The following is a 922746-nucleotide window of genomic DNA, read 5'->3' as shown; positions in this document are numbered from 1 at the left end:
CTTGAGAATTCAGTTCCAACGGTTTTTCATTAGATTGTAGGCTAGAGCCTTAAAAGCCCTAGCGCTAGTAATGTAGCATGTTGGCTGTTTAGCCTTTTACCACAACGCATCAAGTTGATCGCGCTCTTTGCCACTATGTAGTGGTTTAATCTCTGCCAAGAGGCTAACAAGCTCTTCTAAGATGTTTTCATGCATTTCCGCTTTTGTATTTGCATAGAGTAAATCATCAAGACTTTCTAGCTTTTGTAGAAGCTCAAGTGCCCCTTGCGCTCTTAAGTAAGAATAAAACTCCTGCAGGTTAGAGCAGCGATAAACCTCGCGAACCTGTCTTGCCAGCTCAACGCGAAACTCAGAAGCAGACTTAGATTCAGCTAGGCTCTTGAGAGCGGCAAGGTCCAATGTGAGCTGATTTACTTTGCTTTGAGTTTTAGTCTTTTTACGGAATATAGGTGTTTTTTGCTGAGAGTAGAGCTTCACAACAACAAATGCTAAAACAATATTAAGCAAAGCAGATAAGGTTAAGATACCAATCAGCAACTTAGAGGGGCCAGATGCAAGAGTGTCGACGTTTCTTGCAGGCGCTTGCTGATTACTTAAACGAGAAGCTTGTACTTCGGTTTGTTTCACTTCTTGCCCTGGAGACAAAGCAATGCTCTGCTCTGGTAGGCTTGCGTATTCGAGTTCATTCGTTACGGTATTCCACCAAGGCACGGATATACCTGCAACTTTTGAACGTTCAGAGTTGAGTACAATAGCAGCACTCTCTTTACGTGTACTGACTAAACCAAATTGGTCTTCAGCATCTTCCAAATTAGGCTGTTCTAAATACACTTTTTGTTCAGCACTGCTGCTATCTTCCAATATATGAGGCAGCTGTGCCGACTCTAAGCCACTCACTTTAAGGCTGATTTCTCGAGTGATGGGTGTGCCTAATTTAAATTCAAGCGGTGAGCTACTCCAGCGCTGGCTTAATTCGACCGAGCGAGCAGGAAGCCACTGCGCATCGGCTGGAAATTCATCGGGTATTGATCGGATACGGATCACTTTTTCACCGCTGCGAAGTTTATATGCCTGAGTGCGGCTAAAGCTGCCAAATAGGGCGCGTGAACGTCCACCTTGTAATACGTCTATTTGCCAATCCAGTGGTGGAATGACTAAGGTGCCGCTGCGCTGAGGCAAGATAGCGTAGTTAATTTCGATAACCTGATAATGCTGGCCATCAATGGTTCTTTGGTAGCGTTTTGACTCTAGCTGCTTCACAACGGCATCATTGAGTTTCAATTCTTCCGCGTTAATATCGTTTACGCTGACTTTATAATAAAGTCGATAACTTAATTTTAGTTGCTCTTGAACATAGGCCGAGCCCTTATCAACAATGGTCTCGATCATTAAGTTTTCTAATGTCGACGGAGCTTGGCTTTGCTCATGAACCGTAATTTCAATAGGAGATGTCGTCTCACCTACCAGTGTGAAAGGGGGGATAAGTAATTTGCCCTTATGTTTTGGTTCAAGCTGTATCGTCCACTGATTAATATAAGTCGTGTGGCCGTTGATGGTGTTTCGACTTGAGGAAGGGTAGGCGCGTTTGAGTTCAAAGTTATGTCGCAGCTTATCGATATCAGGTACTTTGCCTTGATTATCACCTTCAAAAATCAGTTGTAGCTCTAAGGTTTCTCCAAGGGCAAGTTCGCTCCTGTTTACCGAAGCGCTGAAGCCTGCAAAAACATCATGCGCTAATAATAAGGAGACAATGAAAATAATGAGGTGTTTTTTATTAAGCATCTTTTTATAACATATCTGAGTATAAAACATGGGGCTACCAGCGTTGCTGTGTTTCATCAGGTGCTGCACGATAGCGCTGCTGTCGTTGTATTTTCTGCTGACGATATTGTTGTTCAAATTTGTTGCGCAAGAGAGTGCTTGGGTCATCAGGAACCTTTCTTAGCCACTGTTCGAGAGCTTGATCTTCCTCGCTTAGTCTCTCTACTTCACGATACTGTTCTTGCGCTTGCTGCTGAGCCTGCTCTTGTTCTGCTTGCTCTTGCTTGGCTTCGGCCGCTTTTTGAGCTTGCTGTTGAGCTTCTTCGCTCTGCGGGTCGGGGCTAGGCTGCTCCGAGCTTTCTTGTTTGTTGTAGTGTTGATCTAAAGCTTCTTTATCGGATTTTTGCTCGGTATCCGCTTTGTTACTAGAGGCCTCTTGCTCATTATTTTGTTCAGTGTCATTTTTAGAGCCCTGTTGTGAACCTGAGTCAGAATCAGAATTCTGCTTAGGTGAATCTTGTGACTCATTTTGCTCTTGCTGGGATTCAGATTGCTCCTGCTGTGACTGACCATCCTGGTTTTGCTCATTTTGCTCTTGCTCGTTGCTGTCTTCACTAGCGCCGTCTTGCTTTTGTTGTTCATCCTGCTGGTTTTGGTCTTGCTCAGACTGGTCCTGATTTTGTTGTTCTTGTTGCTCTTGCTGTTTTAGTAGTTGCTCAATAATCGCTTTATTTTTTTGCGCATCCTGCATATCAGGTTGTTGCTCTAAGGCTTGTTCATATTTTTCTAGGGCCTTTTCTAGCTGACCACTTAGAGCCAAGCTATTTGCCGAGTTATAAGCTGCTTCTGGACCTTGCAACTGCCCCCATAACTCAGCAGCTTCTTGGTACTGACCATTTTTATAAAGCGAAGAGGCTTTCCATTCAGGATCATTAAAAAGCGTCTGTGCTTTATCGTAGTTTCCTTCTTCAAAAGCGTTATAGGCTCGTTGATCTGGGGTTTTCCAGACATCGCTTACAACATTAGCTTCTGTGTAATGACCATAAAAACTCATGCCCAGGAGCAAACAGATAAATTGTCCTCGGCGAAAAGCGAACAGAAATAAAAATAAAGCAGGTATAAGTAAGTAGGGGCCAAGGTCTTGCCATTGCTCGCCATTAAATTCAGATTGGCTGTCACCAATAGAGCTGTCTTTCAGCGCAAAATCAAAAAGGGTATTAAGGTCTAAGTCATCATTACTAAATGGGATGTAAAGTGCATTTAAGCTGTTAGCTGCTGCTTGCATTTGTTCATGATCAAGTTGGGCAACAACGATATTGCCATCGCTTTTACGCGCAAAATTACCATCAGCTAAGGGGATTGGGCCACCAGAGGCAGTACCGATTCCCCAAATGCTATAGTGGTTTTTACTCTTCTTGGTTATGTTTTTTAAGTTAGTCAATGCACTGCTATCAATGCCGTCGCTCACAACAATAATGTTGGCCGGTTGTGCGCCTGCATCACGAACTAAGTTTTCAGCGAGTTGCAAGCCTGCTTCAATATTTGAACCAGGGCTTGGCATGATAGCAGGGCTTAAATTCGGTAGCAGGGACTTTAAGGTCTTATTGTCATCAGATAAAGGAGTGACAATATGCGCATCACCGGAATAAACAACTAAAGCGGTTAAACCATCTTTACGTGAATTTAATAAGTCCTGAAGCTTGAGTTGAGCGCGCTTAATACGCGAAGGCTGTATGTCATTAATCGCCATCGATGGACTCAAATCCAAAACGATAACAACAGCTTGCTGGTTTTGTTGGGCATTTGTTTTTTGTTTAAGCCATGTTGGCCCAGCTAGGGCTAAGATTAAAAGAGCCCCTAGCAAAACCAGAAAGTAAGAGTTGCTTTTATTGTTACTCGACTCGGTGCCAGCTAATACATTCAAAAAACGCGCATCGATCGCTTTTTTCCAGCGAGTGCTTGCTTGGTTATGGCGAAAATTCATCCATGTAAAATAGATAAGAGGGATCAAAGCCAAAAGTAGCCATGGACGCAGAAAATGAAATTGAGTGATAAGTTCGGTCATACAACTGTCAAGATCGCTGAGCTGTTAGTGTCTGCATTGATACAAGCAAGCCAAGCAGTAGTAGGCTTATTGTCAATGGCCAGTAAAAGAGATTAATAATGGGGCGCACCTGCTTTTCTTCTAAGTCGATCATTTCAATTTTATTAAGCGTTTCATACACCTTCATTAACTCTTTAGGATCATGCGCAATAAAGTACTCACCGCCTGTCTTTTCAGCGATATCGCTGAGGCTTTTCTGATCTACATGACGACGGTTAAAACGATCATAAGGTGCTACCGCTACAGTATGAACCGTGACGCCAGCCTGCTGGGCTAACTGAGCTGCTTGCTCAGGTTCGATATTACCCGAGGTGTTAGCACCATCAGTTAATAGGATTAGAACACGTTGGCTCTCGGGCTGGTCTTTAAGCTGCTTCACAGCCAAAGCAATAGCATCCCCTATGGCTGTTTTAGGGCCAGCTATACCTAAGCTTGCCTCTTGTAGCAAAGTGTTAACAGTGACCAGATCGTAGGTGAGGGGGGCTTGCAAATAAGCACCGCTGCCAAAGAGTATTAAACCGACTCGATCGCCTTCTCGTTTATTTAAAAAGTCTGCAAGTATGTATTTGGCAACATCAATTCGCCTGAACCACTCTGTTTGAATGGGCATGTCGTTTTTTTTCATGCTATCGCTAATGTCAACAGCAAGCATAAGGTCTCGACCACTTGAGCTCATACTTTGCGCTTCGCCCAAACGAACTGGCTGCGACAGGGCAACAATAAAAGCAAACCACGCCCCAGATAAAAGAAGCAAGCTTAATAATCTGGCTGTACCGCCGGTGAGACTTTGCATTGGTTTAGCTGCACTGGCCCTAGCAAAGAAGGGCGCATTTAAAGAACGCTCTTTTCTATCTTGAGGCTTTAAATACCGATAGGCTAATAGGGGCAGAGGTAATAATAAGAACACCCAAGGCCAATGAATATCAAACATGAGCCCCCACCTTGTTACGACTGATAAGATGTCTCAAAGGGCGAATCCGCTTTTTGTCTGTTCTATGTTTTCTAGTCCACTGCTTGGCAAGTTCAACAAGAGCTTGGATTGCCTCTTCATCTTTAAATAATTGTGCTTCGGAGGCGTTTGGAGCAGCGAGTGATAGCTGTAACCAAGCATCAATCTGAGATTCAAAAAGCGTACGTTGTGCATCATTAAAAACACCTCTTTCATCTAATAAAGTGCGATACCAGCGTTCGCCATATAAAGCGGCTTTATGTTTGCGGCCAATAAAAATAAAACACCGTTTTAATAATATATTAACGGCTTCAATCACTTGCTGCGTGCTTAAATTGCCACCATTCAGCGCTAATGCATCTAAGCGTTCAACTAAATGCCTGCGATAGGCTTTGGCTTGGTGCCTTTTGAAGGCAACAATAGTGAATACTGTCACTATAAGTAAAAGCGAAGTCAGTATTAACCACTGGTGCATAGCCAAAGGCCAGAGTGAAGGCGCTTCTGTTAGGTGGATATCTGATAATGCTGAAAGCAACTGTTGCTGCATCGGATTATCTTGCACAGGGTTTGCCTGACTAGCTTGCGCCCCCTGACTAATAGGACTATTCATTTAGCCTCCTTAAGCGTATTACTTTGCTCAAGCGCGGGGCTTAAATTGGAATGAATTAATTCGTTCACTCTATGTGCGGTACTAAAGGCATGATAAGTAATTTTGTATTTTAAACATAAAGCTTCAATGGTCTCATTTAATTGATGCCACGAGTGACTGTATTCTTTTTGAAAGCGCTTGCTGTTTAAATTGACCTGAATTTGCTCGTCGCCATTGCTTAAATTTACAGAGCCCAACTTAGGTAAGTGGGCTTCTAAGGGATCGGATACGTGGAAAAAACGCAGCTCATTGTGGCGTGCAAGTAATGCTAGGGATTTTTCACTGCTTTGGCTAAGGTCATGAAAATCACTAATCAAGTAAATTAAGGAGCCAGGTCTTGCAATACGCAGAGCCTCTTCAAGCATGGTATCTAAAGAAAATGCCGTATTTGTATCACTAGAAGCTTGTTGTACTTGTGGATTTTGTTGATGTAGTTGCTGGTTGTACTCAACAATATGGTTGATAAACTGAAGGCTGGATTTTTTTCCTTGGCGTGGGCGTAAGTCGCATTGGCTATGATCATTAAAGATCAAACTGCCAATGCGGTCATGCCCTGCATATGCTTGCCAACAGCATAGTGCTGCTAAGCGTGCTGCAAGCACGGATTTAAATTGCACCTGACTGCCAAAAAACATACTTTTGCGCTGATCTAAGAGCACAAATACCGGGCGCTCTTTTTCTTCTTCAAAAAGCTTGGTGTGGGTGCGCTGCGTTCTAGCGGTTACTCGCCAATCAATATTTCGTACATCGTCACCGGCTTGATAGTGACGGACTTCGGCAAAGCTCATGCCTCGCCCTCGAGCCCGAGAGCTATGAGCCCCAGCCAGTGAGCGCAAAGATGCACGGGCTTTAGACAAATGAAAATCTTTAGCCAGCAAGCGCAATTGCACTAATTCAGAGGCATCAACACAGATGCCATCGAGTTCTGATTTTTTCACAGCGGTCTCTGTAGCTATCAGCAGGTAATAGGGACGAGGCTGATAAGCTCATCGATGATGCTATCGGAGGTAATACCACTGGCTTCAGCCTCGAAACTCAATATGATTCTGTGGCGAAATACATCGTGAATCACAGCTTGAACATCATCAGGGCTAACATAATCACGCTCACTTAATAGCGCATGAGCGCGGGCACATCGATCTAAGGCTATGGTTGCTCGAGGGCTGACGCCAAAATCGATTTGTTTATTAAGTGTTTCGCTAAGTTTGCTAGGGCGACGAGTTGCATCGGTAAAGCGAACAATATAATCCTCAACGCTTTCAGCCATATGTAATTCTAAGGCTTGTTTGCGTACTGATCGAATCTCATCTTGAGAAATAACTTCAGGTTTTTGAGCTTCAATGTGATTCGCTTCTGCACGACTTAAACGCAAAATGGCTTTTTCTGCTTCAAAATCGGGGAAGTCAACATTCACATGCATTAAGAAACGATCAAGTTGCGCTTCTGGAAGCGGGTATGTTCCTTCTTGCTCGATTGGGTTTTGAGTCGCCATTACCAAAAAAAGCTCTGGTAGCTGGTAACTTTTTTTGCCAACACTGACCTGACGCTCTGCCATGGCTTCTAATAAAGCAGACTGAACCTTGGCCGGAGCGCGGTTAATTTCGTCAGCCAATACAAGGTTGTGGAATATAGGGCCTGCCTGAAATTCAAAACTGCCATTCTCAGGTCGGTAAATATCTGTGCCTGTTACGTCTGATGGTAACAAGTCTGGTGTGAACTGCACTCGATGGAAGTCAGCCTCTATGCCATCAGCTAGGCTTTTAATCGCTCGCGTCTTTGCTAGACCTGGAGCGCCCTCTACCAGTAAATGTCCGTCAGCGATAATGGCAATCAATAAGCGCTCGACAAGTTTGTGCTGACCAATGATTTGGCTGGAAAGCCAATTTTTAAGTGCGCTAAGGTTGTGCTCTGAACTCATGATACTCTGCAAACTCTTATTATTGATGGGGTGTGACACCTAGGCTTATAGAAAGTTCAATATATATCAGATAGGAACTTTCATAGATAAGCTATGCTTTAATAGGGTAAATCTTACGAATATCAAGTACTTAAGTAAACTACATGGAGTGAAATGTGGAAATTGCACAAAAGCATCTAGAACAAATAGCAAATTTGCTAAAAGAACTTGATGCTTTAGCACCACAAGATGCTAAAGCAGCCAAACAAGAACAGGACTGGGTTCGCTTAATGCTTGAACAGTTTTCCTTGGCCGATTGGGTGGGCAGGCCTATATCAGACCTGCGCCAAGCCCTACTGAATTGTTATTGCTTCTCAGCTGGGCGCCAAGCCAAAGAGCCTGTTTGTAGAGTCTTTAACCCAGAGCTGCAGCGTGATGGTTGGGTTTGCCCAAGAACAGTCGTACTTTTTAATTATGAGGATTACCCCTTTCTTGTTGACTCGTTACGTTTAGTTTTAGAACAGAGTGAGCTTGCCATTCATGTTGTCAGCAGCAAAATTATAGAAGTGCAACGCAGTGAGACAGGTTTTTCACACTTTACTCTAGCGACAGAAAAGCCGAGCAAGCGAAAAAATAGCATACGTGAAACTTTTGCTTATTTTGAAATCAGTGCCATTGATGATGCTCACCAGCGAGATGCCTTAAGTAAGCGCTTGATCGACGCTGCACAGGATGTCGCTGTCGTAGTCAGTGACTATCCTGCCATGACAAACAAGCTTGATGAGTGCATCGCTGAGCTTAAGCAAGTTAAAGCCGATTCTGAAAGCTTGGCTTTTTTGAGCTGGCTTAAATCATCAAATTTCACCTTTTTAGGCTATAGGGATTTAAGCTTTGATCAAGTATTGCAAAGCGGGAAGCGAATCGAGGCAGAGGTATTAGAGGAAGATAAAGATGCGCGCTTAGGTATCTTTAAGGCCATTGATTGCGAATCCTTATGCTTACCGGCCATGCAATTTGTCAGTGGTGCGGCTAACTTTTATCAGAGCGATGAGGTCTTATGCTTTTCAAAATCTCGCACTCGCTCAACCGTGCATAGGCATGTTTACCCCGATTATGTTGTTGTAAAAAAATACGATGACCAAGGGCAGGTCTGTGGTGAGCGTCGATTCCTGGGATTTTATACCTATGCTGTCTCATCTATGTCTCCGACCGACATCCCTATTTTACGCAAGCGGGTAGAGCATGTGATTGAACGCTCTGGCCTTAATCCAAGATCGCATGACGGTAAACGTCTGATGCGCTGCATCCACTTGCATCCTAAAGAGGAGTTGTTTCAGGCCACAGCAGAGCAGCTCTATCAGAGTATTAAACGTATAGTAGAGTTAAACGAACGAGATATTATTCGCTTATTAGCTCGCCCCGATGCTTTTGGTCAATTTGTAAGTTGCTTAGTCTATGTGCCTAGGGAGCTTTATACGACCAAGTTACGATTAAAAATCCAACAGCTTATTGGTGAAGAAATAGGCTCTGATGATGGCGATTCGAACACGTTCTTTTCAGAGTCAAAACATGCTCGAGCTCACATCGTTTTTCGCTTGCGGGACAGCGATAAAATTGATCTCGATGTCGACGAATTAGAACGCCGCGTTGCGGATTTAGCCAAAGGTTGGCAAGAGCAGTTTAAACGAGCCTTGGATGACGGTTTAGGTGAAGCTAAAGCGGTTAAATACTACAAGCTTTGGGTCGAGGCATTTCCTCATGCCTATAAAGAAAGCTTTGATGCGCGTACGGCCGTAGATGATATAGAAACCTTCGAGCAACTCGAAACAAGAGAAAACATTTCTGTTCAGCTGTATCAGCCTCAGGGTTATGGAGAGGAGCAGTTAAAGTTTCGTGTCGCGCACCTTAGAGACATGCTCGAGCTCTCTGATGTCATTCCAATTCTGGAGAATATGGGGCTCAGAGTGCTTGGTGAAGAGCCATTTCAAATTCGTCGTGCTGATGGTGAAGTATTCTGGTTACACGATTTCCAGCTTCAGGGCTCTAATTCGTCGGTTAATGATATTACCCTCATTAAACAAAAGTTTGAGCAGTGTTTTAAACACGCCTGGCAAGGCCACCATGAAAGCGATGGCTTTAACCGCTTAGTGCTTTCTGCACAGTTAGACTGGCGTGAAGTGAATTTGCTGCGTGCCTATGCGCACTATATGAAGCAAACACGCTTTGAGCTAAGTCTCGATTACATCAGTGATAGCTTGGTGTTATACCCATCGCTTACTAAGCACCTGATTACTTTGTTTGATAAGCGCTTTAATCCTGAGTTAAGTTTAAGTACAGAATTACGAGACGAGCAGGCTGCGCGTTTAGTAGAGGCTTTAAATACTGAATTAGATAATGTCGCCGTGCTTAGCCAGGAGCAGGTTTTTAGGCGTTATATCGAGCTCATTGAAGCCTCTCTTCGAGTTAATTTTTATCAGCGCGGTGATAATGACGAACACTCTCCTTGCACAGTGCTTAAATTTGAGCCCAATAAAATTGCAGATATCCCAGAGCCTAAACCCGCTTTTGAATTCTTTGTTTATTCATCTCGGGTTGAAGGGGTACATCTACGCACCTCTAAAGTTGCGCGGGGAGGTTTGCGCTGGTCGGATCGTATAGAAGATTATCGTACCGAGGTGCTAGGCTTAGTAAAAGCGCAGCAGGTAAAAAATTCCGTCATTGTCCCAAGTGGTGCAAAAGGTGGGTTTGTTGCAAAACAGCTTGATCGCAGTGCTTCTCGAGCTGATCAACTCGCAGAGGGTATAGAGTGCTACCGCTTGTTTATTCGTTCACTATTAGAGCTCACTGATAATTTAGTTGAGGGCCAGGTAAAACGCCCAGAAAGGCTCATTTGTCGTGATGGTGATGATGCCTACCTTGTAGTTGCTGCCGATAAAGGTACGGCAACCTTTAGTGATATTGCGAATGAAATATCGATAGAAAAAGGCCATTGGTTAGGAGATGCTTTCGCCTCCGGAGGCAGCCAAGGTTATGACCATAAGGCGATGGGAATTACAGCGCGTGGTGCTTGGGTTTCCGTGCAGCGCCTTTTCCGTGAACAAGGTTTAAATACTCAAACTGACCCATTCAAGGTGATTGGCATAGGTGACATGGGAGGAGATGTCTTTGGTAATGGCATGCTGCTGTCAGAGCAAATTTGCCTTGTTGCGGCATTTAATCATTTACACATTTTTATCGATCCCTCACCAGATCCACAGAAATCCTACCAAGAACGCCAGCGCTTATTCGAGGGGCCTGCTTCAGGTTGGTCTGATTATAAAAAAGAACTTATTTCTAAAGGCGGTGGTGTTTGGTTACGATCGGACAAATTTATTGAATTAACTGCGGAGGTGAAGCAGCTAACTGGTCTGAATGTTTCTCGATTAACACCGAATGAATTAATTAAGTCACTTCTTCGGGCTGAGGTTGATCTACTATGGAATGGCGGGATTGGAACTTATGTAAAGAGTGAGCAAGAGAGCCATGCCAATGTAGGGGATAAAGCCAATGACTGTTTGCGGGTAAATGGGTCAGAGCTACGCGCCAAAGTCTTTGGTGAAGGCGGAAACTTAGGCTTAACTCAAAATGGCCGTATAGAGTTCAGTCAAAACGGTGGCGCCTGTAACACCGATTTCATTGATAATGCAGCAGGTGTTGATTGTTCGGACCATGAAGTAAATATTAAGATTCTGATCGATGCGCAAGTCGAAAACGGTGATTTAACAGAAAAGCAAAGAAATAAATTACTGCAAGAAATGACAGATGATGTCAGTAACTTGGTGCTTGCAAATAACTATCGACAAACATTGGCTTTAAGCTTGGCTGAATCTCAGGTACTCAACAGAATGAATGAGTATCGTCGTTTTATTGTTCAACTAGAGGAGAGCGGTCGCTTAGACCGCTCGCTTGAATACTTGCCTGCCGATGAGCTATTGCTAGAGCGTATTGCTCAAGGGCAGGGGCTTGTTAGGCCAGAATTATGCGTATTAATTTCATATGCAAAAGTACAATTAAAAGAGGCTTTATCCGATTCCGATATTGCAAACGACAATTATTGTGCTCAAGCCGTGTTCAATCTTTTCCCGGCAAAGCTGCATGACACTTATGTTGATGAAATACAAAAACACAAGTTACGCAAACAAATTATTGCTACTCAGCTGGCTAATGACTTTGTAAATCACTTAGGGATTACCTCGTTTTATCGCCTCTCGGAGATTTCAGGTAGCAGTCCTGAAGAGGTGGTCAAAGCCTATGTTGTAGCTCGTGACGTTTTCTCTTTGCACGAGTTTTTCTCTTACATAGGCTCGCTTGATTATAAGCTCGAGGCGAAACTGCAACACTCATTACTTAGCACTATGTTACGCCGAGTACGCCGTGGTACGTCGTGGTTCTTAAAAAATCGTCGCAGTGGTCTAGATGTCGCTCATGAGATAAAGGCTTTTGCAAATAAACTTAGAGAAGCACAAGCTTGTGTGGGTAAGCTATTACCCGAAGCTCACAAGGCGCACTGGGCAGAAGGCATTGAACAACATAAACAAGATGGTATCGATGATTGCTGGCTCGATTCGATACAAATGCCGGATAGTCTATTCAGTGGTTTAGGTGTGGTAGAGGTATCAAATCAGAGTGGGGCAGATATAAAGGCATGCGTAGAGACCTTTATCGAGCTTATGCACACCCTGAAATTAGATTGGTTTGCTAATCAACTATCTAAAATTAAGGTTGATAGTTTTTGGCAGGCAAGCGCAAGGGAAGCCTATATTGATGATCTAGAAGCCCAGTTAAGAAAGCTCAGCATTTGTTTATTGTCAGAGCGTTATAGTGGTGACATAGGTAAGCGAGTGGCCTGCTGGCATGAGCAGAATGACACGATGGTACGTCGCTGGACAACAATGGTCACGAAGGTTGAGGGTAGCAATAAGGCTGATTACGCCATGTTCTCTGTTGCACTTAGAGAGCTAAATGACCTCGTTCAGGTGACGATTCACAATTAGTTAAACAAATAAGGGTAATATCAAGGAAATAGCTCGGCAATGAGACAGTACATCGTCAATTTGAGTTTAAGCGCAGAAGAGTTTCAAAAGCTTTATCAGGGGCGCGCTCAAAGCGTTATTGCAAGAAGTCAAAGTGGAGAGCGCTTGCGCTTTCCTGCTTCGAGTCTAAGACCTTATGTCGGTTACAGTGGTATTAAAGGCTGTTTTGAAATCTTGGTTGATAATAACTCAAAGTTGGTCCACATTCGTCGACTCTAAAGCATCATTCCGCTATCCTATCGCGCAAATTACTAGCTGAGCCAGAGGTCATATGAGCCGCTCTACCATGTACGAACTTGTACGAAATGCACTCTTTTTGATGAATCCTGAAATATCTCATGATGTTTCAATGGATATGATGTCGGCGGCGGAGCGCCTTAAGCTGATAGGTTTGCTCAAGCCTCGCTTTCAAGGGCACAGTAAAAAGATCATGGGCCTTGAGTTCAGCAACCCCGTTGGTTTAGCTGCGGGGCTTGATAAAAATGGCGATTATTTTAATGCCATGGGTGCTCTGGGTTTTGGTTTTGTTGAAATTGGAACCGTAACCCCCGTTGCCCAATCGGGTAATGAAGCACCCAGACTGTTTCGTTTGCCTGAGCATGAAGCCATCATTAACCGCATGGGGTTTAACAACAAGGGTGTTGATTATCTCGCCAACCAAGTTAGAAATCATCGCCGCTACAACGGTAACATCGGCATCAATATCGGCAAAAACAAAGCAACAACAGATGAAGACGCCTTAAGCGATTACATTGCTTGCATGCAAAAGGTCTACGACTTAGCAGACTATATCGCCATTAATATTAGTAGCCCCAATACACCGGGCTTACGCGGCCTACAGTTTGGTGATGCGCTTGAGAAACTGATCTCAGGGCTTGCCGACGAGCGTAAACGCTTAGCTGATGATCATGGCAAGTACGTGCCTGTGGCAGTAAAAGTCGCACCAGATAGTGATGACGAAGGCCTTAAGTTTATTGCAGAAACCTTGATGAAACATGAGATGGATGGCGTTATAGCCACGAATACGACTGTTTCTCGTGATGCAGTTGCAGAGCATAAGCACGCAGAAGAGGCCGGTGGCCTCAGTGGAGCACCTCTTTCAGAGCTAAGCACTCAAGTGATCGCCAAGCTTCGTCAAAACCTAGGTGCGGATATGCCGATTATTGGCTGTGGAGGTATTAGCTCAACAGATGATGCTATCGCTAAAATAGAAGCCGGCGCTGATTTACTGCAAATATACAGCGGCTTTATCTATAAGGGGCCGACGCTAATTAAGTCAGTGAATGCTGCTTTTGATTAGATGCCGCCTAGTTTAGGCATAAAAAGAAAAAGCGGGCATTGCCCGCTTTTTTTATAAATGTGTTTAAGTGGAAGCGTTAGTAGTAAGAACTGTGCATATTACTTACTTTTTGTGCGCATGCAGCTGGATTAAAGCCACTCCATCGATCTTCTCGACCTTCTCGCCAACCACTTAGCCATTGGTGGCGTATAAAGCCTGTTTCATATGGGCATTTGTCTCGGGAGCCTCCTGAATATCCCGATTGGTAACCACGACTAAAAGCCAGATCGCTGCGATCGCGTTTTTGGCGCTTCATAGGCATCTTTCCTCTTTTGGGGTTATTGCTGTTAGCGGCACAGGGTTTGGGCTTACACTATGCACATATACCAACGGCAACGGTGCCCCTTACGCTCCCTGTAACAACAGCGAGCCTGCAGTTTCTCAATTTGTGAGCGCTGAGTGAACGATTTATTTCTTATAGCGTCTTGCTCCTTAATGGCAAAATCGTATAAACCCTAGGCATGGCACTAAGTAAACATGAACAGTAAAAAATCTTTAAAATCAATTGGGTAGAAGAAACATTGAATAACGATACAGCATATAAACTCTTTATTACCTGCCCAGCCGGCGTAGAAGCGCTATTGGAATCAGAGCTTAAAGGCCTAGGCATAAGTGAACTAAAGCAAACTGTTAGTGGTGTCTTTGTTCAAGCTAGCATAGAGCAGATCTACCAAATTAACTTATGGTCCCGCTTAGCGAACCGTGTTTTGCTGCTCCTTAATGAAGCCCCCTCAGGTGATCGAGACGCCCTATACGATGCCGTTGCAGCGGTTGATTGGTTTGAGCACATGGAGGAGGGCGCTCGCTTACGAGTTGATTTTGCTGGCAGCAATGATCATCTACGCCACACACAATTTTCAGCTCGAGTTGTAAAAGACGCTATTGTTGATCAGTTTGTACAACGAGCAGTGGAACGCCCAGATGTCGACTTGCAACATCCCACTCACCGCATCAACGTAAGGCTCGGTAAAAGAACATGTTATGTCGCCCTAGATTTAAGTGGGGATAGCTTACATAAGCGTGGATATCGCCAAGCCGGAGGTATGGCGCCGCTGAAGGAAAACCTAGCGGCGGCTATTCTTGTTCGCTCAGGCTGGCCTGCTAGATTAGAAGCATTCAATAAGCAAACTGAGCAGTCTCAACTCGGCTTTATTGATCCAATGTGTGGTTCTGGCACCTTATTGATAGAAGCTGCCATGATGGCTTTTGATCAAGCGCCAGGCTTGCTTCGCAAAACCTGGGGCTTCAGCAAGTGGCGGCAGCACCAGCAAGAGCTTTGGCAAGATCAGCATCAACAAGCCATCGCTCGAAATAATGCCAGTATTGCCAAGCAGCGAGACTGCAACTTATTGGCTATAAAAGGCTTTGAAATAGAAGCCAGCATTTCTGAACAGGCCCATACAAACATTAAGCGAGCGGGGCTTGCTGGTTTATTAGACATTCAAAACACTAATTTCTTGGAGCAGGATCTTGGTCAAGGAGCTTGCACTCAAGGCTTATTGGTCTGCAACCCACCTTACGGCATGCGTTTAGGTGAGGCGGAAAAATTAAGCTTTGATTATCGTGAACTTGCCGCTCACGCCAAAACATCGCTTACCGGTTGGCGCATGGCTTTATTTAGCTCTAATACGGATTTACTAGGTGAGACACGTTTACGTTATGAGCGTAAATATAAGTTTATGAATGGCGCTATTGCATGTGAACTGCGCTTATATCAATTAGATGAAGAAAGCAGCTTAAGTCGCGAAGAGCGAGAGCCTAGGAAAAAGCCCCTAAGTGAAGGTGCGGCCATGGTGGCGAATCGCCTGCGTAAAAACTTATCACGTTTAAAAAGCTGGCGAACACAACACTCAATTAATGCATTCCGGGCTTATGATGCCGACTTACCAGAGTATTCCGCAGCTATTGATGTGTATGCAGATCAAGTACACATTCAAGAGTATCAAGCACCAGCTAAAATTGATCCTCGTAAAACAGAAAAGCGTTTTAAGGCCATTTTAGAGGCCTGTGCCGATGTCTTTTCTCTAAAAGAAGATGAGCTATATGTAAAAACTAGGCAGAGAAACCGTGGAGCCAATCAATACCAACGTCAAAGTGCCCCTCAGGAAAGCGATTTTTTTAGTGTTCAAGAGGGCCAAGTTCAGCTGGCAGTTAATTTAAAGTCGTATCTTGATACCGGTTTGTTTCTAGATCATCGACCACTGCGTTTAAAAATTGCAAACGAAATCAAAGGCAAGAGTTTTTTAAACCTGTTTTGCTATACGGCAAGTGCAACCATGCACGCCATCAAGGGTGGAGCATGCGACAGTATCAGTGTCGACATGAGTAAAACGTATCTCAGCTGGGCCGAACGAAACTTAGAGTTAAATAATTTTAAAAAAGACAAGCATCAATTAGTACGTGCAGATGTTAGACAATGGCTAAAAGAATGCCGCCAAGGTTTTGATGTCATCATGCTCGATCCACCGAGTTTTTCTAACTCAAAACGAATGGACGACAGCTTTGATGTTCAGAGAGATCACACAGCCTTAGTTGAGCGGTGTATGGAACTTTTAAAACCCGGAGGTGTGTTGTACTTTTCAAATAATTTACGCAGCTTTAAAATCGACACAAGCCTACAAGAGCGTTTCAATGTTGAAGATATAACGACGCAAAGCATAGATAAAGATTATGAGCGAAATAAAAAAATTCATTGTTGTTTTAAGCTGGTGAACAAGTAGTGAAAGCCTTTGACTTACAAAGTAAATATAAGCCCGCGGGTGACCAAGTAGCTGCGATCAAGCAATTAAATACGGGCATTGATTCGGGGCTTGCTTATCAGACTTTACTTGGTGTTACAGGTTCCGGTAAAACTTACACCATTGCCAATGTTATTAATCACGCCCAGCGTCCTACTTTGGTGATGGCGCATAATAAAACCTTGGCGGCTCAACTTTATGGTGAATTCAAAGAGTTCTTCCCAAATAACTCGGTCGAATATTTTGTTTCTTATTATGATTACTACCAGCCTGAAGCGTATGTGCCCTCATCGGATACCTTTATTGAAAAAGACGCCTCCATTAACGAGCATGTAGAGCAGATGCGCTTAAGTGCTACCAAAGCCCTACTTGAGCGTAAAGATACGATCATTGTTGCAACTGTTTCAGCTATTTATGGCCTTGGTGACCCTAAGCTCTATATGAAAATGATGCTGCATCTTGTTGAGGGAGAGCCCATAGAGCAGCGTGCAATTTTGAGGCGTTTGGCGGAGCTTCAGTACGATCGTAATGATATGGATTTTAGGCGTGGCACATATCGAGTGCGCGGTGATGTCATTGATATTTTTCCTGCCGATTCAGATCAAAATGCTGTGCGTATAGAGCTATTTGATGAGGAGGTTGATCGGCTGACTTTGTTTGACCCTTTAACTGGCGAACAAGTTTCTAAATTAAAGCGAGTTACGATTCATCCAAAAACGCATTATGTTACTCCTAGGGAAAGAATCTTAGAGGCCATAGATTCTATTGAAGAAGAGCTAGGCCCTCGCCTTGAGCAGTTAAGAGACAATTCAAAGCTGGTCGAGGCTCAGCGTTTAGAGCAGCGCACACGATACGATTTGGAGATGATGAGAGAGTTGGGTTATTGCAATGGTATCGAAAACTACTCGCGTTATTTAAGTGGGCGAGACTCCGGCGCAGCTCCACCTACATTATTTGATTATTTACCTAAAGAAGCACTTCTGGTTATTGATGAAAGCCATGTCACCATCCCTCAAATCGGGGCTATGTACAAAGGTGATCGATCGCGAAAGGAAACCTTGGTCGAATACGGTTTCAGATTGCCGTCGGCACTTGATAATCGCCCAATGCGTTTTGAAGAGTGGGAGCAGCTAGCGCCACAAATGATCATGGTAAGTGCAACGCCTGGTAATTATGAACAGGAACACCAAGATCAGGTTGTTGAGCAGGTGGTTAGACCAACAGGCTTAGTCGACCCAATACTGGATGTGCGCCCAGCCAGCACTCAGGTTGATGATGTGCTTGGTGAAATATCTCGCACAGTTGAGCAGGGCGATAGGGTGCTGCTGACAGTGCTGACTAAACGCATGGCTGAAGATTTAACCGATTTCCTGCAGGAGCATGGTGTCAAGGTTCGCTATCTACATTCAGATATCGATACTGTTGAGCGTGTAGAAATTATCAGAGACCTTCGCTTAGGTGAGTTTGATGTACTTGTGGGAATTAACCTTCTGCGAGAAGGGCTGGATATGCCTGAGGTTTCACTGGTTGCGATATTGGATGCAGATAAAGAAGGCTTCTTACGTTCAGAGCGTTCTCTTATTCAGACCATTGGTCGTGCCGCACGAAATGTTAAAGGCCGAGCTATTTTGTATGCCGATAGAATTACAGGCTCGATGCAGCGTGCCATGGATGAAACAGAGCGCCGTAGAGAAAAACAGTTAGCTTTTAATAAAGAGAACGGCATAGAGCCTAAAGGTATTATTAAATCCGTTGCGGATATTATGGATGCCGTTTATTCACCAGCAGGAAAATCTAAGAGCAAGGTTGCTGAATCGAGTAGTGACTACCAGAAAAAATATGCTGACGTTAATGACGTATGGGAGCGCATAGCTAAGATGGAAGGTGATATGCTGCAAGCTGCAAAAGACTTGGAGTTTGAAAAAGCTGCCAATCTTCGCGATCAAATAAAACGTTTAAAGCTAAGTGCTGAGTAATCAATTTATGCTTATGGCTTGAGCGGCCTATATTTGAATGTACTTTTTAGCTAGGACCAAATAAAGCCGCTTTTTCTTCTGCGCTAACTTCCGTTTCAGAGTGGTTGTCTTGCTCTCCACACACTCGATTTCTACCGGATTCTTTGGCTTTGTAAAGCTGCTCATCTGCTGAGCTGATCAGTTGCTTTGGAGCCAAGTTCTGCCCCTTGCTAGATGTTGCTATACCAATGCTTATGGTTATTTTAAGTTCTGAAACATCATCCAAAGTGAGGGTATTGTTCTCGACGTTTTTCCTTAAGCGTTCGGCAACACGAGCGCCGATGGCGTTTGTGCTTGCAGGCAAAATAATTGCAAATTCCTCTCCTCCATAGCGACATGCAATATCTAACTTTCGCACCGTATTTTTTATGGTTGCGGCTAACAACTGTAGAGCTTTATCACCAACGAGGTGGCCGTAATTATCATTGACGCTCTTAAAGTGGTCGATATCAACAATAAGTAATGTTGTCGCCTGACCACTACGACAGGTGCGTTCAAGCTCTTGATCAAGACAGTAATTAAGATGGCGTCGATTAAATAAGCCCGTTAACACATCGGTGCGGACAAGTTCTTGAAGGCGCTGATTCTCTGCTTTTAATGCATTTAATTCAGAAAGGTGAGGGCACTCGCCTAATGAATTAGGGCAGCTCGATGTTCCTTCTCGGCTCATATGAGGCGTCAACTTGATATACGTGTAATGTAAAGTGTAAGCAACAAAAAGAGATCTGTCTTGTTGGGTATGTATCCCCGCCATAAGGCGGGGATGGCAGGCTGATAAGCCTGCGACGGGAAAGGGGTTCTAGGATGATTTAATGGCGAGCATCCTTTCGTCGGCTATTTTCTTGTTTTAGCTTTCGCTCGACTGTTTCAAAGGCATCCCGAACAGCTACATGCATAGACTCATCGTCATTAGAAACCATAATAGGGTTTCCTTTCATGTCGATTTCTATAGAGGCTCGAAATATTTTTCCTTTGTGCTTATGCTTGTGCGGACTGTCGAGAACAACTCGGCTGTGCATGATCGAATCAGAGAAACGATGTAATTTTTCAACGCGCTTATGGATAGTGTCATTCAACGCGGGGGAGGAGTCGATGTCTCGGTAGACGACTTCCGCATTTGATTTCATAGGCTGACCTCCGTCAGTGCCATAGTTGCTAAGAAATTTTGTGTGGCCCACGTCTTTACTATGGCGTCTGTAAAAAATAATTCAAGCTGTTTTTGCTATAAATAAAGGCTTTTTTAATCAGGTAATTTTTTGTCGTAAAATTCAACAACTATATTTGGAATGAGTCAAAACTTAGGTATTTAGGGCTTTATTGAAAACAATTTTGCGCGTACAGTAGTGCGATATTGTCGTGGACTTAAGCCTAAGGCCTCTTTAAAAAGGCGATTAAAATGAGGCGAGTCACTATAGCCGATCTCATGCATCACTTCCGTTATGCTTAAGTTAGTATTTTTTAATAACTCTTTAGCATTATCTAAACGCTGTTCTTGCTGCCACTGCAAAGCGCTTTTACCAAAACTTTTTCTAAAACGCCTATCAAAACTACGCCTGCTTAAGCCTAAGTCCTGAGCGATAACACTGAAGTTAATTTTTTCACTTAGCTTAGCTAGGATGAGACTCTGAGCATCAAGCATAAGCTCATCCGTATGAAGGGCTTTTTCATCATCACGTAGAGCCAGTTGTTGATAATTTTTACGTATGTCGTGAAAAAAGTGACGCTGTACTTCAACGGATATATCTTTGCCATAATGCAGTTCAATAAAGTGCACAACTAAATCGGCTAGCGTATTAACACTACCTGTGCAGTATAGGCGTCCGCTTTGAGTAATAAAGTAGTTTCTCTGCACGATAACCTTGGGATAACGCTTTTCAAACTTGTCAAAGAAATGCCAGTGAGTTGTCGCAATGCGTTCATTGAGCAAGCCGGCCTCAGCCATAAATGCACAACCTGTACCGACACCGGCAATACGGGTGGTTTCACGTGAAAACATTTTTTTCAACCAATTGCAAGTCCTCTTGTGCTTTTTTACAACAGGGAAAGGATTACGCCAAAGGGCTGGCAGAAAGACAATGTCAGCATGCTCCTGGTTTTCAATATCTTGTAGGTCAGCGTAATTAAAGATGTCGGCCCCAGGGCTTGGAAGCTGTAAATTTGCAAGCAGCTGGATATTAAGTCGCGGCGCATCTTGCCTTTTGGCTCGGGCAATATCAGAAGCCGCTTTAAGAAGCTCAATAGGCAAGCTTATACTTGTGGCAAGCGTGTGCTCGCAGATCAAAAAACAAACCGTTAAATTAGACACGACTTAAACTCTTGAAGGTATGGCTGATTCACAGCATATGATGACTCATTCCCCCCTAAATGTTCCAGTTTTTATGCGTTAAATTACTGCTTCTTTGAACCCTAAGCAGTGATAAACCGAGTTATGCGCAGTTACCTCCCTTTAATTGTTGGATTTGGTGGATATAACGCAGCAGGCAGGGCCTCTGGTCATCGTGCCTACGAGCGGATGATTTACGAAAGCTTAGGAAACTCGGATAAGCAGCGTGTGCTTGCCAGCTTAAAAGCCCTAACTGGCCTCGCTGACGATGTTGATGAGCAAACAGTGCTGAATGCTTCTCTTGTGCGCCAGCTCGACCCAAGCGTGCTCGATACCGATAAGGCTCGCTCAGCTATCAATGTTGAGTTAAATAGTGACGAACAAACGAGCACTCAATTTGAATTAAGTGCTCGTCAAATGCCATCAAACATACCAGAGACATGGAAAGTCGAAGCTTTAGATGAAAAAGCTCGTCGTTTCAGAATTACTGTGAGCGAACCACTAAAAGCTCGTATTGATGTACAAGATGCTTTGCAGGTGCGTGCAGCGGGTCAACTTCCTACAGGTTTTAACCCCGGCGATTATTATCGCTCCACTCATCATCCTCGCGGCCTACAAATGTCCATACTTGCCGCTTCAGACGCAATTAACAGTGTGGGCATCGACTGGCAGCAGATCCAAGACAGCGTCAACCCAGATGATGTTGCCGTGTACTCAAGCAGTGTCATGAGCCAGCTTGACGATACAGGTGTTGGCGGCATGATGAACGCACGCGTGCTTGGCAAGCGCAGCAGCTCTAAGCAGCTTTCTCTGGGCTTTACCAGTATGCCGGCCGATTTCACCAATGCTTATGTACTTGGTAGCTTGGGCAGTACGGGGGCTGTAACAGGGGCTTGCGCGACTTTTCTTTACAACTTGCGCTGGGCCGTAGAAGATTTGCGTCGAGGCCGCCGCAAGGTTGCGGTAGTAGGCTGTGCTGAAGCACCTATTTTACCCGAAGTTATCGACGGTTATGCCGCAATGAGCGCACTGGCGACGGATGATGACCTGAGAAAGCTCGATGGCTCTGAAGAGCCTGACTTCAGAAAGGCCAGCCGACCCTTTGGCGAGAATTGTGGCTTTACTATCGCCGAATCAGCTCAATACGTTGTTTTGATGTCTGATGATTTAGCAATGGAGCTTGGCGCAACTATTTATGGCGCGGTTCCCGGCGTATATGTCAATGCAGACGGCTACAAAAAGTCGATTTCAGCCCCAGGCGCGGGTAATTATTTAACCATGGCAAAAGCCGTGGGCCTTGCTCGCAACTTAGTTGGTGATGATATTGTTAAAAACTCAAGCTTTGTTCAAGCTCATGGCTCAAGCACCCCGCAGAATAGAGTAACGGAATCCCGGATTTTCGACCGCGTTGCTGAGGCATTTGGCATTGATTCCTGGCCTGTTACTGCTGTTAAGTCGTATGTAGGTCACTCCCTTGGCCCTGCAAGTGGTGATCAGCTGGCTTGTACCCTAGGTATCTTTAACCGAGGAGTACTGCCAGGTATAAAAACCATTGATAAAGTTGCCGATGACATTTACGGAAACCGCTTATCCATAAGCAATAAGGATCAAAACCTAGGACCTAATGGTGCAAAGGTGGCTTTTTTAAACAGCAAAGGCTTTGGTGGTAATAATGCTACGGCTACGGTTTTTTCTCCATCTCTTGTTGATGACTATCTGCAGAATCACTACAGCAGCGAGCAGCTCGCTAGTTATAAAGCAAAAGCCGCCAAGGTAGAGCAAGCACAAGAGAGTTACTTTGATGGAGCCGATACAGGCGACTTAAAACCTAGATATCACTTTGGAAGCGACTTGATTAATGAGGATGAGATCAGCATTAATCGCCATGAGGTAAGCTTCCCAGGCTATACCAAGGCCGTCGCCTTGGATGACAATGAAGGCCTAGAGGGTTTCTAATATGCCAGACAAGGATGTTCAAGGCTGTAAACTTACCGACCAACTAGGCCAGCGCTTGCGATTGGTACGCGAGCGAGCCGGCCTCAGTCAGCGCGAACTTGCTCGCAGGGCCGATGTCACCAATGGCACCCTCTCAAATATCGAGCAGGGTAAAGTAAGCCCATCGGTTGTGTCTTTGGAAAAGGTGCTAGCGGCAATCCCCATGTCTATGCAGGAGTTCTTTTCTGAGGATCTGGAGCTAAGCCCCTCTGTTTTTCGTAAAGACCAATTGGTTCAAATTCATAAAAACGATACTGATTACCATATTCTACCTTTTGGGGATGCCTCCAGCGGTGCCTACCTTGCACGTAAGGCCTATCATCCTGGCGCAAAAGTAACATCGGAGTGGATGATGCGTAATGGCGTGGTTGCGGGGCTGATTATTCAGGGCAGCTTAAGCCTGACTCTTGATGGCGCTGAATACGACCTTGCCGAAGGGGATGCTTTTAGCTTTACTATTCATCGCCCACATACATTTCGCAACAACAGTGATCATATTTGTGTTGTGGTCAGTGTGAGCCTCTCAGAATAAGTTCTCAGCACTTATTTTCCCGCCTCCTGTTAATTCCCAAAGCTGTCATCCATACTTCATAAAAATGGCCTGCTGCTTTATAGCCGCTTAATTTCGGCTAAGCGCAAGCTTGATGACGCTGAGATAATGAGGTTGCTATGTTTCAAGGACGTGCCTTTGAGCTTAAAGCCCTAAAAGGTGGAATTCGGCATTTGGTTTTTGACCTTAAAAACGAATCAACAAATAAATTTAACTTACTGGCGATGTCTGAGCTTGAGCAGGTGCTCGACGTACTTAAATCAGATCAAAAGGCAAAGGGCTTACTTGTCTCAAGCGCTAAAGATGCCTTTGTTGTTGGTGCTGATATCAATGAATTTGGCTCCGTCTTTGCTAAAGGTCCAGACTCTGTAGATGAGCACCTTAAGAAGAATAATCGTAGCTTTAACCGGCTTGAAGACCTACCTTTCCCAACACTTGTTCTCGTCTCTGGTTATGCACTTGGAGGAGGCTTGGAATTTTGCTTAGCCTGCGATTACCGTGTGGCAACAAGCGATGCTCAATTAGGGCTACCTGAAACCAAGCTGGGAATCATACCCGGTTGGGGCGGCACAGTTCGCCTTCCCAGACTTGCGGGGGTTGATGTCGCTGTAGAGTGGATTGCTTCGGGAAAAAACAACAAAGCAAGCAAAGCATTTACAGATGGTGTTATTGATGCGGTACTTGAGGCTAAGAAACCAGAACAAGCACTGGATTTAGCACTAAGCCTGTTGGAGCGGCTTATGGAAGGCAGCCTTGATTGGAGTGCGCGCCGTGAGCAGAAAAAGAGCCCCTTGCGTCACCCCGACATGGAATCAATTCTTGCCTTCGAAAGCTCAAAGGCTTACATCAAAGCTCAGGCCGGCCGACATTATCCAGCTCCAGTAACAGCCATCAGCGCAATGCAAAGTGCGGCAAAATTTAATCGGGACGACGCTTTAAATATTGAGCGCGATAGCTTCTGCAAACTGACTCAAACAGATACCTGCCAGTCACTTGTCGGACTTTTTCTTGCTGATCAAGCGCTAGTTAAAAAAGCCAAGCTGCTTGCATGTCAAAGTAATATAGATACTCAGCATGTTGCGGTACTTGGTGCCGGCATCATGGGTGGAGGCATTGCTTATCAAAGTGCTAGCAAGGGTGTGCCGGCACTTATGAAAGATATTACAACTGAAGGCCTAAGTTTGGGTATGAACGAGGCCAGTAAACTCTTCGCCAAGCAAGTTGAGCGGGGTCGATTAAGCCATTTAGAAATGGCTCAAGCTCTTAGCAACATCACCCCAACACTTAGTTTCGAAGGCTTTGGTGGCGTTGAGCTGGTTGTTGAAGCTGTGGTTGAGAATCATAAGCTTAAAAAAGCAGTGCTTGCAGAAACCGAACGCCACATCAGTGCCGATAGTGTTCTTTGCTCAAATACCTCAACTATTTCTATCGATTTATTAGCTCAAGGCTTAGAAAGGCCCGATAAGTTTTGCGGCATGCACTTCTTTAATCCCGTGCACCGAATGCCCCTAGTTGAGGTTATTCGAGGCTCAAAAAGCTCAGAAGAGAGTGTTGCTCAAGTAGTTTCTTACGCTCAAAAGCTTGGCAAAAAAGTCGTGGTAGTTAATGACTGCCCGGGTTTTTTAGTTAATCGAGTGCTTTTCCCGTATTTGGCTGGGTTTTCTATGCTGCTGCGCGACGGGGCTGATTTCCAGAAATTGGATCAGGTTATGGAACGCTGGGGATGGCCTATGGGGCCGGCCCAACTATTAGATGTGGTTGGTATCGACACAGCAAGCCACGCTGAGGGTGTCATGGCTAAAGCCTACCCCTCCAGAATGACAAAAGAGTATGAAAGCGCAGTCGACAAGCTTTATGCTGCAGAGCACTACGGCCAAAAAACAGGCGTGGGTTTTTACGCCTATGAACAAGATCAAAAAGGTAAGCAGTTAAAGGTTAATCACTCTGAAACTTACGAGCTCATCAAAAACCCTAACTCCCAATTAAAGGAGTTTGACGACGAGCAGATCATTGCCCGGATGATGCTGCCAATGGCAACTGAGATGCTATTGTGCCTAGAGGAGGGCATCGTTACCTCCGCACAAGAAGCTGACATGGCCTTAATATATGGCTTGGGTTTCCCGCCATTTCGTGGAGGTTTATTCCGCTGGATCGATCAGCTCGGGGGACAAAATTTCTTAACCATGCTTGATAAGTACCAAGATCTTGGCCCGCTTTACAGCTTGAGTCCAACCACGCGTGAGCATCTACAATCTGGCGCTACTTATTATTCGAGTAAGGCTTAGGAGGAAGGCGATGATGTTAAAAGACAACGATGCAGTAATTGTTGATTTCAAGCGAACCCCTATGGCGAGATCTAAAAATGGCAGCTTTCGGTTTAGGCGAGCAGAAGAATTAAGTGCAGACCTTGTTAATAGTTTGCTGCATGCTAACCCCAATCTTCCAAGCGAAAAAATAGACGATGTGATTTGGGGTTGTGTAATGCAACGCATGGAGCAGGGCTTCAATGTTGCTAGAAATATGCAGTTGCGTACCAATATCCCTCACAGCGTACCCGCTCAAACAGTAAACCGCCTTTGTGGCTCCTCTATGGCGGCTATGCATACCGCAACAGCACATATAAAAGCTGACTTGGGGCATGCTTACTTAGTAGGAGGCGTTGAACATATGGGCCACCTACCCATGGATGCCTCGGTAGATCCAAACCCGGCTTTGGGCTTATCCGTTGCAAAAGCTGCCGGCTCTATGGGTATTACAGCGGAATACTTGGCTGTACTGCATGCCATCAGCCGAGAACAAATGGATGAGTTTTCACTGCGCTCACACAAGCTGGCCGCACAAGCTCGAGAGCAGGGTGCGTTTCAGGCGGAAATTGCCGAAACACTTGCTCATGATGAAGACGGGCTGCCTTACACCATGAGGCATGATGAAACCATTCGTGCAGACACAACACTGGAGGCCCTAGCTCAACTTAAACCTGTATTTAACCCCAAAGGAGGCACAGTAACTGCTGGTAGCTCCTCTCAAATAACCGATGGTGCGTCCGCCATGCTTATATGCTCGGCGAAATTTGCCAAACAGCATGGGCTTCAAGCTCGCGCTCGCATCCACTCAACGGCTGTATGCGGTGTCGACCCTTCGTTAATGGGCTATGGGCCTGTGCCAGCTAGCAAGATGGCACTCGAGCGCGTAGGTTTAAGCATGGCCGATATTGATGTGGTTGAGCTTAACGAGGCCTTTGCAGCCCAAGCCTTACCTGTTTTAAAGGATTTATCCCTGCTGGATGAGTTGGATGAAAAGGTGAATTTACGCGGCGGGGCAATTGCTCTTGGTCATCCATTTGGCTGCTCAGGCGCCAGGATAAGCGGATCCATGCTGAATATTATGGAAGCTAAAGGCGCTGAGTTTGGCTTGGCGACGATGTGTATAGGACTAGGCCAGGGAATCAGCACAATAATTCAGCGACTTTGAGCTTTTTTGTGCATTTTCATAAAAAAACACAAAAAATGTAATTTTTATTAGTAGATATGTTGAATGCAAAAAAAGCTTGTGGCAGAATGGCGCTCCTTCGCAGGTGAGGCAGGTTTATTTACCAAATAAACCGTTTAAAAACATAGACTTATCTGTAACACCTCGAGTAGGTGGCTTTAGTGAATGCGGTCGTGGCGGAATTGGTAGACGCGCTGGATTTAGGTTCCAGTGCCGCAAGGCGTGAGAGTTCAAGTCTCTCCGACCGCACCATTTACTAATAAACATTTCTTATATATCTCCAACTAAAAAAAGTTGCGCGAGGAAAATCATGCAAGTTTCTGTAGAAACAACTAATGGGTTGGAGCGCCGTTTAACGGTTGGCATTCCAGCTGACACCGTTGATAGTGAAGTTCAAAAACGCCTCCAACAAGCAACCAAAACTGTTCGCATAAACGGTTTCCGTAAAGGCAAGGTGCCTTTCAAAGTTGTTAAGCAGCGCTATGGCGAAGGTGTACGTCAAGAAGTTCTTGGCGATACTATCAATAAAAGCTTCTATGAAGCCGTTACTAGCGAAAAGCTTCGCCCTGCTGGCCAACCAAGCATTGAGCCAACTTCTATGGAAGAGGGCAAAGACATTCAATTTGTTGCAACATTCGAAGTTTACCCTGAAATTGAACTTGCTGACTTAGGTGAGTCTGAGTTCACTCGTTATGATGCGGATATCGAAGAAAGTGACATCGACAAGATGATCGAAACCCTTCGTAAGAGCCAGGGTGAGTGGAGCGATCTAGATGCTGCCGCTGCCACTGATAATCGCGTTAAGATCTCTTACGAAGGCAAGCGTGACGGTGAAGTATTTGAAGGTGGATCTGCCGAAGGCCAGTGGCTGGTACTTGGCTCTAACTCAATGATCCCAGGTTTTGAAGATGGCTTAGTTGGCGCCAAAAGCGGTGACGAAAAAGAACTACAGCTGACCTTCCCTGAAGACTATCACGTAGAAAGCCTAAAGGGCGCTGACGTTGTATTCAGCGTTAAGGTTGAGCAAGTACAAGAGCAAACCTTGCCTGAAATTAACGATGAGTTTTTCACAAAATTCGGCGTTGAAAGCAAAGATGAAGCAAGTTTCCGTGAAGAAGTGAAGGGCAATATGGAGCGTGAAAAAACACGCGCTCTTCGTGGCAAGCTCAAAGAGCAGGTCATGGACACCCTCATTAAAGCAAATGACGTTCAGCTTCCTTCAGCTCTAGTGCAAAATGAGATTGACGCACTGCGCAATCAAACTATGCAGCAATACGGTGCCATCGCTGAAAAGATTGACGTTAAAGCATTGATGCCTGATGAAATGTTTAAAGAGCAAGCTGAGCGTCGCACGGCTCTTGGTCTTATCATTTCTGAATTTGTTAAAGCAGAATCACTTAAAGCTGATAAAGATCGCGTGCGTGAAATCGTTGAAGAAACAGCTTCAACCTACGAAGACCCAGAAGAAGTGATTAACTATTACTATTCTAACGAGCAGTTGCTTGCCAATGTTGAAGCTGCCGCCCTTGAAGATCAGGTTGTTGATACGATTATCGAGCGCGGCAAAGTAGTTGAGAGTAAAATCTCTTACGACGAAGCTATCAAGCCTACCGAAGCTGCCTAAACAGCACTTTCAGCGCTATCAAAAACCGGCTTAGGCCGGTTTTTTTATGCCCAGAATAAATTTTCAGCGATGGTGTGAGTGTTTTATGCACTCTTTGCGCACTTTACATACCAAGTTCACTCTTTTTCACGTTCAGACCGTGAAACTTCGCCGGAAATAGGTAAAATGAAACTCGATAGACTAATCTAAGTGTGTGTTTGCGCACGTAAATAGCCCCAAGCATGCAGTTTTTAAGGTAAGCATTAAATGACTAATAACATTTGGACAGGTACAAACAACTTGGAAGTGACCGATTCTTTAGTACCCATGGTTGTTGAGCAAACCGCTCGCGGTGAACGCTCTTATGATATTTATTCACGCCTACTTAAAGAGCGTGTGATTTTCCTTGTTGGCCCCGTTGAGGACCACATGGCTAACCTTGTTGTTGCTCAGCTTCTGTTTTTAGAGGCCGAAAACCCAGATAAAGACATTCACCTTTATATCAATTCACCCGGTGGCAGTGTCACTGCAGGTATGTCTATCCATGACACCATGCAATTTATTAAGCCCGACGTTAGCACCATGTGTATTGGCCAAGCATGCTCTATGGGAGCCTTTCTGTTGACAGCAGGTGCAAAAGGCAAGCGTTTTTGCCTTCCAAACGCACGCACCATGATTCACCAGCCATCAGGCGGTGCTCAAGGCCAGGCGACGGATATCAACATACAGGCGCAAGAAATTCTTAAAATTCGCCAACGCCTAAATGAAATTATGGCTGAAAATACAGGTCGTAGCGTAGAAGAGGTTGCTGTTGCAACGGAGCGAGACAACTTTATGAGTGCCTATGAATCCAAAGAATTCGGCTTAATTGACGAAGTTCTTGAGACAAGAACCGCTGCAAGCTAAAAACAGGCAGTAAAGGCACTTGAATTTAGCATCACGAGCCCCCATCGTGATGAGTTGTAGTTTTTAGATTGGAGAGGGTCAATGTCTGACCAGAAAGGCGGAAGTGACGATAACGGCAAATTGCTCTATTGTTCTTTCTGCGGAAAAAGCCAACATGAAGTTCGAAAGCTCATTGCTGGGCCTTCTGTTTTTATTTGCGATGAGTGTGTCGACCTTTGTAATGACATCATTCGCGAAGAAATCCAAGAGGCAAGCAGTGAGACTGGCAATGATACATTGCCAACACCCCAAGAAATCTCGGTTAAGCTGGGCGAATATGTTATTGGTCAAGCTCAAGCTAAGAAGGTTTTAGCGGTAGCTGTTTACAATCACTACAAGCGTTTACGTTTGGGTGACAAAGGTAATAAGCCTGAAGTTGAGCTTGGTAAAAGCAACATTCTTTTAGTTGGGCCTACCGGTAGTGGTAAAACACTATTAGCGCAGACTCTTGCCCGCATGCTAAATGTCCCTTTCACTGTCGCAGATGCAACCACATTAACCGAAGCTGGTTACGTGGGTGAAGATGTCGAGAACATCATTCAAAAACTGCTTCAAAAATGCGACTACGATGTTGATAAAGCTCAGCAAGGTATCGTTTACATTGATGAAATCGATAAGATTAGCAGAAAGTCTGATAATCCATCCATTACTCGTGATGTAAGTGGTGAAGGTGTACAGCAAGCGTTACTTAAGCTTATAGAAGGCACTGTGGCCTCGGTTCCACCTCAAGGCGGCCGCAAACATCCTCAGCAAGAGTTTTTGCAAGTAGACACCTCTAATATTCTGTTCATTTGCGGTGGTGCGTTTGCTGGCCTGGATCGCATTATTCGTGAGCGTTCAGAGAAGGGCGGCATAGGCTTTAGCGCTGAAGTTAAGAGCAAAGACAGTTCTAAAAACGTGGGGGAAACCTTAAAAGAACTCGAGCCGGAAGATCTTATTCGTTTTGGTCTTATTCCTGAGTTTGTTGGCCGCCTACCTGTTATTGCGACCCTAGAAGAGCTTGATGAAGAAGCTCTAGTTCGCATTCTAAAAGAACCTAAAAACTCACTTGTTAAACAATATGGCAAGCTCTTTGAAATGGAAGGCGTTGAAGTCGATTTCCGCGATGAGGCTTTAGCCGCTGTTGCTAACAAGTCAATGGAGCGTAAAACCGGTGCTCGTGGCCTGCGATCAATCATGGAAAATGTCTTACTAGACACCATGTATGATCTACCTTCACAAGAAAATGTTGCCAAAGTAGTGGTTGATGAATCGGTGATTAAAGGTGAATCAGCGCCACTACTCGTTTATGAATCAGTAGAAACCCCTAAGGCACTGCCTGACGAGTAAAAAAACGGCGCTTCGGCGCCGTTTTCATTTCCACCTGTTCCACACTGTAGATGCACTGTATTTAAAAAGAAGATTAGCTATGACTGATACCACAAAAGTTGACGACACGACCTTACCGCTACTACCTCTGCGTGACGTCGTGGTATATCCACACATGGTCATCCCCCTATTTGTAGGGCGTGAAAAATCAATACAAGCATTAGAGCAAGCAATGCTTGAAGACAAGCAAGTACTGCTTGTCGCTCAAAAAAACGCCTCTGTTGATGAGCCCAACGCAGAAGATCTGTTTTACTTTGGTACCGTTGCTGCCGTTTTGCAGTTACTTAAGCTGCCAGATGGCACGATCAAAGTCCTGGTTGAGGGGCGCTATCGGGCAAAAATTGAAGATATTCGAGACCAAGGTGAGTATTTTGTTGCCGACTTTGAAGGTTTTCCTGCTCACACAGAGGCTGATCGTGAGTCTGAAGCCCTGATGCGCTCACTTATGGCTGGCTTTGAGAACTACGTTAATACCAGCAAGAAAGTGCCAAATGAAGTACTGAGCTCTATTACAGGCATCGACGAACCCGGCCGTCTAGCCGACACTGTTGCTGCACAAATGTCCTTGGAGCTCAAACAAAAGCAAAACTTGTTAGAACTTGTTAATGACCACGAGCGCTTAGAGCACCTCATTGCTTTACTTGAAGCCGAAGCAGATCTTCATCGTGTAGAGAAAAAGATTCGCGGCAGAGTAAAAAAACAAATGGAGCGCAGCCAGCGTGAATACTATTTGAATGAGCAAATGAAGGCCATTCAAAAAGAGCTTGGTGAAATAGGCGTTGAAGCTAATGAGCTTGATGAGCTAAGTAAAAAAATTGCTGATGCAGGCATGCCTAAAGAGGCTGAAGAAAAGGCTGGCGCAGAGCTAAACAAGCTTAAAATGATGTCACCCATGTCAGCCGAAGCTTCCGTTGTTCGAGCATATATAGACTGGATGGTGAGCATTCCTTGGAAAAAGCGCAGTCGTGTTATGCATGATCTTGCCCGAGCTGAACGTATCCTTGAAAAGGATCATTACGGTTTGGCCGAAGTCAAAGAACGCATAATGGAATACCTTGCTGTACAAAAACGCGTTAAGAAAGTTAAAGGCCCAATTCTTTGCCTTGTTGGCCCTCCAGGCGTTGGTAAAACCTCACTAGGTGAATCGATTGCTAAAGCGACCAATCGTCAATTCGTAAGAATGGCACTTGGCGGCGTTCGCGATGAAGCTGAAATCCGAGGGCATCGTAGAACTTATATCGGATCTATGCCTGGCAAGCTAATTCAAAAGATGTGTAAAGTAGGGGTCAAGAACCCACTATTTTTACTCGATGAAATTGACAAAATGGGTATGGATCATCGTGGTGATCCTGCCAGCGCCTTGTTGGAAGTCTTAGACCCAGAGCAAAACTCCACTTTTAACGATCACTACCTCGAGCTTGATTACGATCTAAGTGATGTCATGTTTGTATGCACCTCAAACTCAATGGACATTCCAGGCCCATTACTCGATCGCATGGAAGTCATTCGTATACCTGGCTATACCGAAGACGAAAAAATCAATATTGCTAGCCGTTACCTTGTTCCTAAGCAGATTAAGAATAACGGTTTAAAAACCGAAGAAATTGATATTGATAACGAGGTTATTCGCGATGTTGTCCGTTATTACACCAAAGAAGCAGGTGTACGCGGTCTGGATCGTGAGATCGCAAAAATCGCCCGTAAAGTAGTCACTAAAAACGTTAAACAAAATAGCGCAGAAAAAATAAACGTAAACATTGATGCACTTGACGACTACCTTGGCGTTCGCAAGTTTGATTTTGGCCGTGCCGATGAAGAGAACCAAATAGGGCAGGTGACGGGCCTTGCTTGGACTCAAGTTGGTGGCGAGCTACTTACCATTGAAGCCTCGGCCGTTTCTGGCAAAGGCCGCATGGTAAAAACTGGCTCACTTGGTGATGTCATGCAAGAAAGTATTCAGGCCGCCATGACTGTTGTACGCTCACGCGCACAAGTGCTGGGTATCAAGCCTAGCTTCCACGAAGATAAAGATTTACACATACATGTTCCCGAAGGTGCCACACCCAAAGACGGGCCCTCAGCGGGCATTGCAATGTGCACAGCTTTGGTCTCTGTGTTTACCAGCATTCCTGTTCGTGCTGATGTGGCCATGACAGGTGAAATCACCTTGCGTGGCGAAGTTTTAAAAATTGGCGGGTTAAAAGAAAAGTTACTTGCTGCACATCGCGGCGGCATTAAAACCGTGCTTATTCCCGCCGATAACGAGGGCGATTTGCGAGAAATTCCAGATAATATTCTCGCCGATCTTAGCGTTAAGCCTGTTAAATGGATTGATGATGTCTTAGAAGTGGCTTTGCAGTTCATGCCTAAACCTTTCAGTGATGAAGAATACGAGCAACTTGAGCGGCAAGCGAAAGATGGCGATTCTGATCAAAGAATAAGCACGCATTAGGCGTAATTGGAACTAATTCGCCTCTAGGCCTTAAAAACTCTGGCCTTTGGCGAATTGTCACTTGACCGACCAAAGAGCGCTTGGTATAAATTCTCCCTCGTTTCGCACACACATATTTATGGGTCTGGAGCGGGGCGCTTAGCGGGACATCGCATCACGCGACACGACCTGAGAAGCTCGCTCAGGGGCGAGCAAGCTTTTTTTCAGTTCTTTATGATAATAAGAGGGGTTCATTGTGAACAAATCAGAATTAATCGAAGCCATCGCAGCATCTGCGGACATTTCTAAAGCCGCTGCAGGCCGTGCATTGGACGCCGTTACGGATTCAATCACTAATGCACTTAAAGAAGAAGACCAAGTAGCTCTAGTTGGCTTTGGTACCTTCCTAGTAAAAGAGCGTGCAGCTCGTACTGGCCGCAACCCACAAACAGGTGCACCAATCGAAATTGCCGCAGCAAAAATCCCTAGCTTCAAGCCTGGTAAAGCGTTAAAAGACGCCGTTAACTAAGAGCTTTTTGCAAGCCGCTAGTGGCAATGTGCCTAAGGGCGGTGGATTAGAATAAGTATTAGTGGTTAAGCCACTTTGATAAAGGCGCATTCTATGCGCCTTTATCTTTTCAGCTATTGAGGTTCCCATGTTAGAAAGCGTTCGTCAGAATTTAAAAGGCACGCTTGCCGTTGTTGTCGTTCTTGTCTTTGTTGTACCGATGGTATTCACCGGTATTGCACCAAGTTTTTTAGGCTCTGTTGCCGGCACTGATGCAGCAAGCGTAAATGGCCAGCCCATTACCAATAACGAATTGCAGCGTGCTATTCGTAGCCAGCGTAATCGTATTTTACAGCAAGGCAACGTTGATGCTTCCTCTCCGTATTTATCGGAAGAGTCTATGCGCGGTCCCGTGTTAAATAACTTAACCCGCCGTATGGCACTTGTGACTAACGGTCAGCAAGATGGCATGGGTATTTCAGATAAAGTATTTGCTGAAACGCTGTTGCAAAGCCCAGAGTTTTTAACCGATGGTGAGTTTGATCAAGCTCGCTACCGCATGTTGTTGGCTCAGGCTAATTTCACACCGCTTACTTACCGCGATGAAGTAGCAGCCGACTTAATTGTTGCTCAACAGGCAGCTGGCTTAGCGGCATCCTCGTTTGCTACGGAATCTGAATTTCAACAATTATTAAAGCTGACCCATCAAAAACGCAGTTTTTATAATATTTTGATTCCTGCCGATAAAGCCGAAGCTGATATCGATATCAGTGAAGAAGAGCTTCAACAGTTTTATGATGAAAACAAAAGCGCATTTTTGGTTTCGGAAAAAGTTAAAGTTGAGTATTTAGAGCTATCTGTCGATGTAATTGCTCAAAGCCTTGAGGTAGACGAAGCAGATATACGCGCTCAATACGAAGCCGAAGTTGCTAATTTCCAAGGCAAAGACAGTTACGAAGTTGCTCATATTCTTTTGGAAACAGCAAGCCCAGAGCGTATCGCTGAAATTGAACAAAAGATTGCTGCAGGTGAGTCTTTTGACGCTCTTGCAGAAGAATATTCAGATGATATAGCAACAAATATGGAAGGCGGTAAATTAGGTGTGCTTTCTCCTGGTATGTTCCCTGAGGCCTTTGAAACTGCTGTATACGAGCTTGAACAAGATCAAGTCAGTGGACCTGTAGAAACAGAAGCAGGTACACACTTTATTAAAGTGTTAAGCAAGCATACGCCTGAAGTACCTAGCTTTGAACAGCGCCAAGACCAGATTCGCTCTGAAATCGCTTCTGCACTTGCAATTGAAGATTTTGCCTTACTGAATGAGCAGCTGGGTGAATTAACCTTTTCTTCAGACGATTTAAATGGCGCAGCCGAACAGCTGGGTTTAAGTGTTGAATCCAGTGACTGGTTTGAGCGTTCACGAGGTTTAGGCATTGCTAGTTCCGAGTCTGTGCGTATTGAAGCTTTTGACCCTGAAGTTCTACAAAATGGCCACAACAGTAAAGTCATCGAACTTGATGATACACGCAGTGTTGTTGTTCGTATTGCTGAGCACAAACCAAGTTACACCCAGAGCCTTGATGAAGTTAAAGACATTGTTAGCCAGCAAGTTCTTGTGCAAAAACAAGCTGACCGCCTTGTAACACTAGCTAGTGAATTACAACAGCGAATTGAAGCGGGAGAGAGCGCTGAGGAAATTGCTGAAGAGCTTGCCTACGAATACAAAGCTTATGAGCTTGTCAAGCGCGACCACGCTGAGCTTAATCGAGAAATTGCAGCGATAGCGTTTACAAGCCCAGCTCCTGAAGAGGGTATTCGTTTTGTTGTTGAGCAAACCCCAAGTGGCTCGATGGCCTTAGTTGCATTAAGCGAAGTGCAACAGGGCACTGAAGCGGATATGGAAGAGGGTGAAAAAGAAGCCTTTCTTGCACAGCTAAGCCAAGCGTACTCAAACCTAGACGGTTCAACCTATGAAGGCCGTGCTGTTGAGTTGGCAGATATTAAGTTGAAATAGAAACCTGAATTACAGGTGATACAAAAGCGCCTTAGGGCGCTTTTTTTTCGTCTGCGAAATGCTCGATAAAAGTGACAGGGCACTGAAATTCACTTAAATAATCCGCGTAATGGCTTAAGCGCTCAGCAGCTGTATTTATAAATGTTACTTGTGGGCTACTAGCTGCTTTATCGATTGCAGCATTCGGTTGAAGCTGTACAAATCGATTGACAATAGCGTCGCTTGAATCTATCACACGAACAGCTAAGTTTTCTGTAAAAGCCTCTATGTGCGCTTTTAAAATCGGGAAGTGAGTGCAGGCCAGCACCAAAGTATCAACCTTAGAGTGAGCCTCAAATAGGCGCCTTAGTAGCTCATGTAATGCTTCGGCATCAACAACACCTGTTCTTATAAATTCTTCACTTAATGCCACTAAATTGGGGCAAGCCAGCAGCTCAACATGACAGTGTTTGGCATGTTCATCTATAAGCTCATAAATATAAGGGCGCTGAATAGTCGCCTCAGTTGCTAACACAGCAATCGTTTTACTTTGACTAAGAGCCGCAGCGGGTTTTATCGCTGGTACCACACCAATAAAAGGAATATTCCAGCGCTTACGTAAGTGAGGGAGCAATAGAGTGCTTGCCGTATTGCAAGCAACAATAACTAGGTCTGGCGCAAACTGAGCTTGACAGTGCTGCATTAACTTCATGGCTCGCCCAAGCAATTCATGCTCACTGAGCTTGCCATAAGGGAAGGCCGCTTTATCAGCAAGATAAAAAAGATCGCAGTACACACCTCGAGATATTAGCTGACGGGTGATTGATAGACCACCAGCACCGGAGTCGTATATAACTACCTTAATTTTCTGATTCACGTTCGTTTTTTTAGAATCGCACCGCATTCACGGTGATCGGTATAGGGAAATTGATCAAATAAAGCCATTCTGTCAACAACGTGAGTACTATCAAGCAGCTCCAAGTTAGATTTCAGTGTACTAGGGTTGCAGCTAATATAAATAATATTTTCAAAGCGCTGAATAAACTTCAGGCTATCTTCATCTATGCCTGCGCGAGGAGGGTCAACAAAAACGGTCGTGAAGTTATAAGCGTCTAAATTAATATCTTTTAAGCGACGAAATTCACGCACACCATTAAAAGCCTGAGTAACTTCTTCGGCCGAAAGCCTAACCAATTGAATATTGTCTCGCTTATTTAACTCTATATTGTGAATGGCAGAGCGGGTTGAAACCTTGGCAAGCTCTGTAGCAAGTACTTTGTCAAAACCCAGTGATAAGGGGATGGTGAAATTCCCATTACCGCAATAGAGCTCTAATAAATCGCCACCAAAGCCCTCACTGTGTTTACAGGCCCAGTTCAGCATATTGCGATTGACATTAGCGTTGGGCTGAGTAAAGCCCGTTTCGACCTGCTGAAAGCGAAAACTACCCGATTGCAGCTCTAGCTCTTCTGTCACCCAATCTTGGCTTAAAGTGAGTTTTTGCTTGCGAGAGCGGCCAATAACAAATGCGTCGATTTGATTTTCAAGCTGCTTGGCTCGAGCCTCCCACGTTGAGTCAAGTGCTCGATGGTAGATAAGGGTAACTAATAATTCACCACTTAAGGTGCTTAAGAACTCAACTTGAAAGAGGCGTTTTTTGAGGATATCACAGGCATTAATCTGCTCTAACAGGCGAGGCATACAAGCGCAAATTTGCTTACCCGCAATATCAAACAGGGTAATCAATACAGGTTTTTTATAATTGCCCGGCTCATACATGGCGTAATGCGAGCCTTCATCATTGTGCCAAATACGAAACTCCGCACGCATACGATAATGGCTTGCAGCAGATGGGTAACTTTCTACTTCAGCACGATAAAGCGCAGCAAACTCTTCTTGGGTCTTCTGTAGCTTCTTGCTTAACTGCTCTTCATAAAGCTCTGGTTGAGCGCGACCGATAGGAAAACTAGACATGAATTAGACTTCATAAACGACAAAGGCGCGATTATATAACAATCGCGCCTTTGTGATGAACTTAAGCCTAGCATACTTAAGTTTAATAAAGCCCTATGAACTTAGACTTTAATCATCACCACCCATGACACCTAGAATATGAAGAAGGCTAGTAAATAGGTTGTAGATATTTAGGTACAAAGCGGTAGTAGCCATAATGTAGTTTGTCTCGCCACCGTTAACGATTCGACTGGTGTCAAACAAAATAAAGCCAGACATTAACAGAGCCACCATAGCGCTGAGTGCCAAACTCATGGCTGGAACGTGAATACCAAACAAACCAGCTACCATAAGACCGAGCATCGCAACAACAGCAATGATCAAGCCTGTCATTAAGAAGCCACCCATAAAGCTGAAGTCTTTACCCGTGGTTAATACATAACCAGAAAGACCAAAGAATACCAGTGCCGTTAAACCTAAGGACTGCATAATTAGCGCAGAGCCATTACTGTAAGCAGCAATATAATAATTAAGAGTTGGCCCCAAACCTACACCAAGTAAAATAGTGAAGGCAAAGACAACAAATATGCCTTTACTGGAATTAGCAGTGCGCGGCAGAACAAACCAAACAATTCCTAGAGCCGCTAAGCTACAGATCATTCCAACTCCGCGACCCACATCAGCCGCCATCGCTACACCAGCCGCAGCGGCGCTTGCAGCCAAGGTCATTGCGAGTAGGGTGTAAGTGTTACGCAACACTTTGGCGACATTTGCAGGGCGCGCCGCCTGTTGATTTTGACTATAAATTTCTTGCATGAAATAGGCTCCTCAATTCAGTCCTTTTACCATCATACTAGGTTGACCTCGGTTTTCAATATTGGTTCTCAATCTCGTTTTAGTTTGGGGCCTTATAGCCAAATGACATATTGAATAAGCAGGAATCTCTATGGGGAAATAAGATTTATGATAGAATCAGCCATAGCAAACCGTAAACAACTAATTTTCTGGTTTTTCGATGCCGAGCTCCTTTTTCCCGGCTGAGAGTGAAATCCTTAAGGACGAGAGCCTTGTTCTCAAGGCGCGAAATGACTTCGTTAGTTCCTCCCAGGTCAGTGCGATACGTATCATTTTGGTATACGTCGCCATTTTTACCGTATTTATGTACGGGCACACCCCATTAGTTAACCTTATCACTTGGTTATGTCTGTGCACTGCAACCTATATATCTAGATTGTACCTATTACGCAGCTATCGGCGAGAAAGTGAAAGCGCTCAAGCCAGCGACAATTGGCAACTTCTTATTACCCTGTTATCGGGCGCATCCGGTCTAGCTTGGGCGAGTGCGGCCTACATTATTTACCCCGATGATTCCGCATCCCATCAGATGTTCTTGTTTTTAACACTCGCGATTGTCTCAGCAGCGAGCGCGGTCACCCTAAGTGCTTACCGCTGGGCCAGTGCCAGTTTTGTTGTTAGCTGCTTAGTGCCTGCAGCTGCCAAATTACTTTTTAGCGGTGAAGGTTTCGAGCAGCAAATCGCAACCATGCTGCTTGTGTTTTGCTTTCTGATTCTGGCTTCAGCTCATTATCTTTATCGCTTTAGTAATAGAGCCCTGTTTTTAGGACAAGATAACAGTCGCCTGATTCAGGAGCTAAAACGTAATAACGAACGCCTTGAGCAAAGCAACTTGCAGCTCAAGCAGATGAAAACCGCTTTGCGTAAAGACAACGACAAGCTTCAGCGCCTTGTCATTAGCGATACACTCACAGGTCTCGCAAATAGGCATGCATGTGAAAGCCAAATAGAAATGAAGTGGCACCGCTGCAAAATGGCAGGCCAAAGCATGTCTCTAATCATGATAGATTTAGACTTTTTCAGGCATTACAACGAGTTTTATGGTCGAAGTGCAGGTGATCAAGCCCTTGTGGCCGTCGCTTCAATCATTAAAGAAGTTGAAAAAAGCGCACCCAACCAAATTTGTTGTTCGCGTTACGGCGGTGATCAATTTGCCATGATTCTCGCAGATACAGGAGCACTAGAAGCTAGAGAGCTTGCAGAACGCTGCTGTAAAAGCGTTGAAGCATTGCGTATCCCCGTCACAGAGTTAGCACACAATGCCTCACCTTGGTTAAGTGTCAGTATCGGCGTGGCCACAGCGTCTCCATCAAACGAAGAAGAAAGCCCAGAGGCCTTATTTAGGCGAGCAGAATTCACCTTGCAATCAGCTAAGCGTGATGGTCGCAATATGGCTCGCCATGAGTGTGAAGCCAGCTAATGCCACTATCTAAAAGCTAAAGCTCAGGAATCGATGCAATAAGCTGTTGGGTATAGCTATGTGATGCAGCGCTAAATAAGTCTTCACATGCCCCTTGCTCAACAAGCTCGCCATGTTTAAGCACCAAGACTCTGTCGCAGACATACCTTACCACGGCTAAATCATGTGAAATAAACAGCATACTTAGCTGGTGCTCTTTAGCTAAGTTTAAGAGCAGGGCTAGTATTTGTTTTTGCACTGTCACATCCAATGCTGAGACAGGCTCATCGGCAACTAATAAGCGAGGCTCACAAGCCAGCGCTCTAGCAATGGCTATACGCTGTCTTTGCCCACCAGAGAATTCATGCGGATAACGCCCCATAGCGCTTTCATCAAGCTCAACATCGCTAAGTAACTTCCGTATTCGATCGTGTAATTCAGCTTTAGCTGCAAGCCCATGTACCAATAAGGGTTCTGACAGTGTTTGAAAGACCGTCATTCTTGGGTTTAAAGAGGCAAAAGGGTCCTGAAAGACCATCTGGATTTCACGCTGTAAAGAACTAGCAGAAGCGCGACATAGATCGTCGCCTTTGTAGTAAACAGAGCCTGAACTGGGTTTGCACAGGCGAGTTAAACACTTGCCGATGGTGGATTTACCAGAACCCGATTCACCCACAAGCCCTAAGATTTCCCCTTCATGGATTTCAAAGCTAACGTTGTCAACAGCTCGAAAATCATCCACTTTAGGGGCAAACAAAGCGCTCTTTGCTACGGCAAAGTTCACACGAAGTGACTTAATGTCGACAATAACCCCGCCTTTTTCTCGCACAAACTGCTGCGGTTTAGATGAGCTTGGCACGGCATCCAATAGGGTTTGCGTATAGGGATGTTTTGCATGCTTTAAGACATCACGGCTTAAACCTTGCTCGACTATACAGCCTTTTTGCATAACCAGAATTCTATCTGCTACCGTTTTCACTACAGCTAAATCATGCGAAATAAAAATAATGGATAATTGACGCTGCTGTTGAATCTGCGCAAGAAGCTCAAGTATTTGCTTTTGCACTGTGACATCCAAAGCCGTAGTCGGCTCATCAGCGATTAATATTTCAGGCTGAGTAGCTAAAGCCATAGCTATCATCACGCGTTGACGCATGCCACCTGAAAACTGATGAGGGTAATCTTTATAGCGCTGCTCTGGATTGACAATACCGACTTCATGTAAGGCGTCTATAGCTAGTTTTTGCGCTTCTTTATTGCTCAAGGATTGATGAGCCTTAAGGGCTTCAGCAACTTGTTCTCCAATGCGCATATGAGGCGTTAAGCAGGTCATTGGGTCTTGAAAAATCATGGAGATTTTTGCACCACGAATGTCTCTTAACTGCCGCTCATTTAAGCTGAGTAGATCCTCACCCTCAAAAACCGCCGTGCCCGAGCTTATGTCACCGGGAGGGCAGGGAACCAAGCCCAGCAAACTATAGCAACTGATACTTTTTCCAGAGCCGCTTTCTCCAACAATCGCAAGCGTCTCACCGCGACTGAGGCTAAACGATATATCATCGACAGCGACATTAATGGTCTTGCGATTCTTGAAATGTATTTTGAGATTTTTAACCGTCAGCATAATTAGTTTTTTGAGGCGCGTGGATCAAGAGCATCACGTAAACCATCACCTAAAAAGTTCAAGGAGAAAAGTGTTAGAGAAAGAACAAGCCCAGGAAAGATCAACAGCCACGGATATTCCTCCATACTTTCCACCCCGTAGCTAATTAAAGAACCCCACGAGCTTTGCGGCGCCTGAATACCCAAGCCTAAGAAGCTCAAAAATGACTCAAGTAAAATCACATTAGGGATTGTTAAAGTAGTGTAAATAATAATCGGCCCTAAGGCGTTGGGGATCAGGTAGCGCTTAATAATATGTAAACGGCCAAAGCCCATACTTTGAGCTGCGCTTACGTATTCTTGCTCTTTAATTGCCTGTACTTGGGCTCGAACAATTCTGGCCATTGTCAACCATTCAACCGCGCCAATAGCCAAAAAAAGTAATAATAGGCTACGACCAAAAACAACCATTAATAAAATAATAAAAATAGCAAAAGGCAAAGCATAAAGTACATCGACAATACGCATCATAAAGGCATCAGTGCGCCCACCGGCGTAACCGGCGATAGTGCCCCACAATACACCAATAATTAATGCAACCGCAGTCGCGACCAAACCAACCATTAGCGATATTCGGCTACCGTACATAATTCGCGTTAATTGATCTCGACCGAGCACATCTGTACCGAGCCAATGCTCAGCAGAAGGCGGTGTTGCACCTAGCAACAAGTCTTGAGTTTCATAAGAATAAGGAGCAATCCATGGGGTAAATAGACTGACAAGCGACAGAACAATTAAAAACAGTGTTCCAGCCATCGCTAATTTATTTGCCTTTAAGCGGCGCAGAGCGTCCAAATAAAGCGAGCTAGAGGTGCTTATTTCTGTACTCATTTGCGTGAACTCGCTTGACGTAATTTAGGGTCCATCCATGTTTGTAATAAATCGGTTAGTAAATTAAACAAAATAATCAAAAACGAGAAAAATATTGTTGTACCAAGAATCATGGTGTAGTCACGATTAAAGGCAGCTTGTAAGAAAAAGCGCCCTATACCGGGTATCTGAAAAATCGTCTCAACAACAAAAGAGCCTGATAACAAGCCCGCAGCAGCAGGGCCTAAAAAAGCAACTACAGGTCGCAAGCCTCCCCGTAAAGCATGGCGGCTAATTACCTGCCACTCACTTAAACCTTTAGCTCTTGCCGTACGAATATAATCTTGATTAAGTACCTCTAGCATGCCTCCCCGAGAGAGACGAGCAACATAAGCGGCATAAGCCGCACCCAGTGTCAGTGCTGGTAGCAACTTATCGCCTGAGCTTGAGCCCCAACCAGAAACCGGCAACCACTCAAGGTGAATACCAAAAACAAGGACAAGCAGGGGTCCCAAAACAAAACTGGGGATGCATATGCCTATCATGGCCACACTCATCGGTACGTAATCCCGCCAAGTGTTGGGTGTTAGAGAGGAGAAAACACCTACTACAGAGCCAAATAAAACAGCAAAACATAAGGCATAAAAGCCTAACTCGATCGTAACAGGCGCACTACTTGCGATAATTTCACTTACCGTACGATTAGGGTATTTGTAAGAGGGGCCTAAATCACCTTGTACAGCTTTAGCAAGGTAATTAATAAATTGCTGATAAATAGGCAAATTTAAATCATAGCGCTTATTTAAATTCTCCAATACCTGAGCTGACACCCGACGCTCCTCATCAAAGGGGCCACCAGGTGCAACACGCACAAGCACAAACGTAATAAGTACAACAGTAAATAAAACCGGCACTGCTGCCAAAATTCTCTTAAGGGTGTAGCGCCACATTATTTTTGAGCTTCTAAATAAACACGATTGTAGGGGTGGTAATGCATAACATTGCCGTACCAACCTTTAACCTCGGGTGCGACAATATTTACATCGGTATAAATATAAATAGGCATAACAGGGAACTCAGTCGCAAGTATTTTATTTGCCTGCTCAAACAAAGCTCGACGCTCGTTTACATCTTGAGTGAATTTAAGCTGTTTAATAATGTGATCGTATTCGTTATTTTCCCAACCGGTGTTATTTTGACCCGAGTCGGATACAAGAATCTCTAAAAAGTTGCTAGGGTCAAGGTAGTCAGCAATCCAACCAGCACGAGCTATGTCATGTTCTAGATCGCGGCGACTATTTAAAAAGACCTTCCACTCCTGATTCACCAACTCAATCTGAAGACCAAGGTTCTGATTCAGCATCTGCTGTATAGCTAAGGCAATTTTTCGGTGATTGTCATTCGTGTTGTATAAAAGTTCAACAGTAGGGAAACCGTCGCCTTCTGGGTATCCTGCTTCAGCAAGCAGCTGCTTAGCTTTAACAACATCATAGTTAAAATACTGCTTAGGCTCATAACCATTTGGATCTGGCGGAACCAAAGACCAAGATGGCGTTTCACCGGCCTTACTGACACGTTCCGTCAACAGAGCCCTATCAATTGCCAAACTAAATGCCTTGCGTACTCGCACATCATTAAAGGGCTCTTTTTGAGTATTAAACTCATAATAATAAGAAGCATAAATCGGATCTACGCGAAGCACATTGCCAGGTTGTTTTTTAAAGTAGGGGATTTTCTCAATCGCCAGAGAGGCCGAATAAGTAAGGTGGACCTTGCCACTTCGAAAAGCTCGAACCTCTGCTTGCTGGTCGCTAATCGGATAAAAATTAACACCATTTAGTTTTACATTAGCCGCATCCCAATAATGCTCATTTTTCTTTGTTTCGATGACATCATTAAGCACCCATTTACTTAATGCAAAGGGGCCATTGCCTACCCAGTTTTCCGGTAAAGTCCACTTACTAACAGGTTGGTCGATCGCACCGTGAGCAAGAATGGTTTCTGGGTGTACAGCAAAGTAACTGTAATGATCTAGCAATTGAAGAAAGAAATGGCAGGGAGCTACTAAAGTAATTTCGAGGGTTTTATCATCAAGAGCTTTAACACCAACACTCGAAAAATCATCCGTTTCACCTTTGTGGTAGGCCTCGGCACCTTCTAGATAGTATTTCAAATACCCCCACTCACTACCAAGGGCGGGCATAAGCGAACGCTTCCAAGACCAAACATAGTCACTTGCAGTGATTGTTTCTCCATTTGACCAGCGGGCTTCGTCACGTATTTTAAAACGGTAAGTACGGCCATCCTCACTTAAGCTCCATGACTCGGCTACACCTGGCTCAATCGCCAAGGTTTTTGGGTGTTTAGTAACCAAGCCCTCATATAAAGCTAAATGGATATTGTGCTCTGGGCTACCCGTACTAAGTAGGGGGTCTAATTCCCTAGGTTCGTCACTGTTTGCAATTAACAATATTTGATCAAGAACCCCTTGCTCTGCTGGAGTTAAGCTGTCCTTCGAACACGCAGAAAATAAAAGACTGAGTGCAAGAACAATAACGATCTTCATAAACTTCCTTATATGTAGCTACCGCAGGTAAGCGCGGCGGGCCTGCATAGACTAAACTTTTAAAAGTAGAAAGCTATAGAAGCTAAGAGACAAAGGCAAGAGGCAAGTCCGTTTAAGCGCCTCACTTAGGATGAACCACACATACTAGGATCAGAATGTCCTCTCAAAAATTAAAGAATTGGGTTAAGCGCTTAAAAACTAAAAACATGCCGGTGCTTGGCAGTGTAATCGCAGAGCTCAATAAAATTACAGAGAGTGATGAAAGTGGCGCAGCTCAACTTGCTGAAGTGATATTAAGAGATCCCAACCTTACCAGCCATGTGCTACGCGTCGCTAACAGTGTGCAGTTTAATTACAGCCAACAACAGATTAATACCATCTCTCGTGCCATTGTTCTTATTGGTTTAAAAGGTGTAAGAGCCATCTGCATCTCCTTGTTAGTACTTGATCGTATGCTCAAAGGTAAAAGTAAAGAGCACGTACTTAAGCTTGTGGCCCAAGGTTTTCATGCAGCCGTTCAGGCTCAATCTCTTGTACAAAGCAAGACGGCAACAGGTAAACACGCAGAAGATGAACCTGTTTTTATTGCTGCATTATTGTTCAATTTGGGAGAAATGGCATTCTGGCTTAGCGAAGAATTATGCGAAGAAAAACAGGCTTTATTAAGTTCAGACCCTAAAGTTCGCAAGCAAGCCCAAAATGACTTATTGGGTGGGAGTTTTAAAGGCCTCACTCAAGAATTGGCCGAGCAATGGAAGCTCGGTGATACCTTAGTAGCCGCACTCAAGGGCGATGTCAGCAGTGATGGTGTTAAGGCCGTCATCACGGGAGAACGCATTAGCCGCGCTGCTTTATATGGCTGGGATAGCCCGCAATTTAAAAAAGTATTAACCGAAGTAGCCGAATTTCAAGGTGTGAGCATCGATGAGGCGTTAAGATCCGTGAAGCGCTCAGCCGATAAAGCTTCAGAAGTCGCCCTGAGTTACGGCGCGCCTGATGCCTGCCCAATGATTCCAAGCTCAGTAGATAGCGCTTATTTTGTAGAGCGCAGCCCTTCTAGCCAAATCATGCAGCCCGACCCTAAATTGCAACTGAGCGTCTTAAGAGAGTTAAATACCTCCGCCAGCGGACCTGCCGATGTCAATATGATCTTTCAAACACTGCTAGAAGGATTGCATCGAGGCGTAGGCTTAGAGCGAGTAGCCGTTGCCTTTATAAAGGCGGGTAAGGCCAATGCAAAATATGCCTTAGGGCAAGGCACAGAGACGTGGAGAGAACGCTTTCGCTTTGATGCAAACCCTTATAGCGACACAGTATTTAGTTATGCCTTGGAGCAGGGGGACAGTTGCTGGCTGGACAGTGAGTTCGTTCAAGAGCACGAAGAGCTCTACGCTCAAGACCTTAGAGATGTACTCGGCCGCCTTCCTTGCTTGCTGTACACCATTTATATCGCTAATAAACCCAAAGCCATCGTTTATGCCGACAGAGCTTTTTTTGGTGGTCGTATTGATGCGGAGCAGTTTGAATCCTTTAGGCATTTCTGTAGCCAAGCCAAGCTTTGCTTAAACACGCTCTCAAACAGCCACTAATCTATTCAAAAGAAGTAGCCAGACTAACCTCGGCCTGACTTTACATCCACATACAACACCAAGCGCTGGCCTGGCTGCAAATAGCTTTTACTGTTTAGGGAGTTCCAGCGCACAATATCATTAATTGACACACTAAACTTTGAGGCAATTCGAGACAGTGAATCGCCCGATCGAACTCGATAATTCAGTTTACGAATAAACTGTTCACCCTGGCCGGTCTCGGCTTGAGTGGAAGCTAAAGAGCTATCAGAAGCTTGAGTCCAAATAACCAAACTTTGCCCTAAACGCAAAGTATCGCGTGGCGCCATATTATTCCATTTAGCAATTGCCGAACTGCTCACGCCATAACGGCGAGATAAAGACCAAAAAGAATCGCCTTTTACTACGCGGTGCTGCACCTTGTTGCGTCCGTTTTTACCGCCGGAGGCCTGTTTTTTAACTAAACGCTGATCGGCACTGTGACTATAAAACGAAGCCCCTTTACTTGCCATAGGGACCAACAAGGCCTTACCAGCACGGATATTATGACCTTTGATACGATTTACGCTTTGCAAGGTAGCAACCGATACACCGTATTTATTAGCAATGTGAGAGAGTGTTTCGCCACTTTTAATCGTATGTCTTTGCCATTTAATGCGGGATTCAGCTGGCAGTTCTTTTAATCTATCCCCAAACTGATGGTGCTTGTCGATGGGCAGTACCAGTGTATGCGGCCCCTCAGGATCTGTAGCCCAGCGATTAAAAGCTGGGTTTAAACGATAAAACTCTTGCATCTCAAGCTCGGCTAGCTCTGCGGCCTGAGCTAAATCAATCTGTCCCTGAACATCAACAACAGCAAAGTGTGCTTCGTTAGCAACGTGAGGTAATTCAATGTCATGCTCGTGCGCCTCACGCATCAAGGTGGCAAGGGCCAATAAACGAGGCACATAATCTTTGGTTTCTCGAGGAAGATCTAAGCTCCAATAATCGGTTGGCTTTCCCTTCTTCTTATTCTTACGTATGGCTTTGCGAACAGTACCGCCGCCACTATTGTAGGCAGCTAGGGCTAATAGCCAGTCACCATCAAATTGACGCTGAAGCTTATCTAGATAAACAAGAGCAGCATCCGTTGAGGCAACAACATCTCGGCGACCGTCATACCACCAGCTCTGTTTTAAGCCGAGCATTTTCCCCGTTCCTGGGATAATCTGCCACATACCAGATGCGCGCCCTGGGCTATAAGCAAATGGGTCAAAAGCACTCTCAACAATAGGTAGGAAGGCGAGCTCTGCAGGCATAGAACGCTGATCAAGCTGGTCAACAATATAATAAAGGTAGGGTGTACCTCGCACACTGACCCGGTAGATATAATCAGGGTGTTTTTTATACCACTTTAACTGCTGCTGAATGCGCTTGTTGTCTTCAAACTCAAGGGCATAGCTATCAATCACACGCTGCCACAGATTATAAGGCTGCCAAGCTGCTTGCGTATCGAGTTCGGCTTCAGTTTGAAAGCAGAGATCATCAAGAGGGTTAGCCTCATCAGCTAAGGAATGACTGAGCTCAACATCCTCTTTTATCAAAGGCAAACCACAACCACTTAGTATTAAGCAGGCACCCAAAACAGATGGTAATAAAAAACAACAACGCATAGAGATAAAACACAATACAGCCACAAAAGCGACCAAGTTTAACAGAGCCTAGCTGCCTTAAGCCACAAGCTAAGCCCAATGATCTTTGTGTTGCCTTAAGACCGAAAAATACTCGTCTGCCGAGTTTAACTGTAGCTTATGCCACTTTGAAAGAATCTGTCGAAGCGCTTTTTCGTCTGTACGCAGAAAAAGATTGGCTTGTTTTTCATCCCTTATTGTCGAAGGCAAACTGGCTAGCCCCTTATCAAGTAGGTCCTGTACTCGCCGCTTTTTATCTAATAAGGCAGCGTCTGCGGGTAATAAACTTAATGCCCACTCAAGATTCGCTAAAGTGTACTCATGCGCACAATAAACCTTGGTGGCATCTGGTAGAGCCGCCAGACGCAACAAGCTAGATAAATAGAGCTCGGCAGGGCCTGCAAACATGCGTCCACAGCCAGCTGAGAATAAAGTATCGCCACAAAATAGGTGCGGGCCAGCGGCTTTTTTATCAATATCACTATCCGCTTCATTAACAATAAAGGCGACATGCTCATCTAAATGCCCTGGCACGTGCCAAACGCAAGCTTCTACACCTTCAAATAGCTGCAGTTTGTCGCCTTCATCCACAGCTCTAAAAAACGACGCGGCAAGGGCTTCAATTTTGGGGTGCCTTGGTGCATACACAGGCACTTGATAAGCTTGAAGCAGATACTCAAGCCCACCTACATGGTCATTGTGGCTATGGGTAATCAAAACGCCTTTAAGCTTAAGCCCCTCGCTTTTAATATATTTACACAGTTCGACCGAATCACCAGGGTCGACCGCCCATACATGCAAATCTTGCCGAATAAGCCAAAGGTAATTAGACGCTAAGATCGGCAAAGGGGTAATATTTATAGTAGGGTTAGTCACACGAGCTCCATTAAAGGACAGGGCATGCTTAGTAGATTAAAAGACAAGTATACCGCATGGCAAAAGCGCTTTAGCCGCGCCGAACACAACCAACCCCATTTAGAACATCGCATCATAGAGCTTCGCCAATGGTTTACGCAGGCTGCAGCACAACACTTAATTCGCGGTGAATGCAGGAACCTCAGGCGCCTACTCGATAAACACAGAGGCCAGAAAGTACTTCAACTGAGCCTTGTGCCTGAGCGCTGCCCAACGGCCAAGTCGCATTATCGTCAAGTTATTCGCTTAAAGCCGCACGGTACTGAGCTAGAACCGAATAATGCTGTGGTCTTAGTCGAAGCCGAGTTCGAACAACTACCTTTTGATGAGCAAAGCATTGACCTTGTCATTATTCATCATTTGCTCGAGTACAGTAGTGAACCTCAACAGTTGCTTAAAGAGGCAGCCCGAGTCTGTAAGCATGGTGGCGATATCGCCATTGTCGCTTTCAATCCTATAAGTTTAAGTGGCATGTGGGCAAAGTTAAGCGGTGCATTTCGCCCCCACACTGGATGGTACCGTCGATCACTTATGACTTACCGAATCAAAGACTGGCTTAACTTTTTAGATTTTAAAATCGAGTCGACAAAACATATCTGTCATACTCTGCCAATCAACCATGGTAGCTATCTTCGTTTAAGTACAAGATTCTGCCATTATTTGGATCGCATTAATTTCCCATTCTCTTCTGTTGTGTGTTTGACCGCCAAAAAAGAGCAGTCGGGGCTTAATTTACTTAAACCTGACTGGCGATCCTTGGTTTTATCGAGAACCTTATATGGCGCTCGTGTAGCTTCTCGCGGCTCGATAAAAACCAGCAGTAAAAAAACAGAAATACAACACACAAAGCGATAACACATTGAAAAAGATAGATATTTATACTGATGGCGCCTGCAAAGGAAACCCTGGACCCGGTGGCTGGGGGGCAGTGTTAGAGTATAACGGTCAACAAAAAACACTCTGTGGTGGTGAAAAAGACACCACGAATAATCGAATGGAGCTTATGGCAGCGATCGAGGCTCTTAATGCGCTGACTGAAAGTTGCGAAGTCAAATTAACGACAGATTCCAACTATGTAAAAGATGGGATTAATAGCTGGATTGCCAACTGGAAACGCAATGGTTGGCGCACCTCAGCTAAAAAAGAAGTGAAGAACAAAGACCTTTGGGTGGCCCTTGATGAAGCGACTCAACGGCATACAATCAAGTGGCATTGGGTAAAAGGGCACAGCGGTCACCCAGGTAACGAACTGGCAGATGATCTTGCTAATCGCGGTATAGAGGAACTCTAATGATGCGCCAAGTTGTACTTGATACTGAAACAACGGGTTTAGAGCCTTCTGCCGGTCACCGAATCATTGAGATCGGCTGTGTTGAACTCATTAATCGAAAGTTAACAGGCCGACACTACCACCAATACATCAACCCTCAACGAGAAGTTGATCAAGGAGCAATGGAAGTTCACGGTATTACCAATGAATTTCTAACTGATAAACCTGTGTTTGCCCGTATTGTTAATGAGTTCATTGACTTTGTTGATGGGGCAGAACTAGTCATTCACAACGCTCCCTTTGATGTGGGCTTTTTAAATCACGAGTTTAAGCTGCTCAACGCAGGTGTCGCTCCACTGGAAAGCCGCTGTGGTATCCTCGATACCCTTAAGCTTGCACGCGATAAGCATCCAGGACAAAAAAACAATCTAGATGCACTGTGCAAACGCTATGGCATAGATAATAGCCAACGCGATCTTCACGGCGCCTTACTCGACTCCGAAATTCTCGCCGACGTTTATCTTATGATGACAGGCGGGCAAACACGCTTAGCCTTTGATGGTAGTGATAGCAGCTCAAGCGGCGGAGGTTCGGAAACAATAGAAGCTGTTACTGGACGTCAAGGCGGCTTTGTACTAACCGCCAATGCCAAGGAATTAGAGCGTCACGAAGCCAAGCTAGATACGATTGCCAAAAAATCAGGGGATGCTGTGATTTGGCGCCGCTAAAGTGGTGGCCTTATAGACTAAAACGATAGATACAAAAAAGGCGCCCTTAGGCGCCTTTTTTACAATGGTGACTTACTAATTAGATATTGAAGGTCACCATTGCCAAACCTACGATAGTCAGCACGATGGTGTAGGGCAGAGCCATTAACACCATACGACCGTAAGATAAACGAATCAACGGCGCTACCGCTGAGGTCAACAAGAACAAGAACGCCGCCTGACCATTAGGGGTCGCAACACTTGGTAAGTTTGTACCTGTATTGATTGCAACAGCCAACTCCTCAAAGTGTTCGCGGGTAATGGTGCCAGCATCAAATGCGGCTTTTACTTCACCGATATAAACCGTAGCGACAAATACATTGTCACTAATCATAGATAGGAAGCCATTCGCCAAGAATAGAATTGGGCCTTCAACATCGTCATCAAATGCCAATACCCACTCAGTTACCGGCGAAAACAGGTGCTGCTCATGAATAACCGCCACAATGGCAAAGAACACAACAAGTAAAGCAGTAAAAGGCAGCGCCTCTTCAAATGCATGACCAATTTGATGCTCTTCAATAATGCCGTTAAACGCGGTCAAAAGTACAATCACTGCAAGACCGATAAGGCCCACTTCGGCAACGTGTGTGGCCAAAGCAACCACCAATAAGCCAGCAACAACACCTTGAATAATAAGTTCATTACGCTGACGCAAAGTACGCTTAGAGCCTTGAGCAGAATCATAATCTACTAAAACTTCGCGAACACGCTCAGGTAACTCAGCGCCATAGCCAAGTATTTTAATTTTCTCAAGCACTAGACAGGTCACTAAGCCTGCCGCCAAGGTAGGCATAGAAACCGGTGCCATAACCATAAAGAACTCAATAAAGTTCCAATCGGCAACCTCGGCAATAAGCAAGTTTTGGGGCTCACCAACCAAAGTACACACACCGCCCAATGCCGTACCTACTGCACCGTGCATAATCAAACTGCGCAAGAAAGCTCGGAAGGCATCTAGGTCTTCACGGTGGTGTGAGTGCACCTCGCCGTCTTGGCTGTGGTCGTGTTTACTTGAGTCTTTTTTTCCAGAAGCAAATTTGTGGTAAACAGCGTAAAAGCCGACAGCGACGGTAATAAGAACCGCTGTGACAGTCAAAGCATCCAGGAATGCCGATAATACGGCCGCAACGCTACAAAATAGAAAGCTCAGCAGCATCTTGGAGCGTATACGCAGCAAGATCTTTGTGAAGACGAGCAAAAGCAAGTCTTTCATAAAGTAGATGCCAGCAACCATAAACATCAATAACAGTATGACGGGGAAGTTATGTACCACTTCTTCGTAGACTGCATTTGAGCTGGTCATGCCTATTGCAATTGCCTCAATTGCAAGCAGACCACCAGGCTGGAGAGGATAGCACTTTAGAGCCATCGCCAATGTGAAGATAAATTCGCCAATCAATACCCAACCGGCTAAGAATGGACTGATTTGAAAGATAATAGGGTTGATAATTAGAAATGCGATAATCGCATTCTTATACCAAGTAGGCGAATTACCCAGGAAGTTCCTGCTAAAAGCCTGAGCGGTTGTTGTCATTGTATACCCTGCATTGTTAGCTTTGTGTTCTTACCTTTGCAGTCGGAGAACACTTTGAGTTTATATGGCTTAAACTTAAAATAAACTTACTGCCTCGGACATCCAAGCCCTGAGAAAACCAGCAAACTGTTACCAGTGTAGAGAGCTAAAGTCCTGAGCGCCCCTTTATTGAGCAGCCATAGTTAATCGCCACATATATTTGCACCAAGGTGACGAGGGGCAAATTTTAGGGCTTGAGTTCTAGATATCAAGTTAAATGTGTGCGATAAGCTCAAGAAACACAATGATATTTTGCGCCAAAGCGAACAAATAGCGTTACAATTGATGGATATCTAAAACTCAATCCAATGAATAGTTAGGAAAACCAATCGTGAGTCTGGATCAGAGTATCAATCTGCAATCACTGAACATGGTGCGAGACGAATTAGTCGCCACCGTAGATTCTTCAGCCAAACACCTTGAAGAGTACGTAAGAGGGGACTGCAAACAAGCCAATGCTTTAACCGAAGCCGTTAAAGCAACACAGCAAATCATTGGCACCTTTACCTTATTGGAATTGAACAGCGCAGGTATGCTTGCTGAAGAACTTAGTAGCGTACTGCAGAGCCTTGAAACTGAGCATCAAGGTAAGCGTTTTGACTCAATACTTGAAGTGACAACCAATACCTTCTTCATCCTGCCTCGCTACCTTGAATACCTGAATCAAGTTCAGCAACAAGTTCCTGGTTTATTAATCCCTCACATCAATGCCTTAAGAAAGCTACAGCGCGAACAAGCTCTTACTGAAAGCCACTTTTTACCGATTAGTGTGCCTCAAGGTTTACAAGCACCGCCCCCGAAGAAAGTAGTAGCAACCAGCGAAGGACTTGTCTCTCAGGTACGTCGAGCAAGACAAATGTATCAGCTTGGTCTGCTGGCTCTGATCAAAGAGAAACAGGTCAAGCAGGGGGTCTCCCTTATGCGTAAGGGCTTGGCTCGAGTTTGGAACCTCAGCGGTGAGCAAAACTTGAGCACCTTATGGTGGTTGGCTGATGTTGCCTTAGAAGCCCTTATTGATGCCGATATGTCTCCACTTGAGACCCGAAAGTTTATCTTTATGTATGTAGATAAAGTATTCAGGCAGGTTGAGCTACAGGGCGAAGAAAGCTTCCAGTCACCAGCTCCCAAGGTGATTGTTAAGGAGCTACTGTATTTGATTACTCTAAGCGGCCACAAAAGTGAGGCTTGTGAGGCGGTACATCAAGCATGCCCTGAACTTAAACTGCCTTATACTGAGCGAGAGCTGCAAAAAGAGTACGCTGTTCTATATGGCCCAAGCAGCCATACGATTAACACCCTTGCCCAAGTTTTGCACGCCGAGCTTACCAGTGCAAAACGCACCCTAGAGGGCGGCTCGCAAAATGCGTTAGCCATTGTTAACGATCTAGACAGCTTTGTTTCTATATTAAATAAAATAGGCGAGACACTATCTATTATCGGGCTTAACTCAGCCAGCCAAACCCTTAAAACTCAACTAGACGTAGTTAAAGGCTGGAGCGACAATAGTGACTCTATTGATGAAGCTGAATTGGATGAAGTAGCCAACTGCTTACTTTATATAGAGAGTCTGGTAGCAAACTTACAGCACGCCAACGTCCACGGAGACCATAGCTCCGACGTCACAACCAGAGATCAGCAAGTTATTTCTCATGAACTATCCAGTGCCCTAGCCATAGTCCGAGAAGAATGCTTAAGCGGTTTAAGCCTGACTAAGCGCGCACTTAACTCATTTTCATCCTCGGGCTATGACACTGGTCATATCATTAATATTGCAAAAACACTCGATGCTATTCGTGGTGCTATGCAAATATTGGGTCTAGAAAAAGCGTCCTCACTTTTGCAAAGAAGCAGCGTTTTTGTAGATGAAGTCTTGCTTTTAGATGAGCCTCCTGCCGCTATTGATGAAGTGCTTGAAACCTTTGCTGATGCCATTATTTCAATTGAATATTATTTTGACTCAACGGCATCTCTCGACTCGCTCGATGACAAAGTACTTAACATTGCCGAAGAAAGCTTAAATGCTCTTGGCTACGGTTTGTAAATGACGTTTTGTTTGTCACACGATGCTTGGCTTAGTGAAACAGCCAATAGCTATATATTAATTAAGGGTGATGAAATCGCCGTTAAATGCTCAGCACTAAGCAAAGTGGGTGGGCAAGCTGAGCAAGTATCTGGTAAGGCTTACGTTAATAGTCCCTCAGTCAATGAACTGTTACTTGATAAAAAAAGCGCTCTTAGCTCAGGCTCTAGCTTTAACAAACTTCAAACCTGCAGTCATGTTGCTAACATTGCCGGGCAATCCATTGGCCTATGGAATTTAGAAGAAGCCATTGAGCTACCACAGTATTGGCAGTGGCTAAGCATTCGAGCCTTTTTAAAACAGGCAAGTGAAGAACAAGCGCTACTTGCAAGTCGTGGCGTACAACTAGCTCACTGGCTACAGCACAATAAGTACTGCGGTTCATGCGGCGGCAAAACCCAAAAGCATACTAATGAGCGTGCGTTACAATGCGGCTCATGTGAGCGTCTATTTTTCCCAGACCTTGCGCCTTGTGTGATTGGCGTCATTGTAAGAGAAGATGAAATTTTATTAGCCAACGGCATTAACCATAAGCCGGGTGTATATAGTGCAATAGCCGGTTTTATTGAGGTCGGCGAAACAGCAGAGCAGGCGTTTATCCGAGAAGTGAAAGAAGAAGTCGGTGTGAATATAAAAAACATTCGCTACCACTCTTCACAAGCCTGGCCATTCCCCAGTCAGCTTATGCTTGGCTTTATTGCCGATTATGCTGGCGGCGATATTCATATAGACACTAACGAAATCGTGCACGCAAGTTGGTTTAAACTTGATGATTTACCGACTCTACCGGGTCATTATACGATTTCACGCCACCTTATCGACCACGCCCTTAAAGAAGGAAGCGCACTATGTATTTAGCTACCGTCACTGGCTTAGCCATTGTGCTTGGCGGGCTTACATTATTTCTTAGCATTAAGATTATGAAACGCTTTAGCTGGTTTCTGCCTTGGATAAGAGGCTGTTCAGGCTTGTTGTTACTCATTGCTGCAGTATTTATTTTTATAGCCGCTTTTGACTTAAGCAGCTACGACGAACTGCTTGAAGAAAAAGCACTGGCCTCCATTAGCTTTGAGCAAATCGACAAGCAGTATTATCGAGCTCACATTTCCTATTACATCGATAAACCCTCGGCGGATTACGAGATTTACGGAGATCAATGGCAAATTGATGCTCGTATTGTTCGCTGGACCGGAGTGATTGCAGCAATTGGAGCAAAACCTGGTATCGAGCTAGACCGTATCAGCGGTCGTTATTATTCCCTTGAAGAAGAACGAATGAAGCCTCGCAGTGTCTATGAGCTTAGTGATGCGCCACTCATATTTGATGCATGGAAACTTATGCAGGAATACAATGAGTTTTTCCCCGGCGTCGATGCCGTATATGGCAGTGCCACCTTCCTACCAATGGCAGACAAGGCCCACTATCAGCTTTCCCTTAGTCATAACGGCTTAAGTGCAAGCCCTTCAAACGAAATAGCAAAAAAAGCCGTTCAGTACTGGCGCTAATTATAATTAGGAGTAACTTTTGGAATTTCTCAGCGAATACGGCCTGTTTTTGGCCAAATCCCTCACTTTTCTAGTGGTTCTGGTTATTGCTGTTGCAATAATTGCCTCTAGCGCTATGCATAAAAACAAAGGAGGGGAGGAGCAAATTGAAGTTGAAAAAATCAACGAGCGCTTTGAAGAATATCACGAGATCATGCAAAGCTCCGTGCTCGACGAAAAAGCCCTAAAAAAGCACAATAAAGAAGAAAAGAAAAAACAAAAACAGGCCAAAAAAGAAGAAGCTAACGAGACCAAGAAGCGTATTTTCGTCACCGAATTTGATGGCGATGTTAAAGCCTCTGATGCCGAGCAATTAAGCAAATTAATAAGCTTAATATTAACCGAAGCCAATAAAGATGATGAAGTACTTATCAAGCTAGAAAGCTCCGGCGGCATGGTCCATAGCTATGGTTACGCTGCAAGCCAGCTGAGCCGTATACGCAACAAAGGCATTCCTTTGACCATATGTGTCGACAAAGTAGCCGCCAGCGGTGGTTATATGATGGCCTGTATTGCAGATAAAATTTTAGCCGCGCCCTTTGCCATCATTGGCTCAATCGGAGTGATAGCTCAAATCCCCAACTTCCATCGCTTACTTGAAAAAAGCAACATTGATTACGAGATGCACACTGCGGGTGAATACAAGCGCACCTTGACAATGTTTGGCGAAAACACAGATAAAGCCCGTGAAAAATTTCGCGAAGAGCTCGAGGATACACACGAATTATTTAAAACCTTTGTCAAAGAGAATCGCGATAGTGTCGATATTGATTCCGTAGCAACAGGTGAAATTTGGTTTGGCAGTCGCGCCTTAGACGTCAAATTGGTTGACGAGCTTATTACTTCTGATGAGTACTTATTTGAGCAGTCTAAACATGCTGATATCTACGAAATCAGCATTCAAGTTAAACCAACATTGGCTGAGAGAGTAGGCATTGCCGCCAGTGTAGAAAAAGCCCTTAATCGCGCCATGTCGGTTTTAAGTCAGCGCTACTTTAGTTAATTAACGGCGCCTTAGCATTCACTAGCTCGAACTTATATTTACTCTAATAAAAAGCCCGCCACATACATGCAGCGGGCTTTTTTGTTTAAACAATTAAAGGCCTAAGCCATAAAGAGATTCCAACTAGCTAATCACGCCTTAGGCTATCCTTAACAGCAATAGGGTTCGGAAAGTTGAGAATCACAATATAACTACTAACTATAAAGGTAATGATCGCAGCGCTTTGAATAGCGACTGAAGCGCGCTCACCAATTAACCCTTGGCCAACAGCCAATAAAGTGATCAATAGGGAGAACTCACTGATTTGCCCTAGTCGGAAACTAATATCCCAAGCCAGGGCACTGCGCTCGCTATGTTGACGCAATAAGGTATAAAAAATCAAAGGCTTTGCAACTAACAACACCAAAGCAAAAACCACGGTAATCCAAAATACGTCCGGTAGTAGAGCAATATTTAGTTGAGCCCCTAGAGCAAAGAAAAACAAAATCAAAAAGAAATCACGCAAAGGCTTTAGATTTAAGGCAATGTACTGTGAGATAGGGCTGGTCGCCAACGAAATACCCGCTATAAACGCGCCAATTTCCGCAGATAGATAGCAGTATTCAGCCAATGCCGCTAAACCCAAACACCAACCAATAGCAACTAGAAAAATATACTCATGAATACGGTCGTTCTTTTCAATCAGTTTTAAAAGCACGTATTTAACAAAAGCAAATGCGGCGATAGCCAATGAGGGCAAGGCCACCAAGGCGAGCAACAGAGGTTGCAGCTCAAATGTTTCATTGCCACTACACAAGAGCACCAACAGGCAGAATATGGCGACAAAGTCCTGAAGAAGTAGCAAGCCAATCATCATCTCACCAGTATGACGATGATGAAGGACCGTGGTTGGCAATAATTTAATACCAATAATGGTGCTCGAGAACATGCTTGCCATGGCAAAAATCATCGACTCCTGAATGGAGAAACCAAAAGCCATGGCAATAGCAAAGCCCAAACAGGCAAAAGCGCAACAACTAAGGATCGCAATATGTGTCGCTTTCTTTAATACAGCCGCCAAAGCTTTAGGCTGCATATCTAAGCCGAGAAGAAATAACAGGAAAATGATGCCGATATGGCTCATTTCAGAAACGGCATTAACCTCGCTAATTAAGCCAAAAGCATAGGGCCCTAAAAGCACACCCATGCCAATATAGGCTAGGAATAGAGGCTGCCGACTGTATAAGGCAAGTGTTGCAGCGACTGCGGCGCTGCAAAACACAAGAAAAAATGTATCAAATAAGTGACCTTCCATGGCACTTAGTATAGGGCGAATCGTGCTTTGGCAAAAGCCTAAACACGACGTCTAAATAGAGGCTCCTGAACATCACAGGCCGCTTGATAGGTTTCCGTAAAATCATTCAAGCTTGCCTGCATAGATTCAACATCTGCATCGTCGGCAACGCTATAGCTATCAACACCACAGCGGCGAAGGAAAAACAGCTGATCCTGAATAAAGGCCCCCACAGCTCGAAGCTCACCTTGATATTCAAGTTGGTCGCGTAGGATGCGCGCTTGTGAAAAGCTGCGGCCATCGGCAAAAGCAGCAAAATTCAAAGCAATAAGTGTAAGTTTTGCCAATACAGGGCGCAAACACTCAACATCAACATCACTGCTTAACCAAGGGCTCACATTGGCAGGCAGATCATCAGCCCACGCCAAATAGGTAGCTACAGGTATTAAACTAAATTCCTTAAGCTCCGCTGCACTAGCTGGCAGATCACTCTCTTCAAGCAGGGCCCAGCTATCTTCAACAACACTGCCTAACTTAACTAGCTTTGACATAAACCTGCTCCTTAAATGCACCAATTCCAATACGCTCATAGCAGCTAAGGAAGCTTTCGCCTTCGATACGCTGAGCAACGTAAGTTTCAACAATTTTACGAATCACCGAGCTCACTTCGCTGCGTGAGAACGATGGACCCAGTACTTTTGCAAGCTTGGCGTCATAGCGCTGGCTGCCACCAAGTTGAACCTGATAGAACTCATCGCCGCGCTTATCCACACCAAGAATACCGATATGACCAATATGATGATGGCCACACGCATTCATACAGCCGCTGATATTCAGGTCGATATCACCTAGATCATATAGGTAATCCAAATCGTCAAACTCGCGCTGAAGCTCTTCGGCGACTGGAATTGATTTAGCATTAGCAAGAGAGCAATAGTCGCCACCTGGGCAACAAATCATATCCGTTAAGGTGCCGATATTAGCGGTAGCAAAACCAGCTTGCTTAAGTGCCGCCCACAAATCATAAAGATCACTGACTTTAACATCAGCAAGCACCACATTTTGTTCATGAGTACTGCGCACCTCACCAAAACTGTAACGATCTGCAAGATCAGCAATCGCTTCTAGCTGCTTGTCACTCACATCACCCGGTGGAATGCCAACAGGTTTTAAGCTCAAGGTTACAGAACGATAACCATCTACTCGATGATCCTGAACGTTTTGCTTTAGCCAACGAGCAAAAGCCTTGTTGTTCTCGGCTTCTGCTTGCAAAAGAGCGAGGCTTTGCTGCTCATCAATGGTGTCGTAAGCAGGCTCAGTAAAAAAGGACTTAGCTCTACTTATTTCTTTATCGGTAAGACGTGTTTGAGTATCTCGTACATGTTCCCACTGCGCTTCTACAGCAGCGGCAAAGGCCTCGACACCCATTGATTTTACAAGAATCTTAATACGAGCCTTGTACTTGTTGTCACGGCGACCATTTAAGTTATAGACACGTAAAATAGCCTCAAGGTAGGTTAAGACATCTTTTTCTGGCAAGAAGTCACGAACAACACTACCTATAATTGGGGTGCGGCCTAAGCCACCACCAACAATTACTTTAAAACCAATATCGCCTTTCTCATTTTTAATAAGCTGCAAGCCGATATCATGAAAATAAATGGCTGCGCGATCTTCTTCAGTGCCAGAAACTGCAATCTTAAATTTACGAGGCAAGAAGGCAAACTCAGGGTGGAAAGTAGACCACTGACGTACGATTTCACAGTAGGGACGAGGATCAACTACTTCATCCTTGGCCACTCCAGCGAATTGATCAGAGGTAACGTTACGAATACAGTTGCCACTACTTTGAACGGCATGCATCTCGACCTCAGCTAGCTCAGCCAAAATATCAGGCACTTGCTCAAGAGCAGGCCAGTTTAACTGTATGTTTTGACGAGTAGTAACGTGGCAGTAGCCCTTGTCGTAAACTCGAGTGATGTGCGCCAGCTTTCGAAGCTGTGTGGAGTTCAGCATGCCGTATGGAACAGCAATACGAAGCATAGGAGCCAAGCGCTGGACATAGAGGCCATTTTGCAGGCGAAGAGGTAAGAACTCTTCTTCTTTTAATTTGCCTTCGAGATAGCGTTCTGTCTGGCTGCGAAATTGAGCGACGCGTTCGTTAATGATCTTATGATCGTAGTCGTCGTAAACGTACATCGTACTGGTTACCTTGGGCTACTGCCATTTAAGCGGGTTTAGCGCATTGAGCCTTGGGCTCTGCGTGGGCGCGAAGCATAGCGTTTTCTGGCTTTTTTGGCGAGAAAAAGCGCCCTATGAGTAGGTCAGATTATAAAGCTAGGGCCTTTATAGATATATTTGCAATATACGATATGCGTTACTTGCCAAATAGATAAGCTGCGAAGTATAAAAGACACAATAAATCAAATAATAAATATGATGAGATTGACCATGGACGATAATATCGAACTGCACAATCAACAAATCAATGACAACAACGAAGGTATGGCAAATACGCTAGCTGCGGTGGCCTTAATACTTATCTTTGTAAGCGCTTGTATTTTTTGGATAGCAGGGCAATAAACTGCCCGCCAAACATAAAAGCCAGCTTTACTAAGCGCCGAACAAGCACGACAGGCTCTACCTGTCGTGTGCTGCGTTAGATACTTGTAACTCAACTTTTGAGTTACAAGCAAGGCTACTCTGGGTCGTAATCTAGGTTTGGAGCCAACCAGCGCTCAACCACACTTAAGCCTTCGTCTTTTCTTTTGGCAAGTGACTCAATCTGATCCTTTGCAACTTTACCAACATTAAAGTATTTGGATTCAGGGTGAGCAAAGTACCAGCCCGAGACAGCTGCAGCGGGGAACATGGCAAAATGCTCGGTCAGACTAATACCGGTTTCTTTGGTGGCATCCAATAATTCAAATAATTTGGCTTTTTCACTGTGATCTGGGCAAGCGGGGTAGCCAGGAGCAGGGCGAATACCTTGATAGCGCTCCTTAATTAAAGCCTCGTTATCCAGCTCTTCGCTTTCCACATAAGCCCAAAACCCTGTACGCACACGCTGATGTAGGTGCTCTGCAAAACTTTCAGCCAAGCGATCCGCTAGCGCTTTAACCATAATCGCATTGTAATCATCGCCTTTAGCCTCATACTCAAGTGCCAACTCTTCGGCGCCAATACCTGCCGTTACCGCAAAGCCACCCACGAAGTCCTCAAGACCGCTTTCTTCTGGAGCAACAAAATCAGCCAGACTTCGCAAAGCAGGATCACTGGCATTCTTATCCATTTGCTGGCGCACATGATTAAGCAAGGCCAACTGTTTACCATGCTCATCTTTAACAATAATATCATCATGGTTACGACTATTGGCGGGCCAAAAACCGAAGACAGCAGACGCTTTAAGGCGTTTATTGTCGACGATGTCTTTAAGCAGAGCTTGAGCATCATTAAACAGAGAAGTAGCGGCTTCACCAACTATTTCATCGCTAAGAATGGCTGGGTATTTACCGGCCAGATCCCAACTAATGAAAAACGGCGTCCAATCGATGGTATCGACCAGCTTTTCTAAAGGGTAATCGCTCAAGGTACGAGTGCCCGTAAAGCTAGGCTTGGGGGGAATATAATTCGCCCAATCTAACTGAGGTTTACGCTTACAAGCCTCTTCATAACTCATTGTTGCACGCTTGGTGTTACGACCTGCACGGCGAACGCGCACCTTTTCATACTCATCACGAAGCTTTTGACGAAACGCTGGCTCTTGATCGTCAGAAAGTAGAGTGGTTGCCACCCCAACAGCTCGTGAGGCGTCGGCCACATACACTGTTGCACCGCGCTTATATTGAGGCTCGATTTTTACAGCGGTATGGGCTTTTGAGGTCGTCGCACCACCGATTAGAAGTGGAATATCAAAACCCTGCTTTTCCATTTCGCGACCTAAGTGCACCATTTCATCGAGTGATGGCGTAATAAGGCCACTCAAACCAATAATGTCGACATTCTCAGCTTTAGCCACTTCAAGGATTTTCTCCGGCGGCACCATCACACCAAGATCAACAACCTCAAAGTTGTTACAACCGAGTACAACACCAACAATATTCTTGCCAATGTCGTGTACATCACCCTTAACGGTTGCCATCAATATCTTGCCATTACTTTGACTGGCTTCGTCTTTTTCTGCCTCAATATAAGGCTGCAAGTAATTCACAGCCTGCTTCATTACACGTGCAGATTTAACCACTTGTGGTAAAAACATCTTACCGTCACCAAAGAGCTCACCGACAACATTCATGCCGTCCATAAGTGGCCCTTCGATCACTTCAATTGGTCGACTGCTTTGCTGGCGAGCCTCTTCAGTGTCATCTTCAATATAGGTGGAAATACCTTTTACCAAGGCATGAGCCAAACGCTTGCTAACGGGCTCATCTCGCCAAGCAAGATCTTCTTTTTTTGATGTTGAGGCGCTGCCATCACCGCGATACTGCTCAGCAATATCCAAAAGGGCTTCGGTAGCATCTGCGTTGCGATTGAGTATGACGTCTTCAACCTTTTCCCGAAGCTCCGCCGGTAACTCGTCGTAGATGGCCAATTGGCCAGCATTGACGATACCCATATTCATGCCCGATTTAATGGCGTAATAAAGAAAAACCGAGTGAATGGCTTCACGTACGGGATTGTTCCCACGGAAACTAAAACTTACGTTAGAGACCCCACCACTTACGCCAGCATGAGGCAAGTTCTTACGAATCCAGTCGGTTGCCTCAATAAAATCAACCGCATAGTTATTGTGCTCTTCAATACCGGTGGCAACAGCAAAGATATTCGGATCAAAAATGATATCAGCTGGGTTAAAACCAACTTCATCAACAAGCACACGATAACTGCGCTCACAGATTTCCATTTTGCGAGCGGCCGTATCTGCCTGACCGTCTTCGTCAAAGGCCATCACAATCACAGCCGCACCATAGCGCAAGCACAGGGTTGCCTTTTCTATAAACTCCTCTTTACCTTCCTTAAGGCTGATTGAGTTCACAACGGGCTTACCTTGAATGCACTTAAGGCCGGTTTCAATAACATCCCACTTGGATGAGTCGACCATGATGGGCAACTTAGAAATATCAGGCTCCGAGGCAATCAACTTTAAGAAGCGATCCATAGCCGCATGCGCATCGAGCATGCCTTCATCCATGTTGATATCAATAATCTGAGCGCCGTCTTCTACTTGCGCCAGAGCGACTTCAAGTGCAGTGGTGTAATCGCCCTCAAGCACCAAACGCTTAAAACGAGCGGAGCCTGTGACATTACAGCGCTCACCGACATTCACAAACAAGGAGTCAGCATCAATATTTAAAGGCTCTAAACCCGATAAACGACAAGCCGGTTTGATCTCGGGCAGGGCGCGAGGGGCATATTTTTCAACGCATTCAGCCAATGCTTTAATATGGGCAGGTGTTGTACCACAACAACCACCAACAATGTTGAGTAGGCCTTCTTTGGCAAACTCCTCAACAATACTGGCCATTTCTTCGGCGCTTTGGTCGTATTCACCAAATTCATTGGGCAGCCCCGCATTTGGGTGTGCGCTGACATACGTTTCTGATACACGGCTTAGTTCACGCACATAAGGTGCGAGCTCGTGCGCCCCCAAAGCGCAATTCAAGCCAATAGAAAGGGGCTTGGCATGAGCCAAACTATTGTAAAACGCTTCGGTAGTTTGACCACTTAGGGTACGCCCAGAGGCATCGGTAATGGTGCCGCTAATCATGATTGGCAGCTCAAAACCCAACTCATCAAAAACCTTATAAACTGCAAACACCGCAGCCTTGGCATTAAGAGTATCAAATACGGTCTCGATTAAAATCAGGTCCGCGCCACCCTCAACTAAGGCCTTGGTAGCTTGAACATAATTTACCACTAGAGTGTCAAAATCGACATTGCGAGCACCAGGGTCATTAACATCAGGTGAGATCGATGCTGTTCGACTAGTAGGGCCTAATACACCTGCCACAAAACGCGGACGCTCTGGCGTGCTGAACTCATCGGCAATCTGACGAGCTAATTGAGTCGACTTCAGATTGATTTCATCAACATAAGGCTCTAACTCATAATCACTCTGGGAAAGCTCAGTACCATTAAAGGTATTCGTTTCAAGAATGTCGGCGCCGGCCTCCAAATAAGCTCGATGAATCTCCCCGAGCACGTCTGGTCGGGTAATAGCCAAAAGATCGTTATTGCCTTTCAGGTCAACATGATGAGACTTAAAGGTCTCACCACGATAATCTTGTTCTTCAAGCTTGTAGCTTTGAATAAGCGTACCCATGCCGCCATCAAGCAATAAGATGCGCTTTTTAAGTTGTTCTTGAAGGAGCTCGAGGCGTTGCTGGCGTTCTTGATTCATGTAGTACTCAAAGTAGCGTATTCATTATTGCTAAAGCACAAAGTTAGGCGTGCCTTTCATCTGTGCGCATTGTACGGAGATATTTCAACTTGCAAAGTATAGCGCCACACAAAGCTATATCAAAACATTTTGATATAGCGCTTTTGAACGTCATCATTGATAAAGCATGAATCCATAGAACCTTAGTGCTAGCTGTAAGTAGCAGTAATAATGAGAAATAGGCATGCCGCTAGTCAGTCTGCATATTTTGCACTAGAATACCCGACTGTTTTACTAAGGTATTAACTAAGGCAACACATGGTCAACGTTGACATCACAGATTCCGCCCAAGAATATCTCAAGGGCCTACTCGACAAGCAGGGCAATGAAGGTACTGGCATTCGCATGTTTGTTGCCAACCCAGGTACTGCAAAAGCTGAAACCTGCATTGCTTACTGTAAGCCAGGTGAAGAGCAGGAAGATGACGTTAAAATCGAGCTAAATGGCTTTGACGCTTATTTTGATGGGCCAAGCGTGCCTTTTTTAGATGAGGCCAAAGTTGACTACAGCCCCGATAAAATGGGGGGGCAACTTACCATTCGTGCGCCCAACTCAAAAATGCCAAAACTAAGTGAAGACAGCACTCTAGAGGAGCGTATCAACTACGTGCTCTTTAACGATGTCAACCCTGGGCTTGCCGCACATGGTGGTGATGTCAGCCTTATAGGTGTAACCGAAGATAAAATCGCCATTCTAAAATTTGGCGGCGGCTGCCAAGGCTGCTCCGCTGTCGACATGACTCTAAAACAGGGTGTTGAGAAAACCCTGATTGAGCAAGTGCCCGAACTTACGGGTGTGCGAGACGAAACAGACCACACAGATAAAAGCCATGCTTATTATTAGTCGCAGCTAATACCAATAAGCTAAGTACTGACAAATAAGTACTGATAAGCGACTCACTATTAAACAGTCAGTCGCAGGCACAAAAAAGGGCTCTTAAAGAGCCCTTTTGTTTAAGCTTAATGCTTTAAAATCAAACACTTAGATTCGACTTTTCAACACATCTTTAAGCTTAGCTGCAACGTCCGTTAAGTTAGCCTCAGTTGTCGGCCAATCAATACACGCATCCGTAACAGATACGCCGTAAGTCATTTTACTCTTATCACTATTGATCTTCTGGTTACCTGGGCCGATATTACTCTCGATCATTGCACCAATAATACTCTTGTTACCTTCAAGAATCTGGTTGGCAATATTGTCGAATACCAAGCTTTGTAGCTCATGGTTTTTGTTTGAATTTGCATGGCTACAATCAACCATGATGTTGCACGTCACGCCGGCTTTCTCTAGCTCTTTCTCTGACATAGCAACACTAACTGCGTCATAATTTGGCTTGCCGCCACCGCCACGTAATACAACATGGCTGTACTTATTACCCGCAGTGTGCACGATACTCACTTTACCTTCGCGGTTAATACCCAAGAAGCGGTGAGAACTGCTAACACTTTGCAAAGCGTTAATCGCTACGGTCAAGCTGCCGTCAGTGCCGTTCTTAAAACCAATCGGTGAACTTAAACCAGAAGCCATTTCTCGGTGAGTCTGGCTTTCAGTGGTGCGTGCACCAATAGCCGACCAACTAACTAAATCCTGAAGGTACTGAGGTGAAATAGGGTCTAAGGCTTCCGTTGCGATAGGCAAACCAATTTCAGCAATATCCAACATGAGTTTACGACCAACATGCAAACCATCTTGAATTTTGAATGAGTCATCTAGGTACGGGTCATTGATCAGTCCTTTCCAACCCACCGTTGTGCGCGGCTTCTCAAAATACACACGCATAACGATATACAGGCTGTCTTTCACCTTGTCAGCAAGCTCTTTAAGACGACGCGCATAATCAAGCGCTGCCTCAGGATCATGGATAGAGCAGGGGCCGATCACAACCATCATGCGAGGATCTTTACGATCCAAAATTGCGCGAATAGTCTCGCGACCTTCAGTAACGACCTTAGCGGCCTTATCACTGAGCGGTAGCTCCGCTTGAAGCGCTTCAGGCGTAATCAGGGTTTCGGTAGAAATGATGTTCAGATCTTGAACATTAGACATCGTAGACACCAAAGCTGTATTGCAGCATTCAAATAAATTAAATAAGGGCGGCCATTGTACTGAAATCAGAACAACTGGGAAGCCTTAGTTAAAAAGCTTTAATCCATATCAAAGCTTAAAAGCCCAAGCAGGGCTGTTTTAGCTCAAAAAACACATTTTCAAGCGGAAAATATAAAGCACATGCTATCTTTTGGGGTTTGTATTTTTCTTGACTACTTAGCCACTGACCAACCGCTTCAGAATAAGCCAGCAACTGAGCTTGGTACGCATCCATCTCTTGAGTCAAAAAACTATCAATATTTTGCCCTTTTTTGGGGCTACTACTTTTGTAATCCACAATCCAAAGGCAATTCTGTTCATCGATAAAACAGCGATCGAGCACCACATTTTTTCGCCTCTGCCTTGCATCTAGGTAAGTCAAAGGCCACTCGCACTTCGACAAGACATAATCAGGGCTTAATAACCACCGTGCCTGCGGCTCACTTTGCAGCTTAAGCACACAGCGAGTAAATTGATTTATCCAAGGCGCAGCCTTAGATGCATGAATACCTTGCTGGCGAAATAGGTGCAACCAAGACTCTGGCCGAGTAGCAAAATCATGCCAAGCGCTATCGGGCCTTAAGCACAGCTGAGCCAGCACCTGATGCAAGACCGTTCCCGCCCGTGACTCTTCAGAGCGATGCTCACGCCAGAGCTCATGTATATCAAGCTGACTATTATCAAAACCCGGCTCAGGGCTCTCGGCTTTAGCTTCCTTAAAGCGTTGCTCGAATTCCTGCTTCCAGGAGGGCGCCAGTGCATAGATAAAGCGGGAGCTCAGGGTAGAGACTTGCTCTTCCTTAAGTGCCGCAGCCTTTATGTGCTCTGGCGCTGGACGAAATTCGTGCTGCAAGGTTTGCCAGCCAGCGTGCAACAAGCTACTCGAACTAGGAGGCAGCCACTGACCATCCTCAGCTTGCTTTAATTGCGCGCTTAGATACAAGCGCTTCTTTGCTCGGGTACAAGCAACGTAAAAAACACGCTGATCTTCATAGCGTTTTTGCTGCTTACGTTGAGACTTAATAAACTCAGTTAGAGCGACTTTGTCATCGGCATCGTAAGTTGCAATAGGGCTCAAGACAAAATCAGTTTGACGACGATCGTTCAAACGCTCCATCCAATACAGAGCCTCACTATCCTCACCTCGACCGCGTTTTTGCAGATTAGGTAAAAACACTGCATCAAACTCCAAGCCCTTACTTTTATGCATGGTCATTAACTGCACGGGGTTATGCTCAGACTGAGGCACAGCCGCATACAGCCGAGTTAGCGCATCAGAAAAAGCGGGCCAGTCACGAATCGTAGAAGCGTCTTCATGTGCGGCAATTAGGGTCAACAAGGTATCAACATCTTGGCTCTGTGCTTCATCAAGCAACAAGCTTGCACCACCGAGCTGCAACCAAGCTCGCTCAACATTTTCAGATAGACTTCTAAGGTGGTTTGTCTGCGTAAGTGGCTCAAGAACATCAAGCACAGCACTTAGGCGTTGCACTGCGTCCGCATCCCTCTCAGCGAGTAAAACCATACGCTTACGCAGCAAGCTACTCGGTAAGCACTCATTAGGACGAGCAGAGAAAACACAGCTTAAGGCCTCATGCCCCAAAGCACACCAAGGTGAGCGCAGCAAGGCAAGCCAAGCGAGCTCATCCGCAGGATTGACCAACAAACGAGCTATAATAAGTACATCTTGCACATGGCGCTTACTTGCCAGTGCATCGATCTCATGAGCCTGATAGGGCACAGCTTCATTGCGCAAAGCAGCAATAAGCACCTCTAAGTGAGAGCGACTTTTGGCAAGTACAGCGATGCTGTCATCGGGAGCCTCTAAGCGCAGTTTTTGAATTTGCCCAACAATGTAGTCGGCCTCTTGCTCCGCCGAACCCTCAGCATCAACATGAGCCACACAAGTCACTGCCGCATTGGTGTCCTCTAACTTAAACGCCTGACTTGGGATATAAGCAACCGCACCCAACTCGGTGTCGTTTTTATCAGGAAAACAATAAGAAAAGACATCATTCACCCAGTTAACCACTACTGGCGTCGAACGAAAATTGACATTCAAATCCAGCGCCTGAATATCTATATTTTCTAAGCCGTGCTCACGCATATTCAAGAAAATGCCGACATTGGCATTGCGAAAGGCATAACAGCTTTGCATACCATCCCCAACAAGAAAGAGGCTGCGCCCATCATCGCGAGACCACTCTTGAGTTAGCGCCATCAGTAACTCAAGCTGCAACTGACTGGTATCTTGAAATTCATCAATCAATATATGCTGCAAGCTGTAATCGAGCCGCTGCAGTAAATCCATACTGCCTATTTGTGCATTCAGGGCAGTCACAGCTCCAATACTGATTTCACTAAAGTCTGTTTTTGCTTGCGCCACAAAGTGTAATTTGAGCTCGGCCGCAAGCTCTGGCAAGACCTGAAGCAAAGCATCAAGTAATTGCCATTGCTCGTCGCTATAACGAGCAGGTGGGAGCTTGGGAATAAGCGCAAGCTTGTCAAGCACAGCGTCTAGCTCTAGCAATTCAGCAAAAATCGCCTTCAAAGCCTCTTTCTTTTCTTTGGCTAGCTGCTTTTCCTCCTTGCCTTGGCCCGTAGGAAAACCTAGGTTTTTATCTAGACGTTTGCGAAATGCAACATTTGCAGTGCCCACACCACTTAAGCAAAAACGTGCAAAGGCCTGCCACCACTGCACTGAATGCTCACCTAAAGGGAAGGCATCCAAATGCTCAGCCAAGGCTTCTAGCATAGAGGCGTCTTTGGCCTCATCTTTATTGCTGACAGCGTAGCGAATCAAATTCAGTAAATCGCCCTCATAAGAGGCAAGCGCCGTGGCCGCTTGAGCTATAGCACGCTCTACCCACAGCTGGATCACTGACTCGAAACGCTGGCGTAAATTAGCCTGCTCCTGCCTTGCTGCAATCACAAGCGGTAACCATTGCTCTCGCATGGCCAGCAACTGCGCACACAACTGTGCAATACGATCAACGCGGCCACCAAAATGCGAGAGCAAAAGACTCAAGTTTTTATGCTCTTCATTTTTGAGCTCAGCCTCCAACCATGACTCAACCGCCTGCATATAAACAAGCGCTGGTGTATCTACAATGCCAGCACCAGCACCCAAGCCAGAAAAGAACGGCAGCGCATTACACAAGGATTTACAAAAGCCATCGATGGTGGAAATATTTAAGCGCTGCGAGTTATCGAGTAGATCCCACGACAACGCTTGCGAGCGCGCAAGCGCAGCATGCCCAGCCGAAACCAGTGTTTTACTGTAGGGGTCGAGCTCAGCAAAGGCCTCTGAATTAGGCGCAAGCTTGCGACTTTGCTGCAATACGCTGGTAATACGCTCGTGCATTTCGCGTGCGGCTTTGCGAGTAAAAGTAATAGCAAGAATTTCTTCAGGCTGTTGCACGCAAGCGAGCAACTTCAATACCCTTAAAGTTAACAAACCGGTTTTACCTGAGCCTGCAGGTGCAGATACGACAAAAGAACGGCGCACATCAACAGCCAGTTCACGCGCTTTACTGTCTTCAGGCAGACGTTCTTCTATAGCTTGAGCCTTTGGCAGAGTTAACTCACTCATGAATCGGTCCTTTCTCTTCATCTCTCACAGCGCATTCAAATTCGGCATAAAAAGGCATTTTGCTTATATTGCGAACCCAATAAGGGGCAAAACCCTCAATCACCTCAGTGGCCAACTTATGCGCTTGATCTTGCCAGCTCGTAAGTGCTTGTGACCAGTCGCTGTAATCACTGCGCAGCTTCATCAAGGTATTAAGACCATCGATGCCAAGTTCGGCTTGATCTGCACAAACCCCCTCAAAAGTACTCGCCTTTTCATCCACCTTGATAAAGGCCATGGCCGCCAAGGCATCACTAGAAACACAAAAACTATAGAGCGCGAGCTGATAATCACTTAAAGGGAAGCGCAGCATAGCTCGCAAGTTTTGCTTACCCGTTTTGTAGTCGAGCACCACATATTCACCGGCGACTAGATCCATGCGATCGACACGTAAATGAAGCTCATGACCAGAAAAACTGATTTTCTGCAGGCTTTCTAGCTGCTCACACACAAACATCTGTTCGCGCTGCAAGTCCCGCTCTACAAATTGGCGTATAGCGCTCTGTAAGCGTCTGTATTCATAGGCACTAACAAGAGGTGAGTAGCTTAAGGCTTTTGAGCGAAGTGCAGCCACAGCCTCTTTACAGGCCTTGGTGATCTCAGTTTCAAGTGTTTGATGCTGCACTAGATTCTGTAGAGCCGACTGACTAGGGAAGCGCGAATACAAATTGGCTAAGGCGCTATGCAACAAAGAGCCTCGCTCAGCAGCATTTAAACCCAAACCAGAACTAGGGTAAGTATCAAAGCCAAGTCGATATTTGAAAAAGCAATACAGTGGATTGGCCCACTGTAAATCAAACATATAAGCGCCGCCGTGTAAGCGCGCACCGGCCTCAAGGGAAGGTGCTTGACCAACGGGCACCCTGACTAAGCCTCCCATTTCTCGTGCATCACTACGCCAAGTATCTATGGCATTGCTAGGGGCGGAGCTTTCTTCTAACCCCAACTCAAGCCCACCGTGCACAGCATGCTGGCGGTAACGCTCTAACAAAGGACTAACATGAAGCGGGCTGCCATCAAGCTCAGTGAAGTAACTCAGTTCAATCTCAGAGGAGCATGCAACAAGATCATCAAGCATCGACTTTGCGTAAAACAGCTCTCGCTCAACAGAACAGCGAGCCATATTAAGCTCTTTTTGCACAGCAAGCGGTATAAACGGTGTTGGCTTGGGTGACTGAGGTAGCGCTTGCTCAGTCAAACCCAAAACCAAACAGTGGTCAAAGCGCAAGCCGACTGCCTCCATAAGCCCCATCACCCGAATACCTGGGTTGGGTACCTCAACCTGGGCAATATCTCGTTGCATCCACGCCTGTAAGCGCTTTTTAAACTGAGTAAAACTTAGCTCCGTTGCACTTACGGCTTCACTGGCTGCAAGTTTCGCAAGAGAGGCTAAAAAAGCATTACAAATCTGATAATCCGTGCTTGCTAAACTCTGAGACCCAGGCCAAGCAATATGACCCAAAGCACTGAGATAATGATCGACCCACGAAGCAATGGTGCCAGAGTGACGAAGCCTAGGAAGTTGGCGTAGAGCCAGCAAGCCCTTTTTGATCGACTCAGCCGCACACGATATCTCTTCTAGGCAACCATCAGCTTCAGAAACATCAGCAGCAGCGTCTATAACTCTATCAAGCTTTGTCAATAACTCGCTAATATCCACCTGCCCATCTGAGCATTGCTCGACATACGCGCACAACTGAGCAGATACGGCGTTAAAGCCCGATAGACAGTAATTCGAGCGTAGAATCGTTAGTAAAAGCTGCTTTTCAACATTAACTGAGGCCAAGCTAAGTGCATCCAGCGCACAGCGAACGATGGCTTCATTGTGTAGCGGCCTAGCTATACTCACATCAAAAAAAGAAGAGATAAACTCTTTATTTTCAAAAAGATAGGAGCAATTGTTAAAGTGTTTATTAAAGCTCTTTTTAAGTACGTCAGCACGCTTATGTAAATCAGGCACAACCACCGCAATGCTGGAGGAAGGGTTCTTTTGCAAGCACTGCTCGGCCCAATAAGCCGCATAGTGTAATTCTGAGTCCGCATCTAAACTTTTATGAATCGTTAGCCTCTTATTCGCTTTCACTAAAGCCAAGCGACTTAAATTCGAAAAGCAGTGTGTCAGCAAACGCCAAAAGAGCGGGCTAATATCAGCAAAGCCATAAAGCAGGCAGTGGCTATTAGCATCAGCAGCACTTTCCACCTGCTGACTTAAGAACAAAGCAGCCTGCTCTTTATCAACTACATTCAGCTCCCTACAACGTCTCTCGTAAGCTTGCCCCAAGTCATTTAATAGAACCGCTTCTTCTTGCTCTTCGGATAGAAGCTGCTCGGTGCTTATCTGATAATCACGGACAAGCTGCCAAGCTTCTTGCAAGCTGGCTGCCAAACCTGCTTTATTGACCAAAGGAGGCAATGTACTTGTTTGTTCAAGCAGGGTATCCCACAGCTGCGCGCTTTGATTGCCATCGATATAACATGCATCAAACGTTGCAGGACTGCATTGTTGATACCAGCTCCACTGAGCCTGTAACCAAGCATCTGCACTACTGCAGCGAAGCACATCAAGCAAATGAGGGCGCTGCTCGGCCACAACAAAGCTTAACTGCCTAGCTTGTCGGTTGTTGGCGCACAGCAGGTAGAGCTTCAGACCTTCTTTCTCGCTTTGCTCAAGTAAACTGAGCAAGGATTCATGATCTAAGGTTTCTATAGATTGGATCACAATGAACCCCAAGCGCTTTTATGCCTATTTACCATATAATTATCTTGCATATTTAGTTTGATTTCTTAAAGTTTTGTTACTAAGCCACACTCAGGGTTAGGAACCGCTAACCTGATTATTCACAGACCAGTGTAAATATGTCTCTTTTGTTACCAAATCTGTATTGACATCACAACAAAACACTAGAGATTACATGTAAGCGATTGAATTATATACATTTTTTCTATAGGTTAAATAATAACCAGTCTAAGTAGGGCCCACAAAAACCGCATATTAGCGCGACTTCTCAAGTAGCTATCCACCAAGTTATCCACAGACTTTGTGGAAAAAAATATTTTTCCGTCATCAAACTGACATAAAATGGGCGTGCTTTTTATTATCTCACTATTTGCAACAGGAACGTGAATGACCCCAGAACGAAAAGAGCGTATCAATGAGGTGCTAAGCCTACGTCAGCCAGATTTATGTGTCGTAACCGACAAGATCGTTAAAGACCGCAACCTCGCAGCTATTATACGTACCTGTGACGCGGTCGGAATTCAACATGTACACTGCGTCGTACCCAAAAGTGAATATAGAACCTATCGAGGCACATCAGCTAGCGCAGATAAGTTTGTTGATACGGTGCATCACGCTTCGGCTCCGGAAGCATTAGCCGAACTCAAAGAGAAGGGTATGCAAATTGTTGCTGCACACTTCAGCCCCGATGCGATTGATTACAGAGACATTGATTACAGTAAACCAACGGCTTTAGTCATGGGCACAGAAATTGAAGGTGTTAGTGATGAAGCGCTGAATTACTGCGATGCCAAGATTGTGATCCCAATGATGGGTATGGTGGAGTCTTTTAATGTGAGTGTGGCTGCAGCCATTATTCTCTCAGAGGCTCAACGTCAACGCCAAATCAAAGGGGCTTACGATGTACGCAAACTCGATGATGGCACCTATCAAACACTTTTCTTTCGCTGGGGTTACCCCAAGCTTGCCCATTATTGCGACGAGAATAAGCTGCCATATCCGCCTTTAGACGAAAACGGGGATCTGATATCTGGAACGGCCCCAACACAGACCGTGGACTAATACAGGGTTAGCAAGCATAGTTTTACTTTAAGGCTGATAAAAAAAACCCGACACCTCGGGGGGGGATGTCGGGCTAGGACCATTAGGAGTAAAACATCGAGGGGCTAGGCCCTCTAACGCTGCTACCAAATCAGCGTTGCCGGTAACTCACTTGGGGGAGGTCAGTTACCGTTAAATTAAGTATGGGTGAAGCCAATCGTTTTACCAGTTCAAAACCGCCTTGCCTTAAACCGTTTTTTTATAAACTCAGTCTCTTTAGTAGCTAGTTGTAGGTACAGACTTTCAACACCTAAGATAAGCGGCAATCGGAAAGTAAACCGGCGGCTTTTATAAGCTGCTCACCTAATTCATTGTTGGTATCAGAGCGTAGAAACCAATCATTAAGATTCTCAGACATTTGACGTAATTTGCTACAGGAAGCAGCAAAGTTAGGGGTAATTGTTTCATATTGCATACCAAGATCGGACACGCTGAGCTTGGCCAACTCATTCAGCTCGGCATTGACACAACTAACCAAGTCAAACACCCGATCTTTTACATCGATACGATTACTATCCCAAAAACCTGCTTCAAGTGCCTGCCTTAAAGGCACAAGTATGTCTAGGGCCTGCTCAATATTTGCTGAGCTACTCATGTAAACCTCCGTTAATAGCTTGATTTGAGTATAGTCAGCTAGTTAAGTCGCGTACGAAGAATTACAGTCAAGTTTAAATAGGGGGCGGTAGTAATAAGTAAAGCCCCCTAAACTTTTATGAGGCTAAGGAATTAGGGCGGATAAGCCCTTCTTGGGCGCTGTTTACGACAAGATTACCAGAGCTGTCGTATATGGAGGCTGTTGCAAACCCGCGCGCATTGCCTGCCCAAGGGCTTTGCATCTGACAGAAATGCCACTGATTAAGATCGAGCTCGGCCTTATGAAACCAAAGAGCGTGATCGACACTGGCAACAGCTAACTCTCCAGAAAACAAGCTGGTCGGGTGAGGTAGTAAGGTGGTAGCAAGCAAGCCTAAATCGGATGCAAAGGCCAGTGCAGAAGCTTGCAATCTAGAATTCAAAGGCAGCTTGTCACGGGTCTTAATCCAAAAACCTGCTTTAGCCTCATGGCAATCACTTGAGCTTAAACTTGCTTCTTGCACCGGTACGATGACAAAAGGCATTAAAAGCTCATCTTTAGGTTCGTTTAACAAGCCTGGATTGGCGGCTAATAGCTGGTCCGGATCAGGCAGGGTGCAAAGATCTATGTGTTGCTGATGCTCGTAGCCGGGCTCCTTAATGTGAAAAGAGAGATGCATGGTAAAAATAAGCTCACCTTGTTGCATGGCTCGAACACAGCGATTTGACATACTTTTACCATCTCGTATGCACTCAACTTGGTAATTCACCACGTCACTACTCGTGCCAGCTCTTAAAAAATAGGCGTGTAAGCTATGAATGTGGCGATCATCCGTTACGGTTTTTTGTGCTGCACTTAATGCTTGAGCTAATACCTGACCACCAAAAAGCTGGCGGCGAAAGTTTTCGCGATGCAACAAACTACAAAAAACATGCTCTTCTGACTCACTAACATCTAATAACTGAACAAAATCCGTCTTATTCAAACTGCATCCCTGAGTAAATACTGCTAAAGCCACATTGCCATATGGCCGATACCCTAGCAATCGAAAGCAACAAAGCCAACCATTATGAACAATTTGCTTTTAAAGCTCGGCCTAGTACTCATTAGTGGCAGTCTGATGAGTTGTACTTGGGATTATAATACTCAAATCTGGCAGCATGGTTTGAGGGAAGTAGGCTTAAAAGAATCGGTAACGATTCAGCGAGACTCCGGTTGGCGCCTGCATAGGCAAAGCCATATAGCCATTGCGACCGTTGATAGAAACCAGAGCTACCCTCGCAGTGTTGCACGTTTAGGCATGGAACTAGAGACTCAGTTTAATGACTATTTCACCCATGTTGTTCGCTTAGATAGCAACAATAACAGACAGGAATTACTAAGACAGGCGAGAGAAGCAGGCTGCGAATTTATTGTTTTTGTAGAGCTTAACCGTGTAAGCGATCAGCTAAGCTCTTGGACGGAATTAAGTGAGGGCCGGCACCAACACCCTGATAAAGAAAAAGGTCCAGATAAAGTCGCTTTGCAGGTGCAAATGTACGATACAACAAGCGCTTTTTTGGTCGAACGTGCCCAGCTTAATGTGGAGTCGGCTATGTTTAATAGCGTCGACGATAGTGCCATCGACCTATTTGACCACGCCTTAGCCGACTTTGTCTCTGCTTTAGCAGGCTTAAAAGCAGCCTAGACCTTACAGGTTTATATACAAAACCTCACATATTGGGGTAATTAGGTCCGCCGCCACCTTCGGGGGCAAGCCAACGTATATTCTGGCTCGGGTCTTTTATATCGCAGGTTTTACAGTGCACGCAGTTCTGCGCATTGATTTGCAGTATTTTCTGTTTATCTTTTTCAATAATCTCATAGACACCGGCAGGGCAATAACGTTGAGCGGGTTCATCCCATTCATCCAAATGTTTGAGAGTAGGCAGACTCGGATCCGTAAGCTGTAAATGACAAGGTTGATCTTCTTCATGATTAGTGTTCGATAGATACACTGATGACAGCTTGTCAAAGCTGAGCTTACCATCAGGTTTTGCATAAGTTATTTTTGTCGCCTGTGATGCATTTAATAGGCCTTCATGATCTTGTCGATCAACGCTTAAGGTCCACGGTAATGTCCCTCGAAACAGATTCAGATCAATAAAACTATAAGCTGCCCCCCATAAAGGCCCCCAGCGTTTAAGCGCAGGGCCGAAATTTCGCTGTAAAAAAAGCTCTTTATAAGCCCAGCTTGCCCGATAAGCCTCATTAAAGCCTTTGATATTTAACGGTAGAGCAGTTTCTTGAGCTGCGGTGGAGTTAGAAAGCGATTTGTGTACTTGTTCAGCGGCGATCATGCCACTTTTCATGGCCGTATGTGTGCCTTTGATTTTGGCAAAATTAAGCGTACCTGCATTGTCTCCAAGTAAGAGTCCACCGGGAAAGCTCATGCTTGGTTGGCTTTGCAGACCACCTTTACTAATGGCTCGTGCACCGTAAGCTAGGCGTTCACCACCGACTAAGAATTCAGCATACGCTCGGTGGTGCTTTAAGCGCTGAAACTCATCAAAGGGACTGAGATGAGGGTTCTTATAGTCAAGATCAACAACCAAGCCCACAGCCACCTGTTGATCTTCAAGATGATATAAAAAACCGCCTCCGCCACTTAGACTTTCATTCAAAGGCCAGCCAGTCGTGTGTACGACTAGCCCTGGTTGATGCTTTTCTTTTGCTACCTTCCAAAGCTCTTTTAGACCCAGCGCGTAGTGCTGCGGCGTCTTACCTATATCAAGTTCAAAGTGTTTGATAAGCTGCTTGCCTAAATGACCACGACAGCCTTCAGCAAATAAGGTGACAGGGGCTTTTAGCTCCATGCCAGCCATAAAACCTGTTTTCTCTTTGCCGTTTTTATCTAGCCCCATGTCTCCTGTAATAATGCCCGCAACACGCTTATTGTCATCAAATAAGATTTCTTGCGCCGCAAACCCTGGGAAGATTTCAACCCCCAAACTTTCAGCCTGCTCAGCCAACCAACGGCAAAGGTTGCCCAAGCTAACGATATAGTTACCTCGGTTATGCATGGGGAAGGGCACCGCCCAAGATGGAATCGAACGGCAAGACTCTTCAGAACCAAGCCAATAGAAGCGATCTTCTTTAACATCAGTTGTTATGGGGGCTCCCTTTTCACGCCAGTCGGGAATCAGCTCATCCAGCGCGTGAGTTTCGATAACCGCCCCGGAAAGTATATGCGCTCCCACTTCAGAGCCTTTTTCAACAATACAAACGCTTGAGTCGCTGTTGAGCTGTTTCAGCCTAAGTGCGGCGGCCAAGCCAGCAGGGCCCGCGCCAACAATAACAACGTCATATTCCATGCATTCTCGCTGCATTTGTCTCTCCTTATAAGCTTGCTCTTAAAGTATAGGAGTAAGCGCGCCATTAGCCGAACACATTGAAAATAGACCAAGCGTATTCTTAAATGGAATAAGGACTATACTCAAACCATCAACAGATAATTCAAATAACATTTAAACCCAAGCTTTAGGCCGCGCTTATGAAAGTACTGGTTCCTATCAAACGTGTTGTGGATTACAACGTAAAAGTGAGACCTCTGGACGATGGCAGTGATGTCGATTTACGCAACGCCAAGATGTCCATCAACCCCTTTTGCGAAATAGCTGTCGAGGAAGCAGTACGACTCAAAGAAGCTGGACTCATCAGCGAAATCATTGTTGCAAGTATCGGCAACAATAAAGCCGTGGAACAACTCAGAGCTGCGATGGCTTTGGGTGCCGACAGAGCCATACACGTTGTTTGTGAAAGCAATCTCGAGCCTCTCGCTATTGCTAAATGTCTACAACAGCTTGTTGAACAAGAAGAACCGTCTTTGGTAATACTGGGCAAGCAGAGTATCGATGGTGATAACAATCAAGTCCCGCAGATGCTTGCAGCGCTTTGCCAGTTGCCACAAGCAACCTTTGCATCAAAACTTGAGCTTACCGAAGAGTCGGTAACAGTCACACGAGAAGTAGACGGTGGCCTGCAAACATTAAACGTAGATCTACCCGCATTGATTAGTACAGACCTGCGCTTAAATGAACCTCGCTTTGCGGCTCTACCTAACATTATGAAAGCAAAGAAAAAGCCTCTTAAAAGCTTAAGCATCAGCGAACTAGGTATTGATATAAGCCCTCGCTGTAAACTCATTCAGGTCAGCACCCCAGAGCCTCGCCAAGCAGGCATTAAGGTTTCCAGCGTGGACGAGCTCATCGACAAACTTCGAAATGAAGCCAAGGTGGTCTCATGAGTATCCTTATCATTGCCGAACACGAAAACGCCAAGCTTAAAAACAACCTCGCAAATTTAATCTTTGCAGCTAAACAGCTTGGCGATGATATTCACGTTTTAATCGCAGGCCACTCATGTTCAGCGATAGCGGATGCCGCATCTCATTACGAGGGGCTTACCAAAGTTCTCAGTTGTGATGCAGAGCATTATGAACATCAACTCGCCGAAGAACTCAGTCCCTTAATCACCGACATTGCCAAGAACTACAGTCACATCCTGTTTGCTGCAACCACAACAGGTAAAAACCTGATGCCTCGCGTAGCAGCTATGCTAGATAGTCAGTGTCTCAGTGATGTTTGTTCAATTAACAGCGACACCCAATTTGTTCGCCCCATTTATGCGGGCAATGTACTCGCCACCATCGAGTGTCATGAGGCCATCAAGCTATTAAGCATACGCTGTAGCAGTTTTGATGCAGTAGAGCAGGGCACAACATCGGCCCCTATTGAAGCAATAGAAGCAAGCAATAGCTTTAAACGTACCCGCTTTGTCTGTGAGGAGCTTGTCGAAAATGAGCGCCCAGAGTTAAGCACCGCAGAGATTGTTATCTCTGGAGGCAGGGGGCTTGGCAGTGCAGAAAACTTCGAGCTTATTTATTCACTAGCAGACAAGCTAGGAGCCGCCGTAGGTGCTTCTCGTGCTGCTGTGGATGCAGGCTTTGTTGCAAATGACATGCAAGTTGGCCAAACAGGAAAAATAGTTGCGCCCAACTTATATATAGCCGTAGGTATTTCGGGAGCCATTCAACATCTAGCGGGTATGAAAGAAAGTAAAACCATTGTGGCTATTAACAAAGATGAAGACGCACCAATTTTTCAAATTGCCGATTATGGTTTAGTCGCCGATTTATTTGACGCTGTGCCAGAACTCACTAACAAGCTTTAACGCTTCTAAGTTAAGAAAAGCGCAGTCAAATAAAGACCCCACATTCAAATCAACATGCCTTTAAAGCAAACTAAAGGCATGTTCTTGAGCACCATTTGTGACCTTAGCCTCAAGACGTTATACACTTTGCGTATATTGATCCTTGAGCTGAAGCATGAGCCACTTTTTCCAACCTTGCAGTAAAGTCCAAAAAGACCGCCACATCATGCGTGAAACCGATGCACGTATGGCTAAATACAGCCGCAGAGGCTTGGTCTTAAATTTTGTCGCATTCTTAATTTGCATACTGGGCGGGCAATTTGTTCAACAAAGCCCTCTTTTTGCCATCATCCTCACCACAGGCCTATTAGTGGTAACCTTGATGCGCGGCATTTATTTATTCCGTTTTGATACACTTTACCCAAGAGGCCCTGCACGCTGGCGACAATCTTATTTTATTGTGACCCTGATCGGCGCCGTGTGGTGGGGCGTGATTATGGCCAGCATCACCTTAGTTGTTGGGCTCGGTTACGAAACCCCTTTACTGTGGTTATATACCGTCGTATTTTTCTCTACCACAGCCCATGCGTTTGCGCCTTATCATCGCTTTTTATCTTATTATCAGTTTTTTGGGCTTATACCCGCAGCCGCGGCCGCTATCTATTTAGGTGGTTGGAGCGCGACGATTTACGGCGCACTTATGCTGATGTTTTATCTCATTTTGGTCCATCAATGTCGCCTAATTGCAGATAACTACTGGGAAAAGCTAGAAGCAGGTTACGCTCTAGGAAAGCGTGTAGTGAACGACGAACAGGCCCGAATCACAAATAAAACAAACGCAAGACTTAGCCGAGACTTCCTTTCTAGCCTCGATAGAGATCTAAGTAAAAAACTGGCCGCAAGAGAATACAGTGACTCAGATGTAGTTCGTGAGCACTTAGGTGAACTACAAGATAAGCTCAGCACTTTCCGCAGTATGCTTGCACGAGACTTAGTCATCCATTCTCGTATCTTTAATGTACGCCATGAAATTCAATACTTGGTTTCCGAGTTTATTGGCGAAGCTGAAGCAAAACAGGTTCACATCGAAACCGCACTTTCGCCAAATCTACCAATGCGCCTAAAAGGCGATCCTCTTCGCTTTGCCGACATTGTTCGTAGTTTGATCGCTCAAGTGCTGCATGACGCCGAGTCAGTCGCCCTTATTGTTGAGGTGCAGTTTTTACGTGAATACGAAACCGCTGGTGAGTTGCATGTAAATGTACGCCGAATGCGCCCGAAAGAACAAAAACTAGGGTTTGAAGAAAGAGAAACAGAAGAAAGCCTAGAGCTGGTTCTAGCTAAAGGCTTAGCCAATCTTATGGATGGTGAGATAGAGCAATTAAACACACCCACCTACGATTATCACCTGCGTTTTACTGCCAAGCTAGATATTGCTGACAACAGTGGTCAAGTTGATTTCCATAAAAACCGCTTCCACGGCAAGTCGATACTACTTATTGGCAGTACTCCTGCGATTGTCGATATAAAACGCCAAGAACTTGATGCACTTGGCTTTGAAATCACCACCGAAACTCAGTACCGCCGAGTACAAAGCCTCTTGCGTGAGCGGGTACAAAGCAGCAGTGCGATTGAAAATATCTTGATTTACCACGAGGACACAGAGGATTGCCAAAAACTACTTGAAACCTTACGCGATGCCGACGAATTTAAAAGCGTTGACAAGTTAATCGCAGCTTCTGAAGGCATGCACGCAGCTCTTAATAAGCAAGGCTTTGATGAAAGCCTTGGTTTTTATTTTGTCAGTAAGCCACTTGGTTTATTCGAGCTTGAATCTACCTTTGAGTATATCTATGCAAGCAAAGGTGACACCGATGCTCAATCTAAATGCCAAGACGGTACTATTGTCTTTATTGGCACCGAAAGTGAAGCAGCCAAACTAACAGAAGCCTGTGAACACCTAGCTGGGCAACACTTACTTTTGGCTAATAAAGATAACTTAACTCAAGCTCTATCCGACGCAAACAACCCCATGGTTGTTATCCCTTGTACACGCAACGATGAAAGTGCGAGCCTATTGGATATCGTTCGCCAACACGAAGCCTTTAACAAGCAAAATAGCAAAGAGCAGGGCGATAGCTTTATTCCGATTGTAGGAGTGGGCATCAACTGCAGTGGGCGAGACGTAAATGCCTTTGAGGCCGGCTTTGATGATTATTTAAATATGGCCAGTGCTAGTAGTAAGACATTAAGCTCAACCCTGCGCTATTGGCGCTCCTTAGATTTATAAGGCTTGGAGCGCTTAGACAGTTCTATTTTATCGATAGTATTGACCGTCATCTTGGATAACTTATTCAGCAAATAATTCACACAATTGAGGCAGCATTCTTATTTAAGTAATTTTCCATTTAGTTACTTACAACTAACACAAACGGAGCGTGTATTATGTCAGATCAGAGTAAATGCCCTTTTTCTCATTCGGTTCAGAAGCAAGCCGCAGGACGCGGAACTACCAATAAAGACTGGTGGCCGAACCAACTTCGACTCGATATTCTCAGCCAGCAATCCAACAAGTCTAACCCTATGGACCCAGACTTTGACTATGCTGAAGCGTTTCAAAACTTAGATTACCAAGCCTTGAAAAAGGATCTAGAGAGCTTAATGACGGACTCTCAAGATTGGTGGCCTGCAGATTTTGGCCACTACGGTGGGCTATTTGTGCGTATGGCTTGGCATGCTGCTGGAACCTATAGAGTCTCCGATGGCCGCGGTGGTGCAGGTACGGGCAATCAACGTTTTGCACCACTAAACAGTTGGCCTGACAACGGTAACCTTGATAAAGCGCGCCGTTTACTTTGGCCCATCAAACAAAAATACGGTAATCGAATATCCTGGGCTGATCTACTCATTCTTACCGGTAATGTCGCACTTGAGTCGATGGGTTTTAAAACATTAGGCTTTGCCGGCGGCCGTGAAGATATCTGGGAGCCTGAAAAAGATATCTACTGGGGTGAAGAAACAGAGTGGCTTGATGATCAACGTTATTCAGGCGAGCGTGACTTGGAAAACCCATTAGCTGCGGTTCAAATGGGGTTAATCTACGTTAACCCAGAAGGTCCTAATGGCAACCCCGATCCTAAACTAGCTGCTCACGATATCCGCGAAACCTTCGCCCGCATGGCAATGAATGATCAAGAGACCGTAGCGCTTATTGCCGGTGGGCATACCTTTGGTAAAACCCATGGTGCTGGCGATGCGGCTCATGTGGGAGCCGCACCTGAAGCCGCTGACATTACTGAACAAGGCTTTGGCTGGAAGAGCAGTTATGCATCAGGAAAAGCCGGTGATGCCATTACCAGCGGCTTAGAAGTCACATGGACAAGTACACCGGTTGAATGGGGCATGGGCTTTTTTAACAACTTATTTAGCCATGAGTGGGAACTCAGCAAAAGCCCCGCAGGTGCGCATCAATGGGTTGCTAAGAACGCACAAGAGAGCATTCCCGATGCCTTTACCCCGGATAAAAAACACCGCCCAACAATGCTAACAACAGACCTTTCTCTTCGCTTTGATCCTGAGTACGAAAAAATATCTCGTCGTTTTTGGGATAAGCCCGGAGAATTTGCCGATGCGTTTGCTCGCGCTTGGTTTAAGTTGACTCATCGAGATATGGGGCCGAAATCACGCTACTTAGGCCCAGAGGTTCCTAGTGAAGAGCTCCTGTGGCAAGACCCGATCCCTGCAGCGAGTCAGCCCGTAATAGACAACGAAGATGTTGCCCAGTTAAAAAAGGTCATTGCCGACTCCGATTTAAGCATTAGCGAAATGGTGTCGACAGCATGGAACTCGGCAGCGACTTTTCGTAGCTCAGATAAACGAGGTGGCGCAAATGGTGCTCGAATCCGCTTGGCACCGGCCAAAGATTGGGACTCAAACGAACCTGAAACCCTAAGCAAAGTACTCAGTGTATTAGAAGCTATTCAGGTTGATTTTAATTCGGCGAGCAAAAAGGTTTCCTTAGCTGACCTTATTGTTTTAGCGGGATCAGTTGGCATTGAGCAAGCAGCTCAAGCGGCAGGTAAATCCGTTACCGTACCTTTTACACCAGGAAGAACGGATGCCTCACAAGAGCAAACAGATGAACTGTCTTATTCATACTTAAGACCACTTGCTGATGGTTTCCGCAACTACCAGAAAGAAAAGTTTACCGTAAAAGCAGAAGAGCTACTTGTCGACAAGGCACAATTACTGAACTTAACTGCTCCTGAGATGACTGTACTCGTCGGTGGTATGAGGGCACTCGGTGCAAATCATGCAAACTCACTACTAGGCGTATTTACAGTTAACCCGGGTTCACTCAGCAATGACTTTTTTATCAACCTATTAGATATGAGCACCGAATGGAAAGAAACCAAGGAAGGTTCTGAACAATATCAAGGCTATGATAGAAACTCTGGCGAGCTAAAATGGACAGCAACACGTGTTGATCTTATATTTGGCTCCAACTCAGTTCTTAGAGCTATCGCTGAGGTTTATGCTCAAGCGGATAATACAGATAAGTTTGTCTCTGATTTTATCGACGCCTGGGTCAAAGTGATGAATCTTGATCGCTTTGATCTGAGCTAATGCTCAATAACCTAGAATCCACCCTACAGTTGACACATCTATTATAAAAAAAACACCTGCAAACGCGGGTGTTTTTTTATCTTTAGCACTTCGCCTCAAAGCGCCTTTAGATGCTTTAGAGGAAAGAGAAAGGCTCTAATAACGCTTAGCCAATTCCTTTGCATCGGTTTTACTAGCTGAAGGTTTTGCAAGGAAATCCACCATGATATTACCCGTCTCGATTAAGAGGGTATCGCCATCTACATCAATCTTTGGAGGGCCAGCCTGTTCTTGCTCTTCTTGCTCTTCTTCACCTTGCTTTCTGAATTCTTCTAACGATTTATACAGCTCTATGCCTTTTGCTTTACGGCGCTCATTCTCTAAAACCATAGACTCGGTCTCTAGAGCCAGCTTGCGCTCTTCACGCTTTCTCTCATTTAGAGAGATCGTTTTTTGATCGGCATTACGCTCAACAAACTTGATACGATCAAGTAGATAGACAAAATCAGGGTCTGTTTTAATACGTTTTGCATGTTTTTTCTCAAGCTCGGGTACAAGCTTGCTGTAGTCATTATAGACAGGGTGGGGTACTGCTCTTATTTGATCCCAAGGCAGGGCGCTTGAATAAGAAGACTCGCCCACTTCGGTATCGTCAATCAAGGTTGGATAACTAATATCAGGTACAACACCACGATGCTGAGTGCTATCGCCTGAAACACGATAGAACTTAGATTCAGTCATCTTTAAGTTGCCCAACTTAAGCTCTTTAACACTCTGAACCGTGCCTTTACCAAAAGAACGTGAGCCAACGACTAAGCCACGACCATAATCTTGAATAGCTCCAGCAAAAATTTCAGATGCCGAAGCACTTAAACGGTTGATCATAACAATAAGAGGGCCGTCATAATAAGGGCGACTAAAGGCCTGATTTTGTCGGCCTACACGCCCATCCGAACTTTTTATCTGCACAACCACGCCACGATCAATAAATAAGTCTGTCAAACTTGTAGCCTCTGTTAAAGAACCACCACCGTTATTGCGAAGATCCAAGATTAAACCATCGATTTTCTCTTTTTCGAGCTCTTGGATTAAGCGAGCAACGTCTTTGGTGCTACTTTTATAATTAGGGTCACGGCGCATAACCGCATCAAAATCAATATAAAAATCAGGTAACTGAATAACACCCAATTTATAGATACGGCCATCATCATCTGGTAGCTCTAGAATCGCTTTTTGCGCAGCTTGATCTTCAAGTTTTACTTTATCGCGATTGATTTTAATCACACTGGTTTCACCACCAGAAAGGGCGCCTGCAGGTAATACCTCTAGCTTAACAACGGTGTTCTTTGGCCCGCGAATCAGTTGCACGACTTCATCTAAGCGCCAACCCACAACATCGATCACCTCACCATCATCACCTTGGCCAACACCAACAATACGGTCAGCAGCTTTTAATTGCCCTTGGCGTGCAGCCGGACCACCCGTAACAAGGCGAACCACCTTAGTAAATTCGTCCTCAACCTGAAGTACCGCGCCAATACCTTCAAGCGACTTGCTCATATTGATATTAAAATTCTCGTTGGTGCGCGGGGACCAATAATTAGTATGTGGGTCAAAGAGCACGGTAAGAGCATTTAACATAATCTCAAATACATCTTCACTTTTTTCTTGCTTGATACGGTTGAGCTGATTGGTATAACGCTTAGCTAAGGTTTCGCGCGCTTCATCAACGGTTTTACCCGCCATCTTCAGATTTAATACGCCAAGCTTGATACGCTTATGCCACAAATCATCGGCTTCACCCATGGTTTTAATCCATGGTGCATCCTTGCGATCTATTTCTACGCTGTCATTGCCATCAAAACTGAAATTAACGGTATCGTCTTCCAATATGGCAATAACATTACTTAAACGATCACGAACACGCTGTTGGTAGATTGCATAGATCTGATAGGGAACACTCAAATCACCTTTGTTAAAGAAGTTGTCAAACTCATTTTCGTACTGACTGAAGCCCTTTACGTCCTTGTCATAAAAGAACATTTTGGCAGGGTCTAAACTTTCTAAGTACTTGTCGAGGAAATCCCGACTGAGCTGATCATTCATTCTCTGCTTATTAAAGTGGCCGTCTTGTAAGCGATATAACAACTCCATAGCGGTCGCACTTTGCTCAGTGGTGTAAGTCAAAGGGGCTTTAGTAGGAACGGCAGACGCAGATACAGCGAGTAATACAACAAAGGGGCTTAAAAACTTGAGCAAACGCATAGACTATTCTTGTCTTGAGAAATTGGAAGGTACACGGGCATACTAGACTAAATATATCACATATAGTTCTGCTTACCGTGCACCAAGCCCGAAAACTCAGCTTCAGCCATGGTATAAAGAAGCTGTAACTCGACCAATATAAAGATTATTAAACATAGACCTGTACTAAATAGACAGTGCTAAGTTTTAAAGAAGAAAGGTGGCCAAATTGAATCGTTTAGGGCTCTGCATATCACTTTTGATGATTTCATTCAGTAGCGTATCTGAGGTTATGCGTTGGACAGATGAAGAAGGCAACGTTCATTTTGGTGATACAGTACCAGTCGAACATCAGGAATCCGCCGAGGCTGTTGAGCATCCGCCAATCAATACCGTTGCTCCTGAAGACAACATTCGCTATCAAAACTCTCAAGTTGTACAGCGCTATCGAGCTGAGGATGAGCAACGTGCACGAGAGGCTCGTGAACGACAAGAAAACCCAGCTAATAAGCCTGAAGAAAGCTCGCAAAGTTCAGAGCCCGCTAAGTTAACGCGTGAATACTGTAGAAATAAGTTTATCAATACCAAAGCGCTCACCGAATGCTTTCATAGGGTCGAGCGTCAAAACCAGTAAGTCTTAGCCATAGCTTTAGCAGGCTCCTTATCTAATAGGAATGAAGAGTTAGGAATGGGGGAGCTAGAGCCTTAGCTAACAAGCCCGTCGCTATGTCCAATACTGTTTAGTATTGGACATAGTCGATTCAAGGGTATTATACTTGGTGAGATTCATTTAATCCGTAATAGGGGTACTGAGTAATAACGCTCTTTTTATCACGTGAAACATTGGGTGATTGACGACCTAGAGGGTAAATCTCTAATACCTACGGTAAGTTACTGATATATATAGGGTTTTAAAGATTACTTTTGTTTGTTTCGCTTGTCACAATGCTCGAATGACCAAGATCTACAAACAACCCCTTAACGGTGTACCTTAATGGTAAACCTCTTGGGCTCCGCCAAGGAACGTCCCAGCATTGTTTGCCTGATAACACGATTGGTATGTGTTTTAATCGATGCCGGCAGCCCTTCAGGTTTTTCAAAGTTTACCTGCTCGCTGTCTGAGTACGTGATGGTGTTAGCGGAGTGCTGTGTATTCAACATGATGGGCTTCTTTTCTTCCTTACAAAATCAAATTCTACTTGCTCTTTAATCTAAGCTCTCAATTGCTTAATCCACTTTTCTATCCTTACCACTTTCAGCCCTAACTCTATTTTCAGTTTGTACATATACCGTATCGGTTGTCGCCATACTAGAATGCCCTAAATCTTCAGACAGGTCCTTTAAGGCTCGACCTCTCTCAATTTCCATACTAGCACCAGTATGTCTCAACCAGTGACTTGAAGCCTCCTTTAGCTTCCTAGCGTTATCTTCGCCTTGTGCAGTCTTCATTTGCTCATACGCTTTATCAAAAACAGCTTGAACTATTCGGGTCAATTGCCGTGAAGTCATACCTCCTTGACCTCGAATTTTCTCAACAATGGGCTCGTTTTCACCAGAGGAAGGCAAAGGGCTTAAGCCTCTATAATCTCTATACCGCTTTAGAAAGGTAATAAAGCTATCAGGAACGGTTGTATCCCTCAATTTACGCCCTTTACCAAAGACTTTTAGCCACCAACTACCGTCAGAGTCTTGCCAGAAATGGCTCATTATTGGTGTCCAGTCTTTACGCTCAGAAAGCTCCGATATACGTAGAAATAACGTTTTAAGAGCGCATATTACAAACAAACTACGTTCGTATAGAGGGTCTTCATTTGCTAAGTCATGCACAACATCAAAAACATACTGCCATTGGTTTTCTGTAAGCCGTCTTATTTCTTTAACTTGAACGTCTTTAATGAAATGGCGGCAATCATTTTTTGCTATTTGGGCGGGATTACCGTAGAGATATTCCTCGTTCATTAGGTACTTATATAACGCAATCACAGCTGTGAAAGTGGCCGTTAACGTTTGTTGCGATGGTCTGTATTTTTTCTTGTCGACAGCCTTAGACCTGTCTGCGCTTTTGGGTTGCTTAAACTTATAGGGGGCCCATTTAGCGTTTTGTATGTACTGACCATTCCTAAATACAAATTTTTCATGATTGGCTAAGCAAATCCATGTTACCGGTGGTTGCCAGCAAAAATCTGCGTACTCGAGTATGTCAGCTTTACGTAGCTGATCCATACGTACTTTTTTAATTAAAAAGACCCACAGTAGAAAACGCTCAGTTTCATTTCGAAAACGTGTATATGTGTGTTCAGACTTATTTCGTCCGATATAATTCAGAAACGATTGACCCCAATTCCAATGGCTTAACCACCAAGACTCACCAGAATGTAAAAACTGTTTTAGTTCTTTGTATTCGTCGAAATCAACGTCTTTGAGTTCAGTGTATGTTGGATACAGTGCAACAGGTTTGGGAATGGCCATAAATTTGAGTTATTACGGATTAAAAGAGTTTCCTCAAGTATAAAGCCCCTGATACCCTATGTCGAATACTAAAGGGTATCGGAAATATAGGGTGTGCCACCAACTGTCTCATAAAAATAAGCCACCAAGTAGAAAGCCTTAATCCGTTAAATATTATTATTACAGATTGTATTTCTAGCCTTTCTATAGATGTGAATATGGCTAAGGCCAGGCACTGTACCAACTACGCGCCAACAACGGCACCAATTCAGGGGCATTAAAGATCATCGCCACCCAGAGAAAAATACCGCGATCATGCCGATTAGTTTCAAGCTAGGCCTGCTTACTCAAGAGATCGCCCTGTTTAAAGCTAAAGAAGTCGCTCAGCTTAAGCTACTCGAAGTTATGAGCTTACCAGCTGCTTATATCAAGGGCGCTGTTGCGATGCAGCGCTCAAAGAAACAAATCCATAAGTTTTGATATCTACGCTTTTAATAAGGAAGTGCGTCAATTAGAAGTTTAAGCAAAGTTCGGTACGGATATAAATCCTGAGGATTTATATCCGGCTGTTAAAAAGCATCGAGGTAAGTCACGCGATTTGCCCACGGTTGATCTGGGCTTGCGTGATTCGCTGATTGATTACATTGGGCTAAGAGGTGAAAAGGGCGAAAAATTATAGCCCTCCTCCCCTCTCTTTGTTACTCAAAAGGGTGGCCCCTACTCTCCAAATACACTTCAAGAGCATCTACCTGAAGAACAACTAGAGGCCGCGCTCTTGAGTCGTAGGTGTATTACTCAGGCTTGTGATCTGACTGTTCCCGTTATTTAACGCCCTGAGTGTCAGCCCAGATTCGTTTGCTATCCAATAGAGCTTCCATTGATGTTCTGCACAGTACAATGCTTTACGAAACAGCCTCTAAAACCCGTTTTTCTTGCCCCTCAAGTGATGGAAGTATTTTAAATGAACCTTTCCGCCTGATTTTTTCCTCCAAGTAGAAGCATTGCTCACAATTAAGAGAAAAGTAATGATGCTTGTATTGTTCAAATTCTGAAGGGTGTAAGGAGGAAAAATCAAATAGCTCGATTTTTTTTAATTCTTCAACACTTAAATATTTTGCTCCTGACCCACGAAGAAACCTGGATTCAGCGTCATCATTTGATAGGAGTACGCGAATATTAAATAGTAGCTTTATAGGACTCCAAACTTCGTGTTTAATTTCTAAAATACAGTCCGTAAACTTATTTTTAGTTTGATCCGGGAATAAGCCAAAGGTGTAATTGGCTGACCTAGAAACTCGCTTGCATACAATGGTGTAGCTAGTAGTGCTTCGCCTCTTTACAGAAGAGGAAATATCTTTCTTGAATGCCCCCAAAAATATTTATCATAGTTTGTTGTGTGGAGGCAGAGGTGATCGGTGACTTAGAGCTGATAATGGTCTGCAACGTGGCTGCGCAGCAAATAGATGACATCCCGTCTTTGGGGCATGTGTTTGTCGATTGGGGAACAGCGTTTAATATCCAGCAGGCCCGATTGTTTACTGAACCCGTTGCGCCAATTTTGCACACCGCGCAGAGCAGGATAGCGCTGGAGTTCATCTTGAGTCACCGAGGAGCCGCGTATCTACCACGGGCGCTGGTGCAACCCTATTTAGATGATGGGCTGTTATTTCAAGTTGCAGAATCATTAGAAATCGAACAAGAGGTTTATGCGGTTTACCTGAGTGGCGCAGGAGCAAGTCTTTCTCTGGGGCCAATAATCAACTTTTTGAAAGCTAGAGATATTAAACCTGAAACGACATTGGCTCCGATTGAGGATGAATTCTAGTCAATGTTATATGTATGCGATAAATAAAAGATAACGATATACAGCGCCGTCATTTAGGCGCATAGTGCCTTGCTGACATTGCTTCCATCAAGCTCTCTACATAGAGTGCATTGCTATTTGCACCCTATTACTCTCGATTTTATCAGTTCCAGCACCCAAGCCTTCCATCCAACATGCATATTGGGGTTACTATGAAGATAGAATTAATTACCACACCAAATCAGATACTTTGTGAAACGGGTTTTGACGGCTTCAACGCCTGCCAGGATGTTATAAATTTAATACAGAAAATGGGCCATAGCTGCAATATAAGTTCATATCAATTTCTCGCCGATTTGGATGATGTTTAAAAAGAAAACCTGACTTAGCTATCCTCGCGGTTAAATAAATTCCGATGGATAGTGGAAGACAAAATTTATGGTTATCGGAGTACTTCGTAACCCTCATATCTATTAAAGGAATCGATTATTTTATCTATTCCAATCCAAAGGCAACATATCATGCCATCCAAAGATAATGACGACCCTGGAGGTCCTTGGGGATCCCAGTCTAGCAATCCACCCGATCTCGAATTACTGGTAAAGCGCGGATTAGATTCCCTAAAACGCTTGTTACCTGGTGGCAGCCCCAGAGCAACATTTACAATTTTCATTCTGGCCATTATTGGCGTGAGTATATGGTCATCTTATTACACGGTGCCAAGCGACTCTTTAGCCGTGGTACAAAGGTTTGGCAAGCATTTAAAAGAAGTACAACCGGGGCTACATTTTAAACTGCCACTTGGCATTGATAAGGCAACGACTGTTCCCGTCAAACGGCAGTTAAAACAAGAGTTTGGGTTTTCAACACCGGGGGCCACTGATTCAAGTCAGGGGGCTAGAAATGGTGTGCGTGAAACCCAAATGGTGACGGGTGATCTGAATGCAGCATTAGTCGAATGGGTTGTTCAATACCGCATATCCGACCCGGTCAAATTTTTATTTGAAGTTCGTGAGCCAAGTGAAACGCTACGGTACGTGTCCGAGTCGGTGATGCGTGAAGTGGTGGGGGATCGAACTGTGGATGAAGTGATTACTATCGGTCGACAAGAAATCGAAGTCGATGCACTGGTCAAGATGCAAGAACTGTCGAGTAAGTACGTGATGGGCATCAGTATCGACCAAGTGCAGTTAAAAAATATCAATCCTCCCAAGCCGGTACAAGAATCCTTTAACGAAGTGAATCAGGCACAGCAATCGAAAGAAAAGCTCATTAATGAAGCGAGACGTGAATACAACAAAGTCATTCCCCTAGCGGAAGGTGAAAAAGATCAACGCATTCGTGAAGCCGATGGCTACCGGCTTAAGCGTATTAATGAAGCCGAAGGTGATGCTGCACGATTTAATTCACTCTTTACGGAATATCGAAAAGCACCTGAAGTGACTCGTCGACGCATCTATATCGAAACCATGCAGGATGTGATGCCCAGTATCCAATCAAAAATTCTGATGGATGATGAGATGCGCAGCTTATTGCCGCTACTCAATCTAGACACTACCCAATCTAAACACTAGGAAGGAGGCCAACGATGAAAAGCACTAAGCAGTTTGCGCTGTCGTTACTTCTAATTGCGGGTGGGTTCATATTCGCAAGCTCGATTTACACAGTAGATGAAGTTGAGCAAGTCATTATTACGCAATTTGGTAAACCCGTAGGCGAGCCTGTTGTAGATGCTGGTCTTAAGTTTAAAGTCCCTTTTATCCAAGAGGTCAATCCTATTGATAAACGTGTACTTGAGTGGGATGGCCCTCCTTCAGATATGCCAACTAAAGATAAATTGTATATCTCGGTTGATCTTTTTGCCCGCTGGCGGATTGTTGATCCCCTACAGTATTTTTTGCGCTTGCGGGATGAACGCAGTGCGCAATCACGATTAGACGATATCCTCGGCAGTGAAACCCGAAACGCTGTCGCCAAACACGAATTGATTGAAATTATTCGAACCACTAAAGGTCGAGAACCGCTCTTGGATTCTGAAGTAATTGGGGCTAGTGAGCTGTCATCGCCAGAGCAGAAATCCGATATGGGCGCATTGGTACCCATTGAGAAGGGACGCCAAATGGTTGAAAAGGAGATATTTAAAGCTGCTGCAGAAAAGGTAGGAGTATTTGGTATCGAATTACTGGATATTCGCTTTAAACGCATTAATTATAACGAAAGTGTCCGCCCCAAAATTTATGACCGAATGATTAGCGAGCGCAGACAGATTGCAGAGCGCTTTCTATCTGAAGGAAATGGGGAAGCTGCGAGGATACGCGGTAATCGAGTGCGTGACTTAAACAAAATACAATCCGAAGCTTATCGAAAGGTCGAAGAAATTCGCGGTCTAGCGGATGCTAAAGCCGCAGATATTTATGCGCGGTCCTATAATCAAAGCCCGCAATCCATAGAATTTTACGAATTTACCCGCACCATGGCGTCTTACCCTGCGATGATTGGTGAGAGTACAACTCTCGTGCTATCGACTGACAGTGACTTGTTTAAATTTTTAAAGGGTATGAAACCTATCACCGATACGTCTTCGCAATAACGGTTGCAGCTCGCCGATAAATTAAATGCAATGTGTAACCGTCTCCCCTTGGAGAGAATTTTTCCGAGAAAAGTCTTACACGATGTAAAGAGGTTTTTATGGCAAATGATAAGGAGTGGCAAAGGCGTAGCGATGAATGGGTGCGCATGCTTGAGCAATCACGATTACATAAAGAAAAACGTTTATCCGATAAAAAAAGTGCTCCTGAATCTCAAGTCGATAAAAAGATCGAGGTGCATGTTCGAAAACCAATCGACACTTCTTAGTTGGTATTTAAGTTGAACGAGTAAAACACTAATCAATCATCGGAGACAAGGTTATGAGTAGAGAGCAAAAAGACAACAGGGAAAGCAAGAAAAAATCAACCATGACACTAAAAGAGAAAAGGCTGGCAAAGAAAACGAAGAAAGCAGATAAAAAGAATTCTAGCTTATCGGTCTAAGCCGCTCCTGCCTCAAGATGGTCGTATTTGCTTCGGTAGAAAATGTCGGCAGTGGTCAAGGCTATTAAATATATAGGAGATTCTCGTGAACAAGACTGACAATGAATTGATGGTTAAATATGGGATTACCAGCAAGACGAAAACAATATATTCCTATAAACAGCATAACTATGAACGACTCAAAGACGCAATAAGCTACGCCGAGATTGATATAAATCGACATCAACAGAATGGTCCGAGCATACCCAGAGTAGATGAAGTTGATTCAAGCAAGCGCAATGATGACTGAGATCGCCGCCATTACGACAATTCTTTGTTTTAAAAAATGCGAAAAGCGATTTGAGTAAAATGGTGAATCCATATGATTCCAAAAACCGAAAAAAGTTGGCGAACACGTTACCTTCAATCCCTGTCACTTAAGGAAACGGCTCTTTCTTATTGGTCTCTTAAAAACTTGGCCGAAGATTTCCAGCATCCACTAGAAGAACAACCTTTTGTGACACGTCTGTTTCTCGAAAATGTGATGAGGCATTACGAAGGCAATGACGTCACGCCTGCGGTGATTACCCATCTTTTTTCGGGCGAAGCCGGGAAACCTGACCGCTCAGAGCGTGCATTTTCTTTTTATCCCAGCCGTGTATTAATGCAGGACTATACTGGCGTGCCCGCGATTTCGGATTTGGCCGCGATGCGAGATGCCGTTGCAGAACGGGGAGGAAATCCGAAAAAAATTAATCCGGTTTGCCCGGTTGATTTGGTCATTGATCACTCTGTGATTGTCGATCAGGCCGGGACTGACAGTGCTTTGTCTCATAATCGAGCCCAAGAAATGGCACGTAATCAGGAGCGCTACCAGTTTCTTAAATGGGCACAGCAGTCATTTGATAATCTCACCATCGTGCCACCTGGCAGAGGCATATGCCATCAGGTCAATCTCGAATACTTTGCACAGGTGACTCGTAAAGCTGAGGACACATTGATACCAGACACCCTGGTCGGCACCGATAGCCACACCACCATGATCAATGGGCTGGGTGTGCTTGGTTGGGGTGTTGGCGGTATAGAGGCAGAAGCCGTTATGTTGGGACAGCCACTCAGCTTAAATATGCCCAACATTGTGGGCGTAAAACTCGAAGGAAAATTGGCTGCGGGTACAACTGCCACAGATCTGGTGCTCACCGTAACTGAAAGATTAAGAAACCATGGCGTAGTGGGAAAATACGTAGAGTTTTATGGGCCTGGCGTATTGCCTCTAAGCGTTGCCGATCGAGCGACTATCGCCAATATGGCTCCCGAATATGGTGCGACCTGCGGACTGTTTCCCATTGATGAAAAAGTCATTGAGTATTTAACCTTAACCAATCGTCCTACTCACATTGTTGAACAAGTCCGTGCCTACGCTATTGCGCAGGGGCTTTGGTATGATAGCGCCACGCCTGACGCTGACTATTCGGAAAAACTATGTATTCAACTGGCCAACATTGAACCCTCAGTGGCCGGGCCAAAGCGACCACAGGATCGTTTGTCGTTGCCGTCCATCAAGACTAAAACCTTGGAGGCAATGGCGTTCACTGGGCTTATCCCAGCCGTTTCACACACATCTGTTTCACAAAAGGCTGTCGATGAGCAGCAACCCATTATCGATGGCGATATCGTTATCGCAGCCATAACCTCTTGCACGAATACCTCTAATCCACATGTGATGTTACTCGCCGGGTTGCTGGCAAAAGCTGCGGTAGAAAAAGGCTTGTCGGTTAAGCCACAGGTTAAAACCTCCCTGGCACCTGGTTCCCAGGTTGTCGCCCGTTATCTCGATAACCTGGGGTTGCAACCCTATTTAAATCAGCTTGGGTTTCAGCGTGTTGGTTTCGGTTGTACTACCTGCATTGGTAACTCAGGTCCATTAAACCCGGGGGTTGAAGCGATAGTTGAGCAAGGCCAGTTAAATGTGTGTGCCGTGCTTTCCGGCAACCGAAATTTTGAAGGTCGAGTTCATCCTGCAGTACGTTTAAATTGGTTGGCCTCGCCTCCGTTGGTGATTGCATTTGCCTTGGTTGGGCATACTCGAATTGATCTTGTGAGCGAACCTCTGGGGCACGATGAAAAAGGCAACGCCGTTTTTTTAAAAGATATTTGGCCGAGTGATAGCGCGGTCAATAAGGCATTGCAACAGGTGACACAGGCGCAATATGCGCAATCGTACGAAAATATGTTGCTGGGTGATGAGGCCTGGGAAAGCTTGCCGGTGGAAGAAACGGTTCGATATCACTGGAAAAAGCATTCAACGTATATTCGCAAGCCGCCTTTTTTTGCTGGTATGTCCGATGTTGATAGTGATGAGACGGTTGACAGAAAATACAAACCGGTCGCAATACAGACCGCAAAGATACTCGCCATTTTGGGCGACTCTATCACCACCGATCACATCTCTCCTGCGGGTCAAATCAGTGAAGATAGCCCATCAGGAAGCTATTTATTAGCACACCGTATCAAACCCGATCATTTTAACAGTTACGGTTCTCGACGGGGAAATCACGAAGTGATGGTGCGCGGTACGTTTGCCAATAAACGGCTAAAAAACAAAATGGTGTCGCCAAAGGAAGGCGGTTTTACCCTGTGTTTTGAGGAAAATAGTTTTGAGGAACATTGCTTTGGAGAAAATGGACAAGCGCACCCGATAGTTCCCATCTATGAAGCCAGTCAACGGCATATCAAAAAAAATAACCCACTGGTGGTATTTGCTGGCAAGGAATATGGCACGGGGTCGAGCCGCGATTGGGCGGCAAAAGGCTGCTTATTATTGAATGTGAAAGCCGTGATTGCTGAATCCTATGAGCGTATTCATCGTAGTAATTTAGTCGGTATGGGTATTTTGCCGTTGCAACTTCCATCGGGTACGCGCGTAGATGACTTATGTCTGGTGGGCGATGAAACCATTGATATCCGCTGGTCTGATGAGTTAAGGCCAAGTCAGCCTGTTGATCTGTTTATCCGGCTTAAAAATGGTGAACACAAAGCAGTTACGGTTATTGTTCGCATTGAAAACAACCGTGAGCTTGATTATTTCTATGCGGGTGGTGTGCTGCGTTATGTAGCACACCAATTTTCTCAAAAAGAGCACTGAATTATTGACATGACGGCAAATAAAACGGTACAGCGTGATGCTTCTGACAGCTTTGGTAAGATCGCTATCCCAGACAACGCACTGTGGGGCGCTCAAACACAACGCTCACTAAAGCATTTCAACATCGGTAGACATCGGGTTGATAATCGCTTGATAAAGGCGTTAGTTTCGATTAAGAGCGCCTGTGCGCAAGCGAATCAAGAACTGGGATTATTGAGAAATGAATTATGTGAAGCAACCGCAATCGGTTGCGATGCAATTTTACAAGGACACCATGACAAACAATTCCCATTGCATGTTTGGCAAACAGGTTCTGGCACTCAGACCAACATGAATGTGAATGAAGTCATCAGCTCACTGGCAAATGCGTATCTGGATGAAGCGAGTGATGAGGATTCAGCTAATCAATGCATTGTTCACCCTAATGATCATGTGAACATGTCGCAATCGTCTAACGATATTTTTCCCAGCGCGATGCATCTTGTTGTCGCACAACTGACCCACAAAACACTGTTCAAATCTCTCGATAAGCTAGAAACAGAGTTGGCACAAAAACACGTCGAATTTAATGAAATATATACGGTGGGGCGTACACATTTAATGGACGCCTTGCCGTTGACGGTTGGCGCTATTTTATCGGCATTTCGTGTTCAGCTTGTTGAAGTGAAAACAGCCATAATGGATAGCGTTAAAAATCTTTATCTCTTGGCTATAGGTGGTACAGCAGTGGGCAGCGGCAGTAACGCTCCCCAAGGGTTTGGTCAAACAGTGTGCGCTTTGCTGAAAAGACAATATGGGCTACCGTTTAAGTCGCATACTAATCTCTATGCGGCGGTTTCCGGTGAAAATGCGTTGTTACGATACAGCGCGTCGCTGAAGCAACTGGCCAGTGTGCTCTTTAAAATGGCGAATGATTTTCGTTTGTTAGGCAGCGGTCCTCGTTGTGGTTTTAATGAGTGGCAACTGCCCGCTAATGAACCGGGCAGTTCAATCATGCCAGGCAAAGTGAACCCAACTCAATGCGAGGCGCTGAGTATGGTATGCCTCCAAGTATTTGGGAATGATTTAACTGTATCGCTGGCCGCTTCTCATGGTCAGCTTCAATTGAATACATATCGCCCGGTCGTCATTCACAATGTCTTAGAAAGTATCGACTTATTGTCAGATTCTATGGTGTCTTTTGCTGATCATTGCGTGTGTGGACTGGCTCTTAATGAAAATCAAATCACTGCTAATATGGCTACCAACCTGTCCACAATAACCGTGCTGGTGCCTAAACTGGGGTATGAGCTTAGCGCACAAATTGTGCATGAAGCGCATAACAAAAATGTCTCTCTGGGCGAGGCCGCTGAGAGCTTGGGTTTCTATAGCCACACCGAGTTTGAGCAGCTATTGCATGACCAGTTGCACGAACAACAAAATGAACCATAAGTCGACTGGTATTGGGCGCGGCCATCCTACTCAGCTGCCTAAGGCACGTATCGACTGGTTGATTCAACCCGTTTCGCGCTTTCTCAAAATTGAAGCCGCAGCGGGTGCCGTATTATTGATGACTGCACTGGCAGCTCTATACCTGGCAAATTCACCCTATAGTGAATGGTTTAACCGCTTATGGCATATCTCCATCGGCGTTAATATAGGCTCTGTTGAGTTTGAGCGGTCTTTACACGCATGGATTAATGATGCTGTGATGACTCTTTTTTTCTTTTTAATTGCGCTGGAACTCAAGCGTGAGATGGTACTGGGGGAATTGCGCAGCCCCCGATTAGCGATACTATCTATTTCAGCGGCCATTGGAGGTATGCTGCTCCCCGCGTCTATTTACCTCTATTTCCAGTTTGGTGAGCCTGGTCAGCAGGGTTGGGGAACGGTCATGGCAACAGACACAGCCTTCGTGATCGGTTGCCTGGCTTTGTTGGGAACACGAATTCCTAAAAGCTTGCGTGTCTTTATGTTGTCGTTGGCTATCGTGGATGATATTGGTGCCATTATTGTCGTGGCCGTTGGTTATAACGATCATATCCATTGGCTTGCGATTGGGGCGGCCCTGCTTGGGTTTGTTGTCGTTAAAGCTATGGCGTTGATCGGTGTCCGTAGCATCACCTTGTTTTTTATCGTGGGTGGCTTGATTTGGATGGTCGTGGATGCATCGGGTATTCACCCCACAGTCACCGGAATCATTCTTGGATTGATGACCCCAACCCATAAATGGGTCAACGACGATCGCTTACACACCATTATGGACTGCGTTGTAGCATATCCCCCTGGTGATCATTGGAGTGGTGATACGCTGGATCGCCAAGTATTGAAAACAGCTGAAGCGGCAGCGCGTGAAGCGCTTTCCCCGGTCGAACGCCTGGAGATAATGCTTCATCCTTGGGTGGGCTTTGTTGTCATGCCGTTGTTTGCCTTCGCTAACGCGGGTATTCCTCTGACGGGGACGGATTTTACGGCGCCTGTAACACTGGCCGTATTTCTCGGGTTTGTATTAGGTAAACCTGCTGGCGTGGTTTTATTCAGTTGGATAGCCGTTCAGTTGCATATCGCAACGTTACCAAAGGATTTACCTTGGCGAGCGATTTTTGCTGGCGGGATATTGGCGGGTATTGGGTTTACCATGGCCTTGTTTATTGCTAACTTAGCCTATAGCCCAGAGCAACTTAGTGCCGCGAAACTGGGTATTTTATGTGCGTCAGCCTTCTCCGCTCTGATGGGGTTAATCTTACTAAGGTTTTTTACGCAGCCTAAAAATTCCCAAATTTAGCGAAAACTGCCTGCTACACCTCTTCAAAAACCTCTGAAGAGTCTGTTAAAGATTGCTGCCTACCATTTGTGAGAAATACTCGACAATATAGAGTATACAGGCTCAAAAATAAAGCCCATACTGGCTTGCTGATCATTGCTTTCATCTAGTGTCTATTGACGCCCGTTTCCCTCCCCCTTCGCGCGGCCCTTGGCCTCGATATTATCAATTCCAGCGCCCATACACTTGCTATATAAACGTAAAGGGATCACTATGAATATTGAAATCATCACTGCACCCAACGAAACACTCAAAGAAACCGGCTTTGGTAGCCTTAACACATGCCAGAACGTTTTAAGTTCAATTCAAAAAATGGGGCACAACGGTCGAATAGTCTCGTGTGAGTCATTAGCTGATTTGGAGCGCGTTATAAAACGAAAGCCAGACTTAGTTCTCCTCGCGGTTAAGTACATCCCAATGGAAAAGGGTGACAATATCTGGTTATCGGAATATTTTGAAAATCACGCGATTGCCTATTCCGGTTCATCAAAAGATATACTTCAATTCGATTCGGACAAAATATTGGCAAAACTTCATTTACGTGAAAAGAACATTTCAACTGCGGCATTCTTTACGGCATCAGTAGGTCAATTTCAACGAGATGAAGCGCTACCGCTTAACTACCCTTTATTTCTTAAACCCAACGGAGCAGCCAACGGCAATGGCATTGACGAAGCGTCATTTGTTCAGTCTTTTGAAGAATTCGAGAGTAAAACATTATCATTACAAAAATCCTATGGTCAACCCATTCTCGCTGAAGAATTATTAACCGGTAAAGAATATACCGTCGCAATGATCACAACCCAATCTGGAGAACTGCTAGATGCTGCGATTGAAATCGTACCACCAAAATCGAATCGAGATCTCCGAATACTCAGTGGGAACATTAAAACTAAAAATATTGAAGTTCTCAAAATAATATCGGACATAAAAGTACGCAACAAAGTACGAAAGATCGCCTCTGAAGTGTTTATTGGTTTGGGTATTGAGGGTTTTGCTCGGATCGATATCAAATCAAATGCCGATGGAAGGTGTTTTTTTATGGAGGTTAATCTAGTTCCGGGAATGACCGCCGGTTCCAGTTATTTTCCTGAAGCTTGCAGAATGGATCGTGGTTTATCTTATGACCAAACCGTTGCCCATATGGTCAATTACTGCCTCGGTAAAGAACTAAAAGCAATGCAGCGTACGCACCTATTTTCTTATCACCAGGGGGATTTGGCACTTACTTAATCGCTCCAATTTATTTGGGATATTTATTGGTAATAACAAAGACCTTAAAATTGAGTATGCGCAAATGAATACACACCGAAATAAAAAGGCAATTATCACTATCACCGCCGCCATAATGTTTTTTTCGAACAGCCTGTTATCGCAGGACATAAAATCCTCAGAAAACCCTCCAAACTCACATACAAGATCATACAGTGATAATTGGACATGCAATCGTGGGTTTAGTAACAGCAATGAAAAATGCGTCGCTATAGCAATACCCGCTAATGCCTATCTTGAGTCTAATGGACGAAGTTGGCGATGTCAGCGAGGCTATAAAAAAGAAAAAGAGCTTTGCGGGCTAATAGATGTGCCAGAAAACGCGCACTTAATTGATGCGCAATACGGAAAAGGCTGGGAATGTGAGCGTAGCTATCGAGAAGATAAAAATCGATGTACCAAAATTGATGTACCCGAACACGGCTTGTTAGAGCATTCCAGCAATGGGCTCGGCTGGAGTTGTAAACACGGTTATCGGAGGGGCGAATCAAATTGTTTGGCGATTATCATACCTACCAATGGTTATGCTACCAATTCTGCTTATGACAAAGGTTGGGAATGTCTTCTTGGTTACCAAGAAGAAAATGGCGCTTGTACTGAAATAGAAATACCCGAAAATGCTTTTCTCGACCGCTACGGTAGAAACTGGCAGTGTGATCGCGGTTACTATAAAGAAGACAAGAGCTGCCGAAAGATTGTGCTCACCCAAAATAGCTATTTAAATGATTCGGGCAATAATTGGCAGTGTGATCGCGGTTTCAAAAAATCTGCTAATAACTGCATCGCAATAAACGTTCCAGTGAATGCGCATATTGATTATTCGGGTAGCACCTGGCGTTGTGACCCTGGGTTTCGACAGCACAATGGCTTGTGTACAGTAAATGAAAATCGATAGATTCTTGGTTCGATAGGCAATCAGCTACAGGCGAGCGAAAAAATCCAAGCGTTTTATAAAAAACGAATGAAGGTGATTAACGTAAAGAGAAAACTATGGACGAAGATGATCACGATAACACAGTCGTTATTCATCGGAGCAGCCTTTGATAATAAAGGGAAAACCTCTCTCCCGGCCTTGATAAGGGATTAATCCATGTCCATCACGGTATGTTGGGGGCAATAGACGCACCCGAGAGTTCTGACAAAAACAGTTATCGTCAATACGACACAGAAGAGGAATTATCACGCCTTGACGGTGCTACTGCGAGTATTTCTGAAGAGTTATTCCTACTGGCAGAACGGGTGGAGCAAGAAATTGATGCAAGGCTTGCGGAAGTGTTTGGGGCGCACCAACTCATGGTGAATGATACGGCTTTGCGATTGGAGTTGTGAAAGGAAATCATTGACAACTTAGTCAGTGCGAGCAGTGCAGTGAAAACCGTGTTCTTGCGATGGGAAAAACGGTTTTTGCTCATGGAATCGCAAATCGCCCTAGACAAAGGTGACGATATGCGTGATCTTTCGATTCGTTTACGCAACGCATTGGCCGGAATTACCGTTCACCCCTTGGATAACATTCCCGATGCTTGTGTGCTTACCACCTCCCGTTTACTACCCTCTGACACAATTTTTCTCGCCAGCAGACCGATCTCAGCCGTGCTTATGGAATATGGTAGTGTCGGTTCCCATGCGGCTTTGTTTGCCCGAGAGATAGGACTTTCTGCCATTTCAGGATTCGCTGATTTATTAACATTGTATCGGATGGCGCATTGGCCTTAGTGGATGCGGACGCCGGTTTAGTCACTCTTCGACCTTCCTTGAGCCAAACTCAAGCTTTTCAGAAAAAGACTGATAACAAATCACGTGCTTTACAAGCAGCGCGCGAACACGCTCGGCGACCTGCTGTGACAAAAGATGGTATTGAAATCTCGGTGTTTGCCAATGTCGGTTGTCGTGAGGATACTGAAAGAGCAATATCCAATGGTGCGGAAGGCATAGGTTTATACCGTATCGAACAGGCTTACCTGGGACGCTCTACTCCTCCCAGCAGGGAAGAACTTGTCAACGAGATGCGAGAGACATTGGCAGCGGCAAGAGGTCGCAGTGTTTGCGTACGGCTTCTGGATATCGGTGCCGATAAACCGCTGCCATTTTTGGGTTTTCTGGCTGAAACAAATCCAGCCCTGGGGCGACGGGGTATTCGCTTGCTTAGGGCATACCCCGAGCTGCTAAAAACGCAGGTGCATGCGGTACTTGATCTTGCCACAGAGTTCGATATCTGTGTGTTGATTCTCATGGTGAAAAATATGTTCATAGAGCTGGGGACAGAGCGCCAGGTATTATCGCTTCCCAAACTGGGTGCGATGATAGAACCCCCCGCTGCGGCGCTTTCGGCCATAGAGGTTACTAAGCATGTTGATTTTCTGAGTTTTGGTAGCAACGATCTAACGCAGTATACATTTGCTGCTGATCGCGAGGATGCGGCAGTGGGGTGCTACTTTAACAATGTGTCGCAGGTCATATTCCGCTTATTGGAAATAACTCATAGTGATGTGCCAAACGTTCCGCTTTCTCTCTGTGGCGAACTTGCAGGCCGACCGGAACACATTACCAGGCTGCTACAGTGCGGAATACGAACCTTGAGCGTTGCCGGGCCTTTAATTCCGACAGTTAAAGACGCAATCCGTGGTTGCAAGTGTGTATCTAATTTGTAAGCGACAAATGTTGTGATACTCTAGGGAGAAAATAATTGATAATCGCAACACTTCGCTGTTGTTAATCAATATTCTACGCGTTCCATACAAGCCATTAACTCCCTCACATTAACACTCGCCATGCCGCTGCTGATATCTGACATTGCCTAGGGTGAGCATCACAACTATACACTACGTTTGGCACACTGTTTTGCTATCTTTTGACGTTTATTGGGAATTAGTAAAATGTTTTTCAATATCTGTTCCTTCGGTTCGCTAGCGCACCGACCACAGGTACTTTTTTCACTATAGTGACAATTCAGCCTTAGGTGTACCACTTAAGGCAAATCAACGGTTGGTAATATTATGCTATTCCCCAGAGACCATACGAAGAAAAAAATAGACGTGCCGCTCATTAACCCGAATGAAGAGGAAACCTTACCTCACATCAAGAAATTTGAGAGGGAAACAGAAAAACCTACAGGAGCACAAGCAGCCTTAGAGCAATCAAAAAATATTTTTGGTCCGTTTCGAAAAACACCTAGATTTGAAAAAACATCGTTTGTTAAAAGTCAGGAGAAGTCGTTTTTGCAGGTAGGAAAAGTAAATAGCGACAAAGATTAATTTTCGATTCTAAAGGGTTTTATTTAAATCATAATTCCGATTTAAACTGTTGAAAATAGGCGTTCAGATTCTAATCTAACAGCTTGATAGCATTCACAACAATGCTCTTCAAGAAGTAGTCGATTATTTATAATGATATGCCCGCGGTGGCATTCAATTGCTTCCAAACTTTGCAACTTACTTGCATTGGACGAAATGCCTTCACGTCGCACACCTAATAACTGTGCGATGAGATCGTGAGTTATGGAAATTTTATTATCGCAACTACGATCTAAAAAGAGGAGCATAAAGCGACATAACTGCTGACTTAATGAATGGCGTCGATTACAAATCGCAGTTTGTGCCATTTGAGAAGTAAGTGATTGAGTGTAACGTAACAGAAGTACAAGTAACTCTTCATGGCGATTAAATTCGTCTTTGATCCGCTTTGCGGATATGCGATACGCGTAGCCGGTTTTGATAACGACTGCGCGACTTGGCGTGCTTTCTCCTCCCATGAACACCGCGACTCCAAGCAAGCCCTCATTGCCAATCATCGCGATCTCTGTCGCTGCCCCGTCAGCCAAGTCGTAAAGCAACGATATAATGGTGTCGACCGGGAAGAAAATGTGCGTTAAATCGATACCGGATTTATGTATAACGTCGTCCCGAGAGAGCGTTACGAGTTCCAGATGCTTAAATAAACGAATTTGAGTTTCGTCAGGAATTGAGGATAATAATCGGTTTTCTAATGGGGAAGGCATCTTCGATTAATCTCGGCATCAAGACAGCCTTTCATAATACGCTTTTCTGAGTACAGCGGTAAAAAAAGCCGGCTTTAATCATTGTTGTGAAACCTGTTTGATAATTTCAAGCTTGCTTTCGTCAACCTCCTTTTCAAAGATACGCATACCCATAACATTATCACTATCAATGATAGTGTACAGTGCATTCTGAACGACAGTTGGGGATTATGACCGTACTTTAAACTAAACCGAGGTTGGGGGTTTCATACCATATGAAAGGGAAAGTGGGTCGTTTTTAGGTCTAACATGTAATAAGTCTTGATTATTTAATGTTAATTTATATCTATTAAACTATTTCACGCAGGTATAAAATAGTATGTATATACGTGGTACGTAATACAGTATGAAATAATCTGAGGGCACTGCTATGCCAGAGGCGGCATTAATAAAGCATTAGTCATCGAAGCGCGAGAAACGCTGTTGAACCGGGGTGAGAACCCCTCAATCGACGCAATACGTGTGGAGCTGGGCAACACCGGGTCAAAATCAACCATTCATCGCTACCTAAAAGAAATCGAGGAAGAGTCCTCAGCCAGGCTTGATGACGAAGCCTTATTAAGTGAACCCATCAGGTAAACTCACTGCGACACTGAGGCAGGAAGCGCACTCAGTTGTCAGGAGCAACAAAGAGCAAAATCAACACCGAGAACAAGCTTTGAAGGCTCGTATCATGGAGCTGGAAAGCATCGTCGCCTCGCAGGAAAAAACGCTCAATGCCAAAGAGGAAACGCTTCAAGATCAGCTGGTCCAGTTGGGCGAACGAAAATCCTCGGAAGATAGACTTGGTGCTGAACTCGCTGAAGCCAAGCAAGCCATCACCGAGCAAAACGCCATTGTTACGGAAAAACAGTCTCACATCGACTCGTTAGAAGAAAGGCATCGCCATAGTCGTGACGCGATGGACCACTATCGTCAATCCGTTAAAGAGCAAAGGGAGCAAGACCAACGAAATCACGAACAGCAATTGCATCAGCTGCAAGCGGAAATTAGAGCTCTTAACCAAACGCTCTCCGTCAAGCAAAACGACATTACAAGCCTGAACAAAGATAACGGCCGATTAGTGGCTGAGATCAGTGCAGCCCAAAAAACGCTAGCAGCACTTCAAGCTGAATCTCGTAAACATCAAGCACAAATTGATGCTCAGACATCAGAAAACAAGGTGCTTGAGGATAAAATACAAAAAAATGAAAGCTATGTTTCCGGGCTGGAATCGCTCAAAAAAGAGTACGAAACGCTAACCGAGTGGAAAGAGAAGTCACTATTGGCACAAGCTAAACTTGAAGCAGAAGTTGCTGTAAAAAACGAGCTGGTAGAGCGTTTGATGGAAGAAAAAAGCAAAAACTTTGGTGGGCCAGTAGATAATGACCTACTGCTCTCAGGCTCAGGAGGGTATTTGCTCTTATCGCTGGCCACCTAAGGCGCTTCGCAGACCTCTTTGCTTTTTCATGACGGAGGAGGCTCATACCCAGTCAACCGGTATGTTAACGATAGGCAAATCCTTGGACGAGTACTCCGAAACCGATTTGGCAAGGACGAGTTAGGCTGGCTATATATCATTAATGAACCCTCGTTAGTTAAGTTTGCAGAGCAACTCAATAAAGATCTTCCCAAAACTGAAGTACTGCAGTTCCATAAAGCCAGAGAACAAACAGCACGTATAAGTAACGTTCGTGACGTTACCCAAGGCCCATCTGGGAACGAATTGGTCAAACTTAAATTGGAAGACGGTTTTCAAGGGGAACCATGGCCATCTACTAATTCAAGTATAAGTCCGCAGGCAAAGATAACAGACCTTTCAATGGCCGGAGTTTATATGAATCGACTTATTCAACTACGCTTAGCGTAATCCTACATATAAAACATCTAGGGATGTTCACTTGGCTCGATGAATCAGCGATTATGGCCCACATACCTCGATGATTCATCTTGATCTGTTAGATCATGCGGAAACCCTATTGGTATAGAACCTGAATTTAGTGGCTTATCAAAGTGAGTGACTTTCATCTTTTTGAGACGTTTAGTATTGAAAATATGTAACTCTTCCTTGAGCTTGTCGAATTCATATATCCCACTAAAGTTAACATGCGCCCATGCCATGATCTGCCCTTCTGACAGCATTTTTATCTCCAGCTCTCGCTCTTCTGAATTCTCAATTTCGAGGAGCTTTTCGCTTATGTATAGATAATTCCAATAAATTACTGCATTTTGTATAAGGTCTGTAGCTAGGAGTTGCTGTTCCATTACCGCTTGCGATCCCCCAAGCTTCCTGCCTTTCGCCCAGCGGACGGCATTTGTGAAATTATTGGCTTGCTCACCTATATTGAGTTGCTTTTGAATAGAACCTCGCAACTCCTCATTGCTGAAATACCGCAAGGCAAATATACTTTTCTCGGCACGACCAAGGTGCTTTAGTGCCGCAAATAGAGGGTGTTCTTTGCTGTACGAGTTTAGACGCTCGAAAAGCTGAGATGCTGAACTTTTCCCTAATTTTATCGTGGCAACGAACCTAAGAACCTCGTCCCATTGAGATTCAATTTTATTCCAAGCGATAGTTTCACTCGGAGCAATCTTACAATTCCTAGTTGTGTAATAGGATTTTGGCCTCGCGCCATATAGCGGTTTATTGCTTAGTTTTTTTATCCTTGGGCAAAATGAGACTCCCATTAGATAAGATGTCGCAAACACTGCCTCAGTTTGCCCATGGGAATCTGTCGAAACCATTGTATATGGGGTTGTATTGTTAGATATCATATCCAAAACATAGGTTGCCTCTCGAGTCGCTGCATTGATAACCTTGGTCTCTACAACCCCCTGCTTGTCATTTACGGACAGGTAACGAACGACGCCGGCAGCGGAACCGAAATATTTAAATGATTTATCTGCCAGTAGTGAATCACCTAAAACAAGCAACTTTTGTCCGTCTGCACTGATATGAGTGACTTCCGAATTCCTCCGAAAAATACGACTCAAAGGAATCTCTTCAATCGCATCTAAAAGCAGGTCATTCGCCTCTCTTAATTTATCATTCAGAACTCTATGCCGAACGGCGTCAAGTAGTTTTGCACTTGAAATGGAATCACCGCTTCGTTTTGCCATAGGCCCAACACCAATATTACAACCGAGAGCAATGATAGCTGCCTCAATTATTTTTTGATCGACCTCACGGGAAACATGCCGGTTCGAATGATGAAAAAATCGATTCATGAACGGGACTGCTTTGTTAACTTCCCTAAGCAGTTTGATTAGATCAATATTTCCTACTTCATCCAAATAGTCAGATATAACCTGGGGAGCCGCTTCGTCATCCGCCTTTCTTCGATTCTTTAGTTTTGGTCGGTTGGTGTTTCTGTAAAACGTAAGCTCAGTATTTGAGCCATCCTTGTGCTCTTCGTTAATTTTGTCCCAGCCGTCGTTGAGAGTCACTTTGAAATAATGCTTGACGGATTCGAAGTCCTCGAATTGTGACATTCCAACACGCTTTAGAATCTTGTGCTTTTCTGCCCCCCATCTTTCCTCAGATACCAAATATGTCTGAAATGCACGATACCTATACCCCCACTTAAGGTTTGCTCTCCCTCCTTTTAGTCCCTTTTCCATGTAGTCAAATAACACCACTATGTGAGTATCGTCATGGCATTTTTGTTTAAGTATTTTTTTATGCTTGGTTTCCATATAACTAGTGGGGATATCATCTCCCAGCTGAAAGGCGACTATTGCGTCAAAAAGATTAGCATCTCCATACGTTGAATCGAATATCAACTGTTTCACGGTGGTAGTTAGTTGGGATAAAATGTTGTTTTCCGCCATTCGATTAAATATCGCTCGATCGCTCTTCCAATCGGAGAATGCTTGATTCATTGTATCGAGAGCTTTGTCACGATCTTCGTTTTCTGCAACTATCCCCTGAGCCAGTTTTACGACTTCTTCGACTTTTTGTTCCGCAGTCAGGTTAATGTCCTGGCCAATATCAATTATGTGGTTTGCAAACGTATCAATTTTATACCCATGCTTTATCACTGCCTCCATTTGCCCAATTGCCCCTTGGGCTGAATAAAACTCATCTTGGAGCTGTTTTTGAGCCTTATTTCGAGCCGTCTTAAATGCTTTTAAGAAGGCTTTCGCTGCCGCGTCCAGTCTATTATTGAACTCATGCGCACAAAACCCAATTAAGTACAGGCACTGCTTCTTCTTATTTCTAAGGTTCTTGATGCTCGCTACTGAGTTGCTCCTTACCCAATACTGATAATACGCAATCGCTTGATCGTTTAAATTTAGCACTTCAAGAATTGGCCTGAGTTCAATATGTAGTTTTTTCAGTCTCTCCAAAATTATGGCATTAGACTTCAGGGCTGCTGGCTTATGAGACTCATTCAGATCCTTAAGTTGGTTGATTGGGCACGATTTACCTTGCCCTTTCAAAAGATCTAGAAGATCGGATTCAAGATCTTTTGGCAAGTATTTATCCAAGTTACAGATCAGACGTTTTTCAACTACCCGATGGGTGCCTTCGACTAGTTCAAAAATATCTTTAAACTTTGGAATTATCCAACCTTGCTCCATGCAATGAGCAACAATTGATTCGAAAATAACTTCTGGACCGCATTGTTTTTCAGCCTGATCTTCTGCGAATTGCGTCAACTGCGATATAAGGCGTTTTGAAAGACTCTTTTTGGAAAGTAAATTTACAATCTTATCTTGATGCCTATGCGCATCTCGACGCGCCAGTTCTTCTTTTAAGCTCTTTAGGTCTTTCTTTGAGCGTATACGCTTCTTGAGATCGCTTAGCTTAGAATAATTAGTGACGACATAGGTAATATGCTCGTCTCTAAACTCACGTGGGCTGTAAAAGCGCGATTCAGCTTTACAGTATGCATACTGCAATATAAATAGAAGCCGGCTTTTGCTTTCACGGAGACTTAGATAATGAGCCTTCGCTAATTCAGTCAGACTGAAAAGCTCATAATAGAAGTCTTCATTATATTTTGATGGGGTATCGAACTCTTTTCTTCTAAGTTCAATAGTTTGCGTATTCGTAACTTTATTCATTGCTTTGGGGACCATGGCAATACAGCCCACTTGGCTTGCAGTAAAAGGAAATTAGTTAAAGCTCTATTTCTTCTACGAGGAAGGCAGAGTACGGTCACAAAGCTTCGTTTTTTGAGCATCACCCACAGCATTGTCCCGCATTTTGACCAAAACTCAGCTTGTGTACACCGAACGTGGAGCCCGAACAATTATGACTTACTTCCGTCAAATTCCAAGTGGGACTAATTTAGCTTTGTTAAATTTGTTAATATCCTAGACTCATAGCTGGTGCGGGGGCTGAATTTGTAAATCAGGAATCTGGGGTTTTCCGAAATTTAGCTAACCAGCCCTCAAGCTGCTTAATATATAACCATTTTCTGAATCGTACGATTCAGAAAATGGTTATATATTAAGCAAAAAAGAGTTACTATGCTCATCTAACGGGCATCATAACGTGCGTATATTTGTTTCGAGGATATATTTTTTGTCTCGACGAACTAAAGAACTACAAAGCAAAACAGCAAGTGCTTCTGCCACAAAGGAGCTTTACTCTGCTCTTGAGGCTGCGTACGGTCACTTTAACGATCACTTATTCAAAGGCTCACTCCCTGAAGTGGTTTTCACCATGCACCGGAGCGTTGGCACGCTCGGCTACTTCATCCCTGATCGTTGGGCGTCTGAAAAGAAAGGTACAAAACACGAAATCTCAATAAACCCTATCTACATTGGCAAATATCGCATCATTGACGTACTTGAGACCTTAGTTCACGAGATGGTGCATTGCTGGCAGTATTGCCATGGTCACCCATCAAGATCCGGTTACCACAACAAGGAATGGGCCTACAAGATGATTGATGTAGGATTGCAGCCCTCCTCTACTGGCCAGCCAGGTGGAGAGATTGTAGGTAACCAAATGAGTCACTATTCGCTAGAAGGTGGGCAGTTTCTGAGCTCAGCGACAGCATTAGTTAATGAAAAAAGTTTTAATTGGCCTTGGATCTATCGCGTTGCTTCGATAAAGCGCTCTCCGGTTGAACAACCCTTAAGCAATCACGCTGAACCAAACGAAGCGCCTTCAAGTTACGACATTCCATCCCCAGCTACAGTACACACAGAAGATCGCGCGTCTGAAAGCCCCCTATACCTTAATTTCAGTGACTTAGTACCTGAGGGGACTATTATCGAGCCAGTTGTAAAACCTAAACCCAGCAAATCTAAGTACATCTGCAATAGCTGCAGCTTAGCGGTTTGGGGCAAGCCCAACCTTAGGATTGGCTGTATAGATTGCGGCGTACAATTAGAAGAAGGAAATCTGAACAATCGCTGAAAGGAATCTTGATTATTTTCTTTAAAATCAAGAACCTAGAAGACTTACCGCATTAAAATCAAGAATTTCAAGAAATACCCATAATATGAATGACACGTCTAATTGAGATGACTGCGTTATCTGGAATTGACTTTAATTCATCTCGTAAAATTTCGTCCATTAATGCCCGTTTTAATGCCAAATATTGATCAATTATTGGCGCATTTGAGATGTAATATAAGTGATTAATTGGCTCTCGTTTCGGGTCCCATTCAAAAGGAATGAGCATAGAGGATAAGACATCAGCAAATTCCGATAACCCGCCACTACGAAACTCATTTAGAAATGAAAGAACCGCATTGATAAAGGCCTTTGGTGAATCGAAATTACGTTTCATGAAAAACTGATTAAACATAAATGAAAGGAATTCATTTTCTGATTCGGCGTTTAATCGGTCAATCTCTTCACCCGCGCCTTTGACGCCGCTTTCAAAATATACGGCGTTTATTTGCTTTTCGATCCACCATAACGAAATTCCATACACCACCAAGTGGTCATCAAGCTTTTTACGAACGGCCAATTTGTCCTCCTGCATGAGCGACCTCTCGATCTCACGTATCGACTTTAGCTCTGACGAAACCTCTTCGGAGTGGGCTAGAATTCGCTCACAAAGAAAAATTACTACATCTTCAGGGGCTTTAACACCTCTAAGAACGGCACCCTTAAACAAGCTGCTAATTTCATATGTTCTGGCGGGAAAAACTGTTTGTACCGCACGAGACGTAAGCGCTTGACGCAGTACGCTTCGAAGGTTATTAGTTTTACATCTATTAATAAGATTTACTAATGATCTACTAATTTCTGTATGTGTTGTACCTGCCGGTGGATTAAAGAGTAACGTTCTATTACTTTTCTTTCCCTTTCGAGGCTTTCTTTTCTTAGGTGATGTTCTTGCCATATGCTCGTCTTTTTTGTTCTTCTAGTACAGCTTGGTTTATTGAGGTTAAATATCTTATGAGCCTGTGGGCTAAATAAACCGCTATGCCTAGCAGATAGTGCGCCTCACTAAGCATCGGTGGATTTGTATTTATTGCAGCGCATTAGTGTAAAGGTGCACTTACAGGCGGCTAAACCACTATAATTAACTGGTATCCGCCAATAGATGTACAGCAAGGTTATTTCGAACAGCTTAGGGATGATGAATACAAACACAGCCCTTTTACGATTCGGCTATTTCACTATCAAATTTATCGGTATCCTTTATCGACATTATTTCTTATTGTGATAACTATTATGCGCTATTCCTAGCTCATCAAACTAAAAACCTGACAACCTTAAAGGTACTGTACTCGAGTGGTGTCATGCAATACTAGTGTAAACGTTGTTTAATGTGTGTAACTGAATCTAGGTGCGTGGCGCGCAATGTATTATTTGTGATGAGTAGGGCCTACAGTACTGATCAAAAAAACAAGCTGTGCTAATAAAAAGAATTAGAAACCGCCTTTTATTTAGTCTGATACTATCGTAACCCGAGAGCCGTATTGACAAATGAACAATGTTTTACCATTTCACCTAAAGTCTAATAGTACATAAAAGCTTAATTCCCCACAGACCAGTGGTAGTATTTTTGTTGATTCAGAGGGTAATACCGAGGTATCGACTAGTTGCACCAAACTAACGGGAAGCGGTACATATACATCACAGTATCAATTGTCATGATTTCGACCACGCACGCACGCATGCTAGGCTCTCTCCGTCATCGATCTATCCTCCGTTCAATCCACTGACAAGGACATCCTATGCTTACCGTATTTCGCCACATTACCCTATGGCTATGCCTACTGCTCTCGGTATCAGCGCTGGCCGACCAGCTTACTCCAAGCGAACGCGCGCCCAACGGACTTAGCATTCGCGCCGAGGCGAACGGTGATAGCCCTAAACTGGGTACGCTGCCAGTGGGTGAGCACGCCAAGATCCTAGGCGCCGTCCCCCGTTACTATAAAATCCGTACACAAACCGGTATCACCGGTTACGTCGCCAAAAGCTATTCCACCGTGCTCCCCGTCAATGACAGCCTAACCCTAGTAACTTGGAACCTTGAAGGTCCGGGCGGGCTCGACAACAAAGCGCTGGCGGAGTTTGGCGAATTTGTACAAGGTGCCGATGCGATTGTGATCGAAGAGACGCTTGGCCTTAACCAAACAAAGAATGCCGCCGAACGCGCCAATCTTGGTAACTGGTCACTTGCGGTCACGGATTTTGCGAAAGACAGCTATACCAACCCCTACAAGAAACAAGAGTTGGCCATCCTCACCCCTCACCCGCTCAGCGGCTCCATTGAAGTCGACCCTTACGCCAGTGACGATAGCCCCGCAATGCGTGAAGTGGATCAGGATTTTCAAGTCCCTGACTGGGTACCCAGTCAGCAACGTTCACGAAAAGGCGCACGCGGATGGTTGTGGGTGGATCTACCGACGTACCAATTAACGGTCATCGCGGTGCACCTCAAGTCCTCACAAGGTGCCAATGGCTATGCCGACAAAAGTAACAGCGACAAGCGTGAAGCCGTGGCTGCGGGGGTCGTTGAAGCCATTATTGATGATGTGGAAAAGCGTCCAACTTGGTCGTACGTTGTGATGGGCGATTTTAATGTCGCTCCCGGGGATGCGGCCAAGGTGGGCGTGGATTTTAATGCCTCCTGCACGACCAATACCTGTGTTGGTTACGACCAAACCCATGCCATTTTTGGTGCTGGGTTACGTGAAGGCTTTATGATGCGTAATCTGGTTGAAGGTTTAAGTGCGAGTTACGCGGCCGGTGACTTTGTGGACAGCCCCATCGATAACATTTATGCGTGGGGGCCAATTTTTGACTCGGTCACGAGGCTTTCCGTTGAGCGTGGTCCCCATTTTGGTTCTGACCACTACGCTGTAAAAGTGGCGCTAACATATTAGAAGGATAAGCGGGTGGGTACCGTGCCATCACGTCGCGCCCTACTGCCCCCGCAGTCACCGATTGCGCCCCCCTTTGGTAGGGGGTAAGTATCGAGGCCTCACTCTGCACTATATGTGGCTTTAAGCGCATCTGCCTTTAAAAATAGCGTCTGATCGCTCAGCTCTAAATTTGTCTTTCCAGTTATAAAACGGTTTCTCTGTGATGCCTAAAGACATTCAGTCGCGGATATTTTTGTATGAACGTAGCTCATTTAATAACTGAGGCAGCGGCTTAAAAGTCGCTCCACTCTGAACTCACCAGCGGACATACTTTTGTAGATAAACCTAGAGCTTTTGAGTATGCGATGTTCTAACCGACAACCTTCATCTTCTTGGCTAAAAGTCTTCAGTTAAATTATCCAGGAAATTAACCCCTTTCAGCTTATGTCGCTCTACCATTTCTTTAAGTGCCTCGCCACAATATAGGCTTCCACAGCGGTCGAATTTTGTTTTAAAAATTAAGTTGTTATCGATTGTATCCTTGGGAAACCCTATGCTTTTAATCCCCATCCATTGTTCATTCACAATATCCGACTTACTTTGACTGCTGTCTACCTCAACCACATTCAGGCAGTTAAATACTTTATAAGCTTCCCCATCAATAGTGATGGTCAAGAACTCTCCATAAGGTTCAAGATCAAGGCCTATTGCTTTATAGGCCACTGGGGACAACACCAAGTGTGAACGGTTCCAAGTTGTGATATCTGGTGCTTTGGTTTGCTCAAGGCCCTCAACTTTAATGAAAGATGCCCCTATATCAACCCAGCACTTAACCAGAGATTTGTTATCCCAAGGATAAGACTGGAATTCTTTAACTCCACCTAGTGCCCTACCAATAGTGAACATGAGTTTCTTCATATCTAAAGAAAGATTTAAGAAATTACTATGATTAAAACTGATTTTATACATCACGCCCATTCCACTCTTTATCAGGTTTTGCGGTTACTTTTTCCGGTTGAGTACCATTTTTGAGATGAACCCTAATCAAAGTTAGCTTGTCTCTAATCTCATTCTCACTGTGAAGGTTGATGATTTGACCGTGAACCCAACGTTCATAGTTGTGAGTGTGAATCCGGCTATGAGGCGTGGCGTTTGGCATTGACCAGTGCCCCCGATCATCGTCAGTCCTTGGCATCCAAACACCGTTATCAGGGTCATTGATTCGTATATCATGAGTGGCAAGAAGCAACCTTGCATCTTTTGTTATTTCTAGCTTTCCTTGTCCCTCTACAATGTGATGAGCAGTAAATCGTGGGCTCGGTTGAGCTCGTCCCGCAAGCCTAAGGTTATTCTCCAGTACTTTTGTTGGGTGATGATCCTCAGCATCATAGGCCTCAATTCTGTCGAAATCATCCTCAATGCTTTTGTATTCATCTCTATACTGCTTGAGCTGCCCCTCAACTGACAGTAAGCTCATAATACGGCCTCTCTCTAGATCCAATAGGGCTTTGGCCTTCTTCATCTCACCTAGCCTATGATCACGCTCCTCCGGAGTCTCGCCGCTTACTCTACGTTTTTTATAGTGATAATTCTTACAACGATTTTCGTACTGTTCTATCGATAAATCTAAAGGAGAAAGCTCCCAGACCTCCGGAGTAACTCGCTTGCCGTGATCGTATTCCATTTTCCACATGTCCTTTGTTATCCATACAACATTTTTCGTGTTTTATTGTTAATTGTCGAGGATATTCGATGCTTTCCCTTTCACTTCTTATCAGCTACATGTGGTACTTCAAAAATTTTTAAATATAGGCCCGATAAACCTTTACCTACAACGCAAAATAAGCACCATTTACAACGGTGATTGGAAATGGATATTGAGAATCACTAGCCTCTCTCCCCTTAACGCTAGCGACTAACCATTTAATCAATCGCCTAGAGGAATGCGCGACAGTTTTGACTCATGTTACGCTTATAAAAATTCGTAAAAAGTATTGATTACTATGCTTTCACATCGTTATGACAGATCAATACAGATGTTTCATTTGAGGATGATATGAAATTAATACTGTGTAGAGATTGTGGTGACGTTGTTAAGCTGATGCACAACCCAAGGCAATGTTTTTGTTGCGCGTCTGGCGGTAGATATACTGGAGTTGCTGGAAATGCCGAAGTCTGGGGGCCGATCATTCCTATAGGTTTTCATAACACCAGTTTCACCACCGCTTTAGAAAACCAACCAGAAAGCGGTCTTGGTAGGGATTTTGTTGCTTTCGTGATACCCAAAGAATGTGATTCCGTTAAGTCTATTGGAGAGGGAAAACCTAAATCTTAATTAGTATTCTGTTTTAAGCTCTATTATCCCATGTTGAGCTATATTAAAACTAATCGTAACCTAAACAAGCAGCAAGGACGCACGCATGTTAACTCTAACCCGAAAACCCTATATCGAAGACTCCTCGGAAGATAGCTCTCAAATTGAGCTTCATACTAAGGATGGGCTCGTTGTTATTGAACTCCTTAGTTCAAAAAACGGGCAAGCCAAGATAGGTATTGATGCACCAGAATCGGTACTAATTCTAAGGTCTGAACTAGCCGGCAATTAATATTAAAGAGTGACGTCAGGCCCATCTATAGAGGATTTGAAACATCGATAGGCGCTAAACCCCACTATTAATGTAGTGTTGAAAAGAGAGTTTTTACGTGTTTTTTCTCAAGGTTATCCTGTTACTTGGTTTATTGATAATCTATTGATGTGTCTAGTTTTTGTTCATGTTCAGAAGCGCTCCTACGTTAAATCTGATAGGTATTTTGGGAGTATTTGTATGCTAGATTACGCGTACAACGCTACTGGAAGATGCTAATTCGAATATGGCTATAGACTGGAATTTTCACAGAGGTGATCTCGTTAAAAAAATGCATGACGGGTACACCGCACTTGGTAGTAACCATCAAACTATTTTTGCAGACCGACAAAAAGGCAAAACACATTTTGCAACGCAAGACTTAATACCTGTCATGCAGGATGAAGGCTACTTCTGTGTATATGTTGATTTTTGGTCAAAGAAAGAAAGTCCTGGGCAGGCCTTTACTAGTGGAGTTATACAATCTTATAACAAGACAAGACTGCTTAAAAATGCCCTAGGATTTAGTGAGCTTAGATTCATTACACCTGACGCGCCCCCCCTTAACACCTCACTTGGTATTATCGATAATACGGTTTTAACTCCTAATACTGCTATCAACTGGCTATTAAACGTTTCCGATCGACAGCCAATCTTTATTGTTTTAGACGAAGTTCAACACCTCACAACCAATAGGGAATTTGATGAATTCACCGCTTCTTTACGAAGTTTCTTGGTTAACCAATCGCTCTTACGCAAGCATCTAATACAAACACTATTCATTGGGTCTGACCAAGTTAGGCTGGCAAGTCTTTTCGAAAACAGAAAAGCGCCATTCTACAAGGCGAGCTACATCTCGGCTTTTGAGGGTCTAGATAAAGAATTCAGTGACTTTGCTGTTGATTGCTTTGAGCAATCTAGAGATATAAACACTCTAGATAAGACGGAAGCGTATAAGCTTTTCAAAGACGGGGGGCGACTACCAGGCAGATTTATTGACTTACTACAGAAAATGGCAAGTGTTAAACGTTACGACTTAATAAAATCAGCGCAAGAGTTTAAGTACTTTCCAGATGAGACTATTACTTACCGTTAACTCCTCTAAAAGAACTAAATGAGCTGAATTAGCTACTTGCGTAACCAAGCGTCTAATGCTCAACCAATAGTGAGGATACGTTTCTCAATATCTAAAGACATGGTTCAAACTAATTATAAACTCCAAGCCTTTTCCACTTTTTGTCAGGTTTCGTAGTTACTTTTGCAATTGTCGTACTATTTTAAGGTGTACCCTACAAAACTTGCGTTAAGTTTACTTACACTTAACACTAGGTATGTCGTACCACTGTGTTAAATAATTAGACGACAATCTTTCTTGGCGCATTTCAAACCGTTGCCCCCCTCCTTGGCAAGCAAGCTTGACTGTACCACGCGAATATTTTTTGTCGATGTCATCCATAACACGCATAAGCGCAGCGCTTCTTTTGTTTTCCTCGATGGGAAATAAATCTCCCTGCCAGCTACTTGCTGGGCGTAGTTCGATAAGACCTACACCCGCTTTGGCATAGCGATAACCTTCTTTGTAAATGCGCTCAACTATTTGGCATGCGAGCTTTGCGATTCTGCGACTGTCATTACTTCCACCTGGTATCTTCTCACTGTATTCATCGGCAAATACATTCGTATCAAAACGACTAGTCAGGATATACACACTCAAACGCCCCGCATAAAGATCTTGAGACCGAAGCTTTTCACACGCTCGAGCAACATAGTTAGCGACAGCGACTTTCAGGTCACCTACAGATGTGAGCTTTTCTCCAAAGCTTCGACTACAAACTACGCTTTGCCGCACTTCAGGTACCAACTCCATAGGTATGCACGACTGTCCATTTAGCTCTTTAATTGTTCTAGCTAGGCAAACACCATTTAAAGCTCGAGCCTGTTCTTCCGACATAGCTGCAAGCTGTGCTGCTGTGTGAACCCCCATAGCTGTAAGTTTCTTATTCAGCCTCCGCCCCACACCCCAGACTTCCGAAACAGGTACCCGCTCACTTAACCACGTACGCTGAAGGTCATTCTCAATGATACAAACCCCATTTAAGCTTGGGATTTTTTTGGCAGCATACTGACCGAGCTTCGCCAATGTCTTGGTAGATCCAACTGACACACCCATAGGAATTCTCTGCTCACGATATACGCGCTGACGTAGGTGCTGAGCTAATGGCTTAAGCTCCCTCTCTGGCACAGCAGTAAAATCGCAAAAGCCTTCATCTATACTGTAGACCTCTAGGCTTGGTACCTCTGATTCAAGAGTGCTCATTATGCGGCGGCTGATCTCGCCATAGAGGGCATAGTTCGAGCTAAATACCTCGACTCCTGCTTTTTGAATCAAGGCTTTATGCTTAAAGAATGGGGCAAAGGCCGGGATATCAAAATCTTTGGCTTGCTGATTTAGAGCGACAACACAGCCGTCGTTATTGCTCAAGACAACAATGGGTTTTCCTCGAAGATCAGGACGAAACACGGTCTCACAACTAGCGTAGAAAGAGCGTTGATCGCACAAGGCAAACATAACTATACCTGCATCGTATTCTTAACCACCCAGATCACAATGCCCTCGATAATGGTATCAAGGTCTTCGGTAATGGGTATGGGAGGAAAGCTAGAGTTCGCCGCCAGTAAGCGCTGTTGCTTTAAGTCGAGTTTTTTGCAGGTTAATTCACCACATACACTGACAATTGCTATAGCACCTTGAACATAGGGCTGAGCTCTATCCACCACTAATAGATCGCCGTCGCTTATGCCCGCGCCATGCATGGACTCTCCCTCGGCCCGCGCAAAAAAGGTCGATGATGGATGCTTAATCAGGTACTCCGAGAGATTGAGTGTCTCTTCACTAAAGTCATCTGCAGGCGAAGGAAAACCACACGAAACTCTAGAGCTGTACATCACGTAACGATGGATCTTGTTGCTGTAAGGCTTATCAGAACGGGGTTCAAGGATGATATTAACTGGCATAGCAATGATACCTTAGCTGTACATTCATACAGTATATCATGCAGTGAAAGCTACGCATAATAATCACTGAATTCACCGCAATTCACCGCATTTTGGTGAATTCATCATCCCCCAGTGAATTCGTCATGATAACGGCGAATTGAGCAAAGTACTGATAGCAAGCAAAGGGCTATTTAATATTATTTGGCCGCTAGCTTTCGAACTCATTCAAATGGTGAGCGAACTAAGAGCTCTCGTTCGAAAGTAACGCCCTTTAATTCAAATGATTCAACAGCTTCTTTAAATAGCTGATTGCAATTGACCGTTAAACAAGATTGAGTTGGGCTCTTAAAGACCCGTGTTTTAGTAGATTCAGGTTTAAATTTGAAAGAGCTTAGACCTAAGCGAACATCAATTCCGGTATTTTTTGAAGCTTCATAGTTACGCCACAGGACAACGGCACCGAAAAACAACACAAAATAGATTGACAAAAAACAAACAATTAATGCGTTTAACGCCCTCCCATTTTGAGAGGGCCTCCTTTAAACTTATCTAGTTTCTTGTCTGTGTATCCACTGGTACAAAATCGGAAGTACAAGCAGTGTTAAAATTGTCGATGAAATAATACCGCCAATCACAACCGTTGCGAGCGGCCGCTGTACTTCAGCACCAGTACCTGTATTCAAGGCCATGGGTACAAAACCTAGGCTAGCCACCAACGCGGTCATCAAAACCGGCCGCAAACGTATCATTGCGCCCTCTATGATTGATTCATTTAGCCGTCCTGTTTCATGCCAGAGCTGACGAATAAAAGCCAGCATCACCAAGCCATTGAGTACGGCCACTCCAGAAAGAGCAATAAAACCAATACCGGCGGAGATAGACATCGGCATATCGCGCAAATATAAAGACAACACACCGCCCGTGAGCGCGAGCGGAACACCACTGAAAATAATCAAAGCATCTTTGAGCGAAGAGAACGCCATCACCAGAATGCCCAAAATGACCAGAAGAGTTAGCGGAACCACTATGGATAGACGCTGACTGGCCGATTCCAATTGTTCAAAAGTACCGCCATAATCCAACCAATAACCGGGGGGGATGTCAGTCTTTTCGCGAATTGTTTCCTGTACTTCTTTTACAAAGCTGCCCAAGTCACGACCACGTACGTTAGCCGTTACCACAATGCGACGTTTGCCGTTTTCACGACTGATTTGCGCAGGCGCAGGCGAGATGTCTAAAGTTGCGATATCTTCTAGAGGAACATAGTCGCCGTTTGTAAGCGGGACAGGCAGAAACTTCAATCGATCAATGTCTCGGCGTGTGGTCTCTGGCAAGCGCACAATGAGCTCAAAACGTCTATCGCCTTCATAAACAATGCCTGCCGATTCGCCACCAATGGCTGCGGATACCCAGTCTTGCAATTCAGCGACATTTAATCCGTAACGACCTAAGGCTGTGCGATTGGGTATCACTGAGAGTGTCGGCAAGCCGGTGACCTGCTCGACGCGCGCATCCGCCGCCCCTTCAATACCATTTACAACCTTAAGCACATCGCTTGCCGTCAGTACCAGTTGGTCTAGGTCATCACCAAATATCTTGATGCCCAAGTCTGAACGCACGCCCGAAATTAATTCGTTAAAGCGCATCTGAATCGGTTGGGTAAACTCGTAGTTGTTGCCAGGCAATTCTTCCAGTGCGCGCTCTATCTCCTCAACAAGTTCATCCTTGGTTTTAGTGGTGTCTGGCCACTCACTTCTTGGTTTAAGGATCACAAAGTTATCCGCAACATTAGGTGGCATAGGGTCGGTCGCCACTTCTGCTGTACCGATACGCGCAAAAACCTTATCGACTTCGGGAAAGGATTTAATTCTTTTCTCAAGGATTTCCTGCATTTCCACCGCTTGTTCAAGCCCCGTGCCAGGAATACGCATCGCGTGAAGAGCGATGTCACCTTCATTCAGTTGCGGAATAAATTCAGATCCCATGGTTGAAGCCAACCACAAACAAAACACCACTAAGCAGGTAGCAAAACTCACCACAGCCAAGCGGAATTTAAGCGCAAGTTTGAGTAACGGGCGGTAAGCCAATTTAGCCTTAGTGATGACAATACTTTCCTTTTCACTGATTTTGCCATTCATAAACACGGCGACCGCAGCGGGCACGACGGTTAGCGAAAGTGCCATGGCGAAAAGTAGGGCCATGACCACGGTTGCCGCCATTGGATGAAACATTTTTCCTTCAACCCCAGTGAGACTAAAGATTGGAATGTAAACGATGGTAATAATGGCAACACCAAATAAGCTTGGGCGAATGACTTCCGATGTGGCTTCGAACACGGTATTCAAGCGTTCACGTAAATCTTGCTGGCCGTTTTTATGTTGATGCTCGCCCAAGCGGCGAACACAGTTTTCAACAATAATCACAGCACCGTCGACGATCAAACCAAAATCGAGTGCGCCAAGGCTCATTAAATTCGCAGAGACTCCCGTTTTCACCATGCCGGTAATGGTCATCAACATAGCTAAGGGAATTACAGCAGCAGTGATCAGCGCCGCGCGAAAGTTGCCCAACAAAAGAAACAGCACAACGATGACCAGAAGTGCACCTTCCATAAGGTTTTTGGAAACCGTTGCAATCGCTTTGTCGACCAATGCCGTGCGGTCGTAGACGGCTTCAGCGACTACGCCCTCTGGTAATGAGGCTTGAATATCATCTAGCTTACTCGCCACGTCTTGCGCAACGGTGCGCGAATTAGCACCGATCAACATCATCGCGGTGCCTAAAACAGTTTCTACGCCGTCTCGTGTTGCGGCACCAGTGCGTAATTCCTTACCGATATCGATATCGGCCACGTCTTTAATTTTAATGGGCACGGTGTCATGTTCGGTGATAATGACATTACCGATGTCTTCGATCGAAGCAAGCTGGCCTGGTGAGCGCACCAGGAGTTGTTGGCCGTTACGTTCAATATAACCCGCGCCACGGTTATCATTGTTAGCCTTTAAAGCTTGTACAAGATCTTCGATACTGACCTTATAAACGAGCAACTTTGTAGGATCCGGCATCACGTGGTATTGCTTGTTGTAGCCACCAATACTGTTTACTTCAATAACACCTTTCACCTGTGCAAGCTGCGGTTTGATAATCCAGTCTTGGATTTCCCGTAATGCGGTCGCGGTGTAAGGCTCGCCATTGGCCATTTTTGCGTTGGCTTCGGCCTGTACCGTGTACATAAAAATCTCACCTAATCCAGTAGAGATGGGCCCCATCTCAGGCTCAAGCCCTGGCGGGAGAACACTCTTTATTGCGCCGAGCCTGGCGCTTATCAGGTTGCGCGCAAAATAAATATCCGTACCTTCCTCGAAGACCACAGTCACTTGCGACAAACCGTAACGTGAAAGAGAGCGTGTGTACGAAAGCTTGGGCAAGCCGGCTAATGCGGTTTCCACTGGATAGGTAATGCGTTGCTCCGATTCCAGTGGTGAGTAACCTGGTGCTGCTGTATTAATTTGTACCTGGACGTTGGTGATATCTGGAACGGCATCGATGGGGAGCTTTTGATAACTCCACGCACCGACACCGACGATCACAAAAATAAAACATAAAATCAGTAAGCGCCGCTCGATCGCGAGGCGCAAAATTGAATCAATCATAGCGTGCCTCGATTAGTGATCGTGTTCTGCTTCGGATTTTTCGATATCAGCTTTAATTAAATAGCTATTCTCACTGACATATCTACTGTTCGCCTCAAGCCCATCGATAACTTCATAGAAATGATCATCACTTTTACCCAACACAAGTGGTGTAAAGCGATAATCATCACCGGCCTTAACGAATACGCCTTGGCGTCCACCCAGCGTTTGCACCGCATCTTTTACTACCGCTATAGGAACCGAAAAACGGCCGGTTTCCACGCGCGCTTCAATCATTATTCCCGGAGATAAAGTGTGTTTCTTATTGGCCAACAAGACGCGCGCCACCATATAAGGAGATTCCATTGACGCCACCATGTGATCCACTTTGGATTCCACACTGATATTGCTTGCTAGTATGTGAACCGCTTGACCTTCTGTAACCGAAGACTGCTGTGCAGGATAGACACGCAGTTCCGCCCAAACAGTGTCAAAGTTTGCGATGGAAAACAGAACCTGGTCTTTTGTCACTTCGCCGGTATTGGCATGACGCTGAACTATTCGTCCAGTAATCGGCGAGCGGATTGCATAAGTTTTCAGACTTTCATTGGATTCAATTTCAGCCAATACGTCGCCAGTTTTTACTCGATCACCAAGGGTGACTTTGACAGAGGTAACCATACCCTCAAAACGCGCACGTACATGACTAAGTTGTTCCGGTGCAGGAACAATCGCGCCGTATACCGTAATGGTCTGATGAAGCTCCTGCGAACCCGCCACTGAGGTAACGATACCCACTTGCTTGGCCATAGAATCTTCTATACGGCTAGAGTTAGCCTCACCGTGCTCGTGTTCATCTTCTTCTCCTTCTCCATGAACACCGTGGTCATGACCATGCCCATCATCCTGATCAACATGGTCCTCGTGCTCGTCATGATCACCCTCTTCAAGGTGCGGTGCATGTTGTTCTGATGCTTCATGCTCGTGCTCGTGCTCGTGCTCGTGCTCTTCCTTCGACCAAGCATTTAATGGAGAAATACTGAATAGCAACACCTGGGCAAAGAGCGTAGCTAAAACCAACTTTTTCTTTTTAGTTTTTTTGTTAGGGAGCAATGTTGTTAAGGTCTTCATTATTTCTCTCCCTTTGCTTCTTCTTTTCTGTCATGCGCGCGATCATGATCGTCAAGGTGTTCTGAATCCTGCTCTTTGTGATCTATATGATCGTCGTGTCGCGCATGATCGCCTTCAGCATGACGTTCTTTATGCTTTTCGGAATGCCCATGTTTATGGCCATAGTCGTCTGCTGCGAAAGCGGACATATTGAAAGCAAAAATATATACGGTCAGTAATGTGATAAATAAGGTTTTCATAGTCATAAACTCCTAAGGCCTGATACGGATCAAACCTGAATAAAACGGTTTAAACATTAAGGGTTGAGTGCTTCACTTGTTAGCTTTTCAATGACAGCCTGACTCACGAGAGCTGTTGTGGCGGCATCGATAAGCGCCTGCTTACTGGCGAGCAATTCTTCCTGGGCGGCGATTAAATCAAGGTAGCGATAACGCCCATGTTCAAAACCTTCTGTAGTCAGCTTGAGAGCTTTCTCCAAAGCGGGAATAGCAGATTTTTGGGTAAGATTAATGGCAGCAATGCTTTGTTTTCTTAGTGACCAGCTCTCAAAAAGCCGTGCATGTAATTGTAAAAGTTGATCTTTTTTTGCGTAATCCACAGCATTCCGTTGAGCAAGTGCGGTCTTAACTTCGCCGCTGTTGCGCTTACCTGAGAATAGGGGGATAGAAAGCCCGGCGACAAATGCCGAATCCCCTGTTTCTTCAAAGCGTTTTATACCTGCTCGCCAGCTTAAATCGCTGCTACCGTTCGCACGTGCCAGTGTTATCTGCGCATCTCTAATGCGCGCCTCACTAGCAAGTACCTGTATGGCGGGAGATTTTTGAATACGTGCATAAAGCTGCTCAAAACTGGTGGTAGTTCCAAAATTAAAAAGACTACCTTCCAGCATGTCAAAACTTACGCTAGTCTCACCCCAGAATCGAGCAAGCAATATTTGTTGACGTTCAAATTTCGCCTGCAGTGTAGCGAGCCGAATCTCGGATCGCGTAAGCGCCGCATGAGCGCGCATTACTTCGGCTTCCGGTGTGGCACCTCGTGCAGAGCGTATTTTTACTGTATTAAGCAGCGATTTGGATAAGGCCAATGATTCTTTAGCCAGTTGCATGTTAGCTTGCGTCGCCAATCCTTCGATATAAAGCTCGGTTAATTTTCCGAGCACGTCGAGTGTTTCGGCTTGTTGTTCCCACTTGGCTTGATTTAAACGGGCATCCGCATAAGAGAGGCGCGCCTGACGCTTACCGCCAAGCTCGATCACTGATGACAGTGCAAGTGTGGTTTCCGCTGATTCAAAGCCTTCATTAGCTCCTGAGCCAGCAAAGTTTTCGACCTCTAACTCAAGCGCCAACGCTGGGCGGAAGGAGTTATTTTGTTTTTGCGCGGTCAATGCTTCTGTCGTGAAGCGGTATCGAAAAAGTTGAGGGTTATGTGCCAGCGTTAGTTCCAACGCTTTTTTTAAAGTTAGTGCATTCAGATTTTCTGTAGCTAGAGCCGTAACTGAATTACAGAGTAAAACCATAAGGCAGAGCCAAGTGCACTTACACCTGGAAAGTAAGGTATTTCGCATGGAAAAGTCCTAATTAAAGTCGTGATTTCCGCTAGAGCGGGTCAATACATTTTTAAAAGGACTTAAGCTTTGGGAGGGCGCAGAAAAGTATCGAAAGTGTCCGCGATAACGCGGTCAGAATAATCGGGAACAGGAGATGAAGCCCTGTTCAAATAAATGCAATCAAAAGCTAATACAAAAGCGGGTGAGGAATGCCCCTGGCAATGACAACAATGGTGGCAATCATGCTCTCCACTTTCAGATTGGGCAATGGAGTCAGTAAGGCGCTCACCTTCTGGGTGCTGATGATCGTCAAAGGCCAAATGCTCTAAGCCCGATTGGTGTGCCGCATGAATATCAGCCACACTTGCCGCTGACTGTATAGTCATAAGCAGCAGAAGCAGATAGGTTAAGGCACGTAATTTCACAGGATTAAAATCAGTTGATCTAGTTAATGAGGCGAGTATAGACTCTATAGCTAGTATAGAGTCAAGGATTTGGTAGTGAAAATTGGTAAATTGTCTAAATCAAGCGGTTGCTCAATTCAGACCATTCGCTATTACGAAAAGGTGGGGCTTATCGCAGCCTCCTCACGTACTGAGGGGAACTTTCGCCTTTACGATAATCACACCCTTGAAAAACTGCAGTTTATTAAGCATTGCCGCTCCCTAGATTTGACCCTCAAAGAAATCAAGCAGCTGAACGAGCTAAAAAGTTCACCTGAATCCGGTTGCGAGGAGGTTAATTACATGATCGACCACCATCTAAACCTCGTGGAGTCACGTATCGAAGAACTTAAAAAACTCCACCTTGATTTGAGTACCCTGAGACATCGCTGCACGAGTTCCAAAAAGGTCGGGCAGTGTGGAATTTTAGAGGGACTTGCTCCCCCCCCCCACACACACAAATAAAGAGAGGTAGTTAGATGAACTCATGACACTTTCCCAAAGGTGCCTCTCAGGTATGTTTGTTATACAAAGACCAGTGATGCGGTAAATTCCCCTAGAGATTACCTTTAGGTCCCAGATTTCAATTGTTCGAGTTGTGTACTTAAGACTCTTTGATCATCCGTTAGGAGTTGGTTTTGCTCCAGCACTGACGCTATTTTGTTTTCTAGTTTCGTATTTTTAGATTTAAGTTCATCAACTAGCAAGCCTAATTGCCCTTTTTCAGCTGACATTCTTCCAAAATTTTCAGCGTTTTCTGCGAGCGCTGCAGAGGCATTATCATATTGGTTTTGATAGTGTGTGCTTGAAGTTCGCGCGTTATCTCTTTGCCTAGCTATTTCGTTTAGCTCAACTTGCAGCGATTCGGTTTGCTCGCTGTTACTCAGCAGCGCCTGATTAAGGTTATTATTGTCTGACAGCGTGGTTGAATATAAGACTTCTATCTTCGACAGCTTAACTTCGGTGGTTCGCACAACTTCCGTCAATGCAGCGATGCGTTCTTGCAAGGTGCGCTGAGCAGCCTGTGCGCTTTGTTGCTCTCGTTCTCTTTCCCGCGCACTTTGCTGTTGAAAGTGCGTAAGGTGATCGCGCATACGGCCTCGCTCGACTTTAAGCTCATTGATTTCGTTTTCCCGCTCAGCGAGCCGAGTCTGGCCTTTAATTAGGCTCGCTGTTTTACCTTCCAGCTCCGTTGTTACAGCCTTACGCTTTGCCTCTTCGTCATCTAAAATTTTCTGAGCCTCTTTAAGGCGTTCTTTAAGTGATTGACATTCATCCTCTAAACGGCGAGTCCTGCTCTTTTCCGTAATCAAGTCTGCCTCTTTCTGTCGGCACTTTACTGCCATTTTTTCTTCGGCATCAGCGATGCGTAGGTTCGCCTCCGCTTGACAGGCTTCAAACACCGTTTTTGCGGCCGTCAATATTGAAGGTGGGAGCCCTGGGGCATCCTGGTGAACTTCTGATTCGAGACGCCAACGCTTTAACAGCGGAGCTATTGTGCTTTTACTTCCTGTTCCAAGGTGCGCTCGTACACGATCAATCGTAGGTGCCGCGCCCTGCCCCTGAATAGCTTGGGCGGCTTGTTGAATATCGTAATAGGTAACACCGGGTCGCGCCATTATTGCCTCTCTGATTATTTCATACTGTATTACAGGGTACGTATTATAACGTAATATTTATAAGGAAAAGTAATTAAAACATTAGATTTCTAACCTACGATAATGACTCTTATCGCAGGTTAGAAATATAGGGTAAACTTAGCTCATTCAAAAACACGGTACACACCCTGTTTCACACTTACAGCACACCAGGCGACGAATAATGCAGGACAAGTACCACTCCACCCCGCTACCAGCTAGGACGATTGAGGGACAGTTACCTCAACAGCCGGATGACGCTAAGCTTCAGCAGTATGTGCATGCCGCCACCTCGGACAATACACGTAAAACGTACCGTTCCGCGATTCGTCAATTTGAGCGCTGGGGCGGATTGTTGCCGACCGATGTCCCAACCCTTCTCCGTTATCTGCTCGATAAAGCTGAGCAGGCCAATCCAAGAACTCTAGACCTACACTTAACGGCCATCGCGCAATGGCATCACACCCAACGCTTTCGTAACCCGGTCGACGACCCGCAGATCAAAAAAACAATGGAAGGCATTCGCCGAATACATGGCCGCCCCAAACAGAAAGCAAAGGCCTTACGACTAGAGCATATCGTAGCGATGGTGGCACACCTTCAAGCCCAACCAGCCAGTTTAAAAGGCGCCCGCGATTTAGCCCTATTGTTAATTGGTTTTTTTGGGGCCTTTCGACGCAGTGAATTGGTAGGCATTCAATGGGAAGATTTGACCTGGGAAGACGAAGGCCTACTCGTTCAGCTGCCCAAATCGAAGACGGATCAAAGTGGTGAAGGTCAGGTGCGCGCCCTTCCCTTCGGACACGATGCCATATGTCCCGGTACGGCACTCCAAACCTGGCTTAAACAAAGTGACATCACTAGCGGACCAGTTTTCCAATCCATGACGCGCTGGGGACAACTAAAAGGCACTGCAATGAATCCCGGTGCAGTCAACGAATTACTCAAGCAACTGGGGACCACTTGCCAATTTGAGTTTGTCCCGGATTTAAGTGCGCATAGCTTACGACGCGGACTCTCGACTTCTGCCGCACGTGAAGACATTCCGTTTGAACTCATCAAGAAACAAGGCGGCTGGCGCAGTGATGCGACAGTGTGGGGATATATAGAAGAAGGCAAGCAGCTTGAAGACAACGCCAATACGTCACTGCTAGCCAAAGCCAATGCGCTTCTAAAAAAGACATAGGTTACACGCGCCTCGAATCCCTTAACGTGTAGGTAGTTAACGCCGAATTATCGCGGGCAGCGGTCACCAATAGTCACGCCATCTTTGGGGGGCAACAATTCACTTAAGTCACAGTCTAGAGCCTGCGCAATGAGGTACACCTTTTCCAAGGAGACACTAACGATGCCCCGCTCAATCCGACTCATGTAACTGCGGTCGATCACCGCACGCCCGGCCAGCTCTTCTTGCGACACATGACGGCGCTTACGCGCGCTGCGTACACGTTCACCAAACTGACTATCCAAGCTCTCCATGTTGATCTTGCCAGACGCCCAAAAGGACAGATTCTGTCCTTCTTGAGGACCCTATAACCACGGCCTATAATCCTCATTTTTTAACGATTTCAGCGCCATGAACTCAGAACAAAACCAACAACGGCTAATTTCAATACTCATGTCACTGGGCCATTGCACCTTCACCGTCACCGATGTACGCGACCAATTGCTCACGCAGCTTGAGTTTAGCAACGCGGATCCTGCAAAGGCTCGACGCTGGGTCGCAGGGAAATTTGTCACCTTTGAGCGCTGGGGCTGGCTGGAAAAAAGCACCGACGAAATCAAAAATCGTGACCACTTTAAAATACTGCCCAAGCTTCATAACGATATCGCCAGTGGCGAACCTTATGAGGACCTTGCATCAAGCTCACCAGTTCAAGAAGACTCTAATGCCTTCCAGAACCTCTCCAAAGAATTAGAGCAATACCGCAAGACCATCATTACGCAAATGAGCGAAATCGAAGAGTACAAACGGGTCGAACATGCTTACCCTGAGCTGAAGCGCCTCGCAACCCACCGATTTCAGGCTGTCAGAGACGAGAACTATCGTTTACTGGGTAAGATGAAGGCTCTTGAAAACTTAATTACGAGCGCGGAAAAGAACGGTTAGTCATGCTGTTACGCACCTGGCAAGCGGAATGCATCGAGCTTGCGTTAGCACGCTTTGGTGCAGGCCATAAACACACCTTCGTGATGGCAACACCGGGAGGTGGCAAAACCACCATGGCGGCGATTCTGTGTAAAACACTCTTTGAACGAAATGCAATCGATCTGGTGGTTTGCTTTACGCCAACCACAGCGGTGTGCCTCAGCTTTAAAGAAGAGCTTGAATTAAGAATGAGTGAGCCGTTTGACGGACGCCTAGGTGCGCGTGGCCAAGTCATTACCTACCAGGCACTGAGCTATCTCAATGCGGATTTTTGGAGGCGCTTTGATCACCTAAAGATTCTAATTATCTTTGATGAGGCGCATCATTGTGGTGGTGATACATCCGAGACAGCCACCGCGTGGGGTGACATCATCTTACGAGAAATTCGAGATCGTGCGACATATACGCTATCGCTTAGTGGTACGCCCTGGCGGACTGATCAAAGCCCCGTTACTTTGGCGGCCTACTGCAGTCAGCAACACAAACTGCAACCGGATTACGTCTATGGCATTCAGTCTGCGATTAACGATCGGGTGTGCCGGCATCCGCGCATCACGGCCATTGATAACAATGCAATTACGCTTGATGAAGATGGCGCGACTCGGTCGTACAATTGCATCGCACAGTTATTGGAAAACGAAACCCTACCCTACCAAAACCTATTGGAGTCTGAGCCCTTAGTGCTGTACATACTTCAGCAGGCCATCACAAAACTGGATGAAGTCCGCCGTTTCAACCCCAATGCCGGCGGTCTAATCGTCACTTCAAGTGTACGTCATGCGCGCTTTATCGAACGTATCATGTCTACGAGCCTGAACGAAGACAGCTTAGTCATTACACATCATGATCCGCGTGCACACCTAAGCCTCAAACAATATCGAGCGAGCACGAAGAAATGGGTCATTTCAGTGGGCATGATCAGTGAAGGTACGAATATTCCTCGCCTGCAGGTCTGTTGCCACTTGAGCAACATTAAGACGGAACTCCATTTTCGCCAAGTGCTCGGGCGCATCATGCGGGTCACATCTGATGATCGCCACCCCTTTGCTTATTTATTCATCTTGGCAGAAAAAAAGTTGGTCGAATTCGCTCAACACCTTGCTGCGGACCTCCCAAACGAATCAGGCATGTTGAGAATAGAGGACACTAGCTCGACCTACCCCGCTAGCATGCCCCCTCAACCACCACAAATTAATAAAAGCGATAAGGATCTTAACGTAAGCACAGTATTGATTAACACGTTGTTGAGCCAGCCACCAATAGGAGGTTCAGAAGAAAGCAAGAGTGGAAACGTGAGCACAGCAATAGAACCAACTATGTTTGGTCGCTTTCTAAAACAACTGGTTGAAATAGAAAACATGTGGAGCAGCACCTCTTAACCATCCCTGTCGCTAATTCTAGGCAGTCACACAGAAAGACAACGCCCCCTACGGCTTTGGTCGGGGGCACGACAATCCGATGAAATAATAATTCGACGCTTACACCTTAAAAAAACCGCAGCACCAAAAAAATCTGATTGTACCGCTAAGTAAATCGCTTAATAACACAATAAATACAAATAGGTTTGCTATCCATTAACAACAAAGAGGTTCAAATGCTCCACTACGACCAAAGCTACTTCCCCCTCCCCCATTAGGTAGCGAATCGTACTTTAATGTACCGTCAAAAAATTAAGGACTCATCAACGGTAGTGGCCCCGAGCAAAGCAAAAAATCCAGAAAAGGTTTTCTATTGGGCATATATCCGTTAGTCACCGCTAAACAGAAAGCCACGAATGAAAAAACATGGACTTTTTAGCGTGCTAAGAAGTGTGATATTTATTTTGTTGGATTAGAATGCACATAATTCAGACTTGGAATCAGTCTATATATTCCATATAGGCATGCATGGGGAGATTGATATAACCAAGATTCGATTTTTCTGGATTGCACAAACCAGAGATTATTTGATCAATAAGGTTAATTAATGAGCAGAAACACAACTTCGACAACCGAGGCATATACCTTGTTTGAGGAAGCCTACACATTTTTTAACTATCGCCTGTTTGACGATGCCTTACCACCTTGCATTATTACCTTCCAAAGACAGGCGCGCCTAATGGGCTATGTATCATTTAAACGGTGGGTGAATACAGAAGGTCAGACGATTGATGAATTAGCAATCAACCCTACCTACTTCGCAAATTATCACATTACTACAATTCTCCAGACATTGTGCCATGAAATGGTCCATATTTGGCAAGAGCATTATGGCAATCCTAGTCGCCCGGGCTATCACAATAAAGAATGGTCTGCCAAGATGAAAAGTATCGGATTGATGCCCTCTACGACTGGTGAACCTGGCGGCGCAGTCGTGGGCGAAGCAATGTCAGACTATGTTATAAAAGGGGGCGGCTTTGAGCAGACCTGTAACGACTTACTTTCCTCCGGATTTAAGCTACGTTGGTACGACACTGTTCCTGTGCCACCGCCAACGATTCGCCGGGAGAACAAAACCCAAGAAAAGGTGATAGATTTTGCACAGGAAGTTGAGTCACGACAGTTGGCCAGCTTAGATATTAAAGACATGTATGCCGACTTTCCAATCAATTTAGCAGGCCTTGCAAAAGAACTTGATGATCAAGAAAAGCAGACGCTATCTACAACTTTGAGACCTAACGTTCAAACCAGCAAAGTTAAAAATCGCTCTAACCGAAACAAATACGTTTGCCCCAGTTGTTTCATACAGGTATGGGGCAAACCAGAGCTAAATATTAAGTGTGGTGAGTGTGATATACGGTTATATGAAGAAAATTAGCGACCTTGGCAACACATAACTAGGCCACCATGATGTTTTGCGCAAGAGCTAAGAGGTCCGGGGCATCCCGTAGATCTTCAAGAGGGTAATAACCACCCAAAACAACGTGCACCCAGGCCACCGGAGATGTTCGCGCCAACACCTTGATTCTCTCGTCATTCTTCGTAACTTCCGCATTTTCAAGCAAATAGTTAAGAATGACCGAATTGAAGTAGATGATACAGTTAGCCATCAAGCGACTGCATTCGTACCAAACATCAATTTCTTTATCAGACTTTCCACGAAAGCCGCCGCCCTCCCCAATCTTTTCAAAGCAACGCTGAAGCTGATGATAGGCTTCACCTTTATTTAACGCCGTTTGTATATAGTGGCGAAAACTTCCATCATTTACATAGTTCAGGAGGAATATCGCTTTTATCAAACGATCATACTCCCGGAGCGCTTTTAATTTTTTATCAGAAGGGGATGATTTAGAAAGCCGAGCAACCAAATCCTGCTGCGACACGTTCTTTTGATGTAGAGACACAATTACTCGTTTCACATAATCCCAGCCTTCCTCTATTACTTTCCGGTTAATGGGCTCGCTTAGTATTAGTGACCAATCGTCTTCGCCTTCTCCCTCTACAACATCAAACATAGAAGAAAAAACGTGATTTGCTCTCGCATAACGGGGGGCGAACTCCCAGTCTGATAAATCTAGTAGAGCAAAATTAAATCGATTAACCCCGTGATTATCGGTTGAAGCGACATTTATATTGATATCTGACGTATTGTTATACAACAAGTCAAAGACATTGTGAGATTCATGTACGTTTAGTGCATTTAAGCTTACGTTTACAGGTACGTGATTTGCTATAAGTGAGTTAGCATACAAACCTTTTCCCTTTCCAAAGTTTTTTGAAGAATACCGTACGCGCTTTGTATTTTTTCGTGAATGCAGCTTTTGCCCATCTAGGGATGCATGAATATAGTCAGGTCGATAATTATAGAGGCCAAATATTTTTAGTTTCGATATTGCATTAGAGATAGTATCGCAACTGTGCCGAACGTTTTCGACCGTCAAGTAGTTTTTTTCAAATCTAAGTAAGGTGTCGTGAGAAAAAGGACAGAGGTCTGCCATCTTGTATATACCTCGCCGTGTTGCATTGGCGATGATGCAAGCAATTAACTTCTCTTCAAATTTTTCAGTTCGTTTTTTACCAGTCCTATGTAAAATATCATCCATAAAACCCGAGTCTTGAGCAACGCGAAAAATGACTCGAGTAATATCTGTTTTAGGAACAGAATCGAACATTTTGGGGTTTACAATTTTGGTGCCCTTAACCTTTTTAATTGTCCAGCTATGCTTACCATCATGCCGCTCGAGAATAAGCGATTCGTTTTCCTTGGTTTTTACTCTGCAAGGAACTAAAGATAGCATTTTATTGAGCTCATCTAGCTTGTCATCCAAAAGCCCGGAAACATCTTTTTTAATTGCTTCAGCATTCACACATTCGAGTAGAGCTCCTACTTCATTTTCAGCCACAAGCATTTTTTCTAAAGGTTGATAACGAATACCACTATCCAAACACCAATGAGTGTTATGAAGACGCTGCGAAACAAGGCTATAAATATGGTATTCAGCTCGAGTTGCAATCAAATTCCTGGCTGGATCATAAAGGTAATCTTTTGTTTTCTTAGCGAGGCGATTATCAATCGTCTCGACCAGCCCTTTCTCTTCTACCTCTATTTTAAGCCTGTCTACTTGCTGCAAAAGAAGGCCAGAATCTACAGTATCTACAAACTTTAACCTACAAAGAATATTTCGTAGCGTAACTGTGATTTTTGATTTGCAAGTGTCGATAAACTCCCAAAAGTACCTATCTTTTTCAAATTTACTTCTCGACATGTGCGTTATTAGGTTATTGAGCTGATCCTCACCCAAAATCTCTTCCGCTTTATTTTTAGCCTCGGCAAAAGAAGAAAAACTCTCCTTGCTATCACTTGTAAAAAAAGAAAGAATTTTTGCCCCTTCAACCATCAGATCGTCCATTGAAGACTTCACCTTGAGCATCTGCGCATTCGCGGCTTCATGAGCTTCCTTTTTTATCTGATCAACATGAAATATAAATGCGTCACCAAAATAATCTACAAGTGATCGATACCTATAGTAGATGAAACACGAGAGATAGAGATTGAACTCGGCCTCTCGACGCTTTTTCTGCCTTGATAAGGATATTTCACTAAAGAGTTCTGCGTAGTACTTTATTCGTTCATTTGGAATCCCTAGAATTACGATCATAGGAAGAACATCATTCGCGATACCTGCTAGGATATCGAAAACTTCCAACTCCTTATTTAACTCCGATTTAGAAAAATCGCGCCCCTCATATCGAATATAGCTAAACATTTGTTTTTGCTCAGAGTCCGTAAGAAAGCGTTTGAATAGCCTCTGAGTTTTCTGGGAAAGTACGCTATCTGCAATCGATATGACCCTGTTTTTCTCTTTATTAAATGCCGTAGTTACTATTTCCTGAAGCTTATTGTATGAAGGGATTTCTATATCTTGAATTCTGAGCCAGTCAATAACTTCGTCGAACAACTCGACTGCTCGATTTTGACTAACTGCCGCTTGTTTTGCGAATATTTCAAGTTCGAGTGCACTACTCGCGCCAAAGCGCTTAATGGCCACAACGTCGAAAATCTTTGTATATATTTTATACTTCTGGTTAGGCGTTAACTGTATAATTACGCAATGACTGTTAGGGAAGTACCGATCCCGAATGTATTCAAAATCATTCTTGATTGTATGAAGCTCAGGTCTTAGTTGAACCGCTTTCTGCTTGAAGTATCCGAGATAAAGAATATAGTAAATCTTGATTAGCTCAGATTCTCGATCCAGCAATTTTGATTTTTCATTGTCGTTCAGGCTAAAAGAAAGCTCCCTTTCCTCTTCAGTAACACTTGGTGGGCCATACAGTTCTGCCTGCTGCTCATTGCTCAAAATATGCACAAGTCACTCCATCTTACAATGTAATTGAGCTGATTGTGTTCGCATTATAAGAGCGACGCAACAATAGCGCCTAAATTTTCAACAATGTGAGTGGATGCTGAGCTGATATTAAATGAATGACAATCTAATTTTTGGCGCTCGTTAGTCTAGTTCATTTCTACACGCGAGAAGAAGAAAGCAATGCACTGGCAGCACACAGCCTAATATTTTAACTTATCCCGGTGTTTCGCCCCGCCCTGCCCAATTGGAGTAATGTATCGCTCCTTCTCGATCACAGTTCTGCTGTGCAAAACTTTATATTCCGTGGCTTTTGGCAATCAAACCATAATCATACGCCTTGCTATACATGCATCACATTTACATTGGAAGTAGTCACCCAGTTGGCTATGCATAAACTAACTATACAAGGCGCCTTTCCCGGATCATTAAAACCGCTACTCATTTTTAGGAAAGGACACTCCGGGCAAGATCCAGCCATCATCCCTTACTATGAATTAGAAGATGGCAAAAGAAACGAAGCTTACGCCCTCTTGAACCGGTGGTTTCACGAATACACCTCATGTTTCACGAGATAAACCCCGCATTTTTACTCAGTACCCCTAATAACTCAAATTTATGGCCATTCCTAAACCTGTTGCACTGTATCCAACATACACTGAACTCAAAGACGTTAATTTCGATGAATACAAAGAACTAAAACAGTTTTTAGATTCTGGTGAGTCTTGGTGGTTAAGCCATTGGAATTGGGGTCAATCGTTTCTGAATTATATCGGACGAAATAAGTCTGAACACACATATACACGTTTTCGAAATGAAACTGAGCGTTTTCTACTGTGGGTCTTTTTAATTAAAAAAGTACGTATGGATCAGCTACGTAAAGCTGACATACTCGAGTACGCAGATTTTTGCTGGCAACCACCGGTAACATGGATTTGCTTAGCCAATCATGAAAAATTTGTATTTAGGAATGGTCAGTACATACAAAACGCTAAATGGGCCCCCTATAAGTTTAAGCAACCCAAAAGCGCAGACAAGTCTAAGGCTGTCGACAAGAAAAAATACAGGCCATCACAACAAACGTTAACGTCCACTTTCACAGCTGTGATTGCTTTATATAAGTACCTGATGAACGAGGAATATCTGTACGGTAATCCCGCCCAAATAGCAAAAAATGATTGCCGCCATTTCATTAAAGACGTTCAAGTTAAAGAAATAAGACGGCTTACAGAAAACCAATGGCAGTATGTTTTTGATGTTGTGCATGACTTAGCAAATGAAGACCCTCTATACGAACGTAGTTTGTTTGTAATATGCGCTCTTAAAACACTGTTTTTGCGTATATCGGAGCTTTCTGAGCGAAAAGACTGGACGCCAATTATGAGTCATTTTTGGCAAGATTCGGACGAAAGTTGGTGGCTGAAAGTATTTGGCAAAGGCCGTAAATTGAGAGATACAACGGTTCCAGACAGCTTTATTACCTATCTCAAGAGATATAGGGCCTATAGAGGGTTATGCCCGCTACCCTCTTCAGGTGAAAACGAACCCATTGTTGAAAAAATTCGAGGCCAGGGCGGTATGACTTCACGGCAATTGACTCGAATTGTTCAAGCTGTTTTTGATAAAGCGTATGAACAAATGAAGGCAGCTCAAGGAGAAGACAACGCTCGAAAACTTAAAGAGGCTTCTAGTCATTGGTTGAGGCATACTGGCGCTAGTATGGAAATTGAGAGAGGTCGAGCCTTAAAGGACTTATCTGAAGATCTAGGACATTCCAGTATGGCGACCACCGATACGGTATATGTACAAACTGAAAATAGAGTTAGGGCTGAAAGTGGTAAGGATAGAAAAGTTGATTAAATTGAGTTGCTGATACGTGAAGCTGCTTTCGGATCCATGTGGAGTTCCAAGAGCATAAAACCTAGTAACATACACACTAAAAAATACATGATACAAATATCAAGGTAGAAGACATGATAGTTACAATCAAAAAGCTTGGTTCTTCAATAGCCGTCGTAGCTTCAATGTTTCTTGTGGGTGCCGCGTACGCCGCTCCAGAAAGTAAAACAAAAGACGTCAATATTGATAATTTTATTCGCGCTGAATCAGACACCATGCTGAGGGCGTCACTTGAAACCACACGAAACCTACTTGGTACTCAACTAGGGGAACTCGGTCACCTCAGAGAGCCGTTTCCTATCGAGAATCAACCTGTGATACGAATGAATCGAGATACTCTGTATTCATCAGCCGTACTAGATCTCAGCAAGCCAGTAAGCATTACTCTAGCTGACAATGGGGGACGCTATCAAAGCATGCATGTTGTCAATCAAGACCACTATATGTTCGCTAAAAGCAAACCTGGTACTTATACGCTTACTCAAGAAGAGCTGGGCAGCCGTTATGTATTAGTCGCAATCCGGACTCTCGCCAATTCAGACGACCCCGAGGATATTAAGCTAGCAAATAAAGCTCAAGATAATGTTGTTTTATCAGGTGGAGTTGTCGGTGGAAAAATCGATGCTCCAAACTGGAACCAAAACCAATTAGCAGAGATACGCCAACTTATTAATCAGCTTTCTCTTTATGGCCTTGATTCCAGTAAAGGGTTTGGTAGTAAGCAGAACGTAGACCCTATTCACTATTTCCTAGGAAGTGGATCTGGCTGGGGAGGCCTTCCTAAGCAGGAGGCTATATATGATTTAGGCCAGGTCAAACTAAATGATGGCACAGCTCATAAAGTTATGATGAAAGACGTTCCAGTTGACGCCTTTTGGTCAATTACCGTTTATAACAAAAACGGATATATTAGCCCAAACAGTCAAGGTGTTTACAGTTTCAACAACCTCACGGCAAAAAACAATAAAGATGGAAGCGTAACCATTCATTTCGGTGCATGTGACGACAATCGAATAAATTGCCTACCTATATCTGATGGATGGAACTATGCGTTTCGATACTATCAACCTCAAGAAGAACTTCTATCCGGACGGTGGAGTACCCCAGAAATAACGATCAAGAAGTAGATGCATGACTGGAACACGAATGCAGCGAATCTAAAAAGCCCCTAACCTAACTTAGGGGCTTTTTAGCATTATTAATACCGCAGAAATATCATTTTTTAGAAAATACTTCTAAGCCACTAGGCTGCCAACTCTTATCAAACCAACTCTGTAATGGCCCGTATAACCGAAGGATAACGTTAAAACCTTTGCCTGGCATGGTTTGCACCCAGTTCTGCTCCTTTCCTTCTGGCGCCTTCGACGAAAAGTATATGGTAATAGAGCCATCGTCATTCACAACTGGATCCCCCTGAAGGCTATCTACACCTCCAGACTTCTGGTTAGTTTCTAGAATTGAGCGAGTTTGATTGTCATAGACCATCAACGACCAAAAATCTTTTGCTGGAATACCCTCAGGTAATGTCACGATATACGTTTTATCACCACTTAACATATCTCCTTTCTGATCCATAGTCGTAACTGCATAAACAGACCCTGAACCCACTTGAGGGTCAACCATGAACGGAGTGATGCCAGTGGCATAAAAATGAAAAGCCATGCGGTCATCTAAGATTCGTGCGCCATTTTCATTTAAAAATTCATGGCTCTGTACTGTAGAAGTAATCCACGGCTTATTCTCGTAGATATACATTTCAGGGTTTCTAGGGCGATAGAGGGTCGCGCGACTTGCCGCATTTGCGATTGTTGCTGCTTCACTAAAGATTTTTAGCATTCTTTCGTCAGGGGAAAAAGTTTTTCCTTTTTTTATACCTAGTGCATCTGCCAAGCCAATAATTTCAGAGTCTCCAGAATTGGCTGGTTCATATTGAATAACAGCGTTTATTTCATTGTAAAAAGAATGGTCGGCAGAGTGGATAGTGCTACTGTGATGCTTCGAAAGGTTTACATAATTATTTGCCTTTGGCTTAGCTGCTTCCGCCAAAGGATACATTTTAAAACCCCGCTTAAACTTTGCGATTGTATCTTCAAGAGATGAATTTGGCTCAGCAACTGCGCGTATTAATAACCAATGCCTATAAGTTGACGTTCTATATACAAAATACCCTTCCGGTATCTCACCGTCATATGCGTCGCCGACTATTAAATACTTCCCTCCTTGCCCTTTATCTGGCCCACCCATACCAATATCAGCCACATAGTGGAAATATGCATCATTAAGTAGGCCTATAACCGGGCTACCAACTTCAACGACGACGGGTCCATTTTTTACATCTACTTCGGCACTGATATAGGGAGTTGTTGTATTAGGAGTCAACCATATAGAGCGGGCATCCATGAGTTGCTCAGTGATTCCCACTGTACGGTTTGCCTCTACGCCTACTTTGGCATTTCCTTCTAACATAGCGTACATCGAAGCCATAGGCATGCCGCTAGTATAGAGTTGCACAGCTCTTGAGGTATCAAGGAAGTCAAATGCTTTGCGGGAGGTTTCCTCAGAGGGGAAACCATCAACCATATGCACCTCCCCTAAATACTTAGATTGAGAGCGATCAGGTGTAAGCAGGGAATCAGCTACATTCGCTTTATATATAGGTGCGCTAGCAAGGGCCGTTACAGATACACTACTTGCCAATAAAAAGCTGGATAGTAATTTATACGTTAGCATCATAATATTCCTAATTATTAAAGAGGCTTTCCCTCAAAATCTCAGATGGCTATAGGGTTTACACTAGATGGTTAAACTCTTTGCCAAATTTAAAGTTAATACCTTTCGTTCTATCAGTGCGGGCTCGTATTTAAACTCCCTGTGGGACAAGCGCACTTGGAGTTTAACGGTTCTTCTTTAACGGCTTTTAGTGTGCTCCATGTAGGCACACCTCATTAACGCTCTACGCATGTTAGTCATCACGGCGCTGTTAAGTAACTCAACCAAGCGTTCATGCGGATAGCCACACGACTGATGATATGCACAGGTTTGCCAGACTGAGTGTAAACCGCCATAGTCGCACCTGCGCCCTGAGGTATGGCTTGTGCTTTCACGATATCGTCAAGCTCAACTCTAACCATCCATCGGTCACTGGCTGGCGCCCCGGACATGGCAGGTAAATTAGATGATGCCGTATATTGCGCTTGTGCGCTGAATCTCCCGAGTACGGACACCCGGCCAGAAAACACTTCGCCTGGAAAAGTCGCAAACGTCAGTTCAACCGGATCTCCCGCTTGAACTCGCCGCATCGCGCTTTGGCTAAAGCTAGCAACAACATCACTCATTTCGTTAGAGATAAACGCCATCGGCGACGTTACAGGAATCGTTGTAACGTAGTGCCCAGTTCGTAACTGAAGGTTAGGTACATAACCATTGTACGGGGCTTTCACTACGGTTTCTTCAAGCCTCCAGTTAGCATCATCGAGCTGAGCGGAACTGACCTTTATTGCCGCTCGCGCAACATCAAGCTCAGCAAGCCAGCGGTCAACGTCCACCTGAGCTGCCGCTTGGGTTTCCAGCAATGTTTTAGCACGAGCGTAATTGGCCTCGGCGAGTCTCTCTTGCGCTTGGTATTGTTGAATCTGGGCTTCAAGTTGTGAAACTGCAAATTGATACGGTGTCGGGTCAATAGTAAAAAGTGTCTGCCCTTCTTTAACGGGTACCATAGCTTCTATATCAACCGAAACGACCCGTCCTTTTACATTCGGTACGACTGGGATGACATATCGCACCATTCGCGCATCCGGCGTAATTGGTGAATAGGTATACCAAGAAAACACTGTGGCTGCGATCAAGACGACGCCAAGCCCAATAAAAGCAGCGATATTCGACACACTGTTTTTCAGCAATTTTAGTTTGCTAAAAATCAATACATAAAGTGCCGAATAGCAAATGATGATAAAGGCAATCACGCTTGCTCCTCCTTGCCATTACTCACCACATTATTTGAATAGTTGATTTGTGCCCAAATCAATGCCGCAACCCATAAAAGCCCAAAACTCAACAAACCAAGCCACGCCATGTACGTAATCGCATTAACCTGAGGATGCCCTTTAGCAAGAGCGACTTTCCCTGGGTAGCTACCAATCACTACAACCATCGCTACGCCAGCGGCAACAATGACCAATAAAACAATCAGCGCCAAAAGATCCAGTATCATTGCCCACCTCCGCATTGCAAGTATTGATAGTTAACAAAAAAATCATCGATATTGAGATCCTTTTCGCTTAGATTTTGGTGGTACGAGTCTCTCAGCAGCTCCTCTAACAACGTCTTATTCTTTTGAGAATCGCAGGACCAGAAGACTTTGCCCATAACTCGGCGCGTAAACCCAAAAACGATAGCTATTGTGTCCATATAAGTTCCTGATATGAATTTGTAACAAAATACGGCTTGCTAGACGACCTAATATGCGTCTCTACCTCACCGACTACGGTAGCATAAACCAGAACGAAGATGCCGATAAAACTCTTTAATGACAGTCACTTAAGAGAGTGTCATTAAAGAGCGAGCATGGAAATTGAGCGAGGCCGCGCCCTCAAAGACCTATCTGAAGACCTAGGGCACTCGAGCATGGCAACCACCGATGCCATTTACGTTCAAAGTGAAAATAAGAAACGGGCTAAGAGCGGAAAAAAACAGAAAGGTTAATTAAAAAGCAAACGAACAAGAGCGCCAATCAAATAGCTCTAAGCGTCATCGCGAAGGCATCATTCTTGATTCATGTAGCTATCCAAGAACATTCTGTGCTACAGCACCAAGTTAAATATAGTTCCTCAAACCAAGCTCGTGTGGATAAGGATCGAGGTAGGCTTGCGAACGAATATACTCACTACCATGACGCTTTAAATAATGTTTTAGTAAGGTGATAGGCACAACTAAAGGCACAATCGACGTTCTGTACTGATCAATGGCCTCGAGGATGTCGTGCTTGGTTTTACTATCTAACTCATGCTTTAAGTACCCAAGAATATGCATCAAGACGTTGCAGTGACTTTTTCTATTGGCTCGTTTTTTTAATGAAGTCATCAGCTTATGGATATAGGTTTCTAGCACAAGTTCTAAATCTTCTTTAGGTGCTTCAGTCGCCAAATAACGGCCAAGCTCTTTATAGGCCTGATAACTATGTGCCATAAGCTGATATTTGTAGCAGCTATGAAATTGGATAACAGCATGTAAAGACGGATTACTTAAGACCTGCTCACGCCAAGTATGTAAGGCAAACACACGCGTAATAAAATTCTCACGTAAAAGAGGGTCGTTTAAACGCCCTTCTTCTTCAACGGGTACTTCTGGGTTTAACTCCATATAACGCTGGGCAAAAGCGCCTGCACCAGAGGCTTCTGGTACATTGTTGTGATCATAAACTTTCACACGCTCCATGCCACAGCTTGGAGAGCTTTTCATTAACACATAACCACAAAGTTCAGGCTGATTTTTACTGACAAGATCAGCATAAGCCGCCAATTCGTCTGTAACATCTAAGCTCGTATCTTTTGTTCCTTGAACGCGAACCTGAGACTCGCCCTGCTCTGTTTGTATTTTAACAAGGCGTATAGGCTCTCTAGGAATACCTAAACCAATGGATACTTCGGGGCAAAAAGGCACAAATTTAAAGCACTCAGCCAAGACATTTAAGCAATAGCGACTTTGTTTATGGCCGCCATCAAAACGAACTTTTTCACCGATTAAACATGCACTAATACCTACGGGTATAGCTAAGCTTTCGTCAACTAAACTTTTATTTTTGAGCTCCATGCGCCCTATTCCTAATCTTAAAAATACAAACTATGTATAACACAAATTAATGCATTGCCTTATGTGGGACTAAATTAAAGCTAGCTCTGCCAACGATAACTTAAACAAAGGTATGTACTTCTACTTTGTGCCATTAAAAACCAGTAATAGGCTGTACTATTTTGCCTAATAAGGTGTTGAACTTAAGTGGCGCATCTGTCGCAACCAAACAGATACAATCTTGGTCGCTATCAACTAAGGGCTGATGATCGATATCTGAATCTAAGTCAGCCACGTCGCCAACCGTAAATCGGCCCATTTCATCGCAATAAGAACCTCTTAAGATAAGCGTTAACTCATTTCCATCGTGGCTGTGGGGTAACATCGCTTTACCTGGCGCTATGCGTAATAAGCGAGATACACCGCCTCGCTCACCCTTTAACGGAAGATCAAAGCTGAATACACCAGGCACAATACGCTTCCACTCAAGCACATCAAGATCATTACCGATATATTGAGCAAGCGGTGCTGGTACTTCAGAGCGCTTAACAGCTGTTTCATTCTTTCTTGTTTTGACTTGTACAGGCTCATCATCCAAACAAGCTAATACAGCTTCTAACGCGCCTTGAGCAATCGGTGCGCTATCAAGCTCGTCCATCAACAAGCCGCCAATAGAATCGGTTACTTGTAAACGCGCACGACACTCGGCACATTCGGCTATGTGGCAAGCCACAACAAGAGCCATAGACTGAGACATAGCACCTGCGCTGTAGCTCACAAGGGTTGCCTCATCAAGGTGGTGTCGAATACTCATAGTGCGCCCCCCCAAATAGTTCTCAATTTTTCAGATGCCAAACGTATGCGTGACTTCACACTGCCAAGTGGGATATTTAAGCGTGCAGCGATCTCAGAATGAGATCGACCTTCAAAAAACGACATATATAGTACTTGTGACTGATTCTCGGGTAATTTGGAAAGTGCCGTTGCTAAACGATAAGAGGTAACGCTATTTTCGCATTCGTCAACGCTCTCATCAGCCTCTTCCTGCCACTCTTCAAGTTCATACTCTGGATACTTTTGCTTACGCATACGATCAATACTTTGATTACGTGCAAGCGTAAAAATCCAGGTGCTAGCCCGTGCTTTGTCCGGCTTATACATATGAGCCTTACGCCAAACAGAGAGCATCGTCTCCTGTACAAGCTCATCAGCGGTCGTTTCTATTAAGCCTAAGCGACGTATATAAGCCTTAATTTTGGGAGCAAAATGCTGAAACAACTGCGCATATAGGCTTTTGTCTCTTGTCTCTGCGATAGCTACGAGCGCATCTTCCCAGTTTGTTGTACTGTCTGAAGTGGCCATAGCAACGATCTGTGTCACATCATCACCTGGTGTGTTGTTATCCATATATAGCCTTACGTAGCATTAACACCCTTGGATCACCATAATTGCTTGTAAAAATTTAAATAAACTACCTATGATCCATTCTAAGGCTATGGGCGTAATAAGCCAGTAACAAAAGGGCAAAGATAAATCTGCCATTAATAGCTTGTACAGTACAAACACAGTGTAAAAACCCGATATGAACAACAGTAAAGTAAGCCCCATTCGTAAAAAAAATATCGCCGTTGTCGGCTCAGGGGTCAGTGGCCTAAGTTGCGCTTGGCTACTTAGCCAAGTTCACGATGTTACTTTATATGAAAAAGATGACCGCCTAGGTGGCCATTCCAATACCGTCAGCTTCAACCTACCTACTGACTCAAAGAGCCGTGCCCACACTGCGAATGATTCGGCGGAAAAAGTCGATGTTGATACCGGTTTTATTGTTTACAACCCGATCAACTACCCTAATCTGGTTCAGTTATTTAAGTACTTCAATGTTGAAAACTGTAAAACAGAGATGTCTTTTGGTATTTCGATTAACGAGGGCCAGCTTGAATACTCAGGTACTGGCTTACGAGGTTTATTTAGTCAAAAATCCAACCTCTTAAAACCTAAGTTTTGGGGCATGATCCGTGAACTGACACGCTTTTATCGCGACGCCGAGGCATTAGAGCAAAAATACGAATTAGATAACATCAGCTTAGGTGATTTACTTGAGCGTGAAAACTACGGTAAATCATTTATTTACGATCATCTACTACCCATGGGTGCTGCAATCTGGTCAACTCCCGTTGATAAAATGCTCAACTACCCTGCCAGTTCGTTTATGCGTTTTTGTCGCAACCACGGCTTAGTACAATTAAAAGACAGGCCACAGTGGCGCACCGTTGTTGGCGGCAGTATTAATTACGTCAATAAACTAGCTGAGCATTTTCAAGGAGAGCTCAAGCTCAACAGCCGTATACACAGAATTATCCGCAGAGATGGCTTTGTTTATATTGAAGATCACCACGGCAAACAAGACTGTTACGATGAAGTCGTACTTGCCTGTCATTCTGATCAAGCCTTGGCACTATTAGATCAAGCAAGCGATGAAGAACAGCGCCTGCTAAGCTGCTTCCCCTATCAAAGAAACAAGGCCTATTTACACACTGATGATTCACTGATGCCTAAACGCAAACAGGCTTGGTCCGCATGGAATTATTTATCAGCCGGTAAACGCGACCAGTCTCAACAAGTCTGTGTTACTTACTGGATGAACCGCTTACAGCCACTAAGCACTGAAACAGATTTGTTTGTATCACTAAACCCTATTAAAGAGCCAAAACCGGATAAGATCATTCGTAGCTTTTTCTACGACCACCCAGAATTTGGTAAAAATGCACTTTCTGCACAAAAAGAACTTTGGTCTTTACAGGGCAAACAACAAACTTGGTTTTGTGGTGCCTATTTTGGTTATGGTTTTCATGAGGATGGCTTACAAGCAGGTCTGGCTGTAGCGGAACAGCTAGGAGGCATTGAACGCCCCTGGCAACTAGACGAGCCAAGCAATCGTATTCACGTAAGCCCACGCCACGCTACAAGCATCATTAACAATACTGCTAATAACAGCGCCAAAACAAATAACAACCTTGCCTCAGGAAGCTAAAGCGTGAACTCACACGAAGAAAATGGCATACACAACTCGGCTCTTTATTGCGGCCATGTAATGCATCATCGTTTTTTTCCAGTCGTACATCGCTTTATCTACCGTGTTTTTTCTGTATGCATTGATCTAGACGAGCTGGATGCGCTCAACAAACTACGCTTTTTCTCTGTCAATAAGTTTAATTTGTTTTCTTTTTTTGAAAAAGATCACGCCCAGAAACAGGAAAAACTAGCTAGGCAAATACGCACATTACTTAGCGAAAAAGGCTACAGCAAGGCCACAGTTAAAATAAAATTACTATGCTACCCAAGAGTATTGGGCTACGTATTTAACCCTTTAAGTGTGTATTTTTGCTATAACGACAAGGACAAATTAGAGGTCATTCTCTATGAGGTGAGCAATACTTTTGGCAGCCGTCATACCTATGTGCTCGAAGCTAATAGCGATAAAGAACACAACAACATCATTAAGCATAGCAGCAACAAATTAATGTACGTAAGCCCTTTTATGCCTATGGATAATCGTTATCACTTTCGCATGCAGGCCCCTAACGATCGCGTCTCGGTATGTATACGCCAAGTACAATTAGCACCAGGCAATGATTCAAGCGAACAAAGTAAATCAGATAAAAACCAAGCTCTGCTTCACGCCACATTTACAGGCAAGCGCAAGCAATTAAGCGATCGAGCGCTTCTTTCTGCCTTTTTCCGCTACCCCTTAATGAGCTTAAAAGTTATGTTAGCTATTCACTGGCAAGCATTAAAACTTTGGAAAAAAGGCTTGCGCCTACAGCCTAGAACACAACCATCCACGACCAGTATTAGCTGGCAAGATAAAGACGGACTTAGCCACTATGAAAGCATGTGAACATGTTGAAGACAGCGTATCTTCAAACAAAGATGCAAGCATCGTTGAAAATTTGTTACTACCGCGAATACGTAAAGCCCTTGCTCATTGCAAAGGCACCTTAGTACTGACCTTCTCTAGCGGCTACAAGGTGATGATTGGCAACGGTCAACCCTGCGCTGACGTACATATCAAACGGAACCGAGCATTCATAAAGCTATTTATGGGTGGCATTAATGGCTGGTCTGAGGCCTACATTGATGATGATTGGAGCAGTAGCGATTTAAGCGCACTGGTTGAGTGGGCATTAAGCAATGAGAAGCAACTTAAAAGCCTGAGCAAAGCCCAATATCTAATACGCAGTTTACATACCCTGTATCACAAGCGCAGAGACAACAACCGTAAAGGCAGCCGCAAAAACATCTCTGCTCACTACGACTTAGGTAACGATTTTTACAAGCTCTGGTTAGATAAAACCATGACTTATTCGTCAGCTTTATTCTCATCTAAAGAACAAAGTTTAGAGCAGGCCCAGAGTAATAAATACCAGCGTATTCTCGAATTACTAAAACACCAGAAAGGCCAAAGCATCCTTGAAATCGGTTGCGGTTGGGGTGGCTTTGCTCATGAAGCGGCAAAGACTTTTGAGAGCCAGGTCCACGGCATTACTCTATCGAGCGAGCAACTCAAGTGGGGGCAACATCTAGCAAAAGAGCAAGGCCTAGATGAACTTATCTCTCTCGAATTAAGAGATTATCGAGATCTCCAAGGGCAATACGACAGCATTGTCTCAATCGAAATGTTTGAAGCCGTAGGAGAAAACCACTGGGACAGTTACTTCAGCCAGCTAAAAAAACGACTAAAACCCGGTGGCCGTGCTGTGCTGCAAATCATCACTATAGATAACGAACGCTTTAAGCAATACAGAAAGAGTGCCGACTTTATTCAACGTTATGTTTTCCCTGGCGGTATGCTTCCAAGCATTGAGGCCCTAGAAAGTAAGTTTTGTAAACACCAATTTAAACTGGTGCACAAGCAGCTATTTGGTAAAGACTACGCCGAAACCTTAAGGCTGTGGACAAAACTTTTCCAAGAGAACTGGCACAACATTGAAAACCAAGGCTTTGATGAGCGCTTCAAACGCTTATGGAATTATTACCTAGCTTATTGTGAAGGTGGTTTTGAACAAGGATCGATTGACGTTGGTTTTTATGTTCTCGAGCATGACAACTAAAAACATAAGCACTCTAGATCTAAAAATCCAAGCCTAAAACTCTAGGCTTAAAGCGAAATTTCTCAGTTTTAAGCCTAGTTCAAAAAAGCAGTTTAGCTTCAACTATAAGTAGAATATTAACTAACAAGCGCTATTTTATTATCCCCTCTCTTAGCGCCAGAGCTACAGCACCAGATTGAGATTGCACTTTAAGTTTGCCATAGATTCGGCCTAAGTAAGTTGAAACCGTGCTTTGCGATATATCTAAACTGCGTGAAATTTCCTTAACACTCTGGCCCAAAGACAGTAACTCCAACACCTCAATTTCACGAGCAGCAAGCTTATAACCTTGCTTTGAAATCGGCTTTTGAATATTTTCAAGTACAATCTTAGCAATCTCAGGGCTAAGTATGGAGCCGCCTTTTACCACCTCCTCCAAGCCCTTAATGATTTCACTAGCCGATGCCGATTTAAGCAAGTAGCCTGAAGCGCCCGCTTCAAGTGCCTGCAAAACTTTTTCTTTTTGACTGAACACGGTTAATACCACAACAACAATATCGGGAGCCAAGCTAGCTAATTTTTCAATCGCTTCAACGCCCCCCATTTGGGGAAGCCCCAAATCCATCAGTACAAGATCTGGTTGCTTAGCTGCATCTAATTCAGAGAAAAATTCAATACAAGACGGAAATGCTCGACAACTTGAAATTGATTTATTTCGTTCAAGCACCCTAAGTAAGGTTCGCCTGTAGGTCGAGTCATCCTCAACCAGCCAAAGTTCTATAGGCTTCATTGCTTCTTAACCATATTTAGTTTGATGTTTTGTAGCTAAGCTCTTGTTGTCTAGACAACATAAGTAAGGCCAATTTAAGCTCAATGCTTACACCCTCTCCAGGCTGAGCGTCGATTTTTAATGTGCCGTTTATTTCTTCTGCTCGCTGTCGAAGGTTGTTGAGTCCCCAGCCCTTGTCAATGGTTTCAGGATCAAAACCACAACCATTGTCGGCAACAGTAATACACATACACTCTTTATCAAAATCTACGGTCAAGCTAAGTTTGCTCGCATTAGAGTGACGCGCACAATTATGGATTACCTCTTTAAAAAACATCGTAAGATGGCGTTTAACCGCAAGTGATACTTTGATTTCAGGGCACTGATTCGGCAGATTTTTCTCAATACACACACCGCGTAAGACTCGATCTGCACGCTCAAATAAGGCTTGCAATAATTCATGTAAGTAAATGCCATTGCCATTGCCTACCCATACAACTTCTCGTAAGGATGCATTGGCCTCTCTTGCCATTAGAGATAAATCACTGAGATCTTCAGCGGCCGTCACAGCATCTTTATTATTAACCAATTCATCAGCTAATAAGGTAATACTGCCTAAACTACTACCCACCTCATCGTGTAAGTCTCGTGTTATTCGCTCTCCTTGACGCAATAAAAGCTGTTGGCGTTGAGCGCGTTGAAATAAAATAACCGCTGTAATCAACACTAAAAATAAAATAACCACGCTAGCAATGATTAGACGTGAAAGCAGCCACTGCCAATAAGAGTGGGCAAGTTCAAGTTCATTTTCAACTTGCTGCAACTTTTGATCTAAGGGCCGGCGCTTGGCCAAGCCCATAATCCATTCTCGCTCAGGAAGAATACGCCGCCCCCAGCTATAACCATCAAGTAATTGAGGTAACTGCGCTAAGTACTGCGCCGGAATACCTTTTGCATTAATGCTCGCTCCACTTATTAATTCACCATTAGTATGATAAATCGCCACCTCACCTAAGCCCCAAATAGCTCGCCCGCTCATTTGCTGTAAATTTGCCATTGTGATTCGAAGGTAGCGAAACTTTTCTGCATGAATACGGAAAGAAAACAGGCTTCCAAATTCGTCCCCTGTTGAGCTTGGGTTAAGTAATTGTGGTGAATAAAAGTCGGGCTCGTCAGAAACCTCAACCACAACCTGCCCAGGAAAGCCAAAATCGGGCAGCATAATATTGCTACTTGGTTTGGCCGGCCACAAATCAATCCGCCCTACACTGCGCCGCTCACCCAAATCAATCTGAAGCTCTATAGCTTCCGGCAAAGACTCAAAAGAATGGGGATGAATTAACAGATCTTTACGATCTAACTCCCTTTCAGTAATCGGAAAGCCCAAACTTGTGACCATGTCGGTTAAGTAATTTAAATGCCACTTTGACGACTGATTATAAGTACCTGAAGTACTTACAAGTGGCTTACGCTTTTGAGCAGCAAGACTTAATAAGCCACCCTGACCATCCTCAGCCCAAATAAACAGCTCGCCTAAGGCAAAATGCGCTTCAGAAGCCGCACCACTCGCGCCTACAGCCGTAAACCTTAGGCGTTGAATTTCTTTATCAATATCATTAAAAAAGACAGGATAAGCCCCAGGGTTAGGGAAATCGTCCTGCATCCAATTAATAATTTCCTCAAAACCGCTACCCGATACCGTTTCGGCCTCTACTTTAAAACGCTTAGGGAAGGCATAAGAACCCCCGTAAGGGCGCAGCGGATTAAAGGCAGGCACAAGAGCAATAGACTGAACCTGTTGTGGCTCAGCCAGTGTAAAATCAATTTGATGAAGCTTAGATTTGCCCTCACCACCATCCATAGTCACAGATGAATGATAACCAAGGTGGTTATCAGAAATAACCGGGCAATGACGTGGAAGCGCGGCAATATCATCAAGTAATTGGGTTTGTAGCTGCTCAAGCTGGCGAATTCTAGTGGCTGGCCAACTTGATAGTTTCAACTCATTATTTGATTGTATTAAACGCCACTGCTCAGCATTTAAAGGGTCTACAATATCAGCCTGCGACAAGCCTGCAAAAAGAAAAGAGACAAGCGTTATCCCCCATTTAAAAATCATTACGGCTCCAATTAATCATGCGCCCAAAGGTGTTTAGCTTAACAACACCTAGGCGAGCTTGAGGGCGATAAGGCTTCAAGCTCTAGCAACCTTTATTGTTTAAGAGGGATAAACAATGAATGGGTATCACCGTTGGGTAGCCTTATACCTGCAGTCATCACTCTCGGCTTGCCGTTTTCATGAAAAATAGTAGGCCGCTCATAGCGGTGAACCTTGACCGTTCGACCATCTGTGGTTGTATAGGCTTTGTCTGCCACCTTATAATGTTTTGCTCGCTCCCAGTTTAAGCCGTCAGTCGATGTGATCATGCCCATGTAACCAAAAGCGTGGTACAAGGAATAATAGCGCTTACGCTCAGCGTCATACCATACCTCGGGATCTTCAGAATTATAGTCTTTAACAACGGGCTTAGCTTGCATTTTCCAGGGGCCCAAAGGGTGATCAGCTAACAATACAGCCTGCATTCGAATAATCTCCCCCTCGGGTTGATCCGGCTGATCGCCGCGCACAATCATGAGGTAACCACCATCTGGTCGCTTAGTCACCGTGGTGTTATTAACGATATTGGCGATAGGAAGTTCTGGTTCAATTAAGGGTTTATCAAAACGCTGCCAAGGCCCTTCTATGCTATCAGCCACAGCAACACCAATACGTTGGTTTAAACGCAGCATCGCTCTTAACTCACTCTCTTCCCATCGGCCATGACGAGTGCGAGCATCTTCTAATTGAGCGTCGCTAAGCTTACTTTCACCTGAGTTTGTCGACATATAATAAAGATAATATTTACCATCAAACTCATAGATTTTCGGACAATGTACCGTATAGGCATCCCAGTGCCCATCTCCACGCCCTTCCAGTACAGGTTCAACATGTTTCCAAGGCCCAGCAGGGCTGTCAGAAACAGCACGTGATACACGCCCATCTGTTAACCAAGAAAGAAAACCATGCTCTCTTGGCATTTGTGAATAGATAAGATGATATTTACCATCTTTGCCTTTAACGATACCTGAGCCCCAATTGAAGAACTCGTTATCGTAGAAGATATTGTCTTCTGAAACATCCTGCATGATCGCAGTTAAGTTAAAGTCATCTGTACCACTTGCGTTAAGTGCTGTCGTAAATGCACTGATCAGCAACAGTGCAAAACAAGAAATGCACTTCAAATAAGCTGGTTTGGTCATTTTTATATTTTTCATAACTCATGCTCTACCTATGATGAATTAGGTTGATAATTTTCCCACTGCTGAAAAATCAGGATCTACATTAGCCTTCTCAGAACGATCGTGTTTTCGCCCGACATAAAACCCAGTCGCCCCCCACAACACAGCGACAACAGCTCCGGTGATTATTTTCTCTGCTACGCTGAAACCCAAATAACCTTCACCGATAAAAGCAATTAACCAAATCCAAAACACATCTCCACCACGGTATACAACAATGTCGATAATTGGTTTTGTTTTAAATCGAGCCTCTTTATCAACAGAGGTAAACAACACCTCGCGCGCGGGTCTAACAATCGCATAATTACCTGCACGACGCGCAATAATCAGCACAAGAACAAATATTACCGCCGGATTAGCGCTTAAAAGCAGCATCAGCCCTCCTACCGCAAACGGCACCGCCGACAGACTAAACGACAAACCAAAGCGCTGAGCAATTCGATTTGATAAAAACAAGCCGATTAAAATGGTTAAGGTGTTCGTGATAAGCTCTATACCACCTAACAGCTGTTTTCTTTCTGCACGGCTAAATTCAGCTAGTACATCACTTTGAGTGGTATAGAAAAACGCACTGACCCCTGTCAGTAAAAAAATAAAACCAGCAATACCCAATAATTTCTTATGAGCAAAGAACTGATCAAAGCCTGAAAATGGATTGCTTTGAAGCTTTTCGGGTTGATGGCAATGAGTACCTAAGCTATCAAAGTGGCGATTCAAGGCAGCAATAATGGGTAAGCTCACCAACAACACCACGCTTGTCACAACAAGTACGTTTTCAATACTCATTGATTTAGCTAGAAGAATAACCGTCAAAGGACCAAGAATTGCACCGGCACTGGCGCCAGTATTAATAAAGCTAAAAACACGCTTGCTCTGCGACTTAGTGTAATGCTGAGAAACAAAACTCCAGAAAACAGAGATATGAAACAGACTAAAAACGCTGGTCCATACGTAAAATACTTTACCAAGAAAGCCGACATCAACGCCGATTTTATAGGCTAAAAAAATAGCCATAAAACTGATGGCAAACGCAACAAAAACGCGAGGAACCAGTTTTTGTATCGACGTTTTAGATGCATAAAAATTGTAGATAAGCACAGAAATCGTGGCAAATATAAAAGTATAGGTCCACTGAGTAGCACGACTAACATCCCCCCAATCACTGGGTAATGCATCCCTAACTGGCTTAAGGATCATGTAGGAAGTCATCAGCAGAAAAATAAAAAGAAAGGACAATAAAGCGCCCTTTATCTCTTCAGGCTCAATCTTGGTAAGCTTGCAAAACACACTTGCCGCACCATTACTAGTATTACTTGATTCAGACATAGCCTTACCAATCAATAGAGAAACCGGAGTAGCCAACAAAGCTACCGGTGTTGCTCATATCTAGATTCTGAATAACTTCTTTTGCTTTACCCATAGAGAATTCGGGCTCAAGCTGACCATTTTCTCCCCCCATCCGAGTTTTGTTATGGCCTGGAGCCAAAGCGACAACAAGAATGTTGTAGGCTGCAAGGTCTTTCGACATATCAACGGTAATTTTATTCAATGCCGATTTAGTTGGGTCGTAAGAGTAAATACCTTTAACTTTTTTACGATTAATAATGCCGCCATGAGAGGAGATATTAATCACCTTCTTAACCTCACTTGTTGCCAGTTCAAGATTAGGCAACAACGCTCGTGTGACCATGACAGGTCCAATCACATTGACATTGTAGGTCTTTAGAAACGCCTCCCGATGAGTGTGCTTAAATGACTCAATACCTCGCTCCAACCCAGCTATATAACCTGCATTATTCACGACAATATCAATAGGAACACCGTTAAGTGTTTTCACCATCGCAGCTATAGAATCATCATCGGTTACATCAAGCTGAACAACACGGGCACCCGCCTCTTTCAGATCGGATGCCTTTTCAGGGTTTCGGGCAGTGCCAATAACGTTGTATCCATCACTGATAAAGTGACGAGATAAAGCCAGACCAAGGCCTCGATTAGCACCGGTAATTAAGACCGTGCCCTTTTCTGGCTTATTTACTGTCTCAGCGGCTGCCTCAGCACTAACAACAATGGATGAGTTGAGCAATAAACCCACTAAGAATAGCTTTATTAATTTATTAATAACCATATGACCTTTGTTAACCTAATTGATAGCGGTAAAAAACGTGCGCAATTCTGACCTAGGAGCAAACAAAGGGATAGTCCGTTAAATCAACGACAAGCAGGCGAGCTGTGATATAAACTCCCACCAAGAAGAGCAAGAAGTATAGTCATATAAACCCAGCTAACAGCTAAGTATATGGCTCTGAGGCCGCATAGCCCCCTCTAAAGCAGCTATAAACAAAAAAGCATGTATACAAAATAGGCTTGCAAGAGCGCAAGCAGCATAGCCTTAGATCAGTTTGGCTTTAAAGCGTCTTTTAAGCATGATAAAAAACCGACCTAGCAAAGGCAGTTTTTTGTAAACAAGCGACGAATCCCAATAATCTTGGTGCGAAATAATCAAGCCTGAATCATTGCATTCAATCCTGCTCATACCAACAAACTTAATATCCCCCAGTAGATGATGATGAGCGCTATAAGTCCATTTAATGCAAGCAAGCTTGTCATCGATTGCCAAAGTATCACAAGCAAAGTTCACTTGGCTTAAGCTTCGAAACATGTGGCTCATTATCGCCATCATCTCAGCTTTTGAGTTGGTATGATTAAAAGGGTCAAGAAACTCTACAGAATCATCTAAAAGTACTTCTAATTCAGCTAGTTTTGTCTGTTCAAGTCCTTCAAGCACCAAAACATAGTTCTGTAATGCATCACGCATAAGCTATAGACCCTTAATATAGTAAGAAAAGAAAAGCTCAGTATTTCAGAAAAATGATTAGCTTATTAACCAAGCAACTGACTAAAGCACTAAGCGAGATACAATCGAAAAATACCACGAATCAGGTAGAAGGCGTAGTAACTTAAGCGCCAAGACAAAGCGCCTAGGAAAGCTTAGCTCAAATGATGATGATAAAAGCCCTTTCAACAGCCTTGTTGCTGCAGCGTCAACCTCCATTAAGGCCGGCATTTTAAAGTCATTTTTATCTGTAAGCGGGGTGCGCACAAAACCTGGGTTGATTACTTGTAAGACAATATCGGTTTTATATAAATCGGCATGTAACGACTCAGTTAAATTGATTAACGCAGCTTTGCTGGCACCATAAGCTGCAGCCGTTGGTAAACCTCGATAGCCTGCTACCGAAGCCATAACAGCTATATGCCCCGTGTTGACTTCAATACATCGTTTTAATAGCGGATCTAAACAATTAATAGTGCCTTGCAGGTTCACATCCAATAAGCGCTGACAGCGTTGAGCGTCAAAATCATAAGCGCTAAAAGGATCATGTGTGCCCGCATTCAAAACAAACAAATCCGGCCATGCATCATGCTTATTCCACTGCAAGACCAAGTCGTCAATCTCGGGGACTTGAGTAATATCCAACACCGAAATAATGCAACGACCCACTAGGCCTTCACACTCTTTTTCAAGCTTTAATAGATCGCTTTTTGATCGAGCACTTGCGTATACATCCACGCCTTGTGCACATAAGAGCAAAGTCAGCGCCTTGCCGATGCCCCGCCCTGCTCCTGTTACCCAGGCTCTTGTCCATGGCAAGCTAAGCGCCATTAGAGGCTTATCAACTCGATTTATCTTTGCTTTAGCTTTTAGCATCTGTGGCTACTTTGCCTCACTTAGTGCGATTAATTAAAGCCAAGCTGCAATCAGGGCTAAGTTCACGCTGCGCATCGTTGGAGAGTTTATGAATATTAAGCGTAATTTCACCAACGCCTAGGCCAAACTTAGACATACTGGCTTTATTAATCAGGTTATTTTCATCAACCAAGAACATCCAATCATTTAAGCTGATATGACGAACCTTACCTTTAACAGGGATGGCTAAGGTGTAGCGCCAATTTAAAGCATTACCCGATGCCTCGCCGTAAGCCGTACCAATGACATCACCAGCTGTACCTGAATACCGTTTGCCATCTTTTGTTAACTGCCAACAACGCCTTTGAACTTCACCATCAGCAAAATAAAACACCTCATCAAGAATACCCTTGTTATCCGACCAGTCGGCAACAATATCTGCTTTAAACTGGCGAATAACACGCCCACGATAGTCCTGAACAATGCCATAGGCCTCTAGTTGGCCATGAAAGAAGCTACTTAAATCCAGCTCAGGTGTGCGTTGTTTGTAATCGTGGACACTAACCGCGCAACTTGATAAAAAACCAATAAAAGGCAACATTAGACCTCGTCTTACTAAGCTCATATTAAAATGCGACTCGTTGAGTCTCTCCACGTAATTCGGATGCTAAATCTGGATAGCTGCTTTGTTCGGAAAGCCAAATAGAAACAAAGGCAGGACCAAAACGCTTATCCTCAACAGAGCCAATATAATCACCCGAATGATAAAAGTGGCTGATACTGTCTTCGGTAACCCAGATACTTAGTTGATCGTTTGTGTCAATATCAGGCCAAATTTCTGCCAACTCACTTATCCAGACATCAATTTGACCGGACTCTGAAAAAGATTTTAGCTGTTTTCGCGTTTCGCTCAGCAAGCGGTCTTTACTAATACCTCGCTGATAAGTCAGCTGTAGAACCAGAGTTTGCGTATAGGCTGTATCCATTTTGGGTTCTAATAAGGCTAAATAGTCACCGCTTTTCGTATAAAGCTTGGCATCAAAAATATGAAACCAAAGCACCTTTAAGCTACCTTCACCGACTTGAGCCCAGTCTTTTGGCAATACATATGCCCTATCCTCTGTAAACTCTGATGAGAGCGGGCTTTGCTCGATACTATTCGCTAAAGCGTAATGAAAGTAGCCCGCCCCCAAAATGAGGGAAAGAACATAAGGAGCAACAAATAGAAGCTTTCTAGCTAAATATGAAACAGTGTTAATAAGCACGCTCAACACTCCTTTTTTGTTGTTATATTAAGATGGCTCGGCTTTGAGGGCCTATAAGGCAGCCGCGCCGGTAGCAACGGATAACTAAAGAATTGGGATTTAACTAGCCGTTGACTTAAATGCAATAAAAATGGGAATTTAACGGCCCACAACAAACTAAGGGCTACAGCCATACTTACATCTGAATAAGCGAAACTCACAGCACCGAGCTCTTTGGCGGAGAAGTAGGACAAAGCTCCACCAATACCACCAAAGGCGCAAGCAACAGCGAGATTTTTAGCAAAAACAGCCAAGCTATGTCTTAAAGTAGCAGCAAAGCAAAACCATAAGAGCAACAGCCAAAAAGGCGCAAATACAGCCTGCTGATCAAAAACAAAAACGCCCACAAGCGCTAACAAGCTATCGATTAAAAAACCTAATAGGCCGAGCAACACAACCACTTTAAGCTCAATCAAAAGCTGTGTTTGCAAATACAAATGCAAGCCTAAAAACAATAAAGCGGGTATTAAAGCCGTATTACCTAGAAATATGCATGCAAACCAGACAAGGTTAAAACCTAGGATATTTAACAGTAATAAGCTTATCGATTTTTTAGTTGAACCATTAGACAACATAAATACCTCTCCCAAAGCTATACGGAGCGGTATCGTATTTGGTTCAATAATGAGGTGTATTAGGCGTTAAATGCAGCTAAAGCGGCTAGAAAAGGGCTAGGAACAAGTAAAAGCACAGAAACGTTAAAAAAGAAAACTCATAAAACGCTGTACATCTCTTAAATCATCTAGGCGTTGATGATGCTCGAGCGCCCTACCTCGCAAAATAAAATTCCAAGAGAGTTCGTCACTAGCTTGTTTATCCCAAGCGCCATCACCAACATAGGTAATAGGTACAGAGCTATCGATAGCCGCTCGTTGCCGAGCAAGTTTCATGATCTCTGTGCGCTGGTAATGGTCATTTGAACTTGCTAGAGCTAAGTCACTAATATCAATACCAGCAGAATTTAATTTTAACAAGGCAGTCTCTTGCCAGCCCCCCGTCGCCAACGACAAGCTGATATTTTGTTCCTGTCTAAGTTGCTCTAGTAGGTGTTGAGCACCAGCAATTTCAACAGCGGGCTGCTGCTCTAAGTGCTTGCGAATGTTCTCAACAAACACACGTTTAATCTTGCTTATCACTTCTTCGCCATGAGCCAAAGCGTGCTCTTGTACATGTTGACGAAGAATGCCTTCATCGCTCACATGCTTGTATAGACGTCGATTAGCATGCAAGGCAATACCAGTAACCGCCATGACGGCCTCATCAAAGCACTGACCATCGAACACACACGATTCAAGTAAGGTGCCGTCAATATCAAACATAAGGTGTTGCAAAGCAGGAGCAGGCATGAATGTCGACCTATAAAGACCTGCACGAGGTCTATATCTATTACTATCAAGCTTGTTTACAAGCTCAGGGCTATTTATCGCTTAAGGCTACTCAAAGGCTGCGGCAAAGTGCTCTTGCCAAACCGTTTTATCAACAACACCCGTGTGACGGTAAATAATTTTACCGTGTTTATCCAATAAGAAGGTTTCTGGCGCCCCTGTTACACCAAGGTCAAAGCCTAAACGGCCTTTCTTATCAACAACGGTGACGGCATAGGGGTTTTTATACTTCTTTAACCAGCGTTTAGCTTTTTCAGTGTCATCCTGATAGTTCACACCAACGATTTTAATGCCTTGCTGGCTAAGTTCATATAAAAACGGATGCTCTTGTAGGCATGTCGCACACCATGTGGCCCATATATTAATAAGCGCAGCTTCACCTACCAGAGCTTGATTACTAATGCTCTGCTCTAAATTAGAATCTAACGTAGGCAACTCGAAGCTTGGTAAGTCTTTACCTAATACCACAGAAGGCAGCTCAGTCGGGTCCTTGCCTAAACCGGAAAATAAAAATCCAGCTAGAACAAAAAATACGACAACAGGAATAAAGCGCCAGTATTTATTCACGCTTACACCTCCCCTTTGGCTATAGAGCTGGCTGCTGGCGCTTCGTTTGCACGGGGCGATTCTGCAAGCGTCTCTAAGCTTTTATTTAAAGAGTTTGAAGCGCCATCAACACGCTTGGCAGACTTTACTCGGCGATAGCGCTTATCAGTAATAGCAACAATGCCTCCCAAGGCCATTAAGAAAGACCCAAGCCAAACCCAACGAACCAAAGGCTTAACGTACACGCGAGCAGCGTATTCTTGCTCATTGATTTTGTTATCCAACGACACATATAAGTCTCTAAACATACCCGGGTCAATGGCTGCTTCGGTCATCATATTGCCGCCCGAAAAATAACTGCGTTTTTCTGGATACAACAAAGCAACTTGCTCACCATCGCGAGACACTAAAAACTGCCCACGATCTGCCCAGTAGTTAGCGCCACGTACACGCGTCACATCAACCAGTTTAAATTCGTAACCTGCTACTTCAACACTGGACCCAGTGCTAACACGTAGATGGCGCTCTTGAGCATTAAAACTATCGATACCGGCACCAAGCAAGGTGATACCAAAGCCGACATGGGCAATAAACATTCCCCAATAACTAGCCGTAAACTTCTCTAGCTTAATACTCGGTTTTTTACTGTGATAACTGCGGCGCAAATAATCCAATACTGAAGATGCGACCACCCACGTACCAACAAAAACGGTTACTGCAGCATTAACACTAAATTTATAAGAAGAAAATACGGCCACAGACAAAGTTGCAGCAATGCTTACCGCCAATGAAGCCAGCTGCCAATTACGAATGAGGCTAAAACGGCTGCGCTTCCAGTTGAGCATAATGCCAAAACCAAGCGCTAAACCTGCAAGTGCCATCAGCGGCGGAAAGAACATATTAAAATAAGGTTCGCCAACACTGTATTTACCCAGATTTAAGGCATCAGCAATCAATGGGAACAAAGTGCCAAGCAAGACAAAACCACAGGAGAATACAAATATTAAGCTTACAAACAGCAACATGGATTCACGTGAAATCATCGCAAATCCAGACTCACTCTTAAGCATCGGCGCACGTGCGGCATAGAGGCTCAAAGAACCGCCAACGACCACCAATAAAAACACCAAAATAAACAAACCACGAGTAGGGTCCGACGCAAAAGCATGCACACTGGTCAAAACACCAGAGCGAACAAGGAAGGTGCCCAATAAACTCAAAGAAAATGCCAGAATGGCAAGAAGCAGAGTCCAACTAACAAACACGCCTCGCTTTTCTGTCATGGCAATGCAATGAACGAGAGCCGTACCTGCCAACCAAGGCATAAACGACGCATTCTCTACAGGGTCCCACATCCACCAGCCGCCCCAACCAAGCTCGTAATAAGCCCACCAGCTACCTAAAGCAGTGCCAATGGTTAAAAAAGCCCAAGCGGTATTTGTCCAGGGTCGAGCCCAGCGCGACCAAGCGGCATCGATCTTGCCACCAATTAATGCGGCGATGGCAAAAGCAAAGACCACAGAAAAGCCCACATAACCCATATACAACATAGGTGGATGAATCACAAAACCAGGATCTTGCAGCAAAGGATTTAAGTCCCCACCATCAACGGGAATATTTGGTAATAATCGCTCAAAAGGATTCGAGGTAAAGATCATAAAGGCTAAAAAGCCCACACTCACCATGCCCAACACACTCAAGACCTGAGCCACCATTGGCAAAGGCATAGATCGAGAAAACAAGCTCACAGCCAAGGTCCAGCTGGCCAGAATCAAAGCCCAGAGCAATAAAGAGCCTTCATGCCCCCCCCATACCGCACAAATTTTGTAGATCGTTGGCAGTAGCGAGTTACTGTTACCGGCAACATAAGCAACACTAAAATCATCGGTATAAAAAGCCCAAGTTAAGGCTGCATAGGCAATCGCAACAAACAAAAACACCCCGTTAGCCAAGCTGCGGGCAGAAGCCATCCATACAATACGCCCAGTTAAACTGCCAACTAAGGGCACGACTGAAAGGCAAAGTGATAGCACTAACGCAAAATTAAGCGCTAGCAATCCGTATTCTGGAAACATAAGCAGTCTTCTTGTAGTTCAGGCCTTTACAGCTCTTCTGGTGATCAACACCTTGAGCTTCGGGGTCAGTTTGTAAATTATCCGCCACTTCGGCAGGCGTGTAATTTTCATCGTGTTTAGCAAGTACGCGAGTCGCTTGCAGTACTAAATGGTCATCAAGCTGGCCATCTACCACCGTCGCTTCGCCATCAGAAAACAGGTCTGGCAAAATGCCATCGTAGCGGACCGTCAATTCAGCCGCACCATCGGTAATCTGAAAGGTCATACCAAGACCTTCATCATCACGAACTAAGGAGCCAGGCACAACACAGCCACCAGCTTTAATTGTTCGGTGTAAAGGCGCTTCGCCATTAACGATACTGGAGGGTGGATAAAACAGGTTAATACTTTCACGCATTGCGTAAAGCAACAAGCCAATAACAGCACTACTGCCAATAACAATAAAGAGGACGATTTTCAAACGCCGCTTGCGCAGCGGGTGCATAGGTTTCACGACTTATTTCTCTCCACTTCACGCATATGTAGAACCTTCACTTTTTTAACTAAGGCTTTTTTGGCTAAACGCACTTGCACGACCAGTGTAACAAGACCAACCAAGGTAATGGCATAGGCAGCCCAAACATAAGGGCCATGCCCCTTCATCGACATAAATTCTGCCAAAGTGGTAAATTGAAACTCAAAATTCATATTCTTATTGCCTTATTTCAGCCCCATAATCGCTTGCACCCAACGGCTTTTTCGTTCGCGGTTGAGAATTTCCAAACGGGTTCGATCAATTAACAGCCACGCATAAGTAACATAAAAAGCCAAAATCATTGTAATTAAGGGCCAAGCCATACTCGGATCAATGCTCGAAGGCCCACTTAACTTAAGGGTTGCCGGCTGATGAAGACTGTACCACCAGTCAACGCTCTTGTAGATAATGGGAATATTCACCGTACCTACAAGTGACAAAATCGCTGAGGTTTTATCTGCCGCCTCTTGGTTACGATAACTATGCTGTAAAGCGATCACACCAAGATAGAGAAAAAACAAAATCAGCATCGAAGTGATACGTGCATCCCATTCCCAATAAGTGCCCCAGGTTGGTTTGCCCCAAATAGCACCACTACACAAAGACACAAAGGTCAGCACAGCGCCTATCGGTGCAGCCGCTTTCATAACCATAAACGATAGTTTCATGCGCCAAATCAGACCAACAGCGCCAGCAATAGCCATGGTGTAATAGCCAGCTAAGGCTAAAAAGGAAGCCGGAACATGGATATAGATAATGCGGTAACTATTACCCTGTTTGTAGTCAGTTGGAGCAAAACCCAAACCCCAGCTCACACCCACCAACAATAAAGCCAATGCTGAAAAACCAAGCCATGGCTGCCAAATACTGGTTTTTTCATAAAACCACTTTGGTGAACCTAAGCGATGAAACCACTGCCATCCCATGACAACCCTCTTTTTTAATTCTCTAAACTAATTTTCAGACCGCCAACCATTGCCAAAGGCGCCAGCATAACGGATAACAACCACAGTGCCGCCAAGATGGCGAGCTGCCCACTATAGGGATCCCCCAAAGCTGCACTACGCACACAACTTGCGCCAAAGATCAGCACCGGCACATACAAGGGAATAATGATCAGCGATAACAACAAGCCACCGCGACGCAATGATACGGTTAACGCAGCCCCGACAGCTCCTATAAATGACAAAGCACCGGTACCTAAGAATAAGGATAAGAGCAACGCTCCATAAGCCTGGCTTGGTAAAGCCATCATCAGTGCCAAAACAGGGCTCAATAAAGTCAGTAATAAACCCGTAAAACACCAGTGGGCCAATACCTTCGCTATCACCATGAGGTACATACTCTGACCGCTTAGGATCATTTGTTCTAAGCAGCCATCGTCATAGTCACTTTGAAATACTTTATCTAAAGAAAGTAATACAGAAAGTAAGGCTACGATCCAAATCATGCCCGGCGCAATAGACGCCAATACATTTGCATCAGGGCTAACGCCCAAAGGCACAAACATGATGATGCTTAAAAAGAAGATAAGCGGATTAAACAGCTCACTGCGATTGCGCACAGCCGTTAAGCATTCACGCCTAAAGGCCTCATAAAAACCACTGTCGGGCAGACGTATATCAGTCATGTGCTGCCCTGCCCTTGTACTGTTCTAAATCGAGCACCTCGATATGTGAAGACTTCCAGCGCTGATGAGTCGTTAATAAAACGATGCCACCAGCTGCCGCATGCCTATCAATTTCTTGCTCCAAACTGGCTACACCACTTTTATCTATCGCGGTAAAAGGCTCATCAAGAATCCATAACGGCGCTTGGCTTAGATATAAGCGAGCCAATGCAACGCGCCGCTGCTGCCCTGCAGACAAGGAGTAGCACGGCACATCCTCATAAGATGCAAGACCTACTTGCAACAAAGCCCAACGCAAGCGCTGTAAACTAACCCCTTGCGAATCTGTGCCCTGGGCCTTAAGGCCGTTTAGGGCAAAATACCAACGCAGGTTCTCTAAGGGGCTCATGCTGAGTTTGACACCAACATGATGCCCAAGAAAAAGCAGCTGCGACTTAAACGACAAGCCCTTATTGGCTTGAGTATTCCAAGTAATGGTTCCGGCACTAGCAGGTAACAGCCCTGCAATGATACGCAGCAAGGTTGTTTTACCACAGCCGTTGTGGCCTGTGACCTGTACGACAGCACCACTTTCCCAACTTGCCGACAAATCGCCAAACAAGGGCTCGTCGTCACGCTCAAAAAACAAGTTATTGATGGCCAGCTGTTGCATTTATTAGTTATCAAAGGCGAAAAACGGCCGATAGTGTACATTGATAAGAGACGTAACCGAAGCCTCAGACGCCACCACGATAAAAAACTGAGGCTAGACTCAAACTATGACAATCAAATGCGCAACGACTCTATACAAGATCAGGACGATAAACCCAGCTATGGATACACCATTCCCCACCTGCTTGCACCAAAACACAACCAGTGAATTGGTAGTTAACAGCCAAGCGCTATGCTGATCCCCCCAGCTCAGAATAGCAACGCAGCCCAGCGCTCTGACAACAACACCGCTTCAGCGCTTGTGGGCCAGCGTGTGCGAATCACCGAGCATATAGAGCTTAACAAACAACAATTAAAGCAGCTGCTAATGCAGCACCCTCAGGCACAACAGTTAGCAAAACAACTTAGCAACACACTTAAGCAGCAAGGCTTAGAGACATCAAACAAGGCAGGTCAAACTGCGGCCACTAAAACGCCCCAAAGCGGCCAAACCAACACACAAAGCAATATAGATAATGCAATCAAGAACCTAGAGAATAAAAACACCGTACTGTTAAAACTTGTCGCAGAACACAGTGTAAGCGCTAAAGAACAGAGTTTATGGGCCCTATTACCTAAAAGCACCCTACCTAAGTCACTACAGGCACAGCTTCAAACAGCTAAGCTGGGAAAGCTTGAACAACAACATTTTAGGCTACTTGAGCAGAATGCAGGCCTCAAACTGGCACCGCTTGAGCAAAGCCTTCAAAACGGCCAAAGCATCAAAGGACAACAAGCAGCCCAACTGGCTCTAACCCTATCAGCAGGTCAACACCTGGGTGCATCCAGCTTATTAAAATCCAACTTACTTAACTCAGCCACATCGACTAGCAGCTTAGCTAATATCAACCAGGCCTATCAAAAACCGAACTTAAGCCTCGGTGAAGCCAAGGAACTTATTAAGTTCGCCTTACGCCAGAGCCTGCCGAACGCAGATAGTGCAGTTAAGCTCGCCCCTCTTCTAAATAGAGACATTCATGCTGCCCTAGCCCAAGGGGCAAAACTCACGGATGCCGCAAACCTAAAGCAGGCCTTAAACCAGTCAGCCATACAATTAAGGCAATGGCTCAATCAACAGCCAAGCCTAAACTTAGCAACAAACCTTACTCAAACATCCGGCCAGAGCCTTAAGAATAAAACCTTTGTCAGTGACCTTGCTCAAACCCTAAGACAACAGTTCAGCCATTCTGGCTCAACGGCCAGCTCTGTAAACAGCAGCGCCCAAGGCACATCAACGCCAAGCAACTTAAACAGCGGCTTAGCAAGCACCCTAAACGCCTCCTCACAGCTCAAAACTGACAGCCCGCTGACCGGCACACTGACAACACTAGCAACAAGCTCACATTCAGCATCAAGCAAAGACAGCGATAAACTTATCGAGCTAAAACAGTTACTCAGCAGCCTTAGTCATCTGACCAATCAAATCCAAAGTCAGTTACAGCAAGGGCAAAATATCAACCGGCTTGAAACCGCCTTAGCCCAGCTCTTTGTCTTATTAATGCCTACTAAAACACAGCAAGATAGACCAACTAAAGACAACGACAAACAGGAGCTTCTACTTAAGCAGCTCAATCAGTTCAGCCAGCTGATTGGTCGTAGCCAAGCCCGCCTAGACAGTCAACAACTGCAAAGCGCCCAACAGCAACTCGACAACAACATGCAGCAACATAGTGAACTTTGGCTTCGCTTGGGGGGTGAGCAAGTCCCCGTAAAAGTATCGATTAAAGATGAGCCAAATAAACAAACAGACTCAAAGCTAAGTCGTAGCTGGCAGCTAGATATGGAGTGGCAACTTGCCGCTGCGGGGCGCTTTAGCGCCAGATTAAACTACAGCGAGGGCCGTATTAGCAGCACATTATGGGCCGAACAAAGCCAGTGGCGAGAGGCCATTCGCCAACAACTGCCTCGTTTAGCCGAAACCCTAAACAACAATGGCATCGAAGTCGCCCAACTTCGTTGCACAGAACACGAGCAACAACCCAAAGAAAGAGCCAGCAACCTTATTGATGTGAGAACTTAATGCGCTTTGAAGAGTTAAGTAACAAGGAGCTAAAACGTGTTGTCGCCCTGCAATATGACGGCAGTGGCGCACCGGTGGTGAGTGCCAAGGGCAGCGATGCGACGGCAGAAGCTATATTGGCACTTGCTGCCGAGCACGATATTCCATTGTGTGAAAACCCAGCGCTACTGGATCTACTAAGTCAGCTAGAACTAGGAGAGGAAGTCCCCGAGGCCCTCTACAAAAGCGTTGCTTACGTACTGGCCTTCGCCTATGAACTTGTCTTCGCTAAAGAGCAGGCCTGCGAAGAGGCAGCGACACAGCAGCCAAAGAACAATGACTTACTTGGCTTTGATAAGCTCTAGTCTGCGCGACGAGCACGTTCAATATTCTCAAGTTCGTTAAGAGCCATCTGCAATCTCGGGTCCTGCTCCTCTGTCACGGAACTTAAAATAGACTTGGCTTCACTAAATTTACCAGCTCGGCAATAGATCTTTGCCATGGACAATAGCTCGTTTACTTCATCTTCGCGCTCTTGTTCAACATCAAGCTCTGCCGACGACTCAACACCTAGATCCACTTGCTGAGAGCTGCGCTGATTCATAGCCTCGGTAAAGCAGTGCACATTGCCACTATCAGCAACAAACTCTTCATCACTTATTGTTAAATCCGAACCAATTTCTTCATCGGCAAACTCACTAGCAGAATACACAGGGTCTTTACGACGCATAAATAACATCATCAACACGCCCGCCACCAAGCCCACTCCAATCGCAGCGGCGCCAAGCAACCAAAAGAAATGGCGCTCAAACCAAGGCCTTAATGTATTGGGCTGAGCTTGAACATCGCTCGTTGCAGCTTGCGCACTATTAGCAAGCGACAATGCGGCAGCGCTGAGCTCACCTGCAGCTAGCTTTAATCGAGGGTCGGACTCCAATGTTTCAGAAGCCATAACTCGCCCAGTTTTCAAGGCCTTTATTTGCTCTTGTTGAACTTTAACTATCTCAGATAAGGTATTGATATAATTAGACTTTTCTATTTTTTCAATACGAGCCCTAAGTTCAGAATTCTCTTTAACTAGCAGATCTAACATTTCTTGAGTGCTATCGATCTCATCACGTATCTGCTGCTTGCTTGGCCCTGTATTAACTTGCGCTTTAGCATCACTGGGATCACTAAGGCGCAAGCGAGCTCTATCCGCTTGAGCTTGATTCTGAGCTGCCGACGCATTTAGAGAAGCCTCACTACTCCATACACTGGACTCAGGTAAGATCAACGTCGCCCCAGCCATCAAGCTATTGATATTGCCACGCACAAAAGCCGAAGGGTTATTTTGATGCAATTGGCGCTGCAATTGAGCTCGACTCATGCCCGCCGGTGGCTGCATTCGCGCAACAATGCCACTTAAGCTATCCCCTGCTTGCACTACATACTCAGCACCGGAAACAGAGGACGCCTTTGCAGCGCCAGAATTAACACCTAAAGCTGAAGGCGCGTTGTATGCAGAACGCTCATAGCGCTGCACGCTCGACTTAGGCCTGCCGGTAGGTTCAGGGCCACCTATCTGGGGCGATGGATTTACACTTGCTGAGTGTTCAGCAACAGGGGCGTAGGCACTCGGAGCATCAAGCAACAAACTGTATTCACGATAAACCTTGCCACCTGGCCACTTTAGCTCGACCAGCAAATTCAGATAAGGCTCATCAATCCGCCTTTTACTGCTTAGCTGCACAGCAACTGGCACTCCCGCCTCCATCGTAAAGCGGTGGTCAATGCGATAGCTGCTGTATATCAGATCCACACCTAAGCGCCTGGCTTCCTCCTCAGAAAGCAAGCGAAACTTAAGATTACTAGGCTCGACTCTATCGGTACCTTGAAGGCGAATAAGGGCATTTAACGGTTGCCCTAGGCTACCTTTGTTACTCAGCTCACCCAAACCAATGGCATAAATTAAAGAGCTGTAACTTACCGCAGCAATCGCTGCACTGAGACTTAAGACCCGCTTAAACGGATAAGAGCTTGATTGAGCCACATTGGTATCCTTTCTTGGTTCTGCCTACAGCAATAAGGCCCCAAGAAACTCACTGTGGCCTAGCTGAACTCAAGGCTGGAACTCACACACAACACCGGTGCCTCGTAAACCACAATACCCCTGAGGGTTGCGAGCCAAGTATTGCTGATGTTCATCCTCAGCATAATAAAACGCATCTAAGCCTTTGATTTCTGTAGTAATAGAACCAAAGCCCCGATCCTTAAGTGCAGCTTGATAAGCCTGCTTACTTTGCTCTGCGCTCACTCGCTGAGCCTCACTGCTGACATAGATTCCTGAGCGATACTGAGTACCTACATCATTACCCTGACGCATACCCTGTGTAGGGTCGTGAGCCTGCCAAAAGCTGCGTAACAAAGTCTCAAAACTGCACTCTTCTGGAGTATAGACAAGCAACACCGCCTCGGTATGACCCGTTTGTCCAGAACAGACTTGTTTATAACGCGGATGCTTGGTGAAACCCGCACAATACCCCACCGCCGTCACCCATACGCCAGGCAGCTGCCAAAACAAACGCTCAGCCCCCCAAAAGCAGCCCAAAGCAAACGCGGCAATCTCGGTGCCTTCTGGCCAAGGGCCTGTCATAGACCGATTTAACACCAAGTGATCAAAACTTGGCACAAGAGCATCGCCACCGGATGCTAGTGCCAAGGTTTTGTCGACAAGCTTTAAATCATGGGCTTGCTGAGAAAGATGCCAATTTAATTTCATAAGCTAAGTAGAACCCCACTTACATTCCAAGGATGATTTACATGCCAATCAAAATACTCGGCGCCTAACTTCTCACTTGCTTTGTCCGCCATCTCTCTAAAAGGCGAACGCCCCGGGTCTGCCAATAACACAGCTGTTGGGCCATTGCGCTGGCTGCGCTTTATTAAGTTATAGAGCAAGGCACTCATCTCATCCCAAAAACAGATGTCGGCACCAATAATCAAGTCAAAAGACTCAAAATCCGCTGCACGTACCGATTCATAGCGACCGTGATAAGTCGAGATATCAACGCCATTAAGCTCTGCATGTAATTCGGTATAAGGCAGTACCGACTGATCGGCATCAAGCGCCACAACATCGGCGCCAAATTGCTTCGCGCACATGATGCCAGCCAAGCCATAACCACAGCCAAGCTCAAGTACACGCATGCCTGGCTCGAGCGGAAACTCCTGCAAATAATCCATCAACAAAAAACTTGCCTTCCAGAGCTTGTTGCCATGAATTTCTGGGGCACCATGTTCTTTACGCAGGCGGCGAATATCTGGATGCGAGTTTTTACATATAGTCAGGTCAAACGCACTGTATTCGTGAACAGACAAAGGGGTCTCCTTGTATTAATAGGCTTTACACATGAAAACCTGTAAAAAAGAGCGGCTCAAAGGCATAATTCTCCTTGATTGCCTCTAATCAAAACAAGGGGCAAGTGCATTGAAGCACAAAAGAAAGCTCAAGCACGCTCCATCAAACATGCTAAGAACAAGGCAACACATGGCCTCCTCCCCGTATTTTGCGGCTATCGATTTAGGCTCCAATAGCTTTCATATGATTATCGCTCGATTGAGTAACAATCAAATTGAAATCATTGACCGCGAAAAAGACATGGTTCAGATCGCTCGTGGCCTTAGCAGCCAAGGCGAACTAGACCAAGAAGCCCAAGCGCGCGCGCTAACCTGCTTAAGCCATTTTGCCGAGCGTTTAAGAGATATTCCCAAGAGCAATATTCGCGCTGTAGGCACTAAAACCTTACGCGCAGCCAATAATAGCGACCTTTTCTTACAAAAAGCAGAAGCCAACTTAGGCCATAGCATCGAAATTATCAGTGGCTATGAGGAGGCGCGCTTAGTTTACCAAGGCTTGTCTCACTCTATTGTTGATACGAAACGACAACGACTTGTCATTGACATCGGTGGCGGCAGCACCGAATTTATTTTAGGGCAGTCCAACACAGCACATAAACTAGAAAGCTTAAGCATGGGCTGCGTGGCATACAGTAATCTCTTTTTTACCGAAGGCACTCACCCAAGCGAAGCGCTTAACAGGGCTTATATGTCTGCCTGCGCAGAGCTAGAGGCAATCCGCCGCCCTTACTTGAACAAAGGCTGGGAAATCGCTTTTGGCACCTCGGGTACTATGAAAGCTGTGGCAACATTACTTAAACATAGCGATGGCGCAGTGATCCGCTATGACGATTTATGCCTGTTGATGCAGCGTCTCATCGAGGGCGATGATCTTAACGATGAAAAGCTGCCAATCTTGCGCCGAGCCGTACTACCCGCAGGTATTGCCATCATCAAAGCTATTTGTGATCAGCTTAATATCGATCATATCCACGTATCCGATGCGAGCTTAAAAGACGGGCTAATTCACGACACGATCGGCCGCCTGCAACACGGCGATGTACGTGAACAAACAGTTAAACAACAAGTTACACGCTACGACATCGATACAGAGCAAGCTGAGCGAGTCAATAACAGTGCCATGCAACTGTGGCAGCAAGTTAAACAACAAGCAGAGCAGCTGCCTGCGGTATCACGCACTAAAGTGTTGCGTTGGGCGGCTATGCTGCATGAATGCGGCCTGAGTATAAGCCATAGTAATTACCACAAGCACGCTCACTACCTTATCAAGCACAGCGACTTAGCTGGCTTCGCACGCTTTGAGCAATTTTGCATTGCAAGCTTATTGCGTTTTCAACGCAAAAAAATACGCCCAGATGAATTCGCCAGTATTGATAGCAGTATTCAAGCCGCGTTTATCCCGCTACTTCTGTGCTTACGGCTCTCTTTGCGGCTTAACCGTCGCCGGGAAACGCTTAGCACAAAGTTAAAACTACGTATCGAGCAAGGTGTTTACATACTTAGTATTGATTCAGGCTGGCTGGCGCTAAACCCGCTCACTCGTTCAGGCCTCTTGCATGAAGTGACTCAGCTCGAAGCGATTGGCGTACATCTACTATTAGAAGAGGCTCTGTAAAGTAATGACTCGTCTTATTCCTATACTGATTATTCTATTTTTACTGTGGCTTTTTTACCGCAAGATCAAGGCCATGCCTGCAACCGAGCGACGCGCCAAGATCTTGCAATACTTAGTCTACGGCCTTCTTGGCATCGTCGTGCTCGCTGTCATCACTGGCCGCATCCACTGGCTTGGGGCAGTTGCCGCAGGCGCCTTAGCGTTTGCCAAGTTTGGGGCAAGTACATTTATGCGCTTACTCCCCTTCTTACAGATGGGACAACGCGCAGGCCTATTTAAAAACCCCATGTTTCGCACTGAACACATAGAGTTCACTCTGGATGTCAAATCAGGCGCTATTACCGGACAAGTACTTAGCGGTGAGCATGCAGGTAAAAACCTTAATGAACTGTCTTCACAGGAAATCGAAACGCTGCGTCAAAGCTTAGAGGCAAAAGACAAGCGCGCTTGGCATCTGCTGGGCATTTACCTGCAACGCAGGCAAGGTAAAAGCCATAACAACAAAGCTGACAATGCCAATCAATACAATAGCCAGGCGGTAGCTGCTCCAAGCGTCGAAGAGGCCATATTAATACTGGGCCTGCCCGAAGAGTTCGATAAAAAAGACCTTAATTATGCCTATAAGCGCCTGATGCAAAAACTGCATCCTGATCGTGGCGGCAATGAATACTTAGCCTCACGTGTTAACCTTGCACGCGATGTACTAACCAACCATTTGAACAACAAAAACACATAAGACTCATTTATGACGCAATGCCACCCTGCTTTCACCCTACTTCGTGAAAAAAACATTCCTTCACTTAACATTGTTGTTCAGGAATTCGAGCATAAAAACACAGGTGCTCAACACATACACTTAAAATCAGACTCAGAAGAAAATGTGTTTTTGGTTGCCTTACGTACCGTGCCTGAAGACTCAAGCGGCGTGGCTCACATCCTTGAGCACACCGCCCTTTGTGGCAGTGAAAAGTACCCTGTGCGCGATCCATTCTTTATGATGACGCGCCGCTCCTTAAACACCTTTATGAATGCCTTTACCAGCAGTGACTGGACCGCTTATCCCTTTGCCAGCCTGAATAAAAAAGACTTCAACAACTTACTTGATGTTTATCTTGATGCGGTATTTTTCTCTCGCCTAGATCCTCTTGACTTCGCTCAAGAAGGTCATCGCCTTGAATTTGCAGAAATGGAAAATAGCGACTCTGAGCTTGAATACAAAGGCGTGGTTTTCAATGAAATGAAAGGCGCCATGAGCTCAGTAAATAGCCAGCTATGGCAAACGCTCTGTAAATATCTATTCCCAAGCGCCACCTACCATTTTAACAGCGGTGGTGAGCCTAGCTGTATTCCTGACCTTAGTTATGAACAGCTACTGGCTTTCTATAAGACCCATTACCACCCAAGTAATGCCATCTTTATGACCTTTGGCGACATTAGCGCCGAAACTCATCAAGAAAAATTTGAAGCACAAGTGCTTGAACGTTTTGAGCGCCTCAACAAACACATTGAAGTCACCGACGAAAAGCCCTTTCACGCCACCGTTCGCGTGCAAGAAAGCTATGCCAATAACGAGAGTGATATCGATGACAAGCACCATGTCGTCATGGCTTGGCTGCTAGGGCAAAGCGCCAATTTAGATGACATGTTAAAAGCTCAACTATTATCGAGTGTCTTATTAGACAACAGTGCCAGCCCTCTTATGCTCGCACTTGAATCCAGCCCTCTAGGAGCTGCCCCGTCACCGCTATGCGGACTGGATGACAGCCAGAAACAAATGTCTTTTGTCTGCGGCCTTGCTGGCTGTGCCGATAAAAGCAGTGATAAGATCGAAGAGCTCATACACAACTGCTTAAGCGAAGTCGCCGAACAAGGCATTGCTCAAGAGGATATTGAAGCCGCTTTGCATCAGCTAGAGCTGCATCAACGTGAAATAGGTGGCGACTCCTATCCTTATGGCTTACAACTCATTTTAAAAGCGCTTAACAGCGCCAATCATCGCGGTGATGCAACTGCCCTGCTGGATCTAGAGCATGCCCTTGAGCGCCTGCGCGAGCAAATACAAAACCCCAAGTTCATCTCCGAGCTTATCCAAGATTTACTGCTTAACAACCATCATCGCGTACGCCTGACCTTGAGCCCCGATGCAGAATTAAGCCAGCGTGAACTGCTTGCAGAAAAGCAAAAACTAGCCAGTATCAAACAACAGCTAGATCAAGAAGACATCGCCGCCATCATCCAGCAAAGCAAAGCTCTAAAAGAGCGGCAGGACGCCCTCGACGACCCGGGCAGCCTACCTAAAGTTGGCCTGAGCGATGTGCCAGAAAAAGAGAGCCATGTAGAGGCAGAAAAATCAACTTCACCTAGTACTCTTAGCCACTACCACACCGGCACCAACGGCTTGGTTTACCAGCAAGCTATTTACAGCTTGCCAGAATTAAGTCCTTCGCAATGGCAATTACTCTCTCTTTACGGTCATTGTGTTGGTGAACTCGGTGCCGGCGATAAAGATTATCTAGCCATGCAAAAATGGCAAAGTGCCGTCAGTGGTGGCATCAGCGCCTTTAGCTCTTTGCGAGGTTCTGTAGACAGTGCCAACCATTTAAGTGGTTATTTTGTTTATTCAGGTAAGGCCTTAGAGCGCAATCACGACAAGCTCAATGAATTAATGCACAGCATCATCGGCAGCTCCCGCTTTGATGAAACCCAACGCATCAGTGAAATTATCGCTCAACTGCGCCTCGGCATGGAACAAAGTATCACCGGTAATGGCCACGCCTTAGCTATGAGTGCGGCTAGTGCAGGTTTAAGCAAGCCTGCACATATTAATCATCAGTATTCAGGTTTAGAAGCCATTCGCAGCTTTAAAGCCCTGCATAACAGCATAGAAAGCAGTGCCACTCTTGAAGGGCTATCTACAGAACTTGGAGCCCTACACCAACAGCTAACAGCTAGCGAAGCTCAGTTGTTAATGATTGGCAGCCCTGAGCTAAATACACCCAGCGAGCTGCTCACACCAGCCAGCACCACACACAGCCAAGCTCTGCAACAAGTCAACTTTAAACAGCAACATGTACAACAAGCTTGGCTCTGCAATACGCAGGTCAATTTTTGTGCTCGAGCTTACCCAACCGTCACGATGAGCCATCAAGATTCAGCAGCACTTGTTGTGCTTGGCAACTTTTTGCGCAACGGCTTTTTACACAAAGCTATTCGTGAGCAAGGTGGCGCCTATGGCGGCGGTGCATCACAAGATAGCAATGCGGCTTGTTTCCGCTTTTACTCTTATCGCGATCCTCGCTTAGCCGCAACTCTTGATGATTTTGATCAGAGCATAAACTGGCTCACAAGCACCAAGCACGACGCCACTAAGCTAGAAGAAGCTATTTTGGGCACCGTTTCATCACTTGATCGCTCAGAAAGCCCTGCAGGCCGTGCTAAACGCTGCTTTCACTCCGAACTACATGGGCGCAGCTTAGAGCTTCGCCAGCAATACAGAGAGCGCATTCTCTCTACCAATCTTGATGATTTGGTAAGGGTGGCGCAGCATTATTTAAGCCCCGAAAAAGCCAATACCGCCGTTGTTTGTGGTGAAGCTCAGAAGCAAGAAGCTCAAGATTTAAACTTGGAGATCGAAGAGCTCTAAGCGAAGAGCTGGGCCTAAAACCTGCACTAAAACCAATAAAGGCGCCCTTAAAGCGCCTTTATTGGTTCAACTCACTGCTTAAGCTAGCCCCGAGCAAGTTACAAGCACTGTGCCGCTAGCAACAGCGCTAATAAGCAGCGTTTCAAGGAAGGTAGATGGTTAGCTCACCACCGCCTAAGATCCCGTTGTTTTTGAGTTCAATTCGCCCCTGACGCTCCCCCTGCTTGTGCAAGCTTGCAATCTGCTCCGCAAAAAACAAACCTAAGTGAGTCTGCCCTGCACTGAGCTGAGCCTCGGATGCCATAAGATCAGGCTGCTCTAACATCTTCTCAGGATAACCATTGCCATCATCCGCGATGCTTATCGCCAAATAACCATCAAGTTCTTTGGCACTGATCCTAACCTTGGATTTAGTATAACGAATACAATTTAAGAGGATGTTATGCACAACACCGGCCAGCAAATCGACATCAAAATACCAAGCAAAACCGGTATCTAAATCCAGTTCTAATGTTACATCACTGGTATCCAATAAAAGCTGGTTTCGCGCTATCTGCTCTTCAAGCATATCGACCAAGTAATATTCATCGACTTGCACAGGTAATAAGTGCTCGTCCATGCGATATAAGGTCAACAGCTGAATCAACTCACCATTAATACGTGAGGCCTCATAATGCAGGCTTTTAAAGTGCTGACTCTCTTCTTTACCCTTGGGTTGGTACTTATCCAAAATGCCTTCGACATTGACTAGCAGCATAGCTACCGAGTTCTTCATGTCGTGCACACTTGATGCAAGCACCGTTGAGAAATCTATACCCTGCTTATCTGACATGCTAACTCCTAGTCGGCTAGACTCGTTGCCATGTTTTTTAGTTGTACAAAACGCTTGTACTGTGGGTGATCATCTTCTATCTGAGTGGCTATGCCCCCCAAAGCATCACGGCACTTACCTCTGCTTTCATCGTCATCGGTAACGGCCCTAAGTTTTGCAATCAATGCCTGCACCACATTCAGCTGTAAACCCACATGCTTGGGAAATAACTGCAAAGCCTTGTCAAAACACGCTAAGGCCTGATCAAGCTCGCCGGCATTGTAGAGCTCAATCCCCTCTCGGTTGACTTCAGCCACCATGGCTTTACTGGCTTCACTTGCAGGCTCGGAAAGGAATTCATCGAGTTGTTGCAGAGCGATTTCATCATCTGCGTACAGTTCTTGGAGCCGATGCAATAAGAGCTCTGCTTTTTGTTCGTAATCCAAACTCAAAAGCGCACGCACATGGTCTACTTCAATATCAATCGTTGAGTCTTCAACAGTAAGCTTAGTTTCCGCCTCAACCACCATCTCTTTGGCATCGTCCACATCGCCTTTAACTGCCGCTAAACGCGCACTGAGGTAGAGAAGTTGAGCTGCCTCTAAGTGATCGCCATCATCACTGGCCTCAAGTAATAGCTCTGTTGCCTCTTTAATAACAGATGCACTGACTTTGATGTCGCTGGCCATTGCCTCCGATACGCAACGAGCTAACTGCAGTTTATGCTGCTTAGAACCATGACAGCTCAGCTTGCCTAAGCGTACAACACGCTGCATGGCCCCTACTTCAACTTCTCGATCACGATTTTTATTAGCCAAATCCGCTAGGTTCACCTGCCTCAATATAGACATAGGGCTAACATCAACACTCTGTTTGACCACTTCTTGAGCTTTTTCAACATCCCCCTTAGCTAAGTAGGTATCGCTAAGCACATCATAGGCCGGAAGAAAGAGATAATTCTCTTCAATAATTTGCTCTAACCATTGGCCCGCCTGATCCGAATCACCAGAAAGGTGCTTAGCCTTAGCCAAACCCAAGCGCGCCCAATCGAGCTCGCGACTTTCTAATACTCGCTGATACAGTTTTTCAGCCTTGCGATACTCTCCCTGCTCTAAAAATAGCCCTCCTAGCAACTTTTGCGCAGTCACAACATGGCGCCCCTCATCCAAGCTCATCTCCATCAATAGCTCGGATGCTTCTTCCTTATTACCAGACTCAAGGGCCCTATTAACATTTAGAAACGCTTGCCGCATTTCAAGCTGACGCCGTAAACGCCCTTGCAACATGCTGGTCGTAATCGGCTTCATCAAATAATCATCGGGGGTGCAGTCGTAGGCCGACATAACGATATTACGGCCAGCTTCAGCCGAGACCAAGATGAACACGCTGTGCAAAGTAATAAGATGACGGTGGCGCAACTCCTCTAAAACATGCTGGCCATTACGACCGGAACCCAAGTTGTAATCGCACAAAATAACGTCGTATTGCTTGCGCTCACATTGTTCTATGGCAGCTTCTGCACTACTTGCCATTTCGACATCGTCCACACCCAGTTCGCTCAACATGAGTTTTACTGTATTTCGAAAGCTGCTGAAGTCATCTGCGATTAGAACTTTCAACTTATGATAAGCAATGCCAGCCACACTACGCCTTATAGATTAATTCCCTAAGTCTGAGTGTAGTTGATTGTCCGCTCTTAACGAGGCGGCTATGATGACGACCTTCACGGCCCATAAAGACAAAGCATGCCTAAAGACACAATTTACGCCAATACGCTTAATGATGTTCCCAACTTTCGCTTCGACCAACAAGTCGTTGACGTGTTTCCGGACATGATCAAACGCTCTGTACCCGGTTACAGTACGATCTTAGCCGGCATAGCCCAGATCGTTGAGCGTTACGCCCAAAACGGCAGCCACTGTTATGACTTAGGATGCTCTCTAGGCGCAGCTCTACTCGCTATGCGTCATCGAGTGCGTGCAGACGGTGTGCGCATTGTCGGCATAGATAACAGCGCTGCCATGATAGAGCGCTGTGAACAAGTAATCGGTGCCGATGCCAGCGAATGTCCTGTTGACCTGATTCATGACGACATCCTCACTCACGACTTTAAACCGATGTCGGTTTGCGTATTGAATTTTACCTTACAGTTTGTTGAGCACGCTGAACGCTGCGCACTGTTAAACAAAATCAGCCGAGCCATGCTACCTGGTGGTGTCTTGATACTTTCAGAAAAATTACAGTTTAACGATGCCGAGCACAATGAACTGATGATTGAGCTTCACCATAACTTTAAGCGCAGTAACGGTTACAGTGAGCTTGAAATCGCTCAAAAGCGCGAAGCTATTGAACAAGTACTGCTTCCAGAAAGCTTTGAGCAACACCAAAGCCGCTTGCTTGACGCCGGGTTTCGCAGCGCAGACCTTTGGTTTCAATGCTTTAACTTCTCTTCCATTATCGCCTTTAAATAAGCCTGACCGACCACCTGACAGACTATAAGTAGCACAACCTCATGATTGACTTTTCTAGCTTTTTCTCTCGCTTAAACACACACAAGCTAGCGCGTTTTCAAGCGCATTTTGAGCGCGAGATACCTGTGCACTTTGATGAAAAACGCTTTTCTGAATTAGCTACTTGGCTCGACGCCCACGCAAACCTACCCAAACTAGAAGCAGAGTTAGATTGCTCAAGTTCAGTTAGCGTCAATTTCAAACAAACACCAACAGACGAGCAAAAAACGATGTTGGATCAGGCCTTCCGCAGCCTAATTCCTTGGCGTAAGGGTCCCTTCCAAATCGGTGACTTATATATTGATACCGAATGGCGCTCAGACTGGAAATGGCAACGAGTACTGCCCCACTTAAGCCCACTTAAAGGCCGCAAGATACTCGATGTTGGCTGCGGAAGTGGTTACCACGTATGGAGAATGCTTGGGGAAGGTGCAAACTGGGTACTAGGCATAGACCCAACCCCACGCTTTGTTGTGCAATTTGAACTCCTTAAACATTTTGCACCAGACAGCAAAGCCGATGTCATCCCTCTGACCTTAGAACAAATGCCAAGGCCAATGGACTTTTTTGATACTGTCTTTTCAATGGGGGTTCTCTATCACCGCAGCAGCCCTATCGACCACCTTAAAGAGCTCCGAGCGTGCTTGCGCCCAGGCGGTGAACTGGTACTTGAAACACTGGTAGTAGATGGGCCAGAAGGCTACTCACTGATGCCACAAGAGCGCTATGCACAAATGCGCAATGTATGGTTTTTACCCAGCGTTGCGACTTTAGAACAGTGGTTAAAACGCTGTGGTTTTGACGACATTCGCTGTGTAGACCTAAACCAAACCAGCCTTGAAGAACAACGCACAACCGAATGGATGCCATCGCATTCACTAAAAGAATTTTTAGATGCCAACAATACAGATCTAACGGTGGAAGGCTTGCCGGCCCCCAAACGAGCGGTTATCACTGCCAAACGACGCGCAGCAAAAGGATCTTAAGCATGACAATAGAGATCAAAGAAGTTGACATCCATAACGATGAGCACGGCCGAGCCTTATTATCCTTACTTTGCGCTTACGCTTTAGACCCAATGGGTGGGGGAAAACCGCTTTCAGATTATGTCCAAAAGCAGCTCATAAAAGAACTGCAAAAGCGCCGCGATTTTATTTCCTTGATAGCTTGGCAAGATGGAGAAGCACTAGCCCTTCTCAATGCCTTTGAAGGTTTCTCGAGCTTTGCCGCACGACCACTTATCAACGTTCACGACCTATATATAGCCCCAGAGCATCGAGGCACAGGTTTACTTGAAGCCTTATTTGAACAACTTGAGACCATTGCCAAACAGCGCCAATGCTGCAAACTAACCCTTGAGGTACTTAGCAATAATGAACGCGCTAAAACAGCCTACAACAAAGTAGGCTTTAACGCTTATGAACTAGCTGACGGAGCAGGCCAAGCCGTCTTTTGGCAAAAGAATCTTTAAAGCAAGCTCGCAACAAAGCTGCTGCCCTGCTTAGTCAAAGCGCCAATTTAAAATATCTTTGAAATCATCAACAAACAAATCAGGCTCAAAGACCTTTAGGCGCTCAGGGCTATGGGCGCCATAGGTAACCGCGATTTTCTTCATGCCACAGTTATCGGCCATCACCATATCCCACTCCGTATCTCCGATCATGACAGCCTGCCCCAAAGAAACCTCGGCCTCAGCTAGCAGCTCATGCAACATTAGCGGATGAGGTTTTGAAGCAGTTTCATCTGCGCAACGACTAAAATGGAAAAAATCACTTAAACCCAAGCTAGCCAACACTCTATCTAAACCACGTCGACTTTTACCCGTCGCAACAGCTAATTTGTAATTTTGCTCAGCTAAGATATTTAGAGTATGCATAACATCAGGGAAAAACGGCGAAGGGACCTGATCCGCCTCTTTAAAATGCTTGGCGTAGGCTTCTCGCATCTGCTCAAGCTGTAAGTTTGTAATATTTGGATAAAGAGAGCGCAAAGCCTCGGGCAAGCCCAAACCAATAATATTCTGAATGGTCCCTCGCTCAAGACACTCCAAGCCCACATCTTGTGACGCTGCTTGCATGCAACGGCAGATTTTTGTGGTGGAATCACTAATCGTTCCATCCCAATCAAAGATAAAAAACATTAAAGCCCTCTTAATCCAGCCATAAAAAGTAAAGCAAATAGACCTACCTCTTAGTCTTGTTCTAACAATAAAGCTTAAGCAAGACGCTTAAGCGCCAAACTAAGTTCATCCGGCAAAGGTGCCTCGACCTCAAGTACGGAACCATCGGCCATAGGTACTTTTAAACTTTTAGCGTGCAAAAACAGCCGCTTAAAACCTTGATGGCGCATTTGCTTGTTAAAGCTCTCAGTACCATATTTATCATCCCCAACTAAAGGATGGCCTGCGTGTTTGGCGTGAACACGGATCTGATGCGTACGTCCAGTTAAGGGCATCGCTTCGATAAGACTGCACTGCCGGTAGCTTTCCAATAACTTAAACCGTGTTTTTGAGGGTTTGCCTTCACGCCCATTCACCTCAACAAAACGCTCGCCATTACGAGGCTCACGCTTTAACAGTGCTGCATCAACCAAAGTCTGGCGCTTAGACCACTGCCCCTCGACCAAAGCCCAATAGGTTTTTTTAACAGAACCGGCACTGCGAAGTAGATCTTGCAAGTATTTGAGCATACGACGCTTCTTAGCAACCATGACACATCCCGATGTATCACGATCTAGCCTATGCACCAGCTCCAAATAAGCGTGCTCTTTTGCATTAGCACGCAAAGCTTCAATTAAGCCAAGATTAACCCCACTGCCACCATGTACAGCCAAGCCCGATGGTTTGTTAACAATAAGCAACTCATCACTTTCGTAAATAACACTGTGCTTTAATAACTGAGATAAACCAGCACCAGGTTTGTGCTCCTGCTCGGCCTTAGCATCTATCTTCACTGGTGGCACCCTGACCGTATCACCTATATATATGCGTGTATCGGGCTTAGCGCGACCTTTATTTACGCGCACCTCACCTTTACGAATAATGCGATAAACCAGAGATTTTGGCGCACCTTTGAGGGTTTTCATTAGAAAATTATCTAGGCGCTGACCATCACTGCTTTCGCTGATTTCTATAAAGCGCACGCTGTTTGACATGGGCAACCTGTGAAATAAGTTAAAACACGGCCCTTATACGCATAGTCGCCAAGCTTGGCAACCGCAGCGGTAGACAGACCCTAAGATCCTTGAGCTAAGTTTATGATTTGCTTACAAAAGGAGTCACTGCTATAGTCTGCGAGCGTCCACGACTGGTCCCGGCCTGATTTTAAGGTGATTTTGACCTCGGGCGCATGCTTAAGCTTGCCCAAGCAAGCAGGCAAAACGGTTCCAGTGTAAACCTGCCAGACTGACATGCAGAATTTTGCACCGGATACATAAATTGAGTTTACGAAAAGCAAAGGCTTGATGTCGCCCTGACAACCGGAAGAGAACGGCTCAGGGAATAGTGAGGCAGGACCTCGAATAAGAAAGGCTCAACAGGCAGGCAAATAGCCGCCAATTGAATCGAAGAAAACCAGCGTGTAGAAACGATAACTACCGTGGTTGTTGAGCACCCAAAGACATCGCCATAAGGACAAGAACTGGTTTTGATGATACCAGCAGAATTTGATAGTTATAGCCCACTCGCATCCAGCGAGTGTCGACTCACGTCTGCTAGACCTGTGTTTACGGCTAATTTCACATTATTTTCGGCCCCCGTTCATTAATACTTCGGCGCCTCAGGCCCCGAGCTTTGCCCTGCCCTTTCGTTAAACTCTCATACTGAGAGAAACGCTTTACATGAAACGCATGTTAATCAACGCGACCCAACCTGAAGAAATTCGGGTCGCCCTTGTCGACGGCCAATGGCTATACGACCTAGATATAGAAAACCGCCTGCGCGAGCAGAAAAAAGCCAATATTTATAAAGGCAAAATCACCCGCATCGAGCCCAGCCTTGAAGCCGCTTTTGTTGACTACGGCTCTGAGCGACACGGATTCCTACCTCTAAAAGAAATTTCACGCGAGTACTTCCAAAAATCCCCCAAAGACATTGACGGCCGCATCCGTATCAAAGATGTGCTTAAAGAAGGCCAAGAAGTCATTGTTCAGGTGGACAAAGAAGAGCGCGGCAATAAAGGTGCAGCGCTAACTACCTTTATTAGCCTTGCCGGCCGCTACCTTGTGTTAATGCCTAACAACCCTCGTGCAGGAGGCATCAGTCGCCGTATCGATGGTAACGACCGAGCCGAGCTTAAAGACGCACTAAGCGGCATTGACGTCCCCAAAGGCATGGGCGTCATTGTTCGTACCGCAGGCGTGGGACGCTCCTCAGAGGAGCTTCAAGCCGACCTTACTTATCTTGAGCAGCTTTGGACAGCTATTACCGAAGAAGCGCAAGACTCCCCTGCCCCACATTTCTTATTTAAAGAAAGCAACGTTATCATTCGCGCCATCCGCGACTACCTACGCCCAGATATCGGCGAAGTCATCGTCGATAACAGAGAAGCATTTGATTTAGCCTCTGCCTTTATTCAGCAGGTTATGCCGTCTTACCACAGCAAGGTTAAGTACTACGAAGAGAGCACCCCTCTGTTCAACCGCTTCCAAATCGAAGGCCAAATTGAGACGGCCTTTGAGCGCGAGGTAAAACTTCCATCTGGCGGCGCCATTGTTATTGATGTTACTGAAGCGTTAATCAGTATCGATATTAACTCTTCACGCGCAACCAAAGGTGGCGACATTGAAGAAACCGCCTTGCAGACCAACCTAGAAGCCGCCGACGAAATTGCCCGTCAATTACGTTTACGCGATATGGGTGGCCTAGTTGTTATCGACTTTATCGATATGCAAGGTAGCAAGAACCAGCGTGAAGTTGAAAACCGCATGAAAGATGCGCTCGGCATGGATCGCGCCCGCGTACAAATAGGCCGAATCTCTCGTTTTGGTTTACTTGAGATGTCGCGCCAGCGTTTGCGCCCATCTCTTGAGGAAATGACCAGTAAGGTTTGCCCTCGCTGTTCAGGTCAAGGCATTATCCGCGGCACCAAAAACATCGCTCTATCTATTCTTCGCCTTGTTGAAGAAGAAGCCCTTAAAGATAGAAGCGCCGAAATACGAGCCATCGTACCTGTACCTGTTGCCACCTTCTTGCTAAATGAAAAGCGTGACGCCCTTTCCGGTATTGAGAAACGCAACAACATTCGTGTTGTGGTGCTGCCTGATCACGACATGGTGACACCTCACTTCGAAGTTCGCCGCCTGCGTGATGATGACATTGAAGCCGTAGAGATCAGCTATCAAATCGAAGTACCTAAAGAAGACGCTGAACTTGTCACTGTAGATGATGATAAAGCGGCCGTCTTACCCAAAGCTGCAGTACAGCAAGTTCCAACTCGTGCGCCAGCACCAACTCCTGCTTCAGCAGAGGAGAAACCTGCCGCCACTGAAACCAAGAAAGCAGCCGATAGCCCAGCTAAGCCTTTCTTTTTACTGACTATGATCAGTAATTTCTTAGGTCTATTCAAAGCTAAACCTAAGCAAACGCAAAGCAAGAACAGCCGTAACCGTAACCAACGCGGACGCAACAACAATCGCAACCGTAATCGCAACCGCAATCGCAATAACCGCAATCGCAATAGCGATCGACGCCGTGAAGACGAAGTCAGCGACAACCTAAACCATGGTCGTAAAAGCGATAATCGCAAAGACAATCGCCGTGACCAGCGCGATGCAAAAGATGGCAACGAGCAAAACCGTCGCCAGCGTCAACGCCAGCGCCCAAATACCGAAGTAGAAGCCAAAGAGGAAGATGCAAATCGCCCTCAGCGCAGACCTCGCGGTAGACAAGAGCGCAAACAAAAACGTCAACGTGGACCTCGCCCTGAAATCGCAGAACAAAATCAAGATCAGAGCCTAGATCAACAAGAGCAGCAAAAACAGGAACAGCAGCAAGAGTTAAACCTGCAAGTTACTGATGCGATTGATACCGCCAATAACATGCGCCAAGAAGCTAGCGTAGACAAAAAAGTCGAGCCGGAAACAAAACCTGTGCCAAAGGCTAAAAAGTCACGCAAACCTTCTGACAAAGCAAAAGCGGTAAAGAACAAAACAGAAACTAAAACAGAGGCCCGCTCAGACAAGAGCCCCACTGAAAAAACCGAGCAAGCTCAGACTAAAGTAAGCAATAAAACTGAAACTGAGCAAAAGCCTAAAACTGAAGCAGTACAAGCTGAATTAAATGGTCTAGAAGCTAGCCCTATTGATAAAAGCCCTGCCGAAGAAAGCAGCACCCAGGCAGATAACAGCTCTTCAGCAGCAAACTCAAGCAACGAGCCAGAAGCTGAAAAAAGCAATGAGCCTGCTGCCGAGGTCGAAACAGCAAAAGAAGAAACAGAAGCAAGCCCTGTAGAAGAAGTGAAAGCAGAAGCTACTAAGATTGCCGACGAAACCACTTCAGTTGCTACTACTGAAAACACTGAAACCACAAAAGCGGCTTCGGCCCCTACTGCAAACTACAGTCGTGCTAGTAATGACCCTCGAGTTAATCCTAAGGCTGTTCAAACAAGTATTAACAACCTTGAAGTGAGCACTGCACTTTGCCCTGCACTGGATACAAAACAAGCAGCGCAAATTGAGCACAGCGCTCGTCAATTACCTCGCGCAAGCAATGATCCGCGTAATTCAAGAGGCTAAATTGATCAAGCTGTAACCGGTGTGAAATATATCTATAAAAGTGCTTGATTGAAGTCTTTGAGTAGGTATAATTCACGCCTCTTCCGGTGGGGTGGCTGAGTGGTCGAAAGCGGCGGTCTTGAAAACCGTTGAGTGTAATAGCTCCCAGGGTTCGAATCCCTGCCCCACCGCCATATTAAATAGCTCGCATTGCGGGCTATTTTTTTATCTGCGATTTATGCAGCTTTTCCAGTAAGTAGGCTGCGCATGCTCTATGTGCACTTTAAATACAGCAGCCAAATACTCCCCCAACCTTAGATAATAAAAATATGCACAACATCAATAATGCGCTTAAACAATAGCCAAAACTTCACCCAGCTAGGCAACAAAACAAATTAAAAAAATACGGTGCACAAAAAAAGCCGAACTCTTTCAAGCCCGGCTTTTAACTATTAATACTTACTATAAGAGCTATACAGACTCTATTGCAGCCTCTTGCAAGCGTATTACATTCTTTTTCAATAAAGTGCCCACCGCTTTTTTAAAAGCGCCCTTACTAATCCCTAAGCGCTTTTTAATCTCTTCGGGCTGTGATTTATCATGCAGATCTAAACGCCCTCCGTGCTCACGTAAAGCGGCAAGAATTAATTCACAGCTTTTATCATGGCCGGCCTTACCAGGGTTTAAGGTTAAATCAATCTTGCCGTCATTCCTAACCCGCTGAACCCAAGCCTTGCGAGACTGCCCGAAACTCAATTCTTCAAATAGTTCATTTTTATATAAAAGACCCCACCAGCGATTATTTACAATCGCCTTACGACCTAGATCAGTTTCACTCTCAATAATAATATCGACCTCTTCTCGAGGCTTTAAGCGATGATGATTTTCGCCATCAATAAACTTATTGTATTTTGAGGAGGCAACTAAACGATGGTCGTAAGGATTCTGACGAACATATACTAAGTACTTTTTACCAGGCTGCATTTTTACATGCTGCTCTGCAAATGGAGCCAGCAAGTGCTTATCCAAACCCCAGTCTAAAAAAGCGCCAATTTTGTTTACTTCAACAACTTTTAAAAACGCAAACTCGCCAGACTGAACCAAGGGTGTTTGCATGGTTGCCACAGGTCTATCTTCAGAATCTAAATATAAAAAGACTTCAACTTCGTCACCTATTTCTGGCGCATCGCCGATAATCGCCCTGTTAGGCAAAAGCACATCATCTAAATCCAAGCCGTCCAAATAGAAACCAAAATCTACTTGGCGAACAACCTCTAAAACAACCTTGCGGCCAAGACGAACGATTTTTGTTAAAGCCATATTTTTCCACTACCTAAAAACGGTGTTCAGTGATCATCACCAAACAAGCAAAAGCGCGCTAGGCGCGCGCTTCTCGCATTGTAACCAACTCTTCCGCTGCTGTCGGGTGTATTCCGATGGTCTGATCAAAATGAGACTTGGTGGCTCCCGCCTTCATTGCAACCGCAACAGACTGAACCATTTCACCCGAGGCCTCACCCACAACATGAGCACCAAGGATAAGATCCGTATCCTTATCTACAATCAACTTCATTAGCATACGCTCATCTAAACCGCTGACGGTATGTTTCATCGGCTTAAAGTTGCTTGCATAAACATCAAAGGACTTGCCCTGCTCACGAGCCTGCTCTTCTGTCAAACCCACCGTTGCAATATTAGGCTGACAAAATACTGCCGTGGCGATATTGCCATAATCAACAGTTAGAGGCTCACCAGCGTACCAGTATTTTGCTAGTGCCATGCCCTCTGCTAAAGCAACGGGTGTTAATTGAACACGACCAATAACATCGCCAACAGCATAAACACTTTTACTGCTTGTTTGAAAATGCTCATCAACCGCAATAAAACCTCGTTTATCTAGCTCAACCCCCGCCTTCTCTAATGCAAGGGCATCTGTTTTAGCGCTGCGCCCAATAGCAGAAACAACAGCATCGTAACTCGATGATTCACCGTTATTAAACTCGACTACAAACGTGCCATCATCGGCTTTAACAATCGACTTAATATCGCAGTTAAATTTAAGCTCAATACCTTTGTTGCTAAGTTGCTCGGCAACAAAGGTCCTTATCTCTTCATCAAAACCGCGTAAAAACATCGGGCCACGATAACAAAGCTCGGTATCAACTCCCAGGCCATTAAAAATCCCTGCAAACTCAACCGCAATATAACCGCCACCTTGCACAAGCACACGCTTAGGTAATGCAGGCATAGAAAACAACTCATTCGAGGTGAGAACATGTTCTGCTCCTGAAAAACTTGGGCGCTTCGGCCAGCCTCCAGTAGCGATCAATATTTTTTCCGCACTGTAGTTCTTGCCTGCCACACTAACCGTATGCTCATCAACAAAACTGGCAAGCCCTTCTTTTATGCTTACACCCGCATTATTTAATAGGCTTAAATAAATTTTGTTTAAACGCCCTACTTCGCTCTTAACATTATCGCGCAAGGTCGGCCAATTAAACTCCGGTTCAGCTTGCGACCAACCATAGGCCTTTGCTACTTCTTGCTGCTCAAGAAATTCCGAGGCATAAACAAATAGCTTTTTAGGTACACAACCTACGTTGACACAAGTACCACCAAAATAGAGATTTTCAGCAATTCCTACTTTGGCACCAAGAGAAGCCGCAATACGGGCTGCTCGAACACCACCAGAACCTGCCCCTATAACAAATAAATCAAAATCGTAAGCCACGCTGAGCTCCTTGTTGAATAATGACGCACTGTTTGTCGATCAATTGGCGCCTAGCTTACACCTTTTAAACAGGTTTTCGCACAGGCACAGAGCTATCATTACGATAGTTTTGATTTATTAGAGTCTAGGCGTCGATATCTAGGTGGGGTTGGTGGCTGCTATCAGCGCGACGCTGAGCGATTCGCATTTCGTAAGCACCCAAACGCGGCTCATCGTGCTGGCGCCTCTCCTTACCGCTACGGCGCTCTCGCCCATCCCAAGAAGGCATGGACCTTTGCTTATTCGGCATGACTAAGGCCTGATCTTGCTTATGCGAAGACGAAGGCGTAGCTTGAGTCGCCGTTACAGCATCAACCATATCAAGCTCCTTACTTAGCCATAGACCTCAATGATTAGCAGGCCGCCCGTAAAACGAGCGGCCTTATTGAAGGTTTCGGCCATTAACGCTCTTTCTTAAGACTTAGATACTCAGTTAGGCGCTAGCTTAAAGCCGTTTAACACTCTGGCTTATACCAATGAAGCTTTTCTTGCAGTGATACAACCTCACCAATTATGAGCAAGGTTGGCGCATGCACTTCTTCGCTCTCAACAATTTGTTGAAGATTCTCCAAACAACCAACATGAACGCGCTGAGTCGGTTGCGTTCCGCGCTCAACCAATGCTGCCGGTGTGCGAGGGTCTTTACCGTGCTTAATTAGCTGTTCACAAATTTTAGGCAGCCCCGTCAGCCCCATGTAGAAAACCAAGGTTTGACTGTCTTCGACAAACTCTTTCCAGCGAAAATCGAGCACACCGTCTTTTACATGTCCCGTAATAAAACGCACGCTCTGACTACAGTCACGATGGGTTAAAGGGATCCCTGCATAAGAAGCGCAGCCAGATGCTGCAGTAATGCCCGGCACAACCTGAAAGGGTACGCCGTGTTCGCTGAGAAGTTCGATTTCTTCAGCACCACGCCCAAAAATAAAAGGATCGCCACCCTTAAGCCTTAATACTCGTTTGCCCTTTTGGGCATGCTCTAATAACAGCTCATTGATTTTCTTTTGTGGCACAGCGTGATCAGAACGCTCCTTACCGACATAAACAAAATCAGCATCTTTGCGAACCATGTCCAAAATAGGCTGGCTTACCAGGCGATCATATAAAACCACCTCGGCTTTCTGCATTAAGCGCAGCGCCTTAAAGGTCAATAAGTCTGGATCACCAGGGCCTGCACCAACCAAGTACACTTCACCGCCCTCGTCAGCATTAGGTTCAGCCAAGGCCTCTTGCATTAACTTCTCAGCGGCCTGCTCATTACCGGCTAATACCTTTTCACTGATGTCGCCATCTAGGCAGCGCTCCCAAAATCGGCGTCGCTGCTCCATATCGGGAATCGCGTCTTTTACCCTGCTGCGAAAACGTGATGCAAACTTGGCTAGGTTGCCATAAGCGCCAGGAAAGCTTGAATCGAGCATGCGCTTCACTTTCCTTGCTAGCACAGGAGCCTGCCCACCTGAAGCTGCGGCAATCAACAGTGGACTGCGATCAACAATAGCCGGCGTAATAACGGAGCATAGTTCGGGTTTATCAACCACATTAACCGGCAGCTTACGCTCATGACATTCAGCCGATAGAGCCTCATTTAAGGCGCTATTATCTGTTGCCGCAATAACTAAGCTGTAATCATCCAAGCTCGGTTTTAACTCAAACCAATCGCCCACACTAAGCTTACCGCCACTTTGCTCACACATAAGCTTTACAGCATCGTCGACTTCTAGAGCACATACATCGATACACGCACCGGCACGACTTAATAACCGGGCTTTACGCAAGGCAATTTCACCGGCCCCCACCAATAAAACCGACTTACCTTTAATATCAAAAAACAGCGGCAAAAAATCCATCATCTTCTCTCTACTTTGTAGCTATTAGCAGTTTAGCAGCTGCCATAACGACCTAAGCCCGACCAAAGGCCGGGCTTAGTCAATCACCTAACAAACATACGGCTTCTTAGATAGCCGCTATTTGCTCTTTACCACCCATATAAGCACGCAAAGCTTCTGGAACAGTAATACTGCCATCAGCGTTTTGGTAGTTCTCAAGAATGGCAACAAGCGTACGACCAACAGCTAAACCTGAACCATTAATAGTATGTAAAAAGTCTGGCTTACCGGTATCTTTACGGCGATAACGCGCCTTCATTCGGCGAGCCTGAAAATCACCAAAGTTTGAACATGAGCTGATTTCACGATAGGTATCCTGTGAAGGCAGCCACACCTCAAGGTCATAAGTGGTACACGATGAGAAGCCCACATCGCCAGCGCAAAGAATAACCTTACGATAAGGCAAACCCAGCTTTTGCAAAATAGCCTCAGCATGGCCTGTTAATGCTTCTAAAGCATCTTCTGAGTCTTCGGGTTTCACAAATTGCACTAGCTCTACTTTTTCAAATTGATGCTGGCGAATCATGCCGCGAGTATCGCGACCGTAACTGCCCGCCTCAGAACGAAAACACGGCGTATGCGCACAATAACGAAGCGGTAACTTTGCTTCATCAATAATGTCATCACGTAGAATATTGGTAACCGGTACTTCTGCCGTCGGGATTAAATAGAGCTCCCTATCATCGTTAAGCTTGAATAAATCTTCTTCAAACTTCGGTAGCTGACCCGTACCAAATAAGCTTTGCTTATTGACGATATAGGGTACATTAACCTCATTGTACTCATGCTCTTCTGAATGCGTATCCAACATCAATTGAATAAGTGCACGATGCATGCGGGCAATACTTTTATGCATGACAGCAAAACGAGAGCCAGTGATTTTTGCTGCAAGCTCAAAATCTAGGCCATCAACAGCTGCGCCAACATCAACGTGATCCTTAACCTCAAAGTCAAAGCTTTTGGGCTCGCCCCACTTTAAAACTTCAACATTGTCATCTTCATCGCGCCCCTCGGGAACACGCTCAGAAAGCAAATTGGGAATACCAAATAACACTTGATCCAATTCAGCTTGCAAACTTTTCAGCTCTGCTTCTGCATCACTTAGCTGACCTTTTAAGTTCTCAACTTCAGCAAGTAAAGGCGCAATATCTTCACCTGCGGCTTTTGCTTTACCAATGCCTTTAGAGCGAGTATTGCGTTCGGCCTGCAGAGATTCAGCTTTGCCTTGCAGCTCTTTACGACGGGCTTCTAAAGCCGTAAATGCTTCAACATCAAAAGTGAAATTACGTTTTTTAAGATTGTCGACTATCGCGTCGAGCTCAGTACGAAAGAGTTTTGGATCTAGCATGAGTAAGTCATTATTCGTAGATTAAATAAGTTGCTTGGCAACACCTATGCCTATTGCAGCACTAACAACACTGAGCACGGCAGTACCAAACCAATAAAGAAATGCGGTTTTCCAGTATTGATCAACCAGCAGAGAAACAACCTCAACAGAAAATGTTGAGTAGGTGGTGAATGCGCCTAACATGCCAATCAATAAGACATGACGCCACAAATCAGAGAGCATGGCTTTTTCTACAATAAAGATAAAACCAAGGCCCATTAAAAAACAGCCGCCCATATTGGCAATAAAGGTGGCAACAGGGAAGCGAAAGCCCGCTGAGGCAAATGAAAGAGCCAACCCATAACGTAGACAGGCACCAATAGCCCCACCCATCGCGACAGCTAACCAGTTCATTGATTTTCCTTTTCTAATGCTCTAGCCTCGTCATTTAAGCGACGAAGCATCGTTAATTTTTCAGCGATTTTAATTTCAAGACCGCGATCAACAGGCTCGTAATAGCAGCGCTCTTCCATATCATCAGGAAAGTAACGCTCTCCGGCTGCAAATGCACCAGGCTCATTATGCGCGTAGCGATATTCTCGACCATAACCGAGTTCTTTCATCAACTTGCTAGGTGCATTACGCAAATGCACTGGAACCTCATGTACTGCCGAAGACGCAATATCCGCACGAGCAGATTTGAAGGCATTATACACGGCATTACTCTTTGGCGCCGCCGCTAGATACAACACGGCTTGCGCCATGGTAAGCTCACCCTCAGGATGCCCTAAGCGCTGCTGCACATCCCATGCGTTCAAGCATAACTGCAAGGCTCGCGGGTCTGCATTACCGATATCTTCTGAAGCAATGCGCACTAAACGCCTTGCTACATAAAGAGGATCACAGCCCCCATCAAGCATTGCCATCATCCAATACAGTGAAGCATCGGGGTCTGATCCCCTTACACTCTTATGCAGGGCACTGATCTGCTCATAAAAAAGATCGCCGCCCTTGTCAAACATACGCACGCCCTCACCGATGACATCGGCCAGCTCGTCCATCGACAGCTCACTTTTATCATCAACAAGATCGGACGCGATCTCTAATACATTTAAACAGTTTCGCGCATCACCAGAGCAACTTTTGATAAGACAGCTCCGCGCTTCATCACTGATGCTAAGTTCACGCGCGCCCAAACCTCGTTCAGTATCGGTAAGCGCTTGATCTATCAAAGAACCGATCGCTTGTTCACTGAGGCTCTTGAGTACGTAAGTTCGACAGCGAGATAACAACGCGTTATTCACTTCAAAACTTGGGTTTTCGGTCGTAGCGCCAACAAAAATGACGGTTCCATCTTCAACATAAGGTAAAAACGCATCCTGCTGCGCTTTATTAAAGCGATGAACTTCATCTACGAACAAAATACTGGCTTTATTGGTAGCAATTCGCCACTGTTTAGCTTGCTCAATAGCCGAACGCAGCTCTTTAACACCACTTAATACCGCCGAAACAGACAAGAACAGGGCATCTATTTCATTAGCAAGCAAGCGCGCTAAAGTTGTTTTTCCTACACCCGGCGGGCCCCATAACAACATAGAATGAGGCTGCCCTTGCTCTAAAACTTTACGCAGTGCACGCCCTTCGGCAAGTAAGTGCTCTTGCCCCAAATATTCGCTTAATCTGCGTGGCCGCATACGAGCGGCAAGGGGCGCCGAGCTTAGCGCATTATCTTCGTTACTAAAAAGATCAGTCATTGACTACGACATCGACGCCTTCAGGCACAACAAATGTAAACTGTTTTTGATCAATGTCAGCGTTATAGATAAGGTTGCTGAGTTTGGTTTCTGTCTTCTGACGCATACGATCAGACATGAGTATCCGACTTAAACCGGCCTCAGAAAAATCGAAACGCAACTCACTAAAGGCGGTATTTTGATCTTGAGTTCGTGGAATCAATAGATAACAAGCTTGATCATCACAGTCCGTTTCGGCAACAGCAAACTGCTCAGCTAGGGCTTCCATGCTTTGTGCAAGTAAGGTCATTGGCCCCTCTAACAAGTTAGCGCTTTTATAGATACTCACCTGTTCCAAGTCGGGATCAAACAGCCAGATCTTCTCACCATCGCCTACCACCAACTGCTCTTGAGGCTCATTGCAGTGCCAACGCAATTGCCCTGGGCGCTGAAGTAATAAGGTGCCGCGCTGCTCGCTTACAAGCCAACCTTCATGGTCCGTTACTTTTTGATTAAAGTCTGCACTCAGTGATTGGATGTTACCTAAGCGCTCGTACAGTGAGCGCGTAGCGTCACTGACAACTTTATCTTGTGCCTGCACAAAACCTGAAACAAGCACTAACAAAACAACTAAAATTCGATACATATTTTACCCACTAGACTCGAGCTACCGCTTAGGTGGCGGCGGCGCAAGTACTTCTCTATTACCATTGGTCCCCATAGAACTTACGACACCAGATGCCTCCATCTGTTCAATAAGTCTTGCAGCCCTGTTATAGCCAATGCGCAATTTACGCTGAACTGAACTGATGCTGGCTTTACGTGTTTCTGTAACAAATTCAAGAGCTTGATCATAAAGCGGGTCGCTTTCATCATCGCCGCCTGATGTCTCTTCACCACTGCTAAAACCAGGAACAGGAATACTATCAACCTCTTCACTGAAAATTTCTTCAAGATAATTAGGCTCGCCTCGCTTTTTCCAATCAGCGACCACCTCATGAACCTCATGATCATCAATAAACGCGCCATGCACACGCACAGTGTGAGCTGTTCCAGGAGGCAAGAACAACATATCACCATGACCAAGTAACTGCTCGGCACCACCTTGATCGAGGATGGTTCTTGAATCGATTTTAGAACTTACCTGGAAGGCCATGCGAGTAGGGACATTGGCCTTAATAAGACCGGTAATAACATCCACCGATGGGCGCTGAGTCGCAAGAACCAAGTGAATACCCGCCGCTCGTGCTTTTTGAGCGATTCGAGCAATTAGTTGCTCAACCTTTTTACCAACAATCATCATCATGTCAGCAAATTCGTCAATGACCACAACAATAAACGGCAATGTATCTAATGCAGGGGGCTCAAAGCCTTCAACACCACTAACCCCTTCATCCATTGGCACATACAAGGGGTCTTTAATTTCTTCGCCTGCTTTTTTAGCATCTCTAACTTTCTTGTTATAGCCTGCCAGATTCCTCACACCCAAAGCCGCCATCAACTTATAACGGCGTTCCATTTCCCCCACACACCAGCGCAAACCTGTTGCGGCTTCTTTCATGTCGGTAATCACAGGAGCCAGCAGATGAGGAATACCTTCATACACACTTAGCTCAAGCATTTTGGGGTCAACCAGTAATAAGCGCACTTCTTCAGGTGTCGACTTATAGAGCATGCTAACAAGCATAGAGTTCACACCCACCGACTTACCCGAACCTGTTGTACCGGCGACAAGTAAGTGAGGCATCTTAGCTAAGTCGGCAATCACGGGCTCACCACTGATGTCATGCCCCAAAGCCAAGCTCAATGGTGATTTGGACTTTTCATACTCTACAGAAGCAATGACCTCACTTAAGCGCACCATCTCTCGGTGCTCATTCGGAATCTCAATACCAACAACCGACTTACCCTGAATAACTTCAACCACACGAACCGCACTGACGGCCAAAGAGCGCGCTAAATCTGAACTCAAACCCGTGATTTTAGAGGCCTTAACACCTGGTGCAGGTTGCAACTCAAAGCGTGTAACAACAGGCCCAGGCAGAACACCTACCACTTCAGCAATCACACCAAAGTCTTTAAGTTTAAGCTCGAGCAAGCGAGACATGGCTTCAAGATTCTCTTCGCTATAGCCCTTTTTATCGGCAGGATCAGCAGGCTCCAATAAACTAATCGCTGGCAACTCTCCGACGACCGGCTCATCGAAGAGCTTTTGCTGCTTCTCTGCTGCCGCACGGGTACTCACTTTAGGTTCAATGCGCGGTTTACTAATCTTTGGTGGTTTACGCTTAAGACTCTCTTTCTTTTCAGCTTTTACGGCTTCACGGCGGTGCTCAACAACGGCCGCAACCTGTTTTTTCTCAGCTTTACGTAATTTGTACTTTTTGAACCAACGATGCGCTGCGGCCCACGCTTGCAGTATTTTGGCGCCAATGAAATCCATTACCGCAAACCAACTGATTTCAATAAAAATCGTTAAACCAAAAAAGAAAACCGCCAATAGGATCATGGCAGAACCAATATAACCAAAGCTTGAACGCATGGTTTCAGCGATCTCAAGCCCCAGCCAGCCACCTAGAGAAAACGGTAAAGAGCCGCTCTCAGCTCCTGCCTGAATAACCGTTAAACCACAAGCCGACACCATAACCAACAACAAACCAAGCGACTTAAGTGCGGTGAGAAGTGCATCAAAACGCCAGTTTTGACGCTCTTTAAGCTGGTGCCAAATTTGATAAAGCAAAAGCAAGGGGAATAGATAGGCAATATTGCCAAAAAGGGACAAAAAGACATCTGCCACCCAAGCACCTGCAGGACCGGCCGCATTTCTAACCGCTGAACTGCTGCCTGTATTCGACCACCCTGGATCATGTTCACTATAACTAACTAGGGCTACAGTCAAATAAGAGAACACCGTAATCAGTACAATAAGTACACCTTCACGTATCACTCTGGTACTGAGATCTTCAACTAATTTTCCAGCTGAGGATGTGCTACTAACCTGCTCCGTCATTCTTTCTCTTATTCCCCAAGGTTTCGGCGTGATCATAGAGAGTCCAGCGCCATGCTTCAACAATCTAGCATCGACAAACTTAATTTCTTGAATAAAACAGACCAAGCAATTCGCATTTATTGTAAATATTCATCCAAACTCTGCTGTTCCAATACATAAAGGCCGTGAGCAAAGCCTTTGTACTTCGCACTTGAGACTCGAGCTATTGAAATCACCAACCTTGATTGATTCAATACATTTAAGGCCGTAGCGTAAGCCTCAAGGTACATTCCCGCACTATCCAGTCGACAATCGTCAAGCAACATAGCAACATCACCCTTAATGGATAAATTCGTTGCAAGTACCACTGAATCTTGACAAGAAAAAGCTGTCCCCTTACTCGTTAAACTAACATCCTCAATATCCACTTGAGAATCTTTAATTATCAACTGCTCCGCAGTCATATCTCGTAAAGTGATAGCTTTACAGTCACTTATATGTACCTTTTTATAATCGCCAGTATATATACGCCCCGAAATACCACCGCAGTTGATATTCTCACCCTCCTGCAACTTTTGCTCAGGCTCTGAGTACGTCTGATCCAAATGGTGTTTTAAATAGTCATTAAAGAGATCGCTGTGTGTTTTCATTGGCACATGCTTAGCGCCAGCAATAACACTTAATTTAGCCCCTCCTAAAGCATGACTAAGCACCTCGCCAGTTCGCAAGGGCGCTACGGTGTCAAGCTCTCCCCAGATAAGTGTTATTGCAACTTTATTATTATAAATTGCCTCTGAGAAATCCTCTTCTATGAGAGCAAAAGCTGCATTAGCATTAGACTTTCCCGAAAAAGTCTTGCTCCAGGCCCCCTCAGACTTGATAAGCCTACTTGGATCTGGCCACAGATTAATCAACTCGATAAGGTTATTACTCAACCCCTGCGTCTTGGACAAGACAAGTTTAGACACATGAGCAGACGATTTTTCTGCATTTGAAATCTGCACACTGTGCTTCATAAATGCAGTTCGTTGCAGTATTCCTGCGGCATCGACCAAAACCGCCCGCTTCAGGCTATTAGGGTATAAATGGCTATAGCGCAAGGTCACCGCCGCCCCCATTGAGTGCCCAATCATGCTGATTTGTTCTGAAGGAGCATAATATGCCTTCACTTCATTAAGCACACCAGCATAGTTACTAGGGGAATATTTACCTTTGGGTTTACCTGAAGAAGCAAAGCCAGGTAAATCAATTACAAAAACCTCATAATCAGCTTTCAGCTTAGGAACAACAGTTAACCAATCCCGCATACCTAACTGACCAAGGCCATGAACCAAAAAAACCTTTGGCTTGCCAGCCTCCCCCACTCGAGCCAACACTAACTCACTGCCAAAGATAGACTCTTCGAATAACTCTAAACGCCAGTCATCAGGCAAATCATTTGGTATCTCTGCTCGAGCTATAGACGCTTTCTCCTTAGTTTCAGAAGACGTTTCAACATCAGTTTTTTTTGCCCCCCGTAAATCGTCATATTTATTTTTTGCCTTGTCTAACCAAGTCTCAGAATAAACTGTGTGAGTAAATACAAAGAACAGAACACAGCACAAAGTAAAAGCAAAACGCTTGGCAACCATATGCAACCTTATAAATAAAAGAGACTCCCCGTACGAAATCCAACAATTTAGCATAGGAAGAGTGAAATAATAGCGAAGATAATAACGCCTAACACTAACAGGCACAGCATACGGAGTACCTATACTCCTACAGACAACACCTACTCATGAACAGATCTTAATATTACTTAAATCTTAAAAAGCACTGAGAGGAATACACTTTTTCCTTTAAAATGCGTCGCTGCAATTACCCAACTAAGGCCGCCTAAGGATGAGCACGGTTCAATTAATACAACGAAGCACTCGAGAATGGGTGATTCTTGGTATATGTCTAGCGACGATGCTGGGCCTAACCCCTTTTCTGATACACAGAGTACTAACCTCCGACTGGCCTATTGCAACTCTTGATGCTGTTGCAGTTTCGTCTCTAACACTGATGTTTGCCTATGTTTATAAAACGCGTAAAGTCGAAAAAGCCAGCCTAATCCTTGCTTTTATCCTTGTTAGCGGTCAAATAACCAGCGTCGCCCTCAAAGGCCCTGAGCAAGTACTCTGGAGTTTCCCTTGTGCTATAGCCATGTATTATCTAGCCCGTATCCAATGGGCCATGATTGCCGCGTGCATCACTGGGCTGTCGATATTCATCATGATCCACGATCAAGTCAGTGGTACTAAGCTAGCTTCATTTGCAATTAGCTTTTTAGCCAGTAACGTTTTCACTGCACTATTTGTTAGCCGCAATCAAATGCAACAACAACAGCTAGAAGAGCTCAGCTATAAAGACCCATTAACCGCCTGCTACAACCGTCGTTCCTTTGAGCAGGCCGTACAAGAAGACAATGCCAACCAAAGTATCCGTTCGGTTATTTTACTGGAGCTGGATGACATAGAAAAAATCAACGCCCAGTTTGGTCACCTTGCCGGAGACGAAGCGCTGATAAATTTTTGTGAGCTCGCGCGGACCCAACTTTATCAAGGTGAAAAACTATACCGCATTAGCCGCTCAAAATTTGTCATTATGCCAGTTCCCTGTGATTTAGAGGGCTGCTCACAATTGAGCAAGCGCTTGCAACAGCTAATACAACACAGCCAACTGCATCAAGAGAACCCTCTTGATATAACGATTGGTATTGCTGAGCAGCAAGACGGTGAAAGCCTGCGAGCCTGTGTACGCCGTGCGGATGAAAACAAATACAACACTAAATAATTCCCCAAAAAAGTTGGGCATTTAGAAACTTAATCGCGCTTATTGTTAGAGCCAATAGGCGGCAAGGTTGAAATCCTTTAGAATCACTTACAATTATCTCTTATCGGACCTGTAGTATATGAGCGAAAGCACCCACCACCCGCTGATCATTTTAGGCTCCGGCCCTGCCGGATATACCGCTGCGATTTACGCTGCTCGCGCCAACCTCAATCCTGTTTTGATCACAGGCATGCAACAAGGCGGTCAGCTAACCACCACCACGGAAGTTGAAAATTGGCCCGCCGGTGACCCGGAGCTTCAAGGCCCCGACTTAATGGTTAAAATGCAGCAGCATGCCGAGCGCTTTGATACAAAAATTATTTTTGATCACATTGAAAGTTGTGACCTTAAAAGCGGCCCCTTTACTCTAGTCGGCAATGACACCTACACCTGTGACGCATTAATCATCTGTACTGGTGCATCAGCCCAATACTTAGGCCTGCCAAGTGAAGAGGCATTCCAAGGCCGCGGCGTGAGCGCCTGTGCAACCTGTGATGGCTTTTTCTATCGAGACCAAAAAGTAGCCGTTGTCGGCGGTGGTAACACCGCAGTTGAAGAAGCACTGTATCTTTCAAACATCGCCAGTGAAGTAACTCTAATTCACCGTCGCGATAGCCTACGCGCTGAAAAGATCCTGCAAGACCGCCTGCTCGAAAAAGCCAAAAATGGCAACATCAACATTCTTTGGGATCACCAATTAGACGAGGTACTTGGTGATGATGCGGGCGTGACAGGCCTAAGAGCAAAATCGACTAAAGATGGCAGCACCCAAGAGCTTGACCTTACCGGGGTATTTATCGCTATTGGCCACAAGCCCAACACCGACCTTTTCAAAGACCAGCTCGACATGAATAACGGTTATATCGTGGTTAAAAGTGGTCTAGAAGGCGACGCCACATCCACTAGTATCCCGGGTGTATTTGCAGCCGGTGATGTTGCCGATCACATCTATCGTCAAGCCGTTACATCAGCAGGTTCTGGCTGTATGGCGGCATTAGATGCAGAGCGCTACCTAGACGAAAAATAAGGTGAGCCAACTAGTCTGGCTGGATGAGGTCAATCCAGCCTTCCCCCCTACCCATCTTGCACTCGAAGACCCTAATGGTCTGCTTGCTGCGGGGGGGAATTTAAACAGCCAAACCCTGATCAAAGCCTACCAGCGCGGCATTTTTCCTTGGTTTGAAGATGGCCAAGCTATTCTATGGTGGAGCCCAACCCCACGCCTTTGCCTGAGACCAGAGCTCGCCCACTTAAACAGAAGCCTGCGCAAACTGGCTCGCAAAAAACCGTTTAACATCCGAGTGAATAGCGCTTTTGAAGAGGTTATTCAGCGCTGTGCTGATCAAGTTCGAGACGGCCAAGATGGCACCTGGATCACTGATGATATACAGCGAGCCTACAGCGAACTGCACCAACAAGGCTGGGCCCACTGCATTGAAGCATGGCAGGACGATAAGCTAGTCGGAGGCCTCTACGGTATTTCGATAGGTCGCGTATTTTTTGGTGAGTCTATGTTTAGCGAAGTAAGTGGCGCCAGCAAACTGGCTTTCGCTACGACAATCAAACAGCTACAAGCATGGGGCTTTAAACTGATTGACTGCCAAATTTATACTGATTATCTTGCCCAGTTTGGCGCTACAGAGATAGAGCGCGACGAGTTTGAGTACATCCTGCAAGACAATCAAGGCTCAGCTAGAAAGTTTGATTGGTCCGGAAATTGGGCAATGGGAGAGCATGGCTTTGACGGATCTGAGTGAATTACGTTTTTTCCAAACCGTGGAGCACAACTGCGGCTATTTAGATGCAAAAAAAAGCAGTAACATTTTTGTAGACCCCAAGCAACAACTTGATGCAGGCTTATATAGCACCCTCTCTGCTTTTGGTTTTAGACGCAGTGGCGAGCACGTTTATAAGCCACGCTGCGAAAACTGTAACGCCTGCATACCATTTCGTGTTTTATGTGAAAGCTTCACACCCAATCGCAGTCAAAAACGCTGCTTGAAACGCAATGAAGACTTATATTGCGAACTCAAGAGAAGCATCGATGAAGACGAATACTACGAGCTCTACTCTCGCTACATCAATGCTCGCCACTCTGATGGCGACATGTACCCACCCAGCAGAGAGCAATTCAGCGACTTTTTATCAAGCGCTTGGGGGATTACCCGCTACTTATGCTTTAGAGACAAAAATAAAAAATTACTTTCCGTAGCCGTCATCGACCTGCTTAGCGATGGTATTTCTGCCATGTATAGCTTTTTTGAACCCGATGAGCACAAGCGAGGCCTAGGCAACTTCAACATCTTATTTCAAACCCTTTGGGCCCAACAACATAACCTGCCCCACCTTTACCTTGGCTATCTAATCAAAGGCTGCCAAAAGATGCGCTACAAAGCTCAATACCGCCCTTTTCAGTTGTTGATTGATGGCCATTGGCGCAGTTATGAGCAGATCTAGAGGAAAATGCTGCTAATTTAGGCAAGATGCGCCGAAAACATGCTTTTTACCTTGTTCTAGCTAAGCAGTTAAGGCAGAATTGCCGCCTTTCTTGGCTAAGCAAACTTGAGGTAAGAGCCGAATGGCGAAAGAAGACAACTTTGAACTCGAAGGCGAAGTAGTAGACACACTCCCAAACACCACGTTCAAAGTAAAGCTTGAGAACGGACATGTTGTTATCGCACATATTTCTGGAAAAATGCGCAAGAACTACATTCGCATTTTAACTGGCGATAAAGTTAAGGTAGAAATGACCCCTTACGACCTTAGTAAAGGGCGCATCACCTACCGCGCCCGCTAAAGCAGCGCGGTATTTAGAAAGAGCTAGGAAACTAGCTCTTCTTGCTCCAATACCAGCTCGTCATTTTCCACACTGACGCGCACCGCACCACCCTTCTCTGACAGAGCGCCAAATAGCACCAACTCCGCCAATGGTTTTTTAACTCGCTCCTGAATAATGCGAGCCATTGGTCGCGCACCCATTTGTGGATCATAACCGTTAACAGCCAGCCAGTTGCGAGCCTCTTCGCTTATATCCAGGGTAACTCGCTTGTCATCAAGCTGGGTCTGCAGCTCCATTAAGAACTTATCAACCACCGTTTTCACCACATCAAGACTCAAAGCACCAAACTGGATAATAGAATCTAAGCGATTGCGAAACTCTGGTGTAAAGGCCGTTTTAATCACTTCCATACCATCTGTTGTATGGTCTTGAGTGGTAAAGCCTATCGAACTGCGACTCATCTCAGAAGCACCAGCATTGGTCGTCATAATCAACACCACATTACGAAAATCAGCTGAACGACCGTTATTATCAGTAAGCGTACCGTGATCCATCACCTGCAACAGCAAGTTAAACACCTCAGGATGCGCTTTTTCGATCTCATCTAACAATAAAATACTGTGCGGTTGCTTAGTTACGGCCTCCGTCAATAAGCCCCCTTGATCAAAACCTACATAACCAGGAGGTGCGCCAATTAAACGACTCACCGTATGGCGTTCCATATACTCACTCATATCAAAGCGAATAAGATTGACCCCCATTGCGGCAGCAAGCTGCTTACAAAGTTCGGTCTTACCAACCCCTGTAGGACCAGCAAACAAGAAAGAGCCAACAGGCTTATCATGACTAGTCAAACCAGCACGATTGAGCTTGATACAAGAAGAAACCGCATCAATAGCTTCATCTTGACCAAAGACCGTCATACGTAAGGTGTCTTCAAGTTTAGCAAGCTGCTGCTTATCACTGCTATTAACCGTCTTCGCAGGAACTCTGGCAATCTTAGAAACTGTTTCTTCGATATCACGGACACCAATGACCTTCTTGCGCTTATTTTCAGGCCTTAGACGCTGAAAAGCTCCCGCCTCGTCAATCACATCAATGGCTTTGTCGGGCATAAAACGGTCACTGATGTATTTAGCTGCAAGCTCCGCAGCCGCTTTTAAGGCTGTATCGGTGTACTTAAGCTGATGATGCTTTTCAAAACTAGACTTCAGACCTCTCAAGATGTGGTAGGTATCATCAACACTCGGCTCTTCCACATCAATTTTCTGGAAACGACGTGAAAGCGCACGATCTTTATCAAATATTCCTCGATACTCTTGGAACGTAGTCGAACCAATACAACGTAAATCACCGCTAGTTAACAGCGGCTTAAGTAAATTTGAGGCATCCATCACCCCGCCAGAAGCCGCACCTGCACCAATAATGGTATGAATCTCATCAATAAACAACACAGCATGCTCACGCTTTCTTAGCTCAGCCAATAAGCCCTTAAAACGCTTTTCAAAATCGCCACGGTATTTGGTTCCAGCCAGTAGTGACCCAAGGTCCAGTGCATAAACGGTACTCTCTTCAAGTACCTCTGGTACATCGCCATCGATAATCTTCTTGGCAAGCCCCTCAGCAATGGCTGTTTTACCCACACCACTTTCACCAACGAGTAATGGATTGTTCTTACGGCGACGGGCTAAGACCTGAACAACACGCTCCACTTCTTCATCACGTCCCACTAGAGGATCTATACGCCCTTGAGCTGCCTCGTTATTCAGATTTGTTGCGTAGGCCTCCAGAGGGCTCTGCTGAGTGTCAGAAGCACCCAATACCTCTTCGTCTTGCTGAGGCGCACTGTGGTCAACATGATCAGCCCCACCTCCAACTTTGCTGATGCCGTGTGTGATGTAATTCACCACATCGATACGAGCCACATCCTGCTTTTTAAGGTAATAAACGGCTTGGCTTTCTTGCTCACTATAAATAGCAACCAAGACATTAGCCCCTGTCACCTCATTCTTACCTGAGCTTTGCACATGGAATACAGCGCGCTGCAAGACCCGCTGAAAACCTAAGGTAGGCTGAGTCTCACGCTCATCGTCATCTTCAGGAATAAGAGGCGTTGTCGAATCGACAAAATCGCTTAAATCTTGCCGAAGAACTATTAGATCGAGACCACATGCAGTAAGTACATTGGCCGCACTGTCGTTATCGACCAAAGCTAACAACAAATGCTCAACCGTCATGTATTCATGGCGCTTTGAGCGCGCACCTTTAAAAGCGGTATTTAATGTTGTTTCCAGCTCTTTACTAAGCATAAGCATTTAAACCTTATCGCTATTCGTCTTCGTCATCAGATGGTTCAATTTCACACAACAAAGGGTGTTCGCTGTCCTGAGAGTAGGCGTTGACCTGGGCCGCCTTTGTCTCTGCAATATCTTTTGTGTATACACCGCATACGCCCTTTCCCTCAGTATGGACCATTAACATTACGCGTGTTGCGCTTTCTCGATCCATTGAAAAGAAACCCTGCAAAATTTCTACCACAAACTCCATTGGTGTGTAGTCATCGTTCAACAACACAACCTTATACATAGATGGACGCTTTAAAGCAGGTTTTTGTTCCTGAAGTGCGACAGATCCATCAAAGTCATCATGCTGTTCGCCACCTTGATTTAAGGTTAGCTGAGAAAAAACCAGATTACGCATTGTCCTACCACTGTTACTCAAATCTTATACGTCAGTTTATTGAATTAAGCCGCATAAAGCACTCATCGATACAACTTTAATTAAACAACATAAGATATTGAAACAATTAGACTTTATAAATAAAGGTAAAGATAAAAAAGAAAAAACAAAAGACGCTTTTAAAGCAACTTGAGCTCCCTCCGCTAACAATCGCTCTAGCACTTAGCTCACACTCTAAGCGCGTAAAAGTTGACAAGACCTATGCGCTTAGATAAAAAGAGCACTAGTCGGTCAAAATATCGACGAAATAATAATAATGCTTAAGCAGCGAGTGACGGTTTCAATTTGGCTTTGCCAATGTATTCGATTCACTTCAGCGCCAAGCTTAACCAAAAATAAAGGAAAAACACCATGCCGACAGGAACCGTTAAATGGTTTAACAACGCAAAAGGTTTTGGATTCATATTGCCCGAGGACGGCGGCGACGACCTATTTGCCCACTACTCATCAATTGAAATGGATGGCTACAAAACGCTTAAAGCCGGCCAAGCTGTCACCTACGAAATATCCGATACCGACAAAGGTGGGCACGCCAAAAGCATCAAGCTGGCAGAAGGAGAACACAGCCAACCCAATGAGCTAGAAGCAAGCACTGCATAAACAGACATAAAAAAGGCCGGTAAGATTACCGGCCTTTTTTGTAGTGCATACCTTAAAGTCGTCTAGAGACTATACAGCATCAATCAATGCATTGAAGCTTGCGCTTGGGCGCATAACTGCAGCAGCCTTAGCAGGGTCGGGACGAAAATAACCGCCAATATCTTGCTTAGCACCTTGCGCAGCATTTAACTCAGCAATAATAGCCTCTTCTGCGTTCACCAAGCTTTCAGCCAACGGAGCAAACACTGCTTTTAAGTCTACGTCATCACTTTGCTCGGCAAGGGTTTGAGCCCAATACATGGCAACATAGAAATGACTTCCACGGTTATCAAGTTCGCCAGTTTTACGTGAAGGCGACTTATTGTTTAGCAGATACTGCCCCGTTGCTTTATCCAAGGTCTTAGCCAGTACCCCTGCTTTAGCATTGCCTTTGTTTTCAGCAAGATGCTCAAAACTAACCGCCAAAGCTAAGAATTCACCTAAGCTATCCCAGCGTAAATGCCCCTCTTCTACCAACTGCTCAACATGCTTAGGAGCTGAACCTCCTGCACCGGTTTCGAACAAACCACCACCATTCATCAATGGGACAATACTAAGCATCTTTGCACTGGTTCCAAGCTCTAAAATTGGGAACAAGTCGGTTAAGTAGTCTCGCAATACGTTACCCGTCACAGAGATAGTATCTTTACCAGCTCGAATACGCTCTAAAGAGAAGCGAGTTGCCTTGCGCGGTTCCATAATATGAAGCTCAAGACCATCGGTATTGTGATCTTTAAGATAGAGATCCACCTTCTTGATTAGCTGTGCATCATGAGCACGATTTTCATCCAACCAGAACACGGCGGGATTACCCGTTGCACGGGCACGGTTAACAGCCAGCTTCACCCAATCTTGGATAGGTGCGTCTTTAACTTGGCACATGCGGAAAATGTCACCCTCTTCCACCTCGTGCTGCATCAATACTTCACCAGCCGAGTTTAATACCTTGACACTGCCAGTAGCAGGCACCTCGAAAGTCTTATCGTGAGAGCCATATTCTTCAGCTTTTTGAGCCATCAAGCCCACATTAGGAACGGTGCCCATGGTTGTTGGATCTAAAGCGCCAAATTCCTTACAAAAATCGATCGTTTCTTGGTAAACACCTGCATAACAGCGATCTGGAATGACCGCTTTAGTGTCTTTTTGCTTACCGTCTGGGCCCCACATTTGACCTGAGGCGCGAATCATCGCCGGCATAGACGCGTCAATAATAACGTCACTTGGTACATGCAAATTAGTGATGCCTTTATCGGAGTTCACCATAGCTAAAGGAGCCTGAGCGGCATAAACAGCGTCAATGTCAGCTTCGATTGCTTTGCGCTGCTCTTCAGGAAGGGAGTCGATTTTACTTACCAAATCACCAAAACCGTTGTTAACGTTGATGCCAAGACCACTTAATACGGCCTCGTGCTTAGCAAATACATCTTTATAGAAGACACTCACCATGTGACCAAAAATAATCGGGTCACTGACTTTCATCATAGTTGCCTTCATGTGCAGAGATAACAAAACGCCCTGATCTTTAGCTTCTGCAACCTGCTCTGCCAAAAAACTGCGTAAAGCATTCTTACTCATAACCGATGAATCAATCACCTCACCGGCCAATAACTTAAGGCCACCTTTCAGCTCAAGGGTATTGCCATCAGCCTGCTCCAGCACAATGCTAGCAACATCTGCCTCAGCCATTGTTAAGCTTTGCTCTGAACCGTAAAAATCACCCGCGCTCATACTGGCAACATGAGATTTTGAATCACTGCTCCAAGCACCCATTGAGTGGGGATTGTTGCGCGCGTATTGTTTTACCGCACCTGGAGCTCGTCGATCAGAGTTTCCTTCACGTAAAACAGGGTTTACCGCACTGCCTTTGACACGATCGTAACGAGCTTGAATATCCAGTTCTTTATCATTTGAAGCATCAACCGGATAGTCAGGAAGAGCAAAGCCTTTGGCTTGCAGCTCAGCAATCGCAGCCTCTAGCTGAGGAACGGATGCACTGATATTAGGTAGTTTGATGATATTCGCTTCCGGTGACTTTGCGAGCTCACCAAGTTCAGCTAAAGCATCAGCGATACGCTGATCTTCAGGTAATAGATCCGCAAAGTTAGCAAGGATACGTCCAGATAGAGAGATGTCTCGGGTTTCCACCTCAACATCTGCAGCCTTAGCAAAAGCTTGCACAACGGGTAGAAACGAATAAGTAGCGAGCGCAGGCGCTTCGTCGGTTTCGGTGTAGATAATTCTCTCTTTAGTCATAACGTGTCCTGTATATTAATAAGTAACAAAACAGGCTCCTCGTCTTCGTTGTGCGATGAGTCTGGACCTGTTTCATTAACGGAGCGTCGGCCTTGAGGCCAAATAAAGCGCGCGGAATTATAGCAGGTTTTACACCAAGGTTAAGTCAAGCCCTATAGCTATAGAAACAAGGATACAGGAGCACCTATGTCTCGCCCCCACCTTACTGTCGCAGTCATTGTCGAAAAGAACGATAAATTCTTAATGGTCAAAGAACACTGCGGCGGCCTACTGAAGTTAAACCAACCTGCAGGTCACGTTGAAAACAACGAAAGTATTATTGAAGCGGCTATTCGTGAATGCCTAGAGGAAACCCGCTGGCACGTTGAACCCGCCTATCTATTGGGCATCAACCAGCTAAACGCACCAAATGGCATCACCTACTTGCGAATAAGTCTTGTTGCTACAGCAATTAGGGAAGATCCCCATGCAAAGCTAGATAGCGACATTAGCGAAGTTTGCTGGCTAAGCGAAAAAGAAATTGAAGCTCAACAAAGTATGCACCGCAGCGCCATCGTCAATAATGAAATTAAACGCTACCGCCAAGGCATGCACTTTCCACTTGAGCAGGTTTATGCACTTTTCAGCTCGACTTAAGCAGCAAATGTAATAGGAACTAAATTTTGGCGCATAAGACCACGCCTTTTGGCCGGAATGTCACATACTCAATACAATTTGTATTTTATAATTGCGTCATCGTGGTATGGATTCTGCGTTACCACTCCAAGTCTTTTAAAGTTTGCTGGAGAGCATTACATGAGTGTTGAAAAAAAGTACCTAAAGACCAAGCCGATCTGCAAAGTAAAGTTTGTTGCCCCGCCTGAACTCGCCCAGACGGCTAAAAAGATCTATCTTGCTGGAGATTTTAACGATTGGAAATACGAATCCAACGTTCTACGCAAGCAGAAGAACGGCGCACTCGCGACCACACTCGACCTAGATACCGACAGCGAATACCAATATCGCTATGTACTCGATGGCGAGCGCTGGGAAAATGATTACGATGCCGACAAATACATACCCAATGAACTCGGGGTAGAAAACAGCGTTGTTATTGTTTAAAGCGCAGCCATAAAAAAAACCGGCTTTTAGCCGGTTTTTTTTAATCTACATTTCGGTATATCCGATTTAAACCATTTAATGCCGCAATGCGGTAAGCCTCAGCCATCGTTGGGTAGTTAAAGGTTGTATTGACAAAATACTCAACGGTATTCGCCTCTCCCTGCTGATTCATAATAGCCTGACCAATATGAATAATTTCCGATGCCTCAGCACCAAAGCAGTGTATCCCTAAAATCTCCAAGCTTTGTGAGTGGAATAAAATCTTAAGCATCCCCTCATCTTCCCCACTGATCTGTCCACGAGCAGTATCTTTAAAAAACGCACGCCCGACTTCGTATGGAATCTTTGCAGCAGTTAATTCAGCTTCCGTTTTACCAATTGAGCTAATTTCTGGCAGCGTATAAATACCCGTGGGCGCATCTTCAATAAAACGCGCATCACGCCCCACAATAACATCAATAATAGCGCGGCCTTGGTCGTAACTAGCACTAGCTAAGCTAGGCCAACCAATCACATCACCAGCTGCATAAACGTTGCTAACTTGAGTTTGATAAGAGCGATTAACCGACACCTGCCCTCGGTGGTCGGCCTCAAGACCGATGGCATCCAACTTTAAACTAGCCGTATTGCCCGAGCGCCCATTACACCAAAGTAAGGCATCCGCCTTGATATGCTTGCCACTTTTTAAAGTAAGCTCAACACCGTTTTCATAGGCCTTACAGGCGGCAAACTCTTCGTTGTGCCGAACCATTACTCCGTGATCGCGTAATTGATAGCTAAGTGCATCAGAAATCTCATCATCTAGAAAGCTTAATAGACGCTCCCTAGAATTAATTAGATCGACCTTAACCCCAAGCCCTGCAAAGATGGAGGCGTATTCACAACCGATCACACCCGCCCCATAAATAATCAAGGTTCTAGGTGTGTGATCCATATCCAACACGCTATCACTGTCGTAAATACGTGCATGACTGAAGTCAACAGCTTCTGGGCGATAAGGTCTTGAGCCTGTAGAAATAATAATATTCTTAGCTCGAACTGTCTCAGTCACACCACCCTCAAGACTAATGCGAAGCTCATGCTCAGAAACAAACTCAGCCCAACCCGCATAATAGGTAATGCGGTTCTTGTTTAAGTAATTCGAATGCATCTCCACCTGTTTAGGAATAACCTGCATAGCAGCATCCCTAAGCTGGGGATAGGTAAAACTAGGTCGAGGTGTTAAGCGTCGGAACAAGGGGGTCGAGCGAAATTTAATCACATTCTTTACAGCTTGGCGCAATGATTTAGAAGGAATCGTACCTCGATGGGTGCAATTCCCCCCTAACAAGTCTCCTGCATCAACAACTGCAACCTGCAACTCACTCTTAGCTGCCGCCATTGCCGCAGCCTCGCCAGTAGGCCCCGCACCAATAATCAGTACGTCGTAATTAAAATCCGTCATACACCCTTTATCCTTTAAACGACTTTACATGTTATTTTGCTTCGTAGAAGTCAGTTTTACTGCTCTCAACCTTTGACTTCTCTGCTTTTAATTTATCTGTTTCTTTCTCGCACTTCACTTTGTCACCGCCACAAACATCGCACTCTGTTTCCATGCCTAAAGCCGACATACCACCGCACGAACCCTTAATGGGTTTGTTTGCAAAAATAACACCTACCGCCATCGCACAAACGATAACCAGTAGAACAACAAAAGCCAAAATAAATGTGGTCATAGTTTCACCATATATTGCTCAAACGCTTGGGTGTATCTTACGCCAAAGTCGTCACCTTCACGTACTATAAAATAGGCCGCAAGCCCTTCTTTCTCTGCCAGCTCAAAACCGGCATCAGGACCAATAACATTTAGCGCTGTTGCCCAGGCATCCGCCTTCGAACACGTTTCAGTTACAACCGTCACCGAAGCCAGCTTATGCGTTATTGGCATACCCGTTTGTGGATTCAAGGTATGTGAGAAGCGCTCACCATCACGTTCGATATAGTTTCGATAATCACCCGAAGTTGCTACCGCAACATCAGTTAAAGACAGTACTTGCGCGGCCGAACCCTGGCCAAGAATCGGCTTTTCTACGGCAATTCGCCAGTTGCTTGAACGACCGTTGACGCCCGACAAGCGTAGCTCTCCACCTATTTCAACCATGTAATCGACCAAACCAAGCGAATCAAAGTGCTGCGCCAGTTTATCAACAGCCCAACCTTTGGCAATGGCACTTAGGTCAACATAAAGTGCTTTGTTTTTAAGAATATAGGACTCATCGCAATGGATACCCAAAGCATCAAAGCCTATCTGATTCATTGCACTCTGACGCTCAGCCGCACTTGGAACTGCCGACCTATCCTCAGGCCCAAACCCCCATAAATTAACCAAAGGGCCAACAGTTGGATCAAAAGCCCTATTGCTAGAATGGTAAATTTCACCGGCATCGCTAAGCACCTCACACAAACCAGTACTTACGGTAAAAGGCTCACCAACAGCCGCACGATTAAAACGACTTAACTCAGAGTCAGAAATATAGGTCGACATGCTCTGATTTATTTCAACAAGCAAAGCATCAAGCTGCTGCTGCAATTGTTCTTGCTCAAGATCCACCTCAGGTTTTACCACTAATTTAGCGTGATAAGTCGTCCCCATGGTCTGGCCTTGCAACTGCCACAATTCAAACTCAGGCTGCTCAGAGCAAGCAAGAAGACCAATAACACAACAAAAAAGGGCTGGTAAAACCAGCCCTTTTTGTAGCGAAGATACGCTAAATCCCATCTTAACCACCGAAGTCGTCAAGCATGATGTTCTCGTCCTCAACACCGAGGTCTTTGAGCATCTGGATAACAGCGGCATTCATCATTGGAGGTCCACACATGTAGAACTCACAATCTTCTGGCGCCGGATGATCTTTTAGGTAATTCTCAAGCAAGACGTTGTGAATGAAGCCCGTATAACCCGTCCAGTTATCTTCTGGCTGAGGATCACTCAACGCAACATGCCATTCGAAGTTATCGTTCTCATTGGCAAGCATGTCGTATTCGTCTTGATAGAACATCTCACGCATAGAACGAGCACCATACCAGAAGCTCATCTTACGCTTGCTCTTCAATCGCTTAAGCTGATCAAAGATATGTGAACGCATAGGCGCCATACCAGCACCACCACCAACAAAGACCATTTCCGCATCAGTGTCTTTAGCGAAGAACTCACCAAATGGACCAAATACAGTCACTTTATCACCTGGCTTCAAGCTGAATACCCATGAAGACATCAAACCTGGCGGAATACCTTCAGAACGAGGTGGTGGCGTTGCAACACGAATGTTGAATTTAACCAAACCTTTTTCTTCTGGGTAGTTCGCCATGGAATAAGCACGGATAACCGGCTCAGTCGTTACTGACTCGTACTTAAAGAAGCCAAAGTGCTCCCAATCACCACGGTATTCATCTTGAATATCGAAGTCACTGTATTTAACGTGACTCGCAGGACGCTCAAGCTGAACATAACCACCAGCGCGGAAATCTACGTTCTCGCCTTCAGGTAACTTTAAGGTTAACTCTTTAATGAAGGTGGCAACGTTCGGGTTAGACTCAACGGTACATTCCCATTGTTTAACACCAAAGACCTCTTCAGGCACTTCCACCTTCATGCTTTGCTTAACAGGCACCTGACAACTTAAACGCCAGCCTTCTTTTTCTTCACGCTTGTTAAAAGCTGCTTTTTCGGTTGGCAGCATAGAGCCACCACCGTCAAGCACCTTACAGTGACACTGCTGACAGCTACCGCCGCCGCCACATGCCGACGGCAAGAAAATATCAGCCGCTGCAAGCGTTTGCATAAGTTTGCCACCAGCCGGAACTGTTAGCGTTTTTTCGCCATTAACATCGATGGTGATCGCACCACTGTTAACAAGCTTTGATCGTGCAGACAAGATCACCGCCACCAATACGAGGACGATGACCGTGAACATGACGACACCTAAGATAATCTCAGTCATGATTTAGTATTCCTCGATTAAAGGCTGATGCCGCCGAAGGACTGAAAGCCCAACGACATCAAACCAACGGTGATAAAGGTGATGCCCAAGCCCTGTAGGCCTGCTGGAACATCGCTATATTTCATTTTTTCACGAATCGCTGCCAATGCAGTAATCGCAAGCGCCCAGCCTACACCTGACCCCAAACCGAAAGAGACACTTTCAGCAAAGTTGTACTCGCGTTGCACCATTAACAAAGCTCCACCTAAAATAGCGCAGTTCACAGTGATTAGCGGCAGGAATACACCCAAGGCGTTGTATAAAGCAGGGAAATATTTATCCAGCACCATTTCCATGATTTGAACCAGTGCCGCAATAACACCGATATAACAAATCAAACCAAGGAAGCTAAGGTCTACTTCAGGTAAACCAGCCCAAGCTAAGGCACCATCTTTAAGCAAGTAGGTATAAAGCAAGTTGTTAACCGGTACTGTGATACCAAGTACAACCACAACCGCAATACCCAAACCAAGCGCAGCATCGATTTTTTTCGAAATTGCCAAAAAGGTACACATGCCCAAGAAGAAGGCCAGCGCCATATTCTTGATGAATATGGATTCAACAAAGATACTTAATAAGGCTTCCATTTAGTGGGCCCTCGCTTTTTTAGTATTTGGCGCAATTTTGAAGTCAGGCTCTTCAACTTGATCGGTCTTGTACTGACGTAAAGCCCAAATCAACAAGCCAATTAGGAAGAAGGCACTAGGTGCGATCAACATAATGCCGTTGGTGACGTAACCGTCAGGCATAATTTGAACGCCCATCAACTTACCTGCACCAAATAACTCACGCAGAACCGCAAGAATAATCAACAGAGCTGAATAGCCAAGACCGTTACCAATACCATCCAAAAAGCTAGCGCCTGGAGGGTTTTTCATAGCAAAGGCTTCGGCACGCCCCATTACGATACAGTTAGTAATAATCAAACCAACAAATACCGATAACTGCTTGCTGATGTCGTAAGCAACGGCCTTCAAAACCTGATCGACCAGAATTACCAAAGAGGCAATAACCGTCATCTGACAGATAATACGAATGTTGCTTGGAATGTGTTTGCGAATTAACGATACAAACAAGTTTGAAAAAGCAGTTACCGAGGTCAAAGCAATACACATAACCAAGGTTACGCTTAAGCTTGTGGTTACTGCCAATGCAGAACAAATACCCAGAATCTGCAAAGCAATCGGGTTGTTGTCCAGAATAGGCTTAAACAAAAGTTCTTTTGCTTTCATGACTTAGGCCTCCCCTGCTTTCAAGTTAGTAATGAAAGACCCATAGCCCTGCTCGCCGAGCCAGAACTTGATCATGTTATCAACGCCATTGGTGGTTAAGGTTGCACCACTTAAGCCGTCAATTTTAGATTCAGCACGAGGAGTGTTTGGGCCAACCTGACCTTTAATCACTTCAAGAGCAACCGAACCGTCGGCAGCAAAAACTTGCTTACCAGGCCACAAAGCTTTCCAGTTAGGGTTATCAACCTCACCACCCAAACCTGGTGTTTCACCATGCTCGTAGTAACCAATACCCACAACCGTTTGCAAATCTTTCTCTAAAGCAAGAAAGCCATAAAGAGTTGACCACAAACCATAACCGCGAATAGGCAAGATGATTTTGTCTAAATTACCCTTAGCATCATTAACCAAAAACACCTGAGCATAAAACTCTTCACGCTTAATACCAGCGATGTCTTCTTTCTTATTCAAAGCAACAGAAAGCTTGGGATCTTTCGCCGCCTTGCGCTGATCGTAAGCCTGGCCATCAAGGTCAGAGCTATACTTACCAGTACGCAGATCAACAATACGACTTTCAACTTGCTCAAACTGCTTAGCAACCGACTCACCTTCTTTATATAGGCCAGCAGCCATAAGGATATTGCGGTTGTAATCAAGCTGCTTATTAGCTTCTTGCATTGGTTTCAAAGCTACAGATGCAGCCGAAACAATGATGGAACAAACGATACACAAAGCGAGTGTAACGATGACCGTTTTCTTAATAGTATCGTTATTAGCCACGAGCCAATCTCCTCTTAATGTTCGACTTCACAACAAAGTGGTCGATCAGTGGGGCAAAAATATTGGCAAACAAAATGGCCAGCATCATACCTTCTGGGAAGGCTGGGTTTACGACACGAATCGTCACCACCATAAAGCCGATAAGGCCACCAAACCACCACTTACCAGCATTGGTCATTGACGCTGATACAGGATCTGTTGCCATGAAGATGGCACCAAAAGCCCAACCACCAATAACAAAGTGCCAGTAAAACGGCATGTCGAACATCAGGTTCGTGCTGTCGGGGCTAGCTAATGCGCTGTAAAGCACGGCGGTCACAGTAGTGCCAATTGCAACACCGGCAATAATACGGAACGAAGCAATGCCCATTACCATCAACGCGGCACCACCAATAAAGATCGCCAGAGCACTTACCTCACCAATAGAGCCATGCATGTTACCTACAAAGGCATCCATCCAAGTCATTTGCTGCTGAAGCGCGTCCATACCTTGCTGAGCAGCAACAGATAGTGCTGTTGCGCCGGTATAACCATCAACACCCGTCCATACAGTATCGCCACTCATAGAAGCAGGATAAGCAAAGAACAAGAACGCTCGGCCGGTTAATGCTGGGTTTAAGAAGTTTTTACCAGTACCACCAAAAACTTCCTTACCAATCACCACACCAAAGCTAATACCCAAAGCGGCTTGCCACAAAGGAATACTTGGAGGGCAGATAAGAGCAAACAGGATAGAGGTTACAAAGAAACCTTCGTTTACTTCATGACCACGTTTCATGGCAAACAGCACTTCCCAAAAACCACCAACAATAAAGACGGTCATATAGATAGGAAGGAAGAATGCAGCTCCGTAAACAAAGTTATCCCAAATACTCGCAGGGTCATGACCAGCCAAAAGGCCAATTAAGCTTCCGCGCCAACCTTCAATGCCGGTAGCGCCCATTTCTGCAAGAATGGTATTACTTTGGAAACCAAGGTTGTACATGCCCCAAAGCATCGCAGGGAAAGTACAAGCCCAAACCGTAATCATAATACGCTTAAGGTCGATACCATCGCGCACATGAGCATTAGCTAGGGTTTTATCGTTTGGCTGGAATAAACCTGTATCAATCGCTTCGTAAAGCGCATACCAGCTTTCCAACTTACCGCCTTTAAGGAAGTGCGGCTCCATTTTGTCAAAGGTATTTCGTAAGAACTTCACAATTAACCCTCCTTCTCGATCGTCGTCAGGTTATCGCGAAGAAGAGGACCGTACTCATACTTGCCAGGGCAAACATAAGTGCACAGTGCTAAATCTTCTTCATCGAGCTCCAAGCAGCCAAGCTGCTGCGCAGTTTCGGTATCACCAACAATAATTGCGCGAAGCAATTGAGTTGGAAGAATATCGAGAGGCATCACACGCTCATATGCGCCTACCGGCACCATTGCACGCTCTGAACCCATTGCCGAAGTAGTAAAGTTAAATTTCTTACCACCCAATAAACGGCTTAGGTAGATAGGCATCACAGAGAAGCGATTCAAACCTAAAGTGAAATAGTGCAGCATTGGGCGTTCGTTACCCTCTTCCAGCACAGTCACTTGGTTTGCGTAACGACCTAGATATGCAGTGGTACCTGATGCAGTTGAACCACCAAAAACAGAGCCACTAATGACACGGTTTTCACCAGCTTTCAACTCACCTGCACATAAAGTGTCAAGGCTCGCACCAACTCGGGTACGAAGCAAACGAGGTTTTTCAACTTGAGGGCCAGCCAAAGACACAACACGATCAACATTTAGTTGGCCGGTAGTGAATAGCTCACCCATAGCAATGACATCTTGGTAACCAACAGACCAGTTCACCTTAGCTTCACTAACTGGGGCAAGAAAATGCATTTGAGTACCGACATTTCCGGCAGGATGCTTGCCCGCAAAAGCAGTCAGCTCGACACCAGCAGGAGCCGAAGGCGCCTTACCCGGAGCGTGAGCAACAAATACCTTACCGTCAGTCAAACGTGAAAGCACGCTCAAACCGTTGCTAAAAGCATCCGCTTTTTCAGCAATAACTAACGCTGCATCAGCAGCCAAAGGATTGGTATCCAAGGCTGAAACAAAGACATTAGCAGGCACAGCATCAACAGCTGGAACCTTACTGAAAGGACGAGTACGAATTGCAGTCCAAAGACCGGAATCGACAAGGTTGCTAACAACTTTGTCTCTCTCCAAGCTTGATAACGCAGCGGCATCATAGCTTGCAAAGCTCTCGGCATCCTCGCCATCCACATCGATTACGATGCTTTCAAATACACGGCGCTCACCACGGTTAATAGCGGCAACGGTACCTGCGGCAGGTGAAGTGTATTTCACGCCTTCGGTTTTCTTGTCCGTAAAAAGAACTTGTCCTACCTTGACCTTGTCACCAACTTGAACGTTCATAGTTGGTTTCATGCCATGGTAGTCAAACCCTATTACGGCAACAGAACGAATGGTCGGCCCATCTTCAATGGTTTGCGTTGGCGCACCAGAGATAGGCAGATCCAATCCGCGACGGATTGTAATCATATCGTCTCAGCCTAAAAAGTTATTTATATTATGGAATGTGAAAGAAGCTCAGATTAAGGATTGAACAGCTGCTGATCGCACTCATTAAGCACAGAAAACAAACTTTCAATCATTAATCTGAGCCACTTCAAAATTAAACCGGTTTAACAGACCGAAAAACCGCTCACAAACCAAGCGAATTGCGCTAATTTTAGACGAAACATCCTACATCCGCCTTACACACGCAAAAAGCCGCGCACATTATAGGGATGACAAAGAAGTAACACCAGTAATGCTAAGCTTTTATTTCATCATTTTCATCCCCCCACACAAGGCATAAATTTATTGCACAAAGTTATCAAGGAGCTTTGGCTAATTGCTCTTGCCAACGTTACAATTGCGGCCTGATCAATCAAGGCCCGAGGCCAATGAAAGCACTTCACACAGCCCCCGAACTTCCTCCAGCTCAACAGCGCCATTACTGGCACAACCTGAATCTCAGTAGCGCTGCGCTCGTTATCAGCAAGGCACTAAGTCAGCAAAAACATAATGCTCTCATTGTTTGCCCCTCTATGCTGATTGCCGACCGTTTACACAATGAGCTAGAAAGCATGCTACAGGGCGCTGAACATAAACCCTTGTTGCAGCAATTTCCTGACTGGGAAACCCTACCCTACGACAACTTCAGCCCGCATCAGGATATTATTTCTGATCGCCTGCGCTGCCTTTACGAACTCTGCTTTAGTGAGAACAACTGCGTCATTGTCTCAGCACAAACCCTACTGCAAAGACTGGTGCCTACCAGCTACTTAAAAGCCAAATCACTACGTGTTCGCAAAGGCCAGATAGTTAAACGCGAACCCTTTTGCCAAAGCCTTGTAGAAGCAGGCTATTTAAGAGTCGACACAGTTTTTCAACACGGTGAATTTGCCGTACGTGGATCGCTTGTTGATATTTTCCCCATGGGCGCAGATGAAGCGTTTCGCATAGAATTTTTTGATGATGAAATCGATAGCCTCCGAAAATTCGACCCAGAAAGCCAACGCAGTGCCGAGCAAGTAGAAAAAATTGAGTTACTTCCTGGGCGAGAGTGCCCGCTCGACAAAGAAGGCATAAGTACCTTTAAAGACAACTGGTTTAATCACTTTGATGTAGACCACCGCCAATGCTCCGTCTTTCAAGATATTACAGATGGTGTGCCTGCAGCGGGAATAGAATATTACAGCGCTTTATTTTTTGAAAAGCTGGCCAGTCTATTCGACTACTTACCCACAAATACGCAAATCTATAGCTTTAACGGCACCGATAAAGCATTTGAAGATCACTGGCGTGATGTTAGCGAGCGCTACGAAAGCCGCCGCGGCGATGTTCAGCGCCCCGTACTTCCACCGGAAGAAATATATCTACCTATTAATGAGTGCTTCTCACAATTAAAGCGCCATACACGCATTATTATTGATGAAGACAAAAGCCCTGAAAACAAGGCCGGCCACTTTGACTTTGCTCGTAGCGCTATGCCGAAGCTTGCCATCGACAGCCAAGCCAGCAACCCCCTACACCGTCTCGAACATTTTTTAACTGAAACCAATAAACGCGTTTTACTATGTGCTGAGAGTGAAGGTCGCCGCGAAGTCATTAAAGAACAGCTGGCCAAAATTGATGTAGAAGCGGATGAGCTAGATAGCATTTGCGCTTTTTTAGCATCAACAAGCACCATTGCCATTACCGTTGCCGACTTAAGTGATGGCATCAATAGCAGCCATGATGATTTTATTATCATCAATGAGAATGCGCTATTTAGCGGCCGAGTCAAACAGAGCCGACGACGCCGTAAAGAACAAGACGACAGCGACAACATAGTCAAAAACCTAACCGAATTAAAGCTAGGCGCAGCTGTTGTGCATATTGAGCACGGAGTTGGGCGTTATCGAGGCTTAGAAACCATCAGCGTTGATAGCCAAGCAGAAGAGTATTTAACCCTTGAGTACGCCAACGAAGCCAAACTCTATGTACCGGTTGCTGATCTACACCTAATCAGCCGCTACAGCGCTGCTGATGAAGCCATCGCGCCTCTGCATAAACTAGGCACAGAAACATGGAGCAAAGCCAAGAAAAAAGCGGCAGAACAAATCAACGATGTCGCAGCTGAGCTTTTACATATATACGCCCTGCGTAAAGCGCGCAAGGGATTCAGTCACCGCTTAGAGCCTGGTGATTACGAGCGTTTTTCAACTGAATTTTCATTTGAAGAAACACCCGATCAAGAAGCTGCCATTGCAGCAGTAAGAGCCGATATGCTCAGTCCTCAACCTATGGATAGACTCGTTTGTGGCGATGTCGGTTTTGGTAAAACCGAAGTCGCCATGCGCGCAGCTTTTATTGCCGTACAAAACAACAAGCAAGTAGCGGTACTAGTGCCAACCACACTGCTTGCCCAACAGCATTTTGATAATTTCAAAGACCGCTTCGCCAATTGGCCGGTCAATGTGGAAGTTATTTCCCGTTTTAAAAGCGGTAAAGAAAGTAACGAGGTCATCAAACGCATAGAAAACGGTCAAGTTGATATTGTCATTGGTACCCATAAGCTAATTATGGGAGACATTAATTTCGATAGACTTGGGCTTGTGATTATCGATGAAGAGCACCGCTTTGGCGTCAAACAAAAAGAAGCTCTTAAATCGGTGCGCACGGAAGTTGATATTCTCAACTTAACCGCCACCCCTATTCCACGAACATTGAACATGGCTATGGGTGGCATTCGCGATTTAAGCATTATCGCGACACCACCAGCAAAACGTCTGTCTGTAAAAACCTTTGTTCGCGAACACGACAACGGTTTAATTAAAGAAGCCATTACTCGTGAAATCATGCGTGGCGGTCAGGTGTATTACCTTCACAACGAAGTGAAGAGCATAGAAAAAACAGCCAAAGACCTTGCCGAGCTCGTACCAGATGCACGTATAGAAATTGGCCACGGGCAAATGCGCGAACGCGAACTCGAAGCGGTTATGAGTGATTTTTACCACAAGCGTTTTAATATCCTTGTGTGTACCACCATTATTGAAACGGGTATCGATGTACCCTCTGCCAATACCATTATTATCGACAGAGCTGATAAATTTGGCTTGGCCCAGCTTCACCAATTACGTGGCCGTGTTGGCCGCTCCCACCACCAAGCCTACGCTTATTTACTCAGCCCCAATAAGCGCGCATTAAGCACCGATGCAGTAAAGCGACTTGAGGCAATAGAGGAAGCTCAAGACTTGGGCGCAGGCTTCACCCTTGCCTCTCACGACCTTGAAATCCGAGGTGCTGGTGAGCTCTTAGGTGATGGTCAAAGTGGGCAAATGCACGCCGTGGGTTTTACGCTCTATATGGATATGCTCGATCGAGCAGTTAAAGCCATTAAAAAAGGCGAGAAAATCGACCTCGAGAAACCCATCCAGCTCAATGCAGAAATCAACTTACGCATTCCTGCTTTGATACCAGAAGACTACCTGCCCGACGTCAGTCTTCGCCTGCAGCTTTACAAACGCTTAAGTTCGGCCAGCGATGAGCAAGCACTTGAGCAGCTGCAAGTTGAAATGATCGATCGTTTTGGTTTATTGCCTGAGCCACTTAAAAACCTCTTCCGGGTTAGCCGTTTACGACTAGCCAGTGATAAGCTCGGCATAAGTCGCATTGAGGGTAATGCCCGAGGCGGAAAAATTGAATTCTCTGCCGAAACACAAGTCGACCCACTAGCAATTGTAAAACTGGTTCAAACACAGCCACAAAATTACAAACTTGTCGGCGCAAACCAATTACAATTTATGATTGCCAGCGATAATGCAGACAAACGCATTAAAACCGTCAACACGTTATTAGAGACCTTAAGCAAGGCCAGTTAAGCATGAAGCGTATTTTAAATCATTTTCACACAACACTTATAAGCGCTGTTATAGCAAGCAGCATCAGTGCGCTTACTCAAGCCCAGGATAATCAGCATGAAGGCTTATATCAGGTTGAAATGATTGTTTTTGAACGAATCCAAAGCAATACCGATGAGCAATGGCCCAACAATTTGGTTTTGCATTATCCGCTTAACACTGAAGTACTCATAACAGACGATATAAAACAAAGGCCAAGCGATGAGCTGGAGCAAACGGCCTTAACTCAAGAGACATCAACCAATAATGAGCCTGTTGATACAAATAACACAGATGCCCCATATAAAGTACTAGAGAAAGAACTAAGACAATTAAACAAAGAAGCGGCCAAACTAAATCGAGGCTCTTACAAGGTTCTATTTCATGAGGCGTGGCGCCAACCCGTTACAGACAAGCAAAGCAGCAACGCCGTACTGATAACAGGCGGAGCCATGTTCGATGGCCATTATGAACTAGAAGGCCATATAGAAATCAGCGTACACCGCTACCTTCATCTTGAAACAGATTTATGGCGTAGTGACTTTAGTTTAAATTACGGCCAAGAGCATACTTATTGGCCTTCGCTTCCCACAAGGCCAATAAGAAAAGTGGCTCATACTGAACTTGATAGCACTGATACAAATAATGAGGCTAGCTATAAAAATATCAATTTAGAGTCTCTGTCGATTAACAGCACACTCAACGATATAAACAAACCCGCTGAAAACGACCCTTTTCAACTCAACGACCTAGAGCTTAGTAGCGGCTCCAGATCAGCCAATGGAAAGCAACTGCATACCCTAGAGAGCATGAGTGAAAGCCCCTATGTGCTAAACAACATAATCACGCTTCGCCAAAAGCGCCGAATGCGCAGCGCCGAAACACACTATATAGACCACCCTCGCCTAGGCATGCTTATTCATATCACGCCATATGAATTATTTAGCGAACGAGATCAAACAGAAAACAACAGTGAGTTGAGTAATTAAAAGGCGCCCAACAGCACTAAAGATTTAAAGCAGAAATAAATGCAGGTAGTAATTGTTTAAATTTAACAACCGCTGCCTGCATTGTTTTTTCTATTTCTTCGATGCAAAGCTGCTCCTCATACAAACCTGCGGCCCAATTAACACTTAAGCACAATGAGGCATAAGCCAAACCCTGCTCACGTGCAAGCCCAGCCTCAGGCATCAATGTCATACCTACAAGATCACAGCCATCATTTTTTAAACGTCTAATCTCGGCTGCCGTCTCTAAGCGAGGCCCCTGAACACACGCATAACAGCCCCCGTCATGAACAAGTAACTTCTCGCCTTTTGCAGCCTTTAATACAGCTTCACGTATGGGTTGATCAAAAGGCTGCGTAAAATCGATATGACTCAGAGTATGATTAAACTCATCAAAAAAAGTATGCTGCCTACCCCAACTGTAATCTATCAACTGATCAGGCAGCACTAAAGTCAAAGGCGCTGCAAACCTTGCAATGCCACCGACGGCATTACTCGCAAGTATATGAGTAACCCCCAATTGTTTAAGCGCGTAGATATTAGCTCTGTAGTTAATACGATGAGGTGGCACATTGTGCGACGCCCCATGACGACACAAAAAATTAAGCTCGCGCCCAGCGAACTTACCTTGCTTTACCTTTACATCACCATAAGGCGTAGCAACCGTTAAGGTTTTTGCATTGGTGAATGTATGCCCATGTTCAGCAGTGCTTGCTAAATCATAAAGCCCCGAACCACCGATAACCGCCAAAGTCATGCTGGCAAATCTCCTACACCTATATTTTTATTTAATGATGGTTTAGCCTCAGAAAGCTCAATAGGTTCAGAAGAAAGGTGCACAGTACGTGTCGGAAATGCACACTCGGCACCATTAGCCTCAATAATATTTAAAACCTTTAACAATACATCCTGCTTATGTTCATGAAACTCAACCCAATTCGTTGTTTTAGTAAAACAATAAATCATAAAATCTAACGAAGAGCTCGAAAAGGCATCAAAATTAACAATCAACGTTGTTGTGTGATCAATAGCCTCGTGCTGTTTAAGCATGATTTTAACTTGCTCGACAATAGCAGCCATTTGGGCGGCATCATCATAACGAATGCCAATAAACTCTTTTATTCGTCGATTAGTCATACGCGAAGGGTTTTCAACAGAGATTTGAGTAAAGGTTGCATTCGGCACATAAAGAGGTCGTTTATCAAAGGTGCGAATACGGGTTAAGCGCCAGCCAATATTTTCAACGGTACCCTCAATATCTTTATCCGGTGAACGCACCCAATCCCCCACCCTAAATGGTCGATCTAAATAAATCATTAAACCACCAAAAAAGTTGGCCAACAGATCTTTGGCAGCAAAACCAACAGCAATGCCCCCTATCCCACCAAAGGCCAATATTCCGCGTATCTCGACCTTAAAATACTGTAGCAAGATAAGCGTCGAAGTAATCATCACCGATACACGTAGCAGCTTACCTATTGCCGATGCCGTAGTTTCATCAACTGGCTGAAAGCAAAACTCAGGATTAGCAAAGTTTTTTTCAGCCTTGCGAATAAAGGTCAATAAAAACCAATTCACAATCAAAACAGATAACACATACCTTAATGATCCAATCGAGTTCAAAACAATGGAGTCGCTTTGGCTGGCAGCAATATCACCAGCGGCGCTTAAACCAAACACCCAAATTAACCACTTTAAGGGCCGCTGCAAGCTAAAAAACAAAGCGTCATCCCAGACCGTTTTAGTTTTTAGCGCTTTTGTAGATGCAGTTTTTAATAATTTAGAAGCGACGTAAGCACTTAATAGTGTCAAAAAAACCACAACAAAGGATTCAATAATCCACGAGTTATTCGCACCAACAAGTTCGGCCATACGAGCAACCATGTTCTGATAAACGCTTTCCACAAAGCCCCCTAAATTAACTACAGTTTTGAAATTAAATGTTCGACAAGGTCAAGCTCATCGGCCTTAAGCACCGATGCCCCAGGCAATTGCGTCGGTGATTTACGCATTTTATCCAATAGACCAAGATCACCTATATCACATGCTTCCATATATTCTAGAGCTTGCTCGGCACCTTGGCGCTGGTTGCATATAAGAACCACGTCACAGCCTGCATTAATTGCCTTGCTAACACGCACATCATAAGTATCAGATTGATCACTGGCATGGCCTTCAGCACCTTTCATGCTTAAGTCATCACTAAAAACTAAACCGTCAAAGCCTAACTGTTCACGTAATACCTTTTGTATCCAAAAGCGAGAATAACTAACAGGCTCTTCGTCCAGCTCTGGGAACTGAATGTGTGCCGTCATCACAGCATCATAATGCCTGCTAAGCTGCTTAAAAGGCTGTAAATCGGTTTGCTCAATAAGCTCAAACGAGCGCTTATCAATAGGTAGCTCAAGGTGACTATCCTCTATCACCCCTCCATGCCCAGGAAAATGCTTTGCGGTCGCTTTCATACCCGCACTGTGCATACCTTCAATAAACTTTTTTGCCAAAGCCGTTACATGCTCGGCATCACCAGAAAAGGCTCTGTCGCCGATAACTTGGCTTTGTAAATCGGCCAAGTCCAGTACCGGTGCAAAACTAAAATCGAGCCCTACATCGCATAGCTCGGCTGCCATAACATGGCCAAGCGCCTTAGCCTCAAGCAAAGCCTGCTCTTGATTGGCGATAAAACGCTCAGCCAAGCAATGCATAGGTGGCAAGTGCGTAAAGCCCTCTCGAAAGCGCTGGACACGGCCTCCCTCATGATCAACGCAAACTAACAAATCCTCACGGACCTCGCGGATACAGCGAACCAAATCCCTAAGCTGTTGCTTAGATTCATAGTTGCGAGAGAAAAGAATAAGCCCCCCTAGTCGTGGGTGGCGAAGCACATCCCGATCAACCTCATCGAGCTCAATACCGGCTAAATCCGCAATCAGCGGGCCTGGCTTAGTCATATATACATCCTAGTGAAATCAAACAACAGCCATTGATCAGCTTGTTAGCCTGCTCCAAAGAGCGCGGTCTATTACATTAACATTGACTAAATCTGGAGCAGCCTGCTTACCAAGTGCCACAAGCAGGTATTAGAACAAGAGCTTATTAGACGAATTTCCTCTTATATTACAACGAATTATCGTTTTTACTTTTAAAAAATCAACGCTCATGCCAACAGTGTTAAAAATAGGCATACAAATTCAATAACTTAGCCGATTTTGCTTAACATCAAGCACCTAAACACTCCGCCTGCAAGTGCTTTATTTATTGCTGCAACGCGCTTAAAACAGTGGTAATTTTAAATCGAAGGCAAGACGAAAACAGCTGTACCCTTGACAACCATAGCTCTGACAAATTGAGAGCTTAAACACAAAACAGGAGTAATTTAACTCAAGGGATTCGGATCGGAAGCCAACACAACTCGACCAGCCTTCGTTTATTAGCTAACGGCCATCTTGGCCAAGCACAATGACGTTATGGAGGCATGCATATGGCATCCTACTACCCCTTAGTTGGGACTTGGTATCGAGACCAAGAAACACAACAACGTTTTGAAGTTGTTGCCATTGATGAAAAGCAACGCACGATTGAAATCCAATACTTTGATGGCGATATCAGCGAATTCGACATTGAATCCTGGGGCAGCCTTAGCGCGATTGAGACCGATGCGCCAGAAGAAGCCTATTCAAGTTTAGAAGGCGTATCCCCCTTTGCTGACAATGGCGATAGCCATTATTTATACGCAAACCCACTGGAATCAATTGAGCCCGACAGCTTTACAGGTTACGACGACCCTTTTTAAGGCAAACTAAGGCCTTAGCTTCAGTAACAGCCCTGAGTGAGATGAACTTTTTTCACTCAGGCTATTGCACTGTATAAAACACTGTATATAATCAGTTTGACTGTATAAAACAACAGTGTGACAGGAAGCAAGGCTATATGACCAAGTTAACGGCTCGCCAACAACAAATATTCGACCTTATTAAGTCCCATATAGACGATACAGGTTACCCGCCTACTCGTGCCGAAATTGCACAAGTGTTTGGCTTTCGCTCGGCCAATGCTGCCGAAGAGCACCTAAAAGCACTCGCACGAAAAGGGGTGATTGAGATGGTGCCAGGAGCTAGCCGAGGTATTCGCCTACCAGATCACCACACTGGCATCCCTCTAGTTGGTCGTGTTGCAGCAGGCAACCCAATCCTAGCTGAACAGAATATCGAAGAGCATGTACAAATCGCTGAAGGCCTCTTCCACCCTCAAGCCGACTACCTTCTGACGATTCATGGAATGAGCATGAAAGACGCAGGTATTTTTGATGGTGACTTACTTGCAGTTCACAGCACCGATCAGGCTCGAAACGGGCAAATTGTTGTCGCTAGAATAGAAGATGAAGTCACGGTGAAACGCTTCCGCCGTGAAGGCAACAATTCAGTCGTTGAACTTTGGCCGGAAAACCAAGACTTTGAAGTGATTAAAGTCGACTTGCGCGACGCCAACTTTGCGATTGAAGGTTTAAGCGTTGGCGTCATTCGCCGAGGACTGCACTAATGTTAGCCCGACAACACAGCCAGCTATCTGAGCCAGGCCTCAGTGAGCTTATCGTACCCGCTTGGCAAGAAACAACGGCCGAGCTCACCATGCCCATGCTTGCCCATTTAAGCCATCAATCAGGCAATCGCTGGCTAACATGGATTGGTTCTAAACTGCCAAGCAAAACCGAGCTTGATGCTTATGGCTTTAATCAAAGAACATTGCGATTAATGCGAAGCAAAGATGATGCTGAGAACCTTTGGATGATGTGGGAAACACTCAATACAGGCACATCTGCTTTTGTTGTTGCCTTCTTTGACGATAAAAACTGCCGTATTCATCGCCAAGAGCGAAGCCATCTAGAGCAAGCGTGCTATAGCGGTAATGCTCGAGCACTACTCATTCAACAGCCAAGCACGTCATAACCGAGTTTTCTCTCAATAATAAAAAAGCCGCATAGAGTATGTTCATACGGCTTTTTTTATTCGTTTAGCTTGCAACTTATTACGAGTTGCAAGCTAAAAGCCAAACCTTACTTATCAGCAAGTGTTTTACTAACAACCTCAAATACGTCTTTAGACAAGCTTGGCTCTGCCTGAATACGCTCAAGCTGTTCTTTCATCAGAGCTTGGCGCACACCATCATAACGTCGCCATTGAGTCAGCGGTGTTAATAAACGTGAAGCAATTTGTGGATTTGCTTTATTCAAACGCAATATTTCATCAGCAAGGAAACGATAAGCCTCTCCGTTTTTCGCATGAAAACACCAAGTATTAGCATTACAAAAAACACCCACTAAAGAGCGAAGCTTATTTGGGTTTAAGGAATCAAAGGCCTCGTGCTTAAACAAAGCCTTAACATCATCTAAAGTTGATGCAGCGGCAACACTGGCTTGCACTGAAAACCAGTGATTCACAACCAGAGCCTCGTCTTTCCATTTCTCATAGAAAGAAACAAGAGCGCGCTCCCGCCTAGTAGTATTGTCCACTTCCATACAGTGAACTATCGCACGAAAAGCAGCTAGCTCGTCAGTCATATTGCTGGCCGCATGGAACTGTTCTTCAGCTAGAGACAAGCCCAGGGTTGAGCCATCTAAAGCCAGATAATGTAAGGCCTTATTTTTTAAACTGCGATTAGCAACACCTTGCGCATCTGCCGAATAAGGCTCATGAGCAAGTTCGTTTAAACGTTGATAACACGCTAAAAACTCAGGCTGAAGTGCCTTAGCTAACTCTAGCTCAAGCCAAGATCGAGCCTGATGTATGGCATCAACATCAACCTGGGTATCCAGTTCGGCTAAATATTTTTCATTAGGTAAGGTCAGCATCAACGCAAGCAAGGACAAATCTTGATCTTGATCGGCAAGAAGAGACGTGTACAACTCAAGTAAACGAGGATTTAAACTGGGTTTATTGCCCGCCTTAAATGTCGCCCGAATGGCGTTAATTTCTTGCAGCAAGAACTGCTGAGTAGCGTCCCAACGACAGAAACCATCGTCTTCATGCGCCATAATACGCAAGAGATCGTCTTCGCTATAAGCAAAACTTAACTTAACTGGCGCACTAAAACCTCGTAATAAACTAGGCACGGGCTGCTCGCAAACATCATTAAACACAATCGTTTGTTCAGCTTGGTCTATCTCAAGCATGAGCTTAGTATTGTCTTCCGACTCAGTATTCGTGAGGCCATCAACGTTAAGAGCCAACTTGCCTGCCTCACCCAATAAGCTGATATCAACAGGGATCAAGAATGGTTTTTTATACTCACACTCAGCAGTGACGCGACAGCTCTGCTTAAAATTCAAACTATAAGTACGCTGCTGCTCGTCATAGCTAGCACTAACACTTAATTCAGGTGTGGCTGCTTGCTTATACCAACGCATAAACTGAGTAAAGTCACGACCACTTACCTCGCTCATAACCGCAACAAAGTCTTCAATTGTCACCGCCTGACCATCGTGGCGCGAAAAATACAAATCCGACCCTAAGCGAAATTTCTCGGCACCCAATAAGTTATAAATCATGCGCACAATTTCAGCGCCCTTTTCATAAATGGTCAGGGTGTAGAAATTCGAAATTTCAATAAACGAGTCAGGTTGCACCGCATGCGCCATTGGCCCACCGTCTTCAGCAAACTGCAAAGACCTTAACAAGCTAACATCTTCAACACGTTTAACTGTTCGTGAGCCCATGTCAGCAGAGAACTCGGCATCACGAAATACGGTAAAACCTTCTTTTAGACTTAACTGAAACCAGTCACGACAAGTAACACGATTACCAGACCAGTTATGAAAATACTCGTGAGCAACAACCGCCTCGACACGCTGAAACTCAGCATCAGTCGTGGTTTCTTTCTTCGCAAGCACGCAAGAGGTATTAAAAATATTGAGGCCCTTATTCTCCATCGCCCCCATATTAAAATCATCAACAGCAACAATCATGTAAATATCAAGATCGTACTCTCGACCGTAAACACGCTCATCCCAAGCCATTGCATTTTTAAGGCTATCTAAAGCGTACTGACACTTATCTAAATCTTTATCTTCAACAAATAATCGCAAGAGCACATCGCGACCTGAATTCGTCGTGAAAAGATCATCAACATAACTCAAACGGCCTGCAACTAAGGCAAATAAATAACAAGGTTTTAAATGAGGGTCATGCCAGCTTACAAAATGGCGACCTGCTTCAAGCTCACCTCGTTCAAGCTCATTACCGTTAGATAAAAGCACAGGACAAGTCTGCTTATCTGCTTCGATACGAACACTAAACTCACTCATTACATCGGGTCGATCAAGGTAATAAGTAATGTTTCTGAAACCTTCTGCTTCGCACTGAGTACAGAGCATTAAGCGGCTTTGATACAAACCTTCTAGTGAGGTGTTTTTGGCCGGATAAATACGAGTGGTAATTTCTAATAAATGCTCATTAGCTAAACCTGATAAGGTCAAACCTTCTTTATCACAATGATAAGCCGTTTCATCTAAGTGCTGCCCATCTAAGGCCACACCCAGTAGTTCAAGTTCACCACCGTGCAAGAATAAACGATCATTATTAACCGTATGATTTTTACGCAGTTGTAATTTACTGCTTACATCCACATAAGTATCTTGAATATCAAAGTTGAGATCTGTTTTTACGATCCAGTAACTTGGCTGGCAATAGTCTTTTAAATAAATTTTTTGGGGTTCAGAGTTTTGCATACTAAGTCCACTTTATCTCTTCTATGTCATCCTTAGGGCCACAAGGATCTTCTTTGGGGGGGATATAGCCCGTACGCTCGTCTTCATTTAAGTGACGATGTTCAAAGATAATAATCGCCTGCATACAGGTTTCACGCTGCTCAGAGCTCAGAGCTTTACCATCAGGCCACTTACCTAGCTCAACCGCACGCTTAAAGCGCTCAATAATATCCACATCAAGCGCTTGTAAAAATTCTTCATTTAACATGCTTACTGCCCTGTCTAAAAATACTGTAATAAACCACTGCGTATAAACAACCTGAGATAAAGCCACCTAGGTGCGCCCAATTTGCAATGCCGCCATCGCTCAGCCAATCCAAGGCGCCCCAAAAACCCAAAGCCATAAATACAACAGAAAAAATAATAATACCTGGCTGCACCATGACCTCACGTCGCCCAAATAACCAATAGGCCACCGCTATAAAACCAAGGTAGCCATATACCACCCCAGATAAGCCTCCAAAATAAATACTTTGAACTAACTGATACTGCAAAACATTGCCCGAAATAGCCGTCACTAAAAAAAGCAACAAGTAATTCGATTTAGCTAAGGCAGGCTCAATCTTCTGACCCAACACCCATAGCCACATCGCATTCATAATGATGTGCACAGGACTAAAATGAAAAAAAGCGGGTGAGACTACACGCCAGTACTCATGACTTTGTTCGATCGAGTGCAAAGGAGCAAAGGCTAAGGCTGAAAAAAAAGCGCGACTTTGTAAGACATCAACAAAGAAATAGCCTAAACACCCCAGAATAATAAAACCCGTGGTCAGCGGTAAACGCATAAGAGCCGCTAAATCTAAAGAAGGAAGCAAGCTCGTTGCTCGGTGATTATGAGGTGTTTCCGCTTGAGCGCGCTCTATTTTAATGTCGCCCTTCAGCCATGCTGAAAAGAACTCGTCAAGCGCAGGCACGTGCTCTTGCTCGTTCAGCCAAAGTACTTGCTCATTGCCCTCTTCAGTAAAACGATGAGCAACACGCCGCTGATGCAATAAGGCGCTGACTAAAGCCAAATCCTGCTCGGCAGGAAAACGCCGATATTCAAACCATGCCATGGCTTACTCTTGCACCTCTGGATTCACATAAATCCATTGGAATTTATCATTACTCAAGTTTGCTTCACCATCAAAACGATAAGCCACTAAACGCCCATATTTTACAGCGCTGTAGTCTAAACACGCCAAGTTATCCGCTTGCACATGAGGTCCACCCTGCAACCAATAATGCCCAAAAAATAAGGGCACTTCTGTTGCGGGGTAACTGACTAATGCCGCTCTTTCTTCACGGCTCAAGGGCCTATCGATCAAGTCATCAGGCAAAGGGTCTGGCTGAAAAATAACATCCTGATAGGTTTTCGGCTCATTGGCCCAAAATTTCGTACGAAAAATAGTCCGTTTGATGCCGTCACGGCTAACGACATAACGATCATCGGGGTACTTCAAGCTCGTGCCTCGAGTTAAGCAATCCATGCTTTTTAATAACTCACGATCGCCATTAACTAGCTGCCCAAAAATATCTGCCAACACGACTTCTTTGCGCCCTGTCGCCCTCTGAGTATGAGCGACACTCTCATCATGCCAACAAGCATGTACCGCTCGGAAATGGCCACAGTCGAGGAACAAGGGTCTGGTCAGAAACCAACTTAAATAACTACGCCACTCTTCAGGGTAGGGAGCAAATTGAATTAAGGTTTCTTGAATCAAACGGTTATTGCGCTTGTCATGGCTGCGCATAAAACGAGGGTCACTGTGCGACTCAACCACCGTGGTATAAGCAACAGCATTAAATTCATGATTCCCAAGTATGCATTCAGCTTGGCCATTATCGACCATAGCGCGAACTATATTGAGCGCCTCTCGAATGCGTGGCCCCCTATCAATCACATCCCCAAGAAAAACCGCCCTGCGGCGCGGGTGAAACCACACCCCATCTTCACAGCGATAATCTAACTTAAGCAGCAGCCTCTCAAGTGTTAATGCACAACCGTGCACATCGCCGATAATATCAACACCTTCAAGTCCACCCTGCTCAAAAATGGCCATGCTCATGCTCAGTCGTGATTACCTCGCTGGCTTGCCCAACCGAGCTTACTTCGGCAGGTTTCAAAAAAGTTATGATCTTTAGGGTGGATCAAGCTTAAGCTTCGTTCAGATTTTTGAATTTCAACAACATCCCCAACCTCAGTCACAACATGTGTTTGGCCATCGCAGGTAACATGAGGGCTCAAATGATTGCTGTAACTAATAAAGATACGAATTTTGCTTTGGGCATTAACCACAATCGGACGACTGCTCAAGGTATGTGGATTCATTGGCACAATCGCAATGGCATCGAGACTTGGATGCATAATCGGCCCGCCGCCACTAAGTGCGTAAGCTGTCGAACCTGTAGGGGTCGAAACAATCAAACCGTCTGAGCGCTGACGACAGACAAACTCATCATCAATAAACAGTTCAAATTCAATCATGCGAATAAACTTGCCCGGATGCAATACCACATCATTTAAGCCGCAACCATGGGCAATAGTGGCATTGTTACGCTGTACACCAAGCTCAAGTAAAAAGCGTTTCTCATGCTCGTAGGCACCTTCAAGTACTTCGCCCACTTTATACTCAATCTCTTCAGGGCTGATATCCGTTAAGAAGCCCAAACGACCACGATTAATACCTAGTATTTTCACATTGTGCCCGGCAAAGGCACGTGCGGCCGCCAACAAACTGCCATCACCTCCAACCACAATAACTAGATCGCATACTTTGGCTAATTCACCACGGCTTTTAATAGGGAGCTTACACTCAGGCATTTCAAGTGACGTTTCCTCGTCCAAATACATCTGAACGTCACGCTTACTTAGGAAATCGATTAATCGATTAAGGGAGTACTTGGTCGATTCGCTATCTCGACGCCCAAGTAATCCAATATGTGAAAAGTGACTCATTGCTTATCCATTATTCTCATCTCTAGCACTGCTAGTCCGTTTCGACTGCACGCCCCTCGCGCAACACATAACAAGAACCCGCCTGCAAACTCGGAATATCAGTTTGATGGCGCAGCCCGCCCTGTAACGCAGCCACATTGTAGCCTTGTTGAGAGAGAAAGTGTGCCGCAGCACCACTCCTTACCCCACTTTCGCAATAAAATAGGTAGGCCTGCTGTTTATTTAGTAAGCGCTTTTTCATTGCCATGACACTTAAAGGCAAATTAGCCGCCTTCGGCAAATGACCCAAGCTGTATTCAGCGTCGCTGCGAACATCAACCAATACGTATTTTAAAGCGTCAGTTTGAGAAGCAGGCCAAGCCACTTCTGGAGCCTCAACCCGTTCGAATAAACTTAAAAAAGCCTGCTTATCCAAATAAAACAGCTCACCCTCACTGATAAATTGAACACTGGCATTTCTGGGGCGCTTATCAATAAGCGCATCCTCACCAAAACAACGCCCAGCGGAAATACTGGCTACGACTTGCTCAGCTTTTGCATCTTCACTACTTCGCAGAACCTGAGCCTCACCAGACTTTATAAAATAGCAGCCCCCACCTTCATCACCCTGCTGTATCACACGCTCACCCGCAGCTACTTTTTTCAGCTGCAACTTGCCGATTATGCAATTAGCATTAATGGGTGGAACTTTATAAAAAAGGTTGGAACTCAAAATCGTACTAATAAGTTCTACATCACCATCAAAACTCTGCAGTAAGTCAGGCTCACTCAGCATATAGTCGGTGAGCTGGCTGCGAGCCAAATGCTGCTGCAAAGCCTCATTCGGTAAACGTAAAACACACACATCCGTTTGAGCAACAACGCGTTGTAAATTATGTTGATGATGCCCCAAGGGCTCTAGTAATGGCTGCTCGCCGACGTTTTTTTCAAACCCATCAGCATCAATAACAAGAGCCGTACCACTTAACAAATAAATGCTATCGGCCTGCCCTTGTTCCGTATCAAACACAGCTTGCTGGGGCAGTAAGTAATCAACACGCGCAAGCTTAAATAACTCTTCAAGATGGCCATAGCGCAATGATTTAAGTGGCAGCAAAGCCCCTGCGCTATTAAGTGCTGCACGCACTGGTGGCGATAGCGGATCTACAATATTATTAACAAAAGCCATAAAAATTCCTTTATGAAGCAGGCCTATAATCGACCAAAGCAAGATCAAACAAGACCGCGATTCCCTTGCAAACCACCAGAATGAATAGCCAATACTCTTTGCCCCTGATGAAACATGCCTCGATGCAACCACGCTCGCAAGGCACTAAACATCTTAAGGGTATAGACCCTATCAAGCTCAACACCACACTGCGCTTCGAACGCTTGTTTAAAAGAAGACAAGTCCTTAGATACCCGAGCAAAGCCTCCATCGTGAAACTGGTTACTTAAGCCCCAAGAGATACCATATTGTTGCATGGCTGGCCGCAAGACAGAGCAAACACTATCACCAGCGGCTAATGCACTGACTCCCAGCACAGAGCAATGTTTAGCGCCCGCACTGGCCAAGCCTTGCGCCAACCCCTGCATGGTAGTACCTGTGCCACAAGCGCAAACAAGCCCGTGCCAGTGCTCCGTCGCCAAGTGCCGCCCAAGCGCCTGCAAGCCAAGCAGACCGAGCTCGCCAGCACCACCTTCCGGTACAACAAAGCTAAAGCTCGCTAGATTTAGATCGTGTAAGAGCTGGGTGACAAAAGCCTGATCATGACGCAAGCGATAATCACTACGCGAAATAAAATACAAGCGCATACCTTTGGCCTCAAGATCGACCAACGTCGCAGAAGGCTTAGCTGGGCGCTGCCCTCGGATAATACCAACAGTCGCAATACCTAAGCGCTGCCCAGCGCATGCCAAGGCGTGCAGATGATTACTAAAAGCACCACCAAAGCTCACCATAGGGCAAGCCCGTTTTTCGCTTTCGCTCAAAGATGGAAGGTGCACACACTGGTAGTGACGCAAGTGGCCAAAAAGTTTGTATAACTTATTACCACTTAGCTCAGGATCAATAGCATCATCTCGGCGCAGCCAAAGCTCAACACCTGCTCGCTCAGCCACATCCCAATTAAGACGCTGATTTACGGCCAACAAAGGTAAGGATTCGGCACCGACACTAGGGTTACGCAACAGGTCGACTAAGTGCTCGCTAGTTTTAAATGCGCACGACTGGCCAGTTTTTGGCAATGAGGACAACGATCACTTACTCCAGAGGAAAAATCGATAGGTTTATCAACCCGCTCGACATTCTCTCCGCACACAGCCCCCGTTTCAAGTTCAGCACGACAAATAGGCACCTTGTAATGCTCTAACCATTGCAGATACAGCCCCTCACTAACACCGCAGTGCGTAGCGGCATACGCTTCGGGGCCATCGATATATTGCTGAACTTTATCAACGGGTACGGTTAGATGCCCTGTTCCCGGCTGAAAACTCACTAGAGTCAAACCGCTTGTACTTAAATTCTGCAACAATTGTTCAGCACTCAGGCTAGTCGCCCCCTCAGCTCGCTGGCGTAACATGGCCAACTCGCTCTGCAATTGCTCTTCAAGCTCTTGGCGGTATAACAATTCTAATTCGCAGCTTTGCAAGCGCTGCTTGAGTTCTAAGTCATCATGTTCAAATTTGGCTTTTAACTCCAGCTCAATACTTTCACGCAATAAAAGCTGCTGCTCTTGCTCCGAGCCCACCACATCATCTATTTTGCGCGTGAAATAATCTCGCACCGAAGCAATCTTATCGCTTTGCTGAGCTAACTCTGCCTCTAGCTCAGAAATCTTCGCCTGAGCATACGTAAGCTCCTGTTGAGAGCTAAGAAGCGCCTGATTCTGTGACTCTAAACGCTGCTCAAATTGCTGCTTTGCCAGCTGTTTTTGATTTTCAAACTCACTATTCATCGTTGCAATACGAAGGCGCTGCTCTTTTAAAAGCTGAGCCATATGATCGCGCATTTCTTTGGCGTGCTCTTTGCGCAGCTTATTACCCAGCTCAAGCTCCATTCGCTCAATGCTTTCAGCATCCACCGCCCCATGAGCCGCCACCGTCTCTGGCGAGCGAAACAGCAAACCCATTTTATTTTCAGCGGCAGCCTTTTTAAGTATCAACAGGGTATTATTTTCAGGGCCAAGCTCAGGGTCCCACATGGCACGCTTTAAATGCACTGCAGGGCACTGACTATGGCAGGACATTAAGATGGGGCCAGCGCCAAGATCACGCCCTTTAAAGCCCGACGCAGCCAAATTCGCAAGCGGCAGGTGCCAAGCTTTATGAATACTTCCATCAGGATTGACTGGCAGAGTAAAAAACAAGAGCTTACAGATTTTCAGCTCACTGTTTATTTCAGCATAACAGGCACGAGCCTCTACACCGCTTAAGTCAGAAAGCCCCACAAAACCATCGAGTACAGCTTGAAACTCAGCGATATGCAGCTCTTTAATCAAGCGGCCCTGCTCATCAAAAAAGAACACTGCTTGGGCTAATTCGTTCGCATCAAATATCACACAAACAACCTTTGCAAAGATTTTGTTTAATAATTGAACAGCCAAGCAAAAATTGCGAGCACTTGAGAGCCAACATGTGAACTAGCGCAAATGACAATTTGATTTGAACTCAAGAGCGAGGGCCGGGAGTAAGGCTAGCGATCAATCGTGTATAAAGAAGCAAAGCAGAGAAGAAATTAGATCTAAAAAAGAAGTGTAATAAGAAGAAAGGGATAGCCGCGAGCGTAGGCTCGCGGGCAATACTACAAAGACTAGAAACTTAACTCGTCGAGCTCCATTTCATCATCTAGCTCAAGCATATGTTCCCAACTTGCCTGCTCAAGCATTTCATCGGCGTAATCTTGCATAACGCCCTCCGTGTTGTTGTTTACTTTTTGGTGTTGCCATATTCCCTATGAATGATGACAGTATAATGACAAGGTATAGCACAGAAAGTTCTATCAGGATGGAAATTTATATTTAAACAAGGCAAACACTGCAAGACAGAGCTTAAGACCTTTGAGCTTGGCCTTAAACTAAATAGAGGAGATGTATATCTGTTAGATATAAAAAACCCCTGCATCTTACGATGCAGGGGTTTCTTTATGTGGCGATCCGGAAGGGACTTGAACCCTCGACCTCCGGCGTGACAGGCCGGCATTCTAACCAACTGAACTACCGGACCGCGGTAGTCACAACTCGTATCGTGAGTTAAACGTGGTGGGTGGTACAGGAGTCGAACCTGTGACCTACGCCTTGTAAGGGCGCCGCTCTACCAACTGAGCTAACCACCCCCAACCGAGGCGCGCATATTATAGGGTTTGAAAAAGTTGTCAACACCCCTGCACGATTTTTTTATAAATAATGATATTTTCCATCTGCATAGACCAAGGCCTGATGCTTTTTGTCTGAAACATAAGCAGCTTCAACATTAGCCACATAGATATTGTGGGTGCCATGTTCAATACTGACCTGAACAGAACAAATAAAGACGGCCGGAGACTCCGGTAAGATATACAAGCCACTGGACTCATGCTGCTGCCAATTACCCTGCTCAAAGCGTTCTTCATTTAAGCCTGGGGTGGCACAGAGATCACTCAAAGTTTGTTGCTCTGAGCTTAAAATATTAACACTAAAATAAGCACTTTCAGCTAGCACATTTTCGATTTGCGCACTTTTATTAATACATACGAGTAACGAGGCGGGATCGTCCGACACAGAAGTCAACGACGAGGCCGTCATAGCTGCACGCTCACTCTCGTTATTACCGGCACTAACAATACACACACCGGACGCAAGGTGACGCATCCCTTGACGAAGGCCTTCGGCCAAATCATCTATTTTTTTCAAAGTGAGCCCTACTCAATTTAGCAAAGCTGTCATTATAGCCTGATGCTTAAGCTACTAGCACCTTAAGCTTTTGGAGCAAAAGGGTCCTCCTCTTCTTTATCTTCTTCAATAGCTTCTAGTTTTAACTCTGCAAAACTTGTTGGTAGGGTCACTTCAGGCTCTTCTTCTAACTCAGCACTTCCATCTGCTACCTGCCCTTCTTTCTCAGCAAGCTTAATTCTCAGGCGCAAGTTATTGGGCGAGTCCGCATTAGCGATGGTATCGTCATACCCTGTACGCCCCTCCCTATAAAGGTGAAATAAAGCACCGTCAAAGGTTTGCATGCCTAAATTTTCACTCTTCTCCATAATTTCTTTAATGTCCTCGAGACGAGCCTTAAGCACAAGCTCTTGAATTGTCTTGGTGCCTAATAAAACCTCAACAGCCGCGCAGCGCTTTCCATCCACGGTGGGTATCAATCTCTGGGATACAAAGGCCCTTAAATTCTGAGACAGTGATAACAAAAGCTGCGGTCTGCGCTCTTCAGGAAAGAAGTTAATAATACGCTCAAGTGCCTGATTAGCATTATTGGCGTGCAGGGTAGAAATAGCTAAGTGACCGGTTTCCGCAAACTCTAAAGCGTGCTCCATGGTTTCTCTATCGCGAATCTCACCGATGAGTATGACATCAGGGGCCTGCCTTAATGTATTTTTAAGCGCGTTTCTAAAGCTGCGAGTATCAACACCAACCTCCCGCTGGTTGATGATGCTTTTCTTATGGCGATGAACATACTCCACAGGGTCTTCAATAGTAATAATATGACCGCCCGTGGTGCTATTGCGATGATCAATCAACGCAGCTAACGATGTCGACTTACCCGAGCCGGTACCACCAACAAACAACACCAAGCCCCTTTTGTTAAGGATGACTTCTTTAAGAACAACTGGCAGACCTAAGTCATCAAACTTAGGGATCTCGGTATTGATATTCCTCGCAACAATACTGACCTCATTTCGCTGTTTAAAAATGTTGATGCGAAAACGTCCAACACCAGGAATCGACACAGCCAAATTCATCTCTAACTCATGAGTGAAAGCCTCACGCTGCTCATCATCCATAATCGCTTCGGCGATCGCTTCTATCTCACCGGCCTGATATTTAGTTTGTGACAGGGGTTTTAGCGTCCCTTGAAACTTTGCACACGGTGGCGCTCCCGTACTTAGATAAAGATCAGAACCGTCTTTCTGAGAGAGAATTTTAAGAAAGTTATCTATCGGTGTGCTCATGCACAGCCCTCCTTGCCCATTGCCTTTGAAGTATAGAAAGGAAACGGCAACGCGCAGTGCTTATAAGCTACCTATAAAAGTGCTAGACTCGCGCGCTTCATTCATCCCCCGCTTAAGAGATCAACTATGAGCGACTACAGCACTGTAGAAAAAAAGGTCAGCTACGGCATTGGCCTACAAATGGGCCAACAATTGGCTTCAAACCCTTTTGAAGGCGTAGACCTAGATGCCGTTGGCCAAGGTATCAAAGATATCTTCAATGGCGCAGAACTCGCTGTTCCTCACGAAGAGCTAGACGCTGCATTTAAAGTCATTAGCGAGCGCATGGCTGCACAGAAAGAAGAGCAAGCCAAAGTAGCTTCTGCTGAAGGCGAAGCTTTCCTTGCAGAAAACGCCAAAAAAGAAGGTGTTACCGTACTTGAGTCTGGCTTACAGTACGAAATCATTAATGAAGGTAGCGGCGACAAGCCAACTGCCCAATCAACCGTTAAAACACATTACCACGGCACACTAGTTGATGGCACTGTGTTCGACAGCTCTGTAGATCGTGGTGAGCCGGCTGAATTCCCAGTAAGCGGTGTTATTGCAGGTTGGACTGAAGCACTTCAACTTATGCCTGTTGGCGCCAAGTACCGTTTGTACGTTCCTCACGAGCTTGCCTATGGCGAGCGTGGTGCCGGTGCACAAATCGCTCCTTATGCTGCCCTAATATTTGATGTCGAGCTTCTCGAGATCGTAGGCTAAGCTTGCCTCAAGGCTGAGAACTCTTTCTCAGCCTCCCCCGCCCTCTAAACAGCCTTTAAGTTAGTACAAGCCTCTAATTCGCCCCAAAACAAAACTTGGCTTAGCTTTTTGCACCAGCAGCGTCCATAAAAACCTGCATATATTTGCATTAAAACCAACCAAACCAAGCATCACAGACTCTGAAACCCCTCTTGTTAGCTGACTTATGCATTTTTTTTGATAAAGATGAAACTATGGCGCTGTTGTTGCTGTCACATTAATACAGCAACTAAAAAAGCACTGTTAGGAGTGAACTATGAGAGTTGAAGTTTCTGGCCACCACATTCAAGCGACTGAAGCCTTACGTGAAGCAATCGGCCGAAAACTAGAGCGAATAAATAAACACTTCCCCAACGTTGGTCGTGTGAATGCCAAGCTCAAAGTTGATAAGAACCAGCACCAAATTGAACTCGACACACTCTATTTAGGTAAACACTTAAGCGTTAAAGCCAGTGGTAAAAACATGTACGCCGCCATTGCATCAGCCAGCCCTAAACTGCACGAGGCCTTATCGCGACAAAAGGAGCACAACAAAGCAAGGCGCCATGACAACAGTGAGAGCAATTGGCAGAAAGAAACCCAAGAAACCAGCGATGTAGAAGATACCTACGCTGAGTACGACGAAGCGATATAAGCCCCAATATCGACACTAAAAAAGGCCCTTATTAGGGTCTTTTTTAGTTAACTAAGAAGCAAAATGAAGGCTATGCAGGCACACGGGGCTTATCCGATCTATCAAGATAAGCCTTTGCAGCTTCAACCTTAGGGCTGTGCTGACTAGACATCTGAGGGCGAGATGAGTTTGTTGAGGCGTAACTCATGCCCTCACGAATTAAACGTGCGGTCTCTACAGCTGGGGTACCTCTTGCAATCTTTGGTTGGATATCAAAAGGCTCAGCCCAAGTACCTGCTTTCAATTCAATCTGATGTCCATCGCTGTGAACCAACAACTTGGCTTTTCTAAACGTCCAGCTCATCTCAACAAAATCCTTTGTCTTTTGAAGGCCATACCTTAGGCAGGCATAAACAGCGAGTCAAGCCGATAAAACCGACATTCAGCACAAAAAAGCAACTAATAAAGTACATTTACTATCAGCTCACAAACCCAGAAAAACCTATAAAAAAAATTAAAAAGAAGCCACAAATATATGTTTTAAAAGAAATAAATTAAAAAAACACCCTACTTTTATCTAGTGGTATCGACAATTAACTAGCAAACGTTTTATAGTCATTACAAATAAACCCATTCAAGGAATTCACATGAACATTAAGGAAGAAGTCATCGCCGAAGCGATACTAAAGCGCTTTGTGGATACACGCCTGCCACGCCTACAGGCCATAAAAGAAAGTGTCGACAATGGTGAACGACTATCAGATTACGACCTGACGTTCATGAAAGAGGTTTTAGATGACGCTTCACTCATTCATGCCAAAATTGAAGCTCACCCTGAATATCAAGAGTTAGCGACCAAAGCGATTGAGCTCTATCACCACATTACTGAAGCCGCACTAAAAAACGAAAAAGCCTAATAAAGTAAAGCCCCAAATTGAGAGACAAAAAACTAAGGCGCAAAAAAACGTTCTATTTTGTCCCGCTCCCACATCGCGTCTTTGTAACCAAGCTCAATAAGCTCACGACAATAAGCATGGGTGAACAGTAAATAACTGGCCGCCCCTGCCCCGCCTTCTTTTGCTGTTGCACCACTTGTGCTTAGAAAAAACCTCAGAGCCTTGGGTAAACTAGAGATGCGTCTTGCGGCCAAGCGATCTAAGCGCTTAGTGGGCGATATGATTAAGGTATCGACCTCTCTTAGCCCACCAGTCTCAGCCCCGGAGTCCTTGGGGATTAAGCGCAGCAACTCATTCACTCGCTCCAAGTGCTCTATGTCTCCTTCTAATGAGTCAATAAAGGCGGCATTCATCATTTGCCCCAAGATCTGAGCCAGTGAAGGCGAACGGCTTGGTCTCACAAACTTACCTGTTTGCCCCCAAGACCCGACTGCACGATTACCTGAAACGCCAATAACAAATACTTTTTCTGCCCCCAAGTGCAGCGCCGAGCTAATTGGCGCCATCTGGCGCATAGCGCCATCACCAAAGTACTCCATACTTAGCTTTTGAGTTGGGAAAACCGCAGGGATGGCTGAAGATGCCAATAAATGATCAACCGTGATTAAAGCTGGGGTTCCAACACGGCGATAACGACGCCAACCTTTAAGCTCTGGACGACCTTGAAAGAAGTTAACCGACTCCCCGCTGCTGTAGCCTAGTGCTGTCACACTCAAGGCTGTCAATAAACCTTTATCAATGCGCCTCTGAATATTCCTAAACTCGATCATCGAATTTAATGTATCGCGAAGAGGCGAATTATCCAGCAGAGCAATCGGCTTCTCCCCTCTTGAACCCTGCCTCAATAAGCTGAAAGCGAACTTAAAACCACCACCAAACAAAGACGGCCAATCACTGTGAAAAATCTGATGAATTTCGAGCTCTCGCCAAATATTAGCAAGGTCGTGAGCCGAACGATGGAAGCTTCCTGGGTGGGCAGCAATAGCGGCAGCATTAATTGCTCCAGCTGAGGTACCTGAGATAATCTGAAAAGGGTTTTTAACGTGAGGAATGATATCGCTCACCCCAAGTAAGACGCCTACCTGATAAGCAGCTCTTGCACCTCCCCCAGAAAGAATCAGTGCATTCGCAGACATAAAAAGCCTCTTCTTGCCTTATTTAATACGACAGAGGTGGTAGACACTCAACACTTACGCAGCACTCAAACCAGCTCCAGCGAGTTTAGTCTTTTAACTCTCGACGCAAAATTTTACCGACATTCGTCTTGGGCAACTCATCACGAAACTCGACCAATTTCGGCACTTTGTAGCGAGTTAAATTTGAACGACAGAACTCAACGATTTCGCGCTCGCTTAACTCATCACTTTCACGCACGACAAAGACTTTAACAATCTCACCGCAATCATCATCGGCAACGCCAACTGCCGCAGCTTCCAGAATATCTGGGTGGCTAGTCAGAACATCTTCGATTTCATTGGGGTATACATTAAAGCCCGACACCAAAATCATATCTTTCTTGCGATCAACTATTTTGTAATAACCGTCCTCTAAACAAACCGCCATATCACCCGTGCGGAAATAACCATCTTGACTAAATACCTGTGCAGTTTCTTCATCTCGCCGCCAATAACCAGGCATAACCTGCGGACCTTTGGCGCAAAGCTCACCAACCTCGCCCAGCTTGAGCTCCTGCCCGTCATCATCGAGGATGCGTATATCAGTCTCTGGCAACGCTGTACCAATCGTGCCTAGGCGTATATCGCCATAGGGATTACCCGTTAGTACTGGAGATGTCTCTGTAAGACCATAACCTTCAAGCACATCACAGCCCGTTAAGCGCTTCCAATCATGTGCGGTATCTTCTGTTAGCGCCATACCACCAGCAGAGCTCACCTTAAGGGCAGAGAAATCAATTAAGGCTAAGGATTTATGCCTAACCAAAGCCCTAAACAGGGTATTAATACCGACAAAAATCGTAAATCTAGTCTTACGCAAGGTAGCAATAAAACTATCCAAATCTCTTGGATTAGGGATCAATAGGTTGTGGCAGCCATTTGCAAATGCCGCAAGGCCGTGCAAGTTAAAAGCATAAATATGGTAAAGCGGCAAGCACGCCACAAAGGTTTCTTTACCTTCAACAAAAGCCACTGGCATATGGCTGACCATCTGCCAAACATTGGCACATAAATTTTTATGCGTCAGCATCGCGCCTTTACTGACACCCGTGGTACCACCGGTATATTGAAGAACCGCAATATCGCTCTGCGCAACAGGCTTTATAGAAAACGGCTGAGCAGGCTTTGCCAAGCACTGACGAAATGGCAGCGAACGCTCAAAGGTAAACGCCGGCACTAACTTCTTAACATGCTTCACTACAAAGTTAATTAAAGGGCGCTTTAAGCCCGGATGCATATCGCCAAGCTCAGTCACGATCACATGTTCAAGCTTTGTTTGCTGAACCACCTCACTTGCAGCTTTGGCCACATTCGCCAGTACCACTAAAGCTCGAGCCCCACTATCAAGCAATTGAATTTTAATCTCGCGTGCGCTGTATAAAGGGTTGACGTTAACAACGATTAAACCAGCACGAATAGCGCCATACATAGCAACCGGGTATTGCAATATATTGGGCAATTGAATGGCTATTCTATCGCCTTGTTTTAAACCTAAGTCATGGCGTAGATAACTCGCAAAGCGGGCACTTAATTGATCTAGCTGCTCATAACTTAAACTATGCCCCATGCAAGTAAAAGCCGGCAAGTTCGCATACGCTGTAAACGCATGCTCAATAAGTTCATTGATGGTTTCGTAGCGCTGAGTCAAAGCACAACCTCTTTTAAACAATAATATCTATGATGCATCTAAGCACTAATTAAAACTCATCCATTTCAAAGTCCTGCAAATCTTTAGCACCTGCCTTAATCGTTTCAGCTAAAGCAAGACTACGAGGCAGCACTCGTGAGTAATAAAAACGGGCTGTTTTAAGCTTAGAACTGTAGATAGGATCCGATTGATCCGTATTTTTCAGTGCCAGCTCGGCAGCCTGAGCCCAAAAATAGGCGAGACAAACGTACCCTGAATACATTAAAAAGTCGACACATGCAGCGCTGACTTCTTCGGCATCTTCTATTGCAGCCAGCCCAACATGGGTAGCCAGCCCGCCCCACTGTTTGTTTAATTGGGCCAGCGGGCTAATAAATTCACTTAAGCCTGCCTGCCCCTCACGAGCCTTGCAATAAAGATGAATTTCTTTTGTAAATACCTTTAATAACTCGCCTTGAGTCATTAAAACTTTACGGCCAAGTAAATCAAGCGCCTGTACACCCGTGGTTCCCTCATATAGCGTGCTAATACGAGCATCACGCACATTTTGCTCCATGCCCCACTCAGCGATATAACCGTGGCCACCAAAGCACTGCATCGCAAGGTTAGCCGACTCTAAGCCTGTCTCTGTTAAAAATGCTTTAGCAATAGGTGTTAATAAAGCAAGAAGATCTGAAGCTTTTTTCTTTTCGTCTTTATCAGTGCTTATTTGCTCAATATCCACCTGTTTACAGATGTAATAAATAAGCATACGCCCACCTTCAGCAAAAGCTTTTTGCGTCAGTAACATACGCCTAACATCAGAGTGCACAATGATTGGATCGGCGGGGCCTTCTTTGTTTTTTGCCCCACTGAGCGCTCGCCCTTGCAAACGCTCCTTGCAATAAGCTAAAGACTTTTGATAACCCAACTCAGCATGTGCCAAGCCCTGCAAAGCGGTGCCCACTCGCGCTGTATTCATAAAGGTAAACATGCAGTTCAAACCTTTATTCGCTGGGCCGATTAACCACCCCTGAGCCTCATCAAAATTTAATAAAGCAGTGGCATTACCGTGAATGCCCATTTTATGCTCTAGCGAGCCACAGTTAACGCCATTGCGAGCCCCTACTTCACTTCCTTCTGGTAGGTACTTGGGCACAATAAATAAAGATATGCCTTTAGTGCCTTCTGGCGCATCAGGTAAGCGGGCCAATACGATATGTACAATATTGTCACTTAAATCGTGCTCACCCGCAGAAATAAAGATTTTAGTGCCGCTAATACTGTAAGAGCCATCCTCGCGTGGAGACGCCTTTGTTTTCAGCATGCCTAGATCAGTACCACAGTGGGGTTCGGTTAAACACATTGTACCTGTCCAGCGCCCCTCAATAAGTTTACTAAGGTAGAGCTCGCGTTGCTGCTCAGTACCATGCATGGACAAGGTTCGCATGGCGCCATGACTTAAACCTGGGTACATCGCCCAAGCCCAATTAGCAGTGCCAACTAATTCACTGACCATAGTCCCCAAAGATTCAGGTAAACCTTGGCCGCCATAATTCACATCGTGCGACATGGAAGGCCAGCCTGCCTCCACATATTTCCGATAGGCTTCTTTAAAACCTGTTGGGGTCGTTACCTGCCCATCTCGCCACTGACAACCCTCTCTATCGCCAACTTGGTTCAGCGGCGCAATCACTTGCTCACAAAACTTTGCAGCCTCTTCCAATATGGCTTTGAGCATGTCCGCAGCCAATTCATCGCCCATACCTAAACTCTGGTAATGCGGTTCATAAGCAAGTAGCTCAAGCAATACAAATTCTAAATCCCTTAGACGAGCCTTGTAATCCGTCATACATTCCCCTTTTGCCAAGATAGCGAGCGGCGAAAAGCAATACGCTCCTAGTTAAAGTGTAGAACATATCAATCAGGGTAAAGGCTTAGCGATATAGCAAAGAAGAGAGAAAGAATAGAAGCGTGAAGCTCAAAACAATGGAGCTAACACATCAAACCGGTATAAAGGCTGGTGGATAGCGGCGATATATACGAAAAGCTACAAATCCGCCGAGAAAGCGCTTATTCGGACCGCTCTTGCAGTTTACGCAGGATAAAACCGATTAAGGCAGCAATAGCAATTAAACCACCAACAAAAACAAAGGTGAGCAGTAAGTAACTTAAGAATATTTCTTTGCTTAAGCCAAAACGGGTAAGCATCATCCACAAGCCAACCGCACATGCAATTAGAGTTGTGTACATTGTGTGGCGGCGATTAAATTTAAAAGCAACTTTTTTCACTGTTACAGCCTATCGTGAACCCATTCTAGATGCCTGCGTTCAACTTCATCACCAGGCCTGTGCTCACCATCATCAAGCTCCCAAGTAAAACTGTGCTTGCCGTTGATCTCAGTTTCAAGATGCACCACTGCACTGACCCAATACATGCCTTTAAGCATGGTTTCAAAAGACTCAAGCCAAGAATCCCATTCATATTCGACGCCATCATAGCAAGCTCCAAAAGGAATAAGATAACTATCAAAACCTTCAACCAAACCCTGGCTAATAGGTTTAGAAAACATATCTTTATTCAGGTGCATAAACTCATCGATGTTCGGCAAATTACCTGTTACATCGCTATTTTGATGGCTGCGTTGATCAAGCTCTTTGGCAATGCTCTGATCTTTGATATAGCCGTAAACAACGGACTCACGTTTCATTTATATAACCATTGATTTAATCAATTATTTTAGAAAAACCACCAACCGCTATTTAAACGTTTCTCACATTTTTTAAGTTGCGCACTGTAATTATTTGCCCTGCGAGAAACCTTTTTAGCAACATCTTTCAACCACGGCTTTTTGTTATAGGTTTTGCGAGAATAACCACCCATGCCCTCGTGATAAGCTAAATACAAACTGTAGGCATCGTTGGTTCGAATCCCCAGTTTTTTACTACTTAAATGGTTATACCACGCCACAAAGTCGATGGCATCATCAAAATCGTCACGATCGGCTCCCCAGTGAGGCGCACTGTCTTTATACCAATCCCAGGTGCTGTCTTTAGCCTGCGAATAACCATAAGCACTGCTTAAGCGAGGCCCAGGAATAAAACCTAAGTACTTTTTACGTGGTGGCTTTGCTTTAGCGACAAAGCGACTTTCTTGGTGCATAAAGGCCATATTGACTGAAATCGGTACCCCCCAGCGCTTACTGGCCTTTTTGGCATCTTTATACCAACCACTTTTCTCATCAAAGATGTCACAAATATTGTCTTTATTCTTTGGCGGTGCCGTTGTACAGGCACTAAAGATAAAAACAAAAACAATAAGAGTTATAACTTTTATAAAGCGAAAAAGGGAAGCAGAAAAACAAAAATGTGCCAAGCACGTCTTATTAACCGAATGAACCTTAAGCATGGTGCTGTAAAAACTCTCTAAATTCATCTTCAGTCCAGACATCTACGCCGAGTGATTCTGCTTTGGCAAGCTTTGAGCCAGCACCAGGCCCCGCAACAACACGAGTTGTTTTTTTGCTGACACTGCCGCTGACCTTGGCTCCAAGCTCTAATAACTTCGCTTTGGCTTCATTGCGGCCCATGGTTTCGAGCGTACCAGTCAAAACCCATGTTTGCCCAGCTAGATCCGTTTTCTTTTGCGCTACGTCTTGCCAAACCACACCAGCATCAAGCAACGCATTAACAGTGCATAGGTTTTCAGGCTTTTCAAAAAAGTGCACTATATGAGCAGCAACAATAGGCCCCACATCATCGACCTCAAGTAGCTGCTCTATGCTTGCAGATTGAAGGGCTGTAAGCGAGGCAAAATGCTGTACAAGATTACGAGAAGTTGCTTGCCCTACTTCGCGTATTCCTAAAGAATACAAAAAACGTTCAAAACTTGTTTGCTTGGCTTTAAGCAAAGCATCAATGAGGTTCTGCGCTGATTTCTGCCCCATTCGCTCAAGTGAAGCGAGTTCATGCACTTGAAGCTTAAATAAATCGGCGACATCAGTAATCAATTTTGCATCAACCAGTTGATCAACCAGTTTTTCACCAAGCCCATCAACATCCATCGCATCGCGGGAGGCAAAATGTCGGATGGCCTCTTTAACTTGAGCAATACAACTTAAACCCGCATCACAGCGAATAGCAGCTTCATCATCATTCACGCTTAATATTGAATCACAGGCGGGACAACGCTTAGGAAAAACAATGGTTTGAGCATCTGCAGGACGCTTAGACTCAACCACAGCAACAATCTGAGGAATAACATCACCAGCGCGACGAATAACGACAGAATCGCCAACACAAACAGACAGGCGCTCTATTTCTTCGCGGTTGTGCAAAGTAGCATTACTCACCGTTACACCACCAACAAAGACCGGCTTCAACTTAGCAACAGGAGTAATCGCTCCTGTGCGCCCCACTTGAAACTCAACCGATTCAAGCTCAGTTATCTCCTCTTGAGCAGGAAACTTTCGCGCTATTGCCCAGCGCGGTGCCCGAGAAACAAAGCCTAGCGTATCTTGAACCGCAAACTCATCAACTTTAAATACAATACCATCAATATCAAAGGGTAAGCGGCTACGCTTAGCTTCCATCGACTCAAAATACTCAATACACTGCTCAATCGTATCAACGCTGTCGAGTAAATCGCTAACTAAAAAACCCCAGCACTTTAACTGACTTAAAGCACCACTATGGCTTTGTGCAAAATGCTCCCCCTCGACATAGCCGACACTATAAGCGCAGAACTCCAAGGATCGCTGAGCAGTTACTTTTGAATCGAGCTGCCTTAAGCTGCCTGCCGCAGCATTGCGAGGATTAACAAAAGGTTTTTGATTGTTAGCAGCTGCGCGCTTGTTAAAAGCCTCAAAACCGGCGTGAGGCATATACACCTCACCACGCACCTCAAAAAGATCTGGAAAGCCCTGTCCACTTAAACGCAAAGGCACACTTTGAACCGTTCTAATGTTTTGCGTTATGTCTTCGCCACGACGACCATCACCACGCGTGGCAGCTTGTATAAGCTTGCCATTCTGATAAATAAGGCTAGCAGCAATACCATCAAATTTAGGCTCACAAACAAAACGATAATCATGATCGCCTTCGAGCCTGTCATTTATTCGTTTTTGAAACGCGAGTAAATCGTCATTTGAAAAAGCATTGTCCAAACTGAGCATAGGAATACGATGCTCAACAGAACTAAAGGCATCTAGCGGCGCGCCACCAACACGCTGAGACGGTGATTCAGCTGTACGCCATGAAGGTTCTTGATTCTCTATTTCTAATAAGCGCTGAAATAAACGATCGTATTGCGAATCTGAAATTTCAGGGGCATCAAGCACATAATAACGATGTCCGTGATAGTGCAATTGCTCACATAGGGCCTGATATTCTTGCTTCAGGCTCGTCTTATCTATCATTTAACTGCTAGCACTCATTTATAAAGCTTTTGTTTGCGTTCAAACTCAATCACGCGCTGGCGACCATGCTCAATGCTTTGATTGGTTAAGGTACTGCGATTTTCATCTTTTAACTCACCACCAAGCTGCTCTGCAATACTTTTTGCGGTGCGTACTAAATCGTCATAAGCCTGCACCCCTTCACCGGCACATGGCAAAGTTAAAAACAGGCAAATACCAGGTGTTTGACTTTCGTTCATCGAACTTAAGTCAAAATTACCCGGCTCTATCATATTGGCAGCGCTATAAAGAACTGCACCGTCAGCGTCATTATCTAAGTGTCGATTAAAAATACCGCGCTGACCAAATTTCATATTAACGTCAGTTAATGCCGCTAATAAGGCGTCGCCATTAAAGATCAAGCCTTTCGGTGACATAACATTAATAATCAATAGCTCTTCAGGTTGAGTAGGAACAGGCTCACTCTTTTCATCTGATTTACTTGAAAAGGAAGAAAATAAAGATTCTTTTTTCTTTTCTTCCTTTTTACTGTTTCTCTTTTCCGTGACCAGCCTATCCGCTTGAGCCCCCTCCTGAACAGCTGCCGCAGAATGTAAACCCAGCGAGCTCTCAAGATCATCAGTGGATGAACTCGTGCTTACTTGGTCAACACCAAGAATCTCATCAAGATCACTTAACTCACCCAATTTTGGCTCGGATTCTTCCTGAACCACACTGTCCATTAACATCGGCACAGGCTCATCAAGGTCCAGTTGATTTTGCACAGGCTCTGCGCTGATTTTCTGCTTATGCACAACTGACTCAGCAGCCTCTGAAGACGGCTTTTTACGTGCTGGGCTAACAATGGATGTTGCCTCAGACGAATCTTGCTCTCCAAAAAGCTTGTCAGCACGACGCGCATTTGCGCTTAGTTTAACTTTTTCGCCGCGACCTTTACGCGCGCGACGAATACCATCAAGAACAATGGCAATAATCAATATGACAATAATGACCGACACGGTATCGCTCACAACAGCCCTCTCCTTAATTACAATGCTGCAAGTTCTGCAGCTTCCTCAACATCTACGGTCACCATACGGCTGACCCCCGCTTCTTGCATAGTTACACCAAGTAGGTGATGCGCTTTTTCCATGGCGATTTTATTATGCGTAATATAAATAAACTGAACATGCTCAGACATCGCCTCAACGATGTTTGCATAGCGTCCAACGTTCGCATCATCCAATGGCGCATCAACCTCATCAAGCATACAAAACGGCGCAGGATTAAGTTGAAAGATAGAAAATACTAAAGCAATCGCCGTCAACGCTTTTTCACCACCTGAAAGTAAGTGAATGGTTGAGTTTTTCTTACCAGGAGGTCTTGCCATAATGGCAACACCGGTATTTAACAAGTCATCACCAGTTAACTCGAGGTAAGCATGACCGCCACCAAACAAACGCGGGAACAAGCCCTTGAAACCACTGTTCACTTGATCGTAGGTTTCTTTAAATCGCGTACGTGTTTCTTTATCAATTTTACGAATAGCTGCCTCAAGTGTTTCTAGCGCTTCGCATAAGTCATCGTTTTGCTCATCAAGATAGAGTTTACGTTCACTTTCTGTTTTATATTCATCAATCGCAGCAAGATTAATGGCGCCTAAACGCTGAATTCGATTAGCAATGGCTTGCAGCTCTTGCTCTAGCGCTTGTTCGCTATCATCTTCGGCAATACTGGCAAGCACAAAATCAAGATCCAACTCTTGTTCTTTAAGCAACTGTTCAATGTTCTGCGCTTTCACTTCCAAAGTTTGCAAATCAAGGCGCGAAGATTCCAACTTACCGCGCTGCTCTGCCACAGTTTTCTCTGCGTTATCTCGCTGACTTTCAGTATCGCGCAAAGCGTGTTCAGTCTCTTCAAGCTCTGCTCGAGCCTCACCAAGTTTCTTCTCGAGGCTCACTCGACGCTCAAGTAAATCTTCAAGCTCTAGCTGGCTTTCCTCTTCAGGGTTAACAGCTTCTTCAAGTGACTCACGCAACTGCTCGCGGCGCTCGGTCATTCGCGCAATTTGTTCGTTTAAACGCTGAATACCTGAGCGCATGGATTCAAGTTGACCTTGAGCTGAACGCTGACGCATAGCCAGCTCGTGGCGCTTATCTTGAGCATGGCGAGCTTTCTGGCGGGCATCATCCAAGGTCGAACGCAGGTCATCACGCCGAGCTAACAGCGTTTCACGCTCTTCAGTATCACTTTCAATCGCCATAATGGCTTCTTCTAACAAGGCACGAGCCTCTGCTAGATTTTCAGTCTCTAAATCGAGCTGCTGAGCGATTTCACCAAGGTCTTGCTTTGCACGCTGTTGAGCCTGTAAAGCTTTCTCAATTTTACTCTTTTGCAGATTTAAGCTGTCACGTAAGCTATTGCTTTCACGGCGCTTATGTTCTTGCTCGCGGCGCGTTTGCTCTGCGTCGCTTTCAGCCTGCTTTAATGCCTCTTTACTTGCTGATATTTGATCAGCAAGTTCATCAATCTGTTCACTTTTCTCGGCAACACTGGCACTGAGCGTCTCGATCTCAGCGGTGCGCGCAATCACACCGGCTTCACTGTCACTGCGACGTGTCACACGCAACCAATTAAGGCTTAACCAATAACCATCTTTAGTCACGATGCTTTGATCAGCGCTTAAGGATGCCAAGCGCGCCTGAGCTTGAGCTAAATCGTCAACACAGAAAATGTTGTTAAGCTGCGCAGGGATACTGTAATCACACTGAACTTTAGAGGCCAAGGTATCGGCTTCAGCACTAATTGAAGCAGCTTTAGCCACGACGTCCAAGCTGATATCAAGCGCACTTAAATCGCCCAATAAGGCGTCAATTTCAGTATCGGCGCACACGGCTTGCAAGGACGAACCCAATACAACTTCTAAAGCGCTTTCCCAACCGCTGTCGACCTTCAGTTTTTCAGCTAAACGCTGTTCGGCATCCAAGCCTTGGCTGTCCATCCAAGCTTGAGCATCACCGCCTTCTTTACCAAGCGCGGCGGCCTGCAAGGCTTCAAGTGAGGCTAAGCGACCTTTATCACTTTGCAAGCTACTTAATACTTGGTTGCGCTGCTCGGCCGTGTCGGCATGACTGTCGCGTAGCTCGGCAATGCGCTCAGAGAACTCGCCACTCTTTTCACCGAGCTGCTCTATTTCAAGCTCAAGCTCGGCCAGCTGTTCTTCTTGTAACTCAAGCTCTTCAGCATCAATGCCGTGATCTGTATCGGCGTTTTCCGCCTCAATTTTTTCTTTTCGCTGCAATAAACGCTGCTGAACTTGTTCTAGGTATTGAATGCGACTCTGCTGAACTTCAGCCGCTTGCTTAGGCTCAGCAGCTTTTTGGTTAAATGAATCCCAGTCTTGTTGCCAAGCATGCATAGACTCTTCGCTGCCCTGCAAGGTTTCATGGGCAAGCTCTTGAGCCTCTTCAAGCATCTCGATCTCGGGGCCAAGCTCAAGTAATTCAGCTTCCCAACCTTCAACTTTTTCTTGGTCAAGATTCAAATGTTCGCTGGCATCACGCACATCGCGCTCAGTTTGTTCAAGATCGAGGCGCAAGGTGCGCTCACGCTCTTGAGTGTGCTTGATGCTTTGCTCAATACGAGCAATATCAGCTCCCAAGGCGTAAAACTTGCCTTGAACCTGATTAAATAAATCGGATTTTTCACTGAAATCGGTACGGTATTTTTCAATCGCTGAATCAAATTTCACGCGCTGGGTAACGGAAGCCTCAACCCCCAACTCGGCTTCGGTGATCTCTTTTCGAAGCACATCACCTTTATTTTTTAAGACGCTGTAACGCAAGCCTTGTAGCTTGGCACTAAAATCACGCTCATCCTTTTTAAGAATGGAGTATTTCTCAGCAGCTTTGGCTTGGCGCTCAAGGCGAGCGAGCTGACGCTCTAACTCTTCACGAATATCGGTTAAGCGCTCTAGGTTCTCATGCGTACGACGCATGCGACTTTCGGTATCTTTACGGCGCTCTTTATATTTAGAGATGCCGGCAGCTTCTTCAATATAGACACGCAAATCTTCAGGCTTAGCGTCAATCAAACGACTGATCATGCCCTGCTCAATAATCGCGTAACTGCGCGGGCCTAGACCTGTGCCCAAGAAGATGTCGGTAATATCACGACGACGACAGCGGTTGCCGTTTAGATAATAAAGGTTTTGAGCATCACGTGTCACCCGGCGCTTTACACTGATTTCAGCGTAACCTGCGTATTCACCGGTGATCGTGCCATCACTGTTATCAAACACCAGTTCGATGGATGCCTGACCAACTGGCTTACGGGAGTTAGAGCCGTTAAAAATAACATCCGTCATGGCTTCGCCGCGCAGGTTTTTGGCTGAGCTTTCACCCATCACCCAACGTACAGCATCGATAATATTCGACTTGCCACAGCCATTGGGGCCTACGACCGCACACATATTGCTCGGTAAATTCACCGAAGTGGGATCGACGAAGCTCTTAAACCCCGCGAGTTTAATGGTCTTTAAACGCATACTGCTGTTTTTATCCTAAGGTATTTCAAGCGCGGAACTATTGTTTGTTTTTAGCCGAACGCCATATAAGCAAGCCCTCTTAGCTTGCTCAAATCCAAGGGTCAGATTCTACACATTTCAAACAGAATTGATAGCAAGCAGAACCACTGTCCCCATAAGCCCTATTAGCGCAACTGCTCACTGATAATCAACTCTACGGCAGCACTGTCTTTAGCCAAAACAATAGGCCCTTTACTTATCGTCCAATCACCCGCTTGCGGTGAGGCTGATCCTTGTAAAGAAACCCTTGCGACGGCTTCTAATTCTGGCGCCGAATGAATGTCCATGCCCTGAGCCATAGCGGTATCACTGTTTAAACGTACGATCTTAGGTAGCTCAGAAACTTGAATACGCTGAATAGCCAAAGGCATTTTGCTGCCCTGCCAAGCGCGAGCATATACAAAAACCGTCTCATTTCCGGTCAAGCCCGTAACCTCTTCTCCTAGTGAAACATGAATAAGTAAGTCTGCCTTAGCATCATCGCTTGCAGGCTTTTGCACTGCTTTTTTACTTGGGCGTAATCCATTTTTGGCCAATGCTTCTTTAGCACTAGCTATACCACCACTGAGAACCCGAGCCGCAGATGAATTAGGGTCAAGCTGTTGCACCGCCGCTTGCCAAAGGCCAATAGCCTGCTCATATTTACCAGACTGAAAAGCATCAATACCAGCCAAGCCGAGTGCGGTCGGCATTTGAGGGTCAATCTCCAATGCCTTGGCTGTCTGCTTGCGCACCTCAGGCGTCACCGTATTGCCTGCACGCATAAACAGAGACTGCGCCAACTCAGCACGAACACGAGACGAATCGGGATACAAAACAAGCAACTCCATATAAGCCTGTACCGCCAATTCAAAATCACCAAGATCGGTAGCTGCTGCGCCCAACATAAACCAAAGCTGACCATTTTCTGGGCGTTGTTGTAAACGCGCCTGTAAACGATCAACTAAAACTTGCCTTTCCTCACGTGTTGCAGGCGTAGACGACATAAACATTGCCCGGCTCATCTGTGTGATATTCCAATCTTCTTTCGCTCCTAACTGCCCATAAAGCACTAAGGCACAAATAGGGAGAAGTACGCACATCACTAAGAAAATACGACGGGTGAAACGTCCAGGCACCACACTAGGAGGCACCGCATCTAAGGTATGAAAGTCGAGCTTGATACTTGCCGCCGTATCATTCGAACCATCTGCGTCACGCTTTGCCTGAGCCTTAAGCCCTCGGCGCAAAGCCGTAAAATGACGCACAAAAGGCCAAGCCAGACTCAAGGCTGCCAATACTGAAAATACTAAAAAAACCTGCCAAAAAGCCATTATTCGCTACGCTCGCCACTTAGGTCTGAATCATCATGCTGTTGTGTTGCTTGCCTATCGGCTTTGTTTTGCCCTTTTCCTGCTTCAGCTATACGCTGACTACGCCCACGCAGCACAGCAAAAAACACAACCAGTAATAGGGTAAATAAGATAGGAGGTCCCAACCATAAAATGGCTGTCTCTTTTTGCTTAGGAGGCTCATACAAAACAAAATTGCCATAGCGATCGACCATCAACTGCTTAATCTCTTCTTCGTTCTGCCCCTGAAGAATTTCTTCAGCAATCACATCACGCATCGTCTTAGCAATTTCAGAGTTCGAATCTGCAAGGTTCTGGTTCTGACATTTAGGGCAACGTAAACCCGCATTCAAATTATTAAAGATGTCACGCTGATGGGTACTATCAAAAGCATAGAGATCTTTATTCTCTGGTTCTGCATGCAAGCTAATAGGAGCAGTAAGGGCCAGCAACAGCACTAACAGGGTTTGAACGCGTTTCATCGGACATACTCAAAAACAAAGATGCCGCATTATAACCAGCTTCAGCCTCGACGCTAGCAAAGCCCCCCAAGCAAAACGCCTTTAGATTAAAAACCATGCACTCACGCCCAACTTTCAACCACATCGAACAAAGTTCATTCCAAATAAAACTTTTTATAAAAAAGTAGTTGACCCAAACAAAGAGTTTCATTAAATTGCGCGTCCTCGGGTGGTTAGCTCAGTTGGTAGAGCGGCGCCCTTACAAGGCGTAGGTCACAGGTTCGACTCCTGTACCACCCACCACGTTTAACTCACGATACGAGTTGTGACTACCGCGGTCCGGTAGTTCAGTTGGTTAGAATGCCGGCCTGTCACGCCGGAGGTCGAGGGTTCAAGTCCCTTCCGGATCGCCATATAAATAAAACCCCGCATCGCAAGATGCGGGGTTTTTTTATATCCGTCATTCCGATGACTTCAACTCACAAATTTACTAGGAGTAAATTTGGACGTCGCTTGCGACGGCGGTACGCAGCACCGAGGCTCACGCGCCGTCATGGATGCCGGTGGTAGAGCAATGCAGGAGTAATTGCCGAAAGAGCCGAGTCAACTCCCTCACGCCCAACGTACATACCTCAAAACCCTTGGCTGCCCCAAGAATAAGTTTATATTCGCCTTTCATGCGGTGTTGAATCAATACGCGGGTTCACAAATTTGCCGGGACACCCAATATGAATATAAGAGTTAGAGCAATACAGAAGCAATTGCCAAAAGACCCAAGCCCTTCCACTCAACATAGATTTTCAACACGCTCCCAGCCCACCTACCAAGCTCCTTATTACTTACGTTAAACTACCCTCAAACAACCACCACTAACGGATACCTTGTGCACTTTTTTGCTCTAAGTCTTGCAACTCTAATCATCATCGCTTTAGCCGCTTACGCCATCTCACTTCATTTAAAGCTGCACAAACGTCAAAAAGAGATTCAAAAAACCGAACAAGATGTCGCCAAACAAATCACTGAAAAACAACTCAGCGCCCGTAAAGATATTGGTTTTTTAGCTCTTGCTTACATAAATGAGCAGGTTGAATTAGCTGAAGTCAGTTTGCGAATCAGCAAGCTTGCTCAATACTTAGAACTAGATGAGCAGCAGCAAACGCATTATCAAGTGTTCAACGAGGTCGCCTCAACCATTGCCAACATTCCAACTCATAAGCAATGGAAGCAATTAAGCAAAAAAGACAAAGCGGCCCACCAGCGCACCTTTAAGCAGCTAGAAGAGCTGCACACTGATAACGCAAAAATCTCAGCTCAACAGATTGTGGACCTGAAACAAAGGCAATAACAGTATGAAAGCAAGAATATGGATGTTCACCGGCGCCCTTTCTTTAAGCCTTGGAACCGGCGTAACAATCGCCCAAACCAGCGAACAGCTAGAACGCCTTGCCATAAGTGATGCAAAACACTTGAGCGCCGCATCTAAGCGGGCCTTAGAATGGCCCAAACTAAGTAATGATTGGTATGGTGAGTTCCGCGAAACGGACCTGAAAGGTGATTTTGCCTACCAGAAAGGTATTGTAAGGCGCGACCCCAGCTCAGTACTTTATGAAGATGAGCTCTACCATACTTGGTACACCAAAAGCACAGGCCCTACCGAAGGCTTCTCTAACCCCATAAAGAATAAAGTATATCCATGGGATAAATCAGACATTTGGCATGCCAGCTCAAAAGACGGTATCAGATGGAAAGAAGACAAAAAACCGGCCGTTGTACGTGGTAAAGCCGGCAGCTTTGATGATAGATCGGTATTTACCCCAGAAGTATTGAAACATGAAGGGCGTTATTATCTTGTCTATCAGACCGTTAAACACCCCTATATTCATCAAGTAAAAAACCAGGTCGGCATTGCTTATGCTGATTCTCCCTACGGCCCTTGGATTAAGCACGACAAGCCCATCTTAAGCCCTGCAGATAATGGCAAGTGGCTAGAAGAAGGCAGCTACTCCCTAGCCGCCGAAGTACAGGGTGATTTCGACAGCCATAAAGTACACGACCCCTACCTCACCTTTTTTAATGGCAAGTTTCACCTGTATTACAAAGGCGAACGCATGGGTGAGAAAATCACTTTTGGCGGCCGAGAGATACGCCACGGTGTCGCCACATCAGACAGCCCTTTTGGGCCTTTTGTAAAATCTAAATACAACCCTATTTCTAATAGCGGTCATGAAGTGGTTATCTGGCACTACAATGGCGGTATCGGCTCGCTGATAACCACTGATGGTCCCGAACGAAATACCGTACAGTGGGCCCAAGACGGCATCAATTTTGAAATTCTAGCAGCCATACGCAAAGCGCCTCACGCAATGGGCCTAGTACGAAAAAACGACAACAGCAGCGAGCCCTTTAAAATTTTTGACTGGGGCCTCACCCACGGTTACAAAGATTGGAACGAGCAAACCATCCGCCGCTTTGACAGCCGTCAACCACAAAAGAGCAAGCGTTATAAAAACTAATACGACTGATTACACGCAGTATTTCAAGTAATACCAAACTAAGCAGCTCTAAAAAAACGGGCTAAGCAGGCTCCCTTTTCGATCAACAATACCTAAGCATATTCTGCTTAGGTATTGTTATAGCGACCTACTTGTTTTCAAACACTAAATTCTTTGCATACTTGACTATCACCGCAATAAAAAAAGCAATGCCAATATAGCCAACCGATAGATGCAAAACATTTAAAAACTCAGTAAATGGGAACATCCCCCACAAGGCCATCAGCAATAAACTAGGGAAAATACACACTCGTCACTTAGAACCGAACCATAACTAAAATGGTATATATTTAAGATTAAAGGCACAGCCTCGCCTTGCAACTGATGGAAATACTTTAAAAAAGCCCAAACCGCATTAGCGGTCAAAAGAAAAACAAGCGCAAAACACAGAGTCACACTACGATATTTTTATCAATAAGCATGCCAAAAAACCAGATAAAAAAAGGTAGAGTCATACACGGACACAAAAAGGCAGGCTGGCATGCTTGTAGCTGATATTGCCTAACTGCAGACGCCATAAAAACACGAACCAAGACGAGGCCCAATAAATCCCCCTGCCACCAAAGGCGAAAAAAACCGCATAAATTCTTGGCCAGTATAAAATCAGGGCCGATAAAAAATGTAATTAACGCTCCCGAGATAATCAGCGTTCGCGACATAAACATGCCTACTCATTTCAAGGGCCATTATATTCTTATTAACGTACAGTTTAGCGCCACGTTTTAAACCTTAGGCCATAGAGCACTCTGCTCAAGCTAAACACATAAGTTCAAGTTATACATGTGGTTTTGTGAAATCATGAGTACTACAATAGTCACACCACCACACAACAAGCATGCTTATGTACAAGCTTTTTTTTACTTTTATAAGCAGTCTACTTATTGGAGCTCAATGCCTAGCAAGCCCCACAAACCTCTTATCTTCTGATGATGACAGCTGGCGGTTTGCCGTCGCCTTTCCTGTCGTCTGGATGCCAAGCATTGATGGTCAAGTTGAATTTGAACACGGTGATAACATTGATATCAATATTGCCTTTGAAGATATATTGAAAAATTTAAACGCAGGGTTAATGGGCAGCCTAGCTGTAGCTAAAGGCGACTGGGGGCTAGGCCTTAATACCAACTACATGCGGGTAAAAACAGAAAGTGAAACTCAAGGCTTTAATAACCCCATTAATGGCAAGCCCATCATTGCCAAACACCGAATCACCAACACCGTGCATATGGGCACGAATGACCTGACACTTCGCTACCGCGTCCACCCTTCCATCAGGTTAACCACTGGGCTACGCCACTTTCACACAAAAATTGAGATTAATTTTGAACCACTTACTGACGGTATATCCACTGAAAAACACATTATTTTAGAAGATCAAGATATGTTCGACTGGATTTTTGGCTTTGCAGCCGATCACTGGTTTAATGATGACTGGGGTGTGACTGGTGGGGCCGATATAGGCCTTGACGGTGACAATGACCAAGATTTTAACGGCCAAGCATTTGCAATCTACCGCATAAGTAAACTAAACAATGTATGGCTTGGATGGCGCCACCTAGTCATCGGTAACGACATAGACAATGAAAACAGTGAAGCTCACGTAAAATTCACTCAAAGTGGACCGGCCTTTGGCTGGGCTTTTACTTTCTAAGTATTAAATCGTGCAATACACACTTATAAGAGCAAAAACAAAGCGGAGTATTTTTGAATGATGGCATTGACGCTAATTACATCATTACGACTATATAATTAACTTTAAGCCCTCAAGCAACAAATCTTTTGATCTGAAATGATATAGTTTCAGTCCCCTCTTAAGCGCTCAAAAAATGGCGACCATATACGCGAACCCATCGTTACCACTAAGGAAATATAAACATAACACTTAAGGCTCCCCATTAATTGCAGCACGGACTTTGGCCATTTCCGCGCCACCTTTCGTCAGTGCGGCAGCCGTCAAAGACTGCATATTGCCAGCATGGTCTTAGCGCTTTCCAACCGGCTCAGAAGGCCTGACGGCATCACACCACAACAAACTGCAGACATACTCGATATTACGTTACGCTTTTTGGCGAAGACCATGTTGATTTAACTACCGACGAATATGCATCTTGTTATCGAGTTTACTAAAAAAAACGCCATCATATACGACGACAGTTATATGATTGATGCCTTTAATAAAGGGGCTGATGGTTCCGCTATATTATCTAGACATGCTACCAGCTGTCACTGATGAACTATGGCCACACCAACGAACAGCTTGCTCAAATGTAGCCAAACTCATACCAAAGCTTTCGACAACAGACTACATAGGATTAGCACAATCAGAAAGTACGCTAAGACCAAAGCCCCTATAAGCCTTTTAAGGCACAAGCTTCGGTACTTGCGATCCCCCCCTGCAACACTATAATAATTACAAAATAATAAGTCCTATGCACTGCCGAGCTTTAAGATGTAGCGCACTCTGCTTGCTCCCATAGGATACATAAACCAAGATATATGCCATGCAGATCAGCGCCCTATTTTTTAACATTGAAGTCACACATCGGCTACACATCTTTAGCAAAGTAAGAGCCAAGTTACTGGGTATCACACTCGTATGTATCGGCAATCTCATAGCACTGCTAGGCACAGGTTTAAGCTTCGCTGATGAGCACTCAAGCCTTCGCTTTAGCGGTGAGCAGGCCAAGCTTGAACACATTCAAAAGTGGATAAATAAAAACAGTGATAACGGCCAACTCAAGCAAGGCGCACAACCAGTTAGCCGTTTAACGGCTGAGTTTCTTATTCAAGTCAGAGCCCTAGAGGCCGCAGGTTTTAATTTTAACTACGAACTGATTCCTAGCCCTAATTGGGCTCGTACCAGCCGCCAAGCAGCTCAAAATCAAATTGACCTTAGCGTCGAAAGTTACTGGGTAGACTCCCCGAATATTGATCACAGTGTTTTTTGGTTAAGCGAAGCCGTACTCAAACAAGGTGAAACACAGGTTGGTCTTTTTACTTATGAAAATAATCACAAAGCCTTAGCAGCCAAAAACCTCGATGATGTTCGTAAGCTCAAGCACGTAACAGTAAAAACTTGGCATGCAGATATAAACACAATTGAAGCTTACAACCCTATAGCCCTGCAAAAAGTGGATAGCTTTGAAGCAATGATACGCGTTCTTAAACGAGGCCGAGCCGACGTCGGTTTGGTTGAGTTTTTTGGTGAGCCAGACTTCCGCCACAACCACTTTGGCACCATTATTCAAGCCATACCGAATATGAAAGTTGGCCTACTCGATGAGCGTGTCTTTGCTGTATCCAAGCAGCACCCTCAATCCAAGCAGATCCTCGAAGCCCTCAACCGTGGCATCTCCTTATTACGTAAAAACGGTGAGTTAAAAAAAATGCTAAGCCAGGCAGGTTATTACCCCAAAGAAGTGGAAAACTGGCCCTATATTAATCTTGGCACCAAAGCAGCTCAATAAACTAGAACTCAAGAAGCCTAATTATTGCCCACAAAGCGCCTCTATAGCTCGAATCATTCACACCTTTAAGCACAACAGGGCTCTGATATTGCAGCCCAGAGGCAAGGCACTTATGATCACAGCTCGTTATCAAGACTCATTGCTATGTTTTCTTTTTTCCCCAAAGCTCGACTGCTAGACTCAAGCGACGCCGAACAGCTACAACACTGTTTTCAATGGCTATTAGATCACTTTGATCACAACTACTTTGATCAACACACCCAGTTGATTCAGCCTATTCGCAGCTTTTTCCCAGATAGAGCCGATAATGAGCTCGACATGGCTCAAGCCTTAAGCGCCCGAATAATCAGTTATGCAGGCTTAGCTCATTGGCCCTTTTACCTAGTTCCACCTCAGCTTTATACGCCCAAGCAACCTGCTCTACTTCAACTCAATGTACAAAGCCGCCAACAAGCACAAATAACCGCGCAAGCACTGAGCGCAAACAAGAGTATCGATAGCTTTCTGCCCAATTTAGATATTTCATACAGCAGCGCGATGATGAAAAAGCCGATGGATTTAGTCGGCAGTATGAGTAAAAACATCGCCCAACACGTATTATTTCAATCACAGCTTGTTCCACCAAGCGGCCCAGAGAGCTTTGATGCCTGTGCAGAGATGCTTGCGATCATGATGGGTTTTGGTATTTTTATCGCCAACAGTGCTTATACGTTTCGTGGTAGCTGTGCGAGATGTTATGACCCGCAAGCGAATCGCAGTGCCGCACTCAGTGAAGATGAGAGCATTTATTGCTTGGCTTTATTTGCTCACCATAAAAATATTAGCGATAAAGAGGCCTGCGCCCAACTTAAAGCGTATTTGCGCCCAAGCTTCAAAAAAGCAAGAAAACAAATAAAAAGAGAACTGAGCGTCGCAGCTTAAAATGAAGCACTAGCTAGCGGCATACAAGGAGCTAAAGCGCACTGTCGAACTCTGCCTCTTCAAACAAATGCCACAAGCGACTTAACACAGGCCCCATGGGTCTGTGGCTTGTTCTAAACGCGTGAATATCAATTTTCTGAGGCTGCATATCACTAATGTTTAATTGCAGTAGACGCTGCTCAGCTAAGGCACTATCAACAAGGTGGACGGGCATATACCCCCAACCAAGCCCCTCGAGAATAAGGTGTTTCTTCATCGCAAAATCAGCAGCCATTATTTCCCGCGAACCATTAGCAGCCATCAGCTTTATGGCTTGAGTCTGTTTGGTGTTTTCGGGGATAACAATACGAGAATAATGGCTCATATCAGCCTTGCTCAAGGCTTTTCCTTCTACAGTCTGAATAAAACCAGGCGCGGCGACAGGCACACAATCAATGGTGGCAAGAAACAAAGAGATGATATCAGGCTGGACCACTAGCTTAGGGCCAAGCACTAAATCAACCTCTGCATCAATTAGCTTTTCCATTGCACCGCGCATCACATCTGAGCTAAGAGAAAAGCATGTGGAGGGGAATTGCTCACCAAGCTGCGCTAAAAACTGTGAAATAAACCGAAGGGGGGTTAACACCTCCATACTGATTTTTAACTCTGGCTCATTACCTGTTGCTAAATGCTTGGCTGTTGTTTCAAGTGTTTCGATATTTTGTAAGATTCTATCTACTTGACTAAAAAGTGCTGCCCCATCTGTACTTAGATCTAAACGATAACCCTCGCGAGTAAACAGCTTAACGGCCAATTCCTCTTCTAAACGCCGAATCGCATTACTGATGGCAGGCTGAGTTTTATGAATTTGCTTAGCCGCAGCATTCACACCACCGGCTTCAACCACCGCTTTAAAAATCCTAAATTGTTCTAAGGTCACTCAATACCCCACCAAGTCGCACCCACTAATAACAAACAGCTCAACACAAACATCATCACATTAAAGTTATTAAGATACCGTAAAAACACTAATTATCAATGAATGATATTTGCGAGCATAGTAGGAACCTAAGAACCGAACAGTTAAACAGCACGTAGTAAGAAGCAAGCTACCAGGCAGTGGACACCAAAACATCCTCCACTGAATACCCGCAAAGTACAAGCCACGGATAAGAACCCTTATGCTTAAGAATTCTGAACAGGCCTACGGCCTTGTTAGCAAAACACTGCACTGGCTGGTTGCGCTTACGGTGTTTGGACTATTTACAGTAGGGCTTTGGATGGTAGAGCTGGGCTATTACGACAGCTGGTATCAGCTCGCCCCGCATTACCACAAGAGTGTTGGCGCCCTACTCGCGCTGGTATTGCTATTTCGTGTGCTTTGGCGCTACGTCAACCCCAAGGTTCAACCTTTAAGCAGCCATAAAGTTTTGGAACAAAAGGCTGCTCACCTTGTCCATATCGCTCTTTACCTTTTGATGTTTATGATTTTTGTTTCAGGCTACCTTATTTCAACAGCCGACGGACGTAGCATTCAAGTCTTTAACTGGTTTGAAATACCAGCTCTAGGCTCGTTTATAGAAAACCAAGAAGATGTCGCCGGTGATATTCACCGATACCTCGCTTACAGCTTAATAAGTTTGATTGCCTTGCATGTGCTTGGCGCACTCAAACATCACTTTATAGACAAGGACAGCACGCTCAAACGCATGCTTTAGCCTTTACTGACCACGTAAAAACACAAACGGAGATGAGAGATGAAAAAACTACTTGCTACTTTAGCTACCGGTGCCGCGTTAAGCTTCGCTACACTGAGCGCTACTGCCGCCGACTACACTATCGACACCAAAGGCGCTCATGCATCTATTAATTTTAAAATTCAGCACTTAGGCTATTCGTGGCTAACAGGTCGCTTTAACAGCTTTGACGGTAGCTTTAGCTACGATGAGAAAAAGCCCGAAGCCTCTAAAATCATGGTGAACATTGACCCAAGTAGCATCGATTCAAATCATGCAGAGCGAGACAAACACATAAAAAGTAGTGATTTTTTAGATGTTAAAAAATACGCTACGGCTAAATTTGTCAGTACCAAGATCACAGATAAAGGCGAAGGCAAGCTCGAAGTCATCGGTGATTTAAGTCTTCACGGCGTCACCAAAAGCATTACCATTGATGCAGTTAAAATCGGTGAAGGTAAAGACCCTTGGGGTGGCTACCGTGTTGGCTTTTCTGGCACAACGACCATTGGCCTAAAAGAGTTTGGCATGGTTGAGCGTTTAGGACCTGCCTCGACTCATGTAGAGCTTGAATTACATATTGAAGGTATTCGCCAATAAACGGCTTTATCTTGAGCAGCTGCAGCTAAACGCTGTGGCTGCACAGCGCAGCAAACAGCTCTTTCTCAAACACCTATCGCAACTACGACTAGAACACCACTACCTACCTCAACTTCTAATACTTGCCCCCTTCTAACCTGCAAATAACTGATTAAACCAAAAGCCAATATCTTGAAGCTGTTCAGGAATCACATTGTGCTGCATGGCATACTCCTTCCATACAACCTGATACCCCAAGGCCATAAGCTGCTCTGGCGCCAGTTTTCCTGTTGCCAAAGGCACAACATCGTCCTGAAGGCCATGCATAGACATTATGGGTGTCTGTATATTGATAGCGCTGTGCTCTTGCTCTAGACGTGAGGCAAAAGGTAAGTAGGTCGATAAGGCTAATACCCCTGCCACTTTGTGCTGCGAACGAAGCGCGGTGTAATACGCCACGGCCCCTCCCTGGGAAAAACCAGCTAGAACAATGTTTTCACTCGGAATGCCACGCTCAATTTCTACACGGATTAATGACTCTAACGTTTGCTGAGACTCGCTCATACCAATAAGGTCTTCTTTATCGGTAATCTCACTGCCTTTAATGTCATACCAGCCAGGCATCACATAACCGCCATTTATGGTGATGTGGCGATCGGGCGCCTGAGGAAAGATAAAACGAATACACGGCGAAGCCTCTAGATTCAAATAAGGCAATACAGGATAAAAATCATCGGCTGAAGCCCCAAGACCATGCAACCAAATGACCGCATGGCTTGGTTTGCCTTCACCATGAATACGCTCTTTAATAGACATCTTTAACAACCTGAGTTTGAGTGAGTGTTTGCGGTATAAGGACTCAGTATGCAAAACGCTCGTAAACAAGTCACTCTTCAATGAAAAATAACGCTATGAGAACAGCACAAAAAGTATTCGCAGGCATTATAGAAAGCTGTCAGCCCCACAGCATCGCCAGCTTTGGCGACGATGCCCTACAGGTTGCCAATGCTTGGAAAAACGAGCACCCTCGCTGCCAGACTCATCATTTTACACTCGCACAGCTTGCACAGCAGCCCCCTAGCCAGACCTATGGGCTTGCTCTAATAAGCCGTACACTTGAGTTACTCGACAAACACCAAGGGCAAGAGCTTATTGGCCTACTAAGAAACTACGGCACCAGACAAATTGCCATCCTAATTAAACCATCTGCGACTGACAGTTCGGCTTGGCAATTTAATGATTTTATTAGCATGGGTTTTAAACAAGTTGAACTTAGTGAAAATAACAGCGGCGACAACACGCAACTTGCTCTTTATAGCTACAGCTTAGATAGCTATAACCATGTACGAACCTGGAACAACCCTCGCTTTTGGGCCAACCCAGAAATGTGGCACAAGGCCCGCTGGTAAAAAAATGATGCAAACAAAAAATCCAATAAAAACCTCAACTGTTCGCGCCTTAGATGCACGCTTACAACACTTATTTGAGTGGGCCCTTTCAGCTCACTCAAATAGTGAACAGGCTTTTCATAGCATTTGGGATATTTGTTGTGATCACGGTCGACTAGGCCTACACCTGCACAGGGCCACGCATGGACAAACAACAAACATACACCTTGTTGATTGCGTTCCTTCAATTATCGATGCGATTCACTCACACTACGCATCACTGATAGACCAACGACTTAATGTAAGCTGCCAAGATGCCAGCAAGCTAACACTACCAACACACGGTCGCCACTTATTTATCTTAGCGGGTATTGGAGGTGGTACAGCTATTGAAATAGTGCAAAACATCTATCAACAAGCCTTAGAGAACAACCAACTTAGTGAATTAGACTTAGAGATTATTTTAAGCCCTAATTCGCGTATTGTTGAACTACGAGAATTTCTTCGTAACGGCCATTTTGAATTATTAAACGAAGCGTTTATTTGTGTCTATGGCCGGCATCACGAACATATGCATTTACGCTTTCACCCTAATAAAATACACGACACTGAAAATAAGCAGCTACCCAGCATCATTGGTGACAAAATCTGGCAAGACTATTGTGAAGACAAAGTGAACTACCTAGAAAAGCTACTCGATCATCACCAACGTCGACTTAATCTCAGTGGTAACAACAAAGTAAAACCTATTGTAGAGGCCTACAAATCAGCGCTGTTATTACAAAAAAACCACCAATGACAATGCTTATATTCTGCATAAATACGAATAACAAGCTCTCTTTAATATAGAACGTATATAGATACTTATAATAATGAAATATCGACGCCTTATAGTTTTATCTTTATCTGCTTTAGCGCTTATTTTATTGGCAATACAGCTCTTTTTTAATAACAATGAACAAAATTTAAACACCCAAGAAGCGACAAAGAAAGACACAAAAAACCATAAAGAATCTAGCTTAACGTTTAACAAGAAAAACAAGCTAGCGCCCCCGATTCGGGCTTCTATAAAAGAAGTTGGGCCCCAGCAAACTGAAAGTAATCTAGACTTACTGTGTTTGGAACAACTGCACACATTTAGTAACAACGATGACTTTGAACAATGCGCTAACGACCTTGTGGTTCTATCTGGTGAAAACAAGGAACTAAGCAACCTTCGTACTCTATTTACACATTGGCTTAACGTCGATTTACAAGCCAGCCTTAACTACTTGCTAAGCCTTGATGTTGAACACCGAGATTACTTACTAAGCTGGATACTTAAAGGTGCCAGCACTATCGATTTTGAAGCAACACTGTCTTGGTTAGAAGATCAACACTTTGAACGTGACATTTACATTGACGCTGTCACAAGCATTTATAATGCTCTTGCTTATGACGATCCAGAGCAGGCCATCTATTATGCTGAACAGTTAAAAAATCATGATCTTAAAAGCCATGTCATCGACAACATACTCGAAACATGGGCAAATAAGAATGCGGATCTTGCCATCCAGTGGATAGACAGACAACCGCGCCCTGATTTCTACTCAGACATTAAAACAAGTTTATTTTTATTACTCATTCAACAAGACGCACAAAAAGCTGGCGATTACCTTAACAACCTTGCAGAAACCGAAAGTAAGTCACGCCTTGTTATTCATTACGCTCACCAGCTGGCAACACAAGACATCAAACACGCTATCATCTGGTCTGAAAATTTAAATGACCACAGCACTTATAGAGCCGCCATCCTGCCAATATTAGAGCTCGCAGTTCAAGATAGTGAATACCAGACCCTCGCTTTAGATATCGCCTTAGCACAAAAGGATAAGGCTTTACGTGATAAGCTAGTTATCGATCTAAGTTTACAAATAGCAGCGAAAAACCCAAATTTAATCGCAGATAGAATGACACAATTCCCTGATGCGACTCAAACCAAGGTAAGTGGCATCCTTGCTCAAAAGATGTATGAAAGGAACGCCAATACAGCCATCGAATGGGTTAACTCACTACCATTTAATGCAGCATCGGATTACGCCAAACGAATAATTGGTGAAAACATCTTAACAAATGATTGGAACGGCGCGCTAAAGCTGGCTGACACCATTCAATCTCAAAATGAACGATTCTTGTTAATCAAACAAACCGTCAGCCACATAAACAGAACAAACCCCGAACAGGCACGATCTATAGTCGAGTCATTAACTGAACTCAGTACTGACGAACACGAACAACTAAAAAAATCACTTCAGTAGATAAACACAGAGAAAAACCAATAACTTTGCAGATTTGAAATTAAGACCGCCTTTCAATAAAAAACTTTCTATAGTTTCTCACACCAACACGGCCTATTAAGTCGACACACAGCGCATAAAACAAAACTTAAGGTAAACCTAAATAAATTATCGAGCCCGGATCACCCAACAACCACGCTCCTAGACATCAAACATCTAATTAGCACCCACAAATTGGCACATATCGAGCTAACACCACCCTTTCAATACTCTAGACATATTTAGAGTTTTTTACAGGGCTACACCCTCCCCCAACCGCCAGACAAACAAGATCATAAAAACCCAACAATAAAGCTAAAAAAGTATCAGATATAAACCCTACCTCCCTAAAAACCAAAAATTAAAAACAGACAAAGATTAAGTGTTTTTAATTTTTTATTAGCCGCAGCACAAAATTTGTGATTACATACTTAAAGGCTATTAACTAGGCGCTTGCTAATTTACGCGCCTTAGAATTAAGCCCTTAAAAAATATAATAATTAAAACTATTTGCATCAGGCGTTTGTCCAATAAACACCTCACAGAAACAAAAAGTCAAAGCCATGCTGTTTTTTGTTTGGATTTTTATATTTTTATGACCCGGTCTTTAACTGGGAAGTAACTTGTTTTGTATTAAGTAGTTGCAAACAAATAAAAATAACGAAAATAACTCTCGGAGTTACGCAATGAAAACATTCCATAGAACTATTGCTGCAATAGCAATTTCTTGCGCACCGGCCTCACTCATGGCAGCCGACTGGGACGCCTATCCAGTGCCGGCAAATGCCGGCGCAGGAAAGGTGTGGCAGTTACAACCTCAATCAGATGAATTTAATTACAACTTTAATGCAACCTCCAACGCCGCAACCTTTGGCGGAAAATGGACCAATTTTTACCACAATGCATGGGAAGGCCCTGGGCCCACTCGCTGGCGCCGTGAAAACACCTCAGTAGCAGGTGGTAATTTACAACTTAAAGCAACACGTGTTCCTGGTGAGACCAAAAGCTTTGAAGTTGACCTAGACTTAGATGGCGTTGTGGAGACTCATACAACACCGGCAACACGTGCAGGCTGTATTACGTCAACAACACGTGTTCAATATCCAGTATTTGTGGAAGCACGTGTAAAAATTGCTAACGCGGTTATGGCTTCTGATATCTGGCTACTGAGCCCAGACGACACACAAGAAATCGATATCCTTGAAGCCTACGGTGGTAAACAAGCCCGTAACGACTGGTTTGCACAGCGTTTACACTTAAGTCACCACGTGTTTATTCGCTCGCCCTTTCAAGATTATCAACCTAAAGATGCCAGTACTTGGTACACAGGCCCTACAAAGCGTTACTGGACTGATTCATGGATTCGTATTGGTGTGAACTGGGTTAGCCCTACCCGCCTTGAATACTATGTAGACGGCCAACTAGTTAAGGTAATGGACAATCTACAAACTGTTAACGGTAAAGACGGTATTGACCCGCTTAATTACACTAACGGTACTGGTTTGAACAAGGCCATGGATATTATTATCAACATGGAAGACCAGAACTGGAATGCAGCTGCTGGTCGCCAACCAACTAACGCAGAAATTACCAACACAGCCAACCACACCATGAAAGTTGACTGGCTGCGAGTATACAAACCCGTTAATGCAACAACCCCACCACCTTCAACCACTGTTCCACCAGCAGGCGCTACTTCTCTACGTATTCAAAACAGTAACCGCTGCGTAGATTTAGCAGCAGGTTCAAGTGCTAATGGTGCAGCCATTCAGCAGTGGTCTTGTAATTCAAACAACAGCAACCAAGACTTTAACTTTGTTGCCAAAGGCGGCAACTGGTTTGAGATGAAAACTAAGCACAACAAGTGTGTCGGTATCGCAGGTGGCTCAACAGCCAATGGCGCAGCTGCTCTACAGTGGGATTGTTTTGGTGGCAACTTATTCCAATTCACACCTGTAAATAAAGGTAACAACTGGTACCAGTTAAAAAATCGCCAAAGCAATAAATGCTTACAAGTTAAAAGCTCTTCTAACGCTAACGGTGCAAAACTAGAGCAGTGGACGTGTAGTAACTCTGCAAATCAGTACTTTAAGTTTGAATAAACACCTTCTAGCTTAATACGCACTATAGAAACCTAACACGAACAGTGTTAGGTTTTTTTATGCCTGCCGATCAGCTATACCATACTAGGCCTGCTTGCTTTAGCTAGATATTGCACCTACTCTAGCCCACAACTCAACCCGGCCAGAAACCATGAAAGAGTGCAATCAATGTGGAAAATGCTGTATTAAATACAGTAACGGCCGCCTATCTGCGAGTGAGCAAGATATAGCAATGTGGGACTTACTGCGCCCAGACATAATGGACTATGTAAAAGATGGGCTCATTTGGTTCGATCCAAACACAGGGAAAGAACTCAAGCGCTGTCCTTTTTTAGTGGCTATAGAGCCAAACACGAACAGCACAAGCCTAAGCAAATATGGTTGCAGTATTTACCATGACAGACCAGAAGACTGCAGGCTTTATCCAAGCAATATAGAAGAAATGCATAACGACGAGTGTGAAATGCTCGAAGACGCAGACTTAAAAAACAAAAAACAAGCTCAACGTAAATTACAAATCATTATGAGCGATTCACACTCTTAGCGGCATCCCTATTTCCCTAAGGTTGATAAACGACACCTGCTGCTCAAATACCTTAATTCTGAATGACCGTAGAAGCATGTTTGAGGCATGGTAAATCAACAAACCCGACAGCCACTGAAAGAAGTTCCCAACACAGCTATAAATTTTATTGATCTATAGCAAGCAGACGCTTGTAAGCACTTAGCCTACTGCAAGATGTGATTATGATAACAAAGGCAAATCACAAGAGGCGGCTGTTAGAGATGGATATAAAAATAAAACAGTTAGGTATTGCCGCAACAGCGCTCAGTTCGCTGTTGTTGCTAAGCTCGATATCTAACGCAGACGATAAAAAACAATACGAGCGAAGTGATTCCAATCCAACTTTAGAGGCATGGGCAGAGGAATACCCAGACCACCTAGAGATGTATTTGGAGATGAAAGACACCAGTAAACCCACCGAGTTTGGTGGTAATGTTCCTTACAGTAAATTGATCCGCTTTCCTCAGCTCACCGAACTATGGGGCGGTTATGCTTTTGCCCACGACTTCAATGAAGAGCGTGGCCACTACTACTCCCAGATAGACCAATACGAAACCGGACGTAACAACCGCGAGTTTTTAAACGGTGTGGGTTTGAAGAAATTTAAAGGCCAACCCGGTGCTTGCATGAATTGTCACAGCGGTTGGGTTCCTGAGTTAGTTCGAGAAATGGGCTGGGAAGATTTTAACCGCACTCCTTATTGGGACACCGTTGCACATCTTGAATCCAAGCACGGCAAAGGCATAAACGGCTCAGAAATGGGTAGCACCTGTGCCGATTGCCATACCCCAGATGATATGAGCCTACGTGTCACTCGCCCAGCTTATATCAATGCGATGATGTCGCGTGGTTATGAAGCCGATGAGCGCTATGGCATTAAAGCCACTCAGGCAGAAATGCGCAATCACGTATGTGAGCAATGTCATGTTGAATATTACTTCAAAGGTAAAGACAAGCTGCTGACCTTCCCCTGGGACCAGTGGCCTAAAGATCGCCCTTTCAAAATAGAAATGATGGAAGCTTATTACGACAGAGTGGCAGCCAGCGGCGAGTTTGCAAAAGACTGGACACATAGCACCACCAAAGCGCCCATGCTCAAGATGCAACACCCTGAAGCTGAGATGACCTCATCGGGCCGCCACACTCGCGATGGCGTTGCCTGCGTGGATTGTCATATGCCCAAGAAGATAATGAATGGCGAAGAAGTGACCGACCACAATTTAGACTCGCCTCTCAATGACTTAGTGGCATGTAAATCGTGCCATAGCTCGCAAAACGAAAGCGACATCAGGAAGATGGTGCAAGATGTTCAGCGCCACACCTCGGGTGAGCTAAATCGTGCAGAAGTTGCCATACTGGCATTAATAGGCGATATCAAAACCGTACGCCAAGAACTGGCTTTACATAAAGATTTTAGATCCATTCAAGACCAAACCGAGCGTGATGCAGCTATTTCTAAAGCAATAGAACCCGCCCTAGACATGCATCGTCGCGCATCGATGCGCTGGGACTTTGTAGGCGCAGAGAACTCAACAGGCATTCATAGCCCCAGAGAAGCGTGGCGCATACTCGATGACGCTGAAAAACAAGCACGAGAAGGCCAGATTAAATTAAACGAAGCGGCCAATAAATACGGCATTAGCTTTAGGTTAACCTCGAAAGGTGCGATCCCAGTAGCACCACCGGTTCTGCATCCGGGCAACATTGTTGGCTCGGAGCCTCCGCCAATTACGATGCAAGCAGATAATCAATGCGAACGTTAATTTGTTAACCAATTAATTGACGGGTCAGGAACTTACCTCTGACCCGCATCATTGAGATAAAAATTATGAAAACGTGGATCCCCGTAAAGGAATTTAGTGCAACCAACCGTGTTGTACACCACCTATCTGCATTTATGTTTATAGGTGCTCTATTACTAATGGCTTACGACAAATACTTTGGCTCATCGGATGCGATGAAGCTTCACCAATCTTTTGGTATGGTTGTATTCTTTTTGTATTTTGGCCGTATTGTGTTGATGGCTTGGTTTGGAAAACCAGAGGCACTCGGCACCCAGCTAGAAAAATTTATGGCGCATATGGCCCATCTAGCCTTGTATGGTATCTTGTTATTAATGCCTCTGACGGGCTTGTTAGTCAATGTGACTCGCGCCTTAGATACCTCAGTCTTTGGCCTATTTACCATTCCAGGCTTTGAAGAGCGAAATATGCAGATGTACCTAATGATGTTAGATGTGCATTCATTCTTAGAATATGTCTGCTATCTATTATTACTTGCTCATGTTGGTGCGTCTATGTTCCATCACTTCATTTTGAAGGACGACACAATGAGACGCATGTGGGGTAAAACCGGTTAAGTATCAATAAGCTTAGGCAGGCCGAAGCAATCAACCTGCCTAAGCTTTTTCTTCTGACTCTTCCTTTTAACTTATTGTTAAGCAATTAACGTCGTTATCAATTACATTTCCTTCTTACTGCGCTTGCTACGCAGCTACAGCCTGAGTAATAGGCTTCACAAATTCTAGCGCGCCCGCTCATATTAACGGCAATAGCCTTGGTGTTTTCTCACACTCCAGCTTTAATTACACAACTAAAGATGTAAGCCCAGTTTTTATAGAATCAAATTAGTTCAGAACAACCTGCACAGATAGGCATAATTGACTAGAGAACTTAGTTATATACCCAATCGACAAGGCCCACCGTTGTGTAGCTGTTATTCAGTGGCGCTGCTCTATCAATTTTATAGAATATTTCATTGTAGATTTCAGGGCTCAATACGTGCTCGTAACTAGAAACATCTTCAATATCAATAAGTGTCGTTTCATAATATCTAAGGGTTTGCTCTTCATTGCGATATTCTATGGGAAGCACAATATTCGGTATCACTCCAGCCAACGGCAAAACATAGTTTCGTGTCGATATCTTATCAAAGCCGTCTTCCCATGATTCGTATCTAACCAATACATCTTGTCCAGTAAAAGCATAATCATAAGTGTTATTTGTTCCGCTATGCAGTTCAAGTACGGTATTTGGATCTAAATCTGGTTCTATGTATTCAACAGACCGTGAGTGACCGGTAAGCGGTACGACTACCTCCCAAAAACGAACAGGCACCCCTCGACCAGCAGCGTCGAGCGCTAAATAAGATGAAAAATAATGGGGGCGTACTGCCTCATGCACCAATATTGATGCACCGCTTTCTTGAGATGCAGTAGCGCTAAATGTATGGCGTGAATCAGAAACATAGTGGATATTATTGTTAATAGTAGAAGACGGTGGTATTAAAAAGGCTTCTCCTGCATCTGCTACATGAATATAAATACGTTTTTCGTCATCTGCTGATTGCGAAGGTGTGTCAATAACATGGTAATTTAACATGTTCGAACTACGATCAAAATCGTAAGCCACAAGTACACTCTCCTTCCCATGTTCGTTCAAACACACAAGGGTCTCTTCAAAGGTCGCCACTTCTGACGTCACTGAATTAGATGAATAAGACAGGTTAATTTTTTTGCCGCTGTGATGACTTGGCCTTACCTCTACGTGATAGCTTTCACAATCACAGCCATCGGTACTGCTGCTATAGCTATTCCATACACCGTAATCTCCGGCCTGGGGATTAACAATAATATTGGCATGGATAGCTCCGTTGTCATTTTCAACAATCACTAAGGTGTGTACTGCCTCCCCTAGATCAGCAGTTGCAAGACCTGCTTCATCGGCATGATCTCGCTGAAGAATATTACCGGAGTGATCGTACTGAATAAGCTCAAAAGTGCTAAAAGGCCTTGTAATGCCACAATAATTCGTGCGCTTTTGAGAAAGACTGATGTCAAAGATTGGCGATGGCGATGGCGATGGCGATGGCGATGGCGATGGCGATGGCGATGGCGATGGCGATGGCGATGGCGATGGCGATGGCGATGATGACGAACCAGAGTCTCCTCCGCAACTTACAAGAAGTAAAAACGAGAAACCGGCCACGAGTATTTTTCTCAAACGAGAACGGCAAAATACATCCATATTATTTCCAAACAATGCGCTAAATAAACTGATAAATACACTATCGACGAGCTAGATCATGCCATTGAAAAATCAGGCAACAGCATGCAATTATGCATTATGCTCTTTTTTTAAACAACACCACTTAGGTGTAACTTAAACCTTGCTCTGTAAAATAAAAGCACTTAGGGCGCCTAAAGATAGATGGCAGCTTCAGTGCTTCTTACTCTGGCTCTGTCAGAACGCAGCTGAGCACGAAATACTTGAGATGCTCATTGATATAACAACAAATTCGGAGGGTTGTGAAGGCGATACAGAGACCGTCAGCATTGATGCTCAATTAAGTTGTAGAATTTGATGGCCTGCAGAAACTTACTCGCAAGATACTTGAAAAAACTGAATCATTAGTGAGAACAAGCCAAGTAGATCCCTCAGCTTGGCTTGTTTACTACGAATAAAAAACAATACAGAGGAAACAAATATATAGATATTAGAACAATAACGTCTTTAAATTTTTCTGATCAAACTAAGGCCATCTGCAATTTGCAGCATGCTCATATCCACACGACTATCGTTGTGAATCTTTTCATTTAAATCACGAACAGCTTGAACACTACTTTCAGGAAGCATATCTTTCATCGCCTCACTTAAAGCGTTGTAATCAACGACGGAGCCAAATAACAACACATTATCGATTGCGATTAGCCCTCCTTTTCGCAACAGGCGTAAGGACAACTCGTAATAAGTATCGTAGTTATCTTTGTCTGCATCAATAAATATGAAGTCATAAGAACCTGCTTGTCCATCTTGCAATAAAGACTCTAGTGTTTCTATCGCTGGAGCAAGCCTAAAGTCGATTTTATAATCAACTCCCGCCTTCTTCCAAAAAGCTTTCGCTTTTTCAGCCCACTGCTCGTCAACATCACAAGCAACCGTATAACTATCATCCGGCATAGCCTCAGCAACACATAAAGCACTGTAGCCAGTATAAACACCTATCTCTATGCTGCGCTTGGCACCAATAAGCTTAACCAGCAGGCTCATAAACTGCCCTTGGGTAGCCGGTATCTGCATAATGGATGAAGGGTCTTTATCCGTTTCAAACCTCAGCTCCTTTAATACCTGAGACTCGCGTAGCGATGTGCTCTGCACATATTCATGCAAGCCCTCTAAACATCCCTTTTCCATCTTTTCTCCAAACGTCTTAATTGAATACAAAGTACAAATAAGGTTTCAATAAGCAACTTAAGGCTTCCTTATCGTATTAACCGTATTAGTTAATCGCGCTCACAATGTGGTTTCTTACAAGTTCAACTGAATCTTTATCATTCCCTGCGACCGCAACCAGCAACTTGCTATGCTGCTTAGATATCTCTATGCATTTAACTACCACACGGTTGGATTTAACATTACCGTAGATACCGTAAGCACTCTCTTGTTGGTTTTCCAGTTTAATCGCTTGCAGCACATAAGAACTCTGAATATCACACGCCTCTTTAGATTTGTTTAGATCCTTTATCCATGACCACAACTCAGGTGGTGTTTCCGATGCCCAAACATGCCCCGAGATTAAAGCAAACGTACACAGTAAATATTTCATAGCTTCCTTCTTATTTATACAGCTTAAGGTACTCATCATTAGGGTATGAAGTAGTCTCCGCTCAAGCTGCTTGTATTACACAAATTATTAACTAGATAAACATAATTGAAATGAGCACTCTATTCAGCAATAGCCTAAGTTTCATTTTTCTCCATAACTTCTGCCAAGCCCAAAGCCCCTTGGTTCTTTAACTGCTTTATAACTGCAAACCGATCCTCTTTTGAGCGGTTCTGGCTCAGCTTATACTTGCATTGAATGTCACTGATTTCTATTTCCACACCAACAATCGCGTTTAATAACCTAGGGTTAACGTCTACTTGCCAAGGCTGCTCAAAATCCGCTTCGTATTTATTGCTTAAAGTACACAACAAGTGCTCTAGCCTTTCAGGGTTTCGGAAGGTCTTACACTGCCCATAAATATGCGCAGCTTGGTAATTCCATGTTGGCACCCCAGAATCGATATACCACGAAGGGGAAATATAACCGTGTTCACCTTCAAAGCTAACAAGGACTTCCTGCCCATCGATATCATTATACTGTGGGTTTTGTAAGGCTAAATGGCCAAGCAAGAAACGTTTATCCTCTGACAATATAAACGGGACATGTGTCGAAAACAGTCGACCTTCAACTGTCGATATCAACTGAGCAAAAGCATTGGCACTAACAAAATCAAGTGCCTGCATTCTGTCTGTTATTTCAAAAGCACTGGGGATATACATAAAACCTCCTGTTAGCATTAACACTTGTACATTAGGTGCGGGCATAGATGCATAACCTATGTATCTATGCCTTCGCGCTCACTACTTTTTAACTGAACGAACATCCATAATCGGCATTACCCCCTCGCCCATCATGGTTGTAGGCAACTTTCCATCCCATGCTTGAGCTTCGGTTAGCTTTACAATTAATGGGTTATTTTTAAGTGCCTTAGCCTTGGCTTCAATCGCTTGAGCCTCCGCCTTACCTTTTAACAAAATTGACTGTGCCTCTGCCTCAGCAACTTTCAAGATACCTTTAGCTTTAGCATCGGCAGTGTTCACAGCTCTTAGAGCTTCAAGCCGCTGCCTTTCAAGCTTGTGCTCTTCGGCCGCAGCGAGGTTCTTTTCAGTTTGCTTAATTTCAATTGAGTTGATGTACTTTTGGGGTAATAGAATGTTTTCAATCTGAATATTATCTACCACCACTGGAAAGCCTTCCATTTCTTCTGTAAGCCTGCGTTCGATTCCCTGAATGGCAGAGGCGCGATCTTGTATCAACTGCTCCGCTTCAAATTGCGGAATCGTATCTTTTGTTGCTGAACGAAAACGCGGGTCCAATATTCTTTGTTCAAACTGATTTAAACCACCGTATCGTTTAAACAGGTCAAGAGCAGCTTCTTTATTTACGGTCCAGTTAACCGACACTTCTATGGTCACAGGCATTTGTTCTTTAGTGCTTGAGGCCATTTTTTCGGCATTTTTTCTAGTTCTAACTTCGATCATTTCTACCGTTTCAATAAAAGGAATTTTAAAATGCAAACCAGGGTTTTCTTGATCTTTAGCCTCACCAAAGCGTTTAATCACACCAACATGCCCCTCGACTACGATGTAATAAGAACTCATTACAGCAATCACTATTAAAACAAGAGGCAGGAGCTTAAGTGCGCTTGCCGGTGTTAGTAGCTTCTGAACATTCATATTTTTTCCTATTTCCCTAATTTTATTATGTATTTAACACGCTTAATCTGTGCGATAACAGAAAGGCTTAAAATAACACAAGTCAATATACACAACGAATACGTAAAAAGAGAATGCTCATATTTACTCAGGTAAACCCATAACAAGCTGATAAGAATAAGACTTAGGCTTTATAGACCGCTGACGGTTATAAAGCCTACAGAGCTATTTTTTCGGCACAACAACCGCTTGAGACCCCACCAAGACAGGCTTACCGCCATGTTCACGGGTGTAGAGCTCAGCATCGTGCATTGAGCTGAACCAATGATTCGGGTAACCCGATCGACGCAAGGCTAAACAGTAATGCACTTGCTGATCAGACTGAGCACGACTCAGTGCTTTACGGCATTGAGCCCACGAGTCATAAGCCATTTCGTATGCCAGCATCTGCAATATATGCTTACGCTGAACCATAGCTTTATTACGACAAAGCTCTGGAAGACCAATATTTTTAAGAGTTTTAGTAGCAATTAAGCGTCTTAAGACCGGTAAAAATACCGATATAGACTCGGATTTAAGGGATTTATGAAGTTTTTTAGCTTCTTTTAACAAAAGTTCAATCACATTAGATTCAGCTTCAAAGCTAGATTCAAATGCGGAAAAGGCTTCAGACCTTGTATTAGATTGAGATGTTTTATCATTGTGCATATCGCCTCCAAACACCGGTCTACTCGCTATCGACCTGAGATGATATGCAAGCATATGCTTGCTGAATTGTATTTGGCACTTGCGTTTTTGCGAGGTAGGCGCCCAATAAGCCTGAAACAATTATTAAATCTTTGGCCCTATTCTGTCAACTAACTCCCTTGCAATTTAAATCCCAAGCTTGACACTATAAATTACCCCCCCCCATAGTACACCACATGGTTAACTATAAAGATGAACAACTGACAATCATCTTCTCGGCTTTATCCGACCCAACTCGAAGGGCTATGTTAAAGCGCTTAGGTGATAAAGAGATGCCAGTAGCAGAACTGGCTGAACCTTTTGATATGACAAAATCGGCTATAACCAAACATGTCAAAGTGCTTGAGAATGCCAAGTTACTGCAACGAAGCATTCATGGAAGAACACACTACTGCAAGTTCAACCCAGAGCCTCTAGATCATGCTTCACAGTGGATGCGTTTCTACAAGGTATTCTGGAATAAGAAACTAGATGCCCTAGATGATTTTTTAAACGAACAAGAGTAAAGAGCGTGGCCGAGCCCATCACTGAAACACTGGAAATAGAACGCTTATTTAATGCCAGTATAGAGAAAGTCTTTGACGCTTGGACTCAAGCAAAATTAATAGCAAAGTGGTTTGGCCCTGAAGGTTTTCATGTTGTTGAATCAGAAATAGATTGTCGGCCTCAAGGAAAATACAGTATTACCCTCAACTCCCCAGACAATAATACAATTAAACACTTTGGTGAGTACCTTGAGGTTAACAGGCCAGAACAATTAATTTTCACATGGATGTTAGAAGACCAATCTTGCAGTGGTAGCAAGGGCCAAAACGCACTTACCGTAGTTGAAATAACATTAAGCACTCAGCAGCAACAAACCCTATTAAAACTAAAACATGAAAAACTGCCAAATCAGGCAGCGCTAAACGGTCACCGCTTTGGTTGGACAAGTAGCTTTAACGGCCTAGAAAAGTTACTTAACAGGCCCTAGCACGAAGAAAACAGCTAAGAGAGTAATCAAATAAAAAGGCTTTATAGGTCTTTTTATTTAAACCAATAGTACACCAACTTGTGTACAAACAGGAAAGACAACATGCACAGTATACTTCATAAAATTGTGATTGAAGCGTCAACAGATGAACTCTTCCAAGCCATCAGCAGCGAAAAAGGCCTATCTAAATGGTGGTCTAAAACAAACATTAATGCAGAGCAAGTGAGCATCTTTTTTGGCCCCAATGATGAACACCAAGTGCAAATGCAGGTCCTTTCATCTATTCCTGGTCAAGAAATTATCTGGCAGTGCATCTCTGGCCCCTGGGCTGACAAAGGAGAGTTTATTTTTTCAATCACCGAACACGAGCGTGGCTCTTGTCTCGATTTTGCGCATCACGGCTGGCAAGAAGCAGATGATTTCTATAAACACTGCAATGCTAAATGGGGTTTCTTTTTTACCGTTAGCTTAAAGCAATACTTAGAAACAGGAAAAGGCCAAGCCCATCCTAATGATCCTAGTATTTAGTAGCAGCACCGCGACATAGCCAGTATGTGTCGCGGCTGTCTCTTAGCCTAGATGACTTAAGATACGTCCCTGCGTGCGCCCTACTTTTATCCCTCCCTAGGCCTTAAGCTCGAAGTTTATTTCCCGCTATCCACCTCACTTACACTCTTATAAATAAGCCTTTGCGCGCTTAGCATTAACTTCGTGTTCGATCATTTTAGCTCCCACCTGATGACGCGCCCCGTTTTCATAACTCAAAAAACAGAGATCATATTGCAACGACAATGCAGCTATAGATCGGCAATAAAACGCATTTAAAGAAACCGTTTGCACTTTGCATGCCCCAGAAACGCTGGGCCTTTGCGATTTGCAAAATGCGAATCATATTTCAAACGCACGCTGGAAAAAAACCAAATAAAAACCCATAAGCCACTGTTTTAATTGACTTTTCATACAATGGCTCAGTTCTAGCAACGATACCCAGTGTAGGTATCAATAGCCCTTGCCGCCCGATACAGAAATAGTCTCAGGCGCAATAGATGGGCTCAGAACAAAGTTAAGCAGAGGTGGGAATATGAATATTTGCATTTTAAAACCAGAAACAAGTGCTCAACGCTACGTACATATTAAGCTATCAGGTGAATTTGATGCTGGAGGCTGTAAAGAAATCCGAAAAGAGCTTGAGCAACTCGTCAGTGATCACGTAGGTAAAGAGCTCGAATTGGATTTGTCCCAAGTTAGTTTTATCGACTCGTCGGGCATTGGCGCCATCGTTTTTCTTTATAAAAGGATGCTAGAAAATAATGGAGGAGTAAAACTAAAGAATGTTCACGGCCAACCTAAAGAGCTTATTACCTTATTACGAGTTGATAAAGCTATCCATGTTGAGTGGGCTCAAAACCTTGGAAATAGCCAAATGGAAGCTCAGTCATGAATCCCTTACACATTCTTTTGACTCTAAGCTCAAGCAGCTTATTACTGGCGTGTACTTCTTGGCCTGAAGAAGGTGAAGGCGGTTTTGCTGAATATCATACAGACCAACTAATTAGCGTTGAGCATCAACAACAAATAACGTCAAAGCATGGCCTTAGATTTGACTATAGCTTACTAAAAAATCAGTTGGCCTTATTAGAATTACAAGGTGCAACATACTGCTTTCCCGCCGCTGTAGACGATGCACAAAAGCTAGAGAAGCGGATAATCCGTGAGCTTTCTGGACAACTGTATGGTAGTGCAGAGAGTTCAATTATCAAACAGCGATTAGCATTAACAACACTGGAGATAAAGTTAAAAGAAGTCATTAATGACTTTAGTTGTAAACCACCGATAGACAATAAAGAAGGTAATATAGCTAGCTTATTAAACATATTAAATAGCGACAACCAATTTGCTATTAACTCAAGCGAAGTTAATAAAAAGTACAAAGACAATTTAAATCATGCAGCTAAACAGCTTCTAAAGCTGAGCCAGTACCGAATTCTGATTGTTGGACATACTGATGAGAGCGGCCATGAACAACATAACTTATCGCTGTCTTATGAGCGAGCTCGCAGTGTCCAAGATTTACTTGTTACTGCAGGTATTAACCCTAAGGCAATAGACATACTTGCTTCAGGTGAGCAATCACCCAGCTATAAAGGGCAATCTGAAGCGACTCAACTCATAAATAGAAACGTTCGAATCTATCTTATTGAGGGCTAGACCGTGTTTAAACCACTTATTATATTCACCCTTATTGTTTTCTTTGCCAACCACTCGTTTGCCTATAGCCAGAGCCAAAGCAGCAATCAACAAACAGCTTATACAGTGCAGGTAGGCGATGTTATAAAAATATCCTTACCAGGCGAAGAAAGTCTAAACAGGTCTTTTACTGTTGACCGTCGAGGGTATATTTACCTACCAGAAGTGGGGGCTTTAAAAGTAAGTGGTTTAGCAGAACGTAGTTTAACCGATGCCGCCTATAATGCTCTATCACCTGTTTTCCAAGATCTATCGGCGCTCAATGTTTATGTCATAGAACGAAAAATTTTAATCACTGTTCTAGGTTATGTAGTCTCTCCAGGTGAAATTCATGCCCCTGCTGATTCGAGTATACAGTCAATATTAACGCTTGCTGGTGGCATGCGCTCTGGAGCCCAACTAGACAAAATGCAACTACGTAGAGCAACTACAGCAACAACCTTTAACTATAAAGCGTATTTAGATTCTGGAGACACATCAGAACTACCCAAGCTGCGTTCTCTCGATATATTGTTTGTTCCTGCTTCGCCCAAAATTGGTAATGTCGAAGTTGAATTTGACCCTGCAAAAATAGCCGATTCCGGCGATGCATCTAATGCCAAGAATGCAATCAAAGTCTTTGGTGAGGTCAATAGCCCAGGTAGTTTTACCTATAGAGACTCGATGACGATCGTCGACCTTCTTATGCGCGCAGGAGGAGTCACACGCTATGCAGGCGTTGAACGAATTCGCGTTATATCTGATGGTGAGCCCACACTTTTTGATCTAAAAAATTACCTTGATACAGGCAATAGTGAACTACTTCCTGTTATCAATGTCGGCTCTACTATTTTTATCCCAAAGCAAGAAGAGGCGGTTAAATCAAATGCCAGTACTGTCTATGTCATGGGCGAAGTCTTCGAACCAGGAGCCTACGAAAGTGCAAAAGGCGTGACGTTTTTAGATATCTTGGCCAATGCTGGCGGCCCTACTCGCTATGCGGAAACTCGACAAATAAGAGTGTTAAAAATTGATGGCAGCGTGCAGCGATTTGACTTAGCAGCATTTACAGAGGGTTTAAGTAATTCCTCTATGCCTGCAATCCAACCAGGTGATGCCATCTTCATTCCTGAAAAAACAGATATGAATGAGAAGTCGTGGCTGAAAATAGCACCTGATAGAGCCATTCGAATCATTGGTGAGGTCGTACGCCCAGGACGCATAGAGTGGTCAGATGAAATGAACTTACTTGATGCTCTCGCTCATGTAGGTGGTCCGGTTTCACGCGCAGATACAAGTAATATTGAAGTTATTAGTGTTGATAAAAAAGGCCAATTCAAAGCGATTGTCTTTAACTTGGATGAATTTATTAAACAGGGAAAAGCTGATAGCGCCCTACCCGTTATTTCTGCAGGTTCAACAATACGTGTACACGACCTACCTCAAGACCCCTCTGATAATAAGGCTCAGTGGGTTCGCCAATCATCCGATAAGTCGATCTATATTTTTGGTCAAGTCGGCGCACCTGGCCGCTATATGTTCACCAATGATATGAACTTCCTAGACTTATTGGCTGCCGCTGACGGCCCTACTCAAGACGCGGACATACATAACGTACGCATCACCCACAGGAATCAAAGTTATTCTAAGGTTTCCAAGCTCAATTTAGCCCAATACTTTGAAACCGGTGATGAATCATTACTGCCTGATATTAAAACCGGAGACTCAATTTATATCCCAGAGAAAACAAGAGAATGGACAGAAAAACCAAAAGAAAAAACAGTTCGTGTACTAGGTGAAGTCAATAAACCGGGGCGCTACACCTTCTCAGATAACATGACTATTTTGGATCTGCTTGCCGAGTCTGGAGGCCCTACCTCAAACGCTCATGTCAAACGTATATTGGTTGTCAATGTATCCTGTTGCGAAGACCAAGCCCGCAAGTTTGACCTCCTAAAATTTGGTAAAACCGGTGACTTTAACTCTCTTCCCGTTATACGTGAAGGCGACACCATCTACGTACCGAACCACAGGGAAAGTAAAGGAAGCAAGGCTAGGAAAATTTTAGGCGACACATTTAGGATGGTATCGCTTGCCGTCCTACTAGGCCTATAGGAGCATAAAATGATTATTGCTCCGTATAGCGCTGAAATAGAAAACATTGTCTCCTGCATCCAGGCCCAAACGCAGCGCTGCATATCCTTTACATCCGCCACGGCGAACGAAGGGGTCAGCACCATTACCCACTCCATCGCCCAGCGCTTATTACTTTCTGGCTATTCAGTATTACTGATTGATCTCAATGCAAACAGCCCTGCAGTTGAGCATGTGCTTAATGCCGATATATCAAAGCCTCTACGGCGCTCTGATACACACTCTGATATAGGTGCACCGGACTTGATTTCGCCTATTGGTGAGCAGTGCATATTCACAGGCATGACCTTACACGGTGGTAAGACCCAGCTAGCAAACTTAAGACAACCAGGCGCGCTAGAAGACGTTTTTCAGTCCTGGGCCCCCAAGTTTGATTACATCCTAATTGATAGCCCAGCTGTATTAAATAATGATCAGCTTGAACTTCCTGCTGAATACATCGCCAAGGCATGTGGAGCCAGTATCTTAATCACCCTCTCAAATATAACCACCGAATCACTGTTAAAGCAAGCGTATAAAAGGCTTGAAGCACAAGGTGTAAACCTACTTGGATTAGTAGTAAACGATAAGATGAACCCAAGCTTGAAAGATGAATTAAAGCGCCAAATTGATAAGTTCAGGCGCCTTTTTCCTACTCGCTTCAGTACATATACAAAGCAACTAAACCAGTGGCTAGACCACACCGCATTCTTCTCGATAGATGACTGATCATGATGAAATTTAGTCTACTCTTAGACCAAGGTTATCCCGATATGGACAATGTAATGTTTTCAGGAACAGAAATCCCATCCAAGCTTGGATTGCTATTGGTTGATGATGAGGAATTTAATCTAAAAGCCCTGAAACGAACACTGCGAGGACATGGCTTTAACATCTTTTGTGCTCCTAATGGTGAAACAGCATTACAGATTATGGAAGATGAAAATATTGCCATTATTGTCTCTGATATGAGAATGCCGAGCATGTCTGGTGACGAATTACTCATCAAGATCGATGAGCGCTGGCCAGAGACCTTAAAAGTAATTCTTACCGGTTACACAGACATAAGTAACACCCTAAATGTGCTGCACCATGCAAGTATCTTTAGGTACATCAGTAAGCCTTGGGATGATGAGTTACTGCTCTCCACTTTATTAGAAGCCTCTGCCATTTACTGGGCAAGGGTCATTGATTTTTACTTCGAAAAATCTACTAAAAAAGAAAACATAAAACTACAAGATGCCAACCAGCATTTAAAGGAATCTGTTAATCAGAGCCACTCCCAATTAAAGAAAATCAATGAAAAACTAAAAAGTGCTTATGAAGGTGAACGGCGCCTGCGAAAAGAACGGCAAGAAGCTGAACGCGAAAGCATAGCCAAAAGCCAGTTCCTAGCCACCATGAGCCACGAAATCAGGACTCCACTTAACTCCATTATTGCGACAAACTCACTGCTGCTTGAATCCGACCTGACTGATGACCAAAGAGAACTCGTTAACCTAAGCCTTAATGGAGGCAATATATTACTGTCTCTTATTGGTGATATCTTAGACTTCAGCAAAATTAACGCTGGCAAGCTAGAGCTCAATGAAAGCTGGTTCAACATTATTGATGTCATCGACGAAACATGCGAGCTACTAAGCAGCCAAGTGATCGATAAACCTGTTGATGTGGCTGCTGTTATTCATCGCCATACCCCCACAGAAGTTTACGGAGATGAAACCCGAATACGACAAATCATAACTAATTTGATTTCAAATGCGCTCAAATTTACTGAGGCCGGCTGTGTTGAACTCGAAATCCAATACGATCAAAGCCTATCGATAAGCATCAATGACTCCGGTATAGGCATGAGTGAACAAGATGTCACCAGTATTTTTGATGAATTCACCCAAATTGATAGCGGTAATACTCGCACACAAGGCGGTACAGGTTTAGGCCTTTCTATCTGCCGTCAACTCACCCACTTAATGGGCGGAGAGATCCAAGTGCAATCGACACTAGGGCAAGGTAGCCACTTCTGTGTAACACTTCCTCTTGAAGGAAGAAAAGAAGTAAGCTTCCCTGCGTTTAGCGGAGCAACAAGAAAACTACTGTTAATTTCAAGCAATAAGCATCTTCACAGAACCTTAAATAAGCAACTCACATTCTTTAACTGTCGCTTAGATCACGAATTAATAACACCAGAAACAGTTGATAGCAGCTACGATGCCATCCTTTATGACACGGATACCGTATGTGATTACCCTGCAGCCAACTCAAAAGAAAGCACAAGCGACAACGAATTACACAATAAAGCAAAACACCTTAAGGTAGCCCTAATTGCCAACGATGGCATAGGGCGATCGAAGCTTACTTATTCACATGGCTTTGATACGATATTACGTAAGCCTTTTCGTATATGCTCGTTGCTGAAGCAGTTAATCTTTAGCATTGAAAACAAACCTTTACTCAACACCTTTAACCCAAATCAAGAAGAAATAATCAAGCAATGGACAAGTAAGTCCAACCCCCAAGTCCAAGACAGGACAAACCATTCGCTCAATGCCTCTATTTTAATAGCCGAAGACAGCCCTTCTAATCAGGCTGTTATCAACAGCATATTGAAAAACATGGATGCTGATGTAGATATCGCAAACAACGGTGAAGAAGCCGTTAGCAGAGCCAACGAACGAGCCTACGACATTATCCTTATGGATATGGCAATGCCACGGATGGACGGTATCACGGCAACCTCCATCATTCGAAAAGACAGTATTTACAATCATACTACCCCCATTATCGCCTTAACTGCCAATGCCTATTCTGACGATAAAATCAGATGCTTTAATTCAGGCATGGATGACTTTTTACAAAAGCCTATCGATATCAAGTTATTCAGAGAAAAAATAACGACCTGGATTAAAAAAGCTAAAAATGATAATCCAGAAGAAAAAATCGATGAAGCGAACAATACTCCAACACATGAAGTAGAAGATACGCTAGAAAAAAGCATTGATTTAAAAATTATAAGACAACTTGAAAAAGACACTTCGACAGAGGTTCTTCCAAGCATTATTGATATATTTCTAAGTGAGACTAAAGCCAGATTACCGCTGATGAACCAGTTATTTGCCAGTAAGGACTGGCAAGCCTTAGCCGAGCAAGCTCATACCTTAAAAAGCAGCGCTGGCAGTTTTGGCGCAACAACACTTAGTATTATTGCAGGAAAAATCGAAGAGGCCGTTAGAGACGACGACACCACTGAGATAGAAAGTTTACAGCCCCTACTTAATAGTCATTATGAATCTTCACTAAAAGAGCTTGGTGAGATCGTTAAAAATGGGGTGTAGCCCATGCGACACGTTCTTTACGAGGTAAACGAATCTGCTTCATATGAAGCAATCAGTAAACACCGATCCATGCTTGCCGCCGTCTTAAAAAAGATGAACATAGAACATAGTTTGATTAATGCTATATCCCTATCGTTCTCCGAAGTCGCCTCTAATTTTGTTGAACACCAGCAGGATCTTAAACGACTCTGTATAACACTGTCTTTGTCGGGATCTAAGCTTATTCTATTTATAGGAAAAGAATATCATGAGCAGAGTATCAGCGAACTAAAGGCTTGGCTAAAAAAACTTCAAGATAGTAAAGACGAAGATCCTCTTTTTAATCTTGATCGAAGTGGTGGCCGCGGCGCCAGCATTGTTTACCAACTTGTCGACAAAATAAGCTATTGTGAGCAAAAAAACGCGCCCTCCTGCCCGCCCCACAGTTCAAAATCAAAGAAACCATCAGAGTACTTAGAGTATAAGCAGGGATATAAGCTCGAATGGAGTATTAAAAACTCAAAAGAAAAGGCCTCAATATTATTAGTAGACGATGACAGAGCCCTGCTACAACTGCACATGGCGTATTTGAAGCAAGACTTTACAACCTTTGCAGCCGAGTCAGTGGAAGATGCCCTGCTTGTACTCGATAAACAAACCATTGATCTGATTATTTCAGATATTCACATGCCAAACGCTAACGGCATAGTATTCAGGCAAAGTGTGTTAGAGCATAAGAACACTAGAGATTGTGCCTTTATTTTTATTTCATCAGATAGTAAAGCTGACGAAAACGCCGTGTTATCGCGTCTAGGCATTGATGATTATTTAACAAAGCCAATATCCAAAAAAGACCTTATTGTTCGCATTAACAGGACATTGATGCGGCATAAACAGCTTAAAGCCACAAACGACCTGCTTCGCACCGAGTCGATTACTCAAAGCTTGATCCCTAAGCTACCAGAAAAAATTGAAAACTGGTCTTTAGCTGCCTGTTCAGATGGCCCTCAAAGTGGTGGTGGAGACCTACTTATTGTCAAGCAGAACAAAAGAGAGACCGTACTTGTTGTTGCAGATTTGATGGGGCACGATATCGCAGCTAAGTTTTTTTCTCATGCTTACTTAGGTTATATACGGGGCTTACTGTGCGCAACAGATTGCGCTCCGTATGAGTTTCTCAATCTACTGTCTAATGCCATTTACAACGACGAGCTTCTTTCCAAATCTCTGTGCACTTGCTGCGTGATCAAACTGCAAGCCGAGGGCCTAATCGAAGTAGCGTGTGCGGGCCACCCAGCCCCAATCATTATCTCAAACAGTCGAGCTATAACCATTGAAAGCCAAGGCATGCTACCTGGGCTACTACCGGATATAAGCTACAAATCGGCTGAATACCAACTAGAAAAAGGGGAACGCTTAGGCCTATTTACTGACGGGCTATTTACTGAAGAACCATGCGGCGGAGCAAATCACGCTCACAGCGATGGCCAATCCACCGGAACTAAAAGTGACTTGGACTATACTCAAGCTAACGCGGAAGAAAAGCATAAGTACAGCAATATACTGCTTAATCTAAGGCTCTCCTTAGACCAGCCCATCAAACGCTCACTGGATTCCGCATTTAGTCACCTTAAGCGTTCAAGAAACAATGTGTTTGTTGACGATACGCTTCTGGTCCTTTTGGAACCAATGCTCTGACATGGATATAACAGCGTGAGTAAAACGCCCAGTGTACTTTTAGTTGAAGACTCGCCCTCCTTAGCTGAAGTATATAAACAGTACTTAAGTAAAGAAGACATAGCCTTATTAACAGCCACCTGTGGTTTAGAGGCTATTGAAATGGCCGAGCGCTATCAACCTCAGCTAGTCTTATTGGATTTAAAACTACCGGATATGCCAGGCGAAGACGTACTCAGCCACATAAAGAAAATAGACAATGACTGTGTTGTTATCATCATTACCGCTTACGGCAGTGTTGATATAGCCGTCGACCTCATGCGCTTAGGTGCCCAAGACTTCCTACAAAAACCCATCGACGCTGCGCGCCTATTAACAACGGTTAACAACAGCTTAGAAAACATCAAACTTAAATCCCTAGTCGCAGATTTAAGTGAAAACTTTAACCGCGATCACTTCCATGGCTTTATCGGCTCATCCATGCCCATGCAAGCGGTCTATAAGACCATCGAAGCCGCATCATCGAGCTCAGCCACCATATTTATCACCGGTGAGAGCGGTACAGGTAAAGAGGTTTGCGCCGAAGCCATTCACAAACAAAGTGCGCGCTCGAGTGAAGCGTTTATCGCCCTTAATTGTGGCGCCATTCCCAAAGATCTAATGGAAAGCGAAATTTTCGGCCATGTAAAAGGCGCCTTTACCGGTGCCTCCAGTGACCGTAAGGGGGCCGCTTCACTTGCGAATAACGGCACACTGTTTTTAGATGAAATAGGCGAGATGGACCTTGATCTGCAAACCAAACTACTGCGCTTTATTCAATCCGGCGTGATTAAAAAGGTCGGAGGTAGCAAAGAAGAAAAACTCAATGTGCGTTTTATCTGTGCAACCAATAGAGACCCTCTTACACAAGTGGCCGAAGGTACGTTTAGAGAAGACCTCTACTACCGCCTCAATGTCGTGCCAATACACCTACCGGCTTTACGTGAACGAAATGGAGACATTGTCAAAATAGCCCAACACTTTCTCAAACTTTACGCCAAAGAGGATGGAAAAAAGTTTAAGCGCCTAGGGCAAGAAGTAAAACAGCTTATGAATACCTACGCCTGGCCTGGCAACGTACGTCAATTACAAAACATTATTCGTAATGTCGTGGTACTTAATAACGCAGAAGTCGTTGAGCTAAACCACCTACCCCCACCATTAAGCCCTATCAGCAACACAGCAGCGCTCAAGCCAAGCAAGCATCAGGCTGTGCCATTGCCAAGCTCCACAGCCGAGTACGCAGCTTCATCACAAGAGTCAGATTCAGCAGGTGAGTATCATCTAGAAAACCATCAAGCTCTCAATAAGCAGCAAAACATACAGACTGACCTTAAGGTAAACGAGCATGACAAACCCCACTTCATCGTCCGCCCGTTAGCTGAAGTTGAACGAGAGACCATCGAACAAACCATTCAACACTGCGATGGGAACATTCCCAAAGCTGCCGCGTTATTGGAAGTTAGCCCCTCGACAATCTATCGAAAAAAACAGCAGTGGCATTAGCTATATGCGCTATGCCACTGCTGTTTAGTGGCTAACAGGCCCTAACAATAACCTCGTGGATTTTGGCTCTGCCAACGCCAACCATCGGAAATCATATCATCAAGCCCATGCTTGGCCTTCCAACCAATTTGAATATAAGCCCTGCTAGGGTCTGAATAACATTCAGCGACATCTCCAGGCCTTCTAGCAATGATTTTATAGGGTATTTTATTACCACTAATACGTTCAAAGGTATTAATCATATCCAATACAGAATAACCATTGCCGGTACCAAGATTAAGTGTCAAAACGCCGTGCTTATGTTTTTTATTATTAATGGCACTCACATGCCCTCGTGCTAAATCAACCACATGAATATAATCCCTCACACCCGTTCCATCTTTTGTATTGTAGTCATCGCCAAAAACCCCAAGCTGTGCTCTTATGCCAACAGCCACCTGTGAAATATAAGGCATCAAGTTATTAGGTGTGCCTTTTGGGTCCTCCCCTATTAAACCACTCGGATGAGCACCTACAGGGTTAAAATAACGCAACAGTGTAATATTCCAGCTATCATCGCTTGCACCTAAGTCGTGTAATATTTCTTCAACTGTAAGTTTTGATCGGCCATAGGGATTGGTTGCAGAAGTAGGAAAAGACTCATCAATAGGAACACGCTGAGGCTCACCATAAACCGTTGCAGAGGAGCTAAAAACCAGTCTTTTAACGTTCATTTCACCCATTACTTCACACAAGGTTAATGTGCCCGAAATATTATTTATATAATATTTCAGAGGCAACTCAGCGGATTCACCCACAGCTTTTAAACCAGCAAAGTGAATCACCGCATCAAATTTATGTTGTTGAAATACATTATATAAGGCCTGCTTATCTAGAATGTCCACTTCGTAACGAGTAATCTTTTTTTCAGTTATTTTTTCAACTCTCCTTAAAGGCTCTTCCGATGAGTTAGAGTAGTTATCAACCACAACAACCTTGTGACCATCATTAAGAAGCTCCACCAAGGTATGGCTACCAATGTATCCCGCACCACCTGTTACTAAAATATTCATCAGTGTTCTCCTATAAAGTGACATACCAAGTAGGGCCATTAGAACGACTCCAGAGATAAACCTTACGGCTCAACTCTGGAGTAAATGTCCAAGTCACCAACTCCAAATCATCGAATTCATTCGGAACAAATAAACTCAAGTTTTGATTAGTCATCTGTATAGGGCCCGAGTACAAACAGTTAGTCTCTGAATCATTACTGGGCGACTCAGGTAAACAAACACTCATTCGATCCGGCATGGACTCAGAATTAGAGAGCTCAAAGCGAATGCTTACACGCTCAAAGTTTTCAAAAAGGAAGCTATCGCTGGACTTTAACTCACTAGTGCGGATAGTCAGCACGGGGCTTGGCGTAGCGCTTGGAGCTACTGTTGGTATGACACTAGGAACTGCGCTAGGGCTAGGAGTAATACTAGGAACAGCACTTGCTGGCACACTCGGTAAGACATTTGGCTCAGGTATAATAAGGTCAGGTTCTTGTGTATTTAGCCCAGCCTCTTGGTTGGAACGTGAGCTCATATTTGCCGATTGTTCAACGGAGTCATCAGAACTTTCACCACCGCCGCCACTACCACACGCAATTAACGAGCAACATAAAGAACTTAATAATGTCTGTTTAAATAAGCTAGTCATCACTCTACTCCAAGTTATTATCAATAATGTGTTCGCTATTGCTGCTTGTATTTAGATACCAATCCTTTGAAGCAGCAGCATTGGATTCAACAAACTGCTGAAACTTGGGGTAAGCCTGCAATAAGTCTCGTCGCTCAACCGGATGTGACCAAAGCCCTGGTATTTCTAAAGCCCAAGGCAAGCCGTTTTCGGTCAAAAAACTCAGACCACTTTGGTTAGATCGATCTTCAGATAAGCCCCAAAAATCGGTATTAAAGCGAGCAGAAACACCTTTATTCTTAAGGTGAATCTCTAAAGAACGCCCAGGTGCGGTTTCAAAAGTATCACCGTGATAAAGACCGGGGCTTGCAAAAATAAAGGGATTTAAAACACCTTTCGGGGCAAGAGATATATCGATAGGTACTTGCAAAGTAACAAGTAAATCAAAGCTGAATTCAGTATTCGTTTCTAGCTGCTCGCAGCCCATCTCAGTACGGTAGAAAGTACAACCACTCTCTACTGAAACAGCGCTTTTTAGGTCATTAGAAATAATAAAGACCGCATCTTCAAACGGGGCGTTATCCTCAAGAGAAACAAACTCCGTCTTAATGCCATTAATAAATAATTCAGACCCAGACTGATCAATGGATGCACTACTGATACCGTCTAACTGAATAGCAAAACCGTTATGGTAGCCTCCTCCTAGCGCTAATAACTGACCATGAATTTCATAACGTATTACATCTTGCTCGCTATTACTGTACTGGCTTGTTTGAAGAGCCATGACGACATCATTCATATCGTAATCACCTAGCTCAGGCCAGTTATCTTCAAAGGCTACGGTGACAAAACCTTTCTTCGAGGGGTAATGCATAACAGAGCTGCCAGACTCGACAACATCAATGAGGGAGTCTTCTACTTCCCCATCTGATACACCGCCGTTAGCTCCAATATTTGCCAAGCTGGAATAACGAAATCGAACCCATGTTTCACCGGCTATAGCATTGCTTGGAACCTCGATAAGAATAAAGTTACTGCCACTGCTTGCGGGCTTGTCATCGACAAATAATTCTGACTCTTCAAAGGTGCCATTTTGGTTCCAATCGGCCCATGCATTAATGACCCCAGCACCTTCTACATCCGCTACAACAACAGCATTCAAACCCGGTTCGATATTAGTGACAAACTCAATACCATCATCTTCACCACCAATACTGGAGCCGAGATATAAGTGGTCACTGATTTCATGGCGCGCACCGTTAGATTCAATATCAGAACCATAACTGGCAGGAGCATTACCAAAATCTACGCTGTCCTCCTCTGAGATGATGTCTGATATCGCGCATCTGGCACCATCGTTATTGTTTGAATGAGGTCCAAATGCAAAAAATTCAGCTGAGGGTGATTCCGCTTTAAGGTCAATGCGAAAAATATAGCCATCCGAGTTCCTGCTGATGTAGAAGTATTCGGAGGAATCAAAATAAACCGCGCCAAAGGTGCCCGACTCACCGACATTGTTAATGCGCGTGAAGTCGCCTGTGTCAGGGTCAATCGATGTCAGAAAACCATTACGATCAACCGAATAGAGGGCATTTTGACTCGGATGAAAGGCAAAATCGTAAATAGCCAGATTGAGAGTATGACCGTCAACCACCCTCTGATAACGCAAATAAGCATCCGCATTGGGGTCTAAATCAACATAATACAAGCCATAACTCGCACCTGGGCGATAAGCGTAGTACCGGTTATGAGTTAAGGAGACATCACCAACATAAAAATTAGTGTCGGGTGTATTAGTCGTAGTAATCGGACTGGCTTGGAAATGTCGATCAATTCGAATGAGTGAACGCCAACCACTACCATAGCCATAAATGTATTGATCATGAATATTAAAACCAATGGCATTGATCTTAGATGTCGTTCCTAAATCATCAGATAAGCCTTGATAGAAACCCGTTGCCAGATTAACACCATACATCTGAGCATTAGAGCCTTGAATTAAATAAGCACTACTTGGGCATTCATCAAAAGACTCCGCACCAACATCGGTAAACAGAGCAAAGCCCCAAAATGAAACCGTAATAAAAGCCAACAAACGCATGGTGTCTCTCCAAGTTGAATTCTATGAAGAGCAATGCACGAGACAAGCCAAACCTATAAGCTATTGAATTAATTACATAAAAGTAAAATAACAACTTAGTGATTTGCATTTTGGGAATAACCATTATGAAAATTAAACGGTTACATTTTCATAATGCGAATAATCATAGAAAACACCATCACTCATAACGTAGAAAAACCAGCATACCCCTAAAAACCCTGATCTATAGGCCAAGGTATGAAACTGGCTTAAGTTATGCATTAGCTATACCTAAGGATAGGCTTATTGAAAAAGAGCCAAAATGAAATGTAATGAAATGTAATGAAACACTTAGAAACCATGGAAATAGTTATAAACCCCATGACTGATAGTTCAACACGTACTATTTTATTACCTATACTTTTATAAAGGTATCGGCCCTATTTATTCGGTTATATTTGCTCATAAAAAGCAAGCATGAACTGAACGACAGTCACAGAGATGCCAAGGTGTGGAATGACGACTATGCAACAGAGTGAACAATCTCATCGACCCAAGATCTTATTTGTTGATGACGAGCGAGCCATTTTAAAATCGCTTGAGCGTTTTGCTCGCTCTCAGAACTGGGATGTTACGGTAAAAGGCTCCGGTGCAGAGGCCATAGCATCGGCAGAAGACACTGATTTTGACCTTATCGTTTCAGATATGAGAATGCCTGAGATGAGTGGTGCTGAGCTCTTGCAAACCTTTGAAAAGCAACACCCAAGAACCGTGCGTATCTTACTCACAGGGTTTAGTGACATGGATACCTTGGGCTCGGCAATCAATGACAGCCATGTCTATAACTATCTCACCAAGCCTTGGGATGAAACGCATCTTGTTAGCGTCATTGATGAAGCCTTGCAATTCAGACGCGTAGAAAAGGAACGCGATGAAGCAGAAGCACAGACCAAAACCAAAAACATAAAATTAAGCAAGCTTGCTTTGCTGCTAGACAAACAAGTCAAAGAGCGATCAATGGAGGTCAGCCAAGCGCTTAATCTTCTGCAAATCTCTCACGACAAGTCACGCGAAGCCTTATTTGAGTCAGTATCAGTAATAAACAGGATACTTGAATGGAAAGAAGGCCGAGCCCATGGACAAAGCGAATTTGTTACCCATTACGCGGTAAAGATGGCAAAGCAACTTCAGTTTAGCGATACGGATGTTGAATCCGTTCACTTAGCAGCCTTAATGCATCGAGTTGGCCTTTTAGCCCTGCCCGATGAAATCAGAAAAAAACCAATCTACGCGCTGTCTAAAGAGGAGCTGAATACGTATAAACAATATCCCTTGTGGGGGGAGCGAAGCATTAGCCATGCAAGTCAGTTAAAAAGCATTGCGAAGATTGTTCGCCACCACCGTGAATACATTAATGGCAATGGCTACCCTGATGGATTGTGCGACAAAGAGATACCGGTAGCAGCACAAATAGTCGGCCTAGTGAGTGATTTTTATGATGCCTATTCAGGCCAAATAGACAAGAACATACAAGGAGTAGAAGCAGCCAAGACTTATATAAAAGAATGGGCTGGGCGCCGACATGACGTGAACTTAGTGGATATTTTTTGGCAAGTGCTCGAAGATTTTTGTGATACATCCCTACAAACTTGCGTACTTTCAACCAATGACTTAAAACCAGGCATGATACTTAGTGAAAATATCCACTCAAAAAATAACAGCCTACTTTTAGCAAAAGACACGGTGATTAATGAGGCACAGATTAATAAACTTATTGAATATGAACAAAGCTATCGCGAGGTATTTGAAATCACCATCCGTATACCTGAAACATTAAACCTTGGGGTCGAATAATGAAAGGCGCTGTATTTATTGCACTTAATGAGCTTGTTGAAAGCCAATATGGATTAGAAGCTTGGGAAACTCTACTCAACAAAGTAGAACCAAAATGTGGTGGTGTTTATGTATCAACTGAAGACTACCCCGATACCGATGTACAGTTATTTGTTGAAGAGATATCAGCGCTATTACAACGCCCATCAACAGAGGTAACGAGGATATTTGGCCACTTTCTATTTAGTGAGCTAAACACAAAGTACCCAATTTTTTCGCAACAATGCAGCGAGTTATTTGAGTTTTTAGATAGCATAGAAAAAGTCATTCATAAAGAGGTCAGAAAGTTGTATGACAACCCTTCCCTTCCCTCTCTAACTTGCAATCGTATCTCGACCAATAAGCTAAAAATTGAATATCGTTCACCCAGAAAACTTTGCTACCTTGCAGAGGGGCTTGTTCAAGGCGCCAGCGAACATTACCAAACCCCCATATCCTTGGAGCACAGCAGCTGTATGCATAAGGGGGATGAGCATTGCTGTTTTCTGATTCAAAAAATCGATAATAACCACTAGCCCTATCTCGAGAAGGGAGCCTCACTTATGTCGTCTACAGACTACAAAGCAGCCTATCTCCGCCAAAAAGAGGCCCGCATTAAGGCAGAGCAGCTATTAGAAGACCGATCTAGAGAGCTATACGACTCCAACCAAACATTGATCAAAGCTTATGACAAATTAAAAAAAACCAATGCCAAATTATTACATCAAGAAAAACTAGCATCTATTGGCCAACTCAGTGCGGGTGTCGCACATGAAATTAATAACCCCGCTGGCTATGTCAAGAGCAACCTCAATTCCTTAACCCGCTATATATGTTCTGTCTCAGACTATTTAGTCGAAATAGAAAAGCTTAGCAGCCAACAAGAAGCGTCGGCCGAACAAGTAGTCAAGCTTAAAGAAGAGTACGACATTGACTACATTATGGGTGACTTAAAAGAAATCCTCGATGACTCTTTAGAAGGCATGGAACGAGTCGCTAGCATTGTGCAATCGCTGAAGGACTTTGCACGGCCCGATACCGAAGAAAGTGAAGCTTACGACATTAATCATTGCATAGATAACACCTTAAAACTGGTCAACAATGAAATAAAATACAAAGCCGAGATCAACATTCAATACGGTCAATTGCCCATGGTTGTAGGGCAAGCTGGTAACATGGGGCAAGTGATTCTAAACCTATTAATGAATGCTGCGCAAGCTATTGAAAATCGAGGCACCATCACAATCCAAACTGAGTTTATAGATCAGTACGTCAATATCAAAATCACTGATACAGGCACAGGTATCCCCAAAGACATACAAAGTAGAATATTTGATCCCTTTTTCACTACCAAAAAAGTCGGTGATGGCACAGGTCTGGGCCTATCGATTGTGCATAGCATTATCAAAAAACAAGGTGGAGATATTCATATACAAAGTGAGGTAAATAAAGGCACAGAGTTCAACATTAGCCTGCCGGTAGAGGGCCCTCAACCTTAATATCAAACACAGTACAGCTCTGCCAAAATGCGAATCATGATTTGCAAAATGCAAAGAAGGCGCTCAAGCAATGCTAAAGCCACCGTCACTAGCATACGGCAAACCCTAACAAGCCCTAAACATCCCCAAATTAGTCAATAAAATCAATCACTTAAAAAAACATAAGACGTGATTGACTTGGCCTATCAAACCCGGCACCGCTCTTGCTATTACCTAGTTATCTTACACTCTAGGAGAGCGCTCATGCCTGCAGCACACCCCGTTTGCCTTGTTTTGGACTCAGCTCGATACGGCGGAATTGAAGCACATGTCGCTCAGCTAGCATCAGGCCTAAATGCCAATCGTATCGCTGTACTGGTCGTGTTTTTAAATGACTACCGTGAGCGTGTTGGCCCGCATCCTTTAATCGACTTTCTCGAAAAAGAGCAGCTCGATTACAAGGTACTAGATGGACGCTTTTCCAGCCTTAAGCGATTAATTAAAACGCTGCCCGTACTGCTTTGCCACGCACATGGCTATAAAGCGGGGATCTATTCACGCATGGCTTGTTTAAAGCATCAAACACCATGTATTACCACCTATCACGCAGGTGAAAAACCCAAAGGAAAACTAAAACTCTACGATCTAATCGATCGCGTCACGGCAAGACTTAACACCCACAGCACGGCTGTTTCAGAAGAAATCGCAAGACGTGTTTATGGCCCCTGCCATCAGCTCAATAATTTCATTAATGTGGATAATGTCAAACCGAGCGGTGGAAACAAGATCGGTTTTGTGGGCCGTTTAAGTGAAGAGAAAGCGCCTCAAACATTTGTATCCTTAGCCGCTTCGTTTCCTGATTATCAGTTTGACCTATTTGGAGATGGTCCTCTGCGTGAATCACTAGAGCAGAACCTAAGTGCCAATTGCCAGCTCCATGGCCATGTAAACATGGAGCAGCACTGGCAAAGATTAGAATACCTTGTGATTTGCTCACGCTTTGAAGGTTTGCCACTGTGCTTATTAGAAGCCATGGCTCGGGGTATTATTGTTATAAGTTACGACTTAGGACAAATAGGAAAAGTAATACAAAACGAGATCAACGGTTTTATTGTACAAACAGGAAACCCTAGCCAATTAAAAAGCACATTAAACAAAGCCTTATTACTTGATCAACAGCAAAAGGATGAAATCAGAAAACAAGCCATACAAAGTATCTATCAACACTATTCAAGGCAGGCAGTCCTGCCCCAGTATGTGTCCCAGTATCAAGTAAGCCTCAATAAGCATGCATCTAAGCCTCAACAAACTAAGGGTTCAAATGCAAAGGGTTCAAATGCAATTAAGCTCTTAAATCCTGCAAACTCGACCACGCCCCTTAATCCAGACATAGCTAACATGCCAACAGCAACAAACCAAAGCAAGCAAGGCATAACCGTCTTATTTGTTCATTTTGGTGAAGATTGGATTCGCGGAAGCGAAGTATGCTTAATTAATTTAGTAAGTAGCATTCATAAGTACAACGTCACCCCGATTGTTTGGTGTAACTCTAAAACACTTAAGAAGGAGTTAATCAAGCGAGGTATTAGTGTTATTCAGCAGCCCTTTACCGTACTGCTTGGCTGGGAAAAGCCTAAATTTAACCTTAGCGGTTTCTTTAAACAAATAAAACAAGGCGCCATACTAATTAAAGAGCACCGCATTGACGTAGTACATAGCAATGGTGGTGCACCAAATCAGTGGATGCTTATTGCTGCACGAAAAACATCGACCCCTATAGTCACACAACTCCATGCACCCTATATCGCAAGGGATAGAGCCACCCTTTCATTGCGTGACCCAGATATTATAGTGGGGGTTAGTCAGGCAGTCATTGAACCTTTTCTGTCCCCCTATAAACGGCCAAAGGCACTTAATAGAAAATCAGGATCACAAATAAGAGAGCCACTACTGTACGAGAAAAAGAATCATCAAGGTGACAATGGGTGTTCAAAAGCAAAGTCCACAAAAACGAATAAATATCGAGTTATTTACAACGGAATCGATCTATCTAAGTATTCAGAAGCTCAAACAAGTCAATTAAACATTCGCAATAAGCTGGGCATTAAACACGATAGCTTTGTGATTGCTTCTGTTGGCTCTCTTATTCATAGAAAGGGTTTTGATCTATTAATAAAAGCCGTTTACAGATTAAGATCCGAAGAAAAAGTAAACGCTGAACTAATCATTATTGGCGATGGCGAAGAGAGCAACAAACTGAAAAAACTATGCTCTACCCTAAAACTAACCCCCTATATACACTTCTTAGGCGAGCGTAACGATGTCAATCAGATCCTGAGTTCAAATATTGATGTGTTTGCTTCTGGAGCTCGTGACGAGGCTTTTGGCTTAGTCCTAGCTGAAGCAGGAGCAGCAGGTCTTGCAGCAGTTGCTCCGGCCGTTGGTGGCATAGCCGAAGTCATTGAACACGACAAAAGCGGTTTACTTGTTGCCCCTAATTCACATAAAGAGCTAAGCCATTCCTTGCTTAAACTACATAGATACCCCGCTCTTAGAAAAAAAATGGGGACTTATGCAAAGACACGCTGTTTTAGTCAATTCTCATTAGAACGCAACACCCAAAACTTTTATGTCATCTATAAAAGTTTACACACTCAATACCAAAAGCCATCCCTAGTGGAACGCATACATACTTATTTAAGCCCTCTCATCTCCATCATCAACTTAAAGCTAACACGACTCTTAGAGGGATAAAATGAACAAAGAAACAAGCCATAACTATATTTCAGTATTTGATGCCATCCCTTATTTCGGAGGCTCCAAAGTTGCCAGCAAAACCTACTTAAAGTTACTATATAAACGTGGCTTGAGCATTGAGGTATTCACTCAAGACCCCGAATCTTGGCAAGAAAACAGCTATATTAAAAATAGCTTTAATGAACCTAAGCATTTTATCGACCAAGAATACGGAATGGGGTTTTATTTAAAAACAGCGTGGCTAAGCTGCCTCTATTTGATAAACCTAATTAAACTAATTATTAAGCATAAGAAACGACCTTTATGTATTACAGGTATTTCTGGGCCTGGTATTGATGCCGCGATGTATCTAGCAGCCAAACTATTGAATATACCTATTATTCAACTAGTACACGGCCCCATCGGCGCATCTAAACTCTCACACATACTCTTACACAACACCCACATTATTGCCTGTTTAAAAAGCGAGTATAAAAAACTAATCACAATGCTAGCCATCGATATAAAGGCAAATGCTGGCCCCCGTGTAATTCAGTTTGACAACGGCATTGATAACAGCGATTGGCCAAGCCCATCTCATTCAGAATTCAATACACCTAAGATTTTTTGGTCAGCATCCTTACTTAAATGGAAACGATTGGATCTTTTCACAGAAGCATTCAAGCAAGCATCGACACTGCGAACCATGCACGCATGCATCACGTATCTACGCCCAAGTAATACCAAACATGCCCAATGCAAAGCGCCACAAGCCAGCGATCGTATTGAGACGTTTGAAAAACCAGAACAGTTAAATGACTTACGTGCACACTGCAATATGTTTGTTTCAAGTTCTAAGAATGAACCTTTTGGCCTGTCTATTCTAGAGGCCATGGCCGCAGGTTTATGCATCATCATTCCAGAAGATGGTGCGTACTGGGATACAAAGCTTATACACACATACAATTGCATTAAATATAAGGCCAACTCAGTAGAGGATCTCAAAGCGAAGCTCCTGTTTCTTGCTGATAATATGCATATCAGTAAAGCGCTTGCGTTAAAGGGCAGAGAATTCGCACAGCAGTACAAAGCCGAGACAAGCTACAAAGAATTACTTGATAACACCGAACGGCTTTGCCACATGACTAGCCAAGATAAGCTGGGTGACTGCAATGAGAGCTAATAAGACCTTGCTTCGCTCACTGCTTTACGCAGGCAGTACCGTTTATATGAAGGGTATTTCGCTGTTTATGGTGCCTTTAGTCGTATCATACTTGCAGCCTGAACAATATGGACGCCTAGAATACATAGGCAGTTTTGCGATTCTTCTGAGTGTCATTGTAGCTTATGGCTTAGAAGACACACTTTACCGTTATGCATGTAGCTCAGCGTCAAAGCTACGAGCCAAGACCATGGCTTCACGTATCTTCGGCCTTGTCATATTAATAAGCCTGATATTTTTTGCTTTGTTTAGCCTGTTGATTCCATTTTATGCAGAGTTTATTAACATCAGCCCTTACTTATGCCTATTACTTATTCTTAGCCTCTCATTTGAAGGCCTTATTGCCGTACCTCTTGGCTGGATGCGTATCAACGACCGTTTTATAAGCTACTGTAGTTTAAATATCGGTAGAGCGACGTTGCAGGCCCTGCTCACTCTTTACCTGCTAAGCCGTGGGCATGGCTTAGCAGGCGTCTTTGAAGCAAGCTGTTTGACCACCGTTTTAACGGGCATGATCTGTTTGTTTATACAAAAAAAAGACACAGGTTGTACTCTCTCACTCAGGCACAGCTACGTGTTTATCAAATATGCCTCCCCTATCGTTGCTGGGGGCCTGTTAGCCTTTTGCCTAAACGGCTTTGACCGTTGGATGATCGCAGAGACAGCAAGCCTAACAGATCTAGCTATATATGCCGTCACCTGTAAGTTTGCACTGGCCCTAACCATTGCCATGCAACCCTACGGCATGTGGTGGTCACCCACTCGCTTTTCTTTGTTAGATACATCTAACAAACATCAAAAAGCCACAAAATTTGCGTTATTAGGTATTTACCAAGTACTGCTCTTCTCTATTGGTATTGCTAGCTTGGCACCGCTGCTCATCATCTATTTATTCGACTCTGAATTCATAGCTTGCATTAGTATGCTAACACCACTACTAGCGGCCTATGCAATTAAAGAAAGTGCTGAATTTCTTAATATCGGCTGCTATACAACACATTCAACAACAAGCCAAATGAAGGTCATGTTTATTAGTGCTGTAGCCGGTGTTTTAGCTATGTTTGTTTTAGCGCCTATGTTTTCGCTAATAGGCATCATCCTAAGTTTACTAATTGCGCAAACAACACGCACCGTATTGCTTTATATTTATTCACAACGTCAAGTTAACTTAGACATAGCCTATGGCAGAATGATCCTTTTATTGGTATCAAGCTATGTAGGCATTTACGTAGCTAATCAGGTATTTATAAGTGAACTAACTACAAACATACACGAAGACAAACTCAGCCTAATTATAAAAACCTGCTTGGTGACCATCTTCTTAGCAGCGACAGCAAGCATCGTATTTTTAGTTTTATTCTATAAGCAGCTAGGTATTTGCATAAGCCATCGTTCATCAGAAAACGAATATGCCCACATGCTTATATTCCACTTTTCCAGTATCAAACTTATAGAAAGAGTAAAAAAACGAACTAACAAATACAAAAGAGGCTTAGCATGAAGTCTAAGCCTGAAAAAACCTTAGCAAAGCCCACATCTCGTTTTATACGGATTCCTTACGAGGCGTGGCTTATGCTTATAATCTGCCTAGTTTTATATGTCATCTGGCCTTTACTCCCACACCCAGTACTTATGCTGATTATATGCGCCCTGCCACTAGCCTTTGTCTTTGTGGTTAAGAACACATTCATACTGGTTTTATTGTTCGTTATTTTCTCTTTTTTTAGAATACATGAAGTCATCCCTCAGCTTTATTCATTAAAGATCCCTTTGCTCCTGTCTCTAGCCTGTCTTTTTTCAATGTTTTGGCATATCGCAATAAGTAAAGAACTAAAGGTGTATTGGCGACCTGAATTGCTAGTTGCTTTAGCTTTTTTTGCGTTGGTCACTGTCGGTCTTGTCTTTGCAAGTAACCGAGGTGTGGCACTGCACTACTATAAAAGTGTGTATTGGAAAATCATCCTTATGATGCTCGCAATAGCATGGCTTACCCGCGAGCATAAAGATTTCTCTAAATACTCAATTAGCATTGTGCTTTTTGGCATGCTTGTAGGAATAACAGCGCTATATAACAAGTTCAATGGCATCGGCATGGTTGAAGAAACACGAGTAACTATTGGCCGTCATCTCGGCTCCGTTCTAGGGGACCCAAATGATCTGGCCCTTGTTTTGATGTTTCCTTTTGCTTTTGCAGTCGGGCTCGCCCTCACCAAATCCTTAGCAAGCAGCCACCGTCTTGTGGGCATTATTGGTACCCCTATATTCTTTTTTGCTGTTCTAGCAACACAAAGTCGGGGCGGACTATTAGGGGTTTTATCGATTCTTGCGGTTTTTGGCTATAGAAAGATAAAATCCAAAGTGTTACTTGCTTCGCTTGCAGCAATAACAGCCATCATATTGTTTGCAGTTGCGGGGATCGCTGATAGAAAATCCGGCGGTGCTGCCGAAGAAGGTCTAGACGCTTCAGCCCAAGGACGGCTCTATGCCTGGGAGGCTGCCGCCAAAATGGCGGTCGAAAACCCACTCACAGGCGTCGGTATTGATAATTTTTACTCTAATTATTATTACTACAGCTCTCACTGGGACGGCTTAAACCACGCCGTTCACAGCACTTGGTTTGGGGTGCTAGCCGAAACAGGCTTTATCGGGCTATTGGTTTTTATAACACTTATCATTTGCTTACTGGTCTCCACCAAATGCAGCCTCGAAACCATTATTAACTACCAGTATTGGCGCAATGCCAAAGAGCAAGCAATCATGACCGCCACATCGGAATCCTTATTGGCAGGCCTAATTGCGACCATTGTTTCTGGCACCTTCCTTACTCAAGGCTTCACTTGGCCCATTTATATCTTTGCCGGCCTAGTTGTCGCCCTTGCTCAGTGGACTCAAGCTAACTGCACAAACAAGGCCTAAGGCCGGCTCGAGATGCATATCGGTACGAAGCCTATTCTTAGAAAATAAGCTTGAGAACGTCATGCAATATGAGTCGCATTTTGCAAACACCCCAAACAAACATTATGCCTGCTTACTAAAAACAAGCTAAACCATTGATTTAATTGAATTAAAAAACTGGCACAGCTTCTGCTAAACACCCTATATATCACTCATATATCCACTGGAGAATACGATGTGCGGGATCTTTGCAGCCATTAATGAGCAATCAGTAACAAAACAACTTCTACACGGTTTAGCCGCACTGTCCTATCGAGGCTACGACTCTGCAGGTATTGCGGTTATGCATAACGGAGCTCTCAGCCGAGCACGTTGTGAAGGTAAATTAGAGAATTTAGAGCAGCATCTAAACTGCAATCCTATTGACGGCGGTGTTGGCATAGCACATACACGCTGGGCGACACACGGGCTGCCAAATGAAAGAAATGCCCACCCTCACATGACAGCCAAAGTGGCCGTAGTACACAATGGAATTGTTGAAAATGCACAACAATTACGTGATTTTTTAGAGAAAAATGGTCAAGAGTTTGAGTCAGAAACTGACAGCGAGAGCATTGCTCAGTTAATTACTTTTTATTTAAACAGTGGCTATGACGAAGAACTGGCCCTGAAATCAGCTCTAGAAAAAATTGAAGGCAGTTACGGCTTGGTCATTATGTTTAATGATGACCCTAATTCACTGTATGCCGCTAAATATGCAAGCCCCCTTGTGATTGGTAAATCTGAAAACGGTCTTTATATCTCATCGGATGAAAATGCACTCATCGGTCTAGCCTCTCACGTACTGCATCTAGCAGACGGCGAACTAATAAAGTTAAACGCACATAAACTCACACGTATTGACACTGCCGAAGAGCTATCAAAAGAGTTTGAAGCGGTTTCAAATGACCAGCGTCGATCAGATAAAGGCAGGCACAATCACTATATGCTCAAAGAAATTTACGAGCAGCCAGAAGTCTTTAATCGCTGCTGGCATCAGTACTTTGATAAAAAAAACAACGGCTTTAAAAACTTAGATTTAAAAATAGCGACTAGCCACATTAGTCGTATAAGCATCATCGCCTGCGGAACATCCTATTTTGCAGGTATGGTCGCTAAGCAATGGTTAGAAACACAGGCAGGCATGCCTGTAGATCTAGAAATAGCATCCGAGTATCGATACCGAGAAGCCCCAATTGTAGGCAACAGTGTTTCTGTATTTATTTCCCAGTCTGGCGAAACCGCTGACACACTTGCCGCCCTACAGCACGCTAAAGCGATGGGCCAACCCACCATCGCACTGGTAAATGTCATTAACAGCAGCATGGCACGAGAAGCCGATTTAGCCATGCCCACCCTTGCAGGGCCCGAAATTGGAGTCGCTTCAACCAAAGCCTTTATGTCACAACTCACCAGTTTATTGAGCTTATCCATCAGTGTTGCTAAAGCGAACTTACGATTCAGCCCTGCAGATGAGCAGTTACTGATTAAAGACATGCAGAGCTTTGCCAATGCCTTAACTCAGGCTATTGAACAAACCGAAGAGGTGATAAAGGTAGCTAAGAAATTACAGCACAAAAAAAGCGCCTTATTTCTAGGCCGAGGCCCCGCCTTTGCACTTGCAGAAGAAGGCGCATTAAAGCTCAAAGAAATTAGCTACATTCATGCAGAGGCATACGCCGCAGGTGAATTAAAGCATGGGCCCTTAGCACTTGTAGACAAAGATATGCCTATCGTTGTCATTGCACCACCTGGAAAACTTACCGCCAAAACAATCTCTAACCTACGAGAAGTCGCTTCGCGTGGAGGAGAAATATGTTTAATCAGTAATAAACAACATATCGAAGACTGCCAAAACTTCATCGCAAACGGCATTGAAATGGCAGAGGTAAACGAATTTTTGCAACCACTGCTGTATTGCATTCCCCTACAACTCATTGCATATCACACCGCATGCTTACTTGGCCATGATGTTGACCAGCCTAGAAACTTAGCCAAATCAGTAACGGTGGAATAATCATGACAAGCACTAGCCTAAATACGATGAAACATTGGCTCAAAAACTCTGAGGCCCCGGCTGCTCGCCATATAATGACGAGTTATCGCTCGCTGCAAACGCTCGAGCTGCCCATGCCCAGGTTAATTGCTTCCGCATTGTATCAACTGCATTCTAAGCTGAAGAGCTTTCTTAGTAGCCTTAGCCGAGCGCTTTATTTCAGCCCCATATTTAGAAGTAAAACCAGCCAATGCGGAAAAAACCTGTTTCTCTATGGTGGACTCCCCTACATCGCAGGGCCGCTGGATATACAGCTAGGCCATAACTGTCGAATATCAGGTAAAACAACGTTCACTGGCCGCATGTCTAACAAGATCAGCCCACAACTGATCGTAGGAGACAATGTTGACATCGGTTGGCAATCGACCATCGCTGTGGGCCGTAAAGTTTCACTCGGTGATAACGTGCGAATAGCCGGTGGATGCTTTATGGCAGGCTACCCAGGCCACCCAGTCCAAGCCCTAGCTCGCGCAAAGGGCTTGCCCGATAACGACAAGCAAGCCAAGGACATCATCCTTGATCACGACGTATGGGTCGGTACCGGGGTAACGATTATTGGCGGTGTTCATATCGGTCACTCAAGTATTATTGCAGCAGGTTCCGTGGTCACGAAGTCCTTACCCAGTGGGGTACTTGCCGGCGGCAACCCAGCCACAGTCATCCGTAAACTATCCAAAAACGAGGAATAAACCATGAAACGTGAGTTGATTGTTTTTGGCGAAGATTGGGCAAGCTTACCCAGCAGTACCCAACACCTTATTTCACATATTTCAAAACAAAGAACGGTTGTGTGGATAAACTCAATCGGCTTGCGTAAACCACAATTAAACGCTTACGACATGCTGCGAGTCATTAAAAAACTGTACAACAGCACAGCTCGTTTTTTATTTAGTGGCAAGAAAAATAAAAACCGTCAACAAGCCAAAGTAAGTAGCGATAAGCTGTTTGTTTACAACCTATTATCCTTACCAGCCCCCCGCTACGCATGGGAGCGTTTTATTGCAAAAAAGCTATTATCTGCACAGATAAAATCACTTATCGCTCGCCACAAACTTAATCACTTTGCACTTTGGTCCTCACTTCCTACAGCTTCGGACCTAATAGACGAATTCCCCACAACACCGTTTATATACTACTGTTGTGACGACTTTACAGGCCTTGCAGGTGTCGACCATCGTTGCGCCAAAATCCATGAAAAGAAACTAGCAAAAGAAGCAGACCTAATACTTGCAACAAGCCAAAGGCTCAAAGAGCGGTTTACTCATAGCCACTGCCACTATCTTACACACGGTGTAGATTATGAATTATTTTCAAAACCGACTGCAGCTGCTCAGCAACTGCCATCAAATGGGCGCCCGACAGCCGGGTTTTATGGCAGCATTGCCTCATGGTTAGATCTTTCACTATTAGAAGAGGTAATTTGTGAGCTCAGTGATTGGAACTTCGTTTTTATTGGCTCAGAGGCAATTGATGTATCCCACATCAAAAAGCTAAAAAACACCTATTTTTTAGGCCCTATTGAGCATTCAAAGCTACCTAGCTTCAGCCAGCACTGGCAAGTATCCCTGCTCCCTTTTAAAGATAATGCGCAAATACAATCTTGCAATCCACTTAAGCTAAAAGAATATTTAGCAAGCGGAACACCCATTGTCTCAACCCCCTTCCCTTCAGCGTGTGCATATCAAGATCAAATTACCCTAGTCAACAATGCCAAGGATATGTGTCGCGCCATTAAACGCAGCCATCAACATGCGGCACCTAGTGCAAAGACTCAACGTCAAGACCTAGTCAAAAAAGAAAGCTGGCTCACCAAGTCAAAACAAGTCGAGTATTGGATTGATGCGCTATGAATAACTTACCCCTGCAGTTTTATCGCATTCTTTTGGCCGCTTGGCGCCGACGCTACTTAATTGTCGTACCTATTTTAACCCTACCCATCTTTGGGGTAGTCATCGCTCTTAATAGCACCAAGCAATATGCTTCACACACCAGCATGCTGATTCAAGAAACAGCAAAAATGAACCCTTTTTTGGAAGATTTAGCTGTATCAGCCATGCTCAAAGAGCGTATAGATGCACTTAAAACCTTACTTCATAGCCGCCACATTCTCACTCAAGTAGCCTTGGATCTAGAGCTAATTAACGATCAAAGCAGTGACTACGAAAAAGATAAAGCGATCCATAAGCTTGCAGCCAATCTCAGCATGTCCGTTGTAGGTAAAGATCTAATCCGCATAGACCTAAAAGCCTCTTCACCAGAAAAAATGAAACAAACACTTGAAGTGGTCAGCTCACGCTTTGTAGAACAACTACTAGCCCCAGAGCGCTCCTCTATCTCAGACTCCATGCAGTTCCTCGAACAATTATTAGAGAAACGTCAAAGCGAATTGAGCAACTCAGAAAAAGCCTTAGCAGATTTCAGAACAAAGCATAAACGTGCTCTGCCAGAAATGGATACTCTTAATATGTCTCGCTTGGCAAGCTTAAGAAAGGACCTTGCTGAGCGGCAAGCTATTTTGGCAGGCGCGCAAAGCAATGTAGGAGGCATCAGCCAACTGCTTTCGAGCACCAACCCTGTGGTAGGAAAAATTGAAGAACAGATCATTAAAGCTCAGGGTGAACTTGCGGTATTACGATCACGCTATACAGACAAGCACAGCAAAATCAAAGGCATCACTCGCCAACTCAAGCGCCTTGAGCAAGAGCGTCAGAAGTTACTTTCTGAAAATGGCAAGCTCGTCACCGAAGATCAGTTATGGGATAGAGCAAGTTCTATAGAAAGCACATCTAAGGATGGTGAGTCTACCATTCTCATTTCGCAACTTCAGGATTTGCAATCTGCAAAAAACAAAGCCAATCGACTCCAAGAAGAGGTCAAGCAAATCACTCAAATGATCAAAGAGATCGAGGCCAGTCAGGCTGATTTCCGTGAACATGAGGACGAACTATTTAGTTTGCAACGTAATTTAAGAGTCAAGCGCAACCTTTTTGAAAACCTACTGGAAAGACGCGAAATGGCAGAGGTTATGGGCTCTCTAGGGCAGTTCGAACAAGCCAAGCGCATCAAAATAATAGATCGCCCTTTCACACCAAGCAGCCCAACTAATCTGCCTTTAATCTTACACGTCCTACTTGGTTTAGTTGCTGGGGCACTATTAGGCACCGGTCTTGCAACGGTCTTAGAACTGACAAACACAACAGTTAAGTACAGCGAACATATAGAACAAATAACCAAACTTAAAGTGATAAGTCGTATCGCGCCGTTAAGCAGGCACGAGCACAATAACTACTTAGCAGGTGAACTATGAAAACCATCATACAAGTTGTGCAGCATCTCACACCAGGCGGCATAGAAGTTATGGCGCTAGAGATTCTTCGCCTAAAAGCTAAAGAAACGCACATGATCATCGTTAGCTTGGAAGGAAAAAAAGAGGATATGCTAGGCAAGTGGTCTCGCTTAAAACGCTTTGAAGACAACTTAATTTTCTTAAACAAAAAACCAGGTTATTCCCTAATAACACTAACAAAGTTACTGTACATCTTTACTAAGCATCAACCTATCGCTGTATTAAGCCACCATATTGGCCCCTTGTTTTACGCAGGGCTTTGTGCCCGCTTAAGTTTTGTTAAAAACATAATTCATACGGAACACGACGCCTGGCATCTTGAAGACCAAGATCGAAGAAAGTTAGAGCATAAGCTACTTCGCTTAGTCCGACCAACATTTGTAGCAGATAGTAAAACCGTACAGTGCTCATTTGAAAAGTACATACCCAACATTAAAAGCCAAGTCATTAGTAATGGCATAGATACCGAATACTTTAGCCCCGGAGACAGAAAAACCGCGAGGAAAGAACTCAAGCTACCTGAACATGATTATATTATTGGTAGCGCAGGCCGCTTAGAAAAAGTAAAAGGCCACCACATATTAATTAAATCCCTTATTCATCTTCCTGAAAACTACTGTGTTGCTATCGCAGGATCAGGCAGTCAATTACAACATTTAAAGCAACTAGCAGTAGAGCATAAGGTTTCACATCGCGTCTATTTCCTTGGCCACCAAGAATCTATGCAACGTTTCTATCAGTCTCTTAATGTTTTTTGCTTACCCTCATTTAACGAAGGCATGCCCTTAGCTCCTTTAGAAGCACAGGCTTGTAATGTGCCTTGCATATTGAGCAACGTGGGAGGTTGTGTAGAGGCTATGTGCCCCAAGAGCGGCCAACTAATACCTGCTGGCAGCCCCAGCGCTTTATCAGAGGCCATCTTACAAATAAGTAGCATTGAGTCGGAACTTGCACCGCGTGATTTTGTTGTTAAGCATGCAAACATCAAAACCATGACCCATAAATACATTGAATTATGCCTAGCGGGGTAAGCCTTATGAATATCGCCATTGCTCTATCATTAGCCTTATCCTTGTTCCTTATTGTTTATCACCACGCAGCATACCCCTTGCTTCTGAAAATAATGAGGCTTTTACACGATCGTAAAAATAAAGCTAAAGAAAACCGCAACATCAGTAAAGCCAGCCATCAAACACTAGGCATCACTATCGTCATCCCAGCTTACAATGAGGAGGCGTTTATTGAAGAAAAGTTAAATAATCTCGCTTTCTTAGATTACCCAAGAAATAAACTCAAAATTATAGTTGCATGTGATGGCTGTACTGACAAAACTGAGCATCTCGCTAAACAATGCTTAGAACAATACCCCGATGTTGATATAGAGGTATTTAGCTTTATGGAAAACAGGGGTAAGTGTCGGCTGTTAAATGATGTTGTTCAACACGTAAAAAGTGACATTGTCGTATTTTCAGACGTATCTTCATTGGTTTCTATAGACGCCCTTCAGGTCTGCAACAAGGTATTTTCAAACAGTGATATAGGTGGAGTTAATGGTAACTATCGCTTCCTCAATCCATATTCTGAAGGTGAAGCAAGCTATTGGAAGTATCAGCGTAACATTAAGTTAGGTGAAAACCAGTTAGGCTCTATATTAGGTGCACACGGCGCATTCTATGCCATCCGAACCCATCTTTTTCGCGAACTGCCTGAAAGCGCAATCAATGATGATTTCATCATTCCCATGCGCGTTATTGAGCAAGGTTACCAAGTAATATATGACGAACGCATTAACGCTGTAGAGTTAGAACCCTCAAGTAACGATGACAACTGGAAGCGTAGAAAAAGAATTGGCTTTGGCAACATTCAACAAGTCTTTATCCTAAAAAATCTATTGTTGCCGCGCTACAAGGGCGTTGCATTTTCATTCTTTTCAGGAAAAGCCCTGCGTGTATTCATGCCCTTCTTAATGATATACGCCTTAGTCACTTCCATTTATTGCGCTCTTATATGGCCCATTCTCATCCCCGTCGCGTTAGCCCAAGTAGCCATCTATTTAATAGCTGCTTTTGTCGAGCTCTTTAGCCAACTCAAGGTGGGCAGAATCCCCAAGCTTATTCATTACCTTGTAGCTGGCCATACAGCCAATTTACTGGGTGCAATCAACTTTATAAGCAACAAGAAAATACAGTGGTGATCAGCATGAATAACATTGAAAACAGCATACGAATTGAAAAAAACATACGTGAAAATGCAACTTTTCGAGTAAAGCGTATATTTGATATTAGCGCAGCGATCGCTGGTTTGGTCATTACCCTCCCCTTATGGCCTATTTTAGCCATCGCCATAAAACTCAACTCACGTGGGCCTGTATTTTTTACCCAGCCGCGGATTGGAGCTTGCTTTCCAACCCAAACAAAGGTGTTCAACATGATCAAATTTCGATCTATGGTCAACAACGCCGAAGGTGAATCTGGAGCGGTATGGGCAGGAAAAAACGATTCAAGGGTAACCGCCGTCGGGAACTTTTTACGTAAAACAAGGCTGGATGAATTACCACAACTTATTAACGTATTAAAAGGTGACATGTCGATAGTTGGACCTCGCCCAGAACGCCCTGGTTTTTATGCAAAACTAGAAGATCAGATTCCTTATTTCGCAGAGCGTACTTACGGCCTTATGCCAGGTATCACCGGATTCGCTCAAATCAATCAAGGTTACGATACCTGTATCGACGACGTACGATCCAAACTAAGTTACGACCTCAGCTACAGTTTGGCTTTGTCATCACCTATCAGCATGCTTAAAACAGATATCAATATTGCCTGGAAAACCATTGTTGTCATGGTTTGTGGTCGTGGCCAATAAACCATTAGCTTACTGGGTTAACCCACATGAAATAACCCAGTAAGTACTTCAACTAAGCTGCAAACGAGTCTTTAAGGCTTTTTCGCAAGCAGAATAACCGTAGCTACAGGCACTTCAATATCAGCCAATGCCAGCACACCCTCATCAAATACGACAGGCTCAAGGCACTCAAAGCCAACCCGCTCCATAGCTGAAACATAGGTTTGGGTATTGCGAATATTAAAAACGTACTGAGTAAAAGGTAAGCTTTCTAGTGTCTTTTCGGGCCGTATAGCAAAAACAACCCGGCCACCAGGCTTCATCCATAAGAACAGTTGATGAAAAAACTCATCTAGGTTGTCAATAAAATAAAGAACATTAACAGCTAGAAGAGCATCAATACTACTTGCTCTGATATCTGTATCGGAGCAGCTACTATTATAAATCTCCACATGACAGTCTTCATCACGCAGATTTATACGGGCTTGTTCCGCCATAGCTGCCGACATTTCAACAGCAAGATAACGCCCGGTATCACCCAAAGCCTTTAAAATAGGCAGGCTTAGTACAGCATTACCAGGACCAATCTCAACCAGCGTTTCACCTTGTTGAGGTGCTAAAGCGTCAATCGCTTTCTGGGTAATAAACTCATTTAACTCATTCATCTGCTTAGCGATTTCAAGCCCCGCGTCTCCATCAGGGCAGGAAAACTGGCTAGCTAGGTCTTGTAACTCTTTTTCATCCATAGATGGTTCTACCTTTATACTCTACTACGTTAATGATATTGCTCACCAAAGCCCCCACGACATAGTGAGGTTCAGTCATTGATAGAGGCTCACCTTTTCTTTGTTCATTAAACTCAATGACTGAACTTCAATTAATCATAACTAAACCTATGAGGCCTTTAAGATCATCTATTAATACTGCCGAATTCATATAAATCAATTTTCTTTGGGTATTGGTCTATATAATCAATGATTGCATAGATCTAAATTATAGATCTAGCGACCGAATAACAAAGACTTCATCCACAAGCCCTTTAGCACGCTCAGGGAGCGAAGCGGAACGATTTTGCACTTCACTAGGGAAGCTAAGCACCGTTACTTCGGAGCTAAACCAAGATCGTCTAACCTCATCAGTATTTCAGTTTTCCGTGTGTTTTTTATTTCGATCCAAGAGATATTCTCTCGCGCTCCGATAATCGAATATATAGAATTTAAGCCCATGCCCTTCATAGGCTTTATCAAGGCATATAAATCATAGGGGTCTATTTCAATGAAATCCTGAACAGAGCTGATTCCAACCTCTGCAAGTATTTCCTCACTTCTGGGGCCAAAACCATTTAGATCTCTTAAATATTTGGGAGGTATTTCGTATGCTTCAATCATTGTATGCTTAACGCACCTGTTAAGGTGCCGAAACGGAGTTGTGATCTGCTACCACTTTCGTGGACACATTTAAGCATAGAGTTTTTCATACTCTTGCGGTGAATGGTAGCCCAGTGACGAGTGAATTCGTTCTTTATTGTAGAAAGCGATGTACTCAGAAATTTGAGCCACTGCATCGATAATATTCTCGAACTCAACCTGATGAGCAAGCTCAGCTTTCATCGTGTGGAAGTAGGATTCAACTTCAGCATTATCCAACGGAGTTCCTTTTCTACTCATACTGCGATTAAACCCATTTGATTCGAGCATCTCCCTATACTCAAACGCGGCGTATTCAGAGCCTTGGTCTGAGTGGAATAGACAGCCCTTCTCAGGCTTATGTCTAGCGAGTGCATTTCTAAGCGCAGAAGAAGTTAAAGCTAAGCCACGACGAACTGAAAACGACGCACCAACAACCCGACGACTAAATAAATCAATAATTACCGCATGATAAAGGCTACCGGTCTTTGTTTTTATATAAGTGAAATCACCTGCCCACTGCTCACCGAATGAGCTCGCAGGATGAAGACCTGGACGCCGATTAGGTGTCGCCGCATAAAACTCATTAAGTCCCGGACTCCAGGTGTACAGACCTCTTGTTGAAGCCTTTATACCAAGCTCTTTCATCAATCGTGAAACTCGACGAATACTGCAGCTATAGCCGATCTTCTTGAGCGAATGGTATATACGCCTCGCCCCGTAACAACGCTTATACCCCTGATGAAGCTCTTTAATTGCACGCTTCAACTCTTCATCATAGAGGGCTTTATTTGAAGCAGGCCTATCGAGCCACGCATAAAACCCGCTTCTTGATACACCCATCAGATTACAGAGGCGGTTTATTTTGAATTTATGTAGGTTCTCCGCGATATATTGAAAGATTACTTTCGGTGCTTCTCGAAGAACCTTTCCGCCTTTTTTAGAATGTCGATATCCTCTTCGCGTTCTTTAAGCTGTTTCTCAAGTTTCTTAATGCGGGTTTGAGCTTTCTTTAATTCAGCTTCTTTCTTCTGAAGGTCGTTCTTGGTTGGGCCTACCGGCTTATTTGATTTTGTCACTGGAGCTTCTCGCCATCGTCCATCGTTAACTTCTTTTCGCCAACGATAAATCAACACAGGATGGATATCCAATGCCTCGGCAATATCGACTGCCTGGATGCTCTGATGGCTGGCCAACCTAACTAAGGCTGCCTTGAACTCTCTGGTGTACTGAATGTAGTTTCTTTTATGAGTTTTCCCCATAAATACCCCCTTTAGTGTCTAGTAAAATTACTGTCTACTAAAGTGGTAACAGATCAGTTGGTTAAAGTGTGCTATTAAAGCACACTTTAAGCGACGCAGTGAGCGTCCAGCCCGCTTGCGGGCGGTGGTTGATGGCCTTGTTATGAGCCGGATCTTTTTAGAGGCACAACCTCAAGAATTTGAAATCCAAATTCATCGTCAAAAGTACCAAACTCTGGATCTACAAAAAACTCTGAAGGAAACCCGAATGATGGATCAAAGCGAACATTGAAGGTTGATGGATGCTTTTGATAATACGAGTCGATCTTACTGATGAGTTTATCGATTGTTTGAAGGTCTTTTAGTTGAGGTTTCATTGCAGAGAAATACTCAATTTCTTCAAAATCGACAACTTTCCCCTCAACTACATAAACTCTCGTAAGCCCCGATGGGCACCAGCAATGAGTGTTCTTAATTAGATAAGAGTAGGAGCTGAAATTGTATTTTTTCCATAGCGAAGGATTCGCCTTTCCTTCAATCTCTTCTGGTGTGTATGGCTGGTAGCCTAAGACGCTCAAATCAGCGAAAACATATTGAGACAATAACACCAATAGAATGGCAGTGAATTTAAACATTAGTTGCCTCATAACGCCCCGCTAAGGGGCCGGAACTGTGGTGGTTGATTTTGTGCTATTAAAGCACAAAAACGACCAGCGCAGTGGAGGTCCCAAGCAGCTTTAGCTGCTTAGCCTTGAGCGGCTTGTATGGATAATTTCCCTTATCAACCGACTTAAAATAAAGTGAAGCCCGTAGCCTGGTTGCACCCAGTTTACCGGCTCTGTAGCTCGATGAGCAATTGATCTAAAAGATCGTTAACAAGCGTGAGCGCAGAGCCGACCCGATTTTTAACTCGAACAGTCGAATGAGCTTCGAGCTCGAATTTAGCAAGGACGAGTCCTTATGGCAAATCTTAAAACGAGTAAAACATCTGTTAACGTTGGCGTCGATGTTGGTAAGTTTAACCTGGACGTCTACATCCATGAAAAAGACATATACCTGAGAGAGGAAAATACTCCTGACGGCATTAAGAAAATCATTAAAAGACTATCGTATTACGCCGTTGAAAGAATAGCGATGGAGGCCACTGGCCGCTACGAATTTGCTCTCGCTGAAGCCTGTTATTTAAGAGGTTTACCCGTTGTAATCGCCAAGCCGATTTCAGTGAGACGTTATGCCGGTGCTATAGATCAACTAGCAAAAACGGATAAGATTGACGCACAAGTCATTGCTGAGTATGCCGCGATCATCAAGCCTAAGGTAACGCCCAAGAAGAGCAAAAACCTTATAATTATCAAAGACCTATTAGCACGCCGGCGCCAGATAATGCATATGAGAACGCAGGAGCTAAATCGTATGAAAATCATGGGAAAAGCATTTGAAACATCGTGTAATCGAATGATTAAAATGTTTGATAAAGAAATTGAACGCATGGAAACTAAACTTCAGAAGCATGTCGACGAACAGGCAGATTGGAGCGAGCGACAGAAGATACTATTATCAGCTCCTGGCGTTGGTAAAACGCTAGTTTATTCCATATTGGCCGACTTGCCTGAGGTAGGTACGCTAACAAACAATCAAATAAGTAAGCTCGTTGGTGTTGCGCCCTTAAATCGGGACAGCGGTAAAACAAGGGGTAAGCGACGTATCATCGGCGGGCGAGCAAACATAAGAACAACACTCTATATGGCAACATTAAGTGCCACCTTATGTAACCCTGTAATTAGATCTTTCTACTTAAAACTCAAAGCAAACGGTAAACACTCGAAAGTGGCAATCACGGCGTGTATGAGAAAATTTATTACCATCCTGAACTCAATGATTAGAGGGAATAACGAGTGGTGTATTAATTAACTTCTAATGTTATTGACACCACAGTCGCTTGTTATGTATTTATACCGCAACAAAAAGAAAGAAAACTAGAAGTATCAAGCTAAATGCACCCACCACCAGATTTACGCCGTTTTTTACTTTCGCGTGGGGACGAATAAAAATAATAGTTAGAACAAGATTGATAATTCCAGGAGGAATAACCATGAGCATAAATATCGCATATGCCTCATGGCTATACACATACACCGCCCCGTACTCACTTAACCAATATAAGTAAGATACTAACCCTACAGCAATAATAATGGAGCAATAACCCAAGCATTCAACTGTTTCTCTAACTCGAATCATATCGCTCTCTCAGGGTGGGGAGATACATAACGCCAAGTTAACCTGCCGGAGCGGAGTTGTTTGCTTTTGTGGTAGCGTAAGCGTGAAGCCACAAAAACAAACGACGCAGCGGAGGTCGGGTTGAACTTTTTGTTATGCAATACTAATAGCCACGTACATCATTTATCTTTAACCAATTACCATCACAACCGGTTATGCCAAGCTTGATAGTGGCCTTTGCCGCGTAAGCTGCTAAAAGCAGAGATTTCATGGCCGGCTCCGAATCTCTAATTCCTGCATACCCGTTATATGTACTGCATTCCGCAGACACTACAGAGGAAGAGAACCCCTCGTTTAATTTCAAAGCTACAGCACCATTTTTATCAATATATATTTCCTTAATAGTGCCGGTTGCTTGAGTATATGAATGAGAGTTTAAAGACAATAAAAGCCAAAAAACAAGTATGAAATATTTCATAAAATACCTTTTCAATGAATTGGTGCATAACGCCGTAGTAACCGGCCGGAACGGAGTTGATTAATATGTGCTATTAAAGCACATATTAAACGACGCAGTGGAGGTCGGGTTGACTACCTTGTTAGATTGGGTGTTGGTAGAGTTTTAACGACCATAATAATGTTTTGCATTCTCTTGCCGAATAGTAAGACATTTTGACATGTCTTCAAGGGTAAATGTTATCGTGGAATTACCGACCTCGGAGATCTCTAAGTGTTCTAAGGCGCAGATTGGCTGATCAGGAATCTCGGTACTCCAGCCTGCGCTTTTTCTGCTGTAGTGAATTATTTGGTTGTTTTCGATTTTGTAAAAATCCGCCCAACCGCCGTTTGGAGTGCTAGATAAAAAGAACCCATCTTCATAGACTGCAGAAATCTTTTCATAGATCAATCTTTCTTCTTCAATCTTCACTTTAGAATCTCGATGCTTGAAATCTAACGCCGCGATAAGCGGACGGAACGGAGTTGGTTAATTTGTGCTATTAAAGCACAAATTGGCCTACACAGTGGAAGTCCGCTTGATTGCTTTGTTGTACGTTTAAACCGAAAACACCCTACCCGCCTGCACAATGTAGCCAACTGCGTGCCCCTTTGTACCTACATGCGCCTCAGCGCCCCCTACCAAGCTTTGATTGGCGCTGAGCCATGTGGACTGAGCTGCCAGTATTGCACTTACCAGCGCACGCTGCGACCTAGTTGAACAAAGGAATAAAGCTGGAGCTACCTTAACTGAATTTGAAGATAATGCGGACTTTGAAGACCAAGACTTTGCAGGAAAGTACTAGGATTGGTGTTGCTTAGAGGCAGTGATTTAATCTTTGCGGGCGCGTCGAAAAATATCGCGTGACGTACAACGCCCAGCTAAGCCGCCGGAACGGAGTTGATGGTTTTGTGCGAGCGTAGCGGAAAAGCACAAAACGAGCAACGCAGTGAAGGTCGGATTGAGCTGTTTGTTAAATGCTGGGTTAGCACTTTGCTGCCACCATTGCGCCATTCTCTTTATCTATGTATTCCTCTAACCAATTCTTGGGGTCACCAAGATAGGTGTATTGGAGAGAAGGATACGACTTTTTATATTTATCTGTGAGTGGATTTTTAAACCACACGTTTACTTCAGGCATTGGCCACTTGCTTGATATTTCTACCATATCGTTGCCTGCTGCAATTTCAGACTCCAGAATTTCCTTTAGTGGGCCTTTAAGCCTTGGAAGGATTTCTTTTAAATCGTACTCGTAGATCATAGGCATTTAACGCCGCGTTAACGGGCCGTAACGTAGTTGATTAATATGTGCTATTTAAGCACATATTAAGCGACGCAGTGAAGGTCCAGCCAGCTTGCTGGCGCGCGTTGAACGCTTTGTTATGCAGTTACCCGTATGTAAACACGTTATAAACAAGGTAAATACTTGCGGCTAAATATAATGGAAGCCTAATGGTTGCCGAAAAAAATTTTGTAGTTGGCTTACGCTTAGTTTTTAAAACTTTATACTCAAATAATGCTAAGGCAAAAAAAGTTACGGCCAGTAAGGACATACCCAGTCGGGAATAGATAAAGTCTATATTTAATAAATCTGGGTAATGAATACGTACGACCATTAGAGCAATGCCACCCAAAAGCGCGAATACTATTACTAGATTTACTAATATTTGCTTTAGTTTGCTCATGATGCATAACGCCGCGTTAACGGGCCGTAACGTAGTTGATTAATATGTGCTATTTAAGCACATATTAAGCGACGCAGTGAAGGTCCAGCCAGCTTGCTGGCGAGCGTTGAACGCTTTGTTATACGAGTACTTGCCCAGCCTTACGTTGGCAGGCTGGTTAATAAAACGTGCCCCGATGACCTGCCCGAGCGCCTCAGCGCGATACACTGAACCAGATTAACGCCATTGCTTGAATAGTAATTTAAAGTAGATCAAATGGCACTGACACAAGTGGGCTTTGCTGATGTTAAAACAGAGCGCCTACCGAACTAAAAGAAAAATATTAACTTAGAATTTGGTATTTAGGCCGTTGAAGTCGTGATGGCTATTTTTTCAGCTTAGAGGCAATGAGCCTTAGCTTAAGCCCACGATTAAAAATGCACCGTAACGTATAACGCCGCCATAACTGGGCGAAACGGAGTTAATTTATATGTGCTATTGAAGCACATATAAATTAACGCAGTGGAGCTCCGGTTGATGGCCTTGTTAGCTTAGGAGATTGGCAGAAAACGATGTCAGCTCACATGCAGAACTATCGCCCCACGGCGCCCTTCGTGAAGAATCAATGTGATAGATTATTTCAACCGAATTAATTTGATTGTTGTTGAGGATAGACATTATTGTTGAAAAAACAAAAGGGTCATTATCTGCATACACATAGACTTTTGTGCAACTTTCCTCTAGACCGTTTACATATACGAGCAAAACATTCCTAGCATTTGAATTTGAATGGGTAACCGAATGCATTCGGTACTTCGTAATATTCCCTTTGGGAAGGGTTGCCCCTTTTTCCGTAAGACAGAATGCTGTCATTGAATAAGTTAAGAAGAATAAGAGTATTGATTTTTTCATAATGGCACCTAATTAGCTAACGCCGCGCTTTGGGGCCGGAACGTAGATGGTTAAAGTGTGCTATTAAAGCACACTTTAACCGACGGAGTGGAGGTCCAGCACGCTCGCGTGCGAGCTAAGAGCGCTTTGTTAGGCCGCATTACTATTAGACTAGTTCGACATCCATTTTTTGTAGTAGATCATACACTTCCTGTGGATCGATGTTACGCCCTAGACCATAGATATATTGAAAATTTGACGTTGTTATATATGTAATTACGTTAAACGTTGAGCCTGCTATATCTAACTCTCCAACGCTAACTGACGAAATATCTTTATACTGAAATAGCTCAGTGCCGTTGAATATACCTTTAGAGTGAACGACTATCCTGTGCGGGAAATAGTCTCCTATTAGTGCAATTAGAACTGCCAATAGATAGGAGAAAATGCTAAGCGTCACGATAGTCTCGACTACCGACAATACCGAAACAAAGTACATTGGCGACGAGATCGCGAGACAAAATATTACTAACCTAGGGCGATAGAAAGGGTTGGCCGAACATACCCCCCTCTTTGCTTTTAGGTAGTCAAAAGACTCATACCAGCTTATTTTATGTTCCATGAATTTATTTCGGTAGGAGTGCCTAACGCCGCGCTTTGGGGCCGGAACGTAGTTGGTTAAAGTGTGCTATTAAAGCACACTTTAAGCGACGGAGTGGAGGTCCAGCCAGCTTGCTGGCGAACCAAGAGCGCTTTGTTATGGCGCGGACGCCTGCACTACCAAAATAGTAGATACGGCCAATACAGCCAGCAGCGTATGAGCAATACGCAACCTATTATCATATTTATTTAGCTGTGTATCTTCGAGGGTTTTCCATTGCTTTTTTACCATAAACTCCGCATATCGAGTAAGCGAGCCATTTGGGCTAAGGTCATAGACAATAGAGCCCAACAAGAATGGATATTTGGTGAATACAGTTGGCTCACCGAGCGACACAAACAAATCGTAATATTGGCTCTTTAAACGCGATAGGCGAAGTGACTGGTAATACATACTTACCAATACTCCTATAAAGAAGTAGCCCCACATTATTGAAAATGAATATTTTTCCATGATTCTGCTTGCGAGCCATAACGCCCCGCTAAGGGGCCGGAGTTGTGTTGATTGTTTTGTGCTATTTAAGCACAAAACGAGCGACGCAACGGAGGTCCAAGCAGCTTTAGCTGCTGAGCCTTGAGCGGCTTGTTATAGCTTTTACACATATCTATAAACCAGCCAGCAACCAGAAGCAACGATTGCAGCACAATAGCTGATGAATATAGTACTACTTGCATCGACACCAAAGCTAAGGGCTATTGGTATTGACCATGCGACGCCGGATAATACTACAGAGAAGTAATTGAGCTTTTTATAATGTATAAGTAAAAGCATTGACGGAACGCCTAAAAACAATACTGCCGGATAGGCAATAATCAGCCCCCATAGGCTGAAAAATAACGACACACCGACTACATCAACCAGGTTGGTTGGACTTCCGTTAAACAACGCAAGAACAACATAAGTCAGCGTCATTATCGGAACCAGCAATAAAGGCCCCAGCAAAACGGCGGCTGTATTTTTTCTCGTGGTAATGCTGAAAGTCTTCATTGGCTATAACGCCCCGCTAAGGGGCCGGAACTGTGGTGGTTGATTTTGTGCTATTAAAGCACAAAAACGACCAGCGCAGTGGAGGTCCAAGCAGCTTTAGCTGCTGAACTTTGAGCGGTTTGTTATGTGTTTGACTTTGAATACAGAGAAACCAATTTGCCACGAGCATACCAACCAAAGAAGCCCCCTACTACGTATAGCAACACTAGTAACGAGATAGGGAAGCTCGGCTGCGTTGAAGATAGCCAAAATAGATAAATGACACCTAGAACCATAATGGTAAATACAATTGGTATAGCCACTAAGACCCGCCACCAAGAAAACCTATCGCCGTAGAAATTATCGTATACCCACCAAAGTTTTTTATGGGCTAAAAGGATCTTCTTTTCATTTTTTGTGGACTGAGTTAAGCCTATTAAAGTCCCTAGAAAGAAAACGCCTAGAATCTGAATGAGTATGATCATGGCTTACACATAACGCTCCGCTAAGGGGCCGGAGCTGTGTTGATAATTTTGCGTTAGCGTAGCGAATAAACGCAAAAGGAGCAATGCAGTGGAGGTCCAAGCAGCGTTAGCTGCTGAGCCTTGAGCGGCTTGTTATGCGTATTTCTATATAGGAAGCAGGTCATTTAGACCACCACGTAATTTATCGGTGACATCTAAGGCTGCATTGATTTGAGACTCAGGGGATAAATCACTTATTGCAATACCTTTTATCTCATCAAGATATTCATCTAGATTTAATCCATAGTCTGCATGTATGGCTAAGTTGGTCGCATACATGAGCTCATACAAATCAATTACATTACTTTCCCTATCGAATATTCGATCAAGACAATCAAATAGGTTGGAAAGTAATTGAAAATCCCGTTCAGTCATCCTCTTCCTTTTTATGCATAACGCCAAGTTAACCCGCCGAAGCGGAGTTGTTTGTTTTTGTGGCAGCGTAGCGTAAAGCCACTAAAACAAGCAACGCAGCGAAGGTCGGGTTGAACTTTTTGTTAGGCATTTACAATCCAAACAATTTAGTAATCTTGTTTTTGTTAACCCATCTAGCCTTGGTAATTACCATATAGGTGAATCCAGTATCACTGGGAGTGCGATAAACTCCTATTGCATTTAGATGTTTAGCTAGTACAGATGTCATTTCCCAGCCATCGACTTCAGTAGCAGCATAGCGCCCAGCAACCAATTGCTTTAACCCAAGCTCTTCACCTAAAGCCTTGATATCTCGCGAGGACGACTTAACTTTCTCTTCTAAACTATCGTTTGCCCAGGCCCACATCCAAGTGTTAGATTTAGTAGAATAAGTACCCGAAAATTGAATATCAGCTTCAACTTGAGGTTTTCCATTATGGGAAAATACTAACTTTGCGGTTTCCTGATACCAATCCCACCGTTCATACTCTCCGGCTTTGTATTTAGAAAGAAATTCTTGATGCCTAGGTTCAATAAAGCTAAAGCTCGATTTAACAAGATCATGAAGTACACCATCATCTTGAATCCAGTTCCTATCACGAATATCTTCATAGCATCCTGAGCATAAAAGTTTTATATCCGCGAACTTTTCAGACTTATCATTCCACTCGCCTTCAGCATCAAGGACTTTTTCGCATTCGTCACACCATGCGTCAGGGCATAAATCATCTGGATTTTCAGAATCATATCCTAAATTAAATCCTCGTTTTTCACCCTCAACCAAGTGCCTACATAGAAAAGTAGCATTTGTCGATCCGTGAGTATTACATTCTACTTTATTTTCTGAATCACTCATTTCTTTCGTATGGTTGCCTAACGCCCGCTTCAGCTGCGCCAAAGCCGGAGTGTTTTTGTGTTAATGTTTGAGCGCAGCGAGTGACACAAAAACACGGAGGTTTTGGCGTCATGCTGCAAGCGTTTGTTATGACTAATCGCCGCCATCACCACCTCCTCCGAAACCAGAATCATTGGAGTCAGATCTAGAAAAAAACTCTCCGATATCAATCCCCCATTCGACCCCGTCATCCCGTCTCGCTCTACGTGTGTTGAAACACGCCAAAATAAACCCGATAAAAATCAGGAATAGAACAAACGGAGTAAAACTGTTGTGATATCCGTAAGGTATGCTCCCAACCAACAATACTACACCTGTGCTCCGAAGCGAGAACGAAATCTTATTAGCTAAAAATCCACCAATGACAAATATGAATATACCGATCACAATTTGACTAATAAATAGAAGGTATCCAGCGGTCACGACTAGCCCATATCCAATCATGTTCATAGCAATTGCTCTGAATTTATCTCCTAGTCATAACACCGTTGTAACCCGCCGGAGCTGGGTTGATTGTTTTGTGGTAGCGTAGCGTGAAACCACAAAACGAGCAACGCAGTGGAGGTCGAGCCAGCTTGCTGGCGGTGGTTAACAACCTTGTTATGCACCTACCTTCACAGTCCAGCTATAGCATACTTCAACGCCTGGTTCGCCGTCATTGGCGTTTCCTCTAGCGCTTTTACCTACCCCAAGTAAAGTGCCTTTTTTTCTTGCCATTTTTAACCCGGCCGGTTCTTCATCCTTATACCACAACGATTTTTCGAAGCATGTGCTAATTTTTCTTGCATCGCAAACCATCTCAATCAGTTTATTATCTGCATTAGACACACAACCCGACCTTGAGTATTCACATGCTTCATCAGGATACAACATGTAAGTATGTCTTTGGTTTGGAACACTAAAACATTCTTTAAACTCGGCCGTCTTTCTTTTCGAGACATCTTCAGCGTTTAAACTCAAAGCCATAAAAAGGGTTATTAACAACAAAGCCAGCCTTTTTATTCTCAAATTCTTATTCCTTTTTGCATAACGCCGCGTTAACGGGCCGTAACGTAGTTGATTAATATGTGCTATTTAAGCACATATAAAGCGACGCAGTGAAGGTCCAGCCAGCTTGCTGGCGAGCGTTGAACGCTTTGTATGGATAATTTCCCTTATCAACCGACTTAAAATAAAGTGAAGCCCGTAGCCTGGTTGCACCCAGTTTACCGGCTCTGTAGCTCGATGAGCAATTGATCTAAAAGATCGTTAACAAGCGTGAGCGCAGAGCCGACCCGATTTTTAACTCGAACAGTCGAATGAGCTTCGAGCTCGAATTTAGCAAGGACGAGTCCTTATGGCAAATCTTAAAACGAGTAAAACATCTGTTAACGTTGGCGTCGATGTTGGTAAGTTTAACCTGGACGTCTACATCCATGAAAAAGACATATACCTGAGAGAGGAAAATACTCCTGACGGCATTAAGAAAATCATTAAAAGACTATCGTATTACGCCGTTGAAAGAATAGCGATGGAGGCCACTGGCCGCTACGAATTTGCTCTCGCTGAAGCCTGTTATTTAAGAGGTTTACCCGTTGTAATCGCCAAGCCGATTTCAGTGAGACGTTATGCCGGTGCTATAGATCAACTAGCAAAAACGGATAAGATTGACGCACAAGTCATTGCTGAGTATGCCGCGATCATCAAGCCTAAGGTAACGCCCAAGAAGAGCAAAAACCTTATAATTATCAAAGACCTATTAGCACGCCGGCGCCAGATAATGCATATGAGAACGCAGGAGCTAAATCGTATGAAAATCATGGGAAAAGCATTTGAAACATCGTGTAATCGAATGATTAAAATGTTTGATAAAGAAATTGAACGCATGGAAACTAAACTTCAGAAGCATGTCGACGAACAGGCAGATTGGAGCGAGCGACAGAAGATACTATTATCAGCTCCTGGCGTTGGTAAAACGCTAGTTTATTCCATATTGGCCGACTTGCCTGAGGTAGGTACGCTAACAAACAATCAAATAAGTAAGCTCGTTGGTGTTGCGCCCTTAAATCGGGACAGCGGTAAAACAAGGGGTAAGCGACGTATCATCGGCGGGCGAGCAAACATAAGAACAACACTCTATATGGCAACATTAAGTGCCACCTTATGTAACCCTGTAATTAGATCTTTCTACTTAAAACTCAAAGCAAACGGTAAACACTCGAAAGTGGCAATCACGGCGTGTATGAGAAAATTTATTACCATCCTGAACTCAATGATTAGAGGGAATAACGAGTGGTGTATTAATTAACTTCTAATGTTATTGACACCACAGTCGCTTGTTATGTGTGTTAGAACAACTTGACGACTAGCATTAAAACTATAAGTGCAACTGTAACTAGAATGAAGGCTTGGCCAAGGTTGGAGTTGGACTCCATTTCCTCACTGCGCCTATCAATAAGCTCTTCAAGTTCTTTGCCATCTTTAATGGTCTCACAATGGTTACATTCCGCTAACTTTTGTGGGTAAAGGCTACCGCATCGCGTACATTTTCTAGTGCGCTTTAAAATAAGTGGAAGTTGATTGAGGAACATGCTCTTTGTCACCGTTAGCAGAGAGGAAACACATAACGCTTTGCTAAGCGGTAAAAATTGCTGTGGTATAGTGAGCCGAAGGCGAACCACAGCAATTTTTATCCGCCTTGAGCAACTTGTTAGAGGTTTTCTATGCACACACCGGAAATTAAACCTAGAACAAACACCAGAATTACAAACAAGTAGTGTTTTGTTCCTGAATTTTCCCATAACCATCGAAATGTCATTGATGGAAATTGAAATGAATAATGCGTAATTCGGCTATGTTTAGAGTGATTAATAATAACTGCCAACTCAACAATTAAGGCTATTGAATTTAACAGCAAAACCCATACAAGGGCTGTCTTTGATATATCTATTTTAGCTTTACCAAATACATTATAGATAATGTCTTGATCACCACTTAAATATACATATATCGTTAATATTGATGTTGTTACTAAAGAAACTAACAATGTTTTAGCAATCTTACTAGGGATATATCGATCTAACCCTTTAACTTGTTGATCCCTTTGATCCATTTCTGACTTCCTTGCTAACCTCTAACGCCGTTATAACCGGCCGGAACGGAGTTGTTTAAAGTGTGCTATTAAAGCACACTTTAAACGACGCAGTGGAGGTCCAGCCAGCTTGCTGGCGATGGTTGATAACCTTGTTAACAGCATTAGTACTGAGGAACTTCCAAGTCCTCCAGCACCTCTAGGTATGAAGCAGAGGATATATTGTTTTCTAAGTTAGATCCTTTGAGAGATTTAATAATATCCAATCGAAGCGCTTCGACTTCATCGTACTCACCAAGCAGGCCATTAAATAGGTAGTCTTGTTGTTTAAGCCAGCGTGAAAGTGAATTAGGGTTTCGGTTAAACCATGAAGCTACGATATTAGGGTGGTGCTTCCATCCTAGTAAGATAAAACTTCCCGTTTCAATTCCATTCACTCCGTCAGATACTTCCCAAGACAAGATCGAAGTAGAAAGCGCTTGGGATGCAGCCAATTTATCTTCGCTAGATATATTAGACTTCACAACATCACGGTTCTTTACCAAGTACAACAGAGTTTGAGTGCCAATATCCTCGTGATCTTTGATCGAAGACTCGAAGTCAGCTCGTGCACCAAGAGCAATAAATATGGAGAAAAGTAGAACGTATTTGACCATGGTTTGATGCTGCCTGTTAACGCCGCTATCACTGGAAACGAAAGCGGAGTGTTTTTGTGCTATGTTTGAGCGCTTGCGCGAGTTGCACAAAAACGCGTAGCTTTTGTTTCCGGTGCATAGCATTGTTACGTGTTTTGATTGTAAATAACTTTGAGCCGCTTATATAACTCATTGCTGAGATCTCTTAAGCCCTCTTCATTTGGGAAATATTTCAGGGCTCTATGGTGACCTAAGTCAGAGGGTATATCGTCAATGGATTGTGTAATAGGTATTACACTTTTACCTAACGTATGCGCGATTCCCGTCTCGTACATAACATTTGGATTTTTACCCGTAAAATCAACTACCACAACTTTGGAACAAAATATTAAGTCGAAGATATCTTGTATAAAGGTAGAGTTATCCCAAATATCGTCAGCCCTAAGGCATTTAAGATTCATATATTCCGCCACCTTAGTTATAGCCGAATAAGTACCACTGAAACCTGCATTGAATGGCATCATTACAGATATAAGCTTTTCATTTAACTTTTTTTCTGGAACTTGAAAGACGCTTGGCTTGAAAGTAATTACACGTTCGGTTGGTACTTCCTCAAATGAGGTTGAGACGAATTCGCCATGTGCTGGCAGAAGTCTAACAGTACCATTGGCTTGCACTGAAAGTGTTAAATCATTAGTTTTAAGCGCTGAACTAATGGCTTCTAGTGCTTTATCTCTATCAACCTTCTCATCGAATAAGAAATGATCTGGATGCAATAGATACTCTATTACCTTAACCATTTCTAGCGAAGGCATATTATCTGGAGATTGCCTTCTATTTAGCTCATCGAGGACTTCTCTTACCCAAACTCTGCGTGTTGAACCGTCGTGTACATAATCAAGGTCTAAATCAACAAAGAATCTAGTTAGATATGATGAGCTTCTATAAGGAAAAAACTGAAATGGCATGTCACCACATATCATTTCAGCTATTTTAGCTATAGCTGCGGCTCCGATTTTCATTCTACTTAATTCTCCTTATTGTGCCGACACGTAACGCCTTAAGAAGGGGCTGCCTGTAAGGCAGTCCCGCTTGCTTAATTTGTTAACTATTGATTAAGATCCGCTCTGACTGGCCATTTTCACTAACTATGTCATACATCTTTGCAGAGCTATATTTTTCTTCCATTATATTAATAATAGCTCTTTTTTCATGGCTTTCGATGCGAGCCCCGAAAGTTACAGACTCAAGCTCCTCACTATAAAATTTGTAGTCCCCAAAGTCCTTGCCCAGTTCATTATACCTCCATGTAATTACGCGCCACTCATTTTCATAAGCCCAGGATATCTGTTTTGTATAAAATATTGCCTCTATAGTTTTTTGCCTAAGCTCTCTAGTTTCACCATAAAGCAAGAAATCCTTTCCAGTTCCTATTACAGGATTGCCTTCGCTGTACTTTACAGGCTTTGCCGCGGCAAAAGGTGTGCCCATATCTTCTAAGTGCTTAAAGCCAAGAACGCACCCAGTGTGGCTGCTAGCATAGTGCGCCCACATTAACTCATTGGTTGGTGATGAGGTTAAACAAAACACTCTTGAGTATTCATTTTTAATAGATTCAGTAAAATTTCTTAAGAGACCCTCCATTGCACTGTTGTCAGATGGACAGTTCATGTGGATTACATTGAATAGTTCTTGTTTAGATGTGACAGTGCTTTTAAGTTGCTTCAATAGAGCTAGCAATAATAATGTATGCGGGGATAGGGCACTGACATCAGGCGAGTTCGTACTATAGGCAATATCGACTATAGCCAATAAATAGGAATCCCAGTCCTGGTCAAGGCCCGGAGAAAATACAGGCATAATCTTGAATTCATGTAGATCATTAAACTGACTAGGATTTGACCAGCGTAAGCGACCACTTTCTAAAACAATATTTGCTGTAGAGGCTGTTGTATATTTGTAGAGGGTTTCTGGTACTTTCAATTTTTCCCGATCTCTCCGAGATAGTTAACGCCGTTATAAGCCGCCGGAACGGCGTTGATTTGTTTGCGCTAGCGTAGCGTCTAAGCGCAAACGAAGCAACGCAGTGGAGGTCGGATTGATAACCTTGTTAACTGTGAGCTTCGATAAGATCATTGATCCAATTCTTTACTTGAGGAATAACATTATCAATTTCTGTTTTAAAGTCCTCATCATCAAAATATCCCTCGGTTTCTATTTTGTACTGCCAGTCCCGAGCCTTGGTGATAACTGAGTAAGGAACTCCCTCTAGGGATTCGATAGCATCGATGAACTTTTGAGCAAACCCATCTCGATACTTGCGGCGACTATCGTATTCGTCGATATCTTTTAGCAGTCGTATCAGGATGGCCTTGTTTGACATGAATTTCTCAGTGCTTCTATGACAGTTAACGCCGTTATAACCCGCCGTAACGGAGTTGGTTTGTTTGCGTTAGCGTAGCGCCAAAACGCAAACGAAGCAACGCAGTGGAGGTCGAGTTGATAACTTTGTTATACGATTAATCCGCTAGTCTAAAAATGAACTTTTTTTCAGCCTTACAGGGCAATTGTCTTTGGTTGAATTTCCATGCTCCTATGGCTTTAAGAGCCGATTCACCAAAGCTATCTGCGAATCTTGGTGTTGGTTCAGAGTGAACCTCTAAGACTTTAGAGGATGTGACCTCGCCAGATTTTCCAATAACGAAACTAATAGTAGCGAATCCCTGGTGCCCTGAGGGGGCTTCAATTAAAGGGTATTTAGGAGCTTCTGTTTTAATTGGGTCGATATCGATGCAATATTGATTAGCAAAACTTACCTGTGAAAAAACGATAGAACAAATAACAGTTGCTTTGAAAATACTCATAGGACAAATGTCGTATAACGCCAAGCTAAACGGCGAACGTTAGCGTGGTAAAGTGAGCGTAGCGAACCACGCTAATGTGAGTCCGAAGCAACGCGCCGTAGGTGCGTTGCTGTTTGAGCGCCTTGTTAAATGCTGCACTTGAACCCTGTTTTTAAGTATTCGTTTACCGGTGTTTCATCTTTACCAATAGTAATACAAGCCATATCAGTATCATCGGGAAAGAACACTGATACCGTTGCATCCCCTTTTGAAGTACGATGAAATAGACCGTTTCGAATGCCTTCCATTTTGATTCCGCAAACACTTGCCCACTTTCCGAATTCGATCGGAGATGTCAAAAAGTGAATTCGCGTATTATGATTATCGCCACTATAAACTACATCCGTTGAGTTAGGAGGCAAATTTACATTAACTTGTTCTTTTGAGAATTCTATACAGCTCCATGTTTTAAATGAAACAAAAAGCAAAAAAAGTACGAATATTTTCATAGGCATTTAACGCCGTTATAACCGGCCGGAACGGAGTCGTTAAAGTGTGCTATTAAAGCACACTTTAAACGACGCAGTGGAGGTCCAGCCCGTTTACGGGTGCTGGTTGATAACCTTGTTATGTGTTTTACTTTGCAAAAGTACTGCACCACGCCCCAATACCAACTATTGCGGATAAAATAGTAAACGTTAATGCAAACACTGGGAGTGCAACAGACCAGCCCTCGTGATCTAAGGCAACATATGCAAGTAAGCACGAAAGACATGCCACCCAGATAGACTGAAATATTAACGCAAATTTGAGCCTATTAGTCGACTTAAAGCTAATGGAAAAAAAGTAGAGGAACAATACAACCCAAACCGCAGGTATAAAACCAACCATAATTGCGGCGCCACGAATTGATCCATCGTCTCCCGGAACTACAGGAGTAAGAGCGACGTAAACCAGCACCAATAGAAAAGCTACGCTAGATGCTGACGCGCCGTAGAACCCTGCGAGTGTATTTTTACCTTTTACATGTGGCTCGGTGGTCATTTATAGGTACACATAACAATATTATTAGAACGCATAGGCACATCTACACACATACCCACACCTAGGAATAAATGGCTACATCTGACCACCATATATGTAGATATACCCACATCATTCTATAAAACTTGTATCCACATCTTGACACACCTCAGCAGCGCCGTGAACTATTCTATCGCATAGAGCTAAAGCCACTGCGTCTGTGTATTTCAACAACCACAGTTTTAGTTGGGGGCTCCAAACAGCCTTGTTGGCCATTATTTTTTGGCGTAGTTCGCGCTCGCGGTAGTGCACACGGATGGCGACGACTGATTTTCTCTGTGCACTAAGTGGCCCGTGAAGGTTTAAGTTGCTGGGTGTCTTTTTTCTACGCTCAACTTCTAACTCAACGGTGGTGACGGTTTCATTACTGCTGGCATCGTAGCGATAGCGAACGGCAACAAGCCTATCGCCCCACTTTCTCTCAAAGCGACGCGCGCCCTGCTGCCCTTTACGCATAGTTTTAGTTACCTTCATGGCTTCCCTGCCTAGTGAATTGACTTATTCTTAGCTTAGTCGAGACACAAAAAAGGAAGAGGCTTACGCTCCACACTGCCGGTCACCGTCGAGCCAGTTGGCGGCATTTAGCCGCTATCATGCCGGTGCATTCACCACCAAGCAGAAGAAGCATTGTAATCGCCGAGTATAATCAAGACCTAAACATACAAAACCAAGCATTTGTTTATATACAAGCAGCAACATTCAGTGGCGAGTAATAAACTAAAAAGAAATAGAAACTAAGTAGAATAAATCTGAGACGATAAACAGAAGTAGATAACAGAGGGGAGAATGGTATAAATGGGGTGGCTGACGGGGCTTGAACCCGCGACAGCTGGAATCACAATCCAGGGCTCTACCAACTGAGCTACAGCCACCATAGATATGCACTTATCATGCATTACGTTTACCCTGAAGTTCGATGGGATGCCAGATGGCACGCCCGACAGGATTCGAACCTGTGACCGACGGCTTAGAAGGCCGTTGCTCTATCCAGCTGAGCTACGGGCGCTCGACGGATCTGGGTAAATCGAAAATGGTCGGAGTGGAGGGATTCGAACCCCCGACCACCTGCTCCCAAAGCAGGTGCGCTACCAGGCTGCGCTACACTCCGAGCTATCTAGCTAGAAGACCGAGGCCCCCTAAACAAGAGACGCGCACTATACCGACGAGTTTTTCACTCGTCAACGCCCTCCTCTATCTTTTTTTTATGTTTTTTAAACTTTTAAGACATACAGATTAAGAAGCAGTTATCCAGCAAACACTTTGCTCACTTTACAAACAAAAAGACGGTTTTCTTATATAAAAGCTTGTTTGTTTCACGCTTAAGCTGTGGGAAAATGCCGAGCAAAATGACTAGCTAAGGTAGAACCCATGACGGCAACTATACTCGACGGTAAGGCACTGGCCAAAAAGACCGAAGAAGAATTAAGCCAACGCGTACAAAAGCTAGCCGAAATCAGTGGTAGTACCCCTATTTTGGCAACCATACTTGTAGGCGCAGACCCGGCATCGGCCACGTATGTAAAGATGAAGGGCAACGCATGTTCACGCATTGGTATGGAAAGTATTCGTGTTGAAATGTCAGAAACAACCACAACCGACGAGTTATTGGCCAAAATCGATGAACTAAACAATAACGATGCCGTGCACGGTATTTTATTGCAGCACCCTGTGCCCGCTCAAATTGATGAGCGCGCTTGTTTTGACGCGATTGACGCACGTAAAGACGTTGATGGAGTCACCTGTTTAGGTTTTGGCCGTATGGCCATGGGTGAAAAAGCCTACGGATGTGCCACCCCTGCTGGCATTATGCGCCTACTTGAGGCCTACGATATTCCTCTTGAAGGCAAACACGCCGTCGTTGTTGGCCGCAGCCCTATTCTAGGTAAACCTATGGCGATGATGTTGCTTAACGCCAATGCCACTGTGACTATTTGCCACAGCCGCACTCAAGACCTTGAAAAGCACATCGCCCAAGCAGACATCATTGTTGGTGCCGTAGGCAAACCCGAATTCATTAAAGCCGACTGGATTAAAGAAGGTGCGGTTGTTGTAGATGCTGGCTACCACCCAGGTGGTGTAGGTGATATTGAGCTTGGCCCTCTTGCAGACAAAGCCAGTGCCATCACCCCAGTACCAGGAGGTGTCGGTCCGATGACTATCAATACACTCATCTACCAAAGCGTTGAAAGCGGCGAAGGCTTTTTAGGCTAATTTCCCGCGTGCGCTTAGATAAATACTTGGCCTCGAATACGGCCCTTAGCCGTAACGAGGTCAAGCAAGCGCTCAAATCAGGTCGTGTCAGCCTCGACGGCGACATCTGCCGCAGCGCCAAGCAACACATCGCACCTGAACAAAACCAAATCGAGCTCGATCAAAAACGCATAAATCCCCTGGGGGAACTCTACTTAATGCTTAACAAGCCTAAGGCCTATGTTAGCGCACGTAAAGATGCTCAACAGCCTTGTGTTTTTGATCTACTTAGAGCCGAAAACAGCTATGCAAACACAATTAGCGAGCAGCTCTTAAAAGCCCACACAGCCAAACTCAGTATTGTTGGGCGCTTAGATCAAGACACCACAGGTCTATTACTGTTAACAACCGACGGCCAGTGGAATCACCGAATTTGCTCCCCAAAAACAGAGTGTATAAAAACCTATATTGCCGATCTCGCCCGGCCACTGCGTGATGATGCCGAACAATTGTTTGAGCAAGGTTTACAGCTACACGGTGACAAAGAACTCACAGCCCCTGCAACACTTAAACGCCTTGATGCACAAAAAGCCTGCTTGAGTATATATGAAGGCCGCTACCACCAAGTCAAACGCATGTTTGCAGCCATTGGTAATCATGTCGACAAATTGCATCGTGAAAGCATCGGCAAACTTAAACTCGACACCCAACTACAAGCAGGTCAGTTTCGCCTGCTTAGCCCCGACGAAGTAGCTCTTTTTTAATATGGATTCTGTTAATCGTTTATTGCTCGAACAATTACAAAGCTTACTTGCCCAAGATAGCGAATCGAGGTGTCTTTTAATTGCAGATGAAAGTTTTGACACAAACAGCCTAGCCAAGCTCAAGTACCCACAGCTTCATTTGTTAAGCATGCGCTTTGACACACATAGCGCGGCGCTTGAAGCAGGTATCCATAGTCACTTTGCCGATATGAAACTCGAACAAAGCAATCAACATTTCAACCATGTTTTTTTTCGAGTGAGTAAAGAGCGATTAGTTAGCCACCGTGCGATCAATATTAGCGACAAGGTTTTATTAACTCATGCCCAACTGCACGTATTTGGCCGCAAAGATGATGGCATCAAAAGTTATGTCGATAAAACTAAAAAGCAGCTCGGCTTTAGTGGCAACTTAAAAAAAGACGGCGAAGCCTACTCTGCCACACTCACCAAGCTTGCTCACACAGGGTCAAAAGCGCTTGATGATGCAAACTACCCTGAGCTTCGCTTAATCAAAGAGCTAGAAATACTGGGCAGTAGCTACCAACTATTTTCAAAACCCGGTGTTTTTGGCTGGAAAAAAGTAGATACAGGCAGTCAGTTTTTAATCGACACCCTAATTCAAGAAAAAGACAACGCTAAAACAAGGCTTATAAATATCGATGAGCACTCTAAAGCCCTCGATTTAGGCTGTGGCTCTGGCCATCTAAGTTTTGCCTTACATGCCTTAGGTTTTAAACAGCTAGTGGCAAGCGATAACAACTCAGCAGCCCTACTTGCCTGCGAACAGAACTTCACAGTCAATAAATTCAAACAAGAAGGCTTTAATTACCAATGCAAGGCTGGTGATGCTGCACTTAATATTAAAGACGAATTTGATTTTATTATTTGCAACCCGCCCTTTCATAAGGGCAAAGATCACAGCCTTGATCTAACAGCCCATTTTGCCAAGGCCATTAGCTTACGCCTTAAGAAAACAGGGCAAGCATGGCTTGTATGCAATTCCTTTGTCGGTATGGAGAAGAAGCTTCAATACGAAGGTTTAAAGGTAGAAAACATCAACAATAATGGCAGCTTTAAAGTACTCAAAGCCCACTTCTAAAAAAGCCTATTTAAAAACCATTATTGTCATCAAGGTCGTTTCTTTTAAACTCCACCCTTAAATCACGCTGCTGCTCTGCGCTATAAGTGGCCAGAAGCTCACAACTTAGGCTGCCAATAGCACCCTGCTTAGTCACAAAAGCACTGAGTATATTGGCGCTACAAGGCCAGTCCAATAAGGGTGTATGCGCCTGCATAGGGAAATACATAAGTTGAGCTCGAGGATAAAATTGGAGCAGTTCTTCCGCCCACTCATTGGGTGTCACTAAATCAAAGTGACCAGACACAAGTAATACCGGTTTTTCTAGGGGCTTATTCTTTTGTATTTCACTCGCCAACGTGAAAACAGGGTACGCACATAGATCATTTTCCCACCACCACTGCCAGTCCATGCCACTGTAATTGTCTTGAGCTGCTAAACGCTCAAACGTCACCTTTTGTGGTTTAAGCGCATCTTGGCAGTCGGTTGCTATAAAATTCAAACTATTAAAATCTGGGTCAAATGCATTGTTTAAAAACAACTCTATCACTTGCGCAAGCTCGATCCACGCTTGGCTGCCAGTCTCAATATTTGCATGTGCAATGGCATATAAACCTGTATACCAAAGCCTAACGTCACTGGGGTTATACAACTGGTTAATATGCAAGTTATATAAGCGCTGAGCGTTTAAAACAAAATTCACCTGTTTGGAAGTAGACCAATGAGTCACAGAAAAAGATAAGCTCTGTTGATTTAATTGTTGCTGAGCTTGTTTATATATAGCAGCATAATCGTAATGCGAACCCATTTTTTGATAAGCCAAGTCTTGATGCAAGTTTAGGCTCCTTGGCGCCATTTCAACAAAGCTTAAAAAACCACCATGTGGCGGTGGAAAAGCACTTTCAAGAATCAGTGTCTGCACCTTTTTATGCTCAGCAGCAAACATCGCCACACGCGTACCATAAGAGGCGCCCCAAAGATTAATCGCTGAATAAGGCAGTGCATCCAGTAAAGACGACATAAAATCGACATTGCGCTTGGTTGTAAAACTAGCTAGGCCAGACTCATCATAAGCACTCTTAATTAAACGCTGGTGATACTGCTCTAAGCACTGATTTAATACCGGGTCGAGCTCGGCGGCTTCTTCTTCAGCACTGATATCTAAAGCCAGCAACTTAAACGATAACTGTTCATAGGGCTTACAACGCCAATCAATCGATGAACCATGGGTTGCAGGAGGGTCATATAGCACCAGATCGAAACTAGGCTGATGCTCTGCGTACCAATCTAACCACAGCTGCAACCAATAGTCAGAGCTTAAGGCCCCCTGACCCGGCCCCCCAGGAATATAAACGACAGCAGTACGCTCTTCTTTGCCTATTTTTGAAATACGTGAATCCGCATCGGTAACTCGATTTACTTCTGTTGGCAAAAGCTCATTAGTATGTTCTTTAGCTAAGGGTTTACTGCCCTGCCTCAATCGCTTGCTCGCCCTATTGGCCTTAGCCTCAGTCGGCGGCACATTAGAGATAATCGCAACACGCGTTTGGTGTTTTCTATCGAGCTCCCTAAACCGATAACAACGAAGGTTTAAACCATGGCGCTCGTACCATGCGGAGCACGAACGTAAAGCAGATAAGGCCTGAGCTTGTGCTAAAGAGTGAGGCTCACCACTACCAGTAGACTGTTTGTTATCACAAGCAAAGAGCAACGATAGAAGTAATAAAGACAATAAATAGGGAATACAAAACACAACGGAGCAATGTTTCTTCACAGTGCGGCTCGCAAAGAGGCCTTATTGTTAAAAGCCGCTACGGTCTCTGTTTGAAAAAGCGCACCACTGTTTGGCCAAAGATGGAAATAATACGGTGTGCCTAACAATTCAAACTCAAGACTATAAGCATGTAAATAAAGCCTATCAGCTTGCTGCCCACCATAACGCTCGTCGCCGACAATAGGGCTGGATAGCGCCTTCATCGCCACACGTAGCTGATGTGTCTTACCAGTATAGGGCTTTAATAAACATAAACGCCTGCGCTCGCCCAAAGGCCAGCTAACAAACTGAGTTTGAGCTGGATTTTCCATCGTTGGGCACAGCTTCCAGTTACCAGAACGGCTCGGTTTCATATCCCCCTTGACCCAACCGCCCTTCTTTTTTGGTTTTGCTCCCGCCTTATAGTGCACAATCGCCAAGTAGCGTTTCTCTATCGTTTTCTTTTCAAAGCACTGGCTAAGCAGGCTATTAGCTTGGCTCGTTTTCGCCACCAGTAATAAACCGCTGGTGGCTTTATCCAATCTGTGCACTGGATGGGCCTTCTCTATGCCCTGCTGTTTACAAAACAGGCTGACTAGCCCTTTACTATCGGCCTCATCATTGACGGCAATACCACAGGGTTTATTAAGCAAGTAAAAGTGCTCTGTTTCATGCAATAGCATTGGTTTACCTAGTTTTAATGAATACGTGCAGTATTAGAAAGCACAAAAAGTCGCCCACCAAGGACAACAGCCCCTGACCGGCAGCTAACGAGCTAACGAATTTAGCAATAGCCAAAGACTGGATATAGCAAACGAAAAACACGCCAGAAAACGATATACTTTATCGCTTGATGACAGCGCCCTTAAGTCGCAAGAATGCGCGCTTATTGATACAGCCAAACCATGTAGCGATAGATTATGAACGATCATTTTGCCCTGACCCTAGTTGGATATCTAGCCTTAGCCTTTAGCTCGATCATTGTGCTTGGTTTTTTCTACGTTATCGTTTTGTACTTTGTAGATATCAACCAGCACAAACACACCATCCGCCACAATTACCCTGTTGTTGGTCGCTTCCGTTATGTATTTGAGCATCTTGGTACGTTCTTTCGCCAATACTTCTTTGCCTTAGATCGGGAAGAACTGCCTTTTAACCGCGCCATTCGCAGTTGGGTCTATCGCGCGGCCAAAAAAGACAAGCTAAGCAATGCCTTTGGCTCTAGCAATGATTTAAGCAAAACCAATTTACCCATTTTTCTTAATTCCCCCTATCCGGTTCTAGATGAAGAGCAAAAACCCAGCCTGCCTCCTTTAATAGGCCCACACTGTTCTGCGCCTTACCAACCTTCAAGCTTTTTTAATATCAGTGGCATGAGCTTTGGCGCACTAAGCAAAGCTGCAGTGCTCTCGCTTTCCTCTGGTGCAGCTAAAGCAGGCTGCTGGATGAACACCGGTGAAGGCGGCCTTTCCCCCTACCATCTTGAAGGTAAGTGTGACCTTGTCTTTCAGATTGGGACGGCGCGCTACGGCGTTCGTCATGCTGATGGCAGTTTAAATAAGGAACGCTTACTTGAACTTGATGCTATGGCCAATATAAAAATGTTTGAAATTAAACTCAGCCAAGGCGCTAAACCTGGTAAAGGCGGGATTTTACCGGCAGACAAAGTCAGCGCCGAAATCGCTATGATTCGTGGCATTGAACAAGGCCAAGCCTCAGTCAGCCCCAATCGTCAGCCCGACATCCACAATGATGAAGAGCTCCTTAGCTTTATCGCAGAGCTAAAGCTGCTGCTTAGCAAGCCGGTTGGCATCAAGTTTGTATTAGGTGAGGCTCAGTGGATAGATGGCTTATGCGAGAAAATAAGCCGAGGCCCACAAACACACAGCCCAGATTTTTTCACCATTGATGGTGCCGAAGGCGGTACTGGTGCGGCCCCACAAGCCTTAATGGACTTTGTTGGCCTGCCCCTTCGCTACAGTTTACCGCTTGTACGAGCAGCCGTAGACAAGTACAAGCTGCAAGAGCAGATACGAATCATTGCCTCTGGCAAACTCATCAGCCCATCGAGTGTCGCCTGGGCTTTGGCCTCTGGGGCAGACTACTGCACCAGTGCTCGCGGTTTTATGTTTTCTCTTGGTTGTATTCAAGCGATGCAGTGTCACCAGAATACCTGCCCAACAGGAATCACGACTCAAGACGAAAAACTGCAAAAAGGTCTAAATCCCACATTAAAATCAACCCGCGTTGCGAACTATCATGATAACCTCGTCTCTAATGTTGAGGTTATTGCTCATAGTTGCGGCCAATCGTGCGCAAGTGAGCTCAATAACAGTAACATTGGCGTGATTAACACCAACGATAACTTCAGTCATACGAATTTGATAAACCATGTCTCTAGCTAAACACTGCTCAGTTCTTGCTCTTTGCTTTTGCTCAATTGCCAGCCAAGCGCAGATCACCTTTGGCCCTCAATACGAAGAAAAAAAAGCAGAAGCAGAAACCCGAGAGCTAAACCTGATGAACCACCAGTTTCTCGACCGCCAACGTGCTGTGGCCGATGATCTACTCAGAAGCAAGCTTGGGCGTCAGCTACACCAGACACGAAACGACCTTTATCTGATTCAGCGTATGATCGATCGAGGTTATCTTGAAGGCGCTGATAAAGGCACCCTACAAGCGTTTGGTGCCGCCATAGGTGATGTCTATGCACATGAAAATAAACACTTAGATTGGCGAGTTTACGAGGATGAACTCGGTGCATCTCATGCTGTTTGTGTTGACGATACCCAGCACTGCATATTCCCCATGACCTTACTGTCACGGCGCATGCAGGTTGGCGTTCGACCCGATGTTGTTAAGATCTATGGCAATGTTCTGGAGTCCATCAAGCCTCATATACCACGCCTACCCTATTCGCGAGATCAATAAGCGTTTAGATATTGTCATATAATGTTCACACCCTACTTTTATTATGTCCTCGCTGAGCGAGGCGACTGCAAAGAGAAAGATGCATGCTAAGCCAACTGACCAAATTATTTAGTATTTTTAGAAAGGTACAACCCATGTCCGAAACACAAACCGGCACCGTTAAATGGTTTAACGAATCCAAAGGCTTTGGCTTTATTTCTCGTGAAAACGGCGCAGATCTTTTTGTTCACTTCAGCAGTATTACTGGCGAAGGCTTTAAAACCTTGAAAGAAGGCCAAAAAGTTAGCTTTACCGAAACGGTTGGCGCTAAAGGCCCGCAAGCAGAAAACGTTCAAGCACTCTAGTTTGGGCTTGTACTGAGCGAGTACAGCTAGCTTTACTCGCTCTAACCTAGCCCCCCCTCGCTTAGCTCATTCATACTATTCGGAAGCCCAGTTAAAACGCATCCCAAGCAAAGCCAAAGCACTGTTCAATTATTACACACAAACTTAGGCGCTTAGAGCTAGTCATTAATAACAGTCCAATCTTCAACATCCTGATTAGTAAAGCCACTCTCTAAAAAAGCGCGCTTAATGACTGAGTTTTCCCTAAGATTCTTAATGCCTTGGTTTAACATCTCAAATATTTTACCGTCGGGATCTGACTTTCTAGAAACCAAAAAGACTCTCTCAGAGTCGAGGCGAATTTTTATACCCTGAATTGGGTACAAAACCTGATCGCCATCGGTGATAGCCATTTGATGCTGCCGAGTAAAATCACTCAACATATAATCTCCTCGGCCACTATGAATCATTTTAAGAATCGACTGTGAAGAATGAACATCGCGTTTATTTGTAACCCCCATTAATCTCAACGCTTTAATATCAACCATCCAGTCGGTTGGTGTTAACGCAGTATATCGTCGAAGATCAGCTACAGTTTTTACTTGCATCGTTTCAAGCTTTTTTTCGGAGGTATAAACCCCTTTAAAGTATTCCCCCTTTTTAATGACGGGTTCTGTCGCATAAAACACAGCATCATCAACATCTTCAGCCCACGCACTTTCAGCCATCATGTGCGCGCTCCCATTTCGAACAAGCTCTAAGGAGCGGGTATAATTTGGGGCAACAACAAAACGAATAGATATATCTTTATCTACAGATCTAAACGCCTGACAAATCAGAATCAACTCAACAACTGCGCGTGAATAGAGCTGAGCGGAACTATAATTTTTTATGTCTTCACAGCGCCGCCCCTTTGAGCGAGTCTCATAGAGAAAGGCATCTGAGCTTATACTGCCAGAAGAAATCACAATCTCCTTGGGTTGAGACGAGTCCGATTTGATAACACCACTCATCGCTCCCTTACTATCAGGCCCCAGCTCTATGGACTCCGTCGTCAAGGGTTTGTTTTTTATGATCGTTATGGGTGCAATACCCGGTACGTCGTATATTTTCCCATCGGTTGAATCAAATTTTGCATACAAAAAATACAGCTCATTATTAGGCAGTTCTGTAGATGGAATGACATCACTGAGCGGGATTAATACCTGAGACACCCCAAACTGCTTACCAATAACACTTCGATCATAAACAATAATATCCGAAATGATATTCCAATCTCTGTCTACACGACGGAGAAAATAGCCAATACCATTATTAGATTTATCAACCGCATCCCCTTCTCCTGCATTAAATTTTGCCGATACATGCATCGACTCGCCTGAGATGTATATGGTTTCTGCGTATTGGCCAAGATTTTGTAGTTTAAGAAAAGGCTTACTGGATTCCTCGAGCTCATCAACTTCGGCAAGTAACGGTGTGGTTATCTTTGTTTTTCTGCCTGTTGTTGTTGCGTTATTATCGACAATAAAAATTGGAGCGATACCTGGCACCCTGGTGGTCACGCCGTTAGATGCAGTGAATCGGGCAAACAGTAAATAGAACTCATCCGTAGGAAGCTCAGGTGAGGGAAGAATACCACGTAAAGGGATAGACACCGATGATAAGCCACGTCGCTTACCAACCGCCTTTTTATCATTGATGACTAACTCAGAAATAACTTCCCATTTGTCACTCACCCGCCGCAATGAAAATTCAATACCATTGTTCTTATCACTAATGACATTACCTTCACCGGCATCAAATCGGGCCGAAACGTTCAACGAGCCCCCAATAAAGTAAGTGCTATTTAGATACTCGCCAGCAGGTACAAGGTGAAGCTTAGCGTTAGCCGAAGTACTTGCCCTTTTAGAGCCTTGATCAACACGGGCGATGTCAAAACGAGAAGTAAAGGCATCCGCCCTGCTTTGCCCCTGAGTTGTTAAGTCAAAACTGCTACCCAGCTTCTCAGCATGAACCCCATAAGCACCAAGAGAGAGAAGGCAAATAATGCAACTTATAATACAGCACGTTTTCATTGAAATAACTTTATCTATTAATAGCCCCATCTAGTATAGACTCCTGAGCCCCCATTCATAGTATTCATGGGAGCCAGAGGGCATAAACTCGCTTAAGCGGCGATACTGATCAAGCCTTCCCCCCGCCTATTTGCTCAAGACAGCAACAAAGCTAAACTAGCTTGCCCCGCCACAAGGTCCAAATATAAAAGCTACATGATACTTAGCATTCATACTCTTACCTTCTTGATGTGTTTCGACTAAGCTTGTTGCAAGCGCGGTAAGATCCCAATATGTCGATGAAAAAGCCCTTATTACTTAGTTTAGGATGTATCTGTGTCGCCCTTGGCGTCTTAGGCATCTTCCTACCCTTACTTCCCACCACGGTATTCTTGCTTGCAGCAAGTTGGTGTTTCGCACGCTCTTCAGAGCGTTTTCATCGATGGCTTTATAGCCACCCCAAACTCGGCCCCTTTATTAAAGCGTGGGAAAGTGGCGAAGGCTTAAGTATGCCGCTGAAATGTCGTATTAGCACAATACTCTGGGTAGGTATGTTCATTTCTATACTTATCGTTCAAAAGCTATTCGTAACTCTAATACTTATAAGTATTGGCATCGGCGTCACCATTTGGATATGGAAACAGCCCACACCAAAAGAGCAGAAATAACAGGTATTAACCCAACACCATCAAACAGATGATTAAATACATTCACATAGCCAAGAAGGCCCCAACTTTATTCGGTTTTTTATAAATCTAAGATTGTATTACTTCAATAATCATTCAAAGCCCTTAACCCTGCTATTTATCTCAAGTCTAGAATCAACAACATTCTTCAAATTCAGCCATACATTATCCCTCATACTTTTATCTGAGGATATCAACAGATAAACGCCATAAAAAACAACTAACAAACATAACGCGTCACAAAGAAAAAATAAAACACCAACAAACCCCCAAACTGATCACAGTTCAAACACACCCAAAAGACAAACAAGAAACTTTTAGTAAAATACATAGGGCAAGCGATCTTTGTATTTAGACTAACCATCTATTTAATCACTGCAGACAAACCTGAAGCACTGATTAACACATCAAACATTCACCCATATGAATGCAGCTTCAATAATTCATAACACAAACCGGATATACCCGAACACTCAAAACAGACAGAAACTTTAAAAAAATAATTAATAAGGAATGAAAATGAAAAATAGAAACAGTAAGGATCACATAAGAGAAAAGCACAAAAGAAACAAACCAATAAAATCAAAACTTAAAAACAACCTCTTATATGCAACGGCAACACTATCCCTAGCCTTTGCACAATCCGCGCTATCACTTCAAGAGAGTGACTTCTACACAGCCAGTCACAGCAGCGCTTCAGTTAACTTAGTCAACGACTACGGTGTCGATAACAACTTTGCAACCGACGACAGTCAAGCCTTACAAAGAGCAATAAACGACATCAGCTCTTCTGGAGGCGGCATTATTAAAATCCCTTCGGGTAATTATTCATTTGCAAAAGTAAAAATGAAATCAGACGTTCGCCTAGAAATAGACTCTGCAGCGACAATCCGTCCAAGCCATGTAGCATCAGGTAATTACAGCATATTTGATTTCGGTAATTTTGATAAAAGCACGGTTAAAAATGTAAGCATCGCAGGGGTTAATGGGCAATTTAAAATTGATTTAAGAAATGTAGTTAACGGCAACGTATTTGCTTTTACCTTTAGCCGAACTGAAAACTTTAACGTTGAAAACGTTTACATTCATGATAAAAACACAAAATTTCAATCCTTTGGTTTTGGTCATACCACGGTTAACTCAAACCACTACGTTCCTCGTAACGGCTTAATTAAAAATGCGCATGCAGAAAACACTCATTACGGTTATGGTTTAGTCCAAATACAAGCCGGTGAAAACATCTTATTTAAAGATATTTCAGGTACCGGTGGTGTCACTTTACGCTTAGAGAGTGGCTGGTCTGTCATGAATAAAATTCAGCCTGCTTCACGCACACCTAAAATCGATGCGATTTATGCTAGAAATGTGAGCTGCCAAGATGGTCAGGCTGCCCTATTCCTTATGCCTCACACTATCGACCAAGGTTTCTTTGACGTCAGAGACGTCACCAGTAACAGCTGTGAATTTGCAGTTAAAACAGAAAAAGGCTGGGTTAATCAAAACTTCTATGCCGGCATGGGATTAACTGAAGGTAGTTTCTCCGAAGACTCTATTGTCGACAACATTAAATCCACCTATGGTCACACTGCCGAAATTCGAGCCATCATGCAGCGTTTTATCCCTTGTGATTTAAGAGACAAAATTGGCGCGGCTGGTGACAACGAAGAAATGAACGTGGCGCCTGCGATAGCCGCTGTGGGTGACTTTGCTGCAGGTTTGTGGCGAGGCGATAGACCTCATGAGCCCGGCGCTTACCGCATTCAATATTCTAATATTCAAACCAGCGGTTATCTAAACAAGGTACCCGATGTAATGGATGGAGATTATTGTGACTATGAACAGTGCTCAAAGTCGGTATGGATTCCTTCGGATGCACGTGGGACCTTTGGTGCTTGTGGTCTGGAATCAAATGTCATCAGCGGCCCAAGTACTCCTAACCCAATACCCAGCTCTGTGCCCAGCCCCACCCCAAGCCCTAACGCTCCCACACCAGCGCCAAGTCCAAGTTCGGCGCCTGAAATAGCCAAGGCAGTTTATTTACTGAAACGTAATGCAGCCTCTTTTGCTATCGATGCTGGCCCAGGTGGTGCAAATGGCCAAAATACCTTTTTATCTAGCGCCAGCGATAACAGCCAAAAACAGCAGTGGGTAGAGATAGACCGCGGTAATGGTTATTACTCATACCAAAAAAGTGGAACGCAGTTCTGCTTAGATGGAGGTAATGGCGGTGCCAACGCTCAAAATGTTTATCTATGGCGCTGCGCCAATAACAACTACAACCAACATTGGCGTAAAGTGAATATTGGTAATGGTTACGCTCGTTTTGAAAAACGTAACGCCCCAAACTACTCCATAGATGGCGGTAACGGTGGCTCGAACGGTCAGAACATTTACCTATGGGAGAGTAACGACAACAATCAAAACCAACATTGGTCATTTGAAAAAAGCATTACTAATGAAGCCATGGACATGCTTGTTGAAACTGAAAACTTCATTTCTACAGGAGGGACTCACGCAGGCTTCCAAACTTATTCGATCAATGGCGGTAAAGCCATTAACTGGAACCAAACGGGGGACTGGGCCGATTATAAGCTCACTATCGCGACAGCCGGTGACTATCAAATCACTCTGCTAGCCTCAACCCCCACCAATAATGCAAACGCGGAAATCCTTATTGATGGTAGTTTGGCCGGTAAGGCCAGTATTGCTAATAATGGCAGTTGGGATAAATTCCAAAGCACGCTTGTTGTAGACTCTGTTTATCTATCAGCCGGTTCTCATACATTGAGATTACGCAGCGCAGGAGCAAAAAATGCGTGGCAGTGGAATGCAGATTTAATCAAACTCAGCCCCCTAAATTAAGCAAGCAAAGGCATAAACAAAACAGACAGGGGCACTAAGCTCTTTGTCTGTTTTGCTTAACTGTTTTGTTAATTATGCTAGTTACTAAAAACTTTGAGCCTCAAGCTTTCCAGTCTCTGAGCACAGCGCTTAACGTCTCTATCTCGCATAAAGTCGATAAAGATCTCTGGTGTGTGTTGGGCAAAATCAAAGCGGGTATCTCTATCAAAATACTGAATGCCACCAGGCGAGGATCGCAAATACGAGTCCTGAGTAACGGCCAATTTATCATTGGGTGGTTGGCTCAACTTATTCGCCGACGTTAAACGGTTTGTGCTATTAAAGCCCTCTTGGAATTCAGCCGACGCTAAAAAATCCAACATAAGCTCTAATTGCTCACTCCACTGAGCGTACGCAGGAACCATAAACACCTCTACAGGTGCAACCGTGTATTGAGGAATGTCTTTATTGATACTTGGAAATTCAGCAAAAGCAAAATCACCATCGAACTTCTCCGGCAAGCGCGCTCGAGAGAAAGTCAAAATCATAAATGCGCGCTCATGATAAAGAAGAGGAAACGCGCTATCTTTTGTAAATTCATCAAAATTAGCGTTAAAACAGCCTTTATCCAACAACTCTTTCCAGTGCTCTAAGCTCGAGATAACCCCACTATCTAAAAAGGAAATATCGCCATCTAATAAGGCCCGATGGTATTCAAGGCCATTAACTCTAAGATTTAGATAATCAAACCAACCGTGAGACATCCAAGGTGTTCTAGCCCCAAAGGCAAAAAGCGTGGCATCGCTCTGTTTTGCTTTTGCGCAAGCCTGCAGTAAAGAAGCCCAGGTATCAGGAACAGCAATGCCTTTATTGTGCATACTCGAAACACGATAAAACATGCCCCACAACTGCTCAATAACAGGGATACCATAAATACCACCATCAAACTCAACGGCTTTACGGCCCGGAGCAGAAAAAAACTTGTCGTACTGCTTTGCCTTCCAAAAAGCACTGATATCTTTTAACAAACCTCGATCAGAGTAATATTTCACCTGCTGACCACCGTGCCAATAAAGCACATCAGGACCCTTACCTTGACTTAACCACTGATCTACTTTTTTTGTATATTCTTCACCGTGATGCAGCTGAAGATCTAGGTCAATATCGGGATATAAACTACGAAAGCGATTCATTTCATCCATAATGGCATGGCGATGATCGCCATTCACAATGTAGAAACCCGCACTGAGACTCTTTTCCGCCACAACCTGAGCAGGCGATAACAGGATAAAGATGTATATATAAAAGACTAAAAACCTCAAGCTGCCTTACTCCAAATCAGACCGTTTAATGGTGCATTCCTAGCTACTAACTTTAGGTGGCCGCCATCTTACGCGAAATACGTGCTTAGTTTTAGTGCAAGATCTATAAAGCTTTATTCAAGGGGCTATGAGAGATATCAGCAATCAACCGTGTGACAGGCATCGCTTAATCATCTTTGAAACTATGCGCGCACACGAACTTAAGGCGCCTAGGAACGTTATTGACTAAAGACCTTCAACCTTAGACTTTCCAACCTATGCGCACAGCGTTTCACGTCTCTATCACGCATAAAATCGATAAAGATCTCTGGTGTATGCTGAGCAAAATCAAAACGGGTATCTCTATCAAAATATTGGATACCACCGGGCGATGAGCGCAAATACGCGGCTTGGCTCGCCGTTAATCTAGTAGACGGTGTTTTTCCGAATTTATTAGCAGAAACGACACGGGTTGCCTCATTAAAACCATCCTGAAAATCTGCAGATGCCAAAAATTGCAGCATAAGTTCAAGCTCAGCCCGCCAATTAACATAAGTCGGCACGATAAACACCTCCACTGGAGCAAGTGTGTATTGAGGAATGGATGGATCAATACTAGGGAAAGCGGCAAAATCAAAATCGCCCTCAAGCTTTGCAGGAACTCGCGACAAGGAGAAATTCAACATCATTAAAGCCCGCCCGTGATACATTAAAGGAACAGCGCTATCCCTAGAGAAATCATCGATATTGTCATTAAAACAGTCCTGCTCGAGCAGTAACTTCCAGTGCTCTAAGGTATTGATGACCCCTTTATCCAAATACGATAAATCACCACTTAGCAAAGCCCGATGATACTGTAAGCCATTGATTCTAAGGTTTAAATAGTCAAACCAACCATGCGCCATCCACGGAGTTTGTGCTCCAAAAGCAAAAAGCCTCACTTGTTGCTCTTTTGCTTTAGCGCAGGCATTGAGCATAGATTCCCAAGTATCAGGTACGGCTATGCCCTTCTGCTTTAGTAATGACACTCGGTAAAAGATACCCCAAAGCTGCTGCATAACTGGAATACCATAAATGGCGCCACCAAATTCAACAGCCTGACGGCTTGCCCCAGCATACAAGCGATCGAAGTTGTTTTTCTGCCAAAAGGCAGCCAAGTCTTTGAGCTGACCTTGGTCGGAATAGTATTTAATTTGCTGCCCGCCGTGCCAATAAAGCACATCAGGGCCACTGCCACTACCTAACCACTGCTCTACTTTTAGAGGGTATTTTTCACCGTGGAAGAGCTGAACATCCAATTCAATATCAGGGTGCAGATTACGAAAGTGGTTCATCTGATCCACAATCGCTTTGCGATGACTGCCGCTTTCTATATAAAAAGCAATGCTCAGGTTCTTATCAACCTGAGCGGAGGAAGGCTGAGGCATGACAAAAAGCCATAAACAAAGAACTAAAAACCTCAAGCCCAACTTACCTCCATATTAGACAGCACTATAGGAAGCATAGGCGCCTATTACGTTTTAAGCAGCCCAGCTTATCAAATAAATGTTACTTTAGATGACAGATCGTCTTTCGGCACTGAAGATCAAGCATCACTTCTCAAGCTGGTGCTATAAGTACAGACTGTTTTGTACTTCACTCACCTTTGGCATACTTCAATAGAATTTTATCTATCCAAACAGAAGGTAAAACACGGGTTAGAAAAGCCATAATGTATGGTTGGTTTGCAGACATAATAATGAGCCTTAGGTTTTGGGCTCTCGAGGGCATGAATGAGTTTAGCAACGACAGCTTCAGGTCCCAGCGTAGAACTGGATGTAGGCCCCTCTTTGCTCAGCCGAGCCATTGCAGCGACATAGCACCAGCCATGACGGCTCTTATCAAAATCGATATTTTCTTCCAAGGCAATTAAGGCATTCGCCCGAAAAGAACTAAGAATAGGTCCGGGTTCTATCAAGCTAACTTTTACACCCGTATCAGCCAGCTCCATACGCATGGTTGAGCTTAAACCCTCCAATGCAAACTTAGTCGTGACGTAGGCACCGCGAATCGCAGGAGTATAACGTATCCATTTTAATTATGGACAACCCAATTGTTCACAACTTCTTATTCTTATGGTTGAATTGAGTACAACAAAGTCAATTGAATCAAGATGTTACGAAAGTGCCTCAAATAGACAGTAAAGACCGAAAGCATCCTAGATGGTTGTGGCTTCTAATAGGAGTCCCATCAGGGGCGGCTATGATGAAATTAATCGACCTATTTTCACTCCCTGATACAGTTGGGCGTAATGCGGTAATAACGTTGTTGTTCGTCGCGGCTTTATTGTCCTCACTAACTTATATGATCGCACGTACATTCGGTCGCCTAGTAATGCTCATGAGCGTGAGTCTGCCGCTGATAATCATTTTCTATGCCCTTGTGTATCTGAAGTTAGATCTCACAGGCCCTGAAGGTGAAAATATCAAGAACCTCCCAACGATGATCTATTACTCATTAGTCACATTCACCACACTAGGATATGGGGAGATTACACCAACAAGTACAGCAGCAAGATTAATGGCTGGTAGTGAGGCCCTCATCGGATTGTTGTACACAGGTATTCTTATAGGCTCAACAATGGCTATTGTCATTAGGTGGAAAGAGAGAAACATCTACAAAGACCATGAGAAAATTGAATCCATAAAAGAAGCAGCCGACAAGTCAAACCAGGATTTAGAAGAAATAAAAAAGCAGATGATCAGTTACACATTCTCCCTCAAAGATGTTGATGGTAAGACTCTTGAGATTAGCGGAGATAATCTGTCTGTAGACTCAGAAGTATGGAATCTCGACTTCATTGCTGGCGAACACATGACCATTGATTCAGATGTTGCCCTGGAACTATCTGACAATAAGTTAATTCTTTCCACCAAAGAAGATAAGCCTTAATTTATCACTCACCCTTTGCATATTTCAGTAAGATTTTATCTACCCAACGGCTAGGCAGTATTCTGGTCAACACAGCCATTACATATGTGGGGGTGGTTACATAGTAGTGCTTCTTGGGGGTGGGGCTCTCTAATGCGTGAATCAGCTTATCTACGACAGCCTCAGGTGGCAGAGTCGATTTAGATGTAGCACCCTTCTTGCTCAGCCGAGCCATTGCAGCGACATAGCGCCAGCCATGACGGCTCTTATCAAAATCGATATTTTCTTCCAAGGCAATTAAGGCATTCGCCCGAAAAGCACTAAGAATAGGTCCGGGTTCTATCAAGCTAACTTTTACACCCGTATCAGACAGCTCCATACGCATGGTTTTACTTAAGCCCTCTAGAGCAAATTTGCTAGCCACATAAGCACCACGCATGGGCATGCCAATAAAGCCCAGAATCGAACTGTTTTGAACGATACGTGCATCACTTTTTTCTAAAAGCGTAGGTAGTAACAATGCTGTCAGCTCGTGAGTGCCAAACAAGTTGGGCTCGAACTGTTTGCGCAGAGCATCGCGACTTAAGTCTTCTACTGCACCTGGCTGCCCATAAGCGGCATTATTAAACAATGCAAACAGAGTATCACCATATTCCTCGATCACACGCTTGGCAAAAGCCTGAACGGATTCAGAGCAGGATAAATCTAAAGGCCAAACAACATCATTATCCGAAAGCCTTAAGCTATCTTTTACACTTAGGTCTCGAACACCAGCAACGATATGGTAACCTCGCGCCGACAGTAGCTCTGCGGCAGCCTTGCCAATGCCTGTTGAACAGCCACTTATAACGAGAGTTTTATGATTGTTTTTGTTAACGCAGTTCTGCTTAATAGAGCCCATCATTGCCTTTTTAAACCTGTGTAATGCAAACCTTAGTTCTTAACTTGCTGTCTCTGCCAATGCTGATCTAAAGCGTAATAAACACGGCTAACGGCTTTTTCTAAACGTTGCCGCGCAACTTTGTCACCCCACTTTTGATAGTTAGAATGCGGCATGCGGTTTTCATTGGTTTTATATACATCCTTAGCGAGCTGCTGACCTTCAGCAAGCACAAGGTTCATCTGCATACTCATAGGTAAAGAAGAAGCAGCCTGCAAAGGCATAGCGTTAAAAAAACGGCTGTCTTTAGCCGCACTAAAAGCGGAATCCCAATAGCTATGCAAGTTCATCACGCAATGACCTGCACGCTTAAGCAAACAGAAGTCATTACCTCCTCGATCGGTTTGGCAATTTGCTCTGACCAAGGTCGCGGTATGCAATGGTTGATGTGCATCTTCGAGTAAATGAATATAAAAAGCCAAAGACAACGCTTCTTGCTCTGGGCTTAGTTGCTCACTTTTCAGCGCCGAGTCCAAGGCCACAAAAGCCGCTTCAAGCTGTCCCTTATTTGCCACTTTACATTTTTCAGCACCTTCGGATCGTACAAGGTAAGCATTGCTCCAATGCCACTTTGAACTATCAGTAGCAGAAAAAGCCCGTAAGGAATCGGGGATTTGCTGCTGATAAAGCTCAGCAAGATTATCTCGCTTAACACTGTCGACCCAAGCGCTTAAGTCTGCAAAAGATAGATCTTGGCGAGGCATGTATTTAAGTAGCTCAGAATAGTAGTGCTGCTGCTCTGAGCTCAGACGAACAAAAGCCGCATCTGAAATTTGTCTGTGTACTTGCGCCGACCAAGCCTGCGCAAACGATGAAAGCAGAAAAAAAGCAAGCAAACTAAAACATGTGGTTAACCGCTTATTCACTCGCTTTGCCCCTACTTTCGACTTTTCTTTACAAGATCGTAAGCGGTTTGAATCTCTTGCGAGCGCTCAGTAGCCTGTTTAATCATCGCCTCTGGTAAGCCACGGCCAGCCAATTTATCCGGATGATTTTCACTCATCAATTTACGGTAGGCGCGCTTAAGCTCATCGTTACTCACACTTTGCTCTACACCTAATGCCTTATACGCTAAAGCCAGATCTGAAGCCGAGTTGCGTTGCGAATAAGCTCCCCCTTGCTGATACTGACCAGAGCTTTGTTGCTTTTCACGAAATGCCATTTGCGCTTTGATCATGCCCAGCAACTGCTGAAACATAAAATTGGAAAAACCAATTTGAGAAGCAACTTGGGTTAAGACCTGTTCCTCGGCAGGATCCAGCTGACCATCAGCAAAAGCCAAGGTAATTAGGTAGCTTAAATACTGACGTTTAAGATCCCCATAGCGACCGCATACATCACTAAACTCGTGTAAAGCGCCGTGTAAATCAAAGTTATCGGCCTTACCCTGCTGAAACAAGGTAATGGCTTCCGAACGCTGAGTTTCACTTAAGCCCATACGACGAATCATCTCATCCGTGCTGGCAATTTCGGCTTCACTCACACGGCCATCAGCCTTAGCCAAATAGCCTAACACAGGAAATAAAGCACTAAAAAAAGCGTGCTCAACTTTAGCGCGCTCTTCTGGGCTAAAACTCTGTTTAATCGAGCTGCGCCCCTTGTCAAAAAAGTAGCCTGCAAAAAAACCCAAAAAAGCGCCTATAGGCCCAAGGGTTAACCAACCAATGGCAGCACCAATAAACTTTCCCACATTTCACCTCAACATTCGTTTAAATATAGCCAGCGATAAACAGCCAAGTACTAAAAGATTATTTGTGTTGCTGCTTCAATAAGTCTTGCAAGCTGCGTAGCTCAGCACGCACCTCGCTTAACTCTTTAGTAATACGTTCATGCGGATCTTCTTCAGCTGCGCGCTGCTCTTTTTCTAATACGCTGACCACAATACCAATCACCATATTTAAAAAAGCGAAAGCCGTTAAAAAGATAAAGCTGATAAAGAATGTCCAACTCAAAGGGTAAACCGCTTGAGTTTCATACATTACATCAGTCCAATCCTCAAAGGTCATCACCCTAAACAAGGTCAGCATACTGATGGCGATATCGCCCCAGAGCACCTCGTTGATACTGGCAAAAAAAGTAGAGCCGACGGCCGCATAAATATAAAAAATAATAAACAGCATTAAAGCGACATAACCAAGCTGCGGCAGTGCTTTAAGCAAAGAATTAAGCAGCATTCGCAATTCAGGAATAATACTGACCATCCTGAGCACTCGGAATATACGCACCAAACGCCCGACAATCGCAAGCTCACTATCATCAATCGGAATAATACTTACCAGTACGATCAAGGTATCAAAAACATTCCAACCTTTAGTAAAAAAACGTTTTTTATCCTCATCACCAATAAATCGAATGGTGATTTCAATCATAAAAAAGGCGGTAATACCCCAATCTAAGATACGTACAAACTTATCAATAAAAGGCGGGATTTCGTAGGTTTTTACACCGATGACCAAAGCGGAAAATATAATGACCGCAATCACAAAGGTTTCAAAAATTTTGTTTGCACGTAGTCGTGAAAACCTAGCCTCAATAGCTCGATAATTAGTCATTAAGCGCGTCGCCAAGTACTGCCTGTTTTACTGTCTTCCAAAACGATGCCTAGCTCTTTGAGCTCATCGCGAATTTCATCCGCCCTAGCCCAGTTTTTAGCAAGCTTTGCTTCATCTCGCTCTAAAACCAAGGCGTCAATAGCGGCGTCATCATCGCTGGCTTCACCTTTAAACCAAGTTTCAGCATCCACGGAAAATAACCCCAGTAGCTGACCAAGCTTTAACAAGCTTGCACGGGTTTCAGGTTTCGCGTTCTCACCATCTCGGTTTAATTCTTTCGCTAAAGCGTGTAATTCACTGATCGCCAAGGCGCTGTTTAAATCGTCAAGCAAGGCGTTAAAAGCGGCATGCTCTTTAATATCAACCTCAACACTCGGCAACGATGCACTGCTGCGCAAGGCCGTATACAAACCATCGAGAGAGGCTTTGCTTTGATCAAGTAAACTGGCTGAGAAGTCGAGCTCTGAGCGGTAATGTGCCGACAGCAATGCAAAGCGGATTACCTCTCCGTGATACTGCTCCAACAAACCTCGTACCGTGCGGAAATTGCCCAAGGACTTAGACATCTTCTCGCCATCAATATTGATATAACCATTGTGCATCCAGTATTTTACAAACTGTTTGCCACCGTGAGCACACTGGCTTTGCGCCCGCTCATTCTCATGATGAGGAAAAACAAGGTCGCGACCACCACCGTGAATGTCGATGCTCTCACCCAAGTGCTCTGCGATCATGGCAGAGCACTCAAGATGCCAACCAGGGCGACCACGGCCCCAAGGGCTGTCCCAACCGGGCTCATCATTGGAACTTGGCTTCCACAAAACAAAGTCACCCCCGTATTTTTTATACGGAGCCACTTCCACGCGCGCACCTTCAAGCATGTCTTCTAAGCTGCGATTACTGAGCTTGCCGTAATCATGCATAGAGCGAACATCAAAGAGCACATGCCCTTCTGCCGCATAAGCGTGGCCTTTATCAACCAAGCTTTGAATCATATCGAGCATGGGCTGGATGTGATCTGTCGCTTTAGGTGAAAGGGTTGGCTGCAACACATTAAGCGCGGCCATATCAGCCACATAAGCATCAGCGTATTCATTTGAAATGCTTTCAATTGAACGCTGGCTTTCAGCTGCCGCTTTCATGATTTTATCGTCGATATCGGTGATGTTACGCGCGTAAACCACCTCGGGATAAAGCGTATCTAATACACGCTTTAATAAATCAAAAATAACTGCTGGGCGCGCGTTGCCAATGTGCACAAGGTTGTACACGGTAGGCCCACACACATACATCAGTACACGCTCTGGGTTAAGAGGTTCAAAGGGCTCTTTGCTGCGAGTCGCGGTATTGTAAATTGTAAAAGTCATCGTTGTTTCCATTTAACTCGGCTTAGGCTGGCTTGTTGAAACTGTCTCTCAAACCAATGGTTTGGTTAAAGACAAGGCCTTGCTCTTTACTGTCGCGACAAAAATAGCCAATACGTTCAAATTGATAGCCCTGCTCTGGAGCGGCATCAAGCAAACCAATTTCACCCAAAGCCTGACTGACAACACTCAAACTGTTTGGGTTAACATCGTCGAGGAAGTCTTTTCCACCAGCACCAGGCGCCTCAACATTAAATAAGCGATCGTAAAGACGAACTTCGAACTTGGCGTTTTTATGAGCGGCTACCCACTGAATAACACCTTTAGGTTTCACGCCGTCGGCAGGATCTTTACCTACTGTATCTTCGATCACTCGCGCTCTTACCTCGATGATGTCACCGGCATCATTTTTAATTGCTTCATCCGCTTCAATCACATAAGCACCACGTAAACGGGTGCGTTTGCCAATCACCAAGCGCTTAAATTTTTTGTTGGCCTCTTCGCGGAAGTCCTCTTGATCAATAAAGACTTCTCGACCAAAGGGCAGCGTTCGCGCAGGTAGGTCATCGCGATTGGGCGAACCGGCAATACTTAGGTCTTCGGTTTGCCCTTCAGGGTAATTAGTTAACACCACCTTTAAGGGTTTCAATACACACATCGCTCGCGCCGCGTTTTTATCCAAATCATCGCGGATAGCGTGCTCTAACATGGCTACATCAACCACACCATCTGAGCGAGTAACGCCGATCATGTCACAGAACTTACGCAGGCTAGCTGGTGTATAACCTCGACGGCGATAACCGGCGATGGTCGGCATACGTGGATCGTCCCAACCATCAACCACACCCTCATCAACCAATTGCTTCAGTTTGCGCTTAGACGTCACGGTGTAGTTCAAGTTCAAACGGCCAAACTCATATTGAGTCGGCGTATTGGGTACCGGTAGATTTTCAATAAACCAGTTATATAGTGGTTTGTGATCGGCAAACTCTAAAGTACAAATCGAGTGCGTCACACCTTCAATGGCATCTTCTTGGCCATGAGCAAAGTCATAAGACGGGTAAATACACCACTTGTCACCGGTTTGGTGGTGATGCTGCTTGCGAATACGGTACAGGACAGGATCGCGCAAATTGATGTTGCCACTGGCCATATCGATTTTGGCTCGTAAGCTTTTAGAGCCTTCATCAAACTCACCGTTCTTCATACGCTCGAGCAAATCTAAGCTCTCTTCGGCGCTGCGCTCACGGTTCGGGCTTGCTTTACCAGGTTCTGTCAACGAGCCTCGGTACTCTCGCGCCTGCTCTGGGTTAAGATCACAGACATAGGCTTTACCCTCTTTAATAAGGTGCTGAGCCCACTCATAGAAAGTATCAAAATAGCTAGAGGCATAACGCACCTCACCGGCCCACTTAAAACCCAACCACTCTACGTCTTTCTTGATGGCTTCTACGTAGGCCTGCTCTTCTTTAGCTGGGTTGGTATCATCAAAACGCAAATTGCACTCGCCGCCAAAGCGCTCTGCCAAACCGAAGTTAAGGCAGATGCTCTTGGCATGACCAATGTGTAAAAAGCCGTTTGGCTCAGGCGGGAAACGCGTTATAACTTTTTGAGTCGTCGCGGTCTCGAGGTCATTGGTAATAATTTGCTCAAGAAAATTCAATGGCTTTTCGTTCTCGGTCATGATCGCTGTCGTTTTATAGGATACAGGCACGTGGCTTTTGTTTTTGCCCACGCGAAGAAAGCGCGTATTATAGCGGCCTCTCGCCGCCCGCAAAGGGCTAGCAACGAATTAATGAGCTTACGGAGCCCCTAATGATCACTCTTCATACAAACTTTGGTGATATTGTCCTCGAACTCGACTTTGAAAAGGCACCAAAGACCGCTGCCAACTTCAAGCAATACGCCGAAGATGGCCACTACAGTGGCACTATTTTCCACCGTGTCATTGATGGCTTTATGGTACAAGGCGGTGGTTTTGATGAAGACATGCTGCAAAAAGACACTCGCGAGCCAGTAGAAAACGAAGCTGATAATGGCCTAAAGAACGACAAAGGCACCATTGCGATGGCTCGTACCATGGATCCACACAGTGCCAGCGCTCAGTTTTTTATCAACATTAAAGATAACGACTTCTTAAACTTCAGCTCTAAAGACAGCCAAGGCTGGGGTTATTGTGTATTTGGTAAAGTCACTGAAGGCATGGACGTGGTTGATAAAATCCGCCTTGTCAAAACCGGCAGCATGATGGGCCACCAAGATGTACCTGTTGAGCCCGTGATTATTGAGAAAGTAAGCGTCGCTTAAGTTAAATCGATGTTTGCTGGGGCAGAAGGTGCTTACTGCGTTTCTGCCCCTCTTAACAACAGAACCAAAATACGAGGCACATGCCCGTAAAAAGCGACTGCACTTCAAGCAGCCCCAAAAGATGCATTAAGCGCCAAACCAAAGCCTAGCTTAGCTTTACGCCTTAGATCTAAACGTTCTTGAAACATCCCGCCTAACCTCTTTTCGTCCTACTAGACTTATAGGCAGTAGGTTTTCAACCACGGTTGAAAGTCGTCTGCTGTACGCAGCGAGCCACACTGCGATATGTCGAGCCACCAAAGCACTACAGGAACACGAATGAGCACACCTTTCAGCTCAGAGCTAAGTCAACTGCTTGAAAACTACCAACTGCAAGCGGCTGAACTAAGCCAAGACATCAAAGCCGTACTTAGTGAGTTAGACCAAAAGCTGCTGGCCCATAACAGCAGCCCTACCCAAAAGAGCAGTGAAGCTTTTGATGAGCTTAAGCACGCTCACGGTGCCGCACTTGTACACTTTGATAAGCACGTGATTGACATCAGTGACTCAGCTCGAAAACTACTATTAGGTGGCGAGCGCCCCCCAACAGAGCAAAGCTCGGCTCCGCTGACCTTAAACGACCTTGGTTTAAGTCAATTAGACGATGCCTGTAAACAAGCTCAATATATGCATGGCCATCACGAGCTGCACATAGATACTAGGCGCCACGATGGCAAGCCTCTTTGGCTAAAGCTAGAACTAGAGCAAGCTGCAGACAAGAGCTGGTTTCTTCTAATTACCGATGAAACTGAACTCAAGCTTACCCAAGCTCGGCTTAAATACCTCAGTACACACGATGAGCTCACCGGCCTTGCCAATAAAAATCGTTTTATCCAGCGCAGTGAAAATGCCTTATCACGCAGAAGTCGCGACCGCTTTTATCGCTTTGCGATACTGATCATTAATTTTCAGCCAAAAGCAGAAGAAGCAGAACGTCACAGCCTCCATCTCAATGATCACTTTTTGGTTGAAATAGGAAAACGCCTACATCGATGCTTACGTCCTCAAGATATGGCAGCCCATTTAAGTACCGATGACTTTGCGATTCTGGTAGATGACTGCGCAACAGAAGAAAACCTGCAAAGTTATATTGCTGAACTTGAAGAAGCACTAGACAAGCCAATGGAGCTTGATGGAGAAATAGCTGCCTGCTCGCCGACCATTGGTGGTGTGTTAGTTGATAGCCAATACCAAACAGCAGAACAAATCTTACAAGATGCAGACAGCGCCCTGATCTTTGCCAAAAAACAAAACCATCGCTTCTACCTTTTTGATCTGCAACTGCTCAACGAAAACAAGCACATTAGCGACGTTGAAACCCGCCTACGGATTGCACTCAAACAAGAACATTTAGAGTTGCACTACCAGCCCATCGTCAATCTAACTAGCTGGCGAACCGTGCACCTAGAAGCATTATTACGCTGGAATATGAGCAAAACACATACGATTTTACCTGCTGAATTTATCAACCATGCCAATAAAAGCTCAGTCATTCACAGCTTAGGACAATGGGTTGTCGACACGGCCTGCAAGCAACTAGCTACCTGGCAAAAGCAAGTCAGCCCCTTAATAGGCATGTCGATTAATATCTCAAGCCGTCAATTTTCATCTAAACAGTTAATTAAAGACTTAGAAAGCAGCTTAACAGCCCACCCTTTACAGCCAGATAGTCTCAAGCTTGAATTGGCTGAAATCAGCCTACTGCAAGAAGACAACAAGCATATAGAACAACTGAATGAAATACGTAAATTAAACTGCGAGTTGTTAATCGATGACTTTGGCTGTGGTTTCAGTTCGATGAACCACTTACACCAACTGCCCTTAAGCACGGTTAAGATAGATCGCAGCTTAATAGCGGCACTCAATAGCCTTGAAGACAGCAACGCCATTGTTAAGGCTATTATCCATCTTGCCCACAACTTAGGTTTAAGCGTGATAGCCGAAGGTGTAGAAACCAAAGGGCAGCTTGAGAGCCTACTAGCGATGGGCTGTGATATGGCTCAGGGCTTTTTGTTTTCAGAAGCCAAAAACAGTGAAAACACAGCCGAGCTCTTGCATAAAGACTGGCAGGAACATGTGCAGAAAAAAGAAGACGACGAATTAGACCGATCGCCACCAACTATATTAACCAGCTGGCTGAAACGCAGGGCCAGTTAAGCCTGGACCCCGGAGTGAAAGCGAAACTCACCGTCTGTACTCTCAATTAAAGAACGCTCTAACTCTAAAAACTCCTGCACACGAGGCTCGATACTTTCTTCACCGGCTGTCTTTTGCGCCAGTTTCAAATAATCTTCAAAATGTCGCGCTTCAGACTTAAGCAGTGATAAGTAAAACTTCTGCAGTTCCTCATCCAAATATGGCGCAAGCTTTTCAAAACGTTCACAAGAACGCGCTTCGATAATCGCACCAACAATCAAGGTGTCAATCAAACGCTTAGGTTCATAAGTGCTGATGGGCTTACGTAACTCTGCAGCATAGCGCGACGCCGAGACCGGCTTGTATTTAATACCGCGCTTTTTCATGATTGCAATCACTTGCTCAAAATGACGCAGCTCTTCGCGAGCCAAACGTGACATTTTGTTTAATAACTCAAAGTCGTCTATGTAGCGATACATAAGATTAAGTGCGGTGCCTGCTGCTTTTTTCTCACAGTTGGCGTGATCTATCAGCATGGTTTCAGGTTCACCTTTGGCCCACTCTATCCAAGCATCTGGGGTTGGGCATAAAAGAAAGGCGTGGATCGCTTCGGTAATTTGGCTCATTGCTTACTCGTTATATGGTCGTTTATGGTGCACTTGCTAATCAGAATGATGCTGAAAGTAGCGTTCAAAGTGCACTTCAGACAGAGTATAAAAATCGCGGTCTATCTGCTGCTTGATTTCGCTCAGGCTCCAGCCTTGATAAGCCGACTTTATTCTGCAGCCAAAAGGCTCAAGGCTTGCAATAGTCGAAGCCCCGACCTGCAAGAGCTCGTGTAACCACAAATAAGGACCAGCGGTTTTATCGTATCTCACCTTTTGAAAGTCGAGGCTTTGTTTAAGCAAAGCCTCGTCATAGATCTCAACAAGGGGCTCGGCCACTTGGCGAACCAAGCTGCTTAGGCGTTGCACGATCAGCTGCCTCTGCTCCTCGCTGTAGCTATTCCAGTCGATCACCTCATTCATAAAACGCTTACAGCCACGACAAACGGAATCGCCAATACCTGTTGAACAAATACCCACACAAGGGCTTAAAGCGCGTGCAATGATGGTCAAGTTTCTTCCTGTAAGACTCACTAATAGATCGGCCCGCGATTCTATAGCTTCACTTGCCTATGCGCCACCTTAACTCAGATCAAGTTTTAGGCTAGAATACGCGCCCAGAATATAGCGGCTATTGATAGCCCGACCATCAGCCACGGCGGCTGATAGCCTCAGTTGGCAGCGATCCTGCTTACTGAGTAACTAAAACCTATAAAGAGGACAAACAATCGTGTTAGAAGCCTATCGTGCACACGTCAAAGAACGTGCAGCTCTCGGTATTGATCTTTTCGAGCCTTCAAAAAAAACCAACATTCTTACCCAGGAGGCCTAAAGTGAGTTTATACATTCAATACCTAGAGGAAATCGAGACCCGCAAAAACGAGCTGGGCTTGCATCCAAAACCGATTGATAGCGCAGATCTACTATCTGAAATCATTGAGCAAATTAAGGACGAAGGCCACGAGCACCGCGCCGATTCCCTTAATTTCTTCATTTACAACACCCTGCCTGGTACCACCAGCGCTGCGGGCGTAAAAGCGAAATTCCTTAAAGAAATCATCTTAGGTGAAGCGACTGTTGCTGAAATCAGCGCTGATTTCGCCTTTGAATTACTTTCGCACATGAAAGGCGGCCCTTCTATTGAAGTGTTGCTTGACCTAGTGATTGACGGCACTGACGCAGCCATCGCTAAACAAGCGGCCGACGTACTTAAGACTCAAGTCTTCTTATACGACGCCGATACCGCGCGCTTAAAGGCGGCCTTCGAAAAAGGCTGCCCAATCTGTAAAGACATTCTAGAGAGCTACGCAAAAGCCGAGTTCTTTACCAACTTGCCAGAAATCGACGCGAAAATCGACGTTGTGGCCTTTATTGCAGGTGAAGGCGATATCTCGACCGACTTACTTTCTCCGGGTAACCAAGCGCACTCGCGTGCCGACCGCGAGCTTCATGGCCAGTGCATGATCACGCCAGAAGCCCAACAGGAAATCGCTGCGCTACAAAAGAAACACCCTAACGCAAAAGTTATGCTGATCGCCGAGAAAGGCACCATGGGTGTGGGTTCTTCGCGTATGTCCGGTGTGAACAACGTAGCCTTGTGGGCCGGTAAGCAAGCGAGCCCCTACGTTCCGTTTATCAACATAGCGCCTGTAGTTGCTGGTACTAACGGCATATCGCCTATCTTCTTAACTACCGTTGGCGTAACTGGCGGTATCGGTCTTGACCTTAAAAACTGGGTTAAGAAGACCGACGAAGCTGGCAACGTAGTTAAAGATGAAAACGGCGATCCAGTATTAGAAGAAGCATATTCAGTTGCCACTGGCACTGTTTTGACCATCGATACCAAAGCTAAGAAGCTTTACAACGGCGACCAAGAGCTTGTTGACGTAGCCTCTGCTTTCACACCACAAAAAGTGGAATTCATGAAAGCCGGCGGTTCTTACGCGGTTGTATTCGGTAAGAAGCTACAAACTCTAGCAGCAGAAACCTTGGGTGTTGAAGCGCCATTGGTTTACGCACCAGCGAAAGAAATCAGCATTGAAGGCCAAGGCCTTACCGCGGTAGAAAAAATCTTCAACCGCAATGCAGTGGGCGTAGCCTCAGAAGCTAACTTACACGCAGGTTCCGACGTACGCGTTAAAGTGAACATCGTGGGCTCGCAAGACACCACCGGCCCAATGACTGCGCAAGAGCTAGAAGCCATGGCCGCTTCAACTATCTCGTCCGACGTAGATGCCGGCTACCAGTCTGGTTGTCACACCGCTTCTGTTTGGGACAAAAAAGCGCAAGCGAACATCCCCAAGCTAATGAAGTTCATGAACGACTTTGGTTTGATCACGGCGCGTGACCCGAAAGGCGATTACCACGCAATGACCGACGTGATCCACAAGGTGCTTAACGACCTGACCATCGACGACCGCGCCATCATCATCGGTGGTGACTCGCACACCCGTATGTCTAAGGGTGTCGCTTTCGGTGCAGACTCAGGTACCGTTGGCTTGGCATTGGCCACCGGTGAAGCCACCATGCCAATCCCAGAGTCAGTCAAAGTGACTTTCAAAGGCAAAATGGCCAGCCACATGGACTTCCGCGACGTGGTACACGCGACTCAAGCGCAAATGCTTAAGCAATTTGGCGGCGAGAACGTGTTCCAAGGGCGTATCATTGAAGTACATATCGGTACTTTGTTAGCTGACCAAGCCTTCACCTTTACCGACTGGACTGCAGAGATGAAGGCTAAAGCCTCTATCTGTATCTCTAATGACGAAACCTTGATCGAGTCTATCGAGCTTGCGAAGAGCCGTATCCAGATCATGATCGACAAAGGCATGGATAACGCAGCTAAGACCCTTGCTGGCCTTATCAAGCTTGCGGACGAGCGTATTGCAGGTATCAAGTCTGGCGAGCAGCCAGCACTGGCACCGGACAACAACGCTAAGTACCACGCTGAAGTCTTGGTTGATTTAGACCAAATCGCCGAGCCTATGATCGCTGACCCAGACGTTAACAACGACGACGTGTCTAAGCGCTACACCCACGATGTCATCCGTCCGGTTTCCTTCTACGAAGGCCGCCCGGTAGACCTTGGTTTTGTTGGCTCCTGTATGGTGCACAAAGGCGACATGCAGATCATCGCGCAAATGCTTCGCAACCTAGAGAAGCAAGGCGAAATCACCTTTAAGGCGCCACTTGTTGTTGCACCACCAACCTACAACATTGTTGATGAGCTGAAAGCCGAAGGCGATTGGGCAATCCTTGAAAAATACGCAGGTTTCGTATTTGACGATGCCAATCCTAAAGGCGAAGCGCGTACCAAGTACGACAACATCCTTTACCTAGAGCGCCCAGGCTGCAACCTTTGTATGGGTAACCAAGAAAAAGCCGAGCCAGGTGATACCGTTATCGCCACTTCGACTCGCCTATTCCAAGGCCGCGTTGTTGCTGACTCTGCAGAGAAGAAAGGTGAGTCACTACTTGGCTCTACTCCGCTTGTTGTGCTATCTGCCATCTTGGGCCGTTTCCCAACGATTGCAGAGTACACCGCAGCTGTTGAAGGCATCGACCTAACTCGCTTCGCGCCTCCGAGTGAAGAGTTAACAACCGAGCCATCGGCTGAGCCTGTACGCATTGTTGGCTAAATCAGAGGTAAAGGCCTTTCTCTAGGCCTTTATCAAGTCCTTCCCCGCTCGCTCCTTAAGCTTCCATATAGGCAAAGCTTAAGGAGTGGCTTCTAAACCTTCTACTCCACTTCAGCTTTTCAACGCTACACAGCCGTTAACGTGATGCTATAAGCAATATCATCCACCAAATTGAAGGCATTGATGGCCTGCCAGTTGAACAAGCATTTGAGCTGTCCAATACTTCTGTTCGTGCTACCTTAGGTAAGCTACCTACTCCAGCTGAGTACATTAAATACACAAGCAAGGTCAACGGCATGAGCGATGAAATCTTCTAGGCATGAGCTTCGAACAAATCGAAAGCTTGTAAAAAAAGCTGAAGAAGACCAGCGTATTTCTGTCACTGAGATTGTTGAAGTTTAAGTATTAAGCTTCAACAGCTCAATCCAAAAGCCCCGACTGTTCTGCAATCGGTTTTTTTACACATAAATCGAAACAACAAGCCCTCATAGCACCTTGCTTTTTTATAAAAAAATATCCTACAGTACAAAAAAGGCCCACAAGCGATACGCTTCGGGCCATTAAAGAGGGATAGTACTTATAAAGCCCGACCTAAGCCGGGCTAGGTATTTATTGCGCGGTAAACGTCATTTTATCGAAGAACCAGTGCCACTTAAGAGTAGAACCTATCGCTTCAACGCGGATGGTGTGCTCACCTGCACTAATGGCTAGACCACTAGCCACCGCGTGCTCAGTAAATACATTTAAGTTCTCGCCTGTGATTGCTGCTTCGGCTACTGAAACACCATCGATGTAGATCTTGGCAGAACTATCCGAGCCCTCATTAGTAGAGGCAATAAAGCTTAGGTCGTATACGCCGTCAGCTGCAAAGCTAACCGTGTAATCAGCCCAGCCACCCGTGAGGATATGATCAGCAAAGGTCGTGGTGCCCCAGAAAGTACGGGTAGTGAAACCACCTTGAGCACCGCCGGTTTGAACAAAGTTCTCGCCTTCGACAACAATTGGCTGACCTGGGTTGCTGCTAGGTTGATCGCTAGGCTCAGGGCTAGGAGACGGTGAAGCGCTAGGGCTAGCACTTGGGCTAGGCGAAGGACCACCGCTTGCTTCAACTAGGTTGAATCTCAACTTATCAGCGTTCCACTGCCATGCTGAAGCGCCTTGGCTTTGTACACGCAATGTGTAAGTACCAGCCTCTACACTTACGTTAGTAGCAACCGTTTGTGCCTCGTAGTCTTCCCAATCACCAGTAGCACTTAGGCTCGAAGCCGCAATTTGTGCACCGTTAAGACTAACAGCCACACCAAGCTCACCTGTCATAGGTGATGCAACATCAAGAATAATGTTGTAAGTACCTGACTGAGTAAAGCTTACACTGTAATCAGCGTAATCACCTGACGTATTCCAGTTGATGCTAGAACCATTGCTGTTAAAGCCGTTCACAGTATCACCACCAACTGCTGCACCGTTGCGATCTGTGCCGATGAAGTTTTCAAGCTCAACCACAACTACGTCACCACCGCCAATTGGAGACTGGCTGGGGCTAGGGCTAGGTAAAGGGCTAGCACTTGGGCTCGGGCTCGGTGAAGGACTTACACTTGGGCTTGGGCTCGGTGAAGGACTTACACTTGGGCTAGGCAAAGGACTAGCTGGAGTCGACGGAGATGGGCTAGGGCTCGGTGCTGAACCATCACTTTCTAGCAATAGGCGAAAACCAATTTTATCCGCATTCCATTGCCAAGCACCGGCACTACCCACGCTTAAAATACGTACTGCATGGGTACCCGCACTAGCAACATAGAGCGCATTAGAGACAACCACCTCTTGCATGCCATCGTAGTCTCCCGTATTAGGTAATCCACGCGCACCCATAGAGGTATCACCTACAAAGACTTCAACCCCAGTAGCGTCATTTGGCGTACCGGCAAATAATGAAAACTGGTAATAACCTGGCGTAGCAAAATCAACATTGTAATCAGCCCAATCGCCCGTTTGGTTATAATTAATCAAGCCCTTTTCTGCATCGATTAAAAACCCGTCTGTTTCACCTCCGGTAGCTACAAATGACTCAGCTTCAACATAAAATGGATCAGAATCCACACTAACCACTTGTATTTCTGCGTCACCGATATAACCACCATCATCTGAAATACCAGTAATAATGGCACGCCCCACTGCTAGAGCTGACACCAAACCACTTTCATCTACTGTGGCAACAGTTTGGTTGTTTGATGACCAGTCCACTTTGATATTACTGGCATTTGATGGAGAAATAATTGCATCGAGCTGGAAGTTTTCCGTCATCGGAACAATGGCAAACTCAGGTGCAATAACCATATCTTCAACTGCTACAGTCACAACATCAATAGTGGCATTGCCAACTTTATTACCTTCAGCTGTTGTAGCTGTAATCGTCACTTGCCCAGGAGCATGAGCAGTAACTAAACCTGCAGCATCCACTGTAGCAACAGCATGATTAAGTGAGGCCCAAGTGACCGCTTTATTACTAGCCTTAAACGGTTGAACATCGGCACTCAACTGTAAACTACCTCGCACAAACATTTCAGACGACCCAGGTATAAGACGCACTGCACGTGGAGCTACTTTAGTCACGCTGACACGCGCTTCTACCGTTTTCCCGCCATTATTTGTCTGGCCTGTGATAGTCGCTGTACCAGCACCAACACCGGTGACAATACCGTGAGGATCCACCGCCGCCACCGTTAGGTCAGAACTGGTCCACGTCATGGTTTTATCTGAAGCATTTTCTGGCAATACAACAGGGTTAAGGGCAATCGAATATTGCTCACCGACCGTTACACCAGTAGAAGGTAGGCTAACGCTATTCACATCCACACATGGATCACATTTAGCTTCGCTAGTACGCGCTAGATCACGGCTAGCCTCCCAAACAACAATATTTACGTTTGCGTAAATGCCACCTTGCTGAACACCCACCGTAATTTCGTTATTGGTTTTCAAGTATTCAATCGGCACCGGAATATCAAAGGTTCTTAAGTAGCTGTGGTGGGTATTGGCATAATCCATTCCGATAAAATCAAACACACTTTTTTCTTCGCCGTCGATTTCACGCACTTCAACCTCAGGAAGGATCTCGTGGCCATTAATAGTAAATTCGTGGAAGTGACCATGAATAACCATCGCAGTACCAACAAAACGACCTGTTACACGTACAACCGCTTCACCTTCTTCTGGAATATCCACACCATTTACATGTGCGGTAATCGGGCCACTCATTTGACCTGTGCGATGAACTGCACCGTCTTCTGTTCCGGCACCACTTAAACTCTCACCGTAATATTTACGTTCATTATTAAGCTGATTGATCACAACAGGGTTATTGTATTCAACATCGATAATAATGGTTGAACCAGCAGGAATTGTTAGTGTTTCAGGCAGTGATGCTAGTTGCGCTTCAGCCATAACACCTCGACCAGGTTCTGTCGCACTTAAACCTCGTCCTAAGTACGAGTGCTTCATACTGACGCCTTTAATGCTGTTACCGTTCAAGCCAAAGGTATTTAAATCAACGGTAGAGGTTTCCCACTCCATGTTGTTTAAAATAAGGTAGGCATGATTACCATCAACATAAGCATCAACCTGAATATCAGGATCCGTCGAGGCGGTATCAATACGAGTACCCTTTACATCAGACCACAGTTCATACCACTGGATTTTATCTGAGAAGTACCATTCGGCTTCAGAAGACATGTAATCCACATCGTCTGTTTGCATCAGCGAAGGCTCATAGCGCAGAGGGTTTCCATCTGCATCTGCGGTATAACCCCATGTTGCTTTAACCGGCGCAAATGGCATAGATTTTTCAACCATGTCTGGGCGCTTTAGAATTTGTAAAAACATGCGGTTAAATGTTTCAACATGCTTCCAGTCACCAAAGGTGTAATCCATACCAAAGCGTTCATTGGATACAATAGCTCCGTACTCAGAAACGACCCAAGGTTTAGGCTCACCAAATTTATGTTGCTGATACCATTCAACCATCTCAAATACGGCTTCTGTTGGACCACCATATCGATAAGCAATAGGAGCGTTAGTCGGTGAGGTAAAAGGATCTTCAGTTCCCGCTGCTACCCAATCATATAAATGGATTGAATAGAAATCCATATCGGCACCTGCCGCATCCATAAAACCCTTCCAGACAATATCCCACAGGGCAAAATCACCCCAGATATCGCTGTTCCAGCTCCAGTACTTAGACGAATCAATCCAGCTATGAACCATAGCTTTATATGCTTCGTCACCTTCACTTGTCCCTACGTAACGATGGAACCAATCTGGATCCGTCGCGCGACGCCAAAAGTCACCGCCGCCCAAATCATGCAGGCCCCAAGTCATACCACCAACTAATGGCGCATCTTCACCCAAGCGGTTGCGTATTTCTTTAGCCACCAAAGAGTGATACTCAAATAGGTTTTCCCACGAGTTGACCATAAAAGGAAAATGACCTTCGTTATTCATTTCCATATCAGGTTCATTAACCACTTCCCAATATTTAGGAAGGATAGGACCGCTCGTCTCGCCAGGTTTACGAAAGAAATTATCAAGGTAACGACCGATCCATTCAGCGGCTACCGCATGATCCTGCAATATGAACTTGCCATTGGCGTCATCACCAAATAAGCACTCAGTTTCATAAAAACAATAACTTGGCATCACGGCATGTGGGTTGCCGCCCATGATCATCTCGCCAATGCGCGACTCATAGGAGCGTTTATCCGCATCAAGATTGTCATAAAGCTCTTCTTTGTACCATGTACCAAATGGCTCGGCTTCAGCCATGTCCATTTGATTTGGGTTCTCTAAATCCTGAGGTACAGAGCGTGTTATCCAGGAAGCCTGACCATTATCACGACCAAGGTACACGTCAAGGTCATTCAATAAGTAATTCATAGCCGATGCTTCACCGTTCCAATCTGGCTCACTCAAATTGGCATGTACGGTGATGTGTTTCTCTCGATCAAAGTTCGACTCACCTCGAACCTCGTGTTTCATATCTAGATTAATGTCGACCTGAACAGTATTGGCGGTAGCAGACGACATCGCCACTCCCCCTACCGCCGCAGCGCTCACTAACGCTGCCAGCCTGTTAATTTTTTTCATTGTTTTAACCTCAAGGTGCTTATTCAGATTTGAACGCGTGCTCACCCGACATCTACGACTTATTGTTATTATTTATTACGACAAACGCACAAGGGCGCCTTTCATACTTAAGCACTAAATCCAAATAAAATGAATGGACAGCCGTACAGGAATTAATAAATCTCTTTATAAAACAGCAGGATTGTTTTTAAGCCTTACGAAACGCAACAAACAACCTGACACTTTATTACTAACTTAATAAGTGTGTAGTACTAACACTTACAAATTGAAAACACTGAGCATTGCCCATAACCAATACGGACTTAATCAAGACGCATATACAAATGCGATCCAAAATAGACTTTGCTCTTAATTATTATGGGAGGAGCATAGGCAGGCATCATAAACACGGCCTTCAAAAAACTGACTGCACAACTTCAAAATACGACTTTTACTTTAAAATCATAAAGTTACAAAAAAACAAAACCCCAAAAAGAGAAACAGTTCTTAAAAGAAATGAGCCCAAGATAAAGACCCAAACAGCAAAGATTAAAACAACAATAACTAAAGTACGGCATCGAATTAACCGTAAAGCATGAAGAAAATCGTCATATATCAACTTACTTTTTTCTTCTTATCAGCCCAAAAAACCAAAACAAGAAGCGAGTTTTCTCCTTTAAATAAGACCAGCATTAAACACATGCAACCATAGTAATCCGATGTATTAACAGCAAAGCATCACACTAACGCCATAAGAAACTCGTCTCACTTGAGTCATAGCCGCCCATTAAATAGCTAGGCAGTGAGATGATTACACAGGGGACATTCGCAGATAGGTAAGCACTAAACAGTAAGGGCTGAGAAAACAAAGTACATTTGATTCCGGCTACAGCATTATTTATCAGAAAATTGCGTAAGCTCAGTTACAGCAGAGGCCTATCGGTGACTAAGGCTTTCAAACCAAGCTCACTTGAGCCGATGGTAGACTTTGAAAAATAGGTACAGATTGTTTTCACGAACATCCCTAAAAATCGACACCCGTTCGACATTTACGAGCAACTGTTGAAACTTAAGAAATAATATCGACCATGACCAGATAAAGAAACTTACAGGAAACATTATTCTACGGAGACTCAGTGTACTTAACAAAAGCCACTAAATAATTATTCTCACCTAAAAGGGCCTTATAATTTGATTATAAAACTCGTTTATCGCCGCAGTAGATTCGATATTACAGCTATCAACAAACAAGGCTCAGGGGCGACTGCAAACTTACCTTAAGCATAATGCATTCGCCCCTAAACTGATGATTATCGTGAAAAAGATTACCAACCATTAGAAATCGAGCAAGTTACCCTGCTTTTATGTCATTACAAAACATTCTAAAAAAGACAGTGTAACCCTCACCATTTGCAACCAAGTTAGTTAAGAAGTTTTCTTAACTGTCAAATCAAATGGAAACAATAGTATTTAGACTAACTGCCTTTATAGTCTTTCAGGGGTTATCGACCGAGGTCTTGACCATTTTTAGCGACTGCAGACCAGGCATTGCCATTCCAACGATATACATCACCGGCCGCATTGATTCCCCATGGCACACCATCAGAGCCTACATCGATTCGTGATAAGCGGCTCTTGTCAGGCCCAAAGCGCTCAAAACGGCTGCCGCTCCAACGCCAAATGGTACCATCTGTTTTAGTCAGGAATACGGCACCGCCACCACTAGCTATATCTTGTGCACCACTGCCTCGCTTCAACCAGCCACTACCGCCCCAAGAATAGACACCACCAGCATCATTTATACCCCATGCAATACCGTCCTCACCAACATCTAAACGTGCCAAACGGCCACTTTCAGAACCAAAGCGTTCAAATGCCTTGCCATTCCAGCGCCAGATACTGTCATCATTTTTAGTAAGGTAAACCTGTCCGCCACCAACACCAATGTCTTGGCCGTTATCGCCCCTGCGCTGCCAATTGTTACCATCCCAGGAAAAAATATTGCCATAACTGTTTATCCCCCAAGGCATAGCATCGTCACCAACATCAATACGAACTAGCTTTCCTTGATTTGGGCCAAAACGCTCAAACGCCGCGGATCCATTCCAAGCCCAAATGCTGTCATCCTCTTGCAAAAGATAAGTAAGCGCTTTTTCGTTGGCACTAGAATCAAAGATCCAATGCTGATTTTTGTTGTTATTATTGCTCGCCCATAAATATAGATTTTGTCTCTGGGCTCCGCCATTACCACCATCAATTGAAAATCCTGGGGCATTACGTTTCTCTAAACGGTAACTATTGGAAGCAACACTGACTTTTTTCCAGTGTTGATTGTGGTTACCATCACGGCAAGTCCAAAGATAAACATTTTGCCCATTTGCTCCGCCGCTGTTTCCATCAAGGCAATAATTGGTATTTAATTTTTGATAGGAAAAATACCCCCCACCACGATTGATCTCAATCCAGCTTTGATTTTTATTATTTGAATTCGCAGTCCACAAATACACATTTTGAGCATTCGCACCACCATTCCCGCCATCAATTGCATAGCCAGTAGCATTGCGCTTTTTCATGTGTACCGTTGACCCTGAACTCGGTGAGCCGGACGAAGTATCGGCAGAAACCGTAAACTTAGTTCTAGAATCAAATAACAAGTGTCCTTCGCCATTTTTTTTACTCGTTGCGACAACACGTAATAAATGCTCACCTGAACCGAGATTCTTATTATTTAAACTAAAAGGCGCTTCATTCTCTAAACGAACCTGTTTGCCATCCAAATAATACCTTACTGAGCCAATATCATAATCATCACTACTTACTTCTATGCGAGATAGATCACTTTCGGAATAGGTATATAAGTGCTGCAAAGGCCCAGATTTATGCTTAATTAAGAAAGGGACATAAGAAGCGGCTGTTTTAACCAGATTTGGTCCAAAACCGGCTTCACCTTTAGCCGTCTTAGCATTGTTTTCACCCATAAAGATATAAAATAGACCATCGTCATCACCACCCTCCTTTGCACCATCATTAATGGTATAAAAGAAAAACGCACCACCTGTGGCATTAACATTATCCGTTGTCGCTGTTGCAAGTCCGTTGGCATCAAGGCGCATATCAATAGAAGCATTACCAGAACTACGATATACCGCGGTCAGGAACAGATCATCACCATTGGCATCATGATCATTCGCCAGCGGGTTCGCTTTAACAGAACGTTGACCTTTTTTAATGATTTCTCTATTTTGTATCGCGATCGGCTGAATATTTTTCTTAAGTACCGTTGTAAAGTCGCCTGGGTCAGCCCAGTTAATTTCACGAGCTTGAGCGATGGCTCCACCACCAACCCGAACAGATACTTCGCCACGGGTAATATTACCTTCTTCATCACGAATCCAATAACTAAAAGCATCATCACCACTGTAATCTAAATCAGGTTCATAGCGCACTTTACCCTCGAGCAAATAAAGTTCTCCATGAGTTGGCTGGAGGATTCCATCCAGCCAAATCCTCCCACCATCAGGGTCTTCATCGTTAGCGATAACATCTAAAGTCTTGGCTGTATTAATAGCAATACGAAAACGATCAGAATTAGCGATGGGGGCAGGCGCTGAAAAACTTAATTTCCCATTGTCTTTGTATTTACTTAATTGAGCCTTAGTAAAATCAAGAGGAACGGGTATAAGTAGTTTTTGTACTTCTCCGGTAGCACGATCAGCGACCAAATCATCAACAAGCACAAAAGGTTTGCCGTTATTAAAGCGATAGTAACCTTCTTTAATTAAAAGGTTACCTGTAGCGTGCTTCCAGTTTAGTAAAGGGTGATCAAATTCCCAGGTACGACCTACAACCCCAATGGAATCAATTTTCAACCAGTTAAGATGCACATTAGCATTAAGTTTTATTGCGGGAATAGGCTCGTAACTTACCGCTAAACGATCCTCTACTAGTTCCGCTGAATCATAATAACGATGGCCTGCTTTAGTCGTCCCCTTGTAATCTTGCTCTACATTGTGAAACTGCATATCTATAAATTCGATACCCACTCGGTTATCACTGGCTCGCCCCTCATCGTGCCCATAGGTATCTACACCAACAGGCATGTTTTCAATACTTGCTCCATTAATAACCCAATCAAATGATTTTCGTTCAAATACTATGCCCCCCGGGTTATTACTTCCTAAAGAGTGAGGTGTATCTGTACCAATTACCCGTAGGTCAATCATTGTGTAATGCGGCGAATAACGAGCTGTTACCCCCCGGAATACCTCCCAAGCGGTAAAACGAGTCATCATGCTACGTAAATCATGATTTTGCCCAGGGTTAGAACGAACGACCTGAAAACCTACCTGATTACCAAAAGCTTCATTATCGCGAAACTCAGTTAATACAGGGGTTGTAGGGTGAGTCCAACTTCCACCGCGCATGATCTCCGGTTGATCCAGTGCTGTGACAGGGATACTGACTGACTCATTATCGGCCTGAACACCATTGCGGCTGATATAGCTATAACCGTGGGTGGTATTCGCAGCGACATTTTCGGAGGCCTCAACCATTCGGCTGCTAAACCAGAATCCATCACCACCTCGCCCTGCATCTCTTTGACTTACCGTGTCCTGTGCGGCAACAACCCCCCAATTTCGCCCCTGTGCTTTAATCGCGATATTGCGTAACCAATTACCAATATCATCACCACTCTCAGCAACAAAAGCAGCACCAAAAGCGTTATAAACAACATTATCAACAAAATTTGCATTTGATGAGTGTTGCACCATGCCCCAGCCGGGAGTGCCATTCACCGCATTGCCTATAAGTTGCACGGGGTTTTCACGAGTCTTAGCGCCTATACGATGTAAATGAATGGCATAGCGCCCCTGTACGTTACTGTTGTACTTTATTGGGGAAAACGTAGAAGCACCTGCAGATTTAAAGCTCTTATCTGTGCGACCTAATTCATCCATCGCTGCATAACGAACATCGACCGTATTACGCATAAACATTAAATGGCCACGCTGATGAGAAGGTAACTTAGCGCCCCCCTCATTAGCAAAGGTCACATTCCTCGTAAGGTTAGCAACGTAAGCCTTTAAGTCCGAGGCAGGCGTGTCATGGTTATATTTTAGAGCCTGCTTAATCGTTACCCTTTTACCATTAATTGACGAAATAGTAACAACTTCGTCCTCTGTTCCCCGCCAATGTTTATCTGGGTTAAGAATCCATTTTTCGCGCCCATCAAAACCCTGTTTGTGCGTTCCTGTAACGACTAACTTATCACCTACCTTCCAACCAACTGGTGCTTTAGAAAAAACTAACGTTCGGCTACCCGCCATCGGGTCTTTTGCCACTTTTAAAAAGCTATCTTTTTTAGCCCCGTGAATATCCACGGTGCCCATACTAATCAAACCCCGCGAGACCAGCTCGGTATCCCAGTTAGGATTAATATTGCCATTATCAGCAAAAAGAATATCTGCTTTGAAACCTTCTTTAATCGGATTTTTCTTGTTTCCGATTGTTAAGTTACCACTACCAGTAACAACAATGGTGTCGACCACCAACTTGGTATTACGCCAATAAGCAAAGGTAAGAGCGCCATCTACACGTATCGTTGACAAACGCTCCGAGCTCGCCCCTTGATATGTGACAGAAATGCCTTTAGGTATGTGAACTTTGGCTGAGCGGCTAGGAACGCGCCCACTTTGCCATATGGTTTTATCAAACCACTTACCCGAGGCACTAGCGACGTGAGTTGCATCTTCCGCTTTTACTAAGTTGAGCACGGCATGATGCTCATGCCCCATTTGAGCAGAAACAAAAATAGGAAAACAACTAAGAAGCAGTGAGAAAACAACCAACAAGAATGTTTTATTTAGAAAAGACAAACTAACTTGGGAAGTACTTATTATATTTATATACATAAAATTACGCCTTTAAAGCAATATACCTATGGGCTAAACGGCGACAGAAATCAATAACCCAAATCAGTCTCAAATTTGACCTCACCCCTCTATATACAAGACAAATACAGCTTATAAGAACAAGAAAAGGAGGTAATTAAATTAAACAAAACAAAAGGACCATGAATGACACAACCCATCACATTAGAATCATAATTAATATATAAAACAACAAATTATTAACATCCCTTACCACGATGTGATCCAGTTATCCTAGTAAAATCAAAATTAACACTCAATATGGATTTATACCCACACGACAAACAATTAATTTATTTAATAAAAAAACCAAATAACTTCCACAAAAACGAAACCAAAAAAAAACAAACGCATAACCCAGAAAAAACAGAAAAAAAACAAAAGAAAACCATCAAATCCCACAAGAAATTACAGAGAAAAAGATAGCCCAAAGACAGAACAGACCGAAGGGATTTCATGTAAAACAAGATAACAAAATCACGCCATAAAATTTTAATTAAGTTAAACACCACTCAATTAAAAAACCCCACCAAGCAACGCTTTATGGGTATCCGAACTTATAAAGCTCTCCTTGATGAATTCGTCAATTACTAACCCCCCCCAATAGATCCAAACCTTTCCCCCAATGACGCATAAAATCACTTTATGATAGTGACGCCCTAAGAGTTTATTGACAGACCCCGCTTAAGATTCCCTTAGCCCCCTCACAAATCATACCTATCTGTGATTACATAGACTTTATCTTTGTGAAGCATGAAAACAACCTTTTGTATTCATTAAAAAAATAGGCACTTATCAAAATAGGCAACACCTTTATTTAAAACAAAATAGTCAGGTCTAGGAGGACTGTCCGTTAACTCATAAAAACCAGCTTTTGAAAATTGAGCGGCTTCGACTTTACGCAGCTGCGTGCTCTCAGTGCTAGTACTATTACTTTCACTGACACTTTCACTAGTAGCATTGCAAGCACCAGTACTAAGACCTACTGCTAGCGCCAATAAAATATAAGATAAAATCACCTTCATTAAATTAACGCTAGGCAGCTGTATACCTGCTTTGAGCATCAACACAGGTCTTGTTATTGGATGCGAATTGAATCAATAGCCCACGAACCGCTTTCAGCACCAATAAACTCAATACGCAAGCGCTTCAAACGCTCAGGCATATCATCAATATCATCCAAACTAAGCTTATATTCTACAAAGTCCTGACTGTTCGCTTTAACATCCAATACAGTTGATGCTTGTTCAAACCAATTGATTCCGGGGTAAGACCAAAATCGATAAATGTCCGTTTTAAACTCGGCAAACGATAGCTTTAATTGTTTCGCAGCCGTTTCGTTCTTAATACTTATGGTCAATGTACGGCCCGGTAGATCGGCAGAAGCCCAATTCGCACTTTCAATGATTGCCCTAGCGTTTATATCACCAGCAATAGAGCCGTCCTTTTGCCAGCTAACATCCGTACCAGTTGGTGAGCGCCAGCCCATACGAGAGTTGTCAAAATCCCATAAACGACCACCACCAATAGGAACAATAAAGTCACTCTTTAAATCCACAGTGCCGTCTTTGTGGAAATACATTGGTTTAAGCATGACACCACGATAGAACATACTAATGTCGTGATGCTCGTGAATCACATACCACTGGCCTTTCCAATTAAAAATACTGCCATGACCGCCCGCATAAAATTTACCTTTGTACTGATAAGGGCCTTCTAATTTATCACTCATTGCGTAATCCGCACCCCAAACAAGGTAATAATGCTCGTTACGTTTAAACAGTGTCGGTTTGTCATCCGTCGGCCTAATGCTGCCATCTGGGTTAGTTATAACAATCGCCTTTGGTTCGCTAGCTAGCGATAACATGTCATCAGCAAGTCTCGCCATATAATAGCCACCAGCACCCCAAATAATGGAATAAACACCGTTCTCCTCAAATACATCAGGGTCGTAGGAATGGGTTGGCGCAAGATCGTGTGGTAACAGAGGTTTACCTAAGGCATCTTTATACGGGCCCGAGGGCTGATCGGCGACCATGACGCCGGTATCAAAATTACGATTAGAGAAATACCAATAAAACTTGCCATCTTTTTGCGCAAAGTCACCAGCCCAGCAGTTTGCCTCTGGACCAAAATAGGTGTCATTCGGTTCTATCGTCGTTTCTTTACGCCAATTTAGCAGATCATCTGTAGACCAGATTTCCCACCTATCCATCGTCCAATCAAATTCCACATCCCAACTTTGATCGTGGCCCATGCCTACATATAGCCTATCGCCGACTATCATTGCGTGCGGGTCTGTTAAGCCATGTTCAGGAAAAATATTAGCGATGCTCACCGGTGCACCCTGCTTCGGGTGAGAAATAACATCGGGGAAGCTATCACCCGCTTTGCCGGTATCTGTTGCACTGTTATCTACTGACTTAGCCTGGGTACTTGCGTACGAAGCAAACAGGCTCACACTAAGCAGTACTAAAGTAATCTTTCGAAACACATTCATAAAATAATCTCTTAGGCTGAAATTAAATACTAAAATTTAACAACTAAAATCAGCTCACAAATAAAAACTAAATAAACTAAGTAATGAAACTCAAATCGCCAGAACGAATAGTTAAGCAATAATGCTTGCGGCTTCTTTATTGATGAAACGCGTATTTGTACCTTTATCAATCAGCTTCATGCCTGGCGAACAATAAACGACGTTGCCCTCACAACCCTCGGGTATAATTAAATCTATCGCGCCATTTCCTGCACCACCAAAATAACTGCGAATAATATTATTGTGGGCACCCGGTAAAAGCCGTAGGTTTGCACGCCCCTGACCCGATGCACCAATGAACCAGGTGTCAATTACATTTGCGCTGCCACCGAGCACCATGCCGTCAGCATCAATTTGTGCGTGCTTACGTGCGTAAGAGCCGCCATCACTTAAAGGCAACATCACCCCAGGCTCTTTAATAATGCCACCTCTAATCTGGCCGCCATTACTTGTCCAATACAAGTTACAGGTTTCTGGGCCTACGCCTTTTTTTCGCCCCTGCCTGACAATATGGACATTGTTAAACTGCCAACCACTGAATTCCGTGAAATATTTTGTTTCCTTGACCACACAGGGGCCATCACCATCGGCAAAACAGCAATCGTTGAGAGAGTTAGCCCAATGCGCTGAAACTTGACCTGCCAAAGCCTTGTCTTGCTCACCGGCAAAGTACACAGGAAAATCTACATCGGCCGTATGTAACTGATTAACTCGTATGGTGTCAGTGAAGCAAGTAGACAGCAGGCCATATGTGCACATCGCGATACGCACATCAATAATCGTTGTTGAGTCGTGGCTCATATCAAGCCAAATAGCCGCACCTTCGCCAATTTCAGTACTGCGTTTTTGACTTGGGTCTCGATAGAGACCCAGATTAGTGACCATGGGTAGGCTCATTCGCAGATCAGTCCATGACTCACCGCCAGCACCTGGGTTCGGCGCTCCAATACGCAGACCGTTGGTTCTGAAACGAATATTTGTCCCGTGCTGCATTGGAAATTCACCATTGGGATTACCAAAACCCGGTCGACGCCCTTCGATAGAACACGGAACACGTGCAGTAATAGACTCCGCCGTTAGGTCATAGCAGCCGGTTTCTAAAAACGCATCAAACTGCTTTACCAGACCTGGCTGTAGAGCAGAAAAACCAAGCATGCCGTCTTTATGATTAAACAACTCACCCTTAGCGTATTGCTGCAACTTGCCCTTTTCATCTAGCCGATAGGCAGGCGCCAGACCCGTGCCATTACAAATATCTGCAACTTGAACAAGCTTTGAGTGTGAACGTACTGCATCAGTGCCTGCAGATGCCGAACTCGCACGAGAAAGCATCGAACCTGTGATACCCGCTGCGCCAAAAAGTGTGGCTTTACCAAAATTTCTACGATCCATATACACACCTATAACTTTATTCTTTTTAATGTGAGCTACTTTTTATGGAGGGGATGGACTTGAGAAAAATAGCCCCTGCCAGCTCTTCATTTAGGCATTAAAGGTATCGCTAAGGTACTTCAAGCGTCCTTCAAAATACTCTTCAAATCAGCTTCAAAATACAACAAGCCCTTTAAATTCAAAGAGTTAGACTAGGGTGAGATTTTATAGGGGAAATAGAGCGCAGCGATAAGGCCTGCTTTACAGAGAGCTCACAACTGTGATTGAAACTGCCCCGGAGTCTGGCCAGTTTCTTTTTTAAACACCGTACTAAAGTAATTTGAGTTGTTAAAACCCACTTTAAACGCCGTCTCTGTGACGCTCATTGTCGTCAATAAGTTTTTTGCTCGTTCAATACGTGTTGCTGTTAAATACTGATTAAGAGTCTGCCCTGTATGTAACTTGAACTGACGCATCAGATAACTTGGGCTTGCAGAACAATGTTTAGCCACTTTCTTTACATCAATATCCTCCGCATACCTTTCGGCAATATAGGCCTTGGCTTGATCCACTGCTTTTTCACTTCGCCTTACCGGTGCATCAACAATTGCTTCGCCTAAGGCTTTACTTTCTTGGCTAGCTATATGACTGAGCTCGGATTCTGAATCAATACGCTCAATAGCTCGCAAGCTTTCATCGGCTCTTTGTAAAACCTCATGACTGTTTGCACCCGCATCAATGCTTAACTCCGACAAACTGGATAAGAGTTCACGAACTTGCAGTTTATATAACTGCAGATCGCCCTCAGAGGCTCCGGCAAGCTTGGCCCATAAGCGATCGAGTTCGGCTGACTTCTCCTTAACGGTTCCCGAGCGCAACAAATACAGTAATTCGTCCTTCACTGCATAAGCGCGACCACGAGTGCGCTTTGCATCCAGATAAACGGCCCCAACCCAACACAACGCGGTAAAAACAGCGCCTACAGAAGTCAGCCAATAGCTATCAGAAATATGGTGAATGGCAAGTTGTGCGATAGCGACCATCAATGCGCCCGATAACAGCGCTATGTTGATAGGGTTTGCTTTAGTTTTAGAGCGGAGCTCTCGCCACAGCAGCCATAAACAAGGTAAGAAAAGCAGCAAAGTCATGTACACGGTGAGCAAAACCAACGCCATGTTGTTTACAACGTCAAAACCTAAACTTTGCTCAAACTGCTCAGTGTAAATGAAATTGTAATTCGCTAAATCTTGAACGGATAAAAACAGTAAGGTCAGTAATACCGCAAAGAGATACATAAACAGCTGCGTCAAACCACTTAGTTTTCTGGCGCATTGCTCGTAAAGAGCGATTTGCAGGGCCGGTATACCAAAACCCATGAACAGCAAACCTCGAGCAAACAGAATATAAATAGCTGTTTGCAAATCCGTATAAAACTGCAGGGTCTGACCAATAAGGTACAAAGCAAAACTTAGCAAAAAAAGACTGTGTAAACCAAAAGCAGGTAATACCCGACGCCCCACCAAAGCGAAATACAGCAACGCTAAGAACAGAAGCTGTGCTGAGAGCAAAGGCAGTAAAACAAACAAAATGGAGTGCGTAGGCAGAAAAATCATAGACTTAAGAATGCGTTCAAGCTAAGCAGATGGCAAGGGCAAGACTATAAAATTAAGAACTAGAACGTTTACCTTACTCAAAGCCCCATGCGTCAAGCTCTTGACCAATACGTCTAAGCAGCCCTAAGAAAAGCGCCAAAAAGTGCTGAGTTCTGACACAGATCAGGCTATTATAGGCAGTGTTGCTCGCTCCATGCTTGTCAACAATTTACAATAACGATAACAAACCGCGTAAGACGGAACGGAATAATGTCTAATTCTTCCAGCACAGATCCACTAGGCAGTTCGCCCAGCGAAGGCGATCAAACCCTAGTCGGCTCTACCCCAACTACCAAACCTCAGAGTAAAGTGATGTCTCGAGAAAAACGAAATGCATTTATGTTCGCCTTTGTTGTAGCCATTGGCGGTTTTATTTTTGGCCTAGATATTATGCTTATATCGGGCACCTTCCAATACATCACGGTCGAATTCGGCCTAACAGCATTACAAAAAGGTAATATTGCCGCAGGCCCTGGTTATGGCGCCTTGGTTGCCCTGCTCTTTGCAGGCTTTTTCTGTGAGCGCTTTGGGCGTAAAGCAACCCTACTCACGATCGCAGCCTTATATACAGTTTCAGCTATCGGTTCTGCATGGGCCCCTAGCTATACCTCACTGTTCTTATTCCGCCTTATTGGTGGTTTAGCCTTTACCTCTTTAAGTGTTGCGGCCATGTATATTGGTGAAATTGCACCACCGGCAATGCGCGGTAAATTGGTAGGCATGAACCAGCTCAATATCGCCATTGGTATTCTTGCAGCCTCTTTGTTTAACTTCTGGATCGTCAACGTTGCTGAAACAGCACCGGCTTGGGCAACAGCCATCTCCTTAAATGAAGGTAATGTATGGCGCTGGATGCTAGGCATGGAAACCATCCCTGCAATTCTTTGGTTTATCTTGCTGTTCTTTATCCCTGAAAGCCCGCGCTGGTTAATGCTGAATGGCAAACACGAAAAAGCTGAAAAAGTTCTGCGTCGCATCACCCCTGCAGACGAAGTCGAAGAAGAACTGAAACAGATTGAAGAAAACTTAAAAGACACCACTCATACCATTGGTTTTGTTGAGCAAGTTAAAACCCTAATGAGCAAGAGAATGCGCATTGCCGTATTGATTGGCTTGTTTATGGGCATCGTGCAACCACTTACAGGCATGAACGCAGCCCTAGCCTTTATGCCTAGTATCTTCGCCCAAACCGGTGGCGCTGAAAACGCGTTTTGGAACACCATGCTAGTAAGCTTTATTGGTATGTTCTTTACTCTAGCTGCACTGCTGGTGATTGATAAGCTGGGCCGCCGTATCATCTTATTAGGTGGCCTAGCTGCTTGTGCGGCAGCAATGGGCTTAATCGGTTATGGATTCAGCACTGCGGTATACCAAATTACCCCAGAGGCCTTAACGTACGTATCATCAAGTGTCGATACCTCCTTATTGCAACCTTTAGTGAGCCAAAGCTTTGGTGGAGAAATTGAGTTTAAGCAAGCGGTCTTAGATGCAGTAGGTAAAACCAGCTACGATATTATTGAGAGCGACTTACTTGTACATTCAGTTAGCATGAATGCCACCCTTGTTCTTGTTGGTATCATTGCTTTTGTATGCTCTTATAACTTCTCAGTAGGCCCAGTACTTTGGATCTTATTCTCAGAGATCTTTCCAACCAAAGTACGCGCACTTGCTATCACCTCTTGTGGCTTTGTAACCTCAGTCTTTGGTGGTGTGGTGGTACCTAACATGTTCCCTTGGCAAATCGAGAACTTCGGTTCAGCAACCACCTTCCTTATCTACGGTACCTTCTGTACTTTAGGTCTAGCGGTTATGGCTAAGTACACCCCTGAAACCAAGGGCAAAACCATTGAAGAGATTGAGCAAGAGCTAGCAGCTAAAAGCCTTAAAAGCTAAATACCAGCGTGTTATGTAAAGGCGGTCTAAAGACCGCCTTTTTTGTATCTGTCACTTTTGCTTTCTAACTAGAAACTTACAAATAACAGCTTATGAATGATTCAAATAATGCACTTTGCCCTTGTGGCAGCACTCGCCATTACCAACAATGCTGCGCCCCACTTCATAAGTATGAGCAACGTGCCCAGAGCGCTGAGCAATTAATGCGCTCTCGTTTTAGTGCCTTTGTCTTAGGCGACGCTCTCTACCTTTTGGAAACACTACACCCAAGCAAACGCCAAGCTAATGAGTTGCAGCTTCTCGAAAACAATATAAAAAGCACCCAATGGTTAAGTTTGAAAGTCATTCATAGCAGTGACAACGAAGTCGAATTTGTTGCCTTTTATAAAGCTAGCCCTTTTGCACAGCTACATGAGTGCTCACGCTTTTGCCAAGAAAACAAGCAATGGTACTATCTTGATGGGCAGCAATTGCCTCCTATAAAATTAGAAAGAAACGAAAACTGCCCCTGCGGCAGCCGTAAAAAATATAAAAAATGCTGCCTCTAATAGCGCCTATATGCTGTCACCAACGTCATTACAGCCAGTAACTTGACCTATAGGGCACAGCCCGTTAACGTCAATCTTTTCGTTTTGGCCTCCAAATAAGGAATAAAATATGAGAGCCGCTTCCGCACCTATCGCCATATTATTAGCCTGCTTAAGCTTTAGTGCTTGCAGCCCTAAAAATGAAATTATGGTAGAAACTGCAGCCACCGAGCGTGAAACCGATTTCAACTTTAACTGGCGATTTACCTTAGCCGATCAAGAAGACTTTTCTGACCCCGCTTTTGACGACAGTAAATGGCGTGAACTTCGCTTGCCCCATGACTGGAGCATCGAAGCTGATTTTGATGAAAAATACGATGGAGCCACCGCTTATTTGCCCGGAGGCATTGGCTGGTACAGAAAGAGCTTTTTAAGCCCCAGCGAGCTCGAAGAAAAACAGGTTTACCTTTATTTTGACGGCATTTATAACCACAGCGAAATTTTTCTAAACGGCAAAAAAGTCGGCGGCCGTATTAATGGTTATACCCCTTTTCATCTAGAAGTCAGTAAAGACTTAAAGCAAGATAATACTGTAAATACACTCGCCATTCGTGTTGACCGCAGCCGTTATATAGACAGCCGCTGGTACCCTGGCTCTGGTATTTACCGCGACGTCAAGTTGATCCAAGTAGATAAGTTACATATTCCACCTTGGGGCACCTATGTAAAAACACCTGTAGCCAATAAAGACAATGGTCAGGTCGAACTTGATGTTGAAGTTTTAAACAAGCGTAAAAAACTTCAGAACATCCGCTTACAAACGGACATTGTCGATAGCAAGGGCGCCATTGTCAGCAGTGAAACCACAAGCACAATGCTTTCTTCTCGCTCAGCGACCACCATGCGCCAGCACTTCAATGTCTCTGAACCACAGCTTTGGAGCCCAGAAAGCCCCAGCCTATATACAGCCAAAACAAAAATCATTGCCAATAATAAAGAAATAGATAGCTATGAAACTCGCTTTGGCTTTCGAGATATTCGTTACGATGCCAATGAAGGCTTTTTCTTAAACGGCATCAACACCCCAATTAAAGGTGTGAACTTGCACCATGATGCAGGCCTTGTAGGTGTGGCTGTTCCCGATGATGTTTGGAAACGCCGCCTATTAAAACTAAAAGAAGCCGGTGTTAATGCCATTCGCATGGCTCACAACCCCTCCTCTATTAATTTACTTCGCATGACTGATGAGATGGGCTTTTTGGTCCAGTCTGAAATTTTTGATGAGTGGGACAACCCCAAAGATAAACGCCTAAATCAATGGGAACGCCACGACGACTATATAAGCCGAGGTTATGCTGATTGGTTCCAAGAAGAAGCTGAAAACGATTTAAAGCTTGCTGTTAAACGCGACCGTAATCATGTCTCTGTTGTCATGTGGAGCATTGGTAACGAAATTGAATGGACCTACCCACGCTACAAAGAAGCAACGGGCTATTTTGATATGGATGCCTCGGGTAATTATTTCTACAACCCGCCATTTATCTCTCCGGAAGAGATTGTGAAACGCTTCCACGAAAGCCCAGAGGGCACCTACGTACTTGCAAAAACAGCTAAAAAATTAAGCAAGTGGGTAAAAGAACTCGATACCACTCGCCCTGTCACCGCAAACTTAATTTTACCTTCGGTTAGCCATATTAGTGGTTATACCGATGCTTTAGATATTGTGGGTTATAGCTATCGCCGTGTCATTTACGATTATGGTCACGAGCTATTCCCTGAAAAAATGATTATGGGCACAGAAAACGTCCCCCAATGGCACGAGTGGAAGGCCGTAGAAGATAGACCATTTATTCCCGGCACCTTTTTATGGACAGGCATTGACTACCTAGGTGAAGCTCACGGCGCCTGGCCTCGTAAAGCGGTAACAAGTGGACTACTTGATACCGCCGGTTTTGAAAATACCAGCTTCCATATGTATAAAAGCCTGTGGAACGATGAGCCTCATATTCACATCAGCTCACAAACCGAAGAGAAGTCTTTATACAAGCTTGAAAACGGCAACGTGATTGAAAAAGAACCGGGTAAATGGCAAGAGCGAGTCTGGATCTGGCAAGACGTTAACAGCCATTGGAACTATCAAGATAACGAAACCGTTATTGTCGAAGTTCTGACTAACTGCCCCAGCGCCGAACTCTTCTTAAACGGCAAAAGCTTGGGCGTGCAAAAACTCGCCGACAACGACGACCGCGAATTAAAGTGGGCTGTCCCTTGGCAAGCAGGTGAGCTAAAAGCTGTTGGCTTGGACAACTGTCAAACCGAGAGTCGTATAGTAACAACGGCAGCAGCAAGCGCCATTGAACTAAGCTCCGATAAAGACACGCTCGCCAACGATAACTACGCTGTAGCTCACCTAACAGCCAAACTCGTTGATAAGAACGGCCTCGCGGTATTACACGATGATAAAGAAATTAGTTTCACTTTAAGTAAAAACTTAGAGCTTATCGGTACCGATAATGGTGATACCAGCACCATGCAGCGCTACCAAGGCAGCAGTCTATTAACCAGTGAGGGTCAAGCACTGCTAGTGGTACGCCGTATAGGCGACGGCCCAGCAAGTATCACAGTAAAAGGCAAAGGGCTTAGTGAAAGCACGTTAAGCTTAAATTAGTTTCTATCGTTTATAGGCTAAAAAAGCTGACAATAAAAAGCCCGCGTATTTTTCAATACGCGGGCTTTTTGCTAAGAGCTGAAAGTAAACTAACTCTTAACGCGAATTACGACTGCCTTTAGACGATGACCTTAATTTTCTAATATGGCGCTCGCGCTTATCTTGAAGGCTCTGTTGGAAGCGGCGTTTTTTCGGCGCAGGTAAACCGGCGGTTTCATGCAGTTCTCTCAGCTCTTTATAGCTAAGCTCAATCCACTGGCCAACACGCACGTGCGAAGGCACAAAAATATTACCAAAGCGTACACGTTTAAGTCGGGTTACGGTTAAACCTTGGCTTTCCCATAAACGGCGCACTTCGCGATTTCGGCCTTCCATCAAGGCACAGTAATACCAATTATGTGATGCACCTTCTTCGTTATTTGGCGACTCGGCAATATCAGTAAAACAGGCTTTGCCATCTTCAAGTTCAACACCACTTAACAAACTCGTTCGCATCTCATCTGTTAGTTCACCGCGAACACGTACCAAATATTCTCTATCAATTTCAGATGAAGGGTGCATTAGCTTATTAGCCAAGTCACCACTATTGGTGAACAACAATAAGCCTGAAGTATTAATATCTAAACGACCAATTTGGATCCAGCGACCGCTATTAACACGCGGTAATTTATCAAATACAGTGCGTCGGCCTTCAGGGTCATTGCGCGTACAAATTTCCCCTTCTGGCTTGTTGTAAAGTAATACACGTGTATCTTCATCTGCAGCGGCCAAGCGTACACGCTTGCCATTAAGCTCCACAGTGTCTTCCAAATTAACGCGATCACCGAGTTTTGCAAGGGTACCATTGACCGTGACTTTACCCGCAGCAATCTCTCGCTCAAGTTCGCGACGCGAACCTAAACCACAACGAGCCAGTACTTTTTGCAGTTTTTCACCTTCTGGTTTTTCTTCTGGCTGCTCTGCAACTTCAATTTTTTCGTTATCACTCATCGTCTTTATCTTCTTGATATAAGTCGGCAGTGACACTGCCAAATAAACTATTTTCAGCGGCGGGCTCTTCACGCTTTTGTAAAGGCTCGCCCTCATTTTCACTAGCGACATGAGCTAGCGCTTCATCATTTTCCTGCTCAAGTTCAGTAGTCAATTCATCAACACTGACATCATCCACTTCGTTTTGCTGATCAACTAAGCTCTGCTCTTTTTCAAAGCCAGAGGCGACTTGCTCGTCATTGATATTTTCTGGCTCTGCATCCGCAGCATCGATATTTTGCTCATCACGATGCTGCTCCTCACCTCCATCTAAACTCTCATCCAAGTGATGTTCTAAACTGTCATCACTAGAATGCTCTGCTTCGCTCTCCGTTGAAGCTTGCTCTTTGTCACCGTCCTGCTCTTGTGAACCAGCGAGTTCGGAAGGCTGCGAATCCGTGTTCTGCTCCTCTGATTCGTCCTGCGGGTCTTCAATTTCTTCAACTTGTGAAAAATCAATTGGCTTAGGAGCAAGATCATCAGAGCTAATAGCGGTATCCGGTTTTTTCTCATCGAGTTCTAAGTCAGCATTTAAACTGTCTATGTCTTTTAGCTCGCCAAGGCTTGGTAGCTCATCCAAACTCTTTAAACCAAAATAATCGAGAAACTGGCGGGTGGTTGCATATAAGGCTGGTCGCCCGGGTACATCCCTATGACCAACAATTTTCACCCATTCGCGCTCAGTTAAGGTTTTCATAATATGAGAGCTGACGGCAACACCGCGCACTTCTTCAATATCACCACGAGTTAGAGGCTGCCTGTAAGCAATCAAAGCCAAGGTTTCTAATAAAGCTCGGCTGTATTTTTGCGGCTTCTCATCCCATAAGCGATTGACCCAAGGAGCGTAGTCTTCTCGTACCTGAAAGCGCCAGCCCGAGCCCACTTCGACTAAGGCAAAACCGCGCCCATCACAATCGCCTTGAATCATATTCAGAGCTTCTAACAGTAAGCCCTTTGACGGTATTTCATGTTCTTCAAATAAGCTCTGCATACGTTTCAGCGGCATCGCTTCGCCCAAAGCTAATAAGGCGCCTTCAAGTATGGGCTTTAAACTCTTAAGCTTGGCTTGCTTTTCTTCATCACTTAAAGCTCGCGCACGCTTCTCTGCAGCTGCCAAGGTTTTACTATCAATTTCTTCAATCGCGTCGTTGTCTTCACTTTCTTGTTCGGAAGCTTCAAGCTCTGCTTCTTTGGTAAGGACCTCAGACTCTGCCTCTTCGGGCTGTGCTTCGTTTTTTATGTCTTCATCTGTCATTGTTTTTACCTGCCTACACCCTATTCCGATTTGGCTTTGACATGAATAGCCCCAAAGGCCTCTGTTTGTACAATTTCCACCAGTTTTTCTTTGACTAATTCCATGACGGCCAAAAATGTCACTACCACCCCTAAGCGCCCCTCTTCATGAGTAAACAAGCTAACAAAAGGGGTGAATTGGCGGCCGCGAAGTCGATCTAGCACTTCGGTCATACGCTGGCGAGTACTCAGTTTTTCTTTCTGAATTTGGTGGCTTTCGAATAAATCTGCACGACGCATCACTTCTGATAAAGCCAACAGTAATTCTTTGATATCCACCTCAGGATCTGGACGAGTTGAATTTCGATCCGGCCCCTCGGCTTTAGCCACATGGAGATCACGATGCATACGCGGCATTTCATCAATATCTTCTGCTGCCTTTTTAAAGCGCTCGTACTCTTGTAAACGTCGAATTAACTGAGCACGAGGGTCTTCCTCATCTTCATCTTCACCTTCGTTAGAACGAGGCAATAACATGCGCGATTTAATTTCCGCCAACATAGCTGCCATCACCAGATATTCAGCAGCTAATTCAAACTGCATATTTTGCATCATCTCAACATAAGCAACGTATTGACGAGTGATTTCACTCACATTGATAGAGAGAATATCTAGGTTCTGTTTACGGATAAGATAAAGTAATAAATCTAAAGGCCCTTCAAAGGCCTCAAGAATAACTTCAAGCGCGTCAGGTGGGATATACAGATCTTTAGGAAGCTCAGTCAGCGCCTTACCTTCGACAACCGCAAAAGGCATTTCACCTTGTTCAGGCTGAACAGAGTCGGACTCAGGTTTTGCACTGACATCAGCCTGCGGCTGTGCATCTGAAGATTCAGGCACAGTTTGGCTTTCAGGCGCAACACTCGTATCTTGTGATTCTAGAGGTTCAGATTCCGTGGTTTCTGACAAAGGGTATTCTCCGCGCAGGGCGCTAGCAAAACGCCCATTATAGCGGGAATAGCAACGCTTTCCTAAGAAAGATATTCGCCCTCTTCAACAGCCCCACAACCTTGGCGCAAGAGTTTTGGTTCGTCACCCGTCAGATCGATTACCGTAGTAGGTTCCATGCCACAATACCCCCCGTCAATCACCAAGTCGAGCTGATGCTCGAGGGTTTCACGAATATCGTAGGGATCTGTTAAGGGCTGCTCATCACCAGGTAGAATCAAGGAGCTTGTCATTAACGGCTCACCAAGCGCCTCCATGATCGCCAAAGCGATTTTATTATCCGGAACACGCAAACCTAAAGTCTTACGCTTAGGGTGCTGCAAGCGTTTAGGCACCTCGGATGTCGCGGTTAGAATAAAGGTATAAGGCCCTGGAGTTTTACTTTTAATAAGGCGGTAATCCGCGTTATCAACACGTGCATAATTAGCCAACTCACTTAAATCACGGCAAACCAAAGTGAAATTGTGGTGCTTATCTAGCTGACGTATGGAGCGAATACGATCAAGCGCAGCTTTATCACCAATATGGCAACCAAGCGCATAAGCGGAATCTGTGGGGTAAGCAATTAAGCCGCCCTTGCGCAAAATAGCCACAGCTTGGTCAATCAAGCGCGCTTGTGGGTTTTCTGGATGAATACTAAAAAACTGAGACATGTGTTCCTTCTTATCTTATCTGTACGGCTTTTATCTAAACCGACCACTGCTGCCAAATAGGCTCTACCGACTGTGGCAACGCCGAGATTTGCCCCAAGTCCGCGTTATAGCCACTAGGGGCATGAAAATCACTGCCGCATGAGGCAAGCAACTCGTATTTATTGGCTAAACGGGCCATATCACCGGTTTGCTGTGGGGTTTGCAAACCGCTAACAACCTCAATACCTTGACCACCACTTTCTTTAAAGTCATCGATCATGCTACATAGTTTAGTACGTGTCATTTTATATTTAAGCGGATGAGCAAGCACCGCCTGGCCTCCAGCGGCTGAGCAAGCTTGCGTCACATCATCAAAATCAGGCCACTGAAGCTTCACATCTCCAACCTTGCCAGCACCTAAAAATTGCTTAAATGCATGTGCTACATCTTTGACTTTACCCGTGTCGATCATCGCCTGAGCAAAGTGAGGTCGACCAATAATGGCACCATCTGCCTTGGCCTGCGCCGCCTGCAAGATACCTATAAAGCCGAGTTTTTCTAGCTTACTCGCAATCACTTCACTGCGCTCTATACGCCTTTGCAACTGAAGTTCAGTCAGTGCCTGAATAGCGCTATGGCTGGCATCAAAGTTTAATGCCAATACGTGAATGTTGCGTCCATACCAAAGACAGGAGAACTCTACACCCGTTATTAAGTCTATACCTTCTAACTCTGCCTGAACGGTAGCTTCGGGTAATCCGCTGATCGTATCGTGATCAGTTAAAGCTAAAGTTGTCACACCTTGGCTTTTGGCCCTCGACAGCAGCTCTGCAGGACGTAAAATACCGTCCGACTGAGAACTGTGGCAATGAAGGTCGTAACAAGGCTCTGACATAAGTCTTTCTCGGGTTAAATGTGATTCAGCCTTAAGCTGACTTAAATTATTAGGCTGGCAAGGCCAGCTACTTGGACAACAACTCTATGACTAACAATGACAGTAAACCGAATAATAAGCCCAAGAAAGAGAGTTTACTGCTTAACCTTGCCTTAAACATCATTATTCCCACTTTAATCCTGACTAAACTCAGCGGTGAAGACCACTTAGGCCCCAAACTGTCTATTGTCGTCGCCCTCGCGTTTCCGATTGTTTATGGTATTGCTGATTATTTCCGCGAAAAGAAGCTTAATTTTTTCTCAGCCCTCGGGGTCGTCAGCGTCTTCCTTACCGGCGGTATTAGCTTATTAGAGCTGCCCCCCCAATATATAGCGATTAAAGAGGCCAGTATTCCTGCCCTTATTGGCATAGCCACCTTAATCTCGAGCTATACCCGCTACCCGCTGGTCAAAGTATTTCTCTATAACGACAAGGTTCTGCAAACTCAGAGGATCGCCCAGCAACTCAAGGAGCGAGGCAACGAAGTGGCTTTTGAACGCGCCCTAGTTATCGCTTCTTATTTGGTGGCCGCATCGTTTTTTCTTTCAGCAGTATTGAACTATGTACTAGCAAAACTCATCGTAGTCAGCAGTCCTGGCACCGAAGCCTTTGCTGAAGAACTCGGAAAAATGACCGCTTACAGCTATGTTGTCATTGTTGTACCCAGCATTACCGTCATGTTTGCGGCCATGTTTTATTTGTTTCGCCGCATTACACGTCTGACGGGCTTAGAGCTCGAAGATGTATTCAACGAACAAAAATAAGGATTCACCATGCTTTACGCCATTATTAGTGAAGATGTTGCCAATAGCTTGCCGCTTCGCCAACAAGTTCGCCCTGCTCATATTGACCGCTTAAACGTATTGCGCGACGAAGGCCGCCTTATTCTTGCTGGGCCTCATCCTGGTATTGATAGCAATGAGCCTGGCGACGCTGGCTTTACAGGCAGCTTAGTGGTTGCCGAATTTAACAGCTTGAGCGATGCCCAAGCCTGGGCCGATGCCGACCCCTATATGGATGCTGGCGTTTACCAAAGCGTGACCGTTAAACCATTTAAGAAGGTGTTACCCTAGTGAAAAGAAGCATCGTTTGCGCCACTGCGATAGCAAGCTGCGTTAGCGCCTTAAGCAGTGTGCACTTGCAAGCCGAGAGCTTGTGGGTAAAAGATAAACTGTTTGTACCCCTGCGAAGCGGCCCCAGTTCTCAACACCGAATTTTGCACAAAGGTTTAGCCAGTGGCACCCAAGTTGAGGGTTTAGGAGAGAAAAAAGACGGCTGGCTTCATATTAAAACCCAAAGTGGTATTGAAGGTTGGCTGCCCGAGCAGTACTTACTGCAGTCACCCACTGCTGGGGTACAACTAGCAGCGGCTCAACAAAAGAGTCAAAAATCGTCTGCCAAAGCCGCCGAGCTACTGGAAAAAAATAAAGCCTTAACGACAGAGCTTAAAAAGACCAAAACTCAATTACTGCAAACTGAAAAAGAAAAGCAGCAATTTAATATGGAGCTGCATCGGATTAAGAGTATTTCTTCCGGCGCGATAGAGCTTGATAGCAACTACCAACAGCTATTAGAAGATCATAAATTATTACAAACTGAAAACGATAGCTTAAACGCCGAGAACATCACCTTAAAGTCGGATCGTCGTTCAAGCTATATGTATAACGGTGCATTGCTTGTTATTCTCGGCATGTTAGCCGCTGTCATTATTCCACGACTTCGCCCCAAAAAACGCAACTCTGAGTGGGCTTAATAGGAGCACATTATGATTCGAATACTATGTATTAGCATATTTAGCCTTGTACTTTCGCTGAACGCTTGGGCCGCAAAAGAGAATAAGACCAAAGGCCCCTATCCTCAGGTTGTTTTTCAAACCTCGCTTGGCAAAATGACCATTGAGCTCTACCCAAATGAAGCTCCTATTACCGTAAAAAACTTTTTACGCTATGTCGATGAAGGCTTTTACACTGGCATCATCTTTCACCGAGTTGTGCCCAATTTTGTGGTTCAGGCCGGTGGTTATGATTACAACTTCAGCCGTAAAGAAACCCACGAACCTATTAAAAATGAAGCCAAAAACAGGCTTTATAATTTAGAGGCCACCCTGAGCATGGCTCGCACTTCTGACCCAGACAGCGCCACCTCTCAATTTTTTATTAACTTAAAATACAACGAAAACTTAGACTACGGCTACAAAGCTTCTCGCACCCAAAAAAGTGACGGTTATGCTGTATTTGGTAAAGTCATTGAAGGTTTTGAGGTTGTTAAAAAGATTGAGCGAGAGCCCCGTGGGCTTTACCGAAGCCGCCCAGAAGCCCCTAACTACCCTGTGATCATTGAAAAAGCGTATCGCATTGAAGACCGTAAAGATTAAGGCCCCATCAGTGAGCACAGCCCTAAGTGTTAATTTAAATAAAATTGCCCTACTGCGAAATTCTCGTACCGACAATAACCCCGATCTTATCGAGTTTGCCGAGCTAGCACTTGAAGCTGGCGCGGCAGGCCTTACGGCCCACCCTCGCCCTGATCAACGCCATATTCGTGCATCGGACATTCCATTACTTGCAACATGTGCACTAAAAAATAAGGTCGAGTTCAATATTGAAGGCAACCCCTTTTGTCAGGCTGAAGGCAGCTACCCAGGTTTCTTAAGCTTGGTCGAAGCGGCCCGGCCCGCACAATGCACCTTAGTGCCTGACACAAATAGCCAACTTACCTCGGACCACGGCTTCAACCTCAAGCAAGATAGTGAGCGTTTAAAGCCTATTATTACTCAGCTGCAAAGCTGGGGCTGTCGCGTAAGCTTGTTTATGGATCCAGATGTTGAGCAGATAAAACTGGCTGCGGAAACAGGGGCTGATCGTATCGAGCTTTACACCGGCCCCTACGCCGAGGCTTTTAAGCAAGGTGACCCTGCCGCTCAAGCTGTCTTTCAACAGCATAAGGAGGCAGCCCTAACAGCTCACAAGCTGGGGCTTGGTATTAATGCCGGCCACGATCTTAATCTTAAGAACCTCGTCCTTTATGCTCAACTGCCCCACCTTGCGGAAGTCAGTATCGGCCACGCCCTCACTGCCGATGCCTTACATCTGGGCTTTAGCCAAGCAGTAAAAGCCTACGCTCAACTTTGCATTTAGCAGCAACATTCTTGTCTATACTTACTTGAGATGAAAGCTTAAATAAGGGCTTTTAAAAGCCCTTATTTCGATTGCTCACACCTAGCTGGAGGTTAGCCGTGCAGTCAATTCATGTCAGTAAATATATGGATCACAACCCCCACGCGGTAAAAGATACCGCCTCAGTACGTGATGTTGTTAAGTACTTAGTTAAAGAACAGCTCTCGGGTGCCCCCGTTGTTGACGCCCAGAACCACCTAATTGGCTTTGTCTCCGAACAAGACTGCATGAGCGAAGTCTTAAATGATGCATTTTTTTGTGATGATAGCCCCAACGTCACCTCCGTGATGACAAAAGATGTGGCTATTACCTCTCCGGATTCCAGCATACTCGAGCTCGCCGAAAGCATGGCGGATAAAACACCACGCAATTATCCTGTGGTAGAAAAAGGCAAGCTGGTTGGCCTAGTCTCCCGTTCGAGAATCCTTACAGCCATTCTTGAGCACGGTGATGACTGCTATTTGCACCACTAAAAGCTCTAGATAGGGTTTAAATAGTTTCAAAAGGCTTAACGGATGAGCTTAACCGTTAACTTAGCTAGATCATCAACTGCCTTCTCTGCAGCCTCTCGAATTAACTCCAAGCGTGTCCCTGAGCGATAGAGTTTCAAACGATATAAGAACTTGTTGATATGGAAAATAATTTCCCTCATTGACAAGAAGTTATCCTCAAGGGCACGCGCATGACACAAATAGCCCTCATCTGAATCGATTGCACAAGCCTGCAAGGCCTCTTCACGTAATGCACGCAAACGGTAATAGGCCAGTGATATATGAATAAAGCTATTCTGCAAGGCAAATAGAGCCCTATCATCATGGCGAAAACCCACCGAACCTGTAAACCCTTGAATAACGGCCATCGCTTTCTCGATATACACCGCCATGCTGTCAGTATCCGCCTCAATTTTTTCTAGCTCATCCTCCTTAAAAAAAACGTTTGGGCTACGGCTAGCACTATTTAGCAAGTCCATCAGCCGCGTAGCGACAGCGCCAAAATGCGTCACCGCATTAATTTCAATCACCGGTTTTAAATCCGCCAAGGACTTATTTAAAGGCAGGTAGTTTTTATGGAAAATGGAGTAAAGCGTATCGTAAAGATTAATATGCTGACCGAACTCCGCTAGCTGATTACCAGCAAGGCCAGAAGGATAACCCGTGCCATCCATTATTTCGTGGTGCTGGGTGACTGAACGTAGAACCACCTCAGAGACATTTGCCCAGCGAGCAATAAAACCCGCACCATGGTGTACATGGCTGTAATAACCATCGCTGTCGTCTATCGATGAACGAGGATCGTGATCTAAGCGCGTGAAATGGGGATTAACATCAAGCAAACCAATATCGTGACACAACACACTTAGAAAAAGGTCTTCAAATTCGCGCCCCGTTCGCTCGCAGTACTTGCTCTCAAAGATAGCCAAAGACAAACAAAAGATAGTACGCTGGTACTCAAAAGGCAGGCAAGCCTTCAAAATCGCCAATCGAAAAGCCAGTGCTGGGCGACTCACCAACAACGCTAAGCCCGTGACTAGATAGTGCTTATGTTCAATAGGGTTAAAAAGCTCGTTAAAGGTCGTATTGCTGCGAATATAGCTCATTAGATCGCTTTCTAATGCGCGATCATCATAGGGCAATTCTAAACAGAACAGCTGTTCAATCTGCTCCGCCTCATAACACTCTGCGCACGCTTCAATGAAATCAACCCCAGGCTCTGCGCCTGCAGCTAGAGTACAGCCATCATCTGTACGCAACTCTTTTGCCGCCAAGATCGATATACTTACTGCAGCTTCTGCCAAATAGTGCCAATACGCACTCACAAAATTAAGCCTCCCTGTTGTCGCACTCAAGCTCCTTCCAGCTGTATATCGCCCGTTAATAGTCTGACTTACAGTGTAGACGAGGCTTTTGTAGCTACAAAAAAAGGGGCCTACAAAGGCCCCTTTTCATCTAACAATGTGGCTTTAAAGCTAGTGACCTAGCTCTAAAATACCCCACACTTCAAGATCATCGACAGCGACCACCTGCTCTCCATTAGCATTAGTGAAGACCGGCAAGTTAGTGCTGTTGCCATTTGGCAAGTGCAAGGTTGCCGTTGTCACGTCTTCTGGGAAATAGCCTTGCGGAATCGCTACTTCAACACCATTAAGAACGGGCGTTGCCCCGTTGGCAAACGGACGATTAATCAAGTGCAGTACATAAGGCGCATTGCTATTGGTTTCATGAATACGAGATACCGCAGATACTGCTTCATTAGAAACTGCTCCATTGATACTCACATTAATTGCCAAGCCCGATAGCGTACCAACTTGCCCAATATGACGGACTTTACTCCCTTGGGCATCAAGTACCGCACGCTGTGCCGAAGTCAGTAAGTTAAGATCACCGTCGTACACAATATGATCAAACTTATTAAAGTCGGCGGCACGAGGCACAACCTCATAGCCTTCATCACCGAAAACTAACAAATCAAAGTTGACGTTATCTTCCGTTAAAAGCCGAGTACTTGCTAAGACCTGATTACCACCATTAAGCAAGTTAGCTTTCATGGATGAATACATGGCGTGCACTAACCCCACCTTTGAATACGAAGTGTAGTTATCAAGCAAAGTACGTTGTGCACGCACAAACTGGTAAATATCACGATAGTTGTCAGCACCTGGCGACCAGGTATTGGTATCAGCCGCACCGATCCAAACATTGGCAGGAATCGAGAACAGCCCACCGTAGGCATAAGCCTGCGCAACCCAACCACGGCCATAACGAGGCGCGTTTTGATCACGAAGCTTGGCAAACTCCGATGGGTATGGGAAGTACGCAAGGGGCTTACCAACCGCCTGAGCGGCTTTAAATTGAGCCACGATGTTGGTCGGCAACTGCGTTAAAGGTAGCTGCATATCTAGGAACAATTCATTGGCTAAGAAGGTAATATTCTCGTTAAAGAGATAGCCGCGAGATTCAAACAATTGGGTACTTGCACCGATGGCAATGTCTGGGCGCTTCTGACGAATATAATCCAATACTTCGCTAAATTTCTGGTTCCAGACATCGCGGTTAAAGTAGATAAAATCCTCAAGTAAAGGAATATTACCGGTGATGGTATTACCGGCGTTGGTCCAATCGGTATGACTAATGCCCTTGCCTCTTAAAAACTCACCATAGTCAAAGGTATTGATATTATTAATACCCAAGGCCGATAGTTCAGCGTTGTTATACTTCTTACCAAGCCATACGCGGAAGTTTTCCATTGCGTATTCTGAGAAGTCTCCACCAAAGGTACGCATATCCGTCGTACGCGTTGAATTGGTTTGTGTATCAAACATCAACTTATCAGGATTCGCTTTAAGTAACTGATCCACCTGCGACTTATAAAAAGGGACAAATGCCGGGCTGTGATTACTCAACCAGTTATTGTTGTAACCTTCATGGCTGTGATACCCCATAAAGGTCATTCGTACCATGCGGTCGTCAAGCGATCGAACATAATGTGGCTGAGGGTTCTTGGTATATTCAGTAAACCAGCGGAAGCCCCAATCGAACTCACCACGTGCGGTATATTCAAGATCGTCGTTATTTTGATAACCATCCACCAAGTCAACCCACTCATTAATGGTGGCATTGTCGTAGAACTTGCTCTCAGGTGGGTGTCCCCAGAAGGAACCAGTCGCGCCAAAGTTGCCATAACCAGGCTGATCCTGATTCTGAGGATAGGTATACCAAACATCCGATTTAAGAACCTTGTTGGCTGTCGGGATTTGAACTGGCGCTTTCAAATACTGCAAACCCGTTGCAGGGCCTTGAATAGCTGAAACCGTATGTTCATTTGGGTTATAGATTGCTGAAGGCGCTGAAGTGCTGCCACTAACACGAACAAATCTAACTTTGTCACCGCTCCACTGCCAATCTGAACCTCCAATCGCCTCAACACGAATCGAATGTGTGCCTGCATTTTTCACTACTAAGTCGCCGCCATAAAGCTCAACCTCTGCGGCAATGTCCCAGCTACCGGTATCGGCAAAATACGCCCATGCGCTAGGAGAACCTTCTAGATCGACACGCACACCATAGCTACCGGCCGGTGCAGAGTATGTGAAATACGCTCGGTAAGTGCCCGACTGAGGGAAGTTGACGTTGTAGTTGCCGTAATCACCATTGGTTACCCAGTTAACACCGGTAGCCGTTTTGCCAAAACCATCAACACTATCACCACCGACTCGACCAACAGTCCCGGTCGACGTGAAGCTCTCCATCTCAAGCACAAGAGGATTGCCTACAGGTATTGTTGGAGAGGGTGACGGTGAGGGCAAAATAGAGACAGACGGTGATGGTGTAACACCACTGGAGCGACTAAATTCAAGCCAGTTTAGGTTAAAACCACCACCTATCATTTCTAGGCGAAGTACTTGATTCGAACCACCACTAATAGCGACATTATTTAAGCTCACAGTCTGCCAAGACTGCCACCCACCTGTACCACTAAAGGAGGCTGTACCGAGTGTCTGATTGCCTAATTTAACAACAACACCTTTACCAGAACCCGTACCGTTGGCGGCGATACGAAGATCAATATCATAACTACCGGCCGCTACATTAGCGATGGTGTATTCCAACCACTCACTTCCAGCGATCCAACCGACATTAAACCCACCACCACTGTCCGACGTGCTTTGAATATCGACACTTTCTCCACTTCGATATGCGTTACCGGAGTTGCCATTAGAAGTATCACTATAAGCAACACCTGCCCCGCCATTATCAAAATCTTCCGCTTCTACAGAACCTGGAATCGCGTGACTTGTATAAGCCGTTTGACCATCTGGCTCAGGCGTAGATGACACTGTGGGTGTTGGTGTAACGCTCGGTGTTGGCGTCGGGCTTGAAGCAGCCCCAGTTTGCGAGAAGGTAAAACTATCTACATACCAGTTCCATTTATTAACACTGCTGGTTGATTCAAGCCTAACCGTATGAATCCCCTCAGTAACCGAAATGCCAGAGCCAATTAGGGTATCCGCGAAATCATTGTAATTTGAACCCGATATAGGAGACGAGGCAACAAGCACATTATCAATGTACACATTTATGCCATTATCATTTGCCGCTACAGAAGAAATAACGGCGCTAAAGTCATAATTACCTGTCGCAGGAAAGATCACCCCATAATCAGCCCAGTCTCCAGTCTGAACCCCGTTTGCAATAACTCGCGTACCGCCCCAAGTGCGCGTTGTAAAACCGCCACCTGCGCCGCCAGTATCAAGAAAGTCCTCACCTTCAACCGTGACCGAACTGCCGCCTGAAGGAGGAGGTGTCACTGTTGGAGGAGGTGTTACCGTTGCCACTGAAGTCAATGAAAATGATTCCAAATTCCACTGCCAATTGGCACCCACACCCTGCAGGCGTAATTGTGAAGTGCCGCTCGCTAGATTAACGTCGTGACTGGCTTTTAAAGCTTGAAAATTATCCCAACCAGTTTGAGGGACTGCGACAGTGCCCTGACTTACCCAAGAACCATTTTGGTTCACAAGCAACTCAATATTTGAGTTCGAGGCAATGTTAGTGCCTACCAGATATTCAACCTCATAAATGCCACCAACCGCATTGATACTGTAATCAACATAATCACCGTTGTTTACAAAATTAATCGCCGTTTCACCATTAACACTATAGACATTAACTGGGTCTGGCTGACTGGGGTTACCGTCGGCATAGGTACCGCCGAAATTAGAAAAAGATTCAGCTTCAACATCTAGGGTTTCACTTGACGCTAAGCTGCTAAACGAAAAAATTGACACCGAAGACAATGCTATACACGTTCTCAGCAACGTCCTCTTAGTATTAAGCTTCATAAAAGCTCCATATTGATTGATAGGTTAATAATTATTTTTATCGTTATCTTCCGCTTACAACCTTTACGGATACCAACTTAGCATGTCGACAACATAACCCATACAAACAACAGCGTACCGTTAAGCACAGCATTTAAACTTTCATTTTGACTATTAAATGAAGTTTAAAAAGAGAATAAGATCGTATTTCTCACTATAGATACAACACCCCGAGTGGGTAAATCCACATTCCCTGTGATTTGACGTTAAATTATTTCAATAAAATCCAGCGCGATAACACATTCACCAACTGCTTGACTTCATTTAACTGTTAATTGTTAACAAACAGAAACTAAAACCTAGCATGTCAAAAGTAATATGCCAGTCAACAAACACATAAAACCGCAATACCATACCAATGGCTGACTTTTACTTAAGCGGCAATAAACAGAAAGTTAAACCTAATTCAGCCTCCCCCCAAAACACATAAAACTAAAGAACCAGCCTAATATAAACGACGGTTTTAAATATAAACCCTGGATAAAAGCAGGCCGAACAACAAGCCCAAAAGATCAAAACCATGATAAAAACAATTAAATAAATGCTGTTTTTTGACCCCTTATTTACAATAAGGCCCCTCCCCCAATAAAAGATAAAAAACAAAAAAGGGCCTCTATTGAGGCCCTTTAGATCTTTTTATTATGCTTTAAAACTAGTGACCTAGCTCTAACATCCCCCACACTTCTAGATCATTCACAACCACTGTCGTATCACCATTAGCATTGGTAGATAGGCTTAGAGGCGTGCTTGAACCGTCTGGTAAATGCAAGGTCGCAGAAGTCACAGCCGCAGGGAAATAATCCTGAGGAATGGCAATTTCTACATTATCAAGCATTGGTGTAACACCATTAACGAATGGACGATTGATCAAGTGAACAACGTACGGTGCGCTTGCGTTAGTTTCATGAACACGAGATACCGCTGATACGGTTTCGTTAGAAACACTGCCGTTAACACTAACGTTGATCTGAATACCATCAACGGTATTGCGCTGACCAATGTGACGTACTTTACTGCCCTGTGCGTCAAGCAATGCACGCTGTGCATCATTTAGAAAGTTAAGATCACCGTCGTAGAATATATGATCAAACTTATCAAAGTCGGCCTGACGAGGTACAACTTGATAACCTTCATCACCGAATACCAACATATCAAAATTAATGTTGTTTTTCGTCAACAGTGAGGTACTCGACAAAATCTGATTACCGCCATTAAGTAAGTTAGCCTTCATTGACGAATACATAGCGTGAACAACACCCACTTTTGAATATGAGTCGTAACCGTCGAACAAATGCTCTTGATCACGAACAAAACGATAGATATCGGCGTAGTTTTCAGCACCTGGTGACCAAGTATTCGTATCAGCTGCACCAATCCACACATTGGCAGGAATGGAGAACAGACCACCATACGCATAGGCTAGCGTGACCCAACCACGACCGTAACGAGGTGCATCCTCATCACGTAACTTACTGAACTGTGAAGGATACGGGAAATACGCTAGCGTTTTTCCAACGGCTTCGGCAGCTTTAAATTGAGCAATAATATTCGTTGGCAACTCGGTAAGCGGCAACTTCATATCTAGGAACAGTTCATTCGCTAAGAAAGTGATATTCTCGTTAAAGAGGTAACCACGTGACTCAAACAACTGGGTACTCGCACCAATTTCAATGTTAGGGCGTTGTACTCGGATGTAATCTGTTACTTCAGCAAACTTCTGGTTCCATACATCGCGGTTAAAGTAGATGAAATCTTCAAGCATCGGGATATTACCAGTGATGGTATTACCGGCATTTGTCCATGTAGTATGAGTGACACCTTGATCAATCAAAAACTCGGCATAGTCAAACGTATTGATGTCAGCAATACCCATCGCTGCAAGCTGAACAGGACCATACTTCTTGCTTAACCACACGCGGAAGTTCTGCATCGCGTACTCTGAAAAGTCACCACCAAAGGTGCGCATATCCGTTGTACGTGTTGAGTTTGTTTGAGTATCAAACATCAACTTATCAGGGTTCGCTTTAAGCAGCTGATCAACCTGTGATTTCAGGTGTGGAACAAAAGCTGGGCTGTGATTACTTAACCAGTTGTTGTTATAACCATTGTGCGAGAGGTAACCCATAAAGGTCATTCGTACATTGCGATCATCAAGCGTCTTCACATAGTGCGGCTCTGGGTTAGTTAGGTACTCTGTCACCCAACGGAAGCCCCAGTCGAATTCACCACGTGCGGTGTATTCAATGCCCATGCCTTGGAAACCCTCAACTAGATCGGCCCACTCAACAATAGTCGCATCATCGTAAAAGTCATGCTCAGGAGGATGGCCCCAGAATGAACCGGTCGCCCCAAACTCTTCAATGCTATACCCCTCAAGCTCACTATTTTGTGCGTAGGTGTACCAAACATCAGACTTCAATACTTTATTCGCAGCAGGAATAGTTACAGGTTCTTTCAAATACTGAAGACCCGTAGTAGGCCCCTGAATTTCTGAAACCAAGTGATCCGCTGGATTGTATACAGGCATTGGGCGAATAGCGTTGTCGCTTACTTTAGCTAAACGAATGTTATCGCCACTCCACTGCCAATTTGAACCGCCAACTGCTTGAACGCGCAAGGTGTAAGTACCGTTTTGCTCAACAACAAAGTCACCACCGTAAAGCTCGACTTCAAGTGGGGATTCATAACCACCGGTGTGGCTAAAGTAGCCCCAAGCAACAGGCCAGCCATCTAGCTCGATACGCGCCCCATAACTACCATCACTACCCGTTGCTGCCGTAATGAAAGAACGGTACGTGCCCGCTTCGAGGTAAACGTTGTGATAGTCACCCCAATCACCATTGGTCACCCAGTTAACACCAGTACCAGTGCTAGCAAAACCTTCTACGTTGTCGCCACCAACTCGACCGGTAGTGCCCGTTGCATCAAAGTCTTCAAGCTCGATCAAAATGCCGCCCGGAGGAGGAAGAATCGGATCGCGAACGACGTTGCCTGCAGAACGGAAGATATTTCCAGCAATCGCACTTGGGTGGACAAAGTTCGTGCCACCGTTAACATCAATAGCAAAGCCAGGGTCGGCTACCGCACCACTACCGCCATCGGCATTACCAAGGCGCAATTCAAATTTATTCCAACCTGGAGTAATGTTCAGATTAGAAGTTTGTGAGGCGTTTTCCCAGCTGTCGTTTGAGAGTACTAGTTGATCATTGATGTACAGACGTACATTGTCATCAATGTTCTCATAGAAAGAGATATCACCATCGGCATCATAGATCTCACCGAAGAACACCTCAGTTGAGTCTCCACGAATGGAATCTTCAGTTTCAAGAAGGTCCGCCGTGACCAAATAAGCCTGTGGCTCAGCAACGTATCCGTCATTTCCAATGAAGTTGCTCGCGCCATCAACACGGCTCCATAGCAAACCATTACCGTCGTGATAAAAGTCATCCTCACCAGGTGAAGGCGATGGAGACGCTATCGGTGACGGTGAAGGTGATGGAGAGGCAATCGGTGACGGTGAAGGTGATGGAGAGGCAATCGGCGATGGCGATGGCGATGGCGATGGCGATGGCGATGGTGAAGGTGACGGCGATGGCTCTGTTACTGAACCTTCATAGATAAATGTGAACTTGTCAGCATTCCACTGCCACTTTTGAGTACCAGAGCTTTCTAGTCGTACTGTATAAGTGCCGGCTGTCGGGACTGTAAGCGTGCCATCTAAATCAAATGTTTCATAGGAATCCCAGCCTGCTGTGGTGTTAATTGAACCTGAAACAGTAGAGCCTGAAAGTGAAACCGCAGCGTTTAAATCGCCATTCATCGGCGTACCGGCGGCAAGAGTGACACTGTACTCACCCGGAGCGTCAAAAGTCACATTGTAATCAGCCCAGTCACCTGAGGTATTCCAATTAATACCCGTATTCGTTGTACCAAAACCAACGACTGAATCACCCGATCCTGTTGTATCCGTAGCAAAAAAATCTTCAGCTTCAACGATAACACTACCAATAGGGTCTGGATTAGATGAAGGAGAAGGAGAAGGAGAAGGAGCCGAAGTGGACGTCAATGAAAATGAATCCATATTCCACTGCCAATTAGCACCTACCGCTTGCAATCTAATTTGTGAGGTCCCTGCAGGCAAAATCACCTTACCGCTCAATGCTAAAGGCTGGAAGTCATCCCAGTTACCCAAAGGTACCGCAACAGTGCCTTGGCTCACCCAAGAGCCGCCTTGATTTAAAAGGAATTCGATATTCGCGTTTGCCGCAACACTGGTACCTACAAGGTACTCAACGTCGTATTCGCCACCAGCTGCATCCACACTAAAATCAACGTAGTCACCGTTGTTTATCCAGTTAATTGCCGATACACCATTAACACTATAAATACTGACAGGGTTTGTTTGCCCATCAGCATAAGTGCCGCCAGCACTAATAAAAGATTCGGCTTCAACGATTATCGTTTCGCTATAAGCTGAACTACTAAGCGCAACCATAGACGCTGAAGACAAGGCAATACTGGTACTCAGTAAGGCCTTTTTCGTATTAAGCTTCATAGAAAGCTCCAAATTGATTGATAGGTTAATAATTATTTTTATCGTTATTTTCCGCTTACAATCTTTATGCACATAAACTTAGTATTTCGACAACATACCCAATACAAACAACAGCGTATCTCCAAGAACCAAATTTAAATATAAAAAAACAAACTCACATTTAAATAAGAAAGATCGTATTTATCACATTGCAGATACTGCAACCCGAATGGGTTATATCTACATTCCCTATGGTTTGACTTTAAATTATTTTTATAAAACCAAGCGTAATAACATGTACGTCACTGCTTACAAACTTAATCATCAATTTAAGATTTATAAACAGAGGCAAAATTAAACTGCGCCAAACTCGCGCTATAAATTAATCGCCTAGTTATGAGTGTTATTAATTAGCAAGCTGACACACAAAAAAAAGAAATAAATTACTCAGCACAACAATCCATACTAAAGAGCTAAAAAACAAGTTGGATCGTCATTTAAAACCAATGAATTAAGCCTACAAACACCAATAAGTAACAACAAAAAAGGGCCTCAATAGAGGCCCTTTAGATCTTTTTATTATGCTTTAAAAACTAGTGACCTAATTCCAACATGCCCCACACTTCTAGATCATTCACAACCACTGTCGTATCACCATTAGCATTGCTAGATAGGCTTAGAGGCGTGCTTGAACCGTCTGGCAAATGCAAGGTCGCAGAAGTCACAGCCGCAGGGAAATAATCCTGAGGAATGGCAATTTCTACATTATCAAGCATTGGTGTAACACCATTAACGAATGGACGATTGATCAAGTGAACAACGTACGGTGCGTTTGCGTTAGTGTCATGAACACGAGATACCGCTGATACGGTTTCGTTAGAAACACTGCCGTTAACACTAACGTTGATCTGAATACCATCAACGGTATTGCGCTGACCAATGTGACGTACTTTACTGCCCTGTGCGTCAAGCACTGCACGCTGTGCATCATTTAGAAAGTTAAGGTCACCGTCATAGAATATATGATCAAACTTATCAAAGTCGGCCTGACGAGGTACAACTTGGTAACCTTCATCACCAAACACCAACATATCAAAATTAATATTGTCTTTCGTCAACAGTGAGGTACTCGACAGAATCTGGTTACCACCGTTAAGCATGTTCGCCTTCATTGACGAATACATAGCGTGAACAATACCCACTTTTGAATATGACTCGTAGCCATCAAATAAATGCTCTTGATCACGAACAAAACGATAGATATCGGCGTAATTTTCAGGCCCAGGAGACCACGTGTAAGCATCGGCAGCACCAATCCACACATTGGCAGGAATGGAGAACAAACCACCATAAGCATACGCTTGCGTCACCCAACCACGACCGTAGCGAGGCGCATCCTCATCTCGTAACTTACTAAATTCAGAAGGATACGGGAAGTAAGCTAGGGTCTTACCAACTGCTTCCGCAGCTTTAAGTTGAGCAATAATATTTGTTGGCAACTCGGTAAGCGGTACCTTCACATCAAGGAACAACTCATTCGCTAAGAAAGTAATGTTCTCGTTAAAAAGATAACCGCGAGATTCAAACAACTGAGTACTCGCACCTATTTCGATATTAGGACGCTGCACACGGATATAGTCCAATACCTCTGCAAACTTCTGGTTCCATACATCGCGGTTAAAGTAGATAAAGTCTTCAAGCATCGGAATATTACCGGTGATGGTATTCCCCGCATTTGTCCAAGCAGTATGAGTCACACCTTGCCCAATTAAGAACTCGGCATAATCAAACGTATTGATGTCCGCAATACCCATCGTTGCAAGCTGAACAGGACCATACTTTTTACTTAACCACACACGGAAGTTCTGCATAGCGTACTCAGAAAAATCACCACCAAAGGTACGCATATCCGTTGTACGTGTTGAGTTTGTTTGAGTATCAAACATCAACTTATCAGGATTCGCTTTAAGCAGCTGATCAACCTGTGATTTCAAGTGTGGAACAAAGGCTGGGCTGTGATTACTTAACCAGTTGTTGTTATAACCATTGTGCGAGAGGTAACCCATAAAGGTCATGCGCACATTTCGGTCATCAAGTGTTTTAACAAAATGAGGCTCTGGATTAGTTAGGTATTCAGACACCCAACGGAAACCCCAATCGAATTCACCACGTGCGGTGTATTCAATACCCATTGCCTGGAAACCCTCAACTAGATCGGTCCACTCAACAATGGTCGCATCATCATAAAAATGCTCTTCAGGTGGGTGCCCCCAGAATGAACCGGTCGCTCCAAACTCTTCAATGCTATAACCCTCCATCTCATTGTTCTGAGGATAGGTGTACCAAACATCGGATTTACGAACTTCATTTGCTGCAGGAATATTGACAGGCTCTTTTAAATACTGAAGACCTACTGCAGGCCCCTGAATTTCAGAGACAGTGTGTTCGGCTGGGTTATAAAGTGGCGTAGGACGAACATTGTCATCACTTACTTTTGCTAAACGAATACTGTCGCCACTCCACTGCCAATTAGAACCACCAACCGCTTGAACGCGCAAGGTGTAGCTGCCACTTGTTTCAACAACAAAGTCACCGCCATAAAGTTCAGCCTCAAGTGGCGATTCATAACCACCGGTATGACCAAAATACCCCCAAGCAACAGGCCAACCATCAAGCTCAATACGTGCACCGTAGCTACCATCACTACCCGTTGCTACATTTATGAAAGAACGGTACGTGCCCGCTTCTAGGTAAACGTTGTGATAGTCGCCCCAGTCACCATTGGTCACCCAGTTAACACCTGTACCAGTGCTAGCAAAACCTTCTACGCTGTCACCACCGACTCGACCGGTAGTGCCCGTTGCATCAAAATCTTCTAGCTCGATCAGGATACCGCCCGGAGGAGGAAGAATCGGATCGCGAACAACGTTGCCCGCAGAACGGAAGATATTTCCAGCAATCGCACTTGGGTGAACAAAGTTCGTGCCACCGTTAACATCAATAGCAAAGCCAGGATCGGCTACCGCACCACTACCGCCATCGGCATTACCAAGGCGCAATTCAAATTTATTCCAACCTGGAGTAATGTTCAGATTAGAAGTTTGTGAGGCGTTTTCCCAGCTGTCGTTTGAGAGTACTAGTTGATCATTGATGTACAGACGTACGTTGTCATCGATGTTCTCATAGAAAGAGATATCACCATCGGCATCATAGATCTCACCACGGAATACTTCAGTGGAGTTACCGCGAATATCGTCTTCTGTTTCAAGTAAATCCGCTGTCACTAAGTAGTTCGCAGGGTTGGCTACATAACCCTCATTACCAAGGAAATTCGCCGCTCCATCAACACGACTCCAAAGCAAGCCATTACCGTCATGATAAAAGTCATCCTCACTAGGTGAAGGCGATGGTGATGGAACCGGTGAAGGTACTGGCGATGCAACCGGTGAAGGCACTGGCGATGCAACCGGTGAAGGTACTGGCGATGCAACCGGTGAAGGCACTGGCGATGCAACCGGTGAAGGCACTGGCGATGCAACAGGTGAAGGCACTGGCGATGCAACCGGTGAAGGCACTGGCGATGCAACCGGTGAAGGTACTGGCGATGCAACCGGCGATGGCTCAGGACTTATTACTGAACCTTCATAAACAAAAGTAAGCTTATCAGCATTCCACTGCCAAGCAGCTGCACCAGAGCTTTGTAAACGGACTGTATACGTTCCCGCAGCCGCAACTTCAATTAAACCTTCAAGATCAAAATCTACAATCTCATCCCAATCACCGGTGCTAGAAATAGCCGCCGATGCGACAGACTCATCTAAAACAACAGCAGCGTTTGTATCCCCAGTCACCGTTGTACCGGCGGAGATGATAACGCGATAGGCACCCGGTTCAGTAAAGGTGACATCATAGTCTCCCCAATCTCCAGATGTATTAAAATTAATGCCCGTTTCAGTTAGGCCAAAACCTGTGACACCATCACTCCCACCATTGGTACCAGTATCCACAAAGCTCTCAGCCTCGACCACGATATCTACAACCGGTAAGGGAGATGGGTTCACATCTGGTGATGGGCTTGCCACAGGACTCGGACTCACAATTGGCGATGGGCTTGCCACAGGACTCGGACTCACAATTGGCGATGGGCTTGCCACAGGACTCGGACTCACAATTGGCGATGGGCTTGCCACGGGAGTCGGACTCATAACTGGCGATGGGCTTGCCACAGGAGTCGGACTCATAATTGGCGATGGGCTTGCCACAGGAACCGGACTCACCGAGTTGTCTGGTGACTCGCTAGGCAGCAATTCACCATCTGACGCGCCACCACAGGCGGCCAGCGCCAAGGGTATAACTAATACAAAGGTATTTTTAAAAGGGGGAAATAAAGCCACGTACTACTCCTATCGCGATTTTAGCCGCCACTCTACCTAAGCCCCCTTGCTTACTGCGTGACGCGTATCTCATCATTGTAGAGTTAGTCAAATGACCTTAAACCAACAACACAAAGACCAATACTAAAGAACCAGAAAAAGCATAAAAAATAAGCCGTAATAGGGCAAACATCGTTTAGCGCGATTAACAACCCAGCATACCGATTGAGTTTCACCCAAGATTAAGACGCAAAGGTCAATTACCACCCAACAAAATACTCACAAGCATCGTTTTTTCGAGTATTGATCCCATTCGCTTGGCTTAACGATGTGAGGCCCTAACTGCTGAGGCTAACATTGAGTGACTCTAATACCGAGATACTCAAAAAAGCCCCAAAATCACATTCATTTATTAGGTAAACAGGGAAAATCGATAGCAGGTAGGGCTAAATGATGTATAGATGGCAAGTAAGGAAGAGAGAAATTGGGGATGGTCGATACAGCGCAAAAACGTATATAGGCGCCCCGTTAAATATCTGCGCCCATACCGCTCTGAACTCAGCAACCAGAACTATAAAAGTTATGACCACTAAGTTCTCATAAAGAGCGTATTAGCTTAATTATTAGTCAAGATCGATAGGACAGTACTCGCCGTCATACCATTTCTGGCCGCGACTATTCACCATCATATTGGCTCTCTCAGGGCCTTCTGTACCAGACACATAAGGCTCACACTTCTGTCCACGCTCTTCCCAAGAAGAGAAGATTTGATCAACCCACAACCACGCAGCCTCTACCTCGTCAGCACTAACAAATAGAGTTTGATCATTGCGGAACACATCAAAGAACAAGCGCGAATACGCGTCGTGCTTCATTGGTTCACTGTGGTCGTCAAAATCTAGATTTAAAATATCATCACGTAAAGGAATACCCGCATCCAAACCTTGAACTTTATTATTTAAGTGCAAGCTAATACCAGAATCAGGCTGCAATTGAATAATGAGTTTATTCTGACAACGCTCACCTTTACTGCCTTTAAAAATATTGTGATGACTCTGCTTAAAATAAATAACAATTTCACTGTGCTTTTTATTTAGACGCTTACCAGTACGCAAATAAATAGGCACACCAGACCAGCGCCAATTTTCAATCTCACTTTCAATTGCGACATAAGTTTCAGTTTGAGAGTTAGGATCAATTTCATATTTATCACTCTCTTCTTCTAAATACCCAGGAACTGTTTCACCACCTACTTCCCCTTCAACGTACTGGCCACGTACAGTGTGATCAAATACGCTTTCTTTACAAAAAGGCTTTAATGATTTTAGTACTTTTAGTTTTTCGGCACGAACCGAGTCTGCATCTAGGGCCGAAGGCGGTTCCATCGCCATCAAGCAAAGTACTTGTAACAAGTGGTTTTGCACCATGTCACGCGTAGCGCCAGTCTCATTATAAAAAGCCCAACGATTACCAACACCCACCGTTTCAGTAACAGTAATTTGAATAGAGTCGATGTATTTGTTGTTCCACAAAGGCTCAAAAAAATCATTAGCAAAACGTAATGCCAATAAATTTTGTACGCTTTCTTTACCTAAGTAGTGATCTATACGGAATAATTGTTTTTCAGAAAAAACACGAGCGAGTTCTGCGTTAATAGCAAGGAAACTTTCACGGCTATCACCTAGCGGTTTTTCAACAACCAAACGTGTACTTTCTTTAACTAAACCACAGGTATCTAAACTCTGACAAACCTTGCCAAAAATCTGCGGGGGAATAGAAAGGTAAATAACTTGTACCGCATCGTCACGGAAGAACTCTTTACCTATTTGTTGCAACTGTTCTGGCTGGGTTGCATCGCCTTGAGCAAAGAAGATTTTGTCGGCAAAGCTCTGCCACTTTTCTTCTGAATAAAGTTTCTTATCAACGCCCGCCTGTAGCCAGTGCTTAATTTTGGCGTGAAACTCTTCACGACTTTGGCCGGTACGAGCAGAACCGATAATTCGCATACCTTCAGGCATGCTGTTGTTGATTTCCAAATAATACAAAGATGGGTACAACTTGCGCAAAGCAAGGTCGCCATCACCACCAACAATAAACAAATCGGTCTTCATGAGTTACTACCCCTAAAAAGTATGCTGCTTAAAACAGCTAAGTCTTACGCCTTCTCCACCAAAAGCGTTGGTGCTTTTTTGCACCGTTTCGGTTAGTGAACTAACCTATAGAGCTGTGAATATCCCCTACCCAATAGCATTATTGTGGTCCTTCACAACTCGCTGGGATCGTATGAGACTTGATGTACAGCAACATGGCTGTCACCAAAGGCCCGTATTATCTAGCCTCAAGCTCAAAATTGGGCGGCTATTGTAGTCTGGCCGAACTTGATTTTTCAACTTCGATTGACGATAATCGCCGCCTCCAAAAATCTGGATACAGTGGAATTTTTTCTATGGCAATTAAAATTGGCATCAATGGTTTTGGTCGTATCGGCCGTTTCGTATTTCGCGCTGCTTGTGAGCGCTCTGACGTAGAAGTTGTTGGTATTAACGACTTGATCGACGTTGACTACCTTGCATATATGCTGAAGTACGACTCAACTCACGGTCGCTTCAATGGCGATGTAGAAGTTGTTGATGGCAGCCTTGTAGTAAATGGCAACACCGTTCGCATTACTGCTGAACGCGACCCAGCCAACCTAAAATGGAACGAGATTGGTGCAGACTACGTAGTAGAATCCACTGGTTTCTTCCTTACTGACGAGACTGCTCGCAAGCATATTGAAGCTGGCGCAAAGAAAGTTGTAATGTCTGCTCCATCTAAAGACGCTACTCCTATGTTCGTAATGGGTGTTAACCACACTGAATACGCCGGTCAAGACGTTGTTTCTAACGCTTCTTGTACTACCAACTGCTTGGCTCCTATCGCTAAAGTACTTAACGACAAGTTCGGTATCGTTGAAGGTCTTATGACCACCGTTCACGCTACTACCGCCACTCAGAAGACTGTTGACGGTCCTTCTGTTAAAGATTGGCGCGGTGGCCGTGGCGCTGGCCAGAACATCATCCCTTCATCTACTGGTGCCGCTAAGGCTGTTGGCAAGGTCATCCCTGAGCTAAATGGCAAGCTAACTGGTATGGCTTTCCGTGTACCAACTCCTGATGTAAGTGTTGTTGACCTTACTTGTCGCTTGGAAAACGGTGCTAGCTACGAAGCGATTTGTGCAGCAATGAAAGAAGCCGCTGAAGGCGATATGAAAGGTGTTCTAGGTTATACCGAAGATGCCGTTGTAAGTAACGATTTCATCGGCGAGAAGTGCACTTCTGTATTTGACGCAGACGCTGGTATCTCTTTGAACGATAACTTCGTTAAAGTTGTTAGCTGGTACGACAACGAAATCGGTTACTCAAACAAAGTTGTTGACCTGATTACTTATATCGCTAGCAAGTAAGCTTTACTTCACAAGCGATGTTAAAAAACCCGCCAAATAGGCGGGTTTTTTTATGCCTTTAAATCGTCGCGTAAATCGTCCTCCCTACCCCTTTTTAAACCTAGATCACTAAGGTTGCTCAATCCAATTCACATTTCCTAAAGATAGTTATGGCAAACATTGACGACGACCAAGGCTTATCTGTAGCTTCACCTTGCACTCTACTGAAACATTGACCTTAGCAGTCGCATTCTAGTTTCAGTGTCTTGATTGCCTGTTCGATATATCGAGCAGAGGTAAACCTACCGAGCAGGTTTGCCAATACAACTACGGCATAGGTGCCCCACTTAACACTTTATTAAAGTCAGGGAATAGACTTACAGGTACTCAGAAAACGCTGAATACCGACCAAGGTCCCATAACCTACTAAGTCTGTATGCATTTGTGCCGCAATAAAGATAACAGCCCTAAAAAGGCCCGATTGCTCACTCAAAGGTTCAGTAATGAAATCAAAGCTACCCTTAATACCACTGCTTGCCTGTCTTATTAGCCCAGCAGCAAGCTTCGCATTAGACTACAACGACAACTCCAGCTTTACCCTTGTCAACGCAGACAACGGCGGCCAAGTTCGCTTACGAGACGCTCCTGGTGGCAGAGGTGACATCAATGCGATTCGCGGCCTTGCCAACAAAGCAGGTCTTCCCAGTGTTGTTCGAGATTCACGCCTTAGCACCGGTGATTACGCCAGTAACATCGCTCAACTAGCTGCGGTTCAAAACACCCTAAGCTCGTTAGCAGATGCTCGCCCTGATACCTATACTGGCGCAGGCACGGTAGTCACCAACAGTAATTTAGATCAGCACCGAAATGCGATTGCCAACTCAGGTGGCACTTTTATTTTCCGAGGTACCATAAATATAAGTTCAAAAGACAAGCTTATTCAGGTAGGTGAAAATACTACTATTTGGGTTGATGGCACAGTGCGCTATACCGGCCCAGTTATTCCCGGCACCATTCCTGATGAATATTCAGTATCGGATGTGATTAATGGTATTTTTGAAGTTCGTGGCACCAACAACCGCGCAAAGAATAATACTAAAATACTTGGTACTAAACGCGGCCAAATTCTTGGTAACGACCGCCTCTCGGCTGTCTATGTTCGCTATGCCAAGAATCTACTTGTTGAAGGCTTAAACACCAATAATTGTCGCAACGTATTATTCTTAAACAATGTCTACGGCGACAGTCTTGCACAAGGTAATTTTATCTACAACTCCACCCGCCGAGCCATCCATGTAAAAGCATCCAATGGCATTACCGTTAAAAACAACCTGGTTTATGATGCTGATGTCGACGGTATTGATATTGATGCTTACACGAAAAATTCGAAAACCATCGAAAACGTGCTAATTGATTCGGGTACTCGCTGGATGGTTTGGACAGAAATCGCCTCTGTCGACAACCTTATTGACGGTAACGTTGGTATACATGTAAATAATGGCGATGGCGGCTTCCAAGAAAATGGCAGTGAAAGCAATGGCCAACCAGCAACTGCACGCAACACTTGGAAAAACAACCATATCTTCTATGTCGATTCAGGCTCAAACTGGAAACAAGGCTTTTCTTTCCACCCTAATCGTGTCATTGATAGAGACTCGGTTGTTTTTGACAATAACTATGTTTGGCAAACCAACCATAATGCCTACAAAAGAAACCCTAAAAACAACACCACTAACGATGTTTCTTATTACCACTATGTTGGTGCGGATCCAATCCTGCCAAGCCCAAGCCCGTCACCGACTACAGCCCCTGATCCAGAGCAAAGTGCTTACCAAAGCTTAACGATCCCTGGCCTTATTCAAGCGGAAGACTTTGATCTTGGCGGTCAAAATATTGCTTATTCAGACAGTACCAATGGCAATGCAGGTAACGAATATCGCTCTAGCTCCCGCGTTGATATACAAACAAGCAGCGATGGTGGCTATAACGTAGGCTGGATTGCTAATAACGAGTGGCTCGAATACACCCTTGCGGCTGTCACTAGCGGTACCTACAACATTAAATTACGTATTGCGGCACAAGGCAACAGTGGCGGAAAGTCCGTAGATATTAAGCTAGATGGTCAAACACTTGGCAATATTAGCTTTGAAGGAACTGGCGGCTGGCAAAACTGGAAAACCGTAAGCCTAGATAACGTCACTCTAAGCGGTGGTGTTAATAAAGTGTTGCGCCTAGAAATGAACGGTGGTGGTTTTAATATTAACTGGATTGAATTTGAAGCCAGCAACAACCAACCGATCAATGCCGAGTTTAGCTTAGAAGCCGAAGCGTTTAACAACACCGGCGGCAGCTATGGCGGCTTCGAAACTTACAGTGCTAACGGGATCGAGGCCATTAACTTCAACCAACGTGGCGACTGGGCCGACTACAAAGTCAACGTAGCTCAAGCAGGTAATTACCGCTTTGAAGCATGGCTAGGTACAACTCAAGAAGGTACTGCCATTGAAGTTCTTGTTGATGGAACATCCTACCTTCGAGAACTTGTTCCTAATAATGGTAGTTGGGATAATTTCGTTAAGCTAAGCCCCAACGCTCTTATTCCTATAAGCGCGGGTCAGCATACCATTCGCATCATCAGCTCTGGTTCTTCTAGCAGTACCTGGGAGTGGAACGCCGACCGCTTCAACTTTATTCAAGAATAGCTTTTTCGGGTTTGTTACATTAACTGACTTTTAATTCAGATTTTCGTACGAACCCAAACAAACTTGAAAATAAAACCTTGTACACAGAAACAAAAAAGCCGAGCTAAAGCTCGGCTTTTTTTGATTAAGCCTAAGAGCTAGATCACTCGAACAGAGCTCACGTGCTCAGCAGAACGAATCGCTTCAATCGCTTCAAACGACGGCGTACCTTCAATATCAAGAATATTGTAAGCAACGTCATTACGACTCTTATTAACCATATCAATGACATTAACGTCCTTACCTGCCAACACAGTCAAAACATTACCCAATACGCCGCTAACGTTTTCGTTGGTAAAACAAATACGACAAGCACCTGGAGTACGCGGCATATTTGTTTCAGGGAAATTCACCGAATTTTTGATATTCCCGTTCTCAAGAAAATCACGCAACTGATCAACAGCCATAACCGCACAATTTTCTTCAGCTTCCGCAGTTGAAGCGCCAATATGAGGAAGGGCTACCACCTTGCTATGACCGATTAGATTAGGCATAGGGAAGTCACAAATATACTGGCGCAAAGCACCTGCATCTAATGCCGCAACAACTGCATCGGCATCAACAATAGCATCGCGAGCAAAATTAAGAATCGCTGCAGTAGGCTTCATTAACTTTAAAGCGTCTTCATTAATTAAGTTGCGAGTCGCTTCAATTGCAGGCACATGAAGACTTAAATAATCAACATCACCCAACAGAGCTTGCAAGCTTTCTTTACGCTCTACTTGGCTAGATAAACGCCATGCAGCATCAACACTCAGAGCAGGATCATAACCAACAACACGCATACCCAATGCAAGCGCTGCGTTGGCAATCATTGAGCCAATCGCGCCCAAACCAACAATGCCTAAGGTTTTACCCATAAGCTCAGAGCCGGCAAATTGCTTCTTCTGCTTCTCAAGTAACTTGCTCATTTCACCGGCATCGCTTATGTCACCAAGACCTTCAACATAAGTGCGCCCCTCAAGAATCCCTCGAGAGCTTAATAACATACCCGCAAGAACGAGCTCTTTTACCGCATTGGCATTGGCTCCCGGAGTATTAAAAACAACAATACCCTGTCCTGTATAATCGGCAACAGGAATGTTATTCACACCAGCACCTGCGCGAGCAACAGCAAGAACACTCTCAGGAAGCTGTTCTTCATGTAGTTTTTGGCTGCGAAGCACTACGCCTTGCGCATCAGGGATATCGGCACCAACTTCATAAGAAGCGGCCGGAAAGCGACTTAGACCTTTATCAGAAATCGCGTTGTAAGTTCGGATTTTATACATAGTTTCAGTTCCGTAATTTAAAGACGCTTATGCAGTAACTTGTTGGTAAGCTTTAGCCATCCAAGGAAGTAGTTTCTCCACATCCGATGGTTCAACCGTAGCACCACACCAAATACGAATACCTGGGGGCGCATCGCGGTAAGCGCCGATATCGTAAGCAACGCCTTCGCTATCAAGTAACTTCACCATGGCTTTAACATTCTCAGGTGAAGTATCCACACATAAACACACACTGGTGTTAGAAATGGTGTTGGCTTCTTTCGCAAGGAAATCAATCCAATCGTTCTCTGCAACAAATTTTTCAATGAAGGCCAAGCTCTGATTCGAGCGCTCAATCGTAGCGTTAACGCCACCAATACTTTCAACCCAATTCAGTGCATCTAGGTAATCCACTACAGCCAGCATAGAAGGCGTATTGATGGTGGCACCTTTAAACACACCTTCAATTAACTTACCGCCTTTGGTTAGGCGGAAAATTTTAGGTAAAGGCCAAGCCGGAGTGTAAGTCTCAAGACGCTCTACAGCACGAGGGCTAAGAATAATGACACCGTGAGCACCTTCACCACCGAGCACTTTCTGCCAGCTGTAAGTCACAACATCGAGTTTTTCCCACGGCATTTCCATAGCAAATACGGCTGAGGTTGCATCACAGATGGTTAAACCTTCACGATCATCGGCAATCCAATCGCCGTTAGGTACTTTTACACCCGAGGTTGTGCCGTTCCAAGTAAAAACAACATCGCGATTGCAATCAACCGCATTTAAATCTGGCAATACGCCGTAATCCGCTTCCATCACACGCACATCGTCAAGCTTTAATTGCTTGGTGATATCGCCAACCCAACCTGAGCCAAAACTCTCCCAAGCCATCACATCAACACCGCGCTGACCAAGAAGTGACCACAAAGCCATTTCTACCGCACCAGTATCCGATGCAGGCACAATACCCACACGATAACCTTCAGGAAGACCAAGAAGCTCGGCTGTTTTAACACACGCTTCTTCAAGTACTTTTTTACCTAAAGCAGAACGGTGAGAGCGCCCTAATACATCGGTACGCAAACTAGCAAGATCGTAACCTGGACGTTTGCTACACGGGCCAGAAGAAAAATTAGGGTTTAGGGGTTTGACTAGATCTTGCATAGAGTCCTCGGTTTGAGCAATTGCTCGAGCCAGTTCAGCTCAGAGCCCATAAATTTGTGCCGCATTATGCCAGCAAACGCGGCTTGCTAGTAGCCATTCACGGCGGTCTATTATTTGATATCAATACAATAGCGTGTAGAACTTTCGCTGATAGCGCGTTGCCAGTGCATCGCCTTTAGCAAGACTGGCCAAGATATCGCTAAAGCTCTTTCTAAGCTCGCCATCCAGCGCATTTAAATCTTGCTGAAGATATGCATAAAGTAACGCCAAGGCGTCTTCTTCGTGCTTGTGCTGTGCGTATTGCACGGCGAGCTTCACAGCCAGCGCCACATCATCGGGGCTATCTTTAAGCTCTTGCTCTAATAAAGTCAGCTCCGGTGCCCTACCCGCTTCTAATGCCAAATCAAGCTGAGCTTTAAGTTGCTGATAATCGGAGTTTTGATCCGCCAATGTCACTGCATCAAGTATCTCTTGCGCTTGCTGTAGGCGCTGTTCTACAAGCAAGCAGCGACAATAATCGAATGCGATATCTGCACGCTGACCTGAATCAACGTAAGCTGTTTTTAATAAGCTCATTGCTTCTGGCATCACACCAGCAGCATCGACATCCTCCGCAAGAAGCGACTTAGCTCGCTGCCAATCTAACTCCCAGGCTTTAGGAAGATGCTTATCAATAAGCTCTCTTAACTCAGCTTCTGTTTTTGCACCGGCAAAGCCATCAATCGGCTGCCCATCTCGCATGAGCATAACCGTAGGTAAACTGCGCACACCAAACTGAGCAACAATAGCTTGCTGTTCATCGGCATTTACTTTGGCGAGTAAGAGCTGGCCTGCGTATTCATCAGCCAGTTTTTCTAAGATGGGTAATAAGACTTTACAGGGCGCACACCAAGGAGCCCAGAAATCGACAATAACAAGACGCTGGCGACTCTCATCAATTAAATAGCGCTGTGCGTTCTCAGGTGAAACAGTAACAATGTTCTCGGACATACGGAGTGCTCGCATAAGACAAGCACTTTTGATATGGCCTAAAGCGTAAAATTCAAGTCCTGCGCTTGTTTAACCACTGCTCTAGTTTTTCTTCCACGGACTCAAAAGCAATAGGTTTGGTTGTGTAATCATCCATACCGGCATCCAAGCAGCGCTCTCTATCTCCTGCTAACGCGTTGGCAGTCATCGCAACAATCGCAATGCCTTTACAATGCTCACCGGCCTGCCCTTCTCGTATTGCTTGTGTGGCTGCAAAGCCATCCATCACGGGCATTTGACAGTCCATAAACACCATAGCGAATTCCGTGTCATTTTTCTTTAAGATATCGATTGCTTCTGCACCGTTATTGGCAATTACCACATCAACCTCACAATCTTCCAATAACATGGTGGCAACCTCCTGATTGGTTAAATTATCTTCAACCAATAATACTTTTTGCATTACTTCGCTCCTAGTTTCAGTAGCCGGCTCTTGTTGCGGATGGGTTGATGCTTCTTGCTGATCACTAACGCTTAACTTTTGATCAACGGCTAAAGTATTAAAAAGATCTACTATTGAATATGGCTCTTGCAGCAAACTACATCCAGTAAAAAGTGGGTGCTCAGGTAGTTTTTCAGCGCATAAAACCAGCTTTAAATATTTAAAGGCCGCTAAACGTCGAAAATTAAGCAATATCGCCTGTTGCTCATCACTTAAGTGCCGCGCGTACACAATCACAATATCCGGTCTAAACTCGGCAGCTAACTGAGTAAGTCTGCCTACATTGGCAATATCAGCACACACTTCGCACTTAACACCTAAAAAATCTAATAAGCGAGATAGCGCTTGGCTACGAGCAGCTAGCTCATCGACCAATAAAACTCGTCGCCCAGTGAGCACACCAGGTAAAGAAGCCTGCTTATCCGCAACCTCCGCGTACAAGGAAATAATAAACTCACTGCCTTTATCAAGTTCACTATTAACATTTAACGAGCCGCCCATCGCTTCACTTAAGTGCTTAGATATAGCCAAGCCCAAACCCGTACCACCAAACTTGCGAGTGGTACTTGAATCCGCTTGAGAAAAACTATCAAAAATCTTTTTCTGAGCCTGCTCTGAAATACCTATGCCGGTATCTTTAACTCGTATTTCTAAAAGCTCTAGCGCCTCACTACTCTGCCCTAGATTTACATGCACCTCTATGACACCGGAAGAAGTAAACTTTAAGGCATTACCAATAATGTTATTTAGTAACTGCCTGATACGAAGTTCATCCAATAAAAAACTATCGGGCAAATTTGGATCAATATCTAAAACAAAAGCCAAGCCCTTTTGTTGGGCCATAAAGTAAAAGGCTTGGCATTGAGAAAAGATCAACTTTTTTATATTGCAGGCTTTAAGGTCAAAGTCTATTTTGCCCGCTGTTATCTTAGAGTAATCCAATATGTCATTGATTAAAGCCACTAAAGTGTGGCTACTCGAACGAGCAACATTAAGGTAATTGCGCTCTACACTATTGAGACGGCCACGATCCAATAAATCGAGCATGCCAATAATCCCATTCATGGGCGTGCGTATTTCATGGCTCATATTTGCCAAAAACTGACTGCGAGCTTCTACCGCATCATACAACTCCGCATTACGCCGCCGCAGCTTGGCTCTGAGTGCTGCCATGGAATAACAAAGCATAGTCAAGATAAACAAACAAACTGCGTATACAGACCAAGTCAGAGCAAGCTCCGCTCCAGACAAGTCGGTTATCGAAAAGTAGAATTGGGTATATAAAACAAGGCCTAAGCCCAAAGACAAAAACAGCGAGTAAGCGATAAACGCCGTAGCCTTAAGCCTAAAAACACCAAAGATCGCAGTTAAAAACAACATAAAATAAACAAGATAAGCGTAGCGTGGCATCACCAGCATACTCAAAAGGCAAACGCTCGAAGCCCATAACATCTGAACCATGCTTAAAGAGGGGTCACTAAAGTATTCAGAAAAACCACTAATCACGGCCGCGACAATGGCTATATTAACCACCCAAAAGCCAACAAATACCAAGCCAAGTACAGAGCTTGAAAGTAGGCTTTGGCCAGAGAAGTGTGCAAAGATAAGCACCGCGCTCAACAAGAAGGCTCCTGTTAAGGCAAGCAGGGTGTGCTGTGTTCGTATGAGGCGGGTTTTATTCATTCCCTGATTCGGTGAAGCGCAAAACCGATCCGTTGTAAGTCTTACGCTTCAGTGTAGCTGGAAAATCAGAGAGTTAGGATTTAAGCGACTTGAGTTAACGCTCTTTAGCTAAAACCCAGAAAGATCTAAGAATCGTTACGCTGGCGCTGAGAGCTAGGGCTACCGATATGCACCTGTCCACGCTCTTCAGCCAGCTTCATTTGCTTTTGACGCTCACGAAATCGCCCTTTTTGCTCATCACTCAATACGTCGTGACAACGTGGGCAACATACTCCAGCCTCATAATGCTCACTGAGTTTATCTTCTTCACGAATAGGAAAACGACAGCCATGACACAAATCCCACTCACCTTTTTCAAGCTGGTGATTGACAGAGACTCGATTGTCAAAGACAAAACACTCCCCCTTCCAGCTTGTTTGCTCTTCGGGAACTTCTTCTAAGTACTTTAGAATTCCGCCCTTTAAGTGATACACCTCTTCGAAGCCCTGCTCTTTCATATAAGCAGTGGACTTCTCGCAGCGAATCCCACCGGTACAAAACATAGCTACTTTTTTGTGTTTTTGTGGGTCTAATGTGTTGGCGACGTACTCGGGAAACTCACGAAAGCTCTTCGTATCAGGATTTAAAGCCCCCTCAAAGGTACCCAGCTCGTATTCATAGTCATTGCGAGTATCCACTAAGACCACCTCAGGGTCCGCTATTAACTTATTCCAATCCTTGGCTTCGACATAGGTACCTACAACCTGCAACGGATCGATACCTTCAACCCCCATCGTCACAATTTCTTTTTTAAGCTTCACCTTCATACGATAAAAAGGCTGCTCTTCTTCAAAGCTCTCCTTGTGCTCAATATCAGACAAACGCTCATCGGCCTTTAGGTAAGCCAGCAAAGCATCTATCGATGTGCGAGTACCCGATACAGTGCCGTTAATACCTTCATTAGCGAGCAGTAGAGAGCCCTTAATCTCCTGCTGCTCACAAAAAACTAATAGAGGCTGCCGGAGCTCTTGATAATTAGGCAATGCTACAAATTTATATAAAGCAGCAACCACAATGGGGGCGTCGGTCGTACGAGCTGTCATCTATTTTCCGCGTAGAGAGAGTCAAAGGCGCGCGATTTTACATAGGCACTCAAGACTGTTCAAGTATTAACCAAAACAAGTTGTAAAAACTAGCTACCGCCCTGACAAGTTGGACTCGCCGGTACTGTTTGTTTTAAAGCCCACTCTTCGGGGCTAAAAAGATGTAAAGCTAAAGCATGCAGACCTTGATCGAACTCAGCGCCGAGCAGTGCGTACACCTTCTGATGACGCTTAACTCGATTTAAGCCCTCAAATGCGAGACTCACACAAGTAAGCTTAAAATGGCTTTCTGTCGCAGGGCCACTGTGCATATGACTCTCATTTTCAATAAGCATATGCGTTGGTGTTAGTTCGGCCTCGACCTTTGCATGTATCGCTTGTTCAATCGTACTCATCTAGTTCTCCAATGTGGTATGTGACGTGATCCCTTTCAAACTGAACACCTTCAGAGACCTCGATACAACAGGATTTTAGCCTGCAATTTATCGCGCCATTATAACGACAAAGCAAGCACTCTCAGAGTCAGGCTCTATACTTATTTTTAGTTAATCATTAAGGAGAGCCCAATGCTAAGCGCTCAGGAAAACAAGCTGGTTATCAGCACCTTAACCCAGCGCCGAGCCTGGTTAAAGAAAACCCTAGAAAACGCAAGCTTAGAGCCCGAACAGCGCAAAGAACACAGCCAAAACCTAGGTGTTCTTGAATCAGCAATGAAAAAACTTGCGGCGACGAGCAAAACCAGTACAGCTAAAGAAGTCATTTCACCACCAGTTACCAATAAACCTAAGCGCTCATCGTTAACGCTAAATAACGCACGCATTCTTGTTGCTGACGACGACGAAAGCTCCGCCGAGCTTTTATGTGGTTTATTAGAGGATATGGGTGTTAAAGAGATAGAAATGGCACTCGATGGTCGTGATGCCTTTGATAAAATCAAGCGCGCCGAACCACCCTACGACTTTGTATTCTGCGACTGGGACATGCCTGAACTCAGCGGCATGGAGGTCTACCAAAAGGCCAAAGCCTCTAACACCCTTCACGATGCCCATTTTTGCATGGTCACCAGTGTCACCGAAGCCAAGAAAATACGCGAAGCGATACAAGGCGGCGTCAACGACTATATCGTCAAGCCTGTTGATGGCAGCAAGCTAGAAGAAAAGATTAAAGCAAGCATTGAAGCTAGAAACACCGCAACTTAGCAGTCTGGCTTAAAGCACACAGAACAAGCTTCAAAGCCACACTCACAATAAGCAGACATTAAAAAGGCCGCATAGCGGCCTTTTTAAATAAACGATAACAGCGAGCACAGTAATTCAGCTTATAAAATAGGCTGGCCTACCTGTAGGATCTTCATCGTATTGGTCCCCCCTGCGCCAACATTGTCACCTTTAGAGAAGATGACAAAATCCCCATTGGCAACAACTTCTTGCTCCATTAGAAACGCAACAATACGGCGATTGATCTCAGTTGAGCTTAAGTCATCAGAATTAAACTCAACCGTTTGCACACCACGGAACAAAGCCGCACGCTGCAGGGTACGCTTCTTTTCTGAAAACGCGTAAATAGGAATGCGAGAACCATAGCGGCTCATCAATAAAGGGGTTGAGCCACTTTCACTCAAGGCTGCAATACCTTTAACCGCTTGCATCTGGTTAGCCGTATACATGCTGGCCATAGCCACACTTTCATCAATGGCCTGATAGTGCCCTTCGGCACGCTGAGGTAAGGTGACAGAGCCTGGATGCTTTTCAGCACCTAAAATCACACGCACCATCGCCTCAACCGTTTGCACAGGAAACTGCCCTGCTGCCGTTTCAGCCGAAAGCATTACCGCATCGGTGCCATCCAACACCGCATTAGCCACATCAAACACTTCTGCTCGTGTTGGCAATGGGCTAGAAATCATACTTTCCATCATTTGTGTCGCCGTAATCACACAGCGATTTAAAGCGCGAGCCCTATCAATGATGTGCTTTTGCACACCAATTAGCTGGGCATCACCAATTTCAACACCTAAATCACCACGTGCGACCATGACCGCATCTGAGGCCATAATAATGGAATCAAGCACATCGGAGCTTTCAACAGATTCAGCACGTTCAATTTTAGCGACTAAGTAAGACTCACCACCTGCCAGCTTCACCAGCTGACGTGCCTGCTTCATATCATCCGCACTGCGAGGAAAACTAACCGCTAAATAATCAACACCAATAGCAACAGCCGTTTTTACATCTTCTTTATCTTTTTCGGTCAGCGCCGGCGCGCTCAGACCACCACCTTGACGATTGATGCCTTTGTTATTACTCAGTTTGCCTGCAACGGTTGTGGTTGTGTGAATACGTGAACCAACAACAGAATCAACCTTTAATACAACACGACCATCATCGAGCAACAATAAATCGCCCGGCACAACATCATTGGGTAGCTCTTTATAATCGATGCCAACCTCATGCTTATTGCCTGCATCACGCTCCAATGAGGCATCCAAATCAAATTTGTCACCCACCGCCAAAGTGATGGGCCCTTCAGAGAATCGCGCAATACGAATTTTAGGGCCTTGTAAGTCACCTAAAATAGCTACGTGCTTACCGTGTTTATCACTAATTTCACGAACAGCTTTAGCTCGCTCCGCATGGTCTTCGGCAGCACCATGGCTGAAATTCATACGAACAACATTGACCCCAGCGAGGATCAGCTCCTCCAAGACTCCAGGCTCATCGGTTGCAGGACCAAGGGTTGCAACAATTTTTGTACGTCTGAACATGTTCATCTCCGTGAAAAACAATAACTAAAGTTTGCGCAGATTCTACACTGCGCAAAACAACTAATAATGAATTGTAGTTATTCTTAGAAAGAAATTTGAGCTGGCTCAGGAGAATGAGGCGCAAAGCGCCCCATTACATAGAAGATACAAGAGAGATCATCACACCAGCAGCAACTGCAGAACCAATTACGCCAGCAACGTTTGGCCCCATTGCATACATCAAGAGGAAATTTTGAGGATTGGCTTCAAGGCCCAGCTTATTGGATACACGCGCAGCCATGGGTACAGCAGAGACCCCTGCCGAACCAATAAGGGGGTTAATTTTGTTCTTGCTAAGCGCATTCATCAGCTTGGCCATCAATACACCAGCCGCTGTACCAATTGCAAAAGCAACAATACCTAGCAACAAAATACCCATGGTCTTAGGGTCCAAGAACTTATCAGCAGCCAACTTAGAACCAACCGACAGGCCTAAGAAAATGGTGGTGATATTAATTAATGCATTCTGGGCAGTATCACTAAGACGATCGACAACACCACACTCACGCATCAAGTTACCAAAACAGAACATACCCAATAGCGGCACTGCATCCGGTAGTACTAGAGCCACCAAGACCAACAACACCAGAGGGAAAACAATACGCTCACGCTTACTGACCGTACGCAGCTGAGTCATCTCAATTTTACGCTCTGCTTCGGTTGTCAAAGCACGCATAATAGGAGGCTGAATCAGGGGTACAAGCGCCATATATGAATAAGCGGCAACAGCAATGGCACCCAATAGATCAGGGGCAAGCTTACTTGAAACATAAATAGCAGTTGGGCCATCAGCACCACCAATAATGCCAATCGCGGCAGCATCAGCAATACTGAAATCAAAGATACCGGCAGCACTTAAAGCTACGGCACCTAATACAGTCGCAAAAATACCAAATTGCGCAGCAGCGCCAAGGAAAAGCGTTTTAGGGTTTGCCAATAAAGGGCCAAAGTCCGTCATGGCACCGACACCCATAAAGATCACCAACGGTGCTACCCCACTGGCAATAGCCACGGTGTAGAAGGTGTACAACATACCATCGTGATAACCCGCATAGTGGGCTACCTCAGAAGCGGCCGCCTGAACGGCAGGTCCTGATTCTTTAATTGCAAGCGCCAATTCTTTTGTTGTTTCCCAGCTTGAAAGACCAGCCAGTTTAGCCAATTCAGCAAGCGTACTAGCATCAGCTGCAAATAGAGCGTTTTCTAACGCGTTCTGTGCCAAACCCGCAGCCGGGATATTAGCCAACACACCACCAAAACCAATTGGAACAAGTAAAAGAGGTTCAAAACCTTTACGTATGGCCAAGAATAACAACATCAAGCAAATCACGATCATTGCAAACTGATCGAGTTGAATATTGTAGATTCCTGAACCTTGCCAGAGATTTAACAAGTGACTACCCTCAGTTACGCAATAGAAAGCAGTGAGTCGCCAACAGACACGACATCACCATCTTTAACATTGACTGAACTTACTGTGCCCGCAGCTGGCGCACATACCTGAGTTTCCATTTTCATGGCTTCCAGTACCAATAAGGTTTCACCCTCACTGACTTGCTGACCTGGCTTAACAAGTACTCGGAAAATATTTCCAGCCAAAGGAGCATCAACCGATTTACCCGCACCGGCTTCAATAGCCGCTGCCGATGTGGTTGTTGCGCCATTCAATGCGGTGATGCCTGTTAGCTCACCGCCACTATTGACCGTCACCGTGTAAGACTGACCTTCAACCTCAACGGTATAAACCTCTTCACCGCTGTCACTAAGAACCGTCGAGCTTTCATTACCGGTAGGCGCAGGCTCAAATGCAGAAGCATCACCACGGTTTTGTAAGAACTTCAAACCAATTTGAGGGAACAGCGCGTAAGTTAATACGTCATCCACTTCATCAGCAGCTAACTTAATCGACTTCTCAGCAGCAAGGGCCTTAAGCTCATCACTTAGGCTTTGCAGTTCAGGCTCAATTAAATCCGCAGGGCGACAAGTAATTGCCTCTTCACCTTCGGCTAAAACACGTTTCTGTAACTCAGCGTTCATTGGCGCTGGTGTCGCACCGTATTGACCTTTAAGCACCCCTTCGGTCTCTTTAGAGATAGAAGCGTAACGCTCACCGCGAAGTACATTAATAACAGCCTGCGTACCAACAATTTGAGAAGTTGGTGTTACCAAGGGCAAAAAGCCTAAATCTTCGCGAACACGAGGAATTTCTTGCAACACTTCACCAAATTTATCTTCCGCACCCTGCTCTTTAAGCTGGCTTTCCATATTGGTTAACATGCCACCAGGTACCTGTGCGCGTAAGATACGGGCATCAACACCTTTAAGAGAGCCTTCGAATTTCGCGTACTTCTTGCGAACATCGTGGAAATACAAACCAATATCTTCAAGCTGTTCGAGATTAAGCCTCGTATCGCGATCGGTACCTTCAAGAATACTAACTAGAGTCTCTGTTGGACTGTGTCCATAAGTCATCGACATCGATGAAATAGCGGTATCTACATTGTCGATACCCGCCTCAACACACTTAAGGTAAGTAGCGTGAGCCAAACCGGTGGTTGCGTGACACTGCATGTGAATTGGAATATCACACGCCGCTTTTAATTTGCTAACGAGTTCAAAACCTTCATAAGGCTTTAAAAGACCAGCCATATCTTTAATGGCAATGGAGTCGGCCCCCATGTCTTCAATGCGCTTACCTTGCTCAACCCACTTATCAATCGTATGAACTGGGCTTAAGGTGTAAGAGATGGTTCCTTGAGCATGCTTGCTTTGCGCTTTCACCGCTTTAAGCGCTGTTTCAATATTGCGCATGTCATTCATTGCATCAAAGATACGGAACACATCAACACCATTGGTCGCTGCGCGTTCAACAAACTTCTCAACAACATCATCACCGTAGTGGCGGTAACCCAATAAATTTTGACCACGCAATAACATCTGCTGCGGTGTATTTGGCATTGCAGCCTTTAATTCGCGGATGCGATCCCAAGGATCTTCGCCGAGATAACGAATACAGGCGTCAAAGGTAGCACCGCCCCATGATTCCATGGACCAATAGCCCACTTTATCAAGCTTCTCGGCGATGGGTAGCATATCGTCGATTCTCATACGCGTCGCAAACAGCGACTGATGCGCATCACGCAATACAAGTTCAGTAATACCCAAAGGTTTTTTAGGATTAGACATTCAAATCTTCCCCAGAATTAAGCGCAGTTAATAAGTTATAAGTCTTCATTGCGAGCCTCTACTTACGAGCTCGGTGCTGATTAATGGCCTCTTGAATCACAGCCAAGGTACGGCTGTCTACAGGTGCAACAGGACCATTGATCGGCGAAGGCGCCGGTTCTGGCACATCAGCTTCAGGAAAAAAGCGACCAACAAATTTTGACATCAAGGTGGTGCTAAATACCAAAATCGTTAAGAACGCGAAAACCGTACCCATGCCAAAAAGCATCAGATCAACACCTTGTTGAATCAACTCAGCTTCCACGATTTCCTCCTAAATAAAACAGTTAAAAAGCCACCCATACGGGCGCGAAGAGCCCTATACAATAATGAAAAACGGGGTAGTTGGGCAAGCAAAAGCTATAACAGGGCCCAAAACAGAAGCAAAACGTCTAAAAAACAACCGCTTTGTGCAAGCTATGTTTGCTTTTGCTACACTCCGCGCCCCTGAATTACTGCGAATTAATTAGCAAATGCGACTTATGTTGGCCCCGATGGAGGGCGTTGTAGACTTCCATCTTAGAAAAATCTACGCCGCTATCGGGGGTATTGATCTTTGTGTGACGGAATTTATTCGAGTCACACAAACCGTTCTACCTCGGCATGTTTTTATCAAATCGTGCCCTGAACTGCTTGAGCAAAATCAAAGACTTGAGGTTGTAGGTAAAAAGACAGCCAGCCTTCCCATCCGTATTCAATTACTCGGTAGCGACCCTAAGTTACTAGGCCTTAATGCCCAAAAAGCGGCTGAACTTGGTGCCATTGGCATTGATCTTAATTTTGGCTGCCCAGCAAAAGGCGTGAATCGCAACCGTGGTGGCGCTTGCTTGCTCGATGAGACAGAACTAATTAAAGACATTGTAAAGTCTGTACGTGATGCCGTACCCAATGAACTTCCTGTCACCGCTAAAATCCGCTTGGGTTACGAAAACAGGAACAGCTACCTAGATAATGCCAAAGCCATTGCCGATGCTGGCGCTTCCGAACTTGTGGTGCACGCTCGCTCCAAAAGTGATGGTTACAAGCCTCCCGCCTACTGGCATTACTGCGCAGACATACGTAATGCTATCAATATTCCTGTGATTGCCAATGGCGAGATATGGACGGTAGAAGACTATCAACGCTGCGTAGAACAAAGTGAATGTGAAAACGTCATGCTGGGTCGAGGGCTCTTGGCCAACCCCTTTCTTGCCCACGAGATAAGAGAAAGTGCCAATACGTCAGCAACTAACATCACGGCTAAATCCGATGCGGATAAAGAACAGAACACAATGAATAACTGGACTTTAATAGCCCCTCTCTTGCTCGCGTTTTTTGAAGAAACCAGCCAAGCCTACCCCGCTAAATTTATGGGCAACCGCGTAAAACAGTGGTTGCACTATTTACAGCGCCACCACCCACAAGCCGAGCAATTATTTCAAAATATTAAAAAATTACGGGACTACGAAGGCATACGCTCTGCAATCAAAGCCTCTTACTGAATTAAGGATTTAAGGGTTGAGGCGACAAGCATAAGAGCGTTCGGAATAAACTCGCTTAAACAGCCGTGGCCGAAATGACAATAAAGCACAGCCCCAATAAGTAAAACGATGGGGCTGCCATGTCCTATTAAGGCTTTTTATTCAGCTGCTTAAGCCGTTCCGGTTGGATACGCGGCTCTGACTCAGCTTGAAACTGGCCATCTTTTAATAAAATGGCTTGGGTAGCGCCAAAGGCCGGCCATATTTTTAGATTATGACCACGCTTAGTTAAGCCTTCTTTTAACTGCTCATCCATAAAACCATCTACAAACACGAGATTGGGCTTCCATTGATGATGCACCCTAGGTGTTGCCATTGCTTGCTCAAGCTCCATATCTAAAGCCAGAACATTTTGCATCACTTGAGCAACCTGGGAAATAATCGTTGGCCCACCAGCGGCTCCTAGCGCCATCACAGGTTTACCATCTTTTAAGACCAAACTCGGGCTCATACTTGATAGAGGACGCTTACCAGCAGCCACCGCATTGGCTTCTGAGCCAAGTAAACCAAAGGCATTGGGAATACCAGGCTGTGCAGCAAAATCATCCATTTGGTTATTCATCACTACACCGGTACCGGGCACCATAACCGCACTACCAAAACTGGTATTTAAAGTGGTTGTCAGTGACACCCAGTTTCCTAACTTATCTGCTGTGACAACATGCGTAGTGTGCTTAGCAAAAATATTGCTTTTCCAGTCTTCTGGTGTGCCATAAGTCAGGTTTTCGGTGGCAGAGAGATGGCTGATATCGGCAATACGTTTTTTAAGATACGCTGGGCTATCTAGGCCTCTAGGCACAGAAACAAAATCGGAATCGCCCATCCAATGCGCCCTATCTGCAAACGCCCGCTTACTGCTTTCGATGTAGCGGTGATAACGATCAAGCTCGGGCTGCTTATAAGCTGTTTGCAATTCCATCATTTTAAGGATTTGGCTTACATGCATACCACCTGAGCTCGGCGGCGGAAAACCAACTAACTCATAGCCCATAAACGATGAACGCAACGCTGCGCGTTCAATCGTTTTATAAGTGGCCATATCTGCCGCATTTAAAATACCGCCATTGGCCTGCATCCATTGATCGAGCTTTTTAGCAAAATCCCCTTTATAGAAATACTTAGGGCCTTGTTTAGCCAACATACGATAGGTATTGGCAAGATCCTGCTGCTTTAAGATATCGCCTGTTGTTAAAGGCTGCCCCTTAGGCATAAATACTTTTTCAGTTTCAGGAAAAGCCTGTAGTTTTTTCTTACTTCTTTGCAGGCGAGCAGCCAAGACATGGTCAATTGCAAAGCCCTGCTCTGCTATCTCTATACCCGGAGCCAAGGTATCGGCAAAACTCAACTTACCAGCTCGTTGCTGTAATTCGTATAAGGCCTGTACCGAGCCCGGTACACCAACAGCAAGAGCTCCTGTTTTACTCAACTCAGGTACCGCAACTCCCTCACGTATAAACATATCTTTTGTTGCTGCTGATGGCGCCATTTCTCTACCATCGATAGCAATGACCTCACCATCAGCGAGGTGAGCAATAATAAAGAGGCCACCACCAATACCACTATTATGAGAATCGACCACACCCAAAGTAAAGGCAGCCGCTAAGGCAGCATCTATCGCATTACCGCCTTGTTGATAAATGTCCAAAGCGGCCTGTGTTGCCAAAGGCTGAACCGTAGCCACAGCGTGTTTACCATCATCGCTGACAACAGCATAGGCCGGAGCCTGCTTTTTACTAGCAACAGACTTACTAACAAGAGGCTTACTAATATCTTCTAACGCACTGATGCCAGCGCTCATACCTGCTGCACAAAGTAGTGAAAGAGCAAGAATAGATCGACGGGAAAAAAGACTCATACATTTCCTTTCTGCTTAGCAGTACTGAATCTACGGCAGCTTATATATAAACGAGCCGTTAGAAATTTCAAAATAGATAAACACACGGGCCAATTTAGGCTAAAAATACCAGCCAAATTCGCCATAAAAAGACCAGCTCTGGCTGTAATATTGGCCAGGAAGATATTCAGGACCAGTAAATTCTGTTCCCCGCTCACCTAAGCCTTTATTCAAGCTCAAGGTTAAACGAGTATTCTGGCTAAGATCCCAAAGATTTAGCAATTGTAACAAAGCGCTTGAGTCATTGAGATTAACAAAAGCATTTGGAGAGAAATTCCACAATGGATGAAGCTCAAGTAACCAAGATGCACCAATATAATCGCGACCAAGATTATACAGTTCGCCACGCGCTAAACGTTTAGCCAGCTCAGGGTTAGCAGCAATCGCTTGAGCGCTATAAGGACGCTCGGCCAAGCCATAATCATTATGATAATACTCAAGCATGGCCGACATGGGTTTATTCATGCTTGTCCATGAGTAGCTCAAACTAGCCACCGCATTGAGATAATTGGCCCCGTCACTGTGCTGATTAACAAGATCCGTGCGCAATACCGAACCACCTACATTAATCGCTGCACCTGCACCAATTACGGTATCGCCATAGTGCTGCATAAATAGTAAGTCGTACTCACCTAGCTCACTAAAACCATGATATTTGGCAGCAAATGAATCAACATCACTGTGGTGTTCGCCTTGCTCATCCCTGCGCAGCACCCAAGCAAACTGCCAATCCGAACCACCGTCATTAAGTATCTGCGCATAAAGCATGTCATCACCTGCCTTGTACTCTTTATCAATGGCAATAGGGTCAAAAGGATTCACTAAATCCATCGCACTGAACATCAAGCCATTACCCCAACTCAAAGCTTGGCGCCCTATTTTTGCGACGACCTTATCACCACTATAAGTAAGTGCTGCCCGATCAAGACGCTGCACAATCGCGTAGTCACCCTCTTCATAGACGGTCTGGGTGAAATTGAAAAAACGTTGTTTATCAGAAGGTAAAAGGTTCATATCAACAGCCCCCGCCTCACTTACACCTAGCTTAGGGCTAGCATAGGTCGCCAGCTCATAGTCCGCAGCAAAGGAGAAAGTATTAACAGAATGCCTAAGGTTAACTCGGCTATTCATTAGCGCATCGAGATTAGTTTCACCAAGACTCTGAACAAAGGCTGAATCTTGATCAAAGGCGGAATAAACCGCCTGAGCTTTAACATGACCATCAACTGACAAGGCCAAACTCGTGTTAGCAACGAACAAAAAACCAAAGGAAAAACATAAAAGCGAGATAGCACCTAAGCCTAGCTCAAGCCCTGCCCTTAAACCCTGCTTTACCTTCGCAAAGAACGCGCTTAAAAGAACCACAACGCTAAGCGGCCTGTTCTTGCTTAACATCGCTGAGAATTTTCCCATCTTGCATGCTCACAAGACGCTTGCAGCGCTGCATCACCCGTTGATCATGAGTGGCAATAACAAAAGTGATACCGTGCTTGTGGTTTAATTCTAAAAACAAGTCGATAAGCTGAGCGGCCGATTGCGAATCTAGATTTGCCGTGGGCTCATCGGCCAAAACTAAGTCGGGCTCACTAACAATAGCGCGAGCTACCGCAACCCGCTGTTGTTGGCCTCCACTAAGCTCAGCAGGCCTTCGATTTTCTAGCCCCTGCAAGCCCACCTCGTTGAGCATAGCCATCGCTTTTTTTCTACGATCGACTGAGCTCTTACCTTGCAGCTGCATAACAAACTCAATATTTTCCACAGCGGTTAATACAGGGATCAAATTATAAGCCTGAAAAACAAAACCAATATTATCTAAACGTAAATGAGCTCGTTGATTTTTATTAAGCTGATCGATGCGAGCACCAGCCAAAGAGATCTCACCACTGTCTAAACTATCGAGTCCACCAATAGCATTTAATAAGGTTGTTTTTCCTGAGCCTGACGGGCCGCTTAAACAAACAAACTCGCCCTGCTCTACTAATAAATCAACATGATCAAGCCCGCAAATGGTTTGCCCACCTTGAATAAATTGTTTCAGTAGCCGTTTACATTCAATAGCATGCATAAATTAATCCCTATTTAAGGCTTTAACGGGGTCATAATGAGAAGCTCGCCATGCCGGTAAAATACTGGTCAATAAACCCAGCACCAACACAACGATATTAGCTGCAACTAAATCAGCCAAGCTTAAAGCTGGGTAAAGGCGGCTGCCAACACCGGCCACAGCCATTGCTTCAGCGACCGAACTTAAATCAATACCGCTGCTCGTCCATGCCACACTCAATAACGCAAAACTGTTTCCTATCAATAAACCAAGCAGCAACATCAAGCAGGTTTCAAACATAATTTGCAGCAAGACTAATTGCCTAGGCATGCCCAAGGCCATCATCAAACCCAGTTCACGAATGCGCTCAAAAATTGCCATTAACAAGGTGTTAGCTAAACCAAAGCCCATGGCCGTAAATACAACCAATATCCACACCAATATCATGGCATCTAACATACCCATCATCGATGCCATATACGCATCAATGTCATACCAGGCTAAAATTTCCAGGGCAGCGTTTTTTGATGCGCTTTGTTTATATAGGCTTTTTACTTTTGCCAGTAGTAAATCTGTATCATCATTCTGATCGGCAAAAAATGCGATTTCCGTTAACTGAGCTGGCATTTTCAAAAAGCGCTGAGCGGCGGTGTACCCCAGATAAATAACACGTTCATCTTGGGCGCCAAGTTCGCTTTTATAGATACCCACAATACGAATACCACGCTCAGCCAGCTCACCGTCAGCGCCTTGACTCATCAGTACCACACGCTTACCCACACGTGTATCAAGACGTTGCGCCAATGCTTGCCCAATAACCAGAGCCATATCATCAGCATCATTAAGCATACGCCCCTCAACAAGCCTCACCTCACTGAGGCTATGTTGCTCATTGTTAGGCTCAATACCTAATAACTGCACACCGCGAGTTTCTCGTTCACTGGCAAGTACGGCAGGCAAATTGATGCGTTTTAGCCAATGTTTAATAAGAGGGGAAGAAAATTGTTGGCTAAGTGCCTCACTAGGTTCATTAAATCGAGCGTCAACACTTGGGTCTAAACGAAAATCTGGATGGTGGATTTGCACGTGGCCAGGCAAGGCATTAATACTGCGCTGTAAACTGTCTTGCAACATGCCTCGCATCAATGAGCTCATAAAGATCATCGCCCACACACCCACAGAAATAGCCGCTAACATAATTGCTGTGCGGCGTTTATTTCGCCAAAGGTTACGCCAAGCAAGCTGTAATGAGATAAATAAAGCCGTTTTTTTAATCACCACTTAGCCCCCTTTATAGTTATTGTTCACACAGTACAGATAAGACTCCATTATTTGGCCCTCATCGCAACAACAGGCTGCAAAAAATACAAGCGCAGAGCTGGGTAAAGTGTGGCAAGTAAGCAAGCTAAGAAAAGCACTGCAGGCCCCATAGTCAGTGACAGTAAAGACAACTGAGGGTACAAAGTGGTAGGCATATTATATAAAGCGGCGGCATCTTCCATACCGGGAAAACTCAAGCCATGATGAGAAAAGTACAGAACAACTAAAGTGCCTAGAGCCACCCCTAAGACAAAACCTAAACCCGCCAGTAAAAACACCTCACTAAAGATAAGCCTCACTAATACCCCGTGGCGACAACCTACCGCCATCATGATGCCAAACTCACGTGTGCGCTCTAATACCGACATAAGCTGAGTGTTCAATACACTAAAACTCACCAAAATAATCAATACCGAATACATAAACCACGAACTGACAAAGTCGGCTTCAATACTTTGTTTTATCGCAGGGTGTAATTGCTGCCAATTTAATAACGCTAGTTTCGGATTAGAGCTCGCTTGTCTAAGCTGATGCTGCTCGATATAGCTGTCCAACTGCTGCTGATAAAGCTTGGCATCATCCAATACTGGGCCATTAATGACGATGCTATGTACTCGCCCTTCCATTGCGAAAATCGCGTCAAAGTCTTTAAGGTGAATCTGAGCCACACTGCGATCAACATCAACAACCCCGCTTTTAAAAATGCCCTGCACAACAACAACGGCAGCAGCAAAACCACCGTCATAGGTCGAGCCCATCAAGGTTAATTCCTCACCGGGCTTAATATTTAAATTACGCGCCAGACCATCACCTAAAACAATGGCCATTGCCTGTTGCTCAGCGTTATGCTGAGCAATGTTTGCCGCTGCAGACAGATATGAGCCTTGCACAATGCTCTGGGCGATATTGCTGACTTGCTTTTCTTTTTCTACATCAACACCGGTCACAGCAATGCCATAACTTCGAGTCTCACTACCTGCAAGCACAAAGGCGCTTGCACGAGGGGCAAATACAAAGTCCTTAAACTCAGGCTCCATGCTGGCAAGTAAACTCTGCGCGTTGTTGATGCTCTGACGCATTTTTTGTTCGTCTTGATAACCCTCTTTATTCAGCTGCAGTTGGCCCGAAAAAGCCCTTAAGCTGTTACTAATCATCAAATCATAAGTTGAGAGCTGCAGGGAGATCATAAAGATCAGCAGCACATTGGAGAACATCATGGCCGCTAAGGTCAGCCAAGTTCTACGTTTATGACGCCACAGGTTTCGCCATGCAAGTAATAGACTAAGGCTCATTAGCGAGGGTTTCTTAAGTTCGATAAAGTGAAGGTATTAGAAGGGAAATCCAGATCGAATTGCACACGGCTATTTTCAACTTGAGTCCAGCGTTCAGGCGTATCGGTATTCGACATACGCATGCTTTTAGCAATTGTCCTCTCGCCTACCGTCATCAATTCAAGTGTGCGCATGGTTTTGACCAAAACCCCATCTTGATCCCAAAACTGCTGCTCTAATAGCACTTTATCATCGCGAATAATCAGTACTTCCTTACCCCAAACGACAGCGGCTTCCTCATGCGGGATCGAGTGGATTTCATAAACGCTATGGCCATCTTGCTCGGTAGTCGCCACCAAAGTATGTTCATACAAATCAATGATATCGGTATTGCGACTGATGTCTTTGTTAGAAAAGTCACTGCCCATCCAGCTTTGCCCCATCATCGAAGAAGGCACTTTAATCACACGATTTACACGCGGCGCAAAGCTCCACATATCTTGGTCTTTTACTAAACTGGCGTTACCTGCATCGCGCGCAGGGGCCGTGACTCGCACAAGGCTGTTTTTTTCACCTTCGGTCCAACTGGTCATGCTGATACTGCGCTGCCAGTCTTCGCGGTGAATCGTCATGGTCATCTCACTTAACGAGGTCTGACCACGCCAAGCGTCCATGGTATCGCGAATAATTTGCCTAGCATCAAGAGTCTGCTCTGCCTTAGACAAAGGGCTCACAAAAAGCAATAACACAATGAGCATATGAATTCGGCATCGAGCGTACCGAACAAAAAAGGACAAAAAGGCAAAACGGAAAACGGTTAAAACTGCATTCATAACAAGCATTCCTTTGAGCTTATGGCAGATGTTTTATGGCGCTTATTGCTGGTTGTGATTTTTGGGGGCTTATTTACTCGTGTTATTGATGGAACAAGCCAAATGATAAAGCTATAGTAACCCGCCCTAGCTTTACGCACAAAAACCATGCAATTTGACTCGCATTCCATAGACAGCCCACAACAGGGCCTACACCCAAGGCTTGATGATTATTTGGTTAAGCACCTAGAGTGCCCTTATCAAAAACCCATACAAGCACATAATTTAGCCGCCTTTGAGCAATTTCAAACGAGCATCCAAGCACACGGTGCAAGCTCACTTATTCTCGACTCTTGTTGTGGTACTGGCCTAAGTACTCGCGCACTGGCAAAGCAACACCCAGATAGCCTTGTTATTGGTGTAGACCGAAGCATAAAACGCCTAAACACTCAGTCACTCGATGCCGAAGCCCTGCCGGCTAACGTATTGCTCTTACAGGCAAACTGTGAAGATATTTGGCGATTATGCGTACAAGAAAAACTGAGTTTTGATAAACACTGTATTCTCTACCCTAACCCCTATCCTAAGTCAGAGCATCTAAAACGGCGCTGGCATGGACACCCTGTTTTCCCTGTCCTCGGCCAACTCGCCCCCATAACGGAATTGCGCAGTAACTGGCCACTTTATTTAGAAGAGTTTCAACACTGCTGGCAAAAACTAAAGCAAGGTAAAACACAGCTTTTTGAATTAGATGTTCAAGAACCATTAACCTTGTTTGAACGTAAATATCATTTAAGTGGCCAAAAGCTCTATCAATTACTCTGTGAATCCAGCCATGAATTTTAAACACAGCCTGCGTGAACTCGACCCAGCCTTCAGCGAAACAAGCAAGCCCGAGCCTTTTTCACAACCTGAGTTATTGCTCTGGAACCAAGGCTTAGCCGAAGAACTTGGGCTTACAGATAAATTATTAAACCATGAACAAGAGCGCTGCGCCTTTTTCTCTGGCCAAAAAAGCGCAGTAAATTCGAGCAGCTATAGCTTTGTATATGCCGGGCATCAATTTGGCCAGTTCTCTGGCCGCCTAGGTGATGGCCGCGCTCACATGCTGGGCGAGTGGACGGCTAAAAATGGTCAACTTGTCGATGTACAATTAAAAGGCTCAGGTAGGACCCCTTTTTCAAGAGCAGGTGATGGACTCTGTGCACTGGCCCCAGCATTAAGAGAGTACTTAATGGGTGAAGCCATGCACGCCTTAGGTGTGCCCACTACTCGCAGCCTAAGTGTTGTCGCCACCGGCGATGATGTTATGCGCGAAGGTTTAGTGCCAGGGGCCGTAGTCAGCCGAGTAGCGCAAAGCCATTTACGGGTGGGTACTTTCCAATGGTTTGCCGCAACAGAGCAACACGAAGCACTTGCCAAACTCTGCGCCTATACACTTAAGCGCCACTACCCTAGTTACATCCTCTCTGAAGAGGCTCTTGAAAAAGACCATGCCAAATTCCCTGAACAAATACTAAAACTACTTGATGCCGTTATCGACAAACAAATTGAACTCGTCTGCCATTGGCAGCGCGTGGGTTTTATTCACGGAGTAATGAATACCGACAACTGCAGCATTGCCGGCGAAACCATCGATTTTGGCCCCTGTGCCATGCTTGGAAGTTACCACCCCGAGGCCGTCTACAGCTCGATAGATAGAAATGGTCGTTATGCTTTTGGCCAACAGCCCTCGATGATGAATTGGAATCTGGCACGCTTAGCCGAAAGCTTATTACCTTTATTACATAAAGATGTCGAACAAGCGCTCGCTTTGTGCCGCCCACTTATTGAAAGCGTGCCGGATCGTTTTGACCAAGCCTATTACCACATGCTTGCTAAGAAATTTGGCCTAAGTTCGTTTATCAAGAGCACGCCAAATAAAACCCCAACACAAAGTCAGCGCAGTTTAATCAATGACATGCTTAAACACATGCAAATAAACGAGCTGGATTACACACTGAGTTTCCGCCAATTAAAGCGTTACTTAGAAGGTAAATTAAGCGAGCCAGAAATTGCGACACTTAAACAGTACTTTTCAGGCGACTCAGACAAACAAAACAGCTTAGAGTGCTGGTTAAATGAAGTCAGTGCGGATAAAAACACAGCCATTTCACTTATGGCAGTATCAAACCCTGAACTTATCCCGCGTAACTATTTTGTTGAACACGCTTTAGACGCGGCTGTAAAAAACGACGATTTAAGCCTAATAAAAGACTATATGCTGGCCTGGTCCGAACCTTATAAAGAACGAAAAGACAGTTTTAAGCTACTCGGTTCAAAAGCCGAGTTTGATACAAACTACCGCACTTTTTGCGGGACTTAGTCCTAAGAGCTGGCAGGGGAATGAACAATAAAAAAGCACTAGGGCAAGCATCACGCTAGTGCTTTTTAAACACCACCAGACAGATGGTTTAGGCTGCCTTAAAGATTACTATAACAATCGTTTTCAGGGTCCCCTTCATAGTTATCGTAGTTAATACAACCTTCGTACTCTTGCTCACCATTATTTGCTGTATAAGTAGGTGATGCACCTTCGTGATACATTAACTGGCCAACCCAGCCGTTAAACTGAAAGTCCACCGTACCAGATGAAAAGAATTCAGCATCTTTTTCACCAACAACATCGTTGAAGTGCGCTTTCGAAAGTTCAAACGTCACATCATTCGTCTCAGGAAAGCTGTCATCGCTATAAACACTTTTATCATTCTCCACATCCAATTCATAAATAGCACAATTACTAAAAGCCCCTTCACTACCATTTTTTACAGTACAAGGCTTATTTTCATCATCGTGCGATGAAATCATAAAAGACTGATCTGAATCCCATGTTTCAACAACTGTTCCACCGAGAGCGTAGTCTTTTTCAGTACTACGGTGCGTTACATATTTTGACTTAAGTAAATAGTGTAGCTCGGCAACCGTATCAAAAAGAACAACAGCAGCATTTAAGGACATCGCTGAAAAGTCGACTGCTGCACCAGAATCGTTATATGCTTTAACAACTAAAAACGAAGTGCTGCGAACATCGTTCTCTATAAGCTCAATACTATCTACAGTGTCATAATAAAAATGCATGCATCGACTAAGATCTAGTTCCTGAGCATCGTATTTATAGTAACCATCAGCAACAGGCTCAAACGTTTGAGTATGGTAAACCTCATCTACACAGCGATGATACGCCCCCCAAGGGCGCTCAGCATAATCCTCTTCACCGCGCTCAGTTATCCCCCAAACATGCCTAAAATAATCAAAATTTCTTATCGTATTCTCTAGTTCAAGTTCACTTTGAGCATCCAGAATGGGGGCGTCAAAATCGTCAAAACTCAGCTTCGCTGCGCTACTTTCACCAATAAAAATATCAACGCTAGGGCTTGGCGATACATTTGATTCCGATTTTTTATCGCTATCACTTGAACCACCACAAGCAAGTAACAGTGAACTAAGCACCGCTACGACCAATACACGGGCATTATTTACAACAATCATTACTACTCCTTCTAAGCAGAGCTCTCTAGGCTCTATTACATTAAACGCTGCGCTCACTATCCTTTGATTTCAAGCTGTATCGCTGTCTCAAATCATAAAAACGGCGAGTATATAGATTAAGCTAAAGCCTTGCAGTAACTACACTAGAGGCGATTTTAGGGCATCCCCTGCTCTACCTTCGCTCTAAACAAGCCATGTAAAACGCGCTAGCATAGGCCTATGAACTTTAAAGCTGTTCCATCAACACCGATATTACTTGCAGTCTGTACTGGCCTTAGCTTGCTCTTTTTATCTATTTTTGCTCAAGCTGATAAGAAGATAAACGTAGCAGTCGCCTCAAACTTTAAGGCCTGTTTTAACCAGCTGGCGCTTGAGTATGAACAACAAGTAGACGGCGTTAAGTTACAAACAAGCTTTGCGAGCAGTGGCCAACTTGCAGCCATGATTTCGCGAGGAGCGCCATATCAGTTGTTTTTATCTGCTGACAGCGCACGTGTCGATGCACTAATCAAAAACAAACACGTAAGACCCGAAGATAGCTTTGTCTATGCACAGGGTTTGCTTGGATTATGGTTTGCCGATAAACCAGCCCCTCAAGCCTGTTCAAATAACAAACGAAGCAATAAAGCAGATAAGCACTTGCTCGATTCAAAGTGGTTATCCAGTAAACAGGCCCAAGTGCAGATAAAACGTCTAAGCATGGCTAACCCCAAACACGCTCCTTACGGGTTAGCTGCCCAGCAAGCACTGCAAAACTTAGGGCTTTGGCCCATATGGAAAAGTAAAACCGTTTATGGACAAAACGTTGCCCAGAGCTTGCAATTTGTTCTTAGTGGCAGTGCTCAAGCCGGTTTTATTGGCCAGGCTCAGTGGTTTGAACTTGCTGCACACAACAAGCAAACGGGTTCATTCTGCTTATTACCACAAACTAGCTACGCAGCTATTAAGCAAAAAGCGGCACTTATTAATACGAATCAAACAGAAGCAGCTTTAGACTTTTTCAAGTTCTTACAAACTAAGAGCAGCCAGCGTAGAATCAAAGCCTGTGGTTACAGCCTGCCCTAAATAGCTGGCGGTGACACTTGCGAGTACGTAGTGCAGCGCGGTGTATGAAAAATCAACAAAGGTGCCATTCAAGCGTGATAGAACTGATACAAAGCATGGACTGGGGGCCGCTCATTTTATCGCTTAAGCTAGCGTTACTAACAAGCTTGGTCTTATTGCTCATTTGTGTTCCGCTAGCGTGGTACTTGGTTCACCGATCTACCCGTACCCAAGCGCTTAGCAACGCCTTTTTTGCCCTTCCCCTTGTCTTGCCACCCACCGTAATTGGCTTTTATTTATTATTGATGTTTAGCCCAACATCGAGCCTTGGCCAGCTTAACCAAGCCTTAGGTTTAGCGCCGCTGGCCTTCAGTTTTAAAGGTTTAGTTATCGCTTCGTGTATTTATTCTCTGCCCTTTGCCTTACAACCACTGCAAAGTGCATTTAGCAATGTTGATCGCCGCTATTTAGAAGCGGCGGCTCTGATGGGCGCAAGCCCTGTTGATCGATTCTTTAAGGTTGTACTGCCTTTAGCAAGAACGGGAATCTATAGCGCGCTGGTCCTAAGTTTTGCTCATACTATGGGCGAGTTTGGCGTGGTCTTGATGATAGGAGGCAATATAGAAAGCGAAACACGCGTATTGAGTATTGCCATTTACGATCATGTAGAAGCGCTCGAGTACGATCAAGCGGCGATACTTTCGGCCTTTATGTTGGGCTTCTCTATGCTGGTATTAAGCTTTTTATACCTTTTTAACGGCTCACGTAAAAGTGCTCTAGGAGCCTTAAAATGAGCCATTCAGAACAGAAAACGACTCAGCAAGCAACAGAGCTAAAAGTAAAAACTCAGCTTGAACGCGGGGCCTTTAAGCTCAACTTAGACTTAAGCTTCCCCGTTGGTGTCAGTGCCTTATTTGGTCCAAGTGGTTGTGGCAAGACAACACTACTTCGACTTATTGCTGGGCTGGAAGTAAATAACAACAGCCAAATATATTTAGGTAAACAAACCTGGCAAGACGGAAAGCAGCAACTGCCCGTTCACAAACGTGGCTTAGCCTACGTTAGCCAACACAACAGTTTATTACCACACCTTAATGTACAAGAAAATCTTGAATTTGCCTTAAAAAGGCGTAAACAAGCCGCTTTTAGCATTGAAGAAATAAGCCACTTATGTGGCGTCCACGCACTACTTAAGCACACAAGTGAACAGTTAAGCGGTGGCCAGAAACAGCGAGTTATGCTGGCTCGTGCCTTACTATGCCAACCAAGCGTTCTATTGTTAGACGAGCCATTTTCTGCCTTAGATAAAACAGCTAAACACGAACTAATTCGCTGCTTAGAAAAAGTTATTAGTCAATTACACGTACCTATTTTATATGTGAGCCACAGTGCCGATGAAGTCATGCGCTTAGCAACAGGGCTTGTCATCCTTAAAGACGGCCATGTACTCGCCCAAGGCCCTTGCAACGATGTACTCTGCGATACTCGCCTGTATTTTAATCACAATGACGATGCCTGCTGCCTGATTGAAGGCCAAATAACAAAACACGATGAACGCTATCACCAAAGCCATGTCGACATAGGTGGCGCCAGTTTAGCCTTACACCGTATAGATAAACGTATTGGCGATACCGTGCGTCTTCGTGTGCTTGCGCGTGATGTAAGCTTAGAAACCTTAGGTAGTGACGACAGCAACAGCAGTATCAGCAACCACATCAACGCCGAAATTCTAGAGATAGTAGATACTCAGCCAAGCTCAATTAAATTAGTCAAACTGCGCTGGCAGCAACAAAACATGCTTTCACGTATCACCAACTGGTCTGTTGATAAACTGCAATTAAAACCCGGCATGCAGATCAAAGCACAAATAAAAAGTGCCGCACTTATCCTGTAAATAAGGCTAATATAGGCTCAAATTTACCTTAAACACCCCAAACCATCATTACGGCAAAGTTTATGAAAGCCCCTTGTTACGTATTAGGCGCCCTACTTTTTAGTGGTCTTAGCGCTTGTAATGTCAAAAATGACAGCCCCGATCTTATTCAATTTAAAGAAGTCAGCGAAGAACGTGGCCTTATCACTAAAGACACATGGAAATACGGCGGCCCTGCTATTGCCGATTTAAATTACGATGGTCGTTATGAGCTTATGCTAAGCAACCACCATGAAGAGCCGACTCAATTATTTTGGGCCGATGGCGCCAACAACTTTGTTGAACACAAAGAGCCGATTATGCGCTGGGACATGCACGGTGTGAGCCCCGGTGATTACGATCTAGATGGCGACTTAGATATTATGGTCACCTTAGGTGGTGGCAATGGCAGCCAACCACAACCGCCTCGTTTATTGCGTAATGATAATGGTGAATTTACCAATGTCACCGAGGGATCAGGCTTTGACCACATGGGCGCGCGCGGGCGCTCTGTGCGCTGGGTTGACCTTGATGGTGACGGCGATTTAGATTTCTTCAGCATTAATGCCATTGTTGTTAATGGTAACGAAGGCCCACGCAATATTCTGTTTGAAAACCTTGGCAATGATAAATTCGCCTATCGCGCCAGTTCAGCTTTTGAGCAGTTTGAAGCCGAGCGTGTTTTATTAACCGATTTTAACGGCGACCGCATCACCGATGTGGTCGCTTTTGAACCGCTTAGCTTGTGGCAAGGCACACATAAGTTTGAATTTATTAACGTCAGTGATAGTTGGCTGCCTTTAAATAAAGAGCAACGTGAACACGGCATGGCCGTTGCCAATATTGATTACGACAACGATGGTGATCTCGACTTATATATCGCCCGTGGTAAAACCTATTACAAAATGGCCAACAACGGCGCCTTTTATTACCCAGACGAGCAGCGTATTGATATCCGTGACTTTGGTAGCCTTAGCCATGATGGTGTGAGCTTTAGTGCCGAAGGTGATATCTCGTTAAGTGATTTTTTCTTATGGCCACGTAAAGTTCGTGGTGATCTGCCCCTATTTTTAGGCGAAAAACAAATAGAAGCAGCCATGCCACGCAGTGCGGAACCAGAAAGCTTTAGCCAAGAACAGGCCAAAGGCTTTAATTCCGATCTTAAAGAACAAGGCTGGTATTTGGGTTATCTTGGTAATGGCAACTGGCGCTTAGAGTGGAAACTTGATGATGCCGCGGCGTGGGATATTCGTATGAGTATTCATGGTATAAACGATGTCGCTCTAGACTGGACAGCGCAGGACATGGGTGTAGGCGATATTTTACTGCGTAATGAAGGAAATCGTTTTAGTGATCTTAGTGCGCTTTTACCGAAAGAAAGTGGCGATAATAACTGGGGCGTCACCCATGGTGATTTTAACAACGATGGTTTTGAAGACCTATTTGTTTATCGTTTTGGAGAGTTCCACAAGCGCATCAATGATTTAATGCTGCTTAATCGCGCAGGTGCTGGTTTTGAATTAATCACCAAACACAATGCCACCGTACTTGAGCAAACTGGCCACGGCGACATGGGTGCCGCCTTTGATTACGACTTAGATGGCGATGTGGACATACTAAGCGGTGACGACGATCAAGGCCGCTGGCATCTCTTTGAAAACCAAAGCCAGATTAAAAACGACAGCTACTTACTAATCGAGCTTGGCTACTCTGAAAAAGGCAACGACGTAATAGGCGCTTTGGTTGAAATAGAAACTCAAGCAGGCAAACAAATTCGCCGGGTAGGTTCCGCAGGAGCCACCCACTCCCAAAGTGTATTAAATACCGTACATTTTGGTTTAGGTGCTGAAAGCACGGTGAAAACAATTACCGTGACTTGGGCCGATGATTCACAAAAAGAGTTACGTAACATCAAGGCAAAACAACGAATCTTTGTCGGTAAGAGACTTTAATTACAGATCCAGCACTATCGCTTGATTATAACAGCTAATAAAAAGCCCTCGTTTTCATTAAAAACGAGGGCTTTTTATATGTCTAACACCAAGAATGAAAGAAGCCTCTGATCCAGCTTGCGTCTCTATCAATTCTTTAACTTAGTGGTATAAGTCGGCATCCACACTGTTTTCACTAAAAGGTACGATTTCAAAGCTAGGATTAAACTGTACCATCGCTGCAGCAAGTTTCTGTAAGACCTCGCCGTCACCTTCAAGCTTTGCTTCTCCGGCTTCAATTAACTGAGGCAGGCGAGCTTGTCCAAGTAAGATCTTAGTAAATGCATCTTCACTAAGTGTGATTGTTGCATCGGCACTTGCTATCGGTACTTTTGCTTTAATATTACTGAGGTTACCGTTGGACATTTCAACATAAAAGACCTCATTGCCAACAATGGCGTTAAAACTAAATGGCGTTTTTGCAGCTTTTAGCGAATCGATCTGTACGGCAATAAAATCTAGCAACATGCCTGGGTTCATTTCTGAGATCACGTCGGCAGAAGCAGATTTAGGTGCTCCTGGGCTTACTTTACCATTGCGTAGCTCCTGAGCCCCAGTCAAATAGATATTTCGCCAACCCGCCCCTTCAGCTTGATAGCCCATTTGCTCGTAGGCATCGGCAAGTAAGACGCGCGCTTTAAGATTATCCGGCTCCACTTGAACCACTTTGTTTAAAGCAGTTGCTACAAAACGGTATTCGCCTTTGGCAAAATCTTTTTTAGCACGTTTGAGGATTTTTTTAGCTCCCCCCATATATTCAACAAACTTTTCCGACTCTTCTTTAATTGGCAATGGGTTTAAATTCGCAGGGTTCATATCAAAATAACCAAGGTACATGTTGTACACCGCACGAGCGTTGTGCGAATACGTACCGTGGTAACCATTGGTATGCCATGCTTTTTGAATACTTTCGGGCATCACCTCATAAATTGCATCACCTAAATCTTGCAGCACCATACCGCTATTAGCTAAACGTAGAGTTTGGTTATGCGTAAAACCATAAGCATCACGCTGCATTTTTAAGTAATCGACAATCTCAGTATTTCCCCAAATCGGTGCAGAGTGAGAGGCAAATAGCGTTTCCACTTCCCCACCCCAAAGATAGAGCATTTCATTAATTTTTTTAGACCACAACAGGGAATCCCGCACCTTTGCACCACGTAACGTATAAACATTGTGCATACCCTGGTAGGTCACTTCGCCCGTCCACAGCGCCTCCATGGAGGGAATATAGGTCACCATTTCAGAAGGCGCTTCGGTACCTGAGGCATCAAGGAAAACCATCTCCAGCCCATCTATCGTCAAGGTTTCAAGCTCCCCGTTCCAGTTCAGCTCGTAATCTGGTTTCACATAGGTAATTTCACCAGAAGAAATACCTTTGGCCAGAGCCGCATCAACGATGCCATGCTCATTGCGCCCAAGAGTTGCACCATATTGATACGCTGCACGGCGAGACATGGCGTTACCAGCAAGTACATTTTCATCAACGGTTTCTTTGGTGATATTGCGTGAGCCATACACCGTAACATTGGGAAAAAGCTCCTGCACCGCCCTAGCGCCACCAAAGTGATCAGCGTGGGAATGGGAATACAGCATCGCGGTAATTGGCAGCTCTTTACCTTCAGGCACATTAGCAAAGAAAAACATCAAAGACTGGGCTGCCGCTTCTTTAGTCGTTAACACATCGTAAGCTATCCAACCGGTTTTACCACGAATAAAGGAGATAGAAGCGAGGTCGGTACCTCGAATTTGGTAGATTTTACCCGGAACGACTTCGTAGAGGCCTTCAGCACCCTGATTGAGCACCGCCTGACGCCACAGCGATGGATTAACCGTATCCGGTGCCTTGTCTGCGCTCTCAAGGTCAATAAAGCTGAAGCTATTGCGGATAATATCGCCCGTTTCTTTATCAAACTCTGCGATCAAACCGACCTTGTCATTTTCAAAAGCCCTGACATCGTCAAAGTTTAAACTACGTGCAAAATCGGCATTTGCCTTAATTGTCTCGGCCGTAGCGGCTTTTCCGCCAACCTGACTTAAGTTAAGCGCGTGCTCATCGGCCACAGCAAAAGAGGATACGAGAAGAAAACAAGCAAAAGGCCTGCTTAGTGCTTTCATAAGACGACTCTCTGTAATTTGAACTAATGTGTAAGAAATGTTCCAAAAACAACCCAGTTTGACAATATTCACATCAATTTATCTAGGGCTATGTCGGGCTGCAGTCCCGTCAGAACAAGCTATCAAGCAAAGGGGAACTATAGCGAAGCAGTAAGTCTTATGCACCTTGAGTTTTTTCACAAATCAACATTCAGTGCTTAGCACCTAAGTCCCCTTCACTTGAGAAATCAAGCATATATGCTATACGTATATACATTCGTTTTTTTATGCATTCAAGCGGGCTGATACGACGCATAGGTACTGGTGTCATGTTGACAGACAGTTAGGCTAGGAAGCCCCACCAACCACTTGATTCATATTTTGATGGCTGCTTTCTATATGAAATATCTGAATCGTATCAATATCAGCACCCGTATTTTTCTTATTGTCACCCTACTGATATCGGTCATTATATTTACCGCCATTAACCACCTGATGACAGTAAATAAAAAGAAATCCGCACTGGATGACTTGGCCTCTATTCTTTATTACGCAGAAGTAACTGCAGAGTTAATTGATTTAACAGCGCAAGAATCTCTATATACCCGACTCTATATAGACAGCCCCCCATCAGAATCCGAAGCTGCAAAACGCCGCATGCTAGTCGCTAGAAGTGCAAGTAATAAAAGCCTTGATGCTTTTAAAAGCCTTGTTGCTGAAAACAAAGTGTCATTTAGACAATATACGGCATTAAGCAATAAGCTAGAACTCATTCAAGAAAAGCTAGATAGATACTATCTAGTTAGAAATGCTGCCGATGAAAAAAGCCACTTGGGCAAAACCAACGGGACGGAACTGCATACACTCTACGAAATGTCGCTACTCGTTAGTGACTTAGTATCATCGCTAAGCTCTGTTGTAATTATTTCATCACAAAATGAAAAATTAAGCCTAATGGCCAATGCGCTATACAACTTAATGATTGCATCAACTAAGTCGGCTCAGCTAAATAGTTTTATTTTTGCAGCCGCAAACCATCATTTAGGCTATCAAACCTATTTATATGGACAACTAGTACACATACACTATGGTGAAGAAGATGCAAAAACCCTATTTAACTCCTTTGCCCCTGCCAGTATTAACGACTACTTTAACAACAAAGTAATCAACCACCCTTCATACAAAAAATACGCAAAGTTTAAGGTTGATGTGATATCCGTATTTGAACAATACCTCGACAAAAAATTTGATCTATCAGATAAAGATTGGGGGCAAGTCACAGACGACGTGTTTAATGGTTACCAAACGACACGTGAATTTGTAATGGAAGAAATACTTAGAGAAAAAGACAGGCAGCTGTCTAATGCGCAGAACACCCTCGTTTACACAAGTATTTCATTACTTGTACTCATTGCCGTACTCGGCACCCTATCTTATTTGATCATCCGCAGCATCAATGCTCCGCTGCAAAGACTAGTTGAAACCATGTCCTTTATTGCAAAAGAAAAAGACATGTCTATACAACTGGAAGAATCAGGGTCCGATGAGTTAACCAAAGCCAGCAAGGTATTTAATGAGTTAATATCCAGTTTTAACACTGCTCTAAGTGGCGTAACAACTCAAATCCACAGTCTATCTTCTCTAAGTGGCGAAGTAGCGAATAATACCGAACAAGGCCTTCGAAGAAACGACAACCAACTAGAAGCGACGGACAGTATCAGCGTTGCAGTCACCCAGATGACTTCTACGATTGAAGAAATTAGCACGATGATTCACACCTCATCCGACGCTGTTAATAGCGCTAGTGAAACCTCCATCGAAAGCAGCAGCTACGCAGAGAAAAGCCGCAAGCTAATGGAAAAACTCACTCAGGAACTAGGCAATACAAGCGAGGTGGTCAACCAACTCAATCATGAAAGTGAGCAAATTGGTTTAGTCTTAAATGTTATTCAAAGTATCGCCGAGCAAACCAATTTACTTGCTTTAAACGCCGCCATCGAGGCCGCAAGAGCAGGAGAACAAGGTCGTGGTTTTGCCGTTGTAGCAGACGAAGTGCGTACACTCGCACAAAAAACTCAAGAATCCACAGAACAGATTCGCCTACAAATTGACGCCTTACAACAACAAACATCACGTGCCACACAAAACATGAAAGTGCTTCAGCAGGAAGGTAATGACGCCGTTGAAGTGGTTAAAGGCAGTGCCTCAACAGTTGAGGTAATGAAAGCCGAACTCGAAAAAATCAAAGATATGTCAACTCAAATTGCCGTAGCCGCAGAAGAACAATCCTCAGTGTCTAACGAAATTAACGAACGTGTGGTTGCTGTAAGGGATGACTCTGAAAGCATTACCACAAGCTCTAGAAAAACCTTTGATACCACCAAAACCATGCTGGAGAGCTGTCAAATATTGGTTGATCACGTCAACGTCTTTAAGCTTAAGAAATAATAAGTTCAAATTATAAGGAAACTGCCCTGCAGCCTCCTTATATTCAAAATCATACTCATCAACCAGCTTGAATCGAGCTGAAACACCTTTTTTATCCAACATAGGCGCCCCTTAGATCGAATTATCGAGCTAAAAGGCGAAATAGGCTCGGGTAAGCCCGCCCAACATCAATAAAAGAACTCTAAGGTGAGAGAGATATAATCATCATCTTTAAACTGATAAATAGGGTCTTCTGGGCGTTCGCCGTTAAAGACTCGTGCATCTAAAGTAGTACGCCAGTTGTTGCCAAAGCGCCGGCTGCCTTCGGCAAAGACGGAATAGCTACTTGGTTCATTAATACCACGTGAATAACCTAATAATAAATCGCTGCTGGCGCTGTCATTAAAAGTAAAACGACCACCAAAGAAAATGTCTTTTTCCGCAGGTGTTGGTGCTTGATTATTGCGGCTATCGCGACTTACTTCACTTAATAAACCTAAATCAACTGCCGAGCCTGCTATACCTACCATCGTGTATTCAAAGCCCGCCGTAAACGCGCCGTAATCACGCTGACTGTCGTCACGCGCTATGGCTTCTAGCTTTAATAACCAGTCCCCTAATGTGGCTTGAACATCAACACCCAGTTGCTGCATTAAATCGTAATATGGGCGCAACTCTAAGGGCGTATTGGCATCACTATACGCGAGCAAGTGTGGATCGCGATTTGTGCCTTTAAACCAGCTCACACCAAGGTCAAACACACTCACGCTATGGCTATAACGCAAAGCAAAATCGACATGTTTGTCTTCTTTATCACTTTCGTAAGTGGCTGCATCGGTATTAATCGGCAAAGTGCCATTTAAACGGCCATCGGGGCCTGGGAAAGTACGTTCGCGAAAGGTAGGAAGAACAAAGGCATCAACCACACCCCAATCTTGAATGGTGGTAAATTGCAGCATGCTCTGCCCTAGTTTTTGCTCACCATCAGGGCTTTCTACTAAGTCAGTTTGGTTAACTACATCAACCAAATGATTACTTTCGGTTACTCCCCAAAACACCTTACTAAGACCTAAACGAAACTCCCAATCATTGCCAACATGTAACCAAGCAGCCTCACGAATATCAGCATGGCTGCGCTCGTCATCTAAGTCATCCCAACGTCCAAATAACTTAAGCGTAAAACTATTGGAATCACTGCTGTCGGCCCAATAAAACTCAGGCTCTGCCAAGACTGAATTTTGGCTTTCACTATCAACGGTAAAAAAGCGGCTTTCTATACCTAAGCGGCCAGAGTATTGAAACTCAGCCATCACCGGTGCAGAAAATACAGCCCCCACTAAGGAAAAAATAAATACAGTTGATAAATGGTGGTTAGGAAAACGGAAACGATTAAGGCTTGCGACGGAAAAGCGCATAAGCCCTCCTTGAAAAGATTCAATATAGATAAAAAGAGATAAGTTAACCTGGTAAACAGCTCCGATAAAACGGTGTAGCTAAAACCAACTATGTACAAAGCTACTTATGTAAAAAGCTATTTATGCAAAGTACGAATATACACACAAAGCTCGGCCACTAGATTCTTAAGCATGTCTCTATTACCTGTGCATTTTGCCGCGCCTATCAAACCTTGGAAGGAGGCAATAATAAAACATGCAGCATGTTCGCTATTGGCCTCTTGCCTGACAGTGTCATTGGTTTTGCCTCTTTCGAGTGCGGTGACAATGGTCTCACATTTGTGGCTATAGATATTACTCAAACGCTCCTGAAAGCCCTCATCTAAGCTGGCCATTTCTTGGCTCAAATTATTCACAGGGCAGCCCAGTACTAACTCATCATCGGAAATAGATTCAGCAAAGCCCAAGCAGGCGGTGGTGAGCCCTTCAATGGGGTCATCAAAGCTGTTTAAAATTTCACCCAAAGCTTGGGTTCGGGTAAACAACACTTCGTCGACCACTGCATACCCTAAGCTCTGTTTGTTCGGAAAATGATGGTAAAGCGCACCTTTTGCCAAGCCAGTTTTTTTGAGAATGGCGTCCACTCTCATACCCTGAAAGCCGTTTTCGTACATTTCTTCAAACGCTGCTTGAAGAATACGATCACGGGTTTGCTCTGCGTTACGCTCTACCATCTTCTTTCCTACTACTGCTACTACTTGGCTCGTTTAAGACTGTTTTTATTAAAGTCTTTGTCACTTAAGCCGGTTTTAAATTGGTATTCATCCCAAACCAGCTCAGTACTCTTGCCGTTTTGGTGGTTAACCATCATCGCACGTTGTGCACGCCAAAACTCACCTAAATACTGCTTATAATCATAGTTTGTGAGTGTCTTTAAGAGCGAAGACTTACGATCGTAAAAATCGATGCTAAGCACACGGTATTCAGCCTGATCGACCACCACTTCTAAGTTGGTATAACCTGACTTGGCATAACGCGGATAACTGCGTACAACAAACACCTTCTGGCCATCAACTTCATCTTCACGCAAGAACTCAAAGTCGTACTTTTCTACCTCAAACGAAGTGAGATCTTCAAACGCGTACTCACTGCCCATAAACGGGCCGCTTTTGTTGCTTGAAGAAATACGCTTCACACGCTTAAGTGCAGGAAGGTACAACCACTGCTCATCCGGGACGGTAGCGTGAGTAAAAGACAAAAATGCAGTGCCTTTTACGTCACGAGGCTGATCGAAAATGCTTAGACTTTTGTCGCCGTCACCGTGAATTTCTAAACTCTTTAAGCGGATTTTACGCTCACTTGTCGCTCCATGCTTGTTTTTCAATAGCATAAGCATGGTCACTTCACTGTCACCCCAGCCCGTATCACGCTTGACCATCTCTTTGGCGATCTCTAAGCCGCGCTCAGCGGCGGCTGGGTCTATCTCTGGCGCTGCCGACCAAGCTTGGCTCACAAGGCCTAGGTTAAAACCTAAAGCAACGGCCGTTAGCGCTAATTTTTTCATTGTTAACATGTTCTAACTCCTAATTAAGATGCGGTCGCTTGGCCTTCTAGCGGCTCAATGTCTGGGCTGTTGGCGGCGCGCTTGCGGCCAGCCAGCAAAATCAATAAAGGTGGTAATAATAAGAAGTCGATAACCAAGGCCACACTAATGGTGATCGCGGTTAATAACCCCATATCCGAGTTCACTTTAAAGGTCGACAAGGTCAATATCATAAAACCGGCCACCAAAATCAGGGTTGTCACAACCAACGCTTTACCAACATGACTAAAGGCATATTGTATCGCTTGTTCAGCATTCAGGCCTTTTTCTCTGCGCGCTCTTAAGTACTTACTCAAAAAGTGCACAGTGTCATCAACCACAATACCCAAAGTCATACCTGCAACAATACTCACACTCATGCCAATTTGGCCATCGATCAAACCCCAAATACCAAAGGCAATACCAGCAGGCACAAGGTTGGGCACAAGGCTAATAAGGCCCAGCTTAAACGAGCGCAAAGCAAATACCAGAATCATAGAGATTGCAAACAAAGCGATGATCGTACCCAGCACCAGCGAGTGCGCATTACGATAGCCGATGTGGGCAAACATCAAATTGGTACTGGCAGCCTGAAACTCCAAACCAGGCGTATTGGTGCGTAACCAAGCCGCAAGATCTTGCTCCATAGCCAATACTTCGTTGGTACTCATATTGTCCATGGTTATCGTTACACGGGTCGCGTTCTTGCTCACATCGATCTGGTTGTTTAAATCCAAACCATAAGGCAAAGACATTTCATACAGCAGCAAATATTGCGCGGCGAGTTCCCTGTCTTCTGGCAGAGTATAAAATGCGTCATCATCGCCGTGCATGTTCTTGTTTAAACGCTTCATGGTGTCAGTCAGCGTAAACACATGGCTGACAGACTCAATGCTTTCTACGTAGTCAGAAAAGGCTTGAACATCGGCAAGGAAGGCTGGGTCATTAATTGCGCCCTGATCCACACCAGGATTTTTAGCACTTAACGAATACTCAATGGTATACGGCCCCACTAAAGTTTCAGATGCATAATCGGTGGCAATACGGAAATCCATACTGGTATCAAAGTACTTAACAAACTCATCGTTAATTTGGTTTTTAGGAATAGCGGCCAAAAACAGCAAGGTCACTACAACAGAACCAACGAGTAAAGGCTTGCGGCGGTTGATTACAAAAGCAGCGAGTTTATCGGGCCACTCAGAGCCTTTTTCCTCTTCTTTAAGCGCTTTAATACGAACCGGTAATACCATGACCATTGCAGGTAAAAAGGTCACACTAAGAATAAAGGCCACCATCACACCGGCTGCAACAATATTACCCAGCTCACCAATAGGCGGAACCTCACTGAAGTTCATACTTAAGAAGCCAATCGCCGTAGTCACAGAGGTTAAGAAAATAGGCAGCATATTAATACGCAAAGCTTCTACCATGGCTTCGTGCTTAGTTTTACCGTGGCGCATACCCCAGATAAACGTCACCAATAGATGCACACAGTCGGCCACGCCCATCGTTAGGATGATGGTAGGTGCCGAAATAGTCATACCCGTTAATAGGCCACCACTCCAACCAAAGAGCCCCATGGCGGATAAGATAGACATAAAGATCAAAAATACTGAAGCCACCGTACCGGTGATACTGCGCAGTAAAACAGCAAGTGCCACGATCACGACTAAGAACATGAGTGGAATCAAGGTCGCCATATCTCGCTGAGCACTTTCACCAAAGGCATTGTTCATCATCACAATACCGCTAAGCTTCACATCCAAATTAGGATCGCGCTTAACCAGCTCATCACGTAGCTCACGCGCAAAGGCGGCTACTTCGGGCACCTCTGTTAAGGCTTTACCCGGTAACTGAATATTGACATTCACGCCGGTGACTTTGTTATCCGCACTTAATAAGCGGCTGTTTAACTGAGGCTCAGCTTGGCCAATACGCTCTGCGTAACGTAGCTCAGCTGGCGTCAAACCAAAAGGGTCTTCAATTAGATCGGCAACTTCCAGATCATCCTCAAAGGCGCGGGTGTGCTGGAAGTTGGTAATCGAATCAACCCGATTACTATAAGGAGTCTGCCAAGCCTCTTCTGTCAGCCAAATAATGCTGTCTAGGGTCTTAGCATCAAACACCGTGCCTTCTTTAGGCGTAATAACAAACATGACATTGTCACTTTTGTCGTAGGTGTCTTGTAGGGCTTCAAAAGCCTGAAGCTGAGGGTTTTCTTCGGCAAAAAATGCACGATAGTCATTGGTAAAAGCTAGGTTGCCCATGCCCTTTGCCGCGATAAGCACCGCAACAAAACTTAGAGCAAGAACTAACCAGCGAAAGCGTATAAGCGCCTCTGCATAGCGTGTAACCATGAGGAGTTTCTCCGTAATCTCGTAAACCGATCCACTCGGTACCAGTAAGATGCCAGCTTGTGGCCAGCGAACAAATAACAAAAGCCCAACAGAGGCAGTAAGGACAACTTGTAGAGCCCATACCGACCAGTTGGTCTGGATCGCATTACACAACAGACCAACTGGTCTGTCAAATGACTTTTTGCTTACAGAGCATAGCGGCTTATTCACTAAATGCTTAAAACAACCCAAAGCCAAATACAGGCATCAGCCCCCTACCCTACAAATACAGCACGTATTTTTTGTAATTACGCACAAGTAGACCCACAAAAACACGGATAAAGAGCACAGAAAAAGCTAAAAGCCAGATCAAAGGCCTTGGCCTTAGTGCTTATGGTGACTTATCAGTTTGGGTAAGATGATTCTGTGCCCCACTTCAAAAAATGGCTTTTTAGCTGCTTGAGAGTTTGATAGGGTTTGAGGCTAGATATAGAAGCAAGTACTGCTTAAATGGTGCCTAGATATAGGGAATGATGTATAGATCTAGGCATGGACGGACATATGAAGGTATATGGCCAGATATAACTATTACGATAAATAAACTGTTAGGCCGCCTAAATTAACATGGAGAGTTACGATGAAATTATCAGCACTATTAATTGAAAATTTTAAAGGAATTGATGATGAGGTTAAGATTCTCATCGACAATATAGTAGTGTTAATTGGACCCAATAATAGCTGCAAATCAACTGTTTTAGATGCGTATGAGGCATATGTTTCTATGGGAAGCGCATTAACGATAGATCATTTTCATGGAAGAAATGACGCTAAACCTATTTGTATTACTGGTGTTTTTACCGACATATCACAAGATGATATTGATGCTCTAGGACAAGAATGGTTTTTAGCCGCAGACCCTGACTTTGGAGATTGTGCAAAATTTCAAATAAGATGGGATAAAGCTGATGATAAGGGTACTAAATATAGCTTTAGTAACCAAACAGCCGACTGGAAAAAAGGTGGGGCTGGTGGATGGAATACAATTCTTCAGAGTCGTTTACCTGTTCCAATAAGAGTAAACCCTAATGATGGATATGATGCATTAGAAAAAGTAGTAAAAGAGTTAGCTTCTAAGAACGCGGCGAAAAAACTAAAAGATGATAAAAGTAAAGTTGCTGGAATTGTAGCTGAAATTGAAAAGCTAGCAAAAGAGGTCGAAGCAGAGATTTCAGGTGATATAAACCAACTAAATGGGAAAATAGAATCTGAAATTAATAAATTATTTAATGGCGTAAAGGTTGGATTTGAAACTGGTGTAGGTAAATTTAAAGCTGAAGATGCAATCAAAGACGGAAGTAAATTCTTCATTGAGTCAAATGGTCACTCCGCAGCTTTAGCTCACCAAGGAACTGGCGTACAAAGAGCATTTCTTTGGTCAGCAATAAATGCATTATGTAGTGAAGGTAAATTTAAAAAAGGCACTAAAGTTATAGGTAACAATGCCCCAAAAGTTTTACTTTTAGATGAGCCTGAAATAAATCTTCACCCATCCATCATTAGAGCGGCAAGAAAGGCTATTTATGCTCTAGCTGAAGTAGAAGGCTGGCAGGTTATATGTACTACTCACTCACCTATATTTATTGACCTGACTCAAGATCATACTACTTTAATCAAAGTCTCGAATACAGCAGCGGGAATTTATTATTTCCAAACTGACAAAGCACACTTCAGTCCTCAAGAAAAAGATAATTTAAAAATGTTAAACCGTTGTTGTCCAACGGTTAATGAGTTCTTCTTTTACGATAACTCCATTTTAGTTGAAGGTGATACAGAATATTTAGCCTATCAACATATTATTGAAGATAGCCAATTTGAAGGTTCTCATTGTGTTATTAATTGCCGTGGAAAAGCTAATATCCCAACATTTATTAAGATTTTCGATCAGTTTCAAGCTTCAGCAATAGCTGTTCATGATCTTGATACTAAGTTAAGAGCGGATGGTGCTAAAAACGCGATGTGGACAATTAATGTTAGCATTAGAAATGCTGCGGATAATACTAACGGAAGAGTTAAAACGGTTGTGCACAACCCTGATTTTGAGGGTTTTTACTTAAATGAGGCACCCGTTAAGGATAAACCCTACAATTTATTTACGCATATAACCGCTCCTGACTTTAGCACTGCAGATAAATATAAAAGCTTACGCGAATCATTGCTAACTATTGATAATGGAACCCATGCTGGTTTGTATACCACTGAAGCTGAATTGGACGCGATGGCCTAACAAGTCATTTCAGCAGGACAAAAACAGCTGGTTTTTGCTCGTGCCTCGCTAATTTTAACCAGCTATTTTATTGCCTCTGAATGAGGCGTTAGGTGTCCGAGTTACCCACGAAAAGTAGACACCTCATTCCCACCTAATGAGGTTAAAAATAACTAAGAAAACGAAGAACAAATACAACCATTACACCGAAGATTTTCGTCGCGAAGCTGTACGTAGATCGGAAGGCCCGGATACTTCCTCAGCTGAAGTAGCAAGAGAGTTGGGTATTCACCCTGGTCAAATTTATTATAATTGGCGTCGACAATATAAGCGTTTATCCGATAAACAATTTAACAGCGTGAATGGTGTGGATTACTCGAAAACGGAAAGTGAAGAGGTTCGCGAGCTTAAACGTAAGCTAAAAGACCTTGAAGAAGAGAATGAATTCCTAAAAAATACCCACAAGGGGCACTAGAGTGACGGCATACTTCAGCAAACCAAATTGGTGAGGTATGCCTTTATTGAGTCGCTTAGGGCGGAATTCTCCGTCAAGAATATGACCGGCTGGCTGGATGTGAGTCGAGCAGGTTATTATAAGTGGCGCCTTCGTCAGCCTAGCTTTCAAGAAGAGTATCGAGAATTAGTTAGGGCTGCAGTTTTAGATACTTTTTCAAAGCTTAAAGCTCGGTATGGTGCTCCCCGTTTAACTTTAGAGCTCCATGATCAGGGCGTAGCTTGCTCTGTTAACCATGTGGCCAAACTCATGTCTGAAGCGGGTTTGAAGGCAAGAAACGGGAAAAACTTCCGATACAGCCCTGATGGATCAACGCTTAATAACGTATCGAAGAATCTTCTCGACAGAGATTTTGAGGCGTCTAAGCCAAATGAAAAATGGGTGTCTGACATCACCTATATACCGATTAAGGGTGGCCACGTTTACTTGGCGGTAATCATGGATTTGTTTTCTAGAAAGATCATCGGTTGGTCGCTTGATAAAACCATGACCACCGGGCTGATAACAAACGCTTTAAATATGGCGACGGCTACTCGTGAGTGCGAGCCGGGGTTGCTGTTACATTCCGACCAAGGTGTACAGTACCGTTCCGCTGACTATGTCCTTGCGATGCACGATGCCAATATCACACCGAGAATGAGTCGACGTGGAAGCTGCTGGGATAATGCAGCGATGGAATCTTTCTTTTCACGTCTTAAGGTTGAAGAAGTATCTGGGAAGACATTCAACAACTTAAATGAAGTGTATTCGAGTGTGTTTGAATACATAGAAATGTTTTACAATCGAGTACGGAAGCACTCAGCTAATGACCATGTCAGCCCAGTTGAGTATGAACAATATTATTACGAAGAGTGCGCTTAATACGGTGTCTACTTTTTGTGTGTAAGACCAGCATATTTGGAAAAATGAGATGGATCATCTTCACGTAGTTAATACGATTATTGTTCCACCAGGAATGGAAGAGACTGCTAAAAAAATTAGAAACGAATATGTTTCCTACTTTAGTAAACAAGAAGGCTTTATCGGATCAACCTTTTTAAGATCGATAAAAAGAGAAAAGGATGGATCGACAAAATATATAAATACCGTGGTCTGGGAATCGTACAATCATTTTGAAAAAGTAGTTAATCTAGGCTTCAAGAACAATGAAGGTTTAAATGAAGATGGCTTTAAAGTATTAGGCAAGGGGTTTCCAGAGCCGATAAAGGTTTCTCCTGGTCAATATACAGTCGTCTGAGAATCAAATGCATAACAAAGCAATCTACCCAGGCTGCCGGCAGTGCCAGCAGGGACTCACGCGGCGCTATGGGCTACCTTCATGAAGCGGCTCTGACCCTAACTAATTAGGACCTAAAATGAATAAATTAAAGCGTGCTGTATTAGCATTGGCAATGAGTTTTACTGCGTTGCCATCAATGGGAAATGATCACTCAGTAATAGCCATGGAAAATATCGAGTGGGGTTTACTTAACCCACTCAGGGGTGATGCAAGCCCAAGAGCAGCTGATCTATGGGGAGATCGTACCAAAGATATGGCGACAGGAATGTTGGTAAAGTTTAAAAAAGGATTTTCTTCACCGCCACACATCCACAATATTACTTATCGTGGTGTAGTGATCGAAGGGTTAATGCATAACGACGACCCAATGGCAGAGAAAATGTGGCTACCATCTGGCTCTTTTTGGACTCAACCAGCTGGCGAGAGCCATATCACAGCAGCAGATGGGCAAGACAACCTTATCTACTTAGAAATTAATAGCGGGCCGTATCTTGTTCTATCTGCAGAAAAGGCGTTTGATAACGGAGAGCGTCCAATCAATGTAGATGAACGAAACCTAATTTGGCTTGACGCTAAAGATGTGAAGTGGTTTGACAATAGCAAGGTACAAATAGCCTATCTATGGGGAAAGTCTCATTCAGCTAATGGCAGCTTTATTAAACTACCTGCAGGCTTTAAAGGCACAATTCAAAACACCGACGGACTCAAAGCTGTAGTGGTAAGAGGTGCAGCTACACATCAATGGGCTAACGAAAAAACGAAAACCGAGCTATTACCAAGCAGCTTTTTCAGTTCTAAAGTAAAAGGTGTGCATAAAATTAATGTTGAGACTGAAACGGTTCTTTATATTAACTCAAACGGTAGATACAGAGCTGAGTAGCTAAATTTCCCATAACAAGCTGCTGAGGAGGGGAAATTAACAGCTTGCCGTTTTCGCCCCGATCAACATTTAGAAAACTGAATTACCCCCCTTAGCAAGGCGTTATACACAAGGATAAAATCATGCTAAAAAATATTCCAAGCACAGTATATAAAGGCATATCTTTTAAAGATGGAGAAAAACCAAAATTCAATTTATTAAAATCATCTTTTATTGATCAAGGTTTATTTATAAACAACAAGGGCGGAAGCCCAGTTATCAAGCCTGTACCTGAATACATTTCAATGATTGAGACTAATATAAACAATGGCAACATTGTCTCAATTAAAGAAACAGAATTAGCACAAAAAATTGAAACCTTTGGAAACGTTGCTCAAATACAATCCAGCTACCAACTAGACTTTGTAGGTAAGCAAGGCTCACAAAGACGCTATGGCGTAAATCTATTCCAGCTCATCAATAATGATGGTAAGTGGCTTATAAGTTCAATGTGCTGGGATGACGAGCCAGATAAATCTTTAATAGCAGAAAGCGTATAAAAAATTTCCGTCACGACTTCTGTGCACAACATCGCCACTATCGCACAAAAAACGCAACTACAATTTTGTCTGTGACGCGGGAGTTATCACTCACCAGGAGATAATAGAGATGTCTGACCACAAAGTCTTCTCAATGGAATTTTCAAAAATATATTCACTCTATGTTCAAAAAGCTAAGAGAAAGAATAGAACGGAAGAGGAAGTAATCCAAATCATTTGTTGGCTTACTGGCTTTAATTCTGATGGCCTATCAAGCCAGGTTGACGGCCACAATGATTTAGCCACATTCTTTGCCGAGGCGCCGGCAATTAACCCCAATGCATCTCTTATAAAAGGGACCGTATGTGGAGTACGTATTGAGGAGGTCGAAGATACACTGATGCGTAATATTCGATATCTCGATAAATTGATTGATGAGCTTGCCAAAGGGAAATCTATGGATAAAATTTTGCGGTCATGAGGTGGTGTAGAATAGAAAGTGCTACAAGGCACTCAAACAACAACGCACCTTCGGCGCGTTGCTTCGGCGGCCCCTTACCACGACGTTAGGCATGGTGCGAATTCGTATTTATGAGAAAAGTTATATCACATCTAATAATGACGCTTGATGGCGTAATTCAGTTTGATGCAGTACATCAAGAGATTGCAGAGCTTCGAGAAAACAAAGAGGTTTTAGAAGACTTCTTTTCAAAAGTCGAAAACGAAGATTCAATGCTTCTTGGGCGTACCACCTACGAAGAGTGGAAAGATTATTGGCCAACATCCGAAGTTCAACCATTTTCAGATCATATCAATAGTACAAAAAAGTATGTTTTTTCAAACTCTTTGGAGAAGGTAAGTTGGGGCGATTGGAATAATATTGTACTTTTTCAAAATGATCATTTTGAAAAAGTACATGAGTTAAAAAAGCAAGACGGGAAGAATATCGGAGTACACGGCAGTGGAACGTTAGTTCAATCGCTTATATATGCCAATATTCTCGATGAGCTTAGGCTAGAAATTTATCCAGTAGTGTCCGGCTCAGGAAGGCGATTATTTTCTGAAAACAGTGCTATAAAATCATTTACGCTGTCTAACCAAAAGATAACGTCAAATGGCGTAGCAATATTAACCTATAAACCGGCAAAAAATGCCTAACAAGTAGATTGATAAAGGAAATTATCTATACAAGCGGCTGCAGGTTGACAGCTGGCAGGCTTGCTTCTGTGCACCGCCATGTTTTTATCTTTAGTACTGCTATTTCACTTTGTTAATTCACAGCCAGTTCGGTGAGCCGCCAGACTGGCTGTGTGTTTTACGTATTTATAGGGTTTGATCAATCTCGATGTCTATAAAACGAAATAAGCCAAGTGGGATGCTTATGTCGACATTGCCGTCATTATCTATCGCAAACTCTTCACCGCTTAGTAGGTCGTTTATTGATACTGGGTTGACCGTATTAAACTGGACCTTGGCCGTCATATTACTTGGGTTTAAATAACCACTATCAACCAGTGTAAGGCGCAGGTGAGTGGGGTCAGTTTGAGCGACAACCCAGCCGACACCACCGCTAACAGTGATGGGGATTTGTTTGGCCCCTGCCTCAATGTCGCTGGCGACTTCTTTGTAATAATCGCTGTTGGCGGCATAGGTTGTATCGCTGCTGTGATCAATATAATCACGGCCATTACTGATATGTTCTGTCAGAATGCTGCTATACAAGGGGTGTAAATAGTTTGTTATGTTTTTTCGGTATGTTGATACGGCTTTATGTTTACCGCGCTGTACGGGGGTAAGAAGTACCATACCTTGCTCGAACGGAGGAATAAACTCCTGGCGGCGCTCTTTTACGCCAGAGGCATAACTTGAATAATCCCATTCGGTTGGGGCTGCGCCCATCCATGTGGCATTCATACGGCCGAATACCATTGGGTTGTTGGCCTGGTCTTCTGCATCAAAGTAGGTGGTGACTTTATTGCTGCTAGCGTCGGTGATGTAGCGTTCATCGGGCTCTGTAATACTGATATGCACAGGGTTGAACGATACAATTTCCTCTCGTCTTGGCACATACAGGGCGCCACTGGCGACTAGTTCCCATACAAAACTCATGGTATCGGCATCGGTATAGGTGTTTTGGGTGTAACTAGCACCATAAGCCAGGCTGTATACCGTGGTACGTAAGAAGTGATTAAGTATGCGCTGGTAAGAGTGCTGGCGCGAGCGATCGAAGCTTGGGTTATCCCTCGAGCAACGCATGCCCCAATCGTCCATTACACCGCTGGACCATAGACCCAGACGCCCCGCTAAACTTATATCTTGAGTTTTGTCTGTGGTTTCTTCCATGCTCGATACAAACACGTTTTTAAACTCTCCTGACAGTAATCTTTCCCAGTCGTGTAGGTACGGCGTACTGGCAAAGAAAACATCTTTACTGCGCAATACGATCTTCCCTTTACGCGTTTGAGCGTGCATGGCTACCGGATAAATCAGGTGATCCAAAACATAGGGAAAATCGTCGTCGTGGCCTGCCATTTCGGGCCAGATCATGACGGTGCCTTTATTTTGAGCAAAGGTGTTGTCGATAATGGCCATATGAGTTTCTGGTGCATAATAATATGGATCATTACCGTGGCCTGCCCAGTAGACAACTCCGCCATTGTCGTTGTTGTTTAAGTCGCCAGTGTAAGACTCAATAGCTTGTTCGCGAGTTAAAGAGTAATCCATACGGGTATCTTCTCTATTGCGATAAGCTTCATTTGCAATGCCGGTAAGTGGGTCGGATTGCCAGCTAGGGTCTTCGACTTGGTTCCATCGGACGCCAGTGCGTTCGCTTGACATAAATACAGGGCTGCTATGGCCTGCATTTAAAAGACGCTGAGCCACTTCGTGGTTGGAGTCCGCTGCGGTTAAATACACAGGATCTGGGGCGCGTTCATGCTGTGGTTTAGTGAAGTTTGTTAGTTGCTGGCGGGCAGAGGCAAAGTTCTGCTTCATGGTTTGAATTTTACCCGGAGGCTCTAGCTCGCTAAATGCGGTTTTCCAGCCGGCATGTTCAGTGTTCAGAATGTGGATAGCACTGCCGCCACTTTGGGCGCTAGCTAATAAAATACGTCCGCTGATGCGATCGCGCCACATATCGTTATAGGCATAGTTACCGGCAATCGTTTCTTTGTTGCTTTCGTCAAAGTTGGCGGGAAGTAAAACAATATGGGTGCCAGCAAGAAATAGGTGCAGATAGCTATTGCCGTCGGGAATTGTTTCAGCTTGTGTTACACGATAGCCTGTTCGTCCTATACCTTTTAAATCATGGTATTGAGAGCCGCCGTCGCCAAGGTTCACCGCTATGCCACGCTGATTAGACAGCTCAGATGAGCCCAATAACACTCTATAGCGGCCATCCTTGTTGCTATCGACCACATTCATGTGGCCAATCGGACGGTGAAAAGGCACGTCATAAATAGCCAAGGGGCTTAACGCCATGGTGTCAAATTCAAATAACTCACCGGCAGATTGCATGTGATTCTGCGTGCCTAACATTAACAGGTGATCTGTTCCGTCAGCTTGAGGGATGGGGCGTAAAAAATTCGCTGTGTGCGCCTTGCCTATTTCACGACCTAGGAAAAAGCGGTCATTACCCCAGGGTTCCAGCGTACTATAGGTAGAAGATTCGATCGTATTTAGTAGCTCACCTGTAGCGGAGAGGTAATACATGTTTTTATCGAATCCACCGGCAGCGACATAGGTACCATTGTCGCTACGAACAGTGGTGACCGCATTCATCGGTACATCATTGACTTTAAACGGGGCCTGCCAAAAGGCGTCACCGCTGACCAGTTGCAAGGCGTGGATACTGCCGTCGGACAGCGCGGCAAGTATCTCATCGATACCGTCGTTATCGAGGTCTCCCGCCCACAAATCTCTGACCATATATCCGGAAAGTGGGTTCGACCACAGCACTTCGCCGTCATAGTTCATCGCTATAACTGTGCCTTCGTAGCTTGCCGCCACAATCACACTCTGGCCTTCATAGTCAGCGTTGCGCACATGCATTACCGTAAAGCCTGTATCGTAGCTAAGCAGCGCACCGTCAGCGGGAGCAACCGGTACTAAAGTTGGTTCTGGTGTAGGGCTCGGCGTAGCACTTGGTGCAGTACTTGGTGTAGGGCTTGGCGTAACTATGGGGCTAACAGTGTCCGCAGGAGAAGGCGCTGCAAGTAAGCTCTCACCATTACTGCCGCCGCCACAACCACTGATTAATATGGCGCCAAATGCTAGAGCGTTTAAACCTTTGCGCACAAAGCCCTTCCTCTATTGATGTTGTTTAGATTCTTAAGCCGCGCATTATTCCAACGTAATAACAAAAAGTCTTAATACCTTTTAACAGTTGTACCTTTCTTGTTAGGGTTTTGCTGAAACATGAGCACTGGTTCCGCTTGTATCGCGCTTAGGAGCTGGGTTTGTTCAGGTTTAATCGCTTAGGTTCGTGATGTGTTTAATACTCAGACAGCAGCAAATCAGCCCTTATCATCCCCTAAGCAAGTGACGGTATTTGCTACCTTAGTTGTGTTTTTTTCCAACACTAAAACATTGGTTTTGTGGTGTTGTCATCAAGAAAAGATACTCAGTGTGAAGCGCCCTTTCTTCGAAACCTTAATTGATCAGCACTGTATTAAGATCTGGGGATGGAATAGTCGCTTGGTGTTGCTGAAAGGACCAAGCGATCGCAAATCGAGGTGCTACTGCAGCAAAAAAGCAAGTCCGTAGGCCAGCCAAATCAATGGCATCAATGATACTGACTCGCTGCAAATTTCTATCGTTAGCTGTAACAAGTCGTCTGTCGCTTAAGAGCTTATCTCGGTTGAGGGTGTGCTGTTAGGACTGTTTTATTGTTAGTAGCATCACTTAGCAGTCATTCGCTCTTTCAGTAGCTAAGTTAACACGCGACCTCTGGCCCGAAGTAAGCCGTCTAAGTATCGATGCCTCCCTTACATCCGAATATCAATTTGCCCACCAAGGTTTCTACCGGCTGGATAAATGGACTGTGTTGCTCTTGTGGATTTTCACGCAGACATTCAGCAAGATTACGTCTTGTGTGTCTCTATTGTTTATTTTTTGACACTTACCTAAGGTGGGTTCATAAGTCACCACCCTGAGCTTTATCTTGCCAAATATAGCGGTAAATAGTCTCGTGGCTAATCCCCCCTATCTTTAAAAGCTTACGAACAAGCATCATATAGGCGCTGGAGTAATGTCGATTTTTCCTCGAGCGACGCCTTCTTGCTCTTGTTCGTCACTGCGCCTTAGAGGGCCGATATACCCCGTCGATAATAAAGCAGCGACTGCGTGTGAGTTCAGGATATAGAGTCGAGTGTGGCGACCAAGAACCCCTGCAACCCCTCTTATCGAGAGATTGCAGCTTTAGGGCTGAAAGCGTTACTCTTTCTTCATAAGTGAGTTGTATATAAGCCATTACCTACCCTTCTTACCGGAATGGGATAAGGCTTATTTTACAACTCACCTTCTTAATTTTTAAAAGTGTCGCGGTTAGTATATGAATTCGGCATCAGTATTAAGTGGCAGCAACGGACCTGCCAGTCTGTCACTAAAAACCCTGCGTAATTAAGTGCCAGGTTGCCAAGCCGCTGTGCGGGTTCTTACGAAAACTGGGGCAACAAAAATGAGATTAGAGGTCATTTAGTTACCTTGTTTGCATCATTTGCTTGTTTAAAACTTTCTCTAACCTCATTAATGCCCAGTAATTACTATTGTGAAATTATATTTATAAGGAGATTAATATGTTAGCTAATACAATTTATAGAAGTATGACTACTGCATTGCCGATGGTCGCTTTTCTTCTGGTGTCGCTGTCAAGCCTTGTCTATGCCAGTGACCAAAACATTGGTACATATACAATAAAATGCACAGGCCCTTCAAATTATTATTGCTCAGCACCCAACTGCACAGGAGGTGAATCTAAGTGTGGGCAGTACACTTTTTTTGTTAGTGGTCCTAGTGAAACGTTCCCCAACGATAATACGAAAAATGGTTATCAATTTAAGCTCGGCCCCAAAGAGGAAGTCGACCTTCACCTGCTTTGTACTGCACCAAATGCTGGCGGCCTAGTACCGTCTCATGTGGGTTTTTCTAAAAATGATGTCAAATGTAAAGTCCAAAAACATGGCAGTACGGAAACGTATGGGTACAAATATTTTCAATGCAAAAACCAAAGTGGCAAAAGCCATCACCACCTCGACCTCACTAATTACACCTGTGGTTAGAAAATACTGGGTTGAGCCTAGCTTGTTTCAATTCGTAGATATCTAAGCAACTGGTAGAAAAAGTATAACAAGCTTAGAAATCCTAACATCACTAACTGATCCGCACAGTTTAAAGCGGGGCGGAAGACGAAAAGCCTTATGAGTAGTCAAAATCACTGTATATGGATATTGAGATGACAACAGCAGAACTAACAAAAGATGAAAAGACAGAAGTAAACACAACCAAGAATGAAAACAAGGATTTTGTAGGCGAGTACCCTGCTGAAGGCCTTCTTGCCATGGGCGGTTTCTTGTTTTACGGCTTGGGCTGCGTTTTCGTTTATGACGATGTCACTTTGCCGACTTTGCGTTTGAGTGCCGATGGTTTCGGCGATGATTTTGATGCAGACACATCGGAAATGATTGGTGCATTCAATGATGTGCCAGAAAATCTAGAAGGAGAATGTTGGTTTGATTTGAAGGCAGCTGAATTTGAAGAAGGCGTAATAGAGCTGAAGATAATGAAGACGAAGAACGGCCCTGTTGTTGGTAGATTTACTGGCGATTCCGAGGGTTTGGGCGAATCGATATTAAGAAATAAGAAAGGTAAGCTAGAGATTCCATCGACCAAGGAGCATAACAACGATATTATTTTCGAGGGTAAGGATGGCATCGAATCGATCGAATTTGTTTATGGCAATCAGTATTCGATCACGGCTGGGCAACCCTGGGGAGGTGTTGAGACTACAAGCGGCAACAACGGCTCAAAGCTCACTATTGATGTCGGCGCAGGAAGAAAAAATAACAAAGAGCCAGCTCAGTGGTACAACGATACAGTGAATAGCGATACCACAAAGATGTTTCACAGCCGTGGTGGAAACAACGTTCCGAAGAAGCTTCACTTTGCCTTCAATGGCGTCTTATCTATCAATGGTGACTCATTCAACGTTTCCATGGGACAGGGTGAAGATTTTTGGTACAACAACTGGCATATCGCGTCGCCTGAAATGGTTTCAACCGAATCGCGCACAACAGGCACCTTCGCGAATGGAAAATATCGCATCTGGTCAACAGATTCATACCATTTTAAAATCAGCAAAGAGTTTTAGTCCTAAGTACTAAGCAGTGTTAAACGGGGTCAGGGACACTTTTAAAGACAATAACCTCGAGGCAAGGTTTAACTAAAAGTGTTTCTGCCTCCGATTCGAGTAAAATTGATTTGAGGCCTCATGCAAATGTATTAAAATCAAGGAGTCAAAGACCTTGAAAGATAAGACTTTCCAACAGTCAACCTGAGTTTACGGCCTGATGAAAACCACAGTTTCAGAAGAAGTCTCACAACTAAGCACTCGCCTCTCTCTCCGTGTAATAGGTGCATAATAAATGAAGTTAATTTACACACACGAAAACAAAATAATTGTGGAAAATACCCGTAATTATTTGTGTGAGAAAGGAATAGAGTCGGTACTTCGTAACGAGTATTCATCGGGTGGCATGGGTGAGCTTTCTCCCTTGGAGACCTGGCCCGAGCTTTGGGTTGCTGATTCCGACTTTAATAAAGGCAAAGCCGCCATAGAGACACTCGTTGGTGAGCAACAAGGCGAATCTTGGGTTTGTATTCAATGCAAAGAAGATAATGATCCGGCATTTGAAACGTGCTGGAGCTGCCAAGCAGAGCGCACCTAGCGCCCAGTTTCGAATTAGGAACTGCTTTACTATTGACTAACAAGCCTCAAACCACCTACTACGCCAAACCGCCTTAATCCTTATAAAATTTCACTAGACAAAGAAACCTACTGAAGGTGCTAAGTACCACTATGGCTATGAATGGATCAACATGGCGAGACCACCCTTTCGTTATTGGCGGGAAATATATCGCTCTACACACAAACCCCGATTTTACTCATGGAGAGATAGTAGTAGATAAGGTTTATGAGCTAAGCCATATTGGCCATAGCCATTATGATGCAGCTTCTGTTTTCACCTTTAAATGCTTAACCACAGGCGACTTAGTAAGCTGGTGGTGGTTTGACCACGCTTCAGACGAGCTCTGCGAAACTAATTTTAAATTGACTACCTAGCCTCACGATTTAAAGAATCGATACCTTATATATCTGCTTACATAGGCTTAGTACTTAGGCATCATCAGTGCTAGTTGGTAAAAAAACAGTTGGCCCAGTTTTCTACGCCACTCATGCTCACCATACCCTGCTTTATTTAGCCCCCCCTGCTCTATCCAACAGCAACACAAATTACAAACCAATAAAAAAGCCCACACCTGTATAACAAGTGCGGGCTTTACAGCATTGAGCGTTTTTTTATTAAAGGTTCAGATCTTCAATAATATACAGCTTATTAGCATCTATAACGCTTTGGCCTGCATCTAGGTATTTTTGCTCTAGCACACCACTACTCGACCATGTTGCAAAATCGTCATCATTGATGACGCCAATGGTTGAATCATTTATTAGCCACATGCCTTCTAGCTTGTCGTGTGGGTATTGAACTTCTGCTACCAAATCGGCCAAGAAAGTTTTGCTTACAGGTGCAATGCTGCTTAAGCCATCCCAGCCTTCGTTAAGAACGACTTCTTCTAGTGTTTGTCCGTCTTTTGTTAAGCCAAGCTCAGCGTCTTGCAACCACACACCAGAATCGGCAATGCTTTCTAGATCTGTTGCGTTACTAATATCAATCTTATACAAGTGTTTCATTGCGTTTGCATCTGAAGCAAAGAAAGCACCGTCGCGCTCAATAACTACAAACTCAGTTGCACTTAAGGCAAAAATACCAGACTGAGAGTTTTGCGTTTTTTCTTGCTTATATAAGTATTGCGCCACACTACCCGTTTCAGTATTTATCGTAACAATACGCACAATATCTAAGGCCTTTACTGCGCTACTAGGGTTGTACATGGTTGATTGCATAATACCGACAAGTGTTTTTTCATCGGGTGTTATGGCTAAACCCTCCATGCCCCGGTTGGCTCGGCGGTTGGCAAATTCGGCAGGTAGGTTAAAGCTTACACGGTCGTCGCCTGCAAAGGCATTAATGCGGCCTATCTCCGTTCCATCGGCAGCAAAGTGAACCATATGTGGGCCGTATTCGTCGCTTACCCAAAAGGTGCCATCTGATAAGGCCACTAGACCTTCACCGTCTAAGCCATAATCATCTAGCTGTATTGGGTTGGTGGTTTCATTGTAGGGCAAGCCCATATCTTCACGAAGCACTTCAATGTTGCCATCTTCTAACACAGCATATGGCGTTTCACCTGTTCCACCTAATGCAGAGCTATTCGGCAAACCAGTAATTAACGTTCCATCTGGGCGCTTTAAGAGTATGTCTTCGATACGCTTTATATCACCGTTGGCTTGAAGTTCGAATAGACCTATACGCGGTGTGTAATCTGCAACTGGGAATATTTTACCTTTGCCTTGTGCTCCAGTGTAGGTAGCGTTAGGCCCGCGATCAGTTAAGGCGTAAAACTGCTTGGCATTGCTGGGGTGTTTAACCATGTCGGAGCCATAACCACCGTTACGGATTTCAAATAATGCACCTGGCTTTGCACCATCTTCTATGTCGTTACGTAATACCATGTAAGGTAAAGCAGAGCCCTGTACGCCGACGGTATTGGCGTCACAGTCATAGACTGTTGAAGTCACTTCGCTATCGGACAAAACACCATCTGTATCGTTATCTAAGCCAGAGCGAATCATTAACCCACCAAAGGCACATTCGCTATTACCAAATGCAAGTAGCTCGTGGTCAACCAAACTGTTTAGACCGTTAGTCGCGCTTGCTCCGTTCGTGCCATTAGTACCGTCCGCACCACTTTCGCCGTTTTCACCCTTTTCGCCATCATCGCCGGCACATGCCGTTAGCAACGTAAATACACTTAAAGAGATTATGGTTTTTCTATACATAGCTTATACCCTGAACGTGTTAAAGCAGCGCATGCTAGTGACAGGGTTTTACATATTAACGACATATTTATTACAAATTTAATTTTCAATCAAAAGGCCAGAGGTTTAGAAATAACTTTAGGAGTCAACGACTTATGCTCGAATGGTACTTTATTATGCCCAACTTACGCCCAAGCCAAGAGGCAAAATAATCATGCTGAAAAGGTGGCATATTCCCCTCTGAAAGGATTATTACTTTTCTTTTTAATGGGCGTTAAACCATCAAGGACTTAAGCTGTCGTCATCTATTTTTAACCATTTAAATCTACGCCTTTAATTAATAGCCCTACATTCTTTAATGTCTTTCATGCTTGCTACACCACTATTGGAATAAGTATCGATGGTTGGCACTTATTAATGCATTAATAAAAAATCAAGCTTGTTATACTCAGTTAACAGTTGCATCGATCTAGTCTGATCGGCCTGTTTTTTTTGATTTTCCCGTTTTAAAAACTTTATCGTTTATTAAGTATGAGCTTACATTCTCAGTAATCCGAGAGAATTCGTAGTACTCATTATATTGCTCTGAAAATTCGAATATAAAGTCATTAATTTACTTAAGGAAAAGCTATGAAACCCGGAATTACCCACAACCTGAAAACCATATCCAGTGATCCAGACAACTGGATTCCTAAATTTCCTAACCCTGCTGATTTTAGATTTGATTATTTTAAGCTTTTACAAGAATCTCCAAATGGTCTGGCAACAGTACATGGAGACGCTCCTACAGTCGCTATCGTAGGGGCTGGTGCAGCAGGTATGACAACGGCAAGAGAGCTGCTGCGTTGCGGGTATCATGTAACAATCTATGAAGCCAGTGGAAGAATCGGCGGGCGTTTATTTACAACAAAAAACCCCTTAGACACACAAGGTGGTGGTGCCGATAATTTGGACCATGCAGGTATGGAACTGGGTGCTATGCGCATGCCTTTTTTTAGTAAACCAGAAGATGACAATAGTATTTTGGGATACTATTTAAATAGTGAAGCTGGGGATAACAAGGCAATACTGACGCCATTTCCAAACCCAGGTGCGGCACCTGGCAATACCGGCATTTACATTAATGAAGGTTATGGGCCACAAGGTGCTCAAACAGACTCGCCAAGTTTGATTTCATGGCCCGAAGAAAGCCCACCAGATAATGTTGTTTTGCAAGAACTCAACAAAAAAGTGAATGAGTTCGGTGCTAAATTCTCAATTCCGGCCCATACCTACTACACGCACAACAATGAGAATTGGTTAATCTGTTGGAATAAAATGGTAGCTCACTATGAAACCATGACCTTCAACGATTTGGTACTGGCAGAGGCTATGTCGGTCGAAGAAATAACCCAAAGTATTAAAGACCCACTTACTTTTAATGGTAATGTCGGCGGCTTTGGCATGAGTGCTGAACAAGCCAGTTTATTGTATACCATCGGTACAGGTGATGGCAGCTGGGGTGCTTTTTATAGTATTAGCTCGTTGTGGTTTTTGCGTTGTACTTTTTTTGGTTTTGATTCCAACTTACAAACCGTTGAAGGTTTAACAAGCCCCTCATCCCTGCCCTTTTTTAATGAGAGCGTTTATGATTCCTCTTCTAAACCTCTAGCGCCGCCGATCTATGAGGGCATCCAATCTCTGGTCGAGTATTTATATTATACTGATATTCCTGGTGACTCGAAGAAATCCTTACATGCTGATAGTAAGCTTTATGTAAGCTGCCCAATAAGCAAAATAGAAAAGAACCCTAACGGTGGTGTGCTAGTGTACTCACCACAATATCCTAATGGGCAACAGTATGATCAAGTTGTTGTTTCGTCTACCCAATGGGCAGCTCAAATGTCGATTGAGTTTTCTGGGTTTTCAGAAACTCAATTACCAGATGCCAAAATAACCACCTCACATACCCAACATAATATTTCTAGTTGTAAATTATTCTTCCCTTTAACCGGGCAATATTGGAATAAAAATAATTACCCAGATTGCAAAATCCCACAAATCATTGTTACTGATACGTTTGTGCAAGATTTATATGGCTTAGCATGGGATAGCAAACCTGACGACAAAGGCATTTTATTGGCAAGTTACACTTGGGAGGACGACTCACTCAAGCTCTTACCTTATGAAGAAGATCGGTTAGCCGAGCTTGTACTTGCTGAACTCCGTAACATCACCATGAGTACGGTTGGTCAGGACATCACTCAGTACATTGACTCGAACTTCCCTGTGACGATTCAATGGATAAAAGAGCCCACCTACATCGGTTGCTCTAAATTATATCGAGCACATAACGAAGCCGATAACATGTTGGATTTGTCTTACAACCAATGTTATTCCTCTGCCTCCGATCTTTATTTCGCAGGGGAAAACTATGGTGTAGAAGGAGGATGGACAGAACCTGCCCTACGCTCTGCAATGGATTGTGTCATTCATATGCTAAATAACAACTCAAATGCGACGTTTAATTGTGCCAGCTTCAATTTTGATCGTGATTACCCTAGCTGGCCCGTAACCGTCTTTGCTGATGTCGCTTGGCAAAAAACCGGAGTGAGTATTCCTGCAGGAGCTACTGCACAGGTGTTCTATATCAGTGGTGAGTGGACAGATAACCCCAATGAAAACGGCGGTGCTTTGTATGGCCCAACGGGAACCCCTCTCGAAACACCAGCTCAGCCTGGTTACACCTTACCGGGCGCAAACGAAGGCGCGTTAGTTGGTAGAGTCAATGGCGGTGATGCCTTTTTAATTGGAGATGGAACCACCCTACCAGCGGGGCTTTCTGGCGAACTAGAGCTATGTATTAATGACGATTTACTAGGGCAATACGGCGCTGGGCTGACTGATAATCAGGGCAGCATTATGATGCAAGTGTATATTACCCCTGCTTAACAATTATGCTTATTCAGCTGTAAGAATAATCAGTTAACTATCGACCGATATTATTTTATAGGCTTTACGGCTTGTATTTTAATATTCGGTCGATTTGCATATAGAAGGAAGGAAAAAGAGGAAGAAACTAACACGGAGCTTATTGAAAAATGAAATCGATATTAATTGTTGGTTCTAGCCGTGGAATCGGGGCTGAGTTAGCAAGGTACTTTTCCCAGTCTGGAGATAAGGTTATTGGGGTATCTAGATCTGAATCGTCGCATTGTGAATGGATAAAGGCCGACATAAGCACCGCTGAAGGCATACAAGATGTCGCTAAGAAAATAGCTAATAAGACCATTGATGCTCTAATATTCTCTTGCGGAATTTGGGAAGACGAAGGTTTTACTGACACCTTCGACTTCCGAAAAACCAGCTATACAGAAACCTATAACATAATGCTTGCTAATCTAGTTGCCCCTATAGAGCTTACAAAAGCTATTAGCAAAAACCTTTCAGCAGCTACAAACCCAAGGGCTATTTATCTTGGCGCTCTGTCGGGACTAGATCACATAGCATCTATACAGGTCGCTTACGCTGCCAGTAAGTTTGGTTTACGAGGTGCCATTCAAAGTTTACGTAAAGCTCTTAAGGCCGAAGGAATTGGTTTCACCGTTATCAACCCGGGCAATGTTGCCACCGAAGAGGTATTAATGGATATCGAACAAGGCGGCATTAAAGAGCAAGTCCCTATCCCCATATCAGATATCATTTTAAGTACAGAAATGATTTTATCACTTTCAATAAGTGTAGAGCTTGGTGATATTAATTTAATGCAGAAAGATAACTAATAGAAGTAAATAGTAGTGGGCTGCAAGCAAGCTTCATTGGAAACCCAAAAAAACTACGCTGTAATATTGGCATAAATCAACACAAGTAACTGCTTATGGGTTTAGAAAACGCCATTGAAGATTCGTACGACAATCATATCAACGACATTTATAAGATCTTATCTGAAGCGATTCTCTTAGCAAACGGCGACGAAACTGAAATCACCACTGCAGAGTCAAAGTTTAAAAAAGGTTTGGCTCACGCAGAAGATATTAGACTTCGTGCCAGAAGATTGGCTGGCTTAGATTAGCCTCAGCTATGACTTTAAGGGCTCAGACACTATAAAAGCCCCTTACAAAAAGTTGCAACGAACAAGTGCGTTCCTCCGCCTTCCTTACTGTAAGCTTCTGCGCTATAGCTTTAGCTAGGCACACCAGCAGGCACATGAAAATCTGTTGGCGTTTCACCCTTTTTTTAGACACAGCGCATACTTTAAGAAAAGTTATACGCACTTATATTGACCCAACTTTCCAGCCTCTTTATTGTAACACTGCAATTTTAAAAATATAAAGAGCACCAATATAGGTGGTCGCCATCACTACTAGCAAGAGTAAATCTGAGTGCTTCTTTACAAGAAGATAGGCCCTCATCGCTCTACTGTTTCAAGCACTGATTCTCAGCGTATCTGTGCCCAAAGAACGAGCGATTTATAAGGCTCGCACTCTGAAAACTAAGCCCTCAAATTGCATCTTTCGCGAACATAATAATCACTCCGCATAGGTGCTAATAAACAACTCTTCACAATATGGTGTCATTATGAAAAACAAGGTAGTTAATTGGCCAGTGCTCGCTTTTGGCTTGGCGCTTCAAGTTCTTTTTTTAAACCAAGCCCATGCAGGCTTTACGGTTTCAGGTACTCAGTTACTCGATGCCAACGGCCAAAACTTTATTATGCGGGGTGTTAACCACCCTCATGCTTGGTATACACATAAAACCTCATCCTTTGCAGATATCGCCGCCACGGGCTCAAATACCGTGCGTGTTGTTTTAAGTGATGGCCAGCAATGGTCGCGTAATAGCGCAAGCGATGTCGCTAATGTTATTTCACTGTGTAAGGCCAATAAATTAGTGTGTGTCTTAGAAGTTCACGACGTGACAGGCTCTGGAGAAAAACACGAGGCTGGAACCTTAGAAAAAGCAGCCCAATATTGGGTAGATATTAAAGACGCTTTAATTGGCGAAGAAGATTACGTCATTATTAATATTGCCAACGAACCTTTTGGCAACAACCAAGCACCAAGCGCATGGGTCGATGGCCATAAATCAGCCATTAGCACACTACGGAATGCAGGCCTAAGCCACACCCTACTTATTGATGCCGCCAACTGGGGGCAAGATTGGCAAGAAATTATGCTTGATAACGCCAGCATTGTTGCCGAAGCTGACTCACTTGCGAATACTTTTTTTAGTGTTCACATGTACGAGGTTTATCAGAATTACGACAAAATCGATAACTATATTTCGAACTTTCAAACCAAACACAACCTACCCATTATCGTTGGTGAGTTTGGCGGTGATCACAATGGTTCACCCGTTGATGAAGACTCCATTCTTGCCGTCTCTGAACTCTACGGCACAGGCTACTTAGCTTGGTCTTGGTCTGGTAATGGTGGCTGTTGCACCAACCTAGATATGGTACATGGCTTTGATAAAAACAATTTAAGCAGCTGGGGCGAGCGTATTATCAATGGCGTTAACGGTATTAAAGCGACGTCTAAATTAGCGTCTGTATACGACACTAATTCGCCTTCACCAAGCCCAACTCCTTCGTCGATACCTACACCGATTGTAACTCCTAGCCCTGTCGTCACACCTAGCCCGACTGTAACTCCTAGTCCTGTCGTCACACCTAGTCCTGTCGTCACCCCTAGCCCAGAACCAGGAGCCTTAACGTGCAGCCATACCGTGATCAACTCATGGCCCGGCGGCTTCCAAGGTAGAATACAAATCAGTAATACTACCTCAACCACCATTAATGGCTGGCAAGTTTCTTGGGAATATGAAGATGGTTCTAGTGTTGCTTCAAGCTGGAATGCAAACCTATCAGGCACTGCTCCCTATGTAGCAACAAACCTTAGCTGGAATCGTCAAATTCAGCCAGGCGAATATAAAGACTTTGGTTTTGTAGGCAAAGGCAGCGGCTCTGCCATGAACGTGCGCTGTCAGTAATCTTTATCGCTAGACGTGCCCGTAGTTCAGGGTACGTCTTAGTATTAAAACATTAGAAGCTGCCGTGATTCCAACAAGTTCAGCTTCTGGCTATTTTTATTAAATACTGTTTCTAACAGCCAAGCCAATAACGGAGGTAATAGTTACCGATAGTAAGGAGCCGAGTAGCACATACTCCGTAAGCTTATGGTTTTTTGTGTTATTTAAATCCCCAAAACGGAATATAGACTTAGCCGCTAATACAAAGCCTATCACCGTAAACTGGCCTGTAATGGTGAAGGTTAATATCAGTGTTCTCTCCAAGTAGCCTATTACCTCCCCTCCAGAAATTAAGCCTTTAGTACTCTCGTTTTCTTCAGGAGTATATTTAGTCAAGATAGAACCAATAAGAATGGAAGTAGGCTTAAAAATAAGAATGTAACTAAGCGCAATGATTAGATTGTTTTTTGTAAAAACCACCGCCCCCAAGCCAGCAAAGGACCACTGTAACTGCGCTGCATGTAAAGCAACAACGATTAAAATAAAAACGTGCAAGGCCTGATCAACAACAAAATACCTTAGCTGTTTTTTTGCATAGGTCTTCCAAAGGTCAATCAGCCAATGTGAAACACCAACGACAAACCACGTACATATCACCGAGCGCCAGCTGGCCGTGAAAAACAGAATAGGAACACAGGCAAATGAAGCTTGCATTATAGCGTGATAGAGCAACTTAAGTGATCTCTCATGCCGAGTGTTTTTATCCTTAACCCATTCAATAGGCTGCAGATAAAAATCAGTAATAACGTGTAATATAAGTAGAGATAACAGTAGTATTAAGAATGCGCTCACAAGAAAAACTCTCTTACTTTCAGTGAGAATAACTGAGTGTATTCAGTTATAAAATTTAATTTTGCAGTGTTGATAGAGCGGTTGATAGACACCCTATTAGCCCCTAATTGCTGCGCAATTTCTTTTTGAGTTATGGGCTTCTGGTTTTTTAACATAATGTATGTGATTGCACTCTGCCGCTCTGTCATCTCTGATACATGATGATCTACATAGCTTGTGAGCAGAGCAAAACAGTCATTAAATGGCGGTGACAGTGTTGTCACTTTTAAGGCATCTGAACTCATATTATCCAGCGCCCTACCCGACAAGGTAAACGCATCACCAGTCGAACTAGCGACAGTATGCCGAATCGACACATCGTGACCAATAGCAACACTGATTCTGCAATCATAACGACTACTGGTTGATAGTAAACTGGTTCTAATAAGCAGTGCATATTTAGCTGCATTTTCAGCATCATCAACTAAAACCTGAAATGCATCGCCTCTACTTATTTCAAATTTATTATTTGGGTGAAGGCTACGAATAAAGGTTAGTTGTGTATTTAATGTGTATAGCAGCTCCTCATAAGCCTCATGTGACAACTCACTAGAACCAATAACATCCCCGCTTAAGACGGCGATAGGCTTATTCTGCTCTTCTTGCTTTAACTCATGCATGATCAGGCCCTTTTACACACTATTAACATCTCGACTATAGTAACCAAAAGACGACACATAATCCAACAGTAACCCAAAATGGGAACAGATGCAAAAGGTAACGCAAAAAGGCTACACCCAGAATCACTAACCTAAATACACTAGATTAAGAAATAAGAGCCTATGTGCACCACTACCCCCTACAAATAGTAACGTAATAAAGGCACCTTATAGAAAAGTAACAACAAAACATTACCATTCAAGTGGCACCATCCACATGCAAGTTCAAATACCTAAACACCCGCCTCCCCCCTAGTTCTAACGAACAGCTTGCCTTAGCACCCCACATAAACAACTACTGATAACTTAGAATCATAGTGTTATTGCACAACCCAGACCAAAGGTTCATGAATACCTCTCAGGCTGCATATAACCCTGATGATGATATTAAGGGACTAAAAACGCGGGTAATGGGCATCATTTATTACGCTAAGCGTACGTAAAAATCAGACTGGACACACCTATTTAACCCCCAGAACCGAGAGGCGGCACATATCGAGGTATCAGAACAGAGTGTAGAGCGATGGAAATACCAACAACTACATTTAGAGACATGCTCATTAAGCTAATTTAGTCACGGACTATTTAGACCGATTAACGATAGATAAGAGCGTTTTTCCACACGTGGACGCTCATTACCCCAGCACATCCAAAACGCTCTAGCAGCATCCATACCATCAACTACATCAAAGTTAACAACACCTATATTGATGCCTTCAAGCTATCAATTTTCTCGAGCTCTCTATCTAGCGCACTGCATTCGAGACTGTCTGTAAGCGTTATGTAAGATAAATGACCTTACTCAAGAATATTTGACTAACATTTCAAACCTCCAGCCTTGTGGGTCATAGCTGAGAGTGTGCTACTTTGCCACAAACGTCTATAAAGGTAAGCTAAACGAGAAGCCCTTCGGATTAGTTATTAATGAGAGCAGCTTAGCTTTTGCCCAATGCGTACATCAAGTTTACGCATCTCGCGTGTAATTTTGGGGCTTCCGTAACAACCGTCATGGCGATGGAAAATATTAGTTATCAGGGCGAGGTGTTCAGCATCTTCTTGTTCACGAAGGCTCGGACCGCGCCGTCGCCAAGAATTGAATCCATCTCGACTGACATCATAAAGGCGGCACATCAGTGATATAGAGTGCTTATCACGATTCAGTTCGATGAACTCGAAGATTTCCCTTTTTGTTGCAAAGAGTGCTGGATGGCTTTTTTTAAAAGAGTGTGCTCCTCCTGAAGGAGATTGTGTTCACGCTCTAGCTTACGCAAGCGCTTTAGTTCCGCTTTAAGCTCTGGATCGATCTGAATATCTTTTTTCTTAGGCATGAGTTGGCCTCGGCGCATTTTCATACGCCAAAGGTAAAGCATAACCTCATGAATATCGAGCGCTTCAGTAACGTCTTTATCTAGCACTCCGGGAATCTCGGTTAAAGCAACTGCGGTTGCCTTAAAATCATCATCGTAGAAATTGTAATGTTTGCGTCTGGCCATTTAGCACCTCCACATAGTTAAGTGAAGGTGTGTGCATTATCGGGTTAGGTTCCGGTAGGTACATAGCCTAAAATAGCTTGCTCTTGGGTTATAACAGGAATGGTATCCGCCACATAGGTATTACCATGGCTTTACAACAACGAAACCAATAACCTATTCAAGACCGAATTATTCTACAAGGCTTCTAAGCGCATTACTTCGACGACCTAAGTTTTAGAACAGGCACTTGACACAGAAAAAACAGATACATTAAAAGGTGGCCCATCTAGCCTCAAGACTAAAGCACTTACTTTCTATGCAAAGGTATACTTAAAAAGATAAAAATAGAACACTCGCAAATTTCTATAGCGAAAACACAAACATCAACAACATGCACCAGCCTACACGCGATCAACCAGACACTGCCCGCTCAGACGGGGACTATGCTGCGAGCTCTTGATTTAAGCCCTCCAGTTTTATTTCCGCGAATCAAGGGCAAGCTCCTTCGAAGCGCTACGCGCCCTTGACTCACAAAAACAAAAGAAAGAATGGTTGACCATAAATTACAAGCACTAAATTATTCGCCGCTTCAGAACCAATCGAGCATTGCATGTAAGATTAGTTTTGGGCTAAAGAAAATAATATATAGGGTACTCACAAGCTCACCTAATAAAGAAACGTTACACTAAATCGTAATATCAAAAATCAACTTCACTATTTTTAGATAGAAATGCCAACCATTACTACCAAAAGACATATAGGCTATTTCACCCTGCAATTTTTAAAACACTACCTTCTTGAGAAACAAACAAAACCAGGCGAAAGTAATTGCCGCCCAACCATATGAAATGTGAGACCCGCACCGGGACTCTTTAAGCTATGGAAGGTTCAACCTAGCCCTAGTTTTGTTATTCAAGATCTCTACCCCCTTGATCTGTAGGCTCAACGCTATTGCTAAGCATTCGACCTTTTGAATCATATTTGTAAGTGCTTATCGACGTATCTGTTGTGACTTTTTCAGGTAGGTTTAAGGTTGGATGCCACTCAGTTTCTATTATATTTTCCTCTGTCGTTCCGACAGCCTGTATTTTTTTAACTTGAAGCCCTCTTTCATTGTATAAGTAAGTTGTTACGTATCCTCGACTATCTGTTACTTTTGATAACCTACCATTTTCAGTATATTTGTAACTTGTATTCGACTCTAAGCAATTACTCGTTTCCTGCCCTACTATTGACTCAATACGTCTAGACAATAAACCTGTCGTGTAATGATAAACCGTTGTCTTACCCAGCGAATTCGTTACATTTACTTTTGGATTTATTGCGTCGTCAAAGTCTGCATATTCAATATCCACTCGCTGTTGTCCATCACCAAGATAGGATGAAACGGCCCTTCCCTTCGCATCATAAATCCAGCTTGAACGTTTTTTACCAGCGAGTGTAGCTCGTGCCGTGAGCGCGCTGGGAAAGCGTGTATCCTCGTATAGATAGCGAACACCGTCCTCCCCATTACTTACCGTCGATAGATTACTTAAATCATCATAGGTATAAAAAATTTCCTTATCCGAGGATTTTATTTTTTCTATTAAATATTTATCGTTATATTCAAAAATCAAAACATCTTCGCCATTCCTTTCAATAGCTTCGATATAACCTAGAGAATCCCTCTTAATACTATATTTTGTGCCGCCACTATATAAAACCGATGAAATCAAACCATCCTGAAACTGAACAATATTGTTTTCCTCATCAATAAACATCCAACCATGCTCATTTTTTTTTAAGACAACAGGCTGCCCAGATTGAGGCTCGTAAACATCATCATCCCAAATGAAAACATAGGTATTCCCATTGGGAACCGTAACTGTTTTTATACTTTCACGCTCGCTGCTTGGCAACGAAGCTACAGAAATACCAAAATCTGATTTAATTAAAAACCTTGCGACAACGTCCCCACTTTTCAAAATTTCACACTGTCTATCCCCAATTAAACGAGAGGATGTTCCAACCGCCAAACTCCCCCCCAGATACTCCCAACGTGTATGAAACAACCACCCCAAATTACACGCTTCCTCGGGACTATTATACCTTTCATTCACTGGCGGAGCAGTTGAAAGAGTACCGCCGCTCAACAGCCTAACACTTTCAGCTTGATGTAAAGGAACTATCCCATCGAGACTGTAATCAAAAGAATGCCTCCAATTTAGACCAATTGCTCTACCTGGGTAATCGCTTGAGGAACTATAAAACCTCGAAAACTGGAATGTTTGACTCGAAAAATCAAGTTCTTCTTGAACCTTATAACCAGAATTCAAATTGATTGGGTTTCCCGCAACAGGGCATGTTGGAAAGTAGGATTGGGCACCCGACAAATAAAACATGGGGTGCGCAGCCATTAAAAAATGCGCATCATGCGTATCCACATCTGGAGATTGTACCCATCCAGCCTGCACAACATTTGCTGGCCCAAAGCATACAGGCTCCACACCGGGCACAAATGTTTTACATCTTTGCACTGCCTCTTCTCTACTGTTGTACCATTCATAGTAGATAGTATATGACGGTGACGGATCATTAACCGTGTAAGAAAAACACTTAGTGCTAGTAATAGCTAAAACCCACACCGCTTTACAAATATTTCTCCACATGATTGCTTCTCTAAATTATCGATTATTCTATATAGTACAGTAGAGTTTTTATCTAGACCAGATTATAAAATAGGGACAACTAAGTGGGTGTCCTTATTATTTTTTCAATAAAAACCAATTCATTCTTTATTTATGATTGGAAATTAGCGCATCAAGAGTGTGTTTTGCATTATCAAGCGAATTTGGAGTAATACTATTGCTTTTCAAGGCCTCTTGAAGGTACGAAATAGCGCGCTTCTCATCCTTTCCAGAAAACCCATCAAGAAGGTATATCTTTGCGAGCTCATAGAGTGCATCACCATCGTCAAAAGAGGAGGATTTTACATACCACGTAATCGCATCTTCGACCCTGCCCATTTTCAAAAAAAGATCACCCAAATTTGATAATGACGCAATTTCGTCCCCAGATGCCGCCTTACTATACCAAAATATAGCTAATTCATAATTTGATTCAACATAATAGCCACACTCGTAAAACACACCCAGATTATTTTGTGAGCTTGGGTGCCCCTTCTCTGCTCCCAACTTAAACTTACTATAGGCCTCTTTTAAAAGGCCACGATCCCAGTCTTCGCAAGCCAGAGAGAATAAGTGATCTAAATCTTTCATAAAAACACTCCAGCATCAATTAACATTGAGGCCCCTGGGGCTGAGGACATGCGAAAGGGTTATTTGCCATAGGTCCACCGTAGATACACTGATTTTGTATTATGTCCCATATAATAATTGGGACAGCCCAAGGTACCTTAGGACCTGGAAAGCCAGCGGGCTTTGGTTTAATAATATTTTTACCTGTCTGAGGGTGCTTATAAATGACCTTATTTGGATCTGTCGGGTGTGGTTTATAATGTTTGAAAGGATTCTTAGACCCAGATGCTTTACCTGTAAAGCCTCGCTCTCCTTTCCCCCCTCCACCTTTCTTTGCCAAGCCATATGGATCATACCAACCTACTGGGTTTTGCCCTACATAACCATACAAATGATTTAGAGACTCGTTTGCAAAACCAGTTTCCTCGACAACCCCAACCTGAATAGCAACTTTTAATGCTGGATCACTATAGTCACGTAAGATACCAATCGGATCACTCTGAATATACCTACCCAAACTCGGGTCATAAGTCCGATAGTAGTTATAATTCATCCCCGTTTCCTCATCAAAGTACTGCCCAGGAAAACGAGTATTTAATTCAACTAACTGACCATCACCATCGGGATCCTCATTTATATCAACCTCACCAAATGGTGTTTGACTTTCTACCTGCCAAACTACCGTTTGGTTTTCATCGGTCAGTACTTGTGGCGTACCTAAGTGATCACTGTGTACAAACAACAATTTGCTTTCAGCACATAATGACGCAGAGAAAAACACAGACAGTATTAACAACATATATTTATTCATCATTAATTCCCCTGTGTATTAACTTCAAGATTATCAAAATACGCTTTTTGCTCGGCCCAAATATATGGCGCGACAGTTCCATGATTCAAGCTGTCATCAACTCCGCTATACCAAAGTTCACCATCAAGGTGAACCTCAATAACATTACCAATTGCGCTGACTTCAAGTGCGTATTCCTGATCAATAACATAATTCACCGTGTCGGAGTGCAGTGTCGTCACTACACCATCCACCATTTTTATCAGCTTTCTGTAAGAGCGCTGAGCATCCATTACAAAACGATAATAATTATGCTGATCTTGCAATCTAAACGACAAACCTAAACCGTCGTCATCACTTGAGCGCAAGGTCACACTCGCACGATAATCCATCCAAGCTAGGCCAGTCTTGTAATAGATAAAGCTGCCGTTTTCCATATTACTGAGATCATGAATATTGGAGTTTTGAACTAGCTCACCAGCCTCTACGGTCCAAACTGATGGGCCACCTGTTACCCCCAAATCAACAATCGACCATGACTCTAATGACTCAGCCATATCAAAACCTTCTTGCAACAAGCTCATATTAGATGCGGCATTAACTCTGATAAACAGCTCTGTTTCCGCTTTACCAAAACGACTATCCACAATACTTGCCGTAATCGTATGCAAACCAGAACTTAAGTCGGCCACCTGAAGAGCGGTACCATTACCTAAATCACCGTCAACGCTTGAAGCCCAACGAATACGCGAGCTGAGATCCCCGTCTTCAGCATCACTGGCTGTCGCTGCAAAATGTGCTGTTTCACCTAAGGTAATATTTGTACTGTGATCTCCAATGGACATCACCGGTAAAGTATTTTCTATATTGGCATTCACCACTTTGAGGTCATCAAAGTAAGCATTCTGCGCACCCCAGACAAAGAGTGATACCGTACCTTGAGATAAAGCGTCATCGGTACCTTTATACCAGCGTTCACCATCTATTTTTATTTCGATCTGATCTCCGATCGCGCTGATTTTTAGGTCATAGTCTTGATCAATCACATATTTAATTGTGTCAGAATGCAAGATGGTTTTTTCACCATTTTGTACTCGTATCAACTTACGTAGAGTACGCTCATGATCCATAAAAAATCGATAATAATTATCTTTATTTTGCGCTCTAAAAGATAAGCCCAAGCCATCATTATCAGAAGAGCGTAAGCTCACACTCGCAGTGTAATTTGTCCATTCGCTACCTGGTTCATAATATATATAACTACCCGCCTCCGCATCATGCCACTTAAAGATATTGGAGCTCTGAACCAGCTCTTCATTTTCAACCGCCCAAACTGAAGGGCCTTGATTATCACCAATATCGACAATCGCCCACGAATCCAGCGCACTTGCATCATCAAAACTTGTTTGCAATAAAACATCTTCAGCGTAGATGTAAATATCTAAAACAACCGTCTGATATTGTTGATTGCTGTCTTGCACTTGAGCCTGAATCTGATGAGCACCAACAGATAGATTTGAGATTATCAACGGAGAACCTTCACCAAGAAAACCATCAATAGAAGATGACCACTGAACGCTTGAAGGAGACGGTATTGTATCTAACGGTAGAGTTAAGGTAACGTCATCACCAACTAATGAACGCCCTCCAACAACAGAGGTACTAGCAGGAAGTAATGGAAGCACAGGCTCTTGCGCCTCAGTTAAATACGCGACCAGCTGATCATTCAGATAAATATACTCTTCAACAAAGGTGCCCGTTTCATCACTAACTGCGATTAGTTGCCCTTGGCTGTTATAGTGAAAATAACGAACACTAGAACCCTGTGATTTTAATACACGCTGCCCCAAATAATTATGCCTGTAGTGTATTTCCTGCCCTTCAATACTGACCGATTCTGGGCGATTATCCACACCATAAACCCAGCTCATCACTTGCTGCGATAGATCATCTATTAAATTACCATTGGCATCGTAAAATAAATCTCTAGAGCCACCTTCGGTATTCACCTTCTGCAAGCGATTAGAATCAGCTGCATACACATAATTTTCAGTATCGGTTGAATCTTTAGTAATACTACGACTTAAGCGATTACCAACTTGGTCATAGATATAATCTACGTCCCCATAGGCTCCACTCGCGCTTTTAACTTGATCAAGAACCGTATAGTCAAAACGTTGCGAGGTTTGTATACGCTCATTGTTATCTAACTCTGTAATATTGTTATTTGTATCGTAACCGTACTCAAGGTCCAATACATTCAACGACCCCGAGGCTGCCAAAGCAGTAAGACGATAATCCAAATCATAGTTAGCTGAGTGAACAACACCATTGCCATAGGTCCAGCTACTTACAGGACCAAAGGGTAAATATTGAATTTGTGCAACAATGCCCTGTTCACTGCCGCCTTCTGCCTGAGTGTATAAAGCCTGCACTCGCCCAAGTTCATCATACTCATAACGAACTAAGCGCCCACTTGGATAACGTGTACTCTCAAGAAGACCTGCAGGAGAATAGGTATTAGAAATGCTGAACGGATTACCATTTATTTGGTAATCTCGGTTTGTAACTTGTCCAAGAGCATCATAACGATAACGGGTATAACCACTACCATCATTTACCTCAGCCAATTTTCCTCGGCCAAAATTAGAACCCGCTTCAAAGTCGTCATAACGATAGTTAATATTTAAGCTCGGTGCATTGGCATAGTTAATACCCGTTAATCTATTCAGAGCATCGTAGCTATAGCTAACTTGAACACCATTAGCATCAGACTGATTAATGAGATTACTTGCATCATCATAGACATAATCCGAAACCCCTGTATCAGGGCTGCTTAGCTTAATTAAGTTACCTAGGTAATCGTATTCATAGCTTGTTACATTACCTCGCTGATCCGTAACGGAGGTAATTTGATCAGAACTGTTGTAAGACAATGAAATAGGGTTGCCCGCTCTATCAATGCTTTGCTCAATTCGATTTAACGCATCGTAATTATTTGTATTTAAGTTAGCAAAAGAATCGTAGGATTCAATAAGGTTGTCATTAGCATCGTACTTATAGCTGCTACTCTGCCCATCATTACCTTGAGCCTCCATTAGGCGGCTTAATTCGTCATATTTATTCAGCTCCTGCATAACAAGCGAGCCATCAGCAGCATACACCTTAACGCTCAACACATTACCTGCAGCATCAAGGCTATATTCCATTCGTTCATTTAATGAGTTTACAACAGCGGTTAAACGGTTAGCTGCATCGTACTCCAAAGTAAAAACCCCAGAAGTAGCTGTAGTCACTTGCACTAAATTACCAACACCGTCGTACACTCGGCTTTCAGACACAGTTTGTGGTGACGATTCAATATGTGTGCTTTCTAACCAACCTCTTATATGGTAACCATAGCGAGTTGTAACGCCATTTTCATCAACAACTACACTAGGGTTTCCATAAGCATCGTACTCTTGAATCTGCACCTCGTGCCCAAGCGCATTAGTAGCTTTGGTTAACAAGTAATTATCATTGTATTCAAAAGTACTAACATCATTCACATCAACACGAGGACCATCAACAGAGGTTACTTGACCCGCATCATTGTAAGTATAACTCGTCGTTGTCTGATTCGCCCAAGCTCCATGTGACACACCAGTAACGGCCAGAACAGCACCATAAATAAAGTGCATTTGTTTAGACATAATCGTCACCCCTAATAAAGTCCATCTAATTTTCACCATGTTAATTTTTTATAGAAAATAGCTCAATTCAAAAAACTTTTAACGAGCCAATTCTGTTCTATTCAAAAGGCGGCCTGAATCATCATAACTAAAACTAATAACTCGATTTGACTCTACTATTCTGAGAGGGAGATAAGAAGTTTGATCCCATTCTGTAGAAATGATTCGCTCTTCGGGGCTACCTTTAGTCTCGACCCTTTTAACCTCTAAACCGTTCAAATCATAATCATAGTCAGTGATTTCGCCTGAAAAATTAGTAAGCTCATCTACAAAACCATTAGCATCGTATGTATATGATCGACTCCCACCAACACAACTATCTGTTGCTATTCCCTCAACCTTTGACAAACGCAAAGCGCCGTTTATATTAGAGAATTCGTATTTTGTTTTTTTTCCTAATGAGTTGGTATGAGTAACAACATTGCCAGAATACATCATCGTTTCACGGTCAGTATTTAGAGCATGATAACTAAGCACAACACGTCCTAATTGATCATATTCCCAGAATGCGTAAGGAACACCATTCAACCAACGTTCTGATAACAGCGAAGAATCTTCAGATACATACTTATAAATTTCATATGAACTATCTTCCCTAGAAAGTTTAGTCAACGTGCCATTACTGGCCCACTCATAATTTATGGAAATATCACTCGATAAAGCGGAAATTACGCGCCCAAAATCATCACGAAGCAACAGGATTGACAGCTCCCCTTTTTTTATTTCCATTTGTTTACCAGACCTACTAATAACTACATTAGCAGCGACCCCATCCTCTACTATTCGCTTTAGATAACCAGCCTCTACATCAAATACCTTTGTTATTTTCCCCGTTTTAAAAAAGAGTTCTCCCTCCTCTTGATTAATACTTGAGCAAATACCTCCAACTACTGAAAAACAACCAGGAGCAACTTCTCTATAGGGAAATTCTTCCCCCCCCCTTTGAATAAACATAAACCTCGGTGTCATCTAGTGTTAATACTGCTCCCCCTTGTTTTAACTGTATTAGAGATTCATCAAAACCAAAAGACCAAACACCCTCTCCCCCATACTGTCGATAACTACGCAACAACCTTAATCCTTGTAGTTGAATATCTACAAAATCTTCAGTTTTTCGGCCAGTACTCACCTCAATTGGATTCGACACTTGAGGACATTGAGAGGGATATTTAACACACATGGATGTCTGCTTATCAAAAACAAATCCATACGGACAAGACTCCCCCTCACGAGTAACACTAACGCTTCCCTTAAAGTCTCCATGCGGACGCTCTAAATCATAACTACATATATAGTTACTATCTGACTGATAAGTTACTTTGAAATTCGATAATTTATCATCTGGACTTGAATAGTAGCTTTGGTACCAACTAAAAAAAGACTGACACGCTTGATAAGCAGTCGAATATTTACCAGGAAAACTCCACTGTATTACAAAATCATATGCATAAGAAGAAGGTGGAAACATAGAAAATGCAACCAAGACAACTCCTGTAACGACCTTTTTATAATAACAACCAAACATAGATACTCCTTACTATAAAGAAAACTGGCTACTCTCCCCGCCCCAAAGAAGAGTAAAACCCTCAGATAAGAGAACATATCTAGACAATATTAAATAATTATTGAAACTATTTAGAAGCGTCGATAGAAGACTATAGATAGAATGGTGCGCTTCCCACGCTAATAACATCCATCAATTAGAACTAGAAGACAAATCATACAGATATAAAAAAATCAGTAAATAACCAATTAACCGCCCCTTTTAACTTACTAACCCCGACAATGCAACTACAAAAACCACTTCCAACTCAAAGTGTCAAGCGCCAAAAAAAGCATATTCACACAAATTTGATTTATTTAGTTTTTTAAAGTCAATTCTTAAAAGTATTTTCACTAGCAACAAAACCAAACAAGGAAACACGTCCCCCAAAGCAGCTTGCCAATACCCCGCCACTGCCACAAAATGACCTATTAATTCAGTTACTTATAAAGGACTTACCATGTTCTCACGGATTGGCGCCGCAGTTGGTACTGTAGTTATTGCCGCAGGTGCCACTTGGTACCTTAACCCATTTCAAAACCAGCCTGGTAATGATGCCCTACTTAGCCAAGTTCCCGCTGATACGGTCTATTTCTTTGGTACCTCAGGCAACCACGAGCTTGCCAAGCTGATGCAGAACTACCCTATCAACATCACCAGCAAGTTCGCTACCAACCGCACGTCCTTGATCATCATAAGTAAAACGAGCATAAAGCGAACGAGATGATTCGTTTATGTCTTTTTGATCATAAATTTCCGTCAACAAGGTTTTGTAATCACTGTTCTGGTAGGAGAATTCACGATGTCCTGCACGCTTACCAACATAAGGGTGGCTTATTAAATCCAACACATAATACCCTTGGTTAAAACCAAGAACCTTAGCACCCCACTCAAGGTCAACCGCCTTACCAGTATTATCTTGAACCTTCACTAAAAATGATGATTTCGTCCAAGCTGAACTTGGCGCCAGACCAGAAGGGTTAGTAATGTAGTGCTCATAACTGAGCTCAATGCTTCCACCATCGCTATGCCGTATTTCACTTAAAGCCCCAAAATCCCCCTCATAAACCAGCTCATGAAATCTTCCCGAATTAGAATCAATCACTCGCTCTAATTCACCTAGTCGATTAAAAAGATACTGTTTATCTTCACGCCTATCGGTAATACGCCACTTATCATCTTCCGCCTGGATGCTTAACCAAGGATAAACCTGCGAGCTCGAATTCAGATGTGTAAACACAATTTTTTTTAAATCACCACGATGCCAATAAATAGCTCCACCACTAATCACCAACCAACTGGCATAATTATGCCTCCAATAGCTATAAGCGTAGCGTGAACTAAAAGCATAGCGCTCAGTGTAGGCATACTCTGTTGTTCCAGCGGTCTTATGTGGCCTATGCAAAAAAGACTGGTTAGGAGCCCTATAAGTTAAAGCATAAGCCATTTGCGCTTGGTCAAAAGCAGGGACCGTATCAGCAACATAGGTTCGACCAACACCTAGACCAACATGCCCTCGTCCAAGTTGGTATTTATTACCCAATAACTCAAGCCCTGTATGACTCCTATAATGCATCGTTAGCTCAATAGGAAATACATTGCCCACACCTATTAAAGGCTCATCACGATACTTATCACCCTCAATAAAATCTATTGGGTTTACGCTAGTTGTACACGCTGTATTTTGTGCCTGAGTAAATGAACAACTTGCCGTAGACGGATCCCATGCTTGCCCAACGAAACATGTAGCCGAGCAGGTACCCGAACCCACACCATTAGACGTATAACCAAGAGGGCATACAGGCTCTGTTAAAAGACCAGAAACATACCCATTCGTACTCTGCCACTCCCCATCATCACGATAGCAAGTAAAAACATAGTATCTTGTCTCAGGATGTATCGAGGTACAGTCACACGAACTCCCGTCATCAGAAAGGCCTGCACGACGCTCTGCACTGGAATCACATAAGCCATTTAACGAAGGGAATACTTGATTACCAAACTCCTTGTTGTAATACCAATCTACGGCCAATAAGTCCGAAGATACTAAAAGTAATAAAAAAAACAAAAAACGTATGACAAGAATACCAACAAATAAAAACAAAAAACTACCAGCACTACAAAGTGCTACTTACCTGCTCTCTATACCTACAGATCTAGACAAAACCTAGTTTGTTAATAAGCTTTCCTTTGAAACAAGCCGACCGTCTTCATCATAATGAAACACAAGGGTGCGTTCAGGCTCAATTACCTTAGTTATACGGTTTAAACTTGGATGCCACTCGGTGGTGATCGTGCGCTCAAGCACGGTGCCAACCGCTTCAGTACGTGATATCTCTACACCTCTGTCGTGGTCATACTCGTAGTTTGTAATCTGGCCATTGTGGGCTTTCTGACTCACAAAGCCTTTTGCATCATAAGTAAGCGTAAAATCACTTTGCTGACAAGCCGCTGTCGGTTCGCCCGTTACGCTTTTTAGGCGTACAACGTCGTTTAGCTCTTCAAAAACATAAGATGTTTCTTTGCCTAAAGCGTTGGTTACTATTCTATTAAACTCATCGGTATAGGCAACACGAATAGCGTCAGCTCCACCAGCCAATGCGCTGTAAGTAGCGCGACCAAGATCATCATACTCAAAATGTGCATACAGCCTTTTAGAGCTTTCATCTGATGTACTTTGGTCATATATATGAGTGAGAGCTGTCGCGAAATTGTCATCTCTATACTCGTAGATACGCTTAGCTGAAACCTGATTTATATAAGGAACACTGATACTGGTAATAAGCTTAGTTTTTTGCATGCTTCCTAAGTGTGTTTTATCCCAGCTAATATCCACTTTACGACCAAAGCTATCAGTCAGCATGATAGGGAAATACACCTGCGCGCTTGTCAGCCAAGAAAACTCCGAAGGTTCGGCATCATAAGAATCATAGCTAAACTCAATATAGCTACCATTAGAGTGGGTTACTCTGTCAATATCGTAGCTGCTCCCCGTCTGCGCATTGTAGCTTCGCTCGACGTAAGTTAGCACATGAGCGGCACCCGCTTTTTGATCTTGAACCTCTTGCAATCGACCTCGCTCATCAAAAAAATACTCTCTCAAGTTTCTTGCGTCACTCACTTTATAAGAAAAGCCACTCACATTTTTTGTCAGCGTGTAGTTAACATCTGAAATAGAGCTCTGATCAAGAGCAGAAAATAGCAGAGGGTCCCCCTGAGGCATATAAAATTTATAGACCCCCTCCTCTTCTCTCAACCAGTATGAATAATTATGACGCCAATACTGATGCTGTATTAGCCTTGTGTCTAAGCCATCAGGTGAAGGAAGAACCCAACTGTTATTTGACATATACGCTTTAGCAGTAATTTTCTGAGCCACACCTAATACTTTTATAGCCTGGGGGCGAACTCCCCTTAACACATCAGCAAGAGGAAGGTTCACACCACTTCCACGCTCTAAGCCCTTATTACTTGTGTAATGAAAAACCAAGTCAATTGGAAAATACGAACCTATTGATATAACACTCTTACTTCTGTATTTATCACCATCAATGAAGTCAATAGGATTAGAGGAAACTGAAAGACAGCTATTCTTTTGCTGCTGGTCATAACAATTAAGCCCTACAATACACTGTTTAACACACTGTTCTTCATTACCTGGATCCGAAATATATCCATAAGGGCAGATCTTCTCATCTTGACAGCCACCTGGTTCAGCCGGATAAGTAGCACCAGATATAGGGGTACGCCCAGCATAACAACCACCTCGGGAGATAAATACCTGATTAAATATCTCAGTAGTATTACCATCAAGCGTCCCACTAGTTTTGATAATACAGGGAGAAGACTCTTTTAACCGAGGCGGAATATTTTCATCAGGAGCTCGATCAATAGCAGACGAAAGATGCGGGTTAGAGACCGCATGACTCGATTCAATCAAAGAGCGATAAGATTCGCAGGCAGCGTGTGCTGATGGAAACTTTTCTGGGCTACCGTTAGAGGGCATTATTATGTAATAACTTGTAGAAGCGAGGCAGTTCGCCCCCAAAGCAAAGAACAGTATCAGTGCGAATAGCTGAAATAAACTTTTACACATACAAAAAACCTTCTAAAAACCAAAAGTAATTACTTTGCTTTCTCAGCCCCCTAACGACAATATATCAAACCGTGTTAAACAAGTATTCAATGACTTATAAACCCAAAGAAAACCGCGCATCCCACGCTAACAACACTAAGACCAAGATGAGAAAAAATAATACAATATATCACATCAAAGTACCGATTTATCTAGGCTTTAACTTGTGAAATAACAACAGATGTTACAACAGACACACCTTTATTTTTAATCCTTGCCAAAGAAAGCCGTTCTTTGAAAAAATATACGTAACAAACTTGATTAATTCAGCTTTTTTATTAAGCTCAAGCACTCAAAACAACACTCCCCCCAACAGAGCCAAACCAAGAAATCCCGCTTAACACCAAAGCAGCTTGCCAATACCCCGCCACTGCCACAAAATGACCTATTAATTCAGTTACTTATAAAGGACTTACCATGTTCTCACGGATTGGCGCCGCAGTTGGTGCTGTAGTTATTGCCGCAGGTGCCACTTGGTACCTTAACCCATTTCAAAACCAGTCTGGTAATGATGCCCTACTTAGCCAAGTTCCCGCTGATACGGTCTATTTCTTTGGTACCTCAGGCAACCACGAGCTTGCCAAGCTGATGCAGAACTACCCAGTTGGCATGGGCACGCCTTCGCAACAAGCCACGATGGACTCTATCGAAGATATGGGGGCCGACAACCCAGCGATTGCGTTTTTCTTTGAGCTGTTTTTAAAACCCAGCCTTAGCAGTACAACAGCTGGCGAGCTAATCAATAAATACGGTTTGGCCGCAGGTGGGCCTGGTGTATTTTATAGCCACGGCATTGTGCCCGTTATGCGCGCCAAGCTTGCCGATGCTTTAGTTTTTGATCAACTTGTGGAAGCTGCAGCCCAAAAGAGTACTTGGACCTATACAACAGAAACCTTTGAAGGGCTTACTCTTAAACGTTGGCAGCTTAGTGAATTAGATGATGAAACTAGTTTCGACTTTGTTATCGCTCGTGATGACAACTTCGCCACACTTACCCTATTAAATAAAAACGATGACCCAGCCACAGTCAAAGAGCGCCTTGGCCTTAGCAGCCCGAAAAATAATCTCGCCTCTAGCGGCGCGATTAGCGCCATGCGAGAAAAATATGGCTTTCAACCCTATATGGATGGCTATATCCATTTTGAAAACCTAACAAAGCAGCTTCTCGATTTAAACAACAGTGACCTTGGCCGCGATATGGTGCGCTACCTTCCCGCTGATAGCGTAGCCAAGCTGGAGAGCCTAAACGACGAAGCGCTTAAGGCCGACATTCTTAGCATTGCCAATGCTGTACCGCGCTGGGTATTTGGTTACAAAAAGCTAGAAGTAAAAGGCAATACCATGCTGATGGACTTCGACGCTATTCTCGAAATTAACAACACGGTAGTGACCGATGAACTCGTCAAACTGCGCGGCCACTTACCCAAGCACGTGCTTTCTGTAAGCAATAAGCTCTTTAGCTTTGGCGCTGCGGTAGACAGCTCTAACCTAGTACTCAGTTTAACGAATTTATGGGGCGCTTTTGTGCAGGCCGATTTTAAATCGGATGCCTTTAAACAAGCTCAAGAACAGGCCAAACAAGGCAACCCTGCCATGCTTGGCATGTTCATGGGCATGGTGCAAGGAGTTAAAGGTGCAGGGTTGTCGGTATTTGATGTTGAGCTAGACGCTGAATTCAACCCAAGTAAAGTCGATGCGCTGTTTAGTGTGGCCGCTGAACAACCAAGCACTACCGCTGAAATGGCAAAAATGCTGCCACCACTTGCAAACTTAGAACTGCCCGACGATGGCACCGCCGTACCTGTGGTATTACCCATGGTGCCAGCCGAGCTTGAGCTTAAAGCGGCTATTAAAGGTAAACATATAGCTGTATTTATTGGTGATAAAGCAAGCGCCGAAGCTGAAAAGCTCAGTAACGAAGCACTTGAAGCCAACGGCCTGATCGCCACCGGCTTTAACTACCGTAAACTCAGCACAGTCATGGATGCTCTGCCTATAAGCGTGACCGGCGCCCAAAGCTGTGCCGCCAAGCAAGAACTACGTGAGTTTATGCGCCAAATGCAAATGGACTTTATGCTGAATTACGACACTGGCCCAAATGGCCTTGTAATGGGCCTAAGCGGCAGTGTTGAAGCTCTAGAGACAGCCAAGCTGAATGTTGGTGGAAACTATAAAATTGAATACTTAAACGATGATTGCGAATGGGAATATACCGGCATGGAAGTCATCAACAGCGATGGCAGCGGTAGCTATACAGAAAAGGATGAAAAAAATAGCTGTGAGCTCTACAACACAAAATACACATGGGAGCAGCAAAACACTAAATTAAGCTTTAAATTCTTTGATACAAAAACACGTTTAACTTGCGACGAAGAACTTAAAGTAGAAAAAGACCAAGCTGACCGTTGTTATATGCTCAATGTAGAAGACCAAAGCTTCCAGTGCTTGTTTAGTGCAGGCACTGAAGAAGCCTTTATCTATCGTTATAACAAGATCTGATTTAGGGCACGATACCTTGGGGCAGAGTAAGTACCCTCCCCCAAGGTATAATTCAAACATATGAAAATAATTAAAGTACTTAGCTTAGCTCTGCCTCTACCGTTAATGCCAACAGCAGCTCTGGCGTCAATGACACCCATTTCAGGAAGTTTTAGCAATACGGAAAAAGTGCTAGAAAAACACTCAGGATTAAAAGAACACTTACACTCAAAAACAGCACAAAGAATCAATTTACTTGTGACTGTTAACGATGAAGGGCAGCAGTTTTTTATTCAATGTTTCAGGGGTGGTAAAGCTGGCTTTGGGGTAATAACAAACTTTAAAGACAGAAAGATCAGCAGGGAAGAAATAAACGCAGGGCCAGAATGCCCCGCAAGTAAACTAAGAGTTCTATTAGATTACGAAGAAGCCATCATCAGCTTCGGTAACGACTCCCTAATTTTAATGCGTGGCGCCATAGACGTACCAATAGAAGATTAAGAAGTGGCTTAGAATATACATGACCTTAACTTGGAAAAAACACACCGCTCTCTCCCCGTCCGAAGTATCAGCTCCCGATTCACGTAAATATCATGTCTATCGCTCTGAATGCCACAGCACTGATGATGCCAGCCTTAAAACCGCCGTAACACAGTGCATTGATAAGTCGGTCTCTTATCTGAGTGAGAATATTGATGAACAATCTCAGTATTATTTGTGCGAGTGGAATCTTATTCATCCGACCCTGACTATTGTTGTTACGGATGACAAAAAAGAAAACGACGGACCCATTGTCATTAAGTGTTACTTTAATGGCTTAGATGAACTCGCACATGCAGATGAACACGCCGATAATATACGTTTCTTGATCAGTAACTATTTAACAACCTGCTCAGGTTTTATGCGTTATTCATTGATCGCCGTGTTTAATACTGGCGAGCGCAGTGATTGTTCGCTTCTATAATGGCGATACAAACGGAAAAACAAAAGCAGCCAATGGGCTAAGCAAGGAAGACTATGAAAGATAAACTATGGGAAGTCGATTTTGAAGGCCACAAAATCAAAGCCATCAACAAGGTATCGTTATTCCCGCCTCGCACGAGTGAGGCGCTTGAGATAGATGGCGAACTTGTGGAGCACGTTAAAGGCAGCATGTACCGCATGTGCTCTAACATCAGTGTCAATCACACCCTCTCGGGTAAAGAGAGAAACATTGAAGTGAGGATGGCACAAAAAACGGGGCGCCTTGGTACTGGCTGCCAAATATTTATAGATGGCACCTTAATTGGCGGTGATAACGCCATCCGATATCCTGACCCAGAAAAAACTCAAAAGAAATTCGAAAAAGGCTTTATCCATCACCTGCTCAGCACAGGCTTGTTACACTATGGCCTGCCCTACGCATGCATGATGACAGTAATAAACTTAGCCAGCATGGGGCATAACTCGATCAGCATAATGATGCTTTTGTTTATCTTCTATGCGGTATTTTTTGGCTCTATGATGTCTTACTTTTCATGGCAGTCGATTAAAGGTGTGGTTTCAACAGCTCATGCTAAAAATACAAGAGATAACTCACGCACCTAAATTTAAAACAACGAGTTAAACCGCTGGATATATTTATACTACCTAAAGGAAGCAAGCTATGCCTGTATTAGCCATCATAGAAACCAATATATCCGACCCTTCCTGGTTAGAGGCCTATACCGAGCAAGTCACACCTATGCTTGCCGAGATTGGCGCTAGATACCTAACTCGAACTGACGATATTGAACTGATTGAGGGGGATAATAAGCCTCAGTTCTCAGTTGTCGTAGAATTCCCATCTAAAGAGGTGGCTTTAGCGTTTTACAACTCAGAAGAATACCTGCCTTATCGCACAGCAAGGCTAAATGGCTCTAGCAGTAAATTCCTACTTGTAGGCGTAGAAAACGGCACAGAATAACAGCCACCTTTATAATAAAACCCAGCCACGTTAATAGCTCGCCCCAGCCACTACAGCTCCTGCTTCAATACATAACGCAAAGAGCTTAAAGCCTTGGCCCAGCGCTTGGGCAGTTCGTCGTAGTCGAGGGCATCCAGTAGGTTTTTGATATTTAAACCTAAAGCGGTATCCCCCTCTATCAACAGCTCACGTTCAAAGAACAAGGTGTCTGGGTCTACACTTTGGCTCATCAGTTTTAAGAAACCGACACTGGTGGCGCTGATACAGACATCCGAGTCAGCTTGATTCAAGACACATAGACGCGCTCCATCAAAGCTCAGCACCCAACTTAAGTTACTGTGTTCTAGGCGAATAGCGCAGCTCTTCTCTTGCAAGAAGTCGAGCTCACCATCATCAATCAGCGTGATTAAGGCATCGTTAAGCAGGCTTTCGATCAGTTTTTTTTGCACAGGAAACGGGGCCGCATGCAATACACTTAAGGCAGGTTTACTGGCGCGCTGTAAAGGCTTTATCTTTTTAGCAAAGCGCATGAGTTTATCGGCAATGGTATTGACTGGGGCCTTTTTAACGCCTTCACTTGGCTTTGTAGCTAGACCATTGCCCATCTTAGCTTCGTCGCTGTTGATTGTTTGCGCTGCACTCACCTTTTATCCCCCTCTGACTACTTGCTTTAAATACTCAGTCTAACGAGAGCAGGCTTGCTTAGCTTGATAAGCGTCAACAAGCGTCGGCGCCAGCCGATTAGACTGCTGCGATTCTTAACACAAATGGGAAGCCCTATGGAGCTTGTCTGCCCAGCTGGCAGCCTCAATGCCTTTAAAGCTGCTGCTGAAAACGGTGCCGATGCGGTGTATATCGGCTTTAAAGACGAAACCAATGCCCGCCATTTTGAAGGCCTGAACTTTAATGACCGAGCTGCAGCCAAAGCCTTAAGTGTGGCTCGTGATCGCGGGGTAAAGCTGTATGTGGCTATTAATACCTACGCCAACTTTAGCAACTTTGGCCAGTGGCAATACAGTGTTGATCAGGCGGTTGCCCTAGGGGCTGATGCCATTATTGCGGCCGACCCCGCCGTACTTAAATACTGCAGTGAACGTCACCCAGAGCAAAATCTCCACCTAAGTGTTCAGGCCTCGGCTACCAATGCCGGCGCCCTACAGTTTTACAAACGACACTTTGATATAAAACGTGCTGTGTTACCACGAGTGCTATCGTTGCGCCAAGTAAAAGCGCTGTGCCGTACAAGCCCAGTCGATTTAGAAGTATTCGCCTTTGGTAGTTTGTGCGTCATGGCCGAGGGCCGCTGTTATTTAAGTTCATATATGTGTGGTGAATCGCCCAATACAGCCGGTGCCTGTTCTCCAGCTAAATATGTTCAGTGGGAAAAAAACGGCAGCCAGCTTGAGTCTCGTTTAAACAATGTGCTTATCGATTCTTATAGCCCCGAAGAAAAAGCCGGTTACCCAACCCTGTGTAAAGGCCGCTTTGATGCAGATGACAAACGCTTCCACGCCCTTGAAGAGCCAACCAGTTTAAACACCTTAGACCTTATTCCACGCTTACATGAAGCCGGTGTGAAAGCCTTAAAAATAGAAGGTCGCCAACGCAGCCCTGCTTATGTTGCCAAAGTAGTGTCGGTTTGGCGCGAAGCCTTAGACCGCTATAAAAATCAGCCCGATGCATTTACGGTTGATGAACATTGGTCCAAAGAACTAAGCGCTCTTTCTGAAGGCGCTCAAACCACTATTGGCGCTTACGAGAGAGCTTGGCAATGAAACTAACCCTAGCCCCTATTCCTTTTTATTGGCCTAAAGCCCAAGTCATCGAGTTTTACAAACAGGCCGCCTTGTGGCCGGTTGAACGAATAATTGTCGGTGAAACGGTTTGTTCTAAACGGCGTGAACTTAGCAGCCAAGACTGGTTAGAAATAGCTCAAGAGCTCCAAGCTGCGGGCAAGGAAGTTGTACTGAGCTCCTTAGCTTTAATTGAGTCTGAATCCGAATTTAACAGCATTAAAAAACTTTGTGATGCAGGTTTTGAAGTAGAAGCCAATGACCTTGGCGCAGCCGAGATTTTCCACCAAGCGGGCCTCAGCTTCTCTGGCGGCCACTTTCTTAATATTTATAATATTGAGTGCTTAAAGATATTAAGAGAAGACGGCTTACAGCGCTGGACCTTACCTGTGGAGCTAGGTAAAAAAGAACTGATACCTTTCTTAAACGTCATTCAAGAAGAAAAATTAGATATAAAAACAGAAGTATTTGCCCACGGTTATTTGCCTCTGGCCCTATCGGCACGCTGCTTTACAGCCCGCGCTTTAGATAAGCCTAAAGACCGCTGTGAAAAAATATGCCTGAATTACCCCGAGGGTATTGCAGTTGACAGCCAAGAAGGCCAGAGGCTTTTTACTATTAATGGCATTCAAACCCTATCAGGTACCGTGATGGACTTAGTCTCAGAAGTTGAAGAGATGAAAAGCCTCGGTGTCGATGCCATTCGCCTAAGTCCAAGCCGTTTTGATATGGAAGCCGTACTTCACAGTTATCGCCAAGCAATAGACGGCAATAGCACTAAAAGCATTATTCGCGATCACTGCAACGGTTATTGGTATGGCAGCGAAGGCATGAAACGAGTTGAAGATCAGCTTGAAGTGTTGATGTAAAAATCATGGGGGCTGCTGTTTGCCCCATGAGAGCGTAGACTCTTTGTCATATCGCTGGCCTAACTTAAAACAAAAATTAGGCCGGACTTTTGTAGAGCCAAACTAAGCGGGCTCTAGCTCTTTCATTGCCTCTAACATAGGTATCGTTAAGCTTATATACGCTGCCGTCCAAGCGTCCTTTGCTTCTTCACTCCATGCATCACCAAGCCCCTGCTCCAAAGTCCACAATAGAGCCTCCGCTACAGGCTGAAAATGCTCTTCTTTAACACCGTAACTGGCATGCCCTCTGCCAAGGTTTTGCAAAGCGGGGAGTAAGCTATCTATATCATTTAAGCCCTTTACTGCCACGCCCAGTATGCTCATCAATTTTTTACCCTGCTCAGCGATATCTGCTTTAAACATGGGTTTTACTTCAGGGGCAATTTCAAACAAACGCGTGTAGAAAATTTGCGCCGCCTGATCAGCTATAGGCTCCACACTAGAAAAGTTGCTTTGCACAAGCGCAATTTGCTCTGGACTCATAATCGATCTCACTAATTTGAATTTATTGATACACAGATTCAGATCAGCAAAAACCAAACCAAGCTTATAGGCAGCAAGTACAGCCCCCAAATAAAGCGAATACGCGGCCCACTTAAACAAAAGAGCGATTAGCCAAACAAAACAATGCACAAATCATGTGCAGAACACCAAGGGCTAGCTTTAAAATGCCACAACACAGTCTTAAACTGGCTAGCTAACCACTCCATACAGGCCATTGAGAATGGATGCTCCATGGGCCAGCCCCATTCTGTTCCAGGCCTAAACCATCACCTATTTCCATTCAAAGATAAGATTTAAAAACACCTTGAATTAACGATGGTTAACAGTCAATACGATGGAATAGATAGCGCCATAGGAATAAACAAGCCAAACAGAGCAGCTTTAAAGGCAAGGCTAAGACCCTTGCTCTCAAAAAACCATCAATCCAAGCTTTTAGAAAAGCGCTTCGCTGCGACAATCAAACCAAGCGTAAAGATAAACATCAGTGCGAGTGCGTCATGTACAAGTGACTGCACTTCTGCCCCACGTAATACCGTTGCTCGGATCATACGCATAAAATGGGTAGCCGGAAGCACTTCTGCAATATATTGCGCAGCCTTAGGCATGGCTTCAAACGGAAACATAAAACCGCTTAAGAGTATCGAGGGCAATAAGATAAACACCGTCATTTGCATTGCTTGTAGCTGGGTTTTGGCGATGGTTGAAATAATTAAGCCCAGAACCAAACTTGCGGCAATAAAGAGCAAGGTCGCCGCATAAATATGAAACAAAGAGCCTGCAATAGGCACATCCATTAATACATGCCCTAAGAACAAAATCAGTGTTGCCTGAAATAAACCGATAAAAATAAAGGGGATTATTTTTCCGAGCATCAGCTCTATGGGTTTAATCGGTGTGACAATCAGCAGCTCTAAATTACCCCGCTCGCGTTCACGCACAATAGCAGTGGCGGTAAACATAACCATGGTCATGGTTAAAATAACCGCAATTAAGCCCGGAACAATATTAACGGCCGAACGACGTGTAGGGTTAAAAAATAACGCCACCTCGAAGGTCGGTGTTTGTTTGCCTTGCTCTAAAGCCGGATCGTAAAACAATTGCTGCATAGGCATAGAGCGCAAAGCTAAGATTGCCGAACCTAATACCGTATCTGAACCATCCACCATCCATTGAGCCAGTACTTCGTTTTCAACAATGCGCTGACTTAAATCACGAGGAAATACCAAAGCCGCCCTTACCTCGCCGTTAACAATGGCATTTTGGGCTTCTTTTGGGGTTTCATAATAATGGGTGACTTGCACGACCTGTGTAGCCACCACGGCTTGTTCGATAATCTGTGCGGCTTTGCTATTGCTTAAATTCACCACCCCCACAGGAATATTGCGCACATCGGTATTAATGGCATAACCAAATAGCAGGAGTTGAATAAAAGGAATCATCACCACCATGCCAAAGGTCATTTTATCGCGGCTTAGCTGCGCCATTTCCTTTTTAACAATGGCGACAATACGCTGCAAGCTTAAGATCATTGTCGCTCTCCTTTAGTGACCGAAACAAACACATCCTCAAGACTTGGCCGCGCTAGCTGGGCATCGATATCACCGTGGGCATGCAAGCTTGCCAATACGGAATCGGCTTGACCGGGTTCCAACAACACCCGCAAAGCTGCACCGGCTTGGCTGACGCTTTTTACCGAACTAAGTTTACGTAACTGTTGCTTGAGATCGGCTAGACGCTCGGCACGAACCTCAAGCACTCTTCCCTCTAACTGCTCGACTAAACGCGCAGGTGAGCCCTCTATACGTAATTGCCCCGCTTCTAATACGGCAAGGCGATGGCAGCGCTCGGCCTCATCCATATAGTGGGTTGCCACCAAGATGGTGGTGCCACTATCGGCAATCTCAAACAGTTTTTCCCAAAATGCGCGGCGGTTTTCAGGGTCAACCGATGCCGTAGGTTCATCTAAAAATAAGACTTCAGGCTTATGTACGGTTGCAGCCGCTAAAGCGAGACGCTGTTTTTGGCCGCCACTCATATTACCAGCACGCCTTGAGGCTAAATCACCAAGGGAAAATTGCTCTAAGAGCTCGCTTATTCGTGCCGCTAAACTCTTTTTGCCAAGGCCGTAAATATCACCCACAAACGTCAAATTCTCTTCAACGCTTAATTCATCGTATAAAGAAAACTTTTGTGTCATATAGCCTATACGCATACGCAAGGCTTCGGCTTCTTTGGGCAAGCTCATGCCCAGTACATTAACCTGACCGCAACTGGGGCTTAACAAGCCACAAAGCATGCGAATAGTCGTGGTTTTACCGCAACCATTGGGGCCAAGAAAGCCAAAAATACTGCCTTTGGGTATAGCAAGGTTTAAACCATCAACAGCGTTAAAGTCAGCAAAACGTTTACCTAGGCCCGAGGCCAAGATGGCCAAATGTTCATCCGCCACCTTGCTGTTTGTTTTATCACTTGGCTTATCGCTTGTTTTATTACTTGGCATAACAGCACCTTTTGCTAATGGCCTAAGGCGCTGGCATATCAATTTCAACAGGGAGCCCGCTGGCAAGGTCTTTATATTCGAGCAAATCAAACTTGGCGATATACACCAAACGCGCTCTATCGCTTTCATTTAATGCGTAATACGGCGTAAAAGAAGGCTCAGAAGAAACCCAGCGTAAGCGCACTTGGATAGGCTGTTCAATACCATCGACGTGCATGTTACGAATATCACCCACTTTGAGTTGTGAGCGCCACGGCTCAGGCACATAAACACGGCCATAAGGTGAATCATCGGCCAAGATAACGGCCACCGTTGAACCACTGAGTACCCGCTCGCCTCGATGCCAAGGTAGGCTATCTAAGCGGCCATCGCGGCTGGCAACAATGCTGAGCTCATCGAGTTTAATTTGCTCTAATTCGAGCATGGCTTTAGCCGCACTCACCGCTGCTTCGGCCTGATCAAGCTCTTCTTTACGAGTGCCATTTGTGAGCACCAATAAATGCTGCTCGGCGCTTTTTAATAGCGAAGCACTTGAGTCACGCTGAGCGATGGCTTGGTCTAATTCGGCTTGGGTATTCAGTTTCTTTGCCCGCAACTCATGGGCGCGCTTATAGGTTTTTTCAGCCACCGTCAGCGCCGCTTGGGCGTTGCTAACATCGGCTCGGGCAGCGTTAATGTCTTCAACACGGGCACCGTTGCGCAACTCATCCCACTTGGCATCGGCTTGTTGTAAATCGGCCTGAGCCTTAGCCACTATGGCTTTTTGACGCCTATCATCAAGCTGAAGCAGTAATTGGCCCTCTTTAACCATGCTGCCTTCTTGTATCGGCTGTTGCATGATAATTTCAGAGGCGGTGGCTTTTAATAATATGCGGTCACGCTCCAAAGTACCCAGAGCAGATGACGCATCGTTTTTACACGCCGCCAAAAGAACACACAGAGAAAGAATAATAAGGCGAAACATGCGCCCTCCTTGGATGCAAGCTAACTGTCATTGTGTATAGGCCTTTTTCGCAGGTAAACATTCACTAGAAAAAGAGCTATTAGAAGATGAAATAAACCGGCAACATAGCAGTTGCGCGTAAAATACAACAGTACTTAAACAACAAACGGGAACAGGAACTGAAACAAAAATAAAGCCGACATAAATGGGCTAATACTTTTTGTAGAACACAGAACGGCGCTTAAGACTCTTCGTCCTCTAACAACATATCGCGCTCTTGTTTATATTCCTGATAGCTTTTTTCAGTACGGGCAATACATTCATCGTAGGTCGAATAAGGCTCATCGACACACTTAGAACGCTCATTGCTCTGCCCAGCACTATACAGCTGCTGATTTGAACAGCCGCTCACAATAAAGCACACACATAGAAAACCACATAATAAACGCAGCCTAGTTCCTTCTAACATAATAAGTACCCTCCAGCTAATAAGCCGATCAAGCTATGTATTTGGCAGCTAGTCTAACTGAGTTAATGGCATTGAATCTAGACATGCCTTAAATAGAAGACAATACAGGGGAATCGCCGTTTAATATCCTGCCCTAGAACTAAAAAAGGGTAAACAAAGAGCGCTAACATCACGGCGCCCTTTGCTTACCCTTTTTACAGCTTACATAATCAACAAAAGCCTATCATTACTTATAAAACCAATTCAGAGAACGGAACTCTTGGCTTTACTTCAGCTTCAGAGCTGCTTGTGGAAGCGCTAGGCATAGCTCCTTCGTCATTGGCCGGCGCAACATCATCGCTATTAGCAAGATACACCTTTCTTAAACTGTCATTAACACGCGTTTGCCAGCCTTTACCTGAGTCTCGTAGCACTTCGACCAAATCGGCATCTAGGCGAATGGTGATTGACTTCTTAAGTGCACGCTTTTGCTTACCTCTAACCTTTCGAATAATGTTCATCATTTAAACTCCGCATAAGTTGAGTAAATCCATCTACAGGTTGAAATACGAAAAACTCGTCGTCGAAGACATGTTGAATTTCGTACAGTTTTGCAAGTGAGGCATTTTGCTTGTGATCCGAAACCAAGCTCCGGATTCCTGCTAGTGCAACTTCTGGGATTTCATCCATCCACTGCAGCTCCGGGAACTCAATACATAGGCCGACATATCGTTTATCTGACTCTGACCAGCTAACGCAAAATGTAGGATGTAGTACTGAAGAATTCATAAGAAACACCTTGTTGGTTTACAGCCTCGTCCTTACTTGGCTTGAACTTAGTTTCGGTCAAAACGTACTTACCAACTTGACCACAAACGCCAAGCATTTGACCGCTTATGCAAAGGGCCAAAAACAAGATGAAAGAGGTGCCAAAAGGCTGACAGGAGCTTTAAAAAGACCAATAAAGACAATGATTTCGGCTACATAGAGCCACTAGCACAGCTTGTAATAGGGGCATAGCTATAGGCAGGGACAAGGGCACATGCGCTTGCCTAGAAGTAGACGCATAAACGGGAAGGCAGCTAGGGTAAAAGCAGCCAGAACCAAGAGCGATAGCAAAGCGGCTACAGCCCATACCATGCCCTATTTACAGTGTTCTAGGCCTGTAGTTTAAGGGTCTGAGTTCTAAGGCCTGCTAAAACCTATAAGCCAAGCCTTAAAGGCGCTGCAAGTACACAGGTGATAAGTAATGACCTAAGCCTGTTTCACTCAAAACTAAAAAGAAGTTAAGCTGGGCTAGCAGCTAAATAAGTATTTGATCTAGGCAGGCTATTATTCACTTAGCTGAACAAGCGCTTTACCTCACTTTTACCGACATGCCAGAATCAAGGCATCAAGAAAAAACAATAAAGGGTCCACGAATGATTGCCACAGAACTGATCGAAGAAATCAACCTATTGCTGCAATTTGACTTAAGCAGCTCACAAGTCGGCTTAAAAATTCACAGCACTGCTGACGCATCCGTTATTGCTGCTGCCCAGCGCCTGTATGAAAAAGGCCTAACCGATCACGTTGATGGTGGTTATCTAACAAGCCTAGGCCGGGAAAGTGCTGAATACCTGCAACGATCAATGACTATTCTGACATCAAAACCCGAACTACCAGTGACATAAGTGACTGTTTAATTCGCCTTATTGCAAGGTATCTATCTACGCGTTATCGCTCTGTCATCAAGCTCAGCTAAAGAAAAGAGTATGAGCTTAAAGCCATACTCTTTTCTATTCAGTACAGCGCGTAACGCTGAGCCTAGTAGGTATTAAACGATGTCGTAGTTTTTAAGTGGCAGCTCTCGATAGCGTTTGCCTGTTGCAGCAAAAATTGCATTACACAATGCCGGAGCTACAGGCGGCACACCTGGCTCACCTACACCACCTGCTTGGCTATCGTTATTTTCAATAATGGCAACTTCAATTTCTGGGCACTGCGCTATACGCAGCTGCTCATAGTCGTCAAAGTTACTTTGCTCTATGACCCCGTCTTTGGCTGTTAGCTCACCATAAAAAGCCAAACTTAAGGCAAAGATGACCGAGCCCTCTAACTGAGCTGCAGCACGCTCTGGATTAACAACAACGCCTGCGTCCATCGCCATCCAAACTTTCTCTACTTCAATTTTGGAACCTTTAGTCACCACTTTTACCGCACAGGCGACATTAGTACAAAAACTTCTGTGCACGCTGATACCCAAACCCTGCCCTTTGGGTAAGGTTTGAGGCCAAGCACTCATGCTTGCAACTTTACTTAAACACGCTTTTAGGCGCTGAGTATCGTAGGGAAATAAAGCAATATCAGAACCGTAGTTAAAATAATCGGCACCTTCTTTAGTGAAATCGATATGACGATCTTTGCCGATAAACTCTAACCAGAATTGATAGGTATCTTTGCCTAAGTAACGCGCAAGTTCATCAACATAACTGCCTATCGAAAAACCGTGACCAATATTACTCACCGAGCGCATCCAGCCATAGCGCACGTGTGCGGGTCCTGGGCCACTGGTAGAGAGAATATTGGGCACATCAAACGGGATGTCTTTCATACCAAGATTGGATTCAAACGCGATACCCGATGCGCCTTTGGTGAACAAAGAGCGAATACCTGGGCCCGTATCTTTGTGACGCCAAGCGCTTATCGCACCGTCTTTATCAATAGCGGTACGGATACGCTGATAAGTACATGCCTGATAATAGCCATTTTTAACATCATCTTCGCGTGTCCAGCACACCTTGATAGGCAGGCCACTTTCCTTACTTAATAAGGCCGCCTCGACCACAAAGTCTTGTTTACTTTTTCGCCCAAAAGCACCACCAATTAAGGTGACATTCACAGCCACATTTTCTTTTTTGGCTCCGAGCTGTTGCACAATATTATCAACAGCAGCTTGCGGGTTTTGAGTTGCAGCCCAAGCCTCTACGCGCCCGTCTTTATGCCAAATAGCCGCAGCAGCCGGTGTCTCCATCGGCATATGGGTTAAATCAGGAATATAATAACTTTGTTCAAACTGTCGTTCGGCATTGGCAAAGGCTGTATCAACATCGCCTTTAGTGCGATGGGTTTCAGTAACGATATCAATGTCGGCTTCTAACTGCTTACGATAGGCCGCGCTGTTATACACAGCATGTGGGCTGTCAGACCAGCTAATCTTTAGTTTTTCACGGCCTTTCATCGCCGCCCAGGTATTCGTGGCTATGACCGCAACACCACCAAGGGGCTTGTAGATTAATGGCTCCTGCCCCGTTGGAATTTCTATTACCTTAACAACACCGGGCACCTTAAGCGCTTGGCTTGAGTCCAGTTTTTTAACCGTCGCACCCAGTACAGGCGGCCGCTGTATAAAAGCAATATGTAGGTTTTCTAACTCAACATCGATACCAAAAACAGTCTGACCACTGGCAATAACATCCGCATCCACGTTTTTGATAGCTTTATTGCCGATAAACTTAAAATCACTTTTTTCTTTTAAACTCAGCTCTTCTTTTTTAGGTACTGGCTGAGTTGCTGCAAGTTCAGCTAAGTCACCAAAACGGGCTTTTTTATTGCCAGCATAAACAAAACCATTTTGGGCCTTACAGTCTTTAACATCGACATCCCACAGCTGTGCAGCTGCGGCCTCTAGCATTTGTTTACCTGTTGCACCGGCTTCTCTTAAGGCGTAATAAAAATTGCGAATGGAACTGGAACCATCCGTATTCTGACTGCCGTATTTCTCATCACCTTGGGCCTGAATCACCTCAACCTGATTCCAGTCAGCTTCTAGTTCATCGGCTACAACCATAGGAATACTTGTGCGCACCCCCTGCCCCATTTCACTGCGATGGCAAATAACGGCAACAGTATTATCTTTGCGTATTTCTAAATACACGCTGGGTTTAAATAGCAGTTCACTTTCGTTGACACCGGCTAAAACACGCGGAACCATCGTGGCTGCAGGAATACTTGCACTAAGCACAAGTGATGATTTAGCAACACCGGCTAATAAGCTGCGGCGACTGATATTTTCAATACGGTTCATTCGCCTTCTCCTATTTCACTTCAACAGCTAAATCAGCTGCCAATTTAATGGCTTGTTTAATTCGCGGGTAAGTACCGCAGCGGCAAATATTGCCTTGCATAGCCTTGACAATATCTTGCTCGCTAGGCTGTTTTACCTTTTCTAATAAGGCGGCAGCACTCATCATTTGCCCACTTTGGCAATAACCGCACTGCGCAACATTCAGCTCAGTCCAAGCTTGCTGAACGGGGTGGCTGGCATCCTTACTTAAACCTTCAATAGTAGTGACTTTTAAACCCTGCACACTTGAAATAGGTAACGAACAGGATCGCATAGGCTGGCCATTAATATGCACCGTGCATGCACCACACAAACCTTTACCGCAGCCAAATTTAGTGCCTTTTTGTTTAAGCACATCGCGCAAAGCCCACAACAAAGGCATGCTTTCATCTACATCTAAGCGCTGCTTTGTTCCGTTTAATTCAAACTCAATCATCTCAACCCCCATTATCTAACATCTAGCTTAATGCCTAGATCGCACCTAGCTAACATGTACATTACAAGCGTAAACCCAAAGACCCACAAAAAACTTAAAACAAGCCTTACTACAAGGGTTAACTTATTTAGCAAGTGCACTTAGCCCATCCACTAAGTGCGCTTGTTGTACGTTTAATTCACCCTGTTAATTCTCCGTATAATTAACAGGGCTCTCTATTATTTTCTCTACTCTTTCCTCTATTCTTAATGAGTTTCTGGAAAGTGCGTTCTAAAAAGCTTTAGATCGTTTTCTGTATCTAAATCCACAAAGGCACGGTCGAGCGCTACTTGCTCACATAAACTAGCATGCTGTTTAAGCACTCTACGCGCACCAACATCAGCCGGTAAATTCAAAAATAATTCTAAATGCTCAAACTCACAAACAAGTGGTGGCCCAAGAGCAGAACGAGCTTTATTCACTGTATGTGTTATCGGCTTACTACTGGCCCGCCAAGCATCAATACAGCTAATATAATGCCTTGTTTCAAGCTGCCACTGATCGACAAGTGCGATCAATAAAGCGCTTTTTGTATTAAGCGCATGTGCCGCAGCAAGGCTGACACTTGAGCCCATTCCACTTTGCCACTGTTCATTGTCTAGCACACTCAGTTTATTTATAAGCGGTGCTAGCTGGTCTTTTATACTTTGAGCCTGAAAACCCAAGACCACAACAAGCTCAATGTCCAAACGCCCCTGATAATGAGCTTGCACAGCTAGTAACTGCTTAAGCTTAAGACTAATCCAAGGCTCAACATCAAAATGCGCAGACAGTGCTTTATCTTCACCCTGCGTGTTAAGACAAGCTAATAAACACTTATTTTGCCCTAAACGCGATGACTGACCTGCAGCCAATAACGTTAGACTAAGCCTCTCTAACATAAGTAAGCTAAAGCCTTTTCTTTCTGTGATGAAGAAAAGAACAATTGCAGTTCAGCACAAATACTTAAAGCAATAGCTTCTGGGCCTCGCCCACCTAGGTCTAGACCAATGGGCCCATGTAAACGCTTGTCCTGAGCTTTATTGGTAAGCCCCAAGGCCTTAAGCAGTTTTTGCTTACGCTGCTCTGGCCCCAACAAACCAATATAATTAAGCGATGAGGCTAGAGCCAACGCTAGGGCTTGCTGATCACGAGCTAAGTTATGGCTCATAATTACAATAGCCGAAGCCCCACTTAAACTGTGTTCACACAATGCTGTAGAGCACACGGTTTCAAATTTTGAAGAAAAACGTTGCAACTGTGCTTCGCGGTGGTCACATACTCTTACGCGCCACGCTAATTGCTCGATCATAGTGATCAGTGCATCAACATCGGGGCCTGCACCAACAATCACCACTAAAGGTGCGGCTTCAACGGGAATACACAGTGTATTGTTCTGCGTTTTATCCTGTCGCTGATCTAGCAGTTCTTTATGGGTATTTTGAGCTATGGTGTCTTCACATTCAGCCTGTTGAGCCTCTACATATTCAGCTTTGTTGGTGCACAGGCTTAATTTATAGCAGCCTTGCCCGCCACCAGAAAGTGCAGCCAATACCCGATCAAAATATAAAAATGCATTTGCGGGATTAATAAGCTGAAGTACTAATTCAACTTCGCCTTCACAACCAGCTCCCAAGCCCCAAAGCACGGCTTCTTCGCCTTTTAAATCGTAATGTAAGAGTTTGGGTTCGGCGGTAGAAAAAACGTGTTTAGCATGCAGGGCGATATCGGCTTCCAGACAACCACCACTTAACAAACCATAACAACGGCCCTGCTCGGTGATTAACATCATCGCACCCGCTTTTTGATAGCTTGCACCACGGGTACTGACAATACAGGCCAGCACATAGCTCTTCTGTTTATCAAAGGCCCTTAACAGCTCACGATAACTAGTTTGCATGTTCTTTACTCTCTAACAGCTCGAGCAAAGACGTCCACGGCAACATAGCGCACTGAACTCGCACTGGGAACGCTCGAATAGGCGTAAGCGCTTTATAAGGCTCTGGAAGCTGATCTTGCTCTTCTGAGAAATACCCTTGCAAGGCCTTATAAATCGTACGCGCATTTTGTACATTCGTATCAGCGAGATGTTCACATAAAAGGCTGGCTGAGGCGCGACAAATAGCGCAGCTATCACCATCAAAGGCCACTGCTTTAATAGCATCACCTTCTCGCTTTACTTGCAGTTCGATCACATCTCCGCATGCTAGGTTGCTGCCCTTTTTATATTCAGCGTTTTCTAGTTTTTGTTTAAAACCAAAGGGCTGCTTATGTAGGGCCAGCAGTTGCTGCTGATAAAGGGCTAGCTCACTCATTCACCATACCTACTGGCTCATTGACGACAGCTAATAATTCGTAGGCCCTCGATAAAGCCTTGATAAATAAATCCATATCTTCTTTATTATTATATAAACCCAAACTCACTCGGCTTGAGTTACTTACATTTAACTGTTTGTGCAAGGGTTGAGCACAGTGCAAACCTGCCCTTAAAGCTATATTCTCTGCATTAAGTAACGAGGCCAAATCGTGGCTATGTAAACCTTGGCAAGTAAAACTGATTAACACGGGCAGCTCTGCCTTAGTATTCTCACCAACTCCCACATCGCTGGCACTGATATCCCAACTCAGCAAAGGCTGAACAAAATCTAAGCTATTTAACTTGCCCAGTAAATAGCTTATTAACACGCGCTCGTGCTCTAATATCTTCTGCCAACCAATGGAGTCTATAAAATCAATGGCTGCATGCAAAGCCACTATGGCTGCTATATTAGGGCTACCGGCCTCATAAACTTCAATCCCCTGGATAAAACTGGCTTGCTGCCAATCTACCTCAGTCACAATACCACCACCTAAGCGTGTGGGTTTAAACTCTGTTTGCGCAGCTTTACAGACATACAACACCGCACAACCCGGACCAGCATAGAGCTTGTGACCAGAAAAGACATAAAAATCACAAGCCCAAGACGCCACACTAGCAGGAACGTGAGCCACAGCCTGTGAAGCATCAACTAATAGTCGGGCCCCCACTTTATGAGCAATAGCAGCCCAAGCACTGACATCGTTGATCACACCTAAAACATTACTCACTTGAGACATGGCAAGCAGCACTGTATTGTCATCAACGAGTGCTTTTAAGTGGTTTAAATCGACCTGACCATGTGCATTTAAATCAACCACCCGCAACTGCGCAGATGCTTGTTTGCAGACCTTTTGCCAAGGCAGCAAATTAGCATGATGCTCTGCTGCACTGATCACCACATTTTGCCCAGGCTTAAGGCGCTCACTCAACCAGCCCGAGGCCACCATATTAATGCCCTCTGTGGCACTGGAGCAAAAAGCCAGCGTATCGGCACTTTCAGCTCCAATAAAGCGTGCGGCGGCTGAGCGAGCATCACGCACTAAACGAGTTGCCGACTCGGCTAAACGGTACTGACCACGCCCACTGTTAGCATGCTGATAACGCAAATAATCAAAGACGCGTCCACTGACACATCGAGGCACCAAGGCGGTAGAAGCGCTGTCTAGATAGATAAGCTCAGGCTCAGTATCAAATACCGAAAATGCTTTCTTAATACCACTTATATCAATTGCGCCCACGTAAAGAGCCCCAACATGTAAAACTAAGATGCTAACATGATGATCTTAAAGGCACAGTCAAATGAGCTTAATGGCTTGGAATAGACGATAAATACCCTACTCAGCGTCCCCAGCGATAAGTCAAAGACAAAAGCTCTATAATGACGCATACCTTGAAGAGCAATAAAAAGAGAGCAACCTTAATGACATGACTGAATTCACTAGCGCTTAGACTAATGAAGACCATTTCGAATAGAAAACAGGTTTGTATAAAGAGCGGCTTAGCATAATAAGCCACTTAACAAGCCTAATAACTCAGAGAGAAAGCGCACAACGCGCTTATCGATTAGAATCACTACACGCTTATAAGTACCCCTAGATACATGAAAACACCCAAACGCCTACAGCCTCTTGTTGATGATGGTTTAATAGATGAAGTCATCAGCCGTCTCATGAGCGGCAAAGAAGCCGACATTTTTATCGTTCGCTGTGGTGAACACATTCGTTGCGCCAAAGTTTATAAAGACGCGGTAAAACGCAGTTTTAAAAAAGCAGCCCAGTACCAAGAAGGCCGTAAAGTTCGCAGCGGCCGACGAGCCCGTGCTATGGAAAAGCGATCTAACTATGGCCGCAAGCAACAGGAAGAAATTTGGCAAAATGCCGAAGTGGATGCTCTTTCAACCTTAAGCCGTGCCGGTGTGCGTGTACCTGATACTTTTGGCTGTATTGATGGTGTACTGCTAATGGAGCTTGTCACAGGTGAAGATGGTGAAGTAGCACCACGCCTAGGCGAGGTCATGATGTCTGAAGAGCAAGCGCTTGAAGATCATCGTTTGATGATGCACTACATCCAACTGATGCTTTGTGCGGGTATCGTACATGGTGATTTATCGGAATTTAATGTCTTAGTTGACGAGTACGGCCCCGTTATTATCGACCTACCTCAAGCCGTCAATGCCGCTGCCAATAATAACGCCCAAGCCATGTTCGAGCGCGATGTAAATAATATGCGTCGCTATTATGGTGAATTTGCGCCTAGCCTATTACAAAGCCAATACGCTAAAGAGATGTGGGCACTTTATGAAGAAGGTGAGCTCAAGCCTAATAGCGAATTAAGCGGCAACTTTAAAGATGATGCAGCCAGTGCTGATGTTGACTCAGTGATTGCCGAAATTAAGGCCGCCTTTGAAGAAGAGCAAGAAAAACAAGAGCGTATTCGCGACGCCAATGAGGGTTTGTAAACAGGGGCAGAGAAGCACTCTGCCCCGCTCTAGTAGGTTGCTCTACCACAGCTTACTTAGCGAATGAACACCAACAAATAGCAAAGCGCAAACACTCACCCAAAACAAGAAATTAAACATAAAGCCGGCAGGTATCAGTTTCTCTGCGGGGTCGCGTTTAAAACAAATCGCTGCAAATACCACAAGTACTAGCATCAAGGTTAAAGCCAGCGCCCCAAATACCACCATTTGCACCGGTGCCTGAAAGAATAAAAATAAAGCCGTCCACAGCAGTGGGACAAACACAGCCAAGCCTTTAATTACCTTAGAGCGCTGCTCTTCGTTGTAATAATCAAGCAAGCCCACTTGCGCAAAACCATCGGCAAACATACGTGTAGCGGAGACACCGGCAACAAACAAGGTAGAAAATAAAGTAACAAAAGCCCCAGTTAAGAAAATATAATGAGCATAGTCACCAAGTATGGAGGTATATATTGAAGATAAAGTTGAGATAAGCTCTCCGCCTTCAGGAACCAAGCCTTGCGAATGTAAAACCGATGCACCAAGTAAATAAAACGCAGCCGTTGAAAGCGAATAAATACACAGCGAAAGCACTCCATCAAGGTACATTACCTTGAGCCAACCTTTGGCGCGCAAAGTCCAAGCCTCGGTATTGTCACGCTTGCCAACACTACGCGCATAGCCTTTTTCTAAACACCAATAAGGGTAAGAAATAATCTCATCAGCCCCGACGCCGGTAATACCAAACATCGCCATCGCTAGACCAAGGCTCGCAAGAGGTAAGTTCATCTCTAAGCCTGAAGCAATATCTGACCACTCAATTTTAAACTCCGTAAATTGCACCGAGCACACTGTATATACGGTATAAATACTAAAGAGCCCAACTAAAGTAATCGCAAATTTTTCAATAAAAGGATAATCACCGCGATAACACATAAATGCAGCCAGAGAACCAACGAGTATCGCACAAGCACTAATCGGCAGTGCCGGTATAGCCAAATTCAGCACCAAAGCCACCCCACCAATAATGCCGCCGTACTGGACCATCTGAAAACTTTTCAGACCTAACCAAGTCCAAACTGTCCAAGAACGCCCGCGTAATCTTGGCCCCGGAAGCTGATTAAACGACTCAAGTGTTGTCTGCGAACTTAATATTGCATGTTTTCCAAACTGTAGCTGTATAGCTACCTTGGCTATACAGCTAAGAATAACAACCCAAAGCAAGATAAAACCTGCTTTGGCACCAAGGGTTGTGGTTACGATCAGCTCACCAGAGCCGACCACATTAGCGGTAAGAATTAAAGATGGCCCAAGATGCTTTAAACGTTCTTTAAAGCTCGCAGGGGCTGCTTGAATATGTTTAGCCGAGAGAGTGTACTGATCCATATGGGTATCTATTAGAATTATTTTTAGTTTTTAGTGTCTATTAACACGAACTTAAGCATCTTCTCTACAGGCTGACTTAGCCACAGCATTAAGGCCCCTTAGCACTGAATATTAAGAGCGCAGATACAAGTGGTAGAGAGTTAAGATCGTGTAATAGGAGTAAGTGTCACATGTAATACAGCCATCGTAAAGTAAGAGCCCTATAGCCCCTTCCATAATAAGGCCATAGACTTGCAACGAGCGTTAGAACAACTTGTTCAAATATAAGGATATATAAATGGATGCTAGCTTAGTTACAAGCCTAGGTGACGTTGGTGTACCCGCGGCCATTATTGCAGCCGCTTTGGTCACATGGATTTTTCAACCCATTCACAAAAAGCTCTCCTTAGCATCAGGCAGCCTTACCCTTGTTACTATCTGCCTTTATGTCCCTATTGAACTCTTCCCCAAAGCTCAAAATGCTTTTTCATCCGCCGAACTGCAATTAGAACCCGAAAAGTTCTTTGTCTTTAACGAACTAGGGAAGACCACTGACTTTACGGCCAGCTGCAGCAGCGGTAGCCGAGTAATCGCGCAACGAGTCATTAGTGCAGCCCAACCACCTGAATGGCCTAAGCGAAAACTGAATATGAACATCAATCCCGATGCTGATTCTTATACTCTTAACGCTAATGGCGAAGCTGTAGGAGTACTTACAGAGCACACCCTCAACAACTTAGGCTTAGTAAAAGCCTCAAGCATTAGAACTTGTAGCCGGCCTCACTTTGTTGCTTCATCAAAAAAAGTTTATGTCGGCGATAGCTGGGAACTCGGGCATATTAGCCCTAATCTAGGGCAACTGCGCCTAGACTTTCAGGGTATTCAAGCAGGAAAGGCCCTTGTTTCCCTAAAATCATCCATCTTGGCACACCCCAAACCAGCAAGCCTGACTATTGCAAATAAGTCTTTTGATAGCCAAACTTTTGAAAGTAATTATGAGCTTATGGTGCAAGTGCGTGAAGCCGACTTTACCCGCAGTAACGGCCAACAATGGGCTGCGTTTACGGTGATTGTTTCGGAGTAGGCTTCAAAATAAACTTCTGATCCAACTTAAGTATAAGTACGCACCCTAAAAGTGATACCTCTAAGCGCAAGTCTTAATTGATAAGAAGGTCAAAAGCTAAAATAACTCACAGTCTCTAATAAACTGTCATAGAGACACGAGATCTATAAGGTTAGAACTCGATTTCAGCAAGCTTTTTATGTTTTTTCTCAGCAGTAATAGGTAATTCTAAACTGTAGCCAAAGTGTTTAAAATCAACAGCATAGATCTCTTTCACCAAACTAACAGCCTCGTCTGTATAATAGCGGCTAATTTTATCGTTTGCGTTTTTCCCGTGGCGCTGCTCACAAGTAATATATTGTTCAAAATCATTACAAATCTTAGACAATACAAACCTAAAGTCTCTATCCATCGACTCTAGCCTACCAACAAAATCAAAACGCATACGATCATGGCTAGCCACATAATATTGGGGCATCCAATGTACATCCATGGTAGAAACAGGTTGGTTTGAAACTGCCCGTAAAAAATCAACAAAAGAAACGTCAAACAAATCATCAGAGCAATTATGGCCAAGCTGAAGAAGTATCTGCTTTCGCTGAATACTAGAATACCCACCACATATCTTTTCTAGGTACGCAGATAAAACTCTAGTGTAAGGATTTCGTACAAAGGTAAAGGTAAAGGGCTGAGCAACAAGAAATCGATCAAAATCAACCAACTCATGGGCACCACACAAAGGCGACACGCTTTTATCATGAATCTCTATAGGGTGGCGCCATATTTTATAAGGACGTTGCAATTCCAGCTTTTGAAGGGTTGATATCACACTACTACACCCCGACTTAGGAGTTGAAATAAACAAGTAGCCATAACGTTTAGAGATATTAATCGCTAAATCAAGCTCCTCCGGTGGAATATGAGTACAGTACTTCGCTAAAAGCACATCAAGATTAACATACACACCATTAGCACGTGTTTCGACAGAATGACCCACTATTCTTCACCTTATTTGCAGCCAAGATACACATAAGAGTACCTATAGCAAGACATATTATTATGATTGTAGATAGAGATTTAATAGTTTATAGGCGCTTATAAGAATGCATAGAAAGAGCCTAACAAAGATCCACATCCATACGAGACGTAACAAGCAATGCAGTAAATAATATGCAAACTTTGAATAGCCGGGTTACAAAGTACCCGGCCACCCACCTTTATTCTAAAATAAAGGAAAAGCTAGCAACAAACTTACTCACCAGTATAGGTAGGATAAGTTGGAGTTGTAGGATTTGAAGGAGTAGTAGGATTTGAAGGAGTAGTAGTAGGACCAGTGTGACCTTCATCACCAGAGTACGGGTAGTAGCTAGTAGAAGGACAGTAGTAACCACCAGATACAGCTTCAATTTCACTTAACTTAAGTTCACGAATTTCCATGATAATTTCCTTAATCATTTATTGTATAAATTTATGCAACCAAAGACAGTTGCTTCCATATCCCCTCCCAAAAAGAAGGAATTCTTTTATACCCTACTAAAATAAACTAGGGTTATATTCTCACCTTAAATCTATATTTAGAAAACCAGCTAAGCCGCTACCCGCTTTGCTTGATAGTACATTCTAGTTTGGCCATTTCTTTCAAAAGCTAAAAATCGCATTTTCCTTAAATCACGCAGCAACAAAGGTTTTGCCTCACGAGCCATTCCAGGGGCAAACACCACCGAATCAAGCCAATATAAATAGCCATCATCCCATTCATAGGTATAACGCAAATAAGAAGGTCTAATCAGTTTAGCCCTCATGGTTTCGGTTGTAATTCTTGCAATGGTGTAATAACCAACTGGCACACCATCTGCAGTACGTAAAATCACCAACAAACCACGGTGGGCACAATTAGACAGCAGGCTTACATCATGAGGGCTAGAATTCAAACCCGAGTTTGCGCGCAGCATGATCGCTTCAGCAAAAGAATCTTCTTCTTTAATATTTAAAAACATACTAAACCAAACACTCCAACTCTTCGCTCACTAGTAAACGATCAAGCACTTCGAGATAACCAGTAAAGTCATGACCGTACAAAATAAGATCCTTATGCCTACTATGTAAAAACCCCTTCAATTCATCAAAAGAGGAAAACAAAAATGTTTTATTTAAATACTGGTCCACAAAAGTATATTTAGAATCACTATAATCGAAGGTAACTTTTATGGAGCATGTTTCAAACAACACAACCGCAGAGTCAACCGGTGTCGCCATAATCCACTTTATCGACTCTCTAACCCCTTCGATAAACCTAGGAACACAGTTAAACTTATCATCAGAATCACACTGTTTATAAACGTACTCTTTTAAGCTTTCATCACTATTAGAATATACGTAGGAATCCATATTAAAAATTCTTACGAAATATGCTCGACGCATTGAAACAATGATCTTTGACATAGCAAAATGAAGTACATTTTCTTGGCTAACACCGGCTTCTTTTGCAGCTTGCTTCCATAGTTCAAGACACGCAGAGGTTTCTACCGACACACGCTCCCCCCCCTCTTCATACAGTGCCACAGCAGAAGAAAACAATTCTGACAGAAAAATAACAAGCAGGGAGTTTTGGTAGCGGTCTGAATACGATTCAAGCCCCATAGCCAATGAGCAGACATCGGAGCTTATTTTTTTAGATAAAACCTCGATGCAAGATTTAATCTTAGGGTCAGAAAGGTCAACACCGTCAAGCCCTAAAAGGAATGGGATATAATATTCAAAATAGGCCTGAGACTGCTCGATATAGTATTTGGATAGTACGTCAGGGTTTAGCTCTATCCGATTAAATTTAGCGAAGCTAAGAACACACTCCTGAACTTGAGCAATGATTCTCTCTTGCTCAAAATTCAAGGAAGGATTGAGATCAGATTTGTATAAGCGCCCCACTCCATAGTTTGTTTCCCATGTATCAACCCAGCGTCCATCGAGCGATATGTTTGATGGGCTGAGTGCGTTGTGGGCTATACCGTATATTTTTGCAAAAGCTAACTGATTGGCGCTTGCTGACAAATATTTACCCATAAACTGGATATAACCATTTTTACCACCGAGCAATTCATTCAGCCGTTTATTAGCAATACGCGTTCGACCAGTATCCGACTTGGCGCGAATCTGTTTTGATATAGGCTGAAATATAGGGCATTGAATGAAATGAGCTGGGCGTATAAATGCCTCACGGACTAAAATAATTCCGTCGCCGCGCTTAAGGTAATAGTCATCAGGACCATAGGTTTCAGGGTTATGAGCAACGTGATAACCAGCTTCAGCAGAGACATGAATAATACCGTATATAGCAACGGTACCTAAAGGTAGAATTTCATCTAAAACAAGCGTACTTATCACCTCTTGCAGAGAGGTTTTTAGGTCTGCTCCTCCATAGGAATGGTGCAAACGTAACATCTTACCTTCAAGAATATTTGAACCTATTCCTTTGAGCTGAAAACGATCAAATGTACCTGTTCGAACCCCGCCACCATGGGCCAATGTTCCCGCCCCACCATAGCGCTCAGCTTGTACTGTAAGCGTATCATTAATATCAAATTCCAAGCCCTCAAAGCACTCGGTACCAGAAATTCCGTAAGCGAATGTATCACAGAACGCATCACTATTTTTTAAGTGGTGATATTCAGGTGGAAGCGAAAGTATAGCTTCGGAATTCACCCACATGGTTTTTGCATTTTTAAATTTTGTACACGTCGTGGGAATATTTAATTCTTTAAACTGACTAACTGACAACATTTTATTCTCCAAGCTTCCTGCCATCCCTTTTGAAAGATGAATATCACGCCAAAAATAATTTTATTTTTATGAAGATCAGCAAGAAAACATCAAAAGGCGAAAAAATACTAACACCTTATTATTTTTTTTTACAAGCACAGACATGATATTTGACGCCATTACAACAACAAGTGGCGCGATAAACACCGCGCCTAATTGTATCCACAACCAATAAATATCAACTGTTGACATGCAAATATCGGAATATATGCTATGACACAAAATAAAAAGCGCCAAACACAGCAACGCATACGTTAAATTGGCAAGCACAATGAAACCAATACTAAAGCCCCAGCTTTACTTAATGAAAAATGCTTAGCAGTGAATAACACTGAGATCGCTAATACACCCCAAAAAAAATAGAGCAATAAAACACGCTCATTTATTGGATTAATTAACTTTACTATTTGGATGTAGAGTGTCGACATTATTTAGAAAGGAAGCTCTAGACACCCAAAGTCAGCATTGGTATAGCGATACACTTATAGCTCAACCACCTTCATTACGACTTTTGGTTCTTCTTTCCTTAGTATTACTTATTACGTTAGTTGGGTTTGCGGTCCTTGGGCAGTACACACATCGCGAGCGTGTGTCAGGCTATTTAGTACCAGACAAAGGCTTAAGCCATGTATTTGGTGAGTATGGGGGATACATCACCAAACAACTTGTTGACGAAGGCAGCTTTGTTAGCAAAGGTGATCCTTTATTTGAAGTTCGATCAGAAAAATCCAGTACTAGTGGCGATATAAGCAGCCAAATCTCTCATAACATCCAAACAAACATTAAAAACATACAAGATGACATTGCTATCTCTGAACAGCTTCATAGAAAAGAAAAAAGAAAACTACAGGATACCCTCACATCCAAAATCAACGAGCGAAAAATACTTCTCCTCCAAGAGCAAGAACGAAAATTATTTATCAAAATAATCAAAAAAGATCTAAATAATTATGCTCGCCTATATAAAAACAAGCAGATGTCTGAAGCCGAGTTAAACTTAAAAAAAATAGAGCTGTCTCAAGCTGTCATTGCACTTAATGATACCAAGTTTAGAATAACATCATCGGACTCAAGTATAAGTAATCTTGAACACGATTTAGAAGCTATTGATCTTACGCATGAGCAAGCCAAAAGCCGTGACGAACAGCGTATTTCGGAGCTAGAGCGTAACTTAATCACAATCAAATCCAATTCCTTTTATGTTGTTAAGGCCCCTATATCAGGCTCAATCAGTGTGGTACTTGCTCGACCAGGGGAACGAGTAGATCTAAGAACACCTCTAGTATCTATTCTGCCAGAAAACAGTAAGCTAGAAGCTCATTTACGTGTCCCTTCACGCGCTATTGGTTTTAGCCAAGTTGGACAAGAGATAGAAATACAATATGACGCATTTCCATTTCAAAAATTTGGCAGTTTTAAAGCGATCAACAAATCTATTTCAAAAAGCTTAATCAACAATGGCGAGCTAGATCCAGCTCAGCAAGTTTATTTAGTTAAAGCCACGCTTGAAGAGCAAACTGTTAACACAAGAAATAGAACCATTGAATTGCGTGCAGGAATGACATTCTCAGCCAATATGGTCGGAGACAAGCGCTCTATTATCTCTTGGGCTTTTGAGCCTTTACTCAGTTTAAAAGGGTATTAAGGTGAGCGCACTTAACTTTTCATCAAGAAAGAATGCAAAACTGGTCTTGCAGACCGAGGCTGCCGAATGCGGGCTTGCCTGTCTCGCTATGGTGCTGAGCTACCACGGACATGAAATAGGCCTTCACGAAATACGCAAAGAACACGCCATTAGTATTAAAGGTGCCACTTTAAGCCAACTAATGGCCGTTGCAGAAGATCTTAAGCTAGATACAAGACCCTTGCGTATTGATATGGAGGCACTCGAAGCTATCAAACTTCCAGCTATCCTTCACTGGGATTTAAACCACTTTGTGGTTATTACCAAGGCATCAAAGAACAGTATAACCATTCTAGATCCGGCACTTGGAGAACGAAAGTACAGCCCCGACTATGTATCTAAGCATTTTACCGGCGTTGCACTTGAGTTAGTCCCACTACCTTCTTTTGAAAAAAAGATTGAAAAAGAACGCATCAATCTATGGGACTTCGCTAAAAGTATTCACGGTTTAAAATCAAGCTTGATTCAAGTCTTAATTCTATCTTTGGTACTGCAAACGATTGGCATCGCCATGCCCTATTACATGCAGCTCGTCGTTGATAGTGCCGTTGTAAATAACGACAAGAACCTTGTGCACACCTTAGGCATAGGCTTTTTATTACTTTCATTTTTTAGTGTTGGCATTAGTCAAGTGAGATCATGGGCCCTACTATATATGGGTACCAGTTTTAATTACCAACTTACCTCTGGTCTATTTCGCCATTTAGTAAAGTTACCTTTCAGCTGGTTTGAGTCGCGCCATGTGGGAGATGTTGTTTCTCGCTTTGGTTCTGTAGGCAGTCTACAACGAGCCGTCAGTGACTCTCTTATTGGTGCAGTCTTAGACGGCATTATGGTTGTTACAACGCTAATAATGATGTTCTTATACAGCCCCAAGCTTGCCGCCATTGCTGTTTTTTCAGTATTCGTATATCTGGCTTATCGCATGATATTTTTCTACCCAATGCGCGCGGTCACAGAGAAACAAATTGTTGCATCGGCAAAGGAAAACAGTCACTTCATCGAGACATTACGAGCAATCATGCCTTTAAAGATGTACAACCGTTTAGAGGTTCGTATATCGATGTGGCAGCGAAAGTTTTCTGACTCCATGAATGAATATATTCGCGGTGAAAAACTACGCATTGCTTATAGCATGGTAGATGGCATCACCTCGTCCATAGAAAGTATTGCCATCGTATGGATAGGCGCTCTACTTGTTATTGAAAATGAGTTTAGCATTGGCATGCTGTACGCATTTGTAGCCTGGCGTGGACAGTTTTCAGGAACAATACGTTCACTTATTAACGTTTATTTCGAATTTAAAATGCTCGGTTTACATATGGATCGTATAGGCGACATCGCACTGACTGAACAAGAAACAGCCAGCCGAACAACCTATCTTGAAGACAAGAAAACAACTAAAGGGGCGTTAAGCATATCAAACCTATCCTTTCAATATTCTGAGAGCGAAGCCCCTGTTTTTAGCGAGGTGAATTTAAAGGTTAAGCACGGCGAAAGTATTTCGATTATTGCGCCATCTGGTTTTGGTAAAAGTACACTGCTTAAAGTATGGGCAGGACTACTCAAACCAACGGAAGGCAATATCTTTGTTGACGAGCAAGATATAGAAAAAATTGGTCTTGCTAGTTATCGTTCTATTTGTGCATCTGTCATGCAAGATGACGTGCTTCTATCTGGTTCAGTAGAAGAAAATGTTAGCTTTTTTGACGAAAAGATTGATGTTGAAAAAGTCACTCGCTGCCTTCAATTAGCCCACGTATTTGACGAAATAGCAGACATGCCCATGGGCTTAAAAACCCTAGTGGGCGATATGGGTAATGCTTTCTCAGGAGGGCAAACACAGCGAATACTTCTTGCTAGAGCCCTATATCAAGACCCTAAAATACTTTTTTTAGATGAAGCCACAAGCCATCTAGATACCGCTACAGAAACACTGATCAATCAAGCGTTAAATCAACTTGCTATCACCCGAGTAGTAATAGCACACAGACCTGAAACCATTTTAATGTCAGACAGGATCTACGATTTCTCACTAAGAGAAGATATTACAAAAGCCGACTATAAACTGAAGCATACCTCCTAAAAGGATTTCACATGAGCAAAGCACATGAGCAGGAACTAACAGCAGTAAATGATGAAGTGCCTTTAAGGCAAAAATTTGCATATTCTACAGGTTTAGCCGCCGACTTTTATGCTATCCAAAGTGTGAATCTAATGGCAATGATTGTTTATAACGTTGTTCTCGGTGTAAGCCCTTTGGTTATTGGCACTATTATGGCCACCGCTCGTTTCTGGGATGCTTTTGCCGATACATTTATTGGTAGAGTTACTGATAATTACCGCTCAAAATACGGCCGAAGAAAGCCATTTATTCTTATCGGCTCCATCGCAACTGCAATTACGCTGCAACTCATCTGGTTAGTTCCAGAGCAAGCAAGCGACTTATTTTCAGCTATTTATTTTACCGTCACCCTCTTTCTATTTTATACCGCTTACACTATTTTTACTGTTTCATACGAATCTTTGGGCTCAGAACTAACACCAGGTTATGAAGCAAGAAATCGTCTTTTTGCCTTCCGAGAAACCTTAAAAGGCCCAATTGGCCTTGGGATTCCATGGCTTACAGCAATGATGTACTGGGATATCTTCGATTCGCCTTTAGAGGGCGCTAGATATACCGCATTAGTCGTTGGCGTACTCATTGTAGCAGCCGGATTTATTACCGTTATAGGATGCCGAGAACGCTATCGCTCGTTAGCTAAGGAACAGTCTAAAGTCACTTTTAAGCAGTCTTTATCCGTCATTACCAAGAACAAACCCCTACTCTTTCTAGCCACCGCGGCATCATTAAATTTATTTGGTATATTTTTAAATGGCTCTTTAGGATTCTATGTTAGCACCTACTATCTTTTTGGTGGTGATGCTGAATCTGCCACTATTCTTGGGGGCTACGGCGGAACACTCGCGATAGCTGGCGCAACATTAGGTGCAGCATTTACTATGCGCTTTCTATCCGATATTGATAAAACAACATTAGCTCGCTACAGCTTATTATGCTGTGCCATTTTTAATGCGATTCAATGGTTTACCATCACCCCACAAAACCCCTATCTATCACTTATATCCCTACCTCTTGCAAGTGCCGCTAATGCCGCGTTTTGGGTGGCAGTAGCCTCTTTAAAAGCCGATGTGTGTGATTGGGAAGAGCATCGCTCAGGAGAACGGCGTGAAGGTGTTGTATCAGGTGCGATGAGTTGGATGTGCAAACTAGGCATATCACTGGGTTTGCTTTTCACCGGCAGTTTATTAAGTATTATTGGTTTTGATAGTACCTCAAAGAATCCACCATCAGCTGAACTATTAGCAAATATGAAGCTTAATTATGTTCTTGTTCCAACTATTTTTTACTCTATCTGTTTCTGGATTATGGGCTTTTATCCGCTATCAAAACAGCGCTGCTCTGAAATTCGCGAAAGTTTAGAATTAAGACGCGGATGGGTCTAAAAACTGATCGTTAACTATGTTTAATTTCATTGCGCTTCAACGGTATGTAACCGCGAAGCGCAATTTACTATAAACACAACAAAACCTATCCTATTCGTAGGCCACTTAAATACCTGTCCCATAAGCTAGAACATTACCAAAATAAAACCAGAGCACCATTATGTCGGTCGCCTTGGAGTCATCTTGAAAGCAAGCATAAAAAAAGTACTCAATTTCATTTCATTTAAATTATTGCGTAGCTCGGACTATCGCATATATTCAACACAGCTTTTTTATTACCCCAAAGTACAAGCAAATGTATCAAAAGCCTCAACCATGACAGGTAGTGGTACCTTGCATATTGGCAAAGCCTGGCATGGCTTTCGCTACTATGACTCACTCTTAACCGTATCTGCTGATGCACAAATTAAAGTAGACAAAGACTTTGAGATTTTTACAGGCTGCCACCTTGTTCTCCTACACGGTGCAGAATTAAAGCTGGGCAGCGGTTTCATCAATATGAAGTCCACCATTTACTGTTCTAAAAAAATACACATTGGTCACGGTGTTGCCATTGGTGAACATGTCTGCATAAGAGATAGCGACGATCACGATATAGGTAGCGGTAAATCCAAAGCGGCAGCAATTACTATTGGTGACCATGTGTGGATAGGTATGAATGCCACCATTCTCAAAGGCGTGACCATAGGTAAAGGAGCCGTCATTGCAGCAGGAGCTGTTGTGACACGTGATGTGGCTGAGCGCACTCTAGTAGGTGGTGTTCCAGCTAAGCTCATCAAAGAAAATGTAGACTGGAAACCCTAACTATTAATTAATTCAACGGTATCTTAGTGATAAGGCACCGATAAAATTCTCGTTAACGCTCAAATACAAACCCGAGCACGAGTTCATACCTTCTTAGTTATCGCCTCCAATTACAAACAGATTTTTTATTAACCAGAAAACAAGGCGCTTGTATAAAGCATAAAAAAGCCAGGCACGGGGTACCTGGCAAAAGTACTAGCAAGAGGAGATAGGCCTGATGAACATCAGGCCTGAAGGGTTAACTTACAAAAACCTACAAACAAAGATCACCGGTTACAGTAGGAACTGGAGCAGAACTGCCATTTGGCTTGCTGCCTTGCATTCCAAATTCTACGGTTTGACCAGGCTCAATCTTAGCATTCCAACTTAAGTTGCTTGCGCTATAAGGGTTATTACCCGTAACAACAGCATTCCAACCATTAGTGCGGTCTGAACCAGCGGGGTAAGACCAGCTTACGTTCCAACCATTAACCACTTCGTCACCATTGTTAGTTAAACGAATAACCGCGACATAACCGGTGTTCCATTCATTAGAAACCACATACTCACACTGTAAGCCGCCACCCACTGGTGCGCTTACAGTAACGGTGTCACTGATAGTGTCGCTGTCAATACCATCAGAAACCGTCAGTTCAATAGCGTAAGTACCAGCAGCAGTAAAGCTGTGTGTTGCATTAACACCACTTGCGCTTGTACCGTTGAAGTCCCATGTGTAAGTAAGCTGATCACCATCAGCATCGCTGGAAGCAGATGCATCAACCTGTACATTTAAACCTGTAACGGTTGAGCTGAAGTCCGCAACGGGAGCAATATTAGCCGGTGCCATCATCGCATTTAGCTCTAGGCTAGCTGAAGCATCTAAGTCATTGCCATTAGTATCTTGAGCAATCACCTCAACCGTGAACATGCCTTCGTTTGCTGGAGCATCAAACTGAACAGAGTTAGCTGTTAGGTTATTGGCCACTTTCACACCATCTACCAAGACATCCACACTCGCGGCATTGGCTACGGTAAAGCTTAAGCTAACCGTGCTAGAGGTATAAACATCACTGCCATTAGCTGGGCTGTTAATAAGCACAGAAGGAACAACAGGCTCACTGACCGATACACTAATAGTCGCTTGATTAGATACACCACCGGCATTATCCATCGCGGTATAAGTAAAGACGTCAGTGCCAAAATACCCCATATCAGGAATATAGGTGTAGCTATTGCCAGAGCCTGAAAGTGTACCGTGAGCTGGGCTAGATACATCGTAGCTGCTAATGCTGCCATCAGCATCTGTAGCACTAAGCATAATATCAACCGCCATGTCAGCTTCGGTACTCACAACAACGTTGTCAGCCACTGGCGCACAGTTCACACCAGAGTCACCACCACAAGAAGCGCCAGGCTCTTCACCCCAAACAAGAGTGCTGCCATCGTATAAGGCGATACGAGGTGCTTTTTTATAGGCGTTGCTGTAGTTGTCCCAAGATGGGTCTGCTGAGTTATCCCAATCTGAAGCGTTGGTATTCGTTGGTAAGCTTAAACGGAACTGCACTTCTTTTTTATGATCGCTTTGGCCACCAGGGAAAATATCAACACCGCTGAAATCAATTTCGGTGTAATAAATATTGTCAGCAGGATCACCCCATGGCATTAACTGAGTATAGCTACTCGCTTGCGAATAAGCCGTGCTCACGGTGATGTCGTTGGCACTATAACCTGCAGCCATCTCAGCACTTAAGTCAATAAAGTAGCGTAATTTAGCTTCATTTAAATTAGTCGCAGGCCATGCCGAGCGATTATAAACTCGCGCGCCGATTTCAATATGACGAGGGCCTGTAGCATTAGTTTTTGCTTCAATAAAGAATTCATCATCACGAACTTCTGGAGCAGGGAACTGATTTTCAGGGATAGGATCACCACCAAAATCAAGGTACAAACGCGCAAGTGCACCAGTAAAGCCTGAGTTGTAATCGGTTGCTACTTCATTAGCGATGTAGTCACCGCGGTCATCAGAATACGCATCACCTGTGCCGGGGCCACCAACTAAAGCGCCGACTAACAAATGACGGCTCTCAGCAGGAACCGTTAAACTATCAGCCCAAGTACCATGAGCTCCACGATGGTGAGGGTTTTTAGGCCCATTGTCCGACATACCGATCTGGAAAGAGTGCCCTGCAGGGTTATCACCCATGATGTATTCCATTTGGCCTACAGCAAAGTCGTAATAATTTTGCGCTTTGCTTAAAGAGATATTCTCAGCCTTTAGGTAATCAGAGTAAATAAGGGCAATTAAACTGGTGTTAGCTGCGTAGCGAGTCGCTCCCCAAGTATCAAGCTGAGCTAGGCCACCTGCGGTGTAATTAACACGCTGACCTTCGTAGCCTGTACTCCAATAATCTAACCAGCGCTCAGCATCATCACGATACTCTTGCTCGCCAGTTAATTTCGCCATCAATACGTAAGAGCCATATCCTTTATCATCCCAAGCGTGAGTCCACTTATAAGACTTAATCGTGCTTTGTTGCTCAGTATTTAGATTAGCGTAATCGCGTTTAGCGGCATCTAAGTAAGATTGCTCACCGGTAGCGCGATACATCCAAATAGATGACCAAACCAGCTCATCTTTATAGCCGCTCCAAGAGTTATAGAATGCAGTTGCATCGGTAATACAGTCACTGTACTTACCTTGATAGGTATGAGCAAACTGATAGAGGCTCTCGGCATGAGTTTTTAATTTGGCCGAGTAAGCTGGATCATCATCTTGAAAAATCATTGAAATAGCAGCTAAAGCAGCTGATGTTTCACCTGCAAGATCAGAGCCTGGGCAGTTTTCATCAATTTTGTAACTTGGGCGATTACTAGCAGCACGACTAGTTAAGTGTACAACTTCTGGTGAACCCCACCATGCATGGTCGTCGCTACCAGTCCCAACTTGGCCGTAAAGCACATTGTCTGAAGGGTGGGCATTAACAAAATAATCTGCAACAAAACGCAAGTTATTTTTAATATGTTTCATTTGCCCCGTTTGCTCATAGGCTTCAGGGTTTTCGATCACACCCCATGCCAGCATGGTGGCAGATGCCGCCATTGGGAAACCAAATTTAACGTGATCACCGGCATCAAACCAGCCGCCGCTCAAATCGACACCCACATCGGCGCCATCGTTAAGAACAGCGTCAGCACGCCATTCAACACGGTTCCAACTAGGCAGCACACCGCCTTGCTGTGCTTCATAGAAGTAAATCGACTTTTGCAGGGCTTCACCATAATTAGGTGTGGCTGCTTGCGCACTAAATGCTGCAGAGGCTACGGCCACCGCTAGCGAGCTTTTAAGAAAAAAGTTTTTCACAATCAAACTCCTTTTGCGCCCACAGCATCCCTGTGAGCACATATTGGTTAAGAGAATTAAGTTAAAAAATGACTTAAAGACCTAGCGGCTCATCGCCACCGTTTTGATAAAACTGCTTCACCGTCAAGCCGTTAGGGCCCAATGGAATTTCATGATCCAAGCCCACATAGCGGCCCTGCTCATCTTGCCAAAGCACAGGCTCTAGCATGTTGTACTTAGCTTCATCCCAAGTTTTCCAGTCATGGCCAAGCAAACCACCGGTATCACCTGAGTTAGGGTTTAAGCACCAGAATGTGTGGTGTAACTTATACTCATCAATCAGTGATCTCATCGCCTCGAGCCAGGCTTCATTAGGCCCACCATCAAGAAAACCGCCCCACTCACCAATAAGTAGTGGCGCTGTTCCATCTGTGTGAATAAATAACCAATTGTCCTGCCAAACATCGTTGATAAGGGTCTCTTTAGAGAAACCTGGATAAAACCAAGACTGTTGGAAAACCAAGGGGCCGTAATCGTGCGGGCTGTACATAATCTTGTCTTGATGACCGGCTACTTCAATAGGCAAGTCAGCCACACCGCGTAAGTTTCCGCCCCACCAGTTAAAGTGGTAGTCATCTTCATTGCGAGAGGTCCACGTCTGACCATCAACAGGGTAAACCTCGATGCCTTCAATCATAATTAAGATATCAGGGTGAACATCCAAAATTGCGGCTGATAATTTCTCGGCAATGTATTTCCAGTTATTTGCATCTGTACTGGTATCCCATTTAGCAAAATCAGCCTCTGAGTGCGCCTTACCATGAGGCTCATTCTCTAAATCAAAGGCAATAACCGTGTCGTCGTTTTTATAACGCTCAGCTAACCACACCCAAGTATCAATAAAGATTTTTTCATCAAATTCACCCTTATACCAAAGAGGTGCAATGTGCCCCATATTGTCAGCTTCTGCAGAATGGGCATCCAATAATACTTTCATACCGTGGGCTTTCGCCTTAGCCAAGAAAATATCAAAGATCTCTAAACTGTTCTTATTCGCAAGGTCAGGGTTTGCGTAGTCATTAACCTGAGGCGTAACGGCATTACCTGTCATCCACTCATGAACAATCTCGGTGGAAAATGGCACACGAATTAAGTTGATGCCACGATCAGCCATTGCTTCAAGGGTTTCATCCAAGTTGGCGCTCCACAAACCGTGGAAAACACGCTCGGTAGTATTAAAGCCAAACCAGTTAGCGCCTGTTAGCCAAACAGCTTGACCCTCTTTATTAACAATGGTGTTACCAGAGACGCTTAACCAGTCATCAGTATTACCACCAGCGATAGGAGGCATACTTACCACAGGGCTCGGCGTTACTGCCGGTGATGGTGAAACCTGTGGGCTTGGTGACACCAGCGGTGATGGCGAGACAACAGGTGACGGAGTTACCACAGGGCTTGGGCTAACAACTGGGCTTGGAGTCATCACTGGGCTAGGTGATGGCGACGGCATGCTGCCCTCTTCCCCGTTAAAGGCAATCACAGCAGGCATAGGAGCGTTACCAGGAGAGGCAATAAAACCAAAATTGACCGACTCACCCGGTTGAATCAGGCCGTTATAATCCAAATTGCCTATAACGTAGTTATTACCTGTTTGGGATATGATTTTTGCATTCCAAACCTGGTCAATCTGAAAGGGAGAACTAAAACTTAGAGTCCAGCCATCAACGGCGCTGTTTTCATCATTAACGATTTCAGTCAATCCCTGAAACGACACACCCCAATCGCTTTGTGATGTCATAGTTACTTGGGCCGCATTGGCTGTAGACGACAGTAAGCCAGCAAGCAGCACACTTGTAAGTGTCCTGTTCATTATTATTCTCCAAATAATTAAATAGAGGTTATTTATTTATCAAGCAGCTCTCATTAATCAGCTATAAATGTGAACAAAAATAATGAAGGCTGCCTGAACATAAGGGCAAGGTAGTTAAGGCCTCAAGGTATGTCGTCTAATTCATGGTATTGCGCTAAATCAAACGTTCACTTTTATGCAATGAAAATACAAATACATGCAAAATCGCCCATAAAATAAGGGCTATAAGGGAGTCGTCGCGTCAGCGTCAAAAAAACATCAACTTGCTTTTTTGTGAAGTAATTCCGAGCCCAGATCATGGTTAAAAGAAAGCACACTTGCGATTATTTTTTTAATAAACTAGTGTCACAACAGGTTAATAGAAGCACGTTAAGACAAAGGAATTCAGGTAATCGGATATGTCCCAAATACTATTTAACGGCCATGATTTAGCACTAATTATCACCATATTATTATGTGTTATTTGCTCCTTCCAAATAGCAAATCTGCCAGAAAAACGCACTTCTTTTTTGGTCTTTTCCTGTGGCTTTTTTGTTAGCAGCGCCGCCATTCCATTAGATATATTAATCAGCTTTGGTGCAGGCTTTCATCCATGGGTCATCAGCCACGCGCCTAATATCATCTATCTATTTGAGTTTGGAGCCTGGCTACAAGCTCCCTTTGGCTTCTTAATGATCGCAAGCCTCCTTGATAAAGACTTTGAACTTAAACCAGCGCACGCACTTATCTTTTTGCCGTTTATACTGCAAATCAGCCACCAAATTATTCTATACCACAGCCTACCAACGGATGTGAAAATAGAGATGCAGCAAAATCACAGTGTTTTTGACTTATCTGTATCGCTATTTTTTGTTCAAGTAGCACGCGAGATATTCCGAGTTGTGCTTATTATGATGTCATGCCATATCCTTTATAAGCACTACAAAATACAAAATAAGAAGCCTCAGCTGGGCGCACTAGAAATATTATGCTCTGGCTGGCTTATATTTGGCTTATTAGGCATTTTAGTGTCGGTATTACTGTTAATTCAGTCACATTTGGGCGCAAGTATGCCTATAGAGTTTTGGGGCTTAAGCCAAAATTATTTTGCTGCATTATTTTACCTTATCTTGGTATTGCAACTTAATCGCGATGCTATTCAACAACGCAGCTACCCTGCTCTGTGCCTCAAACCAAGTATTGAACAAACTCCCAATATAAACCCGGAATATGTAAGCTTGCTGATGCAACTTATGGAGACTAAGAAACGCTATACAGACCCTGAACTCTCACAAGAATCTTTAGCTCAAAGCATGGGCATATCTAAACGAACCCTATCGGCTGTTATTAACGGCCATTACGGTTGCAACTTTGCGGACTTTATTAACAATTATCGCCTAGAAGAAGCCAAGCGCTTATTAAGAGAAGAGAAAAACAGTGCCGTACTTGATGTAATGTATGCCTCTGGCTTTAACTCTAAAGCCACATTTAACGCCCTATTTAAAAAGCTAGAAGGGCTTACGCCGACGCAGTACCGAAAACAAGAAGCGCTAAATGCTTAGAAAACCTAAAGGCGCTCACATGAAGGGTGAGCGCCTCGTTTTTTATCACTTATTTTTTTTCGAGCATAACCTTTCTAAAGTACTCACCCTGTTGGGTCGGCTTATAACTCCAACCTTCATACATATTTGGTGTCCAATCTGGGTCAAACACCCAAGCCACCCAAGAAGCTCCCTTGGCATCTAGATAGTCCATAATTGCCGGCCCATAACTCATGTCATCATTAATAACAGGGTAATGACCACCGCGCTCTCCTGTTCTCATCCAGCCAATTTCAGTTGCCATAAGGGGGGCATGCTCAGTGACAAAACCAAATTTTTCATCCCACTGCTTAGCCTGAGTAGGCCCCTCAGCTTTTTGAGGATAAGGGTGAGAAACATAGGCAACATTAGGCCTGTCTATCAAGTCACCACGCGCTTCACTCAAATCATAAGCCCAATCAAAGCCTGCTACTAAAGACACTACCGTTGGGTCATAGGCAGCAATTAAATCAATTAACGAGGTATTAAAACGCTTCCACTCAGGCCAAGTTAACTCACCAAAGCGGCCATCACCATCCGTTGGCTCATTAAACAACTCATAAAAAGCAACAGTAGGTACATCTTTATAACGATGCGCTATGGTTTGCCAGAACTGCTTGGTTTGATCCATATTTGTTCTATACATACGGTGCTGATAAAGTCCCTCAAAGATATTACCCATAGAGTGCCAATCAAATACCAGATAGATATTGAGTTCATTTGCCCAAATAACTGCTTCATCTAATAAAGCGATATAGGCTTCTTCGCCTCGGCTTTCCCAAGCAATTGGGTGAATAGGTAAACGAATAAGGTTAGTGCCCCATTCCGATGCCACTTTAAAATGCTTTTTATCCCACTTTCGGTTCTTTTTAAGTTTATCTGGATCGGAAAAATTCAAGCCCCTAAAAATAATTGGCTTACCATCTTCATCAACAAACTGATTACCTTTAACCGAGATATAAGGCATATCATTTTTTAAAAGCTTGGTATCAAACTGCTCAGGATAAGGGGTAAACCACCATTCCCCATCACCAGGGTGAGATGAACTTTCGGCCAAAACGTTTGATGTAAAAAAACAAACACATAAAAATAAAAACGCAGGTGCTACTCGAGAAGACATAGGTCCCTCCTTGTCTGTTAATAAGAAACTGCTATTGAGATTAAAAAGCCTGCAATCAAGCTCCGGGCGCTGGCCCTGTACTTCCCCGAACGATTAATTCGTGTTCAAGAATATAGCGGTCTTTCTCCGGCGCTTTTTCATCTAATAAATTCATTAGTAGGTTTGCGCAGGTTTCGCCGATCAACTCAGCTGGCTGAGCAATGGTTGTTAAAGCGGGAGAAAAATACTTAGCAAATTTAATGTCATCAAAACCAATGATGGAGATATCACTGGGTACATCAAAACCGTGCATCTGTAATGAGTGCATAGCCCCCAAGGCTATTTCATCGGAGAAACAAAAAATAGCCGTTGGTCGTGTTTTTAATATCAGAAGCTTTTTGACAGCAGCCTCGCCATCTTCAACCGTATAATCAGCCTTAATGATGTTTTTCTCATTAACTGAAAGCCCCGATTTTTCCATTGCTTGCTTAAAGCCTTGTAGCCGGTTTTGACTTGTCGGACAGTCCATATCGCCTGTGATAACAGCAATATTGCTATGCCCCAAATCGATTAGATGCTGAGTTGCATCCTCACCAGCTTTGGCATCGTCGATGGTCACCGCTGGCACACCTCTAACACCGGTAAACTCACCACCGTTAACAATAGGCGGCAAACGATTTGATTCCGCATCACCGCCATCGGTATCAAAAGGGAGTCGGTGGGATAATAGAATAATTCCGTCTGCCTGACGGGATTTAACCATCGCCGCGTATTCACGCTCCCGAAGTGGTGAACACTGAGTATCACCCAATAGCACAGAATAACCACGAGCATGAGCCACTTGCTCAATAGCCTTGATAATTCCAAAATTATAGCTATCTGCAACATCGGGAATAATAACAACAATATTTCCGGTTTTAGAGGTACGCAGGCTCACGCCTAACTTATTCGGTGTATAACCTACCTCTTCAATTGCTGCGAGAACTTTTTCACGAGTAGCGTCAGCGACACGGCCAGGATTTCGCAGTGCTTGTGAAACTGTTGCCGTTGAAACACCAGCTTTTGCTGCAACATCTTTAATCCCAACTTCGGCCATATTCATTCTCGTTATTATGCTTTAAGGCTCGAACCAAGAGCCGCCTTGCTTGAAACACCTGTGCGCTATCGCACACATTCGCCTGCAATGGTATGCTCAAGATATTACTGTAAAACGTTTTACAAATCTAGGTTTTTAAGTATCTCAGATCTAGCTCAAGGAAATAGAGAAAATGAATAATAAAACACAAAAAATAATTATTGTTGGTGGAGGCACTGCTGGCTGGATGGCTGCTGCTGCACTAGCCAACGATCAACGAGAATTAGATATCACCGTAATAGAAGCTCCCAATCTAGGTACGATAGGCGTAGGTGAAGCCAGCATACCCGGCATACGAAATTTTAATGCAAGCCTTGGCATCGATGAAATAGACTTTATAAAAAAAACACATGCTACGTTTAAACTAGGTATCCAATTTGAAGACTGGTTTAACAAAGGCTCTCAATTTTTCCATCCATTTTCAGACTATGGTCAACCCTTAAACGGCGTCGACTTTCATCACTACCTTTATCGCTGTCAAAAAATCAAAACCAACCCAAAAGAACTAAGCAATTTCAAGCTTCAAGATTTTTGCCTAGCTAGTCAAGTCGCCCTTGATAATCGCTTTGCCCAGCCAAGCGTAGATAGTGGCCATAGTCTGTCAGATTATAAATACGCCTTTCATTTTGACGCATCTCTGTATGCAAACTACTTAAAAGACTATTCAATCGAGAGAAAAGTAAAACATATTCAGGCCAAAGTTAACGAAGTACATCTAGCCCCTGACGGCAACATCCTCAGCCTCAACCTTGATAACAAGCAGCAACACAAAGCCGACTTATTTATTGATTGCAGTGGATTTCGTGCACTGCTTATTGAAGGCGCACTAAAAACCGGTTTCACCGATTGGTCTCACTGGCTACCTGTCAATAGCGCCATAGCCATAGCAAGTGAACCCCATAAACAACCGTCACCCTATACTCGATCTTGTGCAAAGGAAGCAGGATGGATCTGGCAAATTCCCCTACAGAGCCGCTTTGGTAATGGCTATGTTTATTGCGATAATTTTATTAGTGATGATCACGCACTAGTTGAATTAAAAAAATCCATTAATGAAAAAACAACAAGCGAAGCGCGCCAACTTCGATTTAAAACAGGCATAAGAAATAAGTTTTGGAATAAAAACTGTGTCGCCCTTGGCTTAGCCAGTGGTTTTCTTGAACCACTTGAAAGCACCAGCATATCGCTAATTCAAACCGGCCTGTCTAGGTTACTTATGTTTTTCCCTGACAATGGATTTAATAAAGCGGAAACTGATGAAGCCAACCGTTTAGCCTTAATAGAAATGGAGAGAATTAGAGACTTTATTATTCTTCACTATAAATACAGTCAGCGCCAAGACAGCGATTTTTGGCGTTATGTACAGGAAATGGAAATCCCCGACACCTTACAACACAAAGTAGAACTCTTTAAACACGCTGGCCACATGAGCAGCTATGAGCTGGAATCATTTGGGCCATCAAGCTGGTTAAGTCTGTTTGATGGCATGAATATACGCCCGCAACACCAACATGTTGCTACCGCCTCACTCAGTCACAGTGATTTAATTTCTGGTTTAAATAACATGAAAGACCAAATAAAAAGCACATCTAAAAAGGCCATGACACACCAAGACTTTATCAACAAACACTGCAAAGCCTTTTAGCAATATTAGATCAACCGAAGAAAAACCATAGACATAAAAAAAGCGCGATAGCAAAGCTATCGCGCTACAAAGGACACGAGCTTAAGTGATGTTTACATTTTGTAACGGAAGCCTAAACCATAACGAGGCTCATAGTAGTTCTGGTAGACCTCTTGATCTTCCCACTCCATATAATAGGTTTCATAAGATCCCGTTACATTAGAACCATTCATATAAACACTGAAGTTATCGTTGATGTCGTAGCTAGCCGACACATCAACATAAGAGACCGCATCTTGATAAACATTTAAATTACCAGAGGTACGCCCTTCTTCCGCTAAGCGCTCTGAACGATAGTTATATGCAACACGAGCTTGCCAAGGGCCTTCTTCTAGCCAAAGAATCATATTCGCTTGGTGCTCTGAATTATCAGGGAAGGCTAATTTATCACCTTTAATATCTTTGGCATCTTGTTCACTAGGCGACCAGGTGTAGTTAGTATCAACACCAAAACTCTGCATAAAATTACTGGTAAAGTCACTAAAGGCAAAACGCCCCGCAAGCTCCAATCCATGCAATTGCCCGCCTTCACCTTGTACTGGTGTCGTAGCAAAAATTGTGCGGCGAACAACACCATCAGGATCTGGGAATTGCATAGGCACAGTACCCTGCTTAACAAAGCTATCAACATCAATCAAAAATGCTGCCGCACTCATATTACTAGCATTACCCATATACCACTCAACCGATACATCGTAGTTGGTTGATTTCCATGGATCCAAGGCCGGGTTACCGCCTTGTGCAGCCTGATTCACTACAAACATATCTAGTTCGGTATTTAATGAGGTTTGCACTGTTAGTCCATCCCCCCAATTACTAAGATCCAAAGGCGTTATGTTCTGCGCATAAGCTGCACGAATCACAACATCTTCAGCTACATCAAAGGCTAAGTTAAGAGCAGGTAATAAATCGTCCTCTTTTACGCGAGTAACAACATCACCTTCATCAACATTAGTATTGCCGTAGGGTAATTTAACACCCGCAACATTTTGTTTAACGATACGTTCAGAGGTAATAGAACGTAGGCCAATATTACCGCTCATAAGACCGTATTCGAAATTACCCTGAATATAAAAGGTATTTTCGTTGTAATCTAGATCATAGGTCTCACCTGGAACGACTGCTTTTTGAGTTGAGCCAAAGACACGGTTATGGAAGGCTTCGGGATCATCATAATCTTTAGGGTCTACCGCCCAAACACCAGGAACACCGGATACTGGGCTAAAGTCATCATAGAATTTAACATTGTTATTAGCGTTAAGTGGAATTGGAGGCAGAGCTGTATAACCCTGGAACTCGCCCGCCACCATTTCTCCTGCAGAACATGAGTCCTCACCGAGCACAACGTCCGTTGCCTTCCACTGAACCAAGCAACCCTCTTCATAGAATGGTGAAAATAAATGATATTTCTCTTCTTGCACGGCACGCTGAGCCATACGAAAGCCAAGGTCGACACTGGTAAAAAAGTTATCATCAAACTTATAGTTTCCATCAACGCGGAAAACATCTAAGTCAGCACCACTGTTACCATTATTTTCTGACGAGTAAGCGCCAATATTATAGCTATCAACATTAGCCATATAATCACGCATGGTAGAGCCTGCAGCCAAGCCACCGGTTTGCGGTGCGTCAAAACCGCTCCAACGCGGGTGATCACCCGAATTGTTATACGTTAGCACCGGCGCGTCTTCATAACCCAGTGGATTTGGAGGTACAAAGCAGCCACCTTCATCGCCCACTGGCGTATTGCCATCACAGTACTCAGCAGGATAAAACGGATTAATGCCCGTTGCAGAACCGTTGGTAATATCCCCTTCGTTATAACCATGGCGTTTTTTGGAATCCGCACGCCCATTTACATAACGTACGCTCCCCGTTAAAGGGCCGCCGTTATCGTAAAGTAATTCGAAGTTTAAATTGGTAGAACTCTTTTTAAAGCTATCGTTCTGAGAAAACGACTTAACACGGCGTGCATCGATATCGATTTCTTGCCAGGTTTGCCACTCTTTTAACTCACGTGGATTATCTTTATCCTCGATTCGAGTTTCAATTCCAGTATTACGATATTGAGTTGGCGTAAAATAATCCAAACCCTGCCACTTATTGGTAGCACTCATACCCACTTTACGGTTGTACTCATCCTCGCTTGCGTAAAAAGCTTCGGCTATAAACTCAAAACCTTCACCTAAATCAGCCTGAAAAGCCGCATTAACACCATAACGCTCACGCTCAGTTACCTGGTTCCAAGTCACCACACCTTGAGGAGCAATATAATGATTCGGCTGAGTTGCCCCCCAGTCATTGACACCATTTACCCAGCCTGAATCACCCGGCTCAGTAGTGTTAATGCCATTATAACTATTGGATAAATTAGGATTCGAAAATGCGCCAGAGATCATCGCGCCAACTTTATCATTACGCCATGAAAACAAAGCACTTGCCGAAGGGTCCGTCTCTTGTGTTTCTTGGCCACGCTGTACTTCTAAATTAGCCGTCGCCTGCATGCCTTCATCAAAGTTAAACGGCCGCCAAGTTTTTAAATCAATGGTACCTGTGATACCCGCAGAAGACTGATTGGCTGAGGTAGTTTTAAAAACATCCGCGCCTTTAAAAAGCTGAGCGGGTAAATCAGAAAATGAAGGCTGTACAGTAGTAATTGCACCTGCACCTAAATACGCTTCGCCATTTAACTTCGTTGCAACCTGCGGTAAACCACGCAAGCTAACATCTGTACCCTCACCTGCGGAACGGCGTATTTGCACACCAGGGATACGCTGTAAAGAATCAGCGATAGTTACATCTGGTAATTTACCAATATTGTCAGCCGAGAGTGAATCCATAACAACGGCCGATTCACGCTTGATGGCAATCGACGTTGCTTGCGCGGCTCTTAGCCCCATTACCAATACTTCTTCTTCGGCAATTTCAGCATCTTGTTGTTGAGCTTGAGCCATTGCAGCCGTGCTAAATAACACACACGATGCCACGCTTAGCGCTAAAGCCTTTTTTCTAAAGTGAGGGTGTGCACCAAGCACGGAGGTTTTATACACGCTGTGATTATTTGGGTTTTGCTTTATCATTATTTTCCCCTATAGAGCCAAGCAGCGAGAAACGGCCCCGAACGACATACAACCTGCCGTTATCGTAATAGCCTTCGCTTGCATTTTTATTGTTTTTGCGAGCCATTAGCCAAATGTGATTGACTCAACAAAACTCGTAATTCCATTTATCCATCACCTACGCTGACTTTTATTTTTATAAAAACAAAAGAGATCGCTTACTGCGGCATGGACCCTTGAGACAGTAAAAGTAAAACGTTTTACAAAAATCTTGTCAACCACATACTACAGCTTTGAGAAATTGAAATATAAAGAATGTGAACAACATCCATATAGATGAAGAAGCGCAATACTTACGCTGATTTACACGCCAAAACAGTATTTTTTATAATTTAAAACCATCCTTTTATAGCGATTTCATCTTTAAAAACTCTTTTTAAATGCTACTTGCATGTCAAATGACGATCTGATTGAATGTAAATCGTTTTACAAGATAATAATCATAATTAAATTCAGATGGAGCCTGGACTCATCATGCAGCTACAAAGCCTAGATTTGATGATCATTTTTGCCTACCTCAGCGCAACAATAGTGATCGGCTTATACCTTAAGAAACAAGCCAGCAAAGATTTACGCAGCTACTTCCAAGGCGGCAGAAAACTCCCCTGGTACATGCTTGGCTTATCCAATGCCTCTGGCATGTTCGATATTTCCGGAACGATGTGGCTTGTCACGCTTTGTTTTATCTATGGACTAAAAAGTATTTGGATACCTTGGTTATGGCCGGTCTTCAATCAAATATTTTTAGCCGCATTTTTATCGATGTGGCTACGCCGATCAAATGTGTTAACCGGTGCCGAATGGATTCAAACTCGCTTTGGGAATGACTTGGGTGGGCGCTTATCACATATGATTGTGGTCGCCTTTGCTTTAATTAGCGCACTTGGTTTTTTAGCCTATGGATTTGTTGGCATTGGCAAATTTATGGAAATTTTTATTCCTTGGGAAGTGGTCTCTCCTTTTGTGCCATTTGCGGTAGCACCCGCTTATGTACCTCACGTTTACGGTATGTTTTTTACCAGCATTGCCACTCTCTATGTGATGCTCGGCGGCATGCTCTCTATTGTTTGGGCCGATGTTATGCAGTTCACCATTATGACCGTCTCGGCCGTCATCATAGCCGCAATAGCCATCATGAATGTCAGCCCAGAAGCCTTACAGGCAGCAACGCCTGCAGGCTGGAGCAATCCATTTTTTGGAGCACAGCTTAATTTAGATTGGGGCGGCATTATTGATGAAGTCAACGACAAAATCGTTAATGACGGCTATACCCTCTTTAGCATCTTTTTTATGATGATGCTATTCAAAGGCGCCCTTGTCAGTTTTGCAGGCCCCGCCCCCAACTATGACATGCAAAAAATTCTAGCCACACGCTCGCCAAGAGATGCGGCATTGATGAGCGGTTTTGTTTCAGTCGTACTGATGCCTATTCGCTACCTTATGATTGCAGGGTTTGCCGTGCTTGCCGTGGTCTATTACCAAGAGCTTGATTTAATCTCTGGTGGTAAAGTTGATTTCGAAAACATACTGCCCTCTGCCATCAAACAATTTGCACCTGTTGGTATTATTGGCTTGATACTAGCTGGTCTACTTGCAGCCTTTATGTCTACTTTTGCAAGCACGGTTAATGCCGCCCCCGCTTATCTTGTTAATGATATTTATAAGCGTTATATCAACCCTAAGGCCAGTGATAAAAAGCTCGTTCACTTAAGCTATTTAATATCCGTCTTGGTTGTTGTTATTAGTACTGCAATTGGATTATTAATTGAGAGTATTAACAGCATTTTGCAGTGGCTGGTATCTGGTTTGTGGGGAGGCTATGTCGTATCCAATATGCTCAAATGGTATTGGTGGCGACTAAACGGTATTGGCTTTTTCTATGGCATGCTCGCCGGTATTGTTGGGGCCTTGTTCTTCCCTCCAGTATTTAAAGCCCTCTTCCCAAATATTGCCTCAGATATTGTACCGCTTTATCTGTTCCCGTTTTTGCTGCTCTTTTCGGCCTCTATTTGTATTGCTGCAAGCTTATTAAGTAAAGAGGAAGACCCAGATGTACTTAACTCATTTTACAAAAATGTACGTCCTTGGGGGTTCTGGGGGCCAGTTAAGCAACGTGTTAAAGCACTAGACCCAAGTTTTGAAGAAAACAAAGACTTTAAACGCGATATGTTTAACGTTGTATTTGGCATCGTTGCGCAAACCACACTGGTTGCCATGCCTATCTTCTTGGTCATTGGTGAATACCAATCTCTTATTATCGCCGGCGTTATTTTTGCAATAACAGCCAGCGTACTCAAAAAATCTTGGTTTGATCATCTTCCCAAAGACCATAACGAAGACGATATAAACCCAGCAAGTAGCCCTAGCTCTGCTTCACCTCAGCTAGCCGCCCAACAGTCTTAACTTATACCCACGCGGCCTTAGGGCCGCACGCCTTAGAGGAAAGGAAGTACGGATGGAAAACACTGAATTTGGCCACTTTGATGATGCAAACAAAGAGTACGTCATCACTAATCCACTTACCCCTAGCCCATGGATTAACTACTTAGGCAGCGACAGTTTCTTTTCGCTTATATCAAACACAGCTGGCGGTTATAGCTTTTACCGTGATGCCAAATTTAGGCGCCTCACCCGCTATCGCTATAACAATGTACCTAGTGATGATGGCGGCCGTTATTTTTATATAAATGACGGTAAGGATATTTGGTCCCCTGGCTGGAAACCATGCAAGACCGATCTTGATGCTTATGAATGCCGTCACGGTATGAACTACAGCCGCATCAGTGGACAAAAAAATAACATTAAAGCCGAAGCACTCTTTTTTGTTCCTCAAGGCGACAACCTTGAAATACAAAAAGTAAAATTAAGTAATCTTGGCACTGAGAAAAAAACTTTCCAACTGCATTCTTTGCAAGAATGGTGTTTGTGGAATGCTGAAGATGATATGACAAACTTTCAGCGAAACTTTTCAACCGGTGAAGTCGAAGTAGAAGGCTCTACCATCTACCACAAAACAGAGTATCGAGAGCGCCGCAATCACTACAGCTTCTATCACGTCAATGCAGACATCACAGCTTACGACACCCAACGAGAATGCTTTCTCGGCCCCTATAATGGCTTTGAGCAACCGGATGCTGTTATCAATGGTAGTAACAACTCGTTTGCCCATGGCTGGTCACCTATCGCCTCACATCAGCTCACCATTAGCTTAGAGCCGGGAGAAGAAACAGAACTTGTCTTCTTACTTGGTTATGTAGAGGTGGACCCAAATAATAAGTGGCAAGCACCCAATATTATTAATAAACACCCAGCTAAAGCGTTAATCGAAAAATACGATACAGCCGCTAAAGTTCAGAAGAGTTTTGATGAGCTTTGCTCATATTGGCAAGAGATGCTAAGCCATTATCAGCTACAAAGTAACGATAACAAGCTGAATCGCTCCGTCAATATCTGGAATCAGTATCAGTGCCTTGTGACCTTTAATATGTCTCGCAGCGCTTCCTTCTTTGAAGCGGGCATTGGCCGAGGAATGGGCTTTAGAGATTCAAACCAAGACTTATTGGGTTTTATTCATATGGATCCTAAGCGCTCACGCGAGCGGATCTTGGATATTGCGGCGATTCAGTTTGAAGACGGTTCGGTCTACCACCAATACCAACCTCTTACTAAAAAAGGCAATGCCGCTATTGGCGGTAATTTTAACGACGACCCACTTTGGTTAATTGCCTCTAGTACCGCTTACATAAAAGAAACCGGTGACTTCAGCATAGTAGAAGAACCCGTACCTTTTGATAATGACGGTAATAATGTCGCAAGCTTATTTGAGCACCTGCGTCTATCGTTTGACCATGTGCTTAATAATTTAGGGCCCCATAAATTACCACTGATCGGTCGAGCTGACTGGAACGACTGCTTAAACCTCAACTGCTATTCCAGCGACCCAAATGAAAGCTTTCAAACCACAGAAAACCAGCAAGGCGGCATAGCTGAATCGGTGATGATTGCAGGCATGTTTGTTTATTACGGAAAACAATATGCCGAGCTTTGCCTAGAACTGGGTAAAACAGATGAGGCTTTGCGCGCTCAAAGCGCGATTAAAGACATGGAGCAAGCCATTGAGCAACACGGTTGGGATGGAGAGTGGTTTTTACGAGCTTACGATGCCAAGGGCAATAAAGTCGGCACTAATGAGCACAGTGAATCCAAGATCTTTATTGAATCGCAAGGCTTTTGTGCTATGGCAGGTGTTGGCCGTGAGAACGGTAAAGTTCACAGTGCATTGGATGCCGTAAAAAATATGCTCGATTGCGATTACGGTATCGTCTTAAATTACCCAGCTTTTACAACGTACCATCTTGAGTACGGAGAAATATCAACTTACCCACCAGGTTATAAAGAAAACGGCGGTATTTTTTGTCATAACAATCCTTGGATTATGATTGCGGAGGCCAGCATTGGCCGTGGTGATCACGCTTTTGATTATTACAAAAAAATAACTCCTGCCTTTCAGAAAGATGTAAAACGCCGAAAAATAGAGCCTTATGTTTACGCTCAAATGGTAGCTGGTAAAGAAGCCCCCTTACCCGGTGAGGCTAAGAACTCTTGGCTAACAGGCACAGCAGCTTGGAATTACCACGCCATCACTGAGCACATACTCGGGGTTAAACCTTCTTACCAAGGTTTAGAGATAGACCCTTGTATTCCTTCAGGTTGGGAAAGCTACAGTGTGACACGCCGTTTCCGTGGAGCTAGCTATGAGATCAGCATTAAAAACCCAGAAGGTTTGAGCTCTGGCATTAGCTGTATTCTGGTAGACGGTAAAGAGATCGACTCTAAACGGATTCCACTAGCAAAAGCAGGAAGTAATGTGAAAGTTGAAGTGCTATTAGGAACATAAAGAAGCAACATAAAGCAGGAGCATAAACACCTAGAAATCATACCGAAACGATCTCCTCCCCTTGGCTGCGCACTCTTAACTCAAAGCACATAGCCCAATGTGCTTTGAGTTAATACTCTTATAAATGATTAGTACATCTATAAGAGCTATCGAGGCTATTACGCTTTCAAATAGTTTTTATAGTTAAACTGTGCGCAGTATTTTTTTAACAACTAAATCCGTAGACAAGAGTATAGAAACCGGCATCAAAAACGATATAGATAATAGCTCAGAAGGCAATATACAAGACGACGTACAAGATACATAGGAATTCACACAGAATCTCATACAAAAACGGCACTATCTACGCGCAAGACTTCTGTGCAGGAGTCTAATAACGGGAAGATAAACTGCCCGACACTACATCGAGCAGCTGAATTAATCAGGGATAAGTTCTAAATGTACTCGGTTATGACGCAGTGCTTGTTGGTTCCACTGCCCAGCAGTAATAATTGAATCTGTGCTAGCAAGGCTTTCTATTCCACTCGACATCAGGCTAAGTCGAATATCATTATTAAATAAGGCCGGTACACTCTGCTCCATTTCAATATAGGCATCACTGATATAGTTCGCCGCTGGGCGTTCATAATTCAGCGTACTTAACAGCAAACAATCACTGTAGTGTTTATCTTCTGAGGCCAACTTTATTTCTGAATCATTAAACTCAACACAGGCATCACCAAAATGAAAATCTAAGGCTAGTTCCCCCTGAAAGCCTGCATTACTCAAACGACGAATTAACTCTTCAATTTTTCCAACTTGGGCTTCACTTAGCGGGCTTTCTTCAAAAGCAAAACTCAGATCCGTACTAATCGCCCAACTCATGGCGTCCATCAATTCACTAAAGCGCAAATCGGTAGATTGCTCGACCAGCTTACTTTCATTCACACTGTTGGCCAGCACGGTTAATGCTTGCTGAGTTGCCTGACTACGCTTATCGAGTACATTATAAGCTTCATTTAAAGCAGCGATTTGTTGCTGTGCTTGGCTTCGTTCATTAACGATATTCGCCACCAGTAATACACAAGCGCATACAAGGGCGGCCACTAAGGCCAAGGGTGTTTTAGCAGGCTCGCTTTCTACAGGAGCGATGATATCCAATTCAGGTTCACTAACCGGCTCATTGGCAGCCTTTTTAGGAGACTGTGTTTTTTTATTAATTTCACTGCGTAAATTACGTACGATAAAACGCGAATTATCGGAGATCTGCTGGCGTACATCGGCAATATGTAATTCAAATAATCGAGCAACTTGAGCACGAATCTCTTCGATGGTTGGTGTTGCCCCCCCTGCTCGTCGCTCAACAAAATCAGCACCCGAATTTGGCGTTGATGTGCCGTTAGCTGCTGAGTTCGCCTCAGCATCAGCTTTTTTCTGATCAATTTTCAGATTTTTTAATACACGTTCGATATTGGCAGGCTTAATAATTTCTTTACTCAAAATATCCAGCGCACCTAAAGCACGTGCCTGCCCCAAATAAACATCGCCTTTTTGTGATGTATACATCACCACGGGGATCATCGCAGTTGCGGGATTATTCTTGATAATACGTAGTGCTTCTAGCCCATCCATACCTTCCATATGGTGATCTAGGAAAATAACGTCGGGTCGATTGTAGCTAAGATAGCCCAAGGCCTCTTCGGCGCTAAAAGCAATATCGATATGTAAATCGTAGCCCTTTAATAAGCCTTTTAAGCGAGCCTGAGCGGTTTTACTATCATCAACAATCAAAACACAGGGCATAACAAGATCCGTATTATTCTTAAGCTTTGGAATTATCTGAGAGCACAACTAATACTTAAGACCGAAGACAGTTCAAAAAACATGCAGCGCAGATAAAGACGGCCCTAATCTACCATTGAGCGTAGCTACAAGTTCCATGAAAGAGAGGTGAATGTGATCTAGATCGCAGAGCATTTAGCGATTTTGAGAACAAGATCAGGGGCATCTTTTATGTATTCACAAAAACACGGCATTAAGCCCTAAAAACCCACTACTTTGGTCTGAGTTTGTTTAAGTTTGCCCAAATTGGGCCTGAGTTAGTATGAGCTGCGCTGGTGCTCTGCTGCACAAGCCAGCAAACAAGGAGCCTCGCTACAGCCAGTACTTTCAAGCCTTTGCCAGACTTAAAGAGCCTTGATAGAAATCACAGCCCGCTCCAGCACGGACATTATCATAAGCGCCAATTTCACCACCTTCTATGCGGCCCTTGACACTATGAACGACAGCAGCAAGCTATGTAGCTACGACATCAGCCTCTCTTATGCCGATAACTACGATAAAGGGCCGTTTTTCAACGGCGAATTACGCTCTCGACCAAAGCCTACGAGCACCATTACACTCTTTGACCAAAACCTTAACTCTCGGCTCGGGGTAGCTGCCGGCCCTCTGCTTAACAGCCGTTGGTGCAAACTCTACGCCCAACTTGGCTTTGACCTACCAGTGTATAAAACCGTGCGCAGCATTAGCCGCGCCAGCCACCCAGCACCTAATTGCTTATATCTTAATGCCCCCAGCCCTTTTAGCGCCGACGATCTAAACCAGAACATCACAGCAAGCCATGATGCCAACGAGATAGAAAAGATCAGCATCACAAACTCCTTTGGTGTCCCCTCGCCCGAGCCAGGGATTTGGATGAGAGATGTGGAACTGGGCAACCAAAGCATGGGCAAGGGCCAGTTAATGATCGTATCAGTGAACGGTACGCCCGGCTTAAAAGAGCGCAGCCTAGAAGAAGATTACGCCTATGTTGCCTCCCTCGCTAAAGAAGCGGGAGCCAAAACCATAGAAGTCAATTACTCCTGCCCCAACTTAGGCGGCAGTAAAGAAGGCCAACTGTTTGCAGACCCGGAAAACTCCGCGCGTATCTCCAAAAAAATACGTCAGGCCATTGGATCAACCCCGTTTATGATCAAACTAGGCTGGATGCCCGCAGAACAACTCAAGCACGTTGTGCATGCCAACCGCCCTTATGTAGACGGCTTTGCAGCGATCAATACCATACCAAGGAAGATCTTAGACACACGAGGCCATCAAGCCCTAGAAGGTGAAGGCCGAGCAATCAGTGGAACCTGTGGTTATGCCATTGGTGAACTTGCCTTGCAGTGCACCCAAAGCCTCGTAGATATTCGAGAACAAATGCACGACGACTTTGTTATTTGCTCCGTCGGCGGCATGATGACAGCCAATGATTTACAACAGCGGCTTGATCTAGGAGCCGACCTAGTAATGAGCGCAACAGCGGCAATGTGGGACCCATATTTGGCCAATAAATTTCATAGCCAATTAAGCAGCTTTAGCGCTTAAACATCGGGTAAAATTAAAGTCACAGCTCTTACTAAAGCGCGCAACAAATCATGACTTACGATGAGTACAACCAGTATTGCCAGAACCTAACTGCAAGCACTCATGTTGTTCAATGGGGCGGCTCTCATGTCTGGAAAGTAGGAGGAAAAGTTTTTGCGGTTGGTGGCTGGAATAAAGACGGCCTAGGTTGTGAGGCTTATTCATTTAAAACCTCTGAACTTAACTTTAATATCCTGAAAGATGAACCTGGCTATAGGCCCGCTCCCTACCTTGCCTCTAGAGGCTTCACTTGGATACAAGCGTGCGACATGTCCATCGTAAAGCCAAAAGAGCTTAAAGAGCACTTGCTCGTATCTCACCATATTGTGTCGTTAGGGCTTAGCAAGAAAAAACAGAGAGAGCTGGGGTTAATAGAGGATTAATAAGCTCTGTTTCTAAAACTCAAAATAAGTTTAAGCTCTAGCGCATTAATTAATTGACTGCGAGAGGATTGATTCCCGCCCCCCTTAGCGCTCACCCTGCGGGCGGCTTAAAGCCGTCAAAAACGGCTGTCGTGCCGTTTTTTCGAACCGGCAGATATCGCCTCGGTCTACTCGTGTTTCTAACAGGCATAAAAAAACCCGCTCAATGAGCGGGTTTTTTTATGTTTGGTCGGAACGAGAGGATTCGAACCTCCGACCACCACACCCCCAGTGTGGTGCGCTACCAGGCTGCGCTACGTTCCGAGTGTTCTCTCTTTGAGAGAGGCGCCATATTACCGTCTGAACTTACAATTGCAAGCTGCAATTGGCTATGGGCCTTAGCTTTTGAGTAACTCTAATAGCTGCTCTAAATCTTCGATCATTTTTGCAATAACGACTTCTTGTTCTGAGCTTTCTGCACCTTCGGCATCGCTGGTCATTTGTTGACGAGCACCGCCTATGGTGTAGCCTCTGTCGTAGAGTAAAGCACGGATCTGACGAATTGTGAGTACGTCATCGCGCTGATAATAACGACGGTTCCCTCTGCGCTTAACAGGCTTAAGCTGAGGAAATTCTTGCTCCCAATAACGCAACACATGCGGTTTGACAGAGCAAAGTTCGCTCACTTCACCAATGGTGAAGTAGCGTTTACCCGGGATGGGGGGCAATTCGTCGTTATTGCTCGGTTCCAGCATACGCTTCAACCCTTACTTTCAGTTTTTGCCCAGGCCGAAATGTGACTACACGACGTGCGGTAATCGGTATTTCTTCCCCTGTTTTGGGGTTGCGCCCGGGGCGTTCCTTTTTCTCTCGCAGTTCAAAATTACCAAAACCTGATAATTTAACCTGCTCGTTGTTCACCAAAGCATCACGGATCTCATTAAAAAAGAGTTCCACGAGTTCCTTCGCTTCGCGCTTGTTAAAGCCGAGCTCCTCATAGAGACGCTCAGCTAGGTCTGCTTTAGTTAACGATTCTGTAATATCGTTATCGGAGAGTGGCATCCAAGTCCCCTTCGAGTTTACTGATTACCGCATCAATTGCAGCATTCACTTCTTCCTCGTTAAGGGTGCGCGATGAATCTTGAAAGGTCAAGTTAAAGGCAACACTTTTTCTTTCAGAATCAATGCCTTCGCCACTATAAATGTCAAAAACCTTTAACTGCTTCAAATGTTCGCCTGCTGCACTTGCAATCGCTTTTTCCATCTCTGCAGCCGGTGTCGTGCTAGCTACAAGGAAGGCAAGATCACGCTCAACCTCTGGATAACGAGAAATAACACGGTAACTAGGCACACTTGCTCTGAGTATAGGTTCTAGGTCTAACTCAAATACAAAGGCCCCTTTTTTCAAGCCAACAGCTTTAGCGAGCTCAGGGTGCAAGGCCCCAACATAACCCACTTGTTCACCGTCTATGCTCACACTGGCACATTGCCCTGGGTGCATGTGCGCTAAGCTTTGATCAGCGCTAAAGCTTACTTGTAATCCACCTACACTAAGTAGGCTTTCAACATCACCTTTGATGTCGTAAAAATCAACACGTTCCTTAGAAGCCAGCCAACTAGATGCTTCTCGCTCGCCAAATATAAGGCCTGCAATACCATCAACCTGATTCAGCTTGTCGCCTTCTAACTTAAAGCGTAAACCGCGCTCAAACAGGCGTATACGGCTGTGTTGGCGCTTGGCATTGTTAACACAGGTTTGCACTAACCCCGGCAACAAGCTTGTGCGCATAACACTTAGGTCGGCACTAATAGGGTTGAGTAGCTCAACCGCTTCAGCATCGCCAAAGAAACGTTGCTGCAAAGCCGGCTCGATAAAGCTATAAGTAATGGCTTCACGGTAGTCACGTCCTACTAACTGTGCAGCTAGCTCATCAATATGCTTTTGAGTTTCACTCTTAGTTGGCAACTGCTGAGGAACAAAGTTTGTTGTTGTCGGCAAGTTGTTATAACCATAGATACGAGCTAACTCTTCAAGTAGATCAGCCTCGATACTGATATCAAAACGATAGCTCGGTACTGTGAAACTCCAGCCTTCTTCATTCGTGTCAATCAGCTGCAGACCTAGGCGGGTCAGAATCTCAACAACATCCGTATCTGGAATGGCAAAACCTAAACCTGATTCAATACGAGCCCTGCGCAAGCGAACCGTTTTACTCTGTGGCAATTTGGCTGAATCTTCAGCAAGCTGAACCTGCCCTGCTTGGCCGCCACAAATATCAATGATTAACTGAGTGGCACGCTCCATGGCTTCAGCAGCTAAGTTGTAATCAACACCGCGCTCAAAACGGTGGGAAGAGTCCGTGTGCAAGCCGTAGTTACGGGCCTTGCCCGCTATTGCGATCGGATTAAAGAAAGCCGCTTCTAACAAGAGATTACTACTCGTTTCGCTCACCGCAGAGCTTAAACCACCCATAATGCCTGCCGCAGCAAGAGCCTGCTGCTCATCGGCAATAACCAGCGTATCGCTTTTTAAACTAAGCTCTTGTTCATCAAGCAGAGTCAGCTTTTCGCCATCTTCAGCCATACGTACTGTAATAGCACCGTTGATGCTGTCTAAATCAAAGGCATGCATGGGCTGGCCCAGCTCGAGCAGTACGTAATTGGTAACGTCCACCACGGCATCAATAGGTCGAATATCACTACGGCGCAATTTCTCTTGCAACCAAAGCGGGCTAGGCTTACTGATATCCACACCCTCAATAACACGCCCCAGATAACGAGGGCAGGCATCGCTGGCAGCTAAATTAATCGCAATTGATTTAGCACTTGTAACTGGCGCTTTTTCGAATTCAGGCTGCTGCACATCACAGCGATTTAATACGCCCACTTCACGGGCAATACCTTTAAGACCTAGGCAATCTGCACGATTTGGTGTTAGATCCACCTCGATGATATTGTCTTCTAGCTGCAAGTAACTGCGTAGATCTTCACCCACTGGGGCATCTGCGGCTAATTCCCACAAGCCACTGTCATCGTCGCCAGCCTCAAGTTCGGTTTGACCGCAGAGCATGCCAAAACTTTCAACACCACGTAGTTTGGCTTTTTTAATTTTAAAGTTGCCAGGCAATACTGCGCCAATCATTGCAAAAGGAATCTTAATACCTTCGCGCGCATTTGCTGCACCACAGACAACTTGAAAAAGCTCGTCATTAGGGCCTTTAACCTGACACACACGCAACTTATCTGCATCTGGGTGCTGCTCAGTCTGTTCGATTTGACCGACAACAACACCGCTAAACTCACCGGCTACGTTTTCAATGCCATCGACTTCAAGGCCGGCCATTGTTAGCTGTTCAATTAGCTCTTCGGTATCAACTTCTGGTTGAACCCACTCTCTTAACCAGGACTCACTGATTTTCATATCACTTCACTGTCTTAATTTTTTTGATGACTTGTGCAACTAGGTTTAGATTTAGGCAGCCTTAAAACTGCTGCAGGAAATCCAAGTCATTTTCAAAGAATAAACGCAAGTCGTTTACGCCATAACGCAACATAGCCAAACGCTCAACGCCCATACCAAAAGCAAAACCACTGTACTCTTCGGTATCAATACCACACGACTCAAATACATTAGGGTGAACCATGCCGCAGCCCATCACCTCTAGCCAGCCGGTGTTTTTACAAATGCGACAGCCCTCACCAGAACAGTGCGTGCACTGAATATCAACCTCTGCTGAAGGTTCGGTAAATGGAAAGTAAGAAGGCCGAAAACGCACAGGTACGTCGGCCTCAAAAAAAGCTTTAAGAAACTGATCCACAGTACCTTTTAAATCGGCAAAGCTCATTTTCTTATCAATCGCCAAACCTTCGACCTGATGGAACATCGGCGTGTGGGTTAAATCAGAATCACAGCGGTAAACACGGCCCGGGCATATAACACGGATAGGAGGCTTACTGGTTTCCATTGTGCGAATTTGCACAGGTGAGGTATGAGTTCTTAATACTTCGCTTGGGCTGATATAAAAAGTATCGTGCATCGCACGTGCGGGATGGTGCGCAGGAATATTGAGGGCCTCAAAATTATGGAAATCATCTTCGATTTCAGGCCCCTCTGCCACGCCGTAACCGGCTGCACTAAAGATAGCCTCAATACGACGCAAAGTGCGAGTAACAGGATGCAAACCACCGCGTTCGGCACGTCGGCCATCTAAGGTGACATCGATGGTTTCTGAAGCGAGCTTAGCTGCAATAGCCGCTTGCTCAAGAGCCGTTTTCTTATTTGATATTGCATCAGCAACTTTGGTTTTTGCCTGATTAATTAGCTCGCCCGCTTTAGGGCGCTCTTCAGGGCTTAACTTGCCAAGCGTTTTTAATAGCGCAGAGATCGCGCCTTTTTTACCGAGGTATTCAACTCGAATTTGATCAAGCGCGGCAAGCTCGTTGGTGTTCTCAATTTTGGCGAGCGCTTCGTCGCTCAGCACGGATAGGTTTTCCATCTTTGTTCCAGCAGCGTTGGACTAACAACAATATCAAAATATGTGTGGCCCGATACTCATGTTTCGGGCAATAAAAAAGGGAAGCGCCTACGGCCCTTCCCTTTTTTGTAGAAAGACTCGCGCGATTAAGCGGCAAGTGCTTCTTTAGCCTTAGCCACGATAGCGCCAAATGCGGCTTTATCGTGAATAGCTAGGTCAGCAAGAACACGACGATCAAGAGCGATGTCGGCTTTTTTAAGACCAGCGATTAGACGGCTATAGCTTAAGCCTTCGTTACGAGACTGAGCGTTAATACGCGTAATCCACAAAGCGCGGAAGTTGCGTTTTTTAACACGACGGTCACGGTAAGCGTATTGACCAGCTTTAATTACTGCCTGCTTAGCTACGCGAAATACACGTGAACGTGCACCGTAGTAACCTTTTGCAGCCTTAAGTACTTTTTTGTGTCGACGACGGGCGACAACACCACGTTTTACTCGAGCCATTTAAATATCCTCAAAAAATAATGATTACTAGGGTTTACACTTCACGAAGCATGCGTTTAACGTTTGGCACGTCAACAGCATTAACTTGGCTAGTGCCGCGAAGCTGACGCTTACGCTTAGTAGTCATCTTGGTCAGGATATGGCTCTTGTGAGCGCTTTTGCGCTTAAGACCTTTTGCAGTTTTTTTAAAGCGCTTTGCTGCGCCACTGTGTACTTTAGCTTTTGAAGCCATGATTAATACTCCAGAAGTTCATCATGATTAAAGTTAAGTCCCCTCAGGCAGCTAAAAGCCCGGCGACTCACGTAAGTGACTCTCATCACCCCTGCCCATTTAAAAACACAAAACAGTAACTGTTTTGTCTATTTGTGGCTGGGCAGCCACCTCAAATTCACAAATATAAGCGACTACTTTTTCTTTTTAGGCGCCAATACCATAATCAGTTGGCGGCCTTCCATTTTTGGATATTGCTCAACTGTTGCAATCTCTTCAAGATCATTCTCGATACGCTTTAACATCTCCATACCGAGCTCTTGATGGGCCATTTCTCGCCCGCGATAGCGCAAGCTACATTTAGCCTTATCACCGTTTTCAATAAACTTAGTGATATTTCGCAGCTTAATCTGATAATCACCCTCTTCCGTGCCAGGGCGGAATTTCATCTCTTTGATTTGTTGCTGCTTTTGCTTTTTCTTGGCAGCAGCTTTAGCTTTCTTCGCTTCAAATAGATGTTTACCGTAATCCATGATTTTACAAACAACAGGATCTGCTTCAGCGGCCATTGCCACAAGATCCATGCTCTCTGCACGCGCTTGTTCGAGCGCTTCATTTAAGCTTACGATGCCCTTTTGCGAGCCGTCCGAACCAATGAGGCGAACCTGATTGGCTTTAATTTGGTCGTTAATGGCCGGTTTCTTGGACTGGCCTTTGGCGTTGCGATTATTAATTGTGTTTTTCTCCTAAGCGTAAAAACTTGCAGTATATGTCAAAAAACCGCCAAAGGCGGCTTTTTGAGTCAATTGACCGGTTTTAATCAACTTTCTGCTGACTCTTCAACCTTTTCTATGCGTCCGCGCTTAGCAACAGCCGCGTCAAGTAGCTCTTCAAAAGCTTCAATTGACATAGAACCTAGGTCTTTACCGTTGCGAGCACGCACGGTAATAGTGCCGGTTTCAACTTCTTTATCACCCACAACAAGTAAAAATGGGGTCTTCTGCAAAGTGTGCTCGCGGATTTTAAAGCCGATCTTCTCATTTCTCAAGTCAGAAACGACGCGGAAACCCTTGTTTTGCAAGCTTTGTTCGACTTTTTGCGCATATTCGGCCTGAGCATCGGTAATATTTAGCAAAACAGCTTGAGTAGGCGCCAACCATGCAGGAAATGCCCCTTCATAGTGTTCAATCAAGATACCAATAAAACGCTCAAAAGAACCCAAGATGGCGCGATGCAGCATAACAGGGGTCTGACGCGAGCCATCTTCAGCGACATATTGAGCCCCAAGACGACCAGGCATAGAGAAATCGACCTGAATCGTACCGCATTGCCAAACACGACCTAGACAGTCACGCAGAGAAAATTCAATTTTAGGGCCGTAAAAGGCGCCCTCTCCAGGCAACAAAGTGAAATCAAGCCCCTTGCTATCTAACGCCACAGACAGCGCCTCTTCGGCTTTATCCCAGTCTTCATCGGAACCCACACGCTCTTCTGGGCGAGTAGACAGGCGAATCAGTACGTCTTCAAAGCCAAAGTCTTTGTAGACATCAAATAAAAGATCCGTGAATTGACTCACCTCTTCTTGAATTGCGCTCTCTTCACAGAAAATATGCGCGTCATCTTGGGTAAACCCACGCACACGCATCAAGCCTTGCAAGGTGCCAGACGCTTCATTACGGTGACACGAACCAAATTCAGCTAAACGCAAAGGTAAATCACGATAACTTTTTAAACCTTGATTAAAAACCTGCACATGACATGGGCAGTTCATTGGTTTAACCGCATAATCACGCGCTTCGGACTCCACTGTAAACATATTGTCACGGAATTTATCCCAGTGCCCCGAACGCTCCCACAAAGTGCGATCGACCACTTGTGGAGTTTTAATTTCTGCGTAGCCATTTAACTCCTGCACTCGGCGCATATAAGCTTCGACTACGGTATAAACTGACCAACCCGCTGGGTGCCAAAACACCATGCCTGGCGCTTCTTCTTGAATATGAAAAAGATCGAGTTTTTTACCAATTTTACGGTGATCGCGCTTGGCCGCCTCTTCCAAGAAACGCATATGTGCTTTCAGCTGCTTTTTATCAGGGAAAGCGGTGCCATATATACGCTGCAACATTTTATTGTCGCTATCGCCACGCCAGTAAGCCCCATTAACACGTAAAAGCTTAAAGTAGTGACAGAATTTCATATTAGGCACATGAGGGCCGCGGCACATATCCACGTACTCCTCATGATGATAAAGACCAGGAGTCGCGCTCTTAGGTATATCGCGCTCTAAGATTTCTATCTTATAAGGCTCTTGGCGCTGCTCAAAGGTGCTAAGCGCTTCTTCCCATGTAGCCGTTTTTTTAACGACGTCATAGTTTGTCTTAGCCAGTTCCAACATACGCTTTTCAAGCGCCACGACGTCATCTTCACTGAGCACGTGCTCTAGTTCGATATCGTAATAAAAACCGTTTTCAATGGTAGGACCAATAGCCATTTTGGCATCAGGCCACATTTGCTTAAGGGCGTGTCCCAACAAATGAGCACAACTATGACGAATAATCTCAAGGCCGTCGTCATCCCTGGCGGTTATGATTTGTAGCTCAGCATCGTCGCTGATTAATTCACAGGCATCAACGCGCGCGCCATTGATACGGCCGGCAATGGTGGCTTTAGCCAAACCAGGGCCAATATCAGCGGCCACTTGCATCACCGTAATAGGCTGATCAAAACTACGAGTGGAACCGTCAGGAAGGGTAATTACAGGCATATCTTGTTTCCAAATTCAGTGGTGGCCCCTACGAAAGGTCACGTGAGACATATAAATGAAGAGCGCGCGAGTATATAGCTTCACGCGATAAAAGTGTAATTGAATAAGCCTAAGTCATTGACTGCAATTTATATGGCCTTAAGATGCTGAAGCCGACTGGCATGACGCTGTACGTACAACAACTAAAAAGCACAGCAAATACGCCATCAAACCAATCAAAACACATGGACAACACAATGCTTTTTGCCTTGCGCAGCGCCGTTATTGGCCTAGCCCTGACTCTTTTTTCTATCAGCACTCTAGCTTTTACGCCAACTGCCGAACAAATTGAGCAATTTAAGCGCATGTCGCCAGCTCAACAGGAAGCGATTGCTTCATCAATGGGCGTGAACCTAGATGACATCAACGCCATGCTCGAAGAAGGCGCAGGCGGGAGTGACTCGACACAAAAGAACCCTGGTCAAGTCCCTGTAAGCGGTAAACGTACTGCTGACAACCCCACCGGGCAAGCTGTGAGTGCTGCCGACAGCAGCTCTGCCATGATGGCAGCCGGCGCCATGGGGCAAGGTATGACGATACCGGGAATGCCCGGCGTTCCTATGAGCCCTGAAGCCCTGATGATGTTTATGGACTCAAAAGAAGACAAAGGCCTTCAGCCTTACGGCTATGATTTGTTTGATTTTGGCGCTGAAACCTTTACACCAGCCGAAGACATCCCTATTCCTGCAGAATATATCTTAGGCCCTGGTGATACGATTAATGTCCAACTTTACGGTAAAGAAAGCTCTAAACATGAGCTAGTGATTACTCGCAACGGCACCATCGATTTCCCTCGTATAGGCCCCGTGCCTTTTGCCGGCCTCACCTTTAAACAGGTATCCGATAAAATTGAAGAGCTTGTACGCGAGCAAATGATTGGCATTAACGCCTCTGTCTCGATGGGCATGCTTCGCACGATTCGTGTTTTTGTTTTGGGTGATGTCAATATCCCAGGCAGCTACGTTGTTGGCTCTTTATCAACAATGACTAACGCCATTTTTGCCAGTGGTGGTATTACCCAAATTGGCTCTTTGCGTAATATCGAGCTGAAACGCAACGGCCTTACCATTAGCAAGCTCGACCTCTACGATCTACTTCTTAATGGCGACACAAGCAAAGACAGCCGTTTATTACCCGGTGACGTTATTTTTGTCCCTCCCGTTGGTACACGCGCAGGTATTGATGGTGCAGTAAAACGACCTGCAATTTATGAGCTCAAAAATGAAAAAACGGCAGCTGATCTCGTACGCTTAGCGGGTGGATTAAAAGCCCAAGCTTATCTGCAAGGCTCAAAAATCAAAAGGCAAGGCAAGCAAGGGGAACTCACCTTAAGCAAGGTCAGCCTAGAAGGAAATAAGGCATCTAAAGTAAAAATAGAAAATGGCGACGTTCTAATGGTTGGTAGCAACCTTGAAGAACTAAACGATGTCATTCATGTAAGCGGTCACGTTAAGCGCGAAACGAGCTACGCTTGGCAAGCCAATTTACGCTTCAGTGACATCATCACTAGCGCTGACGCGCTACTAGCCCTGCCCGACTTAGATATTGCCCTGATTGAGCGTGAGGTCCCCGGCACCCGAGAAATTCAAATATTAAGCTTTGAGCCAACACAAGCATGGCGCAGCCCTCACAGCGAAGCAGACCCGCTATTACAAGCTCGGGACAAACTCTATCTATTTGGCTTTGAACAAGACCGCACCCTAGTACTAGCGGACCTTATTTATCGACTTAAATTACAAGCCAATATAGAACAGCGCGAACAAACCGTCATTGTTAATGGCAGTGTACGCTTCCCCGGCGAATACCCTTTTAGTCAAAATATGAGTGCTCGCCAACTATCGTTGCTGGCAGGAGGCTTTACCAAAAGCGCCCTTAATCGTGAAGCGGAAATTACTCGCTACGAGCTTGATGAAGATTACGAACGCATTGTTTTACACATAGCCGCCAACTTAGAAAGCAACGACCCCGTGCTTGAAGCCGGTGACGTATTACGCGTACAACAAATTCCACTCTGGCACACTAAAGAAACGGTTGAGTTGGTGGGAGAGTTCCGCCACCCCGGCACCTATGCCATTCTGCCTGGTGAAACCCTTACCGATGTCATTAACCGAGCTGGCGGCCTTACCCATCAAGCCTATGCTGAAGGCTCTATTTTCTCTCGTTTAGAATTACGAAAACTAGAAGAGAAGCGCCTTGCAGCACTAAGAGAACAAGTTGCAGCCGATATTGCCACTAGTTCCTTAGAAGCGTCTAAGGCCAGCGCAGACATTGATAGGGATGAAGCCAATCAGATTCTTGCCAATATTGATGGTACTGAAGCCTTAGGCCGCTTAGTGATCGACCTTCCGGGCATTTTAGATCGCCCTGACGTGCTTGACTTCCAGCTCGCGGATGGTGACATTCTTGAAATACCACGCTTTAAGCCATCGATCACCGTACTTGGGGAAGTACAGTTTGCCACCTCTCATTTTTACAACCCCGAACTAGATGTTAATGACTACCTATCACGCTCCGGTGGCTTTAAACGCAGTGCCGATAAAAAGCGCGTTTATGTCATTAAAGCCAACGGCTCCGTAGTGCTGCCTAAAGGCAATGGCTGGTTTGGTGGCCGTTCAGTAGCACTGACGCCTGGCGACACTATTATCGTACCTCTTGATACCCGTCGCGTTGACAGAATTTCCATTTGGGCCAGCGTAACCCAGATCATGTATCAAGCAGCAATTGGTATTGCAGCAATTGGAGGACTATAAAAACATTGCACTTTAAAAAAGGCGTGCTTATAATGCGCGCCCTCTCGTTAAGAGAGCTGTTGTAGGACCGTAGCTCAGTTGGTTAGAGCACTACCTTGACATGGTAGGGGTCGGCGGTTCGAATCCGCCCGGTCCTACCAATTTTACTTTTTAGTTAAAGCAAAATTGGTTAAAAAACAACAAGTTAAAAGTGCTTTTTAAGTGTTGACAGAGGCTGCTAGCCACATTAATATACGCGCACTTTTCGGGCATAGCCCAAAAAATTCCGCCTTAGCTCAGTTGGTAGAGCAAATGACTGTTAATCATTGGGTCGCTGGTTCGAGCCCAGCAGGCGGAGCCAAATTAAAGAAACCGTTACAGAAATGTAGCGGTTTTTTTTCGCCTAAAGATCCGCCACCTCTTCTTAAAACCCAGCAAGTCACAACACTGCAGCAATAGGCAAATAAAAGCGCCTTCTGTAAAACGACTTAAGCTTTGCAACTAAGCCTGTCCCACCTCATATAACTACGTATAAGCTACAATAAAAGGCATCCCCTAACTGGGCGGGCCACACCTATGAACCCCTTACGACTGACACTACTGCTTACACTTCCCCTCCTCTCATATGCACAAGAGCACCCACAGCAAAACTACCTATGCAAACAAGGCGAACACAGCCGACAGCTAAGCCTTAACTATCTAGAGCCGCCTTCTGCACTCCCCTGTGAAGTTCGCTACAGCAAGAACTCAAGCCCTGAAGTTCTTTGGCGCGCCGACAAAGAAAAAGGCTATTGTGAAAAACAACTCGCCGCATTCATCAAAAAACAGGAAAGCTGGGGTTGGGACTGTAAAAAGATAGAAAAGACTCGTCAAAACGACTAACCGACTCCAGAGCCAGACGAGTAAATATCTTAAAAAGGGCTACACTTTAACTAATGGCTTTAACTCAAAAACGTGCATCCCCCTTAAGCTTATTGGTGTATGGATGTATGGGTGCGAAATATGAAAAGTCGAAACAGCTACAACCCCCTAACGATACTAAGCACATTTTTGCTCGGCCCATTACTTTTATGCCTCTCTGACTTAAATCTTGCCCAAAACCAGCCCGTATTAGCCATCACAGTACACCAGAACTCCATTCAGGAGGAACTAAAGCAATGGCAGCAACGCCCCGTTAGCTGCCAATATATAGCCGAGAACTTCAACAGCCCGAAAGATAGAGGCGCGGCCGAACTTAAGATTATTTGTCATGCCTTTATTGCTAGCGGCAGTAATCCAGAGATTATTCTTATAGGCGTGCCAAACCATGTACGCAGCTTATTTTTACTCGAAGTAGGCAAGGCAGACTTAGCCGCTGAGTCGGTTTGGCTTGAAGAGATAAACCTGAATAAAGTTTGGGCCTCCAAAGCGGTTATCACTCACGGAGAGTTTGAAAAGGCCCCCTACACAACCCCCTCACACCCTTTGCAAAGCACCAAAGCTGAGAACATTAACCTAAGCAACTACCAAGGCGTCGCAGTAAGAACGTGGACTCACGACCTGTATACAATGACTCAGCTATCCGATCAGGTTGCCAGCGCAGTGGATTTTGACTCTATTTACAGAATGTTAGAGGCTGGGCGCAGCGATTACACCTTTCTTGAGTCCCACCATCACGGCAATGATTTTTTTAGCAATGGCAAAACACAACTTGTGCCCGTAGAAGGAGTTTACGTAGTATTAGAAGGCACACGCCATATGACAATATCTAAGTCATCCAAGCACGGAGTTTGGGCAAGAAAACACTTAAACCAAGGTATCAATAAACTAGCAAAAACAGGCAAAATAAGAGAGATCTACGAACAATCGGGTTTTTTACACAGCAAGAAAGACCCTAAACGCTTATTAGAAGCTTCGTATTAGCGGCACAAAAAAGGCAGCTCGAGAGCTGCCTTTAAAAGCTACATGATGGTAAAAGAACTTACCAGCCCGTCGCCTCTTTTAATGCCTGACCGATATCAGCAAGACTGCGAACGGTCTTTACTCCAGCTTCTTCAAGCGCGGCAAATTTTTCATCAGCCGTGCCCTTACCACCAGAGATAATTGCTCCAGCATGGCCCATACGCTTACCTGGAGGCGCAGTTACACCCGCAATGTAAGAAACAACAGGCTTGGTGACATTCGCTTTAATATAAGCAGCAGCTTCTTCTTCAGCCGTACCACCAATTTCACCAATCATGACGATGGCTTCGGTTTTATCGTCATTCTGGAACATCTCAAGAATATCGATAAAGTTCGAACCAGGGATTGGGTCGCCGCCGATACCAACACAAGTAGACTGACCAAAACCAAAGTCTGTGGTTTGCTTAACCGCTTCGTAGGTCAAAGTACCTGAACGGCTGACAATGCCTACCTTACCAGGCAAGTGAATGTGACCAGGCATAATACCGATCTTACACTCACCAGGAGTGATCACACCCGGGCAGTTAGGACCGATCAAACGCACACCTAATTCGTCGCACTTCACTTTAGCTTCAAGCATATCCATAGTTGGAATGCCTTCAGTAATACAAACCACCAACTTAACGCCACTGTGAGCAGCCTCAAGGATGGAATCCTTACAGAAAGGAGCAGGTACATAGATAACGGATGCATCGGCGCCCGTCGCTTCTACAGCTTCCGCCATTGTGTTAAAAACAGGCAAACCAAGATGGGTTTGACCACCCTTGCCTGGCGTAACACCACCAACCATATTGGTGCCATAAGCAATAGCTTGCTCAGAGTGAAAAGTACCTTGAGAACCAGTAAAGCCCTGACACAATACTTTGGTGTCTTTATTAATTAATACGCTCATTCTTAGTTCCCCGCCGCTTCTACAACTTTCTGTGCAGCATCCGTTAAACTGGTTGCCGCAATGATGTTCAAGCCACTTTCGGCTAGCACCTTGGCGCCAAGCTCTGCATTGTTACCCTCAAGGCGAACAACAACAGGGACTTTTACACCCACCTCTTCAACCGCACCAATTACACCTTCAGCAATCAGATCGCAACGAACGATACCGCCAAAGATATTAATAAATACAGCACTGACGTTTTCGTCGCTTAGAATGATTTTGAATGCTTCAATCACACGCTCTTTCGTCGCGCCACCACCTACATCTAGGAAGTTAGCTGGCTGACCACCGTGTAACTTAACGATGTCCATGGTGCCCATCGCTAAACCCGCACCATTTACCATACAGCCGATATTGCCTTCAAGAGCAACGTAGTTAAGCTCCCACTTAGCGGCATGGGCTTCACGCTCATCTTCTTGCGAAGGATCGTGCATTTCTTTTAGCTCTGGGTGACGGTACATGGCGTTGCCGTCGATATTGATTTTTGCGTCAAGACAGTGAAGATCACCAGCGCCTGTAATAACCAAAGGGTTAATCTCAAGCAAAGCCAAGTCTTTCTCAACAAACATTTTTGCAAGACCCAAGAAGATATTGGTGAATTGCTTCACTTGCTTACCTTCAAGACCAAGCTTAAATGCCAACTCGCGGCCCTGATAAGGCTGAGCACCTGTCATAGGATCAACAATGGCTTTTAGAATTTTCTCAGGCGTTTCTTCAGCTACCTGCTCAATTTCAACACCACCTTCAGTCGATGCCATAAATACGACACGACGAGTGGAGCGATCAACAACGGCACCTAAATACAATTCTTGAGCGATATCAGTAAGATCTTCAACCAAAATACGGTTAACAGGCTGACCCGCTTCGTCCGTTTGGTAAGTCACTAGGTTGCGACCTAACCAGTGCTTTGAGAATTCTTCGATTTCGCCTTTGCTTTTGGCGACTTTAACGCCACCAGCTTTACCGCGACCACCAGCGTGAACCTGGGCTTTAACCACCCAAACATCGCCACCTAACTCTCCCGCTGCTGCTACCGCTTCCGCAGGCGTTTCAGCAACCACACCTTTGGATACGGGCAAACCGTATTCCGCAAACAACTGCTTGCCTTGATACTCGTGTAAGTTCATTTATCAATACCATTTACTATTTTTAGAGGTATGTCGACTTGTGACCGACACTAAAACGTTATCCCCTTCCTCACCCTGATTCGGATGCCAGCCATTCAGCTTAATTAGTCAAACTGGGGGACAGACTGGATATTACAACCGTCCTTAGTTCTGCTTGGGAGTATTCCCCAAACATGGCAGCTCCCTGCTCCCAATAGACAAATGGCCGCACAAGTGCGACCATTTTATTTTTGCTTCGTATAAAACTTAACGCTTTTTACGATTCGGCATGTGGATGGCATGACCATTCACCGCCAAGGCAGCCTCTTTAACCGCTTCAGAGAAGGTTGGATGACCAAATACAGTCAAACCAATGTCTTCAGCAGTTGAACCAAATTCCATAGCAATCGCTACCTGCTGCACCAAGTCCGCAGCGTTAGGACCAACAATGTGAGTACCTAAAACGCGATCGGTTTTTGCATCAGCAATCATTTTCACCATACCGTCAGACTCATCTGCGGCAACAGCACGACCGATAGCAATAAACGGGAAGATACCGACTTTGTAGTCTTCGCCGTCCGCTTTAAGCTGCTCTTCAGTTTTACCTACTGCTGCAATTTCCGGATGCGTATAAATAACGTTAGGAATGATGTCGTAGTTCATTACGGTTTTTTCACCGGCGATACGCTCAGCAACCATAACACCTTCTTCTGAACCTTTGTGCGCAAGCATTGGGCCGCGAACAACATCACCAATAGCAAATACACCTGGTGCGCTGGTTGAACAAAGGTCATTAACGTAGATAGAACCACGCTCATCCAACTTCACACCGCTATCGTCAGACAATAGGCTATCTGTAAACGGACGACGACCAACACAAACGATCAATTTATCGAAAGTCTCAGTGCTCTCGTTACCTTCGTGATCAGTGTAAGTAACGATAACTTCTTTCTTACCGCCCTTTTCTACCACTTCAGTACCGGTTACACGACAGCTTAAGCGAATATCCAAACCTTGCTTGGTTAGAATTTTCTTAGCTTCTTTAGCAATGGTTTGATCCATAATGGCAAGGAAACTATCAAGCGCTTCCAAACAAACAACTTTTGATCCCAAGCGAGACCAAACACTACCAAGCTCAAGACCAATAACACCGGCACCAATAACACCTAGGCGCTCAGGCACTTCTTGAAATTCAAGTGCGCCTGTTGAATCAACAATAACGTCGCCATCAACACGTGCAGGTGGAATATCAACAGGCACAGAACCTGAAGCTAGAATAACGTTCTCAGCTTCGTATACCGTTTCTTTACCGTCTGCGTCAGTTACCTGTACTTTTTTACCAGCAAGTAATTTACCAGCACCAAAAAGTGAATCGACTTTATTCGCTTTAAATAAACCGCTAATACCGGTGTTCATTTGCTTAACGATCTTGTCTTTGCGAGCAATCATTGAAGGTACATCAATACCTACGTCACCCGTGCTAATACCGTGACCACCAAAAGCAGCTTTAGCTTCATGGTATTTGTGAGAACTATCAAGCAACGCTTTAGACGGAATACAGCCAACGTTCAAACAAGTACCACCGTTCACGCCTTTACCGTCTTTATCGCGCCATTTTTCTACACATGCTGTTTTCAGACCAAGCTGAGCCGCACGAATGGCAGCGACGTAACCGGCAGGACCGGAACCGATAACAATTACGTCGTACTTATTGGACATACAATTAACCCCAAAAAATTAAAATATATTAAATTTGTTAAACGCGGCTTAAATTTCTAGCAATATACGAGCTGGATCTTCGAGTAAATCTTTGATCGCAACAAGGAACTGAACAGCATCTTTACCATCGATAATACGGTGGTCATAAGACATAGCTAGATACATCATTGGCAAGATTTTAACTTCACCATTAACAGCCATTGGGCGCTCTTGAATCTTGTGCATACCCAAAATCGCAGACTGAGGTGGGTTCAAAATTGGCGTTGATACTAACGATCCAAATACACCACCATTAGTAATGGTAAAGGTACCACCAGTCATCTCTTCAATGCCTAACTTACCATCGCGAGCACGCAAACCAAAGTCACGCACACCAGACTCAATGTCTGCAAGGCCCATGTTTTCAGCGTTGCGCAACACAGGCACAACCAAACCTTTTTCAGTACTTACCGCAACACCAACATCTTGGTAACCGTGATAAACAATATCTTTACCATCGATTGATGCGTTTACAGCAGGGAAACGACGCAAAGCTTCAACGGCCGCTTTTACGAAAAAGCCCATAAAACCTAAGCGCGTGCCATTGTGAGATTTTTCAAACTGATCTTTATATTTCTTGCGAAGCTCCATCACTGGCGCCATGTTCACCTCGTTAAAGGTGGTCAACATGGCCGTTGTTTGTGTTGCCTCTAATAAACGCTCAGCAATACGTGAACGCAAGCGCGTCATTGGCACGCGTTTTTCAACACGCTCACCAAGCTGAACCTCAATCGCAGGGGACGCCGCTGGCGCAGCCGCTTTGACAGGTGCTGGAGCTTCAGCTACGGGAGCCGTCGCTGGCTCAAATGCTTGAACATCCGCTTTAGTAATTAAACCGCCTTTACCAGTACCGCTAACTAAAGACAGATCAACGCCTTTTTCTGACGCTAATTTACGAGCAGCTGGAGCTGCTTTAATATCTTCATTGCTACTAGCAGCTGGGGCAGTTTCAGGAGCAGCCGCCGGCTCAGCTGGAGCCGCCGCTACAGCGCCCTCAGTAATTTTACCTAGCAACTCATTGCTCTCTACAACGTCACCTTCGCCTTTTACAATTTCAGCAACAGTTCCGTCCGCAGGAGCAACAACTTCTAATACAACTTTATCAGTTTCAACTTCGACAAGAAGCTCGTCTCGGCTAACAGCTTCACCAACTTGCTTGTGCCAAGTAACGATGGTGCCGTCTTGTACTGATTCCGGAAAAGTAGGCGCTTTGATTTCAGTGGTCATTTCTTTTCTTGTCCGTTTAGGCTCAGTTAATTTTGTGGGCTCGATATTTAATTAAGTTACACATCTAGGTCTAAAGCGGCGTTAATAAACCTAGCCTGCTCTTCTAAATGGGTAGACATATAACCAGCCGCTGGGGCTGATGACGCGGTGCGACCTGCGTAGCGTAAATATGCATCGCTATTTACACGCTCAACAACACGGCGCATACGGTGCTGGCTGCTATACCAAGCCCCTTGGTTCATTGGTTCTTCTTGTACCCAGACCACGTCAGTTACATCAGCGTAAGGCTCAAGCGCCACACGTAAATCTTCTTCAGGGAAAGGATAAAGCTGCTCAATCCGAATCAAAGCAACGTCTTCTTGCTCTCGCTCCATGCGCGCTTCAAGTAGGTGGTAATAAACTTTACCACTGCAAAGCACAACACGTTTTACTTTCTCAGGAGCCAGCTCCTGCTCACCAATCACCGGTAGGAATGAACCTTCCGTCAATTCCTCAAGACTTGAGGTCGCAAGCTTGTGACGCAAAATCCACTTAGGGCTCATCACAATTAACGGACGTCGCATAGGACGAACCGCTTGACGACGAAGCATATGGAAAACCTGCGCAGGCGTGGTTGGGATACACACCTGCATATTGTGCTCAGCACACAATTGCATAAAGCGCTCTAAACGTGCTGAGCTATGCTCAGGCCCCTGCCCTTCGTACCCGTGAGGTAACAACAAAGTCAAACCACACAAACGGCCCCACTTGTGCTCACCACTACTAATAAACTGGTCAATAACAACCTGAGCGCCGTTAGCAAAATCACCAAACTGAGCCTCCCAAATCACCAAACCTTTAGGAGCGGTTGTTGCATAGCCATACTCAAAAGCCAATACGGCTTCTTCAGACAATAACGAGTCGTAAATATCAAAACGAGGCTGCCCTTCTTTAACATTTTCAAGAGGAATATAGCTCTCACCATCCTTTTGATTATGTACAACCGCATGGCGGTGACTAAAAGTACCTCGCCCCACATCTTGGCCAGAGATTCGGATTTCATAATCCTCTTCCAGCAAGGTTGCATAAGCCAAGGTTTCAGCCATACCCCAGTTAATGGGTAACGCACCGCCAGCCATTTTCCTGCGGTCATCGTAAATTTTAGCAACCTGGCGTTGAACCTGAATACCGTCTGGAACATGACTTACCTTATCAGCAATTTCTTGCAATTTAGGCAAGCTAACGCCGGTGTTAGCAGGCGTATGCCAGTCGTGACCGATATAAGGAGTCCAATCAACAAATAAGCTTTTATCTGGTTCACTCACCAAACCGCGAGCAACCGATTCACCGCGATCCAACATGTCGCGATAACCGCGAGTAAGATCGTCCGCCTCCTGCTGACTCAATACACCCTCAGCCACCAGCTTCTCAGCAAAAAGAGTGCGAGTCGTTTTATGCGCGCGAATCGCCTTGTACATCAACGGCTGAGTTGACGACGGCTCATCCGTTTCGTTATGGCCACGACGGCGATAACAAACAAGATCAATCACTACATCTTTTTTGAACTCATTGCGGTAGTCCGCAGCAAGGTTCGCAATAAACACAACTGCTTCAGGGTCATCACCATTAACATGGAAGATAGGCGTCTCGATCATTTTGGCTACGTCGGTGCAGTAGTCAGTAGAGCGAACGTCTTCTTGTTTGTTAGTAGTAAAACCAACCTGATTGTTAATAACAATATGAATCGTACCGCCCGTTTTATACGCGCGAGTTTGACTCATTTGGAAGGTTTCCATGACAACACCCTGACCGGCAAAGGCAGAGTCTCCATGAATAACAACTGGAATTACTTTATGACCATCTGCATCTTCTCGGCGATCTTGACGAGCGCGAACAGAGCCTTCAACTACAGGCGAGGCAATCTCCAAATGACTTGGGTTAAACGCCAAAGCCAAGTGCATTTCACCGCCAGGGGTCATAACATTTGATGAGAAACCTTGGTGATACTTAACATCACCCGAAGTATCTACCAGCCTTTTACCTTCAAATTCATCAAACAAATCAGCTGGGTTTTTACCAAGAACATTAACCAAGGTATTTAAGCGGCCACGGTGGGCCATGCCAATAACCATCTCTTTAGCACCATAACTACCGGTGCGCTGAATGGTGGCATCAATTAATGGAACAAAACTTTCAGCCCCTTCAAGACCAAAACGCTTTGTGCCTGGGTATTTACTATCGAGATGACGCTCTAAGCCTTCAGCCGCAGTCATACGCTTCAAGATGCTGAGTTTAGCTTCATCATCAAAGCTTGGGCGGCAACGGCTACTCTCTAAGCGCTGCAACAACCAGCGACGCTCTTCATAATTGGTGATGTGCATCACCTCAGCGCCAATATTGCCACAGTAGGTTTTTTCTAGATCACCAATGATGTCACGCAACAAACCTTCTGCATAACCAAAGCCCATATCACCGGTTTGGAAAACAGAATCTAAGTCAGCGGTATTAAGACCGTGAAAACCTAAATCTAAATCAGGAGCGCTGCGAGTTTTTTGCAAACCAAGAGGATCTAAGTTTGCTCGTTGATGGCCACTTAATCGATAGGCATTCACCAACTGAACTACTTCAACCTGCTTGCGTTCGTGCGCAATACTGGAAGAGCCTTCCCCCGGTTTCGCGGAGTAACGTACATTACTGCGACCGAGCTGCTCAAAATAATCAACAATTTCAGAATGTGGTACATCTGAAGTCACCACACCCTCTACGCGGGGTAGCTTGTCAAAGGTTTCTCGCCAGCTATCCGCCACCGAGTTAGGGTCTTTTAAGTAAGACTCGTAGAGTTCTTCAACATATGGGGCATTACCACCTGAAAAGTGGGATGTACTCCACAGCAGCTCCATTAAACTTTCTTGCATCTCTTTCCCCGTAAAAACGGACCTTGTACTACTTAAATCAACGATAATTGACGTCAGACAATGTCAGCTCGTAATGCATCGGTAGAGTATAGTTTGCAGGCAAATGCACCAACACCCCAATACTCACACTAGAGCACATTATCCACAAAGCCTTGTGGGCTTCCAGTAATTATTGCTCGGCTAATTAAAACCAAGCTGTCGTTATATATGAGCCGTAAACAACCCTCTTACGACTCACATTAAAACTGCAGACAACCTAAAATTAGGTACTCTGCTGTAACATCATATTACGAATACTGCTAATTGCCTTGGTTGGGTTTAGCCCCTTAGGACAAGACTCAACACAATTCATAATACCGTGACAACGCACAACACTGTACGGATCATCCAATTTAGCTAAACGCTCTTCTGTTGCTGTATCACGACTATCCGCTAAAAAGCGATATGCCTGAAGCAAACCAGATGGACCAATAAACTTATCTGGATTCCACCAGAACGACGGACAACTAGTTGAACAGCACGCACACAAAATGCATTCATAAAGACCATCAAGCTTTTCTCGCTCTTCAGGGCTTTGCTTGCGCTCAATGGCAGGCGCAGGTGTATTATTCTGCAAATACGGCTCAATCTTTTCATATTGAGCGTAGAACTGACTCATGTCGATCACAAGATCACGAATAATCGGTAACCCAGGCAAAGGACGAAGAATCAACTTATTCTTTTTAACAGAAGCAGACAAAGGTGTAATACACGCCAAGCCATTTTTACCGTTAATATTTAAACCATCAGAGCCACATACACCTTCACGACAAGAACGACGATACGCAAGCGATGGGTCTTGCTCTTTAATTTGCTCAAGCACATCAAGAACCATCAAGTCCTTACCTTGCGTATCAAGCTGATACGACTTCATGCTTGGCTCTTTATCCGTGTCTGGGTTGTAGCGATAGATTTCAACTGTCAACATTTTTACTTTCTCCTAATCGCGATCCAGATTAATAAGTACGAATCTTCGGTTCGAAGGTATCGACAGTTTTTGGTTTAAAGTTCACGTCACGCTTACCAACTTTCTTAGTTGTTGGATCGTACATTGAGTGACACAACCAATTCTCATCATCACGCTCTTGGAAGTCATCACGCGCATGCGCACCGCGACTTTCTTTGCGCTCTTCAGCTGCAATCGCAGTCGCTTCTGCAACTTCAAATAAATTCTGAACCTCTAAAGCTTCAATACGAGCAGTGTTGTAGCTCATGGTTTTATCTGCAAGCTCTAAATTCTCAACACGCTCACGCAAAGCTTCTAACTTCTTAATACCCTCTTGCATAAACTCACCCTTACGGAATACACCAAAGTGATTCTGCATGATGCTCTGCAAGTCTTTGCGAACGACGGCAGCTTGTTCACCACCTGTATTGTTATTGAGCTTGTCCAAACGACTCAAGGCCGCGTCGAAATCTGAGTCTGTCGCATCGCGCAACTCGATGCCTTCACGCAACGATTTTTCAATAAACAAACCAGAGGCGCGACCAAATACAACAAGATCGAGTAGTGAATTACCACCTAAACGGTTAGCACCGTGCACAGATACACACGCCACCTCACCACAAGCATAGAAACCATCAATAACCTTATCGCCGCCATCAGCGCCTGTCATTAAGGCCTGACCATCAACGTTTGTTGGGATACCACCCATCATATAGTGACAAGTTGGCACAACCGGAATAGGTTCTTTGATTGGGTCTGCATGAGCAAAAGTACGGCTCAACTCAAGAATACCCGGCAAACGCTGATTCAGTGTTTCAGCACCCAAGTGATCTAGCTTAAGGAAAACGTGATCGCCGTTTTCACCACAACCGCGCCCCTCTAGAATCTCTAGCACCATGGAGCGTGCAACCACATCGCGACCCGCTAGATCTTTAGCGTTTGGCGCATAACGCTCCATAAAGCGCTCGCCATCCTTATTAACTAAGTAACCGCCTTCACCGCGACAGCCTTCTGTAACAAGCACACCCGCACCCGCAATACCGGTTGGGTGGAACTGCCACATTTCAATATCTTGTACAGGGAAACCTGCACGTAAAGCCATACCAATACCATCACCCGTATTAATGTGGGCATTGGTGGTAGAAGCATAAATACGACCAGCACCGCCTGTAGCAAATACAGTTGCTTTCGCTTTTATATATACGACTTCACCGTCTTCCATGTTAATCGCCATAACACCAACAACAGCGCCGTCTTGGTTCTTAACAATATCAACAGCAAACCACTCGTTGAGGAAAACCGTATTATTTTTAACATTGCTTTGATACAAGGTGTGCAACAAGGCATGACCAGTACGGTCCGCCGCTGCACAGGTACGAGCAGCCTGCCCCCCCTTACCAAAATCTTTACTCTGACCACCAAAAGGACGCTGATAAATACGCCCCTCTTCAGTACGAGAGAATGGCAAACCCATGTGCTCTAACTCAAAAACAGCTTCAGGGCCAGTCGCACACATATATTCGATAGCGTCTTGATCACCAATGTAATCAGAGCCTTTAACGGTGTCATACATGTGCCAGCGCCAATCATCCTGAGGATCCGCACTACCGATCGCACAAGTGATACCACCCTGAGCACTTACAGTGTGAGAGCGAGTAGGAAATACTTTTGTAATAACCGCAGTTTTAAAACCGGACTGAGCTAATTGAAGTGCGGAGCGCATACCAGCACCGCCGCCGCCAATGACAATACCGTCAAAGGTCATCGTTCTCATATTCGCCATTCTTAAATCCCCCAGAAAATCTCAACGCCCCAAACAAGGAACACCACGTTAACCACGGCATACACTGAGAGCACAACGACACGAATTGCCAACGCAGAAGAACCCACCATGCGCGACGTAATGTAATCGGTCAAAACAACCCACAAACCGATCCAGCCGTGAGCAACAATAGAGACCAAGGTAAACAAACTAAAAATGCGAACCCATGTGCAGGAAAACAGCGCCTGCCATGTTGCAAAATCTAAATTTGGATTCATCAGCAAAAAGCCAATGATAAATACGGTGTATGCAGCCAATACTACTGCGGTAAAACGCTGGATTATCCAGTCTGACAATCCGTTACGACTAAAACTTGTTGTTGCCGTTACCATAACCACACCCCCGCCAACGCGATCAAAATTACTGAAAGAACGAGACTTGCAGTAGCGCTAGCTTTACCACTTTGCAACTCTTCCCAAAAACCCAAGTCCATTAAAAGGTGTCGTACACCAGCAACCAAGTGATAAATCACTGCTGCCAACATGGCCCATACGATCAACTTTACAAATACGTTGTCGAGTAACTCTTTTATAAAAGCAAAACCTTCTTCCGACGAAAGGCTTACATCCAAAGCCCACAGCAATAATAAAATCGCGCCTAACAACACCACACCACTGACTCGATGCAATATAGAGACGATCGCCGTAACCGGAAATTTAACCGTAGAGAGATCGAGGTTTACTGGTCTTTTATCCACGACAGTGCCACACCCTATTTTAATTTTAAGAAAAACAACCGACTGATAAGTCGACGTTCAGCGTATTATCATTTTTACACACAACAAAGTGCTTTTTATTGAAAGAAGAGCCAAACCTAAAAATGTAACTTTTGCAGCACTGATAGAAGAAGGACTCTCGCGCCAAACCGCACAAAAAACAAACACATTTTTGCAGCCCCCAAATAGCGCGTGCAAATTATATTTATGCGACTGTTAAATTACAAACTTTCATAAGAACTAGTGAAGATCACGCACATTAGTCTCCACTTTGGTGCAAAAGCAGCACTCACGCCCCACGCAAACGCACCAATAAAGAACAAGACTGTACAACATATAGGCAGTAAAGCAGATTTTTATCGATACACATCAAATTGATATTCAAAAGACCCTACAATGCACACTATAATCCGCGCATGCTTTGCGCAGCATTTTTGCTAGCGCGCATCTTTTACTCCAATTGAGTGATGCGGGAAGCAGCACTCATACGCACAGACCGACACTTTTAAAAAAAGTGGCTAAAAGCTGAACCTGCGTCGGAGCCGTTAAAAATTAATCTTAGGAGTCCAGAATGACAGACAAGAAAGCAACCTTGGCGGTTGAAGGCTTAGATGCCAACATCGAGCTGCCCACCTATAAGGGCACAATGGGGCCTGACGTAATCGACGTTCGAGGCTTAACTGCAAAAGGTTACTTCACTTACGACCCGGGCTTCGTTTCTACCGCTTCGTGTGAATCTAAAATCACCTTTATTGATGGTGGCAAAGGCCAGCTATTACATCGCGGCTATCCTATTGATCAATTAGCAGAAAACTCTGACTACCTAGAAACTTGCTACTTATTACTTCACGGTGAGCTTCCTAGCGAAGCTGAATATAAAGAATTTGTAGATATTATTACCACTCATACCATGGTGCATGAGTCAATTTCTCGCTTCTTCCGCGGCTTCCATCACGACTCACACCCAATGGCCATGATGTGTGGCATCGTTGGCGCACTTTCTGCCTTCTACCACGACTCTCTCGATATCACCAATCCTCGCCACCGCATCATCTCCGCCCACCGCTTAATTGCAAAAATGCCTACCCTTGCAGCCATGTGTTACAAACACAGCCAAGGTCAGCCATTTATGTATCCTGACAACAACCTAGGTTATGCCGAAAACTTCTTGCACATGATGTTTGGCACTCCTTGTAGCGATCCAAAGGTTAGCCCAGTACTTGCTCGCGCAATGGATAAGATCTTCTTACTTCACGCAGACCACGAACAAAACGCATCTACCTCAACAGTACGTCTTGCAGGTTCTTCTGGCGCCAACCCATTTGCCTGTATCGCCTCTGGTATCGCAACTCTTTGGGGCCCTGCTCACGGCGGCGCCAACGAAGCAGTATTAAAGATGCTTGAAGAGATTGGCGACGTTAGCAACATTGATGCATACGTTGCAAAAGCAAAAGATAAAAACGACCCATTCCGCCTGATGGGCTTTGGTCATCGTGTTTATAAAAACTTCGACCCTCGTGCAAAGGTGATGAAAGGAACTTGTGACGAAGTATTAGCCGAACTTGGTTTAGAAAATGACCCACTACTGGCTATCGCCAAGCGCCTAGAGCAAATCGCTCTTGAAGATCCTTATTTTATCGAGAAAAAACTCTATCCAAACGTGGATTTCTACTCAGGCATCATTATGAAAGCAATCGGTATTCCTACCGATATGTTTACCGTAATTTTTGCTACAGGCCGCACGGTAGGCTGGATTGCACACTGGCATGAAATGCTAGGTGAAAGTGTCAAAATTGGCCGCCCCCGCCAGTTATACACCGGTGCTACACCTCGTGATTACACCGATCGTGCTGGTCGTCCTGCTGCGTCTGTCGATACCTTTTAAGCCTGTCTTTTAAATAAACAGGAATTAAAAAGGCCAGTCTTTGACTGGCCTTTTTAACATCTAGCGAACACCTAGACACTGTCATTCACGATTAAAAACAAACGACTCAAGGCCGAAGGCCTTTGTTTTATTTCAACCTATCTGCCAACACACCAACAGAAAGCGCATATTTAAACGAGGGGTTGTAACGCATAAGCACACAGAAATTGTTATAAACCAAATATCCATGACTGAGCTCAGGATTTGTAATAATCAAAGAAGCATTCACCTCCACCTTAGGCAAAGACCAGCCATTCATACGCGTTATACCTTCTTGATCCCACTGCCCCAGACTTCGCCAGCCCTTTAAATGCTTGTCATAGCGTTTACACGCTAACGCTTGCTCGGCGTAGTTTTGCGTCTCCTCTTCAAAATCGACTAACTTTTTAGGTGGCACAATCACTTTACGCGCCCAACTGCGTTTTTCATCCCAACCATAAGAACTCAAATAATTGGCAACAGAGGCATAAAGATCTGGCCCCTCGGTCCAAATATCTTTTTTACCATCACCATTGTAATCCACCGCGTATTGCAAGTAGGTACTAGGCATAAACTGAGGTACCCCTAAGGCACCAGCCCAAGAGCTTTTTAGCTGCTCAAACGAAGCCTGCTCGGTTTCGATCATTTCTAAAGACGCGAATATTTCTTTACGAAAACGCGCCCCTCGGCGCTTGTCATAAGCGAGGGTAGAGAGCACGTTAAACAAGTCATGGCTTAGCTTGTAACTTCCATAATTAGTCTCAACACCGATGATCGCTACAATAAAGCGAGCTGGCACACCATAACGTTGAGCAATAGGCTCTATCTTTGCCAAGTTCTTTTTTAGGTAGGCTTGACCCTGCTTTACTCGTACATCCCCCACCCTACGCTCAATATAATCGTGATAAGACTCTGTAAATTCAGCTTGTTTACGATCTGACTTAATCACTCGCTTTTTAAACTGCACATGAGCAAATGCCCGATCAATATTACTTTGGCTAATGCCCTTACTGAGCGCTTCGCTTTTTAATTGCTCAAGCCAAACATCAAAATCGGGACTATTCTCAGCAAAGACCGAACAACTGAACATCATACAAGCCAACAAAGCTCGCTTTATCATTCTCAAATCCATCGAAGTAAAAACCAAGAAACTATAGTAACGCCTTGGCCTACGGCACAAAAGCGCTAACTATGCGCCGTGTTACGCTATCTGCTAAAATTCACACTTTTCTACTTCAGCAGCTATATCTTCGCTACCAAACAGCCAAGCACTGTTAGCGACTGCCTTGCTTTAGAATATTTAACAGGAACTTCTATGAGTGATACACAACGTGTTCTAACCGTTAACAATGATTTACCCATCCGCACAGAACAAAAAGTGCACAACGGCAAAGTCCGCTCAGTATATTGGCTCACTCAAGAAGACAGCGCTCGCTTAATTAAAGAAAAAGCCTATGACGTCGCTCCAGGCACTGAACTAGCGGTTATGGTTATTAGCGATCGTATCTCAGCATTTGAGTGCTTGTGGCACGGAGAGAACGACCTTGACGGCATACCCGGCAAAGGCGCTGCCCTGAACACCATTTCTGCCCACTGGTTTAAACTCTTTAAAGAAAAAGGCTTGGCAGATAGCCACATTCTTGATGTGCCCCACCCACTTGTTTGGATTGTTCAAAAAGCCAAACCCGTTATGATCGAAGCCATCGCCCGCAATTATATCACCGGCTCTATGTGGCGCGCCTACAGTAAAGGTGAGCGAGTCTTCTGCGGCCAGCAACTTCCCGAAGGCTTAACAAAAGATCAACGCCTACCTGAACTACTGATCACCCCATCAACCAAAGGCATACTTCGTGGAGTTCCTGGAATCCCCGAAGTCGATGATGTAAATATCAGCCGCAGTGACATTGAAAATAATGTTGAAGCCTTTTGTTTTAAACAGCCTCACGATGTTGACCTGTACGAAAAGTTACTAAGCGACGCCTTTGCTGTTATTAGCGAAGAGCTTGCCAAACAAGACCAAGTGTTTGTTGATACCAAATTTGAATTTGGCTATGTCACCGACGCCGCAGGCAAAGAAAAGCTTATTTATATGGATGAGGTGGGCACCCCTGACTCCTCACGTATCTGGGATGGTGAACAATTGCGCTCCGGTAAGGTTGTAGAAAAATCAAAAGAAGAGTTTCGTCAGATACTGCTCAATTATTTTCCCGATGCCGATATCCTCACCAACAAAGATCGCATGGAAGAGCGCTACGCTCTAGCGCGAGATAATGAGCTACCAGAATCAGTAATGATGCAAGTGAGTAAGACCTACACCGACATTGCAGAAAAAATTACAGGACAGCCACTTACCGTGCCAAGCGATCCCAAGACCGAAATCATAGAGGTCTTAGATAAGCAGTTTGGCATTATTGCCCAGTAAGCAAATAATACGAATCAAAAAAGGCCGCTTAGCGGCCTTTTTTCTGTTTTTTTAGTGGCCTTAGCTTAAAAGCTCTGCCCCTTGTGCACTTAACCAAGCACTCAAGTCCACCTCTTTACCAAGAGCCAAAGAGAAACGATATTCCACTTGCTGAGCGTAAGTCACCTCTAACATCTGCCCTTGATGCAGACTTAACCAATGGCGCAAGCCCTGCTCCAAAGCAAAATCACCAAGTGCACGCAACTCTTGTACTGGCTGCACTAATTGATAAGGAGCAGAGTCTAAAGCTTGGCTAACACTACCTGAATAGGCCCGAATTAAACCACCAGCTCCCAGCTTCGTACCGCCAAAATAACGAATCACCACAACGGCAATATTGCCAAAACCTTTGTGAACAATCGCCGCGAGCATGGGCCTTCCTGCTGTGCCTGAAGGCTCACCATCATCTCCTGAGCCCGCCATTAATGCATTTTCAGGTTCACCAATGCAATAAGCCCAACAGTGATGCCGTGCATCCGGAAATTGCTGCCGCCAATGCTCTAAAAAAGGAGCAAATTCTGCTTTTGACTCAATCGCCTTCCAACGCACAATAAAGCGGCTTTTTTTAACTTCTAGCTCAAATTCACCTTGCGTGAGTGCTTGCTTAAAAACACCTTTACTCATGAATGATCATTCTTTTGCATATTGTCACCTGTGTGACTGACATATATCAACGCGCTAGCAAGCATAAGTCGGAGAATACACGGCTCTGGCTGCTACGTTTTTTCTCATTGTAACACCGACACAGATGCGCTTAGCGTCTATCGCCCTACTTACAATCTCAGAAGTTCAGCCCAAGACCGCCACAGGAGTAAAGAAGCAACCATGCGTCTCCACTTGAATCAGAAGTTGATGGCAGCGCTATTTGTTAGCTCTGTCATTTTGTTTGTTGAATTCTTTGGTTTTCCCGGCCTCAATTTAACCCACAGCCAAGAAATTACCGCCTCCATTTTAATTATTGCAGCCGTACTCTGGATCAGTGAGTGGGTGCCCTTATTTGTAGTTAGCTTTCTTATTCTTGCCCTAGAGATTGTCTGGCTACTTCCAGGCTTAAAAGAACTAAACGCCCACACGGCCAATACTCTTTTCTTTGGCGCATTTTTCTCAGATATTATTTTACTCTTCCTCGGTGGTTTTGTTCTCAGCTCTCTGATGCAAAAATACGGCTTAGAGCTTAAGTTTGCTCAAGCCATTCTCAACCGTACTGGAGGGCGCGCAAACGTTACCCTCTTAGGTATTATTCTCGCTTGCGCTTTTTTATCGATGTGGATGAGTAATACCGCCACTACTGCCATGATGCTGACGATTGTTTTCCCTTTAATTAAGCGTATTCCTACAGAACACCCCTTTCGTATTGCCCTAGTACTTAGCGTACCTTTTGCCTGTAATGTCGGTGGTATAGGCACCCCCATCGGGACCCCACCCAACGCCATCGCATTAAGCTACCTTGCACAAAAAGGCATCCATTTAAGCTTCGCTCAGTGGGTCATTCTGACCTTACCGTTTATGCTTTTTTTCTTATTTGTACTCTGGCAATTACTGGCTCGCTTGTATCCAGCCAAAGGCTTAGTATTAAGCATTGAAAACCGCAATACCGACGAATTCAGTTTAAAACACGCCCTCGCCCTAGCCATCTTTGCTATCACTGCCCTTGGCTGGTTCTTAGGCAAACAAATTGGACTTTCAACAGGAACGGTTGCTCTATTTCCTCTCATCGCCTGTTTCTGGTTAGGCTTACTGGACACCGCAGATTTCCGTAAATTGCCTTGGGATATTCTCTATATTATTTCTGGTGGCCTTGCTCTTGGCATCGCACTTAAATCCAGCGGCCTCGATGCTGTGATTATTGGCACCTTGCCGGCCAACCCAGTAACCGTCGTGTTATTAAGTATTTTACTAACTGCCGCAATGTCTAACCTCATGAGCCACACGGCAACCGCAGGCTTGGTTATTCCCCTAGTCGTATCACTTGATGGCAGTGCAGGCTTTATCGTGACATTAGTAGTATCACTTGCCGTCACCTGCTCTATGGCAATGGCGCTGCCTGTGTCGACGCCACCCAACGCGATTGCATTTAGCTCACAAGCACTGCGAGGCAAAGACTTAATTCTCGCAGGCTCGATAATGAGTGCTGTTGGTGTACTCACCGTTATTATATTTGGACGCCCATATTGGGCTGCGATTATGGGGGCATAAACATGGAGCTGCTGATACAAAAATGCCAAAGCTGTCAGAGTCGTAACTTGCGTAATATCTTAGCTCGAGGCGAGACTCAAAAAGTCTTTGTGCAATGCCGTCATTGCCATGCACTGGTTGCCCGCTATGAACTAAGTAGCGGCGGCTATTTTCATGCAGGTAAAGGCTTTGAGAGTTTTTTGCGCTCTATTGAACGCGATGGCGGCCTTAGTAGTGCCAGAGATATCGATGAGCTTTATCACGCAGCAGAAAGCGAAGCCAATACCGAGTTTGAGGAACTTCAACAGACTTTGAAATTGAAATACAGCGACAAACTACCTTAAACATGCAAACTATTGCGCTAGAAGCAAAGCCTCCAAAACGCACAAGCATAATCAGTACACAACAAAGATATAAAAAGTAGGTTTAGCCAAAACCTGCCCTGCACTAAACTATTAGCTATGATGGCCAAAGAGCCGGAGCATAATATAAACGCGCAGGGAGACACTGATGCGACTGCACTTAGATAAAACCTTTACCGCCGCGATCTTCGTCGCCATAGTGGTAGGCCTTGTTGAGTTATTAGGCCTACCCATTCTAGGCTTGAATCACGCCCAAGAAATAACCGCCGCTATTTTGGTCATTGCCGCAGTACTTTGGATCAGTGAATGGGTACCCTTATTTGTCGTTAGTTTTTTAATCTTGGCTCTGGAGATAGTCTGGCTACTGCCAAATCTGCAAAGCCTCGATCTTGCAAACAGCAACAACTTATTTTTTGCAGCCTTTTTCTCAGACATTATTTTGCTCTTTTTAGGTGGCTTTGTTTTAAGTTCACTGATGCAAAAATACGGCTTAGACCTCAAGTTTGCGCAGAGTATCTTAAAACAAACTCGCGGCCACGCTGACCTCACTTTATTAGGCATCATTCTCGCCTGTGCGTTTTTATCGATGTGGATTAGTAACACCGCGACTACCGCAATGATGCTAACCATTGTTTTCCCTCTACTTAAAACCATTCCAACTGAGCATCCCTTTCGTATCGCTTTAGTACTGGCTATTCCCTTTGCATGCAATATCGGTGGTATAGGCACACCTATTGGCACCCCACCCAATGCCATCGCCTTAAGTTATTTGGCCCAGTTAGATATCAGCTTAAGTTTTGCTCAGTGGATCAGTTTAACCGCGCCATTTTTAATCTTTTTCTTAGTCTTTTTATGGCAGCTGCTTTCTCGACTCTATCCAGCCAAAGGCTTGGTTCTAAGTATAGAAAGCCGCGAGGATACCCCTTTCAGCCCTAAACAAGGTGCTGCCTTAGCGGTCTTTATTGTTACCGCTCTTGGCTGGTTTTTTGGTAAGCAACTTGGCTTATCGACCGGTACAGTCGCTCTCTTCCCTCTTATTGTTTGCTTCTGGTTTGGCTTATTAGATACCTCAGACTTTAGAAAATTACCCTGGGATATTTTGTATATTATTAGTGGTGGTTTAGCGCTGGGCATTGCGCTTAAATCAAGCGGTTTAGATAGTGTTATTGTCGGAACACTACCGGCAGATCCCACTACCATTATGATGGTGGGGGTTTTACTTGCCGCCGCTATGTCGACCGTTATGAGCAATACAGCGACAGCAGGTTTAGTCATTCCCTTAGTGATGTCTTTAAATATCAGCACAGGGCTTATTGTTGCTCTAGTTGTGTCACTTGCCATGACCTGCTCTATGGCCATGGCCCTTCCTGTAACCACACCTCCCAACGCGATTGCCTTTAGCTCACAGGCCATACGCGGTAAAGACATGATGCTAACAGGTGGTATCATGACCATCGTTGGCGTAGTGGCCGTAATTGTTTTTGGTCGCCCCTACTGGACAGCAATGATTGGAGCTTAGTAATGGAAATACATATTCAGAAATGCCAAAAATGTAATGGTCGTAATTTACGTAATATCCTTGTACGGGATGAAGAACAAAAAGTCTTTGTACAATGTCGCGACTGTGAAGCTCTAGTTGCCCGCTATATTCTCTCTAGCGGAGGCTACTTCCATGCGGGCAAAGGCTTTGAAAGCTTTTTACGCTCGATTGAACGCGATGGGGGGCTGACCAGCGCCCGCAATATTGACGAGCTTTATAACGATGCCGAAGCCAGTGCTGTAAAAGAGTTTAATGAGCTCGAAAGCACCTTGGAAGAAAAGTACCAAGGTAAACTGCCCTAAGCTCAATAAAGTGAAGGCTTATATAACAGAGCCTTCACTTCTCTTAGTGACTACTTTTTACTCTTAAAATACGCCAAGATTTCTACGTGGGGTGTTTGTGGAAACTGATCCAAGGGTTGTACCTCAATCAACTTATAACCGCCGTCAATAAAAGCTCGCGCATCACGACAAAAAGTCGCTAAGTCGCAGCTAATATAAAACACCGATTTAAAACGAGGTTTTTTCGGAAACAGTAATTTTTTTTGCTTTAAGCCGTCTCTTGGGGGGTCTAACACCAAGACATCGGTGTTTTTATGCTCTGTGATCAGGCTCTCAAAAATAGTTTCATCAAATAGATTAGCGATTTCAGCATAGACACCTGGGATATTTTTGCAGGCCAGCGCCTCAATCGCTTCACGGGAGCCTTCAACAGCATGAATATTTTTTACACCCGCTGCGGCAATCGCTTCTGTAAAATTACCACTGCCACAAAACAGCTCCAACGCCGTTTCGACCTGCCCCATAGCTTTAATCTTATTGTGTAACCAAGCGCGCATCGCTGTATTTTGTTGAGTATTAGCTTGCTGAAAAGCTAAGCGTTTATTAACAGATACGCCCTCTGCTCCGGAATTTTCATCAACGTCGAGGGTTGACCAAGGCTGCTTCTTAGAGGGAGCTTGCCACTGGCTATTGGGCAACTGAGTTCGCAAGGTTTGCATGGCGCTTAAATTATCTTCACTCAGCACCATGCAACTTTCAACATCCACTAACGTGTTCGAACCTTGGCTGACAAAACCAAGCTTTTTACCATCACTTTTGAACTGGACACGATTACGCCAAGCAAATTCACTGCCGCAAGGCCAAATAGTATGAACCTCTGCTTTAGTATCAATACGGTGAATGTTAGTAAGAACCCGCTGCTGCTTTGCGAGCAGTTGAGCTTTATAATCAACAATCATCCACGGGCATGCACCGCATTGACCATCTTGATGACCTTGATATTTACAGGGCGGCTGGCGACGAACATCTGCCTCTACTAATAGCTCTTTTAATGAGGCAAAACCAACACGCCCTTTAATACTATGCAACTCAAATAAGGCTCGTTCACCCAACCAAACTCCAGAGGCAAAGACAGTTGCCCCTAATGGATGTTTGACAACCCCCTGCCCCGCTGAGGTTAGGTCAATCACCTCGGCTTCAAATACTTCACCAATCTTCACAGGGTTCTCCGCACACAAAAACCTTAGTTTACATCAAAGGGCTAAAAGCTCGGTGTAAATATACAAGCCCCATCGTTTCTTGAACCTGCTTGAGGCAAAAAAAGAGAGTAAATAAAACGATGTAAAGAAGCGAAGTACAGATCGCTGTAGGCAATACAAGTCGCTAGACAATAGAAATAATAAATTATCGAGATACCAAACAAAGTGTATAGCGGCATATTTATAAGCCCCTATAGACTGGTTTGCCCTTGCCCGACTCAATAAAACTTATCCCCAAGGCCACTCTGCATGGCAAGCATAAGCCTGCTGAGCCTTAGACATGGTCGTATGCCACAAACAGCTAAAGCTGAGGTCCAGCCTCAACCAAGGCCTTGGCCTCAGCCGAGTCAGCAAACTTGGCAAAATTGGCAATAAAACGTCCAGCTAAGTCTTTGGCCTTCACTTGCCACTCGCTGCCATTGGCATAGCTAGCACGTGGGTCCAAGATCTCACCATGGCAACTTGGTAACTCCGTGGGATAACGTAAGTTAAAAATGGGCAACGTTTCACAAGCAGCGGTTTCTATCGAGCCATCCAAAATGGCATCGATAATAGCCCTTGTTTCCTTAATAGAGATACGTTTGCCCTTACCATTCCAACCGGTGTTTACAAGGTAGGCCTTGGCTCCAACCGCATCCATTCGAGCAATTAACTCTTCACCGTATTTTATAGGGTGCAAGGTTAAAAAAGCTTTACCAAAACAGGGAGAAAACGTAGGCACAGGTTCGGTAATGCCTCGTTCCGTACCGGCAAGTTTGGCAGTAAAGCCACTTAAAAAATGGTATTTACACTGCTCGTGATCAAGCTTAGATACAGGAGGAAGAACCCCAAAAGCATCCGCCGTTAAAAAGATCACCTTGCTAGCATGGCCCCCACAGCTGACCGGTTTAACAATATTTTCGATATGATAAATAGGATAACTAACTCGGGTATTTTCAGTGATTGATGCATCATCGTAGTCAACACTGTTATCAGCATTAAGCACCACATTTTCAAGTAAGGCGTTACGCTGAATAGCATTGTAAATATCGGGCTCACTGTCTTTATCTAAAAAGATTGTCTTGGCATAACAGCCACCCTCAAAGTTAAAGATGCCATCATCATCCCAACCGTGCTCATCATCACCAATCAGTTTGCGCTTAGGGTCTGTTGATAAGGTGGTTTTACCTGTGCCACTTAAACCAAAAAATATCGCCACATCGCCGTCTTCCCCCATATTGGCAGCACAGTGCATCGAAGCCATATGATGTAAAGGCAGATAGTAGTTCATCATTGAAAACATGCCTTTCTTCATTTCACCGCCATACCAAGTGCCACCGATGATCTGAACCTTTTCACTCATGTTGAAAGCAACAAACACCTCCGAATTAAGGCCCTGCTCTTGCCAGTTGGGATTAGTGGTTTTAGACGCATTCATCACAACAAAATCAGGTTCACCAAAGTTTTCTAACTCTTCTTCGGTGGGGCGAATGAACATGTTTTTTACAAAATGGGCCTGCCAAGCAACCTCCATAATAAAACGGACTTTTAAACGAGTACTATCATGGCTGCCACAATAGGCATCGACCACAAATAAACGGCTCTCACTGAGTTGTTCGGTCACTAAAGATTTAAGAGCAGCCCAAATGTCAGGACTGATAGCATGATTGTCATTATGGGCTTGCTCGGTGTCCCACCACAGGTGCTCACGACTGGTATCGTCTAAGACAATATATTTATCCTTGGGTGAGCGACCAGTGAACTCCCCCGTGCGCACAGCAACGGCACCATTATCCGTCACGATACCTTTCTCAAAGCCAACTAAACTGGCCTTGGTCTCTTCTTCAAATAGCTGTTCAAAACTCGGGTTATAAACGACGTCTGTAACACCGCTTATGCCATATTGACTAAGATCGACGCTTAACTTTCTCATACTCATAGCAGACTCCTTACTATGAACTAAAAACTACGAACGAAAAATAACAACTCCATTTTCAGCATAGTCCTGCCAGAGCGCCTTAGTAGAGCAAAGACATGATGTAAAGCAAGGTATTAAGCGATAAGCACTTTATTTGATTTAAAGTCAGTTTATTCCCCCCAAAGCAAAGTCAAAAGCTTAGAATAGGCTTATAAAAATATGAGCCCCAGAGCATGTATTCTTCACCTACAAGCACCAGCAGCATTCTAAGAACGCTGACTTTTATATTCAGCTTTTGGGCACTGCCCCTTCAGGCGGAAACGCAAAAGCAAGAGCAATGGGAAGTCCTACAAGAGCAGAGCTTCGAACCCAGTATTTTCACCCAAGGTTTATTTGTAGACGGCGATTTTCTACTTGTTAGCAGTGGTGGTTTTGGTCATTCTTTTATAAGTAAAATACCACTTAATAATTCAACAGAAACTGCCAATAACTCGCCGCACAGTACACGCAAATACCTACCCAAGTCTCAATTTGCTGAAGGTTTTAGCCTACACGAAGGTCATTATTACCTACTTACTTGGAAAGCGGGCCTAGCCTATAAGCTCGATAAAAATTTTGAACACTTAACAAGCTATAAACTGGCATACGAAGGCTGGGGCCTAACAAGCAACGGCCAACAACTTATTGCCAGTGATGGCAGTGCTACCTTACGCTTCCTTAACGAGCATGATTTTAGTACTCAGCGAAGCATCAAGGTCAAGCACAAGCAACAAGCACTTAATAAGATCAATGAGCTGGAGTGGGCTCAAGGCTACATTTGGGCCAATGTTTGGCACGATGACCATATTTACAAAATCAATCCCCAAGACGGACGTGTTGAAGGTAAATGGGATCTCAGCTGCCTGCGCCATAAGCTCAAGCTCAACACCCCTGAAGCCGTATTAAACGGTATTGCTTGGGACGAAACACGACAAGCATTCTGGATAACAGGCAAGCTCTGGCCCCAACGCTACTTAATTCGCTTTAAAGAACATGGCGATTCATCGCTTCAGGCCTTAAACTAGCGCCCTTTGAAGAAACCACACAAGCAGTATTGATATATGCCTACCGAACTTCTCTCCCCCGCCGGCACCCTTAAAAGCATGCGTTACGCCTTTGCCTATGGCGCAGATGCAGTCTATGCCGGCCAACCTCGCTATAGCTTGCGCGTGCGCAATAACGAATTTAACAAGATAGAGAATATCGGAGCGGCAATTGCAGAAGCCCATACAATGGGTAAGAAGTTCTACCTAGCTTCCAATTTAAGCCCTCATAACGACAAGGTTCGCTCATATTTACGCGATTTAGAGCCCGTTATAGAAATGAAACCCGACGCTTTGATTATGAGTGATCCGGGCTTGATCATGCTTGTACGTGAAAATTGGCCTGATCAAGAAGTTCATTTAAGTGTGCAGGCCAACGCCGTCAACTACGCAACCGTAAAGTTTTGGGCTCAGAACGGGATTAAACGAGTCATTCTAAGCCGTGAGCTCAGTATTGATGAGATCGCTGAAATTCGTCAGCAATGCCCTGATGTTGAACTAGAGGTCTTTGTACATGGCGCTCTTTGTATTGCTTATAGTGGCCGCTGTTTATTAAGCGGATATATGACTCACCGAGATTCGAACCAAGGCGCTTGTACAAACAGCTGCCGCTGGCAATACAACGTACATGAGGCGAAAGAAAACGAAACCGGTGATTTAATCGCCAGTAGCGAAACGCCAATTTGGACTCCCGAGGACGAACCCGCCCCTGTCTTACTACAAGAAAAGCATCGCCCAGGTGAGTACATGCCAGCTTATGAAGACGAGCACGGAACCTATATTATGAACAGCAAAGACCTGCGCGCAGTCCAGCATGTTCAACGCTTGGTCGAGCTTGGTATAGAAAGTTTAAAAATTGAAGGGCGCACTAAAAGCCATTATTACGCCGCCCGTACCGCGCAAATCTATCGCACCGCAATTGACGCAGCTGAACGCGGTGAAAAATTTGATATGAATTGGATGGCCGAACTCGATCACCTAGCCAACCGCGGTTACACCGAAGGTTTTTACCGCCGCCATGTGCCCGAGGAATACCAAAATTACGAAACCGGAGTATCTAACAACCCCAATCAACAATTTGTTGGTGAAGTTCTCGACTTCGACAGAGGCAACAACCTACTACGCATTGATGTTAAAAACCGTTTTGCAATTGGCAACCGCCTGCAACTGGTCACCCCCGAGGGTAATCGCAGCTTTGATTTAAGCGCACTTCGCAACAAGCACAGTGAAGCGATCGAGGTTGCCCCAGGTTCAGGCCACCTAGTTGAGTTAAACCTAGATGAAGTGATCGGTGATAACGCGGTCAGCGATACTAGCTTAAGCTACGCTTTATTAATGAGATATGCAGAGCCGACGCAAGAGTAGCACCATGTTACAAGCCCGAGACTTCCAACATATTGTTGTATTAAGTGGCGCTGGCCTCAGCGCTGAATCGGGCTTAAAGACCTTTCGCGACGCCGATGGTTTATGGGAAGGCCATAAAGTCGAAGATGTTTGTAGCCCCGAAGCCTTCGAACGCAGCCCTGAAACCGTACTTCATTTCTACAATGAGCGCCGGGCTCAACTTGCCCAAGCCAAACCCAATGCAGCCCACCAAGCTTTGGCCGATTTCCAACATCGCCACCCCTCAAAAATAACGCTTATAACCCAAAACGTGGATGATCTACTAGAACGAGCAGGAGCAAACAAGGTTATTCATATGCATGGTGAACTGCTTAAAGGCCTGTGCACCGCATGCAGCGAACGCTTTGAGTGGCTACTGCCAATGTTCAAAGAAAGCCTTTGCCCCAAATGCCATAAACTTGGCCATATCAGACCCGATATCGTCTGGTTTGGTGAACTGCCTTATCATATGAGAGCCATTGAACACGCTCTCACCCAATGTGACTTATTCGTAGCAATCGGCACATCGGGTAATGTTTACCCTGCTGCAGGCTTCGTCAGCCATGCCAACAGTGCTGGTGCAGAAACTATCGAGCTGAACTTAGAAAACAGCAATAGCCCTTGGTTTAGCGAAAAGCATCGCGGCCTTGCCAGTGAGCTTGTGCCCCAGATGTTCCGCCTCTAGTTACTATTTTGTAACAAGCCTCTGTTAGCCCCACCGCAGCTTGATCCTAATCAAAGCCGCAAAGCGGCTCAGACATAGACTGTTGCTATGAATACCCCCACTAATCCAGCGACCATTATTAGTTTGCAATCACGAGAAGAAATAAGCTTGTGTGACGCCAGTCTGCGCCACCGTTTTGAGCTGCGCCGCAATAAGCCTATGGCCATCATTATCGATGCCCAACAAGGTTTAGAGCTACTCGCTGAACAAAGTGAAATAGGCCTCAGCCTACAAAAAGAATTAAAGCTTTGGCATAAAGCCCTTGGCCGACGAAAGATCAGCTGTATAGAGCTGCATTACAGCGGAGCCTTTCTACACCCTTTTGATATCACCGGTATTATTCACGGTATCGCAAGTAAATTTGATATCAGTGACGCCCTTTACCGAGTGGTACTATCGCCCGATGATGCCCAAACAGAAGTACTTGCCCTACTTCGCGGTTTAAGCTTTCAACACTGCCAATTAGCTATTGAACACGCCCAATCTGACCAGCTACAAATGCTTGAAGAGCCCATCGATGAAGCGCGAACCTACAAGTTTGCACGTGTTGGGGTACAAATACAGCACAGCGAAGGGGTTGAAAACCTGCGTAAGAGCATACGTGTTATGCGTGATCGCTACTCTCCAGATTATATTTATATTGGCTCGACCACCTACCCACTTGGTGAAAAAGACATCGAGCAACAAACCACCTTGTTTAAAGAGGATTTAATTGAAGTGAGCACCGACCATTTAAACCTTGGTCCAGGTGCTAGCAGTAAATTTGGCTCTCTACGTTTGACGAACTTCAGCGACATTGGTCACTACTTAGAGGAAATCGAAAAAGGCCAACTACCTTTGCATCAAAGACCCCTATCTTAGTGGCGCATAAAGCGCTAAAATTAGAGCAATTAATTGCATACGTATTAGGGTCTTAGACAAATGACTGTACAGCTTGCTTCTTCCTCTTCATGTTCTGGCGCCGGTGCTGGTGCGGGTCTTCCTCAAACCAACTGCGCAGACTGTCGTTTAGCTGGTATTTGCTTACCCATTAGCCTTGAAATTGAAGATATCGATAAACTCGACAGTATTATTCAACGCGGCCGTCCTTTACAGAAAAAAGACCACCTCTATCACGCGGGCGAGGCCTTTAAATCTGTCTACGCCGTGCGTTCAGGTGCAGTCAAGACCGTTAAGATCACTGAGGACGGGATAGAACAAATTACCGGCTTCCACCTTCCTGGTGAAATCATTGGCATTGATGGGCTTGCTACTAACCTACACAGTAACTCGGCCATCGCTTTAGAAACCGCCGCTGTTTGCGAAATTCCTTTTAGCCGCCTTGAAGAGCTCAGCGTTGCAATCCCAACACTACAACGTCGCTTCTTCCAGCTAATGAGTAAGGAGATCGCTGAAGAACAGCAACTTATCACCATGCTCAGCAAGAACAGCGCAGAAGAGCGCCTTGCCGCCCTGTTACTTTCTATTGCCACTCGCAACCAATATCGTGGTTTATCAGCCAAAGAATTTCACTTGCCGATGAGCCGTTCGGACATTGGTAATTATCTTGGTCTAACCATCGAGACTGTAAGTCGTATTTTTACTCGCTTAAATAAAAGCGGCATCATCACTTTGGATAAGAAACACATCCAAATTAATGATATTGATGCCCTGCGTTCAAGCTCACTAAGCAGCTGTAAAGACTAATACGAATGACTAACTATTTTGAACGCGTTAACGCGCTTATAGACGCGGCGAATGCTCTCGACCCCAATTTAGAAGAAGACAACGGCCAACAGATCTCAAAAGAGCTTCTCTACAGCCAACGTATGACGTCTATGCTTGAGGCTTTTGATACCTCGGCATCTGAAGCCTTAAAGATAGCAGCTCGCGCCCAGCACATAGAGCGCTGGCGCTCTCCTCGCAGTGACTACCCAGAAGGTCGTACAGGCTATAAAAAGTGGCGTGCCAATCTAGGCCTCTTCCACGCTCAACGTACAGCAGAGCTAATGGAAGAAGCTGGTTACGATGCCGACAGCATTGATCGCGTTAAATATCTTGTGCAAAAGCGTGGTATAAAACGAGACGCCGAAAGTCAGTGCCTTGAAGATGTTATTTGTTTAGTTTTTCTACAATATTACCTGGATGACTTTGCTACCAAGCACGACGAAGCCAAGCTTATTGATATCATTCAAAAGACTTGGGCGAAAATGAGCGAGCAAGGCCATAGTGCAGCGCTCAAGCTTAACTACCAAGCAGCCATGCTTGAGTTGATTCAAAAGGCGTTAAGTTAAGCCCTCAGCCCTATGACTCTTACCTTTATCTTACTGAAGCACCTGCACGTTTGGTGTGTTGTACTGAGCGTAATGCTTTTTTGTGTGCGCTTGAGTTGGCTACGTAAACAAAACGAACTGTTGAAAAAGCGCATAGTACGTATATTGCCACACCTGATTGATAACCTGATGATGATCAGCGGTATAGGAATGATGCTGATCTTACACTACCACCAATACCTACCTAACTGGTTAGCGCTAAAGCTCGTGCTCTTAGGTAGCTATATAATGTTTGGCCTACTTGCCATGCGTAAGAAGCAAGCGAGACTCATCACAAGCAGCCTTGCCCTCCTGAGTGTCTTTACCATTGTTTGGCTTGCCATCAACAAACCCGCCCTCAGCTTTTTAACGTTTTAATAACTTTCAGAGCTAAATTCCCCTCCACTAAAACTCTTTAGATCTTACAGGCGTCTCTGCGGCACCTGTAAGAAGCTTCTTACTATTTTCACACCTAAAAGTGTTGACACAGACCAAACACAAACGTTAAATGGGTCACAGTAGTACTAAATAATTCTAATAAAAACACATATAAAGGCAGGTTAGTTCTATGAAGAAACTGACAAAGCTGTTAGCCCTCGGTCTATTCTCTACCGTTACAGCCACTAGCTATGCATGTGACGAAAGTTGTATGCGTGAGCAAGTCAAAAGCGAAAAAAACATCGAATTCCCAAGCTATCTTACTTGGGAATACTGTGAAGGCCTGCGCCATGACTTTATAACGACGGACATGCAAAACTTACAGTCATATAGCACCACTCGCTTCAACACCCGCTACAAAGGCCCAATAAAAAACATCGTGCAATTGATAGACCAGCGAAAAGACTGGCTTGGCGAATGTGACACTTACTTTAGTGCCACTAAAGATCAGCGTATTTTTAACGATAAAAAGACAACAGATGCCATCTTCAAGCAAATGGACAACGTAAAAGAAGAGCTTGTTGATGTTATCAACGGTGCCCGCTACAGCTCAGAGAATGGCGATGAGACCGTCGCCGTAGTGGGTGAAAAGTTTGAAGCACTGTTTCAGCTTGTTGATAACCACAACAATCTTATGCACCTACGCGGTAGCTATGTTTATCAATAGTTCGCAAAAGTACGGGTTAAATAGAGCTTATTAACGCTTGTTATACAAGGCTGTAAAAGGCATTAACTCAGCAATAATCAAATAACTCTAGTATGGCCTTTTAGATATACGGCTGATAAACAGCCCTGTGAAAATGATGAGGGCTTAAGCCGAAGCTCCAAACAGTGCACAGTTTATTAAAATGCCCTCGTCACCACAGACCATTAGCGAGTGCGAGAGCGGCTCGTTCCTGCACGCTTAGATGGCCCCCGGCCTTTACTAGAGTTATTCTTTCCTGGACTACTCGTTTTAGCACCACGACCTTTATTAGCTCCCCCACCGGCTTTGCCGCCACTGCTCTTAGCACCAGCTTTGGATGAGGCGCTTTTCCCGCGCCCTCGCCCACCTCGACTATCTTTTTGAGATGAGCCAGCCTCTTTAGGTTTTTCGGCATACCATGGTCGGCCAGTCGCCGGCTTTTTCGCTTTCTTTTTATTCTTTGATGCTTCAGCTTGGCCGCTTGAGTCTTTGACCATATCCAATAAAACCGAGAGCTCCTTTTCAGTTAAATCGCGCCACTCTCCCAGAGCCAAGCCCTTGAGGCTGACATTCATAATCCGAACGCGCTCAAGTTTCAGTACCTCAAAATCAAAGTACTCACACATACGGCGAATCTGTCTATTCAGACCTTCTATTAAGGTAATGCGAAAAACCGTATCCGATTCACGCTTTATCTTGCACTTTTTCGTATGGGTACCGAGTATGGGCACACCAGAGCCCATACCTTGAATAAACTTCTCAGTAAGCGGTTTATTAACCGTTACTAGGTACTCTTTTTCATGCTGATTGCCAGCGCGCAAGATTTTATTAACCAAGTCACCGTTGTTTGTTAGAAAGATAAGCCCTTGTGAATCTTTATCTAAACGGCCAATCGGGAATATACGTGTACTGTGGCGCACAAAATCAACAATATTATCTCGCTCACTGCTTTCGGTCGTACTAACGATACCCACTGGCTTGTTTAAGGCAATAAAGATCATATCTTCGGCTTGACGCGGCTCAATCTCTTGCCCGTTCACCTTTACTCTATCACCCGACTCTACACGATCACCTATCGTGGCACGGCGCCCGTTAATATAAACATTACCCTGCTCTACAAAGCGGTCGGCCTCCCGACGTGAGCAAATACCACTCTCACTAATGTATTTGTTTAAACGAATGCTAGACATAGTTCCAAATAGTTCAGGTTGCTAAAAACAGGCAGCTAGATGCTGGCGAGGGGCGATACTGCCCCTACTCAGATTTTATTGCAAGAAACAACATCAAAGATATAGCGCATCAAGCTAACAATAGAATGTGCTAATTAACACAAAAGCCCACCTATATGCTTTATAAGAACTATAGAGCAGACTTTTGTACTGGCTTAGCTATCGAGACTATGTATGGGCAGAAACTAAAGAGGTAAAGAAAAGTCGCTAGAAATCAGTTTTAACCAAGCTGCAAGGCGCTCTTCTGTTAACGCACTTTGATTATCTTGATCCAAAGCGAGCCCTACAAACTTGTCATCTAGCACACTTTCAGAGTGTTCAAACTCATAACCATCCGTAGGCCAAGCACCAACTATATTCGCGCCACGCTCTTCAACGAAGTCATAAATTTCCATCATCGCATCGACAAATTCATCGGGATAACCAACCTGGTCCCCCAGACCAAAAAGTGCTACTGTTTTTCCAGTAAAATCAAGATCTTCAATTTTCCCTAAGAACTCCTCCCAGCTTTCTGTTTCACAATCAGAGCTCAAACCAGGTAATTCACCGCTACCTAAGGTCGGCGTACCCAAGATCAAGTACTGATAACTGGCAAACTCTTCAACACTCACCCTATTTACATTAAGCGGTTTAGCCATTAACTCATCATCAAAGGCACGCTTAATAAATTTTGCAATCTTGCGAGTATTACCTGTACTCGAACCAAAAAAAACACCTATCTTTGCCATAAGCTTCTCCTACAGTGGGCATTCACAACAAACAAACGTAGATAAATCATCTAATTCACTATGACTACTGCATAAAGCAGACCATTCAAAATTTATAAAAAAGTCATTAAATTCAAGACCTTGAAAAAAGCAAATCATAAGAACCGTAGACTTTACGACGAATAAGAAGCAAGCAATGCCACGAGTGTTGGTTTTGCAACAAACCAACCGGTGATGTGAAGTAGTTAATGAAATTTAAGACGACATAAACAGACTAGAACCCAAGCTATTCTCAAGAATAGTGGAAAACTTCCCTCTAGTGATTAAAAAAAGATCTCTTTTTTTTACTATTCAAATCTAGCCCCTCTTTTTTATCTAAGCCTGTCTCAAACAGATCAAGCTCTAAATACGGAACCTCAGCATTGGTATTCAAGCATAATTTACAAGCGTTTAAATCCTGATTAGAAGGAGCTTCAAACATCAACGAGTGTAAGGCAGATTCTAATATCGACCTCAATCCACGCGCTCCGGTATTTCGCTCCAAAGCTTTTTGGGCAATAAACACCAGCGCTTCATTACTAATATCAAAATCGATATTTTGATAAAAAAACAAAGATTTATACTGCTTAAGTAAAGCATCCTTAGGTTCAGTTAAAATCGACAGCAACGCGTTTTCGTCAAGTTCTTGTAAAAAGCTTAATACAGGAAAACGACCAATAAACTCTGGAATCAAACCAAATTGTTGTAAATCGTCAGGCAATACATCGCTCAACAATTCAGGCGAACCACAAAGCTCATTTCGATGCTCTTCATAGGGCCTAGAGAGAAAACCAATACGGTTTTGTTTCGGCTTAATACGATCTAAGATCATTGACTCTAGGCCTGGAAAAGCGCCACCTGCAATAAACAAAACATTTTTACTATTGATTACAATATCGTCATGTTTGTTTTTTCGTTGTTGATCACTACTTAATTTTTTTTCACATCCCTCAAGCAACTTTAATAAGGCTTGCTGAACCCCCTCACCAGAAACATCACGGTTAGTTGCTTCACCACTGCCTCGTTTGGCGATTTTATCAATCTCGTCAATATAGACGATGCCCCACTGAGCTTTTTGCACGTCTCCTTCTGACACTTCTAACAAACGCTGCATAATACTATCAACATCATCACCAACATAGCCGGCCTGTGTTAAAGAGGTTGCATCCACAATCACCAAGGGTACAGACAAAACCTTTGCCAAACTACGCACTAATAAGGTTTTACCCGTACCCGACGCTCCAAGTAACAGGATATTTGACTTATCTAGCTCTACAAGATCCTGTTCCATATTAATATTCGTATGTCGACTATGCTGAAGACGTAAATAATGGTTATACACCGCAATGGCCAAAGTCTCTTTAGCGAGATCCTGCCCCACAACATACAGGTCGAGATGTGTTTTAATCTCTTTAGGGGTTTTTAATACAGGGCCTGCACTCGACTTTTTACTTTCATGCCCCCAGCTGGATACCACACGATGTGCCAATTTGACACATTCTTCACAAATAGCGCCGTTATTGCCAGAAATAAGTGGTAAGTCATTGTTTTTCTCCATGCCACAAAATGAACAGCACAAGTGCTCATGCCCTAAGGCTTGGCTTTCACTATCAGTACCCTTAGCGGAATCTTTATCAGCGACGCTATCGGGACCTTTATCAGACATAGCGGCTCTCCGACCTTAGCCCTTTCTCCTGTTTTATTTCACTACTGTGTTTATCGATAAGCTGTTTTTTCATAAGCCCTGCTAACCACGCTCTCTCTTTGCTGGAACGCTTACGCTGAATTAAGCTTGTACGAAGTTTGTTTTTAAGCTCATCAAAACCCACCTTTTTTTCAGCTCTAATTAACTCACAATAAAGCAGGTGAAAACCTAAGGGGGACTCAACAATGCCACTTAACTGACCGGATTTCATCGAAAATAAATGTTCTTCCAACTCAGTATAAAGAACGCCTTTTCGTATCTCGCCAAGCTTTCCTCCTTCCAAAGCAGTTGGACATTCACTGTGCTTAAGTGCTTGTTCAGAAAAACGACTGGGACGTTTGATAAGGCGCCTTTCTATTTGCTGGATTTTTTCTAAAGCCTGTACACGTTTGTTCTCTAAACTATCTTCATTGATGGTAATTAAAATATGACTCGCATGCCTTACTTCTGGCTGCACAAACTTATGTGCATTCATGTAATAAAATAAGCCTAATTCGGTATCACTGACCTCATCGCAATCGGCGCAAACAAAATCCATTATCGCTTCAAGTTGCAGCTCATGCTCTAGCGCTTGACGAAAGCCTCGCTTATCCAAACCCATTGCTCTCAAATCAGCTACAAATTCCTCTGCCTTCTGATAACGCATTTTCACTTTATCAAAGGCATCATCGAGATAAGATTTAGATAGTTTCACTTGCACAGCTTCAGGGCTTCTAAGAACCGCGCCCTCAATAGCAAGCTTGCGTTTAACCACCGATTCTAGTTCTGACTTTTGTTGAGCACTTAATTCCGAAGGCGGCAAGCTGTGCTGTTCTTGTGAAGCCTTAAAACACTCATATATAAACACCGATTCACTAAGCATAAAGCAGTTCTCCGTCACCACTTTCTTTAACTCTCTTTTTTCCCTTACCCTCCTTAGCACCATCAGCATACCCCTCCAGCTCAACTAAGGCGGCCTCAGGCATTCGTAAATATAAACCCGAAAAGTCAATATGATAGAAAACACGCTGCTGCTGATAATCAGGTAGAATCTTTACAACCTGTCCCACAGTTCCTCGAGCAAGAGAAAGACTATTTACTCTGTCTATGCTCATTCGAGTCCTTACCTTTTGCCTGAGCTCAAACTGAGCGGGCAACCAAGGTTCACTTGCGGCGATTAACTCTTGCTCACGACAACCAATGGTTTTCCCCTCATTAATAAAGTGAACACGGTAAATAATTTGATCTTGCAAAAAGCTGCCAATGTCCCTTACCGAGCCAATAGCTCCTTGCTTAAGTAATAACTCACCACGACGTTTACCCGGGTAGCTGCCATCGTTACGCACATTACGCACGACTCGAACTCGATCACCAAAATCGAATGTGGGTTTCATGCTAAGAGCCCTCTATATCGTCTAAAGCAACAAACGCTGGGGCTTGCTGTTGAAACACTTTTAATACTTTTTGCTGCTGAGCCGAAGAATCAACAAAATCGTCATAGGCTTGTTTTAATAACAAACGACAAGACTCAAAATCTTGATCAGAACTCAAGCCATCTAAATAGAGGCCCTCAGCTTTAAGGTAATTATGAAATTTTTGCATAATATGTAAGCGCTTAATCTGCAGTACACTTGTGTCAAAATCCAATGCAAAAAAATTCATAAAATCTTCAGCAGATTCAAGCTCTGAAAGCCCCTTTCTTTTACTACTCATGCTACCCCCTACTAACCAACGGCCAGTTCACTGTTACTGTATTGCTGGTAAAGTCGTATTAAATCCTGCTCGGTCGGGCTGCGTTTTGTTGAGCTGCTAAATTTACGTAAACCACCGAGTAATATAGGCGTCACATCGTCGCTCACTCTAAGACCTAGGCTTTCATAAGCTGCCTTTAATAAAGCACTGCCCGAATGCTTGCCAAGCACTAATTCGTGGCTACGGCCAAGCTCAGTAGGATCCAAACCTTGATAATTATGCTGATCTTTCAACAAGCCATCCACATGCACACCCGACTCGTGGGTAAAAACCATTGCCCCAACCACGCTCTTATTACTGCTTACAGAACGGCCAGAGGCCTGTTGCACAAAGGCTGAAAGAGCTGGAATTTTGGTAGTATCAATAGCTAAATCAAGTGCGTGTAAATGCTTTAAAGCAAACACACACTCTTCTAAAGGCGCATTACCGGCACGTTCACCTAAGCCATTAACTGTGGTATTTATATGGCTTGCCCCGGCTTTAACAGCCGCAAGCGTATTAGCCGTTGCTAGGCCATAATCGTCATGGGCGTGCATTTCTAACTCAAGCCCACTGCTCTGCCTGAGCTTTTTAAGGCTTTCATAACACCTAAAAGGCTCAAGAATACCCAAGGTATCGGCATAACGCAGGCGCTTAGCTCCATATTTTTCTGCGCATTCAGCAATACGAGAGAGGAAATCGGCATCTGCACGCGATGCATCTTCACAGCCAATACAAACCTCTAAGCCATAGTCGAGGGCACGTGGGATAAGCTTAACAAGCTGATCTAATACCCAAGCTTCACTTTTATGGATTTTATTTTTAAGCTGCTGAGCAGAGCTCGGCACACTTAAATCCACCATGTCAACGCCAGTTGATGCCGCGAGTGTTAAGTCCGCTTCATTTAAACGACTCCAAACCAAGGATTTAGCCCCCAGTTTTAACTCAACAATAGAGCGAATAAGTTCACACTCCTCTGCACCCATAGCCGGAATGCCAAGTTCCAGCTCTTGTACACCGAGTTCAACTAATGAGCGAGCAATATGTATTTTTTCTTCAGCACTAAAAGCCACACCCGCACTTTGCTCACCATCGCGCAGAGTTGTATCGTCAATGACAACCTGTTGTGTGTTTTGCGACCCACACAGGCTCTGTTGATCTTGCTGGAACATAAGGCATACCCACTTCTGTATTCACTAGCCACTGCTTGTTTAGCAATGTATAAGCACGCTGCTAAACCTTAAATTTAAGCCTTCCACTTAGGCCACTCTCCATAAGCTACTCACTTAAGCATAAATGGGAGCAAATTCGGCATCACCGCTTTGTACTCCTTCGCTCCAATACGGAGACAAACTACGCAAGCGCTGTACAATGCCCGGTACAGCGGCAATAACCCTATCAACCTCTTCTTCAGTGTTATAACGCGATAGGGAAAAACGCAAAGTGCCGTGCGCAGCTGTTAAAGGAATACCCATGGCCTTCATAACATGAGAGGGCTCGAGTGAGCCCGATGTACAAGCCGACCCGCTTGATGCCGCAATGCCTTGTTTATTTAAAAGTAATAACAGCGCCTCACCTTCGATAAATTCAAAAGCGATACTGGTGGTATTAGGCAAACGCTTAAGAGTATTACCTGTAACAAAGCAATTAGGTACTGCCTGAAGAATACCTTGCTCCAATTTATCTCGCAGTTTACTGACCACTGAATTCTCATAAGCCATATGCGCTAGAGCCAACTCAGCAGCCTTGCCTAGAGCCACAATGCTCGCTGTATTTTCAGTGCCGGCACGACGCCCTCGCTCTTGATGCCCACCGCGTAATAAAGGCCTAAAGCGAGTACCGCGTTTTAAATACAAAACACCAATGCCTTTAGGCGCATGTAATTTATGCCCCGATAAAGAAAGCATATGAATAGAAGAGTTAGCCAAGTTAATAGGTAGTTTACCTGCGGCCTGTACAGCATCAGTGTGAAACATAACGTTAGCGGCTTCAGCCATCGCCGCCATCGTTTCAACAGGATAAACATTACCGGTTTCGTTATTCGCCCACATAACAGATACCAGCGCGACACGCTCAGACAATAAAGATTTATAAGCTTTAAGGTCGAGGCAACCTTGCTTATCTACTTTTAAGTAGTGCACGGTATAACCTTGCAACTCGAGGTTATTACACAAATTCAGAATCGCGGGATGCTCTACTTCAGTGGTAATAATTTCTTTGCGGTCAGGCTGAGCTCGTAAAGCAGAGAGTATCGCTGTGCTATCAGATTCAGTTCCACACGAGGTAAAAATCACTTCAGAGTCGTGTTCAGCCCCCAATAAGGTTTGTAGTTGCTGGCGAGCTTCACGTAAAGCCATGCCCACTTTATTGCCAAAGCTATGCATGGATGAGGCATTACCATATTGTTCACAAAAAAAAGGCAACATGCACTCAAGTACTTCAGGGGCAACCATGGTGGTAGCGTTGTTATCCATATAAATATCGTTCATATCAAAGCCCACCTAAGTTATGTTGCTGCTTTTCGCTGAGTACATGTAGCTCGACTAATTCTCCAAGTGCGTCTATCAGCGCTTTTTGTAGGCCCGATAAAGTGTCATCAGCCAACTGACAAGATGTACACGCACCTTTTAAACTGACATTGATATGCTTACCATCAATCTCTATTAATTCGACATCACCGTGGTCACGTTGCAAAGTTGGCCTTATGCCTTCCAAGGTTTTTTCTACTAGTTTCATTCGCTGCAGATTACTTAGTTTGGCCTTTTTTTTAGGTGCATAACTTTCACCAGTTTCTACCTGCATATCTTGAATCTGTACAACATTCGCTGCAGCTTTTCGTTTAGCTATAGGAGCAGGTTTAAAAGCCTGACCAAGCGCACTTAACTCTTCTTCAAGGATATGCTCTATCGCCTCATGGCAAGACGAACACGCTCCACCTGCCTTGGTATAATTAGTTACGTCTTCAACCGAACTCAATTGATGTTTTCTAACTGTTTCTCTTACCTTGATGTCGTCTACAGCAAAACACTTACAAATTAAAGCCCCCTCTTCGTGATCATCGACAATTTCTTCACCGCGATAATTAGCTACTGCCGCCTCTAAAGCTTCTTGGCCCATCACTGAACAGTGCATTTTTTCAGGCGGTAAGCCATCAAGAAAATCAGCAATATCTTGATTATCTATCTTTAATGCTTCATCAAGGGTTAAGCCTTTAATCAGTTCAGTGAGTGCCGATGAAGACGCAATGGCAGAACCACAGCCAAAGGTTTGAAAACCCGCCTCGTCGATACGCTCACTTTCAGGGTTCACCTTTAAGGTAAGTCGTAAAGCATCACCACAACTTAACGAACCCACATCTCCGACTGCATTCGCATCAACGACGGCTCCGGCGTTTTTTGGATCAAAGAAATGTTGCTTAACTTTTTCTGAATATTCCCACATAGCTGCGCTCCAAATTCGTCATTTGTATTAACAAGAACCACTACAAGAACAGTTTGATGTTGCCTTGGGGTTATCGAACTTAAACCCTTTACCTTGCTCATCATCGACAAAATCCATCACTGTATCTTTGAGCATGCTTTCACTATCTTGATCAACAAGCAGAGTTAAACCATCACAGGAATACAATTTGTCTCCACTATCAGCGTGAGATGCAAGAGAAAGGGAATATTTTAAGCCCGTACAAGCTAAGCCTTCGACTTTCACCCTTAAGCCAAATACATCGTTTTTAGATCGGCTGATAAATTCTTCTATTGCACTAACAGCCCTAGTTGTTAAGGAAATCATTAAGCTACCCCGCTTATCTTTTGCACACTGATAGAACTTATTTATAAAGCTCTCTACTACAACTCACTGATTAAACTAGGTGCAATCTAGATGCCAGCGAAAACCACAAATAAAGTATATTAATTTCAACAACTTAGAGAAATCATGGTTTTGTCATATTTACGACAGAACGTAAGTGCTATGGCTTTTGTAAGGCTTGCTACAAAACAAAGTATTGATACGGCTATAAAACAAACTAGAGTTGATGGGCTTTTAAAGGAGGGATTAAGACACAGCTGTGCCATAATTTTGGTGTTTCGGGGCTGCGTCTTATTTTCAGGGTAGCCGTGGGTGTTTAAGCAGGGTAATTTGATACTTTAGACATGGAAGTGGGTTTAAGCAGTGGATGAAGGGTTTCTAAGCTAGCTTGCCTCCCCCCTTCATACCACACATCACAATCACACTATTCGAATTCAGTTCAGTCTTCAGATACCGATCTTCATACATAGTTGGCGATATTAGACCTACTACTCTCATTTAAAATAAGAGCCGTATTTTAAGAGGCATTATTACGCGGCAACTGGTGCATGAGTCTGGCAATTTTTAGGGCAAACACGCGCACAAGACTTGCAACCGATACAATCGAGCTTGTCTTTTACGGCCATCACCATCATCTCGTCATCATCATCGTAATCGTCGTCTTCATCATCGTCAAAGCTGTCCTCCAATACTGAAGACCTGTCGACCAAGGTAAACACATCTCTCGGGCACACTTTGTAACAGCGACCACAACCAATGCAGGTCATAGCATCAATTTTTTCAATAAATTCTGGGGTCCACTCTGTGCCCCCCCGCGTCTTAGAAACAACAAAAGCCATCGTTTATGCCTCATCTAATTAACTAATTTATACACGCGCTGCATCGGGAAAGCTGCGTGCTACGGTAAGTGCTTCGTTAATCAAGCTATTACTCTGTGTTAACAACTGCGCCTCAGTTCGAAACGAAAAACGGTGTACATCACGTAATGTTTTATTAATCACAACTAGGCGACCTACTGTCACTAAGGCCTTGCCAAAACCTTCACTGCTGATGTGCAAAAGAGGTGTCGCAAATAAACCTAATTCTTTTTCCAAACACTGGGCTACTGCGTTGTAATAGGCTTTAAGGCGATTAAGGCAGGCTTCATCTGGGTCAGCCACCACCCCTAAAGCCTTGCGCTCTTCTTTACTGAGTATCAGCATATTAAGCACCTGCTTATCACTCCAGTTATCTCGAACCCTAAAGCCACCCAGCGCACGTAATTGCACTAACAAATACTTTTGGAATTCTAGGCTAGCAGCTTCCTGCTCTTGCATATTCATCTCCAACAATTAGTAAGACCTTGCCTCATTCAACCCAAGCCAACCACTACTACCACTGTTTAATTCCTTTTTAAGTACCGCTAATAAGTGTTTAATATTGGTTGCTTCTTTCACCTTGACCACGGTCACCGCTTGCTGCTCAAGCTTTTCCATCGCCGCAGCGCCACAGGCTCGACAAAACACTAAAGAGCAGTTACTAACCAGATCTAACTTAGCTTGTAATTTCCCATCTACACTGCACTCATCCAAACGAGAGAACTGAGCAGCCTCTTTTATCCAGCAGTGCTTTTTATTTAAGTTGTAAAGCACAAAACCTGTAGCCGAGCCAAAGTGCTGATTAACGCAAAGACCATCATCACTCGCAAACGCCACACACAACTCGACTTCGCCCTTATCAGGGGCCAATACAGTAAATTTTCGTTTAAGCCTGGCCATTTTAGGGAGATGCACGTAAATAGGATGAGTAAACTGGCAACTCTTTATGGTTTTGTAGCAATAAATTAGCGACATCAAACAAACACAACTGGCTACCGCGATAACCACTACTTAAGTGGCGAAAAGCCCCAAGACTATCGTGCAAAGGAAAACCAATACGCATCAGAGGCAGTTTTAAACGTTCTGCACTGGCTAATGCATGGCTACTGCCCATAACAAGCTGAGCTTGTTCTTGTCGGGCTTCTTTTTCTAGCTCACTAAAATCCCCCACTATCACTCGTTTGCAACTTAACTCTTTTAAACTTGGGCACGAAACCGGCGCAACTGCCGCCACCACCTCGGAGCCGACACTATTCAATAACTCCTGCCACGCTATCAATAAATCTGCTTCTGTCGCTATAGCAATGCGCGCCTTGCCACACATAAAATGGCAGTCGAGCATAGCGTCCAATAACTGAGCTCGGTGTCGGCGCCACTTTAATGCTATTTCACGCCCACTGATTTCCGCTAAACAAGCAAACCAACGATCAACATTATCGAGCCCCATCAGATTATTAAATCTCCAATCCCTAAGCCCTGTCTTTACATGCAGTTTATCTGCAGTATTGTTAAGGCTTGCTCCAATAACCAAAGTCGCCGTACTTTGCCCCGCACTTCGAAGGTCATCTAGAGCTACACCTCCTGCACTTAAAGCGGAATAATCACTCTGCCCAAGGTGACCATCAAGGGAGTGTTCCAAATCAGGTAAGATCAAGGCTCGCAAACCAAAACTCTCTATACTCTCACGAATAAATTCGAGATCGGCGGCATTTAAATGCGCAGCTGCTAGTACATTGACTTGGTTTTTCCTAAGCCCTTGCTCATTGCTTACTTTAATTTCAGAGTCAATTATCGCTTCTAATGCTGCCGCATAACCCTGCTCAAAACCACCACTAAAGTCAGGGGTACTCACTGGCACCACCGCCGTATTTTTATGTTCGGGGTGATGAGTTTTAAATTCCCTTACTAAACGCTGAATATCACTTCCTTGAGTTTCAACTAAGCCCGTTGTTAACAAACCTATCACCGAAGGTTTGTTCTTACTGCAAAGTGTATCCAGAGCCTGAAGCACATTATCATCGCCGCCCATCACCGAACTAACTTGATCCATGGCCGTTGTTTGCAGAGGAATTGGCTCGCGAAAATGACGCACGAAAAACACTTTTGCAAAAGCCGTGCAGCCTTGAGAGCCATGCATAAGTGCAATACTACGCCCCAACCCCTGAAAGGCTAAGGCGGCACCTAAACACGCACTGTTTTTTAAAGGGCTTGTAACCAGCGCTTTATTTAGTTTAATTAACTCAGCCATGATCTAAGACCTCCATCAGAGCACCTTGTGAATTCGTATTAGTACCATTGACACAGCTAACACAACTACAATTATTAGCCGTACAGCTACTAGCAGCTCGATGTATGTGCCAAGGCGCAGCTTTGGTAACGGCCTGCCACACGGGGTTTTCCAAGCTTAAACACAACTGCTTAATAAGCTCAGCCATACCGGTATAACCGGCATAAGCAAATTCTCGCTCTTGATTAATATCTAAAAAAGGGACTTTGGCTTTCAGCGCGGTATACATATTTCGACCACCGGCAATCAGCATATCTGCGCCATAATCTTTAATGGTTTGTAACAACACAGTAGGGCTGCCATCTTGCAACATTACCGCCTTATCCCCCATTAAGTCTCGAATACGAGCCTTATCCTCCTCTGTGGATTTTTTAGTTCCTGTTGCTACTACAATCATGCCAAGGTCCTGCAAAGCAGAAATAATCGACCACGATTTAACCCCTCCGGTATAAAGCAATACCTTTTTCCCCTTAAGGCGATCGCGACCAGCTTGCATAAGCGGAGCAAGTTTTTCTTCCTCTCGCTTAATTATTTTCTCTACACGCTTAATTAAATCGGAGTCTTCAAGATATGAGGCGAAATTTCTTAACGCCTGAGAGGTATCACTCAAGCCATAAAAACTGCCCTCGAACCACGGAGTTCCATACTTACTTTGCAACTTACGAGCAACATTAAGCATTGCTTTAGAGCACACCATCATATTGACCTCGGCCCGATGCATACTCTGAATTTCTCTAAAGCGAGCATCGCCACTTAAACGGCCTAAAACACGTAAACCAAGCTCATCAAACAAAGGCAACACATGCCAAAATTCACCAGCGATATTAAATTCACCGATCAAATTAATATCGTGAATACTTATGTTGTTATCGATTGGATGCACAGGCTTAGCTTCAGGCTCGCGAGTGCCAATAACGTACTTAAACATCGTCTCACCGGCTATACGATTACCTAAGTTTTTAGTGCCATAGAACCCCGCAGCGTCAATAGGGACTACCGCCAGCCCAAACCTTGCGGATGCGGCTTTGCAAACGGCTTCGATATCATCACCAATCAAGGCCGGTATACAGGTGTTATAAACAAAAACAGCTTCCGGGCTGTGCTCCTCTACGGCTTCTTTAATGGCATGGAATAAGCGCTTTTCTCCACGACCCATGATGACATCTTGCTCATTTAAATCCGTGGTCATACCTATACGATAGAGTGTGGGGCCACTTGAGCGTGTACCACGGTTATCCCAAGAGCTGCCAGCACAAGCAATACTGCCATGTACAATATGTGCGACGTCTGCAACCGGCAACAGTGCAATTTGAGCACCATCAAAGGCACAACCACCCGCTGTAGCCCCAGGCTTAGGGCGAGCACAAGCGGCCTTGTCTTTCTTATTGTGCTCACATGCAGGCTCGTCACGTAATTCGGCTAATTCTTTTGCACGCATAATGGCTCTCTACTGCAAGATGATAAATCTGTTACCAAAATGAATTGCAAAACCTAGGCCACGCATTTAAGTCTTGTTTTTATTAGGTTTTTTAATTGAAGTAAGGAAAGCTTGTCGCGATTACGACAATGTATTGTGTGAATATTAAGCTTATTTGTCGTTAGCACGACAGCGCTGGCATAGCTTGTTATCTTTGTTGTCATTCTTATTGTAATCGCGCTTACTTAAGCTGCTGATATTTACAATTTTCTAATGGCTGTAGCTTAAGAGCTACAAACTAGCTACTAATCTGATCCTGAAGATAAGTACATATCCACTTCACTCATCAAATCTCCGTATTTATGGAAGTTAAGTGCAAGTTCTTGAGCTTCTTTAAAGCTATAATATTTAAGGTCAAAGCTTAACTTACCTAGGGCTGCCTTTTCATAAAACAACTTTAAACGCATCTGCCAACAATCTTGGTTTTGGCCCACTGGGTGTAAGCTAATACTCGCTCGTAATTTTTTATCTAACTTACAAACACAAGTAAATACAGCAGACATAATAAATCAAGTGGGCTAAACCCAACCTTCAGCCTCGTAAGTCTCAAAACGGCTTTGTCCCTGCTTTAGACGTTGCTTTTTTAATATTATGCTTTGCAGCCAAGCTTCAACTTTGACCCTTGCAGCAAGCTGAGCTTGTAAACCACAAATAATATCTGAAATAGCACGGTCTTGGTCTAATCGAACAGGCCAAACACCTAAATTCAGAGTTTGCTTACTGGCACTTGGCCCCATTGCTCGACAGTACAATATATCTGCATCGCTAAGAGCAGCGAGCTTTGTCTTGAGCTTATCCTCATTACCATCCTCAGCCTCTTTTTTAAACAACCGACAAGATAGAAACTCTACTTCACGTGTACTTATACGATATGAGTACAACGCCAGAGTTGAGCCGAAGTGTTGATCGACTTCAGCGCCTGTTGCTGATGCAAATAACAATTTAAGCTCAAGTGTATCTGTAGTGCTATCTACCTGCTTCAAAATCCGTACTCCTCAGCAATCACAAGGCCACTGGCACTTTCTAAACAGGATGTTAACGTTGTGCAATGAGAGTTTGAATCGACTAAAAATAAAGAAAAACCATCACTTGAATAAGCAGGCTTACCCACATGAATGTCATCAATAGAACAGAGCGTAAAGTGTAACTGCGGAAACTTGTGCTTAAGTTCACTGTGCCTATCGTGAGTCAGACCTTGCTTTTCTAGGTAGTTAACTACATCATTTAATATCTGTTGAGTTAAGGCCATCACTTAAGCTCCCTGTTTTATGATGCTCGTTTTTGTAAAGAAATCACACTTTCAAACTAAGCCTTTCTACTTACAAAGGCCTCATTTTAGGTTTTTTATTGAGTTTATTAATTAACCATGGAGCAAGTTGAGCTTCACACAAATGTTGCTGTAGCTTCCTAAGTTGAGCTTCGGCATCAACACCTTGCTCCACCTTTAACACATGAACATCGAGTTTTACCGCTTTAGCCATCGCAAAAGCACCCATACTGGTGGTATAGAGTAAATCACAATCAGCAATAACTAAGGCCCGATCTAACAAGCGATTAGTTGAAGAACCAGGCGAAAAACAAGTCCTTACATCACATAAGGAAATATTTAACAAGGAGCACCGGTAAATTAAAAAGCGTCTGCAATTATAAAAAGCTCCATCAATCAACTGTCCGGTATTAGAAGCACATGCAATAATTAAACTTGGTTCATCCTCTGCAAAATCTGCTTTCATCTCAGGCTTAGCTTTTATATGTGTACTTTCTTTTGACGATAAGTCTTTTAAGCCCCGACCTTTAAGCAAGGCAAAACCTCTGGCAAAAGCCTCAGTACTTGTTGCTTCAAATAAGTCACCACCCAGATCCTTAAGCTTTTTTGCCCTAAGCCGTTTTAACTTGGCCGGGGTCAGAGGCTCGCCAGTAATGCTTAAAATCAAAGCTAAAAAATCAGATACACTAAGGCCTTCAAACTCTCGTGTAGCCAAGGCTATGCGCAAAGCAAGATCTCTATCGAGCTTACCTCCCAACTTACAGCTTTTTTTTCTAGCCACCTTAGACTTAGGACCTCGAGACTGACTTAAAGTAGGTTGCTTCAAATAAGCCTTATGCAACTGAGCACAACCTAAGTTTTGTTTTGCATGCCTCTTTCCCGAGCACATTGTTAAGCCCTGCGTGCTCGCAGAGTAATAGGTAGCTTAGGTGCGCTAATCGGCTCAAGGTAGTACAAAGAACCGTCCGCCAGTTCAACCTGCCCCCCCCAGCACTCATCACTATTGTGTTCAAGTGAAACTATCTTTTCTTCAAGGTCTTTTTTAGCTACATAGAGCGTCATTGCACCATCAGCAGTTTTACGAATCATCACATTAGGCATAGAACTCTCCTATTAGTTAGAGTCCAAAATAAAAAGCGCCGGAGGCCGACTTATTTAACGGCCTGGCTGATTCCGGCGAAAGCGATGCACAGAGTAAAAAGCTTGGCCCGGGTATTTGGCCGTTTACAGATCTAAAGAGTTGAGAATAGGCAGCCTCTAAATCTAAAACAAAGCTTTTTAATTTGGCACTTTGTGCATCTGCAACTAATAAAGGGCCTAAAGTTTAAGACAAAGCGTCAGGCCCTAATCAAACACAAGCCATTAACGAATGAGGTCGTGGTTATAATCGGTTTTACCCATATAACGTGTCTCTTCATCTAGGCGTTCGAGTACGGCATTCACCAAGGTCGTTAAGATTTGCATAGCCCCTTCATAAGCAAGGGTCGTTTGTCTATGCATATGGTGACGATCAAAGATCGGGAACCCTAAACGAATCAATGGCACTTCAAACTCTTTACCCTTGTGCAGGGTATCGCGCTGAATAAACTTGCCGTAGCTATTACCAATCATAAAGTCAGGCTTATTAGTAAAAACTAAAGAGCGCATATGCCATAAATCTTTACCTACATGAACCTCACAATTCTGACCATAAGGAGATTCAGCTAGTAGCGCCTCCATGGCTTTTTTCCAACGTTTGTTGCCGTTGTGACACAGGATGTGAGTTGGCTCAGCACCAAGTTCCATTAAGAACTTACTCAAGCCCATCACAAAGTCAGGATCACCCCACAATGCGTATTTTTTGCCATGCAGCCAAGAATGAGAATCAGTCATCATGTCGACTAAACGCCCACGCTCTTTAGCAAGGCTGGGTGGAATTTCCTGGCCACTAATTTCACTGACCTTCATCAGGAAATCATCCGTCCACTCTAGCCCCATAGGGATGTTGATTAACGGGGTGGAATGCTTCCACGTGTTTTTAATATATTTCGTGCTTTTATTAAGCTGCCAACGCTGCAGCATTAGAGTGTCTTTAGCATTAGGCGCATCTTTCATTTCTGCTTGCGTAGTACCGCCGCTGTACATACGGAACTCACCATCAGCAGGAGTATCAAGCACCTCACTAGGATCGCACAGCAAACTATAAGGCACGTTCATTTCATCCATCATGCGACCGATCACACGATAATTACCCAAGTAAGTTTCAAAACCCGGTACAAAATTAATTTTTCCGTTTTTACCAGGCTCTTTATCTTCCATAAAGTTCAGAGTGAAATAACGTGCAACCCCTTCAAACATATTGTCCCAACCTGTGACATGGCTACCAACAAAACTTGGGGTATGGGCAAAAGGCGTTGCGAGATCTTCTGGTATAAACTCTTCTTTTTTGGCATTGGTAATAAAGGCGTTAAGATCATCCCCTATCACCTCGGCCATACAGGTGGTTGATACCGCGATCATGTCCGGTTTATATGTTGCTAAACAATTTTGCAGACCGTCTTTCATGTTTTGCTGGCCGCCAAAAACTGCTGCATCTTCAGTCATTGAATCCGATACACAGGCAACAGGCTCTTTAAAGTGACGGTTAAAGTAGGTGCGGAAATAAGCCACACAGCCCTGCGATCCATGCACATAAGGCATGGTTTTTTCAAAACCCAAAGAACACAGTACTGAACCTAAAGGTTGACATGCTTTAGCCGGGTTAACCGTTAAAGCCTCGCGCTGAAAGTTCAGGTCTTTGTATTCTTCACTGGTAGTCCATTGGAATACTTCTTCAATTTTTTCCGCAGAATGCGGCTCTTCAAATGCGTCTCGTTTGTTAGCCAACATTTCTTGATAATCATCTTCAAGAAATAAAGGGTAACTTTGTTTGATGTCATCTACTTGTTGACTCATAACAATGCTCCTTCCGCGCCACAACATGTGAACAACGGTATAGGCCCTTTAGGCAGGCAGTTCGCGCAGGAACTGCCCTAGGGCGTGAGTAAAATTCTTAGTGCTTAAGCAGCTTCAGTATCGGCTTTTTCAGTTTGTAACCACGGTGCCTGAAGCTTGCCCCAACAGGGGTTGTTTAAGGTCATATCCATATCTTTGGCGAAAATCGCAAAACCATCAAAGCCGTGATATGGGCCGGAATAATCCCAGCTATGCATCTGCCTAAACGGGATACCCATTTTTTGGAAAATGTATTTTTCCTTAACACCCGAACCGATCAGATCAGGTTTAACCTTTTTGACAAACTCTTCAAACTCATAACTGGTGACATCGTCATAAATCAAAGTCGCATCGCCGATTTCTTTTGTGGTTCGGTCGTAGTCATCATTGTGACCAAACTGGTAACCCGTACCCACTACTTCCATACCTAAGTCTTCATAGGCACCAATAATATGGCGCGGACGTAAACCGCCGACATAAAGCATGACTTTTTTTCCTTCAAGACGAGGGCGGTATTTATCAACCACTGCCTGCCATTCACCTTGATATTTAGCGATCACTTCTTCACATTTTTTCTGAATAGTTTCGTCAAATTGCGCCGCTATTTCGCGCATACTTTCAATCGTTTTTGTTGGTCCAAAGAAGTTGTACTCCATCCAAGGAATGCCGTACTTCTCTTCCATATGACGCGAGATATAGTTCATCGATCGATAGCAATGCACCAAATTCAATTTTACTTTTGGTGTTAATTCCATCTCAGTAATAGTGCCGTCACCGGACCACTGAGCCACCACTCGCAGCCCCATTTCTTCAAGCAGAATACGTGAAGACCAAGCATCACCACCTATGTTGTAATCCCCAATTATGGCAACGTCGTAATCACCTATTTCAAAGCTATCATCACCATCACGTGCACCGATAACCCAATCGCGCAAAGCATCGTTAGCAATATGGTGGCCAAGAGACTGCGATACACCACGAAAACCTTCACAGCGCACTGGCACCATCGTTTTTCCGTGTTCAGTTTGTTTAACTTTGGCCACAGCTTCAATGTCATCACCGATTAGACCAATCGGGCATTCACTTTGTATGCTGGTGCCTTTGTTTAATGGGAATAAAGTTTCAATTTCATCAATTAGCTTTTCTAGCTTTTTATCGCCACCAAAAACAATGTCTTTTTCCTGAAAATCTGAAGTAAAGTTCATCGTGCCAAAGGCGTTAACACCGGTCGTTCCAACATAATAGTTGCGGCGACCTGCACGGCTGTACTGACCACAGCCCACTGGGCCATGGCTAATATGCACCATGTCTTTCACTGGACCCCACACCACACCTTTGGAGCCGGCGTAAGCACAACCACGAATGGTCATTAAACCAGGTTGAGATTTTCTATTAGAAACAATGCACTTTTTACCCTGCTCGGCAGAGTGATCATTAGCGGTAAGGTGCTTGGCGCGATCTTCCTTCGCCTTTTCTGGATAAACCTCCAGCACCTCGTTAATAAGGCTTTCGACCTCGTCACGTGTTAAATCTGACATAAGATTCTCCTGCAAATCTAGCTACGGGTAATAGGTGCTCGTGGCGTTCCTAACTGGAATTTTTACCAGCCCCGGTTGTTCGTCAGTACTTGATAAACGCCTAAGCGCCCAACTCTGCCGCAGTTTTACCGATGATGCTTTCATCTTCCTCTTCGAGGATACCGAATTCCATCAATAGCTCTTCGAGTTCATCCATCGTTGTAGGCGTGGGCACCACAAACTTTTGATTAGCAATAATCTTTTGCGCAAGCGCACGATACTCATCCGCCTGCTTGGCATTCGGATCGTATTCGATCACCGTCATTCGGCGGATTTCAGCACGTTGAACCACATTGTCACGAGGGATAAAGTGAATCATCTGTGTCCCAAGCCTATCGGCTAGAGCCATAATTAATTCATCTTCACGATCGGTATTACGGCTATTACAAATAAGTCCAGCCAAACGCACACCACCCGAATTGGCATATTTCACAATACCTTTAGAAATATTGTTAGCCGCATACATCGCCATCATCTCACCGGAGACAACAATGTAAATTTCCTGAGCTTTATTCTCGCGAATAGGCATGGCAAAACCACCACAGACCACATCACCGAGTACATCGTAGAAAACAAAATCGATGTCTTCTTCGTAAGCGCCTTCTTCTTCAAGGAAATTAATCGCAGTAATTACACCACGACCAGCACAACCCACACCGGGCTCAGGGCCACCAGATTCAACACAACGTACATCGCCATAGCCTGTACGTAATACATCTTCCAGCTCAAGATCTTCAACTGTACCCGCCTCGGCGGCCATTTCCATAATGGTATTTTGAGCCTTGGCATGAAGGATAAGGCGTGTTGAATCCGCCTTCGGGTCACAACCAATAATCATGACCTTCTTACCAGCCTCTGCTAACGCAGCCACCAAATTCTGGGTCGTTGTTGATTTACCAATACCACCTTTGCCGTAAATAGCACATTGACGCATAGCCATGTCTTACCTCCTGGGTCTGTTACGACTTGCTCATGCCCGTAAATAAACGGACAAACTTTAAATAGACATAAGATATAGAGCAGCTTTCATTCCAAACGCATAAAAAACCCGCAAGCAATTGTTTTTATTGTATTTTTATACAAAAAAAGAATTTAAAACCACGCTAGATAAACGACAAAAGAGAACCGTTTTTGTGTTATTGATGACAACATTACAATGTAAAAAAAATTTAAACCAATGAAGATGCTTGTGTTAATAGATAAAAAAGAAACCCTAATATAAATAAAGACAATTATTTATATTAGGAGGATAAATTAAAGGTGCAGTTAAATAGCGATCCTACTAACACTAGAATACGAGCATGCACTGCCTAACCTATTTTTATCATTAACACGTTTAAGCATTTCCTTCAGCTCTGAAGAATCAGATCTACACCCCGAAAACTAGCCCAAGGAAAGGAAAGAATGAACTCCAAGACAAAGATGAAACAAAGGACTTTACTGATTTTGTTTCAAATAAAACAGCCGACTATTTCAGTTTAACGGGGAAAAACAACAGATGGATTTTGTTCAGACCCTAAACCAATTAGTGAAACCTTATTAGACAGGTTTCGTTCGCTTATCGAGTTATGGTACTTACGAATCGATTTAATTCTCGAGCTATTTCAGATGGGGTGAACCCTTACTGTCCTAGTGCAGAAATCGTATACCTTTCTTTTGAAGTAATCTGGTGGTATTTCATTAATCATTACCCTCCTTGGCGGTTGAGTTAGCACGGAAGTATCCCAGATTACTTCTCCATAGAGTATATTTTAGGCAAAGGGCAGTTTTACTCTTAGTTATGAATTCGTGGCCTAAACTAGCCAACCTCTTCAGTTAACGCCCTCTTAAACCGAACTCTATTTTCTTTACCTTGGCTTAGCTGCTTGGCTAACCACGGCGGTGCACCATCTTGTAATACCGCTTGCAATTGAGTAATAAGTTCAGGGGCTGCACAAGCTTGCGTTTTTTTAATCGGGTGTATACCTGAACGGATTACTTTGGCGGCAGCTGGACCACCAATAGAAAGGACATATAAGAGCTGGCAGTCTGAAATTAACTTAGCTCGTTTTAGACTTTGGTCCTCCCCTGCTACGGGTTCTTCTACACATCTTAGCTGCTCAAGATAAGCCTCATCGGCACTGACCGTATAAATCAAAAAACGATCACATGAACCAAAATGGCCATCGAGCTTGTCTGCGCTATTTGAGGCCAAAGCAATACGTAGTGATTTTTTATCGTTGTACTTTGTTTTAAGCTGTTCACAAACTTGAGCCCTTAAATTAAAAGCCAACTGAGCCAACGCGACAGAGCTTGGCATCGTGCTTTCTAACTTTAAACTTTTAGCTGCTTGTAATAAGGATTCTGCTTCGAGATCTTTAAGTTTTTCATCTAAGTGGCTACCTGCCCACTGATGCAATAACTGCATTAGGGTTTTTAATTCGAGCACGTCGCTTTCTTTAGCTGCCATAGCTATGGCAAGGGCGGTGTCTCTATTCATGGTACTGCTCCTAGAGGCTTAGTCGTCATCGTCATCGTCGTCGATGACACGGGTAATTTTTCGATACAGTTCTATACGATCGCCGTCTTCGAGTTGGTGATCCAAACTGACAAAGCGGCCAAAGATGCCCACCTTAATGGCTCGTAGATCAAGCTCTTTAAACATCGTTAACAAGCCACTTTCTTCTATGGCTTGACCTACGCTTGGGCTTTGCTGAAAAGAGCGACGCAAAACAAAAGGCTGAGAAGCGGCATAAACAAGTACTATGTTCATCGCATTAGGCTCCCTCTATGGCTACAAACTGGGTAGGTGCTGCTTTTTTGTGTTGGTCTACTTTGCTGTCTATCAGACGTTTAAGGCCAATTAATAAACCAAGCACAATAAAACCGCCCGGAGGAAGCAAAGAAAGCAATAAACCTGAATCAAGCTCGACAATGGTTAATTCTAGCCAACTAAAGCTGGGGCCAAGCAAAAGAGAGGCATGGGCAAATAAGGTTCCGCTGCCCAGTATTTCACGAATGCCACCGAGCACTACTAAGGCCCAAGTAAAACCTAAACCCATACCTAGCGCATCGATCACGGCGGCAAGAGGGCCATGTTTCATGGCAAAGCTTTCTGTTCGCCCAAGAATCGCACAATTTGTAACAATCAGCGCAATAAATAAACCCAGCACTTTATAAAGTTCGTGCAGCCACGCGTTAAAGACAAAATCAACTAAGGTAACGGTCGCAGCAATGATGGCTATCATCACAGGATTGCGAATTTGGGCTGGAATAAAGTCTCGCAAACACGCAACAAATAAATTTGCTACTAATAAGACCAACATGGTCGCCAAGCCCATTCCCAAACCATTAGTTGCCGAGGTGGTTACCGCCATAACAGGGCACAGACCAAGTAATTGCACTAAAGCGATATTGTTTTCCCACAGGCCTAAATTAAAGTAATCACGCAGGCGCTCTGGCGGCGCAGCTTCAACACTGGGGCATCCATTACACGAAGCACTCATAAGGTTTGCTCCTGACTTAAGGCGAGATCTTGTTCAACTTGTTGATGGCCATGTTCACTCATGCCTTTGCTTATTCCTTTACCCTGATCCTGCCTACTCTTTATATCTTTTGAAAGTAATTCACCTTGTTGGCGCTGATAAAAAACTAAGCTTTGATATACTCTTCTGACAATGGCTCTTGGGGTGATGGTAGCACCAGTAAACTGATCAAATTTACCGCCATCTTTTTTCACAGCCCACAGCTCCTTGCTGGTTTTCTTAAGGGATTCACCATTAAAACTTAAGATCCAATCACTTTTACTCAGTTCGATCTTATCGGCAAGACCAGGGGTTTCTTTGTGTTTTAGGGTGCGTAAACCAATAATTTTACCCTGTACATCCATCGCAATTAATAAGCTCATCAATCCGCCATAACCCTGAGTGTTTATTTCAAAAACAAAAGCACTTAACTTTGAGTGTTTGCGAGCAATAAAAATTTCGACTGCATCTTCTGAAAACGCCACATCGTGAATTTTTAAAGATTCCTCTAAAGGTTGATTATCGTAAAGCTCAGAGGGCAGCACCTGTTCTAACAGTGCTTGCCTGTCTTCAGCGATACGCAAACTAATAAGCGGCGCCGTAAAATACTCAGCAAAGAGCAAGATAATCGCAATCAGTGCACAGAGCAGCCCCAAAGCTAAGCTTTGATAACTTATTTTCTCGCGCGCTTCGGCAATATTAAATAAGAGGCTAGTCATGATTTTGGCCTTTTAAGTTTTTGCGCTAATTCAAATGAGGCAAGATTGGGTAATGCTTCTTTGTTGGCTAATCGGCCATAAATACGCGGCCTTAGATAGCGCTCTATTAAGGGGTTAAAGGCATTCATAATAAGTACCGCGAATGCGACTGCCTCTGGAAAGCTGCCCCAATTTCGAATAATAAAAATAAGTAGCGCGCAACCTAAACCAAAGACAATACGTCCCAAAGAGGAGCTTGGTGATGACACTGGGTCTGTTGCAATAAAAAAAGCAGCCAGCACAACACCACCGCTAAAGAGGTGAAAACTTGCAGCTGCATAATGCTCGCCATCGAGGATATGGCTAAGCTGAGTGAAGACAAATAAACCCAGTAACATTGCTACTGGAATTTCCCAACTAATAATACGCTGCCACAGAAGATATACAGCGCCTAATAAAATAAGTAGCTCAGAACTTTCCCCCATACTGCCAGAGCTCCAGCCTATAAAGGCGTATAAAGGCTGATACAACTCTGCTAGGCCTTGCTCGACATTTTGGCCCATGCTCAGTGCGGTTTTTAAAGACCCCAAAGCGGTGGCGCCACTGTAGGCATCTATATTTGTGGCCGAAGAAAAACTAATTAAAAGCGCGCTGAAAAAATCGGGACTGCTTGATAAGACAATAGGCGTAGGCTCTACCCATGTTGTCATTTGCATAGGAAAGGTAATTAATAAGGCCGTACGCGCCAGCATAGCAGGGTTAAAAATATTTTGTCCAAGGCCACCATATAACTGCTTGCCAACGACAATCGCAAAAAAAGCGCCACCAACACCTAACCACCACGGCGCCCAAGGCGGTAGGGTTAGAGCCAGAATCCAGGCGCACAGCAAGGCAGAGCCATCCATAACTCTCACTAAAGGGTCTTTGCGCATATACAAACACAACGCTTCAAACAATAAAGCAGAGAGGCAAGTACAGAAAAATAAAAAGATGGCGGGCCAGCCAAATAAGTACAAAGAGAAAAGCGTACACGGTGTTAGAGCCAAACATACCTGCCACATATGCTTTCTTACACTGCTGCCCGAATGTGCGTAAGGACCGCAGTGCTTATCTAAGAGTTGGCTTGAACAATTAGCTTGGCTCACGAAATTAACTCCTGCTCTTTATGTTCTACCGCTGTTTGAGTAGTTTCTTGTGCTGTTTTTTGTTCTTGTGGCGCTTCTTGCAAGACAGCGGATTCCGAACCGCGCCTACGACTTGGCCTGCGTTTTTTGGACGCGCGTTTGGCCGCTTTCTCCGCGGTTTTACGCGCTTTTTCTTGCTCTAAACGTTTTTGTTTGGCAAGACTCATAGTAACGGTGAGATCTAGTTTTTTAGCTGCTTCTCGCTTTTCTGCTTGTTTGTCTTTGGCGTAACGAAAATACTGTACTAAAGGTAAGTGCGAGGGGCATACATAGGAGCAAGACCCACAAAGTATGCAATCTGCCAATCCATAATCAACCGCTGCTTCAGCATTTTCAGCTTTGATTAAGGCGGCCATATCTAAAGGCATTAACCCCATGGGGCATACATCAACACAGCTTGCGCAGCGTATACACGGTGAAGCCTGATCCTGCTGCACTTCACTTTTACTTAATGCAAGAACACCTGTAGCGCCTTTAATGATCGGAACGGCTGTTGATGTCAACGCGATACCCATCATCGGCCCACCAAGTAATAAACGAGCAGGCTCTTCTGTTAAGCCTCCACAAGCCTTAAATAACTCTTCAATTGGAGTGCCGACCAAGGCTTCAATGTTTTTGGGGCGACTAACACAACCTCCGGCAACAGTGACGATACGAGAGATTAAAGGCCGGCCTTGAGTTAGAGCTTGAAAGATGGCATAGACCGTTCCCACGTTGTGCACTAAGACGCCCACCGAAGTACTACGAGCACCAGCGGGTACTTCACGCCCAGTTATTTCTTGAATTAATTGTTTGGCAGAGCCCATAGGGTAACGAGTGGGAACAACTTCGACTTCGACCATACCGTAGGCTTCTGCGGCAGCTTTCATTGCAGCAATAGCTTCGTGTTTATTATCTTCGATTGCGATCACTACCCTAAAGGCTTTGAGGATGTGGCGAATCAAACGCGCGCCCTCAATAATATCCTCAGCTTTTTCGCGCATTAGCCTATCGTCACAACTGAGGTAGGGCTCACATTCGCTGCCATTGACTAATAGTGTTTTAATTTCGTGTTTGGCGCCCTGCTTTAATTTCACTGCCGCAGGGAAAATAGCTCCGCCCATACCAACAATGCCTGCTTCAGCAACTCGATTAGCCAAAACCATCGCATCTTCTTGAAAAGCATCACTCGCTTCTGCTTTTGGTAACCACTGATCTTGGCCATCAGTTTCGATCACAATGGCCGGAGCATTAAAGCCCGAAGGGTGAGCTGCACAAACGTCAGTTATGGCCACCACCGTACCTGAACTAGAAGCGTGTACCGGCGCCGATAACTCCGATGGTGCCAGTGCAATTAACTGGCCTTTTAACACCCTTTCTCCTACTTTAACGATAGGGATCGCTGCCGCTCCTGCGTGCTGCAATAAAGGTAAAAACAATTTAGGCGGAATAGGCGCAGCACTAACATGCAAAGCTGAAGAGCGAGCTTTGTTAGCAGATGGGTGAACACCGCCTTGTACAGGCGCAAGTTTTAACAGGCCTCTAAACATACTTATAGCCCTCCTAATTCAGGTTTGGGCCAGCGCCAGTTATTAATACCAGCAGCTTCTTCTTCAAGTGTGATGCAGTTTTCTGGGCAGCTATCTAAGCACTGTTTGCAACCACTACAAGCTTCGCTTAAAACCACATGTATTTGGCCTGTCGCACCAACAATGGCATCCGTTGGGCAGGCTTTTAAACAGCGGGTGCACCCCACACAAATTTCTTCATTAATTTGGGCAAGTTTGGGGGCGGATAAATCACCGGCTTCACTTGGGTCCACCCCCATTAACGCGGCGAGTTCATCTAATAATGCTCGGCCTCCGGGTGGGCAAAAATTTATGCCGACTTCGCCCTCTACTAAAGAATTAGCCGCATCGCTGCAACCAAGATAACCACATTGACCACACTGACTTTGGGGCAGTAAGGCCACAATTTCTTTAACTAAAGGATTGCCTTCCTCTACGGCAAAATATTTACCAGCTACTGCTAACAACAAGCCCAAAATGGCCCCGAGGCTAGTGATGGCGAGTACAGCAACGATCATAGTTAACCCTCCCTTAACTGACGTGGACCAAGCCACCAAAGCCCAAAAAACTCATAGCAAGTAAACCCGCACTCACTAAAGCAATGGGTGCCCCTTGCATAGAGGCAGGCACATTAGCAAGTTGTAGGCGCTCTCTCATACCCGCAAACATAACCATGACCAAACAAAAACCGAGAGCCGAGCCAAAACCAAAAACAAGCGCTTCTAAAAAACTTTGCTGATCTCTAACGCTGATCAGGGGTACACCGAGTACTGCACAATTAGTCGTAATAAGAGGTAGGTAAATACCTAGGGAACGATATAGAGGCGGACTGAATTTTCGGATAAGTGTTTCTGTAAACTGCACTAGAGCAGCAATGACTAAGATATAAGCGAGGATGCGTAAAAAACCAATGCCAAGTGGCGCCAATACATAGGTTTCCATCAACCACGAAGCCGCGCAGGCAAAGCTCATTACAAAGGTGGTTGCGGCACTCATGCCTATGGATGTGCTGAGTTTGCTGGATACCCCCATAAAGGGACACAAACCTAAAAAACGCACCAGAACGACGTTATTTACCAGCGCTGCACCAATAAGCAAACTTAAATAGTCCACAAGTTATTCCCCGCAACTTCTACAAAACAGTGACTTGTTACTTGTGTAAACCTAAGTGCAGCAACTGTGCCAGCCACCTTGCAGTGAAGCTGTTAGACAGGCAAAAATTAAAGGCAATAGATCATCGATAAATAAATTTGATCTGCCTTAATTTTTTTAAAAATACCACAACTTAATTGACATTTATTCTCATTTAAATCTTGTAATAAAGATTACAAAACGTCGGTTTTGTTTGTGGCTGTTTATGTATTAAAAGCTACAAACAACAGCTTTGTCAGCTTTCAAGCAAAGAAGCGACAAGGACCTTATCCGTCGGCATAATTATTGCTCTTATCCAATCGATAAAGAATTTAATCTGAAAATAAAAAAGATAGATTTAGAGCTCCACCTAAAAGCAGCAACGGGTACTTTTATGAAAAACATGCAGAAACAATATCCAAGCGATGACAGACTATTAAGCATAAAACAGGAAACTGATAAGCAAGCAGCTCCCTGCTCCCAAGCTCAGACCTGCAAGAGCACCCTGCTCAATTGCGATGCTTTTTATCAAGCTGTTGAACACGCCCCGATTGCTATTTCAATTACCGATCTCAATGCCAACATCCTCTATGCCAATCGTAGCTTTAATAAAGTAACTGGTTATGAAAGTAATGAAGTGATTGGAAAAAATGAAAGTATGCTTTCTAACCACACAACTCCGCGTATCGCTTATCAGGCCCTGTGGCAAAACTTAAATAACAAACGCCCTTGGTCGGGGTTATTGGTCAATAAACGCAAAGATGACTCACTCTATCTGGCTGAAGTGAATGTTGCCCCCGTGCTTGATAAAAATGAAGAGGCTATTTATTACCTAGGCATGCACCGTGATTCAAGTGAGCTGCATGAACTTGAGCAGCGCGTAACCAATCTAGGTGAAATGGTTTCAACAGTAATTAATCGCTCCCCTATCGCCACCACTCTGATTGATGCAAATAACAATATCGTGTTAATGAACCCGATGTTTCAGCAGTTAATGACGGATCTGGCACCTAGAAAAAGCCAAGATGAAGCCAAAGCTTTATTGTTTAAAATACTGGGCCATGACTTTGTACAGCTAAAAAACCAGGGGTTAGAATTTCACAACCGTGAGATCTGTTTAGATGAAGGCGGTGATTTTCCTCGTTATTTTGTCTGTGATGGCACCGCCGTGAATTTGGAGAACGAAGAGGCCCACAACTTTTTTAATCAGCATGATGACACACATATCTTACTGACCATTAATGACATCAGTGAACTCAAGCGCCGACAAGAGGATTCCCGTTTAAATGCCCTTAAAGCCTTGGTTGCTGAAGAAGAAGTCGTGCACGCAACCCGCGAAGCATTTAACGGCGCTGTGCACAGTTTACAAGGGCCGGTAAACTTAATTAATGCGGCCATGCGTATGCTGGAACGCCGCGCCGAGTACCTTGAACAAGGCGACCCACTAATAGGAGCCTTACAAGAAGCCGGTAAAGCAGGTGAAGCAGCTCTTGAAACATTAATGAGCTCGACTCCTGCCGCCCAGCAACAGAGATCTACACAACTTAATTTAAATGAAGTAATTCGCAATGTGATTAAATTAAGCACGGCTAAACTATTAGGCGCAGGCATTGTGGTCGACTGGCAACCCGAGCTGCATTTACCTCAAGTACTTGGCCCCGAAGGTAAGATTGTTAGTGCTTTTTGTAAGCTCGTCGATAACGCCATCGATTCACTGGCTGATGCTGACCTCGACAAACGTGAATTGAGCCTGCGCACCATCGCAAAAAATAATGTGGTCCGTGTAGAGATTACCGATAGCGGCGCAGGCATTCCTAAATCCTTACGCTACAAAGTATTTGAACCCTTTTTTAGCACCAAGGTCGGCGGTAAAAAAGCCACAGGCATGGGGCTTTCTATGGTGCAAGAAACCGTACTTGATTTAGCCGGTACGGTCAGTGTCGATACCAGTTACCACGGTGGCTGCTGCATGGTAGTCGAGCTGCCCCACCTAAACAGTAGTTATGCCACCGAACACGGTTCAACTTCAACTAAAGCCACCTCGACTAACAGCACAGCACACTCCTCTTCTCCCAGCCCCAGCAGTCACGGGACAAGCTCATGATGATGACAACAAGACACTCTGTATTAAGCTCCAGCCCCAACAACACTCGTATTACTTTATTAGAAAAAGAAACGCTGGCCTTAAATCGTATTAGCCAGATTGTTTGCCACTCAGAAAATATTGAAACCACTTTTGCCGAAGTTTTAGAAGTTTTGCATACGGTGGCCGAGCTACACTACGGTTTCATTTCTATTTCCGACGCCGAGCACAGCGCAGTGCAATTAACAGCTATTTATACCGGCGAGAACAACAATCTTAAGCCAGGCACAGTAAAATACCGAAGCGGTGAAGGCATTATCGGCCGAATTTTAAGCCACGGCCGCCCCATCGTATTAGGTCGTATTAGCTCGGAACCTAATTTTCTCGACCGCCTAGCTATCTACGACTACGAACTGCCCTTTATCGCCGTACCGATTGAAAATAGCGAAGGTAAAACCATTGGTGTACTCGCAGCACAACCGAGTACACCTGCAGACGATTTCCTCAGTGAGCGCTTGCGCTTTATGGAAACAGTCGCCCATATGATTTCACAAACCGTGCGCCTAGTAATTAACCGTGAACTCGGTGAGGAGATTGCCTCTGAGCGCGATGAGTTACGCCGTGAAGTACGCGGTCAATTTGGTTTTGAAAAACTGGTCATAGGTAGTACCTCGTCAATGCGCCGTGTCTTTGACCAAGTAAGGCGAGTTGCCAAATGGGACAGTACCGTATTAGTACTTGGGGAATCGGGTACAGGTAAAGAGCTTATTTCCACCGCAATTCACTACAACTCACCTCGCGCTAAACAAGCTTATGTGCGTTTAAATTGTGCCGCCCTGCCTGAAACACTATTAGAGTCAGAGCTATTTGGCCATGAAAAAGGCGCCTTTACCGGTGCAATTAAACAGCGTAAAGGCCGCTTTGAACAGGCTGATGGTGGCACTTTATTTTTAGATGAAATCGGTGAGATATCGCCCATGTTTCAGGCCAAGCTCTTGCGCATTTTACAAGAAGGCGAATTTGAGCGTGTTGGTGGAAGCCAAACCATTAAAGTGGATTTACGTATCGTTGCGGCAACAAATAAAAACCTTGAAGCCGAAGTTGAAAAAGGCAAATTTCGAGAAGATTTATACTATCGCCTAAATGTGATGCCCATTCAGATTCCGCCTTTGCGTGAACGACGTGCCGATATTCCACAGTTAGCTGAATTCTTATTGGGCAAAGTAGCCGAAAAACAAAAACGAGAACTGCGTTTAACCAACAGCGCAGTGCGAATTTTAATGAGCTATCACTGGCCCGGTAATGTGCGTGAATTAGAAAACTGTCTTGAGCGCGCTGCAGTGATGAGCGAAGATGGCTGCGTCGATAGCGACGTAATTTCCTTAAGCGGTGTGCAAGTTGTTCCACCACCTGTGCGCAACGATTTTGAATTAAATCCTACCGACCTTGAAGACGATAACCTCGACGAACGCGAAAAAGTGATTGCGGCCCTCGAACAAGCAGGCTGGGTGCAAGCCAAGGCGGCCCGCTTACTCGGCATGACTGCACGACAAATTGCCTACCGTATTCAAACCTTAAATATCAATGTAAGAAAGATTTAGACTACACAAGTGAGAACGGAGCTCTAGTTCTCACTTGTGTAAGGCTTCTTACAATTGTTTCCTGAAAGCCTGTCAACTCAGCTACAAAAAGCCCAATAAAACCAATAAAAACTCAATATAAACAACAACTTATTAAAAGGCATAGGGATTGCAATCACTTATATCATTAACCGTTGTAACAAGTGAATGCCATGGACTTAACTATTATCGCCCGCTCTTCTGACAGCCCACCTGCTGATCAATGCCCTTCAACAAGCTGCCCAAGTTCCGCCACAAGCAGCAGCGATATTCCCGAGCACATTCAAAAGAAAATAGAAAATCATCCCTGTTATAGCGAGCAAGCTCACCAAAAGTTCGCACGTATGCATTTGGCCGTTGCACCAGCTTGTAATATTCAGTGTAACTACTGCAACCGTAAATACGATTGTTCAAATGAGAGCCGGCCAGGTGTTGTCTCGGAAATACTGACACCAGCTCAAGGTCTTAAAAAAGTGAAGGCCGTCGCTGCTGAGATCCCTCAACTCAGTGTACTTGGTATTGCTGGGCCCGGTGACGCCCTTGCTAATGCCAAACGCACCTTTGAAACCTTTCGCCTACTAACAGAACAACAACCCGAACTGAAACTGTGTTTATCAACCAATGGCTTGATGCTACCCAGCCTAATTGACGAACTTTGTGAATTTAATATCGATCATGTGACAATTACCATCAATTGTCTTGATCCAGCTATAGGTGCCAAGATTTATCCGTGGATATATTGGAATCATCGCCGTATACGAGGCGAGAAGGCCGCCAAGATATTAATTGCGCAACAACTCAAAGGCCTAAGCCTACTCAGCGAACGCGGAGTATTGGTTAAAGTAAATACAGTGTTAATACCAGGTATTAATGACCAACACCTAGGTGAGCTAAGTCAAGAAATCAAAAAGCGCGGCGCCTTTTTGCATAATTTAATGCCGCTGATTGCTGAAAAAGAACACGGTTCCTATTTTGGTGTTATGGGCCATGCCAGCCCAACCGCAGCAGAGCTAGAGCAGGCGCAAGCTACCTGCGGCATGGATATGAAGTTAATGCGACACTGCCGCCAGTGCCGCGCCGATGCCGTAGGCATGTTAGATGAAGACAGAGGTGCAGAGTTCAGCCTAGCCAAGCTCGAACAACAAGAGCAACAACACATATCGACAGAGGCCACATACAAGGCCACGCCGGAGCGCCATACGGCAAACCAGAATCACACCAGCTTGACCAGCTCAGCCCCCTTAATTGCAGTGGCGAGTAAAGGATCTCATTTGGTCGATCAACATTTTGGCCATGCCAAGGAATTTTTAATATATCGCGCTGGCCCACAGAGTGTGAACTTTGTAGGCCGGCGTTCAATCGAGGCTTATTGCTCGGGCACAGAGCACTGTGATGAACGCGAACAGCTACTTGAACAAGCCATACAAAGCCTTGAAGGTTGTGCCGCTGTTCTCTGCGCAAAAATTGGTTTTGGCCCTTGGCAAAAACTAGAAGCCGCCGGTATCAAACCGAGCAGCGATTTCGCTATGGACACGATCGACGAGGCACTTATGGCTATGAGTAGGCAGCTAGAAGACGCCGTTCAGGCAGAGCCTACCCATCAACTCGCTTAATAAAGCAGGAGTTCGGTTTATGGCAGTAAAAATTGTAGACGCGTGTGTCAGTTGTTGGGGCTGTTTAGATGTGTGCCCAAGCCAGGCCATCTATGAAGGCGACCAGCAAATGATGGTCAGGGCTGATAAATGCACCGAATGTGTGGGTGATTATGCCGACCCTCAATGTGCCAGTGTCTGCCCTGTTGAGATGGCTATTCTCGATAGCTTTGGCATTGCGTTTAACCCTCCGGGCTCACTGACAGGTATCTATCCAGAAAAGCTGGCTATGGTCATGGAGCAGGATTAACAGACTTATGAACCAAGTAGCCAATTTAAACCAAAGAACAAGTGAGCTCAGTAGTAATAAGCTCAAACTGCTACGCCAAGTTGAAAACATAAGAATGCTACAAGGCATTATTAAGTCTCAAGCTCAGGGCTTAACTGGCTTAAGCTCCTGCTTAGGCTTACAGAAAGAGCAAAAGCTGCAACTCTTAAATTTTTGCCATTTAAACTACAAGCACGCACCACCTGCGCTTAAAAAAAACGACGACTTATTACTCGAACTCAAAGAGCTTAGAAAGCAAGAAGCACAAGACCTAAACCAGTTACTTATAAGCGCCCGTAACGGTGAGCATGAAGTGGAGCTGTGGCTGGCTCAGATTATAAGCTTAGCCAGCTTAGGCAGTGCCCATTTATGGCGAGCCCTAGGCTTACAAAGCCGTAGCGACTTAAAACTACTACTACTCAATAACTTTCACAGTCTCGCGACTAAAAACAACAAGAACATGCGTTGGAAAAAGTTCTTTTATAAACAGCTCTGTGAACAAGGCGGCCACTATGTATGCCGTTCACCCAGCTGCGAAAGCTGTACAAGTTATAACGAGTGTTTTGCTGAAGAGCTATAAGGGGCAATCAAGACGGCTCAAAAAAATTCAAGCATAAGATTTTCATTGCACAAACAAAAAAGGCCCAAGCTTTCGCTTGGGCCTTTTTATATATGGCGCACTCGGAAGGATTCGAACCTTCGACCGCTCGGTTCGTAGCCGAGTACTCTATCCAGCTGAGCTACGAGTGCGTTACTCTCCGACATGTGCTGACCTCGTCAGAGGGCGCGTATAATAGGTATAGAGCACTTTAGAGTCAACACTTATTTTAAGTTTTTTTCATTTGCGCTAAAAAGCGCTAGCAATCCCCATGCAGCGGCCTAATATGTAGTAAAATCAATGCATTAGAGCGCTGATCAAATAGCGATCAATACGCCGAAAACAAGACCAACAAGGAGTTGCGCTTGAAAACCAAACTTGCCCCCCTACACAAGAACAAAAATATTGCCTTAGTTGCTCATGACAATATGAAACCTGTACTTAACGAGTGGGCCACAAAGAATCGCGAAGAGCTTAGTACCCACGCGCTATATGCTACAGGTACCACAGGTTATGCTCTGGAAAAAGCACTGGGCCTCAAGGTACATAAGTACATTAGCGGCCCACTCGGTGGTGACCAGCAAATTGGCGCAAAAATTTCTGAAGGCGATATTGATGTTCTAATCTTTTTCTGGGACCCGTTTGAACCCATGCCTCACGACCCTGATGTCAAGGCCTTGTTACGCCTTGCAGCCGCATGGAATATCCCCGTAGCTTGTAATCCAGCATCAGCGGACTTTGTCATCACATCGCCGCTTATCTCTTCCACCTATGAGCGCCACATTCCAGATTACGATCTTTATATCAAAGAACGTACAGCAGACTAAGCCCGGTGATTTGAAGCTAGTGCGACTGGCCTAGCTTCAAATATTTGTACCCCAGCAGTCTAAGTTCGAGCAACAAATTTGCCACTCAAACTCACGTGAGAACCACGTACGGTACCCGAGAATAATGCTCCTAAATTGCTGAGCTGGCGTCCTTGTAAGCGGTTTTTATTGAGCTTTAATTGCCAATACTTCATCAAATAACTATTTGCTGACGCCGTCGCGCTATCTTCATCGTTGCCAAACTGAGGAGCAAAATAGCGCATACAATAGTCTTCACGATAATCCGCTCGCCCTAAGGCCGTCACGATTAAGGCTTTATTCGTGTAGCGACATAGCTGCTTTAAATTGGGTCTGAGATAACGAAGCTCTGCCGCACTTTCAATTTCAACAATAACGTAATGAGCAGCAACCTCAACACTGTCGAGTACCTGGTGGCGCAAGATCGCCTCCCACGGGCCAATACGCACACGTTTAGCCTGTAATGCGGCATTCACCTCCATACTCAAACCTTTAGCCGTCTTAAGCACACTTAGATCTTTATTGGGCAGATGAATCTTAAACTTAGGATTATTTTGCAACGGCTCTTGCTGCTCAAGCCTGGAATAAAGCATCCAAGCACAGGCCATCGCCCCAGAGCCACAAAAAAGAACTTCTTGGCCATGGTGAAAAATACGTGGGCTGATGTCAGTGCTGTTGATTTGCTCTTCGGGAATAACAACAACGATATCTGGACTAACTTCGCTGCTGTAATCTAGGTACTGTGCCTCGTCGATGGCTCCAGAGTTAATGATGACTCGATGAGGGCTGCCTTTGCAGCCCACACCTGAGAAAGCGCTTAGTAATTGGTACTCTATATCTTTCAATGTGTTCTCTGTCCTAGCTTGTCGCTAGCTAAGGCCTTTGCATAGTGTTCGCTGCTTACACTTAATCTGCACTTAAGAGAAAGATACTAAACATATCTCCATCGGCTAACCACTTCTCTTGAATTTGCCAACCGGCTTGCGCAGCTAAGTGCTGAAATTGCTCGGGCGTGTATTTATAGGAATTTTCTGTATGGATGCTCTCACCAGCATGCATTGAGAATGAGCGCCCTGCAACACTAAACTCTTGATAGCAGGTGCTGACAAGGTGCATCTCTATACAACCTTGCGAGGCATTATAAAACGCATAGTGCTCAAATTGGCGTAAATCGATATCTGAATCAAGTTCGTTATTTAAACGACGCAGCACATTTAAGTTAAAAGAGGCTGTGATACCACGTTGATCATTATAAGCCCGGTGCAAAATAGCGGGAGACTTTTTGGTATCCACACCAATTAATAGCTTGGCTTCAGCCCCCAAACTTTCACGTACACTTTTGAGAAACTGTACAGCATCTACCGCATCAAAATTACCGATGGTAGAACCCGGAAAAAATCCCATCTTTTTATGCTTGGTTGATGGCAACTGCCCCGGTGCACACATATCAGCAACATGAGGTTTGACTCTTACATCTGGAAATTCATGCCTTAGGGCACGAGCAGATTGATATAAATGCTCGCCACTTACATCTACCGGAATAAAACTTCGCACTTGCTTCATCTCTTTTAACAACGGACGAATTTTTATTAGAGAGCCGGCACCAAACTCAACGATGGTCAGGTCATCATCTAACAAACTGACAAGCTGCTTCGCGACCTCAGGCAACATTGTTAACTCGGTACGATAAGGGTAGTACTCAGCTAAAGCGCAAATATCATCAAAAAATTGAGAGCCTCGTTCATCGTAAAAATACTTAGGCGACAAGCGCTTTTTATTTTCCGACAAACCCTGCCATACATCCTGTAAAAACTCAGGATCTAGACTCTGACATTGTTCACATTTCGATCTATGCTTTTCTGCTTCCACATTGAGTTTTTCTACTGCTAGCCCCATAGTGCCTCCTGCTCTTATGCTCTAAGAATTTATGCGTCCTCAGCTAAACGAAGCCCTGTAAACTGCCATCGATGATGAGGATAAAAGAAGTTGCGATAACTTGCCCGAAGTTGCGCTTGAGGGGTGACACATGAACCACCTTTAAGCACATACTGATTACTCATAAACTTGCCGTTGTACTCCCCCAAAGCCCCCTGCTCCGCTTTATAATGCGGATAGGCGTGATAACTGCTTTGAGTCCACTCCCATACGTCTCCCCACAACTGCTGTATACCTTGAGCGCCCGCCTGAGCTGCTTGTGGACGCCAGTATTCACACTGCAATATATTACCTGTATGGGGCTCTATGCCTTGCTCTATAGCCCTGAGGCTTGCGCACTCAAGTTCATGCTCATGAGGCATACGCTTGCCTGACCAACGTGCAAAAGCATCGGCTTCATAAAAACTTATATGACAAACCGGTGCATTTGGATCAATCGCCTTTAAACCATCCAAACCATATTGAAACCATATTGAATCTTGTTTCTGCCAATATTCGGGAGTTTGCCAACCGAACTTTTGTACGGTGGCCCAGCCATCGCTCAGCCACAGTAGAGGCTCTTGGTAAGCGCCGTCTTCCATAAACTCAAGCCATTGGGCATTGGTGACTAAACGATTAGCAAGCCGATGGCTGCCTAGATATACATCATGAGCCGGGCCTTCATTGTCATACGCAAAAGCCTGACCGCTATAACCCACTCGATGCATTCCGGCAGGCACATCAATAAAACCTAAATCGGGCGCTTGCGCCTGCAATTCTAGCTGGGCACTGGCAAAAATCGCCTCTTGCATGGGATTACAACTAAATAGATGCAAAATATCTGTTAACAATAATTCTTGATGCTGCATCTCGTGGTGCAAGCCTGTTTGCAGCAACATTTCTACCTCTGCAATATCACAGGTATTCGCTTCCGCTTGCTGTAAACAACTGAACATTTGCTCGTCAACATAAGCGCGATAGGCGAAAACCTGTTCAATACTAGGGCGAGTCAATAAACCCCGCTTAGGTCTCGCGTGGCGAGTACCTGCACTCTCATAATAAGAATTAAAAAGATGGGCAAAGTGAGGGTTAAATACTTGGTAGTTAGCTAGGTATTTTTTAAGAATAAAGGTCTCAAAAAACCACGTTGTATGGGCTAGGTGCCATTTAGCAGGGCTGGCATCAGGCATGCTTTGCACTTGCATATCTTCAGCACTTAAACGTTCACATAGCCCTTGAGTATACGATCGAAGCTGCTGATACTGATCAAACAGGTCCGCCATAGCTCCATACGTAGGTGTTTGCATAAAGAATCCATTTTATTTTCAGTGAAGGCCCTCTAAGCACTCACCTATCACTTGAGTTTAGAACAAATGTATAAACTTTCAGTGCTGAGTTAATGAAGATACAACTGATATCACAAAAACATGAAAGGATAAAAACACAAGAAGCTAAAACAGGCAAATAACAGTACAAAACCTAGAAATACAATAAGGTTTTAGCTAGATCTACTCAGTTTCTAATGCAGCTATTTATAGCTGTAAATAGCTGCTTGTTATGGCTTAGCTTGGTTTTTATCTTGAGCCCTGCGCTTGCGAACCACAAGCTTAGTCGCCAGTCCTTCCTCAATCTGACACAATGCACTGTATTTTAGTGCTTGTTTATACACATCCACCGCATCAAATTGGAAACGAAACAAAGCAGTGCCCGACTCATACTGCTCAGGCTCACGCCCCTCATCAACAAGAACTAATGCATCAAATAAGGCCGTTCTTTCTTTAAACAAGCGCATACACGAAGCGTGCATAGCCTCTTTTTCTTCAGCAATGGCCAAAAGCCTTAAGCGCTCTTGCTCCGCAGCTAAAGCCTGTTTCTCTTCTTCTGTGAGCTCTTTTTCTTCTTCGTAAGGTGTTGTTAATGTTTGGTAGCTTGTACCATCAACAAGCTCGTTATAGGTTCGGCCGTTTTCTTGGCGGCACTGAATACGAAAAATAGGCTTATTTTTTTCGCTCTGCTCTAAATCCAAAGTGCCACGAATAACTGTTTTACAACGAGGTACTCGCTCAGCGGCCTCCGCTGAGGCTTTAAGGTCTAAATACAAACGCTCATAATTTGTAGGCAACCACAGGCGGTCTTCATCCAAAGCACTAAGCCAAGGGCTATATGCCACTAATAAAACCAATAGGCCGGCAAAAGTCTTAAGACACGCTCTGTACATCACCAAAAGCCATGGAGTTAAAAATAAAACCAAATAAAACCAAGAGCTTTTCCTCATCAGATTCACTAAAGGCAATGCCATAGCTGGTATTACCGCTGGCACGAGCTTTTTTATTTTTAATCTCAGCTTTTAATTTAACTGTACGGCGTATACCGCCAACGTCAAATTTACCTTTTAACTCTAAGAGATCACCAGCCTCCCCTACATCTTCGTAGAGCTCTAAGCCGGCACCGCCTAAACTAATATCTGCAATTTTTCCAGCAACCCCACTTTGAGCTGGACAACTAAGGCTATAAACCAGCACAGGTAAAGCAACTTCAACTCGAGAGGCGCTGCGAACCATACGAAACTGCACAGCTTGAGGGAAATCGAGATACACCATAAACACCGGCATATCGGATATAAATAGAACACACGTTTGAAACAAGGCCACACCATTGGCCGACATCACTCGTATAACCACTTGCTGACCGACTTCTAGATGAGGAAAATCTTCAGCACCCGGCGCTGCAGTTATTAAAATACTCTCACCGGGCAAGCTACCTACTAATAAACAATCACAGCGAGCTTGAGGCTGAGCAGGGTCAGGATGGATTTGCACAACCTGACCAAGCTTAATATTAAGGTCGTTAAAACAAGGAGAGGATTCAGTCGTCATGGCTTAAAGATATGGCTTATAGGAATAGGCAGTATTCCTATAAGCATAGCCGAGACTTAAGAGATATGTTGCTCGACGGCGTAAGCATCTCTCATATCTTGAGATTGAAGTTTTACCTGCACACGTAAGCCAAGATTCAACAAAACAAAGAGCGCAACAAGACTAAGGGCTCCGCTAGCATCAAATGGTAGGTTAAACACGGCCGCAGCTAATACTAAGCCAAGTACAAAAACAGACAGATACGCGCCCATCATCGCCACCACCCAACTGAGGTACCAACCACGCAACCAACCAAGTAAGCAAACCAGCCACAAAACCAACGCACATAAAGCACCTAGTGCCGCTATTATCAACACCAAAGCTTGCAAGCCTAGAAGCGCAAACACCGCCATAGGTAAAGCAAGCACCAACAGTACAGACAACAGCAAGGTTGGCAAAGACCAAAGCACCAACCACAGTCCACTTAAGATCCTCATTGCTCAGCCTCCTTATTAACACGTCGCTTAAACATCGAAAAGCTAACTAAATAATGTTTAGCAGGCACATAAATATAACGATGGAAAGCGGCTTTAATTACACTAGGCAAGACCAACATGGTCGGTGTCACGGCCAAAGTTAGTACGGTTGAAAACACCAACCCATAGACAATAGCACTCGCTAAAGCAGTCCAATACGAACCAACGATACCGCCCATATTAAACTCACGGTTCACCAAGTCGACACTTAAACCCGTCGCCAAAGGCAATAAGCCTAAAATAGTTGTGACAGTGGTTAAAAAGACAGGGCGTAAACGCTGAGTAGCCGCCAGTATTGCAGCATCTTTTATCGAGGTTTTATCATCAGTCTGGCGAATATAATTAAAGGTATCAATTAAAACAATATTGTTATTTACCACAATACCGGCCAAGGCAACAATACCGACCCCAGTCATAATCACACTAAAAGTGCTTTGGGTAAGCATTAAGCCCAAAAACACACCCGCTGTAGAAAGTACAACCGAAGAAAGAGTTAATGCCGCCTGATAAAAGCTATTAAACTGAGCAACCAATAAGATAAACATTAAAAACAAAGCAAGTAAAAATGCGGTGGTTAAAAATGAAAATGATTTTTCTTGCTCTTCATTAGCACCGCGATAACTAAGCTCCACACCTTTAGGGAGCGGATGCTGCTCCATCCACGTCTGCACTTCTTTAAGCACATTATCAGCTACCAAACCTGAGTCTACATCGGCCATAACCAACGCAAATTCACGTCCATCAATACGCTCAACTTTATCAACTCGAGGTAAAGCGACACGCTCAACAAAACCGGCTATGGCCGTTGGCCCGTTAACAGTATTTACTTTCAAGCTATCGATTGCAGTAATACCGCGCTCCTTTTCGGGGAAGCGCACACGAATGTCTATTTCGTCATCGGCATCCGAGGGGCGATATTCACCTATTTTTACACCCGTAGTTAACATCTGTATGGCATTACCCACCTCGATAACATCGACACCTACTTGTGCTGCTTTTTCTTTATTCACCTCTATGCCCCACTCGATACCAGGCAAAGGGGTTGAGTCTGTTACATCGTTTAAACCCGGAATAGCGTCTTCCAAATCTGAACGCAACTGACGGGCGGTTGCTAATAATAAAGAACGATCTAAACCAGTAAGCTGTATTTGAATAGGTTTACCGACCGGTGGCCCTCCTTCTAAAGGCGCACTACTGACATAAACACCGGCAATACCTTTAGTGGCTTCTTTTATTTCATCGTAAACTTTAAAGGTACTGTAACCTAGCTCCTCAGGTTTATAGGTCTCAACCATCATTGCACCAATTTGGTCTTTCTCTGGCGCTCTTGGGCTAAATTGCACAGGTGAACCAGGGCTTACTACCGAGTACAACACTTTCACCCCAGGCACCTCGAGTACTTTTTCTTCCACCTCGGAAAAAATGTCACGCGCCTCATCAACGGATAAGTTGCCTTGTGCTCGAACAGCAACCGTACCTTGAATGACCTCGGTTTTAACAAAGAACTCAACCCCAGGACTGAACTTGGCGTAGGCAGAAAAAATACCAACTAGAATCAAACAAGCCGCAAAAAAGAAGCTCAATGGATGGTGAATGACCGATGACAAAAAGCGAGCATAAATACCCGTAACCCCCGGCAGAGTTTCAGGTGCATCATTTTCTATGCACGTGAGATAGGCTTGCGTCTGAGCAGACATTTTATTACGACCTAATAAAGCACCAACAATAGGAGCAAAAAACAAGGCGTATAACAAAGAGCCCAGTAATACGGCAAATACAGTGACCGGTAAATAACGCATAAATTCACCAGCAACACCGGGCCAAAACATAATAGGTAAGAAGGCGGCAAGAGTGGTAGAGGTAGAAGCTGTTACCGGCCACAACATGCGCTTAACCGACAATATATAGGCATCGCGGCTCGAAAGGCCTTCAGCCATTTTTCTATCTGCAAATTCGGTAATCACAATGGCGCCATCAATCAACATACCTAGCGCCAGCAACATGCCAAATAGCACCATAAAGTTAAACGAATAGCCAAGCTGCAAAAGAATAATGGTCGAGAACAACAAGGAAAACGGCACCCCCGCTCCCACCAATAAACCGGAGCGAAAGCCCAAGGCCGCAATAACAATAATCATCACCAGAGCCATAGCCGTTAGAATATTACCCTGCATTTCGTTGATCATGCCTATCGAGAAATCACTCTGATCAAGCATAAAATCGAGCTTGATGCCCTGAGGAATCTGCGGTTTAAGTTCAGCAACTAATGCTCTAACGGCTTTGGTCACTTCAATGTCATTAGCATCCACACGTTTTTTAACATTTAAAGTAACCGCGCGCTCGCCATTAATCGCAGAAAATTGCCAAGCATCTTTAAAGGTTCGCCGCACCGATGCAACATCGCCCAAGGTTACGGTGGCATCTTTACTTGAACGAATAGGAAGGCGATAAACATCTTCGCGAGTTTCAATGAGGCTAGGCACTTTAATCGCAAAGCGCCCCTTGCCGGTATCCATCTGCCCTGCAGGCACTAATAGATTATTAGCTTGAATCGCTTGATATAGCTCACTGCTGGTAATGCCGTAATACTCAAGCTTGGCAGGCTCAACAATGATCTCAATCATCTCATCACTGTGTCCGCGCATATCAACCTCCAGCACCGAAGGCATGGCTTCGATTTCACGCTTTAGTAACTGTGAGGTTTGAAAGATGCTTCGCTCTTGCACCGCGCCAGAAACAGCTAAAACAATGGTGGGGGTATCGTCCGCAGCAATTTCATTAACTTGGGGCTCTTCAGCACCGGAAGGGAGTTCCGACTTAGCTCTATCAACCGCGGCCCTAACATCGGTCACTGCTTTTTTTACATCTTGATTAGCTTCAAACTCAATGACCACATAAGAGACTGTTTCTCGTGAGGTCGCACGAATTTCCTTAACCCCCTCAATCGTACGTAATTCTTTTTCAACCGGCCGAACTAATAAGCGCGCACCATCTTCGGGGGATACGCCATCTTGCATAAGCATCACCATGACCACAGGCACAGTGGGGTTCGGAAAAGCCTCAATGACCATATTCATTCGCGAAGCAAAACCCGCAATCAAAATAAGTAACATCAAGCTCAATGTGGCGCGAGAGCGAGAGATCGCGTTTGTCAGGATACTCATGACTGAGTACCCTGTTCAGACTCAAGCTCTGGCTCAGATGCTTTATTAGGTTGTTCGAGCTCGACCTCAACGGCTTTTTTAGAGCGTTGCTCTACGGGAAGTACCTGCTGACCTATGCTCACATACTCTTGTCCTACCACAATCAATGTAACTTGCTCTGGTAAACCGCTGATCCAGACACCTTCTTTATCATCAGCGAGTAACTGAACCTCATGTATTTGCACTTTGTTATTTGCGTCTAAGCTGCGAACACCAATCACCCCCTTATCCATTAACGTTAATAAGGCAGGGCTAATTAAATGGGCTGGCAGTTCAGCGGCATGAATACTGACATCGGCAGCTAATCCACTGACTAAGCTGTGATCTTTATTCTCAACTTCAACTTCAACTCGGTAGCTGCGAGTCAACTCATCGGCAGAACTTGCTAAATAACGCACACGACCTGTGCGTTCTTCGCCATCAATAAAACGCACCTGGGCACTATCACCTAAAGATAAAGAACGAATATCACGTTCACTTAAGTGGCCACTCACAACAAGAGGGTCTAGCTCAAGCACGGTAGCGCAAGGTGAGCCACGCTGAATGAAGTCACCCACTTCTTTATGGCGTTTTTCAAGCACTCCAGCAAAAGGCGCTCGAACTTGTAAGTGATCAAGTACATTTTGGTTACGCTTTAATTCAGCTTCGGCCACAGCAAGGTTCGCTTTTGCTGCGGCAATTTGAGAACGGCTTTGATAACCACTGCTCTTAAGCTTGGAGGCCGCATCGTAATCTAACTGCGCCTTGCTTAACTGCGCTTGAGCTTGCTCTAAGCGCAATTGCCGATCTTCACTTGCCAAACTACACAAGACCGCACCCTGCTCAACCCACTGCCCCTCTTTTTGCGGTGTCGCTTGTATTCGACCATCAACTTCAGCAGCAACTGCTACACGCCGCTCGGCTTCACTTCGAGCTCTTAAGTAGACGGGCCGGCGAAACGCTTGAGCTTGGCTATCAGCAACTTGAACTTCAAATAAATCTTGTTCTTCTGACTGCTCTTGTTTCTCTTCCTCTTTAGATGCTTTAAAGAAACCTGTAAGCATCCATACCGCAACTAAAGCTGCCAGCACGGCAGCTAAGCGTAAATTTGAGTTCATATCTCATCCATATCAGTAATATCGATCAACTAAAACCAGTATCAAGTGGTTTACGATGCATGCATTGTAACGACATTTAGACCTCAAGCTCTAGCTTTAGTCATCTAAATAAGACAGCGAGAAATGGCTATACTAGGAACAAAACCGTCACTGCGTTTAGACGAAGATTTAGTAAAGTTCTTACCAAGCCCCCTTATATCCAAAGGAATATCATGCTAATTTACGGCTGTCGTGGAATTACTGTTAATTGAATACCTATTCATAGTAAAAGCCATTGAAATGAAAGACTTCCACGAAAGATAACAACAGAGAAGAGCACCTCTTTATGCACCATGCCCAAAAGCCAGCTAAGACATTGCGTCACGCTTTATTGCTACCCGTTATTGCCATAGCCCTGCTTCTAAGCCCATTACTGCAAGCATCAACCATTATTAATGGTATCGCTAGTCATTCAGAGCTCGGCCAAGAAGCCTTTATTGGAGCTTTATTGGTTACAAGCCCATCGACTGATGCTCGCGCAATTCTTACAGCTCAAGAGCCAAAAGAAGTACAAGTACGCGTCCTTGCTGATCGACTTTCATCTCGCCGTTTTAAGCGTATGTGGATTCAAGGCATGGCTATCAACGCTTCCGCTTCTGAGCTAGAGAAACAAAGCGCTAACATGGCCAAGTTCAGCAATATGCTCAAAGTGACCCTCGTACGTGGTGACATTGTTTCTATTCAGCGTGATTACGACAAAGTCAGTATCTCTGTAAACAGCTCTAAACTAGGCACTATTAATGACGCTGCTTTTTTTGATCTGCTATTACGGGTATGGATAGGTGGCGTTCCTCTCTCATCACAATTCCGTAAAGACCTATTATTAGCAGGTAAAGTACCTGAAGATAAGTTAACGGCATTTAATTCAATTACCCCCAGTGATGACAGAGTCCAAGCCGTTGCTGCCGCTATTGATCAAAGCAAAGGTAAGACTGCTGCCGCTGCCGCCGCAGTAAGTGCGCCAGTCGCAGCGACAGTTAAAAAGCCCCCTGTTATTAAAGCCCCTACTGTTGCTGCGCAAACGCCTAAACCAAAGCCTAAACCTAAAAAAGCAAGCCCTAAGCCAAGCCCCAAAAAAGTAGTTAAAGTGGTGCCTTCACCTAAGCCATCACCCAAGGCCAGTAAACAGTCGAGTGTTCTTGCGGCACTATCAGAGCTTTATGATTTAGAAGATGTGATCGAAGAAGATGAAGAGGAGTTCACTGCTGAGTCGCTTCTATCGCAACAACTTTATATTGCTAAGCTAAAAAAATGGACTTATAAACAATTGCGCTACCCACAGTCTGCGATGGAAAAAAATGAAGAAGGCATCGTACGCCTTAGTATCACCATCACCAGATCCGGTAAGGTTGAGATTATCGATATCATCGAAGAACCTCCATATCCAAACTTAACTAAAGAAGCGGTTAGAGCAGTCAGTGCCTCGAGCCCATATCCAAGCGTGCCCAATGATGTACTAGGCGACAAATTCACATTTAGCATGCCAGTTGTATTCCGCTTAGTTGAATAGCACAAACGGACTGATTATCAGTCGACATAAAAAAAGCTGGGATTAAACACCCAGCTTTTTTTATGTCTGCCCACTTAAGCCTTTGCTACAAACTAAGTAAGCTTAGGTTTTAACTTAAGCTGCTCTAAGCGTTTGACAATCACACTTTCTATCGCCTTCAAGTCCAATGAGGACATGGCTGATACGCCCCGCAAATTTAAAGAGTGCAGATGCAAACAAGGTGTTTCTTGATTAAACTCTCGCAGATCGCCTTTCATAACCACAGGTAAAAAGGGCCTACCTTCCGGCATTTTGCTATTTATCAGCTTTAAACCAATCTCTAAGGGTACGGTGCGAAACTTCTTTTCTGACTTATTGATGGGCAAAATGAGCTTTAGATCCGATGTTTTCCCTGCTGCATTCTCGGGATTAATTAAATAGAGACCGGTCGGCCTGACACTGCTCTCAGGAATACCTTGAAAGGTATCATGCGCTGCATAGGGGTTAGGCAAGATCACAAGCTTACGATTTTGATCTTTAGGAAAAAAGATATCGTAATTGGTATAGAGCTGCTCAACAGATGAGGAAAAGACACATAGTTGATTTTCAATACCTAGAATTAATTCTTGGGCGCGCTGACGCTTTCGAAAAGCGTCTAGGTCCCATATTAAGTCATTATTTTCCATTAAAACACATGCCGTTCATACTTAGACTGTGCATACTATCCGAATAAGTAGATACTCTACCACTGCTTTCTTTTGTCACTTAAAACAACTCTACCGGAGCCTCACCAGCATTACTCTTATTAGAGCTGGTCTGAGAAACCGTATCGTTTTCCTCAATAGCTAATAGTGATCGCTCTATTTTTCCCTCTAAGCGCTCAATCGCCTCATCCACCAATAAACCCTCATTAAATATACGAGTTGTATTGCGAACAACGTCATCCATCGCATCTTCAATGAATACCTCATCGTGCTCAACTAATGCTAAAGATGGCAATCTCACCTTAAGCTTGTCTGCTGTTTTATCAACTTCATCAGCAATATCCCGCATCACTTTTTGATAGCTATCTTGGATAACCTGCATCACATTGCGAACATCTCGACCTAATTTCTTTAAGGTTTCACGCTCATCAAGTAAGCGGTAACGATGCTCCAAGGCGATGACACGGGCATTCACTCCCTGAATCAAAGAAAAAGTATTGTCTTTAATAGCACCATACTTTTCAGGGTCGTCTATCGGCATATTTTTTATGAGCACCGAAATACGCTCATAATTTATTACCGTTCGAGCACCAAAATCGATATAACGCTCGCCTTCGCGCATCTGGTATAAAAGCTGAGACTCTAAGTCTTTAGCCATACCATGCGCTTCCATGTTTTTAATCTCATTCTCTCCACGCAGCTGTAGACTGCATTTCAAGCCATAGCGCTCTATTGTTGTGAAAAAAAGCTGCCCCAGCTGATCTAAGTTATCGCAGTCATGTACGCTTAATAAAAACTGAATGTTTGCCCCTAGGTCACTGTTATCAATCATCGCAGAGTGGGCGGTTTGATTAGCTAGCTCTAAACGACTCGATAACTGAACAGCGGCAACTCGATGAAAAATAGACTTGGTAATACGGGCACACGCCTCGTCACCGGCAACATCTGACTCTACGAAGTCATCACAGCCAAGCTCTAAGGCTTTGAGTTTATCCTCTATACTCGCAGGCCTTGCCAGCACCACCACGGGAATCTCAAACTGCTCATCGATTCGCATTAACTCAGCAAGCTGCTCAAGGTCACAGCCACCACAACCCAACTGGTCAATAACAATGACTTTATAGTCATCCAAGCCCAAGTGCTCAGGCAGAGCATCTAGACTAGATTCCAAGTCGGCTTTAAAAAAACGCTGAATATGCTGGCCTAGGTCAGATAGAGTATCAGGGGATAGAATCAGCACCTTGTGCGACACCATTGAGCTTCTCCTTATCTTAAATGCGGATCCTTTATTCCTTTAAGCTAGACCATCTCCTAAATCTCAGTAGGCCAATGATGATTAGCGCGCCACTTTTATGCACCGCCCAAGCTATTAGTTATTAACTTCCCTTGATGACTTAGAAATTCAGGAATAAGAACAAGCAAAAACCATCTTGAGTGCTAAATTTAAAATCATATACCCGCAAGTTATTAGTACTCTTAATGGAATAACGACTATGAACACGGCCCCCACCGATTCAGGATCATGTAACGCACTCGAACAAGAAGTACTCGCCAAACTTAATCAGGGTAAACTTGAAATCCCTATGCTGCCTGAAGTCGCAGGAAAAGTAGTGCGATTAACGCAGGACCCTGATTCTGACTCCGCCGATCTTGCAAGGCTTATTCAAAGCGACCAGAGTCTAGCCGCGCATGTCATGCGAGTAGCCAACTCCGCCGCATACAGCCCCAATGCATCACTCGTTAGCCTACAACAAGCAATTACTCGTCTGGGCATGAGAACCATTGCAGAAATCGCCTTAGCCGCCTCTATCAACAGCACCCTTTTTAATACCCCAGGCTATGACTCCTATATCCAATACATCCTTAAGTGTTCTTTAGCCTCAGGCTTGTGGGCTAAAGAGACAGCCAGAGCTTGTAGAAAAAATGTAGAAGCGGCTTTTTTAGGAGGCTTATTAAATGAGATTGGGCGGCCTCTTGCTGTGCAACTGGCCTTAGAGCTTGCAGCAGAGCTTAAACTTTCAATTAAATCTGAAGATATTCAAAACATCGAAGTTAGCTGCTCAAGAGCCATTGCCTTAAAAGTGATTGATGCTTGGGAGATGCCCGAAGCAGTAAAGAATGTCATCACTTACTTCGATAACTACCAAGAAGAGCATAGTGGCAAACTACAAACAGCTATTGCGGTTGCAGGCAGTGTCATTGCCAAGCATTTCTACGCTGATGAAAATAAAGAAAAGGTACCCAATTTAGAAGAGCTCAAAGCCCACCCTGCCTTTAGTGAAATTAACCTCTACCAAGACGAAGTGGAGCAACTGCTAGAACGTGAGGAGCTGGTTAAGTCGGCCATGGAGGCAATGCAACAGTGAATACCTACGATCTCATTGTTATTGGCAGTGGCCCTGCAGGCCAAAAAGCAGCCATTCAGGCAGCCAAATTAAACAAGCGTGTTGCCGTTATCGAAAAAACCAAAGAGACGGGTGGCTCTTGTGTCTTTCGAGGGACAATTCCGTCCAAAACCCTGCGTGAAAATGCACTGCGTATCAAAAATATGCGGCAAAATGCAGCCATCGCAAACTTTGAACTCACTGAGGATACCGAGCTTGCAACCTTAATCACACGGCTGGACGACGTGCTTAAGGCTCACGACAGTTACCTTTCTAGCCAGCTAACTCGCAATGGTATCGATGTTATTCATGCAAGGGCCAAGTTTTTAAGCAGTACTCAAATTGAAATCACCAAAGTAGATGGGGAGCAACACACCTTAAACACAGAAAAGGTCGTTATTGCTTCAGGCTCTTTCCCAAGAAAACCACCCAACATTCCCATCGACCATGAACATATTTTTGACAGCGACTCGATTCTATCGATGCTGTATTTACCCAAGAGTTTAACCGTCTTAGGCAGTGGCGTTATAGCCAGTGAGTACGCATCTATTTTTCAAGCACTGGGCGTCAAGGTGACGATGATCGATAAATACCCTGCCCCACTTGGCTTTTTAGATAGAGATCTTACCGACCGCTTTGTTCACTCCTTTGAAGAAATGGGCGGTAAGTGGCTAGGCGAGCATCTAGTCACCAAGGTTGACTGGAATGGTTTTGATGCCGTTGTAACTGAGTGTGAAGATGGCACGATAGTCAAAAGCGATAAGCTGCTGTGCGCAGCCGGTCGTCTTGCAAATGTTAAAGATCTGCACCTAGAAAATGCGGGCCTAAGCTTGAATGAACGCGGCCTTATTAGTGTCAACGAACAGTTACAAACAGAGCAAAAAAACATTTACGCCGCAGGCGATGTCATCGGCCCTCCTTCCCTTGCCTCAGCCTCGATGGAGCAAGGCCGACGTGCCAGCTGTAACGCATTCGGGCTTAAACTTGGAGAAATGCAACAAACGCTACCTGCCGGTATTTATTCTATCCCCGAACTCAGCTCCGTTGGCATAAGTGAAACCCAAGCCAAAGAAAAATATGGCGATATCATTGTCGGCCGTGCGCGCTTTGAGGAAATTGCACGAGGGCAAATATCAGGCATTCAAGATGGCATGCTAAAAATTGTCTGCGACAAGCAAGGGCAAAAAGTTCTTGGCGTTATGATTATTGGCGAAGGCGCAACAGAACTGATTCATATAGGGCAAATGGCTCTGTTATCGCATGCTGAAGTCGATATTTTTGTGGAGAGCATATTTAACTTCCCAACGCTTGCGGAAGCGTATCGAGTGGCGGCATTAGGAGTAATAGAACAGCGAGAAAAGATGACTAAAACAGGTTCATCATAAGCATGCAGAGCCTGTTTTAGTTGCAACTAGCCCTTATTACTTAAGAGCCACTGCTTAATTTAAGTGGCTCATCATCCACATGGGCCGCACCTGAGCCCATCATTACACCTATCCAACGGGTATCACTAAAGCTTTCTAAGGCAATTTTAACGGTAATGGTTAAGGGGATAGACAAAAGCATGCCCACCGGCCCGAGAACCCAGCCCCAAAACACTAACGACAAAAATACAATTAAGGCTGATAAGTCTAAGCCTTTTCCCATAATTCTAGGCTCGAGTATATTACCCACGATAAAGTTCACGGCTAAGAACCCTGCAGCCACCAACAAGGCGTCACCGCCTCCAAGCTGGATCAAAGCTAATAAAACCGCGGGAATTGCCGCTAACACCGAACCAAAGGTAGGAATAAAATTCAGCATAAAGGCAAATAAACCCCACAGTACAAAATAATCGAGCCCCAATATCCACAGCCAAACAAGTATCAAAAGGCCTGTAAGCAACGAGACCATGGTTTTAATCGCCACATAGCGGTTCACACTAGCGGTAAACTGGCGCAAGGCCTGCAGGGAATGCTTGGTTTTTTCATTAAACTGCAGCTTTTCCGAAAAGCTGACTTCTTCTGCCAAAATAAAAACCACAGTGAGTAAGATCAAAAAGAAATTGGTCATCATGTTGCCAAAAGAAGCCAAGGTATTTCCCGCCATGGCTAAGGCTTTAGAAGGCTTAAAACCCGCTCGAATCTGCTCAAAATCTACGGCTAACCCAAAGCTGTCTAATCGTGTGAAAATATCAGCTGTCAGGACTTGCAGCTTTTCTTGATAGCTGGGTAAATCTTCGCGAAATTCGGCAATTGACGAGCCAATAATGGCCCCCACCAAAAAGCTTAAAATGATTAAACTGGAGACAATCGTAAGTAAAGCAAGCCACGTAGGCAGCCCTTTGCTGCGCAACCAAAGTAGAGGTGGCGAACTAATAATTGCAATAAACAAAGAAAGCAAAAACGGCACAAGCAGAGATTCAGCGGCCTTCATTCCTGCGACCACAACAACAAAAGCGGCAAGTACCACTAAAAAACGGGCGATGGGGCTTTGAGTTTGCATGTCCGTTGCTCTTAAGGAGAATAAACTTATAGGTAGGCCAGAGTAATGACTCTAAGCTAAAAATACTACTGCTTATCTGGGTGGCGCCCTGTATAGCGACCACACAGGTGTTTGCGTATCTGTTCAGCATCTTTTTCATGATCCCCACTTGGGTACCATGTGCTGTCTATATGCATCGTTTTCGACGGGAAATCCCACGCAACCAGAACGACCGGCACCCCAGCATTGTAAGCCGCGCGTAAAAAACCGGTTTTCCATTTAGCCACATAAGAGCGTGTGCCCTCAGGTGTGATGACCACCCATAACTTTTTATGTGACTCAAACCAAGAGCATATTTGCTCAACAGTATCTCCGGCAGCACGCCGATTTAAGGGAATGCCACCTAAAGCCAGAAATAAGCCTTTTAAAGGCCAAATAAAAGCCTCTTTTTTCATCAGAAATGAGATTTTGATGCCCATCGCCAAAACAGCAAACATCGCTAGGACAAAATCCCAGTTTGATGTGTGCGGCGCTGCAGCAAAAACGGCTCTGGGCACATTAGGTAGCTCGCCTTCTATCTTCCAACCAAATAAGCGCAATAAACTGCGACCAATAAAGCGTGTAATGCGCCCTCCTTGATGAGGCACATCCGCAGGTAAACTTGGTACAGAAGGCAAAGCCATAAAGCGTCTTAATGCTCGCGAGTCGAGCGGAAGCGAACTTCAGGGTAGCGCTCTTGCGATAAAGACAGATTTACGCGACTAGGAGCCAGATAGCTTAAGTGGCCGCCACCATCTATGGCTAAATTATCCGAGCATTTACGCTTAAACTCATCCAGCTTTTTAGGGTCTTCACAGTCGACCCAACGTGCCGTATTCACCGTAACCGGCTCATAAATAGCATCAACCTTGTATTCATCTTTAAGTCGATAAGCAACCACTTCAAACTGAAGTACACCTACGGCTCCCACAATAATGTCGTTGTTATTCATAGGGAAAAACACCTGAGTAGAGCCTTCTTCCGACAACTGTTGAATGCCTTTTTGCAAAGCCTTAGTTTTAAGCGGATCTTTTAAGCGTATGCGCCTAAATAGCTCAGGAGCAAAGTGAGGAATCCCGGTAAACTTCAGAGCCTCACCGGCGCTAAAAGTGTCACCAATTTGAATCGAACCATGGTTATGTAAACCAATAATATCACCCGATACCGCCTCCTCTACATGGGATCTATCCCCTGCTAAAAAGGTCACCGCATCGGCAATTTTTACATCTTTACCAATGCGCACATGGCGCATCTTCATGCCTTTACTGTAACGGCCTGAACACACACGCATAAAGGCAATACGATCTCGGTGCTTAGGGTCCATATTGGCTTGAATTTTAAACACAAAGCCACTGAATTTTTCTTCGTTGGCATCAATGACACGCACATCGGTTTTACGCGGTAAGGGCTTAGGCGCCCACTCAACAAAACCATCTAAAAATTCACGCACACCAAAATTACCTAGCGCCGTTCCAAAGTAAACGGGGGTTAATTTACCCGCTAAATACTCTTCCAGATCAAACTCATGAGTGGCCCCGCGAACAAGTTCAATTTCTTCACGAGTATCATCGGCATAGACCCCCATTAACTCATCAAACTCAGGGCTATCGATGCCTTTGATTTGGACATCTTCAGCAATAACTCGACCTTTGCCACTTTGATACACATGCACCGTATCGGTATAAAGGTTATAAACCCCTTTAAATTCCTTACCCATCCCTAGAGGCCAGTTAATAGGCGCAGCCTTAATTTTTAAGACCTCTTCAACCTCATCAAGCACCTCAATAGGATCACGAATATCACGGTCCATTTTGTTGATAAAGCTTAAAATCGGTGTATCACGTAAACGGCAGACTTCCATTAACTTAATGGTTCGATCCTCTACACCCTTAGCACCATCAATCACCATAAGCACCGAATCAACCGCGGTTAAGGTTCGATAGGTATCTTCAGAGAAGTCTTCGTGCCCCGGAGTATCGAGCAAGTTCACCACTCGATCTTTATAAGGGAACTGCATCACCGATGAGGTAACCGAAATACCTCTCTCTTGCTCCATGCTCATCCAGTCGGATTTCGCATGACCACCGCCAGACTTAGCTTTTACAGAACCTGCACTTTGAATCGCATTTCCAAACAGCAATAGCTTTTCGGTGACGGTGGTTTTACCCGCATCCGGGTGAGAGATGATAGCGAAAGTGCGTCGCTTATTGACTTCATCAAGAAAATTGCTATCCGCCATACTGCCGTTACCTAAATGTCTATTACGTGTGTACTTATTAAAGCCTAGCTGCTTGAACTTATGCTTTAAAAAATGCTTAGAGCTTTATACTTTGCGACTTTAAAATAAAACGCTCACTAAAACATAAGTGAGCGTAAATCATTGAGTACAAATGCCAAAAAGAAAGGATAGAAGCGCAACAAGTGCTTCTAAATATACGATTAATGATCGCTATAGAGCGCCTTGCTAACCTGCTCTACTTGAGCGCAAAGTTTCTCACGATCTTGCCCCCAAAGGTTCAAGTGCCCTACTTTACGTTTAGGTTGAGCCGTCTTGTTGTAAGAGTGAAGCTGCATATTACTCGCCGTCAACAAGTCCGTTTTCACATCAAAACCAAGCAAGTTAACCATCGCTACGTTCATGCTGGGTTCGGTTGCCCCTAGGACCATGTCACAAATGCCGCGCAGGTGGTTTTCAAACTGCGAACAAACGTCACCAGCTTGCGTCCAATGACCACTATTATGCACACGAGGAGCAAGCTCATTTACCAATAATTTATCGCCAACAACAAAAAACTCTATCGACAATACACCTACATAATCAAGCGCTTCTAGAATAAGAGTCGCAGCACGTTTCGCTTCTGCCGATAGAACATCACAAGTAAGCTCGGCAGGGGCGATAGACTTAACTAAGATGCCTTCGTGGTGCTCGTTTTCAGTAATTGGATATACTGCGGTCTCACCGTTGACTGAGCGCACCGAAATCACAGAAACTTCTTTTTCAAAGCGAATGACTTTCTCGACAATCAACTCTTTGGATATATCAATTTCGGCTAAATTAGCTTCAAACTCAGCAGCGCTATCAATTTTCCACTGACCTTTACCGTCATAACCTTCGCCACATGTTTTGATAATGACAGGCAAGCCCACTTTAGCAACCGCCGCTTTTAAACTTTCAAGGCTGTTGGCAAGTTCAAAAGGCGCGGTTTCAATTCCCAAACTATTTACAAAGCTTTTCTCACGACCACGATGTTGACTAACTTCAATAGCTTTAGGGTTTGGGCAGACACGACAAAAATCCGCAAGTGACGCTAATAACACGGTATCGACGTGCTCACGCTCAACGGTCACCACCTCGGGCTGGCCCAGTGCGTTAAACAGAGCCTCACCATCTAAACCCTGCTCTAGCTCTACAATAGAACCTAGGCCATCAACACACACTCGGCTCTCACCTGGGTTAGCTAAAAACGAGAAGCTCAAGCCCATACGCCAGCCATCTAAGGCCATCATTCGAGCAAGCTGACCGCAACCAATTATCGCTATGTGCATTTATTCAACCTCAACCGGCACGCCATCGGTCTGGGAATTACGCCAGTCGATCAAACGCTGACGTAGTGCCTCATCTTTTAGAGCAAGCATTTGAGCGGCCATTAAACCTGCGTTATAGGCACCAGAAGCACCCACAGCCTGACAAGCTACGGCAACGCCTTTAGGCATTTGTACCATCGACATCAAGCTATCCATACCATTAAAGTGCTTACTAGGCACAGGCACAGCAATAACAGGTAAATGAGTCTTAGCCGCGGCCATACCAGCCAAGTGAGCAGAGCCACCAGCACCGGCAATGATCACATCAATGCCACGCTCGTGCGCTTCTTCACAAAAGGTGAACAGGCGATCAGGAGTACGGTGAGCCGAAACCACCTGGGTCTCGAAGTCCACCGCCAACTCACCTAAGGGGATCGTGGCAGATTGCATAATGGGCCAGTCAGACTGGGAACCCATAATGATACTCACTGAAGGCTTACTCATAGTTCTATCCAGATAAATTTGGGCGCGTATTATATATGTATCGACGAGAATACGGTACTTTCAAACGCAGGATTACAAGCTAAAGTCGGCGAAACAACGCTAATAGCTCAAAAATAAGGGCTTAAAATACCGAAAATAAGCGTTTCAAAGGCCAGAGTAAGTGCTCTAGCCCGATGTCACAAGCTGCAATATTAAGGGGCTTGTGAGGCCAACACAGCCAAACAGCTATCAACCAAGGTTTTTGCCTCTGCTGCCGTATCGGCCTCGGCATAACAACGCAACTCTGGTGCGTTACCCGAAGGCCTAAAGTGAACAACCGTCGCAGACTCAAAACTCAACCTTAAGCCATCTGTGGTATCCACAGAACGTATCGCCGACTGCAAATTTAACTGCTGGCAAAGCCACACAGGGTCAGCTGTCGCTTTTTCAATAATGCTGCGACTCAGCTCTGTGGGAAAGGCCTTAATTCGATCACTATAAGTAAAACGCTGAGGCAACTGTGCCACTAAAGCCGAAATAGGCTGGCCTGCTTTTATACTTGCGGACAACAACATCAAGGCAGGAAGGATGGCATCACGTGTCGGCAAAGCATCCAGCGACTTACCGTCTAGCTTAAGGTTTGAACCCAATAAGAAACCTCCATTTGCCTCAAACCCTGCAACACTGGCATAACGGCTATTCAAACTTGCAAATTCAGCAATCACATAAGGTGAACCAATTTTACAACGCTCAACATGTTTAAAAACAGCAGACTGCTCAATGGCCGTATTGCAGCTAACAGGCACCGCCAAGGCTTCAACACCGAGCGCTTTGGCACACAACAAACCCAGTACATCACCACGTAACCACTCCCCTTTTTCGTCGGCGACTAAGGGTCTATCACCATCGCCATCGGTAGAGAAAATAAAATCAAAGCCATATTCAGTAGACCACGCCTTGGCCCTAAGAATATCGTCTTGCGCAACAGCTTCGGTATCAATTGGGACAAACTCATCACTGCGACCTAGAGAGACAACGTCGGCCCCCAGCTTGCTAAACAGCTTGGCGTAAATATCACGCCCAGCACTACTGTGCTCATAAATACCGATCTTAAGGCCGCTGAGAAAATCCTCTGCAAATAAGTCACTATAACGCTTCGTATACAGCTCAAGGGCGGCCTTATCGAGTTTAAGTTCTGCTAAGTTTTGCCCTTGAAGAGAGGCAAACTCTGCCTGCGCAGAGACAATAATATGCTCATCGTCTTTAGAAATCTCACCATCAGGGCGGTAAAACTTGAGGCCATTACGATCAAAAGGAATGTGGCTTCCCGTCACCATAATCGCCGGTAAATCTTGCTGCATAGCAATAAAAGCTAAGGCTGGTGTTGGCACCACACCGTAATACAAAGTGCGAATACCCGCCTGAGACAAAGCAGCACTTATCGCTTGAGCCATGGCATAGCTACTTGGGCGATTATCAATCGCTATTGCAACACTATCAAAGCTAAAACTAGCCTTCATAGATGCAAGAAATGCATGGGTAAAGGCCGCACACACATCCACACTAAAATCTTCAACCAAACCACGCGCACCACTGGTGCCAAATTTAACGGCACTTTGAGCCAGTACTTCAGAGCTTTTTAACATGGTTTTATATTTCCCCAGTATCAGCCCTCAAAAAACGGAGGGCAATAAAAAGCAAGATTTTAGCAGAAACTACAAAACAGAGTAATTGCAGCAGCCCCGCCCCTTCCAACCACTTTCCTGATAAAATGCGTGCAAAGGCAATGGGGACAATAGCCCTAAGCACATCACCCAGCGATTAAAGTGAATACCACAGAATGAAATACCTAGTTACCGGTGCGGCCGGTTTTATTGGCGCGGCCACTTGTCAACGCCTATTAGATGAAGGCCACGAAGTGATTGGCCTAGACAACCTGAACAGCTATTACATTCCTCGCCTTAAGCAATACAGACTCGAAAAGCTACTTGGACAACAGGGCTTTACTGAAGCCCGTCTAGACTTGGCTGATCGCGACGCCGTTGCGGAACTGTTCAAAAAGGAAAAGTTTCAACGAGTGATTCACTTAGGTGCGCAGGCCGGTGTACGCTATTCTATCGAAGCACCTTTTGAATACGTCGACAGTAACCTTGTCGGCACTATGTGCATTTTAGAAGGTTGCCGACACAACGATGTCGAGCACTTAGTTTACGCAAGTTCAAGCTCGGTTTACGGCATGAACCCAAAGATTCCATTTAGCGAATCCGATGCTGTTGACCACCCAGTCTCCCTTTATGCAGCAACTAAGAAATCGAATGAGTTAATGGCCCATTCGTATTCCAACCTTTATAAAATACCAACCACAGGCCTACGCTTTTTTACGGTTTACGGCCCAGCAGGCCGCCCAGATATGGCGCCATGGTTATTTACCGAGGCGATCTTAAATAACAAGCCCATCAAGGTATTTAACGAAGGTAAAATGCAACGTGACTTTACGTATATCGACGATATTGTTGAAGGCATTATACGTATTCAAAATGTCATACCCGAAACAGATTCAAGCAACCCATTAACCGATCCATCGAGCAGCACGGCACCTTATCGCGTTTACAACATCGGTAATAACAACCCCATTGAACTGGCAACATTTATCGATGCCATTGAACAAGCATGTGGTAAAAAAGCAGAAAAAATTATGCTTCCCATGCAGCCTGGTGACGTAAAACGCACCTATGCCGATATTGATTCGCTTATAGCAGCAACAGGCCATCAGCCAGCCGTGGATATTTATGATGGAATAGAAAAGTTTGTTAAATGGTATAAAGACTTTAAATAACATTAACGCACGTTAACAAAGCCCCTATTTTAAGCTCTTTGTTCCTATCTGCACTGCTACCGCTTAAAAAGCAGACATAAAAAAAGCGAACCAAATAGGTTCGCTTTTTAATTTAGTGAGGCTCTAACAGGCGCTCACAAAACAATCAGTTTTGAGTAAAAACAATCTTATCAAGGAAGAACTGCCAGCGTAATTCAACGCCAGTAGATTCAATACGAATAACATGATCGCCTTCACTAATACTTAAAGCACTAGCAACATCAAACTCAACAAACACGTTTAGGTTGTCGCCATGAACAGGAGCTTCTGCGACTTCAATGCCATCGATATAGACTTTCACATTCGAATCAGTGAGCCTATCTGTTGATGCAATAATGCTTAAGTCGTAGCTGCCATCTTCAGGGAAAGATACTGAGTACTCAGCCCAACCCCCCGTTAAAATATGATCAGCAAAGGTGGTTTCACGTTCACTGCCTTCCCAGAAAGTACGTGTAGTAAAGCCATCCTGAGTACCGCCAGTATTAAAAAAGTTCTCGCCTTCAACAGCAAGAGGTACCGCAGGTGCCGGTGATACAGAAGGAGAAGGAGATGGGCTAGGAGATACCACAGGCGAAGGACTCGGACTCGGCGATGCAACAGGAGAAGGACTTGGGCTCGGCGATGCGCCACCAGCTAAAGCCTCCTCGACGGCAGCAGCAACCAATTGGTCCACTTCTTCAGGAGTATAAGCTTCGCCATAAGCGGCCACATGCAAAGAGTCTGAGTGACTTTCACCGGTGATATCTTCGACATATAAACGCACGTTGTAATTACCAGCCTGAACCAAGTCAACAACAGCGACCATACCATTGACACTAAAGTCAGACTCACACAAAGCTGGCGCTTGACATAAGTGCTGGATAAACCAGGTATACCTTGCATTTTCTTGCCCAGCTAAAACAACTGAAGCGCTAGCATCAAGTACGACTTCATCTAAGACAATTTGGTCTGCGCCAGCATATGCGGTTACAGCAGGCTGGGTTTCTTCATCATCTAAGTACTCTGCAATACCGTCACGGTCTGAATCATCATCACTTAAAATACCATTAGCATTTAAGTCTTCAGACAGCGTCGGGATACCGTCATTATCATCATCACTATCAATATAATTAGGCAAGTCATCCGCATCGGTATCTTCCAATAGCTCATCTTTGTTAGCGACTCCGTCTAAATCAAAGTCACGTAACACTACCGGCCCAGCCAAAACATCACCAGAGCCATCAGCCCCCGTTGCTAAAGCTTCAAAATCTTTTACCAGTACAAGATTTTTTTCAGAAGGTGTAATACAAGCCAATTTTTGTAAATTAACATTATCACCAACTAAGAGGGCCACGACTTCAATAGAACGAGAGTTTAAGCTATGAGCAAGACTGCATACGTCTTCGGTATTGCGTGGGTACGGCGTACCATCCGTCACTAAAACCAAGATACGCTTATCATCATCAGCGGTGTAGCGATCAAAATCATTGAGTGCAAGCTTAATTGCAGTACGTGTAAATGTCGCACCCTTTGAATAAATCGCCCCCTCAATAATAGGCTCAAGCACTCCAGGCTCTTGCACATCTCCTAAGGAGTGTAATATTTCAGCCCCTGTAGAAAACTGAATAACACCCACTCTTGCTTGCTCAGAATCAAATGAACCCGCTAAGTCAGACACAAACTGTTTCTGTAGCTCAAACGACTCTTCTCCGACACTGCCAGATGCGTCCATCAAGATCATGACGTTCGCACGCGGCTCAGCCAGTGCAGAAGAAGCATATAAAGGAAGTAAACAACACAGCAAACCCGAAATAAGGGCGCGTGATACAGACATAGTGGATCTCCGTTAGATCAAACAATAAGCAGGGTGAAAGCCCTAAAGAACTTTAGGGAAATAAAAAAGCCTATTTTATAAGCAAAAAGTATAAATGTCAGCTTTTTTGAGACATAAATCACACTTTATGATGATAATTACGCCAAAACATACACGGAGATCAATCAAGGCTCCCATTAAAGGGGCTAAGAGCGGCGAAAAGTACAGTAAATAGCTCGCTTAGCAGATCAGCCCAACGAGCTAGCATGAACACCTCTAAAACTACCTAGTAAGTACAGGGTCGAGGAAATCAAGTGATGCTATCGCGTACCAAGGCCTGAGATGATTAGAGTCGCTATAGTAGTACTCATAATCCTTATTCATGACCTTACAAACATCCGTACAGAGATAATCAATAGGATCAATAACCATGACCCCTTCTAGATTTTGAAGTGACTGCAAGGCCTCATAATGCACGCGATAATTAGACCTAGCCTGCTCTACAGAAATAAAACCAGCTAGATCTCGGCGCAACGACTTTTTCGGGTCAAATTCATCACCTTTAGGCTCGCCCAATAAGACTACAACCTGTTTTACCTTAGTTTTCACATAAGCCAAAAACTGATCATATTCACGGACTCTTTGTTTAAGTTGGCGCGTAGCTATCTCAGCATCACCAGACAGATAACCATTAATGTTATATAAAGATGTAACTACTTTTTCAAACTCGACCTGCTCCATAAGCGATTTATAGCCCTGAACATTAGAGCAACTCCACTTAGGGTTTTTAAATGACTCGGCGACAAAGCAGCCACCCATAGTCAAAAAATAAACATTATATTCACTATCTAATGAAGCGACATATGGATAAAGATGTTCTATATGGCTTGAACCAATAAACAAAATATTTTTATCCGTACTCCCTTCAATGAAACGAATATCGCTTTCCCCAACTTTCAAATCCCCATGCATGGGGTAAGTCCAATCATCAACTGCCACTAAGGCACTCCTAGCCTTAAGCTGATCCGCTTCAGAAAAGCGCGTCATTGCTCCCTCTGAATAAACTACAAGATAAGAACATAGAGCCATCCCAAGAACCATATACAGTGGCGGCGAGCGATACACACTCGCCCAATGGGATAAGGATGAAAATCTTATTGACTCAATAAAACGATAACTCAAACAACCAAGTAACACCGATAGTGGAATACCAATAAGCGGCCAATAACTAGTAACAGAAAAGTACATAGGCACAACGACAAGAGGCCAATGCCAAAGATAGATTGAGTAAGACCAAGAACCCAAATGTTGGAACACAACGTTCCCAGTCAAGAAGCTAGTATTAGAATTAGCCTGCACAACAAGAAAAGCACCTAAGACAGGAATAAGTGCTAAATAACCGGGCCATGCATCGTATTGAGAGAGACTAAAATAAGAAGCCACTATCATTAATATGCCAATCACCTCAAACCATCGCTTATGGTTTGCCTTAAGCGACATTGGGTATAAATAAGCGACGCCACCAATCAACATCTCCCAAGCGCGGGTAGGAAGAAGGAAATAACTGGCAAGCGGAGATGTATAGCTGGCCACAACACAAAACAGAAAGCCTAAGACCGTAGCAATTAAAACAAGAATTTTTAAAGTAGGTAGTGATACAAACCGGCTAAATAACGCAAGAAAAATAGGATAAAGCATATAAAACTGCCACTCGGCAGAGAGCGACCAAGTATGTAATAGCCACTTTTCATGTGATGCTGCATCAAAATAACCAGACTCCCCCCAATACACCATATTGGAAACGAAGGTCACACTACTCAGAACATGCTTAGCTAACTGAGCGTAGTCATAAGCACTAAAAGTAAACCAACCCAAAACCAGTAATGTCAAACATAAAAAAGCCAGAGCGGGAATAATCCGATTAGCCCTAGCCACGTAAAAGGTGACTATCGAAAACCTGTTATTTTCCAAGCCCCTAAAAACAATGCCTGTCATTAAGAAGCCTGAGATAACAAAAAACACATCAACCCCAGCAAAACCACCGGGCAGCCATATCGGGTTAAAGTGGTATAGAACAACAGCAATAACAGCTATCGCTCTTAAGCCATTAATATCCTTTCGAAAACTCACGATACAACTCCACACATAGAGCCGCCCACACGCTATAGATAGTTTCGTTTTTTAACAGAGCAATAATTACGCCGAGTGAAAAGCGCCTAATTTATGGTGACACAGAATTTATGATTTATGACCAGAGGAAGCTCATTTAGCTGCCCTATAGAACATACAATAGGAAGCCTATTTAAAGATCGAGCATAAAGGACTAAAGGGTGCCTTAGCCGATCATTAGCAAGGGCTCTTGTAATATGTTTTAAACCTAGCGCTCGAAAGTTTTTAGGTAGTTCATCCCAATATAGAAGCTGGGTTTTAGCAATGGTTTGATTAACATTAAGGTTATACGGGCCGTATTTATCCGCCGCCTTAATATAGCGAGCAAACTGATCATCAAACTCGTTTAACTGGGCTTTAATTTTGAGTTTGGCCGCCCAGGTGTCAGGCCATGCAGGCCTAAGCTTCGCAGCGCCCTGATAATAGCTAAGAGCCTCTCGTAACGCCTCTTGCCTTAATTGCAACTCATTAAAATCATAATAAGCCTGCCATTCATAAACACGGGCTGCTGCAGAGTGATAAGCGGGGTTATTGCCCTGCCAAGCTAACATAGGAACAATAGCAGCTCGAGCGTCTTCTAACTCATCCGGTATTGGCTGTGCCGATTCATTCCAACGACTAAAATACGCATCAATTTTCAAAAAAAAGATATTTGCAAAGGCACGCTCAAAAGAAAAAAACAAAATCAATAAAGACAGCGTAGCTATAACAAGCTTAAGCAACAGACTATGTATTGACTGAGAAAACATCAAAATGACACTAGGCTAGAATTAGAACTGATAATTCGATGAGGAAGCTGCACAAATAACTCATCGGCTCTAAGCTCACCGAACTTTGAACTCACGGCTCTATATGCCTCTTCCATTCTTGGGGCTCGCTTTTGCATGTTATGCATATCCGAAGCCACCACAACATTCGGCGAAGAAGCTATTAACTGCCAAGCCAAACTCTCTGACTCCTTTCCAAACTGCCCTAAAATTGAGCTTGCGGTGATCTGAAACATACATGAGCGCTGAATAAAGGGCTGCAGTACTTGAGGCAACTCACGAGCCTCTACATTTCTTTCAGGGTGGGCGATAAGAGGGAGAATATTTTTCGCCAAAAGGAAGTCAATAAATCTTTCGCTTCCAGGGGGAATATGGGTGTGAGGAAACTCTAATAAAAGTAGCTTTTTCCCTGCTATAGAGCCAAGAAAAGGTAATTTATCTTGCTCAAGCAAAGTAATAATTTCAGGACAAAGGCGAACCTCTGCGGCAAAACCAAGCGTAATCGATAACGCTTCTTTTTGTAATCGCTCACAAAGTAAAGTGAACGAAGCTCTAATTGTCTCTAATGTATTATCAAATACACCGATATGAATATGAGGCGTAGCCAAAACAGTGCTCACGCCCTGTTTTGATATTTCAGCCAGCATTGCAACAGAGTCATCAAGTGTAGAGGCTCCGTCATCTATATCAGCAAGAATGTGCGAATGAAGATCAATCATAACGCGCCATTAAGACGGCTTACTCTCTTGCTTAGAGCCATAACTGTAATAATCATAATAACCTTGATAGCCACCAGACTTAGACTTTGCACCAATATCAACCTGATTAAGGACGATGCCATCTATTTTAGTGCCTACCTCCAGCAATCGGCCTACCCCCTGCTGAACTAAAGACCTCTTTGTACTATTAGACTTAACAACATAAATCAATGAGTCGGACAACTTAGCAACAACCAAGGCATCACTGACAGCTTGAGTCGGTGCGGTATCAATAATTATGCGATCGTATCTTTGTTTAAGCTCCTGAAGAAGCTGTTCAAAAGCAGATGAAGATAGCAATTCGAGTGGGTTGGGAGGAATATGGCCCGCACAAATGATATCGAGGCCTGACTTACTATCTTTAATGATACAGTCATCCAGTTTTTCAACGCCAGAAATAATATTAGATAAACCCGCTTGATAGGGGGGCAATGAAAACAGTTTATTAAAGCTAGGCTTACGCATATCTGCCTCAATTAAGATGGTTTTCTCCATTTGAGACATGGCAAAAGCTATGTTTGTCGATGTTGTAGACTTCCCCTCTCCCGGTAGCGATGAGGATATAGAAACTACCTTATGATCTAAGCCTAAGTGAGATAGAACAAAGCCTGTTCGCAGGGTGCGAACCGACTCAGAAAAATCTTTAAATTGCTCATCAAAATAAGCATGAATATTCAGTGGCTGATTCTTCTTAACAGGCAGCTTGGGTAATAAACCCAAAAAACGAAGCCCAAGCTGCTCCTCAACCTGTGACGCGCTTCGAAAGCTATCATTCAGAGTTTCGAGCAATATAGCCAAACCAATAGCAAAACTGGCTGCCATAACAAACACAACAGTAATCAACTTAGCCTTTTGAGGTTTAACCGGCGCACCAGGTAACTCCGCTCGATCTAGAATACTCGCTTGCTGACTTTCAAAGTTAGTTGCTATATCGGTTTCCTTAAAGCGAGACAAAAAAGTATTGTAAAGCTCACGATTTGCCTCGACTTCCCTCTTTAGCTTGAGGTATTCAGACTCTTTACCACTAACCACCTGATATTCTTGCTTAGCTTCATTGAGCTGGCCAAGCAATCGACGTTCTCTATCTGTTGCTGCCGACAGCTCCTTTTCAATCCCTTTAACAAGCTTAACAATTTGGTTGTCCAGGTTTTGATTGACGGCCTCTTGCTCCGCTTTAGCCGCAATAAGCTTCGGGTGTTTAGGGCCATAGCGCTGAGAGAGCTCTGAAACTTTTTTCTCGGCCTCGATCTCCGAGCGGCGAATTTCCCTAATTAATGGGTGATTACTAATCTCCGCCAAACTTGATAGCTCTGCAGTATCGAGAGCTATATTGTTATTTTTAACTAATAGGTAGACACTTTCAGCTTGAACACGACGCTTCCTCGCGTCACGATAATTTAAAGACAAGCCTTCAAGCTCACTCGCTACGATGCCACTCACACCTTCAATATCAATAAGCTGTTCTTGCTCACGAAATGCTTGAAGCTTAGCTTCGGACTCATCTAGATTCAGGCGCAGCTGCTCTAAACGCTCGCCCAGCCAACCAACTGCTTTCTTATTAACGGACAAACGAGCGCCCATTTGGTGCTCGATATAAACATCGCCAATTAAATTAGCTACTCGAGTTGCTAGTACTCGATCTTGAGCTTCAAAACTGACATGCACTAACTGCGTTTTACGGACTGGGGATATAGATAGGTTCTTCTTAAATTCATAAATCAAACGAACTTTTTCCGCCCTGGCCTTTAGTTCGTCATCTATCGGTTTAACTTCAGGTTTTGGCAAAAACGACTTAATAAGGCCTTTAAAGCTCGCTAATAAGCTAGTATTTTGCTTAGGTTTATACTCATCCCAACTGCCTAAGTCGACTTGATCTACAACAGCCTCAGCAATGCTATTGGAACGTAAGATTTCATACTGTGTAAGGAAGTATTCTTTGCGAGTCGTATCAAGCGTATAAACATCTTCAATAGAAACGGCCTTTTCTTGCTCTGCTTTAATCAAGATAGAAGATGTTGCTCGATATATAGGGCTCATCCCAACAATAAATATCGCAGCAAGCAGGGTCGTGAAAAGCGCAAAACCAAGAATCTGAAACTTATACTTCAGTACAATGTACCAATAAGCTAACAAGTCGATCGCTGCAGATTGAAGATTAGGGGAGGTTTGCATAAAACTCTCTGTATAAAAGGCGGAACTAGAAAAAGCTCTGCTTAATAGTGATGGTGTCACCTGGGCTTATTACATAAGTTAAGTCGACTTTATCAATTACAACGTCACCACTTACTTCATGTTTAATAAAAATCTTCTGCTCTGAAGCTCGCTCAGTAAGCCCACCTGCAAGAGCAATTGCTTGATCTACCGTCAAACCAGGGTGATAAGCATAACCGCCGGGCTGCTTAACTTCGCCATGTATATAAAAGGGACGATAAGCCACAATAAGCACCTGCACTGATGGTTTAATCAGGTAATCCCCTAATAAGCCTTCGGTAATGATCTTTTGCACTTGGTCAGTGGTTTTTCCGCTGATAGGAATATCCCCCAAAAAAGGGAAGTTAATATCACCATCATCACCAATCACTGTTTCAATAGTTAGGTCAGGTTCATCATAAACAAGCACCTGTATGGAATCTCCCACACCTAAGCGGTAGTCCCCATTAGTGCTTTCCTGAGCAAATAGCGAACTAGATAGGAAAAGAAATAAGAACAGAATAAATCGCATTACAAGCTAGCCGTTATAGACAGACTGTAAACATTTTTATCAAATGTTATATTTTCTGCAGTTGAGACCTTGTCAGTAAAATCATAGCCAAGCCCACCTTTTAACCAACGAGCAAAAGCATAGTTCAGCTCTGCAGAAAACCCTGTGGTTTCATCATGACGGCCACCGCTTCCGATATAGTCCTCATCTGAATACGACGCTTTAAAATCGGTAGATATAGTTGATGTCCAACCATGATTCCAAGCTAATAATAGATAGCGCTCATCGATATAATCTCCAACAGCCCCAACAGAAGTAGGATCTTTAGCTACCTGTCCTAAGCTGAAATCGATTGATGAATATGTTTTCGGCTCCCAAGTAAAGCCTATATCAACCGCCGTACCCGAAAAGTCTTCACGGCTTTCAGAGTCGAAATCCTTAACCTGATAACCCACTTTCGCTTTACCAGTGGTTTTTGCTAGAGCCTCCCATTTAAGGCCTATAAAAGCACGGTTATCTGTACTATCACGGCTAGCTTCGGTTGTTCCAATATGGGGGAATCGAATATCAGCGGCAACGCCATCTAGCGTTAAAGCGGTGACGTCTCCTAAACCAAGCTCGAAGTCAAGGCCGTAATTATTCTGATCGGTATCTCGAGCGGCTGAATATTCACGAAAGTTAGTGTATTCCTTTGAGTAGTAGCCAATTTTACCGCCAATCCTTGCTCGGGAACTCTCAGCACCAAATTGATACCTAGCATTAGCTGAGGTCATATCATACTCAACAGGTTTATCGATCGCATCAGGACGCCCTTCTGACAAACCAGAACCTCGATCTTCATGCAACTTATTGTAGGATGCGTCTATATCAAGTCGGTTTTTACTATTAGGTTCAATATGAGCCAGAGCGCTAAAGCGATGATCTAGATAATCATCATCTGAGTTAACATAAACCGTACCTGAGGTTAATGAATAACGTACGCCATAACGATTGACGCCATCATCAGTACCGAGGGCAAAATCGGGTTTAACAACAAGAATATTCGATGAGGTTCCATCAAACTCCTCATCATAAATATTATCACTATGCTCCATAGCGGCCTCAACCGTAGGAACAAGTTTTAACGAGCCCGATAAGTTAATCGGAGCGGGATCAAATTTTTCAGCCATGACACCCGGTGCAGTTATGCAGCCAGCCAAGCCTAACAACGACAACCTTCTAAACTTTTTCATTCCGCCCCCTGTTGCAGGCATATATGCCATGCTTAACGGTGTAAATTCCATATGAGAGTATCTAGATGGCAATATAATTACTTAACTGCCTAGCAAGGACTGATTCTCAATCTTAAACATCCCTCTCAACTCATACAAAGCCTAAGTGCGCTATATAAACAAGCATCTGGGAATAATGGTTACATTTTAAAGCGCATCGAACACATGGACAAACCTTTTATCCATGTAAAACATAAAAAAACGACCCGATTCGCTACAATTCTTCTTAATTTATGATAAAGAGCCTAGGCTTTAGCCGCATAAGCGCGAGTACAAAGCTTTCACCTGCTGACCAAGACGCTCAATTCGATAGCCCTGCTCATAAAAAGCGCGCCCTACCTGCCCTTTATGCACTATTTCAGCGCTTTCAATACGATCAAATTTACGCAAGGCCTCAACAAGCCCATCATAATTCGCTTCAAATACGATTCCTTCGGCGCCATGAACCAGCTTTGTTAAGCCTCCAACATTAGAAGCCAATACCATCTTTGAAGCCGCCATCGCTTCCAAAGCAACCAAACCAAAACCTTCCCAACGCGACGGAATTATTTGCGCTGAAACGTTACCATACAACTGCTGTAATTGTTCTGCACTTAACCAGCCCAAAAACTGACAGCGACTCTTTTGGGTATTTATAGTCGCATCAGCAAGAACCGAATCTCCAACAACTAATAAATCAAAATCATAAGCGCCGTCATCATAAGCTTTAACAAGTAAATCAATTCCCTTTTGCCTATCTAGACGACCAACATAGAGCAAGGTCTTTTTGTCGGGAAAGCTTGGGGGCACATCAAATGCATCTGCCAGGGCATTTTCAATTAGCACAAGTTTTCCACGCCCCCCAACATAACGCTCAGCATCATGCTCCGAGATTGCTATAACAGCATCACAGAAAAAAGAGAGCAGCCACTCAACAAACATATATGCATAACGTAATACACCGTCGCCTCGATCATAGGCCCAGCCATGAGCGCAATAAACCAAAGGGCGCCCAGCAGCAGAGCGACGAAGCACTCGACCGATCAAGCCGGCAAATGTACCGTGCAAATGAATAACTTGCGCATCACTCTCTTTTAATATCGCCTTATAACTACGAGCAAGCTCCAACAAGCCTTTTAGCCCTCGAGACTCACGCGGAAATACATACTGTTTATCTGAGTCGAGCCAATCAACGGGCTCATTACACAGCAAGATAGGTTCATCCCCTTGCTCGATTTGGTATTCACACAATAGGCGCAGGTAGGTCTCCACACCGCCCTTTATTGTTTCCGCAACATGTAAAATCTTCACTAACTGCCCACCTTATTCTTTATATACACCCGAATACTATTCATACCCACCCGAATTAAGGTCGACAAAAACGTGTTAAAAAAAACAGCCACAGACGTGACGGCAAATAAGAGACAATTCGAAACAAGAAAAGTACCAATCCACGAGTACTTATAGGAAACACCATTGGCTGCCGCAATAACTTATTCATTGCGACTGTAGAGGATATTACTTCGGAACTTTCTGTTTTATTGGAGATCAACTTAAGCAAAAAGTGAACATACATGGTCGCAACAAAATAATTCTTACTGCGCCTCAACGAGCTATCACTGTCTAAGTCTGAGATTGCAACAAATGATTTAAAGTGGTTTAGCACCTTCTCGGTCGCGATACGATTGGTCGCTGAGCCTTCAACAAGATAGTAATCAAAATAGCTCTGTTCCTCTAACACCAAGTTAGAAGCTTTAGTGGCACAGAGGACAATAAAGAAAATATCCTCAGACAGATAGAGCTCACGATCAAAGCGCAAACCCTGCTCCAATAAAAAACGCCGACGCAATAAAATAGAGCACACATGAGCGCTTATTCTTTTAGAAAAGTAAGCTTGTAAAAAATCATTAGAACGATAACGCCCCGCAGAAGCACTGTGCGAGCGTATGTTCCGCTCAGATGCTTGCACATAACAAGGAGCCGAGACCAGCATATCGAAGGAGCCAGAAGCCAATGCTTCGTCAAACACATCTACAAAATTATCATGATAAGCATCATCTGAATCCAAAAAGCAAAGATACTCTCCTCGAGCCTTCTCAATACCTAAATTTCTTGCGCCAGATACGCCCGTATTGTCCTGATAATAATAGCCAACGCCCGAGCAGCCTTTAGGCTTAACGGGGTCAGAAGAGCCGTCATCAACAATGATTAACTCAACTGATTTGGAGAAAAAATCGTTACGATCAAACCAATCAACAATAGAATTCATACCCGATGCGTTGTTATAAACAGGAACAATAATCGAGTAACGCACACAAGGGGTATCGTCCCTCAATTTCTCAGATGCCACCTCAAGCATGGGCCTCCCCTTTCACTTTAGCCTTGCTCAAAAGTGCTTTTATGCGATAAAAAGATCGAGAAAAAAACATCAGCAATAATGTTTTAGCACTTACGATACGCACAAAGCGCTTAAGCAAACTCAGTTTACGCAGTAGTGTGACTGAACGCCCATCTTGCTGTGCAACTCGAAACTCCGCCTTTAAACCGTCACGTAACAATGAGTTTAAATAGCGGCGGAAATCGGCTCTTATAGAATCAACATTAGCCTTTTCATTAAACCAAGCAGATAGAGCCGCGACCGTCACATAATAGCCTTCGGCATGAGCCATAGTTGTTTTAACGGTAGTGATAGAGCCTGGGCGAATACGACGCATGAAAAAAGCCCGCTCAAGAACAACCGTAGAGGATGCCTCAATAAATAACCGTGTGGTGAAGTAATGATCCTCATGCAAGATACCAGGGATAAAACGATGATTGATAAACGCAGCACGGCGATAAAAATAACAACAAGACTGTGCGATATAACTTCGAGCGTATGTATCAGAAAAAATGCTCTCATTTACATACAAAGCTTTAGGCAAATCACGTACATAATTTAGCTCTTTAATCGAACTTGACGCCTCTAACTCACTAAACGCCTCCGCATTAAAAACCACCAAATCCGCATGGTTCTGAATAATACTAGCCGTGCACTCAGCCAGGGTTTGTGCATCAATCCAGTCGTCACTATCAAGAAAGTAGATATACTCTCCCGAGGCCAAGTCTAAACCCGTATTTCGCGCCGCTGCTAAACCTGCATTTTCTTGAGAAACAATGCGCATACGCCCATCAAATTTTGAACTAAAACGTTCTAAAATTGAAAGCGAGCTATCCGTTGCTCCGTCATTTACACAAATCAACTCATAATACTCATATGTTTGCGCCAGTACAGAAAGCAAACACTGCTCCAAATAAGCTTCAACATTGTAAACGGGCAAAATAATTGAAACCAAAGGGCTAGGCATGTCTATAAACCTTATTGTAAAAAGTACTGACAGATACATACACAGGTACGATCAGAACCAGCAATGATGGTAAAAAGATATTATCAATAGAAAATTGGCTTCCAAGCCAAAAGGCTAGAGGTACAAAGATAGCCCCATAGATAGACATGGACACAAAGGGTTCAATCTTATAGGCACGTACAAAATTATTTAAACTGCCTGTCACCAGAGTCACCAAGAAAAACGCAAACAGCGTAAGCAGCTCTGTTGGCCCCAACAACTTAGCAAACAAATAAAAATCTGGAAGCCAGTATTGAAAACATAAAAAGCCACCGTAACCACTTACAAGAACAACAGCAGCGATCAAAAAGTAACGACGAAACACCTTCAGCGCAGCATCGACCTGATTATTCGCAATTTGATTTGCCAATATGGTGCGTTGGTTCAATAAAAATGAGCTGGCAACATCATAGCCCCCCCTTGCAATCGAAACCGAAAGGCCAATACGTCCAGCAAATTCAGCGCCATAAACTCGGAATGCTATCAATGTAAACCCATTCCAGAAAAAGTAGCCAAAGAACCAAACTAAGCTTGTCTTGCCAAATAAGGGAAAAATCTCAGAAAACTGTGCTTTAAACGAGTAGCCCTCTTTGAACTCAGAGCCCAAAAGAGAAAACACTTTAGCTCGGCGAAGAAGCACGATACAGACGATAACAAGCCCCGATACGAGTTGAGCTATAGCAACCGAATAAAGCCCTAAATCTAAGTAAATCGCGGCCCACAAAGAAAAAGCGGCCAATAAGGTAGACAGTAAACGTATGGCATTAACCAGTTCTTGATACTGTACACCATCTAAATACGAGTCATATACATTCAAAAAGACACGAAAGCCACTCGCACAAACCAACAGGTAAAACGGTGCTTGCCACTCAATCTCGCCAACATAATCGGAAAAATAAAAACCGCCCAAGACTGAAATACTTGAGATATAAACAAGTACAACTAACGAATACCATTGTAGAGAGAAACGAAATATATGATTGACACTACGCTGGCTAGAACCAGCTAAATTGCCGTTAGCATCCAACTTAATTTCGTGGCTGTAGAACTGCTTAAGCACATAACCTACCCCTACCTCAAATAACATAGCCATTGTTACAAATGAGTAGAAGGTATAATAGAACCCCATCTCCTCAGTGGTTAACAACGCGCCAACTATTAAGATAGTCAGTGGCCCGCTCAACATGCGAACCACCGCGGCTACCGCTGAATAAGCGGCAATAATGTCGGTCTTACTTAGACTCATTTCCCACCAGCTCAATCAGAGGCGAGTCTTTTAACCACAATTCATAATATGAGTAATTTTTCCCATATGAATTATCAATCAACTTAATATTCTTACCTAGTAAGTAAGAAAGAATCAAACCATGCATTCGATCGGTATAAACAAGGTTAAACGAGTTAAAGTAAAAAATTGATCGAAATACCAAAGAATTGGATTGACGCAACCACAACTTCACAAGCTTTTCATTTGGGATAAACCAAGGGAAACGCTCAGCCATGTGAGTCAATTGATATAATATTTGATCCCAAGAAGAGACAATCGAGTCCCAATCAAAACCTTTCTTTCTGATACCGATCTCTCTCCCAGCTTTAGCCTCTACATCAATGCGACGCATATTCAGTATTTTTGAACAGCTAGGCTCTTTATCTTCCACCTCACATGCTTCGATAAGTGGATGCAAGCTATGAGCCATATCCGGCATCAAGGAGATATTCTCTGAAAAGCCTTCGGCTAATTTTTCACTTTTCTTATCACGAAGTAATAGGTGCAGATCTTTATGCTGAGCATGTATAGCCTTGCTTTTCTCTAGCGCCTGCTCAGAAGCAAAGTGGATCGTCGCTGGCAGCATCACTATTCGCTTATTAGGATAGCGAGAAATAATCTCTTCACGAAATAACTGATGGGCGGGATAAATATCACCAAAATGACCTCCTCCCTGAAACAGAATAACATCACAGGTTTGCAGGCGTTTATGGTTAATACTCTTGCAAAACGCACGATAAGCAACATCTATGGAATAGTCTTTAAAAAACTGTTCAGTACCTAGATAAATTAACAAATCGCCAACATTGTAGTGAAACGGGAGGTCTAAAAAAGCGACTTTTTTGCCTTCACACAAAGCCGCAATATCCTTATGCATTGACTTAAGCTCATCCAAATGCGTATACCAATCCTGCTTATACTCTTGCACCATAACAAAACCACCCTTATCCATAATCAAAAATTCATAACGCTTGCTGTTCCTTTCTTGACTCACGCATCAAGCGTACGATATATGCGATAGCGAAAGGTGCGATATAACGCCCATCCGCAGGCACATAAAAGAAGGTCGAAAAGACAACAAAACAAAACATGCAAATCGGGTAAAACGACTTTTTTTGTGAGAGCTCTGAAAAAATAGCTCCAACCGCTTTACTGTAAAAAAACAAAAATACTAAGCCGCCATACAACAGCCAATCCATAAAAAAGGATTTTGTCCCCACACCTTTAACATTACCCACCACAAAATATGGCATCACCTCGGTGAAGTTAAGTGCATTTGGAAACATGGCGTCCAGAAAATCCATAGCAATGGGGCCATAGCTATAAATACTGGGTAGGAAACCAAAAAAGCCGCTCCCCTGAGGAAAGCTAAAGAGGGCCACAATAGGTGTCAAAAAGATGGTAGAGCGCGTAGCAACACTAGAGTACTTCTCAATATCGGAAGCAAACATACTAGCCACGTAGCCACTAGACACCCAAATAAGAAGGGTGCTTAAACAAATTGATACCAATACTTTCGCTATGGGCTGAAGACGTATAAAACACTGCACAATGGCTACAAAAACAGCCAACATAAAAAATATTTGCGCCCCTTTTGATGTAATAGGGATGCATAGAATCAAGATCAACGGGACCACAATTTTTAATGGGAACTTCATTACACAAGCAAACATCAAAGATGCAATGACGAACTGAAAACCAAACATACTCGCTTCAAATGTAAACCCCCTCATCCTGTGGGGAGATAAGGCCTCACTAAACTGCAACGGAGAGCTAGAATTAACGACACTAGGTACCAACAGGTTGACAACATAGATCGCAGCTACAACCGCAAAGATGATCTTCACTCCCTTTTCAAGCGTGGCTAAATTGAGGCGAATACAAAATAAGTAAACCGCCATCGTAGGTATCGCTAAAAGAGCAAATCTCAAACCTCGATCAATCAAAAAACCAATATCATAGTCGGCTATTAAGACAGATAGATTAAGGATGGATATGAGTAATACAAGCAAGAAAAATTTTATAAGCCAGAGATCTGCTTTCTCAAACAAGCTCAAGCTTGTAACCACGTAAAGTAACATGGCAGGCAATAATAAAACCCCTAGTGGCGCGGTAAACACTCCAGCAAGCGATGCCAACATTGTATTCTCAAATGGAATAACCAAGCATAAGGCATAAAAAACAAACAGCTGAAGCTTATCAACAGTCATTAATGTATCAACTCTTTAAACCACTTACTGCGAACCACCGCTCGATCCGTTTCACTAGCCTTCAATAACGACTGCTCAGCAAAAGAGGCGTACAACTCTTTAGACCCACAGAGCAATTCAAGCTTCTTAACAAATAAGGCCTCATCATAAGCAGGCACAACAAAACCACTTTTGCCATCGTCAACAATCCAACTTAGAGCATCAAAGGTATCAAAAGCAACAATAGGCAGGCCTTGGCTTCTCGCTTCTATTAACGTTTGTCCAAAGCCCTCGTAGTGAGAGGTCATTATAAAAACAGCGTAATTGGACAATGTCTCTTGAACATCAACAGTGACCCCCATATAACGGACCTTATCGAATGGCTCAACTAGCTTATTTAAAGCAGCCACTTCAGAAGCACTTCCACCACCATAAATATCTAAGGAGAAGTCACTAGGTAGGTTTCGCATAATCGAGACCATGGCCGTAAAGTTCTTCTGCTCTTCATCAATACGAGCAATCGCGACTAATTTTTTTGAATGTGTTGGTGCAACCTCTGCTGTATCTATTTTACAACCCCGAGGAATAACCACTGTCCGAGAAAAAGCGCCTTGATACTCTTCTGCTAAGCGTTTCTCATCTTGATCCGTATAAACAGATATGACATCAACAAAACGCGCATACCTACGTAGAACAAAATGCTCAAGCCTACCACCAAAGAAAACATCCAAACGATTTGTTTGGACCAAAATAACCCTAGCCTCTTTACGAACACGGGCTGGCATATACAGCAAATCATTCGGGTGAAATAACACGACTGTAGCATCATGCCCTGAAGAACAAGATCGGGACAAAAATAATATCTGCCTAAACTTGGTCAATATCTTCGATAATATAGCCAAACCTAAGAAACTTATGCCAAAACAGCGGTACTCCACTCCCTTCCGCTCATTAAATTCATCTTTTTCAGAAGGCTTTTCATAGAGTTCAGTGATAGGACCTGAGCCGGCGTAAACAGCTTGCAGCTCACGGATAAGAGTTTCCACTCCCCCCAAACTGGTCGACTTCATTGGGTTAATTGTAATTAGAGACATAATGACCCTTTTTCTTGGACGCCTTTTTAATCAACGTATTATTCGAGAAAGACAGCGAAATAATAACCAGAAGTACCAACACGTTTGGCATAACCTGAAAAACAAAATCAACCGTAGCATGTATAAAAATTGCAAGAAGAGCCATCACTAAAGCAAAGTGCAAGCCACAACGGTATCTTGATCGTTCCGTCATCAGCCCCCTAAGCCCACGGGACATCGCATATAAAATAAACAACGCTAAGGCCAAACAGGGGAAAAAACCAAATTCTACCAAAAACTGAATATACTCATTGTGAGCATAATCGTAATAACCACCAAAGCTCGATGGCTGATAGGCCTGAAAAACAGAACCAAAACTGCCTGCCCCACTCCCGCTAAACCAATGATCCTCTATATAGGGAATGGACGCTGCAACAACATCATCGCGGGTCTCCCCAGCGAAAGAAGTCAGCTCTATACGTTCTTTAACTTTTTCAACCCCAAAATAAGCTCCAACAATGAACATATCCATTAACAACAAGCTTAAAACCAACCACTTAAGAGTATTAGCTGGGCGGCGCATCACGAATAGGGCTAAAGCAGTCACAACAAATACCGACAAGAAAAATACCGCATTGCCCATACGTGAACGAGTCAGTATTAATGCCACAACCATAATGATAATGGCGACACGGACAATCCACTTTTCGCTCAACATAGTCTCAATCATTGAACTCAAGCGACTTCGTCTAGACCCCGAATCAAAGCCCTTAAGACTACCAACCAAAAAACCTATGGTAAGACTAAGGCATAACACTAAATAACTGGCCAAATGGTTGTGATATACAAAAGAGCCACGCGCCCTATCACTTACTGGATACCCCAAGAAAGATTCACTTAAACCAGAATACTGTAAAAAAACAGCATAAACAGCTTGAGTCAAACCAGCAGCCATCACGACCCGGATCACTTGTTTTTGCCTACGCCGAGTTGAGACTAACACCGAAAAGCAAAGTACAAACAAACAATAACTTAAGCCCTTTAATAGAGCTGTCTCACTACTGCTTACATCAAAACTATAAGGGAGGAAGCTAAGCGACCAAGATGCACCAAGAATTTGTAGAAAAACGCAAAACTGAACAAACAACAATGTCGCCAAGAGAGAAAAGCTTGAGCGAGCATATTTAATGATGTCGGAGCTTGAATGGCTGACAAGTAACAACAGAGTAGTAAGCGCAATAAGCGCCTCAACTAAACCCCAGGCCCAAGGGCGATTGGCACCAAGGGGGATTGGCGCGAACCAAATAGTGAAACAGAGCAAAGCATAAGGAACGCGAGAAGACATAGTGCAACTAAGCAAGCATTAGGGCTATGGGTCTTCCATAGCTAAGATCAGACACCTTATATTAAGGTGTCATTTCGGTGCAAAAGGGCTGGGCGATACTGCAAAAGCAGTCACTCATTAATTTCTAGAAACAGGGGGCTCTTCACCAACAGGAGGCTCTTGAACACCAAGAGTATTAGGAATCGTGACCGGATCAACAATAGTCGTCACCCCACGATCTCCAAGAGGCCCCCCAGCTAATAAATCACCAGCCTCTGGAGCTTCAAGCAATGATGGGTCAGCACCACCAGAAATGGCCGCAGCTATCGCTGCATCGGCATTCATACCTGCTGCTACCGCCTGATTTACAATAGATTGCGCCAAATTAGGCTGGCTCTGCACAGCTGCCTTAACAATAAGAGCTGCCTGATCAGGCAATGACTGTATTTGCGCCCCCAAAACAGCAAGCCCTTGCTGAGCATCCAAGCTAAGGCTGGTCGCAACAACTTCAGGCGCTAAGCTTGAATCCAAAGAGCTAATTTCTGCAGCCAGCGCAAGCAAATCACTAGAGTCGCCCGAGGCTTCAAGAATAGCCGAAGCACTTTGACCTGCAGCTAAATCCTCCTTTACACCACCCCAACTCACAGCAGCTGATAGAGACAGCGCACACGCCAAAATAATTCGCTTCATTCCCCAATTCCTTTAATTTGTATCAAAATCGCCGGCATTATCCAGCTTTGAAACTCTTAACGCAAACGAAACAAGCATGCATTGTGCCGTTTCTTTCAACCATCTTTACTTAAAAACTTGAATCAGCTCACATAAAAGCAGGCAAGCAGTACAAACTTTAAACAAAAATTACTACAAAGAGGTTAAATCGCCTTGGGCCGAGCATGGTAATAGCCCTGAGAGGCATCTAAACCGAGCTCACTTAGTAGGTTAAATTGCGCTTGAGACTCTACGTATTGAGCTCCCACCTTCACCCCTAGACCATGAGCTAAACTCAAGAAACTCAATAACAAGGGTTTATTCTGTTTCAGCAGCTCTTCTGAGGCCGTAAAGGCTGGGTCGAGCCTTACCATAAGCGGCTTTAATGCCATCAAATAGGTCAAACTACGCAAACTTGAACCAAAACGGTTCACACAAATTGAAACGCCAAGTCCCTTAAGCTGCTCCAATACCAAAAGTGCTTCAGACTCTTTCTCACTCACCCAGAGCAAAGCTTGCTCGCTCACACCAAAGACCAAGCGCTGTGTCACAGCACTCTGCTTTAGTCGCTTAATGATACTTGGCATTAGTGAGGGGTTAAATAAGGTTTCCTTACAAAGACCAACAACAACCTTAGAACCCGAATCTGGCTGCCCACTGAGATACTCAAGAACACAACCCAATACGGCGACATCAAGCTCAGAGACAAGACCAAAATGTGTTGCGGCAGCAAAGATATCTGCAGCTGGGTAAGTAAGCCCTCCGAATTCAAACGCAGCAAAGAGCTCAGCCTCAATAACAGTATGCGCCCCATACCAATGCAGAGGCTGCGTTCTAAGGCTAATACACTGACTAGGTGTGGCCAAAATACCGTCCACAACTTGCTTTAATGCACTAAAGCCCTCCCCCAAACCAAGTTCAGATCGGTAAGCAATATGAGACGCCTCATCCAGAGCCCTTCGTGCGGCTAAATCCAAACCATAGAGCAGCTGTTTACGTTCATCCCCTGCCGCAAAGGAATTAAGCCCAAGCCCAAAACGTATTCCCCTTGCCGGAGCTTCATTAAAAAACCCTGCGTGTTTCAGCTGCCCCACCAACTCAGAGCACAAATCATCAATTGTTCCATAAATATTTTCCGGCATGCAACACACAAACTCAGAGCCTGATATGCGATAGAGCTCAACCCCCTCAAGCCCCTGAAAAACCTTTAGCAAAGCAGCAGCAGCTTTCTGTACAAGCTCATCACCTGCAAGATAGCCTTCTTTCTTATTCAGCTCTTGTAAGCCTTCAAAGCGCAACATGAGCAAATACCCACTCTCAGCAGCATCAAGCTCCAACAAGCTCTTTAAACGCCCTTCAAAAGCCGCCCTATTTGCTAATTTACTGGTCGTATCAAGATAAGCATCTTGCTGTGCTTTTTGTGCAAGCTCACTCAGCCCATCCAACATAGACTTAACACTCAAAACCATTCGGTTCATTGCTGAGACAAAAGTATGGAGCTCCTTAGATTTAGGAACTGGATTTATTAACTCAAACTGTTTATTACCGATATGACGAGCTTGCTCCGAGGCGGCCTGAATCGGCTTGTAAATTTGCCTTAGAAGGATATAACCCAGGGCCAAAGCAAAGGCAAACAAGGTCAGCGTAAGATGCGCACTGGTCACAGCACCTTGCCACAGCTGACGATAGGCCAGGCCTGGGTGAGGCTGAACATACAAAACCCCGCCTATCGTCCAACCGGTATCTATATGTGTAGAGGCCATAGGTGCTTTTAGAGGAAAAAAGCGAACAAACCAAACCGGAACATCCTGAGGAGCAGCATTTAATTTACGCTCGTAACGCACTCGACCATCTACAGACTCCAAACGCATCGATTCAAAAAAGCCCGCATCAAAAATCGCATTTATCGTTGCGTGAATTGCGTACTCATCCTCTTCAAGCATTGGCTCGCGCAGTGATAAGCCTAAGCTTGTCGCCGTATCTTGCGCATGAACAGCCAACTGGGAAGATAAAAAACCCCGAGCATTATTCACGTTCACCCAAATGCTAGCGAAAAAGCTTAAGGAGACTAAAAGTAAAATAACAATATTAAGCTGATTTTTAAGACTCAATCGTCGTACGTCAATGTGCACAAAATACCCCACAAGCTTATACCTTTGGTAAAAGCAGACTAATCAACAGCAGTACTCTTTAACTGCCCCGACTCAATTCGAGAAATAACATCCTGCCAAAGTGCAACACCACTACTATCTGAAACTCTTTTACCCAAGCCCCTTGCCTTAGCAAGCCAAAGCCCATCACCATTAAAACTATAAATGGGCTTAAGGTCCCGGCGCTTATTGGCGGGCTTAATCGACATCTCAATATTATCTAAAACAAGAGGTATATCTGAGGGAGATTCAGAATAGATAAGCACCATATGCGCTTCATTCACGCTCAAGGCTCGAACATACATAAGACGAAGCTTGCTAACCTCGACACCTAGAGCTCTCAGGGTAAAGTACTTAGCAATGGTGAAATCTTCACAATCCCCTGCATGGCTTCCCAAAAACTCAATTGGCGTGGCCCAATAATCTTCCACACGCCAGTGCTCAATGTCTTTTTCGTAACGAAGCTTACGATTAAAAAAGGAATTAACTTTATTGAGCTTGACCCAGTCATTCTTGTGCTGATTATTTTCAATCAGTTCACGCCAAGACTCTAAGCGCTCAAGCGCTGAGTCGCCATAAGTGCGCTGATACTCTCGAATAAAAGCAGGCGTGAGTAAATCCAGTAATTGACGCGCGCCGTCTGCAACAACAATAACAACCACAAAAGCCAACACAGCTACAGTGCTTCGCAGGTAATACTCAGCCCTAGCCTTGTTGACTCTGCGCACCCCTTCCCCTACTTGCTTGTTATGATCCTTTCAATATAGCAAAACCAAAGAAAGACAAGCGACTTAGTACACATCCTTGCCCATAAAGCCTTTAAACACCGTTAAGAAGATAATTTTAATATCAAAGATTAAAGACCAATTACGGATATAGTCGATATCAAACTTGATACGTTTTTCCATCTTATCAAGTGTATCTGTTTCACCACGCCAACCATTAATTTGAGCCCAACCAGTAATCCCAGGCTTAACCTTATGACGCAGCATATAAAAGTCGATTTTTTTACGATACTCCTCATTATGCGCAACAGCATGAGGTCTCGGACCAACGATGGACATACGCCCTTGCAATACGTTAATAAACTGAGGCAACTCATCTAACGAGGTACGCCGCAAAAAACCACCCAACTTAGTAATCCGCTTATCACCCTTGGTAGCCTGCTGAACAACAGCACCATTATCCATAGCTGTCATTGAGCGGAATTTATAAACTTCAATTTTTTTACCGTCTATGCCGTAGCGCTTTTGCTTGAAAATAACCGGTCCTTTTGAATCCAGCTTAACAAGAGCAGCAATGATCAGCATCGGCACTGCAATTAGAGAGAGAATTAATAAAGAGCCGACTATATCCTCTAAACGCTTCATCGCAATCAAAGGCCCGCTCAAAGGGGATTGATACACGCTCACAGTCTGAATAGAGCCAACATGACTCAAGCTAGAATTCACCAAGTTATAAGTAAAGAAGTCGGGAACAAGATGCACATCCGCTGTTGTATCCCCCAAAGCACGCAACAAGGCATCAATACGCTCCTGAGCCCTCAAAGGCAAAGCCACGTAGACCACATCATAATCACCTCGACGAATATCCTCTAAGCCTTGCTCAACATTGCCCTTCATTAATGACGTATAAGCCTCAACATAAGCCTCCTCGGAACGATCAGAAGCTCTATCATCATAAACAGCTTGCAATCTAAACCCTGTTTCTGGGTGCTCAAAAATCTGCTGAGCTAAACGATTGCCTAATTTAGTCACCCCAAAGATAGCTACTCGCTTACAGCTACGGCCATTTTTTCTGCGCCAAAACAACACCGCACGAAATCCCATACGCCAAGTAACCAACAACATAAGAGCCAACAGCAACCAATAACCAACAACAACCCGAGAGAGTTCATCAGCGACTTTTGAAAAAAAGATAAAAAGCACAACCAAGAAACAGGCAAAAATCCAACTAACCGCCGTATATAGAGCCAACCGGCTGGCATAACCCGTGCGCCAACTTCGGTAAATCCTAAGCGTCTCTGCAATTAATAAAAAACTACAGTTCGCGACAAGAGCAATAATGTTATAAGCCTCTGCATAACGCCCATCATATAAATACGCACAGAGAAGTATGGAGAATTGAATAATACAAAAATCGATAACCCGAAAGAAAAGTGAAAATGGATTTCTGCTGTTATCAACAAAATGGCTTGTCATGCACCAATCCCTTACTACAAATAAATTAAACTTACACTGAGAAACCAATTCTGATTGCCAGTAATACAGCCCTTCACGACCAGAAAGAGAAAACTGTTTATCTAACAATCAACGCAAGACCCCAAAAGCGCGAACTCTATCACAAAAAAGAATCTTGAGATTAAGGTATTCATTGTACCCCTTTGCATTCAAGCAAGCGACGCCAATCTATAGGCTCAGGCTTACATTAATATTGCAAACCACAAACCCTTGCGCTTTGCACCAACATCTCTAGCAAATACCTTAAGAATAAATGTATGCAAGGAAGATGCCCTACTTTACAAAGCCAAGAGAAGCAAAAGCCTAAGAGCACTAAGAAGTCAAACGACGGTCTACTAGAAACACTACAACAGCCTATATGACATAGACCACATAGACACAACAGAAGCTTTAATTTGAAATTAACGAGCAAAAACAAAAAAACCGCCTATTAGGCGGTTTTTTTGTTTTTGAATAATGGCGGAGAGGGAGGGATTCGAACCCTCGATACCTTGCGATATACGCCCTTAGCAGGGGCGCGCCTTCGGCCACTCGGCCACCTCTCCACAAATCTAAGACATTAGCGTCTCAGAGGGTCACGCATAATAGCAGCAAAAATTAAAATTTCAACGAGTAAAACGAGGAATTTAAAGTTTTTTATTTACTACAAAAGTCACGCCTAAAAAGCGCGACTAAAACATGAACAGAAGGGTTAAGATCAAAACAATTTGAACTTAAGAATTGCCACCGTCAGTATTACCTGACTGTTTTTCAGCCTGAATACGCTGATAAATTTCTTCGCGATGTACTGCAATTTCTTTTGGTGCATTAACACCAATACGAACTTGGTTACCTTTAACACCTAAAACAGTGACAGTAACATCATCACCAACCATCAACGTTTCACCAATCCTGCGAGTCAGAATTAACATCTGTAGCCCCTTTTATTCCGTTCCATAAAGGCGTCTAGTACTCATATGTACCGAGCCTATAAGCTGGCACTTTCGCGCCTATGACTGCAGCAAAGAAAAGCCTTTACTGCAAAGGTTTATTAAGTTGTAGCACGGTCTAGATAGGATCTCCAACCGCACCGATTTAACATTAAGCCTCAGCTTCTTTATCAAGACCAAAGCTTGTGTGAAGAGCTCGCACAGCCAACTCAAGATAACGCTCATCAATAATGACAGAGATCTTGATTTCAGAAGTGCTGATCATCTGAATGTTAATGCCCTCGTCAGCCAATGCTTTAAACATCTTAGAAGCAACACCGGCATGAGAGCGCATACCTACACCCACAACACTAACCTTTGTAATACTGTCATCCACGTCAACAGAAGCGGCGTTCAGGTCAGCAGCAATCTTTTCAACAATAGCTTGAGCCTTACTAAGCTCTGTACGATTAACAGTAAATGTTAGATCGTTTGTTTTCTTATCGGCAGAGGTATTCTGCACAATCACATCGATCTCGATATTCGCATCACCCACAGCCGAAAGGATCTGCGCCGCAACACCTGGAGCCTCAGGCACACCCAAAACGGATACTTTTGCCTCATCGCGATTAAATGCTATACCGGAAACAACAGGTTGCTCCATAGTCGAATCTTCCTCATCTAAAGTGATCAACGTACCCGGCCCCTCTTTAAAGGTAGAGAGTACGCGTAATGGAACCTTGTACTTACCAGCGAATTCAACCGCCCGTATTTGCAGTACTTTAGATCCCAAGCTCGCCATTTCGAGCATTTCTTCAAAAGTAATTTGTTCTAAGCGCTGAGCTCGAGCAACCACTCGCGGATCCGTCGTATAAACACCGTCTACATCGGTATAAATCTGACACTCATCAGCGCCCAAAGCCGCCGCCAAAGCGACGCCTGTTGTATCTGAACCACCGCGACCGAGGGTGGTGATATTGCCACTCTCATCAACACCCTGGAAACCTGCAACCACCACAACACGACCTGCATCGAGGTCGTCATGGATTTTCTTGTCATCGATCTCTTGGATGCGCGCTTTAGTATGCGAGCTATCAGTAACAATACTTACCTGCCCACCGGTATAAGAACGTGCGTCATAGCCAATGTTTTTAAGAGCCATACATAGCAAAGCGATGGTAACCTGTTCCCCAGTAGAAACAAGCACATCCATTTCGCGAGGATCAGGCTGATCCTGCATTTCATTTGCCATGCCGATCAAACGATTGGTTTCGCCGCTCATCGCTGAAACAGCCACCACCACGTCATGACCTTGGTCTCTAAAACCAGCCACTTTTTTGGCTACGTTCTGAATTTTTTCTATTGTTCCGACAGAGGTACCGCCGAACTTCTGAACAATCAAACTCATCAGTATGTAAATCCGCAATGCATTTCGGGCTTAATTACCCTGTTTACAGCCAGTGCTGTAGAAACGGGCGCCAATTAAACACGATATACAGGCTAAAGTTAAGTAAAAGCGCGTATCAGTAAGGAAACGCGCCAATATATTAATTAAAGAGCCTCAAACCACTTAGCAACACTTGCCATCGCCGCAGGTAGAGCCTGTACATCCGTACCGCCACCTTGAGCCATATCAGGGCGACCACCGCCTTTACCACCAACCTGAGCAGCAACCTGCTTCACCAGATCACCAGCCTTGATGCGGTCAGTTGCGTCTTTACTGACGCCAGCAACCAATGCAATTTTATCGCCATTCACTCCAGCAAGCAGTACTGCAGCACAACCTAGCTTGTCTTTTAGCTTATCAACTGTTTCACGCAAAGACTTGTTATCGGCCCCCTCAAGGGTTTTGACCAATAACTTAACTCCTTTGACCTCAATCGCTTCAGCCAACCACTGATCAGCAGATGCTGAAGCCAGTTTTGCTTTTAAAGCAGCAAGCTCTTTCTCCGATGCTTTATTTTGCGCAAGCAATACATCGAGCTTTTCAACAATTTTATCGTTTGATGCTTTCAGCTTTGCCGCAACCAAGGACGTGGTTGCTTGCAGCTTTTTCACCTCATTTAGGGCTTGCTCACCCGTAACAGCTTCAATACGACGAACCCCTGAAGCAATACCACTTTCAGAAACCAAATGGAAATAGCCAATGTCGCCAGTGCGGTCAACATGAGTACCGCCACAAAGCTCAACAGAAAACGCCTCTTCGCCCATGCTAAGCACACGAACTTCATCACCGTATTTCTCGCCAAATAATGCCATTGCGCCTTTAGCTTTGGCTTCATCCATGTCACAAACTGATGTTTCTACAGGCGTATTGGCACGGATTTGTGCATTAACCATGTCCGAGATCAAAACTAACTCTTCAGGCTTAACCGCTTCAAAATGGCTAAAGTCAAAACGAAGACGCTCGGAGTTATTTAAAGACCCTTTCTGGCTAACATGCTCGCCCAGCACCTTACGTAAAGCGGCATGTAATAGATGCGTAGCACTGTGATTGCGCTCAGTCGAATAGCGTACAGAAGCATCAACCTGAGTTTGAACTTGTTCACCTAGCTTAATAACGCCTTCGACCACACGGCCAATATGTAAGTGGTTATTACCGCTCTTTTGACAATCAAGCACTTCAAAACGAGCTGAACCGGTGCTAATAAAACCAGCATCACCAACCTGCCCGCCTGACTCTGCATAAAAAGGCGTCTGCTGCAAAACGATAACTGCGTCATCACCGGCTTCAATTAGCTCAACAGCATCCGAACCTTTAAATAAGCCTGTAATATCGGCTTTAGAGTCAAGTTCACTGTAGCCTGAGAATTCGGTCTGACCTTCAATAGCCAGATTCGCAGTGTAATCAACCTTAAAGGCACCCGCTTCCTTCGACTTCTGCTTTTGCTCCTGCATAAGTTTTTGGTAGCCATCCATATCCAACTCAAGACCGCGCTCACGTGCGATATCATTTGTCAGATCAACAGGGAAACCATAAGTATCATAGAGTGTGAAAACCACATCACCAGCAATTACCTTGCCCTCAAGCCCTTTGAGCTTGGCATCTAAGACCAACATGCCTTTATCCAGTGTTTTGGCAAACTGCTCTTCTTCAGCTTTTAATACTTTCTCAATTTGAGCTTGAGATGCGCGCAGCTCTGGATACGCCTCGCCCATCTGCTCGACCAAAGCGCCAACCAACTTGTAAAAGAACACGTCCTTTTGGCCCAACTTATTACCGTGACGAACAGCGCGACGAATAATTCGACGCAAAACATAACCGCGACCTTCATTGGACGGTAATACATCATCACAGATTAGAAAGGAGCAAGAGCGAATATGATCTGCAATCACTCGCAAAGATTTTTCTTCAAGATCGTGACAACCAACAATACCTGCCGCGCTTTTTAACAAAGCCTGAAACAAGTCAATCTCGTAGTTGCTGTGTACTCCTTGAAGCACAGCCGCAATTCGCTCTAAGCCCATGCCCGTATCAACAGAAGGCTTAGGTAAAGGAATAAGCTCGCCACTTGCCTGGCGCTCAAACTGCATAAACACCAAGTTCCAAATTTCAATATAACGATCTAAGTCATCATTTTCAGATCCAGGAGGTCCACCCGGCACATCGGCACCGTGATCATAGAATATTTCAGAGCTAGGACCACAAGGGCCGGTATCGCCCATTTGCCAGAAGTTATCTTCATCTAAACGAGAAAAACGCTCGGGGCTTACGCCCATTTCTTTAATCCAAATATCAGCAGCTTCATCATCACTGATGTGCACCGTCACCCATAAGCGCTCTTCAGGCAACTGCATAACTTCAGTTAAAAATTTCCACGCAAATTTGATCGCATCACGCTTAAAGTAGTCACCAAAACTAAAGTTACCCAACATTTCAAAAAAGGTGTGGTGACGCGCGGTATAACCTACGTTTTCTAGGTCATTGTGCTTGCCACCTGCACGCACACAGCGCTGCGAACTGGTAGCACGAGTGTAATTGCGCTTGTCATCGCCAAGGAAGACATCCTTAAATTGGACCATGCCCGCATTGGTAAATAACAAGGTCGGGTCATTACCAGGCACCAAAGAGGAGCTTGGGACCACTTGATGGCCTTGAGATTTGAAAAAATCCAGGAAAGCCTGGCGAATCTCAGCACTTTTCATTTTCTTCGCTTACTACCGTAGTTAGATATAGGGATCTATTGCATAGACAGGGAGCCTTCTGTAAAGGCCTTTCCTGCTAACAAATGAATATGGAGGTGAAAAACCGTTTGCCCAGCTTGCTCACCATTATTGATACACACACGAAAGGCATCACCAACACCAAGCGTACGGGCGATATCACCCACTTTTAGCATTAGCGAACCTAACAAGACTTTATCTTCTGCGCTGGCATCGACCAAACGAGGAATCGGCTTGCGAGGAATAATCAGTACATGTGTAGGCGCCTGAGGCTGAATATCGTTAATACAAATACAATCATCGTCTTCATAAACAATGTCAGCAGGTATCTCACCGGCCATAATTCGTGTAAAGATCGTCACTTCAGCAGACATAAGGCTCTCCGTGTTCTTTTAGAACTTAGTGCTTGTATTTGTCTTTTTCGTCATCACTCAAAACCCTCGCTTCGGACTCGAGCATCACCGGAATACCGTCGCGAATGGGATACGCGAGACCACTAGCTACACAAACTAACTCGGCTCTATCTGTGTCCAACTCAACAGGAGCTTTGGTAACCGGACAAACAAGGATACTGAGCAAACTTTTATCGATCATTTGTATTCTCGGACAAATAAAAAGCGGGATTGTACACGCTCACGAGGCCTAAGACTAATAGCGCCAAAGCCAAATGGGCCTCCAGCTACCAATAAGAGTTATGGTAGCGGTTCTGGCTTAGCACTTGGTAATAACAAGGCAGGATCTAAGCGCTGATCAAACCAGTTAATACGCCAATCTAAATGAGGGCCTGTCACTCGCCCTGTTGCGCCAATCTCACCGATCAACTGCCCCTGTTTAACCTCCTCGCCTAGCTTGACGTGAAGTTGACTCAAGTGAATAAAAGTCGATGACACACCACGGCCGTGATCCAAAATTAAGGTGCCACCGGAGTAGTACATATCTTTGTGCGCCAAACTCACCAAGCCATCAACGGGTGCAAATACGGGCGTCCCCGTTGGTGCTGCGATATCAAGCCCATAATGCGGGCGTTTAGGCACACCATTAAATACGCGCTGACTGCCATATACCCCACTTATGCGCCCCTGAGCAGGCCACTTAAAGCCCTGCTGATAGGCAACTACCTCGGGCCTATCTAATTCTCGGGCTTTGCGCACCTCGGCGGCATCCTCGCTAATTCGAGCACTTACTTCCTTAGGCGGGCTCACGTATTTCTTCGCAACCCCATTAACCTCTTGCAAGTCATATTGGCGCTGTAGCACAGTAAAGCGCTTAAGCTCTGACTCGCCATTCGCTCCTACTAAGGTCACTTCCAATTGCGGCTCTGCATCACGCCCAAGACCAAAAACGAACTGCCCTTTAGCATCAGGCTTTAGTGTTCGCCCTAACACGCTCAACTTCACTGCATCCGTCTTACCTGTTAACAGGGCACCCTGCTGTAAATCTTGATCAAAGTGAATATCAAGAGCACCGGCAGACAACGCAAAACCACAAGTAAGTAGCAACATAAAAGAAGAAAACAAACGATTCAAAATAAACCTCTTGAACAATATAAGGCAGGGAAGGTCACAGACTAAACAAGTAAAGATGTTCAGCTACAGAAAAACTGAGTGCTAAACTAGTGCTCCATTTTTGCCGATCAAAGAAAATAAGCAAAGCCTTATCTCGGATACAGGATAAAAAGTATAACCATGAGCAAAGCCACATTATTTATAAGCCAGCCCCTCTTGAAGCAAAGCCCTCCAGTAAGGTTCTTGCTTACCCTTGGTATTGCGGCTTTCTTTCTAACTCTACTAAGCACAAGCGCAAGTGCCGACTCAAACAACGAAAAGACCTTGTTTACCGCAAGTTACGAGGGCCGTCACAGTGGCATGAAGATAGGCATGGTTCGCAGCCTTAAAAAAGACGCTAAGGGTTATGCTCTTAGTGCCAATGCAAGTAATTTCCTAGGTAAAATCAATGAGTTAAGTCGCTTTACACTGACCAACAAGCAACTAATCGCACAGCATTACAACTACGAGCGCAGCATCTTTGGTAAAGGCAGCAAACAACGCATTCGTTTCGACTGGCAAGCAAACAAAGCCTACTACCGACGAGACGACAAACCTCAGAAAAACAAAGACTTTGATATTAAGCTTGGCACTTTAGACCCCTCTCTTTATCAACTAAAGCTACAACAAGAGGTCGCCCAAGGGAAAAAGCACTTTGAATTAGAGTTTGTTAAAGACAGCAAGGTAAAAACGCTTGAATTTCACCAAACGGGCCTGACAAGCTATGAGCTCAAAAACCAAGAGCTAGAAGCCATTCAGGTAGAGCGTATAAACAAAGACGATAAAAAACAGACGCTTATCTTACTGGCACCCAAACTCAACTACCAAATTGTAAAAATTGTTCACACTGAAGAAGATGGTTCGAGTCACACCATCAAACTGAAGGACTATCAAGGTGACAACACAGCGATGAAGGAGTTTTACCAAGCTATTGAGTAAAATAGCAACCACACTGCCAGCGTTAAGCTGGCAGTCACAATTTAGGGGCCAAGCTAAGGGAAAGCATATGTGCTGATAAAAGCAAAAACGGTGAAATAAACGCCACAAATTTCTAGACCAAATAGCGATAAGCAGCTGATGCTTACTCCTCAAGGACTTAAAAGACTGTATTTCAGCAGGCCCCTGGTGCACAACAGTTAGCAACCGCTAACGCAGAACAAAACATAGACACAAGGCCTAATCGCCCCCCTCTCAAAACTGTGCGCTCGTTCCCTCAAACAGACACAAGCAACATAAAAAACGATTCTAAGTAACACACTTTTTTAGAGCGGAAAGTTGGCGCAAGATACATCATACTTTCCAATAACAGAGGTTGTGATGTTTATGAGCCAGCACCTAGACAAAAAAGTATTCACTCGCCCGCTTCACTTTGCAGGCTTTGTAATGTCTATTTGCCTAAGCTGTGCTAGCCATGCATTCAACATCAATTTCAGTAACCCAGAAAGCCAACACTACCGCAATGCAACGGAACTTATGCCAACGCACTTAATGGATGATGAAACACTCTATTTAAGCGCGCAAGCAGTACGTGAAAGCACCATGAGCCCAGCTCAAATACAAGCCCAACGCTCTTGGCTCTGCAGCTATCGCGCAGGCCGTATGGATGGAATGCAAGCGGCAAGAGAAGTGCTGAAGCTTGGCTTACAAAACCTCGTGCCAAAGCTTTACAAACGAAGTCCGAGAACAACCGAAGAACAAGCTAGAATCAAAACCCGCCCTGCGCTTCTAAATTTAGATAATTACGCTTTAAACTTGAGCAGCAATAAGGCCGTTCTTAAATTTAGCTACCACTTCGACTAACGCCTTACTTGACCCCTTAAGCCCTCAGGCAGCTTATTTACGAGAGCCCTGCCCCTGCCAAGCAGTTAAGTTCGAGTAAAACTAAATAAGTCATTCTCTTCTTCTCTCAGTTTTTTTACTATGGCGCTCCCAACACATAAGAGCACAATATGAGCAGCACCTCCCCCCCAAAGACGACAGACTACCCACCGGCATCACTGTGGAAGCGCTTAATGGCAACACTTTATGATAGCTTGATACTCGCTGCCGTAAGCTTGCTTTATTTTGCTTTAGCAACCGCTGTATTTAGTTTGTTATTAGGGCAAGAGGCAAAGGATTTCCAACCCAATGCTCAAGGTTTGAGCGTGCAAATAGGTTGGGGGCTAAGCCTGTTTGCCTTTTATTGTTTCTTTTGGCTGCGAGTCGGCCAAACCGTTGCAATGAAAGCTTGGCGCTTAAAGCTGGTCTCCACAAACAATAAACCACTAAGCATAGCTCGCTGCGCCCTAAGAGCCTTGGTAGCCATTGTCGGACTCGCCTGCTTAGGCCTGGGATGGTGGTGGGCCTTAATCGACCCGAAAAAACGCTGTCTTCATGATATTGTCAGCCAGAGCCATATACTGCAGTTACCCAAAGGCAGCTAGAGAAATAGCGACCTTATTCAGCTCGCTTTAGCAAGATCCAACCAAAAATAAAACAGAAAAGGATGGGTACAAGCACCGCATAGACCGGAGAAAACCCCATAATGATCGACGTTGGGCCAAGCAGTTTTTGTGAGGTCTGAAAGATCAGCCCTACCAATACACCGACAAACACCCTAAACCCCATAGTCACTTGTCGTAAGGGCCCTAGAATAAAAGAGATCGCAATAACCACAAGGCTTAATGTTGCCATCGGCTGTAAAGCCTTTTGCCAAAAAGCGAGTTTATAGCTACTCGAGTCGACATTTTGCTTATCTAGATAACGACCATAATCATATAAGCGCTTCATAGGTAGCTCATCAGGCTCGAGCACTAATACATTCAATAAAGAAGGGCTCAACTCACTACGCCAAACACGTGTCTGCAACAAGTCCGTTTCGACTTGATCAGCCTGAAAACGACTGACAGTAGTATCCTGCTCAAACCAGTGATCGCCTTGGTGAATTGCCGTATCGGCAAAACTAGACTCCAATAAACGCCCCTGCTCATCAAAACGAAAACGGGTAATACCAAAGAGCTTACCATTAGGAAGCACCGCATTAATGTGGATATACTCATTACCCTCTTTACTCCACAAGCCCTTTTCACTTTGCAAAGCCTTGCTGTGGCCTTGAGCTAAGGCACGCCGGCTATCTGCATATTGATCACTATAAGGTGCAACAAACTCTCCCAGAACCGTACCAAAGGCAACAAGTAATAAAACCGGTTTAAATACAACCCAAACAATTTGGGTAATACTGATACCGGCAGCGCGCATCACGGTTAACTCACTGGAGTTGGCGAGCATCCCCAGACCAATAAGACAGCCCACTAAGGCAGATAAAGGAATGTAGTCATAACAACTGGAGGGCACATAAAGCAGCACATAAATAACCGCCTCTAATAATGTGTAATCCCCCTTTAAATTGCCCAACTGATCAATAAGATCAGACACCAAATCTAAAGACAGAATCACAAAAAGAACGGCGGCCGTTGAGGCAAATACAATCCCACCAACATAACGACTTAACTGCTTCATACTTGCGCCTCCCTGTGCTTAGGAGACTTTAAAGATAAACGCAGACGAGGCCAGAAGAACATCAACAAACCTAAAGCTAAAAAAGCAGCATGCACAAGCCAAAGCACAACAACCGTAGGCTCATTGGCTTTTTCAGTCATGCCTCGAGCTGCATTCACAGCCACAAGGTAAATCATATACAGCAAAATAGCGGGCACCAGCTTGCCATAGCGGCCTTTACGCGGCTGAGTTCGACTCAAAGGCACCGCCATAATAGCAATGACCATAACTAACACAGGCAAACTTAAGCGCCAATGCAGAGCCGCCTTCGCTTGCGCATTATCACTACGCCACAAGGCAGCTGTTGTCATCGCATCACTGGCCTTTTTAGCCTTCACATTAAAGTCTTGATCAGGCAAGCGCTGAGCATATTGTTCAAATGCAACCACTTCGTAGTTACCGTCACCTGGGCGACCAACATAACGGCGGCCATTTTTTAACAGTAAATATTTGCGCCCTTTTTCAACATCAACCAATGTTTCACCGGACTCAGCCATTAAAATCGTGGGCACATCATCGCCACCTTCTTTTGCTAGCTGGGCGATAAACACTTGCCCAAGACGCTGTTTGTCATCACTGATCGAACCTGCATAACTCACTCCACGCCCAGCATCCAACTCATGAAAGCGAGCAGGTTTTAAGGTTTCAAAATCGGTACGGCTGCGCTGCTCGGCTAATAAGGTCTCCGAAGCCCTAACCCCTTCGGGGCCAAGCACCAAACTAAAAATCGCGACAAGTAAAGCTACAGCAAAAGATGTAATCAAGGTGTAAGTCAGCAGGCGATTCTCTGACACACCACACGCTGATAGCACCGTCATTTCACTGTCCATGTGCAAGCGGCCATAGGCCATCATAATGCCAATAAACAAACCAAGAGGAAGGATCAATTCCAAATACGCAGGTAAACGAAAGGCCATAAGTGTTAATAAAACACCTGCATCAATGCCACCCGCCGCAGCCTCAGCCAAATAGCTAACAAAACGTGCACTGATAATGATCAGCAACAAAACCAAACTGACGGCAAACATCGAAGCCAGCACTTCTTTGGCGAGATAACGAAATATAATCAAGGTTTAGATCCTAAAGCCTTCTGACGGTGAGGCGTGCGCCATTTTAGAGCCTGTCTAGACGAAAGCCAACGATTTCGAAAATAAACACAAACGAGCTCAGACGGCACACAATACAGGCCAAGTTGCCCCACATGCGGGGCTCTGTGCTATTCTGCGCGCGACTGAACCAGCGAGAATACCTATGAGTTTTATTTACAGCAGCAAAAGTGTAGACATCGGCTCACAAAAACAAGCCGCCTCTTTAGTTCTTAACCTTGGCAATAAACTGCATGCCGAGGCTAAAAAACTAGACCAGCTTTGCCAAGGTTATTTTTCTGAACGACTTAAACAAAAAGCACTAACGACTAGTAAGTTGCACTCTCTGAGCCTTAAACAAGGCCCAGAATTACAGCACCTCCATTTAGTGTTACTAGAAGACAAAGGCGCCTTAGCTATACGCCAACAGCTAAAAACGCTTGCCAAAAGCCTTACCGCTGAATCGCATAAAGAGCTGCATATTTTTGCAGATAATGAGCTTGTTGAGGCCTTGGGTGGCGCTTTAGCGTTTGCCAATGCTCTTAGCCAGGCTTTTGATTACTCACATTATCGCTACGACAGCACCTTAAGCAAAAAAGCGGCGTCAACCCAGCTTAAGCGCATTGTCATCAACGCCACCGATGCAAAACAAATTAAAGTGTTTCGCCAAGGCTTAAAGCAAGGCCAAGCAATCGCATCTGGTCAAAACTTATGCCGTGAGCTTGGCAATCTTCCTGGCAACTACTGCACCCCAGCCATTTTAGGTGACAAAGCCAAAAGCTTAGCGGGTGAAAATAGCAAGTTGAGCGTAAAGGTGCTTGGCCTAAAAGCCATAGAGCGCTTAAAAATGGGCTCGTTTCTCTCTGTCGCAAAAGCAAGTAGCGAAGAGCCACGCTTTATTATTTTTGAATACAAAGGTAAAAGCACCGGCAAACCAACGGTTCTTGTCGGCAAAGGCATCACTTTTGACACCGGCGGCATTAGCTTAAAACCTGGTGCGGGCATGGACGAAATGAAATACGACATGTGTGGTGCAGCCTCTGTATTTGGCTGCATCAAGGCACTTAGCGACATGAATGCCAAGGTTAATGTCGTAGGTATTATTGCTGCTGCCGAGAACATGCCTGCAGGCAACGCCAGCAAACCTGGTGATGTGGTCACCTCGATGAGTGGGCAAACCATTGAAGTATTAAATACAGACGCTGAAGGTCGCTTAGTACTTTGTGATGCACTGACCTATGCTGAGCGCTTTAAACCTAAAGCAGTAATCGACATAGCCACACTCACAGGAGCCTGTGTCATTGCTCTAGGCAGCCACGCAAGTGGTCTTTACGCCAATCAGCAAGAGCTTGCCGACAAACTTCTAGAGGCAGGCATAGAAAGCGGCGACCGAGCTTGGCAGATGCCTTTATGGGAAGAATACAGCAAGCAATTAAAGAGCAACTTTGCTGACTTGGCGAATATCGGTGGTCGTGAGGCCGGCAGTGTTACAGCAGCCTGTTTCTTAGAAAAGTTCGCCAAGGCCTACCCTTGGGCCCACCTTGATATTGCGGGTACTGCTTGGAACAGCGGTGCACAAAAAGGCGCCAGCGGCCGTCCTGTTGAATTATTACTGACCTACTTACTCAAGCACGCTTAAGAGCAATGACCCGAATTAGTTTTTATGTTTTAAGTTCAGAGCAAGAGCAGCAGCGCCTGCTCTTTTGCTGCAAACTTGTAGAAAAAGCAGTCAACCAAGGCAAGCGTGTCTTAATCCACGTTAATGACGCCGAAACAGCCGAGCAGCTTGATGATTTATTATGGAGCTTTAAACCCGAAGCCTATCTTCCTCACGCAATTATAGGCGGCGAGCTTGACGATGAATTACACGAGCTGCCTATAGCGATTAGTAGTGGTCAAGATTGTGAACTTCACCACGACGTACTGGTCAATCTAGCCAACGAACTCCCGCCTTGGTTTGCTCGATTTGAACGTTTTGCCCAAGTCATCAATCAGCAACAAGAGCTACTACAAGCCTCGCGTAAACACTATAGCTTCTTCCGTGAGCGCGGTTATCCGATTGAGACCAACAAACTAAACCACTAGTATTCTCTATAACACTGTACAACTTGCACAAAGCCCACGGACAGCACACCTGCAATGAGCCAAGATAAACCAGCAACCAAAGAAAACCTACTTCAAGAATTGGAATCCATTAGAAGCTTCTTAAATGATGAGCTTAGCGATGATGATATTCCGATCCTCACCTCCGTGGCCGATAGTGAGATTCTGGAAAAGAAAGGCGGCACAACAATAAAAACAGACAACGCAGAGAGCAACAATACTGAACTCGAACCTGATTTTATTCTTGACGATGAAGAGGAGCTCGAGGGTTTCACTGCGAATACAGACAACGCCATCATTAGCGCTCGCGAGGAAGACGGTGATCTGCAAAGGCAAACATCACTATTTGATGACGAGCTCCTTCAAACCGACAAAGAAAGTGGCTCTCTAGCGCACTCAGACCCTCAAGATACGAAGCAGCAAACACGCGCACAAAGCCGTCGCCAAAAAAAGCTCGCGCGTAAAAAAAATCGCAAAAATCAAAAGGCCTTGCCTGCCGCACAAAGCAGTGACAACCCGTTTTTACCACCTCACATACGAGAGCGCTTAGGTAAGCACAAAGAAATCATCAACGAAATACAGGGCCATCCTCGCTTACAGCCAACAATAGAAGAGCCGATAAACAAGTTCGAAACAAGCATAGAAAGCAGCCCCACCCTTGCAACAACAGAATCAACTGAAAGCAAAGCCGCAGCTAGCAGCACTGACAATGACGCCTTGATAGAACAGGCTATATCAGAATTCATGCCGGTCATTGAGCGCCGCCTACGTGAGCTACTTATCGAAAAACTCAAACACAACGAAATCAACAGCTAGCATGCTAGCTACAAGTAAGCCGAGCTAATCTGCCCTCCACTATTGGAATGCGGCACAAGAAAAAGTATGCTTCGAGCATCACAATTTGACCTCTAATTAAGCGACGATGAATTTACTAGCAAAACTGTTTGGCCAAAAGAAAAATAAAACAACGAATACGCCAGTTAGCGAAGCTAAAACTGCTGTAATCCAATGGCAACAACAAAGCATTCAAGAGCAGTTGCAACTCAGCAGCCAAAGCTCAGCAGAGCAAAAGAACATTCGCTGCCACCTAGCAAAGCTAGTAGACCAACAAAAGCTTGAGCTCACAACGCTAGAGGCAACACTCACAACAAGGACAGATATCCTTGCTATCTTGTCCTATTGTGAAAGCCCCGATACGACCAACAGCTATCTTCAATCGATTGACTCGGGTGAATATGCTGACTTGTGTGCAGCGCAATCAGGCCCTCAGCGCGCCTTGCTGATCGAACTTATTAATAATGAAGGCGAGCTACGCAAACTCGAAAAACAATTACGTGGGCACGATAAAACTCACCTGCGCATAGTAAGAGACAAAATCGATCTCATCAAAGCTGAGCGCCAAGAACAAGAACAAGCCGAACAAGAAAAAAATCAATTTTTAAATGAAGTTGAAGCTCATACCCAAAGAGCCTTTGGCGCAGACTTTATTGCACAGTTTGAGCGTTTAAAACGCAAGCAAACGCGCCTAAAAACAACATTAAGTGAACAAGAGCAACAACGCGTTGACGAACAATTTAAGCATTGCCAAGGCATCTGTGAGCAAGCGCAATTAGAAGCCCAACAAAAACAAGGCGCTACCGATGAAGAAAAAAAGGAAGCGGTAGACACAGCCGCCAACGACGCTCAAACACAAGAAACCAATAACACAGAAACGAAAGAAGACGCTCCCGCCCCAAGCCCTACAGCAGAAGAGTTGGCCTTAGCCAAAGAAAAAGCCGAAAAAGCGAAAGCAGAAAAGGAGCAACAAAAAGCCAAAAGAGCCGACGAAGACAAACTGCTAATCAGTTTACGTAAGGCCGCAAGTGCAGCTCGCAACGGTCAATTAAAGCGTGCCGTAGCAATGCGCCATCAAGCTGAACGTGAAATAGAAGCACTTAAAGAGCGCTTTGGCGATCTTTCAGCCTATATTCAGAAGCAAGTAGACAGCAGTAACGAAGCCGTGCAAAAACTCGCTGATTGGCATAGCTATGCCAGCCTGCCAAAACTAGAAGCGCTGGTAGAGAAGATTAAAAAGCTCGCTGAATCCCCATTAAATGCGGAGGCGCAAGCAGAGAAAATAAAGCAACTGCAAGACGAATGGAAACTGCTTAGCAAAGGCAGCGACGGCCAGTATCAAGAGCTGTGGGAACAGTTTAAAGGCGCCGCGGATAAAGCTTACGAAGTATGTAAAGAACATTACGACAAGCTCGATCAGCAGCGAGAAAACAACGCTAAAGCGCTTAAAGAGCTATGCCAACAACTCAGCGACTACCACCAACAATACAATTGGGACAAAGCCAATTGGACTGATGTTGAGTCCCTACTCAACAACGCGCGCCGAACCGAACGAGAGCTTCGCCCGCTACCGCGCAAATTACAAAAAAGCCTACAAGAAGAAACAACAAGCGCGCTTAATGCTATCGAAGCCAAGGTTCAAGCTTGGTGGCAAGCCAATAAAGAAGCCAAACAGCAATTAATTAATAGCTTAAAACCCGTTGTAGAGCACCCAGAGCTACAGCACGCTGTTGATATCGCCATTAAATTGCAAAAACAGTGGAAGGACATTGGCCGCTGTGAGCGCCGTGAAGAACAACGCCTTTGGAAAGAGTTCCGCCAACTTTGTGACTCTGTTTTTGAGCGTCGCAATAACGCCCGCGACGAGCAAAAGGCAAGCGAACAACAAGCTAAACAGCAGGCTGAAAGCATCTTAGAACAGGCTCAAAACCACCTAAATCTAGAGGCAGATGAACTCAATAAAAAGCACACAGAGCTTGAAGAACTGCAGCAACAACTTCACGCCATCGAAGGCCTAGACGAGCGCAGTAGCCGCCAATTAATAGGCAAATTCGATAAAGTTATCAGCCAAATAGACAACAAACTCAGTAAAAACAAAGAAAACAAACAACAGCAGCGCTGGCAACGTATTTTTGAATTAAAGCTTGCCGCTAACGATGCCGCACTTAGCCAAGACAGCTCAGCACTGGATGCCATTAAACAGCAACTAAGTGAAGAGCAAAACCTGCCTAAGAGCAGCCAAAAAAGCCTGCAAAAGTGGCTAAATAATAGCGATTTAAACCAAGACTCTAGCGATAAAGCATTGCGTTTATTGTGCATACAAGCCGAGGTTCTCGCAGGCATTGATAGCCCAGAAGAAGACAAAAGCTTGCGTATGGAGTTTCAGATGCAACAGTTACAGCAAGGCAGTCGCGGCGCTTTACCAGATGCAGAGCAACTGGCTAATCACTGGCTAACGACCCCTCTGCTCGACCAAGCGCAGCTAAATACCCTACAAGAACGCTTCTTAGGCGCTTGGCAAAACCTAGCGACGCCTCAGGGCTAAAAACAAAACCAAGCTATGAATGCAGGTGCTTGAGTAATTCGGCACCTGCAAGTTTGAGAATACGATCTGAGCCCGAGCCCCTCTAAGAGCGGCATCCACCTTAGTTTAAGCGGTTTTATTAATGGCAATCGCATATCATTTGCCCAGCACTTCCTGATTTGCCCGTGTTATAATTTTTCGTTTTTAGCGCTTGCGACGTGCCTTTCACGTCACAGCTACCAATCTTAGCGAATTAACTTAGCGAAAAGTCAGCATACGATGGATAAGACCTACCAGCCCGCCTCAATTGAAACCAAGTGGTATCAAGACTGGGAAGCCAAAAACTACTTTGCCCCTAGCGGTAAAGGCGACCCTTATAGCATTATGATCCCACCGCCGAATGTCACCGGCAGCCTACACATGGGTCACGGCTTTCAAGAAAGTATTATGGATGCGCTGATCCGCTACCACCGCATGAAAGGTTGCAACACACTGTGGCAAGTCGGTACCGACCACGCGGGTATTGCAACGCAAATGGTGGTTGAGCGCCTACTGGATGCCGAAGGCACAAATAAGCATGAGCTGGGCCGAGAGAAATTCATCGATCGCATTTGGGAATGGAAAGAAGAAAGCGGCGGTAATATTTGCCGACAGCTTCGTCGCTTAGGTGCATCTCCTGACTGGAGCCGTGAGCGCTTCACCATGGATGACGGTTTTTACGAAGCGGTGCAAGAAGTCTTTATTCGACTCTATGAAGACGATCTGATTTACCGTGGTAAACGCTTGGTAAACTGGGATCCAAAACTGCACACCGCTATTTCTGATTTAGAAGTGATCAGCGAAGAAGAAAATGGCCATATGTGGCACTTCCGCTACCCGTTGGCGGACGCCGTACAAGGAAGTACCAGTGCCACGGAAGGCGGGAAGCCGGGAGTGGCTGGTGTAGACTACATAATTGTCGCCACCACCCGCCCTGAAACCATGCTGGGTGATACCGCGGTTGCTGTAAACCCCAACGATGAGCGCTATAAAGACCTTGTTGGTAAATTTATTAAATTGCCACTGACCGACCGTGAGATCCCTATTATTGCGGATGATTACGTTGATGCTGAATTTGGTACCGGTTGCGTCAAGATCACCCCCGCTCATGATTTTAACGACTATGAAGTCGGTCAACGTCACAAGCTGCCGATGATTAACGTCTTCACTGACGATGCCACCATGAACAAACAGGTCCCTGAAGAGTTTCAAGGGCTAGATCGTTTTGAAGCACGTAAAAAGGTGGTGGCCGATCTTGAAGCACTCGGTTTATTAGAAAAAATAGACGATCACAAACTCAAAGTCCCACGCGGCGATCGCAGTGGTGTGGTCATTGAACCTTACCTAACCAACCAGTGGTATGTAAAAACCCAACCATTAGCCGATGAAGCCATCAAGGCAGTGGACGGCGGTGATATCGATTTTGTTCCCAAACAGTACGAAAACATGTACTTCTCGTGGATGCGCGATATTCAAGACTGGTGTATTAGCCGTCAACTTTGGTGGGGACACCGTATTCCTGCTTGGTATGACGAAGATGGCAAGGTTTACGTTGGTCGCTCCGAAGCCGATGTACGAACGAAACACAAGATCGCCGACGACGCTATCCTTAAACAAGACGACGATGTACTTGATACTTGGTTTAGCTCAGGCCTTTGGACCTTTGGCACCTTGGGCTGGCCAGAAGATACTGATTTATTAAAAACTTTCCACCCTAGTTCGGTGCTAGTGACAGGGTTTGACATCATCTTCTTCTGGGTTGCGCGTATGATTATGCTCACCCTCTATTTCAAGAAAGAAGTTCCGTTTAAAACCGTTTATGTTCACGGCCTTGTGCGAGATAGCCACGGCCAGAAAATGTCAAAATCAAAAGGCAATGTACTCGACCCCATTGATTTGATTGACGGTATTGACCTTGAAACCTTGGTGCAAAAACGTACCGCAGGTATGCAGGTACCTAAGCTAAAAACAAAAATCGAAAAACAAACACGCAAAGAGTTTCCCGAAGGTATTGCACCTTACGGTACCGATGCGCTGCGTTACACCTACTACTCACTAGCCTCAACTGGACGCGATATTAATTTCGATGTAGGCCGTATTGAGGGCTTTCGCAACTTCTGTAACAAGCTGTGGAATGCATCAAACTACGTGTTTATGAACACCGAAGATAAAGACTGTGGTCAAAACGGTGGTGACGTTGAATTAAGTCTGGCTGATCGCTGGATCGTTGCTCGTCTACAACAAGCAGAGCAAGCTGTGATTGACGGTTTTTCCAGCTACCGTTTAGACCTAGCCAGCCAAGCACTCTATGACTTCATTTGGAAAGATTACTGCGACTGGTACCTTGAGCTAACTAAACCTGTACTTTGGAATGAAGATGCCAGTGAAGCGGTTCAACGTGGTACACGTCAAACTCTAGTGCGTGTACTAGAAACTATTTTACGTCTTGCCCACCCAATGATGCCATTTATCACTGAGGAAATTTGGCAGCGCGTGAAGCCTCTTGCTGGTGTTGAAGGCGAGACCTTAATGCTTGCCGCCTACCCCGAACCCGATACCAGCAAGGTGGATACACAAGCCATCGATGACGTTGAATGGCTACAAAGTGTCATTATAGGTATTCGTGGTATTCGCGGTGAAATGAACGTGAGCCCTTCTAAGCAGCTTGCTATTTATTTCAATAACGGCTCGGACGACGATCAGCGCCGCTTAAACGAGAACAAACAATTCTTGAGTAAGCTGGCGTCACTGGAGTCCATCACTTGGTTAAACGCAGGACAAGAAGCGCCTCTTTCTGCCACCGCCCTAGTCGGTGATCTTGAGATTCAGGTACCACTAGCTGGGTTAATTGATAAAGATGCCGAGCTTGCTCGCCTTGATAAAGAATTAGCTAAGCTTGAGAAAAATCTCGGTGCCCTAAAAGGCAAACTGAGTAATGCTAAGTTTGTGGATAATGCACCTGCTGAGGTGGTTCAAAAAGAGAAAGACCGCTTAGCCGAAACCGAAGCTGCTTTTGCGAAATTAAGCGAACAGAAAGAGAAAATTGCTAGCCTCTAAGCTAGATACAAGCATTCGCTTATTAAAAAACCAGTTAGCCCATAGTAGCGGGCTAACTGGTTAAGCGTAAAAACGCTTTTTAAAAACAACTCTCAACGCAATAAATATTGCTATTAAACTTATTTATTCGCAAGCCAAGCGCTTAAATCTTCAGAACCACCAATGTGTTCACCATCAACAAAGACTTGTGGCGCTGTTAACTGGCCGCTCACTGCCGCTAGTGAGGTGTAACTAATGCCATCAGAGCCAAGCTCAATCACTTCATAAGCTAATCCTTTTTCATCCAAAGCCGCTTTTGCATTCGCACAATGTGGACAACCTGGTTTGGTAAACAAACTAATTTTAGGCGGTAATATTGCATTTGGTGCAACATAATTAAGCATGGTATCGGCATCACTTACCTCAAACGGGTCGCCAGGTACATCAGCTTCAATGAACATTTTTTCAACCACACCATCATTAACCAACATAGAGTAGCGCCAGCTACGCTTGCCAAAACCTATATCGCTTTTATCAACAAGCATGTCCATGCCTTCACTAAACTCACCGCTACCATCTGGTAGAAAGCGAATATGTGCAGCTTGCTGATCTTTTTCCCAAGCATTCATCACAAAGGTATCGTTCACAGAAAGACAGATAATGTCATCAACACCATGCTCTTTAAACACCGGCGCTAACTCGTTGTAACGAGGTAGGTGGCTAGATGAGCAGGTTGGAGTAAAAGCACCCGGTAAAGCAAAAACAACAACTTTTTTACCTGCAAATAGCTCACTGGATTGCCAAGTTTGCCACGCATCATCAACACGGACAGGGAAGCTAACTTGGGGGACTGATTGACCTTCTTTATTTTCTAACATAAGACACTCCTAGTGCGTTTTGTACTTTGAATTGAATATGCTGTCACTTTAGCGCATACAACATAATAGTCATATTTAGTTAAATAAATAAGACTCATAGCTTTAGGCTAACAAGAATAAATAAGAAGGAATATTTACGTATGCAGGCAAGAACAAGAGCTGTTAAAACAGTGGCATGCTAAATACGACGAGCCAATACAGCTACACATAGGCTCCTGCATCTTAAGCAAGACCCTTCGCCCAGCGGCCAAGAAGCTGAGTCAAGTCCTCTTCATCAAAAGGCTTAGCTAGATAATCATCCATGCCGGCATTTAAGCACTTTTCTTTATCTCCTTTCATGGCATTGGCTGTCATCGCCAAAATAGGCACACGCCGATATCGATCCCCCGCCTCGCCCTGCCTAATTGCCTTAGTGGCCTCATAACCATCAAGCACTGGCATTTGGCAGTCCATAAGAACTAAGGTAAAAGGGCTTTGTTCATCGGCAGCCTTCATCAAGGCAATCGCTTCTGCACCATGCTTCGCAACGGTTGCCGATTTCTCCATGTCCTCAAGCATCATTAAAGCCACTTCTTGATTCACCATGTTGTCTTCGACTAACAATATATTTTCTTGGTAGCCCGACTCACTTTTTATTTCTGGAACATCCGCTGGCGCCAACTCAATTAAGTTGAGAGCCAGTAATAAGTCGCTGCGAGTAATGGGTTTAGGTAGCTGCAATCGATACCCCAGATTCTCAAGCTGATCACCAATAAAACGATCATTCATTGGATTTAAAAGTACCAACGGCGACGCTTTTAAATGTGTAACACTGTGAAACTTGTAGGCAAAGGCCTCTGCACTGCCATCATTTAGCTGGCCTTCAACCAAGACCAAAGCATAAGGCTGATCTCGCCCCATAGATGTCGCAAGTTTAATGGCCAGCTCGTAGCTATCAGCCGCAGTGACACGAGCTCCCCAAAGCCCAAACTGACGCTCTAACATCGAGCGCTGCGCTGTATTTGAAACAATAATTAGCACATCGCAAAATTGTAAATCAATCGGGTCGGTTTCAATCGGGGTTTGTGCCTGTCCCAACTCAATCGAAACCGTAAACGTTGAGCCCTCTTGTAAGCGGCTGCGTACAGACAAACTCCCCCCCATCAAAGCGCAAAGCTTATGACTAATAGCAAGCCCTAAACCTGTGCCCCCATAGTTACGAGTGACTGAACTATCTGCCTGTGTGAATGGTTCAAACAGATATTCAAGCTGCGCTTCATCAATGCCAATACCGCTGTCACAAACATCCAGCTCCAACTGCCTTGATTGCCCATATTTAACGAGGCATGCTCGAACAAGTATTTCTCCTTTTTCGGTGAACTTGATGGCGTTACCGACCAAATTCACCAAGACTTGACGCAAACGCCCTTCGTCACCGTGAACCCAGCCATTATCGACTTCACACTGATCAACCACGAGCTCCAGTTGTTTCTCTTGCGCTCTTAACGCCATGCCCTCAGACATGTCATCGAGCAGCGCGTGAAGGTTAAAATCTTGATTTGCGAGATCTAAGTGCCCTGCATCCACCTTCGTAAAATCGAGAATGTCATTAATGATCTGCAGTAAACTCTCTGCACTGTTGCGCGCGATTTGGGCCTTGCGAACTTGCTCATCATCCAAGTTGCTACGCTGCAACAAACTCAGCATACCCAGAACCCCATTTAAGGGCGTACGAATCTCATGGCTCATCATAGCCAAAAATTCACTTTTAGCTTGAGCGGCTTGCTCGGCTTGCTCTTTGGCCTCAATTAAAGCCTGCTCTGAGCGCTTACGCTTATCGATATCCTGAAAAGAACCATAGAGGCGAACACATTTTCCACCTTCAAATTCTGCTGACCCTGTAGCAGCGACCCAGATTTCTCGACCTTTTGCTGTTACGAGTATTAACTCAACGTTCCAAGATTTACCTTGGTTTATCCCCTCGGCAACCACGCGACTGATGGTATCTCGGCTCTCTCCTTCTTTATAGAAATTTATCCCTGATTCAACTTCAGGAATAAAACTGTCAGAAACTTCGTGGATTTTTCTCGTCATCGACGACCAGTAGACTTGGCCGCTTTCGATATCATAGGACCACGCACCGATTCGCCCCTGATCACTCATCACCTCAAACAGTTGTGTTTGACGCTCCAGCATCTGTTCGCTGTGCTTTTTATCAGTGATATCGAGGTGAGTGCCCATCATACGCAGGGCTTTGCCATCAGCATCACGCTCAAGCACCTTACCCGAATCAAGAATCCAAACCCAGTGACCGGCACGATGCCGCATACGTACTTCGCACTCGTAATAACCGGAGCCTTCAAGGCAAGACTCGACAGTGTGATTAAAACGGCTTAAATCACCTGGGTGGCACAATTCACTCCAGGCCTTAGCACCAAGAGGGGCTAACTCTTCTAAAGTAAAACCGACAATCTCAGCCCAGCGTCTATTAAAACTCAGTTGATCAGAAGGAATATGCCAATCCCAAGTACCTACGCCCGTACTTTCTAAGGTACTTTCTAACGAAGGAGCGCTAGCTGCTTCAGCGCTCAACTCAGAACGGCCAACAGCCTGCGGATTAGCTTGCTCACGATCTTGCCGGGCCATAAGTTTTGCCAACTCCTGAGGCAAGAAAGTGCCTCGCTATATAAATAAACGGCATAACTTTATATAGCACACTGGCAAGAACCTTGCCGTAAAGAGGGGCCACATAGGACAAAAACTAGGGCCTAGAACCAAGGCCTAAACATGTCATAGTTAAGCTGCTTGAACGAGTACCCAAGGTTTAATAACCAGCGCCCATACACTCGCATCATCTCGAATCCATTGCTGCGCCTGCTCATCACTCACTTGAGCAATTAAGCCACTTTCCATATAAGCGTTTATTCGTGCAGCATCATCAGCATGAATAAACTGAGCAACTTCAATTAAATCAAGTTCCTTGGCGACCGATACCGCAATACCAGACGCAAAAAAGCGCTGTAGTTCAGACCACGGAATTTTAGCGCATTCTCGGTTGAGCTCTTGTTGGATCTGCTCGTTCAGCGGCTCACTGAGTGCTGAACTGTTAGTTTTATTACTTTCTTTATCTGTCATTAAATCAACTTATGCTTTGTTTCGCCGCAGCGCTCACAGATCAATACTGTTACGAGGCGACCTTGTTTAACATCGAACTTTTGCTCTGTTTTCACCTTCCACTTGTGAAAACCGCGGCGGCAAAGGCTGCGGCCTTTGTGTTTCTGGTGGGGGCTGGGCCGCTTAAAGGGCAGCACATTAGACATAGCTATTCTCATTAAAGGGTGAACAGGCTCTGGGCCATTCGGGTATACTTACCTGCTTATCAATACCTAGGACTACTCAGGGCATGAGTCTGCACCACGTTGAGCTAGCCATCAGTGCAAGCTGGATAATTCCTATTATTCCCAAGGGCCGCATTCTTGAAGACTCGGCGCTGATTATAAACGAAGGAAAGATTGTAGACATCGTTCTTCAGTCCGAGCTTCAACAACGATATCAAGCAAACAGCTTTATCGAGCTCAAAAACCAAGCGCTTATACCGGGCTTAATAAATGCTCACGGCCATGCGGCAATGAGCTTATTGCGTGGTTATGCTGATGACCTGCCCTTAATGACCTGGCTTGAAGAACATATTTGGCCGGCAGAAAGCCGTTGGGTTAACGAGAGCTTTGTAAGAGACGGCACCGAGCTTGCTATTGCTGAAATGCTCTTAAGTGGCACGAGCTGTTTTAGCGATATGTATTTTTTCCCTGAAACAGCTGCTGAAGTTGCCCACGAAAGTGGTATTCGTGCCCAAATCGCCTTCCCTGTACTCGACTTTCCTACCCCTTGGGGCCAAGGGCCTGACGACTACATCCACAAGGGCTTGGCCCTCCACGATCACTACCGTTCACACGACCGTATTAATATCGCTTTTGGCCCACATGCCCCCTATACCGTTAGCGATGATGTATTACGCCAAATCAGCACTCTGGCCGAAGAGCTACAAGCGCCGATACAAATTCACCTTCATGAAACGGCTGAAGAAGTGGAGCGGGCCGTTTCTGAATCAGGTCAACGACCAAGTAAACGACTGGCTGAGCTAGGCTTGCTCTCACCACTCGCTCAGTGCGTGCATATGACTCAAGTCGATGAGAGTGACCTTAGAGTGCTCAAAAGCAGTGGCGCCCACGTTGTACACTGCCCAGATTCAAATTTAAAACTAGCCAGCGGCCTATGCCCTGTTAAGGACTTACTCCGCGAAGGAATTAACGTCGCCTTAGGTACCGATGGGGCGGCGAGCAACAACGATTTGAGTATGCTTAATGAAATAAAACAAGCAGCTTTACTCGCCAAGTTTCAAACCATGGACGCCTCTAGTTTAAATGCCCATGACAGCCTTTATATGGCAACAATGGCCGGCGCTAAAGCACTAGGCATAGATAAGCAGTGTGGATCTTTAGAGGTGGGGAAAGCGGCTGACATTTGCGCTATAGACCTAAGCGAGCTAACAGCCCAGCCCGTATACAACCCTGCGAGCCAAATCATTTACAGTCAAAACCAAGTCAGTCATCTGTGGGTAAATGGTCAGCACCTTGTCAATCAAGGTAAGCTCAGCCGTATAAACCAAGAGTCACTGATTAAACGAGCCTCAGCTTGGAGGGACAAAATTCGTCATGCTTAATTCGGAACAGACAAACGTAGACCCCAATGAAATTGAGAAGTTTGAACGCATGGCCAGCCGATGGTGGGATCCCGAAGGCGAATTTAAACCCCTGCATCAACTAAACCCAGTACGTGCAAACTATGTGGATTCTGCAACACCCGTTGCTGACAAGACGCTTATCGACATAGGCTGTGGTGGCGGCTTACTCAGCGAAGCCATGGCCCAACGAGGAGCCAAAGTAAGCGGTATTGATATGGGAGAGGCTCCACTTGAGGTCGCCAAACTGCACGCCTTAGAAAGCGGCTTAGATATTCACTACCAAAAAATCAGTGCTGAGCATTTTTGTAAAGAAAACGAAGGGCAATTTGACATTGTCACCTGTATGGAAATGCTGGAGCATGTGCCCGACCCAAGCTCAACAATTAAAGCCTGTGCGGCACTCGCAAAAGACAATGGCAGCTTGTACTTTTCAACCTTAAATCGCACACCTAAGTCGTATGCCTTTGCCATCCTTGGTGCTGAATACGTTATGAAGCTCTTGCCCAAAGGCACCCACGAATATTCAAAATTTATTAAACCTGCTGAACTATGCCACTGGATTCGTGAAGCAGGCCTGGTGGTCGAAGATGTTTGTGGTATGAGTTTTAACCCCTTCAATCAGCATTTTTATTTAGCCCAAGAAGCTGTGGATGTTAACTACTTAGTTCGAGCCAAAAAGGTTAATTAAGATGACACTCAAAGCCGTTTTTTTCGATTTAGATGGCACCCTACTTGATACCGCCAGAGACTTAAGTGCCGCTTTAGACTCTATCATGCAAGAGGACGGCTTAGAGCCTCTCCCCTTTGAGCAAACCCGAGTCATTGTTTCTGAAGGCTCTTACGCGCTCGTTAAGCTGGGTTATCAGCTGACTGATGATGACCCGCAAGTAGGCCCTTTACGCCAACGTCTACTCGATAGCTATACCCAAAATATCAACCGACATACTAGAAGCTTCCCCGGTATCGATGAACTAATTAAGAAGATCAGCGATGCAGGGCTGGCTTGGGGTATCGCCACAAACAAACCTCAGGCCCTGACCGATGCTTTGATGACACAATTTCGTTTTGCTAGCACGCCCTGCTGTATTCTTTCACCAGAGCATGTCAAGCAAAGCAAACCTCATGAGGAGTCATTACTCTTAGCCTGCCGCTATGCCAACTGTAAGCCCAGTGAAGCTATCTATATTGGCGACCATGTACGTGACATTCTCTGCGGAAAAAATGCGTGTATGCCTACCATTGCAGCCAACTATGGTTACATCCCCAAAGACGAAGACAGCTTGAGTTGGCAAGCAGATCACTATATTGAACACGCAGATGAGATCTGGCCAATAATTGATAACTATTTAAATTTAGCAGCGCCAGAAACAATCGCTGAAGCTCAACCATAAAGCACTCGGTTTATTGCGATTAATAAGCCGTTATGACATTTTCGGAAATATATATGCACAACTCACAAATCCCTTCTGATTTTAAATTATCAAGTTCATCATTTAAGGGAAAAACCATTCTCATTACCGGTGCAACCGATGGCATTGGTCGCTGTGCTGCTCTGTATTTTGCTCGTGCCGGTGCCACCGTTGTATTACACGGTCGAAGTGAAACCAAACTTGAAGAGCTCTATGATGAGATTGAGCAAGAAGGCTTAGCTCAGCCAGCTATTTATTGCCTTAGCCTAGAAAGCGCAAACGCAGAAGCCTATACAGCTATGCACGATGCCTTAGCCAATGAATTTCCCAAACTTGATGGACTCTTAATAAATGCGGCTGAGCTCGGAGCTCGAACCCCCGTACAACAATATAGTCCTGAGCGCTGGGCAACAGTAATGCAGGTAAATATCAACGCCTCTTTTCTTTTAAGCCGCGCCCTACTGCCTCTTATCCGCAACAGTGAGCATGGTCGTATTTTGTTTACCTCAGACCAAAGTGCAAGCCAAGGCAAAGCATATTCAGCTGCGTATTCAGTATCAAAAGCTGCAAGTGATGCATTAATGAAAGTGCTTGCAGAAGAACTCGATGGCTTAGGTGATATTTGTGTAAATAGTGTCGACCCTGGCGCAACTCGCACTCGCTTACGCTTAAATGCTTACCCAGCAGAAGACCCTATGACAGTAAGCCCTGCAAGTAAGCTTATGCCAAGTTACGCATATTTGTTAAGCCCAATATGTACTCAGAGCGGTAAAATTTTTAGGGCTCAGCCTGAACACAAAAGCTTAGAGCCCTAATAAACTGAATGCTAGATTAAACGAAGCGATAAGCACTAAAAAGCTCTAGATACGAAAAGTGATTAAGCGATGACTGCTCACTCGGCTCACCGTCTTTGCTTTCTTTTTCAACCTTTTCACTTATCGCTTCACTGTCTTTTTGACAGCCTCCATACTTAACCACCTTCTCTATCTGCACATTAACAAAGTCATCCCACCAAACTTTTTTTACTACATCATCACAAAAAATAATATGGTAATTCTTTTGCTGCTGATCTGAGCCATTGTAATTTAAAAAGAACAACAAACTGGCTTTACGGTAATAGCTCTGTTTAAAATGATAAGTATAAACCTGCTCTTGATTGGGACCTTCGAGATAGAAATGAGGTTTACCTAAATTATCCGTTACCCAACGTTTATGAGTTTTATTTTTTTTTACTGTAGAAAAAAAGGCCTCTGGTACAGCACCTTCACCATCCTCATAAACAGAGCGATCTGAGATACTGCACGCACTCACACTAAAAGCACTGATAACTAGGGCAGAATAAACAAAAACTCCGTACTTCATAATGAACGCCCTATACGCTTAACTAATGATAACGGCTATGATGCTCGATCTAACTGATGTGAGGGCTGCTGCATCATTTTCATCAACGATACTTCTGCCACACTTAAACCACTGCTCGCAGCTACTGTTTCATCACTTAAGCCTTGATTCAGCATGCTCCGTGCTCGACCACAAGCTAACTCCACATGGCTATCATTGAGCTCTTGCTGCTGTTTACTCAACAAGGTCAACTGTTTCTCTAGATGTAATACACGCTCCCCAACGCCCATAACACCCGAGTTACTCATTTGCAGCTGCTTGTTCATAATTGCTCGCTTACGCACACTGTGAGCTCTCATTTGGATAAAAGCCGCGATAAAAGCTAAATTCATTAAAATAAGAGCGGCGCTAATTAGGCCGCTATAAGCAGCAAGGCTTTCATTCACCAGCATAAGTACTTCCCCAACCATCACACACTCTCCAGCTCAGCCCATTCGTCATCCGTGAGCAGCTTATCGAGTTCTATCAAAATTAATAATTCATCATTTTTATGACACACACCTTGAATGAAGCGTGCACTCTCTTCGTTACCCACGTTTGGAGCTGTTTCTATCTCACTCTGTCGCAGATAAACCACTTCAGCCACGCTATCCACTAAAATACCAACAACGTGTTGATCTGCCTCCAGAATAACAATACGTGTATTGTCACTGATCTCTCCAGGTTCCAAACCGAAGCGATAACGCGCATCAATAACCGTCACCACATTGCCACGAAGGTTAACTATACCCATAACATAGGCTGGGGCCCCTGGTACTGGAGCTATTTCGGTATAACGCAACACCTCTTGAACCTGCATCACATTGACACCATAGGTTTCACCTGCCAGCTTAAAAGTGACCCACTGCAACATCGGGTCTTCGCTGATATTGTCTTTGCTTAACGTAGCTGCCATAGCTAACTGTCCTCACATAATTGTTATTGCGCATCACAGCGCTGGCACAGATTAAGCTCGCGTCAAAATCCTGCCCCACACCCCTCTAAATATAGTTAAGAGCAGCTTCTATGCCAGTCGGTCTTACTTATTGTGAGCTCTTTTAAGCAAACTCAATCATTCAAAACTTAAAGAGTCATCCGCCTCAACTAATAAGTGAGCCATCTGCGGGATATCTAATAAAGCGCACATGGAAGATTTTACTGTTCCAGCTAACCAAGGGCGTTTAGAGCGCTCAGAGCGCCATTTAATTTCATCAGGTTCTAAACTAATGGGCTGGTGTACAGTATCTACCGCTAAGGCCCACGGTACGCCATGCAAGGAGATAGCAAACTCTGCACATTCTAAAAAACGTTCCTCATAGCGCTCAGGCATCACAAATAAAGCCGTATTAACAACTCTGAGATTACCCATTGACGACTTTAATACACCCATAAACCAGGAACTCTGACCAAAAAGGTGGTTTAAACCTTCATGCATTGGAACAATTTGCCCAAGTGCAATTAAAGGCACCGCAAGCTTTAAACCTGCAACATCAAATAACAAAGCGTCAAAGCGCTCTTGAGCCCACGCTGGGCGACCGTTTTCACACCACTGAACACTGTGATCCGCTTGTTGGCTAACAACCGGATCTTGCTGTGCTAGTTCAGAGACCTCTACCTCTGCTGTGACGCTCGGCTCAATATTTTCAGTTTGGCTAAGCTCAGAGCATTGACTCTTACTGACTTCAAGCTCTGCTTGTGCTTGCTGGACTTGAATAGCATCTAAGTTCGCCTCCGCCTTAGGGCTTGCCTCAACAGGGCTTTGTATAAGACGGCGATCAAGCAAGGCCTGTAGTTTTTGTTTGTCGACAGACTCCGGTTCTGCATGAGGCTTAACATGAATATTTGTAGCAGCTTTTTTTTTCGCCATAGCCCTAAGAGGCTTATTAAGAGGTTCTGATAGGAGTTGCTGTTCCGAAGCTTTTGTTGGAACACCGGCTTTATTAACCCTTTGCTTTACGTTAACAGCTGCTTTAGCCTCCGTATTTGCTTCTATTTTAACTTGCACCTCTGACTTCGCGCTCGCCTCCGACATAGATGCATCGTGTAGCAATTCATCAAAATAATTATTTAAATCGCTTTCCAACTCTTTACTCACTATTGCACCGCCTCCGGCCTTGCTTCATTCGCAGCACGGTGAAGAAACGTAAACAGAGAGTGATAAGCCAGAGCAGAACGGGCACTCTTATCAAACACATTGATAGGCAAGCCGGCTTTACTTGCATCTCTAAGGCGGGTATCAATAGGAATTTTCCCAGGCCATGTACTCGGTTCATGGTCCATACGGATTTGTCGCAAACTCTGCACCGAGGCTTGGGTGCGCTTATCGTACATGACCGGCACAATACAATAATTAAACGGAGCCCCCCGAGAGCGCTGCATCATTGTAAGTGTATTTAACATACGCTCTAAACCTTGTATTGCTAAATACTCAGTTTGTACTGGTATCACTAATTGATCACAAGCAGCTAGAGCATTAACCATCAGCACCCCAAGTTGAGGAGGACAATCGATAAGTACCAGATCATATTCATGCTCAACAAGAGCTAAAGCACGCTTAATAACCAAACCCATTCCTTCGCCAACAGCTCGGCGCTCTAGCGTAGCGAGCACAAGCGCAGAAGGAATCACATCTATATTTTCAAAAGCACTGGGCTGAATAACTTCTTCCAATAAGGCTAGAGTTAACTCATTTCGCTTATCGAATAGATCAAAAATACTGGATGACTTGCCAGTTTCTACCAAAGAAAACCAAGAGGTCAAAGAACCATGAGGGTCCAGATCAATAAGCAGTACACGCAGCCCCTCCTCTGCAGCAATACCTGCAAAGCTAACACTGGTGGTTGTTTTCGCAACGCCACCCTTTTGGTTTGCGATTGTCCAGACCTGCACACTCACTCCGATCATGCGGCAATAATTAGCAACGTTCTCCCAAGTATTGCCGCTGTAAAAAAACGTATCTGTCTATGTATTAATAGCTTAACTAGCTAGAGTTCTCGCTCTAAGTCAAAAGCGAAAGCTATGTCGCCTTCTTGAAAGTTTGACTCTTGTTATCTCACGATAAAAAAAAGCAAAGCCCGTACCAGCCTCTCTACTCTTCTTCTCGCTGTAAACTTTGTAAGCGGGGTAAATCTGGATCAGAACTAAATAAAAGATTGCCGCCTTTTAAGCGGACAGGCTGAATGCGGCCTTCTCTAGGAGCCAACTCGTTTGATGTTTCTATTATTTGTTGATCCTGACTTTGAGCAAGACCTTGGTCAGAACCCTGAATAGCCTCTTTTTCTGCAATACCACTTTCTCCAAGTTTCTTTGTGGAACTCGACTCTGCAGGGCTATCCTGATCTAAATTTTGCTTACCTTGAAGTACATCAATCTGGCTAGCAGTATTATTGTCAACCGAGTTTTCAGCTGCAAATTGACCAATTCGTAGCACCACTCGCCGATTCTTTTTTCGCCCCTCTTCCGTCTCATTCGAGGCTAGAGGCCTATGCTCAGCAAAAGCCAAAGCGGCTAAACGTTGAGCGGCAATGCCATTTTTTTGGAGCAACTCAACAATTGCTAAAGCACGAGCCGAACTTAGCTCCCAGTTATTTGCAAAGTCAACATTGCTAATGGGCCTATCATCTGTATGACCACTTACTTGAATTTCATTTTCATAAGGACTTAATTGCTCAGCAATATCAGTAAAAACCTGCTGGGCCTCAAAACTTAATTGAGCCTCACCGCTATCAAATAAAAGTTCGGAACTTAAATTCAAATCCAGCCAGCTTTCATTTGCTGAAACCGTAATGGAGCCTTCAACAGGAAAGTCACTTAGGCGCTGCTGTAAATCTTGAGCAAGCTCTTCAAGGTCTACAAGATCAACCGCTTGTTGCTGATCTGATGGAACATCCTTAGTACTGCTCGAAGATGGCTGAGTTTTAAATGCTTGGTTTAAAGTTTCAGACAGTGCCCGATACTTAGATTCATTCACCTGAGAGATTGAATACATCACCACAAAAAAGGCAAATAAGAGAGTGATAAAATCAGAATAAGAAATCAGCCAGCGCTCGTGGCCAACAGAACGATTATAATCTTCACCTTGGCGAGCTTTTGTTAATAAACGTCTATGACTCATATTGAGCCCCAGCTAGCGTAAATAGCCGCTAAGCTTTGTCTCGATTGCACGTGGATTTTCACCGTCTGCAATGGCACATACACCTTCAATGGTCAGTTCTCGGTGTAAACTTTGCTCTTTAATACAAGCTCTTAAACGGCTAGCAATCGGCAGTAAAAATAAATTAGCTGCGGCTACACCATAGATAGTTGCGACAAAAGCAATGGCAATACCTTGGCCCAATTGCGACGGGTCAGCTAAGTGACTCATAACATGGATAAGCCCCATTACCGCCCCAATAATACCGATGGTAGGAGCGTAACCTCCCATACTTTCATAGAAATGAGCTGCTTCTATATCGCGCTGTTCGACAACGGCCAAATCCGTTTCAAGCACATGCCTTATGACTTCGGCATCACTGCCGTCAACAAGTAGCTGCAAGGCTTTTTTTGAAAAACTATCTTTTTCTTTTTCCGCAGCATTCTCGAGACCAAGCAGACCTTGCTTGCGGGCGATCTTCGACCAAGCAACCACTTGCTCGACACCTTCAGGTAATTTAAATTTGGGCGGTATCAACACCCATGAAAACATATTTAAGGCGCGCTGAATGCCCTGTTTAGGTGTTTGCAATACCGCAGCACCAATCGTTCCACCAAAAACAATGATGGCAGCAGGTCCATTTACTAATGTCGAGAGCGAACCGCCCTCTAGAAAGTTACCCCCAATCAGAGCTGCAAAGCCAATAATAACGCCTAGTACACTGATTAAATCCATATAGGTTTATAAGTCACTAATCAACTTGTCACTAAAATCACGTACAGCTAAAACCGCATCCGTTAAACCTGCTTTTGCAACTGCCGCAGGCATTCCATAAACCACACAAGAGGCTTCATCCTGAGACCAGATATTCGCACCCTTTTGCTTAAGCATTCTCGCTCCTTCACAACCATCTGCTCCCATACCGGTAAGCACAATGCCTAAGGTTGAAGCACCAAATATTTGAGCGGCCGAACCAAAGCTAATATCAACACAGGGCTTATAATTAACCCTGTCATCACCATCGATAATTTTTATCTTATTACCCGTTTTATCGAACATTAGCTGGCGACCACCAGGTGCTACAAGCACCTCACCTGCAACAAGTGCATCGCCACTTTGTGCCTCTTTAACGCTCAAGTTACTTTGCCTATCTAAGCGTTCAGAAAAAGCTTTGGTAAAGTTCTCAGGCATGTGCTGAACAATCACAATAGGAGCGGGAAAGTTAGCGGGAAGGCGAGATACCACTTCCGTTACGGCAACAGGACCACCTGTCGAAGCACCGATGACAACCAATTTCACCTTACCTTTTAAGTTTACCGATGATCGTCGTGGTTGAATGGGGTCTTTAGTAGGTGTATCAGCTGTACTCTGAGAAATACTACGAGCTCTGCTGCTTCTCTGTTCACTCAACGTGACTTGGCTAGAGGAACTGGAGCTAGTTTCAGGTCTGGGTGAGGCTTTAGCTGTTTCAGAAACTTTGTCGATATAAGTTCGAGCAATAGTTGGTTTAGCGCTCTTAGCAAAACCAATGAGCTTATCATGCAAGCGCTTCTTCAATACCGCACTGTCATTAGATACTTCAGCAAAATTTTTGGGTAGAAAATCCACCGCACCAGCATCTAAAGCCTCTAAGGTAATACGGGCACCTTCATAGGTCATAGATGAGAACATAACGATAGGAACTGAGCGGCGGGAAAGAATGGTACGCACCGCCGTAATGCCATCTACAAAAGGCATTTCATAGTCCATAGAAATAACGTCAGGTTTCAGTTTTTCATCTAGGTCAATCGCTTCTTGCCCATTCGCGGCCACACCAACCACTTCAAGGCCTGGGCTTTCAGATATTATTTTTTTTAGTCGCGCTTGAAAAAAAGCGGAGTCATCAACGACCAATACTCGGTAAGCCACCTGTACTCCCGTAGCGATTTAATCGCTGTTTAAGCTACCCGTTTATTATTTCCGGCATAGCGTTTTAACATGGACGGAACATCTAAGATTAACGCGATGGTACCATCACCTGTGATAGTAGCCCCCGCCATACCAGGCGTTCCGTGTAATAATTTACCCAAGGGTTTAATAACAACCTCTTCTTGACCGATCAGCTGATCAACAATAAAACCAACTCGCTGAGTTCCAACAGAAACAATCACCACATGAGCTTCTGGAGGATTGGCATCGCCGTAAGAATTACGCACTAACCAGTGCTTTAAATTAAAGACTGGAACCGTTTTTTCACGGATGACTATGCACTCCTGCCCATCAACAATACTGACTTTGGTTAAGTCCATGTGGAAGATTTCATTAACACTCACAAGTGGTAAGGCAAAGGTTTGCTTACCCAGCATAATCATCAAAGTTGGCATAATGGCCAAAGTTAAAGGTACTTTAATAATGAAACTTGTACCTTCACCCTGCTCAGACTGAATTTCAATCGAACCATTTAACTGAGTAATTTTGGTTTTCACTACATCCATACCTACGCCACGACCACTGACGTCTGATATCTCTGTTTTTGTTGAAAAACCTGGGGCAAAAATTAAGTTGTAGGCTTCAGAGTCACTCAAGCGACTTGCCGCATCGGTATCCATAATACCTTTCTCTACGGCTTTTTCGCGCAAGGCATCAGGGTCCATACCGGCACCATCATCAGAGATAAGAAGCAAGATATGATCACCCTCTTGCTCCGCAGCAAGCACAACCTTACCCACTCTACTTTTGCCCTTTTTCTCTCGCTCTGCAGGTAATTCAACACCATGATCGACAGAGTTTCTTACTAAGTGAACCAAAGGGTCTGCCAAAGCTTCAACTAAATTCTTATCTAAATCGGTATCTTCACCTTTAAGCTCAAGGTTAATTTCTTTCTTAAGGTTTCTTGCTAGGTCACGAACAACTCGGGGAAAACGACCAAACACTTTTTTGATCGGCTGCATCCGGGTTTTCATTACCGCTGTTTGCAAATCCGCAGTAACAACATCCAAATTACCCACTGCTTTTTGCATACTTTCGTCGGTACTTTCTTCACCTAAGCGCACCAAGCGGTTACGTACCAATACCAGTTCGCCAACCATATTCATAATGTCGTCGAGGCGTTGAGTATCAACCCTTACCGTAGTTTCACCTTGTGCAACCTGGTTACCTCCGCCTTGAGCGTTGGCTTTCTGAGCCCCTGCCTTGTTTTCTTTGGGTTTTAGCTTGGCAACCGGTGCGGCAGTTTTTGCTGCCGGTGTAACAGGGCTTGAAGTGGGCTCTGCGCTTGTTTTTTTAGATACCGTTTGATCTTCAGCATCTTTAACTTTAGGCTCAGGGCTACTTGCTTCGGTTGGACCAGAACCTTTACCGTGAAGCTCATCAAGTAAATTTTCAAACTCATCGTCTGAGATAAGATCAGCGCTGCTGGAACCATTTGAATCTGTTGTTTCTGCTTTAACAGGCTCAGCAGTCGTACTTTTTCCAGGGCTTTTACCTGAGCCATGCAACTGATCTAGCAGAGCTTCAAATTCATTCTCGCTTATTTCATCCGAGTCACTAGCAACAGAAGAGCTCGAAGCAGCGTCTGGTGAATCAGATGCACTGGCTGCCGCAGGTGCGGGTGCTTGACCACTGCCATGCAGCTGATCCAATAAGGCTTCAAATTCATCCTCTGTAATTTCATCAGAAGCACTGGATGAAGCTGTATCACTTGAAGCGGCTTGTGAAGAACCTGAATCCGAATCATCAAGAGCATCTAAAAAACCTTCAAACTCTTCATCACTCATGTCAAAGTCAGCTTTAGACGCTGAAGAACTAGCGGGCTCTTTACTGAACTCTTTATTCGACTCTGTATCGAGCTCTACGGCAGACTCTGGGGCAGCCACATCGTTGCTATTTGCGCTAACTTCACCAATGTCTTCTGCTGCACCACCAATGTCCTCACCGGCCACAAGTAATTCTAAATGATGAATAAGCTGGGGGTCAGCCGCTTCGGGAGTATCACCATTTTGTAATTGTTGAAATTGCTGAGTGACCGTATCCAGAGCCTGAAGTACTACATCCATCAGCTCTGCAGTAACATCACGATCACCGTTGCGTAATATGTCGAATAGATTCTCCGTTACATGGCAACAATCAACCATGGTATTTAGTTGCAAGAACCCTGCTCCACCTTTCACAGTGTGGAAGCCTCGGAAAATCGCATTTAACAGATCTTTATCATCCGGGCGCTGCTCAAGCTCTACCAATTGCTCTGATAGCTGCTCAATAATCTCTCCTGCTTCTACAAGAAAGTCCTGGAGGATTTCTTCGTCATCGCCAAAAGCCATTATTCCTCCTTAAAAGCCCAAGCTCGACAGTAGATCATCAACATCATCCTGACCATTGACGACGTCATCCCTCAACTCGGGCTTAATAACAGGGCCTTCTCCTTTGGAACTATTTTCTTTTTCTTGTTCCTGCTGCTCTTCAATAGCAAGGCCTGTAACTTGTTCAACCTGCCCCGCTATTCGCATTAAATCGACAAGCTCACGCTCAACGTCAGTGACTAAATCAATCACTTTCTTAAGCGCCTGCCCAGTCAAGTCCTGAAAACCTTGTTCAAGAATAATATCCTGCAAGCTCTTATTCAGTTGCTCGGTGCCGTCCCCCATTTGAATAAGAAATTCGTCAATTCGTTGCGCTAACTTTTTAAATTCAGCTTTTGTCATTTCGCGACGCATAAGTTTGTCCCAGTCATCACGAAGTCGCTGTGCTTCTTGACCAAGATTCATCGCAATAGGGGCCACAGCCTCAACCTTGTCCATGGTTTTATCGGCGGCCGCTTGCGTTAAACTTAAGACATAGTGCAGCCTGTCAGAGGCATCACTAATTTCTGAGTTTTTGATTTCAGGGGGCGTTTGAGTGATATCTGCGTCAACGTTGAAATTAACAATGGCCGTATGTAAAGCCCGAGTTAGCTGCCCAACTGATTTAAATATATGTTGATCACGAGCTTCTATTAACTCGTGAATAATTACGGATGCGCTTTCATATTCATCATTCTGCAGAACCTCGACAAGCTGTTTAGCTGAGTCCTGAAGTTTGGCAATAAATTGTCCGTCATCCTGCATGGGAGATGCATTTGCCATAGAGGCTCCTAGGCCTTAACCGTTTACACGCTCAAAGATTTTATCGATCTTTTCTTTTAGCACTTGTGCAGTAAATGGTTTCACTACGTAACCGTTAACACCTGCTTGAGCAGCTTCAATAATTTGATCTCGTTTTGCTTCTGCTGTGACCATCAATACTGGTAGAGAAACCAGTTTCGCATCGGCTCGAACTTCTTTTAAAAGTTCTATGCCCGTCATGCCTGGCATATTCCAGTCGGTCACAAGAAAATCAAAATCACCACTGCGTAACATGGGCAACGCGGTCGAACCATCATCGGCTTCCTGAGTATTGGTAAACCCCAAGTCGCGAAGCAGGTTTTTAATAATGCGTCGCATCGTCGAAAAGTCATCGACGATCAGGATTTTCATATTTTTGTCCAATTCCGCCTCCTAATTAAAACGGCTTGTTGTTACTCCTTTAAAAGCGAGTTAATTCTTATCTCACATATCGAGAGTTAAGTACAAGCCCATTGAGATCAAGTAGCTACAAAGATTTCGTTGTAGTTCTACTTCCACTCCCTCTCAGATTTAAAGTCTAGTCGTTCGTGAGCAGTCATCCAGTTTTTAGACCATTTGAGCTCAACTACCAGTCTTTTAATCTCGATTTCAGCCTCGCAGCAGCCTGACTATGAATTTGGCTAACGCGACTTTCGCTCACACCAAGTACTAGCCCGATTTCTTTTAAATTGAGCTCGTCGCTGTAATACAAAGACAAGACCAATTGTTCTTTTTCAGACAAGCGCTTAATTTGTGTGGCCACGGCGTGACGCAGTGCAGCAGCACCCACCTCTCTCTCTGGCTGTTCAGAACGAGGGTCATTTAAGGTCGCAGGGCCATGCTCATCATTCCCCTCTAAACTCTCCTCAAGGCTCACTAAACGCGATACCGTACAGTCGCGAGTCATGCTGTAGTATTCGTCAATATCGATATTAAGCTCTGCTGCTACTTCTGTATCACGAGCATCGCGGCCAAGGCGCTTTTCAACCCGAGTAATCGCTTCGGTAATTTCGCGCTTATTGCGGTGCACCGAGCGTGGCACCCAATCGCCTCGGCGCATTTCATCGACAATGGCGCCTCGAATACGTATCCCTGCGTATGTTTCGAAACTCGCGCCTTTGCTGTCATCGTATTTTTCAGAGGCTTCAAGTAAGCCCAACATGCCACTTTGAATGAGATCTTCAAGCTGTACAGAACTGGGCATCCTTGCTTTTATATGCAAGGCAATACGCTTAACAAGGTACGCGTATTGTTCAGCTTTATGCTGCCCATATTGCTGCTCATACATAGTGTGCGTGTTCCCCCCGTGAACTCTAGCTCTGTTCAGCACCTATAGGGCTAAACCACAGATTGTGCATTAGCGCTTTTTAAGAGACGCTCGATAAAGAACTCTAAATGGCCACTAGGGCCGTGAGGTAAAGGCCACTGATCGACCTTCTGGGCAATGTCACGTAATGCACTTGCGGCTTTACTACTTGGCGCAGCTTCCAATAAGGGCTTGCGACTCTGCACGGCTTTGCGCACTTGCTCATCAAAAGGCACGTGACCTAAATAACTCAAGGTTGCATCTAAAAAGCGCTCGCATACGGTATTTAACTTACCAAATAACAAACGCCCTTCTTTAGCGCTGCGAGTCATGTTGGCAATAACTCGAAAGCGGTTCACTCCGTGCTCAGTATTGAGTAGTTTCATCAAGGCATAGGCATCCGTAATAGAAGAAGGCTCATCACAAACAACCACAATGACATCCTGAGAAGCGCGAACAAAATTCACGACCATGTCACTAATACCTGCTGCGGTATCAACAACCAATACATCTAATTGGTCACTTATTTCACTAAAGGCGTGAATTAATGCAGCATGTTCATGGCTGCCAAGCTGCACAAGCTGCTGAACACCGGAGCTTGCAGGAACCACTTTGATACCTGCAGGCCCGTTCACCATGACTTCTCGTAGAGTACGAGAACCATCGAGCACATCAGCAATACTGTATTGAACATTCAGCCCCAATAAGACATCGACATTTGCCAAGCCCAAATCTGCATCCATCAATACGACACGTCGTCGCATTTCTGCCAGAGCAACACTTAGATTAACGGAGACATTGGTTTTACCAACACCACCTTTGCCACCGGTTACGGCAATAACTCTGACTGGATGATTAGAACTCATATAGGCGCACTCACGTTTTATATATTCAATGTAGCAAAGGCGCCGCTAAGCGTCGGCCTAAAGTCACTTTAGTTTGCAAACTGGGTCTCTAGTTGAGCCACTTTTGCTAGCTGAACGGCACTACTCACTAGGTCATTGCGATTCGCTTTAAGGATGTCTTGCGGAATGCGTTGACCGTTGGTGATATAAGCCAAAGGAACTTTAGTTTGCCAAAGCACCCCAATGGCCTCACCTAAGCTACAAGCTTCATCAAGCTTGCTAAGCACGCAGGCATCGCGTCCTTTTTTAGGTTTATAGGCATGGATACTCGCCTTCAGATGCTGGCTTTGGCTCAGAGTCGACATGACTAACAATCGTCTTACTTGTGGACACTGATCCAACTGTGCAAGTTGCTCGTTAAGTTGAGTATCCCCGTGGCGAAAGCCTGCAGTATCAATTAATACAAGGGGAAACTCTCTTAACTCAGCCAAAATACTTAACAGGCTGCTGCGTACCGATACCACTTTTAACGGCGCGCCAAGAATATTAGACAGCGAGCGAAGCTGTTCAACGGCACCAACGCGATGACTGTCCATCGTCACTAAGGCAACTTTACCGGCACCATGGCGCATAGTGTAGGCCGCCGCTAACTTCGCAAGCGTGGTGCTTTTACCAACTCCGGTTGGGCCCACAAAAGCATAACAACCACCGCGCTCTACATCTAAATCATCGGCCTGACTAATGCCTTTCGCCAAGCTAGCCAAGCTTTGTTTCCATGTGTCGTGCAAGCGCAAACTATGAGACACAGCCATATTTAACTCATTGATAATGGCTTCACTTAAACCAAGGCGCTGTAATTGCCCATGAACCTTACTGCGTGAATTGGAACTGGCTTCATCCACTGCGCCATAGTCTTGGTTAGAAACAGAACTGGCGGCTGATGTTGCGGCCCAACTCTGCTGCTCTAATAATAAACGTAAGTCCGCAATTTCATCACGTAAGCCTGCAAGCTTTTGCTCTTGCACTAAATCTTCAGACCATGCTTCAGGGCGTCGGACTGAGCGCTCGGGCGCCGGCTCCTGCACCGGCTCGGGCTTTTTTACTTTGACTGGTCTTTGCTCTGACTCTTCAGCTTCCATGGCTGCTTTTTTTGCTGCCATCATTTTTTCTCGTGCACGCTCAATTTCAGCGGCAAGATCATTTTTATCAATAGTTGAGACGTCGTTAATTTCCAACTTACTATCATAGCTAGCAGCGGCTTGCTCTATGCCCGCCTGGCTTTGCCAGCTAGCATCACTGCTCATTGCATGATCGAGGTCGCTGTCAAACTTCTGACCAAAGTCTTGTCTCTCATGAACACCTCGGGTGTGATAGTCGCGCTCAAGAGAGGTGATAATTTCAACGCCTCCTTTCACCTGCTGACTTTTAAGAATAACGGCCTCGGGCCCTAATTCCTCACGTACTAAAGCCAGCGCCTGCCCCATCGTGGGCGCTACAAAGCGTTTTACTTCGGCATTTTGACTCGACATTTTTTCACCTACTTTGGTTTAGCCCTACTGGACCAGTTCCTCGCCAACCGTCGCCTCTATGGTTAGCTGCTTACTGTCTGGGACTTCGTTGTATGCCAATACACGCATATCTGGAATACTGATTCGGGCAAAGCGTGACATCATGCTTCTAAGCGGTGACGCCACTAATAAAATCAGAGGTTTTCCTTGGGCCTCGACCCGCCTCGCCGTATCTCGTAAAGACTGATTTAACCGCTCTGCCAATTGTGGCTCTATAAACGCCGCATCTTCAGCGCCAGATTTTTGTGCTTGTTGTATGGTCTGTAGCAACAACTGTTCCAGCCGTGGGGCCAGAGTGATCACAGGCACATCAACTTCAGCCCCCACTATGCTTTGCACTATTTGCCGCGCTAAAGCAGATCTCACTTCAGCGGCCATCGCTTCTGTACTCATTTGTTTACTACCACGACTAGCTAAAGTCTCAGCAATACTACGCATATCGCGAATAGAAACCTTCTCCTCTAAAAGAGCCTGTAAAACTTTACGTAACTGATTGATACCTATGGTATTTGGCACTAATTCTTCAACGAGCTTAGGCGATTTTTCCGCAAGCAGATCTAGCCATTTCTGCACATCTTCATGACCGATCAACTCGTGAGAATGGCTCTGCATAATCTGATTCAAGTGCGTTGCCACCACTGTGGCAGGGTCCACAACGGTATAACCAAGACTCTGAGCTTGATCTTGCTGGCTGTCATCAATCCACACTGCCTGTAAACCAAAAGCAGGATCTTTTGTTTGTGTTCCTTCAAGTTTGCCAAAAACTTGACCTGGGTTAATCGCTAAAAAACGACCAGGAAAAACTTCAGCTTCACCGACGGCAACCCCCATCAAACTAATGCGATAGGTATTGGGTAATAAATCTAAATTGTCGCGAATATGCACAGCAGGAATTAAAAAGCCCAACTCTTGCGAGAGCTTCTTCCTAACACCTTTAATACGCCCTAGTAATTCCCCCCCTTGGCCTTTATCGACTAAAGGAATCAGCCTATAGCCAACTTCCAGACCCACCATATCAACGGGTTGTACGTCATCCCAACTCACTTCAACAGGATCTGGAGCATTCACACTTTTATTTTCAAGGGCCGGTTGCGGCTGAGCTCCATCTGCTGAAGGAATAAAAGGGGGAGCACCATTGGGGCGAGCTGCGCCACCTTGAAAACCGCCCTCTTCAACCACTTCAGCTTCTTGTTGGCGGTAGTGAATAAAATACGCCAGCACCCCACAAATAGTAGCAAGGCCTAAAAACGATAGATGCGGCATACCTGGGATCGAGCCCATAATAAACAAGATAACCGCGGCTATAGCTAAGGCTTTAGGGGATGCAAACATCTGCGATAAAACTTGGCGATTCATATCTTCAGCGCTGTTAACACGCGTCACCATAATCGCCGCAGCTGTCGACAATAATAACGATGGTATTTGCGCCACAAGACCATCACCAATGGTCAGCAATACATAAAACTGTAAGGCAGTTTGAAATTCCAAGCCGTGCTGAACCATACCAACAGCAAGACCACCAATCACATTAATAACAAGAATAAGAATACCGGCAACACTGTCACCGCGAACAAACTTACTCGCACCGTCCATAGCACCATAAAAATCGGCTTCTGCAGCAACATCTTCACGGCGGGTACGCGCCTCATCCTGATCGATTAAACCCGCATTTAAATCGGCATCAATAGCCATCTGCTTACCAGGCATTGCATCCAAGGTAAAACGTGCACTGACCTCAGATATACGCCCAGCACCTTTGGTAACGACAACAAAGTTAATAATGATGAGAATAATAAAAACAACTAAACCAACTGCATAATTACCACCAATAACAACCTCACCAAAGGCTTGAATCACTTTACCTGCAGCATCCCCACCTTCATGACCATTAAGTAGAACGACCCGTGTGGAGGCTACATTAAGAGCCAAACGCATCAGCGTAGCGACCAATAAAATAGTCGGGAACACAGCAAAATCGAGAGGCCTCAGGCTATATACCGATACCAATAAAACAACAATGGAGAGCGCAATATTAAAAGAGAAAAAGGCATCTAATAAGAATGGGGGCAGAGGTAGCGTCATCATCCCCATTAGCGCAAGCAGCATAATGGGGATGGAAAGGTTGCCCTTCCACATATTGCCAACACCTTGACGGAATGAAGCGCCATCAACATTCGACGGCAAACTTACAAGGTGCTGAAAAAAAGAATCTGCCATGTATTTTTCTCTAGCAAGGCCAAGCCAATAAATTGGCGTTTTAAATCGATCACTCTAATAGTGGCAAAAGCTGTGCCGAAGCAAAGACACAAAGAGTAAGAAGCCTTAGCTATACTTGTTAAGCACTCCCCTAATGAGTCAACAACAAGAAAAACAGAACCTTAAAACGCACACTCAAAAAGGCATCTACAAGTAAGCAATAGGACCAATGTGATGAAAATAAGTAGGCGTAAGACTAAATGGATTCATAAGCGAATTGGCATACTTTTTTTTCTGCTTTTCTTTACCTTTAGCCTTACCCTGAATGCCTCTCAGACATGGGCTGATCTAAGTATTCAACTGCCAGTAACAAGCACAAACAGCGCCACAGAAGTATTAATTAATGAGGCCCTCTTATTAGAGTTAGATGCACATATAAAAAACGAACTCGACCTACATATTCGCCCAATTCGAAAGAAAAGTGAGCGCGCTCAAGCACTACATAAGTTGATGTTTAGTGAACAAGGCTGGAACATTGATTACGCTTTTGATGAAAGCCTAAGCGCCCGAGATACCTATTATCGAAAACAAGGAAACTGCTTAAGTCTAGCCCTACTCTATGTCGCCAGTGCCCGTTACGTGGGGCTCAAAGCTTATTTCCAAAATGTCAACGTAGCTCAACAGTGGCGACAAGCTTCTAATGTCTATCTTGTGCCAGGGCATATTAACGCCGTGGTAAAAACGCGAAACCAGCGCATCTACATTGAGTTTCTAGGCACTTTTTTTAATATTGCTGATATCGACCCACGCAATAGCCGAGTGATTAGCGATCAGCGTGCACTAGCAGATTATTACAATAATATTGCCATGCAAAATCTGGAGCATAAACAGTGGCAACAAGCTCAACGCCATATGAAAAAAGCCTTGGCTTTAGCCCCTAAAGAAGACTTCTTTTGGTCTAACCTAGGTGTACTCAACAAACTCAGTAATAAGCCTATCGAAGCTGAGAAAGCTTATAAAAAGGCGTTAAAAATTAATAAGCGGAATGATAGTGCGCTTAGTAATTTATACGTCTTGCTACTTGAGCAAGAGCGTCTGAATGAAGCGGAAAAACTAGCTAAAAAAGTGGGCCGATACAGCCGTAAGAATCCCTACCACCTCGCTAAACTTGCTCAAAAAGCACTTACACATAAACACTATCAGCAGGCCTTAGACACTATTCAGAAAGCCATCACTATTGCCCCCAAGGAACAACTGTTTCACCACCTAAGCGCACAGATACACTTCGCAATGGGCAATAAAAACCAGAGTATTCAATCACTTAAGAAAGCTTATGAATTGAGTGAGGGCTTACAGAAACAGCGTTTTGAAGGTAAATTACAAGGCCTGCTCAGTATGCGCTAAAAGCACTGTGCCTTATTCACTAAGGTCTATACTCAATACATTATTATCTAGTCAAAAGCACTGCTATATCTTCTTATATTGGTAAATGGACTGCACGAAGTGAGGGACCTTGGCAAGTAATATGGCCTATAAGGTATAAGCAGTCTAGGCGGCATAAGCAACCACGATATAAGTAGCTACGATTAGCGGCGCTTATACATTACTCAAAACTAGGACACAGCGTGAACTCACTTAGCTTAAGAATAAAATACAGCCTGCCCCTGATACTACTCGTCGCAGCACTTATTATTGTACTGGTTGCCAATACTCTACTTATTAACCGTTTAGAAAAGAATTTAGATAGCTACGCTAAACGTTTTCTACCTACTGTAAGCAAGGTTCTCAATGCCGATAGAGATCTCTACCAAGCACGCTTAGCCGAATTACACTATGTCTTAGATCTTAATGGTAATAGAAGCCAATACCGTCAAGATTACCAAGAGAACGCTCAGCAGGCCTTAGATCGCTTCCAGCAATACCAAAAAGATCTGGCTTCCTATCCAGATGTTCTGGCACAACTCAAGTCATTTGATCAAGCCTTCTCAACTTGGCAACAGCAAACAACTCAAAGTTTACAAAACGCAAGCTTGGCTAACTACGCAAAAAATGAAATAGCTTTCTCTAACCTAAGAGCACTCTATGACAGTGCCGGTGAACTCGCCTTTGAGAAAGCAGAGCAAGTTCACACAGAAGCCACAGCGTCTATCCAAGTGCATAAATCTATTTCCTATATATTAGTCTTCTTAATTATAGCGATTGCTTCGATAGCATCGTTTGTAGGTGTTCGCTCATTAGTACAACGCATCAATGAGATTAGTGATGGCATTAACAACATCAGTTCTGGCGGTGGTGATCTAAGCCAGCATATAACAATAAAAAACAAAGACGAGCTGGGGCGCTTAGCCTTGGCTTTTAATGATTTTGTTTCGAGCCTTAACCAGCTTATTAAAAGTGTTCGCAATGATGTTGAACACCTACAAAATAGCAGTGACACATTACACAACAGCTCTGAGAAAAGCTCAGATATCGCATCTCAACAAGCTCACAGCGTCGATATGATTGTCAGCGCCGTACACCAAATGAGTATCGCAACAAAAGAGATGGCAGAGATAGCCCAGCACACCGCAAATGAAACTGAGCAAGCAATGGAGCAGGCTGGCCAAGGCGTACAAGTGATAAATAAATCCGTCGATCAAATAGGCCAACTCTATCAAACCATCGAGGGAGCATCCAATGGCGCCAATCAACTGGTTGAACAAAGCAATAATATCAGTAGCGTCTTAGATGTGATTCGAGGCATAGCCGAACAGACAAACTTATTAGCTCTTAATGCCGCTATTGAAGCCGCACGCGCAGGTGAACAAGGCCGAGGTTTTGCCGTAGTAGCCGATGAAGTGCGTACCCTTGCAAGCAAAACGCAAGAAAGTACTGATAGCATTCAAAAAATGATCGAAGCAGTACAGCAAGGAGTTAACGGTGTCGTGAGCCAAATTGAAGATGGCTTTGAGAAGGTCACCAACTCTGTTGAACTTGCCAAAGAAACGGAGACCTTACTCAATGAAACACAAGGTCTTGTTACCAAGGTAAAAGACATGAGTATACAAACCGCCACTGCAACCGAAGAACAAACAGCAGTAAGTGAAGAAATAAACAGTAATTTGCACCAGCTAAACTCACAAACGGCCACCACCAGTGATGTCTCTAAAGATACTCACGAAGCAGCTAAGCAGGTGCACGCACTCGCAGACAATATAACCAAAGGCATTCAGCGCTTCAAAGTCTCTTAATCGAACAAGCTTGCTAAAGAAAGGTTAAAATAACTGAAGCGAGCACACAAAAGGCCACCGATAAAAGCGGGCTTAATTTAAGGCCACGAATGAATATAAGTGCTGTCGCAGCTAAACCAAGATCATAGAATGAAAATAACGTGCTGCTAGCAATAGGCCCTAGTAACGCTGCCAAAAGTATACCTACTACCGTCGCATTTAAACCGGCAAGGCACTTAGTGGCCACTTGGTGTTCAATAAGCTGCTGCCAAAACGGAAACACCGCTACAACCAATAAAAACCCAGGTAAAAAAACAAAAATAAGTGCTGTTAAAGCGCCAAGCCAAGGCAAGTTTGGCTGCATATAAGCCCCTAAAAAACTAGCGAAACTAAACATAGGCCCAGGCATGGCTTGTGTAGCACCGTAGCCCGCCATAAATACAGAACTATCAATATAGGCACTGTCTACAGTTGCCTGTTGTAGCAAAGGTAAGACAACATGCCCCCCACCAAAGACCAATGAACCACTTTGATAAAATACCGCTGCAACTTGCAATAGGTTAATGCCACTAAACATCACCGCTACGGGTAGTAATATAAATAAGAACACAAAAACACTGAGCGCTAGAAGTGCCGTACTACGAGAGATAGCCATAGAATATGACTGACTGAGAAAAGTCAGTGGTTTACAAAAAGCAAAGCCATATGCAGCACCGAGCCCCAATACAATCAGCTGCATAAAAGGCCAATTAAAAGTCAGCAATAAGGCTGCCGCCATCAAAGCTAAGAGTTTACGTCGCTTATCTGGGCACAAACCTCGACTCATAGACAGCAGAGCATCGCTAACGATAGCGACTGCACTTAATTTTAGGCCATGAATAAGAGCCTCAGCTAAAGGGCCATCAAGCATTGGCACGGCCAAAGCGAAGAAAAACAAAAGTAATGCAGAGGGCAAAGTAAAAGCGGTAAATGCCGCTATTGCTCCCATTAGTCCTGAGCGGTTCAGACCGATAAGAAAACCCAGCTGGCTACTTGCAGGGCCTGGCAATACCTGACATAAAGCAAATAGCTGAGAAAACTGCGCGTCTGCAAGCCAAGCACGTCGCTCAACAAACTCTTTACGAAAATAAGCGACATGAGCAACCGGCCCACCAAACGCACTTAAACCCAGTTTTAAAAACAAATAAAACACCTCAAGTACAGATGCATTATTCGGTGCGACATAGGATGCCTTGTTTATTTCTTCTTTAGTCACGCTTAACTAGCTCTTATTTAAGAGGGAAACACAAAGAGGTTCGTAACTCGCTTTCATCAACATCGGCAGGCTTATTTTCGTAAATTTCAAATGGATGCTGCTGTTTACCGCACCGGATCAATTTTGCGCGCGCTAGCGCCACCATGGCCGACCACGCATTACCTAGGTGTCGATAAGGCCCTATATGGGCAATTTTATAAACTCGAAGCTTAGGAATATGGCCAGTAATAAACTGCCCACCGACTGACTCAGGTAAATGCTCAACCTGAAAGGCTGCGGTATAACTTACTTTGTCTTGAACCGCATCATAAAGGTGGTAAATAGAGAGCCCTTTACCAATACCTACTGCCTCGTTGCCTTTAAGCAATATTTCCAGATTATTAAAGTCCCGCTGCATAGAAGGGCCAACGTCCACACAAGAGCATTGAGTTTTAATACCAATATAAGCACAAGAAGGAAATTCGGCTTCGCCATCAAACTCAAGAGTCGACTCAACTCTGCCTAACTCTAAATAGTCTTTGAGCATCAATAAGCCACGCTCATAGTCCATTCCAATATAGGTCTGCATGGGCTTTTTCATCCAGAACATAAAAAACGGCAACTGGCTTTGCATACTCCATGTTACTTTACAGGTTTTGTCATTTAAAGGCTGAACATCAAAGGCCACATCGGCAATACTTTTCCATGGCTTTATAAAGTTCAGTTGGCACCGAAGGCTGTTCGGCGCGTTAGACTGCTCTATGTGCATGCTGCCTTGGCCTACCCGCTTGCCTTGCCAGCTATAACTGAGAGCATCTGCTGCAATATGCATTTGGGCTTCAGGCTCTGTAATTAACCATGGCGACCACGAACGCCACTGGTGGAAGTCACTAAGAACAGAAAATGCCTTATCGGCACTCACTGCAAGCTCGAGACTACGTTCAACGTAAATACTGGGCATGACTATCTCCTTGTTATGGCACGGGTAATTAGCAGGCTTGCTAAGCAGGAGAAGTATAAAGCGCTATGAGAGTAGATAAAAACAACAAAAATAATATAAATAGGGATGACGTCACCTTTTAGAAGCGGAACGCCATAAACAAGAGAACAAAACACCCACTAATATCGCCATGTAGCCAGTAAGTACTTAGATGACTCCTCCGGTGCAAGACTGTTAAGGACAACTAGCGCACTAAACATAACCCAGCCTTAAGAAGGCTTTATTAATGGTTTAAGAAGAGAATAAAAACAGCAACAGTGCTAACGCAAGCGGGCTAAGTACAGCACAGGCCACATTAGCAGCCATATAGGCTGTATGCTCTGGTAACTCACGAGGGTAATTAACCGCGCCACGCCAAGCTCCAAAACCAAAGAGCATCGGAAAAATAGTTAATGAGGCTGCTCTAGGCAAGGTAGCATTCCAAACAAACAGGCCCAACAAAAAAACCGCCAAAATCCAATTCAGTAAATACAGTTTGCTACTAAATTCATAGCCATAAGCAACTAACATAGTCTTACGGCCTATCTTTCTATCAGCATCTCGATCGGGGAATTGATTTAACAAAAGTAAATTATTTATTAACAAAGCAGGAATAAGGCTAATTAACAAAGCTGCTAATAAAGGCTGACCTGTCATCACCCACACGCCACCAAAGATAGGAATGACCGCCAAGCCAATACCCGGAGCCAATAGGCATAACCAAGGCATACGGTTAATCCAGCGTGTATACGTCACAATAATGATGATGCCTAAAACACCTAATAAGATTAGGTACCAATCGGTTAAAGCGACTAGAAACAGGCCTATAACAGTCGCAAAAACCAAGCTAGTAATACCGAGGATCCACACTCCTTTTAAAGCTTCGGGCTTATTGGGTAAGGTACCCGTACCACCACTAAAAGGCGTTTTAGTGGTGATTAAATCTAAACCTGAAACAAAGTCTTCAGCTTCGTTTAATGCGTTCACACTGATATGAGCAAAAAATAACAATAAGGCCATCGCAATTATAAGAAGAGCCGAAATTTCTGCGCCCAACCAAAAACCGGTGGCGACAATTAAACTGATGCATGAAAATGCCAAGACCAAAAACGGTGGCCGACTGGTCATTAGAACGGCTTTTAACATATTTTGATAACCTCATCTCTATCAATAATATCAAACAGTCTAAACGTCAATAGCAGTAAGGTTTTGGCAAATATCAAGTCCGTGTAAGTTTCACGACAAAAGAAATAAAGGGGTTTCACGCGCCTTAAACACAGCCTATCAATACACTTTTATGCCTATCAATGGCTTCCACAAGAAATTGACGAAAAACCCGAAAGCGAGCTGTATCTCTAAGTTCTGGATGGGATAGCAGCCATAAATCATAACTTTCGTAGGCATTGGTTGCGGGAATTCGAAGCAAGTCTGCGCAGCTATCTGCTAAGAAACAAGGAAGCACAGCCAAGCCCATATGAGCTCGTGCGGCTTCAAACTGTAAAGAGAGGTCATTATAGTTTCCACGACAAGGTACATCCGGGAACGGAGAGTTCACAACCCACTCTGGAAAGGAGCTTTGATCCCCCCAGCCTAACCAACGTGTTTTATCACAAGCAAAAGACAGGGCACTAGCATTATAAGCATGCTCTTCAAGGTACTTGGACGTTGCATAATAAGCACTGCAGGCACTGAGTAGCTTTCGCCCAACTAAAGACTCTGGAGGCTGTCTCCCTTTTTTTAAAAAGCGTAAAGCAACATCGGCCTCACCTCGATGTAAATTATAACTCTCGTAAGAGAGTAAAACCTTGAGTTCAATTTTCGGTTGTAAGCGTTCAAACTCTGCCAAATCGGGTACTAGTAAATGAGTAACCAGATGGCTAGCTGCTGTAAAGCGAATGTCTCCCTCAAGCAAAGTATCTCCACCTCGTAGTTTAAGTTCAGCGTTAGTCATTAACTCTTGGCATTGCAAAGCAAAAGGTAGCAGCGCCTCCCCCAATGAGGTTAATTTATAACCACCAACATGCCGATCAAATAAGCGTACCGCTAACACCGACTCTAATTGATCAATGTTACGGCTAACCGTGGAGTGACTCACCGACATCGCTGCTGCCGTTGCGCGCGCTGAGCCGTGTTGAACCAATAACAAGAAGGTCTGTACATCATTCCAATTCATATCCGCTACCTATGCCATTAAAGAGCTATATCTACTAAAAAATTGACAACACTCGATGCCATACTTTAACCAAAACAACGTCTATAAATGCAAAACCATGTAACACCAGCGTTACAGGGTGTGACAAATATGACTATATTGGCATATAAAAAACACACATACACTAAGCTCATCACACTAACAATTGCACTAACAAAGAGGCAAGATGATGAACAAGGTTGTTGTCAGTACAGAGGTAAAGGCACCGGTTGAAGCTCTTTTCAAATCGTGGCATGACGAGTTTGCAGATATTTATAAATTCAACCCGAACCTAAGCGACTCCCACTTATTAACAAATTCGCCCGTAGAAAAAGGCTTAGGAGCTATGCGCCAGTGTGATATGGCTGATGGAAAAAACTGGATTCGTGAGCGAGTCACTGAGTTTCAAGAAAATCAGAAAATAACCGTCGACATCTACGAAGGCAGCATGCCATTAAAAACAGCTTATGCAGAGATTAGCTTTAAATCCCTCTCTGCAACTCGCAGCCAGACCACGATGGCCATTATGTTCGAGCCTAAACTTGGTTGGCTTGGAAGAATGATGGTGCCAATGATGAAAAAGCAATTTAGTAAAATGCTACAAGCACTGCTGGATGCAAACGCGAGCTACGTTGAAACAGGTAAACAGGTGAATCCAAACCAAGATCAGATACACGCAGCTTAAAAATATAAACTGTAGATGTTGAGCTTGGCCGCTTGAAGAAAAAACGCAGTTATCTCTATTACGATACGGCTACGTTTTTCACTTTAAGGTTATAGCGCTGTTTTACTTGAAGACCTAAAGTCTGAGCATTAGCTTTATATAGAGGACTTAAGCTAGTGCTTGATTCTTTAAGTAATCCTCATAGTTACCATGGAAATCAACCACGCCGTCGGCTGTAAGCTCAATGATACGAGTAGCAATAGAGGACACAAACTCCCTATCGTGGCTGACGAAAATCAATGTCCCGGGGTAGTTCTCCAAAGCCAAGTTTAGGGATTCAATCGACTCCATATCTAAATGGTTGGTCGGCTCATCAAGTAAAAGAATATTTGGTTTTTTCAGCATAAGGCGACCAAAAATCATACGACCTTGCTCACCACCAGAAATCACTTTGACTGATTTCTTGATATCGTTTTGGGAAAACAATAAACGCCCAAGGGTACCGCGAATTACCTGTTCGTCATCCCCTTCTGAACCCCACTGCCCCATCCAATCAAGCAGGGGTTTATCTTGCTCAAATTCATGGGCGTGATCCTGAGCATAATAACCAATGTTATTGTTTTCAGACCATTTAATGGACCCAGCATCCGTATTGGTATCACCGTAAAGGCATTTCAATAAGGTCGACTTACCAATACCGTTAGGACCAATAACAGCAATGCGCTCACCAACTTCAACCTGCAAATTCAGATTTGAGAAAACTTTCTCATCATACGACTTAGAAAGCTCTTTCACTTCTAAGGCTATACGGTAGAGCTTTTTCTCTTGTTCAAAACGAATAAATGGGCTTTGTCGAGTAGAGGGTTTAATTTCATCTAATACAATCTTATCGATCAACTTAGCACGCGAAGTCGCCTGCTTAGCTTTAGAAGCATTGGCAGAGAAGCGGCTCACAAAAGACTTAAGTTCTGCTATTTGTGCACTTTTCTTGGCGTTGTCAGCCTGCATACGCTCGCGAACCATGGTAGATGCCGTCATAAAGTCGTCATAATTACCTGGGAACAACTTAATTTGGCCATAATCAACATCGGCCATATGCGTACAAACACTATTCAGGAAGTGACGGTCATGCGAGATAATAATCATCGTGCAATCACGTTCATTCAATACCCCTTCCAACCAGCGAATGGTATTAATATCCAAGTTATTTGTCGGCTCATCAAGCAACATAATATCCGGGTCAGAGAACAACACCTGAGCCAATAAAACACGAAGTTTCCAACCTGGAGCGATCTCACTCATCAAACCAAAATGCTGCTCTACAGGAATACCCACTCCGAGCAATAACTCACCTGCACGAGACTCAGCGGTATAGCCATCTAGCTCGGCAAACTCGCCCTCTAAGTCGCCAACTCGCATACCTTCTTCGTCAGTCATTTCAGCTTTGCTGTAAATCTCATCGCGCTCTTCTTTAATTTTCCAAAGCTCTTCATGGCCCATAATAACCGTATCAATAACGCTGTACTCTTCGTAAGCAAATTGATCTTGACGCAATTTACCAATACGCTCCTCAGGGTCTTTACTCACAGAACCGGCACTAGGCTCTAAGTCCCCCCCAAGGATTTTCATAAAAGTCGACTTGCCACAGCCATTGGCTCCGATCAAACCATAACGTTTGCCATTAGCAAACTTAACAGACACATCTTCAAAAAGCGGGGCAGCACCAAACTGCATGGTGATATTAGCGGTCGTAAGCACGAAGTTACCTAATTGATAAAGGGATAGTAGAAAACAGGAAGGCTTCTATTATCGCATCCGCAGTAAGAAATGCTAAGCAATAAACGCACGATATGCCAAGGTCTGGGCGAGAAACGTTTGAAAAGTGCAAAAACAAAAAACACTGAACAACACACTCAGCAAGGCTTACAAACTAAGAGAATAAGCAATGGCAAAATACTTGCGACAAGTGCTCTAGCCTTTTGGAAAACCGAACAATTAACAGTTGCTTATGTTTCTAAGTGTATCCTTCTTAATAAAAAGCCAAAGCATTGATCGAAAACACACCTCAACGTATACTTTAAATTAAATCGGGTATTTAAATATAAACCCGCAAAAGGGCTTATATAGTCGAAGCTAATTATTTCGTTTTTATGACAACACCTGACTAAATTAGCTCCTTTCGCCTCTTAAAAGCATTCACCTAGCCTCACACGGCGCTATATGGAACAGCACATTGAACTCACGGACTTTAGGCATGAAAAAGATTCTTTCAATTCTCATCAGCACAACCTTACTAAGTGCTTGCGGCGGCTCAAGTGGAGGTAATGAAGATACAAGGCCTAGCCCAAACCCAAGTCCATCTGCTAGTTCAAGCCCCAACGTACCAGGAGAGGGAAGCAACACTCTAGAGGCCATTGATGATAGCTTTACCGTTGCAGCCGGTACAACCGTTTATCTAGACGTACTAGCCAATGACCGTTTCTCAGCCTTAAGTAGCGTCGAAATTGTCTTGGATTCAGGCTCAAGTTATCGAGTGGTTGATGGAAAAATAGAATTTACTGCCCCCAATTCAGATACTTTTTTACGATCGTTTAATTACCAATTAAATGAAAATGGTAAAAGCTCAGAACTGGCAACCGTTCGTGTCGAACAAGCAAATGATACAGGTATGGCCACCTTAAACCCCGAATCAGACCGTTTCGTTGTACAAACAAATGTAAGCACTGATCTGGATGTACTGGCCAATGATGTATCGTCGATTCAATCGCCATTAAGTGTAAGTGAAATTTTACTTGAGCCTATTAACGGCACTGTTAGCATCGAAAACGACCACTTACGCTACCAGTCACATGAGAACTACAGTGGTACGGATAGGTTTACTTACCGAGTTCAAGACAGTGTCGGCAATAACTATGGTGGGGTCAATGTCGATATTTTGGTAGAGGCTAAACGCTCCGGCCGTTATACCGAACTCTACACCACTGATATTGCATCTTTTGAACTAAAACATATCGGTCAAAGCTTGCCTCAGTACTACGCAAAAGGCAGTGGTTACGTCAACCCAGAAGCTGCTGGAGACCTAAATGGTGATGGGTTTCATGACACTATTGCTTGCGTTGCTCAAGCACCAACAATGAACAACGAACTCCAAGTCGTCGATGAAAAGGTAGGAGAGTGCATACTCACACTTGGTGGCCCTCGCGATACAATATCACAAAGACAATATAGTATTAGAGGTCACCAAGAAAATGAACGCTTTGGGAGCTTACTCTCTAGTGCTGGCGATATAGACGGTGACGGTTTCGATGACGTCGTAATCCTAAGCGGCAGCTCCAGTAATTTTAAAGCTCATATCCTCTACGGTAGGGCAGAATTTGAGTCGCCACTAACGACGAGCTCAACCACAGATCTTAGCCCACTTCTCAGTAGCTCAACCATTTCATTTGCAGCTGCAATTGGTGATGTAAATAACGATAATTTTGCAGATGTTGCGATCCAAATTATTGGCAACAGTGACAATCGTGAGTTACAAATCTTATTTGGTGGTGCACAGCGTTTAAGCGGCAGTATAGAAAGAGATGAGCTTGATAATAGGCGCTTTATTTATTCACCTCAGCTAGAAGCGGAGCTTGAGGGCAGAGTAACTACCCGTGGCTCTATTCGCGCACTTGGCGACTACGACGGTGATGGTTTTGATGATTTTGGCTTGGCAGGCACCCTAAGTTTAAATACAAGCACGCACAACGGTGCAGTCATTATTTTTGGCCAAGCTAATTACGACTCAGGCTCAACAACACTCGATCAACTAAACACCTTATTTTTATCTGCCAAAGAATTTACAAGTGAGAACCAAGTAAACATTGGGGCTGTTCTTGATATCAATGGCGATATGAAAAAAGAGCTGTTCATACAACACGGAAATGAAATATTAATCTTTGATCGAAAAGACAATAAACAAGGTAGCTTGGCTCTATGGGACACAAACAAGCAACTTGGAAAGATAACGGGATTTACAACAACAACGGTTGTGCCCTACCCCGCTGGCGACATCAATAACGATGGCATAGAAGATCTCATACTCAATAACATCAGCAATTCAAAGCCTGCCAGTGCCATTATTTACGGACAAAACACGATAACGCCTAGCATTGACATTGATGAATTTCGCTTTGCTAATGGCAGTACCGGAGAGCAAGGCGCTCTAATTTACAGCAAGAGAAATAGCTCTGCATTCAACTCACGCCTCTGGGCAAGAGGTGTGGGCGATATGGATGGTGATGGGCTAGATGATTTTGTCGTTAGTGGCTTCTTAGTTGAAGACAGTGATGACATCGCCGACTTTAACATCCTCTATGGTGCAAATCATTGGGGCTTAGGGGATTAACACTGGTTTCACGCAATCCAACTTGATACAAAAGGCTAAAGCAGCGAATGAAAAACGGGAGCACTTAAGCCTAGTCAGTTTTTTAAAGGCGTAGTAAGCTGCTGTTAAGTAAGCTTCAGCAAGCTCACTTAACAGCCACTAACAACAATAAAAGTCATTTAGAATATGAGTTTACTTTGTCGTAGCCTCCTTTGCTTTGGTAGCTTATTACTAGGCACTTATAGTTTTGCAGCCGGAACCGGAATATTTGATGCTCGAAGCTTAGCTATGGGAGGGACGACAACAGCCAGTGCCAACTTAGAAAATGCTCCTTTCTATAACCCAGCCCTTTTATCCTTTCACGATAAGCGTGAAGAGGACTCTCAAAGCGGCAGACTGTTTTTCCCGTCAATCGTTTTACAAGAAAGTCGAGCTCTTAACGATGCCATCAATCTACATGAGCAAGACCTCTATGATCGAGTAACAAGCGCCGTAGATGCCTTTAACCTTGATCAAAATAACAACAACGCACAAACCGTGCTTGATCTCACACGAGAAGTGCAAACTGAAACCGATAAGTTAGGAGATCAAGTTTATCTCGCTGAAGCACTCATAGGTATTACCCTTGTGCAGCCAAGTGAACACGAAGGCGGAGCCTTTTATTTTAACCAACGCAGCATAAGTGCAGGCACCGCCGATATTACTGATGAGGATAAGCAACTACTCAATAATTATATCGAAACCCTCGATTTTATAATCAGCGGAGGCAGTCAGGGCGCAGAACACCCAGAGCTATATATAGATGGAAACCCGAATAATGGTTTGCTTGACCCTCGAGACAACTTAAGTTCAAACGCAGACTTGGGCTCTATCCTTGTATCTGAATGGGGAGTCTCATTTGCAAAACAGTTTCCCGTTTTCAAACAAAACGTATCATTTGGCTTCACGCCTAAATTAACCCGAGTATCGGTCTTTAGAAACAACTTTGATTTTTCTGACAGCTCTGTTGAACTTGATTACGATGAAGAAACATTTTCATCGATCAATTTAGATTTAGGTATTGCTACAGAAATTAAAGAAAACTTTCGCTTAGGCCTTGCTATCAAGGATGTATTCGGTAAAAACTATAAAAGTGAAAACGACCTTGAAGTTAAATTACGCCCGCAAGCAAGCCTAGGGGCTGCCTACATCTCCAACAAGTATTTAATTGGTATTGACCTAGACCTAAACGAAAGCCAAGCACTTGCAAATGAGCAGGCGACTCAATATACGAGCATCGGCGCTGATATCACTCTAGTTAAAGATATATGGTTACGCTTGGGTTATCGCTCCGATCTGAACAATACCATCAGTGATGTAGCTTCTTTTGGATTGGCTTTTAAAATAAAACGCTTTGTTATGGAAGGAGCTTATGCTCATGGAGACGATGTAAGAGGAGCTGCTTTTCAAATGGGTTATGCTTTTTAAACCCTATCTAAAAACGTAATGACTGCTGCTAGAGCTACCGAAAGGAGGCGAACTTTAGGCAGAGTGATAGAACTGAGTGCTAGAGCCATGTCTTATGCCTAGCACCTTATACTTAGCGCCTTATATACTCCCCTATACCCCTGCCGATTCCATTCCATATTGAATCGCTACCTTTATTAAAAAACCAAAAATCCCTAAGCCAAGGCCGGCAAAAATAATAGCAGTGCCAAATTTTCCAGCATTACTTTTTTTAGCCAGATCCCACATGATAAAAATCATAAAGGATATTAACGCACCAACACCAACAGCGGTGCCCCATTCATTAATCCAATCGTTTAACGGTGACATATAAACTTAGCCCTAAACCGCTTTAGCAAGTTCTTGAACTTTATGAACCATAGCTTTAATACCATTACCACGAGTAGGACTTAAATGCTTAATCAGTGACAAGGCTTCAAAATACGACTCAATATCGAACTCAAGCACTTCAGCGGGCGTTTTATTATTGTAAGCAGCCATGACCAAGGCCAATAAGCCTTTAACAATAAACGCATCACTATCAACGCTAAACAACAATCTACCGTCGGTTAAAGCGCTCTCAACCCATACTTGGCTCTGACACCCCGGAACAATGCGATCTTCGGTTTTAAGACTGTCATCCATAGCTGGCAGGCTTTTACCTAGATCGATGATGTACTTATAACGCTCTTCCCAGCCATCAAAAAAGCTCAACGTATCAAGAATATCGTCGGTAGTAATATCATTGCCAAAAGGCATGGTGGGCAAGGTCATGAATCGTTCCATTTAGGTAGAAGTACAACAGCGGGGCATTCTAACAAAATGCAAGAATCTGGACGACAAGAAATGCTGTTTTCAGCTAAAGCGTACTCTAGCTGAAAACAGGGGTGGTCTATTTATAGGCGTTTAAACGCTAAAGAACCATCGCCATCAAAACCTAGTGTCAGTACATCCTCTAGAGCATTGGCAAACAGCACAGTTTCACCATTAGCGGCATCATTAAAGCCAATGTCACCATTAGCATCAAACACCTGAGTGACTGTTAACTCACCAGTATTTGAGTTTCTTGTATAAGTGCCCCACTCCATACCGGACTCTTCACCTTCTTCATCAATAGGTGCCACTTCATCCACTTCTAAGTGCACATAGGTACCGTTATCAAAGAAGATCAAACCTAAGAAATCATTATCCGTTAAATCAGAGGTCCACGCCCCTAAAATACCTTCGGATGACAAACGGCTAAAAACAAGAGACTCATCTTCCTCAATCTCACCGTTCAAATTATCATCAAACTGCATGGTTAACTCATCACCATCCACTTGCGCAAAGATTCTAGTCAAATTGAGTGTGGCGTCCGTAAAACCAGTCTCACCATTTTCATCAAAGGTGTGCCCAATGGTCAGCTCATTGCTGTCATTATTCTTAACGTAAGTGCCCCACTCCATACCTGAAATTTCATTAAAAGCATCTATTGGCTCTTCTTCGTCAACTTCGATATGCACATAACTACCATCAGCAAAGAACAAAAGCACCAACAGGTCATTATCAGTCAAGTTAGTAGACCATGCTCCTGTGATATTAGTACTCGCAATAAAGTCTTCGCCCTCTGCTGCTAAGGTCGTCTCAAAGTGAGCAAGCGCAGTACCTTCTGATACCAGCTCGGTATTCGTTGAGCCCGAATTAGCAATAAGGTTGCTAACCGCAGCTAATGACTCAAACTCACTGACGGAAACACTGAAGTCGACTTGAGTCGCTGCACTTTTAGCATTTTCAGTAATGGTGATGCCATTTTCAGCGATACCATCTTCATCTAAGGTTTGTAATAAACGGATGATATTGACAACCGTTGCGTCCGTTGTGTCATCACTACCGGCTAAATCTAATGGTGTAACGAGATCTTTTGCGGCAACAGCGGGCAGCTCTAGATCGCCAATAAAGAAAGTAACCGTTTCACCGTCTAAATAATCATATTCTCCAAGAGTATTAGTTACGCCTTCTAGGGTTTCCGTCTTATAGCCAATATTGGCAATCGCGCTATCTAAGAAAACGCCCGTTTGCGTAGCTACAGGATCAGGAGAAGCACCACCACCGCTCCCTGCTGACGCTGAATCGTCATTACTAGAGGAAGAACCTCCGCCACAGTTAGCTAATAAAAGTACTGCCGCTAACAGTGTTACTTTTTTCAAAATCATAATCGGTTCTCAACTAAGGAAGTGAAAGATGGCTCAATAACACAAACATCAAGTGCGGTGATAAATATCAAAATGCGGGAAATACAGGGGATATCATGCTCCCTGTTTAGCCCGAAATTGAACCGCGCCTAGTATTATCAGTGCAGATAAAAACAGCCGCTATAAACGATTTAAGCGCCAAATACGATGATAACGATCAAAAAAGGGACAAGCAAGCAATACTTAAGTCGCAAAAAAAGAAGAAATGTTACTTACGAAGTACCAGCCGGCTTAGGTTTAGAGAGGAAATGAACAAAGAGGAACTGAATCGAGAGGTGCTTGAATAAGCACCTCTTTACAATAAGAGTTAAAAGAACATGCCCGTTTCGAGCTGGGCTTCTTCACTCATCATATCTCTGTGCCATGGAGGGTCAAATACGAGTTCAACACTCACACTTTTTACATTTGGCACTAAACGCACACGGTGTTTTACGTCACCGACTAACACAGGGCCCATGCCGCAACCAGGTGCCGTTAAGGTCATTTCAATAACGACTTCACCACTGTGCTGACACACTTTAAGCGAATAAATTAAACCTAAGGCGCGAAGGTTAACAGGTATCTCAGGATCGTATACCGTTTCTAGAGCTTCCCAGATTTGCTCTTCGTGTATACGGCCATCACCTAAGTCTTCAAATTCAAGTTCGTACTTTTCAAGTCCAAGCGCGTCAGCATCAGTGCCGTCAACTCGCAACATATTACCTTGATAAACCACCGTGTAATTGCCGCCCAAGCTTTGGGTAATGGTGACAAAGGTATTGGCGGGGATGGTCATCGGGTCACCCACGGGAACCAAACGGGCAGGTACCTCGCGAACAGTACTGACCATACGTTGCTCGGCCATATTATTTCTCGCTCTCAATGCTGAAGCTCTCGCCACAGCCACATTCATCTTTAACGTTCGGGTTTTCTAAGACTAGATTTAGATTCAAACCTTGTTGGCGAACATCAATATGGGTGCCTTGAACGGCACTTAAATAACGGCTGTCGATATAGAACTCGACACCACTTGAAAGTGTACCGTGTAAATCACCGGATTCGGCTTGCTCTATCTCATCAATGAGATATTTATATCCTGTGCAACCGGCTTGTTTTAAGGTCAAACGAATCGCCTTTAAACCACTGCGCTTTAATTGCTTGGCGAAGTGCTCGGCCGCTTCATCACTGATCTGTAAAATATCACTGACATTTTGCTTAAATTCAAACGTTTCTACAGCCATGCCCTACCTCAAAAACTGCAAGACTTTTTCGAGCGCGATAAACAGCGCATCGACGTCAGCCTTGGTGTTGTAGATGCTAAACGATGCGCGCACAGTACCTGGCAACGCAAACTCTTGCATTAATGGTTGCACACAGTGGTGCCCTGTACGCACAGCGACACCTTGTTGATCCAACAAAGTACCGATATCGGCAGGGTGAGTACCGTCAACAACAAAACTAAATACAGACGCGCAACAATCGGCTTGACCAACACGCTTTAAACCTTCAATTACTGCACTTTTCTCGACACAATAATCGAGCAGTTCTTGCTCGTGTTTGAGCATGCTCTGTCTATCAAACTGCTCTAAATAATCAAATGCCGCGGCTAAACCAATGGCACCGGCAATATCTGGCGTGCCCGCTTCAAACTTATATGGAAGAGTATTAAAGCTAGTACCAGCAAAACTGACTCGCTCAATCATTTCGCCACCACCCTGCCAAGGCGGCATGGCATTCAAAATGCTTTCTTTACCCCAAAGACCACCGATACCCGTTGGGCCAAATACCTTGTGACCTGAAAACGCATAAAAGTCACAACCTAGCTTTTGCACATCAACATCGAAGTGAGCCAAACCTTGAGCACCATCGATTAAAACCTTGGCGCCAGCATCGTGAGCCAACTGAATAATCTGCTCTATCGGGTTAACCGTACCCAAGGCATTGCTTACATGCGCAACACTGACAAACTTCACTTTGTCACTGAGCATGGTTTTAAAAGCCTCAAGATCGATCTCGCCTTTTTCTGAAACCGGAATCGCTTTCACCGACGCGCCACGCGACTCGGCCACTAACTGCCAAGGCACGATATTACTGTGGTGCTCAAGGGTGCTGACAAGAACCTCATCACCCTCGCTTAAATTGGCCCGACCCCAACTTTGCGCAACAAGGTTAATGCTCTCCGTTGTGCCCCGAGTCCAAATAAGTTGTTTAGCCGACGGGCTGTTTAATGCTTTGGCAATACTTGCACGCGCGCCCTCAAAAGCCGTAGTTGCTCTATCAGCTAAGGCGTGAGCACCACGATGAACATTGCTGTTATCGAAGCTGTAATAATGCACAAGCGCATCAATCACTGCCTGAGGCTTTTGCGTGGTCGCTGCATTATCGAGATAGACTAAGGCGTGGCCATTCACTTCCTGATTTAAAATCGGGAAGTCTTTGCGAATGACGTCGGCATTAAATTCACGCTTGTTTGTTTGCGTATTGGTCTCAGTCACGGCAGCGCTCATAATAAATGTCTAGTTAACTCTGGATCGCGAGAAAATAATGAGGTCAACTTATTGCGAGCCCAAGTTAATAATAAGGGGCTGTCGATTTCTTCAAGCAGCTCATTGATAAACCCAAAACTTAAAAGCACTTTGGCTTCTGCTTCAGCAACACCGCGAGTGCGCAAATAATGCATAGCCATGTCATCTAGCTGGGCAACCGTAGCACCGTGAGCACAACGCACATCGTCGGCGTAAATCTCAAGCTCTGGCTTGGTATCGACTTCTGCTTTATTACTGGTTAATAAGTTTTTATTACTTAGATACGCTTCGGTTTTTTGTGCATCGGGATGAATATGAATTCGTCCATTAAAAACCGCACGAGCTTCATCGGCAATAATGCCTCGGAAAACCTCATTGGTCTGGCAGTGAGGCACTGCGTGTTCAATCGTGCTGTGCACATCGACATGCTGCTTATTCTGCGGCAAATACACGCCGTTTAATTCAGCTTCGGCACCTTCGCCTTCGTAAGTCACGGTCATGTCAACGCGCTTAAGCACACTGCCCAAAGTAAGGTAGAAACTATTAAGACGAGCATTGCGAGCAAGGCGAGCGTGAGCGGCACCAACGTGCACGGCGTCTTCTTGCTCATCTTGCAAACGGTAATGCTGCAATTTGGCGTTATCAGCAATCACAAATTCACTGACGTTATTGGTGAAGCTCACTTGCTTGTCGCTGCTCGAACTAAACTGTTCAATCAATTCGGCTTCAGCATTCGCCTCAAGCACAACCAATACACGAGAACTCACTGCAAAATCACTAGCAGCCTGAGTGCTCAGCTGAATAATATGCAAAGGCTTATCGAGTTTTACTGAGCGTTTAATATGTAATAAAACCCCCTCATTAAAACTTGCGGTATTTAATGCAGCAAAACGGTGTTTAGCCGGCTCAAAACACGAATTCAATTCTTTGGCGATAAGCGCCTGTTGTTCGCTATTAGCCGCACTAAATAAGCTAAGTTCAACACCTTCTTGCTCAGGTAAAACGGACTCTGAGCTAAGCAATTGGCCATTAACAAACACCAAACGATAAGCATCTAGCTCAGCTAATTGACTTAGTTCAGCGACATTTACCTCAGCCAACTGACCCTGCTGGCTGTAAAAAGTGCGCTTTTTCAAACTGGCGACACTGGTGTATTTCCAGTCTTCAGTTTTGCGGCTAGGTAAGCTCAGTTCTGCAACAAGCTCGGCCGCTTGCGCGCGTGCCTCACTGATAAAAGCCAACTCAGAACTAAGAGCTGACTGCGCTGACGAAAGAAAGTCCGTCATTAGCACACCTCGTCTTCAAGCCACGCGTAACCTTTGGCTTCAAGCTCAAGCGCTAGCGTTTTATCGCCACTTTTCACAATCTTGCCGTCGGCTAAAACGTGCACAAAGTCCGGCTCTATATAATCTAATAAGCGCTGGTAGTGCGTCACAACAATAAACGATCTATCGGCAGAACGAAGCGAATTCACGCCCTCGGCAACGACTTGCAAAGCATCAATATCAAGGCCGGAATCGGTTTCATCAAGAATCGCAAGAGACGGCTGCAACAGCATCATTTGCATGATTTCGTTGCGCTTTTTCTCACCACCGGAAAAGCCTTCATTTACACCACGCTTTAAAAAAGCTTGGTCCAAGTTTACGGCCTTACACGCTTGGCGTGCTTGTTTCATAAAGTTAACCGCATCAAGTGCTTCTAAACCTTTATGTTCACGCACGGCATCAACAGAAGCCTTTAAAAACTCCATGTTACTTACGCCTGGAATTTCTACTGGGTACTGAAATGCCAAAAACAAACCTTCACGCGCGCGCTCTTCGGTATCCATCTCGAGCAAGTCTTTACCGTGGAACGCCACCGTCCCGCCAGTGACTTCATAACCTTCGCGACCACTTAATACATGGCCAAGGGTACTTTTACCGGCACCATTAGGGCCCATAATGGCGTGAACTTCACCTGGTTTAATTTCCAAGTTAAGACCTTTAAGGATGTTTTTCTCTTCAACCTTGGCTTCTAAGGCATTAATGCTAAGCACATTTAACTCCAGCTTTCTCTGTTTAAACAAAGCGTCCTAAGAAGCTTTGTTTGTCGCTTGTATTAACAAGCTTGAATAATGGTCACTAAATAGGCCGAGATATCAGCCTATTTATTATGAAACGTTAACCGACTGAACCTTCTAGGCTAACTTCGAGCAACTTGCCTGCTTCAACAGCAAATTCCATAGGCAGCTCTTTAAATACTTCTTTACAAAAACCATTCACAATCATGGACACGGCTTTTTCAGTATCAATACCGCGCTGCAAACATAAATACAGCTGGTCGTCGCTCACTTTTGAGGTAGTCGCCTCGTGCTCAACAACGGCACTTGGATTTTTACTTTCTATATACGGGAAGGTATGAGCCGCACACTTGTCACCAATTAATAGTGAATCACACTGTGTATAGTTTCTGGCGCCTTCGGCTTTCGGGTTCATACGCACCAAACCGCGATAGGCATTGGAGCTTTTGCCTGCACTGATGCCCTTACTGATAATGGTCGACTTGGTATTTTTACCCAAGTGAATCATTTTGGTTCCCGTATCGGCTTGCTGGTAATTATTGGTTAAAGCAACCGAATAAAATTCACCAACGCTGTTATCGCCTTTTAAGATACAGCTCGGGTATTTCCAAGTGACAGCAGAACCTGTTTCAACTTGAGTCCAGCTAATACGCGCATTGTTGTGGGCAATGCCACGCTTAGTCACAAAGTTATAAATACCACCTTTGCCTTCGGCATCACCGGGATACCAGTTCTGTACGGTTGAATACTTAATATTGGCATCATCCATAGCCACCAATTCAACCACCGCCGCATGCAACTGATTTTCATCGCGCATCGGTGCCGTACAGCCTTCAAGGTAACTCACGTGGGAACCTTCATCGGCAATAATCAAGGTGCGCTCAAACTGGCCAGTATTACTTTCATTAATGCGGAAGTAAGTCGACAACTCCATAGGGCAACGCACACCTTTAGGAATGTAAACAAAACTGCCATCAGAAAATACCGCACAGTTTAATGCAGCAAAGTAGTTGTCCTTTACAGGCACAACCGAACCTAAGTATTTTTTAACCAGTTCAGGGTATTCGTGAACTGCTTCGGAGATAGGACAGAAAATCACCCCCGCATCTTTGAGCTTGCCACGGAAAGTGGTTGCCACTGACACCGAATCAAATACAGCATCGACTGCAACACCAGCTAACATCTCCTGCTCATGCAGAGGAATGCCCAGCTTGTTGTAGGTTTCAATAAGCTCAGGGTCCACTTCATCCAAACTTTTAGGTTTGTCTTCCATGCTTTTAGGCGCGGAATAATAACTGATCTCTTGATAGTCGATTTTAGGGAAATCAACATGAGCCCAATCTGGCTCTTCCATTTCCTTCCATATGGCAAATGCCTGCAAGCGCCATTCGAGCATCCACTCTGGCTCGCCCTTTTTGGCCGAAATAAAACGTACCGTGTCTTCGGTTAACCCCGGAGGCAAGGTTTCACTTTCGATATCACTGACAAAGCCTGCGGCGTAGTCTTTAGCGATAGCTTCTTCGATTTGATCTTGCGACATTGCTACTCGTCTACCTTAGTTACTTGTCGCGTTAGGCGACAAGCTGCTGTAAACACGCTCTATAACAGCAAGAGCGCGTTGAATTTCTTCGGCCGTCGTAAAACGACCAAAACTAAAACGAATGGAACTTAAGGCATCAGCCTCATTTAAACCCATTGCGGCTAGTACATACGATGGTGCCATGGTGGCCGACATACAGGCCGAACCACTGCTTAGAGCGAGCTCTTTTAAACTCAACAGCAGCACTTCACCATCAACACCACGAAAGCATAAATTCACAATGCCCGGTACGCTGTGCTCTCGCGACCCGTTGAGCCGAATACCAGGCAAGGCATCAATGCCCTTTATTACTTGTTCTCGCAAACCCTGCAGCTGCACATGCTCTTTGTCTAAAAGCTGTTCTGCAAGCGCCGCAGCTTTACCCATGCCTGCAATTTGGTGGGTAGCCAAGGTGCCCGAACGCATACCACGTTCGTGACCGCCACCGTGCATTTGCGCACTGATGTTTATTTCTGGGCAGCGTCGAACATATAAAGCGCCCTGCCCTTTAGGGCCATACATCTTGTGCGCCGACATCGACATCAAATCAACGTTCAAATCCGCAACCTTTACCGGCACTTTAGCCAAGCTCTGAGATGCATCCACATGAAAGGCTATGCCCTGTTCACGTAAATATTGCCCAAGCTCTGCAATATCGTTGATCGCTCCGGTCTCGTTATTCACGTGCATCAGAGATACCAAGGCCGTATCGCCTTCGATCAGGGCTTTTATCGCATCAATGCTGACTCGACCATCGGCTTGCGGCTTAACATAACTAACGCGGTGACCAAGGCCTTCTAAATAAGCAAAACAATCAAGCACGCTCTTGTGCTCGATGGCTGACGTAATAAAGTGGGCATGCTTGAGTCCCTGAGCCTCGACATAACCTTTTAAGGCAATGTTCGATGCCTCAGTGGCACCGCTGGTCCAAACGATTTCGCGACTGTCCGCGCCGATTAAAGCGGCCACCTGAGAACGAGCGATCTCTACAGCTTCTTCAGCCTTCCAGCCAAATAAATGAGAGCGTGAAGCTGGGTTGGCAAAGTTGCCATCAAGCGTCAAACACGCACTCATCAACTCAGCCACAGCCGGATCAACCGGTGTTGTTGCCGCGTAATCGAGATATATAGGCGCGTTTGCGTTCATATAGGTTCTACTAAAAAATCTTAGTTCTGGACTAAATTGGTCAAGCTAATGGTTTCAAGCTCAGGCACATTGAGGCCTTCATTGCGATTTTGCCTATCGGCAACTTCGCGTACTTCTTGTCTTGCGACCAAAGAAGCTAGGCTGATACCACTTAAAAATGCATGAATTTGTGCGCTTAAATCGCTCCACAAATAATGAGTAAGGCAAACTTCGCCACCTTGGCAGTCACCACCGCCATTACAATTGGTTGCATCAACGCTTTCGTTAACCGCGTCAATAATCTGTGCGACAAAGATACTTTCAGCTGCCCCCTCTAAGCGGTAACCGCCGCCGGGGCCTCGCACACTTTTGACCAAGGCGTTTTGGCGCAACTTGGCAAACAACTGCTCCAAATAAGACAGGCTAATATGTTGGCGCTTGCTAATATCAGCCAAGCTCACAGGGCCCTGATTCGCGTGCAGAGCCAAATCCAGCATCGCTGTTACTGCATAACGACCTTTCGTGGTTAAACGCATATAGATGTAGCCTCGCCTAAGTGAGCGCGAATTATCGAAAAACCCAGTAAAACAGTCAAGTATATATCCGACTAAAATAGTCAGGTATTCTATATACAGCTAATAAAAGTAAACTACTGGGCTGAACTTAGCAGGGATTATGCGCTATTTAGCCTTTAACTGCGCCAATTCTGCCTCTAACTCAGCGATACGCTTAGCTTTGTAGAATTGGTCATTTTGCATTGCAGTGAGCATGCCACGCAGCATATTCATCTCCATTTCATCCATACGCACGCGGTTAAACATACGTCGCAAACGAGTCACCGTTTGGCGCGGATTCTCAGGATCATAAAACTTTAGCTTGGCTAAGGTCTCTTCTAAATGCTCGTAATAACGCTCAAGCGCTTCACAATTAGCCGGTGGCTGATCCCAGTCGTCAAAGCTTAGCGGCTCGCCACTTTCAGGGGCTAAGGCAGACATGCGCACCTCATAAACCAATACCTGAATGGCTGCCGCAATGTTGAGTGAGCTGTATTCAGGGTTAGATGGAATATGTACATGGTAGTGGCACTGCTGAAGCTCTTCATTGGTTAAACCACGATCTTCTCGGCCAAATACAATCGCCGTTTTGTGGTTCTGGGCTTCGCTCCAAACTCGATCACCACACTCGCGCGGTGTGATCAAAGGCCAAGGAATACGACGTTCACGGGCACTGGTACCGATCACTAACGAACAATCGGCAACCGCTTCCTCTAAAGTACCAACCACTTCAACTTGATCAAGCACATCAACCGCATTGGCTGCTCGCCAAGTGGCTTTTGCTGTTGGATATTCTTTAGGGTCGACCAAGACCAGCTTGCGCATGCCCATGTTTTTCAACGCCCGCGCCGCAGCCCCGATGTTTCCCGGGTGGGTGGTATTGATCATAACAATGGTAATGTTATCGAAAATGGCTTGCTGATCTGACATTAGGAGAGCCCGTACAAAGATTTTGGGCGCGCATTTTAACGCCGATAAGGCTTAAGAGCGAGTATGGGGGGAAAAATATCAAAACCGCGTTAAAGCTTGGACAATTAGGAATGAAAGGTTCAAAACCTGAGCCATCAAAAACCTACGTTTAAGCTTTTATCTCATCCAGCGCATAAAAGCATCAGCCAAGTGGACGTATGCTTGCTCAATCTTCTGCAGCAGTGCATCAAGTACCGCCACTTCAGCGTTTAAGGCCAACGTCTCAAGCTCTGCACATAAGCCTGCTAAATGAGGAGCCGAAATATTAACCGATGCACCTTTTAATTTATGTGCGTGAGCTTTTAGCTCAGCACCTTTATCCCTGCTGTTTTTTAAATCCTCAAGTATCTCCGGGGTGCTTTGCATAAAAGTCGCCACCAAACGCTCGGCTCGATCTCGCTTATATTTAATGCGAGAGAGAAAAAGTTCTTCGTCCCAGTGCTTATCGACTGGCGCCTCGTCTTCTTCACTCTCAGCTTGTTTGCCCCCTGAATGGCTTGGTTCACGGCGGTTAAGCGCCACCGAACTGAGCTCTGAAACGCTGGGCCCCTCAATACTTACTTGCGCAACACTCGCTTTCATAACATTCAGCTCAGCAGCAGGTTTGTGTTCGTCGGCAGCAACCCAAACTTGAGATGAATCCGCGTTAAGCTCTTGGCTACTGACCGGCACAATACGGCTACTAACCATACGAGCCGATGCCCCCCACTCACTTAGTTTTTCTAACAAGCCATCAAAAGAAACGGGTTTAGCCAGATAATCACTCATACCCGCTGCTAGGCACTTTTCTCTATCTCCGCGCATGGCATTGGCTGTCATTGCAATAATCGGTATATCCGCATTGGGTACACCACTATAGCCTGTACGAATGCTCTTAGTCGCCTCATAACCATCCATAACGGGCATTTGGCAATCCATCAATACAATAGAATAAGGAACCGACTCTGCCGCGCTGATCAATTCCTCAATAGCTTCTTGACCATTATTAGCCACACCAACGCTTAAATTTAAATCTTCCAAGAAACCTAAGGCCACCTCTTGGTTAAAGGCATTATCCTCAACCAAGAGCACACGTATGTCTTCGGTCTCGCTCAGCCCTTCTGCAAACAAAGAAGTTTTGGCTTGTTTTTTTGTACTCTCCTTGCCGTAAAGCAAACTATTTAAGGCGTCAAAAAGGTCAGAGGATGAAATAGGCTTAGCTAAACTATGTAAATCTAGGCCGTTAAAGTCACGCTGCTTTTCATCGTATTTAGACAAAGAACTCAGCAATAACACTTTAACCTTACGTGCCAAACACAGCGATTGCATGTCCTTTAATTGCATGGAATCCATATCGGCAAGTAATTTTTCTGAAATGATCAAAACTGAAATAGCAAGATCAGTCGCAGCTAAGTACGCTTGCATTTGTTGCGGCTCACAAGTTCGACGTATAGGAGCCTGCCACGACTCAAGCTGTTTATGTAAAAGCTCTGCATGAGTCTCATTTGGCTCGGCCAACAATACAAGTTGCTGACTTAAATCTAAACAAGGTGCGGGTACCGCTTGCTCTTGTCCACACTCTAAAAGCAAACTAAAACTAAATTCACTACCACGCCCTTTAATACTACCGACCCAAACATCGCCCCCCATTAAACAACAGAGCTGTTTGACAATGGCCAAACCAAGCCCGGTGCCACCGTAATCACGAGTCGTAGAGGCGTCTTCTTGAGTAAACTCCTGAAATAGCGTTGCCAACTTATCTGCAGCGATACCAATGCCCGTATCACTCACCGAACAACGCAGCTCCACATGCTTATCCTCAACAGGAGCCAGCTCTGCTCGAACAACAATCTCACCTGATTTGGTAAATTTAATGGCATTGTTAACAAGATTATTAAGAATTTGACGTATCCGTGCAGCATCGCCATAGAACTTACCTGCCGGCAAGTCAAAGATATCAACAACAAACTCTAAGCCCTTTTCCTGCGCCCGATAAGCAACAGCATGGCTAAAGTCACTAAACAACAGCCTAATATCAAACTCAACCGCTTCGACCTCTAGCTTTCCGGCCTCTATTTTAGAGAAGTCGAGAATATCGTTAATCACCACCAGAAGTGATTCTGCACTTTCCAAAGCCAAGCTTGTATAACGCTTCGTTTTTTCATTGATTTCACTGCGTGAAATTAGCCCCAGCATGCCCATAACCCCATTTAACGGAGTGCGAATCTCATGGCTCATATTGGCTAAAAACTGCGACTTGTGCTGACTTGCTAGCAGTAGCTCTTCGGCCTTGTTTTCTAAATCCTTGTGCGCATGCAACAACCTCCTATTTGCTTCTTCATTCGCCGTAATCGACGCGTGTAAAGAGCTTGCCATGTCATTAAATGACTGGGCCACAAAACCAATTTCATCATCGCTGACATTATCAATACGAGCATTTAAATCGCCATCGGCAATCTGCTCCGCAGCCTCCGATAAAGAACGCAAAGGGCCAATAATGGCTTTAAACAAGGTAAAGACAGCAACAGCTGCACCAAGGAGGGCAAGTAAAGGCAGCCACAATGATGTTACATCAACCGTTAACTCGGCCTTATCCCGAGCAGCCAACGCCCTCGCTTGCATAAGAGCCTCCTCTTCTTGAATAAAGCGTTCAATCACAAAGCGCATTTCATCCATAATGCGCTTGCCCTCTTCCCCATCCATCAACAACTCGATAGAGGCTTGGTTACCATTGGAGATCGAACGCCTAAACTTAATATCTGGCTCGGCTATCGCAAGCACCCACATATTGGCCATACGCTCTATCTCGTTTATACGAGCTAACTGTTCTGAACGCTTTGCAACTAAGCTTTTTAATGCCTCTATCTCAAGTGCCCATTTCTGCCTCGATGCGATAAACGGCTCTAGAAAATGCTCCTTACCAGTAATTAAAAAACCGCGCTCTCCGGTTTCCATCGCAACGATATACTTCTCTAGCTTGTGCGCACGCGTAATAACTTCTTGGCTATAGCTGACCCAATTAGCCGTTTCTATTGAAGACTTAACGGTGTGATGAATAAAAACAGAAAAAGCCCCTATTAGAATCAGGGGAAACATAAAGCCCGTCAGGATTTTAAAGCGGATACTCCGCGGCATGAGATTTAACATGAAGATTCTACTTCGAGCCCTTAATAAGCTTACCTGCTAAGGAATACCAACATTGTACCTAGTGTAGCCCTAAAGTAGCGTATGAGATGCCCTATCTTGAAGTATCTAATTAGGCCACCAGCACAGGCCTAATTACAGAACCTTTATCGCGCCAGAAGCCTAGCCAAAGGACCTATTAATAAATACGACAGAAGAGCCATTAATGACTAGAAATGCATTTATATAGTGTACAAGGTCGCCGAAATGCGCCTAAGAGTAAATCATCTATACTCAAATAAAATATGTAAAAACCGACCGAACGATGAGCGACAAAAGCGCCCCCGAGACCGCCGCTAACTTCGAGGCAGAAATAGATAGCCAAACCACCACCCGGAGGGACCCTCCTGCACGCCCACAATTTAGCCCCTTCAGCTTAGAGTTTGATGATGATAAAGGTGAGCTTTGGGGGGTGGCACACGAGCGGCCAACCATGGAGCAATGCGCCGAAGAAGGCAGCCCCTTTCGCTTTAGTGACGTAGAAAAAGCCGTTAACGGTGTCACCATGCCCAAGGTGCAAATGGAGATACAACGCTTAGCATATGACAAACTCTTTTATCCTAGGAACAGTGTTGACGCCTTTGTTCGCAAAGTAAAAAAAGACTTCCCAGGTCGCTACTTACTAGGCCAGCGTAAAGATGCCACGATTAAAATCACCGTCAGTAACGATAGACTAAGCGCACGCGCTCAAACGACCCAAGCATGGGGTGGGTCCCCGCTGAGTAACGAAGAAATAAACCAAGCCAAGAATAAGGCAAAAATCACCGAAGAGTGTTTAATAGAAAGTGCATTTGAAAAACTGCGCAATAGCAGTATTGCACTTGATATAGTCGTTGCAGAAGCGATTCCCGCTATCGATGGGGAGCCGGCCTCACTCAAAGTATTAGTGGATAGTAAAAAAGATGTCGAGCGCGATGTAGACAGCCTAGAAGCCATCGATTTACATGAAGTCTATGACTACACCATGGTCGAAGAAGGTGACGAGCTTGTCCGTAAAATTCCGCCCACCGAAGGTACCCCTGGTGTCAATGTACTTGGCAAAATCATCAAACCGAAAAAAGGCCGCGACCTTAAACTGCCGAAAAAATCAGATGGTGTTGATTTTCATCCAGATGATAAAAATGTACTTATAGCTGCTATTAAAGGCCACCCTGTTGTATCCACAGGGCAAGCTAAGGTTGATCCTGTACTCACCATTAAATCCGTAGATTTAAGCAGCGGCAATATTGATTACAACGGTACCGTCATTATTACAGGTAATGTTCGCAGTGGTTTTGAAGTAAAAGCTGAGGGCGATATCTTTGTAAAAGGCTTTGTGAATCGCTCCCAGCTTATTGCTGGCGGTAGTATTTTTATATCAGGAGGTGTTCAAGGGGGCGGAGACGATGATGATATCGACCCCAAAATCTCCGCAACGGGGAATATAGAAGCCAAATTTATAAACCAAGCCACAGTAAACTGCATTGGCGAGCTGCTTGTTAAGGAGTATTTACTCAATTGCGAAACTCAAGCCTTAAAGCGTATTGCCATTGGAGAACAAAGTGGTCGAGGCGCAATTATTGGTGGCCATACAAAGTGCAGTGGCTCTCTGTTTGCCAAAAAGGTAGGCAGTGATGCCTATGTACAAACCGTCATTGAATTAGGCACCAGCTCAGCGGCACAAAAAGAGCTTGAAAAAACCATATTAAAACGAACCAGAAGAGAAACGGAGCAAAACCAACTAGAAAGTATCTTACTCAAAATACGACATACCGACTCCCCCACCGCAATAGGTCAGGTTACTCTAGATAAAGCTAGAAAAATAGAAGCCACATTAAACTCCATTAAAGAAATCATCAGTAACTACGATCGACATATTGAGTCATTACAAGCTGTTGTCAGTGATGCCGACGAACTCTATATAGACGTTAGAAACACTTTATTTCCTGGCACCAGCCTGCAAATAAACGACGTAAGCAAAGAGGTAGATAAAGAGTATAAAAACACCCGAGTAGAGCGAGAGAATCAAATGCTCGTTTTTAACCCCATACCTAACGCTAAGGCAAAATAACGGAGATTATTATGTTAGTTGCCGACATCATGACAAAGAGTGTAACTACCGTGACAGGTGACACCAGCTTAGAAAAATTAAAAGACATCTTTTTACAGGTAAGCTTTCGCCATCTGCTCGTAGAAGAAAACAATAAACTAGTAGGCGTCTTATCCGATAGAGATGTACTCCACCATACAAGCCCATTTTTAGGCACTGAACACGAACGAGATTTAGACAAACATCAAATGCAACTTAAGTGCTGCGAATTTATGGCTCGTGATGTCATCAGTGTTGATGAAGAGACCCTAATCGACAGTGCTTCTATCTTGCTCATAGAAAACAACATATCTTGCCTTCCTGTAGTCGATGAATTTAACGAAATCAGAGGTATTGTCAGCTGGAAAGACATCCTGCAATACCATGTCTACGGCGTGGATAAAACATTGGAATAACGTGCATGCACGTAAGTAAAGCCCTAACTTAGCTTAATTTTATCTAGCCCTGCCAAGCACTTATTAAGCACTTTGCCATAGCCTGAACGCCGCGTGATTGCTATAATCCGCGCCTTTCATCCTTGCAAAATGCAACAAGAGTTAGCTTATGGAACCCATGCTGAATGTAGCACTTAAAGCCGGTCGTAAAGCCGCAGAAGTGCTCGAACGCGCTTTTGAGCGCGTAGACCTTATTGAGATTGAAGAAAAAGGTCGCAACGACTTTGTCAGCGAGGTCGATCGTAGCTCTGAAAAGGAAGTCATTTACCATCTCAAGAAAGCCTACCCGGATCACAAGTTCATCGGTGAAGAAACCGGCGTGACAGGCAATAAAGATTCTGAGTTCGAATGGATTATCGACCCACTCGACGGCACCACCAACTTTTTACACGGCATTCCTCACTTTGCTGTTTCTATCGCTTGTCGCTACAAAGGTCAAATTGAGCACGCTGTGGTTATCGACCCAATCAAACGCGAAGAATTCACCGCAAGCCGCGGTCGTGGCGCCAGTTTGAACGGCCGCCGCATTCGAGTAACTAATCGCTTAAGCCTTGACGGTGCTTTAATCGGCACTGGTATCCCCTTTAACGGTTTTGCTCTAGAGCACGTTGATGCGTTCGCCGAGTGCATGAAAGAGGTCGCCAGTAAAACCGCAGGCATTCGCCGACCGGGTTCTGCAGCGCTCGATTTAGCCTATGTAGCTGCTGGCCGCTTTGATGGTTTTTGGGAAGTAAACCTAAACATCTGGGATATTGCTGGTGGCGTACTCTTAGTGAGAGAAGCCGGTGGCATGATCAGTGATTTCCGAGGTGGAAATAGCTACTTGGAAAAAGGCCACATCGTTTGCGCGAGCCCTAAAGTATTTAAACCCTTGCTACAAATCGTTGGCCGCCATATGGGCCAGGTCTAAAGCCTGCGCAACCTTCAGAACAAGATAAGAAAGGGGCGGAGCCTAAACTCCCCCCCTCCTTACTTTTCAAACTCACCATTCTTTAAAGCAACAGCTTACTGAACCAGCAATTCATTAAACACGGTTATCAGTTCTTGCAACTGTAAAGGCTTGGCAAGATAGTGTAAAAAGCCCGCTTCACGCCCCTTCACAAAATCATGATCCATCGCATTAGCTGATAAGGCGATCACTGGGATATGCTCGGTCACCTTGTCTCGCTTAATGATATCGAAGGTCTCGTAACCACTCATACCCGGTAAGTTGATATCCATGATAATTAGATCAGGTGGATTCGTTCGCGCCTCAAATAAACCACTAAAGCCATCCGGCACGACAATCAGCTCTATCTGCTTGTAATGAGCGAGTATCCTCTCCATCAAACGCTGATTAGGGATACTGTCTTCTACGTATAAGACTCGACGACGGCCACTAAAGTGCAAGCTCAGTTCTGAGCGCTGACGCGCCTCTGCTTCACTTTCTGACTCTTCATCCTCATCAATCTCTGAGACGAGACGTGCGGGTAGCTGAAACCAAAAACTTGAGCCTTCATGCTCCACCGAGCTAAAACCCATTGCTCCGCCCATCTGCTCAACAAGCTGCTGAGAGATGACCAACCCCACACCTGTGCCTTCAACACTGTCCTTATCTGAGACTAAACGATTAAAAGGCTGAAAGACCTGCTCTTTCATATCGTCAGCAATACCACAGCCCGTATCCGTCACCGTAATTTGCACCGCACGCCCATCAATAACCCGTGTGCTTATGCGTATACGGCCATCTTGAATATTGTATTTAATCGCATTGCTTAATAGGTTGAGCAAAATCTGATTGGTGCGGCGCTTATCAGCTAAGATCCTATACTCACCACTGGCCGAACTATTAATTTCAACATAGAGGCCACGCGCACCCGCCTGAGTTTTTAATAACCCCACACAGTCTTCTAAGACCTTAGCTATGTCGATAACTTCGTTTTTCAGATCCAAGCGCCCACTTTCAATGCGCGCCAAATCAAGTACGTCCCCCACTAAACTCACTAAGTGCTCACCAGCTTTTTTAACCTCGTTGAGATTATCTCGCTGACCACGCGTCAAGTTGGTATCAAGCTCAAACAACTGAGTAAAACCAAGAATGGCATTGAGCGGGGTGCGTAGTTCATGGCTCATACTAGATAAGAACTCACTCTTAGCCATATTGGCCTGCTCAGCCGCATCTTTGGCCTGAATAACCCGCTCTTCCGAACGCTTCAGCTCGGTAATATCCATGTTAGTGCCACTCATTCGCCAAGGACTACCATCAGCGCCATAATGCATTTGGCCTCGAGCCCGAATCCAGCGCCAAGACTCGTCTCGCCCCTTAATGCGATACTCCACATCAAAAGCCGTTTTTTTCATAAAGTGATCATTAAGCGTTTTATCAAATAGGGCTATATCATCAGGGTGAATACGCGCTCGCCAAACATCTAGCCGATCTATGCCCCGATTGAGTTTGTCATCTCCTTCCTCAAAGCCTAACTGCTCCCAACAGCGCGCAGAAAAGTGAAAGGTTCCGTGATCTGCCGTCCACTCCCAAACTCCATCATTAGAGGCTTTAAGAATACGGGCATAACGGCCTTCAGAAATAATCAGCGCCTCTTCCACCTCTTTCTGCCGACTCACATCAAAGATAAGACCAGAGGTAAAATTGACCCGCCCATCAAGGTCGCGAATGGCTTCACAGCGTACTTCAGCCCAAATATAGGTACCTGTTTTACGTTTAATTCTAAAGACAGCCTCACCGGGCCCGTGGTCTTTAATATGGCGTAAAACCGTGCTTTTAAGCTGCTCTCTGTCGTCTTCATGCACAAAATGCATAAACTGCTCAGCATCAGAAATGCGCTTCATGTCCTTGGCTTGATAACCAAGATAGGACCAAAAACCACCATCCCAATACATATACTTCTTTTTGACATCCCAATCTAGGAAGCCATAAGCATGAGAGCCTTTAAAGATACGGTCATAGCGCTCGACATCTTTAAGCAAGCGACGATAGTTACGGGCAGAGAGGCGCGGCCGCCGACGGCGACGAATGCGAGTTAGAAAACTCATTTTATTATATGTACGGTGTCCTTCAGATGGATTTACCATATCCCATTCGCTGCTCTCAGGGAAGGCTATACTGGCTTATAAGATCAGCAAAGAGTGATAAAAAAACTGATTCAGCAAAACGTCAGCGAAAACAAACAGAGGTAGTTAGACCCATGCAGCAACAAGAACAACAAGCAGGTCAAAACACACTAAATACTTACCTAAGAAAGTGGCTCACTCTTACGCTAGGTGGGCTAAACAAAGTATTTGAGCGCATTGCCGACCACCACAATGCCGTGCCATCACAAGCCTTAGTACCAATACAAACGAGCAGGCACACAAATAGACAAAGTAACAGGCAACGCTCTCAGTAAACTAAAGGAGTCAAAAACGGCCACCACAGCCATTAAAGTGGCTGTATTAAGACAAACATAAGCAACAAAAGTGCTGACTGCAGATACAAAAAAGCCCCACTTACCTTGTGTAAGCGGGGCTTTTTATTAAGCAAAGAAAATAACTTAAGGCAATTCTTCTAGCTCTTCACCTTCTTTTTCTACCTCAACCGGAATCAAATCTTCACGGCTGATATTTAAGCCCAAGAGCACATTCGCAGCAACATAAATCGATGAGTAGGTACCCACAACCACACCGATGATAAGCGCAAGAGCAAAGTTATGAATCATCTCACCGCCCACAAAGAACAGGGCCAACAACACCAACAAGGTAGTTAACGAGGTTATTAAGGTACGCTCTAAGGTTTGCGTTAAGCTGATATCGACCACCTCAACAGAGGTCTTATTACGAACAATACGGAAGTTCTCTCGAATACGGTCAGCCACAACAATGGTGTCATTCAAGGAATAACCAATAACCGCGAGCACCGCCGCCAATACCGTCAAGTCGAAATCTAATTGGAAGATGGCAAACACACCCAAGACGATGATCACATCGTGTATCAACGCCGCTACTGCACCCACCGAGAACTTCGCTTGGAAACGTAAAGCAACATAGGCCATGACAATAACCAATGAGAGCAACATACCAAGGCCGCCGTCATTGGTTAGCTCTTCACCAATCTGAGGACCAACATAACTGATTCTCTGCAACTCAACCGGTACCGTACTGCTTTCTACAAACGCATCAGCAACTTCACCACCTTTCTGAGGGTTATCGGTTTGGAAACGAATTTGCACATCGCGATCCGAACCGAAATAAATAACCGACGCACTCGGATAACCTAAGTCGCTAATTTCATCGCGAATACTGTTCAAATCCGCTGTTGTCTCATATTTAAGCTCAACCAAAGCACCACCGGTAAAGTCTAATCCTAAGCTCATACCATTCATGGCAAAACCTGTGATAGAGGCAATGATTAGGGCGATAGATAAAGCAGCCGCCACATAGCGCTGCCTCATAAAACGAATTACTTTTTGTTCACTCATGTTCGTGCTCCCGTTTAAATCCACAACTTCTTAACACTGCGGTTACCATAAACAAGGTTAACCAGTGCACGAGTACCCATGATCGCAGTGAACATGGAGGTGAGAATGCCGACGCTTAAGGTCACGGCAAAACCTTTAATAGGCCCAGAGCCAATGGCGTACAAAATAACCGCAACAATCAGCGTAGTTAAGTTGGCATCCAAAATGGTGACAAAAGCGCGATCATAACCAGCCTTAATAGCACTTTGATTTGGCATGCCGTTTTTAATTTCTTCACGGATACGGGAAAAGATCAGCACATTGGCATCCACCGCCATACCTACGGTTAAGACAATACCGGCAATACCAGGCAAGGTGAGTGTGGCGCCTAACATAGACATCACAGCAACAATCAACACCAAGTTAGCGGCCAAGGCAAAGTTCGCAAAAACACCAAAGACACGGTAATAAATAAGCATAAACAAAAGCACTAAGGCCAAACCGATTTGCACTGACTTCACGCCTAAGGCGATGTTTTCAGCACCCAGCGATGGGCCAATTGTACGCTCTTCGACGTAGGTCATTGGCGCAGCCAGAGCACCTGCTCGTAACAACAAAGCCAGCTCGGAAGCTTCAGCAGGGCTATCTAAGCCCGTAATCACAAAGTTTTTACCAAGCGCCGCTTGAATCGTTGCCAGTGAAATCACTTCACTTTCAGCGACCATATCAACCGCTGTTATCTCTTCACCCTTAGCATTGGTAAAGGTGCGTGAAACTGGCTTGTACTCAATAAACAAAACCCCCATACGGCGGCCTATGTTATCGCGAGTACCGCGATTCATTTGGGTCGCGCCATCACCATCAAGGGTAATGCTGACTTGAGGTTTACTGGTTTGCGCATCAAACGAGGCACGCGCATTCATCACATTTTTGCCGTAAACCAACACACGGCGTTCTAGATCAGCACCACCGTAATGTGCTTGATCACGCTCATCTTTAAAGTTAAAGCGCTCTTTTTGACTTATTAAAGCCCCCTTCTCAGCCTCAAGGCGGAATTGAAGATTGGCTGTTTTACCAAGAATTTTCTTTGCATCCGAGGCATCTTGAATACCCGGTAACTGCACAACAATGCGGTTACGACCTTGGCGTTGAACCAAAGGCTCCGCCACACCGATTTCGTTCACTCGATTACGCAAGGTCGTCAAGTTTTGATTCACCGCGTAGTCTTCTTTCTCACGAATAAACTGCTCGCTTAGCGTTGCCTTAAGCGCAAACACACCCTCTTCATCACTGCGCTCGAGCTCAAGCTCTGGCATTTCTTTACGCATGATTGCCAGTACTTCATCACGCAACTCTTCCGTACGAGCGGTGACACGCATCTCATCGGCCCCCGCACGCACAGTCACACCACGTAAACGGTTGGTGCGAATTTCACGCTTCAGTTGCTGCTCAAGGCTTTCAATCGTATCTTTTAGAACCTTCGGCGTATCCACTTCCAATAAGAAGTGAACACCACCGGCAAGGTCGAGGCCTAAACTCATTGGTGTGGCACCTAGATTCTGCAGCCACTCAGGGGTAGTTGGAGCAAGATTGACTGCCACGACATAGTTCTCGCCCAGCGCGTTCTCAACTTCTCGGCGAGCTCGCATTTGATCGTCTTGGCTTTTTAAGCGCACTAAGACGTTCTTTTCTGTCAATTGCTCACCGAAATAGGCAATGCCCAATTCATCTAAGCGGGTCTTGACCGTTGCTAAGGTTTCATCTGTTGGCTTCAGGCTCGCCGAACTACCACTCACCTGGATCGCAGGATCCGGAGCGTAAATATTTGGCAAGGAATAGACCACACCAAGGCTGACAACTAGAAGTATCAATACATACTTCCACAGGGGAAATTTATTCATTATTTCAATCCAGCGAAAACGCTTGTTATTGTATGCCGAACAAAAGACAGGGCTTCGTCCATGACGGTCGGCGATTATAGCGGCTTTTATGCTCTTATATATAAGAACGGAAGCAATAGTTGCCTCCGTTTTGATGGATATGGGGTGTGGCGCCTAATTTATCAAGCAAATTAGGCCATTAAGCTTGAATTATGCCGCTCATCTAGCCAACTTCAGCTCACTTTGTGACAAGCAACACTCTTTACTCTAAGGCTTAAGCCTCTGGCACACTCAACATAAAACTTGGGCGCTGCTTGTCCTGCCTATCGTAAAATGCCTTTATGTAATCACTTAAACGGTTTTCACCAATTGCGTCGCGCAATTCAGACATAATGATCTGATAGTGACGCAAATTATGAATGGTATTCAACTGCGAGCCTAAGATCTCACCACACTTATCTAAATGATGTAGATACGAACGACTAAAGTTCTGACAGGTGTAGCAATCACAGTCTTTATCCAAAGGCCCAGTATCGTGTCTGTGTTTAGCATTGCGGATTTTCACCACACCCTCTTTGGTGAAAAGATGGCCGTTGCGCGCATTGCGAGTTGGCATCACACAATCAAACATGTCGATGCCACGCGCGACAGACTCAACCAAGTCTTCAGGCTTTCCCACCCCCATCAAGTATCGAGGTCTATCACTTGGCATCTCAGGGCCTAAATGATTTAGAACACGAATCATGTCTTCTTTCGGCTCACCCACACTTAAACCACCAATGGCGTAACCATCAAAACCGATGTCCACCAGACCTTTTAAACTCTCACTGCGCAGGTGCTCGTGCATACCACCTTGCACAATGCCAAAAAGCGCATTGGGGTTATCGGCATGAGCATCTTTAGAGCGCTTAGCCCAGCGTAAACTCAACTCCATAGACTTGCGCGCTACATCCGGCTCGGCAGGATACGGCGTACATTCATCAAAGATCATCACGATGTCGGAACCGAGTTCGCGCTGAACCTTCATCGCGATTTCAGGATTTAGCTCAACCATGGAGCCATCAATAGGCGACTGAAACTTCACACCCTCTTCACTGATCTTGCGAATATCACCAAGACTAAACACTTGGAAACCGCCACTATCCGTGAGTATAGGCCCCTGCCACTGCATAAAATCGTGCAGATCACCGTGCTCCTGAATCACCTGAGTGCCCGGTCTTAACATTAGGTGAAAGGTATTACCCAGTACTATTTCTGCACCGATGTCTTTCACATCTTTTGGCAGCATGCCTTTCACCGTGCCGTAAGTACCCACAGGCATAAAGGTTGGGGTTTGTACGGTGCCGCGCTCAAACTGCAGCTGACCACGACGGGCTCGGCCGTCTGTATTACTTATTTCAAATTTCATTAACGCGCCTCGATCACTTTTTCGGCGTTGGGATTACGGCGAATAAACATAGCATCACCATAACTAAAAAATCGGTAGGACTCAGCAATAGCCTCATCATAAGCTTGCATCGTATGGCGATAACCGGCAAAGGCCGAGACCAACATTAACAAGGTAGACTCAGGTAAATGGAAGTTGGTCACCAAGGCGTCCACGACTTTGTATTCATAACTTGGGTAAATAAAGATATTGGTATCACCTTGGTACGCGGCAATGTCACCATCATTGACCGATGCTGCTGTTTCCAAACAACGAACACTCGTTGTACCCACTGCAATCACACGCTTACCTGCGGCTTTGGTTTGTTTGATTTTTTCGGCAACCTCAGCGCTTAACTGCATCAACTCACTGTGCATAGCGTGTGTTTTAACATCATCTACTCGAACAGGCTGAAAGGTACCCGCACCAACGTGAAGAGTAACAAAAGCTTGTTGTACGCCCTTCTTGGCCAAAGCATCCAAAAGCCCCTGATCAAAATGCAACCCTGCTGTCGGCGCTGCAACTGCACCTTTATTCTTGCCGTAGACAGTTTGATAACGCTCTTTATCTTCTTCCTCATCTGCCCTATCTATATAAGGCGGCAAAGGCATATGGCCGATCCCCTCTATCACCTCAAGCACATCAGAGCCTTCGGGAAAACGCAGTTCAAATAAAGCGTCTTGGCGGCCGGTCACCTCGATCTCGGGACCATCATCTAAGATTAGCGTTGTACCCGGCTTTGGTGATTTACTTGAACGCACATGAGCAAGCAGCTCCCTATCGTTCAATACTCGCTCGATCAATATCTCAATGCGCCCGCCGCTGGCTTTTTTGCCAAATAAACGCGCGGGTATCACTCGAGTATCATTAAAAATCAGCAAATCACCTTCATCGATTAAAGACAAAATATCGGTAAAGCTGTTATGTGAAATACCTCCCGTAGGGCCATCGAGCAGCATCAAACGTGAACCCGTGCGCTCTGGCATTGGCTTCTTAGCAATCAACTCTTCGGGAAGGTCGTAATAAAAGTCCTGACGGCGCATAGTTCCACCATGTGATTTTGGAGCGCAAGAGTAATGCAAAGCCTGCAACTTTTCCACAAACAGAGCTTGACCGCGCCAAAGTCGCTGATATAATTCGCCGCTCTTCGAGATTGGCGTCAAAGCCATAGTAAATCGAAGTGTTGCCAGAGTGGTGAAATTGGTAGACACAGGGGATTCAAAATCCCCCGCTAGCGATAGTGTGCCGGTTCGAGTCCGGCCTCTGGTACCATCTATTAAAGCCTCGTTTCGAACGAGGCTTTTTTTATTTTCTATGTAAATAAGATACTAGGGATGGTCACAAGCCCCAGTATTCATTAGAAGATAAGTTAAATGCGGTCGTGGCGGAATTGGTAGACGCGCTGGATTTAGGTTCCAGTGTCGCAAGACGTGAGAGTTCAAGTCTCTCCGACCGCACCATTCTTTTTTTACCCCCCTATGTTTGATAAGTCAGTCAGGAACTAGCGCGACTGAGTACCTCTTTAGGAAAGCTCCAAGACCTTATGTATTGATTGTAAGTTAGCTTCGACTCTATCTGCCGCCTCTAAGTCTAGAAAAGCTACAAATACAATCACCACAGTCAAAACAAACATCAGTAGAGACACCAATATCCCCACCCCTGCAAAATAAAGAAAAACTGCGCTAACAGCATTAAGCGCCCCCCAAAAAGCATTTGTCATCCCCCGGCTTCTGTATCTAGCCTCACTAACGGCATAAATTAACTGTAAATGCTTATCTCCACGCAATCTTTCTAAGAGATTTTTATTGCTTTCTTCTCTTACTAAAGAGCTGGCTTTTAGGCTCCTTATCACCCGATCAAGCGCCCTAAGAAGAAGCGCCGAAACCAAACCTACTGGCACGCCTCCAACCAGCATAACTAACCACCACTCCAGCGAAAAAACATTTTCAAACATAGCACAGCCTATTAATTACCTTATGTAATTGATTAGACCAGAACATTAACAACTTCTGAAAATCACACGAAAAACAAAGTTAAACTCCTGTAAAGCATACCAAGCTTAATTACTGAGACTAATTAAAGTACAAATAATTAATTTTCAAAAAGGCATAAAGAAAAAAACAAAAGGACACCCGCGTTGTTTCATAACAAAAACCTCATGCCAGTTCAATCATACGCTCAACTGAAGGGCGGCCTTCATAGGCTCCCTGATCTGAATTTACATTGCTCCACGCAGCTTTCTCCTCAACAAAGATATTTACAGCAGTGACGATACGACCCGACTCCAGCGCGCCCGCCGGAACCCAATAATATGGCTTACCCCGAAATTTATTTGGAACTGAGGAGCCGCAGTTTGAACAGAAGTGAGAGGTAAAACCCGACTCTTTTTGCCACTTACTTATGCTCTTCTGCCCCCCAAGCCAGGCAAAGTTCTCTTCTTTAACTACGCCTCCGCAACTAGAGGCAGTGCCGGTTTGTTTTCGGCATAAGTTGCAGTGGCATTGGTAAATTTTGAACTCTTCAAGGTTTAGTTCAAATTTTACGTCACCACACAAACATGAACCTTTCATGCTCAACTCCTGTTTTTTAAATACTTTTGCACGATTGATAACTAGGTTTTAGGCAAAAAAGCCATGTCCACGAAATCAAAATAAATTGTAGTGGTGCCCTAATCAATAAATATACCGGCCCCCACTGATGCCCACCCATGCCGGTTTTATGTAAAGCAGCATAAATATTGGAGGGAAAGAATACGATCAAAACACCAAGCGCAAACAATGCGGCCAGATATTGAAAGCGCCGTGTAAATAAGGCCACACCAATAACAAGCTCTAACACACCTGTAAGGTAAATGAGCGTTAGTCGCTCTGGCACCCACGGCGGTAGCATCTGCACCATGGCTTCAGGTTTCAACCAATGGCCCATTGAGAAAAATAGGAAACATAAACCCAACCCCCAGTAGGCGCTGGGGGGAAAGTTATAATTAACATTGAAAATCCGCGCCCCAATAAAAGAAAGCACAGCAGGAAAAACTAATAAAAATAGAACTATTAACGGCGTAATCATTATTAATTAGACTCCGCTTAAAGCAGCCCTTAGGCGGCCCCGTGAAAAGGCAGACCAACAGCTTGCCGGCCTTCTTTTGTTTTAATTGAAAAATCAGTACCCGCATAAGCCTGGCCTTCCGGCCCACATAAAAACGCTACGGCTTCGCCAACCCACTCGGGGGGGATATGGCTAGCCCAGTCCAGTTCACTAACAACATTAATTTTTGCATCTCGTATAGCAGCCATCATGTCGGTGGCGACGGTTCCCGGTGATAAACCAACAACACGGATATTTTTATGCTGAAGCTCTACATGAGCAACTTCCGTAAGCTTTTTTACCGCCGCTTTGGTTGAGCAATAATGACTCCAACCAAGGAGTGCGCTGTTTGCTGCGCCAGAGCTCATATTCACAATAACGCCAGAACCGGCTTCCAGCATCGATGGCAGAGCAGCCCTCATACCGTGATAGACACCCTTAACATTAACGTCGACGGCTCGCGACCACTCTTGCGGATCACTTTCTGCCAGACTTGTAAGCGGCTCAATGACACCGGCGTTATTGACCACTATATCGAGCCTGCCCGTTTGCTTAAGCGCCGACTGAACAGCGCTTTCTACGCTCCGGTAACTGGCGACATCACACTGAGTTGCAATGGCCTTACCTCCTTGTTCGCGAATACACTGAACGGCGCTTTCCAGCCTCTCGAGCGAACGGGCCGCCATCACCACCGTCGCACCACATTCAGCTAATTTGTTGGCGCAGGCAAGGCCTATGCCTTTACTGGCACCTAAGACCAGCGCCGTTTTTCCCTCGATACTCAATTGCTTAACCATAACCATCTCCTTAATACAGACCGTAACTGACTCAATCACACTATGAAAAGCCAGTCTAATTAAAGCAAAGAGAACAACAAACAGACTTGAACGCATTTCATTTGTGCATAAAATGCAATAATGAATATCGATCAGATAAAGACCTTTATCGCCGTTTACCGCTCAGGCAGTTTTGCAGCCGTTGCCCAGAGCATGGATGTAGCGACCTCATCTGTTTCACGCACGATTGCGAACCTTGAAGAGAAACTTCAAGTTCGCCTCTTTCAGCGAAGCACAAGACAGCTCTCCGCCACGGAAGCCGGAGAACAGTATTTTCAAAAAGTTGAAGCTCTGGTTGAAGAGCTCGACAGGGTTCATCACGAGCTCAACACGGAGTCATCCGAACCATCGGGGCGACTTCGGGTAACCGCTTCGGTATCCTTTGGCCAAAAACGTATCGCTCCTCTACTGAATTCCTTTCACGCAAGCTACCCTAAAGTTGATATTGAGCTCCATTTGTCAGACTCACGAGTCGACCTGATTGAAGACCAGTTCGATGTTGCCATTCGTCACGGGCAACTCGAAGACAGTAGTTTTATCGCCAAAAAACTACTCGATGTACGCTATCTACTAGTCGCCAGCCCAAACTACCTGAGAGCCCACCCAGCATTACTCAGCCCTTCGGATATTAGCCAGCACACCCAGGTCAGCTTTCCCTGTGTCAAATTCAGCAAAGAATGGCTTTTCCGCAAAGATGGAAAAACGCAGGCCGTCAGTATTGATCCAGCGCTTACCGTCAGTACCGCCTTAGTTATTAAAGAATGTGTCAAAGGGAGCATGGGAATCGCCGTATTAGCCGACTGGACGGTTAAAGAAGAACTTAATAATGGCGAGCTTATGCAGTTGCTTCCCGAGTGGCAGGTTGCGGGTAGTAATTTTGATTCGTCTATTTGGCTTATCTATCCCTCGAGAAGTTTTGTGCCTGCAAAAACAGCGGCGTTTTGTGCGTATTTGCTAAAACATATTTCAACTAATAGCGCCTACGGCTAGGACCTAAAGACTGACTATTAAAGGCCAATAACCACAGTTAAAGTCTCGGTAGCATTCAAGTTCAACTAAGAGGTTTACTCTATATATCGACTAAGAACATTCTGCTATCCCGCTTGAAAGTCTGGCGAGCCAAACAGGATATTCAGCGAAAACCCCAAAAAGGGCAGCCGCTTTACCTAAAAAAATCTCAGCAGCCCTAGCGTTGAGCACACATTAATTCGACTTGGTTAAGAAAGATAAAACCACTTCCATCAACCCCGCATCAACCGATAATAAGCGTAGCTATGCTTTTTCCAACCCACAAACGCTAGATAAACCTGTAACAGCCATGACAAACCTTTGGGCATGTTTTTGTGAGGATTACCCACAAATACTAATAACCGCTGCGATTAATTTATCACTTTTTCTACAAAGCATTCATTTTATTGGGGCATAAAGACATATCCTAGAGCTCTATAATTTCAAGATCATCATATAAAACATTTCAAGACTACGAGTCTAGCTAGTCGATACATAATCATTACAGTAATACTAAGTACTAGTAAATTGGAAGACATTTAGTCACAAAGATATTTAACTGCATGCAGATATAAAACACCTTATAAGCCCTCCCAGAGACCGGCCCTTTCAACACCACTTGCGCACCGCTCCTGTCCCCGTTATTTACACATCACAAACATTAGAGTTTAAGTTCACACAAGCAGACTAACGCCGAAATTATCATAGTTAACACTGTCATCGATGCCATAGCATGCCTCAACAAGGCTCAGCCTTATTAGTCATAGCTTATAAAGTATGCGACATAGAATAAAAATAATTCATCCTTTACATGGAAACTAAAATATTATGAATTTTTCTTTTAAAAACATAACTTTAGCATCCGCCTTAGTTATTGGAACTGCAGGCCTAAGCCAAGCAATTACTGCTGAAGTTGCCACTCCCCCATCAAGCATTGCCCATACTTTTGAATCACAAAAAGATAACAATGTATCCGATGATTTCTTAACAATTTCACCAAGTAAGTGGGCAATAAGAAAAAATAAAAGTTCTGGTGTTGGCAGTATGATTAAAGCCGCCAACAATACCATTGAAAGAGAAGGTGATACGAGCTACTTAAGCTTGCTTGCCAATAGCACGTCTGAAGCAGGTATTTCTGCGCTTCATTCACACCAAGATGGTTTCACCGTCGTTCGCTGGCGTATACGCGGTATCACAGCCGATCAAAAGTATGCTGGCCACCCTTCTATATGGAGCTTCTCTTGGAATTTTTCAGATAATTCTAGGCAAGATAATAACGGTGGCTACACCACCGAAATAGACTGGATGGAATACGACAACACATACAAAATCTATCACTCCAGAATTATTCCAGCTTATAACCAAGTGTCTGACATTGGTGCCAGCGCATTTATGTTTAAAGACCGCAATGACTTTGACGGTTGGCATGTTCAAGGTTATCAAAACACAGCCGCAGGTTTACAGGTTTGGGAATACAAGAATGGCCGCTGGGATAAAATAGGCGTACCGGTAAGCTACAGCAACGCCCACAAGTCAGGCGTAGGTGGAAGCATCACCGCTGGCTACCGCTCTCCACAATGGTTCATTTTATCCAATGTCTGGTTCGAAAAGGCGGTCTACAATCACAACCCTGTTCGCTTAGATATAGATTATTTGCATCACTATAAATCGATTGCAGGTAGCGATACGCCTAATTCGGGCGACAACAATAATCCCGACAATGGTAATGACACACCTGCGGGAAGCAACGTAATTTATCAACAAGATACACTGCCCATCAATGGTAATCGTATCGTAAAAACAATTGATATTAGCAATGCCAACTTAGCGGATTTTACGGCCTCTTTTACAGCCGGTAGCAGTGTTCCTTTGGGTTCTACCGCAAGCATTCATATCAATCTAGATGGCAATCGTATCTTGAATGAATATCTATCATCTCCTTCATCGTCAACAGATATTGATCTGAGTAACCTTGCCGGCAACACCCTAACAATCATTATGAAAACCTCTAATGCTTCTGCTGGTTTTGCAATGAGAAACCTACTGGTCACCAGCCCGGAAGCAGAAGATGTCAACAATGCTGATTCGTCTAGCAATCAAAACGATCTTGTATTGACCACATCACGCCTAACTGAAACCTTTGATTTAAGCGAGTTTAGCTCCGCAAACTTTGAGGCAACTCTAATAGGGGCATCATCTCTGGCCGGTGGGAAAAGCGCATCTATTCATTTTAATCTTGATGGGCAGCGTATTTTAAATGAAACATTAACAATGCCAAACGGCTCTAAGCAGATTAGCTTAAATGATTTAAGAGGAAGTCAATTAACCGTCATCTTTAAAAGCGGTGTGACTGATGGATCATTTAAACTATCCAACATTTCAATTAGCAACGCTAATTAATCACTGACAATAACGTAGATTGGCACAATATAAGTGCCAATCTACGCTGTGAGATAAAGTTGAATCTTTTGCCCCCCTGTTTTGTATAACAAATAAAAGTATGTCTCAGCGCATTAACCATACTCACATAAGTAAACACGGTTAAGCACTGAAATCTATTTAAAGTGCGTGTCAAAAAAAAGCCCTATGTAAATAGGGCTACAGAAAAGTCAGACTATTGATGATGATTAAAGCGGCACACGTAAGGTAAATTGCTTCATATTCCACTGCCAGTCATTTGTACCAGCTTGTAAACGTATGGTTTGTATCCCTGCGTTTAACGTGATTTTCGAGGAGGCCACAAGTTCAACATAGTTTTCCCAACTGCCATTATTTGACACATTCGTCGTCACCGAACTACTACCTGCTGACATTTGCACGGTAGTTCCATCAAGTGGGGTTGATATAGAATAAACCACCTCATACTGCCCACTTGCAGGAACATTGATTTCATATTCAGCCCAATCACCACCGTTAACAAAATGAATCGCACCACCCGTTGTACTCACCCCTATTCCAAGCCCTCCATAGGAGGCGTCATCATAACTACCTCCTGTATTTCTGAAGCTATCAGCTTGAATAGTAAGCGTCGTAGGGTTAACGCTAGGGTTAGATCCACCTGAACCTGATCCACTGTTCGAAAACGTCCAATGCTGGTTTTGGTTGTTATCATTACTTGCCCATAAATACACATTTTGCCCACTGGCTCCTGAGTTGCCTCCATCAATAGAGAAGCCTGCTGCATTGCGTTTTTCCAATCGATAACTGTCTGCACCAACACTTACTTTGCGCCAGTGCTGATTTTGATTGCTGTCACTGCAAGTCCACAGAATAACATTCTGACCATTAGCACCACCGTTACCGCCGTCTAGGCAGTAGTTCGTATTCAACTTTTGATAAGAAAAGTAACCACCACCTCGATTAATTTCGTTCCAGTTTTGATTAACGTTCGCAAGCGAAGCTGACCACAAATGAACATTCTGATTGTTAGCCCCTCCTGTGCGCCCATCCATTGCAAAAGAGGAGGCATTGCGTTTTTTCATATGCACAACTTGGCTCTGTGATCCGTTAACAACCACCTCAGCAATATTAAGTATGCCTGTTCCAGCAAGTTGCACACGCACATAACGCCCCGTTCGATTAATATTCAATGAACTTGGACTTCCCGCCTGACCAGCCACGTGATAATTGCCAACACCAGCCTGATTCATAGAGCTATTTAAGTTAGTAGAAGTAAAAGGCACGTCAGAAACCAAAACATGGAAATTGCTTAATCGATTGGAACAACAATTAGTACGGTTATAAATTTCTATAGTCGAAATAGTCGATACTGCCCCTAAGTCGACTTGCCACCACGGATTTGCTTCACTAAGGGTATGGTTAAAATCACCCGCATCACCCGTACTAAGACCATCTACAGCCTTAGACGCTGGAAAGTTATTATTGTAATTACTTGACTGAGTTGCGGGCTTATTCAACGCAAGGTTAGTGCCATTCACTGAATCACCATCCGAAGGTCCGGAGTTCGATCCATCTGCAGATGTCGCTCTAAGTAAGTGAACCCCCATAGGTTTAATCAACACTTTCCGGTCTGCATTAACACCATTAATTTGATCAAAGAAATCCCAGCTTTGACCTTCCTCTGTTTTACTGAAGTCAGCTGTTAAATAGTATTTCGATACATTCACCAAAAATATGTCGACATGACCTGTACTCTCATTAAGGGCCTGCTTAATCAGAATACCTCTACGCGCTAAATTTTGACCATTATAGGTTTCATAAGGGATAACCGGAGCAGGCGCGCGATCCTCTGTTAGAGACTCAAGCTCATCGGCCATGGCAAAAGGGTTACCGCTAAATGCCAATTTTCGATAAGGGCTGATATTTGAAGCCGAACGACTAATACCAAGCTCATTCTTCATTGCAAAGGGCTCACCAGAGCGCTCATAAGCAATGAGCCTTCCACCTGAGTTCTGAAAGCTTTTTAATCGGTTAATCTCTTGCAAAGACAAAAACTCAGTCGGCGGAATAACAATAAAATCTTTAGCAGGATCAAGTTCATTTATGTTATTTTTTGTCGCGACCCCAACGTCATAGTTAAGCAACTTAAGCGCTTCGTAAACGATCTGACCGTCTTTATTCATCTGATTCGTTTGAATCGCTGAATCTCTCGACAAATACACATGAGCAAATCGCTCTTGCCCAGCAATGGCTGCAACAGCCTCTGCATGATTATTAATTTCCCGCATGGTTCTGCCAAACTGATCCAGAGCGACAGGGAGTGTCGATAAGCCCCCTATCGCACCCGCCTCTTTTAACTTGCCATCTTCTTCACGAAGCCAAGCCCAAGCCTCCGTAAAATCTAAGCCGTGAGCGTGATGCGTCCAAAAAGAGGCATTCACATAATCGCGACTCATATCTAGGTCTCGCCAACCACCCGTATCAAAACCATGCCACTCAGAATTATAGTGAGGCGCATTGGGTTTTAAACTTTTGGTGTAATCCAAAAACTGAGTGCCGATAGACCAATAAAAAGAATAATTCGCCAACCAACTATCTGTTGCGATACGATCAGGCGAATTGCCAACAAAAACAGCTGAATCTGGCGTGGATTCAAAGTCCGAACCAGTAACATCCATCAAATTGGTCAGGTATTCGAAGTCAATACCACCAGCCATATTCGACACCAAAGTACCACCCAATAACTTAATATTCATCAGCGCGGAAGGGTCCTGCCCTTTTACCGTATTCGCCTGTGTAGTAAAGAAGTGATTGACACGGTCCAGGTTGTAACTAATCAATTCAAAATACTGAGGAGAACCCTGTAACGACTCAGCAACAGGGAAGCTAAAGCTATACTGGTCAAAACTTGAATAATTAGTTCTGTGTGCTCTATTTAAATTAGCAATTGTTCCATATTTATTTTTTAACCACTCACGAAACCCATTTTCCATGTTCTCCGTAAAACCACCCACATCAACACGCCAGCCATTTTCTCTAACAGAAAAATGAGGTTCGTTTGCCAAGATATGAATAACTGGAGGACCGTTTGATGCGTCGTTAGCATCAGCAATGGAGGACGCCATCACTGTATTTAAGGCTTTTAACCAGCCCTGTATATGGGGATTGTTAATATCATAATTAACAAAATTTCGACCGCCTTTATAGATTTTCCTTGGACTATAGGCCTCTACGATGTCATACGGGCCATCCAACATCCAATCACGCAACGCGCCTGCGTGGCCATGGAACTGAACATAGGGCGTAAGAAAATCCTGATTTGCAGTAGTAACACGTTCTACTGCGCGGTTCTTTATCCATGTTGCCGGATTCAGATTACTTAGTAATTGATTCAAATAGTGATACGACGACATATGACCGCCGAAAGAATTATACTCTGAGCTAATACCGCCAATTACACTATAAGGAAAAACGGCTTTTCCATCTTGAGTGAAGTTGCCATTTTCAATGATTTTGTGACCACTATAAAGATCAACAGAACGAGTAAATCGAAGTTCATTACTTAACTGACGGTTTAATTCGTTAATGGCATAGTTTGCAATTTCTAAACAGTCCTCTAACTGTTCAAATGGAATCTTCTTATAGTCATTAGCACTATAGACCTGACTAACCGGCCATTTCTCGGTGTACTCTTGTAGAACATCTTGATTATTAAAATCCCATTCAGTGACGCTATAGAACAAGTCAATTGTTTCTAATGAGACCCGAGCTCGAGCAACATCAAGGCCCTCACCTTCGGCTCGATCAAGCAATGACTGAAGCTGGCTTCTTTTTGATTGAACACTTGTTCTTAATTGCTGCCAAGAATTAGTATCGGTCGCACCATCCCAAGACCAACTAGGGAAAGAAAGCACAGCCAAACACAAACAACAAAGATATTTTGTAATCGGTTTCATAGTAATTAAGAGTTTCCATATCAGACCTACGGATTGGAAAACCCCAAAAAACTTCAACCAAACAATAGGTCGTTAATTAAAGCGCGACCAACATCACAAAACGACAACAACAAGCCACAGATTAAAACCATTAACACAAAAGCTTATGATTTTTAATAAAAGTCAATTTTTAAGTATAAAAAAGAAATAACAAGGCATCACATTTATTAAGAATAACTTTTGTATAGACGGCCATAATTCAAGCTAACAAATATACTAAATTTACGCCAAGACTCAGATGCTATTTCATGATGCACATCTCAATAAAACTCAACTATTACCTTATAAATATACTCATACATAGATTTTAACAGTGCGACAAACTCAATAATGACGACAGGCCTTAACCCTTTAAAACGGCTAGAAAACACAGCCCTAAATCACGATTATTGAGAGTCGAAGATAGAACGTTTAGGCAGAGTCAGCAGCCCCACACTGCATTAAAACTGTCTTAGAACCGTCACCCCGCTTTCATATATGTACCCTAGCCTAAGCCTTTTTAGTAGTGAAAAGGTACGGGAAACATCAATGAGCAAGATTAATCGCCGAGATTTGCTAAAGTATTCAGCCTTGAGTTTAGGCTCTGTAACGGTAATGGGAGGCTTGAGTGCCTGTAATTTAGATGGTGACAATGAAAAAACCATCGACATGAGTTTTACTCACGGCGTTGCAAGCGGTGACCCAAAATCAGATAAAGTCATTTTATGGACACGAGCAAAACCTAAAGATGAGAACAAAAACCACAGCTTAACCGTAAACTATGAGCTTGCCACCGACCCGGATTTTATGAACATCACTCATAATGGCCAGTCTAAGGTGTCTGAAGATTCCGACTTCACATTAAAAGTCGACGCCATTAATTTAAGCCCCGCCACAGATTATTATTACCGCTTCAAATCAAACGGTATGACATCCATTACAGGGCATACCAAAACACTGCCAGAGACAAACACCGAGGTCAGCCAAGTTAAGCTTGCCCTGTTCTCATGCTCCAACTACACCGCCGGCTACTTTAATGCCTACTCTGAAGCGGTGAACATGCTCGACCTAGATGCCGCCATACATTTAGGTGACTACATTTACGAATATCGCATGGGTGAATACGCCACGGAAAACGCCGAGAACATAGGTCGCGCGTTGCCTAAGGATAATGATGTCGAACTATTAACGCTTGAAGATTACCGCAAGCGCTATGCGCTCTACCGCAGCGATTTAGGCTTAAGCGCACTGCATGCCGTTGTCCCCATGATCGTTATCCCCGATGATCACGAAGTGGCAAACGATACTTACATCGACGGTGCAGAAAATCACAGCCCAGAAACAGAAGGTGACTTTAGTGAACGCAAGCGCAATGCACTGCAAGCCTATTTTGAGTGGATGCCCATTCGTCCAGCCAGCAGTGGCGATAACAGCACCATTCACAGAAGCTTTCAGTGGGGTTCATTAGTGAACTTAATGATGCTAGATACGCGTCTAAGCGGAAGATCCAAACAACTGAGCTATACAGATTCAAGCTTCTTTAACAGTGACGGCAGCTTTAATAGCACCAGCTTTGCCGCAGCCGTTGCGGATGACAATCGCACCATGCTTGGTGCCGAGCAGCTACAGTGGCTGCAAACGGAACTCAGCTCATCAAGCGCGACATGGCAGGTTCTCGGCCAGCAAGTATTGATGGGGAAAATGAATTTACCTTTAGAGCTACTGCTTCAACTTGGTAATAACGATACCAGTGAACTGTTAACGGAGCTGTCTTCCATTAAAGCTCGTATGCTTAACAACGACCCCAGCCTAAGCGATTTAGAGCTTGCGCGCCTTAACGCTGCAGCGCCCTACAACTTAGATGCTTGGGATGGATATCAGTATGAGCGAGAAGTCATTTATGCAACGACAAACGCTCTTAATAAAAACCTCGTAGTGATTGCAGGTGACACCCATAACGCTTGGGCAAACAACCTTAAAAACCAAGATGGAGAGGCTGTCGGCGTCGAATACGCGGTTGCATCCGTAAGCTCGCCCGGTCTTGAAGACTACCTCGACCTTGACGAAGAGGCAGCCTCAGGATTATCTCAAGGTCTAAACCTACTTATCGATGACCTGCATTACAACAATATGTATGACCGAGGTTTTGCAGTTATGACCTTTACAGAAGACAAAACACAAACAGAGTGGATTTATGTCGATACTATCTTATCAACAAACTACAACCTAAAGGTGGAAAGCAGCTACACAATGGAAGTGGAGGCTGGAGAAAACATGTTGCAAAGTAGTTAAGATAACTGTGCGGCCGGTGCAGTACAGTGTCGGTCGCACCGTGGTTTAGAATACAAGAATAAATAAACTTCACAGCCACAGTAAATAAAGCGAGCTAGAGTGTTTAAACAATATAAAAAGCCTAGAACCCACACTAACAGACAATCATAACAAGGTAAATTAAAGAGAGGGCATAGTTTTAAGCCCCCTCAAAAACATCACTAGTCAATACATTTTATTTTAGTTACCACAGGAAAAGAGTAAGGCATACCATGAGTAATACGCGTCGAGTAAAATTCATTACGAATCACTTGAGTTGCAACATTACCAAAACCAGCTTTATCGGAGAATTTTGTCTGCATCCCTGTAAAAGTGGCTTTATTGTAACCCTCATCACGACAAAACTTGTGAACGATATCAGTTTGAGGGAAAAGGCCAGCGATAACGGTATTATTATTTGAGGAATCAATAGCCCACACGGTAGGATTAGTAAACGTTTCCGTTGCGGCAAGTGCTGACACACTTAAAACAGACATCATCATTACCGACCCTACTTTACATATAATATTCATACTAAATCCTTTTATTGAAAAACATAATTGACGACAAAGCCCAGAACCCTCTGAGCCGAAAAGAATACTACAGGTAAAAAAAACAAAATGGGTTTTTTATCACGCCATATTTCAACAAATAACCAATCAAATAAAAAGATTATTTAACCGAAATCAAAAGCTGTCGCCAGGAGGCACATCCATAAAAATAAACCTGTGTCGATATACCCTTAAGCATAATTTTACCCCCTCACTTCTAGCCCACGTACTAAAACAAACCCAATTGGGCTTCAGCTAGTTCATCAAAACTCAAACCAATAAAAGGCAAGATGCCGTCAGCAACAGGTCGTAGTTGTTTATCGATGTAGTGCTGATAATCAATAAGGCCTTGTTGATGCTCTAAGGCCTGAGGGCCGTTTACGGTTTGCACGTAACTGATCCAACCTTTGTTCTGATAGCGCAACTTGTGGCCAGCAGCCTGATTGAGTTGATCCGCATAGCGAGCGGCTTTCACTTGCGGTGGTGAGCTAAGCACATAATGATCTAAACGTCGACGAAGACGTTTGCGATAGACTAGTTTTGCATCGTTCTTACCCGCCAAAGTGTCACCTATACTCTGGCGTACATAGGCCTCTACATCTTGTCCCGAGAACACCAGTGTATAAAGCTGAGTTTGAAAGTCCTTTGCCAATTGCGTCCAATCCGATCGAACTGTTTCTAAGCCTTTAAAAACTAATTCTTCACCATTGGGTCCTTGCTTAATACCAGCATAGCGCTTTTTGGACCCCTGGCTCGAACCGCGAATTGTTGGCATTAAAAATTGGCTAAAATAGGTTTCAAACTCTAACTCTAAAGCGCAATCTAGGGAAAAGTCGTCTTTTAATTTTTTACGCCATAAGCGATTTATTTTTTCTTGTAACTTAAGCCCAACTTTAGCTGATTTTTCTTGATCATAATCCCCCTGCAACCAAACAAAGGTGGAATCCGTATCACCATAAATGACCTCATAACCTTCTGCTTCTATCCACTTAGCCGTCTCTTGCATAATAGCTTGACCGCGCATAGTGATAGAGCTTGCCAGACGCGTATCGTAAAAAGGGCAGCCGCCTGAACCAAGCACCCCATAAAAACTATTCATCAGAATCTTAATGGCCTGCGAACGAGCAGCATCATTGATTCGCTTCGCTTCATCGCGGGCTTGCCATAATTGTTCAATAATGGCTGGAAGAAAATGTAAGTCACGGCTGAAAAACGCCCCTTTAAAGCCAGGCACAGCTTCTTCAGGCTTTTTTAGGCCCTCGACCAAACCAAGAGGGTCAATTAAAAAAGTACGAATAATACTTGGATACAGGCTTTTAAAATCGAGAACAAGCACATTACGGTAAAGACCGGGCTTGCTGTCCATCACGTAACCACCAGGGCTTGCTAAACCACCACCTTCAGGACGATTAGGTGATATATATCCAGCGCGATGCAATTTAGGCAGATAGACGTTAATAAACGCCGCAACCGATCCACCTATACGCTGTAACTCCAAACCGGTTAGCTGGCTGCGCAAACTTAAATAATTAAGTAAATCACAGTGCTCTAATATCTCTAATACTAATTCACAATCTTGTAGGTTATAGCGGGCAAGCTTAATTTTATTGTGGATAAAATCGTGCTCAATTTCGGCCAAGCGATCATCAACATCTTCACTTAACTTGCCCTTGCCCAGTAACTGCTGAGCTACAAACTCAAGACTAAAGCTATCAAAGTGATAGCTTGCCGACTTAAGTGCATCAATGCCATCAATGACCACACGGCCGTGAATGGTGACAAAGACTTGGCGAGCATCGTCACGTCGCTCACGTAGGTGCATCGGTTCCCCATCACGACCTAGGCGCAGCTTCATTCGATGATGCTCTGCACGCTTATGCAATAAACGCATGTCAAAATTAATGACGTTCCAACCCAAGATTAAATCAGGGTCATAGGCTTGTACTTTATGAACCAGCTGCAACAGCAGTTGTTTTTCGTTATCAAGCCACGTTATCCATTCTGGCGCATCGGCCTCGGACTCACCAATCATAAGCACACAGCGATAGTTGGCAGCAGCTAGGCCAATAGAAAACAACTGCCCTTGTTCACTGCACTCAATATCTAGACTCAAACTGCGAAAATGAGGGGTATAAGATGAAGGTGAACAGCGAGCATCCACTAGCTCCAAATACCGTTTACCATTAAGCACCCTCCCCTCGGCCTTCATAGAACCATAGATAAAACGCTCCATTAAAAAGCGATCGAGTAGACGGATATCACTCTCGAATAGCAGCAGACCTTGAGCCTCAAGTGCTTCTCGCGCGCGATAACACAACTTTGTCGTAGTAAAATACAAAGCGCTCATCGCTTCTTGCTCAAAACTCTTAAGCTCAAGCTCTCGAGACTCAAAGGCAAGACCGGCTTGATTTAATGCTGCTTCTGCTCGCTTTTGATCCAATTGCCGAATAAAAAACAAGTCTTTCTGCAAGGTGCTCAGTACTTTGCAAGGGCCGTTTTGCGTCTGCAGCCAAAATTCAAGATAGAGCTTGGCACCGCGTTCTCGCACATGGCGACTCAGTATCATCCCCTCTACAACACACCTTGCAGGCAAGTTAGTTTGAAGATTGCTTTTACTATGAGCTTGCGAAGAACTTGGGTGATTCATAAAAGCTAAGCCTGAAAGAGAGCTTTAGACTTCAACAATAAGCTCATACGACGTGTATTTTCGAATGTTAATCACTCCGTTTTCAAAAATGAGGTATTGGCCTTTAATGCCTATCAGCACGTCATTAATTTCAGGTACTTTATCCAAATTGTAAGACTTCACCTTATTTGGAAACTCTGTGACGGGATAGTGAATCTCTTGAATAGGCAACTCGAGCCGCTCTATCGCATCATCACCATGCACACTGATAATGTCGACCAAGGCAGCTTCGATCTGGGCAATCAACTCATGCGCTTTTTCATTTAGATCGATAGCCTCATTATTCCCCTTAAGCATGGCCTGCCAGTGTGTTTTGTCAGCCACCAATTTAGCCAAAGCTATTTCAACAAGCCCTGAGATATAACGTGACTTCACTTTAAAAATAGGCAAACCCTGAGTAGCGCCTTGGTCTATCCAACGCGTAGGCAACTGGGTGTGGCGAGTGATGCCAACTTTTATGCCTGATGTGTTCGATAAATAGACATAGTGGGGAACAAAACAATTGGCCTCACCCCAGCTTGGTTCTCGACAAGTGCCCTGTGCATAATGACAAGTTTCTGGCTTCATAATACACATGTCACAACTGGCCAGCTTTTTCATACAAACATAGCAATGCCCCTGAGAGTAGCTTTTCTTAGTTGGCTTGGCGCAGTTTAGGCACTCAATATTTCCGGTATACGTCAGCCTAATACTTTTACCGATCAAAGGGTTCAGATCCAATAAGGCATCCCCCACAGGTAATTGATAAACAACCTGTTGAGCCTCATCTAAACTGCTCCGAAGTTTTTTAACCGTACCTTGCATATCACTCATACCACTGTCTTTACCGCATTTTTCGAGGCCGCAGTATAACGGAATCAAGCTGTAAACTTTGGCTCATCTCTAAGACTCAAGATAAGTCTGTGCCTAGCCTAGCCCTAAGAAAAGACCAAAAAACACCCACAAAGCACAAAAACAACACAATATAGAAAACAGATAGGAAGAAATAGAAACAAATAAGACTCAAAAAAACACTTTTCTTATGGTTTGGCCTCCTAGCCAATCATGTGTAACTCCACAAGATACGAGTTACAACAAACAGCTAGGGCTCATTCAAAAGAAAACGGACTAAGTAGCATGAACCCAATAAATAAAATACTGCCCGCAGTGTTCGCTCTCTCATTAACAGCCTGCGGGGGTGACGACTCATCGGGCAAGCCAAGTGTAACGAACTCACCCTCGCCACAGGCGTCCCCCTCAGTAGCACCTTCTCCTAACTTATTGCCATCGCCATCGCCATCGCCATCGCCATCGCCATCGCCATCGCCATCGCCATCGCCATCGCCATCGCCATCGCCAATCATGATTGAGCTAGAAGAGTTTGAAACAACCGGCGGCCTAAACTTTGATGACGATAACTTCTATGCGGGCTTTCAAGCCTTTAATAACAACAATTTTGGCGGTATTAATTGGAACCAAAACCAAGATTGGGGCGAGTACCAAGTGACATTTCCAGAAGATGCCACCTACCGCTTAGAGCTCCGCGCGGCCGTACCTGATGCTGATAACAAAAATATCCGTATCTATGTTGATGGCTATATTATCGGCTCTGCTAGCCTCGAGTCGACCGGTGACTGGAACAGCTATGAAGTCCAATTAGTAAGTGATGAACTCGAAATTTACGCCGGTGAACGCACGGTTAGAATCGAAAGCTACGGTAGTGAGTGGCAGTGGAATGCTGACTGGGTGCAATTCACCGCTATTGGCCCCACCACAGGAGAAGGCCCCCAATCAGGCCCTACGGATATTCCTAATCACGATAAAGTTGTGCACCTAAGTATTGAAGGCAATGAACGTGTCTATCTCGCCCATCTACCGGAAGGCTATGATTCGGGAGAAAAACGACCTCTCGTATTAATGTTCCACGGTGCAAACAGCACAGCTAATGGCGCGCGTGCAAACACCCAACTCAATCAGATAAGTGATGAATACGGCCCAGTAGTCATCTACCCTCACAGCTTAGCAGCCCCTGATGGTACCCGTTATTGGCATGGTTTCTTAGGTATAGAACCAACAGATTTTCACGATGTTGCCTATGTCGAAGCCATTGTTGAGCAAGCCATCGATTTATATAACGTCGACGAGAATAAAATCTTTATAACGGGTAATTCAAACGGCGGTTTTTTTGTTTCAAGCCTCACCTGCCAAGTACCTGAGCTATTTGCAGGTGCCGCTATTAATATTGCTCCGCAATTAAGACCAGAAGTAGATGCCTGCCCCCTCACTGAAAAAATGCCAATGATTCATTCAATGGGTACGATCGACGACACTTTCGCCTATACAGGTGATGATGTTCGCATGAGTGCGATAGAAACCAGCACGTATTATGCGGCACACAACGGCTGTGACTTAACTCCAGTTGAAACAGAGCTTGAGGATATCAACACAGCAGATACAAGCACCGTCACCAAAGTCGAATACCAAAACTGCGACGAAGGCTTCCCCGTTGTGCACTACCGTATCAATGATGGTGGCCACTACTGGCCAGGCTCCGCACCAGATAGCGTAACCCCATCTCTTAACCAAGACATCAACTGGAGTGAGCTTCAGTGGCAGTTCTTCCAAGATATTATTGATATGCAAGATAACGCTCAATAAACCATAACAATAAATAAACAGGGTTTGTTAGCCGTGCCATGAACAACCCCTGTCTTTAGCCTGACTAAAACTCAGGCTTTTTTTGTAGATGCCACTTGACTAAGGTAGATACAAAACAATACTATCTACTAAAAGGTAGATAACCACTTACAGCCAAAGATGCTTGAACTTAACCAAACAGCCCACAAGATCCTAGATTCCGCCGAGCGCTTCACTCAGCTTAACGGCTTTAATGCCTTTAGCTACAAAGATCTGCAAGCACAAGTCGGGGTTAAGACATCCAGCATTCACTACTATTTCCCCACCAAACATGATCTTGCCCAAGCCTTGATAGAGCGCTATCAAGCAAGCTTTGAACACACACTAATAGAAATTGAACAGAACCGAGCTAGCAGCAAAGAAAAGCTAGAAGCCCTAGGCCAGTGTTATATCAGCCCGCTAAAAGATGGGCGCTTTTGCATGTGTGGCATGCTTGCTAGCGATATGGCGGGCTTGCCTGAGAGCGTCAACAGTAAAGTAAATGCGTTTTTTGAGTATGTCGAAACATGGATTAAGCGCTGTTTAGAGCAAGGCGTAAAAAGCCAAGAACTTAAGAGTACACTCAATATTGAGCAAACTGCGGCTCAGTATTTGGCCCTACTTGAAGGCGGTATGCTGATTGCGCGCACCCAAAAAGACCCAAAGCACCTAGAAGCTCTTATCAAGCACCTACTTGCGGAACTGGGCTAAGAAGTTATTAGTTCAAGCGCATCCCCCAAAGACAAAAACAAAGACAAACTAAGAACCAAAAGCCGCTAGCTCACAGTTAGCACTAACTAAATCACAGCCCTATTAAGGGCGTTTATAGCATCTAAACAAGAATCTACCTATGGGTAGATAGTTATACAAACCAAAAATCTATCTATAGGTAGATAGCCAACTAAAAAGGAAGTAAACATGAACAAGCAAACAGCATTAATTATTGGCGGCTCTAAAGGCATAGGCTTAGATACCGCAAGGCGTTTAGCCGCACGTAATATCGACCTCATTCTAGTTGCAAGAGAGCAAAAGGCACTCGACTTAGCACGCCAAGATATTCAAGCCAATAGTGACGTAAAGATAGAAACTCACTCCGTCGACCTCTATGACGAATCCGCCGTTACAGGTTTTATTAGCATAATCTCAAAGCTTGATAGGCATATTAGCTACTTAGTAAATGCCGCCGGTTATTTCAAACCCACCTCCTTTTTAGAACACACCAAGCAGGATTACCGAGCGTATCTAGACTTAAACGAGGCTCTATTTTTTATCACACAAGCTGTCGCAAAAAACATGACAAAGCATAAGCTTGGCAGTATCGTCAATATAGGCTCAATGTGGGCTAAACAAGCCGTAAAAGCGACCCCATCATCGGCGTATTCCATGGCCAAAGCAGGCTTACACTCATTAACACAACACCTAGCTATGGAACTGGCCGATGCCAATATTAGAGTGAATGCTGTCTCACCTGCCGTTGTGTTAACAACGGTATACAAGTCGTTTATTAAAGAGACTGAAATCGAAACCACGCTGGCCGGTTTTAACGACTTCCACCCCATTGGGCGTATTGGTCAAACTCAAGATATAAGCAGTGTGGTTGATTTCTTACTTTCTGATGATGCAGCTTGGGTCACTGGCGCCAACTGGGATGTCGATGGCGGCGTTATGGCCGGACGTAATTAATTAAAAATAAATAAGCGCCAGCTTCTAGCTAGGCGCTCATTTAAAAAGGTAAAAACATGAGTAAACAAGTCCCTCTTGAAAAAGCCAAAGAACTGCGAATAAATGCCGACTTTAATAAACAAGTGCTCATTACTCCAGAGCAGTATCAGTGGGTAGCCTCCCCCATTAAAGGCGTAGAAAGAATGATGCTTGATCGTATTGGTAACGAATCAGCAAGAGCCACTTCACTAGTTAGATACCAAGCAAATAGCTATTTTTCAGAACATGTACACAGTGGTGGTGAGGAGTTTTATGTGCTTGAGGGCGCCTTTGCTGATGAACATGGCGAATACCCAGCGGGTAGCTATGTACGCAACCCCATAGGTACTAAGCACAGCCCTAAAGTCGGCGAAAATGGCGCAATTATTTTTGTAAAACTACAGCAATTTGCAACTGACGATAGACTGCGGGTTAATATAAATACCCATACAAACGGATGGAGAGCCGGCCTTGTTGAAGGCCTACAGGTAATGCCACTTCACCAGCACAACACAGAAAGCGTTGCCCTGGTTAAATGGGCCCCCTTTACCCAATTCCAAACCCATACGCATTGGGGCGGCGAAGAGATTCTTGTTTTAGACGGCGTATTTAAAGATGAATATGGCAGCTACCCTAAAGGCAGCTGGTTACGCAGCCCACATATGAGCACACACACACCGTTCACAGAACAAGAAGGCGCACTCATATTGGTTAAAGTCGGGCATTTAGCGGGACTTAAGTAGCAAGCAACGACAGCTTAGTCGGCTCTCATTTTGAAACGCCATCAAAATGAGAGCCGACTAAAGACGAATTGCACAATGAGCCCAGCTCAACTTCTATCAATGAGAACTCTCAAATTGCTTCTGTAAGGTCTCAGTCTTCAAGCGCTCTTGCTCTGCAAGCTGCCTTTTTAAATACAATAGCTCGGCCTTAAGTTTTTCTACTTGCTTAGTAGAAGCATTTTTTTCCCCCTTTAATGCTTGTTGGCTAAAAGCATGGGGAGGTGTCGTAGAAAACTGATCATACAAACTCTTTTGCTTATTTTTAATCGACAAAAACGTCAGTGATGCCGATAGTGGTTGATGCTCACCAGAAAATTGAGCCCTCGCATGCACAGTGATTTTTCCAGCTCTATCCGTTGCCTCAACAATAATCGGGGCAGAACCCCACTCTATTTTTTTAGGGTTTAAATTAAGACCTTCACCAGTAATTAAACGCCCCTCACCTTCTATACTAAAGTGCACACTATGGCGATCAAAACGCTTAACAACACCATCCTTATCAACCATTTCAGCGACAACAACAACTTTGTCACTACCATCGGCGATTAAATCCACACCCTCATTATCCAAACGAAGTTGTAACTGAGTAGGCCTAAGTGCGCTGTATTTTTTGTGCTCTGCCACCTCCTTGCCATCAATAAAACAGCGAGCAAATAAGAAGGCATCTCTTGGAGTAAGAGCATGCCCAAGTCTATGCATATCATTAAAGTCGAACATATCTCTAAAGCTAAGTATCGCTTTAGGGTGACGATACCCGACCTGCTTGGTTGATTGACGTATTATCTTTCCGCCTTTATGGGCCTGCAAACTAACCTCATCACAGTTTGAATAAACGTCAACATCAACAGGAGAAAACGGTGTTAATTCATGTGCGATAAAAACATAAGGCCCCGTATCACTTAAGGCATCGGCATTAAACTTACGTGGACGTTGAGACTGAAACATCGCATACGAGAGCTTCGGCTGACGAAAACTATCCATCGCACCACCCTGAAAAGGGTCTGGATGATAACCACGTTGATGATCAAAAGGATGCCACAAGGCCCCACCAAAATACCCCCCCTTAGAATCATCAACAGCGCCCCAAATACTGTCAATAATGGAGTTATACCAGCGTGCTTGGTGCAACATGGGGGCCTCTCCCCATGCTCTGTTAATACGACTAAAGGAGTTTTGGGCATTCCAATCATCCACCCAGTCACCCCACTCGCGAGTAAAATAACTTACCCTGGCATCCACCTTATCTGCTTCCGGCGCTGCGCCATATTGAATACTAAATAAATCCCCACCTTTTGCGTGAGCATCCGATACGGCATAAGAACCTGGTTGTTCTTGTTCAACCAAAGCCAGCACATTTTTAGCAAAATGCTCGGGATACCATGTTTCATTCAAAATCGGCTCCCACAAAAACACCGAACTGTGATTGCGATCCCGCCGAATCATGTTTTTGATATCAGCATATACACGTTCTTCAAATATCGGATCTTCATTCCAAAACTGCCAACCTGGTGTTGTATTAATGACAAACAAACCCAACTCATCGGCGGCATCCATAAAAGCGGGGTCTTGAGTAAAGTGAGCACTGCGAATGACATCAAAGCCTGCGTCTTTTAATTTTTTGGCATCTCGCCAATGAAAAGCGTTTGGCAATGCATGACCAAGTACTGCAAAATCCTGATGGCGATTGGCACCAATCAAGGGGCGTCCATAAGGCTTGCCATTCAACCAAAAACCTTGATTTTCATAGCCCTTAAATTCAATTGATCGAACACCTATACGACGCTTATAGCCGTCCACGACTGTGTTATTTTTATTTTTTATTCGCACCTCTAGATCGTATAAATAAGGTGACTGAGGCGACCACAGCTTAGGCTCTTTAAGCTCTAATTGAAGCTCAGATGTAAAATCTAAACCGGCTTTAATAGCCAAATCAGCGCGTCCTTGCGCTACATTTTGTCCACTTTTGGATATTAGCCTGTACTCTATTTGGCCCTCAAAATCTGTCGTACTTTCGTGCTGTATATGAGCCTTCAGTAAAACGTGAGCACTTTTCTTTGATACCTGAGCGTAGCTAACAAATAAACCGCCACCTGCGCTAATATCCCTATAATTGGCATCAGTGATATAGGTCGTTTCATGACTCACTAACCAAGCATCCCGGTAAATACCACCAAAAAAAGTGAAATCCAAGCCTGCCTGAGGCTTACCAGGAGGAAAGCTTGTATCGTCACTGTTATCTGCCTTTACCGCTATTAGAGCATCTTTCCCTGCAAGCACAAGATGAGTGATATCAACAATCGCAGGTAAGTAGCCACCAAAATGCTGCTTGACTAAAGCTCCGTTTACATAAATTTCTGACTTACCCATAATTCCTTCAAAATGCAGAAATAATTTCTTATTTTTAAAAGAAGAAGGAATAACTAAGTCTTTTCTATACCACGTCACACCTTGGTAATTAACACCGCCACTGGCATTAACAGGTAAATATTCTATACCGTGGGGTAATGTAACAAGCTGCCACTGTTTATCATCAAAACCTAGGCTCTCAGCACCATTAACATCGCCCTTATAAAAACGCCAAACAGGATTAAGGCTATGGGCTTGACGTACGCCGTCCTCCAGTTCATAAAAACCAGCGGTGGAGAATTGGGGCTTGTAACTTGTCTTGTTATAAGTAGGCTCCGCGTGTATAGCCATGCACATTAACGCAGATAGGCCCGTGAAAAATACCGGAAATCGCTGGATATGTAGTGACAGACGAAGAAGACGGATCATCCAATTTACAACCATAGTTCAACATTCACACTCTCTGAATTAGCCTATTTCTAGGCTCGGTTAAATGCCGCTAAAAGTTTTTTTCCAGCAGCTTTATCCAGTTTTATATACAAGTGTGCTTAATGCCTTCACTATCCTAACCGAAATCTTAAAAATCCTGTTTCCCCATTAAAATCAATTACTTATAGAGACCACCACTAGTATTTTAGTTGAGAGTCAAGTAGATAAACTCTGCTTATACTGCCCTGGCGTTTGGCCAGTCACTTTTTTAAAGACAGTGCTAAAGTAGTTACTATTATTAAAGCCCACTTCAAACGCGGTTTCTGTCACCGTTTTAAAGACAAGCAGGCGCTTGGCCTCTTTAACCCGTAACTCAGTTAGATACTGATTTAAGGTTTGCCCAGTAAGCTCTTTAAAGTGGCGCATCAAGTAGCCCTGACTAACCCCACAGTGCTTGGCAACAAGTTTATTATCGGTGATTTGGCTAAAGTGCTCTGCCATATAAGAACGGGCCTTCTCCACTGCCTGTAAACGACGCTGACGAGGCAAGTCTGCAATTAAGCCACTTAAAGCGACCGTTTCTCGGGTGGCTATGCCCTGTACCTCTTCCGTACTTACGCTTTTGCTAATCGCTTCAGTGCTAGCAAGCGCTCGCTCAAACATCTGTCTACTATCGGCCCCCGCATCGATACTGAGCTCAGTGAGACGCGACAACAGCTCACGAACCTGTAGCTTATAGCGCAGAATATCACCATCGGATGACTTAGCTAAACGCAACCACAACTCATTCAGCTCATCGGCTTGACCACTGTAAGCTCCGTTACGCAGCATCCATAACAACTCATCTTTTATCGCATCAGCTTCACCGCGTGTTCGATGCACATCGTAATACACAGCCCACACCCAGCACGCAGCTGTAAAAACAGCAGCAACATAAATCAACCAATAACTATTTACTAAATGATGTGAAACTAATTGCGCAATAGGCACTGCCATAGTTCCAAGCAAAAATGCAACATTCATAGGCCTGCATTCTTGCCACCACTCTCGCCACAACAAAATAGAAAGTGGTAGCAAAAGTAAGGCCATATGCGTGCTAATCAAGATCAATGCATCATTATTGCTAAGCTGAAAAGGGATAAATTGGACAAAATTTAAACTAAACAAGTAGTTATAATTAACAACATCTTGGATTGCGAGAATGCACAAAAAAGACACACTAGAAACCACATAAAGTGCAACTTTGGTCCACAAGGCCAAATTAATGGAGCTCATTCTAAACAGCACAATCAGTACAGCGGGCATGCCTAAACCAAAAAACAACATACCACGCAAGAAAAGGATATAAATTCCATTTTCCATATCGGTATAAAACTGCAAGAACTGCCCAACTAAGTAGAGTGAAAACGTCAATAAAAAAATCGCGTGTAAATAAAACCCAGTTAAAATATGACGGCAAAAAACAGAAAAATAAAGCAATACCAATAAAAGCAGTTGTGCTGATAGCAAGGGTAATATCGTAAATTCAAGTACATCAAATGGAATATAAAACACCGTATTTCTCATTCTTATTATTAAAGGGGATGAGCCTTTGGCTAACGAAGAAACTATTAGCCCAATAACAGCTAAATTCCGTACTATCATAACAAGAAGGAAGGCTGAGTCTATGCTCCGCCTTTGGCTTAGAGACTACCTTTTATCAGCGGCTCAGCAATAATGAATCTAGCTTACATACGATAACAAGCCCCCCCCCACACTGTTTGAGCTCTAAGCACATCAGTAGATTCCCAAGTTAGGCATGCCTCCAATGAACTGAGCTCCCCTTTAATTGGATGAGCGCCTTGAAAGTTGCAGATACTGATAACTTGGAAGCACCGTCTATGAAAGGCCTAACTGTCTTTATATCAATACAAGCCAAGCCTTGCACTTCCGTACTCAATTCAACACTCAATCTCCAGAGTAGTGCTACAAAAGCCAACACTAAGCTTGATCACCCTCAAATTGATATATGTGCAAGCGTGATCCAATATCAATCTTCCCCATAAACAGTTAACAGAGGGCTGTATGAGCCAACACGTACATGACATTCTAGATATAATCAAACAAAGTGGTAAAAACTACAGCGTAGCCGAGCTCAAACAAGCCATCACCAGTGAATTTGGGTCTGAGGCGACGTTCGCTTCATGCTCAACAGAAGGTATGAATATAGAGCAAGCTATCGAATTTATTATCAGCAAAGGTAAGTTCGTTCCTGAGAAATCGGGCGTATGCTGTGGTGGTTGCGGCGGATAAAAAAAGCCTCGCCTAAAAACGTCACGTCAATTTAACGAACACGCTTAAAAGCCAATTTATACTGAATCTAACGACTAAACAAAAAAGCAAGAAAAAAAACAAAAACTGCTGACTGCATAAATCAATTAATACAGATAGACTTAGCCATTATCACTAAAAAAATAATGTAAACGCTAAAGAGAGGGAGCCGCCAATGGCGGCTAAAAAAGCGGGCTTTCAAAAACAAGATACAGTGTTATTCAGAACACATTATTATTAATTATTCTAGCTCTTCTATAAGTTTAAAAACTCAGTATAACATCCACTGCTACTCGAATAATCCAGCTACGCTTTGCGTCCCTCGCTAAAGCATGCGTACAGTAACCAAACCGAATAAAAAACAAAAGACAAACAATTAAAATACATTAAACAGTGTGAACCAATCGAAAAACAGAAAGCAAAAGCGCCAACTTGATCTCATTTAAAAACACAAAGCCACACCTACCAACATTTATACTAGGGTAAAGTTCACAAAAAAACACAAACTAAGTCATTACGTTTAACCAACACACCACAACTAAAGTAGCAACACATTTGATTTTTTATAATACTCATATCAATGATGCTTTAAAAACCTTAATCGATTAGCATTCGACACCACGGTCACCGACGACAGCGCCATCGCTGCTCCTGCAAACATAGGATTTAACAGCATCCCCCAAAACGGATACAAAATACCCGCCGCGATAGGAATACCCAAACTATTATAAATAAAGGCTCCCCATAAATTTTGTTTGATGTTTTTTAAACAGACTTTACTAACGGTAATCGCATCTATCACAGCCAATAAAGAATCTCGCATTAAAACAATATCAGCACTTTCAATTGCAATATCGGTACCTTTGCCAATAGCCATACCCACATCCGCTTCGGCTAGAGCGGGGGCATCGTTAATACCATCCCCCACCATAAGAACCTTAACCCCTTGCCTTTGTAATTTTTTTATATAAGTGACTTTATCGGCTGGTAACGCTTCGGCACAGTATTTCTCTAACTTTAACTTAGACACCAAGGCCTTAACCGTATGCCGATTATCGCCACTGACAACATGCACTTGTACGCCTTGTTCTTTCAAATTACTTATTACTAAATCTGCCTCTTCTTTCACCGGATCAGCCACGGCTATCAGGCCAAGTAGGTGTTGCTTATTGGTTAGATACATAGGGGTTTTGGCCTGTTCGGCTAAGCCACTGGCTAGGGCTTTAACACGCAAAGCCGTATCTGAATTAAGATCTATACCCACCTGCTCGAGCAAAGCCCAGTTTCCCAAATAAAAACGACCTGAGCGCCGGGTTAAGGCATTAGAACCAGCACTTGCCAAGTGAAGACTAGACTCATCAGAAGCGTTGATACAAGCCTCTACACCTAAACCGGTATGAGCCTGAAAATCTGTGACAGTAAACCCATTTATATCAAGATTTAAAGCTTGAGCATGTTCGACGATGGCCTCTGCTAAACGATGCTCCGAGCCCAGTTCTAATGCAGCCGCAATCGAAAGCAGCTCGTTTTCGCTGATAATAGAATGACCTTTATCATTAAGCCTATTTTCCGTTTCGCTTTTTTCTTCAGTACCTAGCTCAGTGTTTTTAGCGCTTTGCTCATCGCCCCGATGATCCAGCAAACTAATAATGTCACTCACGCAGGGTTTACCGAGGGTTAAAGTACCGGTTTTATCAAAGATAACGGCATCTATGTCGGCTGTTTTTTGCAGTGCTTGACCATTGCGAATAAGCACACCAAATTCAGCCGCTTTAGCAACGCCAACCATTACTGAAATAGGCGTAGCCAAACCTAAGGCGCAAGGGCAAGCAATAATAAGTACGGATACGGTTGTTACCAAAGCTAAGGAGTAGGCTTGCTCTGCACCAAAATACAGCCATAAACAGCCACTGATTAAGGCAATGCTCACAACCACAGGTACAAAATAAGCAGAGATAGAATCAGCTAAACGGGCGATAGGTAACTTCGTATTTTGGGCTTGCCTGACCATTCTAATGATTTGCGCCAAAGCAGTATCTTGACCAATGGCGGATGCCTGCACAATTAAACTACCGTTTTTATTAAACGTGCCTGCTGAAACGTGATCGCCTTTAAGTTTAAGGACAGGGCTGGGCTCTCCACTTAACATGGCTTCATCGACTCGACTCTGCCCTTCAAGTACCTGCGCATCAACCGGTATTTGCTCTCCAGGTCGTATACGCAATACATCGCCAAGCTGAACCTGCTCAAGCGCCACATCAAATTCTTGCTCACCTTTAATTATTCGAGCACTTTTAACCTGCAGATCCAACAAACGCTTGATTGCTTGGCTAGTTCGGCCTCGGGCTTTTGCCTCCAAAGCCAAACCTAGATTCACCAAGGCGACGATCATCAAACTCGCTTCGAAATACACATACCGAGCTTCTACAGGAAACAAACTCGGCACGACTAAAACCAATAGCGAATATAAAAACGCAGCGCCCGTTCCCAAACTAATAAGGCTATCCATGCTTGCACTGCGTTTGAGCAAAGCCTGCCATGCCGCAAGATAAAAGTGTCGAGCCGACACCCACATCACCATCAAACTAAGTACTGCCACCAAAGACCAAAGCACGCGCTGAACATTGCTCGTAATACTCATATCGCCAACAAACAATGAATAAAACATCAGCGGTATAGCTAAGCTAAAAGCCAGTACACAGCGCTTAAGTAAACTATGGTAGTGCCTTTGTTCTGCCTGCTCGTGTTGCTGTTGCCTTCGCTGCTGTTGCTCAACGCTTGCAAGCCGCTCTATCACAGAGGCTTGATATCCAATCGCCTCTAGAGCTCTTATAAGCACGTTTTCATCGCACTCGCCCTTCACCAATACACTGCGATCTGCAAAATTCATCTGTGCAGATTCAACCTGTTCAAGTGCGACTAAAGCTTGCTCTATTTTAGCCACGCAACTAGCACAGCCTGCGCCAGTTACCTTCAGTTCTATCGAGTTTGCTTGCAGTGTCATCGTTAATCCCCTCAATACTATTGAGTTTGGCCTTCCGAGTTCACAGCGTGAGCAACAAACTTAGCATGCCGTTTTTTAACTAAAAAGCCTTCATAAACATAAAAATACAAAGCCGGTAAGACCAGCATACTTAGCAACAAAGCACTAACCATGCCCCCAACCATCGGCGCCGCTAAACGCTGCATAAGCTCAGCACCTGTACCTCCTGCCAATAAAATGGGCAATAAACCGATAATGGTTGCCAGTGTCGTCATCAGTACGGGGCGAATACGTGTTACCGCCCCCTCAAGGACAGCGTCGCGCAATTGCTCTGAGCCTAAATCAAACCGCTTTTGCTCGCGTAAGCATCGTTGAACCGATAAATTAAGATATAAAAGCATAATCACTCCTATCTCTACGGCCACCCCAGCCAAAGCAATCATGCCAACGGCCACTGCAGTGGAAAAATTAAAACCCATGCCATATACCAACCAAAGACTGCCGACTAAGGCCAGCGGTAAAGTACCGATAATCATCAATACATCGGCCAAACGTTTAAAACACAAAAACAAAAGTAATACGATAATAATAAGGGTAAGAGGAATAACTAAACTCAAGCTTTGTTTAACCCTCTGCATATATTCGTACTGACCAGCCCAACTTAGTGAATAAGCCACCGGCAGTGTTAACTCACTATCTATGAGCTCTTGCGCTTGCTTGACATAAGCCCCCACATCCATGCCAGCAATATCAATCAAGGTCCACCCCACCACACGCGCATTCTCACTTTTAATACTGACAGGCCCTTCACTAATACGAATGTCTGCGACATCAGCTAAGGCAATACGAGCCCCGGAATCGGTCACTATAGGTAATAAAGCTAACGCTTCAGGGGAGTCTCGGTAAGCCTGAGGATAACGAATATTAATAGGGTAGCGCTCTAGCCCTTCAACACTCTCACCGACATTCTTACCCCCCACGGCAAAGGCAATGGTTTGTTGAATATCACTGATATTCAAACCTAAACGCGCGGCTTGCTCTCGCTTAATATCAATATCCAAATAGCGTCCAGCCGCCACACGCTCTGAATACACGGATTGAGTCGCATCTAGCTGCGATAATATGCGCTCTAGCTCTCGACCTATGTCTTGAATAAGCTCTAAATCTGGCCCAGATATTTTTATAGCGACAGGAGTTTTAACCCCTGTCGCCAACATATCGATACGTGTTTTTATTGGCATAACCCACGCATTACTTAAGCCAGGAAAACTCACTTTGGCTTCCAGCTCTTGCTTTAATAAAGCTAAGCTCATGCCCTCTCGCCACTGGCTTTTAGGCTTTAATTGCACAAATGTTTCTATCATGGTTAAAGGGGCTGGGTCGGTCGCGGTATCTGCTCGACCAATCTTGCCAAACACACTCTCCACCTCTGGCACGGTGGCAATTAACTTATCAGTTTGCTGTAAAAGCTGCCGAGCTTTGCCAATAGAAATACCTGGATAGGTTGTGGGCATATACATTAAATCACCTTCATCCAAAGTCGGCATAAATTCACTACCAAGGTTTTGTAAAGGCCATAAAGAGCAAAACACAAGTAAAACGGCACTAACTAAAGTTACTCTAGGGTAATGTAATACCCGCTTTAAAACCTTGCGATAAGTAGAACTAAGCATACGGTTCAGTGGGTTTTTATGCTCTGAATAAATACGCCCTCTCACAAAATACCCCATTAATACCGGCACTAAAGTAATCGCCAATACCGCAGCGGCAGCCATCGCATAGGTTTTAGTAAAAGCCAAAGGCTTAAACATACGCCCTTCTTGAGCCTCCAGAAAAAAAACAGGGGTGAAACTCACGGTAATAATAAGCAAACTAAAAAAGAGGGCCGGGCCTACTTCAGAAGCAGATTTGGCAACAAGCTGCCAACGATCCGCACCACCTTTGACGGTGTTTTTTTCTTCAGCCACGAAATTAGTCGATGCATTAAGCTCTGCATGACTCTCTTTATGTTTATGCAGGTTTTCCACCATCACAATAGCGCCATCGATCATCGCCCCAATCGCAATCGCCACTCCACCTAAGGACATAATATTGGCGTTAATGCCCTGTATATTCATAAGTAAGAACGCACAGAGTATTCCCACAGGTAAACTAACAACCAACACCAAAGAAGAGCGGATATGCCACAGGAAAAGCAAACAGACGAGGGCCACAAGCACAAACTCTTCGGCCAGTTTATGCCAAAGATTCGTCACCGCATTAATGATCAGCTGTGAGCGATCATAAACACTGACCAGCTCAACTCCTTGTGGTAGACTAGTCTTTAAGCTTTTAAGCTTGGCTTTAACGGCATCAATAGTGGCTAGAGCATTTTCGCCATGGCGCATAACGATAATGCCTCCAACTACCTCACCCTGCCCATTTAATTCAGCAATACCTCGGCGCATGGCAGGCCCTTCACCAATAAAGGCAACATCTCTTAATAATAAGGGCACACCTTGCTGTTTTATGCCTAAAGGCACAGTCTGCAAGTCTTCTATGTCGCTGATATAACCTGATACGCGTAGCATGTATTCTGCTTCGGCAAGTTCAATGACAGATGCGCCAGTTTCTTGGTTAGCCTGTTTAATCGCTTGCTGAACATGCCCAACAGGAATTCCAAATGCGCGCAGCTTTTCTGGCTGCAAGTTGATTTGGTATTGCTTGATCATACCGCCAACCGTAGCCACTTCTGCCACTCCGGGCACTGCCTGTAGCTCGTATTTTAAAAACCAGTCTTGCAAACTACGCAGCTGACTAAGGTCATGCTGTCCGCTCTTATCAATAAGCGAATAAATATATACCCAGCCTACGCCTGTCGCATCAGGGCCAAGCTCTGGCTTTACCCCCTCTGGCAGGCGAGAACTCACTTGGCTTAAATACTCTAAAACACGGCTACGAGCCCAATATAAATCCGTGTCGTCATCAAAAATAACGTAAACATAGGAATCACCATAAAATGAAAAACCACGCACACTTTGAGCACCAGGCACCGACAGCATAGCTGTTGTAAGTGGATAGGTTATTTGAGCTTCAACCAATTCAGGAGACTGACCAGCATAAGAGGTTTTAATAATCACCTGAACATCGGATAGATCGGGAATAGCATCCACTGGCGTTTGCTTTATCGAGAACAGACCCAATAACACTAGAATTACCGTCACTAAAAGCACGATAAAGCGGTTCTCTATTGACCAATAAATAATCCCTTTAATCATGCTGCGCCCCATGTCTATCTGCTTTCACAGCACCTTGAGACTTACCTTGCTTATCAGCCTGTAACGTTGAGTCTGTGCCAAGCTGGAGGATTAGATTTGTCAGAACAAAGTCACCGTGACGAATTTCAAAACGAAAGCGTATTCTCTCACCCGCTTCAAAATCATTAATCTTTAATCTTGGGGATAAATGAAAATCCATTGTCATCGCTGGCCGCTGCCATTTTTCTATTGGGCCTCGACTGATATTAAGGACTCTAGTTTGCGTATCGACAGAGTTAATTACACCTTCAACCGTAGCGCTAGCGAACTTGTTTTCTTGTTCAGTCTTCGGCTCAGGGTGTAAGCGTTTAAAATCAGAGTTTTTACTCGACTCAGAATCCAGTAAAAATTGCGCCGACGTCACAATACGATCCCCCTGCTCTAAACCATCCACAACCTCAAGCTGCGAAGAGCCAAAACGCCCTACTGTCACCGCCACCGATTTAAAATAGCCCTGCCCTAAATCTAATACGACCCGATTCTGACTTCCTGTTCGAATCAGCGCTTCTTTATCAATCAATAAAACAGCATCTTCCGCCTTATGGCTTAAAATACGTAAGCGCGCAAACATATTGGGTTTTAATTGTTTTGACGCATTATCAAACTCAATGCGCACCGTAACAGTACGACTATACTCATCAACCGTCGGGTAAATATAAGCCACTTGCCCCAACCACTGCTTACCGGGTAAATAATCTAAGCTCATACGAACGGGCTGCCCCACTTCAACCAAAGCGGCTTGGCGCTCAAACACTTCAGCTTCAACCCATACTGTATCGAGTGCACCAATACTGAATAAAGTTGTGCCTGGTTGTACGTAAAAGCCTTCGCGGATATTAAGGTTGTCGACAACACCACTTTGGGGAGAAGAAAAGACAACCGTTTGCTTAATCTGCCCACCAGCTTGAAGCTCTTGAATAAACGCTTCAGGAAACTGTAAAGCGCGCAGACGATTTATGGTGCCTTGAATAAGGTGCTTATTGCCTCTTTTTAAGGCCAGCACAAACTCTTCCTGAGCATTCACTAACTCTGGCGAATACAAGGCGTAAAGAGGCTCTCCTTTAACAACTGGGTCGCCAGAAGCTTTGACATAAAGTCTGTCTATCCAACCTTCAACTCTTGGGTGAATATGAATAAGCTTATCTTCGTCATAGCGAACATAAGCAACCGTCAGAATCTCACTTTCTAAGCTGCCATAACCTACCTCAGCCGTTCTCACCCCCAAATTATTAACCACATCTGGGCTTATATAGATTGAGTGGGGGTCAACTTCCTCTTGTACCCCCTCCTGCACCTTATTCTCATAAACGGGCACCAAATCCATGCCCATTGGGGATAGCCCGGGTTTATCTCGGCGATAATTGGCATCCATCGGCGCTACCCAATACAAAGGTTCATCACTGGCTTGCTCATGCTCTTGCACAGCAGGCGAGCTCAATAGCCCTTGCCCAAAAACCAAGTAGCTCAACAAAACCCCTAAAGCTAAACCGACAGTTAAAACCAGTAACAATACGATTGTTTGTTGTTTCATTTCACGCTACTCCAATTAAAATAATAAAAACAGTTTTGGAGGCGAGCAAGGCACAAAGACGGGCCAAGGCTCTGTAATAGGTACGGAACATTCACTAGAGTTCCCCTTTATTAACCAAAGCATTTAAGGCTTTGGTTGATTGATAATGACATCGAGGAAAGGCATTCCCCGCTTATGAAAAAGCCAAATTTAATCGCTAAATTTAGGCGTAACTATCTTGTATTAAGCGGTAATGGGGGGACGATATAAGCTGCTAGGCACTTGGCTGAGCGACTGCTCTTGATAGAAAAATGGCTGCTGACTAACAGCAGAATAAACAAATAAAGACTTCAATAAGTCAATTAAGGCGGGGCTAGTATGGCAACCTTGCATCTGACAATGATTACCACAGCAAGTGTCACTTTTCTCTTGAGGCTTGGAACTTGCAAGTTCTATAGGCTTCGCCGCGTCACTGGCTGCACCGTGACAGGGGGAGACAACAAGCTCCACATTTGAATCATGCGTCAACACGGAGTCCGCCTCAAACACAGCCTTAGATGCGGCAGTAGGCAGCCTATGTAGACTACCTGCAAACAGCTGAGCGGCATAAGCAAATAGGCATACAAGCACAACAAGCTGCTTGACTGGTTGGCGATAGCTCACAAGGAATTCACCCCTTTAAATGACCTTATTAAAATAGCAGTATAAGCACCTAGCGAAAAGCCTTTTATCCGTCAACTTAGACCTTAGTTGAGTATTTAAATAGTTATTAATTTAACCATCTTTACCATCCACTCTGGCTTGGCTAAGCACAGGAAGGTACTTAACGACAAAAAGTGTAAAGGCGATAATCCAACACACACCGGAAACCCAAATCAATGCCATATAGTCGTCTAGCACCATCGGTAACCAAGCACGAGCCAAATAAGCAAACAGCATAAACACAAACGACACAGTCATTAATAGCCCGACTTTAATTGGTCTTCCTGTATGGCCAAGAGAAACACGGGCGATCATCGATAAAATCATAAAGGCCATACCACCAACGGTTAGACCGTGTACCGCCAGTGAACGATAAGGAAGTTCCAAATAATAATTCAGCCCCAATAAGATAAAAGCAAAAGCCATTGCCAAATAGCTAAGGTGTAAAGACCACAGCAAAGGCGTTTTACCGGTCAGCCAAATTTTCCAGCGTAAACAACGCAAACTATTTAACAACCCCGCCCATAAGAACAAGGCAGCAATATAAGCGTGAGGCAAACTAAATAAGCCCAAGTACTGCAAAGTCAAAACAACAACAGGCGCAATACTAAGCAGCTCTAACCAGCGTAATGGCTGAACTTTATTGGTTTTTGTCGCATTTGCAGTAAACATTGGAAAGACTCGCCCCCCAATAACACACATCAGTAAACTGACTAATAACAGCATCGTATTGGATGCAGCACTTAAATGGGGGGCACTGTTTAAAGCCGCGGCGCAATGCATCACCGCATTGGCATAAGCCATAATCAACAAGATAGGAACAAACATAAGATTGCGCCATAAGCGCACACGGATAATCAAACGCCCTAAGAAGAGAGCCACCAGAGGCAAGAAAGCTAAATCAACGCTCACCATCAACCAAAGAGGCACAGTAGAACCAAATAGCATTAATACACGAGCAAGTAGCCACAAAGACACCAAGGCGGCTAATAACACACCATGCACGCTGCGCTGGCCCGTCCAGGTTTGCACTGCCGTTAATAAAAAGCCCGCAACAATAGCCGAGGCAAAGCCAAAAAGCATTTCATGCTGATGCCACCACAACATGCCCCCATAAACATCAACGCTCACCTTGCCGGTAAATAAAGCTAACCAAAGAGCAATGCTCAGTACAGCAAAAGCCGCTCCTGCGAGAAACAGAGGCCGAAAGGCCAAAGCAAATAGAACTGAAAACACACTGTTCGACACAGCGCTGTCCACGCCCACGTTTTCTTGATTAGCCATGAGTTATCCAAGTAAGAATGATTCGTATAGATGTTCTCAGTATAAAGGATCTTGGCCCTTGATCTGCATCAGCGAAGCAAGGCTGTGTGGCTGAGCAAGTTTAAAAACACACCCGCCCCATAAGCGCTCAGAGCTACGCCTTTGGCAGGCTGCACTATAATCAAAAGATGGCATCAAACGAGGATATAACGTGAAACTATGGCCAGCTCTTTTGCTGTTACTGCCGGAGCTCGCCATGGCAGAAAAAACCTTAGACCAGCTGCTAAGCCTAGACCTAAAAACCTTATTGAATACCCCAATCAAAGGCGCCACGTTAACAAAACACAAGCTACTTAGCGTGCCCTCTTCTGTTACCGTATTCCAAGAGCAGCAAATACAACAACTGGCAGCGGACTACTTATTCGAGCTAGCCGCTCTGGTGCCCGGTTTTCAGGTTATTCGCATGGGGGATACTCAATATAACTATGCGCTCTCATCTCGTGGTCGACGAATTACCGATGCCAGCGCAGAGATTCTAATTGTGGTTGATGGCCTTCGAGTTGATAACGCACGCAACGCCTCAGGTTTTCAAATACTTGCGCAAATGCCGCTCAGCAGTATAAAAAAAGTGGAATTTATCCGAGGACCAGGTGCCGCTCTATACGGCTCTAATGCCATGATGGGGGTTATCAATATCACCACTCACGATAAAGAGAAGCAACTAAGCGCAGAACTCGGAAATCATCAACAAAAACGTATCAATTGGATGCACCACACAACACACGGCAAGCTTCAGTTTAACTGGCAATTAAACTATGACCATACAGAGGGTGAAAACTACTTACTAGAGAACAGTTTTGGCGACGGTGAGCTGGAGAGCCGAGATCCTCAGCAACAATTTTTTAGCAACATCAACATGAATTACGGCAATACTCGCCTTTCCCTTTTAAGTAATATCAGCAAACAAGACGACTTTTACTTTTTTGAACGTATCAGCAATCACTATAATTACAACGATGTCGACTACTACCGTTTAAATGCCAGCCACCGCGTACAGAGTAAGCGCATAGAACACGAGTTTAGTGCGGCCCTCAGCCAAACCAGCGGGGAGGCACAGACACAACTTACAGCAGAAGGAGACCTTGGCCCAGGCAGTGCTGCATTAGAAGTTCGCCCACAGGGGAATTCACTTAGCCGTCAATTACGCTGGCATGGCAATGTTAGTTTATCTGCAAAACAAAGCCTTCAAAGCGGGCTCGAATATCGCTACTTAAGTATTCATGACGGCTGGGCTTGGAGCAACTACCAACTCAGTGACTTAGCCGCAGGCGTCATCCCACCCCGCTATTACGGCGAACAAACCAAAAACACCATCTTTCAGGGCCAGATGAAACAAAATATTTACGGTGCCTACCTGCAACATCAAAGCTATTGGCTTAAAAACAGCCAAGTTGTTGCAGGCCTGCGCTACGACTATTTTGAGGGCTCAGGCCATAGATACAGCCCACGTTTCACCTGGGTTCAAAGAGTCAATGAACAACAAACAGTTAAACTACTTTATAACGAGGCATTTCGCGCTCCTACAGCAGCAGAACGGCGCATTCAAAACACACCAGGCGTGAGTGGTAATGATGAGCTTGACCCTGAATACGTACAGTCTCTAGAGCTGCTTTGGCAACTCCACCTCGATAAACACTACTTACAATTAGGCATTTTTGAGAACCACTTTAATCATTCCATACTTCAAATCACCCAAAACAACGGTCAACGTATTTATGCAAACAAAGACCAAGATAAATCAAACGGAATGGAACTCGAATACACATGGCAACTTAATAAGAAGCAGCAACTAAGTATTAACTTAAGTTATTTACATAATAAGCCGGAACAGAGTTTTCGAGATGCTAACGAGTTTGCCTCGTTAATATGGAACATTAACCACAGTCATTGGAATCTAAATAACAACTTAGTGTATCAGGGTGAACGTGAGCTGACTCACGGAGGGAAAACCCAAGCTTATACTGTTCTTAACACCAAACTGCAGCTACCACTTAGCCCTAAATGGCTACTGACAGCGGAAGCCAAAAACCTCACCGACAACAGCTATTACACTCCAAGCCAAGGTCTAGAACCAAGTAAGGGCGTTATTAATCAAGGCCGCAGAGTTAGCCTCGCACTTAGCTTTAATTATTAAGCCCTCGACCAATAGTTTTTGATCACAACAGCAACAATTCACTCGGCTATGCGCTCGATTATAGGGCCTTGTAGCGAATGTAGCCAAGCACCTAAACTTTGCCGAGCTAGTCTCCACTTGAGAATAAGAAAAAGCTCACTGCGACACACAAACTACACATATCTCACTTATAAATAGCAGCAGCACTTAATATTGTTTGAAATACAGGCAAAAAGCCCACATTTTTGATTGGAAAACAGCCAGTAAAAGGGCCCAAAAGCGGCTGCTATCCCTAGAAAAAACAAAGCTATGACTTAGCGCAAAAACTCAGCTCAAGGATACAGGGTAAACGTTTGCCTTTTAGCCTGCACTGGCCTAATATCGACGCCTGATTATTCGTGCTAAGTGGGCCTATAGCTAGATCTAAGCCTAAGTGAACCGAAGTAGTGCAACACGCTCTAACAACGCTTACGCATGCAAGGCCACATAAGCACGACCCCGATTATATAAACTACCGAGAGTTGAACCGTGGAAGATAACAACACCTTTTCCTTTTCGGACCACCCCCATCGCCGCTATAACCCACTGATTGGCGAATGGGTACTGGTAAGTCCTCACCGTGCTAAGCGTCCTTGGCAAGGCCAAAATGAAGCGCCTGATACCACGGTGCGCCCAAGCTACGACGAAAGCTGCTACTTATGTGCGGGCAACAAGCGCATCACCGGTGAAGTAAATCCTCAATACAAAGACGTATTTGTATTTACCAACGACTTTGCAGCTCTCAGCCCAGATACACCGGCTTATACCAGTGACGATCCTCTATTTAAGTTCTCTGCTGAGCAAGGTTGCAGCCGAGTAATCTGCTTTTCTCCAGATCACAGCAAAACCCTACCCGAGCTTGAACTTAAGCAAATTGAAGCAGTGATTAATTGCTGGCAAGAGCAAAGCACTGAGTTGGGCGAAGAATACAACTGGGTGCAAGTCTTTGAAAACAAAGGTGCGATGATGGGCTGTTCTAACCCTCATCCTCACGGTCAGATTTGGGCGCAAAACCAACTGCCAACCTTGGCAGAGAAAAAGCTTCGCAACCAGATGGCTTATTACAAAGAGCACAAAAGTAATTTACTGCTCGACTATGTAGAACGTGAAGTTAAAAGCGGTGAGCGTATCGTTTTTGCCAACGACTACTGGGTTGCCTTGGTTCCGTTTTGGGCTGCATGGCCATTTGAAACCCTATTATTACCTCGCTTCCCGATTTCACGCATGACCGAGCTAAGCCCTGTTGCTAAAGAACACTTGGCCGAGTGCATGAAAGAGCTGACTGTGCGTTACGATAACTTGTTCCAGTGTTCTTTCCCTTATTCTATGGGCTGGCACGGTGCTCCTTTTGACAACCAAGAGCACCCAGAGTGGACCTTACACGCACACTTCTTCCCACCTTTATTACGTAGCGCAACCGTGCGTAAGTTTATGGTTGGTTATGAAATGATGGCTGAAGCTCAGCGTGACATCACCCCAGAACAAGCGGCACAGCGTCTTCGCGACCTGCCTGCCACCCACTACAAAAGCAAATAAGAAGGGTCTTTAGCAATGGAACAATTAGCACAAAACGCCACTGCCGTATTTAAAGAGTTTTTTGATGCTGAGCCTGCTTATGTAGGCAACGCGCCTGGTCGAGTCAACTTGATCGGCGAACACACCGACTACAACGATGGTTTTGTCCTTCCTGCCGCCATTAACTTTGGAACGGTTGTAGCTGCCAGCCCTCGCAGTGACAGAAGCATGTCCGTTGTGGCTTTGGACTTTGATAACGAGCGCTCTGACTTTGACCTAGATACTTTGGCTGATGCCGAGGCGTCTAGCTGGATGAGTTATGTCCGTGGCGTGTTACTGGCCCTGATGGAGCAATACCCAGACATCAAAGGTGCTGAGCTTACCGTAACAGGTAATGTGCCTCAGGGTGCCGGCTTGTCTTCATCGGCCTCGTTTGAAATAGCTTTATTAAAAGCCATGGCCTCTTTAAACAATCTACCATTGAGTGGCGCAGATGCGGCCAAAATGGGCCAACTAGCAGAGAATAAATATGCCGGATGTAACTGCGGCATTATGGATCAAATGATCTCTGCTTGCGGCGCCAAAGATCGCGCGCTACTACTCGACTGTCGCTCGCTAGAAACCAAGTACACGTCAGTACCTGCCGACTTCAGCGTCATGATTATCAACTCTAACGTCAAGCGTGGTTTGGTCGAGAGCGAGTACAACTTACGCCGCGAACAGTGTGAAGCCGCTGCCGCCGCTATGGGTTTAACCTCACTGCGTGATGCAAGCCTTGAGCTATTAAATGCAGCTAAAGACAAGATGAGCACCAAAGAATATCAGCGCGCTTTGCACGTTCTTACTGAAAACGAACGCACTTTAACTATGTTTGATGCTTTAAACGCTAGCGACATTGCAACATGCAGCAAGATGATGGCCGAAAGCCACGCCAGTATGCGTGATGACTTTGAAATCACCGTGCCACCTATCGACTATTTAGTAGAATTGCTTAACGGTTTCTTAGGCACTGGCGGTGGCGTGCGTATGACTGGTGGTGGTTTTGGTGGCTGTATTGTGGCCTTGGTTGCCGATGCTAAAGTTGAAGAAGCTAAAGAGCTCGTTCTTGAAAATTACGAAAAAGAAACGGGTATCGCGCCAAGTATTTTTGTATGTAGTGCCGAAGCAGGCGCCTTTACTCAAGCGTAATTGATCAATAAACACTCCCACCCTAGTAAGGAGAGGAAGTATGAAAATTTTAGTTACAGGTGGCGCCGGTTATATCGGAAGCCACACCTGCGTTGAGTTACTCGAAGCAGGTTATGACGTGGTGGTGGTCGACAACTTGTGCAACAGTAAGCGTGAAGCCATCAACCGTATCGAAAAAATAAGCGGTAAAAGCTGCTTATTTTACCAAGTAGATATTTGTGATCGCGACGCTCTCAGCGCTGTTTTCCGCGAGCACAAAATTGACGCGGTTATTCACTTCGCCGGCCTTAAAGCTGTCGGTGAAAGTGCGCAAATCCCTTTGGCCTATTACCAAAACAACGTCACCGGCAGTATTGTTCTTGCCGAAGTCATGGCTGAGTTTAAGTGCCCCAACTTTGTATTTAGCTCATCGGCAACCGTTTACGGCCCAGATGCGCCTATCCCTTATGTTGAAACACTGCCAACTGGTCCGTGCAATGTGTACGGTCGCACCAAACACATGGTTGAAGAAATCTTCCAAGACCTATGTGCAGCCCCAGACAGCAAGTGGAATGTCAGCTTATTGCGTTACTTCAACCCTATTGGTGCTCACCCAAGTGGCACCATTGGTGAAGACCCGCAAGGCATTCCCAATAACTTAATGCCTTATATTGCTCAAGTTGCCGTAGGCAAACTTGAATACCTAAACGTCTTTGGTGATGATTACGACACTGCCGATGGTACAGGCGTGCGCGACTACATTCACGTGGTGGATTTAGCTAAAGGGCACGTTGCAGCAGTAGCGGCTCTTGTAAAAGCAGATGAGCCTAAGTGTAATGTCTACAACCTTGGTTCAGGCCACGGTTATAGCGTACTTGAAGTGATTAAAGCATTTGAAAAAGCATCCAATGTTGAGATCCCTTACAAGGTCGCACCTCGTCGCACTGGTGACTTGGCAGAATTCTTTGCCGATGCCTCACTTGCTTTAAAAGAGCTTGGTTGGAAAACCGAACTTGGCATTGAGCAAATGGCCGAAGATACTTGGCGCTGGCAAAGCAATAACCCTCAGGGTTACCCTGCTTAACGCTCTGCGCTAGCAAAGCCAACAAAAAAGCCCCAGCATTGTTACAATACTGGGGCTTTTTATATTTAGGCTTGTGCTATCCACTCTCATCACATTGGTCTTAGCTGAATTAATCCTTGCCAAGCTTGTGTTCCGGCTCGACAGCAGGGGCGCTGATACAAAATGAAAAACAACTTCCCTCGCCTTTAACACTGCTTAATTTAATATCTCCGCCCATCAAATCACATAGCTTTTTACAGATCGTCAACCCCAAACCTGTGCCACCATAAACCCGAGTCGTTGATGTGTCAGCTTGCTGAAAAGCGCCAAACAAGCTTTCTATTTTTTCATTATCAATTCCAATACCGGTATCACTAACCTTACAAAATAAAAACTGCTCTTCCCCCTCGCCACCGAGGTCAGCCCTAACACTGACACTGCCCTTATCCGTAAACTTGATCGCATTGTTGAGTAGGTTAGTTAGAATCTGCCTAAGCCTTGTACTGTCGATATAGACTTGTTCTCCTTGTAAGGTAGCGATATCAACAATAAAATCGAGTCCTTTCTTATCTAACATAGGCTGAAATATACTCAAACAAGAATCAAACTCGTCATGCAATTTTACTGGTACTAGCTCAAGCTCCATCTTGCCTGCTTCAATCTTAGAAAAATCCAAAATTTCATTAATAATCATCAATAAACTCTGGCCAGATTCAAATGCGACTTTTACTTTACGTTGTTGTCCTGCATCTAAATTGCTTCGCTGCAATAAAGAAAGCATGCCAAGCACCCCATTCATTGGCGTGCGAATCTCATGGCTCATATTGGCTAGAAAATCACTTTTAGCCTGACTCGCTTGCATGGCCTCTTCTGCTAGGGCTCTTGCCTCATGCTCCGAGTCAACCAAACGAACTTGAAAGCTATACAGCTCAAGGTAGCAATAAAATATATAGGTAATAACATTCAGTAAATTACCGAACAGATAACCAAAGGCCAACCAATTGGGATTGCTTAACGCAAAATAAAAAGTAGACCAATGTATCGCATATAAAACCAAAATTAAGCACACGGCTAAGCATGGATAAGAACGCCTCTGCAGCCACAAATTAAGACAGAGATACGACAACAAAAGCAGAGAAAAGGCTTGAGACAGAGAGAACAAGATAGAAAACAAACTACCGTAGCCATACACTTTTAATAAAGTCAAGAAACAGGAAAACACCAAAGTAAAAAAAACCAGATACCATTTCACCTTGGTTTTAAGACGCTCAAGCCCCAAAAAAACGAGGAAGCCGAAAATAAGAAAAAGCTTCTCAAAATTTAAAAAGGCTGCATATAAACTTTGCACAAACAGCTTATCTAAAAAAGCATCAAAAAAGAGGAGATTGATTCGAGCAAACAAGATAAAAACAACTGAGATCATCCAATAAAACCCAGCCGCACTGGCACCTGGGATCTGTACCACCCAGAAAAACAAAAATAGCACAAGCGTATAAGCCGTAATGCCAATGACATTAACCATATCAGGGCTTAACACACGTAGCTCCTCGAGTTAGCTTACACCTCAACCTAGGCTTTAATCTCATCTCAATATCATCACTTAATCTAAGGCCCAGCCTAGAGTCAGACCTAGCGTTCTAGGGTCACTCCATACACCAAATACACCTCCGGCAATCGTATAGCTATGTGCCACACGACGCTGGTTTTCAATATTTCTGGCCCACAATGAAAGGCTCCACCTTTGCTGAAATTCACGCCAATTCACACTTGCATTGGTTTGAGACAGCTCATCAATACGGGCATCCTGATTAACATAATCACTTAACTGAGCATCGGCATATTGATAGTTAAGATCAAAATCCAAACTGCCCAGGCGAGGGTTTAATGGCAGCCAATAATTAAGGGCCAAGCTATAGCTGTTTTCTGGTGCCTGCCTTAAGGGCGAACCGCTGGCATCAACAAGCCCTTGTGTTGTTTCTATTAACAAGCCCTCAATGCGGCTGTGCAAATAAGCGTAATTAGCATCTATACGAATATGTTTATTCAGCAACCACTGGGCTTCTAATTCCACTCCTGAAATATCGGCCACGCCTATATTACTTGTTGTAAAACTACCAAAATCTGGATTTTCAGGAGAGGGGCCAAAACGAACTATTTGTAAGTCTCGATAATCCATATAAAACACACTGCTATTTAAACGCAGACTGTTTTTAAATAAATCACTTTTAACCCCCAATTCATAACTCCATACCTGCTCAGGATCCACTGCGGTTTGCGCAACCTGTTTGGAGCCAGGCGATCCCGGAAAACCACCACTTTTATAGCCCTTAGTTATGCTGGCATAGGCCATCCACTGCTCTAGCGAACTGTATTGCAGTACTAACTTGGGGGAGATATCTGTCCACTTCTGCTTGGCGTCAACCTCGAATACATCACTCATCAAATTAAGATAAGAACCTGAATCAACTGCACACAAAGCACTTTGCTCAACAAGAGCATCATCAACACCACAGTTTATGCTTATAGATTGAGTGTTTTTTGTGTCTTGAGTCCAGCGGGCTCCCACAATCAAGTTCCATGTATCGCTAAGCTGCCACTGAGCCTGTGCATATAAAGCTTGGCTCTCGGTCACATTGCCTTGCTTAGAAATCTCATCACCCAGCAGCTGCTCGCCTAAAACCCTAGTGTTTTTAACTAACTGGTAGTGCTCTTCGCGCTCTGTCTCTTCATTTAATAAAAACAAACCCAAGCTTACATGCAGGCGCTCACTCACATCTTTAAGCCAGCGAGTTTCAAAACTAAGCTGTTGAATATCTTCAAGGATCCAATTGCGCACATCACCACCTAGCTCACCAGAGTCTAAATCCATAAGGGGGAAAGGAGGATGTGGCAACATTGGCGCACCCGTTGATGCCATTGCCCAATCGCTTTCACTGTGCCTAAAGGCCACAATGCTCTCAAGACTCGAGGCTGTGAGCTCAAACTGATGATTAAAACTCAGCCCCTTGGCGCTGCGATCAGAATATCCGCTAATCGGGGAAGTACTGCCACCGGTATGCCCCCCCAACAAGCGCCACTGGGCTAAAGACCCCAAGCCACTCTCTGTAACAGGGAAACGCCCCATATCAGCTCTATCGTCTTTTAGATAATCGGCAGATAGCTGCCAAGACTGGCTCTGCCCTTGCCACGCCAGCTGCCCACGCAGACTGTCTTTGTCTTCGTTTTGATTTTCCTGCCAAAGCAGAATATTGTCGCTAAAACCTGCATGCTCACGGTGGTGCAAACTCAAGCGGGCGCTGAGCTGCTGACTTAAAGCGCCGCTAAATACCGCCGCGTAGCGACGAATATCGTAGTTACCAGCGCTCACTTGGGCTTTTAACTCGGTTTCTTGAGTGGGTTTAGCGGTAATAATATTAATCGCACCGCCAATAGCATTACGACCAAATAGAGTGCCCTGCGGTCCTCTAAGCACCTCAACACGCTCAATATCAAAGAGATCAAAATCGATATTACCCAAGCGGCCTATATAGACGCCATCCTGAAACACAACAACCGAGCTATCCATACCGGGGCCATCATCAACCGATAAAATGCCACGCATGGAAATATAACTCTGCCCTGCAGCAAACTCAGCATGGCTTAAACCGGGGGTAATATTAGCGAGGCTGTCATTGTCGTGAACATCAAAACGTGCGATATCACTGCTATTCAGTAAGGTCGTCGCAATAGGCACATTTTGACTTCGCTCTTGGCGAAACTGAGTGCTAACCATAACTTCTTCAAGCCCACGCTCTGCTAGAGACAAGGGGGATAAAAAAAGAATAGCTAGGGGAGTAAGTGAGAGACAAAAGCGAAATGTAAACACAAAGAAAATAACCGTAACGAGGGTATCTTCTTAAGTGTGGTCGATATTAAGGGCTTCGCCATTGGAAGCGACAAATATGGCAGCTGAAGAAACTCAAAAGCAAGCTGCTAGTCAGACAGAATGAGCTTCTAGCATAGCTGAAAGCAGTCATCCGATGACCTTGAGATCCGTTTATCTAGGGGGGGGTAATACTTCTGTTACACATCAAACAACAACTGAGTACAACAAAGTACCGTAAACACCACAAAAAAGAGCTACTTGAGTACTGAAAAAAACCTTAGACTTCATAATCGTTCTCCAGGCTTTCGTCGGCTTTCCATAAGGACGACTGTTGAGTATGGGCTTCCGAGCTAAGCCATACACTTATTATTATTGACCGCTTATAGGGCTACTAGTTCAAACAAGGTGCCCCAAAGACAGCTTTATACTACCTCGAACTTTCGAGAGTAACTACAAGCAATGCTCACTTTTTACATTTTTTTAATACTGTAACGCTATAAAAACCCAGTTTCCTTTTAACTGTTTCTAACGGTATCACTTTCGACATAGTCCTTAGCCACCAGACAGTAATCCTCCGAGGCGTAGCGCTCACTTAGGGCCCATATTCGCTGGTTACTGCTGCCACGCCACCAAAGACTTGGGTCTTTTAAAGCTTGCTCAAAGCGGCCATCGACCAACACATCGAGCATTGACGCCAGTTGACGCTGCTCTTCATTAAGCTCTTCTAGAACATAACCGGTCCAGCACCAAATATCTTTATCTGGGCAAGCCTTACGAACATCAGCCAGCAAATCGGTAATAGCGGGAACATTGGCAGGATGCAGAGGGTCACCACCACTTAAACTTAAACCACGCCTACGAATACGGGTGTCTTGTAGATCACTAATAATCAGTTGTTTATGAGCCTCATTAAATAACTCACCACGCTTAAAAGACCAAGAGCCTTTATTAAAACAACCGCCGCAGCGATGATCACAGCCCGATACAAACAAGGTACAACGAGTGCCAGGTCCATTAACCACATCGACCGAGTGATAGCCTAACACCCTCATGTTCCAGCCCCCATAGCTCGCCCTCTCATATCCACCTGCTCACTAGAAACTTGACTCCTCTAAATGCTTAACACGGCGCACCACCTCCGCCTGCTTACCTTCGTTAAAAGGCCTTGCATCGGGGCTGCCCAAATAGCCACAAACACGACGAGTGACAGATACACGTGAGCTGTCGTGATTACCACAACTTGGGCAACAGAAGCCTTTACTGGTGCAATCAAACTCGCCGGTAAAACCACAGTCATAACATTCATCAATCGGCGTATTCGTACCGTAATAAGGCACTCGGCTATAGCTGTAATCCCATACATCTTCCAAGGCATCAAGATTGTGCTGCAAGTTGGGGTATTCACCATAACAAATAAAACCACCACTACTAATGGTTGGATAGCCACGCTCAAACTCAAGCTTTTCAAAGGGGTTTACTTTTTTCTGCACATCCAAATGGAAAGAGTTGGTGTAATAGCCTTTGTCTGTCACCCCAGGAATCAAACCAAAGTCTTTAGAATCGAGCTTACAAAAACGAGAGCACAGGTTTTCACTTGGCGTAGCGTACAAGCTAAAACCAAGACCGGTTTCTTCTTTCCAACGCGCCACGGCTTGGGCTAAGGTCTCAACGATTTTATGGGCAAGTACTTGGCGCTCTTCGCAGTCGTAAACATGCTTATCCCCACCCAATAAAGCACTACACACTTCATTTAAACCGATATACCCCAAAGAGATGGAAGCACGACCATTTTCAAACAGCTGAAAAACATTATCTTCCGGTTTTAGACGAATACCACAAGCACCTTCGGTATATAGAATTGGAGCGACCTTAGCTTTAACATGGCGCAAGCGATCGGCGCGAGTCATTAGGGCCTGGAAGGCAATTTGCAAATTACCTTGCAAGAGCTCATTAAATAACCCCATATTACCTTTAGCAAGCAATGCCAAGCGCGGCAAGTTTAAGCTAACTACGCCTAAGTTATTACGGCCGTCGTGTATCAACTCACCATTTTCTTCATAGGTTCCTAAAAAACTGCGGCAACCCATCGGAGTTTTAAAGGAGCCTGTCACTTCAACCACTTGATCGTAGTTGAGAATATCTGGATACATTCGCTCTGATGCGCACTTCAAGGCAAGCTGTTTAACATCGTAGTTTTTATCCGTCTTATTAAGGTTTAAGCCGTCTTTAATCGCAAACACCAGCTTAGGGAAAACAGCTGTTTTCTTATGTTTGCCAAGGCCTGCACGTCTGACTTGTAAAATCGCTTTCTGAATGCTTTTTTCTTGCCAGCCCTCACCCAAACCAAAACCAAAAGTGACAAAAGGTGTCTGTCCATTAGAGGTATGCAACGTGTTTATTTCATACTCTAAAGCTTGGAAGGCGTCATAACACTCTTTTTCAACTTGCTGCTTGGCATAAGGTTCAGCTTCAGCAATATTAAATTGCTGCGCGGTTTTTAAATGCTTTTTGTACGATAAATCCACATAAGGTGCGAGTACCTCATCAATACGATTAATCGTAGTACCACCATAAATATGACTCGCCACCTGAGCAATGATTTGAGCGGTAATACTGGTTGCCGTAGAAATTGACTTTGGGCTTTCTATTTCAGCATTGCCCATTTTAAAACCGTTTTTAAGCATGCCATCTAAGTCGACAATCATGCAGTTAAACATTGGAAAAAAGGGTGCGTAATCCAAGTCGTGATAATGTAAAAAACCGGCATCATGGGCCTCAACCACCGCTTTAGGCAGTAAGTTCTTTTTAGCAAAATGGCGCGCAACAATACCCGCTAATAAATCACGCTGAGTGGGAATAACACGGCTGTCTTTATTAGCATTCTCATTCAGTAACTCGGAGTTATTCTGATCAACCAGACCTTGGATTTCTTGGGCAAGTTGACTACTGCGTTCACGCACTAAATCTCGGTCGTGCCTATATTCAATATAAGCACGAGCGGCATCTTTAAAGCAGCTTTGCATCAATTGTTGCTCAACCAGAGACTGAATTTCAGCAATACCAACTTCTTTACAATCTTTTAAAGCAAGCTCCACCGAACGAGCTATATATTGAGCATCAATCTCAGATACACGACCACAGGCCTGCATTGCCTTGATGATGGCTTGTTCAATCCGCCCTGCGTTAAATGCGCAGCGGCTCCCATCTCGTTTTATGACTACAGCTGACATTGGCCTCTCCCTGGATATTGGTAAACAGGGGCAAATTTACTACATCTTGTGATTGGCTGGGCGACAATACCGATATATAGTAAAGCAAAGACTGAGAGATATGATCTAGATCAGAAATTAATGGCGCGAGAAGTACGCGCTTTCAGACTTAAGTAGGAATGAAAAAGAGAAGAGAAGCATCAAAAAAGCCAAGGCTGGAAGTCCAACCTTGGCTTGCTAAGTACTACTTGCCGTAGCGTTTAGGATAGAGATCGGTCGTGATCTCTTTAACCGCCTTAATTAGTTCAGGATAAGGTACATCCGTTACTGTTACAAAACCGATATTGGCATTTTCACCATCAAAGGCACGGCCTGTAACTGGCTCATCCATATACTGGAACCAGTGAGCGCCCACCATGAAAGGCTTGGATAAAACACTTTCCATGTACAACTTATACATGCGCGCACGATCGTGTTGGTCGGCAGCATGAACGATACCAGGCTGGAAGAAACCTGTACCGGTTTCAGCACCAATATGAAACTCACCAATCACAACCGGTAAATCGACTTCTTCAAGGAAGTCCCAGTGCTCATCCTGCATACCTTCTTCATAAATGTTAAAGCTCAATACATCGGAGTAAGTTAGAGAAGCCTTAATAATCTCATCCGGCATACCCCAGTTAGCCATACGCGCGCCCATATAAAGGTGATTAGGCAATGTTTTTTCTAGCGTATCGTGTACGACAGTAAAGTACTGCTCACCCAGCATCTCAAGCATTCTTGAAAGATCTGCAACCAAGGCATCGCTGTATTGATCAAATTCAACACCCGCTTCAAAGGCCGTCCAAGAACTCACCTTGCTATCCCAAGCGCTATTAAGCTTGGCAATATCGCCGTATTTGGCTTTTAGATGTTTGGTAAAAGCCACTTTGGCAGGGCTAGAGCTGTCTTTTGATAAAGCATCTAAGATCACACCATAACGCTGAGGAACCGTACCCTCGCGCTCACCCCAGCTTTTTTCGTTATCAATAAAGATACCCACGCACCAAGGTGAGCTTTTTACGTTTTCAGCAATCAGCTCGATAGTGATCTTCGCGCGTTCAGCAAATAAAGGGTCATAAGCATCAGGCATTAAACCCCAGTGGTTTTTATAACCAGAGAGTTTTTGGAAATCACCAATAATCCAACCGTTGGCAAAATAAGGCACTTTGGCATGCTCATAAAAAGCAGGATCTACCCAGTTACCAAAAGAGGTGAAGCCCCAGTCCTTCATACGGTCCATGGTCACTTCTTCCCACTTGCGTATATAAGACTCAGGCTCGGTCTCACCGTAGCGGCGCTCTAAGTTTGCACGATAGAAGCTAAAGGTTTCACCGTGAGCAATGGGGCCTTTATGCGTAGAGCGGCGATAACTGTAATGCTCGGCCAACTCATCATCGTAACTTGGCAACCATTGAAACATATCGTTACGCATTACATTGGTAACATAACGAGTGTCACGTACTTCATCAGAGACCTTAATGATCCCCATTGAGTCTTCAGGGGTGGTCTCGTCAGCATTGATCACTCGCACAGAAGGATCTTTAAAATCGACCCCTGTTAACGTAGTCATATTAGCCATACGCACATTGGCAGGACCATGAGAAAAGAACAAATAGCCGTCTGGATCGACCATCCACCACTTGCCATCGACCTTTTGAGTACGGAAATAGCCGGTCGCGTCGAGTTTGGGGCCATCTTTATAACCACCAAAACGAGAACGATCTTTGACCCCCTCAGATTTAGCTAGCTCAGCAAGCTCTTTTTCTGTTGCTTCTTTAAGCTCTTGATCCGAATGAATCTTATTTGGGTAATCCACCGACGCATATTGACCGAATTTATCAACAATGTCGGTCAACCACATAGGGTCCTCAGGAGGGTTGGCACGCAAGCGTATATTAGAAATAAGAAGCTCACGCTCTTCAAGAATACCGATACTTGCAAAAGTCAGCGCTGACAATGAATTTAAGTCATAAGGTCCACGCCAAGAGCGCCAAACCATCATGCGCTCCTCAGTTTGCCAAGGCTCTAAATCACCCCACGTACCTGCATTGGTTTCTGCATGCGCCCCGCGTAAAGGAATGTATACCGTGCCTTTAAAACCTGCAGGAATACTTAACGAACGGCTTTGATACTTACCTTCAGCATCTTCATTATTCAAATAAAAATGAGTAGAAACATCACTCAGGTTCTCAACTTCAAACGCTAAATTGTAATTAGGGTAAGCCGATAGATCCCAACCCTCAGGTGGTGCAATACGAACCTGAGAAGTATTCACCTTGGGTGAAAAACGAATGTTTAAGTCGCCGCTTTTAGCATCAAACTCAACCTGAGCATCGCGAGTGCTAATCCAATCACGCTGATCAGCATTAGAAAAATCAATCAAACGCGTAAGAGTATTTTCAGGCGCATCAAGAAAAGCTTGGATTGCGGACTCAGAGTAGATCGCTTGATCACTGACTTTATTAGCGGGATCGTTTGAACCACAAGCGACAAGCGCAAGGCTCAAAGCGGTGGGCGCAGCCCACGATGGAAGACGTATCATTGTTATTGTATTCCTTTTGTATTTCTTCTTATTACTGCTTGTTTGGTTTAGCTGTGATGAGTATCAACACCAAGCTCCCCTTGTCTAGCCCGAACAATAAAACAGCATAAAAACGATATGCTGAAGCATAATCCTAACACCCCTACAGAATTACGCTAAGAACGAGTAAAACACAAGCTATCGTGACATAGGCCCTAACCTTAAAACAAGGGTGAAAAAGACGAATAACAGGCTTAAAGAGACAAATAACTGAATTCGAAAAAAAGGCAAAAAAAGACAGGCTCAGAAGCTCGAAGCGCCCCACTTCACACTGAGTCATACACAGAAGAACCCTCGACCTAAACACTAGACGAGGCTTAGATAGGCGCCTTAAACCTAGCTTTCCCCTCTTTTTTGATCCATCTCACCCTGACAAAACCATTCATATATGAATAAATTATTTGCTTGTAAAGCAATGTTGAGTATGATCTTATTTGTACTAGGAATTTGCTCATAGATATGAGTGCATCGCGTTAAGCTAAAAATATGAAGCGCATGAATAAATAGAATGTAAATAAAAACTATTGAGGGGGTACAAGTGCTATGCCTTACACCATTGCTGTTCCTCGGGAACATACGCCGCTAGAAACTCGAGTAGCGGCAACACCGGATTCCGTAGCCAAACTAATTAAGCTTGGCTACGAACTAATAATTGAAAACCAGGCCGGAACTAAAGCTCAATTCAGTGACGAAGCCTACATAGAAGCTGGTGCAAGTATTGTTGATGCTGCCGAGCTATATGCCCGCGCAGATATATTGTTAAAAGTTAACGGCCCTGTAAAACGCGACGACTTAGTTGAGCACGAAAGTTCACTATTAAAGAGCAATAGCACTTTTATTGGTAATCTTCAGCCAGCTATTAATCTCGAAATACTACAGCTACTTGAAACCAACAAGGTAAACGCCATTGCGATTGATGCCGTGCCACGCATTTCGCGCGCACAAAAAATGGATGCATTAAGCTCCATGGCAAATATCGCAGGTTATCGAGCCATCATTGAAGCGGCCAATCACTTTGGGCGTTTTTTTACAGGTCAGATTACAGCTGCAGGTAAAGTCCCTCCAGCCAAAGTGTTAGTCATAGGTGCAGGTGTTGCAGGCCTCGCAGCAATAGGTGCCGCTAAAAGCCTAGGGGCTATCGTGCGAGCGTTTGATACTCGCCCAGCAGTCAAAGAACAAGTCCAAAGCATGGGGGCCGAATTCTTAGAACTGAATTTTGAAGAAGATGGCACAGGTTCTGGCGGTTACGCCAAACAAATGAGCCCCGCTTTTATTGAAGCCGAAATGGCGTTATTTAAAGCACAAGCTGCCGAAGTCGACATCATCGTCACGACAGCCCTAATTCCAGGTAAACCTGCTCCACGTCTGATTACCACAGACATGCTCGATGGCATGAAATCGGGGTCAGTGATAGTCGACCTAGCTGCAGCCAATGGCGGTAACTGTGAGAAAACAGAAAAAGACCAAGTGCTCAATTACAACGGCGTCACTATTATTGGTTATGCCAACTTGCCTGCTCGTTTAGCCACTCAGTCATCCCAGCTTTATGCTCAAAATTTAGTACACCTGTTAAGTGACCTTACACCAGAGAAAGATGGCACTTTGCATATCGATATGGAAGATGAAGTGCAGCGCGGCGCAACAGTTGTTCACGAAGGGAAAATAAGCTGGCCACCTCCACCATTAAAAAGCGCACAAGATGCAAGCCAAACAGCCAGTATCCCAAAAACTGAAAAAGAAGAGACCGAAAAAGCCATAAAAAAAACATCATGCTGGCAAATTTTTCTGTATTGGATTATTGCCGGTGGCGCGATGTTGGGTCTTGGATCTGTGGCACCAGTGGCTTTTATCTCTCATTTCGCAATTTTTGTTTTATCGGTATTTGTTGGCTGGCAAGTCATCTGGAATGTAAGCCATTCCTTACACACACCTTTAATGAGTGTAACCAATGCAATTAGCGGCATCATAATTGTTGGCGCTATTGTACAAACACCTACCGAAGGAACACTTGTTCCTATTTTGGCCGCCACTGCAATTTTTGTGGCAAGCATCAATATCGCTGGTGGATTTTTTGTCACTCACCGCATGCTCAACATGTTCAGGAAATAGGAGCTAAAAATGACCGGTTCAATATCAATGGCTTACCTATTTTCAGCCATTTTATTTATCTTAAGTTTAAATGGATTAAGCTCACAAGAAACAGCAAAGCGTGGAAACTTATACGGCGTATTTGGCATGATCGTCGCCGTAATTGCCACCGTGTTATCAATAAGTTCAGGGGCTTATGGCCTATTAACCGCCGCCATGGGTATTGGTGCGATTGTCGGTATTGCCCTTGCCATGCGAGTTGAAATGACAGCCATGCCTCAACTGGTGGCTATGCTACATAGCTTTGTTGGTTTAGCTGCTGTATTAATTGGTTGGGGCAGCTATTTAGACCCTAACTACCACTACAGTGGAGCCGAACGCATTATCCATAATGTTGAGATTTATCTAGGCGTACTTATTGGAGCCATTACGTTAACAGGCTCTATTGTTGCATGGGCAAAACTACAAGGACTTGTTTCAGGTAAACCGTTAACCGTTCCAGGGCGCCACATCCTTAATGCCGCCGCCCTACTCGCTTGCGTGTATTTAGGCATTCTATTTGCCAACCAAGAACCCAACGCAAATAGCATCATGTATTTAGCTATTATGACAACCCTAGCACTTGTATTAGGTATTCATTTAGTTGCTGCCATTGGCGGTGCCGATATGCCCGTTGTGGTCTCCATGTTGAATAGCTATTCAGGCTGGGCCGCAGCAGCTACCGGCTTTATGCTTTCAAATGATTTATTGATTGTGGTTGGTGCGCTCGTTGGCTCCAGCGGTGCTATTTTAAGTTTTATTATGTGTCGCGGCATGAATCGCTCCTTTATAAGTGTGATTCTGGGCGGTTTTGGTACAAGTTCCACGAGCAGCTCCGGCAGTGACGAAGAGCAGGGAGAGGCTCTTGCTCTCAGCGCAGAAGATGTCGCAGACGAACTCAATACCGCACAAAGGGTTGTCATAGTTCCGGGTTTTGGTATGGCAGTAGCCAACGCTCAAGGTGCAGTAGCAGAACTTACCGACTGCTTGCGTCAAAAAGATATTGAAGTACGCTTTGCCATCCATCCTGTTGCTGGCCGCCTACCAGGCCATATGAACGTTTTATTGGCGGAAGCAAATGTTCCTTATGACATTGTTCTAGAGATGGATGAAATAAACGACGAACTCGCTGATACCGATGTAATTGTTGTAATTGGAGCTAACGACATCGTTAACCCTGATGCAATCGAAAAACCTGATAGCCCGATTGCAGGTATGCCAGTACTGGAAGTCTGGAAGTCCAAACTATGTATTGTCATGAAGCGGTCCATGGCTACAGGCTATGCCGGCGTACAAAACCCCCTGTTCTTTAAAGAGAATAGCCGTATGCTCTTTGGTGATGCAAAAGAAAAAGTGCAAGACATCTTAAAAGCACTTTAACCCAGAGCGATTATATCTAGCAGCCAAAATGAGTGTGCCCCCGTAAAACGGGTACACTCATCTTCCTCAACTGATATTTCTTATATCTTTATAGATTTAATTAACGAATACGAAAAGCGTAAGCAATTTGTTTAGGCGCGCCCTTTTTAAGCTTAATTTTCAGACCATCCTCTTCATGCTTCCAGTATTCAATATAATCGCCATTAAGTGCCTCGACAGATGTGAACTCCCGAGTATTTAGCAGGCTATTCATCTTTGCCATTGCCACCATAACGATCTCATCCGTATCCGTCCCCAAAGTCATAGCATAAAGCGTATCGCCATTACGACTATAACGAATGTCTTTTTCGTTATAATTAACATGTTTTGAAAAATGGCCTCCACCTTCCATCTGAGTTGGCCCCTCGCCATAAATTGCCCACGGTCGCGTACCATAAATTGCTTCGCCATTAACCTTTAACCAATCACCCAACTGTTTAAGTACCGCTCTTTGCTCCTTAGGAATACTGCCATCTGACTTAGGACTAATGTTTAGCAATAACTGACCATTTTTAGAAATAATGTCAATAAATTCATGAATCACAAGCTCGGCGCTTTTAATTTTCATGCCCTCAACATAGGACCAACCAAAATTTCGCTCGGACAAGGTATCATCAGTTAGCCACGGAGCGGCCGTTAAAAAGCTGCGACGGCCCTGCTCAAAGTCTTCAACTGAAAAACTAATGGGTAAATCCTGATCTTTGTGTGTCACCATGACGTCCTTACCCCACTTTGATGCGGCATTAAAATAATAAGCTGCAAATTCATAGCGCTTAGACTCAGGGATCTGATCAAGCCAAGTATCAAACCAAATCATATCCGGCTGATACTTATCAATACTCTCTTCAAGTAGGGCCAGCCAAAATTCCTCTAACCATTTTTCTTCTTCAATATTACCGTAAAGCAAAGCCAGCTCTGGATCATCTGAGGCTGTTGCCAAACCTTCAATATAAGGGAAATGACTGTTCCAATAAGCATGGTAACTATCTAAATGACCATAGCGCTGCATCGCCTCTTGAATATCCATACCTTTGTAGCGCTGTAAATTACGCGCGTGATGAAAGGTCATAATAAATTTCATACCACGCTTGCGCAGAGCTTTAGACAACTCACCAGATATATCACGCTTAGGGCCTATGTCAGCAGAATTCCACGGAGTAATTTCTGAGTCCCACAGAGCGTAACCATCGTGGTGCATCGCTACAGGCCCGGCAAAACGAGCGCCAGCGTCTTCAAATAACTGCGCCCACTCTTGTGCGTCAAATTTTTCAGCTGTGAACATTGGAATCATATCGTGATAGCCAAACTCGGAGGGATGGCCGAACTTTTCTGTGTGCCACTGCATCATGTCGATATGGTAACCCGGCTTGCGGCCCTTCCAATCGTCCTTGCTAAAATCAAAGTGCATCCAACGCGGATACCACTCGTTGCCCGCAGCCGCTACGGTATAGGGGCCCCAAGTAAAATAAATACCAAGCTTAGCGTCACGAAACCACTCTGGCGCCGCATAATGCTTGGCAAGGCTGCGTTCATTGGCAAGGTAACTTGGTGATTGTTCTTTAGCCTGCAAAAGAGGCGCGCTTAGAATGAGCGCTAAAGGCAGCGCCCTAGTTAAAAATGTACTTAGGAAAGATGCAAACATGCTGTACTCATTTTATTGGTTTAATTAGGTGTTAAGTCACCCCTCAACCAATAATTGTCGCCAGCAAGGTTTGTGTTTCTTTTTTTATTTTGTGAGTAAGGCTAAAGCCTGCACTTCGGACTCCAAAAGCACTCGTTCAAATATCATGAGTTCAGCCATGGCACCATTTAAGTTACGTACGGGGTTAGCACGCTGCAAGCTATTCCAATTGCCAATAGAAGCCTGACCAACTTGCCAGTACTGTGAATCACTCTCTAAAGCGGAGCTAAACACCTTTTTCCCATCAATATACATCACCGCTTGTTCTTGCTCTTGGTCAACGGTGGCGACCAGATGATGCCAACTACCAGGTTCAGCACTGTTAAAAAAGGGAAAGTGGTTAAAGTGCATCTCTTTAAGCGTGCTTGTTTTTAAACCTAATACGAGCGTGCCCCAGCGCTTGTCTGTATCAAACATGCCAAGCTGCCAATGAATATCACCGGGCTTAAAACCATCGGTTAATAATAGAGAGTTATAGGTTCTATCGAGACTATCGACTTTTACCCAAGCGGCTAAACTAAAGCTTGTCATGGCTTGATCAATATTCAATCTAACCCGATCACCTGCGCGCTTAAAGTCCAATGCGGATTTACCCGGCCAAGGACCCTGTACCCACTGAGCACCAACAATCGCTCCTGCATAGGCATTAGCGCCGTCGGCGACATTATTTAATAAGCGCGGTTTATCTGCATTAGGCTCAAAATCATAATAAGCCAGCAGCCGTTCATCATTGATGTAGTGCTTACGTAAAGCCTGCCAGCGTTTATGTTTATTTTGCTGTTCCTGCTCGACCTTAGCACTTAATAAAGACAGCGCTTGATAGCCCTTTTGATCCGCTTTTATTGGCAGCCAGTTATCAACTTTAAGCCCATCGAGTTTTAATGCCTGCCCTTCAGACAAGCTTAAGCTTTGCCCTCCAGTAGATCTGGCTTCTAATAAACCATCAAAAACATGCACCTCAGAGGCGCCCTGTTGATTAACCTCAACTCCGATAGAAGTGCCCAGGTCAACCAATGAGCTCTGCGGTGTATCAATCGTAAAACCGATGGCCAACTCAGGCACTTCCGTCATGACCTTGCCATAAAGTAAACGTACATGTTGATCACTGATAAGCTCAAGCTCAGCAGGGCCTAGTATTTTTAGCTGTGCGCCTTCGTAAAATTCAAGCTCTAAACCACCTTGCTCCAGTAATAAAGAACCGGGTTGCAGGCTCACGCCAGGCTTATAAGGGCTATCCAAGGGCAGGCCGCTCGCACTCACGACCAAAGCCACTCCCCTGTCTTCAAGCTCAACAGAAGAAAAGCTGAGCCTTTGCTCCTCGCCATCAAAAAACACAAATAAGGCAAGCATCAATGAGGCCGCCACACTAACAAGGCTCAAAGCCCAAGGTAGGGTTTGTTTCCAAGCACGCTGAGGCTGCAACATGTCACTCTGAGCTAAGGTCGATAATACCTGCAACTCAAAATCATCTGCTTTTGTTGTATGTTGCGCTTTAAGATGAGTCTCGGAAATAAAACGCTCGCTCTTAGCTTCAGACTCAAAAGCAAGTCGGCTGAGCTCGTCCATCTCTAGCTGAGCCCGAAGCGTGTACTTAAACTCTGGATTATTGTTTACAAGAACTAAAAGCCTTTGAATATCATCTCGACTAGCAACGTTGTCGATAAGTTTGGCCAGTAGCAAGTCGAACTCATCTTGCTGTGTTTGTTGCTCAGACATTAGCCAACCTTGCTTCCATGCAGCTACGCAATTTTTTACGCAACCGCATGAGCGCTAAACGCACCGCCGTTGCACTCATCATGAAAATATCGGCAAGTTTGTCACTGCTGTGCTCTTCTTTGTATTTTTGGCTTAATAAACGCTGGCTTTTCTCCGGCAGTAAAGCCAAACAAGCACGCAGCGCCTCCAGTTCGTCACTGGCGTAATCTGAAGGCTCATAAGCGCTTTCAAACTCACTAATAAGAAAGTAACTCAAGCTCGCGTCCATAATACGCTGCTGACGCTTTTGCTTGCGCAATTCATTACGCACTAAGTTACGTGCAATACCAAAGAGCCAGTGACCAAAATCGAGCTGCTGATCAAAGCGATCCAGCTCTTTATAAGCGAGTAAAAAGCTTTCTTGAGCAAGATCATCCACCGCCTCGACTTTCACACCAAGACCACGGATATAAGCCCTAAGTCTGGCTTGATGCTGACGAATAAAAGCACTAAAAAGTAGTTGTTGTTTGTCCATACCCTCTTATTGTCGCCAAGATGGACTTTGTTTCAAATGTAAACTTTTTAACTCAAACAGAGTACTTACTTTTTATAAGCCACTTCAATCATGCTTTGAGTACCGGCAGGTGCCCCTCCCCCAGCTTTTGCTGACGAAATAAAAACATGCGGTGTCGTCATAAAGTCTTCTAAATTGCTCATCATATTGAAGTTTTCGGGCATCTCCTTCATAAACAGGTAGCCCGCGCCTCCTAAATCTTTGTATTCAAAATTAGGTAGCTTCTTTTTATAGAAAGCAATAATACGTTCTTGTGTATCGGCAGAGGCAAAGGTGGCAGCAGGTAGAGATTGTACCCCCCCCATCTCTACGCCCGCCACCATATGAATCATCATGGATGCCTTAGGGTAAAGAGGTAAGGTGATGCTGCCTTCGGTGCCAGCCGAGCTTTTAGCCATTAACTCAACAGCGTCACTCATTTCTTCCAAACTATGCTCTCGCTGCTCAGTAAAGCTCTGCTTAAGCCTGTCTTCTAACATGGCTATTTGAGCCTGCTGTTGTGCGCTAGGTTCGCGACCGTCAAGCTCATCGTAGATATCATCCAACTGCTCCATAAGAGCATCGGCTTCGCTTTCAAAGCCATTGCTGCCCTCTTCGGCCTCAGCCAACTGTTCGCAGTGCTCAAACTTACTTTCGCTGACACCTAAACTTGCTTGAAAGCCCTCTTCCATACAATCATCGTCCATCGAACCGGACTGAAAACAACGTAGAGTATTGGCCTTAAGCGCATCAAGCAGTTTTTTCTCAGAAATACCTAAACAATCGGCACCCTGCTTAAAGCCACCGTTTTTGTATTCAGCTTCAAGCATATTTACAATCATCTGCTCATCAGGGCCAGCAGCATAAGACGAAGTGGTAATAGCCAAACCTAGTGCCATGCTAATGTGCTTTAAAAAACGAGAGGGAGTAGAAATAAACATAGGGCCTTCCTTGAATAGGTCTTAAACAGAATTTATCACAAGCTTTCTTTTATCACACTGAGCCTGTATGAAGCTGACGGTAACTTGATGAACGACATCTATGTCGTCAAAAACAAAGCACGCAGAAGTAAATCATAGGGCGTCAAAGAAGGCTATAAGCAATAAGTACGACACGCTCACACTTTCTTTTGTTAAACTTCGGGCTGCACTAAGCAAAGTAAAAAAGCGTAACCGCGGTGCTTAAACCAGCCCCTAAGAAACGACCCAAACCAGCACATCAGCCACTAGCGAACTCGCCTCGCCCAAAAGTAGTTAATCACAAAAAGTCGACAAGGACAGTCATGAGCCAAGCTTTAACAGCCTATAAAAAGCCACTGAGTATATTGCTAGCCAGTGCAAGCCTATTAAGCCTATGCGGAGTGCTCGCTTGGCAGTCCTTGCTGCTAGTTTGTACTCTCTGCTTGGCCCTTGTTTTTTATCGCAAAGCACTTGTACAAAAGTCAGCGCTGCAAAGCAGTGCCTTATGGTTAACCGTGTTTATTGTGGGTTTAACGATTGGCCTTTACAGGCCTGAAGGCTTTAACTACCCACTCGTTTTTAATGTCGATGCTTTACATACTGAAGGCCAAGCCTTTGCGCTTTATTTAAATACAGCCAAAGTACTTGCTGGCATAGCCGTACTTGTCTTTTTATTGCCTATAAGCATTAAGAAACCGAGCCTAAAGACAGCACCCTGGCAGATTATTCTAACTATGTTAGTTTGCGCGCTGATGATAAATACCTTGGCATGGCACTTATTAGACCTACAAGTTCACACCAAAACTTTGTTTGTAATCCTGAGTTTCTTAGCCGTCAACTTAAGTGTCACCTGCCTTGCGGAAGAAGCCTTTATGCGCTTATTGCTACAGGGGGAATGCTTACGAGCCGTATCCAAATTTACAGAGAATAAACTAATACGAGAGGGCCTGCCCTTAGCCCTGTGCACCCTTATCTTTATACTCACACATTTCCCATCCAGTTTAAATATGCTTATTGTCTTTGGGCTTGCTGGGTTTGCTTATGGACTAATCTACGCCCTAACAAAAAACATAACTTACGCCATAGGCCTGCACTTTAGCGTAAATGCCCTGCATTTTTTGTTTTTAACTTATCCGCTTTAACGAAGAATGTAATCCACTCTTAAAACCTTCGATATCTAATACCTATCCCGAAGGCTATTACGCCCAAAACCATTACACTTACAGCCTAGAAGCAAACACAAAAGCGAGAACATAAGTAACCCCATACTACCTCCGCCGGAGCCCTGCAGCGGCTTAGGTAACACAGAAGCTTTTACTGATGGGTCTTGTGACATTGAAGGTTCTGGATTTGCGACTGGCTCAAGGCTGGGTTCTGGTTCAGGTAAAAGAGACACTACTGGCGTAGGCCCTTGGGAAGCAGAAGGCTGGGGTGAAGCAACAACTAGCTCAGGCTCAATCTGCAATAAACTCACGCCATATATATCTAGCTCTATTTCCGCATTTACATCTTTGCCGTAAATAAGATCTTGTACCGTGCTTACTCCATTTGGAAGATTCAACACAACTTGTCTAGGGCCTTTTGCAATATTTATTAAAGAGAGCACTACTTGACCAGTATTAGCATGTTGGTATTGCCTAACAAAGACTCCCCACGATGGCTCACCAGCCATATCTAATACTTGATAATCGATATAGGCAGAATTAAGCTCACTGCGAATAAGCCCTTCAAGTTGCTCGTACATGGTAAGTACATCGCTAAAAGCTAGCTCGGCCCATGCATCAAAATCTACAGGAGTTCTATCAAGCCCCAACTCTGTTTTACTAAAACTCACACCTTCATTAACAAGAATAGCTTTACCGTCAAACGAGGCCAACGCATCAAGTGCACTTTGTGAAGCGTAAATACTTGGGCTAACAATAAGCAGTTTGTCATTTGACAACGTGCTAATTTCGCTTGGTGTAGTAAAACCAACCTGCACATTCAGTAATTTAACCGCTTCATATACAGACACAAGGCTTTCAATGTAACTGAGGTCTTGAATAGCCGAATCTTCAAGGTAATAAAAATACACTTCACGCTCATCCGCCGCTAAATATGAAAAGCGTTCCGCATGTGCATTCAGCTCTTTCATAGTACGTCCAAATGCATCCATCATTAAGGGCTGAGTAGTAGGCTCTGATACAAAAATAGAATTCACTGGGCGCATATCACCGTCATTTCTTCGCCCCCAAACCCAAGCATTAACCGCATTCATACCATGATTAATAGCCAACCATAAAGCAGAGCGTACATAAGCAGGGTCCATATCAAAATGCTGCCATTTACCAGAAAGGCCATGCCACTCTGAATCATAAAAGGGCTTACCCGGAGCAATGGACTTAGCAAAATCCAAACCCATAGATTGCTCTCGCCAATCCATCGCATAGCGCTCTCGCCATTCAAGACTTGCCGCCGACATATTAATGTTTAATAAATCATGAGGGCCTAGCGTAAAATCCGAACCCAACACACCTTGTAATTTAACCAAGGCCTCCATATCCATACCGTGATCGCGCCAGCGCTCAACTAACTGCCCCCCCAGTAATTTAATTGTTACCGGTGAATCAGCTACATCATGTTCTTGTGTGCCATCGGCTAAAAATTGAAACCAATTCGTGACACGCGCCATATTAAATCGACACCAGTCATACCATTGAGCACCGCCCTGTAAAGACTTAGGCACAGGTACAGGCATGGCCTCTTTTGCTGCACTAAAGTCGGCATGGGTTGCTCCATAAGCACTGTTTAAAGCTTGAATGTCATTGCTGTATTTATCTTCTAGCCAAGCCTGATATTTAAGCATGCTGTTTTCAGATAACCCGTTTTCGGCCAACCAACCACCCTCCCGAGTAGCAAAATGTGGCTCATTTGCCAAGAGATGAATACGCAAAGTATCGGTACTTATGCTTACTTCTGGCATATACCCTTCAAATAAGGCTCTATACCAACTGCGAATCAAAGGGCTATCGATATCAAAAGGCACAAAATTACGTCCCACTTCCCAGAGTTCAGGAAACTGCTCCTTCATCCAAGCTGCGCCGTTATAGCCGAGAAAAAATACCTGCGGAGCCATGTTTGCTATATCTTGACTAGCGAGAGAATCTATATCCGAACTGATGGCCCACGGGGACACGCCACTATCCCCCTCTCTTAACTCGTTTACGCTGTAATACACCCCACCCATGTTACCAAAGGCTTTTACCGTATCTATGTCACTGGGCATCCAAATAAAACTACTAGGAAAAACAGGTTTGCCATCTAATAAAAACTCACCGTCGCTTATGCTCATAGAACCCTGACTAAAATCCACAGGATCAGCAAGCTGAATATTGCCGTCGATCTGAGCTTGAAGCTCCTCTATCGCGCTATCTGCAAGCTCAATACTGTCTGCCAACTGCTCAAAGGCTAAAGTCGTACTGTAATTATCTTCAACACGCTCCCCCCACCACAGTGCGTCCACCGCATCTTGAATAAGGTTCGGATTAGCTCTATCAAACTGGGAATAAATTAAAAACCGTTCAATCACCACCTGAGAAACATAAGCATAATCGACATTAATACCCTGCAACTCGGCCGTTTCAATAAGAGTAAGCAAATCGTCACGCTTGCTTTCTAATTCGCTTTTAAGTCCGTGAAACGTGGCATCATCCGTTGTACCTTGCCAAGCCTGTAAACCTAGAGACATAAACAACATCCAGGCAAAAGAACAAAAACGGAAAAACGAAAAAGACGAGGCTTTAAAAAAAGAAAATATCAACACACTCAACACCACAAAAAATGCTTTTCAGTTCCTCCCCCTCTTAACTGTATAGAAGGGAGAATATAAGCTGAACTATATAAGTGATGGACTTTAACAAAGTGCTTAATAAATAGACGTGATGCCTTGCGCAAAGCGAAGGTTCAGGTGCCAACAGCACCTAGCTCATTGCGGCTCACGGCTCATTACTCTTAGCTTATCCACTGCTTGCTGGGAACCTAAGTGGCGCTTCTAACCGCCAACTATCGATCCGGAATCTCCAGAAGCAGATCCGTCACACCATAATCAAAGCCTAGCTGATTTAACACTGTGGTAATTTGACCACGATGGTGAGTTTGGTGATTAAACAAATGCAAGAGTAAAGCCGCCATACTTTTACAGAAACTATCTCCCTTGGTGTTCTTATAGCTTAAACTGCCTTTTAAATCGGTTTCGTTCAGGCTTTGGATAAATTCACACAACATAGCGTCCATTCTTATACGTACAGCTTTTAAAGCCTTAAAATCGGTATATATAACAGCGTCCAAAGCTGTAGGTTTTTCTAAGCGGCGCACATAATCTAATGCAGCAAAGGTACTCGGGTGGGAAGCAAAGCGCTTTAGCCAAAGGATGTCCCCCACCAATAAGTGGTTCAAGGTGCCGCAAATAGAACCAAAATACAGTCCCCGATCTTCAATAAAGGACTCGCTGCTGAGCCCTTCTATACAGGTATAAACCTGCTTATTCATACGCAAGTTGTAATTAGCTAACATGCTTAGTTGAGATTTCATAACGCGTACTCCCTGTCTCTATTATTTTGACTAGTCACTTTAACCACTACCCAGTTACTACTTAACTACTATCTAGCTTTTATCTAAGCAACAAGCATGTCTTAATCAGTAAGGCTTAGTTTATAGGCTTACTCCTTGTGCGTGGAGTTAAATTTCATAACGGTGTTGACGCAGCCATAGACAAGCTACAAACAGTAGGCTGCTTAACACAATACCAACCAACCAGATACTTAAGTCAACTTTTGCAAACTCACCACCGGCCAGGGCCAAACTATTGCCGATCAAGCCCTGAAACAACTTACTTGCAGAGTGAAAAAGAAAGCTCTTTTGTAAAATAATCCAAGTGGCAACATCGATAGCAATCGGCACAAAAATGGCTTTTAACAAAGGGTTGCGCTTGCAATACGCCGAGCAAAGCATTGCCCATAAAAAGAAAGGCAACAAGTGCAAAGACAATAAAAACAAAGAAATAAGTAACTGTAATAGTTTAAGTGGGCTAAATACAGCTAGCTGCTGAACAAGCAAGCTAACAAAGTCTTGAGCCCCTAGAAATAAAGCGCCGAGCCAAATAATTATCATAGAGGCAATGGCAGCAAGTAGCGTTCCTAGCATAGCAATACACGGATAGAGCACACCACCGGCAAACAGTTTAGCCAATAAATCTTCCGTATCTGAATAAGGTAAGGACCTCCAAAACAAGATACTACGATCTTTTCGATCTTGATAAAGGCAGCTGCCAAAATAAGAAAAAGCTAAAAACAAGGCAGCCGTATAGGTAATAAATAAGGTCTTAATCAGGCTATCAGCCGCTTCAGAACTTCGCACAGTATGATCTTCTGTAGCCAATGAGCCTAAATCAAAAGAAAACGTAGAGTCTTGGAGCATGCCTGAACCCGCTGCATTTGCACTCAGCACAACATTAATGGTCGCAAGTGAGATCATCACCAACAACACAACAAAGACCGCAATGGGAGTATTCACAAAAAAGCCTTTGTGATCCCATATTTCACGGCGAACTAACATTAATAAGTGAGCCAACCTTGGTTTAACGATAACCGGCATAGATAGTGTGGGTATATTCATTATTCTGCTCCTTCAGATTTGCTAACTTTTGCAACAAATAAATCGGCCAAACTTGGGCTAATCACAGGCCCCAAGCTCTCAAGCTCTTGTCGGCGCTTGCCTTCGTAAAAGCAGTGATACCCTGCCAAGCTGTTTTGCACATAAAACGGCGACAGGGCCTTAGCCTGCTCAATCTGATCTTTAGTGACTTGCACTTGGCAATAGCGTTCGCTCATGGCCTCAACACTTTCATCCAATACCAAGTGACCATCGTTTATAAACATGGCTCGGTTAATCAAGTGTTCGATTTCTTCGACTTGGTTGGTAGTAATCACAATGGTTTTATCGCCATCAAAATAATCACTAAGTAGGCGCTGGTAAAACTTTTTACGATTGATGATATCCAAGCCCAAAGTTGGCTCATCTAAGACCAATAAAGAAGAGTCGATCGCCAAGACAAGTGCAAGATGAGTCAAAGTGACCATGCCTTTGGACATTTGGCGCACTTTCATATCTTCTTTAATATTGCTGTCGGCAAGAAAAGTACGGGCTTTGTCGATATCAAAACGAGGATGCACAGCCTGCATAAACTCAAGGCCTTGTGAAACCCTTAACCAACTCGGCAAAATGGCGGTATCAGCAACAAAGCTCACTTGCTCCATAAGCTGAACACGCTCTGTTTCTGGCTTTTTGCCAAGCACGCTTAAGTCGCCATCACACGGGGCCAGGCCAAGTATGCTTTTTAAGAGTGTGGTTTTACCCGCACCATTGGGACCAATAAGGCCCACAATTTCCCCCTTACCGACGTCAAAATCAACCGACTGCAGCGCAACCTTTCGACCGTAATGCTTATTCACATTTCGAGCTGATATGACTTCACTCATTGCCGCCACCTACTTCTTGCTGAATTTTTTCCAGTACCGCGTTTAGATCGAGTTCCAAATCGCGCATGCGATTAACAAACTGAGGTAGCTCTTGATCTAAAAATTTTTGCTTTTCACTATCAGCCAGCTTTTCCCTAGCTCCGCTTAATACGAACATGCCTAAGCCCCGTCGCTTTTCAATAATGCTGTTGTGTACCAAGGCATCAAAGGCCTTGGCTACCGTAAGATGGTTAATATTTAGCTCTACCGAGAGCTTTCGCACCGAAGGCAAAGCCTCGCCCTCTGCGTATTCACCGTTCAAAATCCACGACACCAACTGAGCTTCCAGTTGTTTGTAGATTGGTACACTGTCGTTCCAGTTATTCAATGAGTGCTCCCAGATATACGTAAACCTACGCCTTAAAGGCCAACTTAAACCGGCAGCCACTGTTATGCCGACCTAGTGATATATATTTATATAACACCATAAGCAGTAAAGCAAGAAAGAACAAAAAAAACACCTTGATGACGAAGCGGATCAAAGTTAAAAAACCTAAAATAGCGCGCTCTGTGCGACCAAAAGCAACAAGACTTGTACTTAAGCCGTGAAGCTTGCTAGTGTTCGCCCTGCCTCGCGCGATTGGACGCGCACCGCTTGATTTCAGCCTGTAGGTGTCTCCTACAGCGCTCTTAAAAAATAAATTGCAAAAGCTAAAAGGAACTCGCTATGTCCTCGAGTACGCGCTCTACCAAGCACCTCGTTGAACCAATCGTACAAATTGCCATCTTGGGTCTACTGCTATTTTGGTGTTTTAAAATTGTGGCGCCGTTTATCCAGCCTGTGCTTTGGGGCATGATCATTGCTGTGGCCACCTTCCCTCTTTATAAGATGCTGCAAAAGCGTTTAGGTAAGCGCCAAAAGTTAGCCGCACCTATCTTTACCTTGATCATGCTTGGCTTGCTTATCACCCCGACCTACCACATTGCAGCCAGCATCACGAGCTCAGCCGCCGAGCTAACTGAGAAGTGGAAAACCGGCAACTTATCGATTGCCCCCCCCGCCGAAAAAGTAAAGTCATGGCCTGTCGTTGGTGAAAAGCTCTACGATCTAGGCTTATCGGCCTCACAGAACCTTGAAGCCACAATAGCCAAACACCAAGAGCCCATTGCCAAAATGGGCAAAGCCGCTTTCTCTGCCATAGCAGGTGCCGGCTTTGGTGTCTTACAATTTGTTATCTCCATTATTGTCGCCGGTGTTCTATTGGCTAATGCCGCCAGTTGCAGCCGTTTTGCCGATGCCCTTGCATTTAAATTGGCAGGTAAAGTCGGCGAAGACTTTGCCACGCAAGCGGGGAAAACCATCGCTAGTGTTGCCAAAGGCGTATTAGGTGTGGCGATTATTCAAGCTATTCTAGCGGCGGTAGGCCTGCTTTTATTAGGTGTACCTGGCGCAGGTATTTGGGCTGTTGTTGTGCTTGTACTGGCCATCATGCAGTTACCGCCTATTTTGATCCTAGGCCCTATTGCCGCCTGGGCCTTCTCAGCTTACGACAGCACTCCTGCGGCCTTGTTTTTAGTTTGGAGCATCATTGTTAGCGTGAGTGATGGTTTCTTAAAACCGCTGTTATTAGGCAGAGGCTTATCAACCCCTATGATGGTGATTCTGATTGGCGCCATTGGCGGCATGATGCTTTCAGGCATTATTGGTTTATTTGTCGGCGCGGTTGTCTTGGCCCTAGCCTACGAACTATTTGTATCGTGGTTATTTGGGCACCCAAGTGAGCAAGCCGATCAAGAACAGTTACAAGCACCAGAAAGCAAGCAGGCTTCAGAAGCTTAAGCCTAAGGAACAGAGATGAGCGAGCAAACAAACAAAGATAATAAGAGCAAAACCGCCACTAAGGCCGAGTCTGAAAGCTCGCATACGGAAACGCTTATAGACAAAGATCAAGAACAAAAGAAAGACCCCATTAAGCGCATTACCATCATCGTGCTGGGTGTTTGCTTATTCTTGTTTGTTTGGCATTTGTTTGCCGATCGTTTAACGCCCTATACCGACAACGCTCGGGTGCGCAGTTACATCGTGCCTATTGCACCTCAGGTAGCTGGCCAGCTTGTCTCTGTTGATGCGACCTTTTCCAAAAAAGTGGCTGAAAACGAACTGCTCGCCACCATCGACCCGCGTGACTATCAATTGGCCGTTGATAAAGCCGAAGCCGATTTAGAACTCGCAGGCCAAGACATCAATGCCAGTACCGAGGCGGTATCTTCTGCTGAAGCAAAACTTGCGCAACAACTTGCTCAACTTACCTATGTGCAACAGCAAGCTTCACGCTACAAGACCCTTGCTGCAAAAGGGGTTATCTCTAAAGCGGAATACGATAAAAGCGTGGCTGAAGTCGCTAAAGCAGAAGCCAATGTTGATGCTGCAGAAGCAGAATTTGAAAAAGCCAAAGAGCAACTTGGTGCGAGCGGCCAAAATAACCCCAAAATTCGCTCAGCTTTATCAGCACTGGGCAAAGCAAGACTCGACTTAAGCTACACCGAGCTGCGCGCTCCGGCTTCAGGCTACGTCACCAACGTAAGCCTAGATGTAGGCCAATACGCAAGCCCAGGCCAGCCAATCATGACCTTAATTTCATCCAAAGATACGTGGATCGAAGCTTATATGCGCGAAAATAACTTAGGCAACCTACGCGTAGGTGATCCAGTTGATATCGCCCTAGATAGCGCCCCAGGCCGTATTTATAAAGGCCATGTGGTATCACTAACCCTTGGTGTTAATTGGCAAAATAAAAGCACAAACCCAGGCCAATTACCGACCGCGCCAAAACCTGGCGGCTGGTTAAGAGAATCACAGTCATTCCCTTTAATCGTACAGTTTGATGACGATACCGACCGCAAAGCACGATTAGAAGGTGGGCAGGTTGATTTAGTGGTTTATACCGACGACAGTATTATTTTGAACAGCTTAGCGTGGCTTAAAATTCGTATAGCCAGCCTACTTTCTTATATTTATTAATAAACCTTTATGTATTTAAGAAAGAGCTTAAGTAAGTGTTTATTTGGCAGTGATATTGGCCTCGCCGACCTCACTGTCGATCAAATTCGTATCTTACGTTTGGCAATCTGCTTAAGCACCTGCTTTATTTGCGCAATTGCCCTAGCTTGGCCACTAGCCTATTTAAGCCCTATGCTCTTATGCAGCTTAATTGGCTCACCTAAAAAGCCGCTAGCTCTTAAGAGCGGTATTGGCTTGTTAATGCTTATTTTCTTAGCATTTTTCCCTTTTGTACTAATGGGGTTTATTATCCCTCGCTGGCCGGGTGTTTCAGCCTTACTATTAATCATCGGCTTTTATTACATTTTTTACCTAAAGGCGGTTGGCAAACTACCGGAGCTGGCTGCGGTTTTGTTTTTGGTAGGCATTACTATTATGCCGCTGATGGCACTCACTCAACCAGAATTGAGCTTGAGCTTCACCCTAGGCTTTTTATTCTCAGCGTTTATCGCTGTCGTTTCAGCATGGCTCAGTTTTCTGGTATTCCCCGACCCTAAAGGCTGCAGCTATAACGAAGCTGTAAAACCTAAAAACAACTTACAAAAACATGAAGCCCAAGTTAAGGCCTTAACCAGTACAATAGCGATTACTCCTCTAGCACTCATTTTCTACAGCAACAATTTAATTGAGGCATCGTTAGTCTTTGCCTTTGTCGCCATTCTTATGCAGAACCCCGATATCGGCACCAATCTAAAAGCGGGCGCTGGTTTGCTATTGGGTAATTTACTCGGCGGCATAATCTCTTATATGATTTTTGTGTTTCTTAAAAGCACCCCCACCCTGCCTTTTTTTGCTTTTTTAATGCTTTTAAGCCTGCTGTTATTAGGCCAGCGCATCTTCTCTGAGCACAAATTTTCTGGCTTGTATTCAGCCAGTTTATCGACCGTTATTCTTTTACTCGGCTCGGTAACCGGCTCAGCAGGTGGCGATTTTGAAGAGAAGTTTCTCTCTCGTATGGTGCAGCTATTTTGTGCCAGTACTTATGTCGTACTGTCGTTAATTGTCTTAAAGGGTTTGCTTCGCAAAAAGGCATTAAAGTACCTAGCTAGATTTGAAGCTACGAGCTAAACCTTGACAACTTTAAGCTTATTTCCAGCTTTTCGCCCTAACTTGTCATTAAACTGAAAGTCCCTTAGGTAACGCTATGCCTCTGCACTCAAAGCTATACAATATTAGACAACGCTTCCAAGAGGCCGCAGCTTACAACCAAAAGATACCTAAAGATGCGTCCCGCTTCGACACGGATCTCATAACCAGCTATGCACAAAATAAGTCCTTTTTTGATAAAAATGAGTTTTTAGTTCGCTATTTCATCAGCTCATTTCTTGCTCACTGTGATGAATTTTACACTCGTTGCTATTTTGCCGGGGCCTGCAGCCGTGACACCAAAGAAATGGACGCCATTGAAGGCTGTACTCGAATGCTGCCTTTTTTAGCTTTAGCATTAAAAAACCAACATTCACTCAACACAAAAGACCTAGATGACAATGATGTAGACCTACAAAGCATACTTAAAACCTGCTTTATCTGTGCCACTAACCCTGAGCATACAGCCTACTGGGGCAAACCGAGAACCTACCAACAAATTGTTTGTGAAGCCGCTGATGTCGCACTAGCACTGTGGATTAGTAAAGAACAAGTTTGGCACAGCTACAGTGACAGTGAACAACAACAGATCCTCCATTGGCTAGAACAGATGTTGGAGTGTGAGGTGGTTGATAATAACTGGCACCTATTTGCCTTTACTATTCAAACTGTCATTGCCAATCTTACAGGTTCAGAACTCAAGGGGTTAAAAAGCTATACACGGATAAAAGAGTTCTATGTGGGCGATGGCTGGTTTAGCGATGGCGAAGGCGAAAAATTTGATTATTACAACTCTTGGGCCTTTCATTACTCTCTGTTTTGGCTGCAACAAATCAATAAAAACCTAGATCCAGATTTTATTACAAGTAGCAATGCTGCATTTTGCTCTACTTTTAAATACTTCTTTTCTCGTGAGGGCATGCCCTTTTTTGGAAGAAGTGCTTGTTACCGATTGGCAGCACCCACAGCTCTGCTCGCTGGAGCTCAACTAAGTAAAAAAGCAGATAGCTACAATTACGGCAACAAATATAAAGAATCGAGCGCGATTTTTGACAGTGTATGGAGCCATTTTATCGCTAAAGGCAGTATAGAAAATGGTATACCGACTCAAGGCTACTACAAAGAAAACCTAAACTTTCTTGATGCATATTCAGGGCCGGGAAGCTCACTGTGGTGCCTGCGTAGCTTAAACCTACTTCTGTGGGACTTTAATACCTTTATCGAACACCACGAAGAGAGTTACGCCCTGCCTTCTGAAAGCAATTTTAAGCCTATAATCATTGAAGCCATAGACGCAAAGCTTTATAAAGATGGAAAGGGGGATATTTTAATGCACTGGTTAAAGCGCCCTTATCTACCGGCTAAAGTCAAACATCAAAGCACGATTAATAAACTCAAAGAGTTCTATAGGAAAACCCCCAAACGCCCTACAAACAACCATATTAAAAATAGGCTGCAGACATACTCCACCCAAAAGCCTTATACAGAACTGTAAACCTCAAGTACGATAAACCTCAAACAGTGGGACAAGAGTATAAGCTGCCCCCCCTATCAATAGACGCTTATCAGAAATAATTAATCGTGAGCTTGAAACTCTTCAACAAGCTCATCATCACTCACCTCTTGAGTCTCCTCTATCACGGGCGGCAGTTCACCTTCGGCAAGATCTTCATCAACTTCAGCCTCCATACCTATGTGATAAGCCGCAAAACCGGGCTGTACCACTTGGTTCAATGCCATGCCTATCACTCGCCCCTTTACTGGGCTAATAATTTCAGAGCGAATATTAGTAATCGGATCTGTCACGACCCCAAGTAACTTATCTTTAGCGACCTTATCACCGAGTTCAATCTCGCTAAATAGAATACCTCCTTGATCGGCTCTAACCCATAAAGAGCCATAATAGGTAGGTTGTGGAGCCCCCCAAAAGCTTAAGGTATCAAGCATACCGCGCTTATCTAACAAGGTATTAATAGCTTTTACCCCCTGTGACACGTTATCTTCACTGAGTTCCATAGGCCCGCCAGCTTCAAAAGTGACCGCAGGTATGCCCGCATCAACAGCCGCACGACGCAAAGTGCCTACAGCTCCTTCGCTGTGTAATACGGCTATTGCATCAAAGCTACGACTTAACTCAAGCACCTCATGGTTTTTTAAATTAGCGCGTAATTGGGGAAGATTGGTTCGATAAAAAGAGCCCGTATGCAAATCAACCAACATATCACAATGCTTGATAACCTGATTGTAAAAACTGTAGGCAATGCGCGAAGCGCTGCTACCAGTAGGCGTACCAGGGAAAAAACGGTTTAAATCACGTCGATCCGTTAAATAACGTGAGGCCCGTAAAAAACCCTGCAAGTTAACAATCGGTACTCCAATGACGGTACCGTGTAAATCGGAGGCATCAATACTGTATAAAACACGGCGAACAATTTCGATACCGTTTAATTCATCACCGTGCACCGCCCCCGTTAAACAAAGCTTAGGCCCTTGTTGTAAACCATGAGCCACCAAAACCGGTGATGGCGTAGCAATACCTTCAAAGCTCTGATCAGGCGACCAGCTTAACCGCGTGGTCGTGCCAGGGGGAATAAGAGTATTAAGAAACAACCAATCTTCCCGACTCTTAACTGGCGACTCAATAGGGTCAACGCTATCTATGTTGACCCTATCTTTTATATTGACCGGATCTGATATTGCGCCATCAACAAGCTCAGGCTGCTGTAGCAGCTCTGTATCAGGCTTAGGGCTTTCTTTAATGACTGGCTCACTAAGGTCAATATTCTCAGCGGGTTTTACACCTGCTAACTCATCACTTTCGGCTTGTACTTCAGCGGCTTGCTCTTGCTTGTTTAAAGAAACCGAAGCATCAAGCTTGTTGCTCGAAAACTTTTTATCGACTACCGACTGGTTATCAAGTAGCTCCTTTAGGTTCTCTTGATGCTTAGGAAGTAATGGCGACTTATCTAAGGCTTCCTGCTCGCCAAGTTCAGCATCAACAACCTCTTCTGTGTAGGCCTGTGGAATACAGTTCAAGACCGTAAGTAGAGTACAAAACATAGGCAGACGAATCAGGTAAGGCATATAAATTCCCATTGTTAATTGCTAATAGCGGCCAAAGAACGCGGCAGTTTTTCAAGAAACCCTGCAAGTTTAAAGGGCAAAAGAGTCTACTGAGACCTAGCTCGCATTAGCAATAATCACTAAACACATTAGCTCACATACTTTCTTATTGACACTCAGGTTAAACAATAAAGATGAAAAAGACACACTTCTCAAAACACATAAAAAAGGCCAAAGAAAGCTAAGGTTTTTGTGAGCTAACCGACGCTTCTTCTCACCACTCTATACGCTACCGTTGGTTTAGAAAATAAATACTTTTAACATAGCTTCAATTCACTTTTTAGCTGTGTTCGAGTTTCAGCTACACACGTTTTTACGGAGAAAACATGAAAAAACAGTTACAAAAAGCAGCTCTTTGTTCTGCTATTTCTCTTCTTAGTAGTAGTGTTTTGGCTTTACCAAACGCCCCTTCAGGATACAAATGGCAAGTCGTTGATGCACTCACAGACGAATTTAATGACACAACCATTAATGAGAACAAATGGTTTAAATTTAATACGACTTGGAGCGGTCGAGACCCTGGGCGTTTCAAACAATCACAGGTAAGTGAGTCTGGTGGATTCCTTCGTTTACAAAATAAAAAAGTCGCAGATACCAGCGCTCAAGTCTGGATTCATACGGGCTTTTTATCATCAAAAACGGAATCATTTACCTCCGGCATGTATTCAGAAGCACGCTTAAAAGCAGCTAAAGACGGTACCGTTACTGGTTTTTGGATGTCTGCACCAGGACATACAGAAATTGACGTGCAAGAAGCAGTGGGCTTTTCTCCCAATGGCAATCAGCGTCTTGTTAACTTGATGCGCATGAATACTCACTATCACCCCAACGGTTGGGACACCGATAAAATCACACCAGAAGACCATGAAGTTTCAGCTGTCGGTGATAATTTCCACACCTACGGAGTATGGTGGAAAGACACACGTAATCTCTCTTACTACCACAATGGCGCATGGGTAACCAACGTCTACACCGGTGGTGAATTTGATCGCGGCATGAAGATCAATATCAACACTGAAACTCAAAACTGGTTAGGCGACCCTATTGTTTGGCGCTTAAACAATAACGACTTAAATTACTCCTTAGTCGACTATGTTCGCACTTGGAAACTAGTACCTGACAACGGCTCCACCCCAGATGAAGCTCAGATCCCATATTCAGATACAGGAACAACAATCAGCAAAGAAAGCAAAACATGGTCTACAGGAAAAATTAATACTGGCGGTAAAGCGGTAAGCGTTTCCTTGAAAGCCGTAGGTACAGGAAGCATGGAAACGGCTGACTACCTCAACATTTATTACAAACTCGACGGGGGTAATAAAATAGCCCTCTTGCAAAAAACCGATTCGTTTGTGCAAGCAACAATTAATAAAACCAATCTCGTTGCTAATACGATTGAAATTATTATCGAAGGTAAGACAAGTGCGGCGAATGAGGTCTATACCGTTAACAACCTAAGTGTGAGCGCAACGCCTGCTGTTGGCGGTGAATCGGTTCACCTAACCAAACGCAACGCCTCAAGTTTTGCTATAGACGGTAACGTAGGTGCAGCCAACTCTCAAAACGTCTATTTATGGGAAGAAAACCCAGGCAATATTAACCAGAACTGGATAGAAATCAGCCACGGCGAAGGTTATTACTCCTACAAAAAAGCAGATACCAACTTCTGCTTAGATGGTCGCAATGGCGGCGCCAATGGACAAAACGTTCATCTATGGAGCTGTAACAGTGAGAACTTCAACCAACACTGGCTGAAAGTAAACCTAGGCGGCGGCAACTTCCGCTTACAAAAACGTAACGCACCAGGTTATTCAATAGATGGCGGTAACGGCGGAGACAATTTACAAAATGTCTATCTCTGGGCCAGCGATGATGACAACCAAAACCAGCACTGGAACTTTGCTCCCGGTACACATTAATCGTTCCTAATACCTACTTCTAACCGCAAGCCACCCTATATTGAGGGTGGCTTTTGCTTTCAGCATAGCGCCTCTAAGGCTTAGCCTATTCTTTTAGCGCCCTCACATTTCTAAGCTCAGCTTACTCACCAACAAGCATGACGACGCTAAATAATCTAAACAGTAAAGAGAATCTTTCGGCAGCACAGTGAAAGATAACTAAGCCATAAACACTAAAGCCTGACCAGCGATAATAAAGCTATATGCTGTGCCCCGCTGGCAAACGATGTACGACTACAACAGGCTTTTGAGCACCATGAAAGCGATCTTCAAGTACGCGGTTCCGGTACGATCTCTCACTTACTGCCAGACGACAATAAAGGCTCAAGGTACCAAGGTGCTGTGTACGAATAAGAGGACGCGCTCGCTTATCGCTCGGCAGTATTTCCCCCTTTACAGCTGTTTAGGCATGAGTTGCTGCGGCAGCTGAATATTAAAAGCCACTGAAATCCTAGGGTCAGAAGACTGATGTGGTGCAACCATATGCATCAAATAACTAGGAAAGAGGATCAGTTGCCCCACTTGAGGAGTGTAATTAACCGTCGCGGGCCGTTTTTGAGCTTGCCCCATAGGCAAGGGGTTAAAAAACATAATATCACCCGCTTTAGTCGCCTCCCCTATCTCTGAGGCTGAGTCACCTACATCAATATAAGCAACACCCGACCAATCACTAGGTATGTGTGTATGCGGCACATTCCAGTCTTGAGCTTGGTTTACATTAACCCACGCATTAGTCATAAGGGGTTCGGCCGGTTGATCAGGCTTCTTTTCAAAGTCACGAATACACGCGGTGGATATACGCATAATATTTTGCATTAACCAACGAACTTCGGAATTTTCAGAAAGGTGCAACTGATCATCAGAATGCCAACCACCGAGGTTGCTACGTGTCAGGCCTTTATCGCCCTTAGCAGCCAAAGATAAAAAGTAGGCTCTTAGTTCGCTTTGGTAGGTCTTAAAGCCATCTAAAACAACATCATAAATCGGTATCGCAAAATGCCAGCGAGCTTGTACTTTTTCCATTGAGCTTAAACAACCCGTTATTGATCTAAAACAAAGTGTACGCTGCTTCCTGTTGACACTCAATTATGCTTAAATTGCGCCCGCTTAAAAATGAAACAGTATGCACACATAGGATGAGCATACCACAAACAGAAACGTCTCAATTCCATAATAAATACAACACAAACGAATCGTCGACAGAGCATTTATGATCACTAGGACCAGTTAAAACCAGGAAGTATATGACTAGAATAGCCCCCAAAACCTTAGCTCTACCTAAAAAAGCTACCCTAGCTTTAGCCATTCAATCTCTTGTATGCGCTCACGCCAGTGCAGCGACCTTTAATGTTGAGAACCTAAATAGTGCTGGTGAAGGAAGCCTATTTGCAGCCATTGAGCAAGCCAATAATACAGCTGGTGAGGATACGATCTCCTTTGCTGATGGACTCAGCGGCAGCCTTGTGATCGAGGGCGCCTCCCAACTTCCAGTTATCGCTGAAAGCCTGACGATAAACGGCCCTGGCTCAGAAACCCTATCTATCATTAATGACCAAGCCGGAAGCAGTAACCCCTTATTTTTACTAGATAGTGCAGAGCAAATAACTCTGAGCATGTCAGATTTAACTCTCGCTTTTGCAGGTTCAGATAGCCAAAACGCAAGCCTTATCAAGACCCTAAACGGCGGACACGTCAATGAGCTTGAATTAAGCAATATGGTTTTTGATGGTAACAACGATAATAGCTCTGGCCTAGACACTCAAAGCGCGACCGTCGTAGTTGAACACTCAACCTTTACTGAATTCGGGGGCAGCGCTGTAAAAACCGGCGCGACTAATCTAACTATTCGTGACAGTGAATTTTCAGACAACCAAAATACCGAGAACAGCAGAGCCTCTGGTGCAGCGGTTAACGCTCGTGAGAGCAGCCTTATCATTGAAAATACACGTTTCGACAATAACAGCATCGACGCACAAAGCGTTGAAGGCGCCACAGAGGCAAATGCCTTTGGCGGTGCAATATCTATCGATAACCGATTTAACGAAGGCAGCCAAGGCAACCTTTCTATTTCAGGCTCGACCTTCTCAAACAACAGTGCAAATGCAGAAGGGGCCGCACGAGGAGGTGCGATTGATTTCTGGTATAGAGCCAACAACATGCACAGCATTAGCATAGACAACTCGACCTTCGAAAATAATAGCACTAGCACTACTGTGGACGGTTTTGTCGATTACCCAAGCACACTCGGTGGTGGTGCCGTTAATATTGTTGAATATTCCGAACTCAGATCAGCACCAAACAATAGCGATGTAAGCATTAAAAACACCGTTTTTTCTGGCAACGAGTCAAACCGAGTTGGTGGTGCCGTGCATGTTTCTGGAACCCTAGATGTTGATATTGAGCAGTCCCTCTTTAAGGACAACCAAGCCGCGGACGGTTCCGCGATCTATACCAGAGCGGCTACATATGAAGGTAGCCCCATGACCTCCCTCGAGCTCAAAGTCAGTAATAGCAGCTTTATAGAAAACAACATTAATGATGCTTTCTTATCTCCTAGCGGAAATGGCGGCGCAATCAGAAACACAGCCAGAGTAGCGACCCATATAGTCAACAGCACCTTTAGTGGTAACTCAAGTACTCCAGAATTTAAAGAGAGCTCCATAAGTAACTCAGGAGAGATGCAAATCCTGAATTCGACCTTTGCAACCGATGCATTTACATATGGCTCCACGACGATCGATAATACAAATGTAACAGCCGATAGTTTAACCATCGTAAATACCATTATTGATGTGGTTGTACCTGAGGATGTGGTCATTGAGGGAGCGCCAAGCGAGGGAGTTACAGGCTTAAAGGGTGTTGTAACAATGGATGGCTCTATTTTGCACAACCCTGATAGCGTCGCAGACATTACTGACCCGACGCCTGATGAGAGCTTTAATCAATTTGACACCGATCCAATGTTAGCGCCTTTGACAAATAACGGCGGTATTCTTATTGGCGCCAATAGTGATACAGCCATTCCCACCCACGCCCTACTTGAAGGCAGCCCTGCGATAGGCGCGGCTGATGCCACTGCCGTCAGCTCAGATATACTATTACCAAGTGATGATCAACGTGGTGCCGCTTACCCCCGTACCGTAGATAGTTTGGATATAGGAGCAATTGAATACAACAGCGTGACAAGCCACCCTGTGGTAGATGATGCCATTCCAGAACTGGTCCTCGATAGTAGCAATGCCATTAATCACGCAATTAGTGATTATTTCACCGATGACGGAGCCTTAAGGTTCAGCTCGAACAACCTACCGGAAGGCTTAAGCTTAAGCGAGCAAGGTCAACTCACAGGCAACCTAGCCCCGGACCTTGTGGAAAGCTTACCCATTAGCTTCGATGTCGCCGCGACCGACAATGAGGGTTTAAGTACAAGCGGCTCAATCACCCTACAAGCCGCGCCTATTATTGCACCATCGCCGGAGCCTTCAGCAATACCAACAACGCCACCAAGCCCAGTAACCATGCCATCGCCGGAGGCCTCAGCAACGCCTACAGCCTCACCAACACCCGAGGCCTCACCAACACCGGCAGCCTCAGCAACACCTACAACCTCACCGACACCCGAGGCCTCAGCAACACCTACCACGACTAAATCAAGTGGTGGTGGCTCAATGGGCTTTTGGTTATTTAGTTTACTGACTAGCGCCCTCTTTTTAAGGCGTAAAAAGAAAGCGGCAAGCTAGCGATAAATACAATAAAGGCCGAACTTAAAAACTCGGCCTTTATTGCCTTTGAGCTTTTTCAAAAATTGATTTAAAAGGAATATAACTACGATCCATTTTTTTAGGCTGCTTCTCTTCGGGGTTAAGAACAACAAACGGAATACTAAACGACACGCGGGGGCCGTAAGGGTTTCCAACTTTATGGAAGGTAGCCGGCGGCATAAACAGCATATCACCAGGGTTTAGATCAAACTCATCTTTTAAAGTTAAATATTTTTCTTCTTCCTCTTTAGCAATAGAGGCAACCGCATTATCTAAACCACTTTTTGCTTCATATAAACACCAGCGTGTAGAACCGATCACCTGCAAGTAAAGTTTAAACTGAGGCCGATCTCTATGAGCGTTATATCCTGTGGCTTGGGCTTTAGACGAAACATACAAGTGTAAATCCGCACAGCTTGAATTTATTGCGCTCTCTACACCATCAATTAACAAGCTCACTTTAGGGTTTATCTGCGATAGATTCATCATCATAAAACTACGCTTATCTTCCAGAAGGCGACTAAATTCCGATTTTTTAAGCGCTTTGGGGGCCCAAGGTAATTCACTATCCAGTAAATCGTAGCGAACACCACCATCTATAATCTGGGGAAAGACACTTGTATTACAGCCATTATTTAAAACTCGCTCAATATCATCTAAGGTGATTAAGTCAGCAAATTTATTCGGATCACCACGAACAACAAAACTACGATTGGCGTTCACAGACTGCGCAAATTCATCAACACTCATTGGCGCTATAAGCTTCTCAAACTGCACTTACTTACCTCTTAATACGTTTAATTTAGCCCTAAACCTTTAGCGCCCCTTGTAGTGCAAGGTCCATCTGGCTCAGCCTCTATAAACGACAGTTTACTTAATTACACGCAAAGTGGGTACTGCTTATTTAGCATCTCAACATCAATATTAGTGTGACGAACAACAACCCCTATAGACCCTCGCACACATAAAAAATCGTTCACGCTAAAGCCGTAAAAACGCATAGACTCAAGATCTCACAACAAAAATATTAAAAGAACACCACAGCCTTGCATGTCAACCTGACACCCCAATAAATTAAAAAAACATAGCGTTATACTGATCTATTTTCACGTATAAAAACGCTACTGACCCACCAAAAACCTTAGATAAATCGACATAAAAAAATTAAACATAAATCTAGTAAATTTAAATAAGTACATTTATCTACTAGATTATAAAAGACGGCGAGAGTTATTTAAGCATAGAAACATTTATTTTTAGCAGTACATATAGCTTAGAACATGGCATTTTTAACATCGAGCGCCTGCCAAAAACAACTGGCAGGCGCAAATGAGCCATTTACCTAAACAAACAACACTTACTGAAGTTCAAGTTCGATACGATCAGCATTCCACTCCCATGTATTAGGAGAAGCACATTACTGATTAAAATCAGAATTATCGAACCGCCCCACAACGCTTTGCTAAGGTGCAGCTAACCAACCACTACACCTAGACCTTGCCACGTAAACACTGAAGCCAACCGAACTAAAATTGCCAAAGGTTAGCTGTCACTCTTAAGCAACTTGTATGGATAATTTCCCTTTGTATGGATAATTTCCCTTATCAACCGACTTAAAATAAAGTGAAGCCCGTAGCCTGGTTGCACCCAGTTTACCGGCTCTGTAGCTCGATGAGCAATTGATCTAAAAGATCGTTAACAAGCGTGAGCGCAGAGCCGACCCGATTTTTAACTCGAACAGTCGAATGAGCTTCGAGCTCGAATTTAGCAAGGACGAGTCCTTATGGCAAATCTTAAAACGAGTAAAACATCTGTTAACGTTGGCGTCGATGTTGGTAAGTTTAACCTGGACGTCTACATCCATGAAAAAGACATATACCTGAGAGAGGAAAATACTCCTGACGGCATTAAGAAAATCATTAAAAGACTATCGTATTACGCCGTTGAAAGAATAGCGATGGAGGCCACTGGCCGCTACGAATTTGCTCTCGCTGAAGCCTGTTATTTAAGAGGTTTACCCGTTGTAATCGCCAAGCCGATTTCAGTGAGACGTTATGCCGGTGCTATAGATCAACTAGCAAAAACGGATAAGATTGACGCACAAGTCATTGCTGAGTATGCCGCGATCATCAAGCCTAAGGTAACGCCCAAGAAGAGCAAAAACCTTATAATTATCAAAGACCTATTAGCACGCCGGCGCCAGATAATGCATATGAGAACGCAGGAGCTAAATCGTATGAAAATCATGGGAAAAGCATTTGAAACATCGTGTAATCGAATGATTAAAATGTTTGATAAAGAAATTGAACGCATGGAAACTAAACTTCAGAAGCATGTCGACGAACAGGCAGATTGGAGCGAGCGACAGAAGATACTATTATCAGCTCCTGGCGTTGGTAAAACGCTAGTTTATTCCATATTGGCCGACTTGCCTGAGGTAGGTACGCTAACAAACAATCAAATAAGTAAGCTCGTTGGTGTTGCGCCCTTAAATCGGGACAGCGGTAAAACAAGGGGTAAGCGACGTATCATCGGCGGGCGAGCAAACATAAGAACAACACTCTATATGGCAACATTAAGTGCCACCTTATGTAACCCTGTAATTAGATCTTTCTACTTAAAACTCAAAGCAAACGGTAAACACTCGAAAGTGGCAATCACGGCGTGTATGAGAAAATTTATTACCATCCTGAACTCAATGATTAGAGGGAATAACGAGTGGTGTATTAATTAACTTCTAATGTTATTGACACCACAGTCGCTTGTTATAAGCCGGGCTTAGAACCTAAATATTTCTTTAATAGTATTGGTAACGTAAAGCAAGCAGCTGAAGATAGTAAGAACAGAAAACCAAACAGTAACGGATTAAACTGCTCTTCAGTAGCAACAATCTTGAAATTGATCTGCCACCACTTTAGTAGGCACGTAAATCGTTAAACACTAAAGGGGTTATTTGTGGGGCAGACTCATAAAAGAAACTACATTCATTACATCAGAGAGTTCAAATCAGCACTCGTTAGGTTGGCCAGCCACCATTCCATTCAGGCCGTAGATGTCGCCGAGGCATTGGATATTCATCCCGTGTGATTTATCGTTGGCGAAAAGAGATCAATGACGGTAATTGGAAAGAACCTCCTGTGTCTAAGTCAAACAAACCTATAGGTCCAACCAAAAGCGACCTTCAAAAGAAAGATGCCGAACTTAAGAAGGCACTCGCTCGAATTAAAAAGCTCGAAAAGCAATTAAATGAACGTGAAGAGGATATCGATATCCTAAAAAGGGCGGAAAGGTTCTTCGAGAAACACCGAAAGTAATTTTTCAGTACATCGCGGAGAACCGCCACCGTTTCACGATCAAGCGCCTCTGTGAATTAATGGGTGTGTCACGCAGTGGCTTCTATGCTTGGCTAGATCGCCCTCGGTCAGATAAGGCGCTTTATGATGACAAACTGAAGCAGCCAAGTTCATTAAATGGCGAGCTTGACATTAATGCTGCAAGTGAGTGAGTTAAAACAAACTCACAATCCAAAGTCCAAAAACTCCTAATCCGGTAATAATGCTAAAACCCACGCAAAATCCTCTTAGCATTTGCAGTGGTTTATAGGGAAAGCGAAAGCGTTTATTAAGCTTGCGCACAAGCTTTTCAGCGGTGAGTTTCTCAAATCCTTGGATGATTAAAAATGCGACAAATATGTGCATTAGGCTAGCGTACATGACCCCTATAATCACTGCGATTAATCCGACAATGGCTCCTGTTGCCAGCATGGTTAATACGGGTTTTTCTGAACCTGAGCCGGCCATATAAGTCATGTAGATGGCACTGTCAGGTTCGATTTCTGAATCTTGCGCGCGCATATCAAATTGTTCAATGCCAGACAGCGAATATTGCGTTGGTTGTAATTGTTCATCAAAGCATTGAATGCGGTTAAGCATGTTGTCAACGTGTTGCGAAAAGGTGGCATCATCGTCAACAATGCTACCTAAGCGATAATGACTCAATACCAAGTAATGATGCGCATCTAATAAAACGAGCGCAAATCGGGCACTTAAAAAACCTTGAAATCGACGATGATAGCCAATGGCTTCAAATCCATCTGTTTTTAGCTGGTGCCATTCAAGATTGTCTTCACCATGGATAAAGTCTTGATCAATCACCTTAAATCCTTCACTGCGACCGATGATTTGCGCTTGATGATGCTGTTGTAATGACCGCGCATCGTTGATGACCGTTTCTGAATAGATTAAATCGGCACTGAAATTCACTCTTGCATAGTGTGTTTGATCTTCGCGCAGTAAACCAAGGAGCCATAACCGATGAGATGATGAGTTTGCGTCAGTTTGGGCAATGGCACCAGAGGACGATTCGACATAGGCGCTGTGGTTAGGCAATTGCCAAAAGTGATTCAATACGGGTTGGCGAAAACTGGTGTCTAGGTCGTCGGCTTTTACGTAACGGCATTCACTATTCATCGTCGACCTCGAATTGATAATATTCACGAACGGCTTCAGGCATTGCATCTACTCGTGCTTGTTTGGCGGCTTTGCGCGCTTGTTTGAGTTGCGTTATTTGGTACTGGTAGGTTGCGTTGATATCAATATCAGTCCGCTCTGTTAATTGAGCCTGCTGAGAACCTGCGTAGCTTGAATTTGAAAAACGGACCGAATCCATGATGGCATCTATTTGTTCGTTGATGCGCGTCAGATGCAGTGCCACAAAGTATTGTTCAGTTAGCGTGGTATAAAAACTAATCGTGCGACCTTCATTGCTATCTTTGCGTATCCATAGGTGATCATTGATGGTTCGCTGGGTCACTTGCTCGCAAATGTGGCCATTGGGTTGACCATCCTGCATGGCAATGGACTGAACTAATGCTTGATTACTGGTGATGTTCGCTTGGTGGTGACGAAACAGCTCTAAAGAAAAATACCCGTCATTGTCCGTATCAAAGCGACAGACTAAATTGGCCAGCAATAAATTATCTTGCTCAGCGACTAGGCGATTCGGTTTTTCATTATCAAGCTCTAAGAATATGTCATCCTCTGCCAGCTTATCAGCCAATGCTTGCTCTTTTAATTGCTCATCGCTCCAAGCAATGAGTTTGACCGCATCGTCTTGTTGATGTGAATTTAAGTCATAGCCTTTTTGGTAATATTTAATTGGTTCTTGGCCTGATGGGAAAATCGCGTGGCGTATTTCATAGGGGTATTCGGATTTAGGCGGCTGAAAATGAATCAAATGATCCAATAGGTGAATGCTTAACATGGTGTCTTAGACGTCCTTTAATGAAATAAGCGAGATCGGCTCTTTTTATTGCATAGTTCATTAGTTGGATAAAATAATCAAGTGAAAGGCCGAAATCCTCATTGTCGATGTTTTAACAACCTAGCATTGCTCATTTCACACGTTCGACTAAATAGCATTCAAACCTAGACAGCAGAAGATTAAAGGATTCGTGATTTGGATCGAAGCTGATTGTTTGAATTAAGCGGTTAATTTGGCAGGAGCAAGCATTGCTTGCTCATCGTACCTATGCCAAGACGTATCGAAGCTTCTTTGATCAGCATAATTCACGCTATCAAGACATTAACGAACAGCGAATTGAGGCGATAAAACAGATCATGCCACTAACGCATGATAAAGACATAATTGAGCCCAATGAAATCATCATTGAAATGCTTGCCAGCCAATTAAAGCACCTAATCGAAAGTATTTTGCGGCTAGATAAAGAGATTCAAACTCGCTATCGGAAGATGGACGACCGCAATCTCTTTGATAGTTTTCCTGGAGCTGGGCCACAGCTAGCGCCACGCTTATTAACGGCATTTGGCAGTAATAGAGATAGATATAAAAGTGCCGCTGAATTGCAACAATACGCAAGAATCGCCCCCGTTATTGAGCAAAGTGGCAAAAAATCATGGACGCATTGGCGCTATAGTTGCCCCACATTTATCCGGCAAACCTTTGTCGAATGGGCGGGGCAAAGTGTGCGTTTTTCTTATTGGGCCAAGGCTTGTTCTGATAAAGAGCAAGCAGCAAATTGATCGCGGAAAAACTCACAATATGGCGATTAGGGCATTGGCGTTTAAGTGGATTCGAATTGCCTTCCGTTGCTGGCAAACCCGTACAGCCTATGATGAGAGCAAGTATTTAGAGAGTTTGAAAAAGCGAGGTTCGGGCTTACTAGCCTATGCAGCTGCAACCTAGATTTTAAGGTTCCGGTCCACCTCAGGGCGTGTTGTTAGGCGGGTGCTTTGCCATGAAAATCTTTATATAGAGACTTGATAGTATCAGGCAGTTGCTTCCAATAAGGAACTGACTTTTCCTTGCTTACCTGCCAGAACAGATTCTCTGCAAAGGCTACATCTATGAAGTTTTTTATGTCATCGCCTTCAAAAAGATACTTCTTCCTAAAGTACTCAAAAAAACCTCTGCAATGAGTGGGAGTGATACCTTTGCGCATTTCACCGCTTAAAGCGTTTGCGAGGCTTTCAAACCAAGAATAAGCGTAATCTGGGTCAAGGCTACCCCACTGCTTTACATGGATTGAGTCTGCCTTCGCAATAATGTCTGGAAACTCAATTCTGAATTCTTCATACATTTCTAGCAGTAACATCAAATACGCCTAGACATTATGTTTCCCGCCAATAGGAGCCGCCCCCCGTCGCCAAACGTAGGTTAGCACCGAAGCGCCAGAGCTATAAAATAAAGGTTCTTCACAACCATTTATAAACGGGATCGGGGGTCGACATGACACAATCTAACATACTTTTCGTGGGTTTGGATGTCCATAAAGAAAGCATTGAAATCGCGCTAGCTGAAGACGGCATTGGCGGTGAGGTTAGGCGTTTTGGTAGCATCGCGGGAACCCGTGATGCATTTAAAAAGGCGCTTCGCAAACTCGTAGCAAAAGGCCATAGCCTGCACTTTTGCTACGAAGCCGGGCCAACGGGCTACGAGCTCTACCGCTACATTATCAGTAAAGGGCATGTATGTACTGTCGTTGCGCCCTCGTTAATTCCAAAAAAGGCTGGCGATAAGGTTAAAACAGATCAACGAGATGCCATTAGCCTCGCACGTCTTTATCGGGCAGGCGAGCTCACGGCAGTGTATGTACCAAACCCAGAAGATGAAGCCGTCCGAGACCTAACTCGAGCGCGCTTAGATGCGGTAGAAATGCGCACGCGAGCCAAGCAACGTTTAAAAAGCTTTCTACTTAGGCACGATATACGCTGCCCACATAGTGAGAACTGGAGCGAAGCGCACCTGCGTTGGTTGGCGGAGGTGAAACTCCCTCATGCTGCATCTCAAGTTACCTACCAAGAATACTTAAACACGATGACAGAAGCGGCTCATCGTGAGCAACGCCTCATGGGGGAGATAGAAAAGTACGTTAAAGATTGGCGCTTATACCCAGCGGTAAAAGCGTTGATGGCACTGCGTGGCGTGCGTATGGTTGCAGCTAGTGGAATAATTGCGGAGCTAGGAGACTTAACTCGATTTGAGCACCCCAAGCAGTTAATGAGCTTCCTTGGTCTTACACCATCGGAGCACTCAAGCGGTGAGCGAACTAAGCGAGGTGCGATCACCAAAACAGGAAATATCTACGCTAGAAAAATACTGGTTGAATCAGCCTGGAGCTATAGGTTTAATCCGAAAGTTAGTAAGGAAATGCAAAAACGTCAGGAAGATATACCACTTCATATAAGGGATATAGCTTGGAAGGCGCAGCTAAGACTGACACATCGTTACAAACATTTATCTAAAACTAAAAGCAGCAAAAATATTGTGGTCGTAGCTTTAGCGAGAGAGCTAGCTGCATTTATATGGTCGATATTTCGGGAGCTGGACATCAAGCCTGAAGCGTAACTAAAACCGAAGAAAAACTTTAATCATTAATCTTAAACAAATAAAAAAGGTTGATCAGAAAGAACAACGAGACACATTAAGAGTAAAAGTGCAGCCACGGTAAGAAGAACCCTCGACTGCGTTATGAGATACAGATCCACCGTAATTCTCGATCATAGACAGAGGCAGCTTCGCGGCGTAAAAAGTACTGAGGTAACCAACCCTCGCATATCAGCATGACAACCGTCGTTATACTGGCTCCGCTTTTACTCCTAATGTGTTTTTGGCAAAGCGCTTCGCTAATTTATTTTGGACGGGAAAGTAATAAGTTCTTGACGGCGGGAAACATATCAACACCGCAATAGCTGGTGGAGCTTTGCGTGGTAATGTGAGCTGAAAGCGAACCACGCAATGCGGAGTCCAGCTGATTGCCTTGTTGGGGGCTAGCGGCAGGAAAGACCAGCTACTAGCACCTTGGCGAAGCGTAAGCACAGCCCACGGTTAATTTAATAGTGAAAGATTACCGAAGCCTAAGAATAAATGCACTCACTTAGTGGTACACCACCGCCATAACGCAAATGCGGGCATAACGCGATAGTGAAGATGGCACCAGAACAGTACTGCCGAGATAGCAATTTAATACTTAGTTAAATGCCGTGTAACTACGAAAGTAGAAGACATTAAAAGAACGCACATTACTGATTAAAAAAAGAATTATCGACCGCCCCACAACGCTGAGTGAAGGGGCGCAGTTTACTGCGTCCCGGCACGAAGTGCCCTTGCTTGCACGTATTGTTATGAGTCATACCGCTTTCCTCAATTTAGAGAGTAACTCTAAGCATGCCCTCTGGAGCAATAAATTGAGATCAGATGAATCAAACATAGGCTTAAGCCTAATAAATGCTCTCCAAGTAAAAAGCCTTGAGAAATACTGCTTCCAGCCTAACTTGGCGGTAACGCTGGCCGTATGAATTGTTTTTCCGGTGTCTAGTTTGTATATCCGTGCAGCCACGTCTACTTTAGGGCGCCATGCTAAAGGAAAGCCCATATCTCCGAGAGCCACATCGAGAATATCCCCTGACTGAAATTCTGGAACTACAACATCTAGGGCTAAGTCGGTGTCAGTAGGTTGACTGATAGTACTCGCTAAAGGAAGCTCAAAAATCTCGATCAGTTGTGCACGAAGAGATGAGTCTAAGTCTTCCTTCCCGAAAGCCGACCACTCATCAAAGTGACGCCTGAAATCTGATCGAGGTGCTACTGCCAAGCTACCAAGATAGAGGCTGAACTTTTTCTTTTTAAAAAATCGCTTTAGCACGAAACCTTCCTGGACTCATAACGTTCCTGTAATGGGCCGGAACGTAGTTGGTTAAATATGTGCCATTAAAGCACATATTTAAGCGACGTAGTGTAGGTCCTAGCCAGCTTGCTGGCGCATTGACAGGCTTGTTATGTTTTGGGACCGTAGATTTGAAATAGAATCATGCCGATGGGGGGAAGAAACACGAAAAATGAAGCATAGAACCACAACGGAGCGCCAAGGAACACCAATACTACAGCCAAAAATATATTAACAATAAGCTGCGGGAATAGCTTTTGTTTTCCAGCGTAAAAGCTAACCAATGCCATAAGTGTAAATGTTAGAATCTGGGCTACTGTGACTAGGGTTTGTTTGGGTGTGACCGGCTTTGAAAGCTCTCCATGCTGCCCGATATTTCCAATTGATAGGTCTACAATTCCGACCAACACCATCAAAGAAAATCCGAGCATTAAGACCCAGTAAAGATATGAGTTGAAAGTTAACCAGTGTTTCATAGGTTCGGAGCCGGGGAAAACATAACGCCGGCATAAGGGGCGGGAACGGAGTTGGTTTGTTTGTGGTAGCGTAGCGTTAAACCACAAACGAAGCAACGCAGTGAGCGTCCCTTTGATGCCATTGTTAGGCATTTTACCTAGACCGTTTTAGGTTTGGCGGAAATACAGAAGTGATATTTTTCTCAATGTCACTTAAACAATACTCAGAAATTTTTAACTCTCGCCTAATCCAGCTATTTCGTCTTTCATGAACTGATATGTAAAAACCTAAAGGAAGCAAGGTTTCGGGTGAGATATGAAGGATAATGTTGTGTTTCTTGTCTTTAGGGTATACCCCAATAGCGAGCCAAGAAAATTCACTTTTGGGACGACTAATTTCAAATTGTACTCTTTGATCTTCATGTGAATCAAAATACGTCCTCATGCAACGAGGAAATAGTAGTTCTTTGTCGTCGATCGTTAGCCTAAGATTTTTAAGATCAAAGTTAATGTACGCGTACTGTTCAGTTACATCAATAATATCACCGGTTCGGGAGTTCCACTCCAAGGGTTTTCCAGAATTTCCATAGGAATTCATGGTGAGACAAGCTAGTACTGCGATAAGAAATAGTTGTTTCATGCTTGGGGTGCCTAACGCCCTGCAGCAGGGGCCGGAGTGGAGGTGTTGGTTTTTGTAGTAGTGTAGCGGCCACTACGAAAACAAACACCGGAACGGAGGTCACCTTGGCTGAGTTTGTTATGCATTTACTCTTTAATTCTGATGTAGTCGATTTCTTCTAATGCACCACCTATACATGTATTTGTGCCATAGATTTCCAGAGTTTTTTCGCTGGCTTGTGCAGCTAAAACCATAGAATAGATAGCTCTACCTGCCTCAGTTTCTAACGAAGCAGCAAATCTTCCATGAGTATCAGTGGCACAACTGGGCCTACTACTGGGCACTATTGAAGGCTTAATCGCTACGATATTTGGGTACCCCGTTTTGTTGTTTACCTGGATAAATGAAACTTTAGCAGTCACAGAACCACCAAAACAATTGACAGACATAGCCAATCCCATAACTAATAGAAACTTCTTCACATACTCTCCTAAAATTGTATTTATGCATAACGCCGCTATAACCGGGCGGAACGGAGTTGATTAATATGTGCTATTAAAGCACATATTAATCGACGCAGTGGAGCTCCGGTTGATAGCCTTGTTAGCTACGGTCATCTACGGAAGCAACTGCACTTAGCTTGCTAGCAAGAGTGGTGCAAAAAACCATAGGGACACCTGCGGTGAGGAGAGCACCTCCTTCTAGGACAATATTTCCTTGTCGTTCACCGGACACGACGTAATAGGCTTTCCCCTCACCGGGAAAAAGCGTTTCCTCTTTTGTGAAAGGGTTGATCCCGGTTCTATCAGGTATTTGCTCTAGGTTAGTAAGGCTTTGTATGAGACTGCTCCATTCTTGGAGTTCAATTTCAGAGCTCTTTCGCTCAATTTTACAATATTCAAATTCTTCCATGTTTTCACCAAAGACGAGTGTGCTCAAACTGAGTAAAGTTAAAGAGGTTAGAAACTTAATAATTCTCTCCAATTTGATCTGAGTAGCTAACGCCGCCATAACCGGGCGGAACGGAGTTGATTTATATGTGCTATTAAAGCACATATAAAGCGACGCAGTGGAGCTCCGGTTGATGGCCTTGTTACCTTCTTACCACTTAATCTGAATTGTGGTGCCTACTTTTACCAAATCCATGAATTCGTCCATTTCGGAGTTGGTGAGTGCGATGCACCCATCAGTCCAGTTATAGCGCTGAGTTATGGGTGATAGCCAGCCTAACCAGTTGCGCTGACCATGAACCATGATAAAGCCACCTGGAGATACGCTACGTGCTCTAGCTTGGGTTTTATCATCTTCATTTGGGTAAGAGATATGCATTGACCGATAAAAAGAGGAGTCTTCTTTTTTGTAATCAAGCGTATAAGTACCCTCTGGAGTTTTTTCATCTCCCTCTTGGGTTTTGTGGCCTTTGGGGTTTTCACCAAATGCCACATCATACTCTTTGACGAGAGTGCCTCCTGAATAGAGATACATCTTTCGTTCAGATTTATCGACCTGTACGAGGTCGACCTCGCCTCATACGAAGCTTGATATTAATAGCGATAGTAGTAAGAAGTACTTCATGACAGGTAACACCGCAATAGCTGGTGGAGCTTTGCGTGGTAATGTGAGCTGAAAGCGAACCACGCAATGCGGAGTCCAGCTGATTGCCTTGTTGGGGGCTAGCGGCAGGAAAAACCAGCTACTAGCACCTTGGCGAAGCGTAAGCGCAGCCCACGGTTAATTTAATAGTGAAAGATTACCGAAGCCTAAGAATAAATGCACTCACTTAGTGGCACACCACCGCTATAACGCAAATGTGGGCATCACGCGATAGTGGAGATGGCACCAGAACAACACTGCCGAGATAGCAATTTAATGCTTAGTTAAATACCGTGTAACTACGAAAATAGAAGGCATTAAAAGAACGTACATTACTGACTAAAAAAAGAATTATCGACCGCCCCACAACACCGCAATAGCTGGTGGAGCTTTGCGTGGTAATGTGAGCTGAAAGCGAACCACGCAATGCGGAGTCCAGCTGATTGCCTTGTTGGGGGCTAGCGGCAGGACAGACCTGCTACTAGCACCTTGGCGAAGCGTAAGCGCAGCCCACGGTTAATTTAATAGTGAAAGATTACCGAAGCGTAAGAATAAATGCACTCACTTAGTGGCACACCACCGCTACTGAGCCAATGCGGGCACCACGCGATAATGAAGGCGGCACCAGAAATACACTGCCTAGATAGCAATTTAATACTTAGTTAAATACCGTGTAACTACGAAAGTAGAAGGCATTAAAAGAACGCACATTACTGACTAAAAAAAGAATTATCGACCGCCCCACAACGCCGTTATAACCGGCCGGAACGTAGTTGTTTAAAGTGTGCTATTAAAGCACACTTTAAACGACGCAGTGGAGGTCCAGCCCGCTTGCGGGCGGTGGTTGATAACTTTGTTATGCGGTGCCACGCCGACCCGCCATTTGCCAGCCTTGATAGCAGCCGACTGATAAGCAAATAGTGCCAATGAGCGCCCCCCAATGGCCCATATAGAGTGCTAACGGAGCCACTATAAGAGCTGAAATACCGACGAAGGCACTGAGAAACCTTAGGCCCCCGATGGAGAATAAACCACCGTGCTTATTTGGTTTATTTAGAACAAGCCGAACCGAAACCACCAAGAACCAATATGTAGCTAAAAGTAAGAATGCACCGCCAATAAAGGTGACGTACTTAAGGCCGCCATTTAGCACCAAAAGCAAAAATAGCCCACCAAAAATTAGCGCAATAAAGGTTGTGACCAGCCCAACTATGACTTCTAAAAATCTACCAGGTGGCTCTTGATATTGATTCATTACTAATTACGCATAACGCCGTTATAACCGGCCGGAACGTAGTTGTTTAAAGTGTGCTATTAAAGCACACTTTAAACGACGCAGTGGAGGTCCAGCCAGCTCGCTGGCGGTGGTTGATAACCTTGTTATGTGTTGTACATTAACCATTTTGGACAGCCTCCATAATTTTCCTGCGCTGAAATTGGAAAAGTGAAAAGCATTAGCACAACCCACGATATAATCCACGCTGTTGCCATGCCACCCACTTGATATGAGGTGGGTGAATTCTGACTGAACATTCTAAATAACCGACCAATAAAAAACGATGATAGTGTTATTGTTGGCCAAATTAATAATGTTAGGCTGAATGCAGCCCCTGCTGAACTACCAGTACAAATTTTGTAAAAGTAATAATAGAGATTTATAACCAACAACGAGCAGATCGTACAAAGGAGCAAAAATCCTAAGTTTAAAAAAGTGTACTTGATATTTTCTCGAAAATTCATAAAGACACATAACGCCGCAATCAGCGGCAGACTAGTTGTTGATTGTTTTGTGCGGTAATGGCGAAGCCATGCACAAAACGAGCGACGGCTAGGCTGTCCAAGCTACGAAGTAGCTGATGCTGGATTGCCTTGTTAGGCATTTATACGACCCTTTTTATATAAGTAAACCCAGCCAGAAAACGCACTACCGGCGCCAACAAAGCAATAGGCAAGATACCATACCAAATGATCCACCAAGGTCATTGATGCGGCAAATTCCGGCTCCTCTCTCGGAAGCAGGATATTAATCGCTAAGTACGGGAACAATGCGCCAAGAACGGCCCCAACTGAGACAAATAGCAAGGCTGAGATAGTAAAGCTGGATCGATTAAATGCGGGAACAAAACTAAACATAAACACCAGCGCTATAATCGTACCGAATAGGAATAACCAAAACATCAGCATTAAATGAAGCGGTTGATAAATTTCATACCAGTTACCTAAGCGAATCATATTGGCTAAAGAGAAAAGAAAAGCGAATGATAATCCACTAATCAAAGATGCGTTCAGTATTCGTATCATTGGACGCCTAACAATATTATTAAGTCGATAAATCCATGTTTAAACACAGAAAAATCCATCTTTCACGCACTTTAGCTAGCGCTCACTTTGCCTAAGAAGGCCGTTACCCTTACTTTACCATGCCTTTCACAGGATGCCGAATCACGAAAGACGGATCTTCCCCACCTATCACTATCCACAGCCTTACAAGCGCCCAAAAACATCTTCTATTGCAATAGATGTTTTATTAAGGCTCTAGATCAGCTTCTCCTCACTCGGCTATCCAATGCCGACTCAGTCTTACTTAGTTCACGAGCATCCCCTTCTTGCAGGTCTTCATCTAAGGCGATATGCCCAACCGATAGCCGATGAAGCTCCAATACCTCATTATCAAAGCGGCCAAACATACGTTTAACTTGGTGATATTTACCTTCAACTAAAGTCACTAATGCTGTATTGGGGTTTATAAGCTCTAAAACGGCAGGCTTGGTTTGAACACCTTCGTAGCCAAAGTACATGCCCTCACTAAACGCTTTTTGGTAAGAGGCTAGCTCAGCTTCAGTGATTGCCTTGGCTAAGACCACCCGGTAGATTTTATTAAGCTTGGTTTCGGGTAAGCTAAGTTTTCTAGACCAAGCCCCATCGTTAGTCAGCAACACCAGACCTGTGCTATTAAAATCCAAACGCCCTACTATATGTAACTCTTGTTTTTGTGGGTGCTCTAGAAAATCCAATACTGTTTTATGTTTATTATCTTTGGTCGCGCAGACACAGCCTTTAGGCTTATTAAACATGAGGTAAACTGGCTGACGATCTTGCAGGTAAAGGCCGTCTAAGACGACAGTTGAAAACTCGCCAATACGTTGTCGAATAGAATGGGCTGGCTGTGAATCAACTAGGATACGGCCCTGTGCAATCAAGAGCCGCGTATCACTTAAACTAAAGTGGCTGTGTTTATTTATAAAGCGGTCTAAGCGTGAGTGCTTGGATTTCATAATAAGGCCTAGGTCTGCACTTAAGTAACCCTAGTACAAGCCCGCTTAGAGACTCACTACCACATTAAGTCATCAGGAATTTCAAAGTCTGCGTAATAATCCTCATCACTCAAGCCATCTTCAGAATCAGACTGACTGCTCGACTCAGCAGACACAGCTTTGTCGACACTGTTATCAACAACAATCAATTCGGGCATACGCTCACTGATTTTGTCAGCCACAGGGCGTGGAATAAGGTCATAAACGCCATCAATCACAACAATACACAATAAACCACGGCTAACTTTTTCAAACACCAACTTTTCTAAGCGCAGTTTTTTAATCTTGCCGCCATCGTTAAAGTTGTACTCTAAGTCACCTTGGCGGTCGCTGATACGATAATGGCTAACCAGCTGCTTTACCTGTGAAAAAATGGCTTTTTGGTCAGCTTCTTCTTTTAGCTTACGGTTTAACTCTTGATCGCGCTCTTTCTTTTCTTGCTGAGCTTGTTTTAACTTTGCTTGTTTTTCAGCTTCAGTATCCTGACGAGCTTTTTGCTTAATAAATTTTTCTTTTTTAGCGCTGTTTGCAAGCTTTTTGGCTTTCTTTTTATCAATAAGGCCTGCGCCCATCAGTTGATCTTGTAAGGATTTACTCATAGTCAGTTCTGTAGTGTTCTTGCGCTAATTGGCTCGCTGGCGATAAGCGCGGTTTAAACGATTGGCATGTATTATAAGCTAATCTAGCTCTATCTGGTCATTATCCCAAGGGATCAACGAGGTGATGATATTAAATACAGCCGTTTCATTACCCACCTGCTCTATCCAGTGTGGTGCACTACGACGAATATAAATGCTATCACCAGGCTTTAGCTCAAATGCGTTCTCATAGAGGTGTACTGTGGCCTTGCCCTTTAGCAAGACAAGGTAGAGGTCATGATTCTTATGCAGGTGCTTGGTTTCACTTTCATTCGCTAAGAACAGCGAGGCAGAGAACTGATTCACCGACACCAAGTTGCGCCCATAAAACGCTTTGTCTTGATAAGATTCAGCCCACTCATCATATTTGACGGGCCCATATTCGTCATACACCACAGCCTGCTTATTGGCACAACCACTGACTAACACCAGCAAAGCAATACTGCTTAGGGCTCTAAATAGAAATAGCAACATAGGTTAAAAAGCAGGCTAATAGACACAACACAAGTTTAACGCTTACCGACTTGTATTGCAGTAAGCCACAAGCATTAAGGTAGGGTAAAGAAGAAGGGGCCAAGGTAAAAGCAGAAAGGAGGGAGCAGTCAACCCAGCAACAGGTTGACTGCCCAGTATTTACTTAGTGTTTTTTAGGGCTTCAGAGAAGCGTCGCTCATACATCTCGTGATGTAACTCTTTCGCAGCCTTAACCATAGGGATATAAGGTGTATCAGTGACATTAACAAAACCAACGTTGTAGTTCTCACCATCAAACGCACGCCCGGTAATAGGCGAATCAACATACTGGAACCAGTGAGCACCTACAAAATACGGGTTATCAATCACCGTATGCATATAGTCTTTATACATCAATGCACGCTCTTCTTGGTTGGCAGCATGAACAAGGCCAGGGTGGAAAGAGCCTGAATCGGTGGCCCCCATATGGAACTCACCAATAATAGCCGGCATATCGATCTCGTCTAAGAAAGACCACTTGTATTTGGAGACGCCCTCTTTATACAAGTTAAAGCTCAGCACATCGACGTGATTCGCCCCAGCCTTAACGATCTCAATCGGCATGCCCCAATCGGCAAAACGTGAGCCTAAATACATATTATTAGGGAAGTACTTCTTCATATTATCGCCAATTACGCTGAAGTATTTCTCACCATAAGCACTCATTAATAAGGCGTAGTCCTCAAGCTGAGCTTGAGAAAGATCTGAGTCTTTAAAACTTAGCGCAAAATCTGCCCAAGAAGCGACTTCAACATCCCAAGCCCTATTTAGCTCGTTAATGTCTTGATATTTCTCCTGCATTAAGCGGCTAAACTCGGCTTTTGTCGGAACATCTGCAGCATCACGCCCTAAGGTATGAATGACAATGCCATAGTGTGACTCATTGGTTTCAGGGCGACCAAAGCTAATCTCGTTATCAACAAACACGCCCACTAGCCATGGGTTATCCTTAAGATCGGCCGCATAAGCTTTAATGCGCTCTTCAATCACGGTGGCGTACATAGGATCAAACACATCGGGTAGGCCCCACCAGAAATCATTGCCACTTGAGACTTTTTTGTAGCGCCTATCATTGGTCCAGATATGACCAAAAAATGGAATGCGTTGATTATCAGTAAACACGGGGTCGGACCAATTACCCAAAGAGGTAAAGCCCCAATTCAACATGCGATCAACCGTTACATCGGCCCAACGATTTAAATAATCACCGGGCTCTTTTTCACCGTACTTGCGCTCAATATTAGCACCATAAAAGTTAAACGCTTCACCGGCCTTAAGTGGCCCAGAGTGAATACCGCCTGCGATATAAATATAGTGATTACTAAGTTCATCGCCGTATTCAGGCAGAGAACTGAACATATTAGCGCGCAATTCAGAGGTGACTTTACGATGTTTTTTAGCTTTGGAACTACGCTTAGTGCCTTGCTTGCTGGACTCATAGTTGTAACTACCATCAAAACCATAACCCGTTAATGTGTAGGTATCAACAAAGCGCACAGCATCAATGCCCGTAGCAAAATAGAGGTACCCTTCTGGATCTACCAAACTCCAGCGATCCCCTACTTTCTGAGGGCGGAAAAAACCTGTTGCTTCAAACTGAGGGCCTTTACTCCAACCACCAAAGCGCGAGCGATCGCTAAAGCTATTGGTTTTTAATTGCTCAAGCTCTGCATCACGCTTTACTATCAACTCATCCACTGAGTGAACTTTCTCAGGGAAGTCTACTCGACGGTTTTGGCCAAATTCATCAAGAATATTACTTAAGTAGTTAATGTCTTCAGGTAGTGGTGGCGAAGCAATCAAACGCACATTATCTAAAGAGACCTTTTTTTCACCCAAGCCATCTTGCAAGTGGAACTTGATCTCTGTAATCGCACTTAGGTCAAGATCTTTGACGCCCCACATCCAAATAAACTGCGTTGCGGCCGTTGTCCACTTAGGAGGGTTCGCACGCAAGCCCGAAGCCTGATTCAACTCGGCTTTTTTGTCTTCTTCACCCTCTGGGCTAATAAAATCAGGCCCTTTCATCTCGGAATAATAGGTTTTATCTTCACCAGGCAATATCGCTACTGCTCGCGTGTGGAAGTTGCCACTTATGTCACGCACGCTGATCATTAGCTGGGTAGATCGATCCCCTAGACTATGGGCGTCGACCGCAATACTAAAATAACCGTACTCACTCCAATCCCAAGGCTGATCCGGCCGAAAGATCACCCCCGCTTCTTGGTTATTATCAGCAGGAAAATTTACCACCAAGCTTGAACCATTCTTGCCGTTAGGCATCAGGCTCAATGTAGTACGATCGGTCTTAGCAAGAGCAGGAACGGCTTCACCGTTAAAGTCCGCTAGCATCAGCAAAGGAGTAGAAAAATAGTCTTCGTAGGTTTGTGTCATCGCCTCTGCGGCGCTTTCGTCTTTTGTACCCTTATCGGAGCAAGATGATAATACAGGGCTAAGTGCTGCAATAAGCGCAAGCGGAGCCCATGAGCGAACACCTAGATGCGATAAAAATTGATTTCTAATCGACATAATTAATCCAAGAGGCTAAATAAAGTGGAATACAAATAAAAAGAGGAAATAAACAGAAAAATTGTAGCAAAGGAAGGGCTAGTAAAAAAGAAATTCATATATAAAGAGACAAGCTATAGCTCTCTTAAATTTCAGCTACAACCAAGCTATTCGGCGATAACGAAATAGGCCGATACAGAACAATAAAAGACTTACTATTGGGCTATAAAAGCGCAAGAAAGCAGCGTCATGTCCATCATTCATATACGAAAGTAAGCTAAACAAAATCACAAAACCCGAACCAATACCCACAATAACTAAAGCCGATAAAGGTAAAAAGCCGGTCATACGCATAGAAGACAACCAAAAACCGATACTAAAAGACAAAAGCACGACCCACACTGCCAGCTCAAGCAGGTATATTGCGGCCAATACAGAGGGCTCTCCCTGTTTAAAATACAACCACAGAAGAGCAAAACACACACAAAATAAAGCCGCTAAAGCTAAACGCTTAAGAGCCTGCATCAGCAAAGAAAAGATGAGTTTGGTCGCATTTCCTGCTCCAGGCCTTAGGGCGTACCAAGCCAAGTGGGAGCGCCTATCCCCCAATAAAACCGTACCAGCCAAAGCGCTGATATAAATTCCCAATAAAGCCATAACAAAAATATTACTAGGCCCTGCGCCAAATAAACTCAAAACAAATAGTACAGAAACAAACAAAAACAAAATAAAAACCGTAGAAAATTGTGGCAAATATAAAGTGAGTGCATGGGCATCATTAATTGATTTAAATCGCCATAATTTACTCGCACTAGCTATCTTCTTTTCTTGGCTTTGAGGGCTATAAGGGTTTGCCTCACGATTAGGACGGTATGTGTTCCATTCAACAGAAATAAACTGAAGCGCGGCAATAGCAAGAAGCAGAGTAAAACTTAACCCAGCCCAGCTCCATACATTTAAAAATGTATAAGTAAGAAAGTTTAAGATATCGGGGTAGGAATATAAAAAAAACGGTAATGCTTTAGCCATATCAGCCCCCGCTTTATATTTATCACTTAGCTTTAACTTCAACAAAGAACAGGCAAACCAATATAGAAGCACAGCAGGAAAAATTAAGTTGAGCGTATCTTCAGCATAGAAACATACTGAGCCAACCACTATAAACTGAGTAACGCAAAACCATCTGACCTTGCGCAACAACTTAGGCACCAAACGCAAAACCTCATTTTGCTGCACAGAAGCGATTGTGCTTTCTAACAGCAATGCAGAAAACATAAGTGGCAATAGTATAGAAAGGCCACCATCTTGAGGCGCTTTATTGGGGGAAGGAATAAACAAAACAAGTAAAAACACCGCCATCAAAACACTAAAAATAGCGTTCATCTTAATACTGAAAAAATAACGAAGGGCTAGAGACATAGTCATAGCAGGCGCCTTATTAGCTTTAATTAAAAGCCGCTTATAAGTTAGTCACAAGAAGGATAAAGGGCAGTATTTAACCGATGCCAACGAATAAATAATTCCTCTAAATTAAGCGGCTGAACTAGCATAGAAGTACACCCTAGGTATTGATGTAATTGCTGTTCAAGCTCGGTATCCCAAGCGCAAAAGATAGCTTGACTTTCACTTGCCAGTAATAAATTTGAAGCCCAAAGCTTATTGGCCTGTATCCGTTCGCTCGGCACCCCCTTAATTAACACGCTTTGTGCCAGAGCCTCAGTACTGTGATAGAAACAAATTTTACCGCCAGCTAACATCGCAACTTTATCGGTCAGGCGGTTTAAGTCGGCAGTAATATGAGTGGAATATAAAATGCTTGTATCACCCCCAGCCGCCTCTGCCACAAACTGTAAAACATCTCTACGAGCAGCAGGGTCCAGACTAGCAACAGGCTCATCCATCACTAAGAACTTAGGTGACGATGCTAAAGCCAGCATCAACATAAACGCCTGGCGTTGGCCTGTTGAAAGCTTATCAACCTGAGCACTGCTTTCAATATCAAACTTATGCAACATACGCTCTGCCAAAGCTTGATTCCAACGGGCATAACACGAGGCATGTATTTTAAGTGCAGTTTTCACCTTAAAACCTTCATATCCCACCGCCACTTGTGGCACATAGGCAATATCTTGTTTTTGCTCATCAGAAAAAGAACGCGGTTCAATACCTAAGGTCTTAAGCTCTCCATCAGCCACAGGGATTAAGCCTAACAAGGTGCGAATTAATGTGCTTTTACCTGCGCCATTTTTGCCCAACAAACCAACGACCTGACCGGGCTCTATACTCCAATCTAAATGCCTTAAGATTTCTTTTTTATCTAGCCGTACACTGACATTATTAAATTGAGTGATCATTCCTAGACCTCATCCCAATATTGCTTACATAAATCGAGCAGTTGTTTTTTGCTTAGCTTGATTTGCTTACCGTAGTTAATCACACGTTTCAGATCCTGCTCTAGCTGCACATCTAGACTACTGCTTTCATTCGGCAGGCTCTCGGCAACACAAGTAGGCTTGCCACGTCTATGCTGCAACCAGCCCTGCTCCACCAAACGATTAACACTTTTACTAACCGTCATAGGATTAAGCGCCAAATGCGCAGCAATAACCCGTACTGAAGGCAAAGCCTGGCCCGGCTGTAAACGCCCTGCGCGAATAAAACGCAGCAACTGAAGCTCTAATTGCTGATAAATAGGCCGAGAGTCTTCGGGCTGAATAATAAGATCGTCTAGCATCTGCACCAACAGGTGTATTAGTCAATTAATACACTATACGATTTTTTGAAACTTACAAGCCTTGATTGAGAAAATAATAGGCCGCCCCCCTCGCTTCATTAAAACCAAGAAGAGAAAACTGAGCTCAAAAAAAATAGAGAGAGAAGATAGAAGGAAAAAAGATAGGCAGGAGCTATATAGAATATCTAGCGTCGCAAGCAAGCTTTATAGATCTACGAGGTGAAACAAGAGCGCACAAATGCGCCCTTGATAGGAGTGTTATTGCTCACACTCAACAGTATTTAATAGTGGCGGCCCGTAAATAATTGGAACGCCATATACCTGCCAGCTACTTCCTGTCCATGAAGCCAACCCCACTTCTGTATAGGGGGTAGTAGTATAAGACACCGAAGGACCATAACCAGCTTCAGCACATACTTGGTCCGCACTGTTTGGGTCAATTTTCGCCCCCCTTCTTGTGCCTGCAGGAATGGTTACAGTTGAGGGGGCGGAGCATGTAACAACACGAACAACCGACACCACATCATCAGGAAAACCTAGCACCCAATCATTATTAACATACTTTGCGGCTGACACATCAAAATTAGGCGAGCTATAAAGAATCGACGAGTTTACCCAGTTACTATTCTGATCAAGACAAAACTGACCGATAAAAGCACTCTCTACCGGAAAGCCTCTTACACTTACTTCGTCACCATAATAAGTGCGACTATCAGCATAGGACAAAACCGAGCCTAGTAATAAAACAGAGGCTAACGCCCCCTTACAATATCCAATAATACTTATTTTCATTTTTATTCCTTTAATAAATGGTAAAAACCAACCAGAACGTCATTGCAACTATAAACCGAACTCCTTAATTAACCGGCTGATCTGGAAGGAGGAATGATACTAAGCGAAGAAAAAACTCTACACAACAGTATGAAAAATATTGGCGCGGTAAACCTCTACCTATCCAACCCCGGAAAAAGGTGGTAGATAAATACCCCCTCAAAAAACAATCACTAATTTGTAACTCGTAAAAAGGAAGGGGGGCTAAGCCCCCCCCCCTTCCTACAGCTTATGCTCACTTTTCACGCGCAGATGTACGACGAGATAGCGTCAAGAATGAAGCCAGCACAGTTAATAACCACAATATAGGGTCAAAGACACCACCACCAGAGCTAGTTTTAGACTCCGATGAGCTTGCAGGTTCGGGCTCTGTTGGTACGCCTACGGAGGCCTCAGGTGAAGGCTGTGGAGTAGGAACTACTGACACTTGCACAGAAGGCTCTGGCGACGGCTGTGGAGTAGGAATTGCTGACACTTGCACAGATGGCTCTGGCGACGGCTGTGGAGAGGGTGTTAAGGCCGCCGCAACAAGATTAGGAAATGCAGTTGCTTGATGCACCTCACCATCTGAACTGGTGAATCGCAACCAAAGCCAATAAAACTCTCCGCTTGCCAAATCAGCACTCAGCGTCGCATCATCGGGAATAGTCACACTAAATACTAAGTTACCGCTGCGCTCACCAATCAAACTTGCATCAGAGCTCATAAAAAGATCATCACCAGCAACAGCATACCCTTCCCCAAGATGCCTCAGGCGCAGCTCTACGCCGTTTAAAGTACCCGCCACAACAGTCTCAGCGGTACCAGCATCAACATTTACCACAACATGAAAAGTCGAGCCAACTTCAATATCTGCACCGTCGTACTGACTACTATCATCAAAACGTATGAACGCCTCAACAGGAGACTCGACGGTAAGATTTGTTTGCGCTTGAAAACCACCAACATTAGACATGGCAACAATGGTCGTGACACCCGCACTAACAGCACTGATAACACCACTGAGTCGATCTACACGAGCAATACGCTCATCATTAGATGAATAAGTCACACCTAGATCATTATCTGCAAAAAAAGGTACCGCTGTAGCCACTAAGGAAAAGTCTTCGCCAATACCGAGCGTGACATCATCATGTGAGACCTCTACCCCAGTAACGGCAGTGCCTTTATCTCGAATATCTTCACTAAACTCATAGACCTCCAGCGTGCTTGTAGTAACAAAACCACCCGTATCACTAAAGGTCACCGCAACCGTATTAGTCGCGCTCAGCTGATCAATGGCTACCGGAATTTCCAATACACTAAAGAACTGATTGCGATATTCCTGCATGTCCCCAGCAAAATCGGCACTTACTTGCAGTTCGTTACCGTTAATACTGACCACAGGTAACGTAGATAAGCCATGGGCTCGACCAAAACTCAAACGCAACACAGCTTCCCCATAACTAGGAACAGAAACCCCACTAATTGAAAAAGTATTAGCCTCGCCTGCGCTAATACCCTGCTGGTAAGTCTCTGCGTAGTACTTTTCTTCTACCGAGCTTTTATTAACAGCTACGTCAGCATCAAAGTTGTACTGCAATATTGCCGTTGCTTCTGGCGCTAGAGTAAAACTAGCTAGAGCTTGCGCTAGCGTATTTTCCGATAATTCAGCAGCCACACCATTAAGGTAGAGGTGCTTAACCAATACGCTATCTAAGCTCACATCCTGCTCACCAAAAAGGTTGAAACTCACCTTTTCCGCTGTTGTATTTAAATTACTGAGGATCACATAAGCTGTCGCACCATCGACATAAGCGTCAATCAGTACATCGGGGTCATTACTGCGAGTATCTACACGAGTTCCGCTGACATTAGCCCAAAGCTCGTAGAATTTAACTAGGTCTGAAAAAACATAGTCTGCGCTGCCCCCCTCGATTCGCTCATCTTCATGAATCATTAAACGCCAGGGATAACCGCGACCTTGACCACCTGCGTCGGCAAACCAATGCGCATTCGCAAGCATAAAAGGGATGCTTTTTAGCATTAAGTGAGGGCGCTCTAGAAATTGAAGAGTCATTGGGCTAAACGCTTTCATACTCTGCCAATCATTAATGCTCGACCAGCCATTAGCAGTGGCCAAAGCCTCTGTTTGATGATCTCGACCGCCAAACTCTGAAATCAAAAAAGGCTTAACCTCTCCCAAAGTTAACTGCTCATACTGCTCCATCATATCTAAGGTCGCTTCAATGCGGCCGCCTTTAAAGGTTGCAGGGCCACGAGCAGAACTCAAGTAGTTAAAATCGTAAAGGTGGATTGCAAAATAATCCATTTGCTCACCCGCCGTATCGATAAACAACTTCATGCGCTCATTCCAGCGCTCAAAGTTTCTTTCATCAAAAAACGGGAAAGCGGTGACATAACCACCGATCTGGGTGTCACCGGTATGCGTTAGATGAAAGGCTTCAGCTGCATCGCGATGAAACTCAAAAGCTTCAAGCGGGTCTTCACCTTCAACATCGACCAAGTGGTACAGCGGCTCATTGAGAATTTCGACATAGCGTGGCGCTTGCATGCCCAGACTAGGCCCTTGTTCAGCGCTCCTAAATGCATTGTTAACAAAATGCCCCATCCACTCGCCAACAGCCTCACCATTGGCAAAGCTCCAACCGCCACTGCCATTGTGCATGCCGGGCCAAAAACCACTTAACTGCCCACCAAACATCACTTCATTGCGAGCATCGTATTTATGTCGAGCGGTTTCATTGAGGGCATAAGCATTTTTTGAGGCTAAAGCTTGTGCGGCAACACTTGTGGGGTCGGCAAAACCGGAGCGCGAAGCATCCTCCGTAGTTTGGCTTGTACGCCAATTCATTTCACCATTATTACGCCCAAAATAAACATCGAGATCTTCCATTAAATACGTCAGTAAATCTTCATTGCCATCCCAGTCGTTCTCAGATAGAGACGAGTGCATTACCATATATTTTTCACGGTCGAAATCGGAGAAGCCCGAGACACTGTGACGCACATCTAAGTTGATCTCGGTTTCGGTAAGGGCTTGAGCCTGACTGCCGATAAGAGCCGTCAAAAGCAAAGGTAAGCGCCAAGCGCTAGGACTGTTTTTTTTCATTGTTATTTTCCAGGCTGTAGGGTTCACACATCCCGCGCTAAGCCTTGCGCAAAAACTCTTCAACTCCTTGAAAAATAAGAGGGCAAACAAAAAAACGACACTAAAAACACACAAAAACAAAGGCGTATTCTGTTACTCAAAAATCATAAAGCCCTAAAATCATAAAGAAAGCCCAATTCAAAACACAGTTTTTGATGAGACACAGATCTAAAAGCTCAAAACACGACAAAATAAAGATAGTTTTAAGCAGGAAAACAACAAGAAAGGCGAATTTAATTAGCGCCTGAAATAAGAAATAAAATCAAACGAATTAAAGCGGAGAACGCACTCAAGGCAAAAAGAAGCCAGCAGGGCTAGACCCTAAGCTCTGAACTTAGGGTCCTGCAGTTTAATGCAGCTCAAAGAAATGAGCTACAAATACATTACTTAAAATAACTATTCATCAACAAGCTGCCAAGTACGAACCCAATCTACTTTCATCGTACTGTTCGCCTCATTCAATAAATCATCTTGAGCCGGCAACCCACCTACCCAAGTTGAATCCTGAGTCCATAAATCCCAGATAATTTCTTGTTCAAGAGTGAAATCTTGAGTTGTCGTCACACTGTTAACAGGCTCGCCATTCAAATAAAATTGAACGGTGTTTTTATCTTTCCACCATGCGCCAAAAACGTGATAGTCCTCATTCCATCGCTGCCCTTTTAAGGCATTAGCACCAGATAAGTCATTGTTATTTGAATTACCGTGAGCTCGTTCTATATCGCCATTTTTTACAATGAAATACTGGGAGTTCATTTGCCAAGGATAATTGGGTTGGCAGTCACATGTAGGGGTGGGGTTAATTTCAATAATATCAATTTCATCACGATTATTGGCGTCACCGTTATTAAGCCAATAGGTACTGTAAGCTGAAATATTGGCTACCTGGATACGACTTTCGGTATACATTGGAAATAAAATTTTCGCACGAGAATGCACCCTAGAGGTTTCAAACCACTGTGTACTGCCTGCGTTTAAGGTGGCTTTAATCCATAAATAACCATCTGTAACGCCTGAGTTACTGTGCATCATCTTGACGGGCGTATCACCATAGTTCCAAGTTGATTTAAACCACTTAGCAGCATCCCAAGTATCAAACTCATCAGACATTGCCTCAACTTTTTGCCACTGTTTTCCTGCAGGAGTTGTATCCAAAAACGTTGTAAAAGAGGGCAAAGCAGGATTAGCTGTATTAACGTCAATAACACCACCTGAAAACTCACAACCATTGGCATCGACATTAACCCCCTCTGTCGAAGCAGGACATTGATCGACGTCATTGCTAATACCGTCATTATCACCATCAAGCTGAGACAAGGCACAGCCCACTGAATTAACCTCGTCATCAAGCGAAGTTTCTGGGCACTCATCGGTGTGATCAGGAACACCATCGGCATCGCTATCTACGTCAACATCTATATCACCGATACGCCGAAAGCTAAGGTAGTTTGTATTGAATTGATAATCGCTCGTACCCGAACCGCGCAGCTGAATGGTATTAGGGCCTGCGCTCCAAATATTAAAATGCTGGCCTGCCACTACATCTTCAAATACAGCCCAATCGCCAGTAGAGACAACACTGGTATCCACATGCTCTACGCCATCACCGGCTTGGTTAGTAACAAATAACTCCGCCACAGCGTCGGATGCAGGCGAAGAAACCCGATAGGTCACCTCATATAAGCCCGCCAGCTCAATGTTGACATTAAACTCGAGCACATCTCCGCTATTAAAGAAATTAACGACCGTACCGCCATCGGCACTTTCCGTATCAACATCGCCTTGTGTGGCTGTGTAGTCCTCAGCTTGTATAACAAAATTGCCATTCGGGTTATCACTGGAGGCTGGGCTAGGGCTGACACTTGCAGAGACGCTCGGAACAGCACTTGGGCTAATACTAGGTAAAGAGCTTGGGCTTGAACTCGGTAATGGTTCAACAGCAGGACTTGGGCTTGTAGCAGGACTAGGCTCGGGGCTGGTAGAAGATGCACCTCCACAAGCAGCCAAAAGACTAGAAACAGTGAGAGCAGTTAAGAATTTGCTGGGGGTCCGCATTAAGCATGTACCTCGAGTTATGATTGTATTAACAATGTTGCCCTTCTCTCCTTAGAAGGAAAAAGCTAACACTTTTAGACACAGGACTACTTTTTTCAAGCCCAAAGCGCTTAATGGTTGATCTACGCGACAAATAAAAGGCACTATTAGGTATAAAAATAACGATGAACTAGATAAAAAAGCGTACTTTTACGCCCTTTTTACAGCCATACATCGCAGGGAAAGTAAGCCAACCTCAATAAAAAATGCCCCTCTAGATAGAAGCAAAGGCATAAACCTAAAGGTAAAAACCTGTGCAAAATACAGTCAAATACTCGTTACTTGTTGGCGCGCTCGCACTTAGCGCTTGCGGCGGCTCATCAACATCAAGCTCTCCAGATGATACAGGGGCAGGCCCAAGCAACAGCCCAAAACCAAGTTCAAGCCCAGAGCCCAACCCAGAGTCGAGCGCTCTACCTAGCTCCGTACCTAGCCCTATACCATCAACCATACCTTCGGGGCGGCCAAGCCCTCAACCCAGCCCTACGTCTTCTGTTCCACCGCTAATCACTAACTACACCATTAACGTTGAAGCTGAATTATTTGCTCTGGTCGGCGGTGATTTTGATGATGGTAACGATGAGCCTATTGGTACCTACAGCACCGGCGATCAAGGTGCTATTAATTATGTTAATACAGGCGATTACGCTGAATATGAACTGTACAACAACCATGAAGCGGAGTTTACCGCCAGCTTCAACGTGGGCACCAATGCTGATGAGAACACCGGCATTGAATTACTGATTGAAAACAACGGCAGCTGGAATAGCCTTGGGCAGCTTGGACCAATTAACGCGTCAGGTTGGGATAACTTCCAAGCACATGAATTAACAAATGGCTTTGATTTGCCTGCAGGAGATATACGCCTGCGCGTGTTAGCCATCGGCAGCTCTGAATGGCAATGGAATTTAGAGTCCTTTAGCCTGTCTACCGAGCTAAAGCCAAGCGTACTGGGTATTGAATTTGAAGATCTTAGCTTTGCAAATTGCGTCAATCGCCATGTTGCCGTCCATCAATATACCGATATTACGCAAATTACGGCGCTAACTTGCAACAACGAAAACATAGTATCTCTGGCTGGCATTGAAGCACTAAGCAATTTGCAAGAGCTAAGCCTCGACAGTAATAAACTCGAAGATATTTCTTTAACAAGCAATCCTCACCTCACGGCTCTGGTCATCAGTGATAATCAACTTAGCCGAGATAGCCTTAATTACTTAAACGATTTAGGGCAGCTTAGCTACCTAGAGAGTGATGCCTGGCTTGTTGTAACAAATAGTGATAGTGGAGCGTCTATCAGACCTAATCGCTCTGGTGCTGCAGACAATGAAAGCATTCAATTTCAGCTAGAGCTTGAGAGTGGCTATGTCATTGACTCGATCAGCGGCTGTAATGGCAGCTTAGAAAACCTCACCTATCGCACCGCACCCTTAAGTGCTGATTGCAATATTAACCTTACAACAAGCATTGATCCTGCCACGCTCTATAGTGGCCATATCCGGGATGCCGATACTAACGAGCCTCTTGCGGGCGTTGCAATCAAGTTACTCGATGACGCACTAAGTACAACAAGCGATGCTGCAGGTTTTTTTGAACTACGATCATCAAGTACAAATAGCCAAGGCTTCATTGCGGAGCACCCCGATTATATGTTTAAAGAAATCGATGCTCTAGCACCTTCAGATAACCATGAACTTAACCTACGCAGGCGAGTAAAAAGTGCCGCAACTCTGCGCTGGGAAGGCTACATAAGCAATAACAGCCCAACTTTGGACTACACAAATCAGAGCGAATGGACTGTTAGCTTCAGCCAACAAGCTCTCACCGGCGATTTAGCCGCCGATAGAGACGTGACACGCCGAGACCCAAGTGCTGTTATCTATGTTGATGGGCTGTATTACACTTGGTACAGCCACTGCGTAGGCGATGTCGTCGGTTTTGATAGCGGCGACCCAGAAGGCAAGGTATTCCCTTGGGATAAATGTGATTTGTATTACTCAAGCTCGGCTGATGGCTATCACTGGCAAGAGCAAGGGCCTGCGATTGAACGCGGGCCGGCTGGTAGCTATGACGATCGATCAATCTTCACCCCCGAAATTCTGTATCATGAAGACCGCTTTTATTTGGTCTATCAAGCAGTTAAAGCCCCCTACGTACGACGAGTGAAAAATACCGTGGGTATGTCTTGGGCCACCTCACCTCATGGGCCTTGGACAAAACTCGATGAGCCTATTTTAAAAGCCACCAATAACGGTGAATGGTTAGGCGATGAAGACAATCGCTTTAATGTCGTCACCAAAGGCGACTTTGACAGCCATAAAGTACACGACCCGACGTTGCTGTACTTTAATGGTAAATTCCACCTATATTACAAAGGCGAGCGCATGGGGGAAGAGCAGTACTTTGGTCAACGTGAGATCAAATGGGGGGTCGCAATCAGTGATGATCCACTTGGACCTTATGTAAAATCGACTAGCAATCCAATCACTAATACGGGTCATGAACTTGTAATTTGGAAATACGATGAAGGCATTGCTTTAATCAACACCTTAGACGGCCCAGAACGAGGTACGATTCAGTTTGCCGAAGACGGGCTTAATTTTGAAATCATGTCCACGGCCAATAATTTACCTCACGCCCAAGGCCTATATCGCTCGCCGGTAAGTGACACAGATCCAACTGCAGGTGTTAGTTGGGGGCTCTCCCATGTTCTTGTATGGGACAAACCCGGCGGCTGGATGTATATCAACCGCTTTGACCTGCAATAAAGAATACATTAGGCGTCAACAAGGCGCCTTTCCCATCCCCTTAGCGACACCAAAAACCACATAAAGTCACCATTTTGACCCTTCCTTCTACGCACTTTTTGTTACCCTAGCACCCAAACTTAAATATTTGTTTCATTTCGCCAAAACCCATACTTTATCACTACACTTTTCTTGATTTTGTGATAGATTGAGCTAGCGATGAATACCAGCACCGGATTGCCAAAGCCTCTTATTCATATATGGATTTCGAAGGGGCAAAGGGAATTCATCGAGCCGAGTCACTAGAAAGAAGTAACTCTATTGTCACGGTGGGGACTGAGACTAGCTGGTAGTGATGTCATCATAAGTGATAACAAAATCACAGCTTCACAACACCTCTAGTTTTATACAAAAAACAATATGTTAGGACCGCTTATGAGACCGATAACGGCTGCACAGTCGCTGCTTGCTGCTTGCTCATTTCTCTTGCCCCTAGGATTGCAGGCTCAGACCGAGACTGAAATCAACCTAAACGTTGAACACAACGTAGGTGGGCACTCGGAATTTGACCGCAAGAAATATCTAACTTTACACTCGACTGCAACTGAAAATGAATGGGCTGGTGATGAAGACAAACTAGCTTATGTAATTGACGAATTAGACGTCTATTTTGGCCGTGATAATGGGTCACTAGGCTGGTATATGAACCAAGCCGAGCAAGATCCAGAGCGCCCAGGTTATGCTGACCCTACTTGGGTTGCCAACTACGGCGCTTATGTTCGTCAAACTCAGTACGGTGTCGAAAAAGAGTGGGCGCACGCCTACGATGATAAAGCCGGCGTTATGATTGGCGGTCAGGTACACACCTTCTGGCCTGGTCACGTCACCAACCCTTGTTGCGGTGGAGAAGGCTGGGAAATCGGCGGAGCCGATGCCATGGGTGATTTCATGGGCCAGTACATCAACCAATTTTACCGCAACGACGGAGAGCCGGTTACCAAAGGTCATCCACGTCCTAAATATTTAGAAGTACTTAACGAACCTCTATATGAATTAGTAACCACAGGTGATGTGGAGCCTATCGAGGTTTACCAATTCCATAATGATGTCGCCGCAGGCGTTCGCAAAGTAAATAGCGATGTCATGATTGGTGGTTATACAACCGCCTTCCCTATCTTTGAAGAGCGTGATTTCCAACGCTGGGAAGAGCGTATGAAGTTGTTCATTGATACCAGTGGCGATCATATGGACTTCTTCTCTATTCACCTTTACGACTTCAACTCGCACTGGAGTGCAGAAGAGAATGGCTATGTCGGCCCTCTTAACTTCAAAGGCGGCCGTATTGAAGCCACTTTGGATATGATGGAGCAATACAGCCAAATCGCTCTTGGCGAAGTAAAACCTTATATCATTTCTGAGTACGGTGGTCGTGACCACAACTTAGAGCAGCAAGATTGGTCTCCTTACCGCGACTGGCACATCATGAAAGCGTTTAGCCCAATGATGATGCAATTTATGGCGCGCCCTGACCAAATGCTAAAAACCATTCCATTTATGGTCACCAAAGGCGAATGGGGTCGTGAAGACGGAAAGCCCTATCCTTGGCGCTTATTACGCCAGGCCAATGAAGCCTCTGGTGAAAGCGGTGAAGAGTGGGTATTTACTGATCTAGTTAAATTCTACGAGCTTTGGTCAGATGTTAACGGTACCCGCGTAGATTCACGTACCACTAACCCCGACGTCATGATCGACACCTATGTTGATGGCGATACCGTTTATGTGATCTTAGCCAACTTAGCTAACAACCAAGAACAAGTATTGTTGAATATGTTTGGCGCTGACACAGCCGCTGTCCAAGGCGTCACCGTTAAGCAGCTATTTCTGAATGGCGATGCTCCAGAACTAAGTGTTTCTGAGCTTAATACCGCTCCTGACTCGATTACCCTTGCTCCTGAAGCAACAGCCATCTTGGCTTATAGCTTTGACAGTTCACTACAAGTGAATGAGCAAGTAAGCGAACAGAAATACTACGCATCAACTTATTACGCTCCAATTCTGGCAAACCAAGCCACCAGTTTTACCATTACTGGCGTAAGTACTTCTGACTTCGGCGAAGCGGTTATTCGTATCGGCCTTGGCCGCGACCATGGCGCCTCACTGCAGCCTGTTGTAACTGTAAACGGTCAAGAAGTCGACGTACCTACTCAGTTTGCTGGTGACGACCAAGCTAAGCGCGATCGTTTCTTTGGCTTGATTGAAGTACCTGTAGCGATGTCCGCACTTAAAGCGAGTAACACCATTACGGTTACCTTCCCTGATGCCGGAGGCCACATCAGCTCCGTCACCATGGAAGCGAAGCAGTTCAGCAGCGATATTCGTGAGAAAAACGCCCCTGTTAGCGGTGTAAAAATCAGCCCTAGTAGCCAAATTCTAGCCATTGGTGATAGCTTACAAGTAACGGCTTCGGTATTGCCTTTCTTTGCTCAAAACCAAGCGCTTACTTACAGCTCAAGTGATGAAAGCATTGCAACCGTCGATCAGAATGGCCATGTGCAAACCTTAGCCGCAGGCCAAGTCAATATTGTTGCCACGTCCGAAGAAGGCTCATTTACTGCTGCTGCAACACTCACCGTAGAAGAACCTGTGACTGGCTCACTGAGCATTGATGATGCAAGCATCTATACCAGCACCGAGTACGTCTCCGGCGAGAGCATGGAAGTCAGCACCCTCTTTGAAGCGGGTACCGGCGAAACAGTAAGCGGTACTTATGGTGGCGTTCAATATTATTTGCGTGAAATGACAGCAAGCTGGGCCGTAGTTAAAGACGTTATTGCTTATGACGGCAGCGTCATTGGTCAACAACGCGGTACATCAACTGTAAGTATTCCTTTGGCAGGCGTTACACCTACAGCTGATTTACCAGAAGGCAACTTCTACTTCTTATACGCAAAAATGAACTCGACCGACGGCAATGACTATGCCATTGGTGGTGTTTCGCCAATTATTATTCTGGCAGGTGAAGACGAAGTTGTTGCTGCGGAACTGTCTTTTGACAACCCATCAAAGTACAGCAGCACAGACTACTATGTAGGCGGAGCCTTAAACATCACTGCTCAATTTGAAGCTGGCACCGACTTAACCGTAAACCCTTATAACGACGGTGTACGTTTTATCTTGCGCCACTTAAGAGCCGATTATTCACTTGTGTCCGATGTTGCTATCGCAGCTGACGTCACCAGTGTTGACCAGCAAAATGGCACTGCGCGTGTTAGCCTCAACCTATCCGGCCTTACCCCAAGCACCGAATTGCCTGAAGGTGAGTTCTACTTTATTCATGGTGAGTTTTACACAAGCGGTGGCACCCCGGTATACGCAGGCGGCATTCCCTACATCTCAATAGTAGATCCAGAGGGGCCTATTCCAGCTTCAGTCACCCTTGAAGATGCCTCGACTTACAGCAGCACGGAGTACAAATCTGGCGGCGTCATTGAAGCAACTGCAAGCTTTGAAGCGGGAAGCGATCGTAGCGTAAACGCATACAACGACGGTGTTCGTTTTGTCTTGCGCGAGCTAACAACCGGCTGGGCCATGGTTGCCGATATTGCGACAGCAGGTGATGTAAACAGTATTGGCAAACAAAATGGTTTTGCTAGTGCAAGCATAAGCCTTGAAGGTGTTACACCAACCGCTGAATTACCAGAAGAAAACTTCTACTATCTTTATGCAGAATTCTATACCGATGACGGTGTATTGGTTTATTCACAAGGCGTCACTCCTATCAACATTGTTGAAGGCGACGTAGAAGTACCAGTACCAGCCTCGATTGCTTTAGAAAATACGGATACCTACACCAGCACCACTTACTTAACCGATGGCGTACTAACGGTTTCTGCTGCCTACGATGCAGGTACAGGTCATACCATCAATGGATATAACGATGGTGTGCGTTTTGTATTGCGTGAAATCGATGCAGGCTGGACCACCTTTAACGACGTAGCTTGGGCCAGTGATGTAAACAGCATTGGCACCCGTAACGGTATTGCTACTGCTGAAATCCCTCTTGAAGGCTTAGTACCAAGTGCAGATCTACCTGAAGGCAGCTTCTACTATCTGTACGCTGAATTCTACGATGAGCTCGGCACCTTTATGTTTGTTGAACAAGGTGTATTCCCAATCACTATCGAAGACCCTTATGTTCCAGGTTCTTTAGTTTTGGAAAATGAGGCCGATTACAGTCGCACCTTCCTTAACAGCGAAAGCCTTGAACTAAGCGCAAACTTTGAAGCTGGTACTGACGCAACCGTAGACGGAGGAATTCAGTATTACCTTCGTGAAGTGGATGCAGCTTGGAATATCATCAATGATATCAACGTTAGTGATGATACAGCCTCAGGTCAGCAGACCGGTAGCAGTACTGCAACGATCTCACTTGCAGGCCTGACTCCATCAGCGGACCTTCCGGAAGGTCATATGTACTTCCTATTCGCCAGCTTCCTTGCTTCAGATGGCTTAAAGCACACTATTGGTGGAGCCTTCCCAATCATCGAAGCCGATACCGACAATGACGGTATTGGCAATAGCACCGATGAAGATGACGATAACGATGGCGTTGAAGACTCTATCGATGACTTCCCTCTTGATCCAAGTATTGGTGTATTAGGTGACTTCGATTGGGATCAAGACATCGACCGCAAAGACATTCGCGCCTTCTTGCGCTTGTTCCGCAACCCTGCTGACTTGAAGCCAGAATATGACTTTGACGGCAGCGGTAAGGTTACACCAAGAGATGTACGTGCACTTATGAGAATGTGTACTCGCAGAGCTTGTGCAACGCGTGATTGGTCTACCATTGATTGGAAAGAACTAAAGAAAAAGTCTCGCTGGAGACACTAAATACAGCTTAAGCTGATTAGCCACTTCAATACTGAAGTGGCTTTAAAGCCCGAACTTTCTGCTAAACGCGCTGAGCGTCTTAGTAAAAAGCTCGGGTTTTTTTATGCCTATAACTTTCCTTAATACTTTCCCTTCGAGCCCCCTCTTCCCCTGCCCAGCTTTATGGCGCCTATAACAACAAAGAACTTGATAGCATCATTGGCTAAAATCCTTGCCTTAAAATACCGCTATGCGTTTTTTTAGCCGCTTTAACCATCGTCTCTTATTATTAGGTCTGCTTATGTTTGTTGACTCCAGCTTCGCAAATGACCTTAATGGCTGCACCTCATCAAATAAAATATCTAGCCTTGCTCAGACACTTGATACAAGACTCAAACGCATTCAACAAGAGAGTAAACTCGTTGCCGCCAGTGCAGGCTTATTATGTGGCGATACACTCATTGGCATTAGTGCTTATGGCGAGCGAAAAAAAGGCAGCGGCATTGCGGTCAGTACGCAAGACCTATGGCATATAGGCTCTATTACCAAGTCAGTCACAGCTACACTGATCGCTCGTCTAATCGAGCAGGACAAATTACAGTGGCAAACACGCCTGGCTGAGATTTTCCCCAAAGAACAACTTCACCCAGAGGCCGCTCAAATTACCATTGAGCAATTAGCCCAACACCGCTCGGGCCTACCTGCCAATTTTTCATTTACAAGTGTTTTCCGTAAAGCAGGTGAAGGTAAAGAACGCATTGCCGCCAGACGAAAATTGGTACTAGAAACCCTAAAAGCCAAGCCACTTACCCCGCCCGGTAGCACGTTTTTATATTCAAATACCGGTTACAGCACACTTGGAGTTGTTGCAGAAGAGCTCATGGGCCAAACCTGGGAGCAGCAAATTGGCGAACAGGTTATGAGCCCCATCACTATTAATAATTATGGTTTTGGCGCCCCAAAAGACGATACAGGAAAACTAAGCCAGCCTCGTGGCCATAAGTCGATGCTTGGTTTTTACTTTTCGCTCGAAGACTTTGATAACAGCCCATTAATCGGCCCTGCCGGCACTTTGCATATGGATTTAAAAAGCCTACTGTACTACGGCCACGAGCACCTCAAAGGCGAACAGGGCCATAGCCAGCTTTTAAGTGAAGCCAACTTTAAGCAATTACATAAAGCGGAACTAAATAATTATGCGAGTGGCTGGATAGTCGAGCACAACGCCGAATTTTCATCAGGGCGCCAGCTTTGGCACAATGGCTCTAATACTGCTTGGTATGCCTTATTAACAATCGTGCCCGATTACAATGCTGTCATGGCCTTTACCAGCAATGACAGCAATATCGAACTTGCCCAAAAACAGGCCTGGGATCTTTTCTACGCCTTGATTCAAGATATGGATAAGGCAGCTAAAACCGAGCCCTAAGCAGAGTTAAACAAGGGTTTAATTAGGGCCCGTTAAGTGAGAGTTCAACTGGCTTAGAGGCTATTGGACCTACCTTTATTTACGCTCGTATAAGGCTTCTATCGTGCTCGTAGCAAGGGCATTAGCATTAATCATATACCCCACTAACGCGGAAGAAGCGCCTTCTGGCAGCTCTAATTTCTCAACAGAAAGAGCGTGAACGGTAAAACGATAACGGTGAACACCGTGCCCAGGAGGAGGACAGGCGCCGCCAAAAGAAGCCTGACCGTAATCATTGTTTATTTGCAAAGCCCCCTTGGCCAATAAGCCGCTATTTAAGGAACCGGCACCGGCCTTTAGTTCACTCACTGTGGCCGGAATATTAACAAGCTGCCAATGCCACCAACCACTGCCTGTTGGTGCATCTGGATCGTAAGCGGTAATGGCAAAACTCTTGGTTCCTTGTGGTGCGCCAGACCAAGACAACTGCGGTGAAATATCTCCTCCATCACAGCCAAACCCCTTAAACTCTTGAGCCTTAGACATAAAAGCCCCCTCTTTAATATCTGTGCTCGACAATGTTAAAGAAGCCGCCAATGTTGATAGGGAAATAAGCCCCAATAAAGAAATCAAAAGTACACGTGAGCTTGTCGCTAACAATGGTTTCATAAGTCATCCTGCCTTAATAAAAGTGTTTTCATTTAAAGAGACATCATCATAGCGAATCTGCTTTGGCTGTGTGCGCCCTGAAAAGCCAAGGTTTAGCCCTAAGGCGTCACCCTTGTTTTTCTCAGCTCAGACGGCGTTAAAGCAAAGCGCTCTTTAAAACGCTCTGTAAACCGAGAGGCGGATGAATAAGCACAGCGCTCAGCAATTAAACCAATGGCAAGCTCCGTCGTTTGTAATAAATGCAAACCCAAACCCAAGCGCACTTGATCTTTAATGGCTTGCACGCCGCTTCCTTCGGCACTTAAACGCCTACGTAGGGTAGATTCACTCAAAGCAAAATAAGTACAAAGCTCAGCCATACTATATTCTTTTGCAGGCTCCTTTCTAAAGAGTTCGTATATACGATAACTCAGCTTGGCATGCCCCACCGTTTTAAAAACGTCACCAAAACCTAAATGCTGCAATAACAAAAGCAATTCTTTTCTACGAGCAGCCCACAGCTCCTTAGGGGCCCACGTCACGCTTTCAACAAACTGCCTTAAACAAAGCTCAAGTGGTTCTGTAACAAGGCCAGTGCAATGTCGGGCCAAATGATGCTCGCTTAGCGTCGGTGTGCGGCACTGCTCTAAATGAGTAGGCATGGTATTTTCTAATACTGAAAAATCGTGTAATTCAAACTCAATTAATAAAGCTAAATACGGGTCAGCTTTAGGAATATTTCGCATATTGATGGCAGGATGATCAGACAAGAAAATAAACTGCCCAAGCCCACAAAAGAGCTCCCCCTTAGTACCTAATTGCTTTTCACCACCTAAGACCACAATAAGCATCGGTTTTAATACCGGCACATTATGTAACTTTTGCTCTCCTAGAGAACGATAGATAGAAAAAGGCAGCTCAAGTCCGGAAGATTCTGCGTAAGCCTGAGCGAGAGAAACAGAGCCAATAAGAGAATTCATAAGGTAATAAACGCATCAATAACACGCCTAGCAAGACGTGTTATTACTTGAAACAACGAATTAAGAAATAGAAGACAAACAGAAATACATGGCCAATTAACGAATGTTATAGCCTTTGCTATCCATACACGCCGCCATTGCACGGTTAAAGGTATTATTTTGCTCATCCAAAGTAGCTTGCGCCTGCTGAAGAGCCTGCTGCTGACGTGCTTGCTCTTGTTGAGCTTCCTGCTTTTGAGCACCTTTACTTGCCGATGCGGCGCCGGCAACAGCACCCACACTGCCCGCTGTGGTACGATCATTATCGTTCCAACGACCAACAGTTGACCCCACAATCGCACCGCGAGCGGCGCCGCGTAATACAGCCCTGTCATGACTCTTTTCTTGAGCGGGGTTCTTAGCTAAGTTTTCTTGGGCCAGAGCTTGAGCGCTAGGCGCCTTCTTGGGATCAAACCCCGTTTGTGATATCGCCCAAGTAGAACACTCATCGGTTTCTTTCGTCACCTGCTCGGGGCTTTGGCCCTTAGTAGGAAAATAAAAAACCTGCTCTGCACTTACAGTTCCGGCCTGGCTTAAAGTAACGGCAACAAAGAGTGCTTGTAATTTGTTCATTGTATTCCTCTTTTAAAGGCTAAAGCCTGTTCAGTTACAACATAAAAACGCAAGCTTAACGGGGCTTACACACAGGTCAAGAGTTCCATAGATTAAGTCATCAAGCAAATTAAACTAAAGCTGCTCAAGCGTGTAACCCTTGGCTTTTAGGCTGCGCAATAGACCATCTTCACCAACTAAATGCATAGCCCCCACCAAAACAAATTCTGTCGCTTCAGAAGCCATCATCGGTTCAAACTGCTGCATCCAATCTTTATTACGCTCAAGCAAAAGGCTGTCGTAAACATCAGGATAATCACGCTTAAACTCAACAATGAACTCCTTCTCCAATGAGGCCAAATCTCCTGAACGCCAAGCAGCCTTAATATCAGCCAAGATCTGCGGCAAACTCAGGATATCGTTTAAGGTATAAAGCACTAACTCATCTTCTTTACCCTGCCCTAAGGTACTCAACATCGCAATCTGCTGATCAGCCGTCTCAAGTGCTGTCAGCCCCTTTTTATCCTTCACGGCTTGATTATTAATGGTCTGCTCTACCCCCCATTCCGAGGTATAACCAAGCCGAGTTAACTCTATTGAAGCAAGCATAAGCGCAACACCACTGGCAGTAAAAGGAGCAAACTGTTGCATAGCCATGCCTCGACTTACAGCGTACTCATTGAGCTTTTGATAAGTCTCTGGCTTGAGCACTTGTTGCAGCATTTGCCCGTCTTTTGCCATTAGGGCCATACCCAAACGCACTTGGGTCGCAGGATCTTCCAATGCGCTGATATCGGCTTCAAAAACGATGGTATCAGCCGCCTGATAGGCTTGCTCATAAGCCTTAGGTAGAGGATGGTCGCTTTCTTTTAGTACATGTAGCGTGCCACCAAGATAAAAACTATTTTTACCCGAGCTGATTTTCCATACCGAACTAGAGGGGCCTTGCTCAGCATACGCTGACACCACAAAAAAACTCACAGTCAAACACATAAGACCAACAAAGGCCTGCGCTTTAAGCTTTAGTAATAATTGCATTGCTTTCACTTTATTCTCCAGATATCACGTATGTTAGGCACGATTAAATGACATGTCTGATAAGGCTTTTGCCTCTCGATGGGAGACCAATTCCGTCAAGCAGGCCAATTCATAATAATGGTTATTGTTAAACTCAAACTCATGAATAACTTGTAAAGCAACTTTCTTAGTATGAGCCGCAAACGAGCGAGTGTTTACCTTATTGATAAAAGTGACTAAAACAGGGTAACGATTGGCCATTGCTTGCAGAGCAAAATAAAACACGGCTTCAAATACACCTTGACCACGTACTGATTTGTCGACACAGACCGGGCCATATTGATAAGAGTTAACAACATCAAGGCGATAGCCTTCGTACTCTAGTTCCGACAGACCAGCGACCATATGTGCAAACATAGGCCAGCGAGACCAATATAGCCACGATGCAGCCATAACATACGCCACAATGGTTTCGCCTTTTTGAGCCACAAAAAGCCCCTGCTCTTTGTCAATAAGCTCTTTTAATTGCTCTTTGGTAAAAGCCGTAGTGATAAAACCATCTTTGCGATCGTCATCTGCAATGGTATCTATTTGGTAGCGAGCATGCAGCTCAAGAATCAGCTCAATATCTGCACGTTGAGCAAGACGATAAACAACATCCATGAGACTCCCTCTCTAAACATGAACTGAAGACAGATGCACAGCGAGTCTAAACTAACTAACAAACAAGATTAACACTCAAGAATCGACGCTGGCTTCTGCCATACAAACCAGTACGTGGGCACAACACTACCATCTGGCGCATTCCAACACGAGCCTTCCGCATTAACCGCACCCAGCTTTCGATAAAAAGCCTGAGCCTTAAGATTGTTTTGATTCACCAAAAGGCACAACTGCTGCTCTGGGCAATGCTGTAACAAGTAGGCAGCCAACCGCTTTAACAAGGCTTTACCAATTCCCCGCCCCTGTAAACCTGACTTCACGTGTAAGTTATCCAAATACGCTCCCCAACGCTCACTGCCTCGATAAAATAAAGCAGCAAAACCAAGCAGCTCACCGCTCTGCTCAGCAATAAAAACGACTTGATCTTTCACAGGTTTGGCAAAGCGCTGTTGCCATAAGCTTAGGCGCTCCTCTACTGCCTTCTCTGCCAAATATTCAGCCTGAAGTGCATCCTTATAATTCTGCTGCCAACTAAGTGCATGCAAAGCCGCAATTGCTGCGACATCATCTATACCTGCAATGCGGTAATTTATGTCTTTACTACTGTGCATTTTCCCCTCTTGACGATAAGCACCGATGCTTGCCCTTTATGGACAGGAGCTTAGAGCTATTATCGTGATATGACACTCACTTAAAAGATCAGCTCAACCTTGGTGCCCTTCTTCTCTTTAGACTGAACACTCACCTGACCACCATGGGCATGCATAATTTGGCGTGTTAGTGCCATGCCTATACCAGAGCCTTGCCGTTTTGTTGTAAAAAAAGGCACAAAAATCTGCTCGAGTACCTCATCTGTAATACCATTGCCATTATCTTGCACACTTATGACAACGGCACCAACACGCTGCTCAGCAATTAAATCTAACTGCTTGTCAACACAGCCCTCTAAAGCTTCAACTGCATTTTTAAGAAGGTTTAAAAGCACCTGCTCCAATTGTTGTTTATCGGCATGAACCGTCAAACTTGAAGGCGTGCAATTCCACGATAAAGCAATAGCATGCTGCTCACAAACGCTCTTATGCAAACGAGCCTGCTCGTCAAATAACAAATACAATTCAATGGGTTTTAATTCTGGCTTCGGAATTAAGCTTAACTTCCTATAACCTTGCACAAAACTCATAATACCTTGACTGCGCCCTGCGATGGTCTTCATTGCTTTAGTGGCATCATCTAATTCACTTTTAAGCTCATCACTTGGAAGTTGCAACAAATCATCTTGTAAAAGAATGTCTCGACATGTGGTCGCGAGGGAAACAATAGGGGTCACAGAGTTCATAACTTCGTGAGTTAGCACGCTAATTAAATTTCGCCAAGCAATGTATTCCGCATCCATGAGCTCTCGGCCGATATTTTCGATAGTGACTAAACACTGCTGTTTATTGTCTAATAGTGCATAGGTAGCAGACATCATTAGGCTCTGTTCAACCCCCTCTTTATGCACTTTCAACACTGTACGAGAGCCTGCATTTAACTGCACCAGCTTTTCACTTAAGCCTGGGTAATTAACATCTAGTTCACTGACATTATTAGGAGAGGCAAGACCAAATAGTTTTGCTGCAGCTAGATTGTATAAACTAAATCGACCAAGTTCATCAAAAGACAAAATCGCCACGGGAGCTTGCCGAACCAATGCGCGCAGAAAGCTATTTTCTGCCTCATGTTTAAGGCGTTCATCCTTAAACTTTTTACTCAACTCATTGAAGCTATGTTGTAAACTATGACTAAAGCTATTCCCACCAAGTTGCTGAGTAAAATCGCCACTCAAGGCGGCACTAAAAAATTGATCTGCGATGCGAAAACTTCGCTCAGCATAATGTATAAGGTAAAACACAGCCGCAACAGCCAACAGACCTACCAAGGTACTCGCTAATGGGTATTGGCCTTCATAAATTAATTTAACATCGAGCAGAACCAAGGCCACAATAATCAATAACTGAAGCAGAAACAGTAATTTAAAACGGATACGAAAATCCATAGCCCCTCCTTAAATTTCGTACTTTTTAATACGACGATACAGTGAAGCTCTAGTAATACCTAGCTCTTGAGCGGCATGGCTAATATTTCCCTTGTGTTTCTTAATGGCCTGTTCGATCGCCATTTTTTCTACCCGCTCTAAATTACAATCACTTAATAGGCCATCATCGCGTTCAAAAAAATCGGCTTTTGTCTCTGTTTGATCTAAGTATGAGCGACTCTGAGCTAAAAAATCCGACACATTTAGAATATCGTCATCACTTAATATAAGTGCACGTTCAACAGCGTGAGCGAGCTCGCGAACATTGCCTGGCCACGCATAAGCACATAGTTGTTTAAGTGCGTCGGGGCTCAGTCGCTTAGCAGGAATACGGTATTTTTCTGCACTTTTTTTAATAAAAAACTCTAAAAGCAAAGGAATATCAACAATACGTTCTCTTAATGCTGGCAACTCCAGCTGTACCGTATTAATTCTATAAAACAGATCAGCCCTAAAGCGCCCCTCATCGACCAGTTGCTGTAAAGGCATATTGGTAGCACAAATCAAGCGCACATCAACGACGGTGCTTTTATCTGCCCCCAGCGGGGTAACCTCTCGCGTTTCTAGCACGCGTAACAGCTTAGCTTGTAAGTGCAAAGGAAGGTTGCCGATTTCATCTAAGAATAAGGTGCCACCATTAGCAGCCTGAAAGCGCCCCGCTCTATCAGCTTGAGCCCCCGTAAATGCGCCCTTCTTGTGTCCAAACAGCTCACTTTCAAATAAGGTTTCAGGCACAGCACCTAAGTCAACACTAACCAGAAGTTCTGCTGCCCGCGGGCTTAAACGATGAATTTCATTGGCGATGACTTCTTTGCCAGTACCATTTTCGCCAAGCACCAACACATTCACATCCGTTGCAGCCGCACGCTGAGCCAGTTTCATGACCTGTTGCATCGCTGGAGCATCAGCAATAATGTCTTTTCGAGTAGGATTATGATGTTGCTTGAGGACTTTAACCTGCAGCCTGCTTTGAGCCAACAGCATGGCTGAGTTAAGAGTGGCCAGTAGTTTTTCGTTTTGCCAAGGCTTCAAAATAAAGTCAGCGGCACCTAGCTTAATAGCATTAACCGATGTTTCAATATCACCATAGGCCGTCATAAGTAAAACAACAGCATCACTTTGCACCTTAAGAATATACTGCAACCACTGCAAGCCCTCCTCCCCTGTATTAACACCAAGGGCAAAGTTCATATCTAGCAAAAAGATATCGATGGTTTCCGTTTTAAGGGCCTCAGCTAAAAGCTCAGGCCGCTCATAACAAAGCACCTTAGAAAAATGGCGTTTGAGCAAGAGCTCTGCTGCCAGCAGAATATCTCTGTCATCATCAATAACTGCAACACACGCTTGTTGTTTGGCCATACTTACTCATTCAAATGTTAAAACTTGCTTTATCTAGGCAGTGTTTTTTATCTACTGGGTATCGATCCTGCGCTATTACGCTACTGACTTTCGTATTACTAGAACCCGCCACACTGTTCATTCTGTATTTCACAAGCTGCAAAGTGTACGCCTGCGAACACCCACTGTATACACAGCGAACATAAGACCTAAGCAAAAAACCCTAAACCCTTGTTTTATATAGCATTTATTAGTTGGCACAAAGCTGGCAGTACTAGTTAGCATTGCACGGGCGCACTAAGCGCCGTCTAAATACACAAGCTCAAGCCTACATGGCTAAAAATAACTAGGTTACCCGCACACAGATGGATAAAAAGCTAACAAAAAGTAAAAAAAGTCGCTGGTATTGGGCTTTAAGTATTTGCGCACTGGCACTGCTTATTTATTTTGCTGCTTCTGCAACAAGCAGCGGTAATAGCTTTAGTGTTAACGGAGAACGCTTAAGTATCGCCAGCGCTCGCGATGCAATGTTTGAAGATTATTTAGCTCTACGAGTTTATGTTGAGCCTTATAAAACGGTTTATCTTGATGCGATTGAAGGCGGTCGAGTCGAACAAATATTTGTAGAAGAAGGCGAGCTCGTTAAGGCTGGCCAGCCCTTACTTGAATTAAGTAATACTGCATTGCAGCTCGATATTATTTCAAGAGAGGCGCAGGTGAGCGAACAACTCAATGATCTGCGTAATACCAAACTGGCCATAGAGCAAAATCGACTTAGTTTAAAACGTGACTTAGTGGACATTGATTATGAAATTAAACGGCTTAAGCGCCGCTTAGATCGCCGTCAAAAAGTAGCAGATTATATCGGTCAAGAAGAGATAGACAGTATCAGTGATGAGCTGGACTATATGAAAAAGCGGCGCGAACTGACACTTGAAAGCCAAGAAGCCGAAGAGCTTATGCGCATGGCTCAAATCGAGCAGCTTGAAGCTAATGTAAAACAACAAGAAAAGAACTTGGTTATAGCACGCTCTAATCTCGACAACCTCAATGTTACAGCCCCTCGTGATGGGCGCCTAAGTGACTTTAACGCCGAGATCGGTGAAAGCAAAGACAGGGGGGAGCGTCTTGGCCAAATAGACGATATCAGCCGTTACAAACTTAGCGGCAGTGTCAGCGAGTTCTACTTGCGGAAATTAGCCGTCGGGCAGCGTGCAGACCTTATAATAGAAGGCCAAAACTACGAGCTAGAGCTTAGCAAGATTTATCCTGAAGTACGCAATAACGAATTTGAAATTGACCTGCTCTTTGTCGATCAAGCTCCTGAATATATACGCCGTGGTCAAAGCTTAAAACCCCGCCTCAGTCTCAGTCAACGCGAACCAGCCCTGATTGTCGATAACGGCAGCTTCTTTCAAGAAAGTGGGGGGGCTTGGGTGTTTGTACTAAGTAAAGACGGCAGCCACGCCTACCGACGCGACGTACGTTTTGGTCGTCGCACCCCAGATCACCTAGAGATTCTCGAAGGCCTAGAGGCCGGCGAGAAAATTATCGTTTCTAGCTACAACAACTATCGCAATATAGATCGGATCCTAATTGAGGACTAAGCATGATACGCCTAGAAAACATCAACAAAATTTATCGTACTGCCGATGTCGAAACCACGGCACTTAACAATATTAACCTGCATATTAAACAGGGTGAGTTTTTATCCATCATGGGCCCCTCTGGCTGTGGTAAATCAACGCTGCTTAATACCCTAGGTATGTTAGACAGCCCAAGCTCCGGTGCCTATTTATTTAATGGTGAAGACATTAGTAAATATTCAGAGCGCCGTTTAGCTCAGAAACGCAAGGGCCATATTGGTTTTATATTTCAAAGTTTTAATTTAATTGACGAATTAAGCGTAGCCGAAAATATTGAACTACCTCTGCTTTATCAAGGTATGAGCAGTAGTAAACGTAAAGCGCGAGTCGATGAAGTAATGGCTCAAATGAATATCGCTCACCGTGCGTCACATATGCCTCAACAATTAAGCGGTGGGCAACAACAGCGTGTTGCCGTTGCCCGAGCGATCTCCTCACGGCCCGATGTAATTTTAGCGGATGAGCCAACGGGTAATCTCGACTCCAAACATGGAGATGAAGTTATGGATATCCTCAAGCAGCTCAATGAAGGCGGCACCACTATTTTAATGGTAACTCACAGCCAATATCACGCTGAATACGCCAATAGAATGATTCACTTGTTTGATGGCCAGTTAGTAAGTGAGAATCAAGTCAAAGCGGCGGCCAATTATGCTTAAAAACTACCTACTCATTGCTCTGCGAACCATCGCTAGCAATCGACTTTTTAGCGCTATTAACATACTAGGATTAGCACTGGGCTTAGCGGCATGTATGTTAATTATGCAATTTGTCAATTACGAGCGCAGTTACGATACACACTGGCAGAACAGCGATGATATTTACCGTATTACTCGTTATTACGGTGGTAATGACGACCATCTTGCAACGGTAGCGCCCCCTATTAAACCCCTTGTTGAATCGCGCTTTAGTGATGTCGAAGACATTACTCGCTTAGGCATAAGCGGCAACATGCCCCTTAGTTATGGCGACAAACACTTTAGTATCGAAAACTTATTGTGGGCAGATCAGAACGTATTTGATTTTTTCCAACTCGAGTTTATCGCAGGCGACCCTACTACTGCATTAAATCGCCACAGCACCTTGGTCATGACTGAAACGCAAGCCAAACGCTTTTTTGGAAAAGAAGACCCTATCGGTAAAAAGTTACTGATGTTTGGTAAATTTGATATTGAAGTAACTGGGGTTATTAAGGATCTACCAGAAAATACTCATTTAAATTTCAGCATGCTTGCATCACTCGTCAGTGTTGAGCGTGCTTATCCTCAAGCAATGAAAAGCTGGACTAACAACAGTAACTACACCTATATAAAAGTAAAAAAAGGCAGCGATATAGCGCAACTTAAAGATAAATTTGCAAGCCTACTAGGGGAAACTAACCCTGATATCGCAGACCAAAAATTAATACTTCAAGCCATCAAAGACATCCACCTACATTCCGACCTACGCTTTGAAATGCCTGGCAACGGTAGCTACATCACCATTATTAGCTTCAGCGCTGTGGCTTTGGTTATCTTGTTGATCGCCTGTATTAACTTTATGAATTTAAGTACTGCAAGAGCGACGCAGCGAGCCAAAGAAGTGGGTATGCGTAAAAGTGTGGGCGCAAGCCGCTTGCAACTCAGCATTCAATTTTTAGGTGAAGCTTGCCTGCTAACGGCTGCAGCTATGTTACTTGCCTGCGTCTTGGTTGAACTAAGCCTACCTTGGTTTGCAAATTTTGTAGATAGCCCACTGCAAAATGCTGATCTCTATACGACAAAACGTATCATGCAACTTATAGCCTTCACCCTCGCAGTCGGTTGTATAGCAGGCAGCTATCCAGCCTTTTACCTAAGCCACTTTAACCCCATTCAAGCTCTTAAAGGCCACGCCACACAAAGCACGACATCGATCAGACTAAGAAAAGGTTTGGTGCTGTTGCAGTTTGCTATCTCTATTTGCCTAATCATTTGTACAAGCATTGTTGTCCTGCAAACTAACTACGCAAGAAATATAGACCCAGGATATAGCCGTGCGCAAAATCTAGTATTAAGCACGCCTTATGCCGTTGGCTTACAAGATATGCTTTCGGTATATAAGGAAATGAGAGCACGATTAAGTCAACACCCAGGTATTTTATCCATCACTCATGCAGGCCAAGCACCGGCAAGCTCATTAAGAAATAGTGTCTTATTTTTTCCAGAAGACAGTGATTATTCAAATGACGAAGAGGCCAAAGTACTCGGTGTCGTAAGCATTGGTTTTAATTACATTGAGCATTACGATTTTAAACTTATCGCAGGGCGTTCATTTAGCGAGAGCCACAATGATGCCTATTCACGCTTTGCAAATAACGATCAACCTGTTGGAAAAATCAACATCATTATCAGCCGAGATTCCGCCAAGAAACTAGGCTATAGCCCTGAACAGGCTATTGGCAAAGTATTAAGAGAGAATGTAAATAGAACTCAACAAGATAGCAGCCTCATTAATCACTATACAATAATTGGTGTTGTGGAAGACGTTTTTTTTAGTTCCTTACTCGAAGAACAACAACCGATGGTGTATCAGTTGGTTGAAGAATCTAGCCAGAGTATCTCTATTAAAATCGATGCGGCCCATATGCAGAGCGCGCTTAAAGCTGTTGATGATACATGGAGAGAGCTCCTACCTAATCGCGCCATTAACCGCAGTTTTCTCGATGAGCGTTTTATCGCGATGTATGACAGCGAGGAAAAGCAAGCCACCATGCTCTCCATGTTTTCAGGCCTTGCCATACTTATTGCTTCGCTTGGGCTTTATGGTCTAGCAACCTTTAGCACCAACAGACGAACCAAAGAAATTGGCGTACGTAAAGTTCTAGGCGCCTCAGTACAAACCATTGTCTTATTACTCACAAAAGAGTTTAGTGTTTTAGTGCTTCTTGCCAATTTTATCGCATGGCCGCTGTCTTATTACGTAATGAGTTTATGGCTGGAACGATTTAGCCATACGATCACCTTAAGCCCAATCATCTTTATTAGCGCAAGTGTATTTGCCCTAGTTCTGGCTTGGCTTACCGTAGCCAGTCAAGCAGCAAAGGCGGCCATGACACGCCCCACCTTAAGCCTCCGCTATGAGTAAAAAGAGAGGCAAGCATGCTTTATAACTACCTGATTATTTCCTTAAGAAACCTTGTCGCTAATGCCCTCTATAGTGCTTTAAATATAGTCGGTTTAGCAATGGGTCTAGCAACATGCCTTCTTATTATTTGTTTTGTCGCGTTTGAAACCAGTTATGACAAAGAGCTAAAAGATGTAGATAGAACCTATAGGCTAAGCCGGCATTATGCTGCTGAGGATATGCATCTAGCAGCCGTGGCAGCGCCATTTACCCCATTATTAACAAGCCGTTTTGATGACATCGAAAGTATAGGTCAGCTAGGGTTAAGCTCAAGCATTCCGATGAGCCAAGGTGATTTCCACGCTCATGTCGACGATGTGTTGATGGCCGACAGCGCTATTTTTTCAGCTTTACCACTTGAGTTTATTAAAGGGGATGCCAAACATGCGTTAGATAAAATCAATACGATAGTGCTAACAGAAAGTGCGGCCAAACGCTTTTTTGGTGATCAAGAAGCTTTTGGTAATACCTTAATGGCTTATGAAGTACAGCCACTGGAAGTCACGGGCATCATCAAAGATTTGCCGCAAAATAGTCATCTGAACTTCAGCATGCTACTGGCTTTAGAAAACATGCGCCGCTATGTGCCAGAAGATTTCGACAACTGGGACTTTAACAACTTTTATACCTATGTGCGCTTAAAACCAGGAGTAGATAAACAACAACTTGAAAGTAAATTTCCAGCGCTTTTACAAGAGCTGGGTGAAGACATTGCTAAAGACCAAAGTCTGAGCTTACAGCCTGTACGTGACATACATCTACACTCGAATAAGATGTATGAAATGAAGCGTAATGGTAGCTTTGTTCTGGTTGCAAGTTTTGCCGCTGTGGCCCTTATTATTTTGCTTATTGCGTGCATCAATTTCATGAACTTAAGCACGGCACAGGCGAGTAAAAGAGCAAAAGAAGTGGGCATGCGAAAAACTGTGGGGGCAAGCCAAAGTCAACTCATCTTTCAGTTTATCAGTGAGAGTACATTGCTCTCTCTTTTTTCGATGCTGCTTGCTTTAGCGTTTGTCGAGCTTACGCTACCTATTTTTTCAAGTTTTATTCAACGTCCGCTTGATATCAGTATCATTTATAGCCCTGCCGCTTTATGTGGGCTCATACTAAGCATTATTGTTGTAGGCTGTTTTTCTGGAAGTTACCCTGCTTTTTACTTAGCAGCCTTTAAACCCACTCAGGTGCTAAAGGGTCAAAAACACCACGGTTTGCATGCACTTAACCTACGAAAAATACTTGTTACCATTCAGTTCTCACTGTCTATAGGACTAATAATTGCTACTACAGTAGTGGTTCAACAAGTGGCATTTGCCCGTGATCAAGACCCAGGTTATAACAAAGACCACAACGTGGTTATATCCCTAAGTTATGCCCAAGGCTTTGGCGATCGAAACGCTATGTATAGAGTATTACGTGAACGGCTCTTACAAAACCCAGATATCGTTTCAGTTGCAGCTGCACAACAATTGCCCACTATTGCACTTCGCGATATTTGGTCTTATGTACCCGAGGGGAAAAACATAGTCGCAGATACTATGGTCGCACTGCCAACACTAAATGCGGGTTATCGTTTTTTTGAGCACTACCAAATACCACTATTAGCTGGGCGTTATTTCTCAGAAGATAGAGGTGATCAATTTGTACAAGTACCCACTAATGCAAACCCTGTTGGATCAGGCATTGCAGTTATTAGCCGTGCAGCAGCTAAAGCACTTAACTACAGCCCAGAAGAAGCCGTTAATAAAATCATTAAAATCCCTTTCCCTCCGGGTTCAACCAACTACCGCATTGTCGGTGTTGTCGAAGATGTCCAGTTTGGCTCTCTACGCGATGAACCCAAACCTCAAGTTTACCACCTTGTTAAAAATGAAGAACGCTTTGTTAGCATTCGAATTAAACCTAAGCGTTTAAAACCCGCACTTAAGTTTATAGAAGACACTTGGAAGGGGATGGTTCCCAACCGTCCGATTAGCCAAACCCTTCTTGATGATAATTTTAATGCGATGTATCGAGCCGAAGATAAACAAGCTCAAGTCTTTGCCTTGTTCTCTTTATTGGCTATTGCGATTGCTTGCATGGGGCTATTTGGCTTAGCTGCTTTTACTGCAGATTCTCGAAAAAAAGAAATAGGCATTCGTAAAAGCTTAGGGGCCTCTGTTTTCGACATTGTAAAACTACTGACTCGAGATTTTAGTCTTCTTGTTTTGATTGCTAATGCTTTAGCTTGGCCTGTGACTTACATAGTGATGCAGAACTGGCTCTCTGGCTTTCATAAAAGTATCGACCTTAGCCCTTGGATTTTTATTAATGCAGGTTTTATTGCTTTAGTGATCGCATGGATCACCGTTGCAAGTCACGCTATGCGAAGCGCCATGATGCGCCCCATTCACAGTTTACGATACGAATAATATAAATAACTAATAAAAGGTAGATATCATGAAACAAATAAAGTGCTATTTAAATAAAAACTTGAACATCCATTTTAAAAACCACTACAAAAAACACTTTTTATACGCATTTGTTGGAAGCTTAGCACTGACCATCAGTGCTTGTTCAGGTACAACCAAGGATCAGCCATCAGCCAAACAACCTAATAAAGATATCGTGATCGCTAACTTTGAGGATGGTCGTATTCCAGACTACCTTTCAACGAATCATGGAAGCATGCATTTAGTAAAAGATAAAAACGCACTAGATGGGAAATATTCACTGAATGTAAAAGTACAAACTCAAGCTCACAATGAAGCAAGTTTAGACCTAAGGCCAACAAAAGCTTGGGATTGGAGCATGTATGAAGACTTCCACCTCGCATTTGATATTGCCAACTTTGGTGATGAAAGTGTGCAGGTGGACATCGACATGTTTGATAACAACGGCGACTTTTACTCTCGCGCTTTAGTGGTGCCCGTAGGTCCGGCTGAAACGTGGTACGCCAAAATGGATGGCCAAGATCAAATGGATCCTCCTTGGGCCACAGCCAATGAATTCAACTTTGCCTCTGGTTTTCGCAGTAACCCACCTACTTGGCAAAGTGACGACCACCAAGTGTTTTCTTTGTGGGGGAAAAAACGTCTGGACCTCAGCGCCATTACTGGTATTACCTTTAGTGTAAAAGGTATGTTGAGTGATAGAGAGTTCACTATCGACAATATTCGTTTACGTGCCAACCCTAAAATGGACAAAGACTTTTTAGTTGGTTTGATCGATCAGTACGGACAAAATACAAGAGTCGAATACAAAGGTAAAATACACAGCGATAAAGAACTCGCTCAAGTGCGAGATGCTGAGCTGGCCTCTCTGAGTGACAAAGCGTTTACTGGGCGTTCTAAATTTAACGGCTGGGCTGACGGCCCTCGCTTAAAAGCCAGCGGTCATTTCCGCACAGAAAAAATCGATGGCCAGTGGTGGCTGGTTGACCCTGAAGGTTATTTATACCTTTCTACCGGCATAGATATTTTGCGTTTATCCAATTCATCTACGCTGACCGGCTATGATTTTGACCAGAAATACGTTCCTAAACGCAGCAGTGATATGTTGGTATCGGAAGATGATCAACCCTTAAACCGTATTGCCGACGAAGCCCTGCCTTCTCGCAGCTTAGCCTCCGAAACCCGCAGTAAGATTTTTACTTGGTTGCCAGAATACAACGACGAACTAGGTAATCATTATGGTTACCGCCGAGAAACCCAAAGCGGCCCTCTTAAACACGGTGAAACTTATAGTTTTTACAGCGCCAACTTAGAACGTAAATACGGCGAAACAAGTCCTGAATCGTATTTAGATACTTGGCGTGAGATCACTTTAAAACGCATGCGCAACTGGGGTTTTACATCCTTAGGCAACTGGGCTCAAGAAGAGTATTACAGCAATGAGCAAATGCCCTATGTTGCCTTTGCCGATATTATTGGTGAGTTTGACACCCTAAGCAGTGGTTTTGATTTTTGGCACGGCGTGCCTGACCCTTGGGACCCTCGCTTTAAAGAGCGTGCGATCGCAGCCGTTGACGGCGTTGCCAAGCAAATTAATAACAGCCCTTGGTGCATGGGTATTTTTCTCGATAACGAACAAAGTTTTGGCCGTCTAGAAAGTGATGAGCTTCATTACGGCATCATTTTAAATACCTTAAAAATGGATGCGTCTGAAACTCATGCAAAAGCACACTTTAGTAAGATGATGAGAGACAAATACCAAAGCATTCAAGCACTCAATAAAGCTTGGGGTAAAAACATTAAATCTTGGCAAGACTTTGAAAAAGGCATCGACTCAAGCTTTAAAACAGAGCAACAAAAAGAAGACTACGCCCTGATGCTAAGTGCCTACGGTGATCAGTACTTTGGCACGGTAAATCGTGCACTTCAAGCAACGCTGCCACACCACCTATATCTAGGGTCCCGTCTGCCTGTTTGGGGCATGCCGATAGAAATCGTTGAGGCCGCCGGCCGCCATATGGATGTCATCACCTTTAATTTATATGAAGAAGGGCTTGTACCGAGCGAGTGGCAATTTATGGAAAACATCGATGCACCTGCACTGGTTGGTGAGTTCAGTTTTGGTTCAGCCGATGCAGGCCACGTACACCCAGGTATTATTATTGCCGCCGACCAAGATGATAGAGCCTTTAAATTTAAAAACTATCTCTACTCCGTACTCGATCACCCTAACTTTGTTGGCGCTCATATGTTCCAGTATATGGACAGCCCCATTCCTGGCCGCGCCTACGACGGCGAAAACTATAACAACGGTATGGTCAATGTCACCGACACACCTTATGAAGCGATGGTAGTAGCAGCTAAAGAGATAGGTGAAGAGCTTTATCAACGCCGTTATAATCAAAACAAATAAAACGGAAGATGTGGTTGGAGACGGAGTCACTGCCCTGTCTCCAACAATAACACTCAGGAACCAGGAACAATTAAGATGCAACGCCGTTACGACATAGATGCACTTCGAGTTATTGCGATATTTTTATTGATGCTTTACCACTCAGCGATAGTATTCCAATCTTGGGCAAGAGAATTTGTACAATTCCCTCAGAGTGACGAATCTTTAGAAGGCTTATGGTCACTTATGCTGGCACTAAACATATGGCGTATTCCATTGCTCTTTATTGTTTCTGGAATCGGCTTTGCTCTGATTATTAAGAAGCGCAATAAAAGACAATTATTGTCGGAGCGCTCTAAACGTATTTTACTACCCGCTATTTTTGGAACTATTTTTATAGTCCCCATTCACTACTGGCTATTTTATACAGGAACGAATCAATCGTATGCTTGGTCATTAAACCCAGGGCATCTATGGTTTCTATTTAACATATTCCTTTATGTGCTCATTGGTATCATTCCAATGTATGCACTTCGAGAGCTTAAGGTGAAAAACACCTTATTGATGGTTTATAGCTTACCGATACTACTAGCGATAGAATCGTTCCTGATACCTTATTCAGAATATTCTGCCTTCGCCTTTACATTACATGGCTTAACCGTTGGCGTAATCTGTTTTACTTATGGTTTTGCCTTAGCAAAATCAGAAAGTTGGGAGTTTTTAAGCAGAAGTGGTTTCATTCATTTAACACTCGCTCTAGCATTGTATCTATTTAGGGTTTTGCTCTGGCAAAATAAGCCCCCCACATTACTTCTGAGTACTGAAGCAAGCCTTTGGTTGCTATCTGCTTTGGGTTTATCTTATCGATATTTAAATAAAAAGTCGGCTTGGCTTACCTACCTTAGCCCTGCTGTCTACCCTATGTATATATTGCATATGATGGTTATGTATACGATATGTAAACTGATTCTACCGGTCTCCTTACCTGCTGAAGTTCAGTTTCTTATCATTGTGACCTGTACCATCTCTGTGAGCTACATTGGTTATTTGTTAGTCAAACCCATACCTTATGTTCGTGTATTACTTGGCATGCGATAGGCCTACGACCTTTAAGCATTGAAAGCTTAAAGAAATAGGGTAGAGAAAACTCTGCCCTAGATTTACTCAAGCAACTCTAAGACCTCAATATACACACCTTGCACATCGGCCTTATACAACCAACGCAAATTAAAATTCAACAAGTGCATACCGTAGACACGCTCTTCATCTAAAGCTTGATATTTAGGTCTAGGATCTTGCTGCAAGACTTGTTCAATTAAACGCTGTAGATTTATCGCTTGCTGCCCGTGTGTATTTTTATCATAGGAAATCTGTAACTGAGTAACTTGCTCTTGGGCCGCCTCCGAAAAACGAACGGCTAGCAGCTCAGGTTCGGTTTCGGCAAAGTCATTTGTAGCGTCTTTGCGTGCGTCTACGTAGGGAACATAGGGTTTAATATCAACCACGGGGGTTCCGTCTAATAAATCCAAACCCGATAACAGCAGCGTTACACCCTTAGATGTGTCTATACCTTCTAACTTAACCACAGACAACCCTAGGCGGTTGGGCCTGACTGGCGACCGGGTAGCAAACACCCCCATGCGTTTATTACCACCTAAGCGCGGTGGCCTTACGGTAGGTTTCCAATTGTTTTCAGGCACCGCGTGAAAAACAAACTGCAACCAAAGGTGACTGGCCGTCATTAAACCTTCAACACACTCTGGCCGGTTATAAGGCGCCAAAAGCTCAAGTGTTGCTTTTGCTTCGGAGGCCAAACCGGGTTGGCGGGGAATGCCAAATTTTTCTTTAAAACACGAATGTACGATGCCTATGCTCTGCATCTGATATGTGTGACTCACAACTACGCTCTGCTTTACCACTTGTAGTGCTCACTATAACCCAAGCGGCTTTCACGAGTGAATGTAACTGGAGGAAACTCAAACTAAAAAGAACAGCTTTTACTCGCTAGCATTTGCCAAGTTTGATATATTTTTTGTCTTTTCACCGCGCTTATTTTCAGCCCCCTCACCCTTATTCGTAAAATGGAACAAGCGAGCTATCTATGTTTTACCGCCTATGTACTGCCTTATTGCTTACATCTAGCCTAACACTACTGAACACAGGCTGTGCCCAACAGGAAATCAGCCAAGAGCCAGTTCAAGCCGAAGCTGAGCCTGTTCAGATGTTTGACAATATTTTCCGTCTTTGGGGCGCAGAAATGCATGACATGCACTCTGAACACACAGGCCGTGATTACCAAATCACCGTACGACTACCCAATGGCTACGACAGTAAAAACGACTACCCAGTTATCTACGTACTTGATGCTCAATGGCAACTGCCGCTGATCTATAACTTAGCCGGTGCGCTTTGGTACGATGCATCCATGCCCGATGTCATTTTGGTCGGTGTGGCCTGGAAAGACCTGAATCAACGCAATAATGATTTAAGCCCTGTGCCCACAGACTTTGCTCCGGAAGGTGGTGATGCCAAACTCTTTCAGGCCTTTTTTAACAAAGAGCTTATTCCAAGCATAGAAAGCAAATACGGCAAGGCTCCTAAGCGCGTCGTTACCGGTGGCTCCAGCAGCGCCTTATTTGTGTTCTACACCCTACTCACTGCGCCTGAGACCTTCGACGCCTATATCGCCAGCAGCCCTGTCGTTAGTTGGGGAGATAGCGTATTGATGAAAACACTCGCTGATACGCCACAAGATTATTTAAGCAGTAAAAAACAAGCTTATTTAGCTTGGGGAGAATACGAACACGCCTTTAACTACGGCGAGCAGGTCGAAGCCTTTGGCACTGCTCTGGCGGCTCGCGAGTTTACTAATTTAAGCTTTAACCAGCACGAAGTTAGCGGCGCTGGCCACTCGGCAGTAAACCCAGAAAGTTATACTCGTGGTTTGCAGTTTGTATTCCAAAAGCAAGATTTACCTCTATCTGAGGAACAACTAAAACACTGGGCAGGTCACTACCTTAGTGAAGACGGCAAAGACGAGTTTAAAATTATTGAGCGAGATGGACGCCTAGCTTACGCCTATCAAAATTACAAAGCCTTTACCCTAAAAGCCAATTCAACAAGCGAGCTTTATGGTCAAGGCGAAGGTTTGATTCTTAGCAGAACAGAAGACGGCCAGTTATTAAGCTGGTTCCACGGTACTCAGGTTTATTTTAATAAGCAATAAGGATAACTGGGGTAGAGTTGCGTCTTTATCCCAGCCCTATCAAAAAGAAAAACGGCAGCTGCTCATTCTGATGCCAGTGCGAGAAATATTCGGCACTACAATGACTGCTCGATCCCAGCGAGCAGAAATGTGCACTATCCGTTAGAACACCCAGAGATAAAGATGTTCCTGAACACCACCTCCGATTGCATGTCCATTATTGGTCAAGAACAGTCAAGAATCGGAAGTTTCTCATTTAAAAATGATATATTTAGCCCCCAACGAACACTTAACCATGCGTTTACAACTGGGTTTAAAAAACCACCAGAGCTATAACAACAGTCGCAAGGAGCAAAAATGGGTTTAGTATTTCTGCCAATATTTCTTATCCTCATCTTTCTTGGGAAATACATTACTAATCTAGTGTTCCCCTCCCTTCGTAAGGATTATTCCTCGCTAAACCTTGCTAAAAAAGTACTAATAAATTTATTAACTTTGTTGTTTGCACTACCAATGATTGCTCTTTGTCTCTACCTGCTTGACTCAAACTTCCCTAGTGCTGTTAATGGTTTTTCAAATAACGGAGCGATGCTACTATTTTTTATGGCGCCATTATTACTTGGTGCTTCCCTAGCATTAACTAAATTCGCAGCCATTAAAATCGTAAACCCCGATAAAAAAGATAAAAGCAACATATAACTGCACCATTACTTTAAGTATTTACAGTGAGATAAAGCGAAGGAATTAACAAATGCGCTACTTATTATTAGGCTTCTATTTTATAGCTGGGTCTGTATCTGCAAATAAGCTTTTTGTGGGATATGATCTTGGTGAAATGGCGTTTAATGATTTTCGTCACTTTTCAGGGGAAGCAGGTTTATCCTTTGAAGATAGCTGGAGGCTTACCATCGCGCATATGAATGTTGCGGCAACCGAAGCGCATTTATCAAGTAACTTTGCTACAGCGGTTGATGGCGATGGCGTCGAAGGTGATATATACGGTTATGAGCTATTTTTAACAAAACCGTTTTATAGCGGATGGTATCTTGGCGGCTCTGTTGGGTATTATTCAAATGAATACAGGAATATTCACACAAAGCAAAGCCTGAGCAATAGTTCGCCAACGATAGGCATCAAAGCTGGGTATCGCCAAGAATCCGCTTTCGGGGTGCCGTTTCTTTATTGGGATCTTGGTGTGCCTTTCAGATATACGATAGACCACTATGACGATACTGAACTTGGTGACGCGACCGTTAAAAGCAATCAATTCGAAAATAATATTTGGTTTAATATCGGTCTGCTTTTACAAATATAGTACCGTCTGTTAACGGCCCACACCTCCGACATCGTCTTGCTCTTCCCCTAGCAATAACTTAAGTTCCTTCCCTTGAAATAACTTAAGTTCCGTCCCTTGCTATATCTTAAAAGTATGAAGCCAGAGCGATTCACTCTGGCTTCATATTTACCCGCTTAAACCGAGCTTTAAGCTTAATGGAAAGGGAACAAGTAGTTCATCCAAGCGTTCATACGCAATAGCACTTTACGAATAACAGACAGGTGCTCAAAGTGATCCGAGTAGATGGCGCTCTGGCCAAAGGAGCCTCCGGGCACTTGATCATAGAGAGCGATAAACTCTGGATCATCAATTTCCAAGATCACAGGCACTCGACCCGGGTGGGTTTCTCGCTCACTACTTAACAGGTGGCCACCTGCCTGTAACTCACCCTGAGCCATTACTGGCAACACCGCTTTTACCTTGGCGCTAAAGACGCTACCGGGAATGGCATCAAAAGCCACTTCGGCTTCATAACCAGGTTTTAGACGTAAGGTGCTGTTTTGCCTAAACCAGCCCACATACTGATAGTGCTCATCGTGAATAAATACCATAACCGGTCGTAAAGGCATCGGCACAGCCATCATTCCGGGGTGCAAAAACTGCTGGGTCACCCAGCCGTCAGTAGGCGCACGTACGACACATTGCTCGAGATTGTAACGCGCGACACCCAGCTCCCCTTCTAATTGAGACACAAGCGCTTTGGCTTGGTCTAAATCACGCTGAGTACCCACTTTGCGGCGCACAAGCTCTTGCGCTCGCTCTTGATCAGCGTTAGCTGCCACCAAGCGACCTTCGAGCGACGACACTTTATCTTGAAAAGGTGCGGGGTCTATACGAAAGAGCACATCCCCTTGTTTAACCTTTTCATTAGCTTGCACGTTAACCTCAACCACTCGCCCTCTTACCGCAGGGATAATTGGGGTTGAAGCAAAGTACTCACGGCTTGTTTCTGAATAGGGATGGTTGTAGTTCATTATCACGATGATGGCACCGATCAAAAATAACCCACCTAAACCTGCGGTTGGCAAGGTCCACTTATTTAAAGGGATCTTAAATACTTTAAATACAACGGTGGCAAGCGCGACATAGGTTAATACCAATAAGATATCCATTAGCCCTGCCCTCCTTGTTGAGCTTGTTGCTCAATATCTTGAAGGCGCTCATTGAGAGAGCTAATTTGCTCTTGAGCTTGTTTAAGTTGAGCCTCGATACCCGAGCCGCCTTGTGCGCCGTCCGTAAAGCCCCAGCCTCTGTCCTCTCGATACAAAGTGGCCCAGATCCACAAAAAGGGCCAAAGCACATGTAAAGTAAATAAACTTACCCAGCCGGCAACATGTATGGCGTCTTGCTGCGGGTGATTGCGTTTTTTGGCGATTTCGTAAGGGATGTCGTGAATAACAATGACCCCATAAAACAAGGTAATAAAAACAAAAATGAGTAAGCCTAGGGCGAAGTAATCGAGCATCAATGCTCCTTATTGACGGTAAGAATCAAATCTTATTTTAACGCGAAAAGGCAACACACTATATAGTTGGCACTGCTATATAGCCTAAATAAGGCCAAGTAACTCAGCAACAAAGGCAGGATCAATAAATAACTAAAGATAAGAGATGAAGGAAGGAAAAAACGCCCTGCAAAATAGCAAGGCGTTTAATAAGGCTTAATTCTGAGCTTGACGTTCAAGTAAAATTAAACGACGCTCTTTTTCAATATCTAAGCGCTGCTTCAAAGCAACTATTCTAGATTTGAGTGTTTCAACCCAAGACTCAAGCACTTGTTGACGTGTCTTTTTCTTATGAAGACGCTTCTTTAAACGCTCAATTTTATGCTTTTTACGCTGAAGGCGTGGATCATTTGCTTTGTAATCCGCAATCGCAGCAGCAATCATCGCATCAACCTGCTCCTGAGTATAAGCATGACCATAAGCAGCAATACGCAGGCTGTCAGAATGACTAACACCGTTTACATCTTCAATGAACAAGGTGGCAATATATTCACCTTGTGAGGCAAGCTCAATATCAACAACAACACCGTTCACATCAAAGGCGGGCTCACAGAGCATGTCAGACATACATTTTTGCTCGATGGTCCATGTAAACTCAGCGTTTTCAAAACCAGCTTCAACGGTTGAGTTGTAGCCGCTTAAAGTTACTCGATCAAGAACATACTGATCCGGGCCTGCAACAGCATCAACAGCAAACGGGGTGACTTCACTATCTAAATAGTCGGCAATACCATCTCTGTCACTATCGTCATTAAGAACATTGCCATCGGCATTACTATCTTCGGCTAAGGTGAGAACACCATCACCGTCATCATCGCTGTCTATATAATCTGGCAAACCATCAAAATCGCTGTCTGTAAGTAACTCGTCATTATTGTGTAAGCTATCTAGGTCAAAATCGTGCAGTAAGGCTGGCTTAAAAGTCGCATGACCGCCATCTGACATATCGTGCCCTATTTGAGAGAAATCATTGGACAAAACAAGTCCCCCCTCTTCCGTAATACAGCTCAGATTCCCTTGATTAATACTTGGCCCAACAAGAATCGCTACAGTACTAATAGAACGGGCATTTAAAGCACCTGCTAAATCACAGACCCCTTGTGTCTCAAGCGGATAAGGATTGCCATCGGTTAAGAGAACTAAAATACGTTTATGATTTGGGTCCAATGAGTACATGTCAAACTCATCCATCGCCAGTTCAACGGCTGTACGAGTATGGGTTCGCCCCTTCACAAATTCGGTCTCTGCAATTTTAGAAGCTAGAGCATCACGATCTTGATTATCACCAAGAGAGTGAATCACCTGCGCACCGGTTGAATATCGAATAACCCCTACTTGTGCTTGCTCAAGCTGGTAAGAAGATGCCAGCTCGGCCACATAACGCTTTTCATCTTCAAAGGCTTCATCACCCACGCTTCCTGATGCATCCATAAGAATGACCACATTGGCGCTAGGTGCTGCATTGACACTAAATGCAAACAAACACGAAAAACACGCATATATACTATGTCGAATTAACTTCACTGTTACTCCCTTCACTGTTACACCCCTCACTCTTAACGTCCCTTAAAGAACCCAAATGGCTTAATAAATGATGTCCAAATAAACTGAGCGCGCATTTTATGACCTAAATCACATTTTTCCAATAGAAAAAGAGATAAAAACATTCTTTTTATAAACAAAAAGAGCAAAAAACCAGCAAATAAAAGACAATAAAGCCAAGAATGAGACAATAAGACGGGGGCGCCCCAAAAAAACAAACCATATAAACGACATTTACGCAAGACCATAACCGTATTACCCGCTCTAATTGCGCTCATTGAATAGAGCTGCAGTATTAAGCTCCACTCCTCCCCCATATGCCCCCATTGATTCAGTGCAGCAAAACAAGCCTTATAGACCAAAACACTTAAAGTGTGATGCGATAAAGCGATTACTTAATATAGCTCAAATTTCTGACGCCAAGACTCTAAATCAAGACAAATAAACCCTTATAAATCAACAACTTAACAGATAAGTTTTACGAGTTCCCTCACTAATATCTATTCATTCTATTGAGCTTTTTCAAGGCTTGCTATTACTAGAGACATGCTTCATTCATTGACTATTCTCTACATCGGAATTTGAAACATGTTCAAAAAAATTAGCTCTATTTTATTTGTATTATTTGTAGGTTATGGCCTATCTGCTTGCAGCAGCGGTGGCTCTGACAGTAATGCCTCCGCTCAAGGAGCAGACACAAATACGGACAACGTAAATACCGACTCGGGCTCCAACGATCCATTTCAGCTCAGCGAAGCCGTTGATAGCAGCGAGCTCACCTTGCCCAGTAAGTTAGAGGTTGTCACCAATGAAAACTAATCAGAACTTTAAAAAGCTTGGTCTCTCTTTGGCAATCTCAGCCATTTGCTGCAGCCCCGCTTGGGCCGCATTTGATGATGCTGGCACAGATTACCGCACCGACGAACAACGCAGCCATGTATGGAATGAAGCTCTTGAGCCATTAGAACTGGCAAACAGTATTTTATGTTTTACCGATCAAATGCGTACCACAGACTTTGTTAACGATGGCCCGTATTTAGTCCTCGCTGACGAAGAGCGCTGCTTTGGTAGCGATGATGATTCTGGAGGCTCTGGCAGTAGCGCACCGCAATATGTAGAAGTGATTGTTGATGTCACTCGTGAATCGGACTTATCCCCCTTAGTTATCAGTGCATGGATGCCAGAGATGGGCGATGATGAGCACTCCCAAGCGATTAAGTTTAAAGCCTTGATTGCCGAAGGCGCCAGCGAGAGTAATCCTTTTGGTACCTTCATTTTTAACTTCGACTTTTTCAACAACATCGAAGACAGTAACCGTCGAGGCGGCGGTGAATTACGCACCGTTGATATAGAAAACCATATAGGTTTCACCCTATTCGAAAGTGATCAACGCGGTGATCATGTCTCATCACAAAGCGCCAGCGCCGTCATGACCAATGACCGCAGTGAAGGCTACGCCTTAACCGCAGTGCAATGGGGTGACTTCGGCCACGCAAGTGCCTTGGCTTTTAACGATGACCATGTGTTAGTACAGGGTGCGGACAACTACGACAGCCTCGGCTTTCAAAATGGTGACAACGAAGGCCAATGCTTAAGCCGTACAGAGTTTAATGACACGGTACACCGCTATGACTTATACGATGCCGAGACAGGAGAACGCGTAGAGCTTAATTCTGGTTTCTCCTTCCGCTATGACAGTGACGGTAACGATGTCAATGATAGCCACGGCCATGTGGGTTATTGGGGCATATGGACCGATGACGAAAACGCATTAGCTGACGGTGATGAAATCACCAAAGAAAACTTTAACAACAATAGTAACCCCGAGACCTTTACCGTAGTTAGAGCGCCCGGCAAGCTAATAAAGAAAACCGTCGAGCGCTTAAGTCTTGATGACGCCGCAGGCATAGACTTTCAATACTGGAGTCATGAAGCTCAAGAGGCCGGCTACAATAATTTCCTAGTTCAATATCGTGAAAATGGTTTTTATATCGTAGCCGGAATGAGCCACGGCCAGGACGGAGAGCAAATTACCGAACTGACTCCCACACTGATCCAGCTTGAAAGCTTCGATAGCCTCTATATGCACAGTGAGCAACTTGGTGGTGAGGTACGCTATCAAAGTGGCGATACACACTTAAGCTTCTATCAAGAACAGGTGATCAATGGTGCAGGAGATGTCTTTGCCAATGGCGCCTTAGAATTACACTGTTTTGAGCGCTGCCCGATTGGCACTCTAGAAGCGAGTGACTTACAAAACTATGACGGTGTTAACAGCCCTTACGAGGCCATCGGCGACGATGCGATTGTTTATAGCTTTGGCGAGACGGGAAGCAACGCCTTAACACTTGTGCGCGACAGTAATAGTGAGCCTGTGGTTTTAGCGAGCTCAGTTAGTGTCAGTGACATGCAAAGCTCATCTCACCAATGGGGCGTCGCTTCTGGCATGTTAGTCGACGCCGCTACCGCAGCAACCTTGCAAAACCACTGGGACGTTTACGATCCTGAAGTGGTAAGTACCTTTTATATATGGGAAACCGGCCCTAACAATTGGAACCAACTAAGTGCCGTTAAGGATAGCGACGGCAACTTTATTAGCTTTGATAAACCCATTCAAATTCGTTACACCCACAGCGACGCCAAAGATCGCAGTGGTGATGCTCGCGACTTTGATGGCCAAGTCTTTATGCTGAACTACGGAGGTAATGGCGATTTCTGGGGCATTCCGCACCAGCAAGAAAGTGAACGCCACCAGCCACTTTTTGCTATTGCCGATGGTGCAGCCGTTGACAGCGATAACAATTTTGTTGTCAAAGCTCGTGAAATTGAACAGCAGATGGCCACTGCCGATGGTCAGTGCTCAAGCTTAACAATTCAAGAGCCCGCTGCCGCTGTACCAACTGAAACACAAAACAGTGCTGATATTGGAACCATGCCAACCATTACTGATGCAGCTAAAGTGATTGCCGGCGAAATTCAAATCAGCGATTAAGCTTGTTATAGCGCTTTAGCAGTTCACTGTTTTAAAACACTATCGTTATACGGCCTCTTTTGAGGCCTTTTTTATATCTAACAATCTCCGATTAATAAAAGTATTAATTATAGAGAAGCCACTTCTATGCCATAAGTTTTTAAAATAGAACCGTTTTGACGAAAGTATTCAGCAACTGATTTAAGGTAGCTCGCCTCGGCACTTAGGTGTTGGCTTTGCGCTGCAGCTAAACGACTCTGTAAATCAAGTACGTAAAAACTGGTAGATCGTCCTACTGCCATTTTTTCTTCTTCTGCTTTTAAGGTTTGTTCAGCTAGCAGCACTGAACGCTTAGCCGCTTCTACACGCAAGCGTTCATTTTCAACTTGAAATGCCGAAGTATCTAAATCTAATAATATCTGTTGCTCAAAACGCTTTAACTCAATACGTGATTGAGAGAGCTTAATTTCACTTAGCTTAGTTTGTGAACGGCCCCTTTTATTGGTTATTGGCACCGAAAAATTAACACCAAGATAGTGCCCATCTTGGCCATTAGCTCGATAATTATCATAAGCTGAAGAAAAGTCAGCATCACCACTTAAACCACTGCCCTGATAACGTAGAACCAGATCTAATTGTGGTAAGCGGTTGCGTTTATCCCTATCCAGCTCAACTTGACTATTGTTTTTTTGTAATTCGGCAATACGAAAATCAGGGCGCATCTTTAAAGCTTGCTCAAAATCAGACGCAGCATCAAACATTTGATGCTTAAAACGAGGAAGCTGACCAACATCGATGCTGTAAGTTAATAAGTCTTGCTGCTCATTTGAGATTAAAGCCTTAAGACGGTTTTCTCGAAAACGTAAGTTCTGCTCAGCTCGAATAACCGCATCTTGCCTAAGCGCATAAGTAGCATCCGGGCGATACAAGTCGGAAGAAGCAGCCCGACCTAAACGATGGCGCTCACGTTCTTCATCTAAGGTCTGCTTTGCTAGATCTCGATTCTGCTTTGCAATCACTAGCGACTGTTCTGCCGCATAGACATCGACATAAGCAAAAACAACATCAACAACTATGTGCATCAGTGCTTGCTCTAGCTGTAAACGGCTAATTTTTTCTCCATTTTTAGCTAAACGAACATCGGAGTTAGCCGCTGCCCTACCAGCGCCCTTCAGCAAAGGTTGAACAACTTCAACAGAAGTAAAATAGCCTGAGCCTTGCGCACTGGGTACACTGGCATCAAAGGCTGTTGCATCCACGCCTAAATTCCAACGGGTTCCCAGTGAAGACTGCCCCCTTAAACCTGTCGCTGCAACCTCTTGCTCGCTGCCTTTAGGTAAATCGACAATTGCTGCCTGTGTACGCCCCTGGCTCTGACTATAAGAGGCAAAAAATTCAGGCTCATGTACAGCTCGGGCTAAATCTAAGGCTTGTTTTGCAAGCTCAGGTTCTAATGAAGAGAACTGTAGTTGGTAGTTATTCGCTAAAGCTAAATCAATAGCTTGTTTTAATTCCAGCGCTATTACTTTACGCTTTAACGCTGTTGGTTTAAGCCCTGATTCTAGCGCTGTACTAAATACGGAGCTTACCTCCTGCTCAGGCTTTACACTTGTAACAATGGTAATTGACGCACTCGCTTCAGAGCTTGAATCTAACTCTTCTGCACACACCTTTGTCATAACCAATGTACTTTGAAAAAAAATAGCAATAACAGGTAATGTATATAAATAAACTCGCTTAAACATCGTTATTAAGGGCCCTAAACAGGCCCCTCCTTAAATTACTTATGGTGAATATTAAAAGCTAAACTGACGCATTAAGTGCTAAATTAGGATTCATCTGAGATGAGCGCCAAGCAGGTAAAAGCATGGCTAGAGCAAGAACAGCTAGAACCAAAGCCGTGCAAAATACATAAAAGGACAAAACAGGGAGATCATAACCAACATTAGTAACCGGTCCATTAGACAGAGCTTGCTCCATCAAACGCCCAAGCATATCAGCCAAAGCCAAACCAATACTCAAACCAATAAGTAACTGCCAGCGCATAGTTTTTAACACCAACCAAACGATGTTTTTAGGTCCTGCTCCCAATGCCATATGTATGCCATATTCGCGCTTTTTCTGCTGAGCAGTAAAGGACGCAATACCATAAAGACCAGCCGAAGCCATAAGCAAAGCGACAAAGGCAAAACTTAAAATAAAGTTAGTAATAATAACCACAAATAAATCACGCTCTTCAAACAAATCTTCAAGCGTTCGATATACATCCATAGGCGCAAGCTTAGTACTTAACTTAGCAATCGCCTTATTAACCTGAGGAGCATAAGTTGCCACCGATCCTTCAGCGGTAACATAGACATGCATCACTCGGCTTACCCACTGCCTATTGCTTATATAGATCTCAACATAAGGAGCAATACGACCAAGTTCTTTTGCCGCTTGATAACCTTTAGTTGAGGTCACCGGAGAGGTGACACCAACAATGGTCAACCAGGGTGTCCACTCATCTTTAAGCCTATTTTGTGGCTCCCAGTTATTCCCCGGCTGGCGAACACGAATACGTTTGCCTAACACATTACCGTCGGGAAAGTACTCGTCTACAAAGGCCTGGTTAACAACGGTAACAGGTCTACTGCTTGCGTTATCCGACTTATTAAAGAAACGCCCCTGCAAAGGGGTGGCGCCTAAGGTTTGAAAAAACGCTTCTGTGACAATATTGGCATTAGTTTGAATTTTATCTTTATCCGAACTTAGACCACGTCCCTCAACATCTAAATCGCGGATAAGCTCAAATTCGTTCATGCCATGAACAAAAGAGACCTCTTTAATACCTGGGATAGCGCGAATATTACGCTCGGCATTATCGTAAAAAGCAATAACGCTATCGGCTTGCTCAAAACCTGCTTCGTGACTTATGTAAAGAGTATTCATTAATACTGACGCTTCATCATAAGGCAGTTTTCTATCCATTTGATCTTTAGTTAAACTTGCAAACATTAAAGCAATGATAAGTAAAACTAAGGTAAGGGAAATTTGGCTAGTTACCAACACCTTACCTGTCTTGCTAGCACTCATTCCACTTGTTGTTCTTGCATTGTCTTTAAGTGCATCTGCATTGTATTTAGAGGCGATTTTCAATAGTGGTGAAAGGCTAGAGATCAGTACGGAAAACAACATAATTGCAATACCGTAAGAAAAAACATTGAGGTCTACACTCATATCCCACCAATACGGAATCTCGCTATAATTATCAGACAGAATCGTCCAAATATAACGACCAGCCCATGCAGCCATTAAAAATGAAAAAAAGGTTCCCACTGATGCAATTACCAGTGCGTCCATAAGCACTTGTAGAATAATTTCACGACGCTTTGCACCAAGCACCTTACGCATATTCAACTCAAACTGGCGCTTACTGATACGCGCCAACAGAAGATTGCTAACATTGGCGCAAGCGATCAATAACACAAACAAGGAACCAATAATTAAAATAAATAAGATCGCGCTGAGTTCATCATCAACAATGATTTTTGAAAAATCTTGAACCTTAACCTGACTGTGATATTTATTCTTTTCCGGTTTAAGAGTTTGCTGCTGACGGGCAATAGCATCAAGATCGGCCTTGGCCTGTTCCATACTCACGCCCTCTTTTAATGTTCCAAAGATAGTCGCTAAAAAGGTACTTTCTTGAGTAGGATCTTTTTCCCAACGCCAGTCGTAAGGTTTCCAAAGCTCTTGAGCAAAAGGAAAACGAAAACCCTCGGGCATAACTCCAATAATGGTGTGCACCGTGCCATCAAGCAATAGAGTACTACCAATAGCATCGTCACTGCCTTCAAACTCGTTCTGCCAAAGGGTGTAACCAATAACCACAACATCCTCACCCGAGGTGACATCGTCTTCTGTGGCAATACGGCCGAGAATCGCATCTTGGCCTATCATAGTAAAAAAATTACCGCTGACTCGGCCTGCCTGATAACGGGCTACATTATCGCTGCCGTCGGGTCTGTGTACCGCGTAGCTCAAATAATGAAAAGCCACTAATTCATCAAAGATCGTGCTGTCTCGCTTCATCGCTTCATAATCATCAATAGCAATGCCACGTAAATTACGATAGTCCCCTTCTTGGACTTGTCGATGCCAATCCACACTCACTAAGTCACCTTTATTGGCAAATTTAGGCGTGTCCCACATCATCATATTAGCCATGCTAAACATGGTTAAAGCCATGGAAAGGCCAATAGCTAAGACTAAAACGGCAATCACGCTTGTACTTAAATTTTTGTAAAATAAGCGCAAGCTATAATATAAATTTCCTAATAAATTCATTTATCTATCCCTCCTAATTAAGCTCGAATTTCGCTTAAAAGAGAATGATCGTCATTGATAGAGCCGTTCTCATCAACAACGTGACCATCAAAGAGATGAACAACACGCGAGGCATGGCTGTTATATCGGTCATCGTGAGTCACCATAACAATGGTCGCGCCACCATCGTGCAACTCCGATAATAACTCCATCGCTTTTTCACCATTACTTGAGTCGAGGTTACCGGTTGGCTCATCTGCCAATAGCACTGATGGTTTTCCCGCTAAAGCCCGAGCAATAGCAACACGCTGCTGCTGACCACCACTTAATTGATTGGGAAGGTGTTTATTACGATGAGCCATTTGTACACGTTCAAGAACTTCTTGCACTCGCTCTTTACGCTTAGCTTTAGCCATACCACTATAAATAAGTGGAAGCTCTACATTTTCTGCAACAGTCATATCGGCAATCAAATTAAAACTTTGGAAGATAAAACCAATTTCTTGATTGCGTATCCGAGTTTGATCCGCAGTACCCAGCTCACTGACATCATGGCCATTTAATTGATAACGCCCCCCAGTGGGCGAATCCAACAAGCCCATAATGGAGAGCAGAGTCGACTTACCACAGCCAGAAGGCCCTGCAATAGAAAGGAATTCACCTTTATGGATATCAAAACTCACGCCACTGAGTGCATGTGTTTCAATATCATCGGTGTAATACACTTTAGTAATGTCATTTAATTGAATAAGTGGTGTTGTCATCTCTATTTCTCGCTCTTTTCGATATTCGTTCGTATATGTTTCGCATCATGCGTTGCATACGGGAAATAATGGGTTTATTACTGTTTGCTTTAAATTAATTTAATTAACTCGAATGCTTGAGTGGGCCGACCAATCTGTGGTGTCAGATAAAATAATTTCATCACCTGGTTTAAGCCCATCTACTACCTCGATGGTATTGATCGATGTACGACCAAAAAGTACTTTCACTTGTTCTGCAACATCACTTCCAGGAATAAAGCGAAAGACTTTGATATGGCTCTCTGCACGTGCATAGATAGGGCGATCGACATAAACAACATTGTTAATACGTTGAATTTCTATGCTGGCTTCTATGCTGGAATTAGGGCGTATGCCTTTAGGTAGGTCTTCACTTATCTTAATGTCTACTGCAACCATGCCATCAACAACATTTGGATCTATACGATGCACAAAGCCTTTAACAATGCCACTGCGCGTATCAACTCCCGCTTTTAAACCCAGTGTTAAGCGTTTGGCTTGATGTTCAGAAACCTTAATTTCAGCACGTAATTTATTTGGATTCACCACTTGCGCCAAGCTTTGGCCAATACTGACTTGCTGCCCTTCTTTTAAAGTTTGCTGCTGTAATAGGCCATCAAAACCCGCTTTCACAGAAAGCGCGTCTGCCTGCTCTTGCAATAGGGCCAGCCTAGCGCGGCTTTGCTCAAGCAGGCTCTCTTGCGCATGAAGCTGGGCCGCAATACTTTTTTCGGCCAGTTCATAGCGCTGCTTCTCTAGAGCCAACTCGGCCTTAAGACGCTGAAGTTTTAGCGCCGAACGCTGTTTAGCTTGCTCGGACTCTAAACCGCGTTCAAACAATTGCTGGTCAATACTTGCATCAAGCTCAGTCTGTTTAAACTCTGATTCAGTTCGGCTTAGTGAGGATTGACTCTGAAGCAAAGAACTTTGTAACTCGGCCTTACGAACTAAAAAATTCGCTTCGTCGGTCAGTAGCTGCAGTTCTGCATTTTGCTTTTGCTGGCTCAGTTCTGGATTACTTAATTCCATGATCACGGTATCGGCGCTTACTTGAGCGCCAGGCAGTACTAACACCCGCTCAACTCGGCCGGCACTGCGTGCAGAGATCCAGCGAATTTGCTCGGGTTCTAGGGTACCGACACCATGTAATTCATGTTTCATTTCACCGTGATTTACGATGCCGCGAAAGACCAGTTCTTGATCGACTTGATAAGGCCCCGGTCTGTGCATTATTAAAAAGGCACAGACCGCAACAAAAGCAAAGGCCCCCGCGCCCATCATTGCACGCTTTTTAAGTCGGTTTTTTCTAGCCAGTTCAGGCCGACGTACATCCATGATTCTGTCTCATTATTAATATCGACAGTAACAAATGTAAGAATCATGCCAAGTCTAAAAAATCAAATAAGCCATTGATTTATAATGGTTTTTAAAAACCACCTCAAACATCCCGTTATTCCAGTCCCATTTTCGAAACTACTTGTGTCTCGAAAATGGAACGCAACTAGGCTAAGGCTATAAAGGCAGTGTGATGCAGGCTGTGCAGCCGGGGCCGGCTTTATTATTAACCAAATCTAATCGCCCCTTATGCGCTTCAATAATTTGGCGAGAGAGCACTAAACCAATACCACTACCTTGGGGCTTTGTCGTGAAATACGGAATAAACAAGTTATCTGGGTTCTCAATACCACAACCTTGATCTTTTACCATTATTGTTAGCTCCGCCGCCTGAGCATACCAGCTCAGCTCTACTTCTTGCTGCTGCGTACTCGCTTCGTGCGCATTTTTAATTAAATTAATCAAGACTTGCTCTATCTGAGCGCTGTCGATATCAATTTTTAGCTCTGGCCCAAGCTTTAGCGATAAAGAGCACTGAGGATAATCTGCGACGATTCTTTCTAATAAGCTTGAGACTAGGGTTTCTTGTTTTTGTGGTGCAGGCAGGCGTGCAAGCTGACTGTAACTGTTAACCAAGCGGTTTAAATTATCGATACGAGCATCAATAATCCTTAAGCCTTCCGTAAAGTCATCCTGCCAACCATCGTAGAGCTGACCTCGATTTAAAGTACGACTCATACTTCCCACCGTTGTTTTTAACGGTGTTAATGCATTATTGATTTCATGAGAAAGGATACGGGTGAGTTTTCTCCAAGCCTCTAACTCTTCTTCCCTCAAGTCACGACCAATATCTGCCAACATAAAGAACTGATAAGGTAAGCCTTGCTGCCTATAAGCGCTGTGTTTAACTAACCAACGACTTTTCCGCAGAGGGAAGCTATGCTCATGTACGCTAGTATGTGCAGCTAATTGAGCAAAAGTTAAGTCAAGCTCATCAATAGCCATGCCTTCAAGTTCATGAGCAGATTTAGCAAACAGCTCAGCCCCATAGCGATTAGCCATGACCAACTTTTTATTGTTATCAAATAGAAAGACGGCAAGATCCACCTCGGCCAAGATCCTTGCCATGAGTTTTTGAGTTTCATAAACACTACTTCGACTAATCGCTAAAAAATCAGCCACGCCGTTTAACTCACGCTGAACGGTATTAACAATATCGGAGCTTTTAGTAACGCTAGAGCGCAATGAATAGTCATTCTCTCGAAAGCTCATTAGTATATTTGCAACAGCCTGCCACGGCCGATATGAGCTATACCAATGCGCTAATAAGAAAAAGGCGGTAGGTAAAAGTACGACAACCAACATAGTCAGCACTTCTAAAGCATCGTATTTACCGAGGTACAATAAAAAAATGATGGCAAAGAAACTAGGTAATAAAGCCAATATGCTAAAGCTATAACTTCGCTGTAAGCCTACAAGACGCCAAAGCATGAACTTGCTTAATTTTTTCCTATTCATGACAAATCAAAGCCGTGTTTACTTAGCTTTCGGTAAAACGCACTGCGGCTCACCCCTAAGGCTTTAGCGGCTTCATCGGGCTTTCTCATATGTTTGACTAAAGCAGCATCAAGCATATCGTACTCAACTTGAGCTAGGGTTTTACCTTCAAAACTGTACTCACTAGAAGTTAATGAACCCAGCCCTGATGAATGAGTACTCTGCTCCACTTGAGCTAAACCGAGCTCGCTAATACCTATAGGAGCCCCCCGACTTAATAAAACGGCTCGCTCAATACTGTGCTCAAGCTCCCTAATATTTCCAGGCCAAGAGTGGCTTTGCATAAGTTGATAAGCGCTATCACTAAACCCTAGCTCTGATTTATTGTATTTCTCTTTAAAGCGTACTAAGAAATAATCAGCCAACACAGGGATGTCTTCCACTCGTTCGCGCAGTGCTGGGATACGAATAGACAAGGTATTAATACGATAAAATAAATCTTGCCTAAAGCGCCCCTCGCTGACTTCTTGCTGTAGATCAGCATTGGTCGCACAAATAATTCGCACATCGGCACTGCGAGTACGCGAGCTTCCAACTCGCTCAAACTCCCCAGTTTCTAACAAGTGCAATAAAACCGCCTGCTGCTTTTCAGTAATATTGGCAATTTCATCTAAAAATAAGGTGCCACCATCGGCAAGCTCATAGCGCCCTATACGCTGAGCGTCTGCGCCTGTGAATGCACCTTTTTCATGGCCAAATATTTCACTTTCGAAAACACTTTCAGCCAGAGCCCCCATATTCACACTGATAAAAGGGCCGCCTTTTCTATCACTTAGATCATGACAAAGCCTGGCCATACGAGTTTTACCCGTACCATTTTCACCCGAAAGTAACAGCCCCGCATCCGAGCTCGCCATACACTCAAAGTCTTGCACTAAGTCCTTCATCACAGCCGAATTAGTACTGAGCTCGGTTTTTTGCTGCTCCTTGAGAATGCGGTTTTCGCTCTCCAGATGACTCTGGCGTTGCAGTGCTCGTGTTAATGCAACTTGCGTTTTGACAATGCTGAGTAAGCGTTCAACATCCCAGGGTTTGCAAATAAAGTCATTCGCACCGAGCTTCATGGCTTCTACAGCCATTTCAACAGAAGCCCATGCTGTCATCACCACAATAGGAACGTGCTCGTGTTGCTTGCGAATAAGCTCTATCAGATTCAAGCCTTCATGCCCCGAGGTTGTATCCGACTGATAGTTCATATCCAGTAAGATCAGATCAAACACTTGCTCCTTAATGGCTCGCTCGACCTGAGCAGGAGAACTTGCTCCGCGAGACTGTATACCCTCACTTTTAAACAGCAATTCGGCAGAACGCCTTATATCACCTTGATCATCTGCCACTAATATACAAAGTGGCGCTACTTGTTCTGCCATTACACTCTCACTTCCATTGCCTATAACGGCCTTAAACACAAGATAGATAGCAGATAACGCAACCTACTTAGGCCTTTTCTCAGTCATTATATAGAGCCTGCCGTGCAAGCCGCAAAACTGCTAAAATAGGTGGCTGCTTTGCTAACAAAGAATACTGCCATGCTTATCAACTGGTACCCGGGCCATATGCACAAAGCCCAAAAAGAAGTGCGCAAGATCATGCCATCGGTCGATATTGTGATAGAGGTCTGTGATGCCCGCCTACCTTTCTCCAGTGCCAACCCTATGCTAGAACAGATCCGCGCAAACAAACCCAGCCTAAAGGTGCTAACTAAAAGTGACTTAGCCGACCCTAAAGCAACTAAGCTCTGGCTAGACGCCCTATGCCAAGGCGATAGTAGCGATGCCCTGGCAATCACCAAAGATAATCCAAGTATTGCCCGCACTATTCCAGATCGCGCCCGCAAGCTGCTAAAAGGCCGAGCGAATCAATTTAAAGCTATTAAGGCCCTGATTTTAGGTATTCCGAATGTCGGTAAATCGACCTTGATTAATACTTTGGCAGGAAAAAAAATTGCCTCTGTAGGTAATGAACCAGCCGTGACCAAAGCTCAACAAAAAATAAAAATTGCCGATGACTTTTTGTTAATAGACAGCCCCGGTATGACTTGGCCCGGTTCAAAAAGTGAAATTGTAAATTACCGGCTTGCGACCAGCGGCGCAATAAGAGATACCGCAATGTCCTATGATGATGTAGGTATTTTTGCTGCTGAATTTATGGCTGAACGCTATCCCGAGCAGTTGATGAAAGCATATCAACTGCCTTCACTAAAAGAAGAAGGCTGGCAAATACTGGAACAAATAGCTAAAAAGCGAGGCTGCATGCAACGCGGCGGAGCCGACTTTCAGCGCGTTGGGGAATTACTCGTACGTGAATTAAGAGCAGGAAAACTAGGCCGCATCACCTTAGAGCAGCCCGGTGCCGACTGCGACCATTTAAAGACAAACTAGGAAAACTCATGAGCAGCTCCACACACACCACGGCATTCACTGTCCGCGATTATGAACTCGATATGCAAGGCGTCGTGAATAACGGCGTTTACAACAATTATTTTGAGCATGCCCGCCATGAGTTTTTATTGAGCAAAGGTGTCGACTTTGCCGCTCTCGCTCAACAAGGTATCAACCTAGTCGTTGCACGCATAGAAACGGATTATAAGCGCTCTTTACGTAGCGGCGACCGTTTTAAAGTCGAAACAGAAGTGCACAAGCTATCGAGACTTAAGTTTAATTTCTCTCAACGTATCGTGACTGAACACGGTGATATTGCTGCTCAAGCCTTGGTGACCGGTGTCGCTGTTGATGCCGAAAGCCTGCGCCCGATGAAACTTGATAACTTAGATATGCTGTTTGAGAACAACTAAAAACGTATTCAACCTATAAGTGCAAGCAAGAGCCGAGAGCCTCAACTAAGCTGAATAAGGTCCACACCGCTCTACTCGCATAGGTCACAGATGACACGCTCAATCTTGCGCCTTTTGATATCTCTCTTTGTACTCAGCCCAGTACTAACTTGTTATGCGCTAGAGACTGTGAGTGTGGGCCTGCAGTTCTCACGAGGAGATCAGCGTTTACAGGTACAGCGACAAATCAAGCGGTTTGAGCAATCCAACCCAGATATAAAAATAGACTTATGGGCTTATTCCGAAACAAACTACACCGGCAATATTGAACTCTGGCTAAGCCAACAAAGCGGGCCTCAGTTGCTAATGTGGTACGGGGGACAACGGCTTAAGCACTATATTGAACACCAGTCCTTACAGAACATCGATAACTTCTGGCAAACTGAACAACTAGAACATGCTTTTGCCAAACCAGTAAGCGCAACAGCGAATTATAAAGGGCATAACTATGCCATACCGCTTTCTTACTCACTCTATTCCCTGTACTACACCGAGGCACCTTTTAAGCAGCTCGGCATTTCAATACCAAGCACTTGGCAAGAAGTCTTAAGAGCCTGCAAATTATTTGATGAGGAAGACTTAAGCTTATTTAGTTTTGGGGGGCAAACACAGTGGTCTGTTCACGGCTGGTTTGACTACCTAAATCTACGCATCAATGGCTTAGAGTTCTATGAACAGTTACTAAGTGGAGTGCTTAGCTATGAAGACCCAAAAGTTAAACGTGTCTTTGACCACTGGGCCGCTTTACTAAACACAAATTGTTTTAACGCAAACCATTTACAGCTGACCAATAAAAAGGCTTTCCCACGTTTACTGCATAAGCTTTCAGGCATGATGTTACTAAATAATATTCCTGAGGTAGGCGCGCCGAATATTGAAATCAAGCGAGTAAAATACAACCCTTTTCCAACCATTAACGACAAACACGCCCCCTATACTCTTAGCCCAGTTAATGTCCTTGTTGTACCAAGTTATACCAAACTAAGCCCTGCGGTGTTAAAAGTCATGAGCTTATTTGCAAGTGCGGAATTTCAGTATGCGATGAACGGCCCTGTTGGTCGTCCACCCGCAAGAAATGACCACTCCTTAGAGCTTAATGAAAAAGCTCAAAAGCTGGCTCAGGCCATTCGCCAAAGCCCCGGTGGCGTGCAATACTTTGACAGGGATACAGATATTAGATTCGCCTCTCAGACGCCTCAGATCATGTTGGAATTTATGCAGCACAGGGATTCAACTAGAGCTTGTAAGGAGTTAGAGCAACTGCGTCAACAATTACTTCACATTGATCGGACTCTGTCAGAAGAATAAGCTAGCGAAAACGTTCAGCGAGCTTGCGTTGATGCGCCGCAAGCTCTGACAACTCACCACTAATATCAACCGTCATCCCAGCTTGAGCTTTAGCTTCCTCAGAAAGCTGCGCCATAGCACGAGTATTACCTTCTATGTCTTGCGCAGTACTGGCCTGCTCTTCTGCTGCAGCGGCAATACGCTGACTTAACAAATCGATATTTTCAACCGAAGCAGTAACAGACTCCAAAGCCCCCACCACGGCCCCCATCTCATCAACACTACTGGATGCCAAACCTAAACAGCTCTCCATCGCCGACGAAGTTCCCTCAGTCGCATCAGATAAGTTCGTAATGATGTTTTCGATATCTTGAGTGGAATCTTGTGTGCGCTGAGCTAGCGTCCTAACCTCATCGGCAACAACAGCAAAACCTCGTCCCTGATCCCCTGCTCGTGCAGCTTCAATCGCAGCATTTAAAGCAAGTAAATTTGTTTGTTCTGCAATGCCACGGATCACATTAACAACTGAGGCTATTTGCTCACTATCATTACTAAGCTTTTCGACTAAAGAGCCAAGGCTTGAAACTCGATCAGCCAAGCGATTAATTTCGTCTTGAGCTTGCTGCAGAATAGCTTTTCCCGATTCTACTTCACTCACTGCCATTTGTGTTGCATCAGAGCTTGCACTAGCTCCTTCAGCCACTTCTTGAACTGCTTGAGCCATTTGCTCTATAGCATTGGCTACAGCAGCAACCTCTCCTTGCTGACGCTGCATAGCGTCATCCCCTGCTTGAGCTTGAAGCTGAGTATTGTAACTTTTCTCGCTAAGCGCCTGAGCAGACTCAACAAAACGCCCAAGCGCCGTTCTTAAACGAGCTTGAGCGGCAATTTGTCCAAGGCGAATTTCTCCTAGAGAATTACAACTACCGGTATAAATATAAGCAGCTATGGGGTCGTGAATAATGTCTCTAGCCCCTTCTAATGAGCTCTGTAAATACACAGTAAATATCAACTGCGCTAACACACCGGCCCCAATACCTGAAACTAAAGCCGCAATCACAACCGTGGCAAAGCTCAACCCAACTAATGTACCGAAAACAAAAAAGAAACACAGAGCAGCTAAAAAAGAGACAATCGACAACATATAACGCTGCCATAAAACAAATAGCCAGGGCAGTGCCGCCTGCCCCTTATTCATCCGCTTATAGACATACTCTGCTCGTTTAACGGCAGCTCGCTCAGGTTTAATACGAACAGACTCATAGCCGCTTATTGTCTTACCTTTACGTAACGGTGTTATATAAGCATCGACCCAGTAAAAGGCCCCGTCCTTACAGCGGTTTTTTAAAACCCCCATCCATGGCTTACCAAACTGCAAATCCCTCCACAGCATCTTAAACGCTGTTTGTGGCATTTCGGGATGACGAACAATATTGTGAGCCTGACCAATAAGCTCTTCTTTTGAATATTTTCCAACATCACAGAATGTTTGATTACAGTAAGTTATGACGCCTTTGCTATCTGTTGCAGATACCATTTCATCCCCTTCTTGTAATACAACCTCTTTTTGCATTACAGGCTCGCTATGACGCATACCTATGTCTTCCTTATCAATCTTATACCGAAGAAGTATAGACAAGAGTTTCAGTAACACGGGCTGTCACGCTGACACTCAGCAGCCCCTCCACCAGTAGCTGATCTTTGACTCACAACAATATTAGGTCATACTAATATTGACAACCCTTAACATTAGCACTATCTTATATTCAACATTAGAAAACACTAATCTTAAGGAGAGGCAAATGAGCCACTTTCAACAAGTAACTAAAGACATCAATAGCAAACTAGCCGAATTCCAAAAACGTATGCCTGAAACCATGAAAGGCTTTGGTCAAATGGCTTCTGTCAGCAAAAAAGACAGTGCCCTAGACGCTAAAACAAAAGAGCTAATAGCAACAGCTATTGCAATTGCTGCACGCTGTGAAGGTTGCTTAGGCTTTCATGCTAAGGCTTGCGTAAAACTTGGAGTTAACCGAGAAGAATTTGAGTCGATGCTCGAAGTAGCCATGTATATGGGCGGTGGGCCTTCAGTCATGACAGCAGCAGAAGCCATGAACGCTTATGAAGAATTTGGCGGAGAAAGCCTATAATAGGTCTATAAACCGTTCTGTTTAAGCCCGCTCTTGCGGGCTTAAACTTATATATCCCTCCCCCGCATATTTCCACTTTAATAGACAAGGCACGCTCAGACAAATAGCTGTCGCCACAAGTAAAGCCCCTCTTAATAAAGACTCGTAATCTATACACATGCCCAAGGACAACGCCGTACAAGGACTTGGGAAAGTTAACGACACAAATAAAAGGAAATGATTATGTTGGTACTTACTCGTAAAAAAGGCGAAGTGTTAATGGTTGGCGATGATGTGGTGATTACATTTTTAGAGACTCGCGGCAACCAAGTTAAGGTAGGCATAGAAGCTCCTCGCGATGTTGCAATACACCGTAAAGAAATTTACGACCGTATCCAAGCAGAGCGCGCTGCAAACGATGCGAGCATCTCAGTAGGCTCATAATAGCCATGAATTAACTAAAGCAGCTAGGTGAGCCTTAACACTAGGCTCACCTAGCTGCTCACGAGTAAAGACATTAAAAACCTTTTACTTTCTTTCTTTTTAACCAACGGAAAAAAGCAACCAAAACAAAACCTAAGCGGAAGAGATCAAAGCTCCTATCCTCACCGCCATATAACTCGGGTTTAAACTCTTTACAGCCGTATTTTTTCATACACTGCTGCCAAAGTTCGATACGATCTGCCGTATTAACGAGCTGATTAATCTCACGTTTGCCCCCCCTCTTTTCTTGGTCGAAAGGGTTTCGTACAACAACCTCGTCAATAATCGCTATTTTTTTCTGGTCAGAACCGCCAATAATATTGTGATACCACCAGTCCATCCCCCAACCAGGCAATACGCCATCATAGACCTCAAGAAACTTAATGAGTTTATCGCTAGAGAATAGGGGACAATTCATTTCTACAAAATTTGTAAAGCGATAACGATAAGCTGGATCTTGCCGCGTATGCTCAAAACTAATCTTTCCATCAGCACTAAAACTCGGCTGTAAAACCCACAGGTCCAAGTCCCGACGCAGCTTAAACAAAGTGACTAAACGCGGTGAATCGATCTCGATATCATCGTCAAGCACCATCACGGATTCATAGTGAGAAAGGGACTTTGTGGCTTCGTAAAAAGCTTTGAGATTTTGAAACTTACTGCCCTTTCTTCTATAAGCAAAATCTACTTCACTTAAATACTCGGGCTCTGCATCGCCGTAGTAAAACACGACAAGATCAAATTCTTTTCGCCCTACCCCCTTAGTCCAGAGTTTAATACGAGCTTGATCACCAACCGAACTGAATACCAAGAAACGTTTCTTCGGCTGGAAGCTTATTTTCTGTTCAAGAAGCATAGGATAAATAAAAGCTTAATTATGATGAGCAAGTATACGCTCAGGAGAAAAACAATAGTAGTTAAGCTCGCCAACAATGTTCCACCTTAATTCGGACTATAAAGACAGAGTAAAGCTTCCCAAGTAGTCACTACAACTACTGAATAGAGCCTGATAAACCTCGGAGGATTAACACAACCCTACGGCGGCTGCACTAAGAAGAAAACCAAAGGTGGCTCTTATCACAAAGAAACTCAAGCTCATCACCTGAAGTAAAGTGCCATAGATTAAAAGACATAAAAAAACCCGAGCTATTGCTAACTCGGGTTTTTTCTTAATAAGAGCCTGACGATGACCTACTCTCACATGGGGACTCCCCACACTACCATCGGCGATACGTCGTTTCACTACTGAGTTCGGAATGGGGTCAGGTGGTACCAACGCTCTATGGTCGTCAGGCAAAACTGGTGGCCAACTCTCTCGAGTCAATCAACGTCGCTAAGCTTTCGCTTCAGCGCAGTTTGCCAAATTCTTAGTGGTTCTAAAGTTAATATCTACTCTACAAATGCTTCTAACTCAAACCAAATCTCTGTAACGATTCTTCTTGGTCTGTCTTTCAACATAACAAATTCATCTCTGTTATATGGTCAAGCCTCACGGGCAATTAGTATTGGTTAGCTCAACGCCTCACAGCGCTTCCACACCCAACCTATCAACGTCGTAGTCTTCAACGGCCCTTTAGGGGGTCAAGCCCCAGGGAAATCTTATCTTGAAGGAGGCTTCCCGCTTAGATGCTTTCAGCGGTTATCCCGTCCGAACGTAGCTACCGGGCAATGCCATTGGCATGACAACCCGAACACCAGGGGTTCGTCCACTCCGGTCCTCTCGTACTAGGAGCAGCTCTTCTCAAATTTCCAACGCCCACGGCAGATAGGGACCGAACTGTCTCACGACGTTCTAAACCCAGCTCGCGTACCACTTTAAATGGCGAACAGCCATACCCTTGGGACCGGCTTCAGCCCCAGGATGTGATGAGCCGACATCGAGGTGCCAAACACCGCCGTCGATGTGAACTCTTGGGCGGTATCAGCCTGTTATCCCCGGAGTACCTTTTATCCGTTGAGCGACGACCCTTCCATACAGAATCGCCGGATCACTATGACCTACTTTCGTACCTGCTCGACTTGTCAGTCTCGCAGTCAAGCTGGCTTGTGCCATTACACTAACCGCATGATTTCCGACCATGCTTAGCCAACCTTCGTGCTCCTCCGTTACTCTTTGGGAGGAGACCGCCCCAGTCAAACTACCCACCATACACTGTCCTCAATCCCGGTAAGGGACCAGAGTTAGAACCTCAAACATACCAGGCTGGTATTTCAAGTGTGGCTCCACATTATCTAGCGACAACGCTTCAAAGCCTCCCAGCTATCCTACACAAGTAGGCTCAAAGTTCAGTGCAAAGCTGTAGTAAAGGTTCACGGGGTCTTTCCGTCTAGCCGCGGGTATACGGCATCTTAACCGCAATTTCAATTTCACTGAGTCTCGGGTGGAGACAGCGTGGCCATCGTTACGCCATTCGTGCAGGTCGGAACTTACCCGACAAGGAATTTCGCTACCTTAGGACCGTTATAGTTACGGCCGCCGTTTACCGGGGCTTCGATCAAGAGCTTCGCATACGCTAACCCCATCAATTAACCTTCCGGCACCGGGCAGGCGTCATACCCTATACGTCCACTTTCGTGTTTGCAGAGTACTATGTTTTTAATAAACAGTCGCAGCCACCTGGTCACTTCGACCGGCCTCAGCTTAAGCAGCAAGTGCCATCACCAAAACCGGCGTACCTTCTCCCGAAGTTACGGTACCATTTTGCCTAGTTCCTTCACCCGAGTTCTCTCAAGCGCCTTGGTATTCTCTACCTGATCACCTGTGTCGGTTTACAGTACGGTCAACTGTAACCTGAAGCTTAGAAGTTTTTCCTGGAAGCATGGCATCAACCACTTCGCCCAAAAGAGGGCTCGTCATCAATTCTCGGCCTTAGGGATCCGGATTTGCCTAAATCCCCAGCCTACTACCTTAAACACGGACAACCATCGCCGTGCTGGCCTAGCCTTCTCCGTCACTCCATCGCAGTTACAGTCGGTACAGGAATATTAACCTGTTTCCCATCGACTACGCATCTCTGCCTCGCCTTAGGGGCCGACTCACCCTTCCCCGATTAACGTTGGAAAGGAAACCTTGATCTTCCGGCGGGGGAGTTTTTCACTCCCCTTGTCGTTACTCATGTCAGCATTCGCACTTGTGATACCTCCAGCATGCTTTTCAACACACCTTCACAGGCTTACACAACGCTCCCCTACCACTTACTCAAAGAGTAAATCCGCAGCTTCGGTACACTATTTAGCCCCGGTAAATCTTCCGCGCAGGCCGACTCGACTAGTGAGCTATTACGCTTTCTTTAAAGGATGGCTGCTTCTAAGCCAACCTCCTAGCTGTCTAAGCCTTCCCACATCGTTTCCCACTTAATAGTGTTTAGGGACCTTAGCTGGCGGTCTGGGTTGTTGCCCTCTTGACAACGGACGTTAGCACCCGCTGTCTGTCTGCCATACTCATACTCCACGGTATTCGGAGTTTGCAAAGGGTTGGTAAGTCGGGATGACCCCCTAGCCTTAACAGTGCTCTACCCCCGTGGGTAATATATGACGCACTACCTAAATAGTTTTCGGGGAGAACCAGCTATCTCCCGGCTTGATTAGCCTTTCACTCCGACCCACAGGTCATCCCCTAACTTTTCAACGTTAGTGGGTTCGGTCCTCCAGTTGATGTTACTCAACCTTCAACCTGCCCATGGGTAGATCGCCGGGTTTCGGGTCTAATGCCTGCAACTAAACGCCCTATTAAGACTCGGTTTCCCTACGGCTCCCCTAAACGGTTAACCTTGCTACAGACAATAAGTCGCTGACCCATTATACAAAAGGTACGCAGTCACTCCGAAGAGCTCCTACTGCTTGTACGCACACGGTTTCAGGATCTATTTCACTCCCCTCACAGGGGTTCTTTTCGCCTTTCCCTCACGGTACTGGTTCACTATCGGTCAGTTGAGAGTATTTAGCCTTGGAGGATGGTCCCCCCATCTTCAGACAAGATATCACGTGTCCCGTCCTACTTAATATGTAACTATTGAAACTTCATGTACGGGGCTATCACCCTGTATCGCCAGACTTTCCAGACTGTTCCACTATTTCAACAATTATCGGCTGGTCCCCTTTCGCTCGCCGCTACTAAGGGAATCTCGGTTGATTTCTTTTCCTCCGGGTACTTAGATGTTTCAGTTCCCCGGGTTCGCTTCGTACACCTATGTATTCAGTGCACGATAGTCCTAAAGGACTGGGTTCCCCCATTCAGAAATGTTCGGATCAATGCTTGTGTGCCAACTCCCCGAACCTTATCGCAGGCTCCTACGTCTTTCATCGCCTTCAACTGCCAAGGCATCCACCGTGTGCGCTTATTCACTTGACCATATAACACAAATGAATTTTGCTGATACGACTTTAGTTGAACACATCTAATTCATACGAATTAAACACATTCACTACGCCAAGAATAATCACTTCACAGAAATCTTACGCTTGAGTTAGAAACTCATTCATAAATATTTGTAAATATTATGATTACTTTAGAATCCACATTTTTAAAGAACAACTCACTGAAAAGAACTGCTGTTCCCCTAGCGAGGACGCGCATAATACACTGATATTTTTAAGGGTCAACGCTTTTTCTAAGTTTTTTCCAATTTATTAAACTTAGTACAAAGCGTAACCAAGCCGACGGAATATCCCCGCCTCTATAGCGGCAGCGCGCCCTTATAGGACCTTCATGCTACTATAAGCTCTTCTATTGATTTGCAACCAAGCCTTAAAGTTCATGCGTAAATCCCTGCAACCTAAATCTATCTTTATCGTACGCCTTAGCTCGCTTGGCGATGTCGTTATGGCTAGCCCTATCGCAGAGGTCTTAAAGCAACAGTTCCCAAAGTCTCGTATTGTTTGGGCGGTACAAAAAGAAAGTGCTGAAATTCTGCAGAACAACCCGTGGATAGATGAACTCTTCATATGGGATAAAAACCATTGGAAGGAGCTTTGGCAACAACGGAAGTGGAAAGAGCTTTGGAATGAAATACGCAAAACACGAACGGAACTACGAGCACAACGGTTTGATATCGCCCTAGATCTGCAAGGCCTTTTAAAAAGTGGCTTTTTTACTTGGTTAAGTGGAGCCAAACAACGAATCGGCATCGGATCTCGCGAAGGAAGCTACTGGTTTATGCATAAAATGGTCAGTAGGAATGTCGCCAATCGTGAGCAGATGGGAGCCGACTACCGCTATCTCGTAAATCAGATGGGCTGGAATGATCATCAATGGCGTGTGGACATCACTTGTGATGATGAATCCAAAGAACATGCAGATGAGCTACTCGCAAAAACATGTAAGCCCGATGAAAAGTTTGCCGTAATTTGCCCCTTCACTACACGGGAACAAAAACACTGGAGTGATGACTACTGGCAACAATTAGTGCTGCGTATTCGAGGACGCTACCAGCTAAAAACGATTATTCTTGGAGCCCGCCACGAAGGTACGAAAGGGCAACAACTCGCAAGGCGTTGCGGGGCAATAAATCTTGCAGGGCAAACAGGCTTACAAGATGCAATCAATATTATGCGCAAAGCCAGTATCGTTATTGGTGTCGATAATGGTTTAACTCATATTAGCCAAGCAATGACTGTTCCTTCGCTCGCCCTTTTTGGGCCAAGCTGCCCTTATCGCCATAGTGGTTGTGATAATAGCCGAGTTTTGTTTATGGACCTCAACTGCTCCCCATGCAAACGTAAGCCAAGCTGTGGTGGAACTTACGACTGCATGAAAGATCTCAATCCTGACTTTGTACTGGCAGAGATTAAACGTTTATTTAAAGTGCAAGCCCTCATTGAGGAAGACGATTAAACTCGAGCCATTCATAAACCTGCTCACGCAAGACACTTAAAGGTAAAGCGCCTTGCGCTAAAATAACATCGTGAAATTCACGAATATCAAAACGCTCACCAAGACTTTGTTTTGCCTCCGCCCTTAAGGTTAATATCTCTCTCATGCCAACATAATAGGCCGTTGCCTGTGAAGGCATCACCATATAGCGCTCAATAGCTCGACGACAATCACGCTCAGAGTTAGGCGTATTTTCAACTAAATAATTAATGGCCTGTTCACGACTCCATTTTTTTGAGTGCAAACCAGTATCTACAACCAAGCGTGTAGCTCGCCATAGCTCCATTGCTAAACGACCAAAATCAGAATATGGATCCTCATATAAGCCCATCTCTTTCGGTATGCGCTCCGAATAAAGCCCCCAACCTTCGATATAAGCGGTGTAACCTCCAAACTTTCTAAACTTTGGAATGCCCTTTAACTCCTGAGCAATCGCAATTTGCATATGGTGTCCAGGTAAAGCTTCGTGGTAAGCCAGTGCCTCCATTTGGTATTTACTAACATCTTTCATATTATAAAGATTAACGTAATAGCGGCCGGGGCGTGAACCATCCGGAGCTGGGCGCTGGTAAAATGCCTTACCCGCAGACTTTTCGCGAAAAGCTTCAACAGGCTTCACCTCTAACTCAGCCAAAGGCTTAGTAATAAACAACTCATCAAGACGGGAACTCATCACATCAATATAGGCTTGATTCGCCTCTAAATATGCCTTTCGACCACGCTCATCATCAGAGAAATAGAACTGACTGTCTGTACGCATAAACTCAAAAAAATCAGCAAGATCACCATTAAAACCAACTGCTTTTTTTATGCCTTTCATTTCCGCATGAATACGATCAACATTATCCAAACCTATCTGATGAATCTCGTCTGCAGTTAGAGCAGTCGTGGTCGTACGAGTTAATTTAACCGAATAATATTCTTTACCCTCAGGTAACGCCCATACACCATTACTGCTTTTTGTTTGCGATTCCAGTTCCTGTAAATAAGCAATAAGCTCTATATAAGCAGGTCTAAATTTCTCTAATAAGGCCTGTTTTGCTTGCTGTTGAAGCTTTTCAGCATTCGCAAAAGAAGCTGTTTTCTTTTTAAAATCAGCCCATAT

756 protein-coding genes, 16 tRNA genes, 2 rRNA genes and 1 pseudogene (2 of these 775 running past the window's edge) are annotated in these 922746 nt (G+C 44.4%); 303 read left to right on the top strand and 472 right to left on the bottom strand.

Annotated elements, in window-relative coordinates; all coding sequences use genetic code 11:
• Positions 1-33, top strand: the 3' end of a protein-coding gene (locus AB1S55_RS13395) for a hypothetical protein (protein WP_370978686.1). 219 nt of this gene lie to the left of the window's left edge; 33 of the gene's 252 nt are visible here — the last part of the coding sequence; its start codon lies beyond the left edge, outside the window; the stop codon is at positions 31-33.
• Between the two features lie 63 nt (positions 34-96).
• Here the strand turns inward: AB1S55_RS13395 and AB1S55_RS13390 are convergent, their stop codons facing one another.
• Genes AB1S55_RS13390 through AB1S55_RS13365 form a run of 6 tightly spaced genes read right to left on the bottom strand, consistent with a single transcriptional unit; the run spans position 97 to position 7381 of the window.
• Complete coding sequence (locus AB1S55_RS13390; protein WP_370978685.1) at positions 97-1839, bottom strand: BatD family protein; 1743 nt, start codon at positions 1837-1839, stop codon at positions 97-99.
• A complete protein-coding gene (locus tag AB1S55_RS13385) occupies positions 1817-3826 on the bottom strand; it encodes a VWA domain-containing protein (RefSeq protein ID WP_370978684.1) in 2010 nt (669 codons plus the stop codon). Before AB1S55_RS13385 ends, AB1S55_RS13390 begins: the two co-directional genes overlap by 23 nt.
• Before the next feature lie 7 nt (positions 3827-3833).
• Positions 3834-4796, bottom strand: a complete 963-nt coding sequence (locus AB1S55_RS13380) for a VWA domain-containing protein (RefSeq protein ID WP_370978683.1) — start codon at positions 4794-4796, stop codon at positions 3834-3836.
• Complete coding sequence (locus tag AB1S55_RS13375; RefSeq protein ID WP_370978682.1) at positions 4789-5424, bottom strand: DUF4381 domain-containing protein; 636 nt, start codon at positions 5422-5424, stop codon at positions 4789-4791. Before AB1S55_RS13375 ends, AB1S55_RS13380 begins: the two co-directional genes overlap by 8 nt.
• Positions 5421-6401: a DUF58 domain-containing protein gene (locus tag AB1S55_RS13370; RefSeq protein WP_370978681.1), complete on the bottom strand. Its 981-nt coding sequence runs from the start codon at positions 6399-6401 to the stop codon at positions 5421-5423. The genes AB1S55_RS13375 and AB1S55_RS13370 overlap by 4 nt, the downstream gene beginning before the upstream one ends.
• 17 nt (positions 6402-6418) lie before the next feature.
• Positions 6419-7381 (bottom strand): AAA family ATPase, encoded by a 963-nt coding sequence (locus AB1S55_RS13365; RefSeq protein WP_370978680.1) that lies wholly within the window; start codon positions 7379-7381, stop codon positions 6419-6421.
• A 155-nt stretch (positions 7382-7536) separates the two neighbouring features.
• Between AB1S55_RS13365 and AB1S55_RS13360 the strand changes: the two genes are divergently transcribed.
• The 3 genes from AB1S55_RS13360 to AB1S55_RS13350 all read left to right on the top strand — a co-directional run bounded on the left by AB1S55_RS13360 (position 7537) and on the right by AB1S55_RS13350 (position 13732).
• Positions 7537-12393, top strand: coding sequence for an NAD-glutamate dehydrogenase (locus AB1S55_RS13360; RefSeq protein ID WP_370978679.1), 4857 nt, complete (start codon positions 7537-7539; stop codon positions 12391-12393).
• Positions 12394-12432: 39 nt separating this feature from the next.
• The gene (locus AB1S55_RS13355) at positions 12433-12651 is read left to right on the top strand and encodes a DUF2835 family protein (protein WP_370978678.1); all 219 of its coding nucleotides are present in this window, start codon (positions 12433-12435) and stop codon (positions 12649-12651) included.
• A 67-nt stretch (positions 12652-12718) separates the two neighbouring features.
• Positions 12719-13732, top strand: coding sequence for a quinone-dependent dihydroorotate dehydrogenase (locus AB1S55_RS13350; protein ID WP_370981597.1), 1014 nt, complete (start codon positions 12719-12721; stop codon positions 13730-13732).
• 76 nt (positions 13733-13808) lie between these two features.
• Here AB1S55_RS13350 and rmf read toward each other — a convergent pair whose 3' ends face one another.
• On the bottom strand, positions 13809-14027 hold the full coding sequence (gene rmf / locus AB1S55_RS13345) for a ribosome modulation factor (protein WP_370978677.1): 219 nt from the start codon (positions 14025-14027) through the stop codon (positions 13809-13811).
• A gap of 265 nt (positions 14028-14292) precedes the next feature.
• Between rmf and rlmKL the strand changes: the two genes are divergently transcribed.
• Complete coding sequence (gene rlmKL / locus AB1S55_RS13340; protein ID WP_370978676.1) at positions 14293-16491, top strand: bifunctional 23S rRNA (guanine(2069)-N(7))-methyltransferase RlmK/23S rRNA (guanine(2445)-N(2))-methyltransferase RlmL; 2199 nt, start codon at positions 14293-14295, stop codon at positions 16489-16491.
• On the top strand, positions 16491-18485 hold the full coding sequence (uvrB, locus tag AB1S55_RS13335) for an excinuclease ABC subunit UvrB (protein ID WP_370978675.1): 1995 nt from the start codon (positions 16491-16493) through the stop codon (positions 18483-18485). Before rlmKL ends, uvrB begins: the two co-directional genes overlap by 1 nt.
• A gap of 46 nt (positions 18486-18531) precedes the next feature.
• Here the strand turns inward: uvrB and AB1S55_RS13330 are convergent, their stop codons facing one another.
• The 3 genes from AB1S55_RS13330 to AB1S55_RS13320 all read right to left on the bottom strand — a co-directional run bounded on the left by AB1S55_RS13330 (position 18532) and on the right by AB1S55_RS13320 (position 20829).
• Positions 18532-19194 (bottom strand): GGDEF domain-containing protein, encoded by a 663-nt coding sequence (locus AB1S55_RS13330; protein ID WP_370978674.1) that lies wholly within the window; start codon positions 19192-19194, stop codon positions 18532-18534.
• 139 nt (positions 19195-19333) lie between these two features.
• Positions 19334-19651 (bottom strand): ribosome hibernation-promoting factor, HPF/YfiA family, encoded by a 318-nt coding sequence (hpf, locus tag AB1S55_RS13325; RefSeq protein WP_370978673.1) that lies wholly within the window; start codon positions 19649-19651, stop codon positions 19334-19336.
• Between the two features lie 179 nt (positions 19652-19830).
• A complete protein-coding gene (locus AB1S55_RS13320; RefSeq protein WP_370978672.1) occupies positions 19831-20829 on the bottom strand; it encodes a GlxA family transcriptional regulator in 999 nt (332 codons plus the stop codon).
• A gap of 123 nt (positions 20830-20952) precedes the next feature.
• On the opposite strand from AB1S55_RS13320, the gene AB1S55_RS13315 reads away from it, so the two are divergent.
• From AB1S55_RS13315 to AB1S55_RS13265, 11 genes are all read left to right on the top strand, one after another.
• A complete protein-coding gene (locus AB1S55_RS13315) occupies positions 20953-22803 on the top strand; it encodes a beta-ketoacyl synthase (RefSeq protein WP_370978671.1) in 1851 nt (616 codons plus the stop codon).
• Position 22804: 1 nt separating this feature from the next.
• The gene (locus AB1S55_RS13310; protein WP_370978670.1) at positions 22805-23374 is read left to right on the top strand and encodes a helix-turn-helix domain-containing protein; all 570 of its coding nucleotides are present in this window, start codon (positions 22805-22807) and stop codon (positions 23372-23374) included.
• 137 nt (positions 23375-23511) lie between these two features.
• Positions 23512-25677: a fatty acid oxidation complex subunit alpha FadB gene (gene fadB / locus AB1S55_RS13305; protein WP_370978669.1), complete on the top strand. Its 2166-nt coding sequence runs from the start codon at positions 23512-23514 to the stop codon at positions 25675-25677.
• A gap of 10 nt (positions 25678-25687) precedes the next feature.
• Positions 25688-26863, top strand: a complete 1176-nt coding sequence (gene fadA, locus AB1S55_RS13300) for an acetyl-CoA C-acyltransferase FadA (RefSeq protein ID WP_370978668.1) — start codon at positions 25688-25690, stop codon at positions 26861-26863.
• A 185-nt stretch (positions 26864-27048) separates the two neighbouring features.
• Positions 27049-27133 (top strand) — tRNA-Leu (locus AB1S55_RS13295).
• Positions 27134-27191: 58 nt separating this feature from the next.
• Positions 27192-28505 carry a trigger factor gene (gene tig, locus AB1S55_RS13290; RefSeq protein ID WP_370978667.1) on the top strand — a complete coding sequence of 438 codons (1314 nt, stop codon included), beginning with the start codon at positions 27192-27194 and terminating at the stop codon, positions 28503-28505.
• A 246-nt stretch (positions 28506-28751) separates the two neighbouring features.
• The gene (gene clpP, locus AB1S55_RS13285; RefSeq protein WP_370978666.1) at positions 28752-29390 is read left to right on the top strand and encodes an ATP-dependent Clp endopeptidase proteolytic subunit ClpP; all 639 of its coding nucleotides are present in this window, start codon (positions 28752-28754) and stop codon (positions 29388-29390) included.
• Positions 29391-29471: 81 nt separating this feature from the next.
• Positions 29472-30758: an ATP-dependent Clp protease ATP-binding subunit ClpX gene (clpX, locus tag AB1S55_RS13280; protein ID WP_370978665.1), complete on the top strand. Its 1287-nt coding sequence runs from the start codon at positions 29472-29474 to the stop codon at positions 30756-30758.
• A 79-nt stretch (positions 30759-30837) separates the two neighbouring features.
• Positions 30838-33249 (top strand): endopeptidase La, encoded by a 2412-nt coding sequence (lon, locus tag AB1S55_RS13275; RefSeq protein ID WP_370978664.1) that lies wholly within the window; start codon positions 30838-30840, stop codon positions 33247-33249.
• Positions 33250-33484: 235 nt separating this feature from the next.
• Positions 33485-33757, top strand: a complete 273-nt coding sequence (locus AB1S55_RS13270; protein WP_370978663.1) for an HU family DNA-binding protein — start codon at positions 33485-33487, stop codon at positions 33755-33757.
• 127 nt (positions 33758-33884) lie between these two features.
• A complete protein-coding gene (locus AB1S55_RS13265) occupies positions 33885-35750 on the top strand; it encodes a SurA N-terminal domain-containing protein (protein ID WP_370978662.1) in 1866 nt (621 codons plus the stop codon).
• 31 nt (positions 35751-35781) lie between these two features.
• Here the strand turns inward: AB1S55_RS13265 and murI are convergent, their stop codons facing one another.
• From murI to AB1S55_RS13250, 3 genes are all read right to left on the bottom strand, one after another.
• Positions 35782-36606, bottom strand: a complete 825-nt coding sequence (gene murI / locus AB1S55_RS13260) for a glutamate racemase (protein ID WP_370978661.1) — start codon at positions 36604-36606, stop codon at positions 35782-35784.
• A complete protein-coding gene (gene trmA, locus AB1S55_RS13255; RefSeq protein WP_370978660.1) occupies positions 36603-37703 on the bottom strand; it encodes a tRNA (uridine(54)-C5)-methyltransferase TrmA in 1101 nt (366 codons plus the stop codon). Before trmA ends, murI begins: the two co-directional genes overlap by 4 nt.
• A 108-nt stretch (positions 37704-37811) precedes the next feature.
• On the bottom strand, positions 37812-38498 hold the full coding sequence (locus AB1S55_RS13250; RefSeq protein WP_370978659.1) for a Bax inhibitor-1 family protein: 687 nt from the start codon (positions 38496-38498) through the stop codon (positions 37812-37814).
• Positions 38499-38697: 199 nt separating this feature from the next.
• On the opposite strand from AB1S55_RS13250, the gene AB1S55_RS13245 reads away from it, so the two are divergent.
• Positions 38698-39957 carry a diguanylate cyclase domain-containing protein gene (locus tag AB1S55_RS13245; protein ID WP_370978658.1) on the top strand — a complete coding sequence of 420 codons (1260 nt, stop codon included), beginning with the start codon at positions 38698-38700 and terminating at the stop codon, positions 39955-39957.
• 16 nt (positions 39958-39973) lie between these two features.
• Here AB1S55_RS13245 and AB1S55_RS13240 read toward each other — a convergent pair whose 3' ends face one another.
• Genes AB1S55_RS13240 through AB1S55_RS13225 form a run of 4 tightly spaced genes read right to left on the bottom strand, consistent with a single transcriptional unit; the run spans position 39974 to position 44974 of the window.
• Positions 39974-41560: an ABC transporter ATP-binding protein gene (locus AB1S55_RS13240; protein WP_370978657.1), complete on the bottom strand. Its 1587-nt coding sequence runs from the start codon at positions 41558-41560 to the stop codon at positions 39974-39976.
• Between the two features lie 2 nt (positions 41561-41562).
• Positions 41563-42429, bottom strand: coding sequence for an ABC transporter permease (locus tag AB1S55_RS13235; protein WP_370978656.1), 867 nt, complete (start codon positions 42427-42429; stop codon positions 41563-41565).
• On the bottom strand, positions 42426-43358 hold the full coding sequence (locus tag AB1S55_RS13230; RefSeq protein WP_370978655.1) for an ABC transporter permease: 933 nt from the start codon (positions 43356-43358) through the stop codon (positions 42426-42428). Before AB1S55_RS13230 ends, AB1S55_RS13235 begins: the two co-directional genes overlap by 4 nt.
• Positions 43358-44974 carry a peptide ABC transporter substrate-binding protein gene (locus tag AB1S55_RS13225; protein ID WP_370978654.1) on the bottom strand — a complete coding sequence of 539 codons (1617 nt, stop codon included), beginning with the start codon at positions 44972-44974 and terminating at the stop codon, positions 43358-43360. The genes AB1S55_RS13230 and AB1S55_RS13225 overlap by 1 nt, the downstream gene beginning before the upstream one ends.
• A gap of 155 nt (positions 44975-45129) precedes the next feature.
• On the opposite strand from AB1S55_RS13225, the gene AB1S55_RS13220 reads away from it, so the two are divergent.
• On the top strand, positions 45130-46563 hold the full coding sequence (locus AB1S55_RS13220) for an HDOD domain-containing protein (RefSeq protein ID WP_370978653.1): 1434 nt from the start codon (positions 45130-45132) through the stop codon (positions 46561-46563).
• A 23-nt stretch (positions 46564-46586) separates the two neighbouring features.
• Here the strand turns inward: AB1S55_RS13220 and AB1S55_RS13215 are convergent, their stop codons facing one another.
• Complete coding sequence (locus tag AB1S55_RS13215; protein WP_370978652.1) at positions 46587-48218, bottom strand: LysM peptidoglycan-binding domain-containing protein; 1632 nt, start codon at positions 48216-48218, stop codon at positions 46587-46589.
• A gap of 45 nt (positions 48219-48263) precedes the next feature.
• The gene (gene gloB / locus AB1S55_RS13210) at positions 48264-49088 is read right to left on the bottom strand and encodes a hydroxyacylglutathione hydrolase (RefSeq protein ID WP_370978651.1); all 825 of its coding nucleotides are present in this window, start codon (positions 49086-49088) and stop codon (positions 48264-48266) included.
• A 24-nt stretch (positions 49089-49112) separates the two neighbouring features.
• On the opposite strand from gloB, the gene AB1S55_RS13205 reads away from it, so the two are divergent.
• Genes AB1S55_RS13205 through dnaQ form a run of 3 tightly spaced genes read left to right on the top strand, consistent with a single transcriptional unit; the run spans position 49113 to position 51125 of the window.
• Positions 49113-49982, top strand: coding sequence for a methyltransferase domain-containing protein (locus AB1S55_RS13205; RefSeq protein ID WP_370978650.1), 870 nt, complete (start codon positions 49113-49115; stop codon positions 49980-49982).
• A gap of 4 nt (positions 49983-49986) precedes the next feature.
• The gene (gene rnhA / locus AB1S55_RS13200; RefSeq protein WP_370978649.1) at positions 49987-50418 is read left to right on the top strand and encodes a ribonuclease HI; all 432 of its coding nucleotides are present in this window, start codon (positions 49987-49989) and stop codon (positions 50416-50418) included.
• Between the two features lie 2 nt (positions 50419-50420).
• Positions 50421-51125: a DNA polymerase III subunit epsilon gene (gene dnaQ / locus AB1S55_RS13195; RefSeq protein ID WP_370981596.1), complete on the top strand. Its 705-nt coding sequence runs from the start codon at positions 50421-50423 to the stop codon at positions 51123-51125.
• A gap of 79 nt (positions 51126-51204) precedes the next feature.
• On the opposite strand, the gene nhaB is transcribed toward dnaQ, so the two are convergent.
• Positions 51205-52701: a sodium/proton antiporter NhaB gene (nhaB, locus tag AB1S55_RS13190; protein ID WP_370978648.1), complete on the bottom strand. Its 1497-nt coding sequence runs from the start codon at positions 52699-52701 to the stop codon at positions 51205-51207.
• A gap of 370 nt (positions 52702-53071) precedes the next feature.
• Here nhaB and AB1S55_RS13185 point away from each other — a divergent pair, with 370 nt between their 5' ends.
• Genes AB1S55_RS13185 through sohB form a run of 4 tightly spaced genes read left to right on the top strand, consistent with a single transcriptional unit; the run spans position 53072 to position 57367 of the window.
• On the top strand, positions 53072-54781 hold the full coding sequence (locus AB1S55_RS13185) for a CDP-diacylglycerol--glycerol-3-phosphate 3-phosphatidyltransferase (RefSeq protein ID WP_370978647.1): 1710 nt from the start codon (positions 53072-53074) through the stop codon (positions 54779-54781).
• A complete protein-coding gene (gene nudC / locus AB1S55_RS13180) occupies positions 54782-55678 on the top strand; it encodes an NAD(+) diphosphatase (protein ID WP_370978646.1) in 897 nt (298 codons plus the stop codon).
• Positions 55669-56325 (top strand): hypothetical protein, encoded by a 657-nt coding sequence (locus AB1S55_RS13175; RefSeq protein ID WP_370978645.1) that lies wholly within the window; start codon positions 55669-55671, stop codon positions 56323-56325. The genes nudC and AB1S55_RS13175 overlap by 10 nt, the downstream gene beginning before the upstream one ends.
• Before the next feature lie 19 nt (positions 56326-56344).
• Positions 56345-57367, top strand: a complete 1023-nt coding sequence (gene sohB, locus AB1S55_RS13170; RefSeq protein ID WP_370978644.1) for a protease SohB — start codon at positions 56345-56347, stop codon at positions 57365-57367.
• A 127-nt stretch (positions 57368-57494) separates the two neighbouring features.
• Here sohB and AB1S55_RS13165 read toward each other — a convergent pair whose 3' ends face one another.
• The 3 genes from AB1S55_RS13165 to AB1S55_RS13155 are packed head-to-tail and all read right to left on the bottom strand — an operon-like array spanning position 57495 to position 60839.
• Entirely contained in the window at positions 57495-58661 is a 1167-nt protein-coding gene (locus AB1S55_RS13165) for a cation:proton antiporter (RefSeq protein ID WP_370978643.1), read from the bottom strand.
• Positions 58662-58699: 38 nt separating this feature from the next.
• Positions 58700-59191 (bottom strand): DUF934 domain-containing protein, encoded by a 492-nt coding sequence (locus AB1S55_RS13160; protein WP_370978642.1) that lies wholly within the window; start codon positions 59189-59191, stop codon positions 58700-58702.
• On the bottom strand, positions 59175-60839 hold the full coding sequence (locus AB1S55_RS13155; protein WP_370978641.1) for a nitrite/sulfite reductase: 1665 nt from the start codon (positions 60837-60839) through the stop codon (positions 59175-59177). The genes AB1S55_RS13160 and AB1S55_RS13155 overlap by 17 nt, the downstream gene beginning before the upstream one ends.
• A gap of 252 nt (positions 60840-61091) precedes the next feature.
• On the opposite strand from AB1S55_RS13155, the gene AB1S55_RS13150 reads away from it, so the two are divergent.
• A complete protein-coding gene (locus AB1S55_RS13150; protein WP_370978640.1) occupies positions 61092-61223 on the top strand; it encodes a hypothetical protein in 132 nt (43 codons plus the stop codon).
• A 115-nt stretch (positions 61224-61338) separates the two neighbouring features.
• On the opposite strand, the gene metH is transcribed toward AB1S55_RS13150, so the two are convergent.
• A complete protein-coding gene (gene metH, locus AB1S55_RS13145; RefSeq protein WP_370978639.1) occupies positions 61339-65040 on the bottom strand; it encodes a methionine synthase in 3702 nt (1233 codons plus the stop codon).
• Positions 65041-65337: 297 nt separating this feature from the next.
• Between metH and nfuA the strand changes: the two genes are divergently transcribed.
• Positions 65338-65922, top strand: a complete 585-nt coding sequence (gene nfuA / locus AB1S55_RS13140; RefSeq protein ID WP_370978638.1) for a Fe-S biogenesis protein NfuA — start codon at positions 65338-65340, stop codon at positions 65920-65922.
• 138 nt (positions 65923-66060) lie between these two features.
• Here nfuA and AB1S55_RS13135 read toward each other — a convergent pair whose 3' ends face one another.
• From AB1S55_RS13135 to AB1S55_RS13125, 3 genes are all read right to left on the bottom strand, one after another.
• Positions 66061-67125 (bottom strand): 3-deoxy-7-phosphoheptulonate synthase, encoded by a 1065-nt coding sequence (locus tag AB1S55_RS13135; RefSeq protein WP_370978637.1) that lies wholly within the window; start codon positions 67123-67125, stop codon positions 66061-66063.
• A 115-nt stretch (positions 67126-67240) separates the two neighbouring features.
• Positions 67241-70756 carry a UvrD-helicase domain-containing protein gene (locus AB1S55_RS13130; RefSeq protein ID WP_370978636.1) on the bottom strand — a complete coding sequence of 1172 codons (3516 nt, stop codon included), beginning with the start codon at positions 70754-70756 and terminating at the stop codon, positions 67241-67243.
• On the bottom strand, positions 70749-73514 hold the full coding sequence (locus AB1S55_RS13125) for a PD-(D/E)XK nuclease family protein (RefSeq protein WP_370978635.1): 2766 nt from the start codon (positions 73512-73514) through the stop codon (positions 70749-70751). Before AB1S55_RS13125 ends, AB1S55_RS13130 begins: the two co-directional genes overlap by 8 nt.
• Before the next feature lie 405 nt (positions 73515-73919).
• Here AB1S55_RS13125 and trmH point away from each other — a divergent pair, with 405 nt between their 5' ends.
• On the top strand, positions 73920-74594 hold the full coding sequence (gene trmH / locus AB1S55_RS13120) for a tRNA (guanosine(18)-2'-O)-methyltransferase TrmH (RefSeq protein WP_370978634.1): 675 nt from the start codon (positions 73920-73922) through the stop codon (positions 74592-74594).
• 289 nt (positions 74595-74883) lie between these two features.
• On the opposite strand, the gene AB1S55_RS13115 is transcribed toward trmH, so the two are convergent.
• Together AB1S55_RS13115 and AB1S55_RS13110 are read right to left on the bottom strand one after the other, a co-directional pair.
• Positions 74884-75228 carry a hypothetical protein gene (locus AB1S55_RS13115; protein WP_370978633.1) on the bottom strand — a complete coding sequence of 115 codons (345 nt, stop codon included), beginning with the start codon at positions 75226-75228 and terminating at the stop codon, positions 74884-74886.
• A 115-nt stretch (positions 75229-75343) separates the two neighbouring features.
• On the bottom strand, positions 75344-76192 hold the full coding sequence (locus AB1S55_RS13110) for an acyl-CoA thioesterase (RefSeq protein ID WP_370978632.1): 849 nt from the start codon (positions 76190-76192) through the stop codon (positions 75344-75346).
• 84 nt (positions 76193-76276) lie between these two features.
• Here AB1S55_RS13110 and AB1S55_RS13105 point away from each other — a divergent pair, with 84 nt between their 5' ends.
• Positions 76277-76894, top strand: coding sequence for a DUF4823 domain-containing protein (locus AB1S55_RS13105; protein WP_370978631.1), 618 nt, complete (start codon positions 76277-76279; stop codon positions 76892-76894).
• A gap of 25 nt (positions 76895-76919) precedes the next feature.
• On the opposite strand, the gene AB1S55_RS13100 is transcribed toward AB1S55_RS13105, so the two are convergent.
• Positions 76920-78575, bottom strand: a complete 1656-nt coding sequence (locus tag AB1S55_RS13100; protein WP_370978630.1) for an electron transfer flavoprotein-ubiquinone oxidoreductase — start codon at positions 78573-78575, stop codon at positions 76920-76922.
• Between the two features lie 164 nt (positions 78576-78739).
• Between AB1S55_RS13100 and AB1S55_RS13095 the strand changes: the two genes are divergently transcribed.
• The 4 genes from AB1S55_RS13095 to katG all read left to right on the top strand — a co-directional run bounded on the left by AB1S55_RS13095 (position 78740) and on the right by katG (position 85023).
• Positions 78740-79492: an electron transfer flavoprotein subunit beta/FixA family protein gene (locus AB1S55_RS13095; RefSeq protein ID WP_370978629.1), complete on the top strand. Its 753-nt coding sequence runs from the start codon at positions 78740-78742 to the stop codon at positions 79490-79492.
• The gene (locus AB1S55_RS13090; RefSeq protein ID WP_370978628.1) at positions 79489-80418 is read left to right on the top strand and encodes an electron transfer flavoprotein subunit alpha/FixB family protein; all 930 of its coding nucleotides are present in this window, start codon (positions 79489-79491) and stop codon (positions 80416-80418) included. The genes AB1S55_RS13095 and AB1S55_RS13090 overlap by 4 nt, the downstream gene beginning before the upstream one ends.
• A 154-nt stretch (positions 80419-80572) precedes the next feature.
• Positions 80573-82687, top strand: a complete 2115-nt coding sequence (locus AB1S55_RS13085; RefSeq protein ID WP_370978627.1) for a sensor histidine kinase — start codon at positions 80573-80575, stop codon at positions 82685-82687.
• 155 nt (positions 82688-82842) lie between these two features.
• Positions 82843-85023, top strand: a complete 2181-nt coding sequence (katG, locus tag AB1S55_RS13080; RefSeq protein ID WP_370978626.1) for a catalase/peroxidase HPI — start codon at positions 82843-82845, stop codon at positions 85021-85023.
• A 135-nt stretch (positions 85024-85158) separates the two neighbouring features.
• On the opposite strand, the gene AB1S55_RS13075 is transcribed toward katG, so the two are convergent.
• Positions 85159-87267, bottom strand: coding sequence for a carboxy terminal-processing peptidase (locus AB1S55_RS13075; RefSeq protein WP_370978625.1), 2109 nt, complete (start codon positions 87265-87267; stop codon positions 85159-85161).
• Between the two features lie 199 nt (positions 87268-87466).
• Between AB1S55_RS13075 and AB1S55_RS13070 the strand changes: the two genes are divergently transcribed.
• Complete coding sequence (locus AB1S55_RS13070; RefSeq protein ID WP_370978624.1) at positions 87467-87880, top strand: DUF4124 domain-containing protein; 414 nt, start codon at positions 87467-87469, stop codon at positions 87878-87880.
• A gap of 593 nt (positions 87881-88473) precedes the next feature.
• On the opposite strand, the gene AB1S55_RS13065 is transcribed toward AB1S55_RS13070, so the two are convergent.
• Positions 88474-89715, bottom strand: coding sequence for a tyrosine-type recombinase/integrase (locus AB1S55_RS13065; RefSeq protein WP_370978623.1), 1242 nt, complete (start codon positions 89713-89715; stop codon positions 88474-88476).
• A 294-nt stretch (positions 89716-90009) separates the two neighbouring features.
• On the opposite strand from AB1S55_RS13065, the gene AB1S55_RS13060 reads away from it, so the two are divergent.
• Positions 90010-90174, top strand: a complete 165-nt coding sequence (locus AB1S55_RS13060) for a hypothetical protein (RefSeq protein WP_370978622.1) — start codon at positions 90010-90012, stop codon at positions 90172-90174.
• Between the two features lie 422 nt (positions 90175-90596).
• Here AB1S55_RS13060 and AB1S55_RS13055 read toward each other — a convergent pair whose 3' ends face one another.
• The gene (locus AB1S55_RS13055) at positions 90597-91067 is read right to left on the bottom strand and encodes a hypothetical protein (RefSeq protein WP_370978621.1); all 471 of its coding nucleotides are present in this window, start codon (positions 91065-91067) and stop codon (positions 90597-90599) included.
• A 35-nt stretch (positions 91068-91102) separates the two neighbouring features.
• On the opposite strand from AB1S55_RS13055, the gene AB1S55_RS13050 reads away from it, so the two are divergent.
• The 16 genes from AB1S55_RS13050 to AB1S55_RS12975 all read left to right on the top strand — a co-directional run bounded on the left by AB1S55_RS13050 (position 91103) and on the right by AB1S55_RS12975 (position 104983).
• Complete coding sequence (locus AB1S55_RS13050; RefSeq protein ID WP_370978620.1) at positions 91103-91519, top strand: hypothetical protein; 417 nt, start codon at positions 91103-91105, stop codon at positions 91517-91519.
• A 191-nt stretch (positions 91520-91710) separates the two neighbouring features.
• Positions 91711-91869, top strand: coding sequence for a hypothetical protein (locus tag AB1S55_RS13045; RefSeq protein ID WP_370978619.1), 159 nt, complete (start codon positions 91711-91713; stop codon positions 91867-91869).
• Positions 91870-92019: 150 nt separating this feature from the next.
• On the top strand, positions 92020-93072 hold the full coding sequence (gene hflK / locus AB1S55_RS13040) for an FtsH protease activity modulator HflK (protein ID WP_370978618.1): 1053 nt from the start codon (positions 92020-92022) through the stop codon (positions 93070-93072).
• Positions 93073-93086: 14 nt separating this feature from the next.
• Positions 93087-94088: a protease modulator HflC gene (gene hflC, locus AB1S55_RS13035; RefSeq protein ID WP_370978617.1), complete on the top strand. Its 1002-nt coding sequence runs from the start codon at positions 93087-93089 to the stop codon at positions 94086-94088.
• Between the two features lie 98 nt (positions 94089-94186).
• Entirely contained in the window at positions 94187-94354 is a 168-nt protein-coding gene (locus AB1S55_RS13030; RefSeq protein ID WP_370978616.1) for a hypothetical protein, read from the top strand.
• Between the two features lie 53 nt (positions 94355-94407).
• Positions 94408-94530, top strand: coding sequence for a hypothetical protein (locus tag AB1S55_RS13025; protein WP_370978615.1), 123 nt, complete (start codon positions 94408-94410; stop codon positions 94528-94530).
• A gap of 85 nt (positions 94531-94615) precedes the next feature.
• A complete protein-coding gene (locus AB1S55_RS13020; RefSeq protein WP_370978614.1) occupies positions 94616-94819 on the top strand; it encodes a hypothetical protein in 204 nt (67 codons plus the stop codon).
• 72 nt (positions 94820-94891) lie between these two features.
• Positions 94892-97654: an aconitate hydratase AcnA gene (gene acnA, locus AB1S55_RS13015; RefSeq protein WP_370978613.1), complete on the top strand. Its 2763-nt coding sequence runs from the start codon at positions 94892-94894 to the stop codon at positions 97652-97654.
• Positions 97655-97663: 9 nt separating this feature from the next.
• Complete coding sequence (locus tag AB1S55_RS13010; RefSeq protein ID WP_370978612.1) at positions 97664-99085, top strand: class II fumarate hydratase; 1422 nt, start codon at positions 97664-97666, stop codon at positions 99083-99085.
• Positions 99051-100418 carry a Na+/H+ antiporter NhaA gene (gene nhaA / locus AB1S55_RS13005; RefSeq protein WP_370978611.1) on the top strand — a complete coding sequence of 456 codons (1368 nt, stop codon included), beginning with the start codon at positions 99051-99053 and terminating at the stop codon, positions 100416-100418. Before AB1S55_RS13010 ends, nhaA begins: the two co-directional genes overlap by 35 nt.
• Before the next feature lie 252 nt (positions 100419-100670).
• The gene (locus AB1S55_RS13000; protein WP_370978610.1) at positions 100671-101690 is read left to right on the top strand and encodes a D-alanine--D-alanine ligase; all 1020 of its coding nucleotides are present in this window, start codon (positions 100671-100673) and stop codon (positions 101688-101690) included.
• 349 nt (positions 101691-102039) lie between these two features.
• A complete protein-coding gene (locus tag AB1S55_RS12995; protein ID WP_370978609.1) occupies positions 102040-102624 on the top strand; it encodes a hypothetical protein in 585 nt (194 codons plus the stop codon).
• Between the two features lie 209 nt (positions 102625-102833).
• The gene (locus AB1S55_RS12990) at positions 102834-103058 is read left to right on the top strand and encodes a phosphoenolpyruvate-utilizing N-terminal domain-containing protein (RefSeq protein ID WP_370978608.1); all 225 of its coding nucleotides are present in this window, start codon (positions 102834-102836) and stop codon (positions 103056-103058) included.
• An 81-nt stretch (positions 103059-103139) separates the two neighbouring features.
• On the top strand, positions 103140-103445 hold the full coding sequence (locus tag AB1S55_RS12985; RefSeq protein ID WP_370978607.1) for a PEP-utilizing enzyme: 306 nt from the start codon (positions 103140-103142) through the stop codon (positions 103443-103445).
• Between the two features lie 38 nt (positions 103446-103483).
• Positions 103484-104380, top strand: coding sequence for a putative PEP-binding protein (locus tag AB1S55_RS12980; RefSeq protein ID WP_370978606.1), 897 nt, complete (start codon positions 103484-103486; stop codon positions 104378-104380).
• Between the two features lie 345 nt (positions 104381-104725).
• Positions 104726-104983: a hypothetical protein gene (locus AB1S55_RS12975; protein ID WP_370978605.1), complete on the top strand. Its 258-nt coding sequence runs from the start codon at positions 104726-104728 to the stop codon at positions 104981-104983.
• A gap of 41 nt (positions 104984-105024) precedes the next feature.
• On the opposite strand, the gene AB1S55_RS12970 is transcribed toward AB1S55_RS12975, so the two are convergent.
• Positions 105025-105726 (bottom strand): Crp/Fnr family transcriptional regulator, encoded by a 702-nt coding sequence (locus AB1S55_RS12970; protein WP_370978604.1) that lies wholly within the window; start codon positions 105724-105726, stop codon positions 105025-105027.
• Positions 105727-106188: 462 nt separating this feature from the next.
• Here AB1S55_RS12970 and AB1S55_RS12965 point away from each other — a divergent pair, with 462 nt between their 5' ends.
• Both AB1S55_RS12965 and AB1S55_RS12960 read left to right on the top strand, forming a co-directional pair.
• The gene (locus tag AB1S55_RS12965) at positions 106189-106344 is read left to right on the top strand and encodes a DNA-binding protein (protein WP_370978603.1); all 156 of its coding nucleotides are present in this window, start codon (positions 106189-106191) and stop codon (positions 106342-106344) included.
• Positions 106345-106438: 94 nt separating this feature from the next.
• Positions 106439-107185 carry an RNA methyltransferase gene (locus AB1S55_RS12960; RefSeq protein ID WP_370978602.1) on the top strand — a complete coding sequence of 249 codons (747 nt, stop codon included), beginning with the start codon at positions 106439-106441 and terminating at the stop codon, positions 107183-107185.
• Between the two features lie 473 nt (positions 107186-107658).
• On the opposite strand, the gene AB1S55_RS12955 is transcribed toward AB1S55_RS12960, so the two are convergent.
• On the bottom strand, positions 107659-110814 hold the full coding sequence (locus AB1S55_RS12955; protein WP_370978601.1) for a Tn3 family transposase: 3156 nt from the start codon (positions 110812-110814) through the stop codon (positions 107659-107661).
• Positions 110815-111277: 463 nt separating this feature from the next.
• Here AB1S55_RS12955 and AB1S55_RS12950 point away from each other — a divergent pair, with 463 nt between their 5' ends.
• On the top strand, positions 111278-112120 hold the full coding sequence (locus tag AB1S55_RS12950; protein WP_370978600.1) for a SprT-like domain-containing protein: 843 nt from the start codon (positions 111278-111280) through the stop codon (positions 112118-112120).
• A 67-nt stretch (positions 112121-112187) separates the two neighbouring features.
• Here AB1S55_RS12950 and AB1S55_RS12945 read toward each other — a convergent pair whose 3' ends face one another.
• Positions 112188-113057 (bottom strand): hypothetical protein, encoded by an 870-nt coding sequence (locus AB1S55_RS12945; protein WP_370978599.1) that lies wholly within the window; start codon positions 113055-113057, stop codon positions 112188-112190.
• Positions 113058-113898: 841 nt separating this feature from the next.
• Between AB1S55_RS12945 and AB1S55_RS12940 the strand changes: the two genes are divergently transcribed.
• The gene (locus tag AB1S55_RS12940) at positions 113899-115053 is read left to right on the top strand and encodes an SH3 domain-containing protein (RefSeq protein ID WP_370978598.1); all 1155 of its coding nucleotides are present in this window, start codon (positions 113899-113901) and stop codon (positions 115051-115053) included.
• A gap of 375 nt (positions 115054-115428) precedes the next feature.
• Here AB1S55_RS12940 and AB1S55_RS12935 read toward each other — a convergent pair whose 3' ends face one another.
• Positions 115429-116001 carry a hypothetical protein gene (locus tag AB1S55_RS12935; RefSeq protein WP_370978597.1) on the bottom strand — a complete coding sequence of 191 codons (573 nt, stop codon included), beginning with the start codon at positions 115999-116001 and terminating at the stop codon, positions 115429-115431.
• Entirely contained in the window at positions 115994-116716 is a 723-nt protein-coding gene (locus tag AB1S55_RS12930) for an AHH domain-containing protein (RefSeq protein ID WP_370978596.1), read from the bottom strand. The genes AB1S55_RS12935 and AB1S55_RS12930 overlap by 8 nt, the downstream gene beginning before the upstream one ends.
• Before the next feature lie 372 nt (positions 116717-117088).
• On the opposite strand from AB1S55_RS12930, the gene AB1S55_RS12925 reads away from it, so the two are divergent.
• The 3 genes from AB1S55_RS12925 (at position 117089) to AB1S55_RS12915 (ending at position 118752) form a co-directional block, all read left to right on the top strand.
• The gene (locus AB1S55_RS12925; protein ID WP_370978595.1) at positions 117089-117367 is read left to right on the top strand and encodes a hypothetical protein; all 279 of its coding nucleotides are present in this window, start codon (positions 117089-117091) and stop codon (positions 117365-117367) included.
• An 85-nt stretch (positions 117368-117452) separates the two neighbouring features.
• Positions 117453-117638: a carbon storage regulator gene (locus AB1S55_RS12920; protein ID WP_370978594.1), complete on the top strand. Its 186-nt coding sequence runs from the start codon at positions 117453-117455 to the stop codon at positions 117636-117638.
• Between the two features lie 265 nt (positions 117639-117903).
• Positions 117904-118752 (top strand): hypothetical protein, encoded by an 849-nt coding sequence (locus AB1S55_RS12915; protein WP_370978593.1) that lies wholly within the window; start codon positions 117904-117906, stop codon positions 118750-118752.
• A 213-nt stretch (positions 118753-118965) separates the two neighbouring features.
• Here AB1S55_RS12915 and AB1S55_RS12910 read toward each other — a convergent pair whose 3' ends face one another.
• From AB1S55_RS12910 to AB1S55_RS12880, 7 genes are all read right to left on the bottom strand, one after another.
• Positions 118966-120225: a Y-family DNA polymerase gene (locus AB1S55_RS12910; RefSeq protein ID WP_370978592.1), complete on the bottom strand. Its 1260-nt coding sequence runs from the start codon at positions 120223-120225 to the stop codon at positions 118966-118968.
• A gap of 2 nt (positions 120226-120227) precedes the next feature.
• Entirely contained in the window at positions 120228-120671 is a 444-nt protein-coding gene (locus AB1S55_RS12905; RefSeq protein ID WP_370978591.1) for a LexA family protein, read from the bottom strand.
• A 527-nt stretch (positions 120672-121198) separates the two neighbouring features.
• On the bottom strand, positions 121199-124306 hold the full coding sequence (locus AB1S55_RS12900; RefSeq protein ID WP_370978590.1) for an efflux RND transporter permease subunit: 3108 nt from the start codon (positions 124304-124306) through the stop codon (positions 121199-121201).
• 12 nt (positions 124307-124318) lie between these two features.
• Positions 124319-125416, bottom strand: a complete 1098-nt coding sequence (locus AB1S55_RS12895) for an efflux RND transporter periplasmic adaptor subunit (protein ID WP_370978589.1) — start codon at positions 125414-125416, stop codon at positions 124319-124321.
• The gene (locus AB1S55_RS12890) at positions 125416-125655 is read right to left on the bottom strand and encodes a hypothetical protein (RefSeq protein ID WP_370978588.1); all 240 of its coding nucleotides are present in this window, start codon (positions 125653-125655) and stop codon (positions 125416-125418) included. The genes AB1S55_RS12895 and AB1S55_RS12890 overlap by 1 nt, the downstream gene beginning before the upstream one ends.
• Before the next feature lie 56 nt (positions 125656-125711).
• A complete protein-coding gene (locus tag AB1S55_RS12885; protein WP_370978587.1) occupies positions 125712-126932 on the bottom strand; it encodes a TolC family protein in 1221 nt (406 codons plus the stop codon).
• A 110-nt stretch (positions 126933-127042) separates the two neighbouring features.
• A complete protein-coding gene (locus tag AB1S55_RS12880; RefSeq protein WP_370978586.1) occupies positions 127043-127348 on the bottom strand; it encodes a hypothetical protein in 306 nt (101 codons plus the stop codon).
• Positions 127349-127462: 114 nt separating this feature from the next.
• Between AB1S55_RS12880 and cadR the strand changes: the two genes are divergently transcribed.
• Positions 127463-127870 carry a Cd(II)/Pb(II)-responsive transcriptional regulator gene (cadR, locus tag AB1S55_RS12875; protein WP_370978585.1) on the top strand — a complete coding sequence of 136 codons (408 nt, stop codon included), beginning with the start codon at positions 127463-127465 and terminating at the stop codon, positions 127868-127870.
• Positions 127871-127974: 104 nt separating this feature from the next.
• Here the strand turns inward: cadR and AB1S55_RS12870 are convergent, their stop codons facing one another.
• A complete protein-coding gene (locus AB1S55_RS12870) occupies positions 127975-129024 on the bottom strand; it encodes a DNA-binding protein (RefSeq protein ID WP_370978584.1) in 1050 nt (349 codons plus the stop codon).
• Positions 129025-129226: 202 nt separating this feature from the next.
• Here AB1S55_RS12870 and AB1S55_RS12865 point away from each other — a divergent pair, with 202 nt between their 5' ends.
• A complete protein-coding gene (locus AB1S55_RS12865; RefSeq protein WP_370978583.1) occupies positions 129227-130228 on the top strand; it encodes a site-specific integrase in 1002 nt (333 codons plus the stop codon).
• Positions 130229-130275: 47 nt separating this feature from the next.
• Here the strand turns inward: AB1S55_RS12865 and AB1S55_RS12860 are convergent, their stop codons facing one another.
• Positions 130276-130521: a helix-turn-helix domain-containing protein gene (locus AB1S55_RS12860; protein WP_370978582.1), complete on the bottom strand. Its 246-nt coding sequence runs from the start codon at positions 130519-130521 to the stop codon at positions 130276-130278.
• Positions 130522-130618: 97 nt separating this feature from the next.
• On the opposite strand from AB1S55_RS12860, the gene AB1S55_RS12855 reads away from it, so the two are divergent.
• The 3 genes from AB1S55_RS12855 to AB1S55_RS12845 all read left to right on the top strand — a co-directional run bounded on the left by AB1S55_RS12855 (position 130619) and on the right by AB1S55_RS12845 (position 133987).
• Positions 130619-131152, top strand: a complete 534-nt coding sequence (locus AB1S55_RS12855) for a hypothetical protein (RefSeq protein WP_370978581.1) — start codon at positions 130619-130621, stop codon at positions 131150-131152.
• A 2-nt stretch (positions 131153-131154) separates the two neighbouring features.
• A complete protein-coding gene (locus AB1S55_RS12850) occupies positions 131155-132570 on the top strand; it encodes a DEAD/DEAH box helicase (protein WP_370978580.1) in 1416 nt (471 codons plus the stop codon).
• Between the two features lie 586 nt (positions 132571-133156).
• Positions 133157-133987 carry a SprT-like domain-containing protein gene (locus AB1S55_RS12845; RefSeq protein WP_370978579.1) on the top strand — a complete coding sequence of 277 codons (831 nt, stop codon included), beginning with the start codon at positions 133157-133159 and terminating at the stop codon, positions 133985-133987.
• A gap of 19 nt (positions 133988-134006) precedes the next feature.
• Here AB1S55_RS12845 and AB1S55_RS12840 read toward each other — a convergent pair whose 3' ends face one another.
• The gene (locus tag AB1S55_RS12840) at positions 134007-136979 is read right to left on the bottom strand and encodes a Tn3 family transposase (protein ID WP_370978578.1); all 2973 of its coding nucleotides are present in this window, start codon (positions 136977-136979) and stop codon (positions 134007-134009) included.
• A 615-nt stretch (positions 136980-137594) separates the two neighbouring features.
• Here AB1S55_RS12840 and AB1S55_RS12835 point away from each other — a divergent pair.
• Together AB1S55_RS12835 and AB1S55_RS12830 are read left to right on the top strand one after the other, a co-directional pair.
• Positions 137595-138836 (top strand): tyrosine-type recombinase/integrase, encoded by a 1242-nt coding sequence (locus AB1S55_RS12835; RefSeq protein ID WP_370978577.1) that lies wholly within the window; start codon positions 137595-137597, stop codon positions 138834-138836.
• A 113-nt stretch (positions 138837-138949) separates the two neighbouring features.
• Positions 138950-140002 carry a DUF1214 domain-containing protein gene (locus tag AB1S55_RS12830; RefSeq protein WP_370978576.1) on the top strand — a complete coding sequence of 351 codons (1053 nt, stop codon included), beginning with the start codon at positions 138950-138952 and terminating at the stop codon, positions 140000-140002.
• 88 nt (positions 140003-140090) lie between these two features.
• Here the strand turns inward: AB1S55_RS12830 and AB1S55_RS12825 are convergent, their stop codons facing one another.
• The 3 genes from AB1S55_RS12825 to AB1S55_RS12815 form a co-directional block, all read right to left on the bottom strand.
• Positions 140091-141608 carry a DUF1254 domain-containing protein gene (locus AB1S55_RS12825; RefSeq protein ID WP_370978575.1) on the bottom strand — a complete coding sequence of 506 codons (1518 nt, stop codon included), beginning with the start codon at positions 141606-141608 and terminating at the stop codon, positions 140091-140093.
• Between the two features lie 236 nt (positions 141609-141844).
• Complete coding sequence (locus AB1S55_RS12820; protein WP_370978574.1) at positions 141845-142837, bottom strand: efflux RND transporter periplasmic adaptor subunit; 993 nt, start codon at positions 142835-142837, stop codon at positions 141845-141847.
• Complete coding sequence (locus AB1S55_RS12815; RefSeq protein WP_370978573.1) at positions 142834-143085, bottom strand: DUF3302 domain-containing protein; 252 nt, start codon at positions 143083-143085, stop codon at positions 142834-142836. The genes AB1S55_RS12820 and AB1S55_RS12815 overlap by 4 nt, the downstream gene beginning before the upstream one ends.
• Before the next feature lie 353 nt (positions 143086-143438).
• On the opposite strand from AB1S55_RS12815, the gene AB1S55_RS12810 reads away from it, so the two are divergent.
• Positions 143439-143576, top strand: coding sequence for a hypothetical protein (locus AB1S55_RS12810; protein WP_370978572.1), 138 nt, complete (start codon positions 143439-143441; stop codon positions 143574-143576).
• Positions 143577-143687: 111 nt separating this feature from the next.
• Here the strand turns inward: AB1S55_RS12810 and AB1S55_RS12805 are convergent, their stop codons facing one another.
• From AB1S55_RS12805 to AB1S55_RS12795, 3 genes are all read right to left on the bottom strand, one after another.
• Positions 143688-144683: a YbgA family protein gene (locus AB1S55_RS12805; protein ID WP_370978571.1), complete on the bottom strand. Its 996-nt coding sequence runs from the start codon at positions 144681-144683 to the stop codon at positions 143688-143690.
• A 133-nt stretch (positions 144684-144816) separates the two neighbouring features.
• The gene (locus AB1S55_RS12800) at positions 144817-145476 is read right to left on the bottom strand and encodes a ChrR family anti-sigma-E factor (RefSeq protein WP_370978570.1); all 660 of its coding nucleotides are present in this window, start codon (positions 145474-145476) and stop codon (positions 144817-144819) included.
• The gene (locus AB1S55_RS12795; RefSeq protein ID WP_370978569.1) at positions 145473-146069 is read right to left on the bottom strand and encodes a sigma-70 family RNA polymerase sigma factor; all 597 of its coding nucleotides are present in this window, start codon (positions 146067-146069) and stop codon (positions 145473-145475) included. Before AB1S55_RS12795 ends, AB1S55_RS12800 begins: the two co-directional genes overlap by 4 nt.
• Positions 146070-146244: 175 nt before the next feature.
• Between AB1S55_RS12795 and AB1S55_RS12790 the strand changes: the two genes are divergently transcribed.
• Genes AB1S55_RS12790 through AB1S55_RS12780 form a run of 3 tightly spaced genes read left to right on the top strand, consistent with a single transcriptional unit; the run spans position 146245 to position 149773 of the window.
• Positions 146245-147693 (top strand): NAD(P)/FAD-dependent oxidoreductase, encoded by a 1449-nt coding sequence (locus AB1S55_RS12790; protein WP_370978568.1) that lies wholly within the window; start codon positions 146245-146247, stop codon positions 147691-147693.
• A gap of 3 nt (positions 147694-147696) precedes the next feature.
• Entirely contained in the window at positions 147697-148560 is an 864-nt protein-coding gene (locus AB1S55_RS12785; RefSeq protein ID WP_370978567.1) for a DUF1365 domain-containing protein, read from the top strand.
• On the top strand, positions 148547-149773 hold the full coding sequence (locus AB1S55_RS12780) for a class I SAM-dependent methyltransferase (RefSeq protein ID WP_370978566.1): 1227 nt from the start codon (positions 148547-148549) through the stop codon (positions 149771-149773). The genes AB1S55_RS12785 and AB1S55_RS12780 overlap by 14 nt, the downstream gene beginning before the upstream one ends.
• 130 nt (positions 149774-149903) lie before the next feature.
• Here the strand turns inward: AB1S55_RS12780 and AB1S55_RS12775 are convergent, their stop codons facing one another.
• From AB1S55_RS12775 to ccmA, 18 genes are all read right to left on the bottom strand, one after another.
• A complete protein-coding gene (locus tag AB1S55_RS12775) occupies positions 149904-150542 on the bottom strand; it encodes a response regulator (RefSeq protein ID WP_370978565.1) in 639 nt (212 codons plus the stop codon).
• A 16-nt stretch (positions 150543-150558) separates the two neighbouring features.
• Positions 150559-152640: a sensor histidine kinase gene (locus AB1S55_RS12770; protein WP_370978564.1), complete on the bottom strand. Its 2082-nt coding sequence runs from the start codon at positions 152638-152640 to the stop codon at positions 150559-150561.
• Positions 152641-152732: 92 nt separating this feature from the next.
• Positions 152733-153836, bottom strand: coding sequence for a glycoside hydrolase family protein (locus AB1S55_RS12765; RefSeq protein WP_370978563.1), 1104 nt, complete (start codon positions 153834-153836; stop codon positions 152733-152735).
• Positions 153837-153860: 24 nt separating this feature from the next.
• The gene (locus AB1S55_RS12760) at positions 153861-155186 is read right to left on the bottom strand and encodes an NTP/NDP exchange transporter (RefSeq protein ID WP_370978562.1); all 1326 of its coding nucleotides are present in this window, start codon (positions 155184-155186) and stop codon (positions 153861-153863) included.
• A gap of 4 nt (positions 155187-155190) precedes the next feature.
• A complete protein-coding gene (locus AB1S55_RS12755) occupies positions 155191-155988 on the bottom strand; it encodes an SDR family oxidoreductase (protein ID WP_370978561.1) in 798 nt (265 codons plus the stop codon).
• A 264-nt stretch (positions 155989-156252) separates the two neighbouring features.
• Positions 156253-156678: a nuclear transport factor 2 family protein gene (locus tag AB1S55_RS12750; protein ID WP_370978560.1), complete on the bottom strand. Its 426-nt coding sequence runs from the start codon at positions 156676-156678 to the stop codon at positions 156253-156255.
• A gap of 81 nt (positions 156679-156759) precedes the next feature.
• A complete protein-coding gene (locus tag AB1S55_RS12745; RefSeq protein WP_370978559.1) occupies positions 156760-157572 on the bottom strand; it encodes an SDR family NAD(P)-dependent oxidoreductase in 813 nt (270 codons plus the stop codon).
• Positions 157573-157588: 16 nt separating this feature from the next.
• Complete coding sequence (locus AB1S55_RS12740) at positions 157589-158176, bottom strand: DUF3833 domain-containing protein (RefSeq protein ID WP_370978558.1); 588 nt, start codon at positions 158174-158176, stop codon at positions 157589-157591.
• Between the two features lies 1 nt (position 158177).
• On the bottom strand, positions 158178-158816 hold the full coding sequence (locus AB1S55_RS12735) for a hypothetical protein (protein WP_370978557.1): 639 nt from the start codon (positions 158814-158816) through the stop codon (positions 158178-158180).
• A gap of 2 nt (positions 158817-158818) precedes the next feature.
• Entirely contained in the window at positions 158819-159430 is a 612-nt protein-coding gene (locus tag AB1S55_RS12730) for a DUF2878 domain-containing protein (RefSeq protein WP_370978556.1), read from the bottom strand.
• Positions 159431-159553: 123 nt separating this feature from the next.
• Positions 159554-160201 carry an HAD family hydrolase gene (locus AB1S55_RS12725; RefSeq protein ID WP_370978555.1) on the bottom strand — a complete coding sequence of 216 codons (648 nt, stop codon included), beginning with the start codon at positions 160199-160201 and terminating at the stop codon, positions 159554-159556.
• Positions 160202-160288: 87 nt separating this feature from the next.
• Positions 160289-160807: a DsbE family thiol:disulfide interchange protein gene (locus AB1S55_RS12720; RefSeq protein ID WP_370978554.1), complete on the bottom strand. Its 519-nt coding sequence runs from the start codon at positions 160805-160807 to the stop codon at positions 160289-160291.
• Positions 160808-160809: 2 nt separating this feature from the next.
• Entirely contained in the window at positions 160810-162861 is a 2052-nt protein-coding gene (locus AB1S55_RS12715) for a heme lyase CcmF/NrfE family subunit (RefSeq protein ID WP_370978553.1), read from the bottom strand.
• Positions 162830-163345, bottom strand: a complete 516-nt coding sequence (locus tag AB1S55_RS12710) for a cytochrome c maturation protein CcmE (RefSeq protein WP_370981595.1) — start codon at positions 163343-163345, stop codon at positions 162830-162832. Before AB1S55_RS12710 ends, AB1S55_RS12715 begins: the two co-directional genes overlap by 32 nt.
• A 5-nt stretch (positions 163346-163350) precedes the next feature.
• On the bottom strand, positions 163351-163548 hold the full coding sequence (ccmD, locus tag AB1S55_RS12705) for a heme exporter protein CcmD (RefSeq protein ID WP_370978552.1): 198 nt from the start codon (positions 163546-163548) through the stop codon (positions 163351-163353).
• A 12-nt stretch (positions 163549-163560) separates the two neighbouring features.
• Positions 163561-164301 (bottom strand): heme ABC transporter permease, encoded by a 741-nt coding sequence (locus tag AB1S55_RS12700; protein ID WP_370978551.1) that lies wholly within the window; start codon positions 164299-164301, stop codon positions 163561-163563.
• 14 nt (positions 164302-164315) lie between these two features.
• Entirely contained in the window at positions 164316-165005 is a 690-nt protein-coding gene (ccmB, locus tag AB1S55_RS12695; protein WP_370978550.1) for a heme exporter protein CcmB, read from the bottom strand.
• Positions 164998-165657: a cytochrome c biogenesis heme-transporting ATPase CcmA gene (ccmA, locus tag AB1S55_RS12690; protein ID WP_370978549.1), complete on the bottom strand. Its 660-nt coding sequence runs from the start codon at positions 165655-165657 to the stop codon at positions 164998-165000. The genes ccmB and ccmA overlap by 8 nt, the downstream gene beginning before the upstream one ends.
• A gap of 231 nt (positions 165658-165888) precedes the next feature.
• On the opposite strand from ccmA, the gene AB1S55_RS12685 reads away from it, so the two are divergent.
• The gene (locus AB1S55_RS12685) at positions 165889-167715 is read left to right on the top strand and encodes a flagellar hook-length control protein FliK (protein ID WP_370978548.1); all 1827 of its coding nucleotides are present in this window, start codon (positions 165889-165891) and stop codon (positions 167713-167715) included.
• Positions 167715-168059, top strand: a complete 345-nt coding sequence (locus AB1S55_RS12680; protein ID WP_370978547.1) for an EscU/YscU/HrcU family type III secretion system export apparatus switch protein — start codon at positions 167715-167717, stop codon at positions 168057-168059. The genes AB1S55_RS12685 and AB1S55_RS12680 overlap by 1 nt, the downstream gene beginning before the upstream one ends.
• On the opposite strand, the gene AB1S55_RS12675 is transcribed toward AB1S55_RS12680, so the two are convergent.
• From AB1S55_RS12675 to AB1S55_RS12665, 3 genes are all read right to left on the bottom strand, one after another.
• Positions 168056-169726: a FimV family protein gene (locus AB1S55_RS12675; protein WP_370978546.1), complete on the bottom strand. Its 1671-nt coding sequence runs from the start codon at positions 169724-169726 to the stop codon at positions 168056-168058. The genes AB1S55_RS12680 and AB1S55_RS12675 overlap by 4 nt on opposite strands.
• 69 nt (positions 169727-169795) lie before the next feature.
• Positions 169796-170455, bottom strand: a complete 660-nt coding sequence (msrA, locus tag AB1S55_RS12670; protein WP_370978545.1) for a peptide-methionine (S)-S-oxide reductase MsrA — start codon at positions 170453-170455, stop codon at positions 169796-169798.
• Entirely contained in the window at positions 170452-171054 is a 603-nt protein-coding gene (locus AB1S55_RS12665; RefSeq protein ID WP_370978544.1) for a methyltransferase, read from the bottom strand. The genes msrA and AB1S55_RS12665 overlap by 4 nt, the downstream gene beginning before the upstream one ends.
• Before the next feature lie 169 nt (positions 171055-171223).
• Here AB1S55_RS12665 and AB1S55_RS12660 point away from each other — a divergent pair, with 169 nt between their 5' ends.
• The 3 genes from AB1S55_RS12660 to AB1S55_RS12650 are packed head-to-tail and all read left to right on the top strand — an operon-like array spanning position 171224 to position 176351.
• The gene (locus AB1S55_RS12660) at positions 171224-172708 is read left to right on the top strand and encodes a Ppx/GppA family phosphatase (protein ID WP_370978543.1); all 1485 of its coding nucleotides are present in this window, start codon (positions 171224-171226) and stop codon (positions 172706-172708) included.
• Positions 172709-172712: 4 nt separating this feature from the next.
• Complete coding sequence (locus tag AB1S55_RS12655) at positions 172713-173444, top strand: molecular chaperone DnaJ (protein ID WP_370978542.1); 732 nt, start codon at positions 172713-172715, stop codon at positions 173442-173444.
• A gap of 9 nt (positions 173445-173453) precedes the next feature.
• Complete coding sequence (locus AB1S55_RS12650) at positions 173454-176351, top strand: insulinase family protein (RefSeq protein ID WP_370978541.1); 2898 nt, start codon at positions 173454-173456, stop codon at positions 176349-176351.
• Positions 176352-176493: 142 nt separating this feature from the next.
• On the opposite strand, the gene AB1S55_RS12645 is transcribed toward AB1S55_RS12650, so the two are convergent.
• Together AB1S55_RS12645 and AB1S55_RS12640 are read right to left on the bottom strand one after the other, a co-directional pair.
• Positions 176494-177183: a sensor histidine kinase gene (locus AB1S55_RS12645; protein WP_370978540.1), complete on the bottom strand. Its 690-nt coding sequence runs from the start codon at positions 177181-177183 to the stop codon at positions 176494-176496.
• 8 nt (positions 177184-177191) lie between these two features.
• Complete coding sequence (locus AB1S55_RS12640) at positions 177192-178805, bottom strand: response regulator (protein ID WP_370978539.1); 1614 nt, start codon at positions 178803-178805, stop codon at positions 177192-177194.
• 102 nt (positions 178806-178907) lie between these two features.
• On the opposite strand from AB1S55_RS12640, the gene cmoA reads away from it, so the two are divergent.
• Genes cmoA through AB1S55_RS12625 form a run of 3 tightly spaced genes read left to right on the top strand, consistent with a single transcriptional unit; the run spans position 178908 to position 181143 of the window.
• Complete coding sequence (gene cmoA, locus AB1S55_RS12635; RefSeq protein WP_370978538.1) at positions 178908-179633, top strand: carboxy-S-adenosyl-L-methionine synthase CmoA; 726 nt, start codon at positions 178908-178910, stop codon at positions 179631-179633.
• A gap of 41 nt (positions 179634-179674) precedes the next feature.
• Positions 179675-180658: a tRNA 5-methoxyuridine(34)/uridine 5-oxyacetic acid(34) synthase CmoB gene (cmoB, locus tag AB1S55_RS12630; protein ID WP_370978537.1), complete on the top strand. Its 984-nt coding sequence runs from the start codon at positions 179675-179677 to the stop codon at positions 180656-180658.
• Positions 180659-180660: 2 nt separating this feature from the next.
• Positions 180661-181143, top strand: coding sequence for a GNAT family N-acetyltransferase (locus AB1S55_RS12625; protein ID WP_370978536.1), 483 nt, complete (start codon positions 180661-180663; stop codon positions 181141-181143).
• Between the two features lie 30 nt (positions 181144-181173).
• On the opposite strand, the gene AB1S55_RS12620 is transcribed toward AB1S55_RS12625, so the two are convergent.
• Together AB1S55_RS12620 and AB1S55_RS12615 are read right to left on the bottom strand one after the other, a co-directional pair.
• Complete coding sequence (locus AB1S55_RS12620; protein WP_370978535.1) at positions 181174-181812, bottom strand: HAD-IA family hydrolase; 639 nt, start codon at positions 181810-181812, stop codon at positions 181174-181176.
• A 74-nt stretch (positions 181813-181886) separates the two neighbouring features.
• On the bottom strand, positions 181887-182825 hold the full coding sequence (locus AB1S55_RS12615) for an RluA family pseudouridine synthase (protein WP_370978534.1): 939 nt from the start codon (positions 182823-182825) through the stop codon (positions 181887-181889).
• Between the two features lie 684 nt (positions 182826-183509).
• On the opposite strand from AB1S55_RS12615, the gene rne reads away from it, so the two are divergent.
• Complete coding sequence (gene rne / locus AB1S55_RS12610; protein ID WP_370978533.1) at positions 183510-186404, top strand: ribonuclease E; 2895 nt, start codon at positions 183510-183512, stop codon at positions 186402-186404.
• A gap of 85 nt (positions 186405-186489) precedes the next feature.
• Positions 186490-186577 (top strand) — tRNA-Ser (locus AB1S55_RS12605).
• Positions 186578-186854: 277 nt separating this feature from the next.
• Here AB1S55_RS12605 and AB1S55_RS12600 read toward each other — a convergent pair.
• The 10 genes from AB1S55_RS12600 to AB1S55_RS12555 all read right to left on the bottom strand — a co-directional run bounded on the left by AB1S55_RS12600 (position 186855) and on the right by AB1S55_RS12555 (position 198719).
• The gene (locus tag AB1S55_RS12600) at positions 186855-187703 is read right to left on the bottom strand and encodes a S1 RNA-binding domain-containing protein (RefSeq protein WP_370978532.1); all 849 of its coding nucleotides are present in this window, start codon (positions 187701-187703) and stop codon (positions 186855-186857) included.
• Positions 187704-187761: 58 nt separating this feature from the next.
• A complete protein-coding gene (gene gorA, locus AB1S55_RS12595; protein WP_370978531.1) occupies positions 187762-189114 on the bottom strand; it encodes a glutathione-disulfide reductase in 1353 nt (450 codons plus the stop codon).
• Between the two features lie 124 nt (positions 189115-189238).
• Positions 189239-189472: a hypothetical protein gene (locus AB1S55_RS12590; RefSeq protein ID WP_370978530.1), complete on the bottom strand. Its 234-nt coding sequence runs from the start codon at positions 189470-189472 to the stop codon at positions 189239-189241.
• A 136-nt stretch (positions 189473-189608) separates the two neighbouring features.
• Positions 189609-191000, bottom strand: coding sequence for a siroheme synthase CysG (cysG, locus tag AB1S55_RS12585; RefSeq protein WP_370981594.1), 1392 nt, complete (start codon positions 190998-191000; stop codon positions 189609-189611).
• Positions 191001-191106: 106 nt separating this feature from the next.
• Entirely contained in the window at positions 191107-192387 is a 1281-nt protein-coding gene (gene serS, locus AB1S55_RS12580) for a serine--tRNA ligase (RefSeq protein WP_370978529.1), read from the bottom strand.
• Between the two features lie 21 nt (positions 192388-192408).
• Positions 192409-192780, bottom strand: coding sequence for a fluoride efflux transporter CrcB (crcB, locus tag AB1S55_RS12575; RefSeq protein ID WP_370978528.1), 372 nt, complete (start codon positions 192778-192780; stop codon positions 192409-192411).
• A complete protein-coding gene (locus AB1S55_RS12570; protein ID WP_370978527.1) occupies positions 192777-194120 on the bottom strand; it encodes a replication-associated recombination protein A in 1344 nt (447 codons plus the stop codon). The genes crcB and AB1S55_RS12570 overlap by 4 nt, the downstream gene beginning before the upstream one ends.
• Positions 194113-194745 carry an outer membrane lipoprotein chaperone LolA gene (gene lolA / locus AB1S55_RS12565; protein ID WP_370978526.1) on the bottom strand — a complete coding sequence of 211 codons (633 nt, stop codon included), beginning with the start codon at positions 194743-194745 and terminating at the stop codon, positions 194113-194115. The genes AB1S55_RS12570 and lolA overlap by 8 nt, the downstream gene beginning before the upstream one ends.
• A 21-nt stretch (positions 194746-194766) precedes the next feature.
• Positions 194767-197109 carry a DNA translocase FtsK gene (locus AB1S55_RS12560; RefSeq protein WP_370978525.1) on the bottom strand — a complete coding sequence of 781 codons (2343 nt, stop codon included), beginning with the start codon at positions 197107-197109 and terminating at the stop codon, positions 194767-194769.
• A gap of 116 nt (positions 197110-197225) precedes the next feature.
• Positions 197226-198719, bottom strand: coding sequence for an alpha/beta fold hydrolase (locus AB1S55_RS12555; protein WP_370978524.1), 1494 nt, complete (start codon positions 198717-198719; stop codon positions 197226-197228).
• A 250-nt stretch (positions 198720-198969) separates the two neighbouring features.
• On the opposite strand from AB1S55_RS12555, the gene AB1S55_RS12550 reads away from it, so the two are divergent.
• The 5 genes from AB1S55_RS12550 (at position 198970) to infA (ending at position 202741) form a co-directional block, all read left to right on the top strand.
• Complete coding sequence (locus AB1S55_RS12550; RefSeq protein WP_370978523.1) at positions 198970-199905, top strand: GGDEF domain-containing protein; 936 nt, start codon at positions 198970-198972, stop codon at positions 199903-199905.
• Positions 199906-200023: 118 nt separating this feature from the next.
• Positions 200024-200971, top strand: coding sequence for a thioredoxin-disulfide reductase (trxB, locus tag AB1S55_RS12545; RefSeq protein ID WP_370978522.1), 948 nt, complete (start codon positions 200024-200026; stop codon positions 200969-200971).
• A 1-nt stretch (position 200972) separates the two neighbouring features.
• Positions 200973-201701, top strand: a complete 729-nt coding sequence (gene aat / locus AB1S55_RS12540) for a leucyl/phenylalanyl-tRNA--protein transferase (RefSeq protein WP_370978521.1) — start codon at positions 200973-200975, stop codon at positions 201699-201701.
• The gene (locus tag AB1S55_RS12535; RefSeq protein ID WP_370978520.1) at positions 201685-202401 is read left to right on the top strand and encodes an arginyltransferase; all 717 of its coding nucleotides are present in this window, start codon (positions 201685-201687) and stop codon (positions 202399-202401) included. The genes aat and AB1S55_RS12535 overlap by 17 nt, the downstream gene beginning before the upstream one ends.
• Before the next feature lie 121 nt (positions 202402-202522).
• Positions 202523-202741 (top strand): translation initiation factor IF-1, encoded by a 219-nt coding sequence (gene infA / locus AB1S55_RS12530; protein WP_370978519.1) that lies wholly within the window; start codon positions 202523-202525, stop codon positions 202739-202741.
• 23 nt (positions 202742-202764) lie between these two features.
• On the opposite strand, the gene clpA is transcribed toward infA, so the two are convergent.
• Both clpA and clpS read right to left on the bottom strand, forming a co-directional pair.
• On the bottom strand, positions 202765-205032 hold the full coding sequence (clpA, locus tag AB1S55_RS12525; protein ID WP_370978518.1) for an ATP-dependent Clp protease ATP-binding subunit ClpA: 2268 nt from the start codon (positions 205030-205032) through the stop codon (positions 202765-202767).
• Positions 205033-205051: 19 nt separating this feature from the next.
• Positions 205052-205423, bottom strand: a complete 372-nt coding sequence (gene clpS / locus AB1S55_RS12520; RefSeq protein WP_370978517.1) for an ATP-dependent Clp protease adapter ClpS — start codon at positions 205421-205423, stop codon at positions 205052-205054.
• Between the two features lie 390 nt (positions 205424-205813).
• Here clpS and cspD point away from each other — a divergent pair, with 390 nt between their 5' ends.
• A complete protein-coding gene (cspD, locus tag AB1S55_RS12515) occupies positions 205814-206062 on the top strand; it encodes a cold shock domain-containing protein CspD (RefSeq protein ID WP_370978516.1) in 249 nt (82 codons plus the stop codon).
• A 69-nt stretch (positions 206063-206131) separates the two neighbouring features.
• Here cspD and AB1S55_RS12510 read toward each other — a convergent pair whose 3' ends face one another.
• Positions 206132-208354 (bottom strand): NADP-dependent isocitrate dehydrogenase, encoded by a 2223-nt coding sequence (locus tag AB1S55_RS12510; RefSeq protein ID WP_370978515.1) that lies wholly within the window; start codon positions 208352-208354, stop codon positions 206132-206134.
• Between the two features lie 186 nt (positions 208355-208540).
• Between AB1S55_RS12510 and AB1S55_RS12505 the strand changes: the two genes are divergently transcribed.
• Positions 208541-208990 (top strand): NUDIX domain-containing protein, encoded by a 450-nt coding sequence (locus tag AB1S55_RS12505; RefSeq protein WP_370978514.1) that lies wholly within the window; start codon positions 208541-208543, stop codon positions 208988-208990.
• 159 nt (positions 208991-209149) lie between these two features.
• Positions 209150-209455, top strand: coding sequence for an isoamylase early set domain-containing protein (locus AB1S55_RS12500; protein WP_370978513.1), 306 nt, complete (start codon positions 209150-209152; stop codon positions 209453-209455).
• 40 nt (positions 209456-209495) lie between these two features.
• On the opposite strand, the gene sthA (AB1S55_RS12495) is transcribed toward AB1S55_RS12500, so the two are convergent.
• From sthA (AB1S55_RS12495) to AB1S55_RS12455, 9 genes are read right to left on the bottom strand one after another with little or no spacing between them, the layout of a single operon-like run.
• On the bottom strand, positions 209496-210899 hold the full coding sequence (sthA, locus tag AB1S55_RS12495) for a Si-specific NAD(P)(+) transhydrogenase (RefSeq protein ID WP_370978512.1): 1404 nt from the start codon (positions 210897-210899) through the stop codon (positions 209496-209498).
• A gap of 31 nt (positions 210900-210930) precedes the next feature.
• Complete coding sequence (gene nqrM, locus AB1S55_RS12490) at positions 210931-211173, bottom strand: (Na+)-NQR maturation NqrM (RefSeq protein WP_370978511.1); 243 nt, start codon at positions 211171-211173, stop codon at positions 210931-210933.
• A complete protein-coding gene (locus AB1S55_RS12485) occupies positions 211170-212216 on the bottom strand; it encodes an FAD:protein FMN transferase (protein ID WP_370978510.1) in 1047 nt (348 codons plus the stop codon). The genes nqrM and AB1S55_RS12485 overlap by 4 nt, the downstream gene beginning before the upstream one ends.
• 1 nt (position 212217) lies before the next feature.
• Complete coding sequence (gene nqrF / locus AB1S55_RS12480; protein WP_370981593.1) at positions 212218-213441, bottom strand: NADH:ubiquinone reductase (Na(+)-transporting) subunit F; 1224 nt, start codon at positions 213439-213441, stop codon at positions 212218-212220.
• 14 nt (positions 213442-213455) lie between these two features.
• Positions 213456-214064, bottom strand: coding sequence for an NADH:ubiquinone reductase (Na(+)-transporting) subunit E (nqrE, locus tag AB1S55_RS12475; RefSeq protein WP_370978509.1), 609 nt, complete (start codon positions 214062-214064; stop codon positions 213456-213458).
• Positions 214065-214709: an NADH:ubiquinone reductase (Na(+)-transporting) subunit D gene (locus tag AB1S55_RS12470; protein WP_370978508.1), complete on the bottom strand. Its 645-nt coding sequence runs from the start codon at positions 214707-214709 to the stop codon at positions 214065-214067.
• Between the two features lie 3 nt (positions 214710-214712).
• Positions 214713-215489, bottom strand: a complete 777-nt coding sequence (locus AB1S55_RS12465) for a Na(+)-translocating NADH-quinone reductase subunit C (RefSeq protein ID WP_370978507.1) — start codon at positions 215487-215489, stop codon at positions 214713-214715.
• A complete protein-coding gene (locus AB1S55_RS12460) occupies positions 215482-216690 on the bottom strand; it encodes an NADH:ubiquinone reductase (Na(+)-transporting) subunit B (protein WP_370978506.1) in 1209 nt (402 codons plus the stop codon). The genes AB1S55_RS12465 and AB1S55_RS12460 overlap by 8 nt, the downstream gene beginning before the upstream one ends.
• A gap of 2 nt (positions 216691-216692) precedes the next feature.
• Positions 216693-218030 (bottom strand): Na(+)-translocating NADH-quinone reductase subunit A, encoded by a 1338-nt coding sequence (locus tag AB1S55_RS12455; protein ID WP_370978505.1) that lies wholly within the window; start codon positions 218028-218030, stop codon positions 216693-216695.
• A 407-nt stretch (positions 218031-218437) separates the two neighbouring features.
• On the opposite strand from AB1S55_RS12455, the gene mfd reads away from it, so the two are divergent.
• Together mfd and AB1S55_RS12445 are read left to right on the top strand one after the other, a co-directional pair.
• Positions 218438-221899, top strand: coding sequence for a transcription-repair coupling factor (gene mfd / locus AB1S55_RS12450; protein ID WP_370978504.1), 3462 nt, complete (start codon positions 218438-218440; stop codon positions 221897-221899).
• Between the two features lie 2 nt (positions 221900-221901).
• On the top strand, positions 221902-222906 hold the full coding sequence (locus AB1S55_RS12445) for a CsiV family protein (protein WP_370978503.1): 1005 nt from the start codon (positions 221902-221904) through the stop codon (positions 222904-222906).
• A gap of 16 nt (positions 222907-222922) precedes the next feature.
• Here AB1S55_RS12445 and AB1S55_RS12440 read toward each other — a convergent pair whose 3' ends face one another.
• Genes AB1S55_RS12440 through nagZ form a run of 3 tightly spaced genes read right to left on the bottom strand, consistent with a single transcriptional unit; the run spans position 222923 to position 225875 of the window.
• Positions 222923-223681: an S-methyl-5'-thioinosine phosphorylase gene (locus AB1S55_RS12440; RefSeq protein ID WP_370978502.1), complete on the bottom strand. Its 759-nt coding sequence runs from the start codon at positions 223679-223681 to the stop codon at positions 222923-222925.
• Entirely contained in the window at positions 223678-224808 is a 1131-nt protein-coding gene (locus tag AB1S55_RS12435) for a mechanosensitive ion channel family protein (RefSeq protein WP_370981592.1), read from the bottom strand. Before AB1S55_RS12435 ends, AB1S55_RS12440 begins: the two co-directional genes overlap by 4 nt.
• 38 nt (positions 224809-224846) lie before the next feature.
• Entirely contained in the window at positions 224847-225875 is a 1029-nt protein-coding gene (nagZ, locus tag AB1S55_RS12430; RefSeq protein ID WP_370978501.1) for a beta-N-acetylhexosaminidase, read from the bottom strand.
• 530 nt (positions 225876-226405) lie between these two features.
• Here nagZ and AB1S55_RS12425 point away from each other — a divergent pair.
• The 3 genes from AB1S55_RS12425 to AB1S55_RS12415 all read left to right on the top strand — a co-directional run bounded on the left by AB1S55_RS12425 (position 226406) and on the right by AB1S55_RS12415 (position 227870).
• Positions 226406-226717: a DUF6763 family protein gene (locus AB1S55_RS12425; protein WP_370978500.1), complete on the top strand. Its 312-nt coding sequence runs from the start codon at positions 226406-226408 to the stop codon at positions 226715-226717.
• Between the two features lie 137 nt (positions 226718-226854).
• On the top strand, positions 226855-227463 hold the full coding sequence (lexA, locus tag AB1S55_RS12420; protein WP_370978499.1) for a transcriptional repressor LexA: 609 nt from the start codon (positions 226855-226857) through the stop codon (positions 227461-227463).
• Complete coding sequence (locus tag AB1S55_RS12415; protein WP_370978498.1) at positions 227463-227870, top strand: hypothetical protein; 408 nt, start codon at positions 227463-227465, stop codon at positions 227868-227870. Before lexA ends, AB1S55_RS12415 begins: the two co-directional genes overlap by 1 nt.
• A 107-nt stretch (positions 227871-227977) precedes the next feature.
• Here the strand turns inward: AB1S55_RS12415 and pepN are convergent, their stop codons facing one another.
• The 12 genes from pepN to AB1S55_RS12355 form a co-directional block, all read right to left on the bottom strand.
• Positions 227978-230647: an aminopeptidase N gene (gene pepN, locus AB1S55_RS12410; protein WP_370978497.1), complete on the bottom strand. Its 2670-nt coding sequence runs from the start codon at positions 230645-230647 to the stop codon at positions 227978-227980.
• Position 230648: 1 nt separating this feature from the next.
• Positions 230649-230894, bottom strand: coding sequence for a YeaC family protein (locus AB1S55_RS12405; RefSeq protein WP_370978496.1), 246 nt, complete (start codon positions 230892-230894; stop codon positions 230649-230651).
• Positions 230884-231744, bottom strand: coding sequence for a rhomboid family intramembrane serine protease (locus tag AB1S55_RS12400; RefSeq protein WP_370978495.1), 861 nt, complete (start codon positions 231742-231744; stop codon positions 230884-230886). Before AB1S55_RS12400 ends, AB1S55_RS12405 begins: the two co-directional genes overlap by 11 nt.
• 3 nt (positions 231745-231747) lie before the next feature.
• Complete coding sequence (locus AB1S55_RS12395) at positions 231748-232737, bottom strand: metallophosphoesterase (RefSeq protein ID WP_370978494.1); 990 nt, start codon at positions 232735-232737, stop codon at positions 231748-231750.
• 2 nt (positions 232738-232739) lie between these two features.
• Entirely contained in the window at positions 232740-233627 is an 888-nt protein-coding gene (locus AB1S55_RS12390; RefSeq protein WP_370978493.1) for an NAD(+) kinase, read from the bottom strand.
• Between the two features lie 31 nt (positions 233628-233658).
• Complete coding sequence (locus AB1S55_RS12385) at positions 233659-234795, bottom strand: cyclic nucleotide-binding domain-containing protein (protein ID WP_370978492.1); 1137 nt, start codon at positions 234793-234795, stop codon at positions 233659-233661.
• Between the two features lie 44 nt (positions 234796-234839).
• Complete coding sequence (locus AB1S55_RS12380) at positions 234840-235796, bottom strand: 1-aminocyclopropane-1-carboxylate deaminase/D-cysteine desulfhydrase (protein ID WP_370978491.1); 957 nt, start codon at positions 235794-235796, stop codon at positions 234840-234842.
• An 8-nt stretch (positions 235797-235804) separates the two neighbouring features.
• Complete coding sequence (locus AB1S55_RS12375) at positions 235805-237166, bottom strand: hypothetical protein (protein WP_370978490.1); 1362 nt, start codon at positions 237164-237166, stop codon at positions 235805-235807.
• A 587-nt stretch (positions 237167-237753) separates the two neighbouring features.
• Positions 237754-237830 (bottom strand) — tRNA-Asp (locus AB1S55_RS12370).
• Between the two features lie 33 nt (positions 237831-237863).
• A tRNA-Val gene (locus AB1S55_RS12365) sits at positions 237864-237939 on the bottom strand.
• 61 nt (positions 237940-238000) lie between these two features.
• Positions 238001-238495 (bottom strand): flavin reductase family protein, encoded by a 495-nt coding sequence (locus tag AB1S55_RS12360; RefSeq protein WP_370978489.1) that lies wholly within the window; start codon positions 238493-238495, stop codon positions 238001-238003.
• A 62-nt stretch (positions 238496-238557) separates the two neighbouring features.
• Entirely contained in the window at positions 238558-239760 is a 1203-nt protein-coding gene (locus AB1S55_RS12355; protein WP_370978488.1) for a PilT/PilU family type 4a pilus ATPase, read from the bottom strand.
• 126 nt (positions 239761-239886) lie between these two features.
• On the opposite strand from AB1S55_RS12355, the gene AB1S55_RS12350 reads away from it, so the two are divergent.
• Positions 239887-240504 carry an FKBP-type peptidyl-prolyl cis-trans isomerase gene (locus tag AB1S55_RS12350; RefSeq protein ID WP_370978487.1) on the top strand — a complete coding sequence of 206 codons (618 nt, stop codon included), beginning with the start codon at positions 239887-239889 and terminating at the stop codon, positions 240502-240504.
• A 295-nt stretch (positions 240505-240799) separates the two neighbouring features.
• Positions 240800-241177 carry a ribosome hibernation-promoting factor, HPF/YfiA family gene (gene hpf, locus AB1S55_RS12345; RefSeq protein ID WP_370978486.1) on the top strand — a complete coding sequence of 126 codons (378 nt, stop codon included), beginning with the start codon at positions 240800-240802 and terminating at the stop codon, positions 241175-241177.
• Between the two features lie 70 nt (positions 241178-241247).
• On the opposite strand, the gene AB1S55_RS12340 is transcribed toward hpf (AB1S55_RS12345), so the two are convergent.
• Entirely contained in the window at positions 241248-241520 is a 273-nt protein-coding gene (locus AB1S55_RS12340) for a hypothetical protein (protein ID WP_370978485.1), read from the bottom strand.
• A 283-nt stretch (positions 241521-241803) separates the two neighbouring features.
• Here AB1S55_RS12340 and AB1S55_RS12335 point away from each other — a divergent pair, with 283 nt between their 5' ends.
• The gene (locus AB1S55_RS12335; RefSeq protein WP_370978484.1) at positions 241804-242073 is read left to right on the top strand and encodes a hypothetical protein; all 270 of its coding nucleotides are present in this window, start codon (positions 241804-241806) and stop codon (positions 242071-242073) included.
• 32 nt (positions 242074-242105) lie between these two features.
• Here AB1S55_RS12335 and AB1S55_RS12330 read toward each other — a convergent pair whose 3' ends face one another.
• The 11 genes from AB1S55_RS12330 to AB1S55_RS12280 all read right to left on the bottom strand — a co-directional run bounded on the left by AB1S55_RS12330 (position 242106) and on the right by AB1S55_RS12280 (position 256708).
• On the bottom strand, positions 242106-243248 hold the full coding sequence (locus AB1S55_RS12330; RefSeq protein WP_370978483.1) for a patatin-like phospholipase family protein: 1143 nt from the start codon (positions 243246-243248) through the stop codon (positions 242106-242108).
• An 85-nt stretch (positions 243249-243333) separates the two neighbouring features.
• On the bottom strand, positions 243334-244935 hold the full coding sequence (locus AB1S55_RS12325; protein ID WP_370978482.1) for an AMP-binding protein: 1602 nt from the start codon (positions 244933-244935) through the stop codon (positions 243334-243336).
• Between the two features lie 49 nt (positions 244936-244984).
• A complete protein-coding gene (locus tag AB1S55_RS12320; protein ID WP_370978481.1) occupies positions 244985-246766 on the bottom strand; it encodes an acyl-CoA dehydrogenase C-terminal domain-containing protein in 1782 nt (593 codons plus the stop codon).
• Positions 246767-246987: 221 nt separating this feature from the next.
• The gene (locus AB1S55_RS12315; protein ID WP_370978480.1) at positions 246988-247206 is read right to left on the bottom strand and encodes a hypothetical protein; all 219 of its coding nucleotides are present in this window, start codon (positions 247204-247206) and stop codon (positions 246988-246990) included.
• Between the two features lie 2 nt (positions 247207-247208).
• Positions 247209-247625, bottom strand: a complete 417-nt coding sequence (locus AB1S55_RS12310) for a hypothetical protein (RefSeq protein WP_370978479.1) — start codon at positions 247623-247625, stop codon at positions 247209-247211.
• 29 nt (positions 247626-247654) lie between these two features.
• Positions 247655-248350 carry a transglycosylase SLT domain-containing protein gene (locus AB1S55_RS12305; RefSeq protein WP_370978478.1) on the bottom strand — a complete coding sequence of 232 codons (696 nt, stop codon included), beginning with the start codon at positions 248348-248350 and terminating at the stop codon, positions 247655-247657.
• Positions 248316-250331: an NAD-dependent DNA ligase LigA gene (gene ligA, locus AB1S55_RS12300; protein ID WP_370978477.1), complete on the bottom strand. Its 2016-nt coding sequence runs from the start codon at positions 250329-250331 to the stop codon at positions 248316-248318. Before ligA ends, AB1S55_RS12305 begins: the two co-directional genes overlap by 35 nt.
• Before the next feature lie 14 nt (positions 250332-250345).
• Positions 250346-251341, bottom strand: coding sequence for a cell division protein ZipA (zipA, locus tag AB1S55_RS12295; RefSeq protein ID WP_370978476.1), 996 nt, complete (start codon positions 251339-251341; stop codon positions 250346-250348).
• Between the two features lie 17 nt (positions 251342-251358).
• Positions 251359-254856 carry a chromosome segregation protein SMC gene (smc, locus tag AB1S55_RS12290; RefSeq protein WP_370978475.1) on the bottom strand — a complete coding sequence of 1166 codons (3498 nt, stop codon included), beginning with the start codon at positions 254854-254856 and terminating at the stop codon, positions 251359-251361.
• A 164-nt stretch (positions 254857-255020) separates the two neighbouring features.
• Positions 255021-256208, bottom strand: coding sequence for a tetratricopeptide repeat protein (locus AB1S55_RS12285; protein ID WP_370978474.1), 1188 nt, complete (start codon positions 256206-256208; stop codon positions 255021-255023).
• Positions 256208-256708: a cytochrome c-type biogenesis protein CcmH gene (locus AB1S55_RS12280; protein WP_370978473.1), complete on the bottom strand. Its 501-nt coding sequence runs from the start codon at positions 256706-256708 to the stop codon at positions 256208-256210. The genes AB1S55_RS12285 and AB1S55_RS12280 overlap by 1 nt, the downstream gene beginning before the upstream one ends.
• 206 nt (positions 256709-256914) lie before the next feature.
• Here AB1S55_RS12280 and AB1S55_RS12275 point away from each other — a divergent pair.
• The 7 genes from AB1S55_RS12275 (at position 256915) to AB1S55_RS12245 (ending at position 263624) form a co-directional block, all read left to right on the top strand.
• Positions 256915-256990, top strand: a tRNA-Val gene (locus tag AB1S55_RS12275).
• 33 nt (positions 256991-257023) lie between these two features.
• Positions 257024-257100: transfer RNA gene (locus AB1S55_RS12270), tRNA-Asp, on the top strand.
• 470 nt (positions 257101-257570) lie between these two features.
• The gene (locus AB1S55_RS12265; protein WP_370978472.1) at positions 257571-258032 is read left to right on the top strand and encodes a DUF2489 domain-containing protein; all 462 of its coding nucleotides are present in this window, start codon (positions 257571-257573) and stop codon (positions 258030-258032) included.
• A gap of 4 nt (positions 258033-258036) precedes the next feature.
• Positions 258037-259200, top strand: coding sequence for a glycoside hydrolase family 117 protein (locus tag AB1S55_RS12260; RefSeq protein ID WP_370978471.1), 1164 nt, complete (start codon positions 258037-258039; stop codon positions 259198-259200).
• An 880-nt stretch (positions 259201-260080) separates the two neighbouring features.
• On the top strand, positions 260081-260887 hold the full coding sequence (locus AB1S55_RS12255) for a hypothetical protein (RefSeq protein WP_370978470.1): 807 nt from the start codon (positions 260081-260083) through the stop codon (positions 260885-260887).
• A gap of 850 nt (positions 260888-261737) precedes the next feature.
• A complete protein-coding gene (locus AB1S55_RS12250; RefSeq protein WP_370978469.1) occupies positions 261738-262703 on the top strand; it encodes a hypothetical protein in 966 nt (321 codons plus the stop codon).
• Between the two features lie 144 nt (positions 262704-262847).
• Positions 262848-263624 carry a hypothetical protein gene (locus AB1S55_RS12245; RefSeq protein WP_370978468.1) on the top strand — a complete coding sequence of 259 codons (777 nt, stop codon included), beginning with the start codon at positions 262848-262850 and terminating at the stop codon, positions 263622-263624.
• A gap of 31 nt (positions 263625-263655) precedes the next feature.
• Here the strand turns inward: AB1S55_RS12245 and AB1S55_RS12240 are convergent, their stop codons facing one another.
• Positions 263656-264546 (bottom strand): LysR family transcriptional regulator, encoded by an 891-nt coding sequence (locus AB1S55_RS12240; protein WP_370978467.1) that lies wholly within the window; start codon positions 264544-264546, stop codon positions 263656-263658.
• A gap of 241 nt (positions 264547-264787) precedes the next feature.
• On the opposite strand from AB1S55_RS12240, the gene AB1S55_RS12235 reads away from it, so the two are divergent.
• Together AB1S55_RS12235 and AB1S55_RS12230 are read left to right on the top strand one after the other, a co-directional pair.
• The gene (locus AB1S55_RS12235) at positions 264788-265324 is read left to right on the top strand and encodes a cytochrome b (protein WP_370978466.1); all 537 of its coding nucleotides are present in this window, start codon (positions 264788-264790) and stop codon (positions 265322-265324) included.
• A gap of 39 nt (positions 265325-265363) precedes the next feature.
• Positions 265364-265942 carry a YceI family protein gene (locus tag AB1S55_RS12230; protein WP_370978465.1) on the top strand — a complete coding sequence of 193 codons (579 nt, stop codon included), beginning with the start codon at positions 265364-265366 and terminating at the stop codon, positions 265940-265942.
• Between the two features lie 132 nt (positions 265943-266074).
• On the opposite strand, the gene AB1S55_RS12225 is transcribed toward AB1S55_RS12230, so the two are convergent.
• Positions 266075-266737, bottom strand: coding sequence for an alpha/beta hydrolase (locus tag AB1S55_RS12225; RefSeq protein WP_370978464.1), 663 nt, complete (start codon positions 266735-266737; stop codon positions 266075-266077).
• 80 nt (positions 266738-266817) lie between these two features.
• Between AB1S55_RS12225 and AB1S55_RS12220 the strand changes: the two genes are divergently transcribed.
• The 7 genes from AB1S55_RS12220 to AB1S55_RS12190 all read left to right on the top strand — a co-directional run bounded on the left by AB1S55_RS12220 (position 266818) and on the right by AB1S55_RS12190 (position 274650).
• On the top strand, positions 266818-267330 hold the full coding sequence (locus AB1S55_RS12220; RefSeq protein ID WP_370978463.1) for a DUF6231 family protein: 513 nt from the start codon (positions 266818-266820) through the stop codon (positions 267328-267330).
• Between the two features lie 4 nt (positions 267331-267334).
• Entirely contained in the window at positions 267335-268108 is a 774-nt protein-coding gene (locus AB1S55_RS12215) for an SAM-dependent methyltransferase (protein WP_370978462.1), read from the top strand.
• Between the two features lie 73 nt (positions 268109-268181).
• Entirely contained in the window at positions 268182-269606 is a 1425-nt protein-coding gene (locus AB1S55_RS12210; RefSeq protein WP_370978461.1) for a hypothetical protein, read from the top strand.
• Positions 269607-270310: 704 nt separating this feature from the next.
• A complete protein-coding gene (locus AB1S55_RS12205; RefSeq protein WP_370978460.1) occupies positions 270311-271726 on the top strand; it encodes an RICIN domain-containing protein in 1416 nt (471 codons plus the stop codon).
• A gap of 151 nt (positions 271727-271877) precedes the next feature.
• Entirely contained in the window at positions 271878-272270 is a 393-nt protein-coding gene (locus AB1S55_RS12200) for a YkgJ family cysteine cluster protein (protein WP_370978459.1), read from the top strand.
• Between the two features lie 242 nt (positions 272271-272512).
• The gene (locus AB1S55_RS12195) at positions 272513-274054 is read left to right on the top strand and encodes an ammonia-forming cytochrome c nitrite reductase subunit c552 (RefSeq protein ID WP_370978458.1); all 1542 of its coding nucleotides are present in this window, start codon (positions 272513-272515) and stop codon (positions 274052-274054) included.
• 65 nt (positions 274055-274119) lie between these two features.
• Positions 274120-274650, top strand: coding sequence for a cytochrome b (locus tag AB1S55_RS12190; RefSeq protein WP_370978457.1), 531 nt, complete (start codon positions 274120-274122; stop codon positions 274648-274650).
• 313 nt (positions 274651-274963) lie between these two features.
• On the opposite strand, the gene AB1S55_RS12185 is transcribed toward AB1S55_RS12190, so the two are convergent.
• The 6 genes from AB1S55_RS12185 to AB1S55_RS12160 all read right to left on the bottom strand — a co-directional run bounded on the left by AB1S55_RS12185 (position 274964) and on the right by AB1S55_RS12160 (position 280258).
• Positions 274964-276316, bottom strand: coding sequence for a hypothetical protein (locus AB1S55_RS12185; RefSeq protein ID WP_370978456.1), 1353 nt, complete (start codon positions 276314-276316; stop codon positions 274964-274966).
• A 486-nt stretch (positions 276317-276802) separates the two neighbouring features.
• The gene (locus tag AB1S55_RS12180) at positions 276803-277483 is read right to left on the bottom strand and encodes a class I SAM-dependent methyltransferase (protein WP_370978455.1); all 681 of its coding nucleotides are present in this window, start codon (positions 277481-277483) and stop codon (positions 276803-276805) included.
• An 85-nt stretch (positions 277484-277568) separates the two neighbouring features.
• The gene (locus AB1S55_RS12175) at positions 277569-277895 is read right to left on the bottom strand and encodes a hypothetical protein (protein WP_370978454.1); all 327 of its coding nucleotides are present in this window, start codon (positions 277893-277895) and stop codon (positions 277569-277571) included.
• A 134-nt stretch (positions 277896-278029) separates the two neighbouring features.
• Positions 278030-278659 carry an FMN-binding negative transcriptional regulator gene (locus tag AB1S55_RS12170; RefSeq protein WP_370978453.1) on the bottom strand — a complete coding sequence of 210 codons (630 nt, stop codon included), beginning with the start codon at positions 278657-278659 and terminating at the stop codon, positions 278030-278032.
• 36 nt (positions 278660-278695) lie between these two features.
• Positions 278696-279571 carry a prohibitin family protein gene (locus AB1S55_RS12165; RefSeq protein ID WP_370978452.1) on the bottom strand — a complete coding sequence of 292 codons (876 nt, stop codon included), beginning with the start codon at positions 279569-279571 and terminating at the stop codon, positions 278696-278698.
• Positions 279572-279775: 204 nt separating this feature from the next.
• On the bottom strand, positions 279776-280258 hold the full coding sequence (locus AB1S55_RS12160) for a hypothetical protein (RefSeq protein ID WP_370978451.1): 483 nt from the start codon (positions 280256-280258) through the stop codon (positions 279776-279778).
• A gap of 215 nt (positions 280259-280473) precedes the next feature.
• Here AB1S55_RS12160 and AB1S55_RS12155 point away from each other — a divergent pair, with 215 nt between their 5' ends.
• The 10 genes from AB1S55_RS12155 (at position 280474) to AB1S55_RS12110 (ending at position 292162) form a co-directional block, all read left to right on the top strand.
• Positions 280474-280803, top strand: coding sequence for an ArsR/SmtB family transcription factor (locus tag AB1S55_RS12155; protein ID WP_370978450.1), 330 nt, complete (start codon positions 280474-280476; stop codon positions 280801-280803).
• 5 nt (positions 280804-280808) lie between these two features.
• On the top strand, positions 280809-281270 hold the full coding sequence (locus tag AB1S55_RS12150; protein WP_370978449.1) for an SRPBCC domain-containing protein: 462 nt from the start codon (positions 280809-280811) through the stop codon (positions 281268-281270).
• Positions 281271-281372: 102 nt separating this feature from the next.
• Entirely contained in the window at positions 281373-281798 is a 426-nt protein-coding gene (locus AB1S55_RS12145) for an SRPBCC domain-containing protein (protein WP_370978448.1), read from the top strand.
• A 553-nt stretch (positions 281799-282351) separates the two neighbouring features.
• Positions 282352-282711, top strand: coding sequence for an STAS domain-containing protein (locus AB1S55_RS12140; protein ID WP_370978447.1), 360 nt, complete (start codon positions 282352-282354; stop codon positions 282709-282711).
• Positions 282708-283478: an OmpA family protein gene (locus tag AB1S55_RS12135; RefSeq protein ID WP_370978446.1), complete on the top strand. Its 771-nt coding sequence runs from the start codon at positions 282708-282710 to the stop codon at positions 283476-283478. The genes AB1S55_RS12140 and AB1S55_RS12135 overlap by 4 nt, the downstream gene beginning before the upstream one ends.
• A 3-nt stretch (positions 283479-283481) precedes the next feature.
• Complete coding sequence (locus AB1S55_RS12130) at positions 283482-285611, top strand: SLBB domain-containing protein (RefSeq protein WP_370978445.1); 2130 nt, start codon at positions 283482-283484, stop codon at positions 285609-285611.
• A 9-nt stretch (positions 285612-285620) separates the two neighbouring features.
• Positions 285621-286358, top strand: coding sequence for a hypothetical protein (locus AB1S55_RS12125; protein WP_370978444.1), 738 nt, complete (start codon positions 285621-285623; stop codon positions 286356-286358).
• Between the two features lie 2 nt (positions 286359-286360).
• Positions 286361-288961 (top strand): response regulator, encoded by a 2601-nt coding sequence (locus AB1S55_RS12120; protein WP_370978443.1) that lies wholly within the window; start codon positions 286361-286363, stop codon positions 288959-288961.
• A gap of 3 nt (positions 288962-288964) precedes the next feature.
• Positions 288965-290638 (top strand): SpoIIE family protein phosphatase, encoded by a 1674-nt coding sequence (locus AB1S55_RS12115; protein WP_370978442.1) that lies wholly within the window; start codon positions 288965-288967, stop codon positions 290636-290638.
• 15 nt (positions 290639-290653) lie between these two features.
• Positions 290654-292162: a sigma-54-dependent transcriptional regulator gene (locus AB1S55_RS12110; protein WP_370978441.1), complete on the top strand. Its 1509-nt coding sequence runs from the start codon at positions 290654-290656 to the stop codon at positions 292160-292162.
• 41 nt (positions 292163-292203) lie between these two features.
• On the opposite strand, the gene galE (AB1S55_RS12105) is transcribed toward AB1S55_RS12110, so the two are convergent.
• From galE (AB1S55_RS12105) to AB1S55_RS12095, 3 genes are read right to left on the bottom strand one after another with little or no spacing between them, the layout of a single operon-like run.
• Complete coding sequence (gene galE / locus AB1S55_RS12105; RefSeq protein WP_370978440.1) at positions 292204-293214, bottom strand: UDP-glucose 4-epimerase GalE; 1011 nt, start codon at positions 293212-293214, stop codon at positions 292204-292206.
• Positions 293215-293224: 10 nt separating this feature from the next.
• Entirely contained in the window at positions 293225-293845 is a 621-nt protein-coding gene (locus AB1S55_RS12100; RefSeq protein ID WP_370978439.1) for a hypothetical protein, read from the bottom strand.
• Positions 293846-293849: 4 nt separating this feature from the next.
• On the bottom strand, positions 293850-295925 hold the full coding sequence (locus AB1S55_RS12095; RefSeq protein WP_370978438.1) for an LruC domain-containing protein: 2076 nt from the start codon (positions 295923-295925) through the stop codon (positions 293850-293852).
• Positions 295926-296420: 495 nt separating this feature from the next.
• Here AB1S55_RS12095 and AB1S55_RS12090 point away from each other — a divergent pair, with 495 nt between their 5' ends.
• From AB1S55_RS12090 to AB1S55_RS12025, 14 genes are all read left to right on the top strand, one after another.
• A complete protein-coding gene (locus AB1S55_RS12090; protein ID WP_370978437.1) occupies positions 296421-297758 on the top strand; it encodes an HD domain-containing phosphohydrolase in 1338 nt (445 codons plus the stop codon).
• Complete coding sequence (locus AB1S55_RS12085; protein WP_370978436.1) at positions 297758-298312, top strand: heme NO-binding domain-containing protein; 555 nt, start codon at positions 297758-297760, stop codon at positions 298310-298312. The genes AB1S55_RS12090 and AB1S55_RS12085 overlap by 1 nt, the downstream gene beginning before the upstream one ends.
• A 27-nt stretch (positions 298313-298339) precedes the next feature.
• The gene (locus AB1S55_RS12080) at positions 298340-299275 is read left to right on the top strand and encodes a sensor histidine kinase (protein WP_370978435.1); all 936 of its coding nucleotides are present in this window, start codon (positions 298340-298342) and stop codon (positions 299273-299275) included.
• 243 nt (positions 299276-299518) lie between these two features.
• Positions 299519-302008 (top strand): glycosyltransferase family 4 protein, encoded by a 2490-nt coding sequence (locus AB1S55_RS12075; protein WP_370978434.1) that lies wholly within the window; start codon positions 299519-299521, stop codon positions 302006-302008.
• Position 302009: 1 nt separating this feature from the next.
• Positions 302010-303173: a glycosyltransferase family 4 protein gene (locus tag AB1S55_RS12070; RefSeq protein ID WP_370978433.1), complete on the top strand. Its 1164-nt coding sequence runs from the start codon at positions 302010-302012 to the stop codon at positions 303171-303173.
• Entirely contained in the window at positions 303163-304713 is a 1551-nt protein-coding gene (locus tag AB1S55_RS12065) for a lipopolysaccharide biosynthesis protein (protein ID WP_370978432.1), read from the top strand. The genes AB1S55_RS12070 and AB1S55_RS12065 overlap by 11 nt, the downstream gene beginning before the upstream one ends.
• 335 nt (positions 304714-305048) lie before the next feature.
• Entirely contained in the window at positions 305049-306128 is a 1080-nt protein-coding gene (locus tag AB1S55_RS12060) for an O-antigen ligase family protein (RefSeq protein WP_370978431.1), read from the top strand.
• A 214-nt stretch (positions 306129-306342) separates the two neighbouring features.
• Positions 306343-308163 carry a glutamine--fructose-6-phosphate transaminase (isomerizing) gene (glmS, locus tag AB1S55_RS12055; protein ID WP_370978430.1) on the top strand — a complete coding sequence of 607 codons (1821 nt, stop codon included), beginning with the start codon at positions 306343-306345 and terminating at the stop codon, positions 308161-308163.
• 113 nt (positions 308164-308276) lie between these two features.
• Positions 308277-308891, top strand: coding sequence for a DapH/DapD/GlmU-related protein (locus tag AB1S55_RS12050; RefSeq protein WP_370978429.1), 615 nt, complete (start codon positions 308277-308279; stop codon positions 308889-308891).
• 3 nt (positions 308892-308894) lie between these two features.
• Positions 308895-310052, top strand: coding sequence for a glycosyltransferase (locus AB1S55_RS12045; protein ID WP_370978428.1), 1158 nt, complete (start codon positions 308895-308897; stop codon positions 310050-310052).
• A complete protein-coding gene (locus tag AB1S55_RS12040) occupies positions 310049-311509 on the top strand; it encodes a GumC family protein (RefSeq protein WP_370978427.1) in 1461 nt (486 codons plus the stop codon). Before AB1S55_RS12045 ends, AB1S55_RS12040 begins: the two co-directional genes overlap by 4 nt.
• Positions 311506-312579 carry a glycosyltransferase gene (locus AB1S55_RS12035; RefSeq protein WP_370978426.1) on the top strand — a complete coding sequence of 358 codons (1074 nt, stop codon included), beginning with the start codon at positions 311506-311508 and terminating at the stop codon, positions 312577-312579. The genes AB1S55_RS12040 and AB1S55_RS12035 overlap by 4 nt, the downstream gene beginning before the upstream one ends.
• Before the next feature lie 5 nt (positions 312580-312584).
• Entirely contained in the window at positions 312585-313742 is a 1158-nt protein-coding gene (locus AB1S55_RS12030) for a glycosyltransferase family 2 protein (protein WP_370978425.1), read from the top strand.
• Positions 313743-313747: 5 nt separating this feature from the next.
• On the top strand, positions 313748-314413 hold the full coding sequence (locus tag AB1S55_RS12025) for a sugar transferase (protein WP_370978424.1): 666 nt from the start codon (positions 313748-313750) through the stop codon (positions 314411-314413).
• 71 nt (positions 314414-314484) lie between these two features.
• Here the strand turns inward: AB1S55_RS12025 and AB1S55_RS12020 are convergent, their stop codons facing one another.
• The 5 genes from AB1S55_RS12020 to AB1S55_RS12000 form a co-directional block, all read right to left on the bottom strand.
• Positions 314485-315138, bottom strand: a complete 654-nt coding sequence (locus AB1S55_RS12020) for a class I SAM-dependent methyltransferase (RefSeq protein ID WP_370978423.1) — start codon at positions 315136-315138, stop codon at positions 314485-314487.
• A gap of 354 nt (positions 315139-315492) precedes the next feature.
• Positions 315493-315780 carry a TfoX/Sxy family DNA transformation protein gene (locus AB1S55_RS12015; RefSeq protein WP_370978422.1) on the bottom strand — a complete coding sequence of 96 codons (288 nt, stop codon included), beginning with the start codon at positions 315778-315780 and terminating at the stop codon, positions 315493-315495.
• 69 nt (positions 315781-315849) lie between these two features.
• Positions 315850-316689 (bottom strand): IS3 family transposase, encoded by an 840-nt coding sequence (locus AB1S55_RS12010; protein WP_370981591.1) that lies wholly within the window; start codon positions 316687-316689, stop codon positions 315850-315852.
• Between the two features lie 11 nt (positions 316690-316700).
• The gene (locus AB1S55_RS12005; protein WP_370978421.1) at positions 316701-317060 is read right to left on the bottom strand and encodes a transposase; all 360 of its coding nucleotides are present in this window, start codon (positions 317058-317060) and stop codon (positions 316701-316703) included.
• A gap of 140 nt (positions 317061-317200) precedes the next feature.
• Positions 317201-317674 (bottom strand): DUF6174 domain-containing protein, encoded by a 474-nt coding sequence (locus AB1S55_RS12000; protein ID WP_370978420.1) that lies wholly within the window; start codon positions 317672-317674, stop codon positions 317201-317203.
• 325 nt (positions 317675-317999) lie between these two features.
• Between AB1S55_RS12000 and AB1S55_RS11995 the strand changes: the two genes are divergently transcribed.
• Entirely contained in the window at positions 318000-318950 is a 951-nt protein-coding gene (locus AB1S55_RS11995) for an IS110 family transposase (RefSeq protein WP_370977861.1), read from the top strand.
• 39 nt (positions 318951-318989) lie between these two features.
• Here the strand turns inward: AB1S55_RS11995 and AB1S55_RS11990 are convergent, their stop codons facing one another.
• The 10 genes from AB1S55_RS11990 to AB1S55_RS11945 all read right to left on the bottom strand — a co-directional run bounded on the left by AB1S55_RS11990 (position 318990) and on the right by AB1S55_RS11945 (position 326775).
• Complete coding sequence (locus AB1S55_RS11990) at positions 318990-319277, bottom strand: hypothetical protein (RefSeq protein WP_370978419.1); 288 nt, start codon at positions 319275-319277, stop codon at positions 318990-318992.
• A 142-nt stretch (positions 319278-319419) separates the two neighbouring features.
• Positions 319420-319734, bottom strand: a complete 315-nt coding sequence (locus AB1S55_RS11985; protein WP_370978418.1) for a hypothetical protein — start codon at positions 319732-319734, stop codon at positions 319420-319422.
• Between the two features lie 144 nt (positions 319735-319878).
• The gene (locus tag AB1S55_RS11980; protein ID WP_370978417.1) at positions 319879-320184 is read right to left on the bottom strand and encodes a hypothetical protein; all 306 of its coding nucleotides are present in this window, start codon (positions 320182-320184) and stop codon (positions 319879-319881) included.
• Positions 320185-320737: 553 nt separating this feature from the next.
• Complete coding sequence (locus AB1S55_RS11975) at positions 320738-321019, bottom strand: hypothetical protein (protein WP_370978416.1); 282 nt, start codon at positions 321017-321019, stop codon at positions 320738-320740.
• Between the two features lie 2045 nt (positions 321020-323064).
• Positions 323065-323361: a hypothetical protein gene (locus tag AB1S55_RS11970; protein ID WP_370978415.1), complete on the bottom strand. Its 297-nt coding sequence runs from the start codon at positions 323359-323361 to the stop codon at positions 323065-323067.
• A gap of 201 nt (positions 323362-323562) precedes the next feature.
• Positions 323563-323955 (bottom strand): hypothetical protein, encoded by a 393-nt coding sequence (locus AB1S55_RS11965; RefSeq protein WP_370978414.1) that lies wholly within the window; start codon positions 323953-323955, stop codon positions 323563-323565.
• A 608-nt stretch (positions 323956-324563) separates the two neighbouring features.
• Entirely contained in the window at positions 324564-324737 is a 174-nt protein-coding gene (locus tag AB1S55_RS11960; protein ID WP_370978413.1) for a hypothetical protein, read from the bottom strand.
• Positions 324738-324963: 226 nt separating this feature from the next.
• Positions 324964-325728, bottom strand: a complete 765-nt coding sequence (locus AB1S55_RS11955; protein ID WP_370978412.1) for a DUF6882 domain-containing protein — start codon at positions 325726-325728, stop codon at positions 324964-324966.
• 132 nt (positions 325729-325860) lie between these two features.
• Positions 325861-326217, bottom strand: coding sequence for a hypothetical protein (locus tag AB1S55_RS11950; protein WP_370978411.1), 357 nt, complete (start codon positions 326215-326217; stop codon positions 325861-325863).
• A 150-nt stretch (positions 326218-326367) separates the two neighbouring features.
• Positions 326368-326775: a hypothetical protein gene (locus AB1S55_RS11945; RefSeq protein ID WP_370978410.1), complete on the bottom strand. Its 408-nt coding sequence runs from the start codon at positions 326773-326775 to the stop codon at positions 326368-326370.
• 328 nt (positions 326776-327103) lie between these two features.
• On the opposite strand from AB1S55_RS11945, the gene AB1S55_RS11940 reads away from it, so the two are divergent.
• Positions 327104-328054, top strand: coding sequence for an IS110 family transposase (locus AB1S55_RS11940; RefSeq protein WP_370977861.1), 951 nt, complete (start codon positions 327104-327106; stop codon positions 328052-328054).
• 402 nt (positions 328055-328456) lie between these two features.
• Here the strand turns inward: AB1S55_RS11940 and AB1S55_RS11935 are convergent, their stop codons facing one another.
• From AB1S55_RS11935 to AB1S55_RS11880, 12 genes are all read right to left on the bottom strand, one after another.
• Positions 328457-328858 carry a hypothetical protein gene (locus AB1S55_RS11935; protein ID WP_370978409.1) on the bottom strand — a complete coding sequence of 134 codons (402 nt, stop codon included), beginning with the start codon at positions 328856-328858 and terminating at the stop codon, positions 328457-328459.
• A 143-nt stretch (positions 328859-329001) separates the two neighbouring features.
• A complete protein-coding gene (locus AB1S55_RS11930) occupies positions 329002-329493 on the bottom strand; it encodes a hypothetical protein (protein ID WP_370978408.1) in 492 nt (163 codons plus the stop codon).
• A gap of 125 nt (positions 329494-329618) precedes the next feature.
• Positions 329619-330494, bottom strand: a complete 876-nt coding sequence (locus tag AB1S55_RS11925; protein WP_370978407.1) for a hypothetical protein — start codon at positions 330492-330494, stop codon at positions 329619-329621.
• Positions 330495-330576: 82 nt separating this feature from the next.
• Positions 330577-331455, bottom strand: coding sequence for a DUF2971 domain-containing protein (locus AB1S55_RS11920; RefSeq protein ID WP_370978406.1), 879 nt, complete (start codon positions 331453-331455; stop codon positions 330577-330579).
• 127 nt (positions 331456-331582) lie between these two features.
• The gene (locus tag AB1S55_RS11915) at positions 331583-331855 is read right to left on the bottom strand and encodes a hypothetical protein (protein ID WP_370978405.1); all 273 of its coding nucleotides are present in this window, start codon (positions 331853-331855) and stop codon (positions 331583-331585) included.
• Between the two features lie 136 nt (positions 331856-331991).
• Positions 331992-332336 carry a TonB family protein gene (locus tag AB1S55_RS11910; RefSeq protein WP_370978404.1) on the bottom strand — a complete coding sequence of 115 codons (345 nt, stop codon included), beginning with the start codon at positions 332334-332336 and terminating at the stop codon, positions 331992-331994.
• Between the two features lie 125 nt (positions 332337-332461).
• Positions 332462-332824, bottom strand: coding sequence for a hypothetical protein (locus AB1S55_RS11905; RefSeq protein WP_370978403.1), 363 nt, complete (start codon positions 332822-332824; stop codon positions 332462-332464).
• 127 nt (positions 332825-332951) lie between these two features.
• A complete protein-coding gene (locus AB1S55_RS11900; RefSeq protein ID WP_370978402.1) occupies positions 332952-333359 on the bottom strand; it encodes a hypothetical protein in 408 nt (135 codons plus the stop codon).
• 111 nt (positions 333360-333470) lie between these two features.
• Positions 333471-333872, bottom strand: a complete 402-nt coding sequence (locus AB1S55_RS11895) for a hypothetical protein (RefSeq protein ID WP_370978401.1) — start codon at positions 333870-333872, stop codon at positions 333471-333473.
• Between the two features lie 322 nt (positions 333873-334194).
• Positions 334195-334270 (bottom strand) — tRNA-His (locus AB1S55_RS11890).
• Positions 334271-334327: 57 nt separating this feature from the next.
• A tRNA-Arg gene (locus AB1S55_RS11885) sits at positions 334328-334404 on the bottom strand.
• A 25-nt stretch (positions 334405-334429) separates the two neighbouring features.
• A tRNA-Pro gene (locus AB1S55_RS11880) sits at positions 334430-334506 on the bottom strand.
• Between the two features lie 260 nt (positions 334507-334766).
• On the opposite strand from AB1S55_RS11880, the gene folD reads away from it, so the two are divergent.
• Genes folD through AB1S55_RS11865 form a run of 3 tightly spaced genes read left to right on the top strand, consistent with a single transcriptional unit; the run spans position 334767 to position 337451 of the window.
• Positions 334767-335609, top strand: coding sequence for a bifunctional methylenetetrahydrofolate dehydrogenase/methenyltetrahydrofolate cyclohydrolase FolD (folD, locus tag AB1S55_RS11875; RefSeq protein ID WP_370978400.1), 843 nt, complete (start codon positions 334767-334769; stop codon positions 335607-335609).
• 8 nt (positions 335610-335617) lie between these two features.
• Complete coding sequence (locus AB1S55_RS11870; protein WP_370978399.1) at positions 335618-336352, top strand: pseudouridine synthase; 735 nt, start codon at positions 335618-335620, stop codon at positions 336350-336352.
• 1 nt (position 336353) lies between these two features.
• Positions 336354-337451: a class I SAM-dependent methyltransferase gene (locus AB1S55_RS11865; protein ID WP_370978398.1), complete on the top strand. Its 1098-nt coding sequence runs from the start codon at positions 336354-336356 to the stop codon at positions 337449-337451.
• A 10-nt stretch (positions 337452-337461) separates the two neighbouring features.
• Here the strand turns inward: AB1S55_RS11865 and AB1S55_RS11860 are convergent, their stop codons facing one another.
• Both AB1S55_RS11860 and AB1S55_RS11855 read right to left on the bottom strand, forming a co-directional pair.
• Positions 337462-339204, bottom strand: a complete 1743-nt coding sequence (locus AB1S55_RS11860; RefSeq protein WP_370978397.1) for an alpha/beta fold hydrolase — start codon at positions 339202-339204, stop codon at positions 337462-337464.
• On the bottom strand, positions 339201-339866 hold the full coding sequence (locus AB1S55_RS11855; RefSeq protein WP_370978396.1) for a pseudouridine synthase: 666 nt from the start codon (positions 339864-339866) through the stop codon (positions 339201-339203). The genes AB1S55_RS11860 and AB1S55_RS11855 overlap by 4 nt, the downstream gene beginning before the upstream one ends.
• Positions 339867-340103: 237 nt before the next feature.
• On the opposite strand from AB1S55_RS11855, the gene AB1S55_RS11850 reads away from it, so the two are divergent.
• From AB1S55_RS11850 to AB1S55_RS11840, 3 genes are all read left to right on the top strand, one after another.
• The gene (locus AB1S55_RS11850; protein WP_370978395.1) at positions 340104-341588 is read left to right on the top strand and encodes an FMN-binding glutamate synthase family protein; all 1485 of its coding nucleotides are present in this window, start codon (positions 340104-340106) and stop codon (positions 341586-341588) included.
• Complete coding sequence (locus AB1S55_RS11845; protein WP_370978394.1) at positions 341575-342114, top strand: DUF3806 domain-containing protein; 540 nt, start codon at positions 341575-341577, stop codon at positions 342112-342114. Before AB1S55_RS11850 ends, AB1S55_RS11845 begins: the two co-directional genes overlap by 14 nt.
• Positions 342115-342248: 134 nt before the next feature.
• Positions 342249-342458, top strand: coding sequence for a cold-shock protein (locus tag AB1S55_RS11840; RefSeq protein ID WP_370978393.1), 210 nt, complete (start codon positions 342249-342251; stop codon positions 342456-342458).
• A 158-nt stretch (positions 342459-342616) separates the two neighbouring features.
• Here the strand turns inward: AB1S55_RS11840 and AB1S55_RS11835 are convergent, their stop codons facing one another.
• Positions 342617-344542, bottom strand: a complete 1926-nt coding sequence (locus tag AB1S55_RS11835; protein ID WP_370978392.1) for a hypothetical protein — start codon at positions 344540-344542, stop codon at positions 342617-342619.
• A gap of 242 nt (positions 344543-344784) precedes the next feature.
• Between AB1S55_RS11835 and AB1S55_RS11830 the strand changes: the two genes are divergently transcribed.
• Both AB1S55_RS11830 and AB1S55_RS11825 read left to right on the top strand, forming a co-directional pair.
• Entirely contained in the window at positions 344785-345159 is a 375-nt protein-coding gene (locus AB1S55_RS11830; RefSeq protein ID WP_370978391.1) for a YbaN family protein, read from the top strand.
• A gap of 537 nt (positions 345160-345696) precedes the next feature.
• Positions 345697-348039, top strand: a complete 2343-nt coding sequence (locus AB1S55_RS11825) for a carbohydrate-binding protein (protein WP_370978390.1) — start codon at positions 345697-345699, stop codon at positions 348037-348039.
• Positions 348040-348116: 77 nt separating this feature from the next.
• Here AB1S55_RS11825 and AB1S55_RS11820 read toward each other — a convergent pair whose 3' ends face one another.
• The 3 genes from AB1S55_RS11820 to AB1S55_RS11810 all read right to left on the bottom strand — a co-directional run bounded on the left by AB1S55_RS11820 (position 348117) and on the right by AB1S55_RS11810 (position 351315).
• Positions 348117-349283 (bottom strand): ABC transporter substrate-binding protein, encoded by a 1167-nt coding sequence (locus AB1S55_RS11820; RefSeq protein WP_370978389.1) that lies wholly within the window; start codon positions 349281-349283, stop codon positions 348117-348119.
• Between the two features lie 275 nt (positions 349284-349558).
• A complete protein-coding gene (locus AB1S55_RS11815; RefSeq protein WP_370978388.1) occupies positions 349559-350746 on the bottom strand; it encodes an ABC transporter substrate-binding protein in 1188 nt (395 codons plus the stop codon).
• A 239-nt stretch (positions 350747-350985) separates the two neighbouring features.
• The gene (locus tag AB1S55_RS11810) at positions 350986-351315 is read right to left on the bottom strand and encodes a hypothetical protein (RefSeq protein WP_370978387.1); all 330 of its coding nucleotides are present in this window, start codon (positions 351313-351315) and stop codon (positions 350986-350988) included.
• A gap of 245 nt (positions 351316-351560) precedes the next feature.
• Here AB1S55_RS11810 and AB1S55_RS11805 point away from each other — a divergent pair, with 245 nt between their 5' ends.
• Entirely contained in the window at positions 351561-352250 is a 690-nt protein-coding gene (locus tag AB1S55_RS11805; protein ID WP_370978386.1) for a potassium channel family protein, read from the top strand.
• A gap of 4 nt (positions 352251-352254) precedes the next feature.
• On the opposite strand, the gene AB1S55_RS11800 is transcribed toward AB1S55_RS11805, so the two are convergent.
• The 6 genes from AB1S55_RS11800 to AB1S55_RS11775 are packed head-to-tail and all read right to left on the bottom strand — an operon-like array spanning position 352255 to position 358769.
• Positions 352255-353133: an SDR family NAD(P)-dependent oxidoreductase gene (locus tag AB1S55_RS11800; RefSeq protein ID WP_370978385.1), complete on the bottom strand. Its 879-nt coding sequence runs from the start codon at positions 353131-353133 to the stop codon at positions 352255-352257.
• A 29-nt stretch (positions 353134-353162) separates the two neighbouring features.
• A complete protein-coding gene (locus AB1S55_RS11795; RefSeq protein ID WP_370978384.1) occupies positions 353163-354035 on the bottom strand; it encodes a S1/P1 nuclease in 873 nt (290 codons plus the stop codon).
• 11 nt (positions 354036-354046) lie between these two features.
• Positions 354047-354859 carry a co-chaperone DjlA gene (gene djlA / locus AB1S55_RS11790; protein ID WP_370978383.1) on the bottom strand — a complete coding sequence of 271 codons (813 nt, stop codon included), beginning with the start codon at positions 354857-354859 and terminating at the stop codon, positions 354047-354049.
• A 58-nt stretch (positions 354860-354917) separates the two neighbouring features.
• Complete coding sequence (locus AB1S55_RS11785; RefSeq protein WP_370978382.1) at positions 354918-355721, bottom strand: ion transporter; 804 nt, start codon at positions 355719-355721, stop codon at positions 354918-354920.
• Positions 355721-357088, bottom strand: a complete 1368-nt coding sequence (cysS, locus tag AB1S55_RS11780; protein WP_370978381.1) for a cysteine--tRNA ligase — start codon at positions 357086-357088, stop codon at positions 355721-355723. Before cysS ends, AB1S55_RS11785 begins: the two co-directional genes overlap by 1 nt.
• Before the next feature lie 22 nt (positions 357089-357110).
• Positions 357111-358769, bottom strand: a complete 1659-nt coding sequence (locus AB1S55_RS11775) for a glutamine--tRNA ligase/YqeY domain fusion protein (protein ID WP_370978380.1) — start codon at positions 358767-358769, stop codon at positions 357111-357113.
• Positions 358770-358900: 131 nt separating this feature from the next.
• On the opposite strand from AB1S55_RS11775, the gene AB1S55_RS11770 reads away from it, so the two are divergent.
• Positions 358901-359392 carry a peptidylprolyl isomerase gene (locus AB1S55_RS11770; RefSeq protein WP_370978379.1) on the top strand — a complete coding sequence of 164 codons (492 nt, stop codon included), beginning with the start codon at positions 358901-358903 and terminating at the stop codon, positions 359390-359392.
• 318 nt (positions 359393-359710) lie between these two features.
• Complete coding sequence (locus AB1S55_RS11765) at positions 359711-361588, top strand: putative bifunctional diguanylate cyclase/phosphodiesterase (protein ID WP_370978378.1); 1878 nt, start codon at positions 359711-359713, stop codon at positions 361586-361588.
• Here AB1S55_RS11765 and AB1S55_RS11760 read toward each other — a convergent pair.
• Positions 361585-362193 carry a tRNA-(ms[2]io[6]A)-hydroxylase gene (locus AB1S55_RS11760; RefSeq protein ID WP_370978377.1) on the bottom strand — a complete coding sequence of 203 codons (609 nt, stop codon included), beginning with the start codon at positions 362191-362193 and terminating at the stop codon, positions 361585-361587. The genes AB1S55_RS11765 and AB1S55_RS11760 overlap by 4 nt on opposite strands.
• 36 nt (positions 362194-362229) lie before the next feature.
• Positions 362230-362685, bottom strand: a complete 456-nt coding sequence (locus tag AB1S55_RS11755; RefSeq protein ID WP_370978376.1) for a DUF1289 domain-containing protein — start codon at positions 362683-362685, stop codon at positions 362230-362232.
• A gap of 320 nt (positions 362686-363005) precedes the next feature.
• Here AB1S55_RS11755 and AB1S55_RS11750 point away from each other — a divergent pair, with 320 nt between their 5' ends.
• Complete coding sequence (locus tag AB1S55_RS11750) at positions 363006-365810, top strand: bifunctional aconitate hydratase 2/2-methylisocitrate dehydratase (protein WP_370978375.1); 2805 nt, start codon at positions 363006-363008, stop codon at positions 365808-365810.
• 609 nt (positions 365811-366419) lie between these two features.
• Here AB1S55_RS11750 and AB1S55_RS11745 read toward each other — a convergent pair.
• From AB1S55_RS11745 to AB1S55_RS11720, 6 genes are all read right to left on the bottom strand, one after another.
• Complete coding sequence (locus tag AB1S55_RS11745) at positions 366420-370949, bottom strand: Ig-like domain-containing protein (protein WP_370978374.1); 4530 nt, start codon at positions 370947-370949, stop codon at positions 366420-366422.
• A gap of 1481 nt (positions 370950-372430) precedes the next feature.
• Entirely contained in the window at positions 372431-376840 is a 4410-nt protein-coding gene (locus AB1S55_RS11740) for an Ig-like domain-containing protein (RefSeq protein WP_370978373.1), read from the bottom strand.
• A gap of 794 nt (positions 376841-377634) precedes the next feature.
• Positions 377635-377928, bottom strand: a complete 294-nt coding sequence (locus AB1S55_RS11735) for a hypothetical protein (protein WP_370978372.1) — start codon at positions 377926-377928, stop codon at positions 377635-377637.
• Positions 377929-377936: 8 nt separating this feature from the next.
• Positions 377937-379358 carry a family 43 glycosylhydrolase gene (locus AB1S55_RS11730; protein ID WP_370978371.1) on the bottom strand — a complete coding sequence of 474 codons (1422 nt, stop codon included), beginning with the start codon at positions 379356-379358 and terminating at the stop codon, positions 377937-377939.
• A gap of 111 nt (positions 379359-379469) precedes the next feature.
• Positions 379470-380789 carry a hypothetical protein gene (locus AB1S55_RS11725; protein WP_370978370.1) on the bottom strand — a complete coding sequence of 440 codons (1320 nt, stop codon included), beginning with the start codon at positions 380787-380789 and terminating at the stop codon, positions 379470-379472.
• 251 nt (positions 380790-381040) lie between these two features.
• Positions 381041-382381 (bottom strand): helix-turn-helix transcriptional regulator, encoded by a 1341-nt coding sequence (locus AB1S55_RS11720; protein WP_370978369.1) that lies wholly within the window; start codon positions 382379-382381, stop codon positions 381041-381043.
• Between the two features lie 249 nt (positions 382382-382630).
• On the opposite strand from AB1S55_RS11720, the gene AB1S55_RS11715 reads away from it, so the two are divergent.
• The 3 genes from AB1S55_RS11715 to AB1S55_RS11705 all read left to right on the top strand — a co-directional run bounded on the left by AB1S55_RS11715 (position 382631) and on the right by AB1S55_RS11705 (position 387508).
• On the top strand, positions 382631-384313 hold the full coding sequence (locus AB1S55_RS11715) for a sugar porter family MFS transporter (RefSeq protein WP_370978368.1): 1683 nt from the start codon (positions 382631-382633) through the stop codon (positions 384311-384313).
• 92 nt (positions 384314-384405) lie between these two features.
• Positions 384406-384861 carry a YchJ family protein gene (locus tag AB1S55_RS11710; RefSeq protein ID WP_370978367.1) on the top strand — a complete coding sequence of 152 codons (456 nt, stop codon included), beginning with the start codon at positions 384406-384408 and terminating at the stop codon, positions 384859-384861.
• A gap of 109 nt (positions 384862-384970) precedes the next feature.
• Complete coding sequence (locus tag AB1S55_RS11705; RefSeq protein ID WP_370978366.1) at positions 384971-387508, top strand: glycoside hydrolase family 2 TIM barrel-domain containing protein; 2538 nt, start codon at positions 384971-384973, stop codon at positions 387506-387508.
• A 96-nt stretch (positions 387509-387604) separates the two neighbouring features.
• Here the strand turns inward: AB1S55_RS11705 and AB1S55_RS11700 are convergent, their stop codons facing one another.
• The 5 genes from AB1S55_RS11700 to AB1S55_RS11680 all read right to left on the bottom strand — a co-directional run bounded on the left by AB1S55_RS11700 (position 387605) and on the right by AB1S55_RS11680 (position 392305).
• Positions 387605-388498 carry a pseudouridine synthase gene (locus AB1S55_RS11700; protein WP_370978365.1) on the bottom strand — a complete coding sequence of 298 codons (894 nt, stop codon included), beginning with the start codon at positions 388496-388498 and terminating at the stop codon, positions 387605-387607.
• Entirely contained in the window at positions 388491-389792 is a 1302-nt protein-coding gene (gene scpB / locus AB1S55_RS11695; protein ID WP_370978364.1) for an SMC-Scp complex subunit ScpB, read from the bottom strand. The genes AB1S55_RS11700 and scpB overlap by 8 nt, the downstream gene beginning before the upstream one ends.
• 20 nt (positions 389793-389812) lie before the next feature.
• Positions 389813-390739, bottom strand: coding sequence for a ScpA family protein (locus AB1S55_RS11690; protein ID WP_370978363.1), 927 nt, complete (start codon positions 390737-390739; stop codon positions 389813-389815).
• Positions 390740-390801: 62 nt separating this feature from the next.
• The gene (locus tag AB1S55_RS11685) at positions 390802-391431 is read right to left on the bottom strand and encodes an L-threonylcarbamoyladenylate synthase (RefSeq protein ID WP_370978362.1); all 630 of its coding nucleotides are present in this window, start codon (positions 391429-391431) and stop codon (positions 390802-390804) included.
• A 34-nt stretch (positions 391432-391465) separates the two neighbouring features.
• Positions 391466-392305 carry a PHP domain-containing protein gene (locus AB1S55_RS11680; RefSeq protein ID WP_370978361.1) on the bottom strand — a complete coding sequence of 280 codons (840 nt, stop codon included), beginning with the start codon at positions 392303-392305 and terminating at the stop codon, positions 391466-391468.
• 86 nt (positions 392306-392391) lie between these two features.
• On the opposite strand from AB1S55_RS11680, the gene AB1S55_RS11675 reads away from it, so the two are divergent.
• The 6 genes from AB1S55_RS11675 to AB1S55_RS11650 all read left to right on the top strand — a co-directional run bounded on the left by AB1S55_RS11675 (position 392392) and on the right by AB1S55_RS11650 (position 395993).
• On the top strand, positions 392392-393108 hold the full coding sequence (locus AB1S55_RS11675; protein ID WP_370978360.1) for a VC0807 family protein: 717 nt from the start codon (positions 392392-392394) through the stop codon (positions 393106-393108).
• Between the two features lie 9 nt (positions 393109-393117).
• Positions 393118-393417 (top strand): YciI family protein, encoded by a 300-nt coding sequence (locus AB1S55_RS11670; RefSeq protein WP_370978359.1) that lies wholly within the window; start codon positions 393118-393120, stop codon positions 393415-393417.
• Positions 393417-394097, top strand: a complete 681-nt coding sequence (locus AB1S55_RS11665; protein WP_370978358.1) for a TIGR04211 family SH3 domain-containing protein — start codon at positions 393417-393419, stop codon at positions 394095-394097. The genes AB1S55_RS11670 and AB1S55_RS11665 overlap by 1 nt, the downstream gene beginning before the upstream one ends.
• Before the next feature lie 12 nt (positions 394098-394109).
• Complete coding sequence (locus AB1S55_RS11660) at positions 394110-394718, top strand: peptidylprolyl isomerase (RefSeq protein ID WP_370978357.1); 609 nt, start codon at positions 394110-394112, stop codon at positions 394716-394718.
• Positions 394719-394728: 10 nt separating this feature from the next.
• A complete protein-coding gene (locus tag AB1S55_RS11655) occupies positions 394729-395481 on the top strand; it encodes a pyridoxine 5'-phosphate synthase (protein ID WP_370978356.1) in 753 nt (250 codons plus the stop codon).
• 98 nt (positions 395482-395579) lie between these two features.
• On the top strand, positions 395580-395993 hold the full coding sequence (locus tag AB1S55_RS11650; RefSeq protein ID WP_370978355.1) for a CBS domain-containing protein: 414 nt from the start codon (positions 395580-395582) through the stop codon (positions 395991-395993).
• 35 nt (positions 395994-396028) lie between these two features.
• Here AB1S55_RS11650 and AB1S55_RS11645 read toward each other — a convergent pair whose 3' ends face one another.
• The 5 genes from AB1S55_RS11645 to zwf form a co-directional block, all read right to left on the bottom strand.
• Positions 396029-397336: an HD domain-containing phosphohydrolase gene (locus AB1S55_RS11645; protein ID WP_370978354.1), complete on the bottom strand. Its 1308-nt coding sequence runs from the start codon at positions 397334-397336 to the stop codon at positions 396029-396031.
• A 150-nt stretch (positions 397337-397486) separates the two neighbouring features.
• Positions 397487-401305, bottom strand: coding sequence for a carbohydrate-binding protein (locus AB1S55_RS11640; RefSeq protein WP_370978353.1), 3819 nt, complete (start codon positions 401303-401305; stop codon positions 397487-397489).
• 745 nt (positions 401306-402050) lie between these two features.
• A complete protein-coding gene (locus AB1S55_RS11635; RefSeq protein ID WP_370978352.1) occupies positions 402051-405953 on the bottom strand; it encodes a carbohydrate-binding protein in 3903 nt (1300 codons plus the stop codon).
• A gap of 572 nt (positions 405954-406525) precedes the next feature.
• Entirely contained in the window at positions 406526-410326 is a 3801-nt protein-coding gene (locus AB1S55_RS11630; RefSeq protein WP_370978351.1) for a carbohydrate-binding protein, read from the bottom strand.
• Between the two features lie 602 nt (positions 410327-410928).
• Positions 410929-412416 carry a glucose-6-phosphate dehydrogenase gene (gene zwf / locus AB1S55_RS11625; protein ID WP_370978350.1) on the bottom strand — a complete coding sequence of 496 codons (1488 nt, stop codon included), beginning with the start codon at positions 412414-412416 and terminating at the stop codon, positions 410929-410931.
• A gap of 335 nt (positions 412417-412751) precedes the next feature.
• Here zwf and gap point away from each other — a divergent pair, with 335 nt between their 5' ends.
• Together gap and AB1S55_RS11615 are read left to right on the top strand one after the other, a co-directional pair.
• Positions 412752-413750, top strand: a complete 999-nt coding sequence (gap, locus tag AB1S55_RS11620; protein WP_370978349.1) for a type I glyceraldehyde-3-phosphate dehydrogenase — start codon at positions 412752-412754, stop codon at positions 413748-413750.
• A 482-nt stretch (positions 413751-414232) separates the two neighbouring features.
• Positions 414233-416431: a carbohydrate-binding protein gene (locus AB1S55_RS11615; RefSeq protein WP_370978348.1), complete on the top strand. Its 2199-nt coding sequence runs from the start codon at positions 414233-414235 to the stop codon at positions 416429-416431.
• A 137-nt stretch (positions 416432-416568) separates the two neighbouring features.
• On the opposite strand, the gene AB1S55_RS11610 is transcribed toward AB1S55_RS11615, so the two are convergent.
• From AB1S55_RS11610 to AB1S55_RS11585, 6 genes are all read right to left on the bottom strand, one after another.
• Entirely contained in the window at positions 416569-417741 is a 1173-nt protein-coding gene (locus tag AB1S55_RS11610) for a 3-phosphoglycerate dehydrogenase family protein (protein ID WP_370978347.1), read from the bottom strand.
• Positions 417742-417768: 27 nt separating this feature from the next.
• Positions 417769-418884, bottom strand: a complete 1116-nt coding sequence (locus tag AB1S55_RS11605; protein ID WP_370978346.1) for a phosphoserine transaminase — start codon at positions 418882-418884, stop codon at positions 417769-417771.
• A gap of 120 nt (positions 418885-419004) precedes the next feature.
• On the bottom strand, positions 419005-419889 hold the full coding sequence (gene trxA, locus AB1S55_RS11600; RefSeq protein WP_370978345.1) for a thioredoxin: 885 nt from the start codon (positions 419887-419889) through the stop codon (positions 419005-419007).
• 37 nt (positions 419890-419926) lie between these two features.
• Positions 419927-422038: an ATP-binding protein gene (locus AB1S55_RS11595; RefSeq protein ID WP_370978344.1), complete on the bottom strand. Its 2112-nt coding sequence runs from the start codon at positions 422036-422038 to the stop codon at positions 419927-419929.
• A 125-nt stretch (positions 422039-422163) separates the two neighbouring features.
• Positions 422164-423120, bottom strand: coding sequence for a rhodanese-related sulfurtransferase (locus tag AB1S55_RS11590; protein ID WP_370978343.1), 957 nt, complete (start codon positions 423118-423120; stop codon positions 422164-422166).
• Positions 423121-423209: 89 nt separating this feature from the next.
• The gene (locus AB1S55_RS11585) at positions 423210-423515 is read right to left on the bottom strand and encodes a BolA family protein (RefSeq protein ID WP_370978342.1); all 306 of its coding nucleotides are present in this window, start codon (positions 423513-423515) and stop codon (positions 423210-423212) included.
• Between the two features lie 171 nt (positions 423516-423686).
• Between AB1S55_RS11585 and AB1S55_RS11580 the strand changes: the two genes are divergently transcribed.
• Positions 423687-424319, top strand: a complete 633-nt coding sequence (locus AB1S55_RS11580; protein ID WP_370978341.1) for a response regulator — start codon at positions 423687-423689, stop codon at positions 424317-424319.
• A gap of 119 nt (positions 424320-424438) precedes the next feature.
• Here AB1S55_RS11580 and pyk read toward each other — a convergent pair whose 3' ends face one another.
• The 4 genes from pyk to AB1S55_RS11560 form a co-directional block, all read right to left on the bottom strand.
• On the bottom strand, positions 424439-425884 hold the full coding sequence (gene pyk, locus AB1S55_RS11575; RefSeq protein WP_370978340.1) for a pyruvate kinase: 1446 nt from the start codon (positions 425882-425884) through the stop codon (positions 424439-424441).
• Between the two features lie 133 nt (positions 425885-426017).
• Entirely contained in the window at positions 426018-427259 is a 1242-nt protein-coding gene (locus AB1S55_RS11570; RefSeq protein ID WP_370981590.1) for a sodium ion-translocating decarboxylase subunit beta, read from the bottom strand.
• Positions 427260-427330: 71 nt separating this feature from the next.
• Positions 427331-429109 carry a sodium-extruding oxaloacetate decarboxylase subunit alpha gene (oadA, locus tag AB1S55_RS11565; RefSeq protein ID WP_370978339.1) on the bottom strand — a complete coding sequence of 593 codons (1779 nt, stop codon included), beginning with the start codon at positions 429107-429109 and terminating at the stop codon, positions 427331-427333.
• 58 nt (positions 429110-429167) lie between these two features.
• A complete protein-coding gene (locus tag AB1S55_RS11560) occupies positions 429168-429413 on the bottom strand; it encodes an OadG family protein (RefSeq protein WP_370978338.1) in 246 nt (81 codons plus the stop codon).
• A 229-nt stretch (positions 429414-429642) separates the two neighbouring features.
• On the opposite strand from AB1S55_RS11560, the gene AB1S55_RS11555 reads away from it, so the two are divergent.
• Entirely contained in the window at positions 429643-430629 is a 987-nt protein-coding gene (locus AB1S55_RS11555) for a tRNA dihydrouridine synthase (protein WP_370978337.1), read from the top strand.
• Between the two features lie 127 nt (positions 430630-430756).
• Here AB1S55_RS11555 and ggt read toward each other — a convergent pair whose 3' ends face one another.
• The 6 genes from ggt to AB1S55_RS11525 form a co-directional block, all read right to left on the bottom strand.
• Positions 430757-432523 (bottom strand): gamma-glutamyltransferase, encoded by a 1767-nt coding sequence (gene ggt / locus AB1S55_RS11550; RefSeq protein WP_370978336.1) that lies wholly within the window; start codon positions 432521-432523, stop codon positions 430757-430759.
• A 99-nt stretch (positions 432524-432622) separates the two neighbouring features.
• Entirely contained in the window at positions 432623-433795 is a 1173-nt protein-coding gene (locus AB1S55_RS11545) for a hypothetical protein (protein WP_370978335.1), read from the bottom strand.
• Between the two features lie 136 nt (positions 433796-433931).
• Positions 433932-434627, bottom strand: a complete 696-nt coding sequence (locus tag AB1S55_RS11540; protein ID WP_370978334.1) for an ABC transporter ATP-binding protein — start codon at positions 434625-434627, stop codon at positions 433932-433934.
• Between the two features lie 3 nt (positions 434628-434630).
• Complete coding sequence (locus AB1S55_RS11535) at positions 434631-435887, bottom strand: ABC transporter permease (protein WP_370978333.1); 1257 nt, start codon at positions 435885-435887, stop codon at positions 434631-434633.
• 47 nt (positions 435888-435934) lie between these two features.
• A complete protein-coding gene (locus tag AB1S55_RS11530; protein ID WP_370978332.1) occupies positions 435935-437218 on the bottom strand; it encodes an ABC transporter permease in 1284 nt (427 codons plus the stop codon).
• A complete protein-coding gene (locus AB1S55_RS11525) occupies positions 437218-438030 on the bottom strand; it encodes an outer membrane lipoprotein-sorting protein (protein ID WP_370978331.1) in 813 nt (270 codons plus the stop codon). The genes AB1S55_RS11530 and AB1S55_RS11525 overlap by 1 nt, the downstream gene beginning before the upstream one ends.
• Before the next feature lie 147 nt (positions 438031-438177).
• Here AB1S55_RS11525 and AB1S55_RS11520 point away from each other — a divergent pair, with 147 nt between their 5' ends.
• On the top strand, positions 438178-438855 hold the full coding sequence (locus tag AB1S55_RS11520; protein ID WP_370978330.1) for a methyltransferase domain-containing protein: 678 nt from the start codon (positions 438178-438180) through the stop codon (positions 438853-438855).
• Positions 438845-440374, top strand: coding sequence for a YdiU family protein (locus AB1S55_RS11515; RefSeq protein WP_370978329.1), 1530 nt, complete (start codon positions 438845-438847; stop codon positions 440372-440374). Before AB1S55_RS11520 ends, AB1S55_RS11515 begins: the two co-directional genes overlap by 11 nt.
• Before the next feature lie 98 nt (positions 440375-440472).
• Here AB1S55_RS11515 and AB1S55_RS11510 read toward each other — a convergent pair whose 3' ends face one another.
• Positions 440473-441537 (bottom strand): hypothetical protein, encoded by a 1065-nt coding sequence (locus AB1S55_RS11510; RefSeq protein ID WP_370978328.1) that lies wholly within the window; start codon positions 441535-441537, stop codon positions 440473-440475.
• Between the two features lie 219 nt (positions 441538-441756).
• Here AB1S55_RS11510 and modA point away from each other — a divergent pair, with 219 nt between their 5' ends.
• From modA to AB1S55_RS11490, 4 genes are all read left to right on the top strand, one after another.
• Positions 441757-442602 (top strand): molybdate ABC transporter substrate-binding protein, encoded by an 846-nt coding sequence (gene modA / locus AB1S55_RS11505; RefSeq protein ID WP_370978327.1) that lies wholly within the window; start codon positions 441757-441759, stop codon positions 442600-442602.
• A gap of 74 nt (positions 442603-442676) precedes the next feature.
• Complete coding sequence (modB, locus tag AB1S55_RS11500; protein ID WP_370978326.1) at positions 442677-443375, top strand: molybdate ABC transporter permease subunit; 699 nt, start codon at positions 442677-442679, stop codon at positions 443373-443375.
• Positions 443372-444475 (top strand): molybdenum ABC transporter ATP-binding protein, encoded by a 1104-nt coding sequence (gene modC, locus AB1S55_RS11495; RefSeq protein WP_370978325.1) that lies wholly within the window; start codon positions 443372-443374, stop codon positions 444473-444475. The genes modB and modC overlap by 4 nt, the downstream gene beginning before the upstream one ends.
• A gap of 62 nt (positions 444476-444537) precedes the next feature.
• Positions 444538-446445, top strand: a complete 1908-nt coding sequence (locus tag AB1S55_RS11490; RefSeq protein ID WP_370978324.1) for a CRTAC1 family protein — start codon at positions 444538-444540, stop codon at positions 446443-446445.
• Positions 446446-446586: 141 nt separating this feature from the next.
• Here AB1S55_RS11490 and AB1S55_RS11485 read toward each other — a convergent pair whose 3' ends face one another.
• Positions 446587-448602, bottom strand: a complete 2016-nt coding sequence (locus AB1S55_RS11485; RefSeq protein WP_370978323.1) for an alkyl/aryl-sulfatase — start codon at positions 448600-448602, stop codon at positions 446587-446589.
• Positions 448603-448980: 378 nt separating this feature from the next.
• Between AB1S55_RS11485 and AB1S55_RS11480 the strand changes: the two genes are divergently transcribed.
• On the top strand, positions 448981-451029 hold the full coding sequence (locus AB1S55_RS11480) for a methyl-accepting chemotaxis protein (RefSeq protein WP_370978322.1): 2049 nt from the start codon (positions 448981-448983) through the stop codon (positions 451027-451029).
• Between the two features lie 167 nt (positions 451030-451196).
• Here AB1S55_RS11480 and AB1S55_RS11475 read toward each other — a convergent pair whose 3' ends face one another.
• From AB1S55_RS11475 to AB1S55_RS11460, 4 genes are all read right to left on the bottom strand, one after another.
• The gene (locus tag AB1S55_RS11475) at positions 451197-452423 is read right to left on the bottom strand and encodes a hypothetical protein (protein ID WP_370978321.1); all 1227 of its coding nucleotides are present in this window, start codon (positions 452421-452423) and stop codon (positions 451197-451199) included.
• Positions 452424-452539: 116 nt separating this feature from the next.
• The gene (locus AB1S55_RS11470; RefSeq protein ID WP_370978320.1) at positions 452540-453136 is read right to left on the bottom strand and encodes a TetR/AcrR family transcriptional regulator; all 597 of its coding nucleotides are present in this window, start codon (positions 453134-453136) and stop codon (positions 452540-452542) included.
• Positions 453137-453156: 20 nt separating this feature from the next.
• A complete protein-coding gene (locus tag AB1S55_RS11465) occupies positions 453157-453975 on the bottom strand; it encodes an outer membrane lipoprotein-sorting protein (RefSeq protein WP_370978319.1) in 819 nt (272 codons plus the stop codon).
• A 14-nt stretch (positions 453976-453989) separates the two neighbouring features.
• Positions 453990-456341 (bottom strand): RND family transporter, encoded by a 2352-nt coding sequence (locus tag AB1S55_RS11460; RefSeq protein ID WP_370978318.1) that lies wholly within the window; start codon positions 456339-456341, stop codon positions 453990-453992.
• Positions 456342-456957: 616 nt separating this feature from the next.
• On the opposite strand from AB1S55_RS11460, the gene AB1S55_RS11455 reads away from it, so the two are divergent.
• The 8 genes from AB1S55_RS11455 to AB1S55_RS11420 all read left to right on the top strand — a co-directional run bounded on the left by AB1S55_RS11455 (position 456958) and on the right by AB1S55_RS11420 (position 462932).
• Positions 456958-458604, top strand: a complete 1647-nt coding sequence (locus AB1S55_RS11455; protein ID WP_370978317.1) for an ATP-dependent endonuclease — start codon at positions 456958-456960, stop codon at positions 458602-458604.
• 136 nt (positions 458605-458740) lie between these two features.
• Positions 458741-459058, top strand: coding sequence for a transposase (locus AB1S55_RS11450; protein WP_370978316.1), 318 nt, complete (start codon positions 458741-458743; stop codon positions 459056-459058).
• A gap of 30 nt (positions 459059-459088) precedes the next feature.
• The gene (locus AB1S55_RS11445) at positions 459089-459958 is read left to right on the top strand and encodes an IS3 family transposase (protein WP_370981589.1); all 870 of its coding nucleotides are present in this window, start codon (positions 459089-459091) and stop codon (positions 459956-459958) included.
• 49 nt (positions 459959-460007) lie between these two features.
• Positions 460008-460334, top strand: a complete 327-nt coding sequence (locus AB1S55_RS11440) for an antibiotic biosynthesis monooxygenase (RefSeq protein WP_370978315.1) — start codon at positions 460008-460010, stop codon at positions 460332-460334.
• 118 nt (positions 460335-460452) lie between these two features.
• Positions 460453-461256, top strand: coding sequence for a DUF4437 domain-containing protein (locus AB1S55_RS11435; protein ID WP_370978314.1), 804 nt, complete (start codon positions 460453-460455; stop codon positions 461254-461256).
• Between the two features lie 122 nt (positions 461257-461378).
• Entirely contained in the window at positions 461379-461795 is a 417-nt protein-coding gene (locus AB1S55_RS11430; RefSeq protein ID WP_370978313.1) for a hypothetical protein, read from the top strand.
• 109 nt (positions 461796-461904) lie between these two features.
• Positions 461905-462255: a DUF2200 domain-containing protein gene (locus AB1S55_RS11425; RefSeq protein ID WP_370978312.1), complete on the top strand. Its 351-nt coding sequence runs from the start codon at positions 461905-461907 to the stop codon at positions 462253-462255.
• A gap of 110 nt (positions 462256-462365) precedes the next feature.
• Complete coding sequence (locus tag AB1S55_RS11420; RefSeq protein WP_370978311.1) at positions 462366-462932, top strand: dihydrofolate reductase family protein; 567 nt, start codon at positions 462366-462368, stop codon at positions 462930-462932.
• Between the two features lie 165 nt (positions 462933-463097).
• Here the strand turns inward: AB1S55_RS11420 and AB1S55_RS11415 are convergent, their stop codons facing one another.
• On the bottom strand, positions 463098-466070 hold the full coding sequence (locus AB1S55_RS11415) for a hypothetical protein (protein WP_370978310.1): 2973 nt from the start codon (positions 466068-466070) through the stop codon (positions 463098-463100).
• A 1499-nt stretch (positions 466071-467569) separates the two neighbouring features.
• Here AB1S55_RS11415 and AB1S55_RS11410 point away from each other — a divergent pair.
• The 4 genes from AB1S55_RS11410 (at position 467570) to AB1S55_RS11395 (ending at position 470112) form a co-directional block, all read left to right on the top strand.
• Complete coding sequence (locus AB1S55_RS11410) at positions 467570-468052, top strand: hypothetical protein (protein ID WP_370978308.1); 483 nt, start codon at positions 467570-467572, stop codon at positions 468050-468052.
• Positions 468053-468225: 173 nt separating this feature from the next.
• On the top strand, positions 468226-469140 hold the full coding sequence (locus AB1S55_RS11405) for a hypothetical protein (RefSeq protein ID WP_370978307.1): 915 nt from the start codon (positions 468226-468228) through the stop codon (positions 469138-469140).
• A gap of 274 nt (positions 469141-469414) precedes the next feature.
• The gene (locus AB1S55_RS11400; protein WP_370978306.1) at positions 469415-469717 is read left to right on the top strand and encodes a DUF2007 domain-containing protein; all 303 of its coding nucleotides are present in this window, start codon (positions 469415-469417) and stop codon (positions 469715-469717) included.
• Positions 469718-469848: 131 nt separating this feature from the next.
• Complete coding sequence (locus AB1S55_RS11395) at positions 469849-470112, top strand: hypothetical protein (protein ID WP_370978305.1); 264 nt, start codon at positions 469849-469851, stop codon at positions 470110-470112.
• Positions 470113-470352: 240 nt separating this feature from the next.
• Here AB1S55_RS11395 and AB1S55_RS11390 read toward each other — a convergent pair whose 3' ends face one another.
• Positions 470353-471951 carry an esterase-like activity of phytase family protein gene (locus AB1S55_RS11390; RefSeq protein ID WP_370978304.1) on the bottom strand — a complete coding sequence of 533 codons (1599 nt, stop codon included), beginning with the start codon at positions 471949-471951 and terminating at the stop codon, positions 470353-470355.
• Positions 471952-472560: 609 nt separating this feature from the next.
• Between AB1S55_RS11390 and AB1S55_RS11385 the strand changes: the two genes are divergently transcribed.
• From AB1S55_RS11385 to AB1S55_RS11370, 4 genes are all read left to right on the top strand, one after another.
• Positions 472561-474861, top strand: a complete 2301-nt coding sequence (locus tag AB1S55_RS11385) for a flavin monoamine oxidase family protein (protein ID WP_370978303.1) — start codon at positions 472561-472563, stop codon at positions 474859-474861.
• 149 nt (positions 474862-475010) lie between these two features.
• Positions 475011-475691, top strand: coding sequence for an SDR family NAD(P)-dependent oxidoreductase (locus AB1S55_RS11380; protein ID WP_370978302.1), 681 nt, complete (start codon positions 475011-475013; stop codon positions 475689-475691).
• Between the two features lie 95 nt (positions 475692-475786).
• Positions 475787-475981, top strand: coding sequence for a hypothetical protein (locus tag AB1S55_RS11375; protein ID WP_370978301.1), 195 nt, complete (start codon positions 475787-475789; stop codon positions 475979-475981).
• Positions 475982-476487: 506 nt separating this feature from the next.
• Positions 476488-477900 carry a cellulase family glycosylhydrolase gene (locus AB1S55_RS11370; protein WP_370978300.1) on the top strand — a complete coding sequence of 471 codons (1413 nt, stop codon included), beginning with the start codon at positions 476488-476490 and terminating at the stop codon, positions 477898-477900.
• 99 nt (positions 477901-477999) lie between these two features.
• On the opposite strand, the gene AB1S55_RS11365 is transcribed toward AB1S55_RS11370, so the two are convergent.
• The 12 genes from AB1S55_RS11365 to AB1S55_RS11310 form a co-directional block, all read right to left on the bottom strand.
• Positions 478000-478731 carry a DUF3307 domain-containing protein gene (locus tag AB1S55_RS11365; RefSeq protein WP_370978298.1) on the bottom strand — a complete coding sequence of 244 codons (732 nt, stop codon included), beginning with the start codon at positions 478729-478731 and terminating at the stop codon, positions 478000-478002.
• The gene (locus AB1S55_RS11360; protein WP_370978296.1) at positions 478728-479390 is read right to left on the bottom strand and encodes a hypothetical protein; all 663 of its coding nucleotides are present in this window, start codon (positions 479388-479390) and stop codon (positions 478728-478730) included. The genes AB1S55_RS11365 and AB1S55_RS11360 overlap by 4 nt, the downstream gene beginning before the upstream one ends.
• Before the next feature lie 960 nt (positions 479391-480350).
• Positions 480351-480560 (bottom strand): IS3 family transposase, encoded by a 210-nt coding sequence (locus tag AB1S55_RS11355; protein WP_370978294.1) that lies wholly within the window; start codon positions 480558-480560, stop codon positions 480351-480353.
• 26 nt (positions 480561-480586) lie between these two features.
• On the bottom strand, positions 480587-480922 hold the full coding sequence (locus tag AB1S55_RS11350) for a transposase (RefSeq protein WP_370978293.1): 336 nt from the start codon (positions 480920-480922) through the stop codon (positions 480587-480589).
• A gap of 887 nt (positions 480923-481809) precedes the next feature.
• The gene (locus AB1S55_RS11345) at positions 481810-483549 is read right to left on the bottom strand and encodes a DUF6531 domain-containing protein (RefSeq protein WP_370978292.1); all 1740 of its coding nucleotides are present in this window, start codon (positions 483547-483549) and stop codon (positions 481810-481812) included.
• A gap of 126 nt (positions 483550-483675) precedes the next feature.
• A complete protein-coding gene (locus AB1S55_RS11340) occupies positions 483676-484158 on the bottom strand; it encodes a tetratricopeptide repeat protein (RefSeq protein ID WP_370978291.1) in 483 nt (160 codons plus the stop codon).
• A 19-nt stretch (positions 484159-484177) separates the two neighbouring features.
• The gene (locus AB1S55_RS11335; protein WP_370978289.1) at positions 484178-484936 is read right to left on the bottom strand and encodes an RHS repeat domain-containing protein; all 759 of its coding nucleotides are present in this window, start codon (positions 484934-484936) and stop codon (positions 484178-484180) included.
• Positions 484937-484950: 14 nt separating this feature from the next.
• A complete protein-coding gene (locus AB1S55_RS11330; protein ID WP_370978288.1) occupies positions 484951-488619 on the bottom strand; it encodes a hypothetical protein in 3669 nt (1222 codons plus the stop codon).
• 78 nt (positions 488620-488697) lie between these two features.
• Positions 488698-489612 carry a hypothetical protein gene (locus AB1S55_RS11325; RefSeq protein WP_370978286.1) on the bottom strand — a complete coding sequence of 305 codons (915 nt, stop codon included), beginning with the start codon at positions 489610-489612 and terminating at the stop codon, positions 488698-488700.
• Positions 489575-490183: a hypothetical protein gene (locus AB1S55_RS11320; protein ID WP_370978285.1), complete on the bottom strand. Its 609-nt coding sequence runs from the start codon at positions 490181-490183 to the stop codon at positions 489575-489577. Before AB1S55_RS11320 ends, AB1S55_RS11325 begins: the two co-directional genes overlap by 38 nt.
• A 622-nt stretch (positions 490184-490805) precedes the next feature.
• Positions 490806-492305 (bottom strand): hypothetical protein, encoded by a 1500-nt coding sequence (locus tag AB1S55_RS11315; protein WP_370978283.1) that lies wholly within the window; start codon positions 492303-492305, stop codon positions 490806-490808.
• 63 nt (positions 492306-492368) lie between these two features.
• The gene (locus tag AB1S55_RS11310; protein ID WP_370978282.1) at positions 492369-494297 is read right to left on the bottom strand and encodes an RHS repeat domain-containing protein; all 1929 of its coding nucleotides are present in this window, start codon (positions 494295-494297) and stop codon (positions 492369-492371) included.
• A gap of 456 nt (positions 494298-494753) precedes the next feature.
• Here AB1S55_RS11310 and AB1S55_RS11305 point away from each other — a divergent pair, with 456 nt between their 5' ends.
• Genes AB1S55_RS11305 through AB1S55_RS11285 form a run of 5 tightly spaced genes read left to right on the top strand, consistent with a single transcriptional unit; the run spans position 494754 to position 498759 of the window.
• Positions 494754-496835, top strand: coding sequence for a hypothetical protein (locus AB1S55_RS11305; protein ID WP_370978281.1), 2082 nt, complete (start codon positions 494754-494756; stop codon positions 496833-496835).
• A gap of 60 nt (positions 496836-496895) precedes the next feature.
• Positions 496896-497315: a hypothetical protein gene (locus AB1S55_RS11300; protein WP_370978280.1), complete on the top strand. Its 420-nt coding sequence runs from the start codon at positions 496896-496898 to the stop codon at positions 497313-497315.
• 19 nt (positions 497316-497334) lie between these two features.
• The gene (locus AB1S55_RS11295) at positions 497335-497778 is read left to right on the top strand and encodes a hypothetical protein (protein WP_370978278.1); all 444 of its coding nucleotides are present in this window, start codon (positions 497335-497337) and stop codon (positions 497776-497778) included.
• A gap of 53 nt (positions 497779-497831) precedes the next feature.
• Positions 497832-498401 carry a hypothetical protein gene (locus AB1S55_RS11290; protein ID WP_370978277.1) on the top strand — a complete coding sequence of 190 codons (570 nt, stop codon included), beginning with the start codon at positions 497832-497834 and terminating at the stop codon, positions 498399-498401.
• 58 nt (positions 498402-498459) lie between these two features.
• A complete protein-coding gene (locus AB1S55_RS11285; RefSeq protein ID WP_370978275.1) occupies positions 498460-498759 on the top strand; it encodes a DUF1330 domain-containing protein in 300 nt (99 codons plus the stop codon).
• 50 nt (positions 498760-498809) lie between these two features.
• On the opposite strand, the gene AB1S55_RS11280 is transcribed toward AB1S55_RS11285, so the two are convergent.
• Positions 498810-499403, bottom strand: a complete 594-nt coding sequence (locus AB1S55_RS11280) for an SCP2 domain-containing protein (RefSeq protein ID WP_370978274.1) — start codon at positions 499401-499403, stop codon at positions 498810-498812.
• 135 nt (positions 499404-499538) lie between these two features.
• Between AB1S55_RS11280 and AB1S55_RS11275 the strand changes: the two genes are divergently transcribed.
• Both AB1S55_RS11275 and AB1S55_RS11270 read left to right on the top strand, forming a co-directional pair.
• Positions 499539-500534, top strand: a complete 996-nt coding sequence (locus AB1S55_RS11275) for a peptidase U32 family protein (RefSeq protein WP_370978272.1) — start codon at positions 499539-499541, stop codon at positions 500532-500534.
• Positions 500531-501421, top strand: coding sequence for a U32 family peptidase (locus AB1S55_RS11270; protein WP_370978271.1), 891 nt, complete (start codon positions 500531-500533; stop codon positions 501419-501421). The genes AB1S55_RS11275 and AB1S55_RS11270 overlap by 4 nt, the downstream gene beginning before the upstream one ends.
• Positions 501422-501523: 102 nt before the next feature.
• Here the strand turns inward: AB1S55_RS11270 and AB1S55_RS11265 are convergent, their stop codons facing one another.
• The 6 genes from AB1S55_RS11265 to AB1S55_RS11240 form a co-directional block, all read right to left on the bottom strand.
• Positions 501524-501943 carry a globin family protein gene (locus tag AB1S55_RS11265; protein ID WP_370978269.1) on the bottom strand — a complete coding sequence of 140 codons (420 nt, stop codon included), beginning with the start codon at positions 501941-501943 and terminating at the stop codon, positions 501524-501526.
• Positions 501944-502383: 440 nt separating this feature from the next.
• Positions 502384-503493, bottom strand: a complete 1110-nt coding sequence (locus AB1S55_RS11260) for an ABC transporter permease (protein ID WP_370978268.1) — start codon at positions 503491-503493, stop codon at positions 502384-502386.
• Positions 503490-504464: an ATP-binding cassette domain-containing protein gene (locus tag AB1S55_RS11255; protein ID WP_370978267.1), complete on the bottom strand. Its 975-nt coding sequence runs from the start codon at positions 504462-504464 to the stop codon at positions 503490-503492. Before AB1S55_RS11255 ends, AB1S55_RS11260 begins: the two co-directional genes overlap by 4 nt.
• 22 nt (positions 504465-504486) lie before the next feature.
• The gene (locus tag AB1S55_RS11250) at positions 504487-505428 is read right to left on the bottom strand and encodes an HlyD family secretion protein (RefSeq protein ID WP_370978266.1); all 942 of its coding nucleotides are present in this window, start codon (positions 505426-505428) and stop codon (positions 504487-504489) included.
• A 220-nt stretch (positions 505429-505648) separates the two neighbouring features.
• The gene (locus AB1S55_RS11245) at positions 505649-505876 is read right to left on the bottom strand and encodes a hypothetical protein (protein ID WP_370978265.1); all 228 of its coding nucleotides are present in this window, start codon (positions 505874-505876) and stop codon (positions 505649-505651) included.
• Positions 505877-506106: 230 nt separating this feature from the next.
• Positions 506107-506379 (bottom strand): BrnA antitoxin family protein, encoded by a 273-nt coding sequence (locus AB1S55_RS11240; protein WP_370978263.1) that lies wholly within the window; start codon positions 506377-506379, stop codon positions 506107-506109.
• An 897-nt stretch (positions 506380-507276) separates the two neighbouring features.
• Between AB1S55_RS11240 and AB1S55_RS11235 the strand changes: the two genes are divergently transcribed.
• Entirely contained in the window at positions 507277-507528 is a 252-nt protein-coding gene (locus AB1S55_RS11235; RefSeq protein WP_370978261.1) for a TIGR02647 family protein, read from the top strand.
• A 143-nt stretch (positions 507529-507671) separates the two neighbouring features.
• Here AB1S55_RS11235 and AB1S55_RS11230 read toward each other — a convergent pair whose 3' ends face one another.
• The 6 genes from AB1S55_RS11230 to AB1S55_RS11205 form a co-directional block, all read right to left on the bottom strand.
• A complete protein-coding gene (locus tag AB1S55_RS11230; protein ID WP_370978260.1) occupies positions 507672-509921 on the bottom strand; it encodes a molybdopterin cofactor-binding domain-containing protein in 2250 nt (749 codons plus the stop codon).
• 10 nt (positions 509922-509931) lie between these two features.
• On the bottom strand, positions 509932-510396 hold the full coding sequence (locus tag AB1S55_RS11225; RefSeq protein ID WP_370978258.1) for a (2Fe-2S)-binding protein: 465 nt from the start codon (positions 510394-510396) through the stop codon (positions 509932-509934).
• A 245-nt stretch (positions 510397-510641) separates the two neighbouring features.
• On the bottom strand, positions 510642-511316 hold the full coding sequence (locus tag AB1S55_RS11220) for an NTP transferase domain-containing protein (protein WP_370978256.1): 675 nt from the start codon (positions 511314-511316) through the stop codon (positions 510642-510644).
• A complete protein-coding gene (locus AB1S55_RS11215) occupies positions 511310-512314 on the bottom strand; it encodes an XdhC family protein (RefSeq protein WP_370978254.1) in 1005 nt (334 codons plus the stop codon). The genes AB1S55_RS11220 and AB1S55_RS11215 overlap by 7 nt, the downstream gene beginning before the upstream one ends.
• Complete coding sequence (locus AB1S55_RS11210) at positions 512304-512729, bottom strand: iron-sulfur cluster assembly scaffold protein (protein WP_370978252.1); 426 nt, start codon at positions 512727-512729, stop codon at positions 512304-512306. The genes AB1S55_RS11215 and AB1S55_RS11210 overlap by 11 nt, the downstream gene beginning before the upstream one ends.
• Entirely contained in the window at positions 512722-514011 is a 1290-nt protein-coding gene (locus tag AB1S55_RS11205) for an aminotransferase class V-fold PLP-dependent enzyme (RefSeq protein WP_370978251.1), read from the bottom strand. The genes AB1S55_RS11210 and AB1S55_RS11205 overlap by 8 nt, the downstream gene beginning before the upstream one ends.
• Before the next feature lie 362 nt (positions 514012-514373).
• Between AB1S55_RS11205 and AB1S55_RS11200 the strand changes: the two genes are divergently transcribed.
• Positions 514374-515231, top strand: a complete 858-nt coding sequence (locus AB1S55_RS11200; RefSeq protein ID WP_370978250.1) for a PA4780 family RIO1-like protein kinase — start codon at positions 514374-514376, stop codon at positions 515229-515231.
• A 42-nt stretch (positions 515232-515273) separates the two neighbouring features.
• Here AB1S55_RS11200 and AB1S55_RS11195 read toward each other — a convergent pair whose 3' ends face one another.
• Complete coding sequence (locus AB1S55_RS11195; protein WP_370978249.1) at positions 515274-516617, bottom strand: Nramp family divalent metal transporter; 1344 nt, start codon at positions 516615-516617, stop codon at positions 515274-515276.
• A gap of 277 nt (positions 516618-516894) precedes the next feature.
• On the opposite strand from AB1S55_RS11195, the gene AB1S55_RS11190 reads away from it, so the two are divergent.
• Entirely contained in the window at positions 516895-517680 is a 786-nt protein-coding gene (locus AB1S55_RS11190; protein WP_370978247.1) for a hypothetical protein, read from the top strand.
• A 151-nt stretch (positions 517681-517831) separates the two neighbouring features.
• Here the strand turns inward: AB1S55_RS11190 and AB1S55_RS11185 are convergent, their stop codons facing one another.
• The 4 genes from AB1S55_RS11185 to AB1S55_RS11170 all read right to left on the bottom strand — a co-directional run bounded on the left by AB1S55_RS11185 (position 517832) and on the right by AB1S55_RS11170 (position 521436).
• A complete protein-coding gene (locus AB1S55_RS11185) occupies positions 517832-518656 on the bottom strand; it encodes a sulfotransferase family protein (protein WP_370978245.1) in 825 nt (274 codons plus the stop codon).
• A 254-nt stretch (positions 518657-518910) separates the two neighbouring features.
• Positions 518911-519096 (bottom strand): hypothetical protein, encoded by a 186-nt coding sequence (locus AB1S55_RS11180; protein ID WP_370978243.1) that lies wholly within the window; start codon positions 519094-519096, stop codon positions 518911-518913.
• A gap of 149 nt (positions 519097-519245) precedes the next feature.
• Positions 519246-519656, bottom strand: a complete 411-nt coding sequence (locus tag AB1S55_RS11175) for a hypothetical protein (RefSeq protein ID WP_370978242.1) — start codon at positions 519654-519656, stop codon at positions 519246-519248.
• A gap of 1 nt (position 519657) precedes the next feature.
• The gene (locus AB1S55_RS11170; RefSeq protein ID WP_370978241.1) at positions 519658-521436 is read right to left on the bottom strand and encodes a hypothetical protein; all 1779 of its coding nucleotides are present in this window, start codon (positions 521434-521436) and stop codon (positions 519658-519660) included.
• Positions 521437-521893: 457 nt separating this feature from the next.
• Between AB1S55_RS11170 and AB1S55_RS11165 the strand changes: the two genes are divergently transcribed.
• The 4 genes from AB1S55_RS11165 to AB1S55_RS11150 all read left to right on the top strand — a co-directional run bounded on the left by AB1S55_RS11165 (position 521894) and on the right by AB1S55_RS11150 (position 527470).
• Positions 521894-523120, top strand: a complete 1227-nt coding sequence (locus AB1S55_RS11165; protein WP_370978239.1) for an HlyD family secretion protein — start codon at positions 521894-521896, stop codon at positions 523118-523120.
• A 1-nt stretch (position 523121) separates the two neighbouring features.
• Complete coding sequence (locus AB1S55_RS11160; protein WP_370978238.1) at positions 523122-525245, top strand: peptidase domain-containing ABC transporter; 2124 nt, start codon at positions 523122-523124, stop codon at positions 525243-525245.
• Positions 525246-525256: 11 nt separating this feature from the next.
• Positions 525257-526666 carry an MFS transporter gene (locus AB1S55_RS11155; RefSeq protein ID WP_370978236.1) on the top strand — a complete coding sequence of 470 codons (1410 nt, stop codon included), beginning with the start codon at positions 525257-525259 and terminating at the stop codon, positions 526664-526666.
• Between the two features lie 183 nt (positions 526667-526849).
• A complete protein-coding gene (locus AB1S55_RS11150) occupies positions 526850-527470 on the top strand; it encodes a DapH/DapD/GlmU-related protein (protein ID WP_370978235.1) in 621 nt (206 codons plus the stop codon).
• 253 nt (positions 527471-527723) lie between these two features.
• Here AB1S55_RS11150 and AB1S55_RS11145 read toward each other — a convergent pair whose 3' ends face one another.
• Together AB1S55_RS11145 and AB1S55_RS11140 are read right to left on the bottom strand one after the other, a co-directional pair.
• Entirely contained in the window at positions 527724-530810 is a 3087-nt protein-coding gene (locus tag AB1S55_RS11145) for a glycoside hydrolase family 9 protein (protein ID WP_370978234.1), read from the bottom strand.
• 73 nt (positions 530811-530883) lie between these two features.
• Positions 530884-532659, bottom strand: a complete 1776-nt coding sequence (locus AB1S55_RS11140; protein WP_370978232.1) for a cellulase family glycosylhydrolase — start codon at positions 532657-532659, stop codon at positions 530884-530886.
• 398 nt (positions 532660-533057) lie between these two features.
• Here AB1S55_RS11140 and AB1S55_RS11135 point away from each other — a divergent pair, with 398 nt between their 5' ends.
• Positions 533058-534200, top strand: a complete 1143-nt coding sequence (locus AB1S55_RS11135) for a helix-turn-helix domain-containing protein (protein ID WP_370978231.1) — start codon at positions 533058-533060, stop codon at positions 534198-534200.
• A 49-nt stretch (positions 534201-534249) separates the two neighbouring features.
• Here the strand turns inward: AB1S55_RS11135 and AB1S55_RS11130 are convergent, their stop codons facing one another.
• Together AB1S55_RS11130 and AB1S55_RS11125 are read right to left on the bottom strand one after the other, a co-directional pair.
• On the bottom strand, positions 534250-535338 hold the full coding sequence (locus tag AB1S55_RS11130) for a glycoside hydrolase family 5 protein (RefSeq protein ID WP_370978230.1): 1089 nt from the start codon (positions 535336-535338) through the stop codon (positions 534250-534252).
• A 55-nt stretch (positions 535339-535393) separates the two neighbouring features.
• Positions 535394-536419: a LacI family DNA-binding transcriptional regulator gene (locus AB1S55_RS11125; protein WP_370978228.1), complete on the bottom strand. Its 1026-nt coding sequence runs from the start codon at positions 536417-536419 to the stop codon at positions 535394-535396.
• Positions 536420-536585: 166 nt separating this feature from the next.
• On the opposite strand from AB1S55_RS11125, the gene AB1S55_RS11120 reads away from it, so the two are divergent.
• Positions 536586-538097, top strand: a complete 1512-nt coding sequence (locus AB1S55_RS11120; RefSeq protein ID WP_370978227.1) for a tryptophan halogenase family protein — start codon at positions 536586-536588, stop codon at positions 538095-538097.
• 92 nt (positions 538098-538189) lie between these two features.
• On the opposite strand, the gene AB1S55_RS11115 is transcribed toward AB1S55_RS11120, so the two are convergent.
• Positions 538190-541216 (bottom strand): TonB-dependent receptor, encoded by a 3027-nt coding sequence (locus tag AB1S55_RS11115; RefSeq protein ID WP_370978226.1) that lies wholly within the window; start codon positions 541214-541216, stop codon positions 538190-538192.
• Positions 541217-541729: 513 nt separating this feature from the next.
• On the opposite strand from AB1S55_RS11115, the gene AB1S55_RS11110 reads away from it, so the two are divergent.
• Positions 541730-543658, top strand: coding sequence for a sodium:solute symporter family protein (locus AB1S55_RS11110; protein WP_370978224.1), 1929 nt, complete (start codon positions 541730-541732; stop codon positions 543656-543658).
• A gap of 52 nt (positions 543659-543710) precedes the next feature.
• Positions 543711-546152 carry a GH36-type glycosyl hydrolase domain-containing protein gene (locus tag AB1S55_RS11105; protein ID WP_370978223.1) on the top strand — a complete coding sequence of 814 codons (2442 nt, stop codon included), beginning with the start codon at positions 543711-543713 and terminating at the stop codon, positions 546150-546152.
• 417 nt (positions 546153-546569) lie between these two features.
• Here the strand turns inward: AB1S55_RS11105 and AB1S55_RS11100 are convergent, their stop codons facing one another.
• Complete coding sequence (locus tag AB1S55_RS11100; protein ID WP_370978221.1) at positions 546570-547934, bottom strand: PleD family two-component system response regulator; 1365 nt, start codon at positions 547932-547934, stop codon at positions 546570-546572.
• 474 nt (positions 547935-548408) lie between these two features.
• Between AB1S55_RS11100 and AB1S55_RS11095 the strand changes: the two genes are divergently transcribed.
• Positions 548409-549497 (top strand): hypothetical protein, encoded by a 1089-nt coding sequence (locus tag AB1S55_RS11095; protein WP_370978219.1) that lies wholly within the window; start codon positions 548409-548411, stop codon positions 549495-549497.
• Between the two features lie 50 nt (positions 549498-549547).
• Positions 549548-549919 (top strand): MmcQ/YjbR family DNA-binding protein, encoded by a 372-nt coding sequence (locus AB1S55_RS11090; RefSeq protein WP_370978217.1) that lies wholly within the window; start codon positions 549548-549550, stop codon positions 549917-549919.
• Between the two features lie 226 nt (positions 549920-550145).
• Here the strand turns inward: AB1S55_RS11090 and AB1S55_RS11085 are convergent.
• The 9 genes from AB1S55_RS11085 to thrS form a co-directional block, all read right to left on the bottom strand.
• Positions 550146-550222 (bottom strand) — tRNA-Pro (locus AB1S55_RS11085).
• A 74-nt stretch (positions 550223-550296) separates the two neighbouring features.
• Positions 550297-550653 carry a MerR family transcriptional regulator gene (locus AB1S55_RS11080; protein WP_370978216.1) on the bottom strand — a complete coding sequence of 119 codons (357 nt, stop codon included), beginning with the start codon at positions 550651-550653 and terminating at the stop codon, positions 550297-550299.
• Positions 550634-550960: an integration host factor subunit alpha gene (gene ihfA / locus AB1S55_RS11075; protein ID WP_370978215.1), complete on the bottom strand. Its 327-nt coding sequence runs from the start codon at positions 550958-550960 to the stop codon at positions 550634-550636. Before ihfA ends, AB1S55_RS11080 begins: the two co-directional genes overlap by 20 nt.
• The gene (pheT, locus tag AB1S55_RS11070; RefSeq protein WP_370978214.1) at positions 550944-553319 is read right to left on the bottom strand and encodes a phenylalanine--tRNA ligase subunit beta; all 2376 of its coding nucleotides are present in this window, start codon (positions 553317-553319) and stop codon (positions 550944-550946) included. The genes ihfA and pheT overlap by 17 nt, the downstream gene beginning before the upstream one ends.
• Before the next feature lie 61 nt (positions 553320-553380).
• On the bottom strand, positions 553381-554394 hold the full coding sequence (gene pheS / locus AB1S55_RS11065; RefSeq protein WP_370978213.1) for a phenylalanine--tRNA ligase subunit alpha: 1014 nt from the start codon (positions 554392-554394) through the stop codon (positions 553381-553383).
• Between the two features lie 125 nt (positions 554395-554519).
• Complete coding sequence (gene rplT, locus AB1S55_RS11060; protein WP_370978212.1) at positions 554520-554879, bottom strand: 50S ribosomal protein L20; 360 nt, start codon at positions 554877-554879, stop codon at positions 554520-554522.
• A 34-nt stretch (positions 554880-554913) separates the two neighbouring features.
• Entirely contained in the window at positions 554914-555111 is a 198-nt protein-coding gene (gene rpmI, locus AB1S55_RS11055) for a 50S ribosomal protein L35 (protein ID WP_370978211.1), read from the bottom strand.
• Between the two features lie 173 nt (positions 555112-555284).
• Positions 555285-555824 (bottom strand): translation initiation factor IF-3, encoded by a 540-nt coding sequence (infC, locus tag AB1S55_RS11050; protein WP_370981588.1) that lies wholly within the window; start codon positions 555822-555824, stop codon positions 555285-555287.
• 86 nt (positions 555825-555910) lie between these two features.
• Entirely contained in the window at positions 555911-557854 is a 1944-nt protein-coding gene (gene thrS, locus AB1S55_RS11045) for a threonine--tRNA ligase (protein ID WP_370978209.1), read from the bottom strand.
• A gap of 143 nt (positions 557855-557997) precedes the next feature.
• Here thrS and AB1S55_RS11040 point away from each other — a divergent pair, with 143 nt between their 5' ends.
• The 5 genes from AB1S55_RS11040 to AB1S55_RS11020 all read left to right on the top strand — a co-directional run bounded on the left by AB1S55_RS11040 (position 557998) and on the right by AB1S55_RS11020 (position 562524).
• A complete protein-coding gene (locus AB1S55_RS11040; protein WP_370978207.1) occupies positions 557998-560643 on the top strand; it encodes an SLBB domain-containing protein in 2646 nt (881 codons plus the stop codon).
• A gap of 63 nt (positions 560644-560706) precedes the next feature.
• Positions 560707-560783: transfer RNA gene (locus tag AB1S55_RS11035), tRNA-Val, on the top strand.
• A gap of 124 nt (positions 560784-560907) precedes the next feature.
• Positions 560908-560983 (top strand) — tRNA-Asn (locus AB1S55_RS11030).
• A gap of 215 nt (positions 560984-561198) precedes the next feature.
• Positions 561199-561504: a hypothetical protein gene (locus AB1S55_RS11025; RefSeq protein WP_370978206.1), complete on the top strand. Its 306-nt coding sequence runs from the start codon at positions 561199-561201 to the stop codon at positions 561502-561504.
• 120 nt (positions 561505-561624) lie between these two features.
• Positions 561625-562524 (top strand): hypothetical protein, encoded by a 900-nt coding sequence (locus tag AB1S55_RS11020; RefSeq protein ID WP_370978204.1) that lies wholly within the window; start codon positions 561625-561627, stop codon positions 562522-562524.
• A 58-nt stretch (positions 562525-562582) separates the two neighbouring features.
• Here the strand turns inward: AB1S55_RS11020 and sucD are convergent, their stop codons facing one another.
• The 9 genes from sucD to sdhC form a co-directional block, all read right to left on the bottom strand.
• Positions 562583-563455 (bottom strand): succinate--CoA ligase subunit alpha, encoded by an 873-nt coding sequence (gene sucD / locus AB1S55_RS11015; RefSeq protein WP_370978202.1) that lies wholly within the window; start codon positions 563453-563455, stop codon positions 562583-562585.
• A gap of 2 nt (positions 563456-563457) precedes the next feature.
• Complete coding sequence (sucC, locus tag AB1S55_RS11010) at positions 563458-564621, bottom strand: ADP-forming succinate--CoA ligase subunit beta (RefSeq protein ID WP_370978200.1); 1164 nt, start codon at positions 564619-564621, stop codon at positions 563458-563460.
• Between the two features lie 246 nt (positions 564622-564867).
• Complete coding sequence (gene lpdA, locus AB1S55_RS11005) at positions 564868-566319, bottom strand: dihydrolipoyl dehydrogenase (protein ID WP_370978198.1); 1452 nt, start codon at positions 566317-566319, stop codon at positions 564868-564870.
• A 48-nt stretch (positions 566320-566367) separates the two neighbouring features.
• Positions 566368-567585 (bottom strand): 2-oxoglutarate dehydrogenase complex dihydrolipoyllysine-residue succinyltransferase, encoded by a 1218-nt coding sequence (odhB, locus tag AB1S55_RS11000; protein ID WP_370978196.1) that lies wholly within the window; start codon positions 567583-567585, stop codon positions 566368-566370.
• A gap of 56 nt (positions 567586-567641) precedes the next feature.
• Positions 567642-570479 carry a 2-oxoglutarate dehydrogenase E1 component gene (locus AB1S55_RS10995; RefSeq protein ID WP_370978194.1) on the bottom strand — a complete coding sequence of 946 codons (2838 nt, stop codon included), beginning with the start codon at positions 570477-570479 and terminating at the stop codon, positions 567642-567644.
• A 262-nt stretch (positions 570480-570741) separates the two neighbouring features.
• Complete coding sequence (locus tag AB1S55_RS10990; protein WP_370978192.1) at positions 570742-571446, bottom strand: succinate dehydrogenase iron-sulfur subunit; 705 nt, start codon at positions 571444-571446, stop codon at positions 570742-570744.
• 28 nt (positions 571447-571474) lie between these two features.
• Positions 571475-573247 (bottom strand): succinate dehydrogenase flavoprotein subunit, encoded by a 1773-nt coding sequence (gene sdhA / locus AB1S55_RS10985; RefSeq protein ID WP_370978190.1) that lies wholly within the window; start codon positions 573245-573247, stop codon positions 571475-571477.
• Between the two features lie 2 nt (positions 573248-573249).
• Positions 573250-573618, bottom strand: a complete 369-nt coding sequence (gene sdhD / locus AB1S55_RS10980) for a succinate dehydrogenase, hydrophobic membrane anchor protein (RefSeq protein ID WP_370981587.1) — start codon at positions 573616-573618, stop codon at positions 573250-573252.
• Positions 573612-573983 (bottom strand): succinate dehydrogenase, cytochrome b556 subunit, encoded by a 372-nt coding sequence (sdhC, locus tag AB1S55_RS10975; RefSeq protein ID WP_370978188.1) that lies wholly within the window; start codon positions 573981-573983, stop codon positions 573612-573614. Before sdhC ends, sdhD begins: the two co-directional genes overlap by 7 nt.
• Positions 573984-574572: 589 nt before the next feature.
• Between sdhC and gltA the strand changes: the two genes are divergently transcribed.
• Complete coding sequence (gltA, locus tag AB1S55_RS10970) at positions 574573-575886, top strand: citrate synthase (protein ID WP_370978187.1); 1314 nt, start codon at positions 574573-574575, stop codon at positions 575884-575886.
• 127 nt (positions 575887-576013) lie between these two features.
• Here gltA and AB1S55_RS10965 read toward each other — a convergent pair whose 3' ends face one another.
• Positions 576014-577024, bottom strand: coding sequence for a lytic transglycosylase domain-containing protein (locus tag AB1S55_RS10965; RefSeq protein ID WP_370978185.1), 1011 nt, complete (start codon positions 577022-577024; stop codon positions 576014-576016).
• A 195-nt stretch (positions 577025-577219) separates the two neighbouring features.
• On the opposite strand from AB1S55_RS10965, the gene AB1S55_RS10960 reads away from it, so the two are divergent.
• Entirely contained in the window at positions 577220-578326 is a 1107-nt protein-coding gene (locus AB1S55_RS10960) for a phosphoribosylaminoimidazolesuccinocarboxamide synthase (RefSeq protein ID WP_370978183.1), read from the top strand.
• A 60-nt stretch (positions 578327-578386) separates the two neighbouring features.
• Here the strand turns inward: AB1S55_RS10960 and AB1S55_RS10955 are convergent, their stop codons facing one another.
• Positions 578387-578989 (bottom strand): YigZ family protein, encoded by a 603-nt coding sequence (locus tag AB1S55_RS10955; RefSeq protein WP_370978181.1) that lies wholly within the window; start codon positions 578987-578989, stop codon positions 578387-578389.
• Positions 578990-579190: 201 nt separating this feature from the next.
• Here AB1S55_RS10955 and AB1S55_RS10950 point away from each other — a divergent pair, with 201 nt between their 5' ends.
• From AB1S55_RS10950 to AB1S55_RS10935, 4 genes are all read left to right on the top strand, one after another.
• On the top strand, positions 579191-580561 hold the full coding sequence (locus AB1S55_RS10950; RefSeq protein ID WP_370978179.1) for a DASS family sodium-coupled anion symporter: 1371 nt from the start codon (positions 579191-579193) through the stop codon (positions 580559-580561).
• A 2-nt stretch (positions 580562-580563) separates the two neighbouring features.
• A complete protein-coding gene (locus AB1S55_RS10945) occupies positions 580564-580884 on the top strand; it encodes a hypothetical protein (RefSeq protein ID WP_370978178.1) in 321 nt (106 codons plus the stop codon).
• Between the two features lie 166 nt (positions 580885-581050).
• Positions 581051-582421, top strand: a complete 1371-nt coding sequence (locus AB1S55_RS10940; RefSeq protein WP_370978176.1) for a DASS family sodium-coupled anion symporter — start codon at positions 581051-581053, stop codon at positions 582419-582421.
• Between the two features lie 2 nt (positions 582422-582423).
• Positions 582424-582744, top strand: a complete 321-nt coding sequence (locus AB1S55_RS10935; protein WP_370978175.1) for a hypothetical protein — start codon at positions 582424-582426, stop codon at positions 582742-582744.
• 50 nt (positions 582745-582794) lie between these two features.
• Here AB1S55_RS10935 and AB1S55_RS10930 read toward each other — a convergent pair whose 3' ends face one another.
• Together AB1S55_RS10930 and pckA are read right to left on the bottom strand one after the other, a co-directional pair.
• Positions 582795-583943, bottom strand: coding sequence for a class I SAM-dependent RNA methyltransferase (locus AB1S55_RS10930; protein ID WP_370978173.1), 1149 nt, complete (start codon positions 583941-583943; stop codon positions 582795-582797).
• Between the two features lie 340 nt (positions 583944-584283).
• Positions 584284-585900 (bottom strand): phosphoenolpyruvate carboxykinase (ATP), encoded by a 1617-nt coding sequence (gene pckA, locus AB1S55_RS10925; RefSeq protein WP_370978172.1) that lies wholly within the window; start codon positions 585898-585900, stop codon positions 584284-584286.
• 212 nt (positions 585901-586112) lie between these two features.
• Between pckA and AB1S55_RS10920 the strand changes: the two genes are divergently transcribed.
• From AB1S55_RS10920 to AB1S55_RS10885, 8 genes are all read left to right on the top strand, one after another.
• The gene (locus tag AB1S55_RS10920; RefSeq protein ID WP_370978171.1) at positions 586113-586943 is read left to right on the top strand and encodes a glutaminyl-peptide cyclotransferase; all 831 of its coding nucleotides are present in this window, start codon (positions 586113-586115) and stop codon (positions 586941-586943) included.
• A 36-nt stretch (positions 586944-586979) separates the two neighbouring features.
• The gene (gene yegQ, locus AB1S55_RS10915) at positions 586980-588326 is read left to right on the top strand and encodes a tRNA 5-hydroxyuridine modification protein YegQ (RefSeq protein WP_370978169.1); all 1347 of its coding nucleotides are present in this window, start codon (positions 586980-586982) and stop codon (positions 588324-588326) included.
• A 4-nt stretch (positions 588327-588330) separates the two neighbouring features.
• Entirely contained in the window at positions 588331-589029 is a 699-nt protein-coding gene (locus AB1S55_RS10910) for an NAD-dependent deacylase (protein ID WP_370978167.1), read from the top strand.
• An 87-nt stretch (positions 589030-589116) separates the two neighbouring features.
• Positions 589117-589929, top strand: a complete 813-nt coding sequence (locus tag AB1S55_RS10905; protein ID WP_370978166.1) for a hypothetical protein — start codon at positions 589117-589119, stop codon at positions 589927-589929.
• Between the two features lie 60 nt (positions 589930-589989).
• Positions 589990-590754 (top strand): fumarate/nitrate reduction transcriptional regulator Fnr, encoded by a 765-nt coding sequence (fnr, locus tag AB1S55_RS10900; protein WP_370978164.1) that lies wholly within the window; start codon positions 589990-589992, stop codon positions 590752-590754.
• A gap of 5 nt (positions 590755-590759) precedes the next feature.
• A complete protein-coding gene (locus AB1S55_RS10895) occupies positions 590760-591341 on the top strand; it encodes a DUF4202 domain-containing protein (protein WP_370978162.1) in 582 nt (193 codons plus the stop codon).
• Between the two features lie 12 nt (positions 591342-591353).
• A complete protein-coding gene (locus AB1S55_RS10890; protein ID WP_370978161.1) occupies positions 591354-591737 on the top strand; it encodes a SirB2 family protein in 384 nt (127 codons plus the stop codon).
• A gap of 190 nt (positions 591738-591927) precedes the next feature.
• Positions 591928-592464, top strand: coding sequence for a hypothetical protein (locus tag AB1S55_RS10885; protein ID WP_370978160.1), 537 nt, complete (start codon positions 591928-591930; stop codon positions 592462-592464).
• A gap of 203 nt (positions 592465-592667) precedes the next feature.
• Here AB1S55_RS10885 and rluF read toward each other — a convergent pair whose 3' ends face one another.
• The 31 genes from rluF to rsxA all read right to left on the bottom strand — a co-directional run bounded on the left by rluF (position 592668) and on the right by rsxA (position 620159).
• Positions 592668-593672, bottom strand: a complete 1005-nt coding sequence (gene rluF, locus AB1S55_RS10880; protein WP_370978158.1) for a 23S rRNA pseudouridine(2604) synthase RluF — start codon at positions 593670-593672, stop codon at positions 592668-592670.
• Positions 593673-593896: 224 nt separating this feature from the next.
• A complete protein-coding gene (locus AB1S55_RS10875) occupies positions 593897-594439 on the bottom strand; it encodes a flavodoxin (RefSeq protein ID WP_370978156.1) in 543 nt (180 codons plus the stop codon).
• Between the two features lie 295 nt (positions 594440-594734).
• Positions 594735-596123: an ATP-dependent Clp protease ATP-binding subunit ClpX gene (gene clpX / locus AB1S55_RS10870; RefSeq protein WP_370978155.1), complete on the bottom strand. Its 1389-nt coding sequence runs from the start codon at positions 596121-596123 to the stop codon at positions 594735-594737.
• A complete protein-coding gene (nifM, locus tag AB1S55_RS10865; protein ID WP_370978153.1) occupies positions 596116-597024 on the bottom strand; it encodes a nitrogen fixation protein NifM in 909 nt (302 codons plus the stop codon). Before nifM ends, clpX (AB1S55_RS10870) begins: the two co-directional genes overlap by 8 nt.
• Positions 597017-597535: a nitrogen fixation protein NifZ gene (locus tag AB1S55_RS10860; protein ID WP_370978151.1), complete on the bottom strand. Its 519-nt coding sequence runs from the start codon at positions 597533-597535 to the stop codon at positions 597017-597019. The genes nifM and AB1S55_RS10860 overlap by 8 nt, the downstream gene beginning before the upstream one ends.
• Position 597536: 1 nt before the next feature.
• Entirely contained in the window at positions 597537-597854 is a 318-nt protein-coding gene (nifW, locus tag AB1S55_RS10855; protein WP_370978150.1) for a nitrogenase-stabilizing/protective protein NifW, read from the bottom strand.
• Positions 597855-597865: 11 nt separating this feature from the next.
• A complete protein-coding gene (nifV, locus tag AB1S55_RS10850; RefSeq protein WP_370978148.1) occupies positions 597866-599044 on the bottom strand; it encodes a homocitrate synthase in 1179 nt (392 codons plus the stop codon).
• A 114-nt stretch (positions 599045-599158) separates the two neighbouring features.
• Complete coding sequence (gene nifS, locus AB1S55_RS10845; protein ID WP_370978147.1) at positions 599159-600361, bottom strand: cysteine desulfurase NifS; 1203 nt, start codon at positions 600359-600361, stop codon at positions 599159-599161.
• A 1-nt stretch (position 600362) separates the two neighbouring features.
• Positions 600363-601313, bottom strand: a complete 951-nt coding sequence (nifU, locus tag AB1S55_RS10840) for a Fe-S cluster assembly protein NifU (RefSeq protein WP_370978145.1) — start codon at positions 601311-601313, stop codon at positions 600363-600365.
• A 27-nt stretch (positions 601314-601340) separates the two neighbouring features.
• Positions 601341-601658: a HesB/IscA family protein gene (locus tag AB1S55_RS10835; RefSeq protein ID WP_370978143.1), complete on the bottom strand. Its 318-nt coding sequence runs from the start codon at positions 601656-601658 to the stop codon at positions 601341-601343.
• A gap of 548 nt (positions 601659-602206) precedes the next feature.
• Positions 602207-602515, bottom strand: coding sequence for a ferredoxin III, nif-specific (gene fdxB, locus AB1S55_RS10830; RefSeq protein WP_370978142.1), 309 nt, complete (start codon positions 602513-602515; stop codon positions 602207-602209).
• Between the two features lie 27 nt (positions 602516-602542).
• The gene (locus tag AB1S55_RS10825; protein WP_370978141.1) at positions 602543-602992 is read right to left on the bottom strand and encodes a NifX-associated nitrogen fixation protein; all 450 of its coding nucleotides are present in this window, start codon (positions 602990-602992) and stop codon (positions 602543-602545) included.
• 15 nt (positions 602993-603007) lie between these two features.
• A complete protein-coding gene (locus AB1S55_RS10820) occupies positions 603008-603433 on the bottom strand; it encodes a NifB/NifX family molybdenum-iron cluster-binding protein (protein WP_370978140.1) in 426 nt (141 codons plus the stop codon).
• A gap of 1 nt (position 603434) precedes the next feature.
• Positions 603435-604781: a nitrogenase iron-molybdenum cofactor biosynthesis protein NifN gene (gene nifN / locus AB1S55_RS10815; RefSeq protein ID WP_370978138.1), complete on the bottom strand. Its 1347-nt coding sequence runs from the start codon at positions 604779-604781 to the stop codon at positions 603435-603437.
• A complete protein-coding gene (gene nifE, locus AB1S55_RS10810; protein WP_370978136.1) occupies positions 604774-606258 on the bottom strand; it encodes a nitrogenase iron-molybdenum cofactor biosynthesis protein NifE in 1485 nt (494 codons plus the stop codon). Before nifE ends, nifN begins: the two co-directional genes overlap by 8 nt.
• Positions 606259-606542: 284 nt before the next feature.
• Positions 606543-606800 (bottom strand): hypothetical protein, encoded by a 258-nt coding sequence (locus AB1S55_RS10805; protein WP_370978134.1) that lies wholly within the window; start codon positions 606798-606800, stop codon positions 606543-606545.
• A 15-nt stretch (positions 606801-606815) separates the two neighbouring features.
• Complete coding sequence (locus tag AB1S55_RS10800) at positions 606816-607280, bottom strand: NifB/NifX family molybdenum-iron cluster-binding protein (protein WP_370978133.1); 465 nt, start codon at positions 607278-607280, stop codon at positions 606816-606818.
• Complete coding sequence (locus AB1S55_RS10795; protein ID WP_370978132.1) at positions 607277-607546, bottom strand: DUF6129 family protein; 270 nt, start codon at positions 607544-607546, stop codon at positions 607277-607279. The genes AB1S55_RS10800 and AB1S55_RS10795 overlap by 4 nt, the downstream gene beginning before the upstream one ends.
• A 70-nt stretch (positions 607547-607616) precedes the next feature.
• Positions 607617-608453: a dinitrogenase iron-molybdenum cofactor N-terminal domain-containing protein gene (locus AB1S55_RS10790; protein ID WP_370978130.1), complete on the bottom strand. Its 837-nt coding sequence runs from the start codon at positions 608451-608453 to the stop codon at positions 607617-607619.
• Between the two features lie 2 nt (positions 608454-608455).
• Positions 608456-608665, bottom strand: coding sequence for a putative nitrogen fixation protein NifT (gene nifT, locus AB1S55_RS10785; protein ID WP_370978129.1), 210 nt, complete (start codon positions 608663-608665; stop codon positions 608456-608458).
• Between the two features lie 261 nt (positions 608666-608926).
• Positions 608927-610498 (bottom strand): nitrogenase molybdenum-iron protein subunit beta, encoded by a 1572-nt coding sequence (gene nifK, locus AB1S55_RS10780; protein WP_370978127.1) that lies wholly within the window; start codon positions 610496-610498, stop codon positions 608927-608929.
• A 104-nt stretch (positions 610499-610602) separates the two neighbouring features.
• Positions 610603-612075 (bottom strand): nitrogenase molybdenum-iron protein alpha chain, encoded by a 1473-nt coding sequence (gene nifD / locus AB1S55_RS10775; RefSeq protein ID WP_370978126.1) that lies wholly within the window; start codon positions 612073-612075, stop codon positions 610603-610605.
• Positions 612076-612175: 100 nt separating this feature from the next.
• The gene (nifH, locus tag AB1S55_RS10770) at positions 612176-613054 is read right to left on the bottom strand and encodes a nitrogenase iron protein (protein WP_370978124.1); all 879 of its coding nucleotides are present in this window, start codon (positions 613052-613054) and stop codon (positions 612176-612178) included.
• An 858-nt stretch (positions 613055-613912) separates the two neighbouring features.
• Positions 613913-614593 carry a NifB/NifX family molybdenum-iron cluster-binding protein gene (locus tag AB1S55_RS10765; RefSeq protein ID WP_370978123.1) on the bottom strand — a complete coding sequence of 227 codons (681 nt, stop codon included), beginning with the start codon at positions 614591-614593 and terminating at the stop codon, positions 613913-613915.
• Between the two features lie 18 nt (positions 614594-614611).
• The gene (locus tag AB1S55_RS10760) at positions 614612-614866 is read right to left on the bottom strand and encodes an RnfH family protein (protein WP_370978122.1); all 255 of its coding nucleotides are present in this window, start codon (positions 614864-614866) and stop codon (positions 614612-614614) included.
• Between the two features lie 4 nt (positions 614867-614870).
• Positions 614871-615599, bottom strand: coding sequence for an electron transport complex subunit E (locus AB1S55_RS10755; RefSeq protein WP_370978121.1), 729 nt, complete (start codon positions 615597-615599; stop codon positions 614871-614873).
• Positions 615596-616336: an electron transport complex subunit RsxG gene (gene rsxG / locus AB1S55_RS10750; protein WP_370978120.1), complete on the bottom strand. Its 741-nt coding sequence runs from the start codon at positions 616334-616336 to the stop codon at positions 615596-615598. The genes AB1S55_RS10755 and rsxG overlap by 4 nt, the downstream gene beginning before the upstream one ends.
• A complete protein-coding gene (locus AB1S55_RS10745) occupies positions 616333-617460 on the bottom strand; it encodes an RnfABCDGE type electron transport complex subunit D (RefSeq protein ID WP_370978118.1) in 1128 nt (375 codons plus the stop codon). The genes rsxG and AB1S55_RS10745 overlap by 4 nt, the downstream gene beginning before the upstream one ends.
• Positions 617457-619028 carry an electron transport complex subunit RsxC gene (gene rsxC, locus AB1S55_RS10740; RefSeq protein ID WP_370978117.1) on the bottom strand — a complete coding sequence of 524 codons (1572 nt, stop codon included), beginning with the start codon at positions 619026-619028 and terminating at the stop codon, positions 617457-617459. The genes AB1S55_RS10745 and rsxC overlap by 4 nt, the downstream gene beginning before the upstream one ends.
• Positions 619029-619030: 2 nt before the next feature.
• Positions 619031-619564 carry an RnfABCDGE type electron transport complex subunit B gene (locus tag AB1S55_RS10735; protein ID WP_370978116.1) on the bottom strand — a complete coding sequence of 178 codons (534 nt, stop codon included), beginning with the start codon at positions 619562-619564 and terminating at the stop codon, positions 619031-619033.
• A gap of 13 nt (positions 619565-619577) precedes the next feature.
• Positions 619578-620159, bottom strand: a complete 582-nt coding sequence (rsxA, locus tag AB1S55_RS10730; protein ID WP_370978114.1) for an electron transport complex subunit RsxA — start codon at positions 620157-620159, stop codon at positions 619578-619580.
• A 412-nt stretch (positions 620160-620571) separates the two neighbouring features.
• Here rsxA and nifL point away from each other — a divergent pair, with 412 nt between their 5' ends.
• From nifL to AB1S55_RS10705, 5 genes are all read left to right on the top strand, one after another.
• Entirely contained in the window at positions 620572-622281 is a 1710-nt protein-coding gene (gene nifL, locus AB1S55_RS10725) for a nitrogen fixation negative regulator NifL (protein WP_370978113.1), read from the top strand.
• Positions 622278-623861 (top strand): nif-specific transcriptional activator NifA, encoded by a 1584-nt coding sequence (gene nifA / locus AB1S55_RS10720; RefSeq protein WP_370978111.1) that lies wholly within the window; start codon positions 622278-622280, stop codon positions 623859-623861. Before nifL ends, nifA begins: the two co-directional genes overlap by 4 nt.
• 191 nt (positions 623862-624052) lie before the next feature.
• Complete coding sequence (gene nifB / locus AB1S55_RS10715; protein ID WP_370978110.1) at positions 624053-625492, top strand: nitrogenase cofactor biosynthesis protein NifB; 1440 nt, start codon at positions 624053-624055, stop codon at positions 625490-625492.
• 19 nt (positions 625493-625511) lie between these two features.
• The gene (locus AB1S55_RS10710; RefSeq protein WP_370978109.1) at positions 625512-625781 is read left to right on the top strand and encodes a 4Fe-4S dicluster domain-containing protein; all 270 of its coding nucleotides are present in this window, start codon (positions 625512-625514) and stop codon (positions 625779-625781) included.
• Between the two features lie 7 nt (positions 625782-625788).
• A complete protein-coding gene (locus AB1S55_RS10705; RefSeq protein ID WP_370978108.1) occupies positions 625789-626379 on the top strand; it encodes a nitrogen fixation protein NifQ in 591 nt (196 codons plus the stop codon).
• Positions 626380-626472: 93 nt separating this feature from the next.
• Here AB1S55_RS10705 and AB1S55_RS10700 read toward each other — a convergent pair.
• A tRNA-Arg gene (locus AB1S55_RS10700) sits at positions 626473-626549 on the bottom strand.
• Between the two features lie 213 nt (positions 626550-626762).
• Between AB1S55_RS10700 and AB1S55_RS10695 the strand changes: the two genes are divergently transcribed.
• A complete protein-coding gene (locus tag AB1S55_RS10695; protein WP_370978107.1) occupies positions 626763-627224 on the top strand; it encodes a methylglyoxal synthase in 462 nt (153 codons plus the stop codon).
• Between the two features lie 59 nt (positions 627225-627283).
• Here AB1S55_RS10695 and AB1S55_RS10690 read toward each other — a convergent pair whose 3' ends face one another.
• The 8 genes from AB1S55_RS10690 to AB1S55_RS10655 all read right to left on the bottom strand — a co-directional run bounded on the left by AB1S55_RS10690 (position 627284) and on the right by AB1S55_RS10655 (position 636847).
• On the bottom strand, positions 627284-628087 hold the full coding sequence (locus AB1S55_RS10690) for a PhzF family phenazine biosynthesis protein (protein WP_370978105.1): 804 nt from the start codon (positions 628085-628087) through the stop codon (positions 627284-627286).
• 61 nt (positions 628088-628148) lie between these two features.
• Positions 628149-629138, bottom strand: a complete 990-nt coding sequence (gene egtD / locus AB1S55_RS10685; protein ID WP_370978104.1) for an L-histidine N(alpha)-methyltransferase — start codon at positions 629136-629138, stop codon at positions 628149-628151.
• Between the two features lie 29 nt (positions 629139-629167).
• Complete coding sequence (egtB, locus tag AB1S55_RS10680) at positions 629168-630463, bottom strand: ergothioneine biosynthesis protein EgtB (RefSeq protein WP_370978102.1); 1296 nt, start codon at positions 630461-630463, stop codon at positions 629168-629170.
• Between the two features lie 248 nt (positions 630464-630711).
• Positions 630712-631374: a hypothetical protein gene (locus AB1S55_RS10675; protein WP_370978101.1), complete on the bottom strand. Its 663-nt coding sequence runs from the start codon at positions 631372-631374 to the stop codon at positions 630712-630714.
• A complete protein-coding gene (locus tag AB1S55_RS10670; protein WP_370978099.1) occupies positions 631355-632032 on the bottom strand; it encodes a flagellar brake protein in 678 nt (225 codons plus the stop codon). Before AB1S55_RS10670 ends, AB1S55_RS10675 begins: the two co-directional genes overlap by 20 nt.
• A 56-nt stretch (positions 632033-632088) precedes the next feature.
• Complete coding sequence (locus AB1S55_RS10665; RefSeq protein WP_370978098.1) at positions 632089-632508, bottom strand: hypothetical protein; 420 nt, start codon at positions 632506-632508, stop codon at positions 632089-632091.
• Positions 632505-635711 (bottom strand): efflux RND transporter permease subunit, encoded by a 3207-nt coding sequence (locus AB1S55_RS10660; protein ID WP_370978097.1) that lies wholly within the window; start codon positions 635709-635711, stop codon positions 632505-632507. The genes AB1S55_RS10665 and AB1S55_RS10660 overlap by 4 nt, the downstream gene beginning before the upstream one ends.
• Positions 635708-636847, bottom strand: coding sequence for an efflux RND transporter periplasmic adaptor subunit (locus AB1S55_RS10655; RefSeq protein WP_370978095.1), 1140 nt, complete (start codon positions 636845-636847; stop codon positions 635708-635710). Before AB1S55_RS10655 ends, AB1S55_RS10660 begins: the two co-directional genes overlap by 4 nt.
• 325 nt (positions 636848-637172) lie before the next feature.
• On the opposite strand from AB1S55_RS10655, the gene AB1S55_RS10650 reads away from it, so the two are divergent.
• Positions 637173-638396, top strand: a complete 1224-nt coding sequence (locus AB1S55_RS10650) for a TonB family protein (protein ID WP_370978094.1) — start codon at positions 637173-637175, stop codon at positions 638394-638396.
• A gap of 92 nt (positions 638397-638488) precedes the next feature.
• Here the strand turns inward: AB1S55_RS10650 and AB1S55_RS10645 are convergent, their stop codons facing one another.
• Together AB1S55_RS10645 and AB1S55_RS10640 are read right to left on the bottom strand one after the other, a co-directional pair.
• A complete protein-coding gene (locus AB1S55_RS10645; RefSeq protein WP_370978092.1) occupies positions 638489-639061 on the bottom strand; it encodes a hypothetical protein in 573 nt (190 codons plus the stop codon).
• 79 nt (positions 639062-639140) lie between these two features.
• Positions 639141-640334 (bottom strand): DNA-binding response regulator, encoded by a 1194-nt coding sequence (locus AB1S55_RS10640; RefSeq protein WP_370978091.1) that lies wholly within the window; start codon positions 640332-640334, stop codon positions 639141-639143.
• Between the two features lie 238 nt (positions 640335-640572).
• On the opposite strand from AB1S55_RS10640, the gene AB1S55_RS10635 reads away from it, so the two are divergent.
• Positions 640573-641445, top strand: a complete 873-nt coding sequence (locus AB1S55_RS10635) for an HDOD domain-containing protein (RefSeq protein ID WP_370978090.1) — start codon at positions 640573-640575, stop codon at positions 641443-641445.
• Entirely contained in the window at positions 641442-642848 is a 1407-nt protein-coding gene (gene sthA / locus AB1S55_RS10630) for a Si-specific NAD(P)(+) transhydrogenase (RefSeq protein WP_370978089.1), read from the top strand. Before AB1S55_RS10635 ends, sthA (AB1S55_RS10630) begins: the two co-directional genes overlap by 4 nt.
• Before the next feature lie 40 nt (positions 642849-642888).
• Here the strand turns inward: sthA (AB1S55_RS10630) and AB1S55_RS10625 are convergent, their stop codons facing one another.
• The 6 genes from AB1S55_RS10625 to AB1S55_RS10600 all read right to left on the bottom strand — a co-directional run bounded on the left by AB1S55_RS10625 (position 642889) and on the right by AB1S55_RS10600 (position 649619).
• The gene (locus AB1S55_RS10625; protein WP_370978088.1) at positions 642889-643947 is read right to left on the bottom strand and encodes an AI-2E family transporter; all 1059 of its coding nucleotides are present in this window, start codon (positions 643945-643947) and stop codon (positions 642889-642891) included.
• 65 nt (positions 643948-644012) lie between these two features.
• Entirely contained in the window at positions 644013-644609 is a 597-nt protein-coding gene (locus tag AB1S55_RS10620) for a lysophospholipid acyltransferase family protein (RefSeq protein WP_370978087.1), read from the bottom strand.
• A gap of 8 nt (positions 644610-644617) precedes the next feature.
• Positions 644618-646204: a peptide chain release factor 3 gene (prfC, locus tag AB1S55_RS10615; RefSeq protein ID WP_370978086.1), complete on the bottom strand. Its 1587-nt coding sequence runs from the start codon at positions 646202-646204 to the stop codon at positions 644618-644620.
• 200 nt (positions 646205-646404) lie between these two features.
• Positions 646405-647511 carry a 5-(carboxyamino)imidazole ribonucleotide synthase gene (locus AB1S55_RS10610; RefSeq protein WP_370978085.1) on the bottom strand — a complete coding sequence of 369 codons (1107 nt, stop codon included), beginning with the start codon at positions 647509-647511 and terminating at the stop codon, positions 646405-646407.
• Entirely contained in the window at positions 647512-647994 is a 483-nt protein-coding gene (gene purE / locus AB1S55_RS10605) for a 5-(carboxyamino)imidazole ribonucleotide mutase (protein ID WP_370978084.1), read from the bottom strand.
• A 191-nt stretch (positions 647995-648185) separates the two neighbouring features.
• Positions 648186-649619 carry a phosphomannomutase gene (locus AB1S55_RS10600; protein WP_370978082.1) on the bottom strand — a complete coding sequence of 478 codons (1434 nt, stop codon included), beginning with the start codon at positions 649617-649619 and terminating at the stop codon, positions 648186-648188.
• A gap of 194 nt (positions 649620-649813) precedes the next feature.
• Here AB1S55_RS10600 and AB1S55_RS10595 point away from each other — a divergent pair, with 194 nt between their 5' ends.
• Complete coding sequence (locus AB1S55_RS10595; RefSeq protein WP_370978081.1) at positions 649814-650809, top strand: NAD-dependent epimerase; 996 nt, start codon at positions 649814-649816, stop codon at positions 650807-650809.
• 145 nt (positions 650810-650954) lie between these two features.
• On the opposite strand, the gene AB1S55_RS10590 is transcribed toward AB1S55_RS10595, so the two are convergent.
• The 26 genes from AB1S55_RS10590 to AB1S55_RS10465 all read right to left on the bottom strand — a co-directional run bounded on the left by AB1S55_RS10590 (position 650955) and on the right by AB1S55_RS10465 (position 681217).
• Positions 650955-652661: a VWA domain-containing protein gene (locus AB1S55_RS10590; RefSeq protein WP_370978079.1), complete on the bottom strand. Its 1707-nt coding sequence runs from the start codon at positions 652659-652661 to the stop codon at positions 650955-650957.
• Between the two features lie 261 nt (positions 652662-652922).
• Entirely contained in the window at positions 652923-654770 is a 1848-nt protein-coding gene (locus tag AB1S55_RS10585; protein WP_370978077.1) for an acyltransferase family protein, read from the bottom strand.
• Between the two features lie 86 nt (positions 654771-654856).
• Positions 654857-655558, bottom strand: coding sequence for a VpsP family polysaccharide biosynthesis protein (locus AB1S55_RS10580; RefSeq protein WP_370978075.1), 702 nt, complete (start codon positions 655556-655558; stop codon positions 654857-654859).
• On the bottom strand, positions 655558-656295 hold the full coding sequence (locus AB1S55_RS10575) for a tyrosine-protein phosphatase (RefSeq protein WP_370978074.1): 738 nt from the start codon (positions 656293-656295) through the stop codon (positions 655558-655560). Before AB1S55_RS10575 ends, AB1S55_RS10580 begins: the two co-directional genes overlap by 1 nt.
• Positions 656296-656304: 9 nt before the next feature.
• Positions 656305-658506, bottom strand: coding sequence for a GumC family protein (locus AB1S55_RS10570; protein WP_370978073.1), 2202 nt, complete (start codon positions 658504-658506; stop codon positions 656305-656307).
• Between the two features lie 25 nt (positions 658507-658531).
• Entirely contained in the window at positions 658532-659056 is a 525-nt protein-coding gene (locus tag AB1S55_RS10565; RefSeq protein ID WP_370978071.1) for a polysaccharide biosynthesis/export family protein, read from the bottom strand.
• Complete coding sequence (locus AB1S55_RS10560) at positions 659056-660267, bottom strand: outer membrane beta-barrel protein (protein WP_370978069.1); 1212 nt, start codon at positions 660265-660267, stop codon at positions 659056-659058. The genes AB1S55_RS10565 and AB1S55_RS10560 overlap by 1 nt, the downstream gene beginning before the upstream one ends.
• A 291-nt stretch (positions 660268-660558) precedes the next feature.
• A complete protein-coding gene (locus tag AB1S55_RS10555) occupies positions 660559-661596 on the bottom strand; it encodes a glycosyltransferase family 4 protein (protein ID WP_370978068.1) in 1038 nt (345 codons plus the stop codon).
• A 55-nt stretch (positions 661597-661651) separates the two neighbouring features.
• The gene (locus tag AB1S55_RS10550) at positions 661652-662644 is read right to left on the bottom strand and encodes a glycosyltransferase family 2 protein (RefSeq protein ID WP_370978066.1); all 993 of its coding nucleotides are present in this window, start codon (positions 662642-662644) and stop codon (positions 661652-661654) included.
• Positions 662637-663629, bottom strand: coding sequence for a glycosyltransferase family 2 protein (locus tag AB1S55_RS10545; protein ID WP_370978065.1), 993 nt, complete (start codon positions 663627-663629; stop codon positions 662637-662639). Before AB1S55_RS10545 ends, AB1S55_RS10550 begins: the two co-directional genes overlap by 8 nt.
• Positions 663622-664914 (bottom strand): hypothetical protein, encoded by a 1293-nt coding sequence (locus AB1S55_RS10540; RefSeq protein ID WP_370978063.1) that lies wholly within the window; start codon positions 664912-664914, stop codon positions 663622-663624. The genes AB1S55_RS10545 and AB1S55_RS10540 overlap by 8 nt, the downstream gene beginning before the upstream one ends.
• Positions 664901-665929 (bottom strand): polysaccharide pyruvyl transferase family protein, encoded by a 1029-nt coding sequence (locus AB1S55_RS10535; protein WP_370978062.1) that lies wholly within the window; start codon positions 665927-665929, stop codon positions 664901-664903. Before AB1S55_RS10535 ends, AB1S55_RS10540 begins: the two co-directional genes overlap by 14 nt.
• Entirely contained in the window at positions 665898-667100 is a 1203-nt protein-coding gene (locus AB1S55_RS10530; RefSeq protein ID WP_370978060.1) for a hypothetical protein, read from the bottom strand. The genes AB1S55_RS10535 and AB1S55_RS10530 overlap by 32 nt, the downstream gene beginning before the upstream one ends.
• A gap of 44 nt (positions 667101-667144) precedes the next feature.
• A complete protein-coding gene (locus tag AB1S55_RS10525) occupies positions 667145-668218 on the bottom strand; it encodes a glycosyltransferase (RefSeq protein ID WP_370978059.1) in 1074 nt (357 codons plus the stop codon).
• Positions 668199-669542 carry an O-antigen ligase family protein gene (locus AB1S55_RS10520; protein WP_370978057.1) on the bottom strand — a complete coding sequence of 448 codons (1344 nt, stop codon included), beginning with the start codon at positions 669540-669542 and terminating at the stop codon, positions 668199-668201. The genes AB1S55_RS10525 and AB1S55_RS10520 overlap by 20 nt, the downstream gene beginning before the upstream one ends.
• Positions 669543-669659: 117 nt before the next feature.
• A complete protein-coding gene (locus tag AB1S55_RS10515; RefSeq protein ID WP_370978056.1) occupies positions 669660-670211 on the bottom strand; it encodes a hypothetical protein in 552 nt (183 codons plus the stop codon).
• 182 nt (positions 670212-670393) lie between these two features.
• The gene (locus AB1S55_RS10510) at positions 670394-672361 is read right to left on the bottom strand and encodes a LapD/MoxY N-terminal periplasmic domain-containing protein (protein ID WP_370978054.1); all 1968 of its coding nucleotides are present in this window, start codon (positions 672359-672361) and stop codon (positions 670394-670396) included.
• Positions 672362-672399: 38 nt separating this feature from the next.
• Positions 672400-673107 (bottom strand): transglutaminase-like cysteine peptidase, encoded by a 708-nt coding sequence (locus AB1S55_RS10505; protein ID WP_370978052.1) that lies wholly within the window; start codon positions 673105-673107, stop codon positions 672400-672402.
• A 63-nt stretch (positions 673108-673170) separates the two neighbouring features.
• Positions 673171-674580: an undecaprenyl-phosphate glucose phosphotransferase gene (locus AB1S55_RS10500; RefSeq protein ID WP_370978050.1), complete on the bottom strand. Its 1410-nt coding sequence runs from the start codon at positions 674578-674580 to the stop codon at positions 673171-673173.
• A gap of 496 nt (positions 674581-675076) precedes the next feature.
• Positions 675077-675164 (bottom strand) — tRNA-Ser (locus AB1S55_RS10495).
• Between the two features lie 168 nt (positions 675165-675332).
• Positions 675333-675530, bottom strand: coding sequence for a carbon storage regulator CsrA (gene csrA, locus AB1S55_RS10490; protein WP_370978048.1), 198 nt, complete (start codon positions 675528-675530; stop codon positions 675333-675335).
• Positions 675531-675699: 169 nt separating this feature from the next.
• Positions 675700-676935 (bottom strand): aspartate kinase, encoded by a 1236-nt coding sequence (locus AB1S55_RS10485; protein WP_370978047.1) that lies wholly within the window; start codon positions 676933-676935, stop codon positions 675700-675702.
• Positions 676936-677078: 143 nt separating this feature from the next.
• Entirely contained in the window at positions 677079-679673 is a 2595-nt protein-coding gene (gene alaS, locus AB1S55_RS10480) for an alanine--tRNA ligase (RefSeq protein WP_370978045.1), read from the bottom strand.
• Between the two features lie 35 nt (positions 679674-679708).
• A complete protein-coding gene (locus AB1S55_RS10475; protein WP_370978043.1) occupies positions 679709-680065 on the bottom strand; it encodes a histidine triad nucleotide-binding protein in 357 nt (118 codons plus the stop codon).
• A 25-nt stretch (positions 680066-680090) separates the two neighbouring features.
• On the bottom strand, positions 680091-680285 hold the full coding sequence (locus AB1S55_RS10470; protein ID WP_370978042.1) for a Trm112 family protein: 195 nt from the start codon (positions 680283-680285) through the stop codon (positions 680091-680093).
• 98 nt (positions 680286-680383) lie between these two features.
• Entirely contained in the window at positions 680384-681217 is an 834-nt protein-coding gene (locus AB1S55_RS10465; RefSeq protein ID WP_370978040.1) for a M23 family metallopeptidase, read from the bottom strand.
• 159 nt (positions 681218-681376) lie between these two features.
• Here AB1S55_RS10465 and AB1S55_RS10460 point away from each other — a divergent pair, with 159 nt between their 5' ends.
• The 3 genes from AB1S55_RS10460 (at position 681377) to AB1S55_RS10450 (ending at position 683658) form a co-directional block, all read left to right on the top strand.
• Positions 681377-682174 carry a DUF3108 domain-containing protein gene (locus AB1S55_RS10460; RefSeq protein WP_370978038.1) on the top strand — a complete coding sequence of 266 codons (798 nt, stop codon included), beginning with the start codon at positions 681377-681379 and terminating at the stop codon, positions 682172-682174.
• 384 nt (positions 682175-682558) lie between these two features.
• Entirely contained in the window at positions 682559-683035 is a 477-nt protein-coding gene (locus AB1S55_RS10455) for a hypothetical protein (RefSeq protein ID WP_370978036.1), read from the top strand.
• Positions 683036-683184: 149 nt separating this feature from the next.
• Entirely contained in the window at positions 683185-683658 is a 474-nt protein-coding gene (locus tag AB1S55_RS10450; RefSeq protein ID WP_370978035.1) for an RDD family protein, read from the top strand.
• Positions 683659-683671: 13 nt separating this feature from the next.
• Here the strand turns inward: AB1S55_RS10450 and lptG are convergent, their stop codons facing one another.
• Complete coding sequence (gene lptG, locus AB1S55_RS10445) at positions 683672-684733, bottom strand: LPS export ABC transporter permease LptG (protein ID WP_370978033.1); 1062 nt, start codon at positions 684731-684733, stop codon at positions 683672-683674.
• On the bottom strand, positions 684730-685842 hold the full coding sequence (gene lptF, locus AB1S55_RS10440; RefSeq protein WP_370978031.1) for an LPS export ABC transporter permease LptF: 1113 nt from the start codon (positions 685840-685842) through the stop codon (positions 684730-684732). The genes lptG and lptF overlap by 4 nt, the downstream gene beginning before the upstream one ends.
• 181 nt (positions 685843-686023) lie before the next feature.
• Here lptF and AB1S55_RS10435 point away from each other — a divergent pair, with 181 nt between their 5' ends.
• The 5 genes from AB1S55_RS10435 to AB1S55_RS10415 all read left to right on the top strand — a co-directional run bounded on the left by AB1S55_RS10435 (position 686024) and on the right by AB1S55_RS10415 (position 694414).
• The gene (locus AB1S55_RS10435) at positions 686024-687496 is read left to right on the top strand and encodes a leucyl aminopeptidase (protein ID WP_370978029.1); all 1473 of its coding nucleotides are present in this window, start codon (positions 686024-686026) and stop codon (positions 687494-687496) included.
• Positions 687497-687501: 5 nt separating this feature from the next.
• The gene (locus tag AB1S55_RS10430; protein ID WP_370978027.1) at positions 687502-687942 is read left to right on the top strand and encodes a DNA polymerase III subunit chi; all 441 of its coding nucleotides are present in this window, start codon (positions 687502-687504) and stop codon (positions 687940-687942) included.
• 54 nt (positions 687943-687996) lie between these two features.
• A complete protein-coding gene (locus tag AB1S55_RS10425) occupies positions 687997-688776 on the top strand; it encodes a hypothetical protein (protein WP_370978025.1) in 780 nt (259 codons plus the stop codon).
• Between the two features lie 106 nt (positions 688777-688882).
• Positions 688883-691339: a DUF349 domain-containing protein gene (locus AB1S55_RS10420; RefSeq protein WP_370978023.1), complete on the top strand. Its 2457-nt coding sequence runs from the start codon at positions 688883-688885 to the stop codon at positions 691337-691339.
• Positions 691340-691597: 258 nt separating this feature from the next.
• Positions 691598-694414 carry a valine--tRNA ligase gene (locus AB1S55_RS10415; protein ID WP_370978021.1) on the top strand — a complete coding sequence of 939 codons (2817 nt, stop codon included), beginning with the start codon at positions 691598-691600 and terminating at the stop codon, positions 694412-694414.
• Positions 694415-694533: 119 nt separating this feature from the next.
• Here AB1S55_RS10415 and AB1S55_RS10410 read toward each other — a convergent pair whose 3' ends face one another.
• From AB1S55_RS10410 to AB1S55_RS10395, 4 genes are all read right to left on the bottom strand, one after another.
• Positions 694534-695271 (bottom strand): glutathione peroxidase, encoded by a 738-nt coding sequence (locus AB1S55_RS10410; RefSeq protein ID WP_370978020.1) that lies wholly within the window; start codon positions 695269-695271, stop codon positions 694534-694536.
• A gap of 222 nt (positions 695272-695493) precedes the next feature.
• Positions 695494-697896, bottom strand: a complete 2403-nt coding sequence (locus AB1S55_RS10405; RefSeq protein WP_370978018.1) for an ATP-binding protein — start codon at positions 697894-697896, stop codon at positions 695494-695496.
• A gap of 150 nt (positions 697897-698046) precedes the next feature.
• Positions 698047-698385 (bottom strand): DUF2288 domain-containing protein, encoded by a 339-nt coding sequence (locus AB1S55_RS10400; protein ID WP_370978017.1) that lies wholly within the window; start codon positions 698383-698385, stop codon positions 698047-698049.
• Positions 698385-698570, bottom strand: a complete 186-nt coding sequence (locus tag AB1S55_RS10395) for a hypothetical protein (RefSeq protein ID WP_370978015.1) — start codon at positions 698568-698570, stop codon at positions 698385-698387. Before AB1S55_RS10395 ends, AB1S55_RS10400 begins: the two co-directional genes overlap by 1 nt.
• An 83-nt stretch (positions 698571-698653) precedes the next feature.
• On the opposite strand from AB1S55_RS10395, the gene AB1S55_RS10390 reads away from it, so the two are divergent.
• The 4 genes from AB1S55_RS10390 to AB1S55_RS10375 are packed head-to-tail and all read left to right on the top strand — an operon-like array spanning position 698654 to position 702215.
• The gene (locus AB1S55_RS10390; protein ID WP_370978013.1) at positions 698654-699970 is read left to right on the top strand and encodes a TRZ/ATZ family hydrolase; all 1317 of its coding nucleotides are present in this window, start codon (positions 698654-698656) and stop codon (positions 699968-699970) included.
• Positions 699963-700679 carry a bifunctional 2-polyprenyl-6-hydroxyphenol methylase/3-demethylubiquinol 3-O-methyltransferase UbiG gene (gene ubiG / locus AB1S55_RS10385; RefSeq protein WP_370978010.1) on the top strand — a complete coding sequence of 239 codons (717 nt, stop codon included), beginning with the start codon at positions 699963-699965 and terminating at the stop codon, positions 700677-700679. Before AB1S55_RS10390 ends, ubiG begins: the two co-directional genes overlap by 8 nt.
• A gap of 1 nt (position 700680) precedes the next feature.
• On the top strand, positions 700681-701382 hold the full coding sequence (locus AB1S55_RS10380; protein WP_370978008.1) for an HAD family hydrolase: 702 nt from the start codon (positions 700681-700683) through the stop codon (positions 701380-701382).
• A 53-nt stretch (positions 701383-701435) separates the two neighbouring features.
• A complete protein-coding gene (locus AB1S55_RS10375; RefSeq protein ID WP_370978006.1) occupies positions 701436-702215 on the top strand; it encodes a YciK family oxidoreductase in 780 nt (259 codons plus the stop codon).
• 16 nt (positions 702216-702231) lie between these two features.
• Here the strand turns inward: AB1S55_RS10375 and AB1S55_RS10370 are convergent, their stop codons facing one another.
• From AB1S55_RS10370 to flhA, 15 genes are all read right to left on the bottom strand, one after another.
• Entirely contained in the window at positions 702232-702762 is a 531-nt protein-coding gene (locus tag AB1S55_RS10370) for a hypothetical protein (RefSeq protein ID WP_370978004.1), read from the bottom strand.
• A 35-nt stretch (positions 702763-702797) separates the two neighbouring features.
• Positions 702798-703211, bottom strand: a complete 414-nt coding sequence (locus tag AB1S55_RS10365) for a DUF2802 domain-containing protein (RefSeq protein ID WP_370981586.1) — start codon at positions 703209-703211, stop codon at positions 702798-702800.
• The gene (locus tag AB1S55_RS10360; RefSeq protein WP_370978003.1) at positions 703211-703696 is read right to left on the bottom strand and encodes a chemotaxis protein CheW; all 486 of its coding nucleotides are present in this window, start codon (positions 703694-703696) and stop codon (positions 703211-703213) included. The genes AB1S55_RS10365 and AB1S55_RS10360 overlap by 1 nt, the downstream gene beginning before the upstream one ends.
• Positions 703697-703852: 156 nt before the next feature.
• Positions 703853-704875: a chemotaxis protein CheW gene (locus tag AB1S55_RS10355; RefSeq protein WP_370978002.1), complete on the bottom strand. Its 1023-nt coding sequence runs from the start codon at positions 704873-704875 to the stop codon at positions 703853-703855.
• Positions 704875-705669 (bottom strand): ParA family protein, encoded by a 795-nt coding sequence (locus AB1S55_RS10350; protein ID WP_370978000.1) that lies wholly within the window; start codon positions 705667-705669, stop codon positions 704875-704877. The genes AB1S55_RS10355 and AB1S55_RS10350 overlap by 1 nt, the downstream gene beginning before the upstream one ends.
• 199 nt (positions 705670-705868) lie before the next feature.
• Positions 705869-706894, bottom strand: a complete 1026-nt coding sequence (locus AB1S55_RS10345) for a flagellar motor protein MotB (RefSeq protein WP_370977998.1) — start codon at positions 706892-706894, stop codon at positions 705869-705871.
• A gap of 12 nt (positions 706895-706906) precedes the next feature.
• Positions 706907-707647 carry a flagellar motor protein gene (locus tag AB1S55_RS10340; protein WP_370977996.1) on the bottom strand — a complete coding sequence of 247 codons (741 nt, stop codon included), beginning with the start codon at positions 707645-707647 and terminating at the stop codon, positions 706907-706909.
• Positions 707648-707653: 6 nt separating this feature from the next.
• Positions 707654-708820 carry a chemotaxis response regulator protein-glutamate methylesterase gene (locus AB1S55_RS10335; RefSeq protein ID WP_370977994.1) on the bottom strand — a complete coding sequence of 389 codons (1167 nt, stop codon included), beginning with the start codon at positions 708818-708820 and terminating at the stop codon, positions 707654-707656.
• A 29-nt stretch (positions 708821-708849) separates the two neighbouring features.
• A complete protein-coding gene (locus AB1S55_RS10330) occupies positions 708850-711210 on the bottom strand; it encodes a chemotaxis protein CheA (RefSeq protein ID WP_370977992.1) in 2361 nt (786 codons plus the stop codon).
• 9 nt (positions 711211-711219) lie between these two features.
• The gene (locus AB1S55_RS10325) at positions 711220-712011 is read right to left on the bottom strand and encodes a protein phosphatase CheZ (protein WP_370977990.1); all 792 of its coding nucleotides are present in this window, start codon (positions 712009-712011) and stop codon (positions 711220-711222) included.
• 15 nt (positions 712012-712026) lie between these two features.
• A complete protein-coding gene (gene cheY, locus AB1S55_RS10320) occupies positions 712027-712413 on the bottom strand; it encodes a chemotaxis response regulator CheY (protein WP_370977988.1) in 387 nt (128 codons plus the stop codon).
• A gap of 202 nt (positions 712414-712615) precedes the next feature.
• Entirely contained in the window at positions 712616-713317 is a 702-nt protein-coding gene (locus tag AB1S55_RS10315) for an RNA polymerase sigma factor FliA (protein ID WP_370977987.1), read from the bottom strand.
• A 50-nt stretch (positions 713318-713367) separates the two neighbouring features.
• Positions 713368-714201, bottom strand: coding sequence for a MinD/ParA family protein (locus AB1S55_RS10310; RefSeq protein WP_370977986.1), 834 nt, complete (start codon positions 714199-714201; stop codon positions 713368-713370).
• Positions 714202-714269: 68 nt separating this feature from the next.
• Entirely contained in the window at positions 714270-715709 is a 1440-nt protein-coding gene (gene flhF, locus AB1S55_RS10305; RefSeq protein ID WP_370977984.1) for a flagellar biosynthesis protein FlhF, read from the bottom strand.
• Positions 715710-715733: 24 nt separating this feature from the next.
• On the bottom strand, positions 715734-717965 hold the full coding sequence (flhA, locus tag AB1S55_RS10300; RefSeq protein WP_370977982.1) for a flagellar biosynthesis protein FlhA: 2232 nt from the start codon (positions 717963-717965) through the stop codon (positions 715734-715736).
• Positions 717966-718178: 213 nt separating this feature from the next.
• Here flhA and AB1S55_RS10295 point away from each other — a divergent pair, with 213 nt between their 5' ends.
• Positions 718179-719348 carry a tetratricopeptide repeat protein gene (locus tag AB1S55_RS10295; protein WP_370977981.1) on the top strand — a complete coding sequence of 390 codons (1170 nt, stop codon included), beginning with the start codon at positions 718179-718181 and terminating at the stop codon, positions 719346-719348.
• Positions 719349-719569: 221 nt separating this feature from the next.
• Entirely contained in the window at positions 719570-721174 is a 1605-nt protein-coding gene (locus tag AB1S55_RS10290) for a methyl-accepting chemotaxis protein (protein ID WP_370977980.1), read from the top strand.
• A gap of 13 nt (positions 721175-721187) precedes the next feature.
• Here AB1S55_RS10290 and chrA read toward each other — a convergent pair whose 3' ends face one another.
• The 4 genes from chrA to AB1S55_RS10270 form a co-directional block, all read right to left on the bottom strand.
• The gene (gene chrA, locus AB1S55_RS10285) at positions 721188-722408 is read right to left on the bottom strand and encodes a chromate efflux transporter (protein ID WP_370977979.1); all 1221 of its coding nucleotides are present in this window, start codon (positions 722406-722408) and stop codon (positions 721188-721190) included.
• Positions 722409-722421: 13 nt separating this feature from the next.
• Positions 722422-723348 (bottom strand): SRPBCC family protein, encoded by a 927-nt coding sequence (locus tag AB1S55_RS10280; RefSeq protein WP_370977977.1) that lies wholly within the window; start codon positions 723346-723348, stop codon positions 722422-722424.
• Between the two features lie 270 nt (positions 723349-723618).
• Entirely contained in the window at positions 723619-724512 is an 894-nt protein-coding gene (locus AB1S55_RS10275) for a prenyltransferase (protein WP_370977976.1), read from the bottom strand.
• Between the two features lie 124 nt (positions 724513-724636).
• Positions 724637-725539 (bottom strand): LysR family transcriptional regulator, encoded by a 903-nt coding sequence (locus AB1S55_RS10270; protein ID WP_370977975.1) that lies wholly within the window; start codon positions 725537-725539, stop codon positions 724637-724639.
• 205 nt (positions 725540-725744) lie between these two features.
• On the opposite strand from AB1S55_RS10270, the gene AB1S55_RS10265 reads away from it, so the two are divergent.
• Complete coding sequence (locus AB1S55_RS10265; RefSeq protein WP_370977973.1) at positions 725745-726242, top strand: SRPBCC family protein; 498 nt, start codon at positions 725745-725747, stop codon at positions 726240-726242.
• Positions 726243-726389: 147 nt separating this feature from the next.
• On the opposite strand, the gene AB1S55_RS10260 is transcribed toward AB1S55_RS10265, so the two are convergent.
• On the bottom strand, positions 726390-727979 hold the full coding sequence (locus AB1S55_RS10260) for an ABC-F family ATPase (protein ID WP_370977972.1): 1590 nt from the start codon (positions 727977-727979) through the stop codon (positions 726390-726392).
• A 496-nt stretch (positions 727980-728475) separates the two neighbouring features.
• Here AB1S55_RS10260 and AB1S55_RS10255 point away from each other — a divergent pair, with 496 nt between their 5' ends.
• Both AB1S55_RS10255 and traF read left to right on the top strand, forming a co-directional pair.
• Positions 728476-730605 carry an Ig-like domain-containing protein gene (locus AB1S55_RS10255; protein WP_370977970.1) on the top strand — a complete coding sequence of 710 codons (2130 nt, stop codon included), beginning with the start codon at positions 728476-728478 and terminating at the stop codon, positions 730603-730605.
• Between the two features lie 165 nt (positions 730606-730770).
• Positions 730771-732051 (top strand): conjugal transfer protein TraF, encoded by a 1281-nt coding sequence (gene traF / locus AB1S55_RS10250; protein ID WP_370977969.1) that lies wholly within the window; start codon positions 730771-730773, stop codon positions 732049-732051.
• 132 nt (positions 732052-732183) lie between these two features.
• Here the strand turns inward: traF and AB1S55_RS10245 are convergent, their stop codons facing one another.
• The 13 genes from AB1S55_RS10245 to AB1S55_RS10185 all read right to left on the bottom strand — a co-directional run bounded on the left by AB1S55_RS10245 (position 732184) and on the right by AB1S55_RS10185 (position 746216).
• On the bottom strand, positions 732184-732399 hold the full coding sequence (locus AB1S55_RS10245) for a DUF2788 domain-containing protein (RefSeq protein WP_370977968.1): 216 nt from the start codon (positions 732397-732399) through the stop codon (positions 732184-732186).
• A gap of 12 nt (positions 732400-732411) precedes the next feature.
• Positions 732412-732843 carry a SufE family protein gene (locus tag AB1S55_RS10240; protein WP_370977967.1) on the bottom strand — a complete coding sequence of 144 codons (432 nt, stop codon included), beginning with the start codon at positions 732841-732843 and terminating at the stop codon, positions 732412-732414.
• Positions 732844-732965: 122 nt separating this feature from the next.
• Positions 732966-734261: a hypothetical protein gene (locus tag AB1S55_RS10235; protein WP_370977965.1), complete on the bottom strand. Its 1296-nt coding sequence runs from the start codon at positions 734259-734261 to the stop codon at positions 732966-732968.
• A 346-nt stretch (positions 734262-734607) separates the two neighbouring features.
• Positions 734608-735144, bottom strand: coding sequence for a putative Fe-S cluster assembly protein SufT (sufT, locus tag AB1S55_RS10230; protein ID WP_370977964.1), 537 nt, complete (start codon positions 735142-735144; stop codon positions 734608-734610).
• A gap of 1 nt (position 735145) precedes the next feature.
• On the bottom strand, positions 735146-735520 hold the full coding sequence (locus AB1S55_RS10225) for a HesB/IscA family protein (protein WP_370977963.1): 375 nt from the start codon (positions 735518-735520) through the stop codon (positions 735146-735148).
• Between the two features lie 3 nt (positions 735521-735523).
• The gene (locus tag AB1S55_RS10220; RefSeq protein ID WP_370977962.1) at positions 735524-736786 is read right to left on the bottom strand and encodes an aminotransferase class V-fold PLP-dependent enzyme; all 1263 of its coding nucleotides are present in this window, start codon (positions 736784-736786) and stop codon (positions 735524-735526) included.
• Positions 736783-738090 (bottom strand): Fe-S cluster assembly protein SufD, encoded by a 1308-nt coding sequence (sufD, locus tag AB1S55_RS10215; RefSeq protein ID WP_370977961.1) that lies wholly within the window; start codon positions 738088-738090, stop codon positions 736783-736785. Before sufD ends, AB1S55_RS10220 begins: the two co-directional genes overlap by 4 nt.
• Entirely contained in the window at positions 738090-738839 is a 750-nt protein-coding gene (gene sufC, locus AB1S55_RS10210) for a Fe-S cluster assembly ATPase SufC (protein ID WP_370977960.1), read from the bottom strand. Before sufC ends, sufD begins: the two co-directional genes overlap by 1 nt.
• Before the next feature lie 124 nt (positions 738840-738963).
• Complete coding sequence (gene sufB, locus AB1S55_RS10205; protein ID WP_370977958.1) at positions 738964-740403, bottom strand: Fe-S cluster assembly protein SufB; 1440 nt, start codon at positions 740401-740403, stop codon at positions 738964-738966.
• 15 nt (positions 740404-740418) lie between these two features.
• Positions 740419-741588, bottom strand: a complete 1170-nt coding sequence (locus AB1S55_RS10200; RefSeq protein WP_370977957.1) for an aminotransferase class V-fold PLP-dependent enzyme — start codon at positions 741586-741588, stop codon at positions 740419-740421.
• A 20-nt stretch (positions 741589-741608) separates the two neighbouring features.
• Positions 741609-742103 (bottom strand): Fe-S cluster assembly transcriptional regulator IscR, encoded by a 495-nt coding sequence (gene iscR, locus AB1S55_RS10195; RefSeq protein ID WP_370977956.1) that lies wholly within the window; start codon positions 742101-742103, stop codon positions 741609-741611.
• A 144-nt stretch (positions 742104-742247) separates the two neighbouring features.
• Positions 742248-743051 carry a tRNA (cytosine(32)/uridine(32)-2'-O)-methyltransferase TrmJ gene (gene trmJ / locus AB1S55_RS10190; protein ID WP_370977955.1) on the bottom strand — a complete coding sequence of 268 codons (804 nt, stop codon included), beginning with the start codon at positions 743049-743051 and terminating at the stop codon, positions 742248-742250.
• 156 nt (positions 743052-743207) lie between these two features.
• Positions 743208-746216, bottom strand: a complete 3009-nt coding sequence (locus AB1S55_RS10185; protein WP_370977954.1) for a CHASE3 domain-containing protein — start codon at positions 746214-746216, stop codon at positions 743208-743210.
• 301 nt (positions 746217-746517) lie between these two features.
• On the opposite strand from AB1S55_RS10185, the gene AB1S55_RS10180 reads away from it, so the two are divergent.
• From AB1S55_RS10180 to AB1S55_RS10170, 3 genes are all read left to right on the top strand, one after another.
• Positions 746518-748302, top strand: coding sequence for a DUF342 domain-containing protein (locus tag AB1S55_RS10180; protein ID WP_370977952.1), 1785 nt, complete (start codon positions 746518-746520; stop codon positions 748300-748302).
• Between the two features lie 11 nt (positions 748303-748313).
• Positions 748314-748736, top strand: coding sequence for a CBS domain-containing protein (locus tag AB1S55_RS10175; protein WP_370977950.1), 423 nt, complete (start codon positions 748314-748316; stop codon positions 748734-748736).
• Positions 748737-748884: 148 nt separating this feature from the next.
• Positions 748885-749685: an inositol monophosphatase gene (locus tag AB1S55_RS10170; RefSeq protein WP_370977948.1), complete on the top strand. Its 801-nt coding sequence runs from the start codon at positions 748885-748887 to the stop codon at positions 749683-749685.
• Between the two features lie 95 nt (positions 749686-749780).
• On the opposite strand, the gene AB1S55_RS10165 is transcribed toward AB1S55_RS10170, so the two are convergent.
• The 5 genes from AB1S55_RS10165 to queA form a co-directional block, all read right to left on the bottom strand.
• Entirely contained in the window at positions 749781-751808 is a 2028-nt protein-coding gene (locus tag AB1S55_RS10165) for a PAS domain-containing protein (protein WP_370977947.1), read from the bottom strand.
• A 497-nt stretch (positions 751809-752305) separates the two neighbouring features.
• Positions 752306-753229, bottom strand: a complete 924-nt coding sequence (secF, locus tag AB1S55_RS10160) for a protein translocase subunit SecF (RefSeq protein WP_370977945.1) — start codon at positions 753227-753229, stop codon at positions 752306-752308.
• A 14-nt stretch (positions 753230-753243) separates the two neighbouring features.
• Positions 753244-755109, bottom strand: coding sequence for a protein translocase subunit SecD (gene secD, locus AB1S55_RS10155; protein ID WP_370977943.1), 1866 nt, complete (start codon positions 755107-755109; stop codon positions 753244-753246).
• Between the two features lie 253 nt (positions 755110-755362).
• Positions 755363-756496 carry a tRNA guanosine(34) transglycosylase Tgt gene (gene tgt / locus AB1S55_RS10150; RefSeq protein ID WP_370977941.1) on the bottom strand — a complete coding sequence of 378 codons (1134 nt, stop codon included), beginning with the start codon at positions 756494-756496 and terminating at the stop codon, positions 755363-755365.
• A complete protein-coding gene (gene queA / locus AB1S55_RS10145) occupies positions 756496-757557 on the bottom strand; it encodes a tRNA preQ1(34) S-adenosylmethionine ribosyltransferase-isomerase QueA (RefSeq protein WP_370977940.1) in 1062 nt (353 codons plus the stop codon). The genes tgt and queA overlap by 1 nt, the downstream gene beginning before the upstream one ends.
• 142 nt (positions 757558-757699) lie before the next feature.
• Here queA and AB1S55_RS10140 point away from each other — a divergent pair.
• Positions 757700-757786, top strand: a tRNA-Leu gene (locus tag AB1S55_RS10140).
• A 103-nt stretch (positions 757787-757889) separates the two neighbouring features.
• Positions 757890-757974, top strand: a tRNA-Leu gene (locus AB1S55_RS10135).
• A 62-nt stretch (positions 757975-758036) separates the two neighbouring features.
• Here AB1S55_RS10135 and AB1S55_RS10130 read toward each other — a convergent pair.
• The 4 genes from AB1S55_RS10130 to AB1S55_RS10115 all read right to left on the bottom strand — a co-directional run bounded on the left by AB1S55_RS10130 (position 758037) and on the right by AB1S55_RS10115 (position 760395).
• Positions 758037-758468, bottom strand: a complete 432-nt coding sequence (locus AB1S55_RS10130; RefSeq protein ID WP_370977938.1) for a hypothetical protein — start codon at positions 758466-758468, stop codon at positions 758037-758039.
• A 202-nt stretch (positions 758469-758670) separates the two neighbouring features.
• Positions 758671-759084 carry a GFA family protein gene (locus tag AB1S55_RS10125; RefSeq protein WP_370977936.1) on the bottom strand — a complete coding sequence of 138 codons (414 nt, stop codon included), beginning with the start codon at positions 759082-759084 and terminating at the stop codon, positions 758671-758673.
• 16 nt (positions 759085-759100) lie between these two features.
• On the bottom strand, positions 759101-759580 hold the full coding sequence (locus tag AB1S55_RS10120; RefSeq protein ID WP_370977934.1) for a hypothetical protein: 480 nt from the start codon (positions 759578-759580) through the stop codon (positions 759101-759103).
• Between the two features lie 29 nt (positions 759581-759609).
• On the bottom strand, positions 759610-760395 hold the full coding sequence (locus AB1S55_RS10115) for an SDR family oxidoreductase (RefSeq protein WP_370977933.1): 786 nt from the start codon (positions 760393-760395) through the stop codon (positions 759610-759612).
• Between the two features lie 120 nt (positions 760396-760515).
• On the opposite strand from AB1S55_RS10115, the gene AB1S55_RS10110 reads away from it, so the two are divergent.
• Together AB1S55_RS10110 and AB1S55_RS10105 are read left to right on the top strand one after the other, a co-directional pair.
• Positions 760516-761424 carry a LysR family transcriptional regulator gene (locus AB1S55_RS10110; protein WP_370977931.1) on the top strand — a complete coding sequence of 303 codons (909 nt, stop codon included), beginning with the start codon at positions 760516-760518 and terminating at the stop codon, positions 761422-761424.
• An 846-nt stretch (positions 761425-762270) separates the two neighbouring features.
• The gene (locus AB1S55_RS10105; protein ID WP_370977930.1) at positions 762271-763842 is read left to right on the top strand and encodes a hypothetical protein; all 1572 of its coding nucleotides are present in this window, start codon (positions 762271-762273) and stop codon (positions 763840-763842) included.
• Between the two features lie 227 nt (positions 763843-764069).
• Here AB1S55_RS10105 and AB1S55_RS10100 read toward each other — a convergent pair whose 3' ends face one another.
• Positions 764070-767798 carry a discoidin domain-containing protein gene (locus AB1S55_RS10100; RefSeq protein WP_370977929.1) on the bottom strand — a complete coding sequence of 1243 codons (3729 nt, stop codon included), beginning with the start codon at positions 767796-767798 and terminating at the stop codon, positions 764070-764072.
• A 567-nt stretch (positions 767799-768365) separates the two neighbouring features.
• Between AB1S55_RS10100 and AB1S55_RS10095 the strand changes: the two genes are divergently transcribed.
• The gene (locus AB1S55_RS10095) at positions 768366-770108 is read left to right on the top strand and encodes an alkaline phosphatase (RefSeq protein WP_370977928.1); all 1743 of its coding nucleotides are present in this window, start codon (positions 768366-768368) and stop codon (positions 770106-770108) included.
• A 200-nt stretch (positions 770109-770308) separates the two neighbouring features.
• On the opposite strand, the gene AB1S55_RS10090 is transcribed toward AB1S55_RS10095, so the two are convergent.
• The 4 genes from AB1S55_RS10090 to AB1S55_RS10075 all read right to left on the bottom strand — a co-directional run bounded on the left by AB1S55_RS10090 (position 770309) and on the right by AB1S55_RS10075 (position 774706).
• On the bottom strand, positions 770309-770659 hold the full coding sequence (locus tag AB1S55_RS10090; protein ID WP_370977927.1) for a hypothetical protein: 351 nt from the start codon (positions 770657-770659) through the stop codon (positions 770309-770311).
• A 247-nt stretch (positions 770660-770906) separates the two neighbouring features.
• Complete coding sequence (locus AB1S55_RS10085; RefSeq protein ID WP_370977926.1) at positions 770907-773324, bottom strand: DNA polymerase II; 2418 nt, start codon at positions 773322-773324, stop codon at positions 770907-770909.
• Between the two features lie 24 nt (positions 773325-773348).
• Positions 773349-774176 (bottom strand): DUF2797 domain-containing protein, encoded by an 828-nt coding sequence (locus tag AB1S55_RS10080; RefSeq protein WP_370977924.1) that lies wholly within the window; start codon positions 774174-774176, stop codon positions 773349-773351.
• 275 nt (positions 774177-774451) lie between these two features.
• On the bottom strand, positions 774452-774706 hold the full coding sequence (locus tag AB1S55_RS10075) for a hypothetical protein (RefSeq protein ID WP_370977922.1): 255 nt from the start codon (positions 774704-774706) through the stop codon (positions 774452-774454).
• On the opposite strand from AB1S55_RS10075, the gene AB1S55_RS10070 reads away from it, so the two are divergent.
• The 4 genes from AB1S55_RS10070 to AB1S55_RS10055 all read left to right on the top strand — a co-directional run bounded on the left by AB1S55_RS10070 (position 774705) and on the right by AB1S55_RS10055 (position 778462).
• The gene (locus tag AB1S55_RS10070) at positions 774705-776000 is read left to right on the top strand and encodes a carbohydrate-binding protein (protein ID WP_370977921.1); all 1296 of its coding nucleotides are present in this window, start codon (positions 774705-774707) and stop codon (positions 775998-776000) included. The genes AB1S55_RS10075 and AB1S55_RS10070 overlap by 2 nt on opposite strands.
• Positions 776001-776159: 159 nt before the next feature.
• Entirely contained in the window at positions 776160-776729 is a 570-nt protein-coding gene (locus AB1S55_RS10065) for a TetR/AcrR family transcriptional regulator (protein ID WP_370977919.1), read from the top strand.
• Positions 776730-776936: 207 nt separating this feature from the next.
• Positions 776937-777701, top strand: a complete 765-nt coding sequence (locus tag AB1S55_RS10060) for an SDR family NAD(P)-dependent oxidoreductase (protein WP_370977918.1) — start codon at positions 776937-776939, stop codon at positions 777699-777701.
• A 56-nt stretch (positions 777702-777757) separates the two neighbouring features.
• The gene (locus AB1S55_RS10055) at positions 777758-778462 is read left to right on the top strand and encodes a cupin domain-containing protein (RefSeq protein ID WP_370977916.1); all 705 of its coding nucleotides are present in this window, start codon (positions 777758-777760) and stop codon (positions 778460-778462) included.
• A 96-nt stretch (positions 778463-778558) separates the two neighbouring features.
• Here the strand turns inward: AB1S55_RS10055 and AB1S55_RS10050 are convergent, their stop codons facing one another.
• Positions 778559-781198 (bottom strand): sugar-binding domain-containing protein, encoded by a 2640-nt coding sequence (locus AB1S55_RS10050; RefSeq protein ID WP_370977915.1) that lies wholly within the window; start codon positions 781196-781198, stop codon positions 778559-778561.
• A gap of 294 nt (positions 781199-781492) precedes the next feature.
• Positions 781493-782842 (bottom strand): helix-turn-helix transcriptional regulator, encoded by a 1350-nt coding sequence (locus AB1S55_RS10045; protein WP_370977913.1) that lies wholly within the window; start codon positions 782840-782842, stop codon positions 781493-781495.
• 498 nt (positions 782843-783340) lie between these two features.
• Here AB1S55_RS10045 and AB1S55_RS10040 point away from each other — a divergent pair, with 498 nt between their 5' ends.
• Positions 783341-783568, top strand: a complete 228-nt coding sequence (locus AB1S55_RS10040) for a YecH family metal-binding protein (protein ID WP_370977911.1) — start codon at positions 783341-783343, stop codon at positions 783566-783568.
• Between the two features lie 595 nt (positions 783569-784163).
• Here AB1S55_RS10040 and AB1S55_RS10035 read toward each other — a convergent pair.
• The 5 genes from AB1S55_RS10035 to AB1S55_RS10015 form a co-directional block, all read right to left on the bottom strand.
• Positions 784164-786590 (bottom strand): heavy metal translocating P-type ATPase, encoded by a 2427-nt coding sequence (locus tag AB1S55_RS10035; RefSeq protein ID WP_370977910.1) that lies wholly within the window; start codon positions 786588-786590, stop codon positions 784164-784166.
• A 17-nt stretch (positions 786591-786607) separates the two neighbouring features.
• Entirely contained in the window at positions 786608-789826 is a 3219-nt protein-coding gene (locus AB1S55_RS10030; RefSeq protein ID WP_370977909.1) for an efflux RND transporter permease subunit, read from the bottom strand.
• Entirely contained in the window at positions 789819-791396 is a 1578-nt protein-coding gene (locus AB1S55_RS10025; RefSeq protein WP_370977908.1) for an efflux RND transporter periplasmic adaptor subunit, read from the bottom strand. The genes AB1S55_RS10030 and AB1S55_RS10025 overlap by 8 nt, the downstream gene beginning before the upstream one ends.
• A 222-nt stretch (positions 791397-791618) precedes the next feature.
• On the bottom strand, positions 791619-792038 hold the full coding sequence (locus AB1S55_RS10020; protein ID WP_370977907.1) for a hypothetical protein: 420 nt from the start codon (positions 792036-792038) through the stop codon (positions 791619-791621).
• A 111-nt stretch (positions 792039-792149) separates the two neighbouring features.
• A complete protein-coding gene (locus tag AB1S55_RS10015) occupies positions 792150-793361 on the bottom strand; it encodes an NnrS family protein (RefSeq protein WP_370977906.1) in 1212 nt (403 codons plus the stop codon).
• A gap of 190 nt (positions 793362-793551) precedes the next feature.
• Here AB1S55_RS10015 and AB1S55_RS10010 point away from each other — a divergent pair, with 190 nt between their 5' ends.
• The 4 genes from AB1S55_RS10010 to galE (AB1S55_RS09995) all read left to right on the top strand — a co-directional run bounded on the left by AB1S55_RS10010 (position 793552) and on the right by galE (AB1S55_RS09995) (position 799318).
• Positions 793552-795534 carry a TonB-dependent receptor plug domain-containing protein gene (locus AB1S55_RS10010; protein WP_370977904.1) on the top strand — a complete coding sequence of 661 codons (1983 nt, stop codon included), beginning with the start codon at positions 793552-793554 and terminating at the stop codon, positions 795532-795534.
• Between the two features lie 507 nt (positions 795535-796041).
• Positions 796042-797088 (top strand): UDP-glucose--hexose-1-phosphate uridylyltransferase, encoded by a 1047-nt coding sequence (locus AB1S55_RS10005; protein WP_370977902.1) that lies wholly within the window; start codon positions 796042-796044, stop codon positions 797086-797088.
• Between the two features lie 15 nt (positions 797089-797103).
• A complete protein-coding gene (gene galK / locus AB1S55_RS10000; protein WP_370977901.1) occupies positions 797104-798255 on the top strand; it encodes a galactokinase in 1152 nt (383 codons plus the stop codon).
• A 40-nt stretch (positions 798256-798295) separates the two neighbouring features.
• Positions 798296-799318 carry a UDP-glucose 4-epimerase GalE gene (gene galE, locus AB1S55_RS09995; RefSeq protein WP_370977899.1) on the top strand — a complete coding sequence of 341 codons (1023 nt, stop codon included), beginning with the start codon at positions 798296-798298 and terminating at the stop codon, positions 799316-799318.
• Between the two features lie 109 nt (positions 799319-799427).
• Here galE (AB1S55_RS09995) and AB1S55_RS09990 read toward each other — a convergent pair whose 3' ends face one another.
• The 5 genes from AB1S55_RS09990 to AB1S55_RS09970 form a co-directional block, all read right to left on the bottom strand.
• Positions 799428-800834, bottom strand: coding sequence for a sensor histidine kinase (locus AB1S55_RS09990; protein WP_370977898.1), 1407 nt, complete (start codon positions 800832-800834; stop codon positions 799428-799430).
• A gap of 63 nt (positions 800835-800897) precedes the next feature.
• Complete coding sequence (locus AB1S55_RS09985) at positions 800898-803069, bottom strand: TonB-dependent receptor (protein WP_370977897.1); 2172 nt, start codon at positions 803067-803069, stop codon at positions 800898-800900.
• A 608-nt stretch (positions 803070-803677) separates the two neighbouring features.
• A complete protein-coding gene (gene nrdG, locus AB1S55_RS09980; protein ID WP_370977895.1) occupies positions 803678-804214 on the bottom strand; it encodes an anaerobic ribonucleoside-triphosphate reductase-activating protein in 537 nt (178 codons plus the stop codon).
• 42 nt (positions 804215-804256) lie between these two features.
• Entirely contained in the window at positions 804257-806392 is a 2136-nt protein-coding gene (nrdD, locus tag AB1S55_RS09975; protein ID WP_370977893.1) for an anaerobic ribonucleoside-triphosphate reductase, read from the bottom strand.
• 223 nt (positions 806393-806615) lie between these two features.
• Complete coding sequence (locus tag AB1S55_RS09970; RefSeq protein WP_370977892.1) at positions 806616-808955, bottom strand: agarase; 2340 nt, start codon at positions 808953-808955, stop codon at positions 806616-806618.
• A 582-nt stretch (positions 808956-809537) separates the two neighbouring features.
• Here AB1S55_RS09970 and AB1S55_RS09965 point away from each other — a divergent pair.
• Both AB1S55_RS09965 and pntB read left to right on the top strand, forming a co-directional pair.
• Positions 809538-811103 carry a Re/Si-specific NAD(P)(+) transhydrogenase subunit alpha gene (locus AB1S55_RS09965; RefSeq protein ID WP_370977891.1) on the top strand — a complete coding sequence of 522 codons (1566 nt, stop codon included), beginning with the start codon at positions 809538-809540 and terminating at the stop codon, positions 811101-811103.
• 9 nt (positions 811104-811112) lie between these two features.
• On the top strand, positions 811113-812501 hold the full coding sequence (pntB, locus tag AB1S55_RS09960) for a Re/Si-specific NAD(P)(+) transhydrogenase subunit beta (protein WP_370977890.1): 1389 nt from the start codon (positions 811113-811115) through the stop codon (positions 812499-812501).
• A gap of 100 nt (positions 812502-812601) precedes the next feature.
• Here the strand turns inward: pntB and AB1S55_RS09955 are convergent, their stop codons facing one another.
• The 4 genes from AB1S55_RS09955 to AB1S55_RS09940 form a co-directional block, all read right to left on the bottom strand.
• Positions 812602-814182, bottom strand: coding sequence for an alpha-L-fucosidase (locus AB1S55_RS09955; protein ID WP_370977888.1), 1581 nt, complete (start codon positions 814180-814182; stop codon positions 812602-812604).
• Between the two features lie 84 nt (positions 814183-814266).
• Positions 814267-815937 carry a LamG-like jellyroll fold domain-containing protein gene (locus tag AB1S55_RS09950; protein ID WP_370977886.1) on the bottom strand — a complete coding sequence of 557 codons (1671 nt, stop codon included), beginning with the start codon at positions 815935-815937 and terminating at the stop codon, positions 814267-814269.
• Positions 815930-816451, bottom strand: coding sequence for a sigma-70 family RNA polymerase sigma factor (locus AB1S55_RS09945; protein WP_370977884.1), 522 nt, complete (start codon positions 816449-816451; stop codon positions 815930-815932). Before AB1S55_RS09945 ends, AB1S55_RS09950 begins: the two co-directional genes overlap by 8 nt.
• Before the next feature lie 65 nt (positions 816452-816516).
• Positions 816517-817410, bottom strand: a complete 894-nt coding sequence (locus tag AB1S55_RS09940) for a hypothetical protein (protein WP_370977883.1) — start codon at positions 817408-817410, stop codon at positions 816517-816519.
• Positions 817411-817751: 341 nt separating this feature from the next.
• Between AB1S55_RS09940 and AB1S55_RS09935 the strand changes: the two genes are divergently transcribed.
• The gene (locus tag AB1S55_RS09935) at positions 817752-818570 is read left to right on the top strand and encodes a lysostaphin resistance A-like protein (protein ID WP_370977881.1); all 819 of its coding nucleotides are present in this window, start codon (positions 817752-817754) and stop codon (positions 818568-818570) included.
• A gap of 35 nt (positions 818571-818605) precedes the next feature.
• On the opposite strand, the gene AB1S55_RS09930 is transcribed toward AB1S55_RS09935, so the two are convergent.
• The 5 genes from AB1S55_RS09930 to AB1S55_RS09910 all read right to left on the bottom strand — a co-directional run bounded on the left by AB1S55_RS09930 (position 818606) and on the right by AB1S55_RS09910 (position 824310).
• On the bottom strand, positions 818606-821155 hold the full coding sequence (locus AB1S55_RS09930) for a beta-galactosidase (RefSeq protein WP_370977880.1): 2550 nt from the start codon (positions 821153-821155) through the stop codon (positions 818606-818608).
• A gap of 314 nt (positions 821156-821469) precedes the next feature.
• Complete coding sequence (locus AB1S55_RS09925) at positions 821470-821997, bottom strand: DinB family protein (RefSeq protein WP_370977879.1); 528 nt, start codon at positions 821995-821997, stop codon at positions 821470-821472.
• A 147-nt stretch (positions 821998-822144) separates the two neighbouring features.
• On the bottom strand, positions 822145-823080 hold the full coding sequence (locus AB1S55_RS09920; RefSeq protein ID WP_370977877.1) for a hypothetical protein: 936 nt from the start codon (positions 823078-823080) through the stop codon (positions 822145-822147).
• The gene (locus tag AB1S55_RS09915) at positions 823080-823943 is read right to left on the bottom strand and encodes an ABC transporter ATP-binding protein (RefSeq protein WP_370977876.1); all 864 of its coding nucleotides are present in this window, start codon (positions 823941-823943) and stop codon (positions 823080-823082) included. Before AB1S55_RS09915 ends, AB1S55_RS09920 begins: the two co-directional genes overlap by 1 nt.
• A complete protein-coding gene (locus tag AB1S55_RS09910; protein WP_370977875.1) occupies positions 823936-824310 on the bottom strand; it encodes a GntR family transcriptional regulator in 375 nt (124 codons plus the stop codon). Before AB1S55_RS09910 ends, AB1S55_RS09915 begins: the two co-directional genes overlap by 8 nt.
• Positions 824311-824649: 339 nt before the next feature.
• Between AB1S55_RS09910 and AB1S55_RS09905 the strand changes: the two genes are divergently transcribed.
• From AB1S55_RS09905 to AB1S55_RS09890, 4 genes are all read left to right on the top strand, one after another.
• Complete coding sequence (locus AB1S55_RS09905) at positions 824650-825762, top strand: AI-2E family transporter (RefSeq protein ID WP_370977874.1); 1113 nt, start codon at positions 824650-824652, stop codon at positions 825760-825762.
• Between the two features lie 15 nt (positions 825763-825777).
• Positions 825778-826944 (top strand): HlyD family secretion protein, encoded by a 1167-nt coding sequence (locus AB1S55_RS09900; RefSeq protein ID WP_370977873.1) that lies wholly within the window; start codon positions 825778-825780, stop codon positions 826942-826944.
• Between the two features lie 9 nt (positions 826945-826953).
• Positions 826954-828051: a DUF2955 domain-containing protein gene (locus AB1S55_RS09895; protein WP_370977871.1), complete on the top strand. Its 1098-nt coding sequence runs from the start codon at positions 826954-826956 to the stop codon at positions 828049-828051.
• A 76-nt stretch (positions 828052-828127) separates the two neighbouring features.
• Positions 828128-829564, top strand: coding sequence for a DUF2264 domain-containing protein (locus AB1S55_RS09890; RefSeq protein WP_370977869.1), 1437 nt, complete (start codon positions 828128-828130; stop codon positions 829562-829564).
• Between the two features lie 80 nt (positions 829565-829644).
• Here AB1S55_RS09890 and AB1S55_RS09885 read toward each other — a convergent pair whose 3' ends face one another.
• Positions 829645-831153, bottom strand: coding sequence for a succinylglutamate desuccinylase/aspartoacylase family protein (locus tag AB1S55_RS09885; protein WP_370977868.1), 1509 nt, complete (start codon positions 831151-831153; stop codon positions 829645-829647).
• Between the two features lie 365 nt (positions 831154-831518).
• Here AB1S55_RS09885 and AB1S55_RS09880 point away from each other — a divergent pair, with 365 nt between their 5' ends.
• Positions 831519-833111, top strand: coding sequence for an RICIN domain-containing protein (locus AB1S55_RS09880; protein ID WP_370977867.1), 1593 nt, complete (start codon positions 831519-831521; stop codon positions 833109-833111).
• Positions 833112-833330: 219 nt separating this feature from the next.
• Positions 833331-833504, top strand: a complete 174-nt coding sequence (locus AB1S55_RS09875; RefSeq protein ID WP_370981585.1) for a DUF3465 domain-containing protein — start codon at positions 833331-833333, stop codon at positions 833502-833504.
• A 39-nt stretch (positions 833505-833543) separates the two neighbouring features.
• Here AB1S55_RS09875 and AB1S55_RS09870 read toward each other — a convergent pair whose 3' ends face one another.
• Complete coding sequence (locus tag AB1S55_RS09870) at positions 833544-834173, bottom strand: TIGR02466 family protein (RefSeq protein WP_370977866.1); 630 nt, start codon at positions 834171-834173, stop codon at positions 833544-833546.
• 221 nt (positions 834174-834394) lie between these two features.
• Between AB1S55_RS09870 and AB1S55_RS09865 the strand changes: the two genes are divergently transcribed.
• Positions 834395-836890 carry a choice-of-anchor Q domain-containing protein gene (locus tag AB1S55_RS09865; RefSeq protein WP_370977864.1) on the top strand — a complete coding sequence of 832 codons (2496 nt, stop codon included), beginning with the start codon at positions 834395-834397 and terminating at the stop codon, positions 836888-836890.
• Between the two features lie 39 nt (positions 836891-836929).
• On the opposite strand, the gene AB1S55_RS09860 is transcribed toward AB1S55_RS09865, so the two are convergent.
• Positions 836930-837688, bottom strand: a complete 759-nt coding sequence (locus AB1S55_RS09860; RefSeq protein ID WP_370977863.1) for a JmjC domain-containing protein — start codon at positions 837686-837688, stop codon at positions 836930-836932.
• Between the two features lie 1006 nt (positions 837689-838694).
• Between AB1S55_RS09860 and AB1S55_RS09855 the strand changes: the two genes are divergently transcribed.
• Positions 838695-839645 carry an IS110 family transposase gene (locus AB1S55_RS09855; protein WP_370977861.1) on the top strand — a complete coding sequence of 317 codons (951 nt, stop codon included), beginning with the start codon at positions 838695-838697 and terminating at the stop codon, positions 839643-839645.
• Positions 839646-840048: 403 nt separating this feature from the next.
• Positions 840049-840225: a hypothetical protein gene (locus AB1S55_RS09850; protein WP_370977859.1), complete on the top strand. Its 177-nt coding sequence runs from the start codon at positions 840049-840051 to the stop codon at positions 840223-840225.
• Between the two features lie 192 nt (positions 840226-840417).
• Here the strand turns inward: AB1S55_RS09850 and AB1S55_RS09845 are convergent, their stop codons facing one another.
• Together AB1S55_RS09845 and AB1S55_RS09840 are read right to left on the bottom strand one after the other, a co-directional pair.
• Positions 840418-841380 carry a hypothetical protein gene (locus AB1S55_RS09845; protein WP_370977858.1) on the bottom strand — a complete coding sequence of 321 codons (963 nt, stop codon included), beginning with the start codon at positions 841378-841380 and terminating at the stop codon, positions 840418-840420.
• Positions 841373-842173 carry a hypothetical protein gene (locus AB1S55_RS09840; RefSeq protein ID WP_370977857.1) on the bottom strand — a complete coding sequence of 267 codons (801 nt, stop codon included), beginning with the start codon at positions 842171-842173 and terminating at the stop codon, positions 841373-841375. Before AB1S55_RS09840 ends, AB1S55_RS09845 begins: the two co-directional genes overlap by 8 nt.
• 248 nt (positions 842174-842421) lie before the next feature.
• On the opposite strand from AB1S55_RS09840, the gene AB1S55_RS09835 reads away from it, so the two are divergent.
• Positions 842422-842952 (top strand): IS110 family transposase, encoded by a 531-nt coding sequence (locus tag AB1S55_RS09835; protein WP_370977856.1) that lies wholly within the window; start codon positions 842422-842424, stop codon positions 842950-842952.
• A gap of 197 nt (positions 842953-843149) precedes the next feature.
• Here AB1S55_RS09835 and AB1S55_RS09830 read toward each other — a convergent pair whose 3' ends face one another.
• On the bottom strand, positions 843150-843524 hold the full coding sequence (locus tag AB1S55_RS09830; RefSeq protein ID WP_370977854.1) for a hypothetical protein: 375 nt from the start codon (positions 843522-843524) through the stop codon (positions 843150-843152).
• A gap of 134 nt (positions 843525-843658) precedes the next feature.
• Between AB1S55_RS09830 and AB1S55_RS09825 the strand changes: the two genes are divergently transcribed.
• A complete protein-coding gene (locus AB1S55_RS09825) occupies positions 843659-844777 on the top strand; it encodes an IS110 family transposase (protein ID WP_370977853.1) in 1119 nt (372 codons plus the stop codon).
• 781 nt (positions 844778-845558) lie between these two features.
• Here AB1S55_RS09825 and AB1S55_RS09820 read toward each other — a convergent pair.
• The 17 genes and pseudogenes from AB1S55_RS09820 to AB1S55_RS09740 form a co-directional block, all read right to left on the bottom strand.
• The gene (locus AB1S55_RS09820; RefSeq protein ID WP_370977852.1) at positions 845559-846074 is read right to left on the bottom strand and encodes a hypothetical protein; all 516 of its coding nucleotides are present in this window, start codon (positions 846072-846074) and stop codon (positions 845559-845561) included.
• Positions 846075-846205: 131 nt separating this feature from the next.
• The gene (locus AB1S55_RS09815; protein WP_370977851.1) at positions 846206-846703 is read right to left on the bottom strand and encodes a hypothetical protein; all 498 of its coding nucleotides are present in this window, start codon (positions 846701-846703) and stop codon (positions 846206-846208) included.
• A gap of 612 nt (positions 846704-847315) precedes the next feature.
• Positions 847316-847651, bottom strand: coding sequence for a hypothetical protein (locus tag AB1S55_RS09810; protein WP_370977850.1), 336 nt, complete (start codon positions 847649-847651; stop codon positions 847316-847318).
• 121 nt (positions 847652-847772) lie between these two features.
• Positions 847773-848081 (bottom strand): hypothetical protein, encoded by a 309-nt coding sequence (locus tag AB1S55_RS09805; RefSeq protein ID WP_370977849.1) that lies wholly within the window; start codon positions 848079-848081, stop codon positions 847773-847775.
• Between the two features lie 189 nt (positions 848082-848270).
• Positions 848271-848672 (bottom strand): annotated as a pseudogene (locus tag AB1S55_RS09800) (murein L,D-transpeptidase family protein); the annotation flags it as partial.
• A gap of 946 nt (positions 848673-849618) precedes the next feature.
• Positions 849619-850017 carry a hypothetical protein gene (locus AB1S55_RS09795; RefSeq protein ID WP_370977848.1) on the bottom strand — a complete coding sequence of 133 codons (399 nt, stop codon included), beginning with the start codon at positions 850015-850017 and terminating at the stop codon, positions 849619-849621.
• A gap of 617 nt (positions 850018-850634) precedes the next feature.
• Positions 850635-851063 (bottom strand): hypothetical protein, encoded by a 429-nt coding sequence (locus tag AB1S55_RS09790; RefSeq protein ID WP_370977847.1) that lies wholly within the window; start codon positions 851061-851063, stop codon positions 850635-850637.
• 239 nt (positions 851064-851302) lie between these two features.
• Positions 851303-852037, bottom strand: coding sequence for a pseudouridine synthase (locus tag AB1S55_RS09785; protein ID WP_370977845.1), 735 nt, complete (start codon positions 852035-852037; stop codon positions 851303-851305).
• A gap of 56 nt (positions 852038-852093) precedes the next feature.
• Positions 852094-852675 carry a DUF2058 domain-containing protein gene (locus AB1S55_RS09780; protein WP_370977844.1) on the bottom strand — a complete coding sequence of 194 codons (582 nt, stop codon included), beginning with the start codon at positions 852673-852675 and terminating at the stop codon, positions 852094-852096.
• A 78-nt stretch (positions 852676-852753) separates the two neighbouring features.
• Positions 852754-853188 (bottom strand): cupin domain-containing protein, encoded by a 435-nt coding sequence (locus AB1S55_RS09775; RefSeq protein ID WP_370977842.1) that lies wholly within the window; start codon positions 853186-853188, stop codon positions 852754-852756.
• Between the two features lie 159 nt (positions 853189-853347).
• The gene (locus AB1S55_RS09770; protein WP_370977841.1) at positions 853348-855756 is read right to left on the bottom strand and encodes an agarase; all 2409 of its coding nucleotides are present in this window, start codon (positions 855754-855756) and stop codon (positions 853348-853350) included.
• Positions 855757-855891: 135 nt separating this feature from the next.
• Complete coding sequence (locus AB1S55_RS09765; RefSeq protein WP_370977839.1) at positions 855892-857160, bottom strand: hypothetical protein; 1269 nt, start codon at positions 857158-857160, stop codon at positions 855892-855894.
• 41 nt (positions 857161-857201) lie between these two features.
• A complete protein-coding gene (locus AB1S55_RS09760) occupies positions 857202-858089 on the bottom strand; it encodes an ABC transporter ATP-binding protein (protein WP_370977837.1) in 888 nt (295 codons plus the stop codon).
• 2 nt (positions 858090-858091) lie between these two features.
• Complete coding sequence (locus AB1S55_RS09755) at positions 858092-858469, bottom strand: GntR family transcriptional regulator (RefSeq protein WP_370977835.1); 378 nt, start codon at positions 858467-858469, stop codon at positions 858092-858094.
• Positions 858470-858727: 258 nt separating this feature from the next.
• The gene (locus tag AB1S55_RS09750; RefSeq protein WP_370977833.1) at positions 858728-859261 is read right to left on the bottom strand and encodes a hypothetical protein; all 534 of its coding nucleotides are present in this window, start codon (positions 859259-859261) and stop codon (positions 858728-858730) included.
• Between the two features lie 274 nt (positions 859262-859535).
• Entirely contained in the window at positions 859536-862412 is a 2877-nt protein-coding gene (locus tag AB1S55_RS09745; protein ID WP_370977832.1) for an Ig-like domain-containing protein, read from the bottom strand.
• 435 nt (positions 862413-862847) lie between these two features.
• Complete coding sequence (locus tag AB1S55_RS09740; protein WP_370977830.1) at positions 862848-864506, bottom strand: carbohydrate-binding protein; 1659 nt, start codon at positions 864504-864506, stop codon at positions 862848-862850.
• A 293-nt stretch (positions 864507-864799) separates the two neighbouring features.
• Between AB1S55_RS09740 and AB1S55_RS09735 the strand changes: the two genes are divergently transcribed.
• From AB1S55_RS09735 to AB1S55_RS09725, 3 genes are all read left to right on the top strand, one after another.
• On the top strand, positions 864800-867313 hold the full coding sequence (locus AB1S55_RS09735; RefSeq protein ID WP_370977828.1) for a family 43 glycosylhydrolase: 2514 nt from the start codon (positions 864800-864802) through the stop codon (positions 867311-867313).
• Between the two features lie 414 nt (positions 867314-867727).
• Entirely contained in the window at positions 867728-872185 is a 4458-nt protein-coding gene (locus AB1S55_RS09730) for an Ig-like domain-containing protein (protein ID WP_370977827.1), read from the top strand.
• A gap of 280 nt (positions 872186-872465) precedes the next feature.
• A complete protein-coding gene (locus AB1S55_RS09725; RefSeq protein WP_370977825.1) occupies positions 872466-873593 on the top strand; it encodes a serine hydrolase domain-containing protein in 1128 nt (375 codons plus the stop codon).
• 75 nt (positions 873594-873668) lie between these two features.
• On the opposite strand, the gene AB1S55_RS09720 is transcribed toward AB1S55_RS09725, so the two are convergent.
• From AB1S55_RS09720 to AB1S55_RS09685, 8 genes are all read right to left on the bottom strand, one after another.
• The gene (locus tag AB1S55_RS09720; protein ID WP_370977823.1) at positions 873669-874241 is read right to left on the bottom strand and encodes a YbhB/YbcL family Raf kinase inhibitor-like protein; all 573 of its coding nucleotides are present in this window, start codon (positions 874239-874241) and stop codon (positions 873669-873671) included.
• Positions 874242-874339: 98 nt separating this feature from the next.
• A complete protein-coding gene (locus AB1S55_RS09715) occupies positions 874340-875200 on the bottom strand; it encodes a helix-turn-helix transcriptional regulator (protein ID WP_370977822.1) in 861 nt (286 codons plus the stop codon).
• A 96-nt stretch (positions 875201-875296) separates the two neighbouring features.
• Positions 875297-875812 (bottom strand): hypothetical protein, encoded by a 516-nt coding sequence (locus tag AB1S55_RS09710; protein ID WP_370977820.1) that lies wholly within the window; start codon positions 875810-875812, stop codon positions 875297-875299.
• Positions 875813-875926: 114 nt separating this feature from the next.
• Positions 875927-876829, bottom strand: a complete 903-nt coding sequence (locus AB1S55_RS09705) for a TraB/GumN family protein (protein ID WP_370977818.1) — start codon at positions 876827-876829, stop codon at positions 875927-875929.
• Between the two features lie 33 nt (positions 876830-876862).
• Positions 876863-877471: an N-acetyltransferase family protein gene (locus tag AB1S55_RS09700; protein WP_370977817.1), complete on the bottom strand. Its 609-nt coding sequence runs from the start codon at positions 877469-877471 to the stop codon at positions 876863-876865.
• Positions 877472-877539: 68 nt separating this feature from the next.
• Positions 877540-878082, bottom strand: coding sequence for an N-acetyltransferase family protein (locus AB1S55_RS09695; RefSeq protein WP_370977815.1), 543 nt, complete (start codon positions 878080-878082; stop codon positions 877540-877542).
• A gap of 80 nt (positions 878083-878162) precedes the next feature.
• Entirely contained in the window at positions 878163-879506 is a 1344-nt protein-coding gene (locus AB1S55_RS09690; protein WP_370977813.1) for a PAS domain-containing sensor histidine kinase, read from the bottom strand.
• A gap of 9 nt (positions 879507-879515) precedes the next feature.
• Positions 879516-880904 carry a sigma-54-dependent transcriptional regulator gene (locus AB1S55_RS09685; RefSeq protein ID WP_370977811.1) on the bottom strand — a complete coding sequence of 463 codons (1389 nt, stop codon included), beginning with the start codon at positions 880902-880904 and terminating at the stop codon, positions 879516-879518.
• Positions 880905-881248: 344 nt separating this feature from the next.
• Between AB1S55_RS09685 and AB1S55_RS09680 the strand changes: the two genes are divergently transcribed.
• The 6 genes from AB1S55_RS09680 (at position 881249) to AB1S55_RS09655 (ending at position 891595) form a co-directional block, all read left to right on the top strand.
• Positions 881249-882490, top strand: a complete 1242-nt coding sequence (locus tag AB1S55_RS09680) for an efflux RND transporter periplasmic adaptor subunit (RefSeq protein WP_370977810.1) — start codon at positions 881249-881251, stop codon at positions 882488-882490.
• Positions 882491-882492: 2 nt separating this feature from the next.
• Entirely contained in the window at positions 882493-883188 is a 696-nt protein-coding gene (locus AB1S55_RS09675; RefSeq protein ID WP_370977808.1) for an ABC transporter ATP-binding protein, read from the top strand.
• The gene (locus tag AB1S55_RS09670; RefSeq protein WP_370977807.1) at positions 883181-885634 is read left to right on the top strand and encodes an ABC transporter permease; all 2454 of its coding nucleotides are present in this window, start codon (positions 883181-883183) and stop codon (positions 885632-885634) included. The genes AB1S55_RS09675 and AB1S55_RS09670 overlap by 8 nt, the downstream gene beginning before the upstream one ends.
• 14 nt (positions 885635-885648) lie before the next feature.
• Positions 885649-888084: an ABC transporter permease gene (locus AB1S55_RS09665; protein ID WP_370977805.1), complete on the top strand. Its 2436-nt coding sequence runs from the start codon at positions 885649-885651 to the stop codon at positions 888082-888084.
• Positions 888085-888112: 28 nt separating this feature from the next.
• Positions 888113-890518, top strand: coding sequence for an agarase (locus AB1S55_RS09660; RefSeq protein ID WP_370977804.1), 2406 nt, complete (start codon positions 888113-888115; stop codon positions 890516-890518).
• Between the two features lie 75 nt (positions 890519-890593).
• Positions 890594-891595 (top strand): acyltransferase family protein, encoded by a 1002-nt coding sequence (locus AB1S55_RS09655; RefSeq protein ID WP_370977802.1) that lies wholly within the window; start codon positions 890594-890596, stop codon positions 891593-891595.
• A gap of 62 nt (positions 891596-891657) precedes the next feature.
• On the opposite strand, the gene tsaA is transcribed toward AB1S55_RS09655, so the two are convergent.
• Positions 891658-892395: a tRNA (N6-threonylcarbamoyladenosine(37)-N6)-methyltransferase TrmO gene (tsaA, locus tag AB1S55_RS09650; protein ID WP_370977800.1), complete on the bottom strand. Its 738-nt coding sequence runs from the start codon at positions 892393-892395 to the stop codon at positions 891658-891660.
• Positions 892396-892598: 203 nt separating this feature from the next.
• On the opposite strand from tsaA, the gene AB1S55_RS09645 reads away from it, so the two are divergent.
• The 3 genes from AB1S55_RS09645 (at position 892599) to AB1S55_RS09635 (ending at position 895017) form a co-directional block, all read left to right on the top strand.
• Positions 892599-893723 (top strand): alpha/beta hydrolase, encoded by a 1125-nt coding sequence (locus AB1S55_RS09645; RefSeq protein ID WP_370977799.1) that lies wholly within the window; start codon positions 892599-892601, stop codon positions 893721-893723.
• Between the two features lie 336 nt (positions 893724-894059).
• Entirely contained in the window at positions 894060-894401 is a 342-nt protein-coding gene (locus AB1S55_RS09640; RefSeq protein WP_370977798.1) for a hypothetical protein, read from the top strand.
• Between the two features lie 52 nt (positions 894402-894453).
• Positions 894454-895017, top strand: a complete 564-nt coding sequence (locus AB1S55_RS09635; protein WP_370977796.1) for a hypothetical protein — start codon at positions 894454-894456, stop codon at positions 895015-895017.
• A gap of 173 nt (positions 895018-895190) precedes the next feature.
• Here the strand turns inward: AB1S55_RS09635 and AB1S55_RS09630 are convergent, their stop codons facing one another.
• The 3 genes from AB1S55_RS09630 to AB1S55_RS09620 all read right to left on the bottom strand — a co-directional run bounded on the left by AB1S55_RS09630 (position 895191) and on the right by AB1S55_RS09620 (position 898066).
• Positions 895191-896150: an HlyD family secretion protein gene (locus tag AB1S55_RS09630; RefSeq protein ID WP_370977795.1), complete on the bottom strand. Its 960-nt coding sequence runs from the start codon at positions 896148-896150 to the stop codon at positions 895191-895193.
• Entirely contained in the window at positions 896150-896503 is a 354-nt protein-coding gene (locus tag AB1S55_RS09625) for a DUF3302 domain-containing protein (protein WP_370977793.1), read from the bottom strand. Before AB1S55_RS09625 ends, AB1S55_RS09630 begins: the two co-directional genes overlap by 1 nt.
• Before the next feature lie 195 nt (positions 896504-896698).
• Positions 896699-898066, bottom strand: coding sequence for a vWA domain-containing protein (locus AB1S55_RS09620; RefSeq protein ID WP_370977791.1), 1368 nt, complete (start codon positions 898064-898066; stop codon positions 896699-896701).
• Positions 898067-898672: 606 nt separating this feature from the next.
• Here AB1S55_RS09620 and AB1S55_RS09615 point away from each other — a divergent pair.
• Both AB1S55_RS09615 and AB1S55_RS09610 read left to right on the top strand, forming a co-directional pair.
• Positions 898673-898903 carry a hypothetical protein gene (locus AB1S55_RS09615; protein WP_370977789.1) on the top strand — a complete coding sequence of 77 codons (231 nt, stop codon included), beginning with the start codon at positions 898673-898675 and terminating at the stop codon, positions 898901-898903.
• A complete protein-coding gene (locus AB1S55_RS09610) occupies positions 898893-901076 on the top strand; it encodes a hypothetical protein (RefSeq protein ID WP_370977787.1) in 2184 nt (727 codons plus the stop codon). The genes AB1S55_RS09615 and AB1S55_RS09610 overlap by 11 nt, the downstream gene beginning before the upstream one ends.
• Positions 901077-901183: 107 nt before the next feature.
• Here AB1S55_RS09610 and AB1S55_RS09605 read toward each other — a convergent pair whose 3' ends face one another.
• The 6 genes from AB1S55_RS09605 to AB1S55_RS09580 form a co-directional block, all read right to left on the bottom strand.
• The gene (locus AB1S55_RS09605) at positions 901184-902734 is read right to left on the bottom strand and encodes a TolC family protein (protein ID WP_370977786.1); all 1551 of its coding nucleotides are present in this window, start codon (positions 902732-902734) and stop codon (positions 901184-901186) included.
• 124 nt (positions 902735-902858) lie between these two features.
• Entirely contained in the window at positions 902859-905384 is a 2526-nt protein-coding gene (locus AB1S55_RS09600; RefSeq protein WP_370977784.1) for an ABC transporter permease, read from the bottom strand.
• Positions 905385-905401: 17 nt separating this feature from the next.
• The gene (locus AB1S55_RS09595; protein ID WP_370977783.1) at positions 905402-906127 is read right to left on the bottom strand and encodes an ABC transporter ATP-binding protein; all 726 of its coding nucleotides are present in this window, start codon (positions 906125-906127) and stop codon (positions 905402-905404) included.
• A 99-nt stretch (positions 906128-906226) separates the two neighbouring features.
• Entirely contained in the window at positions 906227-907480 is a 1254-nt protein-coding gene (locus AB1S55_RS09590; RefSeq protein ID WP_370977782.1) for an HlyD family secretion protein, read from the bottom strand.
• A 177-nt stretch (positions 907481-907657) separates the two neighbouring features.
• On the bottom strand, positions 907658-908998 hold the full coding sequence (locus AB1S55_RS09585) for a PAS domain-containing sensor histidine kinase (protein WP_370977780.1): 1341 nt from the start codon (positions 908996-908998) through the stop codon (positions 907658-907660).
• Positions 908995-910407 (bottom strand): sigma-54-dependent transcriptional regulator, encoded by a 1413-nt coding sequence (locus AB1S55_RS09580; RefSeq protein ID WP_370977779.1) that lies wholly within the window; start codon positions 910405-910407, stop codon positions 908995-908997. Before AB1S55_RS09580 ends, AB1S55_RS09585 begins: the two co-directional genes overlap by 4 nt.
• A 159-nt stretch (positions 910408-910566) precedes the next feature.
• Between AB1S55_RS09580 and ylqF the strand changes: the two genes are divergently transcribed.
• From ylqF to AB1S55_RS09565, 3 genes are all read left to right on the top strand, one after another.
• Entirely contained in the window at positions 910567-911418 is an 852-nt protein-coding gene (ylqF, locus tag AB1S55_RS09575; protein ID WP_370977777.1) for a ribosome biogenesis GTPase YlqF, read from the top strand.
• A gap of 8 nt (positions 911419-911426) precedes the next feature.
• Positions 911427-911831, top strand: coding sequence for an acyl-CoA thioesterase (locus AB1S55_RS09570; RefSeq protein WP_370977776.1), 405 nt, complete (start codon positions 911427-911429; stop codon positions 911829-911831).
• Positions 911832-911921: 90 nt separating this feature from the next.
• A complete protein-coding gene (locus AB1S55_RS09565) occupies positions 911922-913178 on the top strand; it encodes an ABC transporter substrate-binding protein (RefSeq protein WP_370977774.1) in 1257 nt (418 codons plus the stop codon).
• Between the two features lies 1 nt (position 913179).
• Here the strand turns inward: AB1S55_RS09565 and AB1S55_RS09560 are convergent, their stop codons facing one another.
• The gene (locus AB1S55_RS09560) at positions 913180-914751 is read right to left on the bottom strand and encodes a methyl-accepting chemotaxis protein (RefSeq protein ID WP_370977772.1); all 1572 of its coding nucleotides are present in this window, start codon (positions 914749-914751) and stop codon (positions 913180-913182) included.
• Positions 914752-914959: 208 nt separating this feature from the next.
• Here AB1S55_RS09560 and AB1S55_RS09555 point away from each other — a divergent pair, with 208 nt between their 5' ends.
• The gene (locus AB1S55_RS09555) at positions 914960-915307 is read left to right on the top strand and encodes a carboxymuconolactone decarboxylase family protein (protein ID WP_370977771.1); all 348 of its coding nucleotides are present in this window, start codon (positions 914960-914962) and stop codon (positions 915305-915307) included.
• A 222-nt stretch (positions 915308-915529) separates the two neighbouring features.
• A complete protein-coding gene (csrA, locus tag AB1S55_RS09550) occupies positions 915530-915730 on the top strand; it encodes a carbon storage regulator CsrA (protein ID WP_370977770.1) in 201 nt (66 codons plus the stop codon).
• 73 nt (positions 915731-915803) lie between these two features.
• Here csrA (AB1S55_RS09550) and AB1S55_RS09545 read toward each other — a convergent pair whose 3' ends face one another.
• The 3 genes from AB1S55_RS09545 to AB1S55_RS09535 all read right to left on the bottom strand — a co-directional run bounded on the left by AB1S55_RS09545 (position 915804) and on the right by AB1S55_RS09535 (position 920120).
• Positions 915804-916625, bottom strand: a complete 822-nt coding sequence (locus AB1S55_RS09545) for a hypothetical protein (protein WP_370977768.1) — start codon at positions 916623-916625, stop codon at positions 915804-915806.
• A gap of 322 nt (positions 916626-916947) precedes the next feature.
• Positions 916948-917063 (bottom strand): 5S ribosomal RNA (gene rrf, locus AB1S55_RS09540).
• A gap of 184 nt (positions 917064-917247) precedes the next feature.
• Positions 917248-920120: ribosomal RNA gene (locus AB1S55_RS09535) — 23S ribosomal RNA — on the bottom strand.
• A 405-nt stretch (positions 920121-920525) separates the two neighbouring features.
• On the opposite strand from AB1S55_RS09535, the gene AB1S55_RS09530 reads away from it, so the two are divergent.
• Positions 920526-921602 (top strand): glycosyltransferase family 9 protein, encoded by a 1077-nt coding sequence (locus tag AB1S55_RS09530; RefSeq protein ID WP_370977767.1) that lies wholly within the window; start codon positions 920526-920528, stop codon positions 921600-921602.
• Here AB1S55_RS09530 and AB1S55_RS09525 read toward each other — a convergent pair.
• On the bottom strand, positions 921583-922746 hold the 3' portion of the coding sequence (locus tag AB1S55_RS09525; protein WP_370977766.1) for a DUF885 family protein. The gene runs 663 nt beyond the window's last position; 1164 of the gene's 1827 nt are visible here — the last part of the coding sequence; the start codon falls outside the window, past its right edge; it ends in the stop codon at positions 921583-921585. The genes AB1S55_RS09530 and AB1S55_RS09525 overlap by 20 nt on opposite strands.

This window comes from Agaribacterium sp. ZY112, assembly GCF_041346925.1.
Lineage (GTDB): Bacteria > Pseudomonadota > Gammaproteobacteria > Pseudomonadales > Cellvibrionaceae > Agaribacterium.
The sequence above is the reverse complement of the archived record's forward strand: the minus strand, read 5'-3'. Positions and strand labels throughout refer to the sequence as shown.

What these genes read in the sequence shown, in the direction of transcription:
- AB1S55_RS10635 (WP_370978090.1), top strand. Translation starts at nt 640,573, where the DNA reads ATGAACACGGCCCCCACCGATTCAGGATCATGTAACGCACTCGAACAA.
- AB1S55_RS11715 (WP_370978368.1), top strand. Translation starts at nt 382,631, where the DNA reads ATGTCTAATTCTTCCAGCACAGATCCACTAGGCAGTTCGCCCAGCGAA.
- AB1S55_RS11115 (WP_370978226.1), bottom strand. Translation starts at nt 541,216, where the DNA reads ATGATAAAGCAAAACCCAAATAATCACAGCGTGTATAAAACCTCCGTG.
- AB1S55_RS11135 (WP_370978231.1), top strand. Translation starts at nt 533,058, where the DNA reads ATGTCCCAAATACTATTTAACGGCCATGATTTAGCACTAATTATCACC.
- AB1S55_RS11230 (WP_370978260.1), bottom strand. Translation starts at nt 509,921, where the DNA reads ATGAACCGTATTGAAAATATCAGTCGCCGCAGCTTATTAGCCGGTGTT.
- AB1S55_RS12255 (WP_370978470.1), top strand. Translation starts at nt 260,081, where the DNA reads ATGTACAAGCTTTTTTTTACTTTTATAAGCAGTCTACTTATTGGAGCT.
- AB1S55_RS11775 (WP_370978380.1), bottom strand. Translation starts at nt 358,769, where the DNA reads ATGACCGAGAACGAAAAGCCATTGAATTTTCTTGAGCAAATTATTACC.
- AB1S55_RS12925 (WP_370978595.1), top strand. Translation starts at nt 117,089, where the DNA reads ATGAAATTAATACTGTGTAGAGATTGTGGTGACGTTGTTAAGCTGATG.
- AB1S55_RS11830 (WP_370978391.1), top strand. Translation starts at nt 344,785, where the DNA reads ATGTCGATGAAAAAGCCCTTATTACTTAGTTTAGGATGTATCTGTGTC.
- AB1S55_RS12975 (WP_370978605.1), top strand. Translation starts at nt 104,726, where the DNA reads ATGCTATTCCCCAGAGACCATACGAAGAAAAAAATAGACGTGCCGCTC.
- trxB (WP_370978522.1), top strand. Translation starts at nt 200,024, where the DNA reads ATGAGCGAAAGCACCCACCACCCGCTGATCATTTTAGGCTCCGGCCCT.
- AB1S55_RS11370 (WP_370978300.1), top strand. Translation starts at nt 476,488, where the DNA reads ATGAAAAACAAGGTAGTTAATTGGCCAGTGCTCGCTTTTGGCTTGGCG.
- AB1S55_RS09640 (WP_370977798.1), top strand. Translation starts at nt 894,060, where the DNA reads ATGGGTTTAGTATTTCTGCCAATATTTCTTATCCTCATCTTTCTTGGG.
- AB1S55_RS10415 (WP_370978021.1), top strand. Translation starts at nt 691,598, where the DNA reads ATGGATAAGACCTACCAGCCCGCCTCAATTGAAACCAAGTGGTATCAA.
- AB1S55_RS10960 (WP_370978183.1), top strand. Translation starts at nt 577,220, where the DNA reads ATGAGTGATACACAACGTGTTCTAACCGTTAACAATGATTTACCCATC.
- AB1S55_RS11250 (WP_370978266.1), bottom strand. Translation starts at nt 505,428, where the DNA reads ATGTTTCGCCTTATTATTCTTTCTCTGTGTGTTCTTTTGGCGGCGTGT.
- AB1S55_RS11260 (WP_370978268.1), bottom strand. Translation starts at nt 503,493, where the DNA reads ATGATCTTAAGCTTGCAGCGTATTGTCGCCATTGTTAAAAAGGAAATG.
- AB1S55_RS09720 (WP_370977823.1), bottom strand. Translation starts at nt 874,241, where the DNA reads ATGAAACCATTGTTAGCGACAAGCTCACGTGTACTTTTGATTTCTTTA.
- AB1S55_RS11180 (WP_370978243.1), bottom strand. Translation starts at nt 519,096, where the DNA reads ATGGAAATTCGTGAACTTAAGTTAAGTGAAATTGAAGCTGTATCTGGT.
- AB1S55_RS10030 (WP_370977909.1), bottom strand. Translation starts at nt 789,826, where the DNA reads ATGATTAAAGGGATTATTTATTGGTCAATAGAGAACCGCTTTATCGTG.
- clpP (WP_370978666.1), top strand. Translation starts at nt 28,752, where the DNA reads ATGACTAATAACATTTGGACAGGTACAAACAACTTGGAAGTGACCGAT.
- AB1S55_RS11730 (WP_370978371.1), bottom strand. Translation starts at nt 379,358, where the DNA reads ATGAATGTGTTTCGAAAGATTACTTTAGTACTGCTTAGTGTGAGCCTG.
- AB1S55_RS12305 (WP_370978478.1), bottom strand. Translation starts at nt 248,350, where the DNA reads ATGAATTTAGAGAGTTTTTACAGCACCATGCTTAAGGTTCATTCGGTT.
- AB1S55_RS12815 (WP_370978573.1), bottom strand. Translation starts at nt 143,085, where the DNA reads ATGATACTGGATCTTTTGGCGCTGATTGTTTTATTGGTCATTGTTGCC.
- AB1S55_RS10955 (WP_370978181.1), bottom strand. Translation starts at nt 578,989, where the DNA reads ATGAGTAAAGGTGTTTTTAAGCAAGCACTCACGCAAGGTGAATTTGAG.
- cmoB (WP_370978537.1), top strand. Translation starts at nt 179,675, where the DNA reads ATGATTGACTTTTCTAGCTTTTTCTCTCGCTTAAACACACACAAGCTA.
- AB1S55_RS12920 (WP_370978594.1), top strand. Translation starts at nt 117,453, where the DNA reads ATGTTAACTCTAACCCGAAAACCCTATATCGAAGACTCCTCGGAAGAT.
- AB1S55_RS09675 (WP_370977808.1), top strand. Translation starts at nt 882,493, where the DNA reads ATGATACGCCTAGAAAACATCAACAAAATTTATCGTACTGCCGATGTC.
- iscR (WP_370977956.1), bottom strand. Translation starts at nt 742,103, where the DNA reads ATGCGTTTAACCACGAAAGGTCGTTATGCAGTAACAGCGATGCTGGAT.
- hpf (WP_370978486.1), top strand. Translation starts at nt 240,800, where the DNA reads ATGAGAGTTGAAGTTTCTGGCCACCACATTCAAGCGACTGAAGCCTTA.
- AB1S55_RS12185 (WP_370978456.1), bottom strand. Translation starts at nt 276,316, where the DNA reads ATGGATGTATTTTGCCGTTCTCGTTTGAGAAAAATACTCGTGGCCGGT.
- rne (WP_370978533.1), top strand. Translation starts at nt 183,510, where the DNA reads ATGAAACGCATGTTAATCAACGCGACCCAACCTGAAGAAATTCGGGTC.
- AB1S55_RS10565 (WP_370978071.1), bottom strand. Translation starts at nt 659,056, where the DNA reads ATGCGATTTATTCTGTTCTTATTTCTTTTCCTATCTAGTTCGCTATTT.
- AB1S55_RS11105 (WP_370978223.1), top strand. Translation starts at nt 543,711, where the DNA reads ATGGAAAACACTGAATTTGGCCACTTTGATGATGCAAACAAAGAGTAC.
- AB1S55_RS09845 (WP_370977858.1), bottom strand. Translation starts at nt 841,380, where the DNA reads ATGAATAGTGAATGCCGTTACGTAAAAGCCGACGACCTAGACACCAGT.
- AB1S55_RS12900 (WP_370978590.1), bottom strand. Translation starts at nt 124,306, where the DNA reads ATGATTGATTCAATTTTGCGCCTCGCGATCGAGCGGCGCTTACTGATT.
- AB1S55_RS12310 (WP_370978479.1), bottom strand. Translation starts at nt 247,625, where the DNA reads ATGAAACGTGAGTCCGTTGTTTACGGCTATATCAAAGATCAGAGCATT.
- AB1S55_RS12790 (WP_370978568.1), top strand. Translation starts at nt 146,245, where the DNA reads ATGAACAACAGTAAAGTAAGCCCCATTCGTAAAAAAAATATCGCCGTT.
- AB1S55_RS09870 (WP_370977866.1), bottom strand. Translation starts at nt 834,173, where the DNA reads ATGGAAAAAGTACAAGCTCGCTGGCATTTTGCGATACCGATTTATGAT.
- AB1S55_RS10935 (WP_370978175.1), top strand. Translation starts at nt 582,424, where the DNA reads ATGGAAATACATATTCAGAAATGCCAAAAATGTAATGGTCGTAATTTA.
- AB1S55_RS12710 (WP_370981595.1), bottom strand. Translation starts at nt 163,345, where the DNA reads ATGCACCCGCTGCGCAAGCGGCGTTTGAAAATCGTCCTCTTTATTGTT.
- AB1S55_RS11155 (WP_370978236.1), top strand. Translation starts at nt 525,257, where the DNA reads ATGAGCAAAGCACATGAGCAGGAACTAACAGCAGTAAATGATGAAGTG.
- dnaQ (WP_370981596.1), top strand. Translation starts at nt 50,421, where the DNA reads ATGCGCCAAGTTGTACTTGATACTGAAACAACGGGTTTAGAGCCTTCT.
- AB1S55_RS11975 (WP_370978416.1), bottom strand. Translation starts at nt 321,019, where the DNA reads ATGCCTATGATCTACGAGTACGATTTAAAAGAAATCCTTCCAAGGCTT.
- AB1S55_RS12765 (WP_370978563.1), bottom strand. Translation starts at nt 153,836, where the DNA reads ATGAAAAATATAAAAATGACCAAACCAGCTTATTTGAAGTGCATTTCT.
- AB1S55_RS12405 (WP_370978496.1), bottom strand. Translation starts at nt 230,894, where the DNA reads ATGTTAAATGAAGAATTTTTACAAGCGCTTGATGTGGATATTATTGAG.
- AB1S55_RS12320 (WP_370978481.1), bottom strand. Translation starts at nt 246,766, where the DNA reads ATGACGGATTACAAGGCTCGTCTAAGGGATTTAGAATTTGTATTGCTT.
- AB1S55_RS09680 (WP_370977810.1), top strand. Translation starts at nt 881,249, where the DNA reads ATGGATAAAAAGCTAACAAAAAGTAAAAAAAGTCGCTGGTATTGGGCT.
- AB1S55_RS13235 (WP_370978656.1), bottom strand. Translation starts at nt 42,429, where the DNA reads ATGAGTACAGAAATAAGCACCTCTAGCTCGCTTTATTTGGACGCTCTG.
- clpS (WP_370978517.1), bottom strand. Translation starts at nt 205,423, where the DNA reads ATGCGTAATCTGGTTTTTTCTCAGCTAACCTTAAATCAAGGTGGCGAA.
- AB1S55_RS11350 (WP_370978293.1), bottom strand. Translation starts at nt 480,922, where the DNA reads ATGGCCAGACGCAAACATTACAATTTCTACGATGATGATTTTAAGGCA.
- AB1S55_RS10820 (WP_370978140.1), bottom strand. Translation starts at nt 603,433, where the DNA reads ATGGCCAGGCTTAAACGAAAATTTACTGTATTGGCCCCTGATAAGGGC.
- AB1S55_RS13075 (WP_370978625.1), bottom strand. Translation starts at nt 87,267, where the DNA reads ATGCGTTTGCTCAAGTTTTTAAGCCCCTTTGTTGTATTACTCGCTGTA.
- AB1S55_RS10805 (WP_370978134.1), bottom strand. Translation starts at nt 606,800, where the DNA reads ATGTCTGCTGTATTTACTTGTGTTTGTAAGTTAGATAAAAAATTACGA.
- AB1S55_RS13095 (WP_370978629.1), top strand. Translation starts at nt 78,740, where the DNA reads ATGAAAGTACTGGTTCCTATCAAACGTGTTGTGGATTACAACGTAAAA.
- AB1S55_RS11605 (WP_370978346.1), bottom strand. Translation starts at nt 418,884, where the DNA reads ATGCAAGATCTAGTCAAACCCCTAAACCCTAATTTTTCTTCTGGCCCG.
- AB1S55_RS11825 (WP_370978390.1), top strand. Translation starts at nt 345,697, where the DNA reads ATGAAAAATAGAAACAGTAAGGATCACATAAGAGAAAAGCACAAAAGA.
- AB1S55_RS11270 (WP_370978271.1), top strand. Translation starts at nt 500,531, where the DNA reads ATGAAACTAACCCTAGCCCCTATTCCTTTTTATTGGCCTAAAGCCCAA.
- AB1S55_RS10185 (WP_370977954.1), bottom strand. Translation starts at nt 746,216, where the DNA reads ATGTTAAATCTCATGCCGCGGAGTATCCGCTTTAAAATCCTGACGGGC.
- AB1S55_RS13230 (WP_370978655.1), bottom strand. Translation starts at nt 43,358, where the DNA reads ATGTGGCGCTACACCCTTAAGAGAATTTTGGCAGCAGTGCCGGTTTTA.
- AB1S55_RS10540 (WP_370978063.1), bottom strand. Translation starts at nt 664,914, where the DNA reads ATGAGTCTAAGTAAGACCGACATTATTGCCGCTTATTCAGCGGTAGCC.
- AB1S55_RS12800 (WP_370978570.1), bottom strand. Translation starts at nt 145,476, where the DNA reads ATGAGTATTCGACACCACCTTGATGAGGCAACCCTTGTGAGCTACAGC.
- cmoA (WP_370978538.1), top strand. Translation starts at nt 178,908, where the DNA reads ATGCCTAAAGACACAATTTACGCCAATACGCTTAATGATGTTCCCAAC.
- AB1S55_RS09660 (WP_370977804.1), top strand. Translation starts at nt 888,113, where the DNA reads ATGAAACAAATAAAGTGCTATTTAAATAAAAACTTGAACATCCATTTT.
- AB1S55_RS12140 (WP_370978447.1), top strand. Translation starts at nt 282,352, where the DNA reads ATGAATATTTGCATTTTAAAACCAGAAACAAGTGCTCAACGCTACGTA.
- AB1S55_RS10910 (WP_370978167.1), top strand. Translation starts at nt 588,331, where the DNA reads ATGTTACAAGCCCGAGACTTCCAACATATTGTTGTATTAAGTGGCGCT.
- AB1S55_RS10180 (WP_370977952.1), top strand. Translation starts at nt 746,518, where the DNA reads ATGAGCGACAAAAGCGCCCCCGAGACCGCCGCTAACTTCGAGGCAGAA.
- AB1S55_RS12390 (WP_370978493.1), bottom strand. Translation starts at nt 233,627, where the DNA reads ATGAGTCACTTTTCACATATTGGATTACTTGGGCGTCGAGATAGCGAA.
- AB1S55_RS10580 (WP_370978075.1), bottom strand. Translation starts at nt 655,558, where the DNA reads ATGTTTTCTCAGTCAATACATAGTCTGTTGCTTAAGCTTGTTATAGCT.
- AB1S55_RS09895 (WP_370977871.1), top strand. Translation starts at nt 826,954, where the DNA reads ATGTATTTAAGAAAGAGCTTAAGTAAGTGTTTATTTGGCAGTGATATT.
- AB1S55_RS12445 (WP_370978503.1), top strand. Translation starts at nt 221,902, where the DNA reads ATGAAGCGTATTTTAAATCATTTTCACACAACACTTATAAGCGCTGTT.
- csrA (WP_370978048.1), bottom strand. Translation starts at nt 675,530, where the DNA reads ATGTTAATTCTGACTCGCAGGATTGGTGAAACGTTGATGGTTGGTGAT.
- fnr (WP_370978164.1), top strand. Translation starts at nt 589,990, where the DNA reads ATGACTGTACAGCTTGCTTCTTCCTCTTCATGTTCTGGCGCCGGTGCT.
- sucC (WP_370978200.1), bottom strand. Translation starts at nt 564,621, where the DNA reads ATGAACTTACACGAGTATCAAGGCAAGCAGTTGTTTGCGGAATACGGT.
- AB1S55_RS11585 (WP_370978342.1), bottom strand. Translation starts at nt 423,515, where the DNA reads ATGAGTACGATTGAACAAGCGATACATGCAAAGGTCGAGGCCGAACTA.
- AB1S55_RS12165 (WP_370978452.1), bottom strand. Translation starts at nt 279,571, where the DNA reads ATGAATGTTCAGAAGCTACTAACACCGGCAAGCGCACTTAAGCTCCTG.
- hflC (WP_370978617.1), top strand. Translation starts at nt 93,087, where the DNA reads ATGAAAAGCACTAAGCAGTTTGCGCTGTCGTTACTTCTAATTGCGGGT.
- nifH (WP_370978124.1), bottom strand. Translation starts at nt 613,054, where the DNA reads ATGGCTATGCGTCAATGTGCTATTTACGGCAAAGGTGGTATTGGTAAA.
- AB1S55_RS12825 (WP_370978575.1), bottom strand. Translation starts at nt 141,608, where the DNA reads ATGATGCTAACGTATAAATTACTATCCAGCTTTTTATTGGCAAGTAGT.
- AB1S55_RS12770 (WP_370978564.1), bottom strand. Translation starts at nt 152,640, where the DNA reads ATGATTTTTAAATGGGGGATAACGCTTGTCTCTTTTCTTTTTGCAGGC.
- AB1S55_RS09885 (WP_370977868.1), bottom strand. Translation starts at nt 831,153, where the DNA reads ATGCCTTACCTGATTCGTCTGCCTATGTTTTGTACTCTACTTACGGTC.
- AB1S55_RS12245 (WP_370978468.1), top strand. Translation starts at nt 262,848, where the DNA reads ATGTTTTCTTTTTTCCCCAAAGCTCGACTGCTAGACTCAAGCGACGCC.
- AB1S55_RS11170 (WP_370978241.1), bottom strand. Translation starts at nt 521,436, where the DNA reads ATGTTGTCAGTTAGTCAGTTTAAAGAATTAAATATTCCCACGACGTGT.
- AB1S55_RS09785 (WP_370977845.1), bottom strand. Translation starts at nt 852,037, where the DNA reads ATGAAATCCAAGCACTCACGCTTAGACCGCTTTATAAATAAACACAGC.
- egtB (WP_370978102.1), bottom strand. Translation starts at nt 630,463, where the DNA reads ATGCAAACACCTACGTATGGAGCTATGGCGGACCTGTTTGATCAGTAT.
- AB1S55_RS10365 (WP_370981586.1), bottom strand. Translation starts at nt 703,211, where the DNA reads ATGGTTGGGGAAGTACTTATGCTGGTGAATGAAAGCCTTGCTGCTTAT.
- AB1S55_RS11120 (WP_370978227.1), top strand. Translation starts at nt 536,586, where the DNA reads ATGAATAATAAAACACAAAAAATAATTATTGTTGGTGGAGGCACTGCT.
- hflK (WP_370978618.1), top strand. Translation starts at nt 92,020, where the DNA reads ATGCCATCCAAAGATAATGACGACCCTGGAGGTCCTTGGGGATCCCAG.
- AB1S55_RS10225 (WP_370977963.1), bottom strand. Translation starts at nt 735,520, where the DNA reads ATGGCTGTAGAAACGTTTGAATTTAAGCAAAATGTCAGTGATATTTTA.
- AB1S55_RS09920 (WP_370977877.1), bottom strand. Translation starts at nt 823,080, where the DNA reads ATGAATATACCCACACTATCTATGCCGGTTATCGTTAAACCAAGGTTG.
- AB1S55_RS09815 (WP_370977851.1), bottom strand. Translation starts at nt 846,703, where the DNA reads ATGCCTAACAATGGCATCAAAGGGACGCTCACTGCGTTGCTTCGTTTG.
- AB1S55_RS10990 (WP_370978192.1), bottom strand. Translation starts at nt 571,446, where the DNA reads ATGTTGACAGTTGAAATCTATCGCTACAACCCAGACACGGATAAAGAG.
- AB1S55_RS10885 (WP_370978160.1), top strand. Translation starts at nt 591,928, where the DNA reads ATGAAGAAACTGACAAAGCTGTTAGCCCTCGGTCTATTCTCTACCGTT.
- AB1S55_RS11380 (WP_370978302.1), top strand. Translation starts at nt 475,011, where the DNA reads ATGAAATCGATATTAATTGTTGGTTCTAGCCGTGGAATCGGGGCTGAG.
- nhaA (WP_370978611.1), top strand. Translation starts at nt 99,051, where the DNA reads ATGACCAGTTGCACGAACAACAAAATGAACCATAAGTCGACTGGTATT.
- AB1S55_RS11900 (WP_370978402.1), bottom strand. Translation starts at nt 333,359, where the DNA reads ATGACCACCGAGCCACATGTAAAAGGTAAAAATACACTCGCAGGGTTC.
- AB1S55_RS13175 (WP_370978645.1), top strand. Translation starts at nt 55,669, where the DNA reads ATGTATTTAGCTACCGTCACTGGCTTAGCCATTGTGCTTGGCGGGCTT.
- AB1S55_RS11465 (WP_370978319.1), bottom strand. Translation starts at nt 453,975, where the DNA reads ATGTTAACAATGAAAAAATTAGCGCTAACGGCCGTTGCTTTAGGTTTT.
- sucD (WP_370978202.1), bottom strand. Translation starts at nt 563,455, where the DNA reads ATGAGCGTATTAATTAATAAAGACACCAAAGTATTGTGTCAGGGCTTT.
- AB1S55_RS12175 (WP_370978454.1), bottom strand. Translation starts at nt 277,895, where the DNA reads ATGAAATATTTACTGTGTACGTTTGCTTTAATCTCGGGGCATGTTTGG.
- clpX (WP_370978665.1), top strand. Translation starts at nt 29,472, where the DNA reads ATGTCTGACCAGAAAGGCGGAAGTGACGATAACGGCAAATTGCTCTAT.
- AB1S55_RS09705 (WP_370977818.1), bottom strand. Translation starts at nt 876,829, where the DNA reads ATGCAATTATTACTAAAGCTTAAAGCGCAGGCCTTTGTTGGTCTTATG.
- AB1S55_RS11910 (WP_370978404.1), bottom strand. Translation starts at nt 332,336, where the DNA reads ATGAGTATTTTCAAAGCAACTGTTATTTGTTCTATCGTTTTTTCACAG.
- AB1S55_RS10560 (WP_370978069.1), bottom strand. Translation starts at nt 660,267, where the DNA reads ATGAAAAAGTTTAGAAGGTTGTCGTTGTTAGGCTTGGCTGGCTGCATA.
- AB1S55_RS11635 (WP_370978352.1), bottom strand. Translation starts at nt 405,953, where the DNA reads ATGAAGCTTAATACGAAAAAGGCCTTACTGAGTACCAGTATTGCCTTG.
- AB1S55_RS10080 (WP_370977924.1), bottom strand. Translation starts at nt 774,176, where the DNA reads ATGAGTGATATGCAAGGTACGGTTAAAAAACTTCGGAGCAGTTTAGAT.
- AB1S55_RS11615 (WP_370978348.1), top strand. Translation starts at nt 414,233, where the DNA reads ATGAAATCAAAGCTACCCTTAATACCACTGCTTGCCTGTCTTATTAGC.
- gltA (WP_370978187.1), top strand. Translation starts at nt 574,573, where the DNA reads ATGACAGACAAGAAAGCAACCTTGGCGGTTGAAGGCTTAGATGCCAAC.
- AB1S55_RS10170 (WP_370977948.1), top strand. Translation starts at nt 748,885, where the DNA reads ATGGAACCCATGCTGAATGTAGCACTTAAAGCCGGTCGTAAAGCCGCA.
- AB1S55_RS11925 (WP_370978407.1), bottom strand. Translation starts at nt 330,494, where the DNA reads ATGAAAATCGGAGCCGCAGCTATAGCTAAAATAGCTGAAATGATATGT.
- nifV (WP_370978148.1), bottom strand. Translation starts at nt 599,044, where the DNA reads ATGTTCCAGCAAGATCAACAGAGCCTGTGTGGGTCGCAAAACACACAA.
- AB1S55_RS12065 (WP_370978432.1), top strand. Translation starts at nt 303,163, where the DNA reads ATGAGAGCTAATAAGACCTTGCTTCGCTCACTGCTTTACGCAGGCAGT.
- AB1S55_RS12555 (WP_370978524.1), bottom strand. Translation starts at nt 198,719, where the DNA reads ATGGTTGCCAAGCGTTTTGCTTTTACTTTGTGCTGTGTTCTGTTCTTT.
- AB1S55_RS09690 (WP_370977813.1), bottom strand. Translation starts at nt 879,506, where the DNA reads ATGGATTTTCGTATCCGTTTTAAATTACTGTTTCTGCTTCAGTTATTG.
- AB1S55_RS10095 (WP_370977928.1), top strand. Translation starts at nt 768,366, where the DNA reads ATGAGCAAGATTAATCGCCGAGATTTGCTAAAGTATTCAGCCTTGAGT.
- AB1S55_RS12415 (WP_370978498.1), top strand. Translation starts at nt 227,463, where the DNA reads ATGTTAGCCCGACAACACAGCCAGCTATCTGAGCCAGGCCTCAGTGAG.
- AB1S55_RS12700 (WP_370978551.1), bottom strand. Translation starts at nt 164,301, where the DNA reads ATGGGATGGCAGTGGTTTCATCGCTTAGGTTCACCAAAGTGGTTTTAT.
- AB1S55_RS11385 (WP_370978303.1), top strand. Translation starts at nt 472,561, where the DNA reads ATGAAACCCGGAATTACCCACAACCTGAAAACCATATCCAGTGATCCA.
- AB1S55_RS11360 (WP_370978296.1), bottom strand. Translation starts at nt 479,390, where the DNA reads ATGCATGAGTTAAAGCAAGAAGAGCAGAATAAGCCTATCGCCGTCTTA.
- AB1S55_RS10470 (WP_370978042.1), bottom strand. Translation starts at nt 680,285, where the DNA reads ATGATCGATAAAAGTTTGCTCAGTATCCTTGTTTGTCCGGTTACCAAA.
- AB1S55_RS12830 (WP_370978576.1), top strand. Translation starts at nt 138,950, where the DNA reads ATGATAGTTACAATCAAAAAGCTTGGTTCTTCAATAGCCGTCGTAGCT.
- AB1S55_RS12035 (WP_370978426.1), top strand. Translation starts at nt 311,506, where the DNA reads ATGAAAACCATCATACAAGTTGTGCAGCATCTCACACCAGGCGGCATA.
- AB1S55_RS09915 (WP_370977876.1), bottom strand. Translation starts at nt 823,943, where the DNA reads ATGAGTGAAGTCATATCAGCTCGAAATGTGAATAAGCATTACGGTCGA.
- sdhA (WP_370978190.1), bottom strand. Translation starts at nt 573,247, where the DNA reads ATGGCGAATATGAGAACGATGACCTTTGACGGTATTGTCATTGGCGGC.
- AB1S55_RS11390 (WP_370978304.1), bottom strand. Translation starts at nt 471,951, where the DNA reads ATGTATAGAAAAACCATAATCTCTTTAAGTGTATTTACGTTGCTAACG.
- AB1S55_RS12155 (WP_370978450.1), top strand. Translation starts at nt 280,474, where the DNA reads ATGGTTAACTATAAAGATGAACAACTGACAATCATCTTCTCGGCTTTA.
- AB1S55_RS12570 (WP_370978527.1), bottom strand. Translation starts at nt 194,120, where the DNA reads ATGACTGATCTTTTTAGTAACGAAGATAATGCGCTAAGCTCGGCGCCC.
- AB1S55_RS10120 (WP_370977934.1), bottom strand. Translation starts at nt 759,580, where the DNA reads ATGATTACGCCGTTAATAGTTCTATTTTTATTAGTTTTTCCTGCTGTG.
- rsxG (WP_370978120.1), bottom strand. Translation starts at nt 616,336, where the DNA reads ATGACTAGCCTCTTATTTAATATTGCCGAAGCGCGCGAGAAAATAAGT.
- AB1S55_RS10995 (WP_370978194.1), bottom strand. Translation starts at nt 570,479, where the DNA reads ATGCAAGAAAGTTTAATGGAGCTGCTGTGGAGTACATCCCACTTTTCA.
- AB1S55_RS13115 (WP_370978633.1), bottom strand. Translation starts at nt 75,228, where the DNA reads ATGAGTAGCTCAGCAAATATTGAGCAGGCCCTAGACATACTTGTGCCT.
- AB1S55_RS10640 (WP_370978091.1), bottom strand. Translation starts at nt 640,334, where the DNA reads ATGGTGTCGCACAAGGTGCTGATTCTATCCCCTGATACTCTATCTGAC.
- AB1S55_RS13315 (WP_370978671.1), top strand. Translation starts at nt 20,953, where the DNA reads ATGCGCAGTTACCTCCCTTTAATTGTTGGATTTGGTGGATATAACGCA.
- AB1S55_RS10050 (WP_370977915.1), bottom strand. Translation starts at nt 781,198, where the DNA reads ATGGCTATACACGCGGAGCCTACTTATAACAAGACAAGTTACAAGCCC.
- AB1S55_RS10315 (WP_370977987.1), bottom strand. Translation starts at nt 713,317, where the DNA reads ATGTATGAGCAGCAATATGGGCAGCATAAAGCTGAACAATACGCGTAC.
- nifU (WP_370978145.1), bottom strand. Translation starts at nt 601,313, where the DNA reads ATGTGGGAATATTCAGAAAAAGTTAAGCAACATTTCTTTGATCCAAAA.
- nifN (WP_370978138.1), bottom strand. Translation starts at nt 604,781, where the DNA reads ATGGCTGAGTTAATTAAACTAAATAAAGCGCTGGTTACAAGCCCTTTA.
- AB1S55_RS11330 (WP_370978288.1), bottom strand. Translation starts at nt 488,619, where the DNA reads ATGTCTAAACAAATGCACTTTATTTATGGTGCTGTTCTGGCCGTTACT.
- AB1S55_RS11835 (WP_370978392.1), bottom strand. Translation starts at nt 344,542, where the DNA reads ATGGGGCTATTAATAGATAAAGTTATTTCAATGAAAACGTGCTGTATT.
- AB1S55_RS10515 (WP_370978056.1), bottom strand. Translation starts at nt 670,211, where the DNA reads ATGAAGCGAATTATTTTGGCGTGTGCGCTGTCTCTATCAGCTGCTGTG.
- AB1S55_RS09645 (WP_370977799.1), top strand. Translation starts at nt 892,599, where the DNA reads ATGTTTTACCGCCTATGTACTGCCTTATTGCTTACATCTAGCCTAACA.
- AB1S55_RS12970 (WP_370978604.1), bottom strand. Translation starts at nt 105,726, where the DNA reads ATGCCTTCCCCATTAGAAAACCGATTATTATCCTCAATTCCTGACGAA.
- AB1S55_RS10380 (WP_370978008.1), top strand. Translation starts at nt 700,681, where the DNA reads ATGACACTCAAAGCCGTTTTTTTCGATTTAGATGGCACCCTACTTGAT.
- AB1S55_RS12600 (WP_370978532.1), bottom strand. Translation starts at nt 187,703, where the DNA reads ATGGCTTTAACAAAAATCGTTCGTCTTGGCCGCAAGGTTGTTTTAGAG.
- AB1S55_RS13150 (WP_370978640.1), top strand. Translation starts at nt 61,092, where the DNA reads ATGGACGATAATATCGAACTGCACAATCAACAAATCAATGACAACAAC.
- AB1S55_RS12935 (WP_370978597.1), bottom strand. Translation starts at nt 116,001, where the DNA reads ATGTATAAAATCAGTTTTAATCATAGTAATTTCTTAAATCTTTCTTTA.
- AB1S55_RS10760 (WP_370978122.1), bottom strand. Translation starts at nt 614,866, where the DNA reads ATGAACATAGTACTTGTTTATGCCGCTTCTCAGCCTTTTGTTTTGCGT.
- AB1S55_RS10280 (WP_370977977.1), bottom strand. Translation starts at nt 723,348, where the DNA reads ATGCCCAGTATTTACGTTGAACGTAGTCTCGAGCTTGCAGTGAGTGCC.
- AB1S55_RS09610 (WP_370977787.1), top strand. Translation starts at nt 898,893, where the DNA reads ATGAAAACTAATCAGAACTTTAAAAAGCTTGGTCTCTCTTTGGCAATC.
- AB1S55_RS12125 (WP_370978444.1), top strand. Translation starts at nt 285,621, where the DNA reads ATGATTATTGCTCCGTATAGCGCTGAAATAGAAAACATTGTCTCCTGC.
- rsxC (WP_370978117.1), bottom strand. Translation starts at nt 619,028, where the DNA reads ATGTTTAGAGGCCTGTTAAAACTTGCGCCTGTACAAGGCGGTGTTCAC.
- alaS (WP_370978045.1), bottom strand. Translation starts at nt 679,673, where the DNA reads ATGAAAAGTGCTGAGATTCGCCAGGCTTTCCTGGATTTTTTCAAATCT.
- AB1S55_RS09790 (WP_370977847.1), bottom strand. Translation starts at nt 851,063, where the DNA reads ATGATACGAATACTGAACGCATCTTTGATTAGTGGATTATCATTCGCT.
- AB1S55_RS13375 (WP_370978682.1), bottom strand. Translation starts at nt 5,424, where the DNA reads ATGAATAGTCCTATTAGTCAGGGGGCGCAAGCTAGTCAGGCAAACCCT.
- AB1S55_RS09940 (WP_370977883.1), bottom strand. Translation starts at nt 817,410, where the DNA reads ATGTTTATTTCTACTCCCTCTCGTTTTTTAAAGCACATTAGCATGGCA.
- AB1S55_RS09930 (WP_370977880.1), bottom strand. Translation starts at nt 821,155, where the DNA reads ATGTCTCTAGGTTTACAGGCTTGGCAAGGTACAACGGATGATGCCACG.
- nifW (WP_370978150.1), bottom strand. Translation starts at nt 597,854, where the DNA reads ATGAGTAGTAAAAGAAAGGGGCTTTCAGAGCTTGAATCTGCTGAAGAT.
- AB1S55_RS12645 (WP_370978540.1), bottom strand. Translation starts at nt 177,183, where the DNA reads ATGTCAGATAAGCAGGGTATAGATTTCTCAACGGTGCTTGCATCAAGT.
- AB1S55_RS11295 (WP_370978278.1), top strand. Translation starts at nt 497,335, where the DNA reads ATGACCTTAACTTGGAAAAAACACACCGCTCTCTCCCCGTCCGAAGTA.
- AB1S55_RS11325 (WP_370978286.1), bottom strand. Translation starts at nt 489,612, where the DNA reads ATGTTTATTCAAAGGGGGGGGGAAGAATTTCCCTATAGAGAAGTTGCT.
- nhaB (WP_370978648.1), bottom strand. Translation starts at nt 52,701, where the DNA reads ATGACAACAACCGCTCAGGCTTTTAGCAGGAACTTCCTGGGTAATTCG.
- AB1S55_RS12335 (WP_370978484.1), top strand. Translation starts at nt 241,804, where the DNA reads ATGAACATTAAGGAAGAAGTCATCGCCGAAGCGATACTAAAGCGCTTT.
- AB1S55_RS12615 (WP_370978534.1), bottom strand. Translation starts at nt 182,825, where the DNA reads ATGTCAAACAGCGTGCGCTTTATAGAAATCAGCGAAAGCAGTGATGGT.
- thrS (WP_370978209.1), bottom strand. Translation starts at nt 557,854, where the DNA reads ATGCCTGTAATTACCCTTCCTGACGGTTCCACTCGTAGTTTTGATCAG.
- AB1S55_RS12685 (WP_370978548.1), top strand. Translation starts at nt 165,889, where the DNA reads ATGCTGATCCCCCCAGCTCAGAATAGCAACGCAGCCCAGCGCTCTGAC.
- AB1S55_RS10790 (WP_370978130.1), bottom strand. Translation starts at nt 608,453, where the DNA reads ATGTGCTCGGGAAAGAGGCATGCAAAACAAAACTTAGGTTGTGCTCAG.
- AB1S55_RS13240 (WP_370978657.1), bottom strand. Translation starts at nt 41,560, where the DNA reads ATGCTGACGGTTAAAAATCTCAAAATACATTTCAAGAATCGCAAGACC.
- AB1S55_RS09725 (WP_370977825.1), top strand. Translation starts at nt 872,466, where the DNA reads ATGTTTGTTGACTCCAGCTTCGCAAATGACCTTAATGGCTGCACCTCA.
- AB1S55_RS11915 (WP_370978405.1), bottom strand. Translation starts at nt 331,855, where the DNA reads ATGTCAAACAAGGCCATCCTGATACGACTGCTAAAAGATATCGACGAA.
- lolA (WP_370978526.1), bottom strand. Translation starts at nt 194,745, where the DNA reads ATGTATCGAATTTTAGTTGTTTTGTTAGTGCTTGTTTCAGGTTTTGTG.
- AB1S55_RS09545 (WP_370977768.1), bottom strand. Translation starts at nt 916,625, where the DNA reads ATGCTTCTTGAACAGAAAATAAGCTTCCAGCCGAAGAAACGTTTCTTG.
- AB1S55_RS10370 (WP_370978004.1), bottom strand. Translation starts at nt 702,762, where the DNA reads ATGAAGTACGGAGTTTTTGTTTATTCTGCCCTAGTTATCAGTGCTTTT.
- AB1S55_RS09605 (WP_370977786.1), bottom strand. Translation starts at nt 902,734, where the DNA reads ATGACAAAGGTGTGTGCAGAAGAGTTAGATTCAAGCTCTGAAGCGAGT.
- AB1S55_RS13165 (WP_370978643.1), bottom strand. Translation starts at nt 58,661, where the DNA reads ATGGAAGGTCACTTATTTGATACATTTTTTCTTGTGTTTTGCAGCGCC.
- AB1S55_RS09775 (WP_370977842.1), bottom strand. Translation starts at nt 853,188, where the DNA reads ATGTTGCTATTTCTATTTAGAGCCCTAAGCAGTATTGCTTTGCTGGTG.
- AB1S55_RS10595 (WP_370978081.1), top strand. Translation starts at nt 649,814, where the DNA reads ATGAAATACCTAGTTACCGGTGCGGCCGGTTTTATTGGCGCGGCCACT.
- AB1S55_RS13205 (WP_370978650.1), top strand. Translation starts at nt 49,113, where the DNA reads ATGCTTAGTAGATTAAAAGACAAGTATACCGCATGGCAAAAGCGCTTT.
- AB1S55_RS12755 (WP_370978561.1), bottom strand. Translation starts at nt 155,988, where the DNA reads ATGGTTATTAATAAATTAATAAAGCTATTCTTAGTGGGTTTATTGCTC.
- AB1S55_RS12590 (WP_370978530.1), bottom strand. Translation starts at nt 189,472, where the DNA reads ATGGTTGATGCTGTAACGGCGACTCAAGCTACGCCTTCGTCTTCGCAT.
- AB1S55_RS12725 (WP_370978555.1), bottom strand. Translation starts at nt 160,201, where the DNA reads ATGCCTGCTCCTGCTTTGCAACACCTTATGTTTGATATTGACGGCACC.
- AB1S55_RS13100 (WP_370978630.1), bottom strand. Translation starts at nt 78,575, where the DNA reads ATGCAGCGAGAATGCATGGAATATGACGTTGTTATTGTTGGCGCGGGC.
- AB1S55_RS09950 (WP_370977886.1), bottom strand. Translation starts at nt 815,937, where the DNA reads ATGTCTGAGCAACAAACACAGCAAGATGAGTTCGACTTGCTACTGGCC.
- AB1S55_RS11675 (WP_370978360.1), top strand. Translation starts at nt 392,392, where the DNA reads ATGACTAACAATGACAGTAAACCGAATAATAAGCCCAAGAAAGAGAGT.
- AB1S55_RS12215 (WP_370978462.1), top strand. Translation starts at nt 267,335, where the DNA reads ATGATGCAAACAAAAAATCCAATAAAAACCTCAACTGTTCGCGCCTTA.
- AB1S55_RS10240 (WP_370977967.1), bottom strand. Translation starts at nt 732,843, where the DNA reads ATGACCTTGCCCACCATGCCTTTTGGCAATGATATTACTACCGACGAT.
- ylqF (WP_370977777.1), top strand. Translation starts at nt 910,567, where the DNA reads ATGCTTATCAACTGGTACCCGGGCCATATGCACAAAGCCCAAAAAGAA.
- AB1S55_RS11660 (WP_370978357.1), top strand. Translation starts at nt 394,110, where the DNA reads ATGATTCGAATACTATGTATTAGCATATTTAGCCTTGTACTTTCGCTG.
- AB1S55_RS11995 (WP_370977861.1), top strand. Translation starts at nt 318,000, where the DNA reads ATGGCAAATCTTAAAACGAGTAAAACATCTGTTAACGTTGGCGTCGAT.
- AB1S55_RS09685 (WP_370977811.1), bottom strand. Translation starts at nt 880,904, where the DNA reads ATGGCCAAACAACAAGCGTGTGTTGCAGTTATTGATGATGACAGAGAT.
- AB1S55_RS10545 (WP_370978065.1), bottom strand. Translation starts at nt 663,629, where the DNA reads ATGCCTAGCCCTTTGGTTTCAATTATTTTGCCCGTTTACAATGTTGAA.
- AB1S55_RS11040 (WP_370978207.1), top strand. Translation starts at nt 557,998, where the DNA reads ATGCTGAAGCCGACTGGCATGACGCTGTACGTACAACAACTAAAAAGC.
- AB1S55_RS09600 (WP_370977784.1), bottom strand. Translation starts at nt 905,384, where the DNA reads ATGAATTTATTAGGAAATTTATATTATAGCTTGCGCTTATTTTACAAA.
- AB1S55_RS11555 (WP_370978337.1), top strand. Translation starts at nt 429,643, where the DNA reads ATGGAGGGCGTTGTAGACTTCCATCTTAGAAAAATCTACGCCGCTATC.
- AB1S55_RS11745 (WP_370978374.1), bottom strand. Translation starts at nt 370,949, where the DNA reads ATGAAAAAAATTAACAGGCTGGCAGCGTTAGTGAGCGCTGCGGCGGTA.
- AB1S55_RS09580 (WP_370977779.1), bottom strand. Translation starts at nt 910,407, where the DNA reads ATGGCAGAACAAGTAGCGCCACTTTGTATATTAGTGGCAGATGATCAA.
- AB1S55_RS10375 (WP_370978006.1), top strand. Translation starts at nt 701,436, where the DNA reads ATGCACAACTCACAAATCCCTTCTGATTTTAAATTATCAAGTTCATCA.
- AB1S55_RS10905 (WP_370978166.1), top strand. Translation starts at nt 589,117, where the DNA reads ATGAATACCCCCACTAATCCAGCGACCATTATTAGTTTGCAATCACGA.
- AB1S55_RS12200 (WP_370978459.1), top strand. Translation starts at nt 271,878, where the DNA reads ATGAAAGAGTGCAATCAATGTGGAAAATGCTGTATTAAATACAGTAAC.
- AB1S55_RS10550 (WP_370978066.1), bottom strand. Translation starts at nt 662,644, where the DNA reads ATGCTTGAGGTGGCATCTGAGAAATTGAGGGACGATACCCCTTGTGTG.
- AB1S55_RS10625 (WP_370978088.1), bottom strand. Translation starts at nt 643,947, where the DNA reads ATGCAAACTCAAAGCCCCATCGCCCGTTTTTTAGTGGTACTTGCCGCT.
- AB1S55_RS10070 (WP_370977921.1), top strand. Translation starts at nt 774,705, where the DNA reads ATGATTGAGCTAGAAGAGTTTGAAACAACCGGCGGCCTAAACTTTGAT.
- AB1S55_RS13330 (WP_370978674.1), bottom strand. Translation starts at nt 19,194, where the DNA reads ATGAGCCGAGAAGGAACATCGAGCTGCCCTAATTCATTAGGCGAGTGC.
- AB1S55_RS10200 (WP_370977957.1), bottom strand. Translation starts at nt 741,588, where the DNA reads ATGAACGCAAACGCGCCTATATATCTCGATTACGCGGCAACAACACCG.
- serS (WP_370978529.1), bottom strand. Translation starts at nt 192,387, where the DNA reads ATGCTAGATCCAAAACTCTTTCGTACTGAGCTCGACGCGATAGTCGAC.
- AB1S55_RS09555 (WP_370977771.1), top strand. Translation starts at nt 914,960, where the DNA reads ATGAGCCACTTTCAACAAGTAACTAAAGACATCAATAGCAAACTAGCC.
- AB1S55_RS10860 (WP_370978151.1), bottom strand. Translation starts at nt 597,535, where the DNA reads ATGAAACCCACATTCGATTTTGGTGATCGAGTTCGAGTCGTGCGTAAT.
- AB1S55_RS12865 (WP_370978583.1), top strand. Translation starts at nt 129,227, where the DNA reads ATGCAGGACAAGTACCACTCCACCCCGCTACCAGCTAGGACGATTGAG.
- AB1S55_RS11210 (WP_370978252.1), bottom strand. Translation starts at nt 512,729, where the DNA reads ATGAGTGAGCTAGCCCTTTATCAGCAGCAACTGCTGGCCCTACATAAG.
- traF (WP_370977969.1), top strand. Translation starts at nt 730,771, where the DNA reads ATGAGTTTACTTTGTCGTAGCCTCCTTTGCTTTGGTAGCTTATTACTA.
- AB1S55_RS11100 (WP_370978221.1), bottom strand. Translation starts at nt 547,934, where the DNA reads ATGCCCTGTGTTTTGATTGTTGATGATAGTAAAACCGCTCAGGCTCGC.
- nifD (WP_370978126.1), bottom strand. Translation starts at nt 612,075, where the DNA reads ATGTCAGATTTAACACGTGACGAGGTCGAAAGCCTTATTAACGAGGTG.
- AB1S55_RS10575 (WP_370978074.1), bottom strand. Translation starts at nt 656,295, where the DNA reads ATGATTGATCTTCATTCGCACATTCTTGCTGATATAGATGACGGAGCC.
- AB1S55_RS13065 (WP_370978623.1), bottom strand. Translation starts at nt 89,715, where the DNA reads ATGGCCATTCCCAAACCTGTTGCACTGTATCCAACATACACTGAACTC.
- nrdD (WP_370977893.1), bottom strand. Translation starts at nt 806,392, where the DNA reads ATGTCAGCTGTAGTCATAAAACGAGATGGGAGCCGCTGCGCATTTAAC.
- flhF (WP_370977984.1), bottom strand. Translation starts at nt 715,709, where the DNA reads ATGTCGAGTCAAAATGCCGAAGTAAAACGCTTTGTAGCGCCCACGATG.
- AB1S55_RS10390 (WP_370978013.1), top strand. Translation starts at nt 698,654, where the DNA reads ATGAGTCTGCACCACGTTGAGCTAGCCATCAGTGCAAGCTGGATAATT.
- AB1S55_RS10950 (WP_370978179.1), top strand. Translation starts at nt 579,191, where the DNA reads ATGCGTCTCCACTTGAATCAGAAGTTGATGGCAGCGCTATTTGTTAGC.
- AB1S55_RS12890 (WP_370978588.1), bottom strand. Translation starts at nt 125,655, where the DNA reads ATGAAAACCTTATTTATCACATTACTGACCGTATATATTTTTGCTTTC.
- AB1S55_RS13380 (WP_370978683.1), bottom strand. Translation starts at nt 4,796, where the DNA reads ATGTTTGATATTCATTGGCCTTGGGTGTTCTTATTATTACCTCTGCCC.
- AB1S55_RS12045 (WP_370978428.1), top strand. Translation starts at nt 308,895, where the DNA reads ATGAAACGTGAGTTGATTGTTTTTGGCGAAGATTGGGCAAGCTTACCC.
- AB1S55_RS12230 (WP_370978465.1), top strand. Translation starts at nt 265,364, where the DNA reads ATGAAAAAACTACTTGCTACTTTAGCTACCGGTGCCGCGTTAAGCTTC.
- AB1S55_RS12760 (WP_370978562.1), bottom strand. Translation starts at nt 155,186, where the DNA reads ATGTCTGAATCAAGTAATACTAGTAATGGTGCGGCAAGTGTGTTTTGC.
- AB1S55_RS10755 (WP_370978121.1), bottom strand. Translation starts at nt 615,599, where the DNA reads ATGAGTGCTTCGTGTAATGGATGCCCCAGTGTTGAAGCTGCGCCGCCA.
- AB1S55_RS10475 (WP_370978043.1), bottom strand. Translation starts at nt 680,065, where the DNA reads ATGTCTGCTGAAGTGACGATCTTTACACGAATTATGGCCGGTGAGATA.
- AB1S55_RS12070 (WP_370978433.1), top strand. Translation starts at nt 302,010, where the DNA reads ATGAACAAAGAAACAAGCCATAACTATATTTCAGTATTTGATGCCATC.
- AB1S55_RS11025 (WP_370978206.1), top strand. Translation starts at nt 561,199, where the DNA reads ATGAACCCCTTACGACTGACACTACTGCTTACACTTCCCCTCCTCTCA.
- AB1S55_RS10220 (WP_370977962.1), bottom strand. Translation starts at nt 736,786, where the DNA reads ATGAGCGCTGCCGTGACTGAGACCAATACGCAAACAAACAAGCGTGAA.
- AB1S55_RS10710 (WP_370978109.1), top strand. Translation starts at nt 625,512, where the DNA reads ATGGCAGTAAAAATTGTAGACGCGTGTGTCAGTTGTTGGGGCTGTTTA.
- AB1S55_RS11395 (WP_370978305.1), top strand. Translation starts at nt 469,849, where the DNA reads ATGGCTATGAATGGATCAACATGGCGAGACCACCCTTTCGTTATTGGC.
- AB1S55_RS12945 (WP_370978599.1), bottom strand. Translation starts at nt 113,057, where the DNA reads ATGGCAAGAACATCACCTAAGAAAAGAAAGCCTCGAAAGGGAAAGAAA.
- AB1S55_RS11520 (WP_370978330.1), top strand. Translation starts at nt 438,178, where the DNA reads ATGCAATTTGACTCGCATTCCATAGACAGCCCACAACAGGGCCTACAC.
- AB1S55_RS09590 (WP_370977782.1), bottom strand. Translation starts at nt 907,480, where the DNA reads ATGGATGTACGTCGGCCTGAACTGGCTAGAAAAAACCGACTTAAAAAG.
- AB1S55_RS11220 (WP_370978256.1), bottom strand. Translation starts at nt 511,316, where the DNA reads ATGTTAGAGAGGCTTAGTCTAACGTTATTGGCTGCAGGTCAGTCATCG.
- AB1S55_RS11970 (WP_370978415.1), bottom strand. Translation starts at nt 323,361, where the DNA reads ATGTATTACCAGTCACTTCGCCTATCGCGTTTAAAGAGCCAATATTAC.
- sdhD (WP_370981587.1), bottom strand. Translation starts at nt 573,618, where the DNA reads ATGGTAACGGCAACAACAAGTTTTAGTCGTAACGGATTGTCAGACTGG.
- AB1S55_RS09715 (WP_370977822.1), bottom strand. Translation starts at nt 875,200, where the DNA reads ATGAATTCTCTTATTGGCTCTGTTTCTCTCGCTCAGGCTTACGCAGAA.
- AB1S55_RS09710 (WP_370977820.1), bottom strand. Translation starts at nt 875,812, where the DNA reads ATGAACAAATTACAAGCACTCTTTGTTGCCGTTACTTTAAGCCAGGCC.
- nifB (WP_370978110.1), top strand. Translation starts at nt 624,053, where the DNA reads ATGGACTTAACTATTATCGCCCGCTCTTCTGACAGCCCACCTGCTGAT.
- AB1S55_RS12930 (WP_370978596.1), bottom strand. Translation starts at nt 116,716, where the DNA reads ATGGAATACGATCACGGCAAGCGAGTTACTCCGGAGGTCTGGGAGCTT.
- AB1S55_RS11855 (WP_370978396.1), bottom strand. Translation starts at nt 339,866, where the DNA reads ATGCTATTGCATGAAACAGAGCACTTTTACTTGCTTAATAAACCCTGT.
- AB1S55_RS12835 (WP_370978577.1), top strand. Translation starts at nt 137,595, where the DNA reads ATGGCCATTCCTAAACCTGTTGCACTGTATCCAACATACACTGAACTC.
- AB1S55_RS11420 (WP_370978311.1), top strand. Translation starts at nt 462,366, where the DNA reads ATGAGAAAAGTTATATCACATCTAATAATGACGCTTGATGGCGTAATT.
- AB1S55_RS12115 (WP_370978442.1), top strand. Translation starts at nt 288,965, where the DNA reads ATGCGACACGTTCTTTACGAGGTAAACGAATCTGCTTCATATGAAGCA.
- AB1S55_RS11840 (WP_370978393.1), top strand. Translation starts at nt 342,249, where the DNA reads ATGTCCGAAACACAAACCGGCACCGTTAAATGGTTTAACGAATCCAAA.
- AB1S55_RS11110 (WP_370978224.1), top strand. Translation starts at nt 541,730, where the DNA reads ATGCAGCTACAAAGCCTAGATTTGATGATCATTTTTGCCTACCTCAGC.
- modA (WP_370978327.1), top strand. Translation starts at nt 441,757, where the DNA reads ATGAACTTTAAAGCTGTTCCATCAACACCGATATTACTTGCAGTCTGT.
- AB1S55_RS10420 (WP_370978023.1), top strand. Translation starts at nt 688,883, where the DNA reads ATGAATTTACTAGCAAAACTGTTTGGCCAAAAGAAAAATAAAACAACG.
- AB1S55_RS12810 (WP_370978572.1), top strand. Translation starts at nt 143,439, where the DNA reads ATGGAAATTGAGCGAGGCCGCGCCCTCAAAGACCTATCTGAAGACCTA.
- AB1S55_RS11965 (WP_370978414.1), bottom strand. Translation starts at nt 323,955, where the DNA reads ATGAAGACTTTCAGCATTACCACGAGAAAAAATACAGCCGCCGTTTTG.
- AB1S55_RS11140 (WP_370978232.1), bottom strand. Translation starts at nt 532,659, where the DNA reads ATGAACAGGACACTTACAAGTGTGCTGCTTGCTGGCTTACTGTCGTCT.
- AB1S55_RS13105 (WP_370978631.1), top strand. Translation starts at nt 76,277, where the DNA reads ATGAACAATTTGCTTTTAAAGCTCGGCCTAGTACTCATTAGTGGCAGT.
- nifL (WP_370978113.1), top strand. Translation starts at nt 620,572, where the DNA reads ATGAAAAACATGCAGAAACAATATCCAAGCGATGACAGACTATTAAGC.
- AB1S55_RS09985 (WP_370977897.1), bottom strand. Translation starts at nt 803,069, where the DNA reads ATGGTTAGCACTCAGTTTCGCCAAGAGCGAAGTCAAAATGTGCCTATT.
- AB1S55_RS09765 (WP_370977839.1), bottom strand. Translation starts at nt 857,160, where the DNA reads ATGACTATGTCTCTAGCCCTTCGTTATTTTTTCAGTATTAAGATGAAC.
- AB1S55_RS12860 (WP_370978582.1), bottom strand. Translation starts at nt 130,521, where the DNA reads ATGGAGAGCTTGGATAGTCAGTTTGGTGAACGTGTACGCAGCGCGCGT.
- clpA (WP_370978518.1), bottom strand. Translation starts at nt 205,032, where the DNA reads ATGCTTAGTAAAGAGCTGGAAACAACATTAAATACCGCTTTTAAAGGT.
- trmA (WP_370978660.1), bottom strand. Translation starts at nt 37,703, where the DNA reads ATGTCTAGTTTTCCTATCGGTCGCGCTCAACCAGAGCTTTATGAAGAG.
- AB1S55_RS13000 (WP_370978610.1), top strand. Translation starts at nt 100,671, where the DNA reads ATGAATATTGAAATCATCACTGCACCCAACGAAACACTCAAAGAAACC.
- AB1S55_RS10520 (WP_370978057.1), bottom strand. Translation starts at nt 669,542, where the DNA reads ATGTCTTCTCGCGTTCCTTATGCTTTGCTCTGTTTCACTATTTGGTTC.
- AB1S55_RS11460 (WP_370978318.1), bottom strand. Translation starts at nt 456,341, where the DNA reads ATGGTTACACGCTATGCAGAGGCGCTTATACGCTTTCGCTGGTTAGTT.
- AB1S55_RS12085 (WP_370978436.1), top strand. Translation starts at nt 297,758, where the DNA reads ATGAAAGGCGCTGTATTTATTGCACTTAATGAGCTTGTTGAAAGCCAA.
- AB1S55_RS11810 (WP_370978387.1), bottom strand. Translation starts at nt 351,315, where the DNA reads ATGCGTATGGAGCTGGCTGATACGGGTGTAAAAGTTAGCTTGATAGAA.
- nagZ (WP_370978501.1), bottom strand. Translation starts at nt 225,875, where the DNA reads ATGACTAAGCCAGGCCCGCTGATTGCGGATTTAGCCGGTATTGAGCTC.
- AB1S55_RS11785 (WP_370978382.1), bottom strand. Translation starts at nt 355,721, where the DNA reads ATGACTAATTATCGAGCTATTGAGGCTAGGTTTTCACGACTACGTGCA.
- AB1S55_RS09780 (WP_370977844.1), bottom strand. Translation starts at nt 852,675, where the DNA reads ATGAGTAAATCCTTACAAGATCAACTGATGGGCGCAGGCCTTATTGAT.
- AB1S55_RS10105 (WP_370977930.1), top strand. Translation starts at nt 762,271, where the DNA reads ATGAATTTTTCTTTTAAAAACATAACTTTAGCATCCGCCTTAGTTATT.
- AB1S55_RS12435 (WP_370981592.1), bottom strand. Translation starts at nt 224,808, where the DNA reads ATGGTTGCTCGTATGGCCGAACTTGTTGGTGCGAATAACTCGTGGATT.
- nifM (WP_370978153.1), bottom strand. Translation starts at nt 597,024, where the DNA reads ATGCTTAGTGAATCGGTGTTTATATATGAGTGTTTTAAGGCTTCACAA.
- AB1S55_RS09880 (WP_370977867.1), top strand. Translation starts at nt 831,519, where the DNA reads ATGAAAAAACAGTTACAAAAAGCAGCTCTTTGTTCTGCTATTTCTCTT.
- AB1S55_RS12715 (WP_370978553.1), bottom strand. Translation starts at nt 162,861, where the DNA reads ATGTTTCCAGAATACGGATTGCTAGCGCTTAATTTTGCGTTAGTGCTA.
- AB1S55_RS10920 (WP_370978171.1), top strand. Translation starts at nt 586,113, where the DNA reads ATGTATTCTTCACCTACAAGCACCAGCAGCATTCTAAGAACGCTGACT.
- AB1S55_RS12090 (WP_370978437.1), top strand. Translation starts at nt 296,421, where the DNA reads ATGACGACTATGCAACAGAGTGAACAATCTCATCGACCCAAGATCTTA.
- AB1S55_RS09935 (WP_370977881.1), top strand. Translation starts at nt 817,752, where the DNA reads ATGAGCCAAGCTTTAACAGCCTATAAAAAGCCACTGAGTATATTGCTA.
- AB1S55_RS11895 (WP_370978401.1), bottom strand. Translation starts at nt 333,872, where the DNA reads ATGAAGGTAACTAAAACTATGCGTAAAGGGCAGCAGGGCGCGCGTCGC.
- AB1S55_RS11440 (WP_370978315.1), top strand. Translation starts at nt 460,008, where the DNA reads ATGGATCATCTTCACGTAGTTAATACGATTATTGTTCCACCAGGAATG.
- AB1S55_RS12625 (WP_370978536.1), top strand. Translation starts at nt 180,661, where the DNA reads ATGACAATAGAGATCAAAGAAGTTGACATCCATAACGATGAGCACGGC.
- AB1S55_RS13135 (WP_370978637.1), bottom strand. Translation starts at nt 67,125, where the DNA reads ATGTCTAATGTTCAAGATCTGAACATCATTTCTACCGAAACCCTGATT.
- rplT (WP_370978212.1), bottom strand. Translation starts at nt 554,879, where the DNA reads ATGGCTCGAGTAAAACGTGGTGTTGTCGCCCGTCGTCGACACAAAAAA.
- AB1S55_RS11195 (WP_370978249.1), bottom strand. Translation starts at nt 516,617, where the DNA reads ATGGATCAGTACACTCTCTCGGCTAAACATATTCAAGCAGCCCCTGCG.
- AB1S55_RS10735 (WP_370978116.1), bottom strand. Translation starts at nt 619,564, where the DNA reads ATGATCGTTGCTGTACTCGCCATCACTAGCCTCGGGGCCATTTTGGGC.
- AB1S55_RS10360 (WP_370978003.1), bottom strand. Translation starts at nt 703,696, where the DNA reads ATGGCAGCTACGTTAAGCAAAGACAATATCAGCGAAGACCCGATGTTG.
- AB1S55_RS09795 (WP_370977848.1), bottom strand. Translation starts at nt 850,017, where the DNA reads ATGAATCAATATCAAGAGCCACCTGGTAGATTTTTAGAAGTCATAGTT.
- secD (WP_370977943.1), bottom strand. Translation starts at nt 755,109, where the DNA reads ATGAATAAATTTCCCCTGTGGAAGTATGTATTGATACTTCTAGTTGTC.
- AB1S55_RS11865 (WP_370978398.1), top strand. Translation starts at nt 336,354, where the DNA reads ATGGATTCTGTTAATCGTTTATTGCTCGAACAATTACAAAGCTTACTT.
- AB1S55_RS12955 (WP_370978601.1), bottom strand. Translation starts at nt 110,814, where the DNA reads ATGAATAAAGTTACGAATACGCAAACTATTGAACTTAGAAGAAAAGAG.
- AB1S55_RS12030 (WP_370978425.1), top strand. Translation starts at nt 312,585, where the DNA reads ATGAATATCGCCATTGCTCTATCATTAGCCTTATCCTTGTTCCTTATT.
- AB1S55_RS10235 (WP_370977965.1), bottom strand. Translation starts at nt 734,261, where the DNA reads ATGATTTTGAAAAAAGTAACACTGTTAGCGGCAGTACTTTTATTAGCT.
- AB1S55_RS10035 (WP_370977910.1), bottom strand. Translation starts at nt 786,590, where the DNA reads ATGACACTGCAAGCAAACTCGATAGAACTGAAGGTAACTGGCGCAGGC.
- AB1S55_RS11125 (WP_370978228.1), bottom strand. Translation starts at nt 536,419, where the DNA reads ATGAATATGGCCGAAGTTGGGATTAAAGATGTTGCAGCAAAAGCTGGT.
- AB1S55_RS12330 (WP_370978483.1), bottom strand. Translation starts at nt 243,248, where the DNA reads ATGTCTGCGAATGCACTGATTCTTTCTGGGGGAGGTGCAAGAGCTGCT.
- trmJ (WP_370977955.1), bottom strand. Translation starts at nt 743,051, where the DNA reads ATGTCAGATCAGCAAGCCATTTTCGATAACATTACCATTGTTATGATC.
- AB1S55_RS13385 (WP_370978684.1), bottom strand. Translation starts at nt 3,826, where the DNA reads ATGACCGAACTTATCACTCAATTTCATTTTCTGCGTCCATGGCTACTT.
- clpX (WP_370978155.1), bottom strand. Translation starts at nt 596,123, where the DNA reads ATGTCTGATAAAGGTCCCGATAGCGTCGCTGATAAAGATTCCGCTAAG.
- AB1S55_RS11300 (WP_370978280.1), top strand. Translation starts at nt 496,896, where the DNA reads ATGAAAATAATTAAAGTACTTAGCTTAGCTCTGCCTCTACCGTTAATG.
- AB1S55_RS10015 (WP_370977906.1), bottom strand. Translation starts at nt 793,361, where the DNA reads ATGGCTAATCAAGAAAACGTGGGCGTGGACAGCGCTGTGTCGAACAGT.
- cysG (WP_370981594.1), bottom strand. Translation starts at nt 191,000, where the DNA reads ATGGATTTTTTGCCGCTGTTTTTTGATATTAAAGGTAAGTCGGTTTTA.
- AB1S55_RS11525 (WP_370978331.1), bottom strand. Translation starts at nt 438,030, where the DNA reads ATGAATGCAGTTTTAACCGTTTTCCGTTTTGCCTTTTTGTCCTTTTTT.
- AB1S55_RS09840 (WP_370977857.1), bottom strand. Translation starts at nt 842,173, where the DNA reads ATGTTAAGCATTCACCTATTGGATCATTTGATTCATTTTCAGCCGCCT.
- AB1S55_RS10330 (WP_370977992.1), bottom strand. Translation starts at nt 711,210, where the DNA reads ATGGCTTTTGGCGATGACGAAGAAATCCTCCAGGACTTTCTTGTAGAA.
- pntB (WP_370977890.1), top strand. Translation starts at nt 811,113, where the DNA reads ATGACCGGTTCAATATCAATGGCTTACCTATTTTCAGCCATTTTATTT.
- AB1S55_RS11310 (WP_370978282.1), bottom strand. Translation starts at nt 494,297, where the DNA reads ATGTGTAAAAGTTTATTTCAGCTATTCGCACTGATACTGTTCTTTGCT.
- AB1S55_RS09755 (WP_370977835.1), bottom strand. Translation starts at nt 858,469, where the DNA reads ATGCTAGACGATCTTATTATTCAGCCCGAAGACTCTCGGCCTATTTAT.
- folD (WP_370978400.1), top strand. Translation starts at nt 334,767, where the DNA reads ATGACGGCAACTATACTCGACGGTAAGGCACTGGCCAAAAAGACCGAA.
- AB1S55_RS12180 (WP_370978455.1), bottom strand. Translation starts at nt 277,483, where the DNA reads ATGGAAAAGGGATGTTTAGAGGGCTTGCATGAATATGTGCAGAGCACA.
- AB1S55_RS13045 (WP_370978619.1), top strand. Translation starts at nt 91,711, where the DNA reads ATGAAGATAGAATTAATTACCACACCAAATCAGATACTTTGTGAAACG.
- nqrE (WP_370978509.1), bottom strand. Translation starts at nt 214,064, where the DNA reads ATGGAAGCCTTATTAAGTATCTTTGTTGAATCCATATTCATCAAGAAT.
- modC (WP_370978325.1), top strand. Translation starts at nt 443,372, where the DNA reads ATGAGCCATTCAGAACAGAAAACGACTCAGCAAGCAACAGAGCTAAAA.
- AB1S55_RS09900 (WP_370977873.1), top strand. Translation starts at nt 825,778, where the DNA reads ATGAGCGAGCAAACAAACAAAGATAATAAGAGCAAAACCGCCACTAAG.
- AB1S55_RS09855 (WP_370977861.1), top strand. Translation starts at nt 838,695, where the DNA reads ATGGCAAATCTTAAAACGAGTAAAACATCTGTTAACGTTGGCGTCGAT.
- AB1S55_RS11200 (WP_370978250.1), top strand. Translation starts at nt 514,374, where the DNA reads ATGAAAACACCCAAACGCCTACAGCCTCTTGTTGATGATGGTTTAATA.
- AB1S55_RS11340 (WP_370978291.1), bottom strand. Translation starts at nt 484,158, where the DNA reads ATGAAAGATTTAGATCACTTATTCTCTCTGGCTTGCGAAGACTGGGAT.
- AB1S55_RS11685 (WP_370978362.1), bottom strand. Translation starts at nt 391,431, where the DNA reads ATGTCTCAGTTTTTTAGTATTCATCCAGAAAACCCACAAGCGCGCTTG.
- AB1S55_RS11225 (WP_370978258.1), bottom strand. Translation starts at nt 510,396, where the DNA reads ATGATTGAGTTTGAATTAAACGGAACAAAGCAGCGCTTAGATGTAGAT.
- AB1S55_RS11130 (WP_370978230.1), bottom strand. Translation starts at nt 535,338, where the DNA reads ATGTCTTCTCGAGTAGCACCTGCGTTTTTATTTTTATGTGTTTGTTTT.
- zwf (WP_370978350.1), bottom strand. Translation starts at nt 412,416, where the DNA reads ATGAAGACCGATTTGTTTATTGTTGGTGGTGATGGCGACCTTGCTTTG.
- AB1S55_RS12025 (WP_370978424.1), top strand. Translation starts at nt 313,748, where the DNA reads ATGAATAACATTGAAAACAGCATACGAATTGAAAAAAACATACGTGAA.
- AB1S55_RS11290 (WP_370978277.1), top strand. Translation starts at nt 497,832, where the DNA reads ATGAAAGATAAACTATGGGAAGTCGATTTTGAAGGCCACAAAATCAAA.
- AB1S55_RS11235 (WP_370978261.1), top strand. Translation starts at nt 507,277, where the DNA reads ATGATTGCCACAGAACTGATCGAAGAAATCAACCTATTGCTGCAATTT.
- AB1S55_RS10765 (WP_370978123.1), bottom strand. Translation starts at nt 614,593, where the DNA reads ATGAATAGAGACACCGCCCTTGCCATAGCTATGGCAGCTAAAGAAAGC.
- AB1S55_RS11455 (WP_370978317.1), top strand. Translation starts at nt 456,958, where the DNA reads ATGAAATTATCAGCACTATTAATTGAAAATTTTAAAGGAATTGATGAT.
- AB1S55_RS10450 (WP_370978035.1), top strand. Translation starts at nt 683,185, where the DNA reads ATGAGCAGCACCTCCCCCCCAAAGACGACAGACTACCCACCGGCATCA.
- cspD (WP_370978516.1), top strand. Translation starts at nt 205,814, where the DNA reads ATGCCGACAGGAACCGTTAAATGGTTTAACAACGCAAAAGGTTTTGGA.
- AB1S55_RS12750 (WP_370978560.1), bottom strand. Translation starts at nt 156,678, where the DNA reads ATGCGTGATGCATTACAGAACTATGTTTTGGTGCTTGAAGGACTTGAA.
- AB1S55_RS13355 (WP_370978678.1), top strand. Translation starts at nt 12,433, where the DNA reads ATGAGACAGTACATCGTCAATTTGAGTTTAAGCGCAGAAGAGTTTCAA.
- smc (WP_370978475.1), bottom strand. Translation starts at nt 254,856, where the DNA reads ATGCGTTTAAAGACCATTAAACTCGCGGGGTTTAAGAGCTTCGTCGAT.
- nrdG (WP_370977895.1), bottom strand. Translation starts at nt 804,214, where the DNA reads ATGAGGGTGTTAGGCTATCACTCGGTCGATGTGGTTAATGGACCTGGC.
- AB1S55_RS10245 (WP_370977968.1), bottom strand. Translation starts at nt 732,399, where the DNA reads ATGTCACCGTTAAACGATTGGATTAATGAATGGGGCACCGCTGTTGGT.
- acnA (WP_370978613.1), top strand. Translation starts at nt 94,892, where the DNA reads ATGATTCCAAAAACCGAAAAAAGTTGGCGAACACGTTACCTTCAATCC.
- yegQ (WP_370978169.1), top strand. Translation starts at nt 586,980, where the DNA reads ATGCCTACCGAACTTCTCTCCCCCGCCGGCACCCTTAAAAGCATGCGT.
- AB1S55_RS11845 (WP_370978394.1), top strand. Translation starts at nt 341,575, where the DNA reads ATGTCTCTAGCTAAACACTGCTCAGTTCTTGCTCTTTGCTTTTGCTCA.
- AB1S55_RS09630 (WP_370977795.1), bottom strand. Translation starts at nt 896,150, where the DNA reads ATGGATATCTTATTGGTATTAACCTATGTCGCGCTTGCCACCGTTGTA.
- AB1S55_RS10065 (WP_370977919.1), top strand. Translation starts at nt 776,160, where the DNA reads ATGCTTGAACTTAACCAAACAGCCCACAAGATCCTAGATTCCGCCGAG.
- AB1S55_RS10075 (WP_370977922.1), bottom strand. Translation starts at nt 774,706, where the DNA reads ATGATTGGCGATGGCGATGGCGATGGCGATGGCGATGGCGATGGCGAT.
- pheT (WP_370978214.1), bottom strand. Translation starts at nt 553,319, where the DNA reads ATGAAAATCAGTGAGTCCTGGTTAAGAGAGTGGGTTCAACCAGAAGTT.
- AB1S55_RS11815 (WP_370978388.1), bottom strand. Translation starts at nt 350,746, where the DNA reads ATGCCTCAGCCTTCCTCCGCTCAGGTTGATAAGAACCTGAGCATTGCT.
- AB1S55_RS11425 (WP_370978312.1), top strand. Translation starts at nt 461,905, where the DNA reads ATGTCTGACCACAAAGTCTTCTCAATGGAATTTTCAAAAATATATTCA.
- AB1S55_RS10890 (WP_370978161.1), top strand. Translation starts at nt 591,354, where the DNA reads ATGACTCTTACCTTTATCTTACTGAAGCACCTGCACGTTTGGTGTGTT.
- AB1S55_RS09585 (WP_370977780.1), bottom strand. Translation starts at nt 908,998, where the DNA reads ATGAATAGGAAAAAATTAAGCAAGTTCATGCTTTGGCGTCTTGTAGGC.
- msrA (WP_370978545.1), bottom strand. Translation starts at nt 170,455, where the DNA reads ATGAAATTAAATTGGCATCTTTCTCAGCAAGCCCATGATTTAAAGCTT.
- AB1S55_RS11590 (WP_370978343.1), bottom strand. Translation starts at nt 423,120, where the DNA reads ATGACAGCTCGTACGACCGACGCCCCCATTGTGGTTGCTGCTTTATAT.
- ccmA (WP_370978549.1), bottom strand. Translation starts at nt 165,657, where the DNA reads ATGCAACAGCTGGCCATCAATAACTTGTTTTTTGAGCGTGACGACGAG.
- nqrM (WP_370978511.1), bottom strand. Translation starts at nt 211,173, where the DNA reads ATGACCACATTTATTTTGGCTTTTGTTGTTCTACTGGTTATCGTTTGT.
- AB1S55_RS10795 (WP_370978132.1), bottom strand. Translation starts at nt 607,546, where the DNA reads ATGGCCTTAACTCAACAGATATTAAATGATGTAGTTAACTACCTAGAA.
- secF (WP_370977945.1), bottom strand. Translation starts at nt 753,229, where the DNA reads ATGAGTGAACAAAAAGTAATTCGTTTTATGAGGCAGCGCTATGTGGCG.
- AB1S55_RS10835 (WP_370978143.1), bottom strand. Translation starts at nt 601,658, where the DNA reads ATGATTTCCTTAACAACTAGGGCTGTTAGTGCAATAGAAGAATTTATC.
- AB1S55_RS11335 (WP_370978289.1), bottom strand. Translation starts at nt 484,936, where the DNA reads ATGTTGTTAATACTGTCTGTGTTTTTCTCTGCGTCATTATGTGCTGAA.
- flhA (WP_370977982.1), bottom strand. Translation starts at nt 717,965, where the DNA reads ATGGCAGATTCTTTTTTTCAGCACCTTGTAAGTTTGCCGTCGAATGTT.
- fadB (WP_370978669.1), top strand. Translation starts at nt 23,512, where the DNA reads ATGTTTCAAGGACGTGCCTTTGAGCTTAAAGCCCTAAAAGGTGGAATT.
- AB1S55_RS11255 (WP_370978267.1), bottom strand. Translation starts at nt 504,464, where the DNA reads ATGCCAAGTAATAAAACAAGCGATAAGCCAAGTGATAAAACAAACAGC.
- odhB (WP_370978196.1), bottom strand. Translation starts at nt 567,585, where the DNA reads ATGACCACTGAAATCAAAGCGCCTACTTTTCCGGAATCAGTACAAGAC.
- AB1S55_RS12235 (WP_370978466.1), top strand. Translation starts at nt 264,788, where the DNA reads ATGCTTAAGAATTCTGAACAGGCCTACGGCCTTGTTAGCAAAACACTG.
- AB1S55_RS13085 (WP_370978627.1), top strand. Translation starts at nt 80,573, where the DNA reads ATGAGCCACTTTTTCCAACCTTGCAGTAAAGTCCAAAAAGACCGCCAC.
- rmf (WP_370978677.1), bottom strand. Translation starts at nt 14,027, where the DNA reads ATGAAGCGCCAAAAACGCGATCGCAGCGATCTGGCTTTTAGTCGTGGT.
- AB1S55_RS11805 (WP_370978386.1), top strand. Translation starts at nt 351,561, where the DNA reads ATGATGAAATTAATCGACCTATTTTCACTCCCTGATACAGTTGGGCGT.
- AB1S55_RS10325 (WP_370977990.1), bottom strand. Translation starts at nt 712,011, where the DNA reads ATGGCAAATGCATCTCCCATGCAGGATGACGGACAATTTATTGCCAAA.
- AB1S55_RS12730 (WP_370978556.1), bottom strand. Translation starts at nt 159,430, where the DNA reads ATGTTGTCTAATGGTTCAACTAAAAAATCGATAAGCTTATTACTGTTA.
- AB1S55_RS11930 (WP_370978408.1), bottom strand. Translation starts at nt 329,493, where the DNA reads ATGGTCAAATACGTTCTACTTTTCTCCATATTTATTGCTCTTGGTGCA.
- AB1S55_RS12250 (WP_370978469.1), top strand. Translation starts at nt 261,738, where the DNA reads ATGCAGATCAGCGCCCTATTTTTTAACATTGAAGTCACACATCGGCTA.
- AB1S55_RS10100 (WP_370977929.1), bottom strand. Translation starts at nt 767,798, where the DNA reads ATGAAACCGATTACAAAATATCTTTGTTGTTTGTGTTTGGCTGTGCTT.
- AB1S55_RS10165 (WP_370977947.1), bottom strand. Translation starts at nt 751,808, where the DNA reads ATGAGTTTTCTAACTCGCATTCGTCGCCGTCGGCGGCCGCGCCTCTCT.
- AB1S55_RS10090 (WP_370977927.1), bottom strand. Translation starts at nt 770,659, where the DNA reads ATGAATATTATATGTAAAGTAGGGTCGGTAATGATGATGTCTGTTTTA.
- AB1S55_RS09625 (WP_370977793.1), bottom strand. Translation starts at nt 896,503, where the DNA reads ATGCTCGATTACTTCGCCCTAGGCTTACTCATTTTTGTTTTTATTACC.
- AB1S55_RS11610 (WP_370978347.1), bottom strand. Translation starts at nt 417,741, where the DNA reads ATGTATAAAATCCGAACTTACAACGCGATTTCTGATAAAGGTCTAAGT.
- AB1S55_RS12145 (WP_370978448.1), top strand. Translation starts at nt 281,373, where the DNA reads ATGCACAGTATACTTCATAAAATTGTGATTGAAGCGTCAACAGATGAA.
- ligA (WP_370978477.1), bottom strand. Translation starts at nt 250,331, where the DNA reads ATGATAGATAAGACGAGCCTGAAGCAAGAATATCAGGCCCTATGTGAG.
- AB1S55_RS12160 (WP_370978451.1), bottom strand. Translation starts at nt 280,258, where the DNA reads ATGCACAATGATAAAACATCTCAATCTAATACAAGGTCTGAAGCCTTT.
- AB1S55_RS12775 (WP_370978565.1), bottom strand. Translation starts at nt 150,542, where the DNA reads ATGAAGCCTATAGAACTTTGGCTGGTTGAGGATGACTCGACCTACAGG.
- AB1S55_RS11405 (WP_370978307.1), top strand. Translation starts at nt 468,226, where the DNA reads ATGACAACAGCAGAACTAACAAAAGATGAAAAGACAGAAGTAAACACA.
- AB1S55_RS11430 (WP_370978313.1), top strand. Translation starts at nt 461,379, where the DNA reads ATGCTAAAAAATATTCCAAGCACAGTATATAAAGGCATATCTTTTAAA.
- AB1S55_RS09925 (WP_370977879.1), bottom strand. Translation starts at nt 821,997, where the DNA reads ATGAAATCTCAACTAAGCATGTTAGCTAATTACAACTTGCGTATGAAT.
- AB1S55_RS12355 (WP_370978488.1), bottom strand. Translation starts at nt 239,760, where the DNA reads ATGAGCACACCGATAGATAACTTTCTTAAAATTCTCTCTCAGAAAGAC.
- AB1S55_RS11480 (WP_370978322.1), top strand. Translation starts at nt 448,981, where the DNA reads ATGAAATATCTGAATCGTATCAATATCAGCACCCGTATTTTTCTTATT.
- nfuA (WP_370978638.1), top strand. Translation starts at nt 65,338, where the DNA reads ATGGTCAACGTTGACATCACAGATTCCGCCCAAGAATATCTCAAGGGC.
- AB1S55_RS10945 (WP_370978178.1), top strand. Translation starts at nt 580,564, where the DNA reads ATGGAGCTGCTGATACAAAAATGCCAAAGCTGTCAGAGTCGTAACTTG.
- AB1S55_RS09760 (WP_370977837.1), bottom strand. Translation starts at nt 858,089, where the DNA reads ATGATCACTCAATTTAATAATGTCAGTGTACGGCTAGATAAAAAAGAA.
- AB1S55_RS10675 (WP_370978101.1), bottom strand. Translation starts at nt 631,374, where the DNA reads ATGTACAGAGCGTGTCTTAAGACTTTTGCCGGCCTATTGGTTTTATTA.
- AB1S55_RS12910 (WP_370978592.1), bottom strand. Translation starts at nt 120,225, where the DNA reads ATGTTTGCCTTGTGCGATCAACGCTCTTTCTACGCTAGTTGTGAGACC.
- AB1S55_RS10460 (WP_370978038.1), top strand. Translation starts at nt 681,377, where the DNA reads ATGAGCAAAGCCACATTATTTATAAGCCAGCCCCTCTTGAAGCAAAGC.
- AB1S55_RS12885 (WP_370978587.1), bottom strand. Translation starts at nt 126,932, where the DNA reads ATGGTTTTACTCTGTAATTCAGTTACGGCTCTAGCTACAGAAAATCTG.
- AB1S55_RS09740 (WP_370977830.1), bottom strand. Translation starts at nt 864,506, where the DNA reads ATGCGGACCCCCAGCAAATTCTTAACTGCTCTCACTGTTTCTAGTCTT.
- scpB (WP_370978364.1), bottom strand. Translation starts at nt 389,792, where the DNA reads ATGACAGATGAAGACATAAAAAACGAAGCACAGCCCGAAGAGGCAGAG.
- AB1S55_RS12745 (WP_370978559.1), bottom strand. Translation starts at nt 157,572, where the DNA reads ATGCTAAAAGCTAAAGCAAAGATAAATCGAGTTGATAAGCCTCTAATG.
- AB1S55_RS11485 (WP_370978323.1), bottom strand. Translation starts at nt 448,602, where the DNA reads ATGAAAGCACTAAGCAGGCCTTTTGCTTGTTTTCTTCTCGTATCCTCT.
- AB1S55_RS10705 (WP_370978108.1), top strand. Translation starts at nt 625,789, where the DNA reads ATGAACCAAGTAGCCAATTTAAACCAAAGAACAAGTGAGCTCAGTAGT.
- AB1S55_RS10425 (WP_370978025.1), top strand. Translation starts at nt 687,997, where the DNA reads ATGAGCCAAGATAAACCAGCAACCAAAGAAAACCTACTTCAAGAATTG.
- nifS (WP_370978147.1), bottom strand. Translation starts at nt 600,361, where the DNA reads ATGAACGATATTTATATGGATAACAACGCTACCACCATGGTTGCCCCT.
- AB1S55_RS11530 (WP_370978332.1), bottom strand. Translation starts at nt 437,218, where the DNA reads ATGAGCCTTAGTCTATTACTTGCATGGCGAAACCTGTGGCGTCATAAA.
- AB1S55_RS11710 (WP_370978367.1), top strand. Translation starts at nt 384,406, where the DNA reads ATGAATGATTCAAATAATGCACTTTGCCCTTGTGGCAGCACTCGCCAT.
- AB1S55_RS12485 (WP_370978510.1), bottom strand. Translation starts at nt 212,216, where the DNA reads ATGGGATTTAGCGTATCTTCGCTACAAAAAGGGCTGGTTTTACCAGCC.
- AB1S55_RS09530 (WP_370977767.1), top strand. Translation starts at nt 920,526, where the DNA reads ATGCGTAAATCCCTGCAACCTAAATCTATCTTTATCGTACGCCTTAGC.
- crcB (WP_370978528.1), bottom strand. Translation starts at nt 192,780, where the DNA reads ATGAACTGGTTAGCTGTCGCGATGGGTGGGGCTATTGGTGCCTGTCTA.
- AB1S55_RS12285 (WP_370978474.1), bottom strand. Translation starts at nt 256,208, where the DNA reads ATGGCTTTTTGGCAGGTTTTTTTAGTATTTTCAGTATTGGCAGCCTTG.
- AB1S55_RS12660 (WP_370978543.1), top strand. Translation starts at nt 171,224, where the DNA reads ATGGCCTCCTCCCCGTATTTTGCGGCTATCGATTTAGGCTCCAATAGC.
- AB1S55_RS12855 (WP_370978581.1), top strand. Translation starts at nt 130,619, where the DNA reads ATGAACTCAGAACAAAACCAACAACGGCTAATTTCAATACTCATGTCA.
- AB1S55_RS12015 (WP_370978422.1), bottom strand. Translation starts at nt 315,780, where the DNA reads ATGATTGAAGCATACGAAATACCTCCCAAATATTTAAGAGATCTAAAT.
- AB1S55_RS09565 (WP_370977774.1), top strand. Translation starts at nt 911,922, where the DNA reads ATGACACGCTCAATCTTGCGCCTTTTGATATCTCTCTTTGTACTCAGC.
- AB1S55_RS11305 (WP_370978281.1), top strand. Translation starts at nt 494,754, where the DNA reads ATGTTCTCACGGATTGGCGCCGCAGTTGGTGCTGTAGTTATTGCCGCA.
- AB1S55_RS09560 (WP_370977772.1), bottom strand. Translation starts at nt 914,751, where the DNA reads ATGCGTCATAGCGAGCCTGTAATGCAAAAAGAGGTTGTATTACAAGAA.
- AB1S55_RS12850 (WP_370978580.1), top strand. Translation starts at nt 131,155, where the DNA reads ATGCTGTTACGCACCTGGCAAGCGGAATGCATCGAGCTTGCGTTAGCA.
- AB1S55_RS12905 (WP_370978591.1), bottom strand. Translation starts at nt 120,671, where the DNA reads ATGCCAGTTAATATCATCCTTGAACCCCGTTCTGATAAGCCTTACAGC.
- lpdA (WP_370978198.1), bottom strand. Translation starts at nt 566,319, where the DNA reads ATGTCCAATAAGTACGACGTAATTGTTATCGGTTCCGGTCCTGCCGGT.
- AB1S55_RS09890 (WP_370977869.1), top strand. Translation starts at nt 828,128, where the DNA reads ATGCCTCTGCACTCAAAGCTATACAATATTAGACAACGCTTCCAAGAG.
- AB1S55_RS13160 (WP_370978642.1), bottom strand. Translation starts at nt 59,191, where the DNA reads ATGTCAAAGCTAGTTAAGTTAGGCAGTGTTGTTGAAGATAGCTGGGCC.
- AB1S55_RS09570 (WP_370977776.1), top strand. Translation starts at nt 911,427, where the DNA reads ATGAGCAGCTCCACACACACCACGGCATTCACTGTCCGCGATTATGAA.
- AB1S55_RS10410 (WP_370978020.1), bottom strand. Translation starts at nt 695,271, where the DNA reads ATGTTAGAAAATAAAGAAGGTCAATCAGTCCCCCAAGTTAGCTTCCCT.
- AB1S55_RS12960 (WP_370978602.1), top strand. Translation starts at nt 106,439, where the DNA reads ATGGAGCTGGAAAGCATCGTCGCCTCGCAGGAAAAAACGCTCAATGCC.
- AB1S55_RS12040 (WP_370978427.1), top strand. Translation starts at nt 310,049, where the DNA reads ATGAATAACTTACCCCTGCAGTTTTATCGCATTCTTTTGGCCGCTTGG.
- AB1S55_RS10875 (WP_370978156.1), bottom strand. Translation starts at nt 594,439, where the DNA reads ATGGCAAAGATAGGTGTTTTTTTTGGTTCGAGTACAGGTAATACTCGC.
- glmS (WP_370978430.1), top strand. Translation starts at nt 306,343, where the DNA reads ATGTGCGGGATCTTTGCAGCCATTAATGAGCAATCAGTAACAAAACAA.
- AB1S55_RS09595 (WP_370977783.1), bottom strand. Translation starts at nt 906,127, where the DNA reads ATGACAACACCACTTATTCAATTAAATGACATTACTAAAGTGTATTAC.
- AB1S55_RS10430 (WP_370978027.1), top strand. Translation starts at nt 687,502, where the DNA reads ATGACCCGAATTAGTTTTTATGTTTTAAGTTCAGAGCAAGAGCAGCAG.
- AB1S55_RS09905 (WP_370977874.1), top strand. Translation starts at nt 824,650, where the DNA reads ATGTCCTCGAGTACGCGCTCTACCAAGCACCTCGTTGAACCAATCGTA.
- AB1S55_RS11190 (WP_370978247.1), top strand. Translation starts at nt 516,895, where the DNA reads ATGGATGCTAGCTTAGTTACAAGCCTAGGTGACGTTGGTGTACCCGCG.
- AB1S55_RS11490 (WP_370978324.1), top strand. Translation starts at nt 444,538, where the DNA reads ATGAAAGCCCCTTGTTACGTATTAGGCGCCCTACTTTTTAGTGGTCTT.
- AB1S55_RS12870 (WP_370978584.1), bottom strand. Translation starts at nt 129,024, where the DNA reads ATGGCGCGACCCGGTGTTACCTATTACGATATTCAACAAGCCGCCCAA.
- AB1S55_RS12005 (WP_370978421.1), bottom strand. Translation starts at nt 317,060, where the DNA reads ATGGGGAAAACTCATAAAAGAAACTACATTCAGTACACCAGAGAGTTC.
- AB1S55_RS11595 (WP_370978344.1), bottom strand. Translation starts at nt 422,038, where the DNA reads ATGAATAAAACCCGCCTCATACGAACACAGCACACCCTGCTTGCCTTA.
- AB1S55_RS11725 (WP_370978370.1), bottom strand. Translation starts at nt 380,789, where the DNA reads ATGGATCGTAGAAATTTTGGTAAAGCCACACTTTTTGGCGCAGCGGGT.
- AB1S55_RS11245 (WP_370978265.1), bottom strand. Translation starts at nt 505,876, where the DNA reads ATGTTAGAAGGAACTAGGCTGCGTTTATTATGTGGTTTTCTATGTGTG.
- AB1S55_RS10610 (WP_370978085.1), bottom strand. Translation starts at nt 647,511, where the DNA reads ATGCACATAGCGATAATTGGTTGCGGTCAGCTTGCTCGAATGATGGCC.
- oadA (WP_370978339.1), bottom strand. Translation starts at nt 429,109, where the DNA reads ATGTCTAATCCTAAAAAACCTTTGGGTATTACTGAACTTGTATTGCGT.
- AB1S55_RS09750 (WP_370977833.1), bottom strand. Translation starts at nt 859,261, where the DNA reads ATGAAAATAAGTATTATTGGATATTGTAAGGGGGCGTTAGCCTCTGTT.
- AB1S55_RS10060 (WP_370977918.1), top strand. Translation starts at nt 776,937, where the DNA reads ATGAACAAGCAAACAGCATTAATTATTGGCGGCTCTAAAGGCATAGGC.
- AB1S55_RS12440 (WP_370978502.1), bottom strand. Translation starts at nt 223,681, where the DNA reads ATGACTTTGGCGGTTATCGGTGGTTCGGGGCTTTATGATTTAGCAAGC.
- fadA (WP_370978668.1), top strand. Translation starts at nt 25,688, where the DNA reads ATGATGTTAAAAGACAACGATGCAGTAATTGTTGATTTCAAGCGAACC.
- AB1S55_RS10295 (WP_370977981.1), top strand. Translation starts at nt 718,179, where the DNA reads ATGAAAATAAGTAGGCGTAAGACTAAATGGATTCATAAGCGAATTGGC.
- AB1S55_RS12470 (WP_370978508.1), bottom strand. Translation starts at nt 214,709, where the DNA reads ATGAAAGCAAAAGAACTTTTGTTTAAGCCTATTCTGGACAACAACCCG.
- AB1S55_RS09945 (WP_370977884.1), bottom strand. Translation starts at nt 816,451, where the DNA reads ATGGACAAACAACAACTACTTTTTAGTGCTTTTATTCGTCAGCATCAA.
- lexA (WP_370978499.1), top strand. Translation starts at nt 226,855, where the DNA reads ATGACCAAGTTAACGGCTCGCCAACAACAAATATTCGACCTTATTAAG.
- AB1S55_RS13130 (WP_370978636.1), bottom strand. Translation starts at nt 70,756, where the DNA reads ATGAGTGAGTTAACTCTGCCAAAGGCTCAAGCTATAGAAGAACGTCTG.
- ihfA (WP_370978215.1), bottom strand. Translation starts at nt 550,960, where the DNA reads ATGCCACTCTCCGATAACGATATTACAGAATCGTTAACTAAAGCAGAC.
- ccmB (WP_370978550.1), bottom strand. Translation starts at nt 165,005, where the DNA reads ATGACTGATATACGTCTGCCCGACAGTGGTTTTTATGAGGCCTTTAGG.
- AB1S55_RS12505 (WP_370978514.1), top strand. Translation starts at nt 208,541, where the DNA reads ATGTCTCGCCCCCACCTTACTGTCGCAGTCATTGTCGAAAAGAACGAT.
- AB1S55_RS12655 (WP_370978542.1), top strand. Translation starts at nt 172,713, where the DNA reads ATGACTCGTCTTATTCCTATACTGATTATTCTATTTTTACTGTGGCTT.
- AB1S55_RS11670 (WP_370978359.1), top strand. Translation starts at nt 393,118, where the DNA reads ATGCTTTACGCCATTATTAGTGAAGATGTTGCCAATAGCTTGCCGCTT.
- AB1S55_RS10340 (WP_370977996.1), bottom strand. Translation starts at nt 707,647, where the DNA reads ATGGATTTAATCAGTGTACTAGGCGTTATTATTGGCTTTGCAGCTCTG.
- AB1S55_RS10130 (WP_370977938.1), bottom strand. Translation starts at nt 758,468, where the DNA reads ATGTTTGAAAATGTTTTTTCGCTGGAGTGGTGGTTAGTTATGCTGGTT.
- AB1S55_RS12985 (WP_370978607.1), top strand. Translation starts at nt 103,140, where the DNA reads ATGGAATCGCAAATCGCCCTAGACAAAGGTGACGATATGCGTGATCTT.
- AB1S55_RS12080 (WP_370978435.1), top strand. Translation starts at nt 298,340, where the DNA reads ATGTCGTCTACAGACTACAAAGCAGCCTATCTCCGCCAAAAAGAGGCC.
- AB1S55_RS10660 (WP_370978097.1), bottom strand. Translation starts at nt 635,711, where the DNA reads ATGAGTATCCTGACAAACGCGATCTCTCGCTCTCGCGCCACATTGAGC.
- AB1S55_RS12340 (WP_370978485.1), bottom strand. Translation starts at nt 241,520, where the DNA reads ATGAGCTGGACGTTTAGAAAAGCCAAGTTGTTGGTTCACAGCGATGGA.
- AB1S55_RS13350 (WP_370981597.1), top strand. Translation starts at nt 12,719, where the DNA reads ATGTACGAACTTGTACGAAATGCACTCTTTTTGATGAATCCTGAAATA.
- AB1S55_RS11765 (WP_370978378.1), top strand. Translation starts at nt 359,711, where the DNA reads ATGAGCACACCTTTCAGCTCAGAGCTAAGTCAACTGCTTGAAAACTAC.
- AB1S55_RS09770 (WP_370977841.1), bottom strand. Translation starts at nt 855,756, where the DNA reads ATGTCGATTAGAAATCAATTTTTATCGCATCTAGGTGTTCGCTCATGG.
- AB1S55_RS12560 (WP_370978525.1), bottom strand. Translation starts at nt 197,109, where the DNA reads ATGACGGAGCAGGTTAGTAGCACATCCTCAGCTGGAAAATTAGTTGAA.
- galE (WP_370978440.1), bottom strand. Translation starts at nt 293,214, where the DNA reads ATGAATATTTTAGTAACAGGTGGTGCGGGATACATTGGTAGCCATACC.
- cysS (WP_370978381.1), bottom strand. Translation starts at nt 357,088, where the DNA reads ATGACTTTTACAATTTACAATACCGCGACTCGCAGCAAAGAGCCCTTT.
- AB1S55_RS11985 (WP_370978418.1), bottom strand. Translation starts at nt 319,734, where the DNA reads ATGAAATATTTCATACTTGTTTTTTGGCTTTTATTGTCTTTAAACTCT.
- AB1S55_RS09955 (WP_370977888.1), bottom strand. Translation starts at nt 814,182, where the DNA reads ATGTTTGCATCTTTCCTAAGTACATTTTTAACTAGGGCGCTGCCTTTA.
- AB1S55_RS12650 (WP_370978541.1), top strand. Translation starts at nt 173,454, where the DNA reads ATGACGCAATGCCACCCTGCTTTCACCCTACTTCGTGAAAAAAACATT.
- AB1S55_RS09825 (WP_370977853.1), top strand. Translation starts at nt 843,659, where the DNA reads ATGACACAATCTAACATACTTTTCGTGGGTTTGGATGTCCATAAAGAA.
- AB1S55_RS12280 (WP_370978473.1), bottom strand. Translation starts at nt 256,708, where the DNA reads ATGAAACGCGTTCAAACCCTGTTAGTGCTGTTGCTGGCCCTTACTGCT.
- pckA (WP_370978172.1), bottom strand. Translation starts at nt 585,900, where the DNA reads ATGAGTATGAGAAAGTTAAGCGTCGATCTTAGTCAATATGGCATAAGC.
- hpf (WP_370978673.1), bottom strand. Translation starts at nt 19,651, where the DNA reads ATGAAATCAAATGCGGAAGTCGTCTACCGAGACATCGACTCCTCCCCC.
- AB1S55_RS12210 (WP_370978461.1), top strand. Translation starts at nt 268,182, where the DNA reads ATGAAATATCGACGCCTTATAGTTTTATCTTTATCTGCTTTAGCGCTT.
- AB1S55_RS09700 (WP_370977817.1), bottom strand. Translation starts at nt 877,471, where the DNA reads ATGGATGTTGTTTATCGTCTTGCTCAACGTGCAGATATTGAGCTGATT.
- AB1S55_RS10255 (WP_370977970.1), top strand. Translation starts at nt 728,476, where the DNA reads ATGAAAAAGATTCTTTCAATTCTCATCAGCACAACCTTACTAAGTGCT.
- AB1S55_RS10620 (WP_370978087.1), bottom strand. Translation starts at nt 644,609, where the DNA reads ATGGCTTTGCCTTCTGTACCAAGTTTACCTGCGGATGTGCCTCATCAA.
- lon (WP_370978664.1), top strand. Translation starts at nt 30,838, where the DNA reads ATGACTGATACCACAAAAGTTGACGACACGACCTTACCGCTACTACCT.
- AB1S55_RS12680 (WP_370978547.1), top strand. Translation starts at nt 167,715, where the DNA reads ATGCGCTTTGAAGAGTTAAGTAACAAGGAGCTAAAACGTGTTGTCGCC.
- AB1S55_RS12170 (WP_370978453.1), bottom strand. Translation starts at nt 278,659, where the DNA reads ATGCCCGCACCTAATGTACAAGTGTTAATGCTAACAGGAGGTTTTATG.
- AB1S55_RS10500 (WP_370978050.1), bottom strand. Translation starts at nt 674,580, where the DNA reads ATGACAAGCCATTTTGTTGATAACAGCAGAAATCCATTTTCACTTTTC.
- AB1S55_RS12135 (WP_370978446.1), top strand. Translation starts at nt 282,708, where the DNA reads ATGAATCCCTTACACATTCTTTTGACTCTAAGCTCAAGCAGCTTATTA.
- AB1S55_RS10265 (WP_370977973.1), top strand. Translation starts at nt 725,745, where the DNA reads ATGATGAACAAGGTTGTTGTCAGTACAGAGGTAAAGGCACCGGTTGAA.
- AB1S55_RS09745 (WP_370977832.1), bottom strand. Translation starts at nt 862,412, where the DNA reads ATGAAAAAAAACAGTCCTAGCGCTTGGCGCTTACCTTTGCTTTTGACG.
- infA (WP_370978519.1), top strand. Translation starts at nt 202,523, where the DNA reads ATGGCGAAAGAAGACAACTTTGAACTCGAAGGCGAAGTAGTAGACACA.
- AB1S55_RS11905 (WP_370978403.1), bottom strand. Translation starts at nt 332,824, where the DNA reads ATGAAAATATTCGTACTTTTTTTGCTTTTTGTTTCATTTAAAACATGG.
- AB1S55_RS09670 (WP_370977807.1), top strand. Translation starts at nt 883,181, where the DNA reads ATGCTTAAAAACTACCTACTCATTGCTCTGCGAACCATCGCTAGCAAT.
- pheS (WP_370978213.1), bottom strand. Translation starts at nt 554,394, where the DNA reads ATGGAAAACCTATCCGTGCTGAGCGACGAAGCGCTCGCCAAAATTGAG.
- AB1S55_RS10965 (WP_370978185.1), bottom strand. Translation starts at nt 577,024, where the DNA reads ATGATAAAGCGAGCTTTGTTGGCTTGTATGATGTTCAGTTGTTCGGTC.
- AB1S55_RS11355 (WP_370978294.1), bottom strand. Translation starts at nt 480,560, where the DNA reads ATGTGCCGCCTTTATGATGTCAGTCGAGATGGATTCAATTCTTGGCGA.
- AB1S55_RS11470 (WP_370978320.1), bottom strand. Translation starts at nt 453,136, where the DNA reads ATGGTAGAGCGTAACGCAGAGCAAACCCGTGATCGTATTCTTCAAGCA.
- AB1S55_RS09635 (WP_370977796.1), top strand. Translation starts at nt 894,454, where the DNA reads ATGCGCTACTTATTATTAGGCTTCTATTTTATAGCTGGGTCTGTATCT.
- AB1S55_RS12000 (WP_370978420.1), bottom strand. Translation starts at nt 317,674, where the DNA reads ATGTTTAAATTCACTGCCATTCTATTGGTGTTATTGTCTCAATATGTT.
- AB1S55_RS10590 (WP_370978079.1), bottom strand. Translation starts at nt 652,661, where the DNA reads ATGTCTGTATCACGCGCCCTTATTTCGGGTTTGCTGTGTTGTTTACTT.
- AB1S55_RS13310 (WP_370978670.1), top strand. Translation starts at nt 22,805, where the DNA reads ATGCCAGACAAGGATGTTCAAGGCTGTAAACTTACCGACCAACTAGGC.
- AB1S55_RS10395 (WP_370978015.1), bottom strand. Translation starts at nt 698,570, where the DNA reads ATGTCTAATGTGCTGCCCTTTAAGCGGCCCAGCCCCCACCAGAAACAC.
- AB1S55_RS12095 (WP_370978438.1), bottom strand. Translation starts at nt 295,925, where the DNA reads ATGCGTTTGTTGGCTTTTATTACGGTTTCATTTTGGGGCTTTGCTCTG.
- AB1S55_RS13090 (WP_370978628.1), top strand. Translation starts at nt 79,489, where the DNA reads ATGAGTATCCTTATCATTGCCGAACACGAAAACGCCAAGCTTAAAAAC.
- AB1S55_RS12845 (WP_370978579.1), top strand. Translation starts at nt 133,157, where the DNA reads ATGAGCAGAAACACAACTTCGACAACCGAGGCATATACCTTGTTTGAG.
- AB1S55_RS10115 (WP_370977933.1), bottom strand. Translation starts at nt 760,395, where the DNA reads ATGGTTAAGCAATTGAGTATCGAGGGAAAAACGGCGCTGGTCTTAGGT.
- AB1S55_RS12455 (WP_370978505.1), bottom strand. Translation starts at nt 218,030, where the DNA reads ATGATTACAATCCGTCGCGGATTGGATCTGCCTATCTCTGGTGCGCCA.
- AB1S55_RS10055 (WP_370977916.1), top strand. Translation starts at nt 777,758, where the DNA reads ATGAGTAAACAAGTCCCTCTTGAAAAAGCCAAAGAACTGCGAATAAAT.
- galE (WP_370977899.1), top strand. Translation starts at nt 798,296, where the DNA reads ATGAAAATTTTAGTTACAGGTGGCGCCGGTTATATCGGAAGCCACACC.
- AB1S55_RS12385 (WP_370978492.1), bottom strand. Translation starts at nt 234,795, where the DNA reads ATGGCTTTTGTTAATAATATTGTAGATCCGCTATCGCCACCAGTGCGT.
- AB1S55_RS11700 (WP_370978365.1), bottom strand. Translation starts at nt 388,498, where the DNA reads ATGAGTGATAACGAAAAAATTGAAGTTGCAGAGCAGCCAGAAGAAAAA.
- AB1S55_RS12100 (WP_370978439.1), bottom strand. Translation starts at nt 293,845, where the DNA reads ATGACTAGCTTATTTAAACAGACATTATTAAGTTCTTTATGTTGCTCG.
- AB1S55_RS11265 (WP_370978269.1), bottom strand. Translation starts at nt 501,943, where the DNA reads ATGAGTCCAGAGCAAATTGCGCTTGTGCAAAGCAACTTTTCTAGTGTG.
- AB1S55_RS11450 (WP_370978316.1), top strand. Translation starts at nt 458,741, where the DNA reads ATGAGGTTAAAAATAACTAAGAAAACGAAGAACAAATACAACCATTAC.
- AB1S55_RS11540 (WP_370978334.1), bottom strand. Translation starts at nt 434,627, where the DNA reads ATGCATGCTATTGAATGTAAACGGCTACTGAAACAATTTATTCAAGGT.
- AB1S55_RS13030 (WP_370978616.1), top strand. Translation starts at nt 94,187, where the DNA reads ATGGCAAATGATAAGGAGTGGCAAAGGCGTAGCGATGAATGGGTGCGC.
- AB1S55_RS13225 (WP_370978654.1), bottom strand. Translation starts at nt 44,974, where the DNA reads ATGAAGATCGTTATTGTTCTTGCACTCAGTCTTTTATTTTCTGCGTGT.
- AB1S55_RS11090 (WP_370978217.1), top strand. Translation starts at nt 549,548, where the DNA reads ATGACTTACGATGAGTACAACCAGTATTGCCAGAACCTAACTGCAAGC.
- AB1S55_RS12350 (WP_370978487.1), top strand. Translation starts at nt 239,887, where the DNA reads ATGAGCGACTACAGCACTGTAGAAAAAAAGGTCAGCTACGGCATTGGC.
- AB1S55_RS09665 (WP_370977805.1), top strand. Translation starts at nt 885,649, where the DNA reads ATGCTTTATAACTACCTGATTATTTCCTTAAGAAACCTTGTCGCTAAT.
- metH (WP_370978639.1), bottom strand. Translation starts at nt 65,040, where the DNA reads ATGAATCAAGAACGCCAGCAACGCCTCGAGCTCCTTCAAGAACAACTT.
- AB1S55_RS10940 (WP_370978176.1), top strand. Translation starts at nt 581,051, where the DNA reads ATGCGACTGCACTTAGATAAAACCTTTACCGCCGCGATCTTCGTCGCC.
- AB1S55_RS12780 (WP_370978566.1), top strand. Translation starts at nt 148,547, where the DNA reads ATGAAAGCATGTGAACATGTTGAAGACAGCGTATCTTCAAACAAAGAT.
- AB1S55_RS11240 (WP_370978263.1), bottom strand. Translation starts at nt 506,379, where the DNA reads ATGATGAACATTATTCGAAAGGTTAGAGGTAAGCAAAAGCGTGCACTT.
- AB1S55_RS11580 (WP_370978341.1), top strand. Translation starts at nt 423,687, where the DNA reads ATGCTAAGCGCTCAGGAAAACAAGCTGGTTATCAGCACCTTAACCCAG.
- AB1S55_RS12915 (WP_370978593.1), top strand. Translation starts at nt 117,904, where the DNA reads ATGGCTATAGACTGGAATTTTCACAGAGGTGATCTCGTTAAAAAAATG.
- purE (WP_370978084.1), bottom strand. Translation starts at nt 647,994, where the DNA reads ATGAGTAAGCCTTCAGTGAGTATCATTATGGGTTCCCAGTCTGACTGG.
- AB1S55_RS09695 (WP_370977815.1), bottom strand. Translation starts at nt 878,082, where the DNA reads ATGCACAGTAGTAAAGACATAAATTACCGCATTGCAGGTATAGATGAT.
- AB1S55_RS12195 (WP_370978458.1), top strand. Translation starts at nt 272,513, where the DNA reads ATGGATATAAAAATAAAACAGTTAGGTATTGCCGCAACAGCGCTCAGT.
- AB1S55_RS10670 (WP_370978099.1), bottom strand. Translation starts at nt 632,032, where the DNA reads ATGACGACTGAATCCTCTCCTTGTTTTAACGACCTTAATATTAAGCTT.
- AB1S55_RS09965 (WP_370977891.1), top strand. Translation starts at nt 809,538, where the DNA reads ATGCCTTACACCATTGCTGTTCCTCGGGAACATACGCCGCTAGAAACT.
- sufD (WP_370977961.1), bottom strand. Translation starts at nt 738,090, where the DNA reads ATGACGGACTTTCTTTCGTCAGCGCAGTCAGCTCTTAGTTCTGAGTTG.
- AB1S55_RS12990 (WP_370978608.1), top strand. Translation starts at nt 102,834, where the DNA reads ATGTTGGGGGCAATAGACGCACCCGAGAGTTCTGACAAAAACAGTTAT.
- AB1S55_RS11935 (WP_370978409.1), bottom strand. Translation starts at nt 328,858, where the DNA reads ATGGATCAAAGGGATCAACAAGTTAAAGGGTTAGATCGATATATCCCT.
- AB1S55_RS11275 (WP_370978272.1), top strand. Translation starts at nt 499,539, where the DNA reads ATGGAGCTTGTCTGCCCAGCTGGCAGCCTCAATGCCTTTAAAGCTGCT.
- AB1S55_RS10110 (WP_370977931.1), top strand. Translation starts at nt 760,516, where the DNA reads ATGAATATCGATCAGATAAAGACCTTTATCGCCGTTTACCGCTCAGGC.
- AB1S55_RS11740 (WP_370978373.1), bottom strand. Translation starts at nt 376,840, where the DNA reads ATGTATATAAATATAATAAGTACTTCCCAAGTTAGTTTGTCTTTTCTA.
- AB1S55_RS09730 (WP_370977827.1), top strand. Translation starts at nt 867,728, where the DNA reads ATGAGACCGATAACGGCTGCACAGTCGCTGCTTGCTGCTTGCTCATTT.
- AB1S55_RS09655 (WP_370977802.1), top strand. Translation starts at nt 890,594, where the DNA reads ATGCAACGCCGTTACGACATAGATGCACTTCGAGTTATTGCGATATTT.
- nifE (WP_370978136.1), bottom strand. Translation starts at nt 606,258, where the DNA reads ATGCGTGCAAAAGAATTAGCCGAATTACGTGACGAGCCTGCATGTGAG.
- AB1S55_RS10645 (WP_370978092.1), bottom strand. Translation starts at nt 639,061, where the DNA reads ATGGAAAATAATGACTTAATATGGGACCTAGACGCTTTTCGAAAGCGT.
- AB1S55_RS09615 (WP_370977789.1), top strand. Translation starts at nt 898,673, where the DNA reads ATGTTCAAAAAAATTAGCTCTATTTTATTTGTATTATTTGTAGGTTAT.
- AB1S55_RS13220 (WP_370978653.1), top strand. Translation starts at nt 45,130, where the DNA reads ATGTCCTCTCAAAAATTAAAGAATTGGGTTAAGCGCTTAAAAACTAAA.
- AB1S55_RS10525 (WP_370978059.1), bottom strand. Translation starts at nt 668,218, where the DNA reads ATGTCTCTAATTACAATTAACCCAATGAAGTCGACCAGTTTGGGGGGA.
- AB1S55_RS11990 (WP_370978419.1), bottom strand. Translation starts at nt 319,277, where the DNA reads ATGATTCGAGTTAGAGAAACAGTTGAATGCTTGGGTTATTGCTCCATT.
- mfd (WP_370978504.1), top strand. Translation starts at nt 218,438, where the DNA reads ATGAAAGCACTTCACACAGCCCCCGAACTTCCTCCAGCTCAACAGCGC.
- AB1S55_RS11020 (WP_370978204.1), top strand. Translation starts at nt 561,625, where the DNA reads ATGAAAAGTCGAAACAGCTACAACCCCCTAACGATACTAAGCACATTT.
- AB1S55_RS13365 (WP_370978680.1), bottom strand. Translation starts at nt 7,381, where the DNA reads ATGAGTTCAGAGCACAACCTTAGCGCACTTAAAAATTGGCTTTCCAGC.
- AB1S55_RS10455 (WP_370978036.1), top strand. Translation starts at nt 682,559, where the DNA reads ATGAGCCAGCACCTAGACAAAAAAGTATTCACTCGCCCGCTTCACTTT.
- AB1S55_RS09805 (WP_370977849.1), bottom strand. Translation starts at nt 848,081, where the DNA reads ATGGAAGAATTTGAATATTGTAAAATTGAGCGAAAGAGCTCTGAAATT.
- AB1S55_RS11285 (WP_370978275.1), top strand. Translation starts at nt 498,460, where the DNA reads ATGCCTGTATTAGCCATCATAGAAACCAATATATCCGACCCTTCCTGG.
- AB1S55_RS11475 (WP_370978321.1), bottom strand. Translation starts at nt 452,423, where the DNA reads ATGCGCTTTTCCGTCGCAAGCCTTAATCGTTTCCGTTTTCCTAACCAC.
- AB1S55_RS12395 (WP_370978494.1), bottom strand. Translation starts at nt 232,737, where the DNA reads ATGAGCATGGCCATTTTTGAGCAGGGTGGACTTGAAGGTGTTGATATT.
- AB1S55_RS12225 (WP_370978464.1), bottom strand. Translation starts at nt 266,737, where the DNA reads ATGTCTATTAAAGAGCGTATTCATGGTGAAGGCAAACCAAGCCATGCG.
- AB1S55_RS11760 (WP_370978377.1), bottom strand. Translation starts at nt 362,193, where the DNA reads ATGAGCCAAATTACCGAAGCGATCCACGCCTTTCTTTTATGCCCAACC.
- AB1S55_RS10040 (WP_370977911.1), top strand. Translation starts at nt 783,341, where the DNA reads ATGAGCCAACACGTACATGACATTCTAGATATAATCAAACAAAGTGGT.
- AB1S55_RS10175 (WP_370977950.1), top strand. Translation starts at nt 748,314, where the DNA reads ATGTTAGTTGCCGACATCATGACAAAGAGTGTAACTACCGTGACAGGT.
- AB1S55_RS12740 (WP_370978558.1), bottom strand. Translation starts at nt 158,176, where the DNA reads ATGAGCTTAGTAAGACGAGGTCTAATGTTGCCTTTTATTGGTTTTTTA.
- AB1S55_RS11940 (WP_370977861.1), top strand. Translation starts at nt 327,104, where the DNA reads ATGGCAAATCTTAAAACGAGTAAAACATCTGTTAACGTTGGCGTCGAT.
- csrA (WP_370977770.1), top strand. Translation starts at nt 915,530, where the DNA reads ATGTTGGTACTTACTCGTAAAAAAGGCGAAGTGTTAATGGTTGGCGAT.
- AB1S55_RS11680 (WP_370978361.1), bottom strand. Translation starts at nt 392,305, where the DNA reads ATGTCAGAGCCTTGTTACGACCTTCATTGCCACAGTTCTCAGTCGGAC.
- AB1S55_RS11705 (WP_370978366.1), top strand. Translation starts at nt 384,971, where the DNA reads ATGAGAGCCGCTTCCGCACCTATCGCCATATTATTAGCCTGCTTAAGC.
- fdxB (WP_370978142.1), bottom strand. Translation starts at nt 602,515, where the DNA reads ATGGCTTTTGTTGTTTCTAAGACGCGGGGGGGCACAGAGTGGACCCCA.
- rpmI (WP_370978211.1), bottom strand. Translation starts at nt 555,111, where the DNA reads ATGGCTTCAAAAGCTAAAGTACACAGTGGCGCAGCAAAGCGCTTTAAA.
- AB1S55_RS12050 (WP_370978429.1), top strand. Translation starts at nt 308,277, where the DNA reads ATGCCCAGGTTAATTGCTTCCGCATTGTATCAACTGCATTCTAAGCTG.
- AB1S55_RS10310 (WP_370977986.1), bottom strand. Translation starts at nt 714,201, where the DNA reads ATGAGTTCTAATCATCCAGTCAGAGTTATTGCCGTAACCGGTGGCAAA.
- prfC (WP_370978086.1), bottom strand. Translation starts at nt 646,204, where the DNA reads ATGGCGGATAGCAATTTTCTTGATGAAGTCAATAAGCGACGCACTTTC.
- AB1S55_RS12075 (WP_370978434.1), top strand. Translation starts at nt 299,519, where the DNA reads ATGCCTGCAGCACACCCCGTTTGCCTTGTTTTGGACTCAGCTCGATAC.
- AB1S55_RS11095 (WP_370978219.1), top strand. Translation starts at nt 548,409, where the DNA reads ATGAACGACAGCAGCAAGCTATGTAGCTACGACATCAGCCTCTCTTAT.
- AB1S55_RS10825 (WP_370978141.1), bottom strand. Translation starts at nt 602,992, where the DNA reads ATGCAAGAGCAGGAAGCTGCTAGCCTAGAATTCCAAAAGTATTTGTTA.
- AB1S55_RS10045 (WP_370977913.1), bottom strand. Translation starts at nt 782,842, where the DNA reads ATGAGAAATACGGTGTTTTATATTCCATTTGATGTACTTGAATTTACG.
- AB1S55_RS12260 (WP_370978471.1), top strand. Translation starts at nt 258,037, where the DNA reads ATGAAAGCAAGAATATGGATGTTCACCGGCGCCCTTTCTTTAAGCCTT.
- AB1S55_RS11320 (WP_370978285.1), bottom strand. Translation starts at nt 490,183, where the DNA reads ATGTTTGGTTGTTATTATAAAAAGGTCGTTACAGGAGTTGTCTTGGTT.
- nifT (WP_370978129.1), bottom strand. Translation starts at nt 608,665, where the DNA reads ATGCCTAATGTGATGATTCGTAAAACTGCTGATGGTGCAATGACGCTC.
- egtD (WP_370978104.1), bottom strand. Translation starts at nt 629,138, where the DNA reads ATGGGGCTAGCAGTAGAAAAACTCAATGTGGAAGCAGAAAAGCATAGA.
- AB1S55_RS11720 (WP_370978369.1), bottom strand. Translation starts at nt 382,381, where the DNA reads ATGATTTTTCTGCCTACGCACTCCATTTTGTTTGTTTTACTGCCTTTG.
- AB1S55_RS13250 (WP_370978659.1), bottom strand. Translation starts at nt 38,498, where the DNA reads ATGCAAGAAATTTATAGTCAAAATCAACAGGCGGCGCGCCCTGCAAAT.
- AB1S55_RS13155 (WP_370978641.1), bottom strand. Translation starts at nt 60,839, where the DNA reads ATGTACGTTTACGACGACTACGATCATAAGATCATTAACGAACGCGTC.
- AB1S55_RS12880 (WP_370978586.1), bottom strand. Translation starts at nt 127,348, where the DNA reads ATGACTATACAGTCAGCGGCAAGTGTGGCTGATATTCATGCGGCACAC.
- AB1S55_RS11400 (WP_370978306.1), top strand. Translation starts at nt 469,415, where the DNA reads ATGAAGTTAATTTACACACACGAAAACAAAATAATTGTGGAAAATACC.
- AB1S55_RS11410 (WP_370978308.1), top strand. Translation starts at nt 467,570, where the DNA reads ATGTTAGCTAATACAATTTATAGAAGTATGACTACTGCATTGCCGATG.
- AB1S55_RS11955 (WP_370978412.1), bottom strand. Translation starts at nt 325,728, where the DNA reads ATGAGTGATTCAGAAAATAAAGTAGAATGTAATACTCACGGATCGACA.
- AB1S55_RS10600 (WP_370978082.1), bottom strand. Translation starts at nt 649,619, where the DNA reads ATGTTAAAAAGCTCTGAAGTACTGGCTCAAAGTGCCGTTAAATTTGGC.
- AB1S55_RS13060 (WP_370978622.1), top strand. Translation starts at nt 90,010, where the DNA reads ATGCCGATTAGTTTCAAGCTAGGCCTGCTTACTCAAGAGATCGCCCTG.
- sufB (WP_370977958.1), bottom strand. Translation starts at nt 740,403, where the DNA reads ATGTCGCAAGATCAAATCGAAGAAGCTATCGCTAAAGACTACGCCGCA.
- AB1S55_RS10485 (WP_370978047.1), bottom strand. Translation starts at nt 676,935, where the DNA reads ATGAGTTTGATTGTTCAGAAGTTCGGCGGTACCTCTGTCGGAACAATA.
- AB1S55_RS10275 (WP_370977976.1), bottom strand. Translation starts at nt 724,512, where the DNA reads ATGTTAAAAGCCGTTCTAATGACCAGTCGGCCACCGTTTTTGGTCTTG.
- AB1S55_RS11515 (WP_370978329.1), top strand. Translation starts at nt 438,845, where the DNA reads ATGAATTTTAAACACAGCCTGCGTGAACTCGACCCAGCCTTCAGCGAA.
- AB1S55_RS11950 (WP_370978411.1), bottom strand. Translation starts at nt 326,217, where the DNA reads ATGAACATGATTGGATATGGGCTAGTCGTGACCGCTGGATACCTTCTA.
- ggt (WP_370978336.1), bottom strand. Translation starts at nt 432,523, where the DNA reads ATGAGTCTTTTTTCCCGTCGATCTATTCTTGCTCTTTCACTACTTTGT.
- AB1S55_RS09865 (WP_370977864.1), top strand. Translation starts at nt 834,395, where the DNA reads ATGACTAGAATAGCCCCCAAAACCTTAGCTCTACCTAAAAAAGCTACC.
- AB1S55_RS10270 (WP_370977975.1), bottom strand. Translation starts at nt 725,539, where the DNA reads ATGAATTGGAATGATGTACAGACCTTCTTGTTATTGGTTCAACACGGC.
- AB1S55_RS10405 (WP_370978018.1), bottom strand. Translation starts at nt 697,896, where the DNA reads ATGGCCCGGCAAGATCGTGAGCAAGCTAATCCGCAGGCTGTTGGCCGT.
- ubiG (WP_370978010.1), top strand. Translation starts at nt 699,963, where the DNA reads ATGCTTAATTCGGAACAGACAAACGTAGACCCCAATGAAATTGAGAAG.
- AB1S55_RS12120 (WP_370978443.1), top strand. Translation starts at nt 286,361, where the DNA reads ATGATGAAATTTAGTCTACTCTTAGACCAAGGTTATCCCGATATGGAC.
- katG (WP_370978626.1), top strand. Translation starts at nt 82,843, where the DNA reads ATGTCAGATCAGAGTAAATGCCCTTTTTCTCATTCGGTTCAGAAGCAA.
- AB1S55_RS10400 (WP_370978017.1), bottom strand. Translation starts at nt 698,385, where the DNA reads ATGACAGATAAAGAAAGTAATAAAACTAACAGTTCAGCACTCAGTGAG.
- AB1S55_RS13025 (WP_370978615.1), top strand. Translation starts at nt 94,408, where the DNA reads ATGAGTAGAGAGCAAAAAGACAACAGGGAAAGCAAGAAAAAATCAACC.
- AB1S55_RS11800 (WP_370978385.1), bottom strand. Translation starts at nt 353,133, where the DNA reads ATGATGGGCTCTATTAAGCAGAACTGCGTTAACAAAAACAATCATAAA.
- AB1S55_RS11345 (WP_370978292.1), bottom strand. Translation starts at nt 483,549, where the DNA reads ATGTGGAGAAATATTTGTAAAGCGGTGTGGGTTTTAGCTATTACTAGC.
- trxA (WP_370978345.1), bottom strand. Translation starts at nt 419,889, where the DNA reads ATGCGAGCACTCCGTATGTCCGAGAACATTGTTACTGTTTCACCTGAG.
- AB1S55_RS11215 (WP_370978254.1), bottom strand. Translation starts at nt 512,314, where the DNA reads ATGCAAACTAGTTATCGTGAGCTGTTAAGGGCCTTTGATAAACAGAAG.
- AB1S55_RS11770 (WP_370978379.1), top strand. Translation starts at nt 358,901, where the DNA reads ATGATCACTCTTCATACAAACTTTGGTGATATTGTCCTCGAACTCGAC.
- AB1S55_RS12500 (WP_370978513.1), top strand. Translation starts at nt 209,150, where the DNA reads ATGAGTGTTGAAAAAAAGTACCTAAAGACCAAGCCGATCTGCAAAGTA.
- AB1S55_RS12205 (WP_370978460.1), top strand. Translation starts at nt 270,311, where the DNA reads ATGAAAACATTCCATAGAACTATTGCTGCAATAGCAATTTCTTGCGCA.
- lptG (WP_370978033.1), bottom strand. Translation starts at nt 684,733, where the DNA reads ATGAAGCAGTTAAGTCGTTATGTTGGTGGGATTGTATTTGCCTCAACG.
- AB1S55_RS13245 (WP_370978658.1), top strand. Translation starts at nt 38,698, where the DNA reads ATGCCGAGCTCCTTTTTCCCGGCTGAGAGTGAAATCCTTAAGGACGAG.
- AB1S55_RS10895 (WP_370978162.1), top strand. Translation starts at nt 590,760, where the DNA reads ATGACTAACTATTTTGAACGCGTTAACGCGCTTATAGACGCGGCGAAT.
- AB1S55_RS10085 (WP_370977926.1), bottom strand. Translation starts at nt 773,324, where the DNA reads ATGAATCACCCAAGTTCTTCGCAAGCTCATAGTAAAAGCAATCTTCAA.
- AB1S55_RS12400 (WP_370978495.1), bottom strand. Translation starts at nt 231,744, where the DNA reads ATGGCATGGTTTGAATATCGGCGTTTTCCTGCCGAGCAGGATTTGGCT.
- trmH (WP_370978634.1), top strand. Translation starts at nt 73,920, where the DNA reads ATGACCCCAGAACGAAAAGAGCGTATCAATGAGGTGCTAAGCCTACGT.
- ccmD (WP_370978552.1), bottom strand. Translation starts at nt 163,548, where the DNA reads ATGAATTTTGAGTTTCAATTTACCACTTTGGCAGAATTTATGTCGATG.
- sthA (WP_370978512.1), bottom strand. Translation starts at nt 210,899, where the DNA reads ATGACGGATTTTAATTACGACGTACTGATTATTGGTGCGGGGCCTACT.
- AB1S55_RS10570 (WP_370978073.1), bottom strand. Translation starts at nt 658,506, where the DNA reads ATGCAAACCTCCCCTAATCTTCAATCTGCAGCGATCGACTTGTTAGCT.
- AB1S55_RS11435 (WP_370978314.1), top strand. Translation starts at nt 460,453, where the DNA reads ATGAATAAATTAAAGCGTGCTGTATTAGCATTGGCAATGAGTTTTACT.
- nudC (WP_370978646.1), top strand. Translation starts at nt 54,782, where the DNA reads ATGACGTTTTGTTTGTCACACGATGCTTGGCTTAGTGAAACAGCCAAT.
- AB1S55_RS10435 (WP_370978029.1), top strand. Translation starts at nt 686,024, where the DNA reads ATGAGTTTTATTTACAGCAGCAAAAGTGTAGACATCGGCTCACAAAAA.
- AB1S55_RS11080 (WP_370978216.1), bottom strand. Translation starts at nt 550,653, where the DNA reads ATGCTGGAACCGAGCAATAACGACGAATTGCCCCCCATCCCGGGTAAA.
- nifK (WP_370978127.1), bottom strand. Translation starts at nt 610,498, where the DNA reads ATGAGTCAACAAGTAGATGACATCAAACAAAGTTACCCTTTATTTCTT.
- sufT (WP_370977964.1), bottom strand. Translation starts at nt 735,144, where the DNA reads ATGGCCGAGCAACGTATGGTCAGTACTGTTCGCGAGGTACCTGCCCGT.
- tgt (WP_370977941.1), bottom strand. Translation starts at nt 756,496, where the DNA reads ATGAAATTTGAAATAAGTAATACAGACGGCCGAGCCCGTCGTGGTCAG.
- AB1S55_RS11375 (WP_370978301.1), top strand. Translation starts at nt 475,787, where the DNA reads ATGGGTTTAGAAAACGCCATTGAAGATTCGTACGACAATCATATCAAC.
- AB1S55_RS10650 (WP_370978094.1), top strand. Translation starts at nt 637,173, where the DNA reads ATGCACCATGCCCAAAAGCCAGCTAAGACATTGCGTCACGCTTTATTG.
- AB1S55_RS13390 (WP_370978685.1), bottom strand. Translation starts at nt 1,839, where the DNA reads ATGAAACACAGCAACGCTGGTAGCCCCATGTTTTATACTCAGATATGT.
- AB1S55_RS13265 (WP_370978662.1), top strand. Translation starts at nt 33,885, where the DNA reads ATGTTAGAAAGCGTTCGTCAGAATTTAAAAGGCACGCTTGCCGTTGTT.
- AB1S55_RS11570 (WP_370981590.1), bottom strand. Translation starts at nt 427,259, where the DNA reads ATGATCGTGATTTGCTTGATGTTGTTATTCTTGGCCATACGTAAAGGT.
- queA (WP_370977940.1), bottom strand. Translation starts at nt 757,557, where the DNA reads ATGCGCCGTCAGGACTTTTATTACGACCTTCCCGAAGAGTTGATTGCT.
- AB1S55_RS11175 (WP_370978242.1), bottom strand. Translation starts at nt 519,656, where the DNA reads ATGTTTTTAAATATTAAAGAAGAAGATTCTTTTGCTGAAGCGATCATG.
- rluF (WP_370978158.1), bottom strand. Translation starts at nt 593,672, where the DNA reads ATGTCTAGCATTCGTTTAAACAAATACATTAGTGAGAGTGGTATTTGC.
- AB1S55_RS12795 (WP_370978569.1), bottom strand. Translation starts at nt 146,069, where the DNA reads ATGGATAACAACACACCAGGTGATGATGTGACACAGATCGTTGCTATG.
- AB1S55_RS10665 (WP_370978098.1), bottom strand. Translation starts at nt 632,508, where the DNA reads ATGAGGATCTTAAGTGGACTGTGGTTGGTGCTTTGGTCTTTGCCAACC.
- AB1S55_RS12510 (WP_370978515.1), bottom strand. Translation starts at nt 208,354, where the DNA reads ATGACTAAAGAGAGAATTATCTACACCGAAACCGACGAAGCGCCTGCG.
- AB1S55_RS12550 (WP_370978523.1), top strand. Translation starts at nt 198,970, where the DNA reads ATGAGCACGGTTCAATTAATACAACGAAGCACTCGAGAATGGGTGATT.
- AB1S55_RS11960 (WP_370978413.1), bottom strand. Translation starts at nt 324,737, where the DNA reads ATGTATGCGACCAACTTAGCCATACATGCAGACTATGGATTAAATCTA.
- AB1S55_RS12020 (WP_370978423.1), bottom strand. Translation starts at nt 315,138, where the DNA reads ATGGATGAAAAAGAGTTACAAGACCTAGCTAGCCAGTTTTCCTGCCCT.
- nifA (WP_370978111.1), top strand. Translation starts at nt 622,278, where the DNA reads ATGATGATGACAACAAGACACTCTGTATTAAGCTCCAGCCCCAACAAC.
- AB1S55_RS09970 (WP_370977892.1), bottom strand. Translation starts at nt 808,955, where the DNA reads ATGATACGTCTTCCATCGTGGGCTGCGCCCACCGCTTTGAGCCTTGCG.
- AB1S55_RS10655 (WP_370978095.1), bottom strand. Translation starts at nt 636,847, where the DNA reads ATGAACTCAAATTTACGCTTAGCTGCCGTGCTGGCAGCTTTAGTTGCG.
- AB1S55_RS11510 (WP_370978328.1), bottom strand. Translation starts at nt 441,537, where the DNA reads ATGATTGTTGTAAATAATGCCCGTGTATTGGTCGTAGCGGTGCTTAGT.
- AB1S55_RS10025 (WP_370977908.1), bottom strand. Translation starts at nt 791,396, where the DNA reads ATGAAACAACAAACAATCGTATTGTTACTGGTTTTAACTGTCGGTTTA.
- AB1S55_RS12940 (WP_370978598.1), top strand. Translation starts at nt 113,899, where the DNA reads ATGCTTACCGTATTTCGCCACATTACCCTATGGCTATGCCTACTGCTC.
- pepN (WP_370978497.1), bottom strand. Translation starts at nt 230,647, where the DNA reads ATGCAAAACTCTGAACCCCAAAAAATTTATTTAAAAGACTATTGCCAG.
- AB1S55_RS13010 (WP_370978612.1), top strand. Translation starts at nt 97,664, where the DNA reads ATGACGGCAAATAAAACGGTACAGCGTGATGCTTCTGACAGCTTTGGT.
- AB1S55_RS12220 (WP_370978463.1), top strand. Translation starts at nt 266,818, where the DNA reads ATGAAAAATAACGCTATGAGAACAGCACAAAAAGTATTCGCAGGCATT.
- AB1S55_RS12805 (WP_370978571.1), bottom strand. Translation starts at nt 144,683, where the DNA reads ATGGAGCTCAAAAATAAAAGTTTAGTTGACGAAAGCTTAGCTATACCC.
- AB1S55_RS12620 (WP_370978535.1), bottom strand. Translation starts at nt 181,812, where the DNA reads ATGTTTTTTATCTTTGATTGGGATGGAACGATTAGTGATTCCACCACA.
- galK (WP_370977901.1), top strand. Translation starts at nt 797,104, where the DNA reads ATGGAACAATTAGCACAAAACGCCACTGCCGTATTTAAAGAGTTTTTT.
- AB1S55_RS12895 (WP_370978589.1), bottom strand. Translation starts at nt 125,416, where the DNA reads ATGAAGACCTTAACAACATTGCTCCCTAACAAAAAAACTAAAAAGAAA.
- AB1S55_RS11850 (WP_370978395.1), top strand. Translation starts at nt 340,104, where the DNA reads ATGAACGATCATTTTGCCCTGACCCTAGTTGGATATCTAGCCTTAGCC.
- AB1S55_RS10125 (WP_370977936.1), bottom strand. Translation starts at nt 759,084, where the DNA reads ATGAAAGGTTCATGTTTGTGTGGTGACGTAAAATTTGAACTAAACCTT.
- AB1S55_RS10345 (WP_370977998.1), bottom strand. Translation starts at nt 706,894, where the DNA reads ATGAGTCATAGACGTTTATTAACAAAAGCTCGCCAAGGTGAAGATTAT.
- AB1S55_RS12425 (WP_370978500.1), top strand. Translation starts at nt 226,406, where the DNA reads ATGGCATCCTACTACCCCTTAGTTGGGACTTGGTATCGAGACCAAGAA.
- pyk (WP_370978340.1), bottom strand. Translation starts at nt 425,884, where the DNA reads ATGTTCAGACGTACAAAAATTGTTGCAACCCTTGGTCCTGCAACCGAT.
- tig (WP_370978667.1), top strand. Translation starts at nt 27,192, where the DNA reads ATGCAAGTTTCTGTAGAAACAACTAATGGGTTGGAGCGCCGTTTAACG.
- AB1S55_RS12190 (WP_370978457.1), top strand. Translation starts at nt 274,120, where the DNA reads ATGAAAACGTGGATCCCCGTAAAGGAATTTAGTGCAACCAACCGTGTT.
- gap (WP_370978349.1), top strand. Translation starts at nt 412,752, where the DNA reads ATGGCAATTAAAATTGGCATCAATGGTTTTGGTCGTATCGGCCGTTTC.
- AB1S55_RS09830 (WP_370977854.1), bottom strand. Translation starts at nt 843,524, where the DNA reads ATGTTACTGCTAGAAATGTATGAAGAATTCAGAATTGAGTTTCCAGAC.